This is a genomic window from Thauera sp. SWB20 (assembly GCF_000831325.1).
Classification (GTDB): domain Bacteria; phylum Pseudomonadota; class Gammaproteobacteria; order Burkholderiales; family Rhodocyclaceae; genus Thauera; species Thauera aminoaromatica.
In genome coordinates this window covers 1-799453 of the sequence record NZ_JTDM01000020.1, presented here as the reverse complement: position 1 = coordinate 799453, position 799453 = coordinate 1, and the positions used below count along the sequence as shown (strand labels likewise).

Here is a 799453-nt window from a genome sequence, read left to right as displayed (position 1 = left end):
GGGCGAACATGAAGCCCTGGACGAGGTCGCAGCCCATGTCCATGAGGCGTTCGAGCTGGGCCTCCTGCTCCACGCCCTCGGCAACCGTGATGAATTCGAAATGCCGCGCCATGTCGATCACGGTGCCGGTGAGGCGCTGGTCGGCGGGATTGGCGTGGAGCTCGCGGATGAAGGCACGGTCGATCTTGAGCACCGAGACCGGCAAGGCCTTGAGGTAGGCGAGCGAGGAATGCCCGGTGCCGAAGTCGTCGATCGCGATGCGGAAGCCCGCGCGCGCGAGGTGGTCGAGGTGGCGGGCGGCGAGCGCCATGTCCTGCATCAGGCCGGATTCGGTGACCTCGAGCTCGAGCGCCGCGGGCGGCACGCCGCTGGCCTCGACCTCGGCGACGAGGCGCTCGGCGAAGTCCGGCTGCATGAGCTGCTGGGTCGATACGTTGATCGCCATGCCGAATACGTCGGCGACGCGCCTCGCCTCGCGCCAGCGCCGCAGCGTGGCGAGCGCGGCGCGCACGACCCAGCCGCCGATCGCGAGGATCTCGCCGCTGGCCTCGGCGATGGGGACGAACTCGGCGGGCGAAACGCGTCCGTAGGCGCTGCTGTCCCAACGCAGCAGGGCCTCGACGCCGACGATGTCGCCGCTGCACAGCTCCACCTTGGGCTGGTACACCAGCGAGAACTCGTCGCGCCCGACCGCGCCGCGCAAGGCCTCGCGGATGCCGTTGCGGCGCTGCATCCGCGTCTCGAGCTCGGCCTCGTAGGCCTGCCACTGCCCCTCGCCTGCGGGCAGCGCGAGCGCCGCCATGCGCACGAGCTGCTCCGGGCTGCGCTCGTCCGCCTCGGCGGCGATGCCGATGCGCAGACCGAGGTGCAGCCGCATGTGTTCGACCTCGACCGGCGGGCGGAAGCCGGCGAGCAGCCGCTCGGCGAGCGCGCCGGTCGCGCCCCTCGCCGGAGCACAGTCGCACAGCAGGACCCACTGCGTGCTGTTCCACACCGCGAGGAAGCCCTCCGGGACGCATTCGCGCAGCCGCCGCGCTGCCGCGCGCGCGAGCTCGTCGGCCACGCCGAAGCCGTGCAGGCGCGAAACCTCGTCCATGCCCTCGATCGACAGGAAGAGCACCGCGGCGTCACGCCGCGCCGCCAGCCATGCACCGAGCTCGTCGAGCAGCGACAGCCGGTTGGGCAGGCCGGTGAGCGGATCGTGGCGCGCGCGCGCGACGAGTTCCTGCGTGCGTTCGGCGACCAGCGCTTCGAGCAGTTCCGCGCGTTCGGCGCGCTCCTTCATCAGGCGCTGCATGTGCAGGACGTTGCGGATGCGTTGCAACACCTCGACCTGGTCGAAGGGCTTGGTGAGGAAATCGCGCGCGCCGAGTTCGAGCGCGCGGTAACGGGTGGCATCGTCGATCTGCGCGGTGAGGATGATGACCGCCGGCGCCTCCGCGCCGCCCGCCGACAGCCGCTCCATGAGCTCGAGGCCGTTCAGGTGCGGCATGCGCACATCGAGCAGGATGAGGTCGGGCGCGTGCTCCGCCACCCGCGCCGCCACCCTGCGCGGGTCGGTGATGCCTTCGAGACGCAGGTAGCCCGCGTCTTCGAGCAGGGCGAGCAGCAGCTCGACGTTGGCGGGGTTGTCGTCGACGATCAGGATGTCGGCGTCGGCCTGCATGGGGACGCGATCAGTCATCGCTGCTCCTGTGTTCGAGGATCTGCCCGAGGCGCGCGACGAGGGCAGGAACGTCGAAGGGTTTGGTCACGTAGTCGATGAAGCCCGCCTCGCGCGCCTTGCGCACGGTGTGCGGCGAGGCCGCGGCGGAGATCGCCAGCACCGGGATGTGTGCGGTGAGCGGGTTGCGCGCGAGCAGGGCGCGCGCCTCCAGACCGCTCATGCCGGGCAGGTCGATGTCCATGAGGATGAGGTCGGGCGGATCGGAGCAGGCCGCCTCGATGCCGGCCTCGGCCGAATCCACGCTGTGCAGCACGGCCTGGCCGACGTCCTCGAAGACGTCCTGCATCAGCTGGCGGTTGGCGGGATTGTCCTCGACGTGGAGCACCCGGTGGCGCCGGCTCAGGGCTTGCGGCGCGGCCGCTGCACGCGCCTCGTCGCGGACCGCCGGCACCTGTTCGCACAAGGGCAGCTCGAACCAGAACGCGCTGCCCTCGCCCTCGCGGCTGTGCACGCCGAGCTCGCCGTGCATCAGATCCACCAGCTTGCGGGTGAGCGCGAGCCCGACGCCGGTGCCCTCGACGCTGCCGGACTCGGCGCCGAGGCGGTTGAAGGGCTGGAAGAGTTCGCCCAGCCGGCCCGCCGGGATGCCGATGCCGGTATCGACGACGCCGATCCGGCAGCGCCCGCCGACCGCCTCGCAGCGCACCTCGACCGCGCCGCCGGGGCGGTTGTACTTGATCGCGTTGCCAAGCAGGTTGATGAGGATCTGCTTCACCCGGGTGTAGTCGCCCGTGAAGCGCAGCGCGCAGGCCTGCGCCGGCGGCAGCGCCAGCGCGATGCCCTGCTGCTCCGCGAGCGGGAGGACGATCTGGGCGGCGTCCTCGATCACGTCGTGCGCGAGCATGGGCTCGAGCGAGACCTGCAGCCTGCCCGACTCGATGCGGGCGAGATCGAGCACCTCGTTGATCAGCTGCAGCAGGTGCCTGCCACTGCGGGCGATCTGCTCGACCTGGCGGAGCTGGCGCTCGGACAGCGGCTGGCGGCCGTTCTGCAGCAGCTGGGCGAAGCCGAGGATGGCGTTGAGCGGCGTGCGCAACTCGTGGCTCATCGAGGACAGGAACTCGGTCTTGGCCTGGTTCGCCTTCTCGGCCTGGTCGCGCGCCTGCTGCAGCTCTTCGGTGAAGCGCTGCTGCTCCTTGAACAGGCGGTACAGGTTGATCAGCAGTGCGCAGGTCGAGGTGAAGGGCTTGAGCCAGTCGACCAGCTCGTCCGGATAGTCCTGCGGCGCGTTGGCGATCGCGAACATGCCGATGACCTCGCCGCGGTCCATGATCGGCACGCCGAGGTAGCGCGACAGCGGCGGATGCCCGGGCGGCATCGCGCCGCCGCGCGGATCGGACCGCATGGCGTTGGAGAGCACCACCTCGCCGCGGGCGAAGACGCGCCCGAGCATGCTCGCCGGGTTGCTCAGGCGCATGTCCCCGCGCACCAGCTTGCGCATCAGCCCGCGGGTCTCGTCGTTCCAGGACAGGTCGGTGATGGCGTGGATCTTGAGCGCCGGGCCGCCCTCGCCGTGCTCCACCTCGCCGATCAACCCATACGCGCTGCCGGTGAGCGCGCACAGCGCGTCCTTCAGGAAGCCCCACAGCGTATTGCCCGAGATCAGCGCGTGGTAGTCGGTGAGGCCGCGGTGCAGCACCTCGAGCAGCGCGCGCTCCTGACGCTCGCGCTCGCGCACCTGATGCACGTCGCGCAGGTCGGACAGGATGCCGATGAAGTGGCGGCCCTCGAAGTCGTCCGCCTGCGCGCCCTGGCTCACCTCGCTGACGGTGAGCTGCACCGGGATGTGGCGGCCGTCGCGGTGCAGCGCGTCGACCTCGGTGCCCTTACCGATCACCCGCGCCACGCCGGTGCGCTGGTAGGCCTCGAGATGACCGTCGTGCGCGGAACGGAAGGGCTCGGGCATCAGCATGCGCACGTTGTGCCCGCGCAGCTCCGCCTCTTCGTAGCCGAACAGCGCGCAGGCGAAGCGGTTGACCTCGATGATCCGCCCGCGCCCGTCGATGCGCAGGATGCCGGCGGCCGCGCCCTCGGTGATGGCCTGGTAGCGCGCCGCGATGCGCGCGCTGCGGCGCGCCTCGTCGGCCAGGCGCTGGCGCTTGCGGTGCAGGCGGATCAACTGCTCGGCCTGGCGCGCGAGCAGCCGCAGGCGTGCGCGTTCGGCCTCCTCGAAGCGGCGCGGCACGGTGTCGATGACGCACAGGGTGCCGAGCACGAACCCCTGGTCCGAACGCAGGGGCTCGCCGGCGTAGAAGCGCACCTGCGGCGCAGCGGTGACGAGCGGGTTGTCGGCGAAGCGCGGGTCGCGCGCGGCGTCCTCGACCACCAGGGGCGCGTTGGAGAACACCACATGGGTGCAGAAGGAGACGTCGCGCGGAGTCTGCGCCACGCACAGCCCGTGCGCCGACTTGAACCACTGGCGCGCATCGTCCACGAGCGAGACGAGCGCGATCGGCACGCCGAAGATCGACGCGGCCAGTTGCATCAGGTTGTCGAAGGCGTCCTCGCGGGGCGTGTCGAGTATCGCCAGCGCACGCAGTTCGGCGAGGCGCTCGGGCTCGTCGGCCGGCAGTCCTGGGTCGATCATCGCGGGATCCATGCACGCAGGGTATGCGTAAAGGCATCAGGGTAGCCGCTCTCGCCGATCTGCGCCGTGAGCCAGCGCACGCCCCGGCGCATGCGGCGCGAGACGCCGGGGCCCGGCGCAGCCGCGCAACCGCGTTCGTCGCGGCATGGACGGGGAGGACGAATTGCGCGAGACTGCGCGGTCCCCGGGGGACGGCCTCGGCCGCCGCCGGGTTTCTTCCCTGGCCGCACGGAGATCCTGCCGGCGATGCGTTCGGACGAGCTCGACTTCCACGCGCTGATCGACTTCATGCCCGACAGCGGCGCGATCCGCTTTTGCGGGCGGCGGGCGATCCTCGTCCATGCCGACTCGATGGGCGCGCTGCGCAAGGAGCTGGTCGAGACCCTGGGCAGCGAGATCGCCAAGGTGGTGCTCACGCGCTACGGCTTCAGCTGCGGCTACGAGGATGCCGAGCTGCTTGCCGCCTACATGCATCCGGACAGCCTGGAGGAGTTCATCCTCGGCGGACCGCGCACCCACATGTTCTCGGGCATCGCCGAGGTCGCGCCCGATGCGCTCGAGCTCGACCATGCCAGCGGGCGCTACCGCATGAGCGGGCGCTGGCGGCACTCCTACGAGGCCGAGCAGCACCTGCGCCTGTTCGGTCGCGCCGACGAGCCGGTGTGCTGGACGCTGACCGGCTATGCCTCGGGCTTCGCCTCGCGGGTGCTGCAGGCCGACATGATCTGCGTGGAGACGGCCTGCGAGGGGCGCGGTGATCCCCACTGCGCGTGGACGCTGATGAACGCCAGCGATTGCGCGCCCGAGCTCGCCGGCCTGCGCGAATACTTCAAGCCGCTCAACCTGCGCGACCGCCTCAACCTGCTCGAGAGCCGGGTGCATGAGCGCACCCGCGAGCTCGAGGCCTCCGAGCAACGCTACCGCAACCTCATCGAGGACCTCCCCGAGATGGCGTTCGCGCTGCACGCCTCGGGGCGCCTGCTGCACCTGAACAAGGCGGCGCGCCTGCGCCTCGGGGTGAGCGAGGCGCGGCTGCACGCGCTGCGCCTGAAGGACCTCGTGCTGCCCGACTACACCGCGCGCGCCACCGCCTTCCTCAAGGAGATCGCGGCACGCCGCAGCACCACCACGCTCGACCTGGTGATGCGCGACGCCGCAGGCCTGCCCTTCCCGGTACGGCTGCAGGTCGAGCCCGTGCTCAAGGACGATCGCATCGTGGGCTACAGCGGGCTGGCGCTCGACATCAGCGCCCAGCTCGAACGCGAGCGCGAGCTCACCGAGTACGCGCGCCGCATCGAGTCGCGCGAGCAGCAGATCCAGGACGTGATCAACGAGGCGGTCTATATCCTCGACGGCCAGGGCCGGCTGAGCTTCGTCAACACCCGCATGGCCGAGCTGCTCGGTGCCGCACCCGAGGCGGCGATCGGGCACGCCGTCGGCGACTTCATGCCGGCCTCTTCGGCCGCACGCATCGAGCGCGATTTTGCCCGCCGCATCGCCGGCGAGGCCGGCCGGCCCTTCGAGATCGCGCTCTCCGGACGCGAGGGCAGCAGCGTGGTGCTCGAGGTCAACTCCACCCTCTTCGTCGGCCGCGACGTCGCCGAGGGTGTGATCGGCGTGGCGCGCGACATCACCGCGCGCCGGCAGATGGAGCGCGAGCTCGCGCAGGCCAACCGCCTGAGCGCGCTCGGCCAGTTCGCCTCGGGCGTGGCGCACGAGATCAACAACCCGCTCGGCCTGGTGTCCGGCTATGCCGAGGAACTCCAGGCCCTGCTCGACGAATGCACGCCGCTCGGCGACGACCGGCGGCTCGCGCAGCTGCGCCGCGGACTGGCCACCATCCAGCAGCAGGCCCACCGCTGCAAGGCGATCACCGCCAACCTGCTCGCCTTCTCGCGCCGCCAGAGCGCCAGCCTGGAGACGGTGGACGTGGGCCTCTTCGTCGCCGAACGCCTGGCCTTCTTCAACGACGCCGGCCTCACCCGCGGCGTCGAGCTCGCGGTCGACATCGCACCGGGTCTGCCTCAGGCCGGCACCAGCCCGGCCCTGCTGGAACAGGTGCTGCAGAACCTGATCAAGAACGCCTGCGACGCGATGAACGGCAGCGGGCGCATCGACATCGCCGCACGCGCCGTCGGCGAAGGCATCGAGATCGAGATCGGCGACAGCGGGCCGGGTTTCGCGCCGGGGGTCGCCGAACGCGTGTTCGATCCCTTCTTCACCACCAAGCCACCGGGCAAGGGCACCGGGCTGGGCCTGTCGATCTGCTACGCGATCATCAACGAGCTGGGTGGCCGCATCGCCTGCGGCAACCGCCCCCAGGGCGGGGCCTGGTTCCGCCTGGTGCTGCCGCTTGCGGAAGACGGACCGGGAGCCGCGAAGCATGACTGATCGACCCATCACCGATCGCCACGTCCTCATCGTCGACGACGAGGAGCTCTACCGCGAGCTGCTCGGCGGCCGCCTCGGCCGCCAGGGCTACCGCATCAGCGAGGCCGGCGACGGCGAGGGCGCGCTGCGCTGCATCGAGGGCGGCGGTGTCGAGCTCGCCCTCATCGACATCAAGATGCCGGGCATGGACGGCATCGAGTTGCTCGAGCGCATCAAGCAGCTCGCGCCGCGCACCGAGGTCGTGGTGCTGACCGGCCACGGCAGCATCGACAGCGCGATCGCGGCGATGAAGCTGGGCGCCTTCGACTACCTCACCAAGCCCTACCAGCTCACCGAGCTCGACCTCGTGGTCGCGCGCGCGCTCGAACGCAGCGCGCTCGCGCGCCGCTGCGACGCGCTCTCGGTCGAGGTGGCGCGCCTGCGCAGCCGCGACGACGACGGCATGGTCGGGGACAGCCCGGCGTGGCTGCGGATGCTCGAGCAGGTGCGCCGCGCGGCGGCGCTCGACGTGCCGGTGCTGCTCACCGGCGAGAGCGGCGCCGGCAAGGAGGTGGTGGCCGCCGCGCTGCACCGCTGGAGCCGGCGCGCGGGCGAGGCCTACGTCCCGGTGAACTGCGGCCTGCTCGAAGGCGAGCTGGTCGAGAGCGAGCTCTTCGGCCACAAGCGCGGCGCCTTCACCGGCGCGAGTGCGGACCGCGAGGGCCTGTTCGAGCTGGCGAGCGCCGGCACCCTCTTCCTCGACGAGATCGGCGAGTTGCCGCTCGCCTGCCAGGCCAAGCTGCTGCGCGTACTCGACAGCGGCGAGTTCCGCCCGCTCGGCGCCAGCGCCGTGCGCCGCACCGGCGCACGCGTGATCGCCGCCACCCACCGCGACCTGGAGGCGCTCGTGGCCGCGGGCCGCTTCCGCCACGACCTGCTGTACCGGCTCGACGTCGTCCACATCGTCGTGCCGCCGCTGCGCGAGCGCCGCGAGGACATCCCGCTGCTGGTCGAGCACCTGCTGCACCAGGCGGTGCGGCGCCACCCCGGCACGCCCGCCCCGCGCGTCGAGCCCCAGGCCCTGCAGCGCCTGATCGACTATGCCTGGCCGGGCAACGTGCGCGAGCTGCGCAACGTGGTCGAGCGCCTGCTCGTCTTCGCCGACGGCGACCGCATCGACGCGGCGCGCGTCGATGCCTTGCTGCACCCCGGCGCCAGGACGGTCGCGAGCACTGGCCGGACCGGCTTCGAGCGCATCGTCCCGCTTGCCGAGATGGAGCAGGCCTACCTGCGCTGGGTGGTGGACAAGCTCGACGGCAACGTCAGCGCCGCCGCCACCCGGCTCGGCATCGCGCGCTCGACCATCTACCGCCTGCTGCGCCCGCACGCGGACGAAGGCGCGCGACCGTAAGGGCATGCGGGCACGCCGCAGGGTGTGCCCGTCGCATCCTGCAACACTGTCGCAGGACAGGACGCTCTCCCCGCAACCCGCGTCCGCCGCGGGTCTCGCCCTCTCTTCGCCCCTCCGTGCAGCGCCCTGCCCGGTCCCCGCTGTCGCAAACCGCGACACCTCCCCTGCTGCCGGCGAGGCCGGCACACGCACACGATCCGCGCGATTGTTTGATATTCAACAATTAGACGCTCCCTGGCCCGCCCCTTGCTTTGTACTCCTCCAACGGGGAATCCATACCCCAGCCCAGGAGGAGAACCATGCAGTCGAACAAGATCCGAATCCTCGTCGCCAGCCTCGCGCTGAGCTGTGCCCACATCGCCCTTGCGGCCGATCCCCCCGCCGAGGGGCGCGACCGCACCTACGCCAAGGTGTGCAGCTTCTGCCACGACAAGGGCGTCGGCCCGGCGATCCTCGGTCGCGCGTTGCCCGCGGCCTACATCGAGAACGTCGTGCGCCACGGCTTCCGCGCGATGCCGAGCTTCCGCAGCAGCGAGATCGACAACGCCGCCCTCGCCAGCGTCGCACGCTGGGTGTCGCAATCGCCGGCCTCCAAGGCCTCGACGGCCTCGCCCGCCTCGCCGGCCCCGAGCGCCGCACCCGCCACGAAAGCGCAGTAGGAGCCGACCATGGACAGACGCGAATTCTTCCGCCGGACGGGCGGCGGCATGCTGCTCGGTGCCCCGCTCGCCAGCCTGCCCGCGACCGCGGCGGCGCTGGTCTCGCCTGCGGGCGCGGCGGCTGCGGTCGTGGTGATCGGCCAGGCCGACCGCAGCGGCGCGGTCACCCTCGCGCAACGCCTCGCCGCCGCGCTCGGCCATGGCGGACGGCCGCTGCCGGTGCACGCCCGCGACGCCGCCGCGCTGCGCCGCCCCGAGCAGGTCGACGCGCTGCTCGCGCTGCCGCACGGCACCCGCCTCCTCGGCGTGATGGACGACGCCTCGGCGATCGTCTTCCTGGCGATGGCGTCGAGCCGCGGCGCGCACCTGCTCGCCCACGGCCACCATCGCCTCGCCTCGCAGGGCGCGACCCGCCATACCTGCAGCGCCACCGGCTGCGGCGAGGCGCTCGCCTGGCACGAACCGGCCTCGCATCCGGCCACGCACGTCGAGCGCTTCTACCTCGCCACCCTCGGCGAAACCACCCCGGGCGCACGCACGTCGCTGCCCGCAGTCCCGGGCGGCGACGAAGCGCTCGCCTCCTTCCTGATCCGGCTCTGACCCTCCGGACCACCACCCGAACGCCATTCCCCTGCCTTCCGCACCCGGAGAAACCATGACCACCACCCCGCGCAACGTGCTGCCCAAGGGCGTCAGTGCGAACGACTTCGAACAGGCCCTCGCCCAGATCCGCGCGATCGTCGGCGCCGAATACGTCGTGGCCGAGGACACCGCCCTCGCCCCCTACAACAAGATCATGATGGCCGTGCCCGACGAGCAGCACGCCCCGTCCGCCGCGGTGATGCCCGACAGCGTCGAGCAGATCCAGGCCATCATGAAGGTGCTCAACCAGCACCGCATCCCGGTGTATCCGATCTCCACCGGCAAGAACCTGGGCTACGGCTCGGCCGCCCCGGTCGAGCGCGGCCAGCTGGTCATGGATCTGCGCCGCATGAACCGCATCCTCGACGTCGATGCCGAGCTGTGCACCGCGCTCGTCGAGCCCGGCGTGACCTACCAGCAGCTCTACGACTACCTGCAGGAGAAGAAGCTGCCGCTGTGGTTCTCCTGCCCCGCCCCTTCCGTGATCGCCGGCCCGCTCGGCAACATGGTCGACCGCGGCGTGGGCTACACGCCCTACGGCGAGCACTTCCTGTTCTCGTCGGGCATGGAGGTGGTGCTCGCCGACGGCGAGGTGCTGCGCACCGGCATGGGCTCGATGCCAGGCTCGAACACCTGGCAGGTCTTCAAGTGGGGCTACGGCCCGACGCTGGACGGCATCTTCACCCAGTCGAACTACGGCATCGTCACCAAGATGGGCATGTGGCTGATGCCGGCGCCGCCCGACTACCGTCCCTTCCTGATCCAGTACCCGGAAGACACCGACATCACCAAGATCGTCGACGCGCTGCGCCCGCTGCGCATCGCGATGGTGATCCCCAACGCGGTGGTGATCGCCCACACGCTGTGGGAGGCGCCCTGCACCAAGGTCAATCGCGCCGACTACCACCCGGGCCCGGGCGCGATCAGCGACGAGGCGGTGCAGAAGATCCGCAAGGACCACAACCTCGGCGCCTGGAACGTGTATGCCGCGCTCTACGGCACGCCGGAGACCAACGCGGCGAACTGGAAGATCATCGAGCAGGTGGCCGCGGCCACCGGCGGCACGCTGATCACCGACTCGACCGAACAGGGCGGGCGCGCCACCCAGTACCGCTTCGACCTCATGAAGGGCAAGCCCAACCTCGGCGAATTCGACCTCTACAACTGGCGCGGGGGCGGCGGCTCGATGTGGTTCGCGCCGGTGTCGCAGGCCAAGGGCAGCGAGACGCTCAAGCAGATGCAGCTGGCCAAGGGCATCCTCGCCAAGTACGGCTTCGACTACGTGGGCGAGTTCATCGTCGGTTGGCGCGACATGCACCACGTCATCGACCTGCTCTACGATCGCAGCGATGCCGAGCAGATGAAGAAGGCCCACGCCTGCTTCGACGAGCTGCTGCAGGCCTTCGCCCGCGAGGGCTACGGCGTGTATCGCGCCAATACCGCCTTCGCCGAGAAGGTCGCCGCCACCTACGGACCGGTCAAGCGCGACGTCGAGCGCCGCCTCAAGCGCGCCCTCGACCCCAACAACATCATCGCCCCGGGACGCTGCGGCATCAGCATCTGATCCCCCACCGGCGGCCGTGCGCACGTGCCACGCGTGCGCTGCGGCCGCCCTTGCGCAGAGGAAACCAACGATGAACGAGATCCACCTGCTGATCGGCGGCGAACGTCGCCGCGCCACGGACGGCGCCAGCTTCGAACGCCGCAACCCGCTCGACCACGGCGTCGCCACGCGCGCTCCCGCGGCCACCGCTGCGGACGCGGTGGCCGCGGTCGAGGCCGCCGCCGCGGCCTTCCCCGCGTGGGCCGCCACCGGCCCCGGCGAGCGCCGCGCGCTGCTGATGAAGGCGGCGCACGCGCTCGAGGCGCGCGCCGAGGCCTTTACCGCGGCGATGGCCGCCGAGACCGGCGCCTCGGCGATCTGGGCCGGCTTCAACGTGCACCTGGCGGCCGGCATGCTGCTCGAGGCGGCGGCGCTGACCACCCGCATCGAGGGCAGCATCCTGCCCTCGGACGTGCCCGGCTCGGTGGCGATGGCGGTGCGCCAGCCCGCTGGCGTGGTGCTCGGCATCGCGCCCTGGAACGCCCCGGTGATCCTGGGCGTGCGCGCGATCGCCACCCCGCTCGCCTGCGGCAACACCGTGGTGCTCAAGGGCTCGGAGCTGTGCCCGGCCACCCACGGCCTGATCATCGAGGCGCTGCAGGACGCCGGGCTGCCGGCGGGCGTGGTGAACTTCGTCACCAACGCCCCGGCCGACGCCGGCGCGGTGGTCGAGGCCATGGTCGCGCACCCGGCGCTGCGCCGGGTGAACTTCACCGGCTCGACCCACGTCGGCCGCCTGATCGCGCAGACCTGCGCCCGGTACCTCAAGCCGGCGGTGCTCGAGCTCGGCGGCAAGGCGCCTTTCGTCGTGCTCGACGACGCCGACCTCGACGCCGCGGTGGCGGCGGCCACCTTCGGCGCCTTCGCCAACTCGGGCCAGATCTGCATGTCCACCGAGCGCATCGTCGTCGATGCGGCGGTGGCCGACGACTTCGTCGCCCGCCTGGCGGCGCGCGCCCGCGCCCTGCCCCTGGGCGACCCGCGCAAGGGCCCGGTGGTGCTCGGCTCGGTGGTCGACCAGCGCACGGTCGAGCGCTGCAACGCGCTGATCGACGATGCGCTCGCCAAGGGGGCGACGCTGGTGTGCGGCGGCAAGGCCGACAGCACGCTGATGCCCGCCACGCTGCTCGACCACGTCAGCGCGCAGATGCGCATCTACCACGAGGAGACCTTCGCCCCGGTGAAGGCGATCGTGCGCGTCCAGGGCACCGAGGCCGCCATCGCCTGCGCCAACGACAACCCCTTCGGCCTCGCCGCCGCAGTGTTCGGGCGCGACCTCGCGCGCGCCTGGCAGGTGGCCGGGCGCATCCAGTCGGGCATCTGCCACATCAACGGGCCCACGGTGCACGACGAAGCGCAGATGCCCTTCGGCGGCGTGAAGGATTCGGGCTGGGGACGCTTCGGCGGCCAGGCCGGGATCGAAGCCTTCACCGAGCTGCGCTGGATCACCCTGCAGACGAGCCCGCGCCACTACCCGTTCTGAGGCGCCCGCGGCTCCGGGGCCGCAACCCGAGGCCGCGGCCTGCATCGCATCGCATCGCATTGACAGAAAAACACAGGGAGGAGACTTCATGAACAAGCAGCTTCGCAACGCGGTCCTCGTCGCGCTCGGCGCGCTCGCCGCGGGCACGGCCGGCGCCAAGGAAGGCGGCGACCAGTATCCGAACGGAATCGAGACCTGGTTCGCCGGCGCGGTGCCGCCGCCGGGCAACTACTTCATCAACTACTTCGGCCATTACGGCGGCGACCTCTACAACGGCGAGGGCAAGCGCGTCGCCGGCACCTCCGCGAGCGCCTGGTTCAACGCCTTTCGCTTCGTCAAGGTGAGCGGCATCAAGGTGCTGGGCGGGGACTGGGCGGGCCACGTGATCCTGCCCGTGGTGCACCAGCGCCTGAACCTCGGCGGCGGCAGCGCCTCGGCGAGCGGGCTGGGCGACCTCACCATCGACCCCTTCATCGTCGCCTGGCACCAGGGCGACTGGCACTGGACGGTGGGGCTGGACATCAACCTGCCGACCGGGCGCTACAAGTCGGGCGATCCGCGTACGAGCATCGGGGCCAACTACTGGAGCCTCGAACCGATCTTCGCCTTCACCTGGCTGTCGCAGAGCGGCTGGGAGGTCTCGGCCAAGCTGATGTACAACATCAAGGGCGGCAACGACGACTTCCGCGCAAGCCCCGGCGCGGCGAAGCAGAAATACGACTCCGGCGACGACTTCCACATGGACTACCTCGTCGGGCGCCGCTTCGGCCCCTGGGGCGTGGGCCTGTCGGGCTACTACCTCAAGCAGACCACGGACGACAAGGTCGACGGCACGGTCATCCCCGCCATCCCGGGGGTGTGGTCGCGCGGACGCCGGGGCGAGGTGCTCGCGGCCGGTCCCAGCCTGACCTACTCGACCAAAGGCGGTACGATGCTGATCGCGCAATGGCAGCACGAGTTCGAGCGCGAGAACCGCTTCGGCGGCGACAAGGCGGTGCTCAAGCTGGTAATGCCGTTCTAGCGTGGTCCGGAAGGCGGTGGGCTGGGCGGTGGATCGAAGGTTCGCGGCCCCCGCCCCCGCGGCGACCCCGTGGGTCGGATGCCTGCCGCCGCCACCGCCTTCCGCCCACCGGCGCGCGTATCGGGCGCGCCTTTCCTCCCACGATGAACCACCGCGAACGCTTCCTCGAACTGCAGGCCCTGCTCGCCAGCCACGACGCGCTGTGGCGTCCGCCCGCCTTCCAGGCCGGCCTCCCGCCCTGGTGCTTCGAGCGGCCGGCACTCGCCGCCGAGCTGCGTGCACTCGACGAGGCCACGCTCGAGCAGCTGGTGCAGGAGCCGGACGAGGCCCTGCGCTGGCTCGCCCCCCACCTGCCCGCGCTCCTGCGCAGCGTCGAATTGTGCGCGCTGCCGGCCCTGCCGGCGCGCGCGCTGCCCGAGCCCGACCGCCGCTTCGATGCCGGCGTGCCCGGACGCAAGCGAGCGCAGATCGAAGCTTTTGCCGCGCGTCTGCCCGCCACCGGCCTGCCACTGCTCGAGTGGTGTGCAGGCAAGGGCCACCTCGGCCGCCGCCTGGCGCTCGCCGATGGCGTGCCGGTGCGTTCGCTGGAGATCGACCCGGCCCTGTGCGCGGATGCGGAGCGGCTCGCCGAGCGCAGCCGCTTGCCGCAGCGCGTGGTGTGCGCGGACGCGCTCGATCCCGCCTCCCGCCCTCACCTGCACGGCCATGCGGTGCTCGCGCTGCACGCCTGCGGGGAGCTGCATCGCAGCCTGGTACGCAGCGCCGACCGCGACGACGCGGCCGCCTACGCCATCGCCCCGTGCTGCTACCACCGCGGCGCCAACGGCGGCTATCGGGCACTCGGACGCGACGCCAGCCTCGAGCTCGATGCCGCAACCCTGCGCCTGGCGGTGACCGAGACCGTGACCGCGCCGCGCCACGACCGCCGCCGCCTCGCCCGCGACCAGGCCTGGAAGCTCGGCTTCATCGCGCTGCGCCAGACCGCCGAGGGCGGCCCCGTGCCCCACTTCCGCCCGGTGCCACCAGCCTGGCTGAACGGCAGCTTCGAGGACTTCTGCCGCCGCCTCGCCGAGCGCGAGGGCCTGCGCCTGCCGCCTGCGCTGGACTGGGCGGAATGGGAGGCCGTCGGCGAGCGCCGGCGCGACGAGGTGCGCCGCCTGGAGCTGGTGCGTCATGCCTTCCGGCGCGCGCTCGAGGTGTGGCTCGCGCTCGACCTCGTGCTCGGCTTCGAGGCGCGCGGCTTCACGGCGAGGATCGGCACCTTCTGCGAGCGCGCGCTGACGCCGCGCAACCTGCTGATCCTCGCCAGCCGGCGTGGCGAGGGGCCGCTTCAGCCATAGCGCCGCGCCGCCTCGACCGCGAGGCCGGCGCCGATGCTGCCGTACAGGTCGCCCTCGACGCATCGCGCCCGCGGCAGCTCGGCCGCGATGCGCGCGCGCAGCTGCGGCACGCCGCTCGCACCGCCGGTGAAATAGAGCGTGTCGATGCGCTCCCGGTCGACACCGGAGGCCGCGAGCAGGCCGGCCACGCAGCCGCCGACGCGCTCGACCAGCCCCTGCGTCGCCGCGGTAAAGGCCGCGCGCGAAAGCTCGAGCACCAGCCCGGGCTCGATGCGGTCGAGCGCCACCTGCGTGCGCTCCGCCGCGGACAGCGCGATCTTGGCCTCCTCGACCTGCATCGCGAGCCAATGCCCCTCGCGCAGGTTGATCAGCCGGCACAGGCGATCGAGCTCGGTACGCGCGAGCGCATCGCGGTAGACCTGCTGCAGGTCGGCCCAGACCTGACGGGTGTAGGCGAAATTGATCGTGTGCCAGGCGGCGAGCTGGAAATACACGCTCGCCGGCATCGTGGCCCCGTTGCGCAGGCGGCTGCGGTAGCCGAGCACCGGCATCACGCAGTCCAGGCTCAGGACGCGGTCGAAATCGGTGCCGCCGATGTGGATGCCCGCGTTGCCGAGCAGATCCTCGCGGCGCTCGACGGCGCGGGCGCGCTGCGGCGACAGGCGGACGATGGAGAAGTCGGCCGTGCCACCGCCGATGTCGGCGATCAGCACCAGCTCCTCGCGGCTCAGGGTGCGCTCGTAGTGCAGCGCGGCGCCGATCGGCTCGAACTGGAAGCCGATCTCGCGAAAGCCCACCTGGCGCGCGATGGCCTCGAGCGTGTCCTGGGCCTTGCGGTCGGCGGTCTCGTCCTCATCGACGAAGTGCACCGGGCGGCCGAACACCGCATGGTCGAAGGTGCGCCCCGTCGCACGCTCGGCGCGTGCCTTGAGTTCGCCGATGAAGCTCGCGAGCAGCTCGCGGAAGCCGAGCGCGCGGCCATTCACCTCGGTCTGCCCGTCGATCAGGCTGCTGCCGAGCAGGCTCTTCAGCGCGCGCATCAGCCGCCCTTCGTAGCCCTCGAGGTATTCGGCGAGCGCCGCACGGCCGAACTGGATCGAATCCTCGTCGGCGTTGAAGAACACCGCCGACGGCAGCGTCGCGCGGCCGTCCTCGAGCGGGACGAGGATGGGCGCGTCGGGGCGCAGCCAGCCGACGGTGGAGTTGGAAGTGCCGAAGTCGATGCCGCAGGCGCGGGGAGGCTGGGTCATGGGGTCGCTCGCGGAACGGGATGCACTCGGCGCGCACAAACGGAAAGGTCGCGATTATGCGTCCCGCGCGGCCCGACTGCGAGCGCTCGCGCGGCACGATCTCGCAGGCACCGGCCACGACGATCGCCCGCCCTCGCCGTGCTTCGGGCTAACATCGCCCCGATCCATCACACGAGCACGGCACCATGAACTCCAAGGACACCACGCCCCCCGCCAGCACCTTCTCCACCCCGATCGACGACCGCTATTTCGAGGACTACGTCCCCGGCGCGGTGCATCGCTTCGGCGAGATGCGCGTCACCGCGCAGGAGATCATCGAGTTCGCGCGCCGCTACGACCCGCAGGATTTCCACACCGACCCCGCGAAGGCTGCGGACACCCTCTTCGGCGGTCTGATCGCCAGCGGCTGGATGACCTGCGGGATGATGATGCGGATGTACTCGGAGCATTACCTCACCCACAACGCCAGCCTGGCCTCGCCCGGCATCGACGAGCTGCGCTGGCTCGAGCCGGTGCGTCCGGACGACGTGCTGAGCACGCGGGTCACCATCGTGGAGGCGCGGCGTTCGGCCTCCAAGCCCGACCGTGGCCTGGTGCGCTCGAAGATCGAGGTGCTCAACCAGCACGACAGGGTGGTCCTGAGCATGCTCGCGATGAATCTGATCGGCTGCCGCACCCCCGCCGCGGCCTGAGCTGCGCGGACACAGCGCGGCGGATGCGGACACCGATGGGAGCGGGCGAGCCCCGCGCCCGGCCGCTCACCCGTGCCTGTTCGCTCACCCTTCACGTGCAGCCGCCAGGCACTTCGGCAGTTGCGCCTTCGAGGCGCGCTGGATGCGACACAGCAGCTCCACCGACACCTGCGCGACCCGGTGGCGCTGGCGCAGCTCCTCTTCCAGGCGCAGCAGCAGGCTGGCCGCCATCTCGGCGTCGGCGAGCGCACGGTGGAAGCGGCCGGCGACCGGCAGCCTGGCGTACTCCACCAGTGCGCCGAGCCTGTGGCTGGGGGCAAGCGGAAACAGGCGGCGCGACAGCAGCAGCGAACACACGAAGTCCTGCTTGCGCGCGCGCTCGATGCGAGCGAGCTCGGCATCCCAGAACTTCGCATCGAATGCGGCGTTGTGGGCGACCATGGGGATGCCGCCGATGAAGTCCGCGACCTCGCGCATCACCTGCGCCGCAGTCGGGGCGCTGCGGATCATCGCGTTGGAGATCCCGGTCAGGGATTCGATATGGGCCGGGATGCGCACGCCCGCGTTCATCAGGCTCTGGTAGCGATCCACCACCCGGCCGTCCCGCACGATCACCGCGGCGATCTCGGTCGCGCGGTCGCCCTGCGCAGGCGACAGCCCCGTGGTCTCGAAGTCGATCACCGCCACCGCTTCCATGCCTGCACCCTCCCCGTCTATTGCGGCCACGCCTGCAGGCGGCAGACGTCGCAGTCATCCCAGGGCAGGCAGTCGCACACCCGCGGCAACGCGACGAAGCGGCTGCCGACCTGCACCTTGCCCTCGGCACCGGCAGGCGCGCCTCGCCTCGACGCCGCCGCGTCGTGCGGCATCGGCTGCCACCTCGCGAACACGGCCGGATCGAGGCCGCCGTCGATGTACCAGCGCTTGCGCGCAGCGTCCCAGCGCGCACCGAGCTTTTTCGCCTGGTCCTTTTCGGCGAAGGGCACCTTCAGGTCGTGTCGCATGGGGGTCACCGGGCGGGAAGTTGGAAGTCCGGCACAGGCCGCCGCGGGATGCTTCGGGCGCATCCGCTCTGCGCAGTGTGGACGCAAAAAAGCCCCTTTATGGATCAGGGGCTTGAGTGCTCTGGCGGAGACGGAGGGATTCGAACCCTCGATGCGAGTTTTAGCCCGCATGCTCCCTTAGCAGGGGGACGTATTTCCTTTATTTGCAAGACTTTCAAGGTATTTTTTTGCTTTTTTGGGACACCAATGGGACACTTTGGGACACACAGCTGACATTGTCCCAAAACCGCGAAGGGAGCATGAAGCAGCTGCTTGACGAGGTGAAAAGTGGCGACTTTCGAGAAACGTGGCCCGATGCAGATAAGGGTGAAGATCCGGAAGAACGGTTTCCCCCCGCTTGCACAGACGTTCGCTACAAGGGCGGAGGCAGAGGCATTTGCACGCGTCACTGAACTAGCGATGGAACAAGGTACTTGGCTCGACACGAGGCAATCGGACAAGACGTCCTTCTCCACCCTGGCTAGGATGTACCGCGAGCAGTACGCAAAGGATCACTACCGCGGCGCGGCATGGGAATACAAACTGGACCAGCTCGAGAAGCGCTTAGGAGCTTACGCACTATCTAAGATCACCCCATCCGTAATCGCAAGCTACAGGGACGCCAGGCTTCAGGATGCCGACGCACGCTTCAAGGACAAAAAGAATGCCCCGTGTGTAAGCAGCTCGACAGTCAAGACGGAGCTGGACCTGCTGAGCAAGATATTCGACGTTGCCGAACGAGCCTTTGGAATAACTCTTCCGCAGGGAAATCCGATGCAGCGTGTTCTTCGTCCAAAAGAGAACAAAGGACGGGAGAAAAGGCTGCCGCCCGGAACGGCGGAAGAGAAATCGCTCCTCAAGGCAGCCGCAGAGGACGTCAACAAGTTGCTCGCACCCGCGATAAGACTGTCGATCGAGACAGGTATCCGCCAAGGCGAGCTGCTCAGCCTGTTATGGAATGACGTCTACACGGGCCGTCGACTGATCCTGCTGAGAAATACGAAAAGCGGGGAACCTCGCTCGGTGCCACTCTCCAGCACCGCTGTCGAAATCCTCGAAGGCCTGCGAGAGCGCTCGACTCACGACTCAGGCCGCGTATTCGGCGACATATCGCATCCCACGACGCTTCAGCACGCATTCCATCGGGCATGCTCCGTCGCAGGGATCACCGGTCTGACCTGGCATGACCTCCGCCATGAAGCACTCTCCCGGCTAGGGGAGCGGGGAGATTTGAGCGTGCTTGAGATTGCCGCCATATCGGGCCACAAGAGTCTTCAGACATTAAAGCGATACACCCATTTCGAGGCGGAACGCTTGGCTCGGAAGCTCGGCTAGTAGGGGAATCCGGTCCTCGCTTCGTATCAGACCTACTGAAGAGTCGGGCCGCCCAGTCAGGTCAACCCGAGTTCGGCTTTCAATCGAAGGACGCGAATCTGCGTGCGAGCACCAGCTCGCCCCCCCTCGGCGGCCTCGAGTCGGCTACACATTGCGCGGTGCAAGATCAGCGTCATGATACTAGCGAGTAGCACGAGCACGGCGACTATGCAGACTGCTTGGTCGCCTCATCCACCCGCGCCGATGCGAGCTCCAACACCGCCGCCAGGTCACGCCTCAAGGCCACCTCCAGCGCCGCCGGCACCCGTCCGCCAAAGGCCTCGACCAACTCCGCGTAGTACCACAGCGATCCATCCTTGCCTCCGGTGAAGCGCGTCCACACCGACTCACCGATCTCCGTCAGATCGAGCAGGATTGCCTGCAGGTTGGCCAGCTTGTCGCAGGCAGAGACGAGAACGCCGTCGCCTTCTGCCGCGCGCAGGTGGGCGAGGTATCGCTCCTTCCGCTCGCGCCAGGGGCTTTTCTGCCCCTCGGCATCCGGCAGGCCATCGGTACAGAACTGCACGAGGTCGAGGACCTGGCCACCGAAGGCTTCGCGGATTGGCTCCGCCCACTGCGGACCACCGTCCTCAAGGACGTCATGCAGCAGCGCCGCGATGACTTGGTCCTCGTTGCCACCATAGCGTTGAACCAAAGTCGCCACCGCAACCGGGTGCGTGATGTAGGGCAATGGCAAGCCAAGAGCGTTCTCGGTCCCTTTGCGGATCTGGCCCGCGTGAGCTTCGAGGGCGAGCGACAGGGCGGTGTCGAACTTCTGGGTCATGAAATGGGCTCCTGAGTGGTCGTTTTTTCGATTGGCATTTTCCGACATCCAGGGCTCACCCGGTGCGCCCGCTTCGGTATGCTCTCCGTATTTCACCGAACAGCTTCCCCCATGAACCGCAGCGAACGCTTCTACAGGATCGATCAGTTGCTGACCGCGCGGAAGGTGGTCACGCGACAGGAACTGCTCGATGAGCTCGAAATCTCTTGGGCAACCCTGAAGCGTGATCTCGCCTTCCTGAAGGACCGCTTCAACGCCCCGATCATCCACGACCGGGACGCCGGCGGGTATCGCTTCGCGGAGCCCGGCGTAGGACCGAGTTATGAGTTGCCCGGCCTGTGGTTTAGCGCCGACGAGACCTACGCACTGCTGACGATGCACCGTCTGTTGTCGGACCTGGAACCGCGCCTGCTCGCTCCGCACGTAGCCCCGCTTCTCTCCCGGCTTGAGAGCATCCTCGGCCAGGAGGGCCAGCGCTTTGACGAGATCGCCCAACGGATCCACCTGGCTCGCATCGGTCACCGGTTCAAGGATGCCGAGCATTTCAGCGAGCTCTCGCGGGCACTCCTGCAGCGGCGGCAAGTTCGCATCACCCACTATTCGCGCGAGCGCGACGAGCATACGGCCCGCACCGTCTCGCCTCAGCGGCTCACCTTCTATCGCAACAACTGGTACCTGGAGGCCTGGTGCCACGAACGCGAGGCGCTGCGCCGGTTTTCGGTCGACGCGATCGAGTCGGTGCAAGAACTGGAGGCGCGTGCAACGGAGGTGCCGCCAGAGGCACTCGAAGCAGCCTTCTCCAGCAGCTACGGCATCTATGGCGGATCTGTGGTGCGTCGCGCAGAACTACGTTTCTCGCCCAGGGCGGCACGCTGGGTCGCGCGCGAAGAGTGGCACCCCAACCAGATCGGCACATTCGATTCCGAGGGCCATTACCGGCTCACGCTCCCCTATGCCGATCCGACCGAGCTCGTCATGGACATCCTGCGCCATGGGCACCACGTCGAGGTACTTGCACCCGAGGCCTTACGGGTGCAGGTGCGTGACGAGATCGCGCGGATGGCGCGGCATTACAGCGAATGAAACTCGCGCTGGCGGGCGCAATCGTTGAGCCCGGCCATCGCTAAGCTGAGTCCAAGTCACCGCAGGCGTGAAGCACCGAAAACCAGTGTAGTCACTGACCCGTCGTTTGATCGGCTTTTGTATGACAATCAATCCGACCGGCTATCCAACAAGACCGAAGCAAACAAATGCCAGAACAGACCGACTCGACTCAACAACCGGCCACTCGGACGAAGGGCCCGTGGATCCTGGTTCCCCTCGCAGCGCTGACCCTGGGCGGGCTTGGCGTGGTCTGGACGCAACTGGATCGCCAAGCCGAACGCCTCCGTCACCTCGAGGACGAGCATGCTCGCGTGGCGCAAGCTAGCGGCATGCAACTGAGCAACCTGGATGCGGCAGTTCGCCAAGCGAACCTGTCCATTGAGCAGCAAGGCTCGCTGCTCAGCCGTATCGTGGGCTCTGTCGTGCCAGTAAGGATCCCCGAAGGCACTGAAAATGAACTGGCGCGGATCGAATCCAAGCTGGCCGAGACCGACACGCTCGCGGCGTCAAAAGACGAAACGGCTACGCTCGCCCGAGAGATCACCACGCTCATCGACAGTCTGCCGCCCTGGATACAGGCCGAACTGCTCCCACGCATCGTGCCTGTTCGCTGGCAACTGGATGCGCTGCAGCTCATGCATCGAGAGCTCCCGGAAAACGCAGAGGTCCTGCACGATCTCGCCGGGGATCTGGTCACTCACGCCGCCAACCGTCCTCAGGCATCCCCCGAGAAGTTGGTGGAGCGGCTGCAGACGCATGCCCAAATCGTCACCGCCGAGGCGACCAGGCTTGAGAGGCGATCGGCGATTGAACGGGCCGAGAAGGCTCTGTCCGGAGAGGGAGATCCTTCGGTTTCATTGATGGAGCTCGAAACGCTGCCCGACGCCCCTGAGGCTGAGGAGTTGCAGCAGAAACTGCGCGTTGCTGTTCTACGCAGGCAGGCGGATAGGATTGAAGGCGACGCTGCCCTGTTGCCCCGTCTAGCGGATCCTGAACTCAGGGCGCGGCTTGCAGCCACGATCCACTCGACGATCCAGGACCTGCTGATCGCTGTAACTGCCTTGAATATCAAGGACCCGGAGCTGACCGAACGGCTTTCGAGACTCACCGCAGATGCGCAGGGTCAGATTCAGGCGTACCAAGCAGACACCGCCAGAAAAAATGCTGCGCGGCTGCGCGACTACCAAAGGTGGGCTCTCGAGCAGATTCGCAGCGTACCCACCCTCGACAAGCTTGAGTCCGGCCGTGTAGCCAAGATCGCGAGTGCGATCGACCGTAACAACCCGCTGTCGCAAGCACGCGAGGACGCCAATGCCGGTGCGCGGGACGAACTTGTGAAGCTCCTGATACAGCACCTATCCATCGTCGATTTGCGCCTGCTGGATTCAGCCGTTGGCGAGTGGTACTCAAAGGTTTTCAGTGACCGACTCGGGAAGCTTGACGAGGCTCGACAGATCAGGGTTGTCGACGGCTTTGCGAACTCCATCAAGCGTCCTTTGGAGGATCTGCCGTGAAACCCTCGCTCGTCCTGCTCGTCGGGATGCTACTCGCGCACGGACACGCTGCCGCGCAGGTGGCCCCACCTGCCATTGGAGATCGGGTGGGCGACTACGCCTCGATCAGGACCTGGCATGAGCAGTACCTGGCAACATCGCCCGGACAGCGAGGTCGTGTCGAGGCACTACGCCAGATTGTCCGCTCCGGCTCGCTCGGCGAGCGCGGGCTGCAGCGGATCTTTCAAAACTTCGAGGGCCGAATGGCAATCGACCCCTCCATACCCGGTGTCGAGAAGACGGCCAGACTGCTCGCGTCGTCGAACCGCGCGCAGGTCAAGGGTCACACCCGCGAGCTTCTGTACGCCATCGGAATACATGACGACGGTCGCAACAGTCTGATCGAGATGAGCCGAAAACTCGACCGCCCATGGGGCAAAACTGATGCCGACATCGTCTTGCGCAACCATCGCACGGGACTGTACGGCCGTATCGAGGTGAAGAACTACTCGCTTCGGTCGCAAATCACCAACGAGGCCAAGCTCACGGCCCAGATGGGCAAGATGGCCCGTGAAGCGCGTCTGACTGGCCAGCCCCAGTTCTGGATCAACCGCCACGGCATCACACCACAGCTTCGCCGTTACGCAGCCCGGTCGGGCATCCTGACGCTGGACAAGGTCGGGACTGGACAGCGACTACCGGCCGGCACGCAATCGTTCGACCAGGCGCTCGCCAAGATGGATGCGCGTTTCATGCGTGTCGCGCAAAGGCGTGCGATTTTCGGCGGGACCATGATTGGCTTCGGTGTCGTTCTGCTCACCGAGTCGCTGCCGGAAACGTGGGCCGCCGTCCAAGGTCTTTCCGACCCAAACCAACCAGCGGATTGGAGCCGGTTGGGCAGTGCGGGAAGCTATAGCGTGGCCGGCGCCGGGATGATCGTCTCCGGCAGCGCACTCAGCTTCGCTCCTCGTTTCGCAGAGGCGACCCAAGGCCGTCTCTACGCCTTCGGAAAACTTGGAGGCGCGTTCTCGGTCGCTGCGTTGGGCGCGGGCGTCGCCATCGACATCAGTCGGTACCGCAACGGCGCGATCTCAGCCGAAGAACTCTGGCGCCGGGCAGCTAATGCATCCAGTGTCGCGGCAGGCGGTACAACGGGAGCCTGGCTGGGCGGCAGCATTACGGCAGTTGCAACAGCAAACCCGGCACTTGCTGCAGCAGGCGGTATCGCCGGCGGCCTCTTGGGTACGAGCATCATGACCTATGCCGGGGGCGTGATTCTCGACCAGAAGATGGAGGCTGCAAGGCAACGCCACGACCAAGCCTTCGGGGAGTCGGTCTATCGTCGCTACGGCTTGGCTTCGACTCTCCCGGATGCGAGTACCTGATCAGCGCTTGGGTGGCCTGCACCCAGCGCCACCTTTGCCGCAACACGATGTGTGGCGCTCTAAAAGTCGCAAACGGACCGGCAAATCAGGCCGGTTCCGAGCGCACCACCAGAAACTCCCGCTCTCCAACCCGCATGAAGCGGAGCATGTCACCCGCTCTGGAACCCGAGCGCTCAAAGAAATCGCGGACCTGAGCGCGGGCACGCAGAATCATCTTGTCGCCAGCGACATCGCACTCGATCGATGGCCCCGGCTCGAAGGTCACGCGGATCGCCCTGCCCAGGTCGGACTTGTTCGATCCGCCGATGCAGTCACTGGGCAGCAGGGACTCGGCGGTGCGCAAATAGAAGTGGTTGTTTCGCAGGTTCCCCTCGGTCAAGCGGATGTCCACCCAAGGCCCCTCGGCCCTGTGCTGCGGCCTCCAGTGTTCGCCCGTCGACGGAGGCTGCCTGGCCGGCGGCGGCTCCTTGACCGATACGGACGGCGTTGAATCCGCCCATCCGGGATCCGCCTGAAACGTAGGCAGATCAACCCAGGTCACCGCGCCACTCGGATGCTTGTACGGAACGGGACGGGCGAAGCGCCTCACGTCGTGCAGCACCCAAGGCGTCGTCCACCGGTTCGCGAACGCATCGTCGATCCCCGAAACGGGTATCGCGTGAAACGCCTGCGTGGCGCGCAACTGTTCGAGGTCGAGGGCTGGCTTGCACTCGACGAGTTCCGCCGTGCCATAGATGAGACCGGACCCAGCCTTGATCAGGGCAATTCGGCCTCGGATGCTGGTTGCCCTCGTACGCATCTCCCAGGTTTTCTTGCCCGCCAGGATGTGGTCGATCCAGGGGGAACGGATGACGAGTCCTTTCATGATCTGTTCGCTTCTTGGTGATGAATGTTGGATGTGAGGGGCGCGAGGGCAGCAAGCCAAGCGCGCCGCTGATGAACTCATGCTGCCACGCCACTTTGGCGATACAACGCCGTCAGCACCTCGCGCATGTCGACCGGCAGGTAACTCCAGCCCCGGACGGCCACATCGCTGGGAACGCCGAACAGCGCCTCAGCCACCCCACCCGCAATGGCGGCCACGGTGTCGCTGTCACCGCCAATCGAAATCGCATTACGAATCGCGTCCTCGTAACTCGTTGCGGTGAGCGCGCAGACCAACGCCTGCGGCACGGTTTCCTGACAAGTTTCGTTGAAGCGGTAATCCGGCCGAATGTCGTCGGGCGTCCGGTCGAGGTCGTAACCGTAGCGCTCGACAATCGCATAGCGGATGTTGGCCGGCGTGACTCGCTGGCGGGCGAGGAAAACCGCGAGCGCCGTCGCTTCAGCACCCTTGAGCCCTTCCGGATGATCGTGAGTGACCTCAGTGACCTTGCGCGCCATCGAAATCGCCTCATCGACGCTGTTCGCCAGCAGCCCCGCTGGCGCCACGCGCATCGCGGCGCCATTTCCGAAGCTGCCATACGGGTCGAGCTCATCGGAGGCCAGCCACATCGCAAAGCGCTGCCCCCAACCGCCGTTGTCCCAGTAGCGCCGGCCCCAGTCCTTCAGGGCCTGCGCCGGATGGCGGCCGTTCACCAGCGCATCGGCCACCGCGACCGTGCAGATGGTGTCATCGGTATAGAACGCGTTCGGGTGAAAGAAGGGCTCGAAGACCTTCGAGCGGTGGTTACAGAACTCGTACACCGAGCCGACGATGTCCCCGATGATGGCGCCGAGCATCTATTGCTCCGTTCTGGGTGTGGTGCGGTGACAGTACAGCGCACCAGGCTCAGGGAGTGAGCCCATCGTCCAAGTTCCATTCCTCGAGAAAGCGTTCGACGAAGGACGCCATGTACCGATGCCGCTCCTGCGCAAGCATGCGCCCCGTCACGGTGTTCATGCGGTCCTTTAGCAGAAAGAGCTTTTCGTAGAAGTGATTGACGCTGGTCCCCTTCGCCGCCTTGTAGGCATCAGCGGTCGCATGCAGGACAGGCGGCACCTCGGGGTCGTACATCAGGCGTCCCGCATGGCCGCCGTACGCGAAACAGCGCGCGATACCGATCGCTCCGATCGCATCGAGCCGGTCGGCATCCTGGACGCATTGCCCCTCGAGCGTCCGCATGGGCTGCCGGACTCCTGCGCCCTTGAACGAGATCGTCGCCACGATCTCGACGACCGGCTCAACGAGGTCGTCGCCAGCACCTTCCTCGCGCAACAGCCGCTCGGCCTCGCGTGGCCCGATGGCGTCGTCGCCCCCGTGGAACTTCCAGTCGGCAATGTCATGGACGAGCGCGGCCAACTCGACCACGTCGAGCCTCGCCCCCTCGGCCACGGCGATCTTCCGGGCCAGACGCCAGACACGGTGGATGTGGTGCCAGTCATGGCCCGAGGCCTCCTCGGCGAACCGGGACCGGATGCGGGCGGCGACACGCTGCACCAGGTTGTCGGGGTCCGGCTGCACCCCATGGCCCGCCGCGACGGCAGCGTTGGGATCAGAGCTTGTAGGCAACTTTCCCCTCCGTGATCGTCACCTGCCCGCGCTGCTGAAGTTCGGCAAGCAGCTTCTTCAGGTTGGCGTCGGAAATCGGTTGGTTCGTACGCTGCTTGATCAGGGCCTGGATCGTGGTCATCAGGGTCGCCTCCTTGCGCGGTCGCGAGTTGCCGCGCTTGCGAAGGTCCGCGAGGACGAGCGCAAGCCGCTCCTGATGTGTGTCCCGGGTCGGCGCGGCCGCTGCAGGCGCGGTGACGGCGACAGCGGGCGGCTTCACGACCGGTGGGGTCGGGTTTTCGCCCTCAGCCAGCGGAAGCGCACCTGGCGTGGGCGCGGACTCTCGCGGCCGGGGGCAGCGGAAGTCGCCGCGCTGATTCAGCACGATTTGCAGCTTCTCCTTGATCGATTTCGATCCGAGTAGGCTGTTCAGGGTGCGGCAGCAGGCAACGCAGTTGTCCTCGCTGTTCGTGCCCCCGTTGGCGCTGGCCACCAGGTGCTCGATGGAGGCCTCACCGCGAGGCAAGGGCTGCCGGCAGAAGAAACACAGGCCGCCCTGCATGAAGAGAAGCCGATCGAGATGTGGAGTGCTCATGCGCGGATTCTATGGGCGGCTTGCATCCGGCATCAATGCAAGACCGGCATGCGATGTGAGAGATTGCCTGACGCGCCGTCGCCCCCTACCCCTTCACGCACACCACCTGCTTCAAGGTATGCAGGACCTCGGTGAGGTCGCGCTGGTTGGCCATCACTTCGTCGATGTCCTTGTACGCCCCGGGAATCTCATCGACCACGCCCTTGTCCTTGCGGCAGATCACCCCTTCGGTCTGGCGTGCGAGGTCAGCCTCGGTAAAGCGCTTGGTCGCTGCCGTACGGCTCATGCGTCGGCCGGCGCCGTGTGCGCTGGAGCAGAAACTCTCTGCGTTGCCCTTTCCGCGCACAATATAGCTGCGCGCGCCCATGCTGCCAGGGACGATGCCGAGCTCGCCCTCCCCCGCGCGGATCGCGCCCTTGCGCGTCACCCACACGTCGGCGCCGTAGTGGTGCTCGCGGGCGACGTAGTTGTGGTGGCAGTTCACCGCCTCGGTGGTGACCGTAAAGGGCGGCAGGTGGCGCGCCAGTCCCGCGAGCACCAGCTCCAGCATCGCCTGGCGGTTGGCCATCGCGTACTCCTGCGCCCAATGCACCGCCTCGACGTAATCGGCGAAGTGCTCGCTGCCCTCGGCAAAGTAGGCCAGGTCGCGATCAGGCAGGTGGATCCTGTGGCGCGCCATGTCCTTTCTCGCCAGCTCGATGAAGTACATCGCGATGGCGTTGCCGATGCCACGGCTGCCCGAGTGCAGCATCACCCAGACCTGCTCATGCTCGTCCAGGCACACCTCGATGAAGTGGTTGCCGCCCCCGAGCGTGCCCATCTGGTTCACCCACTTCGAGAACTTGCCGAAGGCCTTGAGCAATTGCGGGTGATGCTCGGTCAGGGCCTTGAGGCCGGGCTCGAACGGGCGTACCGCATCGACAAGCACCCGGCCGTCCGCATGCTGGTCGCGGCCGACCGGCACGTCGCGGGTGATCTGGTCGAACACCTTCTTCAGCCGCTTCTCGTCGATGTCGTTGGCGGTGAGCGACAGCCGCGCGGCGACCATGCCGCAGCCGATGTCGACACCCACCGCCGCCGGGATGATCGCCTGATGGGTGGCGATCACCGAGCCGATGGTCGCGCCGATGCCCAGATGTACGTCGGGCATGGCGGCCACGTGATGGTGGATGAAGGGCAGGCTCGCAATGTTGGCGAGCTGCGCCTTCGAGCCTTCATCGATGTCGTCGGTCCAGATCCTGACCGGTACGGCGCTGCCGTCGAGGACGGTCTTCACGGGCATGGCTGCTCCCTTACGTTTCCCTGCCTCTATCCAACGCCGACACCCGACTGTTCGAGCGCCGACACCCCGTCCTGGAGCGCAAAGACGCAGTCGGGCCAGCGCTCTGCCCGCAGCGTGCTTACAAACACCTGCAGGCGAGCAAGGATCGACGCAGTCGCAGGGTCATCCTGCCTGACCTTCAGCGCCGCGCCCGGTGCCACGCGTTGTGCCAAGGCCTTGAGCCTACCAAGCGCGCCGGTGTCCGACAGCAGCGCTTCGTGCAGATCGCGCTGCGCCATCGCCTGGACGAAGCAGGCGACCACCAAGGCCTCGCCCTCCCCTTCAGCGAGCACGAACTCGAGCCAGTCGAGCACCGCTGCGCCGATACCGATTCGGCGCAACTCGGCATAGCCTTGCGGCCATTCGACCTGCGGGTGACTGCGCAGCCACTGTGTCAGCCCAAGGGGAGTGAGACCTGTGTAATGCGGTTCGGCACGCCAGTAACGCGGATCGTCCCGGGGTGGCTGCCAGGTGTCCTGGTTCGCGCTTCGGCGCAGGAAAGCCGGAATGTCGTAGCTCCCAGCCTTGTTGGGCGTATCGTCGCGATCCGCACGCCGCCCCGAGCGCAGCACTGCGGGTGCATCGAAGGCATCGTCGAAGTCGAGATACGCACCGCTTGCCGCAGCAGGCGAGCCATAGTGCTCCGGCGCCTCATTCACGGTGAGCGGCGCCATGCAGGGGTCGATGCAGAAGTCGAGGCTGCCGAGCCCGCCAAAGCCGGCAGGCAGCATCGAGGGCACCTTCACGAGATCGGGCATGTCCGCCGGCTTGCCGGCTTCGCCACGCGTCTCGACGAGCAGGAAATGCGTCAGCGGGCTGACCAGCTGATAGGCGACAGCCAGTTCGAGCGCCTGACGCGAGTGGGCAACCTCGCCGGCGAGCAGGGTCTCGATCTGCGCGGCAACGGCCATACGGCTGAGCGCCGAATCATGCCCGGCAGCAATCAGGCAGGCCTCGCCCAGCGATTCGGGCGCCACGGCGTGCGTGCGCGTCCCGATCAGACGCACCGTCCCATCCGGCACCTGCGCAAAGCGTGCCCACACGGTCACCGCGTCGCCGTCGAAGACGGAGCCGGGTAGCGCGCTCATCCACAGGGGCTTCGCGCCGGCCGGCCACGCGAGTTCCAAGGACGCCATGCGCTGCGAGCGCAGGCGCGCAAACATGCGCAGGACGGCCGGTTCCACGGCCTCTCCGGGTGCGACGAAGTCACAGGCCCCGCCGGTCTCCTCGGCCAGGCGGCGCAGAACGCCCTCGGCAGGGGCGCTGCCGATACCGACGACGAACACCCGGTGACCCAGCGCGCGCGCTTTCGCTACCGTGCGGTCGATCGCGTGGATCTGGCCATCGGTGATGAGGAGCAGATCGACCGGCGCGGCACCTTCCCCAGCGCCGGGGCTTGCGTCAGCATCGCCGGCCAGGGCCAACGTGGAGTCCAGCGCCTTCTCCATCTCGGTCCCACCCAGATCCGCCTGCAAGCCTGCCGCCCAGCGCTGCCCGGCCAGCCGGGTCGCGGGGCTAGTGCGCCACAGGGCCCGCGAGCGGTGCTCGACGGTGCTGCCGAAGCGTGACAGCGAGAACCGATCACCTTCGCGCAGGCCACTGACGATGGCCTGCAGCGCACGTCGCGCGGCGGCGATGCTGTCGCCCTGCATCGAGCCCGAGCAGTCCACCAGGATCTTCACTGCGAGCGTATGAGCCGACGCCGGCACGCGCGGGCAGAAGCTCGCCAGCACGCTGACCACGCGGGGCTGCACCCTGTCCTGCGCGCACAGGGCGAGCGAATCCTGTACAACCTCATCGAGCACCAGGATGAAATCGCGATCAAGACAGCCACCGCGCGCAAGTGACACGACCATCGCCGTCGTCTCGCCCTCGCCTTCGAGCCGCATCGACAGCGGATGGCTCGGCGAGCCGATGCGGGCGCGTGCGAGGGCGCCCTCGACGCGCAGGCTGAGCTCGAACGGATGCACCACCATCAGGTCATGTTCGACCACCTGGTGCGGCCTCAGGCCGGCATCGACCACCGGATCGCCATAACGCGGGGCGATCACGGTGGGCACCACCAGGCGCAGGCCGTGCTGTTCGAACTGGAGCACCTGGGCATAGCGTAGCCTAACGACACAGGTCTCCCCGGGTGCGAGGTTGCCCAGGTTCAGCGTGTAGCTGTCATCGAAATTCTGCTCGAGCAGGATGGCGGTGTTGCCTTCGGCAAGTGCGTCCTCGTAGCCCTGCTCCGCCTGCTTTCGCTCCACGACCGCACCGGACAGGCGGCGATCGCCAATCTGGACCTCGACCCCGAGCAGCACGGCCGCCCAGGGCAGCGGGAAAGTGTACACGAGCTCGACATGGCGATCGAAGGGGTTGGCAAAGCGCTGCTCGAGGTTCGCCTCGAGCAGCGTGCTGCGCAAGCGGCCTTCAAAGCGGGCGCCCTTGAACGTCAGTGCCTCACCCGCGCGGGTCTCGAGTCGTGCCGATTGCTGCTGCATCATGGTTCTCCCGCCTGTCGTTCGTTCTTTTTCGTGTTCGCCGGATCCACCTGCGAAGCTCCGTTTTCTTCACCCTGCGCCGCCTTGAAGGCCGTCATCACGCCCTGGATGAACTGCCTCACTGCCTCGGGACTCAGCCCCGCGCGCTGCGGATCGATCACCACCTCGACCCCCTCGGCCACCGCCAGATGGCTGCACACCGACACGCTGCCGATGGCGCGTTCGCGAGGCGGCACCGGCGGTGGCGCACCGTGGAGCAACTCGCGGATGCGCTCGAGCGAGACGCCGGCAGCGGTCCATTTGCGGATCTGCAGCAGCTGCTCGAGATGCCGCGCGCCGTAGCGGGCCGCCCGGGTCTCACCCTCGGGGCGGTCGACCAGGCCGATCTGCACGTAGTAGCGCACCGTTCGGGGCGGCAGGTCCGCGAGCACGGCCAAATCGGCCAGCGGATAGCTTGGGGAGGCGTCGGTGTTCATGGCATCTATTAAGCCACTTTTATTTGCCCAGTACAACTGCGCTTTAAAACCGGCAGAGGGCTGATAGCATCCGGCCGTCTCCTGACCCAACCTGACCGTTACACCATGTCCCCACATCCCCGCCCGACACCCCCCGCAGACAGCCGGGGAACGCGCGCCGCGCTGATCTTCGCGCTCACTGCCGAGCGCCTGTCGATTCACTACGAGCATGGCCAGTGGCTCACCGAGGCCCAGGGCGCGAGCTTCATCGCCGACTGGCTGCGGCGCAGCGAGCGCGCACTGCCACTGGCCGAGCGCCGCCAGCTCTCCGCGCTCAGCGACGGCCTGGCGCGACAGATCGCCGGCGCGCTGTCACGGGAAGCGGGTCTCTACACTACGCACGAGATGATGGAAGCGCTCGATCCGAACTACGACTCGGAGCTGGCGCGCTCGATGATGGACGAATGCGCGCGCCTGCTGGACGCCGATTGACGCGGGACGCTGACTGAGCCTCCAGGGCATCGATCCGTCAGTCGCTGACCTTTCCGCGCGCAGCCTTGATCGACCCCCGCCGCGCCTTCCCCTCCAGCCTGCGGGTGACCGACGCACGGGTGGGTTTCGTCGCACGACGCGCCTTCGGGGGCGCCGCGACACGCTCGATCAGCTCTTCCAGCCGGCGCAGCGCCTCGGCGCGGTTCTTCTCCAGGCTGCGAAACTTCTGCGCCTTGATGATCACCACGCCCTCCTTGCTGATCCGATGGTCGTGCAGGACGAGCAGTCGCGCGCGGATGTCCTCGGGCAGGCTCGATGCCGCGATGTCGAAGCGCAGATGCACGGCGTTCGACACCTTGTTGACGTTCTGGCCGCCCGCACCCTGGGCCCGGATCGCGGTGATCTCGATTTCGTCAGGATAAAGGGTGAAGTGGGAGGTCATCGCTCGGGCAGGATCAAGTCATACGGAAGGCAGTCGCTGCCGGCCGGGAACATCATGATTCCGAACTGCGACAGGCACAATGGCGGACGCGCCTTGACAACCCCAACGCCTCTCCGCTCTAATCCGTCCATCGCGCCGATTTGAGAACACAGCTTGCGGGCGCGTAATAAATGCAGCTAAAGCGGCCACACAAGACCCGCTGAGCCTGCATGGCCAACGGGTTTTTTTGTTTTTGCGGTAACTGAACAACACCACGAAAGAAGCACCGGCGTGACCTGATCGATGCACTCGAGCCCTTTTGACCGCTGCCCTCCCCCGTCCGGGGCGAGGCATCGGAATGGCTCGAACATCGACAGGAGAAACGCCATGTACAAGCAAAGCCGTCGGCGCCGCAACCCGGCCGCCCGCAGCGCCCCGCGCGAAGTCGTCGTCCTGGACGACGGCAAGCGCCTCACCGGTCGGCTGATGCACAACGCCTTCGTATGGACCGAGGATGTGCTCTCGGCGCAGGAATGGCAGGCGGCGATCGCCGCCGCCGAACACGACCCGGACATCACCGTGGTGATCCGGGACGACCAGGCAGCAGCACCCCAGGACCGGCAACGGTCCAACCGCCGGCATTAACGACAACTTGCCGGGGCGGATGACAAATACCGGCTAAAGCGTCACCGCCTCTTCGCCCCCGCGAGGCCGGTCACGCCGGCTCAACAGGGGGCGAGGAGCAAGACCATGATCAGCACGCAATCCACGGGCGACCGGCGCCTGACCCCCAGCCAGCGCGAGGCGCTCGGCAAGTTCGTCCCTAATCCCTTCCCGCCTGCGCAGACAAGCACGCCGCTGCGCCAAGCGTCGAGCGAGCCCCTGCCGATCCGCCCAAGTTGGCTCGGCTGGCGTTGAGCCCGGTCACACGAGGAGAAAATCATCATGTGGCCGTGCGCAACCCGTGGCTCGCGCTTCATGGGCGACATCAGCGAGATCAGCCCCAGCGCGCTCGAGTCGGAGGACTTCAGCACCAATGCGGTGTCGATCAAGCTCTGGCTCCCCGAGAAGCTGGTCGCTGCCATCGATGTGCTCTGCGATCAGCATGACGCAAGCCGGCCTGACGTGCTGCGCTGGATTCTCTTCGAGCACGTGTTCGGTCGGGTGGAACTCGCGCATCTGAAGCGCCGAATGAGCGCGCAGCTCAAGGAGATGGAGAAGATCGAGATCATGCGATCCGCCCGGCGCAGCGCCACCGAAGAAGGGCCGACACCCCGCGAGATCAACGCCCGCCACCTGGGCAAGGCCACCGAAGACCTCAAGCTCTTCCTGCCCGCGCGGCTCAAGCTCGAGTTGCAGGACCTGGCCGACGCCGCAAAGCAAGCGTTCTCCGATTACCTTCGCGCGGTACTCGCCCGTCACCTGCTCGGCGAACGCTTCTTCCGCGACTGGCAGGCAGCGCTCGCCAAGGCCAACGCCGAGGCAGAGCCTTCCTTTCGTGAGTGCTCACGCTTGCGCCAACCTGGTAGCCTACCGGCATGCTGAAGAACCGTAATCCCCTACCTCGCCCTGCTAGGGACTGAGCTGGTCGCCGATGTCTCGCACCATCCGCTACTACGACGACAATGCAACCCAATTCGCCGAGGGCACGTTGGGCGTGGATATGTCCGAGTTGCACACGCGTTTCCTCGTACACATCCCCGCTGGCGGACTGATCCTCGACGCCGGCTGCGGCGCGGGGCGCGACATCAAGGCGTTCGTGCAAGCCGGCTTCCGAGTGCATGCCTTCGATGCCTCAGCTGAGCTTGTCTGCCTTGCGCAAGAGCACTCTGGCCAAGCGGTCGAACTACGCCGCTTTGAGGACTTCGATGACCCCAGCTGCTACGACGGCATCTGGGCCTGCGCCAGCCTCCTACACGTCCCCGAGGCCGACCTGCCCTACATCATCGGCCGCTTGTGGGCCAGCCTCAAACCGGGCGGTGTTTTGTACCTCAGCTTCAAGCACGGCGAGGGTGAACGCTGCGCTGGGGAGCGCGACTTCACCGATGCGACCGAGGCGCGGCTTCGCGATTGGGTCGCGGGCCTGCCGGAGGTCGAGTCGCTGGAGTGCTGGATCACACGAGACAAGCGACCGGAGCGCAGCGAGGAATGGCTCAATGGATTTCTGCGGCGCAAAACCGTGCCGTTCCGGCGCCTCTTTACCGGCGAGCCGGAGCACCCGCTGCTATCGCAACTTTGCCACTCGATCGCCCACGCGGACGAGATCGACCTCGCGGTGTCCTTCGTGCAGGCGAGCGGCCTGCGCCTGCTGCTGCCCGACCTTTACGACGCGCTCGCGCGCCAGGCTTCGGAATCGCGATCACCCGCACGGGTCCGTATCATCACCAGCGACTATCTCGACATCACCGATCCGAAGGCACTGCGCTTGCTGGTCTTGTTGCAGGCGCAAGGCGCGCGAGTCCGGATCTTCGAGGCTGGTAGCCGCAGCTTCCATCTCAAGGCCTATCTATTTACCCACTTCCCGAACCAGAGCGCGCTGCACGGCACCGTATTCATCGGCTCAAGCAACATCAGCCGGTCCGCGCTCACCGACGGGCTGGAATGGAACTACCGCGTCGACTACCCGGGTGACGACGGCTTTCTCGAAGCGCGCGCCCGCTTCGAGGAACTCTTCCGAGACCCACGTACGGTAGAGCTGACAGACGCGTGGATCGAGCGCTACGAAGCACGCCGCGTCCCACCGCCACGGCCGATCGAGCCGAGCGCAGAGGAGAACGAAAAGCCTCCAACCCCAACGCCGATCCAGCAAGAAGCACTCGCCGCACTCGCACGCACCCGACACGAAGGCTATCTGCGCGGTCTGGTCGTCCTCGCCACGGGTCTCGGGAAGACTTGGCTCGCGGCCTTCGATGCCGAGCAGATTGGCGCCCGTCGCGTGCTCTTCGTCGCTCATCGCGAAGAGATCCTCAAACAGGCGGCAGACACTTTCGTGCGCATCCGCCCGCGCACGCGCGTCGGCTTTTACATGGGCCAGACCCGTGACACCCAGGTCGACGTGCTATGCGCCTCGGTGCAGACGCTCGGCCGCAACGCGCACCTCGAGCGCTTCGCACCTCGGCACTTCGATTACGTCGTGATCGACGAATTCCACCACGCTGCAGCCCCCACTTATCGGCGTTTGCTCGCTCATTTCGCGCCGCAGTTCCTGCTCGGCCTCACCGCCACGCCCGATCGCACCGATCAGTCGAACATCCTGTCCTTGTGCGACGACAATCTGGTCTTCGACCGCAATCTCTTTGTGGGCATCGAAGCCGGCCTGCTCTCGCCGTTCCATTACTACGGAGTCTGGGACGCCTCGGTCAACTACAAGGAGATTCCCTGGCGCAACGGCCGCTTCGACCCGGACAAGCTGTCGAACAAACTCGCCACCCTCGCCCGTGCCCGCCATGCACTCAAGGAATGGCGCAAGCGGGCACAGCAACGCACGCTCGCCTTCTGTGTTTCGGTGCGCCACGCCGAATTCATGGCGACACAGTTCCGCCTGCAGGGGATCGAAGCCGCCGCCGTGTATGCCGGCTCCGAACTTGCGCGTGGCGAAGCGCTGGAGCAACTCGCCGACGGGCGGCTTGCGGTGGTTTTCTCGGTCGACCTCTTCAACGAAGGCGTTGACCTGCCCGCGATCGACACCGTCCTGATGCTGCGGCCAACCGAGTCCAAGATCCTCTTCCTGCAACAGCTCGGCCGCGGCCTTCGCCGGGCCGAAGGCAAGGAACGCCTGGTGGTGCTAGATTTCATCGGCAACCACCACAGCTTCCTGCACAAACCGCAGGCGCTCGGGCAAATCGGCAGCGGATACAAACAATTGGCGGAATTCGCGCGCAGGGTTGAAACGCGCCGGCTCGAACTCCCGGCTGGCTGCTACATCAACTTCGACCTGGACCTGATCGACTTCCTCAAATCGCTCGATGGCGATGGCGTCGCCCGCGACTACGAGGCGCTTCGCGACGGCCTGGGTCGCCGCCCGACGTTGGCGGAGTTCTACCGTAGCGGCGCGAACCTCGGGCGGATGCGCAAAGAGTACGAGAGTTGGTTCGGGCTCGTGAAAACGATGGACGATCTCGGCGAGGCGGAATCCGCCGTCCTCGGCGCGCACCAAGACCGGCTGAGCGAACTCGAAATCACCAAGATGACCAAGAGCTTCAAGATGGTCCTCCTCGAAGCCTTCCAGGAACTCGACGGCTGGCAGATCGCGCCCACGCTCGAGCAACTGGCCGAACGCTCATGGCAGGTTCTGCAGCGCCGCCGGCCGCTTCTCGTCGATCTTCCCGACACGCTCGAAGACACACAAAACGGCACGAGCGTGGGCTGGCAGCGCTACTGGCGTGGCAACCCGGTGGACGCCTGGATCGGCGGTAACCAAGCGGCGGCGAAGAACAGCCTGTTCCGCGTCCGAGACGATTTCTTCGAGCCCGTTTTCGATATCAGACCCGAGCAGCGGGAAACGCTGACGGAAATGGTGCAGGAACTGATCGACTATCGCCTCGCCGCCTATGAAGCTCGGCGCACGACGACGACCAGCGCCGACAACGTGATTCCTTTCCGGCGACAGCGTCCCGACGAGATCGAGCTCCCCTACTTCCCAAATCTGCGCATCGCCTGCGGTCATTTCCGCACCGCCCGCGCCGATGTCGAGGAACACCGCCGCCTTGGTTCTGGCTACGGCCACCTCGACCCCGCCCGCCACTTCATCGCCCGCGCCTCGGGCAACTCGATGAATGGCGGCAAGAACCCGATCCGCGATGGCGACTACCTGCTACTCGAACTTGTCAGCCCGACCAATGCCGGCTCGATCACCGGCAGCATCATGGCAATCGAACGTCAGGATCGTACAGGTGAGGATCAGTACCTGCTGCGAGTCGTCAACAAGCAGCGCGACGGCAGCTACGTGCTCGTCGCCAACAACCCCGACTATAAAGACCTTCAAGTCACGCCCGAGATGGCGGACGAGTTGCGCACACTCGCCCGACTGAAGGCGGTCATCGATCCGCTGGAGTTCGCCGTGGGCGAGTCCTTCATGCGCGAAGAGATCCCACGGCTGTTCGGTGCCGAATTCAATCCGGGGAACTGGAACAGCGGACACGTGGTGCTCCCGGAGTGCAATGCCCACGTGCTTTTGGTTACGCTGAACAAGCAAGGCAAATCAGAGGACCATCGCTATCTGGACTGCTGGGTTGACGATCACACGTTCAGATGGTCGAGCCAGAATTCGGCCACTCCAGAGAACAAGCGCGGGCGGGAGATCATCGAGCACGAAAAACTCCGGATTACGCTGCATCTCTTCGTGCGAGAAACAAAGCTGTCAGGCGGAAAGGCAGCGCCATTCACATATCACGGGAAAGCCCGATACAAGACGCATGAAGGGAGCGCCCCGATGAGCGTCCTACTCGAAGTGGGATGAGGCGTCGGAGTCGCAGTGACGGCAGGGGCCGCAGCTCATCGAGCAACGCCCGACTTCACGAGGGTTATAGCGCGAAGGCTTACGCAAGCACGCGGCCCAGCGCCGCCTCCGCCGCCCGCGAAACCACCACCTCCAGCCCCAACTGCGCCCGCGTCATCCCCACAAACAGACGCCTGCGCACAGCCTCGTCGAGCTGCTCGAAGTCCACCTCCGCCAGCACGACGCCCATGGCGCTCTGCCCTTTGAACCGATGCACAGACTCGATCAGGATCTCGCCCTCGGACCACACCGGTTCCCCGTCGGCCGTATACCGGCCCAGAAACTTCCGCAGCGCAAACGCTCCCAGCTTCGCCTCCTTCAGCAGGAGCGAGCGACCGTGACCACGCGCGCTCAGGACGACGATGTCGGCAAGCGGGATCCCGCGCTCGCGCAAGGCCTCCACCGCCGCCAGCGTCTCGCGGCGCAGGCCACGCTCGTCGTCGTAGGCGCGAAAACCCGGGAGTTCGCCCACGTAGGGGCTGCGTGCCTCGACCACGCCCTCCGCCAGGCCCAAGGCGTTGATCACATCGACGATGGCGCGCGGCGAACGGAAGTTGTCGTTACAGCGCACGGCGACTGCACCGTTGAGATCGAAACCCTCGCGCTCATAGAGACGCTGCACCTCGTCCTCGAGCAGATAGAGTCGCCCGTCTTCCTTCAACTGCGGCAGAAGGCTCGCGACCCAGACGGGGTCAAAGTCCTGCCCTTCGTCGATGATCACGAGATCGTACAGCGCCTCGAAGTCCTGCGCGTCGCTGCCATAGCGGTCTACGACCGCCTGGAAGATGCCCTCTGCGCCGAAGTCCGGCTCACCCTGCGTGCGCCGCCAGTGCTCCACGCAGAGCTCGTGAAAACTCGACACTCGCGCACGCGCCGGCGCGATGCGGCCGATGTGATCCGCCAGGGTGCGGTTGAAGCAGACGTAAAGGGCCCGCTGCCCTGCGGCCGCCGCGTCGTCAAGCAGACGGAGCGCAAGCTGCGTTTTGCCGGAACCTGCCGTCGCCTGGATGCGCACCACGCCCGATGGCGAGGCAATACGCGGAACCCAGGTGGCAAGGCCGTCGGCGAGGCGGCGGCTTGTCTGCCGCACCTGGTCACCGAGCACCTGCAGGTCAATCGAGACTTTGAAAACGTTGCCCAGGAAGCGGCGGAGCGCTTCCACGTCGCTGCGACTGCTGCCGTGTTCGAGCAGCTCTCGCACACGGGTACCAAGGTGCGCGTAGTCGTTCGCGTCGATGATGCGCTCACGCGGCATCGAGACGATGCGGGCCTCTTCCACCTGATAATCGGGAAGGACGACACAGCCGGTGACGTGCGCATGCAGGCCGGCCTCGGCAAGGCGGTTGAGCATGGCCGCATGCTGCACTCGGGTCTGGCGGGCGACATCGTGTTCGCGTTGCCCGTAGAGCTTGACGAGATTGCCGTCGATCAGCGCGAGCTCGCCCGCCTTGACCTCGACCAGGAGGATGTTGCCGCTCGGCGCCAGGACGACGAGGTCGATCTCGCCATGCCGGTCCTCGCCCTGATGCGCGGTCTGCCAGGCGACGCTATGGAAGACCTCGTAACCGCCAGGCAGCGACTGCTGCAGACGGTCCAGAACATCAAGCTCGCGGTACAGGCCGGCATCATGCCGGAGGGTCTCCAGAGCCGGGGATATTTGCGCCATCGGGTGTGCTTGTTGTTGAGGATGACGGCATGGATTCTCCCACAATGAGAACGCGCCGACGGCAGCTCGGTCGCCGCGTGACTGGCGGCCTGGATGCGGCCATTGATACTCGATAATCACGCGTAACTCGCGAGCGACGGAAAGCAGGGCAGCTAGACGAGCGGCTGGATCAACCCGGCGCCTTCGTTGCGCACATTGCCGACCGCCTTCCCCACCGCATACACCGTCAGCGCCGCCTCGGGACACGGCCTCACCAGCGCCTGGACCTGCTCGGCCGCAGTGGCCCCGTTCAGCCACGCCCAGTAATCCCCTGGCGCCAGGATCACCGGCATGCGGTCGTGCAGCGGCCGCATCGCCGCGTTGGCCTCGGTGGTGACGATCGTGAACGTGTCGAGCTCCTCGCCGTCGGCCGGCCTCGTCCAGCGCTCCCACAGCCCGGCGAGCGCGAAGAACTCGCCCGCGACCGGATGGATGTAGAACGGCTGCTTGCCGCCGCCCTGCTGGTCACTGAGCTGCTGCCACTCGTAGAACCCGTTGGCCGGCACGATGCAGCGCCGGCGGCGGAACGCCGCCCGGAACGAAGGTTTCTCTGCCACCGACTCGCCGCGCGCGTTGATCAACCTGGTGGCGATCGTCTCGTCCTTCGCCCACGACGGCACGAGGCCCCAGCGCAGGCGGTGGATCACCCGCTCGCCGTTCGACCGCTGCCGGACCACCGGCAGCCACTGCATCGGCGCCGCGTTCCAGCGCGGCTCGAACTCGAAGCCTTCGGGCACCGCGTCGAAGGCCTCGCGCAGGCGCGAGACCGGACCGTAGAGGGCGTAACGACCGCACATGCGCGCGCCCTCCCCGGCTGCCTCAGTGCAGGGTGCCGGAAGGCCCGCCCTCGCCTTCCTTCACCGGCAGCAGATCCGTGAACCGCCCCTCCACCTCGGTGTAGTGCCGGAACTCCGGCGCCCCGATCGTGCGCTTCTTCTTGCTGATCCCCTTGGGCTTGATCGGCACCTGGGCGACCCACACGCCGTGGCGCGTCTCGAGCGACAGGCTCACCACGTCGATCCGCCAGCTCGCCGGGCAGTCGGCCAGCGAGCCGTACTCGTCGAGGATCTCCTCGTAGCGGCCGACCTTGTCGGCACGCAGGCTGTAGGCCTCCATCAGCACGAACACGAAGTCGGCGTCGAGCTGCTCGGCGAGCAGCTTCACCGCGCGCGCCGCTGCGTCCTTGTCGGCCGGCGAGCGCATGACGAGCGCCGTGGGAATCGTGGCACCGGTGGTGAAGTTACCGACGAAGGCCATCGGCGCGAGCGCCTCGCCCTGCTCGAGGAGTTCGCGCGCCTTGCCGATCAGCGGCGCGATCGCCGCCTGGTAGCGTTCGGGGAGCTGGCTCATGTCGGGATCCTCGCCGGGTTCAGGGCTTGCGGCGCATCTTCACCGCCGCCTCGTATTCGCGATCGAGCCCGGTCCCTGCGTCGCCCTTGGCGTCGAACATGCGAAAACCCACGTGCATGTACGCCAGCAGCGCCAGGCCGGAGAACTCGCCCTCGAGGTTCTGCAGCGTGTAGCGCACCGCCGGCTTGTTGATCTCGAGCCCGTTGCGGCCGAGCAGCGCGATCTCCATCACGATCTGCCCGACCTTCGCCTGGTCGAGCTGGGCGAAGCGGTCCTGCGCCGCCTGCATGTACATCACCGCATCCATGCGCAGCCCGCCGTCGACCGCCGCGCGCATCTCCTCGTGACCGATACGCGTGAGCGCCTCCTCGGCCATCTCGCCGGCCTGGTGATCGGGGAAGCGTTTGACCACCGCTTTGTACTGCTCGGCCGCTTCCTTCACGTGCGACGGCCCGAGTTCTTCCAGGCACTGCGCGAGCCCGAGCTGCGCCCCCGGATCGGTCGGCGCGAGGCTGGCCGCCTGGCGGAAGAACGGCAGCGCCTCGGCCGCCCGGCCGGACCGCATCAGCACAGCCGCCAGGTTGCGCTTCGCGAAGGCGTTCTCGGGCTCGAGCTTGACCGCGTCGCGCAGCGCGTTGGCCGCCTCATCGGCGCGCCCTGTGCGCGCGAACGCTACCCCGAGCGCGATGAACGCGTTCGCGTGCGTGGGGTCGAGTTCGACCGCCCGCTGCAGCGGGGCGACCGCCTCTGCCGGCCGCCCCAGTTCGGACAAACACAGCCCGTGGCTGTAGGCGAGCTCGGCGTCGTCGAGCATGCCGTCGAGCGCCTCGAGCACCGGCAGCGCATCCTCCAGGAAGCCGTTTTGCAGCAGCCCCAACACGTAGGCCTTCGGCTCGACCCCGCGCTCGGGCACCGCGACCACGCGCACGAACGCGTCATCGACCGCCACCACGGCCTGCCAGCCGCGCGCCGCGTAGTCGAGCGCGTAGCGCCCGATCACCGCCTGCTCGAACTCGGGCGTGCCGCGCGGCGGCAGGCCCGCCGGATCGAGGTCGTCGAGCGGGATCTGGAAGATTTCGGGGGCTTGGCGGGTGGTCATCAGTCGGGCAGGCTGTGGTAAGAAGAGCAAGTATGCGGTCGCGATTGTCTCATACGGAAGCCCGCGCCTCGCCCGCAGTACACCGTGCGAACTGACGCCCGAGCAGCGAACGGTCCAGTGCCTCATCAATAGGCAAGGTTCGCACTTCCTTGGCTAGCATCGGATCGCGGCACTTATCCACAAGCCCGCTCACACCTCTATCCCCGATGGCTGGGGACAAAACAGCCCACATGTGGCGCTACGCCATCTAGTCACGCGCACCCTTACCACGCCTGCGCAGTGGCTCAAGCAGTCCAACCAGATTGTTGTGGTCAAGCTCATGCATCAGGGCCAGCAACTGCCCGAGCTGCCCGGATGGCAAGCCCTGCCTTGCGAACCACGCGAGATAGTGCCCGGGCAGGTCGGCAACCCGAGTTCGACAGTTACGCCCGCAAGTGCTTGTTTTTGCTAGAGCGCACTTTCAAAAATGCCACTACAACAGCGCCAGCTGCTCCGGCGCTGCTGGTTTTTCGATTCCTAATGCATGAAGCACCTCACTCTGCTCCGTGCTGAGCGTCGACACTCCCGTCACCGGCTCGCCACCGTTCAGACGCACCCGGTGGTGCTGGATGCGCTGTAGTTGCTCGAGCGCGCGCTCGGGCGTGTAGCCCGCGTCGGCCGCATTGAGCCGGCTGCGCATCACCCGGTGCAGGATCAACGCCATGAAGCAGATCGACGCATGCGCTCGAATCCGCTCGGGCAGGCGGTGATATACCGGACCGATCTCGATCTCGGACTTGAGCACCTTGAAACCGCGCTCGATGTCGGCGAGCGACTTGTAGCGCTGAATCACGTTCTGCGCGGACAGACCCTCGGCGTTGCTCACCAGCAGCAGCTTGCCGTCCATCATTTCGGCAAGACGCTTCGCCTTGTCGTCGATGTGGTAGCTGAAGAGCTCCTCGCCCAGATCCACCTTGATGATGCGCGCCAGGTGCGCTTCGCTGACCGCATGGTAGAAGCGTGCCTTGGCGCCGCTGTCCGAGAGCTTGCGGCCCCGGTGCTTCACGCCTTCGTCCTGCTCGGTGAGCCTGCCCGACCATTCGTCTGCCTGACGGATCAGCGCGTCGATACGCGCGTTGCGCTGCTGGGTCTTCGTGGCGGCCGTCACCGGATCGTGCGCGACCACCAGCCGCAGCGCGCTCCAGGCCTGCTCCGAGATCACTTCCTGCGTGGCGGTGGCGCACTGCTGTTCGTGGAAGGGTTCGAGCAGCTCGATGAACTCGTTGTATCGGCGGCCCGGCACCGCGACGATGAATTCGAGCGGCTTGCCGCTGGCCAGGCGCACGGCTTTCAGCGCCTCGAGGTTATCCAGGCTGAGCAGCCCCCGGTCGGCCACCAGCACCAGGCGCTGCACCGACGGGAAGCGCTCGAGCACCTTAGTGAGCGTGGGCAACAGGGTGCGCGTCTCGGCCGTGTTGCCGTCGAACACCTCGTGGTAGATCGGCAGCCCTTCGGCGGTCTGCACCACACCCAGCATGAACTGGCGAGCAATCAGTCCTTCCTTGGCCATGCCGTACTGGCGCACGTCGCCGGCCTGCTGGCTGAGTCCTTCGCTACGGATCGTGGTGAGGTCGTAGAACACCACCGACAGATCCTGGTCGATCAGCGGGCGCAGCAGCTCGGCGACCACCGCATCGACCTCATCCTGATGGTCCATCAGGGCATCGAGACTGCGCAGCAACTGCTGGTGCGTCACCGCCTTCGGCCCGAAGTCGGGCAGCGCCACCGTCTGTACCCAGCGCAGCACGCCGAGCTTGGATTCCGGATCGCACAGGCGGTTGAGCACCATCAGACGGATCAGCGCTTCCACGTCCGTGGTGCGGCGCGTGCGCCGGAACACCCGACGCAGCCCCGAGAAGCCGAGCGATTTCCACAGCTCGGTCAGCGCCCACACGTTACCGAGTGCCCGCGCGGACTCGAACGACACCGTGGGTGCCGGCGGCTTGGCGCCCATCGGCTCGCGGCCGGTGACCTTCAGCAGGCCGTTGATCACCGCGTCGAGCGAACCATCGACCTGCTCGGCGCGCCCGAGCGTGGCGACGGTGCGCTTCTTCACTCGTCCCGCCTCGTCGCGATAGGACTCGACGAGCTGGACGTAGCGGCGGCCTCCGGAGGTGGTGAGCTTGACGTGCATGCCGCCACTTTACCTAGGCGCAAGGCCTCGTCAAGTTTGAAGGTGGCTGTTACAAACGTGCCACCACAGCACTTTTGCGATCATGGCCTTGAAACCCGCGCCGGTGCTGAAGGCACTTTCCGAAAAGGGGCGAAAATCGGGGTTAAGTGTCGAACCCCGGCGGCAATGGTCCTGCCCTTGTGCTTACCGAAGGGCATCTCACGGGTAAGCAGCAGTTCAAGCAGTTCAGGGTTCATCGTGCCTCTGCCGTTCGACACCAACACGTCCTCGACGCTTCTACCGCCAGACCGAAACTGGGCCCTGCAGCAGATCTCAAGCGGCGGCCGGCGAGTTGTCGGCCTGACCGGCCATTAACCGCACCTGCGCCAGACGGCCGGCATGAGCTGTAACCGGCCGCACAAGCCAAATCCCATCGGGTCGGCTGCCTCCGAGATCCGGGGGCCCGCTCTGGTCTAGCCGGCCACTGCACCCGCCCGTGCCTGCACGAGTTCAAGGGCGGAAAGCAGCCCAGGTCGGGCATCCAAAGCGACTTCCCCCGAGTAGGAGTGTGGCCGGAGCCGTCATTGACCGGACTCGCGCCCAGCTGCCACGGTGTTCTCCGGCTCGCACTGAGATGCCTCAGATCCTGCTTCCTCCTTCAACCACACACCAAGAGAACCTCGCCGGCATCTCCCCAATCGCATAAAATCAGCCCGTGTCAGAACGCGCCAGACTGTCATGTCGGGGAAGTTACTAAACCAGGCCACTTTCAGCGGGCCTTCATGATGGTCGTGGTCAGCCTCAAGCCGACGTTTCGAAATCAGGGGATCTATGGCTGAGACAATAAACATTGCCAAAATGGCTGAAAAACTCTCCAAGGGAATCTTCCAAGAGTTTCTTTGGGGGCGCATGGAGCACACAAATCTAAATTGGCCGTGCGAGAACCGAGGTAGGCATGAGGTAAAGACTCATCCTTCTGATTTTGTCTTTTGGTATGACGAGCCCTACTCGCAGTCACGCACATACTTGAACTGCGATCTCAAAAGCTACGCCCAAGGCTCAATCACTGCCGGCGCCATCCGAGAGGCAATCGAGAGCCTTGCGAAGACCCTGAGTTGCGCAGAAACTAGTCAAGAGTTCAGCGACAAGTTCGTTCATCCCAATATTTCGCCCAACATTCATGGAATGCTATTTGTCTACAACCATGATGGAGAGTACGACAAGGACTTCTCCAAGATTCTCGATAAGGTGAATAGTGACAACCTGGATATTCCAAAAGGTTCAAAGATTGTTGTTTTTGGACCTGAAGAGATCTTCTGGTTAAATAACGTTCACCACGAAATCATTCATCTCCGTGGAGGGGCCGGAGTGCTTCCCGAGCGAGATCATTGCAAGTTCTTCTATCCTCACCTAGTGCGAAAGAAGAACGTTCAGCTTGAGCACGCGAAGGCGGCAACCTTGGAGATGCTCACCGCACCTTGGATTATTCTTTCATACGTGAACCCAAAGAAGAGCAACAAGAAGGGTTTTGTGGTGTTCATGAGGAAACGAGGTCACACCGTGGATGAATTTCTCTACCTGATCGAATATCTAATGCATTATCAGATAATCACAGGAGAAGCCGAAGTTACCATCCGTCTGCTTGACCCCCACCCGAATTCGTCCGCCAACTTCGCGAAGGCGAAGGATCAGTACATTTCCGACTACCAAGGCGGTGAGGAAATCAAGCAGATCCTTGATGCTATTGACTTGGGTAAGCTGGAGCATGTCCGCACCAGCTTCTGTGAGTTGGAGTTGTCACGGCAATGATCAAGAACACACTCCAATACTGCGCGACCGACAAGGAAATCTTCGATGCTTTGATGTCGGCCAAACAGAAAATCAGCGAGAAGGTTCTTTTAGAAATAGCGAAGGATAGAGGCATCTTCTACTCAGCCAAGGACAGCCGAGAAGACCTTATCAGCGCCATCTCGGTTCTCCCTCACGACTTCCACGACCTTAACACCCTACTTGAACAGCGGGAGCACTCTGGACGGCAGGAAAAGCTGACATCGGTCATTCTCCCTGAAGCCCTAACGATGGAAGAGATCAAGGAGGTACTGAAGGAGTACACCGCTGAGTCGCCTGCCGATGAACGAGTGACCCACCACTCTAAGGGCAACGACCAGGTCGTAGCTAACGTGAAGTATTCGGAGATCGACTACGGCAAGACGCGCCTTGTCCAGCGCACTCCCAAAGAAGCAGCGATTGAGTTCCACATCGAGAAGGACAAGACTACCATCCGCATGCCAGCCAACGACCGAACCAAAAAGGTCTTTGGCAAACTGAAGGATAAACTCGACATTAAGCGGAAGAAGGAGATCCCAACCATCCGCATCGAGATTGGTGAGTTCGAATCTCCTGCCTTACGCACTGAGTTCTTCACGACCCTCATCAGCAAGCTCAAGGGCTTCTCTCTGAAGAATGTCACCAGCGTCAAGGTGGAGCGATTGAAGCAGGGGCCAGAGGAAGGTGAGCTTGATTTTGATGAAGACCAAGACACCGAGGAAGCCAAGCACGAGGCGCTGGCACTGGTGAAGAACGTTGCACTCAAAGGGGAGACATTGCTTGCCTCAGATGAGTACCAGAGCCTGAAGAAGAAAGGCTTCTTCATCACATCCATCATCTGGCGTTCGATGCTGGCGACGCCCCCTCACCCGATGGTCGAGTTTGAAGCAGCCTTCGAAGAACCGTTGGAGGGGAAGGGCTTCAAGTACTTTGTCCGAGGGGCCTACAACATGGTTGATAAGCAATATACGAAGACTATTCGACCAGTGGAGGCAGAAAAAAAAGAGAACTATTTGAGCATTATCGAAGACACCGCGGCGAACACCATTAAGGAGCTTCGCAAGAAAGCACAAGCCGAAGCCGAGGCGAAGGAAGGTCAAGCCCAGGGGGCGCCAGCATGAACAGGGTCAGATGGCTCAATGCGCAGTGGCCTTCTTCGATACGAACCATTGGGAATACGCTCAAGGACATGCCCTTCTCCGAAGAGAGCATGGATGGCTTCGCTGTCGAGCGTGTACGAGATGACTTCATCGAAGCGCGGTTTATCGAGAAATTCATCTACGAGGAAGTCAATGCGGACCCCTTCGGAAAGGAAGCGATCATTGAACGAACTGGCTACCGCTCAACAGACTTTACCTTGTTTGCCCAGTTTCCCTACATCGAAGTGAGGAACGGCCAACGAAGCATCAAGGAGTTCGTGAATCGCCTGCTTCAAGCCTGCAATTTCAACTTGGTTGTCTCCCCCCTTACCGTCAACGTCCACGACTGGGTCGCTTCTTTTCAGAATATCCTCGGACAGAAGATCTTGGTGGACTCCCTCCAACTCTCTGGTGTTGAAGTTGAAGAAGGCATCACGGGAAAAATTCTTCTGAAGGGCAACAGGGATGTGCGCGAAGCCATTGACAATATCGTAGGAGGCAAGCGGTACGTCCTAGAGAAGGTTCAGGTCAAGCTCACTGCGTCAAGCAAGATCATGTCTATCCACCTAGCCAACAACGGCACGGCCAAGATCCCGACTGACCATACATCGGACCTTCTTCCCCTGCTTCGCCAGTCCTTCCCCAACGGCAAGAGCTAGAGCATGCAGCCAGGCTCTTCCATCAACTGGATCGCGGCATACAACCGCCTCTTCATCCTCTTGGACAGGAGCGGCACCCCGACCTACTACAGCGGGCCGAGCTTCCTCCGGATGGTTCAGCAGATTGACCCCGGTTCTCCCAACTACGAGCAGTTGATTCCACTCAGGCAGAGCCAAGGCAAGAGCACATCCAGAAAATCCTTCTACTGGGATGTCATCCAGGCCTTGGAGGAGCAACAACGGCTTCAGCTCTTCCGCCTCTTTATTGAAGAGCTTGAGCCGCACGCCAAGGAAGAGGTTGAGGCCATCAGAGCCATCATTTTTGGTGGAGGCAAGGCCGTTCCGACGACCGTCGTCCCACAGGATCTCTGGAACTCCGAGAAACTCAACAACAGCCTCAGCGCCATCGACCACGCGGTTGATGCCCAGCAGTTCAACCGCGCGACGACCTTGGCCTACACTTGCTTGGAGGGCCTTTACAAGGCATACGTGCGCCGGCATGTTCCCGACAAGGCCAACCTCACAGACCTCATCCAGCTTTGCAGGGTGGTGAAGGACGACATCAGCGAGAAACTCAAGGCGCAAGGCCCCTACCCAGAGCAGTTCATCAATGCCATTCCTACACTGACAAATGCCGTTGCGAACTCACGCAACGGCTTCAGTGAGTCTCACTTTGGCGAAGAGTCTCACCGATGGCTTGCCACTTTCGCGCGAGATATGACTAATTCTATAGGCAGGCTCCTGCTGCATTTCCTTTAAGGCCGATAACCTGCCTGCCGCTACCTCCAGACGGAAGGCGTGATCCACGCGCGTCACTCGCGTGACGACGCAGCACGTGCCCTCGCCTCCAGCGGCAACCATCATACTTTCCGTTCTGGTGGCGCCCAGCGGAACAAGAACGATCACTCATGGGGCACGCTTGATGCTCCGCTCATTCCATTTCCGATCCGAACGACGCTAGTCCCTACCGGTTTTCGCTCACCGACAGATGACTGCGCGCAAACGCGCCCAGCTTGTCACCAACCATCTCGCTTCCGAAGCTTAAGTTCAGCGAGGACGACGAGACGGCGGCAGGCATGGCGCATAGTTCAAGGCTGCGTTATCGAAGATGTCATCAAACCTCAGTCCGGAACAATAATCCGGACATTCTTCCGAGTCGTAATTCTCTCCCCATCTTCCGTAATGATGTACACGCGCGTTCCTGCGTAGCGGAGGGTTACGTTCTCAAGCCGGCTAGTGTGTTTCACAAAAAACGTGCCCAAACGCCTGACCCGCTTCGGCGTCCACCAGTCGTGCTCAACGGTCACATGCGAGATCGTTTCCTGCTTCGCCAGCCGAGCTAGCCGAAGACGCTCGCGCTTCAGAGCCAACCGCTGCGTCCGCTCAATTTCCGCCTGATCGGGCGCGGTTTCTTCCACCGTCCTTCTTATCAATTTTACCTCTGTGGCCTGATGGCTGCGCGAGCGTTCTTCCATCTCCGCCCTCTCACGCTCCATGCGCTCAAAAGCGGCGAAAGGCCCTGCGAAGATCTCCGCCCAGACTCGCTCTGACTCGGGCCAGATCGACTCACCCTGAACGATTGGCCAGCCCTTCTCCTTATAAACCCTTTCACGAATGGTTTTCTTCGCAACCCATCGGGCCAAGTAAAGCTTGCGCCCGACCGCGACGACCTGACTGACAGGCACTGTGATCGTATGCTGAGCCTCAGGCATCTCGCCACCTTGAGACTCCTTTCGCGCCTTGCATTTGATTCGGATGCTCTTTTCAGTTGGCCCGGGCCCCGCACGCTTTACATTGACGTAGCCATTGCTTCCGCGCGCAACACTCTGGCAAAGAGCCTCGAAAGCACGCGTCAGCTCGGCTGCGCTCGAGACCTTGATCTGGCCGCCGGACAACTTCGACCGCAGATCATCTATCAGCACAGAGAACTGGCCTTCCCAAGGCAAGTTCAGGACGCACTCCCGACCTACAACCCTCGAGGCCGAAAATTGAATTTCAATTTTCGGCTCGCCAACAGACCAGATCCTGCAGTTCTTCAACGCGCTCATCTTCTTCTCCTGGATTGAACTTACTACGCAGGAGATGCTAACGATAGCGCGCTATAGCTCAAAGAAAAGTGCAGATAGCCGAATTCGGCGAGCCGATTCAGCAGACCACAAGCTCAAGATTCTGAAAAGGCAACTCAAAGGGCTTGGCTACACTCTGTGCCCACTACGCAAACAGATTCCGACACCCGCACCCAGCGCTCTCGAACTCAATATTGCATTTCGACGAGAACCGTGGCGCTCAAGAGCTTAGTATTTCCTCTTTGAAAAACTTTCCATTTCTGATTAAAAGCGAATCCTCACACCCCCCCATCGGCACTCGAAACAAGATCAAGTTAGTTATGACCGGCCCTACCGGGCCCCTGAAGCTCCTGCGGAGCCGGACCAAGCTCCTGCGGAGCCTGTTGAACTTCCTGCGGAAGCAGTCCAACCTGCTTCGCAGGCGAAGGGTACCTGCTGCGCAGGAACCCACCGACTCCATAGCGCGAGAGGAGCAGCGCTCAACACTAAGGATTCTGGCTTGGAAGGTGACTGGGGCCTCCAGGTCCCTTGCGAGATGGGCCAACATCGGCGCAGTGTTCGACAGGGACACAACAGGGGACTCTGCTCCTCCTTGTCGTTCGACTCCACCCACGATTGGAGCTTGATCAGGGAAAAAGCTCGTCAGATTGCAGAATCGTGGAGGCGGAGCCATCGTCTGCCCCGCACGAAAGTGCAATCTGCCTCGGGTCACGCCGCCTTCAACTTTGCTAGTGCATTCTGAAGACTCGCGATTTGAGCCTCGAGCGCCTTTCGCTTTTCGGCGACCCGCAGAGAGGCTCCACCGCGATCGAGGTCGAACCATTGGCTCGCATCATCTGGCAGGAGGACGTCCACCTCCAAGTTCCACTCATCAGCCCTCTTCGCCAAGGCCCGCGCAAGACTACCTCTTTGCTCATCGTCCCCATGCTGCAGAAAAATAGTCGGAGCAATCGATTGCTTCAGAATCCCCTTGTGGTTCTCGAACATCCAATCGACCAAGTCACTCTGATCGGCATGCGCCGAGTAACCCTCTAGATGGCAGACCTGTGCCTGAACGTCGCTCAACGGAACAGAGCTTCCAGTTCCACCATCCGGTGACCGCCACGTCAGGCTCCCTGCTTGAAGACGACGTTGATCCAGGGGGACGGACTCCAAGGCCGACAATGCGTTCCCGATTGTGCCCTTGCCGCAGTAACCACTCATCGCAACAATATTGCGCTTGTCTCTAACGACCAAGGGCAACCAAGAGGCAGCGGGGCCCCCGTCTCCACTTCCAGAACTCATCACCACGACTCTTGGGCCCTTCGTAACCTCGCGGACCAATGCCTCGCGGTTGCCGACAGGAGTAAAGATCGAACGCCAGCGTGTCGCGATCGTGTTGCCACAAGCTGCAGCGAGATCACCTTCGGCCCGATCGATGCTCAGTGTCATCCGACTGACTTCGAGAACCAAATCAACATGCTCCGGCTCGTGACACTGTAGGCCGAGGTCTCGAAAGAGTTGCTTCCCAAGCCAAACCGGCCGTACCTTGCCCGTACGCGCGTCTGTCTGGGTGCGATTCAATGCATCAAGTGTGATCCCGTTTACCTGCATCGCCGTCGGCGAGTCCATATAGAACCGGATAGCGCGGTAGCGGACAGGATCGTTCGCGACGACCATGTGCAGATCAAACATCAAATCCTGCGTCCTGCCAACTGAGAAGGCTGGGATCGCGAGCGTGCCCCCCGTCTCCAGAATCCTATCGAGCAGCCTGGAGAGCCTCTCGCGCCTCGCCTCAGGGTTTCGTTCGCCCTTTGCGACCCGGACAACACCGCCGTAAGTCGACTCCAGTACGGCATATGTAGCCGGCGCAGGGTTCTGTGGATAGCGTAAGAATGGAAGAACCTCGCGGTCCTCCGCACCTGGCCCCACATCGCCCGAGAACACAATCGATTTCTGCCCTCCCGACTTTGGTTTACCCCAAAGGATGGTGACGCTCGTCGCACCGACGATGTGCCCACTACGGAAGAAACGCATCAAGAGATCCTGATCCAGCCGGTGATATCCGCCCAACTGGGTCTTCCCACCAGGAGTGCGCCAACGAATCCTGTCGACATCGGGTTCGTCATAGCGCGATCCAGGAAGCCGAGCGGCATCGCGCAGAAGGATCTGAGCGATCCTGGCCGTTTCCTCCGAGCACCACACTTCGCCGTCAAATCCGAGGCGGTAGAGCAGTGGCAAGAGGCCCGAGTGGTCTATATGAGCGTGCGTCAGGACCACAAACTTCAGTTCCAACGGATCAAATGGCCAGCGCGTGCCTGCATTCCAGGTGTCCTCGTCGTACTCACCCTGCTGCATCCCGCAGTCGACCAAGAAGTTCCATCCCTCGACCAGGTCTCGCATCCAAGTGCATGAACCAGTGACTTTCCCGAGAGGACCAACAAAGCGGATTTCCATGTGCATCTCCTAGCGTTGAAGAAATGTGTTTGCGGCACCCACTCTAGTGAGCCAATGCAGTTTCTCCAACGCTTTGTGCAATGGAATGCAACGTTGCATTAAACGATGCATCTTGGCTGAATTTGTCCTACGATTCGTACATCAGACGGAGGACGGTCGCGTGGGAATGCTTCAGCTTTGGATGGAGAAGGAGGGGGTCAGCTCTTTCGATGCGCTTGGTAAGGAACTCAGGCACCGCTACCCTGGACTTGAATGGCCTTCGGCTCGATCACTGGGCGTCAAACTTGGCCAGCTGGACAAAGGTGCAGCGACCTGGTGGGCCAAACGCATCGACTTCACGAACAAGCTCGCAGAGCTCCTGAAGTGCGACCCACGAGAGCTCGGCGTTCACAGTGCCGAGTCAGCGCACCTTCCCTACTACTTCGAAGATTTTCCCGAGCTTCCGCCACTCGATCTGAGTCGGGAGGGGCCTTGCGATCTCGGCTGCTTGGTCGGCAAGCAGGATCTCGACGAAAAGCACCTAGCTCCATGGTTTGGTCGTACCACGCCTGGGCAGACCCTTGTGACGACAGTGAATGGCGTCTCCTGGCTGTACTTCCCGCCAGGCACGGGGCGTGATCTGTATTGGGCGCGCCTCAATGCACTCAGTCCATTCGAGTGCGTTAGCACGACCGCCCTGTCGACACTCTCCGAGCGATTGCAGAAGCCCTCACCTATCTGCATCAACCTCAACCGCGACAACGGCCATCGCGACCTATTGGTCCTCTCCAGCCGAAACCCGGAGTGTCCGATCTTGATCTGCGCACCGTTCGACCTGCCGTCCCGACCAGCTGCGGGATGGAAGGAGGTGCTTGAGTGGGACTATCAACTCGACACCCTGGAGGAGAGGAACCTGCGCACACTGACCAACAGCGCGTTCTCTGCCTTTGACGGCGGGGCTAACAGATATCGATTTGTGCTTTACCGAGACTGGCGGACCCGACTGATCACCTGGATCCTCAACCGGCTTCGGACGCATCTGGACACCCGACTCGGCCCAGCGCAACTAGAAGCCTGGCTAGACGGCTTTAGGAATCAAGACGTCTTTGACACCCCGCGTAGCATCGTTGCGATGTAAGCGCTCCACGAACCCCATCCTTACGTAGCCCCGGGTGAGTCCGCATGCTTGGGCTTCCGTTTCTCTGGGAGCACGAGCATGTCGGAGCGCAGCACGTTCTGGTTGTCGCACCTTTCGGCGATCGAGGCCGAAGGCATCACCACGAAGGCCTACGCCGAGCGCGAGGGCCTGTCGCCGCAAGCGCTTTACCAATGGCGTAAGCGCCTGGTGGCCGGCGGTCGCCGCAGCCGCGCCAAGCTTGGCGGATTCGTTCCGATCCAGATCGAGCCTTCGATGACGGCCCGCACGGGCTGCACGGTAATGATCGGCGCACAGCTGCGGCTCGAGTGCGCGACGCTGCCCGGCGTCGACTGGCTGGCCGCGCTGTCGGCGGCGCTCTCGGAGCGGGGGCGCTGATGCATCCGGGGCACACCATCGGCGCGGTGTATCTGTACCGGTCGGCGATCGACTTTCGCAAATCCATCGGCGGGCTGTCGGCGCTGGTCGAGCAGGAACTGGGATTGAACCCGTTCGGCGACGCGCTGTACCTGTTCATCAACCGCCGCCGCGACAAGCTCAAGGCGCTGTACTGGCACCGCAACGGCTTCTGCCTCTGGTACAAGCGGCTCGAAGCCGAGCGCTTCGCCTGGCCGGCGGCCGAGGCGAGCCAGCCCACCTGCACGCTGACGATGAAGGAGCTCGAGTGGCTGCTCGAAGGCTTCGACCTGTGGGCGGCAAAGCCTCATAAAACGCTGCATTACCAATCAGTTACGTAGCGTGATCGGGTATAATTCCGGCATGCCACAGCGTACCGCCGCCCCTCGTTCGAATGCCAATGTCGGCGTGTGCGCGTCCGTCCTCCCCGCGCAGTTGCCCGACGATCCGGCGGTGCTCAAAGCCTTGCTGCTGGCCCAGCAGCGTGCCTTCGAGACGCAACTCAATACCCAACTTACAGTCCAGTTCGAGACGCTTCGACGCGCGCAGGAAGCCACCCTCAAGGCGTACGAGGCCGACCTCCAGAAAGTCGTCCATACCCGCGAAGTCGAACTCCAGAAAGCGTTCGATGCGCGTGAGCTCGAGCTTCAGAAAGCGTTCGATGCCCGCGAGGCCGAACTGCAAAAAGGCTTCGAGGCACGCATCCTCGAGCTCTACGAGCAGCTGCGCCTGGCGCGTCGGCGCATGTTCGGGCCCAGCAGCGAATCGCACGCGGGCCAGGGCTGGCTCTTCGACGAGGCCGAAGCGCTGGCCGCATCCGCATCCGAGGCGGGCGATACCGCGACCCTGCCGCTCTCGGCCACTGAACCGTCTGGCCAGACGCCCGTCGACGCCGGCAAGAAGAAGGCGCGCGGCAAGCGCAAGCCCTTGCCGATCGAGCTGCCGCGCATCGACGTCGTCCACGACGTCCCCGAGGCCGAGCGTACCTGCGCCTGCGGCACCCCCATGGTCGAGATCGGCCAGGACGTCAGCGAACAGCTCGATATCGTGCCGATGCAGGTGCGCGTGCTGCGCCACATCAAGAAGCGCTACGGCTGCCCCAAGGGCGATCAGGCGCCGGTCAGTGCCCGCGCTCCGGCGCAGGTGCTACCCAAGAGCAACGCGAGCAACGACCTGCTGGCGATGCTGCTCGTCACCAAGTACGTCGATGGGCTGCCGCTCGCGCGTTTCGAGTACGTGCTCGCCCGTGCGGGCGTGCTCGTGCCGCGCCAGACCCTGGCGCGCTGGGTGATCGGCACCGCGCAGGCGCTGCAGCCGATCGCCAACCTGATGCGCGACGTGCTGCTCGGGCATGACGTCATCCACATGGACGAAACCCCGGTCCAGGTGCTCAAGGAACCCGGTCGGGCGGCAACCAGCAAGAGCCAGATGTGGGTGCAACGCGGTGGCCCGCCGGGTAGGCCGGTGATCCTCTTCGAGTACGATCCGAGCCGCGCGCAGGCGGTGCCCTTGCGCCTGCTCGAAGGCTGGAAGGGGTATCTGATCGCCGACGGGCTCGAGAGCTACGGCGCAATTGCCTTCACCGAAGGGGTGACCCGGCTCGGTTGCTGGGTCCATGCACGCCGTCGTTTCGTCGATGCCGGCAAGGTGCTGCCCGAAGGCAAGCGTGGTCGCGCCCACGAGGCGCTGGCCCTGATCGGCAAGCTCTACGCCATCGAGAAGGAGGCGCGCGAACTGAGCGACGTCGAGCGTCTGGCGCTACGCCAGAGCCGAAGCCGTGCCGTCATCGGTGAGCTTCGCGCTTGGCTCGACCAGGTGCTCCCCACCGTGCCGCCCACCTCGATACTCGGCGGTGCCCTGGGCTACCTGCATCGGCAGTGGCCGCGACTGACGCGCTACCTCGAGCGCGGCGACCTGCCGATCGACAACAACCCCGCCGAAAACGCCATCCGCCCCTTCGTCGTTGGGAGGAAGGCATGGCTCTTCTCGGACACCCAGGCCGGTGCGCGTGCCAGCGCACTCATCTACTCGCTGATCGAGACCGCCAAAGCCAACAACGTCGAGCCGTACCTGTGGCTGCGCCACGTGCTGCGCGCCTTGCCCACCGCCACCACCGTCGAACACGTCGAGGCCCTCCTGCCCTGGAATCTCAAGGCTGAGCAGTTGATCACAGCGTAGCGAGCCCCGGAAGGATGGGGTTCGTGGAGCGCTTACGTTGCGATCTGCAGGTTCGCACACAGATTTGGACGTAGCGCCCTGCCAGACCCCACAAGCCGCCGTGCCGGAGCGGCCTTCCTGAAACTGCACTTCGAGAAACCAGTCCAGGAACTAGAAACATTCCACCAAGTAGTACATAGCTGGCTCACCGATCCCGACATTCAGTGGAACACCCCCCTCACCACTGACGGCCGTCGACGACTGCACGAAAGGACGCTTGCACCGAGCGCTGACCCACTCATCTCCGCGTTGGCGGACGAAGCCGACCCAGCCGTACGCTCAAAGATGGCAGAACGCCTGAAAGAAAAGTTCCGAGCTCAGCGGTCTGCCTCTCTCGCTGGGGAAACCGCTCCTCCGGATGCGGCGCTCATGGAAGCTGAACATGCGCCACGGTTCCTGCGGGATTTGGTCGCGCGAGATGATCTGCTCCAGATGGTCCTTACCGGCTCGCACAAGCAATGGGGATCGCTGTGTTTTGAGCACACTCGAGCACACCTCGCGATGGATGCACTGAGCCTACTGACGACAGAAGAACTTCAAGAGGTTTTGAAGAACCTCATCGAACATTACCAAGACAACGCTGCAAGTATCGGCGCGGCTGAGGCGCTCTTTTGCATCATCGGGCAGAAGGGGCCCCAAGCAGATTTATCCATGAGCACCGCCGAAGCGCTGGCCACCACCGTCTTGCGCAGGCTCGCCCGAGCAAGCTTCGACCCCCAACCGTGGTCATCCGTAGCGTCTTCCGCCGCGGAAGGTGCTTGGGTAAGCGCTTGCTGGGGATGGAGCCTGACCCTGGCAAGGTCACCAGTCGAGCTGCCTGATGCCTGGGCCGCCTTCTTCCCAGGGTGGGCTGCGCTTCCTGAGGCTATCGACTGGACAAGCATCGCGAGCCTGGCCGTTGAAAAGGACTCCAACCTCGACTTTCCCGCAAGAACATATCAGCTTCTGCAGCACGCCGAAGTCATTACCGACAGATTTCAAGAGATCCCGGCCACCGTACCGGACATCCTGATTCCTCTTCTCATCCTCCGTGCAGAAAAGAAGAACTGGGCGATACCTTCAGCATGGTGGCGATTTGCCCTTACCAATCACTGGGCCGAAGAGCTTCTCATCGAACACTGGCGGGAAGGCTCCCTCACCCGGCCATTGTCCTCTTTGCTCGAGAGTCTCGCCTCGGATGGCGAAGGGCACACAGGACATCGCTCCCCTGGCGAGCTCACCGGCGTACAGACCTTCATGCTCAAGGGAATGCCGTTACGAAAGCACTTGTTCGATCGCTCCCAGCCCTCAGAGCTCTTTCAGCTTCTGAGTCCGCGTGCCGTGAGGGCAGCGTTCAGCCTCTTCGAACTGCTGCCCGAGCGTTATCAAACCGCCCTGCTCAATTGGTATCGAGCAAATCCAGCAGGCCGCCCAAGCTGGTTCTCCATCGTTGAGAAACTCAGTCTTAACCTCGTCGATACAGTCACCCCGTGGCTGGACGAACCAGAAGGTGACTTCGTGGCGAGGTGGTTGTGGGGCACTGCACCAGAACATGCAACAGCACTTCTGACTGGGAAAATAACCGCAGCGACAAAGCGCAAACTGATCATGAATCAGCATGGACGACACGGTCTCGAGCAAACCGTCGCTGCACTGGAAAGCGCACCCGACTCCCTGGATGCAGAGGAGCGCTTCAACTGGGCGCTTGTACGCATTCACGACTCCGGAAGTCTTGCACAGAGGCTTCTGCACCTTATGCATATGGATTTCTGATGTAGAATGCGGAACGAGCCTTTCCCTCGATGCATAGTGACGATGCACACTTCAAGCGAGACCTGTACTGAAGTGTTATTCCTTGGTCACCCATCTACTGATGGAATATCGTACTCAATCACCTGAGACAATAATGACAACCCTGCAAGAACTCCTAGCCCAGAAAGAAGCCCTTGAACAGAAGATCGCAGAACTTAAGAAGTCTGAGCGCGATGACGCACTGCGCAGCGCCCGAAGCCTCATTCAAACCTACGATCTAACGGTCGATGAGCTCTTCGGCAAGCAAAAATCGCCCGTTAAAGCCGCCGCCGCAAAGTATCGCAACCCAGAGACCGGTGAGACATGGAGCGGGCGAGGTCGTGCACCTCGTTGGCTCGACGGCAAAAACCGCGAGGATTTTTCCATCTAGGTCTGAAGTAATTTTTCGGGCTCACACCGCGCTCAAACCGACCCTCCGCGAGCCGTCTGTCACCGACCGGCACATTGGAGCCAGTTGATGATCGGCACAATGGAGCCACCGCGTGATCGGCACATTGAGGCCAGTCCGTGATCGGCATATTGGAGCCAGTCGCGGATCGGCACATAGAGGCCAGCGCCGGATCGGCGTAATGGAGCCACTTCCACTCTGACGGACGTCTCGACCTTGACCGGTCCATCGCTATCCTGCTGCCTTTTTGTTCGGCAGGAGGTAGGCGGTGGCCCGCAGGAGCATCGAGATGTACGAGTACCGCCAGGCCCTGATGCGCATGCGCCAGGGCGATTCCGAGCGCGAGATCGCGCGCTCGAAACTGATGGGGCGCAGCAAGGCGGCCCGGTTCCGCGAGCTGGCTCGCGCCCAGGGCTGGCTCGATCCTGAGCGGCCCTTGCCCGAGGACGCCGAGATCGCCGCCGCGCTCGGGCAGCCGAAGCTGCCGGCGACGGCCCAGTCCTCGATTGCCGCGTACCGGCCGCTGGTCGAGCAGTGGCTCGCGCAGGGCGTCTCCGGCGTGGTGATCCACACCACGCTCAAGCGTGAGCATGGGTTCAGCGGGCACTACTCGAGCGTAAGCGCTCCACGAACCCCATCCTTCCCGGGCTCTTTACGCCGTGATCAACTGCTCAGCCTTGAGATTCCAGGGCAGGAGGGCCTCGAAATGTTCGACGTTGGTCGCGGTGGGCAAGGCGCGCAGCACGTGGCGCAGCCACAGATACGGCTCGAAGCCGTTGGCCTTGGCGGTTTCGACCAGCGAGTAGAGGAGTGCGCTGGCACGCGCACCGGCCTGAGTGTCCGAGAAGAGCCATGCCTTTCTCCCGACCACGAAGGGACGGATGGCGTTTTCGGCGGGGTTGTTGTCGATCGGCAGATCGCCGCGCTCGAGGTAGCGCGTCAGACGCGGCCACTGCCGATGCAGGTAGCCCAGGGCACCCCCGAGCACCGAGGTGGGCGGCACGGTGGGGAGCACTTGGTCGAGCCAACGGCGCAGTTCGTCGATGACGGCGCGGCTTCTGCTCTGGCGTAGCGCCAGGCGCTGGGCGTCGTTCAGTTCGCGCGCGTCCTTCTCGATGGCGTAGAGCTTGCCGATCAGGGCCAGCGCTTCGTGGGCGCGGCCGCGCTTGCCGGCAGGCAGCACCTTGCTGGCATCGACGAAACGACGTCGCGCGTGCACCCAGCAACCGAGCCGGGTCACCCCTTCGGTGAAGGCAATTGCGCCGTAGCTCTCGAGCCCGTCGGCCATCAGATGCCCCTTCCAGCCTTCGAGCAGGCGTAAGGGCACCGCCTGCGCGCGGCTCGGATCGTACTCGAAGAGGACCACCGGCTTGCCCGGCGGTCCGCCGCGCTGCACCCACATCTGGCTCTTGCTCGTGGCTGCCCGGCCAGGCTCCTTGAGCACCTGCACCGGGGTTTCGTCCATGTGGATGACGTCGTGCCCGAGCAGCACGTCGCGCATCAGGTTGGCGAGCGGCTGCAGCGCCTGGGCGGTACCGATCACCCAGCGCGCCAGGGTCTGGCGCGGCACAAGCACGCCTGCGCGAGCGAGCACGTACTCGAAACGCGCCAGCGGCAGCCCATCGACGTACTTGATGACGATCAGCAAGGCCAGCAGGTCGTTGCTGGCGTTGCTCTTGGGCAGCACCTGCGCCGGGGCGCGGGCGGTGACCGGCGCCTGGTCGCCCTCGGGGCAGCCGTAGCGCTTGCGGATATGGCGCAGCACACGCACCTGCATCGGGACGATGTCGAGCTGTTCGCTGACGTCCTGGCCGATCTCGACCATGGGCGTGCCGCAGGCGCAGGTGCGCTCGGCCTCGGGGACGTCATGGACGACGTCGATGCGCGGCAGCTCGATGGGCAAGGGCTTGCGCTTACCACGCGCCTTCTTCTTGCCGGTGTCGGCGGACGCCTCACCCGTCGTCTCGGTGGCCGGCGGCGGCAAGGTTGCGGTGTCGAGCGCCTCGGGTGCGGACTCGGCCAGCGCCTCGGCCTCGTCGAAGAGCCAGGCCTGGCCCGCGTGCGATTCGCTGCTGGGCCCGAACATGCGCCGACGCGCCAGGCGAAGCTGCTCGTAGAGCTCGAGGATGCGTGCCTCGAAGGCCTTTTGCAGTTCAGCCTCCCGCGCATCGAAGGCTCTTTGGCGTTCAGCCTCCCGCGCATCGAAGACTTTCTGGAGTGCGGCCTCACGGGCCTCGAAGGCTGCCTGCCGTTCGGCTTCACGCGTCTCGAAGGCACGCTGCTGTGCCAGCAACAAGGCTTTGAGCGTTGCTGGATCGTCGGGCAACAGCTCGGCCAGGACGGATGCGCACACGCCAACGGAAGGGTTCGAGCGAGGGGCGGCGGTACGTTGCGGCATGCCGGAATTATACCCGATCACGCTACGTAACTGATTGGTATTGCAGCGTTTTATGCGGCCTTGCCGCCCACAGATCGAAGCCCTCAAGCAGCCATTCGAGCTCCTTCATCGTCAGTACGCAGGTGGGCTCGCCCGCCTCGGCCGCCGGCCAGGCGAAGCGCTCGGCTTCGAGCCGCTTGTACCAGAGGCAAAAGCCGTTGCGGTGCCAGTACAGCGCCTTGAGCTTGTCGCGGCGACGGTTGATGAACAGGTACAGTGCGTCGCCGAACGGGTTCAGCCCCAGCTCCTGCTCGACCAGTGCCGACAGTCCGCCGATGGATTTGCGAAAGTCGATCGCCGGCCGGTACAGATACACCGCACCGATCGAATGCCCCGGGTGCATCAGCGCCCCCGCTCGGCAAGGGCCACCGACAGCGCGGCCAGCCAGTCGACGCCGGGCAGCATCGCGCATTCGAGCCGCAACTGCGCGTCGATCACCACCGTGCAGCCCGCGCGGGGCGTCATCGAGGGTTCGATCTGGATCGGGACGAATCCGCCAAGCTTGGCGCGGCTACGACGGCCACCGGCCACCAGGCGCTTGCGCCACTGGTAGAGCGCCTGCGGCGACAGCCCCTCGCGCTCGGCGTACGCCTTCGTGGTGATGCCCTCGGCTTCGATTGCCGACAGGTGCGACAACCAGAACGTACTGCGCTCCGACATGCTCGTGCTCCCCGAAAAACGGAAGCCGAAGCATGAGGGCTCAACGGGGGCTACGTAAGGATGGGGTTCGTGGAGCGCTTACACTCGAGCGTGCGCCGGCTGATCGCGCAGATCGGCCGCGAGCAGCCGCCCGAGACGACGGTGCGGCTCACCTTCGCGCCGGGCGAGGCCGCGCAGGTGGACTTCGGCGCCGGCCCCCAGCTGGTCGATCCGGCGACGGGTGAGATCCGCCGCACCTGGGCGTTCGTGATGACGCTCTGTTTCTCGCGTCACCAGTACGTGGAGTTCGTCTGGGACCAGAGCGTGCGCACCTGGCTGGGCTGCCACCGCCGCGCCTTCGAGTGGTTCGGCGCCGTGCCGGCGCGGCTCATCATCGATAACGCCAAGTGCGCGATCACCCGCGCGTGCATGCACGACCCGCAGGTGCAGCGCGCCTACGCCGAGTGCGCCGAGGGCTACGGCTTCCGGATCGACGCCTGCCCGCCGCACGACCCGCAGAAGAAGGGCATCGTCGAGGCCGGCGTCAAATACGTGAAGGGCAACTTCCTGCCCACGCGCAGTTTCCGCGATCTGGCCAATCTGAATGCCCAAGCGCGCGAGTGGGTGCTGAAGGAAGCCGGGCTGCGCATTCACGGCACCACCCGCGTGCGCCCGCTCGACACCTTTGCCGTCGAACGCAGCACCTTGCTGCCGCTCCCCGAAGTGCCGCCGGACCTGGGCACCTGGCACGCAGTGACGGTGCATCGCGACTGCCACGTCAGCTTCGAGCGCGCGCTGTACTCGGTGCCGTTCGCGCTGGTGGGCAAGGCGTTGTGGCTGCGGGCCACCGACGCCGTGGTCACCGTCTATCACGACTTCAAGCCCGTCGCCACGCATGCCCGCACGCGGCGTCCCGGCGAGCGTCGCACCGTCTCCGATCATCTGCCAGCGGCCGCCCAGCGCTTCTTCGCGCACGACCGCAGCTGGTGTCTGCAGCAGGCCCGTGAGATCGGAGACGCCTGCGCGCAGCTGATCGGGCAACTGCTCTCAGATCGCATCAGCGAGCGCCTGCGGGCCGCCCAGGGCGTTCTCGCGCTCAAGGGGAAGTACGGCGCCGCACGCCTCGAGGCGGCCTGTGAGCGGGCCATCGCCCACGACAGCCCGCACTACCGCACCGTCAAGACCATCCTCGCCGGCGGTCACGACCTCGCCCCGGTGCGCACGATCACCCCCGAGCCCTATGCCGGCCGTGCCCGCTTCGCGCGCGCCACCGCGTCGCTGTTCGAAGACGACGGCCCCACGTTTCACTGACCCGGGCGCAGCGCGCGCCCACTTCACCCAAGGAGCCTCACCATGAACCCCGCCACCGAACTGGCGCCGCAACTCAAGCAGTTGCGCCTCTCCGGCATCCTCGACTCGCTCGACACCCGCAACCGCCAGGCCATCGATGCCAAGCTCGCCTACACGGAATTCCTCGCCCTGCTGATCCAGGACGAGATCGCCCGCCGCGAGCAGAAGAAGTTCGGCACCCGGCTGCGCCGCGCGGCCTTCCGCGCCACCAAGACGCTCGAAGGCTTCGAGTTCGACCGCCTGCCCTCGACCAACCGCGCCCTGGTCCATGACCTCGCGACCGGGCGCTACATCGACGAGCGCGCCCCGGTGCTGATCGTCGGCCCTTGCGGCACCGGCAAGAGCCATCTGGCGCAGGCGCTCGGGCACTGCGCCGTGCGTCAGGGGCACGACGTCATCTTCGCCTCGTGCGCGCAACTGCTCGCCAGCCTGAACGCAGCGCGCGCGGTCGGCACCTTTGAGCGCAAGCTGCAGCAACTGGCGCGCGTGCCGGTGCTCATCATTGACGACTTCGGCCTCAAACCGCTTCGCGCGCCCGCCGACGAGGATCTGCACGACCTCATCGCCGAGCGCTACGAGCGTGCTGCCACCCTCGTCACCAGCAACCTCGACTTCACCGAGTGGGATCAGGCCTTCCCCGGCAACCGACTGCTGGCGTCGGCCACCGTCGACCGCCTGCGCCACAACGCCTACTGCCTCACCCTCGACGGGGCCTCCTACCGCGCCCCGCGACAGGGGCCGAATCGGGCGAAAAACGCCCTTGCCAGCACCCCGAAAAACATCGATTCTTGACCCCCCAACGACGTCCGTCAGAGCCCGGTTCGAGTGGCTTCTATATGCCGATCATCGGTGGCCCTATTGTGGCGGTCAGTGACAGCCGTCACGTTTTCTTCAGGGGAACCGCCGTTCCTCTGAGGAACTTTAACCTGCTGCATGAAAAAAATAACGACGCCGGAAGTGCTGCAATGAGACATTTTTTACTACTTGGGATGCTTTCTGCCGTTCTAGCTTTGGCTGGATGCGCAACTGGAAACCCGCCGAGGATTGTCAAGGAGGAACCTCCACGACTGATGCTTGTCGGCGTCGACCAGATCCCGAAGGATATTCAGGCAACGCCCACGTATGTCGTCTTCGACAACAGTACCTCCATGACGAACTATCTTCGGGAGGCGCTTGCAAAGCGGGGCTTTCAGATCACATCGCAGCCAGAACAAGCGCGCTACGTAATCCGAATTTCTGGCGAATTTCACTCCAAAGGACGAATCACAGTCAAACCGACAGAGCTCGGGCCGATTTTCGACAATGCAGATGCAGCCATGCGGAAACGGGACTACAGCGTGACCCCTGACGTTGGTGACACCCTTAACTCGGTGACAGCGAATGCTTATGCGAGTCAAATACTCAACGCCGGCTACCTACATGCGGTCAGCGTCGGAATACTCGGGGCACTTGGTGAAGCCACAGGTTTAGCTGGACGCTTTAACGAGATGGTAGCTGGCGATCCAAAAGGCTTTTGCATCAAAGACTGTGAAGACAGAGCCTTCAGCCGCCAACATGCGCGAGTTGAAGCATTTCTAACTCTAGAAAATGTTCAAATTGCACGCTTTGGGCGTGCTGCTGAGGCATACCAACCAGCATTCGTTCCGCAGGCGCTGATCCTTATGGCGCTTGACGGTACAGTGAACGCCATTCTCGAAGGAACTCAGCGGTAAGGAAACTCCCCATCTGGTTCAGCCTCAGCCCCCTCGTGCGGGCGGGCAATCATCCATGTATCACACTCTTGGCGGATCGCATGCGATCCGCCAAGCGTGACTCAGCTAAAGCTGAAGGTTTTGATCTAGAGCATCTCAGTCCAGCCTTTCGATCACTCCGCCGGCATCTCCCGTCATCCGGAGCAGCGCGCGGAGCCCCTGCCCCATCATCGGCCGGGGGAAACACCAACGGTTGCCGTCAGCCCCATCCGGCCCCGAGTACCGAAATCCGCCGTAGTCGGATATCAGCTCGTTTAACGTGTGCCACGCAGCTGGATCCTTCTTGTAGGGTGGAATCCATACGTCGATCCACTGACCGCGCGGATCATGCTTGTGCCAGACCCAGATCCTGAGTCCCCCCAAGCTGACGATGATGATGAGCTTCCTGCCTTGCGACTTCTTTTTCACATTCACCTCCTTTATGAAAAGGTGAATAGGTTGTGCGACATGCCCCTATAAAGCTTTGGCAATGAGAGGACCAAGGCCGTAATCTTCATGCAGCGCACTGGAAACCTGACTACAGAAAGCCCATGGAGCGAAGTACCTGCACGAGAGCCCTGCAAGATGTAACGCGAATGGCAAGGCAACATCCACGTCATAGTGATACCTTTGTGCAGTCGAGTTTCTGTCCTCCAGACACCTGACCTTCCGCAATCCTTTTCTCTTCAGCCCTTTTTCAGATCTGCCAACCCCAAAAAGCCATGCGTGACGACGATTTCCATCTCGAGCGAATCATCCTCATCGACTCATACCGGGAGGGCGATATCGTCGAGGTCAGGCTCGACGGGCACGTAAATATCAATGGCTTCAACGCTGCTGGCAAAACCACCCTCTTAAGGACCATCCCGCTTTTCTACGGAGAGGCTGCAGCGCGGATGCTCAAGGGCGAGCAAGGCAAAAAGGCGTTTTCGGATCATTACCTGCCGCGAACTACCTCGTACATCGTCTTCGAGTACGTGCGGCGCGGCCAGCCATGCATGGCGGTGCTCCATTCGAACACCAGCGGCGAAAGCGTCCAGTACCGCTTCATGGACACCGGATACCGCAAGGATCTGTTCGTCGTCGGCCAAGCGATCGTCGAGAGCAACACTCAACTCCTTCGCCATGTTGAGAAGCAGGGAGCCCAATGTACGCGCGCCTTCTCTCGTGCCGAGTACCGTTCCATCATCCAGAACGATGTGGATAAGCGCGAGCTGCGCTCGCTCGCCTCACGGTTCGCCTTCGTAGGTGCAGGTAGTCGACTCTCACACATCGACCGGATCGTGACCGGCATGTTCGTGCGCGCCACAACGTTCAGGGATCTTCGTCAGATCATTGTCGCGAGCATCGATCAGAACGAGGGGCAACTGGAGATTCGTGCGCAGCGTGATCAGATGGATGTGTGGATCCGAGATCACGACGCCTACGTAGAGGTGATGAGGGAGTCGGAGCGCGTTGAAGGGCTTCTTGAAGCGAACAAGCGAAGGCAGTCGGCACTCGCCTCGCTCAGCTTGGTGAAAGGTCAACTCCTAGCGCTGCAGCGCATGCGCTCATCGCAACTCGAGATCGTGACGAGCGAACTCAAAGCACTCGAGGAGAGGGCCACTACAGCACGCGTGAAAGCCCTGCAGGCGGTTGCCGAAGCAAATGGTCGCCTCAAAGCCAAGGAAGGCGAGCTCGAGCACGCAAGGGCACAACTCGATCGGCTCGAAGCTCAAGCAAAGCGGTACCGTGACGAGGGCTTCGAGAAGCGTGCACAGGCCCAGGATGATCTGGCCTCGCTTCAGGCCGAACTCGAAGGGCAGGAGAAATCCCACACCGCCCTACTCGGCAGCCAGCGCAGCGTGAGCGAGGAATACGAGAGACTGGAGCTTGTGGCCAAACAGCAAGCAGGGACCACACTCGCAGAGCTCGAGAAGAACAAGGCGCCCATCTATGACGAAATGGACCGCCTCAAGACCGAATGCGAGGAGCACTACCAACGCCTTGAGCAAGCCCTGCGCGAAGAGCACGAACGAAAATTGCGCGAAGCCAACGACGATGGGCGTGCGATCGCAGAGCGTATCGGTTGGCTGAACGGGCGGATCAAGGACGCCCAAGCGAGTCCGGAGCTCGTGGCGCAAAAGGAGGCAAAGGATGAAGAATGCGAAGCGGCCCGCGTCGAAGTAGATCGTGCGCGCATACAGCGTGACGATGCGCAACGTACCAAGCTCGCGGTCAAAACCGCCTTCGAAGAGGCCGATCGTCAATTGGGTCGTATCCAGACACGGCTCCAGGACCAGAAGGTGGCCCTACAAGCGGCGATGCAGGTAGGCGACGCAGCCCCGGGCACCCTTGTTCATTTCCTTCGCAATCACGTTCCTGACTGGCGCGAGAACATCGGCAAGCTTGCCTCTCGTGAGCTCCTGCTGCGAAACGACCTCGTGCCTGAACTCGACCAGGAAGCGGGCCAAAACCTTTACGGCGTGCGACTGCGACTCGATCGGGTCGAGACCCCTTGGCATGCTCATGAGGAGGCGATCGAGAGTCGGATCGCACAGCTGAAGGACGAGATAGACGCCGAGCAAAATCGACATGCCCTGCAGGATGCTGCGCTTAAGGAGGCCACGGCCAGTGTCGAGCGCGCTGCAAAAGCTGAAGACGAGGCCTCGCGTGCCTATCAGGTTGCCGATGAACGCTCACGACGTCTCGCGGGAGAGCAGCAATCCTTAAAGCGCCAGCTTGACGACAGCCGTGCGCGAGCGAAAAAGCAAGCACAAGAGGATCTGCGCGAGGTCACTGGCCAGAAACAAGCCCTCGACGCCGAGATCGAAAAACTAAATGCCGCCCTCGCTGGCACCCTCGGCGACAATGCGTCGGCCCGGCAGCAAGCCTTGAGCGCGCTCGAAACCACCAAGACGAACAAGCTCGCAGCCATCGCCAGTTCGATCCAGCAAGTCCAGGGAGCACTCCAACGCGAACTTGGCCGGCTGCAAGAGGAGCGCCACCGTAGCCTTTCTGCCAAGGGAATTGATTCGCAAACGCTCGCACGTCTCGAGGAGGCGATCACTTCGCTCAAAGGGAGCATCGAGCGCATCCGAAGGGATGCCCCCGCGGTTGCGCAGTATCAGGTGTGGTTGCAATCTCAGTGGCTACTGCGGGCGCAGTATGGCGCGCAAGTTCAAGCCATCGAGCGCGATGTGCGCCAACTAAAAGACGACGTCTCCCGTATGCAGACCGATGGGGAGAAGATTCTCGCGGCATTGGCGAAGGAGATCGATGCCCTCGAAAAGCGGGAACACGGTATCGCTGCGGAGCTGTCCGCGGTGAAGGCGCGCCTCGAAAAGCTCGCATTCGTCCGGGAGGACGCGGACGCGGCCGAGCGCGAGCCTGACGGCGCACATACGCTGCCTTATCTGGATCACGTCAAGCGGGAGAATGAAAACGTCCTGCTTGAAGCCGACAGAAGGATCGAGGATGACGTCGCCGTGATCCTTCGTGCCTTCACGAAACACCGTGGCACAGCCCCCGACCGCTTCTACGAGAGCTGTCGTAGTGATCTCGCAGCAGCCAACCAGCGCGGCCGGGAGTGGATTCCGGCGATCGAGGAGTGGTTTGTAAGCCGGCACCTTGAAGCCCGTCGCGTCTTGCGCGATGGCGCCTCGCTGCTGGGCCAGACGGTTGACGAGTTCTATGGCGCCTTGAAGGCCTTCAAGAACCGAGCGCAGAGCTTCTCACGCGAACTTCAGACATGCATCGACAGCAGCGCCGATTTCGACAAGATCTCCAACGTCCAGGCACGTATCCAGACCACCGTTGACGCACTGGACTACTGGGGCAGCATCGCCGGCTTGAGCGAAGAGTTTCGCTTATGGTTCGAGCGTCAGGACGATGACTTGCCGCATCAGGAATTCTGCCAAGCCCTTCGCCGGGTCGCGCAGTGCTTCGATCGTGATCGCACCTTGTCAGCAGACCTGGTTGATCTGATCCAGCTCGAGATCGACCTCGTCGAGAACGGGCGCCACGTAACGGTACGAGACGAGCGTGCCCTCGAACATGTCAGCTCCAACGGCCTGTCCTACCTGATTCTGATCGTGCTCTTTCTCGGCTTTTTGCAGCGGATTCGCAAGGACTCGCCAGTACAGGTTCTCTGCGCGGTCGACGAGCTGAAGAACCTCGACCTGGCAAACACCGAGCGACTCTTCGGCTTGCTCGATCGGCACCGGGTAACACTGATCAGTGCCTTCCCCGACGCTGATCCCGAAGTGCTGCGCCTCTTCTCACACCGCTACACCATCTTGCCCGAGCGCCGAGTGGCCAAGGTCGTTCTCGATGCGGTCCTCGACGACGGGGACGAACCCGCTTCGAAGCAGATCACAGGGCACAACGAAAAAACGGCTGAAGTCCGCGCGAGCGAGCCGAGCAATGCCAGCACCGTGCTCTCAGAGGGCTCCGATCATGTTTGACTCCATCGTCATGCGGCTACTCACCGGCAAGTTCCTGTGTGAAACGACCGCGCCCGAGGCCTTCCGGGCACTTGAGGAAGACGCGATGCGCAACGACGTCGATGCGTATCTGCGTCGGATCGGCCGACGACTCGCGTGCACGGCCGGCGGGCACGCCTACTACATGGCGTACGAGAGGATTGGCCCGGACGAACGGGTTGAAGTGAAGCGGCTCTTCTCCGAGATCAAGCATGACCTCCGCCCGATGGTGAACTTTCTGAAATTCACCATGCAGGCCCTACGCAACGAAGAGGCGCCCTCCCCGGGCGAGCGGATCGACTACCCGGCCATACTGAGAGCGGTCACCACGCATCCGCAGCTTGCCGATGAGTTGCGCAACTTCGCGGCACTCGGACGCGACTTCACCGCATCAGAATCGACTGCGCGTAGCATGCTCGACAAGGTGTTCACCCAGGTCGTAAAAGGGGGATATCTCTTCCTTCTCGATCGGGACCGGGAGGTCTATGCCTTTACCGGCAAGCTCGACTTTCTGCTCGAAGCCATCGAATTCCTGATGGCCAACGAGCAGATCGCGGACGAGGCGCCAGACGATCAACCCGAGCAGATGCGGATGCTGTGATGCGCGACGTGACTGTCACGCTGCTTGAGCGGCTCCACACCCATCGGCACCTCGTGGCCGAGGCCTACCACCAGGGTTCCATCGTCCGCAGCGACGACAACCGCAAGGCGATCGAAGTACTCCAACAGCAGCGAGTTCTCGTCCCCCACACCCCTGAAGAGTATCGGCTACACAGCACCTTGCGGCGCTTCCTCGACTCTGCACTCAACACCCATCGCATCCTGCACAGCTCGGCTGACATCGGCACCATCTTCGTACGCCTCGAGGTGCTCACCGACAGCTACATAGCCGCCTTCAACGAAGATAACGAATCCGATACCGATGCCTACGAGGACGAGATTGCCCAGGCGGTTTTCGAGATATCCGACGGCTTACAGGGCTTCATTACCAACCTCCAGGCCAACATCGAGACCCGCTTCGCCGCGGTAAGCTCCATTTCTGCCAAACGCAAGCAGAATGAGTTCTACCTCGATGCGACGCATACGCTGGTCCAAGTACTCGAATCCTTTCACTTCTCGGACCTCCTTGATCGTCTCCAGGCCTTTCCGAGAATCGAAGAGCTTCTTCGAACGCAGCTCTTCAACCGAATTCCAATTCTCAGAAGCACACTACAAACGATCTATGAAACGCTGCGCCAGTTCCTCTTCGAGTTCCGCAAGATCGAGGCTCGTGCCAAGCGAATCCAGCAGATGTGGTTATTTCTCAAGAAGACCCCCGACTACGAACCCCGCCCCTGGGACAATTCGACTGATCTGCCGCCCTGGCTCGAGCGCTCGCCAGGACTGGTGATCGCCACGCACCCCGACGTGTCTGATGACAACTGTGAAAACCGCCTGATCGAGATTGCAAAGAGTATTCCACCGGCCGATGTAAGCACGCGCAGGCGCCGAGCGGCGGGTCGGATCATGACCGAGGACGTTCCAGACGCAGTCACAGTGCAGGTCAAACCCCACATGATTGCCCTGAGACAGATGTTGAAGGATGCGAAAGTCGCCAATACCCCGGTTTCTGCCCGGGGATGGCGTGCGGAACATGCAACCGAACTCGATATCGACGACGCGCTGTGGCTTGAGCTTGCGCTGGACGTGCTTGCCAAGGGCACCCGTATCACCAAGGGCGTCGAAGTTGGCTACGACGAACTCTCCCGCGAGGAGCCTTTCGCTGGCGGAAACGTCTTCATCAAGGATCTGCGCCTGTGGAAAAACGCCTGATCGCCACTCTGCTGAGGATCGTACAGACCCCCAAGAGTGATTTTCCCGCTGGCGTCGGTCTCAGAGATTTTCGCCAGCGTTACGGAATCGGCCTCCCCGTCGGCAGCACGAGCATCCGATTCTCCGACAAAGACAAAGTGGAGATCACGGCGTTGCTCAAAGCGCAGGCAGGCATCGATCCCGGTCAAGTGTCGCCTGGGGCGTGGGAGGGGCTCACGCGCGCCCAAGCGCTCAACCTTGCCCACGACGAAAAACTCGCCCGCGGCGCGGTCAAGCGTGACCGCATCTCCGTGAAAGCCGCACCCGGGCAAGCCATGAGAATCGGCGGCCGCAGCCTGGAGTTGCCGAATCACGCCCATCTGGACATCAACTGGAAAGAGGTCGATGCGATCGAGCATCCATGCGCGCTTGTGGTCGAGAACTACGAGGTTTTCGACGCCCTGCACCGCACGGAAATCACCAACGCACTCGCAGCAGCAGGGTACGAGCAGGCGCTGATCATCTACCGTGGCGACACAAACGAGAGCCGCAAGGACCATGTTCTGGCTTTTCTCGCCGCGTTCGCACTACCGGTCGTCCTCTTTGGGGATCTCGACCCCGCGAGTCTCGTCGAGGCGTCGAGCTTCCCGAATGCCCGAGCAATCACCTTACCCGTTGCACTGGACCAAGCATTCGATTCATACGGGAACAAGGATCTGTACGCTCGACAGGTTGGACCAGCATTCGAGCAGCTCCTGGATTCGCCCTCCAGAGGGCTGCGCACAGTAGCCAACGAGATCCATCGACAACGCAAGGGGTTGGTTCAGGAAAGCATGATCGGCAGGGGCGTTGCACTTCAAGTCGAAGCAATCTGAAGCCTCTCAGGAAGGCGCTTGGCAGCCACCCAAGGCGAAAGGCGGTAAGCAGCAGATCAGCGGTTGGCTTAACGCCGCTGCTGAAAGGATTCGGCTGCGGTTCCACAACGGCGTGGCGATCTTGTTTCAGTACCCTATGCTGCTACCCCCGCTTTCGGTGCCCACTCAAACACTTCAGCATCAAAATCAAGATTCACGACAGGGTGACTCGCCAAGAGCTCCTCCAACTCCGACCGCTGCACAAGGCGAACACGGTTGGCCTCTGCCTGAGAAACAGCACCGCTTGTGAATCGCTGGTTCGTGACGGCCACCGTACTCAGCTTGGTGCCGGCATACATCGCTCTGTACTTGGCGGCTCCTGCAAACACTTCCTTGACGGCATCCCAACCCACGTCCGCTTTTACTGAGCTTTTGCACTGGATAAGCTCACCCACCCTGCCCTTGAGCGCTACGACGTCGATACCACCATCGCCCCCTTTCTTGGGCGTCACGAATGCTTGGAATCCTTGCTTGGCCCACAGCATCGACACGAGAACCTCGAAACCAAAGCCGTCCATGCGGTCGACGTCGTCTATCGTCAGAATCTTCCGCGGCAGCTCTGTACCCTTGCCTCCACTCGCGACGAACTCGGTGATTGGGACATCTCCTCCCGTCCCATTTAGCATCGAAGTCATCAAGTCGCCATCAATGGTCACATCGGCAAGCCCAGCCTTGCGTTTCAGGAGCTCGTCGAGGCGTACTTCAAACGAGATGAAGTCGTCGGCAACCAAAGTGGGGCAGTAGACCGACACATCCTTCTGCTGGCCAATGCGATACGCACGGTCGGTCGCCTGGTTCTCTTTCGCCGGATTCCAGGCTCGCGTGAAATGGAAGACGTGATTCGCGGCAGTGATGTTGAGTCCCGCGCCTGCGGCAAGCGTCGACAAGATGATGACATCAAAGCCAGGGCTTCCTGAAAACTTGTCGATGTACCGCTGTCTGCCTTGGGAGTCGCCGTTGATGATGAAAGGCATTATCCCGAACCGCTCGCGCAAGAAGTAGTAGAGCGCGGACTGAATCTCCCTCAGCTCAGTAAAGATGATGGCCTTTTCACCCTGCACCTTGACCTGCTCGAGCTGGTCGAGAAGCCATCTCAGCTTCGGCGAGTTTGAAAGATGCGCCTCCAAACCGCGCTTTTCCGGCAGGAACTTCGTTCCGGGTAGGCAATAGGGCTCCGCGCACACTGCCTTCATCAGATGCAGCGCTCCAAACGAGAGTCGAGCCCGCTTTCGGCTGTCTTGTTCGCTGCTCGCATCCTGCATCTTCTTTAGGCCACCTTTGTAGAGCACGCGCTGATGCTCGGAGGCGGGAACCTCAAGCCGCTCATCAACGGCAAGGCGCTCTTTGAATTCGATGCCGCGTTGAACATTTCCGTGTGCGTAGAGCTTCTTCGGGAGCAAATCGGCGATGTCGGCCTTCGTGCGCCGCAATATCTGGGGAGCGATGAGCGCCTTCAATCGCTCCAGCGCAGAGCGCTGCTCCTCCGTCTCGCACTCAATTGGACGGCGGTAAGTCTTACCGAAGTCCTCAAGGGCCCCCAAGAGACCTGGCTGCACAAAATCGAAGAGACACCATAGATCCGCCAGGCTATTCTCTACCGGTGTTCCGGTGCAGGCGATTCGGAAGTGAGCCTTGAGCTTCTTGGCTGCCAAGGTCACCTGCGTGCCAGGAGTCTTGATGCGCTGCGCCTCGTCACAGATGACGAAAGAGAACTGCTGCCGGGCAAACGAAAACTCATAGTTCGTCAGGACCTCATACGTCGTCACCAGAATCTTCGCAGAACCAACCCAGCCGGGACGCAGGAGGTCCGTCACGCCTCGTTGATGCAGCGCCTCATCAATCAGCCCAAGCGGCTGCTTGCGTTCGGCGAGAACATCGCCGTAGAGCACAAGAACCTCCGGATACGAGGGATTGAAGAATTTCTTCGACTCATTTTCCCAGTTCTCCATCAGGCTCTTGGGCGCCAAGATCAGCGACGGAGCGGCGTCTGGAGACTTCTCGTAATACCAGCCCAGTAGCGTCAGGAGCTGAAGTGTCTTGCCGAGACCCATATCATCGGCCAAGAGCGCCCCTCGGCAAGCAACGGGAGTCTTGGACCACAGGTGCTGAAACCAGGCCACCCCGTAGAGTTGATGCTTTTTGAGTTCCAGCTCAGGCCGCAGCGTTGAGGGGAGGATGGGCTGGGTACCAGGCGGCAGTTCAAGCGCCAGCCGCTTCTCCTCCGCGTAATCGACCGCATGGAAGTTGGTCTTCACCAGCAGCGTTTCTTTCTTTTCGCGCTTTTCCGTCGGCTTGCCTGGCTGGTCTCCGCGCACCTTGTCCTTCGCACCCAACATCGCAAGAAAGCTATCCGCAAGGAGCTTCGCCTGCTTGAGCTCTACCGCGGCAGGTAGCAGAGGGTCTGATACTTCACGGTGACCTTCGGCGGCAGCAGCTTCAACCTTCTCTGCGAAGGCGGTGACCCACTCCTTCGTCAGTGGAATCAGCACCTGCCCCTCATGGCCTTGGAGCGTGACGCGGACCATCGGAGTCAGGTCCGTCGGTAGCCATCCTGAATCGTCCTCGGCGGAGGGTTTCTGGAAGACCGGAACATAGATTGCCTTCGCTTCCCCGATGCCCTCGATGCGTTCGCTGTACACCGACATCTCGTAGATGTCCTCGAGCGAAATACGCTCCGCCGGTTGGTTGCGCCACAGGCACAGCACCTGTCGTGCCTGCTCCACCTGGAGAGAAGACTCGGCATCGATGGTCAGGTCGTACTCGTCCCAGGGAAACCACTCGCGCTCGGACATCAACGCCGTTTCGAGCGTGGCCACGAATTGAGCGAGCTCATCAGGGCCTTTGAACGTTTTCGTATCGGTGCTGGCCATGCCGCCGGAGAAAGTCTCCGTGACGACAAGGTCGACGCGTTCGATGCGCCCATCCGTGAGCCTCGGCACTACGCTGAAGACAGCCGACAGCGCACCTGCCCCAGCCTTGTCCTGCTCAAACTCCTCTTCCTTGATGACTTCCCGCGCTGTATCCCCCAAAAAGGCCCACGGGTTGTGAACGAACTTCTCAGCGCGCGCGCCTGCGACTTTCCGACCCGGCATGTCACGCTTGATGACCTCGAGCACGCGGCGAACGGGCTCCGAGATCACCACCCGAACACGGCCTCGGCCACCCTGCGTGAGGTCGTAATGGTTCTGCACCGACTCGTAACCGTCGAACGTTTTCAGCCAATCATCCGGCGCCCCTTCGAACGTCGGCGCCACCGTCACTACGCGGCCAAACTGCGTTTCTACCTTGCTAAGAGGCAGCCGAAGGGATTGCGGTGTAAGTACGATGGTCGTTTCAAGATAGGGGGATGCGTAGAACGCCCCAGCTTCGTGCGCCAGTGCCCGCAACCGTCCCCAACCGAGCTCGTTTTCGTGCTGAGTTCGGAAATCACGCGACCGGGCCGAGAAGCGCGAGAGCTCATCGGCTAGCCGCCAGGCGTACTCCCCAAGCAGAACCTCTTGACCATTTGCTTGGGCAACCGCCCCAACCCGCCTGTCGACGCGCACGGTGCCCTGAGCATCGACCCAGCCGTCGATGCGAACCTCAAAGTCCGGGTTAGACAAAGAAGAGTCGTGGGTCAGGATGGGCTTCAGCGACCCAATAGCAGGCAATCCGAGGTAATCGACTGCACCGCTGTGCTCTGAACTCTTCAAGAGCTCAAAAACCGTTCCCCAACTGATGAAGAGTCCGTCGTCGCCAAGGGTCGCATCCCCGTCCATGACCAACTGCGAGAGGTAGGCGCCCAGCAATGACTCTTCGGTGGATGCGCCGTCAAAATGATTCAGCACCCCTTCCACATCGAGTTCCGCCGGACGTTCAGCGAAAGCAAAAAGGACGCCTTCTTCGCGCCAGGTAGGCAGCAGCCTGGGAGCAGCAGAGGCCTTGCCACGCTTGAAAAAATCGAACAGTCCCATTACGCCTCCGGGTGGTACCAGGCTTGGCGCTTCTCAGACCACTTGAAGCCGAAGCCGACAAGCTTCTTTGAAAGCTCGTATTGGTGTTTGGGGTCTTGAACCCAGAGCCGCCCGCCGTTCACGCCTCTCTTATCATCAATACGAGCTCCGTCGTAGCCCGACAAGCACTCTTGCAAGGTCGTCATAGTGAAATTTGCCCCAAGCGGCGCTCGGGCAACTGGCTTCGTAGAGGGCGGCCTCGGTGCCCCGCCCGACAAGAACTGGTCTCTCGGCGACCCGGTAGCAGGCGTTCTTTCAGTACGCGTACCCGGACGGTTACTGCCGGCCGCCGTCTCGGCTTGATGGGACCGCGTCCCATAGGTGGAGCCCCCCCTCTTGTCCGGATGAATGCCAAGCCTTGCCAAATCAGAACGTGCCGAATCCTCCCAGCCGGCGTGATGGGTAATACGCGCGGCGGGCAGGCTCTTGAAGCCTGCTCTAAGGTCGTCCGTGCCACCGGTGTAGTCACGCGAGAATTGGTCAAACGGGAGCGCGTTGACTGCATAGACGTACGCAGCATGGCCCGTCTTCGTGAACTCAACGGCGATGAAGTCGCCAATCTGCATCATGAAGGCGTCTACATCTTTGGTACCCGTCAACAACGCATAGGCACCCTCTTCGCGGGCAATCAACTGCCGCACAGACGGATTCTTTTGAGCAAGCTGTAGAGTCGCGTTTCCGAAGACCAGTCGAGTCCAGGAAATCTGCTCGAGGTACTGAGACCAGAACGCGAGTCGATCTTGATTGGCCTTGTTTTTGGCCGCCAGGATGTCGAAGAAGTCACGTAGATTGCCCTCGTTCACCCAACCAAGGACCATCTTCCAGACGGCATCGGGGACCCTGTTCCATGCCGTCGCCAGCCCGACGCTCTTGAGTTTCGGGTTGCGCCAGACATCCTTACGCACGACATAGTCGCGAAGCTGCGGATGCACGGACCGGTCTGAGCACTTAAAGTACCGACTCAGGATGAGCTCGATAGCCTCGTCTCGAAAAGCCGGTTGCCTGTCAATCAAGGACATCAGCTGTGGCAGATGCTTCTTGAACGTTCCGTCAGGACAAGTCGTTGCCGCCCGAACGGCCGCAAGGATGAGCAGGTGATAAAACCAACTATGCGCGGGAATTCCCAAGTCACGCTTGAGATGCTCAAGCCCCTCCTGATCCCCTTCAAGGTAGGCAAAGCCGTAGTTGTCGGCGGCCTTCTCGGTGAGCAGCTGAGGCTCTCCACGCAGCACTTTCGCCCAGTCGGGAACGGGCCCCTGCGCGAACTGGCGGTCGATCTTGGGCCAAGTCTTCTGTAGCAGCGCTCGCAGGGTCTTCCAGCCAGTCCGCTCGGCTTCAGTGGCGGACTCCATGCGGAACTCGAAGTACGACCCGAGCAAGCCATACCACGTGAGCCACCACAACTCGCCAGCGGCGCATTCGCGCTCATACCACGCCAGCAATTCGCCGAACCGCTCATGCCCAAGCAATGTTGCACCACGTTGTTCCCTGATTGGCGTGCAGACCGCACTGGCAAGCAAGTCGAACTGCCACTCCTCGAGTCGATGTCCACGCATGAAAGCCAGCGCGGCCGCGTAGGCATCCTCTTTTGACGGCCGGCTCTTCGCGATGCCCTGGAACACGCGTTCGGCCTCTTGGCTGGCGGCTTCGACCAGTTGAGGCTGACCGAACGCGCCATCCCTCACCCCTGAAGACTCGATGGCGAGGGACAGCTTGCGCTTCAAGTCCTCAACGGGCCCCATCAACATTGGCCGAACTCCTTCTCATCGAGCCCCTTGTTCTCGATCGGCTCTTCATCGAGCGCCCAAAACTCGAGCTTCAGCTCAACTCGACGGCTCTCTTCCTTGTTCGCCCGAATGGAGTTGAACGAGTATCCCCCTACCAGGAAGAGGTCCCGAATCTGCCGCTTCTGGATGTCCGTGAGGGGAGGCTCGCTCTGCCCGGGCGGCGCAAACAGGGCACAAACGACCGAGCGGCTCCGGTTCAAGCTCAATCCGAGGTTATAGAGGTAAGTGCCGTCCTGGTCGGTGAAGCCTTCGACCACAATCCGGCGAATCCAGCGGCGACCGAGGTCCGACGACTGAGCATTCAATACGACTGGAATGTACCGGCGGATGAATGTCGCAGCCTCGGGTTTGATGTCGAAGCGGCCACTCTCGAAGCGGACCACCTCGCCGATGTCGATGCGGTAGGTGGAGTCGTCAAACTTCACGGCAGGGAACGCTTTGGACTCCTCACGGATCATCGCCATCACGCTACGGATGTCGTTTTCACGCTGAACCTTCCGCTTCAACTCTGCGGAAATGCCCTGCGTGACAGAAACCAGCGTCACAGCCATGACCACCAGAAACAGCGTCATCAGCGCCGTCATCAGGTCCGAGAACGAAATCCAGAACGGGCTCTCTCCGTCCTGCTTGCCGTTCTTCTTGAAGACAATTCTGGCGAACATGGCTTACGCCTTCTTCAAGCGGGCAAGCGCCATCTGCAAGGCTTGAACAACGCCAGTCAGCTGGCCGACGCCGTTCGACAAGTGACGATCCGTGGTCGCAATGGTGTCCTTCACCTGGGTCGTCAGCTCGCTGCCAAAGGTTCGGAACGCGCCTTCTAGCGCTCCATTCAAGTGCTGGAAATATTCCTTGCTCTGCTCCTCAGCCTTGCGCAGCTCCTGAACGATGCGCTCCAAGTCGCGGAGCATCTCCTTGGTAAGCCCGGCCTCCTGCTTTGCGTTCTCAAGGAGCCCCGCCAGTGTCGCCACATAGCCATCGACAGCCCTTCTGGTCTGCTCGTACTGGTCCAAGCCCTGCTTGGCGACCGCGGCGGCCGACTGGAGCGTTGACGCAGTGGACGACATTTGTTGCGACACATGAGCGGAATGTTCGAGGACACCGGTTACGGCGCTACCTGCTTGCTTGAAGCGTTCAGCAGCCGTTTCCATCTGCGAGGCGCCCTGGTTCATCCCCGAGATGGCCGTCATCGAGACCTTGGCGAGCTCATCGATGTTGCGTTGGGTTTGCAGCACCTGCTCGGATACGGTTTGCAGCAGGTTGTCGACGTTCCCTGAGAGTCCTTCGATCAGGGACGTCGACTCCTGGACCAGACGCTCTCCCCTGCGCTGCTCATCAGCAGCCGCGGCAGTACGCACAGCCTCCAGGTGTTCGACAGCACTGGCCACTTTGCTCAGGACCTCTTGGACCGAAGCATCCATCGCGGCGCGGGCCTTCTCCTGCTCATCGTTCACCAGCCCACGGAACTCCGTAACGAACTGGCGCATCTGCTCGGTCAGCAGATTCTGATTTGCGGTCGCGTCCTTCATTGCGTCCGCGAGCTTGTTGCTCATCTCTTCGGACGCTGTCTTGTTCGTTCGGCCGATGTCTTCCACCAGTTCCTTGAGTGAAGCTTGAACGCTGGCCATGGCAGCCATGGACTGGCTCATCTGCTCATTGATGCCGCGCATCTGCCCACCGAAGGTGTCCTCGAGCTTTGCCATGAATCCCGCCAACATGGTCTCAAGCATGCCCGACACGGCTTCGCTGTTCCCGCGGCTCGTGACGGTCATGGACTCCGTCATCTTCTGCAGCGGTTCGGCCAAGGAGTTGGAGATGGTGTTGCCGATGTGCTCGCCCAAGAGCTGGCTTGCAGAGGACTGGGCCTGGATCTGGCGTTCCGTCAGATTCGTCATCAGCTTCGAGAGGTCCTCGACCAACGCCTCCTTCAGCTGGGCTGCGTGAGCCTCATTCTTCTCCGACGCATGGACCAGGCGCGAAAGGTACTCCTCCCCCGCACCGGTAGCGTACAGGGCATCAATGCCGTGAACCAGCTTCTCAACGAGCCGATACAGCCAAGCCAACATCAACCGTCCAGCGAACAGGACCAACATCGCGCAGCCGATTGCAGTCGCTGACGCAATGAAAGCATGCTCGACCCCATTCATCAGAGGCTTGAGCCCGGCGACAGCAGCCTCCGGGGACGACGGATTGAAACTCGCCAACCCGTCCAAGAGCCCTGCGAACGTACCGATGATGCCCAGCCCCGTAAGCACGCCCGGAACATGACGTGAAAAATCATCGAGCAGCCGGCTGTCGACCAGAACATCTCGGGTGAAGTAGGTCTCGGCCGGAACCGTCGCACGTATTTCGGTGACCGAAAGCTCACCGTTCGACGCCCTCTTCAATTCGTGCAGCGTGTCCGAGTACTCATCCCACAAATGGCTCGCAGGCTTCCACCGCAAGACTTTGGCGACGTCCTCAGGCTTGACCGGCCCGCTACCCGTCCTCGTCAGGGCCCCGATACGACGAACGGACATCCAGAGCTGCCACCCGACCTGCCCACCTTTCAGCAAGTAACCCAAGAGGACAACAGCGGTGAGGACCACCACGATGGCAAACACCCACATCGGCACGCCGTCGAGGACGGCCAAGCTGGGGTGAAGTGAGGCAAGAAATTCCTTAAGCATTGCTACTACCCACTCTTCTGATTGTTTGATGCTGCGGGCGCAACGGAGATACCAACCTTCTGACAGTGCCGCTCGAGGAGCACCTCGAGCATGTTCGTCAAGCTGCGCTTCTCCTGCGCGGCCGCAGCGACAAGGAGCTCCTTGAACTGCGGCGAGACGCGGAAACTGACTGATACCGTTTTCTCATAAGCCAAGACGGCTCTCCGAATGCTGGGACGGGAGGTTTGTATAGTAACTTGCGATACATCGCCAGACGAATTGTCATAGGCGGATGTCGTGAAATGCTCCTCGTTTTAGCCTCCACAACCACGTTCGAGAGCCTCCTCCTCGAACCTTAGAGGAGCGACAGTGCGCCCCCTGTCCTGGGGCGAACCCTGCCCACCATACCTGCCCTGAAAAACGTCGCCCCACCGCTGCCGGAATGTCAGCCGTGCCCAGAAGCTCGTTTATTTTTGCGGGTTCCAATCCGTACTCTGTTTGGAACAGGTCACGGAACACCGCACAAGCGGACTTTGGAGCACGGAAATGAAGCATCAAGGGCTACAGCGCAGCGCAGTTATTGATATCCAGGGGCTGACAGCCCTTTGGGATTTTGGTTGGCTTCGTCCCCAAGAGTTGGGCCGCCTCATGTGGCCAGAGGCCACCCACCAGGTCAAATACGCCGAGAGGATCGCGCGGAGATGGAGCGATAAAGGCCTGATCCTTAGCCGAAAGTTGCCTGCACACAACGGAACAGCAATGGTATTGAGTGAAAGCGGTGCACGATTGTTGCGCGAGAGCATTGGTGTGGCAGCGCAGTCGGGGAAGGATTGGGGCGAGACACGAAATGGCGCATGGATGGCGCCGCGCTGGTGGCGGCACGACCTGGTCGCAAACAGTTTGCTTTCGATTCTGGCAGCCGGCGGCCATCATGTGATCCCAGAACGCAAGCTCCGACGCGAGAACAGATCAGCCAAGATCCCGGATGGGCTGGCGATCTCGCCCGACGGGAAAGATATTTTCTGGATCGAGATCGAATCAGCAAGAAAGTCGGGGCGCCCGATGAGGGAAATGGCGCACTACATGACGAGAGTTGCAACCGGGAAGGCGCCAACGCTGTCCGGAATCAAGGCAAACAAAGTGCTCGTCGGCTATGTAAAAGACATCGTCGACGAGCGCGGGTATCGCCTGGACCATCGTGCGCGCACACTCGGCGCCATAAGGGCAAAGGCGCCTGCCGATCTGAAAGTCACGACGTGCGAACTTTCGTTGAAAGGGGCTGCAGTGGCCTCTTTCCGGAATCACGAGTTCACCATCGCTTCGGACATGGTGTCATGTCGTGTTCGGGAATGGGATCACCTCTGGCACGAGGACCCTGAGAACGAAGACGCCACAACCTGCACCTGGGGCAGTCTTGTTTTCTCCTATTGGGAGGAAGAGACGAATTGCTGGGGGTGGCAGGTGGTGGATCCTCACCAACTCGGACCGGACGGATACCCGAAGAACGTCGCTTCCAGTAACGCCACCAGCGCAGAGGGCGCCCGGCGGGCTCTTGCCGAGGTCTCATTGGAATGACGATGCCAGCGGCACCGGCAGTCTGTCATGAGAATGCCCCCCTGCACGTTTTCTCAAACCTGCAGCAGCAGCGCCCCGCGCTTTGCCCGCGTCAGCGCCACATACAGCAACCGGCGCTGCCCCGCGGTCTCCTCCGCCGGCCCCAGGTAGTTCTCCGGCGCCACCACGATGACGCAGTCGAACTCCAGACCCTTGGCCCGGTGCATCGTGGCCAGATGTACGACGTTGCGCGCATCGGCGTGGTTGCTCTGCGCCGTGATGGGGACAGACGCGATACCGGCGGCCTGGAGCTGCTGTCCCAGCGCATCACGGCTCTTCTCGCTGTAGCTCACCACGCAGAAGGACAGGCTCTCGTTCTCGGCCTGCGCACTGCGCCACTGCTGGATGAAGCCGATGGCGGCTTGTGAGGCCTCTTCCAGACCGGAGGTCTTCCTCACCTCCGGCGCCGGCCCATGCGATAGCGACTTGTAGCGCTTGCTCTCGTCGTGGCCGTCATCGAGGTCGTCGATTTCGCAACCTTCGAGCAGGGCCACGGCCTGGCGGCGGATTTCGTCGGTGGTTCGGTAGTTGAGGTAGAGCTTGCGCGAGCGGCCGCGGATGTCGATGCCACAGCGGCTCATCGCCGCGCGGTTGCGGCTGTAGATGCGCTGGTGTCCGTCGCCGACGAAGAAGAGGTCGTTTGGTCCGTGCGCGATCATCGCCCGCAACAGCTTCAAGGCCTGCGGCCCGAAGTCCTGGGTCTCGTCGATGACGATGGCCGCATACCCGAGCTCAGAGCCCTGTTCGGTGGCAATCATCTCGCCAATTTCCCGATAGGCGTCATCGACCTCCTTGAGCTTCCGCGATGCGAGTTGTCCCCGGTACTCCTCGAACACGGGCCACACCGCATCACGCTTGGCGCGGCTCAGAATCACGCCGCGTCCAATCCGGCGGGCGGTGCGGTACTGGTCAAGCGTGGTCAGACCCTGCGCGAGCACGACTTGCTCGAGCTCATCCGAGTAGAAGCTGTCGGGAACGTCGAGCGTGGCGTCCTTGGTCGCCAGGGCTGACTGCCAGGCCTGCAGCGCCCCATCCTGCTTGCGGTCATAGACGATGCGGTGCTCCAGCTTGCGCGCACGCATGAAGCCGCCCACCCAGGCATCGAGGTTCTTCACCTCGATCCTGGACATCGTGTCCGCACTGCACAGCGTCTTCAGGTTCTCTTCGATATCGAGCGCGAGGTTGCGTGTGAAGGTGGTGAAGAGCACCTTCTTGCCGCCCAGAGCGCGGTTCTCCGCCAGCCATTTCGCGCGGTGCATCGCGAGCACCGTCTTGCCCGTGCCGGCACCGCCCAGCACCCGGACCGGACCACTGCGGTCACCCCGCGCGAGCTTGTTCTGCGTCGGGTGCAGGAAGACGCGCCACTGGGCGAGCGGCGCGTTCATGATGGCCAGCATGGCCTCATCGTCATCGACCACCACGAAGCGCGACTGAGACTCGGCCGTCGCCAACGCCGCGGCAAAGTCGCTAGTGTCGATGGCCTGGTCCACTCGGGTCTCGCGCGCCTGCAACACCTGATTCACGCTGTCACCCGCCGCCACCAGGAAAAGGCCCTCGTAAGCCTCGGCTGGCAGGCGTGACTGCAAGGCGTCCAGCGCCTCCTCAGAACCGATCTTGCGTACGGCCGAAAGCAGCTCTTCCGGCACCCCGAGACTCATCAGCTCGGTGTCCGAGAGCTCGCCATAGAGCGGTGCCGCAACCGGCTCCACAGACTGCGGCGGGGCGGCGTAATAGGGGACGGGCTGCTCCGGCGCTCCCGCCTCGGCCTCCTGCTCGACCACGTGCTCCAGCGTCACCATCTGCATCGCCCCGGTCACCGGGTTGATGGTCAGTTTGCGGTTCTCGGCCCAGCGGTAGGCATCGTCGTGGTGGTCCACATAGAGCAACACATAGACATCGCCCTTCGAGGGCTTGAACACGATGCCGCGCCAGTCCTTGTCGAGCCGGACCGACTTCAGGTTGGAGTCCTTGGCACCATTGATGTTCTCGTAGTTGATGCCGGAACTCGTCGGGTCCGCCTGGAACTGGATGGCCCATTTCATCACTTTGGAGTGCACCGACACCGGCAACCGAGCCAGTTGCAGCAGGAAATCCTGCGCGAGTGCGACCTTCGGCTTGAAGCTCATTGTTGTTCCTCGTTATCCAGAGTCAGGCCCAGCGCGGCCGCCACCACGCTATGCCAGGGGGCGCCGCCCGAAGTGACCAGGCCCTCGTCCAGTTCCACCACTTTCCACTGCGCTGCCGCCCAGGCCCCGCTCAGGTCGGCCTGGTCGTCACGCAGCACAACCAGTTTTTCAGTCGGCCAGGCAAGCTCGGCGTCGGCGAGCACCCTGCCCTTCTCATCGGCCAGCTCCAGCCCCACCTCAGGCACCGCCGCACCCGCCTCTGCAAGGCGGCGCAGGCCCGCACGCAGGACATCCAGGGTTTGCGCAAGGGTCGTCTCCCACACCGCGAGCAAGGCCGCCTGGCCCGACGCACCGGCAGAAGGCGCCCCCGCCGCATCCCCGCTGCTCTGCAGCACCTCGTAGTCGTGGCCATCCAGTCCGCTTCCGGTGACCATCAGCGTGCCGGGAAGGAACTGCATCGCATTGAAGAGCTGCAGCCAGCGGCGCCAAGCCGTGTGGAGTTGCTCGGCGCTCTCCGCTGCCGCTTCATCCAGCACCACGATACCGGGCGCACGCCAATCGGATGCCGGCGGTTTCGGACTCCCCCACGCCAAGGGCCACCAGCCCACAAACGTGCTCGGCCCCCTGTTCAGCCCGACACTGGGTGCATAGCCACTGCCGGGCGTCTTCACAGCCTCGGGCAAGCGCGGCAGCCACTGCGCGAGCTGCCCATCGCAAGCAGCCTTGTCAGCCTGGGTAGAAGGAATCATCAGGAAGCCCAGCCAGAGCGCATTACGCTGCAGTTGCGCCACTGCACTGGCATCCGTGCCCCCGTCGCCCGGCGTCGCCAACCACGCAAGCAAGCGCGCCACAGCATGCTGGGTGAAGGCCTTTTCCTGGGCACGCGGGATATGCGGCGGCGCCTTGCTGCCATCGTGACGCGAGAGCGCGACCAGCGGCGACTCCAGGTCGTGGTCGAGGCTGCCCCCCAGGGCTGCATTCACATCCTGATGCGTGACCGACCACACCCAGCACTGCCCGCTGGCCACGATGGCACTGCGCTTCTGGGCGTCCTCGCGCATGCTGTGCTGATGGTCGGTCCAGCCGTCGCAGAACACCGCTATCAGTTTGCGCTTCGAGGTTGCCGACCACGGCCAGATGACGAAGTCAGGCTGGCTCCACGTGCTCAGATTCAGCATCGGCCCCAACTTGCACTGGGGCTCGATGCGATAGCGCTGGCTGCCCACCTCCAGCACCCAGCCCGCCTTGCCGTTGACCACGTCCTGCACGAGCTTGACCATCGGCAGGCCACCGACGCCGCCCAGGCGCTTCAGGCTCTCGATGAAGCGCGCTTCCAGCACCGAGTCGAAGTTCGGATTGATGAAGATGTCCGAAATCGTATCGACCCGCTGCAACTGCCCGAGCGCGCCGACCAGGTCGGACAGCACCGCCTTTGCGTTATCGCGCGACACCTGCTCCATGCTGCGGCCCAACCGGTACTGGTACAGGCAGCGGTAGCAGCCGTCCTTTTCCGGGTCGGCGTTGCATGCGCAGTTCGTCACCGCATCGAGTGCCATCCGCAGCACGTCCGCAAGCGTCCCCGCATCGTGGGCCAACAACTGGTGCAGGTAGCCCGTGCCGCCCGGCACCGAGTCGTACAGCATCACGTAGTACTTCCGCGGCCCGCCGTTCTTGCCCGGCACATCCTGCTGCACCATGCGCAGGTGGTCGACCTTGCCGCCGAAGCGACGCTTCAGCCCCAGCTGCAGCGCCGCCATGAAGGACTGCACGACGCGTTCATCGACTCCGTTCTTGGTGTAGGGCACGAGGATGCGCAGCGCCTCGGATTCGAACTCGCGATAGAGGTACAGGCACTCCAGCAGGTTGGCCGGGTCATTGCTGCCCTGCTTCGGGCAATCGAAGCTGTGCGTCTGCTCGGCCGTCTCTCCGTTTCGTCTCGGTGGTTTCTGCACCTTGCCGCAGTGCCGGCACAGTCGGAATCCTGGCCGCGACGCCTCCTTGTCGGCCACCTTGAAGGCCTCGCCCGGCTTGGCGAGCTCACCGAAGTTCACATCGCGGAAGGTCACCCGCGAGATGAACTCGAAACCGAATGGCAAGGCGTCGGAGGAAATCTGCCAGGCCTCACGTATGCTGCCGGGCAGGAAATCCGCCATCAGCTGGCGCACGTAATACTTCGGTTCGCGGTCCTCGGCGCTGTCGTCGATGCGCACTTCCGAGTCGTTGCTGTTGGCAATCGCCTGGCGGAATCGCAGCAGCGTGCGGCGCTGCGCCGCGTCGCCCCACATCGCCTCGCCACAGCTTGGGCAAACAGGATGAATGTCCGGCTCCACACTCAGGTTCTGCATGTGTTGGCAGCTCGGGCAGAAACGCCAGTCCTCGGTCTTGGCGAGGTTCATGTTGATCTGGTCGACTTCCACACGCCGCTGGTTCGCGTAGAAGCGGTTTTCCGGAGCGAACTCGGACAGCGCCGACTGCGCCGGGCGCTCGTACTTCAGCGTATTGAGCGTGACGTAACTGCCCTGGCCAGGCTCGTCGACACCACGGCGGCGCCACAGTACGGACTTCAGCTGCACCCCGGCTTCCGGAAAGGCGTAGTTCGGAATCAGCCCGTAGTCGGTCAGCGTGCCGAGCAGGTCGCGCGCGTTGATTTCCTTGATGAGCTCGAGGAACTTGTCGCGCTCTCGCAGCAGCTCGTCGATTTCCGCCTTGGTCGCCTCGTCCTGTGGCTTCTGCTTGAGCTGCTTGACCGCCTTGTCGAGCTCGTCCTTGCGCTTCTTGTAGCTGCGCCGTTCCTCCTGCAGCTCGGTCAGCGCCTTCATCAAGCGGCTGCGCAAGCCATCCGTCTCGCCCTGGCCCTGCATGAAATCCAGCAGCCGCGCCCGGACCACTTCATCCACATCGCCGTCGAGCAACTGCATGAAGCCGTTGAAGAGTCGCTCCTCGTGGGCCAGCACATGGTCGATGAACAGGTAGGGGAAGCGGTCGAGCTTGCTCGCCTCCATCACGTCCAGCGCCTGCGAGGTCTTGTCCGGCAAGGCGTTCTGGCTGCCCAGTCCTGCCACCCAGTCGTCCATGCAGTAGGCGAACAACTGCCGGCGCAGCACCTCGGCGGCTTGCAGGAAGACGCCCGGCGGCGACACTTCGCCAGCAATCATCTCCTCGGTCTCGGCAAAGAAGTAGAGGTCGTGCGGGCTGTTGCCATCAGCCAGGGTGGTGGTCATCGCGTTGCCGTCGCGACGCCCTGCCCGGCCCACCCGCTGCAGAAAGCTCGCCTGATTCGGCGGCACCGAGCACAGCAACACCGACGAAAGGCTGCCGATGTCCACGCCCATCTCCAGCGTCGGCGTGGCGGAGAGCAGGTTTTCGTACCAGGAGCGAGGCTGCTTGTCCTTGAAGCGGTTCTCCAGCGCCTCTCGTTCCGAGCGCTCCAGCAAGCCCGTGTGCTCGGCCGGGATCACCCGCCGCAAGTCACCGTGGCTAAAGCGTTGCGCCCACCAATCCGCTGCATCCGGAATCAGCGCCTCGTAGCGTGCATCGAGGGCATCCAGGCAGGGCATGCCGACCAAGTGCTCGGCATCCTCGCGCGGTACCGCCAGGCGACGCTTGTTTCCTTCGGTCGCGACGAAGGCCACCTCACCGAAGAGCGTCAGCGCGTCCGGGTTCAGGGCCAAGGTGTCGCCCAGGTGGTGGCTGGACTTGATCAGCACGCGCTCGGCCACCAGCAGGCGGATGGCCTCATCGTAAAGGTCAGCCGCCATGCCCTTGGCCAGCAGCATCTGCGGCCCAAGCACCACGCTCGCCCAGCGCTCGTACCAGGTCTGCCGCCCGGAACCGACGAGCTTATCGAAATCCCCATGCTTGCCAAGCGTCACGAAGATGGGCCGCGGCGTGTTCGCGCCCATCCCTGGCAGCCACTCCCGCCGTCCCGCCGTCGTGGTCAGGGCAAAGACGTTGCCGTCGGCCGCATACACGCTCAGCTCCGGGTCCAGCACACCGCCGCGCTGACGCATGCGGGTGAGCATCCCCCACAGCCACTGGGCAATGGTGGCCTGCTCGATGCCTTGCGCGCCGTACTGCTCGCGGAACACTTCCTGCAACCGCTCGGCCAGAGGTTCGAGTCTCGCCCAAGGCACCGCCAGCACCGCCTTGCCGATCCGCTCGAGGGTCCGTCCGCGCTGGCTCAGGTAGGTCAGGTCGCTGAAAAGCTGCCACATCAGGCGCTTCTTCACCTTGGCCGGCAAACGACTCTCCGCCGGCAGGTGGTTCTTCTGCAGCAGCTCGACCGACCAGTCGTGCTGCCAGGCCATGTTCGGGCCGAGGAACTCGGACACCAGCCGCGCCGGCTCCATGTGCAGCACCGAGCCCGGCGCATTGAACTGGGCATGCGCCCGCTCGATGAAAGCCGACCAGGGCATCGCCTTGAGCCCCACTTCATCCATCACATGCGCCCAAGCGGTGCGGACGTTGTTCATGTAGGTTCGGGCGCCGAAGAAGCCCGCGCGGTGCGCCGCGTCCTGCACCGAATCCGAGAAGGCAATCAGCTTCTTGTCGTCGTTGAAGGGGCTGGCCCAGCTGTTCTCCACCACCTGCGAGCCCAGCGTCGCGTTTCGCGCACCGAGCAGCTGAAGCTCGCCGCGTTCGCCGCAGGCCGGGCAGGTCTGGTCGTGATGGGTGTATTGCGCCTGCCCCACCACACGGGTCTGCTGCGCCGTCACCCGGTAGATCGGCATCAGGGTCTGATGTCCGCAAGCGAGACACGCCTCCTTGCCCTGCTGCACATTGCCGCAGCTCACGCACACCTGCTCCTCGATGCCCTCGGCCAGGGGCCGGCCAATGCTGCGCGCCGCGTAGAAGCGAGTTGCCTCCGGGCGTCGCGAGAACCAGGTGTTGTAGATTTCCTCGAGGTTGGTCGACAGCTTGCTGCTGCCCTGCACCAGACGCGAAATCCATCCGGTGGTGCGGCACTGCCGGCACTGCACCATGGGCAGATACACCCCATCGCGTTCGCCTGGCAGATCCCGCTCACTGCGCAGCTTGACCTCTTCCGGGTCGGCCGCGAGCTTGCCGACCATGCGGCGCAGCTCCCGTACCCACATCTGCACGCGCAGCGTCACCAGCGGCTGCTCGCCCTCTCGCAAGGCCCAGGCCATCAGCACCAGCAGCGCGTCGAGCACCTGCCGGATCTCGCCCTTGCTGGCGTTGGGCATGTTGCGGGCAAAGGCTTCGGTCAGCACGTCGTAGCTCGCCACCCCGCCCTTGAGGAGCTTGAGCAGGTTCACGAACAACTGGTGGCGCTTGAGCAAAGCCCCAAGCGCCTTGCGCCATGCGGGGTCGCTCACCTCCGCCGGCGGCGGCTCGTCCGGGAAGAAGAGGCCAAACCACGCGGCCACCGCCGCCTGGGGTGATCGATAGCGCGCGGGGTCCAGCGCGTCGGCCCATTCGCGATGGAAGCTGAACATGAAGTCCACCATCGCGTCTTCCAGGAAGACTCCCACCGATTGGCGGTTTTCCACCACCACCGAGTCGGGCTCGAAGGGCACGCCAAACACCTGCCGCGCGTACTCGCGCAGCGGCGCGGTATCCGAGCCGCCACCCAGCGTTGCCGAAGTGCCGGCGCAAACCAGGTGCTTCGGTTCGATCTTCAAACGCGCCCGCAGCCGGCGCAGCAACAGGGCCAAATCCGTGCCCTGCGCACCGTCGAAGGTGTGCAGCTCATCGACTACCACATAGCGCAGCGTGGTCGGCGTGTTCGACGCCCACAGCGAGCGGTCCATCGGCCGCAGCATCAGGTAGTCGAGCATCTTGTAGTTGGTCAGCAGGATGTCGGGCGGGTGCTTGCGCAGCGTGGCCCGGTCGGTGATGACCGCGTGTGGGGTCATCACCATGCCCTCACCGCTGTTGCTGGCGCTGTTTCCCGTATTTCCGCCCACGTACAGGCCAACCCGCAGCCCCGCGAACGCCGGCACGCTTGCCACCAGCTCCGCGATACGCCGCGCCTGGTCGGTGGCCAGCGCATTCATCGGATAGATGACCAGCGCCTTGATGCCGCCCTCGCCGGCTTGCCGGGCGCGGGCGCAGTGGTCCAGCACGGGGTACAAAAAACACTCGGTCTTGCCGCTGCCGGTGCCTGTGGCCACCAGGGTGTGGGCCGCCGCATGCTGGCTGGAGAGGCGCCGCCACGCCTGCTCCTGGTGGCTGAAGGCCGGGAACTCGGTCCGGAAGCCCACGAAGAAGTCCCGCCCGGCCGCGCCCGGCACAAAGGGCAGCCCCACCTGGACGTAAGGCCCCTTGAGCCAGGCGGCTTCATCCTCGACGAAGCGGCTCATCAGCCCATGCATGAAGGGGTCGGCAGGCTCGAAGGCGGCGACGAGGAACTGTTTGAGGCCGGTCTGGATGTCCTTGGCGAGGAGGGATGGAAGCATGTCAGAAGGTCAGAATCCCTGGGCGAAGTGCGCGCGTGGCAAGATCCAGCGCGCGCATGAGGAACGTCACTCAGCGCACCTGGACGACATGCCGAGCAAACGCCCGCTGCAAGACCGGCACCGGCTGAGCGGGCGTGCCCAACGCCCCCAGCAAGGCAGCGAAATCCTGCTGCGACAACGTGATGGCCTCGTGTTGCAGAACCAGCGTCTGCGCCTGCTCGACGGCGTTCTTCAGCCCGAACACCGAATCGCAAGCTGCAGTTGCTTCGATACGGGTCAGCACACCGCCAGCTCCACACGCCCTCCAGCGCGAGTCGCAAGCGTCACCAGCATGTCGAGGCTGAACTTGTCGTACTTGCCGCGCACCAGGTCCGATACCCTGGACTGGCCCACGCCCAGATGCTGCGCTGCCTGGGCCTGTGTCCAGCCATTGCGGGCGATGGTTTCGCGCAGGTGCGCCATCAACTCGGCGCGCATTGCCAGCAGCGTGGCCTCTTCCGGCGAAAAGCCCAAGTCCGCAAACACATTGCCCGAGGACTCAACGATTGCTTCGGTCTTCATCACGCTTCACTCCTCCACAAGCCTATAACGGCGGGCCGCCAGCTCGATGTCTTCCTTGCGCGTCTTCTGCGTCTTCTTCTGGAACGCGTGCAGCACATATACCGCACGCTCGAACTTGGCGACGTAGATGATCCGCCACTCGCCCAGCACTCTCACCCTGATCTCGTACGCGCCCGCCCCGACCGCCAGCATCGGCTTGAAGTCGGAAGGCATCAGGCCTCGCTGCACCGCATCCAGTTCGAAGCCCGCTTCCCGGCGAGCCTCCGCCGGGAAGTTCTTCAGATCGTCCAGGCTAGAACCAACGAAACGCAGCGTTTTCATACGTTCAATTATATAAGTAGTTTGATAAAACGGGAATCCGGGTGAACGTTGCCTGTGCCGACGTTGGGGTCACAACGGCTTCCGATGTGTTCCGTCACGTCCTCGGGGAACAGAAAGCCAGCGCCCTGAACGCTCAAACAAAGGGATTACGTACCCGCATCTGGCCCAGGGCCAGCCCATCTTGCAGGTCTTCGGTGAACAGCACTTCCGCCTCGACCTCTTGCGCCGACGCGCAGATGAGCGCGTCGTAGAGCGACAGCTGGTAGCGCTCGGCCAGATGCAGGGCGCGTTCGTGCGCGGCAAGCGACAAGGGCACCACCTCGCAGCACGCCTTGACCGCCGCGAGCAGTTCGTGCACCTCGGGCCAGGGCAGCTGCAGCTTGCGCCGGCAGACCGATGCCGCCTCATTGAGCACCTGAACGCTGACCCAGCCACCCTGCGCGAGGAACGCTTCGGCCGCATCGGCCTTGTGCTCGTCGGCCGACAACAGATAGAGAACGACGTTGGTGTCGAAGAAGACCGGACGCATCAGGGGTTCCGGTCCTCTTCATTCGCCTCGAGCCGGTCGAAGCGGAAATCTGCCGGCAGCCTGCCCCTCAGCCGGCGCAGGCGGGCGAGCAGCTCCACGGGCTGCGCCTTGCGGGCGACCTCCAGCGTGCGCTCGCCCACGACGTGCAGCTCGATCTCCTCGCCCTCCTTCAGCTCCAGCGCCTGAACCACTGCAGCAGGAAGCCGGACGGCGAGCGAATTTCCCCATTTGGCGACTTGCATGATGGCCTCCTTGATTGGATATACATTTCGCTAGGCGTTTATCTTACCATCCGAAATGTTGGTAGAACGTAGCCCCGGAGTGCGATCTGGTGGCAGCGATAATAGAGACCAACGCATGCGCTCAGCTGGCGCCAGCGCCCCACCTGCAAGCGTCGACCGCCCCACGCATATGGACACATTCAGTCTTGCTCAGTCCCATCAACTGCGTAGCGTGCGGTTTCGGTTGCAACCGATAACCAAGCAGCCCTTGCGGGGAAATCCAGCGTAGGGTCTTCAAGTCGTTCTTGAGCATGCTCCTTCAAGACACGCAGCGACACGTAGTGCTGAAGATGCTCAGGAACTTCATACGCCTGCCCTTTGTGCGAGTCATAACTCCCATTAAGCAGAGCGAGAGCAAAGCCATCGAGACTAGTATCCCGTGCCTTCGCCAAATTAAAGACTCTCTGACATGAATCGGGTGAAAGACACGCAAGCGCCCACAGGACTCCGCTAGGGCGCGCGCAATCCAACAACGCTCCACTCTCTGTTGCGCGCAACACATTCCCTGCAAATGCTGATATCAAGCTATCTTTTTCATCCTCAGATGCCATTACAAACAAATCAGGATCCTCTTCATAATTGACTTCATAACTCCGCAACAGCAGGTAAGCCGCGACTGACAAGCAAGACCCGTCGATTGCAAGCGTGGAGGCAACCCTCGTCCCGGCAGTTCGGTCAGCAGCCCGCACCAATTTCTCGATAACATCCAACGCGAGCTTATCAACGCTGATTGTGAGCAATCCTGTTCGATTTCTTGTGTGCTCGACACCCGCCCGCCCATCGGCCAACCGTGCAGTCGCAAGACACAACGTCTCAAGGTCATGGATGCTGGTTTGCTGGATAAGGCCGGCAAAGTCCCCCAACTGCTCCATGAAATCCAAGAAGCACTCTGCGCTCAGCGACTGTCCGATTTCTGCTCTCCATTCAGGCTCAAGGAGAAAACGTCTTACCTGAACGAGACTTACATCAGCTTCCGATGTTGAATGCTGGAGCGCCACTGCCAGTCGATCCGGATTGGATAGATGACCATCCCGGAATCTGGTTGGCCATGGTGTCTCGCCCTCAGCCTCTGCGACTAGCGGAAACAAGAACTGGACTAACTCTCGGACTGCTGACGGATTACGGCAGGCGGCAATAGCTTGGTTGCGCGCATCATTCCCAGCCGCAACAAGACTTGCACGCTTTTTGAGCTGAAGACGAACGCCGATCTTGTTTCCAACGAATATTTCGGGCTGATTCTTCAATAGTTCAAAGACTTCGCTTGCAGTGACCATGAGCGCGCAAAGTCCAATGATGTCGCTTAGAGCGACTTCACCCCGCAAGGAGGGCTCGACCGTTCGAACAGCGGCAAAGGCCCGAAGCACATCACGTGGCTGCTCGAGCAAATCCCGAAGCCCACGGTAATAAACTAAAGAGAGCCGGTCCGCGTTATTTTGGAAGTGCTCCTTGAGGGCCTCCTGCGGCAGCGACTCGATAGCATCATTGATGAGTCGTGTTCTTGCTGAGGAGGACAGAGCCGGCAAGGGCATGCGAACCTGGACTATCTTGTCAAGATAAGTACCCGCCACAGGAACATTTGCACTGCTGAGTGCCTCACGCACATACTTGGGGTCCCAAGCGACAACGTACCCGACGTTGGGCAGATCACCCACCGCCTTGATGATGCGGACCATTTCGAAAACTTCGAGCGGAAATAGCCGGTCGATGTCATCAACAAATACAATGATTCGACGACTGAATTTACTCAGCCTTTCGGCTACTGCTTGCTTGCGAACCTCAATATCCGGCGTCTTGTAGTCGGCAACACTGCCAACGGCGTCTCCCATTGAATCAACGACCGACTTCACTATGGAAGCCCAAGGTTCTGCCCCTGGTATCAGCTTCAGGACATCAAAAGCCTTGGCATAAGTTTTCAACTCCTTCGCGACCCGCTTTCCATCCTTCGACGGGTCTCCAAGTCTGACCTCCGATGCCAACTTGGAAAGAAACTGCCTCAGCAAAGCATCTCTGTCACCCACAAGCCAGGGGTTGAAGTGAACGATAACTGGGCGGATCTCCTCAGGCTCTCGCTTTAACAATGCCTCGACTATCGATAGGGTAGTGGTTTTTCCGCTCCCCCACGCACCCTCAATCGATACAACAAGCCCACTCACACTCGACACCCGTTCCAGCACCTTCGTGACGGTACGCGCGAACGGGGCTCGGCCCAACTTGTCGTCTGCAAGCACCTCATGTCCCGCCAAGGGCTTGTCCAGCAGCATCTGAGGAAAGTCAGCTTGAGGATTCATACTTTCGCCCAATCCCTTCATCGGCGCTTGCCGCTGGGTGAACGTAGCGGCCTCCACCCGAGCACCTTTTCAACCTCGGCCCAGAGTTCGTTCAACAACGTCCGCTCGACCTTTGCCTGCACACCTCGGCGCAGGTCATCCAGCGGATACCAGCAGTCGTCCCTGTCCTGGTAGAACACGCGGGTATAGACGTTGCCTGTATTGGAGATTCGGTGTTTCTCGTACTCACGCGACAGCATGGTGAAGGCGTGATTCAGGCTGGTTGCGGTGGGCTCTGGAAAGCCATCCGGCATCAGGACTGTGCTGCTGACGAGTTCACACTTCTCCAGCCCTTTGAGCTTCAGCCACAGGCCTCCCTTTTCTGGAATCAGAGACTGCTGAACTCCCGCGGAGGGCGCTGGCTTCTCGCCCTTCTTTTCCTTCGGCGGACCGAGGCGTACCCGAGCCCAGCGGGACGTTCCGACTGGTATGCCTTGGGGGAAATGCTTCGCATCGAATTCAGCATATGGCTTCGAGGAGAAGCGGTCGCTTAACGCCACCATCAAAGTAGTGTCCTCCTCAAGAATCTTGAAGCTGACCTGTGAAGTGACTCGCTGGCGGAAAGCTTCGTCGGCTATGGATGTCACGCTGAAGCTGAGCTCTCCCAAGGTGCCCTCCTTCACCGGCACGTCACCACCGTAGAAGAATTCCCAGGTGTCCCCCACCCGCTTCACCGGCACAGTCACCTTCTCGGTCCAGAGAGGGTCGAAGAAGTTGTCGCTCATGGTCGCATCAGCCTTCGCCATCAAACACGCAGTTGGGCACCCGCCAAACCACCGGGGTCATGTGCCCCTCGGCAATCTTGCGCATCGGGTTATTCAGCCTCGCCACGATCTTGCCGTCGTGATTACCGTCGGCTTCCACCCGGTAAATCCAGGCACGCTCGCCAAGTTCCCCCAGGACAGCGCGCTCATTCGCAGTTAGGAAGAAATCACTCCCGGCACGTGTCGTGGTCTTGACCTCGATGCAGCGCTCCTCGCCCGGCCAGGTAGATGCAACGTCGTAGCCGCGGCCAACATCGGATTCAGCGATACGCAGCACGTAGTCTTCAGGCTTCGGGCAGCCGCAGCGCCTGAGCCGCGCTTGTTCATCGAGGATGACCAGTCCCTCGCCGGCGCGACCAATTTCGCTCTGGCGCTCGAGGAGGGCTTCAAATTCCTCCTCCGTGAGCGGGGGGCGATTGCCCCTCGGCGGCTCAATGGACGCGCCCGCGCCGACCGAAACACCAGAGGCTGGTGCGGCAAGCGCTTTGCCGCTATCACCGAAAAAGGCAGCCAGCACCGGCTCAAGGTCGTCCGGCTCCAGCTTGAGCATGAGTATCTCGTTCGAGGCTGAGGGCCTAAGGTAGGGCGACTGATAAACACTCGACGTCGGCTTGCCATCGCGTGGATAGACCTTCGCAACCTTGTCAGCCGAAACGACTTCTCGTAACCGCTTGCCGACACAGGTACGGTCACGCACGTAGAGCGAAATGTCACGTTTGTTCAATGGAACCCCGACTTCTGCATCCTCGTAGAGTGGAAGCCGGATGACGAGAACTGGAGCCCTACGGGCCGGGTTATGACCAGAGTCCAGGTATTCGCTGGCGCCATAGCGTTCCTCCAGCAGCCGGATTAGCTGAAGGACACCTGGGGCCGCCGTCTCGCCAAGCTCAGCGAGCATGCGTCCTCTTCTGCTCATCGCTTTCATGCGTTGTCCCCAAAAAACGCCCAGGCGATGCGGTAATCCTCTTCCCGATTGGCGCGGACGAAGGGGGCGGTGTACGTGCGTTCGACGGTGCGGGGGCCGCCGGGGAGGGTGTCGTCGGTGACCCACTGGGTGATGACGGTGCCGTCGGGCACTTTGGGGGTGCCGCCCTGCTTCACCGTGGCCTCGTCGGCGCCTTCGGCGGGGTAGGTCCACAGGTCTTCCCAGCCGAAGTTGCCTTCGCGCACCTTGCCATCGTGGGTGGTGATGCAGGTCTTGGGCGTGCTGCGGCTGCCCTTGCGCGGCAGGCCGACGCCGACCAGGCCCTTGCTGTTGGTGAAGACGATGCGGCCCTTGATGTCGTACCAGGTGTCGCGCTCGTAGCCCTGCATCACCGGGAACTGCACGCGGTAGATGAGCAGCAGCTCTTCCAGCGTCAGGCCGAGGGCCTGGGCGACCAGCACGTCGATTTCCACCAGCGCCATGCGGCGGGCGTAGTCGCTGCGCAGGGCGCAGTCGCGGGTCCAGTCGCGGGTAAGGCTGGGCCAGAAGTCCTGCGGCAGGCGCGGGTTGTCGGGCTGGCTCCAGCGCTGGTCGGCGAAGTCGGGGTCGAAGACCTCTTCCCACAGGGGGGCGTAGTGGGCGGTGAGGCAGTTAAGAACTAGTCCTCGTATAAGAATTTCATCAATTTCATCAAAAAACGGCACATGCTCCAGCAAGTCCATTCTAAGGTCACTTTTCCCTGTCGCTCGAATCATGTAGTCAATAGGCAGGGAACTCAGTTCAGCAGAAAACAACACCAAATGCCTGTAGTCTTCAAAAGACAAGGAAAAAACACTGTCGATGTGGGAGACGCCAGGGGGAATTACACCCCCTAGAATTGTCCTTTCCATGGAAGGGTCAATTGACCGGCGATGAACATGTCTGAACGATTCAATAGCATTACGCTTACGAGACTCAGAATTCTGGACAACCAAAGGCGAGAGAGCAACTGGAGCCACTGAATCCAAAACAATGAAGTTGGAGCGTGGAAGATAATCGTCATCAATCGCCTCAAGGTCAATATTCTTGAACGACCTGTGTGACACAAAAACCTGAAGGGGATTCTGGAAAAGCGGATTAGCCAGCCCAAGCTGAGGGCCAGACAAGACTAAATTCTCTGCAACGTCAGGAAACCCTACTTCAGAATGACTTCTTTTTCGAATAACATTAGTTGCCACAGACTTATTCTCATCAAACAAGAAAACCTCAGAGTACTTACCTGCAATCAACCTTAAACGACGCTCACACGAAGCCATCTTCACCAAAACATTTGACAACTGCTTCGCATAAACAACCTGAAGCCTTGCCTCGAGCCCATTGCTACCAGGGTCAAAGAGTTCCGTGTAAGCAGACAACAGCTTCTCTGTTATTTCCAATACGCGGTCCGGATGCCCAGCAACATTCCACTCCCCTGATTTGTTCTTTATCCCGCCACACTCAATAGAGCAATTTTCCGAAAACGAAGAATCAATAGTGATTGGATGATACAAATTACCAATATATTGAAAGTGCACGGATTCTCTCGGAGCAGCAAGAACACTAATCCCAAAGCGGCGAGTATTTCCTATTGGGAATAATTTTTTCTGATTTTCAAATTGAAAGTGCTTCCGCAAGCGTCTATATATCTCTTTCCTAATAACCCCACTTTTAGGGTCATCAAAAAGTGATTCTGGAGTTAAAAATCCAATTGCTCCTGCATCAGCAGCAAGCATGAATGAAAGCGGAAAAAACGGTTTAAAGAGGTTTGATGCAACTGCCTTCAAGGACGAAAAATTCTGAGCTGCATTTAAGAAATTCTGTGTCCCTTCTGCCTCCTGCAGTTCCCCGGTCCACGCCGTCTGCAAGCCGGGGAAGTCCTCGAAAGCCTTCAGGCGAAGCTTGGCTAGGTCACTTGCGCTGACTTTCCGGATTGCGAACACCGGGTTTTTCTCCCCCAGAATGCCAGCCTCGTTCCATTCCACCTTCAGCCAAGGTGGGTTCCCGAGAATCAGGTCGAAGCCCCCCCGTTGCAACAGCATGTCTGCAAAACACAGCTCCCAGTGCAGGAAGCGCTGGGCGGCAGCCACCGCCTCCACCTGCTCAATGCGCGGGAAGTGCTGGCGCAGCTTGCTGATGCGCAATTCGCCGAAGCGGTCGTGCAGGTTGGCGCCGGTCGGCCGGGCTTCTAGCGTGGGCTGCACCACGCCGAACATGTCGCCCTGGATGTCGGGCAGGAGCTGCTGGGGCACCGCGGGCTCGGTGAAATCCAGCCCGCGCTGGGGGGCGAGTTCTACTACGTTGCCTTCCAGGATGGCACCTACTTCCAGCCACCATTCCTCGCGGCTGGGCAGCTTGGCGCTCTCGACGATGGGCCAGAACCACAGGGCACACCAGTAATCCATTACCAGCTTGAGGCGGCGGAAGGGGGTGGCGTAGTCGCTGTCTTCGTTGAAGAGCCCGGTGCGGCGGATGGCTTCCTTCTGGGCGCGGCTGATGGCCTCGCCCGACGTATCGGCCTTGGTGCCAGCGTCATGCGGCCAGAGGTCGAGGGTATCTTCGGTGCGCTCGCGGTCGCGGGCCAGGGCCTGGGTGTGCTCCTGCCAAAGTGCCTGCACGCGTTCGCTCAACTGCTGCAGCCGAGCGACCTCGTGGTGCTCCAGGGGCCGGGTGAAGTCCTTGCGCCATTTCGTGAGGCGCTCGAAGTCGTTCTTGTAAAGCTCCTTGGCGGCCTTGTCGGTGTAGTTAGCCATGCCCGGGTCGGGCAGCAGAAAGTGCCAGATTTCGTCCGGCTTGCGCGGGGCCTGCCGGGTGAGTCGGCGCGGGGGATCTTCGTGCCAGGCGGGCTTGGCGCCCTTCTTGAGCGCGGTGGCGTTGTACACCTGATGGCGAGCGCCGATGAGGCTGTTGCCGGCAAAGAGCTGGTAGCCGAACCAGGGCACGCGGGCGGGCAGCGGCCGGCCCTGGGCGTCAGTGACCGGGTTGCCCTGCTCGTCGAGCTCGCCGTAGATGGCGTTGAGCCACAGGGAGACCTCGGCCAGCTCCACCGCCACCGGATTCAAGTCCACACCGAAGACGTTGCGGTCGGCGAGGTACATGCGCACCTTCTGCAGTTCCTGCGGGTAGCGGTCGTGCGGAATGCGGCGGCCGAGCTCCTGCTGTTTGCGCTCCAGATAGGCCTCGGAAAGCTGGTTGACCGCCTCGTTCAAGAACGCTGCGCTGCCCATGGCGGGTTCGCAGACGGTGAGGGTGAGGATGTCGTCGGCGCATTTGACGCGGCCGTTTTCCGGGGCGAGCAGTTCCTTGAGGGCGTACTTGACCAGGCACTGGGTGAGCACCTGCGGGGTGTAGTAGCTGGCGCTTTTCTGGCGGTCGCGGCCGGCGAGGCGGTAGATGAAGCTGCCCTTGGGGTACATGCGCAGCTTGCGGTGGCCGGCGTCCGTGACGTCGTAAACCCGCTCGTCTTCGGTGTACTCGTTCAGGCGGCTGGCGGGCACGAACCAGGCGGTGTCGAGCTTGTCGGCGTCCGAGGCGGCACCGCTGCCCTTGCGACGGCCGCGGCCGGTGTTGTCGTCGGCGGACTCGCTGTCGTTGTCCTCGTCGTTGCCTTCGTCGTCGCTTGCGGTGTCCTCGTCTTCGGCTGTAGCGGCCTTGCCTTTCTTGGGCGCGGGCTTCACCTCGTAGAGGTCGTCGGACGCGAAGAAGCCGCGGTAGCTCAGCAGCGCCTCATACACCGCGCCGAGCTGGTTGATGGACAGCAGCTGGTAGCTGACCCGGCCGCTGCGCCGCCCCCGGCCCTGGCCACGGGTGAGCGACATCAGGCGGATGACGGTCTGCCAGATGTGGTTGGGGAAGCGCACCTTGCCCAGGAGCGGCAGGGTGCTGTCATCGAACAGGCGGCTGTCGAGCGGCGCGAGGGCAAAGGTTTCGCGGGCGCCGGCGACGGTGCTGCCCCCTGCCCCGCCGAGCTGATGCTGGGTGGGCGTGCCCAGGCCGGTGCCTTCCGCCACCAGTTTGAAGAGACGACGCAGGGAGGCGTCGAAGTAGAAGCCTTCGCGGGCGTGCGGCGTGGTGAGCGGCTGCATCTCGAGGTCGCGCAGGCTCTCCAGGCTGTAGCCCTTGAGGTAGATGTCGCTCTTGCCGATGGGCACGTAGCCCAGTTCCGGGCGGGCCTCGATGTAGAACATGAAGAGCAGGCGATAGACCAGGCGCAGGCATTCCAGGCTGAGGTCGCCGGCATCGAGCTGGTCCTTGCCGCTGAAAAAGCCCTTCTTGGCGTCGGCGGCCTGCTCGCGCAGTTGGCGGGCGGCCTCGTTGCCGAGCAGCTCGATGGCTTCGCGCAGGGCGTACTTGAGGTCTTCGCTGACGCCGAAGGCGTGCTTGTGGGCGTTTTCGTCCAGGCTCTCGAGCAAGCTGTTGCCCTCGCCGGGGGCGAGGCAGTCCTTGTGCAGCAGCGCGGCGCAGGCCTTGAGGGTGTCGGCGTCCTTGCGGTCGAGGATGTCGGCCCAGTTGAAGCGCAGCGCGCGGTTGTTGGGCCACTTGTAGCGGTCGAGCAGCAGCCATTCGTCCAGGCCGCAGAGCAGTACGTAACGCGGCGGGGTGTCGGCACCGAAGACCACGTCGGAGAGCAGGTCGGCCCAGGTCTCGTCGCGCAGGGCTTGCGGCACCGGCTCGCCGCCGTAGTGCAGGCTCATCAGGCTGTGGTCGAGCAGGTCTTCGTTTTCCGCGCCGGGCTGGTAGGCGGGGATGATGGCGAGCTGCGGCAGTTGCAGGTGCCAGAGCGGGAGCGGCTGGCCGGCGGCAAGTTCATGCGCGGTGGGAAACTTGCCCGGGGCGGCGTGGCCGAGGGCCTGCAGCAGGCCGGCCTGGAGCTGGGTGAAGAGTCGCCAGCGCTCAACGGCCTCACCCGCGCGTTGAACCTGGCTGCGTAGCGCAAACCACTTTTGCGCCCAGGCTTGCAGGCGCTTGTGGGGGGCACGGTGGCGGTCATCGCCGGCTTCGTCGGCCTGGCTGGATTCAGCGGCTTCCCAGGCATCGAGCCGGGCCTTGATGTCGCCCTTGAAGACCTCGGCCAGATAGTAGTGGCTGTAGAACTCGTTTTCGTTGGTGATGCCGGCGAAGGTTTGAACGGCGTCCAGAGTGGTGGAAACTGAGGGCATGGTCAGGCTCCGGCAACGGCAGCGGTGGTACTGGGGTTGCAGACGGCGGCAAGCACCTGAATCCAGGGCTGCGGCTCGGTGGTGAGGGTGTCTTCCACCCAGCGCCGGTAGTCGTCGAAGACGCGGTGGATGTCGCGACTGCGTTGCTCGAAGCGGCCGCGCTTGACGGTTTCGAGCTGCTTCTCGAGGTCGAGGCTGAGTTGTTCGATCTGTCGGCCCTGCAGGCGCTGCAGGTCGGCCAGCGTGCCTTCGAGGCGCTTGGCGAGCTCGGCTGAGAAGGCGGCCTGCTGCTTGAGCATGTAGGCGTGCATCGCGCGCACCGCGCCGGGCAAGGCGCTCTGCATCGCCTGGGTGGTGGCGGCGAGTTCCGGCGTGTGTCCGCGGTTGGGCAAGCCACCCGCCTTGAGGCCGGCGCGGGCGATGAAGGCGTCGAAAGCTTCGAGGCCAAAGGCGCCCTGCCCCACGCGGCTCGCCACCTGCCACTCGACCAGCATGGGCTGGCCTTTGCGGTTGGGGATGAGGCTCATGAGAATGAAGGCCTGTTCACCCGGCGCGAGCTTGTGGCTTTGCAGCAGTGGTGCGCGGTGGCGACCGAAGTGGGTGAGCACGCGGTCGCCCAGCCATTCGACGATGGGGTGTTGCGGCCAGAGGTAGTGCAGCTTGGGCCAGGTGTCTTCTTCGGCCCTGGCCTGGCGGGCGGTTTCGATGGCGTCTGCCATGCGCTTGGGGTCGGCGCACAGGGCGTAGTGGTCGTTGTCGGCTTTGGCCTCGCGCGGCAACTGGCGCAGGCGGTCTTGCAGGTCGAGGGGCGCGGTGAGCGCGATGAGGCGCTCGGCCTCCTCCGCGTTCCATTGGCACAGGGTCTGGCCCTGGTTGAGCAGCGTCAGCGCGGTCTTGGCGTAGTGGAAGTCGCTGGCGAAGAGCGAGGCGGGCTCGGCGATGTGGTCGAGACTGCTACCTGCGGCAGGCGCTGGCGTGGCGTCCTCCGAAGCACTGCCGCCGCCAAAGAGGGTCATCAGCCAGTCGCCGTCATTGTTGGATTCGGAAGCGGCCGCCTCGTCCATGGTGGCCTCGACCGCTTCCGGGCTGAGGCCTTCGGCCATGAAGTCGGCGACCTTCTCCGCTTCCTTGTCCGGGTCGAAGACGTTGAGGAAGGCCGAGGGGTCGCCCAGGTTGAAGTTGGCCTGCTCGTCCTTGCGTTCAAGGATTTCGAGGATGCGCAGGTCGCCCTTGATCTTCTCGTTCACCGTCTCGGTGAAGAGATAGACGATGTGCGGCTGATGCTTCTGCCCGTAGCGGTCGACGCGGCCGTTACGCTGCTGGAAGACCATCAGCGACCAAGGCAGATCGAAGTGCACCAGGCGGTGGCAGAAATAGTGCAGGTTGAGACCCTCGCTGGCGACGTCCGAACACAGCAGGATGCGCAGCGGGTCGTCCAGGCGGCCGAAGCGCTCGACCAATTCCTGCTGCTCGGTGTCGGCCATCTGGCCGTGCAGCACTTCGAGCTGGTTGGGCTTGAGCTTGAGGTCGGCGGTGAGGTGCTCGCGAAGCCAGCGCAGGGTTTCGATGCGCTCGGAGAAGATGACCAGGCGGTCTTCGGCACTCTTCACTTCCCAGCCGAAGTCGGCCGACTGCAGGTGCTGCTTGAGGCGCTGGTATTTGCTGAACTGGCTGGCCGCTGGGTCCGTGGCGAGCGGCGTGAGCGTCTCTTCAAAATAGCGCAGCGCTTCGACCTCGCTCGCCTCCTCTGCGGTGGGGCTGGCCTTGCCTTGCAGCAGGGCGATGCGCTTCTTCGTGGACTCCAGCGCGGCGGCCGGGCTGGAGAAGAGCGCTTTCTGCATCGCGATCCGCTGCAGCTCCTGCTGCTTGCCAGCCCTGTGCTGGCCGCCCTGGGTGAAGGGAATCTCCAGCAGGGCGCGGTAGGCGGCTTCTTCCTGCGCGCTGGCGGGCACCCGCAGGCAGTTGGTGACGCGCTCCTGAAAATCGGCACTGACCTGGTCGCGGATGTCCTTCTTGAAACGGCGAATGACCAGGCCCTTGCTGCGGAAGTCGTCGGGCGTGTAGTCGTCGGGGTCGGAAATGGCCGTGGGGTCGAGCAGGCTCATCAACGACGCGAAGCTGCGCGCAGAGCCGTCGTGCGGTGTCGCCGAGAGCAGCATCAGGGTGTCCGAGCGCGTCGCCAGCAACTTGGCCAGCCGCGCGCGGCGCGAAAGCCCGGACTCGCCGGCACGTGCGGCGACGTTGTGGCATTCGTCGATGACGATGACGTCCCACCAGGCGTTCTCGAGATAGTTGCGGTACTCGAGGTTGCTCTTGAGGGTGTCGACGGAGATGATGCTGCGGTCGAAGTAGTTGAAGGGGTTGTGGTTAGCCGGGATGCGATTGCGCACCCGAGCCAGGCCGACCGAGTCCAGGCGCACCAGCGGGATGGAGAAGCGGCTCCACCACTCCTTCTGGAACTGGGTCAGCATGGCCTTTTGCGTGACGACCAGGATGCGCTTGCCCCGGCCGCGCTGAATCAGTTCGGTGGCGAGCACGCCCGCTTCGAGCGTCTTGCCGAGGCCGACCGAATCCGCAATCAGGATCCGTGAGCGCGGCTGACGCAGCGCCTGCAGCGCCGGATCGAGCTGGTAGGGCACGAGGTTCATCACCCCGCGGTGGCCGAGGTGCACCTTGTCGTCATTGGCGACGTTGCGCCGGCGCAGGCTCTCCAAGTACAGGATGCTGGCGTTGTAGGCGGCGGTGTCGTCGGGTACGAGCTCCGTTTTCTCAGGGTCGAGGACGGCTATCTCGTCTTCGAGCGTGGTGAGGAACAGAGCCGATTGGCTGCGGACGAGCTCGGAGATGCCGTCGCAAGTTAGAAGCCAGCCGCCGTCGCTGGCGGGATCGATGCGGCGGACAAGCCATTCTTCGTCGCGGATGACGACGCGGGAGCCGGGGGCAAAAGGGAGCATCGAGTGTTGTTTACCAGTTTATGAATAACGCCTACTGCAAAGCGTTTGGATTATCGCAGATGTCCCCATGCGGGAGCCCTGAGTCGGCCCAGGTTTTAGAACGACTCAGGGTGATTCAAGCCCGAGGGCTACAAGCCAGGAACGAGGAAAAACGCACTTTCCGCGGTGATCGTCTCACTCATGGCAAGGATGGGATCCAGGGAGGAAGCCCTGCCTCGCGTGGTGCAGAAGAGTGACGCGACGCGAGGCAGGGCGAGGGGCATGAGCGCGAAGCGCCTCCCACTTTGGCTGCACTCAGCTGCCTTGGAATAAGCTGCCCGGCACTGGCCTCCCCTCACCTACCCTGCGCTTCACTGACCTGAACCACCCTGCAATGCACTGCGCTGCACTACCCTGATCTGACTTGTCACTCCCTACATGCCCTCGTCTTCTCTGGCTTCTCCTCTAGACCCTACGTCACTGTTTTTATTGCCTTTTTTAGAACTACTTGCCTCAAGTTCGCAAGCACCGTCGGGCGACGCACACAAAGCTTGAACGACGTATCGCTGCGCAACGCCGAAACTTCCTTCGAACTCCACTGTGCATCCCTACCCCTAGGGAGTCCCTGATCAATTGATGTTCTGAGCACGTTCACCCAAGCCAGCCGTTTCCACCGACTCCGATGATCGCCTTCTCCGCTTCTATCGCTGTTTTTCGAGGCCTTTTCGGCCCCGAGCACCCGTTTTCGGGCGCAGCGGGCGGATTTCGCCCATCAACTCATCAAGGCTCGCCTCGCCAGATAAAGATTGGTCAAACCGATCAGCGAGAACACTTGGGCGGCGTTCTTCGCGATCCCCTTGTAGCGCACCTTCGTGTAACCGAACTGGCGCTTGATGACGCGGAACACGTGCTCGACCCGCGCGCGAATCGAGGACATCTTGTGGTTGAAGCGCTTGTCCGCCTCAGTCAGCGGGTGGGCTTTGCTCGCCTTGAGCGACACACCCCAGAACAGGCCCGCCTTGCGCGCCAGGCGCTTGAGCTGGTTGTTCACGTACCCCTTGTCACCGAACAGCGCACGGTCATCTTCGCGCACCAGCTCCGGCAACTGGCTGATGTCCGAGGCGTTGGCCGGCGTGACTGACACCGTGTGAACAAGGCCGGAATTCACGTCGGCACCGACGTGGATCTTCATGCCGAAGTACCACTGGTTGCCCTTCTTCGTCTGGTGCATCTCGGGATCGCGCTGCTTGTCCCGGTTCTTCGTCGAGGGCGGAGCGTGGATGATCGTGGCGTCGACCATGGTGCCGCCCTTGAGTAGCAGGCCACGTTCTTCGAGCGTGTCGTTGATGATGTTCATCATCTGCCCGGTCAGCCCGTGCTTCTCGAGCAGATGGCGGAACTTGAGGATGGTCGTCTCGTCGGGCATCGCGTCGTCCGTGAGGGCCAGCCCCGCAAAGCGGCGCATCGACTCGATCTCATACAGCGCGTCCTCCATCGCCCGATCCGACAGCGTGTACCACTGCTGCATGAAGAAGATCCGCAGCATCGTCGCGAGCGGCATCGGTGGACGACCGCGCCGGCCTGTCGTCGGGTAGTGCGGCGCGATCGCGGCCAGCAGCGCTGCCCAAGGTACGACCTTCTCCATCACACCCAGGAAGCGCTCCCGGCGCGTCTGTTTCTTCTTCCGTTCGAAGGCCAGCGAGGCGAACGTCGTTTGCTTCATGGTGGCGACGCGATTTATGACCGACGTATTTTACAGGCTCTGAATAGATCAGAGCTTCCCTAGGGCCATGCATCTGGCGACAACTCTTTAAGGCGCCCCTCCTCAATGTCCCGCCACAGCCTGCGCGGATCTTGGACTCTGCGAGACCTCACCTCGCCGTTACCAACTCGCACCGAGGTAAACAAAGCCCCATCTCTCTTTTCCAGGCGCACGAGTTCTTCATTCCCGCCTTCATATACATTGCCAATTCGACTCTGAAACATGCGAAGCACCGCATATGACTCGTCACTAACCACCCTATCCTTGAGTGCTTCAAGAATCTTTGACGGATAACACAAAATCTTCCTTTGATTCTTTGTATATTCAACAGCCTCTCTAATCTGCTCCTCGGTATAAGTCATAATTATCTTTAACAACTCAACGTCTTTCATGTTGCCAGGATCATACAAGATACCGAGTTCATTCCTATCCAGGGACCCTTGATCAGGTGAAGCGCCCCTGCTTTGTCGTACAGTGCTATCGCCGGAACTCTCTTTTCTCTGCCTTGCGCCACCACTTTCCTCAGCCCCCTTCTGAGCCGGATCTACGTCATCTTTTTGTTCTTTTTTTCCTTGCTCCTCTTCACTCTGCAATTTATCCGCGTCGTTTATACGACTTGTGAAAACCCGGGCTTTCTCCTCAACAATTCTTCTAATCCTATTTGATTTGATTAGCCTTATATCCTCACGTAGATTTCTTAATGATCTATCGCTTTGGAAGTTTTGATATCTAAACCAATCTGCTATAAAAACCTCATCATTCACACGCAGCAGAGCCCCAGCCTTTACAAGAGGTTGGATAGAAACCAGTTTTTCACTCAAACCCTCATCATCAGTCAAGAAGTCTCCTCTAACATAACCACGATCAGTGACAATTACGCCAGCAGAATTCGTAAGATCAGAAATCCAGAATTTAAAATATATAACCTTTAGCTCAAGTGATAGCTTGAAGCGCGAGAGAATAGCCCAGATGTTTCTCGGCACCCACTTTCCCTTGCAGCTCACCCCTTTTTTTGTTTGTTCAAATGCAAAATTACGAAGCGTATCTGAACGAACGCCCTTTATTTTTCTCATCAGATTCTCATGCAATCGCTCGGGCCGAGCATTAACATCAGCCCATTTTACAAAGGCAACTTCATTCGCATCGCAATCCCAAAGCAGCAACCCAACATCAACAAGTTTTCTCAATGCAGCAACCAGCTCCACACGCCGAATATCTAAATGCATGCATGCCGAGGGAATGTTGTAATCGGTCACTGGCGAATACGTCGAACTCGAATTGCAAATTGCATGAAAATATACTGCAACCTCCAGAGTGGTCAGCTTGTGAACTGCGCTATAGGGAACATCGGGAATTTTTACGCAGTTTCCAGTGTTATTTTTCATTTTTCGTTTTCCCGATCTTTCCAGCTTTCTTGCACCGGAAAGCATGCACGGTAAGGCCTAGCGCCCGAGCATTTTCCCTCTCAATATTTGTCGGCCTACCACGGCGGGGGAAGCCTTCCCCGTTCTTTTTTTCCTTTTCTTTAGCTGCTTCTTCAATCAGAGTGCTGCGAGACAAAAGCCACTTGTCGATATCGCTTTCCAGCCACATATATCTGGGTCGGGTGAGAACAGGCGCAGGCAAGCCGTCCAGCGCAGCCACATGTCGCTCGCGTGCGAGATGCTTTTTAAAGCTTCCCAGCCCAAGACCGCCAAGCCTCGCTGCAAGCTCTACTAAACTAATAAATCGTTCCAATTTTTTTACCTCAACTGGCGAAATATCCAGAGGAAGATCAGGACCTTCATTTCCTGATGACAAAATTACTTGTGAGAAGAAGGCCCGAAAAATTTGGAATTACACTGATCGCCACGAGGCTGCAAGGCCATTGAAACCAACCCATTCAGCCGATCGATTACTCTTTCACGACTAATAACTGATAGCGTTAAACAGATCTTTATTTCGCTCTTCTTATGCAGAGACCTAAAGGCAACTGCCCTGCTTAGCAAGCGATCGATATCTTGAATAAATTTCTGCTCGGCTAATTTACGGCGAATCACAGTTGCCGCATGGCCACCCCTTCCCTGCAGCGACCAACCCCAGAGGGGTCCCGCGAGGCTAAGCAAAGCCAGCGGGCCAATGAGCAGCAGTAGGCATGCCACACCAAGCAGGCATGTAAGCCAAAGCTGTAGATTGCAGCGGTGGCGGGGTGGATCGATCAGGAGTAGGCAAATGGTTTCCATGCACTCAAGTTATCAAATATCGGAAAAAAAAATAAACGAGGACATTCATATTTTTCTTCAGATAATCAACACTTTAGGAAAACTAGCAATTTTTTTTCTTTTCTACCTCCATCAAGCGCCCTCCTGACACCCTCTACTCAACCCCAATGGGGCGCGGCAAGGCGGACCGATAGTTGACTGACTCGACCCCATGCGCTCCCTGCCCAAGGGCTCCCTAACCAAGGACGCAGAGACCGATGCGGCGCTTGGGCAGCCGAAACTGTCGGCGACGGCACAGTTCGCGATTGCGGCGTGCCGTGTCACCGACCGGCACATTGGAGCCAGTCGCGGATCGGCACATAGGGGCCAGCGCCGGATCGGCGTAATGGAGCCACTTCCCCTCTGACGAACGTCTCGACCTTGACCGGTCCATCGCTACCCTGCTGCCTTTTTTGTTCGGCAGGAGGGAGGCGGTGGCCCGCAGGAGCATCGAGATGTACGAGTACCGCCAGGCCCTGATGCGCATGCGCCAGAGCGACTCCGAGCGCGAGATCGCCCGCTCGTGTCACTGCCGGATGTAAGTTGATACGGGCTGCCGATTGAAAGTTGATACACCGAGTTGAGAAGATCGGGCCATTTGGAGCCCGGGTGATCACAGACAAGGTGTATGTGGAAATCGAACTGTTGAGGCGTCACGGGTTGAGCCTTCGGCGGATCGCCGCCGAGGTGGGGTGTGCGGTGAACACGGTGCGTGCGCACCTGGCGTCGCCGGATCTGCCGCGCTACGAGCGCAAGGTCCAGCGGGTGACGAAGCTGGCGCCCTTCGAGGCGTACTTGCGCGAAGGCCCGGCGGCGGCGCATCCGCACTGGATTCCGGCCTCGGTGCTGATGCGTGAGATCGTGGCGCAGGGCTATCAGGGTGGCGCCAGCCAGCTGCGGGCGTTCATGCACATGCTCAAGCCGGCGCAGCCATCGGAGCCGGTGGTGCGCTTCGAGACGGCATCGGGCCACCAGATGCAGGTCGACTGGGTGGAGTTTCGCAAGGGCGCGCAGCCGCTGTACGCGTTCTGCGCCACGCTCGGCTACAGCCGCATGAGCTACGTCGAGTTTGTCACCGACATGAAGGTGACGACGCTGATCGGCTGCCACGAGCGCAGCTTCGCGGCGTTCGGGGGCGTGGTGCGCCAGGTGCTGTACGACAACATGAAGACCGTGGTGCTCGAGCGCGATGTCGAGGGCGAAGGCGCGCACCGCTACCACGCCGGCTTTCTGGACTACGCCCGTCACGCCGGGTTTGTGATCAAGCTGTGTCGCCCCTATCGGGCACGCACCAAGGGCAAGGTGGAGCGCTTCAACGGCTATCTGCGGCGCTCGTTCTATGTGCCGTTGGTGGCGCAGTTCAAGCAGGCCGGTCTGGTGCTCGACGCCGCCACGGCCACGCTGCAGGTGCGCCGCTGGCTCGACGAAGTCGCCAACGTGCGCGTGTATGGCACCACCGGCGAGCCGCCCGTGGCCCAGTTGGCGGCTGAACAGGCCGCGCTGCAGGCGCTGGCACCGCCGTGGCGGGGCGGCATCGAGGGCGCCCGGCCGCAGGCTGAAGTGGCACACGACGAGGGACCTGCGCGCCCGCCCGCCGTGCGTGCGCACCTCGAAACGGAACAACCCGCCCCGCATCCGCTGGCCGTCTATGACGCATTGCTGCAGACGCTGCAACAGGCGCAGGAGGTCGGCGCATGAATCTGCAATACGAACGGATCCAGGCGCTCTGCCAAACACTGAGCCTGCCGCTGACCGCCCAGGGCTACGCCGCAGCGGCCCAGCAGGCGGCCACCGACCAACTGGCCTACAGCGATTTCCTCGAACACTTGCTGCGTGCCGAGGCGGCCGGGCGACAGAGCCGCAAGCAAAGCATGCTCACGCGCCTGGCGGGTTTCCCGGCGATCAAGACGCTCGAGGACTTCGACTATGGCTTTGCCAGCGGCCTCAAGCGCAACCAACTCGAAGAGTTGGCCAGCCTCGCTTTCGTCGAGCGTGCCGAGAACGTCGTGCTGGTCGGCCCCAGCGGGGTGGGCAAGACCCATCTGGCCATCGCACTGGGCTACCGCGCCACGCAGGCCGGCATCAAGACGCGCTTCACCACCGCCGCCGATCTGCTGCTGACGTTGGTCCTGGCGCATGAGCACAACCAGCTCAAGAACGTGATGCAGCGGGCGATCAACGCCTACCGGCTGTTGATCGTCTACGAGATCGGCTACCTGCCGATGACGCGCGAGCAGGCCAACCTGTTCTTCCAGGTGATTGCTGCGCGCTACGAGCGCGGCAGCCTGATCGTGATCAGCAATCTGTCGTTCGGGCAGTGGGACAGCACCTTCGCCCAGGATGCGACGCTCACGGCGGCGCTACTGGATCGGCTGCTGCATCACGCGCACATCGTGCCGATCAGCGGCGAGAGCTACCGGCTGAAACACCAGCGCAAGGCCGGGATGGTGCAAGCGCTCGCCGCTGCCGGCTGAGGGCCGCGCGACGGTGCATCGCGACTGTCACGTCAGCTTCGAGCGCGCGCTGTACTCGGTGCCGTTTGCGCTGGAGGGCAAGGCGCTGTGGCTGCGGGACACCCAAGACGTTCTCGCGCACAACAGTCGGTACGGCGTGGCGCGCCCGATATTGGCGGGCCAAGCACCGGGGCGCCCGGCCCGTATCTACCCCCCACGCCAAATTGCATCAGTGGCGAGGGTGTACCGACCTCTCCGTCAGACCGGAAAGGTCAGAGCGCGCTGGCCTTCCTGCGCTCCTTCTCCGCCGCCTCCTCCTGAACGATCCGGTTGTGGGCGGCCAAAAAGGACTTGGTCAGGTAGCGAACCTCCATTGCGAAGGACAAGTGAGGGGCGTCGATCTCAACCACGGATGCGCCCTTCTCCAGCCTCGCGGAGCCAAAGTTCATGAAAGAGTCGATCTTGTTCGACACGACCTTGTACTTGGTTGAGAGCATCTTGAATATCCGGACGGGATCCTTCGGCATGGTAACGATGACGCCAGCGAGGACCTCTGATTTGTCGAAGATGAACAGTACGGACTGCACGCCTTCGACGCCGAGTACTCTGCCGTCCGTCGAGACCATCTTCCCTTCGGTGTACTTGTTGGTCCCCTCATCCTCGAGGGGCGAAGAGTCCCCGATCTCCTGCCTGACTTGTGCAAGGGTTGCGACCCCGAGCTCCATCCCGAAGGGCGCAGCGTTCTGCCCCGATGCCTGTGACAGCGGGGAGACAACGAGGATGAGGAAGGCGAACAGATAGACGATATGATTTTTCAGCATGGTGGATGCGCTCCGCTTTGCGTTGTTCGATGTCATTGACTCTTGAGGATCACAACTCTTGCTCAAGAGTTGATGCGGTTGCCTGGCCCGATGGCGCGGATGCTCGCTGCGCCCGCACCTTGGCAGCTCCTCAGTGACGCGCAGCCAAGGACCGGCGATCGACGACAGGCAGTGCGTAAGCGCTCCACGAACCCCATCCTTCCCGGGCTCTTTACGCCGTGATCAACTGCTCAGCCTTGAGATTCCAGGGCAGGAGGGCCTCGAAATGTTCGACGTTGGTCGCGGTGGGCAAGGCGCGCAGCACGTGGCGCAGCCACAGATACGGCTCGAAGCCGTTGGCCTTGGCGGTTTCGACCAGCGAGTAGAGGAGTGCGCTGGCACGCGCACCGGCCTGAGTGTCCGAGAAGAGCCATGCCTTTCTCCCGACCACGAAGGGACGGATGGCGTTTTCGGCGGGGTTGTTGTCGATCGGCAGATCGCCGCGCTCGAGGTAGCGCGTCAGACGCGGCCACTGCCGATGCAGGTAGCCCAGGGCACCCCCGAGCACCGAGGTGGGCGGCACGGTGGGGAGCACTTGGTCGAGCCAACGGCGCAGTTCGTCGATGACGGCGCGGCTTCTGCTCTGGCGTAGCGCCAGGCGCTGGGCGTCGTTCAGTTCGCGCGCGTCCTTCTCGATGGCGTAGAGCTTGCCGATCAGGGCCAGCGCTTCGTGGGCGCGGCCGCGCTTGCCGGCAGGCAGCACCTTGCTGGCATCGACGAAACGACGTCGCGCGTGCACCCAGCAACCGAGCCGGGTCACCCCTTCGGTGAAGGCAATTGCGCCGTAGCTCTCGAGCCCGTCGGCCATCAGATGCCCCTTCCAGCCTTCGAGCAGGCGTAAGGGCACCGCCTGCGCGCGGCTCGGATCGTACTCGAAGAGGACCACCGGCTTGCCCGGCGGTCCGCCGCGCTGCACCCACATCTGGCTCTTGCTCGTGGCTGCCCGGCCAGGCTCCTTGAGCACCTGCACCGGGGTTTCGTCCATGTGGATGACGTCGTGCCCGAGCAGCACGTCGCGCATCAGGTTGGCGAGCGGCTGCAGCGCCTGGGCGGTACCGATCACCCAGCGCGCCAGGGTCTGGCGCGGCACAAGCACGCCTGCGCGAGCGAGCACGTACTCGAAACGCGCCAGCGGCAGCCCATCGACGTACTTGATGACGATCAGCAAGGCCAGCAGGTCGTTGCTGGCGTTGCTCTTGGGCAGCACCTGCGCCGGGGCGCGGGCGGTGACCGGCGCCTGGTCGCCCTCGGGGCAGCCGTAGCGCTTGCGGATATGGCGCAGCACACGCACCTGCATCGGGACGATGTCGAGCTGTTCGCTGACGTCCTGGCCGATCTCGACCATGGGCGTGCCGCAGGCGCAGGTGCGCTCGGCCTCGGGGACGTCATGGACGACGTCGATGCGCGGCAGCTCGATGGGCAAGGGCTTGCGCTTACCACGCGCCTTCTTCTTGCCGGTGTCGGCGGACGCCTCACCCGTCGTCTCGGTGGCCGGCGGCGGCAAGGTTGCGGTGTCGAGCGCCTCGGGTGCGGACTCGGCCAGCGCCTCGGCCTCGTCGAAGAGCCAGGCCTGGCCCGCGTGCGATTCGCTGCTGGGCCCGAACATGCGCCGACGCGCCAGGCGAAGCTGCTCGTAGAGCTCGAGGATGCGTGCCTCGAAGGCCTTTTGCAGTTCAGCCTCCCGCGCATCGAAGGCTCTTTGGCGTTCAGCCTCCCGCGCATCGAAGACTTTCTGGAGTGCGGCCTCACGGGCCTCGAAGGCTGCCTGCCGTTCGGCTTCACGCGTCTCGAAGGCACGCTGCTGTGCCAGCAACAAGGCTTTGAGCGTTGCTGGATCGTCGGGCAACAGCTCGGCCAGGACGGATGCGCACACGCCAACGGAAGGGTTCGAGCGAGGGGCGGCGGTACGTTGCGGCATGCCGGAATTATACCCGATCACGCTACGTAACTGATTGGTATTGCAGCGTTTTATGCGGCCTTGCCGCCCACAGATCGAAGCCCTCAAGCAGCCATTCGAGCTCCTTCATCGTCAGTACGCAGGTGGGCTCGCCCGCCTCGGCCGCCGGCCAGGCGAAGCGCTCGGCTTCGAGCCGCTTGTACCAGAGGCAAAAGCCGTTGCGGTGCCAGTACAGCGCCTTGAGCTTGTCGCGGCGACGGTTGATGAACAGGTACAGTGCGTCGCCGAACGGGTTCAGCCCCAGCTCCTGCTCGACCAGTGCCGACAGTCCGCCGATGGATTTGCGAAAGTCGATCGCCGGCCGGTACAGATACACCGCACCGATCGAATGCCCCGGGTGCATCAGCGCCCCCGCTCGGCAAGGGCCACCGACAGCGCGGCCAGCCAGTCGACGCCGGGCAGCATCGCGCATTCGAGCCGCAACTGCGCGTCGATCACCACCGTGCAGCCCGCGCGGGGCGTCATCGAGGGTTCGATCTGGATCGGGACGAATCCGCCAAGCTTGGCGCGGCTACGACGGCCACCGGCCACCAGGCGCTTGCGCCACTGGTAGAGCGCCTGCGGCGACAGCCCCTCGCGCTCGGCGTACGCCTTCGTGGTGATGCCCTCGGCTTCGATTGCCGACAGGTGCGACAACCAGAACGTACTGCGCTCCGACATGCTCGTGCTCCCCGAAAAACGGAAGCCGAAGCATGAGGGCTCAACGGGGGCTACGTAAGGATGGGGTTCGTGGAGCGCTTACGGCAGTGCTGACAGAAGACCGCGTCAACCCGCATCTCGTCGCCAAAGACGGACGAGAAGCCAGCGCAAAAGGAAATGATCAGAGCCTCGTCGTACTCATGACCATCATGCGTCATCACGAGACCGCACCGACTGCAGGTCAGCGCCTCATGAGAGCGGGAGACAACGGGGACAACCGGGGGATATTGAGAGTGGGTCATGTCTTTTCTCCAGTCGAAAACGCCCCTGCCGAGGGAAGGCAAGGACTAAAGGAAAAGACACGACACCAAGAAGGCGCGTGCGCAAGCGCAGATTACAACATCCCGTGGTCGACGCACAACGACCGCGCATCTCGGCCTGCCACGCAGTGCGGAGGGTGAAACACGTCCTAACAGGGGATCGTCGCAGGTTCGGCTCGGGCTCAGCTTCTCGCCGGAACCATGGATCGGGCGGAATCCCATCCGTCCGCCACAGCGATGGTCGGTCACTCCCGGGCCCGCGCCACCAACCTCTACTTGGTAAGGTCCCCCGCGGATGCCGACAGGACTTCACGGAGACCTCCGACGCCTTCCAACCCAGAATGCCGTCTTTGCGTTGCCAACAACGGGAAGCAGTCCAGGCCTGGTCCAGCGAACTTCAATTCTGGGACAGTCCGTGACGCTGACTTTCAGTGTTGGCGAAGTATCGCGCCCGAACTTCCTGCCCGCATCACCACGAACAGGGCTTTAATATTCAATAACTTAGAATCCCTCCCCTAAGAAGGCTCCCGCCTCACAACGCCAGATGGGACAGTGCCAAATGGGTACTGAAGGGGGGCTGTCGAGGGACACTATGGGGCGCGACGCGCGAGAAAATTAGCGCTGGGGAGAAAGATCGGGACACTCCCGCCACCCCTGTTTCGGACCGCGTAGACGCAAAAAAGCCCCTTTAAAACAGGGGCTTAGATGCTCTGGCGGAGACGGAGGGATTCGAACCCTCGATGCGAGTTTTAGCCCGCATGCTCCCTTAGCAGGGGAGTGCCTTCGACCTCTCGGCCACGTCTCCATCAGGAAGGCGCGATCATAGCGAGTTCGCGCCTGCCGGTCAAACGTTGATCGAACGCATCTATTCAGCGGCCACATCCAGGCCATAGGCCTTGTGCAGGGCGCGCACCGCGCGCTCGAGGTGCTTCTCCTCGATCGCCACCGAGATGCGGATCTCGGAGCTCGTGATCATCTGGATGTTGATGCCCTCCTCGGCCAGGGTGCGGAACATCTTCGCGGCGACGCCGGGGTGCGAGCGCATGCCGACCCCCACCACCGAGACCTTGCACATGGTGTCGTCGCTCTCGATCGAGCGCGCGCCGACGTGGGCCTGCACGCCTTCGAGCACCTTCACGGCACGCGCAAGATCGGCGCGCGCGACGGTGAAGGAGAGGTCGGTCGAGCCGTCGCGGGGGGCGTTCTGGATGATCATGTCCACGTCGATGTCGGCATCGGCGATCGGACCGAGGATCTGGTAGGCGATACCCGGCCGGTCGGGCACGCCGGTGAGGGTGAGCTTGGCCTCGTCGCGCACGAAGGCGATGCCGGAGATGACCGGTCTTTCCATGTTGCTGCTTTCCTCGACGGTGATGAACGTGCCCTCTCCCGGGTCTTCCTCGAAACTGGAGAGAACCCGCAGCTTGACCTTGTACTTGGCGGCGAACTCGACCGCGCGGATCTGCAGCACCTTCGAGCCCAGGCTGGCGAGCTCCAGCATCTCCTCGAAGCGGACGGCATCGAGCTTGCGCGCCTCGGGGACGATGCGCGGATCGGCGGTGTAAACGCCGTCCACGTCGGTGTAGATCTGGCATTCGTCCGCCTCGAGCGCGGCGGCCAACGCCACGGCAGTGGTATCCGAGCCGCCACGGCCGAGGGTTGTGATGTTGCCGTGTGCGTCCACGCCCTGGAAGCCGGCGACCACCACCACCCCGCCCGCGTCGAGGTCCTTGCGGATCGGCGCCGCGTCGATGTCGAGGATGCGCGCCCGGGTGTGCGTCGAGTCGGTGAGAATCCTTACCTGCGCGCCAGTGTAGCTGCGTGCCGGGACGCCGAGGTCGTCGAGCGCCATGCACAGCAAGCCGATGCTGACCTGCTCCCCGGTGGATACGACGACGTCGAGCTCGCGCGTGCGGGGACTTGGCGCGACTGCGCGGGCGAGCGCGATCAGGCGGTTGGTCTCGCCGCTCATCGCCGACACGACGACGACCACGCGATGGCCCTGCGCCCGGAAGTTCGCCACCCTGCGGGCGACGCTCCGCATGCGTTCGGGGGTCCCCACCGAGGTTCCACCGTACTTCTGAACTATCAGCGCCATCGTCGTATCCAAAACTACAGGTGAATAAGGTCCGCGATGCTATCCGGCGGCGTGAAGTTTTGCTCGCCCGATCGAAACAAAATCTCCAGGACGTGTTTTTTATTACTTATTTGCTGAATTTGCTAAAATCTATTTTGTATGTAGAGAGAATACTAACCTATACTGCATGCGTTCTATGACCTTAGTCATAGGCAGAATCCTGTCCGCATCGAGTCCGGGAAGGCCCGAACGGATACAAACTCGAGGAAATCTCCATGAAAGCAAATGAAAAGCTGGATGTACGCGAAATTCGCCGCAAGCTCGGCCTGAACCAGTCGCAGTTCTGGTCCAAGATCGGCGTGACCCAGAGCGGTGGCTCGCGCTACGAGAGCGGCCGCAACATTCCCCGCCCGGTGCAGGCCTTGCTGCGCCTGGTCCATGTCGAGCAGATCGACATCAACAAGGTCAAGCGCGACGACGTCGAGGTTGCCGAGTACCTCAAGGCGACCAACCCCGAGCTCTACAAGACCCTCAAGAAGGAAGCACGCGCCAAGCGCAAGGAGCGCTGAGCGCATGCCGCGCGCGATCAAGGGCTGACGCGCACCGTCAGCCCTTTTTTTCGGGCGCGCTCGGCGATCGCCTCGAGTTCGTCCGCCGCAAGCGTCGCGATCCGCGGCGCCTCCGGCTGCATCGACGGCCGCGCCACACCGTAGAGCAGCACGCCGCGCAGGCGCTCCGTCCCGGCGGCTTCCAGCACCGCCAGCCAGGCGTCGATGTCCGCGTCCGACGGCAGCGCGCCGTCCCAGCGCAACATGCAGGTCTGCACCCAGGTCGGGCACAGCTCGGCGCAGCGCGTCAGGTTGCGCGCCACCGCCGCGGGCTCGAGCCGCACCCCGTTGATGCGCTCGATCGCCTCGACGCTGCCGCCATCCACCTTGAACCACACTTCGCCGCCCGCCTCGCCCAGCCGGCGCACGCCCTCCTGCACGCGCGCCTGCGCGAGCAGGCTGCCGTTGGTGATCAGGCGCACCGGCACCGCCTGCGGTGACAGCCCGAACTCGTCGCGCAGCCGCAGCACCAGCGCGACCGCCTCGGGGAAGACCTCGGCGCTGGTCGCCTCGCCGTTGCCGGAAAAGGCGATGTCGCGGATCACCCGCGCGCCCTCGGGCACGTGGCGTTCCATCCAGCTGCCGTGAATGAGGTCGGCGAGGAAGCCGCGCAGCTCGCTCTCGAGCCGGGCGAGGTCGATCTCCGGCGCCTTGCCGCGCACCAGGTCGGGCACCTGACAGTAGGCGCAATGCCAGTTGCAGGCGTTGTTCGGGTTCAGGTTGATGCCGACCGACACCCCGCCGGCGCGGCGCGACAGCACTGGATAGACGTAGGTCAGCCCGGCGAGGTCGCGATCGTGCTTGCCCACCGTCAGGGTCGCGAGCGTGCCGGGGGGCTGTCCTTGGGAAGAATTCATCGTTTGTTCAACCACTTGCGGAAAATACGCGGAGTCGGCGCGGGCGCGCCGGTGCTATACTCCGGCGCCTTTCCAGAGAGACCCGCCATGCGCATCACCCGCCGCCTCGAATTCGACGCCGGACACCGGATTCCGGACCACGCCAGCCAGTGCCGGCATCTGCACGGCCACCGCTACGCGCTGGAGGTCACGCTGTCGGGCGACATCATCAAGGCCGACGGCGTACCGGTCAACGGCATGGTGATGGACTTCGCCGACGTCAAGCGCATCGCCAACGAATACGTCGTCGGCCCCTGGGACCACGCCTTCCTGGCCTACCGGGGCGACCACCTGGTGCTCGAACTGCTGGCCGCGATCCCCGGCCACAAGACCGTCGTGCTCGACGTCGTGCCCACCGCCGAGAACCTCGCCGCAGAGGCCTTCCGCATCCTCGACCCGGCCTATCGCGACACCTACGGCAACCACCTCAGGCTGGAGCGCGTGCGCCTGTACGAGACCCCCAACTGCTGGGCCGACGCCCTGCGCGACTGAGTCGCGCCTGACGCCCCACCCCTCGCTCACGCCGCATAGCTGCGTAGCCGCAGCGAAAACTCCTGCAGCGGACGGATGCCGCTGCGCTCGGCGCGCGCCACCCAGTCCTGCAGCTGCGCGAGCAGCTGCTCGCGGCTGGCGTTCGAGCGCGACCACAACGCAGCGAGCTCGTCGCGCATCGCCGCCACCGTGCGCAGCGCCGGGCTGCCCTCGACGGCCTGCTCCAGCCGCCTGCGCTGGGTGTCGTCCAGTCCGCGCAGCTCGCCACCCAGCACCCAGCGCCGCAGCCGACGCGCGCTCAGCTCCAGCCCGTGCACCTCGCCCAGCCGGCGCGCCTCGTCGACGAAGACCTCGCGCAGCGAACGCACGTAGCGCGTCATCACGTCGTAGCGGTGCGTCACGATCGCCTGCAGGGTGTCGAGGTCGGGCACCGGCTTGACCTCGCCGAACCTGGGCCGGGGGATCGTCTTCTTGACCTTGGCGAGGCCGAGCAGCTCGAGCAGGCGGATGTACATCCAGCCGATGTCGAACTCGTACCACTTCGCCGACAGCTTGGCGGAGGTCGCGAAGCTGTGGTGGTTGTTGTGCAGCTCCTCGCCGCCGATCAGGATGCCCCAGGGCACGAGGTTGCGCGAGGCGTCGTCGCAGTCGTAGTTGCGGTAGCCCCAGAAGTGCCCCACGCCATTGACCACCCCCGCCGCCCAGAACGGGATCCAGGCCATCTGTACCGCCCAGATCGTCAGCCCGAGCGGACCGAAGGCGACGAGGTCGATGACCAGCATGATGGCCACGCCGAGGATGGAGTGGCGGTAGACCTTGCGCTCGAGCCAGTCGTCGGGCGTGCCGTGGCCGTAGCGCTGCAGCGTCTCGACATTCTTCGCCTCGGCGCGGTAGAGCTCCGCGCCCTCCCACAGCACCTTGTGCAGGCCGCGCGTCTGCGGGCTGTGCGGGTCCTCCGCAGTCTCGCACTTCGCGTGGTGCTTGCGGTGGATCGCCGCCCACTCCTTGGTGACCATGCCGGTGGTCAGCCATAGCCAGAAGCGGAAGAAATGGCTGGGCAGCGCATGCAGCTCGAGCGCGCGGTGCGCCTGATGGCGATGCAGGAAGACGGTGACGGAGACGATGGTGACGTGGGTGAGCGCGAGCGCCACCAGCACGTAGCCCCACCAGGGGAGATCGAAGAGACCGTTGTACATGCGAGGAAACGTCCACAAGAGAAAACAGCAGGACGATTCTACGCAAGGCCGTTCCGGATTGGATGCAGTCCAGCCTTTGTTACCCTGCCATACCGCGGGAGGGGCCTTTCGGTGCCCGCATCGCGACCTGCGTCGCTGCTACGAGAACCTTACTCCCGCCACGGCAGGGAGGTGACGCGGGTCGCGTCCTTGCGGTGGCGCAGCCAGTTGGCGCGGTAGGCGCGGGCAAGCTCGCAGTGGTCGCGCACGATGAGGATGTTCTCGGCGTTGCGGTTGTCGGCCGACCAGGTGAAGTTGTAGGAGCCGGTCAGCACCGCGCAGCGCGGGCCTTCGGCGTCCACGATCAGCACCTTGTTGTGCGCGGCGTTGTAGCGCGTCTCGAAGGCCACCGGCACGTCGGCGGCGAGCAGGCGCGGGATCGCATTGCCCTTCTCGCGGCGATTCATCTGCGCGTCGGCGAGCACCTCGACGCGCACCCCGCGCCGCTGCGCCGCCACCATCGCGTCGGCGATGTTGCGGCTGGTGAAGGCGTAGGCGTGCACCTCCAGGCTCTTGCGCGCGCCGCGGATCAGGTTGATCACCACCTTCTCGGTGTCGTCGCTCGGAGCGAAGGCAAGTTCGATCTCGCCCTTGCCCGCGAAACGCTCGCTCGCGTGTACGCCGGGAAGCGCCAGGAGGGCGAGCGCCGCCATCCACCCGAGCATCGGCGCGTGGCGCTTGCCTGCCCGCCGATGCGCCCGCTCATGTCCGCGCTCACCCACCCTTGGCACGCTCCATGACGGCGGCAAAGAAGCCGTCGGTGTCGTGCACATGCGGCAGCAGGCGCAGGCGCTCGCCGGTCTCCAGCGCCACACCCTGCGCCGCCAGCACTTCCTGCGCCGACAGCGCGCGGAACTCGGGATGCGCGGCCAGGAAGGCGTCGACGATGCCGTCGTTCTCCTCGGCGAGCAGGCTGCAGGTGGCATACACCAGGCGGCCGCCCGGGCGCACCACGCGCGCCGCCGCGGCGAGGATCGCGCCCTGCTTGGCGACCATCTCCTCGACCGCCGCCGGCGACTGGCGCCACTTGAGGTCGGGGTTGCGGCGCAGCGTGCCCAGCCCGGTGCAGGGCGCATCGACCAGCACGCGGTCGGCCTTGCCCGCCAGGCGCTTGACCTTGGCGTCGGCCTCGTGGGCGATCAGCACCGGATGCACGTTCGACAGGCCGGCACGCGCCATGCGCGGCTTGAGCTTGGCGAGCCGCTTCTCGGAAACGTCGAAGGCGTACAGGCGCCCGGTCGAGCGCATCATCGCGCCCAGCTGCAGGGTCTTGCCGCCGGCGCCGGCGCAGAAGTCCACCACCAGTTCGCCGCGGCGCGGCTGCACGAGCAGGCCGAGCAGCTGGCTACCCTCGTCCTGCACCTCGAAGCTGCCATCGAGGAAGAGTGGATGCTTCTGCAGCGCCGGCTTGCCCGCCAGGCGGATCGCCTGCGGCGACAGCCGGCCGGGCTCGGCACGCACGCCGTCGGCCTGCAGGCGCTCGAGCAGCGCGTCGCGGTCGCTCTTGATCAGGTTCACCCGCAGGTCGAGCGGCGCCGGGCGGTTGAGCCCGTGCGCGAGCGCGAGCAGCTCGTCCCCGTCCATCTGCGCGAGCAGGCGCTCGGCCAGCCAGTCGGGCAGGTCGGCACGCTCGGCCAGGCTGGGTTCGCCCGCCTCGGCGGCCTTGATCGAGGTGATCCAGTCGCGCTCCGTGGCGCTCGCCAGGCCCTCGAAGTTGCGCATCGGCCAGCCCTCGCCGCGCGCGAACCAGGCCAGCAGCAGCATGCGCGGCGTGGCCTCCGCGCCGGCGATGCGGCGCAGCCAGCGCAGCCGGCGCAGCACACCGTACACCGCCTCGGCGATGAAGCCGCGGTCGCGGTGGCCGAGCTCGCGGTTGTCGCGAAAGTGGCGCGACAGCACGGCGTCGGCCGGGTAGTCGAAGGCGAGCACGGCGCCGAGCGCCTGCGTGGCCTGGATGAAGAGCGTGCGCGACACCGCGCCCTCGGCCGGGCGCTCGGCCGCGGCCGGCTCCTGCCGCTTGATCGCCCGGGTCCGGGGCTTTTCGGTCTTGGGTTTCATTTCAGTTCGGGTTCCTGGCGGCGGGCACGCCCGCCTCGATGCGCGCAGCGCGCTGGTCGAGCACGCCGCCCTTGTCGTCGGTGATACGGATGCGGACCGGCAGCAGGCTATGGCGCCTGGACAGCCAGATGTCGATGTCGAGGTCGTCCTTCTCGGCAAAGGCGTGCAGGCGCACGGTGTCGAGCTGCTCGCCGGCGAGCTCGAGGCGCTCCTCGCCGCGCGGCTCGACCACCGCCTGCTTGATGCTCTTGTTGGTGACCACGGCGAAGCGCGCCGGCTTGCCGGACTCGACCACCTTGCGCGCCTGGTGCCACAGGCTGAGCAGATCCTGGTCGCCAGCGCGGATCTCGCCGTTGCGCCGCTCCTCGCCGCCGCGGCGGATGCTGACCTTGCCCGCAGTCCAGTCGAACTCGGCGCGCTCGGGCTTGCGCCCGCGCTGGTCGACCTCGAACAGTTCCGGGCGCATGCCCTTTGCGTCCACCGTACCGCTGCTGCGCTGCTCGTATTCGAGGCCGAACAGGCCGGCGAGCCCCTTGGCCTGAAGCGCGAGCGAGAGCGCGTAGCGCCCCTTGTCCAGCTTCCACTCGTGGCGCGCCTCGCCCACCTTGAAGCCGGACGAGCCATAGTGCACGTCATAGACGATGTGGCCCTGCGCGGGCGGCTCGGCCGCTGCGCCGACGGGCAGCGCCGCCGCGCTCGCGCAGGCGGCGAGCGCGAGGCGCACGACCAGCCCGCGCATCACGCCCGCCCTCCGCCCTCGGGCGCAGGCACCAGCAGCGCCTCGCCGTCCTGGGCCGGCGCGTCACGCAGGCTCACGCGGCCGGCGACGAGTTCGAGCCGATCCTCGACGAACCAGCGTACCGCCTGCGGGTAGATGAGGTGTTCCTGCGCCAGCACGCGCGCGGCCAGCTTGTCCTCGTCGTCGCCCGTCAGCACCGGCACCGCGGCCTGGATCACGATCGGCCCGTCGTCGAGCTCGGCGGTGACGAAATGCACGCTCGCGCCATGCACCTTCACCCCGGTCTCGAGCGCGCGGCGGTGGGTGTGCAGCCCCGGGAAGGCCGGCAGCAGCGAGGGGTGGATGTTGAGCAGGCGGCCTTCGTAGCGGCGCACGAAGCCGTCGCCGAGCACGCGCATGAACCCGGCGAGCACGACCAGGTCGGGCGCATGGGCGTCGATGCACTCGGCGAGCGCCTGGTCGAAGCCGGCGCGGTCGGGGTGGGACTTGTGGTCGACGACCGCGGTGGCGATGCCGTGCGCGCGTGCGAACTCGAGCCCGCCGGCGCCCGGCCGGTTGCTGATCACCGCGGCGATACGCGCGCCCGGGATGCCCGCACGCACGATGGCTTCCATATTGCTGCCGCGGCCGGAAATGAGGATGACGATGGACTTCATGGGATGCTGGAACGATGAAAAGATCCTGGCGGAGGACAGGGCTTGGGCGCGCGGACCGGCGGGCGCCCGCCCCGGAGCATGGCCGCGATGATACCCGACCCGCGCCACGCTCCCGGCACGGGCAAGGAAAATCGCCGGTTTTCTGCACGAGCGGCGGAAGGCTGTGCCGCCCCCGCACCCCCGTATAATCCCGCTTTTGCGTCGCCGCCCCCCCCATGCCCCACATCCACCGCCTCTCCGACCTGCTGGTCAACCAGATCGCCGCCGGCGAGGTGGTCGAGCGCCCGGCCTCGGTGCTCAAGGAAGTACTCGAGAACGCGGTCGATGCTGGCGCGCGCGCGATCGAGGTGCAGCTCGAGCAGGGCGGCGTGCGGCGCATCCGCGTCGCCGACGACGGCTGCGGCATCGCGCGCGACGAGCTCGCGCTCGCGCTCGAGCGCCACGCCACCAGCAAGATCGCCACCCTCGACGACCTCGAGCGCGTGGGCACGATGGGGTTTCGCGGCGAGGCGCTGGCGGCCATCGCCGCGGTGGCGCGCACCGGCATCACCAGCCGCGCCGAGGGCGCGAGCCACGCCTGGCGCATCGAGGCCGGGCGCGAGCCCGAGCCGGCGGCGCTCGACCAGGGCACAGTGGTCGACGTCGCCGACCTCTACTACAACACCCCCGCGCGGCGGAAGTTCCTCAAGACCGAATCCACCGAGTTCGCCCACTGCGACGACATGTTCCGCCGCGTCGCGCTCGCGCGCCCCGACATCGGCCTGCAGCTCGCCCACAACGGCCGCGTGATCCACCGCCTCCCTCCCTCACCGCCCGCCGCGCGGGTGGCGGCGCTGATGGGCGACGACTTCCTGCAGCACGCCCGCGAGGTCCAGGCCGACGCCGGGATACTGCGCCTGGCCGGCTTCGCGTCGCTGCCCGCCTATTCGCGCGCCAGCCGCGACGCGCAGTATTTCTTCGTCAATGGCCGCTTCGTGCGCGACAAGCTGCTCGCCCACGCGGTGCGCGAAGCCTACGCCGACATCCTGCACGGCGCGCGCCATCCGGCTTACGTGCTCTTCCTCGAGCTCGACCCCGCCGGGGTGGATGTGAACGTGCATCCGGCCAAGATCGAGGTGCGCTTCCGCGAGTCGCGCGCGGTGCATCAGTTCGTCTTCCACGCCGTGCGCCGCACCCTGGCCGAGAGCGGAGCGGGACGCGCTGCGGAGCTGCACGCGCCCGCAGCCATTGGCGTCGGTGCCGGCCCCGCGGCCTCCCCGGCATCGGGCACCGTCCCGCAAGGGGGCTTCTCGAGCGCCCTCCCCCCGCTTTCCGTCCCGACGGCCGCCCACCACCCCGCATCGCGGTCCTGGCCGCCCGCAGACGCCCGCCAAGGACGCCTGGCGATGGAGTCGGCGAGCCGCGCCTACTTTGATTTCGCCGCGGGCGCACGCGATAGCGGTGGCGCCAGCCTGCCCGACCGCCCCGGCGAGATCCAGTCGGGCCCGCGCCCGGCGCCGACGGAGACCGCCACGGGCGAGGCGCCGCCGCTCGGCTACGCGCTCGGCCAGCTGCACGGCATCTACATCCTCGCCCAGAATGCCGCCGGCCTCGTGCTGGTGGACATGCACGCCGCCCACGAACGCATCCTCTACGAGAAGCTCAAGACCGTGATCGACGGCCGCCCGGCCGTGCAGCGCCTGCTGATCCCGGCGGTGTTCTCGGTGGGCGCGAAGGACATGGCGGCGGCCGAGGAAGGCACCGAGGTACTCGCCGGCATGGGCTTCGAGATCGCCGCCGCCGGTCCGCAGGAGCTCGTGGTGCGCAGCGTGCCCGCGCTGCTGGCGAGCGCGCCGGTGGCCGAACTGGTGCGCGAGCTGCTGCAGGAGCTGCGCGAATTCCCCGCCACCGAGGTCGTCACCGCGCGCCGCAACGAGCTGCTCGCCACCATGGCCTGCCACGGCGCGGTGCGCGCCAATCGCCAGCTCACCCTGCCCGAGATGAACGCCCTGCTGCGCGACATGGAGGCGACCGAGCGCGCCGACCAGTGCAACCACGGCCGCCCCACGTGGACGCAGCTGAGCCTGGCCGAGCTCGACCGCTTCTTCATGCGCGGGCAGTAGCGCACCCCCGGAGCCGAATGCGCGCCCGTCGGCGCGCCTGCATCATCCCGCGCGATACACCAGCACCCCGACCACCACCGCGGCCACCGTGGCCCAGCCGATGCGGTCCACATACTTGCGCAGCGCACCCTCCATGCGCTCGCCCCCCCAGGCCATCAGGCCCGCGACGAGGAAGAAGCGCGCGCCGCGCCCGATCAACGAGGCCAGCGTGAATGGCAGCAGGGCCATCGACGCCACGCCTGCGGCGATCGTGAACACCTTGTAGGGAATCGGCGAAAAGCCGGCGATGAAGATCGCCCAGAAGCCCCAGGCATCGAACCATGCCACCGCCTGCTCGTAGGCGCCCCAGTAGTTGCTGCCGCGCAGCCAGGGCTCGATGAGGTCGAAGGCGTAGTAGCCGATGAGGTAGCCGAAAAGTCCCCCCGCCACCGAGGTCAGGGTGGTCAGGAGCGCGAACCACCAGGCGCGATGCGGATTCGCCAGGCACATCGGCGCGAGCATGACGTCCGGCGGGATCGGAAAGAACGACGACTCGGCGAAACTCAGCCCCCCCAGGAACCAGGGCGCGCGCGGATGACGCGACCACACCATCGTGCGCTCGTACAGCGGCGAAAAGATCTTCAAGAAAGCACCTCGACAGGATTGCACGGACGCCCCGTGCACAGCGCGCGCAATCATACCTGCAAGCCACTTCTCCTTTGCGGGCACGCTCATCCACGCATCGCTCACCATGGCGACCGCCGGCGTTGTCCCCAGCACCCGTGGGCAGCTCCCGGGACAAGCTGTGGATAAGTTCCGCAAGGCGCTGACGGACAGGCGTATTCCCCCGCTGCCCGTTTTTTGTGCAGCGCCACGGCGCGGAACTATGTCTCATCCGCCGATGCGGCGCAATTGAGTCGGAGCGGGGCTTCTGCTAGCTTTCGGCATAACCGAGCAATACCCCGTTTCACTTCCCCAGCGTTGTTGTCGCCCGAGCGGGCGACTGAACGCCCGTTTCGGAGAATGTGCTTCATGATCAGAAGCCTCACCGCCGCAGCGACACTTGCGCTGCTCGCCACCGCCTGCGCCACCCCTTACTCGCCGGCGCCGCTGGCCACCAACTTCGGGACGACGAAGCAACAGAAGTTGCAAGCGGCCTCGCACTGGAACACCATTGCCCGGGACGTGGCCGACAAGCTTTCGGCACGCATACCTACTGGATCTAGGCTGTTCGTCAACCAACACTCCGACGCCTCGGCGTTCGAGCGCGCCTTTGCAAGCCAGCTCACGACAGCACTGGTCGATGCCGGGCATTCGGTCATGCGAACGCCTGAAGGTGCGATGCGCGTTGGCGTGGAGACGCAGGCGATCGCCTTCACGGCAGATCGCCCCCAGCATCGACACGCCGGCCTCCCCACCGCGCTCGGGGCTGGCGTGTGGGCGCTATACGACATTGTGGAATATGCCTCGAACGGTCCGGCCAAAGCTGCGCTCGCTGCCGTCGCATCTGCAGATGCCTACACCTGGTTCCAGTCGGAGTTCGCCTCGGGTGACACGCCTTCGATGGAAATCATCGTCAGCGCGAGTGTTACAGACGCATCGCGCTACCTCGCTCGCACGAGCACCGCGTACTATGTGAGCGACTCCGATCATGATCTCTACCTGCCGCATGTGGAGAAGCAAGCACCGAGACTGCCACCGATGAAGTCCTTCCAGGTCGTCGGAGGCGAATGATGCGCAAGCCCGCAATCCTCGCCGCAGCCCTCGCCGCCGCCGTGCTCGTCACCGCCGGCTGCGCCACCGAACCGGTCGCGTCGCGCAAGGACATCAGCTTCGACGCCGCCGCCGCCAACCCGCTGATCCCGTCCAACTACGCCGCGGCCGACAGCCTGCTCGCGCAGCTGCGCGGCCAGCTCGCGCCGACGCAGGCACTGATCGCCGCCACCGTGGTGAACATCGACGCGCTCGAGCAATCCTCCACCCTCGGCCGCCTCATCTCCGAACAGGTCTCGGCGCGCTTCACGCTCGCCGGCTACCGCATGATCGAGATGAAGTTCCGCAACAACGTCTATATGGCGCGCGACCAGGGCGAGCTGATGCTCACCCGCGAGATCCGCGACCTCGCCAGCACGCACGACGCGCAGGCTGTGGTGGTGGGCACCTACGCGCAGAGCAGCGAGATGGTGTTCGTGAACCTCAAGGTCATCCAGCCCGAGACCAACGTGGTGCTGGCGGTGCACGACTACGCCCTGCCGCTCGACCCGATGACGCGCTCGATGCTGCGCGGCCACCGCTGATCGCCGCATCCCGGGGGCGGGCGAACGCGCGCCCCCGCCGACCGCAAGCCTTTCGGCACCGGCCCCATCAGCCTGGAAATGCGCCGCCGTTCTCGGCAAACCTGAGGGGTTGCGGGTCGCGCGCTGGCGGATCACGACGGCCTGGGAGATAATCCGCGCGCCCTGCGCCGTCGCGAATCCCGCACCCGCGCGCACACTTCGGCCTCGCCCAAACTGCCTCCGCCCATCCCCGCCCCCCTGCCGCCCGCCCTGCTGCTGCTCGGCCCCACCGCCAGCGGCAAGACCGCGAGCGCGCTTGCGCTCGCGCAAGCCCTGCCGGTGGAGGTGATCAGCGTGGATTCGGCGCTGGTGTATCGCGACATGGACATCGGCACCGCCAAGCCGAACGCGGAGGAACGCGCGGTGTGCCCGCACCACCTGATCGACGTGGTGACGCCCGAGGAGAGCTATTCGGCCGCACGCTTCCGCGCCGACGCGATCCGCCTGATGGGCGAGATCGTCGCACGCGGCAATATTCCGCTCCTGGCCGGCGGCACCATGCTGTACTTCAAGGCGCTGCGCGACGGGCTCTCCGACCTGCCCGCGGCCGACCCCGAGCTGCGCCGCGCGCTCGACGACGAGGCCGCCGAGCGCGGCTGGCCGGCGCTGCACGCCGAGCTCGCCCGCCTCGACCCCGAGGCCGCGGCACGCCTGGAGCCGGGCGACGCGCAGCGCATCCAGCGCGCGCTCGAGATCGTCCGCCTTACCGGCCGCCCGCTCGCGGACAGCTACGCGAAGAAGGAAGACGACCCGCTGCCTTGCCGGCTGCTGCCGATCGCGCTCGCACCGTCGGACCGTAGCGCGCTGCACGCGCGCATCGAGGAGCGCTTCGACGCCATGCTCCACGCCGGCCTGGTCGACGAGGTTCGCCAGCTGCGCGCGCGCTACCGGCTCGACCCGTCCATGCCTTCGATGCGCTGCGTCGGCTACCGCCAGGTGTGGGAATACCTCGACGGCGGCACCGGCTACGACGAGCTGCGCTTCAAGGGCGTCGCCGCCACCCGCCAGCTCGCCAAGCGCCAGCTCACCTGGCAGCGCCAGTTCCGCGAGACCTGGCCGGGCTTCGTCGAGCTCGACTGCCTGCGCCCCGACCTCCCCGAGGCCGTGCTGCACACCGCCTTGCGGCTGCTGCACGACCTTCCCCTGCATCCCGCCTGAACGGAACCGCTCCAATGGATGAACAGATCATCGCCGACGTCGAGCAGTGGCTCGACGAGGTCGTCATCGGCCTCGACCTCTGCCCCTTCGCCGCCCGCCCGCGGCGCGAGAAGCGCGTGCGCATCGCGGTCAGCCACGCCACCACCGCCGACGCCCTGCTCGAAGACCTGCAGGCCGAGCTCGAGCGCCTCTCCGACACCCCGGTGGCGGAGCTCGAGACCACCCTGCTGGCGATCCCCGACATGCTGGAGGACTTCGCCGACTACAACGACTTCCTCGACGCGGTGGACCTGTGGGTCGAGCAGTTCGGCTGGGAGGGCGAGCTGCAGGTGGCGAGCTTCCACCCGCAGTACCAGTTCGCCGACACCGAGGCGGACGACCCGGGCAACCTGACCAACCGCTCGCCCTGGCCGCTGCTGCACATCATCCGCGAGGAGAGCCTGGAGAAGGCGATCGAGCATTACCCCGAGGTCGACCGCATCCCCGAGCGCAACATCGCGCGCATGAACGCACTCAGTGGCGAGGAGCGCGCGAAGCTGTTCCCCCACCTGTTCGGATGAGGCACCGAGGAACTTTCGATCAGTTTTCCTGCTCGCCGCAACAGCCCGGCAAATGCCATCCGCAAGCGGCCCGAAGCGGGTCGACGACCACGGGCCACACCCGCCCGCCACGCTGGCCGCGCACCGGAAGCGGGAGTAGACTGGTGCCAAGCGGAAAGTTTTTCCTTTGCCCCAGTTCGTAGCCTTTGCAATCCAGAACCAAGGAGTTCTTCCCATGTTCCCCGAATATCGCGACCTGATCACCCGTCTCAAGCACAACGACCGCCACTTCACCCAGCTCTTCGAGAGGCACAACGAGCTCGACCAGAAGATCCACAACATCGAGACCCACGTCGTGCCCGGCACCAGTCTCGAGATCGAGGTCATGAAGAAGGAAAAGCTGGCGATCAAGGACCAGATCTACGCGTACCTGAAGAGGGTCGAAACCGAAAGCTGATCACCCCCCCGGCACCGTGACGAACCCCGCAAGCGCGACCGGCGCGGCGGGGTTCTTCGTTTTCAGGAGGCGGCTCCCTGCGCGACCGCGACCGGCGCTTCGCGCTCGCGCCGCGCCAGCAGCGTATACACCGTCGGCACCACGAAGAGCGTGAAGAAGGTGCCGATCAGCAAGCCCCCCACGATCACCCAGCCGATCTGCTGGCGGCTCTCGGCGCCCGCCCCGGTCGCCAGCGCAAGCGGTAGCGAGCCCAGCACCATCGCCCCGGTCGTCATCAGGATCGGCCGCAGGCGCAGCACCGCCGCCTCCACCACCGCCTCGCGCAGCGCATGTCCGTGCTCGCGCAGCTGGTTGGCGAACTCCACGATCAGGATGCCGTGCTTGGTGATCAGCCCGACCAGCGTCACCAGGCCGATCTGGCTGTAGACGTTGAGCGTGCCGCCGGTCAGCCATAGCGCGCCGAGCGCGCCGGTCATCGACAGCGGCACCGTCAGCATGATGATGAAGGGGTCGCGGAAGCTCTCGAACTGCGCTGCCAGCACCAGGTAGATGAAGGCGAGCGCGAGCAGGAAGACCAGCGCGAGGCTCTCCGCGCTGGTCTTGAACTCGCGCGACTGGCCGTCGTAGTCGGTGCTGGAGCCCGGCGGCAGGATGCGCGCCGCGGTGTCGTCCATCCACTGCAGCGCCTCGCCCAGGGCGTAATCGGGCGCCAGATTGGCCGAGATGGTCACCGAGCGGCGCTGGCCGAAGTGGTTGAGTTCGCGCGGCGCCACGCGCTCGCTCACCTGCACCACGCTGGTCAGGGGCACCATCTCGCCGGTGCGCGCACGCACGTAGATGTCGCGGATGTCGCGCGGGTCGCGGCGCTCGCCGGCGCCGACCTGCACGATCACGTCGTACTGCTCGGCGTCCTGCTTGTAGCGCGTGACCTGGCGACCGCCGAGCATGCTCTCGAGCGTGCGCGCGATCACATCGACGTCGACCCCGAGGTCGGCCGCGCGGTCGCGATCCACCTCCACCGCAAGCTCGGGCATCGTCAGCTTGAGGTCGGTGTCCGGCGACAGGAAGCCGGGGTTGTCGCGCATCGCGTCGAGGAAGGTGTCGGTCACGCGCGCGAGCGCGTCGTAGCTCTCCGAGGTCGCCACCACGAAGCTCACCGGCCGCGAGCGCGCACTCTGCCCGAACGAAGCCGGCATGATCGGGAAGGCATTCACGCCCGGCACGGCGCGCAGCTTGGGCTGCAGTCCGCTTGAGATCTCCCCGGCCGTACGCGTACGCTCCGACCAGTCGGCGAAGCCGACGAAGGAGATGCCCTGCGACACCGTCGGGTTGCCGGCGATCACCAGATAGCGATCGACTTCCGGCAGGCCGGCGTAGATGCGCTCGATCTCCTCGGCGTAACGCGCCATGTAGTCGAGCGTGGCGCCCTCCGGGCCGGTGAACATGCCGATCACCCGACCGCGGTCCTCCAGCGGCGCGAGCTCGCTCTTCAACTGCCCCATCAGCCAGACCGAGCTCCCCGCCACCACCGCGAACACCAGCATCACCAGCCAGCGCGCGCCCAGCGCCAGCTCGAGCACAGCGCGATAACCGCCGGTGAGCCAGGCCAGGAAACGCTCGATGCCGTTGTAGATCCGTCCGTGCGTGGGCTCGTGACGCAGCAGCTTCGAGCACATCATCGGCGACAGCGTCAGCGCGACGAAGCCCGACACGATCACCGCGCCGGCGAGCGTGAGCGCGAACTCGGTGAAGAGCTTGCCCGTGCGCCCGCTCATGAAGGCCACCGGCGCGTACACCGCGGCCAGCGTGATCGTCATCGCCACCACCGCGAAGCCGATCTCCCTGGCGCCCTTGAAGGCGGCGGCGACCGGCTCCATGCCGTCCTCGATGTGGCGGTAGATGTTCTCCAGCACCACGATCGCATCGTCCACCACCAGCCCGATCGCCAGCACCAGCGCGAGCAGCGTGAGCGTGTTGATCGAGAAGCCGAGCACCAGCATCAGCGTGAACGCGCCCACCAGCGACACCGGGATCGTCACCAGCGGCACCAGCATCGCCCGCCAGTTGCGCAGGAAGAACAGGCACACCGCGGCCACCAGCAGCACCGCCTCCCAGATGGTGGAGAACACCGCGTCGATCGAGCGCTCGATGAACACCGTGGTGTCGTTGGCGATGGTCATCGACATGCCTTCGGGCAGCTCGGCCTGCAGCCGCGGCATCATCTCGTCCAGGCCACGCTTGAGGTCGAGCGGGTTCGCCACCGATTGCTTGATGAGGCCGATCGACACCGCCGGCCGCCCCATGAAGCGCACCGAGGTGCGCTCGCTCTCGGGTGCCACCTCCACCCGGCCGACGTCGCGGATGCGCACCGGGTAGGCGTCGGCGGTGTCGCCCTGGCGCAGCACGATGGCGCCGAACTGCTCGGGCCGGGCGAGGTCGGTCTGCGCCACGACGGCGAACTCGCGCTCGCGGCTCTCGATGCGCCCGGCGGGCAGTTCCACGTTCTGGCGCCGGATCGCGTCTTCCACCTCCTGCACGGTCAGGCCGAAGGCGGCGAGGCGGTCGCGATCGAGCCACACCCGCATCGCCGAGCGGCGGTCGCCGAACAGGCGCGCATCGGCCGCACCGGGCAAGGTCTGCAGACGCGGCTTGATGACGCGGTTGGCGAAGTCGCTGATCTCCATCGGCGCGTGGCGGTCGGAGGAAAAAGCCACCCAGATGATCGGGCTGGCGTCGGCCTCGACCTTGGCGATCACCGGCTCGTCGATGTCGTCGGGCAGGCGCTGGCGCACGCGCGACACGCGGTCGCGCACGTCAGCCGCAGCCGAATCGGCGCTGCGCTCGACGCGGAAGCGCACCGTGATCTGGCTGCGCTCCTGGCGGCTGATCGAGGACAGCACGTCCACGCCCTCGATGCCGGCGAGCGAGTCCTCCAGCGGCTTGGTGACCTGCGACTCGACGATCTCGGCGCTGGCGCCACGGTAGCGCGTATCCACCGTCACGACCGGCTCGTCGATGTTGGGGTACTCGCGCACGGTGAGCCGCGAGTACGACATCAGGCCCACCAGCAGCACGAGCAGCGACAGCACGGTGGCGAACACCGGGCGGCGGATGCAGAGCTCGGAGAGGACCATCGCTCAGTCCGCCCGCGCCACGCCGCCCGTGGCCAGCTTCACCGCCGCGCCGTCGCGCAGCTTGAGCTGGCCGGCGGTCACCACCACCTCGCCCGCCTGCACGCCCTCGACCACCTCCACCATCGCGTCGCGCCGCGTGCCGGTGCGCACCTCGACGCGCTGCGCCTTGCCCTCGGCGACCCGGTATACGAACTGGGTGTTGCCCGGCGCCGGCACCAGCGCGGCCTCGGGCACCATCACGACGTCGGCGCGCTCGGCGAGGATCAGGCGCACGCGTACGAACACGCCCGGGCGCAGGCGCAGCTCGGGGTTGGGCAGGCTCGCGCGCAGCCTGAGCGCGCGCCCCTGCGCATCGACCAGCGGATCGATCGCCTCGACCGTGGCGGCGAAACGCTCGCCCGCCAGCACGTCGCTCGCGATCTCCACCGTCTGCCCGGGGCGCACGCGGTCGAGGTAGAGCTCGGGCAGGCGGAAATCCACCTTCAGCGTGGCGATGTCCTCGAGGTTGATCATGGCCTCGCCGTCCTTGACGAAGTCGCCGGGGCTCACGCTGCGGATGCCCACGACGCCGGCAAACGGCGCGCGGATCTGCATGCGCGCGAGCCTGGCCTGCGCGAGCGCCACCCCGGCGCGCGCCACCTCGAGCTGCGAGCGCGCGTTGTCCAGGCTGCTGCGGCTCACGAAGCTGCGCGAGAAGAGGTCCTGGCTGCGGCGGAAGTTCGATTCGGCCAAGGTCAGGCTGGCGCGCGCCTGCTGCAGCTCGGCGCGCTGCACCGCGGCGTCGAACTCGATCAGCACCTCGCCGCGCCGCACCGCCTCGCCATCGCGAAAGCGGATCGCCTCGATCCGCCCCGACACCTCGGGACGCAGCACCACCGACTCGTTCGACACCAGCGAGCCGACCGCGCCGACGTCGTCGGCGAGCGCACGCACGCCCACGGTGTGCGTCTCCACCACCACCGGCCCGCCCTGCGAGCCACCTGCAGCACCCGCGGCCCCCTTCGCACCCGCGGCCCCCTTCGCACCCGCAGTCCCCGCCGCAGGCGGCACCGCTTGCACGCCTGCCGCCTGCGCCTGCGCCCGCGCGCCCCCCGGCGGCAAGGCCGGCGGACGGTTTGCATACCAGGCATAGGCGCCCAGCGCGGCGAGACCGACGAGGCTGAGCGAGAGGACGAAGCGGCGGCTGGAAGGCATCGGGAAACGAGGAGTCGGGCGTGAGGGGTGGAGAGCGTGGCTCGGCGCGAACCGCCAGTTTAGGGACAAAGGCGCGCGCTGTCCGGTTCCGCGCCGCGGGACGGTCGCGTTGCGCCGGGCTGCATCCGCTCAGCCGGCCTGCGCGGGACTCAGTCGTCCGCCAGCGGCCATTTCGGGTTCCACGCCACCTCCCACGGATGCCCGTCGAGATCCGCGAAATAGCCCGCATGGCCACCCCAGGCGGTGTCGCGTGGCGGACGCAGAATGCGCGCACCCGCCACCGCGGCCTCGGCCATCACCTCGGCGACCTGCTCGCGCCGGGCGACGTTGTGGCTCAGCAGGCAGCCGCTCGTGCCCGACGGCGGTTCCGCGACGCCGGCCTCGACCGCGAGACTCGTGCGCGGGAAGAGCGCCAGCCGGATCCCGGGCTGCAGCGTGAAGAAGGCGACCGCCGAATGCTGCGCCGCACTCCCCACGATGCCCTGCGTCGGCCAGCCCAAGCCGTCGCGATAGAAGGCGACGGCGCGCTCGAGATCGTCCACCGCGAGCGTGATCACGCTGAGGCGCGGCTTCATGCGCACACGCGGCTCAGCGGCACTGCAGCTGGCCGGACTGCGCGTGCACCACGCACTGCAGCGGACCGCACTGGCAGTTGTGCAGGACCGAGGGCGGCGCCTCCGCGAGGCGCAGGCCGCGCGAACAGACGCATTCCTCCGGCATCGCCGGGCCCACCGGCTGGGCGATCGCGCCGGCGGGTGCCGGGACCGCGGCGAGGAGGAGCACGGCCACAGCGGCGGCAGAGAGCCCGGAAAGCGTGACGAACAGGGCGCGGATCTTCATCTTCGATCTCCTCGGACGAACCAGCCGACAGCGTAGCAGCAAGCGCCTGCGGCGCGCGCTATGCTGTGGCGGTGCTCGATCGAGGGAATGCCCTGCCCATGTCCGACGCCACCCCCGTGCCCCTCTCCCCCGCACGGCTCGTCTCCTTCCGCTTCCATGGCGAGTTGGCGGCCTTCCTCGCCCCGGCACGGCGCGACCGCAGCTTCGAGGTCCGCTGCGCGGCCGACTCCAGCCTCAAGCACGTGATCGAAGCGCTCGGCGTCCCGCACACCGAGGTCGGAAGGGTGCTGGTCGACGGTCGCCCGGCGTCCCTCGAGCGCCGCTTGTGCCCGGGCGAGCGGGTGTCGGTCCATCCCCATGCCGCGCGCTGCGGGAAGCCCTGCCCGTCCCCGCCGCCGCGCCTCATCGCCGACGCCCATCTCGGCGGCCTGGCGCGACTGCTGCGCCTGGCCGGCTTCGACACGCTCTACGACAATCACATCGAGGACGCCACGCTCGTCGCCACCGCCGTGCGCGAGCGGCGCGTCGTGCTGACCCGCGACCGCGAACTGCTCAAGCGCCGGGACGTCGCCGAGGGCTGCTTCGTGCATGCGCTCGAGCCGGCGCGCCAGGCGGTCGAGATCCTCCGCCGCCTCGGACTCGCCGGACACGCCCGCCCGTTCTCGCGCTGCCTCGAATGCAACGCGGCACTACAGGAAGTCTCGCCAGCGGCGGTGGTGCAGCGCCTGCCGCCCGCGGTGCGCGCGCGTCACACACACTTTTCCGCCTGCGCCGGCTGCGGCCGGGTGTATTGGGAAGGCTCGCACTGGCAGCGCCTGCGCGCGCGCATCGACGCCCTGCTCGCGCAGGCGCGCGCGGCGCCGCAGGACGAAGCCGCGGACTGAGCGCCTCAGTCTGCTTCGCGCGCCAGCGCCCACAACACCAGCGCGGCGAAGCCGAACAGCAGCGCCCACTTGAGCGCCGAGCAGGTGGTCGACAGCAGGTACAGCCCATGCATGCCGAAGCGCGGCATCTCGGTCAACCAGGCGTGGAGCGCATTCTCCACCGCGTCGAACACGGCCGCGAGCGGCAGGACGAAGCGTGCCGCAACGCGTGCCCGCCCGGGCAGCGACGCGAACAGCGCCGTGCGGGTCGCGAGCAGCCAGCCGAAGCTGCCGTAGGCCAGCAGCAGCAGGCTGTCGACCGGAAGGTGGAGGCGGTAGCGGGCAAGATCCTCGGGCGACCACACATGGACGATCTCGCCGAAGCCGCGCGGCGTCCACGCGAACTGCAGCACGGTCACGCCCGGCTGAAGCCCCGCGGTCATCCAGAAGGTGACGACGGCGAGCACAACCACCAGCAGTCCCGACAGATACACGGCGCGCATGCGCGAACCTCCGAAGTGAGACGCACACGGGGTGCCGACACGAACCCGGCCGCGGCGGCGGCGGCGGGTCGCCAGGATTGTAGCCGGGCCTTGATCGGCAACAGACGACGGTCGCGGAGGTCGAAGTATCATGCGGCGCACCCGCCTCCGAACCCAGCGCGCCGACACCGCGCCGACACCATGACCGGACCTCATCTCCTGCCGCTGCTGCTGCTCTACGCCCTGATGCTGCCGGTCACCGGCATGGTGCCGGTGCTGCCCGAGTTCACCGCGCAGCGCTTTCCCGGTCTGGGCCAGTTCGCCAGCCACTTCTTCATGTCGATCAACATGATCGGCGCGCTGCTCGGCGCGCCGATCGCCGGCCTGCTCTCCGACCGCCTCGGCAAGCGCCGCCTGCTCGCGGTAGGCGCGCTCGCCGTGAACGGCATCGCGCTGCTGGGCATCGCCTGGGCCTGGCGCAGCACGGAGAGCTACGCGCTGCTCCTCGCGCTGCGCCTCGTCGAGGGCTTCGCCCACATGTCGGCGCTGTCGCTGCTGATGGCGCTCGCCGCCGACCACGCCGGCAAGGCCGGGCTGGGCGCGCGCATGGGCGCGGTGGGCGCCTCGATCAGCCTGGGGGTGGCCACCGGCGCGCCGCTCGGGGGCATCATCGGCGACATCGACCCCTTCTGGGTGCCCCTCGGCGGCGGCCTGCTCTCGCTGGCGATGGCCGCGCTCGGCTTCGTCCGCCTCGCCGAGGGCGGCGGCACGCGGCCGCGCATGGCGGCATCCGAGATCGTCGACACCCTGCGCAACCGTCGCCAGTTGCTGATCCCGCTCGCGTTCTCCTTCGCCGACCGCCTCACCGTAGGCTTCATCGTGTCGACGCTGTCGCTCTACCTCGGCCTGGTGATCGGTTTCGATGCGCGCCAGATCGGCATCGCGATGGCGGCCTTCCTGATCCCCTTCTCGGTGCTCACCTGGCCCGCCGGCCACCTGTCGCGGCATTGGGATCCGTTGTGGATGATGGTGATCGGCAGCGTGCTCTACGGCGTCTTCCTCGCCGTGCTCGGCTTCGTCCCGGGCGATCGGGTGGTGGCGACGATGGCCGCGGGCGGCGTGATCGCGGCGCTGATGTATGCGCCCTCGCTGGTGCTGGCCGCGCAATATGGCGGCAGCGACTGCCGCGCCAGCGCGCTGGCCGCCTTCAACATGGCGGGCTCGCTCGGCTTTGCCGCCGGCCCGCTGCTCAGCAGCGCGCTGCTCGCCTTCTTCGGCCTGGTGCTGGAACGCCCCTACCCGCCGGTCTTCGTGGCGATCGGGCTGATCGAGGTCGTGCTCGCCCTCGCGGTGCTGCTGCTGGTGCGCCGCGGCCGGCTGCAGGCCGGCGCCGCGACGGCCTGAGGGCCCGGGTTCAGACGACGTCGATGTCGCTCGCCTGCCGGGCCGGCGCAGGTTCGTCGCCGCTCTCGACATAGGCCGCAAACTTCATGTCCTCGCCGACGATGTGATCCACCAGCCAGCCGCGCAGGAAGTCGACCGTGTCGCGATCGATGCGGATGCGCCCGTCCTCGAAGTGGCCCTGCAGCACGAAGATCTGCTCGAACAGTGCCTCGTGGATCGCCTGGTGGCGCGCCAGTCCCGGGTAGCCGCTGGCGCGCATGATCTCTTCCTCGCGCGCGAAGTGTTCCTCGGCGTACTCGACCAGGCGGTTGAGCACGCGCGCGATGTCCTTGCGGTCGCGGTTCTGTTGCCACGCAAAGTGAAAATCGTTGACGCGCTCGAACAAGGCGCGGTGATCCTCGTCGATCTTCGCGTTACCGGTGCAATAGTCGGCTTTCCAGTTGAGCAGCGCCATCGTCGGGTCTCCGGGCTCGGACGGCGATTCCGCTGCGGAGCCATCCACGGCCGCCAGCTTAGCGCGTTCGGTGCCAGCACTGCCACGAACCCGGTCACGCTGGCCTGCGTCGGTCCGACCCGAGCGTGGCGCCATCACCGCAGGCCTGTGCCCGCATCAGGGCGGGACGGCCTCGGCTGCCCGGGGAGCGTGGTATTCCTCGCACCCGGCACCGCCATCCACCCGCGCGGCCACGAACAACACGCCCAACCGCCACGCGGCCAGCGCGAAGGCTGTGATCCAGGCCAGCGTGGCAAGCAACTGCAAGGCGGATGCGGGCATGTCGGGCAGGCCGGCGGCCGCGCGCAGCAAGGCCGCGAGCACGATCGAGACTGCCGCCGCCCCCACCCACGGACGCTCGTCGAGCGGGTAGCCGGCGTGCGTGCGCCCGGCGATGCAGAGCACCGCCAGGATGGACAGGCCCATCGCGCCGATCGCCAGCAGGTGAGTCCCGGCGCTCGGTCCCGCCGGCGCCCCCAGACGGGCGAGGCCGAGCAGCAGGTAGCCGAGCGCCAGCAGCCAGTACACCGCATAGAGCAGGAAGGCCCAGCGCGTGAACAAGGCGCGCCCGACGTGCCAGTCGTTGAGCAGGTTGAACACCGCCGCCGCCGCGCCCAGCCCCAGCCAACCGGTGATCGGCGAGCCCGGCAGGAGGTATTCGGCCACCGTATGGACCGCGATCGCCGCGATCGCCAGGTTGCGCCGCGGCGGCCGCGCGCGGTAGGAAGGCAGTTCCAGCTCGGCCTCCTCGTCCCGGCGCAACGTATGCGCGGGCAGGCGGCGCGCGCGCGCGGCGTCGAGCGCGTCGTTCATGACGCGCATCGAGATCCGGCTCATCGCCACCACCACCAGCGTCATCATCACGCCCAGCCCCACCAGCACCCAGCGCATCGGGTACTCGCCGCGCAGCACAGCGAGGTGGAAGCCCGCCACCGCCATCGCCATCGCCGCCAGGCCCCACTGAAAGCCGAGGTGGCGACGCTCGGGGTCGCGCCACAGCCGCGGCGCCACCGCGGCCAGCAATGCGCAGGCGAAGCCGATCTCGAGCAGGGCCGCGGGCAGGTGCCCGATCCATCGCGCAACGGCCTGCCCCTCCTCCCCGCCGAGCCAGCTCTCCGCGACGGCGGCGAGCCCGCCCGACAGCCAGAAAGCCGCGCGCGCCGCCAGCCACAGCAGTACCAGACGCAGCACAACCCGCGGCGCGAACGCCGGCGTGGCGGTGAACTCCGGTACCGCGGTGAGCACGAAGCCCGCCACCGCGGCGAGCCCGAAGCCGAACATCAGCTCGTGCGCGTGCCACACGAAGGGGCCGCCCGCGACCGCCGGCAGCGCCAGGCCGAAGCCGAGGAAGCCGCCCCAGGCGAGCAGCACCAGCACCGCATGGAGCGCGGTGAGGAGGAAGAAGGGCCGGAAGCCGCACATGAACAGTGGCCGTGCCGCAAGCCGCACGCTCCAGCCCGATTGCGCATTGCCCGCCCCCTTCCCGGTCACGGCCCCGCGTCCAGCATTCATCGTCCTGTCACCCATGCTCATGCCCCGCAACGCTTGCCGCCCTGCACCGGGATCGGTCTGGAAGTCGGGCTCGCCAGGCGCAGCCCGGACAGCGGCTCAGCGCGTGCGGCGGCGGCCAGCCCGCCTTGCCGCACGAACTCTGGCCGCGGCGCAGATCCCGCTCGATCCCTCGCCACCGCCACCGCCGGTGGCAAGCCGAAGCTCGCGCGTACGTCCGGCACCTGCAGCAGCTCTGCGGTGTGCCGGTACACCCAGGCGTCATCGCGCCGGGCCGCCGGGCGGTCGAGCTCGAAGCGGCACACGATGCGCCCGGGCGCGGGCGCCATCACCAGGATCGCATCCGACAGCCGCACCGCCTCCATGAGGTCGTGGGTGATCATCAGCACGCCCATGCCGCGCTCGGCCTGGTGGTCGAGCAGCAGGCGATAAAGCTCTTCCTTGAGGCCGACGTCCAGTGCCGAGAACGGCTCGTCGAGCAGCAGCAGCTCGGGCGCGAGCACCAGCGCGCGCGCCAGCGCCACCCGGCTCTGCATGCCGCCCGAGAGCTGGTGGGGGAACTTGTCGAGGTCGCGGTGGGCGAGTCCGAGGCGCAAGGCCAGCGCGCGCGCGCGGAAGTGGCGCTCGGCGCGCTTGACGCCGGCCGCCTTGAGGCCGAGCGCGACGTTGTCGAGCGCGCTCTTCCAGGGCAGCAGGCGCGGCTGCTGGAACATGAAGGCGGTGGAAGCGAAGCCGCTGTCCACCCGGCCTTGCTGCACCGTCAGCAGGCCAGCCGCCAGGTGCAGCAGCGTGGTCTTGCCGCAGCCCGAGGGTCCGACCAGGGCCACGACCTCGCCCGCACGCACGCGGAAGTCGATGCCAGAGAGCACCTCGTCGCGCGCGAAGGCATGGGAGAGCCCGTGCACGCGCAGCTCGGCAGTCGAAATCGCGTTCATGCACCCTGCTCCCGCCAGCGCTCGACCTCACGCTTGATCGGCTCCAGCACCAGGTACTCCACCGCCAGCAGCAGGCCGACCACCGCGGCGATCCAGGCCATGGTCGCGGCGGTGTCCAGGTGCGAGCGCGACACCGCGAGCGCCGCGCCCACACCGTCCTGGGTGGCGAGCAGCTCGGCCATCACCACCACCTTCCAGGCCGTGCCGAGCGCGGCGATCCAGGACGGGAACAGGTAGGACACCACGTGCGGCAGGTACACGTCGGTGAGCATCATGCGGCGTGGCAGGCGGAAGGCCGCGGCCATGCCGTGGAGCTGGTTGTCGAGCGTGCGCGTGCCCTGCAGTGCGCCGATGAAGATCACCGGGAAGGACGCCACGAACACGGTGAACACGGGTGTTCCATCACTCGCGCCGAACCACAGCATCGCCAGCACCAGCCAGGCGATCGGCGGCGTGCCCATGAGCACGGTGACGAGCGGACGCGCCATCATCGAGGCGGTCATCGACAGCCCGGCGACCAGGCCGAGCACGCTGCCGGCGACCACCGACAGCGCGTAGCCGGTAAGCGCGCGGCGTGCGGTGGCGGCCAGTTCCGGCCACGCCGCGCCACTGTCGATCAGGCCCCACAGCGTGGCGAAGGCCGCGCGCGGGTCGGGCATGACGAGCGGGCCGTAGGCGAGACTCACCGCCTCCCAGGCGGCGAGCAGCAGACAGAGGCTGGCGATCGCGCCCCAGCCACTCCACAGGTAGGCCGGCAAGCCGGCCAGCCAGGCGCGCAGCAGGTTCATGGCGCCTTCGCTCCGCCGTAGAAGCCATCGTCCGGCAGCTTGCCGCCGACCAGTGCGGGATTCTTCGCCACCAGCTTGGCGAACAGGTGCTCGAGCTCGGCACGCGCATCGCGGCTCGGCACCACCTCGAGCTGGCTCACCGCGATCGAATCGGTCACCGCCTCGGCGCTGAGCACGTCGATGCGCGCCGCCACCGCCTTGCCGCAGGCCGCGGCGTTGACCTTGCACCACGCGAGCGCGCGCGCGTACTCGGCCTCGATGCGCGCCACCAGCTCGGGGCGCTCGCGCAGCGCGCCCATGACCGCGATGCCCGCCTGCGGGATGCGTGCCGCACGCGCGAACACCCGGCCCCACTCCTTCTGCAGGTCCACGCTGCGGTGCAGCTCGGGCGCGATCACGCTGAGCGGGAAGGACCCGGTCTTGCGCAGCGCCATCGAGGCCGCCGGCTCGGCGAGCAGCGCGTGGTCGACGCGGCGCATCACCAGCAGCTGCATCGCGTCCACCGGGCTGGCGACGTAGCGCAGGTTCAGGTCCTTCCTCACGTCCATGCCCTGCCCTTCGGCAAGGAGTTGCAGCACGATGTCGGGCATGTCGCCGCGAAACGGCATCGCCAGCTCCTTGCCCCGCAGGTCGGCCAGCGACTTCAGCGCCGGATCGCGCGACACGAGCCACAGCACACCCCAGGTCGACACGTTGATCAGCTGCAGTTTCGCGCCGCGGTTGTAGAGGTTGGCGGCGACGTTGGTCGGCATCGCCAGCACGTCGGCGCGCCCGTCGAGCGCCATCACGCGCAACTGGTCGGGGTCGCGCCACGGCACGAACTCGACCACCTCGGCGAGGTCGGCGAGCGCACCCGAGTCGACCATGTGGATGAGCGCGTTCGACACCGCGGCCGACGGACCGGCCAGGGTCAGTTTGGCAAGCTTCTGCCCCTGCGCATGGACGATGCCGGTCACGAGCAGGAAGGCGCACACCACGCAGACGTGCATGACCGCGCGCATCCACGCCGGGGGCGCCGTCGGGCGGCGACGATCCTGGCCCATGTCAGAAGCTCCCGTTCAGGCTGAGCGCCACGCCACGGCCGGGCGCGGCGAGTTCGTTGCCGGACACGCCCTCGGTCTGGTGCTCGTGATAGCGCTTGTCGGCGAGGTTGCTCAGCTGCACGGCCAGCCCGGCGGATTCGAAGGCGCCGAGCTTGCCGAAGCGCCAGCCGAACTCGGCGTCGGCGGTGACGAAGCCGGCGGTGGGGTTTTCGGTGCCGTTGGAGAACCGGGTCGCGATGCGGTCCTGCTCGGCGACCGCGCGCAATTGCGCGCGCCACCAGAAGCCACGTTCGGCCGCCTGGCCAAGCCCCAGGGTCAGCTCGGGCGCAGGCATCTGGAACAGCGGCTCGTCGTCCTGATGGTTCTCGCCGCGCAGCCAGGTGAAGCCCGCGTCGGCGACGAAGGCGCCGACCGGCATGCTGGCGCTGCCCTCGATGCCGTAGATCGTGACCTTGTCGAGGTTCTCGGTGAGCTTGAAGGGCAGGCCGTTCTGCGGATGCACGGCCCCGGTGACACGGCCGGCGATGTAGTCGTCGATGCGCGTATAGAAGGCGGCAAGCTGGTACCGCAGGCCGGCGCCGCCCCGCTTCAGGCCGAGTTCGAGACTGGTCGACACCTCCGGGTCGAGCTGCGGGTTGCCGACATGGAAGTAGCCGTCGCCGCGCGCCGAGTCCTCGAAGCGCTCTCGCATGTCCGCCGCGCGGTAGGCGCGGCCGAGGTTGGCGTAGGCGCTCAGGCGCTCGCTCAGCGGCTGGATCGCACCGAGCGACCACGACAGGTTGTTGTCGGCGTTCTCCAGCCCGGTGGTCTGCGTCATGCCCTTGCGTTCAGCGTCACCGGTGACGCGATCGAAACGCGCCCCAGCGACGATCCGGGTATCGCCGAGACTGAACTCATCCTGCACGAAGACGCCCGCCGACTCGATCTCGCCCTTGTCGAAAGGATCGTTGCGCAGGTTGTTGTCGAAGGCCGGCGGATTGTTGTCGATGTAGCGCTCCGGATCGCCGCGCATGCGCCAGAGGTCGGCACCCACGGTCAGCAGGTGGTCGGCGCCGAACGGGAACAGGTACTTCGCCTTCGCGCCATCGGTGACGAAGCGGACGTCGTTACGCACATAGTCGCGCTGCTTGGCCGACGAGAACGCGCGGATCTGGCGGAACACTTCCTGACGGTAGAGCTCGGCCGACAGCGTGCCCTCGCCCAGCTTCGCGTCCACGCCAAGCTCGTAGAGCTCGCGGCGCTGCTCGGGAGAATGGATGGTCGCGGTGCCGAGCGGCTTGGGGATTCCGGCGCCGGTGCGCGCCGATCCCGGATACCACACATCCTCGTCCTCATGCCGCTGCAGGTTCACCCGCAGGGTCAGGTCCTCGCTCAGCTTGTGCTTGTACTTTGCCAGCAGCGTGTCGGACTGGTAACCGGTGCGATCCTCGCGGCCGTCCGGGCTGCGGTAGTCGTCCACGTCACGCCCGGCCACGCCCAGCACCAGCGCGCCGTGCGCGCTCGAGCGCGTCAGCAGCGCGGCACCGGCGACGCCCTTGTCCACGCTGGAGAAGCGCGCGCCGACGCGCCCGCCCACCGCCTCTTCGGCGCTGAAGCCGACATCGGGCGTGATCAGGTTGACCACCCCGCCCATCGCGCCGCTGCCGTACAGCACCGAGCCCGGCCCCTTGACCACCTCGGCGCGCTCGAGCAGGCCGAGGTCGAGGAAGGAGGCGATCGCGCCCTGCGGCTGCGCCGAGTTCATGCGCACGCCGTCGACCATCACCACCACGCTTTCCTTCTTGAGCCCGCGCAGCACCGGGTTCTGCCCCCAGGCACCGTCCGACTGCGCCGCCAGGCCGGGCTTGCCGCGCAGCAGCGCGCCCGCGACCGTGCCGCCGGCCGCCGGCGCCTGCAGGATCTCGACCGCCTGCGGGGTCTCCAGGGTGTCGGCGGCGTAGCCCTTGGCGGTGACGGTCTGGGCGCCGAGCAGGGTCTCGGCATGGACGAGGCTGGAAACGGGGAAGGCGGACAGGCCGAGGACGGCCACCGCGAGCGGGCGCAGACGAAGCACGATGGAAAGCTCCAGGAAGTCGGGTTCCCGGGCTGGCTGGCGACGGCTGGCATGCCCGAACAGGAAGATCAGGGAGCGATACTATCGTAATGCGAATTGTTCGCACTTGCGTTTTATCAAATTCCGCCCGCGCGACCCGGCTTTTCGCCAGCCGCCGCTATCATGCGTACGCAAACCCTCCCCTCGATCTCTCCCGCCCCCGCCGATGAAGCTCTCTCGCCTCTACCGCCCGCAAGACCGCCGCTTCTGGCTGATGATCGTGCTCAACCTGCTTTCGGCCATCCTTGCCTGGCTCCTGCGCAGCTGGCCGCTGGTTCCGCTGGCGACCGTCGTGGTGGCGCTGTTCGCGCTCGGCAACGCCGCGCTCGGAATGTTCATCGCCTGGGATCTGCTGCGCGACGAGCGCGAGGATTGAGCCGACTGGCCGCTGGCCCCAGGCAGCGGGAAGCGGTACATCGCGGCGGCCAGTTTCGCGCCTTGCGGCGCTCCTACCGAAAACCGCCACTGTCCCTGCCGATGCAGGAGCGCCGCAAGGCGCGAATGCGGCGGCCGAGGGGCCTCGCGGGTTCAGATGTCCGGCATCAGGTAGATGCGCTCGGCACCCGCCGGAACCGGCGCCGATTGCGGTCGAACGGACGCGGGCCTCGGTGCAGGCAGCGCCGGCAGCGGAGCGAGCGCGTGCGCGCCCAGCGCGCCCCACTGCAGCACCTCGATGCGGCCGTCGTGGTGCTCGACGACGGCGCTGCAACTATCCACCCAGTCGCCGCAATTGAGGTAGCGGATGTCGCCGATGCGGCGATCCGAGGCCCAGTGGATGTGGCCGCAGATCACCCCGTCCACCCCGCGCTGCTGCGCGGCGTGGGCGACCGCATCCTCGAAGTCGAAGATGAAGCTCACCGCCTTCTTCACCTTCTGCTTGGCGTAGCCCGCGAGCGACCAGTATCCCGGCACGCCGAGCAGGCGACGCGCACGCGACAGCAGCAGGTTGATGCGCACCAGCGCGTTGTAGGCGACGTCACCCAGCAGCGCCACCCAGCGGTGGTGGCGGGTGACCTGGTCGTACTCGTCGCCGTGCACCAGCCAGTAGCGCCGGCCGTCGGCGGCGTGGTGGATCCATTCCGACTCGACGCGGATGTCGCCGAAGGCGACGCCGGCATGCTCGCGCAAGGCCTCGTCGTGGTTGCCCGGAATGAAGATCACCTGGCAGCCGTGGCGGGCGCGGCGCAGCACCTTCTGCACCACGGTGTTGTGGCTGGGCGCCCACTGCACGCTGCGCTTCATCGCCCAGAAGTCGACGATGTCGCCGAGCAGGAAAAGGTAATCCGACTCGTGCTCGCGCAGGAAGTCGAGCAGGCGCTCGGCCTGGCAGGCACGGGTGCCGAGATGGACATCGGAGAGGAAGATCGCGCGCACGCTGCTCATGGTTCAGGTCTCCTCCGGGCGGGGTTCGGACAAATCGAGGGGCCGGCCGCTGCCCGCCCGCCACACGCGCAGCAGGGCCGCGGCGAAGCGATCGTTCACCCGCTCCCAATCGATCGCCTCGGCGCTGCGGCGCGCGGCGCGCGCGAGCTCCGCGCGCAGCGCATCGGCCCCGGCCATCTGTACGGCACGCGCGATGAAGCCCTCTTCGTCGCCACAGGCCACGCTGGCACCGTTGCCGAGGTCGCGGATCACCTCGGCGGCGGCGGCGTAGTCGTAGGCCACCGGGCACACGCCGCTCGCCATCGCCTCGAGGGTGACGTTGCCGAAGGTCTCGGTGAGACTGGGGAACAGGAACAGATCGGCCGACGCATAGTGCGCGGCGAGGTCCTCGCCGTGACGCATGCCGACGAAGACGGCGTCGGGGTGGGCGCGCGCCAGCGCCGCACGCTGGGGGCCGTCGCCGACCAGGACCATGCGCGCGTCCGGGCGCAGGCGGCGGATCGCTGCGAAGGCGCGCATCGCGAGGCCGAGGTTCTTCTCCGGCGCCAGGCGGCCGACGCTGATCACCGCCAGCCCGCCCGGGGGTAGGCCCCAGGCACGGCGCAAGGCCTCGTCGCGGCGCGCCGGCGAATACAACGCGGTGTCGACCCCGCGCGAGATCACCTCCACGCTGCGGTAACCCTGCGCCGAGAGTTGCGCCGCGAGCGCCGCGGTTGGCACGAAGGTCGCCGCGCTGCGGTTGTGGAAGCGGCGCAGGTAGGCCGCCACCGGCTGGCGCAGCCAGCCCATGCCATAGTGGCCGCTGTAGTGGTCGAAATTGGTGTGGAAGTCGGAGCTGACCGGGATGCGCAGCTTGTTGGCCGCGGTGACCGCGGTCCACCCGAGCGGCCCCTCGGTCGCCACGTGCACCAGGTCCGGGCGCTGGCGCGACCACTCGCGCACGAGACGCACCCGCGCCGGCAGCCCGAGCTTGAGGCCGTCGTAGCGCGGCAGGCGCAGGCCGCGGGCGAGCACTTCTTCCAGGCCCTCGCCGTGCGCCGCGGTCTCCCCGGGGCGCTGGCGCGGGCGGATGAGCTGTACGCCGTGGCCGCGGCGGATGAGGCCGTCGACCATCCGCCCCAGGGTCATGGCCACGCCATTGACCTCGGGCGCCCAGGTCTCGGTCACAAGCGCGATGCGCAGGCGCGGCGCGCGGCAGAGGTCTTCGGTGGTGTAGTCGAGCGTTCTCATGGCCCCGCAGACTAGGGGGGCCGCAAGACAGCGGTGTTACGCCGGCATTGCCGCGAGCTTACCGCGGCGCGTGCCGGGGGCCACAGCTTCAGCGCGCCGGCGCGGGCGCATCGAGCGCGGCCACGATCGCCGCGTCGTAGCCGTAGATGTCGTTGCGCAGCAGCACCCTGCCCGCCTCGTCGAGCGCCGCGGTGGCGTAGTGCAGCAACACCTTGACGTCGCGCCCCACGTCCACGGTGCGCGTGCGCCCGCTGTCGAGCGCCGCCTGCAGCGCCTGCGCGCTCCAGCGCCCGCTGTCGGCGAGCAGCAGCACCGCCAGCTCCTCGGGCTTCTCCACGCGCACGCAGCCCGAGCTGAGCGCACGCTCGGCGCGCTTGAACAGGGAGCGCGCGTTGGTGTCGTGCAGGTAGATCACGTAGGGGTTGGAGAGCGAGAACTTGATCCGCCCGAGCGAGCCGTCGGCACCGGACTGCTGCTCGACGCGATAGGGAAAACCGCTCTGGCGCGCCCCGCTCCAGTCGATGGTGGCGGGGTCCACCGTCTGCCCGCTGCGATCGACCACGCGCAGGCGCCGGTTGGCGAGATAGGACGGGTTGCGCGCTGCGCCCGGAATCACGTCCTCGCGCAGGATGGTGGGTGGCACCACCCACTTCGGGTTGAGCACCAGATGGGTGACGCTGTCGAGCAGCGAGGGGGTGCGCCGCTTGGGCTTGCCGACGATCACCCGCGAGGACCACACCGGCTGGCCGTCGAGCACGAGGTCGGCGTGGTAGCCGACGATGTCCACCAGCAGGCGGTCGCCCTGCAGGTCGCTCGCCACCCAGCGCAGGCGCTCGAGGTTGGCGCGGATCTGCGCCACGCGCTGCGCCGGGCTGGCGTTGAGCGCCTCCAGGGTCTGCGCCCCGAGCACGCCGTCGGCCTGCAGGCCGTGCGCGGCCTGGAAGCGCTTGACCGCCTCGACCAGAGCTTCGTCGTAGTGGGACTTGTCGCGCGCCTCGGACACGCGCTCGCCCGCGGCGGCCAGGCGCGCGCGCAACGAGGCCACGCGCGAGCTGCTTGCACCGGGCTTGAGGGTGGGCCCGGCGGCGACCTTGGGCCAGTCGCCCACGGCGAGCCGGCCTTGCTGGGCGAGCAGCTCGGCGCGCAGCGCGCGGTAGAGCGGCAGGTCCGGCGCGTACGCGTCGACCGCGGCGGCCAGATCGGGCGCCTGCAGCACGCGTGCAAGCTCGGCCGCACGCTCGTAGGGCCTGGGCGGCGGGGTGAAGTTCCACTCGCGGTAGAGCGCGCGCGGGTCGACCTTGCCATGGCGGAGCTGGAAGAGCAGCGCGGCCAGGGTGTCGGTGAGCAAGAGCTCGCGCTCGGCCGCACGCTCGGGATCGGCCGCGGGGACGGCACCGGCGCGCAGGCGGGCGGGGGCGAAATCCGCCGCATCCAGCCCATGCCCGCGTACCGCCTCGACCGCCGCGAGCAGGGCGTGCACGCGCGCAGGTTCGGTCCACACCGAGCGGTAGGCACGCGCGAGGTAGAACAGCGCGATGGGGTCGTCGGCCGTCGCGGCGCGCTCGCGCAGGCGCTGCTCGATGCGCAGCGCGAGCGCGGAGTCGCTCGCGGCCGGCTCGACCGCGACCACCGCGGCCTCGCCAGCCGCTGTCGCATGCACGCAGGACGCCATGAGGGCCAGCGCGGCGAGGGCCGCGGCAGTTACAAAACATTTGCCCAGACCGGGCTTGCTTTGCATTAGGATTCCGGCCTCAAGTACTTGTTCGGATTGCTTATTATCCATGTCTAAGATCGTCCGGAATCAGGTCGTGCCGCACCGCCGCCTGTTACTCAAGGGCCTCGCCACGCTGCCGCTGGGGCTTTCGGCCGCCGCCCAGGCCGCCCAGCGCGACCCGCAACTCGACTTCCGCCACACTCACACCGACGAGCGCCTGAGCGTCGCCTTCCGCAACCGCCAGGGTTACATCCAGCCCGCCCTGCAGCGCATCGACTGGCTCTTGCGCGACTTTCGGACCGGAGAGTCTACACGGATGGATCCGCGCCTCTATGACATGCTTCACGCATTGAGCCTCGCGTGCGGCGGAAACACCTTCGAGATCATCTCGGGCTACCGCTCGCCGACCACCAACACCATGCTGCGCAAGACACGCGGCGGCGGGGTGGCCAGGCGCAGCCTGCACATGGACGGCAAGGCGATCGACATCCGCCTGGTGGGCGTCGATACCGCCCGCCTGCGCGACGCCGCGCTCGCGCTCGGCGGCGGCGGCGTCGGCTACTACCCCGACTCCGACTTCGTGCACATCGACACCGGTCCGGTGCGCAGCTGGGGTCCGCGGTCGGCCTGATCCCGTCGCACCCGGCCCGCATCGGCCCTTTCAGAACAGCAGCAAGCCCCACACCACGGCAGCGTGGAGCAGTGCGAGCAGCACCGCCGCGCTGCCGACGTCCTTCGCGCGCTTGGCCAGCTCGTGCCGCTCCAGCGACACCCGGTCGACCGTCGCCTCCACAGCCGAGTTCAGCAATTCCACCACCAGCACCAGCAGGACGCTGCCGATCATCAGCGCGCGCTCGACCGCACCCTCGCCCAGCCACAGCGCGAGCGGAACCGCGACCAGGGTGAGCCATATTTCCTGGCGGAAGGCATCCTCGTGCCGGTAGGCTGCGCGCAGTCCGTCCATCGAATAGCGGGCCGCGTTGAAGATCCGGCGCAGACCGGTCTTGCCTTTGAAGGGACTTTCCATCCTGGCTCATCCATCCGTGCTCGAAAGGTTCGCGATCATGCCACGAAAGCGCGGCACGACCCGCGCCGTGGCGCGGCTCCGACGCTCCCGATCCGGCGCCGGCACGGCGGCGGAGGGGGTACGATGACGCGCACGATCGGCCGCTTCGAGATCCGCCGCGAACTCGGCCGCGGCGCACAGAGCGTGGTGCACCTGGCGTGGGACCCGCAGCTCGAGCGCGAGGTGGCGCTCAAGGCGCTGCACCTCGGCCCCCGCCCCGGCCACGACAACGCCTCGCTGCTCGCCGAGGCGCGCGCGGTGAGCCGGCTGCGCCACCCCGGCATCGTCCCGGTGTTCGAGGCCGGCGAGGACGGCGGCGATCCTTACCTGGTGTTCGAGTACGTGCCCGGCGAAAGCCTGGCCGCGCTGCTCGACCGGCGCGGGCCGCTGCCTGCCGGCGAGGCCGTGGAGCGCATGCTGGAGATACTCGCCGCGCTCGCCGAGGCGCACGCGCAGGGCGTGATCCATCGCGACCTCAAGCCCAGCAACGTGCTGCTCGACACCGGCGGCCATGCGCGCGTGATGGATTTCGGCATCGCCCGCCGCATCGAGGCCGCGGGGGCCAGCGAAGGCCTCTCGGGCACTCCGGGCTACATGGCGCCGGAGTACATCGAGCGCCGCGAGATCGGCCCGCGCAACGACGTCTTCGCCGCCGGCGTGCTGCTGATCGAGCTGCTCGCCGGTCGTCCGCTGGCGCGCGAGGGCGGCGTGAAGAGGGTCCTCGAGCGCACGCGCAGCACACCCGTCACCCTGCCCGCGGACGGCCCCCCGGTCGACGAGGCCCTGGCCGCGATCGCGCTGCGTGCCGCCGCGCTCGACCCGCTCGCGCGCTTTGCCGACGCCGCCGAGTTCCGCCTCGCGCTCGAAGCCTGGCGCCAGCCCGCCGAGACCGACCCGGAGGCCGGCAGCGAGGCCAGGCCGGGCGCGGTGGATTTCCTGATGCGCCGCATGAAGCACCGCGGCGACTTTCCCGCACTCTCCGAATCGGTAGTGGCGATCAACCGCATCGCGGCCAGCGAATCGGAGAGCGTGGGCACCCTGTCGGCACTGATCCTGCGCGACTTCGGCCTCACCAACAAGCTGCTGCGGGTGGTGAACTCCGCGCATTTCCGCCCCGCCGGCGGCGGGCGCATCAGCACGATCTCGCGCGCGGTGGTGGTGCTCGGCTTCGATGCGGTGCGCAACATCGCGATCACCGTGCTGCTCTTCGAGCACCTGCAGAACAAGTCCAACGCCAGCCAACTGCAGGAGGAGTTCCTGCGCGCCTGCCTGGCGGGCCTGTTCGCGCGCGAACTCGCCCGGCGCCTGCGCCTGCGCGACGGTGAGCAGAGCTACATCTGCGCGGTGTTCCACAATCTGGGCAGGCTGCTGTGCCAGTTCTACTTCCCGGAGGAGAGCGAGGACATCCGCCGCGTCGTGCAGCAGCACGGCTGCAGCGAGGAGAGCGCGGCGCAGCGCGTGCTCGGCGCCGGCTACGAGGAACTCGGCATCGCGCTCGCGCGCGCCTGGGGCTTCCCCGAGCTGATCCAGAACAGCATGCGCACCCTGCCCGAGGGCCCGGTCCATGCGCCGCGCAGTGCCGACGAGCGCCTGCAGAGCCTGGCCGCCTGCGCCAACGCGTGTTGCGATGCGGTGTCGCGCCTCGCCCCCGCGGAGCGCGAGCGTGCGCTGGCCGACATCGCCGCGCGCTTCGACGAGGCCGTGCCGGTGCCTGCGCGCGAGGCGCGCGAGCACCTGCGCAGCGCGGTCGACGAGATCGGCGAATTCGCCCGCGTGGTCAAGGTAAGCCTCGCGCAGACGCGCTTCGGGCGCAACCTGCGTCACTTCATCGACGGCAGCACGCCGGCGGAGGGCGCACGGGTCGACGCCACGCTGATGCCGGCCTCCGCGCTGCTCGAGCAGTCGCTGCCCGCCGAGGGCGGTGCGGAAGGCCAGCGCGCCGCCGACCCGCAGGCCGTGCTGAGCGCAGGCATCCAGGACATCAGCAACAGCTTGGTCGAGGATTTCCGCCTCAACGACGTGCTGCGCATCATCCTCGAGACCATGTACCGCGCGATGGGCTTCAAGCGCGTGCTGCTGTGCGTGCGCGACGCGCGCAGCAACGCCATGTGCGGGCGCTTCGGCTTCGGCCCCGAGGTAGGCGAGCTCGCCAAGCAGCTGCGCTTCAGCCTCTCGGCCCAGCCCGACAACGTCTTCAACGTGGCCACCGCACGCGGCGTGGACGTGCTGATCAGCGATGTGGACGACCCCAAGATCGCCGCCCGCGTGCCGGCCTGGTACCGCAGGTCGGTGGCGGCGCGCACCTTCGTGCTGTTCCCGCTGACGATCAAGGGCCGCCCGGTGGCGATGATCTACGCCGACAAGGATCGCGCCGGAGAGCTGCGCATCGGCGAGCAGGAGCTCGCCATGCTGCGCACCCTGCGCAACCAGGCGGTGCTGGCGATCAAGCAGGCGGGCTAAGGTGAATCGCCCCCGCGAGGCTTCCGGGGACGAGCACGCGAGCCCCGCTCACTGCGGATCGATCCGCAGCACCCGCCCGGCGCTCTCGTCGAGCAGCCACAGGCGGCCGTCCGGCCCCTGGCGCACGTCGCGGATCCGCCCCAGGCCTTCGAGCAGGCGCTCCTCGCGCACCACGCGCTCGCCATCGAGCACCAGGCGGGCGAGCAGCTGGAACTTGAGCGCGCCGACGAAGAGGTTGCCCTGCCACTGCGGGAAGGCATCGCCGGTATAGAAGGCCATGCCCGAGGGGGCGATCGAGGGTGTCCATTGCAGCACCGGCGCCGCCACGTCTTCGCGCTCGCTGCCGGCGCCGATCTTGCGACCGGTGACGTATTCGCGGCCGTAGGTGATCTCCGGCCAGCCGTAATTGCGCCCGCCCAGGGTGCGGTTGATCTCGTCGCCGCCCTGCGGGCCGTGCTCGTGGGTCCACAGCTCGCCGGTGCGCGGGTGCAAGGCCGCACCCTGCACGTTGCGGTGGCCCCAGGACCAGATCTCGCCGCGCACGCCTGCACGCCCCACGAGCGGGTTGTCGGCGGGTACACCGCCGTCGGGATCGATGCGCACCACCTTGCCGAGATGGCTGTCGAGCGCCTGCGCGCGCTCGCGGTGGTGGAACCGATCGCCCAGGGTCACGAACAGGCGGCCGTCGCGCCCGAACACCAAGCGCGAGCCCCAGTGGTGATTGCCCGCGGGATCCTCGTCCTGCGCGAAGATGCGGCGCACGTCCTCGAGGCGCAGGCCGTCGACGTCGAGCCGCGCGCGCGCCACGGCGGTGCGCGCTCCCCGCGCGGTCGGCTCGGCGTAGGAGAACACGATCAGGCGGTCACGGTCGAAGTCGGGCGCGAGCGCAACGTCGAGCAGGCCGCCCTGCCCGCGCGCATGGACCTCGGGCACGCCGGCGATGGGTTCCGACACCCGCCCTGCCGTATCGACGATGCGCATCCGCCCCGGGCGCTCGGTCACCAGCATGCGACCGTCGGGGAGGAAGGCGAGCGCCCACGGACTCTCCAGACCGCGCGCGACCTCGGTCACGCGCAGCGGCCCCGTCTCGCTCGGATACACCATGCCGGTCGCGCCCGCGAGCGGGGCGTGCATGCTGCCGGCGGCGAGCATGCCGGCGAGCAGCGCGACGCGCAGCGCTGCGCGCGTGCGCGAGCTCGAAAGTTCGCGAACTTTGCCATCCTGCATCGGGTCATCTCCCCAGGTTATTGCGCGCCGCACCACGCGCCGCGCATTTGCCGCTAAGCTCCGCCAGCCATCGACGCACGACACCGAACCGCCGCCACCTTCCCAGCGCTGCTGCGCGCGCCGCACCACCGACAGGCAGCCAACCGCTTTTTTCGGACCACAGATGCCCACATCCGTTCGCACGCTGCTGCGCGTGCTCTTCATCGCCGCCCTCGGTGGCGCCTTCTGGCTCGCGCTGATGCCGATCGAGCCGGTGATCAAGCTGTTCTCCTGGCAGGACAAGGTCGAGCACGCCCTGCTCTTCGCCGGCCTCGCGATCCTCGGCGTCGCCGCCTGGCCGCGACGCGTCGGCCTGCTCGCGGCCGGGCTGCTGGCCTACGGCGCGGCGATGGAGGTGGCGCAGTCGACCACCGCCTACCGCGTCGGCGATCCGCTCGACTGGCTCGCCGACGCGGTCGGGCTGCTGGTCTTGCTGCCCTTCCTCCGCAACCGGAAAACGAACACGGCGAACGCCCGGTAAACTCCCTGCCGGCACGCGGGCCCATGCGGTCCGCGCTCGACACCTCCCGAACAGGCCTGCCCATGCTCCACCACCCGCGCATCGCCCTCGTCACCGGCGCCACGATGGCCAAGCCGGATCCCGAAACCCACCTGCTCGTCGACGCCCTCGCGCAGCGCGGCATCGTCGCCGACGTGCCGCCCTGGAACAGCGAACAGGACTGGGCCGCGTACCCCCTCGTGGTGGTACGCACGCCATGGGACTACTTCCGCCACCTCGACGCTTTCCTGGCCTGGGCCGAGCGCACCAGCGCGCTCACCCATCTCGTCAACCCGGTAGCCGTGATCGCGTGGAACAGCCACAAGGGCTACCTGCGCGAACTCGCGGCCGGCGGCGTCGCCACCGTGCCCACGCTGTGGATCGAACGCGGTGACACCGCCCCCGGCGCACGGCTGACCGCGCAGGGCTGGGACGAGGTGGTGGTCAAGCCTGCGGTGTCCATCGGCGCCATCGGCGCCCTACGCGCCAGGGCCGACGACCCCGCCTGCCGCGCGCATCTGGAGGACCTGGTCGCAGCGGGCGACGTCATGGTCCAGCCCTTCGTGCACAGCATCGCAGAGGCGGGCGAGGTGTCGATGATCTACTTCGGCGGGGTCTTTTCCCATGCCATCTGCAAACGCCCTGCCGCAGGCGACTATCGTGTGCAGGACCTGTACGGCGGCACGGTGCATGCGCACACGCCGAGCGCGGCCGAGCGCAGGCTGGCCGAGGCCGTGCTCGCGCAGGCGCCCGCGGCGACCACCTATGCCCGGGTCGACCTGGTGAGCCACGAGGGTCGGCCGGCACTGATGGAGCTGGAGGCCATCGAGCCCGAACTCTTCCTCGGCGCAACCCCGGACGCGGCCGCGAACTTCGCCGCCGAACTGGCACGCCGGCTCGAAGTGGCGCAGGCGCAAGGATAGGCGCGGGCACGGGCGCACCGTGCGATCCGCCGCCAGCACCGGCGGCGCGCCTTTTTTGCGGTCGGGCGCACCTGCCGGCGCACACCTTGTTATCATCGCGGCCTTTCCAATCAAGCGCTTGCGCACTTCAACCACCGATGAGCATCGACCGCCACACCCTCGAACTCCTCGCCCCCGCCAAGACCGCCGACTTCGGCATCGAGGCCATCGACCACGGCGCGGACGCGGTCTACATCGGCGGCCCGGCCTTCGGCGCGCGCTCCTCCGCGGACAACTCGGTGGAGGACATCGCGCGCCTCGTGCAGCACGCCCACCGCTATCACGCCGAGGTCTTCGTCGCCACCAACACCATCCTCTTCGACCACGAGATCGAGCCGGCGCGCAAGCTGATCTGGCAACTGTACGATGCCGGCGTCGACGCGCTCATCGTGCAGGACATGGGCCTGCTCGAGCTCGACCTGCCGCCGATCCAGCTCCACGCCAGCACCCAGACCGACATCCGCGACGCGAGCAAGGCGCGCTTCCTGCAGGACGTGGGCTTCTCGCAGATCGTGCTGGCGCGCGAGCTGTCGTTGAACGAGGTGAAGAAGATCGCCGCGGCCACCACCTGCCAGCTCGAATACTTCGTGCACGGCGCACTGTGCGTGGCCTTCTCCGGCCAGTGCTACATCAGCCACGCGCACACCGGGCGCAGCGCCAACCGCGGCGAGTGCTCGCAGGCCTGCCGGCTGCCCTACGACCTCAAGGACAAGGACGGCCACACCGTCGCCAGCAACCAGCACATGCTGTCGATGAAGGACAACAACCAGAGCGCCAACTTGCGCGCGCTCGCCGCCGCGGGGGTAAGCTCGTTCAAGATCGAGGGCCGCTACAAGGATCTCTCCTACGTCAAGAACATCACCGCGCACTACCGCACGCTGATCGACGAGATCCTCGAGCACCCGGACACCGACGGCGCCCGATATCGCCGCGCCTCCAGCGGACGCACCTTCTTCTTCTTCACCCCGCAGGCCGACAAGACCTTCAACCGCGGCTACACGGACTACTTCACCAACGATCGCCGCCACGGCATCGAGGCGTTCGAATCGCCCAAGTTCGTCGGCGAGCCCATCGGCCGCGTAAAGAAGATCGACACCAAGGGGCGCAAGTTCTTCGACGTCGAGCGCGCGGCGCCGATCCACAACGCCGACGGCCTGACCTGGTACGACCCCAAGGGCGAGCTCACCGGCCTGCGGGTGAACCGCGCCGAGGCGGACGGCGGCGGCGAAGGCATCGACCGCATCTTCCCTGCCGACCCCCTGCCGACCGACCTGGTCCCCGGCACCTCGCTGTTCCGCAACCATGACCACGAATTCGAGCGCGCGCTGGGGAAGAAGTCGGCCGAGCGCCGCATCCGTGTCGATGCACGTTTCGCCGCCACCCACGACGGCTTCGCGCTGACCCTGACCGACGAGGACGGCGTCGCCGTCACCGCGACGCTTGCCGCCGCCTTCGAGCCGGCACAGAACGCCGAGCGTGCACTCGCCACCCTGCGCGAGCACCTCGGCAAGCTGGGCAACACGATCTTCAGCGCAGGCGAGCTCGTGCTCGACCTGCCCGCCGCGCCCTTCCTGCCCGCCGGACAGCTCAATGCGCTGCGCCGCGATGCCGTGGAGCGGCTCGAGGCCGGCCGCCTCGCGGCCCACGCCCGCCCGCTGCGGGCCGCGCCGGTCGAGCCGCCGGTGCCCTACCCGCAGGACGCGCTGAGCTACCTCGCCAACGTGTCGAACGACAAGGCGCGCGCCTTTTACGCCCGCCACGGCGTCAAGCTGATCGACGCCGCATACGAGGCCAACGAGGAGCGCGACGACGTCTCGCTGATGATCACCAAGCACTGCCTGCGCTACAGCTTCAATCTGTGTCCGAAGGAGGTCAAGGGCATCCGCCCCGACCCGATGCAGTTGGTCAATGGCGACGAGACGCTGACGCTGAAGTTCGACTGCAAGCGCTGCGAGATGCACGTCATCGGCGCGCTGCGTCCCCACGTGGCGAAGATGCGCGACACCGTGGTGGCGCACAAGGTGAGCTTCGTACCCCAGCGCAAGACCAACGCCTCCGTGCGCTGACCCCCGCCGTCCCGCCCGCGCCGGTGGACAAGGCTCTTGATGTGGAGCGGATTTAACGTTAACGTCAACGTTAAATCACGGCGTTCCGCCAATCGCCCAGCAGGAGGAGACCATGTACCCCCGCTCGCTCACCGTCCTCGAGGGTCGCCGCAAGGCCGCCGGCGCCCGTTCCGCCCTGGACACCGCCGAACGTGCGATCCGCCACGCGATCGGCGCCGGTTTCCGCATCGGCTGTCGCGTGCTCGTCGGACGCGTGCCCGGAAGCGTGATCGGCTATAACATCGCGAGTTCGGGCCGCTTCGGCGGCGCCGCCTATCCGCTGCTGGTCGAGACCGAATTCGGCATCGCCAAGTGCAGCATGCAGGAAGTCTGCCCGGCCTGAGCCTCACGCGCGGGCGGGCGCCAAGCCCGAGCCATGAACGCCACGCCCGTCCCCCCCGCAGCCGAGCCCTCCGCGTCTTCCGCCCCCTCCACCGCGGAGTCCGGGCGCTCCTCGCCCATGCCTTCCGGAGCCACGCCCTGCGGCGCACCCGCTGGCGCGCCTGCGCAGCCGACCGTTTCTGCCACGACCGCCGCCTCGCCCACCCGGGTCCTGCCGGTGGACCAGCTCGCCGCACAGCCTGCGACCGACGCCCCCCTCGTGGTGCTCGCACTGTGCGCGCAGTGGTGCGGCACCTGCCGCGAGTTCCGCCCCACGCTCGAGCGCCTCGCCGAGGCAAGGCGCGACGTCGTTTTCGCCTGGGCGGACGTGGAAGACGATGCCGAACTCGTCGGTGATCTCGACGTGGAGAACTTCCCTACCCTGGCGCTGTTCCGCGCCGGCGTCGCGCTGCACTATGGCGTCAGCCTGCCGCATGAGAGCGTGGTGGCGCGCCTGATCGAGACCTTCGCCGCCGCAGCACCCCGCGCCGCGCCGGGCTTGGCGGCGGAGATCGGAGCACTCGCGCGCCGCCTGTCGCAGCCGGGCGGCGGCTGAGGCGCCGACATGCGCACCCGCGCCTCCGCATGGGTTCGCGCCTTCGCTGCAGCCGCAAGCCGGCGCGGCGCACCGCGCATAGGCCTCGCGTGCGGGGCGCTCAACGCAGCGGGATGGCGAGCGCAGCCGGGACCGGCACGGCGGTGACGCTGTTCTGCGGGCTGCCCTCGATCAGCTTGTCGCTGTAGACGAGATAGACCAGCGTGTTGCGCTTCGGGTCCACCATGCGCACGATGCGCACTTTCTTGAACAGGATCGAGGCGCTCTGCGAGAACACCTCCTCCTGCTCGCGCAGCGGACCGGAAAAGGAGATGTCGCCGACCTGGCGACAGGCGACCGAGGCGTCGGACGTGTCCTCGGCGAGGCCGAAGGTTCCCTTGAGACCGCCGGTGCGCGCGCGCGAGACGTAGCAGGCCACGCCCTTGACGGAGGGATCGTCGAAAGCCTCGACCACGACCTGGTGGTTGCGGCCGATCAGCTTGAACGCCGTGTCGACGTGGCCCACCGTCTCGGCCACGGCCACTCCGGGCAGGGCGACACCCAGCGCGAGCACTGCGGCTGCGACCGAGGCGGACAGCGACGGACGACGCGATTCAAGTACCGCATGGGACTTCAGCATGAAGGCCTCCAGAAGGCTGCGAGACCGACATTATCGCACCCCCAAGACACCACCGGGATGCGCGCGTCCGCATCCGGGCGGCATGCCGCGGCATCGTGCCTTTGGCGCCCGGCGGCTCCGCGCCTGACGGCGCCGCCGGACGGCGTCAGAGGCTGTCGCCGAAGTCCTTGCGGAACTGCGCGACGAGTTCGTTCTGCCAGTCGGAAACCGGCGCGAGGCGGCCGTAGAAGAAGCGCAGGATCTCCGGCTCCTCGGTGAACACCAGGCCGCCGATCAGGCGCCGGTTGGCGTACAGCCACTCGAGGCGGTCCACCGCGTACTTGACCTGCGACAGCGTGAACACCCGCCGCGGCAGCGCCAGGCGCACCAGCTCCATGTTGGCGAAGAGTTCGCTGCCGTCAGGCTCGCGCTGTTCGGAAAGCGTGCCGCGCTCCATTCCACGGATGCCGCCGGCGAGGTAGAGCGCCGAGGCGAGCGCGCCCGCCGGGTACTGCGCCTGCGGGATGTGGTCGACGAACTGCATCGCGTTGATGTGGCAGCCCAGGCCGCCGGCGGGGGTGATCACCGGGATGCCGCGCTTGACGAGCTCGTCGACCATGAAGCCGATGAACTGCGGACCCTGGTTGATGACCTCCTCGTCCATGGTTTCCTCGAGGCCCACGGTGAGCGCCTCCATCTCGCGCACCGACATGCCGCCATAGGTCAGGAAGCCCTCGTAGAGGGGCACCAGGCCGCGCATGCGGCGGTACAGCTCCTCGCTGCGGATGCACATGCCGCCGCCGCGCGCGCAGCCGAGCTTGCGCGCGGAGAAGTAGATCACGTCGCACAGGTCGGCCATGCGGCGGGTGATGTCGCGGATGCTCAGGCCCTTGCAGGCCTCCTCGCGCTCCTTGATGAAGTGCAGGTTGTCGGCGAGCAGGCTGGCGTCCATCACCAGCATCAGCCCGAACTCGTCGCACACCCTGCGGATGTCGGCGAGGTTCTGCACCGAGAAGGGCTGGCCGCCGATCAGGTTGGTGCCGGCCTCCATGCGCACGAAAGCGATCTTGTCGGCACCGTGCAGGCCGATCACGTCGCGCAGCTTGGCGACGTCCATGTTGCCCTTGAAGGGATGCACGCTGACCACCTCGAGGCCCACGTCGGCGACGAGCTCCTCGACCTTGCCGCCATTGAGCGTGATGTGCGCCTTGGTGGTGGTGAAGTGGTAGTTCATCGGCACCACCGAGCCCGGGGACACCAGCACCTGGGCGAGGATGTTCTCGCACGCGCGGCCCTGGTGGGCGGGCAGGAAGAAGGGCATGCCGAAGATCTCGTGCAGCTTGTTCTCCAGCCGGGTGTAGGTGGCGCTGCCGGCGTAGCTGTCGTCGGCGATCATCATCGCCGCCAGCTGCTGGTCGCTCATCGCATTGACGCCGCTGTCGGTGAGCATGTCCATGAACACGTCGGCGTTGCGCAGCAGGAAGGTGTTGTTGCCCGCCTCGGTGATCGCCTCGAGCCGGCGCTCGACCGGCGGCAGGTTCAGCTTCTGGACGATGCGGACCTTGTGCATCTCGAGCGGGATCGACTCTTCTCCGAAGAACTTCACTTTCGCCATGACGGGCTGCCTCCTCGTGCGACTTGCGTGGATGAAGGCCGCCATCGGACCACGACGGGGATCAGCGGATGTTGATGCAGCGCAAGAGTCGTTGACGCGAACGGAAACATGATTCCGCCATCGCGCGCACTTCCTGAGCGGAATCAAGGGAAGCAAGCGGCCAGGCTGGCAGACTTGCGCTCAGTGCCTCATCGACGCGGCCCTGCGCCGCCCGCCCCGCCGTGACCCTTGCCGTGCCCCTCTCCCCGACCGCTCCAGTCCCGACCCTGGCTCCCCGACCGCCGCAGGCGGCCGCGGGGCGCATCCCCGGCAGCAAGGCGATGTGGGTGGGAATCTTCTGCGAGATCACCGAGTTCGCGCTGCTGTTCGCGGTCTTCTTCATCGCCCGCGCCCACCACCCGGAAGCCTTCCAGGCGGGCCCCGAGCGGCTCTCGCTGCTGGCCGGCACCGGCTATACCCTGATGCTGCTCACCAGCGGCTGGTGCGTGGCGCGCGCGCTGCACGCGATGCGACGCGGCGACCGACGCGCGACGGTGCGCTGGATGCTCGCCGGCTTCGTGTTCGGGCTGGGCTACCCGGCGATCAAGATCTTCGAGCTGCAGCGCAACTTTGCGCTCGGGCTCGACGGCAGCGCCGGGGTATTCATCGTCAGCTACTACTACCTGACCTTCACCCACCTGGTGCATGTGTTCTGGGGCCTGCTCGGCATGATGTGGGTGATCGCGCGTACGGGCCTGGGCGCCTACACCCCCGAAGAGCACAGCGGGCTGGAGGCCTTCGCCTGCTACTGGCACGTCACCGACATGATCTGGCTGATGATCTTCCCGCTCTTCTACCTGCTCGGATGAGGAAACCCGCATGAGCCCCGAACGCAAGATCGATCTCGCCTGGCTGATGCTGGTATTGCTCAGCGTGGGCGGCGCGGGCATCGCCCGTTCCGACGCGAACGCCGTGCTGGTTGCGGTGGGCGTGTCGCTGGTGATGGCGATCAAGCTGCGTCTGGTGTGCAACTACTTCCTCGAGCTCCACGAAGCCCACCCGCGCATCCGCCGGGCCGTGCTCGCCTTCTGCCACGGCATGCCGATCCTGGTCATCCTCACCACCGCCTTCGGCGACACCCTCTCCAGCCTCACCGGCGCGCTGCTCGGCTAGGCCGGCCGACGGCGCAGCAGGCCGCCGCCTCGTGCAAGCCGGCCGCGCTCACCAGTGCGGCGGGATCTCGTCTTCGGGGCGAAGGGGGTCGCCCGGCTGCAGGGTCTTGACCTGCTGGGCGAGCTGATGCAGATGCTGGCGCAGCAGGTCGAGTTCCTGCTGCTGGCGCCAGACCGTGCGGTTGAGCTCGTCGAGGAGGTCCTCGGCGGCCATCAGCTTGGTCTCCAGCACGACGATGCGCTCTTCCATGGCGGGCGGTCCTGAATCGGTTTGCGGGCGCGCATTCTAGCCGGCGGCGGCGGCCAGGCGGGCGAGCGCCCAGGCGACGTGCTCGCGCACCACCGCATCCTCGTCGTCCGCGCGCGCCTGCAAGGCCGCGCGCGCGGCGGGCGTCGCCGGGCCGTTGCCGAGCGCGACCGCGATGTTGCGCAGCCAGCGCGCGTGGCCGATGCGGTGGATCGGGCTGCCGGCGGTGCGCTCGGAGAACTCCGCCGCGGTCCACGCGAAGAGCTCGGCCAGCCGGGCGTCGTCGAGGCCCTGGCGGGGGGCGAAATCGGGCTCCCGGCCAAGCTGGGCGAAGCGGTTCCACGGGCACACGAGCTGGCAGTCGTCGCAGCCGTAGATGCGGTTGCCGAGCAACGGGCGCAGCTCCTCGGGGATCGCGCCGTGCAGCTCGATGGTGAGGTAGGAGATGCAGCGCCGTGCGTCGAGCCGGTAGGGCGCGACGATGGCGCCGGTGGGGCAGGCGTCGATGCAGGCCGTGCAGCGCCCGCAGTGCGACGCCACCGGCGCGTCCACCGGCAGCGGCAGGTCGGTGAGGATCTCGCCGAGGAAGAACCACGAACCGGCGGTGCGATCGAGCAGCAGGGTGTGCTTGCCGCGCCAGCCCAGGCCCTTGCGACTGGCGTGCTCGACTTCGAGGATGGGCGCCGAGTCGGTGAACACGCGGTACTGGTGCGGCACCTCCGCGCTGATGCGGTCGGCGAGCTTCTGCAGGCGGTTGCGCACCAGCTTGTGGTAGTCGCGGCCGAGCGCGTAGCGCGACACATAGGCGCGCTCGGGGTCGCCGAGCACGTCCATGGCCGGCGCGGCATCCGGCCAGTAGCCCATGCGCACGCTGATCACGCGCACGCTGCCGGGCAGGAGTTCGGCGGCGCGCGCGCGTTTCATGCCGTGGCGCACCATATAATCCATGTCCCCGTGGAAGCCGGCCTCCAGCCAGGCGACCAGGCCGGGTTCGGCGTCGGCGAGATCGACCCCGCCCACGCCGACCGCGTCGAAGCCGAGTTCGCGCCCCCACTGTCTGATCCGCGCAACAAGTGCCGCACCGTCGAGGACGGTCCCGTCGACCGCCGCCCCGTCCGGCGCCGGCAATTTTGTTTCCATTTGTCAGAGGTCCCGATGATCGAGTCGATCCAGACTGCCGATGATAACGGCGCGCGCCTGCAGGCGCATTTGCCCGACGAGGCGGCCACCGTGGCGCTTGGCGGCGCGCTCGCCGGCGTTCTCGCGCCCGGACTGCAGATCTGGCTGCAGGGCAACCTGGGCACCGGCAAGACCACCCTCACCCGCGGCCTGCTGCGCGCGCTCGGCCACGAGGGCAAGGTGAAGAGTCCGACCTACACCTTGATTGAACCTTACGTGGTTTCTAGCTTAAACTTATATCACTTTGATTTTTATCGCTTCACCTCGCCCGACGAATATCTCGACGCGGGGCTGGACGAATACTTCGCCGGTGAGGGCGTCTGCATCGTGGAATGGCCGGACAAGGCCTCGCCCCATCTGCCCTCTCCCGACGTCGAAATCGTCCTGCAGGCCGGTGAATCCGGGCGGGATGTGGCGATCAGCGCAAACACGGAAGCGGGGCGAACATGCGTGATCGGACTGGTGAAAGCTTTGCGGGGCGCGGACCCGGCGCCCGGGACGACCTGAGTCTCGGCCAGACTCCGGGGCTTGCCGCCGCGGCCGAGGCCTTCGCAGCGGGGCGCATCGATCGCCGCGGCCTGCTCAAGTTCGCCGGCGCCTCGCTCGCCATGCTGGTGAGCCCGGTCGGGCTGGCGAGTTCGGCAAGCCTGCTCGCGGTGCGCGTATGGCCCTCGGCCGAATACACCCGCATCACCCTCGAGGGCTCCTCGCGCCTGCGCCACAGCCACATGCTGGTCGAGGACCCGCAGCGCCTGGTGGTCGACCTCGAGGGCGTGCAGCTCGACAGCGTGCTGCAGTCCCTGCCCTCGAAGGTGCTCGACTCCGACCCCTACATCCGCCTGATCCGCGCCGGGCAGAACCGGCCGGGCGTGGTGCGGGTGGTGATCGAGCTCAAGGCGGCGATCAACCCGCAGGTGTTCACGCTCGACCCGGTGGGCAACTACGGCCACCGCCTCGTCCTCGACCTGCACCCGACCGAGGCCCACGATCCGCTGATGGCGCTGATCATGAAGGACTCGCCGATGGACGCCGCGATGGGCGACGCCGGCGGCAACACCGCCGCGGTGGCGCGCGAGGAGCCGCGCGAGCCGGTGCGCCGCGGCAAGCGTAACGAGCCGGCGGTCGATCGCCTGTACACCGTGGTGCTGGACGCCGGCCATGGTGGCGAGGATCCGGGCGCGATCGGTCGTGGCGGCAGCTACGAGAAGGACGTCACGCTGTCGATCGCGCAACGCCTCAAGCGCAAGATCGACGCCATGCCCGGCATGCGCGCGGTGCTCACGCGCGACGGCGACTACTTCGTGCCGCTGCACCAGCGCGTGGCGCGCGCCCGCCGGGTGCGCGCCGATCTCTTCGTGTCGATCCACGCCGACGCCTTCGTTCGCCCCGAGGCCAACGGCAGCTCGGTCTATGTGCTCTCCGAGCGCGGCGCCTCGAGCTCGGCGGCAAGCTGGCTGGCGCAGAAGGAGAACGATGCCGACCTCGTGGGCGGCGTCAACCTCGCCCGCCAGGACGGCCACATCGCCCGCACCCTGCTCGACCTGTCGCAGACCGCCACGATCAACGACAGCTTCAAGCTCGGGCGCGCCATGCTCGGCGAGCTCGGCACCATCAACCGGCTGCACAAGCCCGAGGTGGAACAGGCCGGCTTCGCGGTGCTGCGCGCACCCGACATCCCCTCGGTGCTGGTCGAAACCGCCTTCATCAGCAACCCGCAGGAAGAGCGCCGTCTCAACGACGAGGCCTACCAGGACAAGATGGCGATGGCGCTGATGCGCGGCGTCAAGCGCTATTTCGAGGAGCACGCCCCGAGCGGGCCGACCCGCGTGGCGCGGCTCGACTGAGGGCGAGCGCACCGCCCGCATCCCGAGCAAGTCTGCCCGCAAGGCCCGCAATAGCGGGCTTTGCCGCTATAATCGCGGCTTTTTCAGGCGCTTATGCAGGTTCACCGCGGGATTCCCGAGCAGGCCGACACGGCTGCGGTGCTCACCATCGGCAACTTCGATGGCGTGCATCTCGGCCATCAGGCGCTGCTTTCGCTGCTCACCGACAAGGCCCGTGCGCTCGGCCTGCCGGCGGTGGTGCTCACCTTCGAGCCGCACCCGCGCGAATACTTCAGCCCCGCCGACGCCCCTGCCCGCCTCGCCTCGCTGCGCGAGAAGCTGCTGCTGCTTTCCGCCGCCGGCGTCGACCGCTGCCACGTCTGCCGCTTCGACGCTCGCTTCGCCGCTCAGCCCGCGCAGGCCTTCATCGACGACATCCTGGTGCGCGGCCTCGGCGTGCGCCATCTCTTCATCGGTGACGATTTCCGCTTCGGCGCCCGCCGCCAGGGCAACTTCGCGATGCTGCGCGCGGCCGGCGCCGAGGGCGGCTTCGGGGTCGAGTCCATGCCCACGCTCGCCGTCGCGGGCGAGCGGGTGTCCAGCTCGGCGGTGCGGGCCGCGCTCGCGGAGGGCGACCTCGCCCACGCCGCGCGCCTGCTCGGCCGCCCCTACAGCATCGCCGGTCGCGTCAGCCACGGCGACAAGCTCGGCCGCCAGCTCGGCTTCCCGACCGCGAACATCCAGATGAAGCACCGCCGCCCGGCGCTGGGCGGTGTCTACGTGGTAAGCGTCGAAGGCCTCGCATCCGGCCCGGTGGCCGGCGTCGCCAACATCGGCCTGCGCCCGACCGCGACCGCGAACGGCCGCGCCCGCCTCGAGGTCCACCTCTTCGACTGGACGCAGGACTGCTACGGCGCCCACATCCGCGTACATTTCCTGCATCGCCTGCGCGCCGAGCAAAAATTCCCCTCGCTCGACGCGCTGCGCGCGCAGATCGCCCTCGACAGCCAGACGGCCCGCGACTGGCTGGCCGCGAACCCCCTGCCCGCCTGAAGGCCCGACGAACCCCGCCGATCCCACCGACTTCCGATCCCGCCATGGCCGACTACCGCAAGACGCTCAACCTGCCCGACACCCCCTTCCCGATGCGTGGCGACCTGCCCAGGCGCGAGCCGAACTGGATCGCCGACTGGCAGCAGAAGAAGCTCTACCAGCGCATCCGCAAGGCCAGCGCCGGCCGGCCCAAGTTCGTGCTCCACGACGGCCCGCCCTACGCCAACGGCAGCCTGCACATCGGCCACGCGCTGAACAAGATCCTCAAGGACATCATCGTGCGCTCGAAGACGCTGGCCGGCTTCGACGCGCCCTACGTTCCAGGCTGGGACTGCCACGGCCTGCCGATCGAGCACAAGGTCGAGGTGACGCACGGCAAGAACCTGCCCGCCGACCGCGTGCGTGAGCTGTGCCGCGCCTACGCCGCCGAGCAGATCGAGATCCAGAAGGCCGACTTCATCCGCCTCGGCGTGCTCGGCGACTGGGACAACCCCTACCGCACGATGGACTTCGCCAACGAAGCCAACGAGATCCGCGCGCTCGCCGAGATGACGAAGAACGGCTACGTGTTCAAGGGCCTGAAGCCGGTGAACTGGTGCTTCGACTGCGGCTCGGCGCTGGCCGAGGCCGAGGTGGAATATGCCGACAAGCCCTCGCCGACGATCGATGTCGCGTTCCCGGTATCCGACGCGGACGCCGGCACTCATTTGCGTAAACTCGCCGCCGCATTCGGCCTGGCCAGGCTCGACAAGCCCGCCGCCGCGGTGATCTGGACCACCACCCCGTGGACCATCCCCGCCAACCAGGCGCTCAACGCCCACCCCGAGTTCGACTATGCGCTGGTCGATGTCGGCGATCGTCTGCTCGTGCTCGCCAGGGAACTCGTCGAATCCGCGCTGCAGCGCTTCCAGCTCGCAGGCACCATCATCGCCACCGCCAAGGGCGCGGCGCTCGAACGCATCGAGTTCCGCCACCCCTTCTACGACCGCGTCTCGCCGGTGTATCTCGCCGAATACGTCGGCATCGACGCCGGCACCGGCATCGTGCACTCGTCGCCAGCGCACGGCGTGGACGACTTCAACTCGTGGCACGCGTACGGCCGCAGCAACGACGAGATCCTGTCCCTGGTGACGGGCGGCGGCCAGTACGTGTCCGACCTTCCCTTCTTCGGCGGCATGAACATCTGGAAGGCCAACCCGGCGATCGTCGACAAGCTCGCCGAGGTCGGCGCCCTGCTCTCGCACGGCAAGATCACCCACAGCTACATGCACTGCTGGCGCCACAAGACGCCGCTCGTCTATCGCGCCACCGCGCAGTGGTTCGTCGGCATGGACAGGGTCGCCGCCGACGGCTCCACACTGCGCGAGCGCGCGCTGCGCGCCGTGGAGGCCACCAAGTTCTACCCCGCGTGGGGCCAGGCGCGCCTGCACGCGATGATCGCCAACCGCCCCGACTGGTGCATCTCGCGCCAGCGCAACTGGGGCGTACCGATCCCCTTCTTCCTGCACAAGGAGACCGGCGAGCTGCATCCGCGCACCGTCGAGCTGATGGAGGAGGTCGCGCTGCGCGTGGAGCAGGAGGGCATCGAGGCCTGGTTCAAGCTCGATGCCGCCGAGCTGCTCGGTGCCGAGGCCGCGCAGTACGAGAAGATCAGCGACACGCTCGACGTCTGGTTCGACTCCGGCACCACGCACAAGCACGTGCTGCGCGGCTCGCACAACGACGGCCACCCCGAAGGCCCGCGTGCCGACATGTACCTGGAAGGCTCCGACCAGCACCGCGGCTGGTTCCACTCCTCGCTGCTCACCGGCTGCGCGATCGACGGCCACGCCCCCTACCGCAGCCTGCTCACCCACGGCTTCGCGGTGGACGGGGCCGGCCGCAAGATGAGCAAGTCGCTCGGCAACGTGGTGGTGCCGCAGGAGGTCACCGGCAAGCTCGGCGCCGAGATCCTGCGCCTGTGGGTCGCGTCCACCGACTATTCCGGCGAGCTGTCGATCTCGAAGGAAATCCTCGACCGCGTGGTCGAGGTCTATCGCCGCGTGCGCAACACCCTGCGCTTCCTGCTCGCCAACACCGCCGACTTCGACATCGCCACGGACGCGGTGCCGCTCGAACAGTGGCTGGACATCGACCGCTACGCGCTCGCCTTCACCCGCCAGCTCGCGCAGCAGGCCGAGGCCGACTACGCGAAGATGGAGTTCCATCGCGTCGTGCAGGCGCTGCAGGTGTTCTGCGCCGAGGACCTGGGCGCCTTCTACCTCGACATCCTGAAGGATCGCCTGTACACCACCGCCGCCGGCAGCCTGCCGCGTCGCGCCGCGCAAACCGCGCTGTGGCACATCACGCAGACGCTGCTGAAACTGATGGCGCCGATCCTGTCCTTCACCGCCGAGGAGGCCTGGACGGTGATCCACCCCGGCAAGGACGAGGGTACGCAGGATAGCGTGATGCTGCACACCTTCCACGCCCTTCCCGCGCAGGAAGGCGAAGCCGGGCTGATCGCGCGCTGGGAGACCATCCGCGCCGTGCGTGCAGAAGGCCTCAAGGTCATCGAGGCGCTGCGCACCGAAGGCAAGGTCGGCGCCTCGCTGCAGGCGGAACTGGAGCTCGCGCTCACCGCCGACAAGTTCGCCGCGATGGCCAGCCTGGGCGAGGACCTGCGCTTCGTCACCATGACCTCGGCGGCCACCCTGTCCGAGGTGGCCCGCGCCGAGGACGAGCGCGTCGTCGCCACCCCGAGCGCGGCGCAGAAGTGCGAGCGCTGCTGGCACTACGTCGACACGGTCGGCAGCGACGCCGAGCACCCCACCCTGTGCGGGCGCTGTGCGAGCAACCTGTTCGGCGAAGGCGAAACCCGCGCCCATGCCTGAGGCAGTCCGCACGATGACGACACCTTACCCGACGCCGCACGCGCGCAGTGCGCTGTCTCTGATGCTGCCCTGGCTGATCCTCGCCGTGGTGGTCGGCGTGCTCGACCAGGTCACCAAGCAGATGGTGATGGCGAATCTGCGCCTCGGCGAGCTGATTCCGATCACAGGCTTCTTCGATCTGGTGCTGGTGTTCAACACGGGCGCCGCGTTCAGCTTTCTCGCCGACCACAGCGGCTGGCAACGCTGGTTTTTCACCATACTGGCCTTCGGCATCAGCGCCTGGCTGCTGACGCTGATGCACCACCATCGCCACGAAAAGCTGCTGCCGACCGCCTTCGCCCTGATCATCGGCGGTGCGCTCGGCAACGTCTATGACCGCCTCGTGCATGGCGCGGTGGTCGACTTCCTGCACTTCCACTACGCCGGCTGGAGCTGGCCGGCGTTCAACCTGGCCGACTCGGCCATCACCGTGGGTGTCGCGATGATGCTCTGGGGCCAGTTCTTTGGCCCCAAAGCCGGCGACCCGCCCCGACCGGGAGCACCATCTTGAGCGAAGCGATCCAGGCCAACAGCCTCGTCACCCTGCACTACCGCATCTCGCTGCCGAGCGGCCAGCCGCTGATCAGCACCTTCAACGCCACCCCCGCCACGCTGCAATTGGGCGCCGGCGAAATGCTGCCGGCGATGGAGCGGCTGCTGATCGGCCTGATGCCGGGCACCCACCACATCTTCGAACTGGCGGCAGACGAAGCCTTCGGCCCCTATCGCGACGAGCTGGTCGAGCGCGTCAAGCGCGAACACATGCCCGACGAGGAGATCGAAGCGATGAGCATCATGGAGTTCACCGCACCCGATGGCTCACGCTACTCCGGCCTGGTGCGCGAGATCGACGCGCAGTCGGCGCTGATCGACTTCAACCACCCGCTGGCGGGCAAGGCGATCCGCTTCGAGGTGCAGGTGATCGGAATCTCCTGAGCGCCGCCCGCGACACCCCACAGAGACGAAAGATGAACGACAAGGAAATCCTGCTCGCCAACCCGCGCGGCTTCTGCGCCGGGGTCGAGCGCGCGATCGAGATCGTCGAACGCGCCCTGAAGCGCTACGGCGCGCCGATCTACGTGCGCCACGAGGTCGTGCACAACAAGTTCGTCGTGGACGACCTGCGCGCCAAGGGTGCGATTTTCGTCGACGAACTCGACGAGGTCCCTACCGGCAATACGGTGATCTTCTCGGCCCATGGCGTCTCGCTCGCGGTGCGCGAGGAAGCCGAGCGCCGCGGGCTGCGCGTCTTCGACGCCACCTGCCCGCTGGTGACGAAGGTCCATGTCGAGGTGGCGCGCATGCGCGACCAGGGCAAGGAGATCGTCATGATCGGTCACAAGGGCCACCCCGAGGTCGAGGGCACGATGGGCCAGGTCGACGGCGGCATCCATCTGGTCGAGACCCCGGCCGACGTCGCCGGCCTGCAGGTGGCCGACCCAGAACAGCTCGCCTACGTGACCCAGACCACGCTGTCCGTGGATGACGCGGCCGCGATCGTCGATGCCCTGCGCACCCGCTTCCCCCGGGTCGTCGGCCCGAAGAAGGACGATATCTGCTACGCCACGCAGAACCGCCAGGACGCGGTGAAGTTCATGACCCCGTACGCGGACGTGGTATTCGTGGTCGGGTCGAAGAACAGCTCCAACTCCAACCGCCTGCGCGAGGTCGCCGCGCTGCGCGGCGTGCCCGCCTACCTGATCGACAACGCCGCCGGCATCGACCCCGCCTGGATCGAGGGCAAGCGCCGCATCGGCGTGACCGCGGGGGCCTCGGCGCCCGAGGTGCTGGTGGCCGAGGTGATCGCGCGCCTGGAAGAACTGAGCGGCGGCGCGGTGCGCAACCTCGACGGCGTGCCCGAGCGCGTGACCTTCGCGCTGCCCAAGGAGTTGCAGGACCCGCGCTGAAGCTTCGGAGCAAGGCGGGAGAGAATCGCGCCTTGCGTCGCTTCTGCAAGGCGGCGGTCGAGTCGCGTGTACTTGGCGGTCGAGTCGCGTGTACTTTCCTGTGGGAGCGACGCAAGTCGCGATCGTGGCGCCTTGAATCGGCGCCGCGCGTGATGGAATGCGCGAGCCGCAGGTCGCGCCTCGCTTCTCTCCGCTTCACCCGCCGATGTGCGGCTCCATGATGCGCCGGTAGAACTCGTGGAAATGCTGCATGCCGTCCTCGAAGGGCGACTGGTAGGGGCCGACCTCGTTGCGCCCCTCCTTCAGCAGCGCCCTCCGGCCGCGATCCATGCGCTCGCCGATCTCGTCGTCCTCGATCGCAGTCTCCATGTAGGCGGCCTGCTCGGCCTCGACGAACTCGCGCTCGAACTCGACGATGTCCTCCGGGTAGTAGAACTCCACCACGTTGGTCGTCTTATCCACATCCGTCGGAATCAGCGTGCTCACCACCAGCACGTGCGGGTACCACTCCACCATCACATTCGGGTAGTAGGTGAGCCAGATCGCACCATGCGTCGGCTTCTTCTCGCCGTAGTAGTCGATCACCGCCTTGTGCCACTTGGCGTAGGTCTCCGAGCCCGGCTTGGCGAGCGAGGTGATGCCCACCTTCTGTACCGAATACCAGTCGCCGAACTGCCAGCTCAGGTCCTTGCAGGTCACGAAGTTGCCCAGTCCGGGGTGGAAGGGCACGACGTGATAGTCCTCCAGATAGACCTCGATGAAGGTCTTCCAGTTGTAATTGCAATGGTGGACCTCGACCTTGTCGAGCTTGTAGCCCGAGAAATCGAATTCGCCCGCCACCTGCATCCCGGCAAGGTCGGCGCTCGCCGAGCGCGGGCCCTTGAAAAGCAGGCCATTCCAGCGTTCGAGCTCGTCGCGCCTGAGGCCCAGGCAGGGCTTCTCGGGGAAGTGCGGTGCGCCGAGCAGGTTGCCCTGGCGGTCGTAGGTCCAGCGGTGCACCGGGCAGACCACGAGCTTGGTCGTGCCGCTGCCCTGCAGCATGATCGCCTGGCGGTGGCGGCAGACGTTGGACATCTGGTGCACACCCGCCTCGGTGCGGAACAGCAGCTTGGCGTGGTCGAGCCACTCCAGCGAGCGGTAGTTGCCGACCTCGGGAACCATCAGCTCATGGCCGACGTACCCCGGACCGGCATCGAAGAGGAGTTTCTTCTCCAGTTCGAAAACCTGCTGGTCGAAGTACCACGAGACAGGCAGCTGGGAGGCTGCCTGGGCCAGTCGAGCCTTGGAAGCGATGTCGGACATCCCCGAACCTCCTCTTGCGGACAAGAAATCCGGAAAAATAAAGGGTTTAGTGTAAGACACCCCCCGTTTGACCGCCATACCCGCCTTCGGTTATTTTTCCGCTTTTGCCGCGCCAGATATCGATCCATGCCAAAGTCGGCATCCTCCCCCAAGTCGTTCGAAGCGGCGGTCTCCGAGCTCGAGGCCATTGTCCAGGAAATGGAATCCGGCAATCTGCCGCTCGAGGATGCCCTCGCGCGCTATCAGCGTGGCGTCGGCCTGCTGCGTCACTGCCAGACCACGCTCAGCGACGCCGAGCAGCGCGTGCGCATGCTCGAAGGCGACGGCCTCACCGATTTCCCGACCGAACCGACCCGCGACGGCGACGAGGCAGGCGCATGAACACAGACAGCAAGCTCCCCTCCTTCTCCGAATGGACGGCGCAGATCCAGCAGCGCACCGAGGTCGCGCTCGCCGGCGTGCTGCCCGATGCCGCGATCGCCCCGCATCGCCTGCACGAGGCGATGCGCTACGCGGTGCTCGGCGGTGGCAAGCGCGTGCGTCCGCTGCTCGCGCATGCGGCCGGCGCACTCGCCGGCGCCGCTGCCGAGGACCTCGACCGCATCGCCTGCGCGGTCGAGCTGATCCACGCCTATTCGCTGGTGCACGACGATCTCCCTTGCATGGACGATGACGTGCTGCGTCGCGGCAAGCCTACCGTGCATGTCGAGTTCGACGAGGCCACCGCCCTGCTCGCCGGCGACGCGCTGCAGACGCTGGCCTTCCAGGTGCTCGCCGAGCGTCCGCTCGGCACGGACCCCGCGAACCAGCTCGCGATGCTGAACCAGCTCGCCATCGCGTCAGGCTCGCGCGGCATGGCCGGCGGCCAGGCGATCGACCTCGCCTCGGTGGGCAAGCGGCTGGGGCGCGAAGAGCTCGAGTTCATGCACATCCACAAGACCGGGGCGCTGATCCGCGCCGCGGTGCTGCTCGGCGCGCGTGCCGGCGGCACATTGGGTGCCGACGAGCACGCACGCCTGGACCACTACGCCAAGGTCGTGGGCCTGCTCTTCCAGGTGGTCGACGACCTCCTCGACGCCGAGGCCGACACCGCCACGCTGGGCAAGACCGCGGGCAAGGACGCCGACAACGACAAGCCGACCTACGTGAGCCTGCTCGGCCTGGTCGACGCCCGCCGCCTCGCCGAGGAGATGCTCGACGAGGCGCGCGCCAGCCTGCGCCCCTTCGGCGCGCGTGCGCTGCGCCTGGAGCAGCTCGCGGACTACATCGTGCATCGCGCCTTCTGATCGCGCCTGACTGCGGCCCCCAAGAACAACCCAAAAGCCGGATCCCCCATGGCCCCCTACCCGAACCTGGAACGCGTCGGCTGTCCCGCCGACGTCCGTGCACTCGATCGCCGCGAACTCGGCGCCCTCGCCTCCGAATTGCGCGCCTTCCTGATCGAGTCGGTATCGAAGACCGGCGGCCATCTGTCCTCCAACCTCGGCACCGTCGAGCTGACGATCGCGCTGCACCACGTTTTCAACACCCCTCACGACCGCATCGTGTGGGACGTCGGCCACCAGACCTACGGCCACAAGGTGCTCACCGGCCGCCGCGAGGCGATGACCGGGCTGCGCCACTTCGGCGGCATCTCCGGCTTCCCGCGGCGCTGCGAGAGCGAGTACGACACCTTCGGCACCGCACACTCCTCCACCTCGATCTCGGCTGCGCTCGGCATGGCCGTGGCGGCGCGCGCACGCGGCGAGGACCGCCACGCGATCGCGGTGATCGGCGACGGCGCGATGTCGGCCGGCATGGCCTTCGAGGCCCTCAACAACGCCGGCGACATGGAGAACCTCAACCTGCTGGTGATCCTCAACGACAACGAGATGTCGATTTCGCCACCGGTGGGGGCGCTCACCAAGATCCTCGCCCGCATGATGTCGGGCTCGACCTACAACACCGCGCGCCGGGTCGGCGAGAAGGTGCTCGGCGTCGCCCCGCCGGTGGCCGAGCTCGCGCGCAAGGTCGAGGAGTACGCCAAGGGCATGATCGGCCCGGGCACGCTGTTCGAGGAGTTCGGCTTCCACTACTACGGTCCGATCGACGGCCACGACCTCGACGCACTGATTCCGACCCTGCAGAACCTGCGCAAGCTCAAGGGACCGCAGTTCCTCCACGTGATCACCCGCAAGGGCCAGGGCTACAAGCTCGCCGAGGCCGACCCGGTGCTCTACCACGGGGTGTCGAAGTTCGATCACACCGCCGGCATCCAGACCGGCAAGGGCGGTGGCAAGCTCACCTACACCCAGGTGTTCGGCGACTGGCTGTGCGACATGGCCAAGGCCGATCCGCGCATCGTCGGCATCACCCCGGCGATGCGCGAGGGCTCGGGCCTGGTGCGCTTCGCGCAGGAGTTCCCCGAGCGCTACTTCGACGTCGGCATCGCCGAGCAGCACGCGGTCACCTTCGCCGCCGGGCTGGCCTGCGAGGGCTTCGTGCCGGTGGTGGCGATCTACTCGACCTTCCTTCAGCGCGCCTACGACCAGCTCATCCACGACGTCGCGCTGCAGAACCTGCCGGTCGTGTTCGCGATCGACCGCGGCGGCCTGGTGGGCGCCGACGGCGCGACCCACCATGGCGCCTTCGACCTCTCCTTCCTCAGCTGCGTGCCCAACATGGTGGTGATGGCGCCCTCAGACGAGGACGAATGCCGCCAGATGCTCTACACCGCGGTGCAGCATGCGGGCCCGAGCGCGGTGCGCTATCCGCGTGGCGGCGGCAACGGCACCGCGCCCCGGGCACAGATGCGCGCCCTGCCGATCGGCAAGGGCGAGGTCGTGCGCCGTGGCCGCGGCATCGCCCTGCTCGCCTTCGGCAGCCTGCTCGGAGTGGCGCGCGAGGTCGCCGAGACGCTCGACGCCACGGTGGCCAACATGCGCTTCGTCAAGCCGCTCGACGTCGAGCTGGTGGCCGAACTCGCCACCAGCCACGACCTCATCGTCACCCTCGAGGAGAACGCGGTGATCGGCGGCGCCGGCGCCGAGGTCTCACGGCTCGTCGACGGCCTCGCCACGCGCCCACGCGTGCTGCGCCTGGGCCTGCCCGACCACTTCATCGACCACGGCGACCAAGCACAACTGCTCGCCTCGGTCGGCCTCGATCAGGACGGCATCCTCGCCAGCATCGCACGCGCGACCGGAGCCCCGGAGCGCGCCTAAAGGTTGAGCATTTTTGTCGGGAAAGATAAGATCGCCAGCAAAGTGCAACACGATTGCACTTTGCTGGCGGCTCCGGCACGCCCATTCCCCCGACCACCCGCAGGGAACCTGCCCATGAACACCCCCAACGCAATCGCCATCCCGGACGTGCAGAGCAGCGCCGACAGCCGCCGGATCGCGATCGACAAGGTCGGCATCAAGTCGATCCGCCACCCCATCAAGGTCGCCGACAAGCGCGGCGGCGTGCAGCACACGGTGGCCAGCTTCAACATGTACGTTGGTCTGCCCCACAACTTCAAGGGCACCCACATGTCGCGCTTCATCGAGATCCTCAACGGCCGCGAGCGCGAGATCTCGGTGGAGAACTTCGAGCCCATGCTGCGCACCATGGTCGAGCGCCTCGAGGCCGAGACCGGCCACGTCGAGATGAGCTTCCCCTACTTCATCAACAAGACGGCGCCGGTGTCCGGCGTGCAGAGCCTGATGGACTATGAGGTCTGCTTCATCGGCAGCATCGGCGAGGGCGGCGCCTACGAGTTCACCATGAAGGTCGTGGTGCCGGTGACCAGCCTGTGCCCATGCTCGAAAAAGATCTCCGCGTACGGCGCGCACAACCAGCGCTCTCACGTCACCGTCACCGCGGTGCTCAACGACCACCTGTGGATCGAGGAGATGGTGCAGATGGTCGAGGCCCAGGCCTCGTGCGAGGTCTTCGGCCTGCTCAAGCGCCCCGACGAGAAGTGGGTCACCGAGCGCGCCTACGACAACCCCAAGTTCGTCGAGGACATGGTGCGCGACGTCGCCGGCCAGCTGAACCGCGAGCCGCGCATCGACGCCTACGTGGTCGAGTCCGAGAACTTCGAGTCGATCCACAACCACTCCGCTTACGCGCTGATCGAGCGCGACAAGCGCGGCGGGGCCTGACCCCCGCCCCTTTAGCGGGGCCGTGTCGCGGGTGCGCTCGGGCACGCACGCCCGGCGCCGCGACGCGATGGTCGCAAGCGCGTCGGCGGAGTAAGATAAGCGTTTTCTGAAATAGGAGAACGCATGATGTCCAAGTCCCACGTCCAGATCGTGAGCGATGTCTCCAAGGCGCTCGCCACGCTGCGCAAGGAGATCCCCGAGACCATGCAGGGCTTCGGCGCGATGGCCAAGAGCTCGCTGCAGGACGGCGTGCTGAGCGAGCTGCAGAAGGAACTCATCGCACTCGCGATCGCCGTCACCCAGCGCTGCGACGCCTGCATCGGCTTCCACATCAAGGCGCTGATCCGCCTCGGCGCGACCCGCGAGCAGATCATGGAGACCCTGGGCGTGTGCACCTATATGGGCGGCGGCCCGGCCCTGATGTACGCCGCGGAAGCGGTGCGCGCCTACGAGGAGATGCTGCCGCAGGCCAGGTGAGCGCAGCCCGGGCCCGACCGCGGCCGCCTTGCCCGTCCCGATGCGCCGGGTCGGGGCCGGCGACGGGATCTCTTCACTTTACCCCCCGCAAAAAACTGTTCACTTCCCGGAAAAAAACACTATAATGCCGACCTTCGAGCGGAGAGGTGGCAGAGTGGTCGAATGTACCTGACTCGAAATCAGGCGTAGGTGCAAGCCTACCGTGGGTTCGAATCCCACCCTCTCCGCCAATTTAAACTTGAAGTTGCGGGAACAGTCGTTATAATCCCGGTTCTTCGCAGTGCAGCAAGAAGCGCCCGTAGCTCATCTGGATAGAGTACCTGGCTACGAACCAGGGGGTAGGAGGTTCGAATCCTTCCGGGCGCGCCAAAAAAAGCCTTCCGATTTCGGGCTCTAAACGATTTCGGCAACGCGCCCGTAGCTCATCTGGATAGAGTACCTGGCTACGAACCAGGGGGTAGGAGGTTCGAATCCTTCCGGGCGCGCCAGTTTCGAAAAACGCCGACTCTTCACCGGGTCGGCGTTTTTTTTCGTCCTCCTTTTCCGTCCCTCCTCGTCGCATCGGCGCGCCCCCGCCCGATACCCGAGCGGCCCATCCGGGACCCGCCCGGATGCACCGCGCCGACCGCTCAGGACACGCACACCGCCCCGCCCTGCCGCACCGGCTCGAGGAAGGCGCAGACGAGTTCGATGACCGCGGCCGGACGCTCGCGATGCGGCACGTGGAAGGTGTCCGGCAGGATCGCCACCTGCGCCGGGCCCGCGGAGAGCTCGCCGATCGTCTCGGGGTGCACGCTCGTGCCGTACTCGTCATGCATGCCATGGATGGCCAGCACAGGGCAACGCACCTGCGGCAGCACCGACCTCAGCGACCAGGCCGCGAAGCCGGGATGCAACCAGCTCTCGGTCCACGCATCCAGCACCCAGCGCGCCTTGTCGCCGTGATAGCGCGCCAGGCGCTGCAGCTGCGATTCATCGACGAACTGCTCCTTGGCCTCGGCGATGCTGCTCAGGGTGAGGTCCTCGGGGAAGACCTGGGCCGACTCGGTGATCAGGGCGTCGCAGGCCCCGGCAAATGCAGCCGCGCAATTCACCGCCATGCCGCCGCCGACGCTGTGGCCGAACACCACGAAGCGCTCCAGGCCGAGCTGCTCGCGCACCGCCGGAAAATACGCCTGCGCCTCCTCGGCGATGAAGTCCAGCGCCGGCAGCGCCTCGCGCGCATCCGAGCGGCCGAACCCGAGGCGGTCGTAGGCGATCACCCGGCGCCCGCTCGCGGCGCTCAGCTCCGCCGGGAAGTCGCGCCACAGCTCGACACAGCCGAGCGAGTCGTGGAGCAGCACGATCGGGCTCGCCGGCCGCTCGCCGGCCGCCCCGGACGGGGTCCATTCCCGCGCGAAGATGCGCCCCTGCGGATGATGCACCCACGAGTCGCGGGGCTGGGTTTCGGAAGCTCGGCTTGGGCTCATCGTTTCGTCGTCTCCATGTATTCATTTTCCGCGTGTTCGCGCTCCGGCGAGTTCTGCCGGAGCACCAGGCCATACGATTCCGTATTGAACACGGCGCCACATTCTTTCATCCTTGGGAGATCCGTCAAGTGCGGGCGCAGCATCCGCGGGCAAGCTCGGTTAAGCTGATGCCCTCGCGGTCCTCACCCATTCGTCCATGTCCGACACCCACGCACTGCTCGGCCTGCCAGCCGGCGCGAGCGCGCAACAGATCAAGCGCGCCTTCCGCAAGCTCGCCATGCGATGGCATCCCGATCGCAATCCCGACCCCGCCGCCGCCGATCAGTTCAGGCGGCTGCGCGATGCGCACGACCGCCTGCTCGCCGCCCTGCTCGAAGGCAAGGAGAAGGCACACGAGGACGCGGCTGCCACCCAGCCTCCGCCGCAGCGCGGCGCGGACCGCTGGCAGACACTGGAGATCAGCATCGAGGAGAGCTTCACCGGGGCGCGGCGGACGGTCGAGGTCGAGCGCCGCAGCCCCTGCGTGCTGTGCGGCGGCAGCGGCATCGAGAAGCTCAGCGTGAGCCGCCTATGCACACCCTGCCGAGGCTCGGGCCGCTTGCACGGACCTGCGGGGCTGGAGCGCTGCCCGGGCTGCGAGGGGCGGGGCTATCGCAACACGGGACCGTGTGGCGGCTGTGGCGGCAGCGGGGAACAAATGCAGACTCGTCATCTCGAGGTACTCATTCCACCCGGGGTGGTGGACGACGACGAACTGCGTCTCGCCGGCGAGGGCGAAGCGCACCCCGAGCCGCGCCATCGCGCTGGCGACCTGCACCTGCAGATCCGCCTCACCAGTCATCCGCTGTTTCGCCGCGAGGGCCGCGACCTGGTGCTGCGCCGCCCGGTCAGCGCGCTGCGCCTGCTGATCGGCGGGACCCTGCGCGTGCCCCACCCGACGGGCGTGCGCAGCATCGAACTCGAGCCCGGCCTCGCCCATCCGCGCAGCCTGCGCGTACCCGGCGCCGGCTTTCCGGCGCACGGCCGGCGCGCACGTGGCGACCTCGTCGTGGAGTTCGAGCCCGAACTCCCCCACGCGCCCGAACGCTCGCTGCACGGCCTGATCGACGAACTCGACCGCGCGCTCGCCGCGCGCGCCGAGCACCACTTCCCCGAGCTCGCGCGCTGGGAGTCGGTGTGGCTGGACGAGCACTGAGCGCGGGCGCAAGCGGCGGAGCGGGACGGCATCGCACACGGCACGGCCCCGCCAGGACGCGGCTGGCGCGGGCCGCAAGGTCGGACCCGCGCCAACCGCCGATCGCCGCTCAGAGCGGCGCTTCGATGCGCTCGATGCCACCCATGTAGGGCACCAGCGCCCGCGGGATCACGATCGAACCGTCGGCCTGCTGGTGGTTCTCCAGCACCGCAACCAGGGTGCGCCCCACCGCCAGACCGGACCCGTTGAGCGTGTGCACCAGCTCGTTCTTGCCCTGCGCGTTCTTGAAGCGGGCCTGCATGCGACGCGCCTGGAAGGACTCGCAGTTCGAGCAGCTGGAGATCTCGCGGTATGTGTTCTGCGCCGGCAGCCACACCTCGAGATCGTAGGTCTTCGCAGCCGAGAAGCCCATGTCGCCGGTGCACAGCGTGATCACCCGGTAGGGCAGCTCGAGCTTCTGCAGGATGGCCTCGGCGTGGCCGACCATCTGTTCGAGCGCCTCCTTGCTCTTCGCCGGCTCGACGATCTGCACCATCTCGACCTTGTCGAACTGGTGCTGGCGGATCATGCCGCGCACGTCGCGCCCGCCGCTGCCCGCCTCGGAGCGGAAGCAGGGGCTATGCGCGGTAAGACGGATCGGCAGGCTCTCGAGCGCGAGCACCTCCTCGCGCACGCTGTTGGTGAGCGTGATCTCTGCGGTCGGGATCAGGTACTGCTCGAGGCCCTCCTCGTCGCCGCCGCGCAGCACCCAGAACAGATCCTCCTTGAACTTGGGCAGCTGACCGGTGCCGTAGAGCGCCGAGCCATTGACGATGTAGGGCGTGTAGCACTCGGTGTAGCCGTGCTCGCGGGTGTGGGTGTCGAGCATGAACTGCGCGAGCGCGCGATGCAGGCGCGCCACCGGACCGCGCAGGAAGGCGAAGCGCGAGCCCGACAGCTTGGCGCCGGTCTCGAAGTCGAGGCCGAGCGGAGCGCCGAGGTCCACGTGGTCGCGCACCTCGAAGTCGTAGGCGCGCGGCGTACCCCAGCGCCGCACCTCGACGTTGCCGGTCTCGTCTGCGCCCGCCGGAACATCATCCTGCGGCAGGTTCGGCAGGGTGGCCAGGAAGGCGTTGATGCGCTCGAGCAGCATCGGCAGGGCCTGCTCGCAGGCCTTGAGCCCGTCGCCGAGCTGGGCGACCTCGGCCATCACCGCGGAGGCGTCCTCGCCCTTGCCCTTGAGCATGCCGATCTGCTTGGACAGCGCGTTGCGGCGGGCCTGCAGTTCCTGGGTGCGGGTCTGCAACTGCTTGCGCTCGTCCTCGAGGGCCTGGAAGGCGGCGGTGTCGAGCTGCATCCCGCGCGTGGCGAGGCGTGCGGCGACGTGGTCGAGCTGGGTGCGGAGAAGCTGGATATCGAGCATCGGAAACGTTCCTGAAAAGCGATCGGCAAAAGTTGATGCGGATTCTCGGAAAACCGTCGCAGGCGACTGATTACATGGCGGGGTTGCGCGACAAGACCTCGCGCTTCGCAAAATCGGCTTTCTTAATCAACGACTTGGTTCTGGTTCTGAATTTCTATCGAACTTGTAAAAGCGGATCGGTCCACTATCCTTGAGTTGACAACAAAGCCGCATCAGACGGCCCGGACCTGGAGGAAACGGCATGCTATCCATTCGCGACTGCCTGGACTACTGCGATCTCACCGACGAGGAGGTGTTGTTGATTGCCGAGCATGAGGACATCCCGGATGCCGCCGCCGCGCAGCTTTGCTGCGGGCTCGTGCAGACGCCGGAGGGCGTGCTGGCACTCACGCACTACATGCGCGAACTCATCGAGCGTGCCAATGCATGCGGGGACGTGCGCAAGGCCAAACTGGCGGCTTCCGTCTGCGAGCGTTTCATGAAGGATCATCCCCTCCCCCACTGATTCTCTCCTCGCCCGGCGTACCTTTGCTCGCCGGGACTTCGCGCGAGGCGCCGCCCGCAGATGGCGACGGCCTCGCGTATTGTTTTCCGCCCTCCGCCGCCTTGCGGTCGAGTTCACGCAGCCAAGCGAGCTTCTGGCCGATCTTGCCTTCGAGGCCGCGCGGAGTGGGTTGGTACCACCCGGGCGACTGCATTCCCTCGGGGAAATAATTCTCGCCCGCTGCATAGGCCTCGGGCTCGTCGTGCGCGTAGCGGTAGGCCTTGCCGTAGTCGAGCGCCTTCATCAGCTTGGTCGGCGCGTTGCGCAGGTGCAGCGGCACCGGACGCGAGCCGTCGTGGGCGACAAAGGCGCGCGCGGCCTTGTAGGCCTTGTAGGCGGCGTTGGACTTGGCCGCGCAGGCCATGAAGATCGTCGCCTGGGCGAGCGCGAGTTCGCCCTCGGGAGAACCGAGGCGCTCGTAGGTGTGGCAGGCATTGAGCGCGATCTCGAGCGCACGCGGATCGGCCAGGCCGATGTCCTCCACCGCCATGCGGATCAGCCGCCGGCCGAGGTAGAGCGGATCGGCGCCGCCGTCGAGCATGCGGCACAGCCAGTACAGCGAGGCATCCGGATCCGAGCCGCGCACCGACTTGTGCAGGGCGGAAATCTGGTCGTAGAAGGCCTCTCCGCCCTTGTCGAAGCGGCGCAGGTTGCGCGACAGGGCCTGGTCGACGAAGGTGGCGCTCACCGGATCGACCTTGGCGGTCTCGGCGGCAACCTGGACCTGTTCGATCAGGTTCATCAGCCTGCGCGCGTCGCCGTCGGCAAAGCCGATCAGGCGCTCGCGCGCATCCTCGTCGAAGCCGAGCGTCGGGCAGGCGATCGCGTGCGCGCGCTCGAACAGGCGCAGCATGGCATCGTGGTCGAGCGACTCCAGCACATACACCGCGGCGCGCGACAGCAGCGCGGAGTTGACCTCGAACGAAGGGTTCTCGGTGGTGGCGCCGATGAAGGTCACCAGGCCCTGCTCGACGTAGGGCAGGAAAGCGTCCTGCTGCGCCTTGTTGAAGCGGTGCACCTCGTCGACGAAGAGGATGGTGTGGCGACCGCGCGCCTTGGCGGCCTGGGCCTGCTGGATCGCCTCGCGGATCTCCTTGACCCCGGAGAACACCGCGGACAGGGCGACGAACTCGGCGTCGAAGCCGCGCGCCATCAGCCGTGCGAGCGTGGTCTTGCCGACGCCGGGCGGGCCCCACAGAATCATCGAGTGCGGCCGGCGCGACTCGAAGGCCAGTCGCAGCGGCTTGCCCGGTCCCAACAGGTGTGACTGGCCGGCGACCTCGTCGAGGGTGTGCGGCCGCATGCGCTCAGCGAGCGGCACCTGCGGCGGCTCGAGGGCGTCGAACAGGTCGGTCATGCGGAGCCCCCTTGCAGACGGCCCATGGACTCGGGGATCGATTGCGGCGTGCGCACGCGTGCGTGGGGAGTCAGCGCGCGCCGGGCAGTTCGCCGATCACGTCGGCGCCTGCGGGCGGCTCGAAGCGGAAGCGGTCCTCGGCGAGCACCGGGTTGGCGCGCAGGCGGGTGAAGCGGATCACCGTGGTCTGGCCGAAGTGGTCGCGCATCTCCATACGCCGCAACTGGCCTTCAGCCAGCCCGATGCGCAGCGACTCGAAGCCGCTCTCGGTGCGCTTCGGACGCGCCTCGGCCCAGGCCAGACCGTCCCGCTCGCCGGCGTCGGCGAGCTCGAAATTGTCGTCGAGCGCGCCGCTGCCGAACAGGATCGCCGCCGGGGTGGCGCCGAGCGCCTCGCCGATCGCGCGTACGGTCACCTGGTTGAGGTCGGGATCCCAGGACCACAGGGTCTTGCCGTCGCCCACCAGCACCTGGCGATAAGGCCGGTCGTACTCCCAATGGAAGCGCCCCGGGCGGGCGTAGGCGAAGCTGCCCGAGGCCTCCTGAGGTCGGCGCCCGGACTGCGCGGTGACGACCTGCTCGAACTCGCCCTCCGCGCTGCGCGCGCCGGCGACGAAGTCGCGCAGCTGCTGCACGCCACCCGCCGCCGTGGCGCCCAGGGCCGCCAGCGCGAGCACGACGCCCGCCACGCCGCGCAGCAGCGCGGCCGGTCGCGTGTTGAACTGGATCATTCGCTCTCCTTGGCCGGCACGATCACTTCGCGGTTGCCATTGCTGCCCATCGGCGACACCAGGCCGGCGCGCTCCATCTGTTCGATCAGGCGCGCGGCGCGGTTGTAGCCAATGCGCAGGTGGCGCTGCACCAGCGAGATCGAGGGTCGGCGCGTCTTCACCACGATCTCCACGGCCTGGTCGTAGAGCGCGTCCGACTCGCCGTCATCGCCTTCCCCGCCACTGCCGAGCGCGGCGTCGACATCGTCCTCGGCCGAGGAAAGGATGCCCTCGATATAGTCGGGCGGACCGATCTTCTTGAGGTGGTCGACCACCTTGTGCACCTCGTCGTCGGCGACGAAGGCACCGTGCACGCGCACCGGCAGCCCGGTACCGGGCGCGAGGTAGAGCATGTCGCCCATGCCGAGCAGGGTCTCGGCGCCCATCTGGTCGAGGATGGTGCGCGAGTCGATCTTGCTGGAGACCTGGAAAGCGATACGCGTGGGTACGTTGGCCTTGATCAGGCCGGTGATCACGTCAACCGAAGGGCGCTGGGTGGCGAGGATGAGGTGGATGCCGGCGGCGCGCGCCTTCTGCGCTAGGCGGGCGATCAGCTCCTCGACCTTCTTGCCGACCACCATCATCATGTCGGCAAGCTCGTCGACCACCACCACGATGTAGGGCAAGGGCTCGAGCGGCTCCGGGTTCTCGGGGCTGATCGAGAATGGGTTGGTGAGCGGCTGCTCGGCCTTGCGCGCCTCCTGCACGGCCTTGTTGAAGCCGGCGAGGTTGCGCACGCCCACCGCCGCCATCAGCTTGTAGCGCTTGTCCATCTCCGCCACGCACCAGTTGAGCGCGTTGCCGGCGTGCTTCATGTCGGTGACGACGGGTGCGAGCAGGTGCGGGATGCCCTCGTAGATCGACAGCTCGAGCATCTTCGGGTCGACCATGATCAAGCGCACCCGATCGGGCTCACTCTTGTAGAGCAGCGACAGGATCATCGCGTTGATGCCGACCGATTTGCCCGAGCCCGTCGTACCCGCCACCAGCAGGTGTGGCATCTTGGCTAGGTCGGCCACCACCGGCTGGCCACCGATGTCCTTGCCGAGCACCACGGTAAGCGGCGAATGCGCGTCCTGGTACACCTTGGAACCGATGATCTCCGACAGGCGCACCATCTGCCGCTTCGGGTTGGGCAGCTCGAGCGCCATGCAGGACTTGCCCGGCACGGTCTCGACGACGCGGATCGACACCAGCGACAGCGCGCGCGCGAGGTCCTTGGCAAGGTTCACCACCTGGCTGCCCTTGACCCCGGTTGCCGGCTCGATCTCGTAGCGAGTGATCACCGGGCCGGGGTAAGCGGCGAGCACCTTGACCTCGACGCCGAAGTCGGCGAGCTTGGTCTCGATCAGGCGCGAGGTGAACTCGAGGGATTCGGGCGAAGGCGGCTCCACGCCACCGCTGGCCGGATCGAGCAGTGCCACCGGCGGGATCACGCCCTCGACCGCATCCTGGAACAGGGTCTGCTGGCGCTCCTTCTCCACCCGCTCGGACTTGGTCACGGCGACCACCGCCGGCTCGATGCGCAGCGGCGCGGGCTCGGCCTTCTCGACCTTCTTGCGCCGGGTCTGCACCACCTCCTCGCGCTTGTGCGCCACCTCGCGACCCACACGGCGGTCCTGCCAGCGCAGCCAGGCCTGCTGCACGCCGAGCACCGCCTGCTCGATGCCAAGACCGATGCGCTCCATCAGAGCCAGCCACGACACCCCGGTGAACAGCGACAGCCCCGTGGCCAGCAGCGCGAGCAGCAGCAGCGTGCCGCCGGTGAAGCCGAAGCTGCGCCGCACGAACTGGGCGAGTTCCATGCCGATCAAGCCGCCGGGCTCGAGCGGCAGCGCCGCACCGTGGGAGTGGAAACGCAGGAATTCGAGCGCGCTGCTGGTGATCAGCACCACGAAGAAGCCGATCATCACGAAGATGAAGGAGCGGTGGTCGAGCTCGAGCCTGTTCTTGAGGCGGCGGAAACCCCACAGCAGGCTGTAGCCGAGGAAGACCACCCACCACCACGAGGAAATGCCGAAGAGATAGAGCAGGAGGTCCGCCAGCCAAGCGCCGAAACGCCCGCCCGGATTGGCAACGCGGGTGACGTCGGAGGCGTGCGACCAGCCTGGGTCGGACTCGCTGTAGCCGACGAGGATCATGCCGACGTAGAGCGAGACCACGCCGAGGATCAGCCAGCGGGCCTCCTGCAGCAACAGCGAGATCTTTTCGGGCAGCGGCTGGGAACGGGAGGACGAACGAGACAGCATTGCGTTGCGGCCGCAGGGAGAGTGGAACAACCCCGGATTATACGGGATCGGTCCCCACCCCGCCGCCGCGCTTGCGGATGCTCACAAACGGCCGAGCGGCGAGCGCGCGTTCACACGTCGTTGAGGCGCTCACGCAACAGGATGCCGTCGGGCCCTTCCTCGATCAGACCCTGCTGGCCGAGGTCCTTCATCACCCGGCTCACCATCTCGCGCGAGGCGCCGATCATCTTGGCGATGTCCTGCTTGGAGATGCGCCGGACCACCACCGACTGGCCACCGACGTCCTCGGCCATCTCGATCAGCAGGCGCGCAACACGGCCGTAGACATCCATGAGCGCGAGGCTCTCGATCTTGCGATCGGCGTTGCGCAGGCGCTCGGCGAGGTTGCACATGATGCGCCAGGACACGTCGAAGCTGTCCTGCATGATGCGGCGGAAATCCTGCTTGGAGATCAGCACCAGATCGGCCGGCACCACGGCGATCACCGAGGCCGAGCGCGGCCGCTCGTCGAACATGCCCATCTCGCCGAAGAGCTCGCCCTGGCCGAGGATGGACAGGATTACCTCGCGGCCGTCCTCGTCGCTCACCACGACCTTGAGGCTGCCGGTGAGCACGAGATAGACGTAGTCGGGACGGTCGCCCGCGCACACCACGGACTGCCCGCGGGGGAAGCGACGCATCATCGACACGCGCGCGATGCTGGCCAACGACTCGTCGGACAGGCCATGGAACAGCGGGAAGGTCTTCAGGGCGACGACGGAAACGGCGGTGGCTTGGGTCATGCGCGCTCCAGGCACGAGGAGTGGAACAGTTGAAACATGCATTTTCAAGTTTATACGATCACCCCGGGCTTATTCTCGATTTCGTGACGGAGATCACACTTTCCGCATCCAGCGGGAATTCGATGCGTGTCGCTGCACCACAGACAGGAACGCGCGTCTCCCCATCGGAATCACGCGCGAGCGCCCGGACTCCGGCGACCACCTCCAACCCCCGCCGCCCCCTCCGCTATAATCGGCGCCTCGCAATCCACCCGCAGGAAGCCTCGTCCATGACCACCAAACACGCCCGTCTGCTGATCCTCGGCTCCGGCCCCGCCGGCTACACCGCCGCCGTCTATGCCGCGCGCGCCAACCTGAACCCGGTGCTGATCACCGGCCTCGCCCAGGGCGGCCAGCTCATGACCACGACCGAGGTCGACAACTGGCCGGCCGATGCAGACGGCGTGATGGGTCCGGACCTGATGGCGCGCTTCCAGAGGCACGCCGAGCGCTTCAACACCGAGATGATCTTCGACCACATCCACACCGTGAAGCTGGGCGAGAAGCCCTTCCGCCTGATCGGCGACAGCGGCGAATACACCTGCGATGCGCTGATCATCTCCACCGGCGCCACCGCCAAGTACCTCGGCCTGCCCTCGGAGGAAAAATTCGCCGGGCGCGGCGTGTCGGCGTGCGCCACCTGCGACGGCTTCTTCTACCGCAACCAGGACGTCGCGGTGATCGGCGGCGGCAACACCGCGGTCGAGGAGGCGCTCTACCTCGCCAACATCGCGAGAAAGGTCACCCTGGTGCACCGCCGCGAGAAGTTCCGCGCCGAGAAGATCATGATCGACAAGCTGATGGAGAAGGTCGCCGCCGGCAGGATCGAGCTCGCGCTCAATGCCACGCTCGACGAGGTGCTGGGCGACAACACCGGCGTGACGGGGATGCGCATCAAGGGCGTGAACAACGGCGCCACCCGGGAGGTGGCGCTGCAGGGCGTGTTCATCGCCATCGGCCACAAGCCCAACACCGACATTTTCGAAGGCCAGCTCGAGATGGAGGGCGGCTACATCGTCACCCAGGGCGGGCGCAACGGCAACGCGACGCAGACAAGCGTTCCCGGCGTGTTCGCTGCCGGCGACGTGCAGGACCACATCTACCGCCAGGCGGTGACTTCGGCCGGCACCGGCTGCATGGCCGCACTCGACGCCGAACGCTACCTCGACGCCCTCGGCGTCTGAGCAGGCCGATGAGCCGCCGCGCTCCCGCGCCGGGTCCGGCCGGCACCCCAGGACGCGACGCGCAGGGCGCGGTGCCGAAGCCCGCCTCGCCCTTCGCAGCCCTGCGCAAGCAGCTGCAGCAGCGCGCGCTCCCGGCACCCGTGTCGTCGCCCGCCCCGGCGAAGCGTATCCGCCACCCGCTTGAGGAAGACTCCTCCAGCGCCGGTGCCGATCGTGCACAGGAGCCCGACGCGGAGGCGCTCGAGCTCTTCCGGCGCAGCGTCGGCGCGGTGCGCCCGGTGCGCGGCACGGACCGCGTCGAGATCCACCGCCCCCGCCCTGCCCCGCGGCCGCGCACGCAAGCCGTGGAGGACGAGGAAACCGAGGAGCCCGTCCGTGCGCGACCCGAGACCGACCCGCTACGCGCGGCCTACGAGGGCGTGATGCCGCTGAGGGATACCGGCCGAGTGGCGCTCGACACACCGCTGCGTCACCACGCCCGCCATGCAGGCGGTACGCATCCCGCGCCGGCGCTGCGACCCGACGCGATCGTGCTGCCCGCGGACGCCGACGTCAGCGATCCGGCAGCGCTCTTTCTTGCGGTAGTGGGCAATGCCCGCCCGGTCACCGACCGCAACCGCGTGGAGCTGGAGCGCCCGCAGCCGGCACCTGCGCCGCTCAAGCGCGAGGAGGACGAGCGCGCGGCGCTCGGCGAATCGCTCGCCGCACCGCTCACCTTCGAGGATCGCCTGGACATGGGCGACGAGGCGGCCTTCCTGCGGACCGGGCTGCCGCGCCGGGTGCTGACCGATCTGCGCCGCGGGCGCTGGGTGCTGCAGGGCCAGATCGACCTCCACGGCCTCACCCGCGACGAGGCGCGCGCCGCGCTGGCGAACTTCCTGCACGACGCGCTTGCCCAGGGCAAGCGCTGCATCCGGGTGATCCACGGCAAGGGCCACGGCTCGCCCGGGAAGGTGTCGATCCTGAAACAGCTGTCGCGCGGCTGGCTGGCGCAGCGCGAGGAGATCCTCGCCTTTTGCCAGGCCGGCCCCCACGATGGCGGCGGCGGCGCCCTGCTGGTGCTGCTGCGCGCGCAGAACGCCGCGCCGCGCGCCCGAATGCCGTTACCCGCCTGAGTCCCGCCGCCCGAATATCAGATCGCCGCTTCGTTGGTCTCGCCAGTGCGGATGCGGATGACCTGCTCCACCGGCGTGATGAAGATCTTGCCGTCGCCGATCTTGCCCGTGTGCGCGGCCTTCACGATCGCCTCCACCGCCTGGTCGACGATGTCATCGGCAAGCACGACCTCGACCTTGATCTTGGGCAGGAAGTCGACCACGTATTCAGCACCGCGATAGAGCTCGGTGTGGCCCTTCTGGCGGCCGAAACCCTTAACCTCGGTCACCGTCAGGCCCGTGATCCCCACCTCGGACAGGCCCTCGCGCACCTCGTCCAGCTTGAACGGCTTGATGATCGCCTCGATCTTCTTCATCCGGCTTGCTCCTCTTTCAGAATTCGTCCTGGTAGCGGGATGTTATCGGATAACGCCAATCCCTGCCGAAACCGCGCTGGGTCACACGGATGCCCACCGGGGCCTGGCGGCGCTTGTACTCGTTGCGCTTGAGCATACCCACCACGCGCCGCACCTCGCCCTCGGGGAAGCCCGCGGCGACGATGTCGCGCGGCGACTCGTCGCGCTCCATGTAGGCCTGGATGATGGCGTCAAGCATGTCGTAGGGCGGCAGGCTGTCCTGGTCCTTCTGGTCGGGCTTGAGCTCGGCCGAGGGCGGTCGGTCGATGATGTTCTGCGGGATCACCGGGCTCACCGTGTTGCGCCAGTTCGACAGGCGGAAGACAAAGGTCTTGTAGAGGTCCTTGAGCACGGCGAAGCCGCCGGCCATGTCGCCGTACAGCGTGGCGTAGCCGGTGGCCATCTCGCTCTTGTTGCCGGTGGTGAGCACGATCGCGCCGGTCTTGTTCGACAGCGCCATCAGCAGCATGCCGCGGATGCGCGCCTGCAGGTTCTCCTCGGTGGTGTCGGCGGGCAGGCCGGCAAACTGGTCGGCAAGCAGCTCGGCAAAGACCTTCATCGCCGGCTCGATCGCGATCTCGTCATAGCGCACGCCCAGGCGCGCCACCATGTCGCGCGAGTCGTCGAGGCTCATTTGAGCGGTGTAGGGCGAAGGCATCATCACCGCACGCACCTTGTCGGCGCCGAGCGCATCGACCGCGATCGCCAGGGTCAGCGCCGAGTCGATCCCGCCCGACAGGCCGATGATCGCGCCCGGGAAACGGTTCTTGGCGAGATAGTCGCGCACCCCGATGCGCAGCGCCTCGTACACCTCGGCCTCGAGCGTCCGCGCAGGAACGTGCTCACCGCCCGACCAACCGCCCGAGGCGTAGTCGACGATCGCGACGCGCTCGACGAAGCTGCCGAGTTGCAGCCCGACCGCGCCGCCGGCGTCGAGCGCGAAGGAGGCGCCGTCGAAGACCAACTCGTCCTGGCCGCCCACCATGTTGCAGTACAGCACGGGCAGGCCGGTCTCGGCCACGCGCGCGCGCAGCACCTCCAGGCGCTGAGCCTGCTTGTTCATGTGGTAGGGCGAAGCGTTGAGCGCCAGCAGAACCTGCGCCCCGGCCGCCCGCGCGGCCTCCGCGGGACCGCGCTCCCAGACGTCGGCACAGATGTTCACCCCGAAGCGCACGCCAGCGCACTCGAACACGCAAGCCGTGCCGCCGGCCTCGAAGTAGCGCTCCTCGTCGAAGACCTCGTAGTTGGGCAGCAGGCTCTTGTGATAGCGCGTCAGCACCGCGCCGTCGCGCAACACCGAGGCCGCATTGTAGCGCTCGCCGCCGTCCTCCACCGGGTGGCCAAGCACCACCGTGACCCCCCGCGCAGCAGCGGCGATGCGTTCGACCTCACGCGCGCAGGCGCGATAGAAATCCGGTCGCAGCAGCAAGTCCTCGGGCGGATACCCGGACAGCGCAAGCTCGGGCGTGAGCAGCAGTTGCGCGCCGGCCGCGCGTGCGTCGTCGAGCGCGGCGATGATGTGGTCGGCGTTGCCGACCAGATCGCCCACGGTCAGGTTGAGCTGGGCGACAGCGATGGAAACGGGGGCTTGGGCATGTGCGTTCATGGAGCGGAACTATACCGCTTCGGCGAAGCTCCACGACAGGCTCTGCGTGCGCCGGACCGCGCGCCTGAGCACGCTCTCGCGCCCAAGCGCGCTCCGCTACGCGATGGTTTGCCCCGACTCGAACCGTGCGGCCGTCTCGCGAGCGAAGCGCGACCGTGGATGCCCGCGTACAAACCCACAGCCCGGGTGCGCAAGCCTGTGGACAAGGCGTGGATAGCGCTTGCAAGTCGCTGTCGCGGCAACGTATCGTCGCACTGCACAAAAAACAGGCAGCCGTGCCCCCTGCCCCAGCCACCATGAGCCAGCCCGACGGATTCCACTTCATCCCCCGCATCGCCCGTATCGACGCACGCCAGTGGGATGCCCTGGTCGACGCGAGCTGCGCAAGCGCCGCTCCCTGTATCCGCCACGCCTTCCTGCACGCCCTCGAAGAGAGCGGCTGCGTGGGCGGGCGCAGCGGCTGGACGCCCGCGCACGCCACCCTGTGGCGCGGCGGCACGTTGGGCGCGGCCATGCCGCTCTATGTGAAGACGCATTCCCGGGGCGAGTACGTCTTCGACTGGGCCTGGGCCGAGGCCTACCAGCGCCACGGCCTCGACTACTACCCGAAGTGGCTCGCGGCCGTGCCCTTCACGCCCATCCCCGGGCCACGCCTGCTCGGCCACGACGACGGCGCACGCCGGGAACTGCTCGCCGCCCTGCTCGCGAAGGCGCTGGAGAGCGGGCTGTCGTCGCTGCACCTGCTTTTCCCGCTCGATCGCGAGCGCCCGCTGCTCGAGGCCGCCGGGCTAATGATCCGCGAGGACGTGCAGTTCCATTGGAGAAATCCACCCGCCTCCGCCGAGACCGAGCCGACGCCCGCGGAATCCAGCGCGCCTATCTCCGTCCGGCAGCGGCGCTGGGCCGACTTCGAGCATTTCCTCGCCAGCCTCTCCGGCGCCAAGCGCAAGAAGATCCGCCAGGAACGCCGCCGCGCAGCCGCACACGGTCTGGATCTGCAGTGGCTGGACGGGCATGAAGCGCGGGACGAGGACTGGGCGTTCTTCGCGCACTGTTACGCCAACACCTACGCGCAGCACCGCTCCACGCCCTATCTCGCAGCAGATTTTTTTGTGCGGCTCGCGCACAGCATGCCCGAGGCCGTCCGTCTGCTGGTGGCTCGCCGCGACACCCAGCCGATCGCCGCCGCCTTCTTCCTGTGCGATCGCGAGGCGCTGTACGGGCGTTACTGGGGCTGCGTCGAGGACCTGCCCTTCCTGCACTTCGAGCTGTGCTACTACCAGGCCATCGAATACTGCATCGAGCATGGTCTGACCCGCTTCGAGGGCGGCGCACAGGGGGAACACAAGCTCGCCCGCGGTCTGCTCCCGGTGCGTACCTTCTCCGCGCACTGGCTCGCGGATCCGCGCTTTCGCGGCGCGGTCGACGATTGGCTGGCAAGGGAGCGTGCGGGCGTGGGGCACTATCTCGACGAACTGGCGGAGCACAGCCCATTCCTTCGCGAGAAGGGACCCGGCGGCATCGAGACCGGCGCAGCAGGAGCCGCGGAGCCCCAGCGGGGTTCGCGCCGGCAGTGAAGAGAGAAGCGCGACCCGGCGGCGAAGCGCGCTAGCGTCCCCGCAGACGCGCCTGGATATGCGGCAACGCAAGGTAATAAGCGGTGATGGTCTTCGCGTCGGTGATGCGTCCGATCCGGATGGCCTGCTCCACCTCGTCCGCACGCAGGCTCAGCACTTCGAGAAACTCGCCGTCATCGAGCGCCCCCCCCACCTGCGAGAGCTCGTGGGCGAAGAAGACTTCGATGCGCTCGTCCGAGTAGCCGATACACGGGTGCATCACCCCGACATATTCCCAATTCGCAGCGGCGAAGCCGGTTTCCTCGCGCAGTTCGCGCTGCGCGCAGGCCAGGATGTCCTCGCCGGCGTCGATTTTCCCGGCAGGCAACTCGAGGAAGGCGCGTTGCAGCGGATAGCGGAACTGCCGCTCGAACACCAGCGCCCCGCTCTCCTCCAGCGCGACCACGACCACAGCGCCGGGATGGCGGATGTACTCGCGCACGCTGCGGCTGCCGTCCGGCAATTCGACGCGGTCTCGCCACACCTTGAGCAGTGCACCGTCGAAAACCGACTCGCTATCGAGGGTGTACTCATGTAGCGCGTCCCGCTCGAGCCCGCTCACGCACCTACCTCGGATGTCCGGCGCGCCGAACGCCACAGGTAGGCCCAAGTGAAGCCCGGAAAGGCAAACACCACAAAGAGACAGAAGGTGGTCGCGTAGAACGCCCAGCCCTGCCCATACACCCGACCGTGGGACTGCGCCTCGATCGATGCTGCGAGCCCACCCACCACGAAATACAGCACGAGCAGTTCGGCAAACCGCCAGCCGAGCCCCTTGCGAACCCCGGCTGGCGGCTTGCGGATGAGGAAGATGCGGTCGAAGACGAAGGGCAGGTTGGCCATCGTGAAGGCGATGGCCAACAGCAGGAAGACGCTGGCGTCCGCACCCACCGCTGGATCAGAGCGAACGCAGCAGCGCGAACGCGCACAAGGACATCAGCGCCTGCGGGGCGAGGCCGAGGGCCGCGATCGCAAGACCGTTGGCCGAGAGCATCACACGCACTTCGGGCGCAGCATGAATCGGCGAGGAGTCGACCGGCTCGTCGAAATACATCACCTTGACCACGCGCAGGTAGTAGAAGGCACCGATCACCGACATCACCACCGCCAGCACCGCCAGCCAGAAGTACCCGGCCGCGACCACCGCCTGCAGCACCGACAACTTGGCGAAGAAGCCGATGAAGAAGGGCACACCCGCCATCGAGAACATCACGAAGAGCATCATCAGCGCGTACCACGAACTGCGCTTGTTGAGCCCCTTGAAATCGTCGATGTTCTCGGCCTCGAAACCTGCACGCGACAGCAGAATCAGCATGCCGAACGAAGCCAGGCTCATGATCACGTAAGAGATCGCGTAGAACATCGCCGAACTGTAGGCGTTGAGCGCAAAGTGACGGTCGCCCTCGACCACGCCCGCGAGCAGGCCGAGCAGCATGAAGCCCATGTGCGAGATACCCGAGTAGGCGAGCATGCGTTTGATGTTCTGCTGCGCGATCGCGGCCAGATTGCCGAGCACGATCGAGGCTGCGGCCACCAGCATCAGCATCATCTGCCATTCCTCGGCGATGTCGAACAGCGCCCAGATCAGCAGGCGCACCGCCATCGCGAACGCGGCGAGCTTGGGCGCCGTGGCGATCACCAGCGTCACTGCGGTGGGCGCGCCCTGATAGACGTCGGGCACCCACATGTGGAAGGGCACAACGCCGAGTTTGAAGCAGATACCCGCGACCAGGAACACGACGCCGAACATCAGCACGGTCTGGTTGGCGGTCTGGTTGTAGAGCGCCTGCGCCACACCCGAGAACTCGAGCGTACCGGTCGCGCCATACACCATCGACATGCCGTACAGCAGCAGGCCCGAAGCCAGCGCGCCGAGTACGAAGTACTTCATCGCCGCCTCGGTCGAGCGCGCCGAGTCGCGATCGAACGCCACCATCGTATACAGCGCTAGCGACATCATCTCGAGGCCGATGTACATCGGCAGCATGTGGTTGGCCGTGACCATCACCATCATGCCGAGCGTCATCAGCAGCGCGAGCAGGTAGTACTCGGGCTTGTCGATCTTCCGGTCGGCGAGGTAGCCACGCCCGTACAGCAGCGCGATCGCGGTGGAGAAATAGATCATCAGCTTCAGCACGTCACCCAGCAGATCGCTGATGAACAGATTGCTGAAGGTATGGACCACCTCCCCCTCCATCGTGAAGATCGTGATGAAGGCCGCGGCGATCAGGGTCGCCTGAGTAAGCAGATAAGCCAAGTTGCGAGCGACGCTGCGCGCGAAGGTACTCGCCAGCATGATCACCAAGGCCATCACGGCCACGAAGATCTCGGCCGCTGCGGGGTAGAAGTCGGGGACGACGAAATTCATCTTCTGACCAGTCCGTAAAGTGTCTCGTGCGCTCGCGCCGGGCAGCGCTCAGAGCTTGCTCACGGCAACATGCCGCAGGAGTTCATTGACCGAGGCGTGCATCACTTCGGTGAAGGGGAAGGGATACAGGCCCATCGCCAGCACGCACGCCGCCAGCACCGCAAGGAAGGCGAACTCGCGGCCGTTGATGTCCTCGAGCTCGGCGACATGGGGGTTGGCCACCTTGCCGAACACCACCCGCTTGTACATCCAGAGCGAATACGCAGCGCCGAGGATCAGCGTGGTGGCGGCGACGAAGCCGATCCAGAAGTTGTACTGCACGGCCCCAAGCACCACCATGAACTCGCCGACGAAACCGGAGGTGGCCGGCAGGCCAGAGTTGGCCATCGTGAAGAGCATGAAGAAGGCCGCAAACTTCGGCATGGTGTGCACCACGCCACCGTAGTCGGCGATCTGGCGCGAGTGCAGGCGGTCATAGAGCACGCCGATGCACAGGAACATCGCGCCCGAAACGAAGCCGTGAGAGATCATCTGCACCAGAGCGCCCTCGACGCCGAGGCTGTTGAACATGAAGAAGCCCAGGGTCACGAAGCCCATGTGGGAGATCGACGAGTAGGCCACGAGCTTCTTCATGTCGGCCTGTACCAGCGCGACGAAGCCGATATACACAACCGCGATCAGCGACAGGGTGATCACCAGCGGCGCGAGCTCGTTCGCCGCGTCGGGCACGATCGGCAGGGAGAACCGCAGGAAGCCATAAGCGCCGAGCTTCAGGGCGATCGCGGCAAGTACAACCGATCCGCCGGTGGGTGCCTCGACGTGGGCATCGGGCAGCCAAGTATGCACCGGCCACATCGGCACCTTGACGCCAAAAGCGATCAGGAAGGCGAGGAAGATGAGGATCTGCGGCTCGATCGGCAGGGGCAACTGGTGCCAGTCGAGGATGCTGAAGCTACCGCCCGACTGCATGAACAGGTAGAGCAGCGCGATCAGCATCAGCAGGGAACCGAACAGCGTGTAGAGGAAGAACTTGATCGCCGCGTACACCCGGTTGGCGCCACCCCAGATGCCGATGATCAGGTAGAGCGGGATCAGCGAGGCTTCGAAGAACACGTAGAACAGCACCGCGTCGAGCGCCGAGAAGATGCCGTTCATCAGGCCCGACATGATCAGGAACGCGGCCATGTACTGCGCGACCTTGGTCTGGATCACCTGCCAGCCCGCCGCCACCACGATGATGGTGATGAAGGCGTTGAGCAGCACGAACAGCACCGAGATGCCATCGACGCCGAGGTGGTAGTTGATGTTGAAGCGCGGCACCCAGGACTGCAGTTCCACGAACTGCATCGCGCTGGTTCCGACGTCGAAGCCCGTGTAGAGCGGAATCGTCACGACGAAGCCAGCCACGGCGACCGCCAAGGCGAGCATGCGCGCCAGCGGAGCGTTGCGATCCGAGCCGGTCGCGAGCACCAGCAGGCCACCGATAATCGGTACCCAGATCGCCAGACTGAGGAGAGGAATGTCCGTCATCGTTGCTTTCCGTTCAGTGCGCCGCGAGCGGCGCGTTCGATCTTGTTATGTGTTTCCGTCCCTGCGTGCCCGTCTCAGCCCCGGTTGAACCAGTAGGTGAGCAGCACGAACACGCCGATGATCATCATGAAGGCGTACTGGTACAGGTGACCCGTCTGGAAGAGGCGCGACATCTGCGCCACCCAGCCCACCAGGCGCGCGGAGCCGTTCACCGCGACACCATCGATCAGGGCCTGATCGCCCGCCTTCCACAGGCCGCGTCCGAGCAGACGTGCACCTGCCGCGAAGAAGATCTCGTTGAAGCGATCGAAGTAGTACTTGTTCTCCAACAGCGTGTGGATCGGCTTGAAGGTGCGCTGGATCGCCGCCGGGATATCCGGACGCTTCATGTAGAAGAACCAGGCAAGCGCGACTCCGCCCATCGCCAGCCAGAACGGCGCCGTCTGGAGACCGTGGATCGCCATGCCGACCGGGCCATGGTAGTTGGCTGCGAGCTCCCGCAGGCCGACGTGATTGTCGCCGACGAGGATCACACCCTTGAACCACTCGCCGAACAGCATCGGGTCGATGGTGAAGAAGCCGATCAGGACCGAGGGCACCGCCAGCAGCACCAGCGGCAGGGTCACCACCCAGGGCGACTCGTGCGGCTTCTGCCCCGGCGCCAGGCCGTGGTGATGATCCGCCGAGGGTTCCTCGTCGTCGTGGTCGCCGTGATGATCGTGATGTGCGTGATCATGCGCCTTGCCGAAGCGCTCCTCGCCGTGGAACACGAGGAAGTACATCCGGAAGGAGTAGAACGCGGTGATGAACACCCCGAGGAGCACGCAGAACATCGCATAGCCCGAGCCCGCGATCGTCGAGGAATGCACCGCTTCGATAATCGAGTCCTTGGAGTAGAAGCCCGAGAAGAACGGAAAACCGATCAGCGCAAGCGAACCCAGGAGCGAGGTGATCCAGGTGATCGGCATGTACTTGCGCAAGCCGCCCATGTTGCGCATGTCCTGATCGTGGTGCATGCCGATGATCACCGAGCCGGCGCCGAGGAACAGCAACGCCTTGAAGAAGGCGTGCGTCATCAGGTGGAAGACCGCGGCCGAGTAGGCCGAGACGCCGAGCGCGACCGTCATGTAGCCGAGCTGCGACAGCGTCGAGTAGGCCACGACGCGTTTGATGTCGTTCTGCACGATGCCGAGGAAGCCCATGAAGAGCGCGGTGGTCGCACCGATCACGAGGACGAAGGACAGCGCGGTGTCGGACAGCTCGAACAGCGGCGACATGCGCGCCACCATGAAAATGCCCGCGGTCACCATGGTCGCCGCGTGGATCAGCGCGGAGATCGGGGTCGGGCCTTCCATCGAGTCGGGCAGCCACACGTGCAGAGGCACCTGGGCGGACTTGCCCATCGCACCGATGAACAGGCAGATGCAGATCGCGGTGAGCAGCGGCCAGCCGGTCACCGCCATCTCGGTCACGGAGAGTTCCTTCGCCTTGGCGAAAACCTCAGCGTAGTCGAGGCTGCCGGCATAGGCGGCGACGAGGCCGATGCCGAGCAGGAAGCCGAAGTCGCCCACACGGTTGACCAGGAAGGCCTTCATGTTGGCGTAGATTGCCGTCGGACGCTCGTACCAGAAGCCGATCAGCAGGTAGGACACCAGGCCAACCGCCTCCCAGCCGAAGAAGAGCTGGAGGAAGTTGTTGGACATCACCAGCATCAGCATCGAGAAGGTGAACAACGAGATGTAGCTGAAGAAGCGCTGGTAGCCCGGATCTTCCGACATGTAGCCGATGGTGTAGATGTGCACCATCAGCGACACGAAGGTAACGACCAGCATCATCATCACCGTCAGCGAGTCGATCAGGAAACCGACCTCGAAGTCGATGCCACCCGCCTGCATCCAGGTATATACGGTGCCGTTGAAGGTGTTTCCGGCCGCCACATCCTGGTAGATGAAGAGCGAGGCCACGAAGGCGATCGCCACACCAAGGATCGTGACCACATGCGCCCCGGCACGCCCGATCTGCTTTCCGAACAGGCCTGCGAGGATCGCTCCCGCCAGCGGCGCCAGCGGCACGAGGAGATAGATTGCTTTCATGTCCGACATCGTGACGCTTCCTTAACCCTTGAGGCTGTCCAGATCATCCACGTGGATCGTGCGCATGTTGCGGAACATCACGATCAGGATCGCGAGGCCGATCGCCGATTCGGCCGCCGCCACGGTGAGGATGAAGAAAACGAAGACCTGGCCGGCGATGTCGCCGAGGTAATGCGAGAACGCAACGAAGTTCATGTTGACCGAGAGCAGCATCAGCTCGATGGCCATCAGCAGCACGATCAGGTTCTTCCGGTTGAGGAAGATCCCGACCACGCTGATCGCGAACAGGATCGCGCCCAGGATGAGGAAATGGGAAAGCGAAAGCATCAGTGACCCCCTGATCGCGCCGGCTGCCGCCGGCGCGGTTCTTGTTTTGTTCGCGTACGTTGTCAGTCGTCTTTCTCGGCCTGCATCTTCACCAGCTCGACCCGGCCCTCTCGCCTGACGGCGACCTGCTCGGACGGCGGGATGGACTTCAGCCCCTTGCGCTTGCGCAAGGTCAGCGCCACTGCGGAGACCATCGCCACCAACAGCACGAGCGAGGCGAGTTCGAAGGCATACACATAATCGGTGTAGAGAACGCGGCCGAGTTCGCGGGTGTTGCTGTAGTCCGCGGCAACCGGAGCGGGCGCAGGCATCGCCTCGAGACCGAAGTAGCCGCCGCCGAGCACCATCACCATCTCGACCAGCATCAGGATGCCCACCAGGGCTCCCACCGGGAGATAGCTCCAGAAGCCTTCACGCAGACGGTCGAGGTTGATGTCGAGCATCATGACCACGAACAGGAAGAGCACCATCACCGCGCCGACATACACCATCACGAGCGTGACCGCGAGGAACTCGGCCTGCAGCAACAGCCAGAGACCGCCCGCGTTGAAGAAGGTGAGCACGAGGAAGAGCGCGGCGTGTACCGGGTTGCGCGCGGTGATCACCCTCAGCGCCGCGAGCACCATGATCGCGGCGAGAAAGTAGAAGACGAAGGTCTTGAATTCCATGTTCTTGACTCGTGGCGCCGAGGCGCCCTCCCCTTAGCGGTACTTGGCGTCCTGTTGGCGGTCTGCCGCAATCTGCGACTCGTGTCGATCCCCCACCGCGAGCAGCATCTGCTTCGTGTAGTACAGATCGCCGCGCTGCTCTCCGTGGTACTCCAGCACGCGAGTCTCGACGATCGCGTCCACCGGACAGGCTTCCTCGCAGAAGCCGCAGAAGATGCATTTGGTCAGGTCGATGTCGTAGCGCGTCGTGCGGCGCGATCCGTCGTCACGCTGATCGGACTCGATCGTGATCGCCATTGCCGGGCAGATCGCCTCGCACAGCTTGCACGCGATGCAGCGCTCCTCGCCGTTCGGGTAGCGGCGCAGCGCGTGCAGGCCACGGAAACGGTTGCTCTGCGGCGTCTTCTCTTCCGGGAAGAGGATGGTGATCTTGCGCTGAAAGAAATGCCGTCCGGTCAGGGCCATGCCCTTGACAAGTTCCTTCAGGAACAGACTGCCGATGTAATCCTTGGCACCCATGGTCTTCTCAACTCCAGATCGACAGCGGCGACATCATCCACACGGTCACCACGAACAGCCACACGAGGGTGACCGGGATGAACACCTTCCAGCCCAGACGCATGATGTGGTCGTAGCGGAAGCGCGGGAAGGTGGCTCGCGCCCACAGGAACAGCAGCAGGATGAACGCGGTCTTGACCGCCAGCCAGTGGAAACCGTCAGGCAGGAAGCCCACGGGCGACAGCCAGCCACCGAGGAACAGGATCGAGGTCAGGATCGACACCAGAATCATGTTCGCGTATTCGGCGAGGAAGAACAGCGCGAAGGTCATGCCCGAGTACTCGACCATATGCCCCGCGACCACCTCGGCCTCGCCTTCGACCACGTCGAAGGGCGCGCGGTTGGTCTCGGCGATGCCCGAGATCACGTACACCACGAACATGGGAAAAAGCGGAATCCAGTTCCACGACAGGACGCCCAGGCCCATGTCAGCGAAGCGGCCTTCGTTCTGCGACATGACAATGTCGGTGAGGTTGAGGCTGGCCGAGATGAGCAGCACGCAGATCAGCGCGAAACCCATCGACACCTCGTAGGACACCATCTGCGCCGCGGCACGCATCGAGCCGAGGAAGGGATACTTCGAGTTCGACGCCCAACCTGCGACGATCACCCCGTACACCTCCATCGAAGTGATGGCGAGCAGGAAGAGCAGACCGGCATTGACGTCCGCGAGCACCAGGCCGTCGTCGAAGGGCACCACTGCCCAGGCTGCCAGCGAGGGCGCGATCGCCAGGATGGGACCGAGGATGAAGAGGCCCTTGCTGGCCCCGCTCGGAACGATGATCTCCTTGAACAGCAACTTCATGCCGTCGGCGATCGGCTGCAGAAGGCCCTTCGGACCGACCCGGTTAGGGCCGATGCGGACCTGCATGTAGCCGATGACCTTGCGCTCGGCGAGCGTCAGGTAGGCGACGCAAATCATCAGCGGCGCGATGATCGCGACGATCTTGAGCAGCGTCCAGATGGCCGTCCAGGAGGGGCCGAAGAAATCCGCCACGGGTTGCAGCATCGCTTCCATCACGCACGCTCCACGCTGAGATCACCGCTCATCGCGCCGAGCGCCGCGGTCGAGGGATGCGCGGCGGCGACGCGCACGCATCCTGCAGCCAATCCATCATCCGCCTGGGCCACGAGTTCCACGCTCGCCGTACCCTGTGCCACGCGCACACGGTCCCCGGCCGCGAGGCCGAGCGCCGCGAGCGTTGCCGGCGCGATGCGCGCCGTGGGTGCCGCTGCGTCGCGCGTCTTCTGCAGCGACGGGGCGCGGCGCGCGATCGGATCGGCGAAGTGGATCGGCACGTCGGCTACACGCTCGAGCACGCCTGCCGGACCGGTAGCCGAAGAGACCACGATACCTTCCACGCCATTGTCCAACCGGCTGGCGAGATCACCCGCGAGCGCCTCGGCACGCACGGCCTCGGAGTCGGCGTGGGTGAAACCCTCGAGCGCGAGCAGGTTACCGAGCACGCGCAGCACCTTCCAGCCCGGACGGACATCGGCGAAGGGCTTGGCCACCGCGGTGAAGCTCTGCGCGCGGCCCTCGCAGTTCACGAAGGTGCCCGAGGTCTCGGTGAAGGGGGCGATCGGCAACATCACGTCGGCCACCTGCCGCAGCGACGGCGAGTCGAAGCTCGTGAGCGCCACCACGAGCTGGGCACCGTCGAGCGCAGCCATCGCCGCCGCCGGATTGGCAAGGTCGAGATCGGGCTCAAGGTTCAGGGTCACGTAGGCCGCACGTGGCTGCTCGATCATCGCGGCGGCGTTCAGGCCACCCGCGCCGGGAACCGCGCCGGCAAGATAGCCGCCGACGCTGTTGGCAGCCTCGCCGATGAAGCCGAAGCTACCGTCGGTGAGGCGCGCGATCTCCTGCGCGAGCATCTGCAGCTCGGAAGCGCGGGCGTGCTGGACGGCGAGATTGCCGAGCCAAACCGCAACCTTGCGGCCGCTGGCGAGACTCTGCGCGATGGCGAGCGCTTCATCGCTCACTATCTCGGGCAGTTTGCCGAGCAGCGCGACGCTGACCTCGGCGCCCTTCTCCTTCGCCAGCGCGACCACGACCTGGCCGAGCGTGGCCACCATCGACGAAGGCGCGACCAGCGCGCGGTTGCGCACCGGGAGCAACCACTCTTCGGCGTTCGGGCCGATGGCGCTGACGTGCAGGCCTTTCTTTGCGGCCTGGCGCACGCGCTGCGCCAGCAGCGGCGCATCCTTGCGCAGGAAGCTGCCGACCACGAGCAGGCGGGTCAGATCCTTGACGCCGGCGATCGGCATCCCCAGCCACGGAGCGCCGGCGCGCTTGCCGTCGGCACGGAAGTCGACCTGGCGCAGGCGGAAATCGATGTTCTCGCTACCGAGCCCGCGCATCAGCTTCTGCAGCAGGTAGAGCTCTTCGACCGTGGCGTGCGGCGAGGCCAGCGTGCCGATCGAGGCGGCACCATGATCGCGCTCGACGCCGCGCAGGCCGGTGGCGACGAACTCGAGGGCGGCCTGCCAATCGACCTGCTTCCACTGCCCGCCCTGGCGGATCATCGGCGCGCCGAGGCGCTGCTCGCTGGACAGGGCCTCGTAGGAGAAGCGGTCCTTGTCGGACAGCCAGCACTCGTTGACGTCTTCGTTCTCGAACGGCAGCACGCGCTTCACCACGTCGTGCTTGGTCTGGACGATCAGGTTGGCGCCGAGGGAGTCGTGCGGGCTCACCGACTTGCGGCGCGAGAGCTCCCAGGTACGAGCGGCGAAGCGGAAAGGCTTCGAGGTCAGCGCACCGACCGGGCAGAGGTCGATGATGTTGCCGGAGAGCTCGGAATCGACCGTCTTCTCGATGAAGGGCATGATCTCCGCATGCTCGCCGCGGAAGGCCTGGCCGAGCTCCATCTCGCCGGCGATCTCGGTGGTGAAGCGAACACAGCGCGTGCAGTTGATGCAGCGCGTCATGTCGGTCGACACCAGCGCGCCAAGGTTCTTGTTGAACACCACGCGCTTCTCTTCCTGGTAGCGCGAGGCGGTCGAACCGTAGCCCACTGCGAGGTCCTGCAGCTGGCACTCGCCGCCCTGGTCACAGATCGGACAGTCGAGCGGGTGGTTGATCAGCAGGAACTCCATCACCCCCTTCTGCGCCTTCACGGCGAGCTCGGAGTGCGTCCATACCTTCATGCCATTGGTAACGGGTGTCGCGCAGGCGGGCAGCGGCTTGGGCGCCTTCTCGACCTGCACCAGGCACATCCGACAGCTCGCCGCGATGGACAGCTTCTTGTGGTAACAGAAGTGCGGAATGTAGGACCCGGCAACCGCTGCAGCCTCGATCACCGTGCTGCCGTCGTTGACCTGGACCTGCTTGCCGTCGATTTCGATCTCTAGCATGACGGGCTCACGTAGATTTGACTGCCAGCGCGCTGCACTTCGGGCGGCACGAGGCACTTCTTGTTTTCGATGTGGTATTCGAACTCGCTGCCAAAGTGCTTGACGAAGCTCTGCACCGGCATCGAGGCGGCGTCACCGAGCGCGCAGATCGTGCGGCCCATGATGTTGGTCGTCACCGAGTTCAGCAGGTCGAGGTCGTCCGGGCGGCCAAGACCGTGCTCGATTCGATGCACCACACGGTACAGCCAGCCGGTGCCCTCGCGGCAGGGCGTGCACTGGCCGCAGGACTCCTCGAAGTAGAAGTAGGACAGTCGCTCGAGGGCCTTGACCATGCAGGTGGTCTCGTCCATCACGATGACCGCGCCGGAACCGAGCATCGATCCCGCCTTGGAGATCGAGTCGTAGTCCATCGTGCAGTCCATCATCACGCCGCCGGGAACGACCGGAGCGGACGAACCACCAGGGATCACCGCCTTGATCTTGCGCCCGCCGCGCATGCCGCCGGCCATCTCGAGCAGCTCGGCGAAGGGCGTGCCGAGCGGGATCTCGTAGTTGCCCGGGCGATTGACGTGGCCCGAGACCGAGAAGAGCTTCATGCCGCCGTTGTTGGGCTTGCCGAGGTTCAGGAAGGCCTCGCCGCCCATGTTCATGATGAACGGGACGGACGCGAAGGTCTCGGTGTTGTTGATCGTGGTCGGCTTGCCATAGAGGCCGTAGCTCGCCGGGAAAGGCGGCTTGAAGCGCGGCTGGCCCTTCTTGCCCTCGATCGACTCGAGCAGCGCGGTCTCCTCGCCACAGATGTAGGCGCCGTAGCCGTGATGCGCGAAGAGCTCGAAGGAGAAGTCGCTGCCGAGGATGTTGCGGCCGATGAAACCGGCCTCGCGGGCCTCCGCAAGCGCCTCCTCGAAGCGCGAGTAGGTCTCGAAGATCTCGCCGTGGATGTAGTTGTAACCCCGCGCGGCACCCATCGCGTAGGCGGCGATGGCCATGCCCTCGATGACGCTGTGCGGGTTGTAGCGCAGGATGTCGCGGTCCTTGAAGGTCCCCGGCTCGCCCTCGTCGGAGTTGCACGCGAGGTACTTGTCGCCCGGGAAGGAGCGCGGCATGAAACTCCACTTCAGTCCGGTCGGGAAGCCTGCTCCGCCACGACCGCGCAGCACCGAGGTCTTGAGCTCGGCGATGATCGCGTCCTGCGGTATCTTCTCGGCGAGGATCTTGCGAAGCGCCGAATAACCGCCGCGGGCGACGTAGTCCTGGAGCCGCCAGGTGCGGTCGCCGTCGCAGCCGGCGAGGATCATTCCTTGCGTGCTCATTTCTTGTCCAGCTCGGCCAGCATCTGGTCGATCTTCTCGGTGGTCATCCAGCTGCACATGTGATGGTTATTCACCAGCAGCACCGGGGCGTCGCCACAGGCGCCCATGCACTCGCCTTCCTTCAGCGTGAACTTGCCGTCGGGCGTGGTCTCGTTGAAGTCGATGCCGAGCTTTTCCTTGATGTAGTCCGCCGCATGGACGCCGCCGGACAGCGCGCACGGCAGGTTCGTGCACACGGTGATCTTGTGCCGTCCGACCGGCGCGAGGTCGTACATGTTGTAGAAGCTCGCGACCTCGAAGGCGGCGATCGGCGGCATGCCGAGGTACCTGGCCACGAACTCGATGAGTTCCTTGGGCAGCCAGCCCTTCTCGACCTGCGCGATCCGCAGCGCGGCCATGACCGCAGACTGCGTCTGATCGGGCGGATACTTGGCGATCTCTCGATCGATCTGTTGCAGCGATTCCTGGCTCAGCATGTCGTCTTGATCTTCCGGATAGCCTGCCGATTCTTGTTTGATACCGCGGCGCCCGCAGGCGCCCATCCGCTGTTGCGCGCGGGCGCGCTCAGCGATCGATCTCGCCGAACACCACGTCCATCGTGCCGATGATCGCGACCACGTCGGCAATCATGTGGCCACGGGCGATGTCGTCCATGGCCGCGAGGTGCGCGAAGCCCGGCGCGCGCAGCTTGAGCCGGTAGGGTTTGTTCGCCCCGTCCGACACCGCATACACGCCGAACTCGCCCTTCGGATGCTCGACCGCCGCGTACACCTCGCCCTTTGGCACGTGCATGCCTTCGGTAAAGAGCTTGAAGTGGTGGATCAGCTCTTCCATGTTGGTCTTCATCGCCTCGCGAGAAGGTGGCGCGACCTTGTGGTTGTCGGTGATGACCGGACCGGGGTTCTTGCGCAGCCAGTCGATGCACTGCTTGATGATGCGGTTCGACTGGCGCATCTCTTCCATGCGGCACAGGTAACGGTCGTAGCAGTCGCCGTTCTTGCCGATCGGCACATCGAAATCGACGCGATCATAGACCTCGTAGGGCTGCTTCTTGCGCAGATCCCAGGCGATGCCCGAGCCGCGCAGCATCGGACCGGTGAAACCCCAGGCCAGCGCCTGCTCAGGCGATACCACGCCGATGCCGACGGTACGCTGCTTCCAGATGCGGTTGTCGGTCAGCAGTGTCTCGTATTCGTCGCAGTAGGTCGGGAAGCGGTTGGTGAAGTCCTCGAGGAAGTCGAGCATCGAGCCTTCGCGGTTGGCGTTGAGCTCGCGAACCGTCTTCTCGTTCTTGAACTTGTTGACCTCGTATTTGGGCATGCGGTCCGGCAGATCGCGATAGACGCCGCCCGGACGGTAGTACGCCGCATGCATGCGCGCACCCGAGACTGCCTCATAGACGTCCATCAGGTCTTCGCGCTCGCGGAACGTATACAGCACCATGGTCATCGCGCCGATGTCGAGGGCATGGGTACCGATGTTGAGCAGGTGGTTCAGGACGCGGGTAATCTCGTCGAACATCACCCGAATGTACTGGGCCCGCAGCGGAACCTCGACCCCGAGCAGCTTCTCGATCGCCATGCAGTAGGCGTGCTCGTTGCACATCATGGACACGTAGTCGAGACGGTCCATGTACGGCACGGACTGCACCCAGGTGCGCGTCTCGGCGAGCTTCTCGGTGCCGCGGTGCAGGAGGCCGATGTGCGGGTCGGCGCGCTCGACGACTTCGCCGTCGAGTTCGAGCACGAGGCGGAGCACGCCGTGCGCCGAGGGGTGCTGCGGACCGAAGTTGATCGTGTAGTTGCGGATCTCAGCCATGGCCGACGTCCCCGTATTTCTCTTCGCGCACGATGCGCGGCGTGTTCTCGCGCGGCTCGATGCTCACCGGCTGATAGACGACCCTGCCCTGCTCCGGGTCGTAGCGCATTTCGACGTACCCCGAAACCGGGAAGTCCTTGCGGAACGGATGACCGACGAAACCGTAGTCGGTCAGGATGCGGCGCAGATCCGGGTGGCCCGAATACAGGATCCCGTACAGATCGAAGGACTCGCGCTCGTACCAGTTAGCGCTCGGCCACACATCGACCACCGAATCGATCACCGGGAAGGCGTCGTCGTCGGCGAACACGCGAACACGCAGGCGCCAGTTGTGCTTGACCGAGGTCAGAAGGGCGACGGAAGCGAAGCGCTTGCCCTCCCAGATCGCGTTACCGTAGGCGGAGTAGTCGAGACCCGAAAGGTCAATCAACTGCTCGAAGCGCAAATCGGCATGGTCGCGAAGCTGGCGTGCGACGCGGGGATATTCGGCAGCGGAGACCTCGATCGTCACTTCACCGCGATCGAGTACGAGCGACTGGATCCGGTTACCGAAAACGTCGCGCAAGGTCTGGCTGAGGCGTTCTAGCTTGGCACTCATGTCTGGGACACCCGTCAGCGCGCAATCGTGTTCGTGCGCTTGATCTTGTTCTGGAGCTGGAGAATGCCGTAGATCAGCGCCTCGGCGGTGGGCGGACAGCCCGGCACATAGACGTCGACCGGCACGATGCGGTCACAACCGCGCACGACCGAGTACGAATAGTGGTAATAGCCACCGCCGTTGGCACAGGAGCCCATGGAGATGACCCAGCGCGGCTCCGACATCTGGTCATAGACCTTGCGCAGTGCCGGCGCCATCTTGTTGCACAAGGTTCCGGCGACGATCATCAGGTCGGACTGGCGCGGACTCGGCCGGAACACAACACCGAAGCGATCCAAGTCGTAGCGGGAACAGCCCGCGTGGATCATCTCGACCGCGCAACAGGCCAGACCGAAGGTCATCGGCCACAACGAGCCGGTGCGCGTCCAGTTGATGACCGCATCGAGCGAGGTGGTGACGAACCCCTCGCGGAAGACGCCCTCAATGCTCATGCATTACTCCCAGTCGAGTGCGCCGTTTTTCCACTCGACGATATAGCCAATGACCAGAATCGCCAGAAAAACCATCACTGAGCCGAATACGAACCAAGCGATTTCGCCGGCGGCGATGAACTCCTGGAAGACCGTCGCCCACGGAAAGAGGAAGGCGATTTCGAGGTCAAACAGGATGAAGAGAATGGCGATCAGGTAGTAGCGGACATCGAACTTCATGCGGGCGTCTTCAAACGCCTCGAAGCCGCACTCGTAGGGAGAATTCTTTTCGGAATCGGGACGATAGGGGGCGAGGAGTCGCCCGAGGATGACCGGCGCAAGGCCGAAGCCGAGGCCGACGAGCATGAACATCAGGACGGGAAAATAATTTTCCAGCATGTCCGGAAACCCCCATTTGAAGTCCGCGGCGTCATTGGCGCGCCGCAATTATTGTTATTGCTCAGCTCTGCGTAGAAACGCCCGCTTCTGCGGGCGTTCCCGGAATGTGGTGCCGACGATGAGACTCGAACTCATACGGCTTTCGCCACTACCCCCTCAAGATAGCGTGTCTACCAATTTCACCACGTCGGCGCTTCGTTCTGACAGCGCGATAATTATAAGTGTTTTCCCGCACTGCGCAAAGGGCTCGCAACCAATTATTTCGGGATCGACTGGGCCGGCGAGGACTCGACGGGCGCGGCCGGAGCCGGGTTCGTTGCGGGCGCAGTCTGCGCCCCTTCCATCACGCTGCCCGGTGCCGCCGGCTTGTTGCTGGCAAGGAAGCTGAGCCCGAGGCTGGTCAGGAAGAAAACCGTGGCGAGTACCGCAGTGGTGCGACTGAGGAAGTTCGCCGAACCCGATGCACCGAAGAGACTGCCCGATGCGCCGCTGCCGAAGGCTGCACCCATGTCTGCACCCTTGCCGTGCTGCACGAGCACGAGCCCGATCACGCCGAGGCCCACCAGCACATGCACGGTAAGCACGAGAGAGAAAAGATATTCACCCATCTTGAATCCTGAAAGATACGAATCGTTGAAACTCAGACCCCACCCGCCGCGGCGCGGCAGATGGCCAAGAAATCCGCAGCGACGAGCGAGGCGCCGCCGATCAGCCCACCGTCAACATCCTCCACGGCGAAGAGCGCCGCGGCATTGTCCGCCTTGACGCTGCCGCCGTAGAGGATGCGGACGCCACCCGCCGCCACGCCGTGTACCTTCAGCCACGCGCGGATCGCAGCATGCACCTCGGCCACCTGCGCCACGCTCGCGGAGCGCCCGGTGCCGATCGCCCACACGGGTTCGTAGGCTAGCACCACCGCACCCATCGCCGCGGCGCCGAGCACCTCGCGCACCGCCTCGAGCTGGCGGCCGATCACCTCGACCGCACGCGCCTCGTCGCGCTCGGCGAGCGTCTCGCCCACGCACACGATCGGCACCAAGCCAGCCTGCAGCGCGGCGAGCGCCTTGCGCCCGACCGTGGCATCTTCCTCGCCGAAGAGGGCACGGCGCTCGGAGTGACCGACGATGGCGTAGCGGCAGCCGAACTCCGCGAGCATGGCCGCACTCACCTCGCCGGTATAGGCGCCGGCCGCGTACTCCGACACGTCCTGCGCACCGAGGGCGACGCCCTCGGGCCGTTGTTGCGCCTGGGCGAGATAGGGATACGGCACACACACGGCGATTTCCACGCCCGGGATCGACACGAGGCCGTCGAGCAGCTCGCGATTGGCGGCGAGGCTGCCGTTCATCTTCCAGTTACCGGCAACGAGTCTGGTCATGGGAGAGGGAATATCCGTGCAGATAAACCGCAGGATTATACGGCTTGCGGACGATCACCCGCAATGCGACCAAGCCTCGCGCAGCGCGGGGCGCGCACTCTTCCGCCCGGGATCGTTGCTCGGCCGCAGCGACCGGTGATGTCGTCCTCGGTCTCCTTCTTGTTCGGCTTCACGAAGAGCTCGTCGGTGACGTCGAACTCCACCATCTCGCCCAGGTACATGCAGGCGGTGTAGTCCGAGCTCCGGGCCGCCTGCTGCATGTTGTGGGTGACGACGACGATGATGGACTCTTCCTCCAGTTCGTCGATCAGTTCTTCGATACGCGCCGTCGAGATCGGATCGAGCGCCGAAGTCGGCTCCTCCGCCGGGATGCCCCTCGGGGTTGAAGACCGAGCCCGTCAGGTAGCCAGCGATTGTCGCAGCCACGCTGCGTGTCATCGAACGGGCAGATCTGCCTTCTTCCCGCGTCCGGACGGAGCCTTGCGCCCCGTCCTCCCATCTCATGCAGCCCGAATCAGGCGATCGCTTCCTCGACGACGCCGGCGATCTCGCGCGCGAGACGCTCGACCAGCTCGCCGTCGCGGCCCTCCACCATCACGCGCAGCAGGGGCTCGGTGCCCGAAGGGCGCAGCAGCACGCGCCCGCTATCGCCGAGCGTCTGTTCGGCTCTGGCCTGTGCGCTCGCGATCGAGCCGTCCGCACGCCAGTCGAAGCCGGCAGGCATGCGCACGTTGATCAGGCGCTGGGGGTAGAACACCAGATCCGCGCAGGCGTCCGCCAGCGAAAGTCCGCGCTGCTTGAGCGCGGCGAGCACTTGCAGCGCCGACACGATGCCGTCGCCGGTCGTGTGGCGGTCGAGGCAGATGATGTGACCGGAGTTCTCGCCGCCAATCTTCCAGCCGCGCTCCTGCAGCAGCTCGAGCACGTAGCGGTCGCCCACCTTGGCGCGTGCAAAGGGCGTGCCGAGGCGCTGGATCGCGTGCTCGAAGCCGAGGTTGCTCATCAGCGTGCCGACCACGCCCTCCAGCCGGCCTTCGGCGTGGCGCGCACAGGCCACCACGTAGAGCAGCTTGTCGCCATCGTAGATCTCGCCCCGATGGTCCACCATGATCAGGCGGTCGGCGTCGCCGTCGAGCGCGATGCCCAGGTCCGCGCCATGCTTGAGCACCGCCTGCCGCAGGTTCTCCGGCCGCGTCGCACCGACGCCGTCGTTGATGTTGAGGCCGTTGGGCTCGACGCCCACCGGGATGATCTCCGCGCCGAGCTCGTGGAAGACCTTGGGGGCGATCTGGTAGGCCGCGCCGTGCGCGCAATCCACCGCGATGCGCAGGCCGCGCAGGTCGAGCTCGTTGGGAAAGGTGCTCTTGCAGAACTCGATGTAGCGCCCGGCGGCGTCGTCGATGCGGCGCGCCTTGCCCAGGCGGGCGGAGTCCACACAACCCATCGGCTCGTCGAGGTGGGCCTCGATCTCGGCCTCGACCGCATCGGGCAGCTTGCTGCCGTCGGCGGAGAAGAACTTGATCCCGTTGTCGTAGAAGGGGTTGTGCGAGGCCGAGATCACCACGCCGGCCTGCAGGCGCAGTGCGCGCGTGAGATAGGCTACCGCCGGGGTGGGGATCGGTCCGGCCAGCATCACGTCCACACCAGCCGCGGCGAACCCGGCCTCGAGCGCAGCTTCGAGCATGTAGCCGGAAATGCGCGTGTCCTTGCCGATCAGCACCGCGGGGTGTTCGCCCGCGGGCAGCTTCTCGCGCGCGACCAAGGTCACGCCGGCCGCATAGCCCAGCCTCATCACGAACTCGGGCGTGATCGGCGTATCGCCGACCTTGCCACGCACACCATCGGTGCCGAAATACTTGCGCGCCATCTTCGCTCCAGCAGCTTTCGAAAGCGCGGATTATGACACCGCGGGCGGTGCCTTGCTCAGCATCCCGTCACGGTCGCCTTCCACACCGCGAGCGCGTCGCGAGTGGCGGCGACGTCATGCACCCGCACGATACGCGCGCCGTTCTGCACCGCGATCAGCGCCCCGGCGACGCTGGCCGCAAGCCGCTCGCCGACCGCGCGACCGGTGACTGCGCCGAGCATGGACTTGCGCGACAGCCCCGCCAGCACCGGCAACCCGCCGACGCCGACACGCGCGAGCTCGCGCAGCAGCGCATAGTTGTGGCCGACGCTCTTGCCGAAGCCGAAGCCAGGGTCGAGCACGATGCGCTCGCGCGCCACGCCTGCGGCCACGAGGGCGGCAACGCGCTCGTCGAGGAAGCCGGTCACCTCGCCGACCACGTCGGCGTAGCGCGGATCCTGCTGCATCGTACGCGGCTGGCCGAGCATGTGCATCACGCACAAGCCGGACTCGCCCGCGGCAACCGCCTCGATCGCACCCGATGCGCGGAACGCGTTGATGTCGTTGATCATGTCCGCACCCGCCGCGAGCGCGGCGCGCATCACCGTCGGCTTCAGGGTGTCGATCGAGAGCGGCACTTTCCAGCCGCGCGCGGCCTCGACGAAGCGCACCACGCGCTCGAGCTCCTGCGCCTCGGGCACCGGGTCCGATCCCGGCCGGGTCGACTCGGCGCCGATATCGAGCATCTCCGCCCCTTCCTCCAGCGCACGCTCGGCGCGCGCGAGCGCACGGGCGAGGTCGCCACGCAAACCGTCGCCGGAGAAGGAGTCGTCGGTCAGGTTGATGATCGCCATCACCCTGGGCTGGGACAGATCGAGCCGGAAGCGGCCGCATTGCAGGACGGACATCGAGACCTCGGGAAAAGCAAGGCGTCCGGGCGCAGGCGCGCGGACGCCGGAATGGAAAGGGGCCGGTCCGGCCGGCCCCTTGAAACGGAAGTTGTCGAACTCAGGCGGCAGGTGCTGGCGCGGTGGGCGCCGCACCCGGCGCGTCGTCCTTCGGACGGCTGGACGGCGCCGATGCCGGCTTCGGCGGACGCGGCGGGCGGCCGGCCATGATGTCATTCACCTGCTCGGCGTCGATGGTTTCCCATTCCAGCAACGCGGCCGTCATCGCCTCGACCTTGTCGCTGTTCTCTTCGAGCAAGCGCCGCGCCAGCGAGTACTGCTGATCGATGATGCGGCGGATCTCCGCGTCGACCTTCTGCATCGTCGCCTCGGACACGTTGCGGTGCGTGGTGACTTGGCGGCCGAGGAAGATCTCGCCCTCCTCCTCGCCATACACCATCGGTCCGAGCGTGTCGGACATGCCCCACTGCGTCACCATCCGGCGCGCGAGGTCAGTGGCACGGGCGAAGTCGTTAGACGCACCGGTCGTCATCTGCTTCATGAAGATCTCTTCGGCGATGCGGCCACCGAACAGCACGGCGATGGTCTGCAGCAGTCGATCGCGGTCCTGGCTGTAGCGATCCTCGGTCGGCAACTGCATGGTCACGCCCAGCGCACGGCCGCGCGGGATGATGGTCACCTTATGCACCGGATCGGTCTTGTCGAGCAGACGCGCCACCACCGCGTGACCGGACTCGTGGTAGGCGGTGTTGCGGCGCTCCTCCTCGGGCATGACCACCGAGCGGCGCTCGGCGCCCATCATGATCTTGTCCTTGGCGCGCTCGAAGTCCTCCATGTCGACCAGACGCTTGTTGGCGCGCGCGGCGAACAGCGCAGCCTCGTTCACCAGGTTGGCGAGGTCGGCACCGGCAAAGCCCGGCGTGCCGCGCGCCAGCACCTGCGGATCGACGTCGGGCGCGATCGGCACCTTGCGCATGTGCACCTTGAGAATCTGCTCGCGACCACGGATGTCGGGCAGCGCCACCACCACCTGGCGGTCGAAGCGGCCCGGGCGCAGCAGAGCCGGGTCGAGCACGTCGGGGCGGTTGGTCGCGGCGATCACGATCACGCCGGTCTGGCCCTCGAAACCGTCCATTTCGACCAGCAACTGGTTGAGCGTCTGCTCGCGCTCGTCATTGCCGCCGCCCAGACCCGCACCACGCTGGCGGCCGACCGCGTCGATCTCGTCGATGAAGATGATGCAGGGCGCCTGCTTCTTGGCCTGCTCGAACATGTCGCGCACGCGCGCCGCGCCTACGCCGACGAACATCTCGACGAAGTCGGAGCCGGAGATCGAGAAGAAGGGCACCTTGGCCTCTCCGGCGATCGCCTTGGCGAGCAGGGTCTTGCCGGTACCCGGCGAACCGACCATCAGCACGCCCTTGGGAATGCGGCCGCCGAGCTTCTGAAACTTGGACGGATCACGCAGGAACTCGACCAGCTCGGCAACTTCTTCCTTGGCCTCGTCGCAGCCGGCAACGTCGGCAAAGGTCACCGAATTGGCCGACTCGTCGAGCATGCGCGCCTTGCTCTTGCCGAAGGAGAACGCCCCGCCCTTGCCCCCGCCCTGCATCTGGCGCATGAAGAAGATCCACACGCCGATCAGCAGCAACATCGGGAACCACGACACGAATACGCTGGCGAGGAAGGACTGCTCCTCCTCGGGCTTGCTGGCGTTGATCTGAACGCCGTAGCGCATCAGGTCTGAAATCATCCAGATGTCCTGCACGCCCGGCGTATACACCGTGATCGTGCGCCCTTCCTGGGTGGTGGCCTTGAGCACGCGGCCATCGACGGTCGCGCGCGCGATCCGTCCCGCCTTGGCCTCCTCCAGGAACTGGGAATACTCCATGGTGCTGGCCGGCGTCTGGCGCGTGTTGAACTGGTTGAATACCGTCATCAGCACGACGCCGATAACCATCCAGATCGCGAGATTCTTGAAGAGATTGTTCAACTTTCTGTTCCCCGAAAGCCATTCCGGCCTGTACGCGACTGACCGATTCTAGTGGCGATTGTTCCCACGGGCAAACCAATGGGGCACATAGCGCAACCCAATCGCCACTCCCGCATGCGAACTCAAGGCCGGCGCGGCCCCCGGCCGACGAGATAGACCTCGGCGCTACGGTCGCGCGAAGCCTTGGGCTTGCGCACCTGCACCGAGACGAACGCCGCCTCCATCTGCTTGCGATACTCCATGAAGCCCTCGCCCTGGAACACCTTGACCACGAACTGCCCACCCGGCTTGAGATGACGCACCGCGAAGTCCAGCGCCAATTCGCAAAGATGTAGCGAACGTGCCTGGTCGACCGTCGCAACCCCTGAAAGGTTCGGCGCCATATCCGACAGCACCACATCCACGCTCGCGCCACCAAGGCGCGCTTCGAGCTCCTCGAGCACGGCATCCTCGGTAAAGTCGCCGAGCAGGAACTCCACCCCCGCCACCGGCTCCATGGGCAGGAGGTCGAGCGCGAAGATGCGTCCCTTGGGCCCGCAGCGCTTCACCGCAAGCTGGCACCACGAGCCGGGCGCCGCTCCCAGGTCGACGACCACCGCGCCCGGACGCAGCAGGTGGTCGCGCTCGTCTATCTCGAGCAGCTTGAAGGCGGCGCGTGCGCGATAACCCTCGGCCTGGGCGCGTTGCACCCAGGGATCGTTCACATGATCGTGCACCCAGGCACGGCTGGTCTTGTTCTTCTTCATCCTCGCTCCATCCGCGACGGCCATCCTTGGCACGTACGGGGTAGAATCCGCGTCCCGGGCTTCACCCATCCAGAGATTTGCAATGACCGAGCTTTCCCCGGCCGAGCGCAGCGAGCTGCGCGCCCGTGCCCACCACCTGAACCCCGTCGTGACCGTAGCCGGCAACGGCCTCACGCCGGCCGTCCTCGCCGAGATCGAACGCGCCCTGCAGGCGCACGAGCTCATCAAGGTCAAGGTCCAGGGCGCCGAACGCGAGCAGCGCGAGGCCTTGATGCAGGAGCTGTGCGCCGCGGTGGACGCCGCCCCGGTGCAGCACATCGGCAGCATCCTCGTCGTCTGGCGTGCGCGCCGCGAGGACGACAAGAGCTCCGCGCCCGCAGAGAAGAAGCCTGTGCGCGCTTCCACCGCCAAGTCGGCCGCCGCCTTCGCCGCCGCCGCGCGTCGTGCCGCGCTCGCCAAGGCGAGCGCCGAGTCGCGCCGCTCGCCGGCACGTGCGCCCGCCCCGCGCGGACGCGGCGCCGCACGCGGCCGCTGAGCCGCACCCGCCCGGCTCGCCTTGCGTCGAGGCTGCAAACAAAGGGGCGGTGCATCGCACCGCCCTCTTCATCGCCACGCCGGCAAGGTGCAGATCAGACGTAGCGCACGTCCAGGATCTCGTACTCGCGCACCCCGCCGGGCGCCTGCACCTCGGCGATGTCCCCCGCGTATTTTCCGATCAGCGCACGCGCGATCGGCGAGCTGATCGAGATCTTGTTGTCCTTGATGTCGGCTTCATCGTCGCCGACGATCTGGTAGGTCACGACCTGGCCGGACTCGAGGTCTTCGAGCTCGACCGTGGCGCCGAACACGCAGCGACCGTCCGCATCGAGCAGTGTCGGATCGATGATCTGCGCGTTGGCGAGCTTGGACTCGACCTCCATGATGCGGCCCTCGATGAAGCCCTGGCGATCCTTGGCAGCCTCGTACTCGGCGTTCTCGGAGAGGTCGCCGTGCGACCGCGCCTCGGCGATCGCGGCGATCACGTTGGGGCGCTCGACGGTCTTCAGTCGATGGAGTTCGGTGCGCAGCTTCTCGGCGCCGGCGACGGTAAGCGGGGTCTTGTTCATGCTTGCTGCTTCAGTTCGGCGTGCAGGCCCTGCACGGAATACACCTCGAGACCGTTCGAAAGGTGGCGCATGCCCATGCACGCGGCGCGCGCGCCCTCGATGGTGGTGAAGATCGACACCTTTGCGGCGAGCGCGCTGGTGCGGATCGAGCGCGAGTCAGCGATCGCCTGGCGCTTCTCATCGACGGTGTTGATCACCAGCACGATCTCCTCGTTCTTGATGATGTCGACGATGTGCGGACGGCCCTCGTTGACCTTGTTGACCACGCCAACCGGGATCCCGGCGGCCTCGATCGCCGCTGCGGTGCCGCGGGTGGCCACCAGCGCGAAGCCCATCTCGTGCAGCTCGCGCGCGACCTCGATCGCGACCGGCTTGTCGGTCGGACGCACGCTGATGAACACCGTGCCCGCGGTTGGCAGGCGCACGCCCGCGCCCATCTGGCTCTTCACGAAGGCCTCGGCGAAGCTGCGGCCCACGCCCATGACCTCGCCGGTGGACTTCATCTCGGGCCCGAGGATGGTATCCACGCCGGGGAACTTCACGAACGGGAACACCGCCTCCTTGACCGAGTAGTAAGGCGGAACGATCTCACCGCTGACGCCCTGCTCGGCCAGGCTCTGACCCGCCATGCAGCGCGCGGCGATCTTGGCCAGCGGCAGCGAGCAGGCCTTGGAGACGAAGGGCACGGTGCGCGAGGCGCGCGGGTTCACCTCGAGCACATAGACGACCGCATTGTCGCCCTCGCCCTGGATCGCGAACTGCACGTTCATCAGGCCGACGACCTTCAGCGCGCGCGCCATGGCCTCGGTCTGGCGGCGCAACTCGTCCTGCAGCCTCGCCGACAGGGTATAGGGTGGCAGCGAGCAGGCCGAGTCGCCCGAATGCACGCCGGCCTGCTCGATGTGCTCCATGATGCCGCCGATCATCACCTGCTTGCCGTCGGACAGCGCATCGACGTCCACCTCCGTGGCGTCGTTGAGGAAGCGGTCGAGCAGCACCGGCGACTCGTTCGAGACCTTGACCGCCTCGCGCATGTAGCGCTCGAGGTCCTTCTGCTCGTGCACGATCTCCATCGCGCGGCCACCCAGCACGTAGGACGGGCGTACCACCAGCGGATAGCCGATCTCGGCCGCGAGGCGCACGGCTTCGGCGGGCGTCCGCGCGGTGCGGTTGGGCGGCTGACGCAGACCGAGCTCGACGAGCAGTTGCTGGAAACGCTCGCGGTCCTCGGCGGCGTCGATCATGTCGGGGCTGGTGCCGATGATCGGCACGCCGTTGGCTTCGAGCGCCTGCGCGCGCTTGAGCGGAGTCTGGCCGCCGAACTGCACGATCACGCCGACCGGCTTCTCGATGTGCACGATCTCGAGCAGGTCTTCGAGCGTGATCGGCTCGAAGTACAGGCGGTCCGAGGTGTCGTAGTCGGTGGACACCGTCTCCGGGTTGCAGTTGACCATGATGGTCTCGTAGCCATCCTCGCGCAGGGCGAGCGCCGCATGCACGCAGCAGTAGTCGAACTCGATGCCCTGGCCGATGCGGTTGGGACCACCGCCGAGCACCATGATCTTCTTGCGCTCGGTCGGCATCGCCTCGCACTCGTCCTCGTAGGACGAATACAGGTAGGCGGTGGAGGTGGCGAACTCGGCCGCGCAGGTGTCGACGCGCTTGAACACCGGGCGCACGCCCAGCGTATGCCGATGCAGGCGCACCGCGGTCTCGTCAGCATTGAGCAGCTTGGCCAGGCGGCGGTCGGAGAAGCCCTTCTTCTTGAGCTCGCGCAGCTCGGCGGCCTGCAGCGCCTTCAGCGAGCGCCCGGCGAGCGCCTTCTCGGAGAGCACGATGTCCTCGATCTGGGCGAGGAACCAGGGGTCGATCTTGGACAGGTTGAAAACCTGCTCGAGGCTCATACCCTCGCGGAAAGCCTGGCCCACGTACCAGATGCGCTGCGCGCCCGGGCTGGCGATCTCGTGCTCGAGATCCTCGCGGTCGGCCTCGACCTCGTCCAGGCCATACACGCCGACCTCCAGCCCACGCAGCGCCTTCTGGAAGGATTCCTGGAAGCTGCGGCCCATCGCCATGACCTCGCCCACCGATTTCATCTGGGTGGTCAGGCGGTCGTTGGCCTGGGGGAATTTCTCGAACGCGAAGCGCGGGATCTTGGTGACGACGTAGTCGATCGAAGGCTCGAAGGACGCCGGGGTGGCGCCACCGGTGATGTCGTTGCGCAGCTCGTCGAGGGTGTAGCCCACCGCCAGCTTGGCCGCGACCTTGGCGATCGGGAAACCGGTGGCCTTGGAGGCCAGCGCCGACGAACGCGACACGCGCGGGTTCATCTCGATGACGATCATGCGACCGTCCTGGGGATTGATGGCGAACTGCACGTTCGAGCCGCCCGTGTCCACCCCGATCTCGCGCAGCACCGCGATCGAGGCGTTGCGCATGATCTGGTATTCCTTGTCGGTGAGCGTCTGCGCCGGCGCGACGGTGATCGAGTCGCCGGTGTGCACGCCCATCGGGTCGAGGTTCTCGATCGAGCACACGATGATGCAGTTGTCGGCGCGGTCGCGCACGACCTCCATCTCGTATTCCTTCCAGCCCAGCAGCGACTCCTCGATCAGCAGCTCGTTGGTCGGACTCGCCTCGAGGCCGCGCTTGCAGATCTCCTGGAACTCTTCCATGTTGTAGGCGATGCCGCCGCCGGTGCCGCCGAGCGTGAAGCTCGGGCGGATGATCACCGGGAAGCCGATGCCACCCTGGACCTGGAGCGCCTCTTCCATGCTGTGGGCGATGCCCGAGCGCGCGGAGCCGAGACCGATCCTGGTCATCGCGTCCTTGAACTTGAGGCGGTCCTCCGCCTTGTCGATCGCCTCTTCCGAAGCGCCGATGAGCTCGACGCCGTACTTGGCGAGCACGCCGTGGCGACCGAGGTCGAGCGCGCAGTTGAGCGCGGTCTGGCCGCCCATGGTCGGCAGGATCGCGTCGGGACGCTCCTTGTCGATGATGCGCTCGACCACCTGCCAGGTGATCGGTTCGATGTAGGTGACGTCGGCCGTCTCCGGGTCGGTCATGATGGTCGCCGGGTTCGAGTTGACCAGGATGACCTTGTAGCCTTCCTCGCGCAGGGCCTTGCAGGCCTGGGCGCCGGAATAGTCGAACTCGCAGGCCTGGCCGATGATGATCGGGCCGGCGCCGATGATCAGGATGGTCTTGATGTCTGTACGTTTCGGCATTGTCTTGCCTCGATGATTCCTCGACGCCGCGACTGTCGCGCGCGTCAAAAACTGGGGGGCAGGCCGCAGCCTGCCGCGGGCCGGGTTACTTGGCGGCTTCCATCAGACCGATGAAGCGGTCGAACAGGTAGGCGACGTCATGCGGCCCGGGGCTCGCTTCCGGGTGTCCCTGGAAGGAGAAGGCGGGCACGTCGGTGCGCGCAATCCCCTGATTGGTGCCATCGAACAAGGATACGTGCGTCACCTTCAGGTTCGCCGGCATGGTCGCCGGATCGACCGCGAAGCCGTGGTTCTGGCTGGTGATCAGCACTTTGCCGGTGTCGAGATCCTTGACCGGATGGTTGGCGCCATGGTGACCGGTGGGCATCTTCATGGTCTTCGCGCCCGAGGCCAGCGCCAGCAGCTGGTGGCCGAGGCAGATGCCGAAGGTCGGCATGCGCGCGGCGACGAGCTCGCGGATCGCGGCGATCGCGTAGTCGCAGGGCTCGGGGTCGCCGGGGCCGTTGGACAGGAACACCCCATCCGGATTCAGCGCCAGCACTTCGGATGCCGGCGTCTGCGCCGGCACCACCGTGAGGCGGCAGCCGCGCTCGACCAGCATGCGCAGGATGTTGTACTTGACGCCGAAGTCGTAGGCGACGACGTGGAAGCGCCCGTCGGCGCGGTCGCTGTAGCCGCTCCCGAGCGCCCACTCGGCCTGCTTCCATTCATAGCGCTCGGCGACACTGACGACCTTGGCGAGGTCCATGCCCGCGAGGCCGGGAAAGGCGCGCGCCTGGGCCACGGCAGCCTCGGCGTCGAGCGCCTGGCCCGCGGCCGCAGTGACGATGCAGCCCGCCTGCGCACCCTTCTCGCGCAGCACGCGGGTGAGCTTGCGGGTGTCGAGGCCTGCGATCGCGACCACCTTCTCGGCGCGCAGGTAGGCGTCCAGGCGCTGGGTCATGCGAAAGTTGGACGGCAGGATGGGCAGGTCGCGGATGACCAGACCGGCCGCCTGCACGCGCGAGGACTCGATGTCCTCGGGGTTGATGCCGGTGTTGCCGATATGCGGATAGGTCAGGGTGACGATCTGGCGGCAATAGCTCGGGTCGGTCAGGATTTCCTGATACCCCGACATCGAGGTGTTGAACACCACCTCGCCGACCGTGCTGCCAACCGCGCCGATACCCTTGCCGTGGAAGACGGTTCCATCGGCGAGCGCAAGAAGGGCGGGCGGGAATGCACTCACGAGAAGCTCCTGGAATCTGCTTGGGAAGTCATGCGGGCACGCGAACGACGCGCCCGATATGTACAAAAAGCGGGACGGGCCTCCGGGCCGATCCCGCTTCGAAAACCTTTCAATTGTATATTTCCGGCGGATTCAAGGCAAATCGCCCGCGCACCTTCGCTCACCTGCCGCAGGCCGTTTCTTCCCGCAGAACCTCGCCGAGCAGCTCGATCTCGCGCGCCGCAAGGCCCGCCTGGCTGGTCAGCGCGCGCGGATCGCCCGCCGCGGCCAGCTCCTCCAGACGGCGCGCGGCATCCACCGCACGCTGCGCCGAGAACACCCCGACCGAGCCCTTGATCATGTGCCCGAGCTCGCGCAGGCGCGCGAAATCCATGTCGGCGGCGCCCTTGTGCAAGTCGGCGACCGTGCGCGGCAGATCGCGCAGGAAGACCTCGACCAGTTGCTCGACCACCCCGTCCTCGCCTGCGAACATCGCGCGCGCGTCGTCGAGGCAGGCGATGCGGCGACGGTCGGCAGGATCGAGCTCGAGCAGGGTGATGTCGCCGGCGGCCTCGTCGGCATCCGCCGGACCCAGCACGCGCTCGATCGCGGCGAACAGCGCCTCGGGGCGGACCGGCTTGGCGACGTAGTCGTCCATCCCCGCCTGCAGGCAGCGCTCGCGGTCGCCCTCCATCGCGTGCGCGGTCATCGCGATGATCGGCACCGGCTTCCAGTCGCCCGCGAGCACCCAGCTGCGCCGCGCCTCGCGCGCGCGGATGGCCTGCGTGGCCTCGATGCCGCCCATCACCGGCATCTGCACGTCCATCAGCACCACGTCGAAGTGACGGTTGTCGATCGCCTCGAGGGCCTCCTCACCGTTGTTCGCCACCGTCACGCTGTGGCCGACGTGCTCGAGCATGCGCTTGGCCACGGTCTGGTTGACCGGGTTGTCCTCGACCACCAATACCTCGAGCACGCGCGCCGGCGGCTCCATCCCCACCGTGGAGCGCAGCTCGACCGGTGCGAGCTCGAAGGGCGGCGGCTCGGCAGCCTCGCGCTCGCCGCCCTGCGCCATGCGCAGCACGGCCAGCAGGTCCTCGGCCGAGAAGGGCTTGGCGAGGCGGTAGCCGAGCCCGAGCTCCTCGCAGCGCAGGGCATCGTTGCGCTGCGAGTGGCTCGCCATCATCGGAATGATGCGGTCCGGCCGCGGCCACGCGGCGGCGAAGCGCTGCGCCAGCGCGAAGCCGCCCGGCTCCGGCAGGTCCGCATCCATCAGCAGGAACGCGAAGGGATCGCTGCCGTCCGCGGCGCGCGCCAGCGCCTGCTCCACCGCCACGCCACTGCAGGCCGCCTCGGCACGCAGGGCGGCCTCCTGCAGGGTCGCGCACAGGAAATCGGCGAAGGCGGCGTTCGCGCTCGCCACCAGCACCCGCGTCCCGGCGAGTGCGCCGACGCGCAGCGGGGTCGGGTCGGCGACCGCGCGCAGCGGCAGGGTCACCTCGAAGCGGCTGCCCGCACCCGGCACGCTATCGACACCGATCCGGCCCCCCATCAGCTCGGTGAGCTGGCGGCAGATCGCCAGACCGAGGCCCGTGCCGCCGTACTTGCGCGTGGTCGAATTGTCCGCCTGCGAGAAGGCGCCGAAGATCGCCTCGAGCTTGTCGGGCGCGATGCCGCAGCCGGTGTCGCGCACGAGGAACTCGATGCTGGCCGCGCCGCCGTTGCGCTGGACGCAGCGCACGCGCACCTCGACCTCGCCGTGCTCGGTGAACTTGATCGCGTTGCCGATGAGATTCACCAGGATCTGGCGCAGCCGGGTGGGGTCGCCGCGCAGCACCGAGGGCACGTCGGGCGCGACGTCATAGTAGAGCTCCAGCCCCTTCTGCGAAGCACGCAGCGCGAGCGCGCGACAGGTCTCCGACACCACCGAGTGCAACGAGAAGTCGATCTGCTCGACGCTCAGGCGGCCAGCCTCGATGCGCGAGAAGTCGAGGATGTCGTTGATGATGGTCAGCAAGGCCTCGGCCGAGGACTTGACCGTCTGCAGGTACTCGCGCTGCTCGCCCGCGATCGTGGAGTCGAGCAGCAGGTCGGTCATGCCGATGATGCCGTTCATCGGCGTGCGGATCTCGTGGCTCATGTTGGCGAGGAAGTCGCCCTTGGCCCGGCTCGCCGCCTCGGCTGCCTCCTTGGCCTGGAGCAGTTCGATCTCGCGCAGCTTGCGCTCGGTGACATCACGGTAGGTGCCCTCGACGCGCGCCCAGCGCCCGTCCTCGCCGCGGCCGCTCGCGTTGCCGCACACCTCGATCCAGTGCCAGCTCGCGTCCTGCGCGCGAATGCGGATCTCCGCGCGCAGCTCGGCCGCTTCTCCGCCGAGGTGGGCGCGCAGCGCCTGCTGCAGCGCCGCCCTGCCCTCGTCGTCCACCAGCGCCATCCAGTCGCCCGCATCCCCTCCGTCGTAACCGAGCAGCCTGCGCCAGCGTTCGTCGAGCCGGATCGAGCCGCCACGCAGGTCCATGTACCACACGCCGGCACCCGCATTCGCCGACACCAGGTCGAGGTGCCGGCGCGCGCGCGCCAAGCTGCGCAGCGCCGCATCGCGCTCGGCGCGCAGGCCGGAGAGCTCCGCCTCGACGGAACCGGGATCGGGAGGACTCCCGCGCGATTCGGCCGCGCCGCTCATGGCAGGCCTCAGCGCAGGCCGAGCACGTCCTGCATGTCGTAGAGCCCCTTCGCACGACCGGCGAGAAAGCGCGCCGCCCGCATCGAGCCGAGCGCATAGGGCATGCGGCTGCCCGACTTGTGGGTGATCTCGATGCGCTCGCCGATGCCGGCGAACAGCACCGTGTGGTCACCCACCACATCGCCGCCACGGATCGTCGAAAAGCCGATGGTCTCGGCGCTGCGCTCGCCGGTGTGGCCCTCGCGGCCATAGACAGCGCAGGTCTCGAGGTCGCGTCCAAGCTCGCGGGCGACGACCTCGCCCATGCGCAGCGCCGTGCCGGAGGGGGCATCGACCTTGAAGCGGTGGTGGGCCTCGATGACCTCGACGTCGTAGCCCTCGGAGAGGATGCGCGCGGCGACCTCGAGCAAGCGGAACACCGCGTTCACGCCCACCGCCATGTTGGGCGCGAAGACCACGGGAACGTGCTCGGCAGCGGCGGCGATCGCGGTCTTGCCGGCGGCATCGAAACCGGTCGTGCCGATCACCATCGCCTTGCCGGCGGCACGCGCGAGCGCGAGGTGCGCGAGCGTGCCCTCGGGTCGGGTGAAGTCGATCACGCAATCGGCCGCGCCGATCGCGGCGGCGGCATCGTCGGTGATGAGCACGCCGGTGGCCACGCCGGCCATCTCGCCGGCATCGCGACCGATGAAGGGGGTGTCGCTGCGATCGAAGGCGGCGGCGAGCGCGACGCCCTCCTCCTTCAGCGCGGCCTCGATCAGCATTCTGCCCATGCGCCCGGAGGCACCGGCGATCGCGACTCGAATCTGGGACATCGGATTGTTTTCCTGCATCAATGGGCCGGCGCGGACGGCCGACCCGGGATGAACCCGGGCGCCGCCTCAGCGCGCGCTGGCGGGGGGGATCTCGACCACGCGCGAGCGCTCCTGCGCCGCCGCGGCGGGCGTACCCGAGGCGGCAGCGACGTCGCCCTCGATGCGGTCGAGCACGTCGCCCGTGAAGAACAGCGAGATCACGCGCTGCTGCGCCTCGCCACTGCCCGGGCGGAAGCGATAGACGTAGTCCCAGCGGTCCTTGCGGAACATGTCGACCACCAGGGGGGAGCCGAGCACGTAGCGCACCTGGTCGCGGGTCATGCCGCGGCGAAGCTGCGCGACCATCTCCTGGTCGACGTAATTGCCTTGGCGGATGTCGATCCGGTAGGGGTCGACCAGGCCGACAACGGAGTCGAAGGAGCAGCCTGCAAGCAGGCCGGAAGAGACGATGAGCGCAGCGAGGAGGGAACGCATGGGAGAGTGGGCGCCGGGATGCGACCGGGGTCGCAGTTCTCAGTTAGGGGCAAAAAATATAACATAGCCGCGATCGACGGCGCTCGACCGCCATTGCCGGAGACTGCCCGCGGGGGCTCCTGCCTGCTGCGGCGTACACCGTAACGGGCTGGCATCGACCTCCCGCGAGTCCCTGGACAACGGTCGGCCAAACGGCCTTCGCAGGCTCCCGCAACCCGATCTCCCGCAAGTCAACCTCATCCAGAGCCCATGTCCGACAACTCCAGGAACCTGAAAAGCATCGGCCTGAAGGCGACCTACCCCCGCCTGAAGATCCTCGACCTCTTCCAGAGCTCGGAGCAGCGCCACCTGACCGCGGAGGATGTATACCGCACGTTGATGAACGAAGGCATGGACATCGGCTTGGCCACGGTCTACCGCGTACTGACGCAGTTCGAGCAGGCCGGACTGCTCGAGCGCCACTACTTCGAGTCGGGCAAGGCGGTGTTCGAACTCGCCGAAGGCGGCCATCACGACCATCTGGTGTGCATGCAGTGCGGCAAGGTCGAGGAGTTCTTCGACGCCGAGATCGAACGTCGGCAGAACCAGATCGCGCTCGAACGCGGCTTCGCGATCCGCGAGCACGCGCTCTACATCTACGCCGACTGCCAGCGCGAAAACTGCCCCAACCTCGGGCGCGAGAAGGACTGAAGCCGCGCCGGACCGAGGCATCGCGACGGATGCGCGCCAGCGCCGAGGGCGCGCGGACGACGCGGAAATCAGCGCCGGCCGAGCATCTCGGCCGCGTGTTCGCGGGTGGTCGCGGTGATATTCACGCCGCCGAGCATGCGCGCGACCTCCTCCACCCGCGCCGCGTCGTCGAGCGGCGCGACCTCGCTCAGCGTCTCGCCGCCCTGCTCGCGCTTGGCGATGCGCCACTGCCAGTCCGCGCAGGCCGCCACCTGGGGCAGGTGGGTGACGCAAAGCACCTGGCGATCCTGCCCGAGGCGGGCGAGCAGCTTGCCGACGATCTCGGCGACGCGACCGCCAATGCCCACGTCCACTTCGTCGAAGATCAGCGTGGGCACCGCGCTGTCGCGGCTGGTGATGACCTGGATGGCCAGCCCGATGCGCGACAGTTCGCCGCCGGAAGCCACCTTGGCGAGGCTGCGCAGCGGCTGGCCGGCATTCGCGGCAACACGGAACTCCACCTCCTCGACGCCTGCCGCGGAGGGTGCGCAAGGTGTGAGCGCGACCTCGAAGCGGCCACCCGCCATCGCCAGGTCCTGCATCGCGGCGGCGATCTCCTCCGACAGCCGGCGCGCGGCGGGGAGGCGCGCCGCGGTGAGCTCGGCCGCGACGGACTCGAAGGCGGCCCGCGCCGCCTGCGCCGCCGCGGCAAGGCGCGCCGGATCGGCGGTCGCTTCCAATGTGTCCAGGCGCTCGCGCCACTGCTGCGCGAGCGCGGGCAGCTCCTCGGGCTGGACGCGATACTTGCGCGCCGCCTCCATGACCGCGGCGATGCGGCGCTCGAGCTCGGCGAGACGTCCCGGATCGAGGTCGAGCCGGTCACGATAGCGGCGCAGGGCGTGCAGGGCCTCGTCGGCCTGGATGGCGGCGGCGGAGATCAGTTCGCGCACATCCGCCAGCCCGGCGTCGAAGTCGGCCAGCGCGGCGATGCGGCCGTCGAGGCGGCCCAGCACGGAGCACACCGCAAGTTCACCCTCGCCGAGCGCCACCACCGCCGCCTCCGCCCCCTCGATCAGGCTCGCGGCGTGGGCCAGGCGAGCGTGCTCGGCATTGATCTCCGCCCATTCCTCGATGTCGAAGCCGACCTGCTCGAGCTCGCGCAGCTGCCAGGCGAGCAGCTCGCGCTCGCGCGCCGAGCTCGCCGAGTCGGCCTCCGCTTCGCGCTGCAGGCGCAGCAGGCGCTGCCACTCGCGGTGGCGCGCGGCCACCTCGGCGACCAGCGCCCCCGCGCCCGCCTGGGCGTCGAGCAGGGCACGCTGCGCGTCGGTGCGCAGCAACGCGTGGTGGGCGTGCTGACCATGGATGTCGGCCAGCCACTCGCCGGCGGCGCGCAGCTGAGCGAGCGTGGCCGCCACGCCGTTGATCCACGCGCGGCTGCGGCCGCCCATATCGATCGTGCGGCGCAGGATCAGCATGCCCTCGTCGGCGGGCAGTTCCTGCTCGACGAGCCAGGCAGCGAGTCCCTCGCCGGCGGGCAGGTCGAATTCGGCGGCCACGTCGGCGCGCTCGCGGCCGCTGCGCACCATGGCTGCCTCGCCGCGCCCGCCGAGCGCGAGCCCGAGCGCATCGAGCAGGATCGACTTGCCGGCGCCGGTCTCCCCGGTCAGCGCACCGAAGCCGGCGGCGAATTCGAGGTCGAGGCGATCGACGATGACGAAGTCACGGATGGTCAGGCGGCGGAGCATGGCAGCGGCGGTCGCGGGTGGGGTTGGGACGGGACGACGGGGCCTGAGGAGTGGCGGCGCGGAGATCGGGCGGCGGGTGCGCTCACACCCTCGGCGCCGCGCTCCAGTGCAGCTTCTGGCGCAGCATCGCGAAGTAGGAATAGCCCTCGGGATGCAGCAGGCGCAAGCTGCGGCTCGAGCGTGTCATGCGCACGCAGTCGCCCGCGCGCAGGTCGAAACGGGTCTGGCCATCGAAGTGCACCCGGGCGTCGTGCGGCGGCAGCAGCACGATGTCGATGCGGCAGGAGTCGGGCAGCGTGATCGGGCGTGCGGTGAGCGCGTGCGGGCACAGCGGCACCAGCGCGATCCCGCCCACGCTCGGGTGCAGGATCGGGCCGTTGGCCGACAGCGCGTAGGCGGTCGAGCCGGTGGGGGTGGATACGATCATGCCGTCCGAGCGCTGGGTGTAGACGAACTCCTCGTCGATCGACAGCTCGAACTCGATCATGCGCCCGAGCTCGCCCTTGTTCACCACCACGTCGTTGAGGGCGAGCGTGTGGAACACGCGTGCGCCGCCGCGCAGCACCTCGACGTCGAGCATGAAACGGTCCTCGGCGGTGAAGGCGCCGTCGAGGATCTCGGCGAGGCGCTCGGTGGCCGAGCTGCGCGCGATGTCCGTGAGGAAGCCGAGGCGGCCGAGGTTGACGCCCACCAGCGGGACGCCGTGCTCGATCAGCCGGCGCGCGGTGTGCAGCATGGTGCCGTCGCCGCCGATCACCACCGCGAGGTCGGCGCTCGCGCCGATATGCTCGTAGCTTGCCACCGGGAAGTCGTGGGCGCCGCCGATGGAACTCGCGGTGCCCTGCTCGATCAACACCGCAAGGCCGCGATCGCGCAGGAAGCGGGCGATCGACAGCACCGACTCGGCCACGTCGGGGCTCTGATATTTGCCGATGAGGGCAAGCGTGCGGAATGGCGTGCTCATGGGCGCCGATTAAACCACAATCGTCCCCGCGCTTGACACCGCCGCGCCCGCGCGCGGTGGCCCGCAGTGGCCAGCGCGGGCGTGCTTCAATAGAATCGGCCTCTCGACTCCAGGCAGCCATGAATCCGCTCGACGCACGCTCCCAGATCCTCCTCAAGACCCTGATCGAACGCCACATCGCGGACGGCCAGCCGGTCGGCTCGCGCGCGCTGTCGCGCTATTCCGGTCTGGAGCTGTCGCCGGCGACGGTGCGCAACGTGATGAGCGACCTCGAGGAGATGGGCTTCATCGCCAGCCCGCACACCTCGGCAGGCCGCATCCCGACCGCGCTCGGCTATCGTTTCTTTGTCGACTCGCTGCTCACCGTGCAGCCGCTCGAGAACGCCCGCGTGCGCGCCCTCGAAGGCCAGCTGCTGCCCAACCAGCCGCAGCGCCTGATCAGCTCGGCCTCGCACCTGCTCTCCGAACTCACCCAGTTCGCCGGCGTGGTGGTGGCACCGCGCAAGGACGCGGTGCGCATCCGCCAGTTCGAGTTCATCAGCCTGGCCGAAAATCGCATCCTGCTGATCATCGTCACCACCGGCGGCGACGTGCAGAATCGCCTGCTGATCACCCGGCGCGCCTACACGCCGACCGAGCTCAACGGCGCTGCCGCCTACCTCAACGAGCACTTCGCCGGCCTGTCCTTCGAGGAGATCCGCCGCCGCCTCGGCGACGAGCTGCGCCAGCTGCGCAGCGACATGAGCGAACTGATGACCGCGACCGTCGACGCCGGCTCGGAAGCCGCCGAAGACAACGCGGCGAGCTACGTACTTTCGGGCGAAACCAAGCTGCTCGACGTCGAGGACCTGTCGAGCAACATGTCGCAGCTGCGCGAGCTCTTCAGGCTCTTCGAGCAGCGCACCGGCCTGCTCCAGCTGCTCGACCTGTCCAACCGCGCCGAGGGCGTGCAGATCTTCATCGGTGGCGAATCCGGCCTCGCCCCGCTCGACGGCTGCAGCGTGATCACCGCGCCCTACGAGGTCGACGGCCAGGTGGTCGGCTCGCTCGGTGTCATCGGCCCCACCCGCATGGCCTACGACCGCGTGATCCCGATCGTCGACATCACCGCCCGGCTGCTCTCGAACGCCCTCTCCTCCAAGCACTGATTCCGGCGTGCGCCTGCCTTGCCGTGCGCACGCCCCCACCCGAGGACCACGATGCCCCGTTACCGGCCCGAACCGATCCACCGTCACGACAGCACGCCGCGCACCGGCGTGCTGCTGGTCAACCTGGGCACCCCCGCCGCCCCCACCGCCGCCGCGCTGCGTCCCTACCTCAAGCAGTTCCTTTCCGACCCGCGCGTGGTCGAGATCCCGCGCCTGGTGTGGTGGCCGATCCTCAACGGCATCATCCTCAACACGCGGCCCAAGGCCTCGGCACAGAAATACGCCAGCATCTGGACCGACGAGGGCTCACCGCTGCTGGTGCACACCGTACGTCAGACCAAGCTGCTCGCCGGCTATCTCGCCAAGGACGGCTACGACGGGCTCGACATCGATTACGCGATGCGCTACGGCGCACCCGCGATCGGCGACACCCTGGACGCGATGCGCGCGCGCGGCTGCACCCGCATCCTGGTGGTGCCGATGTACCCGCAGTATTCCGCGAGCACCACCGCCACCGTGGTCGACGAGGTCGGCCGCAGCCTGGCGCGCTGGCGCAACCAGCCCGAGATGCGCTTCGTGCGCAATTTCCACGACGACCCTGGCTACATCGATGCGCTGGTGAAGAGCGTGCGCGAGCACTGGGCGGCCAACGGCGAGCCCGAGCGCCTGCTGCTGAGCTTCCACGGCGTGCCGCGGCGCTCGCTCGATCTCGGCGACCCCTATCACTGCGAGTGCCACAAGACCGGCCGCCTCGTCGCCGAAGGCCTCGGCGTGGCACGCGAGCGCGTACTGGTCACGTTCCAGTCGCGCTTCGGCAAGGCAGAATGGCTCAAGCCCTACACCCAGCCCACCCTGGAACAGCTCGCCGCCGAGGGCGTGCGCCGCGTCGACGTGATGTGCCCGGGCTTCGTCGCGGACTGCCTGGAGACGCTGGAGGAGATCGCGCTCGAGTGCAAGGAAGCCTTCCTGGAGAAGGGCGGCCAGGCCTTCCACTACATCCCCTGCCTGAACGAGCGCGACGCCTGGATCAAGGCGCTGGCCGCGCTGGTGCGCAAGCACCTGGGCAACTGGCTGGAGATCGCCGCGCCGGACGCCGCCGCGCGCAGCGCCGCACTCGAGCGCGCACGCACGCTCGGCGCCGGGCAGTAGCAGCGATGCCCGCCCGCACAGACTGGCCGAAACAGCCCGGCTCGGAGGGATTCAGGCGGGTGCGGGCGGACTCCACCCGCAATTCATTCAGTAGTCGACGATCTGCAGGTCGTGCCCGACCGGCGCCGCGCGCACCGCACGCACCGCCGCGGGGGCGTGCTCGGCCGCCTGGCGCGACACCGCCGCAAGCCGGCGCACGGCGACGGTGCCAAGCTGGCGACGGAAGCGCTCCAGCACTTCCTCGCTCGCAAGCGCGAGCGCGGCGGGGTTGACTTCGAGATAGCTGAGCTCGTCGAGCGACACCGCGCTCAGCAGCTGCTTGTGCTCGAGCTGGTCGAGCCAGGCCTGCTCGCCGAAAACCTCGCCCGGCCCCACCTCCAGCACCCGCCGCCCGCCGATGGAGAGCTCGACCTTGCCCTCGAGCACGATCCCGAAGCGCTGATCGAGGTCGCCCTCGCGCATCAGGCCGAGGTCGCTGCCGACCTTGCGCCAGGCGCAGATCCGCATCACCTCCCACAGATCCACGTCCTCGAACTCGGTGAAGAAGGCCAGTTTGCGCAGGCGCGCGAAGCGCTCGGCGTCGTGGTGCACGTGACCTTCGTCGAGGATCTGGTAGCGGACCGCGGCGAGGTCCTTGGCGAACTCCGCGCCGTTGCGGTAGCGCGAGTAGAGGTCCTTCTCGAGCGCCTTGCGGATTACCGCGTCCATCTGCTCGGGCACGTCCGGGTTGAGCTGCGAGACCGAGGGCGGATCGGCGTTGATGATCTTATAGACGAGCTGCGCCGGATTGCTCGCGCGGAAGGGCAGCCGCCCGGTCAGCATGTGGAACAGCAGCACGCCGAGCGAATACAGGTCGGTCTTCTGGTTGAGCGGATAGCCCTTGATCTGCTCCGGGCTCATGTAGGCCGGGGAGCCTACGCCCATGATGAAGGTCGAGTCGGTGTCGAGCTTCTTGTTGATGTTGAGCGCGAGGCCGAAGTCGGTGATCTTCACGTTGTCCTGCTCGTCGACCAGGATGTTCGCCGGCTTGATGTCGCGGTGCACGATGCCCTGGCGGTAAGCGTGGTCGAGCGCCATGCAGCACTTGAACACGATCCCGATCGTGCGATGGATGGGCAGCAGGTTCTGGAAGCTGCAGTAGCGCTCCAGCGAGCCGCCCGGGAAGTACTCCATCACCACGTAGGCCTCGTCGGGCTCGATCGAGGCATCGTGGATACGGATGATATTGGGGTGGTCGAGGCGGCCCGACACCACGCGCTCGGCCTTCAGCAGCTTGATCAGGCGGCGGTTCCACTTCGCCTCGTCGCGCGCCTTGTCGTCGAAGCGCACGTGCTTGAGCGCCACCGGCTCGGGGTAGTCCGGGGTCTCGGCGAGATAGACCACCGCGGTCGCGCCGCGGCCGATCTCCTTGATGATCCTGTACTTGCCGATGCGTTCGGGAATCCGGTTCATGCTGTCTTGCAGGGCGGGGGCGCCCGCGCGGCCGGCGGGCTTCGGCGCGATTGTTGCACGATCCGGTGCCGGCGTGCGCCTCCACACCCGCAGCGGCGCGGGATTGTCCGCCCGGGCCGCGCATGCTTGAATGAGGCTCTCCCCGCAACTGCCCGCCAGGAGCCGCCTTGAGCGAAGCCGTAGACCTGCTGATCAACGCCCGCTGGATCGTCCCCGTCGAACCGCGCGACGCTGTGCTCGCCGACCACGCGGTGGCGATCCGCGGCGGACGCATCGTCGATCTCCTCGGCCAGGACGAGGCGCGCACGCGCTACGTCGCGGACGAGGTGGTCGAGCTGCCGCGGCACCTGCTGATCCCCGGCCTGGTGAACCTGCACACCCACGCCGCGATGAGCCTGCTGCGCGGCATCGCCGACGACCTGCCGCTGATGCGCTGGCTGGAGGAGGCGATCTGGCCGGCCGAGAGCCGTCACGTTTCCGCCGCCTTCGTGCGCGACGGCACCCTGCTCGCCGCGGCCGAGATGATCCGTGGCGGCATCACCACCTGCAGCGACATGTACTTCCACCCCGAGGCGGCGGCGGAAGCCTTCGCCGCCGCGGGCATGCGCGCGGTGGTCGGCGCGGTCGTGCTGGAATTCCCCACCTCGTACGCGAGCGACCCCGAGGACTACCTGCGCAAGGGCCTGGCCGCCCGCGACCGCTGGCAGGGCCACCCGCGGCTCGGCTTCTCGATCGCCCCGCACGCGCCCTACACCGTCTCGGACGACAGCTTCCACCAGGTGCAGACCCTCGCGGACGAACTCGGCCTGCCGATCCATGTGCACATCCACGAGACCGCACAAGAGATCGCCGACTCCCTCGCCGTCCACGGCTGCCGGCCGCTCGCTCGCCTCGCGCGCCTCGGCGTGCTCGGCAGCAATCTGATCGGCGTCCATGCGGTGCATCTGGACGAGGCCGACATCGAACTGCTCGCCCGCCACGGCTGCAGCGTCGCGCACTGCCCCACCTCGAACATGAAGCTCGCCAGCGGCATCGCGCCGGTGCCGCGCCTGCTCGCCGCCGGCGTCCCGGTCGGCCTCGGCACGGACGGCGCGGCGAGCAACAACCGCCTCGACCTGCTCCAGGAGATGCGCCACGCCGCGCTGCTCGCCAAGGTCGGCAGCCTGGATGCCACCGCGGTACCGGCGCATGCCGCCTTGCGCATGGCCACGCTCGGGGGCGCGCGCGCATTGGGCATGGACGATCGCATCGGCTCGATCGAAAAAGGCAAATGCGCCGATCTTTGCGCACTCGACCTTTCCGCACCGCAATGCCGGCCCTGTTTCGATCCGGTGTCGCATCTCGTCTACGTATGCGGTCGCGAAAACGTCTCCCACGTATGGATCGACGGCGAAACCCGCGTGGACAAAGGCGTCTCGCTGTTGCATATTAACGACACCGAATTGCTCCGGCTCGTGTCGATGTGGCAAACTAAGCTCGGTAATTGAACTGGATATACTGGTACAAACCGACACGAAGACGGCAGATTCGCCAGTCTTCATTTCGTTCAGTGGCAATTCCGGCGACTCGCCCTTCAAAGAGGAAACCATGATCAAACAATCCAAGAAGCAGATGCTCATGCTGGCCGCCATCGCCTCGATCGGCCTGTCCGCCCCGAGCGCTTTCGCTCAGGTCAGCGACGTCGTCGTCGCCGGCAAGGGTGAAATCCCCTACGTGATCGACGCGCGCAACGTCGTCGCTCGCAGCGGCACCGGCCTGTGCTGGCGCACCGGCTACTGGAGCCCCGCCGCCGCCTCGACCGCCCTCGCCGGCGACCTGCCGGTCGGCTGCGCTTGCGACAAGGACATCGTCCCCGCCGACAAGTGCACCGTGAAGGCTGCTGCCGCGGCTCCGGGTCCGAAGCCCACCGCCGACAAGGTCAAGCTGTCGGCCGACGCCCTGTTCGACTTCGACAAGGCCGTCCTGAAGGCTGAAGGCAAGGCCAAGCTCGACCAACTCGCCGCCCAGGCCAAGTCGCTCAAGCTGGAAGTGATCCTCGCCGTCGGCCACACCGACCGCCTGGGTTCCAACACCTACAACCAGCGCCTGTCCGAGCGTCGCGCCGCCGCCGTCAAGACCTACCTGGTCTCGAAGGGCGTCGATGCCAACCGCGTCTACACCGAAGGCAAGGGCGAAACCCAGCCCGTGACCGGCAACAAGTGCGACAAGGTCGGTGGCCGCGCCGCGCAGATCTCCTGCCTGCAGCCGGACCGTCGCGTCGAAGTGGAAGTCATCGGCTCCAAGTAATTCCGGAGTCGGTAACCCGAAAGCCCTGCCTCGGCGGGGCTTTTTCGTTTGTGCCGGGCGCGCGCGCACCCGGTGCCCGTGCGTGCAAGCAAGGACCCTCGAACGCCATGAACACCGTCAACGCCGATCCCGCCGAACTGCAGAAATTCAGCGACCTCGCCCACCGCTGGTGGGACCCCGCCTCCGAGTTCCGTCCGCTGCACGAGATCAACCCGCTGCGCCTGGGCTGGATCGACGGCAAGGCCGCGCTCGCCGGCAAGAAGGTGCTCGACATCGGCTGCGGCGGCGGCATCCTCGCCGAGGGCATGGCCGCGCTCGGCGCCGAGGTGACCGGCATCGACCTATCCGAGAAGGCGCTCAGCGTCGCCCGCCTGCACCTTTTCGAGAGCGGCCACAAGGTCGACTACCGCCACATGAGCGCAGAGGCACTCGCCGAGGAATCGCCCGGCCGCTTCGACGTCGTCACCTGCATGGAAATGCTCGAGCACGTCCCCGATCCGGCCAGCATCGTCACCGCTTGCGCCCGGCTGGTAAAACCCGGCGGCCACGTCTTCCTGTCCACGCTCAACCGCAATCCGAAGTCCTACCTGTTCGCGATCGTCGGCGCCGAATACCTGCTCAAGTTGCTCCCGGCCGGCACCCACGAGTACGCCCGCTTCATCAAGCCCTCCGAACTCAGCCGCCATTGCCGCAATGCGCACCTGGACGTGCAGGAGATCATCGGCCTGTCCTACAACCCGCTCGCCAAGACCTACTCGCTCGGCCGCGACACGGACGTAAACTATTTAATGCACACCGTCGCCGCCGGCTGAACCTCGTCCGGACAGCTCGAGTTCGACGCGGAGAACCGGGCGCTGGCGGGCCGCTCGACCCGGCCGCAATTCAGTTCATGCATGTGCGGCAGGCATGCATTAAACTGCAGACGAGCGATTCCTCCCCGGGGAGCAAGGCGATGAGCTTCCGCCACCTGAAAAGCCTGTTCAATCCACGCTCGATCGCCGTGATCGGCGCGAGCGCGCGCGAGCGCCGCATGGGCAACGTGCTCATGCGCAACCTGCTTTCGGGCCAGTTCGCCGGCCCGATCATGCCGGTCAATCCCCGCCGCACCTCGGTGGCGGGCGTGCTCACCTATCCGAGCATCGCCGCGCTGCCGCAGACGCCCGACCTGGCGATCATCTGCACCCCCGCGCCGCTCGTGCCCCGCCTGGTGGAGGAGCTCGGCGAACGCGGCGCGCGTGCCGTGATGGTGATGGCCAACCAGCTCGACACCACGCTCGGCGCCGACGGCCGTCCGATCGAGCGCAGCATCCTCGAGATCACCCGCCGCTACGAGATGCGCCTGCTCGGTGGCGGCACGCTGGGCATCCTGGTACCCGGACTCGGGCTCAACGCGACCTTCTCGCAGATCGCCGCGCGCCCCGGCAAGCTCGGCTTCGTCTCCCAGCGCGACACGGTCGGCACCATGGTGCTCGACTGGGCGCTGCGCAAGAAGGTCGGCTTCTCGCACTTCGTCTCGCTCGGCGACAGCCTGGACATCGGCTTCGGCGAGGTGCTCGACTTCCTCGCCGCCGATTCGGGCACGCGCGCGATCCTGCTCTACATCGAATCCATCCAGGATCGCCGCGCCTTCATGTCGGCCGCGCGCGCCGCCGCGCGCAACAAACCGGTGATCGCGATCAAGGCCGGACGCTCGCCCGACAACCCGCTGATGGGCGTCTCCGACCCGCTCTTCCTCGAGATGCCCAACCTGGTCAGCCACGACGACGTGCACGACGCGGCGCTGCGCCGCGCCGGCATCCTGCGGGTGGACCAACTCGAGGAGATGTTCGGCGCCGCCGAGACCGTGCTGCGCGCCCGCCCGCTGCGCGGCAACCGCCTGGTCGTGCTGAGCAACGGCGGCGGTGCCGGCCTGATGGTGGAGGACAGCCTCTACCTTGCCGGCTACAGCCTGCCGGCGCTCAAGGAGCAGACCATCGAGCGCCTGCGCCGCTTCATGTCGCCGGCCTGGAACGGACGCAATCCGCTCGAGATCCGCGTCGACTCCGAGCCGGCCTGCTACGAGCGCCTGCTCAAGATCCTGCAGGAAGAGCGCGACGGCGACGCCGTGCTGCTGATCCACACCCCGAACGCGCTCTCCAGCAGCATCGACACCGCGCAGCAGGTCATCGCCACCGCACGCGAGACCGGCATCAACCTGATGACCTGCTGGGTGGGCGACGAGAGCGTGGAGAAAGAGCGCAACCTCTTCATCAACGCCGGCATCGCCACCTTCGACTCGCCCGAGCACGCGGCCAGCGCCTTCCTGCACATGCACCGCCACCGCATCGCCTCCGAGGTGCTGATGGAGGTGCCGACCTCCGAACCCGAAGCCTTCAAGCCCGACGCCGCGCGCGCGCGGGCGGTGATCCAGGGCGCGCTCGCCCAATCGCGTGCCAGCCTGACCGAGTCCGAATCCAAGGACGTCCTCGCGGCCTATGGGGTGCCCGTCATCCAGACCCACCTCGCCGCCACCCCCGAAGAGGCCGCGCAGATCGCCGGCTGCATCGGCCTGCCGGTGGCCTTGACCCTGATGTCGCGCGACATCCGGCGCAAGTGGGACGTCGGTGGCGTCGCGCTCAACCTCGAGAGCACCGAGGCGGTCCAGGTCGCTGCACGCGGCATGATCGAGCGCGCCGGCCGCGCCGAGCCGCCGGTGTCGGTGAGCGGCTTCACCGTGCAGCGCATGGTGATGCGCGGGCACGCGCGCCAGCTGCTGATCGGCGTCAGCACCGACCGGCTGTTCGGACCGGTGATCGTGTTCGGCGAAGGCGGTCGCGCGCTGGAGATCTTCCGTGGCCTCGCGGTCGGCCTGCCGCCGCTCAACAAGCCGCTCGCCGACGACCTCATCACCCGCAGCAAGGCGGCAGCGCTGCTCGAGGCGCGCAGCCACCTCCCCGCGGCCGACCGCGACGCGCTCGCGCTCACCCTCACCAAGGTCTCGCAGATCGTCGTCGACCATCCCGAGATCCACGAGATGGACATCAACCCGGTGTTCGTCGACGAGCACGGCGTGCAGGCGCTCGACGCCCACATGCGCCTGCGTCCGGCCACCGCCCACGAGCACCGGCTGGCGATCCAGCCCTACCCGAAGGCGCTCGAGGAGCCCTCTCGGCTGCGCGACGGCCGCCCGATCCTGCTGCGCCCGATCCGCCCCGAGGACGAGCCGGCGCACTACGCCTTCCTGTCGCGGCTCACCCGCGAGGACTTCATCTATCGCTTCTTCAACTACATCCCCGAGTTCCCGCGTCGCGAGATGGCGCGCCTGACGCAGATCGACTACGACCGCGAGATGGCCTTCATCGCCACCGCGACCGGCCCCGACGGCAAGCCCGAGACCCTGGGCGTTTCGCGCGCGGTGGCCGATCCGGACAACCACACCGCCGAGTTCGCCCTCGTCATCCGTTCCGACCTCAAGCGCCAGCGCCTGGGCTCGATCCTCATGGACAAGCTGGTGCGCTACGCGCGCGAGATCGGCATCCAGCGCCTCGTGGGCGAGGTGATGGGCGAGAACGAACCGATGCTCGGCCTGCTGAAGCACCTGGGCTTCAAGCTCAAGGCCTCGGAGGAGCCGGGGGTGGTGCGGGCGAGCTTCGAGCTCCGACCACCATCGGAGGGGTGAGGCGAGTCGACGGAGGCGCGAGCAGCGATTCATGAGGCGACGCGGCGCCGGTAGGCGGTCGCCGCGATCGCGACTTGCGTCGCTCCTACAGAAGAAGCTGCGGGTGCGGGGTGCGCGGCGATGGAACGGCCCCTGAGATCGCGACTTGCGTCGCTCCTACAGAAGAAGCTGCGGGTTTGGGTGCGCGGCGAGGGACCGGTCTCGGACATCGCGACTTGCGTCGCTCCTACGGAAGCGGCTGCGGGTGCGGGGTGCGTGGCGAGGGACCGGTCGCCACGATCGCGCCTGGACGGACCCGCGGAAACACCTCCGCATCGCCGGAGCCGCGCGGTAGGAGCGACGCGAGTCGCGATTCCGCCGCTCCGGCAAGCCGCGGTGTGGATCGTCGACACGGCCGGGCGCGCCCACGATCCGCGCCGCGCTCAGGCGTCCTCGATCACCAGCACCAGCAGCTCCTTCGGCCCGTGCGCACCGTACGCCAGCGTCTGCTGGATGTCGGCCGTCTTGGACGGCCCCGACACCAACAGCGCGTTGGTCGGCAGGCCGTCGGTCCAGCGCTGCGCGTGCATGAGCTCGAAGAGGTTGTCGCGCACCTCGCTCGCGTTCAGCAGCGCGATGTGCAGGGGCGGCACCAGGCTCATCAGGCGCGGCTCCTGCGGGCTCGGCCACAGCACCAGGCTGCCGGTGGCGGCGATGCCGCCGAGCGTGCCGGTAAGGCTGGCGGGCGTATGGAAGAAGAGCTCGTCCTTCCACGCCTCCACCGGGTTCTCGTAGCCCTTCAGGCGCAGCGCCGCATCCTGTGCACGCACGTGCTCCGCCAGGCGGCGGCCGTGCGCGGTGGCAGGCGAAACCAGCAGCTCGTCGATGCCGCGCGCGGCGAGCGCCTCCAGCACGCGCTGCGGCCACTGCGCCACCGTGGTGACGAGCGTCTCGCCATGCACCGCCTCGAGCATGCGGCGCAGGCGCGCGATGCGCTCGTCCGCCGCATAGCGCCAGGGATCGGTGACCAGGCCGATGTCGTAGTCGTCGGCGACCGGGGTCGTCCCCGCGAGGCTGGCGCGCAGCTTGCCGAGGATCCGTTCTTTCGCATTCATTCGGGGTTCGCTCCTGGCGTCGTTCATTGCTCGCCCAGATGCTCGCGGGCGAGCTCGTGCAGGCTGCGCGCGGCCGGTTTCGGCGCGCTGCGGTAGCGCGTCCACGGCCCGATGTCGGCCGGCATCAGCCCGCGCAGGCGGGTGCCCGCGTACATCGCCGCGCGGTACAGGCCCGGAGAGGTGTTGAGCGTGCGCCACGCCCTCCACACCAGGGTCTCCTTCCTCGAGTGCTTGGCGCCCTGCCCGCGCACGTGATGCGGCTCGGCCGCGGGCGCACGCACCGCCTCCTCGCGCAGGCGGCGCAGCAGGGACGGGATGGGGATCTTCACCGGGCACACCTCGCCGCAGGCGCCGCACATCGACGAGGCCGTGGGCAGGTCGCGGGTGGTCTCCAGGCCGAGCATGTGCGGGGTGACGATCTTGCCGATCGGCCCGGGATACACCGTGCCGTACGCGTGGCCGCCGATCCGCGTATACACCGGGCAGTGGTTCATGCACGCGCCGCAGCGGATGCAGTTCAGCGTCTGGCGCAGCTCGCCGTCCGCGAAGGCCTGGCTGCGGCCGTTGTCGAGCAGGACCAGGTGGACTTCCTGCGGGCCGTCGAGCTCGTCGGCCTTGCGCGGGCCGGAGATCATGTTGACGTAGGTGGTGATCGGCTGGCCGGTGGCCGAGCGCGTCAGCAGCGACAGCAGCGGGATCACGTCGCGCAGGTTCTCGACCACCTTCTCGATGCCGGTGACGGCGATGTGCACCGGCGGCACCGTGGTCGACATGCGGCCGTTGCCCTCGTTTTCCACCAGCAGCAGCGTGCCGGTCTCGGCGATCGCGAAGTTCACCCCCGAGACGCCGATGTCGGCCTCGAAGAAGTTGCGCCGCAAGGTCTCGCGGCCGATCTGGATGAGGCGATCGACGTCCTCGGTGTACTCGACCGCGAGCTTGTCGTGGAACAGCTTCGCGACCTGGCCGGCGTTGAGGTGGATCGCCGGCATGATGATGTGCGAGGGCTTCTCCGCGCGCAGCTGCACGATGAACTCGCCCATGTCGGATTCGAGGCAGTCGACGCCGCGCGCACCGAGGTAATGGTTCATCTCCATTTCCTCGGACACCATGGACTTGCCCTTGATCACCTTCCTCGCCGCGTGGCGCTCGGCGATGCCATGCACGATGGCGTTGGCCTCCTCCACCGTCTCCGCCCAGTGCACCTGCACACCATTGCGGACGAGATTGGCCTCGAGGCGCTCGAGCAGATCGGGCAGCTTGGACAGCGCACGCGCGCGCACGCGGTTGCCGAAGGCGCGCAGGCGCTCGAGCTCGTCGCCGTCGGGAAACTGGTTGCGGCGCTTGTCCATCAGCGCATCCATGGCGCCGCGGAAGTTGCGCCGCAGCTGCGCGTCGGCGAGCGCCTCGCGCGCGTTGCGGGCGAAGGCGATCGGCTGCGCGGGGGTGTCGGCGACGTGGCTCATCGCACCCCTCCCGTGCCCGCGGAAGTCGTGCGGCGCAGCAGGAAGCTCGCCAGGTGCTCGCCGCGAAGCGTGTCGCCCTGCTTCTCGAAGCAGCCGTTGATGTTGAGCAGGCAGCCACAGTCCGCGCTCACCACCTCGGCCGCGCCCGAACCCTTCAGCGCGGCGGTCTTGTCCTGCACCATGGCGCCCGAGATCTCGGGCATGCGCACGCTGAAGCTGCCGCCGAAGCCGCAGCACTCGCTCTCGTGCTCGTGCTCGACGCGCTCGACCCCCGCCAGCTGCGCGAGCAGCGCGCGGCCATGCAGGTGGGTGTTCATCTCGCGTCGCGCCGAACAGGACGTGTGCAACGCGAGCCTGACCGGCGCGCCGGTGTGCTCGAAGCGGACCTTGCACACCTCCAGCAGGAACTCGGCGAGCTCGAAGGTGCGCGCGGACAGCGACGCGACCTGCTGCAGCGTCTCCGGCTCGTCCTTGAAGAGCTCGAAGTAGTGATGGCGGAACATGCCGGCGCACGAGCCCGACGGGATCACCACCGGCCAGTCGCCGGCGAAGAGCGCGATCTGCGCGCGCGCCACCTCGCGCGCCTCGTCGGTATAACCCGAGGTGTAGGCCGGCTGCCCGCAGCAGCTCTGCGCCTGCGGAAAATGCACCCGGATGCCCTCGCGTTCGAGCAGGCGGATCGCGTCCATCCCGGCACCGGGAAAGAACACGTCGATCACGCAGGTGCCGAACAGGTACACGTCGGCCGGCTTGGCCGGATAGCTGCGCGCGGCCTCGAGCGGCGGCGCGACACGTGTGGCGTTGGCGGGTGCGGAGGACAGAGGACTCATGCGCTTCGGCTCCGGAATTTCATCGTTCTGAAGTGCGATGCAGCCGCGGCAGGGCCGCGACGGCAGGAAGGACGGATGCGCGGGGGACGCCGATGCGTCCCTCCGCGCAGGACTCAGCTCGCGGCGAGCAGCGGATCGGACACCCCGAGGACGTAGATCGCGATCATCGCCACCGTGCCGGTCATCAGCACGTAGTACACCGTCGGCCAGAAGGTCTTGCGCAGGATCGCGCCCTCGCGGCCGAGCAGACCCACCGTGGCCGAGGCCGCCACGACGTTGTGGATCGCCACCATGTTGCCGGCGGCCGCACCGATCGCCTGCACCGCCACGACCATCGCCGTGGAGATGCCGAGCGAGGTCGCCACGCCGAACTGGAACTGGCTCAGCATCATGTTGCTGACCGTGTTCGAGCCGGCGATGAAGGCACCGAGCGCGCCCACCGACGGTGCCAGCAGCGGATACACGTTGCCCACGCTGTCGGCCACCCACTTCGCCATCGCGATCGGCATGCTGGGCAGGTCGGCGGCGTTCACCCCCGAGTTGATCAGGATGCGCACCATCGGCACGGTGAACAGCAGCACGAAGCCGGCGCCGAGCAGCACGCGCGAGGACTCGCCCACCGCCTTCACCAGCGAGCGCGCGTGCATGCCATGCAGGAACACGGTGATCAGCACCACCGCCACCAGGATGCCGCCGGGCAGGTAGAGCGGCTGGAAGTCCGCCTTGATGCCCTTCTCGCCGAGGATGTCGGCGAACACGATCACCACCGACTTCATCGCCCCGCCGATCTCGGGGAACACGCGGCTCAGCACGAGCAGCGCGCCCACCAGCACATAGGGCAGCCAGGCGCGGAAGATGCTGATCGGCTGGTGACGCGGGAGCTGATCGAGCTTCATCTCGACGCTGCCCATCCACTCGCTCGGCCACTCCTTCGGGTCGGCAAAGTCCCAGGTCTTCTTCGGCACCAGGAAACCGAAACGCGCCGCGGTGGTGACGAGGGCCAGGCCGACCAGGCCGCCGAGCAGCGAGGGGAACTCAGGCCCCAGGAAGACGCCGGTGAAGGCGTACGGGACGGTGAAGGCCAGACCCGCGAAGATCGCGAAGGGCAGCACCTCGAAGCCAGCCTTCCAGCTCTTCTCGCGGCCGAAGAAGCGCGTCAGCATCATGACCATGATCAGCGGAATGACGGTGCCGACCATGGCATGGATGATCGCCACGTTGCTGGTGATCACCTGCAGGAAGACGTCCCAGCTCGAGCCCCTGGCGGCGAGCTGCGCGCCGATCGTCGCACTGTCGAGGCCGCTATTGACGCCGATGATGATCGGCGTGCCCACGGCACCGAAGGACACCGGCGTGCTCTGCACCAGCATGCCGAGCAGCACCGCCGCCAGCGCCGGGAAGCCGATCGCCACCAGCAGCGGCGCGGCGATCGCCGCCGGCGTGCCGAAGCCCGAGGCGCCCTCGATGAAGCAGCCGAACAGCCAGCCGATGATGATCGCCTGGATGCGGCGGTCGGGGCTAATCTTGGCGAAGCCCGCGCGGATCGCGGTGATCCCGCCCGAGTACTTCAGGGTGTTGAGCAGCAGGATGGCGCCGAAGATGATCCACAGCACCCCGATCGTGATCACCAGCCCCTGCAGGGTCGAGGCGAGCACGCGGTTCAGGCTCATCTCCCACACATACAGGCCGATGCCCGCAGTGAGGAAATAGACGACCGGCATCGCGCGCTTGGCGGGCCAGCGCAGGCCCACCAGCAGCACCGCGGCGAGCAGGATCGGAGAAAAGGCGAGGAATGCGAGCGTACCAGGCTGCATCGGAATCTCCCCCTCAGGCCGGCGCGCGCATCACGCGCGCAGCCTTGAACATCGAACCAACCGTCATTGCCCCTTCCCCTCTCGAATGCATTTCATGAAATCAGGATGTCGTGCACTTCCACTTTCTGGCTAAGTGGTCTTACCACTTAGCCAGAAGTTGCACCAGACTAAGGGAGCCCGGAAGGCGTGTCAATGGAAATCATCAGATTTATCGATGCAAACATGAGAGCCCAATCCAACGGCCATGCGGGGCCTTTTCGGCGCGCTCCGCTCCATGCGCCGCAGGGGCCGCGCCCTCATCGCGCGCGCGCTCGTTACTGGCGCGCGCACCACCGGGGAGAAATCGGCGGTCCCCAGTGCATGGTTGCGCACGCGGAATCGACGGTCGTTGGTGGGCTGCCCGGCGGTGACGTAGTCATCGGGCAGGAAACAGGTCGACGTAGCCTCCCATCGGCAAGGCAGCTGCCTGCAGTTCTCGGCTCCGTCAGCCACTCCCAGAGATGGCACGCCCGCCGGATGTGCGCGCCGTTGGGCGCCGCGTTCAACCTGGCCAGCAAGTCCTCCGGCGTGAGGCGCTCGAACAGGGCGTCGATGACCTCAAGATTCACGCCTTCATGGCGCAGGGCAAACTCGCGGTGCCCGACAAGCGTGCCCTCGATGGCAACGCCGCAAGGAAGAAGCACGCGGTCGGCCGAGTCCACAGGCCGATTGACCGAACCGCTGATCTGCGCCGGCTTCGCCAGCGGTCGGACGACCAGACAGAGTCGGCTGATGAGTTGTGCGTAGCCAATCGTCGACATCCCATTGCGGCCGGTACCCGTCCGCCAAAAGCATCGACTAACGCCGTGCAGTACCACAGCGATCCACCCTTCCCTCCGCTGAAGCGCGCCCAAACGGACTCACCGATTTCAGTCAGATCAAACAGGATCGCCTGCAGGTTGGCCAGCTTGTCGCACGCAGAGACGAGAATGCCCTCGCCTTCCGCCACACGCAGGTGAGCGAGGTACCGCTCCTTCCGCTCGCGCCAGGAGCTTTTGCGCCGCTGCGCATCGGGCAGGCCGCATGAGCACTCCGTGCTGGATGTAGTGCGGTGACTGTAATGCGCGACAGGCTCAGGAAGTGAGCCTGTCTTTCGCACAGCACGGCCAGCCGTGGTCCATGACGGTTCGAACCCGTTCACCTGCCATCTGTTGCGCCCCCTACCCTTTCACGCACACCACCTGCTTCAGCGTGTGCAGCACCTCGGTCAGGTCCGACTGGTTGGCCATCACGGTGTCGATGTCCTTGTACGCGCCGGGGATCTCGTCCACCACGCCCTTGTCCTTGCGGCAGATCACGCCCTCGGTCTGGCGCGCAAGGTCAGCCTCGGTGAAGTGCTTGGTGGCCGCCGTGCGGCTCATACGCCGGCCAGCGCCGTGCGCACTGGAACAGAAGCTCTCCGCGTTCCCCCTGCCGCGCACGATGTAGCTGCGCGCGCCCATGCTGCCGGGGACGATGCCGAGCTCGCCCTCCCCCGCGCGGATCGCGCCCTTTCTGGTCACCCACACGTCGGCGCCGAAGTGGTGCTCGCGGGCGACGTAGTTGTGGTGGCAGTTCACCGCCTCGGTAGTCACGGTAAAGGGCGGCAGGTGGCGCGCCAGCCCTGCGAGCACGAGCTCGAGCATCGCCTGGCGGTTGGCCATCGCATAGTCCTGCGCCCAGTGCACCGCCTCGACGTAGTCGTCGAAATGCGGGCTGCCCTCGCGGAAGTAGGCCAGGTCGCGGTCGGGCAAGTGGATCATGTGCCGTTCCATGTCCTTCCTGGCGAGCTCGATGAAGTAGGTCGCGATCGCGTTGCCGATGCCCCGGCTGCCCGAGTGCAGCATCACCCACACCCGGCGCTTCTCATCCAGGCAGACCTCGATGAAGTGGTTGCCACCGCCGAGCGTGCCCATCTGGTTGGCCCACTTGGAGAACCTGCCGAAGGCCTTGAGCAGCTGCGGGTGACGATCGGTCAGGGCCTTGAGGCCGGGCTCGAAGGGGCGCACCGCATCGACGAGCACGCGACCGTCGGCATGCTGGTCACGGCCGACGGGCACGTCGCGCGTGATCTGATCGAACACCTTCTTCAGCCGCTTCTCGTCGATGTCATTCGCCGTGAGCGACAGGCGCGCCGCGACCATGCCACAGCCGATGTCGACGCCCACCGCCGCCGGGATGATCGCCTGGTGGGTGGCGATCACCGAGCCGATGGTCGCGCCGATGCCCAGATGCACGTCGGGCATGGCGGCGACGTGGTGGTGGATGAAGGGCAGGCTGGCGAGGTTGGCGAGCTGCGCCTTCGAGCCCTCGTCGATGTCGTCGGTCCAGATCCTGACCGGCACGGTGCTGCCGTTCAGGACGGTCTTCACAGGCATGGCTGCCTCCTCGTGGCTCCCCTAGTGCTATTCAACGCCGACACCCGACCGTTCGAGCGCCGAGGCCGCGTCCCGGAGCGCAAAGACGCAGTCGGGCCAGGTTTCCGCCTGGAGCGTGCTGACGAACACCTGCAGGCGCGCCGCGAGCGACTCAGACGCCACCTCAACCTGTCGGGCCTCAGGCGCAGCGGCCGGCCTCACCCGCTGCGTCAGGGCCTTGAGCCGTCCGAGCATGCCGTTGGTCGAGCGCAGCGCGTCATGCAATTCGCGCTGAGCCATCGCCTCGACGAAGCAGGCCACAACCTGCGCCTCGTCCTCCCCGTCGGCCAGGACGAACTCCAGCCAGTCGAGCACCGCCGTACCGACACCGATCCTGTGCAGCGCCGCATACGTGCGCGGCCATTCGGCCTGCGTATGACTGCGCAGCCAGTGGGTCAGGCCCAGCGGTGTGAGGCCGCTGTAATGAGGCTCGGCAGACCAGTAACGCGGATTGTCGCGCGGCGGCTCATCGGCTGCCCGGTCAGCGCCGCGTCGCAGGAATGCCGGGATATCGTAGGTGGAGGCCTGTGTTCGCCTTTCGCTGCGCAGCACGCGCGCACCCGAGCGCATCACGGCCGGCGCATCGAGCGCGTTCATGTCAAACGACCCGAAGCCCGCCGCTGCCGGCGCGCCATACGCGGTGGGCGTGTCATTCACCGTGAGCGGCGCCATGTTGGGCTCGATGTAAAGCAGATCGACGCTTCCCAGCCCGCCAAAGCCTGCAGGCAGCATCGCGGGGACCTTCACGAGATCGGGCATGTCCTCGGGCTTGTCGGCTTCGGCACGCGCCTCGACCAGCAGGAAGTGCGTCAGCGGACTGACCAGTTGATACGCGACGGCCAGCGCGAGCGCCTCCGGTGCCCGGAGTGACTGCGCCCCTTCGCCGGCGAGGAGCTGCTCGACCTGCGCGGCCACCGCCATGCGGCCCAGCACGGCATGCGGCTCGACGGCACTGAGCGATGCCTCACCCAGCGCTACGGGCGCGTCCCCCTGTGCCATCCGGCCGACCAGACGCACCGGCTGATCCGGCACCCACCCATGCGGCACCTGCGCAAAGCGCGCCCACACCGTGACTGCGTCGCCATCGAAGACCGAGCCGGGCAGCGGGCTCATCCACACCGGCTCGGCACCCGTCGGCCACACCAGTTGCAGGGCGTCCATGCGCTGCGAGCGCAAACGCGCGAACATGCGCAGCACCGCCGGCTCCACGGCCTCGCCGGGCGCGACGAAGTCGCAGGCGCCGCCCGTCTCGTCAGCCAGCCGCCGCAGCACACCCTCGGCCGGCGCGCTGCCAATGCCGACCACGAAGATCCGATTCCCCAGCGCTCGCGCCCGTTTCACCGTGCGATCGATGGCGTGGATCTGGCCGTCGGTGATCAACAGTAGATCGACCGCTGCGGCCCCCTCCTCCGTCCCAGGGCTCGGCTCGGCATCTCCGGCCAGGGCCAGCGTGGATGCCAGCGCGTTCTCCATCTCGGTGCCACCGAGATCGGCCTGCAACTGCATCGCCCAGCGCTGTCCCGCCTGGCGGGTGGCGGCGCTGGTGCGCCACAAGGCACGCGAGCGATGCTCGACCGTGCTGCCAAAGCGTGACAGCGAGAAGCGCTCGCCCTCGCGCAGGCCGGCGATGATGGCCTGCAGCGCACGGCGCGCAGCGGCAATGCTGTCGCCCTGCATCGAGCCGGAGCAATCCACGAGGATCTTGACCGCGAGCGGATGGGCCGCTGCCGGCACACGCGGGCAGAAGCTCGCCAGCACATTCACCGCGCCCTCATCGAGGGTGTCTTGCGCGCACACGGCAAGCGAATCCTGCGCAACCTCGTCGAGCACCAGGATGAAGTCGCGATCGAGTGCCCCGCCGCGACCGAGCGATACGAGCATCGCCGCCGTCTCCCCCTCTCCTTCGAGCCGCATCGACAACGGATGACTCGGCGAGCCGATGCGCGCCCGCGCGAGCTCGCCTTCGATGCGCAAGGTGAGCTCAAGCGGATGGACCGCCATCAGGTCGTGCTCGACCACCTGATGCGGCTTCAGGCCGGCATCGGCCACCGAATCGCCGTAGCGCGGGGCGATCACCGTGGGCACCACCAGGCGCAGGCCATGCTGCTCGAACTGCAGCACCTGGGCGTAACGCAGCCGCAGCACACAGGTTTCTCCGCGTGCGAGGTTGCCCAGGTTCAGCGTGTAGCTGCCATCGAAGTTCTGCTCGAGCAGGATGGCGGTGTTGCCCTCGGCCAGCGCGTCCTCGTAGCCCTGCTCGGCCTGCTTCTTCTCGATGACCGCTCCGGACAGGCAGCGCTCGCCAATCCGCACCTCCACCCCGAGGAGCACCGCCGCCCACGGCAGCGGGAAGCTGTAGACGAGCTCGACATGGCGCTCGAAGGGGTTGGCAAAGCGCTGCTCGAGCTCCGCTTCGAAGAGCGTGCCGCGCAAGGTGCCGGTGAACCGCACGCCCTGCAGCGTCAGTGCCTCACCCGCGCGCGTCTCAAGTCGTGCCGATTGTTGCTGCATCATGGTTCTCCCGCCTGTCGGTCGTTCTTGTCCGTGTTGTGCGCGGCAGCGCCCTGCGACGCTGCCCCGCCTTGCCCCTGCACCGCCTCGAAGGCGGCCATCACGCCCTGGATGAACTGGCGCACCGCCTCGGGACTCAGGCCCGCGCGCTGGGCATCGATCACCACCTCGACCCCCTCGGCCACCGTCAGATGGCTGCACACCGACACGCTGCCGATGGCGCGCTCACGCGGCGGCACCGGCGGCGGCGCACCGTGGAGCAGCTCGCGGATACGCTCGAGCGAGACGCCGGCAGCGGTCCATTTGCGGATCTGCAGCAGCTGCTCGAGATGCCGCGTGCCGTAGCGGGCCGCCCGGGTCTCGCCCTCGGGTCGGTCGACCAGGCCGATCTGCACGTAGTAGCGCACCGTGCGCGGCGGCAGGTCCGCGAGCACGGCCAGTTCGGCCAGCGGGTAGCTTGGGGAGGTTTCGGAGTTCATGACACAGATTAAGCCACCTTTATTTATACAGTGAAACTGTCGTTTGATACTGACAGTGGACTGATAGCATCGGGGTGTCTCTTCACCGCACCCCGCCGAATCGCCATGCCTACTCCACCCCGCGCCACTCCGCCCGCAGACAGCAAGGGAACGCGCGCCGCGCTGATCTTCGCGCTGACGGCCGAGCGCCTGTCGATCTACTACGAGCATGGCCAGTGGCTGACCGAAGCGCAGGGCGCGAGCTTCATCGCCGACTGGCTGCGTCGCAGCGAGCGCACGCTGCCGCTGGCCGACCGCCGCCAGCTCTCCGCGCTCAGCGACGGGCTGGCGCGCCAGATCGCCGGCTCGCTGTCACGGGAGGCAGGGCTCTATACGGCTCACGAGATGATGGAGGCGCTTGATCCGAACTACGACTCGGACCTGGCGCGCTCGATGATGGACGAGTGCGCACGCCTGCTGGACACCAACTGATACGGGACGTTAACTGATACTCGACGGGACAAGCCGATCAGTCGCTCACCCTTCCGCGCCGGGCCTTGATCGACGCCCGCCGCGCCTTGCCCTCCAGCCTGCGTATGAAGAGCTGAAACCGTCTTCAGCCAAGCTGTGGCGATCGTACGTGCTCGGCGAGCTGCCCAGCCTGCTCAACCGCTCATCTGCGGGGCAACCTGGTAGCCTATTGCCATGCACCAGCACCACATTCCCCTACCCCGCCCCACTGCGCACTGAGGCGGTCGCTAATGTCCCGCACCATCCGCTATTACGACATCGAGGCCACCCGATTTGCCGAGGACACGTTGGGCGTGGACATGTCCGAGCTGCACGACCGTTTTCTCGCGCACGTCCCCGCAGGTGGGCTGATCCTCGATGCCGGCTGCGGCGCGGGACGCGACATCAAGGCCTTCATGCAAGCCGGCTTCCGGGTACGCGCCTTCGACGCCTCCGTCGAACTCGTACACATTGCGAAAGCACACTCCGGCCAGGCGGTCGAGTTACGCCGCTTCGACGACGTCGAGGAACGCTGTTGCTACGACGGCATCTGGGCCTGCGCCAGCCTGCTCCATGTCCCGGAGGCCGACTTGCCCGCCACCCTCGCCCGCTTGTGGGCAAGCCTCAAACCGGGCGGAGTCTTCTATCTCAGCTTCAAGCACGGCGAATGTGAACGCCGCGCCGGGGAGCGCGACTTCACCGATGCAACCGAGGCACGGCTCAGCGAGTGGGTAGCAGGGCTGCCCGAATTGGAATCGGTGGAATGCTGGATCACGCGGGATCAACGACCAGAGCGCAGCGAGGAGTGGCTCAATGGTCTACTACGTCGAAAGACCCTCTCGACGCACCGCCTCTTCACTGGAGAGCCGCAGCACCCACTGCTATCGCAGCTCTGCCGCTCGATCGCCACTGCGGACGAGATCGACCTCGCCGTGTCTTTCGTGCAGGCGAGTGGACTGCGCCTGCTACTCCCGGACCTTTATGACGCGCTGGCCCGCTCGGCAGACGAATCGCACCTACCGGTACGAGTCCGTATCCTAACCAGCGACTATCTCGATATCACCGACCCGAGTGCACTACGGCTACTGGTGCTGTTGCAGGCGCAAGGCGCACGAGTGCGGATCTTCGAGGCCGGCAGTCGCAGCTTTCATCTCAAGGCCTACCTATTTACCCACTTCCCCAGCCCAAGCGCGCTCCACGGAAGCGTCTTCATCGGCTCAAGCAACATCAGCCGGCCAGCGCTCACCGACGGGCTGGAATGGAACTACCGCATCGAATACCCAGGTGACGACGGCTTCCTCGAAGCACGCGCCCGCTTCGAGGAGATCTTCCGAGATCCACGAACGGTAGAACTCACCGACGCATGGATCGAGCGCTATGAAGCGCGCCGCGTCCCGCCGCCACGGCCGATCGAACCGAGCGCCGAGGAGAGCGAGAAGCCCCCAAACCCAACACCGATCCAACAAGAGGCGCTGGCCGCGCTTACCCGCACCCGACACGACGGCTATCTGCGCGGTTTGGTGGTCCTCGCCACGGGCCTCGGCAAGACCTGGCTCGCCGCCTTCGACGCCGAACAAATCGGTGCCCGTCGCGTGCTATTCGTCGCCCATCGCGAAGAGATACTCAAACAGGCCGCAGACACCTTTGTCCGCATCCGCCCGCGCGCGCGTATCGGCTTTTACATGGGTCAGGCCCGTGACACTCAGGTCGACGTGCTATGCGCCTCGGTGCAGACACTCGGCCGCAACGCGCACCTCGAGCGCTTCGCGCCGCAGCATTTCGATTACATCATCATCGACGAATTCCACCACGCCGCAGCCCCGACCTATCGCCGCCTGCTCGCTCATTTCGCGCCGCAGTTCCTGCTCGGCCTCACCGCCACGCCCGATCGTACCGACCAGTCCGACATCCTGTCCCTGTGCGACGACAACCTCGTCTTCGACCGCAATCTCTTCGCGGGCATCGAAGCCGGCCTGCTCGCGCCATTCCACTACTTCGGCGTCTGGGATGCGTCGGTAGACTACGAGGAGATCCCCTGGCGCAACGGCCGCTTCGACCCCGAAAAGCTGTCGAACAAGCTCGCTACCCTAGCCCGAGCCCGCCATGCACTCAAGGAATGGCGCAAGCGGGCCCAGCAACGCACCCTCGCCTTCTGTGTGTCAGTACGGCACGCCGAGTTCATGGCGACGCAATTCCGACTGCAAGGCATCGAAGCCGCCGCCGTGTACGCCGGCTCCGAACTCGCACGTGGAGAGGCGCTGGAGCAGCTCGCCGAGGGGCGGCTAGCGGTGATCTTCTCGGTCGATCTGTTTAACGAAGGCGTTGACCTGCCCGCGATCGACACCGTCCTGATGCTGCGGCCCACCGAGTCCAAGATCCTCTTCCTGCAGCAACTCGGTCGCGGCCTTCGCCGCGCCGAAGGCAAGGAACGCCTGGTCGTGCTCGACTTCATCGGCAATCATCACAGCTTCCTGCACAAACCCCAGGCGCTCGGCCAGATCGGCAGCGGGTACAAGCAGCTGGCAGAATTCGCGCGCAAGATCGAGACGCACCGGCTCGAACTCCCGACCGGTTGTTACATCAACTTCGACTTGGAGTTGATCGATTTTCTGAAGTCGCTCGATGGGGATGGTGTCGCCCGTGACTACGAGGCGCTACGCGACGGCCTGGGGCGCCGCCCGACGCTCGCGGAGTTCTACCGCAGCGGCGCAAACCTCGGGCGGATGCGCAATGAGTACGAAAGCTGGTTCGGGCTCGTGAAAACGATGGGCGATCTCGCCCAGACGGAATCCGCCAGCCTCGGCGCGCACAAAGATCTGCTGCGCGAACTCGAGACCACCGCGATGACCAAGAGCTTCAAGATGGTTCTCCTCGAAGCCTTCCAGGAACTCGACGGCTGGCACCGTACGCCCACCCTCGACCAGCTCGCGGAGCGATCGTGGCAGGTTCTGCAGCGCCGCCGGCCACTCCTCGCCGATCTTCCCGACATCCTCGCAGACACCCAAGACGGCACGACCACCGGCTGGCAACGCTACTGGCGTGAAAACCCGGTGAATGCGTGGATCGGCGGTAACCAGACACGGCAGAAAAGCCAGCTATTCCGCGTCCGGAGTGATCGCTTCGAACCCGTTTTCGATGTCGCGCCCGAGCAGCAGGAAACGCTCACGGAAATGGTGCAGGAGCTGATCGACTACCGCCTGGCCGCCTATGAAGCCCGGCGGAGCACGACGGCCAGTACCGACAACGTGATTCCTTTCCCGCAGCAGCGCCCGGACAGGACCGAGCTACCCTATTTCCCCAATCTGCGCATCGCCTGCGGCCATTTCCGCACCGCCCGCGCCGATGCCGAGGAACATCGCAGCGTCGGCACTGGCTACGGCCGCCTCGACCCCGCCCGCCACTTCATCGCCCGCGCCTCGGGTAACTCGATGAACGGCGGTAAGAACCCGATCCGCGATGGCGACTATCTGCTACTTGAGCTCGTCAGCCCAGGCAATGCCGGCTCGATCACCGGTAGCGTCATGGCGATCGAGCGTCAGGATCGTACGGGTGAGGATCAGTACCTGCTACGGGTCGTCACCAAGCAGCGCGACGGCAGCTACGTGCTCGTCGCGAACAACCCCGACTACGAAGACATCCACGTCACACCCGAAATGGCAGAAGAACTACGTACGCTCGCCCGTCTGAAAGCGATCATCGATCCGCTCGAACTGGCGGTCGGCGAATCCTTCATGCGAGAAGAGATCCCGTCCCTTTTCGGCGCCGAATTCAATCAGGGAAACTGGAATAGCGGGCATGTCGTGCTCCCGGAGCGTAATGCACACGTGCTGTTGGTTACGCTGAACAAGCAAGGCAAGTCAGAAGTTCATCGCTATCTCGATCGCTGGATCGACGATCACACCTTCCAGTGGTCGAGCCAGAACTCGACCACTCCAGAGAGCAAACGCGGACGGGAGATCATCGAGCATCAGAACCTGGGGATCACACTGCATCTCTTCGTACGAGAAACAAAGCTGGCTGGCGGAAAGGCAGCGCCGTTCATGTATTTCGGGAAGGCTCGATACAAGACGCATGATGGGAGCTCGCCGATGAGCGTCGTGCTTGAAATTGGATGAGGCGTGGTCAGAGGCAGTGAGCCATGGCTTCGCTCAGACTCGAGTCCCCGATCAACGACCCGGATCCCGGGGGAAGGTGTGGCGCACACAAATTACGCAAGCGCCCCGCTCAGCGCCGCCTCAGCCGCTCGTGACACCACCACCTCCAACCCCAACTGCGCCCGCGTCATCCCCACAAACAGACGCCTGCGCACAGCCTCGTCGAACTGCTCGAAATCCACCTCCGTCAGCACGACCCCCATGGCGCTCTGCCCTTTGAACCGATGCACGGACTCGATCACGAGCTCGCCCTCGGACCACACCGGTTCCCCGTCGGCCGTGTACCGCCCCAGAAACCTCCGCAGCCCGAACGCCCCCAGCTTCGCCTCCTTGAGCAGGAGAGAACGCCCGTGTCCGCGCGCACTCAGGACGACGATGTCGTCAAGCGGAATCCCGCGCTCGCGCAACGCCTCCACCGCCGCCAGCGTCTCGCGGCGCAGGCCACGCTCGTCGTCGTACGCGCGGAAGGTCGGGAGCTCGCCTACGTAGGGGCTACGTGCCTCGACGGTTCCCCCTGCCAAGCCCAGGGCGTTGATCACATCGACAATGGCGCGCGGCGAGCGGAAGTTGTCGTTGCAGCGCACGCTGACGGCGCCGTCAAGATCGAATCCGTCCCGCTCGTAGAGACGCTGCGCCTCGTCCTCGAGCAGGTAAAGCCGCCCATCTTCCTTCAATTGCGGCAGCAGGCTCGCGACCCAGGCGGGGTCGAAGTCCTGTCCCTCGTCGATGATCACGAGGTCGTACAGCGCCTCGAAGTCCTGCGCGTCGCTGCCGTAGCGCTCGACGACCGCCTGGAAGATGCCCTCGGCGGTGAAGTCCGGCTCACCCTGTGTGCGCCGCCAGTGCTCCACGCAGAGCTCGTGAAAACTCGACACCCGCGCACGCGCCGGCGCGATGTGGCCGATGTGATCTGCCAGCGTGCGGTTGAAGCAGACGTAAAGCGCGCGCTGCCCTGCGGCGGCCGCGTCGTCGAGCAGGCGGAGCGCAAGCTGTGTCTTGCCGGAGCCTGCCGTCGCCTGGATGCGCACCACGCCGGACGGCGAGGTGATGCGCGGCACCCAGGTCGCCAGGCCATCGGCGAGGCGGCGACTCGTCTGCCGCACCTGGTCACCGAGCACCTGCAGGTCGATCGAGACCTTAAAGACGTTGCCCAGGAAGCGGCCGAGCGATTCCACGTCGCTGCGGCTGCTCCCCTGTTCCAGCAGCTCGCGCACGCGGGTGCCCAGGTGCGCGTAGTCGTGCGCGTCGATGATGCGCTCACGCGGCATCGAGACGATGCGGGCCTCTGCCACCTGATAATCGGGCAGGACAACGCAGCCCGTGACGTGCGCATGCAGGCCGGCCTCGGCAAGGCGATTGAGCATGGCTGCATGCTGCACGCGGGTCTGGCGCGCGACATCGTGTTCGCGTTGCCCGTAGAGTTTGACGAGATTGCCCTCGATCAGCGCGAGCTCGCCGGCCTTGACCTCGACCAGGAGGATGTTGCCGCTCGGCGCCAGGACGACGAGGTCGATCTCGCCGTGCCGACCCTCACCGTGATGCGCGGTCTGCCAGGCGACGCTGTGGAAGACCTCGTATCCGTCGGGCAGCGACTGCTGCAGGCGTTCGAGGACATCGAGCTCGCGATACAGGCCGCCGTCGTGGCGAAGGGCGTCGATCGTTGGGAAGAGTTGCGCCATCGGGATAGTCGAATGTCGTGGGGGAAGACGGATCGGATTGTGGCACAGGGTGTGTCGGGGCCGCGTCGGTCAAGACCCCGACTCCTGCCCGCGCAGAAGGCATGTAACGCCCAATACTTGCAACGGACGCGCCCCTGAAGACGGGTGTGCAACACCCTCGGCATCGTGTCCAAGGACAGCCTGAAAGTCACCCGCTCAGCGATTAATGCTGGATGACCAAGACACCACGAGCCAGATCGAACACCGCGAGCAACATGCAGATCTTGTGCGGACTGGCCCGACCACGGGCTGCGCGCCAGCGACCGTCTCTGCGGACGATGCGGGGCTCCTGCCGCGCCCCCCTGACAACGGACACAGAAAAAGCTCGCAGCGAACTCTCCATGAGTCGGTCCAAGGCGCGCCGGGCATGGGGCGTCCGCTCAACCCGCCCCCCCTTGCCCCAATGCTCTCAACTTAACGCTCCCTTATAGGACATATGCAAATGTGGCTTGCTTCGGGGCGGTCGTGGGTAGCTTCTGCCTGGCTGGATGCGGCATCGACTGCGGCCCATGGCGGCCAGGGTATCGGGCAATGCCGCCCATGCCTGAGCGATGCCGAGCAGGCACCCGGCGAGGATGGGCTTGAGTGCGCCGAATGCGTAGGTGCGATTCGGGCGGGAGCCGGTCTGGATGGCGTCGTCGGTGCCGCTGCCGCTGAGCAGTGCGCACAGGTTGTCGGCCAGGATCTTGGCGGCGAAGTCCTGCTGCAGGGCGAGGTAGTTCAACCCCGTCGTGGCCTCGAGGCGCAGACGATGCTTGATGCGCTTGAAGGCCTCCTCGACGCGCCAGCGCTGGTGATAGAGCGCGCTGAACTGCGCGGCCGGATACGACTGGGCATCGAGCAGGTTGGTCATCAGGACGCGGATCTGGCCGTTCGGAGCGATGTTGCGGATCAGGCGCACGGTGGTGGCGGTGCGGGCCAGATCGAACGTGCTGGCATCGCGTGCGGTGGGCGGCGACAGTGTGACCACGCGCTCGGCCTCGTTCGAGCGTCGGAAGTCGGCGACGCAACGCCAGCCGCTGGCATCGACGCGCAGACAGAAGGCCATGCCGTGTTGCGCCAGCGTCGCTGCCATGGTGTTGCCGACGTAACCTCGGTCGAGCACGAGCAGATCCTGCGCCGGATCGAGTGCGTCGAGCGCCTCGAACAGCATCTGCCGCTCCGAGCCGTCGGCCGGATGCAGACTGGCGTGCAGCGTGAGTTCGGTGCCCGGCAGAAACAAGGCAAACGCGTAGTGGTCCGCCGTCAGTGCGGCCGTCTTGCGTGTCGACACACGCAGGCGCGACGCATCAGCCGCCACCACGCGGCGGCCATTCCAGCGTGCCGCCTCTATGTGCGGGCGCGCCAGGTGCAGCAGGTGCGCACTGGCCAATTCGAACAGCCGGCCCGAAAACCCCTGGCGGGCCTTGCTGAAGGCCTGTGCGCTGACCTCGCGGATCCGCCCGGGCACCGCATGCAGGCGACCGAAAAAGGCGTCGAGTTCGGCTTGAACGCTCGCGCACATGCCCGAGATCATCATGGCCGCCAGGCGCGGCAGGGTGAGCTTGCGATCGCGGGTGAAGGCCCCAGGCCGAAGACGTACCTGCTCGGCCAGCGCGGGGTCGAGCAGAAAGTCAGCGAACTCGGACAGCAGCGACTCGTGGTCGAGTATTCGAGTTCATATTGTCTATTTATCAATGACTTAACGAACGCCATTTTACCCGTTTCCCATAGGGTTCACAAGGGCTATAAGCTAAAGTTGAGAGCATTGGCCAGGCACCGAGCACTGATCGGCGACGACGCTCAGCCCTCCCTTCAAGGCTGAGCGTCATCCCGGCCCGGTCTGTCTTTCTGGCCTGAATAGCAGACCGGGCCGGTGCGCCGACCCGAACCGGTGCGCCCCGACCCGGCGCGCCCTTATTCCCTATCCAGATCCCACAGCCGATGCGCGTCGAGCAGCAGGCGATAGCGCAGTTCCAGCGCGTCGAGTTGCGCCAGGCGGCTGGCCAGTTGCGCGTCATTGGCCAGGCGGCGGGCGGTGAGCAGGTCGTTCAGGCTGCCTTCGCCCAACTGGTAGGCGCGGGCGGTCATCTCGGCGGCACGGCCGAGGCGCTCGCCGGCGTGGCGGCTGGCCTGCCACGAGGCAACGGCGGCTTGCGCCGATTGATACAAGGCCACCGCCTCGGCGACGATCTTCTGGTTGGCTGCCGCTTCGCGTCGTGCCGCACCATCGGCCATGGCCAGTGCGGCATCGCTGCTCGCCCGGCGGGCGGTGCCGGGCAGCGGAATGCTGACATAGGCGCCGATGATGCGCTCCTCGCCGGCCTGCTCGCGTGAGACCTGCAGGCCCACCGTCGGGTCGGGCAGGCGGTCGCGGCTGCTGCGCCCGGCGAAAACCTGGGCCTGCTTCGCTTCCTGGCGGGCCAGTTGCAGTTCGTGGCTGTGTTCGAGCAGGGCATTGACCCATTCCTCCTCGCTGCCGGCGATGGTGGCTGGTTCGCTCAGCGTGGCCGGTGCGACGACCGGTAGACCGGGGAAGCGGCGGCGCAGGTCTTCGCCGGCCGTCTGCTGGCGGACCCTGGCCTGCGCCAGTTGCGCCTCGGCCTGGGCCAGGGCGGCCTCGCTCTGCACGCTCTCCAGGCGGGCGGCATCGCCCAGTTGCTGGCGGCGCGTCACGGCCGCGTGTTGCTTGCCCAGCAGGGCGACCTGCTCGCTCCACTGGCTGGCCGAGGCGCTTTCCTTCAGCCAGGTGAACCACAGCTTCAACAGGCTGCGGCTCGATTCATGCAGGGTGTCGCCGTAGGCCGTTTCGGCCAGCGCCACACCGCCGGCGCCGAGTTCGGCATCGAGCGCGCCTTTGCCGGGTAGGCGCAGCGGGCGCTCGATAGCGGCATTCCATTCGTTGAACTGCTCATCGCCGGCGCTGGCCGGCCGGACGCGGCGCTGCTGGCCACCCAGGCGGACGTTCCATTCGTAGCTGCCGGCTTCCAGCCGGCTGCGGTTGGCTTCCTCGACGCGAATCTGGCTGGTAGCGGCCTGCACCCCGGGATTGCCGCGCAGCACGCGGGCGACGACTTCGTCCGGCGGCAGATCGGGAGCGGGCGCGGCGGCCAGGGCGTGACCGAAGCCGATCAGCAGGAGCAGGGCCAGGGGCTTGCGGTGCAGTGTCATACGTGGCCCGATTCGATGACCGGGGTCATCCAGTAAAAGATGTTGGCATGCGGCAGTTCGCGCTTGAGCAGGGCGAGCACCTCGCGCTTGGCGGTTTCCGGGCCGACGGTGCGGATCGCCGTGCGCGGCGAGTGACCGGCCACCAGTTCGGTATCGGCAACCAGCATCACGGCCGCACCGCGGCCTTCCGCCTTGGTCGAGGTGAAACCGGGCACCAGGTCGGGGCGGGTGAGCAGCAGGTCTTCGACGTGCTGGGCCACATCGTCGGGCATGATCAGGGTGAGCAGGACATCAGCCACGTGGTTTCTCCGGGTTGGCGGCCTTGGCTTCGAGGCCGAAGCGGCGGAACAGGATGGGCAAGAGGAGCAGGGTCAGCGCGGTCGAGCTGAGCAGGCCGCCGATGACGACAATGGCCAGCGGGCGCTGCACCTCGGAACCCGGGCCGCTGGCAAAGAGCATGGGCAGCAGGCCGAAGGCGGCGATGCTGGCGGTCATCATCACCGGCCGCAGGCGGCGCCTGGCGCCTTCCACCACCACCTCGGCCAGGCTCATGCCGCGGGCCAGCAACTGGTTGAAGTAGGTCACCATCACCACGCCGTTGAGGACGGCGATGCCGAGGAGCGCGATGAAGCCGACCGAGGCCGGCACCGACAGGTATTCGCCGGAGATGAGCAGGCCGAAGATGCCGCCGATCATGGCGAAGGGAATGTTGGAGAGGACGAGCAGGGCCTGGCGTACCGAGCCAAAGGTCGAGAAGAGCAGGAAGAAGATGAGCAGCAGGGCGACCGGCACCACCACCATCAGGCGGGCTGCGGCGCGCTGCTGGTTCTCGAACTGGCCGCCCCAGGCCAGCCGGTAGCCTTCCGGCAGCTTGACCTGGCGGGCGACGGCCGCCTTGGCATCGTCGACGAAGCCGACCAGGTCGCGGTCGCGCACGTTGGACTGGACGACCACGTAGCGCTGGGCATTCTCGCGGTCGACCTTGACCGGGCCGTCGATGCGCTCGATCCTGGCCACCGAAGCCAGCGGCACGCTGCCGCCGCCGGGCAGCGCCAGGCGCAGGGCCTCGAAATCGGCCGGCGAAACGCGCAGGCTGTCCGGCCCGCGCAGGACCAGCGGCGTGCGCCGTCCCTGCTCGATCACGGTGCCGACGGTGCGCCCTTCGAGCAGGGCCTTCAGGTCGTTCTGGATGGCGTCGACATTCAGCCCGAGGCGGCCGGCGGCCAGGCGGTCGACGGCGATCTTCAGGTATTGCACGCCATCGTTCTTGAGCGTGAAGGTGTCTTCGGCCCCGCGCACTGCCTTTACCGTGCTTTCGATCTCATGGGCCAGGCGGTTCAGCGTTGCCAGGTCGGGCCCGAAAATCTTGATCGCCAGGTCGCCCCGCACGCCGGTCAGCATTTCGGAAACGCGCATGTCGATGGGTTGGGTGAAGGCATAGCCGATACCGGGGAAATCGGCCATCACCGCGCGCAACTGGTCGGCCAGCCAGGCGGGATCGGGGTTGCGCCAGGTGTCGCGCGGCTGCAGCACCATGAAGGTGTCGGTCTGGTTGAGCCCCATCGGGTCGAGGCCCAGTTCGTCCGAGCCGGCGCGGGCGACGATCGCTTTCACTTCCGGTACCCGTTCGAGGATGGCCTTCTGCACCGCGCTGTCGATGGCGATGGTCTGCTCGATGCCGATGGAGGGGAGTTTTTCCAGCTGCATGATGAGGTCGCCTTCATCCATGGTCGGCATGAAGCTCTTGCCGAGGAACAGGAAGGCGCCGGCTGCGGCGACCAGCGCGAGGAGCGCGCCGATCACGTAAAGGCGGGCATGGGCGAGGGCCGAGGCGAGCACCCGGTCATACATCGCAGCCAGCTTGACGACCAGCCAGGGCTGGTGATGCACGCCGCGACTGATCAGCCAGGAGGCGAGCACCGGCACCACGGTCAGCGACATGAGCAGCGACGAGGCGAGGGCGAAAACGATGGTCAGCGCGACCGGGCCGAACATCTTGCCTTCCAGTCCCTGCAGGGTGAGCAAGGGCAGGAAGACGAGAATGATGATGACGATGCCCGAGGTCACCGGTGCGGCAACCTCGCGCGCAGCGCGGAAGATCAGGTGCAGGGTGGGCAGCTTGTCCTGGGCGTCGGCGAGCTGGCTTTCGACGTTTTCGACGACGACCACCGCGGCATCGACCAGCATGCCGATGGCGATGGCCAGGCCACCCAGACTCATCAGGTTGGCCGAGAGCCCGGTCAGGCGCATCAGAATGAAGGTGGCCAGGGCCGAGAGCGGCAGCATGAGGGCGACGACGAGCGCGGCGCGCAGGTTGCCGAGGAAGGCGAGGAGGAGCAGCACGACGAGCACGATGGCTTCGAGCAGCGCCTTGGACACGGTGCCGACCGCGCGGTCGACCAGATTGCTGCGGTCGTAGAAGGGCTGGATGCTGACCCCGGCCGGCAGGGACGGGGCGATTTCGGCCAGCCGCGCCTTGACGCCATCGACCACGGCCTGGGCATTGGCGCCGCGCAGGCCAAGCACCAGGCCCTGCACGGCCTCGCCGCGGCCGCTCTGGGTGACCGCGCCGTAGCGGGTCAGGGCGCCGTAGCGGACCTCGGCCACGTCGCCGACCCGGACGACGATGCCGTCATGCGCTTGCAGCACGATGGCACGCACATCATCGAGATGGCGGATGGCGCCTTCGGCGCGGACGAGCAGGGCTTCCTCGCCATCGGCCAGGCGACCGGCGCCGTCGTTGCGGTTATTGGCTTCGAGTACGGCCTGCAAATCCTTGAGGGCCAGGCCGCGGGCAGCGAGCAGTTGCGGATTGGGCACCACCTCGAAGGTGCGCACCTCGCCGCCCAGGCTGTTGACGTCGGCCACGCCGGGTATGGTGCGCAGTTGCGGGCGGATCACCCAGTCGAGCAGCACCCGCTTGTCGGCCAGCGGCAGGTCGCCGTCGATGGTGAACATGAACATTTCGCCGAGCGGCGTGGTGATCGGCGCCAAGCCGCCGCTCACCCCGGGCGGCAGGTTGTCCATGGCCGAGGCCAGGCGCTCGCCGACCTGCTGGCGTGCCCAGTAGATGTCGGTGCCGTCTTCGAAATCGATGGTGATGTCGGTCAATGCGTATTTCGACACCGAGCGCAACAGGCGCTGGTGCGGAATGCCGAGCATTTCCTGCTCGACCGGCACGGCGAGGCGGGTTTCGACTTCCTCCGGCGTCATGCCGGGGGCTTTCAGGATGATCTTGACCTGTGTCGACGACACATCGGGGAAGGCGTCGATGGGCAGCCCGCGCACGGCCTGGATGCCACCGCCGATCAACAGGCCGGTGAGCACCAGCACCAGCAGGCGCTGGGTCAGCGAAAAACGGATCAGGGCGGCCAGCATTATTCCTTGCCCACCCCGGTCAACATCGCTTTCAGGCCGGAAACGCCCTTCACGGCGATGTGTTCGCCGGGCTTGACGCCCTCGGCCACGGCCATTTCGCCGCCCTGGCTGACGATGCGCAGCGGGCGCGCCTCGAAGCGGCTGCCCTGGTCGTTACTGGCGGTCTGCACGAAAACCAGCGTCTGCCCATCGTGGCGGATCAGCGCCGCCGTCGGCAGGCGCTGGGCGCCGCCGGCCGCGCCCGGGACGGCCGGTAGTTCAACCTCGACCACCTGGCCCGGGATCAGCGTTTCGGCGCCCTTGCTTAGGGCGGCGCGCAGCAGGACTGTCTGGCTGGCCGGGTCGACGGCGCGCCCGACGGCGATCAGCTTGCCGCTCAGGTCGGAACCGGCCAGCCGGACCGCCATGCCTTCGCGCAGGCCGGCGGCAACAGCCAGCGGCGCCTGGATTTCCAGCCACAATGGCGACAGTTGGGCGATGCGGTAGATCGGGGCCGACGCTTCGACGCGCTGGCCGAGTTGGGCTGCCTGTTCGAGCACCACGCCGTCGATGGGGGCGACGAGGGCCAGCGGGCCGCCCAGCTTGCCCGGCGCGATGCCGGCCAGGGCCAGACCCTGCCGGCGTTCGCTGGCTTGCGCCCCAGCCTGGGCGGCGGCGGCGCGTGTGGCCTGCAGCCGCGATTCGGCGATCAGCCCCTCGGCAAACAGCTGCTCGTCGCGTTTGAGGCTCTGCTGCAACAGGGCCGACTGGCTGCCGGCCTGCAGGGCGTCGCGTTGCAGTTCCAGGGCTTGCGGGCTGGCCAGCCGGGCGACGACCTGGCCGAGCCGGACGTGGGAACCCGGTGCGACGGCGAGCATCTCGATCATGCCGCCGACCGGTGCGGCGACAATGCGCAGCTGCTCGTTGGGGACCAGCACCCGGGCCGGCAGGCTGCCGGCGCGGGCCTCGCCGCCGCTGCCGACGGCTTGCGTGACGATGCCCAGCGCCTTGACCTGGACGGCCTGCAGGGCCAAGGCCTCGGCGCCGTGGGTGAGCGGGCTGGTCATGGCCAGCAGCAGGAAGGGCAGGGTGAATCGGGCGTGCATGACAGGTCCGCGGGTGTGAAGGGGGTAGCGGCCTAGTCTAGCGGGCCAAGATTAAGGCTGTCTTAAGCGGGGGCGGCGCCCCGGATTGCGCCGGATCTTGCCCGGCGCCACGGCAGCGTTAGCGCGCGGCCGAGCTTGCCGCCTGCTTCTGGTTGAGCAGCGCGGCGAGTTCGCGGTCGCTTATCAGGATGTGCTGGTACAGCCAGGCGTTGAGGTAATCGATCAGCGCTTCCATCGTCCGCCGGCCATCGCCATGGGCTTGGGCGCGTATTCCGGCGAGCTTGGCAACGAAGGCGGCGTGTTCCTGGCGGTGCTGGCGGGCATGGTCGGCCTGGCTGGGCAGCCCGGCCATCAGCGATTCTTCCGTGCCGAAGTGGAAGATGACGTAGGTGCCGAGTCGCTGCAGCACGTCGTCGAGCACCGCTTGGGCACAGCCGTCCGCGTGCGCGGCATCCAGTTCGTTGAGCATGCCGATCAACTCTTCGTGTTGAAGATCGATCGCCCGGACACCGGTTTCCAGGTCGCTGCTCCACCGAATCCGCATGGCACGCTCCACTATGATCGAGATTAAATTACAAGTCTAACAGATGTGATAGATTGCTCGCTCTTGGCTTGTTGAATTTTATTTATTTGCCGAATGACACCCGACGACAGGCCGCAATCCAGCGTTCCCCGGATGACCGAGGACTCCCTGGCACCCCAATGCTCTCAACTTAACGCTCCCTTATAGGACATATGCAAATGTGGCTTGCTTCGGGGCGGTCGTGGGTAGCTTCTGCCTGGCTGGATGCGGCATCGACTGCGGCCCATGGCGGCCAGGGTATCGGGCAATGCCGCCCATGCCTGAGCGATGCCGAGCAGGCACCCGGCGAGGATGGGCTTGAGTGCGCCGAATGCGTAGGTGCGATTCGGGCGGGAGCCGGTCTGGATGGCGTCGTCGGTGCCGCTGCCGCTGAGCAGTGCGCACAGGTTGTCGGCCAGGATCTTGGCGGCGAAGTCCTGCTGCAGGGCGAGGTAGTTCAACCCCGTCGTGGCCTCGAGGCGCAGACGATGCTTGATGCGCTTGAAGGCCTCCTCGACGCGCCAGCGCTGGTGATAGAGCGCGCTGAACTGCGCGGCCGGATACGACTGGGCATCGAGCAGGTTGGTCATCAGGACGCGGATCTGGCCGTTCGGAGCGATGTTGCGGATCAGGCGCACGGTGGTGGCGGTGCGGGCCAGATCGAACGTGCTGGCATCGCGTGCGGTGGGCGGCGACAGTGTGACCACGCGCTCGGCCTCGTTCGAGCGTCGGAAGTCGGCGACGCAACGCCAGCCGCTGGCATCGACGCGCAGACAGAAGGCCATGCCGTGTTGCGCCAGCGTCGCTGCCATGGTGTTGCCGACGTAACCTCGGTCGAGCACGAGCAGATCCTGCGCCGGATCGAGTGCGTCGAGCGCCTCGAACAGCATCTGCCGCTCCGAGCCGTCGGCCGGATGCAGACTGGCGTGCAGCGTGAGTTCGGTGCCCGGCAGAAACAAGGCAAACGCGTAGTGGTCCGCCGTCAGTGCGGCCGTCTTGCGTGTCGACACACGCAGGCGCGACGCATCAGCCGCCACCACGCGGCGGCCATTCCAGCGTGCCGCCTCTATGTGCGGGCGCGCCAGGTGCAGCAGGTGCGCACTGGCCAATTCGAACAGCCGGCCCGAAAACCCCTGGCGGGCCTTGCTGAAGGCCTGTGCGCTGACCTCGCGGATCCGCCCGGGCACCGCATGCAGGCGACCGAAAAAGGCGTCGAGTTCGGCTTGAACGCTCGCGCACATGCCCGAGATCATCATGGCCGCCAGGCGCGGCAGGGTGAGCTTGCGATCGCGGGTGAAGGCCCCAGGCCGAAGACGTACCTGCTCGGCCAGCGCGGGGTCGAGCAGAAAGTCAGCGAACTCGGACAGCAGCGACTCGTGGTCGAGTATTCGAGTTCATATTGTCTATTTATCAATGACTTAACGAACGCCATTTTACCCGTTTCCCATAGGGTTCACAAGGGCTATAAGCTAAAGTTGAGAGCATTGCCCCTTGCCCCCGCGCCCCTGCCGGACTAGATTCCCATCCCGCGCCACACAACGACCGCCAAGGAAGTCCGCTCGATGAAACCCGCCCCGCTCCAGCCCCGCCGCCTGTCCGACGGCATCGTCGAGCGCATCGAGACCCTGGTGCTGGAGGGCAGCCTGCGCCCGGGCGAGCGCCTGCCCGCGGAGCGCGCCCTCGCCGAGGAGTTCGGCGTGTCGCGCCCGTCCGTGCGCGAGGCCATCCAGAAGCTGGTGGCGCGCGGGCTGCTGGTGAGCCGGCATGGTGGCGGCACCTTCGTGAACAGCACGCTCGGCACCTCCTTCCGCGACCCGATGATCGAGCTGCTCGGGCGCAATCCCGAGGCCCAGCGCGACCTCATCGAGTTCCGCCACACCCTGGAGGGGGCCTGCGCCTACTACGCCGCGCAGCGCGCCACCGCCCCCGACCGCGAACGCCTGAAGGCGGCCTTCGAGCGCGTGCAGGATTGCTACCTGCAGCAGGGCCGCGTCAGCCGCGTCGAGGAAGGCCGCGCCGACGCCCTCTTCCACCTAGCGATCGCCGAGGCCAGCCACAACGCGGTGCTGCTGCACACCATCCGCAGCCTGTTCGAGCTGCTCGAACACAACGTGGTGACCAACATCGGCGGCATGCTGCCGCTCGGCAGCGCGGTCCGCGACCGTCTGCTGGCCCAGCACGAAGCGCTGTATCGCGCCATCGTGGAGGGTCGCGCCGACGACGCCCGCCGCCTGGCGTCCGAACACATGGACTACGTGCAGGAAGTATTGAACGACAACCGCGACGAGATCGAGCGGATCGAGCGCGCGCAGCGCCGGCGCGAACCGGTCTGAGCGGTACCGCGGCCGCTCGCGCCACGAGATCCCCCGCGGGGGCAGGGAGCGAGGCCGCCGCTGAAGTCGCCTCTGCATGCGGTCGCGCGCGCACCACGCGAGCGACCGCGCTCACCCCCTGGAGCCCCCGGAAGCAAGAGCGGCCGTCAGCGCGCCGCCGCGCGCAGCGCCTGCAGCGCGCGCTGACCGGCGCGGCCGTCGGCCGGCAGGCCGAGCGCGGCCTGCTCGCGCTGCAGCGCCTCGCGGGTGCGCGCGCCGATCATGCCGTCGGGCTCGCCGATGTCGTGACCGCGCGCGATCAGCAGCCGCTGCAGCTCGCGGCGCTCGGCACGCGACAGGCCGGGGTCGTCGGTCGGCCAGGCGGTGGCGAAGGGCGCGCCGCCGCGCAGGCGGTCCGACAGATGCGCGATGGCGAGGCCGTAGCTCTCTGCGGCGTTATAGGAATACAGCGCGTCGAAGTTGCGCGTGACCAGGAAGGCCGGGCCTTCGCGCCCCGCCGGCAGCATCAGCCCGGCCGGCGCGCCGGCCGCGGGCAAGGCGCTGCCGTCGGCCCGCCGCACGCCGCGCGCGGCCCATTCGGCCATCGGCTGCTTGTTGCGCCGGCCGGCGTCGGCGGTGTCCATGCCGCGCGGCAGGCGGACCTCGAAGCCCCAGCGCAGGTCACTGCGCCAGCCGGCGCGCGCGAGGAAGTTGGCGGTCGAGGCGAGCGCGTCGGGTACGCTGTCGATGAGGTCGCGGCGACCGTCGCCGTCGAAGTCCACCGCCAGGCGCATGAAGGTCGAGGGCATGAACTGGGTGTGGCCGAAGGCGCCCGCCCAGGAGCCGGTGAGGCGCTCGGGGGCGACGTGGCCCTCCTGCAGGATCTTCAGCGTGGTGAAGAATTCGCCGCGGAAGAAGGCCTGCCGGCGCCCGAAGCAGGACAGCGTGGACAGCGAAGTCAGCAGCGGCCGGCTGCCGAAGTTGCGCCCGTAGTTGCTCTCCACGCCCCACACCGCGACCACGGTCTCGGCATCCACGCCGTAGCGGCGCTCGACCTCGGCGAGCACCTCCTTCCACTGCGCCAGCATCGCGCGCCCGTCGGCGACGCGCTCCTCGTCCACCAGCGCGGCGAGGTAGTCCCAGATCGGGGTGACGAACTCGGGCTGCGCGTCGAGGAAGCCGATCACCGCCATGTCGGGCGCGAGCGCGGCCGTGTGGGTGTCGAAGGTCTCGCCATGCACGCCCTTGGCCGCGGCCTCGCCGCGCAGCTTGGCGAGGCAGGACGCGAACGCGGCCTCGTCGGCAGCGGCAGACAGGGGCAGCGAGAGCGCCGCGAGCGCGGCGGCGAGCAGGAGAGGACGGGAAGACATGGACAAGGCCTGTTATGCGATTGCGGATGGGCGCCGCAGTCTAGCACCGCGAGGAGGCGGATCGCCGCGCGGCGGCTGCAGGCGCCCGCAGTGTCGTGCCCCCTCCCGTAGGAGCGACGCAAGTCGCGATAGCTGCGGTCGAACTGCGCCTGCGCAAACCGCGGGCGCACTGATCGCGACTTGCGTCGCTCCTACGCCGCTCCTCGGGCGTGGAAGCGGGACTGCGAGCTTCGCGAGCGCTGCTCAAGGCTCCACCTTCACCACATTGCCAGGCGCGTCCCATACGCCGCGGGCGCTTGCCCGCGTGCCGTCGAAGACCAGCCAGCTCTGGCTGCCGTAGTGCGGCAACGCGCGCTGCAGCGCGCGCAGCGCGGCGGGGTCGGCGGCGGCGATCACGGCGAGCGCCGGGCCGCGCTCACGCTGCACGGTCCACACCCTGGCGCTGCCGCCTGCGGGCATGCCCCGGGGCTGTGCCGCCAGGCCGGCACCGACGAGCACCGCGGCCACCGCGGGCTCGCTGCCCACCAGCAGCACCGGCCCGCCCTCTGCGCCCAAGGCTGGGAGACCTGCCAGCGTCGGCGTGCGCTCGAACAGGCGGGCGGCGAGCGCCTGCGCCGCCTCGGCGAATGCACTGTCCGCCCCTCTCGGCGTGCCACCGCTTGCGCCACTCCCTACGCCACTCCCTACGCCACTCCCTACGCCACTCCCTACGCCACTCCCTACGCCACTCCCTGCGCCACTCCCTGCGCCACTCACTGCGCCGCTCCCCGCCCCGCCCGCCTCCGCCTGTGCGTCGGCAAGCACCAGCCGCGGCGCCGCAGCGACGATCCACTGGCGCAGGATGGGCGGCAGTTGCGCCGCCTCGGGCAGGCGCCACAGACGCAGCTCCGGGTCGAGGGCCACGCCCTCGGGCACGAAGCCGGCGGTGAGCTCCACATCGGTGCGGCCCGCGGCGAACTCGACGACCCGGGTCTCTACCCGATCCCCCGCCACGAGCTGCAGTGGCAGCCGCAAGGCGTGCACCGGTCCCGGTTGCGCCAGGCTCACGCGCACGCGCGCGCCCTGCCCGGCCGGCTCCACCAAGCGTGCCCGTTCGATGCGCGGCGCCGGCCCGCCGGGCAGCTCCAGCCACTGGCGGAAGAAGCCCTGCAGCGGGCGCCCGGCTGCCTCCTCGAAGGCGGCGCGCAGTTCGTCCCAAGCGGCGATACGGAAGCGCTGGCGTTCCCAGAAAAGGCGGATGCCGCGCGCGAACGCGTCCTCGCCGATTTCGTCCTGCAGCATCACGAAGACCATCGCCGCCTTGCCGTAACCCACCGCGGCCGCGGCGCCGTGGGTGCGCGAGCGGAAATCGGCGAGCGGTGCGTGCGAATCCGCCGGCAGTGCGGCGAAGTCGCGCAGCCAGCCCAGGCGCATCTCGCGCGCCGCGGCGGCCGACGCCTCGGCCTTGTAGGCGTAGTCGGCCATGAAGGTGGTCAGCCCCTCCGACCAGTTGCCACGCGCGTAGTCGACCAGCACGCCGTTGCCCCACCAGTTGTGCAGCACCTCGTGGCCGAGCGAGCTCGCGCGGATGAAGGGCAGGCGCAGCACCTGCTCGCCGATGTAGGTCAGCGTGGGCATGCCGAAGCCGGTCGGCAGCGGGCTCGCCACCACCGAGAACTCGGTGAAGGGGTAGGCGCCGATCTGTGCCGAGTAGCGCTCGATGTAGCGCTGGCTGTCGGCGAGGTAGGCCTCGGCCAGCCCGGCCTCGCCGTCGAGCGCGGCGGGAAAGTAGGTGCGCAGGCGCAGCGGCCGGCCGTCGGCCTGGGTGGCGAGGCGTTCGCGCACCACCCAGGGCCCGGCCATCAGGTCGATGCCGTCTGCCGGATGTTCGAAGACGAAGCGCGCGCGGTAGGGCTCGCCCGCCGCGGCAGGGCGCTGCTCGTGCGCCAGTCGTCCGGCGACCAGCGCCGGCTGGCCGCCACGGACCACGAGGTCCACCTCGTAGGCGAAGAGGTCGGCCGGACGCGGATACCAGCCGCTGCCACTGGCGAGGAAGCTGCCCGCTGGCGAGGCCATCGGCGGCATGGCCTGCAGCACCTCGCGGTGGTCGCGTGCCTGCTCGAGCGCGGGCAGCTTGCCGCCGTAGCGCAGGCGCAGCTCGGCGCCGGCCGGCGCATCCACCCGCCAGGCGCGCAACGTACCGCGGCTGCCCGCGGCACGCAGCGGCAGCGCATGCCCGTCGGCGCTCGCGGCCTGCGGCTGCAGGGATTCGTGCAACACGAAGCGGTAGCCGGCTTCGGGCGCACGCAGCACGGCCTCGACCTGAAGCTCGCCGCGCGCCGGATCGAGCTCGACCGCCAGATGCAGCCTGGCCGGCCCGGCCGCGGCCAGGGCGGAAGGAAGCCCGCCCAGCCAGCCGGCAAGCAGCAGCCACCCGAACAGCCCGCGCAGCATCTCAGCGCGCCTCGCGCGGGAAGCGCACCACCACCTCGACCGCCTTGCCCTCGCGCATCACCTGCAGCGGCAACCAGGTGCCCGCCGGCTGGCGGCGGATCAGGCCGATCAGCTGCGCGGAGCGCCGCACCGGCGCACCCGCCGCCTCGGTGATCAGGTCGCCGCGGCGCAGGCCGCTGCGCTCGGCGAGGCTGCCCGGCGTGAGCTCGGCGATGCGGATGCCGCCGTCGGTGTCGTCGAGCCCCACCCCGAGCCGCGGCGGCGGAGGCGGCGGCTGGCGCAGCGCCGGTACGGCGAACACCGCGTCGGCGAGGCCGGCGGGGAGTTCCACGCAAGGCGTCGCCGCCTCGACCGGCATCAGCTGGCCGATGCTCGGCTCGCCGAGCGCGGCGAGCTGATGGGCCACGCCGTGGCCGTGGCGCACATGCCCGCTCCCCATGATGCCCACTGCGAACGGCAGGCTGCCGTCCGCGGCGGCGTGGCGCGCGCGGCCGGCGAGCAAGGCTTCGGCCATCGCACGGTCCCAGGCGAGCTGGGAATCCACGAAGTTGCGGAAAGCGGCATCGCCGCGCGCCGGCTTGCCCTGGTCCTTGCCGTGCTGGCGCATCTGGGCGTGCTGGCTGTGGATCTCGAAGAGGAAGTCCTCGTAAGCCGACACCGCCGCGGCCGGCCGACCGACGCCCTCGCGCTCGCCCTCGGGCACGCCGTCCCAGCCCTTGTCGGCGATCCGCCGGGTGAGCTCCGCGTCGATGTTGAGCGCGAGCATCGGGATACGGTTCATGCGCGCGAAGTGGAAGAGCGGCAGGTAGAGCTCCGCCGGCATGCTCCACACCTTGCCCCATTCCGACTGCTGCAGGAACTCCGCCTCGGTCAGCTCGCCCGCCACCCAGCGGTCGAGCACCGGCTGCGCCCGGCGCGGGAACATCTCGAAACCGATCACCATCCGTGGGCGCAGCGCATGCAGCGTGGAGAGGGTCTGCAGCTGCCAGCGGTGGTGGTCCATGTCGTCGTGCTGCTCGCCGAGCAGCACGACCGCACGCCCGGCCATCGCGGTCAGCAGCCCGCCCGCGTCCACCACCTGCGGCGTCACCCCGTCGGTGCGCGCCCAGCTCGCGGGCGCGAGGCAGGCGGGCGCGGCGGACGGGGCCTGGCTCTGCGCCGGGTTCGCCAGCGTCGGCAGCGTGCACAGGAGACCGCTCGTGAGCGCGCACGCGCGCAGCCAGGAGGAAGAGGACATGATCGTGGACTCGGGAGAAGAAACGTCAAGTAGAGCCCGCGCGCGCACGCGAGTTCCGCTCCCGCGCCGGACCGCTCAGGGGACGAAGTGGTCGACGCGGTCGGTGATCAGCCCGTCGAGGCCGAGCGCGCGCAGGCGTTCCGCCTCGGCGTCATCGTTCACGGTGTAGGCCAGGCGGCGCAGGCCGGCCGCGGCGGCCTGCGCCGCGGTCTCCGGCGTCCACGCCGCGCACTCCGCGATCACCGCGACGCAGCCGAGCGCACGCGCTTCGTCGAGCCAGCCGGCACGGAAGGTCTCGAGCAACAGCCCGTGCGGCGTGGCCGGCGCCACCGCGGCCGCAGCGGCGAGCGCGGTGGGAGAAAAGGAGCTCAGCAGCGGCGGCGGGACGACGGACGCCGCGGCCAGGACCTCGGCCACCCGGCGTCCGGTGCGGATCTCGTCGCCGGGTGCGGGCTTGATCTCGATGTTCAGCAGGCAGCCGCGCTCGCCGCAGAAGGCCAGCACCTGCGCGAGCGTGGGCAGGCGCTCGCCGGCGTGGCGGGGGCCGTGCCAGGCGCCCGCGTCGAGGCGCGCGAGCGTGCCCCACGGCTGCTCCACCGCGTCGCCACGGCCGTCGGTGGTGCGCTCGAGGCGGTCGTCGTGGAGCAGGAAGACCTCGCCGTCCGCGCTCAGGCGGGCATCGCACTCGAACATGCGGTAGCCGTGCGCATGGCCGAGCGCGAACGCGGCGAGCGTGTTCTCCGGCGCCAGCTTGCCGGCGCCGCGATGGGCGATCCAGAACGGATACGGCCAGGGCACGCTCATTCGGCCGACGCGGCCTTCGGCTTGCGCGCGCGGCGCGGACGCGGGGCGGGGTTCTCCGCCGCGGGCGTGCTCGCGGCGGGCGCGGCGCTCGGCAGGGGCGCGGCGCTCGCCGACGGGCCCGCCGCGGTCGCCGTCCCGCCCGCCCCTTCCGCAGCGGCCTTGGCACCCGCAGCGCGCCCACCGCGACCACGCCGCGAAGACGGCTTTGCGGCCTCGGAGGGTTTCTCCTTCGGCTTCTGCTTGTCCTTCCCCTTGCCTTTGCCCTTCGGCTTTTCCTCCTGCACCGCGCCGGCCACGGCGTCGTGGGCTTCGTTCGCCGCGGCAGGAGCAGGCGGATGGTCCGCGCCGGCGACGGTGGCCGCAGCGGCGGCCGGCAGGACGGGCGCCTCGGCCTTGCCGCCACGCCGCCTGCGCGTCGCAGACGAGCGCTTCGGCTGCGCGGACTCGGGCTCGGCCTCGGCTGCGCGAGGCTCGACCGCCACCGCGGCGTCCTCGGCGTGCCCGGCGCCCTCGGAGGTCGCCTGCGCCACCGTCTCCGCCGGCAAGACAGGCGCTGCCGGCGCGCTTTCGATGGCGGTCTCGCCCTCCTCCACCGTGGCGGCGACATCCGCCTCGACCGCCCCCCCTTCAGCCGCGGGCTCCTCCAGCGCTCGTGCCGCGCGGCCGCGACCGCGACCGCGACCGCGCCGCGGCTCCGAAGCGTTGGCGGAAGTCTCCCCGCCCGCGCCGGCAGGCGAGCTGGCGTGCTCCGCGCCGGGCTCCGCCTCGGCGACGCCCACGGTCGGCTCGGTGCGCGGGGCGGCACGCTCCACCACCAGGGACTCGCCCGCCATGGTGAACTCCTCGCGCATGCGGGGTGCGGCCAGCCCCGGGCCGGGGCGGGTGACGAAGATGCCCGACTTCTCGTCGCGGCCGAGTTCCAGCAGGCCGCGCGCCTGCGCTTCCTCGAGCAGGTTGCCGAAGGCGCGGAAGCCGAAGTAGCTCTCGTTGAAATCGGGCTTGCGGCGCTTGATCGCCTCCTTGAGCATCGAGGACCAGATCTTGCCGCTCTCGCCGCGTTCGGCGAGCAGCGCGTCGAAGGTCTCGACGGCAATGTCGATCGCCTTGCTGCGGCGCGACTCGAGCTCCTCGCGGCGGGCCTTGTCCTCCTCGGGCTGCTTGCGGCTGGCGGGCGGGTTGTCGCGCGCCTCGCGCTTGGCTGCGGCGCGCTGGCTGTCGCGCACGAGGTCGTCGTAGAAGATGAACTCGTCGCAGTTGGCGATCAGCAGGTCGGAGGTGGACTGCTTGACCCCGACGCCGATCACCTGCTTGGCGTTCTCGCGCAGCTTGGACACCAGCGGCGAGAAGTCCGAGTCGCCGCTGATGATCACGAAGGTGTCGACATGCGACTTGGTGTAGCACAGGTCGAGCGCGTCGACCACGAGCCGGATGTCGGCCGAATTCTTGCCGGACTGGCGCACGTGGGGGATCTCGATGAGCTCGAAGTTGGCCTCGTGCATCGCCGCCTTGAAGCTCTTGTAGCGGTCCCAGTCGCAATAGGCCTTCTTGACCACGATGCTGCCCTTGAGCAGCAGGCGCTCGAGCACCCGCTTGATGTCGAACTTCTCGTACTTCGCGTCCCGCACGCCCAGCGCCACGTTCTCGAAGTCGCAGAACAGCGCCATGCTGATGCTGTCGGGGGAGGAAGCCATGGAAATCTCCGTTTCTGATGAGCCGCCGATGTTAAGCCCTCGCCGCGGTGCGTGCCACCGGATGTACCGCCGCGGCCCGCCTTGGGGCGTGCATGCCTGCCGGTTTGTCCTATGCTTGAGACTCTGGACGCATTCCAACAGGAGAACAGCCATGATCAAACCCGCCGCCCTCGCCGCCGCGCTCCTTGCCACCACGCTCGCCCTGCCCGCCCTCGCCGCCGAGCGTGCGAGCGCCCGTTTGCTCGATCGCCAGGGCGCCGAGGTGGGCACCGCGACCCTGGTCGAGGGGCCCCACGGCGTGTTGGTCCACGTGGTCGCCAAGGGACTGCCGCCCGGGCCGAAGGCGATCCACATCCATTCGGTGGGCACCTGCGAGGACGGCACGCAGGGCTTCGTCGCCTCGAAGGGCCACCTGAACCCGGCGGCAAGGCCGCACGGGCTGATGAACCCGGATGGCCCCGACGCCGGCGACCTGCCCAACCTCTTCGTGCATGCCGACGGCGGCGTCGAGGCGGAGTTCTTCACCGCCCTCGCCAGCCTCTCGGGCGCGGGCGGACGCGCCGCCATCCTCGACGCCGACGGCGCCGCGCTGGTGATCCACGAGAACCGCGACGACCACGCCAGTCAGCCGATCGGCGGCGCCGGCGGGCGCTTCTTCTGCGGTGTGATCCGGGCGCAGTGAGCGGATCAGATCGCCTCAGCCGTTGCGAAGCCGGGTCGCGCGCCCACCCGCCCGCCGCCCTCGCAATGGCGTCGGCGCTCGTCCTGACGCTCGCCGCCGCGGGCTGTGCGCCACCCACCGAAGAGGCGGCGCTCACCCCCCGCGGCATCGGTCCGATGTTGCTCGGCGTTCCGCTTGCCGACGCCGCCCGCGCCACCCGGCGCTTCGATCCTGCCGCCGCACGGATCGGCCCGGGCTGCGACGAACGCGACCAGATCGGCGTGGTGCTGCGTGTGGCCGGCGAGTCGCTGTCGGTGATGGCGATGGCCGGCGCCGACGCCAGGATCGAGGAGATCCTCGCCATCCCCGCGCAGGGCGCCGGCGCGGTCACGCTGGCCGATGCCGAGGCCTGCCGTGCGCACGGCGCCGCCTACGCGGCCAGCCTCACCCCCCGGCTCGGCGCGGCGCCCACCTGGTCGGTGCACGAACGCCCGGTCTCGCACGAGTTCGTCTTCGCCTTCGCCGGCGACGTACGCGTGGTGGCACGCTGGTTTTCCGGCGGCAGGAGCTGCGACCTGCTGCTGCAGTACGGCGGCAAACCCGCCGCCAGCCCCTGAGCACCGCGACCGTCCGGGGCCCTGGCGGCGCCTCCGCCGCGGCTCCGCAGCGCGGCAGCCGCGCACTCGCAGCCGGGAACGCGCGGTCCGACACGGGGCACGCCAGGGCGATCCGGGGTATGCTTGCTGCACCGGGTTGATTCTGTTATTAAGTCGGACCTCACCAATCAACACCCTCTACGGAAGTCGATCCATGGCTGAAGATACCCTGCACAAGCAATTCCCGCCCTACGTTCCCGCTGCCGGCGAGGAATACATGAGCGAGAAGCAGCTGGCCCACTTCCGCGCGATCCTCGATTCGCTCAAGGGCGAGCTGGTGGATGACATCGAGCGCACGGTGCACACGATGCAGGACGAGGCGACCGTGTTCGCCGACCCCAACGACCGCGCCAGCCAGGAGTCCGACATCGCGCTCGAGCTGCGCAACCGCGACCGCGAGCGCAAGCTGATCAAGAAGATCGACGAGACGATCGGTCGCATCGAGGCCGGCGAATACGGCTACTGCGACAGCTGCGGCGTCGAGATCGGCCTCAAGCGCCTCGAGGCGCGCCCGACCGCGACCTTGTGCATCGACTGCAAGACGCTGGAAGAGATGCGCGAGCGCCAGGTCGCGAAGTAATCCGCCGCTCCCGGTCGCGACCGGGACGGACAACAAAAAAGGACGCCTGGGGCGTCCTTTTTTGTTGTCCGCACGCCGTGCTGCAGCGCGTGGCGGGCCGCAGCCCGCCATCCGCCATCAGCCGGCGTTTTCGTTCAGCAGCGCCTTCATGCTCAGGCGGATCTTGCCGCGCTCGTCGGTCTCGAGGACCTTCACGCGCACGACCTGGCCTTCCTTGACGTAGTCCGAGACGTTATTCACGCGCTCGTTGGCGATCTGCGACACGTGCAGCAGGCCGTCGCGGCCCGGCATGATGTTCACGATGGCGCCGAAGTCGAGCAGACGCACGACCGGACCTTCGTAGACCTTGCCGACCTCGACCTCGGCGGTGATCGCCTCGATCCTGGCCTTCGCCGCCTGGGCGCCCTCGGCGCTGACCGACGAGATCTTGACCGAACCGTCGTCCTCGATCTCGATCACGGTGCCGGTCTCTTCCTGCAGCGCGCGGATCACCGCGCCGCCCTTGCCGATCACGTCGCGGATCTTCTCGGGGTTGATCTTCATGTTGATCATGCGCGGAGCGTACTCGGACACCTGGCCGCGGCTGGTGCCCAGGGCCTGCTGCATGAGGCCGAGGATGTGCAGGCGGCCTTCCTTGGCCTGCTCCAGCGCGGCGTGCATGATCTCCTTGGTGATGCCCTGGATCTTGATGTCCATCTGCAGGCCGGTGATGCCGTTCTCGGTACCGGCGACCTTGAAGTCCATGTCGCCGAGGTGGTCCTCGTCGCCCAGGATGTCGGTCAGTACCGCGAAGCGGTTGCCGTCCTTGATCAGACCCATGGCGATGCCGGCGACGTGGTTCTTCAGCGGCACGCCGGCGTCCATCATGGCGAGCGAGCCGCCGCACACCGAGGCCATCGACGAGGAGCCGTTGGATTCGGTGATCTCGGAGACCACGCGCACGGTGTAGGAGAACTCTTCCGGCTTGGGCAGCATGGCGACCAGCGAGCGCTTGGCCAGGCGGCCGTGGCCGACCTCGCGGCGCTTGGTGATGCCGAAGCGGCCGGTCTCGCCGGTGCAGAAGGGCGGGAAGTTGTAGTGGAGCAGGAAGCGCTCCTTGTACTCGCCGGCGATGGCGTCGATGATCTGCTCGTCGCGGCCGGTGCCCAGGGTGGCGACCACCAGGGCCTGCGTCTCGCCGCGGGTGAACAGCGCCGAGCCGTGGGTGCGCGGCAGCACGCCGGTGCGGATCTCGATCGGACGCACGGTGCGGGTGTCGCGGCCGTCGATGCGCGGCTCGCCGTTGAGGATGCGGCTGCGGACGATACCGGACTCGAGGTTGAAGAAGAGGTCCTTCAGTTCATTGACCGAGGGCGCGTTCTCCACGCCTTCGGTGAGCTGGCCGATCACGCGCTTGCGGATCTCGGACAGGCGGGCCGAGCGCTCCTGCTTGCTGGTGATGCGGAAGGCCTCTTCCATCTCGGCCTTGGCGAGCTCGGTGACCTTGGCGATCAGCGCCGCATTGGCGGGCGGCGCCTGCCAGTCCCATTCGGGCTTGCCGGCAACCTCGACGAGATCGTTGATGGCCTTGATGGCGGTCTGCATCTGCTCGTGGCCGAACACCACGGCGCCGAGCATGACATCCTCGGGCAGCTCCTGGGCTTCGGACTCGACCATCAGCACGGCGGTCTGGGTGCCGGCGACGACGAGGTTCATCGCGCTCGACTGCAGCTCGGTGGCGGTCGGGTTGAGGATGTACTTGCCATCGAGGTAGCCGACGCGCGCGGCGCCGACCGGGCCGTTGAAGGGCAGGCCGGAGATCGCCAGCGCGGCCGAGGCACCGATCATCGCCGGGATGTCGGAGTCGATCTCGGGGTTCAGCGACAGCACGGTGACGATGACCTGGACTTCATTCATGAAGCCGTCGGGGAAGAGCGGGCGGATCGGACGGTCGATCAGGCGCGAGGTGAGGATCTCCTTCTCGCTCGGGCGGCCTTCACGCTTGAAGAAGCCGCCGGGGATACGGCCCGCGGCATAGAACTTCTCGACGTAGTCGACGGTGAGCGGGAAGAAGTCCTGGCCCGGGCGGGCTTCCTTGGCGCCGACCACGGTGGCCAGCACCACGGTCTCGTCCATGTTCACGATGACGGCGCCGCCAGCCTGGCGGGCGACTTCGCCGGTTTCCAGGGTCACGGTGTGGGCGCCGTAGGCGAAGGTTTTCTTGATTGCGGTAGGCAAGTTGGTATTCCTTGTTCTTTCGGTGGATGCAGCAAACGACAACTGCTTGCGGCGGGCCGTCCGAGCGGACGGCCAGGCACCGCGGAGGGACGGCCTCGGGCGGGCGCGCGAACGCGGCGGGAGAACGGCAAAAAGCCGGCGCGGCCGCAGGGGCACGCACCGGCTTTGCTGGCTTACTTCGCCCTGATCGGCGCTGTCGGACTCGTCACGGACAGCAATTACTTGCGCAGGCCCAGACGCTCGATCAGATTGCGGTAGCTGTCGGCGTTGCGACCCTTCAGGTAGTCCAGCAGCTTGCGGCGCTGGCTGACCATCTTCAGGAGGCCGCGGCGGGAGTGGTGATCCTTCGCGTGCTCCTTGAAGTGGGGGGCGAGACCGTTGATGCGGGCGGTCAGGAGCGCGATCTGGACTTCCGGGGAGCCGGTGTCGCCCTGGGCGCGCTGGAAGTCGGAGACGATCTTCGACTTGGATGCGATATCGAGAGCCATGTGTGTCTTTACTCGTGTGTTCTGCCAATCAGAAGCGGCGGATTATACCCAAAGCCGCGCCAGTTACTCAATCAAAATCATGCGGATGCATCTTCGCTCCGCCCACCGGTGGCGATCAGCCGGCGCGCCGCCAAGCGTCCGTCGTCCTGCCACTGCGCCAGGCCGAGGAAGCCCCCCGGCCCGTAGGCGCGCACCTTCGCGCCCGGCTGCGCGCCCGCGAGCGCGAGCGTGCGACCCTGCAGCAGGCCGCGCGCCGCCTCGGCATCGAGCTGCAGCACCGGAAAGCCCGCCACCAGCGCATCGACCGGGGCGAGCAGCGCATCGCGTCCGCCCTCGCCGGCCGCCTCCAGCGCTTCGAGCGTGAGCGCACCGGACAGGTCGAAGGCGCCGATCGCGGTGCGCCGCAACGCCGCCAGGTGGGCACCGCAACCGAGCGCAGCGCCGATGTCCATCGCGAGGCTGCGGATGTAGGTGCCCTTGCTGCAATGCACGCGGATCGTGAAGCGTTCGCCTGCGAAGTCGAGCAGTTCGAGCGCATGGATCACGACCCGGCGCGCCGCGCGCTCGAGCTCGATGCCCGCGCGCGCGTACTCGTAGAGCGCCTTGCCGTCGCGCTTGAGCGCCGAATACATCGGCGGCACCTGCTCGATCTCGCCGCGGAAGCGCTCCAGCACGGCTTCGAGCGCGGCGCGATCCACCGCCACCGGACGGGTGGCGAGCACCTTGCCCTCGGCATCGCCGCTGTCGGTGTCCACGCCGAGCCGCACCACCGCCTCGTAGATCTTGTCGGCGTCGAGCAGCATCTGCGAGAACTTGGTGGCCTCGCCGAAGGTGAGCGGCAGCAGTCCGCTCGCCATCGGATCCAGCGTGCCGGTGTGGCCGGCCTTGGCCGCCGCAAGCAGGCGCCGTGCGGTCTGCAAGGCACCGTTCGAGCTCATGCCCTGCGGCTTGTCGAGCAACAGCACGCCGTCGACTTCGCGGCGGACGATCCTGCGTTGCGGCTGGCCCTTGCGCTTCGGCCGCGCCGGCTCAGCCGCGACCTCAGCCGCGGGAGCGAGCGTCATCATCCGTGCCGGTGTTGTCGCCGCCGCCAGCCTCGTCGTGCTGGCGGGCCTCGTCTTCCTTCACCACCTCGTCGATCAGCTGCGACAGGCGCGAGCCCTCTTCCACCGAACGGTCGTAGTGGAAGTGCAGCTCCGGGATGGTGTGGATGCGGATGCGGCGGCCGAGCTCGCGACGCAGGAAGCCGCTCGCGCGGCGCAAGCCCTGCAGGATCTCGGGCACGTCGGCCTCGCCCGTCATGTTGGTGAAGAACACCTTGGCGTGGGCGTAGTCGGGGGTGATCTCGACATCGGTCAGGGTGATGAAGCCGACGCGCGGGTCCTTCACCTCGAGGCGGATCAGCTCGGCCAGCTCGCGGCGGATCTGCTCCACCACGCGCTGGCTGCGGGAATACTCCTTGGGCATCGCTTACAGGGTCCTCGCCACTTCCTTGATCTCGAAGACCTCGAGCTGGTCGCCTTCCTGGATGTCGTTGTAGTTGCGCAGCTGCAGGCCGCACTCGTAGCCGAACTTGACTTCCTTGACGTCGTCCTTGAAGCGCTTGAGCGACTCGAGCTCGCCGGTCCACAGCACGGTGTGGTTGCGCAGCAGGCGGACGTGCGAATTGCGGCGCACGACACCCTCGAGCACGTAGCAACCCGCGATCGAGCCGACCTTGGAGATCGTGAACACCTGGCGGATCTCGACCAGGCCGGTGACTTCCTCGCGCTTCTCCGGCGCCAGCATGCCCGACAGCGCCGCCTTCACCTCATCGACGGCGTCGTAGATGATGTTGTAGTAGCGGATATCGACACCGAAGGTCTCGGCCAGCTTGCGCGCCCCGGCATCGGCACGGGTATTGAAGCCGATGATGACCGCGCCCGAGGCCTGCGCCAGGTTGACGTCGGATTCGCTGATCGCGCCCACCGCACCGTGGATGACGTTGACGCGGACTTCGTCGGTGGAGAGCTTCTGCAGCGACTGCACCAGCGCCTCCTGCGAACCCTGCACGTCGGCCTTGATGATGAGCGCCAGGCTCTTGACCTCGCCCTCGGACATCTGCTCCATGAGCGTCTCGAGCTTGGCGGCCTGCTGCTTGGCGAGCTTGACGTCGCGGAACTTGCCCTGGCGGAAGAGCGCGATCTCGCGCGCCTTCTTCTCGTCGGCCAGCGCGATCGCCTCGTCACCCGCGGACGGCACGTCCGACAGGCCGAGGATCTCGACCGGGATGGACGGACCGGCCTCGTCGATCTGCTTGCCGTTTTCGTCCAGCATCGCGCGGATGCGGCCGAAGGTGGCGCCGGCGAGCAGCACGTCGCCCTTGCGCAGCGTTCCCGACTGGACCAGCAGCGAGGCCACCGGGCCACGACCCTTGTCCAGGCGCGCCTCGATGATCAGGCCCTTGGCGGGCGTGTCCTTGGGCGCGGTGAGCTCGAGCACCTCGGCCTGCAGCAGCACGGCCTCGAGCAGCTCGTCGATGCCGGTCCCCTTCTTGGCGGACACCGGCACGAACATGGTGTCGCCGCCGTAGGCCTCGGGGATCACCGACTCGGCGATCAGCTCCTGGGTCACGCGCTCGGGGTTGGCGTCGGGCTTGTCGATCTTGTTGATCGCCACCACCAGCGGCACGCCGGCCGCCTTGGCGTGGTGGATCGCCTCGCGCGTCTGCGGCATCACGCCGTCGTCGGCCGCGACCACCAGGATGACGATGTCGGTCGCCTTCGCCCCGCGGGCACGCATCGCCGTAAAGGCCTCGTGGCCCGGGGTGTCGAGGAACGTGAGCATGCCGCGCGCGGTCTCGACGTGATACGCGCCGATGTGCTGGGTGATGCCGCCGAACTCGCCCGCGGCGACCTTGGCGCGGCGGATGTAGTCGAGCAGCGAGGTCTTGCCGTGGTCGACGTGGCCCATCACGGTGACCACCGGCGCACGCGGCAGCACGTCGGCATCCTTGTGCGCTTCGCTCTCCTCGAGGAAGGCATCCGGATCGTCGAGCTTCGCGGCGACCGCCAGGTGCCCCATCTCCTCGACGATGATCATCGCGGTTTCCTGGTCGAGCACCTGGTTGATGGTGACCATGGAGCCCATCTTCATCAGGACCTTGATCACCTCGGTCGCCTTCACCGCCATCTTGTGGGCGAGGTCGGCGACGGTGATCGTCTCGGGCACGTGCACCTCGCGCACGATCGGCTCGGTGGGGGCCTGGAAGGACGAACGGTCGTCCTGCTGGTTGCGGCCGTGACGGCCGCCGCCCTTGCCGGCGCCGCGCCAGTTGCTGCCGGTGGTGGCACCGACCTCGCCGCGCGTCTTCATGCCGCCGCGGCGCTTGCTGGCGCCGTCGGCCTCGCGCGCCGGGGCCGCGGGGGCCGTACGCTTGACTTCCCGGCTGGCGGGCTTGTCCTCGGTCTTGGCGGGCCGCTGCAGGGTGCCGGTGGTCGGCTTGGCGGCCGCCTTGGCGGGCTCTTCCTTCTTCTGCTGCTCGGCACGCAGGCGGGCTTCTTCCTCGGCCTTGCGCGCCTCGGCGGCGGCCTTGGCCGCAGCCTCGCGCTCCTGGCGGGCACGCAGGTCGGCCGCCTGGCGCTCCTTGAGCGCGCGCTGACGATCCTCGTCACGCTTGCGCGCGGCGACCTCCTCCTCGCTGAGGATCTCGGAGAGCGGCAGCGGCTTGCTCAGCACGGTGGTGACCTGCGGCTGGGGCGCGACGGGCTCCTGGCGCTGCGGACGCTCGCCACGGCCATGGCGACCGCCCTGCTGGGCCGGTCGCGCCGCGCTGGCGGCGGGGGCGGCGGGGGGCGGCGCGACGGCGGGGGCCGGCTCGACGACCGGAGCTACGGCCTCGGCGACGGGCGCGACGGCCTCGGCCGCCGGCGGCTCGACCACCTCCGGCGCGGCGGCTGCAACAACCGGCGCTGCTTCGACGGCAGGCTCGACCGCGGGCGCAGCGGCCTCGGTGACCGGCGCGGGCGCCTCGACGACCGCCTCGGCGATTTCGGCTTGCTCGACCGCCGCAGCCTCGACCCCGGCCTGCTCGGCGAGCTCGTCACGCTTGACGAAGGTGCGCTTCTTGCGCACCTCGACCTGCACCGTGCGCGCACGCCCGGTGGAGTCGGTGGCGCGGATCTCGGAGGTCTGCTTGCGCGTCAGGGTGATCTTGCCCTTGGGCTGGGTGTCGCCGTGCGAACGCCGCAGGTAGTCCAGCAGCCTCGCCTTGTCCTGTTCGGTGAGCAGGTCGGTGGGGCCGGATTTTTCCACGCCCGCACGCTTCAACTGCTCGAGCAGCACCGCGGCCGGCATTTTCAGTTCGCCGGCAAACTGGGTCACGCTCATCTGTTCCATTACTGCCCTCCCATCATTCTTCGAACCAATGGGCGCGCGCAACGGAAATCAGCGCCTTGGCTCTTTCTTCGTCGATCCCGGCCATTTCGACCAGCTCGTCGACCGCAAGGTCGGCCAGGTCGTCGCGGGTACGAATGCCCTGCTGGGCCAGTGTGGCGGCCAGCGACTTGTCCATGCCTTCGAGGCCGAGCAAGTCGTCGGAAACCTTCTCGAGCTGCTCCTCGGTGACGATGGCCTCGGTCAGCAGCACATTGCGCGCTCGATTGCGCAGTTCGTTGACCGTGTCCTCGTCGAAGGCCTCGATCTCGAGCATTTCGGAGAGCGGCACGTAGGCCACCTCTTCGAGCGAGGAGAAACCCTCCTCGATCAGGATGTCGGCGACTTCCTCGTCGACGTCCAGTTTCTCCATGAACAGCGCGCGCAGGCCCTGCTGCTCCTGGGCGGTCTTTTCGGCCGACTCCTGCTCGCTCATCAGGTTGATCGTCCACCCGGTGAGCTCGGAGGCGAGCTTGACGTTCTGGCCGCTGCGGCCGATGGCGATCGCGAGGTTGTTCTCGTCGACCACCACGTCCATCGCGTGCGACTCCTCGTCCACGACGATGGAGACGACCTCGGCGGGCTGCAGCGCGGCGACCACGAACTGGGCGGGATCCTGCGACCACACGATGATGTCGATCTGCTCGCCGGCGATCTCGTTGCGCACGGCGGTGACGCGCGAGCCGCGCAGGCCGACGCAGGTACCGATCGGGTCGATGCGTTGGTCGTTGGACTTGACCGCGATCTTGGCGCGCAGGCCGGCGTCGCGGGCGCAGGCCTTGAGCTCGAGCAGGCCGTCCTCGATCTCGGGGACCTCGAGCTCGAAGAGCTTCATGAGGAATTCGGGCGCGGTGCGCGACAGCACCAGCTGCGGGCCGCGCGCGCCGCGGTCGATGCGCAGCAGGAAGGCCTTGACACGATCGCCCACGCGCAGATTCTCGCGCGGGATCTGCTGGTCGCGCGGCAGCACGGCTTCCATGCGGCCGACCTCGATGATCGCGTTGCCGCGCTCCATGCGCTTGATCGAGCCGGAGACGAGGAACTCCTTGCGGTCGAGGAAGTCGTTTAGCACCTGCTCGCGCTCGGCGTCGCGGATCTTCTGCAGGATGACCTGCTTGGCGGCCTGGGCGCCGATGCGACCGAAGTCGATCGGCTCGAGCTCTTCCTCGATGTAGTCACCGATCTGCACGTCGGCGCGCAGCTCGCGGGCATCGATGATGCCCATCTCGGCCTCGTCGTTCGCGACCTCCTCGTCGAGCATCACCAGCCAGCGGCGCTTCGAGGTGTAGTCGCCGGAGTCGCGGTCGATCGACACCACCACGTCGGCATCGTCGTGGATGCGTTTCTTGGTCGCAGAGGCCAAGGCGGTTTCGAGCGCGGAAAAAACGATGTCCTTGGCGACGTTCTTCTCGCGCGCCAAGGCATCGACAAGCAGCAGGATCTCGCGGCTCATTTCAGTAAAACCTCCACATCCACAGTCTCAAAATTGGGGCACCAGGCGCGCTTTCTCGATGTCGTCGAAGGGCAGCAGCACCTCGCCCTTCTCGGTGCGCAGCGCCACCGCGCCGTCCTGCACCCGCTCGATCACGCCCACGAAATTGCGTTGATTGCCGATCGGCAGCGACAGGCGGACCTGCGCCTGCTCGCCGGCGAAACGTTCGAAATCGGCCAGCTTCTTCAACGGGCGGTCGAGGCCGGGCGAGGACACCTCGAGCCGGTCGTAATCGACGTTCTCGACCTCGAACACGCGCTGCAGCTGGTTGCTGACGGTGGCGCAATCGTCGACCGTGATGCCGCGCTCGATGTCGAGGAAGACGCGCAGCAAGCGGCCCTTGGGCGAGAACTCGATATCGACGAGTTCGTATCCCAGTCCGGTCACCACCTGCTCGATCAATCCCTCGACGTCCGCGCGCATCTGCCTGCCCCACCGCTTCGGCGCCACGTCGGGCGCCACAAATAAAAAATGGGCGAAACGCCCATCAAACAATTGTTCCTGCACGAAAAACCGCTGGCCACAACCGCATGACGGAGCGGACGCCTGCCGTGGCTCGTGGCCACAAAGGAAATCCATCCATCAAAGCCGAACGAGTATACAGCCAAACCGCGGGGACGAGCAAACGCACGCGCGAAGATCGCGCGTGCGCCGCTCCCCCGGCGAGGACTGCGGAGTCCCTGCGGGACGCCTCAACGCGCCTGGGTGCGGTGCAGCTTCACCGGCCGCTTGTCGCGCAGATCCTGCTGACGGCTCTGCTGCGGCGGCGGCAGGCCGGCGAGCGCGCAGGCCTCGGCCTCGGGCATCTCCATCCACATGCCGCGCTTGAGGCGCGCGGGCAGCTCGACGCTGCCGTAGCGCACCCGCATCAGCCGGCTCACGGTCAGGCCCACGGCTTCGAACATGCGCCGCACTTCGCGGTTGCGGCCCTCCGAGATCGTCACCCGGTACCAGTGGTTGGCACCCTCGCCGCCCTCGTCGCGCAGCAGGTTGAACTTGGCCGGGCCGTCCTCGAGCTGGATGCCGTCGGTAAGCGACTTCACCTGCTCTTCGGTGAGCTCGCCGAGGATGCGCACCGCGTACTCGCGCTCGAGTTCGTAGCGCGGGTGCATCAGCTTGTTGGCGAGGTCGCCGTCGTTGGTGAACAACAGCAGCCCCGAGGTGTTGAAGTCCAGGCGCCCGACCGCCAGCCAGCGCCCCTTGCGCAGGATGGGCAGGCGCTCGAATACGGTGGGACGGCCCTCGGGGTCGTCGCGCGAGACGATCTCGCCTTCGGGCTTGTGGTAGATCAGCACGCGCGGCGAGCGCTGGGTGAAGCGCAGCGGCACGAGCTTGCCATTGACCTTGACGCGGTCGCCCGGGCCGATCTTCTGGCCGAGCGAGGCCGGCAGGCCATTGACCGAGATGCGCCCGGCCACCACCCATTCCTCGATCTCGCGCCGCGAGGCGACGCCCGCCTGGGCGAGCACCTTCTGCAGGCGCTCGGGCTCGCTGAGCGTGGTGGGCGCGTTGCGCCCGCCGCCCGGCCCACGGCCACGCACGGGGCGCTCGCCGCCCTCGGGCTGGCCGAGCGCGGAACGGTGAGCGTCGGGATGGCGGACGGGATCGCCCTCGATGCGCGGCCGGCGCGGCGCAGGCGCGCCACCGGCGCGCGGCGGACGCGGCGTGCGCGGGCCGCGCGGATCGGCGTTGAGGTGCGCGTCCTTGCGGCCGGGCTGGGCGTCGTCGTCGCGCGCGCCACGGGATTCGCGCGGGTCGCGGTCGAGGATCTCGATCGCGTCAGACTTCTTCTTCAGGGGCGGGCGCAGCGGCCGGTTCGGTTTGCGAGACATCGACTAGATCCATGATTTTTTCGAGTTCGGTGAGCGCCGGCAGCTCGGTCAGGCTGCGCAGCCCCATCTCGTCGAGGAAGCGCCGGGTGGTGGCGAAGAGCGCCGGCCGCCCGGGCGTGTCGCGGTGGCCGACGATGTCGACCCAGCCGCGCGATTCGAGGGTTTTCAAGACGCTGGGCGAGACCGCCACGCCGCGGATGTCCTCGATGTCACCGCGCGTGACGGGCTGGCGATAGGCGATGATCGCCAGCGTTTCCATGACCGCGCGCGAGTAGCGCGGCGGTTTTTCTTCCTTCAGGCGGTCGAGGTAGACCTGATACTCGGGCCGTGTCTGGAAGCGCCAGCCGCTCGCCAACTGCACCAGCTCGACCCCGCGCCCGGCCTCGAACCACTGCGCGCGCAGCTCGTCGAGCAGGCGGCGCACCAGGTCCGGCCCCGGATCCTCGTCGAAGAGCTTGCGCAGCTCCGACACCGGCAGTGCCCCCGGCGCGGAGAGCAGCGCCGCCTCGACGATGCGCAACCAGGTCTCAGGCGTCGTTGCGGGTGCCATCTGCCAGCTTCACGTAGATCGGCGCAAAGGCCTCGTTCTGGGTCACTTCGACCAGCTTTTCCTTCACCAGCTCGAGCACGGCGAGAAAGCTCACCACCAGGCCGGGCGGGCCGAGCTCGACGTCGAACAAGGCGTCGAACACCACGAAGGCGCCGTCACCGAGCTTGCGCAGGATCGCCGTCATGTGCTCGCGCACCGAGAGCTGCTCGCGGCCGACACGGTGGCTCTGGTTGAGCCGCGCCTTCTTCATGATACGCAGCCAGGCCAGCTGAAGGTCGTGCAGGCTGACCTCGGGCAGGCGCTCGACCACCTTCTCGGCAACGAACACCCCCACCCACTCGAAGTCGCGCTCCACCCGCGGCAGCGCCTCGAGCCGTGCCGCGGCGAGCTTCATCTGTTCGTACTCGAGCAGCCGGCGCACCAGCTCGGCGCGCGGATCCTCTTCTTCCGCACTCGCGCGCGGCGGCCGCGGCAGCAGCATGCGGGACTTGATCTCGAGCAGCACCGCCGCCATCAGCAGGTATTCGGCGGCGAGCTCGAGGTGGGTGGCCCGCATCGCCTCGACGTACTCGAGGTACTGCGCGGTGAGCGGCGCCATCGGCACATCGAGGATGTCGAGGTTGGCCTTGCGGATCAGGTAGAGCAGCAGGTCCAGCGGCCCCTCGAAGGCTTCCAGGAAGACCTGCAGCGCATCGGGCGGAATATACAGGTCTTTCGGCAATTCGAGCAGGGGCTCGCCGTAGATGCGCGCGAGCACATCGAGCGGCGGGCCGGTGTCGATCGGCACCAGGTCGAGCGGCAGGTTCATGGTGCGGCTGCGATCGGGAAGGCGGCGTGCGGCGGGCTCAACCGTAGTCCAGGCCCATCGCCTCGCGCACGTCGCGCATGGTCTCCTGCGCAAGCCGGCGCGCGCGCTCGCAGCCGTCGGCGATGATGCTGCGCAGCAGCGAAGGATCGTCCAGATAAGGCTGGGCGCGCTCGTGCAGCACCTCCTGCTCCTTCAGGATCGCCTCCAGCACCGGCTGCTTGCACTCCAGGCAGCCGATGCCCGCGCTGCGGCAACCCCGCTGCACCCAGGCCAGGGTGTCTTCGCCGGAATAGATCGCGTGCAGCTGCCACACCGGGCAGCGCTCGGGCTCGCCCGGGTCGGTGCGGCGCATGCGCGCGGGATCGGTCTGCATGGTGCGCACCTTGCGCGTGACACTCTCGGCGTCCTCGCGCAGGTTGACGGTGTTGCCGTAGGACTTGGACATCTTCTGCCCGTCCAGGCCGGGCATGCGCGCCGCCGGGGTAAGCAGCGCCTCGGGCTCGACCAGGATCATCTTGCCGCTGCCTTCCAGGTAGCCGTAGAGGCGCTCGCGGTCGCCAAGCGAGAGATTCTGGGTTTCGTCGAGCAGGGCCTTGGCCTGCTCGAGCGCCTCGTCATCGCCCTCCTGCTGGAAGCGCGTGCGCAGATCGTGGTACATGCGCGCACGCTTGGCACCGAGCTTGCGCACCGCGTCCTTGGCCTTGTCTTCGAAGCCCGGCTCGCGGCCGTAGAGGTGATTGAAGCGGCGTGCGATCTCGCGGGTGATCTCGATGTGCGGCACCTGGTCCTCGCCCACCGGCACCTTGTCCGCACGGTAGATCAGGATGTCGGCCGACTGCAGCAGCGGATAGCCGAGGAAGCCGTAGGTCGACAGGTCGCGACCCTCGATCCTCTCCTGCTGCTCCTTCCAGGTCGGCACACGCTCCAGCCAGCCGAGCGGGGTCATCATCGAAAGCAGCAGGTGCAGCTCGGCGTGCTCGGGCACCTGCGACTGGATGAAGAGCGTGGACTGCGCGGGATCGACCCCGGCGGCGAGCCAGTCGACCAGCATGTCCCAGACGCTGTTCTCGATCACCTCGGGGGTGTCGTAGTGCGTGGTGAGCGCATGCCAGTCGGCGACGAAGAACAGGCAGGGGAACTCCTCCTGCAGCTTCACCCAGTTCTTGAGCACGCCGTGGTAGTGGCCGAGATGGAGCCGCCCACTGGGGCGCATGCCGGAGAGGACACGTTCAGCGTACATGGAGCATCAGAATCCGAAGACGAGGGACAGCAGGTAGCGGAACCCGGTGAGCAGCGGCCACAGCAGGGTGCCGAGCACGCCGGTGAACAGCAGCACGAGCAGGATCGGGAAGCCGTAGGGCTCGAGCCGGGCATACTGCCAGGCCAGCCGGTTTGGCAGCAGGCTGACCGCGATGCGGCCGCCGTCGAGCGGCGGGATCGGCAGCAGGTTGAGCGCCATCAGCACGGCGTTGATCCGGATGCCGGCGTCGGCCATCTCGAGCACCGGCAGCGTGTAGGCGCCCGGCTCGCTGGTGGCGCCGATGCGGAACAGCAGCGCCCACCCGAGCGCCATGACGAAGTTGACGAAAGGCCCTGCAGCCGCCACCCACAACATGTCGGACTTGGGATTGCGCAGGCGCGAGAAGTTGACCGGCACCGGCTTGGCCCAGCCGAAGAGGATGCCCCCGCCACCGGCGAGCGAGCTGAGGGCGAGGATGCCCGCCGGCACCAGGATGGTGCCCACCGGGTCGATGTGGCGCAGCGGGTTGAGCGTGATGCGCCCGGCGAGGTGGGCGGTGGGGTCGCCGAAGTGGCGTGCCACGTAACCGTGCGCGGCCTCGTGCAGCGTGATCGCGAGCACGACCGGGAGGGCCCAGATGGCCAGGGTGGAGATCAGCGAATCCATCGCGGGCTCGGTGGCAAACCCCGGATTCTACAGACCGAAGGGCTCGAGCGGGCCGCGCCCGGCGCGCACCAGCTCGGGCGCGCCCGAGGTGAGGTCGATCACGGTGATGGCCTCGGGACCGCAGTAGCCGGCCTCGATGACCAGCTCGACCAGCTTGCCGAGGCGGTCGCGAATCTCCTCCGGGTCGGAGAGCGGCAGGTCCTCGCCGGGCAGGATCAGGGTTGAGGTGAGCAGCGGGCCGTCGATCTCGGCGAGCAGGGCCGACACCACCGCGTGCTCGGGCACGCGCAGGCCGATGGTCTTGCGCTTCGGGTGCAGCACGCGGCGCGGCAGCTCCTTGGTGCCTTCGAGGATGAAGGTGTAGGGGCCGGGAGTGACCGCCTTCAGCAACCGGTACTGGCTGTTGTCCACCCGGGCGTAGGTGCCGATCTCGGAGAGGTCGCGGCACATCAGCGTGAAGTGGTGGCGCTCATCCACCCCGCGGATGCGGCGGATGCGGTCGAGCAGCGCGGCATCGCCCACCTGGCAGGCGAGCGCGTAGGCGGAGTCGGTGGGCAGCGCGACGAGGCCGCCGCCACGCAGGATCTCGGCGGCCTGACGGATCAGCCGCGCCTGCGGCTGTTCGGGATGAAGGGAGAAATACTGGGCCATGATCGGATGCTCGATGGGGCGCGCGCCCTAGCGCGCGGAGGATGCGGCCGCCGCGAGCGCCGCGGTGGTGGCCTGCAGACGGCTCCACACCGGCTCGAGGTCGGCAGGCAGCGGATTGCAGCGGCCGACGTCGACCATGCTCTCCTGCACACCATGGAAATCGGACGCGCGCGAGGCCAGCAGCCCGCGCTGGCGCGCGAGGCTCGCGAAGCGACGCATCTCGTCCTCGGTGTGCGCACCGGCCACCACCTCGACGGCCTCACCGCCGGCGGCGACGAAGCGGTCGAAGAGCTCGCCCATGGCGACGGAGGACAGCCGGTAGCGCGCCGGATGCGCGACCACCGCGATACCGCCGGCGGCGCGGATCCAGCCCACCGCCTGCTCGAGCGTCGCCCAGCGGTGCTCGACGAAGCCGGGCTTGCCGCGCACGAGATAGTGGTCGAAGACCGTCTTCACGTCGGGCATCACGCCGCTCGCGACCAGATGGCGGGCGAAGTGCGCGCGGCTCACGAGCGCGGGGTTGCGCGCGAAGCGGCAGGCACCCGCAAAGGCATCGGGGATGCCGACGCGCGCGAGCTCGTCGCCAATGCGCCGCGCGCGCCCGTCGCGTCCGGCACGCAGGGCGGCGAGACCGGCACACAGTTCGGCGCTCCCGGGATCGACGCCCAGGCCCACGATATGGACGGTCTCGCCGGCGAAGGAGACCGAGATCTCGACGCCCGGCACGAAGGCCAAGCCATTGGCGCGGGCGACAACCTGCGCGGACGCGATGCCGCCAAGTTCGTCGTGATCGGTCAGCGCGAGCAACTCGACGCCGTTGGCGATCGCGCGCAACACCAGCGCTTCGGGCTCGAGCCAGCCGTCCGAGACGGTGGAATGGCAGTGCAGGTCGACGTTGAGGGCGTGCAGCCGCGAGGCTGACGGAACGCTCATGGGACTCCGGAGGAGGAACGGCAGGATCAGGATGATATCAAAGGCGCCCGGACTGCGCCGGCATTGGCCATGCGGCGACCTGCGGACGGGCAGGCGCGAGCAGCCGTCGATCGTGCGGCCGCGTGGCCTGCGACGCCTGCCGCACCCGCGTCCGCCCGCCGTATCATTGCACCCGAACACCCGGCCCCGATCGATGAGCTTCGTCCCCCCCGCCCCACCTGTCGCCGAACTGCGCCGCTGCCCCAGCTGCAATCGCTGGGGCGGATGGCGGCGCGTGGGCGAGGACGGCAGCACCGTCGAACTGCATCCCACCGAGCAGCGCGGCCCCTGCCGGGAAGGCCCCTGGCACGGCTCGCTGCGCGGGCCGCGCAACGCCTGTGGGCAGTGGTTGCGCTGGATAGAGATCGTGCCGGCGACGGCGGATCAGTCGCCCTCGCCCCCGGAAGCATCGGCCTCGCCCCCCGCTTCCGCCGCGCCGGCGGCTTCCTCTCCGGTCTCCCCCGCAGCGGCAGCCTGAGCCGCGGCCGCCTGCGCGGCGGCGATCATGTGCGCGCGCGTCTCCGGCGTCTCCAGGCTGATGCGCCCGAGCGCGCCGTCGCGATAGTCCTGCAGCAGGATCTGCGCCGCCTTCTCCAGGTCCAGCCCACCGCCCTTGACCAGACAGCCGCGCCGCCGGCCCACCGCCTCGACCAGCGCCGGGCCGTCGAGCGCGGCCACCGCGGCGGCGTCGAGCCGGTAGCGCACCGCCAGGCGATCGGGGTAGCGCGCGATGAGGATCTCGCCGAGGAAGGCCGCCACCTCCTCGTCGATCACCGCGTTGCGGCCGATGGCGTGGCTCGCCGCCAGCATGTAGCCGTCGGCATCGTGGTCGATCTTGGGCCACATCATGCCGGGCGTGTCGGTGAGCGTCATGCCGGGACCGAGATCCAGCGTCTGCTGGTGCTTGGTGACTGCAGGCTCGTCGCCCACCTTGGCCACCTTGCGCTTGAGCAGCGCGTTCATCAGCGTCGATTTGCCGACGTTGGGAATGCCCATGATCATCATGCGCAGCGGCTTGACGCCATCGTCGCGGTGCGGCGCGAGCTGGCGGCACAGCGCCGGCACGCGCGCCACCTCGGCCGGGCTCTTGGCCGAGATCGCCACCGCCTTCACGCCGGGCAGGCGATTGTAGGACTCCATCCAGGCACGTGTGACCTCGGGGTCGGCGAGGTCGGACTTGTTGAGCAGCTTGAGGCAGGGGCGGTTACGAAAGCGGCGCAGCTCGGCGATCATCGGGTTGCTGCTGGCCTCGGGCAGGCGCGCGTCGACGACCTCGATGACCACGTCGGTCATGGCCATCGCCTCGGCCGCCTTCTTGCGCGCGGAGGCCATGTGTCCGGGGAACCACTGGATGGGCATGGAGAGACCTGGATTGACTGTCGGGGGGCGGATTATCCCACTGCCGGACGCCGGCACGCGCCCCACGCGCACGCCGCATGCGATCGAACTGAAAAATAAGTTCACGCATCCGCGCAAAAGCGTGTATCTTGCCGCTCGCAGTCGATTCAAGCAGTGGTTGTTGGTGTGGTTGCCAGCGTGTTCCAAGAGAACGCGTGTCGGTTTGATGCCTCCCTGATTACGTTTCTTGATCGTTCCTGCACCTCGGGGCGCAAGCCCGCAATTCTTTATATGGAACGCAAAATGAGCACTCAAACCGGTACCGTCAAGTGGTTCAACGACGCCAAGGGCTTCGGCTTCATCACCCCGGAAGGCGGCGGCGACGACCTCTTCGCCCACTTCTCGGAAATCCAGAGCAAGGGTTTCAAGAGCCTGGCCGAAAACCAGCGCGTCGAATTCGAAGTCAAGACCGGCCCGAAGGGCCTGCAGGCGGCCAACATCCGCCCGCTGTAATCGACCCGACGTCCTCGACGTCGATCGATTGATTCAAAACGCGGCCCTGCGCCGCGTTTTTGCATTTGCGGCGGCCTCGGGCCGCCCTTCCGCACCAACGGAGCGCGCCGGACGCGCAAGCCCGCGGCCACCCGCCGCAACGCCGCGGCCACGAGCCGCCCCATCACCCCCGCCGCGCCGCAATCGCCCGCCTCCGCGATGTTGCAGCGCCGCTGCCCATCGCCGCCCCGCGGCCGAGACGCCATGACCGAAGCTCCCCGCCCCGAATCCGCCCCCGCCGAAGCCGAACTGCGCTTCGCCGATCTCCAGCTGCCCGCGCCCCTGCTGTCGGCGCTCGCCGAAGTGGGTTACGAGACCCCCTCGCCGATCCAGGCCGCCTGCATCCCGCAACTGCTCGCCGGCCACGACATCCTCGGCGAGGCGCAGACCGGGACCGGCAAGACCGCCGCCTTCGCGCTGCCGATGCTGGCCAAGCTCGACCTCGCCGACACGCGCCCGCAGGTCCTGGTGCTCACCCCCACGCGCGAGCTAGCGATCCAGGTCGCCGAGGCCTTCGCCAAGTACGCCCACCACCTGAAGAACTTCCACGTGCTGCCGATCTACGGCGGCCAGAGCATGGTCGTTCAGCTGCGCCAGCTCTCGCGCGGCGCCCAGGTGGTCGTCGGCACCCCGGGCCGGGTCATGGACCACCTCGAGCGCGAGAGCCTCAAGCTCGACGCCCTCAAGGCCATCGTGCTCGACGAGGCCGACGAGATGCTGCGCATGGGCTTCATCGACGATGTCGAGTGGATCCTCGAGCACACCCCGGCCGAGCGCCAGACCGCGCTGTTCTCGGCCACCATGCCCAACGTGATCCGCGAAGTCGCCCGCCGCCACCTGCGCAACCCGCAGGAGATCAAGATCCGCGCCGCCACCTCCACCGTGGCCAAGATCAGCCAGCGCTACTGGCTGGTGCGCGGGGTGGACAAGCTCGACGCACTCACCCGCATCCTCGACGCCGAGGAAAGCTTCGACGCCGCCCTCGTCTTCGTGCGCACCAAGATCGCCACCGAGGAGCTCGCCGACAAGCTGGCCGCGCGCGGCTATGCCGCCGCCGCGCTCAACGGCGACATGAACCAGGGCCTGCGCGAGCGCGTGATCGAGCAATTGAAGAACGGCGCGCTCGACATCGTCATCGCCACCGACGTCGCCGCGCGCGGCATCGACGTTCCGCGCGTCTCGCACGTGATCAACTACGACATCCCCTACGACACCGAGGCCTACGTCCACCGCATCGGCCGCACCGGCCGCGCCGGGCGCGAGGGGGTGGCGATCCTGTTCGTGGCGCCGCGCGAGACGCGCATGCTCAAGATGATCGAGCGCGCCACCCGCCAGCCGATCACGCCGATCGCGCTGCCGAGCGGTGAGGAGGTCACCAACCTGCGCGTGGCCCAGTTCAAGCGCCAGGTCGCCGAGACCATCGCCGGCGCGGAGCTCGGCTTCTTCATGGGCGTGGTCAACGACCTGATCGACGAGAACGAGCTCGAGATCCACGAGGTCGCCGCCGCACTGGCCCTGCTCGCCCAGCGCGAGCGCCCGCTCCAGGTCGAGCAGTCCGGCCGCGGCTGGGACATCGCCACCACGACGCCCAGTGAAGGCCGCGCGCCGCGCGCCGAGCACTTCACCACCGGCGCCGCGCGCGAGCGCACGCCGCGCCCCAACCGCGACGAGATCCTCGCCCGCCGGCGTTCCTTCTCCGAAGGCGCGCTGGTGCGCTACCGCATCGAGGTCGGCCGCGCCCATGGCGCGAGCCCCAAGGAGATCGTCGGCGCGATCGCCAACGAAGGCGGCATCGAGGGCAGGTTCATCGGCCAGATCCACCTCTTCGACGAGTTCTCCACCGTCGAGCTGCCCGCCAACCTGCCCGAGGACCTGCTCGCCACGCTCAAGCGCACCCGCGTGCGCCAGATGCCGCTGTCGATCCGCGAGCTGAGCGCCGCCGAGGCGGCCACGGTCCCCGAACGCCGGCGCCCGGCGCGGCCGGAACGCGGCACGGACGGCTCGCACGCGCAGGACGGCGAGCGCCGCCCGCGCGACTTCGGTGGCGAGCGCCCGAACCAGCCTGGCGCGGGTTACGCCGGCAAGCCGGGTGGCGGGGGCTTTCGCGGCCACGACGAGCGTCGACCGCACGACGAACGCCGCCCGCCGGCCACCGACCGCAAGGCTGGCGGCCACTCCGCGCCGGTGAAGCGCCAGGGCGAGCGTGCCGGCAAGCCCTTCCGCCGCCGCGAGGACTGAAGGCCGGAGCGCGGGCGCGTGCCCCGGGGCACGCGCCCGGCGGCTGCGCGAACTGCGTCACGGCACCGCCGAATCGCCTGCCGCAGGCATCCCGAAAGACCTAGAATGGGCAGTTGTCCCATAGCTCTCCCGTCGATGTGTCGTGACGCTCTCCGCCAGCCCGAAGACTCGCCCGCGCGCCGCTGCCGTGCGCGCACGTCGAGCCTGCTGGCGCATCGCGCGACGGACTCGGTGGCCATCCCGTGCTGATGCGACGACTCCTCCGCACCGTCGTCCTGCTGGTCTGCCTGAGCCTCGGCAGCGCGGCTCTGCACGCCCGGACGGATCTCGATTTCGGCGTCTATTCGGCGCGCCCGAAGGCGCTCGTCGAGGCCTCGTGGCAGCCCTTCGTGGACTACCTGAACCAGCACCTGGACGGCGTCGAGGTACGCCTGCACGCGCTCGACGACGCCGGACTGCAGCGCGCCCTCGCCGCCGGCGAGATCGATCTGCTGCTGACCAACCCGGTGCATTTCATCGAGCTGCGCGCATCCAATCCGCTCTCCGGTGCCATCGCCACCGTGGTCGCCGATGCCGGCGGCCAGGCCCTGAGCGAGTTCGGCGGCGTGATCCTGGTGCGCGCCGGGGACGCCAGCCTGAAGACCCTCGCCGACCTGCGGGGCAGGCGCGTCGGCACCACCCATGCCAACTTCCTCGCCACCTATCCGGCGCAGGCACTCGAGATGAAGGCCGCCGGCATCGACCCCGGCTCGCTGCGCATGTTCACGCTGCGGCAGACCCAGGACGGCGTCGTCGAAGCGGTACTCGACGGCCGCGTCGACGCCGGCTTTGTCCGCACCGGCCTCTTCGAGGCGCTCGTCGCCGAGGGGCGCGACCTCTCCGGCTTGCGTGTGCTGCATCCCCTGCAGCATCCGGGCTTCCCGCTGCGCAGTTCCACACGCCTCTACCCCGAATGGCCCCTCGTCGCCCTTCGTCAGGCCGACCCGGCCCTGATGCGCAAGGTGGCGGCACTCGCGCTCGGCCTCGAAACCGCCGACCCGGCCGCGCGCGCCGCAGGCATCCACGGCTTCACCATCCCCGCCGATTACGCCCGCGTCGAGGAGATGCTGCGCGAACTGCGCCTGCCGCCCTTCGACGCCACTCCACCCTTTACCTGGAACGACGTGTGGGCGCGCTACCACGAGACGATCTTCGTACTCGGCCTCGCGACCCTGGCGATCGTGCTGCTGCTGGTGCGTCTGGCGCAGCGCAACCTGGCGCTGTCGCAGGCCAACGCCGCCGCGCGCCGCCTGGCAGCAGAGATCGAACTCGATCGCCACCACCTGCGCAACGTGATCGAGGCCACCCAGGCCGGCAGCTGGGAATGGAATCTGGAGACCGGCGAGTGGAAGATGGACGCACGCTGGGCGGCGATGCTCGGGCTGGCGGCGGAGGACTGCGACGGCGAAGGGCGCGCGTGCTGGCGCAAGCGCGTGCATCCCGCCGACCTCGCCGAGGCCGAGCGCGAGCTCGATCGCCACATCCGCGGCGAGACCGCCTTCTACGAGCACGACCTGCGCCTGCGCCATTGCGACGGACGCTGGATCTGGGTGTATGACCGCGCGCTCGCCGTGCGCCGCGACGCGGACGGGCGCGCGCTGCTGCTGACCGGCGCGCAGATCGACATCGATCGGCGCAAGGAGAACGAGGAGCGCCTGCGCCTGGCCGCGAGCGTGTTCTCGTCGAGCTACGAGGCGATCCTGATCACCGACGTCGACAACCGCATCGTCGACGTCAACCCGGCCTTCTGCCGCATCACCGGCTACAGCCGCGAGGAGAGCCTCGGCCGCGACCCCGGCATGCTCGCCTCGGGCCGCCAGGGGCGCGAGTTCTACCGTGCGATGTGGCAGGCGATCGAAGAGCACGACCACTGGCAGGGCGAACTGTGGAACCGGCGCAAGGACGGCAGCGAGTTCGCCGAGGTGCTCTCGATCAGCCGCGTGCGCGACGCACGCGGTCGGGTGATCCACCATCTGGCGATGTTCTCCGACATCAGCCGGCTCAAGAAGCATGAGGAGGAGCTCAACCGCATCGCCTACTTCGACCCGCTCACCGGCGCACCCAACCGCCGCCTGCTCGACGACCGCCTGCGCCAGGCGATCGCACACTCTCGGCGCACAGGGAAGCCGCTCGCGGTCTGCGTGATCGACCTCGACGGCTTCAAGCCGGTGAACGATCAGCTCGGCCACGAGGCCGGCGACCAGGTGCTGATCGGCATCGTCGACCGGCTCGGCGCGATCCTGCGCGCCAGCGACACCGTGGCCCGCCTCGGCGGCGACGAGTTCGTGCTGCTGCTCGAGGACATCGAAGGCGAGCGCGTGCTCGAGCGCGTGCTCGAAGCCATCCGCACGCCGATTGCGCTCGCCAGCCAGCAGGTATGCGTGTCCGCGAGCATCGGCGTCACCCTCTTCCCCGAGGACGACGCCGACCCCGACACCCTGCTGCGCCACGCCGACCAGGCGATGTACCGCGCCAAGCAGCGCGGACGCAACTGCATCCAGTTCTTCGACGCCAGCGTCGAGGAACAGCAGCGCGTGCGCAAGGAACGCCTCGAGCGCCTCGACCAGGCCTTGCGCCGGCAGGAGTTCGTGCTGCACTTCCAGCCCCAGGCCGACATGGTCGACGGGCGGCCACTCGGCATGGAGGCCCTGCTGCGCTGGCAGCACCCCGAGCGCGGCCTGCTGGCGCCGGGCGAGTTCCTGCCCGACCTCGAAGGCACCGAGCTGGAGACCCGGCTCGGTCAGTGGGTGGTCGACCACGCGCTCGGCGCCCTCGAGCACTGCCGCGCGGCCGGGCTGGACATCGGGGTAAGCGTCAACGTCGGTCCCGGTCCGCTGATGCAGGCGGGCTTCGTCGCCAGCGTGCGCAGCGCGCTGGAGCGCCACCCCGACATCCCGCCCGAGCGCCTGGAGCTCGAGATCCTCGAATCCACTGCGCTCGACGACATGGTGCTGGCGATGGACGTGCTCGAGGCCTGCCATCGCCTCGGCGTACGCATCGCGCTCGACGACTTCGGCACCGGCTACGCCTCGCTGCGCCACTTCCGCCAGCTGCCCTTCGACCGCCTCAAGATCGACCGCAGCTTCGTGCTCGACATGCTGGAGGACGGCGAGGCGCGCGCGATCGTCGGCGCCGTGGTGCAGCTCGCGCGCACCTTCGGTCGCGAGGTGATCGCCGAAGGCGTGGAGACGCCCGCCCACGCAGCGGCCCTGCTTGCCCTCGGCTGCAGGCTCGGCCAGGGCTTCGGCATCGCCCGGCCGATGCCGGTCGAGCACATCCCCGGCTGGGTTTCATGGCAGACTCTCGCACCCTGCGCCGACGATACGGCATGCGCGAGCTCCGGCCGCTGCCCGCCAATCCGATCGGGCCCCTAACTCGAACTCCGCCACGACCGCCCCCGCGCGGCCGTGGCATACACCGAATCATGAAGCTCCAAAGCTGGACGCACCACACCTCCGCCGGCTTCACGCTGCGCGGCCACCACAGCACACCGAGCGGTCGCCCGGTACTGCATTTCCTCCATGGCAACGGGCTGAGCTCGCTCACCTATGCGCCCATGCTCGCGCACCTGAGCGCGCATTTCGACCTCTTCCTGTCCGACGTGCAGGGTCACGGCGACAGCGACCACGGCAGCCGCTTCCGCGGCTGGAACCACGCCGCCGAGATGGCCGCCGAGGCCTGGCTCGCACACGCGCCGCGCTTCGGCGCGGTGCCGGTGCACGCCTCCGGCCACAGCTTCGGCAGCGTGCTCACCTGCCTGATGCTGGCGCATCATCCGCAGGCCTTCAGCCGTGGTGTGCTGCTCGACCCGGTGCTGTTCACCCAGGCCATGATCGGCATGATGGCGCTCTCGGACCTCGTCGGCCTGGCCTCGCGCAACAAGCTCGCCGCCAAGGCGCGCACGCGGCGCCACCACTGGCCGGACCGCGCCGCCGCGCACGCGGGGCTGCACGGGCGCGGGGTGTTCCGCGGCTGGAGCGAGGACTCCTTCCAGGCTTACATCGATCACGCACTGCGCGACGTGCCCGGCGGCGGCGTGGAGCTCAAGTGCCGGCCCACGCGCGAAGCCGAGATCTTCGCCTCCTACCCGCGCCGGCTGTGGTCCTCGCTCGCCCGCATCGAGCAGCCGGTGCTCGCGCTGCACGGGCGCGACACCTTCGCCTTCGCGCGGCGCTCGGTCACGCGCTGGGCGGCAGGCAAGGCCAACGTGCAATGCGTGCAGGTGGAGGGCGGACACTGCTTCATGCTCGAGCATCCGCAGGCGACCGCCGAAAGGGTGGCCGCATTCCTGCGCGACAGCCCGCGCTGAGGGCCCGGGCGGCCGCACCGTGGGCTGTCGCGCGCCGCGCACCGGGGTTCAGGCAGTGAGCTTGCGCGGCTCGAGCGACACGGTCTCGCGCCCGTTGGTTACCAACACGTGGCCGTCCTGGATGGTGAATTGCAGGCGCATCGTGCGCTCGGCGAGGCGGCCGAGTTCGGCGCTGGCCTCGCGTTCGAGCTCGAACACCTTCAGGTTGCCGTGGCGCTCGAGGCGGCCGCGCACCCCGCTCCACCACACCTCCAGCGCCCGCCCGTAGGCCAGCACCACCACCTCGCGCGCGCGCCCGCAGGCCTTGCGCACCCACTTGTCATCGGGCTGGCCGACGTCGATCCAGCGCTCGATGACGCCGGTGAGGTCCTTCTGCCACAGGTCGGGCTCGTCATCGACGCATAGCCCCTTGCCGAAGGCGAGCGCCGGGTCGGCGAAGAGCGCGAAGGCGAGCAGGCGCACCATCATGCGCTCGTCGGTCTCGGAAGGGTGACGCGCGAGGGTGAGCGAATAGTCGGCGTAGTGGTGCCGATCCATGTCGGCGACCTGGATGTCGGCCTTGAAGACCGTGGCCTTGAGCGCCATCAGTGCACCTGCGGCGAAGCGCGGCCGGCCTGCTGCCAGGCCATCACCGCGCGCGCGGAATGCGCCATCACGAGGTCGCGCTGCGGCGCCGGCAGCTCGCGCGCCAAGGCGCCGAACAAGGCCTGTGTGGCCTCCTGGGCCACGCCCTCGGCAGCGAGCCCTTCGGCCAGGCAGCGGATCTGGATGAAGGCGAGCGCGTCGGCCACCAGCCGCCAGCCCGCAACCGGCATGCTGCGCGCGAGCGCGAGCAGCTGGCTGCCGAGCTCGCCGGCGAGGCGCATGGCCTCGTCGCGATGCTCGGTGGCGATCGAGGCATGCCACAGCGCCAGATGCAGCCCACGGCGCAGCTCGACCTTGAAGTCGATGGCATTCTCCTCGACGGCGGAGATCCCTTCGAAGTGGCGCAGGAAGCGCGCCTCGGCGGTTTCATCCAGGCCAGTGCGCAGCGCACCGATGAGCTCGGTCAGCGCGGGGATCGCCACCAGGCCGAAGGCCCGGCTCCAGGCCATCCCCCACTGGTCCATCCCGGACAGCAGCAAGGCGAGGCGCAGCGCCTGTGCCTCGGGGTCGGCCGCCGCGGACACCCAGTCGGCGAGGTCGACGCGCAACTGCTCCACGCCCTTCAGCCGCGCAGCATCGCCTTCGGCGACGCTGAGCCGGAACAGGCGCGCGAAGCTCTCTTCGGCCAGCCGCGCCGCCTGGCGTTGGGTCGAGGCGTCGACTCGGTGCGCAAGCGGGTCGGGCGGCAGGGTCTGCTCGGCGGGGTTCATGGCGTCTCCCCCATCAGGCACTGTCGCGCGCCCACAGCGAGTGCGCGACCTGGCCGACCTGGTTGCGCACCCCGTCGCGGAAGCCCTGCAGCATGCGGCGCAGGGCGACCGCATCCTCGGAGGTGAAGCCACGCTTGAAGTCGGTCAGCACCAGTCGCGAACGCGACAGCCAGTTGCCCGGCGCGTCGTCGAGCGCGCACCACGCCGCCTCGCCCGGATCGGCGCCGTGCTGGCGCAGCCAGGCCATCGCCTCGCGCTCGCGCAGGCCGTGCAGCTCGGCGCCCGTCTTGGGCAGCAGGTGCGGCGTGGCGCCGGCGATCTGCGGGCGGATGTCCTCGGAAAAGCGGGCGACCAGCTTGGGCAGCGAGAACAGCATGCGCCAGTCGGAGGCGATCACGATGCGCGCTTCGGGGAACTCCCTCACCACCGCCTCGATGTGCACGAGACAACGGAAATCCTCGACCTCGCCCCAGGGGTGGGTGACGCCGTCGAAGTCCATGAAGATGTATGCGTTGCGTGTCATGTTCCCTGCTCCGGCGAAGAATGCCGCGGCCGGCAATTTGTGGATGCTGCAATGCGCAATATACTGTACCGGCACCGATACCACCGCGTATCCGATTTCACGAACCATCACATTCGCGTCGCACAGGCCGGCTTATGCTCGCTGCCGTTGCGCCGCAACAACACTCACCCGAGAAAAGGAATCCATCATGACCCCCATCGTCAATCTGGAGGGCAAGGTCGGCCTCATCACCGGCATCGCCAACGAGAAGTCGATCTCCACCGGCGTCGCCGAGGCCTGCGCCCAGGCCGGCGCGACGCTGATCATCACCTATCAGAACGAGAAGACGCGCGCCTTCATCGAGCCGGTGATCCACCGCCTCGGCGTCGAGGACGTTCACCTGCTCGACGTCACCCGCCCCGAAACCATGGACGCCGCCTTTGGCGCGATCGAGGCGCGCCACGGCAAGCTCGACTTCGCCATCCACAGCATGGCCTTCGCCAAGCGCGACGACCTGCACGGCCGCGTGGTCGACACCTCGGCCGACGGCTTCGCGCTGGCGATGGACGTGTCCACCCACTCCTTCGTGCGCCTGGCCAAGAAGGCCGAGCCGCTGCTCGAGAAGGCCGGCGGCGGTGCCCTGGTGACGATGACCTACCTCGGCTCCGAGAAGGTCATCCCCAACTACGGCGTGATGGGCCTGTGCAAGGCCGCGCTCGAGGCCGCCACCCGCTACATGGCGGCCGAGCTCGGCGCCAAGGGCATCCGCGTCAATGCGGTCTCCCCCGGCCCGCTGATGACGCGCGCCGCCTCCGGGATCGCGGGCTTCGACGGCCTCATGGCGGCCGCGGTCGAGCGCTCGCCGATGCATGCCCTGGTCACCCCCGAGGACATCGGCGCGCTGACCGCCTTCCTGGTCTCGGACGCCGGCCGACTGATCAGCGGCGGGGTGCATTTCGTCGACGCCGGCTATAACATCATGGCGTGAGCAGCGAGGAGATCATGATTGACATGGATGCGGCGCGCGCGATGCTCGGACGGCAGGCGATCCTGCTGCCCGACGCCGTGCCGTCGCATCCGCTGCTCGACGGCAAGACCGAGATCGGTCGCGGCGAGTACTCGATCGTGATCGACAAGGGCGACGGGGAGCATGTCTACAAGATCGTCAGCTCCCCTGCCGACTACTTCCTCTACACCGCCGACGACCGCCCGCGCGGCCCGCATTTCCCCATCGTATTCGCCGATCATGGGGTGATCGGCCGCGCACAGTCGGGCTATCCCTTCCATCTGATCGAGATGGAGCGCCTCTATCCGCTCGCCGAGGGCTCCCCCGCGGCAGAACTCTCGCGTCGCCTGATCGAGTGCTACTGGTCGGCGTGCGCGCAGTGGAGCCGGCTCGGTGCGGACATGGGGCGGATCGCGCTCTACCACCTCACGGTCGAGCCGATGAAGGTCGGCGACAGCCTGCAGGAAGCCCTGCGGGCCCTGTCCGACTTCGTCGAGGAATATCAGGTCCTGCCCGACATCCTCAACGCCAACAACCTGATGATGCGCGCCGACGGCACGCTGGTGTTCTCCGACCCGGTGTTCATCGCCTGAACGGGCTTGCGGGTATCATGCCGGCTCGGGTGCCGCAGGGCACCGCACCGGACGCCACCATGAGCCCTCCCGCGCACGACCCCTGCGGTCACGACCACCCCCACGCTCCCCGCCCCGCCGGCGTCGGCATTCCGCGCAGCGGCGCCTTCGACGCGCCCGCCTTCGAGAAGGCCGTCGGCGACCTGCTGCGTGCGTGCGGCATCGCCCCCGACAACGCCCATACCGGACGCACCGCGCAGCGCGTGCGCGAGCTCTGGCAGCGGCGCTTGCTCGGGGGCTACGAGCTCGACCCCGCCGAGGTGCTCGGTGACGGCTTCGAGGATGCGCGCCGCGACATGGTGGTGATTCGCGGCATCGCGGTCCATGGCGTGTGTCCGCATCACCTCGTCCCTTTCCGTGGCGTCGCCCACGTCGCCTACCTGCCAGGCGGCCGCCTGCACGGCTTTGGCCGCATCGCCCGCCTGGTGGACGCGATCGGCCATCGCTTCACCTACCAGGAGTGGATGACGCGCGACATCGCCGACGCGCTGATGCGACACGGCCACGCCGCGGGCGCGGCCTGCGTGATCGAGGCCGAACAGCTCTGCCTGCTGCTCGGCGAGGACCGCCGTGGCGACGAACGCGTGATCACCCAAGCCTTCGCCGGCGAGTTCGAACGTTCGGAGCAGGCGCGCAACGAGTTCCTGCGCGCGATCGAGGAGCGCCGGCGCTAGGCCGACGGGTCGCGCGGGTGCAGGTCGATGACCACCGCGCGACGTGCGAGCCGATGCGCGGAGACGTCCACCAGCACCACCTCGCGGCCTTCGAGCACCACGCTGCCGGCATTGCGGTCGTCGCCGCCCACCGAGTATTCGAAGGCATAGCCCCGCCGCAGCAGCACGCGACCGTTGTCGTCGCGCGCCAGGCGCAGGCCCTGCCCCGCCACGGTCTCGTCGAGGAACTGCACGCCCTCGCGCGTGCAGGCGCGGCGCGCGGCCTCGATGCCGATCTCGCGCGCCTTCAGGCTGTCGAACCAGAACCACACCACGGCCCCGAGGGCGAGCAGGACGAGCAGCTCGACGAAGCTCACGCCGCGGCCCCCGGCATCGCGATCATGACGAACAGGATGATCAGGGCAGCATCATCCCGCGGATCATGAAGAACAGCACCGCGGCCATCAGCGCAGAAGCGGGCACGGTGATGACCCAGGCGGCGGCGATGCGCATCAGCTGCGAGCGCTTGACCAGCTCGCGGCGATAGACCTTCTTGAGTCCCTTGCGCTCGCCCTTGGAGAAGTGCGCCGGATCGTCCGCGTTCTTGGAGCGCTGCTTGAGGTCGGCGAGCATCTGCCCCTTCTCCTCGATCGAGGCCTTCTCGAAACGCGCGATGAAGGCCTCGATCGCGGCGAGGTCGCCCTCGGGGTGGTGGGCCTTGATCTCGGCCACCATGCGGTCGTAGTTGCTCTTGAGGTATTCGCGCAGGAAACCGACGCCGAACACCCCGCCGACCGCGATGTGCGTGGAGCTCACCGGCAGGCCGAGCTGGCTGGCGACGATCACGGTCAAGGTCGCCGCCATCGCGATGCAATAGGCGCGCATCTGGTCGAGCTCGGTGATCTCGGAACCGACCGTGCGGATCACCTTCGGCCCGAACAACGCCAGCCCGAGCGAGATCCCGATCGCGCCGACCATCATGACCCAGGTGGGGATCGCCGCGTCCTTGTGCACCACGCCGCCGGAACTGACCACATCGACGATCGCGGCCAGCGGGCCGACCGCGTTGGCGACGTCGTTGGAGCCGTGCGCGAAGCTGAGCAGCGCGGCGGCGAAGATCAGCGGCACGGTGAAGAGCCGATTCACGCTCGCCTTGGTGTTGGCGACGATGCCGCTGCTGCCGTGCAGGGCCTTGCGCACCAGGACGAACACCAGCGCGCCGAAAATCAGGCCGTACAGCACGGCGGGAAGGAAGTCCACCTTCCAGACCCGGTTGAGCCCCTTCAGGATCAGGTAGCTGACGAAGGTCCACGCCATCAGGCCGACCAGTACCGGCACGGTGCGGCGTGCGGCCGCGGCCATGTCCACCTGGTAGGTGATGCTGCGCTTGACGAGATACAGGAAGGCGGCGGCGAAGATCCCGCCGAGCAGCGGCGAGATCACCCAGCTCGCCGCGATCTCGCCCATGGTGGACCAATCGACGATCGAGGGGCCGGCGGCGGCCATGCCGGAGCCGAGCACCGCGCCCACGATCGAGTGCGTGGTCGACACCGGCGCCCCGACCGCGGTCGCCAGGTTCAGCCACAGCGCCCCAGCGAGCAGCGCGGCCAGCATGATCCACACGAAGGTGTCGGAATCCTTGATGAGGTCGGGATCGATGATGCCGCTGCGGATGGTGCCGATCACCTCGCCGCCGGCGATCAGCGCACCGGCGGCCTCGAAGATCGCCGCGATGACGAGCGCACCTGCGAGGGTGAGCGCCTTGGAGCCCACCGCCGGACCGACGTTGTTGGCGACGTCGTTGGCGCCGATGTTCATCGCCATGTAGCCGCCGATCATCGCCGCCATGACCAGGGTCATGCTGCCCTCGCCCGTGCCGCTGAGCGCCGAGTAGAACATGACCCCGACGATGAAGAGCACGCCCATGCCGAGGCGGAAGACCTCGCCCCGACCCTGATGGGCTGCCTTCTCGATGTCGCTGATGTGCTGCAAGTCCACGATGGAATTCCGTGTTACAAGAAAGACGATATTGTTTCAGAAATCTTGCCGCGGCCCAACGTGAATGAAGACTCCGCCGCAACGCCTCGCTTGCACCCTCACAGACGGTCGTGCTTGTCCGCGCGGCCGTGCGCGCGCTCGATGGGGTAGCGCTCCGCATTGATGCGCATCTTTCGCCGTGCGGCATCGGCGAGGTCGACACCGAGCACGTCGCCGAGGCGCACGAGGTACAGCAGCACGTCGGCGAGTTCGAGAGCGACCTCGTCCCGCGTCGCCGGCGGCAGCGCCATCGACTGCTCGGCGGTGAGCCACTGGAAATGCTCGATCACCTCGCCCGCCTCGCCGGCGAGCGCCATCGCGAGGTTCTTGGGCGTATGGAAGGGCTCCCAGGCGCGCTCGGCGGCGAATTGCCGCATCGCGTCGCGCAGCTCGCGGAGCCCGTCGGGCGACGGGCCTGCAGCACTCGGAGCGCCCTCCGCGACCGTCGGGCCGGCGGGCCCACCCTCGGCATTCCGGGACGGACTCATTCGATGTGGTGCTCGAGGTCGAAGCCCGCACCGCCATCGACCCCCAGGTGCTCGACGAGCCAGGGCAGCGCGGCCTCGAGCCGCTGCGGCAACACCCAGGGAGGGTTGATCACGTAAAGGCCGCTGCCGAACATCCCGATGCCGTCGCGCGGGGCGTCGCGCACCGCCAGGCGCACGTCCAGCCAGCTCTCGGCGCCGAGCGCGGCGAGGCGCTCGGGCAACTGGCGGGCCTCGGCGCGGGCGAGCATCGGATACCAGACCATGTAGGTCCCGGTGGGAAAGCGCCGCATCGCGTCACGCACCGTGTCCACCACGCTGCGGTAGTCGTCCTTGACCTCGTAGGGCGGATCGATCAGCACCACCGCCCGCCGCGAGGGCGGCGGCAGCAGGCTCCTGAGCGCGGCGAAGCCGTCGGCGCGGCGCACCTGCACGCGCTCCTGTTCGCTGGCGAAGGTGCGCTGCAGGGATTCGAAGTCGGCCGGATGCAGCTCGAACAGGCGCAGGCGATCCTGGGCGCGCGCACGCGTCATGGCCAGCGCCGGCGAGCCCGGGTAGAACAACAGCCTGCCCTGCGGATTGAACTGCCCGACCGCCGCGACATAGGCGGCGACTGCTGGCGGCAGGTCCTCGTGCCCCCACAGCCGGCCGATGCCGTCCGCCGCCTCGGCGGTCTTGCCCGCCTGCTCGCTGTCGAGCGCATAGCAGCCGCCCCCCGCGTGGGTGTCGATGTAGTACCAGGGCTTGTCCTTGCGACCGTAGTAGTCGAGCAGCTCGATCAGGACGAGGTGCTTGAGGACATCGGCGTGATTGCCGGCGTGAAAGGCGTGACGGTAACTGAGCATGTGGACTTCCTGAAGGGCGGGCGCATCCTATCACCCGCCGGCAGGGGGCTCAAAATCGCGAAAAACCCGCCGGATCGGCGACATTCACGGCACGGGCGCTGTTTGCAGGCCGCGAGGCGCTTGTTATGATGCCTGCCCCCCCTGGCGCTGCGCAGCATCGGCGCGAGACATCGACAGCGAGAACGAAAATGAGCATCTACGCCCTGGGCGACCGCCGGCCGAGCTTCGGCGAGGGAAGCTGGATCGCCCACAACGCGACGGTCATCGGATCGGTCACTGCGGGCCGCAACGTCAACATCTGGTACAACGTCGTGGTACGGGGCGACAACGATCCGATCACGATCGGCGACGATACCAACATCCAGGACGGCTCTGTCCTGCACAACGACGACGGCATCCCGCTGACGATCGGCACGCACGTCACCGTGGGCCACATGGCGATGCTGCACGGCTGCACGATCGGCGACGGCAGCCTGATCGGCATCAACGCGGTGATCCTCAACAACGCGGTGGTCGGCAAGCAGTGCATCGTCGGCGCCAACACCCTGATCCCCGAGGGCAAGGTGATCCCCGACCGCTCGCTGGTGGTCGGTTCTCCTGGCCGGGTGATCCGCACGCTGAGCGACACCGAGGTCGAGAACCTGGTGGTCAACGCCCACAACTACGTGGACAACGCCCGCCTCTACGCCGACCGCCTGTGCGCGCTGGAGCCGTCCAGCGTGATCGCGAAGCCGGAACAGTGATGCGCACCGCGCTCGCCACCCTCGCCACCCTCGCCGCGCTCGCGGCGCTGCAGTCGGCGCCGGCGCTTGCCGCCGACACTCCCGCCCCGCCCACCGTGGAGCTCGCGGCCGAGGCCAGTGGCCCGGCCGCCAACGACCTCGCGGTCGCCGTGATGTATGCAGAGCGCAGCGGCGCGAGCGCGGCCGCGGTGGCACGCGAGGTGAACCGCGACATCGCCGCGGCGCTCGAACTCGCGCGCGCGCAGGGTGCCGTCAAGGTGCAGAGCGGAAACGTCTCGACCTGGCCGGCATACGGAAAGGACGGCCAGGGCCGTATCACCGCCTGGCGGATGCGTTCCGAGCTCCGCCTCGAGAGCACCGACACGGCGGCGATGTCGGAGCTCGTCGGCAAGCTCCAGGAGAGCCTGGCGCTCGCCCAGCTGAGCATGGAACCAGCCCCCGAGACGCGCAGGAAGGCCGTCTCCGACGTCACCGTCGACGCCCTGCGCGCCTTCGAGGCGCGCGCGAAACTGATCGCCGACACCCTCGGTCGGCGCTACCGCATCGCCCACCTGTCGGTCGGCGAGCACGGCCTGCAGCCTCCGCCGATGCCGCGCATGCGCGCGGCGGCGATGGCCGCGGAGGCCGCCCCGGCGCCACTCGAGGGCGGCGAGAGCCGGGTGTCGGTGCAGGTCGGCGGACGCATCGAACTGCTCGACTGAAGACCGCGCCCCGCGCGGGCCCGACTTCAGCCTTCTTCGAGAAAACCTCTCCAAACCCCTGATCTGAAAGCAGACCTTGCCGGCCTGGGCGGGTCCTGACATACTCTGGCAGAAATCCTTTTCGCACCGGATCGCGCCATGAGTCCCGAGCCCCTCCCTCGCGCCTTCCTTTCCGCCCCTCTGCACGCCGGCATCGGCAAGCGGCGCCTGGCGCTGCTTGCCGGGGTGGCCACCGTGGCCGCACTGCTGGCGGGCTGCGGCACCACCCCGGTCGCCGGCCCCGGCTCGCCACCGCGCACGGTGGCGCCGAGCGGGCACTATTTCTCTCTCGAGGGTGAGCACCAGACGCAGGAAATGGTGCTCTTCGCGCTCGGCCTGCTCGATACCGGCTACCGCTTCGGCGGGCGCAATCCGGACGCGGGCCTCGATTGCAGCGGCATGGTGGCCTACATCGTGGAGAACATCAGCGGCCGCAAGCTGCCGCACAACGCCGCGCAGATCGCCGATCGCACGCGCCCGATCGAGGTGCACGAACTGCGCCCGGGGGACCTGGTGTTCTTCAACACGCTGGAGCGCCGGCATTCGCACATGGGGATCTACATCGGCGACGGGCGCTTCGTGCACGCGCCCAACAGCCGTGGCCGGGTGCGGGTCGAACGTCTCGCCAGCCGCTATTTCGCGCAGCGCATCGACGGCGCGCGCACGCTGCTCGCGAGCAACTGAGGACTGTCGCCGGAACGGCGGCGATACCCGCGACCAGGGTTCAGCGCTGCGGAATCTGCACGTAGATCTCGCCCGGCCGGGTGAGCCCGAGTTCGAAACGCGCGCGCTCCTCGATCGCCTCGTTGCCCGACTTGAGATCGTTCACCTCCGCCGCGAGCGCCGCGTTGCGCTGCTCGAGGCGCAGGTTCTCCTCGCGCTGCGCATGCAGCTGGCGATCGACCTCCCAGACGCGCAGCCAGCCCCCCTTCCCCAGCCAGAGCGGGTACTGCAACAGCACGACGAGTGCGATCAGGATGAGGATCGGCCAGCGCATGGAGACGGGTATGGAGATGGATACTGGCGCATTCACGACGAAGGCCGGCGAGTCGCCCGCCGGCCTTCGAGACGCTGCGAATCAGCGTTGCAGGACGCTCAGCGCAGGTTGTAGAACGCGCGCTTGCCCGGATAGGCGGCGGTGTCGCCGAGGTCTTCCTCGATGCGCAGCAGCTGGTTGTACTTCGAGATGCGGTCCGAGCGGCTCAGCGAGCCGGTCTTGATCTGCATGGCGCGCAGGCCCACCGCGATGTCGGCGATGGTCGAATCGTCGGTCTCGCCCGAGCGGTGCGAAATCACCGCGGTGTAGCCGGCGAGCTTGGCCATCTCGACTGCCGCGAAGGTCTCGGTGAGCGTGCCGATCTGATTGATCTTGATGAGGATCGAGTTGGCCACGCCCTGCTCGATGCCCTGCGCGAGGATCCTGGTGTTGGTGACGAAGAGGTCATCGCCCACCAGCTGCACGCGCTTGCCCAGGCGCTCGGTGAGGATCTTCCAGCCGTCCCAGTCGCCCTCGGCCATGGCGTCCTCGATCGAGACGATCGGGAACTTGTCGCACAGGGTCTCGAGGTAGTCGGTGAAGCCCGCGGCGGTCAGCGACAGGCCTTCGCCCTTCAGCTCGTACTTGCCGTCCTTGTAGAACTCGGAGGCGGCGCAGTCGAGCGCCAGCAGCACGTCCTGGCCAGGCACGTAGCCGGCGGCGACGATGGCCTCCTGGATCAGGTTGAGCGCTTCCTCGGTGCCAGACACGTTGGGGGCGAAGCCGCCCTCGTCGCCGACGGTGGTCGGGTAGCCCTTGGCGTCGACGATCTTCTTGAGATGGTGGAAGATCTCGGCGCCGCAGCGCAGGGCCTCGCGGAAGCTGCTCATGCTCACCGGCATGATCATGCATTCCTGGATGTCGAGGCTGTTGTTGGCGTGCTCGCCGCCGTTGATGACGTTCATCATCGGCACCGGCATCACCATCGGGCTGGAGCCGCCGAAGTAGCGGTACAGCGGCAGGCCGGCCTCTTCGGCGGCGGCCTTGGCCACCGCCATGGACACCGCCAGCATGGCGTTGGCGCCCAGGCGCGACTTGTTCTCAGTGCCGTCGAGCTCGATCAGGGTACGGTCGATGAAGGCCTGCTCCTCGGCGTCCAGCCCGATGATGGCCTCGGCGATCTCGGTGTTCACGTTCTCGACCGCGCGCAGCACGCCCTTGCCGAGGAAGCGCGACTTGTCGCCGTCACGCAGCTCGATCGCCTCGCGCGAGCCGGTGGAGGCGCCCGAGGGCACCGCGGCGCGGCCCATCACGCCCGATTCGAGCAGCACGTCGGCTTCGACCGTGGGGTTGCCGCGGGAATCGAGAATCTCGCGGGCGATCACATCAACGATTGCACTCATGTCTAGTCCTGTAGCAGTTACGGAGGTTTCGGATCGATCATGCGGGAACGCGATCCGGCGGGGAGCATGCTCGCACCGGATGACCGCCTCGTGAGCAGCGGCGACGGATGACGCGCATCAGTCCGCCGGTAGCCGCATTCCCGAAAAATGGGGTCTCAGAGCGTGGTCTCGAGGAAACCCTGGCGCTTGACCAGCGCGTCGATGTCCTTGAGCACGGTCAGCAGCGCCTTCATCTTCGGCAGCGGCCAGGCGTTGGGGCCGTCGGACAGCGCCTTGGCGGGGTCCGGGTGGGTCTCCATGAAAAGGCCCGCCACGCCCACGGCGACCGCGGCGCGCGCCAGCACCGGCACGAACTCGCGCTGGCCACCCGAGGCGGTTCCCTGCCCGCCCGGCAGCTGCACCGAGTGGGTAGCGTCGAACACCACCGGGCAGCCGGTGTCGCGCATGATCGCCAGCGCACGCATGTCGGAGACGAGGTTGTTGTAGCCGAAGGAGGCGCCGCGCTCGCACACCATGATGGTGTCGGCGCCGCCATTGGCCTCGCGCGCCTTGTCGGCGACGTTCTTCATGTCGCCGGGGGCGAGGAACTGGCCCTTCTTGATGTTCACCGGCTTGCCGCTGGCCGCCACCGCGTGGATGAAATCGGTCTGGCGGCACAGGAAGGCCGGGGTCTGCAGCACGTCGACCACCGCGGCGACGGTCGGGATCTCCTCGATCGTGTGCACGTCGGTCAGCACCGGAAGGCCGAGCTGCTTCTTGACCGCCTCGAGCATCTTCAGGCCGGCGTCCATGCCATGGCCGCGGAAGCTCTTGCCCGAGCTGCGGTTGGCCTTGTCGTACGAAGCCTTGAAGATGTAAGGGATGCCCAGCTCGGCGCAGATCTCCTTCATCTGCCCGGCGATGTCCAGGCACATCTGCTCGGATTCGGCCACGCAGGGGCCGGAGATCAGGAACACCGGCTTGTCGAGGCCGACTTCGAAACCGCAGAGATTCATGCTTCGCTCCTCGGGGCCGCAGCCTGCTTGTGCGCGATCGCAGCCTTCACATAAGCGGTGAACAGCGGATGACCCTTGCGCGGGTTGGAGGTGAATTCGGGGTGGAACTGACAGCCGACGAACCACGGATGCACGTCCGCAGGCAGCTCGACCATCTCGCACAGGTCGGTAACGGGCGCGCGGCCCGACACCACCAGGCCCTTGTCTTCGAGCCTGGCGAGCAGGGTGTTGTTCACCTCGTAGCGGTGGCGGTGACGCTCCATGACCTCGGGGGCGCCGTAGATCGAACGCGCCAGCGTGCCTTCCTTGAGCAGGCAGAGCTGGCCACCGAGGCGCATGGTGCCGCCGAGGTCGGACTCCTCGGAGCGCTTCTCGATCTTGCCCGTGCGGTCCTTCCACTCGGTGATGAGGCCGATCACCGGGAACCTGGTGTCGCGCTCGAACTCGGTCGAGTGCGCGCCTTCCATGCCGGCGACGTCGCGGGCGAACTCCACCACCGCGAGCTGCATGCCGAGACAGATGCCCAGATAGGGCACCTTGTTCTCGCGCGCATAGCGGATGGCCGCGATCTTGCCCTCGGTCCCGCGCTTGCCGAAGCCGCCCGGCACCAGGATGGCATCCATCGACTCGAGCACATCGCAACCGTCGCGCTCGATATCCTCCGAGTCGATGTAGTGGATCCTGACCTTCGACTCGGTATGCATGCCGGCGTGGTTGAGCGACTCGATCAGCGACTTGTACGACTCGGTAAGGTCCACGTACTTGCCGACGAAACCGATATCCACGGTCTGCTTCGGGTTCTCGAGCGCGTGGATGAGCCTGTCCCACACCGAGAGGTCGGCCGCGCGCGCGAGGATGTCGAGCTTGTGGCAGACGATCTGGTCGAGCATCTGGTCATGCAGCTGACCGGGGATCTTGTAGATCGAGTCGGCGTCCAGGCACTCGATGACCGCCTCGGGCATCACGTTGCAGAACAGCGCGATCTTGCGGCGCTCGTCTTCCGGCACCGGACGGTCGGCGCGGCACAGCAGGATGTCGGGCTGGATGCCGATCTCGCGCAGCTCCTTCACCGAGTGCTGGGTCGGCTTGGTCTTCAGTTCACCGGCGGTCGGAATGTAGGGCAGCAGCGTGAGGTGGATGAAGCAGGTGCCGTGGCGGCCCTCTTCGAAGCCCATCTGGCGGATGGCCTCCAGGAAGGGCAGCGATTCGATGTCGCCCACCGTGCCGCCGACCTCGACGATCGCCACGTCGGCGCCCTCGGCGCCACGCTTGACGTAAGCCTTGATCTCGTCAGTGATGTGCGGGATGACCTGCACGGTCTTGCCCAGGTACTCGCCGCGGCGCTCCTTCTTCAGCACCGACTCGTAGATCTGGCCGGTGGTGAAGTTGTTGCGCTTGCTCATCTTGGCGCTGGTGAAGCGCTCGTAATGGCCGAGGTCGAGGTCGGTCTCGGCGCCGTCTTCGGTGACGAAGACCTCGCCGTGCTGGAACGGGCTCATGGTGCCCGGATCGACGTTGATGTAGGGGTCCAGCTTGAGGTGCGTGACCTTGATGCCGCGGGACTCGAGGATCGCCCCGAGGGACGCTGCGGCGATGCCCTTGCCCAGGGAGGACACGACACCACCGGTGACGAAGACGTATTTGGTCATGGGAGCTGTACTGCGGGAAAGCGCGATGATAACCGATGCACCCGAACCGCGTCAGCAGTCCGGGTGCCTCCCGCGCGATCGCTCAGGCCATGCCGCGCAGCTCGCGCAGCAGCACCGACAGCATCGCCATGTCGATCGTCGGCGCGCTGCGGATTTCGGCGAGGAGCTGCTGGTAGCGCTCGAGCGGCACCGCGGCACGCTCGCGCCCGGCATTCAGCACGCCCTCGGTGTCCGCGCCCTCGGGCGCGTTGCGCAGCGCCGCGCTGGTGAGCTCGCGGGCGAGCGAGGACAGATCGCTGCGCAGCGCGCCGCGCGCCAGGCTCTGCCAGCGCGTGTCCGCGGGCAGCCCGGAGATCTGGCGGCCGAGCCAGTGCAGGTCGAATTCGCCCCCGAGGGCGAAATACACCCGCGCCACCGTGGCCTCGTCACGCCCCTGCTCCACCGCCACCTCGACCAGGTCGAGCGCCGAGTAAAGCTCTTCGAGCGCGGCCACCCGCTTCGCCAGCGCCTCGGGCACGCCCTGCCCCACCCGGCGCGCCACCGCGGCGTCGAGCTCGGCGCGATAGGCGGGGGCGACGTAGTCGGCCAGCCCCTCGGCGAGCGCCGCCACGCCAGGCGAGAAATGCGCGCTCGTCGCCTGCAGGTCGGCCAGCCAGCGGCGGTGACGCAGGAACCACAGCGTGCCGCGCTGCACCAGGCGGCCCGACTCCTGGATGAGCTCGGTCTGCACCGCGTCGGCGATGCGGTTGTCGAGGGCCTCGATCTCGCGCCACAGCGCCACCAGGCCGAAGACCTCGCGGGTGGCCATGTAGGCGCGCACCACGTCCGCCGCCGAGGCGCCGAGCTCGGCCCTGAGCCGGCTGACGAAGGTGGGCCCGACGCGGTTGATCATGCTGTTGACCACGTGGGTCGAGATGATCTCGCGGCGCAGCGGGTGGATCCGGATCTGCGCCGGGAAGCGCTCGCGCAGCGGGCCGGGAAAGTAGCGCTCGAGCGCGGTGCGGATGTAGGGGTCCTCCGGCACGTCGGAGGCGAGCACCTCGTCGTAGAGCTCGATCTTGCTGTAGGCGAGCAGCACCGCCAGCTCGGGGCTGGTGAGGCCGACGCCGGCGGCCTTGCGCTCGGCGATCTCCTCGTCGTCGGGCAGGTACTCGAGCTTGCGGTTGAGCCGCCCGGCCTGCACCAGGCGGCGGATGAACTCCGCCTGCTCGTCGAGCAGCGCCACGCCGCGCGCGCGCGTGACCGACAGCACCTGGGTCTGGGCGTAGTTGTCGCGCAGCACCAGGATGCCGACCTCGTCGGTCATGTCGGCGAGGAGCTCGTTGCGCTGCTTGAGCGTGAGCTCGCCCTCGGCGATCACCCCGCCGAGCAGGATCTTGATGTTGACCTCGTGGTCGGAACAGTCCACCCCGCCGGAGTTGTCGATCGCGTCGGTGTTGATGCGCCCGCCCGCGAGCGCGAACTCGATGCGGCCGAGCTGGGTGGCGCCGAGGTTGCCGCCCTCGCCGAAGACCTTGCAGCGCAGTTCGCCGCCATTGACGCGCACCGCGTCATTGGCGCGGTCGCCCACCGCCGCGTCGGTCTGGCTGGCGGCCTTGATGTAGGTGCCGATGCCGCCGTTGTAGACCAGCTCGACCGGTGCGGTGAGGATGGCGCGGATCAACTCGGTCGGGGTCAAGCCCAGGGGCGCGGCCTGGATGTCGAGTGCCGCGCGCGCCTCGGGCGACAGCGTGATGGACTTCGCGCTGCGCGGCCACACTCCGCCACCCTGCGAGATCAGCGCGCGGTCGTAGTCGTCCCAGCTCGAGCGCGGCAGCGCGAACATGCGCGCGCGCTCTTCCCACGAGCGTGCCGGGTCGGGATCGGGGTCGATGAAGATGTGGCGGTGGTCGAAGGCCGCCACCAGGCGGATCTGTTTCGACAGCAGCATGCCGTTGCCGAACACGTCGCCCGACATGTCGCCGATGCCGACCACGGTGAAGGGTTCCTGCTGGATGTCCTTGCCCATCTCGCGGAAGTGGCGCTTGACCGCCTCCCAGGCGCCGCGTGCGGTGATGCCCATCTTCTTGTGGTCGTAGCCCACCGAGCCGCCCGAGGCGAAGGCGTCGCCCAGCCAGAAGCCATACTCGGCCGAGACCTGGTTGGCGTAGTCGGAGAAGCTCGCCGTGCCCTTGTCGGCTGCCACCACCAGGTAGGGGTCGTCCTCGTCGTGGCGCACCACGTCCGCCGGCGGCACCACCGCGCCCTGCACCAGGTTGTCGGTAAGGTCGAGCAGGCCGCGCAGGAAGTTGCGGTAGCAGGCCACGCCCTCGGCGAGCAGGGCCTCGCGCCCGCCCTCCGCAGGCGGGCACTTGACCACGAAGCCGCCCTTGGAGCCCACCGGCACGATCACCGCGTTCTTGACGATCTGCGCCTTCACCAGGCCGAGGATCTCGGTGCGGAAGTCCTCCATGCGGTCCGACCAGCGCAGGCCGCCGCGCGCGACCTTGCCGCCGCGCAGGTGCACGCCCTCGAAGCGCGGCGAATAAACGAAGATCTCGAACATCGGCAGCGGCTGCGGCAGGTTGGGAATCTTCGACGGCAGGAACTTGAACGAGAGGTAGGCCTTGGGGGCGCCGTCCGCGCCGCGCTGGAACCAGTTGGTGCGCAGGGTCGCCTGCATGAGGGCGAGAAACTGGCGCAGGATGCGGTCCTCGTCGAGGTTGGCCACCTGATCGAGCGCGGCCTCGATGGCCGCCACCTGCGTCGCGCACGCGGCCTCGCGATCGCCCGCGAGCGCCGGGTCGAAGCGCGCGCGGAAGAGTTGCAGCAGCGCACGCGCGAACTGTGGATAGGCCGCCAGCGTCTGCTCCATGTAGGCGAGGCTGAAGGTGAACGCCGCCTGGCGCATGTGGCGGGCGTAGGCGCGCAGCACCGCCACCTCACGCCACGACAGCCCGGCGAGCAGCACCAGGCGGTTGAAATCGTCGTTCTCGGCGGCGCCGCGCCAGGCCGCGAGGAAGGCCTCCTGAAAGAGCGGGCGGATGTCGTGGATGTTGAGGTTCTCGGCACCGGCAAACTGCAGGCCGAAGTCGTGCAGCCACACCGTGCTGCCGTCCTGGCGCTCGATCTCGGAGGGGCGCTCGTCCATCACCTTCACGCCCATCTTCTCGAGCATCGGCAGGCTCTGCGACAGCGGTACCGGGCTGCCCAGGTGGTAGAGCCGCAGGGCGAGCCGGCCCGCGCGCACCTCGAGCGGCACGTAGAGGTTGAGCCCGAGCGCCGCGTCGTCGGCGAGCGCCTCCATCTGCTCGATGTCGAACACCGCCATGCGCGCGGAGTATTCCTCGCGGTAGCCGGCCGGGAAGCCCTCGCCGTAGCGCCGCATCAGCGCCAGGCCGCGCTCCTCGCCGCACTGCTCGACGAGCGCCTGCTGCAGCTCGTCCTCCCAGCGCCGCGCCGCACGGATCAGGCGCTGCTCGATCTCGCGCACGTCGAAGGCGGGGATCCGACCCTCGGGCGTGCGCACCGTGATGAGGATGCGCGCGAGCGCCGAATCCGAAAACTGCACGTCGAACTCGGCGGCGTTGCCCTTGAAGGCATCGATCAGCACCGCCTGCATGCGCTCGCGCTGGTCGGTGTTGTAGTGCTCGCGCGGCACGTAGATCAGGCACGACACGAAGCGCTCGAAGGGATCGACGCGCACGAAGAGGCGCGTGCGCAGGCGCTCGCCGAGGCGCAGGATGCCCATGGCGTGGGCGTGGAGCTCGTCGGTCTCGATCTGGAACAGCTCGTCGCGCGGGTAGCGCTCGAGCAGGGTCTGCAGCGCCTTGGCGGCGTGGCCGCCGGGCAGCAGGCCGGCACGCTCGAACACGGCCTCCACCTTGCGCCGCAGCAGCGGGATCTGGCGCGGGCTGGCGCTGTAGGCGGTGGAGGCGAGCAGGCCGATCACGCGACGCTCGCCATTCACCCGGCCGTCGGCCCCGAAGGTCTTGATGCCGACGAAGTCGAGATAGCCGGGCCGGTGCACCGTGGAGCGCGAGTTCGACTTTGTGACCGTGAGCAGATGCGGCAGGTGGGCCTGCGCGCGCAGCTGCGGCGGCAGCGCAGCAAAGGAGCGCGACTGCCCCTCGTCACCGTCGCCGCGCAGCAGGCCCAGTCCGGAGCCGGGGACGATGCGCAGCTCGTTGCCCTCGCCGGTCTCGACCAGCGCGTAGTCGCGGCAGCCGAGCAGCACGAAGTTGTCGGCGGCGAGCCAGTCGAGGAAGGCGCGCACCTCCTGCGTCTCCTCGGCGTCGATGCTGACCGGCAGCTCGTCGAGCCCTGCGGTGATGCCGGCCAGGCGCTCGCGCATCGCCGACCAGTCGCGGACCGCGGCGCGCACGTCGGCAAGCACATGCTCGATGCCTTGCTGCAGCGCAACGAGGTCGCCCGGGTCGGTGCGGCGGTCGACCTCCAGGTGCATGATCGACTCGAAGCCGACACCCTCGCCCTGCTCGCCGCGCTCCGCCACACGCACGAAGCCGCCCTCGGCATCACGCGCGACGTTCATCACCGGATGGATGATCAGGTGCAGGGTGAGACCCTGGCGCGCGACCTCCATGGTGATCGAGTCGACGAGGAAGGGCATGTCCTCGCCGGCGATCTCCACCACGGTGTGCGGGCACTCCCAGCCGTGCTCGTCCAGCCGCGGGTTGAATGCGCGCACCTTGCTGCCGTCCTGGCGGCGGGCGACGAAGTGCCACTGGCTGAGCACGGCGCCGTAGAGATCGCCCACCGGGAGGTCTTCCAGGTCCTCGGGCGCCACCTGGGCGAAAAAGCGGCTCGCGAACGCACACACCCCTTCGGCCTGCTCGGCGGGCATCCGGGTGCGAATCTGCTCGATCACCGCCTCGACCTGCGTGGCCAGCCGGCCTGCTTCCCGTGTCTCCATCTCCAACCTCCCGCTTGCGCTTTTGGATACGGCGGGACGGTCTGCGAGCTCGGTATGGACAGCGTCGAGGGAGCGCACATCGCATCGCCGTGGAACGAAGCGGTCAGGCTAGAACAACCCGTCCGGCATGGATACGCACGTTTTCCCTAGTTCGGGACGCGCACGCGCCAGGGGCCGGACGGGGTGATCCTGCAGGGCCGGCCTTGCCGGCCATCCTCAGCGGATGAAGTCGCGATTGACTTCGCGGAAGAGCTCGGTGCCGCCGCGCTGCAGCCACTCGAAGGCGACCATCTCGCGCGACACGATCTCGATGCCATGGCCGCGCATGCGCTCGAAGGCGAGGTCGCGGTTGGCCGGAGCGCGCGAGCCCGAGGCCTCGGCGACGATGAAGACCTGCTTGCCGGCGCCGCGCAGGTCGAGCGCGGTCTGCTGCACGCAGACATGGGCCTCGGTGCCGCACAGGATCACCTGCTCGCAGCCGGCGACCGCGGTCTGGTCGAGGCAGCCATCGGCCTGGGCGGAGAAGAACTGCTTGCCCACGTAATGCGCACCGGCGGTCGCCGCGCGCACCGCCTCGACGGTGCCGCCGATCTTCTCGGGGAAGTGCTCGGTGACCACCACCGGCACGCCGATGCGCTCGGCGACGCGCGCAAGCCACACGCAGGCCTCGACCACCGCGGCGTTGTCGTGGATGAAGGGGGCGAGCTTCGCCTGCACGTCGATCACCAGCAGCACCGACTTCTTCGGGTTCATCAGCATGTCTTCGATCCTCCTCAGCCCTGCAGCTCGGCGCGGTCGCGGAAGTGCGCCAGTGCCTCGGGGTTGGCCAGCGCCTCCTGGTTCTTCACCGGGCGCCCGTGCACCACGTTGCGCACCGCCAGTTCGACGATCTTGCCGCTCTTGGTGCGCGGGATGTCGGCCACCTGCAGCACCTTGGCCGGCACGTGACGCGGCGTGGTGTTGTCGCGGATGGTCTGGCGAATGCGCCTGGTCAGGTCGTCATCGAGCGCGAGCCCCTCGCGCAGCTTTACGAACAGCACCACGCGCACGTCGTTGGGGTTCTGCGGCGGCCAGTCCTGGCCGATCACGAGCGACTCGACCACCTCGTGCAGCTTCTCGACCTGGCGGTAGATCTCGGCGGTGCCGATGCGCACCCCGCCCGGGTTCAGCGTGGCGTCCGACCTGCCGTAGATGACCAGGCCGCCGTGCGCGGTGATCTCGCAGAAGTCGCCGTGGCACCAGACATTGGGAAAGCGATCGAAGTAGGCGGCGTGGTACTTGCTGCCGTCGGCGTCGTTCCAGAACCCGATCGGCATCACCGGGAAGGGCTTCGCGCACACCAGCTCGCCCTTCTCGCCGCGCACCGGGCGGCCGTCGTCGTCCCACACGTCCACCGCCATGCCGAGGCCGCGGCACTGGATCTCGCCGCGCCACACCGGCAGCACCGGGGAGCCGAGCACGAAGCAGGAGATGATGTCGGTGCCACCCGAGATGGAGGAGAGCTGCAGATCGGCCTTGATGTCGCGATAGACGTAGTCGAAGCCCTCGGGCACCAGCGGGCTGCCGGTGCTCATCATCGCGCGCACCGTGTCGAGCTTGTGGGTCTCCCGCGGCTTGAGCCCGAACTTGGCGGCGGCGTCGAGGAACTTGGCCGAGGTGCCGAAGTGCGTCATCGCTTCGGCGTCGGCGTAGTCGAAGAGGATGCGGTTGTCGCCGGCGAAGGGCGAGCCGTCGTAGAGCAGCAGCGTGGCCTCGGCGGCGAGCGCGGAGACCAGCCAGTTCCACATCATCCAGCCGCAGGTGGTGAAGTAGAACACGCGGTCTCCCGGCTTCACGTCGCCGTGCAGCTTGTGTTCCTTGAGGTGCTGCAGCAGCGCGCCGCCGGCGCAGTGCACGATGCACTTGGGCACGCCGGTGGTGCCCGAGGAGTACATGATGTAGAGCGGGTGGTCGAAGGGCAGCTGCGCGAACTCGATATCGTCGACGAAGTGGAAGGGCGCGACGAAGTCGGCGAGCATGCGCGCGTGCGGCACGTGCGAGAGGTCGTGCTCGCGATGCACGTAGGGCACGACCACGACGCGCTTGACCGAGGGCAGCTGGGCGACGATCTCGCCGAGCTTGCCGAGCACATCCACCGTCTTGCCGCCGTAGTAGTAGCCGTCGCAGGCCACCAGCACCTTGGGTTCGGTCTGGCCGAAGCGGTCGAGCACGCCCTGCACGCCGAAGTCGGGCGAGGCCGAGGTGAAGATGGCGCCGAGGCTGGCCGCGGCCAGCATGGCGACGACGGTCTCGGGCAGGTTGGGCATGTAGGCGGCGACGCGGTCGCCGGCCACCACGCCCTGCTCCTTGAGCGCCGCGGCGAAGTGGGCCACGGCGCGGTAAAGCTCGCCGTGGCTCATGCGGTTCATCACCCGGTCCTCGCCCCAGAACACGATCGCGTCATGCGCGTCGCGCGAACGCAGCAGGTTCTGCGCGAAGTTCAGGCGGGCGTCGGGGAACCAGCGCGCGCCGGGCATCTTGTGGCCATCGACGAGCACGCGCTCGCCGCGCGTGCCGATCACGCCGCCACCGACGCCGTCGCCCTCCCAAACGCTCGTCCAGAACGGCTCGGGGTGCTCCACCGACCAGGCGTGCAGCGCCTCGTAATCGGGCAGCGAGACCTTCCAGCGCTGCTCGGCCGCGAGCCGGAAGGCGGTCACGTTGGCGGCGGCGATGCGCTCGGGGGACGGGGTCCACAGGGGTTTCTGCTCAGTCGGATACATCGGGTCTCCTCTCCATCCTCTTGTGTCGATGATTGGGGGTCAAAACTCTGGGGGTCGAAACTGGGCGGCCACGCTTCGCGGACGGAACGGGTGACCGCACTGCGCGGCCGGGCACTCGGCGGCCGGCGCCAATTCAGGCCACGGGCTGGTCGAACAGCGCGCGCACGACATCCGGAATCGGCGCCGACTTGCCGGTGCGCATGTCCATCCACACCGTCTTGGCCGCACCTTCGGCGTACAGGCGCTCGTCGCCGTCGACGAAGAGCTCGTACCAGGTCATCACGCTGCTCCGCCCCGGATCGCCTGCATACATCTTGATGACGACGGTCGCAGGATAATTCACCGGCGCGAGGAAGGTGCAGCTGGCATTGATGATCACCGGCCCCACCGGCTCCTCGACGCTGACGCGGGAACCCATCCGTTCGAGCCACTCGACGCGGGTCTGCTCGAAATAGCGGAAATAGACCGTGTTGTTGACATGCCCGTAGGCGTCCATGTCCCCCCAGCGCACCGGCATGCGGGTGGTGTAGATCAGCTTCGCGTTCGGACTCATCCGACGATCTCCTCTTGTATATGGGGCGGGCTAATGTAACATACGCCCCCGTATGTTTGTTCGCCCCTGCGCCCGCACGCTGCGCCAGCGCAAGCCCACCGGCGGCGGGGATTCGCATGAAGGGTTAAACTGCAGGCATGCGCGTCTCGCGGCGCGAGCCAAGGCAAGAAGATACGAGGAGAACGGTATGGAACGCGAATCGATGGAATTCGATGTGCTGATCGTCGGTGGCGGGCCCGCGGGCCTGGCTGCGGCGATCCGCATGAAGCAGCTCGCCGAGTCGAAAGGCAGCGAGCTCTCGGTGTGCCTGATCGAGAAGGGCGCCGAGATCGGCGCCCACATCCTGTCCGGCGCGGTCATCGATCCGCGCTCGCTCAACGAGCTGATCCCCGACTGGAAGGACAAGGGCGCCCCGCTCACCACCGCGGTCACCGAGGACCAGGTGCTGTTCCTTTCCGAGACCGGCGTGCGTCGCGTTCCGCCCGCACTCACCCCCGACTGCTTCGAGAACCACGGCAACTACATCGTGCGCCTGGGCAATCTCGTCAAGTGGCTGGGCGAGCAGGCCGAGGCCGCCGGCATCGAGGTCTACCCCGGCTTCGCCGCGGCCGAGATCCTCTACGACGAGTCCGGCGCGGTGAAGGGCGTCGCCACCGGCGACATGGGCCTCAACCGTGACGGCACCCCCGGCCCGCACCACCAGGCGGGCATGGAGCTGCACGCCAAGTACACGCTGTTCGCCGAGGGCTGTCGCGGCCACCTCGGCAAGCAGCTGGAGGCGAAGTACAAGCTGCGCGAGGGCGTCGACCCGCAGACCTACGGCATCGGCATCAAGGAGCTGTGGGAAGTGAAGCCCGAGCAGCATCGCCCGGGTCTCGTCGTGCACACCGCCGGCTGGCCGATGGACAACCGCACCTATGGCGGCGGCTTCATCTACCACCTCGAGGACAACCTGGTCGCGCTCGGCTTCGTGGTCGGCCTCAACTACGAGAACCCGCACCTGTCGCCCTTCGACGAGATGCAGCGCTGGAAGACCCACGCCGAGGTACGCATGCACATCGAAGGCGGCAAGCGCCTGGCCTACGGCGCGCGCGCCATCGCCACCGGCAACATCCAGAGCCTGCCGCGGCTGATCTTCCCGGGCGGCGGCCTGATCGGCGACGACGCCGGCTTCCTCAACGCCGCCCGCATCAAGGGCACGCACACCGCGATCAAGTCGGGCATGCTCGCCGCCGAAGCGGCCTTCGACGCGCTCGCCGCGAATCGCCAGCGCGACGCGCTCACCGCCTACCCGGCCGCCTTCCGCGACTCCTGGCTGTACGCCGAACTGCACAAATACCGCAACTTCAAGCCGCTGATGAAGAAGGGCCTGTGGATGGGCTCCTTCCTCTTCGGCATGGACCAGATGCTGTTCCGCGGCAAGGCCCCCTGGACGCTGCACAACTCGTCGGACCACGACAAGCTCAAACCGGCTTCCGAGTGCCCGAAGATCGACTATCCGAAGCCCGACGGCGTGCTCACCTTCGACCGCCTGTCCTCGGTCTTCCTCTCGAACACCAACCACGAGGAAGAGCAGCCCTGCCACCTGCAGCTGAAGGATCCGTCGGTGGCGATCGCGGTGAACCTGGCCAAGTACGACGCTCCCGAGCAGCGCTATTGCCCCGCCGGCGTGTACGAGATCGTCCGCGAAGAATCCGGGCCCCGCCTGCAGATCAACGCGCAGAACTGTATCCACTGCAAGACCTGCGACATCAAGGACCCGACGCAGAACATCAACTGGGTCGTGCCGCAGGGTGGCGAAGGGCCGATCTACCAAGGGATGTGATCCCGCCGCACCGCCCGCATCACCTCGCGCACGAAGCACGTCTTCGCCTTCGCGTAGGCGATGCGGTCGTCGGGATATTGGGCCGCAATGCGCTGCTTGAGTGCGCCATACGCTCGCGCGACTTCGGAATGCGCGCGCAGGTAGTCGCGGAACCGCAGGCGCCCCCACTCCGACGAGCCCGCCTCGACAAAATGGATGTGATGCGTGCGCCGGCCCGCAGCATCGCGGCGGATGAACCACGCGTACTCCATGCCGGGCAGCCCGTGCCCGGGGGCGCGCCAGAAGAACTCGTAGCCCAGCGCCCGCAGCAGCGGTGCGATGCGCTCCGCTACGTCCTCCATCGAGCGTACCTCGACCAGCATGTCGATGATCGGCTTGGCCGCCAGGCCGGGCACCGCGGTGCTGCCGAAGTGCTCGATGCGCCCGATCAGCTCCGCCGGCAGGGCCGCACGCAGCCGCGCCACCTCCTCGGCGAAGAGCCCCGGCCAGGCCGGATCGTAGGGCACGATCTCGACGCGCTCCCGGAGCGCGCGTTCGATGTGGCGGGGCTTGGGGTTCATGCTCGAAATCGTGACCTCGAGGCTTCGCAGCGTGCCAACGGGGGCAGACGGCCGCGCGATCGGGACCGGCGCGCCCGCCTCGGCTGCACGACTGCGCTGAATGATGCGCCGATCGACATGATGACGATCTCCTTGGATTCCGACGTTTCCGCGCTGCTCCGGCAGGTTCGCGTGGCGCGGGGGACGCCGCACATTCCACGTCCATGACCACCGCAGCCTCGTGCGATGGATAGCCCTTGCAGCTCGATAGAACTTCAGGCGGGCAGGATAAGGTTTTTTGGTGCGGCCAAGCAGACCATCAAGAACCCGCCCTCGGCAGCGCACGATGGCGACCTGATCTGCTTCGAGCGCCACGCGGTGCCGGGCGCGGATGCACGCACGCTGACGCCGGGACGCGGCCTCGCTTCACGGTGCATCGGCGGTGGCCCGGGCATCGCCCTGGCTATCGAAAGCCAGGTCGGATCCGGCATACTCGCCGAGGGAACGAACATCGGCAATCGACGCGAATGCGATCGCCCATGAGTTCGCCCGGGCCAGGCGGGCATGTCCGTGACGAACGCGCACGCCGGCACCAACGAAAACCGAACAGGGAGAACCCGATGCACCCGACCATGGCTTGCGGAGCCACGCTTCGTGAAATCCGCTTCGCACCCACCCCGGGGAGCCCGCGCGCAGCGACAGCGCAAGACTTCCCCGGGCATGCCCGCACCATCCACTCGGCCGCGCCCCGCTTCCACAATCAAACCTGCGCGGAGTCGGGATCATGACCTTGCTGATCGGAGTTCCGAAGGAAACCTTCGCCGGTGAAAAGCGCGTCGCGACCGTTCCCGAGGTCGTGGCGAAACTCATCAAGCTGGGCTTCTCCGTCGCGGTCGAGAGCGGCGCCGGCGCGGCGGCCAACTTCTCCGACGACGACTACCGCGCTGCCGGCGCGGAGGTGTCGCCCGGGTCGGCCGAGCTGCTGGGCCGCGCCGACATCGTCTTCAAGGTGCGCCCGCCCACGCTGGATGAGGTCGGCATGCTGCGCGAGGGCGCGACGCTGATCGGCTTCGTCTGGCCGGCGCAGCACCCCGAACTGATGGCGGCCTTGCAGGCGCGCAAGACCACCGTGCTCGCGATCGACTGCCTGCCGCGGCAGCTGAGCCGCGCGCAGAAGATGGACGCGCTGTCTTCCATGGCCGGCATCAGCGGCTACCGCGCGGTGGTCGAGGCGGCGAACGCCTTCGGGCGCTTCTTCAACGGCCAGATCACCGCCGCGGGCAAGATCCCGCCGGCCAAGGTCTTCATCGCCGGCGCCGGCGTCGCCGGCCTGGCGGCGATCGGCACCGCGGCCAACCTGGGCGCGGTCGTGCGCGCCAACGACACCCGCGCCGAGGTCGCCGACCAGGTGGTGTCGCTCGGCGGCGAGTTCGTCAAGGTCGATTACGACGAAGAGGGCTCGGGTGGCGGCGGTTACGCGAAGGTGATGAGCGAGGGCTTCCAGGCCGCGCAGCGCCAGATGTACGCGCGCGAGGCGAAGGACGCCGACATCGTGATCACCACCGCGCTGATCCCGGGCAAACCCGCACCCAAGCTGATCACCGCCGAGATGGTGCAAAGCATGAAGCCGGGCAGCGTGATCGTCGACCTCGCCGCCGAGCAGGGCGGCAACTGCGAGCTCACCGTGCCCGGCGAGGCGGTGGTACGCCATGGAGTCACGATCATCGGCTACACCGACCTCGTGAGCCGGCTGGCCAGGCAATCCTCGACCCTGTATTCGAACAACCTCCTCCGCCTCACCGAAGACCTGTGCAAGGCAAAGGATGGCAACATCGCCGTCAACTTCGAGGACGACGCGATCCGTGGCCTCACCGTGATCAAGCAGGGTGAGCTCACCTGGCCCGCACCACCTCCCAAGCTGCCGGCCGCATCGGCCAAACCCAAGGCTTCGAGCGCACCGATCACCGCACCCAAGGGCCATGGCCACGGGGCCGGCGCGCCGATGCCGGTCAAGTCGCTGGCGATCGTGTTCGGTGTCGGCGCCCTGCTGTTCCTGCTCGTCGGTCTGTACGCCCCGGCCAGCTTCCTCACGCACTTCACCGTGTTCGTGCTGGCCTGCTTCGTGGGCTACATGGTGGTCTGGAACGTCACACCCTCGCTGCACACGCCGCTGATGAGCGTCACCAACGCCATCTCGTCGATCATCGCGATCGGCGCGCTCGTGCAGATCGCCCCACCGCTGGCCGAAGGCGCCAGCGATCGACCGGGGGGGCTGATCGGCGTGCTCGCCTTCGTCGCCATCACCCTCACGGCCGTCAACATGTTCGGCGGCTTCGCGGTGACGCGTCGCATGCTGGCGATGTTCCGCAAATAAGGAGAAGACAATGACCTCAAGTCTGGCCACTGTCTCGTACATCGGCGCCACCATCCTCTTCATCCTCAGCCTGGGCGGACTCGCCCATCCCGAGACCGCGCGCCGCGGCAACCTGTTCGGCATCGCGGGCATGAGCATCGCGGTGCTGGCCACCGTGTTCGGCCCGCAAGTCGGCATGGGCGGCATTCCATGGATCGTCATCGCCCTCGTCATCGGCGCCGCCGTCGGCCTCTACGCCGCGAAGAAGGTGCAGATGACGCAGATGCCTGAGCTCGTCGCCCTCATGCACAGCCTGGTGGGTCTGGCGGCCTGTCTGGTGGGCTTCGCGAGCTACGTGGACACCTCCCTGGTGTTCCCCACCGCTGCCGAGAAGACCATCCACGAGGTGGAGATCTACGTCGGCATCCTGATCGGCGCAGTCACCTTCTCCGGCTCGCTGGTCGCCTTCGCCAAGCTCTCCGGCAAGATCGGCGGCAAACCGCTGCTGCTGCCCGCGCGCCACTGGCTCAACCTCGCCGGGCTGATCCTGGTGATCCTGCTCGGGCGCTGGTTCCTCAACACACACTCGATCTGGGCCGGCATGGCCTTGCTGCTGGTGATGACGTTGATCGCGCTGGCCTTCGGCGTGCACATGGTGATGGCGATCGGTGGAGCCGACATGCCCGTCGTGGTCTCGATGCTCAACAGCTATTCGGGTTGGGCGGCGGCGGCGACGGGCTTCATGCTGGGCAACGATCTGCTGATCGTCGTCGGCGCGCTGGTGGGCTCCTCGGGGGCGATCCTGTCCTACATCATGTGCCGCGCGATGAACCGCAACTTCGTCAGCGTCATCGCGGGCGGCTTCGGCTCCGGCAGCGGCGCGCCCGCGGCGACGGCCGACGGATCGGAGCCGGCCGGCGAGGTCACGTCGATCAGCGCGGTGGATACCGCCGACCTGCTGCGCGACGCGAAGAACATCGTCATCGTGCCGGGCTACGGCATGGCGGTCGCACAGGCACAGCACGTCGTCTGCGAGATCGTCAACGTGCTGCGCGGACAGGGCGTCGCCGTGCGCTTCGCCATCCACCCGGTGGCAGGCCGCATGCCCGGCCACATGAACGTCCTGCTGGCCGAGGCCAAGGTTCCCTACGACATCGTGCTCGAGATGGACGAGATCAACGCGGACTTCCCCGAAACGGATGTGGCGATCGTGATCGGTGCCAACGACATCGTGAACCCGGCCGCGCAGGAAGACCCGGGCAGCCCGATCGCCGGCATGCCGGTGCTCGAGGTGTGGAAGGCACGGACCTCGATCGTCATGAAGCGCAGCATGGCTTCCGGCTACGCCGGGGTCGACAACCCGCTGTTCTACAAGGAAAACAACCGCATGCTGTTCGGCGACGCCCGCAAGATGCTCGACGAGGTGTTGGGCGCGCTGAGCGCTTGAAGCAGCACGGGCGGATCCGCGTGCCGGGGTTTCGCGTGGCGGCGGCACCGCGGTGAAACCCGCCCGACCTGAGCCGCGGTGGCTGCAATCGGGACGTGGATCCTGCCCGGACAATCGTACGGCCAACCTGGAGAGTCAGATCCGGGCGCGCTGCAGTGCAGATTTCGTGTCGCGCTAAAGCGGATCAGCGCGACACCGGGACGCAGCATCAAGGGGGCAATCAAACGCAAACCCTTGATTCGATAACAAAAAAGCCACTCATTGAGTGGCTTTTTTGCGGGATTTTTGGTCGGGGAAAGAGGATTCGAACCTCCGGCCCCTGCGTCCCGAACGCAGTGCTCTACCAGGCTGAGCTATTCCCCGACACTTTTTTGCTGCTTTTTGCTGCCCTGCGAAGCCAGAAACTATATCAGTGTTTTCGCCGAACTGCAAAGTCCGATAATTGTAGCAGCGCTTCCTTGAAAATGGAAGGGGGAAGCACCGAAATCGCGTCGATTGCGAGCTTCGCCTCCGCTTCCGCGTAGCGGCGCGTCTCTTCGAGCGCGCCGGTCGACTGGATCGCCGCGAGCACGGCCGCGAAATCGCCGCGGCCGCCGCCTTCGATCGCGTGACGCACCAGCGCGCCCTGCTCCGCCGTGCCATGCTGCATCACGTGGATCAGCGGCAGCGTCGGCTTGCCTTCGGCGAGGTCGTCCCCAAGGTGCTTGCCGGTGTCGGCCTCGTCGGCGGAGTAGTCGAGCACGTCGTCGATGAGCTGGAAGGCGGTGCCAAGGTGCATGCCAAAGGCGGCCAGGCGCTGCTCGAGCGCGTCGTCCGCACCGGCCACGATGCCGCCCAGGCGCGCCGCGGCCTCGAAGAGCTTGGCGGTCTTGTAGCGGATCACGCGCAGGTAGTCTTCGATGACGACGTCGGCGTTGTGGCAGTTGAGCAGCTGCAGCACCTCGCCCTCGGCGATGATGTTGGTGGCGTCGGCGAGCACGCGCATCACGCGCATCTCGTCGACCCCGACCATCATCTGGAAGGCACGCGAATAGAGGAAGTCGCCCACCAGCACGGCAGAGGCGTTGCCGAAGGCGGCGTTGGCGGTACGCTTGCCGCGGCGCAGGTCGGACTCGTCGACGACGTCGTCGTGCAGCAGGCTGGCGGTGTGGATGAACTCGACGACCGCGGCGAGCTCGTGGTGATGCACGCCGCGATAGTCGAGCGCGCCCGCCGCGTAGAGCACCAGCGCGGGGCGCAGCCGCTTGCCGCCGCTGCCGACGATGTATTCCGCGATGCGGCGGATCAGGGCCACGTCCGAGTGCAGTCGGTTGCGGATGACCGTATCCACCGCTTGCATGTCGGCGGCGATCGGCGCGAAGAGCTGCTGGACGGACAAGGCGTTCTGGCTCGCGGAAAATCGTAGATGTTAGGCGGCGCCCGCGCGCGGCGTCAAGCCGCAACCCCGGGCGCCGCAGGTGAGCGGTAGCGAGCTCAGTTGCCGTTGCGGGCGCGCGTCACCGCGTTGTCGAGCGCTTCCTTCGCGGCCTTCTCGTCGGCCCACACGCCGGCGAGTTCCTCATCGAGGATGCGGCGCACCTTCTGGCGCTCGACCACGGGCTGCGCCGACGACTGCGGCGTGGCGGGCTTGCCGCCGAGCTGGTCGACCGCGACCTGGATGTTCTCGAGGTCGTTGCCGAGCAGCTCGCTGCGCGAGGCCAGCAGGCCGGCGCGGTTGAGCGGCAGGTAGCCGGTCTCGCGCTGCCACGCGACCTGGTTGTCGGGCTGCAGCCAGAAACTCACGAAGCGCGCCACGGCCTTGTATTCGGCCGGTTTCTTGCCTGCCGAGGCCCACAGTGCGGGACCGTCGGCGATGGTGTTCTGCGGCGCACCGGGGAAGTCGTCGTAGTAGGGCAGCTTGGATACCGCCACATCGACCTTGCCGGCACGGCGGAAGTCGGTCCAGCTCGCCGAGGGCGCGGCGATCACCGCGCACTCGCCGCGCGCGAAGCGCTGCTCGGCCTCGGCCTGCTGGTCGAACACGTGCAGGTAGCGCGCACGCGTCCAGCTCGCCATCATCGCCACATGCTTGACCTGAAACATGCCGTTGAAGCTCGGTACGGTGGTCTTGCCGCTCTGCGCGGCCACCGGCTCGTTATGCCAGGCCGAGAGGTTCTCCACCATCACGCGGCCGGGCTCGGCCACGGTATAGGGGCAGGTGTGACCGGTATCGGCGAGGCGCCCGAGGGTTTCCTGCAGATCGAACCAGGTGTTGATCCGGGTGGTCTCCGGGTTGAGGCCGGCCTGGCGCAGCGCGTCGCGGTTGAGGAACAGCACCGGGGTCGACAGGCCGACCGGCAGCGCCAGCAGCTGTCCCTTGGCATCGACCGGGGTGCGCGTCATCATCGCGGGCGGACGCAGGGTCTGCAGCGGCACGCCACTTTCCTTCATGAGCTGGAAGAGCGGCTTGAAGCGCGGCTTGCCGGCGACGAACTCCTCCTCGTCGTCGCCCTCGAGGATCATCAGGTGGGGCGCGCCCGAGCGCCAGTCCGCCGCGGACATCACGACCTGCACGTCCTTGGACTGCGCGTTGAAGCGCTCGACCAAATCCTTCAGCGCCCCCGCCTTGGCATCGGGCAGGCGATGGAAGAGCTGGACCTGCTGCTGGGCGCTGGCCTGGACCACCGAGCCGGGCGCGAAGAAGAGACCGCCGGCAGCGACCGCTGCGGCCAAGGCCTTGAAACGCATCTTGTTCATCGATTCGACACACAGAAAGGAGCCGGGCAGGACGGCCCGGAAGCGGGCGCGATTATAGATCCGCGCGCACTCGAATAGTGGGCCTCGAGGGCGAGCGTGCCGCGCGCGCGACACTCCTCTCAAGATGGGGTGGCCGCGGCCGATAACCCCACCAGAAGAATGCCCCCGGATCGCCATGCCCCGCCCGACCCCATCCCCGACGCTGCGCCGACTCGTCCTCCTCGCCCTGCTGCCCTTCGCAGCCGGCTGCGACCAACTCGCCGAGGTGCTCGAGCTGCCCAATCCATCGAAGGTCGAGGCCGAGGGCCGTGCGGTCGGGAGCGCCTGCCGCCACTCCGGGCGCTCGCTGGAGGACTGCTACGCGCTCAATCCGGCGGCCTCGAAGGCGGCGGTGTTCGCCGGCTGGCGTGACATGAACGACTACATGATGGAGCACAAGCTCGAGATCGTGCCCTCGCAGCTCGTCCAGGGCGCGCCAAAGGCAGCGCCTCCCCGGTCCACGGCGCAGGCGGCGCCGGCACAGCCCGCAGCGCACTGACCGCCGTACCCGCACCGACGCTCAGGGCGCCGGGTTGCCGTGCAGCTGATGAACCCGCTCGATCTCGGCGAGCGCATCCTCGTCGAGACGCCGATGCCAGGCGTCGAGGTTCTCGGCGAGTTGCGCCACCGTGGTCGCGCCCACGATGGTGCTGCCCACGAACCAGCGCGAATACACGAAGGCGAGCGCCAGCGCGGTGAGGCTCATCCCGCGCCGCCGCGCGATCTCCGCGTAGCGCTCCACCGCCGCACGCACACCGGGCTTGGCGTAGCGCACACCGAAATTCTCGAACTCGGTGAGGCGCCCGCGCGCAGCCGGGTCGGCGAGATACTTGCCCGACAGGTGGCCGAAGGCGAGCGGCGAATACGCCAGCAGCGCCACGTCCTCGCGCAGCGTGATCTCGCTCATGCCGTACTCGTACACCCGGTTGAGCAGGTTGTAGGCGTTCTGCACCGACACTACGCGTGGCAGGCCGCTCTCCTGCGCCATGCGCACGAACTCCATCAGTCCCCAGGGCTGCTCGTTCGACAGGCCGACGTGGCGGATCTTGCCCTCGTCCACCAGTTCGGCGAGCGCCTCGAGCTGGGCGCGGATCGGCGTGGATTCGCGCTCGCGCGCCGGATCGAAGGGCAGCTGGCCGAACAGCGGCTGGTTGCGCGCCGGCCAGTGCAGCTGATACAGGTCGATGTAGTCGGTGCGCAGCCGGCGCAGGCTGCCCTCGACCGCGGTGCGGATGTTGGCGCGGTCGAGCGCGAGCGGACCGCCGCGGATCCACTCCAGGCTGCGCGCCGGCCCCGCCACCTTGGTCGCGATCACCAGCTTCTCGCGCACCTGGCGCGCCAGCCAGTTGCCGACGATGCGTTCGGTCTCGCCGCTGGTCTCGGCACGCGCCGGGACCGGATACATCTCGGCGGTGTCGATGAAGTCGATCCCGCGCTCCACGGCGAGGTCGAGCTGGCTGTGCGCCTCGGCCTCGCTGTTCTGCTGGCCAAAGGTCATGGTGCCCAGGCACACCGCCGACACCTGCGGCCCCGCTCCGCCCAGCCGGCGGTATTCCATTTCACGTACTGCCATCCCGTATCCCCTTTTCCGACAACCGAATCGTGACCCGCCGCGCTCCCGCGGGCTGCTCCGGAGGCGCGAGGGTGTGCCTTGGGAGCGACGCGAATCGCAACTGCGGCGCGCGGAACCCGCGCAGGCGCGGCGGCCGGCCCGATCTCAACCTGCGTCGTAGCGCCGGCATGCTCGCCAGCGCGGCGCTCGCGGCTTATCATCCGCTGCCTTGCGCCGATTCCAGTTGCCGCCCCTGCGGCCCGGCACGGACCCATCATACTGCAGCCCCTGCGCGCACCGACCCCATGAACCAGCACACCCCCGCCGCCGCGCTCGCCTGCGCCGGCCTCCTCGGCTATTGCCGCGCCGGCTTCGAGAAGGAACTCGCCGCCGAACTCGACGACATCGCCGCCGAAGCCGGCCTGATCGGCTACGTGCGCGCCGAGCCCGACTCGGGCTACGTGATCTACGAGACCTTCGAGCCCACCCCGCTCGGCAGCTTCGGCGAATCCACCGACTGGCGCCGCCCGGTGTTCGCGCGCCAGCTCCTGCCGTGGTTCGCGCGCGTCGACGATCTGCCCGAGCGCGACCGCGCCACACCGATCGTCGAGGCGGTGAAGGCCAGCGGCCAGCGCTTCTCCGGGGTGATGCTGGAGACTCCGGACACCGACGAGGCCAAGCAGCGCTCGGGCTTCTGCAAGCGCTTCACCGAGCCGCTCGCCAAGGCGCTCGAGAAGGCCGGCTGCCTGCGCAGCAGCCGCGCCGGCCTGCCGGTCCTGCACGTGCTCTTCACCAGCGCCACCACCGCCTGGCTCGCCGCCGGCCAGCCCGGGCAGTGCTCGACCTGGCCGATGGGCATCCCGCGCGTGCGCATGCCCTCGAACGCGCCCAGCCGCTCCACCGCCAAGCTGTCCGAAGCCTTCATGATGCTGCTCGAGGAAGGCGAGCGCGACAGCATCCTGCGCGCCGGCCAGCGCGCGGTCGATCTCGGCGCCGCGCCGGGCGGGTGGACCTGGCAGCTCGTCAATCGCGGCCTGCGCGTCACCGCGATCGACAACGGCCCGCTGCGCGACAGCGTGATGGCGACCGAGATGGTCGAGCACCTCAAGGCCGACGGCTTCACCTGGCGCCCGCACCGGCCGGTGGACTGGATGGTGTGCGACATGGTCGAGCAGCCCTCGCGGATCGCCTCGCTGATGGCCGAATGGGTCGCCACCGGGCGCTGCCGCTACACGATCTTCAACCTCAAGCTGCCGATGAAGCGCCGCGTCGAGGCGGTCGAGCAGTGCCGCGAGCTGATCCGCAAGCGGCTCGCCAGCGTCGGCCCCTACGACCTGCGCATCAAGCACCTCTACCACGACCGCGAGGAGGTCACCGCCTTCCTCACGCTCAAGCGCTGAGCGGACCAGGCGCGGCGGACCGCCGCCGCGCGGTCGGCGGCGAAGCCCCTGTCCGGTAACGCTTTTTGTGCCGTGTATAATCCGGGTTTTCCGTCATCCGGCGGTCGATTGTCGACCGTCTCCAACCCGAAGGCACCCATGAGCTTTGCCGATCTCGGCCTCATTCCCGAACTGCTGCAGGCCGTCACCGACGCCGGCTACACCGAGCCCACGCCGATCCAGCGCCAGGCCATCCCCATCGTCATCGCCGGCAAGGACGTCATGGGCGGCGCCCAGACGGGCACCGGCAAGACCGCCGGCTTCACCCTGCCGCTGCTGCACCGCATCGCCCGCCACGCCAACACCAGCACCTCGCCCGCCCGTCACCAGACGCGCGCGCTGATCCTCGCGCCCACGCGCGAGCTCGCGATGCAGGTGTTCGAGTCGGTCAAGACCTACAGCAAGCACCTGCCGCTGCGCTCGGTGTGCGTCTATGGCGGCGTCGACATCCGCCCGCAGCAGGCCGAGCTGCGCCGCGGCATCGAGATCGTCATCGCCACGCCGGGCCGGCTGCTCGACCACCTCGAGCAGAAGTCGATCAACCTGTCGCAGGTCGAGGTGCTGGTGCTGGACGAAGCCGACCGCATGCTCGACATGGGCTTCATCCCCGACATCAAGCGCATCCTCGCCCTGCTGCCCAAGCAGCGCCAGAGCCTGCTGTTCTCGGCCACCTTCTCGGACGAGATCAAGCGCCTCGCCGACCAGATGCTGAAGGAACCGCAGCTGATCGAGGTCGCGCGCCGCAACATGGTCTCCGAGACCATCACCCACGTGGTGCACCCGGTGTCCTCGGGCATGAAGCGCAACCTGCTCGCCCACCTGCTGCGCCACAAGCCCGACACCCAGGCCCTGGTCTTCGTCGACACCAAGCTCATGTGCGGCCGCCTGGCGCACTACCTCGAGCGCAGCGGCATCTCGGCCGACGCCATCCACGGCGACAAGGGCCAGCAGCAGCGCACCGACACGCTCGAGGCCTTCAAGTCGGGCAAGCTGCGCGTGCTGGTCGCCACCGACGTGGCCGCGCGCGGCCTCGACATCGACGAGCTGCCCTTCGTGATCAACTTCGAGCTGCCGCACACCGCCGAGGACTACGTGCACCGCATCGGTCGCACCGGCCGCGCCGGCCACCACGGCTATGCGATCTCGCTGGTCAGCTCGGAAGAAAAGCACTGGCTGTCCGAGATCGAAAAGCTGATCAAGCTGCAGATTCCGCAGGAGAGGGTACCCGGCTTCGACCCCGATCCCGACTTCCACGAGGCCGGCAGCCGCGGCCATCGTGGCCGCAGGCCGGCGGCCGCGGCCGCCGACACCGAGGCGCAGGCTCCGGCGGCGCGCTCCGGCGGCCGCGAACGTGGCGTCGAGCGCAGCGCCGAGGCTCGTCGCGAGCCAGCGCGCGAGCGCGAAGGCTTGCGCGCCGGCCCCCGCCGCGGCCGCAGCAGCGTCGCCGCCGACGGCTTCGACTTCTCCAAGCCCTACGAGCCGCTCAATCCCCCCGTCGCGGTCGCCGAGCAGACTCAGCCCACCGTGGCCGCTGCCGGCAAGCCCGACCCGCTACGTCGCCACCAGCGTCCGATCGCGGTGCTGCTCGGCGGCCTCGGGCGCAAATAAGGGGCACCCCGGCCCCTTATTCGCCACACGGCGGCGCACAGGCATCGGCTATGCTGTGGTCTCACTCGCAGGCGCCCCCGCCCGGGGGCGCCCGCATCGAACTCCCCTGCGATCCTCTGCTGTCGTGAACCCTTCCGGACACCTGCCGGGCCTGCCGCCCTCCCCCGGCCCCTCCTCTGCCGAGCCCTTCGTCGCGGACCTTTCGGAGGGCGCCGAGACCGGCGTATACCTCGCCCTGCTCGAACTGCTCGACGAGGGCCTGCTGATCACCGGCGACGAGGTCGTGCTCGACGCCAACAGCGCCGCCTGCCGCCTGCTCGGCCGCGACTACCGCGACGTGGCAGGGCGTCCGCTCGCCGACCTCTTCCCCGACGGCCAGGCCTTCCTGGCCGCGCGCGCGCGCCTGCTGATCGAGGGCGAACGCCGCGGCCGCCTCGACTTCGCTCTCCCGGATGGCGGCGTGCGCGCGCTCGAGTTCAACTGCGCGCCGCGGCTGCGCCCCGGCATCCACGCCATCATCCTGAGCGCGCCCGCGGTCGTGGCGGAGTACGAAACGGGCACCCCCGTCCTCGCAACGCCACGCCCGACAGCAGGCGGTGCGCGCGCGTTCGACGACGCGCCGTCGATGTCGATGTACCTGACGAGCCACGACCCGCTCACCGGCCTGGCCAACCGCCGCATGCTCGAGGCGCGCTTCGGTGACTGCGCGGTGCGCGCGGCGGGCCGCCACGGCAGCATCGCGATCGTGCGCCTCGACCTCGACGGCTTCGCCGCGGTCAATCGCAGCCTGGGCGAGAGCGCCGGCGACGAGATCCTCCGGTGCATCGCCCGCCGCCTCGCCGCTACCGCCGGTTCCGCTGCCCTGGTGGCGCGCGAGCGCAGCGACAGCTTCATCGTGCTGCTGCCCGAGCCGGCGCATCCCGGCAACGCCGACCAGTTCGCCGAAACCCTGCTGCGCGCAGTGGCCGAGCCCCTCGAGCTCGGCGGCGGGCTGCAGCGCATCACCGCCAGCGCCGGCCTCGCCCTCTATCCGCAGGACGGGCGCAACCTCGACACCCTGCTGCGCAACGCCAAGAGCGCGCTCGAACAGGCGCGCCGGCTCGGCGGCAACCACTGCAGCGTCTTCCACACCCGGCTCGACGGCCCCGGCTTCGACAGCAGCCATCTCGAACGCGGCCTGCGCCACGCCTTGCAAGCCGACGAGCTGTGCCTGCACTTCCAGCCGCTGGTCGATGCGCGCTCCGGTCGCACCCGTGCGGGCGAGGCCTTGCTGCGCTGGCGCCACCCCGAGCTCGGCCTGCTGCCCTACCGCCAGTTCATGGGTGCGGTCGGCGACCCCCGCCTGCTCGCCGACGTCGGCGACTGGGTGCTGGCCACTGCCTGCGATCACGCTACCGACTGGCCGCCGACGCACGATGGCGAATGCCTGCGCCTGACGGTGAATGTCTCGGTCGAGCAGCTCATGCGCGGCGACTTCGCGGCGCGCGTCGCGACCGCCCTGCGCACCTCCGGGCTGAAGGCGGAGCGGCTCGAGCTCGACCTCGACGAAAAGGTGCTGGCACTCGACAGCCCGACGCTCGCCGCCACGCTGGAGCGCATCGCCGCCACCGGCGTGCGCCTGTCGATCGACGACTTCGGCCGCGGCCTGTCGTCCATCCCGCGCCTGCGCCGCTACCCGCTCGCCGCGCTCAAGCTCGACCCCGAGCTGGTACGCGGGGTCGGTCGCAGCGAGGACAGCGAGGCCATCGTCGAGGCGGTCGGCGCGCTCGCCGGCACGCTCGGGCTGGAAATCTACGCGCGCGGGGTCGAGCACCGCGGCCAGCAGGCCTTCCTGTGCGCGCTCGACTGCCACCTGCAGCAAGGGCCGCTGTTCGGGCGGCCGCTGGCGGCGCGGGAGTTCGCGGACCGCCTGCTCCGCACTCAGTAATCCCGCAGGCTGGCGCAGGTCTCCACGCGCCCGGTAATACGACCGAAGCGCTGCAGGCGCTCGCGCACGAAGTCGTCGGACACGCGCCGGTCGGCACAGTATTCGCGCAGCTGCATCGCCAGCGTGGTGTATTGCAGGCGGCGCACGCTGTCGGCGAGCGGCGGGAAACGATAGCCGTCGGTGCGCCGCCACTCGGGCGTCGGCGGATTCGCCGCAGCCGCAGCCGCAGCTGCAGGCGCAGCGGGAGCCTTCTGCGCAAGGGCCGGAGCGCTGGAAAGGCCGAGCGGGACGACAAGGAGGAAAGCGAAAAGGCAAACGCGCATCGGGCCGCAGGTACAGGAAGGTTCCCTGCCCTTACGGCCCGATGCGCCTCCGGCTTGAGCGGAACCCGCCGGCGCTGCAGCCGGCGGGCGGTTCGGCGTCATGCCTCCATCGACTTCACGTGCTGGATGACCTCGGCGATGGCTTCCTGCGCGCTGCCGTAGAGCATGCGGCAGTTGTCCTTGTAGAACAGCGCGTTCTCGATGCCCGAGTAACCGGCGCCCTTGCCACGCTTGACCACGATGACGTTCTGCGCCATGTCGGCGTTGAGGATGGGCATGCCGTAGATCGGGCTCGACTTGTCGGTGCGCGCGACCGGGTTCACCACGTCGTTGGCACCGATCACCAGGGCCACGTCGGCCTGGGCGAAGTCGTTGTTGATCTCGTCGAGATCGAAGATCTTGTCGTAGGGCACGCCGGCCTCGGCGAGCAGCACGTTCATGTGGCCGGGCATGCGGCCCGCGACCGGATGGATCGCGAACACCACCTCGACGCCGCCCTCCTCCAGCAGCTGCGCCATCTCCCACACCTTGTGCTGGGCGCCGGCCACCGCCATGCCGTAGCCCGGCACGATGATGACCTTCTGGCCGTAGCGCATCAGCGCCGCCGCATCCATCGACGACAGCTCGCGCATCGTGCCCTCGACGGCCTCGCCGCCTTCGGCCGCGGCACCGGTGATCGGAGCGAAGATGATGTTCCTGATCGGGCGGTTCATCGCCTTGGCCATGAGCTGGGTGAGCAGCATGCCCGAGGCGCCGACCACGATGCCGGCCACGATCAGCGCCGGGTTGCCGATCACGAAGCCCTTGAAGCCGACCGCGAGGCCGGTGAAGGCGTTCAGCAGCGAGATCACCACCGGCATGTCGGCACCGCCGATCGGCATCACCAGGATCACGCCGAGCGCGAGCGCGAGCACGAAGAACAGGAAGATCTCGAAGCCGCCCGTGTGCGCCGAGTAGGCCACGGTGAGGCCGATGCCGATGGTGATGACCGAGAGCAGGAAGTTGATGTTGTTCTGCCCCGGCAGGCGGATCGCCTTGGTCATCAGCCCCTGCAGCTTGGCGAAGGCCACGCACGAACCCGAGAACGCCACCGCGCCGATCACCGCGCCGAGCGCGAGCAGCGTGGACGTGACCGCGTCGTGCGGCACCCCGCGCACCAGCTCGATCGCCGCGATGCCGGCCGCGGCGCCGCCGCCCATGCCGTTGTAGATCGCAACCATCTGCGGCATGTCGGTCATCTTGACCACCTTGCCGCTGTACCAGGCGACGCCGCCGCCGAGCACGATCGCCACCACCATCAGGCCGATGTTGTGCAGGTCGGGGATGAAGAAGGTGGCCAGGGTCGCGGCGATCATCGCGTAGCCGGCCCACACCACGCCCTTGCGCGCGGTGACCGGCGAGGCCATCGCCTTGAGGCCGAAGATGAACACGATGGCGGCGATGAAGTACGCCATGTTGACGAACCAGTTCGAGGTCATTGCTCACCCCCCTGCTTGCGGCCGCCGGCCTTGAACATGCCCAGCATGCGCTCGGTGACGATGTAGCCGCCGGCCGCGTTGGCCGCGCCGAGGAACACCGCGAAGAAGCCGATCAGCAGCTGCAGCGGGCTTTCCGGGTCGGCATGGCCGAGCGCCACCATGGATCCGATCAGCACGACGCCATGCACGAAATTGGAGCCCGACATCAGCGGGGTGTGCAGGATCACCGGCACGCGCGAGATCACCTCGTAACCGGTGAACGCGGCCAGCGCGAAGATGTACAACGCGGTAAAGCCATCCATTGCGAATTCCTCCTTACAGCCCGAGCGCCTGCTTGACGCCCGCGTGGCGAAGCTCGCCCGCATGCGCCAGGCAGCTGCCGGCCATGACCTCGTCCTCCCAGTCGAGCGCGAGCGCGCCGTCCTTGATGAAGGGCGAGATGAAGTTGAACAGGTTCTTGGCGACCATCTCCGAGGCATGCACCGGCATGCGGCTGGGGATGTTGGTGGGGCCGATCACGAGCACGTCGTTGATCCACACCTTCTCGCCGGCCACCGTGCCCTCGACGTTGCCGCCGGTCTCGGCTGCCATGTCGACCACGACCGCGCCCGGCTTCATGCGCGCGATCATGTCGGCGGTGATGATGCGCGGCGCCTTGCGGCCCGGGATCGCCGCGGTGGTGATGAGCGCGTCGCACTGCGCCACCGCCTTGGCGAGGCGCTCGGCCTGCTTGGCCTTCTCCTCTTCGGTGAGCTCGCGCGCATAGCCGCCGGCCCCCGCCGCCGACACGCCGGTGTCGACGAACTTGGCGCCGAGCGACTCGATCTGCTCGCGGGTCTCCGGACGCACGTCGTAGGCCTCGACCATGGCGCCGATGCGGCGCGCGGTGGCGATCGCCTGCAGGCCGGCGACGCCGGCACCGATGACCAGCACCTTCGCCGGGCGGATCGAGCCGGCGGCATAGGTGAGCATCGGGAAGAACTTGGGCGAGTGGTCGGCGGCGATCAGCGCACATTCGTAGCCGGCGACCGCGCCCTGGCTGGACAGGATGTCCATGCTCTGCGCGCGCGAGATGCGCGGCAGCAGCTCGAGCGCGAAGGCGGTGACCTGGCCATCGACCAGCTGCTGCACGCGCTCGGTGCTGTACCAGGGTTGCAGCATGCCGCACAGCACGCTGCCGGGCTTCATCGCGGCGAGGGTCTCGGCGGCGGGCGGCTGCACGCACAGCACCACATCGGCGGCGGCGACGACATCGGCCGCGCTATCGACCCAGGTGACGTCGGCAAAATCGGTGTCGCGGAAGTGCGCGCCCTTGGCGGCGTCCTTCTGCATCACTACGCTGGCGCCAAGACCCTGGTATTTCTTCACCACATCCGGGACGACGGACAGACGCCGCTCGCCGGGATGGGTTTCCTTGAGCACTCCGATGACCAGAGGCATGGATGTACTCCTCCATATTGAGAGGTTAGAGGGGTTCATGGAATGACGCGTCGGTCGCCTGCCTCTTGATTGTTGTCTCTCCCTGCCCCGACTTGCGGGCTCGCGAGACCGACACCCGTCGATATTAACTTCAATCAAGGCGGACGCACCATCTTCGTGCAGCGCAAGGCCGAAGCGCACGGCGGACCTGACAGAGCGCCTTCGGAGCCGCGACGATTTTCGTGGGAGCGGCGCACCTCGCGATGGCGCCTGGAATCCGCAGCGCGCTCGGCTCTGGAGCCCTGCCGCAACCTGCGCCCCACCTGCTGCGGCCGCGGACTCGCGGCGCCCCTGCGCGCGCAGGTTCAGCGCGATGCGGCGGGTCGGGCGGGCGTGGCGGGAGCCTCGATCAACTTGACGATCGCCAGCGAGATGTTGTCGCCGCTGCCGCCGGCACGCTCGCGGCCGAGCGCGACCAGGCGCTCGGCGGCCGCGCGGGCGGGAAATTCCTGCAGCGTCGAGGCGAGTTCGAAGTCGGTGAAATGCGCCCACAGGCCATCCGAGCACAGCAGGAAGCAGTCGCCGGCGAGCGGGGACTCGTCGCGGCCGTAGTCGATGCGCGGCTCGCGGTCGCTGCCCAGGCAGGACAGCAGCACGTTGCGCTGCGGGTGGCGCAGCGCCGCGCGATCGTCCAGGCGCCCCTTGCGCACCAGCTCGGCGACGAGCGAATGGTCGCTGCTCACCGACATCGTGCGCGTGCCGCGGAAGTGGTACATGCGCGAATCGCCGCAGTGCGCCCAGTAGGCCTTGCCCTGCTGCATCATGAACACCACCGCGGTGCTGTGCGGGTCCTGCTCGCTGGTGAAGCGGGTCAGCTTGATGACGACGTGGGCCTCGTCGATGATGCTGCCGAGCAGGTGCTCGGGCGTCTCGTGCAGCGGCGCATAGGCCTCGAAGTTCTGGCGCGCGCGCATCAGCACCTGCTCGGCCGCCATGGCGCCGCCGCTATGGCCGCCCATGCCGTCCGCGAGCACCGCCATCATCATGCCCGGGCGCTTCGGATGGCCGAACAGCGCGACGCGGTCCTGCTGTTCCTTGCGGTCGCCCAGGTGCATGGCGACACAGGTTTCGGCGGTGAAAGGCATGAGGGATGAGCGGGCCGGAATCGGGACGGATCATAGGATGATATCAACCCGGAGCAGGCAGCAGGCGAGCGCCTGCCGCCGGGGGGCGCGACCCGGTGTGAAATCCGTCACGCCCGGTGCGCTTCATCACGACGCCGGGCCGAGACGGGAATCGATCAGCTCGATCCAGTGCAGCACCGGCTTGTCGGTGCCCGCCTGCAGGTGGGTGATGCAGCCGATGTTGGCGGAGGCGATCCGTGCGGCGCCGCCCTCGAGCAGGGCGTCGAGCTTGTTCGCGCGCAGGCGGCCGGAGAGCTCGGGCTGCAGGATCGAGTAGGTGCCCGCCGAACCGCAGCACAGATGCGCGTCGCGCACCGGGGTAAGCGCGTAGCCCGCTGCCGTCAGCAGGGACTCGACCGTGCCGCGGATGCGCTGGCCGTGCTGCAGCGTGCAGGGCGCGTGCCAGGCGAGCGGCTCGCGCGGCTGGGCGCGCGCGGCGAGGCGCGCACGCAGGGCCTCGCTCTCGGCGAGGACGGTCTCCGCAATGTCGCGCGTGAGCTCGGCGACTCGGCCCGCGCGCTCGGCATACGCCGGTTCGTGCTGCAGCAGATGGCCGTAGTCGCGCACCTGCACGCCGCAGCCCGAGGCCGTCATCACGATCGCCTCGATGCGCCCGGCCTCGATGTCGGGCCACCAGGCGTCGATGTTGCGGCGGGCGTCGGCGCGCGCGCCCTCGGCATCGTCGAGGTGGAAGCGCACCGCACCGCAGCAGCCGGCACCAGGCAGCTCCACCATCGAGATGCCAAGCGCGTCGAGCACGCGCGCCGCGGCGGCGTTGATCGAAGGCGCCATCGCGGGCTGCGCGCAACCGGCGAGCGCGATCACCCGGCGCGCATGGCGTGGCGCCGGCCAGGTGCCGGCCGGCCGCAGCGTGGGCACCTTGTCCTGCAGGGACTTCGGCAGCAGGCCGCGCACCGCGCGTCCGGCGCCCATCGCCAGGCCGAACAGCCTGGGCCGCGGCACGAACTCGCGCAGCGTACGCCGCACCAGCGCCTCGCCGCCGTGGCGCGGCACGCGCTCGGCCACCACCGCGCGGCCGATGTCGAGCAGGCGGCTGTAGTGCACGCCCGAGGGGCAGGTGGATTCGCAGGAACGACAGGTGAGGCAGCGGTCGAGGTGCAGGCGGGTCTTCTCGGTGGGCGCGGCACCCTCGAGCACCTGCTTGATCAGGTAGATGCGTCCGCGCGGGCCGTCGAGCTCGTCACCGAGCAGCTGGTAGGTCGGGCAGGTGGCGGTGCAGAAGCCGCAATGCACGCACTTGCGCAGGATCTCCTCGGCCTCGCGGCCCTCGGGGGTGTCGCGGATGAAATCGGCGAGCTGGGTCTGCATGGCTCAGAGCTCCGGGTAGAGACGGTCGGGGTTGAAGATCCCCGCGGGGTCGAAGGCCTGCTTGAGCCGGCGATGCACCACCGCAAGCGGCGCCGCCAGGGGCTGGAACACGCCGGCGGCGCGATCGCCACCGCGGAAGGCCGTGGCATGGCCGCCGAGCTCGACGGCGCGCGCGCACACCGCCTGCGCGTCGATCGCGCCCGCGAACCAGCGCTGCGCGCCGCCCCACTCGACGAGCTGGCGCCCGGGCAGGCCGAGCGCGGGCGCGGTCGAGGGCAGCGACAGCCGCCACAGCACCTCGCCCTCCTCCAGCGCGAAGCCGGGAAGGGTCTGCTCGCGCGCCGCGGTCCACAGCGCCTGCGCCGTCGCGTCATCGAGCGCTTCGCCGCCGAGCCGCGCACAGGCCGCCTGCACCGCCGCCTCGGCGCCCGACAGGCGCAGGTGCAGCACGCCGTCCTGCCACAGCGTGGCCGACACCGGCAGCGGCTGGCCGCCCCATTCATTGACGCGCTGCAGCGCGCTGGCCTCGTCGAGCTCGAAACGCAGCGTGGCCTCGGCCACCGGCCGCGGCAGCACCTTGAGCGAGACCTCGAGCAGGATGCCGAGCGTGCCGAGGCTGCCCGCCACCAGGCGGGAGACGTCGTAGCCGGCGACGTTCTTCATGACCTGGCCACCGAAGCGCAGCACCTCGCCACGGCCGTCGAGCAGCTTGACGCCGAGCATGAAGTCGCGCACCGCGCCGGCACTCGCCCGCCGCGGCCCCGACAGGCCGGCGGCCACGCAGCCGCCCACCGTGGCGCCGGGACCGAAATGCGGCGGTTCGAAAGCGAGGTACTGGCCCTTGTCCGCCAGCACCGCTTCGAGCTCGGCGAGCGGCGTGCCCGCACACACGGTCACGACGAGCTCGGTGGGTTCGTAGGCGACCACGCCGCGGTTAGCGCGCAGGTCGAAGCGCTCGCCGGCGAGCGTACAGCCGAAGAAGTCCTTGCTGCCGCCGCCGCGCAGGCACAGCGGCGTACGCGTCGCCACAGCCGCGCGCACGCGCTCGGCCCATTCCTTCTCGATCATCGTCATCGTGTCATCGTCCAATCATCATTCATATGCGGGGCCGCACACCCTGCCGGCCGGGCACTCCCGACGCGCGGGGCGCAGTCCGTCGGCGGCGATCGCGACTGGCGTCGCTCCTACGGAAACCCCGTGACCATCCGGGATTCACCGCCGCCCGGGACCGCCCGTAGGAGCGACGCAAGTCGCGATTCCCCCGTTCAGAACCGCGGAATCTCCGGATACGGCACATGCCCCTTGCTCACCTTCATGCGGCCGTATTCGGCGCAGCGGTTGAGCGTGGGGATCGCCTTGCCGGGGTTCAACAGCCCGGGCGGATCGAAGGCCGCCTTGACGCGGAAGAACTGGCGCACCTCGGCCGTGGTGAACTGCGAACACATCTGGTTGATCTTCTCCAGCCCGACGCCATGCTCGCCGGTGATGGTGCCGCCGAGCGCCACCGACAGCTCGAGGATCTCGGCGCCGAACTCTTCGGCGCGCTCGAGCTCGTCGGGCTGGTTGGCGTCGAAGAGGATCAGCGGATGCAGGTTGCCGTCGCCGGCATGGAACACGTTCATGCAGCGCAGGCCGTACTTGCCTTCCATGGCCTGGATGGCGGTGAGCATCTCGCCGAGGCGCTTGCGTGGAATCGTGCCGTCCATGCAGTAGTAGTCGGGCGAGATCCTCCCCGCCGCCGGGAAGGCGGCCTTGCGCCCGGCCCAGAACCTGAGCCGCTCGGCCTCGTCGCGCGACACGCGGATCTCGGTGGCGCCGCTGTCTTCCAGCACCGCGCGCACCCGGGCGATCTCCTCGGCCACCTCCTCCGGCGTGCCGTCGGCCTCGCACAGCAGGATCGCCTTGGCGTCGAGCGGATAGCCGGCGCGCACGAACTCCTCGACCGCCGCGGTCGCGGGCTGGTCCATCATCTCCAGGCCGGCGGGGATGATGCCGGCGGCGATGATCCTCGCCACCGCCTCGCCGGCGCGCACCACGTCGTCGAAGGCGGCGAGCACGCACTGCGCGAGTTGCGGCTTGGGCACGAGCTTGACGGTGACTTCGGTGACCACGATCAGCATGCCCTCCGAGCCGGTGACCAGCGCAAGCAGGTCGTAGCCCGGCGAATCGAGCGCACCCGAGCCGATCTCGACGACCTCGCCCGCAATGGTGACGCCGCGCACGCGCAGCAGGTTGTGCACCGTGAGGCCGTACTTGAGGCAATGCACGCCGCCGGCGTTCTCGGCCACGTTGCCGCCGATCGAGCAGGCGATCTGCGAGGACGGATCGGGCGCGTAATACAGCCCGTAGGGCGCGGCCGCCTCGGAGATCGCCAGGTTGCGCACGCCCGGCTGCACGACCGCGGTGCGTGCGAGCGGATCGAGCCTGACGATGCGGTTGAAGCGCGCCAGCGACAGCAGCACGCCGCGGGTGTGCGGCAGAGCGCCGCCCGACAGCCCGGTGCCCGCGCCACGCGCCACCACCGGCACGCCCATCTCATGGCAGATGCGCAGCACCGCCACCACCTGCGCCTCGGTGGTGGGCAGGGCCACGACCAGCGGCAGCTCGCGGTAGGCGGCGAGGCCGTCGCACTCGTAGGGGCGCAGGTCCTCGCTGTCGTACATCAGCGTCCCGGACGGCAGCACCTTGCTCAAGGCTGCGACCACGCGCGCCTTGTCCACCGCGGAAAAATCGCCCTCGGTCTCACCGAACGGCAGCGCTTCGTTCTCCAGCATCATCCTCGTCTCCTCGCCTGGCCATGCCGATCGAGCATCGACCGCCGCGCCGGCACATCGAAATCCGCGCGGGCGTATCGGGACCGCGGCAATCGCGACTTGCGTCGCTCCTACGAAAACAGAACCGCCGCGAAGCGCGATCCTCCGCCCCCGGAATCCCCGCGGGCGTGTCGCGATCTTTGGCGCATCCGAATCCTCGACTCCCCGCGGGACCGGGCAGCTATCCGGAGTATAGAGGCTCCCGCACAGCGCCCGCTTGACGCCTCTTGCTCGCCGGCTTGAAGAAAATTCAACCCTGAAACGGCCCGGCGATGCTTCAGGGCAGCGCGGCCTGCAGCCAGTCCGCGAACGCGGCGCACTCCCAGCGCTCGAGCGCGCCGGGGCGCCAGCACAGGTAGTGCGCGTAGGGCGAGCGCAGCGGGCGCGAGGACAACGCCAGCAGGCGCCCGCTGTCGAACCACGCCGCCCCCAGGCGCTGGCGCACCAGGGCGACCCCGAAGCCGCTCGCCGCGGCATCGTAGGCCAGGCCGAGGTCGTTGAACTGTGCGCCGCGCGCCGGCTCGGGCAGAGCCAGGCCGCAGTGCGCGAACCAGTTCGACCAGGGCTCGAGCGGGCTGCGCACGAGCGCGGTGCCGGCGCACTCGGCGAGGCTCGCGAAACCGTCGAAGGGGCCGTGCTCGTCGAGGAAGGCCGGGCTGCAGGCGGGGACCGCCTCGTCGCTCAGCAGCAGGCGGTGCTCGAGGTCGGTGTAGCCCCCGGCGCCATAGCGGATCTCGAGCTCCGCCTCTTCCGCGACGACGTCGCGCAGCGGGATCGACACCTGCAGGGTGAGCTCGATGTCCGGCCAGTCGCGGCGGAAGAGCTCGAGCTTGGGCATGACGAACTGTCGGCAGAACGAGGGTGTCACCGCCACGCGCAAGCGCGCCGATGCACCCGGCGCGCGCTCGCCCGGCAATTCGCGCAGCGCCGCGAGCGCGACACCGACCTGCTGCAGGTAGGCCGCCCCCTCGGCGGTCGGGGTGAAGTCGCTGCGCGAGAAGAGCCGCACGCCCAGATGGGACTCGAGCTGGCGCAGGCGATGGCTGACCGCGCTGACGGTCACGCAGAGCTCCTCGGCCGCACGGCTCGCGCTGCGCAGGCGCGCGACCGCCTCGAAGGTGAGCAGGCACTGGATGGGCGGGATGCGGCGGAGCGCCATGGTCGCGGCTCGGGGCCCGTTCGGAAGGATGTCCCCGATTATGCCCCCGCAGCCCCGCTGCCTGCACTGCGACGCCCCCACCCACCTTCCCTCCCGCGCCGAGTTTCGGGTGCGCGCATCCTGCTGTGGCGCGAGAGCGTCATTCTCCCGGTCGCAGGACGAAGCGCCGGATCGGCCCGGCCACTTCATTCGTGCCGCAATTATTCTTCAGGCATTTATCGAATTAATTTTTCATAGTACATCGGCAACTCCGAGTTACTTTCCATGGCCATCGGAAAAGGCGCCGCAAAGGAATTGCCTTTCGCATATCCCTTCGCTTGGAACCCGTTCGGATCTCCACAAGTAGGCTGGATCCGGGTGTCGATTTTTTTACACAGGCTGCTGAAGAAGAAAAATCTAAAAATTAAAATATCTAAAAAACAGATACTTGCATTATTGGCACACGATTTGCTACGAGATCTCCATACACCTGTAGGAGGGAGTGCCATGAAAGCCAAAAACCTGGTCGTCGCAATGCTCGCCGCGCTCGGCGCATCGTCTGCGTCGGCAGCCTTGGTCAATCTGAACGGGCTCGGTTACGTCACGTACGGCGATGGCAACAGCTATTCGCTGGCGGTGGCCAATTATTTCGCCTGCGGCTTTGAATACGGCCCCGGCTGTCCTTACAACGTCAAGGGCTCCCCGGGTGCGAGTGAGACCGACCCGCGCATCTACATCGTCCAGGGGGCCGGCGGCCACATCGACAACGAGAACGCGAACATCGACGACGCCTTCGACGCGGCGAACAACGAGCTGTTCTTCACGATGACCTCCGCCAACGAGCCGGGCAGCGACGGCAACAAGAACGCCACCTTCACCGGCGACAAGACCAACACCTGGGATGCGACGCTCGGCGCACTCGACCAGAGCTTCGACTTCTCGAAGAACCTGATGACGTTCTTCTTCGTGAACAACGAGCCCAACAGCAACGACGGCCTGACGCAGAACCTCGCCGTCTGGGCCCGCGTGACCCTGACCAACCTCGCCGGCACGACGGTCTACAAGACCTTCGACGTGACCAACGACCCGCGCACGAGCGAACAGCGCGACGGCGACGGCATCGGCGACCTGCCCGCCCCGGGTTACGGCCCCCCGCCGGTCGGAGGCGGTGTCCCGTATGGTGACGTCACGCTCTATACCAGCGAGGGCAACGCCCCCGAGATCACCGACTTCGCCATGTCGGGCGGCCAGGTGTGCGTCGACGAGAACACCAGCGCGCTGGTCGATTGCACCACCGCCAGCGCCGGCAGCTTCGATGCGATCAACCACAACCTCGGCGAGAACCAGGCCCCCTACGCGATCACCATTCCCGAGCTCGACGATTTCATCGGTGGCCTGATGGCAGCGGGCTCGAACCTCGATGACTACGTGATGCGGGTCGACCTGCGCTACGGCTGCGTCAGCCCGCCATTCACCATCAACACGCAGGGAAACGACTCCTGCGCCGGTTACGGCACCGCGGTGTCGCAGGACAACAACTTCGAACAGGTCTTCATCAGCACCCGCCTGGCGACGCAACGCGTGCCGGAACCCGGCACCCTGGCGCTGCTCGGCTCGGGTCTGCTGGGTTTCGCGGCCGCCCGCCGCTCCCGCAAGTCCTGAGGCATCGCGGCCACCGCGGCAGCGAAAACCCTCACCGAGCCTCGTCCGGATCCGGCCCTGCCGGCTCCACTTCGGGCAGCCGCGCGTCCCGCGCCGCTGCCCGAATTCTTTTCGGGCGCCTGGGCCGCCCCCCGTTTCACGGCTAAGATGGAATCCCCCGGACGACAGGGGGCCACACCCCCCCGCCCTCGGGAATCCTCCGGCCGATGCCCTCCCCACATCCGCACCTGCCCTTCCTCGCCTGGCCTGCGCAATGGCGCGAGCATGGGCTGCGCGGCGACCTCGTCGCCGGCATCACGGTCGCGCTGGTGCTGATTCCGCAGGCGCTCGCCTACGCCAAGCTCGCCGGGCTGCCGCCGCACATCGGCCTCTACGCCGCGCTGCTGCCGGCGGTGGTCGCTGCGCTGTTCGGTTCCTGCGGCCAGCTCTCCACCGGGCCGGTGGCGCTCACCAGCCTGCTCGTGGGCGCGAGCATCCTGCCGCTGGGCGCGACCGCCGGGGGCGACCTCGTCGGGCTCGCCCTGCTGCTGGCGCTGCTGTCGGGTTTGATCCAGCTCGCGCTCGGTGTGCTGCGCCTGGGCTGGCTGCTCAATCTGCTGTCGGTGCCGGTGCTGATGGGCTTCGTCAACGCCGCCGCGCTGATCATCTGCCTGACCCAGATCCCTCCGCTACTCGGCTTGGCCATGCCGCACTCCGATCACCTGCTGGTCGATTTCGTGCGTGCGCTCGGCGGGCTCGACGCACTGCAGCCCGCCGCGGCGGCCTTCGGCGTCGGCAGCCTGGCCGTGCTGGTGGGGCTCAAGCGCCTGTGGCCGCGCTTGCCCGGCGTGCCGCTGGTGGTGGCGGCGACGATCGCGCTATCGGCCTGGACCGGCTTCGCTGCCCAAGGCGGTGCGGTGGTGGGCGCAGTGCCGGCCGGCCTGCCCGGCTTCAGCCTGCCGCCGCTGCGCCCGGAGCTGATCGCCGCGCTGCTGCCGGCCGCCTTCGTGGTGGCCATGGTGAGCTTCATGGAGGCGGCCTCGAGCGCCAAGCTGATCTGCGGCCGCACCCGCCAGCCTTGGAACCAGGACCAGGAGCTCGTCGGCCAGGGCCTGGGCAAGCTCGCCGCCGCCTTCACCGGCGGCCTGCCGGTGAGCGCCTCGTTCTCGCGCTCGGCGCTAAATTACGCCAACGAGGCGCGCACCGGCCTGTCCTCGCTGGTCACCGCCGCCTTCGTGCTGGCCGCCCTGCTGTGGTTCACCCCGCTGCTGTGGCACCTGCCCAAGCCGGTGCTGGCGGCGATCATCCTGCAGGCGGTCGCCGGACTGATCGACACCGGAGTGATGCGGCGCGCCTGGCGTGCGAGCCGCGACGACGGCGCCGCCGCGGCGGTCACCTTCCTCGCCACCCTCGCCTTCGCGCCCAACATCCAGAACGGGGTGTTCACCGGCCTGATCCTGTCGCTCGCGCTGCTGGTGTATCGCGGCATGCGTCCGCGCGTGGCGCTGCTCGGCCTGCACGAGGACGGCACCTACCGCGACCGCGAGCGCTTCGGCCTGCACCACCCGCATCCCCGGCTGGTGATCCTGCGTTTTGACGGTCCGCTCAGTTTCGTCACCGCCGCCACCTTCGAGGACGCCATGCTCGGCGCCGCGCGCGCGCAGGAGAGCGTGCGCGTCGTGCTGGTCTCGGCCGCCGGCATCAACGCGATCGACGCCACCGGCCTGCACACCCTCGCCAGCCTGGTCGAGCGCTTCCACGGCCAGGGTCAGACGATCGCCTTCTGCGGACTCAAGAAGCAGGTGATCGACGCCATGGAGCGCGACGGCGTGTGGGCGCGCATCGGCATGCATTCGAACTATCGCACGGAGCAACAGGCCCTGGACGCCCTGCAGCCGGCCCTGGCCGCGGCAGGGCCCGCGGCGAGCGCCCCTGCCCCGTGAGTGCCGGATTTTCTTACATGTGCCCGGATACGCTGGGAACGCAGGTCCGGACATTGTTTTCATTGACTTTCCTGCCGCGTGTTCGTATAGTGCGCGATTCTTCGCAGACCCATCAACTGGAGCAACACCATGTACGCGGTGATAAAAACCGGTGGCAAGCAGTATCGCGTCGCTGCCGGCGAAAAGATCAAGGTAGAACAGATACCGGCCGACGTGGGTTCCGAGATCACCATCGACCAGGTCTTCATGGTCGGTGAAGGCGATGCCGTCAAGATCGGCACGCCCGTTGTGGCCGGAGCTTCCGTCAAGGCGACCGTGGTCTCCCACGGCCGTCACGACAAGATCAAGATTTTCAAGATGCGCCGCCGCAAGCACTACCAGAAGCACCAGGGGCATCGTCAGAACTACACCGAGCTTCGTATCGAAGCGATCTCGGCCTAAGGCGCAGGGGGTAATCCGACATGGCACACAAAAAAGCTGGCGGTAGTTCGCGTAACGGCCGCGACTCGGAATCGAAACGCCTCGGCGTCAAGCGCTACGGTGGCCAGTTCGTGCTCGCCGGCAACATCATCGTTCGCCAGCGCGGCACCGAATACCACCCTGGCGACAACGTCGGCATCGGCAAGGACCACACCCTGTTCGCGCTCAAGAACGGCGTCGTGCAGTTCGCGGTCAAGGGCCCGTCGCGTCGTCGTACCGTGATCATCGTGCCGGAAGCGGCCTGATCGCGCGCTCCGGTTCGCATCGCAGCATCGAAAGCCCTATCCCGGTGGTAGGGCTTTTTCATTTTCGGGGTGCGCCTGCCGGCCTGCCCCGCCAAGAGGTTGATCAGGCATGAAGTTCTTTGACGAAGCCCGCATCGAGGTGTACGCCGGCGACGGCGGCAACGGCGCGGCCACCTTCCGCCGCGAGAAGTACATCCCCAAGGGCGGCCCGAGCGGTGGCGACGGCGGCCGTGGCGGCAGCGTGTACGCCGTGGCCGACCGCAACCTCAACACCCTGATCGACTATCGCTACACCCGCAGCTTCCGCGCCGAGCGCGGCGAGAACGGCGGCAGCCGCGACTGCTACGGCAAGGGCGGCGACGACATCACGCTGCGCTTCCCGGTCGGCACGGTGATCAAGGACCTCGACAGCGGCGAGCTCGTCGCCGACCTCGATGAGGACGGCAAGACCGTACTCATCGCCCAGGGCGGCCGCGGCGGCCTGGGCAACATCCACTTCAAGTCCAGCACCAACCGCGCCCCGCGCAAGAAGACGATGGGCCAGGAAGGCGAGTACCGCAACCTGCACCTGGAGCTCAAGGTGCTCGCCGACGTCGGCCTGCTCGGCATGCCCAACGCCGGCAAGTCCACCTTCATCCGCAGCGTCTCCGCGGCCAAGCCCAAGGTCGCCGACTACCCCTTCACCACGCTCGCACCCAACCTCGGCGTGGTGCGCACCAGCGAGGCGCGCAGCTTCGTGATCGCCGACATCCCCGGCCTGATCGAGGGCGCGGCCGAGGGCGCCGGGCTGGGCCACCAATTCCTGCGCCACCTGCAGCGCACCCACCTGCTGCTGCACCTGGTCGACCTCGCCCCCTTCGATCCCGAGGCCGATCCGGTCGCGGACGCCAAGGCCATCGCCGAGGAGCTGCGCAAGTACGACGAGGCGCTGTACAACAAGCCGCGCTGGCTGGTGCTCAACAAGCTCGACCTCATCCCCGAGGAAGAGCGCGCCGAACGCGTGGCCGCCTTCCTCGAAGCCTACGGGCCGGTCGAACGCCACTTCCAGATCTCCGCCATGAAGGGCGAAGGCACCCAGGCGCTGATCTTCGCGATCCAGGACCTGCTCGACGCCGAGCGCGCCCGCATCGAGGCCGAGCGCGCCGAGCGCGTCGCCGCCGAGGCCGCTCGTCTCGCCGCGGCCGAGGCCGCGCGCGCGGCAGCCGACGCCGCCTACGAGCGCGAAGCCCTGCTCGACGAAGACGACGAACGGCCCGAGGATGCGCTCGACTCCGAAGAGGACGACTCCCCGCCGTCGCGCTGACCTGATTCCGCGTGCCGCCGGCCTGGCGGACGGCACGCAATTGCCTGATTCCGCCCCCCACCCTATCCGCTGCCCGCACGCACCCCGATGAGAACCAAGCTCCGCAACGCCCGCCGCCTCGTGGTCAAGGTCGGCTCCGCACTCGTCACCAACAACGGCGCCGGTCTCGACAAGGACGCGCTCGACGCCTGGGCGCGCCAGATCGCCGCGCTGCGCGCCCAGGGCCGCGAGGTCGCGCTCGTGTCCTCGGGCGCGATCGCCGCCGGCATGCAGCGCCTGGGCTGGGCGAAGCGACCGACCGAGATGAGCAAGCTGCAGGCCGCTGCCGCGGTCGGCCAGATGGGGCTGGTGGAAGCCTACGAGAAGGCCTTCTCGCGCCACGGCCTGCACACCGCGCAGATCCTGCTCACCCACGAGGATCTCGCCGACCGCAGCCGCTACCTCAACGCACGCAGCACGCTCACCACCCTGCTCGCGCTCGGCGTGGTGCCGATCATCAACGAGAACGACACCGTGGTCACCGACGAGATCAAGTTCGGCGACAACGACACCCTCGGCGCGCTCGTCGCCAACCTGATCGAAGCCGAGGCGCTGATCATCCTCACCGACCAGCAGGGCCTGTACACCGCCGACCCGCGCAAGGACCCGGCCGCGACACTGATCGGCGAGGGCCGCGCCGAGGACCGCCAGTACGAAGCCATGGCCGGCGGCTCGGGGAGCGCGATCAGCAAGGGGGGCATGATCACCAAGATCCGCGCCGCCCAGCGCGCCGCGCGCAGCGGGGCGCACACCTGCATCGCCAGCGGCCGCGAGCCCGACCCCATCCTGCGCCTGGCCGCCGGCGAGGCGCTCGGTACCCTGCTCTACGCCAGCAGCACGCCGCTGCAGGCGCGCAAGCAGTGGCTGGCCGACCACCTGCAGCTCGCCGGCGACCTCGTCATCGACGACGGCGCGGTGGCGGCCTTGCGGGGTGGCAAGAGCCTGCTGCCGGTGGGTGTGGTCGAGGTACGCGGGGATTTCGAGCGCGGCGCGGTGGTGGCCTGCCGCAACCTGGCCGGCGAGGAGATCGCGCGCGGGCTGGTGAACTACTCCGCGTCGGAATGCCGGCGCATCGCGCGCAAGCCCACCGCCGAGATCGCGAGCCTGATCGGCTACCTCGACGAACCCGAACTGGTGCATCGGGACAACATGGTGAATTGCTGATTTCCCAGTCGAATTCAGCCAAAAGTGTCGGTTTTTTTACAAAGTCATTTCGCATAATTTTCAAATTATTGATTTTTAACGTTTTAAATAACCGGCACGGTAAATGCTTCATCCCAGAGGAGACCTTCATTCGAAGGCTTGCTCAAGTGGAGGACAGCATGAAGATCAAACGCGCGATGGCCTTGGCAGGCCTGCTCGGCACCGGGATGCTGGCATCGGCCCCGGCGGCCGCACTCGACCTGACCTGTGGAGGCGCCTGCCCGTGGGTCACGTACGGCGACGGCAATTCCTTCCTGCTGCAGTACAACGCCTACATCTTTGACCAGGTAAACGGCGGCGGCGTCGGCCCGGGCAATCCCTACTACATCGACTCGACGCCCGGCGCGATCAAGGACCTGACCGTGATCGGCACCGGCACCAGCAGCAACCCGGCAACGACGAACATGTCGGGCATGGACGATGCCTACCCGACACCGAACGCCGACGGCAATCCCTATTTCAGCACCGGCACGGTAGCCGACCCGAACGGGGCGGGGGAGTTCACCGGCGACGGCGCCGGCACCTGGGACGTGTCGCTGACCGCGCTCAAGAACTTCATGGGCACCGACAACAGCCTGATCTTCTTCTTCAACAACAACCAGACCAAGAGCGGCGGCGCGGTGGACGAAGGGCTCGCCGGCTGGGCGCAGATCACGCTGCGCGACGCGACGGGCGCCGTGATCGGCGTCTACGACCTCACCAACCGGGGCGGCAAGTTCGCGACCATCGCCGATGGCGGCGGCGGTACGATCAATGGCAGCCCGTTCGCTTACACCCACGCCGGCGCGCTCGACAACCCGCTGATCGGAACCAACGCGGCAACGGACTACATCCTGTCCGGTGGCAAGCAGTGCCTGGATACGAATGGTGCGCTCATTTCCTGCACCGCCGATCCGTCGAAAGTGGCCAAGACCTTCGACGCCAACCTCGGCGCCAACCAGGCCGCCTACGCGATCGTGTTCCCCGAGCTCGACCAGCAGCTGGTCACCCTGTTCGCCGGCAACATCACCGGTTACAGCATGAACGTCAACCTGCGCCTGGGTTGCGATCCGGGCGTCGTCAATCAAGCCGATTGCACGGGCCGTTCGCTCAACAATGGCTACGAACAGGTCTTCCTGTCGACCGCCAGCAACCTCGACCGCGTGCCCGAACCCGGTGTGCTCGCGCTGCTGGGCATCGGCATGATCGGCCTGTGGGGCGGTACGCGTCGCCGTCGCGCATGAGTCTCCAGCCCCCCGCGGGGTCCGCTCGCGCGGACTCCCGCGCCGGGGATCGGACACGTGCGGAAAGCTGAACAGGATGGCGGCACGCTCGCAAGTCGAGCTGCCGCCATCGCGATTTGAAGCCCTGTCGACTTGCAGTTCTCTCGCCTGCAGCGCTCTCGCCTGCGGTCCTCTTCCACCCGCTCGCCGCAAGCCGGCCCCGACCGGGCAAGCACCGCATCCGGTGCCGAGGCGGGGTCGTCGCGGAGATCGAACGCTCCCTGCGGCAGTTTCGCAGGCGAGGTCGTCCCTGCGCTATCCTCATGGCCCCGAACGACCCGCGGAGCGGCCGAATGTCCGAGACCCGGCTCAGGATCCTGTTCTTCGCCGAAGGCGCCACCCTCGCCCACGTCGCGCGCCCCGCTCTGCTGACCGCGAGCCTCGACCCCGCGCGCTTCGAGGCGACCCTCGCCCGCCCGGCGTCCTATGCCTGGGTCAGCGATGGAGGAAATGCGGACACCCGCACGCTGGCGTGCCAGGACTCTGCCGTCTTCGCGCAGCGCCTCGCGCGCGGCCTGCCGCTCTACGACACCGCGACGCTCGAGCGCTACGTCGTCGACGACCTGGCCCTGATCGACGCCATCGAGCCCGACGTGGTCGTGGGCGATTTTCGCCTGTCGCTGTCGGTGAGCGCCCGCTTGCGCGACGTCCCCTACGTCACCATCTGCGACGCCTACTGGAGCCCGGAACGCCCCTTGCGCGCGGTGCTGCCGGTTCTGCCCTTCACCCGCTTCACGCCCATCCCGCTCGCCCGCCTGCTGTTCGACGCGCTCTCGCCGCTCGCGATGCGCCTGCACACCGTACCGCTCGAGCGCCTGCGCGCCCGTCACGGCCTGCCCACGCTCGGCCACGACCTGCGGCGCTGCTACACCGACGCCGACCTGCGCCTGTTCGCGAACTTCCCCGCGCTCTTTCCCGAGCTCGTCCCGCGCGACGACGCCGCATTCCTGGGCCCGCTCGCGTGGTCGCCCCCCGCGCCGGCGGCCTTCGATGCTGCCCCGACCGGCAAGCCGCTGGTCTATGTGAGCATGGGCAGCTCCGGCGACATCGGCGCGCTCTCCACCATCGTCGCGGCACTCGAGGCCTGCGGCTGCGACGCGCTCGTCTCCACGGCCGGCAAGCCGGTGCCGGCCGCACTCGCGGCCTCGTCGGCGCGCGTGTTCGAGTTCCTGCCCGGCGACGCCGCGTGTGCGCAGGCGCAGTTGGTGATCTGCAACGGTGGCAGCCCCACGACCAACCAGGCGCTTGGCCATGGCACGCCGGTACTCGGCGTGGCGGTGAACATGGACCAGTTCCTCAACATGCAGGCAATCGAGGCCTTCGGTGCCGGGCTGCTGGTCCGCGGCGACCGTGTGTCGCCGGCGCTCGTCGCACGCGCAGTCACCCGCCTGCTCGGCGAGGACGGCTTCGCACGACGCGCCCGCCTGCTGCAGACAGCCCACCACGAACGCGAGGGCGAGTCCCTCCTCGCCGATCACCTGCTCCGCCTCGTCGCAAGCAGGCATGCTCGCGGCGCCCGGTCGCAGGCTTGAACGGCCCCGAGCGGCCAGAGGAGTGTCGGTTTTTTTTACACTCGAGTCGTACTGCCTACCCAAAAAAGCTGCCACGCCAATACACAAGCTTGTTTTTCCAGGTTTTTTTATTTCAGGCACGGTACCTGCTTAATAACAGCGAAGCTTCGGAAGCGAGGCTTAAATTCAACACAACCGATCTACGAGGGTTTCCATCATGAAAACCAAATTCAAGCCGCTAATCCTGGCAACCAGCCTGGTAGCGCTTGGCCTCGGCGCAGCAGCCAACGCCCACGCCGCAGCCTATGCCGTCTCGACTCACAACCTCCAGGCCGGCTTCATCAACCCGCTGGTCAATGGTTCGACGAACTTCACCTCGCCCTTGCTGACGGTCAACTTCCCGTCCGCCACCTCGACCGCGTCGTACAGCCTGAACGGCTCCGGCACCAACAGCTCGGACACCGGCCCGCTGCCCGATGCAGTCGCGCAAAGCGGCGGGATCGTACGCGCGAACGAGGACGTGACCGGCGGTTACTACAACCTCGTCGGCGCCAGCGGCAGCAACTATGCCTGGGGTGATGCGATCGTGCTGAGCGAGCAGACTTCGCCGACGACCACCATCTCGGCACGCAGTGGCGTCGAGGCCAACATCGGTTCGATCGGCTATGGCCAGGCCAGCGCGGACAACTCGTCGTCCGCGCTGTTCACGATGAGCGTGACTGCAGGCGGTTCGTGCGGCGACGGCACCAACACTTGCGCGCTCGGCTTCTACTTCGAAGCGGACCCCTTCCTGAGGGCCCTCCTCGATCCCCTGGCCCTCGCCAACCCGGCCTCCTTCGCCAAGGCGTCCATCGACTTCAGCATCACGCTGACGAAGGTCGGTGATCTCGTGCCGACGTTTGCCTGGGCGCCCGATGGCCTGGCTGGTGGGATCTTCGGCGGTACGGAAACGCTCGACGGCGAGAGCCTGAACGTCAGTGCCACCGCGCTCTCGCCCGGTGACGACGTGACCGCTTCGAGCCCGTACGCCAGCGGGGTGTTCTCCAAGTTCGCCGCTCAGACGGGCAATCTGAGTTCCGGTCAATACAACCTGACCATCCGTGCGGGTAACCGCGTGGAAGTGCAGCGCACCGTTCCGGAACCGGGCAGCCTGGCGCTGCTGGGCCTGGGCATGGCGGGCCTGGCTGCGCTGCGTCGCCGCAAGGCGGCCTGACCCGACCGAAGCGGGCGTGGATGAAAGGGGGAAGGCGAAAGCCTTCCCCCTTTTTCATTTCCCGCCCCCGGCGCGTGCATCATTTGTCGGCACGCGCGCGAGATCCTCAGCCCGCCTCGGGCGCCACGCGGCCCACGCCGAACACGAAGTCCCCGCCCCCGCGCTCGGTGTAGTCGCTGCCGACGATCATGCCCTGGCGCTCGACCTCGCGGATGAACTCGGCCGCGGTGAAGCGGTTCTCGGTGGGATGCTCCATGAAGAAGCGATAGGACCACTTGTCGAGCGCGTGCCGGGTGACCTCCTCGAAGTAGAAGCGCCCGCCCGGCTTGAGCACGCGACGGATCTCGGCGACCGCGGCCTGCCAGTCGGGCACGTGATGAATGATCGCGAAATCGAACACGGCGTCGAAGCTCGCATCCTCGGCGTCGATCGCGGTCACGTCGCCGACCTCTACGCGCAGGCGCTCGGGCGGAATGTCCTTCAGCCGCGCGCGCGCGCGCGCCACCATGTCCTCATCGATGTCCATCGCGAACACCGAAGCGGCGCCGAAGCGACGAAAGATCTGTTCGGTCCCCACGCCACGCCCGCAACCCACCTCGAGCACGCGCAGCCCCTCGGTGCGGCCACCGAGGCGTTCTAGCAGCGGGGCCTCCACATGGACGTGGAACGCGGCACGGATCGGATTGTTCATGAGGAACTTCTCCACCCAGTTCATCTTCATTGTTGCGACTCCTGTGTAATTTCCGGGCCGGCCACCGCGACGGGTGGCCGACGCAACAGCACCGCGGGCTCGTACGCGCTTGGTCTGAAATAGCCCAGGAAGGCGTAAAGCCATAGACGCGGCCGACGGAACATCACCCGCGATGCGGAAGGATGAAACGAGCGCTCGAGGACGTGGCCGAGCGCACGGCTGAATTCGTCCAGGAAGCGGTAGTTGGCAAAAGGCAGCAGGGTATCCATGTACGAACGCCGCCAGTGCGCCACCATGGCGTAGCCGGTCTCGGCCGCGAGGCGATGCAGCGACCGCTCGGTGACGATCACACGGTGGAAGGGCTGATGCAGACGCATCAGATGCGGTTCGAGGTCGTCCATGCGCACCGGCTCGGAATCCGCCGTGCCGATGTAGAGCAGCCCGCCCGGGCGCACCAGGGCGGAGAAGTCGGCGATGGTGGCGCGCGGGTCGGCGACGTGCTCGATGACGTCGTTGGCGACCACGCAGTCGAACTGGCGCTCGGGCCGGCGCGCGAACGCGGGGACATGGGGGTCGTAGCCGCGGACGTCGGCGTAGCCGCGCTGCCTGAGGTAGTCGATGAACACCCCGTTGCCGCAGCCGTAGTCGAGGATGGACGCGTCCCTGGCGAGCCCCGCGTGCTCGAGCCGGCGCAGCAGGTTGCGCAGCGTTCCGCGCGCGAACACGTCCAGGCGGCGCTGGTTGAGCGGGTAGTCGCGATAGAGGTCGGCGAAGTCCACCGGGTCGATGTTGTGGATGCTGGCGCAGCGCGGACACTTCCACAGGTGGTGCGAGACCGCGCTGAAGCGCTCGGTGTTGCCGCGGCAGGCCCCCAGCTCACCCGCGCCGGGCGCAACGCTGCGGTAGCCGCAGATCAGGCATTCGATTTCGCTCGTCACGGCGATGCACTCCCCTGGGCCATGGCCCGAGCGATCGCATCCGCGACCCTCAGGGCATTGGCGGCGATGGTCAGGCTGGGGTTGATGCCCGCACTCGACGGGAAGAACGAGGCATCGACCACGTAGAGATTGTCCACATCGTGCGCCCGGTTGGACGGGTCCAGCACGCTCGTGCGCGCATCCTCGCCGAAGCGGCAGGTGCCGCAGGCGTGGGCGAGACGCTCGTTGCTCTCGGCCTGCTTGATCAGCATCGGCCGGTAAGGTTCGAGCAAGGCCTTCATCCTGCTGCGCATGCGCGCGATGCGTTGGCGTTCCGCCGCATGCAGCCGGTAGTGGAGCTCGATACCGCCATCCGCGCCGAGTTCTACGCGGTTGTCGGCATAGGGCAGGTCCTCCATGAGGGCCGCGAGGATGCGGCTGCCCGCAAGCCGGCGCCCGAGGTAACGCCCGATGAGGGGCCGGAGCGGGCGGAACAGCAGGCCGGCGAGCGCGCCATGACCCTGGGCGATGTCGTCGGCGAGCACGTCGAGCACATGATCCACCGGCGGCAGCGCGCCGAAATCCTGCACCGAGCCGAGCTTGCCCCCGCCCGCCTCGTGATAGAAGTCGTTGAACGCGATCTCCTTCCACGCTGCTTGCGCGCCCGGCGCCGTCCGCGGCCGGATCACGTAGAGATCGACGTAGTGGCGCATGAGGTTGCGGCCGACGAGGCCGCTGCGGTTCGCCAGCCCGCGCGGCCACTCGGCGCTGGCCGAGGCCAGCAGCAGGCGGGGCGTGTGCAGGGCACCGGCGGCCAGCACCACCGTGCGCGCACGCAGGGTGAAGCAGCGCCCCTCGCGCCGGCACACCACCCCCTCCACACGCTGCGCCGAGGCCTCGAGGCGGACGACCTCGCAGGCATCGAGCAGGCTGGCGCCATGTTCGCGCATGGCCGGCTCGACGCAGATCCGCCCGGCGTCGTTCTTGCAACCGCGCGCGCACAGGTAGCTCTGGCAGCACGCGCATTCGGGCACGAACTCGCAGGCGAGCGGCAGGCGGTAGGGGTGCATCCCCGCTGCGCGCAGCCAGCACGCGAGTTCGTCAGCGCAGGGCGAGAGCGGGGCGGGATCGAGGTAGGCCGGCGAGAAGCCGGCACCACGCAGGGGATCGGGGCTGCCGCGCACGCGATAGAGCGCCTCGGCGTGCGCGTAGTAGGGCAGCAGATCCTCGTAGGCAATCGGCCAGCGCTGCGGCAGGGTGCTCTCCGACGCCCCCTCGGGGAAACACTCGGCGGGAGCGAAGTCGGCAGGAAAGAAGCGCTCCATCGCCATGCCGTACAGGGCACTCGAACCACCGACCCCCGAGCCGATGAAAGGGATGTGGCTCGTGCGCCGGCGTTTGCCGGCATCGACGATACGCTCCCACTCGCGCCCGCCCCTGCGCAGGCCGTCGAGCCTTTCGGGCGTGGGCGGGAAGGGACTGCCGACTTCGTCCTCGGGGTAGCCCCCGAGGATGGCGGCCGGCGCCCCGGGCGAGCGCCCCTTTTCGATGAAGAGCACCTTCAGCCCATGGCGCGCGAGCGCATGACCCGCGGTCGCCCCACCCATGCCGGTGCCGACGACGATGACGTCCCAGCGTTGCGACTCGATCCCCGAATTCACCCGACTACCCTCCCGTCCCTGCGCGACCGCTTCCCCGCGGGAGGGGCGCGCAGCGCTTCCGGCGGCCATACGGGAGCGCGCGCATGCGCCTCCCGGCGCTCGCGCTGTGGTCCGCGCGCGCGCACGCCAACCATCCGCGCGCCGGACTCCCGGTCGCGCAGCACGTCATCGCGGCCCCGTCATCAGTTCGTCCAGATCCAATCGCAGCGAGCGCGAACGCGGGGTCGCCGAGCGTCCGATCCGACAGAAGAACGCGAAAGGCTCGCCCTCGCGTGCCCCCACCAGATGTTCGAAGCGCCCGGCCAGCCGGCGCGCGCCCTCGTCGATCGAGGCTCGCGCCGAGATCGAGGTGCCGCTGCGCGCGTACCACCGGAAGATCACCGGCGTCATCTCCGGCTGCAGCAGCAGACCGCGCGCACTCGCAGCGAGCCACAGGCGCTGCAGGGCGATCCCCGCCTCGACATGGCCCAGGAGTCCGTCCATGGAGCGCCGCGGCCGCATCAGCACATGCGCTGCGCAGGCCAGCGCGGGCAGCACGTCGAGCTGGATGCGTGGCGCCACCGTGCCGAGCAGGTAGCGGTTGAAGAACTCGACGCGCGACCAGTTCTGCATGACCCATTCCATCAGCCGCGCCGTTGCCGGATCGACGCCCACCGCCTGCTCGGGGATCCGGTCCTTGCTGTAACGGGCGCGCCACTCGATGATCGCCCGGTGCACCTTGTAGGCTTCCGGGCAGGTCAGCCTGAGGTAGGCGTTGTCCCAGAGCAGCCGCGCCACCGCAAGGCGCTCGCCGAAGCCTTCCAGGAAGGTGAGCGTGTAGTCGGTACCGACCGCGGCCTCCAGCGCCCTGCGATCGCCGTCCTCGAGCGGCGTCGTGCGCATCGCCCTACGCTGCACGGTGCGACTCTCGATGCACGACTGCAGCGGATCATCAGCCAGGTTCGCCGCACCGGGCGCGAACACCAGCTCGTAGACCGGTGCGTGTTCGACCACCGGCGTGCGCAGCGACCAGCGCATGGACAGCCCGAAGCGCCCGCCGGCGAGGCGCAAGGTCTCGAGCAGCGCACCGTGGGCAAGCTGGCTGGCGCGACCGGCGAAATCGTAGACGCAGTCCGCGCGGGTGTCGTGGCCATGCACCACGATGCGCTCGTCGTCCACGATCTCGAAACGCCAGGGCTGGGTGTTGTCTCCGCTCGGCGCCCAACGCCCGAGTTCGAGGATCCGCATCAGGGTCTCACGATCGGCCATCCGCCCTCTCCGCCCGCTTCATCTTCATCAATTGCCGTCTCGCGATCCAGATCACGAAGCGCTGGAAGGGGTTGCGATTGCCGCCCGGCCGCCAGGTCTTCGCCAGGCGGTTGCGGTAGGCATCGAACTGATAGCCCCGCGGCGCACTGCGGACGCCGCCGCGTCCGAGCAGGATCTTGAGCGACTCGGTGGCCACCAGCCCGGAACACAGCTGGCAGGCCGCAACGGTGGACGGCCCCCGCCGCTCGCCCAGGTTCACCCGCGAGGGATCGGCGAGATAGCCGAACTGCAGCATCGCGGGCGAGAGCCCGATCAGGAAACGCACCGCCATTTCCTCCTCGTCGCAGCCCTCGAGCTGGAAATACTCCTCGAACGACATCCCGTCCGGCTGGAACACGAGCACCGCCGCCCCCAGCCCGAGCGGTGCGGCGGTGACCGCGGGGATTCCCATGCGGTGACAGGCCGCGAACACGGCGCGCCGGATGTCGAAGGCGAAGAAGTCGAGCGCGTCGACATAGAGGTCGGCACCACCGAGGAAGTCCTCGAGGTTGCCCGCGGAGACGCCTTCCCCGAACACGCGCAGCTCGCACTCCGGGTTGATGTCCGCCGCCATCGCCGCGAGGACTTCGACCTTGGGCCGGCCGAGCGAGGACACGAAGGCTCCGGCTTGGCGGTTGAAGTTCGCCAGATCGAACGTGTCGAAGTCGGAGATCGAGAACGACCCCACCCCCAGCCGGGCGAGCGTGAGCAGATGCCCGCCGCCCACCCCGCCCATGCCGGCGATCGCGATCCGCTTCCCTCGCAGGGCCGCCTGCTCGGCCTGCGTGACCCAGCCGAGGTTGCGCGAGAAGGCGGCTTCGTATGCGAAAAGACCGCTCATCAATGAGTTCCTTCATCCGTTTGGGCCCAGAGGCTATGATATCAACCCGAACCTGACGCGCGCATGCTCATGTGGCAAGCATTCCCCGCAAGATCCGGCCAGCCGGCCCGCATCGCCGCCCGCAACCTGCTGCGGCATCGGCGCAGGACGCTGCTTGCCCTGGCCATCATCTGCGGCGGCGTGGTGTCCTTCCTGCTGGCGGGGGGCTTCATCAACTGGGTGCTGTGGGCGATGCGCGAGGCGGCCATCCAGTCCCAGCTCGGCCACGTCCAGATCACGCGTCCCGGTTATTTCCGCGAGGGTATCAGCGATCCCTACCGTTTCCTGCTCGACAAGGACACCTCGGTGGTCGCCTCCGGAGACGGCTTCGAGGTGCTCACCATCGCGCCCCGGCTCGCCTTCACCGGATTGCTGAGCAAGGACGACACGACGATCTCCTTCATCGGAGAGGGTGTCGAGCCCGAGGCCGAGGCGCCGCTGAGCTGGGCGATCACGGTGATGGAAGGCAGCGACCTGCGCGCCGGCGGGCCCGACTCGGTCGTGCTCGGCGAAGGGCTCGCCGCAAACCTGGGCGCGCACGCTGGGGACCGCATCGTCCTGCTCGGCAACACGCCGGGTGGCGGTGTCAATGCGGTGGAGCTGACCGTCGCGGGAACATTCCAGACCACCTCGAAGGCCTATGACGACACCGCGCTGCGCGCACCGATCGAGGTCGCCCGGCGCCTGATGCGGGTCGACGGCGCGACGAGCTGGGTGGTGTTGCTGAGCGAGACCGGACAGACCGACACCGCCGTCCGTGCCCTGCGCGGCCTGCTGCCGGCGGATCGCTTCGAGGTCACGCCATGGATCGAGCTCGCCGACTTCTATACCAAGACGGTCGAGCTCTTCGACACCCAGGTCAATGTGGTCCGCCTGATGATCGCCCTCATCGTGGTGCTGAGCATCTCCAACACGCTGTCCATGGCCGTCATTGAACGCACCACGGAGATCGGCACCTCGATGGCCCTCGGCGTCCGGCGGCGCGGCATCCTGGCGCTGTTCGTGTGGGAAGGCGCGCTGCTCGGGCTCGCCGCCGGAGTCTTCGGCGTCAGCCTCGGGCTGGCGCTCGGCCAACTCATCTCGGCGATCGGCATCCCGATGCCACCGCCGCCCGGCATGTCCCGCGGTTACGTCGCCGAAATCGCGATCTCACCCGCACTCGCCCTCGACGGTTTCCTGCTCGCCTTCCTCACCACCCTGCTCGCCGGCATTCCTTCGGCGTGGAAGGCATCGCGAATGAACATCGTCGACGCACTGCGTCACCAGACCTGAGACCATGCTCAACAAGCTCGCCCTGCGCAATGTCTTCCGCCAGCGTGTCCGCAGCATGATCACGCTGGCGGCGATCGTCCTCGGCGTGATCGGGCTGATCCTGTCCGGCGGCTTCGTGCAGGACATCTTCGTGCAGCTCGGCGAGGCGATCATCCAATCCGAGACCGGACATGTCCAGGTGTTTCGCCAGGGCTTTCGCGAGAAGGGCAGCCGCCAGCCGGACCGCTACCTGATCGACGATCCTGCGCCCCTGGCTGCCCGCATCGCGAACACGCCGCAGGTGCGCGACGTCTCCAGCCGCCTGAGCTTCTCGGGCCTGCTCAACAACGGCAAGCGCGACCTCGCCATCATCGGCGAGGGGATCGAACCGGAGAAGGAGGCCAGGCTGGGCAGCTTCCTGAAGATGCTCTCCGGAAGGCCGCTGAGCGATACCGACGCCTTCGGGATGATCGTCGGCCAGGGCGTGGCGCAGTCGCTCGCGCTGAAGGTCGGCGATCAGGTGACCCTGCTCGTGAATACGGCCGGTGGGGCGCTCAACACCGTGGACCTCACGGTGGTCGGCATATTCCAGAGCTTCTCGCGCGATTTCGACGCGCGCGCGCTGCGCATCCCGCTCGCCGCAGCACAGGAGCTCCTCGCCACCGCGGGCGCCAACCAGCTCGTCGTGACGCTGCACCACACGCGCGACACCGACGCCGCGCTGATCGCGATCCAGGCGAAGCTCGCCGGCAGCGGGCTCGAAGCCTTCAGCTGGAAGCAGCTGTCGGATTTCTACGAGAAGACGCTGCAGCTCTACGACCGCCAGTTCGGGGTGCTGCAGGTGATCATCCTGGTGATGGTCCTGCTCTCGGTGGCGAACACGGTGAACATGAGCGCCTTCGAGCGCATGGGCGAGTTCGGTACCTTGCAGGCCCTCGGTAACCGCCAACGTGACATATTTCGCCTGATCCTGCTGGAAAACACCTTCCTCGGCCTGATCGGTGGCACGCTCGGGGTCGTCATCGGGGTCGGGCTGGCACTCGCGATCTCCGCGATCGGGATTCCGATGCCGCCACCGCCGAGCGCCAACACCGGATACACCGCAATGATCCGCCTGGACGCGGTCAACCTGGCTTCCGCCTTCCTGATCGGCGTCCTGGCGACCGCGCTGGCCGCGATCTTCCCAGCCCGCAGGGTATCGCGGATGGAGCTCGTGGAAGCGCTGCGGCAACGCAGCTGAAATTCAAAAAGGTACGCCACCATGCAGCTCATCGACCGCCTCAACCTCGGCGAGGGGTTCAGCAAGTATTTCCGCATCGACGCAGCTCTCGACGACGGCCTCAGGGACGAGGTTTTCCGCATCCGCCACAGCGTGTATTGCGAGGATCTGCAGTTCGAGAGCACGCGTCCGGATGGTCGGGAGATCGACCACTACGACGCCCACAGTGTCCATTGCCTGCTCCGGACCGCGACGGAGCCGTTCCGGCCGGTCGGGTGCACCCGGGTCGTCCTGACGAATCCGAGGGACCCTGCCGCCCCCCTGCCCTTCGAGGTCTCCTGCGCCGCGGCCCTGGATCGGTCGATCATCGATCCGGCCAGGCTTCCACGCGAGCGCATCGCCGAGATCTCGAGGCTCGCGGTGCATCGGGATTACCGACGCCGCCGCGGCGAGGAGCACACCCCGGTGCACATCGACAACTCGGACTTCTCCGACGGGGAGCGGCCGCGCTTCCCATTCGTGCCGACAAGCTTGCTGCTGGGCGCCGTGGCCTTGGCCGAACTCAGCGGCATCGACTCGGTATTCGTGCTCACCGAGCCGCGCCTCGCGGCGCATTTCGGCAAGCTGGGCGTGGAAGTCATCCAGATCGGGCAGCCGATCGAGCACCGCGGACGGCGCATCCCCTCGGTGATGCACGTCGAGGAGATCATCCGCAACATGCGCCCCATCCTGCACCCCTTGTGGCACCTGGTGCGAGCGGAGATCGGGCGCGGATTCGACGAGACCCGACGAGGCAAGGGCCAGCAGGGCTCGCCCGCCACGCACACCGGGTAGTCCGTCCCGGCCACCCGGACATGAAACAAAAGGCCTGCGGCCACGGAGCATCGCCCGTGGCCGCAGGCCTTTTCAACGCTGCGGTCCCGGGACGGACCGCAGCGCGGCAAGCGCGTTCAGCTCTTGAGCGCCGCCTTGATCTGCTCGAGGGTGCTCGGATCGTCGATCGTGGTCAGGTCGCCGGCGTCGCGCCCTTCGGCCAGGGCCTGGATCGAACGCCGCAGCATCTTGCCCGAGCGCGTCTTGGGCAGGCCGCCGATGAAGTGCACCCGCGCCGGACGCGCGATCGCACCGAGGCTCTCGTCGACCTTCTTCATGACCTCCTTCTCGAGCGCGGCGCGCTTTTCGGGGGTGTCGACGTCGGCGGCGTTCTTGACCACCGCGAAGGCCATCGGCATCTGACCCTTGAGCTCGTCGGCCACGCCCACCACCGCCACCTCGGCGATCGCCGGGTGCGTCTGCACCGCTTCCTCGATCTCGCGGGTGCCGAGGCGGTGGCCGGCGACGTTGATCACGTCGTCCATGCGGCCGAGGATGGTGTAGTAGCCCTTGTCGTCCTTGATGCCCCAGTCGGACGAGGAGTAAACCACCGGCTCGGTGAACAGGCTGAAGTAGGTGCTGACGAAGCGGTCGTCCTGGCCCCACACGGTCGACAGGCAGCCCGGCGGCAGCGGCGGCACGATGCCGACGATGCCTTTCTCGTTGGCGCCGCACTCGGTGCCGTCCTCGCGGAAGATGCGCAGGTCGTAGCCATACACCGGAAAGGCGGGCGAGCCGAGCTTGATCGGGCTTTGTTCAACGCCGCGGCAGATCGCGAGCATCGGCCAGCCGGTCTCGGTCTGCCAGTAGTTGTCGATGACCGGGATGCCGAGCTCTTCCATGATCCACTGGTGGCTGGTCTCGTCGAGCGGCTCGCCGGCCAGGAACAGGTGCTTGAGCGAGGACAGGTCGTACTTCTTGAGAAAGGCCGGGTCCTGCTTCTTGAGCACGCGTACCGCGGTGGGCGCGGAGAACATCACCGTGACCTTGTACTTCTCGACGATCTGCCACCAGATGCCGGCGTCGGGGCGCAGCGGCGTGCCCTCGTACATGATCGTGGCCATGCCGGCGAGCAGCGGGCCGTAGATGATGTAGCTGTGGCCGACCACCCAGCCGATGTCCGAGGTCGAGAACATGGTCTCGCCCGCGCCGCCGGTGAAGATGTGCTTCATCGAGGCGGCCAGGGCCACGGTGTAGCCGCCGGTGTCGCGCTGCACGCCCTTGGGCTTGCCGGTGGTACCGGAGGTATAGAGGATGTAGCTCGGCTCCGAGGACTCCAGCCACACGACCGGCACCTGGGCGTCCATGTGCTTGGCGCGCAGCTCGGCGTAATCGACGTCGCGGCCGGCGACCTTCGCGAAGCCCTTGTCGAGGCCGCGGTCGATGATCAGCACCTTGGCGGGGGGGAATTCGGCGAGCTTGCAGGCCTCGTCCACCAGGTGCTTGTAGGGCACCGGCTTGCCGTTGCGCATGCCGGCGTCCGAGCTGACCATCAGCACCGGCCTGGCGTCGTCGATGCGGGTGGCGAGCGAGCCGGCCGCGAAGCCGCCGAACACCACCGAGTGGATCGCGCCGATGCGCGCGCAGGCCAGCATCGCGAACGCCGCCTCGGCGATCATCGGCATGTAGATCAGCACGCGGTCGCCGCGCTTGACGCCGAGCTCCTGGTAGATCGCCGCCATGCGCTCGACCTCGCGCTGCAGTTCGGCGAAGGAATACACCTTCTCCTCGTCGGTCTCGGTCGAGATGTACACCAGCGCGCGGTCGTTCGGGCGCGCGGCGGCGTGGCGATCGACGGCGTTGTAGCACAGGTTGGTCTCGCCGCCCTTGAACCACTTGACGAACGGCGGCCGGGAATAGTCGCAGATCTGCTCGGCGGGCTTGTTCCAGTGCACGAGCTGCGCCTGCTCGGCCCAGAACCCGTCGCGGTCTTCGATGGAACGGCGGTGGAACTGCTGGTAATCGCTCATTGCTTCCTCTCCCTTCTGCCTTCAATGATCGTGTTGTCGTACTCGACGTGCGACGGGCATTTGCGCGCCGGGACAGCGCATCGAAGCCCGCTTGCACGCCACTTTCGGGCGGCGCCGCAGCTGCGGCGGCCGTCCGCTCATCCGCCCCCGCCCTTGTCGTGGAACTCGCGGAGTCTTGCGAGCGGTAGTCCGGGTTGAAGCCTGGATTCTAGCAATTCGAGCAGCGGCAGCAGCGCCCCGACGAGCGCGGGCAGCTGCCCGGCCACCTCGTCGCGCGCACCCGCACGCAGCAGGCGCAGCGCGCCATCGACACTGGGGATGCGCGCGAGCTCGCGTTCGATCGCGGCCGGGTCGACCTCGCCGCCCTCGGCGACCACGCGGTTGCCACCCGCAGCACGCGCCTGATCGGCGCGCTCCTGGGCGAGCGCGAGCAGCTCGCCGATCGCCTCGCGACCATCGGCGACCGCGCTGGCGACACCGATGCTCAAGGTCACGCGGATGCGCTCGTCCCGGTAGGCCATCACCAGCTTCTCGACGCCCTCGCGCAGGCGCAGCGCGAAGGCGCAGGTGGACACGCGGTCGATGCCGGGCGACAGCAGCGCGAAGCAGGCCTGGCCGTGCTGCGACAAGGTGTCCTCGGCACGGATGCGCCCGCTCACCAGCTTGCCGAGCTTGCGCAGGATGAGCTGCACCACCTGCACGCCGTAGCGCGCGACGAGCTCGTCGAACTGGTCGATGCCGATCACCATCGCGCCGATATCGGCCTGGCGCCGGCGCGCTTCGGCCACCGCCTGGGCGCCGTGGTGCTCGAGATAGGCCTCGGTCGCCAGCCCCGACTCGGGATCGACCGGGCTCTGGCGCTCGAGCGCGGCGCGGCTGCGCTCGAGCTCGCCCTGCGCCTTGGACAGGCGCAGCAGCGACATCAGCGTGGCGAGCAGCTCGACCCCGCCCGTGCCCTTGGCGACGAAGCCGTTGGCTCCGAGCGCGAGCGCACGTTCACGCGCGGATTCGTCCTCGTCGCCGGAGATGATCACCACCGGCAGGTCGCGCACGCGCGGCAGCTTCGAGGCGCGCAGGCGCTCGAGCAGGCCGTAGCCGTCCAGGCGCGGCATGCCGATGTCGGTGAGCACGATCTCGATCGCGGGATCGACCAGCAGCGCCTCCCAGGCGGCCTCGCCGTCGGGCTCCTCGCGCGCCTCGAAGCGGCCGCGGATATGCTTGACGATCGACGCGCGCACCATGCGCGAGTCGTCCACGACGAGGATGCGCGGCAGCCTGCCGTCCTCGTCCGTCGTCGGCGCACCCTGGTCCATGGCGGCCTTCGGCTCAGGCGCCGATGCGCACGACGCTGCGGCCCTTGACGCGGCCGTGGATGAAGTCGTCGAAGGCGCCCGGCAGCGCGTCGAAGTCGATGGTGCGCGTGATCGCGGCGAGGTGGCGCGGCTTGAGGTCGGTGGCGAGGCGATCCCACACCCGCTGCCGGGTCGGGAAGCCCATGTAGCCCGAATCCACCCCGAGCAGGCTGACGCCGCGCAGGATGAACGGGAACACGGTCGTGTCGATGTTGAAGCTCGCCGCGTTGCCGATGCTGGCCACGGTGCCGGCCTGCTTCATGGTCGCCAGCACCCAGTGCAGGATCTGGCCGCCGACGTTGTCCACCGCGCCGGCCCACTTCGCAGCCTCGAGCGGGCGCACCTTGTCGAAGTCGATGGACGAACGCGGCAGGATCTCGGCCGCGCCGAGCATCTTCAGATAGTCCGCCTCGGACTCCTTTCCGGTGAGCGCGACCACGTGGTAGCCGAGCCGCGCCAGCATGTCGATCGCCAGCGCACCAACGCCGCCGGTGGCGCCGGTGACGATCACCGGCCCGTTGGCCGGCGCCAGCCCGTTGTCTTCCATGCGCACGATGCCGAGCGCGGCGGTGAAGCCGGCGGTGCCCAGCGCCATGGCCTCGAAGAGGTCCAGCCCGGCCGGCAGCGGCACCACCCAGCCCGCCGGCACGCGCGCATACTCGGCGTAGCCGCCATGGTGGGCCACGCCGATGTCGAAGCTCGTGGCGATGACCGGATCGCCCACCTTGAAGCGCGCGTCGGTGCTGTCGACCACCTCGCCGCACAGGTCGATGCCGCCCACGCAGGGGAAGCGGCGGATGATCTTGCCCGCGCCGGTCGCGGCGAGCGCGTCCTTGTAGTTGATGCTGGAGTAGCGCACGCGGATCGTCACCTCGCCCGCGTCAAGCTGATCGGCGCTCATCGTGCGCATGCCGGCGACCACCTTGCGGTTCTCGTCCTGGTCGATCACGAAGGCCTTGAAGGGATTCATCCGGGAGTCTCCTGTCGATGTGGCGGGCAGCCCCGCGGCCGCGCTGATTCATAATTATAGCCGCAACTTGGAATCTGCCCGAAGAGGGCACGCCCGCCTCAAGTTCGCGCCGCGGCGGCCGTCAATCCGGGTTGATTCCGTGCGCCGCGCCACGGCCACACCGACCGCGCCAGAGACCGCGAAGATGCCCCTGCTGCCCAAGCCCCTGCCCTCGTCCGAAGCCTACATCGCCGCCTTCACCCGCACCGGGCTGCCCGTCCTGCGCCACACCGCGCGCGCCTTCGAGGAGCTGCGCGGCGCCGAGCACCCGCCGGGCGCGCGCGAGATCGCCGCGGTGGTGCTCGCCGACCCGCTGATGACCCTGCGCCTGCTCACGCATCTCGAGTCGAACCGGCGCGCCTCGCAGAACCACGACATCACCACGATCGAGCGCGCGGTGCTGATGCTCGGGGTGGAGCCGTTCTTCAACGCATTTTCGGATCTGCCCACCGTGGAGGATACGCTCGCGGCGCACCCGAAGGCGCTCGTCGTGGTGCTCAAGCTGATCGCGCGCGCACGCCGCGCGGCCACCCTGGCGCGCGAGTTCGCGACGATGCGGCGCGATCACGAGGTGCAGGAGATCACCGTCGCCACCCTGCTGCGCGAGGCCACCGAGATCGTGTGCGCAATCCATGCGCCGACGCTGACCCTGGAGGCGATCGCGCGCCGCCAGGCCGAGCCCGCACGTTCTGCGGCCGAAGTGCAGCGCGAGGTGTTCGGTGTCAGCGCAGCAGAGCTGCAGCACGCATTGATCGACGCCTGGCGACTGCCGGGCCTGCTCGCCGGACTGCTCGACGACGCCCACGCGGACAACCCGCGCGTGCGCACCATCACGCTCGCCACCCGCTTCGCCCGCCACCAGGCGCGCGGCTGGACCAGCCCGACGCTGGCGGACGATCTGGCCGAACTCGAGGCCCTGCTGCACCAGCCGCGCGAAAGCCTGTTGCAGCGCCTGGGCGTGCCGGCCGAGCTGCGCGCCCGCCTGCTGCCGGACGCGCAGGCGGAGTAAGCGGAGAGGGCGCCGCCCCGCCCACCTGCGCCAGACCGCTTCAGCCGCAGAGCAGGATCAGGTTGCTGAAGTCGAGCAGCAGCGCCGGTTGCTGGTAGGCGGCGAAGAGCAGGGCGAGCACGATCGCCGCCAGCACGACCAGCGCCAGGCGCAGCAGCCCCTTCCTCATCGCGCCGCCAGCCGTGCGAGCGGCGCCTCGCGCACCGGCAGCGACAGCGCCGCCGCCATCACCGAGAGCGCGATCGACAGCCACCACGCCATCGCGTACGAGCCGCTGAGGTCGAAGATGCGTCCACCCAGCCAGGCGCCCAGGAAGCCGCCGATCTGGTGGCCGAGGAAGACGATGCCGTACAGCATCCCGACGTAGCGCAGGCCGAAGATGCAGCCGACCAGGCCGCTGGTGAGCGGCACCGTGCCCAGCCACAGCAGGCCCATCACCGCGGCGAAGACGTAGAGCGTGAGCTGGCTGAGCGGGAACAGCAGCAGCGCCAGGATGGCGACGATGCGCAGCGCGTAGATCCACGCCAGCAGCCACTTCTTGCTGTACAGGCCGCCCAGCCAGCCCGACAGGAAGGAGCCGAAGATGTTGAACAGCCCGATCATCGCCACCGCCGTCATGCCGATGTTCGCCGACAGGCCCATGTCGACCACGTAGGCCGGCAGGTGCAGCATGACGAAGGCGGTCTGGAAGCCGCACACGAAGAAGCTCCAGAACAGGAAGTGGAAGCTCGGTGTGCGCATCGCCTCGGCGAGCGCCTGGCGCAGCGACTGCTCGACGCCGCCGCCGCGTTCGCTGGTGCCGGTGACCGCGGCGGCGAGCGGGATGATGAAGGCGATACCCACCGCCATCCACAGCAGCGCGTCCTGCCAGCCGAAGGCGGTGATCAGCCCCTGCCCCACCGGCAGCACCGCGAACTGGCCGAAGCTGCCGCCGGCCGAGGCAATGCCGAGCGCGAGGCTGCGCTTCTCCGGCGCGGCCATGCGCCCGATCACGCCCAGCACCACGCTGAAGGTGGTGCCCGAGAGTCCCATGCCGATCAGCAGGCCGGCGCCGAGGTTGAGGCCGAGCGCGCTGTCGGCGTAGGCCATGATCACCAGGCCGAGGATGTAGAGCAGTGCGCCCCCCACCAGGGTTCGGCCGGCGCCGTGGCGGTCGGCGAAGGCGCCGGCAAAGGGCTGGAACACGCCCCACAGCAGGTTCTGCAGCGCGATCGAGAAGGAGAACAGCTCGCGCGACCAGCCGTGGTCGAGCGTCATCGGCTGCAGGAAGAGGCCGCCGGTGTGGCGCACGCCCATGGCCAGCGTGAGGATCAGCGCGCCGCAGGCCATGACGACCGCGGGGCGGCGCAGGAAGGCGGTGGCCGGAGGGGAGGAAGACGGGAGGGACAAGATGGGGATTTCCGCTGCGAGGGGGGCGATTCGTCGCCACCGTGGCATGCGCAACACGTGAGGCGAGGGCGCGAGTATAAGATGCCCGCATTCGCAACGGAGTCCCCGCAATGAGCATCGGCAGCGCAGTCTTCCTCGGCCTCGTCGTCCTCGCGCTGGTGTACGGCGTGGTGACCTATAACGGCCTGGTGCAGCTCAAGCACGGCATCGCCAAGGCCTGGGCCAACATCGACGTGCTGCTCAAGCAGCGTCACGACGAGCTGCCCAAGCTGGTCGAGGTGTGCCGGCAGTACAAGCAGTTCGAGCAGGACACGCTCGCGCGCGTGACCGAGGCGCGCACGCGCGTCGCCCAGGCGCGCGAGGCCCACGACGTCGCCGCGCTCGGCGCCGCCGAGAACCTGCTGCGCGCCGGGCTCGGGCAGATCTTCGCGGTGGCCGAGGCCTACCCCGAGCTGCGCGCCAACGAGCATTTCATGCAGTTGCAGACGCGCATCACCGCGCTCGAGAACGCGATCGCCGACCGCCGCGAGTGGTACAACGAGGCGGTCAATGTGCACAACGTGCGCATCGAGCAGTTCCCCGACCTGCTGATCGCGCGCCCGCTCGGCTACACCGAGCAGCCGCTGCTGCAGTTCAGCGTCGGGGAAAAGGCCGACGTGGACCTGAAGGCGCTGTTCAGCCACTGAGCGTTCGTGCAGCCCTCCTCGCGATCGATGGTGGCGACGGACCGGGCCAGCACTCGGCGGGCACCCGACCCTGGCGGCGATCGCTCCGCCTCGCACGCCGCCCCACCCTCCCTGCGGGTGTTTGCACCATCCGACATCCCATCATGCTCGTGCACCTTCGCCACCTTCGGGCGGACCTCGCGCTTCCGGCCATCCAGCTCGGTGCGATCGCGTTCGCGCTGCGCCTCGGCCCCGGACCGGGCAGCCTGGCCGCACTCGCCGTGCTGCTCGCCACCGGGCTCCTCGGCACCCTGCGCGCGCTACGACACGCCCGCCTGATCGCCGACACCCCCACCGCACGCATCGCCTCGGCGGCACAGGGCTACACCGAGCTGCGCGGCCGTGGTCTCCCGCTCGATGGCATCCCGCTGCTGTCACCGGTCAACGCGCTCCCGGTGCTGTGGTACCGCCTGCGGATCGAACGCCGCCAGCGCGACGGCAAGTGGCAGGCGGTGAGCACCGATACCAGCGAGGCCTCGTTCCTGCTCGACGACGGCAGCGCGCGCTGCGTAGTCGACCCGGACGGCGCCGAAATGCTGGTGCGGCGACGCGATGTGTTCGTGCGCGACGACCTGCGCTACACGCAGTGGTCGCTGATCGCGCAGGACAAGCTCTATCTGATCGGCGACTTCGCCACCCTGGGCAGCGCCGACGTGCGTACCGACACTGCGGCCGAGGTGCGCGAGCTGCTCGCCGCCTGGAAGGCCGACCGTCCCGCCCTGCTGCAGCGCTTCGACCTCGACGGCGACGGCGAGATCGACCTGCGCGAGTGGGAGCTCGCCCGCGCCCAGGCGTGCCGCGAGGTACGCCAGCGCCAGGCCGAGGCGCTCGCCGCCCCCGAGCTGCACCTGATGCGCAGCCCGAGCGACGGCCGCCTGTACCTGATCTCGGACCTCGACCCCGAGCGCATCGGCCGCCAGTACCGCTGGATCGCCGCCTTCCACGCCGCGGTCTTCCTCGGCGCCAGCGCAGCGACGGCGTGGTTCGGACAGATCGGCGTGTTCTAGTGTAGTGCTGCATTTTGTTTGGAACTTAAGCGGCTGTTGGCGCGGATGACCTTTTGCAGGATGTCGCGAGCGCTCTTGGTCCAGATGAAGGGCTTGGGTTCAGTGTTGTGGTGAGCGATGTACTGATCAATGGCGGTGATGAGCTCGGGAACGCTGGTGAAGACCCCGCGGCGAAGTCGCTCGGTGGTGATGTCACGAAAGAAGCGTTCGACCATGTTGAGCCAAGACGCCGAGGTGGGGGTGAAATGCATGACGAAGCGCGGGTGCTTGGCCAGCCACTCCTGCACGACAGGATGCTTGTGCGTGGCGTAGTTGTCGGCGATCAGGTGCAAGGTCTTGTCCTTGGGCGTTTCGCGGTCGATTTTTTTCAGGAACTTCAACCACTCGGCGTGGGTATGGCGCTGCTGACATTGGCCGATGACTTGGCCATCGAGCACGTTGAGTGCGGCGAACAGGGTCGTCGTGCCGTTGCGCTTGTAATCATGAGTCATGGTTTGCGCCCGCCCCTTCTTCAACGGCAATCCCGGTTGTGTGCGATCCAGTGCCTGAACCTGGCTCTTCTCGTCGCAGCACAGCACCAGGGCGTGTTCAGGCGGGGCCATGTACAGACCGACGATGTCTTCAAGTTTCTCGACAAACTTCGGATCGCGCGAGACCTTGAAACCCCGCACGATATGCGGCTTCAGTCCGGCCGCCTTCCAATGGCGCGAGATGGTGGTCGCGTGAACGCCCAGTTTCGCCGCCATCTTGCGGCTACTCCAGTGCGTAGCCGCTTCGGGTTTGCTCTGCGTGGTCAGCTCCACCAACTGTGCCAACTCCACCTTCTTCGGCGGCGCACCCCGTGGCAAGTCGCGCTCGATCCCGGCAAGCCGCATCTGACCATAGCGCCCACGCCACCGTGCCACTTGAATCCGACCGATGCCCAAGTGTTCCGCAATCTGCAGGTTCTGCATGCCCTCGGCAGCCAGCAGCACAATCTGGGCGCGCTGCGACAACCTGACGCTTGTGAGCCGTGAGGTTGTCAGCTTCAACAGTTCGCTTCGTTCGTCTTCCGTCAGAACAATCTCGGGCGCAACTCGCATTCGATCCTCCGCCTTGCATGCATGAGGCATCATAGCGGACATCATCCGTTAAGTCTTTTCAAGAACGCAGCACTACACTAGCGCGGGCCGCAGAAGTCGCGGCGCCCTTGCCCGGCACGGTGGACGGTTCGTCACCGTGGATCGCGACTTGCGTCGCTCCTACGCCGCGACTCCGCAAGCGCGGCGGTCTTCGCGGCGACGTTTTTCGCAGGCGCGACGCAAGTCGCGACCGCGCCGCAGCTCTGCAAGCGCGGCGGTCTTCGTGGCGACGTTTTTCGTAGGCGCGACGCAAGTCGCGACCGCGCCGCAGCTCCGCAAGCGCAGTGGTCTTCGCAGTGACGTCTTTCATAGGAGCGACGCAAGTCGCGATTACGGCGCGGCTCCGTAATCGCGGCGGTCTTCGCGGCGACGTTTTTCGCAGGCGCGACGCAAGTCGCGATCACACCGCGACTCCGCAAGCGCGGCGGTCTTCGCGGCGGCGGTTTCGTAGGCGCGACGCCAGTCGCGATTGCTGCGCGGACCATCCGCGCCGCGGCCCGCCCCGCGCTCAACCTGCCGCGCGCGACTCGAGCGCTTCCCAGCGCAGCATCGCGGTCTCGATCTCGCCGTCGAGCGCCTCGAGGCGGGCCTTGATCTGCGCGACCTCCTGCGGGGCGTTCTGGTACAGCGCCGGATCGGCCATGCGCGCGTGCAGCGCGGTCTGCTCGTCCTCGAGAGCGGCGATGCGCTCGGGCAAGGCCTCGAGTTCGCGCTTCTCGTTGAAGGAGAGCTTGGTGGGGCGACTCGCCGCCCTGGCCTCGGCGGCGCGCGCCTTGTCCGCGGGCGGGGCGCTGCGCTTCGCCGTCTCGCGCGCCGTGGCCTCGCGCGCGGCGGCCTCCTCGGCGCGCCGGGCCTGAACGCGCTGCCAGTCGCCGTAACCGCCGGCGTACTCGCTCCAATGCCCATCGCCCTCCGCGGCGATCACCTGGGTGACCACGTTGTCGAGGAAGGCGCGATCGTGGCTGACGAGGAAGAGCGTGCCGTCGTAGCCGGCGAGCAGTTCCTCGAGCAGGTCCAGCGTCTCGATGTCGAGGTCGTTGGTCGGCTCGTCGAGCACCAGCACGTTGGCCGGGCGCGCGAACAGGCGCGCCAGCAGCAGGCGGTTGCGCTCGCCGCCGGAGAGCGACTTGACCGGCGAGCGCGCACGCTGTGGCGCGAACAGGAAATCGCCGAGATAGCCGATGACGTGCTTCTTCTCGCCGCCGATCTCGACGAAATCCGAGCCCGGGCTGATGACCTCGGTGAGCGGCAGCTCGGGGTCGAGCTGGGCGCGCAGCTGGTCGAAGTAGGCCACGGTCTGCCGCGTGCCGCGGCGCACCGTGCCCGCGTCGGGCTGGACCTCGCCGAGGATGAGCTTCAGCAGCGTGGTCTTGCCGGCGCCATTGGGGCCGATGAAGCCGATGCGGTCACCGCGCAGGATGCGGGTGGAGAAGTCGCGCACCACCACCTTGTCGCCATAGCGCTTGGACACATGGGTGAGCTCGGCGACCATCTGGCCGCTCTTGTCGCCGGTGTCCACCGCCAGGCTGACGTCGCCGAGACGGTCGCGACGCGCGGCGCGCTCGCGCCGCAGGGCCTCGAGCCGGCGCACGCGGCCTTCGTTGCGGGTGCGGCGGGCCTCCACGCCCTTGCGGATCCACACCTCCTCCTGGGCGAGGAACTTGTCGAAGCGCGCGGCGGCCTTCGCCTCGGCCTCGAGCTCCTCGGCCTTGCGGCGCTGGTAGTCGGAGAAGCGCCCCGGGTAGCTCGCCAGCTTGCCGCGGTCGAGCTCGATGATGCGGGTGGCAACGTTGTCGAGGAAGACGCGGTCGTGGGTGATGACGATGACCGCACCGCGAAAGTCGCGGATCAGGCCTTCCAGCCACAGGATGCCGTCGAGGTCGAGGTGGTTGGTGGGTTCGTCGAGCAGCAGCAGGTCGGGCTCGGCCACCAGGGCGCGCGCCAGCGCCACGCGCTTGACCCCGCCACCGGAGAGGCTGGAAACCTTTGCCGCCGGGTCGAGTCCGAGACGGGCCACCACCTGCTCGACACGCTGGTTGAGCCGCCAGCCGCCGGCGGCCTCGACCGCATGCTGCAGGCCGTCGAGGCGGGCCAGCGCCGCGGGGCTGGCGTGCTCGGAGACCTCCAGCATGGCGGCGTGGTAATCGACCAGCAGGCGGGCCGCGGCGCCCAGGCCATCGGCGATGGTCTCGAAGACGTCGCGCTCGAGCTCGAAATCCGGCTCCTGCGGCACGTAGGCGGTGACCATTTCGGCCTCCCGCCACACCGTGCCATCATCGAGCGCCGCCTGGCCGGCGAGCGCCCGCAGCAGGCTGGACTTGCCCGAGCCGTTGCGCCCGATGAGCGCCACGCGCTCCCCGGCATCGAGCTGGAAACTCACGTGATCGAGCAGGTCGACGTGACCGAAGGCGAGGCAGGCGTTCTCTACGGCGAGGAGCGGCATCTTGGCGGGCACGGCACGCGGGCCGCGAGTCGGATCGGGGTGGCGATTCTAGCCCCGCACTGGCGGCTCGGGCGGAATCCCGCATAATGCAGTGCACAAAAGCGCCGCGCGGCGACCCGATCGGGACGCGAGGGCCACGCCCGGCGCGGACGCGAGGCGGATACGGAACACGGGAAACGAATGGAAAAACTGCTCGAACGCTTCGGCCAGGCCGACCAGGACCCGGTCCGGCTGTGGTCCGCGCTGGTGGACAAGCTGCGCCCCGCGCGCCCGACCGAGGCCGACCAGGCCGGCGCGAACCTGCGTGAGCTCGGCAACCTGCTCGCGCGCCGCACCGACCTGCTGGCGAACCTGCGCAAGGCGGTGCTGGAACTGTTCGCCGAGCGCAAGCAGGTCACGATGTACGTCTCCTCGGGCCTGCTGCCCTCGACGGGTTTCTTTTCCGAGACCTCGCGCCGCTTCGGCAGCCGCATGCTGCCCGAGCTGCTCGACACCACCCACCTCAAGGACCTCCTCTCCGCAGTCTTTCACCGCGTGGATGACGAGGTCTGGGTGCGCGCCATCCCGGACCAGGACTGGCAGGACTTCCTGCGCCTGCTGGTCGGTCACCAGACACCGATGTTCGAGGAGGACGCCAGCCCGCTGCCGAGCGCGGTGGGCGAGATCCTCGAGTCGCTGCGCGTGCTGTCCTTCCACGTCTCGGCGATCGGGCTCGATCGCGAGCTGGTGCGCATCGACCCCAACCTCGAGGAGCACGAGTCCCCCTTCCTCGCGCAGAACGCCGAGCTGCTCGCCTACATCGGCCACTACAAGGAATGGTGGACGACGCCTGGCGCGCTGATCGCCGACGACAAGCACCTGACCGTGATGCTGGACCAGTGCGACGAGGTGCTGCAGCGGGTGCGCAAGCGCGCGATGCGGGTGGGTACCAGCCTGACGCTGACCTTCAAGCTCGAGCGCCTGCGCCAGCACCTCGAGCGCATCCACGACCTGATCGCCCTGCTCGGCGAGCTGCGCACCCGACGCGTGGTCGAGGACGCCGCGCCGCGCATCGTTCGCCTGTTCAAGACCCTGGTGCGCGCCGAGTGCCGCAAGAACATCCTCTCCGACTACTGGAGCCAGAACGTCGAGCTGCTGTCGCTGCGCATGACCGAGAGCGCGAGCCGCACCGGCGAGCACTACATCACCAGTTCGCGCAGCGAGTATTTCGGGCTGTTCGCATCGGCCGCGCTCGGCGGGCTGATCATCGCCTTCATGGCGGCGAACAAGCTCGTGCTCGGCAGCCAGGGCATGGCGCCGCTCAACGAGCTGCTGTCCTTCTGCCTGAACTACGGCCTCGGCTTCATGCTGATCCACATGCTCGGCGGCACGGTCGCGACCAAGCAGCCGGCGATGACCGCGAACGCGATCGCCGCCTCGATCGGCGAGGCCAAAGGCAAGACGCGCGACCTGGAGGCACTCGCCGACCTGATCGTGCGCACGATCCGCAGCCAGATCGGCGCCATCCTGGGCAACATCGGGGTGGCGATCCCGGTGGCGATCGGCGTGGGCGTGCTGATCCACCTCGGCACCGGCAGCCATTTCATCCCCCCGGAGAAGGCGCACAAGCTGCTGGACGAGATCCACCCGCTGGGCGGCGCGCTGTTCTTCGCCGCGATCGCAGGCGTGTGCCTGTTCACGTCGGGGCTGATCGCCGCCTATTACGACAACCTCTCGGCCTACAACCGCATTCCGCAGCGGCTCACCCAGCTGCGCGGCCTGCGCCGCCTGCTCGGCGAGCGCCGCGTGCGCAAGCTCGCGGACTACGTCGAGCAGAACATCGGCGCCCTCGTCGGCAATTTCTTCTTCGGCTTCCTGCTCGGCGGCGCCACCGGGCTGGGCGTGCTGTTCGGCCTGCCGATCGACATCCGCCACATCGCCTTCTCGTCGGCCTATCTCGGCTACGCCGCGGCGGCGCTGGACTTCTCGATCCCGCTGACGACCGCGGCGATCGCCTTCGCCGGCGTGCTGCTGATCGGCCTGACCAACCTGGCGGTCAGCTTCTCGCTGACGCTGAGCGTGGCGATGCGCGCGCGCCGCATCACCTTCGCACAGAGCCGCTCGCTCGGCGGCCTGCTGTTGCGCCGCCTGCTGCGCACGCCGCACGCCTTCCTGTTCCCGCCGCGCGCGGACGAGCCCGCACTTGGTCCGACGCCGCCGAACGGCTAGAATGCCGTCCCCGAGTCCTCGTCATAGTTCAATGGATAGAACGGGCGCCTCCTAAGCGCCAGATCCAGGTTCGATTCCTGGTGACGGGACCACTCATTCGCGATTTCGGTGTTGTAGACGACAGTTGGGGCCGCTTGCCCGACAGGCGCTCGATTCGGGGACCGGACGCGCTTTCCGACCGCTCAAGCCCGATGCCCCGCTACTCCCAGGTGTTGTTCGACCTCGACGGCACCCTGATCGACTCCGCCCCCGCCATCCTCGCGAGCTACCGCGACGCCTTCGCCAGCACCGGTCACCAGCCGGTGATCGCGATCGACGCGGGCATCGTCGGCCCGCCGCTGCTCGAAACCCTGCGCATGCTCGCCGGGACCGCCGATGCCGTGGTGATCGACGCGCTCGCGGCCGGCTTCAAGGCGAGCTACGACAGCCGCGGCTACCGCCAGACCGCTGCCTACGCCGGGGTCGACGCGATGCTGCGCCGCATCACCGCAGCCGGCTGCACGCTGTCGATCGCGACCAACAAGCGCCTGCTGCCGACCCGGCTGATCCTGGAGCACCTGGGCTGGAGCGGGCATTTTGCCGCGGTGTATGCGCTCGATCTGTTCGAGCCGCGCCTGCCCGACAAGGCGGCGATGATCGCGCGCCTGCTGCAGGATCGCGGCATCGCCCGCACCGACGCGGTCTATGTCGGCGATCGCAGCGAAGACGGCGAATCGGCCGACGCCAACCAGCTACCCTTCATCGCAGCGACCTGGGGCTACGGCAGCCTGGAGGCGGGCGAGATGGCGCCGCACTGGCGCGCGGCGGCGAGCCCGGCAGCGCTCGCCGACGAGATCCTGGGAGAGGCCTGATCTTCTGCCGGGGGGCGGCTAGCGCTGGGATGCGATCAGGCGGTGGAGGTATTCGACCGGAATCGCGTAGCTGATGCCCGACGGGTCGGAGAGCACCTTCTCCTTGGTCGACTTCACGAACACCATGTTGAGCACGCCGATGACCTCACCCGTGGCGGGGTCGTAGAGCGGACTGCCGCTGTTGCCGGGATAAGCGGTGGCGTCGAGCTGGTACACCCGGAAGGGGTCGGTGGCGAGGCGGCGGATCAGCGCCGGGTCGAGGTCGCGCGAATTGGCCTGCGGGATGGCGATCGGCGTGATCGCCGAGACGATGCCGCGATGCGTCACCGGGGTCATGCCGAGCACGGCGCCGATGGGGAAGCCGGTGAAGGCGACCTCCTGCCCCTCGACCACCCCGGCGCTGCCCGCGAGGCGTAGCGCCGGCAGCGCAGGACCGCTCTCGAGACGCAGCAGGGCCAGGTCCTGCGCCCGTTCGCTGGCCACGACCCGCACGGGTCGCACCGCTCCGGTGAGGCCGTCGCCGGGCAGCACGACCACGAGTTGCTCCAGCTTCGCGCTGTCGACCTGCTCGGGCAGGACGTGCGCGTTGGTGGCGATCGACATGCCGTCGCCGACCGCAAAGCCGGTGCCGCGGAACACGAAGGCTGGGCTGCGCGTACGCTGATAGGTACCGACTCCGACCACCGAGGGCTTGACGCGCGCGAGCGTGGAGACGAGGTCGGCGCGCGCGTCGGGAACGAGGGCGAGCGCCAGCGGAACCGCCAGCGCGCAGGCCAGCAGGCGGCGCCGCGCCGACCTGATCGCGCCGCGACTCAAGACTCGTGTTCCTGTTCGAGGGCCAGCCGGAGCTTGCGCAGCATCGGGCTGGGCGCGACCACGCGGCTGTCGTAGGGATGCCGATCCTGGCCGACGTGGCGCAGGATGCGCTCGACATAGGCACGCGTCTCGCGATAGGGCGGCACGCCCCGGTAGCGGTCCACCGCGCCCTCGCCGGCGTTGTAGCCGGCAGCGGCGAGCGCGATGTCGCCCTCGAAATAGGCCAGCAGCCAGCGCAGGTAGGCCAGGCCGCCGCGGATGTTCTGCTCGGGGTCGTAGGGCTTGCCGACGTTGAAGCGCTCGGCGGTGGCAGGGATCAGTTGCATGACGCCCATCGCGTTCTTGGGCGAGAGCGCCTGCGGATTGAGGGCCGACTCGGTGAGCCCGATCGCGAGCGCGAATTCGGGCTGGACGCCATATTTGGGCGCAAGCTCGGCGAGCATGCGCGCGACCGCCTGGCGGGCTGCAGGCAGGCGCGCGATCAGCGCCTCGACCGGCCAGCGCTGCACGATCTGGCTCGAGGGCGTGTGCAGGCAGTCGGGCACCGCACCGGTGTATTCGCCGGTGTAGCGCAGCATGCGCTCCGCGTGTGCGTCGCCTTTCGCGGCAGCCATGGCGAAGAGCGTGCCGGCGTAGGCGTCGTTGCGCTCGACACCACGGCCGTTGGCGTACATCCAGCCGAGCGCATACATGCCCTCGCCATCACCGAGGCGGGCGGATTCGCAATACAGCAGCGCGGCATAAGGCTGGTCGCGCGGCACGCCCTCGCCGTGCTCGTAGGCCAGCGCCTCGGTGGCGAGGTAGCGTGCCTGCTCGGCGAGCGCGCGCTCGAACGCGGCTTCCCCCGCTGCTGCGGGAGCGGTCCACGCCAAGGCGAGCGCCACGGCGAGCACGCCACGCGCGCGCCCACGCGCCCGCGAGGCGAGCCTCGCGGTCCGACCGGCAAGCGATGTGCTGTTCTTGCGCGTGTTCATGCTTCCTTATCGCACAGAGCGGGCGGCCCTGACAATCCCGCCCGCCTCTCCATCCCGGGCGCGACGCCGCCGCACCGGCCCACGGCGCGGCAGCGGCAAGCGCAAGCGGGTGGCTGCTCGTGGTTCTGCACCGCCCCGCGGGAGATCAGAGCTCCTTCATCAGCGCGGCGGCCTGCTGATGCATCGGCGTGCCATCCTTGAGACGGGGCATCAGGGCCTGTAGCTGCGTGCGCGCCTCATCCTTCTTCCCGGCCTTGACCAGCGCCCGCGCGAGGTTGAGCTGCAAGGGCAGCAGGTCGGGGCCGATCGAAACGGCCCGGCGCAGGTTTGCCAGGCCGGCATCCACTGCACCGCGTTCCACCTGGATGGTGCCGACGGTATCGATGATCGCCGGATTCTCGGGCGCGAGCCGCAGCGCCTGCTCCGCGTACTCCAGCGCCTTCGGATCCTTCACCTCGTTGGCCGCCCAGGCCAGGTTGTTCAGGATGATCGGATTCTGCGGTGCGAGCTCGTGGATCCGGGTGAAAAGCTTGACGGCGTCGTCGTAGCGTTTCTCGCCAAGGGCCGTCTCGGCGAGGTAGGTACGCAACACCAGGTCGGTCGGGTTCGCCTTCATCCACTCGTTGGCCACGCGCGCGGCCTCGTCCTTGCGCGAAAGCTTCACGAGCGACGAGTGCAGTCGAACCACGGCCTGTCCGCCTCCCTTGCGGTCGACCCCCTTCCGGTAGGCGACCGCCGCCTCGGCCCATTTTTCGCCCGCGGCATGCACATCGCCCTCGAGGAGATAGCCCAGCGGGCCATCGGCACTCCGGGCCTGGACCTCGCGCGCGAGACGAAGTGCTCCCGGGACGTCGCCGCGTTCGAGCGCGAGGGCGATCAGGCGCTGGCGCACCTCCACGGCGTCGGGAGCCAGATTGACGGCCTTGCGCAAGGCTTGCTCGGCTGCGGAATTGTCCTTTAGCAATCGGTGGAGGTCGGCAAGTGCGATCAGCGGTGCGGGCGACTCCGGCTGCAGCGCGACCAGGCGATTGAGTGCGGCGACGGCCTGCTGACTGTCACCCGCGGCAAGCCGGGTCCGGGCGAGGGCATCGATCACGCGCGCCTCGTTCGGGTGCGCCGCGGCGACCTTCTGGGCCACCTGCAGCGCCTCGGCGGTCTGCCGCTGCGCAAGTCGGTGCTGGATGATGGCGAGGTTCGCGGCAACGCCGCCGGGCGACACCGCCTCGGCGCGCTCCAGCGTGGCCAGCACCTCTGCCGGTGCCGCACCCGTCGCACGCTGCATGTCGGCGAGGGTCAGGAGCGCCTCGACGCTCTTCGGATCACGCTCCACCACCGACCTGATACGGCCGATCGCATCCTGCGGCTTGCGCTCGGCAAGGTCGAGACGCGCCAGATTGACCGCCGCAGCGAGGTAGCCGGGCTGCTTGGCGAGCGCTTTCTCGAACGCGGCGCGAGCCGCCAGGAGATCGCGCTTGGCGAGCATCAGCCCGCCACGCAGATTGTGCACGAGCGCGTTGTCCGGCTGCTTGCGCTCGAGCTCGGCCTGGGCGGCGAGCGCCTTCTCGGTTTCGCCACGCCGCAGGTGGCCGACCACCAGCGCAAGATCGGCCTGGATGCCGGTCTCGTCCATGCGCGCCGCGTTGGCGAGATCCTGGAAAGCGCTCTCCACGTCGCCCCCGGCCATTCGCGCCACACCGAGCCGCATGCGCACGCCCGGGTCGTCGGGATTGGCTTTCGATGCAAGTTCGAAGTATTCCTCCGAACGCTCGAAGTCACCGTTCGCGAGAAAGACCTGGCCCGCCAGCCCGAGCAGGCGGGGATTCCGCTCGGTGACCTGAAGCAGCGGCTGCAGGAGCTCGAGCGCGCGCTTCGCCTCGCCCGTGGCGAGGTGAGAGAGGATCAGGGTCTGACGTGCCCCCAGGTGCCGCGGCGCCGCCTGCAGCACGCGTTCGAGGTGCGTGCGCCCGAGGGCGTGATCGTTCAGGCGCACGAGCACCGTGCCCGCAAGCAGGTCCGCGGGGAGGAACTGCGGTGCGTCCTTGAGCACCTGCATGACGGTGTCGCGGGCCTCGTTCAGGCGGTTCTCGCGGAACTGCTTAAGGGCCACCAGATAGCGGGTGAAAGGATGCGCTGCCGCAACCGAACGCATGTTCTCGAGCGCGGCGTCGGCCGCGGCCATGTCGCCGCTGCGCAGCAACTGGCTGACGAGGGCGAAGTGGCCATTGACCGACTTCGGCTGCAGGCGCACGACTTCGCGCAGGGACTCGACGCCCTCGGGAACACGTCCTTGCGCGAGCAGCAGGTCGGCCAGCAGCGCGTGCGCTTCAGCCGCGTCCGGCGTGCGCTTGAGCGCCTCGCGAACCTCCCCCTCGGCTGCGACGAGATCCCCTTTGACGGCGGTGGTGCGGGCGAGGCCGATGCGGCTCCACGGCTCATCGGGCGCGGCGGCGATCGCCTCGAGATAGGAGGCGCGCGCCTTGTCGATCTCGCGTCTGGTCATGTGAGCGTCGCCGAGCGACGCCAGGACCGCCGCACGCGCCTTGGGTTCGCTCACGCGCGGGTCGCCGAACTCGGCGAAGAGCTTGTCCACCTCGCCCGCTGCGACCAGCGCCGGCGCAAGTTCGACCGCCACCACATCGCGCGGATGGCCCAACTCGAGCGCACGTTGCAACTCCTTGACTCCACCAGCTACGTTGCCCTGGCGCAGATTGATCCGGCCGAGCAGGAAGCGCGCCTCGGCGAGGTTGCCGTTCTGTTGCAGGGCGTTCTTGAGCTGGATGCTGGCGGCGTCCAGATCCTGCTTCTCGATGAAGGCCTTCGCCGAGACCACCATCTCTTCGGGCGTCTCGCTGCAGCCGGCGAGCAGCATGACCGAAAGGGCTGCAGCGGCGACACCGGATGCGGCACGGCCTGACCAGCGCGAACGACGACTACGGACTTGGCTCACGAACCATTCTCCTTTTTGAGACCAAAACGACCGAGCAGATCATAGAGGGACGGGCGGCTGACGCCGAGGATCTCGGCGGCGCGCGCGATGTTGCCGTTGGTGCGGGCGATGACCTTGAGGACGGCGGCGCGTTCGGCCTCCTCGCGCACCTGGCGGAGATTGAAGATCGACAGCTCCTCGTCGCCAGCGGCGAGGCCCAGATCCTCTGCGGTAATGCAGTCGCCGTCAGCCATGATCACGGCGCGCTTGATGCAGTTCTCGAGCTCGCGCACGTTGCCCGGCCAGCGATGGGCTTCGATCGCCGACAGGGCGTCGTCCGTGAGCATCGGCGCGCGGCGGCCGTTTTCCTTGGCGAAACGCTGCACGAAGGCGTGTGCGAGGTAGGTCGCGTCGCCCTCGCGCTCGCGCAAGGCGGGAATCTCGATGACGATCTCGGCAAGCCGGTAGTAGAGGTCCTCGCGAAACGCGCCGGCCTGGATCTGCGCCTTGAGATCGCGGTGCGTTGCGCACACGATGCGCACGTCGACCGGGATCTCCTCGCGCCCGCCGATGCGCTCGATCGAGCGCTCCTGCAGGAAACGCAGCAGCTTGGCCTGGAGCGCGAGCGGCAGGTCGCCGATCTCGTCGAGGAAGAGCGTTCCGCCGTTGGCGGTCTCGATCTTGCCGAGGGTCTGGCGCACCGCGCCGGTGAAGGCACCTTTCTCGTAGCCGAAGAGTTCGCTCTCGAGGAGGGTGTCGGGGATGGCGGCGCAGTTGATCGCGATGAAGCGCTCGCGCGCCCGTGTCGACAACATATGCAGGCCGCGCGCGAGGATCTCCTTGCCGGTACCGCTCTCGCCGAGCAGGGCAACGGTGGCCGAGGCGGAGGCGAGCTTCTCGATCGTGCGGCAGATCTTGAGCATGCCGGGGTCGCGGGTGAGCAGGCCGGAGAGCGGGCTGCCCTCGAGCGCGGCAAGGCGCGCGTTCTCCATCTGCAGGTCGTGCATGCGGAAGGCACGCTCGATGGTGAGATTGAGCAGTTCGGGCTCGAAGGGCTTGGCGAAGAAGTCGTAGGCGCCCAAGCCCACGGCCTTCACCGCGTTCTCGCGGTCGTGCTGACCCGTGAGCACGATGACCTTGGTGTCGGGCGCGAGCGTGAGGATCTCGCGCAGGAGCTTGAACCCCTCGCTCACATCGTCGGGCGCAGGCGGCAGACCGAGATCCATCGTGACCACCGCGGGTTCGTGCTTGCGTAGCTGCGCGATGGCGCTCTCGCGATCGCTAGCGACCACGGTCTCGCAGGCGTCGAATGCCCAGCGCATCTGCTTTTGCAGCGCGAGATCGTCCTCCACGATCAGGAGGGTGCGCTGCTTGTCTGGCGTCGAATTCACTGTCTATGTGCCCATCGCGGTAAATTGCCCGTCCTCGCGCCGGATGCGGGGAAGCTCGATGGTGACGCGCGTCCCGCGCCCGACCTCGCTATCGTAGTGCAGCGCACCACCGATTTCCTCGAGGTACTGCCGGGTCTCGTAGACCCCGATCCCCATCCCGCTCGACTTGGTGGTCTGGAAGGGTCGCGAGAGTCGTTCGCGAACGAACTCTGCAGTCATCCCGCATCCATTGTCCTCGACGACCACGTTCGCCCGCCCGTCCGTCCCGGCTGCGAGAGTCAAGGTGACCTTACCATCCTGTGGCGTCGCATCCAGTGCATTTTGCACGACATGACCGACGATTCTCTCCAGCCTCTGCGGGTGGGCGCTGACCTCCACCGGCCCCGCGGCTGCGCACACGAGCTCGATCACGGGCGACTGGCCACGCTTGGACTCGCACACCGCGCGCAGCAGCGCGGGGAGATCCACCGCGCGCGGCGGGTCGATCGAGCGCTTCTCCTGCAACTGCGTCATCAGCCCGCGCATGCGCGCCTCGACGTTCGCCACCGTATCCAGCATGTCTTGCTGGAACTCGGGGTTGTCGCGGTGGCGCTGGGCGTTCTTGAGCATCAGCGACAACTGGGCGACGAGGTTCTTCAGGTCATGGACCACGAAGGCCGACATGCGGTTGAAGGAGTCGAACTTGCGTGCCTCCAGCAAGGCCTCGGCCGCGAGCATACGGTCCAGATAGCCTGCGGCCTGACGCTGCGCCGTCTTGAGGAGATCGAGGACTTCCCAGTCGATGTCGAAGGGGGTCCGCGGCGAACCCAGTACGACGAAGCCGATCAGGCGCTCGGCGGTCTGCAGCGGGATCACCAGCCATGCCTCGTCGAGCCGTGACAGCCAGTCCGGCAGCACCAGACCCTGGTAGCGTCCGGGCTGCACGCGATACTCCTCGAGGTTGATCACCCAGCCGCTGCGGGCAAGGAACCCGCACAGCGGCGAATCGAGCGCCTCGACCACGTCGATCGGGGGCTGGTTGAAGCGCGAATGCGGCCGGCACTTGCCGTAGGCATCGGCCAGCCAGAGCGCCCCTCCAGGGCTCTCGACAAGATCCGACAGCGCCTTGATGACCGATTGACCCAGATCGAGACTGCGGTCGACGGTCGACAGGGCCTGGGTGAAGCGCAACCACTCGCTCCGGTAATCGTAGCGGTACGGAAAGAGGTGCTTGCTGATGAAGACCCGCAGGCGCGCGCGCACGGCGCCCGAAAACAGCAGCGCGCCGAGGACCACCAGGCCGGCGAAGAGCAATGCCATCTGCAGTGCGCGCCCCCAATCGCCGCCGAAGAAGCGCACGTAATAGGCCGCAGCGGCGATCACGAGCAAATAGAGGCCGGCGCCGGCGAGCGCGGTCGAATGGAAGACGATCTCGCGCGATACGGACATCCGCAGGGTCCATGAGGGACTGCGCGTCCCCGCGATTGCGATCAGCGGGATGAGCAGGGCGTGCGCGATGCCGCGCGCTGCCCAGACATCCGCATCGATGCGCGAGAACAGGAGGGCATCGGCGAAGAGGTACAGTTCGAAGATGTAGCCCGCCGCCAGCGCGAGGCAAAGCGGCTTCAAACCCCAGCGCGAGACGGCGGGCATGCCCCGGTAGAGCTGTTCCACAAGCATCAGGCCGACGATCGCGTGCATCAGCCAGGCACCGATCGCCGGCGCGATCGGCAACCCTCCGGTGACGCCCGCCGACTCGAGCGCGAGCGCGAGCACCTGCGCCACCACCACCGCGAGCGCCACATACGCCGGCCAGCGCATCCACCGCCCCCACAACGGGCGGGACAGCACAATCAGGAACACGTACCAGGCCGCGCCCCTGAGCAGATCGAGCGCGACGGCGAGGGCACCGGAAAACGGCCAAGCGCCCCTGGCCTCGAGCGCCGAAAGACCCGCCCACAGACCGGAAATCGCCACGGCCGCGAACAAGGCCCCACCCGGCAGCGCGCCCCGCCACGCGAGGAAGATGTACAGCGCGAAGATGAGGAAGGCTACGGCCGCAACCCCATAACTCCAGATCGCAACCTCAAGCACGCCCCTCTCCCCTGTCACGCATTCGTGCGAACTGCGCCGTACCCCCGTCCAAGCGAGCCCGCAGTCTCACGCGGCCGCTCAGTGCGCGCCTTCACCGGTCAGGACGACCCTCACCGTCTCGAAGAGGACAAGGGTATCCAGGATCAGCGAGTGGTTCTTCACGTAATACAGATCGTACTGGAGCTTCTCCGCGGCATCGTCGACCGAAGCCCCGTACTGGTAACGAACCTGCGCCCACCCGGTGACGCCGGGCTTGACGCAGTGCCGCACCGCATAGAACGGAATCTGCTGGGTAAGCTGGTCCACAAAATAGGGGCGCTCCGGGCGCGGGCCGACCAGACTCATGTCGCCCTTGAGCACGTTGAACAGCTGCGGAAGCTCATCGATACGCAGCTTGCGGATGAAACGCCCGACGCGTGTCACTCGATCGTCGTTCGAAGTCGCCCACCGCGGCTTGCCGTCCTTCTCGGCGTCACGCCGCATGCTGCGGAACTTGATGACACGGAACGGCTTCCCACCGCGTCCCACACGCTCCTGCGAGTAAAAGATCGGCGCGCCATCCTCCAGTAGGATCAACAGCGCAGTGAGCACCATGATCGGCAAGGCCACGAGCAGGAGCGCGGTCCCGACGACGAGGTCGAAACAACGCTTGACGAAGGTTCGCGTCCAGCCTTGGCGGAAGCCGTCACCATAGATCAGCCAGCTCGCCCGCAGCGAATCCAGCCTCACTTGCCCCTGCACGCGCTCGAAGAAGGTCGACAGATCGAGGATGCGCGTTCCGAGCAACTTGCAGTCCAGCAGTTCGCGCAAGGAGAGCACTCCCCCCCGACGTTCGCGCACCGCGACGATCACCTCGTCCACACGCAGGTTGCGCACCACCTCCAGCAAGCTGCCCGGTGGCAACACGGCGTGCTGCTCCACCTCGACCCGTTCGTTTCCCCCCACCGGAAGAAAGCCGACCACTTCCACGCTGCGCTGCAGCGGACGGACCAGGTCCTGTTGCACCATGCGCGCGTCACGGCCGGTACCCACGATCAGCACGCGCGGCACGAAAAGGGCAGAGGCCTGGCGCTGATTGACCAGCCCGCGGACCAGCAACAGCGAACAGAGCAACAGCAATACGCTGAGCTGCAGGGAGTGCGGGGCAATTTCGGACCACGGCAACAGCCCGAACACGAGGTAGGCCACTGGTACGCTCACGGTCAGCGACAGGGCGACGCGCGCGAAGGTCTGCCGATGGGAACGCTGATACACCGGTCGGTACAAACCCATCGCCGCATTGAGGGCGATCATGCTTGCAGCGAAGGTAAGCGCCGATGGAATGCAGATTGCCCAGTCGACCGCGCTTGTCGGCGTCACGAGTACCGCAACCGCTGCAAGCACCACCGCAAAAAGCGTCAAGGCGTCGAACAGCACCTGCTGCAGGGTGTGCGTGGGAAGGTAGTGGCTGAACACCTTCAGCATCGAGGGGCCTCTGCATGTGTTGGGAAGGGTCGGAACCCTGGGCGCCGGGAGTGCTTATCGCGGAGGGATCGCCCGGCTCCTGATCGTGCCTAAGCTTAGACAATCACCGGCAGGACACCTGTGACTCACTTCACGGCGAGGGCGGGTGGAGCAAACCGCCTCGAGCACACCGAGCAAAATCGCACGAAACGCCCGCCTGGCCTTGCGGCAAATGCGGCAGCGCAGCATCCAAGGTTGATTTTAGCATGCGAAGCTTGTAGCGTCGGTCCGTTACCGGAGCACCGTTTCACACAAGGAGAAGTACATGACTCAAGCTCAACGCGATTTCAGCGAAGTCTACGGCCTCAGTTTCGAGGACCTTCACATTGGCCGTACCGCCTCGGTCTCACGTACGGTGAGCGAGGCCGACATCCTGATGTTCGCCGGCGTATCGGGCGACACCAACCCGGTCCATCTGGACGAGGAGTTCGCTGCGAGTACGATGTTCGGCGGCCGGATCGCCCACGGAATGCTCTCCGCCGGCCTCATCTCGGCCGTCTTCGGCACCCGCCTGCCCGGCCCCGGCTGCATCTACCTGTCCCAGAGCCTGAAATTCAAGGCGCCCGTCAAGATCGGTGACACCGTTGTCGCGCGTGTCACCGTCAAGGAATTGAAGGCAGAGAAGCGCCGCGCGGTTTTCTCGACCGTCTGCACAGTTGGAGACAAGGTGGTCATGGATGGCGAGGCTGAAATCCTCGTACCGGCGCGCACCTGATCGAGCATGCCCTCGCCTCGCGCGGCTCCCTGCAGAGGCCGTGCGAGGCACCTGCAGAAATCTCGCCACCCAGCTCTAAGCCCCCGGCGAACCCACCTTCCGCCGTCTGCTTATCCCATTGAAGATCGTGTCCATCAAGTTCGATGGTGGACACGATGGATGTGGTTATCCCGCGCCGGAGTCGGCGCACGCACAGCGAAGCCTTCAAGCAGTCTGTGGTCTCGGCCTGTCGTGAGCCCGGCGTCTCGGTGGCCGGCCTGGCTCTGGCCAACGGCCTGAACGCCAACCGGGTCCACCGCTGGATGCGCGAGCGCGGCATCGAGCCACCGAGTCCTCGCAAGCCGCTCTGCGCTGAACGCCCGCCATTGGCTGAGCCGGGCTTTGTAGCCGTGCAGGTGGCTCCCGCCGTCGAAACGTTGGCGATCCGCCTCGAAGCGCAGCGTGGCAACGCCCGCATTGAGCTCGAATGGCCGCTCCAGGCCGCTGCCCGCCGACCTCGATCAACTGGATGCCGATGCCTTGCGCCACCTGCTCATCGGTCAGGAGCGCGAGCTCGTGTGGCGCCAGACCAAGATCGAGCGGCTCACGCATGAGCTGGCGCTGCACAAACGTCATCTCTCCGGCGTGAAGGCCGAGCGCCTCTCCACCGAGCAGGCGCAACTCTTCGAGGAGACCGCCTAGGCCGCCCTGGCGGCGATGAGCGAAGAGCTCGAGCAACTTTAACCGGATACCAGCAAGAGCCAGCAGCCCAAGGGACAGGCCCGGCGCATCCGTTGCCGCCCGAGCAGCCGCCCACCGAGATCCATGACGAACCCTACTCGACCACCTGCGCCTGCGGCTGCCAGATGCGCCGCATCGGCAAGGACGTTGCCGAGACGCTCGACTACACCCCGGGCCACTTCACCGTCGAGCGCCACATCCGGGACAAGTGGGCGTGCGATTCATGCGAGACCCTCGTGCAGGCACCCGTGCCGGCGCACATCATCGACAAGGGCATCCCGACTGCCGGGCTGCTCGTCCAAGTGCTGGTCGCGAGGTATCAGGACCTTTTGCCACTCTACCGGCAGGAAGGCATCTTCGGTCGGGCCGGGTTGGCGATCCCGCAATCGCCGCTGGCCCAGTGGGTGGGCCAGAGCGGCGTGCATCTGCAGCCGCTCTGGTCGATGCGCCCAAGGCCGGCGTACTGGCGCACCCCGTGCTGCACGCGGACGCCCCCCGGTGGTGATGCTCGACCCGGGTGCGGGCAAGACGCACCGCGCCTACCTGTGGTCCTACGGCGTCGGGGCGTTCGGTCCGATCAAGGCGGTGGTCTACGACTCCGCCGACAGCCGCGCAGGCCGTCACGCCCAGGCATTCCTGGGTGAGTGGCGCAGCACGCTGATCTGTGACGACTACGCCGAACCCAGGGGCGCTGATCGCCCTGCGCGTGAAGGAAGCCGGCTGCATGGCGCACGCGCGGCGCAAGTTCTTCGATCTCACCACCCAAGCGAAGAGCCAGGCGCTCGAAGCCGTCGGTGAGCTGTATGGGATCGAACGTGAGGCAGCCGAACTGGACATCGACGCCCGGCAGCGCCTTCGGGACGTGAAGGCCCGCCCCCTCCTTGAACGCCTGCATGCGTGGTTGCTCGCGCGGCGCACCCAAGTGCCCAACCGCTCGGACATCGCCCGCGCCATCAGTCGGCGCAGCTCAACGGGCACGGGCCCTTTGCGTACCTGAAGGATGTGCTCGAATGGCTGCCGACGCAGCCCCATAGCCGGATCGGGGCGCTGCTGCCGCATCGCAGGCAGCCGGCCGCCTGCGCATGAGCGACACGACAAGATGGGTTTGCCGGGTGCTTACGACGGATCCGCGGGGGCTCAACCCCTGCGTTCTGCGTAGACGGCACGACGCCCCAGGCACGGATGTGTGCGTGGGGCGTTGTGTTGGTGTGGTTAGTCTGACGATGACCTACTTTCACGAGGGCGGACCTCACTATCATCGGCGCATGTGCGTTTCACGGTCCTGTTCGGGAAGGGAAGGGGTGGTTCCACACAGCTATGGTCGTCAGACTTTGACTTGTTGCCTGCGTGGTTTGCAGGCCAAAGTTAGGAAGAAGTGTTGTGTGATTGTCTGGTTGCGTTGTTTTGGCAACCAGGGGGTTGAGTTCGTTTTGTTTTGAAGGTTATAGGATCAAGCCACACGGGCAATTAGTACCGGTTAGCTGAACGTGTTGCCACGCTTACACACCCGGCCTATCAACGTTGTGGTCTTCAACGACCCTTCAGGGGGCTCGAGGCCCCGGGGAAGTCTCATCTTGAGGCGAGTTTCCCGCTTAGATGCTTTCAGCGGTTATCTCTTCCGCACATAGCTACCCGGCGATGCGACTGGCGTCACAACCGGTACACCAGGGGTGCGTCCACTCCGGTCCTCTCGTACTAGGAGCAGGCCCTCTCAAACTTCCAGCGCCCACGGCAGATAGGGACCAAACTGTCTCACGACGTTTTAAACCCAGCTCACGTACCACTTTAAATGGCGAACAGCCATACCCTTGGGACCGGCTACAGCCCCAGGATGTGATGAGCCGACATCGAGGTGCCAAACTCCGCCGTCGATGTGAACTCTTGGGCGGAATCAGCCTGTTATCCCCAGAGTACCTTTTATCCGTTGAGCGATGGCCCTTCCATACAGAACCACCGGATCACTATGACCTGCTTTCGCACCTGCTCGACTTGTGGGTCTCGCAGTCAAGCCACCTTTTGCCATTGCACTATCAGTACGATGTCCGACCGTACCTAGGTGACCTTCGTACTCCTCCGTTACCTTTTGGGAGGAGACCGCCCCAGTCAAACTGCCCACCATGCACGGTCCCCGACCTGGATTCACAGGCCTGGGTTAGAACCTCGACGACACCAGGGTGGTATTTCAAGGTTGGCTCCACCGGAACTGGCGTCCCGGTTTCAAAGCCTCCCACCTATCCTACACAAGTCCCGTCAAAGTCCAATGCAAAGCTACAGTAAAGGTTCATGGGGTCTTTCCGTCTAGCCGCGGGGAGATTGCATCTTCACAAACATTTCAACTTCGCTGAGTCTCAGGAGGAGACAGTGTGGCCATCGTTACGCCATTCGTGCAGGTCGGAACTTACCCGACAAGGAATTTCGCTACCTTAGGACCGTTATAGTTACGGCCGCCGTTTACCGGGGCTTCGATCAAGAGCTTGCACCCCATCACTTAACCTTCCGGCACCGGGCAGGCGTCACACCCTATACGTCCACTTTCGTGTTTGCAGAGTGCTGTGTTTTTAATAAACAGTCGCAGCCACCGATTCTCTGCGACCCCGTTCCGCTCCGGCCGCGAGGGCCTTCACGTACCAGGGGCATACCTTCTCCCGAAGTTACGGTATCAATTTGCCGAGTTCCTTCTCCTGAGTTCTCTCAAGCGCCTTGGTATTCTCTACCAGCCCACCTGTGTCGGTTTGCGGTACGGTCACTCTTAGACTGAAGCTTAGAGGCTTTTCCTGGAAGCTGGGTATCACTCGCTTCGGATCCGAGGATCCTCGTCATCACGCCTCATCTAAGCCACGCGGATTTGCCTACGCGGCACGACTACACGCTTAAACCACCTATTCCAACAGATGGCCGAGCTAACCTTCTCCGTCCCCCCATCGCATCTAAGAGCGGTACAGGAATATTGACCTGTTTCCCATCGACTACGCATTTCTGCCTCGCCTTAGGGGCCGACTCACCCTGCGCCGATGAACGTTGCGCAGGAAACCTTGGGCTTACGGCGAGGGTGCTTTTCACACCCTTTATCGCTACTCATGTCAGCATTCGCACTTCCGATACCTCCAGCATCCCTTACGAGACACCTTCGCAGGCTTACGGAACGCTCCCCTACCACGTGTCAAAGACACATCCGCAGCTTCGGTTCATGGCTTGAGCCCCGTTACATCTTCCGCGCAGGACGACTCGACTAGTGAGCTATTACGCTTTCTTTAAAGGATGGCTGCTTCTAAGCCAACCTCCTAGCTGTCTATGCCTTCCCACCTCGTTTGCCACTTAGCCATGCATTTGGGACCTTAGCTGGCGGTCTGGGTTGTTTCCCTCTTGACACCGGACGTTAGCACCCGATGTCTGTCTGCCGTATATCACTTTGCGGTATTCGGAGTTTGCTATCGCGGGGTAGATCGCAATGACCCCCCCAACGATTACAGTGCTCTACCCCCGCAAGTGTCCGTACGACGCACTACCTAAATAGTTTTCGGGGAGAACCAGCTATTTCCGGATTTGTTTAGCCTTTCACCCCTATCCACAGCTCATCCCCTAACTTTTCAACGTTAGTGGGTTCGGACCTCCAGTACCTGTTACGGCACCTTCATCCTGGCCATGGATAGATCATCCGGTTTCGGGTCTACGCCCAGCTACTCTGACGCCCTTATCAGACTCGCTTTCGCTACGCCTCCCCTATTCGGTTAAGCTCGCAACTGAACGTAAGTCGCTGACCCATTATACAAAAGGTACGCAGTCACCCCTTTCGAGGCTCCCACTGTTTGTATGCATGCGGTTTCAGGATCTATTTCACTCCCCTCCCGGGGTTCTTTTCGCCTTTCCCTCACGGTACTGGTTCACTATCGGTCGATCACGAGTATTTAGCCTTGGAGGATGGTCCCCCCATCTTCAGACAGGATTTCTCGTGTCCCGCCCTACTTGTCGCACGCTCAGACCCGCCACCGGCTTTTCGCATACGGGACTATCACCCTGTATCGTCGGACTTTCCAGACCGTTTTGCTAAGCTGATGGTTTAGTCGTGCAGGCTCTTCCGTGTTCGCTCGCCACTACTTACGGAATCTCGGTTGATTTCTTTTCCTCGAGCTACTTAGATGTTTCAGTTCGCTCGGTTCGCCTCTACACACCTATGTATTCAGTGTGAGATGACCCTTGCGGGCCGGGTTTCCCCATTCGGACATCGTGGGATCAATGCTCTATTGCCAGCTCCCCCACGCTTTTCGCAGGCTTACACGTCCTTCATCGCCTGTGATCGCCAAGGCATCCACCACATGCACTTAGTCGCTTGATCCTATAACCTTGGACCCTCTTCGATGTTGCCATCCCGAAGGCCCGCGTACAGGAACGAACTCGTTTGTGCGATCCAGCCTGCGCTGACAAGCTCAGCCTGGATCGATGCAATCACACAACTTGCAGTACGCACCGGCTCGGTACGTACTACACTTCTTCCACTTTGTTAAAGAGCAAACCTCTACGCGCGACAGCCGAAGCTGCCGACCAAGAAGTAAGAGATGACGACGCCACGATCTTCGAGCGCCATCGACATCTCTTACTTCTCGAACCTGTTGCTTGGACAGTCCTGGTGGAGCTGGTCGGGATCGAACCGACGACCTACGGCTTGCAAAGCCGCCGCTCTCCCAGCTGAGCTACAGCCCCCCTGTCTCGAGCAACCCTTGATTGGTGGGTCTGGTTGGGTTCGAACCAACGACCCCCGCCTTATCAAGACGGTGCTCTAACCAGCTGAGCTACAGACCCTCATCCGAGGCTCTTCTCCGCCTGAACAACCGATAAGTTGTGGATACTTGGCCATCATGGCCTGATCTCTTGAAAGGAGGTGATCCAGCCGCACCTTCCGATACGGCTACCTTGTTACGACTTCACCCCAGTCATGAATCTCACCGTGGTAAGCGCCCTCCCGAAGGTTAAGCTACCTACTTCTGGTGAAACCCACTCCCATGGTGTGACGGGCGGTGTGTACAAGACCCGGGAACGTATTCACCGCAGCATGCTGATCTGCGATTACTAGCGATTCCGACTTCACGTAGTCGAGTTGCAGACTACGATCCGGACTACGATCGGCTTTAAGGGATTGGCTCCACCTCGCGGCTTGGCAACCCTCTGTACCGACCATTGTATGACGTGTGGAAGCCCTACCCATAAGGGCCATGAGGACTTGACGTCATCCCCACCTTCCTCCGGTTTGTCACCGGCAGTCTCACTAGAGTGCCCAACCAAATGATGGCAACTAGTGACAAGGGTTGCGCTCGTTGCGGGACTTAACCCAACATCTCACGACACGAGCTGACGACAGCCATGCAGCACCTGTGTTCTGGCTCCCGAAGGCACCCTCGCCTCTCAGCAAGGTTCCAGACATGTCAAGGGTAGGTAAGGTTTTTCGCGTTGCATCGAATTAATCCACATCATCCACCGCTTGTGCGGGTCCCCGTCAATTCCTTTGAGTTTTAACCTTGCGGCCGTACTCCCCAGGCGGTCGACTTCACGCGTTAGCTGCGTCACTCAGTGCATTGCTGCTCCGAACGACTAGTCGACATCGTTTAGGGCGTGGACTACCAGGGTATCTAATCCTGTTTGCTCCCCACGCTTTCGTGCATGAGCGTCAGTACAGGCCCAGGGGGCTGCCTTCGCCATCGGTGTTCCTCCTGATCTCTACGCATTTCACTGCTACACCAGGAATTCCACCCCCCTCTGCCGTACTCTAGCCTTGCAGTCACAAACGCAGTTCCCAGGTTAAGCCCGGGGATTTCACATCTGTCTTACAAAACCGCCTGCGCACGCTTTACGCCCAGTAATTCCGATTAACGCTCGCACCCTACGTATTTACCGCGGCTGCTGGCACGTAGTTAGCCGGTGCTTCTTAGTCCGGTACCGTCATCCATGGCCTATGTTAGAGACCACGATTTCTTCCCGGCCGAAAGAGCTTTACAACCCGAAGGCCTTCTTCACTCACGCGGCATGGCTGGATCAGGCTTGCGCCCATTGTCCAAAATTCCCCACTGCTGCCTCCCGTAGGAGTCTGGGCCGTGTCTCAGTCCCAGTGTGGCGGATCATCCTCTCAGACCCGCTACGGATCGTCGCCTAGGTGAGCCTTTACCTCACCTACTAGCTAATCCGACATCGGCCGCTCCAATCGCGCGAGGTTCCGAAGAATCCCCCGCTTTCCCCCTCAGGGCGTATGCGGTATTAGCGTAGCTTTCGCTACGTTATCCCCCACGACATGGGCACGTTCCGATGCATTACTCACCCGTTCGCCACTCGCCGGCAGGCCGAAGCCCCCGCTGCCGTTCGACTTGCATGTGTAAAGCATGCCGCCAGCGTTCAATCTGAGCCAGGATCAAACTCTTAAGTTCAATCCAGCAAAGCACTCAAAATACTGACTTACATCAGCATGAGCACCAATCATTGTGATACCTGTGCGACCAAAGTCGCCGACCACAACAACCAAGCACCCACACTTATCGGTTGTCCAAGTTTTTAAAGAATCGCTGCGCTGCCGCAGCGAAGAAGCGAGATTATGTAGAACCTACATCACCCTGTCAAGCATCTCGCGAATCTTTTTTTGCGCCGCCCCGCCAAAAACACGGAACAACAAGACCCGCAACACCCGACTGCCTCTCCCTTCCCGCCCCGCTGCGCCTGAACTCAAGCACCGCTGCGCTGGAAGAGGTGCGCATTATAGACAACCAAATCCTGACGTCAAGAAAAAACAACAAAGATTCCGATGGAAGCATGCGAGCAACGCCGACGGGACCCCGGGGCCGATCACCGAGCACAACACACCCCTGGCGCCAGCGTCTCTACAGATCTCCCGCAGGACCCGACGCAGGAACAATCGCTCGGTGACGACCGCCGACCTTCCTGCGCAAACCGCAAAATCGCGACCATCCTGAGATAGGGCTCAGTACATGCCGGGGGCGGCGGCGTAGTTCTCGAAGCGCGTATTCTCCCCGATGAAGGTGAGGCGCACGGTGCCGGTGGGACCGTTACGATGCTTGCCGATGATCAGTTCGGCCGTCCCCTTGTCGGGCGAATCAGGGTTGTAGACCTCGTCGCGATAGATGAACATGATGATGTCCGCGTCCTGCTCGATGGCACCGGACTCGCGCAGATCGGACATCACCGGGCGCTTGTTGGGACGCTGCTCGAGGCTGCGGTTGAGCTGGGAAAGCGCCATGATCGGCACGTTCAACTCCTTGGCCAGCGACTTTACCGAACGCGAGATTTCGGACAGCTCGGAGGCACGGTTGTCGCCCTCGCGCGTGCCGCTCATCAGCTGCAGGTAGTCGATCACGATCAGACCGAGCCTGCCGCACTGGCGCGCCAGGCGACGCGCACGGGCGCGCAGGTCGATCGGGTTGAGGCCGGGCGTCTCGTCGATGTAGAGCGGCGCATCGTAGAGCTTGCCCATCGCCATGGTCAGACGCTGCCAGTCGTCGTCGGTCAGGCGTCCACTGCGGATCTTCTGCATGTCGATGCGACCCACCGAGGAGATGAAGCGAGTCGCGAGCTGCGTGCCCGGCATCTCCATCGAGAAGATCGCAACCGGCAGGCGCTGCTCGATCGCGATGTGCTCGGCAAGGTTGAGCGCGAAGGTGGTCTTGCCCATCGCCGGACGGCCGGCGACGATGATCATGTCGGACGGCTGCAGGCCGGAGGTCTTCTCGTCGAGGTCGACCAGGCCGGTCGGCACGCCGGTGACCTCGGAGGGGTTGTCGCGATCGTAGAGTTCCTGCACGCGATCCACGACCTGCTTGAGGATTGGCTGGATCGAGACGAAACCGCTGGCGTGGCGCGCGCCGGCCTCGGCGATCTCGAAGACCTTGGCCTCGGCCTCGTCGAGCAGCGCCTTGGCGTCCTTGCCCGACGGACTGAGCGCGCTAGCAGCGATCTCGTCTCCCACCGCCACGAGCTTGCGCAGGATCGCGCGCTCGCGGACGATCTCTGCGTAGCGCCGGATGTTCGCCGCCGACGGCGTGTTGTTGGCGAGCTCGGCGATGTAGGCGAGACCGCCGGCCTGCTCGGCCTCGCCGTTCTTCTCCAGCGACTCGAACACGGTGACCGCATCCGCCGGACGCCCCTGGTCGATCAGCTTGGTGATGTGGCGGTAGATGCGGCGGTGGTCGTCGCGATAGAAATCGGCCTCGTTCACCAGGTCGGCGACACGCTCCCAAGCCTGGTTGTCGAGCAGGATGCCGCCGATCAGCGACTGCTCGGCCTCCAGCGAGTGCGGCGGCAGCTTGATCTGCGCGAGCTGCGGATCGGCGGAGAAATCGGAGAAACGGGAAGACGCGGAACTCATCGGATGCACCATCGGGGCCGGACCGCACATTGTAGCGAGCCGGACCGCGAGACGTTGGCGAAGGGAACGCGCCGCAGGGGCGCAGGAAACAAAAAGGGCTGCCAGCGGCAGCCCTCTTCGTGATGCACGTACAGATCGCGATTACTGCTCGGCAGCCACCACGACGGTGATGTTCGCGAGCACGTCGGCGTGCAGCGACACTTCAAGCTGGGTCTCGCCGACCTGCTTGAGCGGGCCGTCCGGCATGCGGATGGCGGAACGCTCGATGTCGAAGCCCTTGGCGGCGAGCGCCTCGGAGATGTCGGCATTGCCGACCGAGCCGAACAGACGGCCGTCCATGCCCGCCTTGCGAGCAACTTCGACGCTGACGCCTTCGAGCTTGCCCGCCAGCTCCTGGGCCGCAGCCAGCTTTTCGGCCTGGACGCGCTCGAGCTCGGCACGACGCGCTTCGAACTCGGCCAGATTGGCCTGGGTCGCGCGCTTCGCCTTGCCCTGCGGGATCAGGAAGTTGCGGGCGTAGCCGTCCTTGACCTTGACGACGTCGCCGAGACCACCGAGGTTCACGACTTTCTCGAGAAGAATGATCTGCATGGGTTCGTTCTCCTCTTACTGGTGCAGGTCGGTGTAAGGCATCAGGGCCAGGAAGCGGGCGCGCTTGACCGCGACCGACAGCTGACGCTGGTAACCCGCCTTGGTGCCGGTGATGCGCGCCGGCATGATCTTGGCGTTTTCGGTGATGAAGTCCTTGAGGATGTCCACATCCTTGTAGTCGACTTCCTCGATCTTCTCCGCGGTGAAGCGGCAGAACTTGCGACGCTTGAACAGACCACGACCGCCGCGATCGTCCTTCTTCTTGAACTTGGATTTGGGCTTGAAGGCCATTTTCAGTTTCCTTCGAGAAATTCGATTGTGTTCAGGTGCAGAACCGGAGTTCGGCTGCGCAGGCTCTTCGCGGCGAGGAATCCGGTGGCGCGCAGCGCACTCCCGGGAACCGCCACAGCCAGCACCGCCGCCAGATCGCCCAGCGCCACCGCCTGCACTTCCACCGAAACCTCGCGGGTCAGGCCCGCTTCGACTTGTTTCGATTCGTGCGCCAGCACACAGCTGGCGACCGGTATTCCGGCAGGGGTTCGACGCAGCGGCAGCACTTCGGCCACGCGCGCATCGAGGCGCAGTTCGTTCAGACCCGGCTCAGGCAACTCAGGCGGCAGCGGCTTCGCCGTCGGCCGGCTTGGCGTCGTCGGCACCGATGTTCATCGAGCGCGACTTCTCTTCCTTCATCATCGGCGAAGGCGTGGTGACGGCCTTCTTCATCTTGATGGTGAGGTGACGCAGCACGGCGTCGTTGAACTTGAACGAGTGCTCGAGTTCGGCCAGCGTCTCGCCGTCGCACTCGATGTTCATCAGCACGTAGTGGGCCTTGTGCACTTTCTGGATCGGGTAGGCCATCTGACGACGCCCCCAGTCTTCCAGGCGGTGGATCTGGCCGTTGCGGGTGGTCACGATGGACTTGTAGCGCTCGACCATCGCCGGCACCTGCTCGGACTGGTCCGGGTGCACGATGAAGACGATTTCATAATGTCGCATGCAAACTCCTTGCGGTTGGTTGTTGCAGCCCCCCGGCATGCGGTCCGGTGGAGCAAGGGAAGCTCGCCAGTCTAACAAGAAAACCCGGAAAATCAAAGACACTGAAGAAGCCCGGAAGTCGGGAGCGCGGTTGCAAAAGCCCGCTTACACTCTGCGACTGCCTCGTGGCGTCCGCCTCGCCTAGTATCCGGATCACCGGGGCCCTGCCCTGCAACGAAGAAATCGAACGAGGCAGACCATGAACACGACCCTGACCCGCAAGATCGCCACCGCCCTGCTCTGCGGCAGCGTCCTCGCCGCTGCCGCGCCTGCCGCCTACGCCGACCGGGACGACCGCGGCCCGCGCTGGGGCCACCACAAGCACCACTACAAGCACGATCATCGCCGCCACTGGGACGAGCGCACGGTGTATCGCGAGAAGGTCATCATCCGTGAACGCCCGCGCTACTACCGCGAGGCGGAGATCCACAACCACTACTACGAGCGCCCCTACCGCTCTTACAGCTACAGCCGCTCGCCCGCCGTGGTCATCGGCGTGGATATCCCGCCGCTGGTGATCCCGCTGCGCTGAACACCCCCCGCTCCATCCCCGTTCGCAGGGCGCGGCCTCACTCCCCTGACGGCACGCCCGGCCGAGCCGGTCGCGCGACTCAGCGCGGCCGGCTCTCCCAGATCTTCTGCAGACGCTTCACCGACACCGGCATCGGCGTCCTAAGCTCCTGCGCGTACAAGCCCACGCGCAACTCCTCCAGCAGCCAGCGGAACTCTTCCAGCGCCGGATCTTCCACGCCCGCGCGCCGGCGGGCGAGGCGCTCGCGCTCCCAGGCCTGGGCGAGCTGCTTCCACTCCGCCATGGCCTGGGCGTCGCGCGCCGGATTGTTGCGGAGTTTGTCGAGCCGCACCGCGGCACCCTTGAGATAGCGTGCGAAGTGCGCCAGCTTGTCCCACTCGAAGGCGACGAGGAAGTCCTTCGGCAGCAGCGCACCGAGCTGGCCCTGGATATCAGCCACCACCTCGGGAAAGGTCTTCAGCCCGGACAGGCGCTTCTGCAGCGCCGCATGCTCGACCAGCAGCTGGCCGGTCAGGCGCATGAACTCCTGCGCAACCAGGCTCACCCGCGACTTGGCCTCGGCGCAGCGCTTCGCGAACGCGTCGGCATCCGTAGGCAAAGGCTCGAGCAGGCAGCAGCGGCCCAGCGTCGCCTCGATCAGGCGCGCCTTCAGCTCGGCCTCGGTGCCGAAGCCCATGTACTGCAGCGCGAGCTCGCGCAAGCCGGGCAGACGCTCGACCGCGCGCACCTGGTCCTTGAGGTTGAGCGCGAACAGGCGGGCGAGGCCGCGGCGATGCACGCGCGACGCCTCCTCGGGCGTGTCGTGGGGGCGTAACGAGACGCTGTCGCCGTCGTCGTGCAGCGCAGGAAAACCGATCACCTCACGGCCGGCGACGCGCACCTCGAGCAACTCGGGCAGGGCGCCGAAAGTCCACGCAGTGAAGCCGGACAGCACCTGCGCCGGGAGTTCGGCAGGCGCAGCGCTCCGGCCTGCCGGGTCGCCCGCCGCCTTGCCGCTCCCTTTGCCCCCCGGCTGCCCCGCCCCGGCACGGCCACCCACATCCGCCGCGGCATCACGCGCATCCGCGCCGGAGCGCGCACGGCCGGCGACCTCGCCCGCAACGGAGTCGGATCCGCCCCCCCGCGCGCTGACGCCCGCTCCGCCGGCACCGACGCCTTGGCCACCACCCGCGCCCCCGACGCCCACCACCGACAGCGCCCCCGCGAGCGCGCCGCCGATCTTCGCCGCCGAGAAGCGCGCCGCCACCTGCTCGCGGAAGCGCGCACGCAGCTCCATCAGGTTGCGCGACTGCCCCATCAAGCGGCCGTGCTCGTCGATCACGCGGAAGTTCATGAAGCAGTGCGGCTTCAGGTTCTCCGGGCGGAAGCTCTCCAGCGGCAGCTTCAACTGCACGCGCTCCTCCACGAAGCGTTGCAGCATCTTCAGCAGCGGCTCGTCGGTGTCGAACTCGCCGGCCTCGAAGACCGCCATGAAGGCCGCCGCGCTCTCGGCCACCGGCTGCAGGCGGTGGCGGTGCTTCTGCGGCACGGTCTTCATCAGCGCCGCAACCTTCTCTTCGAGCAGTCCCGGCACCAGCCACTCGCAGCGGTTGGCGGGGATCTGGTTGAGCATGGCAAGCGGCACCGCGAGCGTCACGCCGTCGTCGGCCTCGCCAGGCTGGTGCAGATAGGCGAGCTTCAACTTCTGCCCGAGCACCTCCAGCGTCGGCGGGAAACGGTCGGTGGTCACCCCTTCCGCGTCGTGGCGCATCAGTTGCTCGCGCGACAGATGCAGCAGCTTGGGCTCGGCCTTCTCCGCCGGCTTGCGCCACGCCTCCAGCCCCGCCAGGTCGCAGACCTCCGCGGGGAGCTTGCTGTCGTAGAAGGCCTCGATCAGGGTCTCGTCCACCAGCACGTCGGGGCGGCGCGACTTGTGCTCGAGGCGCTCGATCTCCGCCACCAGGCGCTGGTTATGGGCGAGGAAGGCCATCGCGCGCGCCGGCCCCTCGGCGATCTCGCCCTGCACCAGGCCCTCGCGGATGAAGAGCTCGCGGCACAGCGCGGGGTCGATGTCGCGATAGGCCACGCCGCGGCGCGGATAGATCACCAGTCCGTACAGCGTGCCGCGCTCCCAGGCGCGCACCGCGCCGGACGCCTTCGACCAGTGCGGCTCGAACACCTGGCGCTTGATCAGGTGGCCGCCGACCTCCTCCACCCACTCCGGCTCGATGCGCGCGATGCAGCGCCCGAACAAGCGGCTGGTCTCGACCTGCTCGGCGGCCATGATCCACTTTCCGGCCTTCTTCGCCAGCGCGGAGCCCGGGTGCGGCCAGAACTTGATCCCGCGCGCGCCGAGGTAGGCGCCGGCCTGCGGCCCCGAGGCATCCTCGACCTTGCAGCCGATGTTGCCGAGCAGCCCGGCGAGCAGCGCCTTGTGGATCGCCTCGTAGTTCGCCGGCTGTTCGTTCTCCTTCCAGCCGTGCTCGGCGCACAGGGTGTGGAGCTGGGCGAACACATCGCGCCACTCGCGCATGCGCATGTAGTTGAGGAAGTGCTTCTTGCACCAGGCCTTCTGCTTGCTGGAGGACTCGTGGCGCTGGACCTCGTCCCAGGCCTTCCACAGGTGCCAGTACCACAGGAACTCGGACTTCTGATCCTGCTCCCCGCCGCGGAACCTGGCGTGCGCCTGGTCGGCGGCACCCGGGCTGTCCTGCGGGCGCTCGCGCGGGTCCTGCACCGACAGCGCGGCGGCGATCACCAGCAACTCGGCGAGCGCGCCACGGTCGCGCGCGGCCAGGATCATGCGGCCGATGCGCGGGTCGAGCGGCAGCTTGGCGAGCTCGACGCCGGTCGGGGTGAGCTTGCGTTCATCGTCGTCGCTGACCGCGCCCAACTCGGCCAGCAGCGCGTAGCCGTCGCCGATCAGGCGCGCGCCGGGCGCGTCGATGAAGGGGAAGTCCTCCACCGCGCCGAGCTTCAGGGCCTTCATGCGCAGGATCACGCCGGCGAGCGACGACCGCAGGATCTCGGGATCGGTGTGCGCCGGGCGGCGGTTGAAGTCGTCCTCGTCGTAGAGGCGGATGCAGATGCCGTCCATGACACGACCGCAGCGCCCGGCGCGCTGCTGCGCGGCCGACCGGGCGATCTTCTCGACCTGCAGCTGCTCGACCTTGTTGCGCGGCGAGTAGCGCTTGATGCGCGCGAGTCCGGTGTCGACCACGTAGCGGATGCCCGGCACGGTCAGCGAGGTCTCGGCGACGTTGGTCGACAGCACCACCCGGCGGCCGTTGGAGGCCGAGAACACGCGCGCTTGCTCCTGCGCCGACTGGCGCGCGAACAGCGGCAGGATCTCGGTGCCGGGCAGGTGGTGAGCCTTGCGCAGCGCCTCGGCGGCCTCGCGGATCTCGCGCTCGCCGGGCAGGAAAACCAGCACGTCACCCGGGCCGCAGCGCTGGGCCTCGTCGACCGCATCGACCAGCGCGTCCATGAGGTCGCGGCTCCTGTCCTTGGCGGCCTCCCTGCCACCCTTGGCGGCGCTGCGCGCGGCCGCGGCAGGGTCAATCTCCTCGCTCTCCACCGGCCGGTAGCGCATCTCGATCGGATACAACCGGCCCGACACCTCGATCACCGGCGCCGGCTTGCCCGCGGCATCGGCAAAGTGCCGGGCGAAACGCTCGGCATCCAGCGTCGCCGAGGTCACCACCACCTTCAGATCCGGCCGGCGTGGCAGCAGGGTCTTCAGGTAGCCGAGCAGGAAATCGATGTTGAGGCTGCGCTCGTGCGCCTCGTCGATGATCAGCGTGTCGTAGGCGGCGAGCAGCGGGTCGGTCTGGGTCTCGGCGAGCAGGATGCCGTCGGTCATCAGCTTGACGTGGCTGCGCTCGCCGGTCTTGTCGGTGAAGCGGATCTTGTAGCCCACGACCTCGCCGAGCGGGCTCTTGAGCTCCTGCGCGATGCGGCTCGCGGTGGCGCGTGCGGCCAGGCGACGCGGCTGGGTGTGGCCGATGAGGCCGGCGACGCCGCGGCCGAGCGTCATCGCGATCTTCGGCAGCTGGGTGGTCTTGCCCGAGCCGGTCTCGCCGCACACGATGATGACCTGGTGGGCGGCGAGGGCCGTGGCGATCTCGTCGCGGCGCCCGGACACTGGCAGCTCGGGCGGGAAGTCCGGCACCGGCAAGGCGGCGCGGCGTGCGCGCAGCGCGGCGCGCGAGCGTTCGAGCAGGGCATCGAAGTCCGCCTGCAGGCGCAGGCGCTGCGCCGTGGCGCGCTCGTCCGCGCGTGGCGGGTGGGAGAGGTCGCGCGCCATGCGGCGCAGGCGCGGGCGGTCGCCGCTCAGACAGTCATCGAAGTTCGGCAGCGCGGACGGGCGGCGCGCGCCCTTGTGTTCAGCCCTCATGGATCCGTTTCGGCTTCGTCGAGCCGCGCATTATCTCCCGCATCTTCGCCTTGTAGGCGCCGCAGTGCGACAATGACGCCCATCCACGAACGAGCCGCCCGCCGAGCCCGACCATGCCCGCACACGCCATCGCCGCCGTCGTCTACAAGCCCACCGACAACATCGAGGCCCTGCTCGCCCGCGCCGCGCGCGCCCTGGGCGAGCGTGGCGTGCGCCTGGGCGGCGTGCTGCAGCACGACATCGCCACGGTGATCGAGGACCCCTGCGCGATGCAGCTCGAGAACCTGGAGACCGGCGAGAGCATCCCGCTGTCGCAGGAGCTCGGCCGCGGCTCGATCTCCTGCCGGGTCGACCCGGACGCGCTCGCGCAAGGCTCGATGGCGGTGCGCGGCGCGATCGAACGCGGCGTCGAGCTCGTCATCATCAACAAGTTCGGCGCGCAGGAAGTGTCGGGCGCCGGCCTGCGCGACGAAATGGCCGAGACGGTCGTGGCCGGCGTACCCCTGCTCACGGCGGTAGGCGAGCGCTTCCTCCCCGAGTGGAAGGAATTCACCGGCGGCGAGGGCGTGCTGCTCGAACCCACGCTCGACGCCATCCTCGCCTGGTGGTCGGCGCCACGGGCAGGCTGAGGCATGGACTGCCGCCCCGGCTGCGCCGCCTGCTGCATCGCGCCCTCGATCTCCTCGCCCATCCCCGGCATGCCGCACGGCAAACCCGCGGGTGTGCGCTGCGCGCAGCTCGACGAGGCCGGGCACTGCCGCCTGTTCGGCGACCCGCGTCGGCCGGCGGTGTGCGCCAGCCTGCGCCCCGGCGCCGAGATGTGCGGCACCGACCGCGAGCATGCCCTGCTTTTTCTCGCCACCCTCGAAGCGATGACGGCGACCTGAGCGGGCAAACCTACCCCGCAGTGCAACATCCCGCCGGCTATAATCCGGCCTCCGATCCCTCCACCCTTCCCCCACTTCCAGCCCGGCCGCATGGACCTCTCCCTCCTCCTCGTCGCGCTCGTCCTCGGCATCGTCGAAGGCCTGACCGAATTCCTCCCGGTGTCCTCCACCGGCCACCTCATCATCCTGGGCGACCTGCTCGGCTACAACGACGACACCAGCAAGGTGTTCAAGATCGTCATCCAGCTCGCCGCCATCCTCGCCGTGTGCTGGGACTATCGCGAGCGCCTGATCAAGGTCGCGAGCGGGATCACCACCGAACCGAGCGCGCAGCGCTTCGTCGGGCTGCTGTTCATCGGCTTCCTGCCCGCGGCGGTGCTCGGGCTGATGTTCCACTCCACCATCAAGGGCCTGCTGTTCAACCCGATCACGGTGGCCACCGCGCTGGTGGTCGGCGGCCTGATCATCCTCTACGTGGAAAAGCGCGCCTACCACCCGCGCCTGAATTCGGTGGATGAACTGCGCTGGACAGACGCGCTCAAGGTGGGCTTCGCCCAGGCGCTGGCGATGATCCCGGGCACTTCGCGCTCGGGCGCGACCATCATGGGCGGCGTCATCTTCGGCCTGTCGCGCAAGACGGCGGCGGAGTTCTCCTTCTTCCTGGCGATCCCGACCATGTTCGCCGCCACCGCCTACGACCTGTACAAGAACTGGGCGCTGCTGCGGGTGGAAGACCTGCCGGTGTTCGCGGTCGGCTTCATCGCCTCCTTCGTCGCCGCGATGTGGGCGGTGAAGAGCTTCATCAAGTTCATCTCCAACCACACCTTCGTCGCCTTCGCCTGGTACCGCATCGTCTTCGGCATCTTCGTGCTCGCCACCTGGTACTTCGGCTGGGTCGAGTGGTCCGAGCCATGATCGAGGCAGCACGATGATCCTCTACCTGCACGGCTTCCGTTCCGCCCCGGCGTCGATCAAGGCGCGCGCCCTGAAGGAACGCATGGTCGAGCGCGGCCTGGCCGAACGCTTCTGGTGCGCGCAGCTGCCGGTGTCGCCGCGCGCCGCGATCGCGCTCGCCGAAACGGAGATCGCGCGCATCCGCGCCGCCGGCCTCGAGCCCACCGTGGTCGGCAGCTCGCTCGGTGGCTACTACGCCACCTGGCTCGCCGAGCGCCACGACCTGCGCGCGGTGCTGATCAATCCGGCCGTGGTCGCGCCGCTCTCGCTCGAGGCCTATGTCGGCGTGCAGGACAACCTCTACACCGGCGAGCGCTTCGAATTCACCCGCGGCCACATCGACGAGCTGCGCGCGATCGAGGTGCCGACGATCACCCGGCCGGAGCGCTTCTGGCTGCTGGTGGAGACCGGCGACGAGGTGCTCGACTACCGCCACGCGGTGGACAAGTACGCTGGTGCCCACCAGACCGTGCTCGAAGGCGGCGACCATGGCTTCTCGCGCTGGAACGACTACCTGGACGAGGTGCTCGCCTATGCGGGGCTGGGCGATACCCGCCCCTGACCCGACCGAACACGGAGTGCCGCCGATGAGCCGTCCCACCGATCCCGCCCAACCCGGCTTCGATGCCCGCCGCTTCAAGGCCATGGAGCGCGCCGGCTTCAACCGCATCGCCGCGCGCTACGCCGAAGGCGCCCACCTGCGCGCCGAACTCGCCGAAGCCCTGCTCGAGGCCGCCGCGCTCGCCCCCGGCCAGCGCGTGCTCGACCTCGCCAGCGGCCCCGGCCTGCTCGCCGGCCAGGCCGCGCTGCGCGTCGCCCCCGGCGGCAGCGTGCTCGCCACCGACATCGCCGAGGGCATGCTCGCCGAAGGCGCGCGTCGCTGCGGCGAACACGCCGACGCTCCGTGCTTCGCCGCCGCCGACGCCGAACAGCTGTGCCTCGCCGACGCCAGCATGGACCGCGTGCTCGCCGGGCTGGCGCTGTTCATCTTCCCGCACCCCGAGCGCGCGCTCGCCGAAATGCACCGCGTGCTCATGCCCGGCGGACGGGTGGCACTGTCGGTGTGGGGCGTGCGCGAGTCCGTGCCGCTGATCCACCGCGCTCAGGACACCATCGCCCGCCTGCTGCCGCCGCCCAAGGTGTCGCGCCCCTCGGTGTTCCGCTACGGCGAGGCGGAAGTGCTGTCCGCCACGCTCGCGGCGGCCGGCTTCGACGACATCGACATCCGCCCCTGCACCTTCTCCTGCCACTTCGCCGACGCCGAAGCCTACTGGCAGGCCTTCCTCGACCTCGCCGGCGGTGCCGCGGAGGCGCTCGGCCGCCTGCCCGAGCCCATCCAGGCGGACCTGCGCGCGGCGGTCGCGGACGACCTCGCCGATCACCGCTGCGACGACGGCCGCGGCGGCTTCCTGGTGCCGGCCCTGACCCTGGTGGCGAGCGCCCGCCGGCCGGGCTGACCCCCCCCGGGCCGAGCCCTGCCGCCCGCGCGGCCGGGGGCCGCACTGCGGCCCGCTGCCGATTTCCCGGCGCGCCCGCCTTCCTCCTTCCACCCCCTGCCCCGTCCGGATCCCGACTTGTCCCGCTTCCAAACCCGCGCACCGACCGCGGCACTCCCCGCTTCCGCAGTCGAAGGCGACACCCGCGCCGTGCGCCAGGGCATGTTCGCCGCCCTCGCCGCCTTCGTGACCTGGGGTCTGGCGCCGCTCTACTTCCGCGCCCTCGGCAGCGTGCCGCCCTTCGAGATCGTCGCCCACCGCGTGCTGTGGTCGGCGCTGCTGCTCGCGCTGATGCTGGCCACGCTGCGCTTCACCGGCGGCTTCGAACGCGTGGGCGCCGTGCTGCGGCAGCCCCGCCTGCTCGCCCTGCTCGCGCTCACCTCGCTGCTCACCAGCAGCAACTGGCTGGTCTTCATCTGGGCGATCGACGCCGGGCGCCTGCTCGAGGCCAGCCTCGGCTACTTCATCAACCCGCTGGTCAGCGTGGCGCTCGGCGCGATCTTCCTCGGCGAACGCCTGCGCCCGCTGCAGGCCGCCGCGGTGGGCATCGCCTGCGCCGGCGTGGCCTGGCGGGTCTGGCAGCTCGGCAGCCTGCCGTGGATCCCGCTCTTCCTCGCCGGCACCTTCGGCCTCTACGGCCTGCTGCGCAAGCGCGCCCCGGTGGACGCCGTGGGCGGACTCTTCATCGAGACGCTCGTCGTCGCGCCCCTCGCGCTCGCCTGGCTGCTGTGGCTGCACGCCCAGGGCAGCCTCGCCTTCGGCAGCGGCAACCCGGCCGAATGGCTGCTGCCGCTCACCGGCGTGATCACCGCGATCCCGCTGATGCTGTTCGCGGTCGGCGCCCGCCGCCTGCCGCTGGCCACGGTCGGCTTCCTGCAGTACATCGCGCCCAGCCTCAATTTCCTGGTCGCGGTGCTGCTCTTCCGCGAGCCCTTCGACACCACCCAGCTCGTCGGCTTCGCGCTCATCTGGCTCGCGCTCGCGGTGTATTCCGCGGACATGGTCAGGGCCGGGCGGCGGACGGCGCGGCGAGCCCGCTGACGGAAGCGGTGCGCGCCAGCCGCGTCGGGTGACGGCCTCGCCGATCGACGGGGCACCCAATGGCAGCGTCGGCGGTCGCATCCCCGCCAGGATCGCGACTTGCGTCGCTCCTACGGCGCACCCCGGTGCCACGGCTCGCTGCCGGCGCGATCGGCCCCGAATGCGCGAGGCCGCGGGGCAGGGGATGGCGGGGGCCAACTTCAGGAGCGCCGAGGTGGAGGGCGTCGCCGGGGAAACAAGGCGACGCATGTCCGAGGCGCGCAGCGACGAGTTTGCGTCGCCGCCCCCGCGGCGTCCTCCACCGCGGGAAGCCCCGAGCGCAGCGAGGGGCCGCGAGTGCAGGCGGCCCCCGCCACCCCGGCCCCGCGGCCGAATCGAAGCCGCACCGACTCCGAACCACGCCGACGCCGAACCGCACCGCACTGGAGCCGCACCGAATCGGTGCCAGCCCCGATCGGAGCCGCGCCGGATCGCCCCCCGCGCGGCATCGCCCCCTCATTCGCACCCCGCGATAGGGCCGGCGGCCCGAATCCAGTAAACTAGCGCGCTTGCTTTCTTCAGGCGGATGCCGATGTTCGTGCTGTATGAAGAGGACGGGGCCTTCAAGGCCGGAACCATCCTCGCCGATAACGACGCCACGCTGCAGGTCGAGAACACCCACGGCAAGCGGGTGAAGCTCAAGCGCGCCCATGTGCTGATGGAGTTCCGCGAGCCGGGGCCTTCCGACCTGCTCGCGCGCGCCGAGGCCGAGGCCGAAGGCCTGGACGTCGAATTCCTCTGGGAAGTGTGCGGCGACGACGAGTTCGCCTTCGCCGACTTCGCCGCCGAATATCACGGCCATGTTCCGAACGCGGTCGAATCGGCCGCCCTGCTGCTGCGCCTGCACTCGGCGCCGATCTGGTTCCACCGCAAGGGACGCGGGCGCTTCCGCAAGGCCCCCGCCGACATCCTCCAGGCCGCGCTCGCCGGCCTCGAGAAGAAGCGCCAGCAGGCCGCCGCGATCGAGCACATGCGCGCCGAATTGGTCGCCGGGCGCCTGCCGCCCGAGCTCGCCGCGCTGCTGCCGCAGGCGCTCTACCGCCCCGACCGCAACCGCCCAGAGATCAAGGCGCTCGAAGCCGCCTGCGTCGACAGCGGGCTGTCGGCCGCGCGCCTGCTGCTGGCCTGCGGTGCGCTCGCCTCGAGCTACGACTTCCATTACAACCGCTTCCTCTTCGAGCACTTCCCCGAAGGCACCGCCTTCCCCGCCATCGAGCCCCCCGTGCTGCCGACCGCGCTGCCGCGTGCCGAGGTTGCCGCATTCTCGATCGACGACGCCTCCACCACCGAGATCGACGACGCCTTCTCGGTGACGCCGCGCGCCGAGGGCGGCTGGCGCATCGGCATCCACATCGCCGCACCCGCGCTCGGCTTCGCGCGCGGCTCGACGCTCGACGCGGTCGCGCGCCGGCGCCTGTCCACCGTCTACATGCCGGGCAACAAGATCACCATGCTGCCCGACGAGATCGTGCAGACCTTCACCCTCGGCGAGGGCCGCGACTGTCCGGCGGTGTCGCTCTACCTCGACATCACCCCGGGGCTGGCGATCGTCCATCAGGAGAGCCGGGTCGAACTCGTGCCGATCGTGGCCAACCTGCGCCACCACGACATCGAGCCGGTGTTCAACGACGACACCGTCCACAACGGCGGCCCCGACTTCCAGTGGAAGCGCGAGCTGACCCTGCTGTGGGACCTCGCCACCGTGCTCGAGGCTGGACGCGGCAAGGCCGCCGGCAACGAGGACCGCATCGACTTCGGCTTCAGCGTGGACTGGACCGAGGAGACCGCGGACGGCCCGGGACGCGTCAGCATCGGCCGGCGCCTGCGCGGCTCGCCGATGGACAAGCTCGTCGCCGAGCTGATGATCCACGCCAACATGACCTGGGGAAAGCTGCTCGATACCTCGGGCATCCCCGGCCTGTATCGCGCCCAGGGCGGCGGCAAGGTGCGCATGACCACGGTCGCCGCGCCGCACGAAGGCCTCGGGGTGGACTGCTACGCGTGGTCGAGCTCGCCGCTGCGGCGCTACGTCGACTTGGTGAACCAGTGGCAGATCATCTCGGTGCTGCAGGGCACCCCGCCCGCGTTCGCGCCCAAGTCGGCCGAGCTGATGGCGGCGATGCGCGACTTCGAGCTCACCTACGCCGAGTACGCCGAGTTCCAGCGCGGCATGGAGCGCTACTGGTGCCTGCGCTGGCTGCGCCAGCACGGCCGCGGCGAGGTCGAGGCCACGGTGCTGCGCGAGAACGTGGTGCGCCTCGCCGAGATTCCGCTGGTGATCCGCGTACCCTCGATGCCGCTGCAGATGCCCGGCAGCCGGGTCAAGCTCGTCGTCGAGCGCACCGACCTGCTCGACGTCGAGGTGGAGGCGCGCTTCGTACAGACGCTCGCCGAACCCGATCCCGAGACGGTGGACGAGGCCGGCTTCGGTTTCGCGTGATCTGCGCATGACTCCCCCCGCCGCCCCCGTCCTGCCCGCCGGCGCCCTGCCGGGGGCCTGGAGCGGGCGCCTGCGGCGCTTCGGCGGACCGCTGCTGGTGGCGGCCTTCGTCATCTCGATCAGCCTGCACGCGCTGCTGCTGCTGATCCACTTCCGCCTGCCCGAGGCCAAGCCCGCGCGCGACAAGGGTCTGGAAGTGGTGCTGGTCAACGCCCGCCACGCCCGGGCACCCGACAAGGCCGAGGTGCTCGCGCAGGCCAACGTCGATGCCGGCGGCAACACCGAGCAGGAGGTGCGCGCGAGCACGCCGCTGCCGCCGCAGCCCAACCGCCAGGACGGCGACGCCCTGGTCGAGGCCAAGCGCCGCGCGCCCGAGCCGGTGCGCGAGCAGAAGCAGGTGATCACCCGCGACAAGGCGCCGGCCAAGGTCGCTGCGGCGCCGAAGAAGGTCGAGCAGCCCACGCCGACACCCGAACCGCAGCGCGAGATCAGCGGCCTCGACCTGCTCGACAGCGCCGCCGCGGTCGCCCGCATCGAGGCCCAGATCGACCGCGACCTCAAGGAGCTCGCCAAGCGTCCGCGCAAGAAGTTCATCGGCGCGCGCGCGCAGGAATACCGCTTCGCGCAGTACGTCGAGGACTGGCGGCAGAAGGTCGAGCGCATCGGCACCTTGAACTACCCGGATGCGGCGCGCGGCCGGCTCTACGGCAGCCTGCTGCTGTCGGTGACGATCCGCTCCGATGGCACGGTGGAGCGGATGGGCGTGCATCGCAGCTCGGGCCACAAGGTGCTCGACGACGCCGCGCTGCGCATCGTCAAGATGGCCGCGCCCTACGCCCCCTTCCCGCCCGACATCCGCAAGGACTACGACGTGATCGAGATCACCCGCACGTGGACCTTCACCAACAGCGACCAGGTGCGCGCCAACTGAGACCCCGCCCATGGACCGTTACGCCGTCGTCGGCAACCCGATCGCCCACAGCAAGTCGCCCTGGATCCACGCCGCGTTCGCTCGCCAGACCGGGCAGGCGCTCACCTACGAGGCCCTGCTCGCCCCGCTCGACGATTTCGCCGCGACGGTGGCGCGCTTTCGCGCCGAGGGTGGGCGCGGCCTCAACGTCACCGTGCCCTTCAAGCTCGAGGCCTTCGCCCTCGCCGACCGCCGCACGCCGCGTGCCGAGGCGGCCGGTGCGGTCAACACGCTCGCCTTCGGCACGGACGGCATCCTCGGCGACAACACCGACGGCGCCGGCCTGGTGCGCGACCTCGCGAGCCATCTCGGTTGCCCGCCCCGCGGGCGGCGCATCCTGCTGCTGGGCGCCGGCGGCGCCACCCGCGGTGCGCTGTTGCCGCTGCTCGACACCGCACCCGCTGACCTGTGCATCGCCAACCGCACGGCGCACAAGGCGGTGGAGCTGGCGCAGGCCTTCGCCGCCCACGCCGGCACGGTGCGCATCGAGGGCTGCGGCTTCGAGGCGCTCGCCGACCAGCGCTTCGACCTCGTGATCAACGCCACCTCCGCCAGCCTGTCCGGCGAACTGCCGCCGCTGCCGCCCGGCCTCTACGCCCAGGGCGCGCTCGCCTACGACATGATGTACGGCCGCGGCCACACGCCCTTCCTGCGCGCCGCGCTCGCCGACGGTGCGGCGCGGGTGGCCGACGGGCTGGGCATGCTGGTCGAGCAGGCCGCCGAGAGCTTCGCGCTGTGGCGCGGCGTGCGCCCCGACTCCGCGCCGGTGCTGGCCGAGCTGCGCCAGCTCATCGAAGCCGGCTGAGGCCAGCGTGCCGATCCCCGCGCCGCGCCGCATCCTCGGCTGGGTCGCCCGCGGGCTGGGTGTCGCGCTGCTGTTGGCGCTGTTCTGGCAGGCGGTGCTGCTGACCCAGGTGGTGTGGTGGAGCCGCTTCGATCCCGGCAGCACGAGCTTCATGCGCATCCGCCTCGCCGAGTTGCGCGAAGCCGACCCGCGGGCCGAACTGCGCCAGCAATGGGTGCCCTACGAGCGCATCTCGATCCACCTCAAGCGCGCGGTAGTCGCTGCCGAGGACGATCGCTTCCTCGACCACGACGGCTTCGACTGGGAGGGCATCGAGCGCGCCCTGGAGCGCAACGCCGAGGAGGGCCGCGTCACCGCCGGCGGCTCGACGATCAGCCAGCAGCTCGCCAAGAACCTCTTCCTGTCGTCCTCGCGCTCCTGGCTGCGCAAGGGCCAGGAGGCGGCGATCACCCTGATGATCGAGGCGACCTGGGACAAGCGCCGCATCTTCGAGGTGTACCTGAACGTGGCCGAATGGGGCAACGGCGTGTTCGGTGCCGAGGCCGCCGCGCGCCACTACTACGGCCGCCCGGCCGCCAGCCTGGGCCCGGCCGAGGCCGCGCGCCTGGCGGTGATGCTGCCCAACCCGCGGCGCTACGAGAAGACCTTCGGCCCCCGCCTGGCCGCGCACGCGGCGCGGGTGCAGCGGCGGATGGCGAATTCGCAGGTGCCTTGAGCCCGACGCGCAAGGCGCGAGGGGCGGGAATGGCCCTCCGCCGATTTTTCGCCTTCTGTCACATGATCGGGGTCGCGTGCGCGGGGGGGAGTCCGTAGAATTCGCGACTTGCCCCTCCGCCGGCCTTGCGCGCGATGACCGAGCCCGAAGAACTCCACGCCGACGACGTCCAGCAGCACCTCAAGGAGGTGCAGGATCTGCTCGCCCGCCAGAAGGTGGTGGAGGGTCTCGTCCATCGCCAGGACATGCCGCGCCACGAGCTGGTGGAGAACCTCGTGCACAAGCAGCACGAGGCCGGGCTGCGCGCCAAGCTCGACAGTCTGCACCCGGCCGACATCGCCTACATCCTCGAGGCGCTGCCGCGCGAGGAGCGTCTCTATGTCTGGGACCTGGTCAAGGCAGAGCGTGACGGCGAGATCCTGCTCGAGGTCTCCGACGCGGTACGCGAGTCGCTCATCGAGACGATGGACCCCGAGGAGCTCAAGGCGGCGGCAGGTTCGCTGGATGCCGACGAGCTCGCCGACCTCGCCCCCGACCTGCCGCCCGAGGTCATCGAGGACGTCTTCCAGTCGCTCGACAGCGAGGGCCGCGAGCAGCTGCGCGCGGCGATGTCCTACCCGGAGGATTCCGTCGGCGCGCTGATGGACTTCGACATGGTGACGGTACGCGACGACGTCACCCTGGAGGTCGTGCTGCGCTACCTGCGCCGCTTCGACGAACTCCCCGACCACACCGACAAGCTCTTCGTGGTCGACCGCGAGGACCACCTCGAGGGCATCCTGACCCTGGAGACGCTGCTGATCAGCGACCCGGAAAAGACCGTGGCCGAGGTGATGCGCTCCGAGCCGGTGATCAGCTTCACCCCCGAGGACGAGGCCGACGACGCCGCCCAGGCCTTCGAGCGCTACGACCTGGTGTCGGCGCCGGTGATCGATTCCGAGCGGCGGGTGATCGGCCGCATCACCGTGGCCGACGCGGTGGACTTCATCCGCGAGGAGTCCGAGGCCGAGATCCTGTCCCAGGCCGGCCTGCGCGAGGAGGAGGACATCTTCGCCTCGGTGTGGAGCTCGGTGAAGAACCGCTGGGCCTGGCTGGCGATCAACCTCGTCACCGCCTTCGTGGCCTCGCGCGTGATCGGCCTGTTCGAGGAGTCGATCGAGAAGCTGGTCGCGCTCGCGGCGCTGATGCCGATCGTCGCCGGCATCGGCGGCAACTCGGGCAACCAGACCGTGACGATGATCGTGCGTGCGATCGCGATGGGCCAGGTCGAGCCCTCGGCGATGACCCGCCTGCTGCGCAAGGAGCTCGGCGTGGCGCTGATCAACGGCGTGGTGTGGGGCGGACTGCTCGGCGTGCTGGCGTGGTGGCTCTACGGCAACGTCGATCTCGGCCTGGTGATGACCGGTGCGATGACGCTGAACCTCCTGCTGGCAGCCTGCGCGGGCGTGCTGGTCCCGATGCTGCGCCAGCGCCTCGGCGCCGACCCCGCGCTCGGCGGCTCGGTGATGATCACCGCACTCACCGACTCGGGCGGCTTCTTCATCTTCCTCGGGCTGGCGACGCTTTTCCTGCTCTGACGGGCGAGATGTGAGGAATATGGCGCCAGGAGCGGGCGAGCCCGCTCCGCAGGCCTGCGGGAAGGCTCAGCCCAGTTGGGCGAAGACCGCGCGCGCCACGGCCACCGTGGCGTCGATCTCGGCCTCGCCATGCGCCACCGACACGAAGCCGGCCTCGAAGGCCGAGGGCGCGAAGTAGTGGCCGGCTTCCAGCATGGCGTGGAAGAAGCGGTTGAAGCGCTCCTTGTCCGTAGCCATCACCTGGGCGAAGGAGGCCGGCACCTTGTCGGCGAAATAGACGCCGAACATGCCGCCGACCGAGTCCGCGCTGAACGTGACGCCGGCATCCTTGGCCGCCGCGGCGAGACCCGCAACCAGTCGCTGCGTGCTCGCCGTCAGCCGCTCGTAGAAGCCGGCCTCACGCGTCAGCTGCAGCGACACCATGCCCGCCGCCACTGCCACCGGGCTGCCCGACAGGGTGCCGGCCTGGTAAACGCTGCCCAGCGGGGCGATCTTTTCCATGATGTCGCGACGACCGCCGAAGGCGCCCACCGGCATGCCGCCGCCGATCACCTTGCCGAGCGTGGTCAGGTCGGGGGTGATGCCGTAGAGGCCCTGCACGCCCTGCGGGCCGACGCGGAACCCCGTCATCACCTCGTCGAAGATCAGCACCGCGCCGTACTCGGTGCAGATGCGGCGCAGGCCTTCGAGGAAGCCGGGCTGCGGCTTGATCAGGTTCATGTTGCCGGCCACCGGCTCGACGATGATCGCGGCGATCTCGTCGCCGCGCGCCTTGAACACGTCCTCGACCTGCTGCAGGTCGTTGTAGTCGAGCACGATGGTGTGCTTGGCGAAGTCCGCCGGCACGCCGCCCGAGGACGGGTTGCCGAAGGTCAGCAGGCCGGAGCCGGCCTTCACCAGCAGGCTGTCGGCGTGGCCGTGGTAGCAGCCCTCGAACTTCACGATCGCATCGCGGCCGGTGAAGCCGCGCGCCAGCCGGATCGCGCTCATGGTCGCCTCGGTGCCCGAACTGACCAGGCGCACCATCTCCACCGAGGGCAGCATGGCGCAGATCAACTCGGCCATGTCGACCTCGCTCTCGGTGGGCGCACCGAAGGACAGGCCCTTCAGCGCCGCCTCGCGCACCGCCTCGACGATCGCCGGGTGGGCGTGGCCGGCGATCGCCGGGCCCCAGGAGCCGACGTAGTCGATGTACTCCTTGCCATCCGCATCCCACACCCGGGCACCTTCGGCGCGCGCAAGGAAGCGCGGCGTGCCGCCCACCGAGCGGAAGGCGCGGACGGGCGAATTGACGCCACCGGGGATGCTGCGCTGGGCGCGCTGGAAGAGGGCTTCGTTACGGCTGGTCATGGCAGAGGGTTCCTGTGCTGCGTGCGAAAGCCGGCATTGTGGCGCCGCAAGGCCAAGCCGGTCCACCACCGGCATTCACACGACTTGCGCGGCAAGCGTCCGCATGAGCCGCCCGCCTTGGCCGCCGACCACAGAGAGCCGATCACGCCCAGCCTGAAGCGACGCCCCTTGTCGGAGCCCGAAAACGTCGATGGATGACCACAGTTGCACGACAGCGAGATGAGACCCGGCGACTCGTCTGGTCATCCCCCTCCGCCTGCCCCGGAGCCTGCGCCCGACAGCCCGCCGAAAAGCGCGTCGAGCACCTCGCGTTTCGGCTCGATCTGCGTCTTCGTGCCCACCCTATCGACGACGGAGAACGCAACCGTCGAGGATTTTTCCGGGTCTTCACGCGTAATGCCGATCACGATGGGAGACCTATCGTGTTGCGCGGGCGAGATTGTCTTTATGTTGGTTCCCGTCGTTGTGACGGTATAGGGAGGCGTTCCCCCCGTCACCGACAGTTCGAGCTCGCCCGGCTTTGCGCCACGCCGGACATCAAGCTCGATTTGTTGCACATTTTCCGCCCCCCCCGGCCCCGCCCGTACCATTGTTGCCCGTTCCGAAATGAAAGCCGACGATGGTTGCAAATACCCCCGAGAACACCAGAAAGATTTCGCGCGCCATCCTGAAACGTTCTTCGAACTTCCCCTCGTTGGAGTACAGAGCGCTGAAAATCAGCCCGCCGCCATACGCCAGCGTCGCAATGATCGCCGCCACGGTAAGGATGGGTCGTGTGCCATCCACGCCCATGAGCGCCTTCCAGCCAACTGCGGAGGTGAACAACATGATCCCGGCGACGAGCAAGCCCAGTACAACCAGGAGCACGACCAGCCCGATGAGCCCCGCAATGCTGAAGTCTGCCAACCACTCCGAAATCTTCCTCTTCGGTGCTACGCCGCTCCAACGCTCGACATTTGCCCACAACTCCTGAACCGCCATCTCGATGTGATCGCGCATGGTCGCGTCGCCACTCGCCCTGGCCGAGGCGAAATCGCTCTGCAAGGCGGTAACGCGATCAGCCAGTGATCGGGTTCGGGTGTTGACCGCTGCAGCCTTGACGACCTTGTCGAGGCCGGTGATCAGAGCCTCCAGGTTTTTCCATTTTTCTTCATCCATGACCGTCTCCCTTTCTCACCTCACCACGGACACCTCCATCGACCCGATTGCGATTCGTGCAGCCTCCGTGAAGGCGGCAAAGCCGGATCAACCCGCCATCATGCGGACTCGCGAGACGGGAGGCTCACGCCCGGTCGACATGACATCCGCCAGACCCATGGAATGATTCCGGTATAGCACTGGCATTGCCACATACAAGCTCGACGCAGTCGCATGAAGGCGCAGCCTGTGCCCATCTTCTGCACCGGGGGGCTTGCCCGCGCAGGAGCGCCGCACGCCGCCCTTGCGCGGGCAGGCCCGCTCCCACGGGTTCCGCTCGGGCAGGTCATGCATTCGTGCGATCGCCCCGCATGCGGGCCCTCGGCCAGGATGAGGCGCTACCGCCCGCGTAGGGTCGTCGGGCGGGAGGTGCGGGGTTCAGAACAGCGCGCGATACATCCTCGCACGCGCCGCCGGATCGGCCGCGCCGAACACGTCGCCGACCACCGCGAGCAGGTCGGCGCCCGCGGCGATCACCTGCGGCGCACGCTCCAGCGTGATGCCGCCGATCGCCGCCACCGGCAGGCCGAGCTCGCGCCTGGCGCGTTCGACGAGCGCGAAGGGTGCGGGCGGCGCGTGGGGCTTGGTGGTGGAGGGGAACATCGCGCCGAAGGCGATGTAGTCGGCACCGATCTCGGCGCCCTCGGTCGCACGCGACCAGTCGGCATAGCAGGTGAGACCGAGGATGCGCTGTGGGCCGAGCGCAGCGCGCGCCGCGGCGGGCGGGCCGTCCTCGCGGCCGAGATGCGCTCCGTCGGCGTCGATGGCGAGCGCGAGCGCGAGGTCGTCATTGACGATGAGGGGCACGCCGGCGGCCCGGCAGGCGTCGCGCAGCGCCAGCGCCTGCTCGCGGCGCAGACCGGCGTCGGCGCCCTTGTTGCGGTACTGCAGCAGCGCCGGATGACCGGCGAGCACGGACTGCGCGAGCGCGAGCAGGCGGCCGGTGTCGGGTTCGTCGGGGGTGACCGCGTAGAGCCCGCGCAGCGTGCGCGCCGGGAAACGCTCAGTCATCGCTCTCGCCCTTGCCGCGCGCCCAGAAGAAGCGGTCGGGCAGCGCCCGCCCCATGCCGGCGCGATAGGCGTGGCGCAGGGCCTGGCGGGTAAACTCCTGCGCCTCGCGTACCGCCTCGGGCAGCGCCATGCCGTGCGCCATCGCTGCCACCGCGGCGGCGGCGAGGGTGGTGCCGGCACCCAGGCAGGGCGCGGCCGGGCGCGGGCCGGCGTCGGTGCGCACGATGCCCTCGCTGCCGAAGAGGGTGTCGACGAGCTGCGGGCCGTGGTCGCCGCCGCCGGTGAGCAGCACGTACTCGGTACCGTTGCCGAGCAGGCGCTCGAGCGCCTCGTCGAGCTCGGCGCCACCCGTCTCGCCCTGGCCTCCCCCGCCACCGTCGTCCTCGTCGGACTCGGCCGCCTCGTCCCCGGCCAGGCCGGTCAGGCGCAGCAGCTCGTGGCGGTCGGCCACCAACAGCGTGGTCTGCGGCAGGATCAGGTCGGCGAGCGCCGCGGCGATCTCCTCGCCCGCCTCGCCGAGCAGCGCCGCGGCGTGCAGGCCGGGTTCGACCACCAGGGGAACGTCGGGATAGTCGGCGAGGATCTCCGCGATCACCGCGACGTTCTCGACGCTGCCGCAGAAGCCGAGCTTGAACGCCGCCACCGGCACGTCCTCGAGCACCGCGCGCGCCTGCATGGCGATCAGCTCGGGCGCGACCGGCCACAGCTCGTCGATGCCGCGGGTGTCGCGCACCAGCGCCGCGGTCTGCACCGGCAGCGGGTGGCAGCCCATGCTCGCCAGGGTCAGGATGTCGGCCGCGAGTCCTCCGCCGGCCGTGGCGTCACCCGCCGACAGGCACAGCACGCAGGGGGGAGTTTCCGGAATGGCGAGCGGCATGGGAGGTGGAAATGCAGCGCGGATGGGGTGCGCGCGGATGCGTTAAGATAGGCGGTCGATTCTACCCCCAACCCTCGAGTCACGCTGGAACATGGCCGATACCCCCTGGAAGACCTACATGTGCCTGATCTGCGGCTTCATCTACGACGAAGCGTCGGGCCTGCCCGACGAGGGCATCGCGCCGGGCACGCGCTGGGAGGACGTTCCGCCGAACTGGACCTGTCCCGAGTGCAACGCGCGCAAGGAAGACTTCGAGATGGTCGAGATCTAGGCCCGGACGCCACCGCCCGACAACCCACCAGGAATACAGCATGGACCTTGCCGGCCTGAAGGTGATGGTCATCGACGACAGCAACACGATCCGCCGCAGCGCCGAGATCTTCCTCGCCCAGGCGGGCTGCGAGGTCGTCCTCGCCGAGGACGGTTTCGATGCACTCGCGAAGATCGCCGACCACCACCCCGACGTCATCTTCGTGGACATCATGATGCCGCGCCTCGATGGCTACCAGACCTGTGCGCTGATCAAGAAGAACCCCCGCCTGTCGCCCACGCCGGTGATCATGCTGTCCTCGCGCGACGGCCTCTTCGACCGCGCGCGCGGACGCATGGCGGGCTCCGACGAATACCTCACCAAACCCTTCACCAAGGACAGCCTGTTGCGGGCGGTCGCCAGCCACGCACGGCGCGGCGGCGATGCGGCGCGCGCAGGCTGAGCCACGCCGGAGAAGACCGATGCCGATCCGCAAGATTCTCGTGGTCGACGACTCTCCCGTCGAACGCCTCGCCCTCCAGGAGGTGCTGGGCCGCAACGGCTACCAGGTGCTGACCGCCGAGAACGGCGAGCAGGCCATCGCACGCAGCCGCAGCGACCACCCCGACCTCATCCTGATGGACGTGGTGATGCCGGGCATGAACGGCTACCAGGCCACGCGCACGATCTCGCGCGATGACGAGACGCGCGACATCCCGATCATCATGTGCACCAGCAAGGGCCAGGAGACCGACAAGATCTGGGGCATGCGTCAGGGCGCGCTCGACTACCTGGTCAAGCCGGTCGACCACGACGAACTGCTCGCCCGCATCCGGGCGATGGGCTGAGCTCGATGGCCCGCAGCAGCCTGCGCGAATTCCAGGAACGCCTCGCCCGTCGCCTCGCCGAGGCCGCCGGCGCCGAGCGCCGCGGCCTGCTCGGCTTCCAGTGCGGCAGCGACAACTGGTTGATCGAGCTCGCCGAGGCCGGCGAGATCCTGCCCCCGCCGCCCTTGTCCGCGGTGCCGCTCACCCGCCCCTGGTTCCGCGGCCTCGCCAACGTGCGCGGCAGCCTGTACGGCGTGGTCGACTTCGCCGCCTTCAACGGCCAGCCGCCGATCAGCGCCGGCGGGCGGGCGCGCCTGCTGCTGATCGGTGCGCGCCACGGCATCCACAGCGCGCTGCTGGTGTCGTCCTCGAGCGGCCTGCGCAGCCACGAGGACTTCGAGCCCGCCCCGGGCGGCGATGCCCCGCCCTGGGTGGCACGCCGCCTGCGCGACATGCAGGGCCGCGCGTGGCTGCAGCTCGACCCCGCCCGCCTGCTCGCCCAGCCCGCCTTCCTCGACGCCGGGCTGGAATGACGTACGCATCCACTCCGCAAGAACCCGACCGAAAAATCGAGCATCGACCATGGCATTGAACCCGTTCGGCAAGAAAGCCCCGGCCCCCGGCGCCGGCACCGAGGCCCAGACGATCATCGAGACCTCCGCGCCGGAGCAGACGGTCGCCAACAAGACTCCGTCTCCCCCCGCTCGATCCGGCGGCCGCCTCGGCATGCTCGGCGGACTCTTCGTCGCCTGCACGGCGATCAGCGCCGGACTGCTCGCATACCAGGCGCGGGATGCGAGCCTGTCCGCGCTCCAGCTCGGCGCGGCGAGCGAACTGCAGGTGCTGCCCGGACAGATGGCCAGGGCGGCCCGCCTCGCCCGCCTCGGCGAGCCCGGCGCGGTCGCCGATCTCGAGCAGACCCGGGCACGCTTCGCCGGCTTGCTGCAGACCCTCGGCCAGGGCGGCAGCCATGCCGGCGCCACGCTGCCGCCGCTGCCCGCGAGCATGCGGCCCCTGCTGCAGGACCTCGACGCCGAGTGGCAGAAAAACGCCACGCTGGCGGCGCGCCTTGCCGCCCAAGGCGCGCCGCTCGCCGGCACCAGCGCTGCCGTGCGCGCGATCAACGCGGCCAGCGGCGCCCTCGCCGACGCGGCCGACCAGTTCGGTCGCCGTGTGGCGGCGATGAACGGAGACGCTTCTGCGCTGCGTGCGGCCCACGCCCTCCTGCTCCATGCCCAGCGCGCCACCCTGCAGGCAAACACCCTTTTCTCCGCGGATGCAGACCCGGCGGCGGCGGCCAAGGTGCTCGCCGGCGAGGCCGAGCAGCTGCGTCAGCGCTTGGCCGAACTCGAACGCCCGAGCAACGGCAGCGTCCTCGACGAGAGCCTGCGCGCGCTCGGGTCCGCCGCGGCACCGATCCTCCAGGCGATCGAGCGCATCGGCGCCGACGCGGGCGCGCTGCAGCAGGCGAACGCCGCGAGCGCCGGCCTCGCGGCGAACACCCCCGCCCTGCTCGCCGCGAGCACGGCCCTCGGCACGGCGCTCGCCGGGCGCACCGGCGGCTTCGGTCCGCTGCATGCGGGCGCGGCGCTCGCCGCCCTGCTCGCCGTGTTCGTGCTGGCGCAGATGGCGCGCGCCTACGCCGCCGACGCCGCGGCGCGCCGCCTCGCCTCGGAGGCCGAGCGCCGCCAGGCCGAGGATGAGCGCAACCTCACCCAGCAGGCCATCCTGCGCCTGATGAACGAGATGGGCGACCTCGCCGACGGCGACCTCACGGTGCGCGCCACGGTCACCGAGGACATCACCGGCGCGATCGCCGACTCGGTGAACTACACCATCGAGGAGCTCTCGGTGCTGGTACGCCGAATCAACGACGCCGCCACGCGGGTGACCTCGGCCACCGAGTCGGCGCGCCGTACCTCGACCGAGCTGCTCGCCGCCACCGACCGCCAGTCGCAGGAGATCGAGGAAGCCGGCGCCACCGCCGAGCGCATGGCGCAGTCGATGACCGACTCCTCCGCGCGCGCGCTGCAGTCCGCCCAGGTGGCGCGGCGCTCGCTGGAGTCCGCGCGCAAGGGCGCGGACGCGGTGCAGAACAGCATCCGCGGCATGAACGACATCCGCAGCCAGATCCAGGAGACCGCCAAGCGCATCAAGCGCCTCGGCGAATCCTCGCAGGAGATCGGCGAGATCGTCGAGCTCATCTCCGACATCACCGAGCAGACCAACGTGCTCGCGCTCAACGCCGCCATCCAGGCCGCCACCGCCGGCGAGGCCGGGCGCGGCTTCACCGTCGTCGCCGAGGAAGTGCAGCGCCTCGCCGAACGCTCGGCCGAGGCGACCAAGCAGATCGCCGCGATCGTCAAGACCATCCAGACCGACACCCAGGACGCGGTGGGTGCGATGGAGAGCGCCACCCGCAACGTGGTCGAGGGCGCGCAGCTCTCCGACGCCGCCGGCCAGGCGCTCGCCGAGATCGACCAGGTCTCCACCGAAACCGCCAGCCTGATCGAGCGCATCTCGGCCGACGTGCAGGAACAGGCCGCGACCGCCGGCCGCGTCGCCGCGGCGATGAAGGACATTCTCGCCGTCACCGAACAGACCTCGCTCGGCACCCGCCAGACCGCCGTGTCGATCGACCAGCTCGCCGAGCTGGCGGTGGAGCTGAAGGGCTCGGTCTCGGGCTTCAAGGTCTGACCACGCTGGCTGTCGCCCGGAAGAACAGCATGACACACGCCACCGAGCCGGACCTGGGACCGCTGACCTGGGTGAAGGGCGAGATCGACGCCGCGCTGGGGCGCGCGCGCGAAATCCTCGAGCGCGGCTGCGCAGGCAGCGAAGCCGCCGGCCTGCAGTTCGCGCAATCGCACCTGCACCAGGTGCGCGGCGCCCTCGACATCGTCGGCCTCGACGGCCTGACGCTGTTCACCGACGCCCTCGAGCAGCTGCTCGGGGCGATGGCGCGCGGCGAGGTCCCGGCCGACGCCGCGCGCCACGCGCTCGCCCTGCGCGCGCTGGCGATGGTGGGCAACTACCTCGAGGAGCTCGCCGACGGCGCGCCCGACCAGCCGCTGCGGCTGGCCGCGCGCTACCTCGAGCTCGCCGCAGCGCGCGGGCAGCACGACGCCAGCGCCGCCGACCTCTTCCATCCCGATCTTTCGCGCCGCCCGCCTGCGCGTGCGGCGCCGCCGGCGGACACGACCGGGAGCGAGGCGCGGGAGCTGCGCGCGGCACGCAGCCGCTTCGAGCGCGGTCTGCTGGAGTGGCTGCGCAAGGGCGCGGCGGGCGAAGGCGCGCGCGTCATGCGCGACGCGATCGCCGAGGTCGAGGCGCAGCAGCGCAGCCCGGCTGCGCGCAGTCTGTGGTGGGCCAGCCTCGCGTTCTACGACGCCCTGATCCACGGCGGGCTGCAGCCCGACCCGGCGGTGAAGCGCCTGTGCACCCAGCTCGACGCCCAGTTCCGCCGCCTGCTGAGCGGCACGCCCTCGGTGCCGGACCGTCTGCTGCGCGAACTCCTCTACCAGATCGCGCGCGCCCCGGTGCGCACTGAACAGCAGCGTGCGGTACGCGCGTGCTGGCAGCTCGACGCGCAGATCCCGGAGCCGGGGCTGGAGGTCGGCGAGACACCGATCGCGCCGCTGCTCGACGCCCTCGCCGCCCGCCTCGGCGAGGCGCGCGCGCATTGGGAAGCCTTCTGCGCCGGCACCGCGGTGGCCCTGCCCCGCTTCGAGGATGCAGTCGCGGCGATGAGCGCCCCCGCCGAGGCGCTCGGCCGCCCGGGCGTGCGCATCCTGTGCGCCGCACTGCTCGACTTCGCGCGCTGGCTGCGCCGCGATCCGCTGCAGTTCGTCGAGACCTCGGGCATGGAGGTCGCCACCGCGCTGCTGAGCCTCGAAGGCGCGCTCGACCGTCGTCCGCCGCCCGCCGGATTCGGCGCGCGCGCGGAACAGATCGCCGCCCGTCTGCTCGCCCTGCAGCGCGGCGAGCCCCTGTCCGCGGGCGCGATCGTCGCAGCACCGGCGGATGCCCGCCAGGCGCAGGAGCGCGCCGCGCTCGAGCAGGTGGCGAAGGAGATGCTCGCCAGCCTCGCCCACGTCGAACAGGTGCTGGACGACTTCTTCCGCAACCAGGCCAGGCGCGAGCCCCTGCTGCAGCTCCACCAGCCGCTGCAGCAGATCATCGGTGCCCTGAGCATGCTCGGCGAGACCGACGCGCTCGCCCTGGTGCGCAACGCCGCGATCCACATCGCCAGCCTCGCGCGCGAGGACAGCCGCGCCGGCCAGGCCGAGTTCGAACGCCTCGCGCGCGACCTCTCCGCGCTCGGCTTCTACATCGAGGCGATGCCGCGCGGCGGCGCCCGCCTGGAAGAACTGCTCGACCCGAGCCTGGGGCTCCAGGGCAGGCCGGCTGCACAGGAGGACGCGGCGGCGCCCGCTGCCGCGATCGCCGCCACACCTGTGGCGGCACCGGCACCGACGCCCGCGACCGAAGCCGCCGCGGCGGTGCCCGTCGAGATGCCCGAGCCGCCGCCGCCCGCGGCCGCGGAGCCGCCTCCACAAGACCTGGACGCCGCGGCGACGCAGGTCGCAGCGGCCCACCCGGAGAGCCCCGAAAACCTGTTCGGCCTCGACTTCCCCGATCTCGACTTCAGCCCCCTCGAAGAACTCGAGACACCTGCCGCAATGCCGCAGGCCGCGACAGAGCCCGTCGGCACCGATGCGCGGGCGCCTGCCGCCGCCCCCGAACTCGCCGCCACGGTCGCCGCGGAGAGCGCAGCCGCCCCGATGGCCGCAGGGGCGGCGCCGGTGGGCGCGGAGATCGACGCCGAACTGCTGGCGATCTTCATCGAGGAGGCGCACGAGGTGCTCGCCGGGATCGCGGCCGGGCTCGAAGCACTCCGCGACGGCACGGACGAGCCCGCGCAACTGGTCACCATCCGGCGCGGCTTCCACACCCTCAAGGGTAGCGGGCGCATGGTCGGGCTCGTCCAGCTCGGCGACACCGCGTGGGCGGTGGAGCAGGCGCTGAACCGCTGGCTGCAACTCGACTGGGCGCTCACCCCCGCCTTGTTCGCCCTCGTCGCCGAGGGCCATCGGGTGTTCTCCGCCTGGGTGGCGCAACTCGAACATGGCGAGGCCGGCGGTGGCGACACCGCGGCTCTGATCGCCGAGGCGAGACGGCTCCACGAAGCGGCCGAGCCGGTGCACGACGCCGGCATCACCACGCCGAGCGGAGCGCTCCCGCCCCTCCCCGAGCCGATCGAGGAGATCGAGGCGGAACCCGCCGCCACGGCCCCCGCCTCCGCGCCGATGCAGATCGACAGCGTGGACTTCCTGCTCGACGGCGAGATCGGCGGAGCCCCGCCGGCCCCCCCAGCGGGTACGGAGGAGACCACGCCCGTGTTCCCCGCCGCGACCGTGGCGAGCGCAACCGAAGAAGACCTGATCGAATTCATCGAGCCGCTCGACGAGGGCGCCCCGATCGCGCTGGAAGCCTTCGAGTTCTTCCCGGCGCAGCCGGACGAAGTGCGAATCGAAGGCGGACACGACGAGGTCGCCCCCGCACAGGCGCCCGCCGCAACGCAGGACGACGCGCCCGCCAGCGATGTCGCCGCCAGTCCCGCTGGCGACACCCTGCGCATCGGCGACGGCGAGATCTCGCGTGCGCTGCACGCGCTCTACTGCAGCGAATCGGCCCAGCACCTGGCCGCGCTCGAGCAGGCGCTGCGCGCGCTGCACGCGGGCGACGAGCCCCCCTCGACCGCCGCGATACGCGCCGCCCATACCCTGGCCGGCATCTCGGGCACCGTGCGCGCAGAGGCCGCGCATCGCCTCGGCCGCGCCCTGGAGCACCGGCTGGAACGCCTCGCCGACGCCACCCGGGCTCCGGACGGGAACGAGCTGGCGCTGTTCGGCGAGGCCCTCGACGCCCTGCGCGCGATGCGCGACGAGATCGCCGCGGGCGGCACGCCGGCGGCGGAGGATGCACTCGTCGCACGCCTGGACGCTCGCGCCGACGAAGACAGCGCAGGCCTGGCCGATCTGCCCGAGGCCCTCGCTCCCGACATCGCCCTCGCTGTCGACGCGCAGACCGCACTCGACGGCGCGCGCGCCGCCGACCACGCGACACCTCCGCCAGCGGCTCCCGCGAGCCTACCCGCAGCGCTCCCCGCGGCGGAGGCGGGCGCCGTGGACAGTGCGCAGGACGACATCGACAGCCAGCTGCTGCCGATCTTCCTCGAAGAGGCCGCCGAGACCATCGGCGAGCTCCACGCCACCCTGCGCCGCTGGCGCATGCAGGCCGACGACGAAGAGGCGCCGCGTGCGGTCGCGCGCCTGCTGCACTCGCTCAAGGGCAGCGCGCGCATGGCGGGCGCGATGCGCCTCGGCGCCCACCTGCACGAACTCGAGTCGCGCCTGGAGGACGGCCTCGCCGCGCGCGAGGCGGCGGCCGGGCTCGCCGAAGCGCTCGCGCACGGCATCGACCGCTGCGAGCAGGTCATCGACGAGCTCGCCCTCGGCGAAGCGGCCCTCCAGGCGCCGGCCGCCCCGATCCGCGCCGAGGAAGCCGGCGCCGGCGCGGAGGCAGCGCCCGAGGTCGAGCCGCTCGCCTCCCCGACCCTGCGTGTGCGCGCCGAGCGGATCGACCGCTTCGTCAACCAGGCCGGCGAGATCGGCGTCGCGCGCAGCCGGGTCGAGGGCGAGCTGCGCAGCCTGCGGCGCTCGCTGCTCGATCTCACCGAGAACGTGATCCGCCTGCGCAACCAGCTGCGCGAGGTCGAGATCCAGGCCGAGGTGCAGATGCAATCGCGCATCGCGCAGGCCGGCACCCAGCACACCGATTTCGATCCGCTCGAGCTCGACCGCTACACCCGCCTGCAGGAGCTCACGCGGATGATGGCCGAGAGCGTCAACGACGTGACCACCGTGCAGCAGGGCCTGCTGCACAACCTGGACGGCGCGGAGCTCGCCCTCGGCAGCCAGGCGCGCATGGCGCGCGAGCTGCAGCAAGGGCTGATGCAGGTGCGCATGCTGCCCTTCGACAACCTTGCCAGCCGGCTCTACCGGGTGGTGCGGCAGAGCGCGCGCGAGCTCGGCAAGCGTGCCGCGCTCGACCTTCGCGGCGGACGCATCGAGGTCGACCGCAGTGTGCTCGAGCAGATGGCCGCGCCGCTCGAACACCTGCTGCGCAACGCGGTCGCGCACGGCATCGAGGCCCCGGCCGCGCGCCTGGCCGCCGGCAAGGCCGAGACCGGCAACATCGAGCTGACGGTGCGCCAGGAGGGCAACGAGATCGCCATCGAGATCGCCGACGACGGCGCCGGGCTCGACCTCGAGCGCATCGCGGCGCAGGCGCGCGCGCGCGGTCTGCTCGGCGCCGACGAGCGCGTCGACGAGCGCCGCCTGGTGAACCTGATCTTCGTCTCCGGCTTCAGCACCGCGCGCGAGGTCTCCGCGGTCTCCGGCCGCGGCGTCGGCATGGACGTGGTGAAGGCGCAAACCGCCGCCGCCGGTGGCCGCGTCGAGGTCGCCAGCCGGCCCGGCGCCGGCACCCGCTTCTCGATCCGCCTGCCGCTCACCCTCGCGGTAACCCAGACCTTGCTGGTGGAGGCGCTCGGCCGCAGCTGGGCCGTTCCCGCCAACATGATCGTGCAGGCCATGGAGCTCAAGCCCGACGCGCTGCAGGCCATGCAGCGGGCGCACGGCATCGAATGGCAGGGCGAGCATTATCCCTACCGCTATCTGCCGCGCCTGCTCGGCGATCGCGAGGCGCGCCCCGCCGAGGCGCGCTACAGCTGGGTGCTGCTGCTGCGCGCCGGCGCGCAGACGCTCGCGCTGCATGTCGACGGGCTGCGCGGCAACCAGGAAGTCATCGTCAAGAACGCCGGCCCGCAGCTCACCCGCGTCGTCGGCATGAGCGGCGCGACCGTGCTTGGCGACGGCGAGATCGTGCTGATCCTCAACCCGGTCGCGCTCGGCGCGCGCGCCGCCACCACCATGGACGAGGCGCACGCGGGGTTGTTCGGTCCCGCTGCCGAGGCGCCGCCGCCGCTGCACCTGCCCACGGTGATGGTGGTGGACGACTCGCTGACCGTGCGCAAGATCACCGGTCGCCTGCTCGAGCGCGAGGGCTATCGCGTGCTCACCGCCAAGGACGGCGTGGACGCGCTCGAGCAGCTCATCGACCTGAAGCCCGACGTGGTGCTCACCGACATCGAGATGCCGCGCATGGACGGCTTCGACCTCGTCCGCAACATCCGCGCCGACGCGCGCCTGCACGACCTGCCGGTGGTGGTGATCACCTCGCGCCTGGCGGAGAAGCACCGCCGTTACGCCCTGGAGGTCGGCGCCGACCACTACCTCGGCAAGCCCTACCAGGAAGAGGAGCTGCTCGCGCTGGTGGCGCGCTACGCACAGGCGGGCAAGGGCTGAGGGGGGCCTCGCTCTTTCTGCGGTGCCAGCCGGGATGCGGCAACGGATGCGCCTCGACGCCCTCCGAACCGCCGCCGATCTCGACTTGCGTCGCTCCTGCGCCCCCGGCGTGGAAGCACGCTGCAGGAGCGACGCAAGTCGAGATATTGCAGTGGAAGACCGCTCCGTCCCGGCGTCTACGCGCCCAGCGCGCGCGCCATGCGCGCGAGCGCTTCGTCCAGCGTCGCGCGCGGGCAGCCGAAGTTGAGCCGCACGAAGCCCGGCGCGCCGAAGGCCGCGCCATCCGAGAGTCCGACGCCGGCGGCCTCGAAGAAGGCCGCCGGGTCGGAGACCCCGCGCGCCGCCATCATCGCGCGGCAGTCGACCCAGGCCAGGTAGGTCGCTTCGGGGCGCGTCGTCGTCAGGCCGGGCATCGCCGCGACGGCCTCCAGCACGCGCTCGCGGTTGCCGCGCAGGTAATCCAGCAGCGCCCGCCGCCAGGCATCGCCGTCGCGGTAGGCGGCCTCCGCCGCGACCATGCCGAGCACGTTCACATGCGGCACGATGCCGCGCATGGCGTGGCGGTAGCGCCGGCGCAGCGCGGGGTCGGGAATGATCGCGAAGGCGCAGTACAGCGCCGGGATGTTCCAGGTCTTGGACGGCGCCATCAGGGTGATCGTGCGCCGCGCGATAGCCTCGTCGAGCGCGGCGAGCGGGCGGTGCGTGCGATCGGCGTCGAGCACCAGGCCGCAGTGGATCTCGTCCGAGCACACCAGCAGGTCGTGGCGCGCGGCGAAGTCGGCGAGCCGGCGCAGTTCGGCTTCGTCGAACACCCGGCCGACCGGGTTGTGCGGGCTGCACAGCAGCAGCAGCCGGGTCGTGGGCGTGCAGGCGGCCTCGAGCGCGTCCCAGTCCCATTGCCAGCGGCCGTCGCCCAGCACCAGTTCGGCGCGCTGCAGCACGCGGCCGGTGTTGGCCGGGGCGGTAAGGAAAGGCGGATACACCGGGGTGGCGGTGAGCACGCCGTCGCCCGCTTCGCCGGCGATGGCGCAGGCGAGGTTGAAGCCGGCGACCACGCCCGGCAGCCACACCAGCCAGTCGGGCTGGATCGTCCATCCGTGATCCCGCCGCAGGCCTTCGACCACGGCCTGCTCGAGCGCGGGCCAGGCATCGGTGTAGCCGAACACACCATGGTCGATGCGCCGGTGCAGGGCCTCGATGACCGCCGGCGGCGCGGCGAAGTCCATGTCGGCGACCCACAGCGGCAGCACGTCGCGGCCGGCGTAGCGGCCCCATTTTTCGCTCGGCAGGCTGCGGCGGTCGATGAGGCGGTCGAAGTCGAAGGCGGGCGCGGTCATGGCGGGGCGTCCGGTGAAGGGTGACGGGGCGTCATTGTCCCGCATTCCCCCGAGCGCTCGCTGCCCCGCGGGAGCGACGCAAGTCGCGATCCGGCGCCCGGACGGCGCACCGAATCCCCGGGCTGACGCCTATGTGCCTTGCGCGTCGTTCTTCACCACGCCGAAACGTTGCAGCGTGCGCTCACGCGCAGCGGCGTGATCCACGATCGGTCCGGGGTAATCGACGCCGATCTTCGTCCGGCACGCGGTCTGGTCGATGCCGCCCATGGTCCAGGGGGCGTGGATGAACTTGTCGGGCACGCGCGCGAGTTCGGGCAGGTAGCGGCGGATGAAGCGGCCCTCGGGGTCGAACTTCTCGGACTGAGTGACCGGGTTGAAGATGCGGAACCAGGGCTGGGCGTCGCAGCCGGTCGAGGCCGCCCACTGCCAGCCGCCGTTGTTGGCGGCGAGGTCGTAGTCGTTGAGCCGGATGGCGAAGTAACGCTCGCCCAGGCGCCAGTCGACGCCGAGGTCCTTGGTGAGGAAGGAGGCGACGATCATGCGCAGGCGGTTGTGCATCCAGCCAGTCTGGTCGAGCTGGCGCATCGCCGCATCGACGATCGGATAGCCGGTGCGCGCCTCGCACCAGGCGGCGAAGAGCTCGGGCGCGTCGTCCCACTGCACGGCGTCGTACTCGGGACGGAAGGCACGGTCCACCACCTGCGGGTGGTGCCACAGGATCTGGTGGTAGAAGTCGCGCCAGATCAGCTCCGACAGCCAGGTCTCCGCCCCCTCGCCGCCGCGCGCGCGGGCGTGGGCGGCGAGCTGGCGGATCGACACGGTGCCGAAGCGCAGGTGGGTGGACAGATAGCTGACGCCTTTCACCGCCGGGAAGTCGCGCGCGCGCTTGTAGCGCTCGATGCGCGCGGCGAAGTCGTCGAACAGGCGCTTGCCGCCGCTCATGCCCACAGGCATGTTCAGCTCGGCGAGGTTGGTGGGCGCGAAGCCGATGTCGGCCAGCCCGGGCAGGGTCTCGCCGGCGGGCTTCGGCGCCAGGTGCGCGGCGTACTTCTCCACCGCATGCGAGCTGACCTGGAAATCGTCCACCGCCTTCAGCCAGGCGTTCTTGTAAGGCGTGAACACGCTGTAGGGCTTGCCCGTCTGGGTGAGCACCTCGTCACGCTCGAAGACCACCTGGTCCTTGAAGTCCTCGTAACCGATGCCGTCCTCGGCGAGTCGCTGCGCGACCCGGCTGTCGCGCAGGATCGCGTCGGGTTCGTAGTCGCGGTTGGCGAAGACCTTGTCGACGCCAAGCTCGGCGGCCAGGCGCGGGATCTCGTCCTCGGCGCGGCCATGGCGGACGATCAGCCCGCCACCCGTGCCACCCGCGGCACGCGCCATGGCGTCGAGCGCCGCATCCAGCTCGGCCAGGCTGGCGTGGATGAACTCGACGCGGCGGTCGGCGCGCGCGGGCAGCGCGTCAAGGATGGCGGTATCGAAGACGAAGGCGCAATGCACGCGCGCGGCGAAGCGCAGGGCGTGGTGGAGCGCAGCGTGATCGAAGCTGCGCAGGTCGCGGCGGAACCAGACGAGGGCGGAAGACATTTTTTTGTCCAGGACAAAGATGCGCAATTATGACGCATCCGCCACCGTGCCGCCGCAGTCCGGACAAGCGCGAGGCCGCGGGGCCGGAGTGGCGGGCGCCAACTTCAGGAGCGCCGAGGCAGAGGGCGTCGCGGGGGAATCAAGGCGACGCATGTCCGAGGCGCGCAGCGTCGAGTTTGCGTCGTCGCCCCCGCGGCGCCCTCCGCCGAGGGCAGCCCGCAGCGAAGCACAGGGCCGCGAGTGCAGGCGGCGCCCGCCACTCCGGCCCCGCGGCCGCGCAGCACGCGATCGCCCACGCCGCACGCCACACCATCCACCCAGGAAGGGAATCGACGATGCCGGCGACCGATCGCTGCAATCGCGACTTGCGTCGCTCCCACAGAAACCACGCGCGGCCTGCCCGACGGCGGGAGGACCCGCTCGCGCACGCCCCCACGCCAAGAAGACCGGCGTTCGGCGTAGAATGCCGCGCATGGAAACGCCCACGGCCAACTTCACGCACCACTTCCTGATCGCCATGCCCAACATGGTCGATCCGCACTTCGCGCGCACGCTCACCTACATCGCAGAACACAACGAACAGGGCGCGCTCGGCATCATCGTGAACCGGCCGATCGACATGACCCTGGCCAGCCTCTTCGAGCGCATCGAAGTGCCGCTCGAGGCCGAGGGCTTCGCCGCGCAGCCGGTGTATTTCGGCGGCCCGGTGCAGACCGACCGCGGCTTCGTGCTGCACCGCCCGCTCGGCGACTGGCACTCCACGCTCAAGGTCACCGACGAGATCGGCCTCACCAGCAGCCGCGACGTGCTGCAGGCCATCGGCGCCGGTGGCGAACCCAAGGACGTCATCGTCACGCTCGGCTACGCCGGCTGGGCTGCCGGCCAGCTCGAGCAGGAGCTCCTCGACAACGCCTGGCTCACCGTCCCCGCCGACCTCGAGATCGTGTTCGAGCTGCCGCCCGAGGAACGCCTGGTCGCCGCCATGCAGAAGCTCGGCATCGACTTCACCAACCTGAGCGATGTCGCCGGACATGCCTGAGGCGGCCACGGCCGCCCCGTCCCCTGCGGACACCCGCTTCCCCCGGCCCGCCCCGGACACGCTCCCCGCGCGTGGCACCGTGCTCGGTTTCGACTTCGGCCTCGCCCGCATCGGCGTCGCCAGCGGCGAACTCGAGACCGGCCTGGCCAGCGCGCTCACCACCGTGCACGCCGAGGCGAACGACGCACGCTTCGCCGCCATCGCCAGGCTCATTGCCGAATGGCGGCCGGTCGCGCTGGTGGTCGGCATTCCCACCCATCTGGACGGCCGCGAGCACGAGCTCACCGCGCGCTGCCGCCGCTTCGCCAACCAGCTCCACGGCCGCCACGCCCTGCCGGTGTTCACCGCCGACGAGCGCCTGTCCTCGGTCGCCGCCGAAGCCGAGCTCGCCGAGGCCGGCCGCAAGGACTGGCGCGAGCGCAAGGCGGCGCTCGACGCCGCCGCCGCCCGCATCCTCCTGCAAACCTTCCTGGACACACGACGCCATGAAAGACCTTGACGCCGAAGCCCTGTGCCGGCAGCTCGCCGAGCAGATCCGCCCCCACGTCGGCCCCGCCACCGCGCTCGTCGGCATCTACACCGGCGGCCTGTGGCTGGCCGAGCGCCTGCACGCCGAGCTGGGCATCGCCCAGCCGCTGGGCGCGATCGACGTCTCCTTCTACCGCGACGACTACGCCAGCAAGGGTCTGCACGCCAGCCCGAAGAAGACCGAGATCCCCTTCGACGTCGACGGCGCGCACGTGATCCTGGTCGACGACGTGCTCTACACCGGCCGCACCACCCGCGCCGCGCTCAACGAGCTGTTCGACTTCGGCCGCCCGGCCCGGGTCGAGCTCGCCGTGCTGGTCGACCGCGGCGGGCGCGAACTGCCGATCGCCGCGCGCTACTGCGCCCACACCCTGTCCGTGCCGCTCGCGCGCGAGCAGAACCTCGAGCTGCAGCGCGACCAGGCCGGCCACTTGGGCCTCGAGCTGACACGTCGCGCCTGAGCCGGAGCCGCCCTCCCCTTCCCCCTGCCCACCGCTGATTTCGAGGCACGCCCGATGCGAAACCCCCAGCTCAACCAGCACGGCGAACTGCAGCACCTGCTCACGCTCGACGGTCTGCCGCGCAACATCCTGAACGCCATCCTCGACACCGCCGCGCCCTTCACCGAGGTGGCCGAGCGCGAGGTCAAGAAGCTGCCGCTCTTGCGCGGCAAGAGCGTGTTCAACCTGTTCTTCGAGAACTCCACACGCACCCGCACCACCTTCGAGATCGCCGCCAAGCGCCTGTCGGCCGACGTGGTGAACCTCAACATCAACACCAGCTCGGCCGCCAAGGGCGAGAGCCTGCTCGACACCGTCGACAACCTGTGCGCGATGCAGGCCGACATGTTCGTCGTGCGCCACGCCGCCAGCGGTGCGCCGATGCTGATCGCCCAGCACCTGCAGAACACCGGGCGCGACCACATCCACGTGGTCAACGCCGGCGACGGCCGCCATGCGCACCCGACGCAGGGCCTGCTCGACATGTACACCATCCGCCACTTCAAGAAGGACTTCACCAACCTGACCGTGGCGATCGTCGGCGACGTGCTGCACTCGCGTGTGGCGCGCAGCCAGATCGCCGCGCTGACCACGCTCGGCGTGCCCGAAGTACGCGTGATCGGCCCCCGGACCCTGCTGCCCACCGAGGTCGAGAAGCTTGGCGTGCGCGTGTTCCACGACATGCGCGAGGGGCTGAAAGGGGTGGACGTGGTGATGATGCTGCGCCTGCAGAACGAGCGCATGAACGGCGCGCTGCTGCCCACGCCGCAGGAGTACTACAAGATCTGGGGCCTCACCGCCGAGAAGCTCGCGCTCGCCAGGCCCGACGCGATCGTGATGCACCCCGGCCCGATGAACCGCGGCGTGGAGATCGACTCCGCGGTGGCCGATGGCGCGCAGGCGGTCATCCTGCCCCAGGTCACCTTCGGCATCGCCGTGCGCATGGCGGTGATGAGCATGCTCGGCAGCCGCTGAAGCCGCGGACAGCACAGGAACAAGGACCCACGCATGAACATCCTGATTTCCAACGGCCGCGTCGTCGATCCGGCCAATCGCACCGATGCGGTGCAGAACGTCTACGTCGCAGGAGGCAAGATCGTCGCCCTCGGCCAGGCGCCGGACGGCTTCGTCGCCGAGCGCACGATCGACGCCGGCGGTCTCGTGGTCGCCCCCGGCTTCATCGACCTCGCCGCGCGCCTGCGCGAACCCGGCTACGAGTACCGCGCCACGCTCGAATCCGAAATGGAGGCGGCGATGGCCGGCGGCGTCACCAGCCTGGCGATCCCGCCCGACACCGACCCCGTGCTCGACGAGCCCGGCCTGGTCGAGATGCTGACCTATCGCGCCAAGAAGCTGAACCGCGCCCACATCTATCCGGTCGGCGCACTCACCATCGGCCTTCAGGGCGAGCGCCTGTCCGAGATGGCCGAACTGGTCGAGGCCGGCTGCGTCGCCTTCTCGCAGGCCAACGTGCCGCTGGTCGACAACACCGTGCTGATGCGCGCGCTGCAATACGCCGCCACTTTCGGCTTCCGCGTCTGGCTGCAGCCGCTGGCGCCCTTCCTGTCGCAGGTGGGCCACGCCCACGACGGCGAGGTGGCGACGCGGCTGGGCCTGTCGGGCATCCCGGTCGCCGCCGAAACCGTGGCGCTCTACACCTACCTCGAGCTCGCGCGCATCACCGGCGCCCGCCTGCACATCACCCGCCTGTCCTCGGCCGCCGGCCTCGCGCTCATCGACCAGGCGCGCGCAGAAGGCATGGACGTGACCTGCGACGTGTCGATCAACCATGTGCACCTGTGCGACATGGACATCGGCTACTTCAACCCCAACTGCCACCTCGTCCCGCCGCTGCGCAGCCAGCGCGACCGCGAGGCACTCGCCCGGGGCCTGGCCGAGGGCCGCATCGACGCGCTGTGCTCGGACCACACCCCGGTGGACGACGACGCCAAGCAGACGCCGTTCTCCGAATCCGAACCCGGCGCCACCGGCCTCGAGCTGCTGCTGCCGCTGACGCTGAAGTGGGCCGACCGCGCCGGGCTGGCGCTGCTGGACGGGCTGGCCCGCATCACCTCGGACGCGGCGAAGATCGTCGGCATCACCAAGGCCGGCCACCTCTCGGTGGGCGCGCGCGCCGACGTGTGCGTGTTCGACCCCGCGACCCACGTCACCATCACCCGCGAGGGCCTCCGGAGCCAGGGCAAGAACACGCCCTTCCTCGGCATGGAGCTGCCGGGCAAGGTGCGCTACACGCTGGTCGAGGGGCAGGTGATGTTCGAGGGCTGAGCCCGGTCGGGCAAACGCCCGCCGGCCCGGCTCGCAAAAAGGGGCAGCCGCTACCGGCCGCCCCTTTTTGCGCTTGAAGCCGGTGCGGAAATCAGCCCCCGAACAGCAGCGGCGCGAAACCGTTGCGCGCGCCGGCGAGCACCATCAGCACGATCTGCAGCACCAGCAGCAGCACCAGCGGCGACAGGTCGACGTTGGCGATGCTCGGGATCACGCGCCGGAACGGGCGCAGGAAGGGCGCGGCGATCGAGTGCAGCAGCGGCGCCAGCGGCGCGTGCGGGCTCACCCAGGACAGCACCGCCGAGCCCAGCACCACCGCGAACACCAGGTAGATCATCATGCGCAGCAGCTCGATCAGGCCCACCCCCCACAGGCCGGCGAGCACGGCGGCGGTGTTGCCGCTGAAGGCCGCGCCGCGCAGGCTGAGCTCGAACATCACCAGCAGTACCTGAACCAGCCAGGCGGGCAGCAGGCTCGCCATGTCGAGACCGAACAGCCCGGGGATGAAGCGGCGCAGCGGGCGCACGATCCAGTCGGTGGTGCTGACCACGAACTGGCCGAGCTGGTTGCGGAAGGAGATGCGCTGCCACTGCATGAAGAAGCGCGCGAGCAGCATCAGCGTGAGGAAGCTGGCGGCGACGTCGATCACCAGCAGCAGGATGTTGGCGAGCATGAGTCAGTCCTTGCCGAGTTCGGCGCCGAGCTCGCGCCCGCGCGCTTCGGCCGCCTGCACCGCGGCGACGAGTTCGTCGTGCCAGCCGGCCGCCGCCAGGCTGGCGAGCGCGGCCTCGGTGGTGCCGCCCTTGGAGGTGACCTTCTGGCGCAGCACGGCGGGCGCGTCGGCGGAGTTCGCCGCCAGCTTCGCCGCGCCGAGCACGGTGTCGATGGCCAGGCGGCGCGCGCCGGCCTCGTCGAAGCCGAGGCTGCGACCGGCGGATTCGAGCGCCTCGATGAAGTGGAAGACGTAGGCCGGGCCGCTGCCCGAGATCGCGGTGACCGCGTCCATCTGCGCCTCGGCATCCGCCCACACGGCGCTGCCGACCGCGGCGAGGATGCGCCCGGCGGTCTCGCGGCCGGCGGCGTCCACCGACGGGTCGGCGTACAGGCCGGTGACGCCGGCGCCGATCAGCGCCGGTGTGTTGGGCATGCAGCGCACCAGGCGGGCATGGGGCGCACCCGGCGCACCCAGCCAGCGCCCGAGGTCGGCCAGGCGCAGGCCGGCGGCGATGCTGATGACGAGCTGGCCGCACAGGCGCCCGGCGATCGGTGCCAGCGCAGCCTTCATCTGCTGCGGCTTGACCGCGAGCACGAGCACGTCGCAGGCGAGCGCCGCGTCGTCGAAGGACTCGACCGCACGCACGCCGAAGCGCTGCGCGAGCGCGCAGCGCGCCGCTTCGCCGAGCTCGACGACCTGGAGGCCGGCGGCGGCGAAGCCGCGCTCGAGCATGCCGCCGATGAGGGCGGTGGCCATGTTGCCGCCGCCGAGGAAGGTGATCTTCATGGATGGACCTGCTGGTTGGGGCCGGAGCACACGCGGACGCGCGTCAGGCCGTAGGGGTCGGGGTCGGCGCGGTTCGGGCACGCTCGCCGAAGATCGCCGTGCCCACGCGCACGATGTTCGCGCCCTCGGCGATCGCCGGCTCGAGGTCGTGCGACATGCCCATCGACAAGGTGTCGAGCGCGAGTCCGGCGGCGCGCAGCTCGTCGTGGAGCCCGCGCAGCACGGCGAAGCGCGCGCGCAGCACGGCCTCGTCCGCGCTCGGTTCGGGGATGCACATGAGGCCGCGCAGGCGCAGCCGCGGCAGGGCGGCGACCGCGTGCGCGAGCGCGCCGGCCTCGTCCGGCGCCACGCCGCTCTTGCTGTCCTCGCCGCTGACATTGACCTGGATGCACACGTCGAGCGGCGGCAGATGCACGTCGCGCTGCGCCGACAGGCGCTCGGCGATCTTCAGGCGGTCGATGCCATGCACCCAGTCGAAGGCGTTCGCCACCGGGCGCGTCTTGTTGCTCTGCAGCGGGCCGATGAAATGCCATTCGAGCCCGAGCGCGCGCAGCGCCTCGACCTTGTCCACGCCTTCCTGCACGTAGTTCTCGCCGAAGGCACGCTGCCCGGCGGCGGCGGCCTCGCGCACCGCCTCCGCCGGCCAGGTCTTGCTCACCGCGAGCAGCTTCACGTCCGCAGGGTCGCGCCCGGCATGTCGTGCGGCGGCGGCGATGCGGGCGCGCACCGCGTCGAGGCGTGCAGCGATCGTCGTCATGGTCCGTGGCCTATTTCCTGGGATTTCGGGGCGGCAAAAGTATAGCATCGCTCCATCGCCCACCCCGAGGCCGACCCCGAGCGCCGCCCGCGCAGGCGGCCGTGTCGCCATTTGCGCCGGAATACCATGGACATCACCGAACTGCTCGCCTTCGCGGTCAAGAACAAGGCCTCCGACCTCCACCTCTCCGCCGGCCTGCCGCCGATGATCCGCGTGCACGGCGACGTGCGCCGGATCAACCTGCCGCCGCTCGAGCACAAGGAGGTGCATGCCATGGTGTACGACATCATGAACGACGCGCAGCGCAAGCAGCTCGAGGAGACCTGGGAGTGCGACTTCTCCTTCGCCGTGCCCAACCTCGCGCGCTTCCGCGTCAACGCCTTCCAGCAGAACCGCGGCGCAGGCGCGGTGTTCCGCACCATTCCGAGCAAGGTGCTGACCCTGGAGGAGCTCAACTGCCCGAAGATCTTCAAGGAGATCGCCCACCAGCCGCGCGGCATCGTGCTGGTGACCGGGCCGACCGGCTCGGGCAAGTCCACCACGCTGGCGGCGATGCTCGACTACGTGAACGAAAACGAGTACGGCCACATCCTCACCGTGGAGGACCCGATCGAGTTCGTGCACGAATCCAAGCGCTGCCTGGTGAACCAGCGCGAGGTGCACCGCGACACCATGTCCTTCAACAACGCGCTGCGCGCTGCGCTGCGCGAGGACCCCGACGTGATCCTGGTGGGCGAGATGCGCGACCTCGAGACCATCCGCCTCGCCCTCACCGCCGCCGAGACCGGCCACCTGGTGTTCGGCACCCTGCACACCTCATCCGCGGCCAAGACCATCGACCGGATCGTCGACGTCTTCCCCGCGGCCGAGAAGGACATGGTGCGCTCGATGCTTTCGGAATCCCTGCGCGCAGTGATCTCGCAGACCCTGCTCAAGACCAAGGACGGCCAGGGCCGGGTCGCGGCGCACGAGATCATGATCGGCACCCCGGCGATCCGCAACCTCATCCGCGAGAACAAGATCGCGCAGATGTATTCCTCGATCCAGACCGGCCAGAATATCGGCATGCAGACCCTCGACCAGTGCCTCGTCGACCTGGTCCGGCGCAACGTCGTGTCGGCCGCGGAAGCACGCGTGAAGGCGCAGAACAAGGACAGCTTCGCCGCCTGAGCGGCATCCACCCGCCCGTCCCGGGCAGGAGCACGCAGACCATGGAACGCGACCAGGCCCTCAAGTTCATGCACGACCTGCTGCGGCTGATGCTGCAGAAGAACGGCTCGGATCTCTTCATCACCGCCGGCTTCCCGCCTGCGATCAAGGTCGACGGCCGCATCGTGCCGCAGTCGAACCAGATCCTGCAGCCGCAGCACACCACCGAGCTGGCGCGCGCGATCATGAACGACCGCCAGGCCGCCGACTTCGAGACCCACAAGGAGTGCAACTTCGGCATCTCGCCGGCGGGCATCGGCCGCTTCCGCGCCAATGCCTTCGTGCAGCAGGGCCGCGTCGCCCTGGTGCTGCGCACCATCCCGCAGAAGATCCCCAATTTCAAGGAGCTCGGCCTGCCGCCGGTGCTCACCGAGATCGCGCTCGCCAAGCGCGGGCTGGTGATCTTCGTCGGCGGCACCGGCACCGGCAAGACCACCTCGCTCGCATCCCTGGTCGATTACCGCAACGAGAACACCTACGGCCACATCATCACCATCGAGGACCCGATCGAGTTCGTGCACCAGCACAAGAACTGCATCGTGTCCCAGCGCGAGATCGGCATCGACACCGAGTCCTGGATGTCTGCGCTCAAGAACACCCTGCGCCAGGCGCCCGACGTGATCCTGATGGGCGAGATCCGCGACCGCGAGACAATGGACTACGCGATCGCCTTCGCCGAGACCGGCCACCTGTGCCTGGCCACCCTTCACGCCAACAGCGCCAACCAGGCGATCGACCGCATCATCAATTTCTTCCCGGAAGACCGCCGCCAGCAGCTGCTGATGGACCTGTCGCTGAACCTGCGCGCGATGGTCTCGCAGCGCCTGCTGCCGATGAAGGACCGCAAGGGCCGCGTACCGGCGGTGGAGGTGATGCTCAACTCGCCGCTGATCGCCGACCTGGTCTTCAAGGGCAACGTGCCCGAGATCAAGGACGTGATGAAGCGCTCGCGCGAGCTCGGCATGCAGACCTTCGACCAGTCGCTGTTCCAGCTCTACGAGGACGACCTGATCGGCTACGAGGACGCGCTGCGCAACGCCGACTCGGTGAACGACCTGCGCCTGCAGATCAAGCTCAACAGCCGCCACGGCGACCCCCTCGCGGCCGGCGGCGGCATCCAGAACCTCGGCATCCTGTAGGGCGGGACACCGCGCGCTTTGTTACTCCTGCGGACGCGGCGTGCGCTCGCGGTTGCTGCCGGCCACCATGCGGTACTCGAACAGGCGGCATTCGAGCGCGCCGTTGAAGAGCGGCGTGCGCCGGCTCGCCTTCAAGCCGATGCGCTTGGGCAGCTCGGGGTCGGCGCTGAACAGATAGCAGCGCCAGCCGCCCCAGCGCTGCTTGAGTGCGTCGCCCAGGCGGGGATAGAAGGCGAGGAGTTCCTCCGCCTCGCCGATACGCACCCCGTAGGGCGGATTCGCCACCATCACCCCCGCGGCGGCCGGCGGCGTGCGCTCGAGAACGTCGGCGCGGTCCAGGCGCACGCAGTCGGCCAGCCCGGCCGCGTCGAGGTTCATGCGGCTGCGCCGCACCCACTCGCCGACCACGTCCGAGCCGAAGATCGGCAGCACGCGCGCCGGCTTGCGGCGCTGCTCGGCGGCGCGGCGCAGCGCCGCCCAGGCGCCGCGGTCGTGGATGCGCAGGCGCTCGAAGGCGAAGCCGCGCCCGAGGCCCGGCGCGATGTCGAGCGCCATCTGCGCGGCCTCGATCAGGAAAGTGCCGCTGCCGCACATCGGATCGACGAGGGCCTCGTCCGGCTGCCAGCCTGTGAGGCGCAGGATGCCGGCGGCGAGGTTCTCCTTCAGCGGCGCCTCCACCGCAGCAGGCTTGTAGCCACGCTTGTAGAGCGGCTCGCCGGTGGTGTCGACATACAGCGTGGCGGTGTCGACGGTGAGGAACAGGTGGATGCGCACCGCCGGGTCGGCGGTATCCACGTTCGGCCGCCGTCCGGCCACCGTGCGGAAGTGGTCGCACACCGCATCCTTCACCCGCAGGGTGATGAACTCGAGGCTCTTGAGCGGCGACTTCTGCGCGGTGACGTAGATGCGGATGGTGTCGTCGGCGGTGAACCACTTCGCCCAGGTGACGCTATAGGCGAGCTTGTAGATGTCGACCTCGGCGCGATAGCGCCCCTGCCCCACCCGCCACAGCACGCGGGTGGCTAGCCGGCTCTCGAGGTTGGCGCGCCGGCAGGCGTCCCAGTCGCCCTCCCAGCTCACCCCGCCATGCACCGCGCGCGCCGCGCGCGCGCCGAAAGTCACCAGCTCTTCGGCCAGCAGTGCCTCGAGGCCGCGCGGGCAGGGGGAAAAGAAGGTTTCGGCCATGTCGGGCTCCGGGCGGACAAAAACGGATTGTACCTAGTGGGCCCATGCGCCGCAGCGCGAACCCCGGGAAGCCGACAAAACGCGGCCCCGCAGGCATGCGATGCCGGTCGGGGCCGAAGCGTCCCGGGCCGAAGGGATGGGCGGCCCGGACGAGGGAGAGGAGATGGCGGGCCCGCTCAGGGATGCCCGGACTTGCCCGCCTTGACGTCGTGGTACCACTGCTCGTGGTGCTCGCGCGCCCAGGTCTCGTCGACGTAGCCGGTCTTCATCGACTCGTAGGCGCCTTCGGCGCCGAGCGTGCCCATGTAGATGTGGCCGAAGGCCAGCCCCAGCATCAGGATGGCGCCGATCGCATGCACGATGTTCGCGGTCTGCATGTCGGCACGGCTCCAGTCACCCAGGTTCGGGAAGTCCATGATCAGGCCGGAGATCGCCACGGTGAGGCCGAGGAAGGTGACGCCGAACCAGAACCAGGTCTTCTCGCCGAAGTTGAAGCGCCCCGAAGGCACGTGGCTGCCGTCGAGCAGGCCGCCGGCGCGGCGGATCCACTGCGCGTCGATCGGCCGCCAGACGTTGTCGCGCAGGAAGGCGAAGAACATCAGCACCACGAAGACCCCGAACAGCGGGCCGACGTAGTTGTGCACCAGCTTGCCGGCGTTGAGCAGCAGGCCCAGCCCGCCATGGCCGATGAGCGGCAGCAGCACGTGCTTGCCGAACAGGATCGCCACTCCGGTGACGGCGAGCAGCAGGAAGCTGATCGCCGTGCCCCAGTGCACGAAGCGCTCGAAAGCCGAGAAGCGCAGCATCTTGCGCCCGGTCTTCTGCCCGTGCAGCTTCATCGTGCCCTTGACCAGCCAGAACAGCAGGATGGCCGAAGGCACGAGAATGAGCAGCCAGCCGCCGTAGAGCGTGACCGGGCCGTTGCGAAGCTGGCGCCAGGTGTTGCCCTCGCTCTGGATCAGCACACCGGCCTCGGGGCTGCGCGAGAGGGTGAAGTGCTCCTCGCCCGAGCGCACCGCGCGCCACACCGGCGCGTTGTTGAGCGGGCGCTCGACCTGGCGCTCGGCCTGGTCCGCCGCGGTACTGCCGTGCTGCGGCGCTGCCGCCTGCAGCGGCAGCGCCGTCGCCCACAGCATGAGCGCGAGCAGCAGCACGGCGAGCCAGCCGCCGCGCTGCCCCCGCATCGCGTGTGTCGTCATGACGATCTCCTCACTGGATGCGGTTGTACTCGTTCTGGCCGCGGGAACGCTCCTTGAGCGCCTTCTCCCAGGCCGCGCGGTCGCCCTTGAACTCGCCGCCTTCCCAGGGGCGGGCGTCGGTCTTGCCGCGGTACTGGCCCTGCTCGTACACCGTGACCTGCGGCACCTCGCTGCAGGCCGACAGGCCGAGCAGCGCAGCGCCGGCCAGCGTCGCGAGCGCGATCGACTTCAGCTTGCCGGTACTCATGACTGCCCCTCCCGCTTGCGTTCCTGCTTGCGTTCCTGTTTGCGCTCACCGCCGCCGTAGGCCGCATCCCAGCCCCACACCTCAGCGCCGGTGCCGCGGCGCAGCACGCGCTCGCGGAAGATGTTGGCCACCACGTCGGCGTCGCCGGCGATCAGCGCCTTGGTCGAGCACATCTCGGCGCACAGCGGCAACTTGCCCTGGGCGAGGCGGTTGGAGCCGTACTTCTCGTACTCGGCGGCCGAGCCGGTCTCCTCGGGGCCGCCGGCGCAGAAGGTGCATTTGTCCATCTTGCCGCGCGCACCGAAAGCCGCCGGGCCGTTGGGGAACTGCGGCGCGCCGAACGGACAGGCATAGAAGCAGTAGCCGCAGCCGATGCACTTGTCCTTGTCGTGGAGCACCACGCCGTCTTCGGTCTTGTAGAAGCAGTCGGTCGGGCACACCGCCATGCAGGGCGCGTCCGAGCAGTGCATGCAGGCCACCGAGATCGAGCGCTCGCCCGGCACGCCGTCGTTCATCGTCACCACCCGGCGGCGGTTCACGCCCCAGGGCACCTCGTGCTCGTTCTTGCACGCGGTGACGCAGCCGTTGCATTCGATGCAGCGCTCGGCGTCACAGAGGAATTTCATGCGTCCCATTGTCTATTCTCCTCAGGCCTTGCTCACGCGGCACAGGGTGGTCTTGGTTTCCTGCATCATGGTCACCGAGTCGTAGCCGTAGGTGGTGGCGGTGTTGACCGCCTCGCCGCGCACGACCGGGGCCGCACCCGCGGGGTAGAACTCGAGCATGTCCTTGCCCTGCCACCAGCCGGAGAAGTGGAAGGGCAGGAAGACCGTGCCCGGCGCCACGCGCTGGGTGACCTGGGCGCGCACCTTGAGCCTCGCCTTGGTGGGCGACTCGACCCAGATGTACTCGCCATTGCGGAAGCCCGCGTCGTTGGCGTCCTTCGGATTCACCTCGGCGAACATCTCCTGCTGCAGCTCGGCCAGCCAGGGGTTGGAGCGGGTCTCCTCGCCGCCGCCCTCGTACTCGACCAGGCGTCCGGAGGTCATCACCAGCGGGTAGTCCTTCGAGATGTCCTTCACCTTCTCCTGCATCGACTTGTACAGGGTGGGCAGGCGCCAGAACTTCATCTTGTCGTCGTGGGTCGGGTACTTGGCGACCATGTCCGGGCGCGGCGAGTAGATCGGCTCGCGGTGCTGCGGGATGGGGTCGGGGAAGTTCCACACCACCGCGCGCGCCCTGGCGTTGCCGAAGGGGTGGCAGCCGTGGTTCTTCATCGCCACGCGGATGATCCCGCCCGAGGGGTCGGTCTTCCAGTTCTTGCCCTCGGCCGCGGCCTTCTCGGCGTCGGTGAGCTCGTCCCACCAGCCCAGTTTCTTCAACAGCACGTGGTCGAACTCGGGGTAGCCCATCTGCAGGTCGGCGCCCTTGGAGGCCGAGCCCGCGCCGGCGAGCAGCGACACACCGTCCTTCTCCACGCCGAAGTTGGCGCGGAAATTGCCACCGCCGTCCATCACGTGCTTGGAGGTGTCGTAGAGGTTGGGCGTGCCGGGGTGCTTCATCTCGGGCGTGCCGTAACACGGCCACGGCAGGCCGAAGTACTCGCCGTCGCAGGGGCCGCCCACCGCCTTCAGCGTCTTGACGTCGAAGGTGTGCATGTTCTTCATGTGCAGCTTGAGGCGCTCGGGCGACTGGCCGGTGTAGCCGATCGTCCAGGTGCCGCGGTTGATCTCGCGCAGCGTGTCCTCGATGCTCGGCTCGTCCCAGCCCTGGGCATCCTTCTCGAGCTTGATGTTCTTCACGAACTGCTCGGCCCAGCCGAACTTCTTCGCGAAGGCGTACATGATGGTGTGATCGGGCTTGGACTCGAAGAGGGGCTCGATGACCTTCTCGCGCCACTGGATCGAGCGGTTCGACGCGGTCGCCGAGCCGTGGGTCTCGAACTGGGTGCAGGCCGGCAGCAGGTACACGCCGTCCTTCCGCACCATCGCCGCCATCGCCGCGGTGGCCGACGGATAGGGATCGATCACCACCAGGGTGTCGAGCTTCTTCATCGCCTCGACCATCTCGGCGCCGCGCGTCTGCGAGTTGGGCGCATGGCCCCAATACACCACCGCGCGCAGGTTGCCGGCGGGCTGGTCGATGAGGTCCTTGTTCTCGAGCACGCCGTCGATCCAGCGCGACACGGTGATGCCGGACTTCTCCATCAGCTCCTGCGAGACGTAGCGACCCTTGACCCACTCGTAGTCCACGCCCCACACGTTCGCCCAGTGCTTCCACGAGCCGGTGGCGAGGCCGTAGTAGCCGGGCAGGGAGTCGGGGTTGGGGCCGACGTCGGTCGCGCCCTGCACGTTGTCGTGGCCGCGGAAGATGTTGGCGCCACCTCCCGACTTGCCGATGTTGCCGAGCGCGAGCTGCAGGATGCAGGAGGCGCGCACCATGGCGTTGCCGATCGAGTGCTGGGTCTGGCCCATGCACCAGACGATGGTGCTCGGGCGGTTCTCGGCCATGGTGCGGGCGGCGAGCAGCATCTGCTCCGCGGGCACACCGCAGGCCTCTTCCACCTTGTCCGGCGTCCACTTGGCGAGCACTTCCTCGCGGATCTTGTCCATGCCGAAGACACGGTCGTCGATGTACTGCTTGTCTTCCCAGCCGTTCTGGAAGATGTGGTACAGCAGGCCGAACAGGAAGGGGACGTCGGTGCCGGAGCGGATGCGGATGTACTGGTGGGCCTTGGCCGCAGTGCGGGTGAAGCGCGGGTCGACGACGATCATCTTGGCGCCGTTTTCCTTGGCGTGCAGGATGTGCAACAAGGACACCGGGTGCGCCTCGGCCGCGTTCGAGCCGATGAACAGCATCGCCTTGGCGTTCTGCATGTCGTTGTAGGAGTTCGTCATCGCGCCGTAGCCCCAGGTGTTCGCCACGCCCGCCACGGTGGTGGAGTGGCAGATGCGCGCCTGGTGGTCGGTGTTGTTGGTGCCCCAGAAGGAGACGAACTTGCGCAGCAGGTAGGCCTGCTCGTTGTTGTGTTTCGACGATCCGATGAAATACACCGCGTCGGGGCCGGACTCCTCGCGGATCTTCAGCAGGCGGTCGCCGACCTCGTTGAGCGCCTGCTCCCACGAGATCTTCTGGTACTTGCCGTCGACCAGCTTCATCGGATACTTCAGGCGGTATTCACCGTGGCCATGCTCGCGCAGCGCGGCGCCCTTGGCGCAGTGCGACCCGAGGTTGATCGGCGAGTCGAACACCGGCTCCTGATGCACCCACACGCCGTTGCGCACCACCGCGTCGGCGGCACAGCCCACCGAGCAGTGGGTGCACACGGTGCGGCGGATCTCGGCCTTGCCCTCGGCGCGCGACACGCCCGCGGGCGCCGCGGCGTCGGCGGCGCCGATGAAGTTGTAGGGCAGCTGGGTGGCGAGCGCGCCGGCGCCCACGCCCAGGCCGGAGCGCTTCAGGAAGGCGCGGCGGTCCATGGTCTGGCCGAGCTGGCGCGCGGCGGCGCCGCGCAGGCGACGCGCGCTGGTGGCGGCGGTCGCGGATTTCTTCGTCAACATCCTCGCGTCCTCCTCAGATCCGCGTCGTGCGGTAGTAATTGCGCATGTGCTCGCTCACGCCCTGGTCGGCGACCTCGCGGCGCGCCTCCTCGACCACCTTGGCGGTGACAGGCGACGCCTGGGCGGCGGTCGCGGCCAGCGTGGCGGCGCCAGCGGCACTGCCGGCACCGATCGCGGCCAGGAAGTTGCGGCGCGACAGCTTGGTGTTTTCGTCCTTCATCCTCGCTCTCCCCTCATTCGCGGCGCAGGCGCCCGCCCGCCCCGCATCGTGTCCATGGCGGCCGCGCTCAGCGCGCTTCCGCCTCCAGCATGTCGAACGCCTCGCGCTCGATGTCCATGAAGGCCGCCAGCAGGCCGCCGACCTTCGCGTAGAAATCCGCCCCCGGCGCCGCCGCAAGCGCGCCGGCGAACTGCGCGTACCAGGGCGCGAGGTGGCGGCCGAAGAAGCGCCGCTGGCGCGCCAGCCCCGCGTCGTCCGGCCCGGTCAGCACCAGGTGGCGCATGACCTCGGCGAGTGCGGCGATGTGGTCCTCGGTCTCGGTCACGCCCGCGCGGCGGCCCAGGCCGAGTTCGGCGAGGTCGTCGCGCAGCTCGGCGAGCGGCTCTTCCTGCAGGAAGCCGGTCAGGTACCAGGAGCCGTTGCACATCACCTCGGGCTTGCCGACGCTGACGAACAAGGCGTCGAACTCCTCGGCCACCGCCTGCAGCGGCATCGTCTGCGCCGCCGCGCCCAAAGCGGCCCAGGCACGCGGCAGCTCGCCGCCCTCGCCGCCGAGCGTCCGCCCCGCCTGCGCGAGCGCCGCGAGCAGCGCAGCGTCGGGCGCGGCGTGGAACAGACGGGCGATCAGCGCGTAGTGCTCGGCGCGCGCGCGGTCCTCGTCCGACCAGGTCGGCTGGGGCTGGATGGAAATGCTGGCGTTCGCGGCTGCGCTCATTCGGAGTCGTTCATTCAGTGAGGTCCCAGGCCTTGACGGCCGTTTCGGCCTTCATCATGTCGATCACCCGGCAGTCGGCGCACATGCGCAGGCGCGCGCGCTCGGCCTCGCCGGCGAACATGGCGTGGCCGGACAGGCGGGCGATCATGGATTCGATCAGCGGCGCGGCGCCCATGGCCTTGCCGCAGGCGGTGCAGTGGAAGATGTCGGCTTCGCGCAGGGCGCGCGCGCGGCGCGCACCTTCGGTGCCGTACTCGCCCGGCAGCAGGCGCGGCTCGAGCGTGATCGCGGACTCCGGGCAGGACGCCTCGCACAGGCCGCACTGCAGGCAGTTCTTCTCGACGAACTCGAGGCGGTAGGCGTCGCTGGCGGCGCGCAGCGCGCCCGCCGGACAGGCGCCGGTACAGGACATGCACAAGGTACAGGCGTCGGATGCGATCACCTGGCCGAAGGGTGCGCCCGCGTTGAGCGCGATCGCCGCCGGCAGGCCCGCAGGCGTGGTCGTGGCAGGCGCGTGGGCGACCAGATGGCGGAGCGCGAAGTCCAGCGTCTCGCGCTTCTTCGCCAGCAACCGGAAACGCGCGGGTTCGGCGACGGTCATCGCCGGAGCCCAGTCGTACAGTGCGCGCTCGAGCGCCTGCCAGTCGTCGGCGTCGGCCTCGATCACGCGCAGGTGTTCGCCGCCGTAACCCAGGGCGGAGAGGATGGCCTGGCCATGACCCGCCTGCGCCTCGAGCGGCGCGGCGTCGTGGCTGCCGGCGGCGAGCACCGCCACCTGGCAGGCGCCGAGCGCGAGGCTGCCGAGCATCAGGTCCAGCCCGACCGCGTCGGCGCTCCACACCTCGACCGGGATCACCCGCGCCGGCAGGCCGCGGCCGCGGCGCGCGAGGCGGGCGATCGCGGCGCTGCCGGCCGCGGCGGAGTGGAACAGCAGGCAGGCGTCGGTGCCGCCGGCGCGCGCGTATTCGGCGAGCAGGGTCTTCACGCGCTGGCCGAGCTCGGGCACGCGCGGATACTGGAAGGACAGCGCGCCCGAGGGACACACCGTGCTGCAGGTGCCGCAGCCCTTGCACAGATACGGGTCGACCGCGATCACGTCGCCGTTCGAGCGGATCGCCGCGGTGGAACAGGACTCGATGCAGTTGCTGCAGCCGGTCCTCTTCGCCCGGCTGTGCGCACACAGGGCGGCCTCGAAGGCTACGTAGCGCGGCTTCTCGAACTCGCCGACGAACTCCCCCAGCGCCTGCACCGCGAGCGCCTGCTCGAAGGGATCGCGCCCAGGCGCGGCGTAGCCGTCGGGCAGCTCGACGCGACGCAGCAGCGGCTCGGCCGACAGGTCGAGCACGAGGTCGAAGCGTTCGCTGCGCGCGCTGTCCTGGCGCGCGAAGTCGATCGCGCCGATCTCGCCACAGGCGGCGACGCAGGCGCCGTGGCTGCGACAGGCGTCGACATCGACCTGCAGGTCCCAGCCGATCGCGCCCTCGGGACAGGCCTTGACGCAGGCGTTGCAGCGCACGCACAGCTCGAGATCGATCGGGTTGTGCTGCGTCCACTCCAGCTCGAAGGCGCCGAGGTGGCCGCCGAGCCGCACCGGCCTGCCCGACCACACCGGGTACGCGTTGACCGCCGGCAGCTCCACGTCCTTCGAGCGCGCGGTGATCAGCACCGCCGGCTCGAAGCTGCCGGCCAGGCGCTCCGCCCAGCCCAGCGCCGCGCCCGCCTCGCCGATGATCAGCAGGCTGCGCCCGGCGCTCATCTGCACCGCAGCCACCGGCTCGGGGTCGGCCAAGGGGGTGGCCGCCGCGATCAGCGCGGCGAGCTTGGGCGTTGCCGCCGCGGACTCGGCCGACCAGCCGGCGTGCTCGCGCAGGTTGAAGAAGCGGATGCGCTCGCCCGCGCCGGCTTCCTCCGCGAGTTCGCCGAAGAGCGCGGTTTCCTGCGTACAGGCGACATGCACGGTCTTTCCGCCTGCGAGCGAAGTTTGCAGCGCCGGGAGTTCGGCGCCGCAGAGCGCGTGATGACACTGCATCGCGGCATCCGTGCCCGCCGCAAGACGCCCGGCGTCGAGCGCGAAGCTGCGGTTGCAATCGCACAGGTGGATACGGGAGGTCGGGTCGCGGCGTTCGCTCATGTGTTCTTCCATCGATTCCCTTACGCAAAGCAGTTCATAGGCCAGCCGGGGACTCAGGGAAGACCGCAGGAATCCCCGAAAAGCCATGACTGGGCGATATCCGGAATCGACGCGCGACAATTTGTCGCTCAGGGTGCGTTTTGTCCCGACTCTTGCGGCGGCTCCGACGACACCGCGCCCGACAGATCGTCGACGCATCGCCCACCCGGAGCAGTCGCAGCTTGCGCAGACGCGCACTCCACCGCAGCGGCCGGTTCCGCGGTGGTCCCCCGTCCCCGCTCGCCGTCGACGGGCGCCGCGTCGACAAGCGCCGTCGCCCCCTCGGGAGCGGGCTGTGCCGTCGCGTCGTCCATCAGCCATTCGCGCGCATGCTGGAGCTTCGCCAGGATCTCCGGCGGGATCGGGTCGGGCTGCGAGTAGTCGTCGATGTAGATGTCCAGCCCGTCCATGCGATTGAAGTGCGGGTCGGAGAACAGTTTCTGCAAGGCCTTGCGACGCAGCGCCTCGCTCACCTCTTCCTTCAGGAAGGCGGTGAAATCCGAGGACAGCGACAAGCTCTCGACCGGCGGCAATTGCGCCTCGGCGCCCCCCGCCGCATCCGCCGCCGCATCCGGTGTGGCCGGCGCGAGCGGCAGCGGATCCGCTGCGTGCGTGCGCAGCGGCGCGGGCGGAGCGCCCGCCGGCTGCGCTGCAGCCTCGGCCTGCGCTACCGCGGCGAGCTTGCGCCGCGACCAGCGCGAGAGAAAGCCGCGGCTCACGTCCGTCTCCGGTCCAGCCCGAGCGGATCGTTGCGCTTGACCTTCTTCTTCGGCTCCGGCTGGTAATGCGTGTTCACGAAATCCCCCACCCAGTCGGCAATCTCGCGCGGCATCGCCACGCCATCGACCTGCTCGCCCGAGTCCAGCCAGCGCGCGGCCTCGCCATAGCTCACCGAGACCGTCGCCGGCCGGGCGAGCTCGCCGTCCATGCGCCACAGCACGAAGACCTTGGGGATGGGCGCGGTGAGGTTGGCGAAGTAGTTCTCCGCCTCGTCGCGGAAAAGCTCGAGCGCGAAGCCCCCGCAGCGCCACTGGCTGCGCTCGGGCTCGTCGACGATGCGCCGTGGCGCCGGCGCGGCGTCGTCGAAGGCCGGCACGACCCCCACCGCCTCCCAGGCGGCATCGACCCAGGGGTTGTTCAGGCGGCGGCGCTCCATGATCACCGCGATGGGGAATTCTTTCATCGTGCTGCACCCGCAAAGGAAGGTCCATGTCTTTCTTAGCATAAGCGCCCGCCGCGCCGTGCGCGAGCGTGGAAACCCGCGGCACGGACCTCAGGCGCCGCGATCGCGACTCGCGTCGCTCCCACAATGCAACCGCCGCGCTTGCGGAAATCGCGACTTGCGTCGCTCCCACAATGCGACCGCCGCGCTTGCGGAAATCGCGACTCGCGTCGCTCCCACAATGTCCGACCGCCGCGCGTGCGGGAATCGCCACGTGAGTCGCGATCCGCGGTAGCGAATTCCGTGTCGGGGCGAGGCCGCGAGTGCAGGCGGCGCGCGCCGCCGTGGTCCCGAGGGCGGATCACCGCAGCGACCGCACGGCCGGATTGGAGCCGCGACTCCGCCCATGCCTCGCCGGACTTGCGGCTACAATCGCCTGCTCGCGCATCCCCGGCCCCGCCCCGATGACCCCTCCCCACCGTCCCCTGCTGAGCCAGGCCCGCCGTCCACTCACCATCGAGATCCCCGCGGTCGATGAACGCGGCGACACGGTGCCGACCTCGATCGCCGGCGAGCATCCACTCACGCTCTACGTCGACAAGCGCGAGATCGTCACCCTGATGACGCTCGGCGCCGCCCCCGAGGCGCTCGCCATCGGCTGGCTGCGCAACCAGCGCCTGGTGCGCAGCCTGGACGAGATCGCCGCGGTGCAGGTGGACTGGGATACCGACGCGGTCGCGATCACCACGCGCGCCGGCATGCAGGACGCCGAGCGCAAGCTCGGCAGCCGCACGGTCACGACCGGCTGCGGCCAGGGCACGGTGTTCGGCGGACTCATGGACGAGATCGACCAGATCCGCCTGCCGCACGATCGCCAGCTGCGGCAATCCACCCTCTACGCCCTGATGGACGCCGTGCGCCACCACGAGTCCATCTACAAGCAGGCCGGCGCGGTGCACGGCTGCGCGCTCGCCAGGGCCACGCCCGGCGGCTGCGAGATCCTGATGTTCTTCGAGGACGTCGGCCGCCACAACGCGGTGGACGCGATCGCCGGCCAGATGTGGCTCGACGGGCTCGATGGCAGCGACAAGATCTTCTACACCACCGGCCGGCTCACCTCCGAGATGGTGATCAAGACCGCGCAGATGGGCATTCCCTTCCTCGTCTCGCGCTCGGGCCTCACCCACATGGGCTGGCAGATCGCGCAGAAGATCGGCCTCACCATGATCGGCCGCGCCCAGGGCAAGCACTACCTGCTGTTCTCCGGCGCCGACCGCTTCGAGCGCGACTGAAGCGCCACCCCCTCCCACGCACGACGAGCTCCCACCATGCTTCCCTCCCCAGCCCCCCGCCCCGCCGACCGCCGCATCACCGGGATCCTGCTCGCTGGCGGCCAGGGCAGCCGCATGGGCGGTGTGGACAAGGGCCTGGTCGAGCTCGCCGGGCGGCCGATGGCGGCACACGCGCTCGAGCGCCTCGCCCCCCAGGTCGACGCGCTGCTCATCAACGCCAACCAGAACCTCCCGGCCTGGCAGGCCTTCGGCCATCCGGTGTTCGGCGACGACATCGGCGGCTTCGCCGGCCCGCTCGCCGGGCTCCATGCCGGGCTCCTGCGCGCGCAGCATCCCTTCGTCGTCACCGCGCCCTGCGACTCCCCGTTCCTGCCCGCGGATCTGGTCGAGCGCCTGGCCGCCGCACTCCACGCCGCCGACGCCCAGCTCGCCGTCGCCAAGACCTTCGGGCAGCCGCACCCGGTGTTCTGCCTGTGCCGGCGCAATCTCGCCGATCACCTCGGTGCCTTCCTCGCCGCCGGCGGACGCAAGATCGACCGCTGGTACGGCAGCCTGAAGGTGGTCGAGGTCGCCTTCGACGACGAGGAGGCCGCCTTCCGCAACGTCAACACCCGCGACGAGCTGGCCGAGGCCGCCCGCGACCTGCCCGCCGCCGCCGCGGGCGCGCCGCGCGGATGAGCGCGCGCCCCGCGCAGCCGGCAGGCACCGACGCGGCATCCGCGACCTGCCTCAACGCACGCGAGGCCGCGGCCTTCCTGCAGCTCAACGAGAAGAAGCTCTACGAACTCGCCAACAGCCGCGAAATCCCCGCCGCACGCGTGGGCGGCAAGTGGCTGTTCCCGCGCGCACTGCTCGAGGAGTGGCTGCTCGAGCAGGCGCATGGCGGCGCGCTCAGCGACCGGCTGGTGATCACCGGCAGCGACGACCCGCTGCTGGCCGCCACGGTGGGCGCGCTCGCTCCCGTGCTGGGGGGCGATGCCTTCGTCGCCTACAGCCCCACCGGCACCCTGCCCGGGCTCGAGCTGCTCGCGCGTCGCCGCGCCAGCGTGTGTGCGCTGCACTGGGGCGGGGTGGAGCACAGCCTGCAGCAGCACGCCATGCTGCTGCGCCGCTTCGCCCCGCATCGCCATTGGGCGCTGGTGCGCCTGGCGCTGCGCGAGCAGGGCGTGATCCTGCGCCGCGGCCTGGCGGTCGACGGCATCGAGACGCTCGCCGCCTTCGACTATCGCTGGGCGATGCGCCAGGCCGGCGCGGGTTCGGCGCACTTTCTCGAGTCCGTGCTCGCCAGCCGCGGTTTCTCGGCGGCCGACTGCAGCGTGGTCGCCACCGCCCGCAGCGAGCGCGAGGCCGCGGCCCTGGTCGCACGCGAGGACGCCGACTGCGCGCCCGGCACGCGCGCCGCAGCGACCGAGTTCGGCCTCGGCTTCCTGCCCTTGGGCTGGGAGGCCTTCGACCTCGCGCTGCCGCGCGACGTGATGTTCCGCCGCCTCTTCCAGGATCTGCTCGCCGCGCACGGCGACGCGCGCTCTCAGGCGCTGGCGCACCGGCTCGGCGGCTACGACCTCGGCCCGCTCGGGCGCGTGCTCGGCCTCGACTGAGGGCGCGGCACGCGCGGCCTCAGTGCAGCTTGACGTGGGGCTCGGTGCGGCGCGTGATCATGCGCGCCAAGGTGTCGAGCGTCACCTTCACCCAGCCGTGCAGCGCCAGTTCGTGCATCTTGTACAAGGAGGCATACATCAGGCGCGCGAACCAGCCCTCGATGAACAGGTCGCCCCTGGCGAGCCCGCCCATCATGTTGCCCACCGTGCTGAACTCGCCCAGCGACACCAGCGAACCGAAGTCCCGGTAGCGGTAGTCCTGCACCGGCTTGCCGGCGAGGCGGCGCTGCAGCTGCGTGTACAGATGCGAGGCCTGCTGGTGCGCGGCCTGCGCGCGCGGGGGCACGAAGCCGTCCTTTTCCGGCCACGGGCAGGCGGCGCAGTCGCCCATCGCGAAGATGTCGTCGTCTACCGAACTCTGCAAGGTCTGCCGCACCACGAGCTGGTTGATGCGATTGGTCTCCAGCCCGTCGAGCCGGGTGAGGAAATCGGGCGCCTTCACCCCGGCCGCCCACACCACCAGCTCGGCGGGCAGGACGCGACCGTCGGCCAGGCGCACGCCATCGGGCAGCACCTCGGCCACGCGTGCGTCGGTATTCACTTCCACACCCAGCTTGCGCAGCAAGCGCTCGGTCGATCGCGACAGGCGCTCGGGCAAGGCCGGCAGCACGCGCGGCGCGGCTTCGATCAGGGTGAGCCGGACATCCTTTTCGGCATCGACGCGGTCCAGCCCGTACGCCACCACCTCGCGCGTGGTGTGGTGCAACTCGGCGGCAAGCTCGACGCCGGTAGCGCCGGCACCGATGATCGCCACATGCAACTGCCCGGGGCGCAGCGGCGAACGCTGGGCGTGGGCGCGCACGCACGCATTGACCATGCGCACATGGAAACGCCGCGCATCGGCGACGGTCTCGAGCTTGAGCGCATGCTCGCGCACCCCCGGCGTGCCGAAATCGTTGCTGAGACTGCCGACCGCGATCACCAGCGTGTCGTAGGGGAAGGAACGCGCGGGCGTGACCTCCTTGCCGTCTTCATCGACGAAGGGGGCGACGTGGATCTCGCGCCGGCTGCGGTCGAGCCCGATCATCTGCCCGATGCGGAAGCGGAAGCCATGCCAGTGCGCCTGCGCCAGGTAGGGCACCTCGTGATCGCCGATGTCCATGCTGCCGGCAGCGATCTCGTGGAGCTTGGGCTTCCACACGTGGGTGCGCTTGCTGTCGACGAGGGTGACCTCGACCCGCCCGCCGCGGCCGAACTTGCGCCCCAGGCGTGTCGCCAGCTCCAGTCCGCCGGCGCCCCCGCCGACAATGACGATGCGGTGGGGCGTCCCCGCCGTGGTCTTTTCGATCCTCATTACCGTCTCTCGAGAAAATAATTAATCTCGAGAATCCTAACAGAGCATTCGCCCTGCCATACCGGGCGTTCGCATGGATGCAACAGACTGGACCGACCTCGCCCGCACTACAGGTGCAGATGGTCCGCGATGAAGTCGGCCACCTGCACCGGGTCGTTGAGGTCCAGCCGCGGCAGCGGTGCGGGCAACTCGGCGTCGGTCGCGATGGCGACGATGTGCGGATCGTGCGGATACAGCAGCGGCTCGGCGAGCCCCCGGCGATGCACCTCGATCTTGGGGATCGCCGCGCGCTTGAAGCCCTCGACCAACACCAGATCGCACGGTCCGAGGTGGGCAAGCAGCTCGTCGAGCGTCGCCTCGGGCCCGCCGCGCAGCTCGCGTGTCAGCGACCAGCGCTGGTCCGAGCTCACCATGACCTCGCGGCAGCCGGCCTGGCGATGGCGCCAGGAGTCCTTGCCGGCGTGGTCGATGTCGAAGCTGTGGTGGGCGTGCTTGACCAGCGACACCACCAGGCCGCGCGCGCTCAGCGCCGCGATCACCTGCTCCACCAGCGTCGTCTTGCCGCTGCCGGACCAGCCGGCGAAACCCATCACTTTCATGTCGCTTCCGTTTGTCCTGTTCCGTTCTCCCGTCCGCCGGGCGGCGGCGCGGGGTCCTTGCGATACACCGGCTCGGCGAGCAGGCTCACCGTGAAGGCCGCGCCCCGCCCGGGCGCGCTGTCCACCTCGATGCGGCCGCCGTAGCGCTCGACCAGGGTGTGGCTGATCGACAGCCCCAGCCCGGTGCCTTGGCGCTTCTTGGTGGTAAAGAAGGGATCGAAGATGCGCGCCAGGTCCTCGGCACGGATGCCGCCGCCGGTGTCGCGCACCGTGATGCGCACGCCGCGCGCATCCTGCCGCGGGTCGCGGTCGACCGTCTCCAGCGTCAGCGTACCGCCGGCCGGCATGGCCTGCACGGCGTTGACGATGAGGTTGATCAGCACCTGCTGCAGCTCCTGCAGGTTGATCTGCACCCGCGCGGTGGCGGCCAGGCGCTGCACCACCTTCACCTCGGCGCGCGCCAGATGCTGGCGCGTCAGCACCAGGCAGTCGGCGAGCGCGGCGTTCACGTCGACGTCCTCGACGTAGCCGGCGAACTCGCCCGGACGGGCGAACTGCAGCAGCTTGGTGACGATCAGGCGGATGCGCCCGACCTGCTCGTGGATCAGGCGGATCTCGTTGGCCACCGGCTGCGCCGCGGGGCCGAGTTCCTCGCGCAGCAGGTCGAGATTGCCCTGGATCACCGCGGTGGGATTGCTGATCTCGTGCGCGACGCCGGCGGTGAGCTCGCCGATCGCGGCGAGCTTCTCGCTCATCACCAGGCGGTGCTGTGCGGCGCGCAGCTCGGCGTTGGCGTCGGCGAGGTCGGCGGTGCGCTCGGCGACCTTGCGGTCGAGCGAGGCGTTGAGCGCCTGCAGCTCGGAGCGGCGCGCGGCCTGGTCGTCGAGCAGGTGGTCGAAGGCGGTAGCCAGGCGGCCGAGCTCGTCGCGGCTGGCGACGTCGCCGACGCGCGCCTGCTCGTCGCCGGCGTCGATGCGGCCGATGGTGGCGTGCATGCGCTCGATCGGGCGGAAGATGCCGCGCGCCCAATACAGCGTCAGCAGCGCGCCGGCGGCGCTGACCAGCAGCGCGAGCGCGCCGACCACCAGCAGGGCCATGCGCTTGGCGGCGCGGAAGGGCGCCTCGAGGAAGCCGACGTAGAGCATGCCGACGCGTTCGCCACGGCTGTCCACCACCGGCTCGTAAGCCGACACGTACCAGTCGTTGACCACGAAGGCGGTCTCCAGCCAGGTACGCCCGTGGTCGAGCACATGCGTGCGGACCTCGTCCGAGGCGCGCGTGCCGAGCGCGCGCGCGCCCTCGAACAGGCGCACGTTGGTGGCGATGCGCACATCGTCGACGAAGAGCGTGGCGGTGCCCTCGCTGCCCTCGGGCAGGCTGCCCTCGCGGTAGACGATGGCGTTGAGGGTATCGACGAAGTCGAGGTTGCCATTGAGCAGCACGCCGCCTTCGAGCACCGCGACCAGGTTGCCCGCGGCGTCGAGCACCGGGGCCGCCGCGTGCACCACCAGGCCGCGCTCCTCCTCGCCGCGCGAATCCGGCCGCGCGCGCGCCGTGGCCACCAGGGCAAGGCGGGCACGCTCACGCATGCCGGCGTCGATCGCCGCGAGCTCGGCGGGTGCGAAGCGCTCGACGACGCTGCCGCCGCGGGCGCGGATCGCCTGCTGCACGACGGGCCATCCACCACGCGCGCTCCCCGCCGCCAGCGCGGTCGACGCATGCAGCACGCGGCCATTGACGTCGAGCAGGTTGAGGAAGTCGAGCGCGAGTCCGCCCTTGCGCGCACCGAGCAGCGCGGCCACCGCTTCCGGACTCTCGTGCGCCAGGGTCTGCGCGAGCGCATGCGAGCCGGCGAGCCCCTGCACGTCGTTGCCGACGCCGTCGATCACGCGCTCGAAGTAACCGTGCGCGGTCGCCAGGTCGCTGGCGACCCGCGACACCATCAGGCGGTGGTAGTAGACCTCGCCCCAGTACCACAGCACGCCCATGATCAGCGGGAAGCCCAGCATCAGCGGCGCGAGCACGAGGGCGAGCAGCTTGGCGCGTACCGAGCCGCGCAGGCGTTCGGCGAGCCTCATCGCCCCGCTCCCGCACCGGGCCCCGCCATCCGGCGCAGCCTGCTCGCCCCGACCCCCGCCACGCTCAGGCCCGCCGCTCCGCACGCGCGGCCGCGGCGTCCTCGAGCGCCCACTCGGCGAACTTGCGCTCCAGGGTCTTGCGCGACACGCCCAGCCGGCGCGCGGCCTCGGTCTTGTTGCCCTCGCAGGCGGCGGTCACACGCTCGATGTGGCGGCGCTCGACCTCGGCCAGGCTCGCCTCCAGCTCGCCCGCCGGCGTCGGCAGGGCGGTCGGTGCGGCGGTCGGTGCGGCGCTCGGCTGCGCCGGGAAGTGGCCGAGAATCAGCGAACGCTCGATGTAGTTGCGCAGTTCGCGCACGTTGCCAGGCCAGGTGTAGCCGGCGAGCCGGCTCACCACCTCGTGCGAGAGCGGCAGCGGCGGCACGCCGAGCTGGACGGAAAACTGCTGCATGAAGTGGCGCATCAGCTCGGGGATGTCCTCGGTACGGTCGCGCAGCGGCGGCAGGCCGATGTCCACCACCGCGAGGCGGTAGTAGAGGTCCTCGCGGAAGCGTCCGGCGCGCACCTCGGCGGCGAGGTCGCGGTTGGAGGCGGCGATGATGCGTACATCCACCGGCAGCTCGCGCTCGGAACCGACCGGGCGCAGCTTGCGCTCCTCGAGTACCCGCAGCAGCCGGGTCTGCATCGCCAGCGGCAGCTCGCTGATCTCGTCGAGGAAGAGCGTGCCGCCGTGGGCGTAGTAGAACAGGCCGTTGCGGTTCTCGGTGGCGCCGGTGAAGGCGCCCTTGACGTGGCCGAAGAGCTCGCTCTCGATCAGCTCGGAGGCGATCGCCGCGCAGTTGAGCGGCACGAAGGGACGCTGCGCGCGCGGGCTGGTCCGGTGCAACGCGCGCGCCACCACCTCCTTGCCGGTACCGGATTCGCCCAGCAGCAGCACCGTGCTCGGCATCTGCCCGACGCGGCGCACCAGCGCGCGCAGCTGCTCCATCGCGGGCGAGTGGCCGATCAGCCCGGTGGGCTCGGCGCCCAGGCCGGCGAGCTCGCGGCGCAGCACGAAGTTCTCGCGCGCCAGGCCGGCACGCTCGAAGCAGCGCTTGATCGAGTTGAGGATCTGGTCGACGCGGAAGGGCTTGAGGATGAAGTCCGAGGCGCCGCCGCGCAGCGCGTCGATCGCGGTCTCCATGTCGGCGAAGGCGGTGATCAGGATCACGTCGCCGGCATAACCATGCTCGCGCAGCTCGTGCAGCCACTCGATCCCCGACTTGCCAGGCAGGGCGATGTCGAGGACCAGCAGGTCGAAATGCAGACGCGCCATCAGCACCGCGGCGTGCTCGGCATCGGCGGCCGACTGCACCATGCCGCAGCGGCGCGCGAGCGTGCGCTCGAGGAAATTGCGCATGCCCTCCTCGTCGTCGACCACCAGCACCGAGTGCGCCGGCCACTGGTAGTCGGCGAGCTCCACCGGGCGCGCGGGCTCGGCGCGCCCGACTCCGCCTTGCGCGAGCGCCTTCGCCTCGTCGCCCCGCACGCCGCGCGCCATCTGCACGTCGTCCCCGCCGCCCCCGATCCGTTTCGCGACCATGTTCAGAAGGGCTTCAAGACCACGAGGAACACCACCACGAACAGCACCAGCACCGGGATCTCGTTGAAATAGCGGTACCACACGTGGCTGCGCGTGTTGCGTCCCTCGGCGAAGGCGCGCATCAGGCGGCCGCAATACAGGTGGTAGGCGATCAGGAACACCACCAGCAGGGTCTTGGCGTGCAGCCAGCCGCCGGCGAAGTCGTAGCCGAACCACAGCCACAGGCCGAGGCCCACGGCGAGGATGCCGAGCGGCGTCATGAAGCGGTAGAGCTTCATCTCCATCATCGCCAGGCGCTCGCGGGTGGCGGCGTCCTCGACCATGGCGTGGTTGACGAACAGGCGCGGCAGGTAGAACAGGCCTGCGAACCAGCTCACGACGAAGACGATGTGAAAGGCCTTGAGGGTCAGCATGCGGGAAAGGGCTCCAGGTTCGATCGGGGAAGTTCGCCCGCGGCGCGGCAAAGCGCCGCGGTTCAGACGGGAACGGTCGCGGCGCGCAAGCCGTCGGCCACCGTCGGATAGCGCAGGTGCAGGCGCAGTTCCCGCTTCAGCCGGCGGTTGTCGAGGCGGCGCGACTCGCTCATGAAGGACAGCGCGAGCGGCGACAGGTGGCGGACGATCTCGGCGCGTGCCATGCGTGGCGGGCGCGCCAGGCCGAAACGCTCGGCGACCGCGTCGAAGTACTCGCCCATGCGCAGGCCGGAGTCGTCGCTGGCGTTGTAGGCCCGCCCCGGCCCGGCACGGAACAGCGCCAGGCAGGCGATGCGGGCGAGGTCCTCGGCGTGGATGTGGTTGGTGTGCACATCCTCGTCGGCGGCGAGCACCGGATCGCCGCGACGCAGGCGCTCGAGCGGCAGACGGTCGGCGGCGTAGATGCCGGGCGCGCGCAGCAGGGCGACCCGCACCCGGTTACGGCGGCCGAAGGCGCGCAGGCGGCGCTCGGCATCCACCCGTCGGCGGCCGCGCGCGGTCTGCGCCCGGCACGGCCGCGTCTCATCCACCCGGACACCTGCGCAGTCGCCGTAAACCCCTGTCGTGCTTATGTATACCACCCCCTGTGGTAGACTCGATCGACCTACCAGCGCGGCCAGCAGCCGCGCCATGCGCGGGTCGCCCTCGCCCGTCTGCGGCGGCGGCGCGAAGTGCAGCACCGCGTCGGCGATGCCGGCCAGGCGGCGCAGGCTGCGGCGGTCGTCGAGGTCGCCCGCGACCGGCACCGCGCCGAGCGCACGCAGTTCGGCGGCCGCCTCGGGCTGGCGGACGAGCGCGAAGACACGAAAGCGACGCACCAGCCATGGCAGCGCGCGGCGGGCGACGTCGCCGCTGCCGACGATCAGTATCCTTTTCATCGTTCGATTATCTCACGCACCATGAGCCACCGGATTTCCCTCCAGCCCGGCAACCACTCCTTCGAGGCCGACGACGACCAGACCGTGCTCGAGGCCGCGCTCGCCGCCGGCCTGCTGCTGCCGCACGGCTGCCGCGACGGCGCCTGCGGCGCCTGCAAGGGTCGCGTGCTCGAGGGCGAGGTCGAGCACGGCGAGCACTCGCCCGGCGCACTGAGCGAGGCCGAGCGCGCCGAGGGTCTGGCGCTGTTCTGCTGCGCGAAGCCGCTCGGCGACGTGATGGTGCAGGCACGCAGCGTGACGCGCGCCGGCGACATCCAGGTGAAGAAGCTGCCCTGCCGCGTGCAGAAGCTCGAGCGCCTGGCCGAGGACGTGATGCGGATCGAGCTCAAGCTGCCCGCGAGCGAGAACTTCGCCTTCCGCGCCGGCCAGTACATCGACATCCTGCTCGCCGACGGCCAGCGCCGCAGCTTCTCGATCGCCAACGCCCCGCACGACGCCCGCCATCTCGAGCTGCATGTGCGCCGCATCGACGGCGGCCGTTTCACCGGCCACGTCTTCGAGACCATGATGGAAAAGGAGATCCTGCGCTTCGAAGGGCCGCTGGGCAGCTTCTTCCTGCGCGAGGACTCCGCGCGTCCGATCGTGCTGGTGGCCGGCGGCACCGGCTTCGCACCGATCAAGGGCATCGTCGAGCACGCGATCCGGCTCGGCCTGCAGCGCCCGATCACGCTGTATTGGGGTGCGCGCCGGCGCGACGGGCTGTATCTCGACGCGCTCGCACGCGCCTGGGAGGCGGTGCTGCCCGGCCTGCGCTACGTCCCGGTGCTCTCCGACGAGGCCTGGGCGGGACGCGGCGGCCTGGTGCACCAGGCGGTACTCGAAGACTTCGCCGACCTTTCCGCGCACGAGGTCTATGTCTGCGGCGCCCCCGCGATGGTCGATGCCGCACGCGCCAGCTTTCACAGCGAACGCGGCCTGCCCGAGGACGCGTTCTTCGCCGACGCCTTCACCTTCGCCCAGCCCTCCGCCCGATGACCCGGAACGCCCGATGAGCCAGACCACCCTGCTGACCCGCGAGCCGGTCGTCAACAAGAACCGCGCGATCACCGCCAACCGCCTGATCGCCCACGGCCCCAACATCGCCTCGGTGGTCGAGGCGCTCTCCGCCCAGGCCGCGGTGTGGCCGACCCACCATCCGGTGTTCGTCAGCCTCGGCCGCCTGGTGCCGACGCCCGAGATCATGGAGTGGGCGATCCCCGGGAACGTGGCGATCGAGATCCCGGTGCAGACGCTCGCCCATCCGCACACCCAGGCGCTGATGGCGCGCCTGCGCGATGCCGGCATCGGCATGTGCCTCACCTGGTTCCAGCCCGAGGTCGCCCTGCCCGCCGGCCACGACTGGCGTTTCGTGCTCATCGACGCGCGCCGCCACCCTGCGCCCACCGGCTCGCCCGGCCTGAGCCTGGCCTGGGGCCTGGCTGACATCGGCGCCTTCCGCCAGGCCGTCGCGGCGGGCTACGACGGTGCCTCGGGCTGGTTCTTCCTGCACGGCAACGCGCCCGCCAAGAGCCTCACGCCGGGGCATGCGCAGATCGTGCGGCTGCTCAACCTGGTGCGCAACAACGGCGACATCCGCGAGATCGAGGGCGTCCTCAAGCAGGACGTGGCGCTCTCCTTCAAGCTGCTGCGCTACATCAACTCGGCCGGCTTCGGCCTCATGGTCGAGATCCAGTCCTTCCGCCACGCGGTCAGCATCCTCGGCTACGACGCCCTCAACAAATGGCTGTCGCTGCTGCTGGTCACCGCCAGCCGCGACCCCAGCGCCCCCGCGCTGATGCAGACCGCGATCGCGCGCGGCCGCTTCATGGAAGAGATCGGCGGCGGCTTCTTCGATGCCGTCGAGCGCGACAACCTCTTCATCACCGGCGCCTTCTCGCTGCTGCACACCCTGCTCGGCACCTCGATCCAGACCCTGCTCGAAGAGATGAACCTGCCGCCGCGGGTGAGCGAGGCGCTCCTCTACGGCCAAGGCGACTTCGCCCCCTTCCTGCACCTTGCGCAGTGCTGCGAGAGCTTCGACCCCAAGGCCTTGCAGGCGGCGGTGGACCAGCTCCACCTGAGCTGCGAGCAGGTCAATCGCGCACAGCTGGTCGGGCTCGGTTTCGCCGACAGCCTGCACGGCTGAACCTCGTCCAGCGCCGCACCCCGTTCGTCATTCCCGCTCGACCGCCACATCGTTCACGGCAAGGGGAAGGGCCGACGGGCTAGAATCCGTCGGCCCTTTTTCCAACCGTCCATCGCATGTTCGCCGCCAATTTCAGCGCCTTCGAGCTCCAGCCCCTGCCCGACGGCGCGTCGACGATCCTGCGCATGCTCGCCGCGCAGACGCCGAACTGGGCGGAGATCGCGCTCGTGGCCGCACGCGACCCCGCGCTGAGCCTGGCGCTGCTGCTGGCCGATCCGCTGCGCGCGGGCGAACTCCAGGACGGCCTCAATGCCGCCCTGCGGCGCCGCCTCGAGCGCATCGGCACCGACCTGCTGCGCGCCTGGCTGCTCGGTCTGGGCCACGTCGGCAACCAACCGGACGAAACCGCCGACGCCGCACTGCTGCGTGCCGAATGCGCGCTCCACCTCGCGATCGAGACCGAATATCCGCGCCCCGACGAGGCCTACCTCGCCGGCCTGTGGTTCGGCCTGCCGCGCTCGGCGGGGTGGGTTTCCGGGCGCCGGCCGACGCTGCCGGCCCTTGTCGCCGACTGCGGCCTGCCCGCGAGCCTGGCCGACGCGCTCGAGTTCGACGGCATGGATCCGGCCTGCGCGGGCGCGATGCATCCGCTGCTCGGCCTGCTCGCCGCCGCACGCCGGCTCGCCGGTGGCGACTGGCAGGAGCGCATCACGGAAGTCGCCGAGCTGACCGGACTCGAGAGCGCGAGCGTGGTGGCGCTGCGCACCGACGTCGGCTACATCCTGTCCGGGCATGCGTCCTACCCCGCCCTGCCCGGCCTGCCCAGCGCGGGCACGGGCGCGGCCTGCCCGACCCTGCGCCTCACGGACGACCCCTACCGCTACGCCGGCATGCTCGGCCTGCTCACCGCCGCCTTCGTCGACCTGGACGCGACGACCATCCGCGACCGCCTGGCGATCGCCTGCCCGCTGTTTGGCCTGCACACCCCACCGGTGCTGCTCGGCAGCGGCGAGGACGGTCGCCTGCGCCCGCTGCTCGGCGCCGCGGCGGGCAGCCCCGACCTGCTGATCGGCGAGCTGCGCCTGCGCCTGGACGACGAGACCAGCTGCATCGCCCTCGGCGCGCGCAGCGAGCAACCCTGCTCGCATTTCGGTGACGGCGGCCCGCCCGGGCGCAGCGTCGCCGACTGGCAGGTCGCACGCTGGCTCGGCCAGCCGGGCTTCCACGTCATCCCTCTGGGCGGCGCGGGCGACACCAGCGTGGCCCTCGTCGCCACCGCCTCCGCGCAGGCGCTCGACAGCGAGCTGCGCTGGCGCTACGCCGCCCTGCTCGGTGCCGCGGCGCGCGCGCTGCGCAGCCACGCCCGCCAGCGCGATGCGATCGCCGAGCGCGAGGCCGCGCTGCACCAGCGCTTCCGCGACCATGTGCGCCGCATCGCCCACGAGGCCAGCAACCCGCTCACGGTGCTCAAGACCCGCATCGACATGCTCGCCCAGGAGCGCTCCGGCGACAGCACGCTGCAAGACGAGATGAGCCTGCTCAACGCCGAACTCGACCGCATCGACAAACTCCTGCGCAGCGCCGCCGAACTGCCTGCCGAGACGGCCGAGATGCGCACCTGCCGGGTGCCCGAGCTGCTGCTGGACATGCGCACGCTGTACGGCGAGCCGCTCTTCGGCAGCCGCCAGATCCAGCTCGAGTTGCGCGCCGCGCGCGACGTGCCGCCGGCCGCGATCCCCGCATCGGCGCTCAAGCAGGTGCTGCTCAACCTGCTGCGCAACGCCTCCGAAGCGCTCCAGCCCGGCCAGCGCCTGGTCGTCTCGGTGCTGCCGCTGGTCAATGTCGACGGCCGCAACTGCCTGGAGATCCGCTTCGTCGACAACGGCCCCGGCCTGCCGGTGGAACGCGCCCAGGATCCGCTCAGCCCGCGCCCGAGCGCAAAGGGGGCGGAGCACCAGGGCCTCGGCCTCTCGGTGGTGCGCGAGATCCTCGCACAATGGGGCGGCACCCTGCTGTGCCGCACCCAGGCGGGCGCCGGCACGAGCTTCCAGATCTTCGTTCCGCTGGAACAAAGCGCCTGAGTGTTGCATCATGCGGCCGAACAAGCCCTCCACATCGCAGCCTCCGGGAGCCATGGTCACTCCGGCCGACAACGGGTTAAGGCCTCGGATCGACGCCACCGCCGGCGACGACGCCGACAGCGTCCGCATCCTGATCGTCGATGACGATCCGGCCCTGCGCCGCACCTTTCCGCATGCACTCGCCCGCCCCGGGCGCCTCTTCGACGAATGCGGCAGCATCGGCGAGGCGATCGGCCGCCTGGAGAAGCAGCGCTACGCGCTGATCCTGCTCGACTACCGTCTCCCCGACGCCAACGGCCTCGCGCTGCTCGACTGGCTGTCCGACCACCAGCGCGACGAGGCGGTGATCATCATCAGCGGCGAGGACGCGATCGACGCGGCGATCGGCGCGCTGCGCGGCGGCGCCGACGACTACGTGCGCAAGCCCTATCACGTGGCGCAGCTGCAGCGCGCGGTCGACGGCGCCCTGCACAAGGGCACGCTCGAACGCGCCAACAAGCTGATGAGCCAGCGCCTGAAGGATTCGGAGCGCCTGCACCGCTACCTGGTGGAGAGCTCGCCCGACATGATCTTCACCCTCGACGGCAGCGGCCGCTTCACCTACATCAACCCGCGCATCAAGGCCCTGCTGGGCTACGACCGCAGCGCGCTGGTCAAGCGCCCCTTCACCACCCTGGTGATGCCCGAGGACCTCGACCGCATCGACACCCTGCTCAGCCAGCCGAGCAGCCTGCCGGGCGAGAGCTTCCACGTCGAGCTGCGCCTGCGCTCGCGGCGCGACGGTGGTGGCGAGGGCGGCAGCGTCACCGTGTCGCTGACCGGCATCCCGATGGTCACGCAGGAGAACGACCGCCGCGTGATCGGCCTCTACGGCGTGGCGCGCGACATCTCCGAGCGCAAGCGCGCCGAGGAGATCATCTCCTTCCAGGCCTATCACGACCAGCTCACCCACCTGCCCAACCGGGTGCTGTTCAAGGACCGCCTCGAACTCGCGATCGCGCAGGCGCAGCGCCGCACCGGCGCGCTCGCGGTGATGTTCATCGACATCGACCGCTTCAAGCTGGTCAATGACACCTTCGGCCACGCCGAGGGCGACCTGCTGCTGCGTGCGATCGCCAGCCGGCTGTCGGCCACGCTGCGCCGCGGCGATACACTCGCCCGCCTCGGCGGCGACGAATTCACCGTGCTGCTCCCGGACATCAACCAGCCCGAGGACGCCGAGGTCATCGCGCGCAAGGTGCTCGACGCACTCGCCACCCCGGTGCGGCTCAGCCAGGGCGAATTCCGTGCCACGGTCAGCGTCGGCATCGCGCTCTTCCCGCGCGACGGCACCACTGCCGAGGACCTCACCCGCCACGCCGACGCGGCGATGTACCAGGTCAAGCGCTCCGGCAAGAACGCCTTCCGCTTCTTCGACCCCGAGCTCAACACCCGCCATCGCGACCGCATCGCGCTGGAGAACGACCTGCGCGGCGCGGTCGCCCGCGGCGAGCTCGACCTGCATTACCAGCCCCAGGTCAGCCTGGCGACGCGCGGCATCGTCGGCCTCGAGGCCTTGTTGCGCTGGAACCATCCGGGCCTGGGCGCGATTCCGCCCGCGACCTTCATCCAGGTGGCCGAAGAGGTCGGCCTCATCAGCGAGATCAGCAACTGGGTACTGGAGACGGCCTGCGCGCAGCTCGCACGCTGGCAGGCGGAGGGCGTCGGCGCCCCGCGCGTGTCGATCAACCTGTCGGCCTGCGACTTCCAGCGCGGCGACGTGGTCGGCAGGATCCGCGCCTGCCTCGACCGCCACGGCGTGGCACCGTCGTGCCTCGAGGTGGAGATCACCGAGGGCCTGATGATGGACGACACCGCCGACATCGCCGCCAAGGTGCGCGCGCTGCGCGAGGCCGGCATCAGCGTGGCGATCGACGACTTCGGCACCGGCTACTCGGCACTCGCCTACCTGCAGCGCTTCCCGGTCAGCACGCTGAAGATCGACCGCAGCTTCGTGCGTGACCTCGAAGGCCCGATGACCAACCCGATCATCTCGGCCATCACCGGCATCGCACGCGGCTTCGATCTCGACCTCGTCGCCGAAGGCGTGGAGAATCTTGAGCAGGCCGACGCGCTGCGCGCGCTCGGCTGCGAGGTGATGCAGGGCTACCTGTTCGCCCGCCCCGCCCCGGCCGGCGAGGTGCCGGGCTGGCTGCGCCAGCCCGAACGGCTCTTCCTCGGCGCCGGCAACGCGGACCTGCAGGCCGCACCGGCGTAAAAAAGCCGGCTTGCGCCGGCTTCGGAGGCACGCGGGCCGGCAGCGCCGGCCCGGAATGCGGCATTACTTGAGCGTCAGGATCCAGTCGACGAGCGCCTTGGCGTCGGCGGCATTGACCTGCGGGTTGGGAGGCATCGGGACCTTGCCCCAGGCGCCCACGCCGCCCTTCTGCACCTTGTCGGCGAGCATCGCCGCGGCATCGGCCTGGCCGGCGTACTTGGCGGCGACTTCCTTGTAGGAAGGGCCGACCAGCTTCTTGTCCACCGCGTGACAGGCCAGGCAGTTCTTGGACTTGGCCAGCGCCTCGGACGCGAAAGCGGGCGAAGCGGAGAGGAGACCAGCAGCGACCGCAGCAGCAACGAAAGCCTTCATATTCCTTACCTCTTGGTGTTGGTTGTTACCGGCAGGTATTAAACCACCGCATGCGCCGGTTTGGGCAGGGCCCGCATACGATGTTGCACATTTGCCGCGCCTGCGCTCACTGGCGCACTTCCATGGCCTCGTCCGCCCGCAGCCCCGCCCGGCTGGCGCGGAAGGGATTGATGTCCAGCCCGCCACGGCGGGTGTAGCGCGCCCACACCGCAAGCTCCTGCGGCTTGCAGCGCGCCATGAGGTCGCAGAACACGCGCTCCACGCACTGCTCGTGGAACTCGTTGTGGCCGCGGAAGGACACCACGTAGCGCAGCAGGCCCTCGCGGTCGATCGCCGCCCCGCGGTAGCGCACGACCAGGGTACCCCAGTCGGGCTGGCCGGTGACCAGGCAGTTCGACTTGAGCAGGTGCGAGTACAGCGTCTCCTCCACCTCCGGTCCCGCGGCGCGCAGCGTCTCCGGGCAGGGCTGGTAGCGCCCGATGTCGATCTCGAGCGCGTCGATGCAGACGCCCTCGGGGTAGCCGAAGCTGCGCCCGGGGCGTTCCTGCAGCGGCCGCAACACCACCGCCACCGCGGCGCCGGCCGCCGCCGAAAGGTCGCGCGCGATGGTCGCGCGCACTTCCTCGACACTCGCGCAGCGCTGCTGGTTGAACGAGTTCAGGTAGAGCTTGAGCGACTTGGACTCGATCAGTCGCGGCGAAGCCGCCGGCACGCGGAACTCGCCGAGGGCCACCACCGGCTTGCCGCGCGCGTCCAGCCAGGAGAGTTCGTAGGCGTTCCACAAGTCCTCGCCGCAGAAGGGCAGCATGTCGGCGCGCAGGCCGAGCTCGTCGCGCTTGAGCTGGCGCGAAATCGGGAACAGCAGCTCGGGCGCGTAGGTGTCGCGGTAGGCGACCGCCTGACCGAGCGGGGAGGATTCGGCGCCGTGGCGGCGCGGGGTGTCGGTGTTCATTCGTGCGGATCCCGCAAGACTTCAGAGGCGATTCGGGGCGAACAGGGATGCCAGATCGACATGGGCCTCGATCGCGTCGGCGAGACGGTCGAGATCGGCTTCGCGGCGAGCGGCGAGGTCGACCGGCCCGGATCCTTCCATCGCCTCCGCGTCCAGCCCCGCCCAGGCGAGCAGCGCCGCCAAGGCCGCGGGGGCGTCGAACAGGCCGTGGACGTAGGTGCCGAGGATCTGCCCGTCCGCAGAGCGCGCGCCGTCGGGCCGGGTCGGCATGGCCTCGTCGCCGTGCGCCAACCACAGCGCCGGCCTCGCCAGCGCCGGGCCGGAGCTCACGCCCATGTGGATCTCGTAGCCGGTGACGGCCGCACCGGGTTCACCTGCACACTCGGACCCGTCTTCGCGCGACAGGTTCGCGAGGCGGCCGCGCAGGTTGCGCAGCTGCTTGTGTTGTTCGAGCACCGTGTCCACCTCGAGCAGGCCCAGCCCGGCCATCGTTCCCGGCGCGCCTTCGAGGCCCAGCGGGTCGGACAGCTCGCGGCCGAGCATCTGGAAGCCGCCGCAGATGCCGATCAGCTTGCCGCCATAGCGCAGGTGGCGGCGGATCGCCGTCTCCCAGCCCTGCGCGCGCAGCCAGGCGAGGTCGGCCTGCACGCTTTTGGAGCCGGGCAGCACGATCAGGTCGGCAGGCGGAATCGCCTGCCCGGGGCCGATCCAGCGGAAATCCACCTGCGGGTGCAATCGCAGCGGATCGAGGTCGGTGTGGTTGGAGATGCGCGAGTACACCGGCGCGATCACGCGCAGCGCAGCCTCGCCCGCGCGCACGTCGGCGGCGCTGTCGGCGAGCGCGTCCTCGGCGTCGAGGAAGAGCCCGTGCAGGTAAGGCAGCACGCCGAACACCGGCCGCCCCGTGCGCGCCTCCAGCCAGTCGAGGCCGGACTGCAGCAGGCCGAGGTCGCCGCGGAAGCGGTTGATGACGAAGCCCTTGACGCGCGCCTGCTCGGAGGGCGAGAGCAGCTCGAGGGTGCCGACGAGGTGGGCGAACACGCCGCCGCGGTCGATGTCCGCAACCAGCACCACCGGCACGTCGGCGGCTTCGGCGAAACCCATGTTGGCGATGTCGCGGTCGCGCAGGTTGATCTCGGCCGGGCTGCCGGCGCCCTCGACCAGCACCGCCGCGTAGGCGCTGCACAGGCGGTCCCAGCTCTGCATCACCGCGGCCATCGCGGTGGGCTTGTAGGCGTGGTAGTCGCGCGCCGACAGGCTGGCGACGGCGCGGCCGTGGATGACGACCTGGGCGCCGATGTCGGTGGAAGGCTTGAGCAGCACCGGATTGAAGTCGGTATGCGGGGCGACGCCGGCGGCGAGCGCCTGCAGGGCCTGGGCGCGGCCGATCTCGCCGCCGTCGATGGTGACGGCGGAGTTGAGCGCCATGTTCTGCGGCTTGAACGGGGCGACCTTGATGCCCCGTCGGCGCAGCACGCGGGCGAGTCCGGCGACCAGCGTGGTCTTGCCGGCGTCGGAGGTGGTGCCTTGCACCATCAGCGTGATCGGGGGGGACATGGCGTAGAATCCTGCGGGTTTTGCTCGAAGGGGCGGGATTATCGCCGATTCGGGAGGGTACGGTGGGCGCCCGGGCTTGCGCAGGCTGCCCGGCCCGGCCCGGCGCGGGCGGGGCCGTGGTGCTTGCGGTTGTGTTCGCTGCTTGGGGTGATTCGCCCACGTTCCTTTATTGACTGTTCCGATGCCCTCTTCATTGCTGCTCGTCCTCACGCTCAAGATGGCCGCCGGCCTGCTCGCCGATCGCGTATTCGGCGAGGCGAGGCGCTTCCATCCGCTGGTCGGCTTCGGGCGCTGGGCGGGCTGGGTCGAGCGGGCCTGCCGCCGGCTGTTCTTCGGCACCAACGAGACCGGCATGCGCCTGGCAGGATTGCTCGCCTGGGCGCTCGCCGTGCTGCCTTGGGTGGCGCTCGCGCTGTGGCTGCGTACGCTCCATCCGCACGCGCACTGGGGGGTGGACAGCGCGCTGCTCTACTTCGCCCTCGGCGGACGCAGCCTGGCCGAGCACGCGCTGGCGGTGGCGACGCCGCTCGCCGCCGGCGACCTTGACGCGGCGCGCGCGCGGGTGGGCTGGATCGTGAGCCGCGACACCCGCGCGCTCGACGCGGAGGGCGTGGCCAAGGCGGCCACCGAGTCGGTGCTGGAGAACGGCAACGACGCGGTGTTCGGCGCGCTGCTGTGGTTCGTGCTCGGTGGCGGCGCGGGGGTGGTGCTGTTCCGCCTGGCGAACACGCTCGATGCGATGTGGGGCTACCGCACGCCGCGCCACCTGCACTTCGGCTGGGCTGCGGCGCGCATCGACGATCTGCTCGGCTGGCTGCCGGCGCGCCTCACCGCGCTCACCTACGCCTGGCTCGGAGACACCCGGCGGGCGCTCGCGTGCTGGCGCGCGCAGGCGCCCGCCTGGGACAGTCCGAACGCCGGGCCGGTGATGGCGGCGGGTGCGGGCGCGCTCGGCGTGCGCCTGGGCGGCGCGGCGACCTACCACGGCCGCGCGGAGCACCGCCCGGCACTGGGCGAGGGCCGTGGCGCCGACGTCGACGCCATCCGCGCGGCGGTAGCCCTGGTGCGGCGTGGTGCGCTGCTGTGGCTGGGGCTGACCGCGGTCCTCGGCGTCGCGACGACGCTGGCGGGAGGCGGCGGTGCTTGAGCACGGCGGCCGCCTGCGCCGCGCCGCCGAGCACTACGGTATCGCGCTTGCCGACTGGATGGACCTGTCCACCGGGATCAGCCCGTGGGCCTATCCGGTGCCGCCGGTGCCGGAGACGGCCTGGCAGCGCCTGCCCGAGGACGACGACGGCCTGGACGAAGCCGCCGCGCGCTATTACGGCAGCGCCGAATTGCTCGCGGTGGCGGGTTCTCAGCCGGCGATCCAGGCCCTGCCGGCGGTCCTGCCCGGCGCACGCGTCCGCCTGCTGGCGCCAGGCTACGCCGAGCACGCCCACGCCTGGCGCGAGCGCCGGCCACGGTCGATCGACGCGGAGGAGGTCGAGGGTGCGATCGACGACAGCGACGTGGTGGTGCTGGTGCAGCCCAACAACCCGACCGGCGTGCATTTCGACCGCGATCGCCTGCTCGACTGGCATGCCCGGCTCGCCCGCCGCGGCGGCTGGCTGGTGGTGGACGAGGCTTTCGCCGACACCACGCCTGCGCACAGCCTGGTGCCGCTCGCCGGTCGCCCCGGCCTGGTGGTGCTGCGCTCGCTGGGCAAGTTTTTCGGTCTGGCCGGGGCGCGCGTGGGCTTCGTGTTCGCACCCACCGAGGTCCGCACGGCGCTCGCCGAACGCCTCGGGCCGTGGACGCTGGCCGGTCCGGCACGCTGGGCGGCGCACCACGCGCTCGCCGACACCGCCTGGCAGGCCGCGCAGCGCGCCCGGCTGGACGCCGCGGGCGCGCGCCTGCACCGCCTGCTGCAGGCGCATGGACTGGAAAGCTGCGGGCCGGCCTTGTTCCAGTACGTCCGCCTGCCGCACGCGGCGCAGGTGCACGCGGCCTTCGCCCGCCGCGGCATCCTGCTGCGCCGCTTCGACGCCCCGCCCGCGCTGCGCTTCGGCCTGCCCGCGGACGAGCCTCGCTGGGCGAGGCTGGAGGCCGCCCTCGCAGACTGCCCGAATCTCCTCAAGGAGCCGTGATGAGTTCTCTCCCCTGCCGTCTTTCCGATGCAGCGGCCTCGGCCGCAGCGGCCACGCTGCTCGCCCTCGGCGGCCCCGCCTCCGCCGCGGGCGTCGAGCTGGTGGACGACACCGGCCGCAAGCTCGCGCTGGCCGCGCCGGCGCAGCGCATCGTCAGCCTCGCCCCGCACGTCACCGAGATGCTGTTCGCCGCCGGCGCGGGCGAGCGCGTGGTGGGCGCGGTGGACTACAGCGACTACCCCGAGGCGGCACAGCGCATCGCGCGTGTGGGCGGCTACACCCGGATCGACCTCGAGGCGGTCGCGGCGCTGCGCCCGGACCTGGTGATCGGCTGGCAGAGCGGCAACCGCGAAGGCGATCTCGCCCGCCTGCAGGCGCTCGGCATCCCGGTCTACCTGAGCGAGCCGCGCAACCTGGAAGACGTGGCGCGCAACCTGGAGCGACTCGGGCAGCTCGCCGGCAGCGAACCCGCCGCCCAGGCCGCGGCGAGCGCCTTCCGCGCGCGCCGCGAGCACCTCGCCGCCACGTATTCGGCACGCGACAAGGTGCGCGTTTTCTACCAGATCTGGGATCGCCCGCTGATGACGGTGAACGACCACCACCTGATCGCCGACGTGATCCGCCTCTGTGGCGGCGCCAACGTGTTCGGCGGGGTCGCCCACCTGACGCCGACGATCGGCGTCGAGGCGGTGCTCGCGGCCAACCCCGAGGTGATCGTGGCCTCGGGCATGGGCGAGGCCCGTCCGGAGTGGCTCGACCAGTGGTCGCGCTGGCCGCAGCTCGAGGCCGCGCGCCGCGACAACCTGTTCTTCATCCCGCCTGAGCTCATCCAGCGCCATACGCCGCGCATCCTCGACGGCGCGGCGCGCCTGTGCGGCCAGGTCGAGACCGCACGCAAGCGCCGCGGCGCCGCCTCCGCGGCGCTCACGCCCCCTGCAGCACCCGCTCCGGCGCGCGCGGACTGAGCGCCGGCGGGCAAGCGTCGCGCAGGCTCTCCAACCAGATCCGGTCGAAATGCCAGGCCAGGAAAGGCAGGCTGTCGCCGAAGAAATGCTGCGCCGCAGAAGGACCCGACACCTGCAGCCGCTCGGGCATGGCGACGCCGATCGCCACGAGGCGATCCTGCAGCGCGGGGTGGAAGGGGTCGCCGGCGTCCGCGCGCAGCACGCGCTGCGGATCGATGGCAGCGCTCGATTGGGCGAAGCCGGCGGCAAAGCCGTGCCCCATCTCGCGGTAGGGCCGCACGCAAGACGCCTCGTCGCACTCGGCCAGGGCATGCACGCGCGGCAGGTAGTCGTTGGCGAGGAAGTCCGCCTTGCAGCAGAGCTCGACCAGGGTCCCGGCAAGCAGCTCGGCCCCTACCAGGCGCACCGCGGTGCGGTCGGCGGCGTACTCCTCCATTTGCGCCAGCAGCAGCATCCTCATGCACAGGGCGTCGCCCTGGGGGTCGAACCAGGGAAAGCCGGACGGCAACGCGGCCGCAAGCTCGTCCAGCGTGCGCATCCACCACGCCTGCAGCCAACCGCTCCGGCCGTGCATCCCGCGCTGGCGTGCGACCATGTGGCCGATCTCGTGGGCGATCACCGCCGCGAGCTGGCGGGGGCCGAGCGCATGGGCCAGCGGCAGGCCGATCAGCAGATCGGTCGCCATCTCGCCGACACCCAGGTGGCGCGGGCGCTGCACGATCGAGGCGTTGATCTCGCCCGTCACGTAGATGCGCCGGATCGGGCTCACCCCCGCCACGTGCGCGAGCGCATCGACCAGCGCGTAGAGCTCGCCCACCCGTTCGCGCGCGACCGCCAGCCCGCAGGGCCGCGGCGCGAGGCTCGCCAGGGAGGCCAGCGTGGCCCAGATCGCGGCGATGCTGCCGAGCATGAAGAGCACCCAGAACAGCGTTTCCACCGGTGTGCCCCGGCCGATCGCCTCCCAGGTCGCCACGGCACCCACGACCGCCCCGCCGAGCAGGACGAGGATCGAACCGGACACGGCGAGCAGGCCGGCGAGCGCGCGCGCGCCCAGATCGCGGGAGAGCCGATCGTAGCGGCCGTCGAGGTCTTCGGAGAGCTGGATTTCGCGCACGGGAATACCCCTGCCGGGAACCGGGTTGTGTCGGATTGTAACCAAACCTTCATTCCATGACACGATCCAGCGCAAGATTCGCCAGCGCCCCCGAGGCCGCGGGGGCGGATTCGCGGTCGCCAGCGGGCCGAAATGGCTCGCCATTCCGGTGTGGAGCGCTTATAGTGCCGGCTTCGCTGCGGTGCACCAGTCACCCGCCGCGTTTCCTGCAACGATCCGTTCGCCCCCATGCGGCGCGGATCCCTCCCGCAGCCCGGATTGGTGTCGCATCGATGCATGCGACGGGCTCGCGCCGGACCATCGAATGAATCCCCAAGTCACCTTCGCCAGCCTCGGGCTGGCCGAACCCATCCTGCGCGCGGTCTCCGAGGCGGGTTACTCCACGCCCACGCCCATCCAGGCCAAGGCCATCCCGCAGGTGCTCGCCGGCGGCGACCTGCTCGCGGCGGCGCAGACCGGCACCGGCAAGACCGCCGGCTTCACGCTGCCGCTGCTGCACATCCTGTCGCAGACCCACACCCATCCGCACCCGCCCGGGCGCCCGCGCTGCCTGATCCTGACCCCCACGCGCGAGCTCGCCGCCCAGGTGCAGGAGTCGGTCGACACCTACGGCAAGCACCTGCCGCTGTCCTCGCTGGTCATGTTCGGCGGCGTGAACATCAACCCGCAGATCAGCGCACTGAAGAAGCGGGTGGACATCCTCGTCGCCACCCCCGGCCGCCTGCTCGACCACGTCGGCCAGAAGACGCTCGATCTCTCCGGCGTCGAGATCCTGGTGCTGGACGAAGCCGACCGCATGCTCGACATGGGCTTCATCCGCGACATCCGCAAGGTGCTCGCGCTACTGCCGAAGAAGCGCCAGAACCTGCTGTTCTCGGCCACCTTCTCGGACGAGATCCGCGAGCTCGCCCACGGCCTGCTGCACAACCCGGCAGAAGTGGAAGTCGCCCCGCGCAACACCACCGCGGAGCGCGTCGACCAGGCGGTGTACCTGATCGGCCAGAAGCAGAAGCGCGAACTGCTCGCCCACCTGATCAAGGAAAAGCAGTGGTTCCAGGCGCTGGTGTTCACCCGCACCAAGCACGGCGCCAACAAGCTCGCCGAGTACCTCACCAAGCACGACATCGGCGCCGCCGCGATCCACGGCAACAAGAGCCAGGCCGCGCGTACGCGCGCGCTGGCCCAGTTCAAGGACGGCTCCCTGCCGGTGCTGGTGGCCACCGACATCGCCGCGCGTGGCCTGGACATCGACCAGCTGCCCCAGGTGGTGAACTTCGAGCTGCCCAACGTCGCCGAGGACTACGTGCACCGCATCGGCCGCACCGGCCGCGCCGGCGCCGCCGGCAATGCGATCTCGCTGGTCGACAACGAAGAAATCAAACTGTTGACCGCGATCGAGCGCGTCATCAAGCGCCGCATCGAGCGCGCCGTGGCCGAGGACTTCGTGCCCAGCGCCGGCGGCGAGGCCGCACACGACGCCGACCACCAGCGCGAACCGCTGCAGCGCCGCGGCGGCCGCAACGGCCAGGGCCGCAGCCCCGCCGCCGCGCCCGCGCGCAGCGAGCTCGCAGGCGGCGGACGTGCTCCGGCCCAGCCCGGCGGACGTGCCCCCGCGCGCACCCGCGGCGAGGCCGACGGCAATCGCGCGGCGCGCACGGGCGAGGCGCGCGAGCCCAACGGCAACCGCGGCTCGGCTCCGCGCCCGGACGTCGATGGCAACCGCGCCGTGCCGGCCCGCCGTGTCGAGGTGGACGGCAACCGCGCACCGTCCGCCAACCGCCGCCCGGAGGGTAACGCGCCCCGCCCCGCCGGCGCGAACCCGCAGCGCCGCCCGCAGCCCCGCGCCGCCCTGTTCGCCGCCAAGCCGGGCGGCGACAAGCGCTGAGCAGGACGACCGGAAACAGCGAGGCCGTCGGCGCGGGTCCGAGATTCGCATAACCCGCGCCGATGGCCGCATCGCGACTGGTGTCGCTCCCACGAAAACCGGCATCGCGACCGCGGCGCTCCCGTCCCCACCGCTGCACATCGCTTGCCTTCCCGCCCCAGCTTCGCTTATCCTTCGCTCCGCATTCGATCCGGGTGCCCTGTCATAACTTCATATGACAGGGTGAAACGGGAAGTCCGGTGACGTCGTCCGCCTTGCGCGCGCACGACCATTCCGGCGCAGCCCCCGCTGCTGTGAGCCTGACGAATCCGCCAACACGCCACTGAGCCTTGCGCTCGGGAAGGCCGGCGGAGGAGGAAGACGGCAAGCCAGAAGACCGGCCCGATCGAGTACGGAACCCGCACCCGCCTGCAAGTGGCGTCGTGCGCGGTTCCAGGTTGATGTGAGCCCCGGGGTGTGGGTTCGATCCGACTGGTTTTCCGCCGGCTGCCCGTGTGCGCCGGAAGCTCCAGCCGACTCGTCGTGCAAGCGGTCTCCAGGCAATGCCGTGCCCGGCGTGCGCTCGCGGTTTCACCGCGTGCGTACGCCCACCGGCAGCGCCGCGCCCGCATGCCGCCCCCCGCCCGCGTGGTTCGCATCGTCGTTCCATGCACTCGTGGGGAGTCATCATGCACATCGAACCCGGCATCCTTTCCGGCGCCAAGATCGCCGCCGCCAACCTCGCCGCCACCGCGCTCGTCGCCGCCCAGGCGCCGCAACTTCTCAGGAAGCCGCAGCGCTTGCTGCGCACCCTGCTCGCAGCCCTGTTCTTCTCCGTCTTCATGCAGAGCTTCCATACGCCCGCCGGCGCATCGGAGCTGCACTTCATCGGCGCCATGCCGATCTACCTGACGCTCGGCTTCGTGCCCACCCTGCTCGGCTTCGGCCTCGGCCTGCTGCTTCAGGGCGGGGTCTTCGAGCCCGCCGACCTGCTGCATCTCGGGGTCAATTTCCTCTCGCTGGCCGTACCGCTGGTGGCGCTGCATGCCACGCTCGGCCGCAGGCTCGCCAGCGGCGCCGCGACGCGGGTGGGATCGGTGCTGAAGCTCGACGCCGCCTACTACGCCGGCGTCGCCGTCATGGTCGGCTTCTGGCTGGCCATGGGCGAGGTCGCCACGCCCTTCGCGGCATGGGCCGCCTTCGCCAGCGCCTACCTCCCGGTGGCGCTGATCGAGCCGGTGCTGACGGTCGCACTCGTCCGCCTGCTGCAGTCGCAGGCGCATCGTCCCCTCGTGCGGCTCTGCTTCGCCGTGCCGGCGCGCGGCTGATGACCGCGCTGCCGGGTACGGTCTGGTTCGTCGGCGCGGGCCCCGGCGACCCCGACCTGATCACCGTGAAAGGCCGCCGCCTGCTCGAGCGGGCGGGCGCGATCCTGTTCGCCGGCTCGCTGGTCGACCGCAGCGCGACGCAGTTCGCGCCCGCCCACTGCGAGATCCGCGACTCCAGGGACATGACGCTCGAGGGCATGAGCGCCTGGCTGCTGGACGCCTGCGCCCGCCATCCCGTCGTGGTGCGCCTGCAGACCGGCGACCCCGGCCTGTACGGTGCCCTGGTCGAGATGACGCGCCCGCTCGACGCCGCCGGCATTCCTTGGCGGGTGGTGCCGGGCGTGTCCTCGGCGATGGCCGCGGCCGCCGCCGCGGGCGAGACCCTGACCCTGCCGGAGGTGACGCAGACGGTGATCCTCACCCGTGTCGCCGGGCGCACGCCGATGCCGCCGGGCGAGGCGCTCGAGGCGCTCGCCGCGCACCGCACGACGCTGTGCATCTTCCTGTCGATCACGCTGCTGCACGAGGTGCAGCGTGCGCTGCGCGCCGCCGGCTGGCCGGAGGACGCCCCCATCGTGGTGGTGCACAAGGCGAGCTGGGCGGGCGCGGAGAAGATCGTGCGCGGCACGCTGGCCGACATCAAGCGCCGTTGCCAGGACGAGAAGATCGCCAGCCAGGCCATGATTCTCGCCAGTCCGGCGCTCGGCGCCCGCCTGTGGCCCGACCTCGCACGCTCGAAACTCTACGACCCGGGCTTCGGCCACCGCTTCCGCAAGGCGTCGATGCCGGCCGCCGCGGCCGGCATCGCCACCGGAGAAACCGCATGAACAAGACCGCCATCCTTCTCGTCGGCCACGGCTCGCGCAACCGCGAGGGCAACAAGGAGATCCTCCACTTCGCCGCACAATGGCGCGAACGCCATCCCGGCTGGCGCATCGAGACCTGCTTCATCGAGCACGCCGACGTGCTGCTCGACGAGGGCCTCGACCGCGCCGCGCACGCGGCGCACCGTGTCGTCACGATTCCCTTCATCCTCAACGCCGCGGGCCACGTCAAGATGGAGCTTCCGGCTGCGATCGAGCGCGCCCGCGCCCGCCACCCCGGCGTCGCCTTCGCCTGCGCCCGCCACCTCGGCATGGGGCGCGAGCTCTTCGCCGTACTGCGCGGCCAGCTCGACCGCCTGCTGAGGCAGCTCGACATGCCCGACCCGCACACCACCGGCGTGGTGCTGCTCGGCCGCGGCTCCTCGGACGCCGGCGCCAACGGCGAGTTCGCCAAGATGGCGCGCTGGCTCTTCGAGGACGGCGACCACGAGCTGGTCGACCTCGCCTTCACCGGCGTGACCTGGCCGCGACTCGAGACCGTGGTGCAGCGCCAGGCCCGCCTGGGCATGACGCAGATCTGCATCGTGCCGGTGTACCTCTTCACCGGGGTGCTGATGGAGCGCATCCGGGCACAGGTCGAGCGCCTGCGGCGCCAGTACCCGCAGCTCGCCTTCGCGCTCGGCACCCACTTCGGCTTCGACGAGGGCATCTTCGCGCTGCTCGACCGCAGGGTCGACGACCACGAAGCACCCGAAGGCGGACTGCTGGAGTGCGACGGCTGCAGATACCGCCTCGCCGCCGAGGCCGCGCACCTGCACGAGCACAGCCCCACGCACGCCCGTCACGCCCCTGCGCACCACGAGCACGACCATGGCCATGCATACGCTCGCCCCCATGACCACGCGCACGCCTGAAGCCGAACCCGCCATGCGCACCAACACCGTCACCGAACAGCTCACCGCCGCCGGGCGCGCGATCGAGCACGACTCCTTCGCCATCATCGACGCCGAGGTCGGCCGTCACGCCTACACCGCCGGGCAGTGGCCGGTGGTGCGCCGCATGATCCACGCCAACGCCGACTTCGAGTTCAACGGCCTCACCGAATTCCATCCCGATGCGGTGGACGCCGGCCTGGCCGCCATCCTCGGCGGCGGCGCGCGGATCGTCGCCGACGTCGAGATGATCTGTGTCGGCCTGTCCGCCTCGCGTCTCGCCCACTTCGGCATGCGCACGCACCAGTTCATCTCCGACCCCGACGTCGTCGAGCACGCCCGCGCCGAGGACAGCACGCGCGCGGTGCAGGCCATGCGCAAGGCGCACCGCCTCGGCCTGCTCGACGGCGCCATCGTCGGCATCGGCAACGCACCCACCGCGCTGATCGAGCTGGTGCGACTGATCCGCGATGAAGGCGTGCGCCCGGCGCTGGTGGTCGGCATGCCGGTGGGCTTCGTGTCGGCGGCCGAATCGAAGGACCGGATGGCCGCGGTCGACGCGGTGCCGTGGATCGTCATCCGCGGCCGCAAGGGCGGCTCCACCCTGGTGGTGGCGGCGATCCACGCCCTGCTCGGGCTGGCCGAGACACGGCAGCGACAGGCCGTCCGGGGCTGAAGCGACACGATGGCGGCAGGACATTCCCTCCCCGACAAGGTGCGCAAGGGCGACGCCAGGCGCGCGCGCGGCAATCGTACCGGCCTCACCACCGGCGCCAACTCGGCCGCGGCCGCGGCGGCCGCCACGCTCGGCCTGGTGCGCGGCGCGGTGCCCGACGCGGTGGAGTGCGTGCTGCCCAACACGACGCGGGTGCGCTTCACGATCCGCGACGGCCAGGTGGACGGCGACCACGCCCACGCGGTCTCGATCAAGGACGCCGGCGACGACCCCGATGCCACCCATGGCGCCCGTCTCACCGCCGACGTGCGCCGCATCCGCGGGGGCGGCGGCGTGGTGATCCTCGCGGGCGGCCCTGGCGTGGGCGTGGTCACCAAGCCCGGGCTCGGGCTGGCGGTCGGCGGCCCCGCGATCAACCCCGTGCCGCGGCGCAACATCATCGACAACGTGCGCGCGGCCGGCGCACCCATCCTCGAGGTCGGCGACGGTCTGGAGGTGACGATCTCGGTGCCCGGCGGCGAGGAGATGGCGCAGAAGACGCTCAATGCCCGCCTCGGCATCCTCGGCGGCATCAGCATCCTCGGCACCACCGGCATCGTCCGCCCGTATTCCACCGCCGCCTTCCGCACCAGCGTGATCCAGGCCATCGATGTCGCCGCCAACCAGGGCCAGACCTGCGTGGTGTTCACCACCGGTGGGCGCACCGAGAAATGCGCGATGCGCGCCTTCCCGGACCTCGACGAGGCCTGCTTCGTGCAGATGGGCGACTTCGTCAAGGCCGCCTTCACCACCGCGGTGAGGCAGGGCATGCGCCACATCGTCGTCGGCGCCATGATCGGCAAGCTCACCAAGATCGCCCAGGGCCTGTCGGTCACCCACGCCTGGCGCGAGGAGGTCGATCGCGAGCTGATCGCCGCCGCCGCTGCCGAGGTCGGCGCGCCGCCCGCGCTCGTGGCCGAGATCCGCGCCGCCGAGACCGCCCGCTTCGCCGCCGAACGCCTGAGCGCGCTCGGCCTGGCCGTGGCCTTCCACCGCGCGCTCGCCGGGCGCGCCATCCGCAGCCTGCGCCAGCGCTACCCCGGCCCGCACCGGCTCACCGTGCTGGCGTGCAACTTCGAGGGCGTGCCGATCGTGAGCGTCGATGAGGCCGACCTGAAGGAGACCACGCATGCCTGAATCCACTGCCCCCGTCTGCAGCATCGTCGGCCTGCTCGACGACGGCTGGGACGGCCTCGGCGCCGCAGCGCGCCGGCGCATCGAAGCCGCCGCCAGCCTCATCGGCGCCGGACGCACGCTGGAACGCATCGCACCGCACGCCCCCAGCGCCCGCCTGCTGAACATGGACGGCGCGCTCACACGCGTGCCGGGCTGGATCGAGGAGGCCGTGCTCGAGGGCGACGCCGCCGTGGTGCTCGCCACCGGCGACCCCTTGTGCCATGGCATCGCCGGCTTCCTGATCGACAAGCTCGGCGCCGCGCGGCTCGAGGTACTGCCCGCAACCTCGACGCTGCAGCTCGCCTTCGCGCGCCTGAAGAGGTCGTGGCAGGAGGCCCGCTTCGTGTCTTGCCACGGCGCCGACGCCGACGAATGGCAGGCCGATCCGCGGCAACCCGGCCCCACGCCGGAGCACGGCCTGTACCGCGTGGTCCGCGCCGTCGCCGAACACCCGCTGGTCGCCTGCTTCACCAGCCCCGCCAACAGCCCCGACCGCATCGCCCGCGCCTTGCTCGCGGCTGGTCATGGCGCGCCGGGCTGCGACGAGGACCTGCGCCTGTCGGTGGTCGCCCGCCTGTGCCTGGACGACGAAGCGGTGTTCGCCGGGCTGAGCCTGCAGGAGGCCGCCAGCCGGCGCTTCCCGGAACCCAACGTCGTGGTGATCGAGCGCACGTGCGTCGGTACCGCGCTGTTCGGCGTCGACGACCTCGACTATGTGCAGCGCACACCCGAGAAGGGCCTGATCACCAAGCTCGAGGCACGCGCGGTCGCGCTGGCCAAGCTCGCGCTGCGCGCCGACAGCCGGGTGTGGGACATCGGCGCCGGTTCCGGCTCGGTCGGACTGGAGGCCAGCCGCATCGCCCGCCACGGCCACGTATGGGCGATCGAGAAGAACCCCGCCGACGCCGCCAATGCACGCACCAATGCCCGTCGGCTGCGCGCCAGCAACTACAGCCTGTTCGAGGGCAAGGCCCCCGCCGGCCTGGATGCCTGGCCCGACCCCGATGCGGTGTTCATCGGCGGCTCGGGCGGCGAACTCGGCGAGCTGATCACCCTCGTCCTGCGGCGGCTCGTTCCCGGCGGCCGGCTGGTGATGAACTTCGTCACCCTCGAGAACCTCGCCACCGCCACCTCCGTGCTGGCCGCGGCCGACACCGCCTGGGAGGTGACGATGCTCTCGGCCGCGCGCAGCCAACCCATCCTCGACATGCATCGGCTCGCCGCGCAGAACCCGGTGTGGATCGTCACCACCCGCAAGGAGGCTCCATGAATCCGCATCCCGCGAACACGGCTCGCTTCGGCCGCCTGATCGGCATCTCGCTCGGCCCCGGCGACCCCGAGCTCGTCACCCGCCGCGGCTGGGCCGCGCTGCAGTCGGACGCACGCTGGGCGTATCCGGTGAAGAAGGCGGAGGAATCCTCCTACGCGCTCGACATCGTCCGCCGCGGCGGTCTGTCCATCCCCGCGGACGCGGTGGAGCTCGTCTTTCCGATGACGCGCGACGCGGTCGCACTCGCCAAGGCCTGGGCGCGCGCCGCGACGCAGGTGGTGGCGCTGCTCGCGGAAGGCCGCGACCTCGCCTTCCTGGTCGAGGGCGACGCCTCCACCTATTCCACCTTCCGCCACCTCGCGCGCACGGTGCGCGAGCTCGCGCCCGAGGTCGAGGTCGACACCATCCCCGGGGTCAGTTCCTTCGCCGCCGCCGCGGCGGTGGCCGACCTGGCGCTGGCCGAAGAGGACGAGACGATGGCGGTGATCCCCGCCGCCTACGGCACCACCGTCATCGACCACCTGCTCGACGAGTTCGACACCCTGGTGCTGATGAAGGTGAAGCCGCTGCTCGACGAGGTGCTCGACCTGCTCGAGCGCCGCGGCCTGCTCGCCACGAGCTGCTTCGTCGAGAAGGTGGGGGCGCCCGCGCAGCGCGTGGTGCACGACCTTGCCAGCCTGCGCGGCGCGCAGGTCAATTACCTCTCCCTGCTGCTGGTGCAGAACCCCAAGCGCGCGCGCGGCGAGCTGCGCCGCGGCTGCCGCAAGCGCGCCGCGCAAGTGGAACCGCAAGCCACCGCGCAGGCCCCCTCCCCGGACACCGGAGGCGCCGCCGCGCACCCTGGCGAGTCCCCCGCGGCCACGGCCCTTTCCTGAGGTTCCGCCCGATGCCTTCGCAGCCCCTCCAGCCTCTGCCCTTCCCCTGCACCCGCATCGCCGTGGTGTCGATCACCCGCCACGGCATCGCGCTCGCCGGTCGCGTCATCGCCGCCTTGCCCGGCGCCACGCTGTTCGCACCGCGGAAGTTCGCCGCCGAGGCCGCCGCAGCCGCACCCGGCGCCTTCGCCTGCTACGAGGGCAAGGTGGGCGACCAGGTGCCGGCGCTGTTCGCCGGCTTCGACGGCATCGTCGCCATCGTGTCGCTCGGCGCGGTGGTGCGCCTGATCGCGCCGCATCTCGGCAACAAGGAGACCGACCCCGGCGTGGTGGTGCTCGACGAGGCCGGGCGCTGGGCGATCCCGGTGCTGTCCGGCCACCTCGGCGGCGCCAACGCCATCGCCGCCGCGCTGCAGCAGGCGGTGGGCGCCACGCCGGTGCTGACCACCGCATCGGACGCGCGCGCGACGCTGGCGGTGGACCTGCTCGGCCGCGAGCTCGGCTGGACCTTCGAAGCCAGCCACGACGAGATCGTGCGCGCCAGCGCCGCGGTGGTGAACGACGAGCCGGTGGCGCTGGTGCAGGAGACCGGCAGCACCGACTGGTGGTCGCGCCACGCCAACGGCCGCAGCGGCCCGCTGCCGGCGAACATCCGGCGCTTCGCGCGCCTGGAAGACGTCGAGCCCGAACACTTCGGCGCCGTGCTGTGGATCAGCGACCGCCCTCTGCCCACCGGCTACGCTGCACGCCTCGCCGGCAAGCGGGTGATCTACCGCCCCATCGCTGCGGCGAAGAAGCTCGCGCTCGGCCTCGGCTGCGACCGCGGCACGCCGGCGGCGACCATCACGCGTGCGATCGACGCGGCGCTCGCCCGCATCGGTGCGTCGCGCATCGACGTCGCCGCCGTGGCCAGCATCACGCTGAAGGCCGACGAAGCCGGCCTGCTGGAGGCGGCCACGGCCGCCGGCTGGACGCTGCGGTTCTACCCACCGGCCGTGCTCGCCGCGGTCGACGTGCCCAACCCGTCGGAGACGGTGCGCCGATACACCGGCACGCCCTCGGTCTCCGAGGCCGCAGCCTTGCTCGCCGCCGGCACCGCACTCGCCACCGACCCGGGCGCGCTGCGCGTCGAAAAGCACAAGCTGCGCGGCCCGGACGGCCGCAACGCCACCGTCTCCATCGCCCGCCTTCCCGCCTCCTCGCCCGCCCCGAACTGACGACCACCCCGAGCACCCGGCACCACCGCCGGGGCTCGACGCGCGCCCTCGCGGGCCGCGTTTCGCACCGGAGTCCCTCCCGCATGAACGCCCCCGAAACCATCGTCCCTCCCGGAACGTCCGCCCCCGCCGGCAAGATCATGCTCGTCGGCCTCGGCCCGGGCGCGCACGCCCACCTCACGGAGCGCGCGCGCGCCGCGATCGCCGAGGCCGACACGATCATCGGCTACGTCACCTACATCCGCCTCGTGGCCGACCTGCTCGAGGGCAAGGAGGTCATCCGCAAGTCGATGACCGAGGAGCTCGACCGCGCCATCGAGGCGCTCGAGCGCGCCCGCCAGGGCCGCAAGGTGGCGCTCGTCTCCTCGGGCGACGCCGGGGTGTACGGCATGGCGGGCCCGACCTTCGAGGTGCTCTTCCAGGCCGGGTGGACACCGCCGAGCGGAAAGCCCGGCGACATCGAGGTCGAGATCGTGCCCGGCGCCTCGGCCCTCAACACCTGCGCCGCGCTCGTCGGCGCGCCGCTGACGCACGATTTCTGCGCGATCTCGCTGTCCGACCTGCTCACGCCCTGGCCGGCCATCGCACGCCGGCTCGACGCCGCCGCCTATGCCGACTTCGTGGTCGCGCTCTACAACCCCAAGAGCGGCCGCCGCACCGGGCAGATCGTCGAGGCGCAGCGCATCTTCCTGCGCCATCGCGACCCGGCCACGCCGGTGGCGATCGTCAAGTCCGCCTACCGGCCCAGGCAGCGCATCGAGTTCAGCACCCTCGAGCGCATGGCCGAGGCCGACATCGGCATGCTGACCACGGTGCTGATCGGCAACTCCAACACCTTCGTGCGCGACGGGTTGATGGTGACCCCGCGCGGCTACGCCAACAAGTACGCGGTCGACGGCAGCGAGCGCGCGACCCGCGCGGGCGAACAGGCCGGGCGCTCACTGTCGAGCGGGCTCGACGGCTGGCTGGCGACGATCCGCGCCAGCGGGCGCAACGCCCGGGAGCTGGCCGCCGAATACCGCCTGCCCGAGGACTACATCCGCGCCGCCCTCGCCCACCCACCTGCTTGAGCGCGCACCCTTTACCATACGACTCCGTATGGAATACCCGTATAATCGGCTTCCTTCGACGCCAGACCACACGCCCGGGAGAACCGCGATGTCCAAGCTGCAGGCCCTCTACGACAGCAAGCGCATGACCGCCTCCGACGCCGCCGGCCAGGTCCGCGACGGCGACACCGTGGTCGTGCCCACCGGCGTGGGCGAGCCGCCGGCGCTGCTGCACGCCCTGTCCGCGCGCCGTCACGCGCTGCGCGACGTCGCGGTGAGCCAGATCCTGCCGCTGCGCAAGTTCGCCTATCTCGACCCGGAAACGCGCGCGAACGTGCGCCACGACGCCTACTTCTTCGGCGGTGCGAACCGCGCGGGCGGCCAGGCCGGCTGGGTGGACTACGTGCCGGCCTACTTCTCCGAGCTGCCGATGCTGATCGAGCGCGGCCTGTCACCGGCGGACGTGGTGGTGTCGCTGGCCTCGCCGATGGACGAGCACGGCTACTTCAGCCTCTCGCTCGCGCCCGACTACACCATGGCGGCGATCCGGCGCGCGCGCGTCGTGCTGCTCGAGGTGAATCCGAACGTGCCCTTCGCCAACGGCGACTGCCTGGTGCACATCTCCCGGGTCGCCGGCCTGGTGGAGAGCGACGACGAACTCTTCGAGGTCGGCCTGCCCGAGATCGGCCCGGTGCAGCAGGCGATCGGCAAGTACGTCGCCGAGCTCATCGACGACGGCTCCACACTGCAGATCGGCTACGGCGGCATCCCCGACGCGGTGGTGGTGCAGTTGCAGCACAAGCGCGAGCTCGGCATCCACACCGAGATGCTCGGCGACGGAATCCTGTCGCTGATCGAGTCCGGCGCGGTCACCAACCGCAAGAAGACCTTCATGCCGGGCCGCACGATCGCCACCTTCGCGCTCGGCTCGCGGCGCCTGTATCGCACCATGCACCGCAATCGGGGCATCGAGATGCACCCGGTGGAGTTCACCAACGACCCCTACCTGGCCGCACGCAACGACAAGCTGTGCGCGATCAACGCCACCATGCAGATCGACCTGATCGGCCAGTGCGGCTCGGAGAGCCTGGGCCACCTGCCCTACTCGGGCACCGGCGGCCAGGCGGATTTCGTGCGCGCGGCCAACCGCTCGAAGGACGGCAAGGCCTTCATCGTGCTGCCGTCAACGGCAAAGAAGGGCACGGTGTCGCGCATCGCGCCGGTGCTGTCGCCGGGCACCCACGTCACCACCAGCAAGAACGACATCAACTACGTGGTCACCGAGTACGGCGTGGCGCAGCTGCGCGGCAAGACCGCGAAACAGCGCGCCGAGGCGCTGATCGGCATCGCGCACCCGGACTTCCGTGGCGAACTGCGCGATGCGGCGCGGAAGATGAACCTGCTTTGAGGGGGAGGCTGCGGGCAGGCGCGATAGGCGGTCCGGCAAGGCGATGCGCGTGGGTGGATCTCGACCGCTGCATTCGCGCCTTGCGGCGCTCCTACAAGAGCCGCCGCGTTTCCGGCCCCCTGTAGGAGCGGCGCAAGCCGCGAACACGGCGCCTACAGGATGACCGTGATCTCCTCGCGCCGCACCAGCTCGGCGCCGAAGGTGAGCGCATCGAGCTGAAGCGCATCGCGCGCGGTGACGACACCGAGCGGGCGGCGGTTGGCGTCGACGATCGGCACGTGGCGCACGCCGTTCTCGTACATCAGGTGCAGGGCGTGACCAAAGGGGCGGTCCTCGGTCAGCGTCACCGGGTTGTGCGTCATCACCGCACCCACCGGCGTGGTGTCGGCGTCCAGGCCGGCGGCCAGCACGCCGAAGGCGGCATCGCGCTCGGTGAAGATGCCGGTGAGCACGCCGTGCTCGGTGACCAGGGCGGCGCTGCGCTGCAGGGCGTTCATCTGGCGGACCACCTCGCGCACCGGGGTGTCGGCCGACACGCCGACGAAGGGACGATCGGAAAGGATCTGATGGATCGGACGGCTGGGCATGATCTGTCTCCTGATGCTCGTTGTTGGACGGCACCCCATCCCTAGCTTCAATCGTGCCAGCTTCGGAGGTCGGCGCCGGGCGTTCCGGACGGAACGCCAAGCCGCTGTTCTAGCATGGGATTCTTTCAGCATCGTGACCGCAGGATGACGCCAGGGAATGCCCGCCGGAGCCATTCCTGGACACCATCACGGTGCATCGGCGAGTGCTGGCGCACCATCGGAGGGCGCGCCCGACTTCGCACGCGCCATCGGCTCGCCCATCCGCACCGGGCCGCCCGGCGCCCAGTCGGAGCCGAAGCGCAGCACGTCCTGCGGGAACAGCATCACCACCGTCGAGCCGAGCAGGAAGCGGCCCATCTCGGCGCCCTTCTCCAGCACCACCTCGCCCTCTGCATAGCCGCGCTTGACGATGTCCGGCCGGCGCGGCGGATTGACCACGCCGTGCCACACGGTGGCCATGCTGCCCACGATGGTCGCGCCCACCAGCACCATCACGAAGGGGCCGAATTCGCCCTCGAACACGCACACCACGCGCTCGTTGCGCGCGAACAGACCGGGCACGCCGCGCGCGGTGGCGGGATTCACCGAGAACAGTTCGCCTGGCACGTGGATCATCTGCGTCAGCCGCCCGGCGCAGGGCATGTGGATGCGGTGGTAGTCGCGCGGCGACAGGTAGATCGTGGCGAAGTCGCCGTTCTCGAAGCGCGCGGCGAGCGCCCGGTCGCCGCCCACGAGCGCCGTGGTGGAATAGAAGTGGCCCTTGGCCTGGAAGACCTGGTCGAACTCGATCGGCCCGAACTGACTGATCGCCCCGTCGACCGGGCAGACGAAGTCCGCATCGGCGATCGGCCGCACGCCTTCGCGCAGCGGGCGGGTGAAGAACTGGTTGAAGCTCGCGTAGCTCGCCGGATCGGCGTTCGCGGCCTCGGCCATATTCACCCCGTAGCGCTTCGCGAACCAGCGGATCACCGCGGTCGTCGCCTTGCCCCCCTCCAGGCCGGCGAGCTTTCCGGCAAGCTGGGTGAGCAGGCGCTTGGGCAGGGCGTACTGGAGGGCGACGGCGAGGCGTTCGGACACGGCGGAGATCCTGATCGGTGCGCGCGAGATGCGCGAGGGCATCGATTATAGCGGGCCGGGTTCACACGCTCCGCCCCCCGAACGATCCGTTTCAGGACGAAACCGACGCGTGGAATGCGCGCTGCGGTCGACCGGGCGCTGTGTTCGCGCCTTGGGGCGCTCCTACAGGGTCCCGAAACGCGGTCGCTTCCGTAGGAGCACCGCAAGGCGCGAAGGCGGCGAGGAAGATGGCGGCGCGCTCCGGCTACCCGAGCGCCGTCTTCGCGGCTTGCGCCGCTCCTACAGGGGGTCCCGAAGCGCAGTCGCTTCCGTAGGAGCACCGCAAGGCGCGAATGGGCGCTCACGCCCGCTCACCCCAGCAGCAGCGAGCCCGCGATCGCCCACAGCATCAGCGCCACCAGCGCATCGAGCACACGCCACGCCACCGGCTTGGCGAACAGCGGCGCGAGCAGGCGGGCGCCGTAGCCGAGCAGCAGGAACCACACGATCGAGGCGCTGATCGCGCCGACGGCGAAGAGCGGGCGCAGGTCCTCGGCCTGCTGGCTGCCGATCGAACCGAGCAGCACCACGGTGTCGAGATAGGCATGCGGGTTGAGCAGGCTGAAGCCGGCGGCCGCGAGCAGGGCCTGGCCGCGCGACATGCGCTTGTGCTCGGCCAGGTCCAGCGCGCGCCCACCGCGCAGCGCGGAGCGTAGCGCGCGCGCGCCGTACCAGGCGAGGAAGGCCGCCCCACCGTAGCGCGCCACCGTCATCAGGTCGGGGTTGGCGACGAACAGGCTGCCCACGCCGGCGATACCCAGGCCGATCAACAGAATGTCGCACGCCGCCGACACGCCGATCGTCAGCAGCACGTGCTCGCCGCGCAGGCCCTGGCGCAGCACGTGCGCGTTCTGCGCCCCGATCGCCATGATCAGGCCGAGGGTGAGGAGAAAACCGTTGAGGTAGACGTTGCTCATGATGCGTTCCGTTGTCGTCTCGTGTTGCCGTGGCCGCAGCCCTGTTCGCGACTGCGGGCGCTCCGGCAAGAACCGGCATGAGGCGGACCTGCAGAAGCGCCGGGAGGCGCGAATATAGGCGCCAGGCAGGCTTTTATTAAGTAGGATCGATTTATTTCGTTTTCGAGCAATAACGCTAATGATCGATCATCGCTTGCTGGCCTTCGAGGCGGTGCTGCAGGAGGGCGGATTCGAGCGCGCGGCGCGCCGGCTGGCGCTGACCCAGTCCGCGGTGTCGCAGCGGGTCAAGCTGCTCGAGGCCGAACTCGGCCAGGTTCTGCTGGTGCGCAGCAAGCCGGTGCGGCCCACGCCGGCCGGGCGCAGGCTGCTGCCCTACCTTGCACAGCTGCGCCTGATGGAGGCGGAGGCGCGACGCGCGCTGTCGCCACGCCAGGTGGACGGGCCGCTGCGTCTCGCAGTGGGCGTCAACGCCGATTCGCTCGCCACCTGGTTCATCGGCGCGGTCGCCGAGGTGGTCCGCGACGAGGGCATCGTGCTCGACTGCGTGGTCGACGACCAGGACCACACCCACGCGCTGCTCGCCGACGGCGAGGTGCTGGGTTGCGTGTCCACCCGCGCCGATCCGATGCGCGGCTGCGCCGCCGTACGCCTCGGGGCCATGCCCTATCTGTGCGCCGGCTCGCCCGACTTCCGCGCGCGCTGGTTCCCGCAGGGTCTCACCCCGGCGGCGCTGGCGCGCGCGCCGGCGATCGTCTTCGGCCACCACGACGACATGCACGAGGCCTTCCTGCTGCGCCACTTCGGGCTGGATTCGCGGCGCTATCCACACCACGTCGTGCCCTCGTCCGAGGGCTTCATGGCCTTCGCGCTCGCCGGCCTGGGCTATGGATTCGTCCCCGAGATCCAGGCACGTGCGCACCTTGCGCGCGGCGAGCTGGTCGACCTGGCACCCGAGCGCGAAGAGGTGGTCCTGTACTGGCACCACTGGCAGGTACAGTCTCCGGTGATGGCGAGGCTTGCGCAGGCGATCGGAGATGCTGCAGGGCGGGCACTCGGGGGTGAGCGGCGCGATCCAGCCGGGCCGGGCTGAAGGCCTAATGAGACCGATGCCTCCCGTGGGAGCGACGCCAGTCACGATTGCGGTGGCGAGGCGAACGCGGCGCGGACCGACGCGCCGATCGCGACTCGCGTCGCTCCTACGGCCCCTGATGCGCCGCGATGCCTCCCGTGGGCGCGACGCCAGTCGCGATTGCGGTGGCGAGGCGAGCGCGGCGCGGACCGACGCGCCGATCGCGACTCGCGTCGCTCCTACGGCCCCCGATGCGCCGCGATGTCTCCCGTGGGAGCGACGCCAGTCGCGATTGCGGTGGCGAGATGAGCGCGGCGCGAACCGACGCGCCGATCGCGACTCGCGTCGCTCCTACGGCCCCTCGATGCGCCGCGATGTCTCCCGTGGGAGCGACGCCAGTCGCGATCGGCGACACATCGGGTCGAGGCGCAATTTCGCCACGGACCCGATGGCAGACGGGTCATCCTCCGCCGAACAGCCCCGCCACCGCCACCGGATTCGACGGGAACCAGAAATGCACGTACGAGGCGGTGATCGGGCCGCGACGGTAGATCGCCTCGCCCTCGCCGCCGTCGGGGCGGCACGCGCGCAGCCAGGGCTCCAGCGGGGTCTCCGTGCGCGAATAATGAAAGGTGTGGCCGGTGAGCCGACCGCCGGGCAGATCGACTTCCTGCATGCCGAGCGCGGCGAGCCTTTTCTGCATCACCGCCCGGCCGGGCAGCAGGCCGGCGAACCCGTGCTCCACCCCAACCTTGTCGACGATGGCATCGAGCAGGCTCATCAGGCCTCCGCACTCGGCGAGCACCGGCTTGCCGGCGGCCACATGCGCTCGCAGCCCGACCCACAACCCGGCGTTGGCGGCCAGCGCGGCGCCGTGCAGCTCGGGGTAGCCGCCCGGCAGCCAGACGGCGTCGCACTGTGCCGGCAAGCCCTCGCCGGCGAGCGGCGAGAAGAAGGCGAGCTCCGCACCCAGCGCGCGCAGGGTGTCGACATTGGCCGGGTAGAGGAAGCCGTAAGCGGCGTCGTGCGCGATCGCGATCCGCTTGCCGGCGAGCAGTGGCGGAATCTCCGCCACTGCCACGACGGGAAACGCCACCGTCGGCGGCAGCTCCGCGGCGCCGGTGCGCTCGAGATGATCGGCGAGGCGGTCGAGACGCGCACCGAGGTCGTCGATCTCCGCCGCCTGCAGCAGACCGAGATGACGCTCGGGCAGCGCCGCATCCACATCGCGCATCACCGCACCGAACCAGCGCATGCCCACCGGCAGCGACTCGCGCAGCATGTCGGCGTGGCGCGCGCTGCCAACGTGGTTGGCGAGCACCCCGGCAAAGGGCAACCCGGGCTGGTAATGCGCCAACCCGTAAGCCACCGCGCCGAAGGTCTGCGCCATCGCGCGTGCGTCGATCACCGCCATCACCGGGATGCCGAAGCGGCGTGCGATGTCGGCGCCCGAGGGCGCGCCGTCGTAGAGGCCCATCACACCTTCGACCAGGATCAGGTCGGCCTCGCGCGCCGCGGCGTGCAGCCGCCTGGCGATGTCCGCCTCGCCGCACATCCCCAGGTCGACGTTATGCACCGGCGCGCCGCTCGCCACCGCGTGGATCTGCGGGTCGAGGAAGTCCGGCCCGCACTTGAACACCCGCACCCGCCGTCCCAGCCGCGTGTGCAGGCGCGCGAGCGCCGCGGTGACGGTGGTCTTGCCCTGGCCGGAGGCGGGTGCGGCGACGAAGAGTGCCGGGCACGAGGCCGCACCCGGGTCGACCGTTTCCGGCATCGCGTCCGCCACGCTCACTCGCCACCCTTTCCGTGCACCACCGCACAGCCGGCGTGCGGCAGCGGCGAGGCCTTGGGCTGCTCCTGCGGCTCGAACCAGGCCAGCCTGGGGTACAGGCCGACGACGCTGCCGACAACGGTCAGCGAGGGGGGACGCACGCCTTCGTCCAGCACGCGCTGCGCCAGGGTGGCGAGGTCGGCCACCACCACGCGCTGCGCATGGGTGGTGCCGCGCTCGATCACCCCCGCAGGCGTGGTCGGCGGCAGGCCGTGGGCGACGAGCTGGGCGCAGATGTCGGCCAGGCGCGAGATGCCCATGTAGATCACCACCGTCTGATGCGGACGTGCCAGCATCGGCCAGTCGAGGTCGACCTTGCCTTCCTTGAGGAAGCCGGTGGCGAACACCACCGACTGCGCGTGCTCGCGATGAGTGAGCGGGATCCCCGCGTAGGCGGAGACACCCGCCGCCGCGGTCACGCCCGGCACCACCTCGACGTGGATGCCGGCCTCGACCAGCAGCTCCATCTCCTCGCCGCCACGGCCGAAGATGAAGGGGTCGCCGCCCTTGAGCCGCACCACGCGCTTGTTCCGCCGCGCCAGCTCGAGCAGCAGCTGGTTGATCTCGTCCTGCGGCAGCGAGTGGTCGGCCGCCTTCTTGCCGACGTAGATGCGCTCGGCCTCGACCGGCGCCAGATCCAGGATGGGCGGCGCGACGAGGTTGTCGTAGACGATGACGTCCGCGCCCGCCACCAGGCGCGCGCCGCGCAGCGTGAACAGCTCCGGGTCGCCCGGGCCGGCGCCCACCAGATAGACCCAGCCCGGCAGCGGGCCGGGACGATGAACCGCGAGATCGGGAACTGCCATTCTTACCACTCCATGCCGGGCATCGCCTTCACCCCCGCGGCGAAGGCGTGCTTGACCGGCGTCATGTCGGTGACGGTGTCGGCAGCCTCGACCAGCGCGGGCGGCGCCCCGCGGCCGGTGACCACCACATGCTGCATCGGCGGCCGGGCGCGCAGGTCGGCGAGCACCCGCTCCACGTCGAGATACTGGTACTTGAGCGCGATATTGAGCTCGTCCAGCACCACGAGGCCGACTTCGGGATTCTGAAGCATTTCGCGTGCCAGCGCCCAGGCGGCTTCGGCCGACGCGACGTCGCGGGCACGATCCTGGGTCTCCCAGGTGAAGCCCTCGCCCATCACGTGCCAGCGCACGCCGGGCTGGGTACGGAAGAAGGCCTCCTCGCCGGTGTCCGAGCGCCCCTTGATGAACTGCACCACGCCGACCTGCATGCCGTGCCCGAGCGCGCGCGCCACTAGGCCGAAGCCCGCGCTCGACTTGCCCTTGCCATTGCCGGTGTTGACCAGCAGCACGCCGCGCTCGGCCTGCGCGGCGGCGATCTTTTCATCGACGACGTCCTTCTTGCGTGCCATGCGGGCGTTGTGGCGGGTGTCGCGGTCGGGGGTCTGGGTCATGTCGGGCCTGTCGTCCTGTTTTCGTTGTGAAGTCGGCGCGCGCTGGCACGCATGCCAGCGGCGATCGTGGTGAAGACATCCTCGGGGAAGGCTGCCGTCAGCCCGGCCGCAAGCCCGTCGAGCTGCGCCAGCACCGCCTCGACGACATCCTCCATGTCGGTCCCGAGGCCGCACTTGTGCGCCATCGCGTTGAAGTGCCTGCGTGCGGCGGCCCGCGGCTACCATTCACGCTCCACCTCGGCGGGCTTGCGGTCGCCGAGGGTCAGCTCGAGCCCGAGCACGCCAGCGAGCGCAAGCAGGCGGTCGAAGGTGAGGCGCTCGGGGCGCGTCTCGAGTTCGGAGAGCCGGTTCTGACTGATGCCGAGCCGGGCCGCGACCTCGGCCTGCGACAAGCCGAGCGCCTTGCGCCGGCCGACGAGCAGCTCGGCGGCCTGTTCCGGAGAGTAAAGCCTGGGCATGGTGTCGTATCGATGATCCCGATAAATCCAGGATATCGCCTTTCTCGATAAACGCAAGAAATCGCCAATGCCGATATCGAGCCCGGCACGCGCTCCGGACACGCCCGCTCAGTCCGGCAGGAACACCACCCTCCCCTCATGCTCGATCCGGCGCAGCGGGTGGCCGAAGGCCTGGCCGAGCAGGTCGGCGCGCAGCACGGCGTCGCGGTCGCCGGCGATCACGCCGCCACGGCCGTCGAGCAGGATGATGTGGTCGGCGTAGCGTGCGGCGAGGTTGATGTCGTGCAGCACCAGCACGCTCCCGCGCGCGGTACCCTGCTCGCGCAGCAGGCGCTGGAAGAGCTCGAGCGCGGCGATCTGGTGGTGCAGGTCGAGGTGGTTGAGCGGCTCGTCGAGCAGGAACAGGCGCGGCGCCTGCGCGAGCAGGGTGGCGATGCCCACGCGCTGGCGCTCGCCGCCCGAAAGCGTCTGCACGTCGCGCTGCTCGAAGCCGGCCAGCCCGACCGACTCCAGCGCCGCGCGCGCGATCGCCACGTCCTGCGGCCCCTCCCAGCCCCAACGCCCCAGGTGCGGGTGGCGGCCGACCAGCACGGTCTCGAGCACGCTCGCCGCGAAGGGGTCGGGCTGCTGCTGCGCGAGCAGGCCGCGGAACCGCGCCGCCTCCAGCGCCGGCCAGGCCGCATAGGGCAGGCCGCCGATGCGCACCTCGCCCACCGTGGGCTCGCGCAGTCCGGCCAGGGTGTGCAACAGCGTGGTCTTGCCCGCGCCGTTGGGGCCGAGCAGCACCAGGCACTCGCCCGCCGCCAGGCTCAGGCTGAACTCGCAGCACAGCCAGCGCTCGCCCACCTCGAGCGCGAGGCGCTCGGCCTCGAGCAAGGGGGCGTCATCCACGGGCAAGGCGCGGCGGGCGGCGTTCATGGCGTGCCGCGCGGGTTGCGCGAGAGCAGGAAGAGGAAGACCGGCACGCCGATCAGCGCGGTGAGCACGCCCACCGGCAGCTGCTGCGGCGCCATCACGGTGCGCGCCGCGGTGTCGGCCAGGGTCAGCAGGGTGCCGCCGGCGAGCGCCGCCGCGGGGATCAGCACGCGCTGGTCGTTGCCCAGCGCCAGCCGCACCAGGTGCGGCACCACCAGGCCGACGAAGCCCACCGAGCCCACGAGCGTGACCGCGGTGGCGGTGAGCAGCGAGGCGAGCACATAGAGCGCGACGCGCAGGTGGCCGACGCGCACGCCCAGCGCGCGCGCGCTGAGCTCGCCACGCGCGAGCACGTTGAGGTCGCGCGCGTAGGGCATCACCGCGACCAGCGCCAGCGCCAGCACCGCCAGCGCCGGCCACGGCCGCGCCGCCGCGCTGGCGTCGCCCATCATCCAGAACAGCATCGACATCACCCGCGTGTCGGGCGCGAGCGCCAGCATCAGCGACACCGCCGCGCCGCAGCCGGCGGCGACGATGACGCCGGTGAGCAGCAGGCGCGTCTGCGTCCAGCTGCCGTCGCCATGGGCGAGCCCGAAGACGAGCAGCATCGCCGCCAGCGCCCCGGCGAAGGCCGACACATCCACCCAGAACAGCGCCGCCCCGAGCATCATCGCCCCCAGCGCCCCCACCGCCGCCCCGCCCGAGATGCCCAGGATGTAGGGGTCGGCGAGCGGGTTGCGCAGCAGCACCTGCATCAGCGCACCCGCGGTGGCGAGCAGGCCGCCGCAGGCGAAGGCGGCGAGGGCGCGGGGGAGGCGAAGTTCGCGGATGACGGTCGCCCCCATGCCCTCCGCGCCGGCCAGCGCGGCGAAGACATCGGTCGCCGCGACCGGCAGGTCGCCGGCGACCAGCGCCCACAGCAAGGCCATGGCCGCCGCGGACAGCAGTACCGCAGCGATCGCCAGCGGCGCCCGCCTGCGGCGCATGGCCGGACTCAAGCGCGACTCCCCACGCAGGGCGACGGCGGGCATCGCCGGTCAGTGCATCGCGTAGCGCAGCGCGACGAAGGCACTCCTGCCCTGTGTTGCGAACCCCTTCGCAAGCTCATGGTCCTTGTCGAGTAGATTGTTGGCACGAACTTCGACGCTCCAGTCGCGCGCCACGGCGTAGTGCGCGTAGGCATCGACCAGACCGTAGCCGCCGAGGCGATTGGACACCGCGTTCGGCACCTGATCATAGCGCCGCCCCTTGCCGTTCCACTCCACACCCCAGGTCCACGCGCCCACCGCACGCTCCAGCGCGAGCGCCCCGCCGACGCGCGCGCGGCGGCCGAGCTGATCGCCGGTCTCGTCATCCTCCGCGTCGAGCAGGTCGACGCTGGCGCGCAGCCGGTAGTCGCCCAGGGTCGCGGACAGCGCCGCCTCGATCCCCTGGATGTCGGCCCTGCCCACATTGGAGGCGATGCCGGTGCTCCAGTCGATGAGGTTCTTGATGCGGTTGTTGAAATAGGTCAGGTCGACACCGACCCCGTTGCGCTCCCAGGCCACGCCCAGCTCGCGGTTGAGCGCCTCCTCGGGCTCCAGGTCCGGATTGCCGCCGAAGCAGCCCCAGGCACCGTAGCACTCCACCGGGAAGTACAGATCGTTGAAGGTCGGCGCCTTGAACGCCGTGCCGATGCTGGCATGGGCGCGCCACTCGGGCGCAAGCCGATAGCCGTAGGCCGCGGCGCCGGTGGTCTTGCCACCGAACTGCGAGTTGCGGTCGTGGCGCGCATTGAGCTGGACGTTGTGGCGGTCGAATTCACCACCCCAGCCGAGCAGGAAGGCGTTGATGTGGCGACGCGTCTTCTCGAAGTCGGAGGTGGTCTTCACGCGCTGCTGCAGAAACTCGTACGCCGCCATCAGCGAGCCGCCACCTACGGCGACGTCGTGCTGCCAGCTCAACTGGCGCTGCGTGGTATCGAAGCGGGAACGCGTGCTCGCGTTCGACTGGTTGTCGAGGGCATCCACCCCGTGACCGAAGCGCAGGGTGCTGGCCCAGTCGGCGGAATGCTGCTTGCGCAGATACGCGCCGAAGGTCTCGGCACGCTTGTCGAGGTAGGAGTCGAAAGGCTGTGCCGCGTCGTACCAGTTGCGCATGTCGGAATACAGCAGGTTGGCGCCGAGCTCGTCATTGCCGCCCAGGTCCAGCACCAGCGACGCGCCCAGATAATCCTCGCGGAAGCCGTCGTCGTCGGCATCCGCGGCGGTCGCCGAATTCGGCCTTGCGTTGAAGCCGTCGCTGCGCTCGTGACCGGCGGTCAGGCTGTAGCGCAGACGCTCGTTTCCACCCGCGAGCGTGGCGCTCGCCTCGCGCGCGCCGTCCGTGCCGGCCCCGACGCGCACGGAGGGCTGGAAGCCCTCGCGCCCCTTGCGGGTGAACACCTGGATCACGCCACCGAGCGCATCCGCGCCGTACAGCGCACTTCCGGGGCCGCGCAGGATCTCGATACGCTCGATGAGTTCGAGCGGGATCGTCTCCAGCACCGGAGAGCCGCTGGTGGCGGAGCCCATGCGCACCCCATCGACCAGCACCAGCGTGTGTCCGGAGTTCGCCCCGCGGATGAAGATGCTGCCGCTCGAACCAGGACCGCCATTGCGTGCCATCTGCACGCCCGGCCGCGAGGAGAGCAGGCCCAGCAGGCTCGAATGCCCCGCGCGGGCGATTTCGTCGCGCTCGATGACATCCACGCTGGCCAGGGCCGCATCGGCACTGATCGGCTGGCGAGTGGCGGTCACGACGACGTGGCCGAGCTGGGCATCGGCCGCATGAGCGGCCGGTGCGAGGAAACAGGCGAGCGCGCATGCCGAGGCGAGCGCGGAAACACGGATCTTCATTCGTTTGAACTCCCTTCGCCACACCGTGCGTCCCCGCACGCCATGGCAACCTCACATGGACGCACCGCGAGCCAGGTAGAACCGAAGAGAGCAGGAGAACCCACCGCGCCCGTCGCCGCCACCCCGCGGCACATCCGCCAATCCGCGTTCCGGCCGGTCTCCGGGCTCGTGCGCTGTGCCGGCGGGGCCGGACGGGTGGGTCGCCTTCCCGGGCATGGATGCCCAGTGGCTGCATGACGCACCTTGCGCGCACTTACCGTTGCGGGGGCAGCACAGGCATTGCGGCCTCGTTTGCGAGGGGCCGCGCACCTGTTTCCCGTTTAACCCGGGGCGAGAAACGCCCGTGGGCACCGATAACGCGTTGCCCCTTCCGGGGCAGTGGGGGCGGATGATACCGTACGGCCCGGTATCGTGCACTGCAAAAAAACGACGACGAATCCTCCATGCAGGACCCGCAAAGACCATGACCTGCGAACTCATCCTCGGCGGCGCCCGCTCCGGCAAGAGCCGCGAAGCCGAACGGCGTGCTGTCGAAACCGGCCTGGCGGTGACGGTGATCGCCACCGCCGAGGCCCTCGACGAGGAGATGGCGGCGCGCATCCGCCGTCACCAGGCCGACCGGCCGGCGGGCTGGCGCACGGTCGAGGCGCCGCTGGCGCTCGCCGATACATTGCGACGCGAGGCCGCGGCCGAGCGCTGCCTGATCGTCGACTGCCTCACGCTGTGGCTCTCCAACCTGCTCGCCGACGCCCACACCCTTCCCGCAGGCGCCACGGCCGAAGACCTGCCGCGCTTCCGCCACGAGCGCGACGCGCTGCTCGCCGTGCTGCCGACGCTGCCCGGCCGCATCGTCCTCGTCGCCAACGAGGTGGGGCTCGGTCTGGTGCCGGAGACGCCGCTCGGACGGCTGTTCCGCGACGAGGCCGGACGGCTCAACCAGATGGTGGCGAGCGCATGCCGCCGGGTTGTCTTCGTCGCCGCCGGCCTGCCGCTGGTGCTGAAGGAAGGCTAAACTTCGGGGCGAAGCACACTTTCCGGGAGAGGGCTGTGGGGCTGCCTGCACAGAAGCACAAGATGACGCTGGAAGACTTCCTGGCCTGGGAGGCGGAGCAGCCCGAGCGCTGGGAGTTCTTCAACGGCGAGGCCTTCATGATGGCGGGGGGGTCGGACGTGCATAACGTCGTGACCGGAAACATGTACATGGCTTTGCGGATCGGGCTGCAGCACACGCGCTGCAACGTCTTCATGTCCGACGTCCGTCTGCGCCTGGCCGAATCGGACGACCTCTTCTACCCCGACGTCTTCGTCACCTGCACCGACGCCGACCGCGCCCGCCGCCAGGTCAAGGAAGACCCTATCCTCATCGCCGAGGTGCTGTCGCCCTCGACCGAGGCCTATGACCGCGGCGACAAGTTCGCCGCCTATCGCCGCTTTGCGGGGCTGAAAACCGTGCTCTTCCTGTCGCAGGACCGTGCCCACGTCGAGTGCTTCACCCGCGGCGAGGACGGGCGCTGGGTGCTGAGCGAGGCGAGCGGAGAAACGGCCCGCCTCGCCCTGCCCGCCTTCGACTTCGAGCTCGCGCTCGCCGACCTCTATCGCGACCTGCCGGACGCGGACGCCTCCGACCCGGCGCCCATCCCCCCTCCCTCCACACCACCCCCGCCACCTGCCGCATGAAGCCCTACGCCATCGCCTCGCCCGACCCGCTGCTCTCCGCCGCGATCCAGCACAAGATCGACCGCAAGACCAAGCCGCGCGGCGCGCTCGGCCGCCTGGAGGGGCTCGCGCACCAGATCGCGCTGCTGCAGCAGACCCTGGAACCCGAACTGCGCCAGCCGCACATCGTCGTCTTCGCCGGCGACCACGGCGCGGCGCGTGCCGGCGTGTCCGCCTACCCGCAGGACGTGACCTGGCAGATGGTGGAGAACTTCCTCGCCGGCGGCGCGGCGATCAACGTATTCACCCGCCAGCTCGGGCTGGATCTCACCGTGGTCGATGCCGGCGTCAACCACGACTTCGGCAAGCGCCCGGGGCTGATCGACGCCAAGATCGCGCCCGGCACGGCCAACTACATCGAAGAGCCGGCCATGAGCGCCGCGCAGCGCGACGCAGCGCTCGAGCGCGGGCGCGGCGTCGCCCATGCGCTCGCCGACAACGGCTGCAACTGCATCGGCCTGGGCGAGATGGGTATCGGCAACACCGCGTCGGCCTCGCTGCTCACCCACTGTCTGGTGGGCGCCGAGCACGACGCCGAGCTCTATACCGTCACCGGCCGCGGCACCGGCCTGGACGACCCCGGCCTGTTCCGCAAGCGCAGCATGCTCGCCCAGGCGCTGCAGCGCGGTGGTCGACCACACGACCCGCTGGAGGTGCTGGTGCAGTATGGCGGCCTCGAGATCGCCATGATGGCGGGCGCCATCCTCGGCGCCGCCGAGCGCCGCATGCTGGTGCTGGTCGACGGCTTCATCGTCACCTCGGCCGTGCTCGTCGCCCACGCCCTGGCACCCGCGGTGCTGTCGTGCTGCGTCTTCGCGCATCGCTCGCAGGAGCCCGGCCACCGCGTGCAGCTCGACTTCCTGCAGGCCGAACCGCTGATGGAACTCGACCTCCGCCTGGGCGAAGGCACCGGCGCGGCACTCGCCTTCCCGCTCGTGCAGGCGGCGGTGAATTTCATCAACGAGATGGCGAGCTTCGAGTCCGCCGGGGTCAGCGACCAGGCCCGTCGTCCGGGCTGATGCGCGACCAGCTCGAACTCTTCTTCACCGCGCTCGGCTTCTTCACCCGCCTCCCGGTGCCCGCCTGGGTGCCGTGGTCGTCCGAGCGCATGCACCATGCGGCGCGCTACTTCGCACTCGTGGGCTGGGTGGTGGGCGGCGCAGGCGCGCTCGGCTACCTCGCCCTCGCCTGGCTGCTGCCGCCCGCCGTGGCGGTCGTCCTGTCGATGGCGCTCACCATCCGCCTCACCGGCGCCTTCCACGAGGACGGCTTCGCCGACAGCTGCGACGGCCTCGGCGGCGGCTGGGACAAGGCACAGATCCTGGCGATCATGAAGGACTCGCGCATCGGCAGCTACGGCACCATCGGCATGGTGCTGATGCTGCTCGCCAAGGCGGCGGCGCTGGTGGAGCTGGCCAGCCCGGCGGTGCAAGGGGCGGGCGTGGCGCTCGCCCTGCTCGTCGCCCATCCGCTGTCGCGCCTGGCCGCCACCGTGGTGCTGCACCGCCTGCCCTACGTACGCGCCGACGATTCGGCCAAGTCGGTCGCCGTCGCGCGCCCGCTGGCACCGGCCGGGCTCGCGCTGGCCGTCGCCAGCGGCCTGCTACCCCTGCTGCTGCTGCCACCCGCCACCGCGCTCTGCGCCCTGCTCGCCGCCGCTGCGGTGACGACGTGGAGCGCGCGCCTCTTCCAGCGCCGGCTCGGCGGCTACACCGGCGACCTGCTCGGCGCCACCCAGCAGGCGAGCGAGCTCGCCATCTACCTCGCCCTGCTCGCCGCATCGCGGCTGGCGAGCTGAGCCTGCACCGCCGTGCAATCCCCATGCGGCCTGGGCGGATCTTGACCCAGGACAAAAAATACTTGCTCCCGACAAGTCGGCAACCCAATATGAGTTGATCTGGAGTCTTTCTCCGGCAAGTCGGACACGTCTTCAGGCGTGCGCGGAAAGCATGGTGGAGCCCCGACCTGAAGCGCGGCTCCGCGCCCTCGACAAGAGGGGCAGGGGGAGACAAGCCATGCATCACCATCGCGAGCCCGAGCCGGTCGCAGCTGCGCCGCGCCTGAAGGAAATCGTCGTCCATGTCACTTGCGCGCTGATCGTCAGCCACGGCCTGGTGCCCGAGCTGGCGTGGGCGGTCGACATCGTCCCCGACGGCCGCACCGCGACCAGCGTGAGCCCGCTCGGCACGAACGCCGCCGACGTCCGCAACACCGACCGCCTCCTCGGCAACGGCAATGCGGTCAACTCCTTCAGCCGCTTCAATGTCGGCAGCGGCGAGACCGCCAACCTCCACCTGCCCGACGGCGCCGCCGCGCTCATCAATCTGGTGCGCGACCAGAAGACCACGATCGACGGCATGCTCAATGCCATCAAGGAAGGCCGGATCGGCGGCAAGGTCTATTTCGCCAACCCGCACGGCGTCGTCGTCGGCCCGAGCGGCAAGGTCAACGTCGGCAGCCTGCACGTGTCCACGCCCAGCCAGCGCTTCGTCGACGACTTCTTCGACGCCCCGGGCGGCGCCGAGGCCTCGGCCGCCGCCCTGGTCGAGGGCCGCGCGCCGCGCAACACCGCGGCCGAGATCCGCATCGACGGCGAGGTCAACGCCACCGACCAGGTCGGCCTGTCCGCAGGCTCGATCACGGTGGGCGGCAAGGTGCTGAGCGGCGCGAAGTTCGCCGGCGGTGCCCCCGACTTCAGCGACGTGGTCAACGTGCACGGCCTGGCGACGGGCGGCGCGGTGGTCGAGAACCAGGGCCGCATCGAAATCGTCGGCGACAGCGGCATCGAGCTCACCGGCACGGTCTCCTCGCGCCGGGTGAACGTCGGCGACGACGCCAGCCTGCGCAGCGGCGTGTCGATCGCCGCCTCGGGCGACATCGCCCTGCGTGCGCCCACGATCCGCATCGGCAGCGGCGGCAAGCTGCTCGCCGCGGGCAGCGACACCCACGCGGGCGGAGACGTGACGCTGCAGGCGCAGGCCGTCGGCGGCACGCTCGACGCCTTGTCCGACACCGCGGCGCGCATCGAGGCGAGCGGCGCGACCCTCACCGGCCGCGACCTGCACCTGCAGGCGAGCGCGGAACACCGTAGCACGCTGGCGCCGCTGGTCACCAAGACCACGAGCGCGACGATCGAGGTGGACGGATCCACGCTGGAGGCGAGCGGCCGCGCCACCCTCGAGGCCACCGCCACCGCCGCCATCGCCACCCCGGATGTCGTGCCGCTGGCGGTGGTCGATGTGGACGTCGCGGCGAGCGTGCGCGTCCAGGGCGACACCCGGATCACCAGCGCCGGTCCCGCCCGCCTCGGCGCCACCACCACCACGACCATCGACGCCCGTCCCGGCCTGCCCGACCTCGGCGCGCTGCCGGCCGACGCCGGCGCGGCGATCGTCATCGCCGACACCACCGCCAGCGTGGATCTGCTCGGCAACGCCGAGCTCGCCAGCACGGCGGACAAGACCGAGCTCGTCGCGAGCAACCGCACGACGGTGGACGCGGCGGTCGACGCCTCGGCCGCGGGCAGCAGCGCGGTGGGCGGCAGCGTGGCGGTCAGCGTGGTGCGCAGCACCACCCGCGCGCGCACCGCCGACAACGCGCGCCTGGCCGGCAAGACCGGTGTCGGCGTGCACGCGCAGTCGGATACCCGCGTCACCACCTCGGCCAAGGCCGCGGCCGGCGGCGCCAGCCCGCAGCCGGCAGGCACGAGCAAGACCGAGGAGACGCTCGCGGACTACGAGGACGAGGCCTCGACCTCGGACGGCAGTGTCAGCGTTGCCGCGGCGGTGGCGGTGAGCGACCTCGAGAGCACCACCCTGGCCGCGCTCGACGCCACCCGGGCGGCCACCAGCGAGGGCATGCTCGCGGTCGGCAGCGAGGCACTGACCCAGGCGGACGTAGTCGCCGACGGCAGCAGCACCGGCGCTGCCGTCGGCGTCGGCGCGGCGGTCGCGCTCAACCTCGCGCGCACGAGCGCGGAGGCGCGCATCGGCGGCAGCGCCGACGCACAGGGCATCGAGGTCGTGGCAACCCTGCCCACGGGCGACGAGATCAATGGCTTCACCACCGCCGCCACCTCGGGCGCGGGTGCCAGCGACGTCGGCGTGGCCGGCGCGCTCGCGCTCAACGTCATCGACGCGGGCAGCCGCGCCCGCATCACCGGCAGCGCCGACGCGAAGGGCGGCACCGTCCGCATCGGCAGCGACCACCGCAGCGAATCCTCGGCCAGCGCGACCCCCGCCGAGGACGCCACCGCCAGCGGCGACATCCTCGGCATCGGCGCCTCCGTGGCGGTCAACGTCGTCGCCAACGAGAGCCGCGCCGAGCTCGCCAACGGCGCGCGCCTGATCAACCCGGGCGCCGTCACGGTCGAGGCCGTCGGCGACTACCTCGTCCACACCGAGGCCGAGGCTGGCGCCGAGGGCGGCATCGCCGCCACCCCGGTGGCCGCGGTCGCGGTGGTCGACAACCAGACCCATGCCGTGATCGGCAGCGGCGAACGCGTGCAGGCCGGCGCCAAGGTCGGCGTCACCGCCACCCATTCCAGCACCGTCGAAACCTCGGCCACGGGCAGCGCCGAGGGCGAGAAGGCCGCGATCGGCATCGCCGTGGCGGTCAATGTGCTCACCGAACGCGTCAGCGCAAGCATCCAGCGCGACGTGTTCACCCCGGGCGCGATCGAAGTGGCCGCGCACAACGCCCACAAGGGCTCGGCGACTGCGAGCGCGAGCGCCAAGGGCGGCAAGGGCGAGGAAGAGGACGGCAGCAGCGCCGAGGACGGCGTGGACCTCGAGGTCCAGCGCCAGTCCGGCTTCGCCCAGGACAAGCAGAAGGACGGCAGCGCGAGCAAGACCCAGCAGCCGGGCTCGGCCGAATCGAGCGAGGGCAAGCTCAGCGTGGCCGCGGCGGTCGCGGTGAACGCGCTCGACAGCCGCAGCGAGGCCTACGTCGCCAGCGCCATCGAGTTGCAGGCCGGCGGCCGGCTCGCGGTCGAGGCCTGGAGCAACACCGACGCCGAAGCCGAGGCCGATGGCAGCGCGGCCGGGAGCACGGCGACGGTCGGCATCGGCGCCGCCGCCGCGGTCAACAGCATCGAGACCCACACCCTGGCCTGGATCGGCGACGCTCAGGTGACCGCGAACGGCATCGCCGTAAACGCCGGCACGGAAATCCTCGGCGACGACGAGGAAAACCGCTTCAGCGCGAGCGCGAAGGCTGGCGCCGGCGCGGGCAAGGTCGGCATCGCCGGCGCGCTCGCGCTCAACCTGCTCGAGACCCACACCCGCGCCGAGGTGCTCGAAGGCGCGCGCGTGGACGCCGAGGGCGGCGATGTCGAGCTCGAAGCCGGCAGCACCACGGAAACCAGCGCCACCGCCCTGCCCGACGAGCCGGTCGACGGCGGCGACTTCGGCGTCGGTGCCTCGGTCGCGCTCAACCTCTTCCGCGAGGACGAGGTGCGGGCACGCATCCGGCGCGGCGCCGAGATCACCGACCTCGACAAGCTGCGTGTGATCGCCAACGCCAGCAGCGACACCCGCGCCACCGCCGAGGCAGGCGCTGCGGGCAGCGTGGCGCTCGACGCCGCCGTGGCCCTGTCCGACCTCAAGCTGAACACGGCCGCCGTGGTCGAGGCCGGCACCGAAATCGTCGCCGCCGGCGCCGTCGAGATCCGCGCCACCTCCACCGGCGAGCACGAGGCCGAGGCGACGGGCGACACCGAATCGGAAAAGGTCGGCATCGGCGCCTCGGGCGCGATCGTGCTCAGCACGACCACGACCACCGCCAGCCTGCAGCGCTCGCTGCAGACGACCACCAGCGGCGGGGAGGGCAATCTCACCATCGACGCCGACGCCACGCGCAGCTACGAGGCGGTGGCCAAGGCCAGCGCCGCCGGCGGCAAGGCCGAGGAGGACACCACCGCCGCCGAGCGCGACAAGGCCAGCACCAGCTCGACCCTGAAGGACAACCAGGACGCCCAGGAGGGCACCCAGACCACCGGCAACAGCAACAAATTGGCGGTGGCGGCCGCGGTGGGCGCGGTGGTCATGGACGACGACGTGCGCGCGGACGTCGGGCGTGCGCAGGGGGCGGACAGCGACCCTGCCGTCCGCCTCGACGTCGGCGGTGAACTCGCGATCGGCGCACACAACCAGAGCGACTTCAGCGCCCGCGGCCTGGGCAACACCCTGGACGTGTCCAAGCTCGAGAGCAGCGCCCAGGTCGGCATCGGTGTCGGTGTCGGGTTGGCGATCGCGCGCAACGACACCGCCGCCACGATCGGCGACGGCACGCTGGTCGCGGACGCGGCGGGCGTGCAAGTTGCCGCCGGATCGTCGCAGAACACCTCGGCGGAGTTCGCCAACAAGCTCGCCGCAGAAGGCGTGGCGGGCGCCGGGGCGGAGAAGGTCGGCATCGCGGGCGCACTTGCGGTGGCATGGTCGCAATCCACCACCTCCGCCTCGCTGGGCGAGGGCGTCCGCATCGGCGATCGGACCACCGGGGAGTACGCCGGCGAAGTCAGCATCACCGCGGACAACGCCAGCAAGCTCGCGGCCAAGGCCTGGAGCGCGGCGCTCGCCGGCAAGGTCGGCGTCGGCGCCTCGATCGCCATCCTGCGCGCCAACAACAGCCAGCATGCCTGGATCGGCGAACAGGCCGAAGTCACCGCGGCCGGGCTGCAGCTCGCCGGGCGCAACCATCTGCTGAACAGCTCGCCGAGCTTCGACTGGACGATCCTCGACGACCTCGAGAACCGCTTCACCGAGGCCAACCTGCAGGTGCTGCTCGGCGAAAGCAACTACTACACCGAGACCATCGCCGGCGCCGGCGGCGAGCAGGTCGCGGTCACCGGCTCGTTCTCGGTCAATGTCTTCGACGAACGCACCGAGGCCACGATCGGCGACGGCGCGCGGGTGAACACCAGCGGCATGGTCGACCTGGAAGCCGCCAACCAGTCCTCCGCGACCGCCTTCGCCGGCGGCGTGTCGGCCGCGGGCAAGGTCGGCGTGGGCCTGTCCAGCGCCGACATCGTCAACCGCAGCCAGACCCGGGCCACGATCGGCGCGGACGCGCGCATCGAGCAGTCCGCCGCGATCGACATCGACGCCACGGCCGCGATGGATCTCGCCGCGGTCACCGCGAGCGCGGCCGCCGCGGGCAAGGCCGGCGTGGGCGGCGTGCTGAGCCTGATCGACTCGGAGAACCAGGTCGAGGCCGCCACCGGCGCACGCAGCTTCCTGCGCAGCGACGGCACCATCGACGTCGACGCCGGCAACACCTTCGATGCCCTCGGCGTCGCCGGAGTGGCCGGCGTGGGCGGAACCGCCGGGGTGGGCGTATCCGCCGGCACCTTCCTGGTCGACAACCAGACTCGCGCCTCGATCGGCGCCGCGGCCGACGTCGCCGCGGCGGGCTCGATCGGCGTGTGCGGCACCGCGGTGCAGGATGTCACCTCGGTCGTCGTCGGCGGCGCCGGAGGCGGCACCGCGGGCGTAGCCGCATCCGCGGCAGTGAACGACTACAACCCGCTCACCTACGCGTGGATCGGCGACGGCGCACGCATCAATCAGGGCGTGAGCGGCGCGGCCCTTGCGGGCCGCAGCCTTGCGGTGCACGCGCACGCCCGCACCGACTTGCTGTCCATCGTCGGCACGGTAGGCATCGGGGGCACCGCCGGCGTCGGCGGCGCCGCCGACGTGGTGGTGATCGACAAGGAGACCGCGGCCTGGATCGGCGAGGGCGTGATCGCCCGCAGCGGCGACAGCCTCGCGGTGGGCGCCAGCAGCGCAGAGGCGATCCGCTCGGTGGGCGTGGGCCTGAGCGCGGGCGGCACGGCCGGTGTGCAGGGCTCGGCTTCGGTGCTGGTGCTCGACATCGACACGCTCGCCTCGGTGAAGACGGGCAGCGCGCTGTTCTCCGACGGCAACCTGGTGATCGCGGCCGACGCCGACAGCGACCTCGACCTGCTCGCCGGCGCGATCGGCGCGGCGGGGACCGCGGCGGTGGGCGCCGGCGCGGCGGTCGCGGTGGTGGACAAGACCACCCACGCCTGGATCGACGACGGCGCCGCGGCGAGCGCGCTCGGCAACGCCGCCGCGGCACAGGTGGCGGACGGCGGCTTCGACATCGACTACGCGGCCACGGCTGCGGGTGAAGGCGAGGTCGCCGCCCCCGGCATCACCCCCTCCGACGGCGAGAACGACCTCGCCGGCGGCAGCGCGGCGCTCGACGCCACACGCACCAGCAGCGCGAGCACGAGCGCGCACCGCGGGCTCGCGGTGACCGCGGTGAACCGCGACGACATCAAGGGCTTTGCGGTCACCGGCGCCGCAGCCGGCACCGCGGCGGTGACCCTGTCGGGCGAAGTGTCGGTGCACCAGACCGACACCCGCGCCTCGATCGGCAGCATCGCGCTCGCCGAGGGCGCCAGCCACACCGGCGTGCAGGTCAACGCCGACAACACCGGCGCCAACGCCGCGCAATCGGTGCGCGTCGCCGCCGGCAACGACAGTTTCCACCTCGGCATCGCCGGCGCGCTGTCGGCCTCGGGCACGGTGGGCGTAGGCGTCGGCGCCGATGTGGCGGCGATGCGGCACGCCACCCATGCGGCCATCGTCGAGCAGAGCGACGTCAAGGCGCGCCGCGACGTCGAGGTCGCCGCCAGTTCCGGTCAGGAGGTGGTCTCGATCAGCGCCAGCCTGGGCGCCTCGGGCACGGTCGGGGTGGCGGGCAGCGTGTCGGTGCTGAGCTTCGACAACGCGACCTCGGCCTCGATCGGCGACGAAGCCGAAGTCGCCGCCGGCGGCAACGTGAGCGTGAAGGCGGACGACCACACCGCCACGACCCTGGTCGCCGGCACGATCGCGCTCGGCATCGGCGGTGGCGGAGTCGGCGCCGGCGTGGGCGTGACGCTGATCGAGAAGGACACGCGCGCCTGGATCGGCGCGGGCGCGGTCGTGGATGCCCTCGGCAAGGACACCGCCGATCTGGTCGTGCGCTCGGGCGAGAGCGTGGACGAGACCGCCACGGCGCGCGGCGTGCAGGTGCAGGCGGAGTCGAGCGAGGATCTGTTCACCGTCTCGGCCGCCGCCGCGGGCGGGCTCTACCTCGGCTTCGCCGGCGCGGTGTCGGTGGCGACGGTGGATTCGGACACCGCGGCCTGGATCGGCGCGGACGCCCGGGTGAACCGGGGCGGTGGCGACGCCGACGCGGCGCAGGACGTCAACGTCGGTGCGCGCAACGAGTTGGCGCTCTTCAACGTCTCCGGCGCGCTCGGCGTCGGCGCGGCCGGCATCGCCGGCGGCGTGGATGTGGGAGTGATCCGCAACGACACCACCGCCTGGATCGGCGACCGCGCCGAAGTGGGCGCCAAGCGCGACATCGGCGTGAGCGCGCTCGCGAACACCGACATCGAGAGCTACGTGGTGAGCGCCGCCGGGGGGATCGGCGCGCTCGCCGGCGGCGTCGGCGTGTATTCCGTGGGCGGTGGGCTGGGCGACGAGGCGCAGGGCCGGCTCGAGTCCGGCGACGACGATGCCGGCAGCTATGTCGATGGCCAGGCCACCGACGGCAGCGTCGCCACCCTGCTCGGGAGCTACACGGACAGCCGCATCGGCGAGGCCGCCGATCGGGTGGAGGACGAGCGTGGCACACTCGCCGCGAGCGGCCGCTTCACCGCGGCGGAAACCCGCACCCTGCCCGCCGGTACCGCCGCCTTCGTGGGCGAGAATGCGGACCTCGAGGCGGGCAGGGACATCGACCTCGACGCACGCACGGACGTCGAGTTCGATGCGCTCGACGGCGCCCTCGCCATCGGCGCGATCGGCCTCGGCGCCGGCGTGGGGGTCGCGGATTTCGACAACGACACCCTCGCCTCCGTCGGCCGGGGCAGCACCCTGCGTGCCGGCGCCGCCGGCAGCGTGAGCCTGACCGCGGCGCTCGACGAGGATGTGGACGTGACCGCCTTCGCCGGCACCGGCGGCATCGTCGCGGTCGACGCGGCGGTCGCACTGATCGGCTCCACCGGCGCGGTGCAGGCCGGCCTCGACGACGAGGTCGCGATCGAGCGTGCCAATGCGGTCGACATCGCGGCCGACGACACCCGCAGACTGGAGGCCGAGACCACCGGCGTCAGCGTCGGCGTGGTCGCCGCGGGGGCCTCGGTGACCGGCAGCACGATCGGTGGCGGCGCCACCGCCAGCATCGGCGACGAGGTGGCCATCGGCCAGGTCGCAGGCGACACGGTCGGCGAGCTGCATGTGCTCGCCGACGCCAGCCACACCGCCGTCGCCACCGCGCTCGCCGCCAAGGGCGGGCTCGGGCTGGCCGCCAGCGGCACGGTGGCCGACGCGGTGGTCGACACGAACGTCTCCGCAAGCATCGGCGACGACGCCCGGATCAAGGTCGCCCGCACGGTCGAGGTCGACGCGAACAGCGCCGGCGCGGCACGCGCCGACGCCACCGGCATCAACGTGAGCCTGGGCGGGGCGGTCGGCGCCTCGATCGCGCGCGCCACCCTGTCACCCACGGTGTCCGCCACGATCGGTCAACGCAGCCTCATCGACGCCGCCGACTTCACACTGGCCGCGCACCAGGTCCTGCCCGCCGGCGGCGGACGCAGCGCCTTCGCCAGCGCCAGCGGCGCCGCCGGCGGCCTGCTGGTGGGGGCGAACGCCTCGCGCTCCACCGCCTTCAACGACGCCGCGGTGAACGCCAGGGTGGGCGACGACAGCACGCTGAAGATCAGCGGCACCGCCACCGTGCAGACGCACAACACGCACTCCCAGCTCGCCTACGTGTCCGGCGTGTCGGCGGGCTTCGTGGCGGTCGGCGCCAACACCGCCAGCGCGGGCTCGAACACCGACAGCCATGCCGCGCTCGGCGACCATGTCCGGGTCGAGGGCGGCACGCTGAACGTGCTCGCCGACGGCCAGGCCACCAACCATGCCTACGGTGTGGCCGGTGCCGGCGGGCTGGTCTCGGTGCCGTTCTCGGCGAGCTACACCACGACCGTGAGCAGGACGAGCGCCACGACCGGCAGCAAGGCCGCGCGTCAGCCCGGCGACCCGGCGACGATCGCGGTCGACAGCCTGACGCTCGCGGCGACGCAGGGCTCCAGCTTCGACGCCTGGATGAGCAACACCAACGCATCGCTGGTCGGCGTGAGCGGCGCGCAGACCGAGAACTTCGCGCGCGCCACCACCACCGCGACGATCGGCGCCGAGGGCGAGATCGAAGCCGGAACGGTGCAGCTCGACGCCAGCACGACGCTGAGCAAGGGGGCGCCTGCCGGCCTGCTCGCCGGCACGGGCCTGGCACGCCCGGACTGGAACGTGGAGTCGAGCTCGGGCGGGCTCGCCGACTTCCCCGCCGCCGGCAGCCGCACGATCCTGCTCGCGGACACGCTCGCCGGGATCGGCGCGGGCGCGACCGTTTTCTCCACGAGCGGCAATGCCGCCACGCCGGGGATCCGCGTCGATGCGCGCAATGAGATCGGTGCCAGCGACCGGGTCAAGATGGCCTCGGGCGGCGCGGTGTCGGCAGCGAGCGGCGAGTCGGTCGTGTCGACCGTGTGCCCGCCGGAGCACGCCGCCTGCAACGCGGGCGAACGCCCGGCCGCGACCGTGCGCGTCGGCGACGGCGCCCACGTCGAGACCACGGGCGAGAGCGACATCGCGATGGGCTCGCGGACCAGCGCAAATCTCCATTCGCAGAGCGCGGTGGACGTCTACGGCCTGGTCGGCGTCGCCCCCGAGGGCAGCAGCACCGCGGTGTACGACGGCGATAACCGCATCGAGATCGGCGACGCCGATCTGCGTTCGGAACGCAACATCCGCCTGGCGGCCGGCGCCGCGAGCGACGGCACCGCGAACGCGCTCGGCGCGAGCGCGCGCACCGACGTCTTCAACAACACCGCGATCCCGGTTAACCGCGACCCGGTGGCCGACGCCTTCGTCACCAGCCGCAGCGCGGTGAGCGTCGCTGCCGGCGCCGACGTGGCCGCGGTGCGCAACGTGGCCCTGCACGCCGTGGAAGGCTCGGCGGGCGCCTCGGGCGTGGGCATCGGCAAGGACATCTACCGCGAGACCCTGGCGGCGATCGCGAGCTGGTTCAGCAACCTCTTCGGCGGCGGCGACGTCTCCTTCGAGACCCGCACCGGACGCTCCGGCGTAAGCCAGGACAGCACGGTCGACGTCCGCGGCACCGCGCGCGTGGGCATCGAGCGCAGGCAGCGCCTGCACATCGACTACGACGGTTCGGTGATCGAGCAGACCGACGGCATCGGCATCGCATCGACACGGATGCAGGACATCTACGCGGACATCCTGGCGCGCATCGAGACCCTGCGGGCGCTGATCCGCGACTATGCGGTAGGCCCGGGCGACACCACCAGCGATGCGGCGATCGCCACCGCGGCCTACCGGGCGGAGATCTCCTTCCTGGAGCACAAACTCCACGAGATGGGCTTCGGCGGCAACCCGGACGAGCCCGGCTTCAACGACAGCAATCCGCGCCAGATGGCCGAGGACCGCGTGGGCGCGCTCGATGGACAGCTGGGCGGCCTGCGCACCACGCGCACGCAATTGCAGGCCGAGAAGACCACGATCGAGGGCCAGGTCGCCACGCTCAACCAGCCACTCGACGAGGACAACGGCACGCGGACGGCGCAAAACACGACGCTGAGCAACCAGATCACGGGATTGAACGCGCAGATCGCGGCGCTGGATCCGGACGACGACGACTACGCGACCGATCTCGCCGCCCTGCGAGGCCAGGTCGCCACCCGGCAGGCGGCCATCGACGCCAACAACCGCGCGATCACCGCCAACAACCAGCAGATCGCCCTCAACAACGCGCCGCTCGACGCCAAGAATGCCCAGATCGCCGCGGTGAACACCGAGATCGGCAGCCTCGAGACCACGGTCGGGAAGATCCGCCAGGGCATCGCCGCCGGCGACTACGGCGATGCCAGCGGCGCCGGCCTGCAGGCGAAGTTCCTGCGCATCGGCGACAGCGTGGCCCGGCTGGGCGACATCGACGTGCGCGCCGACCGCCTCACCGGCACCGGCGAGCTCGACGCGCCGGGCGACGCCGGCATCCACATCATCAACGAGGGGCCGTCCTTCCTCACTCTGGGCAAGCTCGAGATCGCCTCGGACGCGGGTGGCCGGCTGGTCTTCAACGGCGTGGAGGTGCGCGACAACGCCGGCATCGCCGCGATCAACCGCGGCGCGGGCACGGCCGCGTTCGCGCGGATCGTCACCGCCGAGGCGGGCAGCGACGCCCCCGCCATCCTGGTCGAGAACCGCTTCAATCCGCTCGACGACGCCGACGCCACGCGCGCGATCGGCGCCGGCGTGGCGCCGGTGGCCCCCGACATCGTGCTCACCGACGCGATCACCAACCTGCGCGGCCTGGTCGGCATCCACAGCGAGGCCGGCGGCATCCGGCTCGAGCAGACCGCGTCGATCGCGGCCAACAGCGTCGAGGTGCAGGCCCTCAACGGCGACTTCGTGCAGAGCTACACCGACAGCTTCACCCACGTGGCCACCTCGCCGCTCAAGGAGGTGGTCGGCTCGGGGGGGACCCGCTCCATCGTGCAGGACACCAGCGGCAGCGGCAGCATCGTCGCCAACGGCAGCGTGCTGGTCGCGGCGCGCTACCTCAACATCAACGGCACCATCCAGAGCGGCCTCCCCGAGTGGGGCGTGCACGTCCCCGCGCAGGCCCAGGTGGAGCTGCCCGACGGCAGCAGCGTCGACCTCGCCACGGCGAAGGCCTGGTACGAAGCGCTCGACCCGAGCGCGCGCGCCCAGCCCGGCGCCGAGTTCTTCAAAGTCTCCAACGCCTCGGTGAGCGGCCTCACGTCCGCGCAGCAGGGGCAATGGACGCAGGTGACGGTCAACTACAATGCGCGCGAGGACCGCCTGGAGCTCGCCGGCGTGCAGGTGCAGGGCGGCTACATCGAGCTGTTCGGGCAGATCTTCAACACCAAGGCCGGCGGCGGCAAGCTGCGCGTGCTCGACGGCTACGGCCAGATCGAGGTGCGTAACGACAGCGGCAAGACCCTGCGGGTGAACACGCTCGACGCCGGGCGCGGCGCGGAAGGCAGGATCGTCATCACCGACCTGTCGGTGGACGCCAGTGGCGACACGGTGCCGGGCACGCCGCGCACCTTCACGCGCGCGGCGGGCGAGGCGCGCAGCGGCGTCGATGCCTACACGCCGACGACCAACCTGCGCTACGTGATGGCCACCGGCTTCAACTCCGTGCGCACCGACGAGTACCTGTACTCGCAGAACGGCTGGTTCGGCATCACCGCGGCCCCGGTGCAGGACCAGTACAGGGTCGGCACCACCGCGAACACCCTCGATCCGCTGCTGCAGGGCGAGTTCCTGCGCGTGCAGAGCCTGACCAACCCGGACGCGTTCGTGCCCACGACGACCACGGTCAATGGCTTCCGGTCCGTCACCCAGGGTGCGAGCTGGAAGAAGTGCAACTGGTGGACCTTGTGCGCCAATGCGACGTACTACATGCAGTACTTCGTCACCACCGGCAACAAGACCACGGTCACCGGCAGCGTACGCGCCGACCACCCGATCCCGATCGAGTACATCGGCTTCGACACCGCCCGCATCGCCATCGACTCGGTCGGCGACGTGGTGCTCGCCGGCAGCCTCAACAACCGCAGCGGCACGACCTCGGTCGACACCGACGGCCACCTGTCGCAGGGCAACGCGACCGCCACCGTCGGCGGGCGCACGATCGAGCTGTCGGCCGGCACCGGCATCGGCAGCACGACGCCCGCGGGCGAGCCGCAGCAGGCCCTGCGCATTCGCCAGCTCGAAGGCGGCGTGGTCCATGCCGACACCACCAGCGGCTCGATCCACCTCGATCAGGTGGTGGGCAACCTGAACGTGGGCCGCATCGGCAGCGCCGGGGTGGACAGGGTGACCCTGGAGTCCGCCGGCGACATCCTCGCCAAGGATGCCGACGCCCTGGTGCAGGCGCGGCGCATCGACCTGGTCGCCGAGAACGGCCGCATCGGCACGCTGGATGAGGCCGGCAACGGCACGCCGCTGCGCATCCGCAGCGGCGACAGCACCAGCCTCGACCCCGACGTGCTCGCCCGCCACGGCCTGTCGGCGCGCGCGCGCGGCAACATCCACCTCGCCAACGAGGCCGACCCCGACCCGGCGGCGGCAGGCACCTATACCGGCGATCTGCTGCTGATCGGCGTGGAGTCGGGCGCGGGCGACGTGCGCATCCGCACCAGCGGCAGCGCGATCGACAACAACCCCTACGGCTCGGTCGACACGCGCACGGAGGACCAGCTCGCCGCGCTGTGGGACGAGCTGCGCCTGCGCGTGAAGGCCGACCCCGACCCGAACGACGGCGTCGCAGTGGGCGCCGATGCCAAGGCACAGGAGGCGGTCGCCGCCTTCGCCAACGGTCGCAGCAACAACTACCGCCTGTACTGGCAGCTCCGCGGCCGCCAGGCCGACGGCGGCGCGGCCTACGACCCGGGATACCAGTACGTGCCCACCGCCACCGAGCGCCGGGTGCTCGCCGATTCGGGCATGAGCGACGCCGAGATCGCCGCCTTCGCCGCCAACCGCAGCGCGCAGTACCACGCGCTGCACGCCGAGGTCGGCGGCTACACCACCGCCTTCGACGAGGATTTCCGCTACGTCGCCACCGACGCCGAGCGTGCCGCGATCACCCGCGGCTCGAGCTGGACCGAGGCGCAGCTGCTGCTGTCGGTCGGCGCAGGCCTGATCAAGAAGGTCACCGACACCGTCACCACGATCCAGGAACCCAACGTCGTCGGCCGCAAGGTCACGCTCATCGCCGACGGCGACATCGGCGCCTATGGTCCGGACCTGGTGATCGACACCACCGCCGGCATCGACACCCTGAGCAAGGCCGAGCGCGCCGCGCTGGCCGCGGCCGAACGCGGCGACGCCCAGGTCGACGACCCGGACAACCCGCGCATCGTCACCCTGCGCCCGCCGCAGGCGGTGAACCTCGCGGTCGCGCCCGACGGCGCGCTGAGCGCGCGGGCGGGCGGCCATGTCCTGATCGGCGCCGAGCAGGACCTGCGCATCGACCGCATCGTCGCCGGCGGGGAGACGCGGATCAAGGTGGCGGGCGGCCTCAGCAGTCTCGCCAGCGCGACCGACGCGGTCAACGTGAAGAGCGGCGGCCGCCTCATCCTGGAGGCCGCCAGCGCCGGCATCGGCGGAACGCTGGACCCCGACGGGCTGTTCCTGACCCCGTTCGGCATTCAGCTCACCTCGCCCGACGCCGGCCTGATCCTGCGCGCCGGTGGGCACGCCTGGGTCGCGGCCGAGTCGGGCCTCTTCGTCGACACGGTGTTCGCGCTCGGCGACGTACGCCTCGACGCCAGCGGCGCCATCCTCGACTTCCAGTTCACCGAGGCGCCCCTGGCGCCCGAGCTCAATCTGCTCGCGCGCAATGTGGCGCTGGCTTCGCGCACGGGGGCGATCGGCTCGTCCGTCAATCCGTTCGATGTCGCGGTCTCGCACGAGGACGGGCGCATCTCCGCCAGCACCGCTCGCTTCGGCGAAGGTGCGCACCTGAACGGGCCGATGGGCGAGTTCTTCAACATCGCCAATGTCACGTCGGGCGACGCCGTCGCGCTGTCCTCGGCCACCTTCATGTTCATCGACGGCCGCGTCACCGGGCCGGGCCCGATCAGCCTGGTGTCCGGCGCCAGCATGGTGCTGACCCCGTTCGCCGACATCCACGCCACCACCCTCGGCGTGTTCCTGCAGGCTTCCGACCTGCTGATGCAGGAATCGGCGGACGGCGCAGATGCGGCGCGCATCCAGGTCGACGTCGGCACCATCGACCTGCGCACCGTGGGCCACCAGGCTGCACCCGACGCGCCCCGCAGCGGTGGCGACGCGGTCATCACCGGCATCTTCACCGGCAACCCGACCGAGAGCGCGATCCTCATCGACGCCTTCGGCAGCGTGCTCGACGGTGGCGACAAGCGCCTCGACATCATCGCTCGCACCGCCCCCGCCGCCACCCTGACGATCCGTGCCGGCGGCCAGATCGGCGGCAACCCGCTCGAGATCGACGTGCTCCACTTCAACGCCGACTCCGGCGGCCTCATCCACCTCGACTCGCCGGGTTCGCTGGCCATGGGTGACGTACGCGCCGAACGCGAGATCGACATCCGCGCCGCCGGCTCGATCAGTGCGGACTCCGTCACCAGCGTGACCGAGGACGTACGGCTCGCGGCCGATGGCGGCGACCTGCGCGTCGGCGCCATCGCGGGACGCGACGTCGAACTCGGCGTTCAGGGTGGCAATGCGGAGATCGGCTCGATCGACGCGCGCGACCTCGGGCTCCGGGTGGAGAACGGCGACGCTCGCATCGGTTCGATCGACGCCCGCGACGTCGACCTCGGCGCGCGCGATCGCCTCGACATCGATCGTCTCGACGCCGGCCGCAGCCTGCGACTGGGCGGCAACGACATCGTCGCCCGGGTCTTCGCCAGCGGTGGCGCGCCGATCGTCGGCTCCATCGGGGGCTATGGCGGCGGGATGGCCTCGGTCGCGGACCTGACGCTGAGCGGCCCGGGCGGATTCCACTTCGACGACATCGCCGCTCGAACCGGCCGGCTCGACCTGCCCCTCGGCACCCTGCAGGTCGATCGCTTCCAGGTCGGCGAGCGCATGGTCGTCACCAATCCGCAAACTCGGCTGCTGATCGACCAGCCAGAACTTCCGCCTGCAGGGCTACGACGTGCAGCTCTACTCCGGCGGGGCCCCCTTCGCCCTGGCGCTCGATCGCAACCTGATCGCCACCGACAGCTTCGTCATCGACCGTCGCGCCTCGCACGAGGTGCGCGGACCCGATGGCCCGCTGGCGAGCGTGGTCGAGTACACCGAGCGCGTGCTCGCCGACATCCATCTCCGCCCCGCCGGCTGCCGGAGCGCCCCGCGAGGACGGGGAAGAGAGCCTGGTCCGCATCGCCCCCACCCCCGTCGCGCTCGGAACGGAGGGAGAATGAGGCCGAAACGACCAATCCCCTCCAGTGGAGAGCCCGCAATCGTGAAACCCATGCTGATCCTGGCTGCAGCGCTCTCGGCGGCCCCCGCCCTGGCCCAGACCCTGCCCTCGGCGGCGAATCCCGGCGCGTTGCAGCAGCGCCGGATCGACGAGGAGGAGCGCCGCCGCCAGCTCGAACAGCTCGAGCGCCGCGAGATCACCGATCCGGTCCGGCGCGAAGCCGCACCGCCGCCGGCTGCCCCCCCGGCAGGCGAGGCGGTGCGCTTCACGGTGCGGGAGATCCGCTTCACCGAGTCGGCCATCCTGCCCGCCGAGGCGCTCGCCGAGCTCGCCGGGCCCTACACCGGGCGCGAGGTGAGCCTCGCCGAGCTGCGCGAGCTCGCCGCGCGCATCGACGCGGCCTACCGCGAACGGCGCGTGGTCACCGCGCGCGCGGTGATCCCGCCGCAGGACGTCTCCGACGGTGTCGTCGACATCCGCCTGGTGGAAGGCCGCGTGGGCGAGATCGCGGTAGAGGGCAACGCCAGCACCGACGCGGAATTCATCACCCGGCGCATCGGCCTCGTCCCCGGCGAGCTGGTCGACCTGCCGGTGCTGGAGCAGGACCTGCGCCGCTTCAACCGCACCCAGGACGCGCAGCTGCGCGCGGACCTGGCTGCGGGGCAGCGATTCGGCACCTCGGACCTGAAGATCCTCGTCGAGGAGCCGCCGCGCCACAGCCTGCGGCTGAGCCTGGACAACGGCGGCAGCGAGGGCTCGGGCGAATGGCGCACCGGCCTGCAATACACCAACCGCAGCCTGCTCGGCTTCCGCGACGAACTGAGCCTGGGCGTGGTCGGCGCCAAGGGGCAGGAGAGCTACTCGATCGGCTACAGCTTCCCGGTGAACCGCAGCGGCGGCCGCCTGAGCCTAGCGGCGTACAAGGACCACGTCGAGATCGAGGACGGCCCGCTGCGCGAGCTCGACATCAGCGGCCGCTCCACCGGCACCATCATCGCCCTGCGCCAGCCGGTGCATCTGGGCGAGCGCTCGCGCACCGACCTGGTGCTCGGCAGCAAGCGCCGCGAGACGCGCAACTGGATCAGCAGCGTGCCGCTGCAGGAAACCCAGACGGTGGACGGCCATCTCGGCGTCGAACACCAGGCCGCCGACGACCACGGCTACTGGCTCGCCACCTACACGCTCACCGCCGGCCGCGCCAAGGGCTTCGAGCGCAGCAACTACACGCTCGGGCGCGCCTTCGTGCGCCGCGTCCACGCCCTGGCCCCGGGCTGGTCGGCGCAGGCCAGCCTCAACTACCAGCACAGCGGCCACAGCCCGCTGCCGAGCGGCGAGCAGCTGCAGATCGGCGGCGAGTACAGCGTGCGCGGCTACCCGGTGGGCGTATGGTCGGGCGACCGCGGCTTCATCGCCAACCTGGAACTGCATCACCCGCTCGGCGAGCTCGCCGCGAGCGAAGGCCTGCCCGGCGTGCGCGCCACCGGCTTCTTCTTCGCCGACCACGGCCGCGTCACCCCCGACCGCGCACCCAACTCGCTCGAACCGAACCACCGCCAGCTCGGCAGCGCGGGCTGGGGCGTGCGCGCCGCGCTCGGCGAGCGGGTGGACGCCCGCCTCACCTTCGCCCGCGCCTTCAACCGCCTGCCCGACGAGGACCGGCGCTACGAGGTGCATTTCATGCTGGTGGCGGAGTTCATGTAGTCCACCCGCATCCGTGCCTTCCGTCGCTCCTGCAGGGCCCCGCCATGCTTCCCGAGACTCCGATGGGAGCGCCGCAAGTCGCGATCGCGGCGTACGGACAGGTCGGTGCATGTTCCATGCGCCGCATCGCGACTTGCGTCGCTCCCACAAAAACCATCGGGGCCGCATCGCGACTTGCGGCGCTCCCACAAAAACCATCGGGGCCGCGTCGCGACTTGCGTCGCTCCTACGAAAACCATCGGGTAGGGCGTGGCATGATCGGGGGGTCAGATCTCATCCACCCCGCCCCCGATGCAACTTCACCTGATCCGCCACCCCCGCCCGGCCGTCGAGCCGGGAATCTGCTACGGCCAGACCGACCTCGGCCTGGCCGAATCCCCCGCCGCGGTGGCCGAGCGCCTGCGCCCGCTGCTGCCCGAATCCTTCGCACTGCATGCCAGCCCGCTCGCGCGCGCGCGCCTGCTTGCCGAGTCGCTGGGTAGGCCGCGCCTCGACGAAAGGCTCAAGGAGATCCACTTCGGCGACTGGGAGGGGCGCAGCTTCACCGACATCGGCAGCGCCATCGACGATTGGGCGGCCGACCCGCTGGGTTTTCGGCCGCCGGGCGGAGAGTCCCCGCGCGAGATGGCGGCGCGCGTGCTGCAGTGGCTGGCGGAACATGGGCTCACCCCTCGAACGCCCGATGCGGCGGGAATCAGGGCCTGCCCCCCATTGCCAGACGCGCTGGTCGTCGTGGCCCACGGCGGGCCGCTGCGGGCGATTGCCGGGCACTTGCTGGGCATGCCGCCCGAACGCTGGATCGGGTTGGACTTCGGTTGCGGGCAGGTGACGCGGATCGACGTGGAAGACTGGGGAACGGTGCTGAGGTGGTTCAATCGCTGAGGCCGCACCCGAGGCGTACAAATCTGCAGTTCGACTTTGGATCTGCAAGCCGCTTGGGCTACACGTGAACGCAATGGCCGATCACATCCGCCTCCCACAATGGACTGCGGTCAAAGCCTGAAACCGATCACCGGCATCTGCTCCGACATGACCATCCTCTGGCTCGTCACCGACAACAAGCCCGGCCACCGCAGCCAGCTGCATGGCCTGGCGCAGGCGCTGGCCGCACGAACCCCGGTCGACACGCACTGGATCGACGCCCCATCCGGGCGTGCGGCGCTCTGGCAGTGGGTCGGCGGCCGCTTCCCGCCCGGCGCCGGCCTGCCCGATCCGGACCTCATCCTCGTCGCCGGCCATCGCACCCACCTCGCGGGCCTGGCGGCGCGGCGCGCGCGTGGCGGCAAGCTGGTCGCGCTGATGCGCCCGAGCCTGCCGCTGGCCTGGTTCGACCTGTGCGTGATCCCGCAGCACGACGCCCCGCCCGCGCGCGCCAACGTCATCGCCACCCGCGGCGTGCTCAACACCGCGCGCCCGAGCGCCGAGCGCGCGGCCGACCGCGGCCTCTTCCTGATCGGCGGGCCGTCGAAGCACCACGGCTGGGACAGCGCCGGCCTGCTCGCCCAGCTCGACGCCATCCTCACCGCCACGCCGGGCATGCGCTGGACGCTGACCACCTCGCGACGCACGCCCGCCGAGACCGAGTCCGCCCTGCTCGCCCTGCGCGAACGCGGCGTGGACGTGCGCCCGGTGCGCGACACCCCGCCCGGCTGGGCGATGGAGCAGGTCGCGCGCAGCGCGCAGGCCTGGGTATCGGAAGACAGCGTGTCGATGGTGTACGAGAGCCTCACCGCCGGCGCCGCCACCGGCCTGCTCGCCGTGCCACGCCTGGGCGAGACGCGCATCGCCGCAGGCGTGGCCGCGCTGCAGCGCGAAGGCTTCGTCACCCCATTCGTCGATTGGCAGCGCACCGGCCGCCTGAGCACGCCCCCCGAGCGCCTGGCCGAAGCCGAGCGCGTGGCCGAGGCGGTGCTGGCACGGTTCGGAGCGTGAGCACAAGTTCGAGCCCCCCGCACCGCGACGGTTTTCTGTAGGAGGCGTCCATATAAGCGCCGCAAGGCGCGAAAGCGGCGGTTGAGCTTCGTCCGCCCACGTCGCGCACCCGACGGCCGTATTCGCGGCTGGCGCCGCTCCTACACGAAACATCGCGTATACAAGGCGGGCCCGCCGCCGGCCTACAATACCGCTATCCCCCGAACCGGATCGGAGCACCGCCATGGGCCTCGCGCTGCGCAAGGAAAAGCACTACACCTACGCCGACTACCTGCAGTGGCCGGACGAGACACGCTACGAGCTGATCGACGGCGAAGCCTTCCTGATGTCACCTGCACCGCTGGTCGAGCATCAGGAGGTCGCCGGCGAGGTCTACTATCAGCTTCGCAACCAGCTCGACGGCCAGCCCTGCCGCCCCTACATCGCCCCGGTCGACGTCCGCCTGCCGCGCAAGGACGAAGCCGACGCTGCCATCGACACCGTGGTGCAGCCCGATATCCTCGTGGTATGCGACCCGCGCAAGATCGACCGCCGCGGCGTGCGCGGCGCGCCCGACTGGGTGCTCGAGGTGCTCTCCCCCAGCACCGCCGCCCACGACCAGATCGCCAAGCGCCGCACCTACGAGCGCGCCGGCGTGCGCGAATACTGGCTGGTGCACCCGGGGGACCGCACCCTCACTGTCTATCTGCTCGACAACGGCCAGTACGGCCGGCCGGAGATCTACGAGCTGAAGGACGCGACCCCGATCGGCGTGCTGCCGGGCGTGTCGATCGCCTGGGACGCGCTGGTCGCACGCCTGCCCAAGCCGGAGTATTGATCTGGCCGACCCGGCTTCGCTCCCGCCACAGGAACCGCCTGGCTTGATCGCATCTCATATGCGATACATAATTCGCACTCCGCAAGCGAGGAAGCCATGGCACAGAGTTCAATGCTCCACATCCGCGTCGACGACGAAACGAAGACCCAGGCCACCGAGGCGCTGGCCGCCATGGGCCTGTCGATGTCCGACGCCGTGCGCATCTTCCTCAAGCGCGTCGTCAACGACCAGGCCTTCCCGCTCGAACTCAAGGTCCCCAACGCCGAAACGCGCGCCGCCATGGAAGAGGCGCGCGCCATGATGAAGGCACACCAGGCACGTTTCGAATCGACCGACGCCCTCTTCGATGAGCTCGAAAAAGCCCGCTAAAACCAAGCGAGCATCGCTGCCGCGCGCCGCGGATTTCAGCAAGGCCTTCCACAAGGACTGGGAACGATTCAGCCGCTCCGGCCGTTTCGACCTCAAGCGGCTCAAGGAAGTCATGCTGCTGCTCATCGCCAACGACGCCCCGCTCGGCCCGGAGTGGTTCGACCACCCGCTCAAGGGCGAGTGGGCCGATCACCGCGAATGCCACGTCGGCGGCGACTTCCTGCTCATCTACAGCGCCGATGACCGACAGATTACCTTCGTCCGGGCGGGCACCCATGCGGATCTCTTCGAGGGATGAGGCACGAATGAAAGCCCTCAAGGTCCTGCAACTTCTCCCCGCGCTGGACAGCGGCGGCGTCGAGCGTGGCACGCTCGAGATCGCGCGCGCGCTGGTCGCGGCCGGGCACGAATCGGTGGTGCTGTCCAGGGGCGGGCGCCTGGTCGGGCAGTTGCAGGACGAAGGCTCGCGCCACCTCGCGCGCGACCTCGGGCGCAAGTCGCCGACCACCTTCCTGCACTACCGCGCGCTGCGCAGGCTCTTCGAGGCCGAGCGCTTCGACATCGTCCATGCCCGCTCGCGCCTGCCCGCCTGGGTGGCTTGGCTGGCCTGGCGCGGCATGCCGGCTGACGCCCGCCCACACTTCGTCACCACGGTGCACGGCATGCACTCGGTCAGCCGCTACAGCGCCATCATGTGCGCGGGCGAGCGCGTGATCGCAGTCAGCGACACGGTGCGCGACTACCTCCGCAGCCACTACCCGCCGACACGCTGGCCGCATCTCGCGGACGAGCGCATCACGGTGATCCCGCGCGGCATCGACCCGGCGGAGTTTCCGCGCGACTATCCGCCGTCGGACGAATGGCTGGCGCGCTTTCATGCCGAATTCCCGCAGATCGGCCAGCGCAAGGTGCTGACGCTGCCCGGGCGGCTGACGCGCCTGAAGGGTCATCACGACTTCATCACCCTGGTCGCCAGGCTGGTCGCCGAGGGTGTCGACGTGATCGGGCTGGTCGTCGGCGGCGAAGACCCCAAGCGGCCGGGCTACGCGAAGGAGATCCGCGCACGCGTGCAGGCGGAAGGCCTCGCCGGGCGCATCCTCTTCACCGGCCACCGCAGCGACGTGCGCGAGATCTATTCGGTTTCGGATTGCGTGCTGAGCTTGTCGAGCACGCCGGAATCCTTCGGGCGCACGGTGCTCGAGCCGCTGGCGATGGGGCGGCCGGTGGTGGGGTACGCGCATGGCGGGGTGGCGGAGATCCTCGCGGAACTGTTCCCGCATGGGGCGGTGGGGAAGGGGGACGTCGCCGCCGCTACCGTGCGGGCGGCAGACGTGATCGCCGGACGGACCCCGGTGGTGGAGCACAACAGCCGCTTCCTGCTCGCGAACATGCAGGCGCAGACGCTGAAGCTGTACGGGAGCCTCGCATGACCGAGTGGCTCGCCCTCTCCGCGGCGCTCGCCGCCGGCTGGTTCTCCAACCGCTACGCCTGGTGGCGCAAGCCGGTCGATCTGCGCCATCCGCGCGTGCTGATGTACCACATGGTCAGCCCGCACCGCCCGGGCGCGAAGTTCAACGGCCTGCGCGTCCCCCCCGAACGCTTCGAGGCCCAGCTCGACTGGCTGAAGCGCAAGGGCTGGACATTTTTCACCGTCGGCGAGCTGTGGGCGCAGTGGGACGAGCTGCCCGAGAAGAGTGTCGCGATCACCTTCGACGACGGCTACGCCGACAACCTGCATAACGCCCTGCCCTTGCTGGACAAGTACGACGCCAAGGCAACGATCTACATCGTCGTCGACCGCCACGACCGCGACTGGTCCACCGCCAAGAAGGCGCACCACAACACCGGCGAGCTCGCGCGCGAACCCAAGCTGAGCGACGACGAGCTGCAGCGCCTGGTCGCGAGCGGCCGCATCGAGATCGGCTCGCACACGCTCACCCACATCAACATGGGCACCACTTCGGCGGCAGACAAGCGCCACGAGCTGGCCGAGTCCCGCCGCCTGCTGCAGGCGCAGACCGGCCAGGCGGTGGCGAGCTTCGCCTATCCGTTCGGGATCTACGGCGAGGAAGACGTCGCGCTGGCGCGCGCGGCCGGCTACACGACGGCGGTGACGACCATCGACGGCATCGACGCACGCACCCCGCGCCCCGATCCGCTGCAGCTCAAGCGCATCAAGATCAGTGGCAAGGACAAGCTGCTCGCGTTCGCGCTGCGCATGCGCGGCGGGAAACGGGGGTGGAAGAAGTGAGGCCGCTCGCCATCTGGCTGCTCAGCGACGGGGCCCCCGGGCACCTCAGCCAGAGCCGCGGCGTCGTCGATGCGCTCGCCACCCGGCGGATGGTGGAAACGCGCACCATCGAGCTGAAGATCCGCAGCCCTTTCTGGAAGCGCCTGGGCCGCCTGCTGCTGCCGCGCATCCGCGACACCGACACGTGGCTGCGGCGGATCTACGGCCTCACCCCACCCGCCGGCCAGCCCGCGCTGATCGTCTCGTCCGGCGCCAACACCCTGCTCGCCAACGCCCTGCTCGCGCGCCGGCACGGCGTGCCCAACGTGTATAGCGGCACCCTCAAGGGCTACGACCCGGCCGCCTTCGCCGGCGTGTTCACCGTGGTGCCGCTCGGTGTCGCGTGCAATCACGTGCTGCCCCTGCCGCCGGTGCCGGGCGAGCTCGCCCGTCCGCTGCCTCCCCCGACCGGCGAACCACGGATCGCGGTACTCGTCGGCGGCGATGGCGCTGGCTATGTCTTCAAGGAAGCCGACTGGCGCGCCTTCGGCGCCGGCCTCGCCGCGCTCGCCCGCCGCGACGGCGCCCGCCTGCTGCTCACCACGTCCCGCCGTACCGGCGCTGTCGCCGAAGCCTGGCTGCGCGAAAGCATCCCCGTCGAACTGATCGCCGACGCCGTGTGGTGGTCGCAGGCGCCGCGCAAGGTCATGCGCGATTTCCTCGGCGCGGCAAGCGCGATCGTCGTCACCGAGGACAGCCTCAGCATGGTGGCCGAGAGCCTCTACTCCGGCCGGCCGGTGGTCTCGGTCTCGCCCGTGGTCGCCCAGCCCAACGCCAACGATGGCGCCGCGTTGCAGGCTTATGCAGAGCGCGGCCTGCTGGTGCGCCAGCCGCTCGCGGGCCTCGCCTACATCGCATTCCCCGACTGCAGCACGCCCGTGCCCGACGTGCAGGCCGAGATCGCCGACGTCGTCCTCGCGCTGCTGGAGCCGACAACACCATGAAGAAGGTGCTGATCTGGGGCCGCTACGGCAACTACGGGCCCGACTACCCGCGCAACCGCGTCATCGAGTCGGTGCTGCGCAGCCTCGGCTGCGAGGTGAGCCGCTTCCTGCCCGCGCTGTCGGCCACCGCCGACCTCGAGTACGCCCTGCGGAACCTCCTGGAGCGCAGCCACCGCCCCGACCTCGTCTGGGTGCCGTGCTTCCGCCAGCGCGACCTCGCCGCCGCCGCGCGCTACGCCCGCCGCCAGCGCGTGCCGCTGGTCTTCGACCCGCTGATCAGCGCCTACGACAAGCAGGTGAACGAAAAGCACAAGTTCGCCGCGGACAGCGCAAAGGCGCGCAAGCTGCTGGAGTGGGAATCGCGCCTCTTCCAGCTGCCCGACTGGCTGATCGCCGACACCGAGGGCCACGCCGACTACTTCCACGCCACCCACGGCGTGGCGCGCGCGCGCATCCGCGTGATCCCGGTCGGCGCCGAGGAGTCGCTGTTCACCCCGCAGCCCTGGCCGCACAAGCCCGCCGATGCGCCGCTGGAACTCGCCTTCTTCGGCACCTTCATCGGCCTGCAGGGGGTGGATGTGCTGGCGCAGGCCATCCTGCACTACGACGGCCCGCCCACCCACTGGCGCCTGATCGGCGAAGGGCCGATGAAGGCGGAGTGCGAACGTCTCCTCGCGCCGCTTGCCGGCGCCACCGGCCCCAGCCGCGTCAGCTTCGAAGGCTGGGGCCCGCTGCCCGAGCTCCCCGGCCGGCTCGCCAGCGCCGACGCCATCCTCGGCATCTTCGGCACCAGCGACAAGGCGCTGCGGGTGATTCCGAACAAGGTGTATCAGGGGCTGGCGATCGGGCGGGCGGTGCTCACCGCGGCAACGCCGGCCTTCACACCCGAACTGCGGGCGGACGAAAATAACGGGCTGCTCTGGGCAATACCGGGAAACCCGGATAGCATTCGCACCGCGGTGGAGCGCCTGCACCAACGTCGCAGCGAAACGCGGGCGATCGGTGCCGCGGCGCGCAGCACCTACGAACAGCACTTCTCCAACCGGGTCATCCGCGACGTGCTGAGCATCCTGCTCACCGCGGACACCCGGCCCACCGCACGATGAAACCGCTCATTTCCGTCGTCATCGCCAACTACAACTACGGCCGCTACCTGGCAGAGACACTCGAATCCGTCCTCGCCCAGACCTATGCGCCGGTCGAGATCGTCTTCATCGACGACGGCTCCACCGACGACAGCCTGGAGATCGCGCGGAGCTACCCGATCACGGTGCTCGCACAGCAGAACCAGGGCGTGTCGGCCGCACGCAACAACGCCGCCCAATATGCGCACGGCGAATACGTGCTTTTCCTCGACTCCGACGACCTGCTCTACCCCGACTCGCTCGAAGTCCTGCAGCGGCGGCTCGAAGCAGAAGGACCACGGGCAGGTTTCGCCTACGGCCAGTTGCAGTACTTCGGGGAGAAGAACACCGTCTTCGCCTCGCGGCCCTTCGACCCGAAAACGCTGAGCCGGGAGAACTACATCCAGACCAGCGCGCTGATCCGCCTGGACGCGTTTCGCACCGTCGGCGGCTTCGACCGCGGCTTCGAACTGCGCGAGGACTGGGAACTCTTCGTCCGCCTGTGGCACGCCGGCTGGACAGGCGCCCATCTCGCCCGTCCGGTGATCAAGTACCGCAAGCATCGCCCCAAGGCGCAAGTACGCGCGCATGGCAAGTTCCGCAAGCGTCTTTCCGACGCCAAGCTCATCACACTCTATCCACGTTTCTTCTGGCGCAAGCTCGCAACGCATCCGCTGCGCTATCTCCTTTACCGAATGCGCTGGAAAGTCCCTGGTCTGGTCGGCCATTACGGCCCAACCGGCGCAGCCACGCTGATCCAGTCTGCAGATCGACCGCTCTCCTGAATGTCCTCGTCCCCCTTCGCAGACCACGACGCCGGCAGCCCGCTCGAGCGCACTCTCCACACGGTGAACTCGGCACTGGTGTTCTGGTTCTTCGCGTTCCTGATCACGGGGCCGAAGAACTCCCACGCGACGACCGCCCTGCTGGCCTTGAGCCTGGTGACCCTTCCGGCGACGGTTCGCGTCGCCCCCAGGGTCTGGGCCCACGCAGCGCCCTGGCTGATCGGCCTGGGAGCATACTGTTCGTATCAGATCGCCTACCGATTGATCGACGGTGGGCTCGAGGCTCGCATCGACCCTCCTGCACGCTACCTCGGTGCAATCCCGATCCTCTTCTACCTCGCGCGCTACGGTTTCAACATCAAGGCACTGTGGGCGGGGATGGCCGTTGGCAGTCTCATCGGTGGCGTGGCGGGCGCGCAGGAAGTGTGGATCGAGGGGGCACAACGCGCAGGAGCAGGAATCCACCCGATTGCATACGGCAGCATCCTGGCGCTGCTGTCGATGATCCTGCTGTACGGCGCCACGATTTTCCGCGAAACCACCTGGCGTATCTTTCTCTCGGCTGCATTCGCCGTCGGGCTGACGGGGGTGCTGCTATCCGGCACACGTGGGCTCTACCCGGCGTTGGCGGTCTGCATGGCGTTCATCGGCTATCGCGCATTGAGGCAGGAAGGCGTTTCTAGCAGAGCCCTGATGCTCACCGTGGCAGGCATCCTGGCGATGTTGACCGTGGCTGTATTCTGGATTCCCTCCATACAGCAGCGCTTTGAGGAAACCCGCGAGGAATACGTGCAGATCCGCACGGGGAACCTCAACTCCTCGTCCGGTCATCGTCTGCAAATGTGGCATACCGGCCTGCACCTAATCTCGGAGTACCCACTCTTCGGACTCGGCCCAGACGCAGGCAAGCGACAAGCACTGGCGAGGGGTTTCATGGTGGAACAGCATTATGACCTCTCGGTCCTTACCACCTACGACCACCTCCACAACCAGTACATCAACGAAACCACCAGGTTTGGCCTGGTCGGACTGGCCGCGCTCTTAGGGCTCCTGTATGGGGCGATCGGGCGGACGACCGACCCGCTGCGCGGCACAATCGCAATCGCGCTGGCAATCATCCTGATCGAGGGGCTGACCGAGACGGTACTCAATCATCACCGCCTGATGATGGCCTTCGTGATCCTCGTGACCGTGCTGCGTGCTCGGCTCGCCACCGAAACCATCGGTGCCCGGAATCTCACTCTCTCCGGTCAGGCCAGCCTTTCGGCATTCGATGGTGCAGAAGGCCGAATACCGGGCGATAGTAGACCGCATCCATGATCTGCCGCTGCCACTTCTCCACCCGAGCCTTCAGGCTCTTGGACCGTCCCGACGCGGTCTCCACCCGTCGCCGGTCGTATTCCAGTTGCGAAGGCGCCGTGTCCAGATACCCGATACAGAACGGATCCAGTCCACACAGCTCGATAGAACCGAGACGTCGGTAAGCCACCCAATCGTCGGCCGAAAGCCACGCCGGCGAATTGATCCTCCGCATCGCGTCCGCCGCAGCGCGGTTAACGAGATAACCATAGCCTTCCCACGCCCGTCGGACCTTGACCAGCCGATAGCCCGCGGCAAACGGCACCGCGCCCCGGGCAAGGAAAGCCCGGATCGGCGTCATCAGGAGCAGGCGTGGCTCGGCACACTCCAGCCAAGCACTCATCCGCGCGCTGGCGAGCAGATCCGCCGCGTCCGGCAGCAAAACCGCATCGTCCTCCAGAATCAAGGCGAAATCGTGCCGACTGCCCAGAAACTCCTCGTACGCGCGCACGTGGCTCATCGCGCACCCCAACTCACCCGGAGTCAGGACCCGCCCATAGCGCTCCACGGAGCGTGCATCGTCCGCCACCAAGGCACGCTCATCCTCCGACAATCGGCTGCCACGCACCGCCTCGACGACGTTCGCGTCGAGGCCCAGCGCGACCAGATGGGCAAGTACCCGTTGCCGACGCTCGACGGCCTCGGGCAAGTTGATGACGAAGATGCCGAAACTCAATCGTGGTCTCCTGCCGAGTGTGCTACCCCAAAGTGCTTCACTGTAAGCCTCTCGCTTCAAATATCCACGATGCGCGCTCCGGCCGCCGAGCTACCGGTCCGCGCTGGCGAGCCGACTGAGAATGGTCACCGCTGCGGATCGCTCTGAGCGGCGGACTGGTCACATTGCGATGAAGATCGGCGGGCCATTCATTATCGCGCGCCCCCCTGACGTGCATCCGCGACCAAGCGGCGCAGGCTGCGATCCAGCAGTTCCGCGATGGCCTCGTTCGAATACCGCTCGATCGCCACTTGGCGCCCGTTGTCGGCCAGGCGTCTGCGCAAGGCGGGGTCGTCGTGCAGCCGGCGCAGCGCGGCCGCGAGTGCGGGCGGATCGGCCGGTGGAACGACGAGCGCCGTCACGCCATCCGTGTAACAGCTCGACGGGCCGTCGATCGCCGTGCCGATCAGGGCCTTGCGCCAAGCGAGGCTCTCCAGGATGACGATGCCCTGCATATCCCACTCCGAGGTGAAGCACATCACGTCGAGCGAGTTGAAGAACGCCGGCTTGTCCGCCGGATCGAGCCAGCCCAGGAACCCCACCCGATCGGCCAACCCCAGTTCGTCCGCCCGCTTCTGCAACGCCGCACGCTCCTCCCCATCGCCCGCGATCTGCGCCCGGAACGCCACTCCGTCCGCCGCAAGCAACGCAAGCGCATCGAGCAAATGTCGAAACCCCTTGTTGGGCACCATGCGGCCGATCGCGCCGATCGAGAACACACCACCCGTAGGGTCTGCCAGCGCCTCTTCCGGCGGGATGCTCACCGCGTTGCTGATCACGAACGACGGTTTCGCACCACCCGTGGCCGCCTCGACGATCTGCTGCATGTAGGGCGTGATGCAGAAGAAGGCGTCCGCCTTGAGCGTGCGCTTGATGTTGTGGCTGTGGTTGAAGGCGATCACCGGTACCGTCGGCGGCGCCGCCCGCTTGAGCATGTGGATCGCCCGACCGCTGTGGGCGATCACCGCATCGATGCGACGGGCGCGGAGAAGACGCGACGCCTTCCAACTCGCGATCAGGTCGTAGTGTCCGGAGTTGCGCAGCGTGACGACATCAAGCCCCGGGCCGACGAAGTCCGCCGGCACGTTGGGCAGATCGACCGGGTCGATCAGCAGCGTGACCGAATGCCCCTCCTCCGCGAGCAGACGGGCGGTCTTGAGCGTCGCGCCCCAACGCCCGCCGGTCGAGTCGCCGAAGACCGCGTTGAGAATGTTCATTGAAAGTTGATCTCGGACCGCGTAGGCCTGAAATTATAGCCGCACGATCGCTCGGCACGCCGAAGCGCTCCCGCGTGACGGCAGAGCCTCTGCACTCGCATGAAGGCAGCAGCGGCGCAAATGGCATCGCAGACCTGCGCGAGGGGCTGCAGGCCCCCAGCCTCCGCAGGTCCGTATAGAATCTGACCCTCCCCATGTATTCAACAATCTATTCATCGCATGTCACGTCACGCCGATGCCATCCGTCTCCAGCTCGCAAAAGCGCCGCTTCCCGGACGACAACTCTTTGAACTGATTGGAGTCAGTCAGCCGACGGGCTCGCGCGCCCTGAGGGCGCTCGGCAGCGAGATCGTTCGGCTCGGTGCCGCGCGATCCATTCAGTACGCGCTGCGCGACAACGCCAGAGGGTTGCCGGACATCCTGGTTCATCGGATCGACGCGGAGGGGCAGATTCGACGACTCGGAACGCTCATCCCTGTCCGGCCCGAGGGCTTCGTGATGCTTCAGGACAACGGTGTGGCCCTGCACAGCGACGGGCTCCCGTGGTGGCTGTTCGATATGCGCCCCCAAGGCTATCTTGGGCGTGCCTATGCAGCGCGGCACGGCGCGGCACTCGGACTGCCGGAGCGCCTGAACGACTGGACGGATACGCACGTCCTGCGCGCGTTGCTGGCACATGGTCACGACCTCGTAGGCAATCTTTTACTGGGTGACGTTGCGCGGGAGCGCTTTCTCGCCGCCCCCCCCCCCAGCCCAATCGAAGAAGAAGGCAAGGCGGCCCAATATGCACGGCTGGCAGGGGAAGCCGCCAGAGGCGAAGTGCCTGGATCCTCCGCAGGCGGCGAGCAACCCAAGTTCACCGCCTTCGCGGCAACACCGAACGGCCCCTGCCACGTCATCGTGAAGTTCAGTGAAGTCGTGGAAGGGCCGGTGAGCGAGCGCTGGAGGGACCTCCTGCTGGCCGAACATCTCGCCCTCGAGACACTGCGAGAAGCCGGCATTCCTGCCGCTGTCACGCGCGTCGCCGACCATGGAGCCCAGCGCTTTCTCGAAGTGGAGCGTTTCGATCGCGTGGGCCCGACCGGTCGGCGTGCGCTGATCTCCCTGGCCGCGATGGACGCGGAATTTATCGGCGCCGGAACCGGCGGCTGGCCCGGCATCGCGCAGCGCCTGGCTAAAGCAGGGCAGATCGTTACCGAAGCCGCGGACGCGGCAAACCTCCTGTGGTCATTCGGCACCCTGATCGGCAACACCGACATGCACAGTGGAAACCTGTCGTTCATCTCGGAGCACGGCCGGCCTTATGCCATCGCGCCAGCCTACGACATGACACCGATGTGCTTCGCCCCCCGAATTGGCGGAGGCTTGCCCGACACCATTGCAGACGCGGCGCTTCATCCCGGTATCGCCAACGAAGTCTGGCGGCGCGCCGAGCCGCTGAGCCAGGCCTTCCTTCACCGTCTCCGGGCGGCGAGCGGGTTCTCCCGCCGCTTTGCTCCCTGCATCGCGGCACTGGAAGATCACATCGCGCGGGTTGGCCGCAAGATCGCCAGGCTGGGTTAGGGCACCGGCAAGGCATTGAGCGGCGACCGCGATGGTCTTGCCGCCCACGGATCCCGCCTCTCAAGAAGGGGAGGTCCTCGACCGTGTCGCATTCCGAGTGCGGAGCCCCTGAAGTCACCCCCAACCCGCGCATCACCCTATTACCTTCGCTGAATAGCCAAGTGCTGCAGTGCAGTGCGACAATATGATGTGTCGAAATCTAGGGTTCCAAATGCTAACAACCGTCATCTTCTCGGGCGGATCCGGTACCCGCCTCTGGCCATCGTCGCGCGAAAGCCGGCCCAAGCAACTTCTCGCCCCCACTGGCCAGCACACCATGCTGCAGGAGACTGCCCGCCACCTGAACGGGTTCGGCGGAGGCAATCTCGGGGGTACGCCGACAATCGTGGTCTGCAACCACGAACATCGCCTCATGGTTGCGGAGCAGTTGCGTGCTACAGGCGTCGAGGGTGTGCGTATCGCACTCGAACCCATCGACCGGAACACCGCGCCTGCGCTGACACTCACCGCATGTCTGCCAGTGCGGGACGGCAGGGCCCCCACGGTGCTCGTGATGTCGGCCGACCAGGTATTCACCGATAGCGACGCCTTCCACGCCGCCGTTTCACTCGGGCACGACGCTGCGCGCTCAGGCGCGCTCGAAATCGCCGCCTTCGTCGAAAAACCAGACTCGGAGCGAGTTCGGAAATACGTCTCCCTGGGACAGTACTTGTGGAACAGCGGTTTGCATACGATGCGAGCCACGGTCTGGGTCGAGGCCCTTGCGGCCCTGCAGCCTGGGATGTCGGCCGCCTGTCGCGACGCGCTCGAACACAGCAGCGTCGATGCCGACTTCGTACGCGTCGACAGCGCCCCCCTTGCCTCCTGCCCGTCGGATTCCACCGACGACGAAGTCATCGAAAAACTCTCCCGGCAGCCTTCAGCCGGCATCCCGGGCGGCGGCGTCCCGATGTCCGCAGGCTGGCCCGACGTCGGTGCTTGGGGCACGACCTCTGAAGTCATGTCCAAGGGCGCGCACGGCAACACCACTCACACCGACACGATCCTCGACGGCTGCGAAGACAGCCTGCTGTATGGCGGCAAGCGCTTGGTCGCCGGCTTCGATCTGAAAGACGTCATCGCCGTCGAAACTCTGGACGCCGTGCTGGGCGCCGACAAGTCCCGCACCCATGTCGTCAAGGGGATCGTCACCCGCATCAAGGCCGAAGCATCGCCGACACGCACAACAAGATCTACCGCCCTTGATGCAGGTACGACTCCATCGATTTCGGTAACCGCTTCCAGGCCAAGCGCCCCGCGGCCAATCCGGACGCCAAGCTCAACCCACCGATGCACCACCAATCCGCCGAACACCGGGTCGTTGTCAAGGGCACGGCCGAAGCCACCAACGGTGACAGAGTGATGATCCTGCCGGAGCACGAATGCACCTTCATCCCGCTCGATCACGTTCATCGCATGGCCGACCTACGCAAGTTGCCACTTGAGATCATCGAGATGCAGGTGGGGAGTTATTTCGTAGAGGACGACATCATTCGTCTCGAGAACATTTACCGCCGTACTGCTCGGAATGAGCTCGCGCAGGAGCCTTCCCTGTGTGACGACTCCAGCCCCGCCAAAACCCACCATTCAAGAGCTTGAATTTCCAATATGCCATCCCCAGCGCAAACCTCTCGCCGACAGCAAGAAGAAATCAGCATCGTTGATATCTGGAAAATTTTTCTCAAGCGCAGAGCACTGATGTTCTGGAGCTTCATTATTTGCATAGCAGGAGGCGCAGCCTACGCTTTCTTGAAACCCCCAATCTATGAAGTCACCGCTCAACTCAGCATCGGTCAAATTCAAATTTCCAGCGAAAAATCGCCCCTACCACTCGAAAAGCCAGAAGAGCTTGAATACCGCCTGCTGTCTGCATTCGGAAAAAAAGTTGCCGAAGGAGTCGAGCGCGAGCGTCCCTTCCTCACGAAAGCAGGTCCGCGAAAAGAAGGCTCCACCACCCTCGAACTGACAGTCGAGGGGGACACTCCAGATGACGCGAAAGAACTTCTAAATAATATCGTAAAAAGTGTTTTGGAGAACCACCTCGATATATACAAGGGCAACATAGATCCACTTTCGGGCCGTATACACAACCTGGCAGCCCAACGCGAAGCGCTACAACAACAATACGAAGACGTGAGCGCCCTTTCCAAAAAGATATCCGAACACGACCCCGTTCAGGCCTCTCTTCTCATGCTCGAGCGGGGGCCGCTCACTCAATCCCTTGATCAACAAGACGCCGAGCGCCTCCGCCTAACCCAACAAACTCTCGCCCCACAAACTCGCCCTTCCACGGTATTAGGCGAAATCACAGCGCCAATCGACCCCTCTCATCCGAAGAAAGCACTTGTCCTCGCGGTCGCGGCAGTCTTGGGTCTAATGACGAGCATCATGCTCGCATTTACAGCGGAATTTTTCTCAAGGGCCAGAGAACAGAGCAGATAAGGGCCATTCACCCAAAGTTCCAAGAATTCCGACAATCAGCGCACCGACGATGCGCAGCACTCCATTGGATTCCCACCAGACCACTCAATGAGCAAGAAGAGACTTCTTGAAAACATCTTTTCCTTGGGCGCTCTACAAGCAGCCAACTACGCCCTTCCTTTGCTGTTGCTTCCATACTTAGCACACACCCTTGGGGTCGAAAAACTCGGGCTGCTCGCCTTCGCGATATCCCTAATGCAGTTGTTTTCTGTATTAATTGATTACGGCTTCAATCTTAGCGCCTCCCGCCAAGCCGCTGTCCACCGCAACGAACCAACCGCGCTAAATCACCTTTTTGCGGCTGTTACAACACTCCGCATAACCTTTGCCAGCGCGGGATTATTACTGCTATACCTCCTGATTCAAACCATACCGCGACTACAAAGCGACGCCAATTTATACTTGGCGAGCTATATCCTCGTCGCGGGCAACGCCCTCTTTCCTCTATGGCTTTTCCAAGGCCTAGAGCGCATGAAGCTGGCAAGCCTGATCCAGATTGGAACAAAATTCACTGGATTCATTGCAACAATCCTTCTTGTCAAGAGCCCAGACGACATCGTCCTTGCTGCATTCTTGCAAGGTTCCACCAACCTGGCAGCTGCCTTTATTTGTTTACCTCTAGTTCCGGGCGCCATAGGCGCCACTCGGATTGTCCCGCCGAAACTCGAGAACATATCGCAGCAATTGAAGGAGGGCTGGCACATCTTTCTTTCGTCCGCAGCCATCAACCTCTACACGAGCAGCAACCTTTTTATTCTTGGCGTACTGACGAACCCCAGCACTGCGGGGATCTATCATGTAGCAGAAAAAACGGTCAGGGCGGTTCAATATCTTTTTGAACCCATCAATCAAGCAGTTTACCCATATATCAGCAAATTAGCCCAAGACAACCCTCAGGCCGCGCTTGACTTCAATCAAAAAATGCTCAAATGGGCCGGAGCTGCAAGTCTTCTCTCAAGCATTTCGCTTGCAGTTACCGCGCCATGGATCGTCCCCCTGCTATTCAGCCCCGACTTCTCCGCCTCAGTTGAAATCATCCAGGCAATGGCACCTCTTCCATTTATTATCGTAATCTCCAATATCATCGGAAAGCAAAAACTCCTGGCGTTTGGCTTCAGCCGGGAGTTCAGCAGAATCATCATACTTGGCGCAGGACTGAACTTCGCGACATTCCCCCTCATGGCGCATTTCTTCGGCGCTCTCGGCGCCGCTCTTGCCAACGTCGCGACCGAAGCAATGATCACCACCTTTTTTATCTTAAAATCCCGAAAAACAAACTTTCTAAAACATTAACATGCAATAACTACCGCACTTTCTTTAATCAAAAAACTTTAAAATGAACCCCAGCAGAAAGCCCAAGATAGTCGTTCTTTCAAGAAAAGAAGACACCACCAGAAGAGTGTCCATAAGCAGACAAATGGCCTCACTCGGACTCAGTTGCGAATTTTATGACGCAATAACTCCGAGCCAGCTTTCCTCAGACACGTCGAACACCGCTCACACCCCAGGCGAGAGGTGTTGCTTCCTCGGCCACTACGGGATCATCAAGGCCTTCTCCACCTCGAGTACCGACGATAGTTTAATCGTTTTGGAAGATGACGCAGAACTCTCCCCCGAGTTCAAAGAACTAATACCACACCTTTCCGCGGCCCTGGAAAGAAGTGACATCTTGATTCTCGGCTACTCGAAGGTTCCTCCCGAGCTTCGCCAAGCAATACAGCGCTTTAGGCCTGTAAAACCGCTTTACCCGTTAGACCGAACTCATCAAGTCTCACGCCCATACGCTCAATGGAAATGCGGTGCCGTTGCGTATGCAGTATCGAAAAGCGGAGCTGAAAAATATACGCGAGCACTAGAGGGCGCAGATATTGTCGCCGATGACTGGCAGTTTATCGAAAGGCAAGGCATTTCCGTGCACCACGTGAAACCACTTTGCGCACTGGAAAATTACGAAATTTTGGGAAGTAATCTTGAGGCCGACAGGAAGACCCACATTGTCAGACCACTATGGCTCCGACATATCGCAGGCCTTGTAAGAAGCGCCCTCCTGATTTTTAAATAGCGATGAATTAAAAACCGTTGCAACAGCACGTTCTATATTTATTTTAGTAACCATACAGGGCGCCTCGAAAAACCTCGGCACCTCTGTGATTGGTAAAATTGGATTGTCCTGATTTCGTTCTCTGCCGCCAGCCATGAAGAAACGCACCGCCATCAAGACCGACCTGTTCGCCGACGAGCATCACCGCAAGAAGATCGACACGCTCGGAGATCCACTGGCCGAGATCGAGTCGTACATCGACTTCGGGGCGTTGGCGGCGGAAGTGGATCGGGTGGCGCCGCGTCCGGTGAGTCCGCAAGGCGGTCGTCCGCCGTATCCGACCGAGACGATGGTACGCATTCTGGTGTTGAAGCGGCTGTACAACCTGTCGGACGAACAGATGGAGTACCAGTTGCTTGACCGGATGAGCTACAAGCGCTTCTGCGGGTTGGCCAGCGCGGTCAATATTCCGGATCGAACGACGGTGTGGACGTTCGAGAACCGCATCGGCGAAGCCGGCGCGAAGGTCCTGTTCGACGGAGTCACGACCCAACTGCTCAAGCACGGCTACATCGCTCGGGGCGGTCAGATCATCGATGCGACGCTGGTGCCCGCGCCCAAGCAACGCAACAGCCGTGAGGAGAACAAGCTCGTCAAGGAAGGGGCGATGCCGGCTGACTGGAAGCCGGCCAAGCGGCGCCAGAAAGACACCGATGCCACTTGGACCAAGAAGCACGGCAAGAGTCACTTCGGCTACAAGCTCTCGATCAACGTGGACAAGAAGTACAAAGTCATCCGCAAGATCGAGACAGGCACGGCCAGCACCCACGACAGCCAGCACTTCGAGAACGTGTTCTACACGCTCAACACGAGCCGAGACGTCTTTGCGGACCGGGGCTACACGTCCAAGGGGAGTGAAGACTGGTTGAAGGACAAGGGTTACCGGAACCAGATTCAGAGAAAGGGTACGCGCAACAAGCCGCTGTCTGAGTGTCAGCAAGGGCGTAATCACCGTATCGCCAAGACGCGCGCCCGTGTCGAGCACGTGTTCGCGGCCATCGATCAGATGGGTGGCAAGCTGATCCGCACGATCGGCCAGGCGCGAGCGAACTTTGCGATGACGATGATGGCCGCCTGCTACAACCTGAAGCGGCTGGTGTACTTCCAGAAGGCCGGAATCGAGGCTTTCTGACGCCCGAAATGGGCCGAATCGCCGATTTCCCGGGCGATTCGAAGAGAAAACGGGGCGACACCGCAGAGAAAAGCGGTGATTTGCCGGAGAAATTGAACCGAGTTCGGTCGCTGTCATTGTTTGGCGGCGGGATTCAACGAAAACCTCGCGTTATTCGAGGTGCCCTACAGAGTCTCCGCCGTCCGCCCCAACGCAAAAACCGTCTCAAAAGCGCGCCCACACATACTCGCAAAAATATGGAATAAATTCATGCTCAGCCTTCGCGAGCGCCTCTTTCTGCTCATCATTGCTGGCTTCTTGATTCTTGGAAACCTGCCGCGTTTCTTGCCGATGCCCACGGCTTTTGGCAACGTAAACTTGTCAGAAGTCTTGCTCTATGCCATTTCACTCTTAATATTTCCGATTCGTTCCTTCAGCATCTTTCGGACAAGCCTGGGTGTAACTTTAATCCTCGGGACAGTTTTTTCAACCTGCGTCGGCCTGCTAAAGTGGGGAATTGACTTTACGGCCTTGGTCTACTCATCTAGACTGTTAATACAAATTACAATTGCTCATCTTGTAGCCGGCATTCTTGCCGAAAAGCTATATTCGCCTCAGAATCTGATTGTAAGAAATTATCTACTCACCTACACTGCAATGGCTGCCATCGCGATTGCACTACTTATTCTGTTCCCAAATTCGACCGATCTCTGGAAAACGCTTTCCTCCTTTGGCGTCGAATTTGCGGGAGACCCGCATATAAATCGCCTTGTATCCCTTTACTTTGATCCAAATTTTTACGCAACAATAATCGTCTTACCAACAATCATCGCGCTCCACGGCGCGCTGAGCGAAAAGAAGCTCTCCTACATCGCCTCTTCTGCTCTATTGATTTTGACCTTATTCCTGACTGTTTCAAGAAGTGGAATCTCTCTCCTTTTCCTAATTGCCATAGGTTACGCCATACTCCAGTCTCCCAGACTGCACCTAATAAAACTGCCACAGATAATTCTTCCCGCCGTACCCCTTTTGATCTTCTCCCTCTCAACCGCGACTCTCTTGAGCTTTGAGCAAGTGGAGAGGCTTGCAATGCGACTTGCGCAAGGGCTTGGGGATGGCAGCTCCACTGCGCGATTCGAGTCCTTTTCGCTCGGGCTAAGATTAATGGAAGATGAATTTCTGCTTGGGTATGGTTACAACTTCGCACTATCTTTTATTCGAGAAAGTGGACGCAACGGCATCGACTCATCATTACAGCTATTTTTTCTAACGTACGGCGCCCTGCCAGCGACGATTATACTAATAATATTCGCAATCAAGTTCTACATTATAGATCGAAATTTAAGACAAATATCCAACACCCCCACACTCCCGTCGCTGACTTCTGCTCATGTCCTGTGGCGAATCGTGGCCTCCTACTTTGTCATGACTTTGCTATGGGCTGCCCACTTCAATCAAGTTCTTTTCTACCCATTTTGGCTCATCCCAACGCTTGCCTTTATATTTCTATTTGAAAGAGTTAGCGACAACCATGTCAGACAGTGTCAAAGAACGGATCTATTTTGATGAGCGATGGATGGGTGACCATGGGATCGGCCGTTTCGCAAGAGAAGTCAATCAACGCTTAAAATTCCCCCCTGCCGACCTGAAAGGATCACCGGTTCAACCACTTGACCCTTTGAGGCTTAGCTTTTATCTAGCTTTAAATGATGTATATTTGATTTCACCTGGATTCAATTCACCTTTATTTGGAGGCAAACGGTTCATCCCGACAATCCACGACCTCAACCACATCGACACGGGATCGGGGCTGTTGAGGTCTTTGTATTATCGGCTGATACTCAAGCGAGCATGCCAACGAGCGCCGCTCATCCTGACGGTATCCAATTTCTCGAGAAAGAAGATCGTCGACTGGGCCGGAGTTTCGCCTGCAAAGGTGGTCAATGTAGGAAACGGGCTATCGCCAGCTTTTGCAACGACCGGGACGATTTACAATCCAGGCTACAGATATTTGCTTTGCATCGGCAACCGAAAGCCGCATAAAAATGAGGAGCGCGTCGTTCAAGCATTCGCTCGAGCGGGCATAGACCCCGCGATCCGGCTCGTTTTTAACGGAGAACCCTCACCGCGCCTGATTGACGTTGCAATGCAGGAGAGGGTTGATCGACGTATTGTCTTTCTCGGACCGATGGATGACGAAAAACTTGCATCGGTATACCGAGGCGGAATAGCGCTTATTTTTCCGTCGCTTTATGAGGGATTCGGCTTTCCTGTAATTGAAGCGATGGCGTCGGGGATCCCGGTGTTGACCTCAAGCACCACTTCACTGCCAGAAGTGGCTGGCAGTGCGGCACTACTTGTCGAACCAAGCAGTACCGAGGAGATCGCAGCGGGAATTCACGAGATCGTCACGAACATGATGTTACGTGAAAGTTTGATTCAGAGAGGATTTGAACAATCAGCCCGTTTCACTTGGGACAAGGTTGCGGATAAGATCCTAGAAGCTCTGACCCAGTCCCTTGGAGGGCATTTATAATCATGAAAGTTGCTATCGTACATGACTGGCTTGTAGGCTATGCTGGGGCGGAGCGCGTTCTCGAACAGCTGATTTTCATTTTCCCCGATGCAGACTTGTACACAATCTGTGACTTCCTGCCTGACGAGGAGCGGTTTTTCCTTCAGGGAAAACGCCCTTCAACAAGTTTCATACAGAAATTGCCAAAGGCCCGGAGTCATTACAGGTCCTACCTTCCCCTTATGCCTCTTGCAATTGAGCAATTCGATCTTTCCGGCTATGACTTGATAATATCAAGCTCCCATGCGGTAGCCAAAGGAGTCCTCACAGGACCAGATCAGCTGCACATCAGTTATGTGCACTCCCCGATTCGTTATGCTTGGGATTTACAGCACCAATATTTACGCGAATCAAATCTCGAAAGAGGAATGAAGGGTTGGGTAGCCAAGTGGTTACTCCATAAGATCAGACTGTGGGACTCCCGAACAGGGAACGGCGTGGATCACTTTATTGCAAACTCTGATTTTATAGCGAGGCGCATCAAGAAGGTCTACAGAAGAACTGCCGATGTCATTTATCCGCCCGTGGACGTTTCCAGTTTCACGTTACGGGATAAAAAGGACGCGTTTTATCTTACGGCCTCACGTCTTGTACCCTACAAGCGGATCGATTTGATCATTGATGCCTTTCGATCCATGCCGGATAAACAGCTGGTGGTGATCGGGGATGGCCCAGACATGGAAAAGGTGCGGTCGAGAGCCAGTCCGAACATCCAGCTTCTCGGATATCAACCATTCGACGTCCTACGTGATCACATGCAACGCGCCCGAGCATTTCTTTTCGCTGCAGAGGAGGATTTCGGCATCGCGCCGGTCGAGGCGCAGGCTTGTGGCACTCCGGTAGTGGCATTTGGAAAGGGAGGAGCCCTCGAAACAATCCGCGGACTCGGGGAATTGGAGGCGCCAACCGGTGTGTTTTTCGAGCAACAGACGGTACAAAGCGTGGTGGAAGCAGTGAAGCTTTTTGAGCGCGAAATGGAATGCTTTTCGGCTGCGAACTGTCGTGAGAATGCAATACGATTTTCCACTGACTCTTTCTGCAACCAGTTCCGGGCCTTTGCTTTGACAAAATATGAAAGCTTTCTGAAAGATAAGCAGTATCGCTACAATAGAGCAGATCAAGCCTCATAGAACCAGGAACGTTTATATTTCACCATCACCCTCTTACAGGAAGAGAGCCAAGGTGTTCACGCCCGCACGCCAGCTGCATGGCAATCATGCCTACACTAAAGCATTTTCGCGAGCCGTAGATTTACTGTGCGTTCTATCTGGCGGATGGGCTGCATATTGGATTCGCTTTGGTCAGCTAACAATAGACTCTACTGGATATACAAGCGCGCTATTGGCCGGCGCGTTGCTCGCTCTGATAATCTTGCCTGGTTTTGGCGTGTACAAATCCTGGCATGGTCAGCTACAGATCGGGCTCGTTGCGAAACTGGTTACCGCATACTGCACAATTGGTGCGGCGATGACAGCGCTGCTTTTTTTTACAAAGCTTGGAGCGGACTTTTCACGTCTCTGGTTGGTCTATTGGATTGGTAGCGCGGCAGCGGGGTCAATTGGATTTCGCTTGATCGCATATCCTCTTATAAAGAATCATCGCCTGCAAAGCCGCAATCGCCGCCGAGTTCTTCTAGTCGGAGACGCCCATTCTTGTTCGACCGCAATACGTCATTTGCGAAAGGTGCCGATTGCGGGCTTCGATCCCGATCGCGTGATCGTTATCGGCGACGACCCCGCCATGGAACTAAGCGGGGTCCGGTACGAAGCGTATCAGAAGGACTCACCGATCGATCACGACGAGGACGAGGTCTGGATCTGCCTGCCGCTATCCAAAGGAGAGATCGTCAAGGAGATCCAGTCTGCACTGAGCTTGTCGACCGCGAACGTCCGTTACATGCCCGACATGCGCGACTTCCGGCTGATCAACCACAGTGTTTCGGACGTGGCCGGGCTCTATCTCCTCGATTTGAGCTGTACGCCGATGACAGGCTTCAACGCCTTCCTGAAGGCGCTGGAGGACCGCTTGATCGCCGGCGCGATCCTGCTCCTGATCAGCCCGCTCATGATCATTCTCGCCGTCGGTGTCCGCCTCAGCTCTCCCGGTCCGATCTTCTACCGCCAGGAACGCGTGAGCTGGAACGGCAAGCCGTTCATGATGCTGAAATTTCGCTCCATGCCGGTGGACGTTGAGAAAAACGGTGTCCAATGGGGTGGCGCGGGCAGCGCCAAGAAGACCACGCCCTTCGGCGCGTTCATCCGCCGAACCAGCCTCGACGAATTGCCTCAGTTCATCAACGTACTCAAAGGCGATATGTCCATTGTCGGACCGCGTCCCGAGCGCACCGTGTTCGTGGATCAGTTCAAGCACGAGATCCCGGGCTACATGCAGAAGCACATGGTGAAGGCGGGCATCACGGGATGGGCACAGATCAATGGCTGGCGCGGCGACACGGATCTGCAGCGACGGATCGAATGCGATCTCTGGTACATCGAGAACTGGTCGCTCTGGCTCGACCTGAAGATCATCTTCCTGACGGTGTTCAAGGGCTTCGTGAACCCGAACGCGTATTGAGCCGGGTCACCCGGCCGTTGCCTGTCCGTACAGATCGGCCAGCATGCACGCGAAGGCGACAACCGAGGCCCCGCTGAGAACCAGGACGGCAGCCGCGGGCGCAGTCCTTGGCGACCTGGACGAAGCACGCGTGCTCGGGATGGAGGCCGTCGAGAGCGGCTTCGAGCGCGGTGTTGATGAGCTCGGCAGCCAGCACGAGGGCGATCATCACGACGACGATGGCGGACCATAGCCAGCCGGGGCGCAGCACCGCGAGCGCGACGAGCGCGGCGAGCGCCGCAAGGCATTGGCTGCGGAAGCTGGCTTCCAGCCGCCAGGCGTCGCGCACGCCAGCCCAGGCGAAGCCAACACGGCGGGAGAAGGGAAGGCCCTTGGCGGGAGGTCGCATCTCTTCACTCCAGCGACGAGACGAGAGTCAGACGGTGTTGTAGGAGCGACGCGAGTTGCGATCTCAGCGGCTGTGATCGCGACTTGCGTCGCTCCTACGGGGGCGTCGAGCCATGGCGCCTATTGCAGGAGCGACGCAAGTCGCGATCCAGGCGACTGTAGTCGCGACTTGCGTCGCTCCTACGGGGGCGTTGAAGCGTGGTGCGCGGGGCGGGCTCGTATCAAGACTTTCTCACGCCCGCCAGGACATATATTTCTTGAACAACTGCATGCGCTCCGCGCTTTCGGGGTCTTCGGCGGCACGCTGGGCGGCTTCCTTCATGAAGGCGATCAGCACGGCGACGAAGCCGGCGGCGAGCACGGCGAGGATCACGATCAGGGCGCGCTTGGGCTTGGACTTGCGCTCGGGCGGGATGGCGGTGTCCAGCACCTGGATCAGCGCGCTGTCCTTGGCCTCCTCGATCTTGGCGAGCTCGAACTGCTGCGCCAGCATCTGGTACAGCGTCTCGTAGTACTTCACGTTGCGCAGCAACTGCAGGTTGGTCGCACCGGCGCTCGATTCGCCACCGACCTGGGTGTCGCGCAGCGCGCTCGCGCCCTCGATTCGTGCGAGCTCGGTCTGCAGCGCAAGCAGCTCCTGCTGCGCAGCCTTGAGGCGGGGGTTTTCCTCGGCGGCGAAGGCGCGCATGGCGCCGATCTCGACCTCCTTCACCGAGATCTGCCCGCGCAGCCGCGCCGTCACGCCGATCATCGCCTGGCCCTGGGCGTCGATGCTCGCCAGGCCGCCCCGCTCCATCGCCGAGCGCGCCTCGATCTCGGCCGCCACGAGGCGGTCACGCGCGTCGACCATCTGGCGCTCGAAGAACAGGCGCTTCTGCGAGGCCTCGGTCACCGCCAGCACCTCGGTGAGCCTGTTCAGCTCCTCCACGTAGGCGTTGGCCATCTTCGCGGCGAGCTCGGGGTCCTTGTCATCGACCGAGACGGTGATGATGCCGTCCTTGCCGGCGGTGAAGCTGGATACATCCTCCAGCGACTTGCGCGCATCCTGCGTGAGCTCCGCCTCGTAGTAGTTCACCAGGTCGAAGCGCGCGATCATCGCATCGGCCACGGTGCGGCTCTTCAGCATGCCGACGTAGAGGTCGCTCGGGTTCTTGATCCCGGCCGCCGCGCCGGCGATGCCGGCGAGCCCGCCGAGCTGGCCGAGCAGCGCCGAGGCGGTCGACTGCGACTGCTGCGGAGGCAGGATGGCCGTGGTCGCGGTGAAGATCGGCGTCATCAGAAGCGTCGCGCCCACCGTCAAGGCCCCCACCAGCACCGGCAGGCCGAGGATCAGCTTCTTGAACTTGGCGAGCACGATCGCGAGATCGAGCAGAGAGATCTCGTCGTCGTCCTCGACCACCACCATTTGGCCCTGCGGGTTCTCGATCGCCGCCTTCTGCATCGTGCTTTCGTTCATGGTCATCGCTCAGTCGTTCTCGATCGAGCGCACCGCGGCCACACCGAGGCCGAGGTTGGCGAAGATCTGCGTCCAGTCCTTGGCAATGCGCGCGAAGGCCGTCCAGCCCGACTCGCGATCGATCAGCTCCGGAATCACGATGATGTCGCCCGGCAGCACCGTCGTCCCCATCACGCTGCTGAACCAACTGCCCGTTTCGGCCACCACCGTGCCGTCGGCGCGCAGCACGAAGGCCGCGCTACGGTCGCCCTCGCGGCTCATGCCGGCCTGCTCCAGGTAGTCGGAAACGGTGCGGCTGGGCCGCCACAGCAGGGCAGACTCGGTATTGACCGCACCGAACACCTGCACGAAATCGGGCCGGTTCGGGATCACCAGGCGGTCGCCGTTCTCCAGCCGGAAGCCGGGAATCTGCGCGAAGCTCGGCTCGTCCGCCGGCAGGCCGAGCGACATCCGGCCCGAGGACTTCAGCGTGCGCATGCGGGCGAGGAAACGCCCCCGCGCCTCGCGCTCGGCGCGCAGCTGGGTCTGCGCCTGGGCCACGGCCTGGGCGTCCCCGATGATGTTGGCGGAAACCCGCGCCGACTCGGCAACTGCCTGCTGCTCCAGGCGCTGCACCAGCTTGTCGAGGTTGGCCTGCTGCGACCTGCGCACCGACTCGCGATAGAACTCGGCGCCGAACAGGTAGGCGTCCGCGGTCGGCCCGCCCGCCTTCTCGATGATGTTCACCAGGGTCTCGCCCGGCTCGGCCACATACACCCCGGGGCGGTTCACCTCGCCCTCCACCCGCATCACCACGCGGCGGCGGCTCACCGGCACGCGCACGTCGCCCGCGGTGAAGATCGAGATCGTGTCGCCCGCCTGCAGGCGCAGGTTGTCCGGGCCGTTGGGGTCGGCGAACAGCCCGTTGAGGCTGAACGGGATCAGCTTGAGCGCCATCTGCGGGCGCTCGAGCCGTTCGACCACCGCGTAATCCATGTTGATGTCGACGAAGAGGTTGCCGACATCGCCGACGAAGCTGCCGCGATCGAGCAGGCTGCGGTTCTGGTTGTCCACCACGTAGCGGTTGATCAGGGTGGCCTTGTCCGGAATCAGATCCGAGATCCGCATGCCGGCGCGGTAGGGCAGGCGCACCGGTGCGCTCACCCCGCCGCGCAGCGTCACCGCGTTGGCGAACTCGGCCAGGATGGGCTGCACGGCGATCACATCGCCCGACTTCAGCTGGAAATCGGGCTGCCCCGCCTGCAGCGACACCTCGAACACCGAGCGCGGCTGATCCGCGCTCGGGTCCAGGCGCTCGACGAAGGCCAGGCGCGGGTCGGCCACGACGGGCAGCCCGCCCGACACCGTCAGCACGCTGCGCAGCGTGTCCGCACGGTCCTTGAGCTCGTAGATCGCCGGCGCCTTCACCTGGCCGGTCAACGCCACGTAGCCGTGCGCCGGCGGAATCACGATCACGTCGCCGTCCACCAGGCGGATGTCGGCCGAGGTGTCGCCGTTGGCGAGGAAACGGTACAGGTCGATCTCGGTGATCACCTGGTTGTCGCGCTTGACCTGCACGCGGCGCAGCGAACCATTGGCCCCCGGGCCGCCACTCTGGAACAGCGCGCCGATCAGGGTCGAATTGCCCGACACCGTGTAGGTGCCCGGACGCCGCGCCTGGCCCACCACGAACACGGTGATGCCGCGCACCCGGTCCAGGCTCACGCTGACGCTCACGTCGCGGTAGATGCGCCCCACCTGGTTCTCGATGACCTGCACCGCATTGGCGATCCGCACCCCGGCCAGGCTCACCGGGCCGATGGTCGGCAGCGTGATCATGCCGCTGCGGTCGATCTGCGCCCGGGTCTGCGACTCGAAGGCCCCCCAGATCCGCACCAGCACCTGGTCGCCCGGACCGAGCACGTAGTCGTCGGCGACCGGCGCGGTGGGGCTGTTGAACACTCGCGAGCCCGCGAAGAAGCCCGAACCGTACAGCGGCAGCACCTGCCCGGTGCTGCGCGCCACGAATTGCTGGAAGTCGTTGAGCACCCGCGCGGCGCGCACCGTGCCGCCCACGCGGTCGTTGCCGTCGGCGTCGACCGTCACCGCCTGGTCGAGCGCGGCATCCTGGGAGGGGCTCAGGCCTTCACCGCCGATCACGGTCGGAGCAGCCTGGGTCTCGAATCCGTCCGCGGCACCGGCAGATGCCGCAGCACCGCTGGCGGCACCGACGGCCGCACCCGGCGCGCCACCGGACAAGGCAGGGGCCCCCATGCCCAACCCGCCGCTCCCCACGGCAGCCGGAGCACCGCCCGCCGCCGCGAAGCCCGCTGCAGCGGGGGCGTTCTGCGCCATCGTCACGGACGAGCAAGCCAGCGCCAAGCCCAGGATCAGCGCCTTCGCAGCGCTCCGCAGGCGGTTGCAATGTTCGGTGGTATTCATTTTCTGACAACATAAGGACGCTTGAGGGCGTGGATTGTAGCTGGAAAAAGTCGGCTGACTGGCTGCGCTCGGTCACGGCTTGGCGGGGCAGCCGGAATCGGGCGGCCTCGATTGTCGTATTCTTCTCCTTCAAGGACTTGTTCATGTTTCAACCACGGTCGGCACAAGCTAGAATAGTTGCGTCCGAAACAAACTTTTCCAGCGCTCGGCCAGCCGGTCGCGCTTTCCTCGACAGGAGTTTCCATGAAAAAAACCGCTCTGATCGCCGCGATCCTTGCCTTCTCCACCGCGCCCGTGCTGGCGCAAACCGCCCCGCGCCCCGGCACGGGCGCTCCTGCCCAGGCAGCCCCTGCGCCGGCCCAAGCGGGTGCGACCGGTGCGCAAGCCGGTGCTGCGGGTAGCGGAGCGGGCGCCGCCGGTGCCAGCGCGGCTGCGGTGGGTGGTTTGACCGCAGGCACGGTGGCCGCCGTCGCAGTCGGCGTGGCGGCCGTGGCCGCGGCGGCGAGCAGCGACAGCAGCTCGGGCACCACCGGCACCACCGGCACCACGCGCTAAGCCGTCGCGTCAGGCTGGTGGGTCGATAGCCCGACGGGAATTCGCGCAGATCGCGACTCGCGTCGCTCCTACGGCGAGACTGCTGCGGCAATGCCTTTGCAGAAGCGGCGGAAGCCGCGAACGGCTGCGCTCGACGAGCACCCGACTCGAAGCACAAGCCCCCCGGGGGTCACCCTTTGGGGGCTTTTCGTTTGATGAACGCCGTACCTTCTGTTCCGATGTCGCGCGCTTTACCAGAGCGACTGGCCGTGCTGGCGATTCTCGCCTGCGCGGCCTGCAGCACCGACTCGACCAACATCTCGCGCACCTTCGAGCTCGCCTACCGCGGCGGCTCCTTGGCGGACCGGGCTGCGCCGAATCCGGCCTATCGCTACCTGCGCACGGTGGTCGACGGTCGCAGCGCGCTGCTCGTGCTGGGCTACACCGATCCCGATCCAGCGACGCCCGACGCGCCTCTGATCGAGGTCTGGTATAGCGCGGAGGGCGAGGTCGTGCGCCTGCAGCAGGGGCGCGTCGTCGGCACCAGCGGGCTCAGCACCGACTGGCGCAGCACCCGCGCACCAGACGCCCCCACCTGGGGCAGCCTGGTCGCGAGCGCAGCTCAGGACCGAGCTGCCGGCCAAGTGCTCGCCACCTGGCAACGCACCCGCGACGAATCCGCCTACCGCTCGGGGGTCATCGACCGCATCAGCGTGCATGCCATCGCCGCCCCGCGCGGCACCGAGCTCGCCGGCCTCGCCCCCGAAAGCCTGCAATGGTTCGAAGAGCGCGCCGAACCGATCGTCCCGCCCGCCGGCACGCCGGGCGCCGTCCGCCTCACCGCGCGCTACGCCCTGCGCGTCGACAGCGGCGCGATCGAGGTCGTCTACACCGAACACTGCCTCGGCCCGGAGCTCTGCCTCTCGCTGCAGCGCTGGCCGGCACGGTGACTCGATGACGCGCCCGCTTCCCGCCGCGACCACGCTCGCACGCCCCGTCCGGCCATCACGTCTGTGCCTCGCCGTGGCGCAGGTCTGCATCGTGCTGGGGATGCCGACCGCGGCCGGCAACGCCCAGGCCGGCGGCGGCGCGACCGCGTCCGTGGCGTCCGCACAAACGGCCATCCGCGCGGGCGAACGCCTCAGCGACTGGCTGCTGCGCAACCCGCCCGGCGCTGGCGACGACCCCGCTGCACTCGCCTGGCAAGTGCCAAGCGCCCGCCAGGCCCAGGCGGAGCTCAAGCAGGCCTTGCTCGCCCAGCTGTGGTCTGCACGTGACCTGCAGGCCGACGAGACCACCCGCCAGCGCCTCGCCGACTGGCTGCGCAGCCTGCCCGTCACCGGCCGCGTGCCGCTGGCGATCGTCGACGCACGCTGGCTGCAGGCCAATCCGGACCAGGATCCGATCCTCGCCCCCGGCCACGCGCTCGTGCTGCCACAGCGCCCCGGAACCGTCACCTTGCTCGCCGACGACGGCCGCCCTTGTGCTGTCGCGCACCGGCCCGGCACCCAGGCCCGCGGCTACCTGCAGGCCTGCATCGGCGAAGCGGCCAGCGAGGCCGACATGGCCTGGATCGTGCAACCAGATGGTCGCGTGCAGCGGTTCGGAATCGCCACATGGAACGCCGAACCGCAATCGGAACCGGCTCCCGGCGCCTGGATCTGGGCGCCGCGCCGTAGCGCCGCCTGGCCCGAGGATTTCTCCGACCGCCTCGCCACCTTCCTGGCGACGCAGTCCCCCACGCCGATCGCGGCTCGCGCCGCTCCTACACAAACCACCACGCCGCTCGCGGCTCACGCCGCTCCTGCACAAACCGGCACGCTTGCTACCGCCCCCGTAGGAGCGACGCCAGTCGCGATCCCGCCGTCGGACCCCACGCCCGCCGCCGGTGCGCACGACGAGCGCCCGATCGCGGCTCACGCCGCTCCTACAGAAACCACCGCGCCGGCCACCCCTCCCGTAGGAGCGACGCAAGTCGCGATCTCCCCGTCGGATCCCGTCGTGGCCCGGCCAGGGGTATATACCGCCAACGACTGGGGCTTCATCGGCCTGCTGCAAACCCCCACCGCGCGCATGTCGCCGGCGGGCGAGCTTCGCTTCCACCTCAGCCGCGTCGAGCCCTACACCCGCGGCAGCGTGGTGGCGCAGCCCTTCGACTGGCTGGAGGCCGGCTTCCGCTATACCTCGGTCAGCAACCGCCTCTACGGCCCCGAAATCGCCGGCAGCCAGAGCTACAAAGACAAGAGCATCGACTTCAAGCTGCGCCTGGCGCAGGAAACCGCCCACACCCCCGCGCTCGCCATCGGCATGACCGACATCGGCGGCACCGGCCTGTTTTCGGGCGAATACCTCGTCGCCAGCAAGCGCAGCGGAGATTTCGACTGGTCGCTCGGCCTCGGCTGGGGCTACGTCGGCAACGCGGGGAGGGTGAAGAACCCCTTCACCTGGTTCGACGACAGCTTCGCCGAGCGCGAGGAGGGTGCCGGAGGCGGCTCTGGCGGCGAGTTCAGCGCGAGCAACTACTTCAAGGGCCGAACCTCTTTCTTCGGCGGCGTCCAGTACGCCCCCTCCGACGACTGGGTCCTCAAGCTCGAATACGACGGCAACGACTACCAGAACGAGCCCCAGGGCAACAACCAGAAGCACGACAGCCCCTTCAACCTCGGCGTCGTCTATCGCTACGCCTCCGGCCTCGATCTCACCGCCGGCCTCGAGCGCGGCAACACGCTGATGCTGGGCCTCACGCTGCACGGTAGCCTGGCCGACCTCACCGTGCCCAAGCTGCTCGACCCCAGCTACCCCCGGCCGCTCTCCACCTACCCCGCCGGTCCCACCGACTGGGCGCGCATGAGCGCCGAGTTCGCCGAGCAGACGCGCTGGCCGGTGCGCGAGGTGCGCCGCCAGGGCACCGACCTGCAGCTCGTCGTCGAAGAGCCCTACACCATCTACCTGCGCGACCGCATCGACCGCGCCGTCGCTGTGCTGCACCTCCACGCCCCCGCCGACGTCCGCCGCTTCGTGCTCAGCTTCCACGAACGCGGCATGCCGCTCACCGACTGGGTCGTGCTGCGCGACGAATGGGTGGCCCGGCAGACCCGCTATCGCGCCCATGCCGAGCAGTTCGAGGCCGTGGTCGCCGCCGAGCACTGGCCCGCGCACAGCCAGGAAAAGCTCTGGGCCGGCCCCGCCGAACGCTTCAGCACCGGGCTCGAGCCCAGCTACAGCCAGAGCCTGGGCGGCCCGGACGGCTTCATCCTGTTCCAGCTCGGCATCACCGCGCCCACCGAGCTGCGCCTCGCCGACGACACCTGGCTGTCCGGCCGCGCCAACCTGGGCCTCGTCGACAACTACGACAAGTTCGAGTACGACGGCCCCAGCAACCTGCCGCGCGTGCGCACCGACATCCGCAAGTACGTCACCGAGTCGGATCTCACCCTGCCCACGCTGCAGCTCAACCACGTGCGCGCGCTCGGCACCAACCAGTACGCCAGCCTCTACGGCGGCTACCTCGAGCCGATGTTCGCCGGCATCGGCGGCGAATGGCTCTACCGCCCGTGGAACAGCCACTTCGCCTTCGGCCTCGACCTCAACCACGTGCGCCAGCGCGAGTTCGACCAGCACTTCGGCCTGCGCGACTACGACGTCACCACCGGCCACGCCACCCTGTACTGGCACACCGGCTGGCAGAACACCCTGGTCAAGCTCAGCGCCGGTCAGTACCTCGCTGGCGATCGCGGCGTCACCGTGGACATCGCGCGCCAGTTCGACAACGGTGTCAAGATGGGCGTCTTCGCCACCAAGACGGACGTATCGGCCGAGGAGTTCGGCGAGGGCAGCTTCGACAAGGGCATCTACCTCAGCATCCCCTTCGACGCCATGCTGCCCTTCTCCAGTGCACGCACGGCCGACATCATCTGGCGCCCGCTCACCCGCGACGGCGGCGCCATGCTGTCGCGCACGCTCAGCCTCTTCGACCTCACCCGCCTGCGCGACCGCCGTGTCGGCCGCTACGCCCCCGCGGGCTCGCAGGCCTGGCTGGCACTGGACGACGACCGCGAGGACGGCCGCTCGATCTGGGGCGAGCTCGGCCACACCGGTGGCTGGCTGGCCGACAAGATCTTCTCGCCCGAGGCCGTCCGCCCCCTGCTGCTCGGCGCCGGGCTCACCGGCCTCTCGGCCACGCTCGACCGCCCCCTCGCCGACTGGGCCGACGAGCACCAGGGCGGCACCTGGGACACGCTCGGCGAGGCCGCCAGCCTCATCCCCTTCGGCCTCGCCGCGGGCGCCGGCGCGCTGTGGATGGGCCTGGCCGACGACGCGGCAAGCGACACCGCGCGCACCAGCCTGCTCGCCGCCGGCTGGACGCTCGGCGCCCAGCTCGCCACCAAGTACGCGGTCAACCGCGCCCGCCCCGAAGCCGGCCTCGGCCCACACGAATTCCGCGGCCCCGGCAACGGCGGTTCGGATTCCAGCTTTCCCTCGATTCACATGGGCGTAGCATTCGCACTCGCCACCCCGTTTGCACAAAAGTATGATGCGCCGTGGCTGTATGGCCTCGCCGCCGCCACCGGCTTCGGTCGCATCCAGGAACGCCAGCATTTCTTCTCGGACGTGGTCGCCGGCAGCCTGATGGGCTACGGCATCGCGTCACTGCTGGTGGATGAGCAGCGCACCCGCAACGGGCCGGCGATCACCCTCGGGGCCGATCGCAGCCTGCAGGCGCACTGGAAGTTTTGAACCGACATGTGCTTCCCTCTTCAAACCTCTATACCGATTGTCCTTACGTAAAATGCAGTCTCTTTCAAACATCAACCTGGCCATCATCGGCCTAGGCTACGTCGGCTTGCCGCTCGCCGTCGAATTCGCCAAACAGCGCGAGGTCCTCGGCTTCGACATCAACCGGGCTCGCATCGACGCCCTACGCGCCGGGCACGACAGCACGCTCGAGGTCACTGACGAAGAGATGCGCGAAGCCAAGGGCCTGCGCTACTCCGCCGATCCGCACGAACTCGCCGCCTGCAACCTCTTCATTGTCACGGTCCCTACCCCGATCGACGAGCACAAGCGCCCCGATCTGACGCCCTTGATCAAGGCCAGCGAGACCATCGGCAAAGTGCTGAAGAAGGGCGACATCGTCATCTACGAATCCACGGTCTACCCCGGCGCCACTGAGGAAGACTGCGTCCCGGTGCTGGAGAAGTTTTCCGGCCTCAAATTCAACGTCGACTTCTACGCCGGCTACAGCCCCGAGCGCATCAACCCAGGCGACAAGGAACATCGCGTCTCCACCATCAAGAAGGTGACCTCCGGCTCCACCCCCGAGGTGGCCGAGGTGATCGACCAGCTTTACCGCAGCATCATCGTCGCTGGGACCCACAAAGCCAAAAGCATCCGTATCGCCGAAGCCGCCAAGGTCATCGAGAACACCCAGCGCGACCTCAACATCGCGCTAATGAACGAGCTTTCGGTGCTCTTCGCCCGCCTGGATATCGACACCTTGGCCGTGCTTGAAGCCGCCGGCACCAAGTGGAATTTCCTCCCGTTCCGCCCCGGCCTGGTTGGCGGCCACTGCATCGGCGTCGATCCATACTACCTGACCGACAAGGCCGAGAAGGTCGGCTACATCCCGCAGGTCATCCTCGCCGGGCGTCGCATCAACGACAACATGGGCCGCTACGTCGCCCGCACCACCATCAAGAAGATGGTGCAGAACAAGATCGACCTCTCCAGCGCAACCGTCGGCGTGCTGGGCCTGACCTTCAAGGAAAACTGCCCCGACATCCGCAACAGCAAGGTCATCGACATCATTCGCGAGTTCCAGGACTTTGGCATCCGCGTCGTCGCGACCGACCCCTATGCGGACCCTGCCGAGCTCGCGCACGAATACCCGGGTGTCGAAATCGGCATTGTCGATGCGGACCATCCTGTGGACGCGCTGGTCGCCGCAGTGGCCCATCGGGAGTACGCCACCCTGTCCTCGGGTGATATCAAGGACCTGCTGAAGTCGCCCGGCGCTGTCGTAGCCGACGTCAAAGGTCTGTTCGACCCGGATCAACTCAAGCAAGCCGGCATCTGCGCCTGGAGACTATGACATGCATTTCGCCCCCGCCATCACCGACCGCAAGATCCGCTTCGCCCTCGTCGGCTGCGGTCGCATCGCGCAGAACCACTTCGCCGCGATGGAAAAGCACGCCGACCGCTGCGAGCTGGTCGACGTCTGCGACACCAACCCCGCCGCGCTGCAGGCCGCCGTCGCCAAGACCGGCGCGCAGGGCCACGCCAGGCTCGCCGACCTGCTCGCCGCCACCACGGCCGACTGCGTCATCCTCACCACCCCCAGCGGTCTGCACCCCGCGCAGGCGATCCAGATCGCCGAAGCCGGCAAGCACGTGATGACCGAGAAGCCCATGGCCACCCGCTGGCAGGACGGCCTCAAGATGGTCGAGGCCTGCGACAAGGCCGGCGTGCGCCTCTTCGTGGTCAAGCAGAACCGCCGCAACGCCACGCTGCAGCTGCTCAAGCGCGCCGTCGAGCAAAAGCGCTTCGGCAAGATCTACGCGGTGTCGGTCAATGTCTTCTGGACTCGCCCGCAGGAGTACTACGACAGCGCCAAGTGGCGCGGCACCTGGGAATTCGACGGCGGCGCCTTCATGAACCAGGCCAGCCACTACATCGACCTGCTCGACTGGCTCATCGGCCCGGTCGAGTCGGTCATGGCCTACACCGGCACCCTCGAGCGCGACATCGAGGTCGAAGACTCCGGCGTCGCCGCCATCCGCTGGCGCAGCGGCGCCATGGGCACGCTCAACGTCAGCATGCTCACCTACCCCAAGAACCTCGAAGGCAGCATCACCATCCTGGGCGAGAAGGGCACGGTGCGCGTCGGCGGCGTCGCGGTGAACGAGATCCAGCACTGGGAATTCGCCGAGCAGCGCCCCGAGGATGAAGACATCAAGCAGGCCAGCTACGCCACCACCAGCGTCTATGGCTTCGGCCATCCGCTGTATTACGACAACGTGATCCAGACCCTGCGCGGCGAGGCCGAGGCCGAGACCGACGGCCGCGAAGGCCTGAAGAGTCTCGAATTGCTCATCGCCATGTACCTATCGTCGCGCGACGGCAAACGCGTGGCCCTGCCGCTGGAGTACTGAGCCATGGAGGTGGCGGTGGTCGGGGCCGGCATCGTGGGGGCGTGCACCGCCTGGGCGCTCGCGCGCCAAGGCGCCGAGGTCACGCTCTACGAGCGCGGGCAGCCCATGGGCGAGACCAGCCGCGCCTCGTCCAAGCTGCTGCACGGCGGCCTGCGCTACCTCGAGACCGGCCAGTTCCGCCTCGTCGGCAAGGCGCTGCACGCCCGCACCGACTGGCTGGAGCTCGCCCCCCACCTGTGCCACCGGCTCGAGATGCTGCTACCCATGTACCGCGACAAGGGCCGCTCGCAGTTCACCATTTCGGCCGGCATCCGCATCTACGACGTGCTGGCCATGGGCAGCGGCTTTCCGCGTGCGCGCGCGCTCAAGCCCTCCGAGGTGCTCGCCCTGCAGCCCGGCCTGTCGCCCGACGGCCTGGTCGGGGCGTGGGCCTTCTTCGATGCGCAGATGGACGACCACGCCCTCGGCAACTGGGTGATCGAGCAGTTCCGCCAGCTCGGCGGCGAGCTGGTCACCGATTTCGAGGTCCGCGACCTCGCCGTGCTCGACGGCTTCGACCGCATCGTCAACGCTACCGGCCCCTGGGCCATGCAGTTGCGCGAGACCGCGCCCGGCAAGCCGAGCTACACCCTCGACTGGGTGCGCGGCAGCCACATCGTGCTCGACCGTGTCTGCCCCGCGGCGATGCTGCTCGAGGTGCCCGGCTCCAGCCGCATCTTCTTCGTGCTGCCGTACAAGGGCCGCACGCTCATCGGCACCACCGAGGTGCGCCAGTCCGGCCCCAACAACCCCGGCCCGAGCGAGGACGAGATCCGCTACCTGCTCGACGCCCACAACCACTACCTGGCCCCCGCCGCCATGCGCTGCGACGTGGTCGAGGCCTTCTCGGGCGTGCGGCCGCTGCTGCGCAGCGCCGACAACCCCTCCGAAGCCACCCGCGAATGGGCCTTCGAACGCACCGGCAACGTGCTCCACATCTACGGCGGCAAATGGACCACCGCCAAGCTCCAGGGCGACGAAGCCGCCAACAGGATCCTGCAATGACCGAGAACACCCCCCACACCTCGTACACCGTCCACCCCAGCGCCATCGTCGACGACGGCGCCCAGATCGGCGAAGGCTCGCGCGTGTGGCACTTCGCCCACGTCTGCGGCGGCGCCCGCATCGGCAAGGGCGTCTCGCTCGGCCAGAACGTCTTCGTCGGCAATAAGGTCGTCATCGGGGACAAATGCAAAATCCAGAACAACGTCTCGGTGTACGACAACGTCACCCTCGAAGAAGGCGTTTTCTGCGGCCCCAGCATGGTGTTCACCAACGTCTACAACCCGCGCTCGCTCATCGAGCGCAAGAGCGAATACCGCGACACCTTGGTCAAGCGCGGCGCCACCTTGGGCGCCAACTGCACCATCGTCTGCGGCACCACTATTGGCGAATTCGCCTTCGTCGGCGCCGGCGCCGTCATCAACAAGGACGTCAAGCCCTACGCCCTCATGGTCGGCGTGCCCGCCCGCCAGGTCGGCTGGATGAGCGAATACGGCGAACAGATCCCGCTGCCGGTGAAAGGCAAGGGCGAATACATCTGCCCGCACACCGGCCAACAATATCGACTCAACGACCAAATCCTGGAGCGCATCAGCAAATGAGCATCCCCTTCATCGACCTCAAGGCGCAGTACCGCGCACTGCAACCGCAGATCCAGGCCCGCATCAATGCGGTGCTGGAGCACGGCCAATACATCATGGGGCCGGAAGTGCGCGAACTCGAAGAGCGCCTCGAGGCCTACACCGGTGCAAAGCATTGCATCACCGTCGCCAGCGGCACCGAGGCACTCCTGATCAGCCTGATGGCTCTGGGTATTGGCCCGGGAGACGAAGTCATCACGACTCCGTTCACCTTCGTGGCCACCGCAGAGGTCATCGTCCTGCTTGGTGCCAAGCCAGTCTTCGTCGACATCGAGCCCGACACCTGCAACATCGATGCGAACCTGATCGAAGCTGCAATCACCCCGCGCACTAAGGCCATCATGCCGGTCAGCCTTTACGGCCAGCCCGCGGACATGGACAAGATCAACGCCATCGCCGCACGCCACGGCAACATCCCGGTGATCGAAGACGCCGCGCAGAGCTTCGGGGCCGAGTACAAGGGACGCAAGAGCTGCAACCTGTCCTCCATCGGCTGCACTAGCTTCTTCCCGAGCAAACCGCTGGGCTGTTATGGCGACGGCGGTGCGGTCTTTACCAACGACGACGCCATCGCACAGGCCTGCCGCGAGATCCGCGTTCACGGCCAAAGCAAGCGCTATGTGCACACCCGCGTCGGCGTTGGTGGGCGCATGGATACGCTGCAATGCGCGATCGTACTCGCAAAGCTGGAGCGATTCGATTGGGAAATCGCACAGCGGCTGGAGATCGGTGCGCGATATAACCGACTACTCGACGAAATCGGTTTCAAACGCGTAATCCAGCGTCCCGACTGTACTTCGGTATACGGCCAGTTCACGGTGCTCTGCGAAGACAGGGAAGCGGTTCAGTCGTCATTCCAGAAAGCGGGCATCCCGACGGCGGTGCACTACCCAGTTCCGCTGAACGAACAGCCGGCCTACAAGCATCTCTGCTGTCCGGATTGCACGCCGATTGCCAAAGAAACAGCAAAGAAGGTTATGAGCTTGCCGATGAGTGCAGACCTTACTAATGAAGCCCAACTGCGAATTATCACTCAGTTATCAACTGATCCAATCCCAGCCAGCGTAGAAAACACGTAAGCTGTGATAATTTTTAACTACCCAGCAAACACCACAGGGGTTTGGGCCTTGGCGGTCTATCGCTATCTCTGCCACCCCGTTGCGCCCTCGACATTTAATCTCGATGCAGCACCACTTACTACTGAACAATCGGAGCGTCAGCGGTGAGTACGTTCTGGAGGAACGTGGGCTCCGTCCTAACCGGAACGGTATTGGCCCAGATCGTTCCACTAGTAGGCTCTCTGGTTCTCGCCCGGCAGTATGCGCCAACCGAGTTCGGCATCTTTTCTGCTTGGCTCGGCATCGTCCTATTGCTGGGTGTTGTGCTCACCGGCCGATTCGAAACCGCCCTTGCCATCGTACCCGACGGAGAACCTCGTCGACTCGCAGCTCTGTCCACGCTCGCTACCACCTTGCTGGCCGCATGCGTAGCGGCGGTCGTTTGTGGCATCAGCGTTCAACTCGTGCCGACTATTGCGGATCATTTTTCGCCTTCAATGGTGATTCTTCTGGTTCCGACCGCCCTTGCTATTGCAGTTGCCCAAACCTGGCAATCATGGGCTGCGGCCGAGGGTCGATATCGGCAACTCTCAGCCATGCGGATTACACAAGCGGCTGCGGTGACGGGCGGTCAAGTCACGATCGGGACCCTCAATCCGTCCGCCACTTCGCTCGCCCTTGCTCACGTGGCTGGAGTGATCGTCGGCTTGGCACTATCCATCTATCTGATGCCACCCGGCGTTTTTCCGCGCAATCAGGCCAAGCAAACGGTCCTCAACTTCTGGCGCCAACACCATCGTTTCCCGACGCTTTCTCTGCCGGCCGATGCAATCAATACCGCGGCCGCCCAACTCCCTGTTCTGCTCGTTGCGGGTCGCTTCGGCGCCGATATTGCCGGGTTGCTTGCGATGACGATGCGCATCTTGGGTGCGCCGATCGCGTTGCTCGGAAAATCCGTACTCGACGTTTTCAAGCGCCATGCGGCTAAAAGTTATCGCGAACGCGGGGAATGCCGTGCAGACTACGTCCGCACGTTCCGTGTCCTCGCGATTGCCTCTCTCGGGTTCTGTGTGGTCATGGCAAGTATAAGCGAGCCATTCTTTGCACTGGCCTTCGGAGAGAATTGGCGCGGATCCGGAACGATCGCTGTATGGCTTCTCCCCCTCTTCGCACTGCGCTTTATTGCAAGCCCCTTGAGCTACATGGTCTACATTGCCGGTAAGCAACATGTCGATCTCGTATGGCAGATCGCCCTTTTCGCGATGACGATCGCCGCCCTAAACATCCCCCACGTCCACGACATCGCCCTGCAGACGTACAGCGCCGGTTACAGCTTGCTTTACGTGATTTACCTCGCAATGTCCTATCGATTCAGTCTCGGAAACCGTAGATGATCGCAATCATCGATTACAACATCGGCAACATCGCTGCTGTTGCCAATATGCTGCGTCGAATTGGTGTGTCGTGCAGAATCACGGCCGACCCGTCCGAGGTTGCGGCCGCGGCACGAATCATCCTGCCGGGCAACGGGTCTTTCGATGCGTGCATGCGCAACCTCCGCGCGAGCGGTTTAGTCCCCGTACTGGAGAATAGGGTCCTGAACGAAGGAGTGCCTCTGCTAGGGATCTGCGTAGGCGCCCAAATGCTGGGCACCGAGAGTGAAGAAGGGCAGGAACGCGGACTCGGCTGGCTCGACATGCGGGTACGTCGCTTCCCGGACCTGTCAGGCCTGAAAGTACCCCACATGGGCTGGAACCAGGTGACGCTAATGCAGCCCCACAACCACCTTACACAGGGGATGACGGAAGACACCCGTTTCTACTTCGTTCACAGCTACTTCATGGAGCCCACCAATCGCGGCGACGTGCTTCTGCAAGCAAGCTATGGCATCGAATTCGCCGCAGGCGTCTGCCGCGGCAACATCGCGGGCGTCCAGTTTCATCCTGAAAAGAGCCATCGGTTTGGCAAGCAACTGCTTATGGCATTTGGAAAGGGTGAGTGAATGTACCGCGCACGTGTGATCCCCTGCCTACTGATCCGGGGCAATGGTCTCGTCAAAACACGCAAGTTCAAGGATCCGGTTTATATTGGCGATCCAGTCAATGCGATGCGCATCTTCAGCGAGAAGGAGGTCGACGAGATCGTTGTGCTCGATATCACCGCGTCGCGCGAAGGGCGCGAGCCCAACTATGAGTTGATTGAGGAGATGGCTGGCGAAGCCTTCATGCCCATGGCTTACGGGGGCGGAATCCGGACCCTCGATCAAGTCCGCCGGCTCATTCGGTGCGGTATCGAGAAGGTCGTGATCAACACTGCCGCAACGGAATCCACGGCTGTATTGCGCGCTGCCGCTGCCGAATTCGGCAACCAGGCGGTCGTTGGAGCAGTGGATGTCCGGAAGCCGCTGATCGGCCGCTATCGCGTGCTAAGCAAATCTGCAACAGTCGAGACAAAACTCGACGTTCACGAGCACATTAGAAATCTGGTCCGCTCGGGTGCTGGTGAGATTCTGCTTAACAGCGTGGATCGCGATGGAATGATGAATGGCTACGATCTCGAGTTGATCCGAATCGTCACGCGGATGGTCAACGTACCAGTCGTCGCATGTGGGGGCGCCGGAACCCTGGAACATCTCTCGCAGGGGATTCGAGATGGCGGAGCTTCAGCCGTCGCCGCCGGCAGCATGTTCGTGTTCCATGGAAAACATCGTGCAGTATTACTCAGCTACTTGAAGCCCTCTGAGTTGCGCGACTATTTCTCGTGAGCGTCATGGATTTAGCCACCGACTCGAAGCCCCTACAGGCTCGCACCGGGCAAGTGCCGCGGGCGGGGACGATTCATCCCGTATTCGCATTCTTTGCATGCGCAGCCGTGCTCTTGCCTGCTCACCCATCGCTTCAGTCCGTTTTCCTCGCTTATGGAATACCAGCCCCATTCGTTTCCGCGGCTTTTTCCGTATCTCTTCTGTACTTCCCAGTAACGCGGAGAATACTCACACGAAGAAACCTCGGCGCTCTACTCTTATTCCTAGTTTATATATCTTGGCTGCTAGCGCGCGCGACGTTATCACCTGCGCTTGGACTGCCAAACTTCATCGCATCAGTGCGAGGAACTACGGCTCTGGTTCCCCTTGCCCTTCTATGCGCCGCAATTGCGTCCCAAAATCCGCAATTCGCCACCAGAACGATTTTTGTTTTTAGCTTGGCTTCAATAACGCACTTTTGCGTTATTGCCATTTCTGGCGGAACGCTCAGCACGCCATCGGAACTCCGTTCACTCTCGGCCGACCCAGAAAGCCAGAACTATCAATCAACATCTTTTTATTTTGGCCTAGCCGCCGTAGCCATGGCTTCCATCGCATTTCGCGCTCGGGGCCCATGGGCAATTTTTGCCACTTTAGGAGCGCTTTTTATTACTGCGTTGATGGGAGTAGTGGGCGGGCGCGCCGCACTCATCGCACTAATCGCAAGTGCCATGTGGATCGCGGCAACGTTATCCTTTCGCAGCCTGATTCGAAAAGCGATCTTTGCATCCCTGGCATTGACGTTTGTTCTTTTCGGCGCATTTCTAAGTGACCTTCTCGACTTCGAAGAAATACTGAATCGAATTATTGTAATTGACCGCCTTTTGGCTTTAACGGAAGAAGGGGATTCATCCCAGCGCATTCGGCTATTTGGGGCTGCACTTTCGATGTGGCTTGACTCACCAAGGAATTTCCTGTTTGGCGGCGGAATCGGCGCGTTTCCCAATTTTATCGGCGAGTCAAACGAAGGCTGGTACCCACACAATTTTATTCTGGAGAGTCTAGCAGAGGGGGGGCTAATCGCCGGCGTACTCATCCTTCTCATCGGGCTGCATTTAACCAGAGAGTTCGCAAAGCTTCACTCAACCCACACAGCAGTTGAGGACGTCATTCTCGGGGCGCTAGCTTTCTACGCCACTATAGCGTATCAATTCATCGGTGGGCTCCAGACACTTTGGATGCCGACCTTCTTTGTTGCCCTCTTCCTCTTCAGAAGTTCTCAAAGCAAAACATGAGCCAAGCAATCCATCAATCCTGTGCCCGATGCGTGATGGACACTTCGGACCCCGAGATTACTTTCGACGAAAACGGGGTGTGCAATCATTGCATCGAGTTCGAGACCGTCACCCGAAAGAACTGGTTTCCCGACGAGGAAGGCCGAGCACGCTGGGCTGCGATCGTTGAGCAGATCAGGATAGCAGGAACGGGCAAGGAGTACGACTGCATCCTCGGCCTGAGCGGGGGCGTCGACAGCTCCTTTCTCGCGATCAAAGTTCACGAGTGGGGTCTGCGCCCTCTCGTGGTCCACGTCGACGCTGGCTGGAACAGCGAGCTCGCCGTCGCAAACATTGAGGCACTGGTCAAGCACTGCAATTACGACCTGCACACTCACGTAGTTGATTGGGAAGATATGCGGGACCTGCATCTTGCCTATCTGCGCGCAGGAGTCGCCAACCAAGACGTTCCTCAAGACCACATATTTTTCGCGAGCCTCTACCACTTCGCAACGAGCAATGGAATTCGCTATATCCTTTCCGGCGGGAATCTCGCAACAGAGGGTATTTTCCCTAGATCGTGGCACGGCAGTGCAATGGATGCGATCAATCTCAAGGCCATACACAGCAAGTATGGCGAGCGTCCGCTACGGCAATACAAGACGATCAGCTTCTTTGAGTACTACGTCTGGTATCCGTTCGTGAAGAAGATGCGCACAGTGCGCCCTTTGAATTACATGCTGTATGACAAAGCGAAAGCCCTCGAGGAGTTGGAGCGCACCGTCGGATACAAGCCGTATGCGCGCAAGCATGGCGAGTCCCTTTTCACTAAACTCTTCCAGAATTACTACTTGCCTCAGAAGTTCGGATACGACAAACGTAAACCTCACCTGTCAAGTCTCATCGTCTCGGGCCAGATGACGCGGAACGAAGCCCTGGAAAAGCTTGCAGAGCCACTCTATGAACCTGATGAACTCGAGATCGATATTGCCTACTTCTGCAAGAAACTGCGCATTTCACGAGCACAGTTTGACGAGCTGATTAAAACACCAATCCATCATCACACCGACTTCCCAACCTGGGACGGACGATACCGGCTTCTGAAGCGAGCCCAGGATATATTTGCGAGGATTACCGGCCGGCAGATTAGAGTTTATTCGTGATTTGCCCTAGATTGCTTATGACCCATACAAGCGATCAAGGCGTTTTACCTTTGAAAGAGCCAATGAGAATCTGTCACTTAACTTCGGTCCACTCCCGTTTCGACACTCGGATCTTTCTCAAGGAGTGCCGGTCCCTGGCCAACGCTGGTTACCAGGTCTTCTTGGTTGTTGCCGATGGGAAGGGCGATGAACTCCGTGATGACGTAGACATCAACGACGTTGGAACATCGTCAGGGCGACTCGATAGAGTTCGCAACATCACTAGACGGGTGCTCGCAAGGGCAATCGAGATCGATGCCTCCATATATCACTTCCACGACCCGGAGCTCATCCCGGCCGGACTGAAACTGAAACGTTTAGGCAAGCGGGTGATCTTCGATTCGCATGAAGATGTCCCGCAACAACTCTTAGGAAAGCCTTATTTGAACAAGATTTCCAGGAGAATTCTTGCGCATGCAATGACCGCTTATGAGACATGGTCCTGTCGTCAGTTCGACGCCATTGTTGCCGCAACACCCTTTATCCGGGACAAATTCCTGAGGATTAACAACCGCGCCGTCGATATCAACAATTTTCCGCTGCTAGGCGAATTGGCCTCTCCCGAATGGGAAGCTGAAGCACGAACGAAAGTCTGCTATGTGGGCGGGATCGCCGCAAATCGTGGGGCCAGGGAGATCGTCCGTGCCATGGAGTCAGTGCAGTCAAATGTGAGGCTCGAATTGGCCGGCAGATTCTCGGAACCGACTCTGGGCCTAGAAGTTCGACAGTACGCCGGCTGGCGCCGCGTCGACGAACTGGGATTCCTCAATCGGGATGGCGTCCGCAGTGTCCTCGGGCGCTCATTCGCAGGATTGGTGACCCTTCATCCACTAACAAATTATTTGGACTCGTTGCCAATTAAGATGTTCGAATACATGAGCGCTGGCATCCCGGTCATCGCATCGAGCTTTCCGCTATGGAAGGAGATCATACGGAAGAACGACTGCGGCGTGTGCGTCGACCCGATGGATCCGCAAAGCATAGCGCAAGCAATTAATCACCTATTCCTGAACAAGGATCAGGCTAAAATTATGGGTGAGAATGGGCGCCAGGCTGTGCTCGAACGATACAACTGGGGTGTCGAGGAAAAGAAATTGCTTAGCCTCTACGGAACGATCGCGAACATACATTTTTGACATGACAATCTTAACTATCATTGGGGCTCGCCCACAGTTCATTAAGGCTGCGGTGGTCTCCCGCACTCTTGGAGCGAAGGGTGTCAATGAAATGCTTGTACACACTGGGCAGCATTACGACGCGAACATGTCAGACATTTTTTTCGATGAGCTTGAGATTTCGCCCCCGGAGCATCACCTCAGAATTGGCGGCGGTACGCACGGCCAGAATACGGGGCGCATGATTGAAGCCATCGAGAAAGTCCTCCTTGATACAAGGCCTGACTGGGTACTTGTCTACGGAGACACTGACTCGACGCTGGCAGGAGCAGTCGCAGCGGTAAAGCTCCACATCCCTGTCGCGCATGTTGAGGCAGGCCTTCGTTCGTTTAATCGCCGGATGCCCGAAGAGATCAACCGCGTTCTCACCGACCACGCAGCCAGTCTGTTGTTTGCGCCTACCGAGACTGCGGTTGAACACCTTTCCCGCGAGGGTATCTCCGGCGCTAGCGTTCATATGGTCGGCGATGTGATGTACGACGCCGCGTTGTTCTATGGCGAAAAGGCGGAGCGCACAAGCTCGATCCTGGTGCGCTTGAATCTTGCACTTGGGCAATACGCGCTGGCGACGATTCATCGGGCTGAGAATACGGACAACCGTCAGAGGCTTGCAGCCATTCTCGAGGGTTTCTCTGGATTTGATTCAGAGATCGTTCTTCCGCTACACCCTAGGACCCGGGGGCGGCTTGCCACGCTGGGCCTTGCGCTGCCTGGTAACGTACGCGCCATCGACCCGGTTGGCTATCTCGATATGGTGATGCTTGAGAAGAGTGCAGCGCTGATTGCAACCGACTCTGGCGGGGTACAGAAAGAGGCCTTCTTCTATCGCGTGCCGTGCGTGACGTTGAGAGACGAAACCGAATGGTCAGAGCTTGTAGCTGGTGGCTGGAACCGTTTAGCCCCGCCGACCTGCGGGAGCGACATCTCACTTGCGATGAAAGAAGCGCTAGGGAGCAAAGGACTCGAAATCAGCCCGTACGGAGACGGAAACGCCGCGTCGCGTATCGCGGACAGTCTGATTGGGGGCGTTGGCACGTGAAGAACGTCTGGATTCTTAACCACTACGCGCAGGAGCCAGGTGGTGCCGGCGGTACGCGGCATTACAGCCTTGCACGTCATCTTCTCAAACATGGTTGGCAGTCATCCGTGATCGCGGCAAGCGTCGAGCTCAACACAGGGCGCCAGCGGCTTGCAGATGGCGAACGCACGCGTATTTCGGATTTCGATGGAATCCCGTTTCTTTGGGTCCGCACTCCACAATACGAGGGTAACGGTGGCGGGCGAATGGGGAATATGCTGACCTATGCCGCACGTGTACTGCTTCCCGGTGTCACGAAGGGGCTGGAGAGACCAGACGTGATCGTCGGCTCGAGCGTACATCCATTCGCTGCGTGGTCAGGTTCCGTCTTGGCTAGGCGGCTTCGGGTTCCATTCGTTTTCGAAGTCAGGGATCTCTGGCCCCAGACCCTGGTCGATCTCGGCCGGCTGCAGGAGCAGAACCTGATTACTAAGGTTTTGCGCAAGCTCGAGAAGTGGCTTTACGTTCGGGCGGACCGTATCGTCGTCCTTCTGCCACAGGCGGACGAGTACATCGTCCCGCTAGGAGTACCGAAGCGCAAGATAGTGTGGATACCAAACGGGGTTGAACTCGAGGGTTATCCGGAGCCCACGCAACCACTGATCCATGACGGTTTCACACTGATGTACTTTGGCGCCCACGGGCAGGCCAACGGGCTTGATTGTGTTCTAAGAGCAATGGCCGAACTCCAGGAGCGACCGGACATGCGTCACGTGCGGCTGCGCATGATTGGCGATGGCCCACTCAAACCTTCACTGCTCAAGTTGGCCGAGGAACTCCAACTGCGCAATGTGGAATTCGCAGACCCAGTGCCGAAACGCGAGATTCCCGCTGTGGCCGCCGAGGCCGACGCGTTCGTGTTCAACCTGATCGATGCTCCTGTGTTCCAGTACGGCATCAGCTCGAACAAACTTTTCGATTTCCTCGCGGGTGCCCGGCCAATCATTTTCTGCTGCAAGTCATCAAATAATCCCGTGGCAGACGCACATGCGGGCATCACGGTACTGCCCGGCGATCCCCTCGCGCTCTCGCAGGCTATCGCAACGCTTGCGACCATGCCGGCTGGCGACCGCAATGAGATGGGGCGAGCAGGCAGAGCCTACGTCGAGCGGAACCACAGCTTTGACTCGCTCGCGGCCCGGTTTGCGGCAATGTTGAAAGAACTGGTCGCTGAATATCGATGAAACGATTGTTCGACATTTTTGTGTCGGCGGTCGCTCTGTTGCTGTTGGCTCCGTTGATGCTCTTCGTTGGGTGGATGACCCGTCGCAAACTCGGCTCCCCCGTCCTCTTCCGCCAGACCCGCCCCGGCCTGCATGGCAAGCCCTTCCAGATGATCAAGTTCCGCACCATGCGCGACGCCATCGGCCCGGACGGCCAGCCGCTGCCCGACTCCGAGCGCATGACGCCCTTCGGCAGCTTTCTGCGTTCGGCCAGCCTGGACGAGCTGCCCGAGCTGTGGAACGTGCTCAAGGGCGATATGAGCCTGGTGGGGCCGCGTCCGCTGCTGATGGAATACCTGCCGCTGTATTCGCCTGAGCAGGCGCGTCGCCATGCGGTGCGTCCGGGGGTGACGGGCTGGGCGCAGATCAACGGGCGCAATGCGCTGAGCTGGGAAGAGAAGTTTCGCCTGGACGTGTGGTACGTGGACAACCGGTCGTTCTGGCTGGACCTGAAGATCCTGGCGCTGACGGTGAAGAAGGTGTTCGTGCGCGAGGGGATTAGTGCGGCGGGGGAGGCGACGATGGCGAAGTTCACCGGATCTCCGCGAGAGGGACTTTGATGGACGACGCGCTGTACTGCGTGTTTGGGGCGAGCGGCTGTGGGCGCGGGATCATGCCGCTGGCGCGCGCTAAGCTCGAGCGCTGTAGCGTCCCGCTCGATCGGCTGGTGTTTGTAGATGACGCGGCGCAGCCAGGGCAGGAGGTGAACGGATATCGGGTGCTGACCTGGGCGGACTTTCTGGCCGAGCCTGCGAAGGCTCGATTTGCTGCGTTGGCGATCGCGAGTAGTGCAGTACGCGAGAAGCTTGCGGCGCGGCTGGAGGCGGACGGCGTGGCGCCTTGGTCGGTCGCTGCCTGGAACGTGGTGGTGATGGACGAAGTAGACCTGGGAGAAGGCGCGCTGCTGAGCCCCTTCGTGACCCTGACCTCGAACATCCGCATCGGGCGTTTCTTCCACGCCAATTTGTATAGCTACGTCGAGCACGATTGCGTGATCGGCGATTTCGTGACCTTTGCACCGGCCGTGAAGTGCAACGGCAACATCGTCATCGAGGACCACGCCTACATCGGCGCCGGCGCCGTGATCAAGCAGGGTAAGCCCGGCCAGCCCCTGGTGATCGGCCGCGGCGCGGTGGTGGGCATGGGCGCGGTGGTGACGAAGAACGTCCCCCCCGGGGCGACGGTGGTCGGCAACCCCGCGCGGGTGATGGCCAAGGCCGGTTGAAGTTTTGGTAGGAGCGGCGCAAGCCGCGAATGGGCGGTTGTGCCGGCGCCGGCGGTCGGTGGGTGGTGCGACGCCGTATTCGCGCCTTGCGGCGCTCCCACGGGGAGCGGGGAGCGTTCGCGCCTTGCGGCGCTCCTACAGGGGACATTTTTGTCGTGGGTGCGTGCGACGTGGATATTTTTTTAGAACGGGCGATTTTCGATGCTGAACACTCCTTTTAGCCCCTGGCCTTCCTTCACCACCGAAGAGGCCGACGCGGTGCGCGACGTGCTGCTGTCGAACAAGGTGAATTACTGGACGGGCACCGAGTGCCGCGAGTTCGAGAAGGAATACGCCGCCTGGGCAGGCACGCGCTACGCGGTGGCGCTGGCCAACGGCACGCTGGCGCTGGACGTGGCGCTGCACGCGCTGGGCATCGGCCCGGGCGACGAGGTGGTGGTGACGCCGCGCACCTTCATCGCGAGCGTTTCGTGCGTGGTCAATGCGGGGGCGACGCCGGTGTTTGCGGACGTTGACCCGGACAGCGGCAACCTTTCGGCCGAGACCATCGCGCGCGTGCTGACGCCGCGCACGCGGGCGGTGATCTGCGTGCATCTGGCGGGCTGGCCGTGCGACATGGACCCGATCATGGCGCTGGCCGAACAGCATGGGCTGAAGGTGATCGAGGACTGCGCGCAGGCGCACGGGGCGCGCTACAAGGGGCGCAGCGTGGGCTCGATCGGGCACGTGGGGGCGTGGTCCTTCTGTCAGGACAAGATCATGACCACCGGCGGCGAGGGCGGGATGGTGACGACGAACGACGAGGCGCTGTGGCGCGACATGTGGTCGTTCAAGGACCACGGCAAGAGCTACGCGGCGGTGTACGAGCGCGAGCATCCGCCGGGCTTCCGCTGGCTGCACGAGGGCTTCGGCACCAACTGGCGCATGCTCGAAATGCAGGCGGCGGTGGGGCGCATCCAGTTGCGCCGCATGGCGGCGTGGCATGAGGAACGCCTTCGCAATGCTTCGCGGATCTGGGCTGCGGCGAGCGACCTGCTCGGCCTGCGGGTTCCCCCCCTGCCTGCCCACTGCGAACACGCTGCGTACAAGTGCTACGTATATGTCGAACCCGAACGGCTGCGCGAGGGTTGGGATCGCGACCGTATCGTCGCCACGATCAACGCGGCAGGCGTACCCTGCTACCAAGGCTCATGCTCGGAGGTCTATCTCGAAAAGGCCTTCGACGGTAGCTCGTGGAGGCCTGCGGAGCGCCTGCCGGTGACACGAAGGCTGGGCGACACCAGCTTGATGTTCCTGGTTCATCCTGGCCTGACGGACAGCCAGATCGCGCTGACATGTGATGCGCTGGTGCAAACGATGAATCAGGCAAGTGCTTGAGGATATGAAGGAATGTCCGTAGTGAACCTGACCGCGCGGTCCATGCTGGTCTTCCTGTTCGACCTCGCAGCCGTTGGCGTTGCATGGCTGGGGGGGCTCCTCATCCGCTTCAACTTCGAATGGCCGATGGGGTATGGCGGAAAGCTGTTTGTCGACCTGCTGATCCTGATGGCGATCCACGCGCTCGCCTGCCGCTGGGCTGGCCTCTACCGCGGCATGTGGATCTTCGCCAGTCTCCCCGACCTGAAGCGCGTACTGCGTGCGGTCGGGGTCTCGACCGTGGCGCTGATGGCCCTGCTGGCACTCGATCATGGCCCTGGGCCCATCATTCCCGGTCGATGATCGTGCTGTATCCGCTATTGCTGCTGATCGTCATGGGTGGTGGACGCGCTGCCTGGCGGATGTGGAAGGAACACCGCACGTTCGGTGATCTGCGTGCAGCAGGGAAACCGGTGGTAGTCGTGGGCGCGGGCTCGGGCGGCGCGATGCTGGTGCGAGAACTGGAACGTAGCCCCGACTGGCGAGTGGTGGCGCTGGTCGATGACGATCCGGCGAAGTGGGGATTGGAGCTCAATGGCCACCCGGTCGCAGGAGCGATCGAGGTGTTGCCGGATGTGCTGCTGAACTACAAGGCGCACCATGTGATCCTTGCCATGCCTTCGGCTGCCACGGAAACGCGCAAGCGTGCAGCCGATCTGGCTGTGCGCGCCGGCGCCCACGTCTTCACCGTCCCCGGCATCGACGACCTGATGAGCGGCAAGGTGGCCATCAACGCCATGCGCCCGGTCGACATCGAGGACCTGCTCGGCCGCGAGCCGGTGAAGATCGACTCGGCGCACGTGCAGGCCATGATCACCGGGAAGACCGTGCTGATCACGGGCGCGGGCGGTTCGATCGGTAGCGAGCTGTGCAGGCAGCTCGCGCGCTTCGCTCCTGCCCGCCTGGTGCTGTTCGAGGCGAGCGAGTTCGCGCTGTACAACATCGAGCAGTGGTTCCGCGTACACAAGCCCGAAACGGCGATCGTGCCGCTCGCTGGCGATGTAAAGGACGCGGCGCGCCTGGAGGAGGTGTTCGCGGAATGGAAGCCGCAGGTCGTCTTCCATGCGGCAGCCTACAAGCACGTGCCGCTGATGGAGGTGGGCAATGCCTGGCAGGCGGTGCGCAACAACGTGCTCGGCACCCTGATGGTGGCCGCGCACGCACAACGCGTGGGCGCGGAGCGCTTCGTGCTGATCTCCACCGACAAGGCGGTGAACCCCACCAACGTGATGGGCGCAACCAAGCGCCTCGCCGAGATGGCCTGCGAGGCCTTGAGCCAGCTCCGCGGCGAAGGCACACAGCTCGAGATGGTGCGCTTCGGCAACGTGCTCGGCAGCACCGGCAGCGTGATCCCGAAGTTCGCCGAGCAGATCGCCCGCGGCGGGCCGGTGACGGTGACGCACCCCGAGATCAACCGCTACTTCATGTCCATCCCCGAGGCGGCGCAGCTCGTGCTGCAGGCCGCTGCCATGGGCCAGGGCGGCGAGGTCTTCGTGCTCGACATGGGCGAGCCCGTGAAGATCGTCGACCTGGCGCGCAACATGATCCGGCTCTCGGGCTACAGCGAGGACGAGATCCGCATCGAGTTTTCCGGGCTGCGGCCGGGGGAGAAGCTGTACGAGGAGCTGCTGGCCGATGCCGAGGAGACGCGCGAGACGCCGCATCCGAAGCTGCGCATCGCACGTTCGCGACCGGTGCCAGAGACCTTCCTCGACGAGCTCACCCAGTGGCTATCGCAGCCGGGACCGGTGAGCGACGACGAGGTGCGAGCGGGACTGAAGCGCTGGGTGCCGGAGTATGAGCCGGCGCGGCATTGATTCGAATAGCGTGCAGCAGCCGGGATACACTTCGTGCTCGCAGCAATAGCAGCGAACAATGCTGATTGAGGAGACAGGGTGCCGACGATCTTGAGGGTTGAGGGCTATCGACTGTACTTCTACAGCCACGAACCCGGAGAGCCTCCTCATGTCCATATCGACAAAGGGTCTGCAACTGCGAAGGTCTGGCTGCACGATGCGTCGGTTGTGAGAAGCTCAGGTTTCACGGCCCAGGAGTTGGGCAAACTGCAACGCCTTGTGCGCAGTGAACAAGTCGTGTTGAAAGGAGCATGGGATGCATTCTTTGGCTCATGACACCGACGTTCGGGTGATGAACGTGAGGGTGGATGAAACTCGGCTAGAGGTCGACCTCATGGACGGTCGCACGATCGCGGTACCGCTGGCGTGGTACCCACGGCTTGCGAACGCAACGGCCGACCAGCGCAGCCACTGGGAATTGGCCGGAGGCGGGTACGGCATCCACTGGCCGATGATCGATGAGGATTTGAGCACGGAAGGCTTGCTGCGCGGCGCACGGGCGCCGCAATAGTTGTGGCGATCTCTACCGGGCCAGAAGAAATCGGGGTCTGACCACTATTTCCCGCTCTGACCTCGATTTCTCCGCCACATCTCGTAGACTCGCGATCTTGCGGTATATTGGTGCGGTATTTCGAGTAGGAGCCTAGCCATGGCATCTGCCATCAAACGCAAGACGTCCCTGACGCTGGACGCCGAGGTGCTTGACTCCGCCAAGTCACTGGAGATTAACGTATCGGCCGTGGCCGAAGCGGCGCTCAAGAGGGCGGTGGCCGAAGCCCGTCGCAAGCAGTGGCTGACTGAAAATGCAGACAACTTTGCTGCACAAGCTGCGTGGCACGAGCGCAATGGGCACCCGCTGGCCGACATCATGAGTGCTCCAGGGGCCGCTTCGTGGAACACCTGAACCGCTACAGCGTGGCGGAATACAAGGGCGTGGCGATGGTTGTGGTCGAAAGCGACCTTTTGCCGCCCGACCCTGCGGTGGTTGTGATTCCGTTGCTGCCCGACTATCCCGCCGTCAAGGGCTTGAACCCCGAAATTCTTTATGACGGCAAGCGGTTGATTCTTGCCACCCGACTCATCGCGGCGGTGCGACGAGCCAATGTGCGTTGCGTCGGGAGCGTGGCCGATCAGGGTGACAGCATCAATCGAGCGGTCGATATTCTGATGTCTGGTGTTTAGTGGCGATCGACTAAATGCGGCGAATCCTGCACGAAATCGGGGTCTGACCCCGATTTCCCCCGGCGGCCATTCCACCGCCACCTTCGCGCCTGCCGGCGCTCCTACCTTGGACAGAAGCGCGCCGGTTCATGTAGGAGCGCCGGCAGGCGCGAACGCCGCTCAGAGCTCGACGTCCTCATACAGTCCATCCATCGCCAGCGCCGCCCCGACGCTCTCCAGCCTCACCACGTCCCCCTCCCCCGCCGGATGCAGCACCCACAGCCCTTCGCTGTTCTTGCGGAAAAGGTCCGCGTGCTTGCGGTCCTGCTCGATCAGCAGGTATTCCTGCAGCGTGTCGATCTGCTGGTAGTGCTCGAACTTGCGACCGCGGTCGAAGGCGGCGGTGGAATCCGAGAGGACCTCGATGATCAGCGCCGGGTGCTGCTTGGCCAGGCTGGCCTCGGGCTGGCGGTCGCGCGGGTCGCAGGTGACGAAGACATCGGGGTAGAAGACGGCGTCGGCGCGGTCGACGCGCAGCTTCATGCCGGAGAGGAAGGCGCGGCAGGGCTTGCCGGAGAGTGCGACCTTAAGGCTCGTCGCGGTGTTGAGCAGGATCGTGTAATGCGCATCCGTGCCGCCGGACATGGCGAAGACCTCGCCGCCGAGGTACTCGTGACGTTCGGGCTGATCCTCTTCCCACGCCATGTAGGCGTCGACGTCGAATTCGGGTCTGCGCTTGGGCAGTTCCATGGTGGGAACTCCTTCTTTTGGTCGAGCATAGCGGGTCGATTCGGGAAAGAAAACCGGAGGAAGGAAAACCGGATTCAGGTCTTTCATCTGCTCACGGCCGGCCCGCGGCCCGCGGCGCCCATCGAGCAGCCCGCCCTCACCCTGCTAGACTTCAGCCATCTCACGGATCGGGAGCTCGCCCATCATGGCCTTGCCTCAACCCGCCGCGCGCTTCGAGCGCGCGGATTTCTTCGCCTGGGAGGCCGAACAGCCCATGAAGCACGACTACGTCGCCGGCGAGGTGTTCGCCCAGGCCGGGGCACGGCAGGATCATGTGGTCGTGGCACTCAACATCGCCGCCTCGCTGCGCCAGAAGCTGCGCGGCACGCCCTGCCGGGCCTACATCTCCGACATGCAGCTCGAGGTGATGCAGGCGGATGCGGTGTTCTACCCCGACCTGATGGTGAGCTGCCACCCCGAAGACCTCGCCGCCGAGCGCGTGCTGCATCATCCGCGCGTGATCATCGAGGTGTTGAGCGACAGCACCGCCGCCTACGACCGCGGTGCGAAGTTCGCCGCGTATCGCATGCTCGACAGCCTGCAGGAGTACGTGCTGGTCGATCCGGAGCGACGCAGCGTCGAGATCTTCCGCCGCCTGCCCTCCAACGACTGGCTGCTCGCCACCGGCGACAGCGCGCGCGGCCTGGTGCTGGCGGCGCTGGAGCTGGAGATCGGGCTGGACGAGGTGTTCGAGGACGTCGGCGCCTGAGTCGCGGCAGCAAGAACGGTGCCCCCGGTTCTGCCTCTTGTAGGAGCGACGCAAGTCGCGATCCCGACGCCCCGGATCCCAATACGCCTGGTACAGCCGCAGCGCCGAATCGCGACTTGCGTCGCTCCTACAAAACACCGCAGCGCGCCCGGCACGCGAAGACGAGATCGATTTTCTCCACCCCCCGATTCACCGACATCCGATGAACACACGACTCCACCACCTCGCCGAGGCCCACAACGCGCGCTTCGGCACCAGCGGCGTGCGCGGCCTCGTCAGCGACCTCTCCGACGCGGTCTGCTACGCCTACGCGCAGGCCTTCCTGCGCAGCATTGCGACCGACAGCGCGCGCGTCGTCGTCGGCCACGACCTGCGCCCGAGCAGCCCGCGCATCGCCGCGGCCTGCATCCAGGCAATCCGCGACGCGGGACGCGAGGCGGTGTTCGTCGGCGCCCTGCCCACGCCCGCGCTCGCCTACTACTGCGCGCTGCAGCGCGCTCCGGGCATCGTCGTCACCGGCAGCCACATCCCCTTCGACCGCAACGGCATCAAGTTCTATCGCGCCGACGGCGAGATCGACAAGGCGGACGAGCAGGCGATCCTCGATGCGGAGGTGGCGGTGCCCGATGCGCTGTCGCCGGCGCCCCTGCCCGCGGTGGACGCCTCCGCGCTGGAGGCCTACGTGGCGCGCTACACCGCCTTCTTCGGCGAAGGCGCGCTCGCCGGGATGCGCGTGGCGCTGTACGAGCACTCGAGCGTGGCGCGCGACGTGCTGCGCACGGTGTTCGAGCGCCTCGGCGCCGAGGTCCTGTCGCTCGGGCGCACCGACACCTTCGTGCCGATCGACACCGAGGCCGTGCGCTCCGAGGACATCGCGCAGGCGCGCGCATGGGCGCAGGCGCATCGCTTCGACGCCATCCTGTCGACCGACGGCGACGCCGACCGTCCGCTGATCGGCGACGAGACCGGCACCTGGCTGCGCGGCGACGTGGTGGGCATCCTGTGCGCGCAGTATCTGCACGCCGACGTGGTGGTGACGCCGGTGAGCAGCAACACCGCAGTGGAGAAGTGCGGCGCGTTCCGGCAGGTGCTGCGGACGCGCATCGGCTCGCCCTACGTGATCGCCGGAATGGACACGCAGCGCGGCGCGGGGCGGGTGGTGGGCTACGAGGCGAACGGGGGATTCCTGCTCGGGAGCGATGTCGAGTACGGGGAGGCGATCGGGGCAAGTGCGGCGGAAACCGCCGGCGTTGGGGCGGGCAGCGTTGGGACGGGCGGCTTTGGATCTGCCGAGCTTGGATCTGCCGGCTTTGGATCTGCCGAAGTTGCGACGGATGGGCCCGAGGCGACGCAGAAATGCTTGCCCGCCGGCGCAGCACGGCTCAAGGCCCTGCCCACGCGCGATTCGCTGCTGCCGATGCTGGCCCTGCTGGCCATGGCGCGCGCCAAGGGCTGTCCAGTGTCGCAGCTGGCCGATGCCCTGCCGCGCCGCTTCACCGCGAGCGACCGCATCCAGAACGTGCCGACCGAGTTCAGCCGCGCCCTGATCGCGCGCCTGCAGCAGACCCCCGCGGAGGCGGCCGCGCTGATGGCGCCGGACGCCGGCGACGTGATCGCGATCGATACCACCGACGGCTTGCGCACGAGCTTCGCCACCGGCGAGATCGTGCACCTGCGCCCCTCCGGCAACGCCCCCGAGCTGCGCTGCTACGCCGAGGCCGCCGACGAGCCCCGCGCCCGCGCCCTGTGCGATGCCTGCCTCGCCCGCATCGCCGCCTCCGCGTAGGAGCGACGCAAGTCGCGATGGGCCGTCCAGACACCGATCCGCTGCGGACATCCGAACGCCGCGATCGCGACTTGCGTCGCTCCTGCAGGCCAAGCCGAGCGCCAATGAACGCGCCGGTTCCCGTAGGAGCGACGCAAGTCGCGATCGCGGCGCCTGACCACGCAAGGACCGCATCGATGGCTCCCCGCACGCACGACGTGCATCGCGCCCTCCGACGGTCACGCCGGCGGCTCGATGGCGTAGACTTCCAACCGGAAACGACTCGCACCCCATCGCCGCACGCACTTCGTCACCAGACCGTCCGCTCCCTCTCACCCAGGACCTTCGAACCATGAAAGGCATCATCCTCGCCGGCGGCTCCGGCACCCGGCTGCATCCGATCACGCGCGGCGTCTCCAAGCAGCTGCTGCCGATCTACGACAAGCCGATGATCTACTACCCGCTGTCCGTGCTGATGCTCGCCGGCATCCGCGAGATCCTGGTGATCTCGACCCCGGACGACCTGCCCAACTTCCGCAAGCTGCTCGGCGACGGCTCGGACTTCGGCATCGCGCTGAGCTACGCCGAGCAGCCCTCGCCCGACGGCCTGGCGCAGGCCTTCCTGATCGGCGAGGATTTCATCGGCGACGACCACGTCTGCCTGATCCTGGGTGACAACATCTTCTACGGCTACGGCTTCAGCGCCATGCTGCGCGAGGCGGCGCGCCGCGAGCGCGGGGCGACGGTGTTCGGCTACCACGTCTCCGACCCCGAGCGCTTCGGCGTGGTGGAGTTCGACGCCAGCGGCAAGGCGATCTCGATCGAGGAGAAGCCCAAGGCGCCCAAGTCGAACTATGCGGTCACCGGGCTGTATTTCTACGACAACTCGGTGGTGGAGATCGCCCGGCAGGTGAAGCCCTCGCCGCGTGGCGAGCTCGAGATCACCGACGTCAACAACGCCTACCTGCAGCGCGGCGATCTGCACGTGAGCCTGCTCGGACGCGGCTTCGCCTGGCTGGACACGGGCACGCACGATTCGCTGATGGAGGCGAGCCACTTCGTGCAGACCATCGAGGCGCGCCAGGGCCTGAAGGTGGCCTGCCTGGAGGAGATCGCCTACAACCAGGGCTGGCTGTCGGCCGCGCAACTGGCCCGCCAGGCCGAAGCGCTGAGCAAGACCGGCTACGGCCAGTATCTCAAGCGCCTGCTGCGCCAGGAGGGCGGGCAATGAAGGTGATCGAGACCGCACTGCCCGGGGTGCTGATCATCGAGCCGAAGGCCTTCGGCGACCACCGCGGCTTCTTCCTCGAGACCTTCCAGGTCGAGCGCTACCGCGAGGCGGGCATCACCCTGCCCTTCGTGCAGGACAACCACTCGCGCTCGCAGCGCGGCGTGCTGCGCGGGCTGCATTTCCAGACGACGCGCCCGCAGGGCAAGCTGGTGAGCGTGAGCCGCGGGGCGGTGTATGACGTCGCGGTGGACATCGACCCGAGCTCGGCGACGTATGGCAAGTTCGTCGGCGTCGAGCTCAACGACGACAACCACCGCCAGATGTGGGTGCCACCGGGCTACGCGCACGGGTTCTGCGTGCTCAGCGAGGTGGCGGACTTCCAGTACAAGTGCACCGATTTCTACTTCCCGGCGGACGAGGGCGGTCTGGCATGGAACGACCCGGACGTGGGGATCTCGTGGCCGATCGAAGCGCCGCAGCTGTCGGCGAAGGACGCGAACAACCCCCGCCTGCGGGATCTGAAGCGCGCGTAGGAGCGACGCGAGTCGCGATACACGGCTCCGATGCGGATCGCGGTCGGTCCATCGCCCGATCGCGACTTGCGTCGCTCCCACGAAAACCGGCGCGGGCGTAGATGTAGGAGCGACGCGAGTCGCGATGCACGGCTCCGATGCGGATCGCGGTGGGTCCATCGCCCGATCGCGACTTGCGTCGCTCCCACGAAAACCGGCGCGGGCGTAGATGTAGGAGCGACGCGAGTCGCGATGCACGGCTCCGATGCGGATCGCGGTGGGTCCATCGCCCGATCGCGACTTGCTTCGCTCCTACGAAAACCGGCGCGGGCGTAGATGTAGGAGCGACGCGAGTCGCGATTGCGGCGGCGGAGCGATCGCTGCGCGGCTCGATACGCGCACGATCGCAACTCAAGCTGCGGCGTCCGGCTCGATCCCCATCGCCTGCAGGCGCGCGTAGACGCCGCCGCGGGCCACCAGCTCCGCATGCGTGCCGCGCTCGACGATGCGGCCGGCCTCCATCACCAGGATCTGGTCCGCCTTCTCGATCGTCGACAGCCGGTGCGCGATGACGATGGTCGTACGTCCCTCCATCAGGCGCTCGATCGCCGCCTGGATCAGCCGCTCCGACTCGGTATCCAGCGCGGACGTCGCCTCGTCCAGAATCAGGATGGGCGCGTTCTTCAGCAGCGCGCGCGCGATCGCGAGGCGCTGGCGCTGGCCGCCGGAAAGGAGCACGCCGTTCTCGCCGATCTCGGTATCGAAGCCCTGCGGCAGGCGGTCGATGAACTCGCGCGCGTTGGCCGCTTCGGCGGCGGCGACGATCTGCTCGCGGCTGGCGCCGGCGAGCTCGCCGTAGGCGATGTTCTGCGCCACGGTGCCGTTGAAGAGCGTGACCTGCTGCGTCACCAGCGCGATATGGTGGCGCAGGTTGGCCAGCCTGTAGTCCTCGACCGCAACGCCATCGACCAGCAGCCGGCCCTCGTCGTGCTGGTAGAAGCGCGGGATGAGGTTGGCGAGCGTGGACTTGCCGCTGCCCGACTTGCCCACCAGCGCGATCATCTGGCCGGGCTCGGCCTTGAAGTCGATGCCTTGCAGCGCCTTGCCTTCCGCACCCGGGTAGCCGAAGCCCAGCCCTTGCGCTTCGACACGGCCGGCGATGCGCTCGCGCTCGACCGTGCCGCCATCCGGCTCGGGCGCCTCGTCGAGCTGCTCGAAGATGCTGTCGGCCGCGGCCACGCCGCGCTGGATGCGCGCGCTGACGCCACCCAGCAGCTGGATCGCGCGCGGCAGCAGGCCGGCGGCGGTGATGTAGGCGACCACGTCGCCGGCCGAGGCGTCGCCGCGCACCTTCAGCACGGTAAAGAGCAGCAGGCCCATCGACGAATACACGATCAGGTGCATCAGCGCCGAGAAGGTCTCCTGCGTGCGCACCATCTTCAACTGGCGCCGGGTGTTGTCGGTGCTCGCCTTGCGGAAGCGCGCGGATTCGTAGGCCTCGCCACCGAAGCTGCGTACCACGCGGTAGCCCTGGATGGTCTCGGAGGCGACGTGGGTGACCTCGCCCATCGAGGTCTGGATGTTCTTCGACAGGCGGCGGAACTTGCGGCTGGCGTTGGACACCAGCCAGGCGATCGCGGGCAGCACCACGAGCAGGGTCAGGGTGAGGCGCCAGTTCATCCACAGCAGGTAGCCGAGCAGCGCGACGACGGTGAGGCCCTCGCGGAACAGGATCTTGACCGCGTCGGTGGCCGCGTCGGTCACCATCGACACGTTGTAGGTGATCTTGGAGACGAGGTGGCCGGAGTTGTGCGCGTCGTAGAAGCGGTTGGGCAGCACCAGGAAGCTGCCGAAGAGTTGGGTGCGCAGGTCGTGGATGAGGCCGAGCGAGACGCGCGAGATGCCGTAGTTGCCGAGGAAGGTGCCGAGGCCTTCGACCAGCGCGATGACGACGATCATGAGCGGGATGGCGAAGATCAGGTCGAGCGCGTCCAGCCAGGGCAGGCCGGTGGCGATCGGCGCATCGGGCGCGGCGAGACCGTCGATGAAGTACTTGAGCACGCTCGCCAGCCCCGCCTTGCAGGCGCCTGCGATGGCGAAGCCGAGGATGCTGAGCGCGAAGTAGCCGAGGAAGGGCCGGGTGTAGCCGAGCAGGCGGAGGTAGACCTTCATGCTGCTCGAGGGCGGCTTCTCGACGGCGGGGGCGGGCGTGCTGGATGCGATCGGTTCGGGTACGGCAGTCATGGCCCGGATGATATGCCAAGCCCGCAAGCGCGCGGCAGCAACGATGGCCGCGGCGTTTCTCGTAGGAGCGACGCGAGTCGCGATCACGGCGCTTCCGGGACCGCCTGCGTCATTCGACCGCCGGATCGCGACTTGCGTCGCTCCTACCGGAGATTTCGGAAGCCCGGCGGTTCTCGTAGGAGCGACGCGAGTCGCGATTGCGGCGCTTCCGCCTCAGTGGGCCTCGTCCCAGTTGTCGCCGGCGCCGACCTCCACCAGCAGCGGCACCTTCAGCGTGGCGACGCCACCCATCAGCCGGGGCAGCTCTTCCCGCACCGTCTCGAGCTCGGCCCCGGGTACCTCGAGCACCAGCTCGTCGTGCACCTGCAGCACCAGCTTCGACTTCAAGCCGGAGGAAGCCAGCCAGGCGTCGGTCGCGATCATCGCCTTCTTGATGAGGTCGGCGGCCGTGCCCTGCATCGGCGCGTTGATCGCCGCACGCTCGGCGCCGGCGCGGCGGCCGGCCTGGCTGGCACGGATGTCGGGCAGGTAGAGGCGACGGCCGAAGACGGTCTCGACGTAGCCCTGCTCGCGCGCCTCGGCGCGGGTGCGGTCCATGTACTCTGCAACGCCGGGGTAGCGCGCGAAGTAGCGGTCGATCCAGGCCTGCGCGGCGGCGCGCTCGATGCCGAGGTTCTTGGCCAGGCCATGCGCGCTCATGCCGTAGATGAGACCGAAGTTGATCACCTTGGCGTAGCGGCGCTGCTCGCTCGTCACCTCGGCCGGCGCCACGCCGAAGACCTCGCCGGCGGTGGCGCGGTGCACGTCCTCGCCGCGGGCGAAGGCTTCGAGCAGGCGGGCGTCGTCCGACAGGTGGGCCATGATGCGCAGCTCGATCTGCGAGTAGTCGGCCGAGACGATGAGATGATCGCGCGGCGCGATGAAGGCGGCGCGGATGCGGCGGCCTTCGGGCGTGCGGATCGGGATGTTCTGCAGGTTGGGCTCGGAGCTCGACAGCCGGCCGGTGACCGCGGTGGCCTGCGAGAAGCTGGTGTGCACGCGGCCGGTGTGCGGATTGACCATGCGCGGCAGCTTGTCGGCGTAGGTGCTCTTGAGCTTGGACAGGCCGCGGTGCTCAAGCAGGAGCTTGGGCAAGGGGTAGTCCTCGGCGAGCTTCTCCAGCACCTCCTCGTCGGTGGAGGGCTGGCCGGTGGCGGTCTTCTTGACCACGGGCAGGCCGAGCTTGCCGAACAGGATCTCGCCGAGCTGCTTGGGCGAGCCGAGGTTGAAGGGCTGGCCGGCGAGCGCATGTGCCTCGCCCTCGAGCGTGTACAGGCGGCGGCCGAGCTCCTCCGAGTGCTGGCCGAGCAGGAAGGGGTCGATCAGCACCCCGGTGCGCTCCATGCGCTGCAGCACGCCGAGCACCGGCATCTCGAGCTCGCGGTAGAGGGCGTCGAGCTGCGGCAGGGCCTGGAGCTGCGGGTACAGGTGGCGGTGCAGGCGCAGGGTGACGTCGGCGTCCTCGGCGGCGTATTCGGTGGCGCGCGCGACATCGACCTCGTCGAAGCCGATCTGCTTGGCACCCTTGCCGCAGACATCCGTATAAGGGATCGTCGCGAGGCCGAGATGGCGCTTGGCGAGCGAATCCATGTCGTGCGCCTTGTCGCTCTCCAGCACGTAGGATTCGAGCAGGGTGTCGTGCGCGATGCCGCGCAGCGCGATGCCGTGGTTGGCGAGCACGTGGGCGTCGTACTTGAGGTTCTGCCCGAGCTTGGCGTGCCGGTCGGATTCGAACCAGGGCCTGAGCCTGTCGAGCACCTCGTCCAGGGGCAACTGCTCCGGCGCCTCTGGCAACTGCGCGGCACCGCGGTGCGCCAGCGGCAGGTAGGCCGCCTCGCCCGGCTCGACCGCGAAGGACATCCCGACCAGCCTGGCCGCCATCGGGTCGAGGCTGGTGGTCTCGGTGTCGAAGGCGGTGAGCTCGGCAGCGGAGATCTTCGCCAGCCAGGCGTCGAAGGTCGGCCAGTCGAGGATGGAAAGATAGACCGGGGTCAGGTCTTTCATTTGCTCATCCGCGGAGATTGCGCACACCCCGCCCCCCCCTGGCGTCGTGGTCGCAGCCTCGGAAATCGGGGTCTGTCCCCGATTTTCCTGGCGGTCGAAGCGGCGCGCATCGGACGCGGCCTTCGAGGCGGCGACACTCTCCGCACCGCCATCCAGATCCTTCAGCCATGACTTGAACTCGAAGCGCTCGTAGAGCGCGCGCAGCGCCGCCTTGTCGTCCGCGCGCGCCGGCAGCTCGTCCAGCCCCACCGGCAGCTCCACATCCGTCGCCACCGTCACCAGCTTCCGGCCCAGCGGCAGAAAGTCCAGATGCCTGCGCAGGTTCTCGCCGACCTTGCCGCCCACCTTGTCGGCGTTGGCGACGAGGTTGTCGAGCGTGCCGTACTCGGTCAGCCACTTCACCGCGGTCTTGGGGCCGCACTTCTCCACGCCCGGCACGTTGTCCACCGTGTCGCCCACCAGCGCGAGGTAGTCGACGATGCGCTCCGGCGGAACGCCGAACTTGGCCGCCACGCCGGCCTCGTCGAGCACTTCCTCGCTCATCGTGTTGACCCAGCGCACGCCGGGGCGCACGAGCTGGGTGAGGTCCTTGTCGCCGGTCGAGATCACCACCTCCCAGCCGCGCTCGAGCGCCAGGCGGGTGAGCGTGCCGATGACGTCGTCCGCTTCCACGCCCTCCACCGACAGCAGCGGCCAGCCCTCGGCCCGCACCGCCTCGTGCAGCGGCGCGATCTGCGCGCGCAGGTCGTCGGGCATCGGCGGGCGGTGGGACTTGTATTCGGGATACCAGTCGTCGCGGAAGGTCTTGCCCTTGGCGTCGAAGACGCAGGCGCGAAATTCTGCCTTGTAGTCGCTTTCCAGCCGTCTTAGCATCGACAGCACCCCCCGGATCGCGCCCGTCGGCTCGCCCTGCGAATTGCGCAGGTCGGGCAGGGCATGGAAGGCGCGATAGAGATAGCTGGAGCCGTCGACGAGCAGCAGGGTGGGCATTCCGAATCCTAGAGAACAACAACATGACCGCGAAAGACAAACTCCCCCGCAGCGTGCCCGACAGCACCGCACCGCGCTTCAACGCGCGCGAATCCTGGCGAATCTTCGGGATTATGGCAGAGTTCGTGGAGGCGACCGAACGCCTGGCGGCGATCCGGCCGGCGGTCTCGATCTTCGGCAGCGCACGCACGCCGCCCGACCACAAGTACTACATGCTCACCGAAAAGATCGCCCGCCTGCTGTCGGATTCGGGCTTCGCGGTGATCTCGGGCGGCGGTCCGGGAATCATGGAAGCGGCCAACAAGGGCGCCTTCTTCGGCAAGAGTCCCTCGGTGGGGCTCAACATCCAGCTGCCGCTGGAGCAGGCCGCCAACCCCTACCAGGACATCTCGCAGACCTTCCAGCACTTCTTCGCGCGCAAGTTCATGTTCGTGAAGTTCGCCACCGCCTACGTGGTGATGCCGGGCGGCTTCGGCACCCTCGACGAGCTGCTCGAGGCGATGACGCTGATCCAGACCAGGAAGAGCCGCAAGATTCCGATCATCCTGGTGCACCGCCCGTTCTGGCAGGGCCTGCTCGACTGGCTGCGCGAGCGCCTGGTCGCCGAAGGCATGATCAACGCCGAAGACCTCGACCTGGTGCAGGTGATCGACGAGCCCGAGGAGGTGGTCGAGGCCATCTTCAAGCATTACGAGCGGCGCGGTTTCCAGCCCCTTCCGGCCGAGCGCGAGATGATGCTGAACCTTTGAGTGCCGCATTACCGGCTAGAATTGCAGCATCTTCCGGAGAACATCATGCGCCGCACCCTGATCGTCCTGTGGCTGGCCGCCGCCGTGCCGGCCTTCGCCCAGCAGCCCGCGAACCTCGAACCGATCCCCGAGCCGCCGCCGATGCCCGCCGAGGGCGCAGCCGACGAACCCGAGGTCACCATCGTCAAGCGCGGCGAGGACACCGTCACCGAATACCGCCTGCGCGGCAAGCTCTACATGGTCAAGGTCACACCGCCCCACGGCGTGCCCTACTACCTGATCGACAAGGAAGGCAACGGCCAGATGGTGCGCCACGACGGCACGCCCGAACTCGCCGTGCCGATGTGGGTGATCAAGTCCTGGTGAGCACGACCGCCGCACCGCTGGTGCGCAGCTTTGCCCCGCTGTTCCGCGCCGACGCGCGCGTGCTGGTGCTCGGTAGCATGCCCGGCACGGCCTCGCTCGCCGCCGCGCAGTATTACGCGCATCCGCGCAACGCCTTCTGGCCGATCATGGGCGCGCTCTTCGGCGCCGGAGCGGAACTCCCCTACGCGCAGCGGCTCGAGCGCCTCGCCGCCGCCGGCGTCGCGCTGTGGGACGTCATCGGCCGCTGCGAGCGCGCCGGCAGCCTCGACAGCGCGATCGCGCCCGACAGCATCGAGGCCAACGACTTCGCCGGCCTCTTCGCCGCCTGCCCCGACATCGGCCACGTCTTCTTCAACGGCACCGCCGCCGAGACCGCCTTCCGCCGCCATGTGCGCGGCCGCATCGCGCTGCCGCCGCTGCACTTCACCCGCCTGCCCTCGACCAGCCCGGCGCACGCCGCGCGCGGGCTGGAGGCCAAGCTCGCCGCCTGGCAGGTCGTGAAGGCGGCAGCGCACCGCGCGGCCGCAGCCCGCATCGACATCCCGGCCGCCCAGGCCGCCTGACCCCATCCGACCGTCTTACCCGGAGTCCGCATGTCCGTCTTCACCCCCGTTCCCGAATCCGTGCTCGCCGACTGGCTCAAGGACTACGCCATCGGCCGCCTGGTGGAACTCGAGGGCATCTCGGCCGGCGTGCAGAACAGCAACTTTTTCGTCACCACCACGCTCGGGCGCTACGTGCTGACGCTCTTCGAGGGCATCCCGCGCGCCGAGCTGCCCTACTACCTGCACCTGATGGCGCACCTGTCGCGCCACGGCCTGCCCGTGCCGGGCCCGATCGCCAACCGCCACAACGAATACCTCGGCACCCTGCAGGAGCGCCCCGCCGCACTGGTGGTACGGCTCTCGGGCCGCTCCGAGATGAGCCCCGGCCTGGCGCACTGCGGGAGGGTCGGCGCCATGCTCGCCGGCCTGCACCTCGCCGGCCAGTCCTACGGTCGCCGCCAGGAAAACCCGCGCGGCGCCGCCTGGCGCGCCGCCACCGCGCAGGTGCTGCGGCCCTTCCTGTCCGCCGACGAACAGACCCTGCTCGACGCCGAGATCGCCTTCCAGGCCACGGTCGACGTCGCCGCCCTGCCCGCCGGCGCGATCCACGCCGACCTCTTCCGCGACAACGTGCTGTGGGACACCGATGCCGACGGCGGGGTGCGCATCGGCGGCGTCATCGACTTCTACTTCGCCGGCTACGACGCGCTGCTGTTCGACGTCGCCGTCACCGTCAACGACTGGTGCTCCACCCCCGACGGCGGGCTGGATGCCGAGCGTGCCGCCGCGCTGCTCGACGCCTACCACGCCGAGCGCCCTTTCACCGACGCCGAGCGCGCCGCCTGGCCGGCCATGCTGCGCGCGGCCGCGCTGCGCTTCTGGATGTCGCGCGCGGCTGACTTCCACCTGCCGCGCGCGGGCGAGATGGTGCTGGTGAAGGACCCGAACGAGTACCGCGACATCCTGCGCCTGCGCATCGCCACGGCGCCGCCCCTGCCGCGCTGACGCCGCCCCGCCCGCTCTGTCACGCCCGCCCATCCCCGACCCGACGCCGATGAATGCCACCCTGCCCCCGCCCCGCCGCCCGCATCCGCCGCCGCCCGCCCCCGGCGACGTGGTGCCCGGCCACGCCCTCGACTGGCTCGCCGCCGGGTGGCGCATCTTCATGCGGGCGCCGCTGGTGTGGGCGCTGCAGGCGCTGATCTTCTTCGTGATCCTCGCCGCGCTCGGCATGGTGCCCTTCCTCGGCTGGGCGGCCGCACCCGTGACCCTGCCGGTGCTCGTCGCAGGCATGCTCTCCGGTGCGCGCACACTCGACCGCGGAGAGCGCCTGCACGTCGGCCAGCTCTTCGACGGCCTGCGCCAGCATGCCGGCAACCTGCTGCTGGTCGGCCTCTTCCACCTCCTCGGCCTGCTGCTCGCGGCGCTGGCCGCGGCCGCGATCGGCGGCAGCGCGATGCTCACCGGCGCGGCGGCGGGCGCGCTCGGCGCGATCGCCGGGGCGGGCGTCGCCGCCGGCGGCATGATGCTCGGCGTGGTGGTGTTCACCGTTTTGTGGGCCCTGCTGATGATGGCGCTGTGGTTCGCCCCGGCGCTGGTGATGCTGCACGAGGTCGCGCCGCTGGATGCGATGAGGCTGTCCGCGCGCGCCTGCTTCCACAACCTGCTCGCCTTCGTGGTGCTCGCCGCGCTGCTCTACGTGCTGGTGTGGGTGGCGATGATCCCCGCCGGCCTGGGCATGCTGGTGCTGGTGCCGATGATCGCCGGCGCGCTTTACGCGGCGTGGAAGGAGACCTTCTCGCCGCTGCTGCCGGCCCCCGCGGCCCCGCCCGCGCCCGCAGCGGGGGCGACGTCGGGCGAAAGCGTCCCGCCCGCCCCCGTGCTGCTCGCGCCTGCGGCCGACCCCGCGGCCGATGACGCAGCCCCCTCCGCGGCACCGCCCGCTCCCGAACCGGGCCCCCACCCGGACCTCGCGCCCGGCTCCACTCCCGCCCCCGCGCCCGGCCCCGAATCCGATCCGGCTCCCGACTCCGCGCCAGCGGACACGCCCCCGAAACCCTGACCCCTGGAAACGAATGCAAGCACGACAACTCCCCATGCCGCGCGGCTGGGCCTGGCTGCGCGAAGGCCTGCAGCTGTGGCGGCGCAATCCGGCGCTGCTCACCTTCGCCACCTTCGGCTACCTGCTCTCGATCATCGTGATCAGCCTGGTGCCGCTGCTCGGCCAGCTCGTCGCCTCGCTGCTGATGCCTGCGCTCTCGGTCGGCGTGCTGAACGCCTGCCGCGCCATCGACGGCGGACGCAAGACCGGTCCCGACGTGCTCTTCTCCGGCTTCAAGTCCAACCTGCAGGGCCTGGTGGTGGTCGGCGGGCTCTACCTCGCGGCCACCCTGGTGGTGCTGATGCTGGTGATGCTGGTCGACGACGGCAGCCTGGCCGCGGTGATGCGCGGCGAGGACATGGACGCGCAGGCCGCGGCCGACTCCTCGCTCGGTTTCACCCTGGTGGTCGGCCTGGTGCTGAGCACGCCGGTGATGATGGCCTACTGGTTCGCGCCCGCGCTCGCCGGCTGGTGGAAGCTGCCCGCGCCCAAGGCGATGTTCTTCAGCTTCTACGCCTGCCTGCGCAACTGGCGGCCCTTCGTCGCCTACGCGCTCGGGCTGGCGATCTTCGCCGGCCTGCTGCCCGGCCTCGTGGTCGCGGTGCTCGGCCTGCTCTCGCCCACGCTGGGCAGCGTGGCCGCGCTGCCGGTGCCGCTGATCATCCTGCCGATCGTGTTCGCAAGTTTCTACACCGCCACCCGCGACGTGTTCGGCCTCCCCGAGAGCAACCCCGCGCGCGATCCCGCCGCACACGACGACGCGCGCGATGGCGACTGAGCCCGCGCCTTCGCCGGCCAGAGCCGCTTTCGAGCCGCCCGTCCGGGCCCCGCTCGGCGTGCTCGGCGGCACCTTCGACCCCATCCACACCGGCCACCTGCGCCTCGCCGAAGAAGCGCGCGAGGCGCTCGGCCTCGACGGCGTGCGCTTCATCCCCGCCGGCCAGCCGCCGCACCGCGGCGAGCCCGGCAGCACCGCCGAGGACCGCCTCGCCATGGCACGGCTCGCCACCGCCGGCAACCCCGGCTTCAGCGTGGACGACGGCGAGGTGCGCGCGCAGCAGAAGAGCTACACCGTGCCCACCCTCGAGCGCCTGCGCGCCGAGATCGGCCCGCAGCAGCCGCTGGTGCTGATCCTCGGCGCCGACGCCTTCGCCGGGCTGCCGACCTGGCACCGCTGGACCGATCTGTTCGCGCTCGCCCACATCGCGGTCGCCAACCGCCCCGGCTACGCGCCCCACGGCCGGCGCTGGCCCGCCACCCTGTCGCCCGCGCTCGACGCCGCCTGCGCGGGCCGCCACACCGCCGACCCCGCGGATCTGCGCCGCGCACCGGCGGGCCGCGTCGTCCCCTTCGACATGACCCCGCTGGCGATCTCCGCCTCGCTGATCCGCGATCTGGTGCGCGACGGCCACAGTGCCCGCTATTTGCTGCCGGAATCGGTTCTCGACTATATTGCCGCGCACCATCTCTACCGCTGAGCGCCCCGCGCCGGCCCACACAGGATCCGAATGGACACCCCCACCCTCGAAAAGATCGTCGTCGCCGCCCTCGAAGACATCAAGGCACGCGACATCGAAGTCATCGACACCTCGAAGCACACCCCCCTCTTCGACCGCATCGTCGTCGCCAGCGCCGAATCCGGCCGTCAGACCCGGGCGCTCGCGCAGAACGTGCACGACAAGGTCAAGGAAGCCGGCGGCGAGATCATCGGCACCGAAGGTCAGGAGACCGGCGAGTGGGTGCTGGTCGACCTCGGCAACATCGTGGTGCACGTGATGCAGCCCGCGGTGCGCGCGCACTACAAGCTCGAGGAACTCTGGAACACCCCGCCGTCCAGCCGGCGCAACGCCGCCTGACGAGTAGCGCCCCGCGCGAGAGGCCGCCTGCGTACGGCGCGGGTGGCGGTCGCGTTTTTCGACGCATGCTCGTCCACGCACGCGCGCAGGTTCAACCATGAAACTGATCATCGTCGCCGTCGGCCACCGCATGCCCGCCTGGGTGCAGGCCGGCTTCGACGAGTTCGCCCGCCGCATGCCGCGCGAGCTGCAGTTGCAGCTCGTCGAGGTCAAGGCCGAGCCGCGCAGCGGCGGCAAGACGGTGGAGGCGATGATGGCGGCCGAGGCCGCGCGCATCGAGGCCACCCTGCCGCCGCGCTGCCGCCGCGTGATCCTCGACGAGCGCGGCGCCGACCTCAGCACGCTGGCGCTCGCGCGCCGGCTGGAGTCCTGGCAGGGCGCAGGCGACGACGTCGCGCTCATCGTCGGCGGCCCCGACGGCCTCGCCCCAGCGTTCAAGGCGGGCGCCCACGAGGCCATCCGCCTCTCCAGCCTCACCCTCCCCCACGCCCTGGTGCGCCCCCTGCTGGCCGAAGCCCTCTACCGCGCGTGGACGGTGCTCAAGAACCACCCCTACCACCGCGAGTAGCGCCTGCAGCATCGGCCGATCGCGACTTGCGTCGCTCCCACACGAACCACCGCGTCTCCGAAGGCGCCCGTGGGAGCGACGCGAGTCGCGATTGCGGCGGTGATGCCGGCACGGCGGCGCGGGCGGGCGGTGAAACCCGTTAGAATCGCGCCACCCGAGCCCGACCGGCGCCGACCGGCGTCGCGGATCCTGCGGAACGCCATGCCATGACCCTCACCCCGCGCATCTACCTTGCCTCCACGAGCCCCCGCCGCCGCGAACTGCTGCGCCAGATCGGGATCAATTTCGACGTGCTGACCTTTCGCGCCGGCGAGCGCGGCGAGGACGCCGACGTCGACGAGACCCCGCTGCCCGACGAAGCGGTCGAACGCTACGTCGAGCGCCTCGCGCTCGCCAAGGCCCAGGCCGGGATGCGGCGGGTGCTGTGGCGCAAGCTGCTGCCGCATCCGGTGCTCGCCGCCGACACCACGCTGGAGGTCGACGGCGAGATCGTCGGCAAGCCGCGCGAAGCCGCCGAGGCGCACGCCATCCTGGAGCGCCTGTCCGGCCGCCGCCACCGCGTGCTGACCGCGGTCGCGATGAGCGACGGCGAGCGCACGCGCAGCCGGCTGTCGGTCAGCGAGGTCGCCTTCCGCACGCTGAGCGAGCACGACATCCGCCGCTACATCGCCACCGGCGAACCCTTCGACAAGGCCGGCGCCTACGGCATCCAGGGTCACGCCGCGATCTTCATCGAGGAGATCCGCGGCAGCTACTCGGGGATCATGGGCCTGCCGCTGTTCGAGACCGCCGCCCTGCTCGAGATCTTCGGCCACCCCGTCCTGTGAGCACACCCCGTCCATGAGCATCGAATTCCTCATCAACTTCACCCCGCAGGAAACCCGCGTCGCGATCGTCGAGCAGGGCGTGGTGCAGGAGCTGCACGTCGAGCGCACCGCCAGCCGCGGCATCGTCGGCAACCTCTACCTCGGCAAGGTCGTCCGGGTGCTGCCCGGCATGCAGTCGGCCTTCATCGACATCGGCCTCGAGCGCACCGCCTTCCTGCACGTGGCCGACATCTGGAGCGACCGCCAGAACGGCGAGGGTGCGCGTCCGATCGAGAAGATCCTCACCGAAGGCCAGAGCCTGATGGTGCAGGTGCTCAAGGACCCGATCGGCACCAAGGGCGCACGCCTGTCCACCCAGGTCAGCCTCGCCGGCCGCCTGCTCGTCTACCTGCCGCAGGAAAAGCACATCGGCATCTCCCAGCGCATCGAGGACGAGGCCGGGCGCGAGGCGCTGCGCAGCCGGCTGGTCGCGCTGGTGCCCGAAGACGAGCCGGGCGGCTTCATCGTGCGCACCATGGCCGAATCCGCCACCGACGCCGAGCTCGCCGCCGACATCGCCTACCTGCGCAAGCTGTGGCGCGAGATCTCCGGCTCGACCGTGGGCCTGTTCCCGCCGAAGCTGCTGCACGAGGACCTCGGGCTGGGCCAGCGCACGCTGCGCGACCTCGTCACCGACGAGACCTCACGCATCCGCGTCGACTCGCGGGAGAACTTCCAGAAGCTCGCCGCCTTCGCCGCCGAGTACACGCCGCAGGTGCTGCCGCTGCTCGAGCACTACAGCGGCGATCGCCCGCTCTTCGAGCTCTACAGCGTGGAGGAGGAGATCCAGAAGGCGCTCGCCCGCCGCGTCGATCTCAAATCCGGCGGCTACCTGATCATCGACCAGACCGAGGCGATGACCACCGTCGACGTCAACACCGGCGGCTTCGTCGGCGCGCGCAACTTCGACGACACCATCTTCAAGACCAACCTCGAGGCCAGCCAGGCCATCGCCCGCCAGCTGCGCCTGCGCAACCTCGGCGGCATCATCATCATCGACTTCATCGACATGGAGAACGTCGAGCATCGCGAGATGGTGCTGGAGGAGTTCCGCAAGGCGCTGTCGCGCGACCACACCAAGATGAGCATCAACGGCTTCACCGCGCTCGGCCTGGTGGAGATGACGAGGAAGCGCACGCGCGAATCCCTCGCCCACCTGCTGTGCGAGCCCTGCCCCACCTGCAGCGGCCGCGGCGAGGTCAAGACCGCGCGCACGGTGTGCTACGAGATCCTGCGCGAGCTGCTGCGCGAGGCACGCCAGTTCAACGCCCGGGAGTTCCGCGTGCTCGCCGCGCCCAACGTGATCGACCTCTTCCTCGACGAGGAGAGCCAGTCGCTGGCGATGCTGTCGGACTTCATCGGCAAGAAGGTCTCGCTGCACGCCGAGGGCAGCTACACCCAGGAGCAGTACGACATCGTGCTGCTGTGAGCGTGGCGGGGCTCCCCGCCCGCAGCGCCCCTTGGCGCGAACACCCGGCCGACACCGCGCGCTGCCGCGCGGTCCGCGGGCGTGCTGGCTGGCACGAGGACTGCCACCGTATCATTCGTCGTCGATCTGCCGCCCACCTGCCGCAACGGAGGCCCTCATGAGCAACGCCCTGGCACGCCCCGCCCCGATCAGTGTCGAGGACTACCTCGAAGGCGAGACCCGGAGCGAAATCAAGCATGAATACCTCGACGGCGAGGTGGTGGCGATGGGCGGCGCCAGCGCGAGGCATGGCCTGGTCGTCACCAGCCTCGGCCTCGCGATCGGACCGCACGCCCGCCGCAAGGGCTGCCAGCTCTTCATCGCCGACATGAAGGTCCGCGTCGAGCACACCGGCCAGACCTACTTCTATTACCCCGACATCGTGCTGGCCTGCGCGCCCGACGACCGCGAGACCTATTACCGCCGCAGTCCCTGCCTGCTGGTGGAGGTGCTGTCGCCGAGCACCGAGCGCATCGACCGCCGCGAGAAGCTCTTCGCCTACCAGGCCATCCCCTCGCTGCGCGAATATCTGCTCGTCGATCCGGACAAGCGCTCCGTGGAGATCTACCGCTTCGGCGACCCGGTGCGCCACGAGACCTGCGCCGAGGGCGCCTTCCGGCTGGACTGCCTGGATACGGAGATCACGCTGGACGAGGTGTACGCCGACGCCGAAGCGCCCTGAAGCCCGCCGGCTCGGCCCCCCCCGGTCGCGCCGCGAAGCGGGAGCGTCCGCCCCGCTCACACCCCCAGGTAGCGCCCCCACAGCTCGCGCCGCGCGTCCAGCTCGGCCGAGCTGCCCTGCCAGGTAATGCGCCCGCGCTCCAGGATGAGGTTGCGGTCGGCGAGCGCCATCAGCCTCTCGACGTATTTATCCACCACCAGCGTGGTCTGCCCCTGCGCCTTGAGGAGCGCGAGGCAGCGCCAGATCTCCTCGCGGATCACCGGGGCGAGGCCTTCGGTGGCTTCGTCGAGGATCAGCAGGCGCGGGTTGGTCGACAGCGCACGCGCGATCGCCAGCATCTGCTGCTCGCCGCCGGAGAGCTGGTTGCCGAGGTGGTCGGCGCGCTCGGCCAGGCGCGGGAAGAGCGCGTAGAGCCGCGCCGGCGTCCATGGCTCGGCGACGCCATTGCGGCGCGCGGCGAAGGCGACGAGGTGTTCGTGCACCGTGAGATTGGGGAAGCACTGCCGGCCCTCGGGCACGATCGCCACGCCGAGGCGGGCGATGGCGTCGGCGCGCTCGGCGTGGATCGGACGGCCTTCGAAGACGATCTCGCCGCGCTGCGGGCGCAGGCCGCCGACGATCGTGCGGATCGTGGTGCTCTTGCCCATGCCGTTGCGCCCGAGCAGCGCCACCACCTCGCCGGCGCGGATGTCGAAGTCGAGGCCGAACAGCACCCTGCTGGTGCCATAGCCGGCCTCCAGGCCGCGGCAGCACAACAGCGGCGCGTTCATCCCGCCACCTCTGTCCCCAGATACACCGCCTGCACCTCGGCATGCCCCTTGATGTGGGCGGCGTCACCCGAGGTCAGTACCTTGCCGTACACCAGCACCGAGATGCGGTCGGCGAGCTGGAACACCGCGTCCATGTCGTGCTCGATGAGCAGGATCGCGGTCTCGCCGGCGAGACCGCGGATCAGCGCCACCATCTGCTGCGAATCCTCCGGTCCCATGCCGGCCATGGGCTCGTCGAGCAGCAGCAGCCTGGGCCGCGCGGCGAGCGCGAGCGCGAGGTCGAGCCGCTTCTGCAGGCCGTGGGCCAAGGTGCCGGCGTTGCGCTCGAGAACCTCGGCCAGGCCCGTGCGCTGCGCCAGCGCCTCGGCGCGCTCCTGCAGCGCGTGCTCGGCGTCGCGCCGCGACAGGCAGCGGAAGCTCGACCCCGCCTGCGCCTGCACCGCGAGCAGCAGGTTGTCGCGCACGCTGTCGTTGCGGAACACGCTGCTGATCTGGAAGCAGCGCGCCAGGCCGGCACGGGTGCGCGCGTGCGGCGTCAGCGCGGTCAGCTCGACACCGTCGAGCACGATGCGCCCGGCGTCCGCCGGCAGCAGTCCGGAGATCAGGTTCACCAGGGTGGACTTGCCCGCGCCGTTGGGGCCGATCAGCGCATGGATCTCGCCCGCCTCGACGGCGAGGGAGACATGGTCGGTGGCGAGCAGGCCGCCGAAGCGCTTGACCAGGCCCTCCGCCCTGAACAGGCTCATCGCGCGCCCTCCTGGCCGGCGCGGCGCTCGAGCAGCGCCGCCACGCCCTGCGGCGCGTGGAACACCACCAGCAGCAGCAACAGCCCGAGCGGCCAGTGCCAGTAGTCCGTGTACAGCTTCAGCACCTCCTCCAGCGTCAGCCACAGCGCCACCCCGAGCGGCGCGCCCCAGCGCCGGCCGGCGCCGCCGAGCATCACCATCACCAGCAGCAGCGCGGACTGCGTCCAGTGCATGATCGACGGGCTGACGAAGGCGTTGTGGCTGGCGAGCAGGCCACCGGCCAACCCCGCCACCGCGCCGGCGGCGACGAAGCCGGCGAGCTTGAGCCGATAGACCGGGTAGCCGAGCGCCACCATGCGCGTCTCGTTGTCGCGGACGCCGCGCAGCGCATGGCCATAGCGCGAATGCGCGACCCGGCTGAAGAGCGCGAACACCGCCGCGGCGATCGCCAGCACCACCCAGTAGAAGACCTGCGCATGCGCGCCGTCCAGCCAGGCACCCAGCGCCAGCGGGGTGTACAGGCCGTAGCCGTCGTCGCCGCCATACGTGCGCAGCGACACCGCGAGGTAGTGCAGCATCTGCGCGAAGGCGAGGGTGATCATGATGAAGTACACCCCGCGCGTGCGCAGCGACACCGCGCCGATCGCCGCTGCGAACAGCCCGGCAAGCACCGCCGCGCTGCCCCAGGCCAGCCAGGCCGACGAGACCCCGGCCTCGACCAGCGCCACCACGGTGTAGGCCCCCACGCCGATGAAGCCCGCATGGCCGAGCGCCGCCATGCCGCCGTAGCCGAGGATGAAGTTGAGGCTGCTTGCCGCGATCGCCACGATCAGCACCCGGCGCACGAAGCCGACGTAGTACTCCAGCCCGAGGGCGGGCGCGAGCAGCGGGAAGGCCGCGAGCAGGGCCAGCACCAGCCAGGGCAGGCGGCGCGCGAGGCCGGGGAAGCGTTCGGGCATCGCGTCCCTCAGCCGCGCGCGGGGAACAGCCCCGCGGGTTTCAAGCTCAGCACCGCCGCCATCAGCACGTACATGGCGATGCCGGCGAGCGCCGGGCCGAGGTCGGCCGCCACCGCGGGCGGCAGCACCGCGCGCAGGGCCGGCGGCAGGAAGGCGCGCCCGGCGGTGTCCACCAGGCCGACCAGCAGCGCGGCCACGAAGGCGCCGCGCACCGAGCCGATGCCGCCGATGACGATCACCACCAGCGCCGGGATCAGGATCGCCTCGCCCATGCCGATCTGCACCGCGCTGATCGGCGCCATCAGCGCCCCCGCCAGCGCCGCGAGCGCAGCGCCGAGCGCGAACACGAAGGCGAACACCCCGCCCACGCGCACGCCCATGTGCTCCGCCATCTGCCGGTTCGAGGCGCCGGCGCGCACCAGCATGCCGATGCGGGTCTTGTTGACCAGCAGGTGGAGCCCGAGCGCCACCGTCAGCCCGGCGCCGATCAGCAGCAGGCGGTAGGACGGATAGGGCAGGCCTTCGAGGAGCGCGACCGGCCCGGCCAGCGCCGCCGGGGTCGAGGCCAGCAGCGGCGCCACGCCCCAGATCGCCTTCACCGCGTCGTCGGCGATGAGGATGATGCCGAAGGTGGCGAGCACCTGGACGAGGTGGTCGCGCCGATACAGCCGGCGGATGACGAGGAACTCCGCCACCGCCGCGATCGCCACCGTCACGCCGACCGCGACCAGCACGGCGAGCGCGAACGCGCCGCTCGCCTCATGCACGCGCGCGGCGACGTAGGCGCCGGCCATGTAGAGCGAACCGTGGGCGAGGTTCATGGTATCCATGATGCCGAACACGAGCGTGAGCCCGGCGGCGATCAGGAACAGCATCAGCCCGTAGCCCAGGCCGTTGAGCAACTGCTCGAAGACGAAGATGGCATCCATCGGATTTCAGCCCGGCGCGTCCGAAGCCTCTGTGTAGGAGCGACGCCAGTCGCGATCCGCCCATGGAGCATCCCGCCGCACTCGGGGCAGCAGTGAGCTCCAAATCATGAAGCTGCCGTTCGGATGGTGCATCGCGGTGAATCGCGACTTGCGTCGCTCCCACGGCGGCCCCATGCCCCGCGCGCGCGGACCTCGGGTCTCACATCCTGCACGCGCCCACGTAGGCGTCCTGGTGCTTTTCGAGCGTGGTGCCGACCAGCTTGTTGGTGATGCGGCCCTCGGCGTCCTTGCCGACCTCGCGCAGATAGTAGTTCTGCACCGGGAAGTTGTTGGCGCCGTACTGGAATTCGCCGCGCAGGGACTTGAAGCTGGGATTCTTGAGCGCCTTCAGCACCGCGTCGCGGTCGTCGATCCTGCCACCGACGTCGCGCACCGCGGCGTCCATCGCCATCAGGGTGTCGTAGGCCATCGCCGCATACACCGACGGGTAGCGCCCGGCGTACTTCTGGCGGAAGGCGGCGACGAACGCGGCGTTGGCGGGGTTCTGCAGGTCGTGCGTCCAGTGCGCGGTGTTGAGCACGCCGAGCATCGGCTCGCCCACCGCCTGGATCACGTCCTCGTCGGCCGAGAAACCGGGGGCGATCAGCGGGATGTCCTCGAGGCCGCCACCGACGAACTGCTTGACGAAGTTGATCCCCATCGCGCCGGGCAGGAAGAAGAACACCGCGTCCGGCTTGGCGGCGCGGATCTGCGCGATCTCGGCGGCGTAGTCGATCTGGCCGAGCTTGGTGTAGATCTCGTCCTTCACCGCGCCCTTGTACAGGCGCTTGAAGCCATTCAGATGATCCTTGCCCGCCGGGTAGTTGGGCGCGATCAGCAGGACGTTCTTGTAGCCCTTCTCGTTGGCGACCTTGCCGGCGGCCTCGTCGTAGGTGTCGTTCTGGTACTGGGCGAAGAACCAGGGGCTGCACTTCTCGCCGGCGTAGGCGCTCGGACCGGGGTTGGCCGACAGGTAGGGCACCTTGGCGGCGAACAGCGCCGGGCCGACGGCGAGCGCGGCGTTGGAGCCGATCGGGCCGGTGAAGAAGTGGATGCCGTCGCGTTGCAGGAAGCGCGCGACGAGCTGGTTGGCCTGCTCCGGGTTGCCGCCGAAGTCGCTGCGGATGAACTCCGCCGGCTGGCCGCCGAGCTTGCCGCCGAGCTTCTCGATCGCCAGCTCGAAACCGTCGCGCGCCTCGGCACCGAGCGCCGAGAAGGGACCGGAGAGGTCGAGCGCGATACCGACCTTGATGTCGGCGGCGTGGGCGGTGGCGTTGAGGGCGGCAGCGCCGCACAGGGCGAACGCGACGGACAGCTTCTTCATCTGCAGCATGGGGTCTCCTCGATTGTTCTCTTTGCCGCTCGCAACGCCGGCGTCGAAGCGCCGCGCCACGCGCGAAGGCCGCCGATTCTACCCCAGCCCGGCCGCGCCTCGCGCCGCCGGCCGCCCCTGGAGGAACGACATGGCTTCGGCAAACTCCGCAGGATCGATGCAGGTCGCGATCGGCCCCTCAACCGGGCATCGACACGAATCTCCCGGGCCGCACTCGCGACTCGCGTCGCTCCTACAAGAACGGCAGGTTCTCCAACGCGCCCGTAGGAGCGACGCAAGTCGCGATCGGCTCCTCGATTGGGCATCGATACGAATCTCCCGGGCCGCCATCGCGACTCGCGTCGCTCCTACAAGAACGGCGGGTTCTCCGACGCGCCCGTAGGAGCGACGCGAGTCGCGATAAGGCGATGAATGGAGCGGTAGCGCCGCACGAAACGCCGCACCCCGGCCCGCGCTGCTGTATGAAACCGCAGGCCGCACGCCTGCGGCCTGCTAGACTTGCACATCCGCATTTCGCACGCCCGCCCCTCATGATCGGACGCATCACCGGCACCCTGCTGGAAAAGAACCCGCCGCAGATCCTCGTCGACGCCCACGGCGTCGGCTACGAGATCGACGTGCCGATGAGCACCTTCTACAACCTGCCCGCCACCGGCGGCACGGTCAGCCTGCACACGCACTTCGTCGTGCGCGAGGACGGCCACTTCCTGTTCGGCTTCGCCACCGAGGAAGAACGCGCCACCTTCCGCCAGCTGCTCAAGGTCTCGGGCGTGGGCGCGCGCATGGCGCTTGCGGTGCTGTCCGGGCTGTCGGTGAACGACCTCGCCCAGGCGGTGGCGCTGCAGGAGGCCGGGCGGCTGGTGAAGATCCCCGGCATCGGCAAGAAGACCGCCGAGCGCCTGCTGCTCGAGCTGCGCGACAAGCTCGGCAAGGCGCTGCCCAGCATGACGGGCGCGCGACTCGCCGCGGCCGCACCGGGCGCAGCCCCGGACGCGAAGAGCGACATCCTCAACGCCCTGCTCGCGCTCGGCTACAACGAACGCGAGGCGCTGTCCGCGATGAAGGGGCTGGCCGAGGACGTCGGCGTCTCGGACGGCATCCGCCAGGCGCTGAAGGCGCTGTCGAAGGCATGACGCGCATGCACCCCGCTCGCCACGCCGTCGGCTGCCGCCCTGCAAGCTCGGCCAGGACACGCCCATGATCGAAACCGACAAGCTCAAGGCTGCCGCCCCCGCCGAGCGCCTGATCTCCGCCGCCCCCGCCGACCGCCAGGAAGACGCGATCGAGCGCGCGCTGCGTCCCAAGCGCCTGGCCGAGTACGTCGGCCAGGTGAAGATCCGCGAACAGTTGGAGATCTTCATCCAGGCGGCGCGCAATCGCAGCGAGGCGCTCGACCACGTGCTGCTGTTCGGCCCGCCCGGGCTGGGCAAGACCACGCTCGCCCACATCGTCGCCGCCGAGATGGGCGTGAACATGCGCCAGACCTCCGGCCCGGTGCTCGAGCGCGCCGGCGACCTCGCCGCGCTGCTCACCAACCTCGAACCGCACGACGTGCTCTTCATCGACGAGATCCACCGCCTGTCGCCGGTGGTCGAGGAGATCCTCTACCCGGCGCTGGAGGACTTCCAGATCGACATCATGATCGGCGAGGGCCCGGCGGCACGCTCGGTGAAGCTCGACCTGCCGCCCTTCACGCTGGTCGGCGCCACCACCCGCGCCGGCATGCTCACCAACCCGCTGCGCGACCGCTTCGGCATCGTGTCGCGGCTGGAGTTCTACACCGCGGACGAGCTCGCCTTCATCGTCGGACGCTCGGCGCGCCTGCTCAATGTGGAAATCGAGGACAACGGCGCGCTCGAGATCGCCCGCCGCGCGCGCGGCACGCCGCGCATCGCCAACCGCCTGCTGCGCCGGGTGCGCGACTACGCCGAGGTGAAGGCGGGTGGCCGCATCACCGCCGCGGTCGCGGACGCGGCGCTGCGCATGCTGGACGTCGACAACCTGGGCCTCGACCTGATGGACCGCAAGCTGCTGTCGGCGATGCTGGAGAAATTCGGCGGCGGCCCGGTCGGCCTCGACAACATCGCCGCGGCGATCGGCGAATCGACCGACACCATCGAGGACGTCATCGAGCCCTACCTGATCCAGCAGGGCTACCTGCAGCGCACCCCGCGCGGGCGCATGGCGACGCAGTCGATCTGGCAGCACTTCGGCCTCGTGCCGCCGCGCATCGGCGGCGACCTCTTCCAGTAGGCGACGGGGCCGACCGTGCGCTCGCTGCAGGTGGTGATGCTGATGCTGTGCGTGCTGGGCGGGATGTTCCTGCTGGTGCGAGCGCCCGAGTTCTTCATGCCCGCACAGTGGGACCCCTCGATCGGGCGCAGCTTCGATCCGCTCGCCTCGCGCCTGCTCGGCGCCGGACTGCTGGCGCTCGCCACCGCGGGAGCGGGCTATCTTCACGCGATGTACTACTCGATGCCGCGCCGCCTGCCCGGCCCGGCAGCGCAGCGCCGCCACTTCGCCCTGCTGCTCGCCGCCCTGGTGCTGATCGGCGCGGCGCTGGCGCGCGCCGAGGTGGGGCCGAATCCGGAATATCGAGCGCCCTTGCGCACGGGTTCGTAGGGAGCACTGCGGCCGCAAAGCCACACGTTGCCCGGCGCGAGGCTGCTGCGGCTCGCGTCCCTCCTGCAGAAGCCTGCACGCCCCTGCGCGCGGCCTGCTTCAGTCGTGCTCGTCGTCGAGCAGGGTGCGGACGTGGTCGGCCGTTTCGAGGAGCTCGCCGAGCGCGCGCGAGCTGAGCATGGAGCCGAACTGCTCGAGCGCGATCTCGGTGATGAAGAGGTGTCCGTTGTCTTCGCGACAGATCCAGCCCAGCTCGATCAGGCGCCCGATCTTGCGCCGCACCGTCTCGCGCGGCAGACCGGTGGCGGCGGCGATCGAGTAGGCGTTGCAGGGCTTGAGGCCGCAATCCGCCGGGCGCGTGTCGCGCGGCACCGAGGGCGTCGCGGTGATCGGACGGGTGCTCTCGCGGCGCGCGACGCCGTTCTGCAAGGCGCCGATATTATGCAGTGCGATCTCGCCGAGCAGGATGGGGAGCAGGATGTCGCGGTCGAAGTCTTCGAACCAGCGCCGCAAGCTGCGGATCTCGTGGCGCGCGAGCACGAGCGCGACCGCCTTGATCGTGCGGCGTGCCGACGCCGCATTCGGGTGTTCCGGGTGCGCTGTTGGGCTCATTGGGCTGTCATGGCACGCTTCACCCTTTTTTGTTGATTCCGGGAGCTAGCGGCGTTTTTTAGAAAATTCTTAAATTAACAGACGCCATGAGCATAACCCAAGCCGAACGGGCTCAATACTCGGGAATACCCATAATGGGGAGAGTCATATTGTGACCCCAACCGCCCTCTTCTGCCGCTGCGATTCCCCGGATCGGGGCGTGCGCGCCGGGGTGGCGAGCGCGTGACGGACTACTTGCGCGCGCGCGGATGTGCCGCGTCGTACACCGCGGCGAGATGCTGGAAATCGAGATGCGTGTAGATCTGCGTGCTGCGGATGCTGGCGTGGCCGAGCAGTTCCTGGACAGCGCGAAGATCGCCGCTCGATTGCAGAAGATGACTCGCAAAACTGTGCCGCAGCATGTGCGGATGCACATGCACGCCGAGCCCGAGCGCCTGAGCGCGCGTGCCCAGCCGGCTGGCGATGCCGCGGGTGCTCAGGCGGTGGCCGTCGCGGGTCACGAACAGCGCGCGCTCGCCCGCCGCAGCGAGGCCGGCGCGGATCTCCAGCCAGGGGCGCAGGGCCGCGATCGCCTTGCCGCCCACCGGCACGGTGCGCTGGCGCTGGCGCTTGCCGGTGACCGTGACCAGGCCCTCGGCGAGGTCCAGCCCGGAATCGATGTCGAGTCCGGCGAGTTCCGCAACTCGCAAACCGGAAGAATAAAAAAGCTCGAACATCGCAATATCCCGAATTTCTAGCAAATTCTGCGGCTCTGGATCGAGCAGCGCGTTCGCCTGCTCGGGCGAGAGCACGCGCGGCAGCGTCGAGGGGGATTTGGGCGGACGGATGCCGAGCGCCGGATTGATGCGCACGCCGTGCTCGCGCACCAACCAGCGGTAGAAGCCTCGCCACGCCGACAGATGGCGGGCGATCGAGCGCCCCTGCTGGCCCTCGCCATGCAGGCGGGCGACGAAGCGGCGGATGTCGGCGGGCTGCAAGGATTCGGGCGGGTGCTCCTCGGCGAGGCGCAGCAAGGCCTGCAGGCCGGCGCGGTAGGCGGTCAGCGTCAGCGGCGAGACCCGGCGCTGGGTGGCGAGCCAGGCCAGCCAGGCCTGCATGCGCTCGGGCAGCGCGGCCGGCGCCTCGGCGGACCGCCGCGGGCCCATGGATTCAGCCCGCGCGCGCCGCCAGCGCCGCGGCGGCGAGGTCGGCGATGCGGCCCAGGTAGAGCGTGCCCATGCCGGCGTAGAAGCGCTCGGGCTCGGCGCTGCCGAGCGCGAGCAGGCCGATGCAGTTGCCGCCTACGCGCAGCGGCATCAACGCCAGCGAACGGATGTGCGGCGCGGCCTCGCCGAACCAGCTCGTCATCTCGATGCTCTCGGGCACCCCGCACCATGGGTGGCGCAGGTTCTCGACCTGGCGGCGCGCCGCTTCGCCGACGCCGAAGGCCTCGGTGTGCACCACCCCGCCCCCGACCTCTCCCCACAGCTTGAGGCTGACGTGCGGCACGGAGAAGTCGTCGCGCAGGCTGTCGGCCAGGCCCTGGCGCACCGCGGCGGCCGAGCCCGCCTGCAGCAGCGCGACCGACAGGCGGTGCACCTTGGTGCTGATGTCGTCGTTCTCCTCCCCGAAGCGGATCAGCTCGGCAAGCTTGAGTTCGAGCGCACGGATCTTGTCGCGCAGGGCATGGAGCTGGCGCTCGGCGAGCGAGATCGCCTGGCCGCCATGCTGCGGATGCGGCACGGTGAGCTCGCTGAAGAGCTCGTGATGCTGGTTGAGGAAATCGGGGTGTTCGCGCAGGTAGCGTGCGACATCTTCTGCATTCATCGATGCTGCTCCAGGCGAGGCGGCTGCCGCCCCGCGTCGATCGTTCGTGGATGGCCGCCGCATCCGGCGCGGTCGGCCGCGAGTCGGCCGGCACGATGCCGCACAGGCGCATCGCGTCCGGCCCGGCAAAATCCGGACTCGGGCGGGCTCCCTCAGGCGAGCTCCATCTCGCCCTCGAAAACCGTGACCGCCGGTCCGGTCATGCGCACCGGCGTGCCCGGGCCGTCCCAGGCGATCTCCAGCTCGCCGCCGCGGGTATGCACCCGCACCGGCGTCTCCAGCAGGCCGCGCAGGATGCCCGCCACCACCGCCGCGCAGGCGCCGGTTCCGCAGGCCAGGGTCTCGCCGGCGCCACGCTCGAACACGCGCAGACGCACCTCGTGCGCATCGACCACCTGCAGGAAGCCGGCATTGACCCGCGCCGGGAAGCGCTCGTGGCGCTCGATCCGCGCGCCTTGCTCCACCACCGGCGCGGCATCGACGTCGGCCACCACCTGCACCGCGTGCGGGTTGCCCATCGACACCGCGGTGATCGCCACCGTGTCGCCGCCCACCTGCAAAGGCTGCACGACCGCGTCCGAGTCGGACACGAACGGCACCTTCGCCGGCGCCAGCTCCGGCACGCCCATGTCCACCGTCACCAGGCCGTCCGCGCGCAGGCGCGGCGCGATGATGCCGGAGCGGGTCTCGACACGGATTTCGGCCTTGTCGGTGAGCCCCTTGTCATGCACGAAGCGCACGAAGCAGCGCGCGCCGTTGCCGCACTGCTCGACCTCGCCGCCATCGGCGTTGAAGATGCGGTAGCGGAAATCGACATCCGGCCGCGCGGCGGGCTCGACCACCAGCAGCTGATCGCAGCCGACGCCGAAATGGCGGTCGGCGATCGCCTTGACCCGCGCCGGGGTGAGGTCGACCGGCGCACGCGTGGCATCGATGACGACGAAGTCGTTGCCCAGGCCGTGCATCTTGGTGAAGCGCAGTTTCATCTTGCTGTTCCAGTGTTTCAGTAGATCCGCGGCTCGCCCTCGGGCCTGGTCTTGAAGCGGCGGTGCACCCAGTAGTACTGCTCGGGCATGGTGCGCACCACGCCTTCGAGCCAGGCGTTCATGCGCAGCGTGTCGGCCTCGACGTCGTCCGAAGGATAGTCGGCCCAGGGCGCGCCGAGCTCCAGCACGTAGCCCTGTCCGCCGGGCAGGATGCGGGTGATGCAGGGCACCACCGCCGCACCCGCCAGGCGCGCCAGGCGCGGCAGGCCGGTGATGGTCGCCGCCTGCACGCCGAAGAAGGGCACGAAGATGGACTCCTTGCGGCCGTAGTCGAGGTCGGGCAGGTAATAGAAAGGGCGGCCGGACTTCATCGCCTTGACCGTGGCGCGCACGCCATCGTGGCGCGACAGCAGCAGCTGGTCGTTGAAGCGGCTGCGGCCATGGTGCAGCCAGTGGTCGAAGACCTTGTCCTTCTGCGGCGAATACACGCTGACGAAGTCGCCCTCGAGCGTGAGCCGGGTGCCGGCCATGTCGAGGCCGAGGAAGTGCGGCGCCAGCAGCAACACCGGGCGGCCCTCGGCGCGCAGGCGCTGCAGGTGCGCCAGGCCCTCGATGCGGACGGTGGCGCGCAGGCGCTCGGGGCTCGCCCACCAGGCCAGGCCGCGCTCGAGCATGCTGCGTCCGATGAGGGCGAAGTTGCGCCGCGCCAGCGCGCGCCGTTCGGGCTCGGAGAGCTCGGGAAAGCACAGCCGCAGGTTGGTCAGCGCGACCTTGCGGCGCGGCACCACCACCCAGTAGAGCAGCCGGCCGAAACCGCTTCCCACGCGTGCGAGCAGCACCAGCGGCAGCCAGTGCAGCAGCCAGATCAGGCCGATGACCAGGCGGCTCATGGCGCGCGCTCCGCGTCCGTGCCGGCGGGGTCGGCGGCGGAAGTGGTCGCCGAGGGGTTGGCGGCATCGGCGCCCGCATCCCCCTGCGGGGCGGCGTCCTCGCGCTCGCGCCGCGGACCCTTGTAGCGGTTGTAGCCCCACAGGTACTGCTGCGGGCACTGCAGGATCATGCGCTCGACCTCGCGGTTGATGATCGCGACGTCGGTGTCGATGTCGCCGGTGAGCGCCTCGGCAGGCGCCTGCAGGCGGAACACGTAGCCCTCGCCGCGCGGCAGGCGCTCGGCCCAGGTGTAGATCACGCGCACGCCCTTCACCGCCGCCAGGCGCGCGGCCAGCGTCATCGTCCACGCCGGCTTGCCGAAGAAGGTCGACCACACGCCCTCGCCCGCGCCCGGCACCTGGTCGGGCAGCATGCCCACCGCCTCGTGGCTGCGCAGGGTCTTGACCAGCTTGCGCACGCCGGATAGATCGGCCGGCGCGGTACGCATCTGTCCGCGCGCCCGGCCCGCCTCCATCAGCGGTTGCAGCACCTCCTTGCGCGGAGGGCGATAGAGCACGGTGATCGGAATCCTGGCGGCGATGCACTGGGCGGTGATCTCGAAGCAGCCCAGGTGCGGGGTGATGAAGAGGATGCCGGCGCCCTCGGCGCGCGCGGCCTCGACCAGCTCCCAGCCCTCGGTGCGCACCGCGCTCGCCACCACCTCGGACGCCGGCCGGCCCCAGATGAAGGGCAGCTCCAGCGCCTGGCGGCCGGCCTCGACGATCGCCGCACGCAGCACCGTCTCGTCCTCGCGACCGATGGCGTTGAAGAGGTTCTCGCGCACGCGGCGGGCGTAGGACGGCGAAGCCTTGTAGGTCAGCCAGCCCGCCCAGCCACCGAGGCGGTGCAGCCAGGACAGGGGCAGGCGAGAGAGGAGGCGGAATGCGCTTTGCGACAGCACCAGGTTGAGATCCGATATGGATGCCGGAACCGGCTTCAGGCCCGAATGCTTACACAGCCGGGCGTCCCGGTCTATAATCCGCGCTCCACCGCCGAGTTAACTCGACAACTTGCAGGGCGGTGGGGCGGCCGCGGTGCCGCCCGAACCAAGTACTGCTAAAGCGTCGGCTGCTCGACGAAATCCCCGGAGCTGGCCGCAGACGCAAGGCCATGGCAACGGGGATTTTTGTTTTCCAAGGAGCAGCACGAATGGCTGAATTTCTCTTCACCTCCGAATCGGTCTCCGAAGGTCATCCCGACAAGGTCGCCGACCAGGTCTCCGACGGCGTCCTCGACGCCGTGCTGGCCGAAGACCCCAAGGCGCGCGTCGCCTGCGAGACCCTGGTGTCCACCGGCCTGGTGGTGATCTCGGGCGAGATCACCACCACCGCCCACCCCAACTACCGCGAGATCGCGCAGGACGTGATCCGCCGCATCGGCTACGACAACTCCGACATCGGCTTCGACTACAAGAGCTGCGCGGTGCTGGCGGCGATCAACCGCCAGTCGCCCGACATCGCCCAGGGCGTGAACAACGCCAACGACGACCCGCTCGACCAGGGCGCCGGCGACCAGGGCCTGATGTTCGGCTACGCCACCAACGAGACCGCCAGCCTGATGCCGCTGCCGATCCACTACGCTCACCGCGTCATGCAGCGCCAGGCCGAGGTGCGCAAGGATGGCCGCCTGCCCTGGCTGCGCCCGGACGCCAAGAGCCAGCTCACCGTCAAGTACGTCGACGGCAAGCCGGTGGCGATCGACACCGTCGTGGTGTCCACCCAGCACGACCCCGACGTGACCCAGGAGCAGATCCGGGAGGCGGTGATCGAGCTGATCATCAAGCCGGTGCTGCCGCCCGAGCTGATGCAGGGCGACGTGCGCTACCTGGTGAACCCCACCGGCCGCTTCGTGGTCGGCGGCCCGCACGGCGACTGCGGCCTCACCGGGCGCAAGATCATCGTCGACACCTACGGCGGCGCGGCCCACCACGGCGGCGGTGCGTTCTCGGGCAAGGATCCGTCCAAGGTCGACCGCTCGGCCGCCTACGCCGGTCGCTACGTGGCCAAGAACGTGGTCGCCGCCGGCCTCGCCGACCGGTGCGAGGTCCAGGTCGCCTACGCGATCGGTGTGGCGCGCCCGGTTTCGCTGATGGTCAACACCTTCGGCACCGGCAGGATCGCCGACGAGAAGATCGTCGATCTCATCGGCCGGCATTTCGACCTGCGCCCGAAGGCGATCATCCAGACGCTCGACCTGCTGCGCCCGATCTATTCCCGCACCGCCGCCTACGGCCACTTCGGCCGCGACGAGCCGGGCTTCACCTGGGAACAGACCGACAAGGCCGCCGCCCTGCGCGCCGACGCCGGACTCTGAGCCGGAAGCGCCCTCAGGAACGACGCGAGTCGCGATCGGGCGGCGCTGCGGCGCTGGCGCGGGTTCCGAGCGCTGCAATCGCGACTTGCGTCGCTCCTGCGCAGGTCAGCCACGCTCGGGAATGCGCGCGCGGGAACGCCGCGAGTCGCGCTCGGGCGGCGCTGCGGCGCTGGCGCGGGTTCCGGGCGCTGCAATCGCGACTTGCGTCGCTCCTGCGCAGAACCGCCGCGCGTCCGTCCCGGTAGAATCCGGAACTCGCGGACGCCCGCCCCGGTCTCTGCCCCACCACGTCGCCCAGAGTCGCCCATGCTCCAACAAGTACTGATGTTCGCCCTCGGCCTCACCGTCCTCGTTGTCGGTGCGGACGTCCTCGTACGTGGCGCCTCGCGGCTGGCGGTCTCCTTCGGCGTTTCGCCGCTCGTCGTCGGCCTCACCGTGGTCGCCTTCGGCACCAGCGCGCCGGAGATGGCGGTATCGGTGGGCTCGGCGCTCGCCGGCAGCCCCGACCTCGCGCTCGGCAACGTGGTCGGCAGCAACATCTGCAACGTGCTGCTGATCCTCGGCATCTCGGCGCTGATCACCCCGCTGCTGGTGGACGAGCAGATCATCCGCCAGGAGATCCCGATCATGATCGGCGTGTCGGCCCTGCTGGTGGTGATGGCGCTCGACGGCCATCTGGGCCTGGTCGAGTCGATCGTGCTGTTCGCCCTGGTGATCGCCTACACGGTGTTCCTGATCGTGCAGTCGCGGCGCGCCTCCAAGGCGGTGCAGGAGGAGTTCGGCACCGACCTCCCCACCTCCGCCTGGGACCGCCACTGGGCGGTGCAGGTCGGGCTGATCGCGACCGGACTGGTGATGCTGATCGTCGGCGCCGACTGGTTGGTGGAAGCGGCGGTGGCCTTCGCGCGCGCCTTCGGGGTCAGCGACCTGGTGGTGGGCCTCACCGTGGTCGCGGTGGGCACCTCGATGCCCGAGATCGCCACCTCCATCGTCGCCGCGATGCGCGGCCAGCGCGACATCGCGGTGGGCAACGTGGTCGGCAGCAACATCTTCAACATCCTCGCCGTGCTCGGTGCCTCGGGCATCGCCTCGGGCACCGGCCTGCCGGTGTCGGAGGCGGCGCGCAACTTCGACCTCTGGGTGATGCTCGCGGTGGCCTTCGCCTGCCTGCCGATCATGATCACCGGACGCGAGATCGCGCGCTGGGAGGGCGGCGTGTTCCTCGCCTACTACGCCGCCTACACCGCCTGGCTGGTGCTGCAGGCCCAGCAGCACACCAGCCTGCCGGCCTTCTCGGGGATCATGCTGGGCTACGTGATGCCGCTCACGGTGATCACCGTCGTGGTCAGCATCGTGCGCAGCAACGGCAGGCGCGCATAGGCGGGGCGATCGGCTGCGTGCCTCGCATGCCGGGCCGCCTGATCGCGACTGGCGTCGCTCCTGCGAGAACCGGCGGCGACCGGGGCCGGATGTGGGAGCGACGCCAGTCGCGATCCCCGCGATCGTGATGCCCGCGGCAGCAACCGACCCCTCGAGTCCACGCCCGCCTGCCGCTTTGGTATCATTCGCTTGTTTCCGAGGAGCGCTGCGAGGCGCCGGCCGCATCCGCTGCTGCCAGGCCCCCAGGCTCGGACCCCGCCCTGCGGCGGGTATCAGTACAACGGCGCTCACCTGCGAATCGTCTTCAACCCTGCCGGGTTCGGGATGTCGGGTGAGCCGCCTGCAGCGACATGCTGCCCTCCCCCCGCTTTCCGCCCGGCCATAGCATGGAGCTTCACATGAACGCCGTGGCTGACACCCAATTCACCGATTTCGTCGTCGCCGACCTGTCGCTTGCCGACTGGGGCCGCAAGGAAATCCGCATCGCCGAGACCGAGATGCCCGGTCTGATGGCGATCCGCGAGGAATACGCCGCCAGCCAGCCGCTGAAGGGCGCACGCATCACCGGCTCGCTGCACATGACCATCCAGACCGCGGTGCTGATCGAGACGCTGACCGCGCTCGGCGCCCAGGTGCGCTGGGCCTCGTGCAACATCTTCTCGACCCAGGACCACGCCGCCGCGGCCATCGCCGCCGACGGCATCCCGGTATTCGCGGTCAAGGGCGAGTCGCTGAAGGACTACTGGGACTATACCCACCGCATCTTCGAATGGTCGGACGGGGGTTACAGCAACATGATCCTCGACGACGGCGGCGACGCCACGCTGCTGCTGCACCTGGGCGCGCGCGCGGAGCAGGACCTCTCGGTGCTGGCCAAGCCGGGCTCGGAAGAGGAGACCATCCTCTTTGCCGCGATCAAGGCCAAGCTCGCCACCGCCCCCACCTGGTACTCGACGCGGCTGGCGCACATCAAGGGCGTGACCGAGGAGACCACCACCGGCGTGCATCGCCTGTACCAGATGCACGCGCGCAGCGAGCTCAGGTTCCCGGCGATCAACGTCAACGATTCGGTCACCAAGTCGAAGTTCGACAACCTCTACGGCTGCCGCGAATCGCTGGTCGACGGCATCAAGCGCGCCACCGACGTGATGATCGCCGGCAAGGTCGCGGTGGTGGCCGGCTACGGTGACGTGGGCAAGGGCTCGGCCCAGGCCCTGCGCGCGCTGTCGGCCCAGGTGTGGGTGACCGAGGTCGACCCGATCTGCGCGCTGCAGGCGGCGATGGAAGGCTACCGCGTGGTCACGATGGAATACGCCGCCGACAAGGCCGACATCTTCGTCACCGCGACCGGCAACTACCACGTGATCACCCACGACCACATGGCTAAGATGAAGGACCAGGCCATCGTCTGCAACATCGGCCACTTCGACAACGAGATCGACGTCGCCAGCATCGAGCAGTACCAGTGGGAGGAGATCAAGCCGCAGGTCGATCACGTGATCTTCCCCGACGGCAAGAGGATCATCCTGCTCGCCAAGGGCCGCCTGGTGAACCTCGGCTGCGCCACCGGCCACCCGAGCTACGTGATGTCGAGCTCCTTCGCCAACCAGACGATCGCACAGATCGAGCTGTTCACCCGCACGGCCGACTACCCGATCGGCGTGTACACCCTGCCCAAGCACCTCGACGAGAAGGTCGCCCGCCTGCAGCTGAAGAAGCTCAACGTGCAACTCACCGAGCTGACCGACGCGCAGGCCGCCTACATCGGCGTGCCCAAGCAAGGCCCGTACAAGTCGGACGCGTACCGCTACTGAGCCCGGGGGCGGCGCAGCCCCCGGCAGGAGCGCCTTCCGGCGCTCCTGTACAAAGGCTTTTCACGCCTCACCCCCTGACTCCTCACGCCCATGAGCATGAACTCCTTCCACGCCCGCCAGGGCAAGCCGCGGCCGGCCGCGCAGGGCAAGGGCCCGGCGGACCGCCACGGCCTGCTGCGCGTCGACCAGCTGCTGGTGGCGCAGGGGCTGGCGGCCTCGCGCACCGCGGCGCGCGCGCTGATCGAGGCCGGGCGGGTGAGCCACGAGGGCCAGCCGGTCGCCAAGCCGGCGCTGGAATTGCCGCCCGACGCACGGCTCGCCGTCACCCCCGCCGACAGCGACCGCTTCGTCTCGCGCGGCGCGCTCAAGCTCGAAGGCGCGCTCGCGCGCAGCGGGCTGGACGTACGCGGCGCCACCTGCCTCGACATCGGCCAATCCACCGGCGGCTTCACCGACTGCCTGTTGCAGGCCGGCGCAGCGAGGGTGGTCGGGGTGGAGGTCGGCCACGACCAGCTCCATCCGCGCCTGCGCGCCGATGGGCGCTGCGTCACCCTGGAGGGCGTCAACGCCCGCCAGCTCGACGCCGCCGCGCTCGGCGGACACTACCCGCCGCACGGCTTCGACCTGCTGGTGTGCGACGCCAGCTTCATCTCGCTCGCCCTGCTGCTGCCGCAGTGGGCCGCGCTGCTCGCACCCGCCGGCCACGTGCTGGCGCTGGTCAAGCCGCAGTTCGAGGTCGGCCCGCAAGGCCTGGGCAAGGGCGGCATCGTGCGCGACCCCGCGCGCTACACCGAGGTCGAGGCCCGCCTGCGCGCCGCAGCGGACGCCGCCGGCCTCGTCATCCTCGACTGGTTCGACTCGCCGATCACCGGCGGCGACGGCAACCGCGAATTCTTCTTCCACGCCATCCGCAGGCCGGGCGGCGACACCCACCGAAGCGAACCATGAAACCCGAAATCTCCATCGAGTTCTTCCCGCCCACCACGGCCGAGGGCGCCGAGAAGCTGCATGCCACCCGGGAGAAGCTCGCCGCGCTCGAGCCGGCCTTCTTCTCGGTGACCTACGGCGCCGGCGGCTCCACCCGCGAGCGCACCTTCGCGACCGTGAAGGAGATCGCCGCTGCCGGCCACGAGGCCGCGCCACACCTGTCCTGCGTGGGCTCGTCGCGCGACAGCATCCGCGAGATCCTGCAGGAATACGCCGCCGCCGGCATCCGCCGCATCGTCGCGCTGCGCGGCGATCTGCCCTCGGGCGCCGGCGCGGCGGGCGAGTTCCGCTACGCCAGCGAGCTCGTCGAGTTCATCCGCAGCGAGACGGGCGACCGCTTCCGCATCGAGGTCGCAGCCTACCCCGAGTGGCACCCGCAGGCGAAGAGCCCGAAGGACGACCTCGCCGCCTTCAAGCGCAAGGTCGAGGCCGGCGCCGACTCGGCGATCACGCAGTATTTCTACAACCTCGACGCCTACCTGAACTTCGTCGACGCGGTGCGCAGGATGGGCGTCGACGTGCCGATCGTGCCCGGCATCATGCCGATCGGCAGCTTCAGCAAGCTGGCGCGCTTCTCGGATGCCTGCGGCGCCGAGATCCCGCGCTGGATGCGCAAGACCTTCGAGAGCTACGGCGACGACAGCGACGCGATCCGCGCCTTCGGCCTCGACGTGGTCACCCGGCTGTGCGAGAAGCTGCTCGCCGCGGGCGCGCCCGGCCTGCATTTCTACAGCATGAACATGGCCGGCCCGACCACCGAGATCTGCCGGCGGCTGGGGCTGACTGCCTGATCTCCCGGCAATCCTGGACGGGATCGTAAGGTGGGTGTGACGTATGCGGCTCAAGCCCCTGTGGCGTATGCCGTATAGTCCTTCGATCAGCACATCTTCTTCCGCCCCACGCCTCGTGCTGGCGGCCAGGATCCGCCACCATGTATTTCGCGCCTTTCTCCTCCGGTCCTGCCCAAGGCATTGATCGGTGCGTGGCTGGCGCGGACCTCTGCATATCTGCCCGGCGCCAACTGGCCCGGCTGCTGTTGACCGGCGCCCTCGCGCTGCCCTTCGCCGCGGCAGCCGAGGCGCCCCCTGATCTGAGCCTGGAGCAGTTGATTGCGCTTCCGGTGGAGAGCGCGGCAGAGTACGAGCGGGTCGCGGTGGTCGGCGCCTCAAAATACGAGCAGACGAAGGACCGCGTTGCCGCCGCCGTCACCGCGATCACCCGCGACGAGATCCGCAGCTTCGGCTGGCGCACGCTCGACGAGGCGCTCGCCACCCTCCCCGGCGTGCATACCACCTACGACCGCCAGTATTCCTACGTCGGCGTGCGCGGCTTCGGTCTCGCCGGCGACTACATGACGCGCGTGCTGGTCACCATCGACGGCGTGCGCGTCAACGAGCCGATGTACGACGGCGCCCCTTTCGGTCGCATGCTGCCGCTCGACATGGACCTGGTCGAGCGCATCGAATTCATCCCCGGCCCGGGCGGCGCGATCTATGGCCAGAACGCCATGTTCGGCGTCGTCAATGTGATCACCCGCAAGGGTGCGGCACTCGACGGAGGAGAGTTCTCGGCTTCGTGGCAGTGGCCGCAGGCGACGCGCAAGGCGCGGGCGAGCTGGGGCAAGCGCCTCGACAACGAGCTCGAGCTGCTGGTCTCGGCCACCGTCCTGCGCAGCGACGGCGACGACCTGTGGATGGACTTCGGCAATGGCGACAGCGCTACGGTGCGCGGCCAGGACGGCGAGCGCGACCAGGAGTTCAACCTCAGCGCGAGCCGCGGCCCGTGGTCCTTCGGGCTCGCGCACGGCGACCGCCGCAAGGACGACCCCACCGGCGTGTTCGGCACCGACGCCTTCGCCTCGGGCACCTTCCAGGGCGACCGCTACACCGTCGCCCACCTCGGCTACGGTGCCACGCTCACCGACACCTTGTCGCTGTCGGCGCGCGCCTTCGCCGGCGACTACCGCTACGAGAGCACCCTGATGTATGACGGCGAGGGCTACGAGTACCCCGCCTCCGCCGCCTGGCACGGCGCCGAGCTGCAGCTCGTGTCGACCGCCGTGGCCGGCCATACGCTCCTGTTGGGTACGGAATACCAGCGCAACCAGCGCATCGACCAGAACATCGTCCATCCGGACATCGGCTACCTCCTGCGCGACCGCCGTGACGGTTACCGCGCGGGACTCTTCGTGCAGGACGAATGGCAGATCACCGACGCTTTCGCCAGCACGCTCGGCCTGCGCGCCGACCACAATGACCTCACCGGCACCGAGTTCAGCCCGCGCGCTGGCCTGATCTGGAATGCCGGCAAGCACAACACGCTCAAGCTGCTGTACGGTCGTGCCCACCGCGCGCCCAACGCCTACCAGATGTACTACGACGATGCCTACCTCATCGAGGATGGCACGATCGGGGCCTGCCAACGCGCCAACCCGAGCCTGGGTGGCGAAGTGGTCGAAACCACCGAGCTGGTGCTCGACCATATCGCCTCGGCCAACCTGCACCTGCGCGCCTCCCTCTACCGCTGGAAGATCGACGACCTGATCAATCTTGTCGCCGACGCCGATAGCGTCGGCCAATATCAGGCCGTCGGCAGCGTCGAGAGCCGTGGCCTGGAGCTCTCCGCCGACCACACCTGGCGCAACGGCGCCCGCCTGCGCGGCAACCTGTCCTTCCAGCACGCCACCGGCGCGGCGGGCGAGCGCGTGGAGAACTCGCCGCGCATGCTCGGCCGGATGAACTTCTCCACTCCGCTGGCAAATCTGCCACTGCGCATGGGCGTGGAGTTCGCCTACGACAGCAAGCGCCGCAGCCCGGCGGGCAACACGGTCGACGCGTACTGGCGTTCGAACCTGCACCTGGTGGCCGAGCGCTGGATCCAGGGCGCCGAGGTGTCACTGAGTGTGATGAACCTGTTCGACGAAGACTACGCCCATCCGAGTGGCGGCGCGCCCATCCACACCATGGACCGCATCGCCCAGGACGGCCGCAGCCTGCGGGTCAAGTTCGACTACCGCTTCTGACCCAGCATGCTCTCACTTTCCATCCGCCCGCCACGACGCCGGCTGCGAGCGTTCATCCTCGGGGCGCTGCTGGCTGGCGTGGCGAACCTCGCACATGCGGGCGACATCACCGCCGAAGAGTACAGGGTCAAGGCATCCTTCCTGTTCAACTTCGCCGCCTTCACCTTCTGGCCGGAGGGTGGAGGTGAAACCCTGTCGATCTGCGTCTATGGTGGCGACCCGTTCGGCTCGCATCTCGACGCGCTCATGGACCGCAAGGTGGGCGAACGCAGCGTGCGCGTACGGCGTGTGGGCAGCGTCGACGCCCTCGTGGACTGCCAGCTCGTGTTCGTCCCCCGACAGATGATCGGCAACCTGGGCCGGGTGCTCGACGGCGTGGACGGCCAGCCCGTCCTCACCGTGGCCGACAGCCCGGGCGCCCTGGCGAGCGGCGTGGTGTTGAACATGGACAGCAGCGCAGGTCAGATCCGCTTTTCTGTCAACCTCGCGGCGGCCCGCCGCCAGGGGCTCGGGCTCAGCTCGAAGCTCCTCAATCTGGCCACCGAAATCAAGCGATGAAGATGTCCCACGACGAAGACGACAACCGCATCACCCTCGGCGAAAAGCTGCGCCGCGTAAGCCAGCGCGCGCTCGGCGCCGCGGTGGCGATGCTCGCGGTGGCGATCACCCTCGGTAGCTTCTTGATCAGCACGCTCGCGCTCGAGAGCAATACTCGGGTGATGGCGCGGGTGCTTGCCGACAATGCCGCCGCCGGCCTGATGTTCCTCGACCACGACGCCGCCACGCGCGTGCTCGCGACCCTGGAGCGCCTGCCGGACGTACGCGGCGCAGCGATCTTCGATGTATCCGGAGCCCCTTTTGCGCGTTACGGCAAGTTCATCGAACAAGGCCGGGAGACGGTGGACTTTTCGGCCGAGCACGCGCACTTCAGCTTCGAGACACTGCACCTGACCCAGCCGATCGTCGAGGGCGGGAACGTGGTCGGGGTGCTCGACCTCGACCTCGATCTGCGTCCGCTCTACCTCCAGGTGCTCGCCCACGGCTCGATTACGGTGCTCGCCGCGGCGATCGCGCTGCTGCTCGCCACCCACACGCTGCGCCGGCTCAACCGCGCGGTGTTGCAGCCACTGTCGACCCTGTCTGCGCTGATGGAGCGCGTCGCCCACACCGAGGACTACAGCGCGCGCGCCGAACCCAGCCGTATCATCGAGCTCGATTCCCTCGCCAGTGGCTTCAACCGCATGCTCGGCCAGATCGCCGAGCGCGATGCACGCCTGGCAAGCCATCGCGACCACCTCGAGGACGAGGTCGCCACACGCACCGAGGAGCTCCTGCGCGCCAAGGAGGCCGCAGAGGCTGCCAGCCAGGCCAAGAGCGACTTCCTCGCGACCATGAGCCACGAGATCCGCACGCCGATGAACGGGGTGCTCGGCATGACCGAGCTGCTCCTCGACAGCGGCCTCAACCACGAGCAACGCCACTTCGCCGAGGCGGTCGAGAACTCCGGTCGCCACCTGCTGGGCATCATCAACGACATCCTCGACTTCTCGAAGATCGAATCCGGCCACCTCGAGCTCGAAGCGGTGGAGTTCGAGCTCGGCGACCTGCTCGAGGACACGCTGGCGATGTTCGCCCAGCCAGCCGAGAAGAAGCGCCTGGAGCTGATCGCCGACCTGCCCCCCGAGGTGCGGCGCTGCGTGCGCGGCGACCCCTTCCGCCTGCGCCAGATCGTCGGCAACCTGGCCAACAATGCGATCAAGTTCACCGAGCGTGGCGAGGTCGTGGTGCGTGCCCGTCTGCTCGGCGAGGGCACTGACGGCTATCGCCTGCGCATCAGCGTCGAGGACACCGGGATCGGCATCCCGCCCCATGCGCAGCAGAAGATCTTCGAGCAGTTCTCCCAGCTCGACGGCTCCACCACCCGCCAGTTTGGCGGCACCGGCCTCGGCCTGGCGATCTGCCGCCGCCTGGTGGGCCTGATGGGCGGCGAGATCGGTGTCGACAGCCGGCCCGGAGCGGGCGCCTGCTTCCATATCGACCTGTGCCTGCCGGCGGGGCAAAGCACCGCCGAAGCCCTGCGCTGCGACGTCGCGCTCGAGCGTGTGCACGCCCTCGTCGTGGATGACAATGCCACCAACCGCGAGATCCTGCTGCGCCAGCTCCACGGCTGGGGCATGCAGGTGGAATGCTCTGCCGACGGCGCGGGCGCGCTGGATCGGCTCGCACGCGCCGCCACGGCCGGCGAGGGTTTCGAGCTCGCCGTACTCGACATGCACATGCCGCACATGGACGGCTTGCAGCTGGCCACCGCGATCCGCGCCAACCCGGCGCTCGCCGGCGTGCGCCTGGTGGTGCTGACATCGAGCTACTCCAGCGCCAGCGTGCGCGAGCGCGAACGCGCCGGCATCCTGCGCTGCGTGCACAAGCCGATCCGCCAGGCCGAGCTGTTCGAGGTTCTATGCAGCGCATTGCGCGCTGTGGACGCAGTGCCAGCGGCCACCGCAGTTGCGGACGAGTGGCGACCGACGCGCGGCGGGCGCGTGCTGCTGGCCGAGGACAACCCGGTGAACCAGCAGGTCGGCCTCGCAATGCTCGCCAAGCTCGGCATCGCGGTTCGTGTCGCCAACGACGGCGAAGAGGCAGTGAAGCTGGCTGCGACCGAAGCCTTCGACCTGATCCTGATGGACTGCCACATGCCGGTGCTGGACGGCTACGAGGCGAGCGCGGCAATCCGCGCATCGGAGCACGCACCGCGCGTACCGATCGTCGCGCTCACCGCCAACGTCATGGAAGGCAACCGCGAACGCTGCCTGGCGGCCGGCATGGACGATTTTCTCGCCAAGCCCTACGCGCTCGAGCAGCTCCAATCCACCCTGCAGCGCTGGATGGCGGCAACGCCCGCGAGCGCGCCGGCGACGCCTTGCGACGCCGCGACCGAAGCCGAGGCGACCGAGGTGACAGAGGCGGCGATCGATCGGACCTTCATCGAGCAGTTCCGCGAGCTCGACCCCGACGGCGGCATGGCACTCGCCGCGCGCATCCTCCGCGTCTATGCCGAGAGCAGCGCCCCCCCCTTCGCCGAGATCGAGCGCGCCACCGCCGCCGGCGACGCCGCGGGACTGCGTCGCGCCGCGCACAGCCTCAAGTCGAGCGCGGGGAACGTCGGCGCCAGACGCCTCGCGGCCCTCCTCAAGGACTTCGAGAGCCTCGGCAAGGACGGCCGGATCGACGACGCGCGCGCCGGCCTCGCCGCGCTGCGCACCGAGCATGCGCGCACGCTCGACGCCATCCATGCCCTGATCGAGGAGTTCGGTCGATGAGCTCGACTCGCATCCTGGTCGCCGACGACGATCCGACCGCACGCCTGCTGATGCAAGCCGCGCTCGGCAAGAGCGGCTTCGAGGTCGCCGTCGCCGAGGATGGCGAGGAGGCCTTGCAGGCCTTCGCGCACGCCACCTTCGACATGGTGCTGCTCGACGTGGAAATGCCGCGCCTGGACGGCTACGCGGTCTGCCGCGAGCTGCGCCGCCGCTGTGGCGACGCGCTGCCGATCCTGATGGTCACCGGCATGGACGACACCGCATCGATCGAGGCCGCCTTCGAGGCCGGCGCGACCGACTTCGTCGCCAAGCCGATCAGCTGGCCGCTTCTTGGCCACCGCGTCCGCTACGTGCTGCGCGCCACCCGCGCCGCCACCGCGCTGCGCATGGCCAACGCGCGCAACGCGGCCATGCTCGACGCCTTCCCCGACACCCTGCTGCGCCTCGACGCGGCCGACCGCATCGTCGAGCTGCGCGCAGCCCCGACGGGCGTGCCCAGCTGCTGCATGCCGGCGGTCGGCCAGACCCTGGCCGAAGCCTATCCGCACGAGGTGGCGACGCTGCTCGCGCAAGCGCTCGACGAGGCCCGCCGCAGCCGGCAGCCGAGCACGGTGGATTTTCCTCTCGCGTGTCGGACCGGACGCCCCTGCCACCAGGAAGCACGGGTGAGCGCAATCGACGACGGCGAGGCCCTCTGCCTGCTGCGCGACATCACCGAGCGCAAGGAGTATGAGACCCGCATCCACCACCTCGCCTATTTCGACAGCCTGACCGGGCTGGCGAACCGGCGCAGCTTCCTGGAGCGGCTCGAGCGCGAGATCCGCCGCGCCCTTCAGAACAAGTGGCGCCTGGCCGTGCTCTTCCTTGATCTGGACCGTTTCAAGAGCATCAACGACACCCTCGGCCACGCTGCAGGGGACGCCCTGCTGCAGCAGGCCGCCGAGCGCCTGCGTGCGATCACCCGCCCGGGCGACATCGTGGCGCACGACACTGATCGCATGGGCACGGCCGAATTCGCTCGCCTCGGCGGCGACGAATTCACCATGCTGCTGCCGACGATCTCCCGACCGGACGACGCGCTGGCGATCGCCGAGCGCATCCGCGCCAGCATATGCGCTCCATTCGCGATCGAGGGCCAGGAGCTCTGCGTCACCACCAGCGTCGGCATCGCCGTCTTCCCGGACGACGGCGAGGACGCCGCCACGCTGATCAAGCACGCCGACATCGCGATGTACGACGCCAAGGCCAACGGACGCAACGGCTGCCGCTACTACAACCCTGCGCTGACCGCGGAGGCGGTGCATCGCGTGGAACTCGAGGCCGGGCTTCGCCGCGCGCTCGCCCACGACGAGCTCGTGCTGATGTACCAGCCGCAGGTGGAGGTGCGCGACGGCAGTATCGCCACCGTCGAGGCCCTGGTGCGCTGGCAGACGCCCGACGGCAGGCTGGTGCCGCCGCTCGAGTTCATCCCCTTCGCCGAGGAATGCGGCCTGATCGACGCCATCGGCTCCTGGGTGCTGCGTCACGCCTGCCATGACGCAGCACAATGGCAGCGCCGCGGGCTCGACCTGCGCGTCGCGGTCAATCTGTCGCCGGTGCAGTTCCGCGCCAGCGGGCTGCTCGACAGGATCCGCGAGGCCCTCGCCGACAGTGACCTGCCCGCCGAACGGCTGGAGCTCGAGATCACCGAGAGTGCGCTGATGGCCGACGATGCCGACACCCATGCCACGCTGGCCGCACTGCGCACGCTCGGGATCGGCATCGCACTCGACGACTTCGGCACCGGGTACTCGTCACTGAGCTGCCTCAAGCGCCTGCCGCTGGACAAGCTGAAGATCGACCGCAGCTTCGTCAGCGGCCTGCCCGACGACGTCGACAACCACGCGATCGTGCGCGCGATCGTCGCGCTCGCACGTCACCTGGGCTTCCGCATCACGGCCGAGGGCGTCGAGACCGCGGCGCAGGCCGAGCTGCTCGGCGAGCTCGAGGCCGACAGCCTGCAGGGCTACCTGTTCAGCCGCGCGGTGCCGGCCGCGGAGCTCGAAGCGCTGGCCTCGCGCAGGTGGCCGCCGGCGCGCGGCACCCAGTTCCGCATCGACTTCAGTTGAGCGGCTGGCGCAGGTTGCGCGCGAGCCCGAGCAGCGCCGCGCTGGGCTTGAGCCCGGCACGGCGGCTGCGCTCGACATCGATCTCGAAGGCCAGGCGCCGACCCTCGGGCACGATCACCACCGCGACCGGTTGCGGCTGCGTTGCGTCGGTCACGGTCAGCACCGGCGCATCGCCGAGCAAGGCTGCGATGTGTGGCAGGCTGGGCGCCTCGTCCCTGCCGACGTAAAGCAGGTCGCAGTCACGGATCGCGGTCAGCGCACCAAGCCGCGCCACCGCCACGCTGCGCCCATGCACGGACTTGCCCTGCAGCCGGCGCATCGCCTCGGCCACGCCGTCGTCCCCATAGACGCAGAAGTTGAAGCTCGCGCGCGTCGCCGGCGGCCACTGCGTGAGCACGGCGAAGTTGTAGGCGTAGGTGGCCTTGAGGTCGAACTCGGGCAACGCCTGTGCGAGCACGCCCTGCGAAGTCGCCAGCGCGAGCCCGAAAAACAGGTTGCGTGCGCTCATAGCGCGTACCCGACCTGCAGCCAGACGCTGCGCCCGTCCATGCGCAGGCCGTCCTGTGCCACGTCACCGGGCCGCCAGTCGAAGCCCGACACGGTCTCGTAGTCACGATCGAACAGGTTGCGCACGCTCAGCGAGGCCGACAGGCCATGCCAGTCGCGCTCGGTGGACAGGGTCAGATTGGAAAGCGTCACCCCGCCCAGCATGCGCCGCTCGCGGGTCAGGCGCGGGCCGAGATATTGCGTCTCGAGGCCGGCACGCAGCGCCTCGCCCGGCAGCAGGAAGGTGAAGGCGAGCTTGCCGAGCAGGTCGGGCGAGTTGACCGCGTCGCGCCCGAACACATCGCGCGAGCGCTGCCAGGCCACGCTGGCGCGCGCACGCGCCCCGCGCTCCCAGGCATGCTCGATCTCGGTCTCGACGCCGCGCGCGCGGCTGCTTCCCTCGGGAACCTCGTCCCCGTCCGCGTTCTCGATCGGCAGGTCGCTGCGCCGGTAGCGGTACAGGGAGCCAGTGAAGCGCGTGTGCGGCGCGAGCTGGCGCTGCAGCACGAGCTCGGTGGCGGCGACGTACTCGGGGACGGCCGTGTCGTCGGACGTCCACCGATCGTTGGCGTTGGGCATCTTGAAGGCCTCGCTGTACGAAGCCTTCCAGGTCGTCGCCGGATCCTGCTGCCAGATCAACGCGGCACGCGGGCTGAGGTTGCCGTCGAGATCGTCGGCGTCGTCGTGACGCACGCCCAGGTTGAGCGTCCACTGCTGGTTCAGCCGGTAGTCGTCGGCGACGTAGAGACTGAAGGTGCGGCGCGAAAGCTCGCCGTCGTCACGATCCGTGACTTCGCCAGCGGGCGAGAGGAAGCGGCGGTGGAAGGACTGGCGGTGGTCGTCGCGCAGCTCCGCGCCGAACACCAGCGTGTGGTCGACGAACCAGCGCCCGACGAACTTCTGGTCGAAGCGCCACCACGCGCCGTGGTAGTCGCGCACGCCGTACTTCTCGCCGTCGTCGTACTCGCCGTCCTCGTCGAGGGCGTATTCGCGCTGGTTCCAGTAGGCGTAGCGTCCCAACATCAGACTGGACGAGGAATACAGCTGCAGACCGAGGTCGGTCTCGTGGCGCACCCCGAGGAAGGCGCTCTCGTCGCGCGTCGGGAACGGCGTGTTGAAGGCGGTGTATGCGGAGGGGTTCGTGGGTACGCTCTTCTCGCGCTCCACCCACGCCGCCTGAACGGTCCAGCCCGACCACGACAGCTTTCCGAACACCCGCTGGTTACGCTCGCCGTCGAGCCCCTCGGCCACGCCGAAGTTGGTCGCGGGCGTGTCGTAGGCGGGGAAGTACAGGTTGCGGCCATCGACGTCGAGCGTCGAGGCCGAGAGCAGGACCTCGGCGCCGTTGTTGAAATGCTTGCCCCAGGTGGCGCGCTGGCGGCTGGCGCCGCGGCTGGAGATCTCCGCCGACACGCGCGCACCGTCGAAGTCGCGCCCGCGCCGGGTGACGACATTGAGGATGCCGAGCAGCGCGTTGTTGCCGTAGGTCACCGAGCCGGTTCCCGGCACGTACTCGACGCGATCGACCAGTTCCAGGTCGATCAGGCCGGATTCGTCGATGTAGGCCTGGTCGAAGAGGTTGTCCTGCACCGCGTAGCCGTCGATCAGCAGCATCACGCGGCCGGCGTAGTCCTCGACGTCGCCGAAGCTGCGCCCGCCCATGTAGTGGTAGGTGCGCTCGTCGGTGGTGTAGAGGCCGCGCATGCCGTTGATGACGTCGGCGAGCGTGCGGTAGCCGTAGGCGCGGATGTCGTCGGCGGTGACGATCGCCACCGCCGCGGGCGAGTCGCTCACCTGGCGTGCGAGCCGCGACGCGGACACGAAATCGCGCAGCAGCAACTCATCGAAGGGCAGCGCGGTCAGGTCGTCCTGCGCGGCGCCAGCCTCGGGCGGGAACGCGAGCAGCACGCCGAGGCCCAGCACGGCCAGCTTCAACCGACGAGGATCCACGACCTTTTCAGCTCCCCACTCCATTCCTGCATATTGGCTGACGCCCGAATCGGGTATCTTATCAGGTTGGTCCCGCGCCCGGCCGTACCCCCGATGAAAACCCTCGAACACATTCCCCTGAACGGCGAACTCCCCAGTCCGAAAGGCGTCGCGCTGGCGATCCTCGAACTGTGCCGCAAGGACGACGCCACGATCGCCGAAGTGGCGCGCATCGCGCAGACCGACCCGGCGCTGGCGAGCCGCCTGATCCGCCAGGCCAACTCGGCGGCGCACGGTGGCGGACGGCCGGTGGCCTCGGTCACCGAGGCGATCATGCGCCTGGGCATGGGCACGGTGCGCAACCTCGCGCTCGGCTTCTCGCTGGTGGACCAGTACCAGAACGGGCCCTGCGGACAGTTCGACTACCAAAGCTTCTGGTCGCATTCGCTGCTGATGGGGCTGGCGATGCAGAGGTTCAGCAACATGACGGGGGTCGGCTCGAGCGAGGAGCTCTTCGCCTGCGGCCTGCTCGCCCAGGTGGGCCGGCTCTCGCTCGCCACCGTCTATCCGGTCGAGTACGGCCGCCTGCTCGACGGCCAGGACGGCGCCGCGCGCAGCCTGGTGGCGCTCGAGCAGGAGCACCTGCAGACCGATCACAACGAGCTCACCGCCGCGCTGCTCGGCGAGTGGGGCATCCCCGGCGCGCTGATCGAGCCGATCTACCACCACGAGGACCCTGAAAGCTCCGGCTTCTCGCGCGGCTCACGGCCCTACCAGCTGGTACATCTCTTCTACCTTGCGCGCCGCATCGCCGACCTCGGTCTCGCCGGCGAAAGCGAACGCAACGCCTGCACCGCCGAGTTGCTGCTGCTCGGGGGCAGGATCGGCCTCGACGCCGAACAGCTCGGCGCCACGGTGGACGACCTGGTGCAGCAGTGGCGCACTTGGGGCGAGCTGCTGCGCGTGCCGGCCTCGGCGCTGCCCTCGTTCGCGCACATGTCGGCGGCGCACGCGATGCGCGACGAGAAGAGCGATGGCGCGGCGGCGCTGCGCGTGCTGCTGGTCGACGACGACCCCACCACGCGCTGCATGATGGAGGGCGTGCTGTCCGGGGCGCTCGGCCACGCGGTGGTGTGCGCCAACAACGGTCGCGAGGCGCTTGCGCTGGCGGTCGAGACCCAGCCGCAGATCGTCGTCACCGACTGGATGATGCCGGGCATGGACGGGCTGGACCTCGCGCGTGCGCTGCGCGCGACCGAGTGGGGGCAGACCATGTACCTGATCATGCTCACCGGGCATGAAAACGAGGACGAGGTGAGCGAGGCCTTCGAGGCCGGGGTGGACGATTTCCTGGTGAAGCCGGTCAACGTGCGCACCCTGCGCGCGCGTCTGCGCGCCGCCCGGCACTACGTGCAGCTGCTCGAGGCGTGGGAGCGCGACCGTGCCCAGCTCAAGCAGTTCGCGGCCGAGCTGGCGATCAGCAACCGCCGCCTCGCCCACGCGGCGATGACCGACCTGCTCACCAACCTGCCCAACCGCCGCTCGGGCATGAACGCGCTCGCCAAGGCCTGGGCCGCCTCCAGCCGCTTCGAACAGCCGCTGTCGGTGATGATGCTCGACATCGACCACTTCAAGCGCATCAACGACAGCCACGGCCACGCGGTGGGCGACACCGTGCTGCGCGACGTCGCCCAGGCCATCCAGCACTCGGCGCGCAAGGACGACAGCATGTGCCGCATGGGTGGCGAGGAATTCCTCGTGATCTGCCCGAACACCGACCTCAAGGCGGCGGTCCAGGCCGCCGAGCGCCTGCGCCGCATGGTCGAGCGCCTGCGCATCCAGGCCGGCGAAACGGAAATACAGATCTCGGTGAGCATCGGCGTGGCCACCCGCGAGGTCGGCATGACCGAGACCGACGCGCTCGTCAATGCCGCCGATCGCGCCCTCTACCGCGCCAAGCAAGCCGGCCGCAACCGCAGCTGCGTGGTGGTGCAGGGGCAGATGCGGTGCTTTCCGTGAGGCGTCGGGAACCGGCCTGCGCGCGGCGCGAATCGGCCGCGGCAGCGCTGAAGCGCGGGATCGCGACTTGCGTCGCTCCTACGAGACCGCCGCGCTCCCGAAGGCGCCTGTAGGAGCGACGCAAGTCGCGATCCGGTAATGGACACCGCGGCGCGCGGCGCTTGCCCGCGCGGCCGCCGGAAGGGATGCAATCTCCCTCCCGTCCCCTTCAGCGCTTGCCGCCCAGCAGCGAGCCCAATATCCCGCGCACGATCTGCCGCCCCAGGCTGCTGCCGATGGTGCGCGTGACCGTCTTGGCGGCGATCTGCACCAGTCCGTCGCGCTTGCCGCCACGCGGGCCGGTGGCGCCGAAGAGGATGTCGCTGACCACACTGCCGGTATCGTCGCCGCCGACCTCCTTCGCCGCCGCGCGGCCTGCCTCGACCGCGGCCTTGGTCGCGGCGCTGGCCTTGAGCAGCTCGTAGGCGGATTCGCGGTCGACCGCCTTCTCGTAGTGGCCGTAGATCACCGAGCCGGCGATCGTCGCCCGGCGCTCGGCGGGCTCGAGCGGACCGAGGCGCGAATCGGGCGCGATGACGTTGCAGCGCTCGGTGATCTGCGGCCGGCCTTTTTCGTCGAGGAAGGAGATCAGCGCCTCGCCCACGCCGAGTTCGGTGATCGCCGCCACGGCGTCGAAGGCCGGGTTGGGGCGCATGGTGTCGGCGGCGGTCTTCACCGCCTTCTGGTCGCGCGGGGTGAAGGCGCGCAGCGCGTGCTGGACGCGGTTGCCGAGCTGGCCGAGCACGGTGTCGGGCACGTCGAGCGGGTTCTGGGTAACGAAATACACGCCCACGCCCTTGGAGCGGATCAGGCGCACCACCTGCTCGATCTTCTCGATCAGCGCCTTGGGCGCGTCGTTGAACAGCAGGTGGGCCTCGTCGAAGAAGAACACCATCTTCGGCTTGTCGGGGTCGCCGACCTCGGGCAGCTGCTCGAAGAGCTCGGACAGCATCCACAGCAGGAAGGTGGAGTAGAGCTTGGGCGAGTGGTAGAGCTTGTCCGCGGCGAGCACGTTGATCACGCCGCGGCCATCGGCGTCGGTCTGCATCAGGTCGGCGATGTCGAGCATCGGCTCGCCGAAGAACACGTCGCCGCCCTGCTCTTCCAGCGCCAGCAGGTTGCGCTGGATGGCACCGATCGAGGCGCTGGAGATGTTGCCGTACTCGGTGGTGAAGCTCTTCGCGTTCTCGCCCACGTACTGGACCATCGCGCGCAGGTCCTTGAGGTCGAGCAGCAGCATGCCGTTGTCGTCGGCGATCTTGAACACCAGCGTGAGCACGCCGGTCTGGGTGTCGTTGAGGTTGAGCAGGCGCGCGATCAAGAGCGGGCCCATGTCGGAGATGGTGGCGCGCACCGGATGGCCCTGCTCGCCGAACACGTCCCAGAACACCACCGTGTTGGCACGCGGGGTGTAGTCGTCGATGCCGATTGCGGCCAGGCGCTGCATCAGCTTGTCGGACCTGACGCCCGCGGCGCCGATGCCGGAGAGGTCACCCTTGATGTCGGCGACGAACACCGGCACGCCGATATGGGCGAAGGATTCGGCGAGCTTCTGCAGGGTCACCGTCTTGCCGGTGCCGGTGGCACCGGTGATGAGGCCGTGGCGGTTGGACAGGCGCGGCAGCAGGCAGATGTCCTTGAACTGGTCCTTGTCGTGCGCTCGCGCGATCAGCATCGGGTCGGCCATTTCATGCTCCTCGGGATTCGGTTCGGAATGCGCCGAGTTTAGCAGCCTCGCCCGCGGCCTCCCATGGCCCCCGCAGGCGCGGTGGTTCTTCGTGGGAGCGACGCAAGTCGCGATTGCAGCGCATGAAATCCGCGCCAGCGCCGCAGAAACCTCCGATCGCGACTTGCGTCGCTCCTACGTCGCGGTGGCGCCCGCTGCACCCGAGGCGCACACACGGAGCGGGCGCTATAATGCGCGCCTCTTCAATCGCTCGGGCAGCACAGAGGTTCCAATATGGCGGGTCACTCGAAATGGGCCAACATCCAGCACCGCAAGGGTCGTCAGGACGAAAAGCGCGGTGCGGCATTCTCCAAGCTGGCGAAGGAGATCACCGTCGCCGCCAAGATGGGCGGAGGTGATCCCGGCTTCAACCCGCGCCTGCGCCTGGCGGTCGACAAGGCCAAGGGCGTCAACATGCCCAAGGACAAGATCGACAACGCGATCAAGAAGGGCACCGGCGAGCTCGAGGGCGTGAGCTACGAGGAGATCCGCTACGAGGGCTACGGCATCGGCGGCTCGGCGGTGATGGTCGACTGCCTCACCGACAACAAGACCCGCACCGTGGCCGACGTGCGCCACGCCTTCTCCAAGTACGGCGGCAACATGGGCACCGACGGCTGCGTGTCCTTCCAGTTCAAGCACTGCGGCCAGCTCCTGTTCGCCCCCGGCACCAGCGAGGACGCGCTGATGGAAGCCGCGCTCGAAGCCGGCGCCGAAGACGTCGTCACCAACGACGACGGCTCGATCGAGGTCATCACGGGCCCGTGGGAGTTCACCACCATCAAGGAAGCGCTGGAAAAGGCCGGCTTCACCGCCGAGTTCGGCGAGGTCACGATGAAGCCGGAGAACGTCATCGAGCTCGCCGGCGACGAGGCCGCGCGCATGCAGAAGCTGCTCGACGCGCTCGAAGGCCTGGACGACGTGCAGGAGGTGTACACCTCCGCCGAATTCGACGAGTAAGCTCTCCCGACTGCCCCCCAGGAAAGCGGCGCCCGGCGCCGCTTTTTGTTTTTCACGGACCCACCGCGATGCCGACTCCGCCCCTGCTCACCCGCCTGACGCCGCTGCTGTTCGTGCTGCTGTGGAGCACCGGCTTCATCGGCGCCAAGTTCGGCCTGCCCTACGCCGAGCCACTCACCTTCCTGAGCAGCCGCTACGTGCTGGTGATCGCTCTGATGAGCCTGCTCGCGCTGGCGATGCGCGCGCCCTGGCCGGCCAGCCCGCGCGAGGCGCTGCATATCGGCGTCACCGGCGTGCTGGTGCAGGCGCTGTACCTGGGTGGCGTGTTCATGTCGATCCACCGCGGGCTGCCGGCGGGCATATCGGCGCTGGTGGTGGGCATGCAGCCGCTGCTCACCGCCGCGCTCGCCGGCGCGCTGCTCGGCGAGCGGGTATCGGCGCGGCAGTGGGCCGGGCTCGCGCTCGGCTTCGGCGGCGTCGCGCTGGTGGTGGGCAGCAAGGCGAACGTGGATGGCGTCGATGGCGGCGCGCTGATCCACATGCTCGTCCCCGCGCTGGCCGCGCTGCTCGGCATCACCGCCGGCACCCTGTACCAGAAGCGCTTCTGCCCGCGCTTCGACCTGCGCACCGGTTCGGTGATGCAGTTCCTGCCCAGTCTGGCGATCACCGCACTGATCGCCAGCCAGACCGAGACGATGCGGATCGAGTGGACCGGCGACTTCGTCTTCGCGCTCGGCTGGCTGGTGCTGGTGCTGTCGATCGGCGCGATCAGCCTGCTCAACCTGCTGATCCGCAGCGGCAGCGCGGTGAACGTGGCGAGCCTGTTCTACCTGACGCCGCCGACCACGGCGCTGATCGCCTGGGCGATGTTCGACGAGAAGCTATCCGCACTCGCCATCGCCGGCATGGCCATCGCCGTCTCGGGTGTATGGCTGGCGCGCAAGGGCTAGAATCGGGGCTCCTCCCACTCCGCAGGAGCATGCCATGCTGATGACCACCACCTCGAGCCTCGACGGCCAGCCGATCCGCCAGTACCTCGGCGTGGTCAATGGCGAGGCCATCATCGGTGCCAACCTGTTCAAGGACATGTTCGCCTCGATCCGCAACGTGGTCGGCGGCCGCGCGGGCAGCTACGAGCGCACGCTGGCCGACGCCCGCCGCATCGCCATGGAAGAGATGGAAGAAGCCGCGCAGAAGCTCGGCGCCAACGCGGTGATCGGCATCGACGTCGACTACGAGGTCCTCGGCCAGGATAACGGCATGCTGATGGTGTGCGTGAGCGGCACCGCGGTGAAGATTTGAGCGCTGCCGCAAGCACGCACGTCGCCACCCGCATCCTCGGCCTCGACCCCGGGCTGCGCATCACCGGCTTCGGCCTGGTGGACCAGCTCGGCACCCAGCTGCGCTACGTTGCCAGCGGCTGCATCAGGACCCGGGACGGCGAGCTCCCCGGCCGCCTCAAGACCCTGCTCGACGGCGTGCGCGAGATCGTCGCCACCTACCGCCCCGACGTGGTCGCAGTCGAGAAGGTCTTCGTGAACGTCAACCCGCAATCCACCCTGCTGCTCGGCCAGGCCCGCGGCGCGGTGATCTGCGGCGCGGTGGCCTGCGACCTGCCGGTGGCCGAATACACCGCGCTGCAGGTCAAGCAGTCGGTGGTCGGCTACGGCAAGGCGCACAAGGAACAGGTACAGCACATGGTGCAGCGCCTGCTCGCCCTCGACGCCAGCCCCGGCCCCGACGCCGCCGACGCGCTCGCCTGCGCGATCTGCCACGCCCACGGCTCGCGCGGCCTCGGCGCCCTCCCCGGCGTCGGCACGCGTCGCCGCGCCGGCCGCATCCTGGGCTGAGCGCGGCCGGGCCTCCGGAAGCGTGGCATTTCCAGCGGAGTGCCAGAAGGCGCAAGCGCGGTGGCCGGGTTCCGCGCCTGCGCCGGACGAAAAATCTGTTGCACTGCGCCAAACCTGCGCGTATAATGCGCGCTCTTCGATCGGGCGCCAATCCGATCCGCCGCAAGGCACGGGGGTATAGCTCAGTTGGTAGAGCAGTTGACTCTTAATCAATTGGTCCTAGGTTCGAGTCCTAGTGCCCCCACCAACAAATTCAAGCACTTAGGCCAATCTTTCGAGGTTGGCCTTTTTGCTTTTTGGCGTTTGGGTAGGAATGGAAAACGTCGGCCCTTCCCGATGCCACGCGCTCGGCCACCTCCGCCTAGCAGCAGCGCCAGCATGTCCGCGAAAATGTCCGGCCTCGGTCTGGGGCGCGTTTCGCTACCCTCTTGCCCTGGCGGCGTGCCAGAAAAGAAACCCGGCGCGGGGCCCGTCTTGGTGGTGATGCTGGCGCTGGTCAAGCGTGCGCGGCCTGTCGGGTCAGTTGTGTGCGTCAAGTTGTGCAAAAGGGTTGATCAGGTAATCGGTTGATTCCGGGTTGCCGGGCGCGGGCGGTGAATGCGGGTGCCCGGCCCGGGATGCCCTTCGGCGTGTTCGATGGCCTCTTGCAGACCGAGCTTGATGCTCTCGAATGCGGCTTTCATGGCAGTCTGACTGCCGCCACTTCTGGCGCTCGCTGCACCACAGGCGCACCAGCGGCGCGAGCCTTCCACAAGCCATAGGCGTCTTGCTGCGCAATCCAGGCGTCTGCACTGCCTCCGTTCTCCACGCCAAGCCAACCTTCGAGGCGCAAGGCCATTTCCGGCGATATTGCAGCGCGGCCGTTCAGCACGTGAGACAAGGCGGCGCGGGTCACGCCAAGTTGCGCGGCGGCGTCGGTCACGGTCAGGCCCAGAGCAGGAAGAACATCCTCCCGGAGCGCTTCGCCAGGGTGCGGCGGGTTGTGCATCCTCGTCATGGTGCTGCCCTCAGCATTCGGTCAGGCGCTGCGCTCCAGGCGCACCACCGCGCGGCTTCCGGTCGCCTCGGCATAGCGGGCCAGCGTGCGCATGCTCGGCATGGTGCGGCCACTCTCCAGGCGGGCGATGGTCGACTGCGTCGTGTGCATGCGCTCGGCAAGCTCGGATTGAGTCAGGCCGGCGCGGGTGCGGGCGGTGATGAGTTCGCGGGCAAGCTCGAACTCCGGCGCTTGCGCGTCGTACTCGGCGCGGGCCTCGGGGTTCGCCAGAATGCGGGCCTTCAGGGCGGCAAGCTCAGTCATTGGTCAGGCTCCTCAGTCGCGCTTGGGCCGTTTCGATGGCCTTGCGCGGAGTTTTCTGGGTCTTCTTGGTGAAGACGTGCAGGACCGTCAGGCGCTGCCCGGTGCGGGCCACATAGACGGCGCGGGCGATGCCGTCGCGGCCGGTCATGCGCATTTCCCACAGTTTCCCTTCCAGCGGCCGAATATGCGGCATGCCCACCTTCTGCGGGCCGAAGGATTCCAGCAACTCGGCAATGTGCAGGAAGCGGGCTTGCATGTCGGCGGGCAGCGCCAGCAATTCGGCCTCGGCCTCCGGGATAACGGTAACGGTCCAGTGCATAGAGTATCGCATTTCTGATATGTTCCCGCGCATGTCGTCAGGCGGCGCGCTGCCCCAGGGCGGACCACGTTCGAGGGCGCGCGCTCCGCTTGGCGGATGGCCTCTAGCCGTGCCTCCCAGGCCACCAATGCGGCGCACTTCTCGTCGGTGCAGGCGTGCCGATCGTAGTGCGCGGCCTGCACTCCGCGAATGCCGTGGGATAGCGGTTGCGCGCGGGTGCCCTTGCGGATACCCAGGCCGGCAAGCATGGTCTCCACCGTGCGGCGGATGTCGCGCATCTTGAAGGACTCGCCACCGATGCCGGCGCACCCTTCGGCGGTGCGGTTGCTCACCAAAAAGGCCAGCTCTTCCGAGCCGGCCTTCCTGCGTTCCACGGCGGGTGGATTCCCCCGCCTCCACTGCCAGGTCCCCGCTCCGGCGGGTCCGCCTCGCTCAGGCCGCGCTGCGGATGAGCGAGACCGTGGCGCTGGTGCCGCGGTCGAGGGCTTCGAGCGCGGCGCTGGCGGCCTGGTCGACGTGGGTGCGCGCGGTGGAGCTGGCGTGGGCGGCAGCACGGGTGACGCCGTCGTAGGCGGTCGAGGCATTGGCGACCACGGAGCGCAGGGCGTGCACCGCGAGCGCGGAGCCTGCGGGGGCGCTGCGGTTGAGCAGTTCGAGGGTGAGGATCACACCCTGCAGCCATTGCGACATGCCGGCCTCGAACAGGCGCAGCGCGTCGGCCTGGGCCTGGGCGGCGACCGTGCCCGCGGTGGTAAACCAGGCGTGGCCGTGACGCAGCACCGGGGTGATCGAGCCGATCTGGAGTTCGACCAGGGTGCGCGGCTCGCGCGCCGCGGCGGCCGCCTGGGTGAAGGCGATGGTTTCGTCGAGCAGCGCGCGGCCGGTGTTGAGGTTGAGCGCGGTCAGGTGCTCGACCCCGGAGAGCAGGCCGTCGCTCGCGGTGGCGAGTTCGTGGATACGGACCTCCGCGGTGTTGCGGAAGGCGGAAAGCATTTTCTCGGGCGAGACGTTCATGGTGTACTCCTTGCGGTGGACGACACCTGGGTGCCGACTCGGCGTGATGGAACTTGCGGCATTATGGTGCACTGCAACAAAAGACAATGCAAGTCCTTTTGGAAACGTTCCAGAATCATGCACTTGCCTTCCTTCGGGGAGCCCCGTCGATGAGCCTTTCCGGCACCCAGATCGCCAGCCTCGTACTGTGCTGGCTGGCTTACGCCGCGCTGCACTCCCTGCTCGCCTCGCTGCGGCTCAAGCGCGTGGTGGCGGCGCCCTGGCCGCGGCTGGCGCCGGCCTACCGGCTAGGAGTCTGCGCGGCAGAAGCCAAGCGTCGGTGAGTTAAGTCCTCGCGGGCGTTTCGGGGCCGGTAGACTGTCGAGATGACGAGCTATCTGCCCTATTGCCCGCAGCAGCAGATGCTGCTGCCCCAGGCGCTGCAGGAGTGGCTACCCGAAGGCCACTTGGCGTACTTCATCAGCGACGCGGTCGACGGGTTGGATCTGAGCGCGTTCCACGCCCGGTATGCCGGTGGCGGACCGCGCAACCAGCCGTTTCATCCGGCCATGATGGTCAAGGTGCTGCTGTATGCGTACGCCACGGGCGTGTTCAGTTCGCGCAAGATCGCGCGCAAGCTGCACGAGGATGTGGCGTTCCGGGTCCTGGCGGCAGACAACTTCCCGGCCCACCGCACGCTGAGCGACTTTCGCGCGGTCCATTTGAAGGAGCTGAGCGAGTTGTTCGTGCAGGTGGTGCGACTGGCCCGCGAGATGGGGCTGGTCAAGCTCGGGACGGTGGCCATCGACGGCACCAAGGTCAAGGCAAACGCCAGCCGCCACAAGGCGATGAGTTACGGCCATATGGTGAAGGCGGAGGCCGAGTTGAAACGGCAGATCGAGGCGCTGCTCAATCGGGCCAAGGCCGCCGACGACGCCGAGCGGAACGAGCCCGAGTGGGATGTGCCGGCCGAGATCGCGCGGCGCGAGGCGCGGCTGACGGCGATTGCTGAAGCCCGGGCGCGGCTCGAGCAGCGCCAGCGCGAGGCCGATCAGGCGCGCGGGCGCAGCGACGATGACGAGCGTCGCCCGCGCGGCGGTGACGGCAAACCGAAGGGCGGGCGCTACAAGCGCGACTTTGGAGTGCCCGAGGACAAGGCGCAGGAGAACTTCACCGATCCGGACAGCCGCATCATGAAGCGCGCCGGCGGCGGTTTCGATCCGAGCTACAACGCCCAGACGGCGGTCGACGAGACCGCCCACATCATCGTGGCGGCCGAGCTGACCAACAACGCCAGCGACGCCGGGCAACTGGCGGGGGTACTGCAGGCCGTGCGCGACAACGTCGAACACCGACCGCGCCAGGCGCTGGCCGACACCGGCTACCGCTCGGAGCAAACGTTCCGGGAACTCGACGGGTGCGGGACCGAACTGGTGGTGGCGCTGGGCCGGGAAGGTAAGCGCCGACTCGGCTTCGATCGCGAACGCAATCCGCACACCGCGCAGATGGCCGACAAGCTCGAGAGCGAGGCGGGCAAGAGCGCCTACCGAAAACGGAAATGGATCGCCGAACCGCCCAACGGCTGGATCAAGAACGTGTTGGGATTCCGGCAGTTCAGCCTGCGGGGCCTGGAGCGCGTCAAAGCGGAGTGGAAGCTCGTCTGTATGGCGCTGAACCTGCGCAGGATGAGCACATTGAGGACGGCATGACGGGAAAAGGGGGCAAACCTGTCCCCGTTGCCGTCCGGCATGCGCGCCGCGCCGTCGCAAAGCAACTTGACCACGGCCTCAGTCTCGTGCCGCACCTCGCGGTTCGCCAATCATTCTGCTAGAAAACACGCTCTGGAGTTCTGCCGCGCAGACTCCTAGCCTTCAACCTGCTCGCGGTGGTCCTGCTGCTGCCGCCGCTGTGGCTCACCTTCGCCTGGCGCGCGCCGCTGCTGTGGTCCTGGCAGGGCGGCTGGGCCTGGCTGGCGAACGGGTTGGCGGTGGCGGCGGCGGCCGGCTTCCTGTGGTCGACGCGCTACTACGACATGGGCGTGTTCTACGGCAGCACGCAGTGGCGCACACGCGAGCACGCCGCCGAGGATCCCGGGGGCCTGACGCTGTCGCCGCTGCACCGCCACGTCCGTCATCCCTGGTACAGCCTCGGCCTGCTGATCCTGTGGACGCGCGACATGGACGAGGCGCGGCTGACGAGCGCGCTGTGCATCACGCTCTACCTGTGGCTGGGCTCGCTGCTCGAAGAGCGCAAGCTGCTTGCCTTCCACGGCAAAGCCTACGCGCGCTACCGCGAGCGCGTGCCCGGGCTCGTGCCCTGGCCCGGCCGCAGCCTGAGCGCGGACGAGGCGCATGCGCTGTGTACTCGACGACAGGCTCGGGACGCCACTCCGATGCACGACGACGCCTGATCCTCGCCCGGCAAGCCCATAGGCGCGGCCCGAGGCCATCACCCGCCGGCCCTCGTCGATATCCTCGGCCGGCCAGCGCACCGAGCACGCGGGTCGGACCAGCCTCACGCTCACAGGCCAGGATGCCTGCGCAGACAAGGCCCGGCAGGTGGTCCTTTGCCTCTACGGCCAGCCCCAGGCCTGGGCAACAGACGCTGCCGCCCCGTTGAACACCCGTTTGGACTGGATCTGATAGATTGTTCGCATAGAAAATGTCGATGCGCGAAAATTGGGGTGTGAGGACCGGTAGACGCTACGCAGGAGGGTGCTGCGGATGCCCCCCTCCAGACTCGACGCAGTCGGATTGGCGCAGATCGGAGCGGGCCTTTCCCTTTGCCTCCTTACGCGCCCGCGCCCAACCCGGCCGCGTGCCTGAACCACGACTTCAAGACCACATCACGCTTGGAGCCGCCCATCCGCGATCACAACACGCTATTGCAGAAGTCGGAATCATCATGGAGCGCGTCACCGGCCTGCGAGAGGAAACTCGCTCCTGCTCCAAACATTCGGCCGCAGCCTACGCTGCACGGCAAAGATATTCGAGGGCCGGTTTAATGATCATGGAAGCAGAGAAACCGGACATGTCCGCAGCACCCACGATATTCGTCATCGATGACGATGAGGACGTCCGTACCAGTCTGTCACGGCTGCTGCGCGCCGCCGGCTGGCAAGTCGAGACCTTCGCTTCGGCAGGCGACTTCCTCGAGCGCCCCGCCTGCGCCGGTACAGCTTGTGTATTGCTCGATGTCGACATGCCGGAAATGACAGGTCCGCGCTTGCACGAAACGATGCTCGCACGCGGCATCGACATGCCGGTCATCTTCCTCACCGGAAAGGGAGACGTGCCCACGACCGTCCAGGCAATGAAGCGCGGCGCCGTCGATTTCCTGCTCAAGCCGGTGGAAAACGATACGCTCTTTGCCGCCATCGAGATCGCCCTGCGACGTCACGACAGCGATCAGGCGCGCCGACGGGAACAACTCGGCATCGCCATGCGCCTGGATCGCCTCTCGGCCCGCGAGCGCGAAGTCATGGAACTGGTCGTTCTGGGCCGCCTCAACAAGCAGATTGCAGCGGAACTGGGCATCGCCGAAAAGACCGTCAAGATTCACCGCGGGCGAGTCATGGAAAAAATGGAGGTCCAATCCGTGGCTGCACTGGTCCACCTGTTGGACCGCGCCGACGACAGAGCGCCAGCCGGTGGCGGCGACCCGCCCCTCCAGCGCTAGCCCCGTTTGTTTCACCCCTGGCGCAGGCGGGAACCGCCCCCCGGTTACCCGAACTGCGCCAAAGCCAATAAGACCAAGAGGCGATTACGGTCGGGCGGCGGCCCGCCTACCATCGGTTCTCCCTGACCTCCTGGAGAGACATGATGCGACATTCCGGCAAGCTGCTTGTTGGCCTGGCCGCGTTCGTGACGATGGTTACCGGCAACATCACCGCAGCACGGGCGCAAGGCTTTCTCGAACTCGAGCAAACGCCTGCCTTCATTGGCTTGGGCGCCGGCAGCGTCCCGGATTACAAGGGCTCGGACGATCGCAGCGGCGGCGTCGCCCCCTACGCCCGCTACACCTTCGCCGGCCAGCAGCGCTACGTGCAACTGTTCGCCAACGAATTGAGCCTCAACCTGGTCGACAGCCAGAAATATCGCTTCGGGCCGGTGATCAACTACCACTTCGGCCGGGACAGCGACGTCGAGGACGACGTGGTCCGCCAGATGAGGGACATCGACGGCACCGTCGAACTCGGCGTCTTCGGCGACATCGCCTGGGTCGATGCCGCCAACCCGCGCAATCGCCTGATCGTCGGCGGCATGCTGCTGCAGGATGCCGGCGGCGAAAGCGACGGCCTGCGCGCAAGGCTCTCGGCCCGCTACTGGCGCCAGGTGCACCGCGCCGTGGACGTGCATGTCGGCGCCGGCTTCATGTACGGCAACCGCAAGTACAACGATCACTACTTCGGCATCAATGCGGACAACGTGGGCAGCGCGCCCCTCCCGGCCTACAAGGCAGACAGCGGCGTACACGAGGCCTACATAAACCTGGGAACAGCCCTTTACCTGAGCAAGGAATGGGTGCTCGGCGCCGGCCTGCGCTACGGTCGGATCACCGGCGATGCCGCCGACAGCCCCCTGGTCGACCAGCGCGGCAGCGAGAACCAGGTCATCGGCGGCATTGGTGTGGCCTACATCGGGTGGCGTTGACTGCGGAGGATCGATCACCGGGCCGGCAGGAGCTCATGCATGCGCGATGGTTCGAACGCCCTGAGCATTCACATCGTCGATGACGACGAGATGGTCAGATGCGGGCTGGCACGGCTGATGCGTTCCGCCGGCCACTCGCCGCTGAGCTTTGCCGACGGCGAGTCCCTGCTGACCCACCTGCATCAGGCCGTTCCCGACTGCGTCCTGATCGACATCACGCCCACCGGCAGACTCGGCATCAAGCCGCAGGAAAGACTGCGGGCGCGACTTGCCGATATTCCCTTGATCGCCATCTCTGCCCGCGACGACGAGGAGACCGTTCGCCTGGCCCGCCAGCTGGGCGCCCGCTTCTTCTTTCACAAGCCGGTAGATGGCCTGGCACTGCTCGATGCCATCAAGTGGGTGACGGGAGACCCGGCGGCCCGCCGATAGTCCGGAACAGGCTTGGTAGGCCACCCGCTTGGCGTTACATTCCGGGACATGCCGGGCTTGAACCTGATCGACGTAATCTGGCCGATGATGGCCGCCACCAGCTTGACGCTGGCGGTCATCTTTTTCTTCATCTGGATTCACCTTCGGGCCCAGCGCGATTACCTGGCTTTCGCCCTGTTCGCCGTCTGCGTCTGGTTTTACACGTTCGGCGAGTGGTCGCTGATGCGGGCGACGACGCCCGAGGCCTACGGCGACACCCTGCGCTGGATGATGGTCGTGGTCCCGATCGGGGTCATCCTCCTGGCCGCGTTCATCCGCTGGCACCTGCGCGCAGGCCGCGACTGGCTGTTCTGGAGCGTCTGCGGCCTGCGGCTGCTCGGCATCCCGCTCAACTTCCTGTTCGGGGCCAATGTCGTCTATTCGGAGATCACCGAGCTCCAGCAACAGGCGACCATGTTCGGCGACAGCATCGCCATGCCGGTCGGCGTCCCGGGGCCCTTCCACTGGCTGGTCAACAACCTCGCCGACATCCTGCTGGTCCTCTTTCTCGCCGACGCAACCCATTCCGCCTGGCGCCGCGGCGACGCTCTGACCCGGCGGCGCGCCCTTTTGGTCGGTGGCGGCACCATCCTGTTCTTCCTCATCGCCGCGGGCCATGCCACTCTCCTGCACGCCGGACTGGCATCCTCGCCATATCTGATCAGCATCAGCTTTCTCGGCATCGTCCTGGTCATGTCCTATCAGCTGGGCTTCGATGTCTTCCGCTCGGTGCACCTGGCCATCCAGCTGCGCGAGAGCGAACAGCGGATGGACCTGGCCGTCCATGCCGCGCACCTCGGGCTCTGGGAATGGGACATCGAGCGCGACGTCTTCTGGGCCAACGACACCGGCTATGCGATGTTTTCCTTTCTGCCCGGCGAGCGCGTGGACTTCGACAGGTTCAGCCAGCGCATCCACCCCGAGGAGAGAGCCGCAGTCGTCACCGCCGTCCACGATGCCCTCGCCAACCATCGCCGCTACGAGAAGGAATACCGCATCGTCCTGCCCTCCGGCGACACCCGCTGGATGCACGCCTGGGGGCAGGCCGAATACAGCGCCAGCGGCAAGCCGACCAAGCTGCTCGGCGTCGTCCTCGATGCCACCGAGCGCAAGCTGGCGGAGCAGCGCCAGGACGAGATCGAGAGACTGGCCAAACGCCAGCGCGACGAGCTCGCGCACCTGTCGCGCGTCGCCATGCTGGGCGAGCTTTCCGGCGCTCTCGCCCATGAGCTGAACCAGCCGCTGACCTCGATCCTCAGCAATGCCCAGGCGGCCCAGCTGTTCATCGCCCGCGGCGTGGTGAGCGCCGACGAGATCGGCCCCATCCTCGACGACATCGTCAAGGCCGACCGCCGAGCCGGCGACATCATCCGGCGCCTGCGGCGGTTGCTCAAGAAGGACGACTCGACGCGGCAGTGGCTCGACCTCAACGAGGTGGTCAGCGAGGTCCTGCGGCTGACCAACAGCGACCGCGTTTCCCGCGGGATCACCATCCAGCTCGAGTTGTCGCCGGACCTGCCTCCTGTCTATGGCGACGAGGTGCAATTGCAGCAGGTCCTCCTGAACCTGCTGAACAACGCCTGCGATGCCATCGAGGCCGTCGACGCGCTGCCGGCGCTGACCGTCCGCACCGTATGCGAGGCCGGCAACGTCATCGTCTCCGTGGCCGACCGCGGCAGCGGCATCGGCGCCGAGGACATGGAGCGCATCTTCGAGCCCTTCGTCACCACCAAGGCCAAGGGCCTGGGCTTGGGCCTGTCGATCTGCCGGACCATCATCCAGGCTCACGGCGGCCGGCTCTGGGCCGAAAACCGGCAGGACGGCGGCGCGGTCTTCCACTTCGTGGTGCCTGTCGCGTGACCCCTGCCAATCGCCGCCCGGGCCGCTGGCGGACGGATCGCCGGCTCGTCCGGCGGTAAGACCAAGGTCTGATTTCTCGCCCCAGCCCCGGCGCATAACCTTCTCCTCCATGCCGGGTGGAGCGCGTGTGCGCTCTCCGGCGCATCGGTCCACCCCGGACCGTCTTCGACGGAAGGAGAAAACAATGACCATTCCCCTCAACACCCCCAACCCGTCCCCGGGCAGTCGCTGGCGGAAACTCGCCGCCTGCGCCGGGATGCTGATGGCAGCCGGCCTCGGCCTGTTGCATGGCGCCCCCCAGGCCAGTGCTGCCGAGCCGGCCAAGAAACCCAATATCCTGCTGATCGTTGCCGACGACATGGGCTATTCCGATGTCGGCGCCTTCGGCGGCGAGATCGAGACCCCGAACATCGACGCGCTGGCCCAGCGCGGCCTGAGCGCGACCAATTTCTACGTCGCCCCGACCTGCTCGCCGACCCGCTCGATGCTGCTCACCGGCACCGACAACCACGTCGCCGGCTTTGGCGTCATGTCCGAGTACACGGGGCCGCAGCAGAAGGGCAAGCCCGGCTACGAAGGCCATCTGAACCAGCGCGTGACCAGCATCGCCACCCTGTTGCGCGATTCCGGCTACCACACCTACATGGCCGGCAAATGGCACCTCGGCGAGGAGAAGGGACAGTGGCCGGCCGACCAGGGCTTCGAGCGCGACTTCACCCTGATGCAGGGTGGCGGCAGCCACTGGTCGGATATGGGTTATCCCAACCCCCAGCATCCGAACCTGACCTTCACGCGCAACGGCAAGCTGCTCGACAAGCTGCCCGACGACCACTTCTCGACGGCGGCCTTCAGCGATTTCATCACGCAGTCGATCGACGAGAACAAGGCCGACGGCAAGCCCTTCTTCGCCTATCTCTCCTACCAGGCGGTGCATAGCCCCTTCGCCCTGCCGGACGACTGGATCGACAAGTACAAGGGACGCTACGACCAGGGCTACGATGCACTGCGCGCCGAGCGCCTGGCGCGGATGAAGGCGATGGGACTGGTCGGCGCCGACGTCAGCCTGGCACCGCGCATGCCCAACGTGCCCGCGTGGGACAGCCTGACGCCCGAGCAGAAGAAGATTTCCGCCCGCAAGATGGAAGTCTATGCGGCGATGGTGGCCAACATGGACCACCACATCGGCCGCGTCCTCGGCCACCTGAAGGCCAACGGCCAGCTCGACAACACGCTGGTGCTGTTCTTCTCCGACAACGGCGCCGAACCGGTCGAACTGCTCGAGCTCGCGGCCTCGGTCGATCCGGCGATGAAGGTCTGGCTGGAGAAGAACTGGGACACCAAGCCGGAAAACTGCGGCCGCAAGATGTCCGTCTGTGACTACGGCGCCGCCTGGGCCCAGGTCGGCTCGACCCCCTTCAACTACTTCAAGCACTACACCGCCGAGGGCGGCATCCGCTCGCCGCTGATCGCCGCCGGTCCCGGCGTCGTCTCCGACGGCCAGACCACCCGGGCCGTCCTGCACGTGACCGATGTCGTACCGACACTCCTCGAACTTGCCGGCGTCAGCCACCCGTCGCAGCGCGGAGGAAGCGATCAGGCACCGCTGACCGGCAAGTCGATGCAGCCTGTCCTCGTCGGCAAGGCGCAGGACATCCGCAGCGCCGACGAATGGATCGGCTGGGAGCTGTTCGGCAACCGCGCCCTGCGCCAGGGCGACTGGAAGGCCCTGTCCCTGCTGAAGGCAGCCGGCGGCACCGGCGAATGGCAGCTGTACAACCTGAAGGACGACCCGACGGAGTCACGCGACCTGGCGTCCAGCCAGCCGGCCAAGCTCGCGGAGCTGACCCGGCTGTGGGACCTCTATGCCAGCCAGAACGGCGTCATTCTCACCGGTGACGGTCCGTTCAAGGGCAGGAAATAAGCGCCGGATCAGTCGGTCGATGATGAAACCAGGAGCAACACGATGAGGAAGATCGCTTACCGACTGCCGCTGACCCTGGCCGGTCTGCTCGCGGGCCTCGGCCCGCTGGGCGCGGCCCAGGCCGCAGATGAATGGGACGTCGCCGTCACCCCCTATCTCTGGGCCACCGGCATGAAGGGCGACACGCAAGCCGGCAGGCTGCCGAAGACGAGCGTCGACATGAAGTTCTCGGACATCATGGACACCCTGGACTTCGGCCTGATGGGCCAGCTGGAGGCGCGCAAGAACCGCTGGGGCGTCTTTGTCGACGCCATCTACATGAAGCTGTCCGATAGCGCCGAAGCCTCGCCGGCGGTTCTCGGCGGCTCCCCGGACCTGCACGCCAAGGCGAGGATCAAGCAAAGCACGCTGGCCGCCGCGCTGACCTACCGGGCGCTCGAGGGCCCGTCACCGGTCGACCTGTTCGGCGGGCTCCGCTACACCAGGCTCGACGTCGATGTCGATGTCGACGCCAGCGTCTTCGGCGGCGCGGTCGGCGTGCAGGTGAAGCGCGACGCCACCAGGGACTGGGTCGACCCCTACATCGGCGTACGTGCCCAGCACAGGCTGAACGACAAATGGACGCTGGTCGGCTATGGCGACGTCGGCGGCTTCGGTGTCGGCGCCGACTTCACCTGGCAGGCCTCGCTGGGCGCCAACTACGATCTGTCCAAGACCACCTCGGCCAGCTTCGGTTACCGCTATTTCAGCGTCGACTACGACGACGACGGCTTTCTCTACGACATGGAGAACGAAGGCCTGTACCTGGGCGTGACCTTCCGCTTCTGACGCAGCCCCCCGGGACGGTTCAGGCCGTCCCGGCTTCCACACCTGAATCGAGCCGCGCCAAGCACGAACCTTGCGCCGATCGGTATCACCCCTTCCCTTCCTGATGCAGCAGAACGCCGTAGCGCGCGGCATGCGGGCAGCGATTGCCCGCGGCGAGAGACTCATCGCTCCCGCAAGGTCTCGCGCAAAGCCTTGGCTTGCCGGTCCCCCGGGAAGCGCTCGAGCAATTCGTCGGCATAGGCGCGCGCCCTGACCATGTCCTTCTGGTCGCGACTGATCGTCGCCAGGGCGAAAAGGACATCGCGATTGCCCGGATGCTGCGACTGCGCCTGACGCAGGATGCGCAGGGCGCCTACCCCGTCGCCACTGCCCTGCAGGGCCAGGGCATAGACATAGCTGTAGTGGGCATTGCCGCTTTCCGCTTCGGCAGCCTGGCGCAGCCACTGCATGGCTTCGCCGCGGCGTTGCTGACGGATCAGATTGAGGCCGAGGGTATGGCGCAGGTCGGCATCGAAGGTGATCCTGTCGATGCCCTCGCGCAGCAGGTGCTCGCCCTCGCCTTCGCGCTGCTGCAGGCGGTAAAGGTCGGCCAGGTTGACATAGGCCGGGACGAAACGAGCATCCAGCCGCAGAGCCGTCCGGTAGGCCTGCTCCGCCTGCTCGCCGTCGCCCATCGACAGGGCGAGCAGCCCCTGGCTGACATGACTCTCCGGCAGATCGGCGTTGACCTGAAGCGAAGCTTCGTACTCGGCCACGCCGCGCAGCAGTTCCTCCCGCTGGGCCGCCGGCAGTCGCTCGCGCAGCAGCGGGGCAAGAACCCGGACAGCCTCGAGGCGTACCGTCCGCTCGCTGTCGCGCAGGCTGCTCCAGCCCTGCTCGAAGCGGGTGCGCGCATCCGCCACCTCGAGGAAGCGCAACGAGGCGGCGCGCACCAGCGGCTGCCGATCCGCCAGCAAGGCCTGCAGCCTGGGCGTCGGCGGCACCGCCCCCAGACCGGCCAGGCGGCTGGCGGCGCTGCCGCGGACAATCGCCGGCTGCTGCGGATCGCTGGCCACCGCCAGCAAGCGGGCAGCCCCGTCGGCCGCACCGGTGGCGGCCGCATGGAAGGCTTCGGCAAAATGCGGCCCGCGCATCCGGCTCTCGGGATACCACCTGGCAAGGGCTCGGGCCGCCCATTCATGGCCCTGCTTCGCATGGCATCCGGCACAGGCGTTCGGCGTGCCCAGCCTGACGGAGAGATCGGGACGCGGCACACGGATGCTGTGGTCGGCGCGCCAGTCATGGACCATGTACGCCCGCTGCGGCATATGGCAGCTGGTGCAGCTGGCCCCCGGGCTGCCCGCCGGGTGATGGTGGTGCGCCGGGGTGTCGTAGCGTGCCGCCGGATGGCAGCTGGCGCACAGGGCATTGCCCTCGGCCCGCAGCTTCAGGCTGTGCGGCTCGTGGCAGTTGGTGCAGGCGACGCCGGCCGCATGCATCCGGCTCTGCGTGTAGGAGGCGTACTCGAAGACCTCGTCCTTGATCTGGCCGTCGGCAAAGTACAGCTGCTCCTCGAGCAGGGCCAGGCGATGGCTGTTGCCCAGCGGGCGGCCACCGCCGTCATCGGACCAGATCGGCCCGCGCCGCGAATGGCAGCGGGCACAGGCCTCGACCTGCGCTGCAGCGCTGGCCGGCGTGCTTGGCCGCGGCTTGCCGCTGACCGGATCGAAGGCCCAGGTGGTGGTGGCCGCGGCAGCCAGCGAAACCGTCAGTCCCTTGTCGCCCGCCGGACGCCTTGCCGCCGGCAGTGCGGCCCAGTCGGTGTGCTTGCCGCCGGCACCGTGACAGGCCTCGCAGGCGACGTTGATCTCGCTCCAGGTCGTCCGGTAACGATCGGCCGCCAGGTCGTAGTTCTTCTGCAGATTGGTCGAGTGACACTCGGCACACTGATGGTTCCAGGTCTGGCTGCGCGCCGTCCAGTGCTGCGGATGGCGGTGATCCATCGGCTCATTGGGGTAAAGATGGAACCAGCGCTGGCCGCCGACGGCCGCCGGCCGGCTATCCCAGGCGATACCCAGCGCCTGGACATGGCCATTGGGCAACTCGATCAGGTACTGCTGCAACGGCGTCCAGCCGAAGGTGTATTTGATCCGGTAGTCCTGCAACTTGCCATCCGGGCCATCGGTGCGCACGAAATAGCTGCCGTCCTTGCGATAGAAGCGCGAGGTCACGCCATGCGCGGTGAAGGTGGCGTCGTTGAAGTCGCCCAGGACCTTGTCGGTTGCCGCCACGGCCATCGCCAACTCGTGATGCGAGCCGCGCCAGGCCTCGGCCTCCGCCTGATGGCAGGCGACGCAGCGGGTACTGCCGACATACCCGGAGCCAGCCACCGACCAGGGGGCCAACAGCAGGGCAAGAATGAAGACGGCGAGTTGCCTCATGTCAAGTCCGCTCCTGCGTCGTCACCACCCGGTCGCATGCCATGCCGGCAGCGACCGGGTCGCCCACTTCGCCCCCTCTAGTGGGCAGCCTTGGCGGCCTGCATGAAGGCGGCGGCATCCTTGGCCCAGGCGTCGATGGCCGGTTGCATCTGCTCGAGGGTCAGCGTGTCCTTGACGGTCTTCAGCTTCGCGCCTTCACCTTCACGCATGCCAGCGGCAACGAGCTGGCCGGTCGCGGTGTCGGTCACCTCGTATTCGAGAGCCAGAACAGCGCGTTTGGTGGTCTGGCCCATGGTCAGCACGAAGGCGACGGGCAGCAGCTGGTAAGGCTTCAGACCCTCGTCCTTGGCCGCTGCTGCGGTGACCGCCGGACGCATTCGCAGGACATTGGGCCCAGGCTTGTCGACCACGCGCACCACCGTCTGCAATTCGCGGCGAAAGGCCTCGTCGAGGGCGGCAGCGATCTGGTTCAGGGTCGCCATGCCCAGCTGTTCCGTCGGCTGCGGCGCCGGATGGAAGACCGTCTTGTCCACCATCACGGCGTCGTACTGAGCGAACGAGATCCCCGGGGCGACCCAGCGCCTGGCGCGTTCGCCCGACGGCGAACGGACCTCCTCCATACTGGCGTAGGTGGTGTCCTTGAGGAAACCGGACGGGGCGCCCAGATCTTTCTTGTCGTCGGCCAGCGCTTGATTGGCAAGGACACTGGCCGCCAGGGCCATGCCCGTCAAATAGGCAGGGAAACGCATCGCATTGCTCCTGAAGGCACATGAAGGGGGAGGTGTCTTGATCGTAAGCTGCCGACCGTTCGCCGACTATCGGGCTTTGGTCTTACAGCCAGGCTGAAGATCGCCTCGCGCACCCCCTCGGGCCGATCACCCTCGACGTGGTGAAAGCCCCTCATGCATCCGCCTTGAGATTCCAGGGCAGAAGGGCTGCGCCGTTGGCAGGCCTGCTTCGATCAGGACGACACCACCCCGATGCACGGCGGCAGCTGATCCTCCCCCGGCCAGCGCGACCAGTCGGGGTCGGGCAGCGCGTTGAAGACCTGGCGCAGGCTGGCGCCCCACTCCTTGTGGATCATGTCGAAATAAGGGTTGTCCCAATCCACGCTGACGTGGCGGGCGACGCGCAGTTCGTCGCGGCGGTAGATCAGCAGGTCGAGCGGCAAGCCCACCGACAGGTTGGAGCGGATGGTCGAGTCCATCGAGATCAGCGCGCACTTGGCGGCCTCGTCGAGCGAGGTCTTGCTGGTGACGATGCGGTCGATGATCGGCTTGCCGTATTTCGACTCGCCGATCTGGAAGTACGGCGTGTCGATCGAGGCCTCGATGAAGTTGCCGGCCGAGTAGATGTTGAACAGGCGCGGCGACTCGTCGCCGATCTGCCCGGCGAGGATGAAGCTGGCGTTGAACTCCACGCCGAACTGCTTGAGCGCCTCGGCGTCCTGGCGATGCACGCCGCGGATGGTCTCGCCGACCAGGCGGGCGCACTCGAACAGGGTCGGCGCGTTCCACAGGCTGTCGCGGTCCTGCACCGCGGCGTGCTCGCGCAGCAGGCTGATCACCGCCTGGGTGATGGCGAGGTTGCCGGCGCTCATCAGCACCAGCACGCGGTCGCCGGCACGCTCGAACACGGTCATCTTGCGGAAGGTGTTGATGTGGTCCACGCCCGCGTTGGTGCGCGAGTCGGACAGGCAGACCAGCCCCTCGTCGAGGCACATGGCGACGCAGTAGGTCATGGGTTCGATCCCGTCGGTTCATTGGCCCGGCCCCGGGTCCGGGCCGGAAGACGCCGCGTACCGGTCATGCCGCGACCGGAACCAGAAAGTTCTCGCCGATGCTGTCGCCGAGGCGGTTGATGCGCACCAGGAAGCGCTCCAGCCAGGGATGCAGGCCGGCATCGAAGATGTCGTCCATGCGCCCGTAGTGCAGCGTCGCGTGCAGCTCGCCGGCCTGGCGTGCGGCCTCGGCCGAGTGGATGCTGGCGATCTCGCCGAGGATGCCGTTGATCTCGTCCAGGCAGGCGTGCAGGGAGCGCGGCATGTCGGCGTTGAGGATCAGCAGCTCGGCCACCTTGTAGGGTGTGATCACGTCGCGATACACGTGGCGGTAGGTCTCGAAGGCCGACACCGAGCGCAGCAGCGCCCCCCACTGGTAGAAGTCGGTCGAGCTGGTGAGTCCCTCGGCCTTGGGCAGCAGGCTGTGGTACTTCACGTCGAGCAGGCGCGCGGTGTTGTCGGCGCGCTCGAGGAAGGTGCCCAGGCGCACGAACTTGAAGGCCTCGTCGTGCAGCATGGTGCCGAAGGTCACCCCGCGCAGCAGGTGGGAGCGGAACTTCACCCACTCGAAGAACTCGCCGAGGTCGGTGGCGCGCAGCTTCTGCGGCGTCATCTCGCGGATCTCGAGCCAGGTCGCGTTGGTGGTCTCCCACATCTCGGCGGTCAGCGTGCCGCGCACCGCGTGCGCATTCTCGCGCGCGGCGCGCAGGCAGTTCCACACGCTCGAGGGGTTGTCGCGGTCGAGCACGACGAACTCGATCACGTCGCAGGCGGAGAGCGGCCTGCCGGTGCGGGCGAAGGCCTCCGACAGTTCGCTGATGTCGAGGATAGCGGACCAGCTCTCGGTGTCGCCGCCGTTGGCCCCGGGCAGCAGCGACATGCGGTAGGACACGTCGAGCATGCGCACGGTGTTCTCGGCGCGCTCGGTGTAGCGCGCCATCCAGTACAGGTGGTCTGCGGTTCGGCTCAGCATGGGGGTTCTCCTTGGCAATTGCGCGGCGGCAGGCGGCTCAGCCCACCACCCAGGTGTCCTTGGTGCCCCCGCCCTGCGAGGAGTTGACCACCAGCGAGCCAGCCTTGAGCGCGACGCGGGTGAGGCCGCCCGGCACCATGCGGATCTCGCGTCCGCCCGAGAGCACGAAGGGACGCAGGTCGATGTGGCGCGGCGCGATGCCGGCGTCGACGAAGGTCGGGCAGGTGGACAAGGACAAGGTCGGCTGGGCGATGTACTTCTCCGGCGCGGCGAGGATGCGCTGGCGGAACTCCTCGATCTCGGCCTTGGTGGCCGCCGGCCCCACCAGCATGCCGTAGCCGCCGGCGCCATGGACCTCCTTGACCACCAGCTCGGGCAGGTGGGCGAGCGTGTAGGCGAGGTCGTCGGGTTCGCGCAGCATCCAGGTCGGGACGTTGTTGAGGATCGGCTCCTCGCCGAGGTAGAAGCGCACCATCTCGGGCACGTAGGGGTAGATCGACTTGTCGTCCGCCACCCCCGTGCCGACCGCGTTGGCCAGCGTCACCCGGCCGGCGCGGTAGGCCGACATCAGGCCCGGCACACCGAGCATCGAGTCGGCGCGGAAGACCTCGGGGTCGAGGAAGTCGTCGTCGAGGCGGCGGTAGATCACATCCACCCGCCGCGGCCCCTGGGTGGTGCGCATGAACACGGTGTCGTCCTCGACGAAGAGGTCCTGGCCCTCGACGAGCTCGATGCCCATCTGCTGGGCGAGGAAGCTGTGCTCGAAGTAGGCGCTGTTGAAGGCGCCCGGGGTGAGCAGCACCGCGGTGGGGTCGAGTACGCCGGCCGGCGCCACCGCGCGCAGGGTCTCGAGCAGCAGGTCGGGGTAGTGCTCGACCGGCTGCACGTCGTAGCGCGAGAACAGGTCGGGGAAGAGCCGCATCATCATCTTGCGGTTCTCCAGCAGGTAGCTCACCCCCGAGGGCACGCGCAGGTTGTCCTCCAGCACGTAGTAGTCGCCCTTGCCGTCGGCACCCGCGGCACGCACCAGGTCGATGCCGGCGATCATCGCGTACAGCCCGCCGGGCACGTGCACACCCTTCATCTCGGGGCGGAACTGGGCGTTGTCCAGCACCTGGTCGGCGGGGATGCGTCCGGCGCGCAGGATCTCCTGGCCGTGGTAGATGTCGGCGAGGAAGGCGTTGAGCGCGCGCACGCGCTGGCGCAGGCCGGCCTCCAGCGTGCGCCACTCGTCGCCGGGGATGATGCGCGGCAGCAGGTCGAAGGGGATCAGGCGCTCCTTGCCGCCGTCGGCGCCATAGACGTTGAAGGTGATGCCGACGCGGTGGAAGGCCAGGTCGGCCTCCTTGCGCTTGCGCGCGATCAGCTCGCGCGGGGTGTGCCCGAGCCACTCGCTGTAGGGCTGGTAGTGCGTCCGGATCGTGCCGTCGGCGGCGTGCATCTCATCGAAAGGCTTGGCGGCGTTCATGGCGTGCTCTGCGCGGATGGTTTATCGACTCCCTCGCAGGGCCTACAGCAGAAAGCGTGCCAAGCCCATGAAACGCGCAAAGCCGCGCCGACAACGGGGTCGGGCACGTCGACGTCCGCGGGCACCGCGCTGGTGCGCACCATGGTGGCCGCCGACGCATCAATCTGGTGCGTCGGCGGCACGCGCCGGGCGCCCGCCCCGCCGTGGGGGCGGGCCCTCCTCCACCGGCATCACCGTCACCGCGACCTCGACGCCGTGCCCGCCCCCGCCGAGAATGACGCCGCGCAGCGGACACACGTCGCCGTAGTCCCGCCCCCAGGCCAGCGTGATGTGACCGCTGCCAGGCTGCAGGTCGTTGGTCGGATCGATGTCGATCCAGCCCGCGCCCGGGCACCACAGCGCCACCCAGGCGTGCGAGGCGTCGGCGCCGATCAGGCGCGGCTGGCCCGGCGGCGGCTCGGTGAGCAGGTAGCCGGAGACGTAGCGCGCAGCCAGGCCGAGCGCGCGCAGACAGGCGATCATCAGGTGGGAGAAGTCCTGGCACACCCCACGGCGCGCCGCGAAGACCTCCGCCACCGGGGTGGCGACGCTGGTCGCCGCGGGATCGAAGCGAAAATCGGCGTGGATGCGCGCCGACAGCGCGAGCAAGGCGTCGAGCACCGGCCGCCCCGGGGTGAAGCTCGCCAGCGCATAGTCGGCGTACTGCGCCGCCTCGTCGCCCAGCGCCACGAAGGGCGAAGCGAAGCGGTACTGCCCGGCGTCGCGCGCGTCGGCGCGCAGCGGCGCGTGGCCGGAGAGGCCGTCGCGCAGGTGGTCGCGCGCGGTCTCCCAGGGCGGACTCGCCGCCGGCTCGGGCCAGGCCGGCGGGTCGACGCGGATGCGGCTGCGTGCGCGCACGACGAGTTCCGTGTGCGGCGCGTGCAGCGCGAACGCGGTCACCGGGTTGCCGAAGAAGTCGCTGCGCTCGCTACGCCGGGCCGGCGCCGGCGCGATCTCCAGGTGGTGCGCGAGGGTGCGCTGGCCGGCGCATTCGCGCGGGCGCAGGTGAGCCACCTGCTGCGACAGCGCCACCGCACTGTCGTAGCGGTAGGTGGTGTCGTGGAGGATCTCGTAGAGCGCCATCGCCGCCGCCCTACAGCGACACGGTCGCCCGGCTGCGGGCGTCGAGGTGGGTGAAGTAGCGCCGCGCCAGCGCATCGGCGAGCTCGTTGCCGCCGCGCCAGATGTCGTCCAGCACCTGCCGCAGGGGCTCGCAGTGGCGCGCCTGTGCGGCCGCGCGGCTACGCGCGCCGGCCAGCTCGTGCACGAAACAGTCGCACAGCGCGAGCGCGTCGAGCGCGGCCAGGCGTTCGCGCAGCGGCGCGGCGAGCGCGGCGCCGTCGGGCAGCAGGGCGACGTGCTCGGCGAGCGAATCGAGCTGGTAGCGCAGCGCGCGCGGGTTGTCGCCGTCGAGCATGACCAGCTCGGCCACCGGCTGCGGGGCCAGGCCGCGCGCGTGGCGGCTGCGGTAGCGCAGCTCGGCGTCGGTGATCGCGAGCAGCACCTTGAGCCCGCCTTGCGAGGGCTCGAGCAGCAGCGCCGACAGCGCGGCGGCGAGAAACTGCAGGCGCTCGATGCGCCGCCCGATCGACAGGAAGCGCCAGCCGGCGTCGCGCGGCATGCTCTCGATGACGAAACCCGACAGCGTCACCAGCGACAGCAACGACTCGTCCAGGCGCTGCAGCGCCTCGCCGAGGCGCGGGGCCTGAGCCGGCGCCGCGGCAAACTCCGACAGGCGGTTGTAGATGCGCCAGCTGTCCGGCGACAGGCGGTCGCGCACCAGGGCTGCGACGCGCAGCACCTGGCGCAGGTTGGCCACCACGCTGCCGGGCTGGGCGGGATCGAAGAGCGCCTGAGCGAGCGGCGCGGGGGGTGTGGGTGCCGCGTCGGCCTCCCCCGCCACGGTGGCGAGCAGGCCGCGCTGCCGGCACAGCGCCTGCAGGGCCGCGGTCACCTTGCCATCCTCGCCCAGCCACGAGGCCTCGCCGGCCTCGCCCAGGCGCGCCAGCGTCTCGCGGCCGAGGCGGGCGGCAGCGTCGGCGCGCTCGCTGTAGCGTCCGAGCCAGAAGAAGTTCTCCGCCACCCGGCTCGACAGGCCGAGCACGCGCGCCCCCCCGGCAAAGGGCGCGAGCTGGCCGGGCACGATGCGCGGCACCGGACGCGGCCGCGCCGGCGAGCCGAGCACCCAGGCGTCCTTGCTGCCGCCGCCGTGCTGCATCGACACGATGCGCATGTCGGCCTCCGAGGCCACCCGGACGAGCCCGCCCGGCAGCACGCGAAACCCCTCCGCCCCCGCCGCCGCGAACACGCGCAGCCCGATGTTGCGCGCGACCAGCGCGCGCGCGTCGCGCGCGGGCGCCTTGTTCCCGGCGCCGCCCGCCTCGTCCGCCAGCACCGGGGCCTGCGAGAGGTTGACCATCTCCTGCGCGACGAAGTCGAAGGGCCGCAGCGCGATCCGTGCCGCCAGCGCGTCGAGCTCTGCCACCGGCAGGTCGCCGCAGAACACCGGCCGCGCACCCAGGGTGGGGTAGGCCGGCTTGATCACCAGCTCGCGCAGGTGCTTCAGCGCGTATTCGCAGGCCGCCGGCTCGCCGCACCACCAGGTCGCCACCGAGGGCATGCGCAGCTTGCTGCCGAGCAGGTGCTCGCACAGCCGCGGCAGGTAGCCGAGCAACGCCCCGGTCTCGAGGATGCCGCTGCCGAGCGCGTTGGCCACCGTCACCATGCCGGCACGCACCGCCGCCACCAGGCCGGCGACGCCGAGCGCGGAGTCTTCGCGCAGTTCGAGCGGATCGCACCACAGGTCGTCCACCCGGCGCAGGATCACATGCACCCGGCGCAGGCCCTCGAGCGTGCGCAACCAGACCTTGTCGTCGCGCACGGTGAGGTCCTGGCCCTCGACGAGCGGGAAACCCATCTCGCGGGCGAGGAAGGCGTGCTCGAAGTAGGTCTCGTTGTAGGGCCCGGGCGTGAGCACCACGATCAGGGGATCTTCCCCGGCCGCCGCGCCGTCGGCCGGCGCGAGCTCGACGAGGCCGTCGCGGAAGCCCTCGAAGAAGGGGACCAGCGGCTCGACGCCGGCGGCGCGGTAGAGCTCGGGCAGCACGCGCGCGACCACGCTGCGGTTCTCCAGCGCGTAGCCCGCACCCGAGGGCGCCTGGGTGCGGTCGGCCACCACCCACCAGCGCCCGTCGGGCGAACGCGCCAGGTCCACCGCGTACAGGTGCAGGAAGCGCCCGCCCGCCGGCCGCGCGCCCACGAGCGGGCGCAGAAAGCCGCTATGGCCATAGATGAGCGCGGGCGGCACCAGACCCTGCTCGAGCAGGGTCTGCTCACCGTAGAGGTCGGCGAGGATGCGGTCGAACAGGGTGGCGCGCTGGATCACCGCGGCCTCGATCTGCGCCCACTCCGCCGCGGGCAGCATGTAGGGCAGCAGGTCGAGCTCCCACGGGCGCGCGAAGCCGCGCGGATCGGCATACACGTTGTAGGTGATGCCGTTCTCGTGGATCTGCCGGCCAAGCGCGGCCCGCCGCGCCGACAGCTCGTCGGCGGGCATGGCGGCGAGGCCGTGGAAGAAGTCCCGCCAGTGCGGCCGCAGCACCACGACGCTGCCGATGCGTTGGCAGAGCTCGTCGTAGCGGTCGGGCCGCGCGACGTAGCGGGCGAGCAGCGCGGGCGGGCGGTGCGGCTGGACCTGCATGGCGGGTCAGCCCTGGCGGCGCAGGTCGAGGGTGAAGGGGAAATCGGCGTTGCGCGTGGCGGGCGCGGGTGCGACGCGACCCGGCGTGTGACCGGTGGTAGTGAAGCGCGCCAGGCGGCGGCCTTCGGCCTCGTACGGGTTCACCGGGTAGCTCTCGTGGTTGCGCCCGCCCGGATGCGCGACGTGATACACGCAGCCGCCCATCGAGCGCTGCATCCAGCCATCGACCAGGTCGAACACCAGCGGCGCGTGCACGCCGATGGTCGGGTGCAGGCAGGACGGCGGCTGCCAGGCGCGGTAGCGCACCCCGGCGACGAACTCGCCCACCGTGCCGGTGGGCTGCAGCGGCACGGCGCGGCCGTTGCAGGTCAGCACGTGGCGGTCGTCGTTGAGCCCGGACACCTTGACCTGCAGGCGCTCCACCGAGGAGTCGACGTAGCGCACCGTGCCGCCGGGCGCCCCCTCCTCCCCCATCACGTGCCAGGGCTCGAGCGCCATGCGCAGCTCGACCCGCACGCCGCGCGCGGCGAACTCGCCGTACCTGGGGAAGCGGAACTCGAAGTGCGGCGCGAACCAGTCGAACTCGAGCGGGTAGCCGAATTCGCGCAGCTCGCCGACGACGTCGCGGAAATCCTCCGCCACCCAGTGCGGCAGCAGGAAGCGGTCGTGCAGCTCGGTACCCCAGCGCCGCAGCCGACCCGGGGCATAAGGCTGCTGCCAGAAGCGCGCGATCAGCGCGCGCAGCAGCAGCTGCTGGGCCAGGCTCATGCGCGCGTGCGGCGGCATCTCGAAGGCGCGCAGCTCGAGCAGGCCCAGCCGCCCGGTGGCGCTGTCGGGGCTGTAGAGCTTGTCGATGCAGAACTCGGCTCGGTGGGTGTTGCCGCTGGCGTCGATCAGCAGGTTGCGCAGCAGGCGGTCGATGAGCCACGGCGGCACCTGGATGCCCGCCTCCGGCATCTGCTGGAAGGCGACTTCGAGCTCGTGCACCGAGTCGTGGCGCGCTTCGTCCACCCGCGGCGCCTGCGAGGTCGGGCCGATGAAGAGCCCCGAGAACAGGTAGGACAGGCTGGGGTGGTTGTGCCAGTAGCTCAACAGGCTGCGCACCAGGTCGGGCCGCCGCAGGAAGGGCGAGTCGCCCGGCGTGGCACCGCCGAGCACGAAGTGGTTGCCACCGCCGGTGCCGGTATGACGGCCGTCGAGCATGAACTTCTCGGTCGACAGGCGCGCCTGCCGAGCCTCCTCGTAGAGCGTGCCGGTGCGCTCGACGAGTTCGTCCCAGCTCGCCGCGGGGTGGATGTTGACCTCGATGACGCCCGGGTCGGGGGTGATGCGGAAGTGCGCCAGGCGCGGGTCGGACGGCGGCTCGTAGCCTTCGAGCACCACCGGCAGCTTGAATTCGGCGGCGGTGTCCTCGATGGCGGTGACGATCTCGAGGTAGTCCTCCAGCGCGGCAGTCGGCGGCATGAAGAGATGGAGCAGGCCGCCGCGCGGCTCGGCGCACAGCGCGCTGCGAGTGATCCAGGCGGCGGACTCGAAGGGTGCCGGACGGCGAGCGGGGTCGGTGCGCTCGTCGCGGCGATCCAGCGCGGACGTACCGGGCCGCGGCACCGCGGCCTCGCCCTGCACCCCATGGAAGCCGGCATGTTCGACACGGCTCGGCGTCCACCCGCCGCCGTGGGCGGCGAAGGGGAAGCCGAGGCCGCTGTCGGCGCCGAGCGTCGTGCCCGTCGGCCGCAGCTGCTGGCGCAGCTCGGCGTGCGCGGGCAGCGTCGGGAAGGGCTGGTTGGGGTCGGCGGGGTGGATCGAGGGCAGGTCGCCCTTGCCCGCCCAGGGCTGGGAATCGAGCGGCAGGCGGTAGCCGATCGGCGAATCGCCGGGGATCAGGTACAGGCGCTCGGCACGCAGGAACCACGGCCCGCTCTGCCAGCGATCGGCGCCGACGTGATCGCGCACCAGCGGCAGCACGTGCCCGACGACCTGCCTCAGCCCCTGGTCGAAGACCTTGGCGAGCCGCGCGCGTTCGAGCGGGTCGTCGACGCGCGCATCGTGCGGATCGACGTTGGCCGGCAGCCGGCGCTCGCGCCACAGGTAGTACCAGGCGTCCTCGAAGGCCGCCATCATCCACTGCGTATCCACGCCGAGGCGCTCGCCGACGCGCGCGAGGAAGCGCGCCGCCACGGCCTCGTCCACCGCGGTGCCGGACAGCTCGCGCGCGAACAGCTCGGGCTTGCGCCAGATCGGCTCGCCGTCGCGCCGCCAGTAGCAGTTGAGCGACCAGCGCGGCAGCTGCTCGCCCGGGTACCACTTGCCCTGGCCGAAGTGCAGCAGGCCGTGCGGCGCATAGTGGTCCTTGAGGCGGAACATCAGGTTCTCGGCCAGGGTGCGCTTGCTCGGCTTGCTGGCATCACGGTTGTGCGGATCGAGCGCGTCGCTGTTCCAGGCCGCGCCGTCGCGGTCGTCGAGTGCCACGAAGGTGGGCTCGCCGCCTTGCGTGAGGCGCACGTCGCGGGCCTTCAGGTCGGCGTCGATGCGCTGCCCCAGCACCTCGATCGCCGCCCATTGTTCGTCGGTATAGGGCTTGGTGACGCGCGGCGCCTCCCACACGCGCTCGACCTTCATGTGATGCTCGAACTCGCATTCGCATTCATCGGTGAAGCCGGTGATCGGCGCCGCCGACGAGGGCTCGGGCGAGCAGGCGAGCGGGATGTGGCCCTCGCCGGCGAACAAGCCGGAGGTCGGATCCAGGCCCACCCAGCCGGCACCGGGCAGATAGACCTCGCACCAGGCGTGCAGGTCGGTGAAGTCCACCGCGGTGCCCGAGGGGCCGTCGAGCGACTTCACGTCGGGCACGAGCTGGATCAGGTAGCCGGACACGAAGCGCGCCGCCAGGCCGAGGTGGCGCAGCAACTGCACCAGCAGCCAGGCCGAGTCGCGGCACGAGCCGCTCGCCAGCGTCAGCGTCTCTTCCGGCGTCTGCACGCCCGGCTCCAGGCGCACCAGGTAGCGGATGTCCTGCTGCAGGCGCTGGTTGAGCGCGACCAGGAAATCCACGCTGGCCCGCGGCGCGCGCGGGATGGATTCGAGGCAGTCGATGAACTTCGGCCCCAGCGCGGCAGCCGGCGCCTTCGCCAGGTAGGGCGCGAGCTCGACGCGCAGGGCGTCCTCGTAGGCGAAGGGGATTTTCTCCGCCGCGGGTTCGAGGAAGAAATCGAAGGGGTTGATGACCGACAGCTCGGCCACCAGGTCGACCTCGATGCGCAGTTCGGTGGCCTTGTCGGGGAAGACGAGGCGGGCGAGATAGTTCGACTGCGGGTCCTGCTGCCAGTTGATGAAGTGGCCGGCGGGGTCGACCTTCAGCGCGTAGGCATGGATGGGCGTGCGGCAGTGCGGCGCCGGGCGCAGGCGCACGACCTGCGGCGACAGCGCGACCGGGCGGTCGTAGCGGTAACGGGTGACGTGGTTGAGCTTGACGTGGATGGACACGGCGGCCTCGCAGGGAGCGTAGTGGGGCGACACCGGGTGTCAGCAAGAAGCGTGCAAGCCCGCGCGACGCCTGGCTTCCGCCGTTTCCGCTGGCACTGCCCCCTCCGTGCAGGCGCAATCGCGCACCATTTGCGCCCGGAGCGCACCAGCGCGGTGCGGCACCAGCGCGCCGCCGCCGGAGTCGCGACTTGCATCGCTACGGCGAAGAGGCATCGGAGGCGTGGCGCATTCTCGTGGGAGCGGCGCAAGCCGCGATCGCAGGCGTGCAGCAGGCAAGGACGCTAGTCGCAGTGCCGCCGCCGGAGTCGCGACTTGCATCGCTACGGCGAAGAGGCCTCGGAGGCGTGGCGCATTCTCGTGGGAGCGGCGCAAGCCGCGATCGCAGGCGTGCAGCAGGCAAGGACGCTAGTCGCAGTGCCGCCGCCGGAGTCGCGACTTGCATCGCCCCTGCGGAGGACCCTGTAGCGTGGCACCGGAGCTCGAGCGCATGGACACCCCGTCCCGGGGTGCTGCAATCCGGCCCAGCTGGCACAATGCGGCGCATGGCCGCACGGTCGCACTCCTCCCTCGCTCCCGCGTTCGCGCTCGCCTATGCGCTGCTGGTCGCCTATGCCTGCCTGCATCCGCTGACCGGCTGGCGCGACAGCGGCTTGCCGGCGTTCGACTGGCTGTGGGCGCCATGGCCGAAGTACTTCATCCTCGAAGATCTCCTCTTCAACATCCTCGGCTACCTGCCGCTCGGGCTGCTGCTGGCGGCGGCGCTGCCGGCGCAGTGGCGCTTCGCGCGCAAGGCGCTCGTCGCCGCGCTGCTCGCCGGGCTGTTCAGCTTCGGCCTGGAGGCGCTGCAGAACTACCTGCCCAGCCGGGTGGCGAGCAATCTCGACCTCGGCGGCAACGCGGCCGGCGGCCTGCTCGGCGCACTCGCCGGCGCGCGCTGGGGCGGTGCGCTGCTCGGGCCGCAGGGGCGGCTGCAGCGCTGGCGCGCGCGCAGCGTGATCGGCGGGCGCAGCGGCGAGGCCGGACTGGTGCTGATCGGGCTGTGGCTGCTCGGCCAGCTCGGCGCCACCGACCTCGTCTTCGCCAGCGGCGACCTGCGCAGCCTGCTCGGCATCCCTGCGCCGCTGCCCTTCCGCCCCGAGCGCTTCATCGCCTTCGACACCGCGCTCACCGCAAGCGGGCTGCTCGCGATCGGACTGTTCGTGCGCTGCATGACGCGCGGGGCCAGCCCGCTGCCGGTGTTGGCGGTGATCGCCCTCGGCATCGGCGCGAAGTCGCTGGCGACGTGGATCTTCTTCGAGCCGGGGGCGCCGCTCGCCTGGCTCACCCCGGGCGCCGAGCGCGGCCTGGTGATCGGCGGCGCGCTGCTGCTGCCCGCGCTGCTGCTGCCGCGCCTGGCCCAGCACGCGATCGCCGGCACCAGCCTGCTGCTCGCCACCGCGCTGGTGAACCTGATCCCGGAGAACCCCTACCTGCCCTTCGACCGGCGCCTGGCCGGGTTCAGCAACGTGTTCAGCTTCCACGGACTCACCGGGCTCGTCGACAGCCTGTGGCCCTACGCCGCGCTGGCCTACCTGTCGGCGCTCGGGCTCTGGCGGGGCGAGCACCTCGCGGCCGCCCCCGCGAGCGCGCAGCCGGCTCCGCGCCGCCGAGCCCGCCGCTAGGCATCGGGGCGGCGGCCGCAGCCAGGCCCCGCGGCCAGGTCCCGCGGCCACAACCCCGCCGCAAGCCGCACACGCGGCAAGCGCCGCCTATAATCTCGCGACGTTCCCGCGGATCGGCGCCGGCACGGCGTTCGACCCGATACCCAGAGAGCCACCATGAGCTACTTCAAACACCACGTCTTCTTCTGCTGCAACCAGCGCCAGCCGGGCGAGTCCTGTTGCAACGACCACAAGGCGAGCGAGCTGCAGACCTACGCCAAGGAACGCACCGCCGCGCTCGGCCTCAAGGGCAAGGGCAGCGTACGCGTGAACAAGGCGGGCTGCCTCGGCCGCTGCGACGACGGTCCGGTGATCGTCGTCTACCCCGACAACGTCTGGTACACCTACGTCGACAAGGAAGACATCGACGAGATCATCGACTCGCACCTGATGCAGGGCCGCGTGGTCCAGCGCCTGCGCCTGCCCGAGGACGCCGCATGAGCCGCCCGCTGCCCACCGAGTCCGCCCTGCTGCGCGGCCCCGCCGGCAACATCGAGGCGCTGATCGACGCCCCCGCCACGGTCAAGGGCATCGCGCTCGTGTGCCATCCCCACCCGCTCTTCGGCGGCGCCAACACCAACAAGGTCGCGCACACGCTCGCGCGCGCCTTCCGCGATCTCGGCTACGCGGTGATCCGCCCCAACTTCCGCGGCGTGGGCCAGAGCGAGGGCACGCACGACCACGGCGAAGGCGAGACCGAGGACATGCTCTCGGTGATCAGCTGGGCGGAGTCGCGCTGGGGCGCGCTGCCGCTGGCGCTCGGCGGCTTCTCCTTCGGCGGCTACGTACAGGTGCGCGTCGCCAAACGCCTGGCCGAGGGCATCGCGCCGCCGCGCCAGCTCGTGCTCGTGGGCATGGCCGCGGGCGAGACCACCGGCAGCGGCCGCAGCTACGACACCCCGGCGCTGCCGACGAACATCCCCGCGCTGGTCATCCACGGCGAGAACGACGACACCGTCGCGCTCGCCAACGTGCTCGACTGGGCGCGGCCGCAGGAACAGCCGATCATCGTGATCCCCGGCGCCGACCACTTCTTCCACGGCAAGCTGCACCTGATCCGCGAGCTCATCGCGCGCAACGTCGCGCACGCCTGAACACTGCCGCCGGCAATCGCGACTTGCGTCGCTCCTACGAAACCCAGGCGCTTACAGAATTGCCGTAGGAGCGACGCAAGTCGCGATTCCAGCACCGGACTCCGCGCCTCCCCCGAATCCGCGCCGCGCCCGCCTCCGCGCCCCGCCGGCCTTCTCGCGACGCGGGCCGCGATCCTTCCGGTTTCCCTGATTTCCCCCCGCCCGCCTGCGGCGTACGCTGGGTCGGCCATCACCGGAGACCCGCCATCATGAAACTGCTCGCCTCGCTGACCAGCCCCTACGCGCGCAAGATCCGCGTCATCCTCGCCGAGAAGGCGCTGCCCTTCGAGCTCGTGGTCGACTCGCCCTGGGAAGCGAACACCCGCATCCCCGAGCTCAACCCGCTCGGCAAGGTGCCGGTGCTGATCACCGACGAAGGCGAGACCTTCTTCGACTCGCCGGTCATCGCCGGCTACCTCGAGACCCTCGGCGCCCCGCCCGCGCTGCTCCCGCCCGCCGGGCTCGACGCCGTGCGCGTGCGCCAGACCGAGGCGCTCGCCGACGGCGTCACCGACGCGGCGGTCGCCGCCCTGCTCGAATCGCGCCGCCCCGACGGCGAGCGCAGCGAACGCGAGATCGCCCGCCAGAAGGACAAGATCGACCGCGGCCTCGCCGAGCTCGAGCGCCGCCTCGACGGCCGCCACGCCTTCAACGGCGGCCCGATGCAGCTTGGCGACATCGCGGTCGCGGTCGCGCTCGGCTACCTCGACCTGCGCTTCCCCGATGTCGACTGGCGCAGCCGCCACCCCGGCCTGGTGCCCTTCGCCGAGCGCATGTTCGCCCGCAGCAGCCTGCGCGACACCCAGCCGCCGGCGGGCTAGGCGGATCGGGGGCCAGCGGGGGCACCGGATCGACGGGTGGGATGAGCAAATGAAAGACCCCGGGTTTCTCACCCATGCCCCGCGCCCCGGCAAGCACTCCCCTTTGTCACATGTTGACCACCCGCTCCGGGGCAGCTGTCACTTTTGGCCGTGGAATCGTGTCAAGCCGGCGGCACTCCGTCACGAAAACCCGGGGCTTCGAAGCTGGCACGGGGCTTGCTGATGGGTAGGTAAGCGGATTTTCCGTGGTTTCCCATCAAGGAGAACTCAAATGAACAAGATGCAACAAGGCTTCACGCTGATCGAACTGATGATCGTCGTGGCGATCATCGGCATCCTGGCTGCGGTGGCGCTGCCGGCGTATTCGGATTATCAGGCGAAGGCGAAGGTTACTGCGGGTCTCGCGGAAATCTCGGCAGGCAAGACAGCTTTCGAGGAAAGACTGAACAACGGAGGCTCAGTCTCTGCGGTCGGCGACATCGGCCTCCAGAGCTCCACTGGTAACTGCACCATCACAGTCACGGCCTCCACGATCGTCTGCGCGTTCAAGAACGCTCCTACGCAAATTGGATCCGCCACGATCACTTGGACGCGGACCGCCTCAACCGGTGCGTGGAGTTGCGGCTCAACCGCTGCCACCAAGTATTTGCCGAAGACCTGCGGCGGCTGACAGAGTGCAACTGGCTTGACATGAGGGGACCGGATGTCGGTCCCCTCAGCTTTTTGATCGCCCTTCAACCTCAAACAAAATGATGCCCCGAGCCACGCAAATACCCGCCCACGCCGCGGCCTGCGTCGGTCTTGCGCTGTCGCTCTTGGTAACCTGCCTTCTATACATCCCCGGCCTGACGGGCGCCCTCTACTACGACGACATTCGCCCGCTCTCCGGCCTCGCCAGCGTCGTCGACCTCGACTCCGCGCTCTACTACCTATCCTCCGAGATCTCCGGTCCGCTTGGCCGTCCGCTCGCCATGCTCAGCTTCCTTGTACATGTCGAGGACTGGCCCGGAGACATCGAGAACATCCTCCTTTTCAACGTACTGCTGCACCTCGTCAACGGAACGCTGGTCGCCCTGCTCGTCCATCGGATGCTCAGCCTACGGGACGTCTCAGGCAGCGCCCCCGCCTGGACTGCGGTCGGCGCCGCAGCACTGTGGATGCTGATGCCACTGCAGGTGTCGTCCTCGCTGATCGCTGTGCAGCGCATGGCGACGCTGTCGGCCTTCTTCGTGCTCGCGGGCCTGTTGATCCATTTACGGGGCATCGCGATCGAGAACCGGCGTCCTGCACTCGGCGTCGCCCTGCAGGCACTCGGCCTCGTGGGATTCACCCTGCTCGCGATGTTCACCAAGGAAAACGGCATCCTGCTGCCCGTTTTCGCGCTCGTGATCCAGGCGACGCTGCTCGCCGACCGCACATCGCCGGGCTGCCTTCGCTTACTGCGCACCGTCGCGGGCGGCGGGACTCTCGCGATCATCCTGGCCTACCTCGCGTACAGCGCATTCCGCTCCGGCGGCGTGTTCGGGGGGCGCGAATTCAACCTGCTCGAGCGCATCCAGACCCAGCCGCTGATCCTGCTCGAATACCTGCGCGAAGCCTTCGCGCCCCGGCCCTACGGTCTGCACCCATTTCATGACGGCTACCCCAAGGTCAGCTCGCTCGCTGAACAACCAGACGCCCTCTTCGCCGCCATCCTGTGGCCGACGCTCACGGTGCTCGCTATCCGCTTCCGCCGCCGCCATCCGGTCGCGGCCTTCGCCGTCCTGTGGTTTCTCGCAGCCCACCTGCTCGAATCCAGCGTCATCGGGTTGGAGCTGTATTTCGAGCATCGCAATTATCTGGCCCTGTTCGGACCTTGCTTTGCACTCGCCTGGGCGGTGGGGCGTACGCCCCTTCCGTACCGCCGGCTCGCCATCGCGGGCTTCGCCGCCTATCTCGCAACCTTGGCGGCGATCCTGTTCCATGTGACCAGCCTCTGGGGCGACAAGCTCGACGCCGCAGAAACCTGGTTCGTCCACGCCTACAAGTCTCCACGGGCGGCTGAGCACCTTGCACTCCTCTACCTCGAACAGGGGCGCCTCGACGAGGCCTACCAGATCATGCGGATCCAGGTGGACGACTGTCCCGAGTGCCTCGCCTCGGTCACCCAGGCCGCGCTCCTCGCCTGCGCAGCGGGTGACGAGCAACGTACGCGGGACTATTTCAACCAGGCGGAACGGCTTGCAATCGACGCGCGCAACGTCGGAGGGGCCGTATCGGCGCTCAATGCAATGCACAACGCAGTCGAAGAGGGAAAATGCACGCTTCTCGGCTACGATCAACTCGAAGCGCTCAACAGAAGCCTCCTGCGCCAGCAGACTGCGGGGCTCGGCGCGCTCAGCCGCAAGGCGGTCCACATCAACCTGCAAAGGATCGCGATGGCCAGAGGTGACGCGGACACCGCACTGGAGCACTTGAAGGAGGCTTGGGCGGCAGACCGGGACCGCACGCTCGGCCATGCGATCATCCGTCGACTGCTCGAGCGGCACGCGATCGAGGACGCCAAGGCCTTCCACCGCGAACAACTGTGCCGAGACCTCCCGAAGCATCCGGTGCTCGCGCACACGGCGCGCAAGCAGTGCGATGAATCGATGCAGGCCATACTCGGTGCGGCAGGCAATCATCCGCAACGCACAGGTGACACAAAGACCGTCTCGACACCATGAAAACACGGGTTACGGTCGTACTTCCCGCACGCAACGAGTCGACTCCCATCGGCAATGTCGTGATGCAGATTCGGGCGCAGCTTCCCGAAGTCGAGGTCATCGTCGTCGATGACGGTTCGACCGATGCGACCGGCGAAGCCGCCACGAAGTCGGGGGCGCGCGTGATCCGCCAGCCGTATTCAAAGGGCAACGGCGCCGCCATCAAGACCGGCGCACGCGCGGCGAGTGGCGACGTGATCGTCTTCATGGACGCCGACGGCCAGCACGACCCTGCCGACATCCCGGCCTTGCTGGCGCGCCTCGACAAAGGCTACGACATGGTCGTCGGCGCACGCCAGGCAGGCTCCCAGGCGAGCCTCGGCCGTGGCCTCGCAAACCGCTTCTACAACCGGCTCGCGAGCTACATGACGGGCCACAAGGTGGAAGACCTGACCTCCGGATTCCGCGCAGTACGCGCCGAGAAATTCCGCGAATTCCTCTATTTGCTGCCGAACGGCTTCTCCTACCCGACGACCAGCACCATGGCCTTCTTCCGCGCCGGATACTCGGTGGCCTACGAGCCGATCCACGCCGCCCGGCGCATCGGCAAGAGCCACATCCGCCCGCTGCACGACGGACTGCGCTTCCTGCTGATCATCTTCAAGATCGGCACGCTGTATTCGCCGTTGAAACTGTTCGCGCCTTTGGCACTGACGATGTTTCTGCTGGCAACGGGTTGGTACGGACATACCTTGCTGGAATATGGACGGTTCACGAACATGAGCGCCTTGCTGTACACCGGCAGCGTGGTCACCTTCATGATGGGGCTGATCTCGGAGCAGATTACGGCCCTGATGTACAAGGAGCGGGAATAGGCATGGCAGAAGCCCGATTGCCGGCGCTGCTTGTTCTTGCATCCACCTATCCGCGCTGGGTGGGAGATCCGGAACCCGGTTTTGTACATGAACTGGCAAGACGATTGACCGATCGATTCCGCGTTCTTGTGCTGTGTCCGCACGCTGACGGCGCGGCCCCGGTGGAGACGATGGATGGCGTCGAGGTCATTCGCTACCGTTACGCACCGGCAGCATTGGAAACGCTGGTCAACAATGGCGGCATTGTCACCAATCTGCGCAACAAGCCGTGGAAGCTCTTCCTGGTGCCAGGATTCGTCTTGATGCAGGCTTGGCATGCCCTGCGCTTGTGCCGGCAGCGCGGGATTGATCTGGTACATGCACACTGGCTGATTCCTCAGGGGCTGATTGCAACGCTGCTGGGCAAGCCGTTTCTTGTGACTTCCCATGGAGCCGATCTGTACGCACTTCGCAGCAGGCCGTTCCGGGCGCTCAAGCGCTTCGTGTTGCACAAGGCACGAGCAACGACCGTTGTCAGTAGCGCCATGCGTGATGCGGTGGGCGAGTTGGATGTGGATGTCGCGCAAGTCGCGGTCGTCCCGATGGGCGTGGATATGACCCGGCTGTTTGTGCCGGGTGACGCGACGCAGCGTTCCCGCGGCGAGTTGCTTTTCGTGGGCCGCCTGGTGGAAAAGAAGGGGCTGCGCTATCTGCTGCTTGCTTTGCCCACCGTGCTGCGCGAGCGCCCCGACGTCACCTTGACCATCGCTGGCTTCGGCCCGGACAAGGACCAACTCGAGGCTCAGGTCCGCGAATTGGGCTTGCAGGATGCAGTGTGCTTCCTGGGGGCTGTGGCGCAGAAGGATCTACCCGACCTGTATCGGCGTGCGGCACTCTTTGTGGCGCCTTTCGTCAGGGCGAAGTCTGGCGATCAGGAGGGGCTTCCCGTGGCTTTGATGGAAGCCGTGGCTTGCGGCTGTCCCGCCATTGCCGGCGATGTGCCAGGGTTGCGGGATATTCTTGGGGCGCAAGCCGACGCCTGCCTGGTCAACCCGCAGGACATCGACCAGCTGGCCGAAGTCATTCTCCGCCAATTGCGGCAGCCCGAAGAGGCTGCACAGCGGAGTCTGGCCATGCGCACGGCCTTGCGGGCGCATCTGAGCTGGGAACATGTGAGTGCGCGTTATATAGAACTGCTGCAAGGCGCTCACGAGAAAAGCAATAATTGACCGGCTGAGGGCCACCGTAGAACACCATGCGCGACACCCTGCAGAAAGTCTGGCAACTCTTCACCGCTGCCGAGCAGCGCAAGGCGCTGGGGATGCTGATGCTGGCCCTGCTCATGGCGCTGGCCGAAACGCTGGGCGTGCTCTCGATCATGCCTTTTCTTTCCGTGCTGGCCCGGCCGGGCGTGATCCAGGAGACACCCTGGCTGCACGAGCTCTACACCCAGCTGGACCTTGCCCAGCCGCGAAGCTTCATCATGGCCCTGGGCTTGGCCTCCATCGTGCTGGTCATCGCATCGTCCGCTTTCAAGACCATCACCCAGCACCTGCTCAACCGCTTCGTGCACCTGCTTCGCCACTCCATCAGCAGCCGGCTGATGACCCGCTACCTGGCCCAGCCCTACGAATTCTTCATCAGCCGCAACAGCGCGGAACTGTCCAAGACCATCCTGGCGGAGGTCGACCTGGTCATGGCCAACCTCATCCAGCCGCTCTCACAGGTCATCGTGCAGGGCATCGTGGTGCTCGCCATGCTGGCGCTGGTGTTCGCCTACAATCCATTCACCGCGCTCGCCATCGTGCTGGTGGTCGGCACGCTGTACGGGCTGATCTATCTGCTGGTGCGCCGTCACCTCAGGCATATCGGCACCGAAATGGTGGAGGCCAACCGCCAGCGCTATCAGACCTGCAACGAAGCCCTGCAAGGCATCCGCGACATCAAGATCACCCGCGCAGAAGCCGCATACCTGCAGCAATACCAGCACGCCTCGCGCACCCAGGCGCGCCACATGGCCGCCAGCGAGACGCTCAGCCAGACTCCGCTCTACCTGGTGGAAGCGACCGGCTACACCGGCCTGATCCTCATCGCGCTGGCGCTGCTGCTCAAGAGCGACGATGTGGCCCACGTACTGCCCGCGCTCGGCCTCTACGGCTTCGCTGCCTACCGCATGCTGCCCGCCGCGCAGATCATGTATCGCGGCTTTGCCCGCCTGAATTTTGCCAGCGCCACCCTCGACAGCCTGCACCGCGACATGTCGCTGCCATTGCCCGCCGCTGCGCCCGCTACCCAGCCGGCGATCGTGCCCAGGCGGGAAATCCGCCTGCAGGGCATCCGCTACGCCTACCCCTCGACACCCGACAGACCCGTGCTGGACGCCTTCGACCTCACCATCCCGGTCAACACCAGCATCGGCATCAAGGGTCCCAGCGGTGCCGGCAAGAGCACCGTCATGGACATCCTGCTCGGCCTGCTCGGCCCGCAGGCGGGCACACTGAGCGTGGATGGCAAAACCATCACCGCGCACAGCTTGCCGGCCTGGCAGGCCGCCATCGGTTACGTGCCGCAGCACATCTACATCGCTGACACGAGCGTCGCCGCCAACATCGCCTTTGGCATCCCCCGGGACGAGATCGACATGCGGGCCGTGGAGCGCGCTGCCCGCGCCGCGCAGATCCATGACTTCGTCACCCGGGAACTGCCCCAAGGCTACGACACCCCCGTGGGCGACCGTGGCATCCGCCTGTCGGGCGGGCAGCGCCAGCGCATCGGCATCGCCCGCGCCTTGTACCGCGACCCGCCCGTGCTGCTGATGGATGAGGCGACCAGCGCGCTGGATGGCACCACGGAGGCGGCGGTCAACGAGGCTATCCGTAGATTGTCAGGCAGAAAGACGATTGTGGTCATAGCCCATAGAGAAGCCTCTCTCTTGGCTTGCGATGAATTATTCACGATATAGGCGCGGCACCTGAATGCCAGCGCCCGAGCGCCATCATCGCCCCGCCTCTAAAATCCAATTTCGACGACTTGATTTCATGGAAACCACAAGCCGCAACCCAGATTCAGAGTGTCGCGACATGGAATCGGATCTTGTGTCGAAAAGATCCGAAAAAATGCAGGAAAAAATTTATCCACTTGTATCCATTGCCTTGGCCACATATAACGGCCAGCAATACTTGGAAAAGCAATTGATTTCCCTGATCAATCAGGACTATCCAAACTTTGAGATCGTCATTTCCGACGACTGCTCCAGCGACAACACCTGGAGCATTCTGGAAAGCTATGCAAGGCAGGATCTACGCATCCGTCTTTTGCCACGCGACTTCAATCGTGGATATGTAAAGAACTTTATTCGAGCGTTTGGAGAGTGCAGGGGGCAACTAATCTCGCCCAGCGATCAAGACGATATCTGGCATCCAGAGAAAACGCGCCGCCTTGTCGAGAATATGGGCGAAGCCACGTTGATATATAGCAACAATCGTCTTATCGACGAGAATGACAAACCGCTAGGCAAGACCTTGTCTGATTCTCTGAAAGGCAAAATGATTCAAGGAAACGACTCAAGAAATCTGCTTTTTTGCAACTCTATATGCGGCCACGCGATGTTATTTCGCAAAGATTTGCTATCCACTTCAGAAAAACTGGATACCACCTTATACATTGACTGGACAATCGCCTTTCTAGCCGCCGACAAAGGCCATATAAAATATCTAGACGAAGTATTGGTTGACTGGCGTCAACACAGACGTTCATTTACAGCATACAACCGAGACAATACACCTCTTCAAAGAGAAAATCGGCTAAGAATCGAAGAAGCCAACTTAAACACCTTCTCTTCCATCAAAGGACAAAACCAAACCTTTTCTCTAGCCACAAAAAGAGCATGGAATGCATGGCACAAGAGCTATCTAAACCTATCTATGCTGATATTCATCTTAAAACACGGAAGAATAACTCACAAATTTCACTCCGCAAGACACCCCGCACTTAAATATATAATCGGCCACAAACTGAAAAAGATATTACGACCAAACTATTATGAGAAATTGGACTAGAATTCCAAGCAGCCTGTCGTGCGCATTCTAAATTCATTCGACGTATTCGACACTTGCGTCACTCGGATGTATGCGCACCCACGCGACCTGTTTTATGAATTGGGTCTGCGTGTCGCCCCTGCGTCCAGCGGAGAGTCGGCGCGCGAACGCTTTGCGCGGCGTTTCCAGCGCGCTCGCATTCGGGCAGAAAAACTTGCCAACTGGAGTGCGCGCCGCAGGGGGCACGCGCACGCATCGATCGACGCCATCTACCAGAAGGTTAACTGGTTTATACGTCTGGATCGACCAGCCGCCGAACTGATCGAGGCTGAACTGACGCTGGAGGAGGAAAGCCTTTACCCTATCGAAGAAACCATGCTTCAGCTGAATGCCTTACGTGCAGCTGGGCATCGCATCCTGTTCATTTCCGACATGTACATTCCTGCGTCAATGCTGCGCCCCATGCTTGAGCGCATGGGCGTAATGGAGGAAGGCGACCGGTTGTATGTGTCATGTGATATTGGCGTCTCGAAGCACAATGGAAAGCTGTTCCAACATGTCCTGCAAGCCGAGGGGCTGAGGGGAGAGCAACTGCAGCACACCGGCGACAACGCTCATGCAGACATTCGAATGGCCGAAAAACTGGGCATCCTGACCCGGCATTTCACCGCAGCCCATTTGACTGAACACGAGACGCGGATCGCGGGTTCCCGGCTGCCCCGTCATCCTGGCGCGTCGCGGCAGGCCGGTTTCAGCCGGCGCTGCAGGCTGGCCATGCATTTGATCCACGGCAATCCAACTCATGTGCTGGATGACGTGATCTTCAGTGTAATCGTACCGTTTCTGCTGGCCTATGTCCTATGGATACTGGATGACGCGCGAAAGCGCGGCATACAACGACTGTATTTTGTCGCCCGCGATGGTGAGGTGTTGCTCAAGATCGCCCGCGAACTGAAACCCGATGGTATCGAGCTACGCTATCTGTATGGATCAAGGCGTGCCTGGCTGCCTCCGTCCATTTCAACTGACGATGTCGATTGGAAGCGTTTGCTTGCAGTAGCAGGGAACGCAAATGCACCTGTCGACATCACGGCGCGCGCTGGATTGAGTGAGGTCGAACAAGCCAGTGTCCGGGTCATTCTGAGTCTGGACGAAAATACCTGGCGCACGGCGCTGGCATTTGAAGATGCATGCACATTCATCGACACACTGACAGCAAACCCGCGATCCAGAAAAGTTCTATTGGATTCGGTAGCTGCCAAGCGAGAAGCCGCACTGCACTATTTACGCCAGGAAGGCCTTATGGACGGGGTCAACTGGGCCTTGGTGGATGCGGGCTGGTCGCTGAACGGACAAGCCGCGCTGAAACGCATGCTCTCAACCGTTTCGCCATCCAGTCACCAAATTCAAGGCTATTACATCGGCCTTGCTCGTGATTGCTTGCCCGAAGCTCGCGCAGGCAGGGCCTATGCCTTCTGCCCTCCCCCTGGCAGCATTTTTTCTCGCCGTCGCGTAGTGCTCGAGCACTGTTTTCTGCCAGCCAGTCACGCAAGTACGCGCAGCTATTTTCTCAAGGGAGGCCACGCAACTCCTGATTTCAGCGCTGACTCCCGGAACAACGAAGAACTCGAATACGCTCTTCGACTTCATACCGTAGCTTTAGCGTCAGCAAGATTGCTGAAGCAACAGCCGGCAATCGGCGACTTGATGCGAAGGTTCCGTACTCAACTGACGAATTCGGCCGCCGGATTCATCTGCGCCCCTGGCGTGCAAGATGCAATTGCCTATTCTATGCTTACTGCGGTAGCCGACATGCGACAGGAACGCGAGTTTTCCCGGAGGTTGTGCCGACCGCTGTCTTTGGCCGATGTGTGGACGACGATGGGCATGGCTTTTTCAAGGAGGATGGCCTTTAAATCGCCTGCCTGGATGTGGCTGGAGGGATCGATCGCCCTTTCACCTTCATACGTCGCCTTTCCCCTGAGGTTCATGCTTCGGATCGATGACTTTCTGAACAGAATCAAGTCACTGCGTTTCCCACGGTGCAAATCTTCATCGCGGATCGATCAAGGCAAGACCTGAGAATCGAATGTCAATGTTGCATGGCAGAATCCTCATCGTCGGTGCCGGCTTTGCCGGCAGCACCGTCGCCCGCGCACTGGCTGAGGCGAGCCACACTGTGCAGGTCATCGACCGCCGCGCGCACGTCGGCGGCAACGCCTTTGACGAAGCCGACGCGCATGGCGTCCTGGTACATCGCTACGGGCCGCACATCTTCCACACCAACAGCGAGAAGGTGTGGGAATTCCTTTCCCGTTTCACGGAGTGGCGTCCTTATGAACACCGCGTGCAGTGCGTGGTGGCTGGGCAGCGCTATCCCTTCCCAATCAACCGCAACACGCTCAATCAGCTCTATGGGCTGAATCTGGACGAGGCCGGGGCCGCCGCGTTCTTCGAACGGGTTCGTGAGGCGCGCGACCCGGTGCGTACCAGCGAGGACGTGGTGCTGAACAGCGTCGGACGCGACCTGTACGAGAAATTCTTTCTCCACTACACGCGCAAGCAATGGGGCATGGAGCCCTCGCAGCTCAAGGCCGGCGTGGCGGCGCGCATCCCCACCCGCACCAATACGGACGACCGCTACTTCACCGACCGCTTCCAGGCCATGCCGCTCGGCGGCTACACGCGCATGTTCCAGAACATGCTGGACCATCCCAACCTTACGGTACGAACGGGAACGGACTTTGCCGACCTGGACCGTTCCGCTTTCAGCCACATCGTCTATACCGGCCCCATCGATGCCTTCTACGGCCAGTGCTACGGCGCACTGCCCTACCGCAGCCTGCGCTTCGAACATGAGCATGTGCCGAACGTTGCGCAATACCAGCCAGTGGGCACCGTCAACTACCCGAACGACCACGCCTACACGCGCATCACTGAATTCCGACACCTGACCGGGCAGATGCACAGCGGCACATCCATCGTGCGCGAATACCCGACGGGCGAGGGCGACCCTTATTACCCGATCCCCCGCGACGAAAACGAAGTCCTGCTCAAGCAATACGAGGCGCTAGCCGCCCGTGAGGAAAACGTTACCTTCGTCGGACGTCTGGCGCAGTACCGTTACTACAACATGGACCAGGTGGTGGCGGCGGCGCTGGTGGCGGCACAGCGGATCTGCGAACGCCTGCGACAGTGAGATGCAAACCTAGCCATGCGCATCGCCTTCCTCTGCAAACGCCGCTACATGGGCAAGGACGTGATCCTCGACCGTTACGCCCGGCTCTATGAGATTCCTCGCCAGCTTGCCCATCTGGACAACGAAGTGGGCGCTTTCTGCTTGGACTACCACGCAGCGGACACCGACGGTTGCTGGGAACATGAGGCAGCGCCGGGCAGGCTGAGATGGCATTCGCTTTCGGTCGGAAGAACCCGTCTGCCCAGGCTGGCGGCCTACCCTTGGCATTTGCTGCGGCAACTGCGCGCCTTCAAGCCCGACATCCTGGTGGGTGCCTCCGATATTCCCCACGTGGTGCTGGCACGGTGGCTGGCCAGGCGCTTGCAAGTTCCCTACGCAATAGACCTCTATGACAATTTCGAAGGCTTCGGCCAGGCCCGTATTCCCGGCTTCGTGCCGGCACTGCGCCGCGCCGTGCGCGACGCAACTGTCGTAACCACGACCAGCGAACCGCTTCGCCAGAAGGTGCTGGCTGACGGCGCCCGGGGCACCGTCATCGCCATGCCCAGCAGCGTGGACCTTGCGGTCTTTCACCCCGGCGACAAGGCGCAGGCCCGCCAGGCCCTGAGCCTGCCGCAGGACGGCAAACTGGTCGGCACGGCCGGTGGCCTGTACCGGGAAAAAGGCATCGAGCCACTGTACGCCGCCTGGCCAGCGCTCGCAGCCAGCCGCCCCGACGTGCATCTGGTGCTGGCCGGCCCACTGGAAAACGGCTTCGCGCCTCCACAGGGCGAGCGCGTGCACTACCTCGGTCACCTCGCACACGGCCAGATCGCCAACCTGTTTCGTGCGCTGGATGTGGGCATCATCTCCATCCTCGACACCCCCTTCGGCCGCTACTGCTTCCCGCAGAAGGCGTACGAAATGCTTGCCTGCAAGCTACCGGTCGTGGCCACCGCCATCGGGCAGATGCGCGAAGTGTGCGGCAGCACGCCGCAGGCGCTTTTTGCCCCAGGCGATTCGACGGCACTCACCCGCGCCGTGCTGTGGCAATTGCAGTCGGGTTCCACGCCAGCCGTGCCCATCGCCGACTGGAAGACGCTGATTGGCAGCATCGAACCCGTGCTGAAGAGGCAGTCAGGAGCAGCAGCAGGGGGATGACAGCAAGCGCTCCGCGAACCCCATCCTCAAGGAAACCCTGGGGTCAGGACTTTCATCCACTTATCTTTCCGCTCCAGCCAATCCTCCAGCCGCAAGCCCGGAACGCGCTCGAATTCGCCCAAGTTGTGCGTGACGAGGATGAGGTCGAGCGCGCGAGCATGCGCCGCGATCAGCAGATCGTTGCCGTCGATGGTTTTTCCCGCCCGCTCCAGACCGGCACGAATTTCAGCGTACAGCCGATCCGCATCGCCGTCAAAAGGCATCACGTCGATGCAGCCGAGCAACGCCTCCACCCTCTGCGTCAGCACGGCCGAGCCGCGTTTCGCCGCGCCATGGCGCAACTTGCAGGCGACGACGATGTTGGTGCGGGCCGCTTCGGCGTCGAGCTGCGCCAGCCGTTTCGTTGCCGCCCCCTGCGGATCCTTGATCAGGCTCGACGGGATGTTCGTGTCCAGCAGATCGCGCGCCGGCATCAGAACACGTGCTCCTGCCCGGGCGGCGGGTCGGCGATCTCCGGGAAGGCCTCCTCCAGCGGTGTACAGCCGGACGACAAGGCCAGCAGCCTGTGACGTGGCGCGATGGGCTCGATGATCAGCCGCTCTCCTTCCTTTCGGATGATGGCCTCGGTGCCTTCGAGCTCGAACTCGCGCGGAATCCGGATCGCCTGATTGCGTCCATTGCGGAACAGGGAAACGTGGCGTTCGCGGATCATGGTGCTCTCTGAAGAATGCACATGCCAAAGCCCATGCTCAGCAGGAACTCGAGTCCAATTGAGCTTGGCGTCGGTCCCGCCGACCTCAATCCTGCACACCGCGGGCTCGCAGCGCTCGGTCTTCGCGCAGTCGGCGGTGACCTGCTTGCCGAACACCAGGAGTGAATCGGCTACAGACCCCGATCTCGCGCTCAGGCTGCGGCGACTTCGCGCAGCGGGTAGGGCTGGATCAGTACGTCGGCAGGCAGGCCGAGGCCGGAGGACAGGCGGCGGATCATCCCGATGGACAAGGGGCGCGCCCTGTTCATGATGTCGGCCACGCGGCCGCGCGGACCGATATACGGTTCCAGGGCTTTCCGGGTCAGCCCGCGTGAATCCATGACGTACTCGAGGAATTCGATCGGGTCGGGCGCTTCGATGGGAAAGCGCGCAGTCTCGTACGCTTCCACCAGCATGGCGAGCACTTCCAGCCGATCGGACTCGGCGCTGCCTGTGGGCACGTCCCACAGGCGCTCGACCTCAGCCAGTGCTTCGGCGTGCTCGGAATCGGTGCGGATGGGCTTCAGTTCCACGGCAGGCATTCTCCTGGATGGTTTCAGCGTCGACCTGGTCGTACTCGGCATGGGTGCCGACGAACCGGATGAACATCGTGGTCGACGTGTATCGCACGGCCACCACCAAGCGGTAGTCGTTGCCCTTGATATTGAACACCACCCGGTTGTTCGCCAGAAAGCCGGCACTCCGATGCACGGCCTCGATGTCTGTTGGCGTTCGCCAGTTGGCGATAGGGGACAGACCCCAATTTCTCGCTCTGTAGCGCAGGCAACTCGGGAGATCGCCGAGTGAACCTTTATCCGTCGCCGTAGTCTCGCCAAGACAGGTACCGATTCACCGCCGCACCGCCGCTCAAGTACGCTCGCGCGTGCGCCTGATCGGAGGGTCTCGCATCCTGGAGGCGCGTGAGCCCTCGTCCGCGAAGGCCGATACCGTACTCGACACGCCGGGCCGGATGGGCGTGCAGCGTTTCACCCGAAGCCGGCAACTCGTCGCGAGCGGATCCGCGGCAACAAGGAGGAAGCCTGCCGTGAACACGATCGACACCAAGGCTGCCGAGCCGCAGGACGCCCGCATCGACTACCGCACCGAGCCATCGCAGTACCGCCACTGGCAACTCGCCTGTGCGGGCGAGGTGGCCACGCTCACGCTCGACATCGACGCGGACGGCGGCATCCGCCCGGGCTACAAGCTGAAGCTCAACTCCTACGATCTGGGCGTCGACATCGAGCTGCACGACGCGCTGCAGAGGATCCGCTTCGAGCACCCGGAGGTGCGCATCGTGGTGTTGCGGTCGGGCAAGCCGAAGATCTTCTGCTCGGGCGCGAACATCCCCATGCTCGGCCTGTCGACGCACGCGTGGCTGGTGAACTTCTGCAAGTTCTCCAACGAGACGCGCAACGCCATCGAGGACGCGAGCGCGCACTCGGGCCTGAAGTTCATCGCCGCGTGCCAAGGCACGGCCGCCGGCGGTGGCTATGAGCTCGCGCTCGCGTGCGACGAGATCGTGCTCGTCGATGACGGCAACTCGGCCGTCTCGCTGCCCGAGGTGCCGCTGCTGGGTGTGCTGCCCGGCAGCGGCGGCCTGACGCGCATGACCGACAAGCGCCGCGTACGCCGCGATCACGCCGACATCTTCTGCACCCTCGCCGAAGGGGTGCGCGGCGCGCGCGCGAAGGCGTGGCGCCTGGTCGATGAGGTGGTGCGCGCGCAGGCCTTCGACGCCCACATCGGCGAGCGCGCGGCCGTGCTCGCCAGGGGTTCGGATCGGCCGGCCGGCGCCGAGGGCGTGGCGCTGCCGCGCCTCGGGCGCACGGAGGACGCGACCGGCTATCGCTACGGGTTCGTCGATGTCGCGCTCGACGAATCCGCGCGCACCGCCAGGATCACGGTGCGCGCACCGGCGACGGTCTCCGCGCGGAGTGCTGCGGAGATCGCCGCCGAAGGGGCGAACTGGTGGCCATTGAGGATGGCGCGCGAACTCGACGACGCGATCCTGATGCTGCGCACCAAGCACCTCGAGCTCGGCCTATGGGTGCTCGCCACCGAGGGCGATGGAGACGTCGTGCTCGACATCGACGCGACGCCTCGAGGCCAACCGGGACGACTGGTTCGTGCGCGAGACGATCGGCATGCTGCGACGCCACGCTGGCGCGCCTGGACGTGTCCTCGCGCAGCCTGTATGCGCTCGTCGAGCCGGGCTCGTGCTTTGCAGGCACGCTGCTCGAGATCGCGCTCGCGGCCGATCGCAGCTACATGCTCGACGCCCCCGGGCAGCCCAACGCGATCGCGCTCTCCACGATGAATTTCGGCGCCTTGCCGATGATCAATGGCCGCTCGCGCATCGCCGCACGCTTTTACGAGGAGGCCGAGCCGATCGCCACGGCCAGGACGCGCATCGGAGAAAAGCTCGCGCCGGGCGACGCGCTCGCGCTCGGGTTGGTGACCGCGGCCCCGGACGACCTGGACTGGCGCGACGAGGTGCGCATCGCGCTCGAGGAGCGCGCCGCGCTCTCGCCTGATGCGCTTACCGGCCTCGAGGCGAACCTGCGCTTTGGCGTCTTCGAGACCATGAACACGCGCATCTTCGGCCGCCTTTCGGCGTGGGAGAACTGGATCTACAACCGACCGAACGCCGTCGGGGAGACCGGCGCACTGAAACGCTTCGGCTCCGGCAGGAAGGCGCAGTTCGACTGGAAGCGCGTATAAGGTTTACGACAACCGTCGATGGGTGGTCGATCGTAGGAACGAGTGTGAGGAGCACGGCGATGATCAACTACAGCGAACGCATCCCGAACAACGTCGATCTGTCGGGAAATCGCACACTGCAACGGGCACTTGAGCGATGGCAGCCGTCCTTCCTGCAGTGGTGGGACGACATGGGTCCGGACGGCTCGTCGAACTACGACGTCTATCTGCGCACCGCAGTCGGCATCGATCCCAAGGGTCGGGCGCATTTCGACTACGTGAAGATGCCCGACTACCGCTGGGGCATTTTTCTCGCACCGTCCGAGGGCGACAGGAAGATCGGCTTCGGCGAGCACAAGGGCGAGCCGGTGTGGCAGGAAGTTCCAGGCGAGTACCGCTCCACGCTGCGCCGCATCATCGTGACCCAGGGCGACACCGAGCCGGCCTCGGTCGAGCAGCAGCGCCACCTCGGCCTGACCGCGCCCTCGCTCTACGATCTGCGCAACCTCTTCCAGGTCAATGTCGAGGAAGGCCGCCACCTGTGGGCGATGGTGTATCTGCTGCACGCACACTTCGGCCGCGACGGCCGCGAGGAGGCCGAGGCGCTGCTCGAGCGCCGCTCGGGCGATGCCGACAAGCCGCGCATCCTCACCGCGTTCAACGAGAAGACGCCAGACTGGCTGTCGTTCTTCATGTTCACGTTCATCACCGATCGTGACGGCAAGTTCCAGCTCGCCTCTCTCACCGAGTCGGCCTTCGACCCGCTCGCGCGCACCTGCAGGTTCATGCTGGCCGAGGAGGCGCACCATATGTTCGTCGGCGAGTCCGGAGTCGCCCGCATCATCCAGCGCACCTGCGAAGTCATGCGCGAGCTCGAGACGACGGACCCCGCCAGGCTGCGTGCGGCCGGCGTGATCGACCTGCCGACGCTGCAGAAGTACCTGAACTTCCACTACAGCATCACCGGCGACCTGTTCGGCGCCGAGCTGTCGTCGAACGCCGCGACCTATTACACCAACGGGCTGAAGGGCCGCTTCGGGGAAGACAGGCTCGACGACGACCACGAGCTGCACGAGGACGCGTACGCGATTCCCGACGTCGCCGACGACCGTATCGTCGAGCGCCACGTGCCGGCCCTGTCGGCACTGAACGAACGCCTCCGCGACGACTGGATCCGCGACCTGCAGGCCGGCGTCGAGCGCTGGAACCGCATCCCGGCCAGGTTCGGCTTCGACCTCGCTTTCAAGCTGCCGCACAAGGGCTTCCACCGCAGGATCGGCGTGTTTGCCGGCGCACACGTGAGCCCGGAAGGCGAGCTGATGAGCGAGGCCGAATGGACACACCGCCAACAGGAGTGGCTGCCCACCGCGACCGATCGGCTGTTCGTGCATTCGCTGATGGGCCGCTGCCTCGAGCCGGGCAGATTCGCCAACTGGATCGCACCACCGGCGCGCGGCGTCAACGACCAGCCGGTCGAATTCGAGTACGTTCGCTTCAACTGACCGACCGGGGAATAGGGGGAAGGAGAATAGGGGACAGACCCCAATTTCTCCCAAGAGCCCGCCGCGTTCCCCTGGCGGGCTTTTCCTTGCTGCGCTTTCTCTACTCCGACTCGAACAAGTCCCTGCTCGCCGGCACTTCCGCATGTTTCGGCGGGCGCCCCGCCCTGCCCGGCGTAACGCGGCGGCTTAGCGCGCTCGCAAGCTGGGCGGCGAAACGATCGTTGCCGAGCGCGTCGTTGCCGTTGGTCGCCGCGCGGATCTGGTCCACTTCGCTGGGCGCCAGGGCGTTCCGAAAGAGCCCGCGGTAACGCTCGGCACGAATCCGGGGATCGGCGTCGAGGGCCGTGAAGACGGCATGCGGCCGGATCAGCCCGTCCGCTTCACCCTGCGCGTTGCAACGCCAGCTCGACCAGCGGTAGGCGCCGGGCTCATCCACCATACCGCCCCTCCCACAGCGTGCCGCTGCGCGCATAGGCACGATTGACACGCCCTGCGGTCCGGCGCAAGGTTTCTCAGAGGCTGCGCCGCAGCCGACCGGCAAGACCACAAACCCAAAGGAGACAAGGCGATGTCCGAACAACGCGAACCCCATGTCGCGCAGAAAGCGCCCTATGCCGTCGAGGTCGAGGCGGGCAAGAAGTATTTCTGGTGCGCCTGTGGCCTGAGCAAGAAGCAGCCGTTCTGCGATGGGTCCCACAAGGGCAGCGGGTTTGCTCCCACCGCCTTCACCCCCGAGAAATCGGGCACGGTCCATCTGTGCGGCTGCAAGCACACCGCCAACGCGCCGTATTGCGACGGAACGCACACGAAGCTGTGACCGGGCGGCCATGCGCCTCCTGCTTGCCTGCCTGGGCCTGTTGCTGCCGATTGCCGCAGCCTGCGCCGAGACGGACGAGGCAGCCTTGTGGGCGGCCTTGCGCGACGGCGGGCATGTCGCGCTGATGCGCCATGCGATCGCACCCGGCGTCGGTGACCCGGCGGGCTTTCGGCTGGACGACTGCACCACCCAGCGCAAGCTGTCGGCGCAGGGTCGGGCGCAGGCGCGCGCGATCGGCGAGCGCTTCCGCGCCAACGGCATCGCCACCGCGGCGGTGTTCTCCAGCCAGTGGTGTCGCTGCCTCGATACGGCGCGCGAACTGGCGCTGGGCGAGGTGGTGGCGTTCCCGGGGCTGAACTCGTTCTTCGCCGACCGCGGCGAGGAGGCGCGGCACACCGCTGCGGTCCGCGCGCTGATCGGGGAACGCGCGCGCAGTCCCTTGCCGCTGGTGCTGGTGACGCATCAGGTGAACATCACCGCGCTGACGGGGGTGTTTCCGGCCTCGGGCGAGATCATCGTGCTGCGGGTCGACGGCGACACGCCGAGCGTGGCCGGCCGCATCCGGACCGATTGAGACAGCCGGCTCGCCTTTTCCTGCCGTGCATCGCGGGGACGGCGAAAACGCCCACCCGCGCTACTCGCCCTCCACCCCTTCGAAGACCTCGGCCACCGGGCAGCGCAGGCCGACGCTCGCGAGTTCCAGTTGCTCGTCGAGGGCGAAGGGGTAGAGCACCCAGTGCCCACTGTCGTCGCGCCGGAAGACCTCGATACGACGCTCTTCGAGCGAGACGAGTACATATTCCTGCAGCGCAGCCAGCGTGCGGTAGGCGGCGAACTTGTTGCCGCGGTCGTAGGCCTCGGTGGACGGCGAGAGCAGCTCGACGATCAGCAGCGGGTGACGCTTGACGTGGCTGGCCTCGGCGCTGCGGTCGCGCGGGTCGCAGGTCACGAGGATGTCGGGGTAGAAGAAGCTGTTGGCCGCCTCGACGTGGACCTTCATGTCGGCGATGAAGGGCTTGCAGGGGGTACCGCGCAGATGCGCATGCAGGCCGGCGAAAAGGTTGCCGGCTGCCGTACCGTGCGCGTCCGACGCGCCGCTCATGGCGAAGACCTCGCCATCGACGTATTCGCTGCGGATGGGCTGATCCTGTTCCCAGGCCAGGTAGTCGTCGGGGCCGAACGGGATCTTGGGCTGGGGCAGGCTCATCGGGCGTCCTCGCTGCAATTCGTTGCGGTTTGCGCTTCGAGCATAGCGGCGAGGGACGGGACAGGCAATCGAGAGGCCCGTCTTCCGGGTCGTCGGACGACGAGTGCAGCGGCTCAGCTCACCGGCGCATAGAGCGGATACAAGGTGTCCTCCTCGCGCTGGATGCGATCGACCAGCACGGCTCCGACGCGCTCGAGGTCGGCGGCGAAGCTCGCGGCGAGCGCCGGGTCTTCGCCGAGGCGGACGTAGCGGGCGAGGAAGGCGATCACCTTCTTGCCGATCTCGTCCATGTCGTGGCGGAACTCGTGCATCAGCGCGTGGCTCACCGGATCGTCGGCGAGGGTGTGCTCGAGATACACGTACAGGCGCACGTTCTCGACCAGCAGATGGGCGTGCAGGTCGACGCGGAAGCGCTCGAGCAGGGGCACGACCTCGTCGAAGCGCCCCGCATGCGCGGCCTCGCGGATGGCGCCGAAGCGTTCGAGCATCAGACGATGATCGCGCACCAGGCGCTCGACCAGTTCGGGGCTGTAGCGGATGGTGGTGCCGGGAGCGAAGCTCTCGGAGTCCTCCATGGAATGCGCGGGTTCGGGGGCAGGAACCGTGGCGGACGAGGGCGCGGCCTCCGCCTTGGCCTGGTGCTTGCCGAACAGCCAGTCGAGCAGGAACATGATGTGCTCCGGATGGAGCCGCGGAGGGCGGCCGATGCGTGAAGGATTCCGACGCTAATACAGGTGCATGATGGACTTCCATGGCACAGATCAAATCCGCGCCGGATCCATCCGCGACACCGGCGTCACCCGGCATTGCCGTGCTTGATCCCGCGCAGGGCGTCCGCGCCCGCGCTGCGGGATAATCGCGGGCGTTCCACGACGGATCCGCCACCATGCCCGCCAGCTCAGCCACCACGCCGCGCGCCCTGCTCGTCTTCACGAACCTGCCCGACGCCGCCAGCGCCGAGGCCCTGGCGAACACGCTGATCGACCGGCAGCTCGCCGCCTGCGTGAACATGCTCGCGCCCTGCACCTCGGTGTATCGCTGGCAGGGTGCGACCGGGACCGCGACCGAGGTACCGCTGCTGATCAAGACCACGCCGGCGCGCTACGCCGCGCTGGAGGCGGCGATCCGGGCCCACCACCCCTACGAACTTCCGGAGATCGTCGCGGTCCCTGTGACGCAGGGCTTGCCCGGCTATCTCGACTGGGTCGCCGCCGGAACGAGGGACGACGACTGAACGCCCGCCGGCGCGTCCCCGGCATCGCCCCGCCCGATCGACCCGTCCGCAGGCGCCGCAGCGCGCCCGCCCACCGCCGCCTAGAAGACCACGATGCACCGCCTTTTCCTCCTGCTCGCCCTGATCGCGAGCCTGCTCCTGCCCGCCGCCGCGCGCGCCAACCCGATCGAGCCCGAGAAGGCCTTCGCGATGCGCGCGCAGGCGCTCGACGCGCAGACCATCGAGGTGGTGTTCGAGATCGCCAAGGACTACTACCTCTACGGCGACAAGTTCCGCTTCGAGGCCGAGCCCGCCGGCGTGGGCTTCGGCGCGATGGAAAAGCCCGCGGGCAAGAAGCACAAGGACGACTTCTTCGGCGAGGTCGAGACCCACCGCGGCGAGCTGCGCATCCTGGTCCCGGTACAGGCGCCCGCCGGCACCACCCGCTTCGAGCTCTTCGCCACCAGCCAGGGCTGCTGGGATGGCGGCATCTGCTATCCGCCCACCACGCAGCAGGCCTCGATCGACCTCGCCGCGCCGCCGAAGAAGGCGGGCGGCTTCCTCGACAGCGTGCTCGGCGGCCGCGCGGGCACCGGCGGCGCCGCTTCGCCCACCCCGGTCGCGCTTGCCGCGCCGGAGGACGGCAGCGGCGGCGGCGCCGTCTCCAGCGACGAGAGCGGCGACATCGCCCGCCTGCTTTCCGGCGCCAGCGTGCCGATCATCCTGCTGAGCTTCTTCGGCTTCGGCCTGCTGCTCGCCTTCACCCCGTGCACCTTCCCGATGATCCCGATCCTGTCGGGCATCATCGTCGGCCAGGGAAACAAGGTCTCGCACACGCGCGCCTTCGTGCTCTCGCTCGCCTACGTGCTGGGCATGGCGGTGACCTACGCGCTCGCCGGGGTCGCCGCCGGCATGACCGGCACCATGCTGTCGGCGGCGCTGCAGAACGTGTGGGTGCTGTCGGCCTTCGCGCTGATGTTCGTGCTGCTGTCGCTGTCGATGTTCGGCTTCTACGAGCTGCAGCTGCCCAGCACGCTGCAGAGCAAGCTGGCCGACACCGCCAGCCACGGCAAGGGCGGCCACCTCGGCGGCGTCACCCTGATGGGCGTGCTGTCGGCGCTCATCGTCGGCCCCTGCGTGGCGGCCCCCCTCGCCGGCGCCCTGCTCTACATCGCGCAGACCGGCGATGCCGTGCTCGGCGGCTGGGCGCTGTTCGCGATGGGGCTGGGCATGGGCGCGCCGCTGCTGGCGGTGGGCGTGGCCTCGCGCAGCCTGCTGCCCAAGGTCGGGCCGTGGATGGAAGGCGTCAAGAAGGCCTTCGGCGTGATGCTGCTCGCGGTGGCGCTGTGGATGATCACCCCGGTGATCCCGCCCCTGGCCACCATGCTGGGCTGGGCCGCGCTGCTGCTGTTCTCGGCGATCTTCCTGCACGCGATCGACCCGCTGCCGCCGCAGGCCAGGGGCTGGCAGCGCTTCTGGAAGGGTGTGGGCGTGGTGCTGTTGTTGGCCGGCGCGGCGATCCTGGTGGGCGCGCTCGCCGGCTCGCGCGACCCGCTGCAGCCCTTGTCGGTGCTGCGCGCGCAGGCCGCGGCGCCGGTCGATGTGCCGCAGTTCGAGAAGGTGGACTCCATCGCCGAACTCGACGCCCGGCTCGCCACCACCGATCGCCCGGTGCTGCTCGACTTCTATGCCGACTGGTGCGTGTCGTGCAAGGAGATGGAGCGCTTCACCTTCAGCGACGCCGCGGTCGCCGCGCGCATGAGCCGCATGCTGCTGCTGAAGGCCGACGTCACCGCCAACACCGACGAGCACAAGGCGCTGCTCAAGCGCTTCGGCCTCTTCGGCCCGCCCGGCATCCTCTTCTTCGACGCCGCGGGCAAGGAACGCGCGGGCCTGCGCGTGGTGGGCTTCATGAAGGCGGAGCCATTCGCGACGGTGCTGGATCGGGCGCTCTGAGCGAGGCCGGGGTTTTTCCCCTACAATCCCGCCTTTCCCCTTACGGTTCAAACCCTTCATGTTCTCCGGCATCGTCGCGGCCGTCGGCCGCATCGAACACGTCGCGGCGCTCGCGGACGGCGTGCGCATCACCGTCGACACCAACGGCCTCGATCTTTCCGACGTGATCGTCGGCGACAGCGTGGCGCACAGCGGCGTGTGCCTCACCGTGGTCGAGATGGACGGCCCGCGGCTGCGCTACGACGTCTCGCGCGAGACGCTCAACTGCACCGTGGGGCTGGACGCCGTCGGCGGCGAGGTCAACCTCGAGAAGTCGCTGCGCCTGGCCGACCGCCTCGGCGGCCATCTCGTCACCGGCCATGTGGACGGCGTCGGCGAGGTGGTGAAGTTCGCGCCGATCGGCGAGAGCCACGAGCTGGTGATCCGCGCCCCGGCGGCGATCGCCGGCTACATCGCGAAGAAGGGCTCGGTCACCGTCAATGGCGTCAGCCTCACGGTCAATCGCGTCGAGGGCCGCGACTTCTGGATCAACCTGATCCCGCACACGGTCGCGGTCACCAACCTCAAGCACCTCACGCCGGGCAGCAAGGTCAATCTCGAGATCGACCTCATCGCACGCTACGTCGAGCGCATGCTCGAGTGGAAGAACGACGCCGCGCAGGCCTGACCCGCGCGCCCCAACGCAACACAAAGGAAGCAGCATGAGCGCACTCGCGCCGATCACCGACATCATCGCCGACATCAAGGCCGGAAAAATGGTCATCCTGGTCGACGAGGAAGACCGCGAGAACGAGGGCGACCTCGTCATGGCGGCCGAATTCGTCACCCCCGAGGCGATCAACTTCATGGCCAAGCACGGCCGCGGGCTGATCTGCCTGACGCTCACCGACGAGCGTTGCCGCCAGCTCGGCCTGCAGCAGATGGTGCGCGACAACCGCACCCCGCACGGCACCGCCTTCACCGTGTCGATCGAGGCCGCCACCGGCGTCACCACCGGCATCTCGGCGCACGACCGCGCGCGCACCGTGCAGGTCGCGGTCGCCCGCCACGCCAGGCCGGAAGACATCGTCACCCCGGGCCACATCTTCCCGCTCACCGCGCAGAAGGGCGGCGTGCTGATCCGCGCCGGCCACACCGAGGCCGGCTGCGACCTCGCCCAGCTCGCCGGGCTCGAGCCCGCCGCGGTGATCTGCGAGATTCTCAAGGACGACGGCACCATGGCGCGCCTGCCCGACCTCGTCGAGTTCGGCCAGGCGCACGGGCTCAGGATCGGCGCCATCCGCGACCTCATCGAGTACCGCGCCGCCAACGACAACCTGGTCGACAAGGTCGCCGAGAAGGATGTGGACACCGCCCACGGCCGCTTCCGCCTCACCGCCTTCGAGGACAAGACCTCGGGCGACGTGCATTTCGCCCTGTCGCACGGCGACATCCGCCCCGAGCGCGAGACCCTCGTGCGGGTGCACGAGCCGATCTCGGTGCTCGACTTCCTCGACGCCGGCAGCGGCCACCATACCTTCCCGGTCAATCAGGCGCTCGCGACCCTGGCCGCGGCCGAGGCCGGCGTGATCGTGCTGCTCTACCGCCCGATGTCCGGCCGCGAGCTGCTCGCCGGCCTCGACGGCGGCCACGACCGCCCCACCGCGAAGTGGGACGCGCGCCTGTTCGGCGTCGGCGCGCAGATCCTGCGCGCGCTGCGCGTCGGCAAGATGCGCCTGCTCGCCAGCCCGCGCAAGATCCCGAGCATGACCGGCTTCGGTCTCGAGATCACCGGCTTCGTCGACAAGAACTGACCACGAGATCCCCCAGCATGCAACGCAACCAATCCGAGAACGCCCGCCAGGGCGCCCGTTACGACGGCATCGACGAGATCGAGCCCAACTTCGCCGGCGCCGGCGTGCGCGTCGGCATCGTGATGGCGCGCTTCAACCTCGACATCTGCGAGGGCCTGCTGTCGGCCTGCACCGACGAGCTGCTCGCCCTCGGCGTCGCGCGCGAGGACATCCGCATCGTCACCGTGCCCGGCGCCCTGGAGATCCCGCTCGTGCTGCAGACCATGGCCAGGAGCGGCCGCCACGACGCCCTGGTCGCGCTCGGCGCGGTGGTCCGCGGCGAGACCTACCACTTCGAGCTCGTCTCCAACGAGATGGGCGCGGGCGTCACCCGCGTCGGCCTCGACACCGGGCTGCCGATCGCCAACGGGGTGCTCACCACCGAGGACGACGACCAGGCGGTCGCGCGCATGCACGAGAAGGGCGCCGACTGCGCCCGCGCCGCGGTCGAGATGGCCAACCTGCTGAAGGTGGTGCGATGAGCGACATCGACAACACGCAAGCCGAAGGCGCCGCCGGCGCGCCCAACCCCACCAGCAAGATGGCCCGCCGCCGCGCGCGCGAGCTGGCGCTGCAGGGGGTGTACCAGTGGCTGCTGTCGGGCAACAACGCCACCACCGTGCAGCGCCACCTCGAGTCCGAGACCGAGAACCTCGACAAGATCGACCGCGAGCTGTTCGTGAGCCTGCTGCGCGGCGCCACCGGCGCGGCCGACGAGCTGCGCGGCTGCTTCGAGCCGCTGCTGTCGCGCCCGGTCGCCGAGCTGTCGCCGATCGAGCACGCGATCCTGCTGCTCGGCACCCACGAGCTGCGCCACAACCTCGATACGCCCTACCGCGTGGTGATCAACGAGGCCATCGAGCTCGCCAAGGGCTACGGCGGCACCGACGGCCACAAGTTCGTGAACGGCGTGCTCGACAAGCTCTCCACCCGTCTGCGCCCGGAAGAGGTCGAGGCGGCGCGCGCCAAGCGCGGCTGAACGCGTTCGCATTCGCGCGCGAGCGGGGCCGCACGGCACGTGCATAGCCCGCGCACGGCCCCGGCGCCAAAGATCGCGACTTGCGTCGCTCCTACGGAAAACCGGCACAGCACCTGAAGCCCCCGCAGGAGCGACGCAAGTCGCGATCACGGCGCCCCACCGGCCGCCACATCGACCGGAGCCGCGGATCGCGGCGCGAGCCCGACCCACCCCCGACACGCCAGCCGCCTCCGACGCCTCCGACGCCCCCGACGCCCCAGACGCCTCCGACACCCCCGACACCCCCGACGCCCCTGTAGGAGCGACGCAAGTCGCGATCGCCGCGCTCCGGCAAGCGTCGCACCGGTGAGCACGTGCTCGACCGCAAGGTCGTCCTCCCCCTCACCGCCCGCCCGCGCGCCGCGCGCGCATCACCACCCGATCGCCCGCACGCAGCTCCAGCCCGCCGTCACCTGCGATCGCAAAGCCCGTCACCCGCGCGGCGGCCGCCATGAAGCGCTGCTCGTCTTCCATCGCACGCGGCTCGCAAGCCATCTTCGTCGCCCCCAGCGGCGACAGCCGCAGGCCCTCGCCCGACAGCACATAGCTGCCGAAGTAGCGGTTGCATGCGGCCAGGCCGGCAAGCCTGCCGTCGGCCGCGAAGGCGAGTGTCATCCGCGCCGGATCGGCCACCGCGCGGCCGTCGAGCTCCACCACCGCCCAGGGCTCACCCTGCAGCAGTTGCGCGGGATCGCCACCGCAGCCGCGCAGCACGCGGTCCTGCCAGCGCACCTCGACGCTGTTCGGGTGCGTCATCCCGCTCATCGTGTCGACACACAGGCGCTCGAACACCAGCGCCTCCAGCTCGCCGCCGGCGCTCATGCCCTGGTAGCTGCGCATGTCCGCCGCCTCCACGATCAGCGGCGCAGCGGCGAACGCACGCGAGGCGCCGCCGTCGGCGATCAGCTCCAGGCCGTGCGCGCCGATGTCGAGCCGCCAAGCCGGCTCGTTCCCCACCGCGCGGAACAGCGGCTTCTCCGCCACCCGCCGGCACTCCGGCTGCTCGACGCCGGCGAGGCTCAGCAGCGCGGAGTTGCCCTTGACCCAGATGCCGGTGCGCTCGTCGTCGACCGACACCATCCGCATCCCCGAGGCGCTGCGCTCGGGCCGCAGCGTGAACACCTTGCCGTCGACGCCGAGGGTGGCGAGCTCGCCGAAGTGGCGCAGCTCGACCCTGCGCTCGCCGCAGCGGAACTCGAGCGGCGGCTGGGGATCGAGCGCCGGCGTGGGGTCGGCCGGGCGCTCGGCCACGGCCTGGGGGGATGCTTCGGCGGCCAGCGCAGGCGCGGCAGGGCTGAGCAGGCTGCAGCCGCCGACCAGGCCGGCGAGGAGACCGAGGCCCAACAGGGAAGAGGTTTTCATCGCGAGACTCGAGGACAGGGAAAGACGGTCCGTCATTCTAGGGGTCCGCCGCCCCCTGTGCCTTCCCTCGCCTTCCCTCGCCCATCCGCCCAAGCACTCGCCGCCCCCCCACCGCCCGCCGGCTGCCCCCGGCGCTTTGCGCAATCCGCCTTCGCGTTTCGCTTCTCTCCGCCGCCTGGGGTAAGCTCGAAGACCGAGGAGAGTCACGATGCATGAGATGTCCCTGGCCGAGGGTGTGCGCACCCTCATCGAGGACGCCGCGGTGGCCGACGGCTTTGGCCACGTGCGCGCGGTCGTGCTGGAGATCGGGGAACTCGCCGCGGTCGAGGTCGAGGCGCTGCGTTTCTGCCTGGACGTGGTGCTGGCCGACACCATCGCCGCCGGCGCCGCAATCGAGGTCGAAACCCTGCCCGGCGCCGGCTGGTGCCCCGCTTGCGCGCAAGAGGTGCCGATCCACCAGCTCTACGACCCCTGCCCGCACTGCGGCGGCTACCGCGTGCAGACCACTGCCGGCCGGGAGATGCGCGTGAAGGCGCTGGAGGTGGACTGAAGATGGGCCGGCGCTCGAAGGCCAGACGCGGCTCCGGTCACGCAAGGCGGCGCCCCGCCCGGACCCCCGATGTTTACACGGGGCTCCAGTACGCGATGGTTGCACCGGGCTCCGGTGCGCGATGGTTTTTTGTAGGAGCGACGCAAGTCGCGATCCAGCCGCACGGGCAAGCGCCTGCGCCCGCCCCCTCGCCGCAATCGCGACTTGCGTCGCTCCTGCGTCCACCTGAACGGCCGCGGTCGGGTCAGGGGCGTGATCCTTACAGGCAGCAAGGAGAAACGAGAGATGTGCACGACATGTGGTTGCGGCAGCGGTGAAACCCGGATCGGCGCGCTCGGTGGCGGGCGCCCCGCGGGTGGCGCACACCCGCGGCCCGGCGCGACGCGCACATGGCGTGCCGTCGGCGGGCACGCTGCCCCCCCGCCCCGCGGCTTGTCGCCCGACACGTCGTCATCCTCGCCCGTTACCGCCGCGGACACGACGCCCACCTCGCACCCCGCCGCGCCCGGCCACCACCATCTCGACTTCGGCAGCGGTCCGGCGCACGCCCACGCGCCCGGCCTCAGCCAGGCGCAGATGGTGAAGATCGAGCGCGACATCCTCGGCAAGAACGACGCGCGCGCCGCGGAAAACCGCGCCTGGCTGGCCGCGCGCGGCATCTTCGCGCTCAACCTCGTGTCCAGCCCGGGTTCGGGCAAGACCTCGCTGCTGGTGCGAACCCTGCAGCTGCTCGGCGAGCGCGTGCCCGCCGCGGTGATCGAGGGCGACCAGCAGACCGAGTTCGACGCCGAGCGCATCCGCGCCACCGGCGTGCCGGCGCTGCAGATCAACACCGGCAAGGGCTGCCATCTCGACGCCGACATGGTGGCGCGCGCGCTGCCGCGCATGGAACTCGCCGCGGACAGCCTGCTGCTGATCGAGAACGTCGGCAACCTGGTGTGTCCGGCCGCGTTCGACCTCGGCGAGGCGCACAAGGTAGCGATCTTCTCGGTCACCGAGGGCGAGGACAAGCCGCTCAAGTATCCCGACATGTTCGCCGCCGCCGACCTGATGCTGCTCAACAAGACCGACCTGCTGCCCTACCTCGCCTTCGACACCGAACGCGCGATCGACTTCGCGCTGCGGGTGAATCCGCGCCTGCGCGTGATCCGGACTTCGGCCACCACCGGCGAGGGCCTGGACGAATGGATCGCCTGGATCGAGGCCGGGCTCGCCGCCGCGCATGCGCGGCGTGCCGCAGGCTTGCAGGCATGAACATCGCACTCCCCGCCGCGGGCAGCGACGCGAGGGGGCCTGCCCTGCCCGCCGCGGCTGCTCCCGCGCCGCTCGGCGACGCGCTGCCGCTGCCTTCCATCGGCACGGGGCGCCTCGCCGAGGCGCTGCCCATCCTCGCCCTCGGCGCCTGGTTCAAGCACGCCGCCTGTCTGCTCGAGGACGGGCGCGCACAGTTCGGCCCGAACCTCGGCGACCTCGACAACGCCGACGCCTGCCGTGCGGTGGAGCCGGCCGCGCTGGCCCTGCTCGCGCGGGCGGCGGCCCCGGTACGCGCGATCGCCCACGACCTGCACCCGGACTTCCACTCCACCCGCATCGCCTGCGCGCTCGCCGCGCGTCTGGGCGTGCCGGCGAGCGGCGTGCAGCACCACCATGCCCACGTCGCCGCCGTGCTCGCCGAACACGGCCGCTTCGACGACCGTCCGGTGCTCGGGCTGGCGCTCGACGGCGTCGGCCTCGGCAGCGACGGCGAGGCCTGGGGCGGCGAGCTGCTGTGGGTGGCCGGCGGCGAGTTCGTCCGCCTCGGCCACCTGCGCCCGCTGCGCCTGCCCGGCGGCGACCGCGCCGCGCGCGAGCCCTGGCGCATGGCCGCCGCGCTGCTGCACGCCAGCGGCCGTGGCGACGAGATCGCGCGCCGCTTCCCCGGGCAGCCGGCGGCGGCGCTGCTCGCCCAGGTGCTCGCCCGCCCGGCGCTGAGCCCGCCGAGTTCCAGCCTCGGCCGCCACTTCGACGCCGCCGCCGGCCTGCTCGGCCTGTGCGAGGTCATGCACAACGAGGCCGAGGCGGCGATCGCGCTCGAGCGCCTGGCCTCCGGCACGGCCGCGCCGGAGGTGACTCCCGGCGACTGGCGGATTTGCGACGCAGGCGGTGCGCTGCGCGGACAGGCCGATGGAGCGCGCTCGCGCACCGACCGCGGGGCGCCCGCAGCAGGCTCCGTCCCGCAGCCGGACGACCGCGCGCATCCCTACGCCGGCGCGCAGCCGCCCGGAGGGACGCTCGAACTCGATCTCCACCCCCTGCTGCTGCGCCTCGCCGACGAACCCGAGCCCGCGCGCGGCGCGGCACGCTTCCAGGCCACCCTGGCCGCCGCGCTCGTCGCCTGGGTCGAGGAGGCACGGCAGCGCACCGGCTGCGCCACGGTGGTGCTGTCGGGCGGCTGCCTGCACAATCGCCTGCTCGCCGACGCGCTCCACGCCGCCCTGCCGGCGCGCGGTTTCGAGGTGCTCGGCGCGCGCCGCCTCTCTCCGGGCGACGCCGGCCTCGCGCTCGGCCAGGCCTGGGTCGCCATGCACCGGCTCGCTGCAACCAAGGAAGACTGAACATGTGCCTCGCCATCCCCGCCCGCATCGTCGAACTGCTCGCTGGCGACCAATGCCGCGTCGAGCTCGGCGGCGTGCGCAAGGAGATCTCGCTCGCCCTGGTCGACGGCGCCGCCGTCGGCGACTACGTGATCGTGCACGTCGGCTATGCGCTGACCCGGCTCGACCCCGAAGAGGCCGCACAGACCCTGGCGCTGATCGCCGACGCCGGCATCGACCCCGTGCGCGCGCTCGGCGGCGAGCACCCCGCACCCGGTGCGGCGCGCTGAAGTGCGCCATCGAGTAATGGAATACGAGGCTGCGCGATGAAATACGTGGACGAGTTCCGCGACGGCGCCCTCGCCGCCGGGCTGGCGCGCGCGCTCGCGCGCGAGGTCGACCCCGGCCGCGACTACGCCTTCATGGAGTTCTGCGGCGGCCACACCCACGCCATCTCGCGCTACGGCGTGGCCGACCTGCTGCCACCCAACGTGCGCATGATCCACGGCCCCGGCTGTCCGGTGTGCGTGCTGCCGATCGGTCGCGTGGACATGGCGATCGGCCTCGCGCTGGCGCGCCCCGAGGTGATCCTGTGCAGCTACGGCGACTGCCTGCGCGTGCCCGCCTCCGACGGCCTTTCGCTGCTGAAGGCCAAGGCACGCGGCGCCGACGTGCGCATGGTGTACTCCGCCGCCGACGCGCTCGCGCTCGCCGTGCGCGAACCCGCACGCGAGGTGGTCTTCTTCGCGATCGGCTTCGAGACCACCACGCCCCCCACCGCGCTCGTGCTGCGCGAGGCCGCCACGCGCAGGCTCGCCAACTTCAGCGTGATCTGCAACCACGTGCTGACGCCGCCGGCGATCACCGCGATCCTCGACTCGCCCGCAGCCAGCCGGCTCGGGGCGCTGCACCTGGACGGGTTCATCGGCCCCGCCCAAGTGTCCACCCTGATCGGCAGCCGCCCCTACGAAGCCTTCGCCGCCCGCTACCGCAAGCCCGTGGTCATCGCCGGCTTCGAACCGCTCGATGTGATGCAGGCGATCCGCATGCTGGTGCGCCAGGTCGACACGGGCCGTGCCGAGGTCGAAAACGAGTTCACCCGCGCGGTGGTGCGCGACGGCAACCCGAAAGCGCAGGCGATCGTGTCGGAGGTGCTGGCGTTGCGCGACGAGTTCGAGTGGCGCGGCCTCGGTGTGCTGGCGCGCTCCGCGCTGCGCATCCGCCCCGCCTTCGCGCCCTGGGACGCCGAGGCGAAGTTCGGTCTCGACTACCGCCCCGTGCCCGACCACCGCGCCTGCGAATGCGGCGCCATCCTGCGCGGCGTGAAGAAGCCGACCGACTGCAAGCTCTTCGGCACCGTGTGCACCCCGGAAACGCCGATGGGCTCGTGCATGGTGTCCTCCGAGGGCGCCTGCGCCGCGCACTACAACTACGGGCGCTTCCGCGACGTTCCGGTACATGTCGTCGGCACCTCCGCACCCCCGAATCCGGACCAGGAAACCGCATGAACACCGTCAAAACCGGCTACGTCCGCCCCCTGGACCTGCGCAAGGGCCGCGTCGACCTCGGCTTCGGCGCCGGCGGGCGGGCGATGGCGCAATTGATCTCCGAACTTTTCCTGCGCGCGTTCGCCAACGACTGGCTCGCCCGCGGCGACGACGGCGCGGTGCTGCCCGCGCCCGCAGCGGGCGAGCGCCTGGTGATGGCCACCGACGCCCACGTGGTGAGCCCGCTGTTCTTCCCCGGCGGCGACATCGGCAGCCTGTCGGTGCATGGGACGGTGAACGACCTCGCGGTGATGGGCGCACGCCCGCTGTACCTCGCCGCCAGCTTCATCCTGGAAGAAGGCTATGCGCTCGCCGACCTCGCCCGCATCGTCGAATCGATGGCCTCCGCGGCGCGCGCGGCCGGGGTGACGGTGGTGACCGGCGACACCAAGGTGGTCGAACAGGGCAAGGGCGACGGCGTGTTCATCACCACCACCGGGGTGGGGGCGCTGCCGGCCGGGCGCGATCCGGGCGGCGCGCGGGCGCGGCCGGGCGACGTGGTGCTGGTGTCGGGGCGCATCGGCGACCATGGCATGGCAATCATGGCGCAGCGCGAGTCGCTCGCCTTCGACTCCGAGATCGTCTCCGACAGCGCGGCACTGCACGACCTGGTCGAGGCGCTCTACGCCGCGGTGCCGGCCGAGGCGGTCCGCGTGCTGCGCGACCCCACGCGAGGCGGACTGGCGACCACCTTGAACGAGATCGCCGCGCAGTCGGGCGTGGGCATGGAGCTCGACGAGGCGGCGATCCCGGTGTCGGCGCAGGTGCAGGCTGCCTGCGAGCTGCTCGGGCTCGACCCGCTCTACGTCGCCAACGAGGGCAAGCTGGTGGTGCTGTGCGCTCCGGAGCACGCCGGCGCGGCGCTCGCCGCGCTGCGCGCGCATCCGCTCGGCACCGAGGCGGCGCGGATCGGATGCGCCACCGCCGACCCGCAGCACTTCGTGCAGCTGCGCACCGGCCTGGGCGGGCGGCGCATGGTGGACTGGATCGCCGGCGAGCAGCTGCCGCGGATCTGTTGAGCGATCGCGTCGTCACAACTGATTACCTCGCCGCCCACCCGGCGCGCCCCCTTTCGCCTATCGTGCGCGTGGAGACAGCAGAGACGCGGAAGGGGGCGGAGGGCGGCAGCGCCCCGCCCCCGGCCGCCCCGCATGTCGCACCCTTCTCCGTGGCAGGACGCAACCATGACGATCCGCTCGCCCCTTTCGCCCATGCTGCTCGCAGCCGCGCTGGCACTCGGCGGATGCGCGGTGGTCCCGGTCGACGACTACGGCTACTACGAAGACGACCGCTACTACGAGCGCGAGACGGTGATCGTCACGCCGCCCCCCCGCATCGAGTACCGCGGCCTGCCACCGGCCGCCGGCTACATCTGGATCGATGGCTACTGGAACCGGGTCGGACCGCGCCCGCACTGGGTCCCGGGCTACTGGAGCCCACCGCGCATGCATTCGCGACCGCTCGCGCAGCCGCCGCACATCGATGTGCGCCCGGACGGGCGCGGCGACCGTCGCGACGAACACGACCGCAACCGCTGGCGGAGCGACGACGCGCGACGGGACGACCGGCGCTGGAACGACCGCAGCCGCGACGATGTCCGCCGCGACCGCGACAGCCGGCCCTGGCCCGGCTTCTCCCCCCGTGGCGACGGCGCTGGTTCTCCCGATGGCCCGCAGCTGCGCGATCGCCGCGACCTGCGCGACGAGGCCCGCCCCCCGAGGATCTTCCAGGAACGCCCGCCCGGTGGACGTGAAGGACTGCTGCGCGCCGAACCGCCGCGCGATCGCGCTGCGCGCCCCGAGCTGCGCCCCGCAGGTGCCGCAGGCGAGGCGCGCGAGCCCCGCCGCAGCGAGGCTGGCGGGCGACCGCCCGAGGGTTTCCGGGGGTTTCGCCGCGACGACGACGGCGAGGCGCGACGCAGCTTCCGGCGCGAAGCCAGGGACGGCGGCAACGCCCCCGAGGCACGCGGACGCGAGCCGGCGGGCAACTGAGCGGCCACGCGCGCGAGCTCTGCGGGCAGCGGCAAGGTTGCTCGCCTGACGCAGTGCAGCGAGAATCACGGTTTTGGCGCCGGCACCCCGGCGCCCTCTCCGTGGCGGGCCCACCCGGCCCGTCCCCGACCACCCTCCCGGGCAAGACCAAGATGAAACTCTCCTCGCTGCTGATGCTCTCCCTCACCGCCGGTGCGCTGCTCGCCGGCTGCGGCAAGAACGAAACCGCGCCTGCCGCCCAATCCGCCGCAGCCCCCGCCGCCCCGGCGAAGATCGTCATCGGCCTCGACGACAACTTCCCGCCCATGGGCTTCCGCAACGAGAAGAACGAACTGGTCGGCTTCGACATCGACCTCGCCAAGGAAGCGGCCAAGCGCCTCGGCATCGCCGTCGAGTTCAAGCCGATCGACTGGAGCGCCAAGGAAGCCGAGCTCAACGGCAAGCGCGTCGATGCGCTGTGGAACGGCCTCACCATCACCGAGGAGCGCAGGAAGAACATCGGCTTCACCAGCGCCTACATGGAGAACCACCAGATCATCGTGGTGCCCGCCGCGTCGGCGATCAAGACCAAGGCCGAGCTCGCCGGCAAGGTGATCGGCATCCAGGACGGCAGCAGCGCGGTCGACGCGGTGCAGAAGGACCCGGTGGCCGCCTCCTTCAAGGAGCTGAAGAAGTTCGGCGACAACGTCACCGCGCTGATGGACCTCACCACCGGCCGCCTCGACGCGGTGGTGCTCGACGAGGTCGTGGGCCGCTACTACACCGCCAAGAAGCCGAACGACTACGTGGTGCTCGACGACCACTTCGGCACCGAGGAATACGGCGTCGGCACCCGCAAGGACGACACCGCGCTGCTGGCCAAGCTGCAGAAGGCGATGGACGAGATGAAGGCCGACGGCAGCGCCGCCCGCATCTCCACCGAGTGGTTCGGCAAGAACATCATCAAGTAAGCCGGCTGCGGAGATCGCGGCTTGCGCCGCTCCTACGTCGGCCCCGTGTAGAAGCGGCGCAAGCCGCGATCTCCTCCGCTCCCCCCACTCGGGCGCCAACGCCGCCCGCGCCGACGCTCCCGCGCGCCTCCTACCTGCCCGCCGCTCGCCCGGCGTCCCGCCATGGACTACATCCTCAGCATCCTCGGCCCGCTCGCCGAGGGCTCGCTGGTCACGCTGCAGCTCTTCCTGATCACCCTGCTGCTGGCCGTGCCGCTCGGCCTGGCGCTGGCGCTGGTGCGCATCTCGCGCTTCCGCGTCGCCAGCCAGGCGGTCAACGCCTACATCTGGCTGATGCGCGGCACGCCGCTGATGCTGCAGATGCTGTTCATCTACTATGCGCTGCCCTTCGTGCCGGGGATCGGCATCCGCCTGCCCGACTTCCCGGCGGCGATCGTGGCCTTCGCGCTCAACTACGCGGCCTACTTCGCCGAGATCTTCCGCGCCGGCATCCAGTCGATCGACCGCGGCCAGTACGAGGGCGCCAAGGTGCTCGGCTTCTCCTACGGCCAGACCATGCGCCGCATCGTGCTGCCGCAGGTGGTCAAGCGCATCCTGCCGCCGATGAGCAACGAGACCATCACCCTGGTCAAGGACACCTCGCTGATCTACGTGCTCGCGCTCAACGACCTGCTGCGCGCCGCGCGCGGCATCGTGCAGCGCGACTTCACGATCACCCCCTTCATCGTCGCCGCCGCCTTCTACCTGATCATGACGCTGGTGCTGACCTGGCTCTTCCAGCGCCTGGAGAAACGCCATGCCGTCTATGACTGAGGCCGCCGCGATGACGGGGCCGATGACGAGCCCGATGATCCTCGCCGACGGCATCCGCAAGCGCTTCGGCGCCAACGAGGTGCTCAAGGGCGTGTCGCTGACGCTCGCCAAGGGCGAGGTGGTGGCGGTGATCGGGCCTTCGGGCTCGGGCAAGAGCACCTTCCTGCGCTGCCTCAACCATCTGGAAACGATCGACGCCGGGCGCATCGTCATCGAGGGCGACGTCCTCGCCGACAACGACACCGGCGGCCGCGCGCGCTACGTCGCCGACGCCGAGGTGCGCCGCATCTGCGCGCGCATGGGCATGGTGTTCCAGCACTTCAACCTGTTCCCCCACCTCACCGTGCTGGAGAACGTGATCGAGGCCCCGATCACGGTGAAGGGCCTGAAGCGCGAGGCCATCCTGCCCAAGGCCGAAGCGCTGCTGCGCAAGGTCGGCCTCTTCGACAAGCGCGACGCCTACCCCTCGCGCCTGTCCGGCGGACAGAAGCAGCGCGTGGCGATCGCACGCGCGCTGGCGATGGAGCCCGACATCATGCTCTTCGACGAGCCCACCTCGGCGCTCGACCCCGAGCTCACCGGCGAGGTGCTGCGCACCATGCGCCAGCTCGCCGACGAGCACATGACCATGCTGGTGGTGACGCACGAGATGGGCTTCGCCCGCGAGGTCGCCAGCCGGGTGGTGTTCATGGACGGCGGCGAGCTCATCGAGTCGCGCCCCGCGGCCGAGTTCTTCGCCAACCCGCAGCATCCACGCACGCGCGCCTTCCTCGACAGCATGCTGTAGCAGGCGGGCGTCGGCCGACACGGCGCGGGTGGAACGGGGAATCGCGACTCGCGTCGCTCCCACCGAAAACCGGGCGATGCGCTTGGGGACACGACCGTAGGAGCGACGCGAGTCGCGATTGCAGCCTCCTTCCCCCGCCAACGCCCGTCGCAGTCGGACGACTCGATCGCGGCTTGCGCCGCTCCTACAGGCCCCGGATCGCGTCGGGGCGGTTTTCGTGAGAGCGACGCAAGTCGCGATTGCAGCCTCCTTCCCCCGCCAACGCCCGTCGCAGTCGGACGACCCGATCGCGACTCGCGTCGCTCCTACGGGCCCCGGATCGCGTCGGGGTCGTTTTCGTGGGAGCGACGCAAGTCGCGATTGCAGCCTCCTTCCCCCGCCAACGCCCGTCGCAGTCGGACGACTCGATCGCGGCTTGCGCCGCTCCTACAGGTCCCGGATCGCATCGGGGTGGTTTGCGTGGGAGCGACGCAAGTCGCGATCGGCCAGGGCACCGGGTACCTCGACGAGGCACGCCGCGTGCACGCGGCCGGGAGTTTGCTGCACTGCGATGGTGCACGTCTTCCGGGTACTGCATCGGCGCGGGGCGCGGCATCGCCGAAGAAGGCGCGCTGCAGGGACGCCAGGAGAGCGGGTACAAGATCCGTCGGCGTGCCACGAGCGCATCAACGGCGCGGATTTAGGCCGCGTCCCACACTCCGTCCAGCGATTTTCCGACAACTTGGCACGCCCCTTGCAGAGGGTTCATCGACGCAGCCTGCGCTGCGCTCGACTTCCACCCACTGCAAGAGGTCCGTCCATGAACCGTCGCAACTTCGTCAAAGCCCTCACGCTTTCGGCTTCCATCGCCGCGATCGGCCTGCCCGCCGGCGCGCACGCCGCCGACACCATCAAGGTCGGCATCCTGCATTCGCTGTCGGGCACGATGGCGATCTCCGAGACCGCGCTCAAGAACGTGGCGCTGATGACCATCGAGGAGATCAACGCCGGCGGCGGCGTGCTCGGCAGGAAGCTCGAGCCGGTGGTGGTCGACCCGGCCTCGAACTGGCCGCTGTTCGCCGAGCGCGCGCGCCAGCTGCTGGCGCAGGACAAGGTCGCGGCGGTGTTCGGCTGCTGGACCTCGGTGTCGCGCAAGTCGGTGCTGCCGGTGTTCAAGGAGTTGAACGGCCTGCTCTTCTACCCGGTGCAGTACGAGGGCGAGGAGCTCGAGAAGAACGTCTTCTACACCGGCGCCGCGCCCAACCAGCAGGCGATTCCCGCGGTCGAGTACCTGATGAGCGAGGAAGGCGGCGGCGCGAAGCGCTTCGTGCTGCTCGGCACCGACTACGTGTATCCGCGCACGACCAACAAGATCCTGCGCGCCTTCCTGAAGAGCAAGGGGGTGAGCGATGCGGACATCCTGGAGGACTACACGCCCTTCGGCCACGCCGACTACCAGACCATCATCGCGCGCATCAAGCAGTTCGCCTCCGAGGGCAAGAAGACGGCCGTGGTGTCGACCATCAACGGCGACTCCAACGTGCCCTTCTACAAGGAACTGGGCAACGCCGGACTGAAGGCGACGGACGTGCCGGTGGTGGCCTTCTCCGTCGGCGAGGAGGAGCTGCGCGGCGTCGACACCAAGCCCCTGCTCGGCCACCTCGCGGCGTGGAACTACTTCATGTCGGTCGACAACCCGCAGAACAAGGCCTTCATCGACAAGTACCGCGCGTGGGCGAAGAAGAACGGCGTGCCCAACGCCGACACCGTGGTCACCAACGACCCGATGGAGGCCACCTACGTCGGCCTGCACATGTGGAAGCAGGCGGTCGAGAAGGCCGCCAGCACGGACGTCGACAAGGTCATCGCGGCGATGGGCGGGCAGAGCTTCAAGGCGCCGTCGGGCTTCACGCTGACCATGGACGCGACCAACCACCACCTGCACAAGCCGGTGCTGATCGGCGAGGTGCGCGCGGACGGCCAGTTCGACGTGGTATGGCAGACCAAGGGGCCGATCCGCGCCCAGCCGTGGAGCCCGTTCATCGAGGGCAACGAGGGCAAGCAGGGGCTGTGATCGTCCAGAAGATCGGGGTCCGACCCCGATTTTCGCCGCCGGTCCGGAGCGCGGCGGTTCTCCTGCAGGAGCGGCGCAAGCCGCGAGCCTCTTGCGGCGAGATCCCGCACGCCCCCTTGGCCCCACGCCTGCCGAACCGCCCGCCGCCCCAGCCGTTTCCCCGCAACTGAAGATGGAGCCGACGATGTTCGGACCGACAAGACGACCATGGCTTCTCGCCGCCGTGCTGTGCGTGCTGACGGCGCTCGCCGCGCTGCCGGCGCGGGCGGCGCTCGACCCCGCGCTGGTGCGCGGACTGGGCGGTGACTTCAACGCCCGCGTCGCCGCGATCGACGCGCTCGGCGTTTCCGGCGGCGACGAAGCCGCGGCGCTGCTGGACGCGCTCGAAAGCGGGCGACTCGGCACGCTCGACGGCCGGGTGGTGATCGTCGCGCCCGACGGGCTGCGCGACGCCGCCAGCGGCGAGGCGCTCTCCGCCGAGGCCGGGGCCGCGACCCGCATCACGGTGAACAACCGCCTGCGCCGTGCGATCGGCACCGCGCAGGCCGCGCTCGCGCTGTCCGCGCCGCAGCCCGCGCAGCGCCTCGCAGCGGCCAACACCCTGCGCGAGAACGCCGGCCCGGCCCTGCTGCCGGTGCTGGCGCGCGCGCTCGAGGCCGAGCCGGACGCCGCGGTGCGCGAGGTGCTGCTCTACGCCAGCGCCAAGCTGGAGCTGGCCTCGCCCGACCCCGCCCTGCGCCTGAAGGCGGCGCAGGCGCTCGGCGCCTCGTCCGATGCCGCGGTCAAGAACCTGCTCGCCGCGCTGCTGGAGAAGCGCGGCGAAGGTGCAGCGGCGAGCTGGGTCGAACCGGACGCCGAAGTGCGCGCCGCGGCCGCGGCCTCGATGCGCGCGATCGATCGCCGCATCGGCCTGGCGCAGACCGCCGGCACGCTGTTCTCCGGCCTGTCGCTCGGCTCCATCCTGCTGCTCGCCGCGCTCGGCCTGGCGATCACCTATGGCGTGATGGGCGTCATCAACATGGCGCACGGCGAGCTGCTGATGGTGGGCGCCTACGCCACCTTCCTGGTGCAGGGCGTGTTCCGCGCCCATTTCCCCGAATATCTGGACTTCTACGTGCTCGCCGCGATCCCGGCGGCCTTCCTCGCTGCGGCCTTGGTCGGCATCGCCATGGAGCGCCTGGTGCTGCGCCACCTCTACGGCCGCCCGCTGGAGAGCCTGCTCGCCACCTGGGGCCTGTCGCTGGTGCTGATCCAGGCCGCGCGCGTGCTCTTCGGCCCACAGAACCTGGAGCTCGCCAACCCGTCATGGATGTCGGGCGGCGTCGAGCTCGCCGGCGGCGTGGTGCTGCCCTACAACCGCATCGTCATCCTCGGCTTCGCCGCCTTCGTGCTGGTGCTGATCTGGCTGATGATGCAGAAGACGCGGCTGGGCATGTTCGTGCGCGCCGTCACCCAGAACCGGCCGATGGCGGGCTGCGTGGGCGTGCCCACCGCGCGGGTGGACACGCTCGCCTTCGCGATCGGCTCCGGCGTGGCCGGGCTGGGCGGGCTGGCGCTGTCGCAGATCGCCAACGTCGGCCCGGCCATGGGCACCGGCTACATCGTCGACGCCTTCATGGTGGTGGTGCTCGGCGGCGTCGGCCAGCTCGCCGGCGCGGTATGGGCGGCGCTCGGCCTCGGCATCGTCGCCAAGTTCCTCGAAGGCTGGGCGGGCGCGGTCGTGGCCAAGATCCTGGTGCTGGTCTTCATCATCGCCTTCATCCAGAAGCGTCCGCAGGGCATCTTCGCCCTCAAGGGCCGCTTCGCCGACAGCTGAGGCCGCCGCCATGCGCACGCCCTTCATCCTGAGACTGTTCCACAGCATGCCGCGCGGCGGCTGGATCGCGCTGGCGATCTTCGCCGCCGTGGCCTGGATCGGCGTGCCGGTCGCGCACCTCGCGCTGCCCGAGAGCCATCCGCTGCACGTCTCCGCCTACACCGTCAGCCTGCTCGGCAAGATCCTGTGCTACATGGTGGTCGCCGTCGCCATGGACCTGATCTGGGGCTACGCCGGCATCCTGTCGCTCGGCCACGGCCTCTTCTTCGCCCTCGGCGGCTACGCCTTCGGCATGTACCTGATGCGCCAGATCGGCCGCGACGGCAGCTATGGCGCCGAGCTGCCCGACTTCATGGTCTTCCTCGACTGGAAGGAATTGCCCTGGTACTGGGCGGGCTCGGATTCCCTGCTGTGGGCGCTGTTCCTGGTGGTCGCGCTGCCCGGGCTGGTGGCCTTCGTGTTCGGCTGGTTCGCCTTCCGCTCGCGCATCAAGGGGGTCTACTTTTCGATCATCACCCAGGCGCTGACCTACGCCGCGATGCTGCTGTTCTTCCGCAACGAGACCGGCTTCGGCGGCAACAACGGCTTCACCGACTTCAAGCGCATCCTCGGCCACGACATCACCTCGCCCGGCATGCGGGTGACGCTGTTCGCGCTCTCGGCGGCGCTGCTGATCGCCTGCCTGGTGCTCGGCCGCTACCTGGTGAGCTCGCGCTTCGGCCGCGTGCTGGCGGCGATCCGCGACGCCGAGAGCCGGGTCATGTTCATCGGCTACAACCCGCTGCACTACAAGCTCTTCATCTGGACGCTGTCGGCGATGCTGTGCGGGCTGGCGGGCGCCTTGTACGTGCCCCAGGTCGGCATCATCAACCCTTCGGAGATGTCGCCGGCGAACTCGATCGAGATCGCGGTGTGGGTGGCGGTGGGCGGGCGCGGCACGCTGGTGGGCGCAGTGCTCGGCGCCGGCATCGTGAACCTCGCCAAGAGCGTGTTCACCGTCTACCTGCCGGAATACTGGCCCTTCGTGCTCGGCTTCCTGTTCATCGTCGTCACCCTCTACCTGCCCGACGGCGTGGTCGGCCTGTGGCGCAAGCTGCGCGCGCGCCGCGCCGCCGCGCGCCTGGACGACACCCGCAGCGCCGCCACGCCTGCGCCGGGCGCAGCCGCGGCGGCCCCGGGCACGCCCCCCGTCACGAGCGGCGCGCACGGCTTCGCCGCCCCCCCCACCGACACCGCCAAGGGAGCGAACGCATGATCCCCACCCTCGAGATCGAACGCGAGCGCACCCGCCTCGACGCCGAGCGCGAGAACGAGCGCGAGCACTGGGACGGCTCGGCCGCGGACGGGCGGGTGTTCCGGCCCGGCGAGCTCGACCTGTCGCACAAGGTCATCCTCTACCTCGACGACATCACCGTGAGCTTCGACGGCTTCCGCGCGCTCAACAAGCTCAGCCTGACCATCGACGCCGGCGAGCTGCGCTGCATCATCGGCCCCAACGGCGCCGGCAAGACCACCATGATGGACGTGATCACCGGCAAGACGCGGCCCGACTCGGGCACCGCCTTCTTCGGCCAGACCATCGACCTCACCCGCCTGACCGAACCCGAGATCGCCCACGCCGGCATCGGCCGCAAGTTCCAGAAGCCGACCATCTTCGAGCAGCACACGGCCTTCGAGAACCTCGAGCTGGCCATGAAGGCCGACAAGCGCGTGCGCCGCACCCTGTTCGCCAGCCTCATCGACGACGAGCGCGACCGCGTCGCCGCGGTGCTGCGCCAGATCCGCCTCGACCAGGCCGCCGACCGCCCCGCCGGGCTGCTCTCGCACGGCCAGAAGCAGTGGCTGGAGATCGGCATGCTGCTGATGCAGGAGCCACGCCTGCTGCTGCTCGACGAGCCGGTCGCCGGCATGACCGACGACGAGACCGAGCGCACCGCCGAGCTGTTCACGAGCCTCGCCGGCAAGCACTCGCTGGTGGTGGTCGAGCACGACATGGCCTTCGTCGAGGCGCTCGGCGGCAAGGTCACGGTGCTGTGCGAGGGTTCGGTGCTGGCCGAGGGGGATCTCGCCACGGTGCAGGCGGATCCGCGCGTGATCGAGGTCTACCTGGGGCGCTGAACGAACATGCTGAAAGTCGACAACCTGAACCAGTACTACGGCGGCAGCCACATCCTGCGCGGCCTGTCCTTCGACGTGCCCGTCGGCAAGGTGACGACGCTGCTCGGGCGCAACGGCGTGGGCAAGACCACGCTGCTGAAGACCCTGATGGGCCTGGTGCCCGCCGCCAGCGGCAGCATTTCCTTCCACGACCAGGACATCACCCGCGCGCCGTCCTGGAAGCGCGTCGCAGCCGGCATCGGCTTCGTCCCGCAGGGGCGCGAGATCTTCCCGCGCCTCACCGTCGAGGAGAACCTGCTCATGGGCCTGGCCACCCGGCCACGCGGCAGCGCCATCCCGCCGCGCATCTTCGACATGTTCCCGGTGCTGAGGCAGATGATGGGCCGGCGCGGCGGCGACCTCTCCGGCGGCCAGCAGCAACAGCTCGCGATCGGCCGCGCGCTCGCCTTCGGCCCCCGGCTGCTGATCCTCGACGAGCCCACCGAGGGCATCCAGCCCTCCATCATCAAGGACATCGAGCGCGCCATCCGCAGCCTCGCCGAGACCGGCGAGATGGCCATCCTGCTCGTCGAGCAGTACTACGACTTCGCGCGCGCGCTCGCCGACCAGTACCTGGTGATGGAGCGCGGCGAGATCGTCATGCGCGGCGCAGGGGCGGACATGGACCGCGACGGGGTGCGCGAGGCGCTCGCGGTGTGAGGGTCGCCGCGTCGCGGGGCGCGGCGGGTCCGGCGGGTCTGCACGGTCGCGCTGCGCAGCCGCACCGCGCTGGTGCGCCCACAGGCGAACGCACCAGGACGGGGCATCGATGGGTCTCCGCCGCGCCGCGCAGCCCCACCGTCGCACCCGCAACACCCCTGTCAGGCGCAGCCATCGGGCGTTCAGAGAGCTGGCCCGGGTCTTGCTAAACCTCCCCCATGTACCCGCCGCTGCCTCCCCTCGCCTCTTCGCTATTGCCCCCCGCCGGCGCCGCGGCGTCCACGCCCTGGCGCGCCGGGCTGAGCCTGGAATACGAGAAGCGCGGCGCACGCAGCGTGCTCGCACGCCGTGAGCACTTCGGCCCGCTGCGCGTGCAGCGCGCGCTCTACCCGGAAGGCGAGGCCGTCTGCCACACCCTGCTGGTGCACCCGCCCGCCGGCATCGTCGGCGGCGACGAGCTGCGGGTGGACCTGCGCATCGGCGCGGGCGCGCACGTGCTGCTGACCACCCCGGGTGCCGGCAAGTGGTATCGCAGTGCCGGCGCGCGCGGCGTGCTCGCGCAGCACATCGCGGTGGCGACGGGCGCGGTGTGCGAGTGGCTGCCGCAGGAGAGCATCGTCCATGAAGGCGCGCTCGCCGGGCTCGCCACCGAGGTGCGCCTGGAAGGCGATGCCTGCTTCATCGGCAGCGAGATGCTGTGCTTCGGCCGCACGGCCTCCGGCGAACGCTTCGCCCACGGCGAGCTGGCGATGCGCACCCGCATCGAGCGCGACGGCCGGCCGGTCTGGCTGGAGCGCGGCGTCGTGCATGGCGGTGGCGGGCTGCTCGCCGCCGCGCCCGGCCTGCACGGCCAGCCGGTGAGCGCGAGCCTGCTGATCGCCTCGCCGCGCTGCGACGAGGCCTTGCGCGATGCCTGGCGCGCGCTCTCGCCCGCGGCCGGCGAAGGCGCGGTGAGCCTGCTGCCGGGCGTGCTCGTGGCGCGCTGGCTGGGGCCGGCCTGCGAGCCCGGCCGGCAGTGGTTCACCCGCCTGTGGGCGACGGCGCGCCCGGCAGTCGCGGGACGGGCGGCGCACACGCCGCGGATCTGGAACACCTGAAACCCATGGGCGGCAGCGCGCCGCCGCGGAGGAAGACGATGGAACTGAGCCCACGCGAGAAGGACAAGCTGCTGGTGTTCACCGCCGGCCTGCTCGCCGAACGCCGGCGCGCGCGCGGCCTGAAGCTGAACTACCCGGAGGCGGTGGCGCTGATCACCTGCGCGATCCTCGAGGGCGCGCGCGACGGCCGCACGGTGGCGGAGCTGATGGGCTACGGCGCGACCCTGCTGACGCGCGCGGACGTGATGGAGGGCGTCGCGGAGATGATCCCCGACATCCAGGTGGAGGCGACGTTTCCCGATGGCACCAAGCTGGTGACCGTGCATAACCCGATCGTGTGAGGAGCAGGCCGATGATCCCCGGAGAACTCTTCGTCGCCGACGGCGACATCGAACTCGCCGCCGGCCGTGCCACGCGCGCGCTGGTGGTGAGCAACACCGGCGACCGCCCGATCCAGGTCGGCTCGCACTACCACTTCGCCGAGACCAACAGCGCGCTCGACTTCGACCGCGCGGCGGCGCGCGGCTTCCGCCTGAACATCGCCGCCGGCACGGCGGTGCGCTTCGAGCCCGGACAGTGGCGCACCGTCGAGCTGGTGGCGCTCGATGGCGAGCGCGAGGTGTACGGCTTCAACGGCCTCGTCATGGGACGGCTGGACGAGCCCGCGACCGCGCCCGCCGCGCACCGGACGCAAGGGAGCCTGTGATGGCGACGATCTCGCGCCGCGCGTACGCGGAGATGTTCGGCCCCACGGTGGGCGACCGGCTCCGCCTGGCCGACACCGAGCTCGTGATCGAGGTGGAGAAGGACTTCACCATCTACGGCGAAGAGGTGAAGTTCGGCGGCGGCAAGGTGATCCGCGACGGCATGGGCCAGGGCCAGGGCGTGGCCGCCGACGTGGCGGACACCATCGTCACCAACGCGCTGGTCATCGACGCGGTGGCGGGCATCGTGAAGGCCGACGTGGGTCTCAAGGACGGCCGCATCTGGAGGATCGGCAAGGGCGGCAACCCGGACATCCAGCCCGGGGTGACGATCCCGATCGGCGCCGGCACCGAGGTGATCGCCGGCGAGGGCATGATCCTCACCGCGGGCGGCATCGACAGCCACATCCACTGGATCTGCCCGCAGCAGATCGAGGAGGCGCTGAGCTCGGGCGTCACCACCATGCTGGGCGGCGGCACCGGGCCGGCGACCGGCACCTTCGCGACCACGTGCACGCCGGGCCCCTGGCACATCCACCGCATGCTGGAGGCGGCCGAGGCCTTCCCGATGAACCTCGGCTTCTTCGGCAAGGGCAACGCCAGCCTGCCGGCGCCGCTGAAGGAGCAGGTGCAGGCCGGCGTGATCGGGCTGAAGCTGCACGAGGACTGGGGCACGACGCCGGCGGCGATCGACAACTGCCTGACGGTGGCCGAGCAGATGGACATCCAGGTCGCCATCCACACCGACACGCTCAACGAGTCGGGCTTCGTCGAGACCACGCTGGCGGCGTTCAAGGATCGCACCATCCACACCTTCCACACCGAGGGCGCGGGCGGCGGCCACGCGCCGGACATCATCCGCGCGATCAGCCGCCCCAACGTGCTGCCGTCCTCGACCAACCCGACGCGGCCCTACACGGTCAACACCATCGACGAGCACCTCGACATGCTGATGGTGTGCCACCACCTCGATCCGAGCATCGCCGAGGACGTGGCCTTCGCCGAATCGCGCATCCGCCGCGAGACCATCGCCGCCGAGGACATCCTGCACGACACCGGCGCGTTCTCGATGATGTCGTCCGACTCGCAGGCCATGGGCCGGGTGGGCGAGGTGGTGATCCGCACCTGGCAGACCGCGCACAAGATGAAGCTGCAGCGCGGCTGGCTGGCGCCGCGGCGCAGCGCGGCGGCGGCGGTGCCGGACGCGGTGGCCGTGGTCGAGGGCAGCACCGCCAACGACAACTTCCGCGTCAAGCGCTACATCGCCAAGTACACGATCAACCCTGCGCTGACCCACGGCATCGCCCACGAGGTGGGCTCGATCGAGCCGGGCAAGCTCGCCGACCTGGTGCTGTGGCGCCCGGCCTTCTTCGGCGTCAAGCCGAGCCTGGTGATCAAGGGCGGCATGATCGCCGCGGCCGCGATGGGCGACCCCAACGCCTCGATCCCGACCCCGCAGCCGGTGCATTGGCGGCCGATGTTCGGCAGCTTCGGACGCGCGCTGAAATGCGCGGTGACCTTCGTGTCGCAGGCCGCGCTGCACAACGCCGCGGTGGCCGCGCTCGGGCTGCAGAAGCCGCTGGTGGCGGTGAAGGGCTGCCGCACGCTGACGAAGGCCGACATGGTGCTCAACGACGCCACGCCGCAGATCGAGGTCGATCCCGAGACCTATGTCGTGCGCGCCGACGGCGAGCACCTCGCCTGCGAACCCGCCACCGAGCTGCCGCTGGCGCAACGCTATTTCCTGTTCTGAGCGCAGCGCACCGGAACCGCACTGGAGACCTCCCGCCATGCCGATGACCGCAGAAACCCTGGCCGACTTCGTGATGCCCGCTCCCGCCACCGACGTGCTGCTGATCGAGCAGTTCCACGAGGGCGACGAGCCGGCGAGCGAGGTGCTCGAGCTCGACTTCGGCGCCCGCACCAGGAGCCGCCTGCGCACCCGGCTCGCCTCAGGCGCCGAGGTGGGCCTCTTCCTGCCGCGCGGCACCATCCTGCGCGGCGGACAGAAGCTGCGCGCACGCGACGGCCGCATCGTCGAGGTGCGCGCCGCCGCCGAGGACCTGCTCGAGGCGCGCTGCGCCTCGGCGGTAGCGCTGGCGCGCGCCGCCTTCCACCTCGGCAACCGCCACGTCGCGGTCGAGGTCGGGCACGACGAGGCCGGCGACTGGCTGCGCCTCCAGGCCGATCACGTGCTCGAAGGCATGCTGGTGGGGCTGGGCGCACTGGTGAGCGCGCTGCGCGCGCCCTTCGAGCCCGAGGCCGGCGCCTATGCGCCCGGCCACCAGCACCCGGGCGACGGCAGCGGCGCGCGCATCCACCTCATGAGCGGGCAATGAGCGCCGCCACCCATCGCCCGATGCCGGCGCCGGCAAGGCCATGCGCCGCCGCAGCCGCTGTCATGGAATGCAACGCCGCGGGAGCGGGTCGCGGCCTGTTGCCGCTGGTGCGCCTGCTGCAGCTCGCCAGCCCGGCGCTGCCCGTCGGCGCCTACACCTACTCGCAAGGCCTGGAGTGGGCGGTGGAGGGCGGCCTCGTGCGCAGCGAGGCGGAGGCCGCGGCGTGGATCGGCGAGCTGCTGGAATGGAGCCTGGCGCGCTTCGAGGTGCCGCTGCTCGGTTGCCAGCTCGCGGCGTGGTCGCGAAACGAAGACGCCGAGCTTGCGCGGCTCAATGACGACTTTCTCGCCAGCCGCGAGACTGCCGAGCTGCGCGCCGAGACGGTGCAGATGGGCTGGTCGCTGGTGAGGCTGCTGGCCGAGCTGGATGCGTTTGCGTCGATTCCCGGCTGGCGCGCGCGCCTGCTGGCGATCGAGGCCCCCGCCTTTCCCACCGCGTGGTCGGCCGCCGCCGCGGCCTGGCAGGTAGCGCCCGGCGAGGCGCTCGTCGCCTACCTGTGGGCCTGGCTGGAGAACCAGGTGATGGCCGCGGTGAAGGCCGTGCCGCTCGGCCAGAGTGCCGGGCAGCGCCTGCTCGCCACGCTCGGCGCCCGCATCCCGGCGCTGGCGGCGGCGCTCGTGCTGCCCGAGACGGCCTGGAGCAACTACACCCCCGGCCTGGCGATCGCCAGCAGCCGGCACGAGACCCAATACACGAGGCTGTTCCGATCATGACCCCGATTTCTGCCCTCCACGCCGCGCATGCCCCCACGACCGCCCGTGCACACGCCGGACCGCAGCGCGGCCCCCTGCGCGTCGGCATCGGCGGCCCGGTCGGTTCGGGCAAGACCGCGCTGACCCTGGCGCTGTGCCTGGCCCTGCGCGACAAGTACGACATCGCCGTGGTCACCAACGACATCTACACCGCCGAGGACGCCCAGTTCCTCGTGCGCAACGAGGCGCTCGCGCCCGAGCGCATCATCGGCGTGGAGACCGGCGGCTGCCCGCACACCGCGATCCGCGAGGACGCCTCGATCAACCTCGAGGCGGTCGAGCGTCTGAACGCGCGCTTCCCCGGGCTGGACATCGTCTTCGTCGAATCCGGCGGCGACAACCTCGCCGCCACCTTCTCGCCCGAGCTCTCCGACCTGACGATCTACGTGATCGACGTCTCCGCCGGCGACAAGATCCCGCGCAAGGGCGGGCCGGGCATCACCCGCAGCGACCTGCTGGTGATCAACAAGATCGACCTCGCGCCGCTGGTAGGTGCCTCGCTCGAGGTGATGGACCGCGACGCGCGCAGGATGCGGGGAGATCGCCCCTTCCTGTTCTCGAACCAGAAGACCGGACAGGGCCTGCGTGAGATCATCGACTTCATCGAGCGCCAGGGCATGCTGGCCGCCGCCTGAACACCGCAAGACCTTCCCGCACTCCTGGAGAATCCACCATGACGATCCGCTTCCGCTCCGTGCTCGCCGCCAGTGCGCTCGCAAGCCTCTCGGGGGCCGCGCTCGCCCACCCCGGGCACGCACCCGCCAGCTTCGCCAGCGGCTTCGCCCATCCGCTCGGCGGGCTCGACCACCTGCTCGCCATGCTGGCGGTGGGCCTCTACGCCGCACGCCAGGCGGGCGCTGCAAGCCTGCTGCTGCCCACCGGCTTCGTGCTGGCGATGCTCGCCGGCGCCGGCCTCGGCGCGCTCGGCCTCGCCCTGCCCGCGGTCGAGGCCGGCATTTCCGCCTCGGTGCTGGTGCTGGGCCTGCTGATCGCGTTCGCCGCCCGCCTGCCGCTGGCGGCGAGCCTGCCCCTGGTCGCCGCCTTCGCGCTCTTCCACGGCCATGCCCACCACGCCGAGATGGGCGACGCCACCCTGCTCGGCTACAGCCTCGGCTTCGCACTCGCGACCGCGGCCCTGCACGCGGCCGGCCTGACGCTCGCACGCGCCTTCCCCGACAGCCGCGGCGGACGCCTTGCGCTGCGCCTGGGCGGCGGGGGAATCGCCGGCGTGGGCGTCGCCCTGCTCGGCGGCTGAAGCCTCCGCGGCAAGACCGCCGCGCCGGTGCTAGGGCGGCGCGCTCCGGGGAGACGGCACCCTGCCGGCGAAACCCGCCGCCGCCTCGTCGAAGCGCTCCACCAGCCAGTCCGCGGTCGCGGCGACGCGAACGAGCGGACGGGCGTCGGGGTGGATCAGCATCCACAGCTCGCGGTACAGGATCGGCTCCGCGCCGGACAGGCGGACCAGGCCGGGGTCCGCATCGGCGACGAAGCAGGGTAGCAGGCCGTGGCCGATGCCGCCGGCCACCGCGCGCACGAGGCCGCGCAGGCTGTTCGAGCGCAGGCGGATGCGGCCCTCGCCCAACATGGCGTGCAGGCGGCGCATCTCCGGGGTGTGGTCGAGGTCCTCGTTGTAGGCCACCCAGTCGCCGGCGCTCACCGCCAGGTCGCCGCGCGCCGCGCCGTAGAGCGCGAAGCCGACCCCGGCGAGCTTGCGGATGAGGAAGTCGCCGCTCGCCGGACGCGCCAGGCGGATGGCAATGTCGGCCTCGCGGCGCGCGACGTTGAGGTTGTCGTTGCTGGCGACGAGGTCGACGCGCAGCTCCGGATGGCGGGCGTACAGGCCGGGCAGCCGCGGCACCAGCCACTCGCCGATCAGGGCGCTCACCGCGGTGATCCGCACCACGCCGCCGACCGCGCCGGCACCCGCCTCGGCCAGGCGCGTGATGCCGGCCACGTCCTCTTCGATGCGCGCAGCCCGCTCCAGCACGCGGGCGCCCACCGCGGTCGGCCGCCACAAACCCTCGTCGCGCTCGAACAGCGCCGTGCCCAGCCCCTCCTCCAGCGCGCGCAGGCGGCGCGCCACCGTGGTCTGATCCACCGCCAGCCTGCGCGCCGTGGCGGCGAGCGTGCCCTCGCGGCCGAGGGTGACGAGGAAACGCAGATCGTCCCAGTTCATGTGCCGGAATCCATGCAAATCTGCAGCAGTGTAGAGCAGGAATGTGCATTTACGCAGGCCGTCGGCCGCCTGTACGCTGCCACCATCGTTTCTCGACCCCACAAGGAGCCCCCCATGAGCACCGCATCCATTCCCCTTCGTCAGCTTTCCGGTCTGCCCGCTACCCCGGCCCGCCTGTCCGAGTCGGCGCTCGTCATCGTCGACGCCCAGAACGCCTACCGCGGCGGCGTGATGCAGCTCGAAGGCGTGGAGCCGGCCCTGGACGAATGCGCCCGCCTGCTGGCGCGCGCGCGCGCGCTGAAGATCCCGGTGGTGCACATCCAGCACGACTCGGGCCCCGGCTCGCCCTTCGACCCGAGCGCCGAATGCGGAGCGATCGCCGACAAGGTGGCGCCGGTGGCCGGCGAGGCGGTGGTGGTCAAGCACTACCCGAACTCCTTCGTCGGCACCGAGCTCGACGCGCACCTGAAGGCCGCGGGGGTCAAGAACCTGGTCGTGGTCGGCTTCATGACCCACATGTGCATCAACTCCACCGCGCGCGGCGCCTTCAACCTCGGCTACGCGGTCGCCGTGCCCGCCGCGGCCACGGCCACCCGCGCCCTGCCCGCGCCCGACGGCAGCGTGCTCGCGGCGGCCGCCCTGCAGGTCGCCGCGCTCACCGCGCTCGCGGACCTGTTCGCGGTCGTGGTCGCCGACGGCGCGGCCATCCCGGACTGAGCGCCGACGCGGGGAACACCCGAGAGACCACCCATCGCCATACGGGAGCGACGCGCGTCGCGATCACGGCGCCCCAAATCCGCGCCGCCGTACCGGCACCGCCCGATCGCGACTTGCGTCGCTCCCACGCCCGCCCCCGAGCCCCGGCGGGAAACCGTGCCGCCCTCCTGTAGGCGCGACGCAAGTCGCGACCACGGCGCCCCAAATCCGCGCCGCCGTAACGGCACCGCCCGATCGCGACTTGCGTCGCTCCCACACCCGCCCCCGAGCCCCGGCGGGAAACCGTGCCGCCCTCCTGTAGGAGCGACGCAAGTCGCGATCACGGCGCCCCAAATCCGCGCCGCCGTCCCGGCACCGCCCGATCGCGACTTGCGTCGCTCCCACACCCGCCCCCGAGCCCCGGCGGGATACCGTGCCGCCCTCCTGTAGGAGCGACGCAAGTCGCGATCACGGCGCCCCAAGTCCGCGCCGCCGTAACGGCACGGCCCGATCGCGATTTGCGTCGCGCCCACACCCGCCCCCGAGCCCCGGCGGGAAACCGTGCCGCCCTCCTGTAGGAGCGACGCAAGTCGCGATCACCGCTTCTTCCACGCGCGGCCGGACGTCAGCCGGCCGGCTCGAAACGCACCCCCTGCGCCAGCGGCAGCGCGTCGGAGTAGTTGATCGTCGCGGTCATCCTGCGCATGTAGGCGCGCCAGGCATCGGCACCCGCCTCGCGCCCGCCGCCGCTGTCCTTCTCGCCGCCGAAGGCGCCGCCGATCTCGGCGCCACTGGTGCCCGCATTGACGTTGGCGATGCCGCAGTCGCTGCCGGTGGTGGAGAGGAAGCGCTCGGCCTCGCGCAGGTCGGTGGTGAAGATCGCCGACGACAGGCCCTGCGGCACCGCGTTCTGGCGCGCGATCGCATCCTCCAGCTCCGCGTACTCGAAGCAGTTCAGCAGCGGCGCGAAGACCTCCTCCATGCTGTTCGTCACGGAGGGCGGATGCTCGACCAGGGCCGGACGCACGTACCAGGCCGCGGGGAAACGCTCGGCGAGCACGCGCTCGCCACCATCGATGCGCGCCCCCGCCGCGCGCGCCGCGGCGAGCGCTGCCTGCATGCGGGTGAAGGCCTCGCCCCCGATCAGCGGCCCGACCAGGGTGTCGGCCGCACGCGGATCGCCCACCACCAAGCCGGCAAACACCGCGCGCAGGCGTTCGAGCAGTTGCTCGCGCACGGCCGCGTGCACGAACAGCCGGCGGGTGCTGGTGCAGCGCTGGCCGGCGGTGCCGACCGCGCCGAACACGATGGCGCGCAGCGCGAGCTCGAGGTCGGCGCTCGGCGCCACGATCACCGCGTTGTTGCCGCCGAGCTCGAGCAGGCTGCGCCCGAGCCGCTGCGCCACCCGCGGCGCCAGCGCCCGCCCCATCGCGCAGCTGCCGGTGGCCGAGAGCAGCGCCACGCGGCGGTCGTCGGCGAGCTGCACGGCGCGCTCGGCGCCGCCCACGATCACCGCCGACAGCCCGCGCGGCACCTCCTCCATGCCCGCCGCCGCCTGTTCGAGCAGGCGCTGGCAGGCGAGCGCGCACAGCGGGGTGCGCTCGGAGGGCTTCCACAGCAGGGAGTCGCCGCACACCAGCGCGATCGCCGCGTTCCACGCCCACACCGCGACCGGGAAGTTGAAGGCGGTGACGATCGCCACCGGGCCGAGCGGGTGCCAGCTCTCGCGCAAGGCATGGCCGGGGCGCTCGGAGGCGATGGTCAGGCCGTGCAGCTGGCGCGACAGGCCGACCGCGAAGTCGCAGATGTCGATCATCTCCTGCACCTCGCCTTCGCCCTCGCTGCGGATCTTGCCGCACTCGAGGGTGACCAGTTCGGCGAGCAGGGCCTTGTGCTCGCGCAGCGCCTGCGCCAAGCGGCGCACCAGCTCGCCACGGCGCGGCGCCGGCACGCGGCGCCAGGCCTCGAAGGCCGCCACGCTGCGCGCGATCGCGGCATCGGTGGTGGCGCCATCCTGCGGCGCGAGGCGCGCGAGCAGGCTGCCGTCGATCGGGCTATGCACCGCCAGCGCACCTTCGCGCAGGCGGGGGGCGTCGAGGCCGAGGGGAAGGAAGCGGGCGTTGCTCAACATGCTGGGGTCCTCCTCGGAGTCACATGCCGGAGGCCGGCCCGGCGAGGACGCCGCTGGCGGCGCAGCGCACCTCCTCGCTGTCGGTCAGGAAGTGGCGGCCGAAGCGGTTGGTGACGAAGTCGCAGAAATCCACGTCCTCCTGGCGCACGAAGCCCGCCTGCGGCAGGCGGCCGGCGGCGAGCAGGTCGAGCACCGCGCACAGCGCGCTCGCGGTGGTGAGCTGGATCGCGCTGCGCAGGCGGCCGTTGACCTCGGCCGCATAGAGCTTGCGCGCGAAGGTCTCCTGCATCAGCAGGCCCTCGCGCCGGCCACTGACGGTGACGAAGACCAGCACCACGTCCTGCATGGTCACCGGGATCGCCGACTCCAGGATGTCCTTGAGCAGCGCGCGCCGCTCGCCCAGGCGCAGATCGTGCAGCAGCAGCTTCATCACGTCGCGGTGGCCGCGGTAGCGCACGGTGCGGTAGTTGAGGTTGCGCACCCGGCCCTCGAGCGTGTCGCACAGCGTACCCAGCCCGCCCGAGGTGTTGAAGGCCTCGTAGTCGTCGCCGTCGAGCGAGAAGTGCTCGAGCTCCTCGAGCGCCGGCATCTCGCGGCGCACCCCGTCGACGATCGCCTCGCAGGGGTTGAGGTACTCGTTGATGAGGCCGTCGGTGCTCCAGGTCAGGTTGTACTTGAGGCCGTTGGAGGGGTACTTGGGCAGTGCACCGACGCGCATGCGCACGTCGCGCAGCTCGTCGAAGCGCGCGGCGAGGTCGTGGGCGACGATGGAGATGAAGCCCGGCGCCAGCCCGCATTGCGGGATCAGCGCACTGTGCGCGCCGTTCGCCAGCTCGCGCACCCGGCGCGTGCTGGCGACGTCCTCGGTGAGGTTGAGGTAATGCACCCGCTGCGCCACCGCGGCCGCGGCGATGCGCATGCCGATGTCGAAGGGCCCGGCGTCGATCACCGCCCAGCGCCCTTCCAGCTCCGCGGCGAGCGCATCGGCATCGGCGACGTCCAGCGCGCAGGCCTGCACGCGCGCGAGCTCTGCCCCCACGCGCTCGACCGCGGCGGGGTCGCGATCCGCGACCGTCACCGCATAGTCTCCGCTCCCGGCGAGCAGATCGGCGATCACCGTGCCGATCTTGCCCGCGCCGACGATCAGGATGTCCCTCATGACGCCCTCCCCGCGCGGATTGGCTGGTTTCAGGCCTTGAGACCCTGCGCACGGGGAAATGGTTGCGCGGCGCGGGCCGCGGGGCGCCGGCGCCTCGTCAGCCCAGCCAAGGCGCCGCCAGCGCCGCCACGTCCACGCGCGCGCGCAGCCGCGCCGCGAGCAGGTACAGGCCGCCGAGCTTGCGGTGCAGGAAGAGCGCATCGGCGGGCGGGGTGTGCCAGAAGTCGCGCTCCATGCTCAGCTTCAGCCCGGCATCGCGCAGGCGCAGCGGCAGGTCGCTGGTACCGAAATCGTAGGCGCCGGGGTGGCGCACCGGCTCGCAAGCGATCTCGAAGAGGTCGATCACCGCATCGCGCTGATGGGCATGGATATTGTCCTGGAAGTAGCCGATCGCCTGCGCCGCCTCGCCCATCGTGACGCGGTCGCCACGCACCGAGCCCGCCATCAGGCGGCGGTAGGCCTCGACCACCGGCTCGGCGTAGGGCCGGGTGGCGCCGAAGTCGAGCAGGACCACACGGCCGCTGGCGGCGTCGAAGCGGTAGTTGGCGAAGTTGGGGTCGGTCTGGATGAGGCGGAACTCGAACAGCTCGCGGAACAGCAGGCCGATCAAGAGGCTCGCCACGCGGTCGCGCAGCGCCTGGTCGGCCGCCTGCGGGTCGGCGAGCGTCTCCACCGCCACGCCCTCCACCCAGCTCATCGCCAGGATGTCGCTGCGGGTGAGCGCATCGACCGCGCGCGGCAGCACGAAGTGTTCCGCATCGCCGAGCAGGCCGCCGAAGCGGTGCAGGCTCTCGGCCTCGCGACGGTAGTCGGCCTCCTCGTGGAGCTGGCGCTTGGCCTCGGCGAGCAGCGGCGCGAGATCGAGCGCCTTGGGCAGCAGCCCGGAGACGCGCAGCAGGGTGGCGACGTTGTCCACGTCGCTGTCGATGCTGCGCCGCACGCCGGGATATTGCAGCTTGATCGCCAGCTCCTCGCCATCGCGGGTGCGCGCGCGATGCACCTGGCCGATCGAGGCCGCCGCGCACGGGGTGAAGGAAAAGCGCTCGAAGCCCTGCTCCCAGCCCTTGCCCCAGTGCGTCTCCAGCACCTCGACCACCTGGCTCATCGGCATCGTGCGCGCGTCCTCGCGCAGGCGGGCGAGGATGTCGGCGAGTTCGGGCGGCAGCAGGCTGCCGGCGTCCATCGACATCAGCTGGCCGACCTTCATCGCCGCACCGCGCAGCTGCGCGAGCTGTTCGGCGACGCGGCGGGCGTTGGCCGGGGTGAGCACCAGCTCGCTCACCTTGGGTCGTTTGCCGGCGGCGAGCTGGCGCGCACCCTCGGCGAGCATGCCGCCCGCCACCCCGGTGGCGAGACTGCCCAGGCGGGCAAGACGGGACAGGCGGCCGCCCGGTACCACGACGCTGCGCGCGGCATCCGCGACGGGAATGCTCGGGTCGATGGCGCTGGCGGCGGTGTTCATGGCGTGCTCCTCGGTGGAGATTCGGGCCGGGCTCGGGTGGGCAAGTGCAGACTTCAGTACGGCCATTGCACGAAGGCGCCGCTGATCAGCGCGATGCAGGCGACGGTGGTGAGGCGCAGGCGCAGCGGCAGATACCACTCGGGCAGACCGGCCACGCGCGCCAGACGGCGGTCCTGCACGTAGTGCAAGACGAAGCCGAGCACCAGCAGAACCGCGGCGTCCGACGGCACCAGCAGCAGCGCCGGCCAGGCAATCTGCGAGGGCACCACGCTCCACAGCAGGCTGCGCACGCGAGTACGTTCGTCCAACCCGGGCAGCGCCATCGCGAAGCCCCAGTGCAGCGCGCACACGAAACTGAGGATCACGGCGCCGTAGGCGAACAGCGCGTCGCTCCAGGTGATGCCATGATGGGCGTCGAGCAGGCTGGCGGGGGCGAGCACCACGAAGGGGATCAGGCCGGCGTAGCCGAGCCGGTTGGCGGTGCGGCGGACGGAGTCGGGAAGCAGGACGTTCATGGTCGCGGCTCGCGGGGGAGGAGGAAGGGCAGGCTTGGGGGCGGAGGGACAGAGCGGAGTCCGGGGTGGGCGTCGTGGCCGGCCCTGCGCCGCCAACGGAGGCTCGGATTCGGCTTGCGCGACTTGGCCATGCACGCCCCGCGCTTGAGTTCATCTTATGAAGCCAATCCTATTTTGTCCAGGACAAAAAGAGTATATTCAAGGTCGTGTCCAACTCCCCCCTTCCTCCCGGATCGCCCATGAACGCCAATCCACACGTTGCAATCATCGGCGCCGGGATTGCCGGCCTGGCCTGCGCGCGCAGCCTCGCCGACTCCGGAGTCCGCGTCACTGTCCTCGACAAGAGTCGCGGCCCGGGCGGGCGCACCAGCACCCGCCGCGGCGAGGGCTGGGCCTGCGACCACGGCGCGCAATACTTCACCGCGCGCCACCCGGACTTCATCGAGGAACTCGCGGCCTGGCAGGCGGCGGGGGTGGCGGCGCCGTGGCCGGCGCGCCTCACCGTCTTCGACAGCGACGGCCGCCGCGGCGTGCACGGCGAGGAGGCGCGCTTCGTCGGCACGCCGCGCATGACCGCGCCCGCCCGCCACCTGGCGCGAGGCCTGGACCTGCGCGTGCAGCTGACGGTGAGTGCGCTGCAGCGCTACCCGCACGGCTGGGAGATCGCCACCGCCGAGCGCGGGATGCTGCCCGAGGCCTTCGACGGCGTGCTGCTCGCGGTGCCCTCGCCGCAGGCGGTGCCGCTGCTGCTGCCCTTGTCGCCGGCTCTCGCCGCGACGGCGCAGGCGGCGCGGATGCAGGCCTGCTGGGCGCTGATGGCGCGCTTCGATGCCCCCCTGGCGGTGGATTTCGACGCCGCCTTCGTCAATCGCGGGCCGCTGCGCTGGGTCGCGCGCGACCGCTCCAAGCCGGGGCGGGACGGGCTGGAGACCTGGTCGCTGCACGCGAGCGCGGAGTGGAGCGAGGCGCACATCGAGGATGCGCCCGAGCGCGTCGCCGTGGCGCTGGTCGGCGCCTTCGAGGAACTCGGCGGGCGCATGCCGCTGGGATGGGCGGCGCACCGCTGGCGCTACGCGATCACCGAATCCGCGCTCGACGGCGGCTGCGCCTGGGATGCCGCGCAGGCCTTGGGCCTGTGCGGCGACTGGGCCAACGGCGGCCGCGTGGAGGGCGCCTGGCTGAGCGGGCGCGCGCTCGCGCGCCGGGTGCTCGACGGCCTCGCGGCGGGCTGAGCGTGCGCGCATGAATGCGCTGCCGGGGTCGAGCATGACCGCGCCCGCGACGCGTCCCGCTCGCGCACGCACGCGCAGGAGCACGCCGTGAGCTACGGCCTGGTCTGGTTCAAGCGCGACCTGCGCCTCGCCGATCACGCCGCCTTGGCCACGGCCGCGCGGCGCGGGCCGGTGCTGTGCGTGCTGATCGTCGAGCCGTCGCTGTGGGCGCAGCCCGACGCCGCGCGCCAGCACTACGAGTTCATGCTCGAAAGCGCACGCGAGCTGCACGCCGGGCTGGCCCGCGTCGGCGGTCGCCTGCACCTGCTGGTGGGCGAGGCCGTCGCGGTGCTCGATCGCCTGCACGCCGCAGCGCCCTTCGACACCCTGCATTCGCACGAGGAGACCGGCAACGCCGCGAGCTACGCGCGCGACCGCGCAGTGGCGCGCTGGTGCCGGGCGCGCGGCGTGCGCTGGCACGAGCCGGCGCAGTTCGGCGTGGTGCGCCGGCTCGACGACCGCGACCGCTGGCAGGCAGCGTGGGAGGCGCAGGTCGCCGCGCCGCAGGTCGAGCTGCCCGAGCCCTCGCGGCTGCGCTTCGTTGCGTTACCCGCTGCCCTGCAGCCGGGCGCCGGCGCGACCTGGCCGGATCGCGGCGCGATCGCCGCCGTGCGTGCGCCGACGGCCGTGGCCCTCGGGCTCGACGCCTTCGAGCCGCCCCGGCGCCAGCGTGGCGGGCGGCACGCGGCGCTGGAGGTGCTGCACGACTTCCTCGACGCGCGCAGCGGGCAATACCGCGGCGGCATCTCCTCGCCGCTGAAGGCACCCACCGCGTGCTCGCGGCTGTCGCCCTACCTGGCCTGGGGCTGCCTGAGCCTGCGCGAACTGGTGCAGGCCACCCGCGCGCGCGTCGCCGCGCTGCCCGAGGGCGACCGCCGCCGCGCCGGCCTGGCGGCCTTCCTCAGCCGCCTGTACTGGCACTGCCACTTCATCCAGAAGCTGGAGAGCGAGCCGACGCTGGAGTTTCGCAACCTGCACCGCGGCTACGACGGCCTGCGCGAGCCGGAATGGAACCGGGCGCATTTCGACGCGCTGGTGGGCGGGCGCACCGGCTGGCCACTGGTCGACGCCTGCGTGGCGATGCTGCGCGCGACCGGCTGGCTCAACTTCCGCATGCGCGCGATGCTGGTGTCGGTGGCGGCCTACCCGCTCTGGCTGCACTGGCGCGAGGTCGGCCTGTGGCTGGCGCGCGCCTTCCTCGACTACGAGCCCGGCATCCACTGGAGCCAGCTGCAGATGCAGTCCGGCACCACCGGCATCAACACCACCCGGGTGTACAACCCGATCAAGCAGGCGCGCGACCACGACCCGCAGGGCGTGTTCGTGCGGCGCTGGCTGCCGGCACTGCGGCGGGTGCCGGACACCTGGCTGTTCGAGCCCTGGCGCATGCCGGAGTCGGTACAGGCGCGCTGCGGCGCGCGCGTCGGCGAGGACATCGCGTTGCCGGTGGTCGATCTGGAGACCGCCACGCGCGCCGCCAAGACGCGCATCCACGCACTGCGCGCCCAGCCCGAGGTGCGCGCGGCGAAGGCGGCCATCGTCGAGCGCCACGGCTCGCGCAAGCCGCCGCAGGGGCGGCGCAAGACGGCGGCGGGGTCGGCGTCGGGACAGCTGGACCTGGGGTTTTGAGGGGGCAAGGCGATGCGGATGCGGCGCAAGGGGGATCTGCCGACGAAGCCATGCGCGGGGTGTGGGCGGCCGTTCGCGTGGCGGAAGAAGTGGGAGCGCGTGTGGGACGAGGTGCGCTTTTGCTCGGAGCGCTGCCGGCGGGAGCATGGCAAGCCGGGGCGCTGAACGACGACTTTTTGCGGCAGGCCGCTGAGAACAGGCGGGCCTCGAGGGCTTTGCGGGTGGGTGTCGATGCTTTCGGACGTGGTGATCTTCTGGTTTCGCAACGATCTGCGCGTGGGTGACAACCTCGCGCTGGTGGAGGCCTGTGCGTCCGCCGGGCGCCTGCTTCCGGTTTATTGCCACGACCCCTCCGCCGATGCACCGACGCGCTGGGGCTTCGTGCGCCGCGGGCCGCATCGGCGCGCCTTCCTGGAGGCGGCGCTGGGCGACCTGGATGCGGCCCTGCGGGCGCGCGGCAGCGCGCTGCTGCAGCTGAACGGCGCGCCGCGCGCGGTGCTGCCGGCGCTCGCGGAAGCCGTGGGGGCGGCCGTGGTGGTGTGCGAGGCGATCGCGGCACCCGAGGAGGAGGACGAACTCGCCGCGCTACGCGCCGCCGGGCTGAAGGTGAAGGCGATATGGCAGTCCACCCTGCTCGACCCCGCGGCGCTGCCTTTCGCGGCGGCGCGCCTGCCCAAGGTGTTCACCGCCTTTCGCCAGGCAGTGGAGTCCGCCGGCCTGCAGCCGCCCGCGCCCCTGCCGGCGCCGCGGACCCTGCCGCCGTGGCCACCGCTCGATCGACGGCCCCGCAGGAGCGACGCAAGTCGCGATCTCCGCGCCGGGCGCTCGCCGGGAGTGGAGCGTGCGGAACCGGGGAATCGCGACTTGCGTCGCTCCTACGGGGGCTCCTGCGGGGCCGCCGATGCGCTCACCGTGGAAATCGGCGAACAGGCCTCGTTTCCGTGGTGGCAGCCGGCATTCGCCGGGGGCGAGCGTGCGGCGCTCGCGCATCTGGCACGCTATTTCGCCGGCGATCGGCCGCGGCACTACAAGGCGACGCGCAACGGGCTGAGCGGCGTCGACTTCTCCAGCAAGTTCTCGCCCTGGCTGGCGCAGGGCGCCTTGTCGGCGCGGGTGGCCTTGGCCGCGCTGCGCCGCCACGAGATCGAGCAGGGGCCGAGCGACGGAAGCTACTGGCTGTGGTTCGAGCTGCTGTGGCGCGACTACTTCCGCCTCCTGCATCTGCAGCACGGCCGCCGTCTGTACCGGGCGCGCGGGCTGAACGAAGGCGCAGCGCAGCCCGCGCACGACGCCGTTGCGTTCGCGGCCTGGCGCGTGGGCGGCACCGGCCATCCCTTCATCGACGCCGGCATGCGCGAGCTCGCGGCCACCGGCTGGCTGTCGAACCGCATGCGCCAGATCGTCGCCAGCTACCTGATCCACGACCTCGGCTGTGACTGGCGTGCCGGCGCGGCGTGGTTCGAGGCGCAGCTGGTCGATTACGACGTGTATAGCAACCAGGGCAACTGGCTCTACATCGCCGGCCGCGGCACCGATCCGCGTGGCGGGCGGCGCTTCGATCCGGACCGGCAGGCGGCGATGTACGACGCGGACGGCGCCTATCGCGCGCTGTGGGCCGAGCCCGAGCCGCGCACGCGGGCCAGCGCCGCTGGCGGCAGCGCGCCGAGCAGGGCCCCGGCCGACACCACCACGATGCCGACGATGGTGGTCGTGCCGAGGGCCTCATCCAGGATCAGATAGGCGCCGATCGCGGTAAACGCGGGCACCAGCGCCAGCATCATCGAGGCTTCGCCGGCGCCGACCTTCTGCACCGCGTAGCTGTAGAAGCCGGCGGCGAGCATGGAGGCGATCACGCCCTGGTACACGCACTGCAGCGCGATCTCGCCCCAGCTCGCGGCGCCGATGCCGGAGGGCAGCCAGAGCAGGTAGATCGGCATGAAGACCAGCGCCGAGAAGCTCGCGATGCCGAGGATGCCGAACTGCGGCTTGACCTGCCAGCGCCGCATCAGCAGGCCGAAGATCGCCCACGCCAGTGCGGCGGCGAGGAAGAGCAGGTCGCCGATCCAGGCGCTCCCCTGCGCCGGGGCGAGCAGGCTCTCGAAGCCGATCAGCAGCAGGCCGGCGGTCGAGAGCAGCAGGGCGACCACGGTCGGGCGGGCGATGCGGAAGCCGCTCGTCACCGCCATGATCACGATGGTCCAGAACGGGATGCCGCCGTTCACGAAAACCCCCGCGTGCGCGCTCGGCGCGAAGGCGAAGCCCCAATACACGCACAGCCCGTAGGCCAGCCCGCCGACGCAGGCGAGCACGGCATGGCGCGGCCAGTCGCGCATCGGCACGAAGCGCAGGAAGAAGGGCAGCGCGATCGTGCCGGAGACGCCGTAGCGCATCGCGGCGATGTCGAAGGGGCTGAAGCTGGTGGTGGCGCCGAAGCGCGACACGAGGTTGAAGCCGGACCAGAACACCACCACGGCGAGTGCGGCGAGCAGACCCCGGACGGCGTCGGAGTGGGAGGGGTGGGGCGTGGTCAATTCGGCTCCGGATAAGGTACGGGTGGGCGGCGGTGATCGTCGGCGCGCCAGGACCGGGAGCGGCCGGGCGCGCCGGGCGGCCGCGGGCGGCTTCAGCCCGGCTGGTTGCGCATGAAGTCGGCGGTCTTGAAGAAGCTCTGCAGCAGGCGCTCGCGCATCGGCTCGGCGATTCCCGCCTCCTCCATCGCCAGCAGCATGCAGGCGACCCACTGGTCGCGCTCGCGGGTGCCGATCGCGAACGGCATGTGGCGGGCGCGCAGCCGCGGGTGGCCGAACTGCTGCACGAATAGGTCCGGCCCGCCCAGCCAGCCGGAGAGGAACATGAAGAGCTTGTCCCGGGAACCCTGCAGGTCTTCGGGGTGCAGCGCGCGCAGCTCGGCGAACTGCGGGGTTTCGGCCATGAGGCCGTAGAAGCGGTCGCACAGGCGGGCGAGTACGGGTTCGCCGCCGATCATGTCGTAGGGGGTGGTCGGGTCCATCGTGGTCCACTGGGGCTGTGGGGGGGGGCGGCGCCTCGAACCAGGCGCACCGACAGGGATTGTCGCAGACTCGGGCAGCGCTTGCGCGGTTCGGCGCCCGGCGGTACGCGCGGCGAGGCATCCACCTCCGGCGCGGCCGGATTGCGGCCGCGGGAACGGGCTGGCTGGCGTCTCCGAAACCGCACTCGTCGCCGGCTGCGCCGGTTTTCCGTGGGAGCGACGCGAGTCGCGATGACGGCCACCCGGCTGCGACGAGCCTCGGCGGGTGATCAGACGTTGCCATCGCGACTTGCGTCGCTCCTGCAGAATCCGCCTTGCATCCCGGATGCTGCGCCGGCGGCGCCCGACTCGTGCCCCGCCCCCCGGGGGGCGTGGCTGCGCCTTAGAGCTTCACCACCGGCAGCCGCCTCACCGCCTTGACCAGGATCTTGTAGATGTCGTGGTCGAAGGCCGGGCGGCCGGCCTCCAGCAGGTCGGCGAGCATGGCTTCGTCGGTGGCGGTGCCGAGCCAGCGCCAGCCGTCGACGACGTGGATGGCCTCGCCCTCGCGCAGGCCGACCGGGCCGGGCCAGGTCCAGTGCTCGACCTTCAGCGCGTGCAGGGCCTCGATCAGGCGCAGGGCGTGGGCCTGGGGGGATTCGCCGCCGTGGCAGGCGCCACGGCAGCGCTTCAACTGGAAGTCGAAGCAGCGCGCACCTTGCGGGGGTTTCTCCAGGCCGAGCAGCGGCGGGCACAGGGCGTGGTCGCGGGCGAGCGCGCGCAACCGGTTGGTGGCCTCGCGGCGGGTGCGGAAGAAACCGTAGAGGTCGTCGCGGCGGCCGAAGTCGAGGTCGGCCGCATGCACCAGCTCCAGCCGCCAGTCGCCGACGATGTCGGTGGCGAGCCGCCAGGTGCACAGCTCGCGGTTGCGGCGCAGCTGGCGGTTGTGGGTGGGCTGCAGGCGCTTGACCAGTTCGGCTTCCTTCAGCAGCGCGCCGACCTCGCCGGCGGTCGCGATCCATTCGATGCGGCGCACCTGCTGGCTGAGGCTGAGCTCGCGGTCGCTGCTGTGGTCGGCGGCGAAGTGCGACAGCACGCGGGTGCGCAGGCGCGTGCTCTTGCCGATGTAGAGCGGCAAGTCCTGCAGCGGCGCGTGGCGCTTGCGGTCGCGCGCGCCGGTGCGCGCCCTGCCGGGTCCGAGCGGATCGGCCTCGGCTTCGACGTCGGCTTCATCGTTGCCCCCAGGCTGGCTGCTCTCGCCCCCGCGCTCGCCGTAGAACAGATACACCCCCGGCGTGTCGGGCAGGTCGGCGATCTGCTCGGGGTCGAGGTGGGGGGGCAGGCTGGGGTGGCCGATGAGTTCGCGCACCGCGGCATCGATGTGACCGGGCGGAAAGCGTTCGTGGATCTTCTGCCAGAACTGCCACAGCAGCCGGGCGTCGCCGAGCGCACGGTGGCGGTCGGCCACCGCCAGGCCGTGGCGCTCGATGAGGTGGTCGAGACCGTGGCGGCGGTGGTCGGGGAACAGCCGGCGCGACAGCTTGACGGTGCACAGCACCTGCGGCCGCATGTCGAACCCGGCGCGGCGGAAGGCGGCGCGCAGGTGGCCGTGGTCGAAGCGTGCGTTGTGGGCGACGAAGAGGCGGCCGTCGAGGCGGTCGAAGACCTCGTCGGCGATGTCCTCGAAGCGCGGTGCGTCGGCGACCATGTCGTCGTCGATGCCGGTGAGGCGCTGGATGGTCTCTGGGATGCGCGACGCGGGACGCACCAGCGTCGACCACTCGCGCACGCCGTCCTCATCCACCTGGACGATGCCGATCTCGGTGATGGATTCGCGTTGGGCGGGGCCGCCGGTGGTCTCGATGTCGACAAAGGCGAGGCCGCCGGGAAAGCTGCGGAGGGTGGGCGTCAAGAGGGGGCGAACCGGCGGATGGGGTCGCTCTTCGAGCGTGCGCGGGCGCGCGGGTTCCCGTGCCCGCCGTGTTCAGCGCACGCCGAAGCCGGCGTCCTCGATGGCCTGATGGATGTCGGCCTCGGCGACGAAGGCGCCGTGCTCGATGGTGGCCGCGCCGGTCGCGAGCGAGATCTCCAGCCAGCCGATGCCGGGCAGGTCCTGGATGGCATTGGTCACCAGGCGCAGGCACTCCTCGTCGCGCATGCCGGTGATCGTGAGCGTGGTGGTGTTCATGGGCAGCTCCGTGTCCGATCGGCGCATCTTGTGCGCAGGCACGGACGCGCGCAAGCCCGGGCCGCCTGCCCAGCGTCTCAGCGGGTGGAGACGACCTGCGACGCGTGCACCGGCGGCACAGACTGCGGCGCGGCGAGCAGCCTGCGGTAGAGCGCGGCGAGCCGCCCGGCCATCACGCCGTCAGCCCACTCCGCGGCGTAGCCGCGCGCCTCGGCGGCGAGGCGCCGACGCAGGCGGGGGTCGGCGAGCACGACGTCGACCACGGCGGCGAAGCCGTCGGGATGGTCGGGCGCGATGCGTGCGCCGCGCTCGGAGCGCAGGATGTCGGTGGTGCCCATCGCGGACAGCGCGACCACCGGCAGCCCGGCGGCCATCGCCTCGAGCAGCACCAGGCCCTGCGTCTCGGTGCGCGAGGCGAACACGAACACGTCGGCGGCGGCGTAGCAGTCGGGCAGGCGGCGACGGCGCTCGAGATAACCGACGAAGCGCACGGTGCTGCCCAACCCGGCGGCGAGCGCCTGGCGCTGCAGGCGGGCGTTCGCCGGCCCCTCGCCGGCGACCACGAGGACGAAGTCGGGGCGACGCGCCTTCAGCCGGGTGGCGACCTCGAGCAGGAAGCCGATGTTCTTCTCGTGCGCGACGCGGCCGATGTAGAGCGCCATCGGCGCATCTTCCGGGATGTCGTAGAGGCGGCGGAAATGCGGACCGTCGCCGGCGGCGAAGTCCTGCAGCGGGATGCCGGTGGGCAGGACCTCCATCGGGCTGCGCACGCCGTAGCCGGCGAGGCGCTCGTGCATCGCGGTCGAGGGCACCACCACCGCATCCACCGCATTGCACTGCGTGCGCGACACCCGCCGCGCCAGCCCGCGCAGCACGCCCGCGGGCAGGAAGGGCAGGTAGTGGTGGAGGTATTCCTCGAAGAAGGTGTGATAGGTCAGCAGCACCGGCCTGCCCCGGGCGCGCGCGGCGCGCAGTCCGGCACGATGGGCGAGGAAGGGGGTCTGGATGTGCACCAGGTCGCAGACGGCGGCCTCGCGCAGGGCGGCGGCATGCATCGCGCGCGCATCGACCAGGCGGTCCTCGGGGTCGAGCGGCAGGCGGCGCCCGGCGACGCGCACGATGCCGGGCTCCTCGGCCTCGCCGGCGTAGCGCGGCGCGATCAGGCGCACCTCGACGCCCTGCGCGGCAAGCGCGCGACGAAAGGTCGCGATCGACGTGGACACGCCGTTCACACGCGGAAAGAAGACGTCGGAGACCATCAGCACGCGGATCATTCGGCCAGCATGCGCCGGGCGTGTTACCGCAGGGTGAAGGCCTCCCTGCGGGTTAGCCGGGGTCCGCCTGCCGGGCCACGGGTGCGACAATGTGCGCAGCCGCCTCAGGTTTCAGTCGGCTGGAGCCGTTATACAGAATCTAAAGCCTGTGCCGAGTCCCCCATGAACCGTCCTGAATCCGACCGCCTCCTGAGCGAGGAGGCCTTCTCCATGCCCGGCAACGACGAGACCCGCGTCGGCGAGATCATCGGCCGCAACCTGCTCGAGTGCGCCCCGGACGAGCCCCTGCACGAGGCCGCGCGGCGCATGAGCGAGCGCCGGGTGAGCTCGATCCTGGTGGTCGAGGACGACCGTGTGGTGGGCATCTGGACCGAGCGCGACGCGTTGCGGGTGGATTTCGACGACCCCACGACCTTCGCCCTGCCGGTACGCGCCGTGATGAGCTCGCCGGTGCGCGTGGTGTCGACGGCGACGCCGCTGCACGAGCTGACCGTGCGCTTCCGCGAGGAGCATGTGCGCCACTACGTGGTCGAGGACGAGACCGGCCGGCGCGTGGGCATCGTGTCGCAGACCGACGTGGTGCTGAACCAGGGCATCGAGCACTACCTCAAGCTGCGTCGGGTGGATGCGCTGGTCAAGGGCGGCCTGCACGCGCTGCCCGCGGCGGCGGGGCTGGGCGAGGCGACGCGGCGCATGCGCGAGGGCGGGGTGGACGCGGTCGTGGTGGATTACGGCGCGGCGGACGCCTCCGCGCCCGCGGGGCGCTACGGCATCCTCACCGAGCGCGACGTCACCCGGCTGGTGGCGCAGCGCACGGCCGACCGCGCGCTCGGCGAGCTCGCCAGCCGGCCGCTCGTCACCTGCCGCGCCGACGACAGCCTGTACCGCGTGCGCATGCTGCTCGCCGAGCGCCACATCCGCCACATCGGCGTGCTCGACGGCGAAGGCGAACTGGTCGACCTGGTCAGCTTCAAGGACATCCTCAGCGGCATGGAGCTGGCGTACGTGCATGAGCTGCACGACGCCCTGCGCGCGCGCGACCTCGCGCTGAGCGCCTCGCAGCGCGACCTCTACCTGGCCGAGAAGGTGATCGAGAGCTCGCTCGAAGGGGTGATGGTCACCGACGCGCACGCGCGCATCCTCTCGGTGAACCCCGCCTTCACGCGCATGACCGGATATGCGCCGGAAGAGGTCGTCGGGCTCAATCCCTCGGTACTCAACTCCGGCCGCCAGAGCCCCGCCTTCTACGCCCGCATGTGGGACGGCCTGCTGGGCGACGGCCAGTGGCAAGGCGAGGTGTGGAACCGGCGCAAGACCGGCGAGGTGTATCCGCAGCTGCTGCACATCACCGCGATCCGCGACCGCGAGGGCGTGCTCACCCATTACGCGGCGCTGTTCACCGACATCAGCCGGCTCAAGGAGACCGAGGCGCGCATCCGCGACCTCGCCTATTACGACCCGCTCACCGGCCTGCCCAACCGCCGCCTGCTCGACGACCGCCTGCAGGTCGAGCTCGCCCACGCCGCACGCCTGCGCTGCCGGCTGGCGGTGATGTTCGTCGACCTCGACCGCTTCAAGCGCATCAACGACAGCCTCGGCCACGCGGTGGGCGACAAGCTGCTGGTCGAGATCGCCGCCCGCCTGCGCGCCAGCCTGCGCGACGACGACACCGTCGCCCGCATGGGTGGCGACGAGTTCCTCGTCGTGCTCAACAACCTGTCCGGCCCCGACGAGGCGGCGACGATGGCGCGCAGGATGGTCGCGGAGCTGCGCCGCCCGGTGAATGTCGAGGGCCGCGAGCTGGTGGTGACGACCAGCGTGGGCGTCGCCGTGTACCCGGACGACTCGCGCGACGCCGACACCCTGGTCAAGCACGCGGACGTGGCGATGTACCGCGCCAAGGACGAGGGGCGCAACAGCTTCCAGCTCTTCGAGCCGGCGATGAACGCGCGCTCGCTCGAGCGCCTCGCGCTCGAGACCGCGCTGCACCGAGCCCTGCCGCGCGACGAGCTGCAGCTCTACTTCCAGCCGGTGATGAAGGCCGAGGGAGGCGAACTGGTCGCGGTCGAGGCCTTGCTGCGCTGGCGCCACCCCGACCTCGGCCTGGTGTCGCCGGCCGACTTCATCCCGCTCGCCGAAGACACCGGCCTGATCGTGCCGATCGGCGAATGGGTGCTGCGCAGCGCCTGCGAGCATCACCGGCGCTGGTGCGAGGCGGGCGGCGCACCGCTGCACATGATGGTGAACATCTCGGCGCGCCAGTTCCGCGAGGAAGGCTTCGCCGCGATGGTCGGCAGCGTGCTCGCCGAGACCGGCATGACGCCGGGCGACCTGACGCTGGAGCTCACCGAAAGCATGCTGATGGACGACACCGACCGCGCGCTCGCGCGCCTCGACCATCTGCGCGCGCTCGGCGTGTGCCTGGCGATCGACGATTTCGGCACGGGGTATTCGTCGCTCGCCTATCTCAAGCGCTTCCCGATCGACGAACTCAAGATCGACCGCCTGTTCGTGCGCGGCATCGACCGCAACACGCGCGACGCGGCGCTGGTTTCGGCGATCGTCTCGCTCGGCCACAGCCTGGGCCTGCGCGTGGTCGCCGAGGGCGTCGAGACCGCCGCCCACCTCGACGTGCTGCGCCGCCAGGGCTGCGACCTGGCGCAAGGCTTCCACTTCAGCCCGCCCTTGCCCTGGGAAGAGTTCGTCAAAGCCTACCCGCCGGCGGGCTGAGCGCCGCGGTCCTCGTACGGCCAAATCGCGACTTGCGTCGCTCCTACAGGGGCTGCGCCGGGGGCGGTTGTCCCGGAGCGCGGTGCTGCGGTTCTCGTAGGAGCGACGCCAGTCGCAATCGGCCGCAACAATCCACGCGCCGCGGTCCTCGCACGCCCGAATCGCGACTTGCGTCGCTCCTACCGGGGCTGCGCCGGCGGCGGTTGTCCCGGAGCTCGGCGCTGCGGTTCTCGTAGGAGCGACGCCAGTCGCGATCGGCCGCAATCCACGCGCCGCGGTCCTCGTACGGCCGAATCGCGACTTGCGTCGCTCCTACCGGGACTGCACCGGGGGCGGTTGTCCGGAGCGCGGCGCTGCGGTTCTTTTGTAGGAGCGACGCCAGTCGCGATCGGCGGCAATCCACGCGCCACGGTCCTCGCACGGCCAAATCGCGACTTGCGTCGCTCCTACCGGGGCTGCACCGGCGGCGGTCGTCCCGGAGCGCGGCGCTGCGGTTCTCGTAGGAGCGACGCCAGTCGCGATCGGCGGCAATCCACGTGCCGCGGCCCTCGTACGGCCGAATCGCGACTTGCGTCGCTCCTACGGGAAACCGCTACGGTTTCCGGGGTGGGGGCGTCCGACCGCCTGCCACGCCGCGCGCACCGCCTCCTCGCCGTAGCGGCGTTCCAGCCGCCGCACGGTGAAGTGGCCGCGGCTGACGGCCTGGAAGTGGTCCATGAACATCAGGTTGATCGTCGCCCCCGCGGCGGCGCCGATGCCGGGCACGAGCATGCCGGCGGCCTTCTGGGTGAGCTGCACCTTGTAGCGCGCCGCCACCATCGTGATCAGCCGTGCAAGCGCCGGCGCGCCCTCGCTCGACAGCCCCTTCTGCGCGAAGTGGCGCGCGGCCTCCGACACCGTGGTGGCGAGGGCCGCGCGCACGGCGTAGTAACCCGCCTCGGCCGCGTCGTCGTTGCTCGCGTTGCCGCCGAGGGCGAACACCTCGAGCGCGGCCAGCCTCGCCTGCGCGCTGCCGATGTCCTCGCCCTCGCCGCGCGCGATGTCGAGGATGGAGCGCATGATCAGCACGGTCGACAGCGGGATCTCCACCGTCAGCCCGGCGACCCCGAAGGCGCCGCCGCCCGCGCCGCTCACCGAGCCGAGCAGCTTGTGCAGGCGCGGAGAGGCTGGCTGGGCGGCGGGCTGCAGGGTCTTCGCCGCGGTGTCCATCGCCTTCATCAGCGCGTCGTGGGCGAGCCCGCCGATGCGCTCGCGCCAGCTCGCCGGCAGGCGCGCCATGCCCTTCTCCAGCGGGCTGCCGACGAAGCTGCTCAGGCGCGCGGCCAGGCTGGGCCGCTCGAGCAGCACGCGCGCCTCGGCGAGCGCGCGCAGGTCGGCGGCGTCGAGCATGTGGCGGGTTTCGTGGCTTGCGTTCATCGCGATCGGGTCCGGTGAGGGTGTCCCTGCTAAGACGCGCCGGTGGCGGCGGGCGTTCCCGCCCTCAGGACGGTTTGCCGGTTTCCAGCGCCTGCAGCAGCGCGGCGCCGATCACCGCGGCAGACTGTGCGCCCGACAGGCTGAGGCGGCGGTCGAGGATGAAGAAGGGCACGCCCTCGATGCCCTGGCGACGCAGTCCGGCGGCCATGCGCTGCACCTTGTCGGCATCGGTGCCGCGCTCCAGCCACTCGCGCACCAGTTCGCGGCGGTCGCCGCAGGCGGCGGCGAGATCGGCCAGGGTGTCGAGGTCGCCGATGTCACGCCCCTCCTGGAAGTGCGCGGCGAACAGCGCGTGGGCGAGCGCGCACACGCGCTCCGGCTTGTGGCCGTGGGCCTGGGCACGGTAGAGCAGGCGGTGCGCGGCGAGCGTGTTCGGGCGCGTGGCGATGCGCTCGAAGGCGTACTGCAGCCCGTCGCCGGCGGCGGCCTCGCGCACCTGGTCCAGCACCGCCTCGGCCTTCACCGGGCCGCCGAACTTGCCCTCCAGGAAGGCGCGGTAGGGCTCGCCCGCGGGCGGAGTGTCCGGGTTGAGGAAGAAGGGCAGCCAGTTGATGCGCGGCTCGATGTCGGGGCGCGTCGCGCGCAGCTCGGCGAGCGCGCGGTCGAGACGGACGGCGCCGAGGAAGCACCACGGGCAGACGAAGTCGGAAACGAGGTCGATGTTCAGGATCATGGGGAGGGGGTGAGTTTCGATGTACGGCTGGGGAAGCGGGGATGCGGGCACGTCGTCCGCGGCGGGGCTCAGGTTAAAGGATTCCTGAACACCGCGCGTCCACGTTGAAGCCCGCCTTGATGGCGACACACGACCGCGCCCGGCCGGCGGTGGTCGCACTTCACAGAAAGCGCGCGATGAAGCAGGGTCGCGCCGGGTCCGCATCCGCCGGCAGCGCCAGCCAGACGCGCCGGCCGCTGCCCGGCACGCGCTGGATCGCCTCGCCATCGGCGCCGAACAGCCGCTCCAGCACCGCCTCGGTGTTGCCGCCCGGCTGTACGAACTCCAGCCGGTCGCCGACGCCGAAGCCGTTCTTGACCTCGACCTCGGCCAGGCCGCGCGCGGCGTCCCAGCCGACCATCTCGCCCACCAGCAGGCTGCGCCCGGATTCGGAGTGGCCGCGCAGGTAGTTCTGCTGCTCGGGGGTGGAGTGGCGCTGATAGAAGCCGTCGGTGTAGCCGCGGCTGGCCAGGCCCTCGAGTTCGCCGAGCAGGCGTACATCGAAGGGCCGCCCGGCCACCGCATCGTCGATCGCGCGCCGGTAGCCCTGGGCGGCGCGGGCGACGTAGTAGGGGCTCTTGGTGCGGCCCTCGATCTTGAGCGAATCGACGCCGATCTCGACCAGGCGCTGCACGTGCTCGATCGCGCGCAGATCCTTCGAGTTGAGGATGTAGGTGCCGTGCTCGTCTTCCTCGATCGGCATCCGCTCGCCCGGGCGGGTGCCCTCCTCCAGCAGCCACACCTTGCTGCCGCCGAGGTGGCGCGGACCGCCGCCGAGCGCCAGCCCCTGCGCGGTGTCGAGCGCGCTGCGGGTGGCGGTGCCGACCGCGCCGGCGTCCTTGGGGTTGCCGATCGGCGTGGCGCCGCAGGCCTGGATGTCGCCGGCGGCGTCCTCGGCGGCCTCGTGCAGCTTGTAGTCCCAGCGGCAGGAGTTGGTGCAGCTGCCCTGGTTGGGGTCGCGGTGGTTGAAGTAGCCCGACAGCAGGCAGCGCCCGGAGTAGGCGATGCACAGCGCACCGTGCACGAAGACTTCCAGCTCCATGTCCGGGCAGGCGTCGCGGATCTCGGCGACCTCGTCCAGCGACAGCTCGCGCGACAGGATCACGCGCTTCACCCCCACCGACTGCCAGAAGCGCACCGAGGCGTAGTTGGTGGTGTTGGCCTGCACCGAGAGGTGGATCGGCACCTCGGGCCAGCGCTCGCGCACCATCAGGATCAGCCCGGGGTCGGCCATGATCAGCGCGTCGGGCTGCAGCGCGATCACCGGCGCCATGTCGTCCTCGAAGGTGCGCAGCTTGGCGTTGTGCGGATAGATGTTGGCGACGAGATAGAACAGCTTGCCGGCGGCGCGGGCCTCGGCCATGCCGGCGGCGAGCGTGTCGAGCTGGCCGAAGTGGTTGTTGCGCACGCGCAGCGAATAGCGCGGCTGGCCGGCGTAGACCGCGTCCGCGCCATAGGCGAAGGCGGTGCGCATCATGTCGAGGGTGCCGGCGGGGGCGAGCAGTTCGGGGCGGCGCGGGGCCGGGGGGGAGGCGGGCATCGGGGGCGGGCGGGCAAAAGCGCATTTTACCTGCGCGGGCGGGGGGCGCCGGCGGTGGATTCTTGCTGCGATGATCGATCTGCCGCACCTCCGCCACGTCACCCGGCTGCGGCGGCCGGCATTCAAGCCCTCAACGATGCTCGAATCTCGGCTTCCGCTTTTCCGTGAACGCAGCAAGCCCCTCGCGAAAGTCATGCTCGGAGAAACACGCGTGGAACAGCTCGCGCTCCAGGGCAAGGCCGGCATCGAGCCCCACCTGCGCCCCATTGACCGCGGCCTTGATCCTGCAGGCGACCGGGCTCGAGTACGACGCCACCAGCCGGGCGACGGACATGGCAGCGGCTTCGAGCGCCTCATCCGGAACCACGCGCGACACCAGGCCGGCGACAAGCGCCTCGTCCGCGCTCAGCGCGCGCCCGGTGAGCAGCAGATCCATCGCGACATGCTTGCCCACGACCCGCGCCAGCCGCTGCGTACCGCCCGCGCCCGGCATGGCGGCCAGCGTGATCTCGGGGTGGCAGAAGCGCGCCGAAGCGGCGGCGACGACGATGTCGCACATCTCCACCAGCTCGCACCCGCCACCCGCCGCCAGTCCCCTCACGGCAACGATCAAGGGCTTCCGGAGCACGGGTGGCGCGGAAACGCAGCCAACAAACCCCGTCGCCCTGGCCTGTTCGGCGCTCATGTCCAGCATCTCCCGGATGTCCGCCCCGGCACAGAAGTGCTTCAGCGACGTGGAGATGAGGATCGCCCGCACGTCTTCGCGCGCATCCAAGGCCAGGAGCGCATCGTCGATTTCCTTGCAGAACTGCAGGTCCAGCGCATTCAGCGCATCGGCGCGATTCAGCTCAAGATGGCCGACGCCATCAGCGCATTCGACGGCAACCGAGGTCATTGTCGTTGTCTCCGCTGTATGCAGATTCAAGAATTTCGTTGTCCATTTGGAATGACTGCAGTCGACCCAATGCGGTCACGGAGCCTTGGGGAGACCTGCAATTCAACGTAGAGCTACCCGGTAACCGTAGCGGCAAAGGCGCGGGGGGAATCCAACGGCGGTGCGCAGCACCGCCATTGGGCTGTCCACTTACGTAGTGTTCCAACGGTAAATGGATAAGACTAGACTTTCGGCTCTGGCAAACATTCTGAGAACGCGCGCTGGATTGCTGGAATTTTGCCCTGCTGCCGAGCATCGCCACTCAAGATAACGAGCAACATGCCAGCCATTGAAGATACCCCATTGGATATTTTCAGCAACTGGATAAGCAAAGGCTTTGGATACCCCTTACTGTGCCGTGAAATTGCATGAATTCCACCGTGAACAAAGGAGCTTAGAGGTTTCCAAGAATACTCCTTGAATTCTCGCAGCATTTTGAGGGCCTCAGAGGGCGCCTTGCCTTGAAGCTTCTCCAACATCTCCGTGAGCATCGGAATGGAGTTGGCCTTCTGAGCCGACTCCGCGCACAGTTCGCTCATGAGCTTCGACACGGCATCGTCTGATGCCGCGTACAAGAGCCACATTGCACGTACCAATGCTTCATATTGAAGGCGCACTAGACTAACGGCGGACGTGTAGTTTCCAGTTGCAACCAAGAGTTTCGCGCTTTCAGCATGCTCAAACGCAATGCTGCAAACGATTTTGCTTGCCCTCAGTCGATCAGAGTTGTCATACAGTGGCAGAGTAAGAAACTCCGACAACGACTGTTCAAGTGCTGCGGATTTAGTAAGCAGTTCGTTGATGGCGGCACTCCTACGGAAGCCTAAGTACAGGCTTCAGCGGACGGCGCAATGCGCAGCATTGCGACGGTCCGCTGCAAGCGCTCTTCAGGATTTATCGTTCAGCTTCTCTTGGTTACTCAGACGTTTGATAACCTGCTCAACGATTTTCGCATCGGTTTCTGTGAACTGGGCTTCATCACTATTTGCAGTGCTAGCGATCTTCTTCTTCAGCCTGAATAGCCGATAGCCACCATAACCAAGCCCCACCGCCCCACCAATTGCCGCACCGCCGACAGCGATGGGAACCCAGATGGGGGTGGAAGAAATGATACCGGCGGACATCAGTGCACCAGTGACTCCAGTTGCCCCGACAGTTGTCCCAAATATTCCCGCACTACCGATAACGCTACCCGCGACGCCGGAAAGATATAAGGCACCGGCTCCAAGTGCGGTAGAGCCAGCGGCAAGAATGCTTCCGATAGCTGCGGTGCTTAGATACGTACCAGCGACATACCCCGTTGCCGACGTGACGATCATGCCGCCAGCGGCATGTGGGACGAGTGTGCCGCCAGCAGCGAGCGCGGCGATTATCGGAATAAGTGGTAGCGGCATATCTACTCCTCCAAGGCGTTTCTTCATTAGGCCTAACGCGAGAAGCATACCGCATGCGGATTGTGGATGTCCGCTTACGGGCACCAACGCTCACCGTCGGCTTCTGGCCGGACTGAGACTTCCATCCCCCCGATCTGTGTGGGGGCGCTGCGAGTCGACTGTGACTGTCTCCACCCGACCCGTTGCTGCGGTTGAGCTTTGAGGAAAGCCGTCGCTCAACGCCTTGGTTAACCGGCGCCGGAGCACGAAGTGCGGAGGGCACCGACATGGGCCATGAAAATGGCCTTCAACATAGCCTATGTCGGCCGCCGCGCTGAACCCTCAGCTAGGCTGGGGAGTACAGTGGAAGGGCGTCTTAGCTGATATGGCCTGCATTTTTTAGGTGCTGCACTTGGTGATTGAAGCTAGGCCATGTCGCTATGCATACGCCGAAACAGGAATGGCAGCGACAGCAAAACTGAGATGCCAAATATTGGGAGTATGCTTGGCGTTTCAGCTGGAATGTCAGGTGATTGGATCAATACAATTAAAGCTCCGCCAATTCCTGAAGCAACTCCTGTTGCTAATGATCTGAGAAGGAAGATTCGGCGCCGCAGCCCTGCAACGGCGAACTCCGTCATATTGACAAGATATAGCGTTAGAAGCAGCGTCGAAGTAACTTTTCCTAGCCAATACCTCTTCGTTTCTCGGCCGGCTTGCACATCAGAGATGTTGATTTCTGTAACTCCTGCGACCCGAGCTCTTGCGTTGAAGGCTGGCTTCGCGTCCGCAGTAACAGCCGTAATACGAATGGTGTCGCCGGGATTCAAAAGTAGAGGTTGAGTGAATACAACCCCATCTATTAGTGATACCTTGGGCTCTAGGGACGGCGGGCTGGAGGACGTCGTTTGTGCTTTTACAAGCCTGAATCCGTGTTCGCTTAGCCGGAAATCCAGCCTAACGCATTGATGTAATTGTATAATTACGCATCCGAGCCTTTCACCCAACCGACCATGCCGCGCTTCGAAGTCAAGCAATCCGCCAAGCTCAATCTGACGTCCTACTCGGGCCTGGCGTTGATCGGGCAGTGCTGCCAGGCGGCACAGGTCGAGGCGGTGATCGACCCGAGGCTGCCGGTGTCGCAGGGTATGCGGAGCTCGGACCTGGTCAAGTCGGTGGTGGGGCTGCTGAGCCTGGGCAAAAGCGACTTCGAGGCGATCGAGCCGTTTCGCGGCGACCGCTTCTTCAAGGAAGCGCTCGGGCTCGCCAAGGTGCCCGGCAGCGTGTGGATGCGCCAACGGCTCGATGCCCGCGCGGCCGAGCTGCGCGAGCTGACCGACGAGCTGAGCCTGCGCCTGCTCGAGCGCACCGAGGCGCCGATCACGGCGCACAAGGGCTACGTCTGCGCCGATCTGGACACCTTCGTGATGGACAACTCCGACACCAAGAAGGAGGCGGTCAGCCGCACTTACCAGGGCGTCGATGGCTACACGCCGATCGCGCTGTACCTGGGCAACGAGGGCTGGAACCTCGGCCTGGAGCTGCGCGCGGGGTCGCACCACTCGGCGCTGGAGACCGAGTATTTCTTCGAGCGCGCGTTCCCGCGCCTGCGCCGGGTGTGCGCGGCCGATGCGAAGCTGCTGTGGCGGGCCGACAGCGGCTTCGACAGCGCCCGGCTGCTGTTCGCGCTGGCCGACGAGCGCGATCGCTGGGCAGCGCTGGGGCGTTCGTTCGACTACCTCACCAAGTGGAATCCGCGCCGTCAGGACAAGACCGCCTGGGTGGACCGGGCCGAGGCCGCCGGCGTCTTCGAGGAAGTGCGCGCGGGCAAGCGGGTGGGGCTGCTGGACCTGAAGATCGACCGTGCCTGGAAGAAGGCCAAGCGCACGCTGCGTCTGGTGGTGCGGGTGACCGAGCGCACGATCGACAAGAAGGGCCAGCACCTGCTGACCCCCGAGATCGAGATCGAAGGCTGGTGGACCAGCCTCGAAGTGGCGATGGCCGACGTGATCGAGCTCTACAAGCACCACGGCACGCACGAGCAGTTCCACTCCGAGATCAAGACCGACCTGGACCTCGAGCGCCTGCCCTCGGGCAAGTTCGACACCAACGACGCGGTCATGCATCTGGCCGCGTTCGCCTACAACTGCCTGCGCCTGATCGGCCAACTCGGGCTGACCGGCGAGCTCTCGCCGATCCGTCACCCGGCCAAGCGCCGACGCATCAAGACAGTGCTGCAGGAGGTGATGTACCGTGCGGCGAAGTTCGTCGAACACGCCCGCCGCCTGGTGCTGGACTTCGGACGCGGCGTCGCCGCGCATGTGAAGGTGTTCACCACGGTGCAGGCGCGACTGTGCGCGGTGGCTTCGCCGTGATGCAAATCCGACGGCCGGATTCTCCGAATCGAGGCCATTTCGCTGCGGCGAAAGGGCGACGGCCGCGTGGGAGCAGGAAAATGACGTAGCGCACCCCCCGTAAGCCCGGCTCGCCGGGCCTCCGGGCCGTGAAAGGACGGTGCTCGGGGCTGCGGTGAGCTGAGATTGGGAGTCAGGCAGCAGAAAAATCATGCGCTGGGGCTCGCGGAGCGGGTACGCGCTGAAGACAACACGGATTCAGGACAAGCTTAGAGGGGCTTCCAGCAGAAATACGTATTGGCCCCTCAAAGTCCGAAGTAAGGATCGGTTTTGATCCACTGTTTGTGAGTTCGAGAACAGACACGTACGGAGCGTCAAGGACTTTCCCGTCCACCGATAGCTGTATGCCATCCAGTGAGTCAATACCTTTGGGTTGAAGCTCTGCAGTTGACTTGACAGTCAGCGAGAGAGCTTTGGACGTCAGGTCTATCTGCCAAAGCCAGACTGGGATAGCAACGCCTGCAATAGTGATTGCAAGAGTCAAGAAAAATTTCCAATCGAATCGAGGGTACATAGTGTAAATGTGTGAGGCCTAACTTTGTTTTCTGGCGAAAATTCTGTCGCGTAAGATCGGAATGCCTAGTGACTTGTTCTAAAAGTTACTGTTTAGAGGCAGAAACTACGCGGAACACAGAATAACAAGGTAGGAAAACAGCAGCCGACCGCTTTGCGGGGCTATGCGACCGATCTGGCATACAGGGCAGTAGCATACCGCCTCGCCCGGATGACCGCTATTCGGATTGGGTGGCCAGTGACGGATCCAGGCCGAATGTGTGAGGTCGGGCGGAGTGCCGCGTAGCGGCCGGACTGAGACACCCTCCCGCTGCAACGGAGCCTTGACTCAATCGAGTTCGCCTTCCGCGAAGACGTTGCGCAGGTGCCGTCCGATCACCGTCCGGTCCCGGCCGAACAACTGGCTCAACTGCTCCTGGCGCAGCCAGACGGTATCGCCTTCCAGCCTGACCTCGACCGTGCCGGCATCGCCGCGGTGGATGACGAGTTCGCTCATCCCGCCAGCCCCTCGATCATCTGCTTGATCCGGTCCATCGGGCGCTTCAGGTCGGCGTCGATCTCCGCCAGCGGCCGCGGCGGCTCGAAAACGTAGAAGTGGCAGTTGAAGGGGATCTCGTAGCCGATCCGGGTCTTGTCGTGGTCGATCCAGGCGTCGGGGGCGTGGGACAGCACCTCGCGCTCGAACCAGGCCTGCACGTCCTCGGACAGCGGCACGTTCTCGGTGTCGCGCAGCGCGCTGTCGGGCTGGGGCTTGCCCTTCTGCTTGCCGCGCTCGCCGAGCACGATGTGGGCGAACTTTTCCACCACCAGTTAGAGCAAGAGCAGCCCGGCCTGCTCCTTGTCGCGGTGTTCGGCGAGCACCGCGGCCTTGGTCGGCGCCAGCACGCAGTCGAGCCGGCGCAGCACGGTGAAGGGCAGGATCACGCGGCCGTATTCGGACTGCTTGAAGTCGCCGCGCAAGAGGTCGGCGACCGACCCGATGAGGGTGGAGAGGGCTTGCTGGTCATGGGGTCGGGGTCGTCGGGCGGGGATCGCCTGCGATTATGGGCAGGACGATTGGCCGGCCCACGCTCGACTGCCTCGCACGGGACACCGGGCCGGACATCCGGCGGGCGGCAGAACTGCCGTCCAGTCTTGGTCCGACGTTCCACCCTGCGGAACATTTTCAGATCGCGCAGCTTTTCTCGAGAATTGAATTAAATTCATGGAACCGGCCAGAAGCCGGGCTTATTCCAGGAGACAGACAATGAAAGCAGCGCTCGCGACCCTGCTGATCCCGGTGGCAACGCTCGCCATCGGCGTCCAGGCCGGCCACGCCGCCTCGCCGGTCCAGCACGACCGCCCCAACATCCTGCTGATCATGGCCGACGACCTCGGCTACACCGACCTCGGCAGCTACGGCAGCGAAATCGCCACTCCCAACCTCGACACCCTGGCCGACACCGGGGTCAAGATGACCCAGTTCTACGCCTCGCCGTTCTGCTCGCCGACGCGCGCGATGCTGATGTCCGGCACCGACAACCACCTCGCCGGCTTCGGCGACATGGCCGAGCTGATGCTGCCCGAGCAGCGCGGCAAGCCGGGCTACGAGGGCTACCTCAACGAGCGCGTGGTGCCGATGGCGCAGGTGCTGCGCGACGCCGGCTATCGCACGCTGATGACCGGCAAGTGGCACCTCGGCGTGCCCGAGCAGTACAGCCCGGCCGCGCGCGGCTTCGACCAGTCGTATGCGCTGGTGCATGGCGGCTCCAGCCACTGGAGCGACGGCGCGGGCATCGTCGCCGCCGATCCGGCCAAGCCGCCGAAGGCCATCTACCGCGAGAACGGCAAGGAGACGACGCTGCCGAAGGACTTCTTCTCGTCCGACTTCTTCACCTCGCGGCTGATCGAGTACATCGACGCCGGCAAGGGTTCGGGCAAGCCCTTCTTCGCCTACCTCGCCTTCACCGCGCCGCACTGGCCGCTGCACGCGCACGACGCCGACGTCGCCAGGTACGAGCAGCGCTACAAGGACGGCTACGACAAGCTGCGCCGCGAGCGCCTCGAGCGCATGAAGAAGCTCGGCCTGGTGGCCGCCGACACGCCGGTGTTCGAAGGCCACCCGCTGTGGCCGAAGTGGGACAGCCTGAGCGCGGCGGAGAAGGAATCCGAGGCCAGGCGCATGGCGGTGTACGCCGCGATGGTCGACAACATGGACCAGAACGTCGGCCGCATGCTCGACTACCTGAAGAAGACCGGGCAGCTCGACAACACCTTCATCTTCTTCCTGTCCGACAACGGCGCCGACGGCAACTCGGTGTACGACGTGGCGCGCACCCGCGAGTGGATCCACAAGGACATGGACAACAGCATCGCGCACATCGGCAAGTCCGGCTCCTACGCCGAGTACGGGCCGGGCTGGGCGCAGGTGGGTTCGACGCCGTTCCGCATGTTCAAGTCCTTCATGTACGAGGGCGGCATCGCCGTGCCGGCGATCGCCTGGGGCCCGGGCGTCAAGGGCGGCAAGCTCGAGTCGGCGATGGCCCACGTGACCGACATCGCGCCCACGCTGTTCGAGCTCGCCGGCGCGAAGCACCCCGGCACCGAGTACCAGGGCAGGCCCGTGCTGCCGCTGCGCGGCGCCTCGATGCTGCCGCTGCTGCAGGGGCGCGGGCAGGCCGTGCATGGCGCGGACAAGGCGATCGGCTGGGAGCTGGGCGGGCGCAAGGCGCTGCGCAAGGGCGACTGGAAGATCGTGTCGGCGAACCAGCCCTGGGGCACCGGCGACTGGGAGCTCTTCAACGTCGCGCAGGACCGCAGCGAGAGCCGCAACCTCGCCGCCGCCAACCCGCAGAAGCTGGGCGAGATGCTGGTGGCCTGGCGCGACTACGTGCGCGAGACCGGCACGCTGGAGATCCCCAACCTCGCCAACCGCCCCGGCTACAGCAACGGCGCGAAGTACTACGAGGACCTGAAGTACGAGGCCACCCTCGTCCCGCGCACGGCCAAGCCCTGAGCGCATGCGCCTGCCCGCCCTGCTCCTCGCCTGCATCCTGATGGCGCCGGCCGCGTTCGCGGCCGCCCCGCAAGCGGGGGCGCGGCCCGACCACGTCGCCGACCGCGACTGCCTCGCCTGCCACCCCGACCAGGCGGACGCCTGGGCCGAATCGAAGCACCGCCATGCGATGCAGCCGGCGACGGCGCAGACCGTGCTCGGCGACTTCGGCGAGGCCGGCTCCGGCGAAGTCCACTTCGGCGAGGGTGCGGCGGCGGCGCGCTTCTACCGCCGCGGCGGCGACTTCATGGTCGCCGCGCAAGGGCCCGACGGCCGCACGCAGGCGCTCGCGGTCAGCCACGTCTTCGGCATCCGGCCGCTGCAGCAGGTGCTGCTGCCGCAGCAGGGCGGACGCCTGCAGGCCTTCACGATCGCCTGGGATACCACGCGCAAGGCCTGGTTCTCGCTGCACGCCGACGGCCCGGTCGCCCCGGGCGACAACCTGCACTGGAGCGGGCGCTACCAGAACTGGAACCTGATGTGCGGCGAGTGCCACACCACCGCCTACCGCAAGGGCTACGACGACGAGCACGACCGCTACGCCACCACCTGGGCCGAGGCGAACGTGGGCTGCCAGGCCTGCCACGGCGCCGGCCGCGCGCACGCCGAGAGCGCACGCAGGCGCGCCGCCGCGGGCGAGCGCGGCCAGGCGCCGCTGCCCACCCCGAACCGGGCGCTCGCCGGCGCGCACGCCCAGGTCGACCAGTGCGCCACCTGCCACGCGCGCCGCACCCGGCTGGTCGAGGACGCCGTGGCCGGCGCGCCCCTGTTCGACCAGTTCATCCCCGACAACCTGCGCCCCGGCCTCTACCACGCCGACGGCCAGCAGCTCGACGAGGTCTTCGAGTACGGCTCCTACCGCCAGAGCCGCATGTACCAGGCGGGCGTGGCCTGCACCGACTGCCACGACCCTCACCGCGGTCGCCTGCGCGCCGAAGGCAACGCGCTGTGCACCGCCTGCCACAATCCCGCGCCCGACCGCGGTCGCTTCCCCGGCCTGCAGGCGAAGGACTACGACGCGCCCTCGCATCACTTCCACCGCGGCGGCGGCGCCGGCAGCCAGTGTGTGGACTGCCACATGCCGAGCCGCAACTACATGGTCGTGCATCCGCGCCGCGACCACGCCATCCGGGTGCCGCGCCCCGACCTGGGCGCGCGCACCGGCGCGCCCGACGCCTGCACCGGCTGCCACGCCGACCGCGGCGCGGAGTGGGCCGCGGCGGCGATCGAGCGCCACCACGGCAAGCGCACGCATCCGCCGCACTACGGCGAGATCCTCGCCGCCGCACGCGCGGGCGCTCCCGGCGCGGCCGCGGGCCTGGCCGCGCTCGCCCGCGACGCCGCCGTGGCCGCGATCGTGCGCGCGAGCGCGATCGAGCAGCTCGCCCAGCTCGACGCCGGTGCGGTGCCCGCCGCCGCGCTGCGCGATCCCGACCCCGCGCTGCGGACCAGCGCCGCGGCCGCCTTCGCGCTGCGCCCCGCCGAGGAGCGCCTCGCGCAGCTCGCCCCCCTGCTCGCCGACCCCGTGCGCGCGGTGCGCATCACCGCCGCGCGCGCGCTCGCCGACCTGCCCGCAACCGCGCTCGCCCCCGAGCTGCAGGACCGCCAGCGCGCCGCATTGGCCGAGTTCGTCGCGGCACAGCAGGCGATGGCCGACATGCCGAACGCCCAGCTCAACCTCGCCGGGCTGGCGCTCGCGCAACGCGATGCGCTCGTGGCGGAGCAGCGCCTGCGCCGCGCGCTGCAGCGCGAACCCGCGCTCGACAGCGCCCGCCTCGGCCTGGCCACGCTGCTCGCGCAGACCCGCCGCGAGGACGAGGCCGAGCGTGTGCTGCGCGACGGGCTCGCCCGCGCCACCAGTCCCGGCGAGCTCCACCTCGCCCTCGGCCTGCTCGCCGGCCAGCGCCAGCGCTGGGAGGAGGCCGCGCGCGAGCTGCGCGCCGCCGACGCCCTGCTGCCGGGCCATGCGCGCGTGCGCCGCAACCTCGACGCCGTGGAACGCTACCTGGAGCGCACCCGCCCGCGCTGAAGGGCTCCGCGACGGCGCGGCGGTGCTCAGGGCTGGCGCGGCGACGCGAGCGCGGCCGCGATCGCCGCGGCGCAGGCCTGCAGGTCGGCCAGATGCGCCTCCACCACCTTCGCGCGCAGGTCGTAGCGCCGCGGCCACACCAGGTTGATCGCCCCGCGCACCCCGCCATCGGCGAGGATCGGCACGGCGATGGCGTCGAATCCGTCGTCGAAGCCCGCCATGTCCTCGAACGAGCCGCCGAAGAGCGCGTCGCGCACCGCATAGCCGCGCTGTCGCGTCTCCTCCAGGAGGGCGTCGATCTCGCCCTCGAGGACCGCCGCCGTGCGCGGATTCGACGGCGAGGCGGCGCGCCAGTGGGCGAGCACCGCTTCGCGTTCGGCCGCAGCGCAGAAGGCAAGCCAGGCCCGCCCGGGCGCGGAGAGCAGGATGTCCACCCGATAGCCGATGCGGTAGCGCGGATTGAGCGCCAGCCCGGAGAGGCGGCGGGAGCTCTCCGCGACCTCCATCGCGAAGTCGCGGTACACCAGCAGGTCGGACGGCCACAGCACCGTGCGCTGCAGCGCCACCAGGTGCGGCGCCGCGGCCTCGACCAGGCGCGGATCGATCGCGTGCCCGCTCGGCGCCGCGGTCCACGCCAGCGAGCGCCGCCACAGCCCGTCGTCGATCGATCGCCACGCCAGCCCGCCCCGCTCCAGGGTGTGCAGGATGCGCAGCAGCGTGGGCTTGGGGAGCCCGCTGGCGGCATGGAGCGCGCGCAGCGAGCTGCCCTCCTGGGGGCCGAGCAGGCGGAGCACCTCGATGCCGCGTTCGAGGGCACGGATCGAGGTGCCACGTTCCGAACTCATGCGTGGCGGCTCCTGTCGTCCATCCGGGACCTCCCGCGGCTCATGACATGGGAGGAATATAGAGGCTCTCCTTCACCTCCTCCATCACCACGTAGCTGCGCGACTCGGTCGCCGAGGGCAGCTTGAGCAGGATGTTGCCGAGCAGGCGACGGTAGTCGCTCATCTCCGAAATGCGCGCCTTGATCAGGTAGTCGAAGTCGCCCGACACGAGGTGGCACTCCATGACCTCGGGGACGAAGGCGAGCTCCTTCTTCACGCGCTCGAAGGCGTCGTTCGACTTGGCGGCGAGCTTGAGCTCGACGAAGACCAGCAGCGGGCGGCCGAGCGCGCGCGGGTCGACGCGGGCGTGGTAGCCGGTAATCGCGCCCTCGCGCTCCAAGCGGCGCACGCGCTCGGTGCACGGGGTCGCCGACAGGCCCACCTGGTGGGCGAGCTCGGTCATCGTCAGGCGCCCGTTCTTCTGCAACAAATCCAGTATTTTCAGGTCTGTACGGTCGAGGTCGCGCATTTCACTGCGCCGCCGGCAAGGCGGCCTCCGGATTGGTGATCTTCACTGATTGGCGATATCAGTTTAGTGACTTTCGCTAGCAAGGCCTCATTAGACTGCCGCAATTCCATCGAATACAGGCAGGAGACGCGAAATGAACGTGATCGTACTCGGCAGCGGCGTGATCGGCACCACCACCGCGTGGTATCTGGCCCAACGCGGCGCGCGCGTCACCGTGATCGACCGCCAGCCCGGCGCCGCGCTCGAGACCAGCTACGCCAACGCCGGCCAGGTCTCGCCCGGCTACTCCACACCCTGGGCCGCGCCCGGCATTCCGCTGAAGGCGCTGAAGTGGCTGTTCCAGCGCCACGCCCCGCTCGCGATCCGCGCCGACGGCAGCCTGTTCCAGCTGCGCTGGATGGCGCAGATGCTCGCCAACTGCTCGAGCGCGCGCTACGCGGTGAACAAGGAACGCATGATGCGCGTCTCCGAGTACGCCCGCGACTGCCTGCGCACGCTGCGCGCCGACACCGGCATCGCCTACGAGGAGCGCAGCCGCGGCACGCTGCAGCTGTTCCGCACCCAGGCCCAGCTCGACGCCGCCGCGCGCGACATCGCGGTGCTGGAGGAGTGCGGCGTACCCTACGAGCTGCTCGACGGCGACGCGCTCGCCGGCGCCGAGCCGGCGCTGGCCCGTCGCCCCGGCAAGCTCGCCGGCGGCCTGCGCCTGCCCAACGACGAGACCGGCGACTGCCAGCTCTTCACCACCCGCCTGGCGGCGATGGCGGAGGCGGCCGGCGTGACGTTCCGCTTCGGCACCGAGGTGCGCGAGCTGGTGCGCCGCGGCGGCCATATCGAGGGCGTGCGCATCGCCGGTGCCGACGGCGTCGAGCACACGCTGGTCGCCGACCGCTACGTGCTCGCCTTCGGCAGCTACTCGCGCGCGCTCGCCGCCAGCCTCGGACTGGACCTGCCGGTGTATCCGGTGAAGGGCTACTCGCTGACCGTGCCGCTGGTCGACGCCGCGCGCGCGCCGGTGTCCACCGTGCTCGACGAGACCTACAAGGTCGCGGTGACGCGCTTCGACGAGCGCATCCGCGTCGGCGGCATGGCCGAGCTCGGCGGCTTCGACCTGCGCCTCAACCCGCGCCGGCGCGAGACCCTGGAGCTGGTGGTGAACGACCTCTTCCCCGGTGGCGGCGACGTCAAGGCGGCGGAGTTCTGGACCGGCCTGCGCCCGATGACGCCGGATTCCACCCCGATCATCGGCGCCACGCCCTTCCCCGAGCTCTTCCTCAACACCGGCCACGGCACCCTGGGGTGGACGATGTCCTGCGGCGCCGGCGCGCTGGTCGCCGACCTGGTCGTCGGCCGCCAGCCGGCGATCCGCCACGACGACCTCGGCCTCGCGCGCTACGGCGCCGAGCACCGCAGCATACCGGTGGCCGGCGCCCGCCAGCGTCCGCTCGGCACCGTCTGAAGCGCGCTTGCGCGGCTTCGTGAGCCACGGCGCGTACCCGGGGGGCTGCATCGCGACTCGCGTCGCTCCTACAGTGCCCCGGCAGCGTGGGCGGCCCCTGTAGGAGCGACGCAAGTCGCGATTCCACGGCTCCATGTGCTGCGGCGGTGATCCGCGCGCCCGATCGCGACTTGCGTCGCTCCTACGGCGCGGCTCCGGCAGCGTGGCGGGCCCTCGTGGGAGCGACACGAGTCGCGATTCCACGGCGCGGGAGCCTCTGTGGGAGCGACGCGAGTCGCGATCGGGCCGCGCATTGCGGCGCTGGCGAATTCCCCGCACCATTTTGCCTTTCCACCCCTTCCGATCCCCGCCATGCGTCCCGCCCGCGCCCTCATCGACCTCTCCGCCCTGCGCCACAACTATCTTCTCGCTCGCGAGCGCCACGGCGGGCGGGCGCTCGCGGTGGTCAAGGCCAACGCCTATGGCCACGGCGCGCTGCGCTGCGCGCAGGCCTTGCGCGACGAGGCCGACGGCTTCGCGGTAGCCTTCCTCGGCGAGGCGCTGGAGCTGCGCGCGGGCGGCATCGATGCCCCCATCCTGCTGCTCGAGGGCGTGTTCGCCGCCGACGAGCTCGCCGAGGCGGCGCGCCAGCGGCTGTGGATGGTCGTTCACCACGAGGAGCAGCTGTGCATGCTGGAGCGCACGCCGCTCGCCGCACCGGTGGATGTGTGGCTGAAGGTCAATAGCGGCATGAACCGCGCCGGTTTCGTCGGCGACGCGGTGGCGCGGACCTGGCGGCGCCTGCAGGCGAGCGGCAAGGTCGGACGCATCGTGCTGATGACGCACTTCGCGCGCGCCGACGAGCCCGAGCTCGGGACCACGCTGGAACAGTTGCAGCGCTTCGAGGCCGCCACCGCCGGCCTGCCCGGCGCGCGCAGCGTGGCCAACTCGGCAGCGATCCTGGCCTGGCCGCAGGCGCGCCGCGACTGGGCACGCCCGGGCATCCTGCTCTACGGGGCGGATCCCATGCCCGCCGAGGGCAACGGCCTGCGTGCGGTGATGACGCTGGAGAGCGCGGTGATGGCGGTGCGCGAGATCGCGTCCGGCGAGGCGCTCGGCTACGGCGGCCGCTTCGTCGCCGAACGCCCGACGCGGGTCGGCCTGGTGGCGATGGGCTACGCCGACGGCTACCCGCGCGTGGTGCCCGACGGCACCCCGGTGGCGGTGGAGGGCCGCGCGAGCCGGATCATCGGCCGGGTGTCGATGGACATGCTGACGATCGACCTCACCGCGCTGCCCGAGGCCGGCCTGGGCAGCCAGGTCGAGCTATGGGGCAAGCAGGTGCCGATCAACCACATCGCCCAGGCCGCGGGCACGATCAGCTACGAGCTGCTGTGCAACGTGAAGCGGGTGCGGCTGGAGTATGCGGACGCGCGAGGCGTGGGAGGCAAGGCGTAGGGAGCGAGGCGTCAGCTGCGGCGGGCGATCGAGCGTCCACCGGCTTCCTGAAGCCTCTCAGCGCAGCTTGCGGAGGTTTTGCTCCTTGCCCCCGACGCCTCGCACCCGACGCCTCACTCCCGTACCCGATCGATCGTCACCGTCACGCCTTCGGCATCCGGCGCCACCGGAGCGCTGACGCCCTCGAGGTCGCCGGGGCGTGCGGTGGCATCGCCACCCTTGGAGACGCGCGCCGCGATCACGACGCGCTCGGGCACCGCGGCGTCGCCCATCATCAGCCTCGCGCCGTCGAAGTCGAAATTCACCGGCAGCTCGCTGCCCTTGAAGCGCAGCGCCGCCAGCGGGGGGCCGCCGGCCGGGCCACGCACGAACACGAACACCGCGTCCTCGGCCGCGACCTGGCCGGCGAGCGCGCCCTCGACCTGCAGGCGGCCGGCGACCTTGAGCGGCGAGGCCGGCGGCGGCGCGGCATTGCCTTCGTTGGTGGCGAGCGGCGCCATGCCGGCCTTCGCGCGCGCCTCGTTGATGCTCGCGCGCACGCCGCGCGCGACGTCGTCGCCCGGGGGGATCAGGGCGAGGATGCGCTCCCAGTAGGCGGCGGCGGCGGCGAAGTCGTCGCGCTGGTAGGCGGCGGTGCCAGCCAGCGCCAGCGCCTTGGGATGCTTCGGTTCCGCCTCGAGCGCACGCAGCACCAGCGCCTCGGCATCGCTCCCGACCTTGCCGGTCTGCGCGGCGACCACGTCGGCCCAGTCGGAGAGCACGTCGGGGTCGTTGGGCACCAGCTTGTCGAGGCGTTCGTAGGCGGCGGCAGCCTTGGGGAAGTCCTTCAGCACCAGGTAGGTGCGCGCCAGCATCGCCCAGCCCTCGGCATTGTCGGGGTTGGCGGCGAGGTGCTTCTCCAGGCTGCCCACCATCTCGGTGACCTGCTCCTGCGTGAAGCCCTGCTGGCCCTCGACGTTCTTCGGGTCGAGCGCGGCGGGCTCGCCGATCATCAGGTAGGTGCCGACGGCAAGCGCGGGGATGGCGAGGCCGGTGGCGAGCGCCCACGCCTTGCTCGGCCGGCGGTCGGCGCTGTCGGCCGTCTCGGCGGCCACCTCGGCCTCCTCGAGGGCACGGCGCTCGAGCTCCTCGCGGCTCTTCGCATGGGTCGCGGCGTCGATGCGGCCCTCGGCGAGTTCGGCGTCGAGATCGGCGAGTTGCTCGCGCAGCACGGTCAGCACCATCGCGCTCTGGCGCATCTGCGCCTGGCTGCGGCGGCCGTAGCCGAGCAGCGGCGGCAGGATCAATAGCAACGCGCCGGCCACGAGCAGGCCGGCGAAAACGAGGAAGGCGGTCACTTGCGGGACTCCGGGGATGCGGGATTCCAGGCGGCGTCCCCGCCGCCGGCGAGCAGCGCACGCGCGCGCTCGCGGTCTGCGGCGCTGAGCGCGCCCTCGGCGGCGATCTCGCTGCGGCGCCGGCGCAGGCGCCAGGCCAGCCAGCCGGCGCCCCCCAGCAGCAGGGCGAACGGCCCGACCCAGAGCAGCCCGGTCACAGCCTTGAAGGGCGGCTCGTAGAGCACGAAGTCGCCGTAGCGCTCCACGAGGTAGTCGATCACGTCGTCCTTGTCCTTGCCCGCGGCGAGCTGTTCGCGCACCTGGTTGCGCAGGTCCACCGCGAGCGGCGCGTTGGATTCGGCGATCGACTGGTTCTGGCAGACGAGGCAGCGCAGCTTGTGCGACAGCTCCATCATGTCGGCTTCGAGCTTGGGATCGGCGGCGACCGCCGGGGCGACGCCCGGGTCGCTCGCGGTGGCGATGCCGGCGGGGGTGATGGCCGGGCCGCCTTCGGCCGTGGCGGCATGGAGCGGGGCGGCGATCAGCGCGGCGAGCGCGCCGACGCCGAGCACGCGACGCAGGCCGTGGAGCCCGGACGGGACGAGCTTGGGATCAGCCGGCACGACGCAGCTCCTCGACCTTGGGCATGATCTGGGTCTGCAGCGACTCGGGAGTGATCGGGCCGATGTGCTTGTAGCGGATGCGGCCTTCGCGGTCGATCAGGAAGGTCTCGGGCACGCCATACACGCCGAAGTCGATGCCGACGCGGCCGTCGATGTCGAGCACCGAGAGCAGGTAGGGGTTGCCGTGATCGGCGAGCCAGCGCCGTGCGCGCTCGATCGCCATCGTGGTCTCGGCCTCGAGCGCCATGCCGCGGGTGCTGATCGCGCCGTCGCCGCGCACTTCCTTGTAGTTGAGGCCGACCACCGGCACCAGCTTCTGCGCGGCCATGCGTACCAGCACCGGGTGCTCCTGGCGGCAGGCCACGCACCACGAGGCCCACACGTTGAGCAGCCAGACCTGGCCGCGCATCTCCTCGAGCGCGAAGGTCTGCTCGGGCTGGTCGAGACGGGCGAGGCGGAAGTTCGGCGCCGGCTTGTCGATCAGCGGCGAGGGCACCTCGCGCGGGTTGAGGGTGAGGCCGAAGGCGAGGAAGCCGGCGAGGCCGAAGAACAGCAGCAGCGGTACGAGAAACTTGGCTTTCATGGTTTTCCCAGGTCGAACTCAGGCGGCGACGCGACTGCCCACCGCCGCGGCGGCGTCGCGCGCGGCCAGGCGGCGATAGCGGCGGTCGGCGGCGGCGAACACGCCTCCGAGGCCCATCAACACGCAACCTGCCCAGATCCAGCTGATGAAGGGCTTGTAGTAGAGGCTGACGATCCAGGCGCCGTCCTCGAGCTGTTCGCCGAGCGAGACGTACACGTCGCGGAACACGCCGATGTCGAGCGAGGCCTCGGTCATCGGCATGCCCTGGGCGAGATAGACGCGCTTCTCGGGAGTGAGCATGTCGAGCGAGCGGCCGTCGCGCAGCAGTTCGATCCTGCCGCGCGCGGCGTCGTAGTTGGGGCCGTCGGCATCCACCGCGCCACGGAAGACGAAAGTGTAGCCGGCGAGCTCGGCGTGCTGGCCTTCCTTCATCTTGACGTCGAGGTGGCGGTCCAGGCTGCCCACCATGGTGACGCCGATGATGAAGATGCCGATGCCGAAGTGGGCGAGCCACATTCCCCACCACGACGCGGTGATCGAACGCAGGCGCGAACCGGCCGAGGCCCCGGCGCGCTCGCCGAGGCGGCGGACGAGCAGTTGCAGGCTGGCGAGCACCACCCAGGCCGCGAGCGAGAGGCCAAGCGCGGTGCGCCAGGTGAGGTGATCCACCGCCCACGCGCTGCCGACGCCGATCGCCACGCTGGCGACGAAGGCGGGCGCCACGCGGCGCACCTCGGCGAGGAGCTCGTCGTCCTTCCAGCGCAGGAAGGGGCCGAACACCATCAGCACCACGACCGGGGTCATCAGCGGCACGAACACCGCCTCGAAGTAGGGCGGCCCGACCGAGATCTTGCCGAGGCCGAGGGCGTCGAGGAAGAGCGGATACAGCGTGCCGAGCAGCACCGAGGCCGAGGCCACGGTGAGCAGGACGTTATTGGCGAGCAGGGCGGTCTCGCGCGACACCAGGCCGAAGCTGCCGCCGCCCATGAGCTTGTTCGCACGCATCGCGTACAGCAGCAGCGAGAAGCCGATCACGATCACGAGCAGGGCGAGGATGTAGAGGCCGCGCCTGGGGTCGGTGGCGAAGGCGTGCACGCTGGTGATGACGCCCGAGCGCACCAGGAAGGTGCCGAGCAGCGACAGCGAGAAGGCGCCGATCGCCAGCAGCACCGTCCAGCTGCGGAAGGCGCCGCGCTTCTCGGTGACGGCGAGCGAGTGCATCAGCGCGGTGCCGAGCAGCCAGGGCATGAAGGAGGCGTTCTCGACCGGATCCCAGAACCACCAGCCCCCCCAGCCGAGCTCGTAGTAGGCCCAGCCCGAGCCGACCGCGATGCCGGCGGTGAGGAAGACCCAGGCGATCGTGGTCCACGGCCGCGACCAGCGTGCCCAGGCGGCATCCATCCGTCCCGACAGCAGCGCCGCGATCGCGAACGCGAAGGCCACCGAGAAGCCGACGTAGCCCATGTAGAGCAGCGGCGGATGGATGATCATCCCCGGGTCCTGCAGCAGCGGGTTGAGGTCGCGGCCCTCGGCGACGGCCGGCAGCAGGCGGTCGAAGGGGTTGGAGGTGACCAGGGTGAAGGAGATGAAGCCGGCGCTGACCAGACCGAGCACGCCCAGCACGCGGGCGAGGAAGGCGTCGGGCAGGTGGCGCGAGAACACCGTCACCGCGACCGTCCACAGCGACAGCGACATCGCCCACAGCAGCAGCGAGCCCTCGTGGTTGCCCCACACGCCGGTGATCTTGTACATCAGCGGGGTGGCGCTGTGCGAGTTGGTGGCCGCGAGCTGGACGGAAAAGTCGCTCTGGATGAAGGCCCAGGTCAGGCAGAAGTAGCTGAACAGGATGAAGAAGAACTGCCCCTGAGCGGCCGGGCGGCCGACCGCCATCAGCGCCGAGCTGTTGCGCTGCGCGCCGACCAGCGGCACGACCGCCTGCACCAGCGACAGCACCAGGGCAAGAATGAGGGCGAAGTGTCCGAGTTCGGGAATCATGTCACTGGCTCAAGGTCTGGGCGGCCTTCTGGGCCTGTTCCACGGCGTGGGCGGCCTCCGGCGGCATGTAGTTCTCGTCGTGCTTGGCGAGCACTTCGGTGGCGCGGAACACGCCGCCCTCGAGCTTGCCCTGCACCACCGCGCCCTTGCCCTCCTTGAAGAGGTCGGGCAGCGTGCCCTTGTAGGTCACCGGGATGACCCTGGCGGTGTCGGTGATCGCGAAGCGCACGGTGACACCGTCGGCCTCGCGCTGGATCGAGCCGTCCTCGACCATGCCGCCGATGCGGAAGGTCTTGCCGGTGGGCGCCTTGCCCTCGGAGACCTCGGTCGGCGTATGGAAGAACACCAGGTTTTGCTGGAAGGCGCTCAGCACCAGGGCGACCGCGGCGAACAGCAGGGCCACCCCGCCGCCGACCAGCATCAGACGTTTGCTACGGGCTTTCATGTTTCCGACTCCATGGCGGGCATCGTGCCTTCGCCGTTACGCTTGCCTGCATCCTTGCCCACCGCGCGGCGCCAGCGCAGCAGGCGACGGGTGGTGTCCTTCCGACGCTGGAACACGAGCACGAGTTCCAGCGCGATCAACGCGAACGCGAGGCCGTAGCTGCCCCACACGTAAAAGGCGGCGCCGCCCATGTCCCAGAACGCGGACCAGCTCTCCCACTGCTGCATCAGGCACGCCCTCCGGCGGTTTGCGAAAGCCTCGCGGCGCGCTCGAGCTCGGCACCGACCCACTCGGTATGGCGCTCGCGCTCGAGGATCATCGGCCGCACCCGCCACAGCACCACGGCGAGGGTGTAGGCCCACGACGCCAGCGCCATCACGAGCATGCCGGTGAGCATGGTGGTCGCCATCGACGGCGCCTTGGTGAGGCTCACCGAGGCGCCCTGGTGCAGGGTGTTCCACCATTGCACCGAGAAGTAGATGATCGGCACGTTGACCGCGCCCACCAGCGCGATGATTGCGCCGGCGCGGTCGGCGCGGCGCGGATCCTCGATCGCGCGCGTGAGCGCGATGAAGCCGAAGTAGAGGAAGAGCAGCAGCAGCTGCGAGGTCAGGCGCGCATCCCACACCCAGTAGGCGCCCCAGGTGGGCTTGCCCCACAGCGCGCCGGTCCACAGCGCGACGAAGCAGAACATCGCCCCGGTGGGGGCGAGCGCCTGGCTCATCACGAAGGACAGGCGGGTGTTCATGACCAGCCCGACCGCCGACCAGAAGGCCATGACGAGGTAGATGAACATCGACATCCAGGCCGCCGGCACGTGGATGAAGATCACCCGATAGACCTGCCCCTGGGTGGCGTCGGTGGGGGCGACGAAGAAGCCGAGCCACAGCCCGACCGCGGTGAGGACGACGGCGCTCGCGGCGAACCAGGGCGCGAGACGACCGGCGAGGGGATAGAAGTTCTGCGGTGCAGCAAACCGCAGCAGGCTGCGACCGCGTTCGGGATTCGTCATGCTTCGAGGCTTCGCTTTCTCGGCCCGCCGCGCCCGCCTGGGAGCGCGGCGATGTCGTCAATCGGTTGAAATTCTGAGCGCTGCCGCGCACGCCACCGGCGCCAGCGCGAGCGCCCCCGCCAGACCACCGCCGAGCAGCAGCAGATGGGCGGCGGCACCGCTACCCGACAGCTCGGCCTCGACCGCGCCGGCACCGAAGATCAGCACCGGGACGAACAGCGGCAGCACCAGCAGGGCCAGCAGCATGCCACCGCCGCGCAGCCCGAGGGTCAGCGCCGCGCCGACCCCACCGAGCAGCGCGAGGATGGGCGTGCCGAGCAGCAAACTTAGTATCAGCACCGGCAGCCCGCCTTGTTCGAGGTCAAGCAGCAGCCCCATGGCCGGCGCCACCGCCACCACCGGCAGGCCGGTGCTGAGCCAGAACGCCAGCACCTTGGCCATCACCCACAGCGCAGCCGGCTCGCTAGACAGGAGAAGCTGCTCGAGAGTTCCGTCGCTGTAGTCCTGCGCGAACAGGCGATGCAGCGAAAGCAGGCAGGCGAGCAGCGCCGCGACCCACAGCACGCCGGGCGCGATCGCGCGCAGCTGGTTGGGCTCGGCGCCGACGCCGAAGGGGAACAGGCACACCACGATGATGAAGAAGGCGAGCGTGACGAGCACGTCGGCGCGCCCGCGCCAGGCCAGCAGCAGGTCGCGCCGCAGCACGGCGAGGAAGGTGCTCAGCATGCGAAGACTCCGACGTCGAGCACCTCGGGCGGGCGCGCGAAGGGCGCGTCCTGGTGGGTGGTGAGCATCACCATGCCGCCCGCTTCGCAGTGCTGCGAGAGCGTGGCGGCGAGATCGGCGACCGCACGCACGTCGAGCGCGGTGAAGGGCTCGTCGAGCACCCACAGCGGGCGCGCGTTCGACAGGAACAGCCGCGCCAGGCCGACGCGGCGGCGCTGGCCCTGCGACAGCACGCGCGCCGGCAGGTCGAGCTGGTCGGCGAGGCCGATGCGCTGCAGGGCCTGCACGCAGTCCTCCGCGTCGACCGCGTCGCCGGCGGCAGCGCAGGCGAAACGCAGGTTCTCCAGCGGGCTGAGGAGGTCATTGAGCGCGGCGGCGTGGCCGAGGTAGAGCAGGTCGCCGTGGAAGGCCTCGCGCGCGCGCCGGATCGACTCGCCGCGCCAGCGGATCTCGCCGGCCTCGGGCAGCGCCAGCCCGGTGACCAGGCGCAGCAGGCTGGTCTTGCCGACCCCGTTGGGCCCGGCGACGCGCAGCAGGCCACCCGCCTGGAGGCGGAAGGCGAGGTCGCGGAACAGCAGGCGATCGCCTTTCAGGCAGGCGAGACTTTCGACTTCGAGCATGGGGACGGATTGGAACACAGGCGGCCCGGGATGCGCCATCCCGGCACACACCGGAAAGGCGCGCCCCGCGGCGCACCGCTCGATGCGGCGCAGCGCGGGGCGGGGGCTGCGGCGCAGCTCAGTCCTTCTTCGCGGGCGGGTGCATCACCTCGGGAGCGACGCCTTCGCGCGGCGCGCCGATGTGCTGGTCGACCGGCGGCAGCGAGTGCGCGATGCCCTTGTGGCAGTCGATGCAGGTCTTGCCCTCGGCGAAGCCGGCCTGGTGCATCTGGTTGGAGCGACGGCCCTGCACCGAGTAGTCGAAATACTCGTAGTTGTGGCAGTTGCGGCACTCCTGCGAGTTGTTCGCCTTCATGCGGTTCCACTCGTTCTGCGCCAGGCGCAGGCGCTCGGCGGCGAACTTCTCCGGCGTGTCGATGGTGCCCATCACCTTGCCGTAGAGCTCGCGCGAGGCCTTGATCTTGCGGATCATCTTCGGGCCCCACTCCTTGGGCACGTGGCAGTCCGGGCAGGTCGCGCGCACCCCGGTGCGGTTCTGGTAGTGGATGGTGTTGCGATACTCCTTGAAGACGTTCTGCTCCATCTCATGACAGGAAATGCAGAACTTCTCCGTGTTGGTCATCTCCAGGGCCCAGTTGAAGCCCCCCCAGAACACCACGCCCGCGGCGACGAGCAGGACGATGGCGCCCCAGCCCGCACCGCGGATGCGCTGCATCAGGCTCTTGTTGTTGTCGGTCATGTCGATCCCCGTGTGTCGATTCTTCAGCGCAGGCCTTCCGCGCGCTGGAACTTGTTGCCGACCAGCGGCTTGGCGTCGGTCTGGGGCACATGGCACTGCATGCAGAAATAGCGGCGCGGCGAGATGTTCGACAGTTCGCCGCCGTCACGATCCTTGAAGTGGGTCAGGCTGACCTTGGTGGCGCCCGACTCCTTGTAGCGGCTCCAGGCGTGGCAGTCCATGCACTTGTTGAAGTTGATCGTGACCTCGTAGCCCTCCACCTTGTGCGGGATCAGCGGCGGTTGCTGCACGTAGTCGCGCTCGATCGGCGCCTGGTCGGGAATCGGCTTGTAGTTGCCGACCTGCAGCTCCTGCTCGGCCACGTCGGCGCCGCGAATGCTCTTCACCGCCTGCGCCATCGCCGCGGGCGGCACCATGGCACCGAAGCCGACAGCGGCGACGAGCGCGAGCACCAGATTTCGGGTTTGTTTGTTCATGACTCGCTCCTGTTGAATCGGGTCGTAATGCGGAAAACGTCCTTGCCGCACACATCCACGCAGCGTCCGCAGGTGGTGCAGTCGGCATCCAGAATGAGGGGGTGGTCCTGGCCTACGCCCTTGAGCGCGGGCCGGATGACCTGGGGCTCGGGGCAGACGGCGAAGCAGTCCATGCAGTCGTTGCACGCGCTGCGCTTGGCGGCCGAGACCTTGACGACGGCGGCGCGTCCGAGCAGGGCGTAGAAGGCGCCTTGCGGGCACAGGTGGCCACACCAGCCGCGCGGGGCGATGAGCAGGTCGTAGAAGAAGATGCCGCCGACGATGCCCCAGGCCAGTCCGAAACCGAAGATCAGGCCGCGGTGGAACATCGACACCGGATTCACCCACTCCCACGCCAGCGAGCCGGTCGCCGCCGCGATGACCAGCACGAAGCCGAGCAGCCAGTAGCGCGTGCTGCCCGACGGCACCTTGCCACCCTTGAGGCCCAGCCGCCGGCGCAACCAGGCGGCGGCGTCGGTGACGAGGTTGACCGGACACACCCACGAGCAGAACAGCCGCCCACCGAAGAGCAGATAGAAGGCGAGCACGATGCCGGCGCCGAGCAGCGCCTCCCGGTAGGGCCAGTGCCCGGCGGCGAGCTGCTGCACGACCAGGAAGGGGTCGGTGAGCGGCAGCACGCCGAGGGTGAGGCTGGACGACAGGTTGCCCTTGACGATCCACCACCCCAGCCATGGCCCGACGAGGAAGAGTGCGAGGATGCCGAGCTGCGACGCGCGCCGCAGCAGCAGCCACTTGTGCGCGCGCAGCCAGCCCTTCGCCTCCACCGCCTCGCGCCCGGGACGTGCGACCACGCCGCGCATCGCGGCGCCGCGCACGCTGGTGGGCGGGACCTTGCGTTCCGGCACGCCGCCGGCGCCGAGTCGCGCACTCATGGCTTCCACCCCGAGTCGAGACCACCGCCCGCCGGCTTCGCGGGAACGTAATCCGGCACCTGCGCGGGCGCCTGGACCGGCCCTTGCCCGGGTTCGACCCGAGTGTCACCGTAGGCCTTGCCTTCGAGGCCGCGCACCGGCAGCTCGACCTGGTCGCCGATGAGCGACTTGCCGGCGGCCTCCTTCTCTTCCCAGCCACGCAGGTAGTGTTCGGCCTTCGAGCCTTGCGCCAGCTTGATCGGCAACACCTTGATCGCCGCCTCGCCGGGCAGCACGCAGGCCTTCTCGCACTTGCCGCAGCCGGTGCAGTGCTCGGAATGCACGGTCGGCAGCAGCATCGCGTGACGGTCGGAGCGCGGGTTGTGCATGCGCTCGAGAGTGATCGCCTGGTCGATGACCGGGCACACCCGGTAGCACACGTCACAGCGCAGGCCGAGGAAGTTGAGGCAGTTCTCCTGGTCGATCAGGACCGCCAGCCCCATCTTCGCCTTGGTGATATCGACCAGCGCACGGTCGAGCGCGCCGGTCGGACAGGCCACCACGCAGGGGATGTCCTCGCACATCTCGCAGGGAATGTCGCGCGCCTCGAAGTACGGCGTGCCCGTCGCCACCCCGTCGCCGAACTCGGCCAGCTTCAGGGTCTTGTAGGGACAGTCGCGCACGCACAGGCCGCAGCGCACGCAGGCCGCGAGAAAAGCGTCTTCGGGGAGAGCGCCGGGCGGACGGATGGCCGTCGCCGGCAACGCCGACGCCTGCTTCGCGTACATCCCGGCACCGAGCGCGAGCAGACCCGCACCGCCGGCGACGCCCGCCGCATCCTTGAGGAAGCGGCGGCGCGAAGCCGGAGCGACGGGTTCAACGCGTCCGGTCGATTGCACCTTGTCGTTCATCAGCATCGCGAGCCCCGCCCTCCGCGCGTCCCCCCGGTCGGCGGGGGCCGGACTCGCGCCTCCTCTCATCAGACCTTAAGGACCTTCACCGCGCATTTCTTGTAGTCGGTCTCCTTCGAGATCGGGCAGGTGGCGTCGAGCGTGAGCTTGTTCACCAGCCGGCCTTCGTCGAAGAAGGGCACGAAGATGAGCCCGACCGGCGGCTTGTTGCGGCCGCGGGTCTCCAGGCGGGCGACGATCTCGCCGCGCCGCGACACCACCTTGACCGCCATTCCGCGCTGCAGGCCGCGCTTCTGCGCGTCCTCGGGGTGCATGAAGATCTGTGCCTCGGGCACCGAGCGGTGCAGCTCGGGCACGCGCCGGGTCATCGAGCCGGTGTGCCAGTGCTCCAGCACGCGGCCGGTACACAGCCACATGTCGAACTCGGCGTCGGGCATCTCGGGCGGATCCTGGTAGGGCAGCGCGAACACGACCGCCTTGTTGTCCTTGTGGCCGTAGAACTTCACGCCCTCGCCCGCCTTCACGTACGGGTCATAGCCCTCGCGGAAGCGCCACAGGGTCTCCTTGTCGTCCACCACCGGCCAGCGCAGGCCGCGCGCCTTGTGGTAGACGTCGAAGTCGGCGAGGTCGTGGGCGTGGCCGCGACCGAAGGCGGCGTACTCCTCGAACAAGCCCTTCTGCAGGTAGAAGCCGAGCTCCTTCGACTCGTCGTTCATGTAGCCCGGAATCGCATGCCCGTTGGCCTTCTCGACGTCGGCGAGCGGGAACTTGTTCACCTGGCCGTTGGCGTAGAGCACGTCGTACAGGGTCTTGCCGCGGTACTCGGGCTTCTTGGCGACGAGCTCCTCCGGCCACACTTCCTCGACCTTGAAGCGCTTGGCGAACTGGATGTACTGCCACAGGTCGGACTTGGCCTCGCCCGGCGCCGACACCTGCTGGCGCCAGAACTGGGTGCGGCGCTCGGCGTTGCCGAAGGCGCCTTCCTTCTCGGCCCACATCGCGCACGGCAGGATCAGGTCGGCCGACAGCGCGGAGACGGTCGGATAGACGTCGGACACCACCACGAAGGCCTCCGGGTTGCGCCAGCCCGGGTAGATCTCGTCATTGACGTTGGGGCCCGCCTGCATGTTGTTGGTGGTCGTGGTCCAGTAGCACTTGAGCTTGCCGTCCTTGAGCGCGCGGCTCTGCGCCACCGCATGCAGACCGATCTTGGGCGGGATCGTGCCCTCGGGCAGCTTCCACAATTCCTCGGTGAGCGCGCGGTGCATCGGGTTGGTGACCACCATGTCGGCCGGCAGGCGGTGGGCGAAGGTGCCGACCTCGCGCGCGGTGCCGCAGGCCGAGGGCTGACCGGTGAGCGAGAACGGGCTGTTGCCGGGCTCCGAGATCTTGCCCACGAGCAGGTGGACGTTGTAGATCATGTTGTTCACCCAGGTGCCGCGGGTGTGCTGGTTGAAGCCCATGGTCCAGAACGACACCACCTTGCGGTTCGGGTCGGCATACTGCTCGGCCATCTTTACCAGGCGATCCTCCGGCACGCCCGAAAGCTTCGACACCTTCTCGGCGGTGTACTCCGAGACGAACCTGGCGAACTCGTCGAAGCTGATGTCCTTGGCCGCGCCGGTGTCGCCCTTGGGCTTGCCCTCGGCACCCGGGTAGCCGTTGCTCGTGGCCTTGGCTTCCAGCACATGGTTCGGGCGCAGGCCGAAACCGATGTCGGTCTCGCCGATCTTGAACTTGACGTTGCGCTCGACGAAGGCCTTGTTCACCTTGCCGTTCTGGATGATGTAGTTGCAGATGTAGTTGAGGATCGCCAGGTCGGTCTGCGGCACGAAGATCATCGGGTTGTCGGCGAGCTCGTAGGAACGATGCTCGAAGGTCGACAGCACGTGCACCTGGCAGCCTTGCTTGGACAGGCGGCGGTCGGTGATGCGGCTCCACAGGATGGGGTGCATCTCCGCCATGTTCGAGCCCCACAGCACGAAGGTGTCGGCGTTCTCGATGTCGTCGTAACAGCCCATCGGCTCGTCGATGCCGAAGGTGCGCATGAAGCCGGCCACCGCCGACGCCATGCAGTGGCGCGCGTTGGGATCGAGGTTGTTGGTGCGGAAGCCGGCCTTCATCAGCTTCGAGGCGGCATAGCCCTCCCACACCGTCCACTGGCCCGAGCCGAACATGGCGACGGAGTCGGGGCCGTGCTCCTTGATCGCCTTCTTCCACTTCTGCTCCATGATGTCGAAGGCCTGCTCCCACGAGATCGGCGTGAACTCGCCGTTCTTGTCGAACTGGCCGTTCTTCATGCGCAGCAGCGGCTTGGTAAGGCGGTCCTCGCCGTACATGATCTTGGACAGGAAGTAGCCCTTGATGCAGTTCAGGCCGCGGTTGACCGGCGAGTCCGGATCACCCTGGGTGGCGACCACGCGCCCGTCCTGCACGCCCACCAGCACCGAGCAGCCGGTGCCGCAGAAGCGGCAGGCCGCCTTGTCCCAGCGCACCTTGGTGCCGCCCGCGCCGGGCTGCTGCGCCTCGGCGACGACCGGGATCCCGATGCCGGCGGTGGCGGCCGCCGCGGCGATCGCGTTGTTCTTGATGAATTCGCGTCGATTCATGCTCATGTCAGACCTCCGTCAATTCCAGACCTTCATCGGTGTATTCGTAGGCGATCGTCAGCCCCTGCACCTTAGGCAGCAGGTTCACCGCCAGGATCGAGTCGGTCACCGACCAGCCCGCGCCGTCCTCGATGGTGATGACGATGTTGCCCTTCTCGGCGGACTGCCCGTGCAACTCGACCCCGGGCACCTTCTTCAGGCCCTCGACGATCTCGGGGAAATCCGCGGGAAAGGCCCGCACGACCAGACTTGCAATATTCATGTTGCGCTCTCCGTAGGGAGGGGATTGCGCACGCGCGTGTCGATCGCACGCGTCGGGCACGGGCCGATGCAGGCGCCGCAGGCGGTGCACGCGGCGGCGTCGAGTTCGGGATGGGCGACGCCCCCGAGGCGGGGACGGAAGCGGATGGCGCCCTCGGGGCAGGCCTCGCCGCACACGCGGCATTCGACGCCGCGCGCCGCCAGGCAGGCTGCGCCGATCACGGCGACACGATCCCAGGGCGCAGCGGACGCGTCCTCGCGCCAAAGCGCGCGAGGTTCGCAGGCGGCGACGCAATCGCCGCAGAAGCTGCATTCGCCGCGGCTGAAATCGACCCCGGGGAAGCCGCCGTCCATGCGCACCAGGATGGTGGTGGGACAGGCCTCGATACAACGCTCGCAGCGCGTGCAACGCGCGACGAAGTCGTCCTCCTCCAGCGCCCAGGGCGGGCGGAGTGCGGGCTCGACTGCGCGCGTGCGTCCGAAGAGGAAGTTCCGGCGGGAACTCGCCGCGCGCGGAGATGCGGAGGAAGCCAAGGACGATCCAGCAAATTGCGCAGCCGCCATTACAGCCCAGTAGCAGCAGTCAATTATTGACCTGAGTCAACCTGCGAACTCATCTCAATACAGCCGGGCTTGCCGCGCGCCCCCTTCCCCGCCGCTCAGGCCCGCAGATGCTCCACCGCCCACACCGCGGCCTCGACGCGCGAGCGCAGCTCGAGCTTGCGCAGGATGTGCTTGACGTGGACCTTCACCGTACCCTCCGCGATGTCGAGCTCGCGCCCGATCTGCTTGTTGGGGAGCCCGGCGGCGATCTTCTCGAGGATGCGCAGCTCCTGCTCGGTGAGCCCGGCGGCGCCCGCCGACTGTGGCCGCGACTCGCCGCGCAACGCGGCGGCAAGGAGGTGGTTGAGCTGCGGGGGGATCACCACCCGCCCGGCGGCCACGGCCTGCAGCGCCTCGAGCATGGCCTCGGGCTCCATGTCCTTGAGCAGGTAGCCCTCGGCGCCGCCGCGCAAGGCGGCCACCACATCCTCGCCGGAGTCCGACACGGTGACCATCACCACGCGCGCCTCGCTGCGCGCCGCGCGCAGGCCGCGCAGCATGTCGAGCCCGTCGCCGTCGCGCATGTTGAGGTCGAGCAGGACCAGGTCGGGGCGCAGCTCGCGCGCGAGCACGAGCCCTTCTGCGCCACTGGCGGCCTCGCCGACGAGGACGAAGGCGGGAATCGTGCGCAGCAGCTGCACCAGTCCGCGTCGGAACAGCGGGTGGTCGTCCACGATCAGCACGCGACAGCTCTCGTTCATGTCTCCGTTTCCTTCTTCGCATCACCCTGCGCCATCGCCGCCATGCTCGCGTTGGCGGATCGGAAGCGCACGCACACCCGGGTACCGCTCGGCAGCGCCGGCCCGATGTCGATTTCCCCGCCCATGCTGCGCGCGCGCTCGCGCATGATCGCCAGCCCGTGGTGGTTGCGGGCATCCGCCGGCGGCGCGCCGATGCCGCAGCCGTCGTCGCGCACCTCCAGCAGCACCTCGCCATCCGCACCGCCACGCAGCGCCACCCAGGCATGGCGTGCCGAAGCGTGGCGCACCATGTTCGACAAGGCCTCGCGCACGATCTGCAGCACGTGCACCTCCTGGTTCGGGCTGAGCTGGCAGGCGCCGAGCTCCACGGCGAGCTCGACCTCCAGACCGCCGCGCGTGCCGTATTCGCGCGCCGCATCTTCCATCAGGGTGGCGAGGTCGGCCGACAGGCCGAGGCGGAAGGACACCAGCAGCTCGCGCAGCTGACGGTAGGCGGCGCTGATGCCCTCGCGCAGGTCGGCCAGGATCGGCTCCGCCTCCGCCGTGCGCGCCGGATCGGCGAGTGCGCGCTGCAACAGGCTGACCTGGATCTTCATGTAGGACAGCGCCTGCGCGAGCGAATCGTGCAGCTCGCGCGCGATCACCGAGCGCTCCTCCTGCAGTGCGAGCAGGCGCTCCTGCTCGGTGCGCCGTGCCGCGCCGAGCGCCATGCCGATGTGGCGCGACAGCGCCTCGACGAGCTGGCGCTGCCAGTCCTCCAGGCGCGCGCCGTCGGACAGCGACAGGCGCAGCATGCCGTGATGGTGCTCGCGGTCGCGCAGCGGAAAGCGCAGCAGGGTCGGCGACAGCAGCGCCAGCGCCTGCCCCTCCGAGCCGGCCCGGCAGGCCGCGCAGGCGTCCTCGCCGCGCTCGGCGCGATCCGGACAGGGCCCCATGGACGAGGCGATCACCGCCGCGGGGGCGCCGGGGCGCGGCTCGATGCAGACGAAGGAGCCCTCCAGCCCGGCGACGCGGTCGATGTCGCGCAGGGTCGCCTCGTAGGCGTCGGGCGCGCTCGGCGCCTGGTAGAGCCGGGCGATGGCGTGGTAGAGCAGCTCGAGCGAACGGTTGCTGCGCTGCAGCTCGGCGGTCTTCTCGGTGACGCGCAGCTCGAGCAGGTGATAGTGGCGGGCGAGCTCGTCGGCCATCAGGTTGAAGGCGCTGCCGACCTGGCCGAGTTCGTCCTCCCCGGTGTAGCGCACGCGCACGCCGAAATCACCGCCGGCGATGCGGCGTGCGGCGTCGAGCAGGCCACCGAGCGGGCGCAGCAGCGCCCGCTGCAGCAAGACGATCACCACCAGCACCACCCCCAGCGTCACCGCCGCGGCGAGCGCGAGGATGCGGCGCAGCTCGTCGATACGGCGCTCGTTCTCCTGGCCGAGCACCGCGACCAGGCTATCGACCTGACCGACGAAGTCGTCGACCCCGGCGAGCAGCGTCTCGACCTCGCGCGCATCCGGCGGCACAGGCCCGGCGAGCGCCTCGATCCGCGGCCGCACCGAGCGCTCCCAACCCGCCTGCACGCCGCGGTAGGTCGCCGCGAAGAGCTCTCCCGGGGCCTCGTCCACGAAGCGGCGCAGCGCGGCCTGCTGCAGCTCGCGCTCGATGTCGGCCATCGCCGCGCGCGTGCGCTCGGACACACCGATGCGGCCCTTGAGCGCATCGATCGCGATCAGGTTGGCGATCCGCTGGGTATGGCCGCGCAGGGTGCTGGCCACGGCGATCGCCTGCACGCTGTCCCGGCTGCGATCCACCACGACGAAGGATGCGCTCATGCCCGCCAGCCCGATCAGCGTCATCGCCACGAGGGCGACCGACACCAGCAGCATGATCGAGCGCCTCACGAGCAGGCGGGGGACCGCCAGATACATGTGAAATCTCCATCCGGACGCGATCCGGGACAACAACGTGGACATACCCCTTCCACTTCGATCCTCGGCTGCAACGCCTGCAACCCTCGACCTTTGCGTCTACTTTTCAGTGACTTGCCAAAATCCGCGGATACCTCTTCGGAGGTATGCCAAAAACACGCGCGCGCCCCGCTGCAGGTCGCGACGCCATGCAGGGTGGAAACCAGCGGCTAGTCTACCGACTGGAAAACCACGCCGACGTCCGCAGGAGATCCGCATGAGCTGCAGGCCCCCCTCCCTCGCCCCCGACGCCAGCGACCTGCTCGCCCGCTTCGCTCCCTTCGACATGCTCGACCCTTGCGCCCGCGAGCGCGTGCTCGCCGCCGCGCGGCCGATCCACGCCGTCCGCGGCGAACTCCTCGTGCAGCAGGAGGACTGTCCGCGCGGTATCTACCTGGTGCTCGACGGAAGGGTCAAATGCTTCGTCCTCTCGCCCTCGGGCGGCGAGAAGATCGTCCGCCTCGCCGAGCCCGGCAGCTTCTTCGGCGAGGAGGCCGCGCTGATCAACCGCCCACACGTGGCCAACGCCCAGGCGATCGGAACGAGCGAGCTGCTGCTGGTGCCGACCGCCGCGCTGCGCACCGCGATGGTGAGCTCGACCGCCTTTTCGGTGTCGATGAGCAACCGGCTCGCGGAAGCCAGCTACGATCTGATGTCGACCATGCAGGTTCAGTTCCAGCTCAGCGGCACGCAGCGCGTCGCCCACTACCTGACCCGGCTCGCGCCGGAAGATGCCGAGCGCTGCGAGATCCGCCTCGACATCGACAAGCAGACCATCGCCGCGCAGCTCAACCTGACCCCGGAAACGCTGTCGCGCATCCTCTCGCAGCTCACCCGCGACGGCATGATCCAGCCGCGCGGCCGCCGCGGCATGGTGCTCAGCAAGCTGTCGCAGCTGCGCGACTGCGCGGCGCACTAGGCCGCGTCCGGCGCATCGTTCGTGGCCGGCACCACCGCGGCAGCCTGCGCCGCTTAACCGCCCCGCTCCCCTTCGCCCGCCTGCGCGGCGAGCACGCGCACCTGCGCGAGATGGGCCGGCACCGCCAGCCAGCGCGCGAGGATGCGCCAGACGTCGGCGTCGAAGGCGCGCGGCGCCGCGGCGAGGGCGAGCGCGCCGGCCTCGTCCTGCGCGCTGCCCAGGTGGCACCAGCGGTCGAACACCTGCAGCCGGTGCTGGCCGTGCGCGCGCACCTCTTCCACTGCCACCGGCCCCGCCCACGGCCAGGGCTTGACGCCCACCCCGGCGAGCGCGCCGGCGAGGCGGGCGTCGTGCTCCTCGGGGGTCTCGCGCCGCGCACACACGCCCGCGCAGCGCCGCGCGGCGTGCGCGGTGCAAGGGCCGCTGCCGCCCTCGAGGCCGAGCCGGCGCGGGCACAGTCGGTACAACAGCGCCAGCTCGCGCAGCAGGTTGTCGGCCTCGCGGCGGTTGCGGAACACGCCATGGAGGTCGTGCCAGTCCGCCGGGTCGGTGCCGGCGATCGCCACCGTCTCGTAGATCGGCGCGCGCCGCCGCCTGGGCAGCAGGCGCAGCGCGAAGGCGGCCTCGGCGGGCTCCTGCGGACGGTTGTACGGCGGTGCCAGCGCACGCAGCAGGGCGTTCTCGCGCAGCGAGGTGTCGAGCTCGCCGGCGGTCTCGATCCACTCCACCCGCTTCACCCGCGCCGCCAGCTCGGCGTCGCGCCCCTTGCGCGCACCCGCGCCGAAATGCTCGCGCACCCGCGCGCGCAGACTCTGCGCGCGCCCGACGAAGAGTGCCGGGTCGCGCGCGCCCGCAGGCGGTGGCTCGGGCTGGGCGTGGAAAAGATAGAGCCCGGGGGCGTCGGGCAGGGCCTCGAGCATGCCTTCGGGCAAGCCGGGCGGCTGCGTCGGCGCCTTCATCGCGCGTGCGGCTGCGCGCGCCAGCACCTCGGGCGCGAAGCCGGCCTCCAGCCCGCGCACGAACTGCCACAACACCTCGACGTCGCCCATCGCGCGGTGGCGCGCGGCGCAGACGAGGCCGTGGCGCTCGATCAGCGCATCCAGTCCATGGCGGTGGTGTTCGGGGTAGAGGGCGCGCGACAGCTTGACGGTGCACAGCACCGGCGCCTCGAACTCGCGACCGATGCGGGTGAAGGCGTTGCGGATGAAGCCGTAGTCGAAGCGCGCGCTGTGGGCGACGAAGACGCAGCCCTCGAGCAGCGCGGCGACCGTATCGGCCAACACCTCGAAGGCGGGCGCCTCGGCCACCATGGCGTCGGAGATGCCGGTGACCTCCTCGATCAGCGGCGGGATGGGCTGGCCGGGCGCGACCAGACTCTCCCAGCGCGCGACGACCTCGCCGTCCTCGACGCGCAGGATGGCGATCTCGGTGATGCGGTCGCGCACCGGGTGCGCGCCGGTGCTCTCGACATCGATGAAGGCGAGACGACTCGGCAGGCTCATGTCGGCCTGACGCGATGCCGGAGGCGAGCTTGCAACGGAGGGACGAGGCGCCGCGGCCGGAGCGGGCGGCGGCGCGAGCACAGCCGCGTCACCCCCGGCGCGTCATGCCGGATCAGTTGTTGATGTCGTAGTAGTAGGGCTTGACCGGCACGCGGGCGGCGGCGACGCGCTTCTGCTCCTCGACGCTCTGCGGCTTGTCCCACCACAGGGCACGGCCCTCTTTCTGCTCGTCGCGCTGCTCCGGGTGCTTCTCCATCCACTCGCGCATGAACTTGGTGTGATCGGATTCGTACATCGCCATGTCGGGTCCCCCGTGGGTTCACGTGCGGCGCCACAGAGGCGTCGCGGTCGGCGCGCATTCTAGCAGCGTCGGCGGACGGCGGGGTCCTCAGCCGACGCGGCCGTCGGCCTTGACGCGTCCGATGCGCACCACTTCCTGCACCCTGCGCACGCCGCGCATCACGCGCGCCAGGTGCATGCGGTCGTGCACCTGCACGGTGAAGTTGAGCGCGGTGTATTCGCCCTGTCCGCCATCCATGCTGACGCTCTGGATGTTGCTGTCCTCCTCGGCGATCGCACTCGCCACCCGCGCCAGCACGCCGCAGGCGTTGTGGCTGAGCACGCGGATGCCGACGTCGAACAGGCGGTCGTCGACCATGTGCTCCCACTCGACATCCACCCAGCGCCCGCGGTCGCCGCGCAGCTTGGCCACGTTGGGGCAGTCGTGGGTGTGGACTTCGAGGCCCTGGCCCTTGCGCAGGGTGCCGATGATCGGGTCCCCCGGGATGGGATGGCAGCAGCGCGCGAGCTGCACCGCCACACCTTCCGAGCCGCGGATGCTGATCGCCCCCGCCGGCTTGGGCTTGACCACGTCCGGGCGACCGGACTCGAGGTCCTGCGCCTCGGCGAGGCGGCGCGCGACGATGACCGGCAGGCGCTTGCCGAGCCCGAGGTCGGAGAAGACCTCCTTCTTGTGGCGCACGCCGCGGTCGCGCAGGAAGCGGTCCCAGGCGAAGCTGGAGATCTGCCCGAGGGTGAGCCCGTGCGGGCGCAGCGCCTGGTTGAGCAGGCGCTCGCCGAGCGTGACCGACTCGTCCTGCTGCGCGTTCTTCATGAAGTGGCGGATCTGCGCGCGCGCCTTGCCGGTGCGCGCGTAGGACAGCCAGGCCGGATTGGGGTTGGCGTGGGCCGCGGTGATGATCTCGACCTGGTCGCCATTGCGCAGCTCGCTGCGCAGCGGCATCAGGTCGCCGTTGATGCGGCAGGCAACGCAGCGATTGCCGACGTCGGTATGCACCGCGTAGGCGAAGTCGACCGGGGTCGAGCCCTTGGGCATGGAGAAGATCTTGCCCTTGGGCGAGAACACGTAGACCTCGCCGGGAAAGAGGTCGATCTTGACGTGCTCGAGGAACTCGGTGGCCTCGCCCGAGGCCGACTGCAGCTCGAGCAGGGACTGCAGCCAGGAGTGCGTCTTCTGCTGCAGCTCGGTGAGGGTCTTCTCGTCTTCCTTGTACAGCCAGTGCGAGGCCACGCCGGTCTCGGCGATGTGGTGCATCTCGCGGGTGCGGATCTGCACCTCGACCGGCATGCCGAAGGGACCGATCAGGGTGGTGTGCAGGCTCTGGTAGCCGTTGGCCTTGGGGATGGCCAGATAGTCCTTGAACTTGCCCGGCACCGGCTTGTACATCGAGTGCAACGCACCGAGCGCGAGGTAGCAGCTCGGCACGTCCTTGACGATGACGCGGAAGCCGTAGATGTCGAGCACCTGCGAGAAGGACAGGTGCTTCTCGACCATCTTGCGGTAGATGCCGTAGAGGTGCTTCTCGCGCCCCTGCACCTCGGCGGCGATGCCCCACTGCGGCAGGCGCTCCTCGATGCTGGCGAGGATCTTGCCGACCACCTCGCGGCGGTTGCCGCGCGCCGAGCGGATCGCCTTGGCGAGCACCTCGAAGCGCAGCGGGTACTTGTTGCGGAAGGACAGCTCCTGCAGCTCGCGGAAGAGGTCGTTGAGCCCGAGCCGGTTGGCGATCGGCGCGTAGATCTCGAGCGTCTCGTTGGCGATGCGGCGGCGCTTGGCCGGACGCATGTGGTCCAGCGTGCGCATGTTGTGCAGACGGTCGGCGAGCTTGATGAGGATGACGCGCAGGTCGCTCGCCATCGCCAGCAGCATCTTGCGGAAGTTCTCCGCCTGCGCCTCTTCCTGCGAGCGGAACTCGATCTTGTCGAGCTTGGAGAGGCCATCGACCAGCTCGGCGGCGACCTTGCCGAAGCGCTCGGCGATCTCCGCCTTGGTGATGTGGGTGTCCTCCATCACGTCGTGGAGGAGCGCGGCGATCAGCGCCTGCGGGTCGAGGTGCCAGTCGGCGACCAGCGAACACACCGCCACCGGGTGGCTGACATAGGGCTCGCCGCTGACGCGGAACTGGCCGGCGTGGGCATCGGCGGAGAAGTGGTAGGCCGCCTCGACGCGGCCCACGTCCTCGGGCCGGAGGTAGGTCTGCAGCTTGGTCTTGAGCTGCTGGAAGTCGAGCGCGAGCACGCTCGACACCGGCGGGCGGAAGACTTCGGGGGCTGGGCCTGCTTCGGCGGCTTTCATGCAACCCCCGGGCGATTTCAGGCCTGGCCGCGGTTGAGCATCTCGAGGCCGACCTTGCCCGCTTCGATCTCGCGCAGCGCGATCACGGTCGGCTTGTCCCGGTCGAGCGGATCGACGTCGATCTGCGGCGTGCCGCCAGCGGTGAGCTGGCGGGCACGATAGGTCGCCGCCAGGGTGAGCTGGAAGCGGTTCGGGATCCTCTTGAGGCAGTCTTCTACGGTGATGCGGGCCATGTTCAATCCTGTTCGAGAAAGGCGAAGTACTCGGGATGCCGCTGGTGCTGCTTGGCGCAGCGCAAACGCGCGGCGCGCACCACGGCGACGAGGTCGTCGAGTGCGGCATCGATTTCGTCGTTGATTATAACGTAGTCGAATTCCGCGACATGGCGCATTTCCCCGCGCGCGCCGAGCAACCTGCGGCTGATGACCTCGTCGCTGTCGGTATTGCGACCGCGCAGGCGGGCCTCGAGTTCATCCATCGAGGGCGGCAGGATGAAGACCCCGACCGCGTCCGGGAAGTGCTTGCGCACCTGCTGCGCGCCCTGCCAGTCGATCTCGAGCAGGGTATCGCGCCCGGCCTCGACCTGCTGCTTGAGCCACACGCGCGAGGTGGCGTAGTAGTTGCCGTGCACCTCGGCCCATTCGAGGAACTCGCCGCGGTCGCGCAAGGCACGGAAGGTGGGCACGTCGACGAAGTTGTACTCGCGCCCGTCCTGCTCGCCGGGGCGCGGCGCGCGCGTGGTGTAGGAGATCGACAGCTGCACGCGCGGGTCGCGCTGCAGCAGCCCGCGCACCAGGGTGGTCTTGCCGGCGCCCGAGGGCGCGGTGACGATGAAAAGGGTTCCGGCCATGGTCGTTGTCTCAGGGCCGGTGCAGCGCACCGGCAGAGGGATGGGAGGCGGCCGACGCAGCAGAACGGCCGCCGAGGGGAGCCGCCGGGCGGGCGGCAGCGTGCTGCAACCGCAAGCGTTGCCGGAAGGCGCTCACTCGAGCGCGACCGAGGAGATGGTGGCTTTCGTGCCGACCCCCAGGGTCAGCGGGAAGGACACATGATGGAAACGCGTTGTGACGTTGTCGTCATGAACGGCAAAGCCCACGTTGACGACGCCGCCCGGCTTCAGGGCCTTGTCGTCGTCGGCATGCCCGGTGTCGAGCTTGCGCGTCCACAGCACCGTCCACTGGCCGTCCGCCCACTCGCCGCGGACGTCGGCATTGTCCGCCGCCGAACCGCTTGCGTCGGCGCGTGAGAGCAGGCGCCCGGGAAGGACGTCGCCCTTCTTCCAGCCCGCGGCCGGATCGTAGGCCACGGCGTTGTCTTCCCGGATCAGCGCGTGCGGCTTCGACGCGTTGCCGACATCCGCGAGCGCAAGCGCCTTCACACCGACTTTCGCCGGGTCGAACATGAACTTCGGCGTCATGGTCTTGCGGTCGACGTTCCAGCCGAACGGGCCCTTGCCGGCGTCGACGAGGCGATAGTCGAGCACGTAGCCATCGTCGGCCATGCCCACCGGATTGCTGCGATGACCGCGCCACTGCATCAGCTCGACGAAGGCGCCCGCCTCCTTGAGGCGGGCGATCTCCTCCGGCGTGCGGGTCTCGTCCCAGCTCGCCGCCTCGTCCGTGCGCGTGGCCGGCAGATACTTGCGCACGTCGCTTTCCTTGTGCGTCTGGCCGATCAGCGGATGGGCCTGGACCTGCTCCTTGGTCGGCTCTCCGGGCATGTCGCGCATCCCGGTGTGGCAGGTCAGCCAGCAGCCCTGGTTGGCGAACATCGGCACCTTGCCGTCGTCGATCATCACCGACAGGCGATCCTCGTAGAGCGGCGGCTGGGCGCCGCTGCGCACTGCTTCCTTCGAGCGCGGCCCGCCGATGAAGGCCCACTTCTCGCCGTCGTACATCATGTAGTCGTGCATCTGCCCGGCCCGCGCCATCTGCGTCTTCCACTGGAAGCGGAGGTACAGATTGGCGTCGTCATGGGCGGCCTGGACCTGGAGCGCGATCGCACCGACCTTGCCGGCGATCGGGACCGGTTCGTGCCGCCCGCCCTTGACGAGGGTGGCGCCGAGTTCGGCCTCCTCGCCCTCGTGGCAGGACAGACAGGCTTCGCCCGCCTTGACCTTGGCATTGGCACGCTTGTGCTCCGCGCTGCGCAGCCAGCCGTAATCGACCTGCCCGGGATAGAACAGCGTCACCGTCTGCACCGGGATGGCTGCCCAGTCAGCGGGAGCCGCGGCGAAGGCCGGTGTCGCTGCAGCAGCCACACAAGCGGCGAATGCTGCGGCGCCGGAAGCACTCCATGTCGATGTAGTCATCATTTCTCTCCGTCTGATCCGGGGACAAACATGCGCGGAGGCTACCGGGCGCTGGCGATTGCAGCGCTGCCGTGCCCGCCCGCACAAGGGTCTCCAGGCCAGCCGGAAAAAACCTGAAGCGGCCGGGTGGAGGCCCTCTTGTTACCACGAACGGCACGTGCTCGATAGACCGGCACCCGGCCCTTCCACCTCCCCGCTCCCGGGGGCGGTCATTCCTCACTCGAGGTTCTGCACCTGCTCGCGCATCTGCTCGATCAGCACCTTCATCTCCATCGCGATCGCGGTGATGTCGGTGGCGGGCGACTTGGAGGCCAGGGTGTTGGCCTCGCGGTTGAGTTCCTGCATGAGGAAGTCGAGCCGCTTGCCGGCGGCGCCGGCACTCTTGAGGATGCGCTCGACCTCGTCGAGGTGGGTGGACAGGCGGGTGAGCTCCTCGTCCACGTCGATGCGCTGGGCGTAGAGCGCGACCTCCTGGCGGACGCGGTCCTCGTCCAGGCTGGCGACGGCGTCGCGCAGCTTGGCGGTCAGGCGCTCCTGGTACTCGAGCACCACCGCCGGCATGCGCGGGGCCGCCTGGGCGACGAGCTCGCGCATGCGTGCGACGCGCTCGCGGATCATGTCGGCGAGCTTGTCGCCCTCGCGCTGGCGGGTGGCGACGAGCTCGTCGAGCGCGGTGTTGGTCAGCTCGACGATCGCCGGCAGCATCTCGTCGAAGCCGAGGCTGTCGTCGGCGAGCATGCCCGGCCAGCGCAGCAGCTCATTGACCGACAGCGGCGCGGCGTCGGGGAAGCGCGCACGCAAGCCGTCCTGCGCAGCGGCGAGCTGGTCGAGCAGCGCGCCGTTGAGCGCCATGCTGCGCGGCGCGGCGTGGCCGGCCTGCAGGTTGAGGCGACATTCGACCTTGCCGCGGCCGAGGCGCGCGGAGATGCGCTCGCGGATCGCGGGCTCCGCGGCGCGCAGGTCGTCGACGATGCGGAAGCCGAGATCGAGATAACGCGAGTTGACGCTGCGCAGCTCGAGATGAAGGCTGACACTACCCAGGTCTCGCGTCTGAACCGCGAAACCTGTCATGCTCTGGACCATGGGGCGCTCCGGGGACCGCGCCCGATCGGATAAACTGGGCGCCTGGATCAGGAATGAAACCGCGAAAACAGCGATTCTAGCGCTCTCGAAGATGCCGTCTCAAGCCAACTGCGCGCTGCCACCGGGGTTTCAGCTCGACCAGTACCGCATCGAGCGGCAACTGTCGCTGGGCGGCTTCTCGATCGTCTATCTCGCGCGCGACGCGCATGGCATGGCCGTGGCGATCAAGGAATACCTGCCCAACTCGCTCGCCCTGCGCAAGGAAGGCGAGACCGAACCGCAGGTCAGCGAGGAGCACCGCCTCGCCTTCCGCTACGGCATGAAGTGCTTCTTCGAGGAAGGCCGCTCGCTCGCCAAGCTGATGCATCCGAACGTGGTGCGGGTGCTCAACTTCTTCCGCGCCAACGGCACGGTGTACATGGTCATGCAGTTCGAGCGCGGCCGCACCCTGCACGACTACATCCGCAAGCACCGCGGCGAGGTCAAGGAGATGCTGATCCGCGCGGTGTTCGCGCGCATGCTCAATGGCCTGCGCGAGGTGCACGCGCACAAGCTCATGCACCTCGACATCAAGCCGTCCAACATCTACCTGCGCAACGACGGCACCCCGGTGCTGCTCGACTTCGGCGCCGCGCGCCAGACCCTGATGAGCGACCAGCCGGTGCTCAAGCCGATGTACACGCCCGGATACGCCGCGCCGGAACAATACGAGAAGGGCGCCCAGCTCGGTCCGTGGACCGACATCTACAGCGTGGGTGCGAGCCTGCACGCCTGCATCGTCGGCAGCCCGCCGCCGCGCGCGGACGAACGCGCGCAGGAAGACACGCTCCAGCCCCTGGCGAGGACCCAGGCCGGGCGCTACAGCCGGCAGCTGCTCGAGCTCGTCGACTGGTGCCTTCACCTCGACCCGCAGCAGCGCCCGCCCAGCGTGTATGCGCTGCAGAAGGCGCTGATCCATCAAGAAAACGCCCCCGAGCGTCCGGAACACTGGTTCTCGGACTTGGGCAGCCGGCTGCGCTCCTTCATCGGCCGCAGCTGAGGACCCGCCATGCGCTTCACCATCTACCAGGAAAGCCGCCCCGGCAAACGACGCGACAACCAGGACCGCATCGCCCACTGCTACTCGCGCGACGCCCTGCTGATGCTGGTCGCCGACGGCATGGGCGGCCACCTGCACGGCGAGGTGGCGGCGCAGATCGCGGTGCAGTGCATCGCCGAGCGCTTCCAGGCAGAGGCGCGGCCGCTGCTGCCCGACCCCCAGCTGTTCCTCGCGCGCGCGATCGAACGCGCCCACCACGCCATCCTCGACCATGCGCTCGACCGCCAGCTGCCGGAGGCGCCGCGCACCACCCTGGTCGCGTGCGTGATCCAGCGCGGCGCGGCGTACTGGGCGCACGCCGGCGATTCGCGGCTCTACCTGCTGCGTCGCGGCCACCTGGTCACGCGCACGCGCGACCATTCGCGCACCCAGCTGATGATCGACCAAGGCGTGATCAAGCCTGAGGAGGCCCACCTCCACCCCGGGCGCAACCGCATCTATTCCTGCCTCGGCGGCAACTACAACCCGCAGGTGGAGTATTCTCCGCGCACCCCGCTGCGCGACGGCGACCTGCTCGCGCTCTGCACGGACGGCGTGTGGGGCCCGATCGACGACGACGGCCTGGTGGTGAACCTCACCGCCGGCGTGCTCAGCCGGGCGGTGCCGCGGCTGATGGACGTCGCCGAGCGCAAGGCCGGCGCCAGCGCCGACAACCTGTCGATGGTGGCGATGTGCTGGCACGACGAGAACGCCGTCGGCGCCGCGACCGTCGAATCGATCTCCACCCGCACCATGGAACTGGACGGCTTCGAGTCCCGCCTGGACCTCTCCGGCCCGGGTCCGACGGCCGTCGCCGAACTCGACGAGGACGAGATCGAGCGCGCCATCCGCGAGATCAACGCCGCCATCCACAAATTCGACTCCCGCTCCTAGGACCTCACGATGCGACCCAGCCTGCGCCAGCCCGACCAACTCCGCGCCGTCCGCCTCACCCGCGGCTTCACCTGCCACGCCGAAGGCTCGGTGCTGGTCGAATTCGGCGCCACCCGCGTGCTGTGCACCGCCAGTGTCGAGGAGACGGTACCCGGCTTCCTGCGCGGCAAAGGCCAGGGCTGGGTGACCGCCGAATATGGGATGCTGCCGCGCGCCACGCACACGCGCAGCGCGCGCGAGGCTGCCAAGGGCAAGCAGAGCGGGCGCACCCAGGAGATCCAGCGCCTGATCGGGCGCAGCCTGCGCGCGGTGGTCGACCTCGGCGCGCTCGGCGAGCGCCAGATCGTCGTCGACTGCGACGTGCTGCAGGCCGACGGCGGCACGCGCACCGCCGCCATCACCGGCGCCTGCGTCGCCGTGCATGACGCGCTGCTCGGCCTGGTCGCCGCGGGCAAGCTCGCCCACAACCCGATGCACGAGTTCGTCGCCGCGGTGTCGGTCGGCATCCACCAGGGCGTGCCGGTGCTCGACCTCGACTACGCCGAGGACTCCGACTGCGACACCGACATGAACGTGGTGATGACCGAGGGCGGCGGCCTGATCGAGGTCCAGGGCACGGCCGAGGGCACCCCATTCTCGCGCGCCGAGCTGGACGCCCTGCTCGACCTCGCCGAACTCGGGGGCCGGCAGCTGTTCGAATTGCAGCGTGGCGCGGTGCGCTCGGCCATCTTCACGGCCTGAGCCCGGCCCGCGCCAGGCTTCGCCAGGAGAACAAGCATGAGCAAACGACTCGTCCTCGCCAGCAACAACGCCAAGAAGGCCGCCGAGATGCAGGCCCTGCTCGCCCCGCTCGGCATCGAGGTGATTCCGCAGTCCGTGTTCGGCGTCGGCGAAGCCGAGGAGCCGCACCCGAGCTTCGTCGAGAACGCGCTCGCCAAGGCCCGCCACGCCTCCGCCGCCACCGGCCTTCCGGCGGTCGCCGACGACTCCGGCCTGTGCGTCGAGGCGCTCGGCGGCGCGCCGGGGGTCATCTCCGCCCGCTTCGCCGGCGAACCCAGATCCGACGCGCGCAACAACGCCCTGCTGCTGGAAAAGCTCGCCCACCTCCCAGAGCCCGCGCAGCGCCGCGCCTATTTCTATTCGGCCGTGGTGCTGGTGCGCCACGCCGACGACCCGCGCCCGCTGATCGCCGACGGCGAATGGCACGGCGAGATCCTCCCCGCCGCGCGCGGCGAAGGCGGCTTCGGCTACGACCCGCTGTTCTGGGTTCCCGAACTGGAGCAGACCGCCGCCGAGCTGGATTCGGCGCTCAAGAACACCCTCAGCCACCGCGGCGCCGCGATGCGCCACCTGCTCGACCGCCTCGCCGAGCACCCTCTTTGAGCTGCAGCGCAGCCGCAACGGAACGGATTCCGCCGTGACCACCCGCCGCATCATCCCGCTGACGCCGGCCACCGGGGCCGCGAGCGCCCGGCCCCTGCCCGAACGCCCGCAGCTCGAGGCCCCGCCGCCGCTCTCCCTGTACGTGCATTTCCCGTGGTGCGTGAAGAAGTGCCCCTACTGCGACTTCAACTCCCACGCCCCGCGCGAGGGCGGCATCCCCGAGCAGGCCTGGCTAGCCGCGGTGCTCGCCGACCTGCAGCACGCCCTGCCCCAGGTCTGGGGCCGGCGGGTGCATAGCGTCTTCATCGGCGGCGGCACGCCCAGCCTGATGTCCGCGACCACGCTCGACGGCCTGCTCACCGGCATCCGCATGCTGCTGCCGCTCGACCCGCTCGCCGAGATCACGCTCGAGGCCAACCCGGGTACGGTCGAGGCCGGACGCTTCCGCGACTACCGCGCCGCCGGCGTCAATCGCCTGTCGCTCGGCATCCAGAGCTTCGACGACGCCATGCTGGCGAAGATCGGCCGCATCCACGGCGGCGAGGAGGCGCGGCGCGCGATCGAGGCCGCGCGCACCCACTTCGAGCGCGTCAACCTCGACCTCATGTATGCCTTGCCCGGCCAGACCCTCGACATGGCGCTCGCCGACCTGGAGACCGCGATCGGCTTCGGCGTGCAGCACCTGTCGTGCTACCACCTCACCCTCGAGCCCAACACGCCCTTCGCCCACGACCCGCCCGCGCTGCCCGACGACGACACCGCCGCCGACATGCAGGAGGCCATCGAGGCCCGCCTCGCCGCCGCCGGCTTCACGCACTACGAGACCTCCGCCTTCGCCCGCCCGCACGAGCAGAGCAGGCACAACCTCAACTACTGGACCTTCGGCGACTACCTCGGCCTCGGCCCGGGCGCGCACGGCAAGCTCTCCAGCCACGAGGGCATCCGCCGCGAGATGCGCCACAAGCACCCGGGGCGTTACCTCGAAGGCGCGGCGCGCGGCGACTTCATCCAGGAGGCGCGCGAGGTGTCGGTGGCCGAGCTGCCCTTCGAGTTCATGATGAACGCGCTGCGGCTCACCGAGGGCGTTCCGGCGAAGCTGTTCGCGGCGCGCACGGGGGTGCCGATCGAGGCCATCACCGACGAACTGGCGCGGGCGCGCGAACGCGGGCTGCTGGACACTGCGGACGGAAAACTGCGGCCGACGCTGCAGGGTCGGCGGTTTCTGAACGAGTTGCTGCAGGGGTTTCTAAAGGACTGAACGAACCCCGCCATGCCGAGCGCACTGGATTGACAGGGCTGCACGCACTGCTGACACTGCATTCATTGCATGCAAACGGAGTCCGACGTGGCCGCACTGACGATTCGTAATGTCGACGATGCCACCAAAGCGGCGCTGCGCATCCGTGCAGCCCAGCATGGGGTGTCGATGGAAGAAGAGGCACGGCGCATCCTGCGCGAGGCCCTCTCGCGCACCAGCACACCCTCGCCACTCGGGCAGCGCTTGCTCGAGCGCTTCGCCGGCGTGGCCGGCGCGGAATTCGAGCTACCGCATCGCCAGCGGCCACGCACGCCACCCGACTGGGATGCAGGGGCATGATCCTGCTCGACACCAATGTCCTCTCCGAGTTCATGCGCCCACAGCCATCGGGTCAAGTCGTTGCCTGGCTCGACCAGCAATCCGCCCACGAGCTGCATACCAGCGCCATCAGCCGTGCCGAGATCGAGCTGGGTCTGGCCCTGATGCCACCCGGCAAGCGGCAGGCCGGGCTGAGCATGGCAGCACAGGCCATGTTCGAGGAGGACTTCGCTGGCCGTTGCCTTCCGTTCGACGAAGTCTCTGCCAGCCACTACGCACGGATCGTCTCTGGCCGCACCCGGCGCGGCCGGCCAATCAGTGTCGAGGATGCCCAGATCGCCGCGATCGCGTTGACGCACGGGATGGCGCTTGCCACCCGCAACACCCTGGATTTTGCCGAGATCGAGGGCTTGGCCGTGATCGAGGGCTTGGCCGTGATCGACCCCTGGCGAGCGGGTTGAGACCATTGCCCCCGCGGACAAAGGACGAAGAGGCGTTGCGGCCACGGGAGACTGACGAGGGCAAAGAGAAACCTGCCGAGCGGGTCGGGTCGCCGCACTTCGGGCGTCCGCTGATCAAGCGCCGGGACGGCACCCTGGCTGCTGGACACAGCAGCCCGACCCTTCGTCGCCGCCAGCGCCGAGGGATGCGGCCGCGGCCAGCAGCGCAGCCTTCAGAATCAGTTGTTCGGGAATCGCCTCGAAGGTCTCGCTGCCGATCTCCAGCGTCCGGCACTCCGCTCCGCCACAGGCCGAGCAGCAGGTGCTCTTGCCGACGCTCGCGTCGAGCCAGTCCTCGATCGAGCGCCCGGCGATCCAGATCCGGTTCGATTCCGAAGGCATGCCCTTGAAGGCGTCGAGCGCGATCTCCCGCGTCTCCAGGACGGGCATGATGCCCAACGGCCGCAGCACATCCCGCAGCGTGGGCATGACCTGGACGATGGCATCGTGCGTGCTGCCGCAGCGCTCGCAGGTGTCGCCTTCCGGCGTGAGGAGTCGCTGCCAGAGGATGTGCAGGGTGTTCATGTGCTTACCGCCCTTCGCAACTTTGTGGCGAACAGAGCGCGAGCGGCTCGACCCGACCCGAAGGAGACAATCATCACGTCGATGGTCGAGCGACAAGTTTCAGCATCAAGCAGCTACTGTGTATGCAGTTTGCAATATCAACGCGGAGGCCGCCTTCTGCGCTGGCTTGACCTCATAGTCAGCGAGCGCCCTATCCAGATCGGCACACCGTAACCGGTCACTGAGCGGCGTTCTTTGCCCGCCCGCGCCCACGCGGAACAATCCCTCCCACATTCATCAGGGAGGAGCCGGCAGTGACCAGGGCGACAGCGACCAACAACAAGTGGCGGCGGCGTAGCCGCCAGGAGTGGGAAACCGTCTTTGCGCGGTTTGCCGCGAGCGGCCTGGGGATCGAGCCGTTCTGCGCCCGTGAGGGACTCAGCGAGTCGACTTTCCGGCGCTGGCGTCGCCTGCTGGGCGAACCGAGTACGCAGCCCGCCGCGCCGGTGATGGAGCCCACCGGCTTCGTCGACGCCGGCACGCTCAAACTCGGAGGCACCGGTCGCCTCGAACTGCGGCTCGATCTGGGCGACGGCGTGATCCTTCACCTGTCGCGCGGCTGATGTTCTTCCCCGAAGGCGCAGTCCGGGTCCATGTCTATGGCCGCCCGGTCGACATGCGCAAATCCTTCGACGGCCTGTACGCGCTCACACGCCAGGCGCTCGGCTGCGATCCGCTGTCGGGCGAGCTGTTCGTGTTCATCAACCGGCGCGGCACGCAGATGAAGGTGCTGTACTGGGACCGCACCGGATTCTGCGTGTGGGCCAAGCGCCTCGAGCAGGGTCGTTTCGTGTCGAACTGGGCGCACGTCAGCACGCGTCAGATGGACTGGACCGGGCTCAAGCTCTTGCTCGAAGGCATCGAGCCGGTCCGCTACAAGCGCCGTTTCAGATTACCTACAAACGCCGTGCAGCCCGCATGAATGCTGGGCTCTGCGGTAAAATCTGTGCCATGTCCGCACCGCACTGCACCCCCGTTCCGACCCTTGCCGAGGCCGCCCAGTGGGCGCCCGAGCAGATCGTCGGACTGGCGCAGGCGAACGTCGCCTTGCAGCGCGACATGGATGCGATGCGCCTCGAGTTTGCGGCGCTCAAGCATCAGCTCGAGTGGTTCCGCCGCCAGCTCTTCGGCCAGAAGAGCGAGAAGCGCGTGGTTTCACCCGACCCGACGCAGATGCATCTGGGTGAGTTGCCGATCCCCGACACGCAGCCCGTCTCCCCAGGCAAGAGCGTAGCCGGACACACCCGTCGTGCCTCGCACACCGACTTCGCCCAGAGCAAGGACGAATCGGCGCTGTTCTTCGACGAGACGCGCGTCCCGGTCGAGACCATCACGCTCGCCAACCCCGAGATCGAGGGCCTCACCGCCGAGCAGTTCGAGGTGATCGGCGAGAAGGTCAGCCACCGCCTGGCGCAGCGCCCGGGCAGCTACGTGATCCTCAAGTACGTGCGCCCGGTCATCAAGCGCCGCGACACGCAGACGATCCACTGCCCGGCGGCCCCCGCCGGGGTGATCGACGGTAGCCGCGCCGACGTGAGCTTCATCGCCGGGCTCATCACCGACAAGTTCTGCTACCACCAGCCGCTGTACCGCCAGCATCAGCGGCTCGGGGACAACGGCATCCGGGTCTCGCGCCCGTGGCTCACGCAGCTCACCCACGCGGCGCTCGCGCTGCTCGAGCCGGTCTTTACGGCCCAGTTCGACTCGATCCGCGCAAGTCGCATCAAGGCGATGGACGAGACCCCGATCAAGGCCGGGCGCGCCGGCCCGGGGAAGATGAAGGGCGGCTACTTCTGGCCGGTGTATGGCGAGCGCGACGAAATCTGCTTCGCCTATCACGAGGGGCGTAGTGGCAAACACATTGCGCAGACCCTGGGGACCGACCCACCGCCCGAGGGGGCGGTGCTGCTCACCGACGGCTACGCGGCCTACGAACGTTACGCACAAAAATGCGGGCTCACGCGCGCGCAATGCTGGGCGCACTCGAGAAGAAAATTCTTCGAGGCCCAGTCGATCGAGCCCGAACGGGCGACGCAGGCATTGGAGATGATCGGCCAGCTCTACGCGGTAGAGCAGCACATCCGTGAGGCACAACTCATCGGCGAGGCACGCCGCGCATACCGGCTCGCCCAGGCCAAGCCGATGGTCGACCGGTTCTTCGACTGGGTCGGCGCCCAATTCGAATCCCAGGGGCTACTGCCGAGCTCACCGCTGACCACTGCCCTGGCCTACGTGCGTGAGCGCCGGGCCGCCCTCGAGGTCTACCTCGCCGACCCCGAGGTGCCGATCGACACCAACCACCTCGAGCGGGCGCTACGCGTAGTGCCGATGGGCCGCCGCAACTGGCTCTTCTGCTGGACCGAGGTCGGCGCGAAATACGTGGGGATCGCGCAGAGCCTGATCGCCACCTGTCGCCTGCACGACATCGACCCCTATGCCTATCTGGTCGATGTGCTCCAGCGCGTCGGCCAGCACCCTGCCGCCGATGTCGCGCAACTCACCCCAAGGCTGTGGAAGCAACACTTCGCGGCCAATCCGCTTCGATCCGATCTCCACCCGCGCTCGAAGTAGGCAAGAACGCCGCTCGGTTACCGCTTACGGCACACCTGCGAAACAGGTCAAGTGGGACGCGACTCATCACTGCTGACCTGACCACATCCTTTCGTTCTGATGACCCAAACGTAATTGCAGGGTCACTGCCCTGTCAGCGGGCGGCTCCTATGATCGAGTCCATGGTTACTCAACAACGAGCAGCCAATCTGGACAACTGGACAAGGAGCCATCATGAAGAAGTCGATCATCGCCACTCTCGCCGTCTCGGCCATCAGCACCCTCGGGTCGTCTGCCGCGTTTGCACATGAAGACTATTCCGTGCGCGGCACGCTGCACTGGCTCGAGCACGTCCAGGCACGCGCTTCGAGCCCGAGCGAGCGAGAACTGGCCACGTACGGCTATGCCGGTAACGCCACGCCGTCACGCACCGTTACCGTCAATGCCGACACGCGCTATATCAACGTCACGCGACTCGAGACGGTTGCCCTGAAAGTCGGCGACAAGACCGTCAACTGGACTTTCGACACCCTCGGCACGAACAGCTTTCCGCTCTCGAAGGTTGTCCCGGGGGCCGACAAGGTGACTGTCTATCTCGAAGAAAGCCCGCTTTACCGCAGTGGTTCCTGATGACGCGAAGGCCCATCGGGGCCAAGGCTCGCAAGGCACTGGGCCATCACCAATAGACGTGCCTGATGCGATTTCCAGTGGGCACTTCCAGCAGTTCATTCAAGGAGACGAGCATGTTGAAGAAAGCGTTGATGATCGCGGCACTTGGCGTGGCCACCACGTCGGCCTTCGCGGTTGATGTCGAGAAGGTCGAGAAGTCCATCCCGATGAAAGATGGCTCGACCGTCTACGTCTTCAAGGACGGGAAAATGGGTATGGAGGACAAGATGGGCCGTGCGTTGAGGATGAAGCAGGGCGAAGTGATGGAGGCCAAGGATGGTCAGAAAATCATGATGCACGGCGACGAGGTCATGCGTCTGGACAGCATCCTGCGGCACGACACCCGTAACTGATCCTCAGCTTCAACAATTCAGCCCTCCGGCATTCAAATCCGGGGGGCTTCTCTTTTCCTTCTACCTTCTGGATCGGCGGGCCGGAACAAGCTCACCTCGTTGCGCACGCTTGGGGGGCGTCAAATTCAAGCGCGTGTGGCCTGCAATCATGGAGGCATCCTGGCGTCGGCCGAAACCCATGTATCCAAGCGAAGATCGGGAACGGTCGCTCCTTCGAACTAAATGAGGCGAGGGATGAATGCCGGTGTGCGATCGCGGTATACGCGATAGGCCTCCCCGAACGCCTCCATCGCATCCAGTTCTTCCCGGCGGGCCAGCCTGGCATACACGATCAAAAGAACGGGAAACATGATCAAGGTGATCAAGGTTGGCCATTGCAGCAGAAAGCCGAACATGACCAGTACGAACGCCACATATTGCGGATGTCGAATGCGTGCGTAGGGGCCGCTGTCGGCGACACGATGAGCGCGTTGAGCCGCGAAGAGCACTGGCCATGCCTTCGCCAATGGCCAGAATCCGCTGACGATGAACACTGTGCTCAAGAGATGGAATGGGCCGAAATGGGGATTGGCGCGCCACCCGAACATGACTTCCAAGAGATGTCCCGAGTCGTGAGCCAAAAAGTCGATGCCTGGAAACTTAGACGACAGCCACCCCGAGAGCAGATAGATCGTCAGCGGAAAACCGTACATCTCGGTGAAGAGCGCCACGACGAAAGCCGAGTACGCGCCCAAGGACCGCCAGTCCCGGCCTGTGCGGGGGCGCGTGAAGCTGAACGCAAAGGCAATGAAGAACAGCGAGTTGATGATGACCAGTGACCACAGTCCGTAACTCGACGTCTCACTCATCTCGATCTCCTGCGGCATTACGTGTTCTGGCCCCCTGATCCTGAACCGGACCTTGGTTTCCCTTGTGGCCGTGACCGCGATGCATGAAGACGTGCATCAGGGGGCACGCAAGCAAGATGAGCCACGGTAGGTAGCCGAGCACATGGAGTCGATGCTCGGCGATGAGGAGAACGGCCGCCAGGCCGACAAAAACCCAAAAAACGCGGCGAACCCTCGAACTTGTTTCAGCCCGCCCGGGCGGCCCCGGCTCGGCTTCGGTCTCGGCTTTCATGAGGCAGCTCCTTGTGCACAAATATCGACACGCCGACGCCGGCACGCCTCCCAATAAACGAAGAGCCCGCGCCACGGTTCGTCCGCCCAGCGTTCCGTGCGGGCGGATTGGGACGATCAGATCCTTTCCCGTCCGAGGCGCAACGCGTTCCCCACCACGGATGCCGAACTGAGGCTCATCGCCAGGGCGGCAATCAGGGGTGAAAGAAGCAGCCCCAACGCCGGATAGAGCACGCCGGCCGCAATCGGCACGCCCGCTGCGTTGTAGAAGAAGGCAAACATGAGGTTCTGGTGCATGTTGCGCACCGTGGCGACCGAGAGGCTGCGCGCGGTGGCGATGCCCCGGAGATCGCCCTTGACCAGGGTCAGGTGGGCGCTGTTCATGGCGACGTCGGTCCCGGTGCCCATCGCGATACCCACATTCGCGCGCGCGAGCGCCGGGGCGTCGTTGATGCCGTCGCCGGCCATGGCGACGATCCGTCCCTCGGCCTGCAGTTTTCCCACGAGATCGTTCTTGTCGGCGGGCTTCACTTCGCCATGGACCTCGTCGATACCGAGGCGGGCGCCGACCGCGCGGGCCGTGGTGAGGCCGTCGCCCGTGGCCATGATGATGCGCAGCCCGCTTGCGCGCAGCGCATCGAGTGCCTCGGGGGTCGACGCCTTGATCGGATCGGCCACCGCGATGAGCCCGGCGAGCACGCCGTCGGCCGCCAGGTACATCACGCTCGCGCCCTCGAGGCGCAAGGCCTCGGCGCGCTCGGCAAGCACCGTCCAGTCGACCTTCTCGTCGTCCATCAGGGCGGTGTTGCCCAGGATCAGGCGACGACCGTCGACGGTGCCGCGTACCCCGATGCCGGACGAGGACTCGAACGTCTCCGGCGTGCTGAGTACGAGACCGCGCGCGCGGGCCGCGGCGACGATCGCGTGCGCAAGCGGATGCTCGCTACCCTGATCGAGGCTGGCGGCGATCCGCAGCACGTCCACCTCCGTCCAGCCCGGCGCGGCCACCACGCCATGGAAAGCCGGGCGCCCCTCGGTCAGGGTGCCGGTCTTGTCGACGATCAGGGTGTCGACCTTGCGCAACGACTCGATCGCTGCGGCATCGCGGAACAGCACGCCTTGGGTGGCGGCCTTGCCGGTCGCCACCATCACGGACATCGGCGTGGCCAGCCCGAGCGCGCACGGGCAGGCGATGATCAGCACTGCAACCGCGTTGATGAGGCCGTAGGCCCAGCTCGGTTGGGGCCCGACGAGTCCCCAGACCACGAAGGTGGTGAGCGCGATGAGGACGACGACGATGACGAACCAGCCCGCGACGACATCCGCCAGGCGCTGCATCGGTGCTCGGGAGCGCTGGGCCTGCGCCACCATCTGCACGATCTGCGACAGCATGGTCTGCGTCCCGATCTTCTCCGCGACCATGACCAGGGCCCCGCTGGTATTGAGCGTGGCGCCGATCACCTTGTCCCCGGGGCGCTTGGTCACCGGGATCGGCTCGCCGGTCAGCATCGACTCGTCGACCGCGCTCTCGCCTTCGGCAACGGAGCCATCGACGGGCACCTTTTCGCCCGGGCGAATGCGCAAGCGATCGCCGGGATGGACGTGGGTCAGCGGGATATCTTCTTCCGTGCCATCCGTTCGGATGCGCCGGGCGGTCTTGGGTGCGAGGCCGAGCAGCGCCTTGATCGCGGCGCCGGTCTCCGAGCGCGCCTTCAGCTCCAGCACCTGGCCGAGCAGCGTCAGCGAGATGATCACCGCTGCCGCCTCGAAGTACACCGCGACGTGTTCGCCCATGCGGAAGGAGGCCGGAAACACCTCGGGTGCGACGGTCGCGATCACGCTGTACACGTAGGCGGCCCCAACCCCCAGCCCAATCAGGGTCCACATGTTCGGGCTGCGGTTGGCGATCGATTGGGCGCAGCGCACGAAGAACGGCCAGCCGGACCACAGCACGACCGGCGTGGCCAGTGCCAGTTCAACCCACGGGCGCGCAGCCCCCAGCACCGGATCGAAGAGGCCACCGGACATCGCGATCGCGGTGACGATCACGGTCAGCGGCAGCGTCCACCAGAAGCGGCGGCGGAAATCGGCGAGCTCGGGATTGTCGTCGTCCTCGAGACCCGGCATCACCGGCTCGAGCGTCATGCCGCATTTCGGGCAGGTGCCGGGCCCGATCTGGCGGACTTCCGGATGCATCGGGCAGGTGTATTCGGTGCCGGGCGCAGGTGCGCTCTCTGGCGAAGCCTGATCCTTCTGCGGCGTGAGGTATTTCCCCGGATCGCTTTCGAACTTGCCCTGGCACTTGGGACTGCAGAACCGGTACTCGTGTCCAGCGTGCATCGCCCGGTATGGGGAGTCGGGCTTCACGGCCATGCCGCACACCGGATCCTTATCAGGGCCGGTCGATGCATGATCGTGCTGATGGACGTGGGCGGAATGACCGCCCTGCGAATGTTCGTGGGTCATGCTGCTTCTCCCCGACGATTATCGTTATCGAATACCGACCTTGCGCTGCTCTCCGCGCACGAATGCGGTGATGTGGGCAACGTCGTCCGGGGTCAGGCCGGGGACGGGTGCCATGTCGCCGAACTGCCAGTGATGGGCGCGCACGCCATTGGCCACCGCCAACTGAAAGGCGATATCGGCGTGATGACTGGGTTCGTAGACCTTGTGGAGCATGGGCGGCCCCTTGTCCGAGCCCTTGAGGTCGGTCCCATGGCATGCGGCACAGTGCTGTGCGTAGAGCCCCTTTCCTTGCGCCGGATTGGGCATCAGCCCGGGAGAGGGCTGCGGGATCTTCCAGCCTTGCGCCGCTGCGCTCGAAATCAAGACGCCTGAAAGCGCCGCGATGATGACGCCACGTCCAAGACGCGCCCCTGTCATCGGCATCTCAGCGCTTCTCCGAATCGGTGTCGTTGCTGCGGTGCCCGCCGTGGTGTCCTCCATGGCCAAACAAGTGCATCAGGGGACACAGCAACAGGATCAGATACACCCAGTTTCCCGACACATGCGCCCAGTGTTCACGCAGCAGAAAGAACAGTGCGATCGCCGCCAGCATCAGGCCGGCGATGACGCCGGGGGAGCGATACCAAGCGACAGATCGAGGGTATCCAGGATCATGAGCAGACTTCGTGTTCATGGCTTCATACCTTGCGGGTCGGCGAACGGCGAACCGTTGTGGGCGGCCTCGAGCAGCATGGCGACACCGGGGCATCCCGGTGGGCCTGTTCGTTCTCGCGGCACCAGCTCCTGAAGGATCGCCAGAGAGATTTCAGCCAGCCAAGCATCGCTTTGCTCCTCGTCATGTTCAGCGCCAGCCTCGGAGGCGGGGCATGGGAAACAGCCTACGCCCCCGATGCTGTCGCGCCCCTGACCGGTGCATTACAAATCCGACACCGTCGCCAGCGTCTGAGTGGGGGCTGACCTGGCGCTACGACGCAGTTCCCACTGCTTGACCAGCGCGTACAGCGCCGGAATCACCGCCAGCGTCAGCACCGTCGAGGACACCATGCCGCCCACCATCGGCGCGGCAATGCGGCTCATCACCTCGGCGCCGGTACCGGTGCTCCACATGATCGGCAACAGGCCCGCCATGATCGCCACCACGGTCATCATCTTCGGCCGCACCCGCTCGACTGCGCCTTCCATGATCGCCTCGTACAGATCGGAAACCCCGGCCTCGCGGCCTTCGGCGTGCCTGCGCTCACGAACCTCCTTCCATGCATGATCGAGGTAGATCAGCATGATCACGCCGGTCTCGGCCGCCACCCCGGCGAGCGCGATGAAGCCCACCGCCACCGCCACGCTCATCTGGTAGCCCAGCCACCACATCAGCCACACCCCGCCGACCAGCGCGAAGGGCACCGACAGCATCACGATCAGGGTCTCGGTCAGGCGGCGGAAGTTCAGGTACAGCAGCACGAAGATCAGCGCCAGGGTCACCGGCACCACGATCTTCATCTTCTCCTTGGCGCGCTCCATGTTCTCGAACTGGCCGCTCCAGGTGGCGTAGTAGCCCTGCGGGAACGCGACTTCCTCGGCGACTGCCTGCTGCGCGCGCTTGACGAAGGCGCCAAGGTCGGCCTCGCGGGTGTCGACGTAGACATAGGCCGCGAGCAGCGCGTTCTCGGTGCGGATGCCGGGCGCGCCGCGCGTCAGCTTCACCTCGGCCACCTGGCCGAGCGGGATCGGGCCGTTCATGGTGGGAACATAGACGTCGGCGGCGAGCCGCGCCGGATCGTCGCGCAGGCCGCGCGCGTAGCGCACCGACACGCCGTAGCGCTCCAGGCCCTCGACCGTGGTTGTCACCATCTCGCCGCCGAGCGCGGTGGCGATCACGTCCTGCACCATGTCGATGGTGAGCCCGTAGCGCGCGAGCTGGTCGCGGCGCGGCACGATGTCCACGTAGTAGCCGCCGGCCACGCGCTCGGCGTAGGCGCTGCTCGCACCCGGCACCTTGCGCACCGCCCCTTCCACCGCCTGCGCCACCTTCTCCAGCGTCTCCAGGTCCTTGCCGAAGACCTTCACCCCCACCGGGGTGCGAATGCCGGTGCTCAACATGTCGATGCGCGCCTTGATCGGCATGGTCCACGAGTTGGCCAGGCCGGGGAACTTGAGCGCGGCGTCCATCTCGGCGATCAGCTTGTCGGTGGTCATGCCGGGGCGCCACTGGTCCTGCGGCTTGAGGTTGATGACCGTCTCAAACATCTCGAGCGGTGCCGGGTCGGTCGCGGTGTTGGCGCGGCCGGCCTTGCCGTAGACCGACTCCACCTCGGGGAAGGTCTTGATGATGCGGTTCGTCGTGGCGAGCAGGCGTCCGGCCTCGGTCACCGACATCCCCGGCAGCGCCGCCGGCATGTAGAACAGCGTGCCTTCGTTCAAGGTCGGCATGAACTCGGAGCCGATCTGGCGCGCGGGGACGACGGTCGCCGCCATCGCGAGCACGGCGAGCACGAGCGTGAGGACCTTGAACCGCAGCACCCCCTGGATGATCGGCCGGTACAGCCAGATCAGCAGCCGGTTCACCGGGTTCTTCGCCTCGGGCAGGATTCGCCCGCGCACGAAGAACAGCATCAGCACCGGCACCAGGGTCACCGACAGCAGGGCGGCGCCGGCCATGGCGAAGGTCTTGGTGAAGGCGAGCGGCGAGAACAGCCGGCCCTCCTGGCCTTCGAGTGCGAACACCGGCAGGAAGGACACGGTGATGATCAGCAGCGAGAAGAACAGCGCCGGCCCGACCTCCTTGCAGGCGAGCACGATCGCCGCCGCGCGGTCCTTCTGCGCAGCGCCTGCGGGTAGCCGCTCGATGTGCTTGTGCGCGTTCTCGATCATCACGATCGCCGCATCCACCATTGCTCCGATCGCGATCGCGATGCCGCCGAGGCTCATGATGTTGGAACCGAGCCCCAGGCTGCGCATGGCGATGAAGGCGAACAGGATCCCCAGCGGCAACGTGATGATCGCCACCAGCGCGCTCCTCACATGGAGCAGGAAGATCACGCACACCGCAGCGACGATCAGGCTCTCCTCGAGCAACGTCCATTTCAGGTTGCCGATCGCGCGCTCGATCAGCTCGGAGCGGTCGTAGACCGGCACGATCTCCGCGCCTGCCGGCAGGCCGGGCGTGATCTCGGCGATCTTGGCCTTGACGTTGGCGATCACGTCGAGCGCGTTCTGGCCGAAGCGCGCCATGACGATGCCGGAGGCCACCTCGCCCTCGCCGTTCAGCTCGGCAATGCCGCGCCGCTCGGCGGGCACCAGCTCGACGCGGGCCACGTCGCCCACTCGCACCGGGGTGCCGCGCTCGGCCTTCAGCACGATGTCCGCGATGTCGTCCACACTGCGCAGGTAGCCCCGGCCGCGCACCATGTATTCCTTCTCGGCGAGCTCCACCACCCGCCCGCCGACGTCGCGGTTGGAGGCGCGGATCGCCTGCGTGACCTGGTCGAGCGTGATGCCGTAGCCGGCAAGGCGCAGCGGATCGACGGTGACCTGGTACTCGCGCACGAAGCCGCCGATGCTCGCCACTTCGGACACGCCCTGTGCCTTGGTGAGCTGGTAGCGCACGTACCAGTCCTGCAGGCTGCGGGTGTCGGCGAGGCTCATGTCCTTGCCGAGCACCGCGTACTGGTAGACCCAGCCCACACCGGTCGCGTCCGGCCCGATCTGCGGCGCCACGCCCTGCGGCAGGCGGCTGGCGGCGGTGCTCAGGTACTCGAGCACGCGCGAGCGCGCCCAGTAGATGTCGGTGCCGTCCTCGAAGATCACATACACATAGGACGCGCCGAACATCGAGAAGCCGCGCACGACCTTCGCGCGCGGCACGGCCAGCATCGAGGTGGTGAGCGGATAGGTGACCTGGTCCTCGACCACCTGCGGCGCCTGGCCCGGGTAGTCGGTGTAGACGATCACCTGCACGTCCGAGAGGTCGGGCAGCGCGTCGAGCGGCGTCTTCTTGACCGCATAGAGCCCGCCGCCGATCAGGAACAGCGTCGCCAGCAGCACCAGGAAGACATTGCGCGCAGACCAGTCGATCACGCGATCGAGCAGGCCGGCGGGTTGCATTTCAGTGCCCGCCATGTTCGCCTCCAGCGCCCGGCAACGGCTCGACGCCGGTGACGATGTACTCGCCCGGCTCGCCAGCACGGAACGCGAAGCGCACCGGCGTGCCCGGCGGGATGTCCTTCACCAGTGCCGGGTCGGAGATCATGAAATCCATGGTCATCGCTGGCCAGCTCAGCGCGGGGATCTCGCCGTGGGTCATCGTCACGCTGCCGGCCTCCGCATCGATGGCGTCGAGCGTGCCCTCGGTTTCATAGCTGGGCGCGGCGGTATGCTCGCCCGGGTCGGCGTCCATCAGATTCGACAGTGCCGCCTTGAGCTGGCTCTCCGAGTCGATCAGGAAGTTGGCCGAGACCACCACACGATCGCCTGGCGCCACGCCTTCGAGCACCTCGACGACATCCCGGCCGCGCTCGCCCAGCTTCACCGGCTGCGGCCTGAAGCGGCCTTCGCCGAGCGCGAGCAGCACCACCCGGCGCTCGCCGTCGTCGATGATCGCCGAGCTGGGCACCACCGCCTTCGGGACTGGGTCGCCCGCCGCCAGCGCGACCTGGGCGAACATGCCGGGGCGCAGCAGGCCCTCAGGGTTGTCCAGTTCCAGCCGTACCCGGGTACTACGCGTGGCGGCGTCGAGCGTCGGATACAGATAGCCTACCCGCGCCTCGAAGCTGCGGCCGGGGTAGGCCTCGAGCGTGACCTGCGCACGCTGGCCGGGCTGCACCCGGGCGAGATCCTGTTCATAGACATCGGCGATGATCCACACCTTCGACAGATCGGCGATGCGGAACAACGCTTCTCCCGGCATGAAACGGCCACCCTGTATGGCTTCCTTCTCCAGCACCACGCCGCTCACCGGCGCATGGAAGATCTGGCGTGCGCCGGTCTGGCCGGCGACCTCCAGATTGCGCAGGCGCGCGCGCGTCGCTTCGGCCAGACGTCGCGCGGATTCGGTAGCGACCGGGTCCTGAGTGGCGCTCTGGCGGGCAAGACGCTCGGCGATGCGCAACTCCTCGCCGGTCGATTGCAGTTCCGGGCTGTAGGCGGTAAAGAGCGGCTGCCCCTTCTTCACCGGGTCGCCGACCGCATTCACATGCAGACGCTCGATCCAGCCCTCGAAGCGCGGCGCCACCACGACCTGGGTGCGCTCGTCGATCTCGATCCGGCCGCTGGCACGCACGGCCGAATCGACCGTGCGCAGCTCGACCTCGGCGGTCTTCACGCCCAGCGTCTGGATGCGCGCCGCGCTGACCACCACCGCGCCGCTGTCGTCTGGCTTGTCGTCGGCATAGACCGGGATGTAGTCCATGCCCATCGAGTCCTTCTTCGGCACCGGCGAGGTGTCGGGTAGCCCCATCGGGTTGCGGTAGTAGAGGATCTGGCGCTCGCCCTCTGCAGGGGGCGAACTATCGGTTTGCGCCTGGCTGGCGCTGATCAGGGGAACGGGATCTCCAGCATTTTGCAGGTGCGCGATCCAATACCCGGCACCTACGGCAATCGCCACGCCTACGGCAATCGCCGTCATTCGAACGGCTGAGCTCACTTCAACTCCCCTGTCAGTTTCTTAATTTCCGTCAGCGCCAACCGGGCTTCGAGCTCGGTCTGGAGTTGGCGCATCCGGATGTCGATGAGCTGGCGCTCGGCCTCGATGACGCTGTCGAAATCGACCTTGCCGCTGCTGAGCGCGGCCTGGCTTGCATCCCGGGTGGCCTGGGCCTGCGGCAGCAGCGTGTGTTCGAGCAGGTGCAAGGTCTCGCGGCCCTGCGCATACATGGACCAGGCGGTGCCAAGCTCGCCGGAAGCACGCGCCTTGGCGTCCTCCCGCCGCGCCTCGGCCGCCATCAACATGTACTCGGCTTCCCGCTCCCGGGCGCGACGGCTGGACTGCTGCAGCGGGATCATCACTTCGAACATCACATCCCACGAGGCCTTACCCTCATCGGGACGGTTGTTGCGCACGCCGACGGCGAAGTCCGGCAGCCGGTCCTGGTAGGTGCGCGCGCGCTCGGCGCGGGCGACGTCGATGCCGTTGGCGGCGACCCGGACTTCCGGGTTGCCGCTGGCGGCCGCCTCGAACAGGGCGCCCGGCGTCAGCCCGTCGGGCAAGGGCGCCGGATCGGCGGGCGGGACGAGCGGTGCGTCATGCGCGCGGCCGAGCAGGCCGTTGAGCCCTGCGGCCAGGCCCTTGCGTCGCTGTTCGACCTCTACGAGTGCGAGGCGCTGGGTGGTGATCTCGCGCTGCATGCGCAGCACCGCCTGCTGCGGCAGCAGACCCAGCTCGTAGCGGGCGAGGCTGAGTTCCTCCAGCCCCTGCAGCAGGGTCAGCGCCTCGCGGTTGAGGCCGTGTTCGCGATCGGTGACGTAGTAGCGCAGCCACAGCGCCTCGATTTTCGCCGCGAGTTCCGTCCAGGCGGCGTCACGCATCGCGTCGGCCTGGGTGACCTGCGCCTCGGCGGCCTTCACCGCGAGTTCGCGCTTGCCCCAGCCGGGCAGCGGTTGGGTGATGCGATAACGGGTCTCGCCCACCTGGCCGGGCAACAGCGAGGCCGGACGTCCGCTCATGGTGTTGGTGGCATCCATGAGCTCGACCTCGAAGGTGGGATCGGGCAGTGCGCCGGCTGGGGTCACGCGCTCCTGCGCGGCGGACGCTTCCGCACGGGCAGCGGCAAAGCCGGGGTTGCTCTGGCGCGCATACTCGATCAGCGCCTCGGGGCTCGCGCCGAGCGTCGGGGTGTCGGGCACGCCTTGCGTCCAGGCACTGCCACTTCCCAAAGTGAGCGCGAGCACCAGCGCGAGCGCTGCGAGACGTGGCTGGTGGGATGAGGGTACTGCGAACGGGGATTTCATCGGACAACGATTCCGGCAGGCGGTCGAGTGCATGCGCAGGCCCTGCGCCGCCCGCCTCGTCGTTCATCCACCGAGGGGCTCCCCCCGGTCGGATAGTCAGAGTGGAACGCGACGCACCTGCGAGGTGAGCGTCACTGAGCAGCTTCGAGAGATGTCACCGTCAACGCGCCGCCGACCCGCTCGACTGCGAAGCGGATCTTGTCGCCCACCTTGACCTGGTCGAGCAGGCCGGGCTCTGCCGCGCGGAACACCATGGTCATCGCCGGCATGCCGAGCGATTCGAGCGGGCCGTGCGCGATGGTGAGCTTGCCAGCCGACTTGTCGATCTTCTTGACCGTGCCTTCGGCGAGCTTGGCGTCGGCTTCACTCGTGGCACTTGCCCCGCCGTGATGGGCACTGTGGTCGGCCTGCGCAAACGCTACCGGGACAGCGCCCCCCAGCACGGCCAGGAGTGCAGTAGTGATGAGGGTCTTCTTCATGATGGGTTTCTCCAAGGGCTGAATCTGTTTGTGAATTCGAAAGTAAGCTCGATTATGCGAAGCGCTCCCCGACAGGACGCTGACGCACGGATTACATTTCTGTCAGCCGACCGTGATCGTGCCGATCATGCCGGCCTGGAAATGGCCGGGAATCAGGCAGGCAAACTGGAAATCACCGGCGCGATTGAAGTGCCAGATCATCTCGCCGCGCCCACCGGGCGCGACATGCGCCATCCACGGCTCGTCATGCTCCATCTCTGGGAAGCGTTGCATCATCTCCGCATGCTCGGCGAGCGTCGCGGGCGTACCGACCACCATCTCGTGCATCACCGTGCCCCGATTCTCATGGGTGAATCGGATCGTCTCGCCCAGGCGCACCTCGATGCGGTCGGGGACGAAGCGCATCTCGTCGGTCATCACGATGGGGATCGTTCGTGAGACGGCCTTTTCATCGCCGGCAATGCCCCAGGCCTGCTGTTCCTTGGGGGTATCTGACGCGACCTTGTCGGCATGCTCGGCATTGCCATGGGCGAACGCGCTGCGGTGAACGGCAAGCACACCGGCGGCAAGACCGGTGGCAAGAAATCGGCGACGACTTTTCATGGGGATCTCCGTCTCTGTGGTGGGTGAGTCTTCATTGGAGTGGTGGTTTGCGCCGAAGGCACGGCGCTCAATTTCAATGACCTTGATGACCAGTGGGCTTGCGTACGGTCATCTCGACAGACTGTCCGCCCCCTGTACGCGGCATGCTCGAGGAGCCCGCTGCGTCGCTACGAGCGGGTGCGGGGAGGCCGGCGCCGGCCCACTCGTAGGCCACCGTGCCCTTCGGATGCTTGAACCAGCCGGGGTCGCGGTAGTCGCCCGGCTTCTGGTCACGGCGCACCTTGAGCACGGTGAACATGCCGCCCATCTCCACAGCGCCGAAAGGGCCCTGCCCGGTCATCATCGGCAGGGTGTTGTCGGGCAGCGGCATCTCCATCTCGCCCATGTCGGCCATACCGCGCTCGCCCATCAGCATGTAGTCGGGCACCAGCTTCTGGATGTCCTCGACCAGGCCGCGATGGTCGACGCCGATCATGGTCGGCACGTCGTGGCCCATCGCATTCATGGTGTGGTGAGACTTGTGGCAGTGCATCGCCCAGTCGCCTTCCTCGTCGGCGATGAACTCGATCTGGCGCATCTGGCCCACCGCCACGTCGGTGGTGACCTCGGGCCAGCGCGACTCGGGCCGCGTCGGCCCGCCGTCGGTGCCAGTGACCTCGAACTCGTGGCCGTGGATGTGGATCGGGTGGTTGGTCATGGTCAGGTTGCCGATGCGCACCCGCACCCGGTCGCCCTTCCTGACGTTGAGCGAGTCGATGCCGGGGAAGGCGCGGCTGTTCCAGGTCCACAGGTTGAAGTCGAGCATGGTGTTGATCTTCGGCACATAGCTACCGGGCTCGATGTCGTAGGCGTTGAGCAGGAAGCAGAAGTCGCGGTCGACGCGCGCGATGTGCGGATGCGCCTCGCGCGGGTGCGTGACCCAGAAGCCCATCATGCCCATCGCCATCTGCACCATCTCGTCGGCGTGCGGGTGGTACATGAAGGTGCCGGGGCGGCGGGCGACGAACTCATAGACGAAGGTCTTGCCCGGCGGGATCTGCGGCTGGTTGAGGCCACCCACGCCGTCCATGCCGTTGGGCAGGCGCTGGCCGTGCCAGTGGATGGTGGTGTGCTCGGGCAGGCGATTGGTGACGAAGATGCGCACGCGGTCGCCCTCGACGACCTCGATCGTCGGCCCGGGCGACTGGCCGTTGTAGCCCCACAGCCGCGCCACCATGCCCGGGGCGATCTCGCGCTCGACCGGCTCGGCGACCAGGTGGAACTCCTTGACGCCATTCCTCATGCGCCAGGGGGCGGTCCAGCCGTTGAGGGTGACGACCGGGTCGTAGGGGCGGCCATTGGGCGGATTCAGCGGGGCTGCAGTGGCGGCGCTGGTCTGGATCACGGGTTCGGGCAGCGCGGCGAGCGCGGTGCGATTGACGGTTCCGGCGGCGGCCAGCAGGCCCGCCCCGGCGAGAAAGCTGCGTCGGGTGGTCATCAGCGTCTCCGGAAGGCTCAGTGGCCACCGCCGGCTTCTGCCGGCGATGCGCCCGATTGAAGGGTGAGCGGTGCGATCGGCTGGCCGAGCAGGCTGGCCTTGAGCGCAGCCTCGGCGCGCCAGAAGTCGCGCTCGGCCTCGATCGCCTGCACCACGCTGGCCGACTGGGAACGGGCTGCGGCGAGCAGTTCGAACACCCCGATCAGCATGCCGTTGTACTGGAGCGCCGACTCTTCGGTGATGTTTTGACGCAGAGGCACGACCTCGTTGCGGTAATGGCGCGCTAGATCGTGCGCGCTGCGGTAGCCGTCGTAGGCCACCCGGACCTGGGAGCTGGCGTTACTGGCGACCTCGAGCGTACGGTTGAAGGCCGAGAGATAGCGCGCCTCGCTGCCCGCGCGCGCAGCGTCGCCGAAGTCGAACAAGGGCAGCGGCAGCTCGATCTCGAAGCCGCGCTGGCTCGATTCGCCGGTCTCGCTGTTGCGCACGCCGGCCACATGCAGGCCGTTGACCACGCTGGTCACCCGCGTGAGGCCCAGGCTCTTCGCCGTGCGGTCGAGATCGGTGCGGGCGATGCGCACGTCGAGCCGGTTCTCGAGCAGCGCCGCGCCGGCGGTGGCTTCGTCCATCGGAGCCTCGGGCAAGGCCGGCAGCTGGTCCGGCAGGCGCAGCGCCTGCGCCTGGCTCGGAGTCAGGCCCAGGCGCTGGATCAGCGCCTCACGGGCAGCCGTGGCGTTCTGGCGCGCACGGATCAGGTTGGCCGTCTCCTCGGCGGCCAGGGCCTGCTCGCGCGCACGCTGCAGGCGGCTGAAGTTGCCGGTGGCCTGCATGCGGCGCGCGAGCTCGGCGGCGGTGCCGGCGGCGGTGGCCACTTCCTCCCGGTAGCGGGCGACCTGTCGCGCCGCGACCGCATCGACCCAGGCCTGGCGCACGTCGGTGACGGTACTCAACAGTGCAATCGAAGACTGCAGCCGGGTCTGCTGCTGGCGGAACTCGGCCTGCTCCAGCCGCGCGGGCAGGAACAACAGGTCGAACAGCGAGATGCCCAGCGAGCGGCCGATGTCGAGCTCGCGCCCCTCCGCGCCCGAACGGAACAGGCGCTCGAAGGTGAACACCGGATTGCCGATGCGGGCCGAACCGGTCGCATCCGCCGAAGCCACGGCAGCGTCCGCCAGCAGGGTCTGGAACGCAGGGCTGTAGCCCAGCGCGATGCGCACCGCATCGTCGATTGCGAGCGGCTCGGCCAGCAGCCGATCGACCTCGCTGCGCATCGCCTCGCGCTCCGCATCCGATCGCAGCCAGCGCACCTCGCTACCCGCGTCCTCACGGGCAAAGCGCTCGACCTCGGCGAAGTTCTCATCGATCGCAACGCTGGCGCAGCCGGTGAGCACGACGGCAGCCAGCAAGGATATGGGGAGACTGGCTCTCATCGCTCGCCTCCTTCAGCAGACGGCGCGAGGTGGCCCATATGCCCGCCCAGGCGCCCGGCCTCGTCGTTGGCGTCCCGCCACGAGCGCAGGGGTTGGTCGACACGGTAGGGGCGATAATCGTTCAGGGGCGAGCGGTAGACCGGAAGGGCTTGTGGTTTCGGTTGCCCACTCGCTGCCGCAGAGCGGTGCTCGGCAGGCTTGTGATCGGCGGGCATCGATGGTGAAGTGGGCTGGGCCTGCGCACCGGACGCGAGCGCGACGGCGACGGCGACGGCGACGGCCAGTCCTCCACCGAGGTGGATGAGTCGTCTCTGCATGGGGAATGTCTCTTTGTTGGTCTTGTCGTGAACGGGGCGCGGAGCGATCGACGAGGTCGCCGCTCCGCGTCTCGAGGCTCAGTTGGGCATCGCCGGCTTGGCGCCCGGATGCATCTTCATCATGTTCTGCATCATGCCCATGTGCTCTTGCATCAGTTTCATGTGCTCCTGCATGAGCTTCGGATCCATCATCATGCCGCCCATTGGCCCTGCCCCGGGTCCAGCTGCGCCGCCCTTCATCATCGGGCCTGCGCCCATCGGTCCGCCCGGCATCTGCCCGCCCACCATCGGACAACCGGCGGGCGCGCCCTGCGAGGCCGCATCCAGGGCCTTGATCTGTTCTTCCATCAAGGCCATGCGCCGTTCCGGGTCGGTCTCGGCACGGATCGACTTCATCCGCGCCTGCAGCGCGGGAACACTCGCTGCGGGCGGCCAGGCCTGCGCCTGGTCGGTCGTCTGAGCGACGACCGGACTGCCGTGCAGGGCTGCGGCCAGAGCGACGACGGGCATGAGCCCGGCGAGACGATACAAACGCTGTTTCATGATCGATCTCCCATCGGTTGCGGGGTTCCGCCGTGATACGGAACGTTGTGCCACGCAGAGCATCTTGCGCCTGCCCGGCTGTCGTCCGCCTGACCTCGGAATTACATTTCTGTAATGCTGGGTGCCATGCGGTACCCGGGGGGCAAAATTGGTCGCAGGCAGCGCGAAACGCCCAGGAGCGAAACAATGAGAATTCTGATCGTCGAAGACGAAGTGAAGACCGGCGACTACCTGCGCCAGGGGCTGACCGAGGCCGGGTTCGTCGTCGACCTGGCACGAGATGGCCTCGACGGGCTGCACCTCGCGCTTGCTGGCGGCCATGACCTCATCGTGCTGGACGTGATGCTGCCGTCGCTCGACGGCTGGGGCATTCTGCAAACACTGCGCCGCAGCGGTCGTGAGACCCCGGTGCTGTTCCTGACCGCCCGTGACCAGGTCGAGGATCGGGTCCGTGGCCTCGAGCTCGGCGCCGACGATTACCTGGTCAAGCCCTTCGCGTTCTCCGAGCTCCTCGCGCGGGTGCGCACCCTGCTGCGCAGGGGGCGGAGTCACGAACCGGAGCTCCTGCGCTCGGCAAACCTGGAGCTGGATCTGCTTCGCCGCCGGGTGACCCGATGCGGGCAGCGCATCGATCTCACCGCCAAGGAATTCGCCCTGCTCGAACTGCTGCTGCGGCGCAAAGGTGAAGTGTTGCCGCGCTCCTTGATCGCCTCCCAAGTGTGGGACATGAACTTCGACAGCGACACCAATGTGATAGAAGTCGCGGTACGAAGGCTACGGGTGAAGGTCGACGACCCCTTCGAGCCCAAGCTGATCCGCACCGTGCGCGGCATGGGCTACGTGCTCGAAGCGATGGAACCGAGCTGACGATGATCCGCATTCACTCGCTGACGGCGCGACTGGCAACGCTTTTTGCGGTTCTCACTGCGAGCTTGCTGGTGCTGGTGGCGGTTCTGTTTGGCCGCATGCTGGAGGTACATTTCCAAGAGCTGGATCTGCACGAACTGCAGGGCAAGGCCGCCCTTATTCGAAATGCGCTACAACAAGTTGATGCTGTGAATGGTGGACGAACGGAACGCATCCAGGCGCTGGAACGTTCCTTCGTCGGACACGCGAGCATGGGTGTCCTCATTCGGGACGCCGGGGGGCGCGTGCTGTACGTCATTCACCCCGAGCACTTCACCGCTGCCCAACGGGCCGGCGAACGTCTTTCGGGGGCATTGGCCGACTGGAAGGTCGATGAGCGTCCTCACCGGGGCATCGAGGTCAGCATCGCACTGCCCAGCATCGGCTCGAACAACCAGACGATCGAGGCGCTGGTCGCCCTGGATCTGTCGCATCACGTCCATTTCCTCGCGTCGGTGCGCAATGCAACCTGGGCGGGCGTCGTCGCAGCGGCATTTGCGGCGGCGCTATTTGGCTGGTTTGCCGCGCACCGAGGCTTGGCCCCCCTGCGCCGGGTCACCGAAACCGCCCGCAGGCTTTCAGCGCGGCAACTCGGCGAGCGACTTACCACCAACGATGCACCACTGGAGGTGCGCGACCATGTCGAGGCCTTGAATGGCATGCTCGCCCGTCTAGAAGCCGCATTCCAGCGGCTCGGCGACTATTCGGCCGACATTGCCCACGAATTGCGCACGCCGATCTCGAACCTGATGACCCAAACCCAGGTCGCGCTGTCGCGGCCCCGCACCATCGACGAGTACCAGGACATCCTGGCGTCGAACCTCGAAGAGTACGAGCGCATCGCGCGAATGGTCAGCGACATGCTGTTTCTCGCGAAAGCCGAGGAGAACACACTCGCGCATGCCAGCGAGCCGGTCGACCTCGCCCGTGAGGCGGATGCACTGATCGATTTCTATGAAGCCCTGGCCGACGAGCGCCAGGTCCGCATCGTGCGCCAAGGTCAGGCAAGTGTTCAGGGGGATCGCCTGATGCTGCGGCGTGCCTTGTCGAACCTGATTTCGAATGCGCTTCGTCACACACCGAAAGAGGGACAGATCACGATCAGGATCGACGCGGACGCAGCCGGCGTAGGTCTCGCCGTTTGCAATGTCGGCGACCCCATCCCCGCCGATCAGCTCGAGCGCATATTCGATCGATTCCATCGCGGCAGCACCGAACGCACGCGTCACGGAGAAGGCGCGGGGCTCGGGCTTGCGATCACGCGTTCCATCGTCCAGGCGCACGGGGGGCAAATCACTGCGCACTCCGCTGAAGGTGTCACCTGCTTCATGATCACCTTTCCTCGCCTCGAAGCCTCATCGCCTTCCTGATCCGACAAAGTCGACTGGTGTTCAGGCTGTCTGACGGAAATGTAATTTTGAAGTCAGCTTCCTGTTGGGCTCGAAGTGCCAAACTCTGTCTCGACGCCATCAACCGGAAGACGAACATGAAGACGAAGACTTTGCTCGGCGGACTCTTGGCAAGCCTGGTGATCATGGGGAGCGCAGCGTTTGCGCAGGGGCCCGTTCGTGTAGAGGTCTACAAGAGCGCTTACTGCGGGTGCTGCGGAAAATGGGTCGAACACCTGAGAAAGAACGGGTTCGATGTCGTGACGAAAGACGTCGACAATGTCCCCGCAGCCCGCAAGGCACTGGGGATGCCGGACCAATACGGCTCGTGTCACACGGCCAAGGTCGGTTCCTACTCCGTCGAGGGGCACGTCCCTGCCGACGACATCCGACGTCTTCTCTCAGAGTCCCCAAAGGCAATCGGACTGGCTACGCCCGGCATGCCACAGGGATCTCCGGGAATGGAGACCTCGACTCCACAACCCTACGAGACGCTTCTGGTTGGGCTTGACGGACGTGTGACGGTTTTTGCCCGACACTGACGGCAGCGCTGACGAGCATCGGCTCTAAGAGCGCAGTGCCGGCCCACTTACGAACCTCGCAGGTCTCAACTTGCCATATGGCTCGTTTCGGATCCCACCGGTCGCTCGAATGACGACTTTGCCACTACTATGTGTGGCAGCAAATGGCCGAATGTGTCAGTTCGCGCTGAACGCCCCCAGCCCCTACCCTTTCTTCCTCGCTCGAATATAGAGCACCTTGCTCGTCCCACCCGGTGCGATCCGCTCCTCGGTGACGAACAGATCATTCCGGCCCCGCACCAGGTCAGACAGCTTCTTGAAACCGTGAAGCCGCGAATCGAAATCCGGCTGGATCTTCTGCAGGTAACTGCCGAAGGTACCGAGGTGAGCCCATCCGGAATCGTCCGCGGATTTCTCCAGCGCTTCCATCAGAAAGTCGGTCGGGAAAGCCTGGCGCTCCATCGTGGCGGCCGGTGTCACAGCGGCCTCGAACGCCTCGACCACAGGCGATGATCCATTCGCCGACACGGTGGCTTCAGCCGCAGCTACCGGCTTGCGCAGCACTTCCGTGAAGATGAACTTGTGGCAGGCGTTGCGGAAGGCCTCGGGCGTCCTCTGCTCGCCGAATCCATACACCAGCAGGCCCTCTTCCCGCAGGCGCACGGCCAGGCCGGTGAAGTCGCTGTCGCTGGTCACCAGGCAGTAGCCGTCGAAGCGGCGGGTGTAGAGCAGATCCATGGCGTCGATGATCATGGTGCTGTCGGTCGCGTTCTTGCCCGTGGTGTAGGCGAACTGCTGGACGGGCTTGATCGAGTAGCGATTGAGGACCTTCTTCCACGAGGCGCTGGTGGGCGAGGTGAAATCGCCGTAGATCCGCCGGACGGTGGCTTCGCCGAAGCGGGCGACCTCTTCGAGCAGACCCTCGATGACGCCGGCCTGGGCGTTATCGGCGTCGATGAGGACGGCGAGGCGCTTGGCGGGTTCTTCGGCCTCGACCCTGACGACTGTCTTCTGCTGCATGGCGCACCTGTCGAACTCAGATATGCGCCGAGTATAGACGGCGCGATCGCGCGCGGCTCGCGGCGGACTCCTCGGACTGGGAGGCGGCAACGCCCGGCCCACGCCCGCTCGGGGATCCGGCCGGCAACTGGACACCGCAGCGCGCCTTACGAGAGCGCCCGCGATGTGCAAAGCTTCGCACTGGCGCCGCGTCGTTTTTGCGGCGTCCCGGCAAGCCACAGGGGATGCGACCATGAACAGACTGACTCCCGCGCAGCGGCGCGCCACCTGCATCCACGAGGCCGGCCATGCGGTGGTGTTCGCGCTCGGCGGCGTGTCGGTCTACCGGCTGGCGGTCGCCGATGAAGGGTAAGCGCTCCACGAACCCCATCCTTCCCGGGCTCTTTACGCCGTGATCAACTGCTCAGCCTTGAGATTCCAGGGCAG

689 protein-coding genes, 10 tRNA genes, 3 rRNA genes, 6 pseudogenes and 4 riboswitches are annotated in these 799453 nt (G+C 67.9%); of the genes and pseudogenes, 347 read left to right on the top strand and 361 right to left on the bottom strand.

The window, feature by feature from the left end:
* Together PO78_RS17410 and PO78_RS17405 are read right to left on the bottom strand one after the other, a co-directional pair.
* Positions 1-1684: putative bifunctional diguanylate cyclase/phosphodiesterase (locus tag PO78_RS17410; RefSeq protein WP_052484451.1), on the bottom strand; the 1684-nt coding region annotated here is incomplete at its 3' end.
* On the bottom strand, positions 1677-4313 hold the full coding sequence (locus PO78_RS17405) for a GAF domain-containing protein (protein WP_043745524.1): 2637 nt from the start codon (positions 4311-4313) through the stop codon (positions 1677-1679). The genes PO78_RS17410 and PO78_RS17405, both read right to left, overlap by 8 nt.
* Positions 4314-4559: 246 nt before the next feature.
* Here PO78_RS17405 and PO78_RS17400 point away from each other — a divergent pair, with 246 nt between their 5' ends.
* From PO78_RS17400 to PO78_RS17365, 8 genes are all read left to right on the top strand, one after another.
* Positions 4560-6704: a XylR N-terminal domain-containing protein gene (locus PO78_RS17400; protein ID WP_004319522.1), complete on the top strand. Its 2145-nt coding sequence runs from the start codon at positions 4560-4562 to the stop codon at positions 6702-6704.
* On the top strand, positions 6697-8094 hold the full coding sequence (locus PO78_RS17395) for a sigma-54-dependent transcriptional regulator (protein WP_004319523.1): 1398 nt from the start codon (positions 6697-6699) through the stop codon (positions 8092-8094). Before PO78_RS17400 ends, PO78_RS17395 begins: the two co-directional genes overlap by 8 nt.
* A 299-nt stretch (positions 8095-8393) precedes the next feature.
* Positions 8394-8753, top strand: a complete 360-nt coding sequence (locus tag PO78_RS17390; protein ID WP_012585215.1) for a c-type cytochrome — start codon at positions 8394-8396, stop codon at positions 8751-8753.
* Between the two features lie 9 nt (positions 8754-8762).
* The gene (locus tag PO78_RS17385; RefSeq protein ID WP_012585214.1) at positions 8763-9353 is read left to right on the top strand and encodes a hypothetical protein; all 591 of its coding nucleotides are present in this window, start codon (positions 8763-8765) and stop codon (positions 9351-9353) included.
* A 55-nt stretch (positions 9354-9408) separates the two neighbouring features.
* A complete protein-coding gene (locus PO78_RS17380; RefSeq protein ID WP_004328373.1) occupies positions 9409-10959 on the top strand; it encodes an FAD-binding oxidoreductase in 1551 nt (516 codons plus the stop codon).
* A gap of 70 nt (positions 10960-11029) precedes the next feature.
* Positions 11030-12481: an aldehyde dehydrogenase family protein gene (locus PO78_RS17375; RefSeq protein WP_012585212.1), complete on the top strand. Its 1452-nt coding sequence runs from the start codon at positions 11030-11032 to the stop codon at positions 12479-12481.
* A gap of 88 nt (positions 12482-12569) precedes the next feature.
* Positions 12570-13502, top strand: coding sequence for a SphA family protein (locus tag PO78_RS17370; protein ID WP_012585211.1), 933 nt, complete (start codon positions 12570-12572; stop codon positions 13500-13502).
* 143 nt (positions 13503-13645) lie between these two features.
* Complete coding sequence (locus tag PO78_RS17365) at positions 13646-14842, top strand: methyltransferase (protein WP_012585210.1); 1197 nt, start codon at positions 13646-13648, stop codon at positions 14840-14842.
* Here the strand turns inward: PO78_RS17365 and PO78_RS17360 are convergent.
* Positions 14833-16092: an Hsp70 family protein gene (locus PO78_RS17360; RefSeq protein WP_043745518.1), complete on the bottom strand. Its 1260-nt coding sequence runs from the start codon at positions 16090-16092 to the stop codon at positions 14833-14835. The genes PO78_RS17365 and PO78_RS17360 overlap by 10 nt on opposite strands.
* A 185-nt stretch (positions 16093-16277) precedes the next feature.
* On the opposite strand from PO78_RS17360, the gene PO78_RS17355 reads away from it, so the two are divergent.
* The gene (locus tag PO78_RS17355) at positions 16278-16784 is read left to right on the top strand and encodes a MaoC family dehydratase (RefSeq protein ID WP_043745514.1); all 507 of its coding nucleotides are present in this window, start codon (positions 16278-16280) and stop codon (positions 16782-16784) included.
* Positions 16785-16868: 84 nt separating this feature from the next.
* Here the strand turns inward: PO78_RS17355 and PO78_RS17350 are convergent, their stop codons facing one another.
* Complete coding sequence (locus PO78_RS17350; RefSeq protein ID WP_004316696.1) at positions 16869-17480, bottom strand: 3'-5' exonuclease; 612 nt, start codon at positions 17478-17480, stop codon at positions 16869-16871.
* A gap of 17 nt (positions 17481-17497) precedes the next feature.
* Entirely contained in the window at positions 17498-17788 is a 291-nt protein-coding gene (locus PO78_RS17345) for a DUF5710 domain-containing protein (RefSeq protein ID WP_043745511.1), read from the bottom strand.
* Between the two features lie 327 nt (positions 17789-18115).
* Here PO78_RS17345 and PO78_RS17340 point away from each other — a divergent pair, with 327 nt between their 5' ends.
* Positions 18116-19162, top strand: coding sequence for an integrase (locus tag PO78_RS17340; RefSeq protein ID WP_043745510.1), 1047 nt, complete (start codon positions 18116-18118; stop codon positions 19160-19162).
* A gap of 205 nt (positions 19163-19367) precedes the next feature.
* On the opposite strand, the gene PO78_RS17335 is transcribed toward PO78_RS17340, so the two are convergent.
* Positions 19368-19985: an HD domain-containing protein gene (locus tag PO78_RS17335; RefSeq protein ID WP_043745507.1), complete on the bottom strand. Its 618-nt coding sequence runs from the start codon at positions 19983-19985 to the stop codon at positions 19368-19370.
* Positions 19986-20096: 111 nt separating this feature from the next.
* On the opposite strand from PO78_RS17335, the gene PO78_RS17330 reads away from it, so the two are divergent.
* From PO78_RS17330 to PO78_RS17320, 3 genes are all read left to right on the top strand, one after another.
* Positions 20097-21068: a helix-turn-helix transcriptional regulator gene (locus tag PO78_RS17330; RefSeq protein WP_043745505.1), complete on the top strand. Its 972-nt coding sequence runs from the start codon at positions 20097-20099 to the stop codon at positions 21066-21068.
* A gap of 167 nt (positions 21069-21235) precedes the next feature.
* Positions 21236-22603 carry a hypothetical protein gene (locus PO78_RS17325; RefSeq protein WP_043745503.1) on the top strand — a complete coding sequence of 456 codons (1368 nt, stop codon included), beginning with the start codon at positions 21236-21238 and terminating at the stop codon, positions 22601-22603.
* Positions 22600-23967 carry a hypothetical protein gene (locus PO78_RS17320; protein WP_043745499.1) on the top strand — a complete coding sequence of 456 codons (1368 nt, stop codon included), beginning with the start codon at positions 22600-22602 and terminating at the stop codon, positions 23965-23967. Before PO78_RS17325 ends, PO78_RS17320 begins: the two co-directional genes overlap by 4 nt.
* A gap of 85 nt (positions 23968-24052) precedes the next feature.
* On the opposite strand, the gene PO78_RS22525 is transcribed toward PO78_RS17320, so the two are convergent.
* The 7 genes from PO78_RS22525 to PO78_RS17285 all read right to left on the bottom strand — a co-directional run bounded on the left by PO78_RS22525 (position 24053) and on the right by PO78_RS17285 (position 31315).
* Positions 24053-24832 carry an ASCH domain-containing protein gene (locus tag PO78_RS22525; RefSeq protein WP_082047861.1) on the bottom strand — a complete coding sequence of 260 codons (780 nt, stop codon included), beginning with the start codon at positions 24830-24832 and terminating at the stop codon, positions 24053-24055.
* Between the two features lie 77 nt (positions 24833-24909).
* Positions 24910-25689, bottom strand: a complete 780-nt coding sequence (locus tag PO78_RS17310; RefSeq protein WP_043745497.1) for an ADP-ribosylglycohydrolase family protein — start codon at positions 25687-25689, stop codon at positions 24910-24912.
* A gap of 49 nt (positions 25690-25738) precedes the next feature.
* Positions 25739-26458: an HD domain-containing protein gene (locus tag PO78_RS17305; RefSeq protein WP_231570749.1), complete on the bottom strand. Its 720-nt coding sequence runs from the start codon at positions 26456-26458 to the stop codon at positions 25739-25741.
* Positions 26442-27032, bottom strand: coding sequence for an HNH endonuclease (locus tag PO78_RS17300; RefSeq protein ID WP_043745492.1), 591 nt, complete (start codon positions 27030-27032; stop codon positions 26442-26444). The genes PO78_RS17305 and PO78_RS17300 overlap by 17 nt, the downstream gene beginning before the upstream one ends.
* Before the next feature lie 85 nt (positions 27033-27117).
* Positions 27118-28314 (bottom strand): RtcB family protein, encoded by a 1197-nt coding sequence (locus tag PO78_RS17295; protein WP_043745490.1) that lies wholly within the window; start codon positions 28312-28314, stop codon positions 27118-27120.
* A gap of 26 nt (positions 28315-28340) precedes the next feature.
* Positions 28341-30842: a VIT domain-containing protein gene (locus PO78_RS17290; RefSeq protein ID WP_043745488.1), complete on the bottom strand. Its 2502-nt coding sequence runs from the start codon at positions 30840-30842 to the stop codon at positions 28341-28343.
* Entirely contained in the window at positions 30839-31315 is a 477-nt protein-coding gene (locus PO78_RS17285; protein WP_043745485.1) for a helix-turn-helix domain-containing protein, read from the bottom strand. Before PO78_RS17285 ends, PO78_RS17290 begins: the two co-directional genes overlap by 4 nt.
* A 105-nt stretch (positions 31316-31420) precedes the next feature.
* Here PO78_RS17285 and PO78_RS17280 point away from each other — a divergent pair, with 105 nt between their 5' ends.
* Complete coding sequence (locus PO78_RS17280) at positions 31421-31786, top strand: hypothetical protein (RefSeq protein ID WP_043745483.1); 366 nt, start codon at positions 31421-31423, stop codon at positions 31784-31786.
* A 37-nt stretch (positions 31787-31823) separates the two neighbouring features.
* On the opposite strand, the gene arfB is transcribed toward PO78_RS17280, so the two are convergent.
* Positions 31824-32228 carry an alternative ribosome rescue aminoacyl-tRNA hydrolase ArfB gene (gene arfB / locus PO78_RS17275; RefSeq protein WP_043745480.1) on the bottom strand — a complete coding sequence of 135 codons (405 nt, stop codon included), beginning with the start codon at positions 32226-32228 and terminating at the stop codon, positions 31824-31826.
* Between the two features lie 122 nt (positions 32229-32350).
* A riboswitch (SAM riboswitch) is annotated at positions 32351-32429 on the top strand.
* 165 nt (positions 32430-32594) lie between these two features.
* On the opposite strand from arfB, the gene PO78_RS17270 reads away from it, so the two are divergent.
* The 4 genes from PO78_RS17270 to PO78_RS17255 all read left to right on the top strand — a co-directional run bounded on the left by PO78_RS17270 (position 32595) and on the right by PO78_RS17255 (position 37665).
* Positions 32595-32852, top strand: a complete 258-nt coding sequence (locus PO78_RS17270; protein ID WP_043745477.1) for a hypothetical protein — start codon at positions 32595-32597, stop codon at positions 32850-32852.
* A 105-nt stretch (positions 32853-32957) separates the two neighbouring features.
* Positions 32958-33125, top strand: a complete 168-nt coding sequence (locus PO78_RS23245) for a hypothetical protein (protein WP_197068798.1) — start codon at positions 32958-32960, stop codon at positions 33123-33125.
* Positions 33126-33152: 27 nt separating this feature from the next.
* Positions 33153-33752 (top strand): hypothetical protein, encoded by a 600-nt coding sequence (locus PO78_RS17260; protein WP_043745472.1) that lies wholly within the window; start codon positions 33153-33155, stop codon positions 33750-33752.
* Positions 33753-33801: 49 nt separating this feature from the next.
* Positions 33802-37665 (top strand): DUF3427 domain-containing protein, encoded by a 3864-nt coding sequence (locus PO78_RS17255; protein WP_043745471.1) that lies wholly within the window; start codon positions 33802-33804, stop codon positions 37663-37665.
* Between the two features lie 79 nt (positions 37666-37744).
* Here the strand turns inward: PO78_RS17255 and PO78_RS17250 are convergent, their stop codons facing one another.
* From PO78_RS17250 to PO78_RS17230, 6 genes and pseudogenes are all read right to left on the bottom strand, one after another.
* The gene (locus tag PO78_RS17250; RefSeq protein ID WP_043745468.1) at positions 37745-39370 is read right to left on the bottom strand and encodes an NERD domain-containing protein; all 1626 of its coding nucleotides are present in this window, start codon (positions 39368-39370) and stop codon (positions 37745-37747) included.
* Positions 39371-39522: 152 nt separating this feature from the next.
* Entirely contained in the window at positions 39523-40206 is a 684-nt protein-coding gene (locus tag PO78_RS17245) for an SOS response-associated peptidase (RefSeq protein ID WP_043745465.1), read from the bottom strand.
* Positions 40207-40228: 22 nt separating this feature from the next.
* On the bottom strand, positions 40229-40759 hold the full coding sequence (locus PO78_RS17240; protein WP_043745462.1) for a hypothetical protein: 531 nt from the start codon (positions 40757-40759) through the stop codon (positions 40229-40231).
* A 19-nt stretch (positions 40760-40778) separates the two neighbouring features.
* A complete protein-coding gene (locus tag PO78_RS17235; protein ID WP_043745460.1) occupies positions 40779-41858 on the bottom strand; it encodes a tetratricopeptide repeat protein in 1080 nt (359 codons plus the stop codon).
* Positions 41859-42105: 247 nt separating this feature from the next.
* Positions 42106-42267, bottom strand: a pseudogene (locus tag PO78_RS22520) (putative quorum-sensing-regulated virulence factor); the annotation flags it as partial.
* Between the two features lie 63 nt (positions 42268-42330).
* The gene (locus PO78_RS17230) at positions 42331-44031 is read right to left on the bottom strand and encodes an IS1634 family transposase (RefSeq protein WP_043745455.1); all 1701 of its coding nucleotides are present in this window, start codon (positions 44029-44031) and stop codon (positions 42331-42333) included.
* An 837-nt stretch (positions 44032-44868) separates the two neighbouring features.
* Between PO78_RS17230 and PO78_RS22975 the strand changes: the two genes are divergently transcribed.
* The 4 genes from PO78_RS22975 (at position 44869) to PO78_RS17210 (ending at position 48394) form a co-directional block, all read left to right on the top strand.
* Positions 44869-45819, top strand: coding sequence for a hypothetical protein (locus PO78_RS22975; RefSeq protein ID WP_156147839.1), 951 nt, complete (start codon positions 44869-44871; stop codon positions 45817-45819).
* Positions 45816-46958 (top strand): hypothetical protein, encoded by a 1143-nt coding sequence (locus PO78_RS17220; protein WP_043745450.1) that lies wholly within the window; start codon positions 45816-45818, stop codon positions 46956-46958. The genes PO78_RS22975 and PO78_RS17220 overlap by 4 nt, the downstream gene beginning before the upstream one ends.
* 68 nt (positions 46959-47026) lie before the next feature.
* A complete protein-coding gene (locus tag PO78_RS17215) occupies positions 47027-47635 on the top strand; it encodes a hypothetical protein (protein ID WP_231570748.1) in 609 nt (202 codons plus the stop codon).
* Between the two features lie 3 nt (positions 47636-47638).
* Positions 47639-48394, top strand: coding sequence for a hypothetical protein (locus PO78_RS17210; protein WP_082047857.1), 756 nt, complete (start codon positions 47639-47641; stop codon positions 48392-48394).
* Between the two features lie 362 nt (positions 48395-48756).
* Here PO78_RS17210 and PO78_RS17205 read toward each other — a convergent pair whose 3' ends face one another.
* Both PO78_RS17205 and PO78_RS17200 read right to left on the bottom strand, forming a co-directional pair.
* Positions 48757-49683, bottom strand: coding sequence for a hypothetical protein (locus tag PO78_RS17205; protein ID WP_043745445.1), 927 nt, complete (start codon positions 49681-49683; stop codon positions 48757-48759).
* Positions 49684-50409: 726 nt separating this feature from the next.
* Positions 50410-52137, bottom strand: coding sequence for an MBL fold metallo-hydrolase (locus PO78_RS17200; RefSeq protein WP_197068797.1), 1728 nt, complete (start codon positions 52135-52137; stop codon positions 50410-50412).
* A 160-nt stretch (positions 52138-52297) separates the two neighbouring features.
* Here PO78_RS17200 and PO78_RS17195 point away from each other — a divergent pair, with 160 nt between their 5' ends.
* From PO78_RS17195 to PO78_RS22515, 6 genes are all read left to right on the top strand, one after another.
* Positions 52298-53254: a hypothetical protein gene (locus tag PO78_RS17195; RefSeq protein ID WP_156147838.1), complete on the top strand. Its 957-nt coding sequence runs from the start codon at positions 52298-52300 to the stop codon at positions 53252-53254.
* 78 nt (positions 53255-53332) lie between these two features.
* Entirely contained in the window at positions 53333-53650 is a 318-nt protein-coding gene (tnpA, locus tag PO78_RS17190) for an IS66 family insertion sequence element accessory protein TnpA (protein ID WP_043741458.1), read from the top strand.
* Positions 53650-54009 carry an IS66 family insertion sequence element accessory protein TnpB gene (gene tnpB, locus PO78_RS17185; RefSeq protein WP_043741456.1) on the top strand — a complete coding sequence of 120 codons (360 nt, stop codon included), beginning with the start codon at positions 53650-53652 and terminating at the stop codon, positions 54007-54009. The genes tnpA (PO78_RS17190) and tnpB (PO78_RS17185) overlap by 1 nt, the downstream gene beginning before the upstream one ends.
* A gap of 22 nt (positions 54010-54031) precedes the next feature.
* Positions 54032-55846: an IS66 family transposase gene (gene tnpC / locus PO78_RS17180; RefSeq protein ID WP_043741453.1), complete on the top strand. Its 1815-nt coding sequence runs from the start codon at positions 54032-54034 to the stop codon at positions 55844-55846.
* Positions 55847-56254: 408 nt separating this feature from the next.
* Positions 56255-57637 (top strand): hypothetical protein, encoded by a 1383-nt coding sequence (locus tag PO78_RS22970; RefSeq protein ID WP_156147837.1) that lies wholly within the window; start codon positions 56255-56257, stop codon positions 57635-57637.
* Between the two features lie 133 nt (positions 57638-57770).
* Positions 57771-58046 carry an H-NS histone family protein gene (locus PO78_RS22515; protein ID WP_082047853.1) on the top strand — a complete coding sequence of 92 codons (276 nt, stop codon included), beginning with the start codon at positions 57771-57773 and terminating at the stop codon, positions 58044-58046.
* A 249-nt stretch (positions 58047-58295) separates the two neighbouring features.
* On the opposite strand, the gene PO78_RS23240 is transcribed toward PO78_RS22515, so the two are convergent.
* The 4 genes from PO78_RS23240 to tnpA (PO78_RS17155) all read right to left on the bottom strand — a co-directional run bounded on the left by PO78_RS23240 (position 58296) and on the right by tnpA (PO78_RS17155) (position 61161).
* On the bottom strand, positions 58296-58646 hold the full coding sequence (locus PO78_RS23240) for a hypothetical protein (protein ID WP_043745437.1): 351 nt from the start codon (positions 58644-58646) through the stop codon (positions 58296-58298).
* A gap of 70 nt (positions 58647-58716) precedes the next feature.
* Positions 58717-60462: an IS66 family transposase gene (tnpC, locus tag PO78_RS17165; RefSeq protein WP_012584783.1), complete on the bottom strand. Its 1746-nt coding sequence runs from the start codon at positions 60460-60462 to the stop codon at positions 58717-58719.
* A 22-nt stretch (positions 60463-60484) separates the two neighbouring features.
* The gene (gene tnpB, locus PO78_RS17160; RefSeq protein ID WP_012584784.1) at positions 60485-60844 is read right to left on the bottom strand and encodes an IS66 family insertion sequence element accessory protein TnpB; all 360 of its coding nucleotides are present in this window, start codon (positions 60842-60844) and stop codon (positions 60485-60487) included.
* Positions 60844-61161, bottom strand: coding sequence for an IS66 family insertion sequence element accessory protein TnpA (gene tnpA / locus PO78_RS17155; RefSeq protein ID WP_012584785.1), 318 nt, complete (start codon positions 61159-61161; stop codon positions 60844-60846). Before tnpA (PO78_RS17155) ends, tnpB (PO78_RS17160) begins: the two co-directional genes overlap by 1 nt.
* A 60-nt stretch (positions 61162-61221) precedes the next feature.
* Here tnpA (PO78_RS17155) and istA (PO78_RS17150) point away from each other — a divergent pair, with 60 nt between their 5' ends.
* From istA (PO78_RS17150) to PO78_RS22960, 3 genes are read left to right on the top strand one after another with little or no spacing between them, the layout of a single operon-like run.
* A complete protein-coding gene (gene istA, locus PO78_RS17150; RefSeq protein WP_269429765.1) occupies positions 61222-62451 on the top strand; it encodes an IS21 family transposase in 1230 nt (409 codons plus the stop codon).
* A gap of 42 nt (positions 62452-62493) precedes the next feature.
* Complete coding sequence (gene istB, locus PO78_RS17145; RefSeq protein ID WP_043745434.1) at positions 62494-63282, top strand: IS21-like element helper ATPase IstB; 789 nt, start codon at positions 62494-62496, stop codon at positions 63280-63282.
* 44 nt (positions 63283-63326) lie between these two features.
* Positions 63327-64202: a hypothetical protein gene (locus PO78_RS22960; protein WP_156147836.1), complete on the top strand. Its 876-nt coding sequence runs from the start codon at positions 63327-63329 to the stop codon at positions 64200-64202.
* A gap of 135 nt (positions 64203-64337) precedes the next feature.
* On the opposite strand, the gene PO78_RS17140 is transcribed toward PO78_RS22960, so the two are convergent.
* A complete protein-coding gene (locus PO78_RS17140) occupies positions 64338-64649 on the bottom strand; it encodes a hypothetical protein (protein WP_043745432.1) in 312 nt (103 codons plus the stop codon).
* A gap of 293 nt (positions 64650-64942) precedes the next feature.
* Here PO78_RS17140 and PO78_RS17135 point away from each other — a divergent pair, with 293 nt between their 5' ends.
* From PO78_RS17135 to PO78_RS17120, 4 genes are read left to right on the top strand one after another with little or no spacing between them, the layout of a single operon-like run.
* On the top strand, positions 64943-68665 hold the full coding sequence (locus tag PO78_RS17135; RefSeq protein WP_043745430.1) for an ATP-binding protein: 3723 nt from the start codon (positions 64943-64945) through the stop codon (positions 68663-68665).
* Complete coding sequence (locus PO78_RS17130; protein WP_043745428.1) at positions 68658-69284, top strand: condensin complex protein MksE; 627 nt, start codon at positions 68658-68660, stop codon at positions 69282-69284. Before PO78_RS17135 ends, PO78_RS17130 begins: the two co-directional genes overlap by 8 nt.
* A complete protein-coding gene (locus PO78_RS17125) occupies positions 69284-70495 on the top strand; it encodes a hypothetical protein (RefSeq protein ID WP_043745425.1) in 1212 nt (403 codons plus the stop codon). Before PO78_RS17130 ends, PO78_RS17125 begins: the two co-directional genes overlap by 1 nt.
* Complete coding sequence (locus PO78_RS17120; protein WP_043745423.1) at positions 70480-71349, top strand: DUF7281 domain-containing protein; 870 nt, start codon at positions 70480-70482, stop codon at positions 71347-71349. Before PO78_RS17125 ends, PO78_RS17120 begins: the two co-directional genes overlap by 16 nt.
* Before the next feature lie 134 nt (positions 71350-71483).
* Here the strand turns inward: PO78_RS17120 and PO78_RS17115 are convergent, their stop codons facing one another.
* From PO78_RS17115 to zorA, 4 genes are read right to left on the bottom strand one after another with little or no spacing between them, the layout of a single operon-like run.
* The gene (locus PO78_RS17115) at positions 71484-75341 is read right to left on the bottom strand and encodes an SNF2-related protein (RefSeq protein ID WP_043745420.1); all 3858 of its coding nucleotides are present in this window, start codon (positions 75339-75341) and stop codon (positions 71484-71486) included.
* On the bottom strand, positions 75341-77128 hold the full coding sequence (locus PO78_RS17110) for an EH signature domain-containing protein (protein ID WP_043745417.1): 1788 nt from the start codon (positions 77126-77128) through the stop codon (positions 75341-75343). Before PO78_RS17110 ends, PO78_RS17115 begins: the two co-directional genes overlap by 1 nt.
* Positions 77122-77829, bottom strand: a complete 708-nt coding sequence (locus PO78_RS17105; RefSeq protein ID WP_043745413.1) for an OmpA/MotB family protein — start codon at positions 77827-77829, stop codon at positions 77122-77124. Before PO78_RS17105 ends, PO78_RS17110 begins: the two co-directional genes overlap by 7 nt.
* A gap of 3 nt (positions 77830-77832) precedes the next feature.
* Positions 77833-79833 (bottom strand): anti-phage ZorAB system protein ZorA, encoded by a 2001-nt coding sequence (gene zorA, locus PO78_RS17100; RefSeq protein ID WP_043745410.1) that lies wholly within the window; start codon positions 79831-79833, stop codon positions 77833-77835.
* 525 nt (positions 79834-80358) lie between these two features.
* Between zorA and PO78_RS17090 the strand changes: the two genes are divergently transcribed.
* Positions 80359-81387: a hypothetical protein gene (locus PO78_RS17090; RefSeq protein WP_156147835.1), complete on the top strand. Its 1029-nt coding sequence runs from the start codon at positions 80359-80361 to the stop codon at positions 81385-81387.
* Between the two features lie 53 nt (positions 81388-81440).
* Here PO78_RS17090 and PO78_RS17085 read toward each other — a convergent pair whose 3' ends face one another.
* The 15 genes from PO78_RS17085 to PO78_RS22950 form a co-directional block, all read right to left on the bottom strand.
* Positions 81441-83552, bottom strand: coding sequence for a UvrD-helicase domain-containing protein (locus PO78_RS17085; RefSeq protein WP_043745400.1), 2112 nt, complete (start codon positions 83550-83552; stop codon positions 81441-81443).
* Positions 83549-89974, bottom strand: coding sequence for a DEAD/DEAH box helicase (locus PO78_RS17080; protein ID WP_043745397.1), 6426 nt, complete (start codon positions 89972-89974; stop codon positions 83549-83551). The genes PO78_RS17085 and PO78_RS17080 overlap by 4 nt, the downstream gene beginning before the upstream one ends.
* 70 nt (positions 89975-90044) lie before the next feature.
* A complete protein-coding gene (locus tag PO78_RS22510; RefSeq protein ID WP_082047849.1) occupies positions 90045-90257 on the bottom strand; it encodes a type II toxin -antitoxin system TacA 1-like antitoxin in 213 nt (70 codons plus the stop codon).
* Positions 90251-90535, bottom strand: a complete 285-nt coding sequence (locus PO78_RS17070) for a helix-turn-helix domain-containing protein (protein ID WP_043745394.1) — start codon at positions 90533-90535, stop codon at positions 90251-90253. Before PO78_RS17070 ends, PO78_RS22510 begins: the two co-directional genes overlap by 7 nt.
* A 6-nt stretch (positions 90536-90541) precedes the next feature.
* Positions 90542-90856 carry a type II toxin-antitoxin system RelE/ParE family toxin gene (locus PO78_RS17065; protein WP_043745390.1) on the bottom strand — a complete coding sequence of 105 codons (315 nt, stop codon included), beginning with the start codon at positions 90854-90856 and terminating at the stop codon, positions 90542-90544.
* A gap of 133 nt (positions 90857-90989) precedes the next feature.
* On the bottom strand, positions 90990-91385 hold the full coding sequence (locus PO78_RS17060; protein ID WP_043745387.1) for a PIN domain-containing protein: 396 nt from the start codon (positions 91383-91385) through the stop codon (positions 90990-90992).
* The gene (locus PO78_RS17055; RefSeq protein WP_043745384.1) at positions 91385-91627 is read right to left on the bottom strand and encodes an AbrB/MazE/SpoVT family DNA-binding domain-containing protein; all 243 of its coding nucleotides are present in this window, start codon (positions 91625-91627) and stop codon (positions 91385-91387) included. The genes PO78_RS17060 and PO78_RS17055 overlap by 1 nt, the downstream gene beginning before the upstream one ends.
* A gap of 179 nt (positions 91628-91806) precedes the next feature.
* A complete protein-coding gene (locus PO78_RS22505) occupies positions 91807-93975 on the bottom strand; it encodes a KAP family P-loop NTPase fold protein (RefSeq protein WP_156147834.1) in 2169 nt (722 codons plus the stop codon).
* On the bottom strand, positions 93972-94718 hold the full coding sequence (locus tag PO78_RS17050) for a hypothetical protein (protein WP_043745623.1): 747 nt from the start codon (positions 94716-94718) through the stop codon (positions 93972-93974). The genes PO78_RS22505 and PO78_RS17050 overlap by 4 nt, the downstream gene beginning before the upstream one ends.
* Before the next feature lie 7 nt (positions 94719-94725).
* The gene (locus PO78_RS22500) at positions 94726-95682 is read right to left on the bottom strand and encodes a DUF3883 domain-containing protein (RefSeq protein ID WP_082047845.1); all 957 of its coding nucleotides are present in this window, start codon (positions 95680-95682) and stop codon (positions 94726-94728) included.
* Complete coding sequence (locus tag PO78_RS17040; protein WP_052484441.1) at positions 95679-100856, bottom strand: class I SAM-dependent DNA methyltransferase; 5178 nt, start codon at positions 100854-100856, stop codon at positions 95679-95681. The genes PO78_RS22500 and PO78_RS17040 overlap by 4 nt, the downstream gene beginning before the upstream one ends.
* A 2-nt stretch (positions 100857-100858) precedes the next feature.
* Complete coding sequence (locus PO78_RS17035; protein ID WP_043745379.1) at positions 100859-103810, bottom strand: DEAD/DEAH box helicase; 2952 nt, start codon at positions 103808-103810, stop codon at positions 100859-100861.
* Between the two features lie 751 nt (positions 103811-104561).
* Positions 104562-105512 (bottom strand): IS5 family transposase, encoded by a 951-nt coding sequence (locus PO78_RS17030; protein ID WP_043745376.1) that lies wholly within the window; start codon positions 105510-105512, stop codon positions 104562-104564.
* A 59-nt stretch (positions 105513-105571) separates the two neighbouring features.
* Entirely contained in the window at positions 105572-106936 is a 1365-nt protein-coding gene (locus PO78_RS22955; RefSeq protein WP_156147833.1) for a hypothetical protein, read from the bottom strand.
* Entirely contained in the window at positions 106926-107351 is a 426-nt protein-coding gene (locus PO78_RS22950) for a hypothetical protein (protein WP_156147832.1), read from the bottom strand. Before PO78_RS22950 ends, PO78_RS22955 begins: the two co-directional genes overlap by 11 nt.
* A 1049-nt stretch (positions 107352-108400) precedes the next feature.
* Between PO78_RS22950 and istA (PO78_RS17025) the strand changes: the two genes are divergently transcribed.
* The 3 genes and pseudogenes from istA (PO78_RS17025) to PO78_RS23645 form a co-directional block, all read left to right on the top strand.
* On the top strand, positions 108401-109489 hold the full coding sequence (gene istA / locus PO78_RS17025) for an IS21 family transposase (protein WP_043745373.1): 1089 nt from the start codon (positions 108401-108403) through the stop codon (positions 109487-109489).
* A complete protein-coding gene (istB, locus tag PO78_RS17020; RefSeq protein WP_043745370.1) occupies positions 109486-110265 on the top strand; it encodes an IS21-like element ISAzo17 family helper ATPase IstB in 780 nt (259 codons plus the stop codon). Before istA (PO78_RS17025) ends, istB (PO78_RS17020) begins: the two co-directional genes overlap by 4 nt.
* A gap of 13 nt (positions 110266-110278) precedes the next feature.
* Positions 110279-110365: pseudogene (locus PO78_RS23645) on the top strand (Mu transposase domain-containing protein); the annotation flags it as partial.
* Between the two features lie 151 nt (positions 110366-110516).
* On the opposite strand, the gene PO78_RS21965 reads toward PO78_RS23645, so the two are convergent.
* The 6 genes from PO78_RS21965 to PO78_RS16985 all read right to left on the bottom strand — a co-directional run bounded on the left by PO78_RS21965 (position 110517) and on the right by PO78_RS16985 (position 116118).
* The gene (locus PO78_RS21965) at positions 110517-111065 is read right to left on the bottom strand and encodes a hypothetical protein (RefSeq protein WP_052484440.1); all 549 of its coding nucleotides are present in this window, start codon (positions 111063-111065) and stop codon (positions 110517-110519) included.
* A 211-nt stretch (positions 111066-111276) separates the two neighbouring features.
* A complete protein-coding gene (tnpC, locus tag PO78_RS17010; protein ID WP_012584783.1) occupies positions 111277-113022 on the bottom strand; it encodes an IS66 family transposase in 1746 nt (581 codons plus the stop codon).
* A gap of 22 nt (positions 113023-113044) precedes the next feature.
* Entirely contained in the window at positions 113045-113404 is a 360-nt protein-coding gene (tnpB, locus tag PO78_RS17005) for an IS66 family insertion sequence element accessory protein TnpB (RefSeq protein WP_012584784.1), read from the bottom strand.
* The gene (tnpA, locus tag PO78_RS17000; RefSeq protein WP_012584785.1) at positions 113404-113721 is read right to left on the bottom strand and encodes an IS66 family insertion sequence element accessory protein TnpA; all 318 of its coding nucleotides are present in this window, start codon (positions 113719-113721) and stop codon (positions 113404-113406) included. Before tnpA (PO78_RS17000) ends, tnpB (PO78_RS17005) begins: the two co-directional genes overlap by 1 nt.
* 1010 nt (positions 113722-114731) lie before the next feature.
* Positions 114732-114825: transfer RNA gene (locus tag PO78_RS16990), tRNA-Ser, on the bottom strand.
* Positions 114826-114885: 60 nt separating this feature from the next.
* Entirely contained in the window at positions 114886-116118 is a 1233-nt protein-coding gene (locus PO78_RS16985) for an aspartate kinase (protein ID WP_043745364.1), read from the bottom strand.
* 254 nt (positions 116119-116372) lie between these two features.
* On the opposite strand from PO78_RS16985, the gene PO78_RS16980 reads away from it, so the two are divergent.
* Entirely contained in the window at positions 116373-116666 is a 294-nt protein-coding gene (locus PO78_RS16980) for a helix-turn-helix domain-containing protein (RefSeq protein ID WP_004316704.1), read from the top strand.
* 17 nt (positions 116667-116683) lie between these two features.
* Here the strand turns inward: PO78_RS16980 and PO78_RS16975 are convergent, their stop codons facing one another.
* Positions 116684-117562, bottom strand: a complete 879-nt coding sequence (locus PO78_RS16975; protein ID WP_004316707.1) for a radical SAM protein — start codon at positions 117560-117562, stop codon at positions 116684-116686.
* Between the two features lie 87 nt (positions 117563-117649).
* Between PO78_RS16975 and queD the strand changes: the two genes are divergently transcribed.
* Positions 117650-118093: a 6-carboxytetrahydropterin synthase QueD gene (gene queD, locus PO78_RS16970; RefSeq protein ID WP_004316710.1), complete on the top strand. Its 444-nt coding sequence runs from the start codon at positions 117650-117652 to the stop codon at positions 118091-118093.
* Between the two features lie 26 nt (positions 118094-118119).
* On the opposite strand, the gene PO78_RS16965 is transcribed toward queD, so the two are convergent.
* The 5 genes from PO78_RS16965 to purN all read right to left on the bottom strand — a co-directional run bounded on the left by PO78_RS16965 (position 118120) and on the right by purN (position 122781).
* Positions 118120-119289 (bottom strand): DesA family fatty acid desaturase, encoded by a 1170-nt coding sequence (locus PO78_RS16965; RefSeq protein ID WP_012585205.1) that lies wholly within the window; start codon positions 119287-119289, stop codon positions 118120-118122.
* A 149-nt stretch (positions 119290-119438) separates the two neighbouring features.
* Positions 119439-119993, bottom strand: coding sequence for a phospholipase D family nuclease (locus PO78_RS16960; RefSeq protein ID WP_004316714.1), 555 nt, complete (start codon positions 119991-119993; stop codon positions 119439-119441).
* 49 nt (positions 119994-120042) lie between these two features.
* On the bottom strand, positions 120043-121386 hold the full coding sequence (locus tag PO78_RS16955; RefSeq protein ID WP_012585204.1) for an RsmB/NOP family class I SAM-dependent RNA methyltransferase: 1344 nt from the start codon (positions 121384-121386) through the stop codon (positions 120043-120045).
* Between the two features lies 1 nt (position 121387).
* Positions 121388-122125 carry a DUF3108 domain-containing protein gene (locus PO78_RS16950; protein WP_012585203.1) on the bottom strand — a complete coding sequence of 246 codons (738 nt, stop codon included), beginning with the start codon at positions 122123-122125 and terminating at the stop codon, positions 121388-121390.
* Positions 122125-122781, bottom strand: a complete 657-nt coding sequence (purN, locus tag PO78_RS16945) for a phosphoribosylglycinamide formyltransferase (RefSeq protein WP_004329949.1) — start codon at positions 122779-122781, stop codon at positions 122125-122127. Before purN ends, PO78_RS16950 begins: the two co-directional genes overlap by 1 nt.
* A gap of 215 nt (positions 122782-122996) precedes the next feature.
* Here purN and mutL point away from each other — a divergent pair, with 215 nt between their 5' ends.
* Positions 122997-124883 (top strand): DNA mismatch repair endonuclease MutL, encoded by a 1887-nt coding sequence (gene mutL, locus PO78_RS16940; RefSeq protein ID WP_043745361.1) that lies wholly within the window; start codon positions 122997-122999, stop codon positions 124881-124883.
* Positions 124884-124925: 42 nt separating this feature from the next.
* Here mutL and PO78_RS16935 read toward each other — a convergent pair whose 3' ends face one another.
* Complete coding sequence (locus tag PO78_RS16935; RefSeq protein ID WP_004326584.1) at positions 124926-125507, bottom strand: YqaA family protein; 582 nt, start codon at positions 125505-125507, stop codon at positions 124926-124928.
* Between the two features lie 387 nt (positions 125508-125894).
* Between PO78_RS16935 and PO78_RS21960 the strand changes: the two genes are divergently transcribed.
* The 5 genes from PO78_RS21960 (at position 125895) to PO78_RS16910 (ending at position 129352) form a co-directional block, all read left to right on the top strand.
* Positions 125895-126596, top strand: coding sequence for a hypothetical protein (locus PO78_RS21960; RefSeq protein ID WP_156147831.1), 702 nt, complete (start codon positions 125895-125897; stop codon positions 126594-126596).
* Complete coding sequence (locus PO78_RS16925) at positions 126596-127159, top strand: FlgO family outer membrane protein (RefSeq protein ID WP_004326581.1); 564 nt, start codon at positions 126596-126598, stop codon at positions 127157-127159. The genes PO78_RS21960 and PO78_RS16925 overlap by 1 nt, the downstream gene beginning before the upstream one ends.
* Before the next feature lie 213 nt (positions 127160-127372).
* Entirely contained in the window at positions 127373-128356 is a 984-nt protein-coding gene (miaA, locus tag PO78_RS16920; RefSeq protein WP_197068804.1) for a tRNA (adenosine(37)-N6)-dimethylallyltransferase MiaA, read from the top strand.
* A gap of 14 nt (positions 128357-128370) precedes the next feature.
* A complete protein-coding gene (locus tag PO78_RS16915) occupies positions 128371-128916 on the top strand; it encodes a DUF1415 domain-containing protein (RefSeq protein ID WP_004310685.1) in 546 nt (181 codons plus the stop codon).
* A gap of 214 nt (positions 128917-129130) precedes the next feature.
* Positions 129131-129352 (top strand): YdcH family protein, encoded by a 222-nt coding sequence (locus PO78_RS16910; RefSeq protein ID WP_004310683.1) that lies wholly within the window; start codon positions 129131-129133, stop codon positions 129350-129352.
* A gap of 62 nt (positions 129353-129414) precedes the next feature.
* Here PO78_RS16910 and PO78_RS16905 read toward each other — a convergent pair whose 3' ends face one another.
* The 4 genes from PO78_RS16905 to PO78_RS16890 form a co-directional block, all read right to left on the bottom strand.
* Positions 129415-132486, bottom strand: a complete 3072-nt coding sequence (locus PO78_RS16905) for an efflux RND transporter permease subunit (RefSeq protein ID WP_043745356.1) — start codon at positions 132484-132486, stop codon at positions 129415-129417.
* A gap of 3 nt (positions 132487-132489) precedes the next feature.
* Positions 132490-133680 carry an efflux RND transporter periplasmic adaptor subunit gene (locus tag PO78_RS16900; protein WP_043745354.1) on the bottom strand — a complete coding sequence of 397 codons (1191 nt, stop codon included), beginning with the start codon at positions 133678-133680 and terminating at the stop codon, positions 132490-132492.
* Between the two features lie 149 nt (positions 133681-133829).
* Positions 133830-134255: a VOC family protein gene (locus tag PO78_RS16895; protein WP_043745352.1), complete on the bottom strand. Its 426-nt coding sequence runs from the start codon at positions 134253-134255 to the stop codon at positions 133830-133832.
* A 13-nt stretch (positions 134256-134268) separates the two neighbouring features.
* On the bottom strand, positions 134269-134520 hold the full coding sequence (locus PO78_RS16890) for a hypothetical protein (RefSeq protein WP_043745349.1): 252 nt from the start codon (positions 134518-134520) through the stop codon (positions 134269-134271).
* A gap of 98 nt (positions 134521-134618) precedes the next feature.
* Here PO78_RS16890 and PO78_RS16885 point away from each other — a divergent pair, with 98 nt between their 5' ends.
* Complete coding sequence (locus PO78_RS16885) at positions 134619-135404, top strand: Mut7-C RNAse domain-containing protein (RefSeq protein WP_052484438.1); 786 nt, start codon at positions 134619-134621, stop codon at positions 135402-135404.
* Between the two features lie 5 nt (positions 135405-135409).
* On the opposite strand, the gene PO78_RS16880 is transcribed toward PO78_RS16885, so the two are convergent.
* Positions 135410-135886: a hypothetical protein gene (locus tag PO78_RS16880; protein ID WP_012585198.1), complete on the bottom strand. Its 477-nt coding sequence runs from the start codon at positions 135884-135886 to the stop codon at positions 135410-135412.
* Between the two features lie 180 nt (positions 135887-136066).
* Here PO78_RS16880 and PO78_RS16875 point away from each other — a divergent pair, with 180 nt between their 5' ends.
* Complete coding sequence (locus PO78_RS16875) at positions 136067-137269, top strand: MFS transporter (protein WP_043745346.1); 1203 nt, start codon at positions 136067-136069, stop codon at positions 137267-137269.
* A gap of 10 nt (positions 137270-137279) precedes the next feature.
* Here the strand turns inward: PO78_RS16875 and PO78_RS16870 are convergent, their stop codons facing one another.
* The 6 genes from PO78_RS16870 to PO78_RS16845 all read right to left on the bottom strand — a co-directional run bounded on the left by PO78_RS16870 (position 137280) and on the right by PO78_RS16845 (position 144090).
* On the bottom strand, positions 137280-137723 hold the full coding sequence (locus PO78_RS16870; RefSeq protein WP_004310670.1) for a bacteriohemerythrin: 444 nt from the start codon (positions 137721-137723) through the stop codon (positions 137280-137282).
* 156 nt (positions 137724-137879) lie between these two features.
* Positions 137880-139253, bottom strand: coding sequence for an NnrS family protein (locus PO78_RS16865; RefSeq protein ID WP_231570747.1), 1374 nt, complete (start codon positions 139251-139253; stop codon positions 137880-137882).
* A 38-nt stretch (positions 139254-139291) separates the two neighbouring features.
* Positions 139292-140206, bottom strand: a complete 915-nt coding sequence (locus PO78_RS16860; RefSeq protein WP_043745340.1) for an ABC transporter ATP-binding protein — start codon at positions 140204-140206, stop codon at positions 139292-139294.
* Positions 140203-140994 carry an ABC transporter permease gene (locus tag PO78_RS16855; RefSeq protein ID WP_004310667.1) on the bottom strand — a complete coding sequence of 264 codons (792 nt, stop codon included), beginning with the start codon at positions 140992-140994 and terminating at the stop codon, positions 140203-140205. Before PO78_RS16855 ends, PO78_RS16860 begins: the two co-directional genes overlap by 4 nt.
* Positions 140991-142037 (bottom strand): ABC transporter substrate-binding protein, encoded by a 1047-nt coding sequence (locus PO78_RS16850; RefSeq protein WP_231570746.1) that lies wholly within the window; start codon positions 142035-142037, stop codon positions 140991-140993. The genes PO78_RS16855 and PO78_RS16850 overlap by 4 nt, the downstream gene beginning before the upstream one ends.
* Position 142038: 1 nt before the next feature.
* The gene (locus tag PO78_RS16845; protein ID WP_004310664.1) at positions 142039-144090 is read right to left on the bottom strand and encodes a TonB-dependent receptor plug domain-containing protein; all 2052 of its coding nucleotides are present in this window, start codon (positions 144088-144090) and stop codon (positions 142039-142041) included.
* A 205-nt stretch (positions 144091-144295) separates the two neighbouring features.
* Here PO78_RS16845 and PO78_RS16840 point away from each other — a divergent pair, with 205 nt between their 5' ends.
* Complete coding sequence (locus PO78_RS16840; protein WP_004310662.1) at positions 144296-144505, top strand: hypothetical protein; 210 nt, start codon at positions 144296-144298, stop codon at positions 144503-144505.
* Positions 144506-144657: 152 nt separating this feature from the next.
* Here the strand turns inward: PO78_RS16840 and PO78_RS16835 are convergent, their stop codons facing one another.
* The 3 genes from PO78_RS16835 to PO78_RS16825 form a co-directional block, all read right to left on the bottom strand.
* On the bottom strand, positions 144658-145512 hold the full coding sequence (locus tag PO78_RS16835) for a UDP-2,3-diacylglucosamine diphosphatase (RefSeq protein WP_004310661.1): 855 nt from the start codon (positions 145510-145512) through the stop codon (positions 144658-144660).
* A gap of 3 nt (positions 145513-145515) precedes the next feature.
* The gene (locus tag PO78_RS16830; protein WP_004310660.1) at positions 145516-146742 is read right to left on the bottom strand and encodes a glycosyltransferase family 4 protein; all 1227 of its coding nucleotides are present in this window, start codon (positions 146740-146742) and stop codon (positions 145516-145518) included.
* 88 nt (positions 146743-146830) lie between these two features.
* Positions 146831-148480 (bottom strand): L,D-transpeptidase family protein, encoded by a 1650-nt coding sequence (locus PO78_RS16825; RefSeq protein WP_082047843.1) that lies wholly within the window; start codon positions 148478-148480, stop codon positions 146831-146833.
* Between the two features lie 43 nt (positions 148481-148523).
* Here PO78_RS16825 and PO78_RS16820 point away from each other — a divergent pair, with 43 nt between their 5' ends.
* Positions 148524-149087 (top strand): YcbK family protein, encoded by a 564-nt coding sequence (locus PO78_RS16820; protein ID WP_012585192.1) that lies wholly within the window; start codon positions 148524-148526, stop codon positions 149085-149087.
* A 30-nt stretch (positions 149088-149117) separates the two neighbouring features.
* On the opposite strand, the gene PO78_RS16815 is transcribed toward PO78_RS16820, so the two are convergent.
* The gene (locus PO78_RS16815; protein ID WP_004317751.1) at positions 149118-149483 is read right to left on the bottom strand and encodes a diacylglycerol kinase; all 366 of its coding nucleotides are present in this window, start codon (positions 149481-149483) and stop codon (positions 149118-149120) included.
* 123 nt (positions 149484-149606) lie between these two features.
* On the opposite strand from PO78_RS16815, the gene PO78_RS16810 reads away from it, so the two are divergent.
* Positions 149607-151982, top strand: a complete 2376-nt coding sequence (locus PO78_RS16810) for a serine/threonine protein kinase (RefSeq protein WP_043745335.1) — start codon at positions 149607-149609, stop codon at positions 151980-151982.
* Positions 151983-152030: 48 nt separating this feature from the next.
* Here PO78_RS16810 and PO78_RS16805 read toward each other — a convergent pair whose 3' ends face one another.
* The gene (locus PO78_RS16805; RefSeq protein WP_004317754.1) at positions 152031-153209 is read right to left on the bottom strand and encodes a PQQ-dependent sugar dehydrogenase; all 1179 of its coding nucleotides are present in this window, start codon (positions 153207-153209) and stop codon (positions 152031-152033) included.
* 163 nt (positions 153210-153372) lie between these two features.
* Here PO78_RS16805 and PO78_RS16800 point away from each other — a divergent pair, with 163 nt between their 5' ends.
* From PO78_RS16800 to PO78_RS16780, 5 genes are all read left to right on the top strand, one after another.
* The gene (locus PO78_RS16800; protein WP_043745332.1) at positions 153373-153729 is read left to right on the top strand and encodes a VanZ family protein; all 357 of its coding nucleotides are present in this window, start codon (positions 153373-153375) and stop codon (positions 153727-153729) included.
* A 62-nt stretch (positions 153730-153791) separates the two neighbouring features.
* Positions 153792-154670: an ATP-grasp domain-containing protein gene (locus PO78_RS16795; protein WP_043745329.1), complete on the top strand. Its 879-nt coding sequence runs from the start codon at positions 153792-153794 to the stop codon at positions 154668-154670.
* 137 nt (positions 154671-154807) lie between these two features.
* Positions 154808-156775, top strand: a complete 1968-nt coding sequence (locus PO78_RS16790; RefSeq protein ID WP_043745326.1) for a peptidase U32 family protein — start codon at positions 154808-154810, stop codon at positions 156773-156775.
* 112 nt (positions 156776-156887) lie between these two features.
* Positions 156888-157157 carry a hypothetical protein gene (locus PO78_RS16785; RefSeq protein WP_004317758.1) on the top strand — a complete coding sequence of 90 codons (270 nt, stop codon included), beginning with the start codon at positions 156888-156890 and terminating at the stop codon, positions 157155-157157.
* Between the two features lie 117 nt (positions 157158-157274).
* A complete protein-coding gene (locus PO78_RS16780) occupies positions 157275-157751 on the top strand; it encodes a thioredoxin family protein (RefSeq protein WP_012585187.1) in 477 nt (158 codons plus the stop codon).
* Positions 157752-157851: 100 nt separating this feature from the next.
* Here PO78_RS16780 and PO78_RS16775 read toward each other — a convergent pair whose 3' ends face one another.
* Together PO78_RS16775 and PO78_RS16770 are read right to left on the bottom strand one after the other, a co-directional pair.
* Positions 157852-158370, bottom strand: a complete 519-nt coding sequence (locus tag PO78_RS16775; protein WP_004317760.1) for a CreA family protein — start codon at positions 158368-158370, stop codon at positions 157852-157854.
* 145 nt (positions 158371-158515) lie between these two features.
* Positions 158516-159964: a tryptophanase gene (locus PO78_RS16770; RefSeq protein WP_012585186.1), complete on the bottom strand. Its 1449-nt coding sequence runs from the start codon at positions 159962-159964 to the stop codon at positions 158516-158518.
* 320 nt (positions 159965-160284) lie between these two features.
* Here PO78_RS16770 and PO78_RS16765 point away from each other — a divergent pair, with 320 nt between their 5' ends.
* Positions 160285-160812 carry a cytochrome c oxidase subunit 3 family protein gene (locus PO78_RS16765; protein WP_004317764.1) on the top strand — a complete coding sequence of 176 codons (528 nt, stop codon included), beginning with the start codon at positions 160285-160287 and terminating at the stop codon, positions 160810-160812.
* A gap of 10 nt (positions 160813-160822) precedes the next feature.
* Positions 160823-161116: a cytochrome C oxidase subunit IV family protein gene (locus PO78_RS16760; RefSeq protein WP_004317766.1), complete on the top strand. Its 294-nt coding sequence runs from the start codon at positions 160823-160825 to the stop codon at positions 161114-161116.
* Between the two features lie 48 nt (positions 161117-161164).
* Here the strand turns inward: PO78_RS16760 and PO78_RS16755 are convergent, their stop codons facing one another.
* On the bottom strand, positions 161165-161365 hold the full coding sequence (locus PO78_RS16755) for a SlyX family protein (protein ID WP_004317769.1): 201 nt from the start codon (positions 161363-161365) through the stop codon (positions 161165-161167).
* 36 nt (positions 161366-161401) lie between these two features.
* Positions 161402-162502 (bottom strand): tRNA epoxyqueuosine(34) reductase QueG, encoded by a 1101-nt coding sequence (queG, locus tag PO78_RS16750; RefSeq protein WP_043745322.1) that lies wholly within the window; start codon positions 162500-162502, stop codon positions 161402-161404.
* A gap of 15 nt (positions 162503-162517) precedes the next feature.
* Here queG and tsaE point away from each other — a divergent pair, with 15 nt between their 5' ends.
* The 7 genes from tsaE to ispH all read left to right on the top strand — a co-directional run bounded on the left by tsaE (position 162518) and on the right by ispH (position 170236).
* The gene (tsaE, locus tag PO78_RS16745) at positions 162518-163048 is read left to right on the top strand and encodes a tRNA (adenosine(37)-N6)-threonylcarbamoyltransferase complex ATPase subunit type 1 TsaE (RefSeq protein WP_004310094.1); all 531 of its coding nucleotides are present in this window, start codon (positions 162518-162520) and stop codon (positions 163046-163048) included.
* The gene (locus tag PO78_RS16740) at positions 162988-164385 is read left to right on the top strand and encodes an N-acetylmuramoyl-L-alanine amidase (protein WP_043745319.1); all 1398 of its coding nucleotides are present in this window, start codon (positions 162988-162990) and stop codon (positions 164383-164385) included. Before tsaE ends, PO78_RS16740 begins: the two co-directional genes overlap by 61 nt.
* Positions 164386-164478: 93 nt before the next feature.
* Positions 164479-165417, top strand: coding sequence for a bifunctional riboflavin kinase/FAD synthetase (locus PO78_RS16735; protein WP_004310090.1), 939 nt, complete (start codon positions 164479-164481; stop codon positions 165415-165417).
* Between the two features lie 44 nt (positions 165418-165461).
* Entirely contained in the window at positions 165462-168290 is a 2829-nt protein-coding gene (gene ileS, locus PO78_RS16730; RefSeq protein ID WP_004310088.1) for an isoleucine--tRNA ligase, read from the top strand.
* Between the two features lie 61 nt (positions 168291-168351).
* Positions 168352-168840 (top strand): signal peptidase II, encoded by a 489-nt coding sequence (gene lspA / locus PO78_RS16725; RefSeq protein WP_082047841.1) that lies wholly within the window; start codon positions 168352-168354, stop codon positions 168838-168840.
* Positions 168837-169265, top strand: coding sequence for an FKBP-type peptidyl-prolyl cis-trans isomerase (locus tag PO78_RS16720; protein ID WP_004310084.1), 429 nt, complete (start codon positions 168837-168839; stop codon positions 169263-169265). Before lspA ends, PO78_RS16720 begins: the two co-directional genes overlap by 4 nt.
* Before the next feature lie 32 nt (positions 169266-169297).
* Positions 169298-170236 (top strand): 4-hydroxy-3-methylbut-2-enyl diphosphate reductase, encoded by a 939-nt coding sequence (gene ispH / locus PO78_RS16715; RefSeq protein ID WP_004310083.1) that lies wholly within the window; start codon positions 169298-169300, stop codon positions 170234-170236.
* Between the two features lie 195 nt (positions 170237-170431).
* Here the strand turns inward: ispH and PO78_RS16710 are convergent, their stop codons facing one another.
* Positions 170432-171538 carry an aromatic ring-hydroxylating oxygenase subunit alpha gene (locus tag PO78_RS16710; protein WP_004310081.1) on the bottom strand — a complete coding sequence of 369 codons (1107 nt, stop codon included), beginning with the start codon at positions 171536-171538 and terminating at the stop codon, positions 170432-170434.
* 126 nt (positions 171539-171664) lie between these two features.
* On the opposite strand from PO78_RS16710, the gene PO78_RS16705 reads away from it, so the two are divergent.
* The 8 genes from PO78_RS16705 to PO78_RS16670 all read left to right on the top strand — a co-directional run bounded on the left by PO78_RS16705 (position 171665) and on the right by PO78_RS16670 (position 176630).
* The gene (locus PO78_RS16705) at positions 171665-171919 is read left to right on the top strand and encodes an exodeoxyribonuclease VII small subunit (protein ID WP_004310079.1); all 255 of its coding nucleotides are present in this window, start codon (positions 171665-171667) and stop codon (positions 171917-171919) included.
* The gene (locus tag PO78_RS16700) at positions 171916-172824 is read left to right on the top strand and encodes a polyprenyl synthetase family protein (RefSeq protein WP_004310077.1); all 909 of its coding nucleotides are present in this window, start codon (positions 171916-171918) and stop codon (positions 172822-172824) included. Before PO78_RS16705 ends, PO78_RS16700 begins: the two co-directional genes overlap by 4 nt.
* A 48-nt stretch (positions 172825-172872) precedes the next feature.
* Positions 172873-174741, top strand: coding sequence for a 1-deoxy-D-xylulose-5-phosphate synthase (gene dxs, locus PO78_RS16695; RefSeq protein WP_004310074.1), 1869 nt, complete (start codon positions 172873-172875; stop codon positions 174739-174741).
* Positions 174742-174855: 114 nt separating this feature from the next.
* On the top strand, positions 174856-175665 hold the full coding sequence (folE2, locus tag PO78_RS16690) for a GTP cyclohydrolase FolE2 (RefSeq protein ID WP_004310072.1): 810 nt from the start codon (positions 174856-174858) through the stop codon (positions 175663-175665).
* Positions 175666-175791: 126 nt separating this feature from the next.
* Entirely contained in the window at positions 175792-176142 is a 351-nt protein-coding gene (locus tag PO78_RS16685; protein WP_187283041.1) for a carboxymuconolactone decarboxylase family protein, read from the top strand.
* A 140-nt stretch (positions 176143-176282) separates the two neighbouring features.
* Positions 176283-176372, top strand: a tRNA-Ser gene (locus tag PO78_RS16680).
* A gap of 62 nt (positions 176373-176434) precedes the next feature.
* Positions 176435-176511: transfer RNA gene (locus PO78_RS16675), tRNA-Arg, on the top strand.
* 42 nt (positions 176512-176553) lie between these two features.
* A tRNA-Arg gene (locus PO78_RS16670) sits at positions 176554-176630 on the top strand.
* A gap of 141 nt (positions 176631-176771) precedes the next feature.
* Here PO78_RS16670 and PO78_RS16665 read toward each other — a convergent pair.
* Complete coding sequence (locus PO78_RS16665; protein ID WP_012585182.1) at positions 176772-177611, bottom strand: alpha/beta fold hydrolase; 840 nt, start codon at positions 177609-177611, stop codon at positions 176772-176774.
* Positions 177612-177807: 196 nt separating this feature from the next.
* Here PO78_RS16665 and PO78_RS16660 point away from each other — a divergent pair, with 196 nt between their 5' ends.
* Positions 177808-178806 (top strand): DnaJ C-terminal domain-containing protein, encoded by a 999-nt coding sequence (locus PO78_RS16660; protein ID WP_043745311.1) that lies wholly within the window; start codon positions 177808-177810, stop codon positions 178804-178806.
* A gap of 109 nt (positions 178807-178915) precedes the next feature.
* On the opposite strand, the gene serS is transcribed toward PO78_RS16660, so the two are convergent.
* Entirely contained in the window at positions 178916-180208 is a 1293-nt protein-coding gene (gene serS, locus PO78_RS16655; protein WP_004310064.1) for a serine--tRNA ligase, read from the bottom strand.
* A gap of 241 nt (positions 180209-180449) precedes the next feature.
* Between serS and PO78_RS16650 the strand changes: the two genes are divergently transcribed.
* Complete coding sequence (locus tag PO78_RS16650) at positions 180450-180713, top strand: hypothetical protein (RefSeq protein WP_004310062.1); 264 nt, start codon at positions 180450-180452, stop codon at positions 180711-180713.
* Here the strand turns inward: PO78_RS16650 and PO78_RS16645 are convergent.
* The 4 genes from PO78_RS16645 to PO78_RS16630 all read right to left on the bottom strand — a co-directional run bounded on the left by PO78_RS16645 (position 180685) and on the right by PO78_RS16630 (position 185909).
* Positions 180685-182109 (bottom strand): replication-associated recombination protein A, encoded by a 1425-nt coding sequence (locus PO78_RS16645; protein ID WP_004310060.1) that lies wholly within the window; start codon positions 182107-182109, stop codon positions 180685-180687. The genes PO78_RS16650 and PO78_RS16645 overlap by 29 nt on opposite strands.
* A gap of 70 nt (positions 182110-182179) precedes the next feature.
* A complete protein-coding gene (gene lolA, locus PO78_RS16640; protein ID WP_043745308.1) occupies positions 182180-182839 on the bottom strand; it encodes an outer membrane lipoprotein chaperone LolA in 660 nt (219 codons plus the stop codon).
* Positions 182836-185127, bottom strand: a complete 2292-nt coding sequence (locus PO78_RS16635) for a DNA translocase FtsK (protein WP_043745306.1) — start codon at positions 185125-185127, stop codon at positions 182836-182838. Before PO78_RS16635 ends, lolA begins: the two co-directional genes overlap by 4 nt.
* Positions 185128-185237: 110 nt before the next feature.
* Positions 185238-185909, bottom strand: a complete 672-nt coding sequence (locus PO78_RS16630; RefSeq protein WP_004304457.1) for a Crp/Fnr family transcriptional regulator — start codon at positions 185907-185909, stop codon at positions 185238-185240.
* 269 nt (positions 185910-186178) lie between these two features.
* Here PO78_RS16630 and trxB point away from each other — a divergent pair, with 269 nt between their 5' ends.
* Positions 186179-187132: a thioredoxin-disulfide reductase gene (gene trxB, locus PO78_RS16625; RefSeq protein WP_004304459.1), complete on the top strand. Its 954-nt coding sequence runs from the start codon at positions 186179-186181 to the stop codon at positions 187130-187132.
* 8 nt (positions 187133-187140) lie between these two features.
* A complete protein-coding gene (locus PO78_RS16620) occupies positions 187141-188247 on the top strand; it encodes a Smr/MutS family protein (RefSeq protein ID WP_004304461.1) in 1107 nt (368 codons plus the stop codon).
* A gap of 17 nt (positions 188248-188264) precedes the next feature.
* Here the strand turns inward: PO78_RS16620 and PO78_RS16615 are convergent, their stop codons facing one another.
* Positions 188265-188603, bottom strand: a complete 339-nt coding sequence (locus tag PO78_RS16615; RefSeq protein ID WP_004304463.1) for a P-II family nitrogen regulator — start codon at positions 188601-188603, stop codon at positions 188265-188267.
* A 16-nt stretch (positions 188604-188619) separates the two neighbouring features.
* Positions 188620-190248, bottom strand: a complete 1629-nt coding sequence (locus PO78_RS16610) for an NAD+ synthase (RefSeq protein WP_004304465.1) — start codon at positions 190246-190248, stop codon at positions 188620-188622.
* 296 nt (positions 190249-190544) lie between these two features.
* On the opposite strand from PO78_RS16610, the gene PO78_RS16605 reads away from it, so the two are divergent.
* Complete coding sequence (locus PO78_RS16605; RefSeq protein ID WP_043745303.1) at positions 190545-191825, top strand: GNAT family N-acetyltransferase; 1281 nt, start codon at positions 190545-190547, stop codon at positions 191823-191825.
* Between the two features lie 31 nt (positions 191826-191856).
* Here the strand turns inward: PO78_RS16605 and PO78_RS16600 are convergent, their stop codons facing one another.
* From PO78_RS16600 to PO78_RS16485, 24 genes and pseudogenes are all read right to left on the bottom strand, one after another.
* Positions 191857-192426 (bottom strand): NUDIX domain-containing protein, encoded by a 570-nt coding sequence (locus tag PO78_RS16600; RefSeq protein WP_004304469.1) that lies wholly within the window; start codon positions 192424-192426, stop codon positions 191857-191859.
* Positions 192423-192755: a DUF2818 family protein gene (locus PO78_RS16595; protein ID WP_012585175.1), complete on the bottom strand. Its 333-nt coding sequence runs from the start codon at positions 192753-192755 to the stop codon at positions 192423-192425. Before PO78_RS16595 ends, PO78_RS16600 begins: the two co-directional genes overlap by 4 nt.
* Before the next feature lie 7 nt (positions 192756-192762).
* Positions 192763-194232, bottom strand: coding sequence for an NADH-quinone oxidoreductase subunit NuoN (nuoN, locus tag PO78_RS16590; protein WP_004304473.1), 1470 nt, complete (start codon positions 194230-194232; stop codon positions 192763-192765).
* Between the two features lie 48 nt (positions 194233-194280).
* Positions 194281-195762 carry an NADH-quinone oxidoreductase subunit M gene (locus PO78_RS16585; RefSeq protein WP_012585173.1) on the bottom strand — a complete coding sequence of 494 codons (1482 nt, stop codon included), beginning with the start codon at positions 195760-195762 and terminating at the stop codon, positions 194281-194283.
* 74 nt (positions 195763-195836) lie between these two features.
* Positions 195837-197864: an NADH-quinone oxidoreductase subunit L gene (gene nuoL / locus PO78_RS16580; protein WP_043745299.1), complete on the bottom strand. Its 2028-nt coding sequence runs from the start codon at positions 197862-197864 to the stop codon at positions 195837-195839.
* Positions 197865-197876: 12 nt separating this feature from the next.
* Positions 197877-198182 (bottom strand): NADH-quinone oxidoreductase subunit NuoK, encoded by a 306-nt coding sequence (nuoK, locus tag PO78_RS16575; protein ID WP_004304479.1) that lies wholly within the window; start codon positions 198180-198182, stop codon positions 197877-197879.
* Between the two features lie 62 nt (positions 198183-198244).
* Positions 198245-198850 (bottom strand): NADH-quinone oxidoreductase subunit J, encoded by a 606-nt coding sequence (locus PO78_RS16570; protein WP_004304481.1) that lies wholly within the window; start codon positions 198848-198850, stop codon positions 198245-198247.
* 33 nt (positions 198851-198883) lie between these two features.
* On the bottom strand, positions 198884-199369 hold the full coding sequence (gene nuoI / locus PO78_RS16565) for an NADH-quinone oxidoreductase subunit NuoI (RefSeq protein WP_004304483.1): 486 nt from the start codon (positions 199367-199369) through the stop codon (positions 198884-198886).
* A 7-nt stretch (positions 199370-199376) separates the two neighbouring features.
* Positions 199377-200426 (bottom strand): NADH-quinone oxidoreductase subunit NuoH, encoded by a 1050-nt coding sequence (gene nuoH, locus PO78_RS16560; protein ID WP_012585170.1) that lies wholly within the window; start codon positions 200424-200426, stop codon positions 199377-199379.
* Positions 200426-202765 (bottom strand): NADH-quinone oxidoreductase subunit NuoG, encoded by a 2340-nt coding sequence (gene nuoG, locus PO78_RS16555; protein WP_043745297.1) that lies wholly within the window; start codon positions 202763-202765, stop codon positions 200426-200428. The genes nuoH and nuoG overlap by 1 nt, the downstream gene beginning before the upstream one ends.
* Positions 202759-204063, bottom strand: coding sequence for an NADH-quinone oxidoreductase subunit NuoF (gene nuoF / locus PO78_RS16550; protein WP_004304489.1), 1305 nt, complete (start codon positions 204061-204063; stop codon positions 202759-202761). Before nuoF ends, nuoG begins: the two co-directional genes overlap by 7 nt.
* Positions 204064-204074: 11 nt before the next feature.
* Positions 204075-204554 carry an NADH-quinone oxidoreductase subunit NuoE gene (gene nuoE / locus PO78_RS16545; RefSeq protein WP_004363482.1) on the bottom strand — a complete coding sequence of 160 codons (480 nt, stop codon included), beginning with the start codon at positions 204552-204554 and terminating at the stop codon, positions 204075-204077.
* An 88-nt stretch (positions 204555-204642) separates the two neighbouring features.
* Positions 204643-205896, bottom strand: a complete 1254-nt coding sequence (locus PO78_RS16540) for an NADH-quinone oxidoreductase subunit D (protein ID WP_004304493.1) — start codon at positions 205894-205896, stop codon at positions 204643-204645.
* Positions 205889-206494, bottom strand: a complete 606-nt coding sequence (locus PO78_RS16535) for an NADH-quinone oxidoreductase subunit C (protein WP_043745293.1) — start codon at positions 206492-206494, stop codon at positions 205889-205891. The genes PO78_RS16540 and PO78_RS16535 overlap by 8 nt, the downstream gene beginning before the upstream one ends.
* Positions 206495-206508: 14 nt before the next feature.
* Complete coding sequence (locus PO78_RS16530) at positions 206509-206985, bottom strand: NuoB/complex I 20 kDa subunit family protein (RefSeq protein WP_002926530.1); 477 nt, start codon at positions 206983-206985, stop codon at positions 206509-206511.
* 3 nt (positions 206986-206988) lie between these two features.
* Positions 206989-207363, bottom strand: coding sequence for an NADH-quinone oxidoreductase subunit A (gene ndhC, locus PO78_RS16525; RefSeq protein WP_004304497.1), 375 nt, complete (start codon positions 207361-207363; stop codon positions 206989-206991).
* A 107-nt stretch (positions 207364-207470) separates the two neighbouring features.
* Positions 207471-207555 (bottom strand) — tRNA-Leu (locus PO78_RS16520).
* A gap of 65 nt (positions 207556-207620) precedes the next feature.
* Positions 207621-207971, bottom strand: coding sequence for a preprotein translocase subunit SecG (gene secG, locus PO78_RS16515; RefSeq protein WP_004304499.1), 351 nt, complete (start codon positions 207969-207971; stop codon positions 207621-207623).
* Between the two features lie 32 nt (positions 207972-208003).
* Positions 208004-208741, bottom strand: coding sequence for a triose-phosphate isomerase (gene tpiA / locus PO78_RS16510; RefSeq protein WP_043745288.1), 738 nt, complete (start codon positions 208739-208741; stop codon positions 208004-208006).
* 122 nt (positions 208742-208863) lie between these two features.
* Positions 208864-209106 (bottom strand): annotated as a pseudogene (locus PO78_RS16505) (phosphate ABC transporter ATP-binding protein); the annotation flags it as partial.
* Between the two features lie 149 nt (positions 209107-209255).
* On the bottom strand, positions 209256-210608 hold the full coding sequence (glmM, locus tag PO78_RS16500; protein ID WP_004304504.1) for a phosphoglucosamine mutase: 1353 nt from the start codon (positions 210606-210608) through the stop codon (positions 209256-209258).
* A gap of 56 nt (positions 210609-210664) precedes the next feature.
* Positions 210665-211495: a dihydropteroate synthase gene (gene folP / locus PO78_RS16495; protein WP_012585166.1), complete on the bottom strand. Its 831-nt coding sequence runs from the start codon at positions 211493-211495 to the stop codon at positions 210665-210667.
* A 100-nt stretch (positions 211496-211595) separates the two neighbouring features.
* A complete protein-coding gene (gene ftsH / locus PO78_RS16490; protein WP_004304508.1) occupies positions 211596-213488 on the bottom strand; it encodes an ATP-dependent zinc metalloprotease FtsH in 1893 nt (630 codons plus the stop codon).
* Positions 213489-213610: 122 nt separating this feature from the next.
* Positions 213611-214234, bottom strand: a complete 624-nt coding sequence (locus PO78_RS16485) for an RlmE family RNA methyltransferase (protein ID WP_043745285.1) — start codon at positions 214232-214234, stop codon at positions 213611-213613.
* A gap of 82 nt (positions 214235-214316) precedes the next feature.
* Here PO78_RS16485 and yhbY point away from each other — a divergent pair, with 82 nt between their 5' ends.
* On the top strand, positions 214317-214769 hold the full coding sequence (gene yhbY / locus PO78_RS16480) for a ribosome assembly RNA-binding protein YhbY (RefSeq protein ID WP_043745282.1): 453 nt from the start codon (positions 214317-214319) through the stop codon (positions 214767-214769).
* A 94-nt stretch (positions 214770-214863) separates the two neighbouring features.
* Here the strand turns inward: yhbY and greA are convergent, their stop codons facing one another.
* From greA to PO78_RS16450, 6 genes are all read right to left on the bottom strand, one after another.
* Positions 214864-215340: a transcription elongation factor GreA gene (gene greA, locus PO78_RS16475; RefSeq protein WP_004303476.1), complete on the bottom strand. Its 477-nt coding sequence runs from the start codon at positions 215338-215340 to the stop codon at positions 214864-214866.
* Positions 215337-218567: a carbamoyl-phosphate synthase large subunit gene (gene carB / locus PO78_RS16470; protein ID WP_004303478.1), complete on the bottom strand. Its 3231-nt coding sequence runs from the start codon at positions 218565-218567 to the stop codon at positions 215337-215339. The genes greA and carB overlap by 4 nt, the downstream gene beginning before the upstream one ends.
* Positions 218568-218652: 85 nt before the next feature.
* Positions 218653-219795 (bottom strand): glutamine-hydrolyzing carbamoyl-phosphate synthase small subunit, encoded by a 1143-nt coding sequence (gene carA, locus PO78_RS16465; RefSeq protein ID WP_004303480.1) that lies wholly within the window; start codon positions 219793-219795, stop codon positions 218653-218655.
* 160 nt (positions 219796-219955) lie between these two features.
* Positions 219956-222457, bottom strand: coding sequence for a response regulator (locus tag PO78_RS16460; protein WP_197068794.1), 2502 nt, complete (start codon positions 222455-222457; stop codon positions 219956-219958).
* 8 nt (positions 222458-222465) lie between these two features.
* Complete coding sequence (gene dapB, locus PO78_RS16455; protein ID WP_043745278.1) at positions 222466-223272, bottom strand: 4-hydroxy-tetrahydrodipicolinate reductase; 807 nt, start codon at positions 223270-223272, stop codon at positions 222466-222468.
* A gap of 66 nt (positions 223273-223338) precedes the next feature.
* On the bottom strand, positions 223339-223746 hold the full coding sequence (locus tag PO78_RS16450; RefSeq protein WP_004303486.1) for an outer membrane protein assembly factor BamE: 408 nt from the start codon (positions 223744-223746) through the stop codon (positions 223339-223341).
* A 249-nt stretch (positions 223747-223995) separates the two neighbouring features.
* Between PO78_RS16450 and fur the strand changes: the two genes are divergently transcribed.
* The gene (gene fur, locus PO78_RS16445; RefSeq protein WP_004303488.1) at positions 223996-224436 is read left to right on the top strand and encodes a ferric iron uptake transcriptional regulator; all 441 of its coding nucleotides are present in this window, start codon (positions 223996-223998) and stop codon (positions 224434-224436) included.
* 68 nt (positions 224437-224504) lie between these two features.
* On the opposite strand, the gene recN is transcribed toward fur, so the two are convergent.
* Positions 224505-226160 carry a DNA repair protein RecN gene (gene recN / locus PO78_RS16440; protein ID WP_012585163.1) on the bottom strand — a complete coding sequence of 552 codons (1656 nt, stop codon included), beginning with the start codon at positions 226158-226160 and terminating at the stop codon, positions 224505-224507.
* Positions 226161-226242: 82 nt separating this feature from the next.
* Entirely contained in the window at positions 226243-227124 is an 882-nt protein-coding gene (locus PO78_RS16435; protein ID WP_004303492.1) for an NAD kinase, read from the bottom strand.
* A 119-nt stretch (positions 227125-227243) separates the two neighbouring features.
* Here PO78_RS16435 and hrcA point away from each other — a divergent pair, with 119 nt between their 5' ends.
* Together hrcA and hemH are read left to right on the top strand one after the other, a co-directional pair.
* The gene (hrcA, locus tag PO78_RS16430) at positions 227244-228272 is read left to right on the top strand and encodes a heat-inducible transcriptional repressor HrcA (RefSeq protein ID WP_004303494.1); all 1029 of its coding nucleotides are present in this window, start codon (positions 227244-227246) and stop codon (positions 228270-228272) included.
* A 51-nt stretch (positions 228273-228323) separates the two neighbouring features.
* The gene (gene hemH, locus PO78_RS16425; protein WP_012585162.1) at positions 228324-229421 is read left to right on the top strand and encodes a ferrochelatase; all 1098 of its coding nucleotides are present in this window, start codon (positions 228324-228326) and stop codon (positions 229419-229421) included.
* 87 nt (positions 229422-229508) lie between these two features.
* Here the strand turns inward: hemH and PO78_RS16420 are convergent, their stop codons facing one another.
* Positions 229509-230873, bottom strand: coding sequence for a serine/threonine protein kinase (locus PO78_RS16420; protein ID WP_043745274.1), 1365 nt, complete (start codon positions 230871-230873; stop codon positions 229509-229511).
* 167 nt (positions 230874-231040) lie between these two features.
* Between PO78_RS16420 and PO78_RS16415 the strand changes: the two genes are divergently transcribed.
* The 4 genes from PO78_RS16415 (at position 231041) to PO78_RS16400 (ending at position 236817) form a co-directional block, all read left to right on the top strand.
* Complete coding sequence (locus PO78_RS16415; protein ID WP_004303498.1) at positions 231041-232360, top strand: TRZ/ATZ family hydrolase; 1320 nt, start codon at positions 231041-231043, stop codon at positions 232358-232360.
* 100 nt (positions 232361-232460) lie between these two features.
* Entirely contained in the window at positions 232461-233159 is a 699-nt protein-coding gene (locus PO78_RS16410) for an OmpA family protein (protein WP_004303499.1), read from the top strand.
* 107 nt (positions 233160-233266) lie between these two features.
* Positions 233267-233971, top strand: a complete 705-nt coding sequence (gene ubiG, locus PO78_RS16405; protein WP_004303501.1) for a bifunctional 2-polyprenyl-6-hydroxyphenol methylase/3-demethylubiquinol 3-O-methyltransferase UbiG — start codon at positions 233267-233269, stop codon at positions 233969-233971.
* Between the two features lie 140 nt (positions 233972-234111).
* Positions 234112-236817 (top strand): bifunctional acetate--CoA ligase family protein/GNAT family N-acetyltransferase, encoded by a 2706-nt coding sequence (locus PO78_RS16400; RefSeq protein WP_043745271.1) that lies wholly within the window; start codon positions 234112-234114, stop codon positions 236815-236817.
* 422 nt (positions 236818-237239) lie between these two features.
* Here the strand turns inward: PO78_RS16400 and PO78_RS16395 are convergent, their stop codons facing one another.
* The 8 genes from PO78_RS16395 to PO78_RS16365 all read right to left on the bottom strand — a co-directional run bounded on the left by PO78_RS16395 (position 237240) and on the right by PO78_RS16365 (position 247443).
* A complete protein-coding gene (locus PO78_RS16395; protein WP_043745269.1) occupies positions 237240-237911 on the bottom strand; it encodes a LutC/YkgG family protein in 672 nt (223 codons plus the stop codon).
* Between the two features lie 23 nt (positions 237912-237934).
* Positions 237935-239374 carry a LutB/LldF family L-lactate oxidation iron-sulfur protein gene (locus tag PO78_RS16390; RefSeq protein WP_043745261.1) on the bottom strand — a complete coding sequence of 480 codons (1440 nt, stop codon included), beginning with the start codon at positions 239372-239374 and terminating at the stop codon, positions 237935-237937.
* Positions 239371-240204, bottom strand: a complete 834-nt coding sequence (locus PO78_RS16385) for a (Fe-S)-binding protein (protein ID WP_043745260.1) — start codon at positions 240202-240204, stop codon at positions 239371-239373. The genes PO78_RS16390 and PO78_RS16385 overlap by 4 nt, the downstream gene beginning before the upstream one ends.
* Before the next feature lie 113 nt (positions 240205-240317).
* Positions 240318-242018 carry an L-lactate permease gene (locus tag PO78_RS16380; protein WP_004303509.1) on the bottom strand — a complete coding sequence of 567 codons (1701 nt, stop codon included), beginning with the start codon at positions 242016-242018 and terminating at the stop codon, positions 240318-240320.
* Positions 242019-242332: 314 nt separating this feature from the next.
* The gene (locus PO78_RS22495) at positions 242333-242818 is read right to left on the bottom strand and encodes a hypothetical protein (protein ID WP_197068793.1); all 486 of its coding nucleotides are present in this window, start codon (positions 242816-242818) and stop codon (positions 242333-242335) included.
* Positions 242819-243217: 399 nt separating this feature from the next.
* A complete protein-coding gene (locus PO78_RS16375; protein WP_004303513.1) occupies positions 243218-244414 on the bottom strand; it encodes an RtcB family protein in 1197 nt (398 codons plus the stop codon).
* 27 nt (positions 244415-244441) lie between these two features.
* Positions 244442-246967, bottom strand: coding sequence for a VIT and vWA domain-containing protein (locus tag PO78_RS16370; RefSeq protein ID WP_004303514.1), 2526 nt, complete (start codon positions 246965-246967; stop codon positions 244442-244444).
* A complete protein-coding gene (locus PO78_RS16365) occupies positions 246964-247443 on the bottom strand; it encodes a helix-turn-helix domain-containing protein (RefSeq protein WP_004303516.1) in 480 nt (159 codons plus the stop codon). Before PO78_RS16365 ends, PO78_RS16370 begins: the two co-directional genes overlap by 4 nt.
* Positions 247444-247548: 105 nt before the next feature.
* Between PO78_RS16365 and PO78_RS16360 the strand changes: the two genes are divergently transcribed.
* Both PO78_RS16360 and PO78_RS16355 read left to right on the top strand, forming a co-directional pair.
* Complete coding sequence (locus PO78_RS16360; protein WP_004303518.1) at positions 247549-247914, top strand: hypothetical protein; 366 nt, start codon at positions 247549-247551, stop codon at positions 247912-247914.
* Between the two features lie 269 nt (positions 247915-248183).
* A complete protein-coding gene (locus tag PO78_RS16355; RefSeq protein ID WP_043745255.1) occupies positions 248184-252047 on the top strand; it encodes a DUF3427 domain-containing protein in 3864 nt (1287 codons plus the stop codon).
* A gap of 92 nt (positions 252048-252139) precedes the next feature.
* Here PO78_RS16355 and PO78_RS16350 read toward each other — a convergent pair whose 3' ends face one another.
* The 8 genes from PO78_RS16350 to PO78_RS16315 all read right to left on the bottom strand — a co-directional run bounded on the left by PO78_RS16350 (position 252140) and on the right by PO78_RS16315 (position 263310).
* Positions 252140-253765: an NERD domain-containing protein gene (locus PO78_RS16350; RefSeq protein WP_043745251.1), complete on the bottom strand. Its 1626-nt coding sequence runs from the start codon at positions 253763-253765 to the stop codon at positions 252140-252142.
* A 448-nt stretch (positions 253766-254213) separates the two neighbouring features.
* The gene (locus tag PO78_RS16345) at positions 254214-255398 is read right to left on the bottom strand and encodes an IS4 family transposase (protein WP_110820759.1); all 1185 of its coding nucleotides are present in this window, start codon (positions 255396-255398) and stop codon (positions 254214-254216) included.
* Between the two features lie 302 nt (positions 255399-255700).
* Positions 255701-256954 carry a TolC family protein gene (locus PO78_RS16340; protein ID WP_052484437.1) on the bottom strand — a complete coding sequence of 418 codons (1254 nt, stop codon included), beginning with the start codon at positions 256952-256954 and terminating at the stop codon, positions 255701-255703.
* On the bottom strand, positions 256951-257253 hold the full coding sequence (locus PO78_RS16335) for a DUF3240 family protein (RefSeq protein WP_043745248.1): 303 nt from the start codon (positions 257251-257253) through the stop codon (positions 256951-256953). Before PO78_RS16335 ends, PO78_RS16340 begins: the two co-directional genes overlap by 4 nt.
* Positions 257246-260332: an efflux RND transporter permease subunit gene (locus PO78_RS16330; protein WP_043745246.1), complete on the bottom strand. Its 3087-nt coding sequence runs from the start codon at positions 260330-260332 to the stop codon at positions 257246-257248. The genes PO78_RS16335 and PO78_RS16330 overlap by 8 nt, the downstream gene beginning before the upstream one ends.
* On the bottom strand, positions 260332-261417 hold the full coding sequence (locus tag PO78_RS16325) for an efflux RND transporter periplasmic adaptor subunit (RefSeq protein WP_052484436.1): 1086 nt from the start codon (positions 261415-261417) through the stop codon (positions 260332-260334). The genes PO78_RS16330 and PO78_RS16325 overlap by 1 nt, the downstream gene beginning before the upstream one ends.
* Positions 261418-261535: 118 nt before the next feature.
* Positions 261536-261961, bottom strand: coding sequence for a bacteriohemerythrin (locus tag PO78_RS16320; RefSeq protein ID WP_043745243.1), 426 nt, complete (start codon positions 261959-261961; stop codon positions 261536-261538).
* A 164-nt stretch (positions 261962-262125) separates the two neighbouring features.
* Positions 262126-263310 (bottom strand): IS4 family transposase, encoded by a 1185-nt coding sequence (locus PO78_RS16315; RefSeq protein ID WP_110820759.1) that lies wholly within the window; start codon positions 263308-263310, stop codon positions 262126-262128.
* A gap of 231 nt (positions 263311-263541) precedes the next feature.
* Here PO78_RS16315 and PO78_RS16310 point away from each other — a divergent pair, with 231 nt between their 5' ends.
* Positions 263542-264312 (top strand): GntR family transcriptional regulator, encoded by a 771-nt coding sequence (locus PO78_RS16310; RefSeq protein WP_043745242.1) that lies wholly within the window; start codon positions 263542-263544, stop codon positions 264310-264312.
* A 146-nt stretch (positions 264313-264458) separates the two neighbouring features.
* Here PO78_RS16310 and PO78_RS16305 read toward each other — a convergent pair whose 3' ends face one another.
* From PO78_RS16305 to PO78_RS16285, 5 genes are all read right to left on the bottom strand, one after another.
* The gene (locus PO78_RS16305) at positions 264459-265661 is read right to left on the bottom strand and encodes a lytic murein transglycosylase (protein WP_043745239.1); all 1203 of its coding nucleotides are present in this window, start codon (positions 265659-265661) and stop codon (positions 264459-264461) included.
* A gap of 243 nt (positions 265662-265904) precedes the next feature.
* A complete protein-coding gene (locus PO78_RS16300; protein ID WP_043745237.1) occupies positions 265905-268094 on the bottom strand; it encodes a M1 family metallopeptidase in 2190 nt (729 codons plus the stop codon).
* Position 268095: 1 nt separating this feature from the next.
* Positions 268096-269331 (bottom strand): ChaN family lipoprotein, encoded by a 1236-nt coding sequence (locus PO78_RS16295; protein WP_004325847.1) that lies wholly within the window; start codon positions 269329-269331, stop codon positions 268096-268098.
* Between the two features lie 75 nt (positions 269332-269406).
* Positions 269407-270135 carry a glycerophosphodiester phosphodiesterase gene (ugpQ, locus tag PO78_RS16290; protein ID WP_004325849.1) on the bottom strand — a complete coding sequence of 243 codons (729 nt, stop codon included), beginning with the start codon at positions 270133-270135 and terminating at the stop codon, positions 269407-269409.
* Positions 270132-271826, bottom strand: coding sequence for an NYN domain-containing protein (locus PO78_RS16285; RefSeq protein WP_043745235.1), 1695 nt, complete (start codon positions 271824-271826; stop codon positions 270132-270134). Before PO78_RS16285 ends, ugpQ begins: the two co-directional genes overlap by 4 nt.
* 151 nt (positions 271827-271977) lie before the next feature.
* Here PO78_RS16285 and PO78_RS16280 point away from each other — a divergent pair, with 151 nt between their 5' ends.
* The 3 genes from PO78_RS16280 (at position 271978) to dksA (ending at position 273723) form a co-directional block, all read left to right on the top strand.
* Positions 271978-272508 carry a superoxide dismutase family protein gene (locus PO78_RS16280; RefSeq protein WP_004322617.1) on the top strand — a complete coding sequence of 177 codons (531 nt, stop codon included), beginning with the start codon at positions 271978-271980 and terminating at the stop codon, positions 272506-272508.
* Positions 272509-272573: 65 nt separating this feature from the next.
* On the top strand, positions 272574-273104 hold the full coding sequence (locus tag PO78_RS16275; protein ID WP_004322618.1) for a hypothetical protein: 531 nt from the start codon (positions 272574-272576) through the stop codon (positions 273102-273104).
* 193 nt (positions 273105-273297) lie between these two features.
* Positions 273298-273723, top strand: a complete 426-nt coding sequence (dksA, locus tag PO78_RS16270; RefSeq protein WP_004322620.1) for an RNA polymerase-binding protein DksA — start codon at positions 273298-273300, stop codon at positions 273721-273723.
* Between the two features lie 117 nt (positions 273724-273840).
* On the opposite strand, the gene pnp is transcribed toward dksA, so the two are convergent.
* From pnp to ylqF, 15 genes are all read right to left on the bottom strand, one after another.
* Positions 273841-275940, bottom strand: coding sequence for a polyribonucleotide nucleotidyltransferase (gene pnp, locus PO78_RS16265; RefSeq protein ID WP_004322622.1), 2100 nt, complete (start codon positions 275938-275940; stop codon positions 273841-273843).
* Positions 275941-276158: 218 nt separating this feature from the next.
* Positions 276159-276428, bottom strand: a complete 270-nt coding sequence (gene rpsO / locus PO78_RS16260; RefSeq protein WP_004322624.1) for a 30S ribosomal protein S15 — start codon at positions 276426-276428, stop codon at positions 276159-276161.
* Positions 276429-276505: 77 nt separating this feature from the next.
* Positions 276506-277492 (bottom strand): tRNA pseudouridine(55) synthase TruB, encoded by a 987-nt coding sequence (truB, locus tag PO78_RS16255; RefSeq protein ID WP_004322626.1) that lies wholly within the window; start codon positions 277490-277492, stop codon positions 276506-276508.
* Complete coding sequence (rbfA, locus tag PO78_RS16250) at positions 277470-277895, bottom strand: 30S ribosome-binding factor RbfA (protein ID WP_004322627.1); 426 nt, start codon at positions 277893-277895, stop codon at positions 277470-277472. The genes truB and rbfA overlap by 23 nt, the downstream gene beginning before the upstream one ends.
* Before the next feature lie 3 nt (positions 277896-277898).
* Entirely contained in the window at positions 277899-280805 is a 2907-nt protein-coding gene (infB, locus tag PO78_RS16245) for a translation initiation factor IF-2 (protein WP_043745231.1), read from the bottom strand.
* A gap of 13 nt (positions 280806-280818) precedes the next feature.
* Entirely contained in the window at positions 280819-282294 is a 1476-nt protein-coding gene (gene nusA, locus PO78_RS16240; RefSeq protein ID WP_004327033.1) for a transcription termination factor NusA, read from the bottom strand.
* 27 nt (positions 282295-282321) lie between these two features.
* A complete protein-coding gene (gene rimP, locus PO78_RS16235; protein WP_004327035.1) occupies positions 282322-282756 on the bottom strand; it encodes a ribosome maturation factor RimP in 435 nt (144 codons plus the stop codon).
* A 269-nt stretch (positions 282757-283025) separates the two neighbouring features.
* Complete coding sequence (gene rluB / locus PO78_RS16230; protein ID WP_012585147.1) at positions 283026-284165, bottom strand: 23S rRNA pseudouridine(2605) synthase RluB; 1140 nt, start codon at positions 284163-284165, stop codon at positions 283026-283028.
* Positions 284113-284715: an SMC-Scp complex subunit ScpB gene (gene scpB, locus PO78_RS16225; RefSeq protein WP_012585146.1), complete on the bottom strand. Its 603-nt coding sequence runs from the start codon at positions 284713-284715 to the stop codon at positions 284113-284115. Before scpB ends, rluB begins: the two co-directional genes overlap by 53 nt.
* Positions 284693-285523, bottom strand: coding sequence for a segregation and condensation protein A (locus PO78_RS16220; protein WP_004324027.1), 831 nt, complete (start codon positions 285521-285523; stop codon positions 284693-284695). The genes scpB and PO78_RS16220 overlap by 23 nt, the downstream gene beginning before the upstream one ends.
* A 37-nt stretch (positions 285524-285560) precedes the next feature.
* Positions 285561-286763, bottom strand: a complete 1203-nt coding sequence (locus PO78_RS16215) for a tryptophan--tRNA ligase (RefSeq protein WP_004324029.1) — start codon at positions 286761-286763, stop codon at positions 285561-285563.
* A 6-nt stretch (positions 286764-286769) separates the two neighbouring features.
* Positions 286770-287429: a site-2 protease family protein gene (locus PO78_RS16210; RefSeq protein WP_043745221.1), complete on the bottom strand. Its 660-nt coding sequence runs from the start codon at positions 287427-287429 to the stop codon at positions 286770-286772.
* A gap of 27 nt (positions 287430-287456) precedes the next feature.
* Positions 287457-288080 carry an L-threonylcarbamoyladenylate synthase gene (locus PO78_RS16205; protein WP_043745218.1) on the bottom strand — a complete coding sequence of 208 codons (624 nt, stop codon included), beginning with the start codon at positions 288078-288080 and terminating at the stop codon, positions 287457-287459.
* A gap of 27 nt (positions 288081-288107) precedes the next feature.
* The gene (locus tag PO78_RS16200) at positions 288108-289013 is read right to left on the bottom strand and encodes a 3',5'-nucleoside bisphosphate phosphatase (protein WP_043745214.1); all 906 of its coding nucleotides are present in this window, start codon (positions 289011-289013) and stop codon (positions 288108-288110) included.
* 423 nt (positions 289014-289436) lie between these two features.
* Entirely contained in the window at positions 289437-290411 is a 975-nt protein-coding gene (gene ylqF, locus PO78_RS16195) for a ribosome biogenesis GTPase YlqF (RefSeq protein ID WP_043745211.1), read from the bottom strand.
* Between the two features lie 282 nt (positions 290412-290693).
* Here ylqF and cspE point away from each other — a divergent pair, with 282 nt between their 5' ends.
* From cspE to PO78_RS16175, 4 genes are all read left to right on the top strand, one after another.
* Positions 290694-290903, top strand: a complete 210-nt coding sequence (cspE, locus tag PO78_RS16190; RefSeq protein ID WP_002926583.1) for a transcription antiterminator/RNA stability regulator CspE — start codon at positions 290694-290696, stop codon at positions 290901-290903.
* 243 nt (positions 290904-291146) lie between these two features.
* Entirely contained in the window at positions 291147-293180 is a 2034-nt protein-coding gene (locus tag PO78_RS16185; RefSeq protein ID WP_043745206.1) for a DEAD/DEAH box helicase, read from the top strand.
* Between the two features lie 248 nt (positions 293181-293428).
* Positions 293429-296593 (top strand): EAL domain-containing protein, encoded by a 3165-nt coding sequence (locus tag PO78_RS16180; protein WP_043745598.1) that lies wholly within the window; start codon positions 293429-293431, stop codon positions 296591-296593.
* A gap of 50 nt (positions 296594-296643) precedes the next feature.
* Positions 296644-297528 (top strand): alpha/beta fold hydrolase, encoded by an 885-nt coding sequence (locus PO78_RS16175; RefSeq protein WP_043745203.1) that lies wholly within the window; start codon positions 296644-296646, stop codon positions 297526-297528.
* A gap of 48 nt (positions 297529-297576) precedes the next feature.
* On the opposite strand, the gene PO78_RS16170 is transcribed toward PO78_RS16175, so the two are convergent.
* From PO78_RS16170 to PO78_RS16160, 3 genes are read right to left on the bottom strand one after another with little or no spacing between them, the layout of a single operon-like run.
* Positions 297577-298113 (bottom strand): YaeQ family protein, encoded by a 537-nt coding sequence (locus PO78_RS16170; protein ID WP_004305900.1) that lies wholly within the window; start codon positions 298111-298113, stop codon positions 297577-297579.
* The gene (locus tag PO78_RS16165; RefSeq protein WP_004305902.1) at positions 298113-298883 is read right to left on the bottom strand and encodes a hypothetical protein; all 771 of its coding nucleotides are present in this window, start codon (positions 298881-298883) and stop codon (positions 298113-298115) included. The genes PO78_RS16170 and PO78_RS16165 overlap by 1 nt, the downstream gene beginning before the upstream one ends.
* A 13-nt stretch (positions 298884-298896) precedes the next feature.
* On the bottom strand, positions 298897-299406 hold the full coding sequence (locus tag PO78_RS16160) for an HAD domain-containing protein (RefSeq protein WP_004305904.1): 510 nt from the start codon (positions 299404-299406) through the stop codon (positions 298897-298899).
* Positions 299407-299593: 187 nt separating this feature from the next.
* Between PO78_RS16160 and fabI the strand changes: the two genes are divergently transcribed.
* Genes fabI through folE form a run of 3 tightly spaced genes read left to right on the top strand, consistent with a single transcriptional unit; the run spans position 299594 to position 301697 of the window.
* On the top strand, positions 299594-300373 hold the full coding sequence (fabI, locus tag PO78_RS16155) for an enoyl-ACP reductase FabI (protein WP_004305906.1): 780 nt from the start codon (positions 299594-299596) through the stop codon (positions 300371-300373).
* A 14-nt stretch (positions 300374-300387) separates the two neighbouring features.
* Positions 300388-300984 (top strand): hypothetical protein, encoded by a 597-nt coding sequence (locus tag PO78_RS16150; protein ID WP_012585140.1) that lies wholly within the window; start codon positions 300388-300390, stop codon positions 300982-300984.
* A gap of 59 nt (positions 300985-301043) precedes the next feature.
* Complete coding sequence (gene folE / locus PO78_RS16145) at positions 301044-301697, top strand: GTP cyclohydrolase I FolE (protein ID WP_043745595.1); 654 nt, start codon at positions 301044-301046, stop codon at positions 301695-301697.
* On the opposite strand, the gene PO78_RS16140 is transcribed toward folE, so the two are convergent.
* From PO78_RS16140 to PO78_RS16125, 4 genes are all read right to left on the bottom strand, one after another.
* Positions 301694-302053: a DUF3301 domain-containing protein gene (locus PO78_RS16140; RefSeq protein ID WP_004305910.1), complete on the bottom strand. Its 360-nt coding sequence runs from the start codon at positions 302051-302053 to the stop codon at positions 301694-301696. The two genes, folE and PO78_RS16140, sit on opposite strands and share 4 nt — an antisense overlap.
* Before the next feature lie 40 nt (positions 302054-302093).
* Positions 302094-303674, bottom strand: coding sequence for an inorganic phosphate transporter (locus PO78_RS16135; RefSeq protein ID WP_004305911.1), 1581 nt, complete (start codon positions 303672-303674; stop codon positions 302094-302096).
* Positions 303675-303772: 98 nt separating this feature from the next.
* On the bottom strand, positions 303773-304090 hold the full coding sequence (locus PO78_RS16130) for a nucleotide pyrophosphohydrolase (RefSeq protein WP_004305913.1): 318 nt from the start codon (positions 304088-304090) through the stop codon (positions 303773-303775).
* A 107-nt stretch (positions 304091-304197) separates the two neighbouring features.
* A complete protein-coding gene (locus tag PO78_RS16125) occupies positions 304198-305043 on the bottom strand; it encodes a 23S rRNA (adenine(2030)-N(6))-methyltransferase RlmJ (protein WP_043745199.1) in 846 nt (281 codons plus the stop codon).
* A gap of 188 nt (positions 305044-305231) precedes the next feature.
* Here PO78_RS16125 and PO78_RS16120 point away from each other — a divergent pair, with 188 nt between their 5' ends.
* The 3 genes from PO78_RS16120 (at position 305232) to PO78_RS16110 (ending at position 307210) form a co-directional block, all read left to right on the top strand.
* Positions 305232-305786, top strand: a complete 555-nt coding sequence (locus PO78_RS16120) for a gamma carbonic anhydrase family protein (protein WP_004305916.1) — start codon at positions 305232-305234, stop codon at positions 305784-305786.
* The gene (locus PO78_RS16115; RefSeq protein WP_004305918.1) at positions 305786-306487 is read left to right on the top strand and encodes an SIMPL domain-containing protein; all 702 of its coding nucleotides are present in this window, start codon (positions 305786-305788) and stop codon (positions 306485-306487) included. The genes PO78_RS16120 and PO78_RS16115 overlap by 1 nt, the downstream gene beginning before the upstream one ends.
* Positions 306488-306625: 138 nt before the next feature.
* The gene (locus tag PO78_RS16110) at positions 306626-307210 is read left to right on the top strand and encodes a C40 family peptidase (protein WP_004305920.1); all 585 of its coding nucleotides are present in this window, start codon (positions 306626-306628) and stop codon (positions 307208-307210) included.
* A gap of 40 nt (positions 307211-307250) precedes the next feature.
* Here PO78_RS16110 and ftsB read toward each other — a convergent pair whose 3' ends face one another.
* The 8 genes from ftsB to PO78_RS16070 all read right to left on the bottom strand — a co-directional run bounded on the left by ftsB (position 307251) and on the right by PO78_RS16070 (position 319776).
* Positions 307251-307523: a cell division protein FtsB gene (gene ftsB / locus PO78_RS16105; RefSeq protein WP_004305921.1), complete on the bottom strand. Its 273-nt coding sequence runs from the start codon at positions 307521-307523 to the stop codon at positions 307251-307253.
* Between the two features lie 98 nt (positions 307524-307621).
* Positions 307622-308905 (bottom strand): phosphopyruvate hydratase, encoded by a 1284-nt coding sequence (eno, locus tag PO78_RS16100; protein ID WP_043745196.1) that lies wholly within the window; start codon positions 308903-308905, stop codon positions 307622-307624.
* Between the two features lie 155 nt (positions 308906-309060).
* A complete protein-coding gene (gene kdsA / locus PO78_RS16095; protein WP_004305924.1) occupies positions 309061-309900 on the bottom strand; it encodes a 3-deoxy-8-phosphooctulonate synthase in 840 nt (279 codons plus the stop codon).
* Positions 309897-311549 carry a CTP synthase gene (locus PO78_RS16090; RefSeq protein WP_004305926.1) on the bottom strand — a complete coding sequence of 551 codons (1653 nt, stop codon included), beginning with the start codon at positions 311547-311549 and terminating at the stop codon, positions 309897-309899. The genes kdsA and PO78_RS16090 overlap by 4 nt, the downstream gene beginning before the upstream one ends.
* A gap of 82 nt (positions 311550-311631) precedes the next feature.
* The gene (locus tag PO78_RS16085; protein ID WP_043745191.1) at positions 311632-316461 is read right to left on the bottom strand and encodes an NAD-glutamate dehydrogenase; all 4830 of its coding nucleotides are present in this window, start codon (positions 316459-316461) and stop codon (positions 311632-311634) included.
* 216 nt (positions 316462-316677) lie between these two features.
* Positions 316678-317220, bottom strand: a complete 543-nt coding sequence (locus PO78_RS16080) for an isochorismatase family protein (RefSeq protein WP_004305930.1) — start codon at positions 317218-317220, stop codon at positions 316678-316680.
* A gap of 14 nt (positions 317221-317234) precedes the next feature.
* Positions 317235-319223 carry an acetoacetate--CoA ligase gene (locus tag PO78_RS16075; protein WP_043745187.1) on the bottom strand — a complete coding sequence of 663 codons (1989 nt, stop codon included), beginning with the start codon at positions 319221-319223 and terminating at the stop codon, positions 317235-317237.
* A gap of 133 nt (positions 319224-319356) precedes the next feature.
* Positions 319357-319776, bottom strand: coding sequence for an acyl-CoA thioesterase (locus PO78_RS16070; RefSeq protein WP_043745184.1), 420 nt, complete (start codon positions 319774-319776; stop codon positions 319357-319359).
* 187 nt (positions 319777-319963) lie between these two features.
* On the opposite strand from PO78_RS16070, the gene PO78_RS16065 reads away from it, so the two are divergent.
* Positions 319964-321601: an electron transfer flavoprotein-ubiquinone oxidoreductase gene (locus tag PO78_RS16065; protein ID WP_043745181.1), complete on the top strand. Its 1638-nt coding sequence runs from the start codon at positions 319964-319966 to the stop codon at positions 321599-321601.
* Here the strand turns inward: PO78_RS16065 and PO78_RS16060 are convergent.
* On the bottom strand, positions 321586-322161 hold the full coding sequence (locus PO78_RS16060) for a GrpB family protein (protein ID WP_004317132.1): 576 nt from the start codon (positions 322159-322161) through the stop codon (positions 321586-321588). The two genes, PO78_RS16065 and PO78_RS16060, sit on opposite strands and share 16 nt — an antisense overlap.
* Positions 322162-322386: 225 nt before the next feature.
* Here PO78_RS16060 and PO78_RS22480 point away from each other — a divergent pair, with 225 nt between their 5' ends.
* The 3 genes from PO78_RS22480 (at position 322387) to pntB (ending at position 325940) form a co-directional block, all read left to right on the top strand.
* Entirely contained in the window at positions 322387-322683 is a 297-nt protein-coding gene (locus PO78_RS22480) for a hypothetical protein (RefSeq protein WP_082047837.1), read from the top strand.
* A gap of 241 nt (positions 322684-322924) precedes the next feature.
* The gene (locus tag PO78_RS16055) at positions 322925-324514 is read left to right on the top strand and encodes a Re/Si-specific NAD(P)(+) transhydrogenase subunit alpha (RefSeq protein WP_004317128.1); all 1590 of its coding nucleotides are present in this window, start codon (positions 322925-322927) and stop codon (positions 324512-324514) included.
* A 10-nt stretch (positions 324515-324524) separates the two neighbouring features.
* Entirely contained in the window at positions 324525-325940 is a 1416-nt protein-coding gene (pntB, locus tag PO78_RS16050) for a Re/Si-specific NAD(P)(+) transhydrogenase subunit beta (RefSeq protein WP_004317126.1), read from the top strand.
* A gap of 286 nt (positions 325941-326226) precedes the next feature.
* Here pntB and PO78_RS16045 read toward each other — a convergent pair.
* The 3 genes from PO78_RS16045 to PO78_RS16035 form a co-directional block, all read right to left on the bottom strand.
* Positions 326227-326303, bottom strand: a tRNA-Pro gene (locus PO78_RS16045).
* Positions 326304-326349: 46 nt separating this feature from the next.
* On the bottom strand, positions 326350-327318 hold the full coding sequence (gene ispB / locus PO78_RS16040) for an octaprenyl diphosphate synthase (RefSeq protein WP_004317124.1): 969 nt from the start codon (positions 327316-327318) through the stop codon (positions 326350-326352).
* Between the two features lie 95 nt (positions 327319-327413).
* The gene (locus PO78_RS16035; protein ID WP_004317123.1) at positions 327414-328676 is read right to left on the bottom strand and encodes an extracellular solute-binding protein; all 1263 of its coding nucleotides are present in this window, start codon (positions 328674-328676) and stop codon (positions 327414-327416) included.
* 175 nt (positions 328677-328851) lie between these two features.
* Between PO78_RS16035 and PO78_RS16030 the strand changes: the two genes are divergently transcribed.
* Entirely contained in the window at positions 328852-329214 is a 363-nt protein-coding gene (locus PO78_RS16030) for a hypothetical protein (RefSeq protein ID WP_004317121.1), read from the top strand.
* Positions 329215-329235: 21 nt separating this feature from the next.
* Here PO78_RS16030 and PO78_RS16025 read toward each other — a convergent pair whose 3' ends face one another.
* Complete coding sequence (locus tag PO78_RS16025; RefSeq protein WP_043745177.1) at positions 329236-330273, bottom strand: aldo/keto reductase; 1038 nt, start codon at positions 330271-330273, stop codon at positions 329236-329238.
* Positions 330274-330572: 299 nt separating this feature from the next.
* Between PO78_RS16025 and rlmM the strand changes: the two genes are divergently transcribed.
* The 3 genes from rlmM to PO78_RS16010 all read left to right on the top strand — a co-directional run bounded on the left by rlmM (position 330573) and on the right by PO78_RS16010 (position 335241).
* On the top strand, positions 330573-331667 hold the full coding sequence (gene rlmM, locus PO78_RS16020; protein ID WP_004317117.1) for a 23S rRNA (cytidine(2498)-2'-O)-methyltransferase RlmM: 1095 nt from the start codon (positions 330573-330575) through the stop codon (positions 331665-331667).
* A gap of 138 nt (positions 331668-331805) precedes the next feature.
* Positions 331806-333314, top strand: coding sequence for a DEAD/DEAH box helicase (locus PO78_RS16015; protein ID WP_043745172.1), 1509 nt, complete (start codon positions 331806-331808; stop codon positions 333312-333314).
* 124 nt (positions 333315-333438) lie between these two features.
* On the top strand, positions 333439-335241 hold the full coding sequence (locus tag PO78_RS16010) for a sensor domain-containing protein (RefSeq protein ID WP_043745164.1): 1803 nt from the start codon (positions 333439-333441) through the stop codon (positions 335239-335241).
* Here PO78_RS16010 and PO78_RS16005 read toward each other — a convergent pair.
* From PO78_RS16005 to PO78_RS15965, 9 genes are all read right to left on the bottom strand, one after another.
* Positions 335235-335564, bottom strand: a complete 330-nt coding sequence (locus PO78_RS16005) for a hypothetical protein (RefSeq protein ID WP_043745162.1) — start codon at positions 335562-335564, stop codon at positions 335235-335237. The genes PO78_RS16010 and PO78_RS16005 overlap by 7 nt on opposite strands.
* Before the next feature lie 98 nt (positions 335565-335662).
* Positions 335663-337042, bottom strand: coding sequence for an NAD(P)(+) transhydrogenase (Re/Si-specific) subunit beta (locus tag PO78_RS16000; RefSeq protein WP_043745159.1), 1380 nt, complete (start codon positions 337040-337042; stop codon positions 335663-335665).
* On the bottom strand, positions 337039-337344 hold the full coding sequence (locus tag PO78_RS15995) for an NAD(P) transhydrogenase subunit alpha (protein ID WP_012585126.1): 306 nt from the start codon (positions 337342-337344) through the stop codon (positions 337039-337041). Before PO78_RS15995 ends, PO78_RS16000 begins: the two co-directional genes overlap by 4 nt.
* Before the next feature lie 13 nt (positions 337345-337357).
* On the bottom strand, positions 337358-338482 hold the full coding sequence (locus PO78_RS15990; RefSeq protein ID WP_012585125.1) for an NAD(P) transhydrogenase subunit alpha: 1125 nt from the start codon (positions 338480-338482) through the stop codon (positions 337358-337360).
* Positions 338483-338826: 344 nt separating this feature from the next.
* A complete protein-coding gene (locus tag PO78_RS15985) occupies positions 338827-339606 on the bottom strand; it encodes a PP2C family protein-serine/threonine phosphatase (protein ID WP_012585124.1) in 780 nt (259 codons plus the stop codon).
* A 126-nt stretch (positions 339607-339732) separates the two neighbouring features.
* Entirely contained in the window at positions 339733-340974 is a 1242-nt protein-coding gene (gene glcF, locus PO78_RS15980; protein ID WP_043745156.1) for a glycolate oxidase subunit GlcF, read from the bottom strand.
* A 3-nt stretch (positions 340975-340977) separates the two neighbouring features.
* Complete coding sequence (gene glcE, locus PO78_RS15975; protein WP_043745153.1) at positions 340978-342048, bottom strand: glycolate oxidase subunit GlcE; 1071 nt, start codon at positions 342046-342048, stop codon at positions 340978-340980.
* A gap of 191 nt (positions 342049-342239) precedes the next feature.
* A complete protein-coding gene (locus tag PO78_RS15970; RefSeq protein WP_004322879.1) occupies positions 342240-343751 on the bottom strand; it encodes an FAD-linked oxidase C-terminal domain-containing protein in 1512 nt (503 codons plus the stop codon).
* 313 nt (positions 343752-344064) lie between these two features.
* Entirely contained in the window at positions 344065-344946 is an 882-nt protein-coding gene (locus PO78_RS15965; RefSeq protein WP_004322881.1) for a LysR substrate-binding domain-containing protein, read from the bottom strand.
* Positions 344947-345432: 486 nt separating this feature from the next.
* Here PO78_RS15965 and PO78_RS15960 point away from each other — a divergent pair, with 486 nt between their 5' ends.
* The 9 genes from PO78_RS15960 (at position 345433) to PO78_RS22945 (ending at position 355765) form a co-directional block, all read left to right on the top strand.
* Positions 345433-346587, top strand: a complete 1155-nt coding sequence (locus PO78_RS15960) for a PEP-CTERM sorting domain-containing protein (RefSeq protein WP_043745148.1) — start codon at positions 345433-345435, stop codon at positions 346585-346587.
* Between the two features lie 206 nt (positions 346588-346793).
* Complete coding sequence (locus PO78_RS15955; RefSeq protein ID WP_043745145.1) at positions 346794-348509, top strand: SulP family inorganic anion transporter; 1716 nt, start codon at positions 346794-346796, stop codon at positions 348507-348509.
* Between the two features lie 129 nt (positions 348510-348638).
* Positions 348639-348950 carry a 50S ribosomal protein L21 gene (rplU, locus tag PO78_RS15950; protein WP_004322886.1) on the top strand — a complete coding sequence of 104 codons (312 nt, stop codon included), beginning with the start codon at positions 348639-348641 and terminating at the stop codon, positions 348948-348950.
* 20 nt (positions 348951-348970) lie between these two features.
* Complete coding sequence (gene rpmA / locus PO78_RS15945) at positions 348971-349234, top strand: 50S ribosomal protein L27 (protein ID WP_004322888.1); 264 nt, start codon at positions 348971-348973, stop codon at positions 349232-349234.
* 109 nt (positions 349235-349343) lie between these two features.
* Positions 349344-350537: an Obg family GTPase CgtA gene (gene cgtA, locus PO78_RS15940; RefSeq protein ID WP_043745143.1), complete on the top strand. Its 1194-nt coding sequence runs from the start codon at positions 349344-349346 to the stop codon at positions 350535-350537.
* A gap of 87 nt (positions 350538-350624) precedes the next feature.
* The gene (gene proB / locus PO78_RS15935; RefSeq protein WP_043745141.1) at positions 350625-351740 is read left to right on the top strand and encodes a glutamate 5-kinase; all 1116 of its coding nucleotides are present in this window, start codon (positions 350625-350627) and stop codon (positions 351738-351740) included.
* Between the two features lie 158 nt (positions 351741-351898).
* Complete coding sequence (locus PO78_RS15930) at positions 351899-353002, top strand: PEP-CTERM sorting domain-containing protein (protein WP_043745138.1); 1104 nt, start codon at positions 351899-351901, stop codon at positions 353000-353002.
* 332 nt (positions 353003-353334) lie between these two features.
* Complete coding sequence (locus PO78_RS15925) at positions 353335-354573, top strand: nucleotide disphospho-sugar-binding domain-containing protein (RefSeq protein ID WP_052484435.1); 1239 nt, start codon at positions 353335-353337, stop codon at positions 354571-354573.
* Between the two features lie 196 nt (positions 354574-354769).
* The gene (locus tag PO78_RS22945; RefSeq protein ID WP_043745134.1) at positions 354770-355765 is read left to right on the top strand and encodes an EDSAP-1 family PEP-CTERM protein; all 996 of its coding nucleotides are present in this window, start codon (positions 354770-354772) and stop codon (positions 355763-355765) included.
* 106 nt (positions 355766-355871) lie between these two features.
* Here PO78_RS22945 and PO78_RS15915 read toward each other — a convergent pair whose 3' ends face one another.
* The 5 genes from PO78_RS15915 to PO78_RS15895 form a co-directional block, all read right to left on the bottom strand.
* The gene (locus PO78_RS15915; RefSeq protein ID WP_043745131.1) at positions 355872-356486 is read right to left on the bottom strand and encodes a class I SAM-dependent methyltransferase; all 615 of its coding nucleotides are present in this window, start codon (positions 356484-356486) and stop codon (positions 355872-355874) included.
* Complete coding sequence (locus tag PO78_RS15910) at positions 356483-357394, bottom strand: class I SAM-dependent methyltransferase (RefSeq protein ID WP_043745129.1); 912 nt, start codon at positions 357392-357394, stop codon at positions 356483-356485. The genes PO78_RS15915 and PO78_RS15910 overlap by 4 nt, the downstream gene beginning before the upstream one ends.
* Positions 357391-359034 carry a GMC oxidoreductase gene (locus PO78_RS15905; protein WP_043745124.1) on the bottom strand — a complete coding sequence of 548 codons (1644 nt, stop codon included), beginning with the start codon at positions 359032-359034 and terminating at the stop codon, positions 357391-357393. The genes PO78_RS15910 and PO78_RS15905 overlap by 4 nt, the downstream gene beginning before the upstream one ends.
* A gap of 165 nt (positions 359035-359199) precedes the next feature.
* Positions 359200-360282: a nitroreductase family protein gene (locus PO78_RS15900; RefSeq protein ID WP_043745121.1), complete on the bottom strand. Its 1083-nt coding sequence runs from the start codon at positions 360280-360282 to the stop codon at positions 359200-359202.
* The gene (locus tag PO78_RS15895; RefSeq protein ID WP_043745118.1) at positions 360269-361162 is read right to left on the bottom strand and encodes a ThiF family adenylyltransferase; all 894 of its coding nucleotides are present in this window, start codon (positions 361160-361162) and stop codon (positions 360269-360271) included. The genes PO78_RS15900 and PO78_RS15895 overlap by 14 nt, the downstream gene beginning before the upstream one ends.
* 69 nt (positions 361163-361231) lie before the next feature.
* Here PO78_RS15895 and PO78_RS15890 point away from each other — a divergent pair, with 69 nt between their 5' ends.
* From PO78_RS15890 to PO78_RS15880, 3 genes are read left to right on the top strand one after another with little or no spacing between them, the layout of a single operon-like run.
* Complete coding sequence (locus PO78_RS15890) at positions 361232-362473, top strand: ABC transporter permease (protein WP_043745589.1); 1242 nt, start codon at positions 361232-361234, stop codon at positions 362471-362473.
* 4 nt (positions 362474-362477) lie between these two features.
* The gene (locus PO78_RS15885; RefSeq protein ID WP_043745115.1) at positions 362478-363692 is read left to right on the top strand and encodes an ABC transporter permease; all 1215 of its coding nucleotides are present in this window, start codon (positions 362478-362480) and stop codon (positions 363690-363692) included.
* Positions 363693-363713: 21 nt separating this feature from the next.
* The gene (locus PO78_RS15880) at positions 363714-364505 is read left to right on the top strand and encodes a PEP-CTERM/exosortase system-associated acyltransferase (protein ID WP_043745111.1); all 792 of its coding nucleotides are present in this window, start codon (positions 363714-363716) and stop codon (positions 364503-364505) included.
* Positions 364506-364621: 116 nt separating this feature from the next.
* Here PO78_RS15880 and PO78_RS15875 read toward each other — a convergent pair whose 3' ends face one another.
* The 3 genes from PO78_RS15875 to PO78_RS15865 form a co-directional block, all read right to left on the bottom strand.
* Positions 364622-366514 carry a propionate--CoA ligase gene (locus PO78_RS15875; RefSeq protein WP_043745109.1) on the bottom strand — a complete coding sequence of 631 codons (1893 nt, stop codon included), beginning with the start codon at positions 366512-366514 and terminating at the stop codon, positions 364622-364624.
* 137 nt (positions 366515-366651) lie between these two features.
* Positions 366652-367827 (bottom strand): GGDEF domain-containing protein, encoded by a 1176-nt coding sequence (locus PO78_RS15870; protein WP_043745106.1) that lies wholly within the window; start codon positions 367825-367827, stop codon positions 366652-366654.
* A 13-nt stretch (positions 367828-367840) separates the two neighbouring features.
* On the bottom strand, positions 367841-368836 hold the full coding sequence (locus tag PO78_RS15865) for an oxidoreductase (protein WP_043745104.1): 996 nt from the start codon (positions 368834-368836) through the stop codon (positions 367841-367843).
* Positions 368837-369020: 184 nt separating this feature from the next.
* Between PO78_RS15865 and PO78_RS15860 the strand changes: the two genes are divergently transcribed.
* The gene (locus PO78_RS15860) at positions 369021-369884 is read left to right on the top strand and encodes an HDOD domain-containing protein (RefSeq protein WP_043745101.1); all 864 of its coding nucleotides are present in this window, start codon (positions 369021-369023) and stop codon (positions 369882-369884) included.
* A gap of 40 nt (positions 369885-369924) precedes the next feature.
* Here PO78_RS15860 and PO78_RS23570 read toward each other — a convergent pair whose 3' ends face one another.
* Entirely contained in the window at positions 369925-370053 is a 129-nt protein-coding gene (locus PO78_RS23570) for a hypothetical protein (protein ID WP_269429759.1), read from the bottom strand.
* Positions 370050-371273, bottom strand: a complete 1224-nt coding sequence (locus PO78_RS15855) for an MFS transporter (RefSeq protein WP_043745098.1) — start codon at positions 371271-371273, stop codon at positions 370050-370052. Before PO78_RS15855 ends, PO78_RS23570 begins: the two co-directional genes overlap by 4 nt.
* 110 nt (positions 371274-371383) lie before the next feature.
* On the opposite strand from PO78_RS15855, the gene PO78_RS15850 reads away from it, so the two are divergent.
* Both PO78_RS15850 and PO78_RS15845 read left to right on the top strand, forming a co-directional pair.
* The gene (locus tag PO78_RS15850) at positions 371384-371959 is read left to right on the top strand and encodes a LemA family protein (RefSeq protein ID WP_043745095.1); all 576 of its coding nucleotides are present in this window, start codon (positions 371384-371386) and stop codon (positions 371957-371959) included.
* Positions 371960-372102: 143 nt separating this feature from the next.
* On the top strand, positions 372103-373005 hold the full coding sequence (locus PO78_RS15845; RefSeq protein ID WP_043745090.1) for a hypothetical protein: 903 nt from the start codon (positions 372103-372105) through the stop codon (positions 373003-373005).
* On the opposite strand, the gene PO78_RS15840 is transcribed toward PO78_RS15845, so the two are convergent.
* Positions 373002-374087, bottom strand: coding sequence for an IS630 family transposase (locus PO78_RS15840; protein ID WP_043745586.1), 1086 nt, complete (start codon positions 374085-374087; stop codon positions 373002-373004). The two genes, PO78_RS15845 and PO78_RS15840, sit on opposite strands and share 4 nt — an antisense overlap.
* 547 nt (positions 374088-374634) lie before the next feature.
* Positions 374635-376569, bottom strand: a complete 1935-nt coding sequence (locus PO78_RS15835) for an ATP-binding cassette domain-containing protein (protein ID WP_043745584.1) — start codon at positions 376567-376569, stop codon at positions 374635-374637.
* A 180-nt stretch (positions 376570-376749) separates the two neighbouring features.
* Here PO78_RS15835 and PO78_RS15830 point away from each other — a divergent pair, with 180 nt between their 5' ends.
* The 3 genes from PO78_RS15830 (at position 376750) to PO78_RS15820 (ending at position 379628) form a co-directional block, all read left to right on the top strand.
* A complete protein-coding gene (locus PO78_RS15830) occupies positions 376750-378777 on the top strand; it encodes a site-specific recombinase (protein ID WP_043745086.1) in 2028 nt (675 codons plus the stop codon).
* A gap of 17 nt (positions 378778-378794) precedes the next feature.
* Positions 378795-378869 (top strand) — tRNA-Arg (locus PO78_RS15825).
* Positions 378870-378968: 99 nt separating this feature from the next.
* Positions 378969-379628: an HAD family hydrolase gene (locus tag PO78_RS15820; RefSeq protein WP_043745083.1), complete on the top strand. Its 660-nt coding sequence runs from the start codon at positions 378969-378971 to the stop codon at positions 379626-379628.
* Positions 379629-379646: 18 nt separating this feature from the next.
* Here PO78_RS15820 and PO78_RS15815 read toward each other — a convergent pair whose 3' ends face one another.
* The 6 genes from PO78_RS15815 to PO78_RS15790 form a co-directional block, all read right to left on the bottom strand.
* Positions 379647-380444 carry a S1 family peptidase gene (locus PO78_RS15815; protein ID WP_043745081.1) on the bottom strand — a complete coding sequence of 266 codons (798 nt, stop codon included), beginning with the start codon at positions 380442-380444 and terminating at the stop codon, positions 379647-379649.
* Positions 380441-381418, bottom strand: a complete 978-nt coding sequence (locus PO78_RS15810; protein WP_156147828.1) for a lytic transglycosylase domain-containing protein — start codon at positions 381416-381418, stop codon at positions 380441-380443. The genes PO78_RS15815 and PO78_RS15810 overlap by 4 nt, the downstream gene beginning before the upstream one ends.
* Before the next feature lie 145 nt (positions 381419-381563).
* Entirely contained in the window at positions 381564-384365 is a 2802-nt protein-coding gene (gene prsT / locus PO78_RS15805) for an XrtA/PEP-CTERM system TPR-repeat protein PrsT (protein ID WP_043745078.1), read from the bottom strand.
* A complete protein-coding gene (gene prsR / locus PO78_RS15800) occupies positions 384362-385735 on the bottom strand; it encodes a PEP-CTERM-box response regulator transcription factor (RefSeq protein WP_231570745.1) in 1374 nt (457 codons plus the stop codon). The genes prsT and prsR overlap by 4 nt, the downstream gene beginning before the upstream one ends.
* Before the next feature lie 3 nt (positions 385736-385738).
* Entirely contained in the window at positions 385739-387808 is a 2070-nt protein-coding gene (gene prsK / locus PO78_RS15795; protein WP_043745075.1) for an XrtA/PEP-CTERM system histidine kinase PrsK, read from the bottom strand.
* A gap of 78 nt (positions 387809-387886) precedes the next feature.
* A complete protein-coding gene (locus PO78_RS15790) occupies positions 387887-389272 on the bottom strand; it encodes a TIGR03013 family XrtA/PEP-CTERM system glycosyltransferase (RefSeq protein WP_004313763.1) in 1386 nt (461 codons plus the stop codon).
* 304 nt (positions 389273-389576) lie between these two features.
* On the opposite strand from PO78_RS15790, the gene PO78_RS15785 reads away from it, so the two are divergent.
* Complete coding sequence (locus PO78_RS15785; protein WP_004313762.1) at positions 389577-390026, top strand: MaoC family dehydratase; 450 nt, start codon at positions 389577-389579, stop codon at positions 390024-390026.
* A gap of 483 nt (positions 390027-390509) precedes the next feature.
* A pseudogene (gene tnpC, locus PO78_RS22460) lies at positions 390510-391832 on the top strand (IS66 family transposase).
* A gap of 129 nt (positions 391833-391961) precedes the next feature.
* Here the strand turns inward: tnpC (PO78_RS22460) and rrf are convergent.
* From rrf to rpsF, 10 genes are all read right to left on the bottom strand, one after another.
* A 5S ribosomal RNA gene (gene rrf / locus PO78_RS15770) occupies positions 391962-392075 on the bottom strand.
* Positions 392076-392192: 117 nt separating this feature from the next.
* Positions 392193-395079: ribosomal RNA gene (locus tag PO78_RS15765) — 23S ribosomal RNA — on the bottom strand.
* Positions 395080-395368: 289 nt separating this feature from the next.
* Positions 395369-395444 (bottom strand) — tRNA-Ala (locus tag PO78_RS15760).
* A 22-nt stretch (positions 395445-395466) separates the two neighbouring features.
* Positions 395467-395543: transfer RNA gene (locus PO78_RS15755), tRNA-Ile, on the bottom strand.
* Positions 395544-395615: 72 nt separating this feature from the next.
* Positions 395616-397156, bottom strand: a 16S ribosomal RNA gene (locus tag PO78_RS15750).
* Together the 16S, 23S and 5S rRNA genes with 2 tRNA genes alongside form the textbook arrangement of a ribosomal RNA operon.
* A 548-nt stretch (positions 397157-397704) precedes the next feature.
* Positions 397705-399105 (bottom strand): replicative DNA helicase, encoded by a 1401-nt coding sequence (gene dnaB / locus PO78_RS15745; protein WP_040829426.1) that lies wholly within the window; start codon positions 399103-399105, stop codon positions 397705-397707.
* A 141-nt stretch (positions 399106-399246) separates the two neighbouring features.
* Complete coding sequence (gene rplI / locus PO78_RS15740) at positions 399247-399696, bottom strand: 50S ribosomal protein L9 (RefSeq protein ID WP_004321663.1); 450 nt, start codon at positions 399694-399696, stop codon at positions 399247-399249.
* 15 nt (positions 399697-399711) lie between these two features.
* Complete coding sequence (rpsR, locus tag PO78_RS15735) at positions 399712-399987, bottom strand: 30S ribosomal protein S18 (RefSeq protein WP_002933051.1); 276 nt, start codon at positions 399985-399987, stop codon at positions 399712-399714.
* Between the two features lie 2 nt (positions 399988-399989).
* Positions 399990-400262, bottom strand: a complete 273-nt coding sequence (gene priB, locus PO78_RS15730; protein ID WP_231570744.1) for a primosomal replication protein N — start codon at positions 400260-400262, stop codon at positions 399990-399992.
* A gap of 43 nt (positions 400263-400305) precedes the next feature.
* Positions 400306-400692, bottom strand: a complete 387-nt coding sequence (gene rpsF, locus PO78_RS15725; RefSeq protein WP_043745071.1) for a 30S ribosomal protein S6 — start codon at positions 400690-400692, stop codon at positions 400306-400308.
* Positions 400693-400930: 238 nt separating this feature from the next.
* On the opposite strand from rpsF, the gene PO78_RS15720 reads away from it, so the two are divergent.
* On the top strand, positions 400931-401263 hold the full coding sequence (locus tag PO78_RS15720; RefSeq protein WP_004321671.1) for a hypothetical protein: 333 nt from the start codon (positions 400931-400933) through the stop codon (positions 401261-401263).
* A gap of 79 nt (positions 401264-401342) precedes the next feature.
* On the opposite strand, the gene hrpA is transcribed toward PO78_RS15720, so the two are convergent.
* Positions 401343-405548, bottom strand: coding sequence for an ATP-dependent RNA helicase HrpA (gene hrpA / locus PO78_RS15715; RefSeq protein WP_043745574.1), 4206 nt, complete (start codon positions 405546-405548; stop codon positions 401343-401345).
* Positions 405549-405751: 203 nt separating this feature from the next.
* On the opposite strand from hrpA, the gene PO78_RS15710 reads away from it, so the two are divergent.
* The 11 genes from PO78_RS15710 (at position 405752) to mgtE (ending at position 416562) form a co-directional block, all read left to right on the top strand.
* On the top strand, positions 405752-406267 hold the full coding sequence (locus PO78_RS15710; RefSeq protein WP_004321676.1) for a DUF2478 domain-containing protein: 516 nt from the start codon (positions 405752-405754) through the stop codon (positions 406265-406267).
* A 3-nt stretch (positions 406268-406270) separates the two neighbouring features.
* Positions 406271-406525 carry a YkgJ family cysteine cluster protein gene (locus tag PO78_RS15705; protein WP_004321677.1) on the top strand — a complete coding sequence of 85 codons (255 nt, stop codon included), beginning with the start codon at positions 406271-406273 and terminating at the stop codon, positions 406523-406525.
* Positions 406526-406615: 90 nt separating this feature from the next.
* Positions 406616-407440: an undecaprenyl-diphosphate phosphatase gene (locus PO78_RS15700; protein WP_004321679.1), complete on the top strand. Its 825-nt coding sequence runs from the start codon at positions 406616-406618 to the stop codon at positions 407438-407440.
* Positions 407441-407453: 13 nt separating this feature from the next.
* Positions 407454-408041 carry a YqiA/YcfP family alpha/beta fold hydrolase gene (locus PO78_RS15695; RefSeq protein ID WP_043745068.1) on the top strand — a complete coding sequence of 196 codons (588 nt, stop codon included), beginning with the start codon at positions 407454-407456 and terminating at the stop codon, positions 408039-408041.
* 25 nt (positions 408042-408066) lie between these two features.
* Positions 408067-408936, top strand: a complete 870-nt coding sequence (locus PO78_RS15690) for a class I SAM-dependent methyltransferase (RefSeq protein ID WP_012586059.1) — start codon at positions 408067-408069, stop codon at positions 408934-408936.
* A 201-nt stretch (positions 408937-409137) separates the two neighbouring features.
* Positions 409138-410016, top strand: a complete 879-nt coding sequence (rarD, locus tag PO78_RS15685) for an EamA family transporter RarD (protein WP_040829419.1) — start codon at positions 409138-409140, stop codon at positions 410014-410016.
* A gap of 571 nt (positions 410017-410587) precedes the next feature.
* Positions 410588-412495, top strand: a complete 1908-nt coding sequence (locus tag PO78_RS15680; RefSeq protein ID WP_012586061.1) for a ribonuclease catalytic domain-containing protein — start codon at positions 410588-410590, stop codon at positions 412493-412495.
* 7 nt (positions 412496-412502) lie between these two features.
* Positions 412503-413426 (top strand): energy transducer TonB, encoded by a 924-nt coding sequence (locus PO78_RS15675; protein ID WP_012586062.1) that lies wholly within the window; start codon positions 412503-412505, stop codon positions 413424-413426.
* Between the two features lie 10 nt (positions 413427-413436).
* Positions 413437-414270: a shikimate dehydrogenase gene (aroE, locus tag PO78_RS15670; protein WP_004321312.1), complete on the top strand. Its 834-nt coding sequence runs from the start codon at positions 413437-413439 to the stop codon at positions 414268-414270.
* A 7-nt stretch (positions 414271-414277) separates the two neighbouring features.
* On the top strand, positions 414278-414985 hold the full coding sequence (gene mtgA / locus PO78_RS15665; RefSeq protein WP_043745064.1) for a monofunctional biosynthetic peptidoglycan transglycosylase: 708 nt from the start codon (positions 414278-414280) through the stop codon (positions 414983-414985).
* 134 nt (positions 414986-415119) lie between these two features.
* On the top strand, positions 415120-416562 hold the full coding sequence (gene mgtE / locus PO78_RS15660; protein WP_004321317.1) for a magnesium transporter: 1443 nt from the start codon (positions 415120-415122) through the stop codon (positions 416560-416562).
* A gap of 66 nt (positions 416563-416628) precedes the next feature.
* Here mgtE and hemL read toward each other — a convergent pair whose 3' ends face one another.
* The 5 genes from hemL to thiD all read right to left on the bottom strand — a co-directional run bounded on the left by hemL (position 416629) and on the right by thiD (position 420997).
* Positions 416629-417912 carry a glutamate-1-semialdehyde 2,1-aminomutase gene (gene hemL, locus PO78_RS15655; protein WP_043745062.1) on the bottom strand — a complete coding sequence of 428 codons (1284 nt, stop codon included), beginning with the start codon at positions 417910-417912 and terminating at the stop codon, positions 416629-416631.
* A gap of 242 nt (positions 417913-418154) precedes the next feature.
* On the bottom strand, positions 418155-418469 hold the full coding sequence (locus tag PO78_RS23460; RefSeq protein ID WP_231570743.1) for a SprB repeat-containing protein: 315 nt from the start codon (positions 418467-418469) through the stop codon (positions 418155-418157).
* Positions 418450-419070 (bottom strand): hypothetical protein, encoded by a 621-nt coding sequence (locus tag PO78_RS15650; RefSeq protein WP_231570742.1) that lies wholly within the window; start codon positions 419068-419070, stop codon positions 418450-418452. The genes PO78_RS23460 and PO78_RS15650 overlap by 20 nt, the downstream gene beginning before the upstream one ends.
* A gap of 417 nt (positions 419071-419487) precedes the next feature.
* The gene (gene thiE, locus PO78_RS15645; RefSeq protein ID WP_043745060.1) at positions 419488-420120 is read right to left on the bottom strand and encodes a thiamine phosphate synthase; all 633 of its coding nucleotides are present in this window, start codon (positions 420118-420120) and stop codon (positions 419488-419490) included.
* The gene (gene thiD, locus PO78_RS15640) at positions 420113-420997 is read right to left on the bottom strand and encodes a bifunctional hydroxymethylpyrimidine kinase/phosphomethylpyrimidine kinase (protein ID WP_171047772.1); all 885 of its coding nucleotides are present in this window, start codon (positions 420995-420997) and stop codon (positions 420113-420115) included. The genes thiE and thiD overlap by 8 nt, the downstream gene beginning before the upstream one ends.
* Positions 420998-421115: 118 nt before the next feature.
* Here thiD and PO78_RS15635 point away from each other — a divergent pair, with 118 nt between their 5' ends.
* From PO78_RS15635 to PO78_RS15610, 6 genes are read left to right on the top strand one after another with little or no spacing between them, the layout of a single operon-like run.
* On the top strand, positions 421116-421268 hold the full coding sequence (locus PO78_RS15635; RefSeq protein WP_049766948.1) for a rubredoxin: 153 nt from the start codon (positions 421116-421118) through the stop codon (positions 421266-421268).
* A 40-nt stretch (positions 421269-421308) separates the two neighbouring features.
* Positions 421309-421710, top strand: coding sequence for a response regulator (locus tag PO78_RS15630; protein ID WP_004327486.1), 402 nt, complete (start codon positions 421309-421311; stop codon positions 421708-421710).
* A 19-nt stretch (positions 421711-421729) separates the two neighbouring features.
* A complete protein-coding gene (locus PO78_RS15625; RefSeq protein WP_012586067.1) occupies positions 421730-422095 on the top strand; it encodes a response regulator in 366 nt (121 codons plus the stop codon).
* A gap of 5 nt (positions 422096-422100) precedes the next feature.
* Positions 422101-422607 carry a chemotaxis protein CheW gene (locus tag PO78_RS15620; RefSeq protein ID WP_004327492.1) on the top strand — a complete coding sequence of 169 codons (507 nt, stop codon included), beginning with the start codon at positions 422101-422103 and terminating at the stop codon, positions 422605-422607.
* A 49-nt stretch (positions 422608-422656) separates the two neighbouring features.
* The gene (locus PO78_RS15615; RefSeq protein WP_012586068.1) at positions 422657-424771 is read left to right on the top strand and encodes a methyl-accepting chemotaxis protein; all 2115 of its coding nucleotides are present in this window, start codon (positions 422657-422659) and stop codon (positions 424769-424771) included.
* A gap of 29 nt (positions 424772-424800) precedes the next feature.
* Entirely contained in the window at positions 424801-430506 is a 5706-nt protein-coding gene (locus PO78_RS15610; RefSeq protein ID WP_043745056.1) for a hybrid sensor histidine kinase/response regulator, read from the top strand.
* Positions 430507-430682: 176 nt separating this feature from the next.
* On the opposite strand, the gene PO78_RS15605 is transcribed toward PO78_RS15610, so the two are convergent.
* Positions 430683-431843, bottom strand: coding sequence for a MalY/PatB family protein (locus PO78_RS15605; RefSeq protein ID WP_012586070.1), 1161 nt, complete (start codon positions 431841-431843; stop codon positions 430683-430685).
* A 129-nt stretch (positions 431844-431972) separates the two neighbouring features.
* The gene (locus PO78_RS15600) at positions 431973-433427 is read right to left on the bottom strand and encodes a cryptochrome/photolyase family protein (RefSeq protein ID WP_043745053.1); all 1455 of its coding nucleotides are present in this window, start codon (positions 433425-433427) and stop codon (positions 431973-431975) included.
* Positions 433428-433890: 463 nt separating this feature from the next.
* On the opposite strand from PO78_RS15600, the gene PO78_RS15595 reads away from it, so the two are divergent.
* Genes PO78_RS15595 through PO78_RS15575 form a run of 5 tightly spaced genes read left to right on the top strand, consistent with a single transcriptional unit; the run spans position 433891 to position 437780 of the window.
* Positions 433891-434466: a YqgE/AlgH family protein gene (locus PO78_RS15595; protein ID WP_012586072.1), complete on the top strand. Its 576-nt coding sequence runs from the start codon at positions 433891-433893 to the stop codon at positions 434464-434466.
* A complete protein-coding gene (gene ruvX, locus PO78_RS15590) occupies positions 434459-434965 on the top strand; it encodes a Holliday junction resolvase RuvX (protein WP_012586073.1) in 507 nt (168 codons plus the stop codon). The genes PO78_RS15595 and ruvX overlap by 8 nt, the downstream gene beginning before the upstream one ends.
* Positions 434952-435455, top strand: a complete 504-nt coding sequence (gene pyrR, locus PO78_RS15585; protein WP_043745050.1) for a bifunctional pyr operon transcriptional regulator/uracil phosphoribosyltransferase PyrR — start codon at positions 434952-434954, stop codon at positions 435453-435455. Before ruvX ends, pyrR begins: the two co-directional genes overlap by 14 nt.
* A 54-nt stretch (positions 435456-435509) precedes the next feature.
* Positions 435510-436469, top strand: coding sequence for an aspartate carbamoyltransferase catalytic subunit (locus PO78_RS15580; RefSeq protein WP_012586075.1), 960 nt, complete (start codon positions 435510-435512; stop codon positions 436467-436469).
* A gap of 33 nt (positions 436470-436502) precedes the next feature.
* The gene (locus tag PO78_RS15575) at positions 436503-437780 is read left to right on the top strand and encodes a dihydroorotase (protein WP_012586076.1); all 1278 of its coding nucleotides are present in this window, start codon (positions 436503-436505) and stop codon (positions 437778-437780) included.
* Between the two features lie 91 nt (positions 437781-437871).
* On the opposite strand, the gene PO78_RS15570 is transcribed toward PO78_RS15575, so the two are convergent.
* Genes PO78_RS15570 through PO78_RS15560 form a run of 3 tightly spaced genes read right to left on the bottom strand, consistent with a single transcriptional unit; the run spans position 437872 to position 440038 of the window.
* Positions 437872-438453, bottom strand: a complete 582-nt coding sequence (locus tag PO78_RS15570; protein WP_012586077.1) for a YggT family protein — start codon at positions 438451-438453, stop codon at positions 437872-437874.
* Positions 438454-438456: 3 nt separating this feature from the next.
* The gene (gene proC / locus PO78_RS15565) at positions 438457-439281 is read right to left on the bottom strand and encodes a pyrroline-5-carboxylate reductase (protein ID WP_043745046.1); all 825 of its coding nucleotides are present in this window, start codon (positions 439279-439281) and stop codon (positions 438457-438459) included.
* 43 nt (positions 439282-439324) lie between these two features.
* On the bottom strand, positions 439325-440038 hold the full coding sequence (locus PO78_RS15560; protein WP_012586079.1) for a YggS family pyridoxal phosphate-dependent enzyme: 714 nt from the start codon (positions 440036-440038) through the stop codon (positions 439325-439327).
* A 126-nt stretch (positions 440039-440164) separates the two neighbouring features.
* On the opposite strand from PO78_RS15560, the gene PO78_RS15555 reads away from it, so the two are divergent.
* On the top strand, positions 440165-441208 hold the full coding sequence (locus PO78_RS15555) for a type IV pilus twitching motility protein PilT (RefSeq protein WP_004309695.1): 1044 nt from the start codon (positions 440165-440167) through the stop codon (positions 441206-441208).
* A gap of 41 nt (positions 441209-441249) precedes the next feature.
* On the top strand, positions 441250-442386 hold the full coding sequence (locus PO78_RS15550; RefSeq protein ID WP_004309696.1) for a PilT/PilU family type 4a pilus ATPase: 1137 nt from the start codon (positions 441250-441252) through the stop codon (positions 442384-442386).
* Positions 442387-442407: 21 nt separating this feature from the next.
* Here the strand turns inward: PO78_RS15550 and PO78_RS15545 are convergent, their stop codons facing one another.
* The 10 genes from PO78_RS15545 to PO78_RS15500 all read right to left on the bottom strand — a co-directional run bounded on the left by PO78_RS15545 (position 442408) and on the right by PO78_RS15500 (position 452865).
* Positions 442408-443571, bottom strand: a complete 1164-nt coding sequence (locus PO78_RS15545) for a THUMP domain-containing class I SAM-dependent RNA methyltransferase (RefSeq protein WP_012586080.1) — start codon at positions 443569-443571, stop codon at positions 442408-442410.
* 176 nt (positions 443572-443747) lie between these two features.
* A complete protein-coding gene (locus PO78_RS15540; RefSeq protein WP_012586081.1) occupies positions 443748-444770 on the bottom strand; it encodes a formate dehydrogenase subunit gamma in 1023 nt (340 codons plus the stop codon).
* A 10-nt stretch (positions 444771-444780) separates the two neighbouring features.
* Positions 444781-445017 carry a hypothetical protein gene (locus PO78_RS15535; RefSeq protein WP_004323744.1) on the bottom strand — a complete coding sequence of 79 codons (237 nt, stop codon included), beginning with the start codon at positions 445015-445017 and terminating at the stop codon, positions 444781-444783.
* Positions 445014-445652, bottom strand: a complete 639-nt coding sequence (fdh3B, locus tag PO78_RS15530) for a formate dehydrogenase FDH3 subunit beta (RefSeq protein ID WP_004323743.1) — start codon at positions 445650-445652, stop codon at positions 445014-445016. The genes PO78_RS15535 and fdh3B overlap by 4 nt, the downstream gene beginning before the upstream one ends.
* 12 nt (positions 445653-445664) lie before the next feature.
* On the bottom strand, positions 445665-448577 hold the full coding sequence (locus PO78_RS15525) for a formate dehydrogenase subunit alpha (protein ID WP_043745043.1): 2913 nt from the start codon (positions 448575-448577) through the stop codon (positions 445665-445667).
* A 13-nt stretch (positions 448578-448590) separates the two neighbouring features.
* A complete protein-coding gene (locus tag PO78_RS15520; RefSeq protein ID WP_004323741.1) occupies positions 448591-448797 on the bottom strand; it encodes a twin-arginine translocation signal domain-containing protein in 207 nt (68 codons plus the stop codon).
* A 67-nt stretch (positions 448798-448864) separates the two neighbouring features.
* Positions 448865-449512 carry a TorD/DmsD family molecular chaperone gene (locus PO78_RS15515; protein WP_004323740.1) on the bottom strand — a complete coding sequence of 216 codons (648 nt, stop codon included), beginning with the start codon at positions 449510-449512 and terminating at the stop codon, positions 448865-448867.
* Positions 449513-449522: 10 nt separating this feature from the next.
* Positions 449523-451643, bottom strand: a complete 2121-nt coding sequence (locus tag PO78_RS15510; RefSeq protein WP_043745040.1) for a 4Fe-4S binding protein — start codon at positions 451641-451643, stop codon at positions 449523-449525.
* Between the two features lie 128 nt (positions 451644-451771).
* Positions 451772-452401, bottom strand: coding sequence for a DUF3306 domain-containing protein (locus PO78_RS15505; RefSeq protein ID WP_012586084.1), 630 nt, complete (start codon positions 452399-452401; stop codon positions 451772-451774).
* Positions 452398-452865: a DUF3305 domain-containing protein gene (locus PO78_RS15500; protein WP_004327934.1), complete on the bottom strand. Its 468-nt coding sequence runs from the start codon at positions 452863-452865 to the stop codon at positions 452398-452400. Before PO78_RS15500 ends, PO78_RS15505 begins: the two co-directional genes overlap by 4 nt.
* A 443-nt stretch (positions 452866-453308) precedes the next feature.
* Between PO78_RS15500 and PO78_RS15495 the strand changes: the two genes are divergently transcribed.
* The 3 genes from PO78_RS15495 to PO78_RS15485 are packed head-to-tail and all read left to right on the top strand — an operon-like array spanning position 453309 to position 455734.
* Positions 453309-454136 (top strand): formate dehydrogenase accessory sulfurtransferase FdhD, encoded by an 828-nt coding sequence (locus tag PO78_RS15495; RefSeq protein ID WP_004327932.1) that lies wholly within the window; start codon positions 453309-453311, stop codon positions 454134-454136.
* Positions 454137-454172: 36 nt separating this feature from the next.
* Positions 454173-454814 carry a molybdenum cofactor guanylyltransferase MobA gene (gene mobA, locus PO78_RS15490; protein ID WP_043745037.1) on the top strand — a complete coding sequence of 214 codons (642 nt, stop codon included), beginning with the start codon at positions 454173-454175 and terminating at the stop codon, positions 454812-454814.
* Entirely contained in the window at positions 454811-455734 is a 924-nt protein-coding gene (locus PO78_RS15485; RefSeq protein ID WP_012586086.1) for a helix-turn-helix transcriptional regulator, read from the top strand. Before mobA ends, PO78_RS15485 begins: the two co-directional genes overlap by 4 nt.
* Positions 455735-455753: 19 nt before the next feature.
* Here PO78_RS15485 and PO78_RS15480 read toward each other — a convergent pair whose 3' ends face one another.
* The 6 genes from PO78_RS15480 to PO78_RS15455 form a co-directional block, all read right to left on the bottom strand.
* Positions 455754-457088: an NAD(P)/FAD-dependent oxidoreductase gene (locus PO78_RS15480; protein WP_043745035.1), complete on the bottom strand. Its 1335-nt coding sequence runs from the start codon at positions 457086-457088 to the stop codon at positions 455754-455756.
* Between the two features lie 107 nt (positions 457089-457195).
* Positions 457196-457687: a molybdopterin-guanine dinucleotide biosynthesis protein B gene (mobB, locus tag PO78_RS15475; protein WP_043745032.1), complete on the bottom strand. Its 492-nt coding sequence runs from the start codon at positions 457685-457687 to the stop codon at positions 457196-457198.
* Positions 457684-459765 carry a sensor histidine kinase gene (locus PO78_RS15470; RefSeq protein WP_043745027.1) on the bottom strand — a complete coding sequence of 694 codons (2082 nt, stop codon included), beginning with the start codon at positions 459763-459765 and terminating at the stop codon, positions 457684-457686. The genes mobB and PO78_RS15470 overlap by 4 nt, the downstream gene beginning before the upstream one ends.
* Positions 459766-459829: 64 nt before the next feature.
* Positions 459830-461347, bottom strand: coding sequence for a sigma-54-dependent transcriptional regulator (locus PO78_RS15465; RefSeq protein WP_043745024.1), 1518 nt, complete (start codon positions 461345-461347; stop codon positions 459830-459832).
* 2 nt (positions 461348-461349) lie between these two features.
* Positions 461350-461760, bottom strand: a complete 411-nt coding sequence (locus PO78_RS15460; protein WP_043745021.1) for a CopD family protein — start codon at positions 461758-461760, stop codon at positions 461350-461352.
* Between the two features lie 62 nt (positions 461761-461822).
* On the bottom strand, positions 461823-462698 hold the full coding sequence (locus PO78_RS15455; RefSeq protein ID WP_043745019.1) for an SDR family oxidoreductase: 876 nt from the start codon (positions 462696-462698) through the stop codon (positions 461823-461825).
* Between the two features lie 21 nt (positions 462699-462719).
* Here PO78_RS15455 and PO78_RS15450 point away from each other — a divergent pair, with 21 nt between their 5' ends.
* The 4 genes from PO78_RS15450 to PO78_RS15435 all read left to right on the top strand — a co-directional run bounded on the left by PO78_RS15450 (position 462720) and on the right by PO78_RS15435 (position 469221).
* Positions 462720-463733 (top strand): CDP-6-deoxy-delta-3,4-glucoseen reductase, encoded by a 1014-nt coding sequence (locus PO78_RS15450; protein ID WP_043745016.1) that lies wholly within the window; start codon positions 462720-462722, stop codon positions 463731-463733.
* Between the two features lie 13 nt (positions 463734-463746).
* On the top strand, positions 463747-464883 hold the full coding sequence (locus PO78_RS15445; protein WP_004321998.1) for an EAL and HDOD domain-containing protein: 1137 nt from the start codon (positions 463747-463749) through the stop codon (positions 464881-464883).
* Positions 464884-464999: 116 nt separating this feature from the next.
* Positions 465000-466964 carry a sensor histidine kinase gene (locus PO78_RS15440; protein WP_043745013.1) on the top strand — a complete coding sequence of 655 codons (1965 nt, stop codon included), beginning with the start codon at positions 465000-465002 and terminating at the stop codon, positions 466962-466964.
* A 52-nt stretch (positions 466965-467016) separates the two neighbouring features.
* The gene (locus tag PO78_RS15435; protein WP_043745010.1) at positions 467017-469221 is read left to right on the top strand and encodes an EAL domain-containing response regulator; all 2205 of its coding nucleotides are present in this window, start codon (positions 467017-467019) and stop codon (positions 469219-469221) included.
* 63 nt (positions 469222-469284) lie between these two features.
* Here the strand turns inward: PO78_RS15435 and PO78_RS15430 are convergent, their stop codons facing one another.
* The 3 genes from PO78_RS15430 to PO78_RS15420 form a co-directional block, all read right to left on the bottom strand.
* A complete protein-coding gene (locus PO78_RS15430) occupies positions 469285-469593 on the bottom strand; it encodes a c-type cytochrome (RefSeq protein ID WP_004321994.1) in 309 nt (102 codons plus the stop codon).
* Between the two features lie 106 nt (positions 469594-469699).
* A complete protein-coding gene (gene queF / locus PO78_RS15425) occupies positions 469700-470545 on the bottom strand; it encodes an NADPH-dependent 7-cyano-7-deazaguanine reductase QueF (protein WP_043745007.1) in 846 nt (281 codons plus the stop codon).
* Positions 470546-470566: 21 nt separating this feature from the next.
* The gene (locus PO78_RS15420; protein ID WP_004321990.1) at positions 470567-472102 is read right to left on the bottom strand and encodes a cobyric acid synthase; all 1536 of its coding nucleotides are present in this window, start codon (positions 472100-472102) and stop codon (positions 470567-470569) included.
* 181 nt (positions 472103-472283) lie between these two features.
* Between PO78_RS15420 and cbiB the strand changes: the two genes are divergently transcribed.
* The 3 genes from cbiB to PO78_RS15405 are packed head-to-tail and all read left to right on the top strand — an operon-like array spanning position 472284 to position 475196.
* The gene (gene cbiB, locus PO78_RS15415) at positions 472284-473249 is read left to right on the top strand and encodes an adenosylcobinamide-phosphate synthase CbiB (RefSeq protein WP_012586096.1); all 966 of its coding nucleotides are present in this window, start codon (positions 472284-472286) and stop codon (positions 473247-473249) included.
* A complete protein-coding gene (cobD, locus tag PO78_RS15410; protein WP_043745004.1) occupies positions 473242-474231 on the top strand; it encodes a threonine-phosphate decarboxylase CobD in 990 nt (329 codons plus the stop codon). The genes cbiB and cobD overlap by 8 nt, the downstream gene beginning before the upstream one ends.
* Positions 474231-475196, top strand: coding sequence for a cobalamin-binding protein (locus tag PO78_RS15405; protein ID WP_043745002.1), 966 nt, complete (start codon positions 474231-474233; stop codon positions 475194-475196). The genes cobD and PO78_RS15405 overlap by 1 nt, the downstream gene beginning before the upstream one ends.
* Here the strand turns inward: PO78_RS15405 and PO78_RS15400 are convergent.
* Complete coding sequence (locus tag PO78_RS15400) at positions 475156-476310, bottom strand: M48 family metallopeptidase (protein WP_041589696.1); 1155 nt, start codon at positions 476308-476310, stop codon at positions 475156-475158. The two genes, PO78_RS15405 and PO78_RS15400, sit on opposite strands and share 41 nt — an antisense overlap.
* 304 nt (positions 476311-476614) lie before the next feature.
* Here PO78_RS15400 and PO78_RS15395 point away from each other — a divergent pair, with 304 nt between their 5' ends.
* The 11 genes from PO78_RS15395 (at position 476615) to PO78_RS15345 (ending at position 488968) form a co-directional block, all read left to right on the top strand.
* On the top strand, positions 476615-478195 hold the full coding sequence (locus PO78_RS15395; protein WP_043745000.1) for a DEAD/DEAH box helicase: 1581 nt from the start codon (positions 476615-476617) through the stop codon (positions 478193-478195).
* Between the two features lie 174 nt (positions 478196-478369).
* A riboswitch (cobalamin riboswitch) is annotated at positions 478370-478594 on the top strand.
* 269 nt (positions 478595-478863) lie between these two features.
* Positions 478864-479502, top strand: a complete 639-nt coding sequence (locus PO78_RS15390; protein WP_004306985.1) for an energy-coupling factor ABC transporter permease — start codon at positions 478864-478866, stop codon at positions 479500-479502.
* Complete coding sequence (cobM, locus tag PO78_RS15385) at positions 479502-480329, top strand: precorrin-4 C(11)-methyltransferase (RefSeq protein WP_004306982.1); 828 nt, start codon at positions 479502-479504, stop codon at positions 480327-480329. The genes PO78_RS15390 and cobM overlap by 1 nt, the downstream gene beginning before the upstream one ends.
* Positions 480326-481240, top strand: coding sequence for a sirohydrochlorin chelatase (locus PO78_RS15380; RefSeq protein WP_043744997.1), 915 nt, complete (start codon positions 480326-480328; stop codon positions 481238-481240). The genes cobM and PO78_RS15380 overlap by 4 nt, the downstream gene beginning before the upstream one ends.
* 13 nt (positions 481241-481253) lie before the next feature.
* A complete protein-coding gene (locus PO78_RS15375; RefSeq protein WP_012586101.1) occupies positions 481254-481934 on the top strand; it encodes a precorrin-8X methylmutase in 681 nt (226 codons plus the stop codon).
* Between the two features lie 9 nt (positions 481935-481943).
* On the top strand, positions 481944-483110 hold the full coding sequence (locus tag PO78_RS15370; RefSeq protein ID WP_043744995.1) for a cobalt-precorrin-5B (C(1))-methyltransferase: 1167 nt from the start codon (positions 481944-481946) through the stop codon (positions 483108-483110).
* A complete protein-coding gene (locus tag PO78_RS15365) occupies positions 483103-484419 on the top strand; it encodes a bifunctional cobalt-precorrin-7 (C(5))-methyltransferase/cobalt-precorrin-6B (C(15))-methyltransferase (RefSeq protein WP_004306973.1) in 1317 nt (438 codons plus the stop codon). Before PO78_RS15370 ends, PO78_RS15365 begins: the two co-directional genes overlap by 8 nt.
* Entirely contained in the window at positions 484416-485294 is an 879-nt protein-coding gene (cobI, locus tag PO78_RS15360; RefSeq protein ID WP_004306972.1) for a precorrin-2 C(20)-methyltransferase, read from the top strand. Before PO78_RS15365 ends, cobI begins: the two co-directional genes overlap by 4 nt.
* Before the next feature lie 11 nt (positions 485295-485305).
* Positions 485306-486511 (top strand): cobalt-precorrin 5A hydrolase, encoded by a 1206-nt coding sequence (locus PO78_RS23605; protein WP_043744992.1) that lies wholly within the window; start codon positions 485306-485308, stop codon positions 486509-486511.
* A gap of 83 nt (positions 486512-486594) precedes the next feature.
* On the top strand, positions 486595-487581 hold the full coding sequence (gene cobJ / locus PO78_RS15350) for a precorrin-3B C(17)-methyltransferase (protein ID WP_012586104.1): 987 nt from the start codon (positions 486595-486597) through the stop codon (positions 487579-487581).
* 88 nt (positions 487582-487669) lie between these two features.
* Positions 487670-488968, top strand: coding sequence for an acetyl-CoA hydrolase/transferase family protein (locus PO78_RS15345; RefSeq protein WP_043744990.1), 1299 nt, complete (start codon positions 487670-487672; stop codon positions 488966-488968).
* Between the two features lie 152 nt (positions 488969-489120).
* On the opposite strand, the gene PO78_RS15340 is transcribed toward PO78_RS15345, so the two are convergent.
* The 3 genes from PO78_RS15340 to PO78_RS15330 form a co-directional block, all read right to left on the bottom strand.
* Positions 489121-489555: a CBS domain-containing protein gene (locus PO78_RS15340; RefSeq protein WP_004306963.1), complete on the bottom strand. Its 435-nt coding sequence runs from the start codon at positions 489553-489555 to the stop codon at positions 489121-489123.
* Between the two features lie 186 nt (positions 489556-489741).
* The gene (gene asd / locus PO78_RS15335) at positions 489742-490632 is read right to left on the bottom strand and encodes an archaetidylserine decarboxylase (protein ID WP_012586105.1); all 891 of its coding nucleotides are present in this window, start codon (positions 490630-490632) and stop codon (positions 489742-489744) included.
* Positions 490633-490982: 350 nt separating this feature from the next.
* The gene (locus tag PO78_RS15330) at positions 490983-491588 is read right to left on the bottom strand and encodes a LysE/ArgO family amino acid transporter (protein WP_004306959.1); all 606 of its coding nucleotides are present in this window, start codon (positions 491586-491588) and stop codon (positions 490983-490985) included.
* 178 nt (positions 491589-491766) lie between these two features.
* On the opposite strand from PO78_RS15330, the gene PO78_RS15325 reads away from it, so the two are divergent.
* Positions 491767-492678, top strand: a complete 912-nt coding sequence (locus tag PO78_RS15325; RefSeq protein WP_004306957.1) for a LysR family transcriptional regulator ArgP — start codon at positions 491767-491769, stop codon at positions 492676-492678.
* Between the two features lie 439 nt (positions 492679-493117).
* Here the strand turns inward: PO78_RS15325 and PO78_RS15320 are convergent, their stop codons facing one another.
* The 8 genes from PO78_RS15320 to PO78_RS15285 form a co-directional block, all read right to left on the bottom strand.
* Positions 493118-494431, bottom strand: coding sequence for a cobyrinate a,c-diamide synthase (locus PO78_RS15320; RefSeq protein WP_043745570.1), 1314 nt, complete (start codon positions 494429-494431; stop codon positions 493118-493120).
* Positions 494432-494445: 14 nt separating this feature from the next.
* Complete coding sequence (cobA, locus tag PO78_RS15315) at positions 494446-495294, bottom strand: uroporphyrinogen-III C-methyltransferase (RefSeq protein WP_004306952.1); 849 nt, start codon at positions 495292-495294, stop codon at positions 494446-494448.
* 2 nt (positions 495295-495296) lie between these two features.
* Complete coding sequence (gene cobO / locus PO78_RS15310) at positions 495297-495905, bottom strand: cob(I)yrinic acid a,c-diamide adenosyltransferase (RefSeq protein WP_004306950.1); 609 nt, start codon at positions 495903-495905, stop codon at positions 495297-495299.
* Entirely contained in the window at positions 495902-496060 is a 159-nt protein-coding gene (locus PO78_RS15305; protein WP_187283012.1) for a hypothetical protein, read from the bottom strand. Before PO78_RS15305 ends, cobO begins: the two co-directional genes overlap by 4 nt.
* Positions 496061-496123: 63 nt before the next feature.
* Entirely contained in the window at positions 496124-496363 is a 240-nt protein-coding gene (locus PO78_RS15300) for a helix-turn-helix domain-containing protein (protein WP_004306946.1), read from the bottom strand.
* A 108-nt stretch (positions 496364-496471) separates the two neighbouring features.
* Positions 496472-497281 (bottom strand): ABC transporter ATP-binding protein, encoded by an 810-nt coding sequence (locus tag PO78_RS15295; protein ID WP_012586110.1) that lies wholly within the window; start codon positions 497279-497281, stop codon positions 496472-496474.
* Entirely contained in the window at positions 497278-498264 is a 987-nt protein-coding gene (locus PO78_RS15290; RefSeq protein WP_041589697.1) for a FecCD family ABC transporter permease, read from the bottom strand. The genes PO78_RS15295 and PO78_RS15290 overlap by 4 nt, the downstream gene beginning before the upstream one ends.
* 51 nt (positions 498265-498315) lie before the next feature.
* The gene (locus PO78_RS15285) at positions 498316-500154 is read right to left on the bottom strand and encodes a TonB-dependent receptor domain-containing protein (protein ID WP_012586112.1); all 1839 of its coding nucleotides are present in this window, start codon (positions 500152-500154) and stop codon (positions 498316-498318) included.
* Positions 500155-500289: 135 nt separating this feature from the next.
* Positions 500290-500524, bottom strand: a riboswitch (cobalamin riboswitch).
* A gap of 93 nt (positions 500525-500617) precedes the next feature.
* On the opposite strand from PO78_RS15285, the gene cobU reads away from it, so the two are divergent.
* The 16 genes from cobU to PO78_RS15200 all read left to right on the top strand — a co-directional run bounded on the left by cobU (position 500618) and on the right by PO78_RS15200 (position 531197).
* A complete protein-coding gene (gene cobU, locus PO78_RS15280) occupies positions 500618-501166 on the top strand; it encodes a bifunctional adenosylcobinamide kinase/adenosylcobinamide-phosphate guanylyltransferase (protein ID WP_004306939.1) in 549 nt (182 codons plus the stop codon).
* Positions 501167-501201: 35 nt separating this feature from the next.
* Entirely contained in the window at positions 501202-501831 is a 630-nt protein-coding gene (locus PO78_RS15275; protein ID WP_040828916.1) for a Uma2 family endonuclease, read from the top strand.
* Positions 501828-502889, top strand: coding sequence for a nicotinate-nucleotide--dimethylbenzimidazole phosphoribosyltransferase (cobT, locus tag PO78_RS15270; protein WP_043744985.1), 1062 nt, complete (start codon positions 501828-501830; stop codon positions 502887-502889). Before PO78_RS15275 ends, cobT begins: the two co-directional genes overlap by 4 nt.
* Positions 502889-503668, top strand: coding sequence for an adenosylcobinamide-GDP ribazoletransferase (locus PO78_RS15265; RefSeq protein ID WP_043744981.1), 780 nt, complete (start codon positions 502889-502891; stop codon positions 503666-503668). Before cobT ends, PO78_RS15265 begins: the two co-directional genes overlap by 1 nt.
* A 151-nt stretch (positions 503669-503819) precedes the next feature.
* Positions 503820-522098, top strand: coding sequence for a leukotoxin LktA family filamentous adhesin (locus PO78_RS15260; RefSeq protein ID WP_331454287.1), 18279 nt, complete (start codon positions 503820-503822; stop codon positions 522096-522098).
* Positions 522004-522498 (top strand): histidine phosphatase family protein, encoded by a 495-nt coding sequence (locus tag PO78_RS15250; RefSeq protein WP_231570753.1) that lies wholly within the window; start codon positions 522004-522006, stop codon positions 522496-522498. The genes PO78_RS15260 and PO78_RS15250 overlap by 95 nt, the downstream gene beginning before the upstream one ends.
* Positions 522499-522645: 147 nt before the next feature.
* The gene (locus PO78_RS15245; RefSeq protein ID WP_043745568.1) at positions 522646-523548 is read left to right on the top strand and encodes a mitochondrial fission ELM1 family protein; all 903 of its coding nucleotides are present in this window, start codon (positions 522646-522648) and stop codon (positions 523546-523548) included.
* 223 nt (positions 523549-523771) lie between these two features.
* On the top strand, positions 523772-524365 hold the full coding sequence (locus PO78_RS15240) for a Uma2 family endonuclease (protein ID WP_012586119.1): 594 nt from the start codon (positions 523772-523774) through the stop codon (positions 524363-524365).
* Positions 524366-524461: 96 nt separating this feature from the next.
* On the top strand, positions 524462-524734 hold the full coding sequence (locus PO78_RS15235; RefSeq protein ID WP_012586120.1) for a type II toxin-antitoxin system RelB/DinJ family antitoxin: 273 nt from the start codon (positions 524462-524464) through the stop codon (positions 524732-524734).
* A complete protein-coding gene (locus PO78_RS15230) occupies positions 524712-525032 on the top strand; it encodes a type II toxin-antitoxin system YafQ family toxin (protein ID WP_012586121.1) in 321 nt (106 codons plus the stop codon). Before PO78_RS15235 ends, PO78_RS15230 begins: the two co-directional genes overlap by 23 nt.
* Positions 525033-525039: 7 nt before the next feature.
* Positions 525040-526164, top strand: a complete 1125-nt coding sequence (locus tag PO78_RS15225) for a glycosyltransferase family 4 protein (protein ID WP_043744972.1) — start codon at positions 525040-525042, stop codon at positions 526162-526164.
* Entirely contained in the window at positions 526161-526985 is an 825-nt protein-coding gene (locus PO78_RS15220) for a polysaccharide deacetylase family protein (protein WP_004305081.1), read from the top strand. The genes PO78_RS15225 and PO78_RS15220 overlap by 4 nt, the downstream gene beginning before the upstream one ends.
* Positions 526973-527968, top strand: coding sequence for an ELM1/GtrOC1 family putative glycosyltransferase (locus tag PO78_RS15215; RefSeq protein ID WP_156147827.1), 996 nt, complete (start codon positions 526973-526975; stop codon positions 527966-527968). Before PO78_RS15220 ends, PO78_RS15215 begins: the two co-directional genes overlap by 13 nt.
* Positions 527965-529074: a glycosyltransferase gene (locus PO78_RS15210; RefSeq protein ID WP_004305085.1), complete on the top strand. Its 1110-nt coding sequence runs from the start codon at positions 527965-527967 to the stop codon at positions 529072-529074. Before PO78_RS15215 ends, PO78_RS15210 begins: the two co-directional genes overlap by 4 nt.
* Positions 529071-529877: a glycosyltransferase family 2 protein gene (locus tag PO78_RS15205; protein ID WP_043744969.1), complete on the top strand. Its 807-nt coding sequence runs from the start codon at positions 529071-529073 to the stop codon at positions 529875-529877. Before PO78_RS15210 ends, PO78_RS15205 begins: the two co-directional genes overlap by 4 nt.
* The gene (locus PO78_RS15200; protein WP_004305088.1) at positions 529878-531197 is read left to right on the top strand and encodes an O-antigen ligase family protein; all 1320 of its coding nucleotides are present in this window, start codon (positions 529878-529880) and stop codon (positions 531195-531197) included.
* Here the strand turns inward: PO78_RS15200 and PO78_RS15195 are convergent.
* Together PO78_RS15195 and PO78_RS15190 are read right to left on the bottom strand one after the other, a co-directional pair.
* Positions 531115-531912 carry a glycosyltransferase family 25 protein gene (locus PO78_RS15195; protein WP_004305090.1) on the bottom strand — a complete coding sequence of 266 codons (798 nt, stop codon included), beginning with the start codon at positions 531910-531912 and terminating at the stop codon, positions 531115-531117. The two genes, PO78_RS15200 and PO78_RS15195, sit on opposite strands and share 83 nt — an antisense overlap.
* A 191-nt stretch (positions 531913-532103) precedes the next feature.
* A complete protein-coding gene (locus tag PO78_RS15190; RefSeq protein WP_004305092.1) occupies positions 532104-533168 on the bottom strand; it encodes a glycosyltransferase in 1065 nt (354 codons plus the stop codon).
* A 219-nt stretch (positions 533169-533387) separates the two neighbouring features.
* Between PO78_RS15190 and yjjJ the strand changes: the two genes are divergently transcribed.
* The 11 genes and pseudogenes from yjjJ to PO78_RS22430 all read left to right on the top strand — a co-directional run bounded on the left by yjjJ (position 533388) and on the right by PO78_RS22430 (position 545612).
* Complete coding sequence (gene yjjJ / locus PO78_RS15185) at positions 533388-534731, top strand: type II toxin-antitoxin system HipA family toxin YjjJ (protein WP_043744965.1); 1344 nt, start codon at positions 533388-533390, stop codon at positions 534729-534731.
* Between the two features lie 184 nt (positions 534732-534915).
* Positions 534916-535671: pseudogene (locus PO78_RS23600) on the top strand (sugar phosphate nucleotidyltransferase); the annotation flags it as partial.
* A gap of 320 nt (positions 535672-535991) precedes the next feature.
* Positions 535992-536369 carry a hypothetical protein gene (locus tag PO78_RS23595; protein ID WP_306414993.1) on the top strand — a complete coding sequence of 126 codons (378 nt, stop codon included), beginning with the start codon at positions 535992-535994 and terminating at the stop codon, positions 536367-536369.
* Positions 536370-536378: 9 nt separating this feature from the next.
* The gene (locus PO78_RS22455) at positions 536379-537212 is read left to right on the top strand and encodes a Wzz/FepE/Etk N-terminal domain-containing protein (RefSeq protein WP_082047823.1); all 834 of its coding nucleotides are present in this window, start codon (positions 536379-536381) and stop codon (positions 537210-537212) included.
* Between the two features lie 87 nt (positions 537213-537299).
* Positions 537300-538544 carry a flippase gene (locus PO78_RS15175; protein ID WP_004300746.1) on the top strand — a complete coding sequence of 415 codons (1245 nt, stop codon included), beginning with the start codon at positions 537300-537302 and terminating at the stop codon, positions 538542-538544.
* A 43-nt stretch (positions 538545-538587) separates the two neighbouring features.
* Complete coding sequence (locus PO78_RS22450) at positions 538588-539313, top strand: glycosyltransferase family 25 protein (protein WP_082047821.1); 726 nt, start codon at positions 538588-538590, stop codon at positions 539311-539313.
* 133 nt (positions 539314-539446) lie between these two features.
* A complete protein-coding gene (locus PO78_RS15170) occupies positions 539447-540484 on the top strand; it encodes an IS5 family transposase (RefSeq protein WP_043744963.1) in 1038 nt (345 codons plus the stop codon).
* 249 nt (positions 540485-540733) lie between these two features.
* On the top strand, positions 540734-542029 hold the full coding sequence (locus PO78_RS22445) for an O-antigen ligase family protein (RefSeq protein ID WP_082047819.1): 1296 nt from the start codon (positions 540734-540736) through the stop codon (positions 542027-542029).
* A complete protein-coding gene (locus tag PO78_RS22440; RefSeq protein WP_082047817.1) occupies positions 541995-542999 on the top strand; it encodes a glycosyltransferase family 4 protein in 1005 nt (334 codons plus the stop codon). Before PO78_RS22445 ends, PO78_RS22440 begins: the two co-directional genes overlap by 35 nt.
* 2 nt (positions 543000-543001) lie before the next feature.
* A complete protein-coding gene (locus PO78_RS22435) occupies positions 543002-544168 on the top strand; it encodes a glycosyltransferase family 4 protein (protein WP_082047815.1) in 1167 nt (388 codons plus the stop codon).
* Between the two features lie 52 nt (positions 544169-544220).
* On the top strand, positions 544221-545612 hold the full coding sequence (locus tag PO78_RS22430) for an undecaprenyl-phosphate glucose phosphotransferase (RefSeq protein ID WP_197068790.1): 1392 nt from the start codon (positions 544221-544223) through the stop codon (positions 545610-545612).
* Here the strand turns inward: PO78_RS22430 and PO78_RS22425 are convergent.
* From PO78_RS22425 to PO78_RS15150, 3 genes are all read right to left on the bottom strand, one after another.
* Positions 545581-546000: a diacylglycerol kinase gene (locus tag PO78_RS22425; protein ID WP_231570738.1), complete on the bottom strand. Its 420-nt coding sequence runs from the start codon at positions 545998-546000 to the stop codon at positions 545581-545583. The genes PO78_RS22430 and PO78_RS22425 overlap by 32 nt on opposite strands.
* A gap of 231 nt (positions 546001-546231) precedes the next feature.
* Positions 546232-547461, bottom strand: a complete 1230-nt coding sequence (locus tag PO78_RS15155) for a GumC family protein (RefSeq protein ID WP_043744956.1) — start codon at positions 547459-547461, stop codon at positions 546232-546234.
* A 3-nt stretch (positions 547462-547464) separates the two neighbouring features.
* Positions 547465-549876, bottom strand: a complete 2412-nt coding sequence (locus PO78_RS15150; RefSeq protein WP_231570737.1) for an SLBB domain-containing protein — start codon at positions 549874-549876, stop codon at positions 547465-547467.
* A 243-nt stretch (positions 549877-550119) separates the two neighbouring features.
* Between PO78_RS15150 and PO78_RS15145 the strand changes: the two genes are divergently transcribed.
* The 25 genes from PO78_RS15145 to PO78_RS15035 all read left to right on the top strand — a co-directional run bounded on the left by PO78_RS15145 (position 550120) and on the right by PO78_RS15035 (position 574675).
* A complete protein-coding gene (locus PO78_RS15145) occupies positions 550120-550431 on the top strand; it encodes a hypothetical protein (RefSeq protein WP_004300731.1) in 312 nt (103 codons plus the stop codon).
* 248 nt (positions 550432-550679) lie between these two features.
* Positions 550680-551360 carry a YjbF family lipoprotein gene (locus PO78_RS15140; protein WP_231570736.1) on the top strand — a complete coding sequence of 227 codons (681 nt, stop codon included), beginning with the start codon at positions 550680-550682 and terminating at the stop codon, positions 551358-551360.
* 4 nt (positions 551361-551364) lie between these two features.
* Positions 551365-555147 carry a YjbH domain-containing protein gene (locus PO78_RS15135; protein ID WP_043744947.1) on the top strand — a complete coding sequence of 1261 codons (3783 nt, stop codon included), beginning with the start codon at positions 551365-551367 and terminating at the stop codon, positions 555145-555147.
* A 52-nt stretch (positions 555148-555199) separates the two neighbouring features.
* Positions 555200-556501 (top strand): nucleotide sugar dehydrogenase, encoded by a 1302-nt coding sequence (locus tag PO78_RS15130; protein ID WP_043744944.1) that lies wholly within the window; start codon positions 555200-555202, stop codon positions 556499-556501.
* Between the two features lies 1 nt (position 556502).
* Entirely contained in the window at positions 556503-557561 is a 1059-nt protein-coding gene (locus PO78_RS15125; protein WP_043744941.1) for a Gfo/Idh/MocA family protein, read from the top strand.
* A gap of 3 nt (positions 557562-557564) precedes the next feature.
* The gene (locus tag PO78_RS15120) at positions 557565-558605 is read left to right on the top strand and encodes a glycerol-3-phosphate dehydrogenase/oxidase (protein WP_043744938.1); all 1041 of its coding nucleotides are present in this window, start codon (positions 557565-557567) and stop codon (positions 558603-558605) included.
* Positions 558602-559204, top strand: coding sequence for an acyltransferase (locus PO78_RS15115; RefSeq protein WP_043744935.1), 603 nt, complete (start codon positions 558602-558604; stop codon positions 559202-559204). Before PO78_RS15120 ends, PO78_RS15115 begins: the two co-directional genes overlap by 4 nt.
* Positions 559201-560322 (top strand): DegT/DnrJ/EryC1/StrS family aminotransferase, encoded by a 1122-nt coding sequence (locus PO78_RS15110; protein WP_082047813.1) that lies wholly within the window; start codon positions 559201-559203, stop codon positions 560320-560322. Before PO78_RS15115 ends, PO78_RS15110 begins: the two co-directional genes overlap by 4 nt.
* A gap of 191 nt (positions 560323-560513) precedes the next feature.
* Positions 560514-561695 carry a lipopolysaccharide biosynthesis protein gene (locus PO78_RS22420; protein WP_197068789.1) on the top strand — a complete coding sequence of 394 codons (1182 nt, stop codon included), beginning with the start codon at positions 560514-560516 and terminating at the stop codon, positions 561693-561695.
* The gene (hisH, locus tag PO78_RS15100; RefSeq protein WP_043744931.1) at positions 561692-562303 is read left to right on the top strand and encodes an imidazole glycerol phosphate synthase subunit HisH; all 612 of its coding nucleotides are present in this window, start codon (positions 561692-561694) and stop codon (positions 562301-562303) included. Before PO78_RS22420 ends, hisH begins: the two co-directional genes overlap by 4 nt.
* The gene (locus PO78_RS15095) at positions 562304-563065 is read left to right on the top strand and encodes an AglZ/HisF2 family acetamidino modification protein (RefSeq protein ID WP_043744928.1); all 762 of its coding nucleotides are present in this window, start codon (positions 562304-562306) and stop codon (positions 563063-563065) included. It begins immediately after the preceding gene.
* 581 nt (positions 563066-563646) lie between these two features.
* Entirely contained in the window at positions 563647-564339 is a 693-nt protein-coding gene (locus tag PO78_RS15090) for an O-antigen ligase family protein (RefSeq protein ID WP_156147826.1), read from the top strand.
* Positions 564336-565481: an N-acetyl sugar amidotransferase gene (locus PO78_RS15085; protein ID WP_043744922.1), complete on the top strand. Its 1146-nt coding sequence runs from the start codon at positions 564336-564338 to the stop codon at positions 565479-565481. Before PO78_RS15090 ends, PO78_RS15085 begins: the two co-directional genes overlap by 4 nt.
* Before the next feature lie 17 nt (positions 565482-565498).
* The gene (locus PO78_RS15080) at positions 565499-566656 is read left to right on the top strand and encodes a glycosyltransferase family 4 protein (protein ID WP_231570735.1); all 1158 of its coding nucleotides are present in this window, start codon (positions 565499-565501) and stop codon (positions 566654-566656) included.
* Positions 566562-567734, top strand: coding sequence for a non-hydrolyzing UDP-N-acetylglucosamine 2-epimerase (gene wecB, locus PO78_RS15075; protein ID WP_331454286.1), 1173 nt, complete (start codon positions 566562-566564; stop codon positions 567732-567734). Before PO78_RS15080 ends, wecB begins: the two co-directional genes overlap by 95 nt.
* Positions 567731-568957 carry a glycosyltransferase family 4 protein gene (locus tag PO78_RS15070; RefSeq protein WP_043744913.1) on the top strand — a complete coding sequence of 409 codons (1227 nt, stop codon included), beginning with the start codon at positions 567731-567733 and terminating at the stop codon, positions 568955-568957. The genes wecB and PO78_RS15070 overlap by 4 nt, the downstream gene beginning before the upstream one ends.
* Complete coding sequence (locus PO78_RS15065) at positions 568954-569556, top strand: sugar transferase (protein ID WP_043744910.1); 603 nt, start codon at positions 568954-568956, stop codon at positions 569554-569556. Before PO78_RS15070 ends, PO78_RS15065 begins: the two co-directional genes overlap by 4 nt.
* Positions 569556-570221, top strand: a complete 666-nt coding sequence (locus PO78_RS15060; RefSeq protein ID WP_043744908.1) for an acetyltransferase — start codon at positions 569556-569558, stop codon at positions 570219-570221. Before PO78_RS15065 ends, PO78_RS15060 begins: the two co-directional genes overlap by 1 nt.
* 201 nt (positions 570222-570422) lie before the next feature.
* Positions 570423-571598 (top strand): DegT/DnrJ/EryC1/StrS family aminotransferase, encoded by a 1176-nt coding sequence (locus tag PO78_RS15055; RefSeq protein WP_043744905.1) that lies wholly within the window; start codon positions 570423-570425, stop codon positions 571596-571598.
* Positions 571599-571610: 12 nt separating this feature from the next.
* On the top strand, positions 571611-571940 hold the full coding sequence (locus tag PO78_RS23445; protein WP_231570734.1) for a hypothetical protein: 330 nt from the start codon (positions 571611-571613) through the stop codon (positions 571938-571940).
* Positions 571937-573454: a polysaccharide biosynthesis protein gene (locus tag PO78_RS15050; RefSeq protein ID WP_231570733.1), complete on the top strand. Its 1518-nt coding sequence runs from the start codon at positions 571937-571939 to the stop codon at positions 573452-573454. The genes PO78_RS23445 and PO78_RS15050 overlap by 4 nt, the downstream gene beginning before the upstream one ends.
* A 78-nt stretch (positions 573455-573532) precedes the next feature.
* Positions 573533-573769 (top strand): DUF4160 domain-containing protein, encoded by a 237-nt coding sequence (locus tag PO78_RS23565; protein ID WP_082047809.1) that lies wholly within the window; start codon positions 573533-573535, stop codon positions 573767-573769.
* Positions 573750-574004, top strand: a complete 255-nt coding sequence (locus tag PO78_RS15045) for a DUF2442 domain-containing protein (RefSeq protein WP_004356838.1) — start codon at positions 573750-573752, stop codon at positions 574002-574004. The genes PO78_RS23565 and PO78_RS15045 overlap by 20 nt, the downstream gene beginning before the upstream one ends.
* A 138-nt stretch (positions 574005-574142) precedes the next feature.
* On the top strand, positions 574143-574397 hold the full coding sequence (locus tag PO78_RS15040) for a type II toxin-antitoxin system CcdA family antitoxin (protein ID WP_043744898.1): 255 nt from the start codon (positions 574143-574145) through the stop codon (positions 574395-574397).
* Positions 574385-574675, top strand: a complete 291-nt coding sequence (locus tag PO78_RS15035; RefSeq protein ID WP_039920666.1) for a CcdB family protein — start codon at positions 574385-574387, stop codon at positions 574673-574675. The genes PO78_RS15040 and PO78_RS15035 overlap by 13 nt, the downstream gene beginning before the upstream one ends.
* A 159-nt stretch (positions 574676-574834) precedes the next feature.
* On the opposite strand, the gene PO78_RS15030 is transcribed toward PO78_RS15035, so the two are convergent.
* Positions 574835-575404: a Uma2 family endonuclease gene (locus tag PO78_RS15030; protein WP_043744896.1), complete on the bottom strand. Its 570-nt coding sequence runs from the start codon at positions 575402-575404 to the stop codon at positions 574835-574837.
* A 184-nt stretch (positions 575405-575588) separates the two neighbouring features.
* Between PO78_RS15030 and PO78_RS15025 the strand changes: the two genes are divergently transcribed.
* The 4 genes from PO78_RS15025 (at position 575589) to rfbC (ending at position 579681) form a co-directional block, all read left to right on the top strand.
* Complete coding sequence (locus tag PO78_RS15025; protein ID WP_043744893.1) at positions 575589-576152, top strand: Uma2 family endonuclease; 564 nt, start codon at positions 575589-575591, stop codon at positions 576150-576152.
* A gap of 202 nt (positions 576153-576354) precedes the next feature.
* Entirely contained in the window at positions 576355-577938 is a 1584-nt protein-coding gene (locus tag PO78_RS15020) for a phosphomannomutase (RefSeq protein ID WP_043744891.1), read from the top strand.
* Between the two features lie 331 nt (positions 577939-578269).
* Positions 578270-579148 carry a glucose-1-phosphate thymidylyltransferase RfbA gene (rfbA, locus tag PO78_RS15015; RefSeq protein WP_043744887.1) on the top strand — a complete coding sequence of 293 codons (879 nt, stop codon included), beginning with the start codon at positions 578270-578272 and terminating at the stop codon, positions 579146-579148.
* Positions 579145-579681 (top strand): dTDP-4-dehydrorhamnose 3,5-epimerase, encoded by a 537-nt coding sequence (gene rfbC, locus PO78_RS15010; protein WP_043744885.1) that lies wholly within the window; start codon positions 579145-579147, stop codon positions 579679-579681. Before rfbA ends, rfbC begins: the two co-directional genes overlap by 4 nt.
* A gap of 390 nt (positions 579682-580071) precedes the next feature.
* Here rfbC and msbA read toward each other — a convergent pair whose 3' ends face one another.
* Together msbA and polA are read right to left on the bottom strand one after the other, a co-directional pair.
* Positions 580072-581832, bottom strand: a complete 1761-nt coding sequence (msbA, locus tag PO78_RS15005) for a lipid A export permease/ATP-binding protein MsbA (RefSeq protein WP_156147825.1) — start codon at positions 581830-581832, stop codon at positions 580072-580074.
* Positions 581833-582117: 285 nt separating this feature from the next.
* A complete protein-coding gene (polA, locus tag PO78_RS15000; RefSeq protein ID WP_043744881.1) occupies positions 582118-584937 on the bottom strand; it encodes a DNA polymerase I in 2820 nt (939 codons plus the stop codon).
* Positions 584938-584960: 23 nt separating this feature from the next.
* Here polA and PO78_RS14995 point away from each other — a divergent pair, with 23 nt between their 5' ends.
* The 12 genes from PO78_RS14995 (at position 584961) to PO78_RS14940 (ending at position 594138) form a co-directional block, all read left to right on the top strand.
* A complete protein-coding gene (locus PO78_RS14995) occupies positions 584961-585686 on the top strand; it encodes a TIGR00730 family Rossman fold protein (protein WP_004300686.1) in 726 nt (241 codons plus the stop codon).
* Positions 585687-585731: 45 nt separating this feature from the next.
* The gene (locus PO78_RS14990; RefSeq protein WP_004300684.1) at positions 585732-586052 is read left to right on the top strand and encodes a DUF2782 domain-containing protein; all 321 of its coding nucleotides are present in this window, start codon (positions 585732-585734) and stop codon (positions 586050-586052) included.
* Entirely contained in the window at positions 586049-586615 is a 567-nt protein-coding gene (locus tag PO78_RS14985; RefSeq protein WP_012586161.1) for a DNA-deoxyinosine glycosylase, read from the top strand. The genes PO78_RS14990 and PO78_RS14985 overlap by 4 nt, the downstream gene beginning before the upstream one ends.
* A 30-nt stretch (positions 586616-586645) precedes the next feature.
* Positions 586646-587602, top strand: a complete 957-nt coding sequence (locus PO78_RS14980; RefSeq protein WP_012586162.1) for a homoserine kinase — start codon at positions 586646-586648, stop codon at positions 587600-587602.
* Positions 587603-587651: 49 nt separating this feature from the next.
* Entirely contained in the window at positions 587652-588659 is a 1008-nt protein-coding gene (locus PO78_RS14975) for a BPSS1780 family membrane protein (protein ID WP_043744878.1), read from the top strand.
* A 13-nt stretch (positions 588660-588672) separates the two neighbouring features.
* Positions 588673-589476 carry a BPSS1780 family membrane protein gene (locus PO78_RS14970; protein WP_012586164.1) on the top strand — a complete coding sequence of 268 codons (804 nt, stop codon included), beginning with the start codon at positions 588673-588675 and terminating at the stop codon, positions 589474-589476.
* Entirely contained in the window at positions 589466-590176 is a 711-nt protein-coding gene (nadD, locus tag PO78_RS14965; RefSeq protein ID WP_012586165.1) for a nicotinate-nucleotide adenylyltransferase, read from the top strand. The genes PO78_RS14970 and nadD overlap by 11 nt, the downstream gene beginning before the upstream one ends.
* 30 nt (positions 590177-590206) lie before the next feature.
* On the top strand, positions 590207-590554 hold the full coding sequence (gene rsfS, locus PO78_RS14960) for a ribosome silencing factor (RefSeq protein ID WP_004324527.1): 348 nt from the start codon (positions 590207-590209) through the stop codon (positions 590552-590554).
* 97 nt (positions 590555-590651) lie between these two features.
* Positions 590652-591122 (top strand): 23S rRNA (pseudouridine(1915)-N(3))-methyltransferase RlmH, encoded by a 471-nt coding sequence (rlmH, locus tag PO78_RS14955; protein ID WP_004324525.1) that lies wholly within the window; start codon positions 590652-590654, stop codon positions 591120-591122.
* Positions 591123-591328: 206 nt separating this feature from the next.
* Entirely contained in the window at positions 591329-591949 is a 621-nt protein-coding gene (locus PO78_RS14950; protein ID WP_004324523.1) for a Maf family protein, read from the top strand.
* A 13-nt stretch (positions 591950-591962) separates the two neighbouring features.
* Positions 591963-593417, top strand: a complete 1455-nt coding sequence (rng, locus tag PO78_RS14945; protein WP_004324521.1) for a ribonuclease G — start codon at positions 591963-591965, stop codon at positions 593415-593417.
* 157 nt (positions 593418-593574) lie between these two features.
* Entirely contained in the window at positions 593575-594138 is a 564-nt protein-coding gene (locus tag PO78_RS14940) for a Uma2 family endonuclease (protein ID WP_004324519.1), read from the top strand.
* Positions 594139-594194: 56 nt separating this feature from the next.
* On the opposite strand, the gene PO78_RS14935 is transcribed toward PO78_RS14940, so the two are convergent.
* The 5 genes from PO78_RS14935 to PO78_RS14915 form a co-directional block, all read right to left on the bottom strand.
* Positions 594195-594908: an ABC transporter ATP-binding protein gene (locus tag PO78_RS14935; protein WP_004324518.1), complete on the bottom strand. Its 714-nt coding sequence runs from the start codon at positions 594906-594908 to the stop codon at positions 594195-594197.
* Positions 594905-595654 (bottom strand): ABC transporter ATP-binding protein, encoded by a 750-nt coding sequence (locus tag PO78_RS14930; protein ID WP_004324516.1) that lies wholly within the window; start codon positions 595652-595654, stop codon positions 594905-594907. The genes PO78_RS14935 and PO78_RS14930 overlap by 4 nt, the downstream gene beginning before the upstream one ends.
* Positions 595651-596613 carry a branched-chain amino acid ABC transporter permease gene (locus PO78_RS14925; protein WP_012586167.1) on the bottom strand — a complete coding sequence of 321 codons (963 nt, stop codon included), beginning with the start codon at positions 596611-596613 and terminating at the stop codon, positions 595651-595653. Before PO78_RS14925 ends, PO78_RS14930 begins: the two co-directional genes overlap by 4 nt.
* A gap of 8 nt (positions 596614-596621) precedes the next feature.
* Positions 596622-597542, bottom strand: coding sequence for a branched-chain amino acid ABC transporter permease (locus PO78_RS14920; protein WP_043744874.1), 921 nt, complete (start codon positions 597540-597542; stop codon positions 596622-596624).
* 199 nt (positions 597543-597741) lie between these two features.
* Positions 597742-598914 (bottom strand): ABC transporter substrate-binding protein, encoded by a 1173-nt coding sequence (locus PO78_RS14915; RefSeq protein ID WP_043744871.1) that lies wholly within the window; start codon positions 598912-598914, stop codon positions 597742-597744.
* Positions 598915-599444: 530 nt separating this feature from the next.
* Between PO78_RS14915 and ruvA the strand changes: the two genes are divergently transcribed.
* From ruvA to PO78_RS14900, 3 genes are all read left to right on the top strand, one after another.
* The gene (ruvA, locus tag PO78_RS14910) at positions 599445-600047 is read left to right on the top strand and encodes a Holliday junction branch migration protein RuvA (protein WP_004315748.1); all 603 of its coding nucleotides are present in this window, start codon (positions 599445-599447) and stop codon (positions 600045-600047) included.
* Between the two features lie 64 nt (positions 600048-600111).
* Positions 600112-601167, top strand: coding sequence for a Holliday junction branch migration DNA helicase RuvB (gene ruvB, locus PO78_RS14905; RefSeq protein WP_004315749.1), 1056 nt, complete (start codon positions 600112-600114; stop codon positions 601165-601167).
* Positions 601168-601182: 15 nt separating this feature from the next.
* On the top strand, positions 601183-601536 hold the full coding sequence (locus PO78_RS14900) for a hypothetical protein (protein ID WP_043744869.1): 354 nt from the start codon (positions 601183-601185) through the stop codon (positions 601534-601536).
* A gap of 99 nt (positions 601537-601635) precedes the next feature.
* Here PO78_RS14900 and PO78_RS14895 read toward each other — a convergent pair whose 3' ends face one another.
* The 6 genes from PO78_RS14895 to PO78_RS14870 form a co-directional block, all read right to left on the bottom strand.
* On the bottom strand, positions 601636-602148 hold the full coding sequence (locus tag PO78_RS14895; RefSeq protein ID WP_004315751.1) for a hypothetical protein: 513 nt from the start codon (positions 602146-602148) through the stop codon (positions 601636-601638).
* A 230-nt stretch (positions 602149-602378) separates the two neighbouring features.
* A complete protein-coding gene (gene xerC, locus PO78_RS14890) occupies positions 602379-603293 on the bottom strand; it encodes a tyrosine recombinase XerC (RefSeq protein WP_004315752.1) in 915 nt (304 codons plus the stop codon).
* A gap of 4 nt (positions 603294-603297) precedes the next feature.
* Positions 603298-603954, bottom strand: coding sequence for a DUF484 family protein (locus tag PO78_RS14885; protein ID WP_004315753.1), 657 nt, complete (start codon positions 603952-603954; stop codon positions 603298-603300).
* A gap of 152 nt (positions 603955-604106) precedes the next feature.
* Positions 604107-604940 (bottom strand): diaminopimelate epimerase, encoded by an 834-nt coding sequence (gene dapF / locus PO78_RS14880; protein WP_004315755.1) that lies wholly within the window; start codon positions 604938-604940, stop codon positions 604107-604109.
* A 17-nt stretch (positions 604941-604957) separates the two neighbouring features.
* The gene (locus PO78_RS14875; RefSeq protein ID WP_004315756.1) at positions 604958-605830 is read right to left on the bottom strand and encodes a lysophospholipid acyltransferase family protein; all 873 of its coding nucleotides are present in this window, start codon (positions 605828-605830) and stop codon (positions 604958-604960) included.
* Positions 605827-606771, bottom strand: coding sequence for a lysophospholipid acyltransferase family protein (locus tag PO78_RS14870; RefSeq protein WP_004315757.1), 945 nt, complete (start codon positions 606769-606771; stop codon positions 605827-605829). Before PO78_RS14870 ends, PO78_RS14875 begins: the two co-directional genes overlap by 4 nt.
* Before the next feature lie 248 nt (positions 606772-607019).
* Here PO78_RS14870 and metK point away from each other — a divergent pair, with 248 nt between their 5' ends.
* The 9 genes from metK (at position 607020) to PO78_RS14825 (ending at position 620814) form a co-directional block, all read left to right on the top strand.
* Positions 607020-608183 (top strand): methionine adenosyltransferase, encoded by a 1164-nt coding sequence (metK, locus tag PO78_RS14865; protein WP_004315758.1) that lies wholly within the window; start codon positions 607020-607022, stop codon positions 608181-608183.
* A gap of 306 nt (positions 608184-608489) precedes the next feature.
* A complete protein-coding gene (locus PO78_RS14860; protein ID WP_004315759.1) occupies positions 608490-609563 on the top strand; it encodes a calcium/sodium antiporter in 1074 nt (357 codons plus the stop codon).
* Positions 609564-609754: 191 nt separating this feature from the next.
* Positions 609755-609859, top strand: a riboswitch (S-adenosyl-L-homocysteine riboswitch).
* A gap of 102 nt (positions 609860-609961) precedes the next feature.
* Positions 609962-611377 (top strand): adenosylhomocysteinase, encoded by a 1416-nt coding sequence (gene ahcY / locus PO78_RS14855; RefSeq protein ID WP_043744866.1) that lies wholly within the window; start codon positions 609962-609964, stop codon positions 611375-611377.
* Positions 611378-611467: 90 nt separating this feature from the next.
* Positions 611468-612325, top strand: a complete 858-nt coding sequence (locus PO78_RS14850) for a TlyA family RNA methyltransferase (RefSeq protein ID WP_043744863.1) — start codon at positions 611468-611470, stop codon at positions 612323-612325.
* Entirely contained in the window at positions 612322-613155 is an 834-nt protein-coding gene (gene metF, locus PO78_RS14845; protein WP_004300233.1) for a methylenetetrahydrofolate reductase [NAD(P)H], read from the top strand. Before PO78_RS14850 ends, metF begins: the two co-directional genes overlap by 4 nt.
* 245 nt (positions 613156-613400) lie before the next feature.
* Positions 613401-615386, top strand: coding sequence for a TonB-dependent receptor plug domain-containing protein (locus PO78_RS14840; protein WP_144312185.1), 1986 nt, complete (start codon positions 613401-613403; stop codon positions 615384-615386).
* Positions 615387-615392: 6 nt separating this feature from the next.
* On the top strand, positions 615393-615944 hold the full coding sequence (locus PO78_RS14835; protein ID WP_012586174.1) for a YfiR family protein: 552 nt from the start codon (positions 615393-615395) through the stop codon (positions 615942-615944).
* Positions 615941-618706 carry a response regulator gene (locus PO78_RS14830; RefSeq protein ID WP_012586175.1) on the top strand — a complete coding sequence of 922 codons (2766 nt, stop codon included), beginning with the start codon at positions 615941-615943 and terminating at the stop codon, positions 618704-618706. Before PO78_RS14835 ends, PO78_RS14830 begins: the two co-directional genes overlap by 4 nt.
* Positions 618703-620814 carry a putative bifunctional diguanylate cyclase/phosphodiesterase gene (locus PO78_RS14825; protein ID WP_043744860.1) on the top strand — a complete coding sequence of 704 codons (2112 nt, stop codon included), beginning with the start codon at positions 618703-618705 and terminating at the stop codon, positions 620812-620814. The genes PO78_RS14830 and PO78_RS14825 overlap by 4 nt, the downstream gene beginning before the upstream one ends.
* Here the strand turns inward: PO78_RS14825 and PO78_RS14820 are convergent.
* Both PO78_RS14820 and PO78_RS14815 read right to left on the bottom strand, forming a co-directional pair.
* Positions 620807-621322 (bottom strand): YfiR family protein, encoded by a 516-nt coding sequence (locus PO78_RS14820; protein WP_004300241.1) that lies wholly within the window; start codon positions 621320-621322, stop codon positions 620807-620809. The two genes, PO78_RS14825 and PO78_RS14820, sit on opposite strands and share 8 nt — an antisense overlap.
* On the bottom strand, positions 621319-623334 hold the full coding sequence (locus PO78_RS14815; protein ID WP_043744858.1) for a TonB-dependent receptor plug domain-containing protein: 2016 nt from the start codon (positions 623332-623334) through the stop codon (positions 621319-621321). The genes PO78_RS14820 and PO78_RS14815 overlap by 4 nt, the downstream gene beginning before the upstream one ends.
* 69 nt (positions 623335-623403) lie before the next feature.
* On the opposite strand from PO78_RS14815, the gene PO78_RS14810 reads away from it, so the two are divergent.
* Positions 623404-625308: a GGDEF domain-containing response regulator gene (locus PO78_RS14810; RefSeq protein ID WP_043744856.1), complete on the top strand. Its 1905-nt coding sequence runs from the start codon at positions 623404-623406 to the stop codon at positions 625306-625308.
* A gap of 208 nt (positions 625309-625516) precedes the next feature.
* Here the strand turns inward: PO78_RS14810 and PO78_RS14805 are convergent, their stop codons facing one another.
* On the bottom strand, positions 625517-627034 hold the full coding sequence (locus tag PO78_RS14805) for a helicase HerA-like C-terminal domain-containing protein (RefSeq protein ID WP_043744853.1): 1518 nt from the start codon (positions 627032-627034) through the stop codon (positions 625517-625519).
* A gap of 273 nt (positions 627035-627307) precedes the next feature.
* On the opposite strand from PO78_RS14805, the gene PO78_RS14800 reads away from it, so the two are divergent.
* From PO78_RS14800 to PO78_RS14780, 5 genes are all read left to right on the top strand, one after another.
* Complete coding sequence (locus PO78_RS14800; protein WP_004300250.1) at positions 627308-628033, top strand: YebC/PmpR family DNA-binding transcriptional regulator; 726 nt, start codon at positions 627308-627310, stop codon at positions 628031-628033.
* A 68-nt stretch (positions 628034-628101) separates the two neighbouring features.
* On the top strand, positions 628102-628983 hold the full coding sequence (locus PO78_RS14795; RefSeq protein WP_004300252.1) for a DMT family transporter: 882 nt from the start codon (positions 628102-628104) through the stop codon (positions 628981-628983).
* 34 nt (positions 628984-629017) lie between these two features.
* Entirely contained in the window at positions 629018-629335 is a 318-nt protein-coding gene (locus tag PO78_RS14790; protein ID WP_004300255.1) for a heavy metal-binding domain-containing protein, read from the top strand.
* Positions 629332-629883, top strand: coding sequence for a crossover junction endodeoxyribonuclease RuvC (gene ruvC, locus PO78_RS14785; RefSeq protein ID WP_043744850.1), 552 nt, complete (start codon positions 629332-629334; stop codon positions 629881-629883). The genes PO78_RS14790 and ruvC overlap by 4 nt, the downstream gene beginning before the upstream one ends.
* A 171-nt stretch (positions 629884-630054) precedes the next feature.
* Positions 630055-630130, top strand: a tRNA-Lys gene (locus PO78_RS14780).
* Between the two features lie 307 nt (positions 630131-630437).
* Here PO78_RS14780 and PO78_RS23560 read toward each other — a convergent pair.
* From PO78_RS23560 to PO78_RS14760, 5 genes are all read right to left on the bottom strand, one after another.
* A complete protein-coding gene (locus PO78_RS23560; RefSeq protein WP_012586180.1) occupies positions 630438-630566 on the bottom strand; it encodes a hypothetical protein in 129 nt (42 codons plus the stop codon).
* Positions 630563-630880 (bottom strand): HigA family addiction module antitoxin, encoded by a 318-nt coding sequence (locus tag PO78_RS22410; RefSeq protein WP_012586181.1) that lies wholly within the window; start codon positions 630878-630880, stop codon positions 630563-630565. Before PO78_RS22410 ends, PO78_RS23560 begins: the two co-directional genes overlap by 4 nt.
* A gap of 21 nt (positions 630881-630901) precedes the next feature.
* Positions 630902-631183: a helix-turn-helix domain-containing protein gene (locus PO78_RS14770; protein WP_012586182.1), complete on the bottom strand. Its 282-nt coding sequence runs from the start codon at positions 631181-631183 to the stop codon at positions 630902-630904.
* Positions 631176-631502: a type II toxin-antitoxin system RelE/ParE family toxin gene (locus tag PO78_RS14765; protein WP_041589916.1), complete on the bottom strand. Its 327-nt coding sequence runs from the start codon at positions 631500-631502 to the stop codon at positions 631176-631178. The genes PO78_RS14770 and PO78_RS14765 overlap by 8 nt, the downstream gene beginning before the upstream one ends.
* 432 nt (positions 631503-631934) lie before the next feature.
* A complete protein-coding gene (locus PO78_RS14760; protein WP_004300281.1) occupies positions 631935-632516 on the bottom strand; it encodes a phasin family protein in 582 nt (193 codons plus the stop codon).
* Positions 632517-632665: 149 nt separating this feature from the next.
* Here PO78_RS14760 and PO78_RS22940 point away from each other — a divergent pair, with 149 nt between their 5' ends.
* From PO78_RS22940 to PO78_RS14720, 9 genes are all read left to right on the top strand, one after another.
* Positions 632666-632839, top strand: coding sequence for a hypothetical protein (locus PO78_RS22940; RefSeq protein WP_156147823.1), 174 nt, complete (start codon positions 632666-632668; stop codon positions 632837-632839).
* Between the two features lie 42 nt (positions 632840-632881).
* Positions 632882-634204: an IS1182 family transposase gene (locus tag PO78_RS14755; RefSeq protein WP_004301215.1), complete on the top strand. Its 1323-nt coding sequence runs from the start codon at positions 632882-632884 to the stop codon at positions 634202-634204.
* Positions 634205-634380: 176 nt separating this feature from the next.
* Positions 634381-634905 (top strand): methyltransferase family protein, encoded by a 525-nt coding sequence (locus tag PO78_RS14750; RefSeq protein WP_231570732.1) that lies wholly within the window; start codon positions 634381-634383, stop codon positions 634903-634905.
* Between the two features lie 494 nt (positions 634906-635399).
* Complete coding sequence (locus tag PO78_RS14745; protein ID WP_231570731.1) at positions 635400-636173, top strand: response regulator transcription factor; 774 nt, start codon at positions 635400-635402, stop codon at positions 636171-636173.
* Between the two features lie 140 nt (positions 636174-636313).
* Entirely contained in the window at positions 636314-637147 is an 834-nt protein-coding gene (locus tag PO78_RS14740) for a MipA/OmpV family protein (RefSeq protein ID WP_043744847.1), read from the top strand.
* A gap of 39 nt (positions 637148-637186) precedes the next feature.
* A complete protein-coding gene (locus PO78_RS14735; RefSeq protein WP_012586189.1) occupies positions 637187-637579 on the top strand; it encodes a response regulator transcription factor in 393 nt (130 codons plus the stop codon).
* Positions 637580-637663: 84 nt separating this feature from the next.
* Positions 637664-639478 carry an ATP-binding protein gene (locus PO78_RS14730; protein WP_231570730.1) on the top strand — a complete coding sequence of 605 codons (1815 nt, stop codon included), beginning with the start codon at positions 637664-637666 and terminating at the stop codon, positions 639476-639478.
* Positions 639479-639662: 184 nt separating this feature from the next.
* Entirely contained in the window at positions 639663-641399 is a 1737-nt protein-coding gene (locus PO78_RS14725; protein ID WP_043744841.1) for an arylsulfatase, read from the top strand.
* 42 nt (positions 641400-641441) lie between these two features.
* The gene (locus PO78_RS14720; RefSeq protein ID WP_043744839.1) at positions 641442-642227 is read left to right on the top strand and encodes a hypothetical protein; all 786 of its coding nucleotides are present in this window, start codon (positions 641442-641444) and stop codon (positions 642225-642227) included.
* Between the two features lie 161 nt (positions 642228-642388).
* On the opposite strand, the gene PO78_RS14715 is transcribed toward PO78_RS14720, so the two are convergent.
* From PO78_RS14715 to PO78_RS14680, 8 genes are all read right to left on the bottom strand, one after another.
* A complete protein-coding gene (locus PO78_RS14715; protein ID WP_043744836.1) occupies positions 642389-644647 on the bottom strand; it encodes a tetratricopeptide repeat protein in 2259 nt (752 codons plus the stop codon).
* A gap of 77 nt (positions 644648-644724) precedes the next feature.
* Positions 644725-645396, bottom strand: a complete 672-nt coding sequence (locus tag PO78_RS14710) for a DUF3313 domain-containing protein (RefSeq protein ID WP_043744833.1) — start codon at positions 645394-645396, stop codon at positions 644725-644727.
* 212 nt (positions 645397-645608) lie between these two features.
* Positions 645609-646388, bottom strand: a complete 780-nt coding sequence (locus PO78_RS14705; RefSeq protein ID WP_004300301.1) for a proteasome-type protease — start codon at positions 646386-646388, stop codon at positions 645609-645611.
* A 64-nt stretch (positions 646389-646452) separates the two neighbouring features.
* Positions 646453-647400, bottom strand: coding sequence for an alpha-E domain-containing protein (locus PO78_RS14700; RefSeq protein WP_004300303.1), 948 nt, complete (start codon positions 647398-647400; stop codon positions 646453-646455).
* Positions 647401-647437: 37 nt separating this feature from the next.
* Positions 647438-648868: a circularly permuted type 2 ATP-grasp protein gene (locus PO78_RS14695; protein ID WP_004300305.1), complete on the bottom strand. Its 1431-nt coding sequence runs from the start codon at positions 648866-648868 to the stop codon at positions 647438-647440.
* Positions 648869-649027: 159 nt separating this feature from the next.
* On the bottom strand, positions 649028-649990 hold the full coding sequence (locus PO78_RS14690) for a transglutaminase family protein (protein ID WP_004300307.1): 963 nt from the start codon (positions 649988-649990) through the stop codon (positions 649028-649030).
* A 10-nt stretch (positions 649991-650000) separates the two neighbouring features.
* Positions 650001-652607, bottom strand: coding sequence for a circularly permuted type 2 ATP-grasp protein (locus tag PO78_RS14685; RefSeq protein WP_043744829.1), 2607 nt, complete (start codon positions 652605-652607; stop codon positions 650001-650003).
* A 6-nt stretch (positions 652608-652613) separates the two neighbouring features.
* Positions 652614-656090 carry a transglutaminase family protein gene (locus PO78_RS14680; RefSeq protein WP_043745557.1) on the bottom strand — a complete coding sequence of 1159 codons (3477 nt, stop codon included), beginning with the start codon at positions 656088-656090 and terminating at the stop codon, positions 652614-652616.
* A 542-nt stretch (positions 656091-656632) separates the two neighbouring features.
* On the opposite strand from PO78_RS14680, the gene PO78_RS14675 reads away from it, so the two are divergent.
* The 13 genes from PO78_RS14675 to PO78_RS14625 all read left to right on the top strand — a co-directional run bounded on the left by PO78_RS14675 (position 656633) and on the right by PO78_RS14625 (position 671658).
* Complete coding sequence (locus PO78_RS14675) at positions 656633-657751, top strand: VanZ family protein (RefSeq protein ID WP_043744826.1); 1119 nt, start codon at positions 656633-656635, stop codon at positions 657749-657751.
* Positions 657752-657907: 156 nt separating this feature from the next.
* Complete coding sequence (locus PO78_RS14670; protein ID WP_012586197.1) at positions 657908-658231, top strand: (2Fe-2S) ferredoxin domain-containing protein; 324 nt, start codon at positions 657908-657910, stop codon at positions 658229-658231.
* Complete coding sequence (locus PO78_RS14665; protein WP_012586198.1) at positions 658228-658884, top strand: alpha/beta hydrolase; 657 nt, start codon at positions 658228-658230, stop codon at positions 658882-658884. The genes PO78_RS14670 and PO78_RS14665 overlap by 4 nt, the downstream gene beginning before the upstream one ends.
* Positions 658885-659132: 248 nt before the next feature.
* On the top strand, positions 659133-659744 hold the full coding sequence (locus PO78_RS14660) for a glutathione S-transferase (protein WP_004307682.1): 612 nt from the start codon (positions 659133-659135) through the stop codon (positions 659742-659744).
* 271 nt (positions 659745-660015) lie between these two features.
* Positions 660016-660414, top strand: a complete 399-nt coding sequence (locus PO78_RS14655) for a pilin (protein ID WP_043744823.1) — start codon at positions 660016-660018, stop codon at positions 660412-660414.
* Between the two features lie 79 nt (positions 660415-660493).
* The gene (locus PO78_RS14650; protein ID WP_052484428.1) at positions 660494-662449 is read left to right on the top strand and encodes a hypothetical protein; all 1956 of its coding nucleotides are present in this window, start codon (positions 660494-660496) and stop codon (positions 662447-662449) included.
* Positions 662446-663303 carry a glycosyltransferase family 2 protein gene (locus tag PO78_RS14645; RefSeq protein ID WP_043744820.1) on the top strand — a complete coding sequence of 286 codons (858 nt, stop codon included), beginning with the start codon at positions 662446-662448 and terminating at the stop codon, positions 663301-663303. The genes PO78_RS14650 and PO78_RS14645 overlap by 4 nt, the downstream gene beginning before the upstream one ends.
* Before the next feature lie 2 nt (positions 663304-663305).
* Positions 663306-664511, top strand: a complete 1206-nt coding sequence (locus PO78_RS14640; protein WP_043744817.1) for a glycosyltransferase — start codon at positions 663306-663308, stop codon at positions 664509-664511.
* A gap of 26 nt (positions 664512-664537) precedes the next feature.
* On the top strand, positions 664538-666244 hold the full coding sequence (locus PO78_RS14635) for an ABC transporter ATP-binding protein (protein WP_043744814.1): 1707 nt from the start codon (positions 664538-664540) through the stop codon (positions 666242-666244).
* Positions 666245-666320: 76 nt separating this feature from the next.
* Positions 666321-667340 carry a glycosyltransferase gene (locus PO78_RS22400; RefSeq protein WP_197068787.1) on the top strand — a complete coding sequence of 340 codons (1020 nt, stop codon included), beginning with the start codon at positions 666321-666323 and terminating at the stop codon, positions 667338-667340.
* A gap of 18 nt (positions 667341-667358) precedes the next feature.
* On the top strand, positions 667359-669401 hold the full coding sequence (locus PO78_RS22935) for an HAD family hydrolase (protein WP_144312188.1): 2043 nt from the start codon (positions 667359-667361) through the stop codon (positions 669399-669401).
* A gap of 7 nt (positions 669402-669408) precedes the next feature.
* A complete protein-coding gene (gene glf, locus PO78_RS14630; RefSeq protein WP_012586215.1) occupies positions 669409-670518 on the top strand; it encodes a UDP-galactopyranose mutase in 1110 nt (369 codons plus the stop codon).
* 15 nt (positions 670519-670533) lie between these two features.
* A complete protein-coding gene (locus PO78_RS14625) occupies positions 670534-671658 on the top strand; it encodes a glycosyltransferase (protein WP_043744811.1) in 1125 nt (374 codons plus the stop codon).
* A 26-nt stretch (positions 671659-671684) separates the two neighbouring features.
* Here PO78_RS14625 and PO78_RS14620 read toward each other — a convergent pair whose 3' ends face one another.
* From PO78_RS14620 to PO78_RS22395, 4 genes are read right to left on the bottom strand one after another with little or no spacing between them, the layout of a single operon-like run.
* The gene (locus PO78_RS14620) at positions 671685-672131 is read right to left on the bottom strand and encodes a type II toxin-antitoxin system VapC family toxin (protein WP_043744809.1); all 447 of its coding nucleotides are present in this window, start codon (positions 672129-672131) and stop codon (positions 671685-671687) included.
* On the bottom strand, positions 672131-672526 hold the full coding sequence (locus PO78_RS23440; protein ID WP_231570729.1) for an antitoxin: 396 nt from the start codon (positions 672524-672526) through the stop codon (positions 672131-672133). Before PO78_RS23440 ends, PO78_RS14620 begins: the two co-directional genes overlap by 1 nt.
* Positions 672527-672561: 35 nt before the next feature.
* The gene (locus PO78_RS14610) at positions 672562-672951 is read right to left on the bottom strand and encodes a helix-turn-helix domain-containing protein (RefSeq protein ID WP_231570728.1); all 390 of its coding nucleotides are present in this window, start codon (positions 672949-672951) and stop codon (positions 672562-672564) included.
* Positions 672890-673156 carry a type II toxin-antitoxin system HigB family toxin gene (locus PO78_RS22395; protein ID WP_261789206.1) on the bottom strand — a complete coding sequence of 89 codons (267 nt, stop codon included), beginning with the start codon at positions 673154-673156 and terminating at the stop codon, positions 672890-672892. Before PO78_RS22395 ends, PO78_RS14610 begins: the two co-directional genes overlap by 62 nt.
* A 298-nt stretch (positions 673157-673454) precedes the next feature.
* Between PO78_RS22395 and PO78_RS14605 the strand changes: the two genes are divergently transcribed.
* Genes PO78_RS14605 through boxB form a run of 3 tightly spaced genes read left to right on the top strand, consistent with a single transcriptional unit; the run spans position 673455 to position 676614 of the window.
* Complete coding sequence (locus tag PO78_RS14605; RefSeq protein ID WP_231570726.1) at positions 673455-674729, top strand: enoyl-CoA hydratase-related protein; 1275 nt, start codon at positions 673455-673457, stop codon at positions 674727-674729.
* Positions 674681-675133, top strand: a complete 453-nt coding sequence (locus PO78_RS23435; protein ID WP_231570725.1) for a hypothetical protein — start codon at positions 674681-674683, stop codon at positions 675131-675133. The genes PO78_RS14605 and PO78_RS23435 overlap by 49 nt, the downstream gene beginning before the upstream one ends.
* Positions 675134-675192: 59 nt before the next feature.
* Positions 675193-676614 (top strand): benzoyl-CoA 2,3-epoxidase subunit BoxB, encoded by a 1422-nt coding sequence (boxB, locus tag PO78_RS14600; RefSeq protein ID WP_043744803.1) that lies wholly within the window; start codon positions 675193-675195, stop codon positions 676612-676614.
* Between the two features lie 100 nt (positions 676615-676714).
* Here boxB and PO78_RS14595 read toward each other — a convergent pair whose 3' ends face one another.
* Positions 676715-677053 (bottom strand): hypothetical protein, encoded by a 339-nt coding sequence (locus tag PO78_RS14595; protein WP_197068786.1) that lies wholly within the window; start codon positions 677051-677053, stop codon positions 676715-676717.
* Between the two features lie 129 nt (positions 677054-677182).
* Between PO78_RS14595 and PO78_RS14590 the strand changes: the two genes are divergently transcribed.
* Entirely contained in the window at positions 677183-677431 is a 249-nt protein-coding gene (locus tag PO78_RS14590) for a CDGSH iron-sulfur domain-containing protein (protein ID WP_004307711.1), read from the top strand.
* A 10-nt stretch (positions 677432-677441) separates the two neighbouring features.
* Positions 677442-678005: a histidine phosphatase family protein gene (locus PO78_RS14585; RefSeq protein WP_004307713.1), complete on the top strand. Its 564-nt coding sequence runs from the start codon at positions 677442-677444 to the stop codon at positions 678003-678005.
* 60 nt (positions 678006-678065) lie between these two features.
* Here PO78_RS14585 and PO78_RS14580 read toward each other — a convergent pair whose 3' ends face one another.
* Together PO78_RS14580 and PO78_RS14575 are read right to left on the bottom strand one after the other, a co-directional pair.
* Positions 678066-678638, bottom strand: coding sequence for a Uma2 family endonuclease (locus tag PO78_RS14580; protein WP_004307715.1), 573 nt, complete (start codon positions 678636-678638; stop codon positions 678066-678068).
* Positions 678639-678751: 113 nt separating this feature from the next.
* Complete coding sequence (locus PO78_RS14575; RefSeq protein WP_004307717.1) at positions 678752-679309, bottom strand: hemerythrin domain-containing protein; 558 nt, start codon at positions 679307-679309, stop codon at positions 678752-678754.
* Between the two features lie 215 nt (positions 679310-679524).
* Here PO78_RS14575 and cutA point away from each other — a divergent pair, with 215 nt between their 5' ends.
* From cutA to nusB, 6 genes are all read left to right on the top strand, one after another.
* The gene (gene cutA, locus PO78_RS14570; protein WP_043744799.1) at positions 679525-679872 is read left to right on the top strand and encodes a divalent-cation tolerance protein CutA; all 348 of its coding nucleotides are present in this window, start codon (positions 679525-679527) and stop codon (positions 679870-679872) included.
* A gap of 93 nt (positions 679873-679965) precedes the next feature.
* Positions 679966-681807 carry a protein-disulfide reductase DsbD gene (gene dsbD, locus PO78_RS14565; RefSeq protein ID WP_043744796.1) on the top strand — a complete coding sequence of 614 codons (1842 nt, stop codon included), beginning with the start codon at positions 679966-679968 and terminating at the stop codon, positions 681805-681807.
* A gap of 58 nt (positions 681808-681865) precedes the next feature.
* Entirely contained in the window at positions 681866-682474 is a 609-nt protein-coding gene (locus PO78_RS14560; RefSeq protein WP_043744794.1) for a riboflavin synthase, read from the top strand.
* Positions 682475-682508: 34 nt separating this feature from the next.
* A complete protein-coding gene (gene ribBA, locus PO78_RS14555) occupies positions 682509-683600 on the top strand; it encodes a bifunctional 3,4-dihydroxy-2-butanone-4-phosphate synthase/GTP cyclohydrolase II (RefSeq protein ID WP_004307725.1) in 1092 nt (363 codons plus the stop codon).
* A gap of 17 nt (positions 683601-683617) precedes the next feature.
* Positions 683618-684121, top strand: coding sequence for a 6,7-dimethyl-8-ribityllumazine synthase (gene ribH / locus PO78_RS14550; RefSeq protein WP_004307727.1), 504 nt, complete (start codon positions 683618-683620; stop codon positions 684119-684121).
* A complete protein-coding gene (nusB, locus tag PO78_RS14545; protein WP_004307729.1) occupies positions 684118-684618 on the top strand; it encodes a transcription antitermination factor NusB in 501 nt (166 codons plus the stop codon). The genes ribH and nusB overlap by 4 nt, the downstream gene beginning before the upstream one ends.
* Positions 684619-684999: 381 nt before the next feature.
* Here nusB and PO78_RS14540 read toward each other — a convergent pair whose 3' ends face one another.
* A complete protein-coding gene (locus PO78_RS14540) occupies positions 685000-686019 on the bottom strand; it encodes an META domain-containing protein (protein ID WP_043744791.1) in 1020 nt (339 codons plus the stop codon).
* A 208-nt stretch (positions 686020-686227) separates the two neighbouring features.
* On the opposite strand from PO78_RS14540, the gene hypA reads away from it, so the two are divergent.
* The 23 genes from hypA to PO78_RS14425 all read left to right on the top strand — a co-directional run bounded on the left by hypA (position 686228) and on the right by PO78_RS14425 (position 708123).
* Positions 686228-686569: a hydrogenase maturation nickel metallochaperone HypA gene (hypA, locus tag PO78_RS14535; protein WP_043744787.1), complete on the top strand. Its 342-nt coding sequence runs from the start codon at positions 686228-686230 to the stop codon at positions 686567-686569.
* A 285-nt stretch (positions 686570-686854) separates the two neighbouring features.
* Complete coding sequence (gene hypB, locus PO78_RS14530; protein ID WP_043744784.1) at positions 686855-687823, top strand: hydrogenase nickel incorporation protein HypB; 969 nt, start codon at positions 686855-686857, stop codon at positions 687821-687823.
* Positions 687820-689163, top strand: a complete 1344-nt coding sequence (locus tag PO78_RS14525; protein ID WP_082047804.1) for a Kae1-like domain-containing protein — start codon at positions 687820-687822, stop codon at positions 689161-689163. Before hypB ends, PO78_RS14525 begins: the two co-directional genes overlap by 4 nt.
* Before the next feature lie 2 nt (positions 689164-689165).
* Positions 689166-689432, top strand: coding sequence for a HypC/HybG/HupF family hydrogenase formation chaperone (locus PO78_RS14520; RefSeq protein WP_043744781.1), 267 nt, complete (start codon positions 689166-689168; stop codon positions 689430-689432).
* Positions 689433-689468: 36 nt separating this feature from the next.
* Positions 689469-690650: a hydrogenase formation protein HypD gene (hypD, locus tag PO78_RS14515; protein WP_043744779.1), complete on the top strand. Its 1182-nt coding sequence runs from the start codon at positions 689469-689471 to the stop codon at positions 690648-690650.
* Positions 690647-691708, top strand: coding sequence for a hydrogenase expression/formation protein HypE (gene hypE / locus PO78_RS14510; protein ID WP_043744776.1), 1062 nt, complete (start codon positions 690647-690649; stop codon positions 691706-691708). The genes hypD and hypE overlap by 4 nt, the downstream gene beginning before the upstream one ends.
* A gap of 165 nt (positions 691709-691873) precedes the next feature.
* Positions 691874-692680: a YXWGXW repeat-containing protein gene (locus PO78_RS21935; protein ID WP_052484427.1), complete on the top strand. Its 807-nt coding sequence runs from the start codon at positions 691874-691876 to the stop codon at positions 692678-692680.
* A 152-nt stretch (positions 692681-692832) separates the two neighbouring features.
* On the top strand, positions 692833-693630 hold the full coding sequence (locus tag PO78_RS14500) for an amino acid ABC transporter substrate-binding protein (protein ID WP_004330253.1): 798 nt from the start codon (positions 692833-692835) through the stop codon (positions 693628-693630).
* A gap of 162 nt (positions 693631-693792) precedes the next feature.
* Complete coding sequence (locus tag PO78_RS14495; RefSeq protein WP_004326833.1) at positions 693793-694443, top strand: amino acid ABC transporter permease; 651 nt, start codon at positions 693793-693795, stop codon at positions 694441-694443.
* Between the two features lie 34 nt (positions 694444-694477).
* Positions 694478-695230, top strand: a complete 753-nt coding sequence (locus tag PO78_RS14490; protein ID WP_004326831.1) for an amino acid ABC transporter ATP-binding protein — start codon at positions 694478-694480, stop codon at positions 695228-695230.
* Between the two features lie 799 nt (positions 695231-696029).
* Positions 696030-697283 carry an urea ABC transporter substrate-binding protein gene (gene urtA / locus PO78_RS14485; RefSeq protein ID WP_004326830.1) on the top strand — a complete coding sequence of 418 codons (1254 nt, stop codon included), beginning with the start codon at positions 696030-696032 and terminating at the stop codon, positions 697281-697283.
* A 184-nt stretch (positions 697284-697467) separates the two neighbouring features.
* Positions 697468-699099 (top strand): urea ABC transporter permease subunit UrtB, encoded by a 1632-nt coding sequence (gene urtB / locus PO78_RS14480; protein WP_012586233.1) that lies wholly within the window; start codon positions 697468-697470, stop codon positions 699097-699099.
* 10 nt (positions 699100-699109) lie between these two features.
* Positions 699110-700354: an urea ABC transporter permease subunit UrtC gene (gene urtC / locus PO78_RS14475; protein ID WP_012586234.1), complete on the top strand. Its 1245-nt coding sequence runs from the start codon at positions 699110-699112 to the stop codon at positions 700352-700354.
* Complete coding sequence (gene urtD, locus PO78_RS14470) at positions 700351-701217, top strand: urea ABC transporter ATP-binding protein UrtD (RefSeq protein ID WP_004329021.1); 867 nt, start codon at positions 700351-700353, stop codon at positions 701215-701217. The genes urtC and urtD overlap by 4 nt, the downstream gene beginning before the upstream one ends.
* Before the next feature lie 6 nt (positions 701218-701223).
* Positions 701224-701916 (top strand): urea ABC transporter ATP-binding subunit UrtE, encoded by a 693-nt coding sequence (gene urtE / locus PO78_RS14465; RefSeq protein WP_004329020.1) that lies wholly within the window; start codon positions 701224-701226, stop codon positions 701914-701916.
* A 218-nt stretch (positions 701917-702134) separates the two neighbouring features.
* Positions 702135-703013 carry an urease accessory protein UreD gene (locus PO78_RS14460; protein ID WP_043744773.1) on the top strand — a complete coding sequence of 293 codons (879 nt, stop codon included), beginning with the start codon at positions 702135-702137 and terminating at the stop codon, positions 703011-703013.
* Between the two features lie 38 nt (positions 703014-703051).
* Positions 703052-703354 carry an urease subunit gamma gene (ureA, locus tag PO78_RS14455; protein WP_020691276.1) on the top strand — a complete coding sequence of 101 codons (303 nt, stop codon included), beginning with the start codon at positions 703052-703054 and terminating at the stop codon, positions 703352-703354.
* Between the two features lie 11 nt (positions 703355-703365).
* A complete protein-coding gene (locus PO78_RS14450; protein ID WP_043744769.1) occupies positions 703366-703719 on the top strand; it encodes an urease subunit beta in 354 nt (117 codons plus the stop codon).
* The gene (gene ureC / locus PO78_RS14445) at positions 703719-705470 is read left to right on the top strand and encodes an urease subunit alpha (protein WP_012586237.1); all 1752 of its coding nucleotides are present in this window, start codon (positions 703719-703721) and stop codon (positions 705468-705470) included. The genes PO78_RS14450 and ureC overlap by 1 nt, the downstream gene beginning before the upstream one ends.
* 37 nt (positions 705471-705507) lie before the next feature.
* On the top strand, positions 705508-706056 hold the full coding sequence (ureE, locus tag PO78_RS14440) for an urease accessory protein UreE (RefSeq protein ID WP_043744767.1): 549 nt from the start codon (positions 705508-705510) through the stop codon (positions 706054-706056).
* Between the two features lie 62 nt (positions 706057-706118).
* Complete coding sequence (locus PO78_RS14435) at positions 706119-706829, top strand: urease accessory protein UreF (RefSeq protein WP_043744763.1); 711 nt, start codon at positions 706119-706121, stop codon at positions 706827-706829.
* A complete protein-coding gene (ureG, locus tag PO78_RS14430; protein ID WP_004324680.1) occupies positions 706826-707503 on the top strand; it encodes an urease accessory protein UreG in 678 nt (225 codons plus the stop codon). The genes PO78_RS14435 and ureG overlap by 4 nt, the downstream gene beginning before the upstream one ends.
* Positions 707504-707541: 38 nt before the next feature.
* The gene (locus PO78_RS14425; protein ID WP_004324682.1) at positions 707542-708123 is read left to right on the top strand and encodes a HupE/UreJ family protein; all 582 of its coding nucleotides are present in this window, start codon (positions 707542-707544) and stop codon (positions 708121-708123) included.
* A 30-nt stretch (positions 708124-708153) separates the two neighbouring features.
* Here the strand turns inward: PO78_RS14425 and PO78_RS14420 are convergent, their stop codons facing one another.
* Positions 708154-709044, bottom strand: coding sequence for a LysR family transcriptional regulator (locus tag PO78_RS14420; protein ID WP_043744759.1), 891 nt, complete (start codon positions 709042-709044; stop codon positions 708154-708156).
* 114 nt (positions 709045-709158) lie between these two features.
* Between PO78_RS14420 and PO78_RS14415 the strand changes: the two genes are divergently transcribed.
* Entirely contained in the window at positions 709159-709761 is a 603-nt protein-coding gene (locus tag PO78_RS14415; protein ID WP_012586243.1) for a cysteine hydrolase family protein, read from the top strand.
* Positions 709762-710365: 604 nt separating this feature from the next.
* On the opposite strand, the gene amaB is transcribed toward PO78_RS14415, so the two are convergent.
* The 4 genes from amaB to PO78_RS14395 all read right to left on the bottom strand — a co-directional run bounded on the left by amaB (position 710366) and on the right by PO78_RS14395 (position 715007).
* A complete protein-coding gene (amaB, locus tag PO78_RS14410; protein WP_043744755.1) occupies positions 710366-711871 on the bottom strand; it encodes an L-piperidine-6-carboxylate dehydrogenase in 1506 nt (501 codons plus the stop codon).
* 19 nt (positions 711872-711890) lie between these two features.
* Positions 711891-713030 carry a saccharopine dehydrogenase family protein gene (locus PO78_RS14405; protein ID WP_043744753.1) on the bottom strand — a complete coding sequence of 380 codons (1140 nt, stop codon included), beginning with the start codon at positions 713028-713030 and terminating at the stop codon, positions 711891-711893.
* A 97-nt stretch (positions 713031-713127) separates the two neighbouring features.
* Positions 713128-714492, bottom strand: a complete 1365-nt coding sequence (locus tag PO78_RS14400; protein WP_043744751.1) for an ABC1 kinase family protein — start codon at positions 714490-714492, stop codon at positions 713128-713130.
* A gap of 53 nt (positions 714493-714545) precedes the next feature.
* The gene (locus PO78_RS14395) at positions 714546-715007 is read right to left on the bottom strand and encodes a DUF3429 domain-containing protein (RefSeq protein WP_043744745.1); all 462 of its coding nucleotides are present in this window, start codon (positions 715005-715007) and stop codon (positions 714546-714548) included.
* Positions 715008-715246: 239 nt separating this feature from the next.
* Between PO78_RS14395 and PO78_RS14390 the strand changes: the two genes are divergently transcribed.
* The 4 genes from PO78_RS14390 to PO78_RS14380 all read left to right on the top strand — a co-directional run bounded on the left by PO78_RS14390 (position 715247) and on the right by PO78_RS14380 (position 719647).
* On the top strand, positions 715247-716239 hold the full coding sequence (locus PO78_RS14390; protein ID WP_043744742.1) for an NAD(P)/FAD-dependent oxidoreductase: 993 nt from the start codon (positions 715247-715249) through the stop codon (positions 716237-716239).
* Between the two features lie 87 nt (positions 716240-716326).
* On the top strand, positions 716327-717907 hold the full coding sequence (locus PO78_RS14385; protein ID WP_043744740.1) for a cryptochrome/deoxyribodipyrimidine photo-lyase family protein: 1581 nt from the start codon (positions 716327-716329) through the stop codon (positions 717905-717907).
* Between the two features lie 12 nt (positions 717908-717919).
* Positions 717920-718072, top strand: a complete 153-nt coding sequence (locus PO78_RS22390) for a DUF2256 domain-containing protein (RefSeq protein WP_004316769.1) — start codon at positions 717920-717922, stop codon at positions 718070-718072.
* A 66-nt stretch (positions 718073-718138) separates the two neighbouring features.
* A complete protein-coding gene (locus tag PO78_RS14380; protein ID WP_082047800.1) occupies positions 718139-719647 on the top strand; it encodes a DASH family cryptochrome in 1509 nt (502 codons plus the stop codon).
* Here PO78_RS14380 and PO78_RS14375 read toward each other — a convergent pair.
* From PO78_RS14375 to PO78_RS14355, 5 genes and pseudogenes are all read right to left on the bottom strand, one after another.
* A pseudogene (locus PO78_RS14375) lies at positions 719632-720648 on the bottom strand (DMT family transporter); the annotation flags it as partial. The gene PO78_RS14380 and the pseudogene PO78_RS14375 sit on opposite strands and share 16 nt — an antisense overlap.
* Complete coding sequence (locus PO78_RS14370; RefSeq protein WP_043744734.1) at positions 720531-720917, bottom strand: group II truncated hemoglobin; 387 nt, start codon at positions 720915-720917, stop codon at positions 720531-720533. The pseudogene PO78_RS14375 and the gene PO78_RS14370, both read right to left, overlap by 118 nt.
* 382 nt (positions 720918-721299) lie before the next feature.
* A complete protein-coding gene (locus PO78_RS14365; RefSeq protein WP_043744733.1) occupies positions 721300-722808 on the bottom strand; it encodes a 3'-5' exonuclease family protein in 1509 nt (502 codons plus the stop codon).
* Between the two features lie 72 nt (positions 722809-722880).
* Positions 722881-723084 carry a heavy-metal-associated domain-containing protein gene (locus tag PO78_RS14360; protein WP_004316756.1) on the bottom strand — a complete coding sequence of 68 codons (204 nt, stop codon included), beginning with the start codon at positions 723082-723084 and terminating at the stop codon, positions 722881-722883.
* A gap of 77 nt (positions 723085-723161) precedes the next feature.
* Entirely contained in the window at positions 723162-724358 is a 1197-nt protein-coding gene (locus tag PO78_RS14355) for a glycosyltransferase (RefSeq protein ID WP_043744729.1), read from the bottom strand.
* A gap of 162 nt (positions 724359-724520) precedes the next feature.
* On the opposite strand from PO78_RS14355, the gene PO78_RS14350 reads away from it, so the two are divergent.
* A complete protein-coding gene (locus PO78_RS14350; protein ID WP_043744726.1) occupies positions 724521-727088 on the top strand; it encodes an EAL domain-containing protein in 2568 nt (855 codons plus the stop codon).
* A 579-nt stretch (positions 727089-727667) separates the two neighbouring features.
* Here PO78_RS14350 and PO78_RS14345 read toward each other — a convergent pair.
* The 6 genes from PO78_RS14345 to PO78_RS22930 form a co-directional block, all read right to left on the bottom strand.
* Complete coding sequence (locus PO78_RS14345; RefSeq protein ID WP_043744723.1) at positions 727668-728504, bottom strand: EcsC family protein; 837 nt, start codon at positions 728502-728504, stop codon at positions 727668-727670.
* Between the two features lie 64 nt (positions 728505-728568).
* On the bottom strand, positions 728569-729237 hold the full coding sequence (locus tag PO78_RS14340; protein WP_043744720.1) for a DsbA family oxidoreductase: 669 nt from the start codon (positions 729235-729237) through the stop codon (positions 728569-728571).
* Between the two features lie 160 nt (positions 729238-729397).
* Entirely contained in the window at positions 729398-730816 is a 1419-nt protein-coding gene (gene trhP / locus PO78_RS14335) for a prephenate-dependent tRNA uridine(34) hydroxylase TrhP (RefSeq protein ID WP_043744717.1), read from the bottom strand.
* A 130-nt stretch (positions 730817-730946) separates the two neighbouring features.
* Positions 730947-731711, bottom strand: a complete 765-nt coding sequence (locus tag PO78_RS14330) for an enoyl-CoA hydratase-related protein (protein WP_043744714.1) — start codon at positions 731709-731711, stop codon at positions 730947-730949.
* 221 nt (positions 731712-731932) lie between these two features.
* Complete coding sequence (locus PO78_RS14325; protein ID WP_197068785.1) at positions 731933-732511, bottom strand: DUF6988 family protein; 579 nt, start codon at positions 732509-732511, stop codon at positions 731933-731935.
* A 126-nt stretch (positions 732512-732637) separates the two neighbouring features.
* Entirely contained in the window at positions 732638-733171 is a 534-nt protein-coding gene (locus PO78_RS22930; protein WP_156147822.1) for a hypothetical protein, read from the bottom strand.
* A gap of 965 nt (positions 733172-734136) precedes the next feature.
* Here PO78_RS22930 and PO78_RS14320 point away from each other — a divergent pair.
* Positions 734137-735498: an IS1380 family transposase gene (locus tag PO78_RS14320; protein WP_004357889.1), complete on the top strand. Its 1362-nt coding sequence runs from the start codon at positions 734137-734139 to the stop codon at positions 735496-735498.
* Positions 735499-736378: 880 nt separating this feature from the next.
* Here the strand turns inward: PO78_RS14320 and PO78_RS14315 are convergent.
* The 3 genes from PO78_RS14315 to PO78_RS23225 are packed head-to-tail and all read right to left on the bottom strand — an operon-like array spanning position 736379 to position 737031.
* The gene (locus PO78_RS14315; RefSeq protein ID WP_043744707.1) at positions 736379-736546 is read right to left on the bottom strand and encodes a death-on-curing protein; all 168 of its coding nucleotides are present in this window, start codon (positions 736544-736546) and stop codon (positions 736379-736381) included.
* Positions 736543-736854, bottom strand: a complete 312-nt coding sequence (locus tag PO78_RS23230) for a hypothetical protein (protein WP_197068784.1) — start codon at positions 736852-736854, stop codon at positions 736543-736545. Before PO78_RS23230 ends, PO78_RS14315 begins: the two co-directional genes overlap by 4 nt.
* Positions 736855-736860: 6 nt before the next feature.
* Positions 736861-737031 (bottom strand): type I restriction-modification system subunit M N-terminal domain-containing protein, encoded by a 171-nt coding sequence (locus PO78_RS23225; protein WP_269429766.1) that lies wholly within the window; start codon positions 737029-737031, stop codon positions 736861-736863.
* A 265-nt stretch (positions 737032-737296) separates the two neighbouring features.
* On the opposite strand from PO78_RS23225, the gene PO78_RS14305 reads away from it, so the two are divergent.
* Entirely contained in the window at positions 737297-739045 is a 1749-nt protein-coding gene (locus tag PO78_RS14305; protein ID WP_043744702.1) for an arylsulfatase, read from the top strand.
* A gap of 4 nt (positions 739046-739049) precedes the next feature.
* A complete protein-coding gene (locus PO78_RS14300) occupies positions 739050-741113 on the top strand; it encodes a cytochrome c3 family protein (protein WP_043744699.1) in 2064 nt (687 codons plus the stop codon).
* A gap of 26 nt (positions 741114-741139) precedes the next feature.
* Here PO78_RS14300 and PO78_RS14295 read toward each other — a convergent pair whose 3' ends face one another.
* On the bottom strand, positions 741140-741958 hold the full coding sequence (locus tag PO78_RS14295) for a helix-turn-helix domain-containing protein (RefSeq protein ID WP_043744696.1): 819 nt from the start codon (positions 741956-741958) through the stop codon (positions 741140-741142).
* Between the two features lie 40 nt (positions 741959-741998).
* A complete protein-coding gene (locus tag PO78_RS14290; protein WP_004325466.1) occupies positions 741999-742466 on the bottom strand; it encodes a winged helix-turn-helix transcriptional regulator in 468 nt (155 codons plus the stop codon).
* Between the two features lie 133 nt (positions 742467-742599).
* Here PO78_RS14290 and PO78_RS14285 point away from each other — a divergent pair, with 133 nt between their 5' ends.
* Positions 742600-743925, top strand: a complete 1326-nt coding sequence (locus tag PO78_RS14285; RefSeq protein WP_012586277.1) for a D-amino acid dehydrogenase — start codon at positions 742600-742602, stop codon at positions 743923-743925.
* Between the two features lie 351 nt (positions 743926-744276).
* The gene (gene alr / locus PO78_RS14280; RefSeq protein ID WP_043744692.1) at positions 744277-745362 is read left to right on the top strand and encodes an alanine racemase; all 1086 of its coding nucleotides are present in this window, start codon (positions 744277-744279) and stop codon (positions 745360-745362) included.
* A gap of 113 nt (positions 745363-745475) precedes the next feature.
* Here alr and ccmI read toward each other — a convergent pair whose 3' ends face one another.
* From ccmI to PO78_RS14190, 18 genes are all read right to left on the bottom strand, one after another.
* Positions 745476-746699, bottom strand: a complete 1224-nt coding sequence (gene ccmI / locus PO78_RS14275) for a c-type cytochrome biogenesis protein CcmI (RefSeq protein WP_043744690.1) — start codon at positions 746697-746699, stop codon at positions 745476-745478.
* Positions 746696-747301 carry a cytochrome c-type biogenesis protein gene (locus PO78_RS14270; protein ID WP_197068783.1) on the bottom strand — a complete coding sequence of 202 codons (606 nt, stop codon included), beginning with the start codon at positions 747299-747301 and terminating at the stop codon, positions 746696-746698. Before PO78_RS14270 ends, ccmI begins: the two co-directional genes overlap by 4 nt.
* A complete protein-coding gene (locus tag PO78_RS14265) occupies positions 747291-747884 on the bottom strand; it encodes a DsbE family thiol:disulfide interchange protein (protein WP_004314212.1) in 594 nt (197 codons plus the stop codon). Before PO78_RS14265 ends, PO78_RS14270 begins: the two co-directional genes overlap by 11 nt.
* An 18-nt stretch (positions 747885-747902) precedes the next feature.
* On the bottom strand, positions 747903-749879 hold the full coding sequence (locus tag PO78_RS14260) for a heme lyase CcmF/NrfE family subunit (RefSeq protein ID WP_012586282.1): 1977 nt from the start codon (positions 749877-749879) through the stop codon (positions 747903-747905).
* 1 nt (position 749880) lies between these two features.
* Positions 749881-750324 (bottom strand): cytochrome c maturation protein CcmE, encoded by a 444-nt coding sequence (ccmE, locus tag PO78_RS14255; protein WP_012586283.1) that lies wholly within the window; start codon positions 750322-750324, stop codon positions 749881-749883.
* Positions 750321-750551 carry a heme exporter protein CcmD gene (gene ccmD / locus PO78_RS14250; protein WP_004314207.1) on the bottom strand — a complete coding sequence of 77 codons (231 nt, stop codon included), beginning with the start codon at positions 750549-750551 and terminating at the stop codon, positions 750321-750323. Before ccmD ends, ccmE begins: the two co-directional genes overlap by 4 nt.
* On the bottom strand, positions 750551-751336 hold the full coding sequence (gene ccmC, locus PO78_RS14245) for a heme ABC transporter permease CcmC (protein WP_043744685.1): 786 nt from the start codon (positions 751334-751336) through the stop codon (positions 750551-750553). Before ccmC ends, ccmD begins: the two co-directional genes overlap by 1 nt.
* 57 nt (positions 751337-751393) lie before the next feature.
* Positions 751394-752062, bottom strand: a complete 669-nt coding sequence (gene ccmB, locus PO78_RS14240) for a heme exporter protein CcmB (protein WP_004314203.1) — start codon at positions 752060-752062, stop codon at positions 751394-751396.
* Positions 752056-752682, bottom strand: a complete 627-nt coding sequence (gene ccmA, locus PO78_RS14235; RefSeq protein WP_012586284.1) for a cytochrome c biogenesis heme-transporting ATPase CcmA — start codon at positions 752680-752682, stop codon at positions 752056-752058. The genes ccmB and ccmA overlap by 7 nt, the downstream gene beginning before the upstream one ends.
* A gap of 118 nt (positions 752683-752800) precedes the next feature.
* A complete protein-coding gene (locus PO78_RS14230; RefSeq protein WP_004314200.1) occupies positions 752801-753421 on the bottom strand; it encodes a NapC/NirT family cytochrome c in 621 nt (206 codons plus the stop codon).
* Between the two features lie 23 nt (positions 753422-753444).
* Entirely contained in the window at positions 753445-753897 is a 453-nt protein-coding gene (locus PO78_RS14225) for a nitrate reductase cytochrome c-type subunit (RefSeq protein WP_004314198.1), read from the bottom strand.
* On the bottom strand, positions 753894-754829 hold the full coding sequence (napH, locus tag PO78_RS14220; protein ID WP_004314196.1) for a quinol dehydrogenase ferredoxin subunit NapH: 936 nt from the start codon (positions 754827-754829) through the stop codon (positions 753894-753896). The genes PO78_RS14225 and napH overlap by 4 nt, the downstream gene beginning before the upstream one ends.
* Complete coding sequence (gene napG / locus PO78_RS14215) at positions 754826-755725, bottom strand: ferredoxin-type protein NapG (RefSeq protein WP_004314194.1); 900 nt, start codon at positions 755723-755725, stop codon at positions 754826-754828. The genes napH and napG overlap by 4 nt, the downstream gene beginning before the upstream one ends.
* Positions 755726-755787: 62 nt before the next feature.
* Positions 755788-758334: a nitrate reductase catalytic subunit NapA gene (napA, locus tag PO78_RS14210; protein ID WP_043744683.1), complete on the bottom strand. Its 2547-nt coding sequence runs from the start codon at positions 758332-758334 to the stop codon at positions 755788-755790.
* Between the two features lies 1 nt (position 758335).
* On the bottom strand, positions 758336-758590 hold the full coding sequence (locus PO78_RS14205) for a chaperone NapD (protein WP_004314191.1): 255 nt from the start codon (positions 758588-758590) through the stop codon (positions 758336-758338).
* Positions 758587-759123, bottom strand: coding sequence for a ferredoxin-type protein NapF (gene napF / locus PO78_RS14200; protein ID WP_041589718.1), 537 nt, complete (start codon positions 759121-759123; stop codon positions 758587-758589). The genes PO78_RS14205 and napF overlap by 4 nt, the downstream gene beginning before the upstream one ends.
* A gap of 125 nt (positions 759124-759248) precedes the next feature.
* The gene (narL, locus tag PO78_RS14195; protein ID WP_004314188.1) at positions 759249-759893 is read right to left on the bottom strand and encodes a two-component system response regulator NarL; all 645 of its coding nucleotides are present in this window, start codon (positions 759891-759893) and stop codon (positions 759249-759251) included.
* A complete protein-coding gene (locus PO78_RS14190; protein ID WP_004314186.1) occupies positions 759890-761803 on the bottom strand; it encodes a histidine kinase in 1914 nt (637 codons plus the stop codon). Before PO78_RS14190 ends, narL begins: the two co-directional genes overlap by 4 nt.
* A gap of 256 nt (positions 761804-762059) precedes the next feature.
* Here PO78_RS14190 and PO78_RS14185 point away from each other — a divergent pair, with 256 nt between their 5' ends.
* On the top strand, positions 762060-762761 hold the full coding sequence (locus tag PO78_RS14185) for a Crp/Fnr family transcriptional regulator (RefSeq protein ID WP_012586286.1): 702 nt from the start codon (positions 762060-762062) through the stop codon (positions 762759-762761).
* Positions 762762-762814: 53 nt separating this feature from the next.
* On the opposite strand, the gene PO78_RS14180 is transcribed toward PO78_RS14185, so the two are convergent.
* From PO78_RS14180 to PO78_RS14150, 7 genes are all read right to left on the bottom strand, one after another.
* A complete protein-coding gene (locus PO78_RS14180) occupies positions 762815-764263 on the bottom strand; it encodes an exonuclease domain-containing protein (RefSeq protein ID WP_043744679.1) in 1449 nt (482 codons plus the stop codon).
* 112 nt (positions 764264-764375) lie between these two features.
* Positions 764376-764564: a DUF3460 family protein gene (locus PO78_RS14175; protein ID WP_004301132.1), complete on the bottom strand. Its 189-nt coding sequence runs from the start codon at positions 764562-764564 to the stop codon at positions 764376-764378.
* A gap of 87 nt (positions 764565-764651) precedes the next feature.
* Positions 764652-766859 (bottom strand): RelA/SpoT family protein, encoded by a 2208-nt coding sequence (locus PO78_RS14170; RefSeq protein ID WP_043744677.1) that lies wholly within the window; start codon positions 766857-766859, stop codon positions 764652-764654.
* A gap of 17 nt (positions 766860-766876) precedes the next feature.
* Positions 766877-767092 carry a DNA-directed RNA polymerase subunit omega gene (rpoZ, locus tag PO78_RS14165; RefSeq protein WP_004301130.1) on the bottom strand — a complete coding sequence of 72 codons (216 nt, stop codon included), beginning with the start codon at positions 767090-767092 and terminating at the stop codon, positions 766877-766879.
* A 2-nt stretch (positions 767093-767094) separates the two neighbouring features.
* Positions 767095-767709, bottom strand: coding sequence for a guanylate kinase (gene gmk / locus PO78_RS14160; RefSeq protein WP_004301129.1), 615 nt, complete (start codon positions 767707-767709; stop codon positions 767095-767097).
* Positions 767710-767841: 132 nt separating this feature from the next.
* Complete coding sequence (locus PO78_RS14155; protein ID WP_043745533.1) at positions 767842-769170, bottom strand: ethylbenzene dehydrogenase-related protein; 1329 nt, start codon at positions 769168-769170, stop codon at positions 767842-767844.
* A 216-nt stretch (positions 769171-769386) separates the two neighbouring features.
* Positions 769387-770253: a YicC/YloC family endoribonuclease gene (locus PO78_RS14150; RefSeq protein ID WP_012586290.1), complete on the bottom strand. Its 867-nt coding sequence runs from the start codon at positions 770251-770253 to the stop codon at positions 769387-769389.
* Between the two features lie 91 nt (positions 770254-770344).
* Between PO78_RS14150 and PO78_RS14145 the strand changes: the two genes are divergently transcribed.
* The 7 genes from PO78_RS14145 to PO78_RS14115 all read left to right on the top strand — a co-directional run bounded on the left by PO78_RS14145 (position 770345) and on the right by PO78_RS14115 (position 775645).
* The gene (locus PO78_RS14145) at positions 770345-771292 is read left to right on the top strand and encodes a serine/threonine protein kinase (protein WP_004301109.1); all 948 of its coding nucleotides are present in this window, start codon (positions 770345-770347) and stop codon (positions 771290-771292) included.
* Positions 771293-771301: 9 nt separating this feature from the next.
* Complete coding sequence (locus tag PO78_RS14140; protein ID WP_004301108.1) at positions 771302-772225, top strand: PP2C family protein-serine/threonine phosphatase; 924 nt, start codon at positions 771302-771304, stop codon at positions 772223-772225.
* A gap of 9 nt (positions 772226-772234) precedes the next feature.
* The gene (rph, locus tag PO78_RS14135; protein ID WP_043744672.1) at positions 772235-772966 is read left to right on the top strand and encodes a ribonuclease PH; all 732 of its coding nucleotides are present in this window, start codon (positions 772235-772237) and stop codon (positions 772964-772966) included.
* A 36-nt stretch (positions 772967-773002) separates the two neighbouring features.
* Entirely contained in the window at positions 773003-773608 is a 606-nt protein-coding gene (gene rdgB / locus PO78_RS14130; protein WP_043744669.1) for an RdgB/HAM1 family non-canonical purine NTP pyrophosphatase, read from the top strand.
* A gap of 34 nt (positions 773609-773642) precedes the next feature.
* A complete protein-coding gene (hemW, locus tag PO78_RS14125; protein ID WP_043744666.1) occupies positions 773643-774866 on the top strand; it encodes a radical SAM family heme chaperone HemW in 1224 nt (407 codons plus the stop codon).
* An 87-nt stretch (positions 774867-774953) separates the two neighbouring features.
* Positions 774954-775205, top strand: coding sequence for a FitA-like ribbon-helix-helix domain-containing protein (locus PO78_RS14120; RefSeq protein WP_231570724.1), 252 nt, complete (start codon positions 774954-774956; stop codon positions 775203-775205).
* Positions 775202-775645 (top strand): type II toxin-antitoxin system VapC family toxin, encoded by a 444-nt coding sequence (locus PO78_RS14115; protein ID WP_043744663.1) that lies wholly within the window; start codon positions 775202-775204, stop codon positions 775643-775645. The genes PO78_RS14120 and PO78_RS14115 overlap by 4 nt, the downstream gene beginning before the upstream one ends.
* A 114-nt stretch (positions 775646-775759) precedes the next feature.
* Here the strand turns inward: PO78_RS14115 and PO78_RS14110 are convergent, their stop codons facing one another.
* Complete coding sequence (locus tag PO78_RS14110; protein WP_043744660.1) at positions 775760-776209, bottom strand: DUF2703 domain-containing protein; 450 nt, start codon at positions 776207-776209, stop codon at positions 775760-775762.
* A gap of 293 nt (positions 776210-776502) precedes the next feature.
* Here PO78_RS14110 and tnpA (PO78_RS14105) point away from each other — a divergent pair, with 293 nt between their 5' ends.
* The 5 genes from tnpA (PO78_RS14105) to copK all read left to right on the top strand — a co-directional run bounded on the left by tnpA (PO78_RS14105) (position 776503) and on the right by copK (position 779820).
* Positions 776503-776811 (top strand): IS66 family insertion sequence element accessory protein TnpA, encoded by a 309-nt coding sequence (tnpA, locus tag PO78_RS14105; protein ID WP_043742008.1) that lies wholly within the window; start codon positions 776503-776505, stop codon positions 776809-776811.
* The gene (tnpB, locus tag PO78_RS14100; RefSeq protein WP_043742005.1) at positions 776811-777170 is read left to right on the top strand and encodes an IS66 family insertion sequence element accessory protein TnpB; all 360 of its coding nucleotides are present in this window, start codon (positions 776811-776813) and stop codon (positions 777168-777170) included. Before tnpA (PO78_RS14105) ends, tnpB (PO78_RS14100) begins: the two co-directional genes overlap by 1 nt.
* A gap of 29 nt (positions 777171-777199) precedes the next feature.
* Complete coding sequence (gene tnpC / locus PO78_RS14095) at positions 777200-778819, top strand: IS66 family transposase (protein ID WP_043742004.1); 1620 nt, start codon at positions 777200-777202, stop codon at positions 778817-778819.
* A 213-nt stretch (positions 778820-779032) separates the two neighbouring features.
* Positions 779033-779428, top strand: a complete 396-nt coding sequence (locus tag PO78_RS14090) for a CzcE family metal-binding protein (RefSeq protein ID WP_043744657.1) — start codon at positions 779033-779035, stop codon at positions 779426-779428.
* A gap of 113 nt (positions 779429-779541) precedes the next feature.
* Positions 779542-779820: a periplasmic Cu(I)/Cu(II)-binding protein CopK gene (copK, locus tag PO78_RS14085; RefSeq protein WP_043744654.1), complete on the top strand. Its 279-nt coding sequence runs from the start codon at positions 779542-779544 to the stop codon at positions 779818-779820.
* A 218-nt stretch (positions 779821-780038) separates the two neighbouring features.
* Here copK and PO78_RS14080 read toward each other — a convergent pair whose 3' ends face one another.
* The 14 genes from PO78_RS14080 to PO78_RS14030 all read right to left on the bottom strand — a co-directional run bounded on the left by PO78_RS14080 (position 780039) and on the right by PO78_RS14030 (position 795192).
* Positions 780039-780668, bottom strand: coding sequence for a methyltransferase family protein (locus PO78_RS14080; RefSeq protein ID WP_197068782.1), 630 nt, complete (start codon positions 780666-780668; stop codon positions 780039-780041).
* Positions 780661-780939 carry a DUF2933 domain-containing protein gene (locus PO78_RS22380; protein WP_082047792.1) on the bottom strand — a complete coding sequence of 93 codons (279 nt, stop codon included), beginning with the start codon at positions 780937-780939 and terminating at the stop codon, positions 780661-780663. The genes PO78_RS14080 and PO78_RS22380 overlap by 8 nt, the downstream gene beginning before the upstream one ends.
* A gap of 116 nt (positions 780940-781055) precedes the next feature.
* On the bottom strand, positions 781056-783404 hold the full coding sequence (locus PO78_RS14075) for a heavy metal translocating P-type ATPase (protein WP_043744648.1): 2349 nt from the start codon (positions 783402-783404) through the stop codon (positions 781056-781058).
* A 24-nt stretch (positions 783405-783428) separates the two neighbouring features.
* A complete protein-coding gene (locus tag PO78_RS14070) occupies positions 783429-783827 on the bottom strand; it encodes a c-type cytochrome (protein WP_043744647.1) in 399 nt (132 codons plus the stop codon).
* Between the two features lies 1 nt (position 783828).
* The gene (locus PO78_RS22375) at positions 783829-784077 is read right to left on the bottom strand and encodes a DUF2933 domain-containing protein (protein ID WP_156147821.1); all 249 of its coding nucleotides are present in this window, start codon (positions 784075-784077) and stop codon (positions 783829-783831) included.
* Between the two features lie 242 nt (positions 784078-784319).
* Positions 784320-787517 carry an efflux RND transporter permease subunit gene (locus PO78_RS14065; RefSeq protein ID WP_043744644.1) on the bottom strand — a complete coding sequence of 1066 codons (3198 nt, stop codon included), beginning with the start codon at positions 787515-787517 and terminating at the stop codon, positions 784320-784322.
* Entirely contained in the window at positions 787504-789021 is a 1518-nt protein-coding gene (locus PO78_RS14060) for an efflux RND transporter periplasmic adaptor subunit (RefSeq protein WP_043744640.1), read from the bottom strand. The genes PO78_RS14065 and PO78_RS14060 overlap by 14 nt, the downstream gene beginning before the upstream one ends.
* Before the next feature lie 14 nt (positions 789022-789035).
* Positions 789036-790343: a TolC family protein gene (locus PO78_RS14055; RefSeq protein WP_197068781.1), complete on the bottom strand. Its 1308-nt coding sequence runs from the start codon at positions 790341-790343 to the stop codon at positions 789036-789038.
* 131 nt (positions 790344-790474) lie between these two features.
* The gene (locus PO78_RS14050; protein WP_043744637.1) at positions 790475-790822 is read right to left on the bottom strand and encodes a copper-binding protein; all 348 of its coding nucleotides are present in this window, start codon (positions 790820-790822) and stop codon (positions 790475-790477) included.
* A 102-nt stretch (positions 790823-790924) separates the two neighbouring features.
* Positions 790925-791425 carry a cupredoxin domain-containing protein gene (locus tag PO78_RS14045; RefSeq protein WP_043744632.1) on the bottom strand — a complete coding sequence of 167 codons (501 nt, stop codon included), beginning with the start codon at positions 791423-791425 and terminating at the stop codon, positions 790925-790927.
* Positions 791426-791498: 73 nt separating this feature from the next.
* Entirely contained in the window at positions 791499-792902 is a 1404-nt protein-coding gene (locus PO78_RS14040) for a multicopper oxidase family protein (protein ID WP_043744629.1), read from the bottom strand.
* Positions 792903-792919: 17 nt separating this feature from the next.
* Entirely contained in the window at positions 792920-794332 is a 1413-nt protein-coding gene (locus tag PO78_RS14035) for a TolC family protein (protein ID WP_043744626.1), read from the bottom strand.
* Positions 794329-794649, bottom strand: a complete 321-nt coding sequence (locus PO78_RS22370) for a hydrolase (protein WP_082047790.1) — start codon at positions 794647-794649, stop codon at positions 794329-794331. Before PO78_RS22370 ends, PO78_RS14035 begins: the two co-directional genes overlap by 4 nt.
* 78 nt (positions 794650-794727) lie before the next feature.
* Positions 794728-795192: a hypothetical protein gene (locus PO78_RS14030; RefSeq protein WP_043744623.1), complete on the bottom strand. Its 465-nt coding sequence runs from the start codon at positions 795190-795192 to the stop codon at positions 794728-794730.
* Positions 795193-795378: 186 nt separating this feature from the next.
* On the opposite strand from PO78_RS14030, the gene PO78_RS14025 reads away from it, so the two are divergent.
* The 3 genes from PO78_RS14025 to PO78_RS14015 all read left to right on the top strand — a co-directional run bounded on the left by PO78_RS14025 (position 795379) and on the right by PO78_RS14015 (position 798028).
* A complete protein-coding gene (locus PO78_RS14025) occupies positions 795379-796059 on the top strand; it encodes a heavy metal response regulator transcription factor (protein ID WP_043744620.1) in 681 nt (226 codons plus the stop codon).
* Between the two features lie 2 nt (positions 796060-796061).
* Entirely contained in the window at positions 796062-797468 is a 1407-nt protein-coding gene (locus tag PO78_RS14020; protein WP_043744618.1) for a heavy metal sensor histidine kinase, read from the top strand.
* A 116-nt stretch (positions 797469-797584) separates the two neighbouring features.
* The gene (locus PO78_RS14015; RefSeq protein ID WP_043744616.1) at positions 797585-798028 is read left to right on the top strand and encodes a DUF411 domain-containing protein; all 444 of its coding nucleotides are present in this window, start codon (positions 797585-797587) and stop codon (positions 798026-798028) included.
* A 183-nt stretch (positions 798029-798211) separates the two neighbouring features.
* On the opposite strand, the gene PO78_RS14010 is transcribed toward PO78_RS14015, so the two are convergent.
* Entirely contained in the window at positions 798212-799027 is an 816-nt protein-coding gene (locus tag PO78_RS14010; RefSeq protein ID WP_043744613.1) for an NYN domain-containing protein, read from the bottom strand.
* Between the last annotated feature and the right edge of the window lie 426 nt (positions 799028-799453).

Coding starts and splice junctions, on each gene's coding strand:
- PO78_RS14390 (WP_043744742.1), top strand. CDS start 715,247: ATGAACGCCAATCCACACGTTGCAATCATCGGCGCCGGGATTGCCGGC.
- rlmM (WP_004317117.1), top strand. CDS start 330,573: ATGAACCAGCACACCCCCGCCGCCGCGCTCGCCTGCGCCGGCCTCCTC.
- PO78_RS15260 (WP_331454287.1), top strand. CDS start 503,820: ATGGTGGAGCCCCGACCTGAAGCGCGGCTCCGCGCCCTCGACAAGAGG.
- queF (WP_043745007.1), bottom strand. CDS start 470,545: ATGAACACCGACACCCCGCGCCGCCACGGCGCCGAATCCTCCCCGCTC.
- PO78_RS16320 (WP_043745243.1), bottom strand. CDS start 261,961: ATGCGGATTCGGTGGAGCAGCGACCTGGAAACCGGTGTCCGGGCGATC.
- PO78_RS14915 (WP_043744871.1), bottom strand. CDS start 598,914: ATGCTGCAGATGAAGAAGCTGTCCGTCGCGTTCGCCCTGTGCGGCGCT.
- ylqF (WP_043745211.1), bottom strand. CDS start 290,411: ATGCCCATCCAGTGGTTCCCCGGACACATGGCCTCCGCGCGCAAGAAG.
- PO78_RS14345 (WP_043744723.1), bottom strand. CDS start 728,504: ATGAACGCAAGCCACGAAACCCGCCACATGCTCGACGCCGCCGACCTG.
- wecB (WP_331454286.1), top strand. CDS start 566,562: ATGGGCGCCAGGCTGTGCTCGAACGATACAACTGGGGTGTCGAGGAAA.
- rpoZ (WP_004301130.1), bottom strand. CDS start 767,092: ATGGCCCGCATCACCGTAGAAGACTGCCTCAAGAGGATCCCGAACCGC.
- PO78_RS22975 (WP_156147839.1), top strand. CDS start 44,869: ATGGCTGAAAAACTCTCCAAGGGAATCTTCCAAGAGTTTCTTTGGGGG.
- PO78_RS15265 (WP_043744981.1), top strand. CDS start 502,889: ATGCGCGACCAGCTCGAACTCTTCTTCACCGCGCTCGGCTTCTTCACC.
- urtD (WP_004329021.1), top strand. CDS start 700,351: ATGATCCCCACCCTCGAGATCGAACGCGAGCGCACCCGCCTCGACGCC.
- PO78_RS16835 (WP_004310661.1), bottom strand. CDS start 145,512: ATGAGCAGCGTGCGCGCGATCTTCCTCTCCGATGTCCATCTCGGCACC.
- copK (WP_043744654.1), top strand. CDS start 779,542: ATGTTGAAGAAAGCGTTGATGATCGCGGCACTTGGCGTGGCCACCACG.
- PO78_RS16770 (WP_012585186.1), bottom strand. CDS start 159,964: ATGGCGAAAGTGAAGTTCTTCGGAGAAGAGTCGATCCCGCTCGAGATG.
- PO78_RS23445 (WP_231570734.1), top strand. CDS start 571,611: ATGTCCGTAGTGAACCTGACCGCGCGGTCCATGCTGGTCTTCCTGTTC.
- PO78_RS14810 (WP_043744856.1), top strand. CDS start 623,404: ATGAAAACCCTCGAACACATTCCCCTGAACGGCGAACTCCCCAGTCCG.
- PO78_RS15370 (WP_043744995.1), top strand. CDS start 481,944: ATGGCGGCAGGACATTCCCTCCCCGACAAGGTGCGCAAGGGCGACGCC.
- PO78_RS22930 (WP_156147822.1), bottom strand. CDS start 733,171: ATGAAGAAACGCCTTGGAGGAGTAGATATGCCGCTACCACTTATTCCG.
- PO78_RS14500 (WP_004330253.1), top strand. CDS start 692,833: ATGAAACTCTCCTCGCTGCTGATGCTCTCCCTCACCGCCGGTGCGCTG.
- PO78_RS23560 (WP_012586180.1), bottom strand. CDS start 630,566: ATGAAAGCCGCATTCGAGAGCATCAAGCTCGGTCTGCAAGAGGCCATC.
- PO78_RS17385 (WP_012585214.1), top strand. CDS start 8,763: ATGGACAGACGCGAATTCTTCCGCCGGACGGGCGGCGGCATGCTGCTC.
- dapB (WP_043745278.1), bottom strand. CDS start 223,272: ATGTCCCAGATTCGAGTCGCGATCGCCGGTGCCTCCGGGCGCATGGGC.
- zorA (WP_043745410.1), bottom strand. CDS start 79,833: ATGCTTAAGGAATTTCTTGCCTCACTTCACCCCAGCTTGGCCGTCCTC.
- PO78_RS16895 (WP_043745352.1), bottom strand. CDS start 134,255: ATGAAGCCGCGCCTCAGCGTGATCACGCTCGCGGTGGACGATCTCGAG.
- PO78_RS15650 (WP_231570742.1), bottom strand. CDS start 419,070: ATGGATGAAGAAAAATGGAAAAACCTGGAGGCTCTGATCACCGGCCTC.
- cgtA (WP_043745143.1), top strand. CDS start 349,344: ATGAAGTTCTTTGACGAAGCCCGCATCGAGGTGTACGCCGGCGACGGC.
- PO78_RS14035 (WP_043744626.1), bottom strand. CDS start 794,332: ATGAGAGCCAGTCTCCCCATATCCTTGCTGGCTGCCGTCGTGCTCACC.
- aroE (WP_004321312.1), top strand. CDS start 413,437: ATGGACCGTTACGCCGTCGTCGGCAACCCGATCGCCCACAGCAAGTCG.
- PO78_RS17125 (WP_043745425.1), top strand. CDS start 69,284: ATGCGCGACGTGACTGTCACGCTGCTTGAGCGGCTCCACACCCATCGG.
- PO78_RS14990 (WP_004300684.1), top strand. CDS start 585,732: ATGCGCCGCACCCTGATCGTCCTGTGGCTGGCCGCCGCCGTGCCGGCC.
- eno (WP_043745196.1), bottom strand. CDS start 308,905: ATGAGTGCAATCGTTGATGTGATCGCCCGCGAGATTCTCGATTCCCGC.
- PO78_RS17135 (WP_043745430.1), top strand. CDS start 64,943: ATGCGTGACGACGATTTCCATCTCGAGCGAATCATCCTCATCGACTCA.
- PO78_RS14815 (WP_043744858.1), bottom strand. CDS start 623,334: ATGGAGTGGGGAGCTGAAAAGGTCGTGGATCCTCGTCGGTTGAAGCTG.
- PO78_RS16925 (WP_004326581.1), top strand. CDS start 126,596: ATGCGCAAGCCCGCAATCCTCGCCGCAGCCCTCGCCGCCGCCGTGCTC.
- PO78_RS17055 (WP_043745384.1), bottom strand. CDS start 91,627: ATGCAAGTCGCCAAATGGGGAAATTCGCTCGCCGTCCGGCTTCCTGCT.
- PO78_RS16365 (WP_004303516.1), bottom strand. CDS start 247,443: ATGAACTCCGAAACCTCCCCAAGCTACCCGCTGGCCGAACTGGCCGTG.
- PO78_RS15835 (WP_043745584.1), bottom strand. CDS start 376,569: ATGCCGCTCCTCGCCGTAGAGAACGCCTGCCTCGCCTTCGGTCACGTC.
- PO78_RS22370 (WP_082047790.1), bottom strand. CDS start 794,649: ATGCAGAGACGACTCATCCACCTCGGTGGAGGACTGGCCGTCGCCGTC.
- PO78_RS16275 (WP_004322618.1), top strand. CDS start 272,574: ATGGCGTCGGCGCTCGTCCTGACGCTCGCCGCCGCGGGCTGTGCGCCA.
- queD (WP_004316710.1), top strand. CDS start 117,650: ATGCGCATCACCCGCCGCCTCGAATTCGACGCCGGACACCGGATTCCG.
- PO78_RS22445 (WP_082047819.1), top strand. CDS start 540,734: ATGCTCAGCCTTCGCGAGCGCCTCTTTCTGCTCATCATTGCTGGCTTC.
- proB (WP_043745141.1), top strand. CDS start 350,625: ATGAGAACCAAGCTCCGCAACGCCCGCCGCCTCGTGGTCAAGGTCGGC.
- PO78_RS15785 (WP_004313762.1), top strand. CDS start 389,577: ATGACTCAAGCTCAACGCGATTTCAGCGAAGTCTACGGCCTCAGTTTC.
- PO78_RS14655 (WP_043744823.1), top strand. CDS start 660,016: ATGAACAAGATGCAACAAGGCTTCACGCTGATCGAACTGATGATCGTC.
- PO78_RS17355 (WP_043745514.1), top strand. CDS start 16,278: ATGAACTCCAAGGACACCACGCCCCCCGCCAGCACCTTCTCCACCCCG.
- rdgB (WP_043744669.1), top strand. CDS start 773,003: ATGAGCAAACGACTCGTCCTCGCCAGCAACAACGCCAAGAAGGCCGCC.
- PO78_RS17395 (WP_004319523.1), top strand. CDS start 6,697: ATGACTGATCGACCCATCACCGATCGCCACGTCCTCATCGTCGACGAC.
- hemH (WP_012585162.1), top strand. CDS start 228,324: ATGCCCCGTTACCGGCCCGAACCGATCCACCGTCACGACAGCACGCCG.
- PO78_RS15690 (WP_012586059.1), top strand. CDS start 408,067: ATGAGCCGTCCCACCGATCCCGCCCAACCCGGCTTCGATGCCCGCCGC.
- PO78_RS15525 (WP_043745043.1), bottom strand. CDS start 448,577: ATGTTGACGAAGAAATCCGCGACCGCCGCCACCAGCGCGCGTCGCCTG.
- PO78_RS16800 (WP_043745332.1), top strand. CDS start 153,373: ATGCCCACATCCGTTCGCACGCTGCTGCGCGTGCTCTTCATCGCCGCC.
- PO78_RS14090 (WP_043744657.1), top strand. CDS start 779,033: ATGAAGAAGTCGATCATCGCCACTCTCGCCGTCTCGGCCATCAGCACC.
- PO78_RS14580 (WP_004307715.1), bottom strand. CDS start 678,638: ATGAGCCTGCCCCAGCCCAAGATCCCGTTCGGCCCCGACGACTACCTG.
- dksA (WP_004322620.1), top strand. CDS start 273,298: ATGGCTGAAGATACCCTGCACAAGCAATTCCCGCCCTACGTTCCCGCT.
- PO78_RS23570 (WP_269429759.1), bottom strand. CDS start 370,053: ATGAGGAAGGGGCTGCTGCGCCTGGCGCTGGTCGTGCTGGCGGCGATC.
- PO78_RS15230 (WP_012586121.1), top strand. CDS start 524,712: ATGAGCTCGAAAAAGCCCGCTAAAACCAAGCGAGCATCGCTGCCGCGC.
- PO78_RS15705 (WP_004321677.1), top strand. CDS start 406,271: ATGGACTGCCGCCCCGGCTGCGCCGCCTGCTGCATCGCGCCCTCGATC.
- PO78_RS15245 (WP_043745568.1), top strand. CDS start 522,646: ATGACCATCCTCTGGCTCGTCACCGACAACAAGCCCGGCCACCGCAGC.
- ccmC (WP_043744685.1), bottom strand. CDS start 751,336: ATGACGAATCCCGAACGCGGTCGCAGCCTGCTGCGGTTTGCTGCACCG.
- PO78_RS14405 (WP_043744753.1), bottom strand. CDS start 713,030: ATGAGGGACATCCTGATCGTCGGCGCGGGCAAGATCGGCACGGTGATC.
- dnaB (WP_040829426.1), bottom strand. CDS start 399,105: ATGAGTTCCGCGTCTTCCCGTTTCTCCGATTTCTCCGCCGATCCGCAG.
- purN (WP_004329949.1), bottom strand. CDS start 122,781: ATGAAGTCCATCGTCATCCTCATTTCCGGCCGCGGCAGCAATATGGAA.
- PO78_RS15065 (WP_043744910.1), top strand. CDS start 568,954: ATGAAACGATTGTTCGACATTTTTGTGTCGGCGGTCGCTCTGTTGCTG.
- PO78_RS16815 (WP_004317751.1), bottom strand. CDS start 149,483: ATGGAAAGTCCCTTCAAAGGCAAGACCGGTCTGCGCCGGATCTTCAAC.
- PO78_RS15170 (WP_043744963.1), top strand. CDS start 539,447: ATGAAGAAACGCACCGCCATCAAGACCGACCTGTTCGCCGACGAGCAT.
- PO78_RS15325 (WP_004306957.1), top strand. CDS start 491,767: ATGATCGATCATCGCTTGCTGGCCTTCGAGGCGGTGCTGCAGGAGGGC.
- PO78_RS15610 (WP_043745056.1), top strand. CDS start 424,801: ATGACACACGCCACCGAGCCGGACCTGGGACCGCTGACCTGGGTGAAG.
- PO78_RS22440 (WP_082047817.1), top strand. CDS start 541,995: ATGTCAGACAGTGTCAAAGAACGGATCTATTTTGATGAGCGATGGATG.
- PO78_RS15995 (WP_012585126.1), bottom strand. CDS start 337,344: ATGGATGGCTTTACCGCGTTGTACATCTTCGCGCTGGCCGCGTTCACC.
- PO78_RS16460 (WP_197068794.1), bottom strand. CDS start 222,457: ATGAGCGGCGCGGCCGAATCGCGCGGGAGTCCTCCCGATCCCGGTTCC.
- PO78_RS17290 (WP_043745488.1), bottom strand. CDS start 30,842: ATGATGCAGCAGCAATCGGCACGACTCGAGACCCGCGCGGGTGAGGCA.
- PO78_RS15125 (WP_043744941.1), top strand. CDS start 556,503: ATGCATTTCGCCCCCGCCATCACCGACCGCAAGATCCGCTTCGCCCTC.
- PO78_RS15605 (WP_012586070.1), bottom strand. CDS start 431,843: ATGACCGCGCCCGCCTTCGACTTCGACCGCCTCATCGACCGCCGCAGC.
- PO78_RS14110 (WP_043744660.1), bottom strand. CDS start 776,209: ATGAACACCCTGCACATCCTCTGGCAGCGACTCCTCACGCCGGAAGGC.
- PO78_RS22400 (WP_197068787.1), top strand. CDS start 666,321: ATGGAAACCACAAGCCGCAACCCAGATTCAGAGTGTCGCGACATGGAA.
- PO78_RS14415 (WP_012586243.1), top strand. CDS start 709,159: ATGAGCACCGCATCCATTCCCCTTCGTCAGCTTTCCGGTCTGCCCGCT.
- trxB (WP_004304459.1), top strand. CDS start 186,179: ATGACCACCAAACACGCCCGTCTGCTGATCCTCGGCTCCGGCCCCGCC.
- PO78_RS15050 (WP_231570733.1), top strand. CDS start 571,937: ATGATCGTGCTGTATCCGCTATTGCTGCTGATCGTCATGGGTGGTGGA.
- PO78_RS15420 (WP_004321990.1), bottom strand. CDS start 472,102: ATGTCCCCCCCGATCACGCTGATGGTGCAAGGCACCACCTCCGACGCC.
- PO78_RS15135 (WP_043744947.1), top strand. CDS start 551,365: ATGACGCGCCCGCTTCCCGCCGCGACCACGCTCGCACGCCCCGTCCGG.
- tnpC (WP_043742004.1), top strand. CDS start 777,200: ATGTCCGCACCGCACTGCACCCCCGTTCCGACCCTTGCCGAGGCCGCC.
- PO78_RS16185 (WP_043745206.1), top strand. CDS start 291,147: ATGACCGAAGCTCCCCGCCCCGAATCCGCCCCCGCCGAAGCCGAACTG.
- PO78_RS15890 (WP_043745589.1), top strand. CDS start 361,232: ATGTGGCAAGCATTCCCCGCAAGATCCGGCCAGCCGGCCCGCATCGCC.
- PO78_RS15545 (WP_012586080.1), bottom strand. CDS start 443,571: ATGGCCGAAACCTTCTTTTCCCCCTGCCCGCGCGGCCTCGAGGCACTG.
- PO78_RS17255 (WP_043745471.1), top strand. CDS start 33,802: ATGTCTCGCACCATCCGCTACTACGACGACAATGCAACCCAATTCGCC.
- PO78_RS16740 (WP_043745319.1), top strand. CDS start 162,988: ATGCGTGATCGGACTGGTGAAAGCTTTGCGGGGCGCGGACCCGGCGCC.
- PO78_RS15970 (WP_004322879.1), bottom strand. CDS start 343,751: ATGATGCTGGAGAACGAAGCGCTGCCGTTCGGTGAGACCGAGGGCGAT.
- PO78_RS17250 (WP_043745468.1), bottom strand. CDS start 39,370: ATGGCGCAAATATCCCCGGCTCTGGAGACCCTCCGGCATGATGCCGGC.
- hypD (WP_043744779.1), top strand. CDS start 689,469: ATGAAATACGTGGACGAGTTCCGCGACGGCGCCCTCGCCGCCGGGCTG.
- ribH (WP_004307727.1), top strand. CDS start 683,618: ATGCAACGCAACCAATCCGAGAACGCCCGCCAGGGCGCCCGTTACGAC.
- PO78_RS16370 (WP_004303514.1), bottom strand. CDS start 246,967: ATGATGCAGCAACAATCGGCACGACTTGAGACGCGCGCGGGTGAGGCA.
- PO78_RS15290 (WP_041589697.1), bottom strand. CDS start 498,264: ATGCGCCGCAGGCGGGCGCCGCTGGCGATCGCTGCGGTACTGCTGTCC.
- PO78_RS22390 (WP_004316769.1), top strand. CDS start 717,920: ATGCGGATGCGGCGCAAGGGGGATCTGCCGACGAAGCCATGCGCGGGG.
- nuoI (WP_004304483.1), bottom strand. CDS start 199,369: ATGGGTGCCAAGGATTACATCGGCAGTCTGTTCCTGAAGGAACTTGTC.
- PO78_RS14370 (WP_043744734.1), bottom strand. CDS start 720,917: ATGGACCCGACCACCCCCTACGACATGATCGGCGGCGAACCCGTACTC.
- PO78_RS22960 (WP_156147836.1), top strand. CDS start 63,327: ATGCCGATCATCGGTGGCCCTATTGTGGCGGTCAGTGACAGCCGTCAC.
- tnpB (WP_043741456.1), top strand. CDS start 53,650: ATGCATCCGGGGCACACCATCGGCGCGGTGTATCTGTACCGGTCGGCG.
- dsbD (WP_043744796.1), top strand. CDS start 679,966: ATGCACCGCCTTTTCCTCCTGCTCGCCCTGATCGCGAGCCTGCTCCTG.
- lolA (WP_043745308.1), bottom strand. CDS start 182,839: ATGATCCAGTTCAACACGCGACCGGCCGCGCTGCTGCGCGGCGTGGCG.
- PO78_RS21965 (WP_052484440.1), bottom strand. CDS start 111,065: ATGCTGAAAAATCATATCGTCTATCTGTTCGCCTTCCTCATCCTCGTT.
- PO78_RS14140 (WP_004301108.1), top strand. CDS start 771,302: ATGCGCTTCACCATCTACCAGGAAAGCCGCCCCGGCAAACGACGCGAC.
- PO78_RS14730 (WP_231570730.1), top strand. CDS start 637,664: ATGATGGCCGCCACCAGCTTGACGCTGGCGGTCATCTTTTTCTTCATC.
- PO78_RS15630 (WP_004327486.1), top strand. CDS start 421,309: ATGGACCTTGCCGGCCTGAAGGTGATGGTCATCGACGACAGCAACACG.
- PO78_RS16285 (WP_043745235.1), bottom strand. CDS start 271,826: ATGGCTTCCTCCCCCGACAGCATCAGCATGGCGCTGTTCTGCGACTTC.
- alr (WP_043744692.1), top strand. CDS start 744,277: ATGCGTCCCGCCCGCGCCCTCATCGACCTCTCCGCCCTGCGCCACAAC.
- ubiG (WP_004303501.1), top strand. CDS start 233,267: ATGAACACCGTCAACGCCGATCCCGCCGAACTGCAGAAATTCAGCGAC.
- PO78_RS14645 (WP_043744820.1), top strand. CDS start 662,446: ATGAAAACACGGGTTACGGTCGTACTTCCCGCACGCAACGAGTCGACT.
- PO78_RS22955 (WP_156147833.1), bottom strand. CDS start 106,936: ATGAAAAATAACACTGGAAACTGCGTAAAAATTCCCGATGTTCCCTAT.
- PO78_RS16660 (WP_043745311.1), top strand. CDS start 177,808: ATGTCCGACACCCACGCACTGCTCGGCCTGCCAGCCGGCGCGAGCGCG.
- PO78_RS15055 (WP_043744905.1), top strand. CDS start 570,423: ATGCTGAACACTCCTTTTAGCCCCTGGCCTTCCTTCACCACCGAAGAG.
- tnpB (WP_043742005.1), top strand. CDS start 776,811: ATGTTCTTCCCCGAAGGCGCAGTCCGGGTCCATGTCTATGGCCGCCCG.
- PO78_RS14330 (WP_043744714.1), bottom strand. CDS start 731,711: ATGACCTCGGTTGCCGTCGAATGCGCTGATGGCGTCGGCCATCTTGAG.
- PO78_RS16700 (WP_004310077.1), top strand. CDS start 171,916: ATGAACACAGACAGCAAGCTCCCCTCCTTCTCCGAATGGACGGCGCAG.
- tnpA (WP_043741458.1), top strand. CDS start 53,333: ATGTCGGAGCGCAGCACGTTCTGGTTGTCGCACCTTTCGGCGATCGAG.
- PO78_RS15810 (WP_156147828.1), bottom strand. CDS start 381,418: ATGAACACGCGCAAGAACAGCACATCGCTTGCCGGTCGGACCGCGAGG.
- PO78_RS14450 (WP_043744769.1), top strand. CDS start 703,366: ATGATCCCCGGAGAACTCTTCGTCGCCGACGGCGACATCGAACTCGCC.
- PO78_RS15025 (WP_043744893.1), top strand. CDS start 575,589: ATGGCCTTGCCTCAACCCGCCGCGCGCTTCGAGCGCGCGGATTTCTTC.
- PO78_RS22425 (WP_231570738.1), bottom strand. CDS start 546,000: ATGCGACCTCCCGCCAAGGGCCTTCCCTTCTCCCGCCGTGTTGGCTTC.
- PO78_RS16205 (WP_043745218.1), bottom strand. CDS start 288,080: ATGGCCCAGTATTTCTCCCTTCATCCCGAACAGCCGCAGGCGCGGCTG.
- PO78_RS14590 (WP_004307711.1), top strand. CDS start 677,183: ATGTCCGAACAACGCGAACCCCATGTCGCGCAGAAAGCGCCCTATGCC.
- PO78_RS15200 (WP_004305088.1), top strand. CDS start 529,878: ATGTCCTCGTCCCCCTTCGCAGACCACGACGCCGGCAGCCCGCTCGAG.
- PO78_RS22515 (WP_082047853.1), top strand. CDS start 57,771: ATGACAACCCTGCAAGAACTCCTAGCCCAGAAAGAAGCCCTTGAACAG.
- rng (WP_004324521.1), top strand. CDS start 591,963: ATGAGCATCGAATTCCTCATCAACTTCACCCCGCAGGAAACCCGCGTC.
- tnpB (WP_012584784.1), bottom strand. CDS start 60,844: ATGCACCCGGGGCATTCGATCGGTGCGGTGTATCTGTACCGGCCGGCG.
- istA (WP_269429765.1), top strand. CDS start 61,222: ATGGGGTTCGTGGAGCGCTTACACTCGAGCGTGCGCCGGCTGATCGCG.
- PO78_RS15520 (WP_004323741.1), bottom strand. CDS start 448,797: ATGAAGGACGAAAACACCAAGCTGTCGCGCCGCAACTTCCTGGCCGCG.
- PO78_RS14520 (WP_043744781.1), top strand. CDS start 689,166: ATGTGCCTCGCCATCCCCGCCCGCATCGTCGAACTGCTCGCTGGCGAC.
- PO78_RS16085 (WP_043745191.1), bottom strand. CDS start 316,461: ATGGAGACACGGGAAGCAGGCCGGCTGGCCACGCAGGTCGAGGCGGTG.
- PO78_RS16785 (WP_004317758.1), top strand. CDS start 156,888: ATGTACCCCCGCTCGCTCACCGTCCTCGAGGGTCGCCGCAAGGCCGCC.
- PO78_RS15550 (WP_004309696.1), top strand. CDS start 441,250: ATGGAACGCGACCAGGCCCTCAAGTTCATGCACGACCTGCTGCGGCTG.
- ureG (WP_004324680.1), top strand. CDS start 706,826: ATGACCCCGATTTCTGCCCTCCACGCCGCGCATGCCCCCACGACCGCC.
- cobM (WP_004306982.1), top strand. CDS start 479,502: ATGACCGCGCTGCCGGGTACGGTCTGGTTCGTCGGCGCGGGCCCCGGC.
- PO78_RS16530 (WP_002926530.1), bottom strand. CDS start 206,985: ATGAGCATTGAGGGCGTCTTCCGCGAGGGGTTCGTCACCACCTCGCTC.
- arfB (WP_043745480.1), bottom strand. CDS start 32,228: ATGACCTCCCACTTCACCCTTTATCCTGACGAAATCGAGATCACCGCG.
- metK (WP_004315758.1), top strand. CDS start 607,020: ATGGCTGAATTTCTCTTCACCTCCGAATCGGTCTCCGAAGGTCATCCC.
- PO78_RS14030 (WP_043744623.1), bottom strand. CDS start 795,192: ATGAAACAGCGTTTGTATCGTCTCGCCGGGCTCATGCCCGTCGTCGCT.
- PO78_RS15620 (WP_004327492.1), top strand. CDS start 422,101: ATGGCCCGCAGCAGCCTGCGCGAATTCCAGGAACGCCTCGCCCGTCGC.
- greA (WP_004303476.1), bottom strand. CDS start 215,340: ATGAACAAGACCCCGCTTACCGTCGCCGGCGCCGAGAAGCTGCGCACC.
- hemL (WP_043745062.1), bottom strand. CDS start 417,912: ATGACCAGCCGTAACGAAGCCCTCTTCCAGCGCGCCCAGCGCAGCATC.
- PO78_RS16810 (WP_043745335.1), top strand. CDS start 149,607: ATGACGCGCACGATCGGCCGCTTCGAGATCCGCCGCGAACTCGGCCGC.
- PO78_RS16830 (WP_004310660.1), bottom strand. CDS start 146,742: ATGAGAACGCTCGACTACACCACCGAAGACCTCTGCCGCGCGCCGCGC.
- PO78_RS16385 (WP_043745260.1), bottom strand. CDS start 240,204: ATGAGTCCTCTGTCCTCCGCACCCGCCAACGCCACACGTGTCGCGCCG.
- PO78_RS17400 (WP_004319522.1), top strand. CDS start 4,560: ATGCGTTCGGACGAGCTCGACTTCCACGCGCTGATCGACTTCATGCCC.
- PO78_RS16620 (WP_004304461.1), top strand. CDS start 187,141: ATGAGCCGCCGCGCTCCCGCGCCGGGTCCGGCCGGCACCCCAGGACGC.
- glcF (WP_043745156.1), bottom strand. CDS start 340,974: ATGCAGACCCAGCTCGCCGATTTCATCCGCGACACCCCCGAGGGCCGC.
- PO78_RS15285 (WP_012586112.1), bottom strand. CDS start 500,154: ATGAAGATCCGTGTTTCCGCGCTCGCCTCGGCATGCGCGCTCGCCTGT.
- nadD (WP_012586165.1), top strand. CDS start 589,466: ATGGCGACTGAGCCCGCGCCTTCGCCGGCCAGAGCCGCTTTCGAGCCG.
- PO78_RS21935 (WP_052484427.1), top strand. CDS start 691,874: ATGACGATCCGCTCGCCCCTTTCGCCCATGCTGCTCGCAGCCGCGCTG.
- PO78_RS16150 (WP_012585140.1), top strand. CDS start 300,388: ATGATTGACATGGATGCGGCGCGCGCGATGCTCGGACGGCAGGCGATC.
- PO78_RS16735 (WP_004310090.1), top strand. CDS start 164,479: ATGCAGGTTCACCGCGGGATTCCCGAGCAGGCCGACACGGCTGCGGTG.
- hypA (WP_043744787.1), top strand. CDS start 686,228: ATGCATGAGATGTCCCTGGCCGAGGGTGTGCGCACCCTCATCGAGGAC.
- PO78_RS15470 (WP_043745027.1), bottom strand. CDS start 459,765: ATGAGGCTCGCCGAACGCCTGCGCGGCTCGGTACGCGCCAAGCTGCTC.
- PO78_RS15575 (WP_012586076.1), top strand. CDS start 436,503: ATGAACATCCTGATTTCCAACGGCCGCGTCGTCGATCCGGCCAATCGC.
- PO78_RS14690 (WP_004300307.1), bottom strand. CDS start 649,990: ATGGCGCTCTACGAGATCCTCCACGACACCACCTACCGCTACGACAGT.
- PO78_RS16125 (WP_043745199.1), bottom strand. CDS start 305,043: ATGCTCAGTTACCGTCACGCCTTTCACGCCGGCAATCACGCCGATGTC.
- PO78_RS15875 (WP_043745109.1), bottom strand. CDS start 366,514: ATGAGCGATTACCAGCAGTTCCACCGCCGTTCCATCGAAGACCGCGAC.
- PO78_RS16450 (WP_004303486.1), bottom strand. CDS start 223,746: ATGCGTTCCCTCCTCGCTGCGCTCATCGTCTCTTCCGGCCTGCTTGCA.
- PO78_RS14675 (WP_043744826.1), top strand. CDS start 656,633: ATGGCCGCACGGTCGCACTCCTCCCTCGCTCCCGCGTTCGCGCTCGCC.
- PO78_RS14260 (WP_012586282.1), bottom strand. CDS start 749,879: ATGATTCCCGAACTCGGACACTTCGCCCTCATTCTTGCCCTGGTGCTG.
- PO78_RS17070 (WP_043745394.1), bottom strand. CDS start 90,535: ATGAAGACCGAAGCAATCGTTGAGTCCTCGGGCAATGTGTTTGCGGAC.
- PO78_RS16650 (WP_004310062.1), top strand. CDS start 180,450: ATGCTATCCATTCGCGACTGCCTGGACTACTGCGATCTCACCGACGAG.
- kdsA (WP_004305924.1), bottom strand. CDS start 309,900: ATGAATCTCTGCGGTTTCGAAGTCGGCCTCGACAAGCCGGTGTTCCTG.
- ftsB (WP_004305921.1), bottom strand. CDS start 307,523: ATGCGCTGGCCGATCCTCATCCTGATCGCACTCGTCGTGCTGTTGCAG.
- PO78_RS14180 (WP_043744679.1), bottom strand. CDS start 764,263: ATGAGCCTGCCGAGTCGTCTCGCCTTCATCGATGTCGAGAGCACCGGC.
- PO78_RS22500 (WP_082047845.1), bottom strand. CDS start 95,682: ATGAAAGCGATGAGCAGAAGAGGACGCATGCTCGCTGAGCTTGGCGAG.
- PO78_RS14805 (WP_043744853.1), bottom strand. CDS start 627,034: ATGGCCGACCCGATGCTGATCGCGCGAGCGCACGACAAGGACCAGTTC.
- PO78_RS16350 (WP_043745251.1), bottom strand. CDS start 253,765: ATGGCGCAACTCTTCCCAACGATCGACGCCCTTCGCCACGACGGCGGC.
- PO78_RS16055 (WP_004317128.1), top strand. CDS start 322,925: ATGACCTTGCTGATCGGAGTTCCGAAGGAAACCTTCGCCGGTGAAAAG.
- ccmA (WP_012586284.1), bottom strand. CDS start 752,682: ATGCTCGAAGTCGAAAGTCTCGCCTGCCTGAAAGGCGATCGCCTGCTG.
- PO78_RS14745 (WP_231570731.1), top strand. CDS start 635,400: ATGGAGCGCGTCACCGGCCTGCGAGAGGAAACTCGCTCCTGCTCCAAA.
- PO78_RS15720 (WP_004321671.1), top strand. CDS start 400,931: ATGAACACGACCCTGACCCGCAAGATCGCCACCGCCCTGCTCTGCGGC.
- PO78_RS14795 (WP_004300252.1), top strand. CDS start 628,102: ATGCCGACTCCGCCCCTGCTCACCCGCCTGACGCCGCTGCTGTTCGTG.
- PO78_RS15220 (WP_004305081.1), top strand. CDS start 526,161: ATGACCGAGTGGCTCGCCCTCTCCGCGGCGCTCGCCGCCGGCTGGTTC.
- PO78_RS15865 (WP_043745104.1), bottom strand. CDS start 368,836: ATGAATCCCTTCAAGGCCTTCGTGATCGACCAGGACGAGAACCGCAAG.
- PO78_RS14885 (WP_004315753.1), bottom strand. CDS start 603,954: ATGAATGCAGAAGATGTCGCACGCTACCTGCGCGAACACCCCGATTTC.
- PO78_RS15045 (WP_004356838.1), top strand. CDS start 573,750: ATGCATTCTTTGGCTCATGACACCGACGTTCGGGTGATGAACGTGAGG.
- PO78_RS14495 (WP_004326833.1), top strand. CDS start 693,793: ATGGACTACATCCTCAGCATCCTCGGCCCGCTCGCCGAGGGCTCGCTG.
- PO78_RS14075 (WP_043744648.1), bottom strand. CDS start 783,404: ATGACCCACGAACATTCGCAGGGCGGTCATTCCGCCCACGTCCATCAG.
- PO78_RS16325 (WP_052484436.1), bottom strand. CDS start 261,417: ATGCACGCCCGATTCACCCTGCCCTTCCTGCTGCTGGCCATGACCAGC.
- PO78_RS17245 (WP_043745465.1), bottom strand. CDS start 40,206: ATGTGCGGTCGTTACGCCCTCTACGGTCCGGTCTCGCGCCTGCGCGAG.
- PO78_RS17230 (WP_043745455.1), bottom strand. CDS start 44,031: ATGCACGTCAAGCTCACCACCTCCGGAGGCCGCCGCTACGTCCAGCTC.
- PO78_RS16535 (WP_043745293.1), bottom strand. CDS start 206,494: ATGAGTGCCAAGCTAGAACGCCTCAGCCAGACCTTGCGCGACGTTTTC.
- PO78_RS22375 (WP_156147821.1), bottom strand. CDS start 784,077: ATGAACACGAAGTCTGCTCATGATCCTGGATACCCTCGATCTGTCGCT.
- rpsF (WP_043745071.1), bottom strand. CDS start 400,692: ATGCGACATTATGAAATCGTCTTCATCGTGCACCCGGACCAGTCCGAG.
- PO78_RS17235 (WP_043745460.1), bottom strand. CDS start 41,858: ATGACCACCCGCCAAGCCCCCGAAATCTTCCAGATCCCGCTCGACGAC.
- ureC (WP_012586237.1), top strand. CDS start 703,719: ATGGCGACGATCTCGCGCCGCGCGTACGCGGAGATGTTCGGCCCCACG.
- PO78_RS15895 (WP_043745118.1), bottom strand. CDS start 361,162: ATGAGCGGTCTTTTCGCATACGAAGCCGCCTTCTCGCGCAACCTCGGC.
- PO78_RS14835 (WP_012586174.1), top strand. CDS start 615,393: ATGCTCTCACTTTCCATCCGCCCGCCACGACGCCGGCTGCGAGCGTTC.
- PO78_RS15095 (WP_043744928.1), top strand. CDS start 562,304: ATGTACCGCGCACGTGTGATCCCCTGCCTACTGATCCGGGGCAATGGT.
- PO78_RS15570 (WP_012586077.1), bottom strand. CDS start 438,453: ATGCTCGCCAACATCCTGCTGCTGGTGATCGACGTCGCCGCCAGCTTC.
- PO78_RS15020 (WP_043744891.1), top strand. CDS start 576,355: ATGAACACACGACTCCACCACCTCGCCGAGGCCCACAACGCGCGCTTC.
- gmk (WP_004301129.1), bottom strand. CDS start 767,709: ATGGCCGGAACCCTTTTCATCGTCACCGCGCCCTCGGGCGCCGGCAAG.
- PO78_RS15500 (WP_004327934.1), bottom strand. CDS start 452,865: ATGAAAGAATTCCCCATCGCGGTGATCATGGAGCGCCGCCGCCTGAAC.
- PO78_RS22380 (WP_082047792.1), bottom strand. CDS start 780,939: ATGAAAGCCGAGACCGAAGCCGAGCCGGGGCCGCCCGGGCGGGCTGAA.
- PO78_RS15985 (WP_012585124.1), bottom strand. CDS start 339,606: ATGCCTTTCACCGCCGAAACCTGTGTCGCCATGCACCTGGGCGACCGC.
- PO78_RS14175 (WP_004301132.1), bottom strand. CDS start 764,564: ATGGCGATGTACGAATCCGATCACACCAAGTTCATGCGCGAGTGGATG.
- PO78_RS15115 (WP_043744935.1), top strand. CDS start 558,602: ATGACCGAGAACACCCCCCACACCTCGTACACCGTCCACCCCAGCGCC.
- PO78_RS15405 (WP_043745002.1), top strand. CDS start 474,231: ATGAGTTCTCTCCCCTGCCGTCTTTCCGATGCAGCGGCCTCGGCCGCA.
- PO78_RS15925 (WP_052484435.1), top strand. CDS start 353,335: ATGTCCGAGACCCGGCTCAGGATCCTGTTCTTCGCCGAAGGCGCCACC.
- PO78_RS16435 (WP_004303492.1), bottom strand. CDS start 227,124: ATGAGCACGCCATTCCGCACGCTTGCCCTCATCGGCAAATATCAGAGC.
- PO78_RS15885 (WP_043745115.1), top strand. CDS start 362,478: ATGCTCAACAAGCTCGCCCTGCGCAATGTCTTCCGCCAGCGTGTCCGC.
- xerC (WP_004315752.1), bottom strand. CDS start 603,293: ATGGGCCCGCGGCGGTCCGCCGAGGCGCCGGCCGCGCTGCCCGAGCGC.
- PO78_RS14875 (WP_004315756.1), bottom strand. CDS start 605,830: ATGAGCCGCCTGGTCATCGGCCTGATCTGGCTGCTGCACTGGCTGCCG.
- PO78_RS14305 (WP_043744702.1), top strand. CDS start 737,297: ATGAAAGCAGCGCTCGCGACCCTGCTGATCCCGGTGGCAACGCTCGCC.
- PO78_RS16295 (WP_004325847.1), bottom strand. CDS start 269,331: ATGTCCTCTTCCTCCTGGCTGCGCGCGTGCGCGCTCACGAGCGGTCTC.
- tnpA (WP_012584785.1), bottom strand. CDS start 113,721: ATGTCGGAGCGCAGTACGTTCTGGTTGTCGCACCTGTCGGCAATCGAA.
- PO78_RS14850 (WP_043744863.1), top strand. CDS start 611,468: ATGAGCATGAACTCCTTCCACGCCCGCCAGGGCAAGCCGCGGCCGGCC.
- ruvX (WP_012586073.1), top strand. CDS start 434,459: ATGCCTGAGGCGGCCACGGCCGCCCCGTCCCCTGCGGACACCCGCTTC.
- PO78_RS16075 (WP_043745187.1), bottom strand. CDS start 319,223: ATGTATCCGACTGAGCAGAAACCCCTGTGGACCCCGTCCCCCGAGCGC.
- PO78_RS16280 (WP_004322617.1), top strand. CDS start 271,978: ATGATCAAACCCGCCGCCCTCGCCGCCGCGCTCCTTGCCACCACGCTC.
- nuoE (WP_004363482.1), bottom strand. CDS start 204,554: ATGCTGAGCCAGGAATCGCTGCAACAGATCGATCGAGAGATCGCCAAG.
- PO78_RS16400 (WP_043745271.1), top strand. CDS start 234,112: ATGAGCTTCCGCCACCTGAAAAGCCTGTTCAATCCACGCTCGATCGCC.
- PO78_RS16340 (WP_052484437.1), bottom strand. CDS start 256,954: ATGACACTGCACCGCAAGCCCCTGGCCCTGCTCCTGCTGATCGGCTTC.
- boxB (WP_043744803.1), top strand. CDS start 675,193: ATGATCAACTACAGCGAACGCATCCCGAACAACGTCGATCTGTCGGGA.
- PO78_RS15190 (WP_004305092.1), bottom strand. CDS start 533,168: ATGAACATTCTCAACGCGGTCTTCGGCGACTCGACCGGCGGGCGTTGG.
- PO78_RS22480 (WP_082047837.1), top strand. CDS start 322,387: ATGGATAGCCCTTGCAGCTCGATAGAACTTCAGGCGGGCAGGATAAGG.
- PO78_RS14070 (WP_043744647.1), bottom strand. CDS start 783,827: ATGCCGATGACAGGGGCGCGTCTTGGACGTGGCGTCATCATCGCGGCG.
- PO78_RS14830 (WP_012586175.1), top strand. CDS start 615,941: ATGAAGATGTCCCACGACGAAGACGACAACCGCATCACCCTCGGCGAA.
- PO78_RS16220 (WP_004324027.1), bottom strand. CDS start 285,523: ATGAACCTGCCGCTCGACCTGGTGCCGATCGACACCGGCCCGCCGCTC.
- PO78_RS16175 (WP_043745203.1), top strand. CDS start 296,644: ATGAAGCTCCAAAGCTGGACGCACCACACCTCCGCCGGCTTCACGCTG.
- PO78_RS16605 (WP_043745303.1), top strand. CDS start 190,545: ATGAGCCAGCCCGACGGATTCCACTTCATCCCCCGCATCGCCCGTATC.
- PO78_RS15235 (WP_012586120.1), top strand. CDS start 524,462: ATGGCACAGAGTTCAATGCTCCACATCCGCGTCGACGACGAAACGAAG.
- hypB (WP_043744784.1), top strand. CDS start 686,855: ATGTGCACGACATGTGGTTGCGGCAGCGGTGAAACCCGGATCGGCGCG.
- PO78_RS15635 (WP_049766948.1), top strand. CDS start 421,116: ATGTGCCTGATCTGCGGCTTCATCTACGACGAAGCGTCGGGCCTGCCC.
- PO78_RS16180 (WP_043745598.1), top strand. CDS start 293,429: ATGCGACGACTCCTCCGCACCGTCGTCCTGCTGGTCTGCCTGAGCCTC.
- PO78_RS15965 (WP_004322881.1), bottom strand. CDS start 344,946: ATGGCGCTCCGCCGCATCCCGCCCATCCAGTGCCTGCTCACCTTCGAG.
- PO78_RS17375 (WP_012585212.1), top strand. CDS start 11,030: ATGAACGAGATCCACCTGCTGATCGGCGGCGAACGTCGCCGCGCCACG.
- PO78_RS14045 (WP_043744632.1), bottom strand. CDS start 791,425: ATGAAAAGTCGTCGCCGATTTCTTGCCACCGGTCTTGCCGCCGGTGTG.
- PO78_RS15040 (WP_043744898.1), top strand. CDS start 574,143: ATGGCATCTGCCATCAAACGCAAGACGTCCCTGACGCTGGACGCCGAG.
- PO78_RS15900 (WP_043745121.1), bottom strand. CDS start 360,282: ATGGCCGATCGTGAGACCCTGATGCGGATCCTCGAACTCGGGCGTTGG.
- PO78_RS16870 (WP_004310670.1), bottom strand. CDS start 137,723: ATGGCGCTGCTCAACTGGAAAGCCGACTATTGCACCGGTAACGCGAAG.
- PO78_RS15495 (WP_004327932.1), top strand. CDS start 453,309: ATGACCCCTCCCCACCGTCCCCTGCTGAGCCAGGCCCGCCGTCCACTC.
- PO78_RS14585 (WP_004307713.1), top strand. CDS start 677,442: ATGCGCCTCCTGCTTGCCTGCCTGGGCCTGTTGCTGCCGATTGCCGCA.
- queG (WP_043745322.1), bottom strand. CDS start 162,502: ATGGAAACAAAATTGCCGGCGCCGGACGGGGCGGCGGTCGACGGGACC.
- PO78_RS15120 (WP_043744938.1), top strand. CDS start 557,565: ATGGAGGTGGCGGTGGTCGGGGCCGGCATCGTGGGGGCGTGCACCGCC.
- PO78_RS14460 (WP_043744773.1), top strand. CDS start 702,135: ATGTACCCGCCGCTGCCTCCCCTCGCCTCTTCGCTATTGCCCCCCGCC.
- PO78_RS17335 (WP_043745507.1), bottom strand. CDS start 19,985: ATGACCCAGAAGTTCGACACCGCCCTGTCGCTCGCCCTCGAAGCTCAC.
- rpsR (WP_002933051.1), bottom strand. CDS start 399,987: ATGGCCTTCAAGCCCAAATCCAAGTTCAAGAAGAAGGACGATCGCGGC.
- fur (WP_004303488.1), top strand. CDS start 223,996: ATGTCCGACAACTCCAGGAACCTGAAAAGCATCGGCCTGAAGGCGACC.
- PO78_RS16880 (WP_012585198.1), bottom strand. CDS start 135,886: ATGCGCGCCGTGTATCTGTCGGGACTGCTGGTGGTTGTGCTCGCCGTC.
- rpsO (WP_004322624.1), bottom strand. CDS start 276,428: ATGGCTCTCGATATCGCATCCAAGTCGAAGATCGTCTCCGACTTCCAG.
- PO78_RS14625 (WP_043744811.1), top strand. CDS start 670,534: ATGCGCATCGCCTTCCTCTGCAAACGCCGCTACATGGGCAAGGACGTG.
- cobO (WP_004306950.1), bottom strand. CDS start 495,905: ATGACCCAGACCCCCGACCGCGACACCCGCCACAACGCCCGCATGGCA.
- PO78_RS14660 (WP_004307682.1), top strand. CDS start 659,133: ATGAAACTGCTCGCCTCGCTGACCAGCCCCTACGCGCGCAAGATCCGC.
- PO78_RS14315 (WP_043744707.1), bottom strand. CDS start 736,546: ATGAGCGAACTCGTCATCCACCGCGGCGATGCCGGCACGGTCGAGGTC.
- nusA (WP_004327033.1), bottom strand. CDS start 282,294: ATGAGCCGCGAGATCCTGCTGCTTGTCGATGCCTTGGCGCGCGAGAAG.
- PO78_RS17285 (WP_043745485.1), bottom strand. CDS start 31,315: ATGAACACCGACGCCTCCCCAAGCTATCCGCTGGCCGATTTGGCCGTG.
- PO78_RS14055 (WP_197068781.1), bottom strand. CDS start 790,343: ATGAAATCCCCGTTCGCAGTACCCTCATCCCACCAGCCACGTCTCGCA.
- PO78_RS15990 (WP_012585125.1), bottom strand. CDS start 338,482: ATGCCTCTGGTCATCGGAGTGCTCAAGGAAACCCATCCCGGCGAGCGG.
- PO78_RS16900 (WP_043745354.1), bottom strand. CDS start 133,680: ATGCCTTCCAGCCGCCGCTTCGTCCTCTCGCTCAGCCTCGTCGGTCTC.
- PO78_RS14620 (WP_043744809.1), bottom strand. CDS start 672,131: ATGCCGGCGCGCGATCTGCTGGACACGAACATCCCGTCGAGCCTGATC.
- istB (WP_043745434.1), top strand. CDS start 62,494: ATGAACCCCGCCACCGAACTGGCGCCGCAACTCAAGCAGTTGCGCCTC.
- PO78_RS16635 (WP_043745306.1), bottom strand. CDS start 185,127: ATGCTGTCTCGTTCGTCCTCCCGTTCCCAGCCGCTGCCCGAAAAGATC.
- PO78_RS14170 (WP_043744677.1), bottom strand. CDS start 766,859: ATGAAAGCCGCCGAAGCAGGCCCAGCCCCCGAAGTCTTCCGCCCGCCG.
- PO78_RS15460 (WP_043745021.1), bottom strand. CDS start 461,760: ATGCTGACCCTCAAGGCCTTTCACATCGTCTTCGTCGTGAGCTGGTTC.
- urtB (WP_012586233.1), top strand. CDS start 697,468: ATGTTCGGACCGACAAGACGACCATGGCTTCTCGCCGCCGTGCTGTGC.
- pyrR (WP_043745050.1), top strand. CDS start 434,952: ATGAAAGACCTTGACGCCGAAGCCCTGTGCCGGCAGCTCGCCGAGCAG.
- PO78_RS17210 (WP_082047857.1), top strand. CDS start 47,639: ATGCAGCCAGGCTCTTCCATCAACTGGATCGCGGCATACAACCGCCTC.
- ruvB (WP_004315749.1), top strand. CDS start 600,112: ATGATCGAAACCGACAAGCTCAAGGCTGCCGCCCCCGCCGAGCGCCTG.
- nuoK (WP_004304479.1), bottom strand. CDS start 198,182: ATGCTTTCGCTTTCCCATTTCCTCATCCTGGGCGCGATCCTGTTCGCG.
- PO78_RS15210 (WP_004305085.1), top strand. CDS start 527,965: ATGAAGAAGGTGCTGATCTGGGGCCGCTACGGCAACTACGGGCCCGAC.
- folP (WP_012585166.1), bottom strand. CDS start 211,495: ATGTCCGTCCTGCAATGCGGCCGCTTCCGGCTCGATCTGTCCCAGCCC.
- PO78_RS17260 (WP_043745472.1), top strand. CDS start 33,153: ATGTGGCCGTGCGCAACCCGTGGCTCGCGCTTCATGGGCGACATCAGC.
- PO78_RS15555 (WP_004309695.1), top strand. CDS start 440,165: ATGGACATCACCGAACTGCTCGCCTTCGCGGTCAAGAACAAGGCCTCC.
- thiE (WP_043745060.1), bottom strand. CDS start 420,120: ATGACTGAGCGTTTCCCGGCGCGCACGCTGCGCGGGCTCTACGCGGTC.
- pntB (WP_004317126.1), top strand. CDS start 324,525: ATGACCTCAAGTCTGGCCACTGTCTCGTACATCGGCGCCACCATCCTC.
- PO78_RS17360 (WP_043745518.1), bottom strand. CDS start 16,092: ATGACCCAGCCTCCCCGCGCCTGCGGCATCGACTTCGGCACTTCCAAC.
- PO78_RS15445 (WP_004321998.1), top strand. CDS start 463,747: ATGAGCCAGACCACCCTGCTGACCCGCGAGCCGGTCGTCAACAAGAAC.
- PO78_RS14025 (WP_043744620.1), top strand. CDS start 795,379: ATGAGAATTCTGATCGTCGAAGACGAAGTGAAGACCGGCGACTACCTG.
- PO78_RS15540 (WP_012586081.1), bottom strand. CDS start 444,770: ATGACGACACACGCGATGCGGGGGCAGCGCGGCGGCTGGCTCGCCGTG.
- PO78_RS15455 (WP_043745019.1), bottom strand. CDS start 462,698: ATGAAAAGGATACTGATCGTCGGCAGCGGCGACGTCGCCCGCCGCGCG.
- yhbY (WP_043745282.1), top strand. CDS start 214,317: ATGACCGAGCTTTCCCCGGCCGAGCGCAGCGAGCTGCGCGCCCGTGCC.
- PO78_RS16665 (WP_012585182.1), bottom strand. CDS start 177,611: ATGAGCCCAAGCCGAGCTTCCGAAACCCAGCCCCGCGACTCGTGGGTG.
- PO78_RS14295 (WP_043744696.1), bottom strand. CDS start 741,958: ATGAGTTCGGAACGTGGCACCTCGATCCGTGCCCTCGAACGCGGCATC.
- PO78_RS14940 (WP_004324519.1), top strand. CDS start 593,575: ATGAGCAACGCCCTGGCACGCCCCGCCCCGATCAGTGTCGAGGACTAC.
- PO78_RS17105 (WP_043745413.1), bottom strand. CDS start 77,829: ATGTTCGCCAGAATTGTCTTCAAGAAGAACGGCAAGCAGGACGGAGAG.
- PO78_RS16705 (WP_004310079.1), top strand. CDS start 171,665: ATGCCAAAGTCGGCATCCTCCCCCAAGTCGTTCGAAGCGGCGGTCTCC.
- PO78_RS15560 (WP_012586079.1), bottom strand. CDS start 440,038: ATGACGACGATCGCTGCACGCCTCGACGCGGTGCGCGCCCGCATCGCC.
- PO78_RS14665 (WP_012586198.1), top strand. CDS start 658,228: ATGAGCCGCCCGCTGCCCACCGAGTCCGCCCTGCTGCGCGGCCCCGCC.
- PO78_RS14650 (WP_052484428.1), top strand. CDS start 660,494: ATGATGCCCCGAGCCACGCAAATACCCGCCCACGCCGCGGCCTGCGTC.
- PO78_RS15710 (WP_004321676.1), top strand. CDS start 405,752: ATGCCCGCACACGCCATCGCCGCCGTCGTCTACAAGCCCACCGACAAC.
- PO78_RS14185 (WP_012586286.1), top strand. CDS start 762,060: ATGAGCTGCAGGCCCCCCTCCCTCGCCCCCGACGCCAGCGACCTGCTC.
- rimP (WP_004327035.1), bottom strand. CDS start 282,756: ATGCGCGCGGACGTCGAGGGATTGATCGAGCAGGTGGTGACCGGACTG.
- PO78_RS15330 (WP_004306959.1), bottom strand. CDS start 491,588: ATGAGCAACGTCTACCTCAACGGTTTTCTCCTCACCCTCGGCCTGATC.
- PO78_RS14360 (WP_004316756.1), bottom strand. CDS start 723,084: ATGAACACCACCACGCTCACGATCACCGGCATGCGCGACGAGGAGTGC.
- PO78_RS15205 (WP_043744969.1), top strand. CDS start 529,071: ATGAAACCGCTCATTTCCGTCGTCATCGCCAACTACAACTACGGCCGC.
- ccmD (WP_004314207.1), bottom strand. CDS start 750,551: ATGCAGCAGTGGGAGAGCTGGTCCGCGTTCTGGGACATGGGCGGCGCC.
- PO78_RS17040 (WP_052484441.1), bottom strand. CDS start 100,856: ATGCCCTCAGTTTCCACCACTCTGGACGCCGTTCAAACCTTCGCCGGC.
- PO78_RS16585 (WP_012585173.1), bottom strand. CDS start 195,762: ATGACGGACATTCCTCTCCTCAGTCTGGCGATCTGGGTACCGATTATC.
- PO78_RS14230 (WP_004314200.1), bottom strand. CDS start 753,421: ATGACCGACAACAACAAGAGCCTGATGCAGCGCATCCGCGGTGCGGGC.
- cobT (WP_043744985.1), top strand. CDS start 501,828: ATGAAGCCCTACGCCATCGCCTCGCCCGACCCGCTGCTCTCCGCCGCG.
- PO78_RS14425 (WP_004324682.1), top strand. CDS start 707,542: ATGACGATCCGCTTCCGCTCCGTGCTCGCCGCCAGTGCGCTCGCAAGC.
- PO78_RS16310 (WP_043745242.1), top strand. CDS start 263,542: ATGAAACCCGCCCCGCTCCAGCCCCGCCGCCTGTCCGACGGCATCGTC.
- PO78_RS22945 (WP_043745134.1), top strand. CDS start 354,770: ATGAAAACCAAATTCAAGCCGCTAATCCTGGCAACCAGCCTGGTAGCG.
- PO78_RS17215 (WP_231570748.1), top strand. CDS start 47,027: ATGCCCTTCTCCGAAGAGAGCATGGATGGCTTCGCTGTCGAGCGTGTA.
- PO78_RS16210 (WP_043745221.1), bottom strand. CDS start 287,429: ATGGATTCGCTGATCTCCACCCTGGCCATCTGGGCCCTCCCGGTCGTG.
- PO78_RS16645 (WP_004310060.1), bottom strand. CDS start 182,109: ATGACCGACCTGTTCGACGCCCTCGAGCCGCCGCAGGTGCCGCTCGCT.
- PO78_RS14575 (WP_004307717.1), bottom strand. CDS start 679,309: ATGTTCCTGCTCGACTGGCTGTTCGGCAAGCACCAGGCCAAGGCGGAG.
- PO78_RS16015 (WP_043745172.1), top strand. CDS start 331,806: ATGAGCTTTGCCGATCTCGGCCTCATTCCCGAACTGCTGCAGGCCGTC.
- PO78_RS16985 (WP_043745364.1), bottom strand. CDS start 116,118: ATGGCGCTGATAGTTCAGAAGTACGGTGGAACCTCGGTGGGGACCCCC.
- ndhC (WP_004304497.1), bottom strand. CDS start 207,363: ATGCTGGAAAATTATTTTCCCGTCCTGATGTTCATGCTCGTCGGCCTC.
- PO78_RS15390 (WP_004306985.1), top strand. CDS start 478,864: ATGCACATCGAACCCGGCATCCTTTCCGGCGCCAAGATCGCCGCCGCC.
- mobA (WP_043745037.1), top strand. CDS start 454,173: ATGCTTCCCTCCCCAGCCCCCCGCCCCGCCGACCGCCGCATCACCGGG.
- PO78_RS14790 (WP_004300255.1), top strand. CDS start 629,018: ATGCTGATGACCACCACCTCGAGCCTCGACGGCCAGCCGATCCGCCAG.
- PO78_RS16115 (WP_004305918.1), top strand. CDS start 305,786: ATGCGCACCGCGCTCGCCACCCTCGCCACCCTCGCCGCGCTCGCGGCG.
- recN (WP_012585163.1), bottom strand. CDS start 226,160: ATGCTCCGCCGCCTGACCATCCGTGACTTCGTCATCGTCGATCGCCTC.
- ruvA (WP_004315748.1), top strand. CDS start 599,445: ATGATCGGACGCATCACCGGCACCCTGCTGGAAAAGAACCCGCCGCAG.
- amaB (WP_043744755.1), bottom strand. CDS start 711,871: ATGTTGAGCAACGCCCGCTTCCTTCCCCTCGGCCTCGACGCCCCCCGC.
- rplU (WP_004322886.1), top strand. CDS start 348,639: ATGTACGCGGTGATAAAAACCGGTGGCAAGCAGTATCGCGTCGCTGCC.
- PO78_RS15085 (WP_043744922.1), top strand. CDS start 564,336: ATGAGCCAAGCAATCCATCAATCCTGTGCCCGATGCGTGATGGACACT.
- PO78_RS15090 (WP_156147826.1), top strand. CDS start 563,647: ATGGCTTCCATCGCATTTCGCGCTCGGGGCCCATGGGCAATTTTTGCC.
- PO78_RS14740 (WP_043744847.1), top strand. CDS start 636,314: ATGATGCGACATTCCGGCAAGCTGCTTGTTGGCCTGGCCGCGTTCGTG.
- nuoF (WP_004304489.1), bottom strand. CDS start 204,063: ATGATCCTCGCCGGCTGCGACGGCGACCGCACCTGGCGGCTCCAGGAC.
- PO78_RS15365 (WP_004306973.1), top strand. CDS start 483,103: ATGCCTGAATCCACTGCCCCCGTCTGCAGCATCGTCGGCCTGCTCGAC.
- rfbC (WP_043744885.1), top strand. CDS start 579,145: ATGAAGGTGATCGAGACCGCACTGCCCGGGGTGCTGATCATCGAGCCG.
- PO78_RS16860 (WP_043745340.1), bottom strand. CDS start 140,206: ATGAACGCGATTTCGACTGCCGAGCTGCGCGTGCACGGGCTCTCCCAT.
- PO78_RS16300 (WP_043745237.1), bottom strand. CDS start 268,094: ATGCTGCGCGGGCTGTTCGGGTGGCTGCTGCTTGCCGGCTGGCTGGGC.
- PO78_RS22450 (WP_082047821.1), top strand. CDS start 538,588: ATGAACCCCAGCAGAAAGCCCAAGATAGTCGTTCTTTCAAGAAAAGAA.
- PO78_RS16035 (WP_004317123.1), bottom strand. CDS start 328,676: ATGAACAAGATGCGTTTCAAGGCCTTGGCCGCAGCGGTCGCTGCCGGC.
- PO78_RS17205 (WP_043745445.1), bottom strand. CDS start 49,683: ATGAGCGCGTTGAAGAACTGCAGGATCTGGTCTGTTGGCGAGCCGAAA.
- hypE (WP_043744776.1), top strand. CDS start 690,647: ATGAACACCGTCAAAACCGGCTACGTCCGCCCCCTGGACCTGCGCAAG.
- PO78_RS14765 (WP_041589916.1), bottom strand. CDS start 631,502: ATGCACTGGACCGTTACCGTTATCCCGGAGGCCGAGGCCGAATTGCTG.
- ahcY (WP_043744866.1), top strand. CDS start 609,962: ATGAACGCCGTGGCTGACACCCAATTCACCGATTTCGTCGTCGCCGAC.
- PO78_RS15600 (WP_043745053.1), bottom strand. CDS start 433,427: ATGTCTTCCGCCCTCGTCTGGTTCCGCCGCGACCTGCGCAGCTTCGAT.
- PO78_RS17295 (WP_043745490.1), bottom strand. CDS start 28,314: ATGCCCGTGAAGACCGTCCTCGACGGCAGCGCCGTACCGGTCAGGATC.
- PO78_RS16615 (WP_004304463.1), bottom strand. CDS start 188,603: ATGAAGAAGATCGAGGCGATCATCAAGCCGTTCAAGCTGGACGAGGTG.
- PO78_RS16540 (WP_004304493.1), bottom strand. CDS start 205,896: ATGGCTGAGATCCGCAACTACACGATCAACTTCGGTCCGCAGCACCCC.
- PO78_RS16820 (WP_012585192.1), top strand. CDS start 148,524: ATGTCTAAGATCGTCCGGAATCAGGTCGTGCCGCACCGCCGCCTGTTA.
- PO78_RS14300 (WP_043744699.1), top strand. CDS start 739,050: ATGCGCCTGCCCGCCCTGCTCCTCGCCTGCATCCTGATGGCGCCGGCC.
- PO78_RS14205 (WP_004314191.1), bottom strand. CDS start 758,590: ATGAATATTGCAAGTCTGGTCGTGCGGGCCTTTCCCGCGGATTTCCCC.
- PO78_RS16305 (WP_043745239.1), bottom strand. CDS start 265,661: ATGTCTTCCCGTCCTCTCCTGCTCGCCGCCGCGCTCGCGGCGCTCTCG.
- PO78_RS14435 (WP_043744763.1), top strand. CDS start 706,119: ATGGAATGCAACGCCGCGGGAGCGGGTCGCGGCCTGTTGCCGCTGGTG.
- PO78_RS16110 (WP_004305920.1), top strand. CDS start 306,626: ATGAGTCCCGAGCCCCTCCCTCGCGCCTTCCTTTCCGCCCCTCTGCAC.
- PO78_RS16825 (WP_082047843.1), bottom strand. CDS start 148,480: ATGCAAAGCAAGCCCGGTCTGGGCAAATGTTTTGTAACTGCCGCGGCC.
- napG (WP_004314194.1), bottom strand. CDS start 755,725: ATGCTGATGAACGACAAGGTGCAATCGACCGGACGCGTTGAACCCGTC.
- PO78_RS14065 (WP_043744644.1), bottom strand. CDS start 787,517: ATGGCGGGCACTGAAATGCAACCCGCCGGCCTGCTCGATCGCGTGATC.
- rluB (WP_012585147.1), bottom strand. CDS start 284,165: ATGTCTCGCAAACCGAACCGGCCGCTGCGCCCGCCCCTGAAGAAGAAG.
- PO78_RS23435 (WP_231570725.1), top strand. CDS start 674,681: ATGCTCGACGCCCCCGGGCAGCCCAACGCGATCGCGCTCTCCACGATG.
- PO78_RS14560 (WP_043744794.1), top strand. CDS start 681,866: ATGTTCTCCGGCATCGTCGCGGCCGTCGGCCGCATCGAACACGTCGCG.
- PO78_RS15145 (WP_004300731.1), top strand. CDS start 550,120: ATGAAAAAAACCGCTCTGATCGCCGCGATCCTTGCCTTCTCCACCGCG.
- PO78_RS14540 (WP_043744791.1), bottom strand. CDS start 686,019: ATGAAAACCTCTTCCCTGTTGGGCCTCGGTCTCCTCGCCGGCCTGGTC.
- PO78_RS15030 (WP_043744896.1), bottom strand. CDS start 575,404: ATGGAACTGCCCAAGCGCAGACCCGAATTCGACGTCGACGCCTACATG.
- PO78_RS14150 (WP_012586290.1), bottom strand. CDS start 770,253: ATGGTCCAGAGCATGACAGGTTTCGCGGTTCAGACGCGAGACCTGGGT.
- PO78_RS15700 (WP_004321679.1), top strand. CDS start 406,616: ATGGACCTCTCCCTCCTCCTCGTCGCGCTCGTCCTCGGCATCGTCGAA.
- PO78_RS16805 (WP_004317754.1), bottom strand. CDS start 153,209: ATGCAGGATGGCAAAGTTCGCGAACTTTCGAGCTCGCGCACGCGCGCA.
- PO78_RS14935 (WP_004324518.1), bottom strand. CDS start 594,908: ATGAACGCGCCGCTGTTGTGCTGCCGCGGCCTGGAGGCCGGCTATGGC.
- yjjJ (WP_043744965.1), top strand. CDS start 533,388: ATGTCACGTCACGCCGATGCCATCCGTCTCCAGCTCGCAAAAGCGCCG.
- carB (WP_004303478.1), bottom strand. CDS start 218,567: ATGCCGAAACGTACAGACATCAAGACCATCCTGATCATCGGCGCCGGC.
- PO78_RS16890 (WP_043745349.1), bottom strand. CDS start 134,520: ATGAAGATCCGCGCCCTGTTCGTCACGCTTTCCGGGCTCTCTGCCGCC.
- trhP (WP_043744717.1), bottom strand. CDS start 730,816: ATGCCCGCCTCCCCCCCGGCCCCGCGCCGCCCCGAACTGCTCGCCCCC.
- thiD (WP_171047772.1), bottom strand. CDS start 420,997: ATGCCGCTCGCCATTCCGGAAACTCCCCCCTGCGTGCTGTGCCTGTCG.
- PO78_RS16780 (WP_012585187.1), top strand. CDS start 157,275: ATGCCTTCCGGAGCCACGCCCTGCGGCGCACCCGCTGGCGCGCCTGCG.
- lspA (WP_082047841.1), top strand. CDS start 168,352: ATGCTGCCCTGGCTGATCCTCGCCGTGGTGGTCGGCGTGCTCGACCAG.
- PO78_RS16060 (WP_004317132.1), bottom strand. CDS start 322,161: ATGAACCCCAAGCCCCGCCACATCGAACGCGCGCTCCGGGAGCGCGTC.
- PO78_RS14340 (WP_043744720.1), bottom strand. CDS start 729,237: ATGATCCTGAACATCGACCTCGTTTCCGACTTCGTCTGCCCGTGGTGC.
- PO78_RS15150 (WP_231570737.1), bottom strand. CDS start 549,876: ATGAATACCACCGAACATTGCAACCGCCTGCGGAGCGCTGCGAAGGCG.
- PO78_RS14825 (WP_043744860.1), top strand. CDS start 618,703: ATGAGCTCGACTCGCATCCTGGTCGCCGACGACGATCCGACCGCACGC.
- PO78_RS14925 (WP_012586167.1), bottom strand. CDS start 596,613: ATGCCCGAACGCTTCCCCGGCCTCGCGCGCCGCCTGCCCTGGCTGGTG.
- PO78_RS16355 (WP_043745255.1), top strand. CDS start 248,184: ATGTCCCGCACCATCCGCTATTACGACATCGAGGCCACCCGATTTGCC.
- PO78_RS14285 (WP_012586277.1), top strand. CDS start 742,600: ATGAACGTGATCGTACTCGGCAGCGGCGTGATCGGCACCACCACCGCG.
- PO78_RS21960 (WP_156147831.1), top strand. CDS start 125,895: ATGATCAGAAGCCTCACCGCCGCAGCGACACTTGCGCTGCTCGCCACC.
- urtE (WP_004329020.1), top strand. CDS start 701,224: ATGCTGAAAGTCGACAACCTGAACCAGTACTACGGCGGCAGCCACATC.
- PO78_RS14635 (WP_043744814.1), top strand. CDS start 664,538: ATGCGCGACACCCTGCAGAAAGTCTGGCAACTCTTCACCGCTGCCGAG.
- PO78_RS15225 (WP_043744972.1), top strand. CDS start 525,040: ATGAAAGCCCTCAAGGTCCTGCAACTTCTCCCCGCGCTGGACAGCGGC.
- napH (WP_004314196.1), bottom strand. CDS start 754,829: ATGAGTGCGCGACTCGGCGCCGGCGGCGTGCCGGAACGCAAGGTCCCG.
- PO78_RS15450 (WP_043745016.1), top strand. CDS start 462,720: ATGAGCCACCGGATTTCCCTCCAGCCCGGCAACCACTCCTTCGAGGCC.
- narL (WP_004314188.1), bottom strand. CDS start 759,893: ATGAACGAGAGCTGTCGCGTGCTGATCGTGGACGACCACCCGCTGTTC.
- PO78_RS16855 (WP_004310667.1), bottom strand. CDS start 140,994: ATGAACCTGCTGCGCGCCTGGCTGGCCGGCTTGCCGGCCTACCTGTGG.
- PO78_RS15480 (WP_043745035.1), bottom strand. CDS start 457,088: ATGAGGATCGAAAAGACCACGGCGGGGACGCCCCACCGCATCGTCATT.
- PO78_RS14800 (WP_004300250.1), top strand. CDS start 627,308: ATGGCGGGTCACTCGAAATGGGCCAACATCCAGCACCGCAAGGGTCGT.
- PO78_RS16850 (WP_231570746.1), bottom strand. CDS start 142,037: ATGGGCCAGGATCGTCGCCGCCCGACGGCGCCCCCGGCGTGGATGCGC.
- PO78_RS16160 (WP_004305904.1), bottom strand. CDS start 299,406: ATGACACGCAACGCATACATCTTCATGGACTTCGACGGCGTCACCCAC.
- glcE (WP_043745153.1), bottom strand. CDS start 342,048: ATGACGATGATCGAGAAGGAATGGGCCGAGCGCGTGCGCGCGGCTGTG.
- PO78_RS16915 (WP_004310685.1), top strand. CDS start 128,371: ATGGATGAACAGATCATCGCCGACGTCGAGCAGTGGCTCGACGAGGTC.
- secG (WP_004304499.1), bottom strand. CDS start 207,971: ATGGGTGAATATCTTTTCTCTCTCGTGCTTACCGTGCATGTGCTGGTG.
- PO78_RS14735 (WP_012586189.1), top strand. CDS start 637,187: ATGCGCGATGGTTCGAACGCCCTGAGCATTCACATCGTCGATGACGAC.
- rsfS (WP_004324527.1), top strand. CDS start 590,207: ATGGACACCCCCACCCTCGAAAAGATCGTCGTCGCCGCCCTCGAAGAC.
- cobI (WP_004306972.1), top strand. CDS start 484,416: ATGAATCCGCATCCCGCGAACACGGCTCGCTTCGGCCGCCTGATCGGC.
- PO78_RS14020 (WP_043744618.1), top strand. CDS start 796,062: ATGATCCGCATTCACTCGCTGACGGCGCGACTGGCAACGCTTTTTGCG.
- PO78_RS22495 (WP_197068793.1), bottom strand. CDS start 242,818: ATGTCGACGATTGGCTACGCACAACTCATCAGCCGACTCTGTCTGGTC.
- PO78_RS14395 (WP_043744745.1), bottom strand. CDS start 715,007: ATGAACGTCCTGCTTCCCGACTCCGTCCGCCGCACCGCCAACCGGCTC.
- PO78_RS16790 (WP_043745326.1), top strand. CDS start 154,808: ATGAGCATCGACCGCCACACCCTCGAACTCCTCGCCCCCGCCAAGACC.
- PO78_RS15440 (WP_043745013.1), top strand. CDS start 465,000: ATGTTCGCCGCCAATTTCAGCGCCTTCGAGCTCCAGCCCCTGCCCGAC.
- PO78_RS22435 (WP_082047815.1), top strand. CDS start 543,002: ATGAAAGTTGCTATCGTACATGACTGGCTTGTAGGCTATGCTGGGGCG.
- PO78_RS16980 (WP_004316704.1), top strand. CDS start 116,373: ATGAAAGCAAATGAAAAGCTGGATGTACGCGAAATTCGCCGCAAGCTC.
- PO78_RS16910 (WP_004310683.1), top strand. CDS start 129,131: ATGTTCCCCGAATATCGCGACCTGATCACCCGTCTCAAGCACAACGAC.
- PO78_RS14715 (WP_043744836.1), bottom strand. CDS start 644,647: ATGAGGCAACTCGCCGTCTTCATTCTTGCCCTGCTGTTGGCCCCCTGG.
- PO78_RS15680 (WP_012586061.1), top strand. CDS start 410,588: ATGTTCGTGCTGTATGAAGAGGACGGGGCCTTCAAGGCCGGAACCATC.
- PO78_RS16080 (WP_004305930.1), bottom strand. CDS start 317,220: ATGCTGATGAACCCGAAGAAGTCGGTGCTGCTGGTGATCGACGTGCAG.
- tnpC (WP_012584783.1), bottom strand. CDS start 60,462: ATGCCGCAACGTACCGCCGCCCCTCGCTCGAACCCTTCCGTTGGCGTG.
- PO78_RS14225 (WP_004314198.1), bottom strand. CDS start 753,897: ATGAACAAACAAACCCGAAATCTGGTGCTCGCGCTCGTCGCCGCTGTC.
- tpiA (WP_043745288.1), bottom strand. CDS start 208,741: ATGACCAGACTCGTTGCCGGTAACTGGAAGATGAACGGCAGCCTCGCC.
- PO78_RS16215 (WP_004324029.1), bottom strand. CDS start 286,763: ATGTACGCTGAACGTGTCCTCTCCGGCATGCGCCCCAGTGGGCGGCTC.
- PO78_RS15295 (WP_012586110.1), bottom strand. CDS start 497,281: ATGAACGCCGCCCGCCGCGCCTTGCCCGTGGATGACGCCCCCTTGCTC.
- PO78_RS17390 (WP_012585215.1), top strand. CDS start 8,394: ATGCAGTCGAACAAGATCCGAATCCTCGTCGCCAGCCTCGCGCTGAGC.
- PO78_RS22970 (WP_156147837.1), top strand. CDS start 56,255: ATGGAAGCTGAACATGCGCCACGGTTCCTGCGGGATTTGGTCGCGCGA.
- cspE (WP_002926583.1), top strand. CDS start 290,694: ATGAGCACTCAAACCGGTACCGTCAAGTGGTTCAACGACGCCAAGGGC.
- PO78_RS16775 (WP_004317760.1), bottom strand. CDS start 158,370: ATGCTGAAGTCCCATGCGGTACTTGAATCGCGTCGTCCGTCGCTGTCC.
- PO78_RS14400 (WP_043744751.1), bottom strand. CDS start 714,492: ATGAACACCGCCGCCAGCGCCATCGACCCGAGCATTCCCGTCGCGGAT.
- PO78_RS16905 (WP_043745356.1), bottom strand. CDS start 132,486: ATGGTCCTCTCCGAGCTCTGCATCCGCCGCCCGGTGTTCGCCACCGTG.
- PO78_RS16755 (WP_004317769.1), bottom strand. CDS start 161,365: ATGGAAGAGCGCATCGTCGTGCTGGAGACCAAGCTGATGGCCGCCGAG.
- PO78_RS15840 (WP_043745586.1), bottom strand. CDS start 374,087: ATGCGAGTTGCGCCCGAGATTGTTCTGACGGAAGACGAACGAAGCGAA.
- PO78_RS14895 (WP_004315751.1), bottom strand. CDS start 602,148: ATGAGCCCAACAGCGCACCCGGAACACCCGAATGCGGCGTCGGCACGC.
- ccmE (WP_012586283.1), bottom strand. CDS start 750,324: ATGAAAGCCCGTAGCAAACGTCTGATGCTGGTCGGCGGCGGGGTGGCC.
- ispH (WP_004310083.1), top strand. CDS start 169,298: ATGAACGACAAGGAAATCCTGCTCGCCAACCCGCGCGGCTTCTGCGCC.
- PO78_RS16485 (WP_043745285.1), bottom strand. CDS start 214,234: ATGAAGAAGAACAAGACCAGCCGTGCCTGGGTGCACGATCATGTGAAC.
- PO78_RS15155 (WP_043744956.1), bottom strand. CDS start 547,461: ATGACCATGAACGAAAGCACGATGCAGAAGGCGGCGATCGAGAACCCG.
- PO78_RS17110 (WP_043745417.1), bottom strand. CDS start 77,128: ATGTTGATGGGGCCCGTTGAGGACTTGAAGCGCAAGCTGTCCCTCGCC.
- PO78_RS17370 (WP_012585211.1), top strand. CDS start 12,570: ATGAACAAGCAGCTTCGCAACGCGGTCCTCGTCGCGCTCGGCGCGCTC.
- PO78_RS16760 (WP_004317766.1), top strand. CDS start 160,823: ATGAGCCCCGAACGCAAGATCGATCTCGCCTGGCTGATGCTGGTATTG.
- PO78_RS15240 (WP_012586119.1), top strand. CDS start 523,772: ATGGGCCTCGCGCTGCGCAAGGAAAAGCACTACACCTACGCCGACTAC.
- PO78_RS15515 (WP_004323740.1), bottom strand. CDS start 449,512: ATGAGCGCAGCCGCGAACGCCAGCATTTCCATCCAGCCCCAGCCGACC.
- PO78_RS14710 (WP_043744833.1), bottom strand. CDS start 645,396: ATGCGTTTCCCTGCCTATTTGACGGGCATGGCCCTGGCGGCCAGTGTC.
- PO78_RS16795 (WP_043745329.1), top strand. CDS start 153,792: ATGCTCCACCACCCGCGCATCGCCCTCGTCACCGGCGCCACGATGGCC.
- PO78_RS16130 (WP_004305913.1), bottom strand. CDS start 304,090: ATGCGGCAATTCGCCGCCGAGCGCGCCTGGGAGCCCTTCCATACGCCC.
- scpB (WP_012585146.1), bottom strand. CDS start 284,715: ATGGCACCCGCAACGACGCCTGAGACCTGGTTGCGCATCGTCGAGGCG.
- PO78_RS15860 (WP_043745101.1), top strand. CDS start 369,021: ATGCCCCTGCTGCCCAAGCCCCTGCCCTCGTCCGAAGCCTACATCGCC.
- PO78_RS16630 (WP_004304457.1), bottom strand. CDS start 185,909: ATGACCCAAGCCACCGCCGTTTCCGTCGTCGCCCTGAAGACCTTCCCG.
- PO78_RS14350 (WP_043744726.1), top strand. CDS start 724,521: ATGAACCGTCCTGAATCCGACCGCCTCCTGAGCGAGGAGGCCTTCTCC.
- PO78_RS17085 (WP_043745400.1), bottom strand. CDS start 83,552: ATGAGCTTCAAGCCGAAGGTCGCACTCGCGCAGGATTTCCTGCTGCAA.
- PO78_RS17350 (WP_004316696.1), bottom strand. CDS start 17,480: ATGGAAGCGGTGGCGGTGATCGACTTCGAGACCACGGGGCTGTCGCCT.
- PO78_RS22505 (WP_156147834.1), bottom strand. CDS start 93,975: ATGAAGGGATTGGGCGAAAGTATGAATCCTCAAGCTGACTTTCCTCAG.
- PO78_RS15850 (WP_043745095.1), top strand. CDS start 371,384: ATGAGCATCGGCAGCGCAGTCTTCCTCGGCCTCGTCGTCCTCGCGCTG.
- mobB (WP_043745032.1), bottom strand. CDS start 457,687: ATGAAAGTGATGGGTTTCGCCGGCTGGTCCGGCAGCGGCAAGACGACG.
- PO78_RS16395 (WP_043745269.1), bottom strand. CDS start 237,911: ATGAATGCGAAAGAACGGATCCTCGGCAAGCTGCGCGCCAGCCTCGCG.
- PO78_RS14995 (WP_004300686.1), top strand. CDS start 584,961: ATGACCGCGAAAGACAAACTCCCCCGCAGCGTGCCCGACAGCACCGCA.
- tnpC (WP_012584783.1), bottom strand. CDS start 113,022: ATGCCGCAACGTACCGCCGCCCCTCGCTCGAACCCTTCCGTTGGCGTG.
- PO78_RS14355 (WP_043744729.1), bottom strand. CDS start 724,358: ATGATCCGCGTGCTGATGGTCTCCGACGTCTTCTTTCCGCGTGTGAAC.
- ileS (WP_004310088.1), top strand. CDS start 165,462: ATGGCCGACTACCGCAAGACGCTCAACCTGCCCGACACCCCCTTCCCG.
- PO78_RS15430 (WP_004321994.1), bottom strand. CDS start 469,593: ATGAAGGCTTTCGTTGCTGCTGCGGTCGCTGCTGGTCTCCTCTCCGCT.
- PO78_RS14760 (WP_004300281.1), bottom strand. CDS start 632,516: ATGAACGTCTCGCCCGAGAAAATGCTTTCCGCCTTCCGCAACACCGCG.
- glf (WP_012586215.1), top strand. CDS start 669,409: ATGTCAATGTTGCATGGCAGAATCCTCATCGTCGGTGCCGGCTTTGCC.
- PO78_RS14700 (WP_004300303.1), bottom strand. CDS start 647,400: ATGCTGAGCCGAACCGCAGACCACCTGTACTGGATGGCGCGCTACACC.
- PO78_RS14640 (WP_043744817.1), top strand. CDS start 663,306: ATGGCAGAAGCCCGATTGCCGGCGCTGCTTGTTCTTGCATCCACCTAT.
- PO78_RS15320 (WP_043745570.1), bottom strand. CDS start 494,431: ATGCCGGAAACGGTCGACCCGGGTGCGGCCTCGTGCCCGGCACTCTTC.
- PO78_RS14015 (WP_043744616.1), top strand. CDS start 797,585: ATGAAGACGAAGACTTTGCTCGGCGGACTCTTGGCAAGCCTGGTGATC.
- PO78_RS14705 (WP_004300301.1), bottom strand. CDS start 646,388: ATGACCTACTGCGTCGCCATGTGCCTCGACGAGGGGCTGGTCTGCCTG.
- PO78_RS15830 (WP_043745086.1), top strand. CDS start 376,750: ATGGAAAAACTGCTCGAACGCTTCGGCCAGGCCGACCAGGACCCGGTC.
- PO78_RS16685 (WP_187283041.1), top strand. CDS start 175,792: ATGTCCAAGTCCCACGTCCAGATCGTGAGCGATGTCTCCAAGGCGCTC.
- PO78_RS14420 (WP_043744759.1), bottom strand. CDS start 709,044: ATGAACTGGGACGATCTGCGTTTCCTCGTCACCCTCGGCCGCGAGGGC.
- PO78_RS17220 (WP_043745450.1), top strand. CDS start 45,816: ATGATCAAGAACACACTCCAATACTGCGCGACCGACAAGGAAATCTTC.
- PO78_RS15845 (WP_043745090.1), top strand. CDS start 372,103: ATGCTCGTGCACCTTCGCCACCTTCGGGCGGACCTCGCGCTTCCGGCC.
- PO78_RS15880 (WP_043745111.1), top strand. CDS start 363,714: ATGCAGCTCATCGACCGCCTCAACCTCGGCGAGGGGTTCAGCAAGTAT.
- msbA (WP_156147825.1), bottom strand. CDS start 581,832: ATGAAGGTCTACCTCCGCCTGCTCGGCTACACCCGGCCCTTCCTCGGC.
- PO78_RS17365 (WP_012585210.1), top strand. CDS start 13,646: ATGAACCACCGCGAACGCTTCCTCGAACTGCAGGCCCTGCTCGCCAGC.
- PO78_RS16025 (WP_043745177.1), bottom strand. CDS start 330,273: ATGGAATACCGCCGGCTGGGCGGAGCGGGGCCGCAGGTGTCGGCGGTG.
- tnpC (WP_043741453.1), top strand. CDS start 54,032: ATGCCACAGCGTACCGCCGCCCCTCGTTCGAATGCCAATGTCGGCGTG.
- PO78_RS16765 (WP_004317764.1), top strand. CDS start 160,285: ATGTGGGTGGGAATCTTCTGCGAGATCACCGAGTTCGCGCTGCTGTTC.
- PO78_RS16000 (WP_043745159.1), bottom strand. CDS start 337,042: ATGACCTCGAACTGGTTCGTCAACATGGCGTACTTCATCGCCGCCATC.
- PO78_RS17345 (WP_043745511.1), bottom strand. CDS start 17,788: ATGCGACACGACCTGAAGGTGCCCTTCGCCGAAAAGGACCAGGCGAAA.
- PO78_RS15790 (WP_004313763.1), bottom strand. CDS start 389,272: ATGCTGAAGGTGTTCAGCCACTACCTTCCCACGCACACCCTGCAGCAG.
- ribBA (WP_004307725.1), top strand. CDS start 682,509: ATGAGCGCACTCGCGCCGATCACCGACATCATCGCCGACATCAAGGCC.
- PO78_RS14265 (WP_004314212.1), bottom strand. CDS start 747,884: ATGAAAGCCAAGTTTCTCGTACCGCTGCTGCTGTTCTTCGGCCTCGCC.
- PO78_RS17330 (WP_043745505.1), top strand. CDS start 20,097: ATGAACCGCAGCGAACGCTTCTACAGGATCGATCAGTTGCTGACCGCG.
- rlmH (WP_004324525.1), top strand. CDS start 590,652: ATGAAACTGATCATCGTCGCCGTCGGCCACCGCATGCCCGCCTGGGTG.
- PO78_RS14155 (WP_043745533.1), bottom strand. CDS start 769,170: ATGACTACATCGACATGGAGTGCTTCCGGCGCCGCAGCATTCGCCGCT.
- PO78_RS17300 (WP_043745492.1), bottom strand. CDS start 27,032: ATGAGCACTCCACATCTCGATCGGCTTCTCTTCATGCAGGGCGGCCTG.
- PO78_RS16570 (WP_004304481.1), bottom strand. CDS start 198,850: ATGGAATTCAAGACCTTCGTCTTCTACTTTCTCGCCGCGATCATGGTG.
- PO78_RS14950 (WP_004324523.1), top strand. CDS start 591,329: ATGACCCTCACCCCGCGCATCTACCTTGCCTCCACGAGCCCCCGCCGC.
- PO78_RS15615 (WP_012586068.1), top strand. CDS start 422,657: ATGGCATTGAACCCGTTCGGCAAGAAAGCCCCGGCCCCCGGCGCCGGC.
- fabI (WP_004305906.1), top strand. CDS start 299,594: ATGACCCCCATCGTCAATCTGGAGGGCAAGGTCGGCCTCATCACCGGC.
- PO78_RS15485 (WP_012586086.1), top strand. CDS start 454,811: ATGAGCGCGCGCCCCGCGCAGCCGGCAGGCACCGACGCGGCATCCGCG.
- folE (WP_043745595.1), top strand. CDS start 301,044: ATGAGCCCTCCCGCGCACGACCCCTGCGGTCACGACCACCCCCACGCT.
- PO78_RS17035 (WP_043745379.1), bottom strand. CDS start 103,810: ATGCTCCCTTTTGCCCCCGGCTCCCGCGTCGTCATCCGCGACGAAGAA.
- PO78_RS22455 (WP_082047823.1), top strand. CDS start 536,379: ATGCCATCCCCAGCGCAAACCTCTCGCCGACAGCAAGAAGAAATCAGC.
- PO78_RS15465 (WP_043745024.1), bottom strand. CDS start 461,347: ATGGTCGCGAAACGGATCGGGGGCGGCGGGGACGACGTGCAGATGGCG.
- glmM (WP_004304504.1), bottom strand. CDS start 210,608: ATGGCGCGCAAGTATTTCGGCACCGATGGTGTGCGTGGCAAGGTCGGC.
- PO78_RS14695 (WP_004300305.1), bottom strand. CDS start 648,868: ATGAACGCCGCCAAGCCTTTCGATGAGATGCACGCCGCCGACGGCACG.
- nuoH (WP_012585170.1), bottom strand. CDS start 200,426: ATGGAAGCGATGCTGCAACCCGTGGCGGATTTCTTCGGCCCCTCCTGG.
- PO78_RS15535 (WP_004323744.1), bottom strand. CDS start 445,017: ATGAGTACCGGCAAGCTGAAGTCGATCGCGCTCGCGACGCTGGCCGGC.
- PO78_RS14975 (WP_043744878.1), top strand. CDS start 587,652: ATGAATGCCACCCTGCCCCCGCCCCGCCGCCCGCATCCGCCGCCGCCC.
- PO78_RS14685 (WP_043744829.1), bottom strand. CDS start 652,607: ATGCAGGTCCAGCCGCACCGCCCGCCCGCGCTGCTCGCCCGCTACGTC.
- proC (WP_043745046.1), bottom strand. CDS start 439,281: ATGAAGATCACCTTCCTCGGCGGCGGCAACATGGCCACCGCCCTCATC.
- PO78_RS15080 (WP_231570735.1), top strand. CDS start 565,499: ATGACCCATACAAGCGATCAAGGCGTTTTACCTTTGAAAGAGCCAATG.
- PO78_RS22410 (WP_012586181.1), bottom strand. CDS start 630,880: ATGACGAGGATGCACAACCCGCCGCACCCTGGCGAAGCGCTCCGGGAG.
- PO78_RS14980 (WP_012586162.1), top strand. CDS start 586,646: ATGTCCGTCTTCACCCCCGTTCCCGAATCCGTGCTCGCCGACTGGCTC.
- PO78_RS15625 (WP_012586067.1), top strand. CDS start 421,730: ATGCCGATCCGCAAGATTCTCGTGGTCGACGACTCTCCCGTCGAACGC.
- PO78_RS15305 (WP_187283012.1), bottom strand. CDS start 496,060: ATGGAGGATGTCGTCGAGGCGGTGCTGGCGCAGCTCGACGGGCTTGCG.
- PO78_RS15960 (WP_043745148.1), top strand. CDS start 345,433: ATGAAAGCCAAAAACCTGGTCGTCGCAATGCTCGCCGCGCTCGGCGCA.
- istB (WP_043745370.1), top strand. CDS start 109,486: ATGAATCTGCAATACGAACGGATCCAGGCGCTCTGCCAAACACTGAGC.
- PO78_RS17065 (WP_043745390.1), bottom strand. CDS start 90,856: ATGAAAACGCTGCGTTTCGTTGGTTCTAGCCTGGACGATCTGAAGAAC.
- PO78_RS16070 (WP_043745184.1), bottom strand. CDS start 319,776: ATGAGTCCGAACGCGAAGCTGATCTACACCACCCGCATGCCGGTGCGC.
- cutA (WP_043744799.1), top strand. CDS start 679,525: ATGCCCGCCAGCTCAGCCACCACGCCGCGCGCCCTGCTCGTCTTCACG.
- truB (WP_004322626.1), bottom strand. CDS start 277,492: ATGACGCTCGCTCCCGCGGCTGAGGTCGCGGCTGAGCCGGCGCGGCCG.
- PO78_RS23605 (WP_043744992.1), top strand. CDS start 485,306: ATGCCTTCGCAGCCCCTCCAGCCTCTGCCCTTCCCCTGCACCCGCATC.
- PO78_RS17090 (WP_156147835.1), top strand. CDS start 80,359: ATGAAGCATCAAGGGCTACAGCGCAGCGCAGTTATTGATATCCAGGGG.
- hisH (WP_043744931.1), top strand. CDS start 561,692: ATGATCGCAATCATCGATTACAACATCGGCAACATCGCTGCTGTTGCC.
- PO78_RS16170 (WP_004305900.1), bottom strand. CDS start 298,113: ATGGCGCTCAAGGCCACGGTCTTCAAGGCCGACATCCAGGTCGCCGAC.
- napA (WP_043744683.1), bottom strand. CDS start 758,334: ATGAGCATGAATCGACGCGAATTCATCAAGAACAACGCGATCGCCGCG.
- PO78_RS17080 (WP_043745397.1), bottom strand. CDS start 89,974: ATGCTTCCATCCCTCCTCGCCAAGGACATCCAGACCGGCCTCAAACAG.
- rph (WP_043744672.1), top strand. CDS start 772,235: ATGCGACCCAGCCTGCGCCAGCCCGACCAACTCCGCGCCGTCCGCCTC.
- mutL (WP_043745361.1), top strand. CDS start 122,997: ATGCCCCACATCCACCGCCTCTCCGACCTGCTGGTCAACCAGATCGCC.
- PO78_RS16375 (WP_004303513.1), bottom strand. CDS start 244,414: ATGCCTGTGAAGACCGTCCTGAACGGCAGCACCGTGCCGGTCAGGATC.
- PO78_RS15695 (WP_043745068.1), top strand. CDS start 407,454: ATGATCCTCTACCTGCACGGCTTCCGTTCCGCCCCGGCGTCGATCAAG.
- PO78_RS15955 (WP_043745145.1), top strand. CDS start 346,794: ATGCCCTCCCCACATCCGCACCTGCCCTTCCTCGCCTGGCCTGCGCAA.
- nuoL (WP_043745299.1), bottom strand. CDS start 197,864: ATGTCGGACATGAAAGCAATCTATCTCCTCGTGCCGCTGGCGCCGCTG.
- PO78_RS14190 (WP_004314186.1), bottom strand. CDS start 761,803: ATGTATCTGGCGGTCCCCCGCCTGCTCGTGAGGCGCTCGATCATGCTG.
- PO78_RS14060 (WP_043744640.1), bottom strand. CDS start 789,021: ATGACGGCGATTGCCGTAGGCGTGGCGATTGCCGTAGGTGCCGGGTAT.
- PO78_RS22525 (WP_082047861.1), bottom strand. CDS start 24,832: ATGAAAGGACTCGTCATCCGTTCCCCCTGGATCGACCACATCCTGGCG.
- PO78_RS15675 (WP_012586062.1), top strand. CDS start 412,503: ATGACTCCCCCCGCCGCCCCCGTCCTGCCCGCCGGCGCCCTGCCGGGG.
- nuoG (WP_043745297.1), bottom strand. CDS start 202,765: ATGCTAGAGATCGAAATCGACGGCAAGCAGGTCCAGGTCAACGACGGC.
- PO78_RS16390 (WP_043745261.1), bottom strand. CDS start 239,374: ATGAGCCACGTCGCCGACACCCCCGCGCAGCCGATCGCCTTCGCCCGC.
- PO78_RS15820 (WP_043745083.1), top strand. CDS start 378,969: ATGCCCCGCTACTCCCAGGTGTTGTTCGACCTCGACGGCACCCTGATC.
- hrcA (WP_004303494.1), top strand. CDS start 227,244: ATGAATCCGCTCGACGCACGCTCCCAGATCCTCCTCAAGACCCTGATC.
- PO78_RS16950 (WP_012585203.1), bottom strand. CDS start 122,125: ATGCGCGGGCTGGTCGTGCGCCTCGCGCTCGCCGCCTGCGCGAGCGCG.
- PO78_RS17060 (WP_043745387.1), bottom strand. CDS start 91,385: ATGCGTCCGGTCTTCTTCGACACCAACGTCGTTCTCTATCTGTTGTCG.
- nuoN (WP_004304473.1), bottom strand. CDS start 194,232: ATGAATTTCGTCGTCCCCGACTTCTACCCCGCAGCGGCCGAGATCTTC.
- PO78_RS15930 (WP_043745138.1), top strand. CDS start 351,899: ATGAAGATCAAACGCGCGATGGCCTTGGCAGGCCTGCTCGGCACCGGG.
- PO78_RS17050 (WP_043745623.1), bottom strand. CDS start 94,718: ATGAGCGACAACTTCTTCGACCCTCTCTGGACCGAGAAGGTGACTGTG.
- PO78_RS14920 (WP_043744874.1), bottom strand. CDS start 597,542: ATGGATGCCATCTTCGTCTTCGAGCAGTTGCTCAACGGCCTGGGCTAC.
- PO78_RS15510 (WP_043745040.1), bottom strand. CDS start 451,643: ATGAGCGAACGCCGCGACCCGACCTCCCGTATCCACCTGTGCGATTGC.
- PO78_RS15110 (WP_082047813.1), top strand. CDS start 559,201: ATGAGCATCCCCTTCATCGACCTCAAGGCGCAGTACCGCGCACTGCAA.
- PO78_RS15435 (WP_043745010.1), top strand. CDS start 467,017: ATGGTCACTCCGGCCGACAACGGGTTAAGGCCTCGGATCGACGCCACC.
- rpmA (WP_004322888.1), top strand. CDS start 348,971: ATGGCACACAAAAAAGCTGGCGGTAGTTCGCGTAACGGCCGCGACTCG.
- PO78_RS14720 (WP_043744839.1), top strand. CDS start 641,442: ATGAGGAAGATCGCTTACCGACTGCCGCTGACCCTGGCCGGTCTGCTC.
- tnpB (WP_012584784.1), bottom strand. CDS start 113,404: ATGCACCCGGGGCATTCGATCGGTGCGGTGTATCTGTACCGGCCGGCG.
- PO78_RS15395 (WP_043745000.1), top strand. CDS start 476,615: ATGAATCCCCAAGTCACCTTCGCCAGCCTCGGGCTGGCCGAACCCATC.
- nusB (WP_004307729.1), top strand. CDS start 684,118: ATGAGCGACATCGACAACACGCAAGCCGAAGGCGCCGCCGGCGCGCCC.
- PO78_RS15380 (WP_043744997.1), top strand. CDS start 480,326: ATGAACAAGACCGCCATCCTTCTCGTCGGCCACGGCTCGCGCAACCGC.
- hrpA (WP_043745574.1), bottom strand. CDS start 405,548: ATGGCGCGCGACCTCTCCCACCCGCCACGCGCGGACGAGCGCGCCACG.
- PO78_RS16165 (WP_004305902.1), bottom strand. CDS start 298,883: ATGAACCCCGCCGAGCAGACCCTGCCGCCCGACCCGCTTGCGCACCGA.
- PO78_RS14320 (WP_004357889.1), top strand. CDS start 734,137: ATGCCGCGCTTCGAAGTCAAGCAATCCGCCAAGCTCAATCTGACGTCC.
- PO78_RS14970 (WP_012586164.1), top strand. CDS start 588,673: ATGCAAGCACGACAACTCCCCATGCCGCGCGGCTGGGCCTGGCTGCGC.
- PO78_RS17130 (WP_043745428.1), top strand. CDS start 68,658: ATGTTTGACTCCATCGTCATGCGGCTACTCACCGGCAAGTTCCTGTGT.
- PO78_RS14755 (WP_004301215.1), top strand. CDS start 632,882: ATGACGAGCTATCTGCCCTATTGCCCGCAGCAGCAGATGCTGCTGCCC.
- PO78_RS17030 (WP_043745376.1), bottom strand. CDS start 105,512: ATGAAGCAAACGACGTTCGCCTCGCTGGCCTTCGAACGGAAGAAGAAA.
- infB (WP_043745231.1), bottom strand. CDS start 280,805: ATGGAACAGATGAGCGTGACCCAGTTTGCCGGCGAACTGAAAATGCCG.
- PO78_RS15595 (WP_012586072.1), top strand. CDS start 433,891: ATGCCGCGCATGGAAACGCCCACGGCCAACTTCACGCACCACTTCCTG.
- rfbA (WP_043744887.1), top strand. CDS start 578,270: ATGAAAGGCATCATCCTCGCCGGCGGCTCCGGCACCCGGCTGCATCCG.
- PO78_RS14080 (WP_197068782.1), bottom strand. CDS start 780,668: ATGAGTGAGACGTCGAGTTACGGACTGTGGTCACTGGTCATCATCAAC.
- PO78_RS14490 (WP_004326831.1), top strand. CDS start 694,478: ATGATCCTCGCCGACGGCATCCGCAAGCGCTTCGGCGCCAACGAGGTG.
- PO78_RS16030 (WP_004317121.1), top strand. CDS start 328,852: ATGCCCCGCCCGACCCCATCCCCGACGCTGCGCCGACTCGTCCTCCTC.
- PO78_RS16380 (WP_004303509.1), bottom strand. CDS start 242,018: ATGCAGCCTGGTACGCTCGCATTCCTCGCCTTTTCTCCGATCCTGCTC.
- dapF (WP_004315755.1), bottom strand. CDS start 604,940: ATGAAACTGCGCTTCACCAAGATGCACGGCCTGGGCAACGACTTCGTC.
- PO78_RS16120 (WP_004305916.1), top strand. CDS start 305,232: ATGAGCATCTACGCCCTGGGCGACCGCCGGCCGAGCTTCGGCGAGGGA.
- ureE (WP_043744767.1), top strand. CDS start 705,508: ATGCCGATGACCGCAGAAACCCTGGCCGACTTCGTGATGCCCGCTCCC.
- PO78_RS16420 (WP_043745274.1), bottom strand. CDS start 230,873: ATGAACCGGATTCCCGAACGCATCGGCAAGTACAGGATCATCAAGGAG.
- PO78_RS17405 (WP_043745524.1), bottom strand. CDS start 4,313: ATGATCGACCCAGGACTGCCGGCCGACGAGCCCGAGCGCCTCGCCGAA.
- PO78_RS16975 (WP_004316707.1), bottom strand. CDS start 117,562: ATGAATTCTTCCCAAGGACAGCCCCCCGGCACGCTCGCGACCCTGACG.
- PO78_RS14115 (WP_043744663.1), top strand. CDS start 775,202: ATGATCCTGCTCGACACCAATGTCCTCTCCGAGTTCATGCGCCCACAG.
- PO78_RS15345 (WP_043744990.1), top strand. CDS start 487,670: ATGTCCAAGCTGCAGGCCCTCTACGACAGCAAGCGCATGACCGCCTCC.
- PO78_RS16360 (WP_004303518.1), top strand. CDS start 247,549: ATGCCTACTCCACCCCGCGCCACTCCGCCCGCAGACAGCAAGGGAACG.
- cbiB (WP_012586096.1), top strand. CDS start 472,284: ATGCCCTCTTCATTGCTGCTCGTCCTCACGCTCAAGATGGCCGCCGGC.
- metF (WP_004300233.1), top strand. CDS start 612,322: ATGAAACCCGAAATCTCCATCGAGTTCTTCCCGCCCACCACGGCCGAG.
- PO78_RS15580 (WP_012586075.1), top strand. CDS start 435,510: ATGCGAAACCCCCAGCTCAACCAGCACGGCGAACTGCAGCACCTGCTC.
- PO78_RS14770 (WP_012586182.1), bottom strand. CDS start 631,183: ATGACTGAGCTTGCCGCCCTGAAGGCCCGCATTCTGGCGAACCCCGAG.
- ccmB (WP_004314203.1), bottom strand. CDS start 752,062: ATGCTGAGCACCTTCCTCGCCGTGCTGCGGCGCGACCTGCTGCTGGCC.
- PO78_RS23245 (WP_197068798.1), top strand. CDS start 32,958: ATGATCAGCACGCAATCCACGGGCGACCGGCGCCTGACCCCCAGCCAG.
- PO78_RS16410 (WP_004303499.1), top strand. CDS start 232,461: ATGATCAAACAATCCAAGAAGCAGATGCTCATGCTGGCCGCCATCGCC.
- PO78_RS15130 (WP_043744944.1), top strand. CDS start 555,200: ATGCAGTCTCTTTCAAACATCAACCTGGCCATCATCGGCCTAGGCTAC.
- PO78_RS15915 (WP_043745131.1), bottom strand. CDS start 356,486: ATGAAGATGAACTGGGTGGAGAAGTTCCTCATGAACAATCCGATCCGT.
- PO78_RS14040 (WP_043744629.1), bottom strand. CDS start 792,902: ATGACCACCCGACGCAGCTTTCTCGCCGGGGCGGGCCTGCTGGCCGCC.
- PO78_RS14525 (WP_082047804.1), top strand. CDS start 687,820: ATGAACATCGCACTCCCCGCCGCGGGCAGCGACGCGAGGGGGCCTGCC.
- tsaE (WP_004310094.1), top strand. CDS start 162,518: ATGATCGAGTCGATCCAGACTGCCGATGATAACGGCGCGCGCCTGCAG.
- ugpQ (WP_004325849.1), bottom strand. CDS start 270,135: ATGAGCGTGCCCTGGCCGTATCCGTTCTGGATCGCCCATCGCGGCGCC.
- cobU (WP_004306939.1), top strand. CDS start 500,618: ATGACCTGCGAACTCATCCTCGGCGGCGCCCGCTCCGGCAAGAGCCGC.
- PO78_RS15175 (WP_004300746.1), top strand. CDS start 537,300: ATGAGCAAGAAGAGACTTCTTGAAAACATCTTTTCCTTGGGCGCTCTA.
- PO78_RS16090 (WP_004305926.1), bottom strand. CDS start 311,549: ATGACCAAATACGTCTTCGTCACCGGTGGTGTCGTGTCCTCCCTGGGC.
- PO78_RS14860 (WP_004315759.1), top strand. CDS start 608,490: ATGCTCCAACAAGTACTGATGTTCGCCCTCGGCCTCACCGTCCTCGTT.
- PO78_RS14290 (WP_004325466.1), bottom strand. CDS start 742,466: ATGCGCGACCTCGACCGTACAGACCTGAAAATACTGGATTTGTTGCAG.
- PO78_RS17380 (WP_004328373.1), top strand. CDS start 9,409: ATGACCACCACCCCGCGCAACGTGCTGCCCAAGGGCGTCAGTGCGAAC.
- PO78_RS14145 (WP_004301109.1), top strand. CDS start 770,345: ATGCCGTCTCAAGCCAACTGCGCGCTGCCACCGGGGTTTCAGCTCGAC.
- ureA (WP_020691276.1), top strand. CDS start 703,052: ATGGAACTGAGCCCACGCGAGAAGGACAAGCTGCTGGTGTTCACCGCC.
- PO78_RS14820 (WP_004300241.1), bottom strand. CDS start 621,322: ATGAGCGCACGCAACCTGTTTTTCGGGCTCGCGCTGGCGACTTCGCAG.
- PO78_RS16005 (WP_043745162.1), bottom strand. CDS start 335,564: ATGCGCGTTTGCCTTTTCGCTTTCCTCCTTGTCGTCCCGCTCGGCCTT.
- PO78_RS16960 (WP_004316714.1), bottom strand. CDS start 119,993: ATGCTCGGGTGGATGGCGGCGCTCGCCCTCCTGGCGCTTCCCGGCGTA.
- PO78_RS16710 (WP_004310081.1), bottom strand. CDS start 171,538: ATGTCCGACATCGCTTCCAAGGCTCGACTGGCCCAGGCAGCCTCCCAG.
- folE2 (WP_004310072.1), top strand. CDS start 174,856: ATGAACACCCCCAACGCAATCGCCATCCCGGACGTGCAGAGCAGCGCC.
- PO78_RS15340 (WP_004306963.1), bottom strand. CDS start 489,555: ATGCCCAGCCGTCCGATCCATCAGATCCTTTCCGATCGTCCCTTCGTC.
- PO78_RS14930 (WP_004324516.1), bottom strand. CDS start 595,654: ATGAGCCTGTTCAGGGCGGAGGGCCTGGTCAAGCGCTTCGGCGGCCTG.
- PO78_RS14380 (WP_082047800.1), top strand. CDS start 718,139: ATGCTTTCGGACGTGGTGATCTTCTGGTTTCGCAACGATCTGCGCGTG.
- PO78_RS15300 (WP_004306946.1), bottom strand. CDS start 496,363: ATGCCCAGGCTTTACTCTCCGGAACAGGCCGCCGAGCTGCTCGTCGGC.
- PO78_RS14010 (WP_043744613.1), bottom strand. CDS start 799,027: ATGCAGCAGAAGACAGTCGTCAGGGTCGAGGCCGAAGAACCCGCCAAG.
- PO78_RS17325 (WP_043745503.1), top strand. CDS start 21,236: ATGCCAGAACAGACCGACTCGACTCAACAACCGGCCACTCGGACGAAG.
- PO78_RS14595 (WP_197068786.1), bottom strand. CDS start 677,053: ATGGTGGATGAGCCCGGCGCCTACCGCTGGTCGAGCTGGCGTTGCAAC.
- cobA (WP_004306952.1), bottom strand. CDS start 495,294: ATGGCAGTTCCCGATCTCGCGGTTCATCGTCCCGGCCCGCTGCCGGGC.
- PO78_RS17240 (WP_043745462.1), bottom strand. CDS start 40,759: ATGAGCCAGCTCCCCGAACGCTACCAGGCGGCGATCGCGCCGCTGATC.
- urtA (WP_004326830.1), top strand. CDS start 696,030: ATGAACCGTCGCAACTTCGTCAAAGCCCTCACGCTTTCGGCTTCCATC.
- PO78_RS16065 (WP_043745181.1), top strand. CDS start 319,964: ATGGAACGCGAATCGATGGAATTCGATGTGCTGATCGTCGGTGGCGGG.
- fdh3B (WP_004323743.1), bottom strand. CDS start 445,652: ATGGGACGCATGAAATTCCTCTGTGACGCCGAGCGCTGCATCGAATGC.
- PO78_RS17310 (WP_043745497.1), bottom strand. CDS start 25,689: ATGCTCGGCGCCATCATCGGGGACATCGTCGGCTCGGTGTACGAGTTC.
- cobJ (WP_012586104.1), top strand. CDS start 486,595: ATGAACGCCCCCGAAACCATCGTCCCTCCCGGAACGTCCGCCCCCGCC.
- PO78_RS14050 (WP_043744637.1), bottom strand. CDS start 790,822: ATGAAGAAGACCCTCATCACTACTGCACTCCTGGCCGTGCTGGGGGGC.
- PO78_RS16610 (WP_004304465.1), bottom strand. CDS start 190,248: ATGAACGCACATGCCCAAGCCCCCGTTTCCATCGCTGTCGCCCAGCTC.
- PO78_RS14725 (WP_043744841.1), top strand. CDS start 639,663: ATGACCATTCCCCTCAACACCCCCAACCCGTCCCCGGGCAGTCGCTGG.
- PO78_RS16330 (WP_043745246.1), bottom strand. CDS start 260,332: ATGCTGGCCGCCCTGATCCGTTTTTCGCTGACCCAGCGCCTGCTGGTG.
- PO78_RS16200 (WP_043745214.1), bottom strand. CDS start 289,013: ATGAGCGTTCCGTCAGCCTCGCGGCTGCACGCCCTCAACGTCGACCTG.
- urtC (WP_012586234.1), top strand. CDS start 699,110: ATGCGCACGCCCTTCATCCTGAGACTGTTCCACAGCATGCCGCGCGGC.
- PO78_RS16885 (WP_052484438.1), top strand. CDS start 134,619: ATGTCCGACGCCACCCCCGTGCCCCTCTCCCCCGCACGGCTCGTCTCC.
- PO78_RS22940 (WP_156147823.1), top strand. CDS start 632,666: ATGAGCCTTTCCGGCACCCAGATCGCCAGCCTCGTACTGTGCTGGCTG.
- mgtE (WP_004321317.1), top strand. CDS start 415,120: ATGACCGAGCCCGAAGAACTCCACGCCGACGACGTCCAGCAGCACCTC.
- rarD (WP_040829419.1), top strand. CDS start 409,138: ATGTTCGCCGCCCTCGCCGCCTTCGTGACCTGGGGTCTGGCGCCGCTC.
- tnpA (WP_012584785.1), bottom strand. CDS start 61,161: ATGTCGGAGCGCAGTACGTTCTGGTTGTCGCACCTGTCGGCAATCGAA.
- rbfA (WP_004322627.1), bottom strand. CDS start 277,895: ATGCCCAAGGAGTATTCCCGCAGCCAGCGCGTGGTGGAGCAGATCCGC.
- PO78_RS17115 (WP_043745420.1), bottom strand. CDS start 75,341: ATGGGACTGTTCGATTTTTTCAAGCGTGGCAAGGCCTCTGCTGCTCCC.
- PO78_RS17280 (WP_043745483.1), top strand. CDS start 31,421: ATGTCCCCACATCCCCGCCCGACACCCCCCGCAGACAGCCGGGGAACG.
- PO78_RS14670 (WP_012586197.1), top strand. CDS start 657,908: ATGAGCTACTTCAAACACCACGTCTTCTTCTGCTGCAACCAGCGCCAG.
- rplI (WP_004321663.1), bottom strand. CDS start 399,696: ATGCAGATCATTCTTCTCGAGAAAGTCGTGAACCTCGGTGGTCTCGGC.
- PO78_RS15375 (WP_012586101.1), top strand. CDS start 481,254: ATGCGCACCAACACCGTCACCGAACAGCTCACCGCCGCCGGGCGCGCG.
- PO78_RS14610 (WP_231570728.1), bottom strand. CDS start 672,951: ATGCCTGCCGTGGAACTGAAGCCCATCCGCACCGATTCCGAGCACGCC.
- serS (WP_004310064.1), bottom strand. CDS start 180,208: ATGCTCGATATCCAGCTTCTCCGCACCCAGCTCGACCACGTCGCCGCA.
- PO78_RS17200 (WP_197068797.1), bottom strand. CDS start 52,137: ATGGAAATCCGCTTTGTTGGTCCTCTCGGGAAAGTCACTGGTTCATGC.
- PO78_RS16965 (WP_012585205.1), bottom strand. CDS start 119,289: ATGTACAACGGTCTCTTCGATCTCCCCTGGTGGGGCTACGTGCTGGTG.
- PO78_RS15060 (WP_043744908.1), top strand. CDS start 569,556: ATGGACGACGCGCTGTACTGCGTGTTTGGGGCGAGCGGCTGTGGGCGC.
- PO78_RS15870 (WP_043745106.1), bottom strand. CDS start 367,827: ATGGACCAGGGTGCGCCGACGACGGACGAGGACGGCAGGCTGCCGCGC.
- PO78_RS17270 (WP_043745477.1), top strand. CDS start 32,595: ATGTACAAGCAAAGCCGTCGGCGCCGCAACCCGGCCGCCCGCAGCGCC.
- PO78_RS16840 (WP_004310662.1), top strand. CDS start 144,296: ATGAAGCTCTCTCGCCTCTACCGCCCGCAAGACCGCCGCTTCTGGCTG.
- PO78_RS16875 (WP_043745346.1), top strand. CDS start 136,067: ATGACCGGACCTCATCTCCTGCCGCTGCTGCTGCTCTACGCCCTGATG.
- polA (WP_043744881.1), bottom strand. CDS start 584,937: ATGCCCACCCTGCTGCTCGTCGACGGCTCCAGCTATCTCTATCGCGCC.
- PO78_RS16955 (WP_012585204.1), bottom strand. CDS start 121,386: ATGAAACCCAAGACCGAAAAGCCCCGGACCCGGGCGATCAAGCGGCAG.
- dxs (WP_004310074.1), top strand. CDS start 172,873: ATGGCCCCCTACCCGAACCTGGAACGCGTCGGCTGTCCCGCCGACGTC.